903 protein-coding genes, 15 tRNA genes, 5 pseudogenes and 1 riboswitch (2 of these 924 running past the window's edge) are annotated in these 900,540 nt (G+C 63.6%); of the genes and pseudogenes, 440 read left to right on the forward strand and 483 right to left on the reverse strand.

Annotation, left to right across the window (positions count from 1 at the left end):
* The 4 genes in view from JG743_RS15065 to JG743_RS15080 are tightly spaced (at most 2 nt apart) and all read left to right on the forward strand, a layout consistent with a single transcriptional unit that may run on beyond the window.
* On the forward strand, positions 1-672 hold the 3' portion of the coding sequence (locus JG743_RS15065) for a PAS domain-containing protein (RefSeq protein ID WP_202301831.1). It extends 2,943 nt beyond the left edge of the window; the window shows 672 of its 3,615 coding nt (coding positions 2,944-3,615); its start codon lies beyond the left edge, outside the window; its stop codon occupies positions 670-672.
* Complete coding sequence (locus JG743_RS15070; protein WP_202302630.1) at positions 669-1,316, forward strand: response regulator transcription factor; 648 nt, start codon at positions 669-671, stop codon at positions 1,314-1,316. The genes JG743_RS15065 and JG743_RS15070 overlap by 4 nt, the downstream gene beginning before the upstream one ends.
* A complete protein-coding gene (locus JG743_RS15075; RefSeq protein ID WP_202301833.1) occupies positions 1,313-1,690 on the forward strand; it encodes a response regulator in 378 nt (125 codons plus the stop codon). Before JG743_RS15070 ends, JG743_RS15075 begins: the two co-directional genes overlap by 4 nt.
* Positions 1,691-1,692: 2 nt before the next feature.
* Entirely contained in the window at positions 1,693-2,391 is a 699-nt protein-coding gene (locus JG743_RS15080) for a response regulator transcription factor (RefSeq protein WP_202301835.1), read from the forward strand.
* Between the two features lie 109 nt (positions 2,392-2,500).
* On the opposite strand, the gene JG743_RS15085 is transcribed toward JG743_RS15080, so the two are convergent.
* The 6 genes from JG743_RS15085 to JG743_RS15110 all read right to left on the reverse strand — a co-directional run bounded on the left by JG743_RS15085 (position 2,501) and on the right by JG743_RS15110 (position 6,934).
* Positions 2,501-3,151: a hypothetical protein gene (locus JG743_RS15085; protein ID WP_202301837.1), complete on the reverse strand. Its 651-nt coding sequence runs from the start codon at positions 3,149-3,151 to the stop codon at positions 2,501-2,503.
* Between the two features lie 60 nt (positions 3,152-3,211).
* Positions 3,212-3,670: a carboxymuconolactone decarboxylase family protein gene (locus JG743_RS15090; RefSeq protein WP_202301839.1), complete on the reverse strand. Its 459-nt coding sequence runs from the start codon at positions 3,668-3,670 to the stop codon at positions 3,212-3,214.
* 188 nt (positions 3,671-3,858) lie between these two features.
* A complete protein-coding gene (locus JG743_RS15095) occupies positions 3,859-4,296 on the reverse strand; it encodes a CBS domain-containing protein (RefSeq protein ID WP_202301849.1) in 438 nt (145 codons plus the stop codon).
* Between the two features lie 36 nt (positions 4,297-4,332).
* Positions 4,333-4,743: a cupin domain-containing protein gene (locus JG743_RS15100; protein WP_202301851.1), complete on the reverse strand. Its 411-nt coding sequence runs from the start codon at positions 4,741-4,743 to the stop codon at positions 4,333-4,335.
* A 96-nt stretch (positions 4,744-4,839) separates the two neighbouring features.
* Positions 4,840-5,805 (reverse strand): alpha/beta fold hydrolase, encoded by a 966-nt coding sequence (locus JG743_RS15105; protein WP_202302632.1) that lies wholly within the window; start codon positions 5,803-5,805, stop codon positions 4,840-4,842.
* 373 nt (positions 5,806-6,178) lie between these two features.
* Positions 6,179-6,934 carry an SDR family oxidoreductase gene (locus JG743_RS15110; RefSeq protein WP_202301853.1) on the reverse strand — a complete coding sequence of 252 codons (756 nt, stop codon included), beginning with the start codon at positions 6,932-6,934 and terminating at the stop codon, positions 6,179-6,181.
* A gap of 419 nt (positions 6,935-7,353) precedes the next feature.
* Here JG743_RS15110 and JG743_RS15115 point away from each other — a divergent pair, with 419 nt between their 5' ends.
* Positions 7,354-8,103, forward strand: coding sequence for a sensor histidine kinase (locus JG743_RS15115; RefSeq protein ID WP_202301855.1), 750 nt, complete (start codon positions 7,354-7,356; stop codon positions 8,101-8,103).
* A 227-nt stretch (positions 8,104-8,330) separates the two neighbouring features.
* Here JG743_RS15115 and JG743_RS15120 read toward each other — a convergent pair whose 3' ends face one another.
* From JG743_RS15120 to JG743_RS15130, 3 genes are all read right to left on the reverse strand, one after another.
* On the reverse strand, positions 8,331-9,881 hold the full coding sequence (locus JG743_RS15120; protein WP_202301858.1) for a mechanosensitive ion channel family protein: 1,551 nt from the start codon (positions 9,879-9,881) through the stop codon (positions 8,331-8,333).
* Between the two features lie 14 nt (positions 9,882-9,895).
* Entirely contained in the window at positions 9,896-11,206 is a 1,311-nt protein-coding gene (locus JG743_RS15125; RefSeq protein ID WP_202301860.1) for a cytochrome b, read from the reverse strand.
* A 596-nt stretch (positions 11,207-11,802) separates the two neighbouring features.
* Positions 11,803-12,033, reverse strand: coding sequence for a helix-turn-helix transcriptional regulator (locus JG743_RS15130; RefSeq protein WP_274608537.1), 231 nt, complete (start codon positions 12,031-12,033; stop codon positions 11,803-11,805).
* Positions 12,034-12,148: 115 nt separating this feature from the next.
* Between JG743_RS15130 and JG743_RS15135 the strand changes: the two genes are divergently transcribed.
* Positions 12,149-12,829 (forward strand): hypothetical protein, encoded by a 681-nt coding sequence (locus JG743_RS15135; protein ID WP_202301862.1) that lies wholly within the window; start codon positions 12,149-12,151, stop codon positions 12,827-12,829.
* A gap of 511 nt (positions 12,830-13,340) precedes the next feature.
* Positions 13,341-15,056 (forward strand): recombinase family protein, encoded by a 1,716-nt coding sequence (locus JG743_RS15140; protein ID WP_202301864.1) that lies wholly within the window; start codon positions 13,341-13,343, stop codon positions 15,054-15,056.
* A 162-nt stretch (positions 15,057-15,218) separates the two neighbouring features.
* Here JG743_RS15140 and JG743_RS15145 read toward each other — a convergent pair whose 3' ends face one another.
* The 6 genes from JG743_RS15145 to JG743_RS15170 all read right to left on the reverse strand — a co-directional run bounded on the left by JG743_RS15145 (position 15,219) and on the right by JG743_RS15170 (position 20,415).
* A complete protein-coding gene (locus JG743_RS15145; RefSeq protein ID WP_202301865.1) occupies positions 15,219-15,656 on the reverse strand; it encodes a hypothetical protein in 438 nt (145 codons plus the stop codon).
* A gap of 724 nt (positions 15,657-16,380) precedes the next feature.
* The gene (locus JG743_RS15150) at positions 16,381-16,872 is read right to left on the reverse strand and encodes a hypothetical protein (RefSeq protein ID WP_202301867.1); all 492 of its coding nucleotides are present in this window, start codon (positions 16,870-16,872) and stop codon (positions 16,381-16,383) included.
* Between the two features lie 47 nt (positions 16,873-16,919).
* A complete protein-coding gene (locus JG743_RS15155) occupies positions 16,920-17,423 on the reverse strand; it encodes a hypothetical protein (protein ID WP_202301869.1) in 504 nt (167 codons plus the stop codon).
* 404 nt (positions 17,424-17,827) lie between these two features.
* Positions 17,828-18,367 carry a hypothetical protein gene (locus tag JG743_RS15160; protein ID WP_202301871.1) on the reverse strand — a complete coding sequence of 180 codons (540 nt, stop codon included), beginning with the start codon at positions 18,365-18,367 and terminating at the stop codon, positions 17,828-17,830.
* Between the two features lie 328 nt (positions 18,368-18,695).
* Complete coding sequence (locus tag JG743_RS15165; protein WP_202301873.1) at positions 18,696-19,349, reverse strand: hypothetical protein; 654 nt, start codon at positions 19,347-19,349, stop codon at positions 18,696-18,698.
* A gap of 499 nt (positions 19,350-19,848) precedes the next feature.
* A complete protein-coding gene (locus tag JG743_RS15170) occupies positions 19,849-20,415 on the reverse strand; it encodes a recombinase family protein (RefSeq protein WP_202301875.1) in 567 nt (188 codons plus the stop codon).
* A gap of 401 nt (positions 20,416-20,816) precedes the next feature.
* On the opposite strand from JG743_RS15170, the gene JG743_RS15175 reads away from it, so the two are divergent.
* From JG743_RS15175 to JG743_RS15185, 3 genes are all read left to right on the forward strand, one after another.
* Positions 20,817-21,650 carry a hypothetical protein gene (locus JG743_RS15175; protein WP_202301877.1) on the forward strand — a complete coding sequence of 278 codons (834 nt, stop codon included), beginning with the start codon at positions 20,817-20,819 and terminating at the stop codon, positions 21,648-21,650.
* Positions 21,651-22,743: 1,093 nt separating this feature from the next.
* Positions 22,744-23,175 carry a hypothetical protein gene (locus tag JG743_RS15180; protein ID WP_202301879.1) on the forward strand — a complete coding sequence of 144 codons (432 nt, stop codon included), beginning with the start codon at positions 22,744-22,746 and terminating at the stop codon, positions 23,173-23,175.
* A gap of 298 nt (positions 23,176-23,473) precedes the next feature.
* The gene (locus tag JG743_RS15185) at positions 23,474-23,875 is read left to right on the forward strand and encodes a hypothetical protein (protein WP_202301881.1); all 402 of its coding nucleotides are present in this window, start codon (positions 23,474-23,476) and stop codon (positions 23,873-23,875) included.
* A 190-nt stretch (positions 23,876-24,065) separates the two neighbouring features.
* Here the strand turns inward: JG743_RS15185 and JG743_RS15190 are convergent, their stop codons facing one another.
* The 3 genes from JG743_RS15190 to JG743_RS15200 form a co-directional block, all read right to left on the reverse strand.
* Positions 24,066-24,329, reverse strand: a complete 264-nt coding sequence (locus tag JG743_RS15190; RefSeq protein WP_202301883.1) for a hypothetical protein — start codon at positions 24,327-24,329, stop codon at positions 24,066-24,068.
* A gap of 439 nt (positions 24,330-24,768) precedes the next feature.
* Positions 24,769-24,978, reverse strand: coding sequence for a hypothetical protein (locus tag JG743_RS15195; protein WP_202301885.1), 210 nt, complete (start codon positions 24,976-24,978; stop codon positions 24,769-24,771).
* Between the two features lie 4 nt (positions 24,979-24,982).
* Entirely contained in the window at positions 24,983-25,162 is a 180-nt protein-coding gene (locus JG743_RS15200; protein WP_202301887.1) for a hypothetical protein, read from the reverse strand.
* Between the two features lie 80 nt (positions 25,163-25,242).
* On the opposite strand from JG743_RS15200, the gene JG743_RS15205 reads away from it, so the two are divergent.
* The gene (locus tag JG743_RS15205; RefSeq protein ID WP_244673153.1) at positions 25,243-25,584 is read left to right on the forward strand and encodes a hypothetical protein; all 342 of its coding nucleotides are present in this window, start codon (positions 25,243-25,245) and stop codon (positions 25,582-25,584) included.
* Between the two features lie 117 nt (positions 25,585-25,701).
* Complete coding sequence (locus JG743_RS15210; protein ID WP_202301889.1) at positions 25,702-27,504, forward strand: Swt1 family HEPN domain-containing protein; 1,803 nt, start codon at positions 25,702-25,704, stop codon at positions 27,502-27,504.
* Between the two features lie 35 nt (positions 27,505-27,539).
* On the opposite strand, the gene JG743_RS15215 is transcribed toward JG743_RS15210, so the two are convergent.
* The 4 genes from JG743_RS15215 to JG743_RS15230 form a co-directional block, all read right to left on the reverse strand.
* Positions 27,540-28,250 (reverse strand): SOS response-associated peptidase, encoded by a 711-nt coding sequence (locus JG743_RS15215; protein ID WP_202301891.1) that lies wholly within the window; start codon positions 28,248-28,250, stop codon positions 27,540-27,542.
* Positions 28,251-28,256: 6 nt separating this feature from the next.
* Complete coding sequence (locus JG743_RS15220; protein WP_202301893.1) at positions 28,257-28,928, reverse strand: toll/interleukin-1 receptor domain-containing protein; 672 nt, start codon at positions 28,926-28,928, stop codon at positions 28,257-28,259.
* 199 nt (positions 28,929-29,127) lie between these two features.
* The gene (locus JG743_RS15225) at positions 29,128-30,504 is read right to left on the reverse strand and encodes a tyrosine-type recombinase/integrase (RefSeq protein ID WP_202301901.1); all 1,377 of its coding nucleotides are present in this window, start codon (positions 30,502-30,504) and stop codon (positions 29,128-29,130) included.
* A 91-nt stretch (positions 30,505-30,595) separates the two neighbouring features.
* Positions 30,596-30,670 (reverse strand) — tRNA-Asn (locus JG743_RS15230).
* 216 nt (positions 30,671-30,886) lie between these two features.
* Between JG743_RS15230 and JG743_RS15235 the strand changes: the two genes are divergently transcribed.
* The 9 genes from JG743_RS15235 (at position 30,887) to JG743_RS15275 (ending at position 42,219) form a co-directional block, all read left to right on the forward strand.
* Positions 30,887-31,144, forward strand: a complete 258-nt coding sequence (locus tag JG743_RS15235) for a hypothetical protein (RefSeq protein WP_202301907.1) — start codon at positions 30,887-30,889, stop codon at positions 31,142-31,144.
* Positions 31,145-31,298: 154 nt separating this feature from the next.
* Positions 31,299-31,372 (forward strand) — tRNA-Cys (locus JG743_RS15240).
* A 95-nt stretch (positions 31,373-31,467) separates the two neighbouring features.
* On the forward strand, positions 31,468-32,142 hold the full coding sequence (locus tag JG743_RS15245; protein ID WP_202302638.1) for a protein-L-isoaspartate O-methyltransferase family protein: 675 nt from the start codon (positions 31,468-31,470) through the stop codon (positions 32,140-32,142).
* A gap of 182 nt (positions 32,143-32,324) precedes the next feature.
* Complete coding sequence (locus tag JG743_RS15250) at positions 32,325-33,713, forward strand: TolC family outer membrane protein (RefSeq protein ID WP_202301909.1); 1,389 nt, start codon at positions 32,325-32,327, stop codon at positions 33,711-33,713.
* Positions 33,714-33,980: 267 nt separating this feature from the next.
* Positions 33,981-34,811 carry a PopZ family protein gene (locus JG743_RS15255; RefSeq protein ID WP_202301911.1) on the forward strand — a complete coding sequence of 277 codons (831 nt, stop codon included), beginning with the start codon at positions 33,981-33,983 and terminating at the stop codon, positions 34,809-34,811.
* A gap of 224 nt (positions 34,812-35,035) precedes the next feature.
* On the forward strand, positions 35,036-37,819 hold the full coding sequence (locus tag JG743_RS15260) for a valine--tRNA ligase (RefSeq protein WP_202301920.1): 2,784 nt from the start codon (positions 35,036-35,038) through the stop codon (positions 37,817-37,819).
* A 359-nt stretch (positions 37,820-38,178) separates the two neighbouring features.
* Positions 38,179-39,390 (forward strand): OmpP1/FadL family transporter, encoded by a 1,212-nt coding sequence (locus JG743_RS15265; RefSeq protein ID WP_202301922.1) that lies wholly within the window; start codon positions 38,179-38,181, stop codon positions 39,388-39,390.
* A gap of 290 nt (positions 39,391-39,680) precedes the next feature.
* A complete protein-coding gene (ilvD, locus tag JG743_RS15270) occupies positions 39,681-41,405 on the forward strand; it encodes a dihydroxy-acid dehydratase (protein WP_202301924.1) in 1,725 nt (574 codons plus the stop codon).
* Complete coding sequence (locus JG743_RS15275; RefSeq protein ID WP_202301926.1) at positions 41,392-42,219, forward strand: tetratricopeptide repeat protein; 828 nt, start codon at positions 41,392-41,394, stop codon at positions 42,217-42,219. Before ilvD ends, JG743_RS15275 begins: the two co-directional genes overlap by 14 nt.
* A 30-nt stretch (positions 42,220-42,249) precedes the next feature.
* Here JG743_RS15275 and JG743_RS15280 read toward each other — a convergent pair whose 3' ends face one another.
* The 4 genes from JG743_RS15280 to erpA form a co-directional block, all read right to left on the reverse strand.
* Positions 42,250-42,603 carry a hypothetical protein gene (locus JG743_RS15280; RefSeq protein ID WP_202301928.1) on the reverse strand — a complete coding sequence of 118 codons (354 nt, stop codon included), beginning with the start codon at positions 42,601-42,603 and terminating at the stop codon, positions 42,250-42,252.
* Between the two features lie 63 nt (positions 42,604-42,666).
* Complete coding sequence (xth, locus tag JG743_RS15285) at positions 42,667-43,461, reverse strand: exodeoxyribonuclease III (protein ID WP_202301930.1); 795 nt, start codon at positions 43,459-43,461, stop codon at positions 42,667-42,669.
* Positions 43,462-43,470: 9 nt separating this feature from the next.
* Positions 43,471-43,863: a VOC family protein gene (locus JG743_RS15290; protein WP_202301932.1), complete on the reverse strand. Its 393-nt coding sequence runs from the start codon at positions 43,861-43,863 to the stop codon at positions 43,471-43,473.
* A 10-nt stretch (positions 43,864-43,873) separates the two neighbouring features.
* On the reverse strand, positions 43,874-44,221 hold the full coding sequence (erpA, locus tag JG743_RS15295) for an iron-sulfur cluster insertion protein ErpA (RefSeq protein ID WP_202301934.1): 348 nt from the start codon (positions 44,219-44,221) through the stop codon (positions 43,874-43,876).
* Between the two features lie 68 nt (positions 44,222-44,289).
* Here erpA and JG743_RS15300 point away from each other — a divergent pair, with 68 nt between their 5' ends.
* The 13 genes from JG743_RS15300 to JG743_RS15360 all read left to right on the forward strand — a co-directional run bounded on the left by JG743_RS15300 (position 44,290) and on the right by JG743_RS15360 (position 60,184).
* Positions 44,290-45,513: a deoxyguanosinetriphosphate triphosphohydrolase gene (locus JG743_RS15300; RefSeq protein WP_202301936.1), complete on the forward strand. Its 1,224-nt coding sequence runs from the start codon at positions 44,290-44,292 to the stop codon at positions 45,511-45,513.
* Positions 45,514-45,575: 62 nt separating this feature from the next.
* On the forward strand, positions 45,576-47,333 hold the full coding sequence (gene argS, locus JG743_RS15305) for an arginine--tRNA ligase (protein ID WP_202301938.1): 1,758 nt from the start codon (positions 45,576-45,578) through the stop codon (positions 47,331-47,333).
* A gap of 103 nt (positions 47,334-47,436) precedes the next feature.
* Entirely contained in the window at positions 47,437-50,835 is a 3,399-nt protein-coding gene (locus tag JG743_RS15310) for an SPOR domain-containing protein (RefSeq protein WP_202301940.1), read from the forward strand.
* Between the two features lie 133 nt (positions 50,836-50,968).
* A complete protein-coding gene (gene nagZ / locus JG743_RS15315) occupies positions 50,969-51,988 on the forward strand; it encodes a beta-N-acetylhexosaminidase (RefSeq protein ID WP_202301942.1) in 1,020 nt (339 codons plus the stop codon).
* 60 nt (positions 51,989-52,048) lie between these two features.
* A complete protein-coding gene (locus JG743_RS15320; protein WP_202302640.1) occupies positions 52,049-52,849 on the forward strand; it encodes a segregation and condensation protein A in 801 nt (266 codons plus the stop codon).
* Positions 52,846-53,601 carry an SMC-Scp complex subunit ScpB gene (scpB, locus tag JG743_RS15325; protein ID WP_202301944.1) on the forward strand — a complete coding sequence of 252 codons (756 nt, stop codon included), beginning with the start codon at positions 52,846-52,848 and terminating at the stop codon, positions 53,599-53,601. Before JG743_RS15320 ends, scpB begins: the two co-directional genes overlap by 4 nt.
* Before the next feature lie 180 nt (positions 53,602-53,781).
* Positions 53,782-54,003, forward strand: coding sequence for a twin-arginine translocase TatA/TatE family subunit (locus JG743_RS15330; RefSeq protein ID WP_202301946.1), 222 nt, complete (start codon positions 53,782-53,784; stop codon positions 54,001-54,003).
* A 29-nt stretch (positions 54,004-54,032) separates the two neighbouring features.
* Positions 54,033-54,773 (forward strand): Sec-independent protein translocase protein TatB, encoded by a 741-nt coding sequence (gene tatB, locus JG743_RS15335; protein ID WP_202301948.1) that lies wholly within the window; start codon positions 54,033-54,035, stop codon positions 54,771-54,773.
* Positions 54,770-55,645 carry a twin-arginine translocase subunit TatC gene (gene tatC, locus JG743_RS15340; RefSeq protein ID WP_202301950.1) on the forward strand — a complete coding sequence of 292 codons (876 nt, stop codon included), beginning with the start codon at positions 54,770-54,772 and terminating at the stop codon, positions 55,643-55,645. Before tatB ends, tatC begins: the two co-directional genes overlap by 4 nt.
* A 185-nt stretch (positions 55,646-55,830) precedes the next feature.
* Positions 55,831-57,135, forward strand: coding sequence for a serine--tRNA ligase (serS, locus tag JG743_RS15345; RefSeq protein ID WP_202301952.1), 1,305 nt, complete (start codon positions 55,831-55,833; stop codon positions 57,133-57,135).
* Positions 57,135-57,893, forward strand: a complete 759-nt coding sequence (surE, locus tag JG743_RS15350; RefSeq protein WP_202301955.1) for a 5'/3'-nucleotidase SurE — start codon at positions 57,135-57,137, stop codon at positions 57,891-57,893. Before serS ends, surE begins: the two co-directional genes overlap by 1 nt.
* Entirely contained in the window at positions 57,890-58,549 is a 660-nt protein-coding gene (locus JG743_RS15355; RefSeq protein ID WP_202301957.1) for a protein-L-isoaspartate(D-aspartate) O-methyltransferase, read from the forward strand. Before surE ends, JG743_RS15355 begins: the two co-directional genes overlap by 4 nt.
* Before the next feature lie 114 nt (positions 58,550-58,663).
* Positions 58,664-60,184: a LysM peptidoglycan-binding domain-containing M23 family metallopeptidase gene (locus JG743_RS15360; RefSeq protein ID WP_202301959.1), complete on the forward strand. Its 1,521-nt coding sequence runs from the start codon at positions 58,664-58,666 to the stop codon at positions 60,182-60,184.
* 100 nt (positions 60,185-60,284) lie between these two features.
* Here JG743_RS15360 and JG743_RS15365 read toward each other — a convergent pair whose 3' ends face one another.
* A complete protein-coding gene (locus JG743_RS15365) occupies positions 60,285-61,160 on the reverse strand; it encodes an ATP-binding protein (protein WP_202301961.1) in 876 nt (291 codons plus the stop codon).
* A gap of 274 nt (positions 61,161-61,434) precedes the next feature.
* On the opposite strand from JG743_RS15365, the gene yajC reads away from it, so the two are divergent.
* From yajC to JG743_RS15400, 7 genes are all read left to right on the forward strand, one after another.
* Positions 61,435-61,773 (forward strand): preprotein translocase subunit YajC, encoded by a 339-nt coding sequence (gene yajC / locus JG743_RS15370; RefSeq protein ID WP_041004168.1) that lies wholly within the window; start codon positions 61,435-61,437, stop codon positions 61,771-61,773.
* 52 nt (positions 61,774-61,825) lie between these two features.
* The gene (gene secDF / locus JG743_RS15375; RefSeq protein ID WP_202301963.1) at positions 61,826-64,381 is read left to right on the forward strand and encodes a protein translocase subunit SecDF; all 2,556 of its coding nucleotides are present in this window, start codon (positions 61,826-61,828) and stop codon (positions 64,379-64,381) included.
* A 10-nt stretch (positions 64,382-64,391) separates the two neighbouring features.
* Positions 64,392-64,781: an Mth938-like domain-containing protein gene (locus tag JG743_RS15380; protein WP_202301965.1), complete on the forward strand. Its 390-nt coding sequence runs from the start codon at positions 64,392-64,394 to the stop codon at positions 64,779-64,781.
* A 1-nt stretch (position 64,782) separates the two neighbouring features.
* Complete coding sequence (locus JG743_RS15385; protein ID WP_202301967.1) at positions 64,783-65,628, forward strand: phytoene/squalene synthase family protein; 846 nt, start codon at positions 64,783-64,785, stop codon at positions 65,626-65,628.
* A gap of 81 nt (positions 65,629-65,709) precedes the next feature.
* A complete protein-coding gene (locus JG743_RS15390; protein ID WP_202301969.1) occupies positions 65,710-66,135 on the forward strand; it encodes a hypothetical protein in 426 nt (141 codons plus the stop codon).
* Complete coding sequence (locus JG743_RS15395; RefSeq protein WP_202301971.1) at positions 66,135-67,088, forward strand: sterol desaturase family protein; 954 nt, start codon at positions 66,135-66,137, stop codon at positions 67,086-67,088. Before JG743_RS15390 ends, JG743_RS15395 begins: the two co-directional genes overlap by 1 nt.
* Before the next feature lie 84 nt (positions 67,089-67,172).
* A complete protein-coding gene (locus tag JG743_RS15400) occupies positions 67,173-69,332 on the forward strand; it encodes a hypothetical protein (RefSeq protein ID WP_202301973.1) in 2,160 nt (719 codons plus the stop codon).
* A gap of 12 nt (positions 69,333-69,344) precedes the next feature.
* On the opposite strand, the gene trmFO is transcribed toward JG743_RS15400, so the two are convergent.
* From trmFO to JG743_RS15415, 3 genes are all read right to left on the reverse strand, one after another.
* On the reverse strand, positions 69,345-70,754 hold the full coding sequence (trmFO, locus tag JG743_RS15405) for a methylenetetrahydrofolate--tRNA-(uracil(54)-C(5))-methyltransferase (FADH(2)-oxidizing) TrmFO (protein ID WP_202301975.1): 1,410 nt from the start codon (positions 70,752-70,754) through the stop codon (positions 69,345-69,347).
* A 401-nt stretch (positions 70,755-71,155) separates the two neighbouring features.
* Positions 71,156-71,296, reverse strand: a complete 141-nt coding sequence (locus JG743_RS15410) for a DUF1127 domain-containing protein (protein ID WP_112099016.1) — start codon at positions 71,294-71,296, stop codon at positions 71,156-71,158.
* A gap of 50 nt (positions 71,297-71,346) precedes the next feature.
* Positions 71,347-71,487 (reverse strand): DUF1127 domain-containing protein, encoded by a 141-nt coding sequence (locus JG743_RS15415; RefSeq protein ID WP_202301979.1) that lies wholly within the window; start codon positions 71,485-71,487, stop codon positions 71,347-71,349.
* A gap of 233 nt (positions 71,488-71,720) precedes the next feature.
* On the opposite strand from JG743_RS15415, the gene JG743_RS15420 reads away from it, so the two are divergent.
* The 3 genes from JG743_RS15420 (at position 71,721) to JG743_RS15430 (ending at position 74,932) form a co-directional block, all read left to right on the forward strand.
* The gene (locus tag JG743_RS15420) at positions 71,721-72,839 is read left to right on the forward strand and encodes a DUF2157 domain-containing protein (RefSeq protein ID WP_202301981.1); all 1,119 of its coding nucleotides are present in this window, start codon (positions 71,721-71,723) and stop codon (positions 72,837-72,839) included.
* On the forward strand, positions 72,836-73,420 hold the full coding sequence (locus JG743_RS15425) for a GDYXXLXY domain-containing protein (RefSeq protein WP_202301983.1): 585 nt from the start codon (positions 72,836-72,838) through the stop codon (positions 73,418-73,420). The genes JG743_RS15420 and JG743_RS15425 overlap by 4 nt, the downstream gene beginning before the upstream one ends.
* A 63-nt stretch (positions 73,421-73,483) precedes the next feature.
* Positions 73,484-74,932, forward strand: a complete 1,449-nt coding sequence (locus JG743_RS15430) for an aromatic amino acid lyase (RefSeq protein WP_202301985.1) — start codon at positions 73,484-73,486, stop codon at positions 74,930-74,932.
* Positions 74,933-74,964: 32 nt separating this feature from the next.
* Here the strand turns inward: JG743_RS15430 and JG743_RS15435 are convergent.
* A tRNA-Leu gene (locus JG743_RS15435) sits at positions 74,965-75,047 on the reverse strand.
* A gap of 342 nt (positions 75,048-75,389) precedes the next feature.
* Here JG743_RS15435 and tig point away from each other — a divergent pair.
* From tig to JG743_RS15460, 5 genes are all read left to right on the forward strand, one after another.
* The gene (tig, locus tag JG743_RS15440; protein ID WP_202302642.1) at positions 75,390-76,877 is read left to right on the forward strand and encodes a trigger factor; all 1,488 of its coding nucleotides are present in this window, start codon (positions 75,390-75,392) and stop codon (positions 76,875-76,877) included.
* A 178-nt stretch (positions 76,878-77,055) separates the two neighbouring features.
* Positions 77,056-77,580, forward strand: a complete 525-nt coding sequence (locus JG743_RS15445) for a hypothetical protein (protein WP_202301987.1) — start codon at positions 77,056-77,058, stop codon at positions 77,578-77,580.
* A gap of 188 nt (positions 77,581-77,768) precedes the next feature.
* Positions 77,769-78,149, forward strand: coding sequence for a c-type cytochrome (locus JG743_RS15450; RefSeq protein WP_202301989.1), 381 nt, complete (start codon positions 77,769-77,771; stop codon positions 78,147-78,149).
* A 33-nt stretch (positions 78,150-78,182) separates the two neighbouring features.
* On the forward strand, positions 78,183-79,112 hold the full coding sequence (locus JG743_RS15455) for a heme o synthase (RefSeq protein WP_202301991.1): 930 nt from the start codon (positions 78,183-78,185) through the stop codon (positions 79,110-79,112).
* 366 nt (positions 79,113-79,478) lie between these two features.
* Entirely contained in the window at positions 79,479-80,297 is an 819-nt protein-coding gene (locus JG743_RS15460; protein WP_202301993.1) for a DUF2189 domain-containing protein, read from the forward strand.
* Between the two features lie 53 nt (positions 80,298-80,350).
* Here JG743_RS15460 and JG743_RS15465 read toward each other — a convergent pair whose 3' ends face one another.
* The 10 genes from JG743_RS15465 to JG743_RS15510 form a co-directional block, all read right to left on the reverse strand.
* Positions 80,351-80,824, reverse strand: a complete 474-nt coding sequence (locus JG743_RS15465; protein ID WP_202301995.1) for an aminoacyl-tRNA deacylase — start codon at positions 80,822-80,824, stop codon at positions 80,351-80,353.
* A gap of 135 nt (positions 80,825-80,959) precedes the next feature.
* Entirely contained in the window at positions 80,960-81,355 is a 396-nt protein-coding gene (locus tag JG743_RS15470; protein ID WP_202301997.1) for a cytochrome C oxidase subunit IV family protein, read from the reverse strand.
* 26 nt (positions 81,356-81,381) lie between these two features.
* Complete coding sequence (locus tag JG743_RS15475) at positions 81,382-82,104, reverse strand: heme-copper oxidase subunit III family protein (protein WP_202301999.1); 723 nt, start codon at positions 82,102-82,104, stop codon at positions 81,382-81,384.
* A 10-nt stretch (positions 82,105-82,114) separates the two neighbouring features.
* Positions 82,115-82,819, reverse strand: a complete 705-nt coding sequence (locus JG743_RS15480) for a cytochrome c oxidase subunit 3 (RefSeq protein WP_202302001.1) — start codon at positions 82,817-82,819, stop codon at positions 82,115-82,117.
* Positions 82,816-84,585, reverse strand: coding sequence for a cytochrome c oxidase subunit I (ctaD, locus tag JG743_RS15485; protein WP_202302003.1), 1,770 nt, complete (start codon positions 84,583-84,585; stop codon positions 82,816-82,818). Before ctaD ends, JG743_RS15480 begins: the two co-directional genes overlap by 4 nt.
* Before the next feature lie 21 nt (positions 84,586-84,606).
* Positions 84,607-85,485: a cytochrome c oxidase subunit II gene (locus JG743_RS15490; RefSeq protein ID WP_202302005.1), complete on the reverse strand. Its 879-nt coding sequence runs from the start codon at positions 85,483-85,485 to the stop codon at positions 84,607-84,609.
* A gap of 155 nt (positions 85,486-85,640) precedes the next feature.
* Positions 85,641-86,417 (reverse strand): TIGR01458 family HAD-type hydrolase, encoded by a 777-nt coding sequence (locus tag JG743_RS15495; RefSeq protein WP_202302007.1) that lies wholly within the window; start codon positions 86,415-86,417, stop codon positions 85,641-85,643.
* 220 nt (positions 86,418-86,637) lie between these two features.
* Positions 86,638-88,698: a mechanosensitive ion channel family protein gene (locus tag JG743_RS15500; protein ID WP_202302009.1), complete on the reverse strand. Its 2,061-nt coding sequence runs from the start codon at positions 88,696-88,698 to the stop codon at positions 86,638-86,640.
* 220 nt (positions 88,699-88,918) lie between these two features.
* Entirely contained in the window at positions 88,919-89,242 is a 324-nt protein-coding gene (locus JG743_RS15505; protein WP_202302011.1) for a hypothetical protein, read from the reverse strand.
* A gap of 250 nt (positions 89,243-89,492) precedes the next feature.
* The gene (locus JG743_RS15510) at positions 89,493-90,467 is read right to left on the reverse strand and encodes a helix-turn-helix domain-containing protein (protein WP_202302013.1); all 975 of its coding nucleotides are present in this window, start codon (positions 90,465-90,467) and stop codon (positions 89,493-89,495) included.
* Between the two features lie 225 nt (positions 90,468-90,692).
* Between JG743_RS15510 and JG743_RS15515 the strand changes: the two genes are divergently transcribed.
* The 3 genes from JG743_RS15515 to JG743_RS15525 all read left to right on the forward strand — a co-directional run bounded on the left by JG743_RS15515 (position 90,693) and on the right by JG743_RS15525 (position 94,679).
* The gene (locus tag JG743_RS15515) at positions 90,693-91,478 is read left to right on the forward strand and encodes a hypothetical protein (protein WP_202302015.1); all 786 of its coding nucleotides are present in this window, start codon (positions 90,693-90,695) and stop codon (positions 91,476-91,478) included.
* Positions 91,479-92,176: 698 nt separating this feature from the next.
* Positions 92,177-93,682, forward strand: a complete 1,506-nt coding sequence (locus JG743_RS15520; RefSeq protein ID WP_202302017.1) for an arylsulfatase B — start codon at positions 92,177-92,179, stop codon at positions 93,680-93,682.
* 37 nt (positions 93,683-93,719) lie between these two features.
* Positions 93,720-94,679, forward strand: coding sequence for a formylglycine-generating enzyme family protein (locus tag JG743_RS15525; protein WP_244673155.1), 960 nt, complete (start codon positions 93,720-93,722; stop codon positions 94,677-94,679).
* Positions 94,680-94,783: 104 nt separating this feature from the next.
* Here the strand turns inward: JG743_RS15525 and radC are convergent, their stop codons facing one another.
* The gene (gene radC / locus JG743_RS15530) at positions 94,784-95,554 is read right to left on the reverse strand and encodes a RadC family protein (RefSeq protein WP_202302019.1); all 771 of its coding nucleotides are present in this window, start codon (positions 95,552-95,554) and stop codon (positions 94,784-94,786) included.
* A gap of 34 nt (positions 95,555-95,588) precedes the next feature.
* Positions 95,589-96,416, reverse strand: a complete 828-nt coding sequence (gene map, locus JG743_RS15535; protein ID WP_202302021.1) for a type I methionyl aminopeptidase — start codon at positions 96,414-96,416, stop codon at positions 95,589-95,591.
* Positions 96,417-96,655: 239 nt separating this feature from the next.
* Between map and JG743_RS15540 the strand changes: the two genes are divergently transcribed.
* The 3 genes from JG743_RS15540 (at position 96,656) to JG743_RS15550 (ending at position 97,793) form a co-directional block, all read left to right on the forward strand.
* Entirely contained in the window at positions 96,656-97,042 is a 387-nt protein-coding gene (locus tag JG743_RS15540; protein WP_244673156.1) for a hypothetical protein, read from the forward strand.
* Between the two features lie 116 nt (positions 97,043-97,158).
* Positions 97,159-97,395 (forward strand): hypothetical protein, encoded by a 237-nt coding sequence (locus tag JG743_RS15545; protein ID WP_202302023.1) that lies wholly within the window; start codon positions 97,159-97,161, stop codon positions 97,393-97,395.
* 101 nt (positions 97,396-97,496) lie between these two features.
* Positions 97,497-97,793 (forward strand): DUF982 domain-containing protein, encoded by a 297-nt coding sequence (locus JG743_RS15550; RefSeq protein WP_202302025.1) that lies wholly within the window; start codon positions 97,497-97,499, stop codon positions 97,791-97,793.
* A 134-nt stretch (positions 97,794-97,927) separates the two neighbouring features.
* On the opposite strand, the gene JG743_RS15555 is transcribed toward JG743_RS15550, so the two are convergent.
* Positions 97,928-98,614, reverse strand: a complete 687-nt coding sequence (locus tag JG743_RS15555; RefSeq protein WP_202302027.1) for an aspartyl/asparaginyl beta-hydroxylase domain-containing protein — start codon at positions 98,612-98,614, stop codon at positions 97,928-97,930.
* A gap of 420 nt (positions 98,615-99,034) precedes the next feature.
* On the opposite strand from JG743_RS15555, the gene JG743_RS15560 reads away from it, so the two are divergent.
* Positions 99,035-101,239: a CHASE2 domain-containing protein gene (locus JG743_RS15560; protein WP_202302029.1), complete on the forward strand. Its 2,205-nt coding sequence runs from the start codon at positions 99,035-99,037 to the stop codon at positions 101,237-101,239.
* Between the two features lie 157 nt (positions 101,240-101,396).
* Here JG743_RS15560 and JG743_RS15565 read toward each other — a convergent pair whose 3' ends face one another.
* Complete coding sequence (locus tag JG743_RS15565) at positions 101,397-102,263, reverse strand: FecR family protein (RefSeq protein WP_202302031.1); 867 nt, start codon at positions 102,261-102,263, stop codon at positions 101,397-101,399.
* 283 nt (positions 102,264-102,546) lie between these two features.
* On the opposite strand from JG743_RS15565, the gene JG743_RS15570 reads away from it, so the two are divergent.
* On the forward strand, positions 102,547-104,433 hold the full coding sequence (locus JG743_RS15570; protein ID WP_202302033.1) for an adenylate/guanylate cyclase domain-containing protein: 1,887 nt from the start codon (positions 102,547-102,549) through the stop codon (positions 104,431-104,433).
* Between the two features lie 217 nt (positions 104,434-104,650).
* Here the strand turns inward: JG743_RS15570 and JG743_RS15575 are convergent.
* The 3 genes from JG743_RS15575 to phaC form a co-directional block, all read right to left on the reverse strand.
* A tRNA-Glu gene (locus JG743_RS15575) sits at positions 104,651-104,725 on the reverse strand.
* A gap of 124 nt (positions 104,726-104,849) precedes the next feature.
* Positions 104,850-106,001, reverse strand: a complete 1,152-nt coding sequence (locus JG743_RS15580) for a D-Ala-D-Ala carboxypeptidase family metallohydrolase (protein WP_244673197.1) — start codon at positions 105,999-106,001, stop codon at positions 104,850-104,852.
* 326 nt (positions 106,002-106,327) lie between these two features.
* Positions 106,328-108,163 carry a class I poly(R)-hydroxyalkanoic acid synthase gene (gene phaC, locus JG743_RS15585; RefSeq protein ID WP_202302035.1) on the reverse strand — a complete coding sequence of 612 codons (1,836 nt, stop codon included), beginning with the start codon at positions 108,161-108,163 and terminating at the stop codon, positions 106,328-106,330.
* A 97-nt stretch (positions 108,164-108,260) separates the two neighbouring features.
* Here phaC and JG743_RS15590 point away from each other — a divergent pair, with 97 nt between their 5' ends.
* The 5 genes from JG743_RS15590 to recJ all read left to right on the forward strand — a co-directional run bounded on the left by JG743_RS15590 (position 108,261) and on the right by recJ (position 114,351).
* Positions 108,261-108,668: a hypothetical protein gene (locus JG743_RS15590; RefSeq protein WP_202302037.1), complete on the forward strand. Its 408-nt coding sequence runs from the start codon at positions 108,261-108,263 to the stop codon at positions 108,666-108,668.
* A gap of 46 nt (positions 108,669-108,714) precedes the next feature.
* Positions 108,715-109,932, forward strand: a complete 1,218-nt coding sequence (locus JG743_RS15595) for an LL-diaminopimelate aminotransferase (protein ID WP_202302040.1) — start codon at positions 108,715-108,717, stop codon at positions 109,930-109,932.
* A gap of 48 nt (positions 109,933-109,980) precedes the next feature.
* Entirely contained in the window at positions 109,981-111,294 is a 1,314-nt protein-coding gene (locus JG743_RS15600) for a homoserine dehydrogenase (RefSeq protein ID WP_202302042.1), read from the forward strand.
* Between the two features lie 223 nt (positions 111,295-111,517).
* Positions 111,518-112,501 (forward strand): class II fructose-bisphosphatase, encoded by a 984-nt coding sequence (gene glpX / locus JG743_RS15605; RefSeq protein ID WP_202302044.1) that lies wholly within the window; start codon positions 111,518-111,520, stop codon positions 112,499-112,501.
* Positions 112,502-112,566: 65 nt separating this feature from the next.
* Positions 112,567-114,351, forward strand: coding sequence for a single-stranded-DNA-specific exonuclease RecJ (gene recJ / locus JG743_RS15610; RefSeq protein WP_202302046.1), 1,785 nt, complete (start codon positions 112,567-112,569; stop codon positions 114,349-114,351).
* Positions 114,352-114,372: 21 nt separating this feature from the next.
* Here recJ and JG743_RS15615 read toward each other — a convergent pair whose 3' ends face one another.
* The 3 genes from JG743_RS15615 to folE form a co-directional block, all read right to left on the reverse strand.
* On the reverse strand, positions 114,373-115,344 hold the full coding sequence (locus tag JG743_RS15615) for a patatin family protein (RefSeq protein WP_202302650.1): 972 nt from the start codon (positions 115,342-115,344) through the stop codon (positions 114,373-114,375).
* Between the two features lie 85 nt (positions 115,345-115,429).
* Entirely contained in the window at positions 115,430-115,888 is a 459-nt protein-coding gene (hisI, locus tag JG743_RS15620; RefSeq protein ID WP_202302048.1) for a phosphoribosyl-AMP cyclohydrolase, read from the reverse strand.
* 37 nt (positions 115,889-115,925) lie between these two features.
* Positions 115,926-116,561, reverse strand: coding sequence for a GTP cyclohydrolase I FolE (gene folE / locus JG743_RS15625; RefSeq protein ID WP_202302050.1), 636 nt, complete (start codon positions 116,559-116,561; stop codon positions 115,926-115,928).
* 243 nt (positions 116,562-116,804) lie between these two features.
* Between folE and JG743_RS15630 the strand changes: the two genes are divergently transcribed.
* Positions 116,805-117,251 (forward strand): iron-sulfur cluster assembly scaffold protein, encoded by a 447-nt coding sequence (locus JG743_RS15630; RefSeq protein WP_202302052.1) that lies wholly within the window; start codon positions 116,805-116,807, stop codon positions 117,249-117,251.
* Positions 117,252-117,299: 48 nt separating this feature from the next.
* Here JG743_RS15630 and JG743_RS15635 read toward each other — a convergent pair whose 3' ends face one another.
* Positions 117,300-118,220, reverse strand: a complete 921-nt coding sequence (locus JG743_RS15635) for a LysR substrate-binding domain-containing protein (protein WP_202302054.1) — start codon at positions 118,218-118,220, stop codon at positions 117,300-117,302.
* 91 nt (positions 118,221-118,311) lie between these two features.
* On the opposite strand from JG743_RS15635, the gene JG743_RS15640 reads away from it, so the two are divergent.
* The 3 genes from JG743_RS15640 (at position 118,312) to blaOXA (ending at position 119,888) form a co-directional block, all read left to right on the forward strand.
* A complete protein-coding gene (locus JG743_RS15640; protein ID WP_202302056.1) occupies positions 118,312-118,476 on the forward strand; it encodes a hypothetical protein in 165 nt (54 codons plus the stop codon).
* 76 nt (positions 118,477-118,552) lie between these two features.
* Entirely contained in the window at positions 118,553-118,927 is a 375-nt protein-coding gene (gene yidD, locus JG743_RS15645; RefSeq protein ID WP_202302058.1) for a membrane protein insertion efficiency factor YidD, read from the forward strand.
* A gap of 142 nt (positions 118,928-119,069) precedes the next feature.
* The gene (blaOXA, locus tag JG743_RS15650) at positions 119,070-119,888 is read left to right on the forward strand and encodes a class D beta-lactamase (RefSeq protein WP_202302060.1); all 819 of its coding nucleotides are present in this window, start codon (positions 119,070-119,072) and stop codon (positions 119,886-119,888) included.
* Between the two features lie 24 nt (positions 119,889-119,912).
* On the opposite strand, the gene JG743_RS15655 is transcribed toward blaOXA, so the two are convergent.
* A complete protein-coding gene (locus JG743_RS15655) occupies positions 119,913-120,749 on the reverse strand; it encodes an SAM-dependent methyltransferase (protein ID WP_202302063.1) in 837 nt (278 codons plus the stop codon).
* Positions 120,750-120,989: 240 nt separating this feature from the next.
* On the opposite strand from JG743_RS15655, the gene thrS reads away from it, so the two are divergent.
* Together thrS and JG743_RS15665 are read left to right on the forward strand one after the other, a co-directional pair.
* On the forward strand, positions 120,990-122,966 hold the full coding sequence (thrS, locus tag JG743_RS15660) for a threonine--tRNA ligase (RefSeq protein ID WP_202302065.1): 1,977 nt from the start codon (positions 120,990-120,992) through the stop codon (positions 122,964-122,966).
* Between the two features lie 84 nt (positions 122,967-123,050).
* Complete coding sequence (locus tag JG743_RS15665) at positions 123,051-123,989, forward strand: lysophospholipid acyltransferase family protein (RefSeq protein WP_202302067.1); 939 nt, start codon at positions 123,051-123,053, stop codon at positions 123,987-123,989.
* Positions 123,990-124,001: 12 nt separating this feature from the next.
* Here JG743_RS15665 and JG743_RS15670 read toward each other — a convergent pair whose 3' ends face one another.
* Positions 124,002-124,967, reverse strand: a complete 966-nt coding sequence (locus tag JG743_RS15670; RefSeq protein ID WP_202302068.1) for a hypothetical protein — start codon at positions 124,965-124,967, stop codon at positions 124,002-124,004.
* A gap of 163 nt (positions 124,968-125,130) precedes the next feature.
* On the opposite strand from JG743_RS15670, the gene JG743_RS15675 reads away from it, so the two are divergent.
* The 3 genes from JG743_RS15675 to JG743_RS15685 are packed head-to-tail and all read left to right on the forward strand — an operon-like array spanning position 125,131 to position 127,054.
* The gene (locus tag JG743_RS15675) at positions 125,131-125,715 is read left to right on the forward strand and encodes a nitroreductase family protein (protein WP_202302070.1); all 585 of its coding nucleotides are present in this window, start codon (positions 125,131-125,133) and stop codon (positions 125,713-125,715) included.
* Positions 125,716-125,725: 10 nt separating this feature from the next.
* A complete protein-coding gene (locus tag JG743_RS15680) occupies positions 125,726-126,334 on the forward strand; it encodes a flavin reductase family protein (RefSeq protein WP_202302072.1) in 609 nt (202 codons plus the stop codon).
* A 45-nt stretch (positions 126,335-126,379) separates the two neighbouring features.
* Positions 126,380-127,054, forward strand: a complete 675-nt coding sequence (locus tag JG743_RS15685) for a methyltransferase family protein (RefSeq protein WP_202302074.1) — start codon at positions 126,380-126,382, stop codon at positions 127,052-127,054.
* 9 nt (positions 127,055-127,063) lie between these two features.
* Here JG743_RS15685 and JG743_RS15690 read toward each other — a convergent pair whose 3' ends face one another.
* Together JG743_RS15690 and JG743_RS15695 are read right to left on the reverse strand one after the other, a co-directional pair.
* Positions 127,064-127,945: an HpcH/HpaI aldolase/citrate lyase family protein gene (locus JG743_RS15690; protein ID WP_202302076.1), complete on the reverse strand. Its 882-nt coding sequence runs from the start codon at positions 127,943-127,945 to the stop codon at positions 127,064-127,066.
* A complete protein-coding gene (locus JG743_RS15695) occupies positions 127,945-128,397 on the reverse strand; it encodes a MaoC family dehydratase (RefSeq protein WP_202302078.1) in 453 nt (150 codons plus the stop codon). The genes JG743_RS15690 and JG743_RS15695 overlap by 1 nt, the downstream gene beginning before the upstream one ends.
* Before the next feature lie 153 nt (positions 128,398-128,550).
* Here JG743_RS15695 and JG743_RS15700 point away from each other — a divergent pair, with 153 nt between their 5' ends.
* Positions 128,551-129,672, forward strand: a complete 1,122-nt coding sequence (locus JG743_RS15700) for a DUF2336 domain-containing protein (protein ID WP_202302080.1) — start codon at positions 128,551-128,553, stop codon at positions 129,670-129,672.
* On the opposite strand, the gene JG743_RS15705 is transcribed toward JG743_RS15700, so the two are convergent.
* Together JG743_RS15705 and parE are read right to left on the reverse strand one after the other, a co-directional pair.
* Positions 129,669-131,741: an FUSC family protein gene (locus JG743_RS15705; RefSeq protein WP_202302082.1), complete on the reverse strand. Its 2,073-nt coding sequence runs from the start codon at positions 131,739-131,741 to the stop codon at positions 129,669-129,671. The genes JG743_RS15700 and JG743_RS15705 overlap by 4 nt on opposite strands.
* Positions 131,742-131,784: 43 nt before the next feature.
* Positions 131,785-133,842, reverse strand: coding sequence for a DNA topoisomerase IV subunit B (gene parE / locus JG743_RS15710; RefSeq protein WP_202302085.1), 2,058 nt, complete (start codon positions 133,840-133,842; stop codon positions 131,785-131,787).
* A 232-nt stretch (positions 133,843-134,074) separates the two neighbouring features.
* Between parE and cpaB the strand changes: the two genes are divergently transcribed.
* The 9 genes from cpaB (at position 134,075) to JG743_RS15755 (ending at position 143,531) form a co-directional block, all read left to right on the forward strand.
* Entirely contained in the window at positions 134,075-135,004 is a 930-nt protein-coding gene (cpaB, locus tag JG743_RS15715) for a Flp pilus assembly protein CpaB (protein ID WP_244673157.1), read from the forward strand.
* A 27-nt stretch (positions 135,005-135,031) separates the two neighbouring features.
* Positions 135,032-136,474: a type II and III secretion system protein family protein gene (locus JG743_RS15720; RefSeq protein WP_202302087.1), complete on the forward strand. Its 1,443-nt coding sequence runs from the start codon at positions 135,032-135,034 to the stop codon at positions 136,472-136,474.
* Between the two features lie 4 nt (positions 136,475-136,478).
* Complete coding sequence (locus JG743_RS15725; protein ID WP_202302089.1) at positions 136,479-136,754, forward strand: hypothetical protein; 276 nt, start codon at positions 136,479-136,481, stop codon at positions 136,752-136,754.
* A 26-nt stretch (positions 136,755-136,780) separates the two neighbouring features.
* Positions 136,781-137,995: an AAA family ATPase gene (locus JG743_RS15730; RefSeq protein ID WP_202302091.1), complete on the forward strand. Its 1,215-nt coding sequence runs from the start codon at positions 136,781-136,783 to the stop codon at positions 137,993-137,995.
* The gene (locus JG743_RS15735) at positions 137,992-139,413 is read left to right on the forward strand and encodes a CpaF family protein (RefSeq protein ID WP_202302093.1); all 1,422 of its coding nucleotides are present in this window, start codon (positions 137,992-137,994) and stop codon (positions 139,411-139,413) included. Before JG743_RS15730 ends, JG743_RS15735 begins: the two co-directional genes overlap by 4 nt.
* A 3-nt stretch (positions 139,414-139,416) precedes the next feature.
* Positions 139,417-140,382, forward strand: coding sequence for a type II secretion system F family protein (locus JG743_RS15740; RefSeq protein WP_202302095.1), 966 nt, complete (start codon positions 139,417-139,419; stop codon positions 140,380-140,382).
* Position 140,383: 1 nt separating this feature from the next.
* Positions 140,384-141,352 (forward strand): type II secretion system F family protein, encoded by a 969-nt coding sequence (locus JG743_RS15745; protein WP_202302097.1) that lies wholly within the window; start codon positions 140,384-140,386, stop codon positions 141,350-141,352.
* Between the two features lie 137 nt (positions 141,353-141,489).
* Positions 141,490-141,963, forward strand: coding sequence for a tetratricopeptide repeat protein (locus JG743_RS15750; protein WP_244673158.1), 474 nt, complete (start codon positions 141,490-141,492; stop codon positions 141,961-141,963).
* Between the two features lie 395 nt (positions 141,964-142,358).
* Positions 142,359-143,531, forward strand: a complete 1,173-nt coding sequence (locus tag JG743_RS15755) for a GGDEF domain-containing protein (RefSeq protein WP_202302099.1) — start codon at positions 142,359-142,361, stop codon at positions 143,529-143,531.
* Between the two features lie 13 nt (positions 143,532-143,544).
* Here the strand turns inward: JG743_RS15755 and gcvP are convergent, their stop codons facing one another.
* The 3 genes from gcvP to gcvT are packed head-to-tail and all read right to left on the reverse strand — an operon-like array spanning position 143,545 to position 147,847.
* Complete coding sequence (gene gcvP, locus JG743_RS15760; protein ID WP_202302102.1) at positions 143,545-146,358, reverse strand: aminomethyl-transferring glycine dehydrogenase; 2,814 nt, start codon at positions 146,356-146,358, stop codon at positions 143,545-143,547.
* Positions 146,359-146,371: 13 nt separating this feature from the next.
* Entirely contained in the window at positions 146,372-146,740 is a 369-nt protein-coding gene (gene gcvH / locus JG743_RS15765; protein WP_202302104.1) for a glycine cleavage system protein GcvH, read from the reverse strand.
* Between the two features lie 6 nt (positions 146,741-146,746).
* Positions 146,747-147,847 carry a glycine cleavage system aminomethyltransferase GcvT gene (gene gcvT, locus JG743_RS15770; RefSeq protein ID WP_202302106.1) on the reverse strand — a complete coding sequence of 367 codons (1,101 nt, stop codon included), beginning with the start codon at positions 147,845-147,847 and terminating at the stop codon, positions 146,747-146,749.
* A gap of 149 nt (positions 147,848-147,996) precedes the next feature.
* A riboswitch (glycine riboswitch) is annotated at positions 147,997-148,083 on the reverse strand.
* Between the two features lie 187 nt (positions 148,084-148,270).
* On the opposite strand from gcvT, the gene JG743_RS15775 reads away from it, so the two are divergent.
* The gene (locus tag JG743_RS15775) at positions 148,271-149,272 is read left to right on the forward strand and encodes a hypothetical protein (RefSeq protein ID WP_202302108.1); all 1,002 of its coding nucleotides are present in this window, start codon (positions 148,271-148,273) and stop codon (positions 149,270-149,272) included.
* Here the strand turns inward: JG743_RS15775 and JG743_RS15780 are convergent.
* The 7 genes from JG743_RS15780 to JG743_RS15810 all read right to left on the reverse strand — a co-directional run bounded on the left by JG743_RS15780 (position 149,269) and on the right by JG743_RS15810 (position 154,459).
* Entirely contained in the window at positions 149,269-149,700 is a 432-nt protein-coding gene (locus JG743_RS15780) for a GNAT family N-acetyltransferase (protein ID WP_202302110.1), read from the reverse strand. The two genes, JG743_RS15775 and JG743_RS15780, sit on opposite strands and share 4 nt — an antisense overlap.
* Positions 149,700-150,491: a molybdopterin-binding protein gene (locus JG743_RS15785; protein ID WP_202302129.1), complete on the reverse strand. Its 792-nt coding sequence runs from the start codon at positions 150,489-150,491 to the stop codon at positions 149,700-149,702. Before JG743_RS15785 ends, JG743_RS15780 begins: the two co-directional genes overlap by 1 nt.
* Position 150,492: 1 nt before the next feature.
* Positions 150,493-151,371, reverse strand: a complete 879-nt coding sequence (locus JG743_RS15790; RefSeq protein ID WP_202302131.1) for a cytochrome b/b6 domain-containing protein — start codon at positions 151,369-151,371, stop codon at positions 150,493-150,495.
* Between the two features lie 88 nt (positions 151,372-151,459).
* On the reverse strand, positions 151,460-152,137 hold the full coding sequence (locus JG743_RS15795; RefSeq protein ID WP_202302133.1) for a DUF1345 domain-containing protein: 678 nt from the start codon (positions 152,135-152,137) through the stop codon (positions 151,460-151,462).
* 25 nt (positions 152,138-152,162) lie between these two features.
* Positions 152,163-152,630 (reverse strand): YaiI/YqxD family protein, encoded by a 468-nt coding sequence (locus tag JG743_RS15800; RefSeq protein ID WP_202302135.1) that lies wholly within the window; start codon positions 152,628-152,630, stop codon positions 152,163-152,165.
* 68 nt (positions 152,631-152,698) lie between these two features.
* Positions 152,699-153,268, reverse strand: coding sequence for an S-(hydroxymethyl)glutathione synthase (gene gfa / locus JG743_RS15805; RefSeq protein WP_202302137.1), 570 nt, complete (start codon positions 153,266-153,268; stop codon positions 152,699-152,701).
* Positions 153,269-153,331: 63 nt separating this feature from the next.
* A complete protein-coding gene (locus JG743_RS15810; protein ID WP_202302139.1) occupies positions 153,332-154,459 on the reverse strand; it encodes an S-(hydroxymethyl)glutathione dehydrogenase/class III alcohol dehydrogenase in 1,128 nt (375 codons plus the stop codon).
* A 264-nt stretch (positions 154,460-154,723) separates the two neighbouring features.
* Between JG743_RS15810 and JG743_RS15815 the strand changes: the two genes are divergently transcribed.
* Positions 154,724-156,736 carry an acetyl-CoA carboxylase biotin carboxylase subunit gene (locus JG743_RS15815; RefSeq protein WP_202302141.1) on the forward strand — a complete coding sequence of 671 codons (2,013 nt, stop codon included), beginning with the start codon at positions 154,724-154,726 and terminating at the stop codon, positions 156,734-156,736.
* 99 nt (positions 156,737-156,835) lie between these two features.
* Positions 156,836-160,363 carry a DNA polymerase III subunit alpha gene (gene dnaE / locus JG743_RS15820; protein WP_202302143.1) on the forward strand — a complete coding sequence of 1,176 codons (3,528 nt, stop codon included), beginning with the start codon at positions 156,836-156,838 and terminating at the stop codon, positions 160,361-160,363.
* A 6-nt stretch (positions 160,364-160,369) separates the two neighbouring features.
* On the opposite strand, the gene JG743_RS15825 is transcribed toward dnaE, so the two are convergent.
* Positions 160,370-161,251 (reverse strand): DMT family transporter, encoded by an 882-nt coding sequence (locus JG743_RS15825; RefSeq protein WP_202302145.1) that lies wholly within the window; start codon positions 161,249-161,251, stop codon positions 160,370-160,372.
* Between the two features lie 181 nt (positions 161,252-161,432).
* Between JG743_RS15825 and JG743_RS15830 the strand changes: the two genes are divergently transcribed.
* Complete coding sequence (locus JG743_RS15830; protein ID WP_202302147.1) at positions 161,433-161,936, forward strand: hypothetical protein; 504 nt, start codon at positions 161,433-161,435, stop codon at positions 161,934-161,936.
* A 20-nt stretch (positions 161,937-161,956) separates the two neighbouring features.
* Here JG743_RS15830 and JG743_RS15835 read toward each other — a convergent pair whose 3' ends face one another.
* Positions 161,957-163,285 (reverse strand): DNA polymerase IV, encoded by a 1,329-nt coding sequence (locus JG743_RS15835; RefSeq protein ID WP_202302149.1) that lies wholly within the window; start codon positions 163,283-163,285, stop codon positions 161,957-161,959.
* A 65-nt stretch (positions 163,286-163,350) separates the two neighbouring features.
* Here JG743_RS15835 and JG743_RS15840 point away from each other — a divergent pair, with 65 nt between their 5' ends.
* On the forward strand, positions 163,351-163,926 hold the full coding sequence (locus JG743_RS15840; protein ID WP_202302151.1) for a GNAT family N-acetyltransferase: 576 nt from the start codon (positions 163,351-163,353) through the stop codon (positions 163,924-163,926).
* Positions 163,927-164,020: 94 nt separating this feature from the next.
* Positions 164,021-165,562 (forward strand): hypothetical protein, encoded by a 1,542-nt coding sequence (locus JG743_RS15845; RefSeq protein WP_202302153.1) that lies wholly within the window; start codon positions 164,021-164,023, stop codon positions 165,560-165,562.
* Positions 165,563-165,676: 114 nt separating this feature from the next.
* Here JG743_RS15845 and JG743_RS15850 read toward each other — a convergent pair whose 3' ends face one another.
* Together JG743_RS15850 and JG743_RS15855 are read right to left on the reverse strand one after the other, a co-directional pair.
* Positions 165,677-166,330: a hypothetical protein gene (locus tag JG743_RS15850; protein WP_202302155.1), complete on the reverse strand. Its 654-nt coding sequence runs from the start codon at positions 166,328-166,330 to the stop codon at positions 165,677-165,679.
* A complete protein-coding gene (locus JG743_RS15855; RefSeq protein WP_202302157.1) occupies positions 166,327-166,626 on the reverse strand; it encodes a DUF3572 domain-containing protein in 300 nt (99 codons plus the stop codon). The genes JG743_RS15850 and JG743_RS15855 overlap by 4 nt, the downstream gene beginning before the upstream one ends.
* A gap of 224 nt (positions 166,627-166,850) precedes the next feature.
* Between JG743_RS15855 and JG743_RS15860 the strand changes: the two genes are divergently transcribed.
* Positions 166,851-167,222, forward strand: coding sequence for a response regulator (locus tag JG743_RS15860; protein ID WP_023667574.1), 372 nt, complete (start codon positions 166,851-166,853; stop codon positions 167,220-167,222).
* A gap of 27 nt (positions 167,223-167,249) precedes the next feature.
* Positions 167,250-168,623, forward strand: coding sequence for a PleD family two-component system response regulator (locus JG743_RS15865; RefSeq protein WP_202302159.1), 1,374 nt, complete (start codon positions 167,250-167,252; stop codon positions 168,621-168,623).
* Positions 168,624-169,040: 417 nt separating this feature from the next.
* Here JG743_RS15865 and rpmG read toward each other — a convergent pair whose 3' ends face one another.
* The 8 genes from rpmG to JG743_RS15905 form a co-directional block, all read right to left on the reverse strand.
* Complete coding sequence (gene rpmG, locus JG743_RS15870; RefSeq protein ID WP_006201775.1) at positions 169,041-169,208, reverse strand: 50S ribosomal protein L33; 168 nt, start codon at positions 169,206-169,208, stop codon at positions 169,041-169,043.
* 186 nt (positions 169,209-169,394) lie between these two features.
* Complete coding sequence (locus JG743_RS15875; protein ID WP_202302161.1) at positions 169,395-169,853, reverse strand: hypothetical protein; 459 nt, start codon at positions 169,851-169,853, stop codon at positions 169,395-169,397.
* A gap of 79 nt (positions 169,854-169,932) precedes the next feature.
* A complete protein-coding gene (locus JG743_RS15880; protein WP_202302163.1) occupies positions 169,933-171,108 on the reverse strand; it encodes an MFS transporter in 1,176 nt (391 codons plus the stop codon).
* Positions 171,109-171,124: 16 nt separating this feature from the next.
* A complete protein-coding gene (locus JG743_RS15885) occupies positions 171,125-171,856 on the reverse strand; it encodes an NUDIX hydrolase (protein WP_244673159.1) in 732 nt (243 codons plus the stop codon).
* A gap of 180 nt (positions 171,857-172,036) precedes the next feature.
* Positions 172,037-172,471, reverse strand: coding sequence for a DUF983 domain-containing protein (locus tag JG743_RS15890; protein WP_446720910.1), 435 nt, complete (start codon positions 172,469-172,471; stop codon positions 172,037-172,039).
* A gap of 17 nt (positions 172,472-172,488) precedes the next feature.
* The gene (gene rnr / locus JG743_RS15895; protein ID WP_202302169.1) at positions 172,489-174,795 is read right to left on the reverse strand and encodes a ribonuclease R; all 2,307 of its coding nucleotides are present in this window, start codon (positions 174,793-174,795) and stop codon (positions 172,489-172,491) included.
* A 6-nt stretch (positions 174,796-174,801) separates the two neighbouring features.
* Complete coding sequence (gene topA / locus JG743_RS15900; protein WP_202302171.1) at positions 174,802-177,369, reverse strand: type I DNA topoisomerase; 2,568 nt, start codon at positions 177,367-177,369, stop codon at positions 174,802-174,804.
* Positions 177,370-177,704: 335 nt separating this feature from the next.
* The gene (locus JG743_RS15905; protein WP_202302173.1) at positions 177,705-178,082 is read right to left on the reverse strand and encodes a COG4315 family predicted lipoprotein; all 378 of its coding nucleotides are present in this window, start codon (positions 178,080-178,082) and stop codon (positions 177,705-177,707) included.
* A 182-nt stretch (positions 178,083-178,264) separates the two neighbouring features.
* Here JG743_RS15905 and JG743_RS15910 point away from each other — a divergent pair, with 182 nt between their 5' ends.
* Complete coding sequence (locus JG743_RS15910; RefSeq protein ID WP_202302175.1) at positions 178,265-179,011, forward strand: cytochrome c biogenesis CcdA family protein; 747 nt, start codon at positions 178,265-178,267, stop codon at positions 179,009-179,011.
* 115 nt (positions 179,012-179,126) lie between these two features.
* Here the strand turns inward: JG743_RS15910 and JG743_RS15915 are convergent, their stop codons facing one another.
* The gene (locus tag JG743_RS15915) at positions 179,127-180,866 is read right to left on the reverse strand and encodes an adenylate/guanylate cyclase domain-containing protein (RefSeq protein ID WP_202302177.1); all 1,740 of its coding nucleotides are present in this window, start codon (positions 180,864-180,866) and stop codon (positions 179,127-179,129) included.
* 635 nt (positions 180,867-181,501) lie between these two features.
* Here JG743_RS15915 and glmU point away from each other — a divergent pair.
* Positions 181,502-182,875, forward strand: coding sequence for a bifunctional UDP-N-acetylglucosamine diphosphorylase/glucosamine-1-phosphate N-acetyltransferase GlmU (gene glmU / locus JG743_RS15920; protein WP_202302179.1), 1,374 nt, complete (start codon positions 181,502-181,504; stop codon positions 182,873-182,875).
* A 3-nt stretch (positions 182,876-182,878) separates the two neighbouring features.
* Here glmU and JG743_RS15925 read toward each other — a convergent pair whose 3' ends face one another.
* Positions 182,879-183,253 carry an ADP-ribosylation/crystallin J1 gene (locus JG743_RS15925; protein WP_202302181.1) on the reverse strand — a complete coding sequence of 125 codons (375 nt, stop codon included), beginning with the start codon at positions 183,251-183,253 and terminating at the stop codon, positions 182,879-182,881.
* A 212-nt stretch (positions 183,254-183,465) separates the two neighbouring features.
* Here JG743_RS15925 and glmS point away from each other — a divergent pair, with 212 nt between their 5' ends.
* Both glmS and JG743_RS15935 read left to right on the forward strand, forming a co-directional pair.
* Positions 183,466-185,289: a glutamine--fructose-6-phosphate transaminase (isomerizing) gene (gene glmS, locus JG743_RS15930; RefSeq protein WP_202302183.1), complete on the forward strand. Its 1,824-nt coding sequence runs from the start codon at positions 183,466-183,468 to the stop codon at positions 185,287-185,289.
* Positions 185,290-185,384: 95 nt separating this feature from the next.
* Positions 185,385-186,146 (forward strand): DUF502 domain-containing protein, encoded by a 762-nt coding sequence (locus tag JG743_RS15935; RefSeq protein ID WP_202302185.1) that lies wholly within the window; start codon positions 185,385-185,387, stop codon positions 186,144-186,146.
* Here the strand turns inward: JG743_RS15935 and recG are convergent.
* Complete coding sequence (gene recG / locus JG743_RS15940; protein ID WP_202302187.1) at positions 186,098-188,206, reverse strand: ATP-dependent DNA helicase RecG; 2,109 nt, start codon at positions 188,204-188,206, stop codon at positions 186,098-186,100. The two genes, JG743_RS15935 and recG, sit on opposite strands and share 49 nt — an antisense overlap.
* Positions 188,207-188,298: 92 nt before the next feature.
* On the opposite strand from recG, the gene JG743_RS15945 reads away from it, so the two are divergent.
* The 4 genes from JG743_RS15945 (at position 188,299) to JG743_RS15960 (ending at position 194,541) form a co-directional block, all read left to right on the forward strand.
* On the forward strand, positions 188,299-188,586 hold the full coding sequence (locus JG743_RS15945) for an FAD assembly factor SdhE (protein ID WP_202302656.1): 288 nt from the start codon (positions 188,299-188,301) through the stop codon (positions 188,584-188,586).
* A 13-nt stretch (positions 188,587-188,599) separates the two neighbouring features.
* Positions 188,600-192,097, forward strand: coding sequence for a transcription-repair coupling factor (mfd, locus tag JG743_RS15950; RefSeq protein WP_202302189.1), 3,498 nt, complete (start codon positions 188,600-188,602; stop codon positions 192,095-192,097).
* Positions 192,098-192,286: 189 nt separating this feature from the next.
* Positions 192,287-193,660, forward strand: a complete 1,374-nt coding sequence (locus tag JG743_RS15955; RefSeq protein WP_202302191.1) for a class II 3-deoxy-7-phosphoheptulonate synthase — start codon at positions 192,287-192,289, stop codon at positions 193,658-193,660.
* Between the two features lie 176 nt (positions 193,661-193,836).
* Positions 193,837-194,541 (forward strand): hypothetical protein, encoded by a 705-nt coding sequence (locus JG743_RS15960; RefSeq protein WP_202302658.1) that lies wholly within the window; start codon positions 193,837-193,839, stop codon positions 194,539-194,541.
* Between the two features lie 12 nt (positions 194,542-194,553).
* Here the strand turns inward: JG743_RS15960 and JG743_RS15965 are convergent, their stop codons facing one another.
* From JG743_RS15965 to JG743_RS15975, 3 genes are all read right to left on the reverse strand, one after another.
* Positions 194,554-195,321, reverse strand: coding sequence for an RES family NAD+ phosphorylase (locus JG743_RS15965; RefSeq protein WP_202302193.1), 768 nt, complete (start codon positions 195,319-195,321; stop codon positions 194,554-194,556).
* Positions 195,281-195,664 carry an MbcA/ParS/Xre antitoxin family protein gene (locus JG743_RS15970; protein ID WP_202302195.1) on the reverse strand — a complete coding sequence of 128 codons (384 nt, stop codon included), beginning with the start codon at positions 195,662-195,664 and terminating at the stop codon, positions 195,281-195,283. The genes JG743_RS15965 and JG743_RS15970 overlap by 41 nt, the downstream gene beginning before the upstream one ends.
* 100 nt (positions 195,665-195,764) lie before the next feature.
* Complete coding sequence (locus JG743_RS15975) at positions 195,765-196,835, reverse strand: GGDEF domain-containing protein (protein WP_202302197.1); 1,071 nt, start codon at positions 196,833-196,835, stop codon at positions 195,765-195,767.
* 319 nt (positions 196,836-197,154) lie between these two features.
* Between JG743_RS15975 and JG743_RS15980 the strand changes: the two genes are divergently transcribed.
* From JG743_RS15980 to JG743_RS15990, 3 genes are all read left to right on the forward strand, one after another.
* Positions 197,155-197,583 (forward strand): GFA family protein, encoded by a 429-nt coding sequence (locus tag JG743_RS15980; RefSeq protein ID WP_202302199.1) that lies wholly within the window; start codon positions 197,155-197,157, stop codon positions 197,581-197,583.
* Between the two features lie 110 nt (positions 197,584-197,693).
* Positions 197,694-198,053: a diacylglycerol kinase gene (locus JG743_RS15985; RefSeq protein WP_126054317.1), complete on the forward strand. Its 360-nt coding sequence runs from the start codon at positions 197,694-197,696 to the stop codon at positions 198,051-198,053.
* Positions 198,054-198,093: 40 nt separating this feature from the next.
* Positions 198,094-198,693 (forward strand): hemerythrin domain-containing protein, encoded by a 600-nt coding sequence (locus tag JG743_RS15990; protein ID WP_202302201.1) that lies wholly within the window; start codon positions 198,094-198,096, stop codon positions 198,691-198,693.
* 3 nt (positions 198,694-198,696) lie between these two features.
* On the opposite strand, the gene JG743_RS15995 is transcribed toward JG743_RS15990, so the two are convergent.
* Positions 198,697-199,308 carry a DedA family protein gene (locus JG743_RS15995; protein ID WP_202302203.1) on the reverse strand — a complete coding sequence of 204 codons (612 nt, stop codon included), beginning with the start codon at positions 199,306-199,308 and terminating at the stop codon, positions 198,697-198,699.
* On the reverse strand, positions 199,308-199,868 hold the full coding sequence (locus JG743_RS16000) for a DUF1003 domain-containing protein (protein ID WP_202302205.1): 561 nt from the start codon (positions 199,866-199,868) through the stop codon (positions 199,308-199,310). The genes JG743_RS15995 and JG743_RS16000 overlap by 1 nt, the downstream gene beginning before the upstream one ends.
* An 88-nt stretch (positions 199,869-199,956) precedes the next feature.
* Here JG743_RS16000 and JG743_RS16005 point away from each other — a divergent pair, with 88 nt between their 5' ends.
* From JG743_RS16005 to JG743_RS16015, 3 genes are all read left to right on the forward strand, one after another.
* On the forward strand, positions 199,957-200,670 hold the full coding sequence (locus tag JG743_RS16005; RefSeq protein WP_202302207.1) for a DNA-3-methyladenine glycosylase I: 714 nt from the start codon (positions 199,957-199,959) through the stop codon (positions 200,668-200,670).
* Between the two features lie 128 nt (positions 200,671-200,798).
* A complete protein-coding gene (locus JG743_RS16010) occupies positions 200,799-202,475 on the forward strand; it encodes an NAD+ synthase (RefSeq protein WP_202302209.1) in 1,677 nt (558 codons plus the stop codon).
* A 406-nt stretch (positions 202,476-202,881) separates the two neighbouring features.
* Positions 202,882-204,687 carry an ABC transporter ATP-binding protein gene (locus tag JG743_RS16015; protein WP_202302211.1) on the forward strand — a complete coding sequence of 602 codons (1,806 nt, stop codon included), beginning with the start codon at positions 202,882-202,884 and terminating at the stop codon, positions 204,685-204,687.
* 78 nt (positions 204,688-204,765) lie between these two features.
* Here the strand turns inward: JG743_RS16015 and JG743_RS16020 are convergent, their stop codons facing one another.
* The 5 genes from JG743_RS16020 to JG743_RS16040 all read right to left on the reverse strand — a co-directional run bounded on the left by JG743_RS16020 (position 204,766) and on the right by JG743_RS16040 (position 208,184).
* The gene (locus tag JG743_RS16020) at positions 204,766-205,077 is read right to left on the reverse strand and encodes a PilZ domain-containing protein (RefSeq protein ID WP_202302660.1); all 312 of its coding nucleotides are present in this window, start codon (positions 205,075-205,077) and stop codon (positions 204,766-204,768) included.
* Between the two features lie 105 nt (positions 205,078-205,182).
* The gene (locus JG743_RS16025) at positions 205,183-205,671 is read right to left on the reverse strand and encodes an NUDIX hydrolase (RefSeq protein WP_202302213.1); all 489 of its coding nucleotides are present in this window, start codon (positions 205,669-205,671) and stop codon (positions 205,183-205,185) included.
* Between the two features lie 204 nt (positions 205,672-205,875).
* Positions 205,876-206,376 (reverse strand): xanthine phosphoribosyltransferase, encoded by a 501-nt coding sequence (gene gpt / locus JG743_RS16030; protein WP_027145490.1) that lies wholly within the window; start codon positions 206,374-206,376, stop codon positions 205,876-205,878.
* Between the two features lie 148 nt (positions 206,377-206,524).
* Positions 206,525-207,358: a universal stress protein gene (locus tag JG743_RS16035; RefSeq protein ID WP_202302215.1), complete on the reverse strand. Its 834-nt coding sequence runs from the start codon at positions 207,356-207,358 to the stop codon at positions 206,525-206,527.
* A gap of 82 nt (positions 207,359-207,440) precedes the next feature.
* Entirely contained in the window at positions 207,441-208,184 is a 744-nt protein-coding gene (locus JG743_RS16040; protein ID WP_202302218.1) for a competence/damage-inducible protein A, read from the reverse strand.
* A gap of 136 nt (positions 208,185-208,320) precedes the next feature.
* Between JG743_RS16040 and JG743_RS16045 the strand changes: the two genes are divergently transcribed.
* The gene (locus JG743_RS16045; protein WP_202302220.1) at positions 208,321-209,334 is read left to right on the forward strand and encodes an alpha/beta fold hydrolase; all 1,014 of its coding nucleotides are present in this window, start codon (positions 208,321-208,323) and stop codon (positions 209,332-209,334) included.
* A gap of 53 nt (positions 209,335-209,387) precedes the next feature.
* On the forward strand, positions 209,388-209,666 hold the full coding sequence (locus JG743_RS16050) for a hypothetical protein (protein WP_202302222.1): 279 nt from the start codon (positions 209,388-209,390) through the stop codon (positions 209,664-209,666).
* Between the two features lie 83 nt (positions 209,667-209,749).
* Here the strand turns inward: JG743_RS16050 and JG743_RS16055 are convergent, their stop codons facing one another.
* From JG743_RS16055 to JG743_RS16065, 3 genes are all read right to left on the reverse strand, one after another.
* A complete protein-coding gene (locus JG743_RS16055) occupies positions 209,750-209,989 on the reverse strand; it encodes a hypothetical protein (protein ID WP_202302224.1) in 240 nt (79 codons plus the stop codon).
* A gap of 31 nt (positions 209,990-210,020) precedes the next feature.
* Positions 210,021-210,299, reverse strand: a complete 279-nt coding sequence (locus tag JG743_RS16060) for a DUF982 domain-containing protein (protein ID WP_202302226.1) — start codon at positions 210,297-210,299, stop codon at positions 210,021-210,023.
* Between the two features lie 76 nt (positions 210,300-210,375).
* Entirely contained in the window at positions 210,376-211,479 is a 1,104-nt protein-coding gene (locus JG743_RS16065; RefSeq protein ID WP_202302228.1) for an NADH:flavin oxidoreductase/NADH oxidase, read from the reverse strand.
* A 155-nt stretch (positions 211,480-211,634) separates the two neighbouring features.
* On the opposite strand from JG743_RS16065, the gene JG743_RS16070 reads away from it, so the two are divergent.
* Together JG743_RS16070 and JG743_RS16075 are read left to right on the forward strand one after the other, a co-directional pair.
* On the forward strand, positions 211,635-212,213 hold the full coding sequence (locus tag JG743_RS16070; RefSeq protein ID WP_202302231.1) for an NUDIX domain-containing protein: 579 nt from the start codon (positions 211,635-211,637) through the stop codon (positions 212,211-212,213).
* Between the two features lie 84 nt (positions 212,214-212,297).
* A tRNA-Leu gene (locus JG743_RS16075) sits at positions 212,298-212,383 on the forward strand.
* A 146-nt stretch (positions 212,384-212,529) separates the two neighbouring features.
* Here the strand turns inward: JG743_RS16075 and JG743_RS16080 are convergent.
* Together JG743_RS16080 and JG743_RS16085 are read right to left on the reverse strand one after the other, a co-directional pair.
* Positions 212,530-212,796 carry a hypothetical protein gene (locus tag JG743_RS16080; protein WP_202302233.1) on the reverse strand — a complete coding sequence of 89 codons (267 nt, stop codon included), beginning with the start codon at positions 212,794-212,796 and terminating at the stop codon, positions 212,530-212,532.
* Positions 212,793-213,245 (reverse strand): hypothetical protein, encoded by a 453-nt coding sequence (locus tag JG743_RS16085; RefSeq protein ID WP_202302235.1) that lies wholly within the window; start codon positions 213,243-213,245, stop codon positions 212,793-212,795. Before JG743_RS16085 ends, JG743_RS16080 begins: the two co-directional genes overlap by 4 nt.
* A gap of 204 nt (positions 213,246-213,449) precedes the next feature.
* Here JG743_RS16085 and JG743_RS16090 point away from each other — a divergent pair, with 204 nt between their 5' ends.
* Positions 213,450-213,653 (forward strand): hypothetical protein, encoded by a 204-nt coding sequence (locus JG743_RS16090; protein WP_202302237.1) that lies wholly within the window; start codon positions 213,450-213,452, stop codon positions 213,651-213,653.
* A 41-nt stretch (positions 213,654-213,694) separates the two neighbouring features.
* Here the strand turns inward: JG743_RS16090 and JG743_RS16095 are convergent, their stop codons facing one another.
* Positions 213,695-214,021, reverse strand: coding sequence for a hypothetical protein (locus tag JG743_RS16095; RefSeq protein ID WP_202302239.1), 327 nt, complete (start codon positions 214,019-214,021; stop codon positions 213,695-213,697).
* 96 nt (positions 214,022-214,117) lie between these two features.
* On the opposite strand from JG743_RS16095, the gene JG743_RS16100 reads away from it, so the two are divergent.
* The gene (locus tag JG743_RS16100; protein ID WP_202302241.1) at positions 214,118-214,267 is read left to right on the forward strand and encodes a hypothetical protein; all 150 of its coding nucleotides are present in this window, start codon (positions 214,118-214,120) and stop codon (positions 214,265-214,267) included.
* Here JG743_RS16100 and JG743_RS16105 read toward each other — a convergent pair.
* The 14 genes from JG743_RS16105 to JG743_RS16170 all read right to left on the reverse strand — a co-directional run bounded on the left by JG743_RS16105 (position 214,264) and on the right by JG743_RS16170 (position 223,224).
* Positions 214,264-215,034 (reverse strand): LamG domain-containing protein, encoded by a 771-nt coding sequence (locus JG743_RS16105; RefSeq protein WP_202302243.1) that lies wholly within the window; start codon positions 215,032-215,034, stop codon positions 214,264-214,266. The genes JG743_RS16100 and JG743_RS16105 overlap by 4 nt on opposite strands.
* Positions 215,034-215,729: a hypothetical protein gene (locus JG743_RS16110; protein ID WP_210388523.1), complete on the reverse strand. Its 696-nt coding sequence runs from the start codon at positions 215,727-215,729 to the stop codon at positions 215,034-215,036. The genes JG743_RS16105 and JG743_RS16110 overlap by 1 nt, the downstream gene beginning before the upstream one ends.
* Before the next feature lie 2 nt (positions 215,730-215,731).
* Positions 215,732-217,471 (reverse strand): hypothetical protein, encoded by a 1,740-nt coding sequence (locus JG743_RS16115; protein ID WP_202302247.1) that lies wholly within the window; start codon positions 217,469-217,471, stop codon positions 215,732-215,734.
* Positions 217,472-217,474: 3 nt separating this feature from the next.
* Positions 217,475-217,879, reverse strand: a complete 405-nt coding sequence (locus JG743_RS16120; protein ID WP_202302249.1) for a hypothetical protein — start codon at positions 217,877-217,879, stop codon at positions 217,475-217,477.
* A complete protein-coding gene (locus tag JG743_RS16125; RefSeq protein WP_202302251.1) occupies positions 217,876-218,130 on the reverse strand; it encodes a hypothetical protein in 255 nt (84 codons plus the stop codon). Before JG743_RS16125 ends, JG743_RS16120 begins: the two co-directional genes overlap by 4 nt.
* Before the next feature lie 206 nt (positions 218,131-218,336).
* Complete coding sequence (locus tag JG743_RS16130; protein ID WP_202302252.1) at positions 218,337-218,660, reverse strand: hypothetical protein; 324 nt, start codon at positions 218,658-218,660, stop codon at positions 218,337-218,339.
* Positions 218,653-218,859, reverse strand: a complete 207-nt coding sequence (locus JG743_RS16135; RefSeq protein WP_202302254.1) for a hypothetical protein — start codon at positions 218,857-218,859, stop codon at positions 218,653-218,655. Before JG743_RS16135 ends, JG743_RS16130 begins: the two co-directional genes overlap by 8 nt.
* Positions 218,852-219,880 carry an HK97 family phage prohead protease gene (locus JG743_RS16140; RefSeq protein WP_202302256.1) on the reverse strand — a complete coding sequence of 343 codons (1,029 nt, stop codon included), beginning with the start codon at positions 219,878-219,880 and terminating at the stop codon, positions 218,852-218,854. Before JG743_RS16140 ends, JG743_RS16135 begins: the two co-directional genes overlap by 8 nt.
* A gap of 66 nt (positions 219,881-219,946) precedes the next feature.
* Positions 219,947-220,216, reverse strand: coding sequence for a hypothetical protein (locus JG743_RS16145; protein ID WP_202302258.1), 270 nt, complete (start codon positions 220,214-220,216; stop codon positions 219,947-219,949).
* The gene (locus JG743_RS16150; RefSeq protein ID WP_202302260.1) at positions 220,213-220,869 is read right to left on the reverse strand and encodes a helix-turn-helix domain-containing protein; all 657 of its coding nucleotides are present in this window, start codon (positions 220,867-220,869) and stop codon (positions 220,213-220,215) included. Before JG743_RS16150 ends, JG743_RS16145 begins: the two co-directional genes overlap by 4 nt.
* Positions 220,870-220,988: 119 nt before the next feature.
* On the reverse strand, positions 220,989-221,189 hold the full coding sequence (locus JG743_RS16155) for a hypothetical protein (RefSeq protein ID WP_202302262.1): 201 nt from the start codon (positions 221,187-221,189) through the stop codon (positions 220,989-220,991).
* Positions 221,189-221,482 (reverse strand): hypothetical protein, encoded by a 294-nt coding sequence (locus JG743_RS16160; RefSeq protein WP_202302264.1) that lies wholly within the window; start codon positions 221,480-221,482, stop codon positions 221,189-221,191. The genes JG743_RS16155 and JG743_RS16160 overlap by 1 nt, the downstream gene beginning before the upstream one ends.
* A gap of 102 nt (positions 221,483-221,584) precedes the next feature.
* Positions 221,585-222,037: a hypothetical protein gene (locus JG743_RS16165; protein WP_202302266.1), complete on the reverse strand. Its 453-nt coding sequence runs from the start codon at positions 222,035-222,037 to the stop codon at positions 221,585-221,587.
* A complete protein-coding gene (locus JG743_RS16170) occupies positions 222,034-223,224 on the reverse strand; it encodes a tyrosine-type recombinase/integrase (protein ID WP_202302268.1) in 1,191 nt (396 codons plus the stop codon). Before JG743_RS16170 ends, JG743_RS16165 begins: the two co-directional genes overlap by 4 nt.
* Positions 223,225-223,587: 363 nt before the next feature.
* Here JG743_RS16170 and JG743_RS16175 point away from each other — a divergent pair, with 363 nt between their 5' ends.
* Complete coding sequence (locus tag JG743_RS16175; RefSeq protein ID WP_202302269.1) at positions 223,588-224,127, forward strand: J domain-containing protein; 540 nt, start codon at positions 223,588-223,590, stop codon at positions 224,125-224,127.
* 276 nt (positions 224,128-224,403) lie between these two features.
* Here JG743_RS16175 and JG743_RS16180 read toward each other — a convergent pair whose 3' ends face one another.
* Both JG743_RS16180 and JG743_RS16185 read right to left on the reverse strand, forming a co-directional pair.
* Positions 224,404-224,721 (reverse strand): hypothetical protein, encoded by a 318-nt coding sequence (locus JG743_RS16180; RefSeq protein ID WP_202302271.1) that lies wholly within the window; start codon positions 224,719-224,721, stop codon positions 224,404-224,406.
* An 831-nt stretch (positions 224,722-225,552) separates the two neighbouring features.
* Positions 225,553-226,200 carry an outer membrane protein gene (locus JG743_RS16185; RefSeq protein WP_202302273.1) on the reverse strand — a complete coding sequence of 216 codons (648 nt, stop codon included), beginning with the start codon at positions 226,198-226,200 and terminating at the stop codon, positions 225,553-225,555.
* Between the two features lie 189 nt (positions 226,201-226,389).
* On the opposite strand from JG743_RS16185, the gene JG743_RS16190 reads away from it, so the two are divergent.
* Both JG743_RS16190 and ade read left to right on the forward strand, forming a co-directional pair.
* A complete protein-coding gene (locus JG743_RS16190; protein ID WP_202302276.1) occupies positions 226,390-226,767 on the forward strand; it encodes a SecDF P1 head subdomain-containing protein in 378 nt (125 codons plus the stop codon).
* A gap of 75 nt (positions 226,768-226,842) precedes the next feature.
* Entirely contained in the window at positions 226,843-228,660 is a 1,818-nt protein-coding gene (gene ade / locus JG743_RS16195; protein WP_202302278.1) for an adenine deaminase, read from the forward strand.
* Between the two features lie 18 nt (positions 228,661-228,678).
* Here the strand turns inward: ade and JG743_RS16200 are convergent, their stop codons facing one another.
* The 3 genes from JG743_RS16200 to JG743_RS16210 all read right to left on the reverse strand — a co-directional run bounded on the left by JG743_RS16200 (position 228,679) and on the right by JG743_RS16210 (position 232,550).
* Positions 228,679-229,845, reverse strand: a complete 1,167-nt coding sequence (locus JG743_RS16200; RefSeq protein WP_446720911.1) for an alpha/beta hydrolase — start codon at positions 229,843-229,845, stop codon at positions 228,679-228,681.
* Positions 229,846-229,970: 125 nt separating this feature from the next.
* Positions 229,971-231,077 carry an alpha/beta hydrolase gene (locus JG743_RS16205; protein WP_202302280.1) on the reverse strand — a complete coding sequence of 369 codons (1,107 nt, stop codon included), beginning with the start codon at positions 231,075-231,077 and terminating at the stop codon, positions 229,971-229,973.
* Positions 231,078-231,146: 69 nt separating this feature from the next.
* Positions 231,147-232,550 (reverse strand): aminopeptidase P family N-terminal domain-containing protein, encoded by a 1,404-nt coding sequence (locus JG743_RS16210; protein WP_202302282.1) that lies wholly within the window; start codon positions 232,548-232,550, stop codon positions 231,147-231,149.
* A gap of 138 nt (positions 232,551-232,688) precedes the next feature.
* On the opposite strand from JG743_RS16210, the gene ilvA reads away from it, so the two are divergent.
* Both ilvA and JG743_RS16220 read left to right on the forward strand, forming a co-directional pair.
* Positions 232,689-233,945, forward strand: coding sequence for a threonine ammonia-lyase IlvA (gene ilvA, locus JG743_RS16215; RefSeq protein WP_202302284.1), 1,257 nt, complete (start codon positions 232,689-232,691; stop codon positions 233,943-233,945).
* Positions 233,942-234,499: a DUF1697 domain-containing protein gene (locus JG743_RS16220; RefSeq protein ID WP_202302286.1), complete on the forward strand. Its 558-nt coding sequence runs from the start codon at positions 233,942-233,944 to the stop codon at positions 234,497-234,499. Before ilvA ends, JG743_RS16220 begins: the two co-directional genes overlap by 4 nt.
* A 9-nt stretch (positions 234,500-234,508) precedes the next feature.
* On the opposite strand, the gene JG743_RS16225 is transcribed toward JG743_RS16220, so the two are convergent.
* Together JG743_RS16225 and JG743_RS16230 are read right to left on the reverse strand one after the other, a co-directional pair.
* Entirely contained in the window at positions 234,509-234,799 is a 291-nt protein-coding gene (locus JG743_RS16225; RefSeq protein WP_202302288.1) for a DUF2218 domain-containing protein, read from the reverse strand.
* Between the two features lie 130 nt (positions 234,800-234,929).
* On the reverse strand, positions 234,930-235,370 hold the full coding sequence (locus tag JG743_RS16230; RefSeq protein ID WP_202302290.1) for a VOC family protein: 441 nt from the start codon (positions 235,368-235,370) through the stop codon (positions 234,930-234,932).
* Between the two features lie 300 nt (positions 235,371-235,670).
* Here JG743_RS16230 and JG743_RS16235 point away from each other — a divergent pair, with 300 nt between their 5' ends.
* The 4 genes from JG743_RS16235 (at position 235,671) to JG743_RS16250 (ending at position 238,342) form a co-directional block, all read left to right on the forward strand.
* Entirely contained in the window at positions 235,671-236,267 is a 597-nt protein-coding gene (locus JG743_RS16235; RefSeq protein ID WP_202302292.1) for a cold-shock protein, read from the forward strand.
* A gap of 169 nt (positions 236,268-236,436) precedes the next feature.
* Complete coding sequence (locus JG743_RS16240; RefSeq protein WP_202302294.1) at positions 236,437-237,000, forward strand: DUF192 domain-containing protein; 564 nt, start codon at positions 236,437-236,439, stop codon at positions 236,998-237,000.
* Positions 237,001-237,019: 19 nt separating this feature from the next.
* A complete protein-coding gene (locus JG743_RS16245) occupies positions 237,020-237,787 on the forward strand; it encodes an alpha/beta fold hydrolase (RefSeq protein WP_202302296.1) in 768 nt (255 codons plus the stop codon).
* A 54-nt stretch (positions 237,788-237,841) separates the two neighbouring features.
* Positions 237,842-238,342 carry a GNAT family N-acetyltransferase gene (locus JG743_RS16250; protein WP_202302298.1) on the forward strand — a complete coding sequence of 167 codons (501 nt, stop codon included), beginning with the start codon at positions 237,842-237,844 and terminating at the stop codon, positions 238,340-238,342.
* 53 nt (positions 238,343-238,395) lie between these two features.
* Here the strand turns inward: JG743_RS16250 and JG743_RS16255 are convergent, their stop codons facing one another.
* Positions 238,396-238,995: an HD domain-containing protein gene (locus tag JG743_RS16255; RefSeq protein WP_202302300.1), complete on the reverse strand. Its 600-nt coding sequence runs from the start codon at positions 238,993-238,995 to the stop codon at positions 238,396-238,398.
* 157 nt (positions 238,996-239,152) lie between these two features.
* Between JG743_RS16255 and JG743_RS16260 the strand changes: the two genes are divergently transcribed.
* From JG743_RS16260 to JG743_RS16270, 3 genes are all read left to right on the forward strand, one after another.
* Positions 239,153-239,812 carry a VOC family protein gene (locus JG743_RS16260; RefSeq protein ID WP_446720895.1) on the forward strand — a complete coding sequence of 220 codons (660 nt, stop codon included), beginning with the start codon at positions 239,153-239,155 and terminating at the stop codon, positions 239,810-239,812.
* 218 nt (positions 239,813-240,030) lie between these two features.
* The gene (cysE, locus tag JG743_RS16265; protein WP_127400492.1) at positions 240,031-240,879 is read left to right on the forward strand and encodes a serine O-acetyltransferase; all 849 of its coding nucleotides are present in this window, start codon (positions 240,031-240,033) and stop codon (positions 240,877-240,879) included.
* 140 nt (positions 240,880-241,019) lie between these two features.
* A complete protein-coding gene (locus JG743_RS16270) occupies positions 241,020-241,223 on the forward strand; it encodes a DUF3126 family protein (protein WP_042644432.1) in 204 nt (67 codons plus the stop codon).
* Between the two features lie 75 nt (positions 241,224-241,298).
* On the opposite strand, the gene JG743_RS16275 is transcribed toward JG743_RS16270, so the two are convergent.
* On the reverse strand, positions 241,299-242,030 hold the full coding sequence (locus JG743_RS16275) for a hypothetical protein (protein ID WP_202302302.1): 732 nt from the start codon (positions 242,028-242,030) through the stop codon (positions 241,299-241,301).
* Positions 242,031-242,156: 126 nt separating this feature from the next.
* On the opposite strand from JG743_RS16275, the gene JG743_RS16280 reads away from it, so the two are divergent.
* Entirely contained in the window at positions 242,157-242,489 is a 333-nt protein-coding gene (locus JG743_RS16280) for a DUF6949 family protein (protein WP_202302304.1), read from the forward strand.
* 92 nt (positions 242,490-242,581) lie between these two features.
* The gene (locus JG743_RS16285; protein WP_202302306.1) at positions 242,582-243,109 is read left to right on the forward strand and encodes a gamma carbonic anhydrase family protein; all 528 of its coding nucleotides are present in this window, start codon (positions 242,582-242,584) and stop codon (positions 243,107-243,109) included.
* A 32-nt stretch (positions 243,110-243,141) separates the two neighbouring features.
* Here the strand turns inward: JG743_RS16285 and JG743_RS16290 are convergent, their stop codons facing one another.
* The 4 genes from JG743_RS16290 to JG743_RS16305 form a co-directional block, all read right to left on the reverse strand.
* On the reverse strand, positions 243,142-243,711 hold the full coding sequence (locus JG743_RS16290; protein WP_202302309.1) for an ankyrin repeat domain-containing protein: 570 nt from the start codon (positions 243,709-243,711) through the stop codon (positions 243,142-243,144).
* Positions 243,712-243,925: 214 nt separating this feature from the next.
* Positions 243,926-244,531: a transglutaminase-like cysteine peptidase gene (locus JG743_RS16295; RefSeq protein ID WP_202302311.1), complete on the reverse strand. Its 606-nt coding sequence runs from the start codon at positions 244,529-244,531 to the stop codon at positions 243,926-243,928.
* A 262-nt stretch (positions 244,532-244,793) separates the two neighbouring features.
* A complete protein-coding gene (locus tag JG743_RS16300; RefSeq protein WP_202302313.1) occupies positions 244,794-245,411 on the reverse strand; it encodes a PilZ domain-containing protein in 618 nt (205 codons plus the stop codon).
* Positions 245,412-245,538: 127 nt separating this feature from the next.
* Positions 245,539-246,177: a PAS domain-containing protein gene (locus tag JG743_RS16305; RefSeq protein WP_202302315.1), complete on the reverse strand. Its 639-nt coding sequence runs from the start codon at positions 246,175-246,177 to the stop codon at positions 245,539-245,541.
* A 580-nt stretch (positions 246,178-246,757) separates the two neighbouring features.
* Between JG743_RS16305 and JG743_RS16310 the strand changes: the two are divergent.
* Positions 246,758-247,797, forward strand: a pseudogene (locus JG743_RS16310) (substrate-binding domain-containing protein).
* Positions 247,798-247,875: 78 nt separating this feature from the next.
* Here JG743_RS16310 and JG743_RS16315 read toward each other — a convergent pair.
* The 4 genes from JG743_RS16315 to JG743_RS16330 form a co-directional block, all read right to left on the reverse strand.
* Entirely contained in the window at positions 247,876-248,169 is a 294-nt protein-coding gene (locus JG743_RS16315) for a MoaD/ThiS family protein (protein ID WP_202302317.1), read from the reverse strand.
* Between the two features lie 5 nt (positions 248,170-248,174).
* Positions 248,175-249,257 carry a WD40/YVTN/BNR-like repeat-containing protein gene (locus tag JG743_RS16320; RefSeq protein WP_202302319.1) on the reverse strand — a complete coding sequence of 361 codons (1,083 nt, stop codon included), beginning with the start codon at positions 249,255-249,257 and terminating at the stop codon, positions 248,175-248,177.
* A gap of 161 nt (positions 249,258-249,418) precedes the next feature.
* Positions 249,419-250,432, reverse strand: a complete 1,014-nt coding sequence (locus JG743_RS16325; protein WP_202302321.1) for an ABC transporter permease — start codon at positions 250,430-250,432, stop codon at positions 249,419-249,421.
* Positions 250,429-251,940 (reverse strand): sugar ABC transporter ATP-binding protein, encoded by a 1,512-nt coding sequence (locus tag JG743_RS16330; protein ID WP_446720912.1) that lies wholly within the window; start codon positions 251,938-251,940, stop codon positions 250,429-250,431. The genes JG743_RS16325 and JG743_RS16330 overlap by 4 nt, the downstream gene beginning before the upstream one ends.
* 431 nt (positions 251,941-252,371) lie before the next feature.
* Between JG743_RS16330 and JG743_RS16335 the strand changes: the two genes are divergently transcribed.
* From JG743_RS16335 to JG743_RS16350, 4 genes are all read left to right on the forward strand, one after another.
* Positions 252,372-253,103, forward strand: a complete 732-nt coding sequence (locus JG743_RS16335; RefSeq protein ID WP_202302323.1) for a rhomboid family intramembrane serine protease — start codon at positions 252,372-252,374, stop codon at positions 253,101-253,103.
* Positions 253,104-253,207: 104 nt separating this feature from the next.
* A complete protein-coding gene (locus JG743_RS16340; RefSeq protein ID WP_202302325.1) occupies positions 253,208-253,639 on the forward strand; it encodes a CBS domain-containing protein in 432 nt (143 codons plus the stop codon).
* Positions 253,640-253,855: 216 nt separating this feature from the next.
* On the forward strand, positions 253,856-255,355 hold the full coding sequence (gatB, locus tag JG743_RS16345) for an Asp-tRNA(Asn)/Glu-tRNA(Gln) amidotransferase subunit GatB (protein WP_202302327.1): 1,500 nt from the start codon (positions 253,856-253,858) through the stop codon (positions 255,353-255,355).
* A 4-nt stretch (positions 255,356-255,359) separates the two neighbouring features.
* The gene (locus JG743_RS16350) at positions 255,360-255,848 is read left to right on the forward strand and encodes a GNAT family N-acetyltransferase (protein WP_202302329.1); all 489 of its coding nucleotides are present in this window, start codon (positions 255,360-255,362) and stop codon (positions 255,846-255,848) included.
* A 46-nt stretch (positions 255,849-255,894) separates the two neighbouring features.
* On the opposite strand, the gene panC is transcribed toward JG743_RS16350, so the two are convergent.
* Positions 255,895-256,758, reverse strand: a complete 864-nt coding sequence (panC, locus tag JG743_RS16355; RefSeq protein WP_202302331.1) for a pantoate--beta-alanine ligase — start codon at positions 256,756-256,758, stop codon at positions 255,895-255,897.
* Positions 256,755-257,591, reverse strand: a complete 837-nt coding sequence (gene panB, locus JG743_RS16360; protein ID WP_244673198.1) for a 3-methyl-2-oxobutanoate hydroxymethyltransferase — start codon at positions 257,589-257,591, stop codon at positions 256,755-256,757. The genes panC and panB overlap by 4 nt, the downstream gene beginning before the upstream one ends.
* A 227-nt stretch (positions 257,592-257,818) precedes the next feature.
* On the opposite strand from panB, the gene JG743_RS16365 reads away from it, so the two are divergent.
* The 3 genes from JG743_RS16365 to JG743_RS16375 all read left to right on the forward strand — a co-directional run bounded on the left by JG743_RS16365 (position 257,819) and on the right by JG743_RS16375 (position 259,428).
* Positions 257,819-258,217: an NADH:ubiquinone oxidoreductase subunit NDUFA12 gene (locus JG743_RS16365; protein WP_202302333.1), complete on the forward strand. Its 399-nt coding sequence runs from the start codon at positions 257,819-257,821 to the stop codon at positions 258,215-258,217.
* Between the two features lie 125 nt (positions 258,218-258,342).
* Complete coding sequence (locus tag JG743_RS16370) at positions 258,343-258,975, forward strand: DUF2155 domain-containing protein (RefSeq protein ID WP_244673161.1); 633 nt, start codon at positions 258,343-258,345, stop codon at positions 258,973-258,975.
* A gap of 66 nt (positions 258,976-259,041) precedes the next feature.
* Positions 259,042-259,428, forward strand: a complete 387-nt coding sequence (locus JG743_RS16375) for a hypothetical protein (protein WP_202302335.1) — start codon at positions 259,042-259,044, stop codon at positions 259,426-259,428.
* Between the two features lie 7 nt (positions 259,429-259,435).
* Here the strand turns inward: JG743_RS16375 and aat are convergent, their stop codons facing one another.
* The 6 genes from aat to JG743_RS16405 form a co-directional block, all read right to left on the reverse strand.
* Complete coding sequence (gene aat / locus JG743_RS16380) at positions 259,436-260,053, reverse strand: leucyl/phenylalanyl-tRNA--protein transferase (protein ID WP_202302337.1); 618 nt, start codon at positions 260,051-260,053, stop codon at positions 259,436-259,438.
* Between the two features lie 20 nt (positions 260,054-260,073).
* Positions 260,074-261,417, reverse strand: coding sequence for an acetyl-CoA carboxylase biotin carboxylase subunit (accC, locus tag JG743_RS16385; protein ID WP_202302339.1), 1,344 nt, complete (start codon positions 261,415-261,417; stop codon positions 260,074-260,076).
* A gap of 8 nt (positions 261,418-261,425) precedes the next feature.
* On the reverse strand, positions 261,426-261,884 hold the full coding sequence (gene accB, locus JG743_RS16390; protein WP_202302341.1) for an acetyl-CoA carboxylase biotin carboxyl carrier protein: 459 nt from the start codon (positions 261,882-261,884) through the stop codon (positions 261,426-261,428).
* Between the two features lie 26 nt (positions 261,885-261,910).
* Positions 261,911-262,345 carry a type II 3-dehydroquinate dehydratase gene (aroQ, locus tag JG743_RS16395; RefSeq protein WP_202302343.1) on the reverse strand — a complete coding sequence of 145 codons (435 nt, stop codon included), beginning with the start codon at positions 262,343-262,345 and terminating at the stop codon, positions 261,911-261,913.
* A 145-nt stretch (positions 262,346-262,490) separates the two neighbouring features.
* On the reverse strand, positions 262,491-263,297 hold the full coding sequence (locus JG743_RS16400) for a DsbA family protein (protein WP_202302345.1): 807 nt from the start codon (positions 263,295-263,297) through the stop codon (positions 262,491-262,493).
* Positions 263,298-263,357: 60 nt separating this feature from the next.
* Complete coding sequence (locus JG743_RS16405) at positions 263,358-264,767, reverse strand: M48 family metalloprotease (RefSeq protein ID WP_202302347.1); 1,410 nt, start codon at positions 264,765-264,767, stop codon at positions 263,358-263,360.
* 134 nt (positions 264,768-264,901) lie between these two features.
* Between JG743_RS16405 and JG743_RS16410 the strand changes: the two genes are divergently transcribed.
* Entirely contained in the window at positions 264,902-266,050 is a 1,149-nt protein-coding gene (locus JG743_RS16410; protein WP_202302349.1) for a pyridoxal phosphate-dependent aminotransferase, read from the forward strand.
* 10 nt (positions 266,051-266,060) lie between these two features.
* Positions 266,061-266,990: a glutaminase gene (locus tag JG743_RS16415; RefSeq protein WP_202291571.1), complete on the forward strand. Its 930-nt coding sequence runs from the start codon at positions 266,061-266,063 to the stop codon at positions 266,988-266,990.
* A 144-nt stretch (positions 266,991-267,134) separates the two neighbouring features.
* Here the strand turns inward: JG743_RS16415 and JG743_RS16420 are convergent, their stop codons facing one another.
* Positions 267,135-270,095, reverse strand: a complete 2,961-nt coding sequence (locus JG743_RS16420) for an Rne/Rng family ribonuclease (RefSeq protein ID WP_202291573.1) — start codon at positions 270,093-270,095, stop codon at positions 267,135-267,137.
* Positions 270,096-270,743: 648 nt separating this feature from the next.
* Between JG743_RS16420 and JG743_RS16425 the strand changes: the two genes are divergently transcribed.
* The 7 genes from JG743_RS16425 to JG743_RS16455 all read left to right on the forward strand — a co-directional run bounded on the left by JG743_RS16425 (position 270,744) and on the right by JG743_RS16455 (position 278,932).
* Entirely contained in the window at positions 270,744-272,003 is a 1,260-nt protein-coding gene (locus JG743_RS16425; RefSeq protein WP_202291575.1) for an N-acetylmuramoyl-L-alanine amidase, read from the forward strand.
* Positions 272,004-272,214: 211 nt separating this feature from the next.
* The gene (locus tag JG743_RS16430; protein ID WP_202291577.1) at positions 272,215-274,671 is read left to right on the forward strand and encodes a penicillin-binding protein 1A; all 2,457 of its coding nucleotides are present in this window, start codon (positions 272,215-272,217) and stop codon (positions 274,669-274,671) included.
* 127 nt (positions 274,672-274,798) lie between these two features.
* A protein-coding gene (prfB, locus tag JG743_RS16435; protein ID WP_202291579.1) for a peptide chain release factor 2 occupies positions 274,799-275,930 on the forward strand; the annotation gives its coding sequence in 2 pieces (ribosomal slippage) (positions 274,799-274,864 and positions 274,866-275,930; 1,131 coding nt in all).
* 450 nt (positions 275,931-276,380) lie between these two features.
* Entirely contained in the window at positions 276,381-276,758 is a 378-nt protein-coding gene (locus tag JG743_RS16440; RefSeq protein ID WP_202291581.1) for a hypothetical protein, read from the forward strand.
* A 150-nt stretch (positions 276,759-276,908) separates the two neighbouring features.
* The gene (locus JG743_RS16445; RefSeq protein WP_202291583.1) at positions 276,909-277,277 is read left to right on the forward strand and encodes a GFA family protein; all 369 of its coding nucleotides are present in this window, start codon (positions 276,909-276,911) and stop codon (positions 277,275-277,277) included.
* A gap of 154 nt (positions 277,278-277,431) precedes the next feature.
* Positions 277,432-278,082 carry an OmpA family protein gene (locus JG743_RS16450; RefSeq protein ID WP_202291585.1) on the forward strand — a complete coding sequence of 217 codons (651 nt, stop codon included), beginning with the start codon at positions 277,432-277,434 and terminating at the stop codon, positions 278,080-278,082.
* A gap of 253 nt (positions 278,083-278,335) precedes the next feature.
* A complete protein-coding gene (locus JG743_RS16455; protein ID WP_202291587.1) occupies positions 278,336-278,932 on the forward strand; it encodes a hypothetical protein in 597 nt (198 codons plus the stop codon).
* Positions 278,933-279,001: 69 nt separating this feature from the next.
* Here the strand turns inward: JG743_RS16455 and JG743_RS16460 are convergent, their stop codons facing one another.
* Positions 279,002-280,585, reverse strand: coding sequence for a DEAD/DEAH box helicase (locus tag JG743_RS16460; protein ID WP_202291589.1), 1,584 nt, complete (start codon positions 280,583-280,585; stop codon positions 279,002-279,004).
* Positions 280,586-280,776: 191 nt separating this feature from the next.
* On the reverse strand, positions 280,777-281,550 hold the full coding sequence (locus JG743_RS16465; RefSeq protein ID WP_202291591.1) for an NAD kinase: 774 nt from the start codon (positions 281,548-281,550) through the stop codon (positions 280,777-280,779).
* Positions 281,551-281,802: 252 nt separating this feature from the next.
* Here JG743_RS16465 and JG743_RS16470 point away from each other — a divergent pair, with 252 nt between their 5' ends.
* Positions 281,803-281,967 (forward strand): hypothetical protein, encoded by a 165-nt coding sequence (locus tag JG743_RS16470; RefSeq protein ID WP_202291593.1) that lies wholly within the window; start codon positions 281,803-281,805, stop codon positions 281,965-281,967.
* 40 nt (positions 281,968-282,007) lie between these two features.
* Here JG743_RS16470 and JG743_RS16475 read toward each other — a convergent pair whose 3' ends face one another.
* Both JG743_RS16475 and JG743_RS16480 read right to left on the reverse strand, forming a co-directional pair.
* Positions 282,008-284,263: a CHAT domain-containing protein gene (locus tag JG743_RS16475; protein ID WP_202291595.1), complete on the reverse strand. Its 2,256-nt coding sequence runs from the start codon at positions 284,261-284,263 to the stop codon at positions 282,008-282,010.
* The gene (locus JG743_RS16480) at positions 284,239-284,547 is read right to left on the reverse strand and encodes a hypothetical protein (protein WP_202291597.1); all 309 of its coding nucleotides are present in this window, start codon (positions 284,545-284,547) and stop codon (positions 284,239-284,241) included. Before JG743_RS16480 ends, JG743_RS16475 begins: the two co-directional genes overlap by 25 nt.
* A gap of 362 nt (positions 284,548-284,909) precedes the next feature.
* On the opposite strand from JG743_RS16480, the gene JG743_RS16485 reads away from it, so the two are divergent.
* The 3 genes from JG743_RS16485 (at position 284,910) to JG743_RS16495 (ending at position 288,299) form a co-directional block, all read left to right on the forward strand.
* On the forward strand, positions 284,910-285,944 hold the full coding sequence (locus JG743_RS16485) for an extracellular solute-binding protein (protein ID WP_202291599.1): 1,035 nt from the start codon (positions 284,910-284,912) through the stop codon (positions 285,942-285,944).
* Positions 285,945-286,054: 110 nt separating this feature from the next.
* Positions 286,055-287,482 (forward strand): amidase, encoded by a 1,428-nt coding sequence (locus tag JG743_RS16490; protein WP_202291601.1) that lies wholly within the window; start codon positions 286,055-286,057, stop codon positions 287,480-287,482.
* 160 nt (positions 287,483-287,642) lie between these two features.
* Entirely contained in the window at positions 287,643-288,299 is a 657-nt protein-coding gene (locus JG743_RS16495; protein WP_244672808.1) for a TetR/AcrR family transcriptional regulator, read from the forward strand.
* 410 nt (positions 288,300-288,709) lie between these two features.
* Here JG743_RS16495 and JG743_RS16500 read toward each other — a convergent pair whose 3' ends face one another.
* A complete protein-coding gene (locus JG743_RS16500) occupies positions 288,710-289,117 on the reverse strand; it encodes a nuclear transport factor 2 family protein (RefSeq protein ID WP_202291607.1) in 408 nt (135 codons plus the stop codon).
* Positions 289,118-289,681: 564 nt separating this feature from the next.
* Between JG743_RS16500 and JG743_RS16505 the strand changes: the two genes are divergently transcribed.
* Positions 289,682-289,891 carry a hypothetical protein gene (locus tag JG743_RS16505; RefSeq protein ID WP_202291609.1) on the forward strand — a complete coding sequence of 70 codons (210 nt, stop codon included), beginning with the start codon at positions 289,682-289,684 and terminating at the stop codon, positions 289,889-289,891.
* On the opposite strand, the gene JG743_RS16510 is transcribed toward JG743_RS16505, so the two are convergent.
* Entirely contained in the window at positions 289,888-291,243 is a 1,356-nt protein-coding gene (locus JG743_RS16510; protein ID WP_202291610.1) for an FAD-binding oxidoreductase, read from the reverse strand. The two genes, JG743_RS16505 and JG743_RS16510, sit on opposite strands and share 4 nt — an antisense overlap.
* Here JG743_RS16510 and JG743_RS16515 point away from each other — a divergent pair.
* The 4 genes and pseudogenes from JG743_RS16515 to JG743_RS16530 all read left to right on the forward strand — a co-directional run bounded on the left by JG743_RS16515 (position 291,242) and on the right by JG743_RS16530 (position 294,308).
* Positions 291,242-291,403, forward strand: coding sequence for a hypothetical protein (locus tag JG743_RS16515; RefSeq protein ID WP_202291612.1), 162 nt, complete (start codon positions 291,242-291,244; stop codon positions 291,401-291,403). The two genes, JG743_RS16510 and JG743_RS16515, sit on opposite strands and share 2 nt — an antisense overlap.
* A 101-nt stretch (positions 291,404-291,504) precedes the next feature.
* A pseudogene (locus JG743_RS16520) lies at positions 291,505-292,077 on the forward strand (TetR/AcrR family transcriptional regulator); the annotation flags it as partial.
* 128 nt (positions 292,078-292,205) lie between these two features.
* Positions 292,206-292,775 carry a DUF2569 family protein gene (locus tag JG743_RS16525; RefSeq protein WP_202291613.1) on the forward strand — a complete coding sequence of 190 codons (570 nt, stop codon included), beginning with the start codon at positions 292,206-292,208 and terminating at the stop codon, positions 292,773-292,775.
* A 252-nt stretch (positions 292,776-293,027) separates the two neighbouring features.
* On the forward strand, positions 293,028-294,308 hold the full coding sequence (locus JG743_RS16530; protein WP_202291615.1) for a tyrosine-type recombinase/integrase: 1,281 nt from the start codon (positions 293,028-293,030) through the stop codon (positions 294,306-294,308).
* A 9-nt stretch (positions 294,309-294,317) separates the two neighbouring features.
* On the opposite strand, the gene JG743_RS16535 is transcribed toward JG743_RS16530, so the two are convergent.
* From JG743_RS16535 to JG743_RS16545, 3 genes are all read right to left on the reverse strand, one after another.
* Complete coding sequence (locus JG743_RS16535; RefSeq protein ID WP_202291617.1) at positions 294,318-295,214, reverse strand: hypothetical protein; 897 nt, start codon at positions 295,212-295,214, stop codon at positions 294,318-294,320.
* Between the two features lie 488 nt (positions 295,215-295,702).
* Entirely contained in the window at positions 295,703-296,734 is a 1,032-nt protein-coding gene (locus JG743_RS16540) for an AAA family ATPase (RefSeq protein ID WP_202291619.1), read from the reverse strand.
* 788 nt (positions 296,735-297,522) lie between these two features.
* Positions 297,523-298,632, reverse strand: a complete 1,110-nt coding sequence (locus tag JG743_RS16545) for a hypothetical protein (protein ID WP_202291627.1) — start codon at positions 298,630-298,632, stop codon at positions 297,523-297,525.
* Between the two features lie 90 nt (positions 298,633-298,722).
* Between JG743_RS16545 and JG743_RS16550 the strand changes: the two genes are divergently transcribed.
* Positions 298,723-298,944, forward strand: a complete 222-nt coding sequence (locus JG743_RS16550; protein WP_202291629.1) for a helix-turn-helix domain-containing protein — start codon at positions 298,723-298,725, stop codon at positions 298,942-298,944.
* Positions 298,945-299,250: 306 nt separating this feature from the next.
* On the opposite strand, the gene JG743_RS16555 is transcribed toward JG743_RS16550, so the two are convergent.
* From JG743_RS16555 to JG743_RS16565, 3 genes are all read right to left on the reverse strand, one after another.
* Positions 299,251-299,634: a hypothetical protein gene (locus JG743_RS16555; RefSeq protein WP_202291631.1), complete on the reverse strand. Its 384-nt coding sequence runs from the start codon at positions 299,632-299,634 to the stop codon at positions 299,251-299,253.
* Between the two features lie 86 nt (positions 299,635-299,720).
* Entirely contained in the window at positions 299,721-300,185 is a 465-nt protein-coding gene (locus JG743_RS16560; RefSeq protein WP_202291633.1) for a DUF6602 domain-containing protein, read from the reverse strand.
* A 97-nt stretch (positions 300,186-300,282) separates the two neighbouring features.
* On the reverse strand, positions 300,283-300,483 hold the full coding sequence (locus tag JG743_RS16565; protein WP_202291642.1) for a hypothetical protein: 201 nt from the start codon (positions 300,481-300,483) through the stop codon (positions 300,283-300,285).
* Positions 300,484-300,608: 125 nt separating this feature from the next.
* Between JG743_RS16565 and JG743_RS16570 the strand changes: the two genes are divergently transcribed.
* Together JG743_RS16570 and JG743_RS16575 are read left to right on the forward strand one after the other, a co-directional pair.
* Positions 300,609-301,652: a hypothetical protein gene (locus JG743_RS16570; RefSeq protein ID WP_202291644.1), complete on the forward strand. Its 1,044-nt coding sequence runs from the start codon at positions 300,609-300,611 to the stop codon at positions 301,650-301,652.
* Between the two features lie 357 nt (positions 301,653-302,009).
* Positions 302,010-302,927, forward strand: a complete 918-nt coding sequence (locus JG743_RS16575; protein WP_274608482.1) for a three-Cys-motif partner protein TcmP — start codon at positions 302,010-302,012, stop codon at positions 302,925-302,927.
* On the opposite strand, the gene JG743_RS16580 is transcribed toward JG743_RS16575, so the two are convergent.
* The 3 genes from JG743_RS16580 to JG743_RS16590 all read right to left on the reverse strand — a co-directional run bounded on the left by JG743_RS16580 (position 302,882) and on the right by JG743_RS16590 (position 304,620).
* Positions 302,882-303,628: a DUF5131 family protein gene (locus JG743_RS16580; RefSeq protein ID WP_202291648.1), complete on the reverse strand. Its 747-nt coding sequence runs from the start codon at positions 303,626-303,628 to the stop codon at positions 302,882-302,884. The two genes, JG743_RS16575 and JG743_RS16580, sit on opposite strands and share 46 nt — an antisense overlap.
* A 301-nt stretch (positions 303,629-303,929) precedes the next feature.
* Entirely contained in the window at positions 303,930-304,484 is a 555-nt protein-coding gene (locus JG743_RS16585) for a hypothetical protein (protein WP_202291650.1), read from the reverse strand.
* A gap of 60 nt (positions 304,485-304,544) precedes the next feature.
* Positions 304,545-304,620 (reverse strand) — tRNA-Thr (locus tag JG743_RS16590).
* A 276-nt stretch (positions 304,621-304,896) separates the two neighbouring features.
* Between JG743_RS16590 and JG743_RS16595 the strand changes: the two genes are divergently transcribed.
* The 3 genes from JG743_RS16595 to JG743_RS16605 all read left to right on the forward strand — a co-directional run bounded on the left by JG743_RS16595 (position 304,897) and on the right by JG743_RS16605 (position 306,110).
* Positions 304,897-305,067, forward strand: coding sequence for a hypothetical protein (locus JG743_RS16595; RefSeq protein WP_202291652.1), 171 nt, complete (start codon positions 304,897-304,899; stop codon positions 305,065-305,067).
* Positions 305,068-305,248: 181 nt separating this feature from the next.
* Positions 305,249-305,566, forward strand: coding sequence for a BA14K family protein (locus JG743_RS16600; protein ID WP_202291654.1), 318 nt, complete (start codon positions 305,249-305,251; stop codon positions 305,564-305,566).
* A 187-nt stretch (positions 305,567-305,753) separates the two neighbouring features.
* Positions 305,754-306,110 (forward strand): hypothetical protein, encoded by a 357-nt coding sequence (locus JG743_RS16605; protein ID WP_202291656.1) that lies wholly within the window; start codon positions 305,754-305,756, stop codon positions 306,108-306,110.
* Between the two features lie 20 nt (positions 306,111-306,130).
* Here the strand turns inward: JG743_RS16605 and JG743_RS16610 are convergent, their stop codons facing one another.
* Together JG743_RS16610 and bhcR are read right to left on the reverse strand one after the other, a co-directional pair.
* On the reverse strand, positions 306,131-306,592 hold the full coding sequence (locus tag JG743_RS16610) for a YbaK/EbsC family protein (RefSeq protein WP_202291658.1): 462 nt from the start codon (positions 306,590-306,592) through the stop codon (positions 306,131-306,133).
* Between the two features lie 74 nt (positions 306,593-306,666).
* On the reverse strand, positions 306,667-307,548 hold the full coding sequence (gene bhcR, locus JG743_RS16615) for an HTH-type transcriptional regulator BhcR (RefSeq protein WP_202291659.1): 882 nt from the start codon (positions 307,546-307,548) through the stop codon (positions 306,667-306,669).
* A 205-nt stretch (positions 307,549-307,753) separates the two neighbouring features.
* On the opposite strand from bhcR, the gene gcl reads away from it, so the two are divergent.
* From gcl to JG743_RS16630, 3 genes are all read left to right on the forward strand, one after another.
* On the forward strand, positions 307,754-309,535 hold the full coding sequence (gene gcl, locus JG743_RS16620) for a glyoxylate carboligase (protein ID WP_202291660.1): 1,782 nt from the start codon (positions 307,754-307,756) through the stop codon (positions 309,533-309,535).
* A gap of 173 nt (positions 309,536-309,708) precedes the next feature.
* Entirely contained in the window at positions 309,709-310,506 is a 798-nt protein-coding gene (otnI, locus tag JG743_RS16625) for a 2-oxo-tetronate isomerase (RefSeq protein ID WP_202291666.1), read from the forward strand.
* Positions 310,507-310,613: 107 nt separating this feature from the next.
* Complete coding sequence (locus tag JG743_RS16630) at positions 310,614-311,501, forward strand: 2-hydroxy-3-oxopropionate reductase (protein WP_202291681.1); 888 nt, start codon at positions 310,614-310,616, stop codon at positions 311,499-311,501.
* Positions 311,502-311,566: 65 nt separating this feature from the next.
* Here the strand turns inward: JG743_RS16630 and JG743_RS16635 are convergent, their stop codons facing one another.
* Positions 311,567-312,418, reverse strand: a complete 852-nt coding sequence (locus tag JG743_RS16635) for a TrmH family RNA methyltransferase (RefSeq protein WP_202291683.1) — start codon at positions 312,416-312,418, stop codon at positions 311,567-311,569.
* 213 nt (positions 312,419-312,631) lie between these two features.
* On the opposite strand from JG743_RS16635, the gene JG743_RS16640 reads away from it, so the two are divergent.
* Both JG743_RS16640 and JG743_RS16645 read left to right on the forward strand, forming a co-directional pair.
* Positions 312,632-312,716, forward strand: a tRNA-Tyr gene (locus JG743_RS16640).
* An 88-nt stretch (positions 312,717-312,804) separates the two neighbouring features.
* Positions 312,805-312,878 (forward strand) — tRNA-Gly (locus tag JG743_RS16645).
* A 77-nt stretch (positions 312,879-312,955) separates the two neighbouring features.
* Here JG743_RS16645 and JG743_RS16650 read toward each other — a convergent pair.
* Positions 312,956-313,843, reverse strand: coding sequence for a DMT family transporter (locus JG743_RS16650; protein WP_202291685.1), 888 nt, complete (start codon positions 313,841-313,843; stop codon positions 312,956-312,958).
* A gap of 240 nt (positions 313,844-314,083) precedes the next feature.
* On the opposite strand from JG743_RS16650, the gene tuf (JG743_RS16655) reads away from it, so the two are divergent.
* The 14 genes from tuf (JG743_RS16655) to JG743_RS16720 all read left to right on the forward strand — a co-directional run bounded on the left by tuf (JG743_RS16655) (position 314,084) and on the right by JG743_RS16720 (position 331,622).
* Positions 314,084-315,259 carry an elongation factor Tu gene (gene tuf / locus JG743_RS16655; protein WP_095805843.1) on the forward strand — a complete coding sequence of 392 codons (1,176 nt, stop codon included), beginning with the start codon at positions 314,084-314,086 and terminating at the stop codon, positions 315,257-315,259.
* Positions 315,260-315,421: 162 nt separating this feature from the next.
* Positions 315,422-317,092: a COG3904 family protein gene (locus JG743_RS16660; RefSeq protein ID WP_202291686.1), complete on the forward strand. Its 1,671-nt coding sequence runs from the start codon at positions 315,422-315,424 to the stop codon at positions 317,090-317,092.
* Between the two features lie 83 nt (positions 317,093-317,175).
* Positions 317,176-317,661, forward strand: coding sequence for a group II truncated hemoglobin (locus JG743_RS16665; protein WP_202291689.1), 486 nt, complete (start codon positions 317,176-317,178; stop codon positions 317,659-317,661).
* A 2-nt stretch (positions 317,662-317,663) separates the two neighbouring features.
* The gene (locus JG743_RS16670; RefSeq protein WP_202291692.1) at positions 317,664-318,218 is read left to right on the forward strand and encodes a putative glycolipid-binding domain-containing protein; all 555 of its coding nucleotides are present in this window, start codon (positions 317,664-317,666) and stop codon (positions 318,216-318,218) included.
* Positions 318,219-318,289: 71 nt separating this feature from the next.
* Positions 318,290-318,365, forward strand: a tRNA-Trp gene (locus JG743_RS16675).
* A 367-nt stretch (positions 318,366-318,732) separates the two neighbouring features.
* Positions 318,733-318,936, forward strand: a complete 204-nt coding sequence (secE, locus tag JG743_RS16680; protein ID WP_126054422.1) for a preprotein translocase subunit SecE — start codon at positions 318,733-318,735, stop codon at positions 318,934-318,936.
* A gap of 27 nt (positions 318,937-318,963) precedes the next feature.
* A complete protein-coding gene (nusG, locus tag JG743_RS16685; RefSeq protein ID WP_006202141.1) occupies positions 318,964-319,491 on the forward strand; it encodes a transcription termination/antitermination protein NusG in 528 nt (175 codons plus the stop codon).
* Between the two features lie 194 nt (positions 319,492-319,685).
* Positions 319,686-320,114: a 50S ribosomal protein L11 gene (gene rplK, locus JG743_RS16690; RefSeq protein ID WP_095765524.1), complete on the forward strand. Its 429-nt coding sequence runs from the start codon at positions 319,686-319,688 to the stop codon at positions 320,112-320,114.
* A gap of 4 nt (positions 320,115-320,118) precedes the next feature.
* Positions 320,119-320,817: a 50S ribosomal protein L1 gene (gene rplA / locus JG743_RS16695; RefSeq protein ID WP_202291694.1), complete on the forward strand. Its 699-nt coding sequence runs from the start codon at positions 320,119-320,121 to the stop codon at positions 320,815-320,817.
* Between the two features lie 395 nt (positions 320,818-321,212).
* Complete coding sequence (gene rplJ, locus JG743_RS16700) at positions 321,213-321,731, forward strand: 50S ribosomal protein L10 (RefSeq protein ID WP_140515456.1); 519 nt, start codon at positions 321,213-321,215, stop codon at positions 321,729-321,731.
* Positions 321,732-321,785: 54 nt separating this feature from the next.
* Positions 321,786-322,166, forward strand: coding sequence for a 50S ribosomal protein L7/L12 (gene rplL, locus JG743_RS16705; protein ID WP_059189560.1), 381 nt, complete (start codon positions 321,786-321,788; stop codon positions 322,164-322,166).
* A gap of 251 nt (positions 322,167-322,417) precedes the next feature.
* Positions 322,418-326,554: a DNA-directed RNA polymerase subunit beta gene (gene rpoB / locus JG743_RS16710; protein ID WP_202291697.1), complete on the forward strand. Its 4,137-nt coding sequence runs from the start codon at positions 322,418-322,420 to the stop codon at positions 326,552-326,554.
* A gap of 130 nt (positions 326,555-326,684) precedes the next feature.
* Positions 326,685-330,881 (forward strand): DNA-directed RNA polymerase subunit beta', encoded by a 4,197-nt coding sequence (gene rpoC / locus JG743_RS16715; RefSeq protein ID WP_202291700.1) that lies wholly within the window; start codon positions 326,685-326,687, stop codon positions 330,879-330,881.
* Positions 330,882-330,956: 75 nt separating this feature from the next.
* Complete coding sequence (locus JG743_RS16720) at positions 330,957-331,622, forward strand: O-methyltransferase (RefSeq protein WP_202291703.1); 666 nt, start codon at positions 330,957-330,959, stop codon at positions 331,620-331,622.
* Positions 331,623-331,907: 285 nt separating this feature from the next.
* Here the strand turns inward: JG743_RS16720 and JG743_RS16725 are convergent, their stop codons facing one another.
* Positions 331,908-332,843, reverse strand: a complete 936-nt coding sequence (locus JG743_RS16725; RefSeq protein ID WP_202291706.1) for a Gfo/Idh/MocA family protein — start codon at positions 332,841-332,843, stop codon at positions 331,908-331,910.
* Positions 332,844-332,938: 95 nt separating this feature from the next.
* Complete coding sequence (locus JG743_RS16730) at positions 332,939-333,220, reverse strand: transcriptional regulator (protein WP_202291708.1); 282 nt, start codon at positions 333,218-333,220, stop codon at positions 332,939-332,941.
* A gap of 473 nt (positions 333,221-333,693) precedes the next feature.
* On the opposite strand from JG743_RS16730, the gene rpsL reads away from it, so the two are divergent.
* The 31 genes from rpsL (at position 333,694) to rplQ (ending at position 352,615) form a co-directional block, all read left to right on the forward strand.
* Complete coding sequence (gene rpsL / locus JG743_RS16735) at positions 333,694-334,065, forward strand: 30S ribosomal protein S12 (RefSeq protein WP_006202128.1); 372 nt, start codon at positions 333,694-333,696, stop codon at positions 334,063-334,065.
* A gap of 64 nt (positions 334,066-334,129) precedes the next feature.
* Positions 334,130-334,600 (forward strand): 30S ribosomal protein S7, encoded by a 471-nt coding sequence (gene rpsG, locus JG743_RS16740; RefSeq protein WP_006202127.1) that lies wholly within the window; start codon positions 334,130-334,132, stop codon positions 334,598-334,600.
* 29 nt (positions 334,601-334,629) lie between these two features.
* Complete coding sequence (gene fusA, locus JG743_RS16745; protein WP_202291711.1) at positions 334,630-336,720, forward strand: elongation factor G; 2,091 nt, start codon at positions 334,630-334,632, stop codon at positions 336,718-336,720.
* A gap of 65 nt (positions 336,721-336,785) precedes the next feature.
* The gene (gene tuf / locus JG743_RS16750) at positions 336,786-337,961 is read left to right on the forward strand and encodes an elongation factor Tu (RefSeq protein ID WP_095805843.1); all 1,176 of its coding nucleotides are present in this window, start codon (positions 336,786-336,788) and stop codon (positions 337,959-337,961) included.
* Positions 337,962-338,029: 68 nt separating this feature from the next.
* The gene (gene rpsJ / locus JG743_RS16755) at positions 338,030-338,338 is read left to right on the forward strand and encodes a 30S ribosomal protein S10 (RefSeq protein ID WP_006205468.1); all 309 of its coding nucleotides are present in this window, start codon (positions 338,030-338,032) and stop codon (positions 338,336-338,338) included.
* Between the two features lie 94 nt (positions 338,339-338,432).
* Positions 338,433-339,149 (forward strand): 50S ribosomal protein L3, encoded by a 717-nt coding sequence (gene rplC, locus JG743_RS16760; protein WP_202291714.1) that lies wholly within the window; start codon positions 338,433-338,435, stop codon positions 339,147-339,149.
* Positions 339,149-339,769 (forward strand): 50S ribosomal protein L4, encoded by a 621-nt coding sequence (gene rplD, locus JG743_RS16765; RefSeq protein ID WP_126054434.1) that lies wholly within the window; start codon positions 339,149-339,151, stop codon positions 339,767-339,769. Before rplC ends, rplD begins: the two co-directional genes overlap by 1 nt.
* Positions 339,766-340,059, forward strand: a complete 294-nt coding sequence (locus JG743_RS16770) for a 50S ribosomal protein L23 (protein ID WP_126054435.1) — start codon at positions 339,766-339,768, stop codon at positions 340,057-340,059. Before rplD ends, JG743_RS16770 begins: the two co-directional genes overlap by 4 nt.
* 22 nt (positions 340,060-340,081) lie before the next feature.
* Positions 340,082-340,915 carry a 50S ribosomal protein L2 gene (gene rplB, locus JG743_RS16775; protein WP_202291718.1) on the forward strand — a complete coding sequence of 278 codons (834 nt, stop codon included), beginning with the start codon at positions 340,082-340,084 and terminating at the stop codon, positions 340,913-340,915.
* Between the two features lie 16 nt (positions 340,916-340,931).
* On the forward strand, positions 340,932-341,210 hold the full coding sequence (rpsS, locus tag JG743_RS16780) for a 30S ribosomal protein S19 (protein WP_006205463.1): 279 nt from the start codon (positions 340,932-340,934) through the stop codon (positions 341,208-341,210).
* Between the two features lie 2 nt (positions 341,211-341,212).
* The gene (gene rplV, locus JG743_RS16785; RefSeq protein ID WP_006205462.1) at positions 341,213-341,602 is read left to right on the forward strand and encodes a 50S ribosomal protein L22; all 390 of its coding nucleotides are present in this window, start codon (positions 341,213-341,215) and stop codon (positions 341,600-341,602) included.
* A complete protein-coding gene (gene rpsC / locus JG743_RS16790; protein WP_126054437.1) occupies positions 341,602-342,333 on the forward strand; it encodes a 30S ribosomal protein S3 in 732 nt (243 codons plus the stop codon). Before rplV ends, rpsC begins: the two co-directional genes overlap by 1 nt.
* Before the next feature lie 27 nt (positions 342,334-342,360).
* Positions 342,361-342,774 (forward strand): 50S ribosomal protein L16, encoded by a 414-nt coding sequence (gene rplP / locus JG743_RS16795; protein WP_126054438.1) that lies wholly within the window; start codon positions 342,361-342,363, stop codon positions 342,772-342,774.
* Positions 342,775-342,787: 13 nt separating this feature from the next.
* On the forward strand, positions 342,788-342,988 hold the full coding sequence (gene rpmC, locus JG743_RS16800; protein ID WP_126042433.1) for a 50S ribosomal protein L29: 201 nt from the start codon (positions 342,788-342,790) through the stop codon (positions 342,986-342,988).
* Positions 342,989-342,999: 11 nt separating this feature from the next.
* Entirely contained in the window at positions 343,000-343,239 is a 240-nt protein-coding gene (rpsQ, locus tag JG743_RS16805; protein WP_010909280.1) for a 30S ribosomal protein S17, read from the forward strand.
* Positions 343,240-343,311: 72 nt separating this feature from the next.
* Complete coding sequence (gene rplN, locus JG743_RS16810) at positions 343,312-343,680, forward strand: 50S ribosomal protein L14 (protein WP_006205457.1); 369 nt, start codon at positions 343,312-343,314, stop codon at positions 343,678-343,680.
* Positions 343,681-343,692: 12 nt separating this feature from the next.
* Positions 343,693-344,007, forward strand: a complete 315-nt coding sequence (rplX, locus tag JG743_RS16815; RefSeq protein WP_202291721.1) for a 50S ribosomal protein L24 — start codon at positions 343,693-343,695, stop codon at positions 344,005-344,007.
* Positions 344,000-344,578 (forward strand): 50S ribosomal protein L5, encoded by a 579-nt coding sequence (gene rplE, locus JG743_RS16820; RefSeq protein WP_124997203.1) that lies wholly within the window; start codon positions 344,000-344,002, stop codon positions 344,576-344,578. Before rplX ends, rplE begins: the two co-directional genes overlap by 8 nt.
* Before the next feature lie 26 nt (positions 344,579-344,604).
* Complete coding sequence (gene rpsN, locus JG743_RS16825) at positions 344,605-344,910, forward strand: 30S ribosomal protein S14 (protein WP_126054442.1); 306 nt, start codon at positions 344,605-344,607, stop codon at positions 344,908-344,910.
* Positions 344,911-344,923: 13 nt separating this feature from the next.
* Positions 344,924-345,322: a 30S ribosomal protein S8 gene (gene rpsH, locus JG743_RS16830; RefSeq protein ID WP_126054443.1), complete on the forward strand. Its 399-nt coding sequence runs from the start codon at positions 344,924-344,926 to the stop codon at positions 345,320-345,322.
* Between the two features lie 87 nt (positions 345,323-345,409).
* Positions 345,410-345,943 (forward strand): 50S ribosomal protein L6, encoded by a 534-nt coding sequence (rplF, locus tag JG743_RS16835; RefSeq protein WP_126054444.1) that lies wholly within the window; start codon positions 345,410-345,412, stop codon positions 345,941-345,943.
* Positions 345,944-346,033: 90 nt separating this feature from the next.
* Positions 346,034-346,393 (forward strand): 50S ribosomal protein L18, encoded by a 360-nt coding sequence (rplR, locus tag JG743_RS16840; protein ID WP_126054445.1) that lies wholly within the window; start codon positions 346,034-346,036, stop codon positions 346,391-346,393.
* Positions 346,394-346,469: 76 nt separating this feature from the next.
* Positions 346,470-347,039 carry a 30S ribosomal protein S5 gene (gene rpsE, locus JG743_RS16845; RefSeq protein WP_027046810.1) on the forward strand — a complete coding sequence of 190 codons (570 nt, stop codon included), beginning with the start codon at positions 346,470-346,472 and terminating at the stop codon, positions 347,037-347,039.
* Positions 347,040-347,063: 24 nt separating this feature from the next.
* A complete protein-coding gene (gene rpmD / locus JG743_RS16850) occupies positions 347,064-347,261 on the forward strand; it encodes a 50S ribosomal protein L30 (protein ID WP_006205449.1) in 198 nt (65 codons plus the stop codon).
* Positions 347,262-347,283: 22 nt separating this feature from the next.
* Entirely contained in the window at positions 347,284-347,757 is a 474-nt protein-coding gene (rplO, locus tag JG743_RS16855; RefSeq protein ID WP_202291724.1) for a 50S ribosomal protein L15, read from the forward strand.
* 191 nt (positions 347,758-347,948) lie between these two features.
* A complete protein-coding gene (secY, locus tag JG743_RS16860) occupies positions 347,949-349,289 on the forward strand; it encodes a preprotein translocase subunit SecY (protein ID WP_202291726.1) in 1,341 nt (446 codons plus the stop codon).
* Positions 349,286-349,885, forward strand: coding sequence for an adenylate kinase (locus JG743_RS16865; protein ID WP_202291729.1), 600 nt, complete (start codon positions 349,286-349,288; stop codon positions 349,883-349,885). Before secY ends, JG743_RS16865 begins: the two co-directional genes overlap by 4 nt.
* Before the next feature lie 196 nt (positions 349,886-350,081).
* Positions 350,082-350,450, forward strand: coding sequence for a 30S ribosomal protein S13 (rpsM, locus tag JG743_RS16870; RefSeq protein WP_006205445.1), 369 nt, complete (start codon positions 350,082-350,084; stop codon positions 350,448-350,450).
* Positions 350,451-350,576: 126 nt separating this feature from the next.
* Complete coding sequence (gene rpsK / locus JG743_RS16875; RefSeq protein ID WP_006205444.1) at positions 350,577-350,966, forward strand: 30S ribosomal protein S11; 390 nt, start codon at positions 350,577-350,579, stop codon at positions 350,964-350,966.
* A 101-nt stretch (positions 350,967-351,067) separates the two neighbouring features.
* Entirely contained in the window at positions 351,068-352,078 is a 1,011-nt protein-coding gene (locus tag JG743_RS16880) for a DNA-directed RNA polymerase subunit alpha (RefSeq protein WP_202291732.1), read from the forward strand.
* Positions 352,079-352,183: 105 nt separating this feature from the next.
* A complete protein-coding gene (gene rplQ / locus JG743_RS16885; protein ID WP_202291735.1) occupies positions 352,184-352,615 on the forward strand; it encodes a 50S ribosomal protein L17 in 432 nt (143 codons plus the stop codon).
* 69 nt (positions 352,616-352,684) lie between these two features.
* On the opposite strand, the gene JG743_RS16890 is transcribed toward rplQ, so the two are convergent.
* Positions 352,685-353,311 carry a hypothetical protein gene (locus tag JG743_RS16890; protein WP_202291738.1) on the reverse strand — a complete coding sequence of 209 codons (627 nt, stop codon included), beginning with the start codon at positions 353,309-353,311 and terminating at the stop codon, positions 352,685-352,687.
* A gap of 133 nt (positions 353,312-353,444) precedes the next feature.
* Between JG743_RS16890 and JG743_RS16895 the strand changes: the two genes are divergently transcribed.
* Positions 353,445-354,938 (forward strand): DegQ family serine endoprotease, encoded by a 1,494-nt coding sequence (locus tag JG743_RS16895; RefSeq protein ID WP_202291741.1) that lies wholly within the window; start codon positions 353,445-353,447, stop codon positions 354,936-354,938.
* Positions 354,939-354,978: 40 nt separating this feature from the next.
* Positions 354,979-356,289: a replication-associated recombination protein A gene (locus JG743_RS16900; RefSeq protein WP_202291743.1), complete on the forward strand. Its 1,311-nt coding sequence runs from the start codon at positions 354,979-354,981 to the stop codon at positions 356,287-356,289.
* Between the two features lie 40 nt (positions 356,290-356,329).
* Here the strand turns inward: JG743_RS16900 and JG743_RS16905 are convergent, their stop codons facing one another.
* From JG743_RS16905 to JG743_RS16920, 4 genes are all read right to left on the reverse strand, one after another.
* A complete protein-coding gene (locus tag JG743_RS16905; protein ID WP_202291746.1) occupies positions 356,330-356,755 on the reverse strand; it encodes an HIT family protein in 426 nt (141 codons plus the stop codon).
* 75 nt (positions 356,756-356,830) lie between these two features.
* A complete protein-coding gene (locus JG743_RS16910; protein ID WP_202291749.1) occupies positions 356,831-358,045 on the reverse strand; it encodes a GNAT family N-acetyltransferase in 1,215 nt (404 codons plus the stop codon).
* Between the two features lie 41 nt (positions 358,046-358,086).
* Positions 358,087-358,815: a glycerophosphodiester phosphodiesterase gene (locus JG743_RS16915; protein ID WP_202291752.1), complete on the reverse strand. Its 729-nt coding sequence runs from the start codon at positions 358,813-358,815 to the stop codon at positions 358,087-358,089.
* A 14-nt stretch (positions 358,816-358,829) separates the two neighbouring features.
* A complete protein-coding gene (locus tag JG743_RS16920) occupies positions 358,830-359,294 on the reverse strand; it encodes a RidA family protein (RefSeq protein WP_202291755.1) in 465 nt (154 codons plus the stop codon).
* A 139-nt stretch (positions 359,295-359,433) separates the two neighbouring features.
* On the opposite strand from JG743_RS16920, the gene JG743_RS16925 reads away from it, so the two are divergent.
* The 5 genes from JG743_RS16925 to tsf all read left to right on the forward strand — a co-directional run bounded on the left by JG743_RS16925 (position 359,434) and on the right by tsf (position 363,171).
* Entirely contained in the window at positions 359,434-360,264 is an 831-nt protein-coding gene (locus JG743_RS16925; protein ID WP_202291758.1) for a cell envelope integrity EipB family protein, read from the forward strand.
* Between the two features lie 22 nt (positions 360,265-360,286).
* Complete coding sequence (locus JG743_RS16930) at positions 360,287-360,565, forward strand: DUF4031 domain-containing protein (RefSeq protein ID WP_202291761.1); 279 nt, start codon at positions 360,287-360,289, stop codon at positions 360,563-360,565.
* Positions 360,562-361,173, forward strand: coding sequence for a LysE family translocator (locus JG743_RS16935; RefSeq protein WP_202291764.1), 612 nt, complete (start codon positions 360,562-360,564; stop codon positions 361,171-361,173). The genes JG743_RS16930 and JG743_RS16935 overlap by 4 nt, the downstream gene beginning before the upstream one ends.
* A gap of 177 nt (positions 361,174-361,350) precedes the next feature.
* Complete coding sequence (gene rpsB, locus JG743_RS16940; RefSeq protein WP_202291767.1) at positions 361,351-362,130, forward strand: 30S ribosomal protein S2; 780 nt, start codon at positions 361,351-361,353, stop codon at positions 362,128-362,130.
* 120 nt (positions 362,131-362,250) lie between these two features.
* Positions 362,251-363,171, forward strand: a complete 921-nt coding sequence (gene tsf, locus JG743_RS16945; protein ID WP_202291769.1) for a translation elongation factor Ts — start codon at positions 362,251-362,253, stop codon at positions 363,169-363,171.
* A 27-nt stretch (positions 363,172-363,198) separates the two neighbouring features.
* Here the strand turns inward: tsf and JG743_RS16950 are convergent, their stop codons facing one another.
* Entirely contained in the window at positions 363,199-364,125 is a 927-nt protein-coding gene (locus tag JG743_RS16950; RefSeq protein ID WP_202291772.1) for a LysR family transcriptional regulator, read from the reverse strand.
* A gap of 115 nt (positions 364,126-364,240) precedes the next feature.
* Between JG743_RS16950 and JG743_RS16955 the strand changes: the two genes are divergently transcribed.
* From JG743_RS16955 to lpxB, 13 genes and pseudogenes are all read left to right on the forward strand, one after another.
* A complete protein-coding gene (locus JG743_RS16955) occupies positions 364,241-364,768 on the forward strand; it encodes a nuclear transport factor 2 family protein (RefSeq protein WP_202291775.1) in 528 nt (175 codons plus the stop codon).
* Between the two features lie 34 nt (positions 364,769-364,802).
* Positions 364,803-365,912, forward strand: a complete 1,110-nt coding sequence (locus tag JG743_RS16960; RefSeq protein ID WP_202291778.1) for an aldo/keto reductase — start codon at positions 364,803-364,805, stop codon at positions 365,910-365,912.
* Positions 365,913-366,068: 156 nt separating this feature from the next.
* Positions 366,069-366,791: a UMP kinase gene (gene pyrH / locus JG743_RS16965; RefSeq protein ID WP_202291781.1), complete on the forward strand. Its 723-nt coding sequence runs from the start codon at positions 366,069-366,071 to the stop codon at positions 366,789-366,791.
* 125 nt (positions 366,792-366,916) lie between these two features.
* A complete protein-coding gene (gene frr, locus JG743_RS16970) occupies positions 366,917-367,471 on the forward strand; it encodes a ribosome recycling factor (protein ID WP_202291784.1) in 555 nt (184 codons plus the stop codon).
* Positions 367,472-367,491: 20 nt separating this feature from the next.
* Positions 367,492-368,223, forward strand: a pseudogene (locus JG743_RS16975) (isoprenyl transferase); the annotation flags it as partial.
* Positions 368,224-368,234: 11 nt separating this feature from the next.
* Positions 368,235-369,050 carry a phosphatidate cytidylyltransferase gene (locus tag JG743_RS16980; RefSeq protein ID WP_202291789.1) on the forward strand — a complete coding sequence of 272 codons (816 nt, stop codon included), beginning with the start codon at positions 368,235-368,237 and terminating at the stop codon, positions 369,048-369,050.
* A gap of 103 nt (positions 369,051-369,153) precedes the next feature.
* Positions 369,154-370,296 (forward strand): RIP metalloprotease RseP, encoded by a 1,143-nt coding sequence (rseP, locus tag JG743_RS16985; RefSeq protein WP_202291802.1) that lies wholly within the window; start codon positions 369,154-369,156, stop codon positions 370,294-370,296.
* A 218-nt stretch (positions 370,297-370,514) separates the two neighbouring features.
* Positions 370,515-372,872, forward strand: coding sequence for an outer membrane protein assembly factor BamA (bamA, locus tag JG743_RS16990; RefSeq protein WP_202291805.1), 2,358 nt, complete (start codon positions 370,515-370,517; stop codon positions 372,870-372,872).
* Positions 372,873-372,949: 77 nt separating this feature from the next.
* The gene (gene lpxD / locus JG743_RS16995) at positions 372,950-374,005 is read left to right on the forward strand and encodes a UDP-3-O-(3-hydroxymyristoyl)glucosamine N-acyltransferase (protein ID WP_202291816.1); all 1,056 of its coding nucleotides are present in this window, start codon (positions 372,950-372,952) and stop codon (positions 374,003-374,005) included.
* Positions 373,998-374,456, forward strand: coding sequence for a 3-hydroxyacyl-ACP dehydratase FabZ (gene fabZ / locus JG743_RS17000; RefSeq protein ID WP_126054471.1), 459 nt, complete (start codon positions 373,998-374,000; stop codon positions 374,454-374,456). Before lpxD ends, fabZ begins: the two co-directional genes overlap by 8 nt.
* Positions 374,457-374,471: 15 nt before the next feature.
* Positions 374,472-375,305, forward strand: coding sequence for an acyl-ACP--UDP-N-acetylglucosamine O-acyltransferase (gene lpxA / locus JG743_RS17005; protein WP_202291826.1), 834 nt, complete (start codon positions 374,472-374,474; stop codon positions 375,303-375,305).
* Positions 375,286-376,194 carry an LpxI family protein gene (locus JG743_RS17010; protein ID WP_202291836.1) on the forward strand — a complete coding sequence of 303 codons (909 nt, stop codon included), beginning with the start codon at positions 375,286-375,288 and terminating at the stop codon, positions 376,192-376,194. Before lpxA ends, JG743_RS17010 begins: the two co-directional genes overlap by 20 nt.
* On the forward strand, positions 376,184-377,350 hold the full coding sequence (gene lpxB / locus JG743_RS17015) for a lipid-A-disaccharide synthase (protein ID WP_202291838.1): 1,167 nt from the start codon (positions 376,184-376,186) through the stop codon (positions 377,348-377,350). The genes JG743_RS17010 and lpxB overlap by 11 nt, the downstream gene beginning before the upstream one ends.
* Before the next feature lie 47 nt (positions 377,351-377,397).
* On the opposite strand, the gene gltA is transcribed toward lpxB, so the two are convergent.
* Together gltA and gltX (JG743_RS17025) are read right to left on the reverse strand one after the other, a co-directional pair.
* The gene (gene gltA / locus JG743_RS17020; RefSeq protein WP_202291840.1) at positions 377,398-378,726 is read right to left on the reverse strand and encodes a citrate synthase; all 1,329 of its coding nucleotides are present in this window, start codon (positions 378,724-378,726) and stop codon (positions 377,398-377,400) included.
* A 182-nt stretch (positions 378,727-378,908) separates the two neighbouring features.
* Positions 378,909-380,336, reverse strand: coding sequence for a glutamate--tRNA ligase (gene gltX, locus JG743_RS17025; protein ID WP_202291842.1), 1,428 nt, complete (start codon positions 380,334-380,336; stop codon positions 378,909-378,911).
* A 101-nt stretch (positions 380,337-380,437) separates the two neighbouring features.
* Here gltX (JG743_RS17025) and JG743_RS17030 point away from each other — a divergent pair, with 101 nt between their 5' ends.
* Entirely contained in the window at positions 380,438-382,891 is a 2,454-nt protein-coding gene (locus tag JG743_RS17030; RefSeq protein ID WP_202291852.1) for a ComEC/Rec2 family competence protein, read from the forward strand.
* On the opposite strand, the gene lexA is transcribed toward JG743_RS17030, so the two are convergent.
* The 6 genes from lexA to JG743_RS17060 all read right to left on the reverse strand — a co-directional run bounded on the left by lexA (position 382,885) and on the right by JG743_RS17060 (position 389,258).
* The gene (gene lexA, locus JG743_RS17035) at positions 382,885-383,619 is read right to left on the reverse strand and encodes a transcriptional repressor LexA (RefSeq protein WP_126054478.1); all 735 of its coding nucleotides are present in this window, start codon (positions 383,617-383,619) and stop codon (positions 382,885-382,887) included. The two genes, JG743_RS17030 and lexA, sit on opposite strands and share 7 nt — an antisense overlap.
* A 116-nt stretch (positions 383,620-383,735) precedes the next feature.
* The gene (locus JG743_RS17040) at positions 383,736-384,941 is read right to left on the reverse strand and encodes a molybdopterin molybdotransferase MoeA (RefSeq protein WP_202291854.1); all 1,206 of its coding nucleotides are present in this window, start codon (positions 384,939-384,941) and stop codon (positions 383,736-383,738) included.
* Positions 384,941-385,438, reverse strand: coding sequence for a cyclic pyranopterin monophosphate synthase MoaC (gene moaC, locus JG743_RS17045; protein WP_202291856.1), 498 nt, complete (start codon positions 385,436-385,438; stop codon positions 384,941-384,943). Before moaC ends, JG743_RS17040 begins: the two co-directional genes overlap by 1 nt.
* A 66-nt stretch (positions 385,439-385,504) precedes the next feature.
* The gene (trpC, locus tag JG743_RS17050) at positions 385,505-386,353 is read right to left on the reverse strand and encodes an indole-3-glycerol phosphate synthase TrpC (protein ID WP_202291858.1); all 849 of its coding nucleotides are present in this window, start codon (positions 386,351-386,353) and stop codon (positions 385,505-385,507) included.
* A 5-nt stretch (positions 386,354-386,358) separates the two neighbouring features.
* A complete protein-coding gene (trpD, locus tag JG743_RS17055; RefSeq protein WP_202291860.1) occupies positions 386,359-387,369 on the reverse strand; it encodes an anthranilate phosphoribosyltransferase in 1,011 nt (336 codons plus the stop codon).
* Positions 387,366-389,258, reverse strand: coding sequence for a SurA N-terminal domain-containing protein (locus JG743_RS17060; protein ID WP_202291862.1), 1,893 nt, complete (start codon positions 389,256-389,258; stop codon positions 387,366-387,368). The genes trpD and JG743_RS17060 overlap by 4 nt, the downstream gene beginning before the upstream one ends.
* 144 nt (positions 389,259-389,402) lie before the next feature.
* Here JG743_RS17060 and tpiA point away from each other — a divergent pair, with 144 nt between their 5' ends.
* The 5 genes from tpiA to JG743_RS17085 all read left to right on the forward strand — a co-directional run bounded on the left by tpiA (position 389,403) and on the right by JG743_RS17085 (position 394,531).
* The gene (tpiA, locus tag JG743_RS17065; RefSeq protein WP_202291863.1) at positions 389,403-390,170 is read left to right on the forward strand and encodes a triose-phosphate isomerase; all 768 of its coding nucleotides are present in this window, start codon (positions 389,403-389,405) and stop codon (positions 390,168-390,170) included.
* Between the two features lie 161 nt (positions 390,171-390,331).
* Positions 390,332-390,841, forward strand: coding sequence for a preprotein translocase subunit SecG (gene secG, locus JG743_RS17070; protein WP_202291865.1), 510 nt, complete (start codon positions 390,332-390,334; stop codon positions 390,839-390,841).
* Positions 390,842-391,054: 213 nt separating this feature from the next.
* A complete protein-coding gene (locus JG743_RS17075; RefSeq protein WP_244672811.1) occupies positions 391,055-392,173 on the forward strand; it encodes a L,D-transpeptidase in 1,119 nt (372 codons plus the stop codon).
* Positions 392,174-392,325: 152 nt separating this feature from the next.
* On the forward strand, positions 392,326-393,963 hold the full coding sequence (locus tag JG743_RS17080) for a CTP synthase (RefSeq protein WP_274608483.1): 1,638 nt from the start codon (positions 392,326-392,328) through the stop codon (positions 393,961-393,963).
* Positions 393,964-393,985: 22 nt separating this feature from the next.
* On the forward strand, positions 393,986-394,531 hold the full coding sequence (locus tag JG743_RS17085; protein ID WP_202291871.1) for a DUF1697 domain-containing protein: 546 nt from the start codon (positions 393,986-393,988) through the stop codon (positions 394,529-394,531).
* A 67-nt stretch (positions 394,532-394,598) separates the two neighbouring features.
* Here JG743_RS17085 and JG743_RS17090 read toward each other — a convergent pair whose 3' ends face one another.
* A complete protein-coding gene (locus tag JG743_RS17090) occupies positions 394,599-396,056 on the reverse strand; it encodes an NCS1 family nucleobase:cation symporter-1 (RefSeq protein WP_202291873.1) in 1,458 nt (485 codons plus the stop codon).
* 347 nt (positions 396,057-396,403) lie between these two features.
* On the opposite strand from JG743_RS17090, the gene JG743_RS17095 reads away from it, so the two are divergent.
* Entirely contained in the window at positions 396,404-396,706 is a 303-nt protein-coding gene (locus JG743_RS17095; RefSeq protein ID WP_202291875.1) for a DUF982 domain-containing protein, read from the forward strand.
* Between the two features lie 96 nt (positions 396,707-396,802).
* Here the strand turns inward: JG743_RS17095 and JG743_RS17100 are convergent, their stop codons facing one another.
* Entirely contained in the window at positions 396,803-398,692 is a 1,890-nt protein-coding gene (locus tag JG743_RS17100) for an adenylate/guanylate cyclase domain-containing protein (RefSeq protein ID WP_202291877.1), read from the reverse strand.
* Between the two features lie 496 nt (positions 398,693-399,188).
* Between JG743_RS17100 and dusA the strand changes: the two genes are divergently transcribed.
* Complete coding sequence (gene dusA / locus JG743_RS17105) at positions 399,189-400,184, forward strand: tRNA dihydrouridine(20/20a) synthase DusA (protein WP_202291879.1); 996 nt, start codon at positions 399,189-399,191, stop codon at positions 400,182-400,184.
* Positions 400,185-400,190: 6 nt separating this feature from the next.
* Here dusA and JG743_RS17110 read toward each other — a convergent pair whose 3' ends face one another.
* Together JG743_RS17110 and JG743_RS17115 are read right to left on the reverse strand one after the other, a co-directional pair.
* Positions 400,191-400,895, reverse strand: a complete 705-nt coding sequence (locus tag JG743_RS17110; protein WP_202291881.1) for a TIGR02281 family clan AA aspartic protease — start codon at positions 400,893-400,895, stop codon at positions 400,191-400,193.
* 13 nt (positions 400,896-400,908) lie between these two features.
* Entirely contained in the window at positions 400,909-401,142 is a 234-nt protein-coding gene (locus tag JG743_RS17115; RefSeq protein ID WP_202291883.1) for a DUF1289 domain-containing protein, read from the reverse strand.
* 161 nt (positions 401,143-401,303) lie between these two features.
* Between JG743_RS17115 and JG743_RS17120 the strand changes: the two genes are divergently transcribed.
* Positions 401,304-402,302, forward strand: coding sequence for a nicotinate-nucleotide--dimethylbenzimidazole phosphoribosyltransferase (locus tag JG743_RS17120; RefSeq protein ID WP_202302670.1), 999 nt, complete (start codon positions 401,304-401,306; stop codon positions 402,300-402,302).
* A 1-nt stretch (position 402,303) separates the two neighbouring features.
* Here JG743_RS17120 and JG743_RS17125 read toward each other — a convergent pair whose 3' ends face one another.
* Positions 402,304-403,824: an ATP-binding protein gene (locus JG743_RS17125; RefSeq protein WP_202291885.1), complete on the reverse strand. Its 1,521-nt coding sequence runs from the start codon at positions 403,822-403,824 to the stop codon at positions 402,304-402,306.
* 75 nt (positions 403,825-403,899) lie between these two features.
* Between JG743_RS17125 and JG743_RS17130 the strand changes: the two genes are divergently transcribed.
* From JG743_RS17130 to JG743_RS17145, 4 genes are all read left to right on the forward strand, one after another.
* Positions 403,900-404,523, forward strand: a complete 624-nt coding sequence (locus tag JG743_RS17130; protein ID WP_202291887.1) for a thermonuclease family protein — start codon at positions 403,900-403,902, stop codon at positions 404,521-404,523.
* Positions 404,524-404,561: 38 nt separating this feature from the next.
* Positions 404,562-405,173, forward strand: coding sequence for a glutathione S-transferase (locus JG743_RS17135; protein WP_202291889.1), 612 nt, complete (start codon positions 404,562-404,564; stop codon positions 405,171-405,173).
* 7 nt (positions 405,174-405,180) lie between these two features.
* The gene (locus JG743_RS17140; protein ID WP_202291891.1) at positions 405,181-405,798 is read left to right on the forward strand and encodes a uracil-DNA glycosylase family protein; all 618 of its coding nucleotides are present in this window, start codon (positions 405,181-405,183) and stop codon (positions 405,796-405,798) included.
* 145 nt (positions 405,799-405,943) lie between these two features.
* Positions 405,944-406,435 (forward strand): Lrp/AsnC family transcriptional regulator, encoded by a 492-nt coding sequence (locus tag JG743_RS17145; RefSeq protein ID WP_006205209.1) that lies wholly within the window; start codon positions 405,944-405,946, stop codon positions 406,433-406,435.
* Between the two features lie 52 nt (positions 406,436-406,487).
* Here JG743_RS17145 and JG743_RS17150 read toward each other — a convergent pair whose 3' ends face one another.
* The 13 genes from JG743_RS17150 to moaA all read right to left on the reverse strand — a co-directional run bounded on the left by JG743_RS17150 (position 406,488) and on the right by moaA (position 416,225).
* Positions 406,488-407,057 (reverse strand): DUF3299 domain-containing protein, encoded by a 570-nt coding sequence (locus JG743_RS17150; RefSeq protein ID WP_202291893.1) that lies wholly within the window; start codon positions 407,055-407,057, stop codon positions 406,488-406,490.
* A 46-nt stretch (positions 407,058-407,103) separates the two neighbouring features.
* A complete protein-coding gene (locus JG743_RS17155; RefSeq protein ID WP_202291895.1) occupies positions 407,104-407,682 on the reverse strand; it encodes a GNAT family N-acetyltransferase in 579 nt (192 codons plus the stop codon).
* Positions 407,642-408,346: a DNA alkylation repair protein gene (locus JG743_RS17160; protein ID WP_202291897.1), complete on the reverse strand. Its 705-nt coding sequence runs from the start codon at positions 408,344-408,346 to the stop codon at positions 407,642-407,644. The genes JG743_RS17155 and JG743_RS17160 overlap by 41 nt, the downstream gene beginning before the upstream one ends.
* Positions 408,347-408,355: 9 nt before the next feature.
* Positions 408,356-409,225, reverse strand: coding sequence for an NAD(P)-dependent oxidoreductase (locus tag JG743_RS17165; RefSeq protein WP_202291900.1), 870 nt, complete (start codon positions 409,223-409,225; stop codon positions 408,356-408,358).
* Between the two features lie 113 nt (positions 409,226-409,338).
* A complete protein-coding gene (locus JG743_RS17170; protein WP_202291902.1) occupies positions 409,339-410,169 on the reverse strand; it encodes an ABC transporter permease in 831 nt (276 codons plus the stop codon).
* Positions 410,166-410,879, reverse strand: coding sequence for an ABC transporter permease (locus JG743_RS17175; protein WP_202291904.1), 714 nt, complete (start codon positions 410,877-410,879; stop codon positions 410,166-410,168). The genes JG743_RS17170 and JG743_RS17175 overlap by 4 nt, the downstream gene beginning before the upstream one ends.
* 122 nt (positions 410,880-411,001) lie before the next feature.
* Entirely contained in the window at positions 411,002-411,784 is a 783-nt protein-coding gene (locus JG743_RS17180) for an ABC transporter substrate-binding protein (protein ID WP_202291906.1), read from the reverse strand.
* A 213-nt stretch (positions 411,785-411,997) separates the two neighbouring features.
* Positions 411,998-412,507, reverse strand: coding sequence for a molybdopterin-guanine dinucleotide biosynthesis protein B (gene mobB, locus JG743_RS17185; RefSeq protein ID WP_202291908.1), 510 nt, complete (start codon positions 412,505-412,507; stop codon positions 411,998-412,000).
* Positions 412,504-413,130, reverse strand: a complete 627-nt coding sequence (gene mobA / locus JG743_RS17190; protein WP_202291910.1) for a molybdenum cofactor guanylyltransferase MobA — start codon at positions 413,128-413,130, stop codon at positions 412,504-412,506. Before mobA ends, mobB begins: the two co-directional genes overlap by 4 nt.
* A gap of 57 nt (positions 413,131-413,187) precedes the next feature.
* Positions 413,188-414,108, reverse strand: coding sequence for a DMT family transporter (locus JG743_RS17195; RefSeq protein ID WP_202291912.1), 921 nt, complete (start codon positions 414,106-414,108; stop codon positions 413,188-413,190).
* Positions 414,109-414,228: 120 nt separating this feature from the next.
* Entirely contained in the window at positions 414,229-414,585 is a 357-nt protein-coding gene (locus tag JG743_RS17200) for a hypothetical protein (RefSeq protein ID WP_202291914.1), read from the reverse strand.
* 116 nt (positions 414,586-414,701) lie between these two features.
* Positions 414,702-415,175, reverse strand: a complete 474-nt coding sequence (locus tag JG743_RS17205) for a hypothetical protein (protein WP_202291922.1) — start codon at positions 415,173-415,175, stop codon at positions 414,702-414,704.
* A gap of 54 nt (positions 415,176-415,229) precedes the next feature.
* On the reverse strand, positions 415,230-416,225 hold the full coding sequence (gene moaA / locus JG743_RS17210; protein ID WP_202291923.1) for a GTP 3',8-cyclase MoaA: 996 nt from the start codon (positions 416,223-416,225) through the stop codon (positions 415,230-415,232).
* 210 nt (positions 416,226-416,435) lie between these two features.
* Here moaA and JG743_RS17215 point away from each other — a divergent pair, with 210 nt between their 5' ends.
* Positions 416,436-416,789 (forward strand): gamma-butyrobetaine hydroxylase-like domain-containing protein, encoded by a 354-nt coding sequence (locus JG743_RS17215; RefSeq protein WP_202291924.1) that lies wholly within the window; start codon positions 416,436-416,438, stop codon positions 416,787-416,789.
* Positions 416,790-416,964: 175 nt separating this feature from the next.
* Positions 416,965-417,576 (forward strand): pyridoxamine 5'-phosphate oxidase family protein, encoded by a 612-nt coding sequence (locus JG743_RS17220; protein WP_202291925.1) that lies wholly within the window; start codon positions 416,965-416,967, stop codon positions 417,574-417,576.
* A 162-nt stretch (positions 417,577-417,738) separates the two neighbouring features.
* On the opposite strand, the gene JG743_RS17225 is transcribed toward JG743_RS17220, so the two are convergent.
* On the reverse strand, positions 417,739-418,191 hold the full coding sequence (locus tag JG743_RS17225) for a MarR family winged helix-turn-helix transcriptional regulator (protein WP_202291926.1): 453 nt from the start codon (positions 418,189-418,191) through the stop codon (positions 417,739-417,741).
* Between the two features lie 47 nt (positions 418,192-418,238).
* On the opposite strand from JG743_RS17225, the gene JG743_RS17230 reads away from it, so the two are divergent.
* On the forward strand, positions 418,239-419,150 hold the full coding sequence (locus JG743_RS17230) for an alpha/beta hydrolase (RefSeq protein WP_202291928.1): 912 nt from the start codon (positions 418,239-418,241) through the stop codon (positions 419,148-419,150).
* A 7-nt stretch (positions 419,151-419,157) separates the two neighbouring features.
* On the opposite strand, the gene JG743_RS17235 is transcribed toward JG743_RS17230, so the two are convergent.
* Together JG743_RS17235 and JG743_RS17240 are read right to left on the reverse strand one after the other, a co-directional pair.
* On the reverse strand, positions 419,158-419,559 hold the full coding sequence (locus JG743_RS17235) for a rhodanese-like domain-containing protein (RefSeq protein WP_202291937.1): 402 nt from the start codon (positions 419,557-419,559) through the stop codon (positions 419,158-419,160).
* Between the two features lie 57 nt (positions 419,560-419,616).
* Positions 419,617-419,784 carry a hypothetical protein gene (locus JG743_RS17240; RefSeq protein WP_202291939.1) on the reverse strand — a complete coding sequence of 56 codons (168 nt, stop codon included), beginning with the start codon at positions 419,782-419,784 and terminating at the stop codon, positions 419,617-419,619.
* A 168-nt stretch (positions 419,785-419,952) separates the two neighbouring features.
* Here JG743_RS17240 and JG743_RS17245 point away from each other — a divergent pair, with 168 nt between their 5' ends.
* A complete protein-coding gene (locus tag JG743_RS17245; RefSeq protein ID WP_202291941.1) occupies positions 419,953-421,827 on the forward strand; it encodes a L,D-transpeptidase family protein in 1,875 nt (624 codons plus the stop codon).
* Position 421,828: 1 nt separating this feature from the next.
* On the opposite strand, the gene JG743_RS17250 is transcribed toward JG743_RS17245, so the two are convergent.
* Entirely contained in the window at positions 421,829-422,266 is a 438-nt protein-coding gene (locus JG743_RS17250) for a hypothetical protein (RefSeq protein WP_202302672.1), read from the reverse strand.
* Between the two features lie 164 nt (positions 422,267-422,430).
* Positions 422,431-422,688: a PepSY domain-containing protein gene (locus tag JG743_RS17255; protein ID WP_202291943.1), complete on the reverse strand. Its 258-nt coding sequence runs from the start codon at positions 422,686-422,688 to the stop codon at positions 422,431-422,433.
* Positions 422,689-423,109: 421 nt separating this feature from the next.
* Between JG743_RS17255 and JG743_RS17260 the strand changes: the two genes are divergently transcribed.
* The gene (locus JG743_RS17260) at positions 423,110-424,885 is read left to right on the forward strand and encodes an adenylate/guanylate cyclase domain-containing protein (protein WP_202291945.1); all 1,776 of its coding nucleotides are present in this window, start codon (positions 423,110-423,112) and stop codon (positions 424,883-424,885) included.
* 129 nt (positions 424,886-425,014) lie between these two features.
* Positions 425,015-429,268 carry a cytochrome P450 gene (locus JG743_RS17265; RefSeq protein ID WP_202291953.1) on the forward strand — a complete coding sequence of 1,418 codons (4,254 nt, stop codon included), beginning with the start codon at positions 425,015-425,017 and terminating at the stop codon, positions 429,266-429,268.
* Between the two features lie 29 nt (positions 429,269-429,297).
* On the opposite strand, the gene JG743_RS17270 is transcribed toward JG743_RS17265, so the two are convergent.
* The 3 genes from JG743_RS17270 to JG743_RS17280 all read right to left on the reverse strand — a co-directional run bounded on the left by JG743_RS17270 (position 429,298) and on the right by JG743_RS17280 (position 431,031).
* Positions 429,298-429,984: a Crp/Fnr family transcriptional regulator gene (locus tag JG743_RS17270; protein WP_202291955.1), complete on the reverse strand. Its 687-nt coding sequence runs from the start codon at positions 429,982-429,984 to the stop codon at positions 429,298-429,300.
* Positions 429,985-430,146: 162 nt separating this feature from the next.
* A tRNA-Val gene (locus tag JG743_RS17275) sits at positions 430,147-430,221 on the reverse strand.
* Between the two features lie 129 nt (positions 430,222-430,350).
* Positions 430,351-431,031: a phosphoglycolate phosphatase gene (locus tag JG743_RS17280; RefSeq protein ID WP_202291957.1), complete on the reverse strand. Its 681-nt coding sequence runs from the start codon at positions 431,029-431,031 to the stop codon at positions 430,351-430,353.
* A gap of 170 nt (positions 431,032-431,201) precedes the next feature.
* On the opposite strand from JG743_RS17280, the gene rpiA reads away from it, so the two are divergent.
* The 3 genes from rpiA to gor all read left to right on the forward strand — a co-directional run bounded on the left by rpiA (position 431,202) and on the right by gor (position 434,048).
* Positions 431,202-431,933, forward strand: a complete 732-nt coding sequence (gene rpiA, locus JG743_RS17285; RefSeq protein WP_202291959.1) for a ribose-5-phosphate isomerase RpiA — start codon at positions 431,202-431,204, stop codon at positions 431,931-431,933.
* Positions 431,920-432,540, forward strand: coding sequence for a DUF2059 domain-containing protein (locus tag JG743_RS17290; protein WP_202291961.1), 621 nt, complete (start codon positions 431,920-431,922; stop codon positions 432,538-432,540). The genes rpiA and JG743_RS17290 overlap by 14 nt, the downstream gene beginning before the upstream one ends.
* A gap of 119 nt (positions 432,541-432,659) precedes the next feature.
* Positions 432,660-434,048, forward strand: a complete 1,389-nt coding sequence (gene gor, locus JG743_RS17295; protein ID WP_202291963.1) for a glutathione-disulfide reductase — start codon at positions 432,660-432,662, stop codon at positions 434,046-434,048.
* A 43-nt stretch (positions 434,049-434,091) separates the two neighbouring features.
* Here the strand turns inward: gor and mgtE are convergent, their stop codons facing one another.
* Together mgtE and JG743_RS17305 are read right to left on the reverse strand one after the other, a co-directional pair.
* Positions 434,092-435,456 (reverse strand): magnesium transporter, encoded by a 1,365-nt coding sequence (gene mgtE, locus JG743_RS17300; RefSeq protein ID WP_202291971.1) that lies wholly within the window; start codon positions 435,454-435,456, stop codon positions 434,092-434,094.
* 287 nt (positions 435,457-435,743) lie between these two features.
* Entirely contained in the window at positions 435,744-437,633 is a 1,890-nt protein-coding gene (locus JG743_RS17305) for an ABC transporter ATP-binding protein/permease (RefSeq protein WP_202291973.1), read from the reverse strand.
* Between the two features lie 595 nt (positions 437,634-438,228).
* Between JG743_RS17305 and JG743_RS17310 the strand changes: the two genes are divergently transcribed.
* Positions 438,229-438,663, forward strand: coding sequence for a hypothetical protein (locus JG743_RS17310; protein ID WP_244672812.1), 435 nt, complete (start codon positions 438,229-438,231; stop codon positions 438,661-438,663).
* A 4-nt stretch (positions 438,664-438,667) separates the two neighbouring features.
* On the opposite strand, the gene JG743_RS17315 is transcribed toward JG743_RS17310, so the two are convergent.
* The gene (locus JG743_RS17315; protein WP_202291975.1) at positions 438,668-439,351 is read right to left on the reverse strand and encodes a DsbA family oxidoreductase; all 684 of its coding nucleotides are present in this window, start codon (positions 439,349-439,351) and stop codon (positions 438,668-438,670) included.
* Between the two features lie 20 nt (positions 439,352-439,371).
* Positions 439,372-441,192, reverse strand: a complete 1,821-nt coding sequence (locus JG743_RS17320) for an extracellular solute-binding protein (protein ID WP_202291977.1) — start codon at positions 441,190-441,192, stop codon at positions 439,372-439,374.
* A gap of 279 nt (positions 441,193-441,471) precedes the next feature.
* Here JG743_RS17320 and JG743_RS17325 point away from each other — a divergent pair, with 279 nt between their 5' ends.
* Entirely contained in the window at positions 441,472-442,101 is a 630-nt protein-coding gene (locus JG743_RS17325) for an invasion associated locus B family protein (RefSeq protein WP_202291979.1), read from the forward strand.
* Between the two features lie 69 nt (positions 442,102-442,170).
* Here JG743_RS17325 and hspQ read toward each other — a convergent pair whose 3' ends face one another.
* Positions 442,171-442,494 (reverse strand): heat shock protein HspQ, encoded by a 324-nt coding sequence (hspQ, locus tag JG743_RS17330; protein WP_202291990.1) that lies wholly within the window; start codon positions 442,492-442,494, stop codon positions 442,171-442,173.
* Between the two features lie 218 nt (positions 442,495-442,712).
* Complete coding sequence (locus JG743_RS17335) at positions 442,713-443,924, reverse strand: UbiH/UbiF family hydroxylase (RefSeq protein WP_202291992.1); 1,212 nt, start codon at positions 443,922-443,924, stop codon at positions 442,713-442,715.
* A 103-nt stretch (positions 443,925-444,027) separates the two neighbouring features.
* Here JG743_RS17335 and JG743_RS17340 point away from each other — a divergent pair, with 103 nt between their 5' ends.
* The 8 genes from JG743_RS17340 to JG743_RS17375 all read left to right on the forward strand — a co-directional run bounded on the left by JG743_RS17340 (position 444,028) and on the right by JG743_RS17375 (position 452,347).
* Complete coding sequence (locus JG743_RS17340) at positions 444,028-444,924, forward strand: DUF2182 domain-containing protein (protein ID WP_202291994.1); 897 nt, start codon at positions 444,028-444,030, stop codon at positions 444,922-444,924.
* A 14-nt stretch (positions 444,925-444,938) separates the two neighbouring features.
* The gene (locus tag JG743_RS17345) at positions 444,939-445,553 is read left to right on the forward strand and encodes a DUF1326 domain-containing protein (protein ID WP_202291996.1); all 615 of its coding nucleotides are present in this window, start codon (positions 444,939-444,941) and stop codon (positions 445,551-445,553) included.
* Positions 445,550-446,380: a phosphatidylcholine synthase gene (pcsA, locus tag JG743_RS17350; RefSeq protein WP_274608484.1), complete on the forward strand. Its 831-nt coding sequence runs from the start codon at positions 445,550-445,552 to the stop codon at positions 446,378-446,380. Before JG743_RS17345 ends, pcsA begins: the two co-directional genes overlap by 4 nt.
* A gap of 52 nt (positions 446,381-446,432) precedes the next feature.
* Complete coding sequence (locus JG743_RS17355) at positions 446,433-447,410, forward strand: quinone oxidoreductase family protein (protein ID WP_202291998.1); 978 nt, start codon at positions 446,433-446,435, stop codon at positions 447,408-447,410.
* Between the two features lie 211 nt (positions 447,411-447,621).
* Positions 447,622-449,199 (forward strand): ABC transporter ATP-binding protein, encoded by a 1,578-nt coding sequence (locus JG743_RS17360; RefSeq protein WP_202292000.1) that lies wholly within the window; start codon positions 447,622-447,624, stop codon positions 449,197-449,199.
* Complete coding sequence (locus tag JG743_RS17365) at positions 449,196-450,308, forward strand: ABC transporter permease (protein WP_202292002.1); 1,113 nt, start codon at positions 449,196-449,198, stop codon at positions 450,306-450,308. Before JG743_RS17360 ends, JG743_RS17365 begins: the two co-directional genes overlap by 4 nt.
* Positions 450,308-451,228: an ABC transporter permease gene (locus tag JG743_RS17370; protein ID WP_202292004.1), complete on the forward strand. Its 921-nt coding sequence runs from the start codon at positions 450,308-450,310 to the stop codon at positions 451,226-451,228. The genes JG743_RS17365 and JG743_RS17370 overlap by 1 nt, the downstream gene beginning before the upstream one ends.
* A 51-nt stretch (positions 451,229-451,279) precedes the next feature.
* Positions 451,280-452,347: a BMP family ABC transporter substrate-binding protein gene (locus tag JG743_RS17375; RefSeq protein WP_202292006.1), complete on the forward strand. Its 1,068-nt coding sequence runs from the start codon at positions 451,280-451,282 to the stop codon at positions 452,345-452,347.
* A gap of 45 nt (positions 452,348-452,392) precedes the next feature.
* On the opposite strand, the gene JG743_RS17380 is transcribed toward JG743_RS17375, so the two are convergent.
* The 4 genes from JG743_RS17380 to JG743_RS17395 form a co-directional block, all read right to left on the reverse strand.
* A complete protein-coding gene (locus JG743_RS17380; RefSeq protein ID WP_202292008.1) occupies positions 452,393-453,493 on the reverse strand; it encodes an acyltransferase family protein in 1,101 nt (366 codons plus the stop codon).
* A gap of 107 nt (positions 453,494-453,600) precedes the next feature.
* Complete coding sequence (rimO, locus tag JG743_RS17385) at positions 453,601-454,914, reverse strand: 30S ribosomal protein S12 methylthiotransferase RimO (protein WP_202292010.1); 1,314 nt, start codon at positions 454,912-454,914, stop codon at positions 453,601-453,603.
* A 128-nt stretch (positions 454,915-455,042) separates the two neighbouring features.
* Positions 455,043-455,702, reverse strand: coding sequence for a TerC family protein (locus JG743_RS17390; protein WP_202292012.1), 660 nt, complete (start codon positions 455,700-455,702; stop codon positions 455,043-455,045).
* A gap of 183 nt (positions 455,703-455,885) precedes the next feature.
* Positions 455,886-456,293 carry a DUF930 domain-containing protein gene (locus JG743_RS17395; protein WP_202292022.1) on the reverse strand — a complete coding sequence of 136 codons (408 nt, stop codon included), beginning with the start codon at positions 456,291-456,293 and terminating at the stop codon, positions 455,886-455,888.
* A gap of 217 nt (positions 456,294-456,510) precedes the next feature.
* Here JG743_RS17395 and JG743_RS17400 point away from each other — a divergent pair, with 217 nt between their 5' ends.
* The gene (locus JG743_RS17400; protein WP_202292024.1) at positions 456,511-457,035 is read left to right on the forward strand and encodes an OmpA family protein; all 525 of its coding nucleotides are present in this window, start codon (positions 456,511-456,513) and stop codon (positions 457,033-457,035) included.
* A 13-nt stretch (positions 457,036-457,048) separates the two neighbouring features.
* Here JG743_RS17400 and JG743_RS17405 read toward each other — a convergent pair whose 3' ends face one another.
* Positions 457,049-458,488, reverse strand: a complete 1,440-nt coding sequence (locus tag JG743_RS17405; protein ID WP_202292025.1) for a caspase family protein — start codon at positions 458,486-458,488, stop codon at positions 457,049-457,051.
* A 295-nt stretch (positions 458,489-458,783) separates the two neighbouring features.
* Between JG743_RS17405 and JG743_RS17410 the strand changes: the two genes are divergently transcribed.
* Positions 458,784-459,887, forward strand: coding sequence for an autotransporter domain-containing protein (locus JG743_RS17410; protein WP_202292036.1), 1,104 nt, complete (start codon positions 458,784-458,786; stop codon positions 459,885-459,887).
* 75 nt (positions 459,888-459,962) lie between these two features.
* On the opposite strand, the gene JG743_RS17415 is transcribed toward JG743_RS17410, so the two are convergent.
* Genes JG743_RS17415 through JG743_RS17440 form a run of 6 tightly spaced genes read right to left on the reverse strand, consistent with a single transcriptional unit; the run spans position 459,963 to position 465,480 of the window.
* Positions 459,963-460,934, reverse strand: coding sequence for an NAD-dependent epimerase/dehydratase family protein (locus JG743_RS17415; RefSeq protein WP_202292038.1), 972 nt, complete (start codon positions 460,932-460,934; stop codon positions 459,963-459,965).
* A 1-nt stretch (position 460,935) separates the two neighbouring features.
* The gene (locus JG743_RS17420; protein ID WP_202292039.1) at positions 460,936-461,850 is read right to left on the reverse strand and encodes a sulfotransferase; all 915 of its coding nucleotides are present in this window, start codon (positions 461,848-461,850) and stop codon (positions 460,936-460,938) included.
* A 16-nt stretch (positions 461,851-461,866) separates the two neighbouring features.
* Positions 461,867-463,069, reverse strand: a complete 1,203-nt coding sequence (locus tag JG743_RS17425) for a DUF4915 domain-containing protein (protein ID WP_202292040.1) — start codon at positions 463,067-463,069, stop codon at positions 461,867-461,869.
* Positions 463,066-463,746, reverse strand: a complete 681-nt coding sequence (locus JG743_RS17430; RefSeq protein WP_202292041.1) for a glycosyltransferase family 2 protein — start codon at positions 463,744-463,746, stop codon at positions 463,066-463,068. The genes JG743_RS17425 and JG743_RS17430 overlap by 4 nt, the downstream gene beginning before the upstream one ends.
* Entirely contained in the window at positions 463,709-464,668 is a 960-nt protein-coding gene (locus JG743_RS17435) for a transketolase family protein (RefSeq protein ID WP_202292042.1), read from the reverse strand. Before JG743_RS17435 ends, JG743_RS17430 begins: the two co-directional genes overlap by 38 nt.
* Complete coding sequence (locus JG743_RS17440; protein ID WP_202292043.1) at positions 464,665-465,480, reverse strand: transketolase; 816 nt, start codon at positions 465,478-465,480, stop codon at positions 464,665-464,667. The genes JG743_RS17435 and JG743_RS17440 overlap by 4 nt, the downstream gene beginning before the upstream one ends.
* 23 nt (positions 465,481-465,503) lie before the next feature.
* Here JG743_RS17440 and JG743_RS17445 point away from each other — a divergent pair, with 23 nt between their 5' ends.
* Positions 465,504-467,765, forward strand: a complete 2,262-nt coding sequence (locus JG743_RS17445; protein WP_202292044.1) for a hypothetical protein — start codon at positions 465,504-465,506, stop codon at positions 467,763-467,765.
* A 117-nt stretch (positions 467,766-467,882) separates the two neighbouring features.
* Here JG743_RS17445 and JG743_RS17450 read toward each other — a convergent pair whose 3' ends face one another.
* Positions 467,883-468,098, reverse strand: a complete 216-nt coding sequence (locus JG743_RS17450) for a hypothetical protein (RefSeq protein ID WP_202292045.1) — start codon at positions 468,096-468,098, stop codon at positions 467,883-467,885.
* Positions 468,085-469,089, reverse strand: a complete 1,005-nt coding sequence (locus JG743_RS17455; RefSeq protein ID WP_202292046.1) for an AraC family transcriptional regulator — start codon at positions 469,087-469,089, stop codon at positions 468,085-468,087. Before JG743_RS17455 ends, JG743_RS17450 begins: the two co-directional genes overlap by 14 nt.
* A 128-nt stretch (positions 469,090-469,217) precedes the next feature.
* Here JG743_RS17455 and JG743_RS17460 point away from each other — a divergent pair, with 128 nt between their 5' ends.
* Positions 469,218-470,111: an SDR family oxidoreductase gene (locus tag JG743_RS17460; protein ID WP_202302678.1), complete on the forward strand. Its 894-nt coding sequence runs from the start codon at positions 469,218-469,220 to the stop codon at positions 470,109-470,111.
* Between the two features lie 265 nt (positions 470,112-470,376).
* Positions 470,377-470,673 (forward strand): PilZ domain-containing protein, encoded by a 297-nt coding sequence (locus JG743_RS17465; protein ID WP_202292047.1) that lies wholly within the window; start codon positions 470,377-470,379, stop codon positions 470,671-470,673.
* Positions 470,674-471,138: 465 nt separating this feature from the next.
* Here JG743_RS17465 and JG743_RS17470 read toward each other — a convergent pair whose 3' ends face one another.
* From JG743_RS17470 to JG743_RS17480, 3 genes are all read right to left on the reverse strand, one after another.
* A complete protein-coding gene (locus tag JG743_RS17470; RefSeq protein ID WP_202292048.1) occupies positions 471,139-471,330 on the reverse strand; it encodes a hypothetical protein in 192 nt (63 codons plus the stop codon).
* Positions 471,331-471,352: 22 nt separating this feature from the next.
* The gene (locus JG743_RS17475; RefSeq protein ID WP_202292049.1) at positions 471,353-471,496 is read right to left on the reverse strand and encodes a hypothetical protein; all 144 of its coding nucleotides are present in this window, start codon (positions 471,494-471,496) and stop codon (positions 471,353-471,355) included.
* A 1,073-nt stretch (positions 471,497-472,569) separates the two neighbouring features.
* Positions 472,570-473,022: a pyridoxamine 5'-phosphate oxidase family protein gene (locus JG743_RS17480; RefSeq protein WP_202292050.1), complete on the reverse strand. Its 453-nt coding sequence runs from the start codon at positions 473,020-473,022 to the stop codon at positions 472,570-472,572.
* Between the two features lie 327 nt (positions 473,023-473,349).
* Here JG743_RS17480 and JG743_RS17485 point away from each other — a divergent pair, with 327 nt between their 5' ends.
* The 5 genes from JG743_RS17485 (at position 473,350) to JG743_RS17505 (ending at position 482,289) form a co-directional block, all read left to right on the forward strand.
* Positions 473,350-474,189 carry a universal stress protein gene (locus JG743_RS17485; RefSeq protein ID WP_244672813.1) on the forward strand — a complete coding sequence of 280 codons (840 nt, stop codon included), beginning with the start codon at positions 473,350-473,352 and terminating at the stop codon, positions 474,187-474,189.
* A 12-nt stretch (positions 474,190-474,201) separates the two neighbouring features.
* The gene (locus JG743_RS17490; protein WP_202292051.1) at positions 474,202-475,839 is read left to right on the forward strand and encodes an MBL fold metallo-hydrolase; all 1,638 of its coding nucleotides are present in this window, start codon (positions 474,202-474,204) and stop codon (positions 475,837-475,839) included.
* Positions 475,840-475,913: 74 nt separating this feature from the next.
* Positions 475,914-478,472, forward strand: a complete 2,559-nt coding sequence (locus JG743_RS17495; RefSeq protein ID WP_202292052.1) for a cation-translocating P-type ATPase — start codon at positions 475,914-475,916, stop codon at positions 478,470-478,472.
* Positions 478,473-478,658: 186 nt separating this feature from the next.
* A complete protein-coding gene (locus tag JG743_RS17500) occupies positions 478,659-481,055 on the forward strand; it encodes a phosphoketolase family protein (protein ID WP_202292053.1) in 2,397 nt (798 codons plus the stop codon).
* A gap of 67 nt (positions 481,056-481,122) precedes the next feature.
* Positions 481,123-482,289: an acetate/propionate family kinase gene (locus JG743_RS17505; RefSeq protein ID WP_202292054.1), complete on the forward strand. Its 1,167-nt coding sequence runs from the start codon at positions 481,123-481,125 to the stop codon at positions 482,287-482,289.
* Positions 482,290-482,332: 43 nt separating this feature from the next.
* Here JG743_RS17505 and JG743_RS17510 read toward each other — a convergent pair whose 3' ends face one another.
* Both JG743_RS17510 and JG743_RS17515 read right to left on the reverse strand, forming a co-directional pair.
* Complete coding sequence (locus tag JG743_RS17510) at positions 482,333-482,848, reverse strand: GNAT family N-acetyltransferase (RefSeq protein ID WP_202292055.1); 516 nt, start codon at positions 482,846-482,848, stop codon at positions 482,333-482,335.
* Between the two features lie 72 nt (positions 482,849-482,920).
* The gene (locus tag JG743_RS17515) at positions 482,921-483,568 is read right to left on the reverse strand and encodes a helix-turn-helix domain-containing protein (RefSeq protein WP_202292056.1); all 648 of its coding nucleotides are present in this window, start codon (positions 483,566-483,568) and stop codon (positions 482,921-482,923) included.
* Positions 483,569-484,052: 484 nt separating this feature from the next.
* Between JG743_RS17515 and JG743_RS17520 the strand changes: the two genes are divergently transcribed.
* The 3 genes from JG743_RS17520 to JG743_RS17530 all read left to right on the forward strand — a co-directional run bounded on the left by JG743_RS17520 (position 484,053) and on the right by JG743_RS17530 (position 486,569).
* Positions 484,053-484,301, forward strand: coding sequence for a hypothetical protein (locus JG743_RS17520; protein ID WP_202292057.1), 249 nt, complete (start codon positions 484,053-484,055; stop codon positions 484,299-484,301).
* A 104-nt stretch (positions 484,302-484,405) separates the two neighbouring features.
* Positions 484,406-485,146, forward strand: a complete 741-nt coding sequence (locus JG743_RS17525; RefSeq protein WP_202292058.1) for a metallophosphoesterase family protein — start codon at positions 484,406-484,408, stop codon at positions 485,144-485,146.
* Between the two features lies 1 nt (position 485,147).
* Positions 485,148-486,569: a bifunctional serine/threonine-protein kinase/universal stress protein gene (locus tag JG743_RS17530; RefSeq protein ID WP_244672814.1), complete on the forward strand. Its 1,422-nt coding sequence runs from the start codon at positions 485,148-485,150 to the stop codon at positions 486,567-486,569.
* A 281-nt stretch (positions 486,570-486,850) separates the two neighbouring features.
* Here JG743_RS17530 and JG743_RS17535 read toward each other — a convergent pair whose 3' ends face one another.
* The 7 genes from JG743_RS17535 to JG743_RS17565 all read right to left on the reverse strand — a co-directional run bounded on the left by JG743_RS17535 (position 486,851) and on the right by JG743_RS17565 (position 492,431).
* Entirely contained in the window at positions 486,851-489,292 is a 2,442-nt protein-coding gene (locus JG743_RS17535) for a heavy metal translocating P-type ATPase (RefSeq protein WP_202292059.1), read from the reverse strand.
* A gap of 190 nt (positions 489,293-489,482) precedes the next feature.
* Positions 489,483-490,151 (reverse strand): methyltransferase family protein, encoded by a 669-nt coding sequence (locus tag JG743_RS17540; RefSeq protein WP_202302684.1) that lies wholly within the window; start codon positions 490,149-490,151, stop codon positions 489,483-489,485.
* Positions 490,152-490,196: 45 nt separating this feature from the next.
* Positions 490,197-490,463 (reverse strand): DUF2933 domain-containing protein, encoded by a 267-nt coding sequence (locus JG743_RS17545; RefSeq protein ID WP_202292060.1) that lies wholly within the window; start codon positions 490,461-490,463, stop codon positions 490,197-490,199.
* 20 nt (positions 490,464-490,483) lie between these two features.
* Positions 490,484-490,951 (reverse strand): hypothetical protein, encoded by a 468-nt coding sequence (locus tag JG743_RS17550; RefSeq protein WP_202292061.1) that lies wholly within the window; start codon positions 490,949-490,951, stop codon positions 490,484-490,486.
* Between the two features lie 18 nt (positions 490,952-490,969).
* Positions 490,970-491,248, reverse strand: coding sequence for a DUF5676 family membrane protein (locus JG743_RS17555; RefSeq protein ID WP_202292062.1), 279 nt, complete (start codon positions 491,246-491,248; stop codon positions 490,970-490,972).
* A gap of 12 nt (positions 491,249-491,260) precedes the next feature.
* Positions 491,261-491,884: a CopM family metallochaperone gene (copM, locus tag JG743_RS17560; protein WP_202292063.1), complete on the reverse strand. Its 624-nt coding sequence runs from the start codon at positions 491,882-491,884 to the stop codon at positions 491,261-491,263.
* A gap of 166 nt (positions 491,885-492,050) precedes the next feature.
* A complete protein-coding gene (locus tag JG743_RS17565) occupies positions 492,051-492,431 on the reverse strand; it encodes a hypothetical protein (RefSeq protein WP_202292064.1) in 381 nt (126 codons plus the stop codon).
* A gap of 120 nt (positions 492,432-492,551) precedes the next feature.
* On the opposite strand from JG743_RS17565, the gene JG743_RS17570 reads away from it, so the two are divergent.
* On the forward strand, positions 492,552-493,073 hold the full coding sequence (locus JG743_RS17570; RefSeq protein ID WP_244672815.1) for an SRPBCC family protein: 522 nt from the start codon (positions 492,552-492,554) through the stop codon (positions 493,071-493,073).
* Here JG743_RS17570 and arcC read toward each other — a convergent pair.
* From arcC to arcD, 4 genes are read right to left on the reverse strand one after another with little or no spacing between them, the layout of a single operon-like run.
* Positions 493,049-493,990 carry a carbamate kinase gene (arcC, locus tag JG743_RS17575; RefSeq protein ID WP_202292065.1) on the reverse strand — a complete coding sequence of 314 codons (942 nt, stop codon included), beginning with the start codon at positions 493,988-493,990 and terminating at the stop codon, positions 493,049-493,051. The genes JG743_RS17570 and arcC overlap by 25 nt on opposite strands.
* A gap of 1 nt (position 493,991) precedes the next feature.
* The gene (argF, locus tag JG743_RS17580) at positions 493,992-494,993 is read right to left on the reverse strand and encodes an ornithine carbamoyltransferase (protein WP_202292066.1); all 1,002 of its coding nucleotides are present in this window, start codon (positions 494,991-494,993) and stop codon (positions 493,992-493,994) included.
* A 17-nt stretch (positions 494,994-495,010) separates the two neighbouring features.
* Entirely contained in the window at positions 495,011-496,225 is a 1,215-nt protein-coding gene (locus JG743_RS17585; RefSeq protein WP_202292067.1) for an arginine deiminase, read from the reverse strand.
* Between the two features lie 10 nt (positions 496,226-496,235).
* Complete coding sequence (gene arcD, locus JG743_RS17590; RefSeq protein WP_244672816.1) at positions 496,236-497,777, reverse strand: arginine-ornithine antiporter; 1,542 nt, start codon at positions 497,775-497,777, stop codon at positions 496,236-496,238.
* Positions 497,778-498,002: 225 nt separating this feature from the next.
* On the opposite strand from arcD, the gene JG743_RS17595 reads away from it, so the two are divergent.
* A complete protein-coding gene (locus tag JG743_RS17595; protein ID WP_202292068.1) occupies positions 498,003-498,497 on the forward strand; it encodes a cupredoxin domain-containing protein in 495 nt (164 codons plus the stop codon).
* A gap of 60 nt (positions 498,498-498,557) precedes the next feature.
* Here JG743_RS17595 and JG743_RS17600 read toward each other — a convergent pair whose 3' ends face one another.
* From JG743_RS17600 to JG743_RS17620, 5 genes are all read right to left on the reverse strand, one after another.
* Positions 498,558-499,148 (reverse strand): NAD(P)H-dependent oxidoreductase, encoded by a 591-nt coding sequence (locus tag JG743_RS17600; protein WP_202292069.1) that lies wholly within the window; start codon positions 499,146-499,148, stop codon positions 498,558-498,560.
* Positions 499,149-499,180: 32 nt separating this feature from the next.
* Positions 499,181-499,567, reverse strand: a complete 387-nt coding sequence (locus JG743_RS17605; protein ID WP_202292070.1) for a hypothetical protein — start codon at positions 499,565-499,567, stop codon at positions 499,181-499,183.
* 80 nt (positions 499,568-499,647) lie between these two features.
* On the reverse strand, positions 499,648-500,892 hold the full coding sequence (locus tag JG743_RS17610) for an MgtC/SapB family protein (protein ID WP_202292071.1): 1,245 nt from the start codon (positions 500,890-500,892) through the stop codon (positions 499,648-499,650).
* 13 nt (positions 500,893-500,905) lie between these two features.
* The gene (trxC, locus tag JG743_RS17615; protein WP_202292072.1) at positions 500,906-501,355 is read right to left on the reverse strand and encodes a thioredoxin TrxC; all 450 of its coding nucleotides are present in this window, start codon (positions 501,353-501,355) and stop codon (positions 500,906-500,908) included.
* A 33-nt stretch (positions 501,356-501,388) separates the two neighbouring features.
* A complete protein-coding gene (locus JG743_RS17620; protein ID WP_202302689.1) occupies positions 501,389-503,242 on the reverse strand; it encodes a heavy metal translocating P-type ATPase in 1,854 nt (617 codons plus the stop codon).
* Positions 503,243-503,488: 246 nt separating this feature from the next.
* Between JG743_RS17620 and JG743_RS17625 the strand changes: the two genes are divergently transcribed.
* Positions 503,489-504,772: an NRAMP family divalent metal transporter gene (locus tag JG743_RS17625; RefSeq protein WP_244672817.1), complete on the forward strand. Its 1,284-nt coding sequence runs from the start codon at positions 503,489-503,491 to the stop codon at positions 504,770-504,772.
* Between the two features lie 97 nt (positions 504,773-504,869).
* Here the strand turns inward: JG743_RS17625 and JG743_RS17630 are convergent, their stop codons facing one another.
* Entirely contained in the window at positions 504,870-505,934 is a 1,065-nt protein-coding gene (locus JG743_RS17630; RefSeq protein ID WP_342215644.1) for an Acg family FMN-binding oxidoreductase, read from the reverse strand.
* 274 nt (positions 505,935-506,208) lie between these two features.
* Positions 506,209-506,385, reverse strand: coding sequence for a hypothetical protein (locus JG743_RS17635; protein WP_202292074.1), 177 nt, complete (start codon positions 506,383-506,385; stop codon positions 506,209-506,211).
* Between the two features lie 202 nt (positions 506,386-506,587).
* On the opposite strand from JG743_RS17635, the gene adhP reads away from it, so the two are divergent.
* Positions 506,588-507,649 carry an alcohol dehydrogenase AdhP gene (adhP, locus tag JG743_RS17640; protein WP_202302694.1) on the forward strand — a complete coding sequence of 354 codons (1,062 nt, stop codon included), beginning with the start codon at positions 506,588-506,590 and terminating at the stop codon, positions 507,647-507,649.
* Positions 507,650-507,711: 62 nt separating this feature from the next.
* The gene (locus tag JG743_RS17645; RefSeq protein WP_202292075.1) at positions 507,712-510,393 is read left to right on the forward strand and encodes a bifunctional acetate--CoA ligase family protein/GNAT family N-acetyltransferase; all 2,682 of its coding nucleotides are present in this window, start codon (positions 507,712-507,714) and stop codon (positions 510,391-510,393) included.
* A gap of 16 nt (positions 510,394-510,409) precedes the next feature.
* On the opposite strand, the gene JG743_RS17650 is transcribed toward JG743_RS17645, so the two are convergent.
* A complete protein-coding gene (locus JG743_RS17650; RefSeq protein WP_202292076.1) occupies positions 510,410-511,972 on the reverse strand; it encodes a bifunctional aminoglycoside phosphotransferase/ATP-binding protein in 1,563 nt (520 codons plus the stop codon).
* Positions 511,973-512,019: 47 nt separating this feature from the next.
* Entirely contained in the window at positions 512,020-512,418 is a 399-nt protein-coding gene (locus JG743_RS17655; protein WP_202292077.1) for a c-type cytochrome, read from the reverse strand.
* 176 nt (positions 512,419-512,594) lie between these two features.
* On the opposite strand from JG743_RS17655, the gene JG743_RS17660 reads away from it, so the two are divergent.
* Positions 512,595-513,431, forward strand: a complete 837-nt coding sequence (locus JG743_RS17660) for a universal stress protein (RefSeq protein WP_202292078.1) — start codon at positions 512,595-512,597, stop codon at positions 513,429-513,431.
* A 46-nt stretch (positions 513,432-513,477) separates the two neighbouring features.
* Here JG743_RS17660 and JG743_RS17665 read toward each other — a convergent pair whose 3' ends face one another.
* From JG743_RS17665 to JG743_RS17685, 5 genes are all read right to left on the reverse strand, one after another.
* Positions 513,478-514,674, reverse strand: a complete 1,197-nt coding sequence (locus JG743_RS17665; RefSeq protein WP_202292079.1) for an efflux RND transporter periplasmic adaptor subunit — start codon at positions 514,672-514,674, stop codon at positions 513,478-513,480.
* Between the two features lie 4 nt (positions 514,675-514,678).
* Entirely contained in the window at positions 514,679-517,042 is a 2,364-nt protein-coding gene (locus tag JG743_RS17670; protein WP_202292080.1) for an ABC transporter permease, read from the reverse strand.
* Positions 517,043-517,046: 4 nt separating this feature from the next.
* On the reverse strand, positions 517,047-517,754 hold the full coding sequence (locus tag JG743_RS17675) for an ABC transporter ATP-binding protein (protein WP_202292081.1): 708 nt from the start codon (positions 517,752-517,754) through the stop codon (positions 517,047-517,049).
* A gap of 89 nt (positions 517,755-517,843) precedes the next feature.
* On the reverse strand, positions 517,844-518,290 hold the full coding sequence (locus JG743_RS17680) for a pyridoxamine 5'-phosphate oxidase family protein (protein ID WP_202292082.1): 447 nt from the start codon (positions 518,288-518,290) through the stop codon (positions 517,844-517,846).
* 11 nt (positions 518,291-518,301) lie between these two features.
* Positions 518,302-519,021 (reverse strand): phosphoribosyltransferase, encoded by a 720-nt coding sequence (locus tag JG743_RS17685; RefSeq protein WP_202292083.1) that lies wholly within the window; start codon positions 519,019-519,021, stop codon positions 518,302-518,304.
* A gap of 445 nt (positions 519,022-519,466) precedes the next feature.
* On the opposite strand from JG743_RS17685, the gene JG743_RS17690 reads away from it, so the two are divergent.
* From JG743_RS17690 to mgtA, 3 genes are all read left to right on the forward strand, one after another.
* Entirely contained in the window at positions 519,467-519,799 is a 333-nt protein-coding gene (locus JG743_RS17690; protein WP_244672818.1) for a phasin family protein, read from the forward strand.
* A 52-nt stretch (positions 519,800-519,851) separates the two neighbouring features.
* Positions 519,852-520,202, forward strand: a complete 351-nt coding sequence (locus tag JG743_RS17695; protein WP_202292084.1) for a c-type cytochrome — start codon at positions 519,852-519,854, stop codon at positions 520,200-520,202.
* Between the two features lie 258 nt (positions 520,203-520,460).
* Positions 520,461-523,079 (forward strand): magnesium-translocating P-type ATPase, encoded by a 2,619-nt coding sequence (mgtA, locus tag JG743_RS17700; protein ID WP_202302698.1) that lies wholly within the window; start codon positions 520,461-520,463, stop codon positions 523,077-523,079.
* Between the two features lie 85 nt (positions 523,080-523,164).
* Here mgtA and JG743_RS17705 read toward each other — a convergent pair whose 3' ends face one another.
* Both JG743_RS17705 and JG743_RS17710 read right to left on the reverse strand, forming a co-directional pair.
* Positions 523,165-523,632: a DUF2231 domain-containing protein gene (locus tag JG743_RS17705; RefSeq protein WP_202292085.1), complete on the reverse strand. Its 468-nt coding sequence runs from the start codon at positions 523,630-523,632 to the stop codon at positions 523,165-523,167.
* 118 nt (positions 523,633-523,750) lie between these two features.
* A complete protein-coding gene (locus JG743_RS17710; protein ID WP_202292086.1) occupies positions 523,751-524,143 on the reverse strand; it encodes a hypothetical protein in 393 nt (130 codons plus the stop codon).
* A 12-nt stretch (positions 524,144-524,155) separates the two neighbouring features.
* Between JG743_RS17710 and JG743_RS17715 the strand changes: the two genes are divergently transcribed.
* Genes JG743_RS17715 through JG743_RS17725 form a run of 3 tightly spaced genes read left to right on the forward strand, consistent with a single transcriptional unit; the run spans position 524,156 to position 526,487 of the window.
* Complete coding sequence (locus JG743_RS17715) at positions 524,156-524,482, forward strand: PepSY domain-containing protein (RefSeq protein ID WP_244672819.1); 327 nt, start codon at positions 524,156-524,158, stop codon at positions 524,480-524,482.
* Positions 524,479-525,144 (forward strand): response regulator transcription factor, encoded by a 666-nt coding sequence (locus JG743_RS17720; RefSeq protein WP_202292087.1) that lies wholly within the window; start codon positions 524,479-524,481, stop codon positions 525,142-525,144. Before JG743_RS17715 ends, JG743_RS17720 begins: the two co-directional genes overlap by 4 nt.
* On the forward strand, positions 525,144-526,487 hold the full coding sequence (locus JG743_RS17725; RefSeq protein WP_202292088.1) for a sensor histidine kinase: 1,344 nt from the start codon (positions 525,144-525,146) through the stop codon (positions 526,485-526,487). Before JG743_RS17720 ends, JG743_RS17725 begins: the two co-directional genes overlap by 1 nt.
* 9 nt (positions 526,488-526,496) lie before the next feature.
* Here the strand turns inward: JG743_RS17725 and JG743_RS17730 are convergent, their stop codons facing one another.
* The 3 genes from JG743_RS17730 to JG743_RS17740 form a co-directional block, all read right to left on the reverse strand.
* A complete protein-coding gene (locus JG743_RS17730; protein ID WP_244672820.1) occupies positions 526,497-527,942 on the reverse strand; it encodes an FAD-dependent oxidoreductase in 1,446 nt (481 codons plus the stop codon).
* A 62-nt stretch (positions 527,943-528,004) separates the two neighbouring features.
* Positions 528,005-528,748 (reverse strand): FAD:protein FMN transferase, encoded by a 744-nt coding sequence (locus JG743_RS17735; RefSeq protein ID WP_202292090.1) that lies wholly within the window; start codon positions 528,746-528,748, stop codon positions 528,005-528,007.
* A 4-nt stretch (positions 528,749-528,752) separates the two neighbouring features.
* Positions 528,753-529,499: an FMN-binding protein gene (locus tag JG743_RS17740; protein ID WP_202292091.1), complete on the reverse strand. Its 747-nt coding sequence runs from the start codon at positions 529,497-529,499 to the stop codon at positions 528,753-528,755.
* Between the two features lie 275 nt (positions 529,500-529,774).
* Between JG743_RS17740 and JG743_RS17745 the strand changes: the two genes are divergently transcribed.
* On the forward strand, positions 529,775-530,470 hold the full coding sequence (locus JG743_RS17745) for a VIT1/CCC1 transporter family protein (protein ID WP_202292092.1): 696 nt from the start codon (positions 529,775-529,777) through the stop codon (positions 530,468-530,470).
* 372 nt (positions 530,471-530,842) lie between these two features.
* Here the strand turns inward: JG743_RS17745 and JG743_RS17750 are convergent, their stop codons facing one another.
* The 5 genes from JG743_RS17750 to JG743_RS17770 form a co-directional block, all read right to left on the reverse strand.
* On the reverse strand, positions 530,843-531,253 hold the full coding sequence (locus JG743_RS17750) for a hypothetical protein (RefSeq protein ID WP_202292093.1): 411 nt from the start codon (positions 531,251-531,253) through the stop codon (positions 530,843-530,845).
* A gap of 22 nt (positions 531,254-531,275) precedes the next feature.
* Positions 531,276-531,500 carry a hypothetical protein gene (locus tag JG743_RS17755; protein WP_202292094.1) on the reverse strand — a complete coding sequence of 75 codons (225 nt, stop codon included), beginning with the start codon at positions 531,498-531,500 and terminating at the stop codon, positions 531,276-531,278.
* A 954-nt stretch (positions 531,501-532,454) separates the two neighbouring features.
* Positions 532,455-532,691, reverse strand: a complete 237-nt coding sequence (locus tag JG743_RS17760; RefSeq protein WP_202292095.1) for a hypothetical protein — start codon at positions 532,689-532,691, stop codon at positions 532,455-532,457.
* Between the two features lie 115 nt (positions 532,692-532,806).
* Positions 532,807-533,001 carry a hypothetical protein gene (locus JG743_RS17765; RefSeq protein ID WP_202292096.1) on the reverse strand — a complete coding sequence of 65 codons (195 nt, stop codon included), beginning with the start codon at positions 532,999-533,001 and terminating at the stop codon, positions 532,807-532,809.
* Positions 533,002-533,176: 175 nt separating this feature from the next.
* A tRNA-Ser gene (locus JG743_RS17770) sits at positions 533,177-533,266 on the reverse strand.
* Positions 533,267-534,465: 1,199 nt separating this feature from the next.
* Between JG743_RS17770 and JG743_RS17775 the strand changes: the two genes are divergently transcribed.
* The 8 genes from JG743_RS17775 (at position 534,466) to JG743_RS17810 (ending at position 542,941) form a co-directional block, all read left to right on the forward strand.
* On the forward strand, positions 534,466-535,710 hold the full coding sequence (locus JG743_RS17775) for a septal ring lytic transglycosylase RlpA family protein (RefSeq protein ID WP_202292097.1): 1,245 nt from the start codon (positions 534,466-534,468) through the stop codon (positions 535,708-535,710).
* An 84-nt stretch (positions 535,711-535,794) separates the two neighbouring features.
* Complete coding sequence (locus JG743_RS17780) at positions 535,795-536,952, forward strand: D-alanyl-D-alanine carboxypeptidase family protein (RefSeq protein ID WP_202292098.1); 1,158 nt, start codon at positions 535,795-535,797, stop codon at positions 536,950-536,952.
* 163 nt (positions 536,953-537,115) lie between these two features.
* Complete coding sequence (tmk, locus tag JG743_RS17785; protein ID WP_202302703.1) at positions 537,116-537,790, forward strand: dTMP kinase; 675 nt, start codon at positions 537,116-537,118, stop codon at positions 537,788-537,790.
* Complete coding sequence (locus tag JG743_RS17790; protein ID WP_202292099.1) at positions 537,787-538,842, forward strand: DNA polymerase III subunit delta'; 1,056 nt, start codon at positions 537,787-537,789, stop codon at positions 538,840-538,842. Before tmk ends, JG743_RS17790 begins: the two co-directional genes overlap by 4 nt.
* 140 nt (positions 538,843-538,982) lie before the next feature.
* Complete coding sequence (gene metG / locus JG743_RS17795) at positions 538,983-540,533, forward strand: methionine--tRNA ligase (RefSeq protein WP_202292100.1); 1,551 nt, start codon at positions 538,983-538,985, stop codon at positions 540,531-540,533.
* Positions 540,533-541,327, forward strand: a complete 795-nt coding sequence (locus tag JG743_RS17800; protein WP_202292101.1) for a TatD family hydrolase — start codon at positions 540,533-540,535, stop codon at positions 541,325-541,327. The genes metG and JG743_RS17800 overlap by 1 nt, the downstream gene beginning before the upstream one ends.
* A 3-nt stretch (positions 541,328-541,330) precedes the next feature.
* Positions 541,331-542,149 carry an MBL fold metallo-hydrolase gene (locus tag JG743_RS17805; RefSeq protein WP_202292102.1) on the forward strand — a complete coding sequence of 273 codons (819 nt, stop codon included), beginning with the start codon at positions 541,331-541,333 and terminating at the stop codon, positions 542,147-542,149.
* Between the two features lie 27 nt (positions 542,150-542,176).
* Complete coding sequence (locus JG743_RS17810) at positions 542,177-542,941, forward strand: alpha/beta fold hydrolase (protein ID WP_202292103.1); 765 nt, start codon at positions 542,177-542,179, stop codon at positions 542,939-542,941.
* A 39-nt stretch (positions 542,942-542,980) separates the two neighbouring features.
* Here JG743_RS17810 and JG743_RS17815 read toward each other — a convergent pair whose 3' ends face one another.
* Together JG743_RS17815 and JG743_RS17820 are read right to left on the reverse strand one after the other, a co-directional pair.
* Positions 542,981-543,853, reverse strand: coding sequence for an aldose 1-epimerase family protein (locus JG743_RS17815; protein WP_202292104.1), 873 nt, complete (start codon positions 543,851-543,853; stop codon positions 542,981-542,983).
* A 133-nt stretch (positions 543,854-543,986) separates the two neighbouring features.
* Positions 543,987-544,763: a pyrroline-5-carboxylate reductase gene (locus JG743_RS17820; protein WP_202292105.1), complete on the reverse strand. Its 777-nt coding sequence runs from the start codon at positions 544,761-544,763 to the stop codon at positions 543,987-543,989.
* Positions 544,764-544,837: 74 nt separating this feature from the next.
* Between JG743_RS17820 and JG743_RS17825 the strand changes: the two genes are divergently transcribed.
* The gene (locus JG743_RS17825) at positions 544,838-545,071 is read left to right on the forward strand and encodes a hypothetical protein (protein ID WP_202292106.1); all 234 of its coding nucleotides are present in this window, start codon (positions 544,838-544,840) and stop codon (positions 545,069-545,071) included.
* Positions 545,072-545,127: 56 nt separating this feature from the next.
* On the opposite strand, the gene JG743_RS17830 is transcribed toward JG743_RS17825, so the two are convergent.
* The 5 genes from JG743_RS17830 to JG743_RS17850 form a co-directional block, all read right to left on the reverse strand.
* Positions 545,128-545,844, reverse strand: a complete 717-nt coding sequence (locus tag JG743_RS17830; protein WP_202292107.1) for a Bax inhibitor-1/YccA family protein — start codon at positions 545,842-545,844, stop codon at positions 545,128-545,130.
* 21 nt (positions 545,845-545,865) lie between these two features.
* Positions 545,866-546,636 carry an anti-sigma factor family protein gene (locus JG743_RS17835; RefSeq protein ID WP_202292108.1) on the reverse strand — a complete coding sequence of 257 codons (771 nt, stop codon included), beginning with the start codon at positions 546,634-546,636 and terminating at the stop codon, positions 545,866-545,868.
* A complete protein-coding gene (locus tag JG743_RS17840) occupies positions 546,633-547,151 on the reverse strand; it encodes a sigma-70 family RNA polymerase sigma factor (RefSeq protein WP_202292109.1) in 519 nt (172 codons plus the stop codon). Before JG743_RS17840 ends, JG743_RS17835 begins: the two co-directional genes overlap by 4 nt.
* Before the next feature lie 88 nt (positions 547,152-547,239).
* A complete protein-coding gene (gene phnX, locus JG743_RS17845) occupies positions 547,240-548,052 on the reverse strand; it encodes a phosphonoacetaldehyde hydrolase (protein WP_202292110.1) in 813 nt (270 codons plus the stop codon).
* Positions 548,049-549,200 carry a TIGR03364 family FAD-dependent oxidoreductase gene (locus tag JG743_RS17850; RefSeq protein ID WP_202292111.1) on the reverse strand — a complete coding sequence of 384 codons (1,152 nt, stop codon included), beginning with the start codon at positions 549,198-549,200 and terminating at the stop codon, positions 548,049-548,051. Before JG743_RS17850 ends, phnX begins: the two co-directional genes overlap by 4 nt.
* A 150-nt stretch (positions 549,201-549,350) precedes the next feature.
* On the opposite strand from JG743_RS17850, the gene JG743_RS17855 reads away from it, so the two are divergent.
* Together JG743_RS17855 and mazG are read left to right on the forward strand one after the other, a co-directional pair.
* Positions 549,351-550,535, forward strand: a complete 1,185-nt coding sequence (locus JG743_RS17855; protein WP_202292112.1) for an amino acid aminotransferase — start codon at positions 549,351-549,353, stop codon at positions 550,533-550,535.
* Positions 550,536-550,617: 82 nt separating this feature from the next.
* Positions 550,618-551,442 (forward strand): nucleoside triphosphate pyrophosphohydrolase, encoded by an 825-nt coding sequence (gene mazG / locus JG743_RS17860; protein WP_202292113.1) that lies wholly within the window; start codon positions 550,618-550,620, stop codon positions 551,440-551,442.
* A gap of 6 nt (positions 551,443-551,448) precedes the next feature.
* On the opposite strand, the gene hflX is transcribed toward mazG, so the two are convergent.
* From hflX to dusB, 8 genes are all read right to left on the reverse strand, one after another.
* A complete protein-coding gene (gene hflX, locus JG743_RS17865) occupies positions 551,449-552,837 on the reverse strand; it encodes a GTPase HflX (protein ID WP_202292114.1) in 1,389 nt (462 codons plus the stop codon).
* Positions 552,838-553,083 carry an RNA chaperone Hfq gene (hfq, locus tag JG743_RS17870; RefSeq protein ID WP_066989720.1) on the reverse strand — a complete coding sequence of 82 codons (246 nt, stop codon included), beginning with the start codon at positions 553,081-553,083 and terminating at the stop codon, positions 552,838-552,840.
* 144 nt (positions 553,084-553,227) lie between these two features.
* The gene (locus JG743_RS17875) at positions 553,228-554,091 is read right to left on the reverse strand and encodes a D-amino-acid transaminase (RefSeq protein WP_202292115.1); all 864 of its coding nucleotides are present in this window, start codon (positions 554,089-554,091) and stop codon (positions 553,228-553,230) included.
* 99 nt (positions 554,092-554,190) lie between these two features.
* The gene (gene ntrX, locus JG743_RS17880) at positions 554,191-555,552 is read right to left on the reverse strand and encodes a nitrogen assimilation response regulator NtrX (protein WP_202292116.1); all 1,362 of its coding nucleotides are present in this window, start codon (positions 555,550-555,552) and stop codon (positions 554,191-554,193) included.
* Positions 555,542-557,833, reverse strand: coding sequence for a sensor histidine kinase NtrY-like (locus tag JG743_RS17885; RefSeq protein WP_202292117.1), 2,292 nt, complete (start codon positions 557,831-557,833; stop codon positions 555,542-555,544). Before JG743_RS17885 ends, ntrX begins: the two co-directional genes overlap by 11 nt.
* 116 nt (positions 557,834-557,949) lie before the next feature.
* On the reverse strand, positions 557,950-559,410 hold the full coding sequence (ntrC, locus tag JG743_RS17890) for a nitrogen regulation protein NR(I) (protein WP_127406286.1): 1,461 nt from the start codon (positions 559,408-559,410) through the stop codon (positions 557,950-557,952).
* Positions 559,407-560,549, reverse strand: coding sequence for a two-component system sensor histidine kinase NtrB (locus JG743_RS17895; protein WP_202292118.1), 1,143 nt, complete (start codon positions 560,547-560,549; stop codon positions 559,407-559,409). The genes ntrC and JG743_RS17895 overlap by 4 nt, the downstream gene beginning before the upstream one ends.
* Entirely contained in the window at positions 560,546-561,574 is a 1,029-nt protein-coding gene (gene dusB, locus JG743_RS17900) for a tRNA dihydrouridine synthase DusB (protein WP_202292119.1), read from the reverse strand. Before dusB ends, JG743_RS17895 begins: the two co-directional genes overlap by 4 nt.
* 244 nt (positions 561,575-561,818) lie before the next feature.
* Here dusB and JG743_RS17905 point away from each other — a divergent pair, with 244 nt between their 5' ends.
* Both JG743_RS17905 and JG743_RS17910 read left to right on the forward strand, forming a co-directional pair.
* Positions 561,819-563,048, forward strand: coding sequence for a bifunctional 2-C-methyl-D-erythritol 4-phosphate cytidylyltransferase/2-C-methyl-D-erythritol 2,4-cyclodiphosphate synthase (locus JG743_RS17905; RefSeq protein ID WP_202292120.1), 1,230 nt, complete (start codon positions 561,819-561,821; stop codon positions 563,046-563,048).
* The gene (locus JG743_RS17910; protein ID WP_202292121.1) at positions 563,045-563,527 is read left to right on the forward strand and encodes a CinA family protein; all 483 of its coding nucleotides are present in this window, start codon (positions 563,045-563,047) and stop codon (positions 563,525-563,527) included. Before JG743_RS17905 ends, JG743_RS17910 begins: the two co-directional genes overlap by 4 nt.
* A 13-nt stretch (positions 563,528-563,540) precedes the next feature.
* On the opposite strand, the gene JG743_RS17915 is transcribed toward JG743_RS17910, so the two are convergent.
* The 11 genes from JG743_RS17915 to eno all read right to left on the reverse strand — a co-directional run bounded on the left by JG743_RS17915 (position 563,541) and on the right by eno (position 573,774).
* Positions 563,541-563,996, reverse strand: coding sequence for a type II toxin-antitoxin system RatA family toxin (locus JG743_RS17915; protein WP_202292122.1), 456 nt, complete (start codon positions 563,994-563,996; stop codon positions 563,541-563,543).
* A 7-nt stretch (positions 563,997-564,003) separates the two neighbouring features.
* Positions 564,004-564,969 carry a lipoyl synthase gene (lipA, locus tag JG743_RS17920; RefSeq protein ID WP_202292123.1) on the reverse strand — a complete coding sequence of 322 codons (966 nt, stop codon included), beginning with the start codon at positions 564,967-564,969 and terminating at the stop codon, positions 564,004-564,006.
* A 135-nt stretch (positions 564,970-565,104) separates the two neighbouring features.
* Positions 565,105-565,362 (reverse strand): GlsB/YeaQ/YmgE family stress response membrane protein, encoded by a 258-nt coding sequence (locus tag JG743_RS17925; RefSeq protein WP_202292124.1) that lies wholly within the window; start codon positions 565,360-565,362, stop codon positions 565,105-565,107.
* 102 nt (positions 565,363-565,464) lie between these two features.
* Entirely contained in the window at positions 565,465-566,913 is a 1,449-nt protein-coding gene (lpdA, locus tag JG743_RS17930) for a dihydrolipoyl dehydrogenase (RefSeq protein ID WP_202292125.1), read from the reverse strand.
* An 18-nt stretch (positions 566,914-566,931) separates the two neighbouring features.
* Positions 566,932-567,570 carry an SGNH/GDSL hydrolase family protein gene (locus JG743_RS17935; RefSeq protein WP_202292126.1) on the reverse strand — a complete coding sequence of 213 codons (639 nt, stop codon included), beginning with the start codon at positions 567,568-567,570 and terminating at the stop codon, positions 566,932-566,934.
* The gene (locus JG743_RS17940; protein ID WP_202292127.1) at positions 567,567-567,992 is read right to left on the reverse strand and encodes a hypothetical protein; all 426 of its coding nucleotides are present in this window, start codon (positions 567,990-567,992) and stop codon (positions 567,567-567,569) included. The genes JG743_RS17935 and JG743_RS17940 overlap by 4 nt, the downstream gene beginning before the upstream one ends.
* A gap of 14 nt (positions 567,993-568,006) precedes the next feature.
* Positions 568,007-569,371: a pyruvate dehydrogenase complex dihydrolipoamide acetyltransferase gene (locus JG743_RS17945; RefSeq protein ID WP_202292128.1), complete on the reverse strand. Its 1,365-nt coding sequence runs from the start codon at positions 569,369-569,371 to the stop codon at positions 568,007-568,009.
* A gap of 18 nt (positions 569,372-569,389) precedes the next feature.
* Positions 569,390-570,775 carry a pyruvate dehydrogenase complex E1 component subunit beta gene (locus JG743_RS17950; RefSeq protein ID WP_202292129.1) on the reverse strand — a complete coding sequence of 462 codons (1,386 nt, stop codon included), beginning with the start codon at positions 570,773-570,775 and terminating at the stop codon, positions 569,390-569,392.
* 15 nt (positions 570,776-570,790) lie between these two features.
* Positions 570,791-571,825, reverse strand: a complete 1,035-nt coding sequence (gene pdhA, locus JG743_RS17955; protein ID WP_202292130.1) for a pyruvate dehydrogenase (acetyl-transferring) E1 component subunit alpha — start codon at positions 571,823-571,825, stop codon at positions 570,791-570,793.
* Between the two features lie 196 nt (positions 571,826-572,021).
* Positions 572,022-572,345, reverse strand: coding sequence for an FtsB family cell division protein (locus JG743_RS17960; RefSeq protein ID WP_202292131.1), 324 nt, complete (start codon positions 572,343-572,345; stop codon positions 572,022-572,024).
* Between the two features lie 154 nt (positions 572,346-572,499).
* Positions 572,500-573,774: a phosphopyruvate hydratase gene (gene eno, locus JG743_RS17965; RefSeq protein WP_202292132.1), complete on the reverse strand. Its 1,275-nt coding sequence runs from the start codon at positions 573,772-573,774 to the stop codon at positions 572,500-572,502.
* A 199-nt stretch (positions 573,775-573,973) separates the two neighbouring features.
* On the opposite strand from eno, the gene JG743_RS34590 reads away from it, so the two are divergent.
* Complete coding sequence (locus tag JG743_RS34590; RefSeq protein ID WP_274608485.1) at positions 573,974-574,096, forward strand: hypothetical protein; 123 nt, start codon at positions 573,974-573,976, stop codon at positions 574,094-574,096.
* Between the two features lie 62 nt (positions 574,097-574,158).
* Here JG743_RS34590 and JG743_RS17970 read toward each other — a convergent pair whose 3' ends face one another.
* Together JG743_RS17970 and JG743_RS17975 are read right to left on the reverse strand one after the other, a co-directional pair.
* Positions 574,159-574,524, reverse strand: coding sequence for a PRC-barrel domain-containing protein (locus tag JG743_RS17970; protein WP_202292133.1), 366 nt, complete (start codon positions 574,522-574,524; stop codon positions 574,159-574,161).
* A gap of 82 nt (positions 574,525-574,606) precedes the next feature.
* Positions 574,607-574,810, reverse strand: coding sequence for a dodecin family protein (locus tag JG743_RS17975; protein ID WP_172350604.1), 204 nt, complete (start codon positions 574,808-574,810; stop codon positions 574,607-574,609).
* A 137-nt stretch (positions 574,811-574,947) separates the two neighbouring features.
* Here JG743_RS17975 and JG743_RS17980 point away from each other — a divergent pair, with 137 nt between their 5' ends.
* Together JG743_RS17980 and JG743_RS17985 are read left to right on the forward strand one after the other, a co-directional pair.
* A complete protein-coding gene (locus JG743_RS17980) occupies positions 574,948-575,409 on the forward strand; it encodes a hypothetical protein (RefSeq protein WP_202292134.1) in 462 nt (153 codons plus the stop codon).
* 58 nt (positions 575,410-575,467) lie between these two features.
* Positions 575,468-575,641: a hypothetical protein gene (locus JG743_RS17985; protein WP_202292135.1), complete on the forward strand. Its 174-nt coding sequence runs from the start codon at positions 575,468-575,470 to the stop codon at positions 575,639-575,641.
* Positions 575,642-575,664: 23 nt separating this feature from the next.
* Here the strand turns inward: JG743_RS17985 and kdsA are convergent, their stop codons facing one another.
* Positions 575,665-576,507 carry a 3-deoxy-8-phosphooctulonate synthase gene (gene kdsA / locus JG743_RS17990; RefSeq protein ID WP_202292136.1) on the reverse strand — a complete coding sequence of 281 codons (843 nt, stop codon included), beginning with the start codon at positions 576,505-576,507 and terminating at the stop codon, positions 575,665-575,667.
* Entirely contained in the window at positions 576,504-577,379 is an 876-nt protein-coding gene (locus JG743_RS17995; protein ID WP_202292137.1) for a VOC family protein, read from the reverse strand. Before JG743_RS17995 ends, kdsA begins: the two co-directional genes overlap by 4 nt.
* A gap of 460 nt (positions 577,380-577,839) precedes the next feature.
* On the opposite strand from JG743_RS17995, the gene JG743_RS18000 reads away from it, so the two are divergent.
* The 4 genes from JG743_RS18000 to JG743_RS18015 are packed head-to-tail and all read left to right on the forward strand — an operon-like array spanning position 577,840 to position 582,074.
* Positions 577,840-579,132, forward strand: coding sequence for a glycosyltransferase (locus JG743_RS18000; RefSeq protein WP_202292138.1), 1,293 nt, complete (start codon positions 577,840-577,842; stop codon positions 579,130-579,132).
* Positions 579,129-580,106: a hypothetical protein gene (locus JG743_RS18005; RefSeq protein WP_202292139.1), complete on the forward strand. Its 978-nt coding sequence runs from the start codon at positions 579,129-579,131 to the stop codon at positions 580,104-580,106. The genes JG743_RS18000 and JG743_RS18005 overlap by 4 nt, the downstream gene beginning before the upstream one ends.
* A complete protein-coding gene (locus JG743_RS18010; protein WP_202292140.1) occupies positions 580,099-581,112 on the forward strand; it encodes a GNAT family N-acetyltransferase in 1,014 nt (337 codons plus the stop codon). Before JG743_RS18005 ends, JG743_RS18010 begins: the two co-directional genes overlap by 8 nt.
* Positions 581,109-582,074, forward strand: a complete 966-nt coding sequence (locus JG743_RS18015; protein ID WP_244672821.1) for a glycosyltransferase family 2 protein — start codon at positions 581,109-581,111, stop codon at positions 582,072-582,074. Before JG743_RS18010 ends, JG743_RS18015 begins: the two co-directional genes overlap by 4 nt.
* Here JG743_RS18015 and JG743_RS18020 read toward each other — a convergent pair.
* Together JG743_RS18020 and JG743_RS34595 are read right to left on the reverse strand one after the other, a co-directional pair.
* Positions 582,047-582,334, reverse strand: coding sequence for a Dabb family protein (locus tag JG743_RS18020; protein ID WP_202292142.1), 288 nt, complete (start codon positions 582,332-582,334; stop codon positions 582,047-582,049). The genes JG743_RS18015 and JG743_RS18020 overlap by 28 nt on opposite strands.
* A gap of 96 nt (positions 582,335-582,430) precedes the next feature.
* Entirely contained in the window at positions 582,431-582,565 is a 135-nt protein-coding gene (locus JG743_RS34595) for a hypothetical protein (protein WP_274608486.1), read from the reverse strand.
* Positions 582,566-582,818: 253 nt separating this feature from the next.
* Between JG743_RS34595 and JG743_RS18025 the strand changes: the two genes are divergently transcribed.
* Positions 582,819-584,075: an SAM-dependent methyltransferase gene (locus JG743_RS18025; RefSeq protein ID WP_202292143.1), complete on the forward strand. Its 1,257-nt coding sequence runs from the start codon at positions 582,819-582,821 to the stop codon at positions 584,073-584,075.
* 67 nt (positions 584,076-584,142) lie between these two features.
* Here JG743_RS18025 and JG743_RS18030 read toward each other — a convergent pair whose 3' ends face one another.
* Together JG743_RS18030 and JG743_RS18035 are read right to left on the reverse strand one after the other, a co-directional pair.
* Positions 584,143-586,116: a bifunctional 2',3'-cyclic-nucleotide 2'-phosphodiesterase/3'-nucleotidase gene (locus tag JG743_RS18030; protein WP_202292144.1), complete on the reverse strand. Its 1,974-nt coding sequence runs from the start codon at positions 586,114-586,116 to the stop codon at positions 584,143-584,145.
* A gap of 141 nt (positions 586,117-586,257) precedes the next feature.
* Positions 586,258-587,523: an NAD(P)/FAD-dependent oxidoreductase gene (locus tag JG743_RS18035; RefSeq protein WP_202292145.1), complete on the reverse strand. Its 1,266-nt coding sequence runs from the start codon at positions 587,521-587,523 to the stop codon at positions 586,258-586,260.
* Between the two features lie 173 nt (positions 587,524-587,696).
* Between JG743_RS18035 and JG743_RS18040 the strand changes: the two genes are divergently transcribed.
* A complete protein-coding gene (locus tag JG743_RS18040; RefSeq protein ID WP_202292146.1) occupies positions 587,697-588,347 on the forward strand; it encodes a 5-formyltetrahydrofolate cyclo-ligase in 651 nt (216 codons plus the stop codon).
* Positions 588,348-588,642: 295 nt separating this feature from the next.
* Positions 588,643-589,059: a hypothetical protein gene (locus JG743_RS18045; protein ID WP_202292147.1), complete on the forward strand. Its 417-nt coding sequence runs from the start codon at positions 588,643-588,645 to the stop codon at positions 589,057-589,059.
* Here JG743_RS18045 and JG743_RS18050 read toward each other — a convergent pair.
* Positions 589,056-589,529: an Lrp/AsnC family transcriptional regulator gene (locus tag JG743_RS18050; RefSeq protein ID WP_202292148.1), complete on the reverse strand. Its 474-nt coding sequence runs from the start codon at positions 589,527-589,529 to the stop codon at positions 589,056-589,058. The two genes, JG743_RS18045 and JG743_RS18050, sit on opposite strands and share 4 nt — an antisense overlap.
* Before the next feature lie 158 nt (positions 589,530-589,687).
* Here JG743_RS18050 and ald point away from each other — a divergent pair, with 158 nt between their 5' ends.
* A complete protein-coding gene (gene ald / locus JG743_RS18055; protein ID WP_202292149.1) occupies positions 589,688-590,803 on the forward strand; it encodes an alanine dehydrogenase in 1,116 nt (371 codons plus the stop codon).
* A gap of 364 nt (positions 590,804-591,167) precedes the next feature.
* Here the strand turns inward: ald and JG743_RS18060 are convergent, their stop codons facing one another.
* The 3 genes from JG743_RS18060 to JG743_RS18070 form a co-directional block, all read right to left on the reverse strand.
* Complete coding sequence (locus JG743_RS18060; protein ID WP_202292150.1) at positions 591,168-591,635, reverse strand: DUF1203 domain-containing protein; 468 nt, start codon at positions 591,633-591,635, stop codon at positions 591,168-591,170.
* A 76-nt stretch (positions 591,636-591,711) separates the two neighbouring features.
* A complete protein-coding gene (gene dapB, locus JG743_RS18065; protein ID WP_202292151.1) occupies positions 591,712-592,518 on the reverse strand; it encodes a 4-hydroxy-tetrahydrodipicolinate reductase in 807 nt (268 codons plus the stop codon).
* 127 nt (positions 592,519-592,645) lie between these two features.
* Positions 592,646-593,203: an OmpA family protein gene (locus JG743_RS18070; RefSeq protein WP_202292152.1), complete on the reverse strand. Its 558-nt coding sequence runs from the start codon at positions 593,201-593,203 to the stop codon at positions 592,646-592,648.
* A 286-nt stretch (positions 593,204-593,489) separates the two neighbouring features.
* On the opposite strand from JG743_RS18070, the pseudogene JG743_RS18075 reads away from it, so the two are divergent.
* Positions 593,490-593,849: pseudogene (locus tag JG743_RS18075) on the forward strand (GFA family protein); the annotation flags it as partial.
* A 12-nt stretch (positions 593,850-593,861) separates the two neighbouring features.
* On the opposite strand, the gene JG743_RS18080 reads toward JG743_RS18075, so the two are convergent.
* From JG743_RS18080 to JG743_RS18095, 4 genes are read right to left on the reverse strand one after another with little or no spacing between them, the layout of a single operon-like run.
* Positions 593,862-594,425 carry a GNAT family N-acetyltransferase gene (locus JG743_RS18080; RefSeq protein ID WP_202292154.1) on the reverse strand — a complete coding sequence of 188 codons (564 nt, stop codon included), beginning with the start codon at positions 594,423-594,425 and terminating at the stop codon, positions 593,862-593,864.
* A 5-nt stretch (positions 594,426-594,430) separates the two neighbouring features.
* On the reverse strand, positions 594,431-595,282 hold the full coding sequence (sseA, locus tag JG743_RS18085; RefSeq protein ID WP_202292155.1) for a 3-mercaptopyruvate sulfurtransferase: 852 nt from the start codon (positions 595,280-595,282) through the stop codon (positions 594,431-594,433).
* A 42-nt stretch (positions 595,283-595,324) separates the two neighbouring features.
* Positions 595,325-596,068, reverse strand: coding sequence for an alanyl-tRNA editing protein (locus tag JG743_RS18090; RefSeq protein ID WP_202302705.1), 744 nt, complete (start codon positions 596,066-596,068; stop codon positions 595,325-595,327).
* Positions 596,068-597,102, reverse strand: coding sequence for a cysteine synthase A (locus JG743_RS18095; protein ID WP_202292156.1), 1,035 nt, complete (start codon positions 597,100-597,102; stop codon positions 596,068-596,070). The genes JG743_RS18090 and JG743_RS18095 overlap by 1 nt, the downstream gene beginning before the upstream one ends.
* 215 nt (positions 597,103-597,317) lie before the next feature.
* Here JG743_RS18095 and JG743_RS18100 point away from each other — a divergent pair, with 215 nt between their 5' ends.
* The gene (locus JG743_RS18100) at positions 597,318-598,160 is read left to right on the forward strand and encodes an SDR family oxidoreductase (protein WP_202292157.1); all 843 of its coding nucleotides are present in this window, start codon (positions 597,318-597,320) and stop codon (positions 598,158-598,160) included.
* A 68-nt stretch (positions 598,161-598,228) separates the two neighbouring features.
* A complete protein-coding gene (locus JG743_RS18105) occupies positions 598,229-599,206 on the forward strand; it encodes an alpha/beta hydrolase (protein WP_202292158.1) in 978 nt (325 codons plus the stop codon).
* A 77-nt stretch (positions 599,207-599,283) separates the two neighbouring features.
* On the opposite strand, the gene JG743_RS18110 is transcribed toward JG743_RS18105, so the two are convergent.
* Positions 599,284-600,726, reverse strand: a complete 1,443-nt coding sequence (locus tag JG743_RS18110) for a DEAD/DEAH box helicase (protein WP_202292159.1) — start codon at positions 600,724-600,726, stop codon at positions 599,284-599,286.
* 386 nt (positions 600,727-601,112) lie between these two features.
* Here JG743_RS18110 and JG743_RS18115 point away from each other — a divergent pair, with 386 nt between their 5' ends.
* Both JG743_RS18115 and JG743_RS18120 read left to right on the forward strand, forming a co-directional pair.
* Positions 601,113-602,645 carry an acyl-CoA carboxylase subunit beta gene (locus JG743_RS18115; RefSeq protein WP_202292160.1) on the forward strand — a complete coding sequence of 511 codons (1,533 nt, stop codon included), beginning with the start codon at positions 601,113-601,115 and terminating at the stop codon, positions 602,643-602,645.
* A gap of 53 nt (positions 602,646-602,698) precedes the next feature.
* Entirely contained in the window at positions 602,699-603,721 is a 1,023-nt protein-coding gene (locus JG743_RS18120) for a M48 family metallopeptidase (RefSeq protein WP_202292161.1), read from the forward strand.
* Positions 603,722-603,774: 53 nt separating this feature from the next.
* Here the strand turns inward: JG743_RS18120 and JG743_RS18125 are convergent, their stop codons facing one another.
* Entirely contained in the window at positions 603,775-604,170 is a 396-nt protein-coding gene (locus JG743_RS18125) for a DUF6165 family protein (protein WP_202292162.1), read from the reverse strand.
* A 162-nt stretch (positions 604,171-604,332) separates the two neighbouring features.
* Between JG743_RS18125 and waaF the strand changes: the two genes are divergently transcribed.
* On the forward strand, positions 604,333-605,352 hold the full coding sequence (gene waaF, locus JG743_RS18130) for a lipopolysaccharide heptosyltransferase II (protein ID WP_202292163.1): 1,020 nt from the start codon (positions 604,333-604,335) through the stop codon (positions 605,350-605,352).
* 6 nt (positions 605,353-605,358) lie between these two features.
* Here the strand turns inward: waaF and JG743_RS18135 are convergent, their stop codons facing one another.
* Positions 605,359-607,359: a hypothetical protein gene (locus JG743_RS18135; RefSeq protein WP_202292164.1), complete on the reverse strand. Its 2,001-nt coding sequence runs from the start codon at positions 607,357-607,359 to the stop codon at positions 605,359-605,361.
* Complete coding sequence (locus tag JG743_RS18140) at positions 607,356-608,876, reverse strand: NAD(P)H-hydrate dehydratase (RefSeq protein WP_202292165.1); 1,521 nt, start codon at positions 608,874-608,876, stop codon at positions 607,356-607,358. Before JG743_RS18140 ends, JG743_RS18135 begins: the two co-directional genes overlap by 4 nt.
* 358 nt (positions 608,877-609,234) lie before the next feature.
* On the opposite strand from JG743_RS18140, the gene JG743_RS18145 reads away from it, so the two are divergent.
* Complete coding sequence (locus tag JG743_RS18145) at positions 609,235-609,573, forward strand: P-II family nitrogen regulator (RefSeq protein WP_006205430.1); 339 nt, start codon at positions 609,235-609,237, stop codon at positions 609,571-609,573.
* Between the two features lie 60 nt (positions 609,574-609,633).
* A complete protein-coding gene (glnA, locus tag JG743_RS18150; protein WP_202292166.1) occupies positions 609,634-611,043 on the forward strand; it encodes a type I glutamate--ammonia ligase in 1,410 nt (469 codons plus the stop codon).
* 100 nt (positions 611,044-611,143) lie between these two features.
* Here glnA and JG743_RS18155 read toward each other — a convergent pair whose 3' ends face one another.
* Positions 611,144-611,461, reverse strand: coding sequence for a hypothetical protein (locus JG743_RS18155; RefSeq protein ID WP_202292167.1), 318 nt, complete (start codon positions 611,459-611,461; stop codon positions 611,144-611,146).
* 154 nt (positions 611,462-611,615) lie between these two features.
* On the opposite strand from JG743_RS18155, the gene JG743_RS18160 reads away from it, so the two are divergent.
* On the forward strand, positions 611,616-613,163 hold the full coding sequence (locus JG743_RS18160) for a winged helix-turn-helix domain-containing tetratricopeptide repeat protein (protein ID WP_202292168.1): 1,548 nt from the start codon (positions 611,616-611,618) through the stop codon (positions 613,161-613,163).
* A 142-nt stretch (positions 613,164-613,305) separates the two neighbouring features.
* Here the strand turns inward: JG743_RS18160 and JG743_RS18165 are convergent, their stop codons facing one another.
* A complete protein-coding gene (locus JG743_RS18165; RefSeq protein ID WP_202292169.1) occupies positions 613,306-614,346 on the reverse strand; it encodes a glutamine synthetase beta-grasp domain-containing protein in 1,041 nt (346 codons plus the stop codon).
* 309 nt (positions 614,347-614,655) lie between these two features.
* Here JG743_RS18165 and JG743_RS18170 point away from each other — a divergent pair, with 309 nt between their 5' ends.
* Positions 614,656-614,853: a DUF2735 domain-containing protein gene (locus tag JG743_RS18170; RefSeq protein WP_202292170.1), complete on the forward strand. Its 198-nt coding sequence runs from the start codon at positions 614,656-614,658 to the stop codon at positions 614,851-614,853.
* 79 nt (positions 614,854-614,932) lie between these two features.
* On the opposite strand, the gene JG743_RS18175 is transcribed toward JG743_RS18170, so the two are convergent.
* From JG743_RS18175 to JG743_RS18220, 10 genes are all read right to left on the reverse strand, one after another.
* Positions 614,933-616,819, reverse strand: coding sequence for an MFS transporter (locus tag JG743_RS18175; protein ID WP_202292171.1), 1,887 nt, complete (start codon positions 616,817-616,819; stop codon positions 614,933-614,935).
* 188 nt (positions 616,820-617,007) lie between these two features.
* On the reverse strand, positions 617,008-617,799 hold the full coding sequence (locus JG743_RS18180; protein ID WP_202292172.1) for an ATP12 family chaperone protein: 792 nt from the start codon (positions 617,797-617,799) through the stop codon (positions 617,008-617,010).
* A 10-nt stretch (positions 617,800-617,809) separates the two neighbouring features.
* Positions 617,810-618,682 carry a DMT family transporter gene (locus JG743_RS18185; protein ID WP_202302707.1) on the reverse strand — a complete coding sequence of 291 codons (873 nt, stop codon included), beginning with the start codon at positions 618,680-618,682 and terminating at the stop codon, positions 617,810-617,812.
* 41 nt (positions 618,683-618,723) lie between these two features.
* Positions 618,724-619,710, reverse strand: a complete 987-nt coding sequence (locus tag JG743_RS18190; RefSeq protein ID WP_202292173.1) for an RluA family pseudouridine synthase — start codon at positions 619,708-619,710, stop codon at positions 618,724-618,726.
* Positions 619,711-619,749: 39 nt separating this feature from the next.
* Positions 619,750-620,124 (reverse strand): fluoride efflux transporter CrcB, encoded by a 375-nt coding sequence (gene crcB / locus JG743_RS18195; protein ID WP_202292174.1) that lies wholly within the window; start codon positions 620,122-620,124, stop codon positions 619,750-619,752.
* A gap of 25 nt (positions 620,125-620,149) precedes the next feature.
* Entirely contained in the window at positions 620,150-620,980 is an 831-nt protein-coding gene (locus JG743_RS18200) for an aspartyl/asparaginyl beta-hydroxylase domain-containing protein (RefSeq protein WP_202292175.1), read from the reverse strand.
* The gene (locus tag JG743_RS34775) at positions 620,977-621,348 is read right to left on the reverse strand and encodes a DUF930 domain-containing protein (protein WP_446720862.1); all 372 of its coding nucleotides are present in this window, start codon (positions 621,346-621,348) and stop codon (positions 620,977-620,979) included. Before JG743_RS34775 ends, JG743_RS18200 begins: the two co-directional genes overlap by 4 nt.
* Before the next feature lie 44 nt (positions 621,349-621,392).
* Positions 621,393-623,861: an ATP-dependent Clp protease ATP-binding subunit ClpA gene (clpA, locus tag JG743_RS18210; RefSeq protein WP_202292176.1), complete on the reverse strand. Its 2,469-nt coding sequence runs from the start codon at positions 623,859-623,861 to the stop codon at positions 621,393-621,395.
* Positions 623,862-623,867: 6 nt separating this feature from the next.
* Positions 623,868-624,194, reverse strand: a complete 327-nt coding sequence (gene clpS, locus JG743_RS18215; RefSeq protein ID WP_202302711.1) for an ATP-dependent Clp protease adapter ClpS — start codon at positions 624,192-624,194, stop codon at positions 623,868-623,870.
* A 277-nt stretch (positions 624,195-624,471) separates the two neighbouring features.
* Positions 624,472-624,801, reverse strand: coding sequence for a phasin family protein (locus tag JG743_RS18220; RefSeq protein ID WP_202292177.1), 330 nt, complete (start codon positions 624,799-624,801; stop codon positions 624,472-624,474).
* 288 nt (positions 624,802-625,089) lie between these two features.
* Between JG743_RS18220 and JG743_RS18225 the strand changes: the two genes are divergently transcribed.
* On the forward strand, positions 625,090-626,517 hold the full coding sequence (locus JG743_RS18225) for an SPOR domain-containing protein (protein WP_202292178.1): 1,428 nt from the start codon (positions 625,090-625,092) through the stop codon (positions 626,515-626,517).
* A 43-nt stretch (positions 626,518-626,560) separates the two neighbouring features.
* Here the strand turns inward: JG743_RS18225 and JG743_RS18230 are convergent, their stop codons facing one another.
* From JG743_RS18230 to JG743_RS18245, 4 genes are all read right to left on the reverse strand, one after another.
* Positions 626,561-627,259 (reverse strand): DnaJ domain-containing protein, encoded by a 699-nt coding sequence (locus JG743_RS18230; RefSeq protein WP_202292179.1) that lies wholly within the window; start codon positions 627,257-627,259, stop codon positions 626,561-626,563.
* The gene (locus JG743_RS18235) at positions 627,259-627,990 is read right to left on the reverse strand and encodes a VWA domain-containing protein (protein WP_202292180.1); all 732 of its coding nucleotides are present in this window, start codon (positions 627,988-627,990) and stop codon (positions 627,259-627,261) included. Before JG743_RS18235 ends, JG743_RS18230 begins: the two co-directional genes overlap by 1 nt.
* A gap of 83 nt (positions 627,991-628,073) precedes the next feature.
* Positions 628,074-628,511, reverse strand: coding sequence for a DUF1489 family protein (locus JG743_RS18240; RefSeq protein ID WP_202292181.1), 438 nt, complete (start codon positions 628,509-628,511; stop codon positions 628,074-628,076).
* A gap of 76 nt (positions 628,512-628,587) precedes the next feature.
* On the reverse strand, positions 628,588-629,991 hold the full coding sequence (locus tag JG743_RS18245; RefSeq protein WP_202292182.1) for an L-serine ammonia-lyase: 1,404 nt from the start codon (positions 629,989-629,991) through the stop codon (positions 628,588-628,590).
* Positions 629,992-630,174: 183 nt separating this feature from the next.
* Between JG743_RS18245 and JG743_RS18250 the strand changes: the two genes are divergently transcribed.
* A complete protein-coding gene (locus JG743_RS18250) occupies positions 630,175-630,870 on the forward strand; it encodes a cysteine hydrolase family protein (protein WP_202292183.1) in 696 nt (231 codons plus the stop codon).
* Positions 630,871-630,912: 42 nt separating this feature from the next.
* Positions 630,913-631,650, forward strand: a complete 738-nt coding sequence (locus JG743_RS18255) for a DUF599 domain-containing protein (protein WP_202292184.1) — start codon at positions 630,913-630,915, stop codon at positions 631,648-631,650.
* Here the strand turns inward: JG743_RS18255 and JG743_RS18260 are convergent.
* From JG743_RS18260 to JG743_RS18285, 6 genes are all read right to left on the reverse strand, one after another.
* Entirely contained in the window at positions 631,605-632,396 is a 792-nt protein-coding gene (locus JG743_RS18260) for a YdcF family protein (protein WP_202292185.1), read from the reverse strand. The two genes, JG743_RS18255 and JG743_RS18260, sit on opposite strands and share 46 nt — an antisense overlap.
* Before the next feature lie 130 nt (positions 632,397-632,526).
* Positions 632,527-634,092: an amidase gene (locus JG743_RS18265; protein WP_202292186.1), complete on the reverse strand. Its 1,566-nt coding sequence runs from the start codon at positions 634,090-634,092 to the stop codon at positions 632,527-632,529.
* Positions 634,092-634,550 (reverse strand): GNAT family N-acetyltransferase, encoded by a 459-nt coding sequence (locus JG743_RS18270; RefSeq protein WP_202292187.1) that lies wholly within the window; start codon positions 634,548-634,550, stop codon positions 634,092-634,094. The genes JG743_RS18265 and JG743_RS18270 overlap by 1 nt, the downstream gene beginning before the upstream one ends.
* Positions 634,551-634,557: 7 nt before the next feature.
* Complete coding sequence (gatC, locus tag JG743_RS18275) at positions 634,558-634,845, reverse strand: Asp-tRNA(Asn)/Glu-tRNA(Gln) amidotransferase subunit GatC (protein WP_202292188.1); 288 nt, start codon at positions 634,843-634,845, stop codon at positions 634,558-634,560.
* 89 nt (positions 634,846-634,934) lie between these two features.
* Positions 634,935-635,351, reverse strand: coding sequence for a hypothetical protein (locus JG743_RS18280; protein ID WP_202292189.1), 417 nt, complete (start codon positions 635,349-635,351; stop codon positions 634,935-634,937).
* A 51-nt stretch (positions 635,352-635,402) separates the two neighbouring features.
* A complete protein-coding gene (locus tag JG743_RS18285) occupies positions 635,403-636,110 on the reverse strand; it encodes a metal-dependent hydrolase (protein WP_202292190.1) in 708 nt (235 codons plus the stop codon).
* Between the two features lie 118 nt (positions 636,111-636,228).
* Between JG743_RS18285 and ruvX the strand changes: the two genes are divergently transcribed.
* Positions 636,229-636,735, forward strand: coding sequence for a Holliday junction resolvase RuvX (gene ruvX, locus JG743_RS18290; protein WP_202292191.1), 507 nt, complete (start codon positions 636,229-636,231; stop codon positions 636,733-636,735).
* On the opposite strand, the gene JG743_RS18295 is transcribed toward ruvX, so the two are convergent.
* The 3 genes from JG743_RS18295 to JG743_RS18305 all read right to left on the reverse strand — a co-directional run bounded on the left by JG743_RS18295 (position 636,653) and on the right by JG743_RS18305 (position 639,335).
* The gene (locus JG743_RS18295; RefSeq protein ID WP_202292192.1) at positions 636,653-636,994 is read right to left on the reverse strand and encodes a DUF6105 family protein; all 342 of its coding nucleotides are present in this window, start codon (positions 636,992-636,994) and stop codon (positions 636,653-636,655) included. The genes ruvX and JG743_RS18295 overlap by 83 nt on opposite strands.
* Positions 636,994-637,554, reverse strand: coding sequence for a hypothetical protein (locus JG743_RS18300; protein WP_202292193.1), 561 nt, complete (start codon positions 637,552-637,554; stop codon positions 636,994-636,996). Before JG743_RS18300 ends, JG743_RS18295 begins: the two co-directional genes overlap by 1 nt.
* Before the next feature lie 152 nt (positions 637,555-637,706).
* Entirely contained in the window at positions 637,707-639,335 is a 1,629-nt protein-coding gene (locus JG743_RS18305; RefSeq protein WP_202292194.1) for a DNA alkylation response protein, read from the reverse strand.
* 159 nt (positions 639,336-639,494) lie between these two features.
* On the opposite strand from JG743_RS18305, the gene JG743_RS18310 reads away from it, so the two are divergent.
* The 5 genes from JG743_RS18310 to JG743_RS18330 are packed head-to-tail and all read left to right on the forward strand — an operon-like array spanning position 639,495 to position 644,447.
* Positions 639,495-640,460 (forward strand): aspartate carbamoyltransferase catalytic subunit, encoded by a 966-nt coding sequence (locus JG743_RS18310; RefSeq protein WP_202292195.1) that lies wholly within the window; start codon positions 639,495-639,497, stop codon positions 640,458-640,460.
* Positions 640,457-641,743 carry a dihydroorotase gene (locus JG743_RS18315; RefSeq protein ID WP_202292196.1) on the forward strand — a complete coding sequence of 429 codons (1,287 nt, stop codon included), beginning with the start codon at positions 640,457-640,459 and terminating at the stop codon, positions 641,741-641,743. The genes JG743_RS18310 and JG743_RS18315 overlap by 4 nt, the downstream gene beginning before the upstream one ends.
* Before the next feature lie 55 nt (positions 641,744-641,798).
* Positions 641,799-642,386 (forward strand): glycerol-3-phosphate 1-O-acyltransferase PlsY, encoded by a 588-nt coding sequence (gene plsY, locus JG743_RS18320; RefSeq protein WP_202292197.1) that lies wholly within the window; start codon positions 641,799-641,801, stop codon positions 642,384-642,386.
* Complete coding sequence (dprA, locus tag JG743_RS18325) at positions 642,383-643,510, forward strand: DNA-processing protein DprA (RefSeq protein ID WP_202292198.1); 1,128 nt, start codon at positions 642,383-642,385, stop codon at positions 643,508-643,510. Before plsY ends, dprA begins: the two co-directional genes overlap by 4 nt.
* 58 nt (positions 643,511-643,568) lie before the next feature.
* Positions 643,569-644,447: a hypothetical protein gene (locus tag JG743_RS18330; protein WP_202292199.1), complete on the forward strand. Its 879-nt coding sequence runs from the start codon at positions 643,569-643,571 to the stop codon at positions 644,445-644,447.
* Positions 644,448-644,487: 40 nt separating this feature from the next.
* Here JG743_RS18330 and JG743_RS18335 read toward each other — a convergent pair whose 3' ends face one another.
* The 21 genes from JG743_RS18335 to JG743_RS18435 all read right to left on the reverse strand — a co-directional run bounded on the left by JG743_RS18335 (position 644,488) and on the right by JG743_RS18435 (position 664,713).
* A complete protein-coding gene (locus JG743_RS18335) occupies positions 644,488-645,168 on the reverse strand; it encodes an FkbM family methyltransferase (RefSeq protein WP_202292200.1) in 681 nt (226 codons plus the stop codon).
* A gap of 119 nt (positions 645,169-645,287) precedes the next feature.
* Positions 645,288-646,430, reverse strand: coding sequence for a hypothetical protein (locus JG743_RS18340; RefSeq protein WP_202292201.1), 1,143 nt, complete (start codon positions 646,428-646,430; stop codon positions 645,288-645,290).
* Between the two features lie 86 nt (positions 646,431-646,516).
* The gene (locus JG743_RS18345) at positions 646,517-646,693 is read right to left on the reverse strand and encodes a hypothetical protein (protein WP_202292202.1); all 177 of its coding nucleotides are present in this window, start codon (positions 646,691-646,693) and stop codon (positions 646,517-646,519) included.
* 91 nt (positions 646,694-646,784) lie between these two features.
* Positions 646,785-647,324, reverse strand: coding sequence for a J domain-containing protein (locus tag JG743_RS18350; protein WP_202292203.1), 540 nt, complete (start codon positions 647,322-647,324; stop codon positions 646,785-646,787).
* A 172-nt stretch (positions 647,325-647,496) separates the two neighbouring features.
* Positions 647,497-647,572 (reverse strand) — tRNA-Lys (locus tag JG743_RS18355).
* Between the two features lie 126 nt (positions 647,573-647,698).
* On the reverse strand, positions 647,699-648,175 hold the full coding sequence (locus JG743_RS18360; RefSeq protein WP_202292204.1) for a DUF6882 domain-containing protein: 477 nt from the start codon (positions 648,173-648,175) through the stop codon (positions 647,699-647,701).
* A gap of 38 nt (positions 648,176-648,213) precedes the next feature.
* Positions 648,214-649,707, reverse strand: a complete 1,494-nt coding sequence (gene glpK / locus JG743_RS18365; protein WP_202292205.1) for a glycerol kinase GlpK — start codon at positions 649,705-649,707, stop codon at positions 648,214-648,216.
* 94 nt (positions 649,708-649,801) lie between these two features.
* On the reverse strand, positions 649,802-651,529 hold the full coding sequence (locus tag JG743_RS18370; protein WP_202292206.1) for an ABC transporter substrate-binding protein: 1,728 nt from the start codon (positions 651,527-651,529) through the stop codon (positions 649,802-649,804).
* A gap of 77 nt (positions 651,530-651,606) precedes the next feature.
* A complete protein-coding gene (locus tag JG743_RS18375; RefSeq protein ID WP_202292207.1) occupies positions 651,607-651,894 on the reverse strand; it encodes a DUF2160 domain-containing protein in 288 nt (95 codons plus the stop codon).
* A 2-nt stretch (positions 651,895-651,896) separates the two neighbouring features.
* Positions 651,897-652,811, reverse strand: a complete 915-nt coding sequence (locus tag JG743_RS18380; protein WP_202292208.1) for a carbohydrate ABC transporter permease — start codon at positions 652,809-652,811, stop codon at positions 651,897-651,899.
* A gap of 1 nt (position 652,812) precedes the next feature.
* Complete coding sequence (locus JG743_RS18385; RefSeq protein WP_202292209.1) at positions 652,813-653,679, reverse strand: carbohydrate ABC transporter permease; 867 nt, start codon at positions 653,677-653,679, stop codon at positions 652,813-652,815.
* On the reverse strand, positions 653,680-654,762 hold the full coding sequence (locus tag JG743_RS18390; protein ID WP_202292210.1) for an ABC transporter ATP-binding protein: 1,083 nt from the start codon (positions 654,760-654,762) through the stop codon (positions 653,680-653,682). It lies immediately after the preceding gene.
* Positions 654,763-654,772: 10 nt separating this feature from the next.
* Positions 654,773-655,852, reverse strand: a complete 1,080-nt coding sequence (locus JG743_RS18395; RefSeq protein WP_202292211.1) for an ABC transporter ATP-binding protein — start codon at positions 655,850-655,852, stop codon at positions 654,773-654,775.
* A 38-nt stretch (positions 655,853-655,890) separates the two neighbouring features.
* A complete protein-coding gene (gene glpD, locus JG743_RS18400) occupies positions 655,891-657,417 on the reverse strand; it encodes a glycerol-3-phosphate dehydrogenase (protein WP_202292212.1) in 1,527 nt (508 codons plus the stop codon).
* A 128-nt stretch (positions 657,418-657,545) separates the two neighbouring features.
* Positions 657,546-658,313, reverse strand: a complete 768-nt coding sequence (locus JG743_RS18405; RefSeq protein WP_202292213.1) for a DeoR/GlpR family DNA-binding transcription regulator — start codon at positions 658,311-658,313, stop codon at positions 657,546-657,548.
* 178 nt (positions 658,314-658,491) lie between these two features.
* On the reverse strand, positions 658,492-660,120 hold the full coding sequence (locus JG743_RS18410; protein ID WP_202302713.1) for a thiamine pyrophosphate-dependent enzyme: 1,629 nt from the start codon (positions 660,118-660,120) through the stop codon (positions 658,492-658,494).
* Between the two features lie 117 nt (positions 660,121-660,237).
* The gene (locus tag JG743_RS18415) at positions 660,238-660,969 is read right to left on the reverse strand and encodes a peptidase (protein WP_202292214.1); all 732 of its coding nucleotides are present in this window, start codon (positions 660,967-660,969) and stop codon (positions 660,238-660,240) included.
* Positions 660,970-660,999: 30 nt separating this feature from the next.
* Positions 661,000-661,794, reverse strand: coding sequence for a transglutaminase family protein (locus JG743_RS18420; RefSeq protein WP_202292215.1), 795 nt, complete (start codon positions 661,792-661,794; stop codon positions 661,000-661,002).
* 18 nt (positions 661,795-661,812) lie between these two features.
* On the reverse strand, positions 661,813-662,754 hold the full coding sequence (locus JG743_RS18425; RefSeq protein WP_202292216.1) for an alpha-E domain-containing protein: 942 nt from the start codon (positions 662,752-662,754) through the stop codon (positions 661,813-661,815).
* Positions 662,755-662,891: 137 nt separating this feature from the next.
* Entirely contained in the window at positions 662,892-664,304 is a 1,413-nt protein-coding gene (locus JG743_RS18430; protein WP_202292217.1) for a circularly permuted type 2 ATP-grasp protein, read from the reverse strand.
* A gap of 172 nt (positions 664,305-664,476) precedes the next feature.
* Complete coding sequence (locus JG743_RS18435) at positions 664,477-664,713, reverse strand: Lrp/AsnC ligand binding domain-containing protein (protein WP_202292218.1); 237 nt, start codon at positions 664,711-664,713, stop codon at positions 664,477-664,479.
* Between the two features lie 225 nt (positions 664,714-664,938).
* On the opposite strand from JG743_RS18435, the gene JG743_RS18440 reads away from it, so the two are divergent.
* Entirely contained in the window at positions 664,939-665,358 is a 420-nt protein-coding gene (locus tag JG743_RS18440; RefSeq protein ID WP_202292219.1) for a DUF4864 domain-containing protein, read from the forward strand.
* A 5-nt stretch (positions 665,359-665,363) separates the two neighbouring features.
* Here JG743_RS18440 and tgt read toward each other — a convergent pair whose 3' ends face one another.
* From tgt to coaD, 7 genes are all read right to left on the reverse strand, one after another.
* On the reverse strand, positions 665,364-666,494 hold the full coding sequence (gene tgt, locus JG743_RS18445) for a tRNA guanosine(34) transglycosylase Tgt (protein ID WP_202292220.1): 1,131 nt from the start codon (positions 666,492-666,494) through the stop codon (positions 665,364-665,366).
* The gene (locus JG743_RS18450) at positions 666,487-666,756 is read right to left on the reverse strand and encodes a hypothetical protein (protein ID WP_202292221.1); all 270 of its coding nucleotides are present in this window, start codon (positions 666,754-666,756) and stop codon (positions 666,487-666,489) included. Before JG743_RS18450 ends, tgt begins: the two co-directional genes overlap by 8 nt.
* A complete protein-coding gene (queA, locus tag JG743_RS18455) occupies positions 666,746-667,834 on the reverse strand; it encodes a tRNA preQ1(34) S-adenosylmethionine ribosyltransferase-isomerase QueA (protein ID WP_202292222.1) in 1,089 nt (362 codons plus the stop codon). Before queA ends, JG743_RS18450 begins: the two co-directional genes overlap by 11 nt.
* Entirely contained in the window at positions 667,834-668,283 is a 450-nt protein-coding gene (locus JG743_RS18460) for a DMT family transporter (RefSeq protein WP_202292223.1), read from the reverse strand. The genes queA and JG743_RS18460 overlap by 1 nt, the downstream gene beginning before the upstream one ends.
* A 12-nt stretch (positions 668,284-668,295) precedes the next feature.
* Entirely contained in the window at positions 668,296-668,808 is a 513-nt protein-coding gene (locus tag JG743_RS18465; protein WP_202292224.1) for a peptidylprolyl isomerase, read from the reverse strand.
* 27 nt (positions 668,809-668,835) lie between these two features.
* Positions 668,836-669,330 carry a peptidylprolyl isomerase gene (locus JG743_RS18470; RefSeq protein ID WP_244673202.1) on the reverse strand — a complete coding sequence of 165 codons (495 nt, stop codon included), beginning with the start codon at positions 669,328-669,330 and terminating at the stop codon, positions 668,836-668,838.
* 110 nt (positions 669,331-669,440) lie between these two features.
* Positions 669,441-669,941 carry a pantetheine-phosphate adenylyltransferase gene (gene coaD, locus JG743_RS18475; protein ID WP_202292226.1) on the reverse strand — a complete coding sequence of 167 codons (501 nt, stop codon included), beginning with the start codon at positions 669,939-669,941 and terminating at the stop codon, positions 669,441-669,443.
* Between the two features lie 192 nt (positions 669,942-670,133).
* On the opposite strand from coaD, the gene JG743_RS18480 reads away from it, so the two are divergent.
* Positions 670,134-670,277: a hypothetical protein gene (locus JG743_RS18480; RefSeq protein WP_202292227.1), complete on the forward strand. Its 144-nt coding sequence runs from the start codon at positions 670,134-670,136 to the stop codon at positions 670,275-670,277.
* A gap of 73 nt (positions 670,278-670,350) precedes the next feature.
* Here JG743_RS18480 and gyrA read toward each other — a convergent pair whose 3' ends face one another.
* Positions 670,351-673,137, reverse strand: a complete 2,787-nt coding sequence (gene gyrA, locus JG743_RS18485) for a DNA gyrase subunit A (RefSeq protein WP_202292228.1) — start codon at positions 673,135-673,137, stop codon at positions 670,351-670,353.
* A gap of 209 nt (positions 673,138-673,346) precedes the next feature.
* Between gyrA and JG743_RS18490 the strand changes: the two genes are divergently transcribed.
* Positions 673,347-675,038, forward strand: a complete 1,692-nt coding sequence (locus tag JG743_RS18490; RefSeq protein ID WP_202292229.1) for a SulP family inorganic anion transporter — start codon at positions 673,347-673,349, stop codon at positions 675,036-675,038.
* The gene (locus tag JG743_RS18495; RefSeq protein ID WP_202292230.1) at positions 675,035-675,655 is read left to right on the forward strand and encodes a ParB-like protein; all 621 of its coding nucleotides are present in this window, start codon (positions 675,035-675,037) and stop codon (positions 675,653-675,655) included. Before JG743_RS18490 ends, JG743_RS18495 begins: the two co-directional genes overlap by 4 nt.
* Before the next feature lie 26 nt (positions 675,656-675,681).
* On the opposite strand, the gene JG743_RS18500 is transcribed toward JG743_RS18495, so the two are convergent.
* Entirely contained in the window at positions 675,682-676,512 is an 831-nt protein-coding gene (locus tag JG743_RS18500; RefSeq protein WP_202302715.1) for a helix-turn-helix transcriptional regulator, read from the reverse strand.
* Positions 676,513-676,598: 86 nt separating this feature from the next.
* On the opposite strand from JG743_RS18500, the gene JG743_RS18505 reads away from it, so the two are divergent.
* From JG743_RS18505 to JG743_RS18515, 3 genes are all read left to right on the forward strand, one after another.
* Positions 676,599-677,129 carry a hypothetical protein gene (locus JG743_RS18505; RefSeq protein WP_202292231.1) on the forward strand — a complete coding sequence of 177 codons (531 nt, stop codon included), beginning with the start codon at positions 676,599-676,601 and terminating at the stop codon, positions 677,127-677,129.
* A gap of 32 nt (positions 677,130-677,161) precedes the next feature.
* The gene (locus tag JG743_RS18510; RefSeq protein ID WP_202292232.1) at positions 677,162-677,539 is read left to right on the forward strand and encodes a VOC family protein; all 378 of its coding nucleotides are present in this window, start codon (positions 677,162-677,164) and stop codon (positions 677,537-677,539) included.
* A gap of 124 nt (positions 677,540-677,663) precedes the next feature.
* Entirely contained in the window at positions 677,664-678,293 is a 630-nt protein-coding gene (locus tag JG743_RS18515; protein WP_202292233.1) for a MarC family protein, read from the forward strand.
* Between the two features lie 13 nt (positions 678,294-678,306).
* Here the strand turns inward: JG743_RS18515 and JG743_RS18520 are convergent, their stop codons facing one another.
* The 3 genes from JG743_RS18520 to JG743_RS18530 are packed head-to-tail and all read right to left on the reverse strand — an operon-like array spanning position 678,307 to position 679,736.
* Complete coding sequence (locus JG743_RS18520; RefSeq protein ID WP_202292234.1) at positions 678,307-678,732, reverse strand: OsmC family protein; 426 nt, start codon at positions 678,730-678,732, stop codon at positions 678,307-678,309.
* A gap of 55 nt (positions 678,733-678,787) precedes the next feature.
* A complete protein-coding gene (locus JG743_RS18525) occupies positions 678,788-679,186 on the reverse strand; it encodes a DUF2306 domain-containing protein (protein ID WP_202292235.1) in 399 nt (132 codons plus the stop codon).
* 25 nt (positions 679,187-679,211) lie between these two features.
* Positions 679,212-679,736 carry a single-stranded DNA-binding protein gene (locus JG743_RS18530; RefSeq protein ID WP_202292236.1) on the reverse strand — a complete coding sequence of 175 codons (525 nt, stop codon included), beginning with the start codon at positions 679,734-679,736 and terminating at the stop codon, positions 679,212-679,214.
* A gap of 196 nt (positions 679,737-679,932) precedes the next feature.
* Between JG743_RS18530 and JG743_RS18535 the strand changes: the two genes are divergently transcribed.
* The 9 genes from JG743_RS18535 (at position 679,933) to JG743_RS18575 (ending at position 688,458) form a co-directional block, all read left to right on the forward strand.
* On the forward strand, positions 679,933-680,322 hold the full coding sequence (locus JG743_RS18535; RefSeq protein WP_446720863.1) for a cupin domain-containing protein: 390 nt from the start codon (positions 679,933-679,935) through the stop codon (positions 680,320-680,322).
* A 43-nt stretch (positions 680,323-680,365) separates the two neighbouring features.
* The gene (locus JG743_RS18540; protein ID WP_202292237.1) at positions 680,366-680,680 is read left to right on the forward strand and encodes an ArsR/SmtB family transcription factor; all 315 of its coding nucleotides are present in this window, start codon (positions 680,366-680,368) and stop codon (positions 680,678-680,680) included.
* Positions 680,677-681,153, forward strand: a complete 477-nt coding sequence (locus tag JG743_RS18545; RefSeq protein WP_202292238.1) for an SRPBCC family protein — start codon at positions 680,677-680,679, stop codon at positions 681,151-681,153. Before JG743_RS18540 ends, JG743_RS18545 begins: the two co-directional genes overlap by 4 nt.
* Positions 681,154-681,170: 17 nt before the next feature.
* Positions 681,171-681,776: an ATP-dependent Clp protease proteolytic subunit gene (locus tag JG743_RS18550; protein ID WP_202292239.1), complete on the forward strand. Its 606-nt coding sequence runs from the start codon at positions 681,171-681,173 to the stop codon at positions 681,774-681,776.
* A 77-nt stretch (positions 681,777-681,853) separates the two neighbouring features.
* Entirely contained in the window at positions 681,854-682,153 is a 300-nt protein-coding gene (locus JG743_RS18555) for a hypothetical protein (protein WP_202292240.1), read from the forward strand.
* 778 nt (positions 682,154-682,931) lie between these two features.
* A complete protein-coding gene (uvrA, locus tag JG743_RS18560; RefSeq protein WP_202292241.1) occupies positions 682,932-685,853 on the forward strand; it encodes an excinuclease ABC subunit UvrA in 2,922 nt (973 codons plus the stop codon).
* Positions 685,854-685,888: 35 nt separating this feature from the next.
* Positions 685,889-686,353 carry a GNAT family N-acetyltransferase gene (locus JG743_RS18565; RefSeq protein ID WP_202292242.1) on the forward strand — a complete coding sequence of 155 codons (465 nt, stop codon included), beginning with the start codon at positions 685,889-685,891 and terminating at the stop codon, positions 686,351-686,353.
* Between the two features lie 28 nt (positions 686,354-686,381).
* On the forward strand, positions 686,382-687,188 hold the full coding sequence (locus JG743_RS18570) for a DUF72 domain-containing protein (RefSeq protein ID WP_202292243.1): 807 nt from the start codon (positions 686,382-686,384) through the stop codon (positions 687,186-687,188).
* 118 nt (positions 687,189-687,306) lie between these two features.
* On the forward strand, positions 687,307-688,458 hold the full coding sequence (locus JG743_RS18575; RefSeq protein ID WP_202292244.1) for a GGDEF domain-containing protein: 1,152 nt from the start codon (positions 687,307-687,309) through the stop codon (positions 688,456-688,458).
* A gap of 19 nt (positions 688,459-688,477) precedes the next feature.
* Here the strand turns inward: JG743_RS18575 and JG743_RS18580 are convergent, their stop codons facing one another.
* From JG743_RS18580 to urtA, 6 genes are all read right to left on the reverse strand, one after another.
* A complete protein-coding gene (locus JG743_RS18580) occupies positions 688,478-688,651 on the reverse strand; it encodes a hypothetical protein (RefSeq protein WP_202292245.1) in 174 nt (57 codons plus the stop codon).
* Between the two features lie 261 nt (positions 688,652-688,912).
* On the reverse strand, positions 688,913-689,608 hold the full coding sequence (gene urtE, locus JG743_RS18585; protein WP_202292246.1) for an urea ABC transporter ATP-binding subunit UrtE: 696 nt from the start codon (positions 689,606-689,608) through the stop codon (positions 688,913-688,915).
* 70 nt (positions 689,609-689,678) lie between these two features.
* The gene (gene urtD / locus JG743_RS18590) at positions 689,679-690,425 is read right to left on the reverse strand and encodes an urea ABC transporter ATP-binding protein UrtD (RefSeq protein ID WP_202292247.1); all 747 of its coding nucleotides are present in this window, start codon (positions 690,423-690,425) and stop codon (positions 689,679-689,681) included.
* 4 nt (positions 690,426-690,429) lie between these two features.
* Positions 690,430-691,653, reverse strand: coding sequence for an urea ABC transporter permease subunit UrtC (gene urtC, locus JG743_RS18595; RefSeq protein ID WP_202292248.1), 1,224 nt, complete (start codon positions 691,651-691,653; stop codon positions 690,430-690,432).
* Complete coding sequence (gene urtB / locus JG743_RS18600) at positions 691,650-693,263, reverse strand: urea ABC transporter permease subunit UrtB (RefSeq protein ID WP_202292249.1); 1,614 nt, start codon at positions 693,261-693,263, stop codon at positions 691,650-691,652. The genes urtC and urtB overlap by 4 nt, the downstream gene beginning before the upstream one ends.
* A 120-nt stretch (positions 693,264-693,383) precedes the next feature.
* A complete protein-coding gene (gene urtA / locus JG743_RS18605) occupies positions 693,384-694,691 on the reverse strand; it encodes an urea ABC transporter substrate-binding protein (protein ID WP_202292250.1) in 1,308 nt (435 codons plus the stop codon).
* 305 nt (positions 694,692-694,996) lie between these two features.
* Here urtA and JG743_RS18610 point away from each other — a divergent pair, with 305 nt between their 5' ends.
* Positions 694,997-695,392, forward strand: coding sequence for a hypothetical protein (locus tag JG743_RS18610; protein WP_202292251.1), 396 nt, complete (start codon positions 694,997-694,999; stop codon positions 695,390-695,392).
* Between the two features lie 60 nt (positions 695,393-695,452).
* On the opposite strand, the gene JG743_RS18615 is transcribed toward JG743_RS18610, so the two are convergent.
* Together JG743_RS18615 and cckA are read right to left on the reverse strand one after the other, a co-directional pair.
* Entirely contained in the window at positions 695,453-696,160 is a 708-nt protein-coding gene (locus JG743_RS18615; protein WP_202292252.1) for a purine-nucleoside phosphorylase, read from the reverse strand.
* Between the two features lie 202 nt (positions 696,161-696,362).
* Positions 696,363-698,936: a cell cycle histidine kinase CckA gene (cckA, locus tag JG743_RS18620; RefSeq protein ID WP_202292253.1), complete on the reverse strand. Its 2,574-nt coding sequence runs from the start codon at positions 698,934-698,936 to the stop codon at positions 696,363-696,365.
* Positions 698,937-699,154: 218 nt separating this feature from the next.
* Between cckA and JG743_RS18625 the strand changes: the two genes are divergently transcribed.
* Positions 699,155-699,877, forward strand: a complete 723-nt coding sequence (locus JG743_RS18625) for a flagellar biosynthetic protein FliO (RefSeq protein ID WP_202292254.1) — start codon at positions 699,155-699,157, stop codon at positions 699,875-699,877.
* 110 nt (positions 699,878-699,987) lie between these two features.
* On the opposite strand, the gene dksA is transcribed toward JG743_RS18625, so the two are convergent.
* Positions 699,988-700,404, reverse strand: coding sequence for an RNA polymerase-binding protein DksA (gene dksA / locus JG743_RS18630; RefSeq protein WP_126054771.1), 417 nt, complete (start codon positions 700,402-700,404; stop codon positions 699,988-699,990).
* 245 nt (positions 700,405-700,649) lie between these two features.
* Here dksA and JG743_RS18635 point away from each other — a divergent pair, with 245 nt between their 5' ends.
* From JG743_RS18635 to JG743_RS18650, 4 genes are all read left to right on the forward strand, one after another.
* A complete protein-coding gene (locus JG743_RS18635; RefSeq protein ID WP_202292255.1) occupies positions 700,650-701,153 on the forward strand; it encodes a SixA phosphatase family protein in 504 nt (167 codons plus the stop codon).
* A gap of 79 nt (positions 701,154-701,232) precedes the next feature.
* Entirely contained in the window at positions 701,233-702,708 is a 1,476-nt protein-coding gene (locus tag JG743_RS18640) for a YcjX family protein (protein WP_202292256.1), read from the forward strand.
* Positions 702,705-703,790 (forward strand): YcjF family protein, encoded by a 1,086-nt coding sequence (locus JG743_RS18645; RefSeq protein ID WP_202292257.1) that lies wholly within the window; start codon positions 702,705-702,707, stop codon positions 703,788-703,790. Before JG743_RS18640 ends, JG743_RS18645 begins: the two co-directional genes overlap by 4 nt.
* An 89-nt stretch (positions 703,791-703,879) precedes the next feature.
* Positions 703,880-704,434: a hypothetical protein gene (locus JG743_RS18650; RefSeq protein WP_202292258.1), complete on the forward strand. Its 555-nt coding sequence runs from the start codon at positions 703,880-703,882 to the stop codon at positions 704,432-704,434.
* Between the two features lie 69 nt (positions 704,435-704,503).
* On the opposite strand, the gene JG743_RS18655 is transcribed toward JG743_RS18650, so the two are convergent.
* Complete coding sequence (locus JG743_RS18655) at positions 704,504-704,770, reverse strand: hypothetical protein (protein WP_126054776.1); 267 nt, start codon at positions 704,768-704,770, stop codon at positions 704,504-704,506.
* Positions 704,771-705,009: 239 nt separating this feature from the next.
* Here JG743_RS18655 and JG743_RS18660 point away from each other — a divergent pair, with 239 nt between their 5' ends.
* Together JG743_RS18660 and JG743_RS18665 are read left to right on the forward strand one after the other, a co-directional pair.
* Positions 705,010-706,848, forward strand: a complete 1,839-nt coding sequence (locus JG743_RS18660; RefSeq protein ID WP_202292259.1) for a monovalent cation:proton antiporter-2 (CPA2) family protein — start codon at positions 705,010-705,012, stop codon at positions 706,846-706,848.
* A 4-nt stretch (positions 706,849-706,852) separates the two neighbouring features.
* Positions 706,853-707,401, forward strand: coding sequence for a DUF924 family protein (locus JG743_RS18665; RefSeq protein WP_202292260.1), 549 nt, complete (start codon positions 706,853-706,855; stop codon positions 707,399-707,401).
* A gap of 42 nt (positions 707,402-707,443) precedes the next feature.
* Here the strand turns inward: JG743_RS18665 and folK are convergent, their stop codons facing one another.
* The 3 genes from folK to folP are packed head-to-tail and all read right to left on the reverse strand — an operon-like array spanning position 707,444 to position 709,154.
* Positions 707,444-707,956, reverse strand: coding sequence for a 2-amino-4-hydroxy-6-hydroxymethyldihydropteridine diphosphokinase (gene folK, locus JG743_RS18670; RefSeq protein ID WP_202292261.1), 513 nt, complete (start codon positions 707,954-707,956; stop codon positions 707,444-707,446).
* Positions 707,940-708,299 carry a dihydroneopterin aldolase gene (gene folB, locus JG743_RS18675; protein ID WP_202292262.1) on the reverse strand — a complete coding sequence of 120 codons (360 nt, stop codon included), beginning with the start codon at positions 708,297-708,299 and terminating at the stop codon, positions 707,940-707,942. Before folB ends, folK begins: the two co-directional genes overlap by 17 nt.
* A 3-nt stretch (positions 708,300-708,302) precedes the next feature.
* Entirely contained in the window at positions 708,303-709,154 is an 852-nt protein-coding gene (gene folP / locus JG743_RS18680) for a dihydropteroate synthase (protein WP_202292263.1), read from the reverse strand.
* An 85-nt stretch (positions 709,155-709,239) separates the two neighbouring features.
* Between folP and JG743_RS18685 the strand changes: the two genes are divergently transcribed.
* Complete coding sequence (locus tag JG743_RS18685; protein ID WP_202292264.1) at positions 709,240-709,860, forward strand: DUF922 domain-containing Zn-dependent protease; 621 nt, start codon at positions 709,240-709,242, stop codon at positions 709,858-709,860.
* Positions 709,861-710,095: 235 nt separating this feature from the next.
* A complete protein-coding gene (locus JG743_RS18690) occupies positions 710,096-711,577 on the forward strand; it encodes an MDR family MFS transporter (RefSeq protein WP_202292265.1) in 1,482 nt (493 codons plus the stop codon).
* Between the two features lie 8 nt (positions 711,578-711,585).
* On the opposite strand, the gene JG743_RS18695 is transcribed toward JG743_RS18690, so the two are convergent.
* The 3 genes from JG743_RS18695 to JG743_RS18705 form a co-directional block, all read right to left on the reverse strand.
* Complete coding sequence (locus tag JG743_RS18695) at positions 711,586-712,614, reverse strand: NAD(P)/FAD-dependent oxidoreductase (RefSeq protein WP_202292266.1); 1,029 nt, start codon at positions 712,612-712,614, stop codon at positions 711,586-711,588.
* Positions 712,615-712,706: 92 nt separating this feature from the next.
* A complete protein-coding gene (locus JG743_RS18700; protein WP_202292267.1) occupies positions 712,707-713,027 on the reverse strand; it encodes a 2Fe-2S iron-sulfur cluster-binding protein in 321 nt (106 codons plus the stop codon).
* Positions 713,028-713,185: 158 nt separating this feature from the next.
* Positions 713,186-713,554 (reverse strand): Hpt domain-containing protein, encoded by a 369-nt coding sequence (locus JG743_RS18705; RefSeq protein ID WP_202292268.1) that lies wholly within the window; start codon positions 713,552-713,554, stop codon positions 713,186-713,188.
* Positions 713,555-713,843: 289 nt separating this feature from the next.
* On the opposite strand from JG743_RS18705, the gene JG743_RS18710 reads away from it, so the two are divergent.
* The gene (locus tag JG743_RS18710) at positions 713,844-719,909 is read left to right on the forward strand and encodes an apolipoprotein A-IV repeat region-like domain-containing protein (protein ID WP_202292269.1); all 6,066 of its coding nucleotides are present in this window, start codon (positions 713,844-713,846) and stop codon (positions 719,907-719,909) included.
* Between the two features lie 142 nt (positions 719,910-720,051).
* Complete coding sequence (locus JG743_RS18715) at positions 720,052-720,507, forward strand: macro domain-containing protein (RefSeq protein ID WP_202292270.1); 456 nt, start codon at positions 720,052-720,054, stop codon at positions 720,505-720,507.
* Between the two features lie 47 nt (positions 720,508-720,554).
* Here the strand turns inward: JG743_RS18715 and JG743_RS18720 are convergent, their stop codons facing one another.
* Genes JG743_RS18720 through JG743_RS18735 form a run of 4 tightly spaced genes read right to left on the reverse strand, consistent with a single transcriptional unit; the run spans position 720,555 to position 724,629 of the window.
* On the reverse strand, positions 720,555-721,205 hold the full coding sequence (locus JG743_RS18720) for an ABC-type transport auxiliary lipoprotein family protein (protein WP_446720864.1): 651 nt from the start codon (positions 721,203-721,205) through the stop codon (positions 720,555-720,557).
* A gap of 37 nt (positions 721,206-721,242) precedes the next feature.
* Positions 721,243-722,616 carry an MlaD family protein gene (locus JG743_RS18725; RefSeq protein ID WP_202292272.1) on the reverse strand — a complete coding sequence of 458 codons (1,374 nt, stop codon included), beginning with the start codon at positions 722,614-722,616 and terminating at the stop codon, positions 721,243-721,245.
* Positions 722,617-722,630: 14 nt separating this feature from the next.
* The gene (locus tag JG743_RS18730) at positions 722,631-723,440 is read right to left on the reverse strand and encodes an ABC transporter ATP-binding protein (RefSeq protein ID WP_202292273.1); all 810 of its coding nucleotides are present in this window, start codon (positions 723,438-723,440) and stop codon (positions 722,631-722,633) included.
* A gap of 1 nt (position 723,441) precedes the next feature.
* Positions 723,442-724,629 carry an ABC transporter permease gene (locus JG743_RS18735; protein WP_202292274.1) on the reverse strand — a complete coding sequence of 396 codons (1,188 nt, stop codon included), beginning with the start codon at positions 724,627-724,629 and terminating at the stop codon, positions 723,442-723,444.
* A 76-nt stretch (positions 724,630-724,705) separates the two neighbouring features.
* Here JG743_RS18735 and dgcA point away from each other — a divergent pair, with 76 nt between their 5' ends.
* Positions 724,706-725,689, forward strand: a complete 984-nt coding sequence (dgcA, locus tag JG743_RS18740; protein WP_202292275.1) for an N-acetyl-D-Glu racemase DgcA — start codon at positions 724,706-724,708, stop codon at positions 725,687-725,689.
* On the opposite strand, the gene JG743_RS18745 is transcribed toward dgcA, so the two are convergent.
* The gene (locus tag JG743_RS18745; protein ID WP_202292276.1) at positions 725,660-726,874 is read right to left on the reverse strand and encodes an MFS transporter; all 1,215 of its coding nucleotides are present in this window, start codon (positions 726,872-726,874) and stop codon (positions 725,660-725,662) included. The genes dgcA and JG743_RS18745 overlap by 30 nt on opposite strands.
* Positions 726,875-727,002: 128 nt before the next feature.
* Complete coding sequence (locus tag JG743_RS18750) at positions 727,003-727,791, reverse strand: UDP-2,3-diacylglucosamine diphosphatase (protein ID WP_202302719.1); 789 nt, start codon at positions 727,789-727,791, stop codon at positions 727,003-727,005.
* 153 nt (positions 727,792-727,944) lie between these two features.
* Here JG743_RS18750 and JG743_RS18755 point away from each other — a divergent pair, with 153 nt between their 5' ends.
* The 3 genes from JG743_RS18755 to JG743_RS18765 all read left to right on the forward strand — a co-directional run bounded on the left by JG743_RS18755 (position 727,945) and on the right by JG743_RS18765 (position 732,662).
* Entirely contained in the window at positions 727,945-728,724 is a 780-nt protein-coding gene (locus JG743_RS18755; RefSeq protein WP_202292277.1) for an SDR family oxidoreductase, read from the forward strand.
* Between the two features lie 262 nt (positions 728,725-728,986).
* Positions 728,987-731,311 carry an NADP-dependent malic enzyme gene (locus JG743_RS18760; RefSeq protein WP_202292278.1) on the forward strand — a complete coding sequence of 775 codons (2,325 nt, stop codon included), beginning with the start codon at positions 728,987-728,989 and terminating at the stop codon, positions 731,309-731,311.
* Between the two features lie 130 nt (positions 731,312-731,441).
* Complete coding sequence (locus JG743_RS18765; protein WP_202292279.1) at positions 731,442-732,662, forward strand: DUF2865 domain-containing protein; 1,221 nt, start codon at positions 731,442-731,444, stop codon at positions 732,660-732,662.
* On the opposite strand, the gene gltX (JG743_RS18770) is transcribed toward JG743_RS18765, so the two are convergent.
* The gene (gene gltX, locus JG743_RS18770; protein WP_202292280.1) at positions 732,580-733,953 is read right to left on the reverse strand and encodes a glutamate--tRNA ligase; all 1,374 of its coding nucleotides are present in this window, start codon (positions 733,951-733,953) and stop codon (positions 732,580-732,582) included. The genes JG743_RS18765 and gltX (JG743_RS18770) overlap by 83 nt on opposite strands.
* A gap of 722 nt (positions 733,954-734,675) precedes the next feature.
* On the opposite strand from gltX (JG743_RS18770), the gene JG743_RS18775 reads away from it, so the two are divergent.
* Both JG743_RS18775 and JG743_RS18780 read left to right on the forward strand, forming a co-directional pair.
* Entirely contained in the window at positions 734,676-738,446 is a 3,771-nt protein-coding gene (locus tag JG743_RS18775) for a vitamin B12-dependent ribonucleotide reductase (RefSeq protein WP_202292281.1), read from the forward strand.
* A 10-nt stretch (positions 738,447-738,456) separates the two neighbouring features.
* Positions 738,457-740,196, forward strand: a complete 1,740-nt coding sequence (locus tag JG743_RS18780) for an AIPR family protein (RefSeq protein WP_202292282.1) — start codon at positions 738,457-738,459, stop codon at positions 740,194-740,196.
* A gap of 221 nt (positions 740,197-740,417) precedes the next feature.
* On the opposite strand, the gene JG743_RS18785 is transcribed toward JG743_RS18780, so the two are convergent.
* Together JG743_RS18785 and JG743_RS18790 are read right to left on the reverse strand one after the other, a co-directional pair.
* Complete coding sequence (locus tag JG743_RS18785; protein WP_202292283.1) at positions 740,418-741,026, reverse strand: methyltransferase; 609 nt, start codon at positions 741,024-741,026, stop codon at positions 740,418-740,420.
* A 27-nt stretch (positions 741,027-741,053) separates the two neighbouring features.
* On the reverse strand, positions 741,054-741,227 hold the full coding sequence (locus JG743_RS18790) for a hypothetical protein (RefSeq protein WP_202292284.1): 174 nt from the start codon (positions 741,225-741,227) through the stop codon (positions 741,054-741,056).
* A gap of 105 nt (positions 741,228-741,332) precedes the next feature.
* Here JG743_RS18790 and JG743_RS18795 point away from each other — a divergent pair, with 105 nt between their 5' ends.
* Entirely contained in the window at positions 741,333-742,247 is a 915-nt protein-coding gene (locus JG743_RS18795) for a LysR family transcriptional regulator (RefSeq protein WP_202292285.1), read from the forward strand.
* Between the two features lie 33 nt (positions 742,248-742,280).
* On the opposite strand, the gene JG743_RS18800 is transcribed toward JG743_RS18795, so the two are convergent.
* Both JG743_RS18800 and JG743_RS18805 read right to left on the reverse strand, forming a co-directional pair.
* Entirely contained in the window at positions 742,281-742,823 is a 543-nt protein-coding gene (locus JG743_RS18800; protein ID WP_202292286.1) for a DUF2314 domain-containing protein, read from the reverse strand.
* Positions 742,824-743,002: 179 nt separating this feature from the next.
* Entirely contained in the window at positions 743,003-744,097 is a 1,095-nt protein-coding gene (locus JG743_RS18805) for a glycoside hydrolase family 25 protein (protein WP_202292287.1), read from the reverse strand.
* Positions 744,098-744,336: 239 nt separating this feature from the next.
* Here JG743_RS18805 and JG743_RS18810 point away from each other — a divergent pair, with 239 nt between their 5' ends.
* Positions 744,337-745,248, forward strand: a complete 912-nt coding sequence (locus tag JG743_RS18810) for a hypothetical protein (RefSeq protein WP_202292288.1) — start codon at positions 744,337-744,339, stop codon at positions 745,246-745,248.
* 63 nt (positions 745,249-745,311) lie between these two features.
* Here JG743_RS18810 and JG743_RS18815 read toward each other — a convergent pair whose 3' ends face one another.
* From JG743_RS18815 to JG743_RS18830, 4 genes are all read right to left on the reverse strand, one after another.
* Complete coding sequence (locus JG743_RS18815; RefSeq protein WP_202292289.1) at positions 745,312-745,524, reverse strand: hypothetical protein; 213 nt, start codon at positions 745,522-745,524, stop codon at positions 745,312-745,314.
* A gap of 128 nt (positions 745,525-745,652) precedes the next feature.
* Positions 745,653-746,048: a GFA family protein gene (locus tag JG743_RS18820; RefSeq protein ID WP_202292290.1), complete on the reverse strand. Its 396-nt coding sequence runs from the start codon at positions 746,046-746,048 to the stop codon at positions 745,653-745,655.
* Between the two features lie 164 nt (positions 746,049-746,212).
* Positions 746,213-747,166, reverse strand: coding sequence for an alpha/beta fold hydrolase (locus JG743_RS18825; protein WP_202292291.1), 954 nt, complete (start codon positions 747,164-747,166; stop codon positions 746,213-746,215).
* A 90-nt stretch (positions 747,167-747,256) separates the two neighbouring features.
* Positions 747,257-747,505, reverse strand: a complete 249-nt coding sequence (locus tag JG743_RS18830) for a ParB N-terminal domain-containing protein (RefSeq protein ID WP_202292292.1) — start codon at positions 747,503-747,505, stop codon at positions 747,257-747,259.
* 149 nt (positions 747,506-747,654) lie between these two features.
* Between JG743_RS18830 and JG743_RS18835 the strand changes: the two genes are divergently transcribed.
* From JG743_RS18835 to JG743_RS18855, 5 genes are all read left to right on the forward strand, one after another.
* A complete protein-coding gene (locus tag JG743_RS18835; protein WP_202292293.1) occupies positions 747,655-749,295 on the forward strand; it encodes a N,N-dimethylformamidase beta subunit family domain-containing protein in 1,641 nt (546 codons plus the stop codon).
* Between the two features lies 1 nt (position 749,296).
* The gene (locus JG743_RS18840; RefSeq protein ID WP_202292294.1) at positions 749,297-750,679 is read left to right on the forward strand and encodes an aminotransferase family protein; all 1,383 of its coding nucleotides are present in this window, start codon (positions 749,297-749,299) and stop codon (positions 750,677-750,679) included.
* Positions 750,680-750,692: 13 nt separating this feature from the next.
* Positions 750,693-751,622 carry a 3-keto-5-aminohexanoate cleavage protein gene (locus JG743_RS18845; protein WP_202292295.1) on the forward strand — a complete coding sequence of 310 codons (930 nt, stop codon included), beginning with the start codon at positions 750,693-750,695 and terminating at the stop codon, positions 751,620-751,622.
* Positions 751,623-751,832: 210 nt separating this feature from the next.
* Positions 751,833-752,339, forward strand: coding sequence for a GNAT family N-acetyltransferase (locus tag JG743_RS18850; protein ID WP_202292296.1), 507 nt, complete (start codon positions 751,833-751,835; stop codon positions 752,337-752,339).
* Positions 752,336-753,364 carry a histone deacetylase family protein gene (locus JG743_RS18855; protein ID WP_202292297.1) on the forward strand — a complete coding sequence of 343 codons (1,029 nt, stop codon included), beginning with the start codon at positions 752,336-752,338 and terminating at the stop codon, positions 753,362-753,364. Before JG743_RS18850 ends, JG743_RS18855 begins: the two co-directional genes overlap by 4 nt.
* A gap of 6 nt (positions 753,365-753,370) precedes the next feature.
* Here JG743_RS18855 and JG743_RS18860 read toward each other — a convergent pair.
* The 3 genes and pseudogenes from JG743_RS18860 to JG743_RS18870 all read right to left on the reverse strand — a co-directional run bounded on the left by JG743_RS18860 (position 753,371) and on the right by JG743_RS18870 (position 756,341).
* A pseudogene (locus JG743_RS18860) lies at positions 753,371-754,635 on the reverse strand (cysteine desulfurase-like protein).
* A 51-nt stretch (positions 754,636-754,686) separates the two neighbouring features.
* Positions 754,687-755,754, reverse strand: coding sequence for an aldo/keto reductase (locus JG743_RS18865; RefSeq protein ID WP_202292298.1), 1,068 nt, complete (start codon positions 755,752-755,754; stop codon positions 754,687-754,689).
* Positions 755,755-755,873: 119 nt separating this feature from the next.
* Positions 755,874-756,341 carry a hypothetical protein gene (locus JG743_RS18870; RefSeq protein WP_244673203.1) on the reverse strand — a complete coding sequence of 156 codons (468 nt, stop codon included), beginning with the start codon at positions 756,339-756,341 and terminating at the stop codon, positions 755,874-755,876.
* A 396-nt stretch (positions 756,342-756,737) separates the two neighbouring features.
* Between JG743_RS18870 and JG743_RS18875 the strand changes: the two genes are divergently transcribed.
* Positions 756,738-756,902, forward strand: coding sequence for a hypothetical protein (locus JG743_RS18875; RefSeq protein ID WP_202292299.1), 165 nt, complete (start codon positions 756,738-756,740; stop codon positions 756,900-756,902).
* A 49-nt stretch (positions 756,903-756,951) separates the two neighbouring features.
* Here JG743_RS18875 and JG743_RS18880 read toward each other — a convergent pair whose 3' ends face one another.
* Positions 756,952-757,455, reverse strand: a complete 504-nt coding sequence (locus JG743_RS18880; protein WP_202292300.1) for a DUF1993 domain-containing protein — start codon at positions 757,453-757,455, stop codon at positions 756,952-756,954.
* Positions 757,456-757,569: 114 nt separating this feature from the next.
* Between JG743_RS18880 and JG743_RS18885 the strand changes: the two genes are divergently transcribed.
* Positions 757,570-758,607 carry a DUF1176 domain-containing protein gene (locus tag JG743_RS18885; RefSeq protein WP_202292301.1) on the forward strand — a complete coding sequence of 346 codons (1,038 nt, stop codon included), beginning with the start codon at positions 757,570-757,572 and terminating at the stop codon, positions 758,605-758,607.
* Positions 758,608-758,625: 18 nt separating this feature from the next.
* On the opposite strand, the gene JG743_RS18890 is transcribed toward JG743_RS18885, so the two are convergent.
* From JG743_RS18890 to JG743_RS18925, 8 genes are all read right to left on the reverse strand, one after another.
* A complete protein-coding gene (locus JG743_RS18890) occupies positions 758,626-759,522 on the reverse strand; it encodes an alpha/beta hydrolase family protein (protein WP_202292302.1) in 897 nt (298 codons plus the stop codon).
* 32 nt (positions 759,523-759,554) lie between these two features.
* Positions 759,555-761,165, reverse strand: a complete 1,611-nt coding sequence (locus JG743_RS18895) for an NTP transferase domain-containing protein (RefSeq protein ID WP_202292303.1) — start codon at positions 761,163-761,165, stop codon at positions 759,555-759,557.
* Positions 761,162-761,866, reverse strand: coding sequence for an XdhC family protein (locus JG743_RS18900; RefSeq protein WP_202292304.1), 705 nt, complete (start codon positions 761,864-761,866; stop codon positions 761,162-761,164). Before JG743_RS18900 ends, JG743_RS18895 begins: the two co-directional genes overlap by 4 nt.
* A 6-nt stretch (positions 761,867-761,872) precedes the next feature.
* Positions 761,873-762,211, reverse strand: a complete 339-nt coding sequence (locus JG743_RS18905) for an XdhC family protein (RefSeq protein WP_202292305.1) — start codon at positions 762,209-762,211, stop codon at positions 761,873-761,875.
* 111 nt (positions 762,212-762,322) lie between these two features.
* Complete coding sequence (locus tag JG743_RS18910; RefSeq protein WP_202292306.1) at positions 762,323-762,718, reverse strand: RidA family protein; 396 nt, start codon at positions 762,716-762,718, stop codon at positions 762,323-762,325.
* A gap of 69 nt (positions 762,719-762,787) precedes the next feature.
* On the reverse strand, positions 762,788-764,038 hold the full coding sequence (locus tag JG743_RS18915) for a vWA domain-containing protein (RefSeq protein ID WP_202292307.1): 1,251 nt from the start codon (positions 764,036-764,038) through the stop codon (positions 762,788-762,790).
* Between the two features lie 4 nt (positions 764,039-764,042).
* A complete protein-coding gene (locus tag JG743_RS18920; protein ID WP_202292308.1) occupies positions 764,043-764,972 on the reverse strand; it encodes an AAA family ATPase in 930 nt (309 codons plus the stop codon).
* 32 nt (positions 764,973-765,004) lie between these two features.
* Positions 765,005-765,499, reverse strand: coding sequence for a flavin reductase (locus tag JG743_RS18925; RefSeq protein ID WP_202292309.1), 495 nt, complete (start codon positions 765,497-765,499; stop codon positions 765,005-765,007).
* A 174-nt stretch (positions 765,500-765,673) separates the two neighbouring features.
* Between JG743_RS18925 and JG743_RS18930 the strand changes: the two genes are divergently transcribed.
* The gene (locus JG743_RS18930) at positions 765,674-766,747 is read left to right on the forward strand and encodes a branched-chain amino acid ABC transporter substrate-binding protein (RefSeq protein ID WP_202292310.1); all 1,074 of its coding nucleotides are present in this window, start codon (positions 765,674-765,676) and stop codon (positions 766,745-766,747) included.
* Complete coding sequence (locus tag JG743_RS18935) at positions 766,747-767,766, forward strand: P1 family peptidase (RefSeq protein WP_202292311.1); 1,020 nt, start codon at positions 766,747-766,749, stop codon at positions 767,764-767,766. The genes JG743_RS18930 and JG743_RS18935 overlap by 1 nt, the downstream gene beginning before the upstream one ends.
* A 9-nt stretch (positions 767,767-767,775) precedes the next feature.
* Here the strand turns inward: JG743_RS18935 and JG743_RS18940 are convergent, their stop codons facing one another.
* The gene (locus JG743_RS18940) at positions 767,776-768,030 is read right to left on the reverse strand and encodes a DUF2171 domain-containing protein (protein WP_202292312.1); all 255 of its coding nucleotides are present in this window, start codon (positions 768,028-768,030) and stop codon (positions 767,776-767,778) included.
* 132 nt (positions 768,031-768,162) lie between these two features.
* On the opposite strand from JG743_RS18940, the gene JG743_RS18945 reads away from it, so the two are divergent.
* The 3 genes from JG743_RS18945 (at position 768,163) to purB (ending at position 770,778) form a co-directional block, all read left to right on the forward strand.
* Positions 768,163-768,888: a DUF2259 domain-containing protein gene (locus JG743_RS18945; RefSeq protein WP_202292313.1), complete on the forward strand. Its 726-nt coding sequence runs from the start codon at positions 768,163-768,165 to the stop codon at positions 768,886-768,888.
* Positions 768,889-768,905: 17 nt separating this feature from the next.
* Positions 768,906-769,409: a hypothetical protein gene (locus JG743_RS18950; RefSeq protein WP_202292314.1), complete on the forward strand. Its 504-nt coding sequence runs from the start codon at positions 768,906-768,908 to the stop codon at positions 769,407-769,409.
* 61 nt (positions 769,410-769,470) lie between these two features.
* Positions 769,471-770,778 carry an adenylosuccinate lyase gene (gene purB / locus JG743_RS18955; RefSeq protein WP_202292315.1) on the forward strand — a complete coding sequence of 436 codons (1,308 nt, stop codon included), beginning with the start codon at positions 769,471-769,473 and terminating at the stop codon, positions 770,776-770,778.
* A 53-nt stretch (positions 770,779-770,831) separates the two neighbouring features.
* Here purB and JG743_RS18960 read toward each other — a convergent pair whose 3' ends face one another.
* On the reverse strand, positions 770,832-771,644 hold the full coding sequence (locus JG743_RS18960; RefSeq protein ID WP_202292316.1) for a VOC family protein: 813 nt from the start codon (positions 771,642-771,644) through the stop codon (positions 770,832-770,834).
* A 241-nt stretch (positions 771,645-771,885) separates the two neighbouring features.
* Between JG743_RS18960 and JG743_RS18965 the strand changes: the two genes are divergently transcribed.
* Positions 771,886-772,443, forward strand: coding sequence for an RBBP9/YdeN family alpha/beta hydrolase (locus tag JG743_RS18965; protein WP_202302723.1), 558 nt, complete (start codon positions 771,886-771,888; stop codon positions 772,441-772,443).
* Between the two features lie 21 nt (positions 772,444-772,464).
* On the opposite strand, the gene JG743_RS18970 is transcribed toward JG743_RS18965, so the two are convergent.
* On the reverse strand, positions 772,465-773,238 hold the full coding sequence (locus JG743_RS18970) for an HpcH/HpaI aldolase family protein (RefSeq protein WP_202292317.1): 774 nt from the start codon (positions 773,236-773,238) through the stop codon (positions 772,465-772,467).
* Positions 773,239-773,395: 157 nt separating this feature from the next.
* Complete coding sequence (locus JG743_RS18975; protein WP_202292318.1) at positions 773,396-773,716, reverse strand: DUF1476 domain-containing protein; 321 nt, start codon at positions 773,714-773,716, stop codon at positions 773,396-773,398.
* 277 nt (positions 773,717-773,993) lie between these two features.
* Here JG743_RS18975 and purC point away from each other — a divergent pair, with 277 nt between their 5' ends.
* The 5 genes from purC to JG743_RS19000 all read left to right on the forward strand — a co-directional run bounded on the left by purC (position 773,994) and on the right by JG743_RS19000 (position 776,856).
* Positions 773,994-774,788, forward strand: a complete 795-nt coding sequence (gene purC / locus JG743_RS18980; RefSeq protein ID WP_126054834.1) for a phosphoribosylaminoimidazolesuccinocarboxamide synthase — start codon at positions 773,994-773,996, stop codon at positions 774,786-774,788.
* A 67-nt stretch (positions 774,789-774,855) separates the two neighbouring features.
* Positions 774,856-775,095 (forward strand): phosphoribosylformylglycinamidine synthase subunit PurS, encoded by a 240-nt coding sequence (gene purS, locus JG743_RS18985; protein ID WP_126054835.1) that lies wholly within the window; start codon positions 774,856-774,858, stop codon positions 775,093-775,095.
* A 2-nt stretch (positions 775,096-775,097) separates the two neighbouring features.
* Positions 775,098-775,766 carry a phosphoribosylformylglycinamidine synthase subunit PurQ gene (gene purQ / locus JG743_RS18990; protein ID WP_202292319.1) on the forward strand — a complete coding sequence of 223 codons (669 nt, stop codon included), beginning with the start codon at positions 775,098-775,100 and terminating at the stop codon, positions 775,764-775,766.
* A gap of 45 nt (positions 775,767-775,811) precedes the next feature.
* A complete protein-coding gene (locus tag JG743_RS18995) occupies positions 775,812-776,222 on the forward strand; it encodes a hypothetical protein (protein WP_202292320.1) in 411 nt (136 codons plus the stop codon).
* A 4-nt stretch (positions 776,223-776,226) separates the two neighbouring features.
* Entirely contained in the window at positions 776,227-776,856 is a 630-nt protein-coding gene (locus tag JG743_RS19000; RefSeq protein ID WP_202292321.1) for a Pr6Pr family membrane protein, read from the forward strand.
* Positions 776,857-776,884: 28 nt separating this feature from the next.
* Here JG743_RS19000 and JG743_RS19005 read toward each other — a convergent pair whose 3' ends face one another.
* Positions 776,885-777,133, reverse strand: a complete 249-nt coding sequence (locus tag JG743_RS19005; protein WP_202292322.1) for a DUF1127 domain-containing protein — start codon at positions 777,131-777,133, stop codon at positions 776,885-776,887.
* A 94-nt stretch (positions 777,134-777,227) separates the two neighbouring features.
* On the opposite strand from JG743_RS19005, the gene JG743_RS19010 reads away from it, so the two are divergent.
* The 3 genes from JG743_RS19010 (at position 777,228) to JG743_RS19020 (ending at position 781,362) form a co-directional block, all read left to right on the forward strand.
* Positions 777,228-778,640: an aminotransferase-like domain-containing protein gene (locus tag JG743_RS19010; protein ID WP_202292323.1), complete on the forward strand. Its 1,413-nt coding sequence runs from the start codon at positions 777,228-777,230 to the stop codon at positions 778,638-778,640.
* Positions 778,641-778,789: 149 nt separating this feature from the next.
* A complete protein-coding gene (gene purL / locus JG743_RS19015; RefSeq protein WP_202292324.1) occupies positions 778,790-781,030 on the forward strand; it encodes a phosphoribosylformylglycinamidine synthase subunit PurL in 2,241 nt (746 codons plus the stop codon).
* A gap of 98 nt (positions 781,031-781,128) precedes the next feature.
* The gene (locus tag JG743_RS19020) at positions 781,129-781,362 is read left to right on the forward strand and encodes a BolA/IbaG family iron-sulfur metabolism protein (protein WP_006206026.1); all 234 of its coding nucleotides are present in this window, start codon (positions 781,129-781,131) and stop codon (positions 781,360-781,362) included.
* 115 nt (positions 781,363-781,477) lie between these two features.
* Here the strand turns inward: JG743_RS19020 and JG743_RS19025 are convergent, their stop codons facing one another.
* The 3 genes from JG743_RS19025 to JG743_RS19035 form a co-directional block, all read right to left on the reverse strand.
* Positions 781,478-782,671 carry a ZIP family metal transporter gene (locus JG743_RS19025; protein ID WP_446720865.1) on the reverse strand — a complete coding sequence of 398 codons (1,194 nt, stop codon included), beginning with the start codon at positions 782,669-782,671 and terminating at the stop codon, positions 781,478-781,480.
* Entirely contained in the window at positions 782,668-783,798 is a 1,131-nt protein-coding gene (locus JG743_RS19030; RefSeq protein WP_202292325.1) for a multicopper oxidase domain-containing protein, read from the reverse strand. The genes JG743_RS19025 and JG743_RS19030 overlap by 4 nt, the downstream gene beginning before the upstream one ends.
* 114 nt (positions 783,799-783,912) lie before the next feature.
* Entirely contained in the window at positions 783,913-784,713 is an 801-nt protein-coding gene (locus JG743_RS19035) for a phosphodiester glycosidase family protein (protein WP_244672827.1), read from the reverse strand.
* 162 nt (positions 784,714-784,875) lie between these two features.
* Between JG743_RS19035 and grxD the strand changes: the two genes are divergently transcribed.
* Both grxD and JG743_RS19045 read left to right on the forward strand, forming a co-directional pair.
* Positions 784,876-785,211, forward strand: a complete 336-nt coding sequence (gene grxD / locus JG743_RS19040; protein ID WP_202292327.1) for a Grx4 family monothiol glutaredoxin — start codon at positions 784,876-784,878, stop codon at positions 785,209-785,211.
* A 189-nt stretch (positions 785,212-785,400) separates the two neighbouring features.
* On the forward strand, positions 785,401-786,600 hold the full coding sequence (locus tag JG743_RS19045) for a multidrug effflux MFS transporter (RefSeq protein WP_202302727.1): 1,200 nt from the start codon (positions 785,401-785,403) through the stop codon (positions 786,598-786,600).
* A gap of 10 nt (positions 786,601-786,610) precedes the next feature.
* Here JG743_RS19045 and JG743_RS19050 read toward each other — a convergent pair whose 3' ends face one another.
* From JG743_RS19050 to rpsD, 3 genes are all read right to left on the reverse strand, one after another.
* Positions 786,611-787,438: an inositol monophosphatase family protein gene (locus JG743_RS19050; RefSeq protein WP_202292328.1), complete on the reverse strand. Its 828-nt coding sequence runs from the start codon at positions 787,436-787,438 to the stop codon at positions 786,611-786,613.
* A gap of 11 nt (positions 787,439-787,449) precedes the next feature.
* Positions 787,450-788,313, reverse strand: a complete 864-nt coding sequence (ttcA, locus tag JG743_RS19055; protein WP_446720866.1) for a tRNA 2-thiocytidine(32) synthetase TtcA — start codon at positions 788,311-788,313, stop codon at positions 787,450-787,452.
* A 152-nt stretch (positions 788,314-788,465) separates the two neighbouring features.
* A complete protein-coding gene (gene rpsD, locus JG743_RS19060; RefSeq protein WP_202292329.1) occupies positions 788,466-789,083 on the reverse strand; it encodes a 30S ribosomal protein S4 in 618 nt (205 codons plus the stop codon).
* Positions 789,084-789,559: 476 nt separating this feature from the next.
* Between rpsD and JG743_RS19065 the strand changes: the two genes are divergently transcribed.
* Complete coding sequence (locus JG743_RS19065) at positions 789,560-789,769, forward strand: hypothetical protein (RefSeq protein ID WP_202292330.1); 210 nt, start codon at positions 789,560-789,562, stop codon at positions 789,767-789,769.
* Positions 789,770-789,865: 96 nt separating this feature from the next.
* On the opposite strand, the gene JG743_RS19070 is transcribed toward JG743_RS19065, so the two are convergent.
* The 3 genes from JG743_RS19070 to JG743_RS19080 form a co-directional block, all read right to left on the reverse strand.
* Entirely contained in the window at positions 789,866-790,048 is a 183-nt protein-coding gene (locus tag JG743_RS19070) for a DUF3008 family protein (protein ID WP_202292331.1), read from the reverse strand.
* 61 nt (positions 790,049-790,109) lie between these two features.
* Positions 790,110-790,898: a glutamate racemase gene (gene murI, locus JG743_RS19075; RefSeq protein WP_202292332.1), complete on the reverse strand. Its 789-nt coding sequence runs from the start codon at positions 790,896-790,898 to the stop codon at positions 790,110-790,112.
* Positions 790,891-791,811, reverse strand: coding sequence for an RNA methyltransferase (locus JG743_RS19080; protein ID WP_202292333.1), 921 nt, complete (start codon positions 791,809-791,811; stop codon positions 790,891-790,893). Before JG743_RS19080 ends, murI begins: the two co-directional genes overlap by 8 nt.
* A 206-nt stretch (positions 791,812-792,017) precedes the next feature.
* On the opposite strand from JG743_RS19080, the gene JG743_RS19085 reads away from it, so the two are divergent.
* The 3 genes from JG743_RS19085 to JG743_RS19095 all read left to right on the forward strand — a co-directional run bounded on the left by JG743_RS19085 (position 792,018) and on the right by JG743_RS19095 (position 794,729).
* Entirely contained in the window at positions 792,018-793,229 is a 1,212-nt protein-coding gene (locus JG743_RS19085) for an NADP-dependent isocitrate dehydrogenase (RefSeq protein WP_202292334.1), read from the forward strand.
* Positions 793,230-793,317: 88 nt separating this feature from the next.
* A complete protein-coding gene (locus JG743_RS19090; RefSeq protein ID WP_202292335.1) occupies positions 793,318-793,944 on the forward strand; it encodes a glutathione S-transferase family protein in 627 nt (208 codons plus the stop codon).
* A complete protein-coding gene (locus JG743_RS19095; protein WP_202292336.1) occupies positions 793,944-794,729 on the forward strand; it encodes a hypothetical protein in 786 nt (261 codons plus the stop codon). Before JG743_RS19090 ends, JG743_RS19095 begins: the two co-directional genes overlap by 1 nt.
* A 51-nt stretch (positions 794,730-794,780) precedes the next feature.
* Here JG743_RS19095 and JG743_RS19100 read toward each other — a convergent pair whose 3' ends face one another.
* The 3 genes from JG743_RS19100 to recA all read right to left on the reverse strand — a co-directional run bounded on the left by JG743_RS19100 (position 794,781) and on the right by recA (position 799,675).
* Positions 794,781-795,575 carry a PhzF family phenazine biosynthesis protein gene (locus tag JG743_RS19100; protein ID WP_342215649.1) on the reverse strand — a complete coding sequence of 265 codons (795 nt, stop codon included), beginning with the start codon at positions 795,573-795,575 and terminating at the stop codon, positions 794,781-794,783.
* Between the two features lie 39 nt (positions 795,576-795,614).
* On the reverse strand, positions 795,615-798,281 hold the full coding sequence (gene alaS / locus JG743_RS19105; RefSeq protein ID WP_202292337.1) for an alanine--tRNA ligase: 2,667 nt from the start codon (positions 798,279-798,281) through the stop codon (positions 795,615-795,617).
* 296 nt (positions 798,282-798,577) lie between these two features.
* Positions 798,578-799,675 (reverse strand): recombinase RecA, encoded by a 1,098-nt coding sequence (gene recA / locus JG743_RS19110; protein ID WP_202292338.1) that lies wholly within the window; start codon positions 799,673-799,675, stop codon positions 798,578-798,580.
* A gap of 282 nt (positions 799,676-799,957) precedes the next feature.
* Between recA and JG743_RS19115 the strand changes: the two genes are divergently transcribed.
* The gene (locus JG743_RS19115) at positions 799,958-800,902 is read left to right on the forward strand and encodes a carbohydrate kinase family protein (protein ID WP_202302733.1); all 945 of its coding nucleotides are present in this window, start codon (positions 799,958-799,960) and stop codon (positions 800,900-800,902) included.
* A gap of 55 nt (positions 800,903-800,957) precedes the next feature.
* On the forward strand, positions 800,958-801,875 hold the full coding sequence (locus tag JG743_RS19120) for a pseudouridine-5'-phosphate glycosidase (RefSeq protein ID WP_202292339.1): 918 nt from the start codon (positions 800,958-800,960) through the stop codon (positions 801,873-801,875).
* A 34-nt stretch (positions 801,876-801,909) separates the two neighbouring features.
* Here JG743_RS19120 and JG743_RS19125 read toward each other — a convergent pair whose 3' ends face one another.
* Complete coding sequence (locus tag JG743_RS19125; RefSeq protein ID WP_202292340.1) at positions 801,910-802,233, reverse strand: TfoX/Sxy family protein; 324 nt, start codon at positions 802,231-802,233, stop codon at positions 801,910-801,912.
* Positions 802,234-802,309: 76 nt separating this feature from the next.
* Here JG743_RS19125 and JG743_RS19130 point away from each other — a divergent pair, with 76 nt between their 5' ends.
* Positions 802,310-802,807: a GFA family protein gene (locus JG743_RS19130; protein WP_202292341.1), complete on the forward strand. Its 498-nt coding sequence runs from the start codon at positions 802,310-802,312 to the stop codon at positions 802,805-802,807.
* A 5-nt stretch (positions 802,808-802,812) separates the two neighbouring features.
* Here JG743_RS19130 and JG743_RS19135 read toward each other — a convergent pair whose 3' ends face one another.
* The 9 genes from JG743_RS19135 to JG743_RS19175 form a co-directional block, all read right to left on the reverse strand.
* Positions 802,813-803,337, reverse strand: coding sequence for a DUF2199 domain-containing protein (locus JG743_RS19135; RefSeq protein WP_274608490.1), 525 nt, complete (start codon positions 803,335-803,337; stop codon positions 802,813-802,815).
* Positions 803,338-803,343: 6 nt separating this feature from the next.
* Positions 803,344-803,730, reverse strand: coding sequence for a Fe-S cluster assembly scaffold SufA (sufA, locus tag JG743_RS19140; RefSeq protein WP_202292343.1), 387 nt, complete (start codon positions 803,728-803,730; stop codon positions 803,344-803,346).
* Between the two features lie 95 nt (positions 803,731-803,825).
* A complete protein-coding gene (locus JG743_RS19145) occupies positions 803,826-804,329 on the reverse strand; it encodes a DMP19 family protein (RefSeq protein WP_202292344.1) in 504 nt (167 codons plus the stop codon).
* A complete protein-coding gene (locus JG743_RS19150; protein ID WP_202292345.1) occupies positions 804,326-804,715 on the reverse strand; it encodes an SUF system Fe-S cluster assembly protein in 390 nt (129 codons plus the stop codon). The genes JG743_RS19145 and JG743_RS19150 overlap by 4 nt, the downstream gene beginning before the upstream one ends.
* Positions 804,716-804,720: 5 nt before the next feature.
* Positions 804,721-805,962 carry a cysteine desulfurase gene (locus JG743_RS19155; protein WP_202292346.1) on the reverse strand — a complete coding sequence of 414 codons (1,242 nt, stop codon included), beginning with the start codon at positions 805,960-805,962 and terminating at the stop codon, positions 804,721-804,723.
* Between the two features lie 107 nt (positions 805,963-806,069).
* Positions 806,070-807,344 (reverse strand): Fe-S cluster assembly protein SufD, encoded by a 1,275-nt coding sequence (gene sufD, locus JG743_RS19160; protein ID WP_202292347.1) that lies wholly within the window; start codon positions 807,342-807,344, stop codon positions 806,070-806,072.
* A gap of 25 nt (positions 807,345-807,369) precedes the next feature.
* Positions 807,370-808,125: a Fe-S cluster assembly ATPase SufC gene (gene sufC / locus JG743_RS19165; protein WP_202292348.1), complete on the reverse strand. Its 756-nt coding sequence runs from the start codon at positions 808,123-808,125 to the stop codon at positions 807,370-807,372.
* Between the two features lie 28 nt (positions 808,126-808,153).
* Positions 808,154-809,671: a Fe-S cluster assembly protein SufB gene (gene sufB / locus JG743_RS19170; protein ID WP_202292349.1), complete on the reverse strand. Its 1,518-nt coding sequence runs from the start codon at positions 809,669-809,671 to the stop codon at positions 808,154-808,156.
* A gap of 184 nt (positions 809,672-809,855) precedes the next feature.
* On the reverse strand, positions 809,856-811,016 hold the full coding sequence (locus tag JG743_RS19175; RefSeq protein WP_202292350.1) for a cysteine desulfurase family protein: 1,161 nt from the start codon (positions 811,014-811,016) through the stop codon (positions 809,856-809,858).
* 240 nt (positions 811,017-811,256) lie between these two features.
* Between JG743_RS19175 and JG743_RS19180 the strand changes: the two genes are divergently transcribed.
* The gene (locus tag JG743_RS19180; RefSeq protein ID WP_126054872.1) at positions 811,257-811,931 is read left to right on the forward strand and encodes an alpha/beta hydrolase; all 675 of its coding nucleotides are present in this window, start codon (positions 811,257-811,259) and stop codon (positions 811,929-811,931) included.
* 11 nt (positions 811,932-811,942) lie between these two features.
* Here JG743_RS19180 and JG743_RS19185 read toward each other — a convergent pair whose 3' ends face one another.
* Positions 811,943-812,788 carry a phosphatase PAP2 family protein gene (locus JG743_RS19185; protein WP_202292351.1) on the reverse strand — a complete coding sequence of 282 codons (846 nt, stop codon included), beginning with the start codon at positions 812,786-812,788 and terminating at the stop codon, positions 811,943-811,945.
* Positions 812,789-812,831: 43 nt separating this feature from the next.
* Complete coding sequence (locus tag JG743_RS19190; protein ID WP_202292352.1) at positions 812,832-814,475, reverse strand: ArnT family glycosyltransferase; 1,644 nt, start codon at positions 814,473-814,475, stop codon at positions 812,832-812,834.
* Between the two features lie 290 nt (positions 814,476-814,765).
* Here JG743_RS19190 and tyrS point away from each other — a divergent pair, with 290 nt between their 5' ends.
* Positions 814,766-816,019, forward strand: coding sequence for a tyrosine--tRNA ligase (gene tyrS / locus JG743_RS19195; protein WP_202292353.1), 1,254 nt, complete (start codon positions 814,766-814,768; stop codon positions 816,017-816,019).
* A 9-nt stretch (positions 816,020-816,028) separates the two neighbouring features.
* On the opposite strand, the gene JG743_RS19200 is transcribed toward tyrS, so the two are convergent.
* Positions 816,029-819,415, reverse strand: coding sequence for an AsmA-like C-terminal region-containing protein (locus JG743_RS19200; RefSeq protein WP_202292354.1), 3,387 nt, complete (start codon positions 819,413-819,415; stop codon positions 816,029-816,031).
* Between the two features lie 96 nt (positions 819,416-819,511).
* On the opposite strand from JG743_RS19200, the gene JG743_RS19205 reads away from it, so the two are divergent.
* A complete protein-coding gene (locus JG743_RS19205; RefSeq protein WP_202292355.1) occupies positions 819,512-819,979 on the forward strand; it encodes a peroxiredoxin in 468 nt (155 codons plus the stop codon).
* 141 nt (positions 819,980-820,120) lie between these two features.
* Complete coding sequence (locus JG743_RS19210) at positions 820,121-821,398, forward strand: M23 family metallopeptidase (RefSeq protein ID WP_202292356.1); 1,278 nt, start codon at positions 820,121-820,123, stop codon at positions 821,396-821,398.
* On the opposite strand, the gene JG743_RS19215 is transcribed toward JG743_RS19210, so the two are convergent.
* Positions 821,395-822,618 (reverse strand): M20 metallopeptidase family protein, encoded by a 1,224-nt coding sequence (locus JG743_RS19215; RefSeq protein WP_202292357.1) that lies wholly within the window; start codon positions 822,616-822,618, stop codon positions 821,395-821,397. The genes JG743_RS19210 and JG743_RS19215 overlap by 4 nt on opposite strands.
* A complete protein-coding gene (locus JG743_RS19220; protein WP_202292358.1) occupies positions 822,605-823,783 on the reverse strand; it encodes a M24 family metallopeptidase in 1,179 nt (392 codons plus the stop codon). Before JG743_RS19220 ends, JG743_RS19215 begins: the two co-directional genes overlap by 14 nt.
* Positions 823,784-823,992: 209 nt before the next feature.
* On the opposite strand from JG743_RS19220, the gene JG743_RS19225 reads away from it, so the two are divergent.
* The 11 genes from JG743_RS19225 (at position 823,993) to JG743_RS19275 (ending at position 834,307) form a co-directional block, all read left to right on the forward strand.
* Complete coding sequence (locus JG743_RS19225) at positions 823,993-825,429, forward strand: FAD-binding oxidoreductase (RefSeq protein ID WP_244672828.1); 1,437 nt, start codon at positions 823,993-823,995, stop codon at positions 825,427-825,429.
* Complete coding sequence (locus JG743_RS19230; RefSeq protein ID WP_202292359.1) at positions 825,426-826,181, forward strand: FadR/GntR family transcriptional regulator; 756 nt, start codon at positions 825,426-825,428, stop codon at positions 826,179-826,181. The genes JG743_RS19225 and JG743_RS19230 overlap by 4 nt, the downstream gene beginning before the upstream one ends.
* Positions 826,182-826,183: 2 nt before the next feature.
* A complete protein-coding gene (locus JG743_RS19235; RefSeq protein ID WP_202292360.1) occupies positions 826,184-826,621 on the forward strand; it encodes a VOC family protein in 438 nt (145 codons plus the stop codon).
* 91 nt (positions 826,622-826,712) lie between these two features.
* Complete coding sequence (locus JG743_RS19240) at positions 826,713-827,741, forward strand: ABC transporter substrate-binding protein (protein ID WP_202302737.1); 1,029 nt, start codon at positions 826,713-826,715, stop codon at positions 827,739-827,741.
* Positions 827,741-828,514: an ABC transporter ATP-binding protein gene (locus tag JG743_RS19245; protein ID WP_202292361.1), complete on the forward strand. Its 774-nt coding sequence runs from the start codon at positions 827,741-827,743 to the stop codon at positions 828,512-828,514. The genes JG743_RS19240 and JG743_RS19245 overlap by 1 nt, the downstream gene beginning before the upstream one ends.
* The gene (locus tag JG743_RS19250) at positions 828,511-829,266 is read left to right on the forward strand and encodes an ABC transporter permease (protein ID WP_202292362.1); all 756 of its coding nucleotides are present in this window, start codon (positions 828,511-828,513) and stop codon (positions 829,264-829,266) included. The genes JG743_RS19245 and JG743_RS19250 overlap by 4 nt, the downstream gene beginning before the upstream one ends.
* 152 nt (positions 829,267-829,418) lie before the next feature.
* Entirely contained in the window at positions 829,419-830,582 is a 1,164-nt protein-coding gene (locus tag JG743_RS19255; protein WP_202292363.1) for an ROK family transcriptional regulator, read from the forward strand.
* On the forward strand, positions 830,579-831,343 hold the full coding sequence (locus tag JG743_RS19260) for an ATP-binding cassette domain-containing protein (protein WP_202292364.1): 765 nt from the start codon (positions 830,579-830,581) through the stop codon (positions 831,341-831,343). The genes JG743_RS19255 and JG743_RS19260 overlap by 4 nt, the downstream gene beginning before the upstream one ends.
* Positions 831,344-831,382: 39 nt before the next feature.
* Complete coding sequence (locus JG743_RS19265; RefSeq protein ID WP_202292365.1) at positions 831,383-832,423, forward strand: sugar ABC transporter substrate-binding protein; 1,041 nt, start codon at positions 831,383-831,385, stop codon at positions 832,421-832,423.
* A gap of 121 nt (positions 832,424-832,544) precedes the next feature.
* Positions 832,545-833,540 carry an ABC transporter permease gene (locus tag JG743_RS19270; protein WP_202292366.1) on the forward strand — a complete coding sequence of 332 codons (996 nt, stop codon included), beginning with the start codon at positions 832,545-832,547 and terminating at the stop codon, positions 833,538-833,540.
* On the forward strand, positions 833,537-834,307 hold the full coding sequence (locus JG743_RS19275) for an SDR family oxidoreductase (protein WP_202292367.1): 771 nt from the start codon (positions 833,537-833,539) through the stop codon (positions 834,305-834,307). The genes JG743_RS19270 and JG743_RS19275 overlap by 4 nt, the downstream gene beginning before the upstream one ends.
* A gap of 64 nt (positions 834,308-834,371) precedes the next feature.
* Here JG743_RS19275 and JG743_RS19280 read toward each other — a convergent pair.
* Positions 834,372-834,447, reverse strand: a tRNA-Val gene (locus JG743_RS19280).
* Between the two features lie 218 nt (positions 834,448-834,665).
* On the opposite strand from JG743_RS19280, the gene JG743_RS19285 reads away from it, so the two are divergent.
* Positions 834,666-834,742, forward strand: a tRNA-Asp gene (locus JG743_RS19285).
* 134 nt (positions 834,743-834,876) lie between these two features.
* Here JG743_RS19285 and JG743_RS19290 read toward each other — a convergent pair.
* From JG743_RS19290 to JG743_RS19305, 4 genes are all read right to left on the reverse strand, one after another.
* Positions 834,877-835,104, reverse strand: coding sequence for a hypothetical protein (locus JG743_RS19290; RefSeq protein WP_202292368.1), 228 nt, complete (start codon positions 835,102-835,104; stop codon positions 834,877-834,879).
* Positions 835,105-835,437: 333 nt separating this feature from the next.
* Positions 835,438-836,364 (reverse strand): ribokinase, encoded by a 927-nt coding sequence (gene rbsK, locus JG743_RS19295; RefSeq protein WP_202292369.1) that lies wholly within the window; start codon positions 836,362-836,364, stop codon positions 835,438-835,440.
* Between the two features lie 4 nt (positions 836,365-836,368).
* On the reverse strand, positions 836,369-836,821 hold the full coding sequence (locus tag JG743_RS19300; RefSeq protein ID WP_202292370.1) for an RbsD/FucU family protein: 453 nt from the start codon (positions 836,819-836,821) through the stop codon (positions 836,369-836,371).
* 30 nt (positions 836,822-836,851) lie between these two features.
* A complete protein-coding gene (locus tag JG743_RS19305) occupies positions 836,852-837,910 on the reverse strand; it encodes an ABC transporter ATP-binding protein (RefSeq protein ID WP_202292371.1) in 1,059 nt (352 codons plus the stop codon).
* 277 nt (positions 837,911-838,187) lie between these two features.
* Here JG743_RS19305 and JG743_RS19310 point away from each other — a divergent pair, with 277 nt between their 5' ends.
* From JG743_RS19310 to JG743_RS19320, 3 genes are all read left to right on the forward strand, one after another.
* On the forward strand, positions 838,188-839,852 hold the full coding sequence (locus JG743_RS19310; protein WP_202292372.1) for a sugar ABC transporter substrate-binding protein: 1,665 nt from the start codon (positions 838,188-838,190) through the stop codon (positions 839,850-839,852).
* 101 nt (positions 839,853-839,953) lie between these two features.
* Positions 839,954-841,075, forward strand: a complete 1,122-nt coding sequence (locus JG743_RS19315; protein ID WP_202292373.1) for a carbohydrate ABC transporter permease — start codon at positions 839,954-839,956, stop codon at positions 841,073-841,075.
* A gap of 12 nt (positions 841,076-841,087) precedes the next feature.
* Positions 841,088-842,005, forward strand: coding sequence for a carbohydrate ABC transporter permease (locus tag JG743_RS19320; protein ID WP_202292374.1), 918 nt, complete (start codon positions 841,088-841,090; stop codon positions 842,003-842,005).
* 4 nt (positions 842,006-842,009) lie between these two features.
* Here the strand turns inward: JG743_RS19320 and JG743_RS19325 are convergent, their stop codons facing one another.
* The 3 genes from JG743_RS19325 to hxlB form a co-directional block, all read right to left on the reverse strand.
* Positions 842,010-842,501 carry a hypothetical protein gene (locus tag JG743_RS19325; protein ID WP_202292375.1) on the reverse strand — a complete coding sequence of 164 codons (492 nt, stop codon included), beginning with the start codon at positions 842,499-842,501 and terminating at the stop codon, positions 842,010-842,012.
* A 101-nt stretch (positions 842,502-842,602) separates the two neighbouring features.
* Positions 842,603-843,346, reverse strand: a complete 744-nt coding sequence (locus JG743_RS19330) for a creatininase family protein (RefSeq protein ID WP_202292376.1) — start codon at positions 843,344-843,346, stop codon at positions 842,603-842,605.
* Positions 843,347-843,350: 4 nt separating this feature from the next.
* Positions 843,351-843,917 (reverse strand): 6-phospho-3-hexuloisomerase, encoded by a 567-nt coding sequence (gene hxlB / locus JG743_RS19335; RefSeq protein WP_202292377.1) that lies wholly within the window; start codon positions 843,915-843,917, stop codon positions 843,351-843,353.
* Positions 843,918-844,105: 188 nt separating this feature from the next.
* On the opposite strand from hxlB, the gene JG743_RS19340 reads away from it, so the two are divergent.
* Positions 844,106-845,128: an aldo/keto reductase gene (locus tag JG743_RS19340; RefSeq protein ID WP_202302739.1), complete on the forward strand. Its 1,023-nt coding sequence runs from the start codon at positions 844,106-844,108 to the stop codon at positions 845,126-845,128.
* An 83-nt stretch (positions 845,129-845,211) separates the two neighbouring features.
* On the opposite strand, the gene JG743_RS19345 is transcribed toward JG743_RS19340, so the two are convergent.
* The 4 genes from JG743_RS19345 to JG743_RS19360 form a co-directional block, all read right to left on the reverse strand.
* Positions 845,212-845,484, reverse strand: a complete 273-nt coding sequence (locus JG743_RS19345; protein WP_006201846.1) for an HU family DNA-binding protein — start codon at positions 845,482-845,484, stop codon at positions 845,212-845,214.
* A gap of 196 nt (positions 845,485-845,680) precedes the next feature.
* Positions 845,681-848,092: an endopeptidase La gene (gene lon / locus JG743_RS19350; RefSeq protein ID WP_202292378.1), complete on the reverse strand. Its 2,412-nt coding sequence runs from the start codon at positions 848,090-848,092 to the stop codon at positions 845,681-845,683.
* Positions 848,093-848,365: 273 nt separating this feature from the next.
* On the reverse strand, positions 848,366-849,640 hold the full coding sequence (clpX, locus tag JG743_RS19355) for an ATP-dependent Clp protease ATP-binding subunit ClpX (RefSeq protein ID WP_126054894.1): 1,275 nt from the start codon (positions 849,638-849,640) through the stop codon (positions 848,366-848,368).
* Between the two features lie 294 nt (positions 849,641-849,934).
* Positions 849,935-850,564 (reverse strand): ATP-dependent Clp protease proteolytic subunit, encoded by a 630-nt coding sequence (locus JG743_RS19360; protein WP_202292379.1) that lies wholly within the window; start codon positions 850,562-850,564, stop codon positions 849,935-849,937.
* Positions 850,565-850,898: 334 nt separating this feature from the next.
* Here JG743_RS19360 and JG743_RS19365 point away from each other — a divergent pair, with 334 nt between their 5' ends.
* A complete protein-coding gene (locus JG743_RS19365) occupies positions 850,899-851,492 on the forward strand; it encodes a hypothetical protein (protein WP_202292380.1) in 594 nt (197 codons plus the stop codon).
* Here JG743_RS19365 and JG743_RS19370 read toward each other — a convergent pair.
* Entirely contained in the window at positions 851,489-852,592 is a 1,104-nt protein-coding gene (locus JG743_RS19370; protein WP_202292381.1) for an NAD(P)/FAD-dependent oxidoreductase, read from the reverse strand. The genes JG743_RS19365 and JG743_RS19370 overlap by 4 nt on opposite strands.
* Positions 852,593-852,696: 104 nt before the next feature.
* Between JG743_RS19370 and JG743_RS19375 the strand changes: the two genes are divergently transcribed.
* Entirely contained in the window at positions 852,697-853,935 is a 1,239-nt protein-coding gene (locus JG743_RS19375; RefSeq protein ID WP_202292382.1) for a cytochrome P450, read from the forward strand.
* A gap of 26 nt (positions 853,936-853,961) precedes the next feature.
* Entirely contained in the window at positions 853,962-854,669 is a 708-nt protein-coding gene (locus JG743_RS19380) for a transporter substrate-binding domain-containing protein (RefSeq protein ID WP_202292383.1), read from the forward strand.
* A gap of 15 nt (positions 854,670-854,684) precedes the next feature.
* Here JG743_RS19380 and JG743_RS19385 read toward each other — a convergent pair whose 3' ends face one another.
* The 7 genes from JG743_RS19385 to JG743_RS19415 all read right to left on the reverse strand — a co-directional run bounded on the left by JG743_RS19385 (position 854,685) and on the right by JG743_RS19415 (position 859,265).
* A complete protein-coding gene (locus JG743_RS19385) occupies positions 854,685-855,035 on the reverse strand; it encodes a cupin domain-containing protein (protein WP_202292384.1) in 351 nt (116 codons plus the stop codon).
* Positions 855,035-856,315 carry an O-acetylhomoserine aminocarboxypropyltransferase gene (locus tag JG743_RS19390; protein WP_202292385.1) on the reverse strand — a complete coding sequence of 427 codons (1,281 nt, stop codon included), beginning with the start codon at positions 856,313-856,315 and terminating at the stop codon, positions 855,035-855,037. The genes JG743_RS19385 and JG743_RS19390 overlap by 1 nt, the downstream gene beginning before the upstream one ends.
* A gap of 161 nt (positions 856,316-856,476) precedes the next feature.
* Positions 856,477-856,998, reverse strand: a complete 522-nt coding sequence (locus JG743_RS19395) for a CoA-binding protein (RefSeq protein ID WP_202292386.1) — start codon at positions 856,996-856,998, stop codon at positions 856,477-856,479.
* A complete protein-coding gene (locus JG743_RS19400; protein WP_202292387.1) occupies positions 856,995-857,777 on the reverse strand; it encodes an AAA family ATPase in 783 nt (260 codons plus the stop codon). Before JG743_RS19400 ends, JG743_RS19395 begins: the two co-directional genes overlap by 4 nt.
* An 8-nt stretch (positions 857,778-857,785) precedes the next feature.
* Positions 857,786-858,208: a VOC family protein gene (locus JG743_RS19405; RefSeq protein ID WP_202292388.1), complete on the reverse strand. Its 423-nt coding sequence runs from the start codon at positions 858,206-858,208 to the stop codon at positions 857,786-857,788.
* A gap of 2 nt (positions 858,209-858,210) precedes the next feature.
* On the reverse strand, positions 858,211-858,444 hold the full coding sequence (locus JG743_RS19410; RefSeq protein WP_202292389.1) for a methionyl-tRNA formyltransferase: 234 nt from the start codon (positions 858,442-858,444) through the stop codon (positions 858,211-858,213).
* The gene (locus JG743_RS19415; protein ID WP_202292390.1) at positions 858,444-859,265 is read right to left on the reverse strand and encodes an enoyl-CoA hydratase; all 822 of its coding nucleotides are present in this window, start codon (positions 859,263-859,265) and stop codon (positions 858,444-858,446) included. The genes JG743_RS19410 and JG743_RS19415 overlap by 1 nt, the downstream gene beginning before the upstream one ends.
* A gap of 138 nt (positions 859,266-859,403) precedes the next feature.
* Between JG743_RS19415 and JG743_RS19420 the strand changes: the two genes are divergently transcribed.
* From JG743_RS19420 to rpsI, 3 genes are all read left to right on the forward strand, one after another.
* Entirely contained in the window at positions 859,404-859,868 is a 465-nt protein-coding gene (locus JG743_RS19420) for a PaaI family thioesterase (RefSeq protein WP_202292391.1), read from the forward strand.
* Between the two features lie 226 nt (positions 859,869-860,094).
* Positions 860,095-860,559: a 50S ribosomal protein L13 gene (rplM, locus tag JG743_RS19425; protein WP_202292392.1), complete on the forward strand. Its 465-nt coding sequence runs from the start codon at positions 860,095-860,097 to the stop codon at positions 860,557-860,559.
* The gene (gene rpsI / locus JG743_RS19430; RefSeq protein ID WP_126054908.1) at positions 860,559-861,035 is read left to right on the forward strand and encodes a 30S ribosomal protein S9; all 477 of its coding nucleotides are present in this window, start codon (positions 860,559-860,561) and stop codon (positions 861,033-861,035) included. Before rplM ends, rpsI begins: the two co-directional genes overlap by 1 nt.
* Before the next feature lie 53 nt (positions 861,036-861,088).
* Here the strand turns inward: rpsI and JG743_RS19435 are convergent, their stop codons facing one another.
* Positions 861,089-862,015 (reverse strand): LysR family transcriptional regulator, encoded by a 927-nt coding sequence (locus tag JG743_RS19435; protein WP_202292393.1) that lies wholly within the window; start codon positions 862,013-862,015, stop codon positions 861,089-861,091.
* Positions 862,016-862,110: 95 nt separating this feature from the next.
* Here JG743_RS19435 and JG743_RS19440 point away from each other — a divergent pair, with 95 nt between their 5' ends.
* Positions 862,111-862,983, forward strand: a complete 873-nt coding sequence (locus tag JG743_RS19440; RefSeq protein WP_202292394.1) for an aldo/keto reductase family oxidoreductase — start codon at positions 862,111-862,113, stop codon at positions 862,981-862,983.
* A gap of 15 nt (positions 862,984-862,998) precedes the next feature.
* Here JG743_RS19440 and JG743_RS19445 read toward each other — a convergent pair whose 3' ends face one another.
* Together JG743_RS19445 and JG743_RS19450 are read right to left on the reverse strand one after the other, a co-directional pair.
* Positions 862,999-864,057 (reverse strand): glycerophosphodiester phosphodiesterase family protein, encoded by a 1,059-nt coding sequence (locus JG743_RS19445; protein ID WP_202292395.1) that lies wholly within the window; start codon positions 864,055-864,057, stop codon positions 862,999-863,001.
* Positions 864,058-864,151: 94 nt separating this feature from the next.
* Positions 864,152-865,369, reverse strand: a complete 1,218-nt coding sequence (locus JG743_RS19450; protein ID WP_202292396.1) for an acyltransferase family protein — start codon at positions 865,367-865,369, stop codon at positions 864,152-864,154.
* Between the two features lie 123 nt (positions 865,370-865,492).
* Between JG743_RS19450 and speB the strand changes: the two genes are divergently transcribed.
* Positions 865,493-866,494 (forward strand): agmatinase, encoded by a 1,002-nt coding sequence (gene speB / locus JG743_RS19455; RefSeq protein WP_202292397.1) that lies wholly within the window; start codon positions 865,493-865,495, stop codon positions 866,492-866,494.
* A 29-nt stretch (positions 866,495-866,523) separates the two neighbouring features.
* Positions 866,524-867,456 carry an N-acetyl-gamma-glutamyl-phosphate reductase gene (argC, locus tag JG743_RS19460; RefSeq protein ID WP_202292398.1) on the forward strand — a complete coding sequence of 311 codons (933 nt, stop codon included), beginning with the start codon at positions 866,524-866,526 and terminating at the stop codon, positions 867,454-867,456.
* A gap of 104 nt (positions 867,457-867,560) precedes the next feature.
* On the opposite strand, the gene JG743_RS19465 is transcribed toward argC, so the two are convergent.
* Positions 867,561-868,652, reverse strand: a complete 1,092-nt coding sequence (locus tag JG743_RS19465) for a COX15/CtaA family protein (RefSeq protein ID WP_202302741.1) — start codon at positions 868,650-868,652, stop codon at positions 867,561-867,563.
* Positions 868,653-868,804: 152 nt separating this feature from the next.
* Between JG743_RS19465 and JG743_RS19470 the strand changes: the two genes are divergently transcribed.
* Positions 868,805-869,020 (forward strand): DUF2842 domain-containing protein, encoded by a 216-nt coding sequence (locus tag JG743_RS19470; protein WP_202292399.1) that lies wholly within the window; start codon positions 868,805-868,807, stop codon positions 869,018-869,020.
* Positions 869,021-869,140: 120 nt separating this feature from the next.
* On the opposite strand, the gene JG743_RS19475 is transcribed toward JG743_RS19470, so the two are convergent.
* Entirely contained in the window at positions 869,141-870,010 is an 870-nt protein-coding gene (locus tag JG743_RS19475) for an NAD(P)H-binding protein (protein ID WP_202292400.1), read from the reverse strand.
* Positions 870,011-870,094: 84 nt separating this feature from the next.
* On the opposite strand from JG743_RS19475, the gene JG743_RS19480 reads away from it, so the two are divergent.
* From JG743_RS19480 to JG743_RS19505, 6 genes are all read left to right on the forward strand, one after another.
* A complete protein-coding gene (locus JG743_RS19480) occupies positions 870,095-870,418 on the forward strand; it encodes an ArsR/SmtB family transcription factor (protein ID WP_202292401.1) in 324 nt (107 codons plus the stop codon).
* Entirely contained in the window at positions 870,415-870,825 is a 411-nt protein-coding gene (locus tag JG743_RS19485; protein ID WP_202292402.1) for an SRPBCC family protein, read from the forward strand. Before JG743_RS19480 ends, JG743_RS19485 begins: the two co-directional genes overlap by 4 nt.
* Positions 870,826-870,903: 78 nt before the next feature.
* On the forward strand, positions 870,904-871,296 hold the full coding sequence (locus JG743_RS19490; RefSeq protein WP_202292403.1) for a VOC family protein: 393 nt from the start codon (positions 870,904-870,906) through the stop codon (positions 871,294-871,296).
* 32 nt (positions 871,297-871,328) lie between these two features.
* Entirely contained in the window at positions 871,329-871,550 is a 222-nt protein-coding gene (locus JG743_RS19495) for a hypothetical protein (protein ID WP_202292404.1), read from the forward strand.
* Positions 871,551-872,003: a DUF1801 domain-containing protein gene (locus JG743_RS19500; RefSeq protein WP_202292405.1), complete on the forward strand. Its 453-nt coding sequence runs from the start codon at positions 871,551-871,553 to the stop codon at positions 872,001-872,003.
* A 52-nt stretch (positions 872,004-872,055) separates the two neighbouring features.
* Entirely contained in the window at positions 872,056-872,454 is a 399-nt protein-coding gene (locus tag JG743_RS19505; RefSeq protein WP_202292406.1) for a DUF1801 domain-containing protein, read from the forward strand.
* An 82-nt stretch (positions 872,455-872,536) separates the two neighbouring features.
* On the opposite strand, the gene JG743_RS19510 is transcribed toward JG743_RS19505, so the two are convergent.
* The gene (locus tag JG743_RS19510; protein WP_202292407.1) at positions 872,537-873,595 is read right to left on the reverse strand and encodes a polysaccharide deacetylase family protein; all 1,059 of its coding nucleotides are present in this window, start codon (positions 873,593-873,595) and stop codon (positions 872,537-872,539) included.
* A gap of 90 nt (positions 873,596-873,685) precedes the next feature.
* On the opposite strand from JG743_RS19510, the gene JG743_RS19515 reads away from it, so the two are divergent.
* The gene (locus JG743_RS19515; RefSeq protein WP_202292408.1) at positions 873,686-874,906 is read left to right on the forward strand and encodes a GNAT family N-acetyltransferase; all 1,221 of its coding nucleotides are present in this window, start codon (positions 873,686-873,688) and stop codon (positions 874,904-874,906) included.
* 59 nt (positions 874,907-874,965) lie between these two features.
* Here JG743_RS19515 and JG743_RS19520 read toward each other — a convergent pair whose 3' ends face one another.
* A complete protein-coding gene (locus tag JG743_RS19520; RefSeq protein WP_202292409.1) occupies positions 874,966-877,140 on the reverse strand; it encodes a GumC family protein in 2,175 nt (724 codons plus the stop codon).
* Between the two features lie 261 nt (positions 877,141-877,401).
* On the opposite strand from JG743_RS19520, the gene JG743_RS19525 reads away from it, so the two are divergent.
* The 4 genes from JG743_RS19525 (at position 877,402) to JG743_RS19540 (ending at position 882,041) form a co-directional block, all read left to right on the forward strand.
* Complete coding sequence (locus JG743_RS19525) at positions 877,402-877,965, forward strand: polysaccharide biosynthesis/export family protein (RefSeq protein ID WP_126054925.1); 564 nt, start codon at positions 877,402-877,404, stop codon at positions 877,963-877,965.
* Between the two features lie 8 nt (positions 877,966-877,973).
* Positions 877,974-879,104 carry a glycosyltransferase family 4 protein gene (locus tag JG743_RS19530; protein ID WP_202292410.1) on the forward strand — a complete coding sequence of 377 codons (1,131 nt, stop codon included), beginning with the start codon at positions 877,974-877,976 and terminating at the stop codon, positions 879,102-879,104.
* 94 nt (positions 879,105-879,198) lie between these two features.
* Positions 879,199-880,734, forward strand: coding sequence for an undecaprenyl-phosphate glucose phosphotransferase (locus JG743_RS19535; RefSeq protein WP_202292411.1), 1,536 nt, complete (start codon positions 879,199-879,201; stop codon positions 880,732-880,734).
* Positions 880,735-880,877: 143 nt separating this feature from the next.
* Entirely contained in the window at positions 880,878-882,041 is a 1,164-nt protein-coding gene (locus JG743_RS19540; protein ID WP_446720913.1) for an O-antigen ligase family protein, read from the forward strand.
* 87 nt (positions 882,042-882,128) lie between these two features.
* Here the strand turns inward: JG743_RS19540 and JG743_RS19545 are convergent.
* Together JG743_RS19545 and JG743_RS19550 are read right to left on the reverse strand one after the other, a co-directional pair.
* Positions 882,129-882,205 (reverse strand) — tRNA-Pro (locus tag JG743_RS19545).
* 130 nt (positions 882,206-882,335) lie between these two features.
* Positions 882,336-882,605 carry a helix-turn-helix domain-containing protein gene (locus tag JG743_RS19550; RefSeq protein ID WP_202292412.1) on the reverse strand — a complete coding sequence of 90 codons (270 nt, stop codon included), beginning with the start codon at positions 882,603-882,605 and terminating at the stop codon, positions 882,336-882,338.
* A gap of 309 nt (positions 882,606-882,914) precedes the next feature.
* On the opposite strand from JG743_RS19550, the gene JG743_RS19555 reads away from it, so the two are divergent.
* From JG743_RS19555 to JG743_RS19570, 4 genes are all read left to right on the forward strand, one after another.
* The gene (locus tag JG743_RS19555; RefSeq protein ID WP_202292413.1) at positions 882,915-883,523 is read left to right on the forward strand and encodes a hypothetical protein; all 609 of its coding nucleotides are present in this window, start codon (positions 882,915-882,917) and stop codon (positions 883,521-883,523) included.
* Positions 883,524-883,723: 200 nt separating this feature from the next.
* Positions 883,724-883,918: a hypothetical protein gene (locus JG743_RS19560; protein ID WP_202303160.1), complete on the forward strand. Its 195-nt coding sequence runs from the start codon at positions 883,724-883,726 to the stop codon at positions 883,916-883,918.
* Between the two features lie 85 nt (positions 883,919-884,003).
* Positions 884,004-884,477, forward strand: a complete 474-nt coding sequence (locus tag JG743_RS19565; RefSeq protein ID WP_202292414.1) for a hypothetical protein — start codon at positions 884,004-884,006, stop codon at positions 884,475-884,477.
* A gap of 157 nt (positions 884,478-884,634) precedes the next feature.
* Positions 884,635-884,910 carry a hypothetical protein gene (locus JG743_RS19570; protein ID WP_202292415.1) on the forward strand — a complete coding sequence of 92 codons (276 nt, stop codon included), beginning with the start codon at positions 884,635-884,637 and terminating at the stop codon, positions 884,908-884,910.
* A 110-nt stretch (positions 884,911-885,020) separates the two neighbouring features.
* Here the strand turns inward: JG743_RS19570 and JG743_RS19575 are convergent, their stop codons facing one another.
* The 6 genes from JG743_RS19575 to JG743_RS19600 form a co-directional block, all read right to left on the reverse strand.
* Complete coding sequence (locus JG743_RS19575) at positions 885,021-885,563, reverse strand: MerR family transcriptional regulator (RefSeq protein ID WP_127311114.1); 543 nt, start codon at positions 885,561-885,563, stop codon at positions 885,021-885,023.
* A gap of 131 nt (positions 885,564-885,694) precedes the next feature.
* Positions 885,695-886,018, reverse strand: a complete 324-nt coding sequence (locus tag JG743_RS19580) for an integration host factor subunit alpha (protein WP_006201891.1) — start codon at positions 886,016-886,018, stop codon at positions 885,695-885,697.
* A gap of 102 nt (positions 886,019-886,120) precedes the next feature.
* Positions 886,121-887,092 (reverse strand): beta-ketoacyl-ACP synthase III, encoded by a 972-nt coding sequence (locus JG743_RS19585; protein ID WP_202292416.1) that lies wholly within the window; start codon positions 887,090-887,092, stop codon positions 886,121-886,123.
* Positions 887,093-887,101: 9 nt separating this feature from the next.
* The gene (gene plsX / locus JG743_RS19590) at positions 887,102-888,172 is read right to left on the reverse strand and encodes a phosphate acyltransferase PlsX (RefSeq protein ID WP_202292417.1); all 1,071 of its coding nucleotides are present in this window, start codon (positions 888,170-888,172) and stop codon (positions 887,102-887,104) included.
* Between the two features lie 125 nt (positions 888,173-888,297).
* The gene (locus tag JG743_RS19595; protein ID WP_202292418.1) at positions 888,298-888,846 is read right to left on the reverse strand and encodes a YceD family protein; all 549 of its coding nucleotides are present in this window, start codon (positions 888,844-888,846) and stop codon (positions 888,298-888,300) included.
* A 10-nt stretch (positions 888,847-888,856) separates the two neighbouring features.
* On the reverse strand, positions 888,857-889,393 hold the full coding sequence (locus JG743_RS19600) for a ubiquinol-cytochrome C chaperone family protein (RefSeq protein ID WP_202302745.1): 537 nt from the start codon (positions 889,391-889,393) through the stop codon (positions 888,857-888,859).
* Between the two features lie 116 nt (positions 889,394-889,509).
* Between JG743_RS19600 and JG743_RS19605 the strand changes: the two genes are divergently transcribed.
* Positions 889,510-890,028: an outer membrane protein assembly factor BamE gene (locus JG743_RS19605; protein WP_202292419.1), complete on the forward strand. Its 519-nt coding sequence runs from the start codon at positions 889,510-889,512 to the stop codon at positions 890,026-890,028.
* Positions 890,029-890,241: 213 nt separating this feature from the next.
* Here JG743_RS19605 and JG743_RS19610 read toward each other — a convergent pair whose 3' ends face one another.
* Positions 890,242-892,383, reverse strand: a complete 2,142-nt coding sequence (locus JG743_RS19610; protein ID WP_202292420.1) for a sodium-translocating pyrophosphatase — start codon at positions 892,381-892,383, stop codon at positions 890,242-890,244.
* Here JG743_RS19610 and JG743_RS19615 point away from each other — a divergent pair.
* A complete protein-coding gene (locus JG743_RS19615; RefSeq protein WP_202292421.1) occupies positions 892,373-892,603 on the forward strand; it encodes a hypothetical protein in 231 nt (76 codons plus the stop codon). The two genes, JG743_RS19610 and JG743_RS19615, sit on opposite strands and share 11 nt — an antisense overlap.
* Positions 892,604-892,646: 43 nt before the next feature.
* Here JG743_RS19615 and JG743_RS19620 read toward each other — a convergent pair whose 3' ends face one another.
* From JG743_RS19620 to osmF, 4 genes are all read right to left on the reverse strand, one after another.
* Complete coding sequence (locus JG743_RS19620; protein ID WP_202292422.1) at positions 892,647-893,396, reverse strand: ABC transporter permease; 750 nt, start codon at positions 893,394-893,396, stop codon at positions 892,647-892,649.
* Positions 893,393-894,331 (reverse strand): ABC transporter ATP-binding protein, encoded by a 939-nt coding sequence (locus tag JG743_RS19625; protein ID WP_202292423.1) that lies wholly within the window; start codon positions 894,329-894,331, stop codon positions 893,393-893,395. Before JG743_RS19625 ends, JG743_RS19620 begins: the two co-directional genes overlap by 4 nt.
* A complete protein-coding gene (locus JG743_RS19630; RefSeq protein WP_202292424.1) occupies positions 894,328-895,491 on the reverse strand; it encodes an ABC transporter permease in 1,164 nt (387 codons plus the stop codon). Before JG743_RS19630 ends, JG743_RS19625 begins: the two co-directional genes overlap by 4 nt.
* Before the next feature lie 205 nt (positions 895,492-895,696).
* Positions 895,697-896,608, reverse strand: a complete 912-nt coding sequence (osmF, locus tag JG743_RS19635; RefSeq protein WP_202292425.1) for a glycine betaine ABC transporter substrate-binding protein OsmF — start codon at positions 896,606-896,608, stop codon at positions 895,697-895,699.
* A 215-nt stretch (positions 896,609-896,823) separates the two neighbouring features.
* On the opposite strand from osmF, the gene JG743_RS19640 reads away from it, so the two are divergent.
* Positions 896,824-897,396 (forward strand): NADPH-dependent FMN reductase, encoded by a 573-nt coding sequence (locus JG743_RS19640; RefSeq protein WP_202292426.1) that lies wholly within the window; start codon positions 896,824-896,826, stop codon positions 897,394-897,396.
* Between the two features lie 85 nt (positions 897,397-897,481).
* On the opposite strand, the gene JG743_RS19645 is transcribed toward JG743_RS19640, so the two are convergent.
* The 5 genes from JG743_RS19645 to ribD all read right to left on the reverse strand — a co-directional run.
* Positions 897,482-898,705, reverse strand: a complete 1,224-nt coding sequence (locus tag JG743_RS19645) for an MFS transporter (protein ID WP_202292427.1) — start codon at positions 898,703-898,705, stop codon at positions 897,482-897,484.
* A complete protein-coding gene (nusB, locus tag JG743_RS19650; protein ID WP_202292428.1) occupies positions 898,702-899,202 on the reverse strand; it encodes a transcription antitermination factor NusB in 501 nt (166 codons plus the stop codon). The genes JG743_RS19645 and nusB overlap by 4 nt, the downstream gene beginning before the upstream one ends.
* On the reverse strand, positions 899,199-899,693 hold the full coding sequence (ribH, locus tag JG743_RS19655; RefSeq protein ID WP_202292429.1) for a 6,7-dimethyl-8-ribityllumazine synthase: 495 nt from the start codon (positions 899,691-899,693) through the stop codon (positions 899,199-899,201). Before ribH ends, nusB begins: the two co-directional genes overlap by 4 nt.
* Before the next feature lie 95 nt (positions 899,694-899,788).
* Positions 899,789-900,406 carry a riboflavin synthase gene (locus JG743_RS19660; RefSeq protein ID WP_202292430.1) on the reverse strand — a complete coding sequence of 206 codons (618 nt, stop codon included), beginning with the start codon at positions 900,404-900,406 and terminating at the stop codon, positions 899,789-899,791.
* A 64-nt stretch (positions 900,407-900,470) separates the two neighbouring features.
* On the reverse strand, positions 900,471-900,540 hold the 3' portion of the coding sequence (gene ribD, locus JG743_RS19665; RefSeq protein WP_202292431.1) for a bifunctional diaminohydroxyphosphoribosylaminopyrimidine deaminase/5-amino-6-(5-phosphoribosylamino)uracil reductase RibD. Its footprint extends 1,058 nt past the window's final position; only the last 70 of its 1,128 coding nucleotides appear in the window; its start codon lies off the right edge, out of view; the stop codon is at positions 900,471-900,473.

Here is a 900,540-nt window from a genome sequence, read left to right on the forward strand (position 1 = left end):
GCCGAACTCTCAGCGTCGATCGCGCATGAGGTCAACCAGCCCTTGGCGGCCGTTGTGGCAAACTCGCATGCATGCCAGCGCTGGCTCACGGCCGACCCCCCGAATATTGAGCGCGCCAAGAAAACGGTGGAGCGCGTCATCCGGGATGCCAACGCAGCGGCGGATGTCGTCAGCCACATCAGAGCCTTGTTCAAACAATCCGTGGAAACGCAGAGGACCGACACAACGCTGTCCAGCGTTATTGCCGAGGCGCTGGATCTCATGGCGGAGGAGGCGGGGCGGCGTCGTGTCCGCATCAATACGGACGTCGAACACGATCTTCCGCATTTGCTGCTCGATCGCGTCCAGATCCAGCAGGTCCTGGTCAACCTCATTCGCAACGGCATGGATGCGATGGACTCAATTGCGGGCGAGAGATCCGTTGGGGTGCGCGTGCGCCGACTGGACAATGTGGTTCAGACGGAGATCAGCGATCGCGGGCAAGGCGTCGAGTTTCCGGAAAGAATATTCGAGCCGTTTTTCACCACGAAAGGGCACGGGATGGGCATGGGGCTGGCCATCTGCCGTTCGATTGTCGAATCGCATGGCGGCCGACTGTGGGTGGAGGCGAACGAACCGCGCGGAACGACGTTCCTCTTCACGTTGCCGGCTACAGCGGTAGCGGCGCCATGACGATTGAAGATCATATTGTCTACATCGTCGATGACGACGAACGCATTCGCGAGGCGCTCAGCGAACTCCTGGCATCACACGACATGCGGGCTGTCGCGTTCGCGTCGGCCGGCGACTATGTCGGCATGGACAAGCCGGATCTGCCGTCCTGTCTCATCCTGGATGTCGAGTTGCCGGATATCAACGGCCTCGATCTGCAGAGGCAGATCGCCGCAGGAGATCATCCGCCGATCGTTTTCATAACGGGGCATGGCGACATCCCCTCATCCGTGCGCGCGATCAAGCACGGCGCCGTGGACTTCCTGACCAAGCCTTTCAGCGATGCGGATCTCATGGCTGCGATCCACGCGGCGATTGCGCAGGATCACGCAAGTAGGTCGGAGCGCGGCAAGCTTGGCGTGCTGAAGCAACGCTATCTCGACCTGACACCGCGCGAACGCGAGGTGCTGACGCTGGTGGTGAGCGGCCTGCTCAACAAGCAGGCCGCTGCTGAACTGGGGATCAGCGAGGTCACGCTGGAAATCCATAGAAGGAACGTGATGCAGAAAATGATGGCGGCATCGCTTGCCGATCTCGTGCGCATCGCGGAGCGACTGGAAATACCGATCACCCACTCGCGCCGGGCGGGGAGGAGCTCAGCGTGAGCAACGTGAGGCCTATTGTGGCGGTTGTCGACGACGATCCACGACTGCTCGAGTCGCTGGAGGAGCTTCTGGAGTCCGCCGGCTACGCAGTCCGCAGCTTCTCATCGGCGCGACAGCTGCTCATCAGCGGGCTGTCGGGCCTGGATGTGCTCATCACCGACATCGGGATGCTTGGCATGAATGGCTTTGAACTTCGTGACCTGGTGAAGAGGACGCGTCCGGAGCTGCCGGTATTCTTCATCACAGGCCGCCATGAGATAGCCGATCAGGAACGGGCGCAGGGCGTCAGCGGATTTTTCCGCAAGCCATTCGACGCTCAGGCCCTGCTCGCCGCGGTCGGCGACGTTTTGCGCAATCAAAAAGTGGAGGATTGATCATGACAGGTGAGCAGCCGCTCGCGCGGAGATCGGCACCGCTCTCACCACAGCGAGAAGCAGAGGAGCCGCTTGTCATCATTGTCGACGACGATGCGTCCGTTCGCGAAGCGCTGTCCGAGTTGATCCTGTCGGCGGGCTTCCAGTCGATCTGCTTTGCCTCGACCCGCGAATTCCTCGACGCCGACGTATTGGACACCCCTGGCTGCCTGGTCCTCGACGTGCGCATGCCAGGCGCAAGCGGTCTCGACCTGCAGGATCGTCTGGCAAAAAGCGGCAACCCCAAGCCGATCATCTTCCTGACCGGGCATGGCGATATTCCAATGACTGTCCAGGCGATGAAGGCCGGCGCCGTCGACTTTCTTACCAAGCCAGCACGCGATCAAACCCTGCTTGACGCGGTGGTTGCCGGGATTGCCATGGACAGGGCTCGGCGGGCGGCTGCCGTGGTTGTCAAGCGCAATACCGAACGGCTTGAGACGCTCACACCACGCGAACGTCAAGTTCTGCACGAAGTCGCGCGGGGGCGTGTCAACAAGCAGATCGCATTCGACCTCGGCATCAGCGAGATCACCGTCAAGCTCCACCGCGGCAATGTGATGCGTAAGATGGAGGTCGGATCCATCGGCGAGTTGATCCGGGCATGGGAAACATTACCTGCCGCGACACGCGATGCGGGCGCGGCCAAGCCTTCGGCTTGATCCCACGGCCGTGGATGTCCAAACGCGCGGGGAGGAACTCCTCCCCGGCGCCGGACTGGAAGGCTATTCGTCTGGCAGGGCGAACCAAATGCAGCCACTCCGCGAGGGCCTATTCGTCAAACGGCGCGTTCGCTACGGAGTCGACGGAAGAAGGCGCCTGGTATCCTGGCACGAAGCGTTCGCCGAAGTCTCGGGCGAAGTTGTCGTAGGTCGTTTCCGGGTGCGTCTGGGCAATATGACAGAAGCACCGCGTCATGCGCCGCTTCATCTCGAGCCGCGGGAATTCACCGACAATCCTGGCGATCTCCGCCGCAGGGATGGTCTCGTAGCTGAGCCCGACGACATCCAGGCAGACGCCGGCAGTACAAAGGGCCACCTCTGCCTCCTTGTAGAGGCCAATCGACGGGGTCGAGTTGAGGGCCACGCTGTCCCAGATGAGCTGAGCTCGGCGCTCGTCCATCCCGGCTTGTCGTGAAAAGGTCCTTGCCAGATCCGCGCCTTCGACTTCGAAACGGCGGGGGCCGTCAAAACGCTCATTGAGCGTGATGTCGTGCAACAAGGTGCCGACTGCCACGACTTCCGCATCGTGGTCGATGTTGCGGAGCTGTCCAAGCCGTGCCGCAAACAACCAGGAGCGAACCACGTGATTGAACAGATAGGCCTCGCATTCTCTGCGCGCGTATTCGAGAGCCTTCTGCACGAGCGGGGTATCGGGCACCGCGACCCCTGCAAGTGTCCGGCTGGTGGTGGTTCCGTTCATCGTTGAATTGTCTCCTCAATAGATTCCGACGGGCTTCGCCGGCTCGCGCCGTCGCCGGTTTCAAGCGGCGGTGCGCATGCGATCCGCGGGGTGCTGCAGGCGAAAGCCGATCGCCAGCCTGTTCCAGGCGTTAATCGTAGCGATGCCGATCGATAGCGCGACGAGTTCATCTTCCGAGAAGGCCCTCCGGGCTTCCTCATAGGTGGCGTCGGGCGCATGGGTTTCCGAAATGCGCGTAAGAGCTTCTGCCCAGGCGAGCGCGGCCCGTTTACGTTCCGTGTAGAGGGCGGACTCGCGCCAGGCGTCGAGCAGCAGCAGCCGGTCGTCGGTCTCGCCCAGCTTGAGCGCGTCTTGCCGGTGCATGTGCAGGCAATCCGCGCAGCCGTTCATTTGCGACACCCGCAGCTTGACGAGTTCGAGCAGCTTCGGATCGAAGCTGCTCGCGAGCCAGCTCTCGATGGTGACGAGACCCTCGATGCCGCCGTTCTTGCGGGCCAGGAAATTCAGACGCTTGGTCATGTGACACTCCATGGGGTCGAATGACTATTTCATTTTCTCGCGGGTCGGCACCGGCGGCTGACGATCGCGGTCGGCTCGTCAGTCGTAAGCCGACGTTTCCAGAACGAGCGTGCGGGCCGGTATATCGACGCGCCGGGTGGCGGATGCTGGGTGTCGGATGCTGGGTGGCTATCCAGACACGAGAATACCTAGCGATAACCTACGCCGCTCACGTAGTTTAAGAGTAGTTGTTCCTGAACTTCTTCTTGCTTGAATAAAGCTTTCATCGCGTCTCGTACGTCCAATATGCCAACCGGCTTGGCACCGGCGTCGATCACGGGAATGTTTTGCAAGCTTCGTGTCGCCATGAGCTTGTACACCGCGTGAACATCGTCCCGGGGACCGCATGACACGACGGGACTGCTCATTAGGGCGCAGGCCGGCGGCGCCGGCGACGCCGGACTGGTGAGATGACGGACCAGGTCGGATTTGCTCAGCACGCCTGCCGCTTTGCCATGTCCGTCGCAGACAACGACCAGGCCAATGCCAGGCTTCGACAGCGACTGGGCTGCGTCCTGGAGCGCGGCATCGACATCGACCACCGCCAGACGTGCGATGGTCAACGCGTTGAGTTGTTCGATGTGCATCAGGTTCTCCGGCTACGAGCCGTCCTCGTTTTGACCTCACTTCTCGAATGTCGTCAGGTTGGTGTCGTTCGTGTCGACGACGAACACCGCCAGCAGCCGGGCAGGCTCGGTGGTGCTGGCATTTGCGCTGACGCCGTGATGATCACCGGGGAATTCCGACCAACTGTCGCCCACGCGATAGATGGTCTCCGGTCCATTGTTGACCTGGCTGCGGATCGCGCCTTCGAGGACCGTGGCGAAGATGAAGGCGGACTTTGCGTGAACATGTGGCGGGGAATTGCCGCCTGGCCCATATTCGACGAGCACGGCACGCATGGACTTGCCAGGCACGGTCGGGATTTCGTGGTCGTAGACCATGGTGACCTTGGCGCCCGACGGATCGTCGGCCAGGGCTCCGGTAGCGAAAAAGCCTGCAAGTGCGGCAGTGCACAGAATGGTCCTGATCATTGTCTTGGCTCCTGTTTTGGATCAGATGGAGGGGATCGCCGACCGATGGGAGGGGCGGCCGGCGATCGGGCTCTTGCCGGGGGAGGCGGCGCGAGCCTAAGACCTGATGAAGGCGAGCAGTTCGGCGTTGACCTGGTCCTGATGCGTGGCGGTGATGCCGTGGGGCGCGCCCGGATAGTAGATTTCCTTGGCGCCCTTGATCAGCTTTGCCGACTTCCGCGCCGAGTCCTTGACCGGCACGATCTGATCGTCTTCCCCGTGCAACACCAGCGTTGGGACATCGAATTTCTTGAGGTCTTCGGTGAAGTCAGTCTCCGAGAATGCTTTGACGCTCTCGTAGGCGTTCTTTGCGCCGGCCTGCATGCTCCACAGCCAGAACTGGTCCAGCGTGCCCTGCGAGACCTTGGCGCCCGGCCGGTTGGCGCCGTAGAACGCGAGCGCCAGGTCCTTGTAGTATTGCGACCGATCGCCGGCGACGCCGGCACGGATGCCGTCGAAGACTTCCATCGGCAGGCCTTCAGGATTTGCCTCGGACTTCAGCATGATCGGCGGGACGGCGGCGATGAGAACCGCCTTGGCGACCCGGCCGGTTCCGTGGCGGCCGATGTAGCGGGCGACCTCGCCGCCGCCAGTGGAGTGACCCACGAGCGTTGCGTCTTTGAGGTCTAGCGCTTCGATGACGGCAGCGAGATCATCGGCATAGCCGTTCATGTCGTTGCCCGAGGAAGTCTGGCTCGACCGGCCGTGCCCGCGCCGGTCGTGTGCGACGACACGGAAACCGTTCTGCGCGAGGAAGAGCATCTGGCCATCCCAGGCGTCGGCATTCAGTGGCCAGCCGTGAGAGAAGGTGATGACCGGGCCTGTGCCCCAGTCCTTGTAGTAGATTTCGGTGCCGTCCTTGGTCGTGATTATGCTCATGCTTGTTGCTCCTTTGCTTGTCCTGGAAGATGAAATGCCTTGGCTTGGCTTCGCCTGAACGGGCGCGATCCGGCACATGCCGACCGCAACCGTGGCGGTAAGAGCGCCCAACAAAACATCGCGGCGTGATGCGCGGTGAACCAAACCGTCCTCGGTGTCGCCGACATCGCGAGGTTGATTTTCTTGATCATCCCGGAAGACCAGTTTGCCGTCACTTCTGCGGCCGCGCATGACGGCCGTTCTGTCGGCCTTTGCCATGTAGCGGCCATGAGCCAGAGTTTCGATGAAATACGAGGCCTGCCACGCTTCGATCCAAGGACCGGCAACATATGCTTCGTCATCGTAGACGTAGAAGCCAGTAAGGCCGTTGGAGATCGCTTGTGCTTTTACATGGTAGGTCATGTGAGTTGCCTTCTCTCGTCTATATCCTGGCGCCAAAAAGAGGGGAGGAGGGGTTGTTCTATGTTCGACCTTCTTCCCGTCTGATGTCGGCCCGCCATTGCGCGCCAGTCGCCGATCAGTGCCGCTGGAGTGAGGCGCCGAACCAATCTTCAAAGCGCTTGGCGCCGAGCCGCGGGTGATCGCCGGGGACGAGTGACCGATCATCCAGCTCAGTGCCGAAATAGGGGGCGTGGGGATCCGCATTCACCTTGCGCGGATCGTTCGTCGCCTTCAGGAACTGCGCGACAAGGTCGCTCATGCGGACCGGCGTGGGGCCGGCGATCTCGATCACGCCGTTGACGGGCGGCGAAAGCGCCACATCGGCCATGACATCAGCTACATCATCAGAGGCGATCGGCTGAAAATAGGCGGACGAAACTGTTGTAACATCTCCCACCGTTCCCGATTGCGCGATGCCGCCCAGGAATTCGAAAAATTGCGTCGAATGGACGATGGTGAAGGGTATCCCCGAGTCCCAGATCAGTCTCTCCTGGGCCATTTTGGCGCGCATGTATCCGCTCTTGGGTAGGCGCTCGGCGCCCACGATAGAGAGCGCGATATGGTGTTTCACGCCGGCCCACCTTTCTGCGTGGAGCAGATTTCGCCCGGAGGTCTCGAAAAACTCCAGGACGGCCTTGTCCTCAAATGATGGCGAATTCGCCAGATCAATGACGACCTGCGCTCCCGAAAGAGCTTCGGTCAATCCTTCGCCTGTGATCGTATTGACACCCGAGTTCGGCGACGCAGCGAGCACTTGATGGCCCTTCTTGCGTAGCCTCTCGACCGTCTTCGAACCGATGAGTCCGGTGCCGCCTATCACGACGATTTTCATGGTCGATCCTCCTTGTTCGCATTCCAGGGATTGTGTTGTCGGATTGAGCGGCCATCAGGCCGACACGTCACTCTGTCTTCGCTGTAGACAATGCGACGGAGCCGCCTGCCAAACTATCGAACGGAAGCATTTGTCATGCGATGCGAAGGTCTAGGACCGATGCGTCGATTGGCGGGGGATTATAGTCAAGATGTGACGGACGGCAGGTGCACGTGCACGGGTCGACCCGGCTGTCGGAATACACCGTCGACCCTTGCGCATACAACGAACCCGGTACCCGGCAATCGTATGCTGTGCCACTCTAGCCGGCTGGAGGCGTCGGACTGACCCTCGATCCAATCGACTGCGCATGGTCCGCCCACATAGCGTTCGCCAAAAGCAGGGCCTGCTAGGCGCCCAATGACCGGGGAGGACGCAAATTGTCACACTCAGAAGGGACACAAGGCACAGTCGGCGACGATGGCCAGGGCGGGGGCACGGGCACGGTTGTACGCGCCCGACATACGGAGCAGCCGACCGCCGGCATCGTTCATGACCTGGGCAATCTCATCCAGGTTGCGTCATCCGCGTTGAACCGCGTTGCACGGGATCCCAGCGTCTCAACGGCTCCGGCCCTCGAGCCTGTGATCGCCAGCGCCAGGACGGCGCTGCAACGCGCCGGCGCGCTCGTCCGGCAGACGATCGGCAAAGCCGCCGAGGCGCCTCGAGATATCGAACATACAGACTTGTGCAGCTGCCTGGCTGAGGTCGAGGCTCTCATCCGAAGCGCATGGGAGTCGCACATCCGGCTCGAGGTCCGCGTCGGATCGGATTTGCTTGCCGCAAAATGCGATCGCCTGGGCCTACAGAACGCGATCCTCAATCTCGTGTTCAACGCGCGCGACGCAATACCTGACGGCGGCTCGATCTCGATAGACGCCGCAATGGCGGGTCACGGCCGCGCCGCTCTTATCGAGGTACGCATCGCAGACAACGGTATCGGCATGACCCAGGAAACCATGGCCCGCGCCTTCGATCCTTTCTTCACCACCAAGTGCTCGGGGCTGGGCGGTATCGGCTTGCCGATGGTGAAGCATTTCGCCGAGCAGCACGACGGAAGTGTCGAAATCGACAGCGCACTCGGGTCCGGCACAACCGTGATCTTGCGATTACCTGCGGCTCTCCGGTGATCTGAATGCCCAAGAGCTGGCCTTCCTGCTGCGCGGAATTTCGGTGGCGTGTGTTTATCCAGGTACTCGTCTCATCGACTTCGCAGGACGAATTGCGTGCACCTTCGCGAGATTGGCCGGGTGGATGATCTCACCCTCGATGGGGCAACCCCGGTACGAGGATACGGCCCCACACCGGCAAGCTGGGAACGACTGTTTCGATGCCTGCCACGACAGTCCGTAGAAGGTCATACCTTTCTGTCCTTGTGCACACCGGCTGCTCGAACACGCTTGAACGGGACGCTGCGAAAGACCGTCTCAATGGCTTTGAGTAGGGCGGAGCTCGAGGTCGCGTGCTGCTGTCCAGATTTGCGGTTTTCATCCAAGGTCGACATTCCGGTTGCCAGGATAGCTGCCAGGTCCTCGGCCATTTCGGGCCGGTCGAGCAGCAACGGAGCGAAGCTCGCCTGGTCTATCTCGTAGACGACGACGTGGGTCATTGCCTGCAATGTCGACTTCTCGCCCAAGCCGACGAGCAAGCCGGTTTCTCCGAAGAAATCGCCGGGCGCCAAGTGGCCGACTTCCTCGAGGCGAGCATGGTCTTCGCGTTGTCGAACGATGACTCCGGTCTGGACGATCATGAGAGATGGCAGCATCTCCCCCTGTCGCGCGATGATGTCGCCCTTGCGGTAAGTGCGCACGGAAGCCGTGGCTGCAAGAGTCTCCTGCTCGTCCTCCGTCAGCGCCGAGAATATAGGTATGGCCCTGATAAGTTCGATAGGGGTGACGGGCGGGGGAAGAGCCGTCTGTTCGGTCGATATAGCGGACATCAAAATCGAAGAGGAGGGCTCGGCCAGCAGCAACCCTGTGGATTTCACATGGCGATAGACGAGATCGATGATTTCATTCCTCGCCGGGACACGTCGATGGACATCTGCAACATAGAAGAGCAACTCGACCTCGATCGCCCTTGCATCCAGGCTCTTGATCGCAACCAACGGCGGCGGTTCCTTCAGGATGGAGTTGCAGCTGAGCAAGGCCATGCGCATCACATCCGCGACAATCGCCGGCATCTTCGTCGGTGCCAGTCTTACTGAGAGCGAAAGTCCATGGTTCTCGCCCGGGCTGCTCACATTGGTCAGGCCAAGTTTGGCCAGGAAGCTGTTCGGGAGTACGACAATGTTGTGGGCCCAAGTGAGCAGGTGGGTCGACCGCCAGTTTGTCTCAACAACACGACCTTCGGTACCGTCGCTGAGCACGATCCAATCGCCGAGCACGTAGGGGCGACCAAGGGTTAGTGCGACGCCTGAGAATAGATCGCTCAGCGTATTCTGAAGCGCCAAGCCCAGCATGATGGCAAAGACGCCCGATGTGGCGATGAGCGTCCCGACGGGAACGGCGAAGACGAAAGCGAGGATCGACAGCAACGTACTAACGTAGACGACGCCGACGACGAGCTCCTGCAAAAGGCGCGCCTCACGCGGCTTTCCCTCGAAGACAAGGAAGATGCGGACAAAGCCGATCAATGCCCAGGCGAAATGAAGCCACCATAGTACTTTGGCCGATCCGATGAGGACCGCTTCAGGCGTTGCCACATCGCCCCGTGCCGGCTCGTAGGGAACGACAGTGCCGTCCAGGAGCAGGACCGACATCACAAGGAAGAAGGCGATCTGAACGACCAGTCGTGCGTTAGCCAACCGCCTCGGAATCAGGTGCCACACGACAATTCCGGCAAGGCCAACCAGCACGATGTAGAGAAGGGGGGAATTCCACAAGGTCATGACTGCCGCGTCGGCCATCGTGGGTCACCCGCCTATTTCGGCTCTGGATGGGGTTGATGGCCGGTATCTCGCCGGGCGCCGGGATTTGACGCTGCCTTATTCCTCTCTAGGACTGCTTCGGTTATCGAGTTGGGCAGGCGCCGCGGCGTCTCGAGGTATCCGAGTAGCGGCATGGCGACGACGAAGAACGCCAAATAGTAGAGGGTCGCCAATTGGGACATCGTGACATAGGCGCCTTCTGCAGGCTGCGAGCCGAGCCAGCCGAGAAAGAGGGCGTTGGCCACGAACAGCCAGAAGAAGAACCTGTACCAGGGCCTGAAAACCGCCGACCGCACCTTTGAGGTGTCGAGCCACGGCACAAAGAATAGAACGGCGATTGAGCTGAACATCGCGAGCACGCCGCCAAGTTTGGAATTGATCGGTCCGACATTGAAGGTGATGGCGCGCAGGATCGCGTAGAACGGCAGGAAATACCATTCCGGCACGATGTGAGCAGGCGTTTTCAGCGGATTTGCGATGGTGTAGTTGTCGGGATGACCGAGAAAATTTGGCAGATAGAAGACGAAGTAGGCAAAGAAGAACAGGAACACGATAATGCCGAACGCGTCCTTCACGGTAGCGTAGGGCGTGAAGTCCACAACGTCGGTCTTTGATTTCACCTCAATGCCGGTGGGATTGTTCTGGCCAACCACGTGAAGCGCCCAGATGTGCAATGTCACCACGCCGACCAGTAAAAACGGTAGCAGGTAATGCAGCGCAAAGAAGCGGTTCAGCGTTGGATTGCCGACTGCGTAGCCGCCGAGCAGCAATTGCTGGATCCAGTCGCCGACCAAGGGAATGGCGCTGAAGAAGCCGGTGATGACGGTGGCGCCCCAGTAACTCATCTGGCCCCAAGGCAGCACGTAGCCAATGAAGGCCGTCGCCATCATCACCAGCAGGTTGGTACAGCCGAGCACCCACAGAAGCTCTCGCGGTGATTTATACGACCCATAGTAGAGCCCGCGGCAAATGTGGATATAAACGGCGATGAAGAAGAACGAGGCGCCATTCGAATGCAGCGAGCGCAGTAGCCAGCCCGAATTCACGTCGCGCACGATCTTTTCGACCGAATCGAAGGCCAGCGTGGTGTTGGCCGCATAGTGCATGGCCAGCACGACGCCGGTCAGAATCTGCGCGGCCAGCATGATCGTGAGAATGCCGCCGAACGTATAAGCGTAGTTCAGGTTGCGAGGAACGGGGTAGACGATGAAGGAATCGTGCACCAACCGTGGCAGCGGAAGCCGGGCATCGAACCAGCGTTCGATACCGCTGTTGGGCTTGTAGGTCGAGTGTCCCTCACGCATCCAAATGTCCTCTGCCTCAGCCGATACGGATCTTGGTGTCGGTTATGAATTGGAACACCGGCACCCTGGAAAGTTGCTGCCATGGCGACGCCGGCACTCGAGTACCAAAGCCAACGGGCTTCGTTCATCGAGTTTTCCCCACTAGATAGAAATATGCCGGCCGTCGCGGGATGTGAGCTATCGTTCCGAGGGCGAGAGTATCCAGTACTTTCGTTTATGACCTTCGGGGCGAACGAGTCCCCCTGATCGCCATACCGCCGCTGCGGTCATCACTTTCAGTAAGGGTGATCACTCTGATCGTGCCTGTGGCTGTGGACCGCGGTGGCGCGCGCGGCATCGCAGGAAATTGATCAGTCGATGCAGCGGCCAGGAACTGGCGATTGAAGCTCTCGATATTCGATCATTGGGTGAAGCTGCACAGTCAACCCAATGAAGGCCTATCGTAGAACGGCAACTTCTTCGCATTATCCTGCCCGAACCGGACAGTCCGCTTTCGGCCCCAAACTGCCGTAGCTGAACTTGCACACAAGCAAACGATCAAAGCTTCGAATGGCGACGAAAACTCGAGTTTGGGCGGCGACCTTCTGATCCTGGTATCAGGTGCGTGCTCTGTACCGGATTCCGTTCTCGGGCAAGAATTCGATCCCGGCACTATCCAGGGTGCGCTTTATACTCACCAGATTGTTGGCAATCGGCATACGTGCGCCTCGCTCAAAGTCCGCAATCGTCTGCCGAGCCACATTTGCCGCTCTCGCCAATTCTTCTTGGCTCCACCCAAGCATCGCCCGAGCGCCACGACATTGTTCTACCGTCAGCGCACCGTCCATGCATACAATCCGATTGACGTCAATCAATTTGTATAAGATGATTCCTCATCGGCCGAGCTAAGCGCTGGAACGCATAGCCCGACCTGACCACACCAAGCTGTTAGGAGCTCGGATCATGGCTGATTCCGACAATACCATGACTCTACCTTTCGTCACCCGCAGGAAGGTAATCGCCGGCATGACAATTGCAATCGCTGGATGGGAGATGCGCACACTTGCCAGCGACGCAGCAGCTGTCCCCTTCGATCCCGCGCTGGCAGTTTGGCTAGAATGGCGCGAAGCTCGCGAAGTTAGCCAGCGCCTCTGTGATAAGAGTGCGCAGCTAGAGCGCACGCTGGTCGAGACCGTCGGCTTCCCGTGTGCGACCGTCAGGTTGCCCGGTGGCGAGGACGTGACACTTCATTCCATCAGAGCACTTCACGAGGCGCTTGGTGCTGGTGCTGATACCGCCGAAGAACTCGCGACGGCAGAAGCCCATTTTGCGGCCCATCAGGCCCGCTGGGATGCCGCCGACCGACGAGTTGGCTTTTCGGGCGTTGCAGGCGCTGAAATGAAGGCAGGCGAACGAGCCGAAGCTCTGCTCGAAGCCTTGGCTGCGACACCTGCCACCTCTCTTACCGGCGTGGCGGCTAAGCTGAATGCGGTGCTTCTTGAAAGTGAGGTGCGGGAGGGCGGCGCCGAGTTTCCTTGGCCGCAGATCCGTTCGGCTTTCCAGGATATTATGCGAATCGGCCGGCAGAGAGAAACCCCCGGCACTCCCAGCGACGCGCCATCTCGCGCCGGTAGGCCGAAGTGAGCAACTGCGCAGTGTGCCCGACGCGGTTGCAGGTCTGTCAAGTCTTGAGGTCTTCCGGAGCAGCGCCAGGTCGTCACAGCCGGGATTGTCGCCTACCGGACGAACCGTCTGCCGCCAATATGCACTTCTCGGCGACGCGCTGTCGTTTGCTTTTTTGGCCAGCACTCTTCGGCTGTAGCCGGACGTCCGCTTCTAGCAGGTCAGATAATGCCTTGAACCGGCTAGTAATTCGCCTTTCGAGAGCGACAATGGCGGAATGTCCGCTAAAGCCTATCAGCTTCGCAAAACAACGGAGTTCTCCGGTCTATTCGACTATCTGGCATCTGACCGCTTTCGAATGTCCAAGGACGCGCAACGGTGCAGCGAGGGCTCGCAACCGGAAATCATTGACGACTGGCCCGAACGCATTCCCGTTTCAAAGCGAGAGTTGGACTTGTTCGAGGTTCACTGCTCCGATCTACTTGATGAGATTTTTGGAGCCAGAAGCTGACAGAACGAGAGGAGGCCGTTCATGAATGCCAGCGCAAACTCTGCCTTGGCCACGTCCGGTCGAGCCGCACTTTATCTCCGCGTATCGACGGGCCGCCAGGCAGAGCACGATCTTTCAATCCCCGATCAGCGTCGTCAGTTACAGGCTTATTGTCACGCGAAGGGACTATCTGTGGCGATGGAATTCGTTGAGCCGGGTGCATCGGCGACCGACGACAAGCGGCCCGAATTCCAGGAAATGATGGACGCGGCGTCGCAACACCCAGCACCCTTCGACACTATCGTCGTCCACTCGTTCTCGCGATTCTTTCGAGATCAGTTCCAACTCGAATTCTACGTCCGACGGTTGGCAAAGAACGGAGTGCGGCTGACGTCGATCACGCAGGACCTCGGCGACGATCCAATGAGCACAATGATGCGCCAGATCATGGCGCTATTCGATGAATATCAGTCCAAAGAGAATGCGAAACACACGTTACGTGCCATGCGGGAAAACGCCCGGCAGGGCTATTGGAATGGTTCCCGACCGCCCTACGGCTACCGGATCGTGGCCGCCGAGCAGCGTGGCGCCCGGACCAAAAAGAAAATCGAACCTGACCCCCTGACCGCCGACAATGTCCGGTTGATGTTCCGTTTAGCGCGTGCCGGCGACAGCCATAACGGTCCGATGGGGGTTCGTCAGATCGCTAGCTATCTGAACAATCGCGGGATTCGGACACAAACCGGAGGGCGGTGGGGTCTGGGCGGAGTTCATCAGGTCCTTACGCGCATGACCTACATCGGGCGACATCGCTTCAACGTCAGCGGAAAACGAAAGGGCGTTGAGAAGGCTGCTGAAGATATTGTCGAAGTTGCTGTGAAACCCATCATCGAGGAGCATGAATTCAATACGGTTCAGGATCTTCTTAAGTCGCGAAGCCCTCAGTTGCGGCCACCTCGGTTCGTGAGCAGCCCGATGCTCTTGGGGGGTGTGGTGTTCTGCGAGGATTGTGGGGGCGCGATGACCCTGCGTACTTCCGGAAAAGGGAAACAATATCGATATTACACCTGCAGTACGGCGGCCCGGCAAGGCCCCAGCGGCTGTAAGGGTCGAACAATGCCGATGGAGAAGCTTAATAACTTGGTCGCGAGCTATGTTGAACGGCGACTGTTAAACCCAGACAGGCTTGAGGAACTGCTGTCCGGGCTGCTGCGACGGAGAGCCGAGCAAGACAATCGCGAGAAGGACCGGGTCGGTGATCTGAGGCGACAGGCGGCTGACGCCGAGGGGAAGCTTACACGGCTATACGAAGCGATCGAGGATGGTCTGGCTGATCTGTCTGATAGCAATCTCAAGACACGAATCTCGGAGTTGAAGAGAACACGAGATGCGGCCAACGCCGATGCCGAGCGGGCTGAAAGCCGAAAAATTCAAGCCGTTGAGATAACGCAAGAGGCGGTTGCACGGTTTGCCGAAGGAGCTAAGCGGAAACTTCGGGATGAGAACGGAAGCTTTAGGCGCCACCACCTGCAGACGCTGGTGCAGCGAGTTGACGTTGGAACCGATCGAATTTTGATCAAGGGATCGAAAGCGACACTCTTTCAAACGCTCATCGCGTCAAAGGGAACGCGTGGAGTGTGCACGGTTGGAAACGACGTTCGCAGTTTTGTACTGAAATGGCTCCCCGGGCCGGACAATTTTGTCAAATCGAACCTGGGAGAGCAGGGGCCTGAAAGCCATTATTTTTCAGTTGCTTAAGTCGGTCGCCTCTCTCGAGGTGCCACCTTGTTGGTGTACCTCTATGGGTAGCAGCGGTGTACCTTGCCGTCAATGAGAATGATGACGTCAATTCCGCCCGGTCGGTGAAACGTCACCTGGCATGGCGCGCGCTTCCCTGTGGCTGCTGTCACGACTGGTGGTTTAATGGGTGAATTTCTCAATGCGGGGGCACTCATCGGTGGCATAGATGTCGCGAGCTGCTTGTTTTGCCAATTCAAAGTCCGTGATTGCGGACCCTAAGCGTTCATGAATTTTGTCGCGAGCGCCGTCCACCGATCGCGCATAGTCATAGCCAAGAATGTAATCTCTGGTCTCGATCTCATACTGTTTGAACGCCATCCAACTGGCGGCCTCACCACCGGGACCTTCTTGCTTTCTCAATTCAAGCAAATCATTCAGATTTCTCTCTGCAAGCCGAAAAAACCGTCCAGAAGTGTCGTCGTCTCTAGCCAAAAACGCCAGCGCTGCGCATGACAACGCTCTCACTTGCATCTCGACCAACAGGTTGGTGTCTCCTTTCTCGGCCATACTTGGAGTGCAAGAGAAACAAGATAGCAAAACGGCTACGACTTTCTTCATCGAACAGCCCCCCTCGACAATGTTGAACACTGCACCCGGCGGGCTCAGCCGGCAAGTTCGGACGTGCTGGGCTGCGCCAAGACGCCGCCGAGGTCGCCCCTTAGATAGTCGCGGGGAAACCTTAGCGCCGCCCAGCGCAGCCTGTACGGGGTGGGAAAGATCAAATCAACTCGCTACGCTGCGCCCGCCTCAACGAACCTGACGGGCAACGCTGCGGCGATCTCCTCAGCCATTCCCGGCAACAGCCGTTCGAGGGCCTGCCGGGTTCGACAATAGAATTGTGGTCGCCATGAGGGATGCCCGCCACGCCTTCCTGACCTGTTCTGAATGATCCACTGGATTTGGTTGCGACACTTGATGATCCGGATCGCCCTGGCCTCGCTGAAGTCCCACCTCAGGACCACGCGGGAATAGTTGTCTGCCTCCTCGCAAGCCGGGTTAAGAGCGCGCGGGGTTTTGGTTCTGCTCATTGTCTGAATTACCTTCCTGTTGATGATGATGTTTCCCGGGTCGCCGGGGCTGCGCTGAACGCGGTGAAGCAATCCGGGCGCACAATGTGCCTCCAGATCAAAGCGCCGCTGGGCGCACGGTGTTTGGGGTGAGTGGGGTAGAGCCCGAAGGGGGCTTTGAGCTTGGGGCAATGGTTCACCGGGATGGCGACCTGACCCCCTTCGGGAATGGTGGTGAGTGGTCCTCGGCCACGAATGGCCTGCGGGTGGTGCTGCTATATGCCTAGGTCGAGACGCATCTTAGACACCTCGACGCAGTGCTGGTGGAAGATCGAGAAATCACCCTTCAACGCCGCCTTGCGGAACGTCGGAAGGTCCTGCTCGTCAACGTGATCCATCCATGTGGCATGGTCGATCCCGTATTGGCTGAACACATCTCGATTGAGAGTTGCGATGAAGCCAGCCTCGACAACCATAGCCTGCGCCTCAGTGATCCCGAACTGCTCCCCGACAGGGATTTCTCCAAGGTCGACGAAAGCATCTGCAAGGAACTTCTGCTGGTCCTCGGTGTGGGTCTCCCGAAGGTTATCTAGGGTTTCGTTGGTCTTCGATTGAAGCTCCTCCACGTCCATGGCCTTCAGCTCGGCGTCAAGGGCTTCGAGGTCAGCGGCTTCGGGGTCAGCGATGGCGTCTTGGTCGTCTTTGATCTCGTAGTCTTCCGGGTTCAGGTTATCGAGGTCAATTTCGTCATCACCCCAATCCGACACCTCCGAAGGGATTTCTCCCTCCGAAGGCTGTTCAAGGTCGGACTGGGTTACCGAAAACGGTAGCCGTATGGTCTCAGGGCTTCGTCAAGTCCTGCACCGTAGTCGTTGGCACTAATCTCGCCGCGTTCGTACATCTCACGGGCCTGTTTGGGGCCTAGCTGGATGCCACCAACCGTCACCGGGATGGTGTCGACAAGAGCCCTAGGCGGCACTGCAAATGCACTGCTGTCACTCTCAGGGGCCGGTGCGTTCAACTGCTCCACCTTGGTCACCCCGTTGCTGATCGAGACCCGCTGGCTGAGGGTTCCGCGCTGCTGCTGCTGATACCAAGCATTACCCGCAAGGGAGACCTCAGTTGCCGCTGCGACCTGTGCCCGCAACTTCGCCGCCTTCTCATCGTGAGCGGCCTTGGCTGAGGCGTGTTGAGCCCGCTCGACGAACTCACTCCGCTGCTCTGGGGTCATGTTGGCGAATGCCTGCTCGGTGGCTGACATCGGCTTATCGCTGTCTCTGCCGCTCATCTGGTCGTCGCTGTATCTATCGTTAGACATGGTTAGTTCCTTCAATGGTGATGGTCCCTGAGCGGAATGCTGCAAGGTTCTGTCGTGTCGGTCTGGTGATGGTTCTAGAGGGCCTCAGCGGCGCGGCTGAAGCCCGTAGCTGTGGATTGGTAGTGCTGGGGTGTCATCCACCGCTGGCGGCGCTACGGTAGGGCTTAGGCCGGCCGTGCGGGGCCGCATGTACAGTTCGGCCATTCGCCGCATCATGTTCCCGCCTTCAAGCTCGCGGTAGCCATAGACCGCATAGCATCGCCCAGCGACGATTAGGGCGTCAGGGATGCCGGACAGGCGGTCAAGCTCCGATGGCTGCCCCTCTTCCATTCTGCCCAGCGCCCCGATGATGGCGAGGGCCTGTTCTCGGGTCGGCCAATCCCCAAGGACGGGGAGAAACTGGCTCACTGGCCTTCCCTCTGGTGCTGGAGCCAAGGCGTCTTGCCGTGAGCCTTGGCGGTGCCGAAGCGGAAGAGGTGGTCGAGGTGTTCGCCCCCGTCTGCCCCATCCGAATACCGGCCAAAGTCTCGGTCGGCGTCCCACCTCCGACCAATCCAAGCCAACGCCTTCCGGCCTAGGTCAAACTCGTCACGCTTTCCTTGCCCCAGCCGCTTCCACGCAATCCGGGCGTAGTGGATGGTGACGCCCTTCTCGCGCCGCTTTTCACGTCGCTCTGCCGCTGCCTTGATGGAGTGGGTGCGGGCCTGCTTGGTCCGAAGCGACAGTTTGGTGTCGGGCACATTGCGATAGCCGGGGGCGTTGACGAGGTGCCGTTTCCAGTCTGTCCGGTCGCCTTGGGATGCCCTGAGGGCCGACTTGGCCTGCCGCTTGGCGGTGACTGTGGCCATGGTAAGGGCGCTGATGTCGTCGTCATGGACATCAGGTGTGGTTTCTCGCTCATGCAGGAATAGAGCCCTGTCGAACGGTCGTGCATCTTCGGTCATGTCATGCAGTTTCCTCTCGGGATTGTTGTTCGGTTGTCGCTTGGAAAAGGGGAGGCTGGCAGGGTCATTTTCAGCCGATGTAACGTCATGTGTAATAGATACCTTGTAACGACACTTAAGGTTCACCCTGAGGGTAACCCTGAGCCGGAGACATCAGAATGAGACCACCAGAAGAAAGAGGCGGAAGCCTCCCCCTAACATCCCACCTTCAGGTTCACTTCTGGCCATCGCTCTAAGAGGTTAGACCACGGAGCTGAGGTGTTCATCAGAAGGTAGCCTGAAGGCTGTGACATCAGAGGGAGGGACTTCCGTCCGCTCCTGTGTCTTATCAACCTGTTAGGTCGACCATATCGGGCTCATATGACACCTTGAGGTGACCCTTAGGTGTGACCCTGATGCGAGCTTGGGCTTTGCTGATCTGTTCAGTTCGATTGCCGACATAGTGAGAGACCATCCGAGTGGACGCTCCCGTGATCCTGCTCATGTCAGCCTGAGCGACATTCGGGAAATGGTCGAGAAGCCATCTGACCTGTCCCTCAGGGTCTAACTTGTGTCGGCGACCGACCATGAACTCGCGAAGCGCCACCTGAGCAGCAACCGCCACCGGACTGGACGTGATATCAGTCTTGATCGTCCGAACAGCATCTGCCCATCGCTGGTCGATCCATGCCTGCCCTTTGGGCGATATGACATCGAACGGACGGCCGACGATTGAGAAGATGCGTTTCCCCAGACCTGACCTGACTGACTTCGTGGTCAGCCGTCGACGAGTGGTCAGCTTTCTCTCAGCGAATGAGGCATGCTTGGGGGTGTGGTCTTCGGTCTCATTCTGAAGAATGCCCATACGAGACAGGACATCACGGACCTGATTGCGACCGACGCCCTTAGTCTCGCCGTACTCTGTGATGGTGATCCACGAGCCTATCGGTGCCTGGACGACTTCACCCGTGGTACTGTCGATGGCTTCTGAGGTGTATTCCAAGGGGTCCTTTCTGGGGTTGGTGCCTGTTGGCTTGGCTGTCGCTTCCGTAAAACATCCCCTCTGGCTTGCCTTGCGGTGCCGTTGGGGTCGACTTGGGGTACGGTGAAGGCTGGTGCGGCTGTCGCCACGAAACACATAGACGAGCAGACGAGCGCGTGGGGATTTCGGCTGCGTAGTGCTAGTGTGGCGGGTATGGGATCGATGCCCCATTTCGCCTCCGTAGTGCTAGTGGTCACCCTATCGGACTACGGGGAAATTCGGTTCGGTAGTGCTAGTGTAGTAGCTATGGGATTTCGGGGTGGTTTCGGCTCCGTAGTGCCAGTGGTGTCCCTATGAGATTGCGGGCCATTTCCGCATCATAGTGCTAGTGTGTACCCTATTGGATTATGGGGCGATATTGGCTTCGTAGTGCTAGTGGAGTACCTATGGGATTTCCGGCCATTTCGGCTTCATAGTCCCACGGTTGTCCCTATTCGGCTCCGTCGTGCCACGGTTCACCCTAACCCGCTGCAGCCAGCCCCAGCGCCCGATACACCGACGCCTTGGACAGCCCTGTGACCCTCATGATCTCAGGAACGGTCTTGCCATCGGCGCGCATGGCGACGATCTCCGCTGCCCTCTCCGGGGTCGCTTTGACCTTGCGGCCGAACTTGGTCCCTATGGCCTTGGCCTTGGCAATCCCATCCATCTGCCTCTCAGACCGAATGGCGGTCTCGAACTCAGCGAACACGGCCAGCATCTGCAGCATGGCGCGGCCTGCTGGGGTGGAGGTGTCAATCTGTTGGTCGAGGACCCTAAGAGCAACGCCGTCCTTCTCCAGACCCTTCACGATGTTGAGGAGGTCGGTTGCTGATCGCGCAAGCCGATCAATGCGGGTGATGATGAGCGTATCGCCCCGCCGCAGAGCCCGGAGACAGGCCTTTAACTCCGGCCTGCCTGTGTCCAGTCCCGACCGCTTCTCCTCAAACAGGTCCTTCGGCTCCACCCCAGCCGCGACCATCTTATCCCGTTGGACCTCAAGGGACTGGCCAACGGATGAAACCCGGATGTATGCGAGGTCGGTCATGTGCTGCGGTCTTTCCAATGCCTAGAGGTTGTGAGACTGCACCTATGAGACATGAAAAGAGGCGTGTCAATGCGCCGTCTCACAGTTTATACATTTTGAGACCCGCTGCCGACGCTCCTCCACCCCGCCCGCCCCATCGAGTCTCGTCATTTATGAGGCCTCAGTCACAGCGCTCGGCGCGACTGGGCGCAGCCTCCACAGGGCGAAGCGGTGCCGTCCAGAAGTCCTGAGGCTGGCCTGTGGTGGAACCGAAGGGGGTACGGGGGGCGGGTCGCGTGCTGGTTATCCGATCACCCGCGCGAACTTTTGTCTCAAATATTTCGGTGGGCGAGGTCGATCAGCTATCGGCAACGGCATGCACAAATACTAAGGGTCTCAAGGACTTGTTGAGGAGCTTCGTGATGGCACTCCCTCCTGTGGAAGGGGCTTTGTTTCGCCGAAACTATGTCAGGGAACCGGTTCCGTTGGCAGACAGTGCTCGGGCGCGGCAGCGCCTACTTGTGTTCTTTACAGATTTCTTAAGCCCAGATCAGCAGGCCAATTTCGTCACTGACGTCGAGCGGCAACTTGGCATCGAATATCCAAGGACCCTGAATGGCCGTCCCCTTCATCATAATTTTTGGAGGCAGGAAGGGATAATCGACGTACTGAGCGGGATAACCCTTGTTCTCAGGTTGGCGCAGTCGCGAGGACAACTGAACCAACAACGAGCACTTGCGGCCGCCCGTGGGATCATCGCTGAGGAGGGTCTTCACTACCGAATAGACGGCGCTCTCGGGGTGCACTATTTGGTGGACGAAGAGTTTGCGCGTGTTTCCGAAACTGCACTCGCAGGGCTTGGGCAGCCACGTTTTGCCGCCGCAAACCATGCTCTCGATGAGGCTCTTTCCCATTTGGACCCCGGTCGCCAAAGCGGCAAGGCCCTCATCAGGGGGGTATTTGAAGCCGTCGAAAGCGCATTCTTGGTGGTCATCAACCAACCAAAGGTCAACAGGCTGAATGCCCAATCAATTGATGCTCATCTCAAGCCGATCTTGCTGGCGAGGCATGCGGCCTATGGCGAGGCGCAGGACAAAGTTGATCGCGCCATGGAAATGTTCAAGGCCTGGGTTCATTCGGCTCACCCTTTCCGTCATGGCGCGCCCCTGGACCAAATTCACGAAGCTCCCATCGACTTGGCGATCATGTCTGCCACGCAAGGCATGGGGTTCCTGCGATACCTTGTAGTGCCCTAGATCGCGGGCGCCGCGCCAGCTTCACACCCTTGATCGGCAGGGCGGGGCGCCGGGGGCGAAGGCGCGCCCCCGCTCACCGACGCATAGGTCCCTGCGCACTATTCACACATTGCCGGCCGCCCAGTATTGTTAGGTAGGGCGCGGGGCAACCAAAATGGAGCCTGAGGACGATCTGAAGTCCCGTATCGAGGCTGCATTGGTTCGCGGCCACCTCAGCCAATGGCAGCGCCAATTCCTCCTCGACATGCGTGACCGATTGGTGAAGTACGGCGCGCGCACACGACTGAGCGCAAAGCAGTGGGCAAAGCTCTACGAGATCATCGGCCCCGCACCGCCAAGCACTTACCCACCGTCTCAATCGCACCCGCATAGAGTTCCATCGTCGCGTGGCTGGCGACCGCGCCGTTGGCGCAACCCACTCGCTCGCGAGGCACGGTACTTGGCGGGCAGGTTCGCGAGAACTTTCGGGATCGTGCTGGCACTGGTCGTTGGGTCCCTGATCTACTCTGTCGTCGTCAAGGGCGGGCGCGTCACTTGGCCCAGCATGCCAACTTTCGCCAGATCAGACGCAGCAGGGGACAGGGTGCCACTTGCCAGAACTGGGTTCACCATAACGGACGGCGATACCATTCGGCTCAACGGTGCCGCGAAGGGGACCCGGCTGGTCGGCTTCAATGCGCCCGAAAGCATTGAGCCAAGGTGCGACGCTGAGGGAGACCTTGGGCGTCGAGCGAAGGCGCGCCTCACAGAGCTGGTTGCTTCTGCAAAGCTCGAATTGAAAATGATCCCGTGTTCCTGTCCGGCTGGGACTGAAGGCACCAACAAGTGCAACTACGCGCGAAGCTGTGGCTACCTCTTTGCTGATGGCCGCGATGTTGGCGACATATTGGTGTCGGAGGGGCTGGCCGTTCCGTTTGTCTGCGGCTCCACGAGTTGTCCGTCGACGCCTCGTCCTTGGTGCGGATAGGGCACACCCAATCGGACCTTCTGCGACCTGAGGGTGCTGCGTTGTACTGAGCGGCTACTGCTCGTAGTTTGGCACACAGGTGAAGCGCGGCCGCGCGACCACCATCGGGCCGAAGGAGGTATCAAGATGAGGCGTTGGGCCTTGGCATTTCTTATCCTCTCCACAATCTCCACCACCCCCGCGCTGGCAGAGAAGGCCCTCTGCTCATTCTCCAGCCTTACCCAGACAGAGAGCTATCGAATTGAGGCCAACAAAGACGTGGTATCGGTCACATATCAGGGGACGAATAGGCTCGATAAGAAGACGCGCGAGGAGAAGGCAGAGGTTCTGAAGCATTGGTTCACAGGATTGGATGGAGGCGATGCCCTCGGCATTTCTTTCATCATGTTGCGATTTCCAAACTCAGACGGCACCCAGGCTCTACCAGCCATGATCGTAATTGACTGGACGACTTTGCGGTTTGGACACAGCTACCTGCCTTTGATGGCATTCATGACGGGTGACAAAGAGAAATTCCTTATCGCGAGGACCGACTACGGGTGCATTAGGCTCGATTGATAGCATCCATACGGCAAGGACAGCCCCACGTTCGGTCTCGCGTGCAAGGTTCAGCCAACCTGGCGAACGGCTCGGGGGCGCGTCACCGTTGGTCGAGGCGACGCCGTCTAGGCGTCCCTGAGGGTGGTGTGTAGTGGCGTCGAAGGCGGTACGGGGTAGTGGCGCGCTGCCGTATGTCTGATCGGGTTCAAAGAAATGTAGCTCAAATCATTCCTGATATTCATTTCCGCTGCGTCAGCTCACGGCGAAATTGAATGTTTGGAACTTTCGGATTACCTGCCGAGAAACAGGGGGCATCATGAACAGTTTTCTGAGTTTCGCCGAAATAGTCCGGTCGACCAATCGAGTGCCATTCCACCAAGCCGATATTGACGTTGCCACGTCAGTCTTGAAGGCTGGCAGAGCGAAGGGGCGCGACCTCATCATGGGTGCACCCGGCATAGTGGATAATGGCAAGCAATTTGTCGAATTGGCTGGCGAAGGAATAGTAATCTTCACCTCGCAGCATCAACTAAATGCCAGCTTCCTGTTCACAAAGAACGACGCTGGACGCTCCCTATTTGGAAACCAAAAGGCCGTCTATACAGCCTATGTCAACGGCTTCAATGACGACGAATGGGGCGTGGGCTCGGTCTTCAAAATGTGGACCATGGCGATGACCTCCATAGGAAACGTGTATCGACACCACGGCTTCAGCTAGGGCACACAACAGGACGGCTCAGGCAAACGCCCTCCGCATCGCCATCGGCTGCTCGTAGTCGACACCTACTGACTGCGCGGCTTCGACGTGGCAGGCATCCACTTGGGCCATCGTTTCCTTCCAATAAGGTGGATCGCTCGGCCCACACCCACTCAGAAGAACGGCGACGAGAACAAGTGCATTTCTCAGATCACTCCATGTCGGGCACGTCGCCGCCAACAAAGAGCGTCATGGGCTCTCCGTATTCACCAAGCGAGGGGTTCGCATCTCGCGACCACGCGATGACCCCGGCATGTTTCTCCGCCAAGCCCTTCGCAGTCCTTATCGCCCGGTCCTCGGTCTGCTGCTCGGCTGGCCCAAAGACGGGCTGAAGGTCGCCGGTCTCATCGCGGTCGAAGGCGGTGACGACTATCAGCTTCGGCATCTTCGGTTGCGGAAGGATGTTGTCTGACATGCTGCTGCCCTTCGTTGGAGGTTCGTTAATCGGTCCCACCGCGCTGGCGTCTATGCCACCCCCGGCTGAACCCATAGCTCACCGCAGGAGCCCACAGCGCCACCTCACGTTCCAATGAAGCGTTGGCGGCGAGGAGCGCCTTCACGGCCGCTCTGGGGTCCCCGCCGAATGTTGCAATGACCTTATCGGCCGCAAGCTCCCAGTCCATGGCGGGAGGGTCGACTTGCTGTTGCTCGGCTGGCATTGCTTACCTCACAGGCATTTCTCACCATCGCCACGATGCTCGAAACAGAACCAATGCGGTGCCTGCTTTGGCTTCGCGAATCCCCACCCGGCATCCTTGCCGCAGCCAGGACGCTCGCAACAATGATGCTGGATGCCGGGGGCTGTGACGTGCTCGGTCCTTGGGAGCCTGATCTCGTCGCTCATGTCGCTGGCCTCAACCCACGACAGGCGGGGTCTCGTCGTAGCCAATCGCAACCATGCCCGGATGCCGGTGGGCAACGGCAAGTATCTTGGTCTCAAGCTCACAGTTGTAGACCATGAGCGCCTTCACGGTCTCAAGGGGGCTGTCGTAGCGGGCGATCAACTTCTCAGCTTCGGAGTGCAGTTCGGCTTTGGCGTCAGCGTCTAAATGGATGGTGCCCATTGTCCTAGCTCCGCGCCCGGTGTGGTTCCGAGCGTGCCTCAAGGCGTTGCTGAAGGTGCCCGTTGAGGACGATCATCTCCTTCAGCGCCTTGACGGCGTCGCCCTTGTGGAGGGCAATGAACTTGTCGGCGATTGCTTGAAGGGCAGCCTCTTTCCGGCTGTCCAGTGTCACAATGTGGTCCATGGCGATCACTCCAAACGCTTCATGCCCACAGTGAACAAAATGAGAACAAAAATGTCAAGGGAGAATTGACTGAGGGAGGAATGAGTTCCTATTTTCGAGCCATGCCTGACACTGGTGGAAGACGAAAGCGCGCCGGCGAATGGAAGCTCAGCAATGCCCATGAGATTGGGCAACTTGTGCTGGTCCGCTGCGGGCTCTGCAACGTCAAGCGTTGGTACCTGCCGAGTGACCTAACGGAAATCTTCGGTGACATCGATGCCGATTTGGTAGGGGGCAAAATGAGCTGCGACCGATGCGGCAAGAACGACTTCATGCACGCCGAGACACAGAACCCCACAGCGGCGGATCGGCAGAGAATACAGGTTAGACGGCTTGCGGAAATCAGAATGGTGCGCCGGGTCATCTGGAGCGATGAGCAGTGAACCCGCTGCCTCGTGAGCTTATGCAAAGGGAGCTGTCGACTCAGCGCATACGGCGCTATGATACGTTGGGTCAGCTCAAAGACTTGCCACAACCAAACAACCGTTAGCGTGAAGACGATGGATAAATTCAAGGGCTTATCCGACATCGCCACGGGCCAAAGTGATGGGCCGCTCGACCGACTGAGTCGCGGGCTAGAGCTGTCGCCGCTCTCGAAGGCCATCAGCGGGCTGGACCTGTCGACCCTCTCAACGGCCATCAGCAACCTTCCGGAATCGACCCTGTCGAAGGCGATCAGCGGGCTGGAAGTGTCGCCGTTCTCGCCGACTATCGCCGAGCTGCAGGCAAAGGGATCGGCATTGTCGCAGACCTTCGCCGAGCTGCAGGCAAGGGGATCGACCCTGTCGCCGACTATCGCCGAGTTGCAGGCAAGGGGATCGACCCTGTCGCCGACCATCGCCGAGCTTCAGGCAAAGGGATCGACCCTATCGCCGACCATCGCCGAGCTTCAGGCAAAGGGATCGGCCCTATCGCAGACCTTCGCCGAGCTGCAGGCAAGGGGGTCGACCCTGTCGCCGACCATCGCCGAGTTGCAGGCAAAGGGATCGGCCCTATCGCAGACCTTCGCCGAGCTGCAGGCAAGGGGGTCGACCCTGTCGCCGACCATCGCCGAGTTGCAGGCAAAGGGATCGGCCCTATCGCAGACCTTCGCCGAGCTGCAGGCAAGGGGGTCGACCCTGTCGCCGACCATCGCCGAGTTGCAGGCAAAGGGATCGGCCCTATCGCAGACCTTCGCCGAGCTGCAGGCAAGGGGGTCGACCCTGTCGCCGACCATCGCCGAGTTGCAGGCAAAGGGATCGGCCCTATCGCAGACCTTCGCCGAGCTGCAGGCAAGGGGGTCGACCCTGTCGCCGACCATCGCCGAGTTGCAGGCGTCGCCTGGCATGGCATTGATTGCGCGCGCCACCCAATGGGCAAGCCAACTCGCTGGCACGGGTACGCTCGCGGTGCACATGTCGACTGGCACGCCAAACAACGAAATCGAGCTAATCCAGCGGGCCGCTACTGGCGTCTTGAGCCTCTCGGCTGAGGTAGGCCGTTTGCGTCTGAGCGCAGCTCTAGGAGTGGAAACTCTGTCCGCTGGGCTGCAGACAACCCGGTTGAAGCTCTCCGCATTGGCTGGTGCTGGAGACGTGCTTGGCTTCGCAGCGAGATCAAGCTTCACAGCCTATGAGGAGCTATTCGGCAACTGGCACACGCGGTCTGATCTGCCAAACCGCTTCTGGCGCGATCCAGAAATGCGCCAACGACACTACCGCGAAGCCAAGGTTGACCCGGGTCTGATCGAGACCACGCCAGCTGGAGCGATCGAGGTTGTCATAGAGAGCGGTTTCGCGGCCGGCGCTTCGGAAGCTGGTAGGTCCGTCGCGCTGCTGGACGTTGCGGGGCTGTCCGTTCAGATTCGGTCGGTCAATCCCAGAAATGATGCCTTCAGCGCGATAGGCTTCTTTGAGCACGCGTTGAGGTCCTTCATCTCGAGGAAGATGGAAGCGGTGGGCGGAACGCAGTGGTTCAAGCAGAGGGTTGGGGGCGAAATCCGCAAGAAGGCGCGTGATCTTCGCGCGGCGGCGATGGCGAATGGCGAGCGGGATGAAGCGTTGCTCTCTTATCTCGATCTTGGCGACCTGATGGCGATCGTGCTTCGCTCGGATAACTGGAAAGAAGCGTTCGGGTACGTCTTTCCAAACGAAGAGCGGCTGCGGCTTGACCTACAGGCGCTTATCGCTACTCGCCGTCCGACGATGCATACTCGCGATGTCGATGCGGTGCGTCTCGTCGAGCTGATTTGCATCATCAGCCGCCTTAGCCAATTTATGACCGGCGACGGCGAATGGAAGCGCATCGCCGACTCCGAGGATTGAGGCGCTGCTGTTCATCGGTTGGGCGTCCGCACTGTCTAGAGCAAACGCAGTTGGTCGCCGGGTGTCGAGCCCAGCGGAAACTTGATTTGCGTGGCGGGCTTGTCGACGATCACCAGCGCGTCGTCCGGTGCAGTGCGCTGCAGTCGCTTCGCCTCAGACCAAGGTGCGGTAAGCCACGTCTCGGTCTCCTCTCGCGTCCTCAGGATCACCGGCATGGCCTTCTCGTGGATCGGCTTGATGAGCGCGTTAGGTTCGGTCGTCAGGAAGCCATAGACCTCATGATCGCCGGGGCCATCCTTCACCTTGCGCACGCCGTGCCAGGGGGTCCACAGACCGGCAAAGAAGAACAGCGGACGGTCCCCGTTCAAGGCAAACCAGTAGTTCCGTTGAACGCCCGTCTCGGGATCCTTGTCGTTCGCCTCTGGGCTTGGCTCCGCGAAGCTTGTCACCGGCACCACGCAACGATGCTCGACCCCGAGATACGGCTGCCAGTGAAGGTAATTGGTCTTGCGAATGTTTGTGGTCCCGTAGTCGGCCTTGCCCTTCACTCGCTCGGGTGGGGACGGCATGCCCCATAGGAGATTGCCAAGCTCGCGCGCGCCGTCGCGGGCGTTTCGGACGATAGGACCGGGTCTGTTTGGATAGATGTCTATGGACGGCTCAAGGTTGCCCAAGATGTCCCGCAACGCGCCGGTCCATTGGCGGATGGCTTCTTGCGACGTGGTGACGTTGTAGAGGTTGCACATTCGGCCTCAATTGACCTTCTTGCCTATCAGGTCCTGTGCTCTTGCTCGCACCGCTTTGGCAACCTCAGTCAAGGCGTCATCCCGATCAGGCCAACTCGTTATCGCTTGGCCATTCTTCGGTAGAGCTTGGAACTCCCCAAACGCTTCATCATGCCAGAGACAGTTTCGCGCTATGATTGGGATTACCTCAGTTAAGCCCTCAGCATGTCGGTTTAGCGCATCCTTCAGTTCCACCTCATTGCAATATTCGGAATTGATGAAGTCAACACTGATCAAAAGTAAGACTATATCTGCCTCATTTAGCTTCTGTTTGATCGCAGCAGCCCATTTTTCTCCGGGTTTGATTTTGCCATCGTACCAATGGTCGACCAGGCCAAGCTTGGTTATAGGCTTCAAGTGCGCCAACAGTTGCAACATGATGGTCTCGTCCACATGTGCATAGGAGATGAATACCTTCAACGCTTTGGGGGCGACGGGGGCTCCGTTGGCAAGACGAACCTTTCCTCCCGCACCCTGGGCAAGAGTAATCAACTTCTTCTCGAACAGCGATTTCTTCGTTTGCTCATAGCGTTCAGGCTTCCAGCCAAGTTTCGCACGCATTGCATTATTGGTGACCGCCTCGTCAGCGCCTCCGAGTTCCTTGAGTTTGTTTAGGAACCGCTCCTCAAACGTCGCCATGTTGCCCCCCCGATGTCTTATTGTGTTGCTTGGACCCCTGCGGATGATGTCACCTATGAGGTGAGCTTAGTCAAGCGGATGCCGGCACCATTCAGCTTTGCCCTTGCCCAACGCCGCGTCGCGTTAAGTTTGCCGATCGACCAGAAGGACCCGACCAGAAGGACCATTGAATCTGAAGCGACCAAAGACCTGTAGCGAGCTAACCAACTTTCGCCAGCGCCTTCTCAAGCGCCCGCCTAGCCACCTCAAGCCGCACCTCATCCCCGCCGTAGTCCTCCCCAACGCTACCCGAAGAGTGCCCAAGGACGATGTCTTGGTCCGACTTGGTGACGCCAGCCAATCGCAGCCGGTCCTTCATCAGGTGACGAAGGGAATGGGTAGTGGCCTTCGGGTCGGCGACACAAGCCCGAACATGCTTGCCAAGGGCAGCCGATGCCGACGCCGGCCCACCCAGCCTTCCATAGGCCGGAAAGAGCATCTTCGCCTTGCCAGCCGACTTAACAGCCGCCCGTGCGGCCTCAAGTGCATCACCGATCAGGGGGATGTTCCTGCGAGAAACCTTGTTCTTAATGCGCCGGTCGGCATGCCATTCGACAGTCATATGCGGCGAGGCATGATCGAGGTGGACGTCGGACACTCTCAGCCCGGAGGCTTCTGCAAGGCGGCTGCCCGTGCCATCCAGGAGCCTCCAGATGTGCTGAAGGTCCTCCTTGGCCGTTGACATGATTCGGGCGCGTATCGCTGCGGCTTCTTCCAGGGTGAACGGGCGACGTTTGTCCTTGTCGGGCTCGGCTTTGTCCTTGGGAGCCGCCTCCATATGCATGAAGGGGTTTGTGACCTTGAGGTCATATTCGCGAATGGCGTGATTGATAGCAGCGCGCACCACGTTGAGGTAACGGTCCACGGATGAGGCCTTTCGGCCGTCAATCATGTGGGCGCGGACCTCCTTAGCATCCTGCCGCTTCAAGCTGCTAAGTTTCCGGTCCCTTCCGAGCCCCTCTCTGACCAGCTTGAAAATCCGATCGAGTTCCATCTGCTTCGTCTTGTCGTCCCCGACCCTCTCTTCGAGATAGAGCTTCCGGGCGTCTTCGAGGGTGGGGTCGGGCTGCACTTCCCGGCTGCCTAACATCAATGCGCGAAGCAGCGCGGCGTCTTTGGAGGAGACATCAACGGGGTAGCCGTCGTCTCCAACTGGATATTTCTGGGCGATACTCTCGGCTATCACGTCTCTCGCCACCACTTCGTGGTCGGAATCGCCGCCGCCGCTTTGCCAATCGGGGTCAAGCTTCCATTGCCTGATTTGCTTGTCGGCGCGTTGGAATTGGTCCAGGGGCGTATCTGGAACCCCGAGCGAGACAGTCTGAGGGGCTTTGACCCCCAGTGCTGCGGTTTTCAGTTGCAGCTCCGCCTCGGCATGGACCTTCTTGTATCGTGCCATCGCCTCGGCTTCGGTTTTCCCGAGCGGTATTACGATCTCACCGCGACCGAGAAACGCCTTGAGGGCAGGGGGTACTTTTCGCCGATAACGCCATCCGGCCTTGCCGCGCTTCTGGAGATATTGCACTAAAATCATCATTCCCGTGTACCCTTCGGTGTACCTGAAGGTGTACCTCGGGGGAAGCGCAAACCCTTGCAACTGTTGGGATATATGGCTTTGAGGCTTGAAGTGGCTCCCCGGGCCGGATTCGAACCAGCGACCAACCGGTTAACAGCCGGTTGCTCTACCACTGAGCTACCGGGGAACAGAGGCTCTTGTGTGAGTGGCGCAGCGTATAGCAAACCCGTTTCGGCTTTGCAAAGAAGCATTTCACATTTTTTTCCGCGGTTTTGTGCATGTCGGATTCTGGCAATCGCCGGCCGGGCTCCTCATATGAGCAATTCCGCAGGGAACGAGAGCGGGAAAAGGCCGTTCTGGCTATTGCTGGCCGATGTCTTTAATCATGGAAACCAGGCACGACATGACTGCAGCAGGCGACAACGCACCGGCGCGGAAAATCACGGTCTTCGGCCGTGAATTCACCATGCCGCGCTCGCGTGGCCTCAGGATCGCCATCGGCGTCGTGCTGATTCTGGGCGGCATCCTCGGTTTCCTGCCCATCCTGGGCTTCTGGATGGTTCCGATCGGATTGCTCGTGCTCTCCTATGAGTTCGCCATGGTGCGTCGTCACCGGCGCCGCTTCGTCGTGTGGTGGGAACGCCGGCGCCGTCCGGATTGACTTGTCGGTCGCAGGCCGCGTGCGCGCTCATGGAAACCGAACGGAGACGGTGTCCGGTTGTCCAATGAGGGAAAGCGCCGGGAACGACGCGCGGGCGCTTGACGGCCTTTCACCGCCAACATATTGAGTTCGCTCGGAACGCCGGGAGCAACGAGGCCTCGTGGCGGAGTGGTTACGCAGAGGACTGCAAATCCTTGCACCCCGGTTCGATTCCGGGCGAGGCCTCCAGTTGCCGGCCCCCCAACGAGGGGGCAAGGGTTCCGGTCGAATTGAACCGCGGTCGAGTGCGGCCGACGGGATTTGTTGGGCGGACTGGTAGGAACATGAGCGCTGATTTCTCCGAACGCCGCGTCAAGATGGTCGATGGCCAGGTCCGCACCACCGACGTGACCAGCGCGCCGCTGATCGAGGCCATGCTGTCGGTGCCGCGTGAGGCCTTTGTTGGTGACGGACAGCGCGATCTCGCCTATATCGACGAGGACATCCGCATTTCCAGCGGCGCCAACGGCGGCGGCTCGCGCTACCTGATGGAGCCGTCTCCGCTCGCCAAGCTCCTGCAACTGGCCGAGATCAGCGCCGGTGATTCAGTGCTCGATATCGGTTGCGGCACCGGCTATTCGGCGGCTCTCCTGTCCAAGCTGGCCCGCTCCGTCCTCGCGCTGGAGAGCGATTCGGCGCTGGCGGACGGAGCCCGATCGGCGCTCGCGGTGCTGGCCTGCGACAATGTGACAGTGGTCACCGGGCCGTTGCAGCAGGGTCATGCCGCCAAGGCGCCCTACGATGTCATCTTCATCGGCGGCAGCGTCGAGGAAGTGCCGGCCGCGTTGCTCGACCAGCTTGCGGAAGAAGGCCGACTCGTTGCCGTGGAAGGGCAGGGCAATTCCGGCGTGGCCCGGCTGTTTTTCAAGACAGGGGGGGTTGTAACGGGCAGACGCGCGTTCAATGCGGCAATAAAGCCACTACCCGGATTTGAACGCACCCACGCATTTGAATTCTGAGCGGTTTTGCCTTGCAGTGAAGGCGTTGTCGTGATCGCTTGTGTTTGAACAATCGTTGCTGATCGCGTAACCGGGGTATTCGGGGCAGTCAGCGGGGGAACGATACAAGCGCGGCGCCGGCTGCTCAGAAATGGGTGGTTGTCGTGGCGCGGTTCCCATGCAAAACGAATGAGGGATATTACGTGCCGTCCGTAAGCAAGACTGTTCTAGCCGCCTTCCTAGCTTCCGCGACCACGCTTTCGCCGCTGGCCGCCTCCGCGGAAAGCATCACCGGCGCGCTCGCAAAGGCCTACCAGAACAATTCCACACTGAATTCCGCCCGTGCCGGGGTGCGTGTCACCGACGAGGGCGTGGCCATCGCCAAGTCCGGCTGGCGCCCGACCATCACCGGTTCCGGCAGCATCGACTACTCGAGCAGCCATCTCAACGGCACGAACCAGAGCGTGCGGCTCACCACCGGCAATTTTGGCGTCCAGATCGACCAGACGCTGTTCGACGGCTTTCAGACCAAGAACAATGTCGCGGCCGCTGAAGCCCAGGTGAGGGCCTCGGTCGAAAGCCTGCGCAACACCGAAGAGAACATCCTGTTCAACGCGGCGAGCGCCTATATGGACGTGATTCGCGACCGCCAGGTCGCGGTGCTCACCGAACAGAACCTGCAGTTCCTGACCGAGCAGGCGCGCGCCGCGCGCTCGCGCTTCGAGGTTGGCGAGGGCACGAGAACCGACGTGGCCCAGGCTGACGCTTCGCGCTCGACGGCGGTGGCGCAGCTTAGCGCCGCCCGCGCCCAGGCGCTGGCCAGTGCTGCGACCTATCACCAGATCGTCGGCGATGAGCCCGGCAAGCTCAAGGCGGCGGCGCCGCTGGCCAAGCTGTTGCCGTCCAGCCTCGACGGCGCGATCGCGATTGCCGCCACCGAACATCCCGCCATCCTCGCGACGGAGCATCTGGTCGATGCCGCGGCATTCTCGGTGAAGTCGCAGGAAGGCGCGCTGCTGCCGCAGCTTTCCGCCAATGCCGGTGTTTCCAGCGCGTACCGCAACACTGTTCCCGGCGTAGTGAGCACGTCGGACGGCACGACGAATTCGGCCAGCATCGGCGCGACGTTGACCATCCCGATCTATTCGGGCGGTCGTACCTCGGCGCTGGTGCGCCAGAGGAAGGAATCGCTCAGCCAGGCCCGGATCGAGGTCGATGTCAGCCGCGACACCGTGCGCCAGGCGGTGACCTCGGCCTGGACGCAATACACTGCCGCGCAGCAAAGTGTCGCCGCCAACAGGCAGGTCATCGCCGCCGCGCAACTGGCGCTCAACGGCGTCATCGAGGAGCGCAATGTCGGCCAGCGCACCACGCTCGACGTGTTGAACGCGCAGAACACCGTCATCAGCGCCAAGATCAACCTTGCCAGTTCCGAGCGCGACGTGGTGGTGGCGAGCTATGCCATCCTGTCGGCGATCGGCCGGCTGTCGGTTGATCGCCTCGGCCTGCCGGTGACGAAGTACAAGCCCGAAGAGCACTACAACGCCGTCAAGGACAAGTGGTACGGGCTGCGCACGCCGGACGGCCGCTGATCGCGACCAACTGCCAGGTTCAAGAGCGCCGCGTGTCCGAGGGATGCGCGGCGCTCTTGCTTTGAGCGACTGTCCGTTGGCGCGGCGGTCGCTCCGGCCAGAAACGCTTCCCATCGGGCTTGCGCCGCCTAATCTGTTGAAATCCAACATCTCCCCAGATTGGGGATTCTCGGACGGCGATCCGTCGGTTACCCTGACGCCATGATTCGAATCCGGCTTTGCCGGAGCGGAAATCTGGAATGAGTCACAAGGGCGGCGGATGTGACAATGGCGACGGCAAGCAGCGCGCAGCGCGAACCCTCCATGGAAGAGATACTGGCTTCCATCCGGAGGATCATTGAGGACAGCGACACCGGCCGCAAGCAGCCGGGGGACGCGAACGAATTGCGCCAGGATCTCCAGCCCGCGCCGGCCGCCGGGCCGGCAAATGACGTGGATGCCTTCCGCGCCGAGCTCAATGCGGAGGTCCGCAAGCCCGTCTCCCTGGCTGAGGTGCAGGCACAACTGGCGACGGAGCCGGCCGCCACCCGCATGGAAGCGCCGCCGCGCGAGGATGCGCCACCGGCGGTCACGGCGAAGGCGCCGGTAACGCTGGCGGAGGTGAGCGCCAGGATCGCCGCCGAGTCCGCCCCGGCTCAGCCGGCGGGATTTGCGGAAACCAGCGACACGATCGTCGCCGACTGGCAGCGCGAGATCGCAGCCGTCGGTGAAACGGCGAAGGCCGGTACGGCGAGGCCGGAAAGGGTCGAGCCGCGCGCCCCGGATGTCGTGCCGGACGTTGCGATTGCCGAAGAAGAGCTGGCGGACGAGGCCTCCTACGAACCGGCCATCCCGCGTGTCGCGGCGGCGCCGCAGTCCGTGGCGGAGGCGCCACCCGCCCGTACGGCGATCCTTTCCGAGCATGTCGGCCGCCAGGTCGCCGCCGCCTTTGGCGAGCTCTCCGATGCCTTCGCCAGCCGCAGCAAGAAGACCTTTGACGAGATGGCCGAGGACATGCTGCGGCCGATGCTGCAGGACTGGCTGGACAACAATCTGCCGACGCTGGTCGAGCGCCTGGTGCGCGAGGAAATCGAGCGAGTGGCGCGCGGCGCGCAATAGGTTCGTCGATCAGATTCGATAAAATGAAAGCGCCGCCTTCGGGCGGCGCTTTTTTGTTGGCACGCCTTCCAATGGCCGCTTGGCCGAGGACCATCGGGGTTGCGTCGGATCGACTCACCGCTATTTATTGGGTTCCGTCGCTGCAATCTGCCCGCGGTTGACTTGCCACCTGCCTTCCGATTTACACCGGACGCATAAATTCCCGACAATCCGGACTGCTTTCCATGCTCGAAAAAAACTACGACGCCAAGGCCGTCGAGCCGAAGATCGCCAAAATCTGGGAAGAGGCCGATGCCTTCCGCGCCGGCGCCGGCGCGGAGGAGGGGGCTGAAGCCTTCACCATCGTCATCCCGCCGCCGAACGTCACCGGCTCGCTGCATATGGGCCATGCGCTCAACAACACGCTGCAGGACATACTGGTCCGCTTCGAGCGCATGCGCGGCAAGAACGTGCTTTGGCAGCCCGGCATGGACCATGCCGGCATCGCCACGCAGATGGTGGTCGAGCGCCAGCTGATGGAAAAACAGATCCACCGCCGCGACCTTACGCGCGAGGACTTCATCGAGAAGGTCTGGGAGTGGAAGGCCGAATCCGGCGGCGCCATCTTCAATCAGCTGAAACGGCTCGGCGCCTCGGCAGACTGGAGCAGAGAACGCTTCACCATGGACGAAGGCCTGTCCAGGGCGGTGCTGGAAGTGTTCGTGACGCTCTACAAGGAAGGGCTGATCTACAAGGACAAGCGCCTTGTGAACTGGGACCCGAAGCTGTTGACCGCGATCTCCGACCTGGAGGTCGAGCAGCACGAGGTCAACGGCAATCTCTGGCATTTCCGCTATCCGGTCGAGGGCGTGACGTTCAACCCGGAAGACCCCAAGACGTTCATCACGGTCGCGACGACGCGCCCGGAAACCATGCTTGGCGACACGGCAGTGGCGGTGCACCCGGACGACGAGCGCTTCCGGCACCTGGTTGGCAAGAACGTCATCCTGCCGATCGTCGGCCGCCGGATCCCGGTGGTGGCGGACGAATACTCCGATCCGGAAAAAGGCTCGGGCGCGGTCAAGATCACGCCTGCGCACGACTTCAACGACTTCGAGGTCGGCAAGCGCCACAAATTGCCGGCGATCAACATCCTCACCGTCGCCGCGGCGATCAGCCTCAAGGACAATGAGGATTTCCTCGCCGGCCTAGAAGTGACGCCGGAGCGCCAGGCCGTCTGGGACGAGCTCAACGGCCTCGACCGTTTCGCCGCGCGCAAGAAGATCGTCGACCTGATGGATGCCGGCGACTTCCTCGACAAGATCGAGCCGCATCGCCACACCGTGCCGCATGGCGACCGCGGCGGCGTGCCGATCGAGCCGTTCCTGACTGACCAATGGTATGTCAACGCGGCCGGACTGGCCAAGCCGGCGATCGCCTCGGTGCGCGAAGGCCGTACCAACTTCGTGCCGAAGAACTGGGAAAAGACCTATTACGACTGGATGGAGAACATCCAGCCCTGGTGCATCTCGCGCCAGCTGTGGTGGGGACACCAGATCCCGGCGTGGTACGGGCCCGATGGGCGCGTCTTTGTCGAGAAGACCGAGGAAGAGGCGCTTGCCGCGGCAATCGAGTATTACTTGGCGTTGGAAGGGCCGTGGAAGGCCTGGGTCGAGGACAAGCTCGAGAATTTCAAGCCGGGCGAGATCCTGACCCGCGACGAAGACGTGCTCGACACCTGGTTCTCCTCCGCGCTCTGGCCGTTCTCGACGCTGGGCTGGCCGGACCAGACGCCTGAGCTCAAGACCTACTACCAGACCGACGTGCTGGTCACCGGCTTCGACATCATCTTCTTCTGGGTCGCCCGCATGATGATGATGGGCCTGCATTTCATGGATGAGGAGCCGTTCCACACGGTCTATGTCCATGCGCTGGTGCGCGACAAGAACGGGCAGAAGATGTCGAAGTCGAAAGGCAACGTCATCGATCCGCTCGAGCTTATCGACGAGTATGGCGCCGACGCGCTGCGCTTCACGCTTGCCGTGATGGCCGCGCAGGGGCGCGACGTGAAGCTCGATCCGGCGCGTATCGCCGGTTACCGCAATTTTGGCACCAAGCTCTGGAACGCGACGCGCTTCGCCGAGATGAACGAGGTGGCGCGCAATGACGATTTCTGGCTGAACGACGCCAAGCTCGCGGTCAACCGCTGGATCCTGACCGAGCTGACGCGGGCGGCGCGCGAGATCACCGACGGCATCACCTCATACCGCTTCAACGAGGCGGCGGGTGCGGCCTACCGCTTCGTCTGGAACCTGTTCTGCGACTGGTACCTGGAACTCTTGAAGCCGGTGTTCATGGGCTCTGACGAGGCCGCCAAGGCCGAGAGCCGGGCCTGCGTCGCCTTCGTGCTCGACGAGATCTACAAACTCTTGCATCCGATGATGCCGTTCATGACCGAGGAACTGTGGACGCAGACAGCCGGCGAGGGCAAGGAGCGCGCTTCGCTGCTTTGCCACGCCGCCTGGCCGTCGCCCGACTTCGAGGACGCCGACGCGGCTGCCGACATCAACTGGCTGGTCGACCTCGTCTCCGGTATCCGCTCGGTGCGCTCGGAAATGAACGTGCCGCCGGCGGCGATCGCGCCGCTGATGGTGATCGGCGCCAACAAGCTTACGCAGGAAAGGCTCGAGCGCCATGCCTCGGCCATCAAGCGGCTGGCGCGTGTCGGCGACATCGCGCTGGCCGACGCGCCGCCGAAGGGCTCGGCGCAGATCGTGCTCAACGAGGCGACGGTGTGCCTGCCGCTCGGCAGCCTGATCGACCTCACGGCGGAAGCGGCGCGGCTGCAGAAGGAACTGGCCAAGGTGACCGAGGAGATCGCCCGCCTGCACAAGAAGCTGTCGAACGAGAAGTTCGTCGCCAACGCGCCGGAAGAGGTGGTCGAGGCAGAGCGCGAAAAACTCGCCGAATATCGCGAGGCGCAAGAGAAGCTTTCAGTGGCGTTGACGCGGGTTCGCGACGCCGGCTGAGGCCGAGATTCGCCTCCGCCTGGAGGCGGCTTTCCGGCACGTCAATTGCGTCGAAAACAGCCATGCCGTTGCGTTAATTTTGACGTAAACGGAAAGTTTTGGCCCTATTGTTGCCATAATGTAACAATGGGGCCAAATAGCCCCGAAAGGGCTTGTTTTTGAGCTGTTTGTGACAGGTTTTGCGGAGTTTTCCCGCCGAAGTTGCCCCTGTAAAGCCATTTTTCGGCCTCGCGGCGGGCTGGTCGTTTTACCGAAAAGGCAGCCGGCCAAGGTGTACGTGTACGCCCCATGAATTCATTGTTGCGCCGTTAACCCGAATTGGTTCTAGCTTGATGCACCAGTATTTCGGGGAGGAATTCATGAACAATCTGCGGCTCAAGGCACTGCTGGGGGCAGGGTGCTTTTCGTTGGCTTTGATTGGATCGGCTATGCATCCGGCGCGTGCGGGCGGCCTGGAGCGTGGTGGCTACGACATCGATCTGCTGTTCGATCCGTCGCCGTTCGCCACAGAGGCCGAAGCGACCTATGTGATGCCCGACCGCAAATATAAGAATGCGCGCGGTCCGGGCGGGGCCGACCTCGGCCTGGGCACCACGGCCGATGGAGCGGAGCCTTACTGGGTCCCGCGCATCGGAGCCAAGGTCCAGGTTGTGCAAGGCGTCGACTGCATGGTCGACTATTCGCAACCTTGGGGCGCACATGTAGCACCCGGCATGTGGAACGGCGCGATCTCCAATATCGAAACCGATATCAAGAGCGACAACTACGCGGCCACCTGTTCCTATAAGATGGATGCCGGAAAAGGCCAGCTCCGTTTCATTGGCGGCGTCTTCTATCAGGAAGTGTACGGCTTCAAGGAAGGTCTGGTGTCGCTGTTCCCTATAGCGACCGGCCGTGTCGATCTGTCGAGCAGCGGTTGGGGCTGGCGAGCCGGGCTCGCGTACGAAATTCCAGATATCGCGTTGCGCGCTAGCCTTGTCTACAACTCGCAAGTCAAGCTTGACAACATCTCCGGCTCGCTGACGACGCCTGTAGGTTCTACGGCGATCTATGCCCCATCAGAGTCAATGCCGGACTCGCTGGAACTGAAATTGCAGTCGGGCATAGCGCCCGGTTGGCTGGCTTTCGGTTCGATCAAGTGGGTCAACTGGAGCGTGCTGCAGAGTGTTCCGATTTGCCCGACTTTTGCTCCAGCTGCACTTTGCTTCACGAACGGCCCGGGACAAGTGACCTCACTTGACCTGATGTATCGTGATGGCTGGACGGTGACGGCTGGCATCGGCCACAAGTTCAACGATGAGTGGGCCGCGGCCGGTCAGCTTTCCTGGGATCGCGGCACTTCGCATGGCTACGGCTCGCAGACCGATACCTGGACATTGGGCGGCGGCGTCGCCTACACGCCGAAGCCGAACATCGAGGTTCGTCTGGCCGGCGCGATCGGCGTCATGACCAGCGGCCATTCGGGCACGCTGGTCGGCGAGAACGGCTATGTGGCGGGCACCGATGCCAGCTACGACTTCGGCAACGATCTGGTCACGGCGATCTCGGGTGGCATCAAGATCAAGTTCTAAGTATCTGAAAATTCGACTAAAAGGCCGGGCAATGCCCCGGCCTTTTTCGTTTGCCTGGGCAGTGGCCGACGAGGCCCGTAACCGCCTGCGTTGCATATAGGCCGCACAATTGCCGCCCCTCGCGATTGTGACGTTTTGGCAACACTTTATGAACAAGCCCCGCGCTACAGTCCCGGCCAGGGACATTGCCCATTTCCCGCCATAAACCCGGCGCACCTCGAATTGTCTCGGGACACGCGCCAGAAGGCTCGGCGATGGGACAGGCCGCACCGCCCGCGGCAAGGACGAGTATGGACGCCAGAGTTATCTCCAAGGCCAAGCTGCCAAGCCGCCACGTGACCGTGGGGCCGTCGCGCGCGCCGCATCGCTCGTACCTCTACGCGATGGGGCTGTCGGCGGCCGAGATCGCGCAGCCTTTGGTCGGTGTCGCCAGCTGCTGGAACGAAGCGGCGCCCTGCAACATCTCGCTGATGCGCCAGGCGCAGGTGGTGAAGAAGGGCGTGGCTGCCGCCAACGGCACGCCGCGCGAATTTTGCACCATCACCGTCACCGACGGCATCGCCATGGGCCACCAGGGGATGAAGTCGTCGCTGGTGTCGCGCGAGGTGATCGCCGATTCCGTCGAGCTCACCATGCGCGGCCATTGCTACGACGCGCTGGTCGGGCTCGCGGGCTGCGACAAGTCGTTGCCCGGCATGATGATGGCCATGGTCCGCCTCAACGTGCCGTCGGTCTTCATCTATGGCGGTTCGATCCTGCCGGGCAGCTATCGCGGCCGGCAGATCACCGTGCAGGACGTGTTCGAGGCGGTCGGCCAGCATTCGGTTGGTACGATCAGCGATGCCGAGCTGCTCGAGATCGAGCAGTCCGCCTGTCCCTCGGCCGGCTCCTGCGGCGCCCAGTTCACCGCCAACACCATGGCCACCGTCGCCGAGGCGATGGGGCTGGCGTTGCCCTATTCCTGCGGCGCACCGGCGCCCTACGAGATGCGCGACCGCTTCAATTTCGCCTCCGGCGAAAAGGTCATGGAGCTGATCGCCAAAAACATCCGGCCGCGCGACATCGTCACGCTGAAGTCGCTGGAGAACGCGGCGACCGTGGTGTCGGCCACCGGCGGCTCGACCAATGCGGCGCTGCACCTGCCGGCCATCGCGCATGAGGCCGGGATCAAGTTCGACCTCTTCGACGTCGCCGCGATCTTCGAGAAGACGCCCTACATCGCCGATCTCAAGCCCGGCGGCAAATATGTCGCCAAGGACATGTTCGAGGCCGGCGGCATTCCGCTGCTGATGAAGACGCTGCTCGACCATGGCTACCTGCATGGCGATTGCATGACCGTGACCGGCCGTACTTTGGCCGAAAACATGCAGCATGTTGCCTGGAATGACAGCCAGGATGTGGTCCGTCCCGCCAACCGGCCAATCACCAAGACAGGCGGTGTCGTGGGCCTGAAGGGCAACCTTGCCCCCGAAGGCGCGATCGTGAAGGTCGCGGGCATGTCGGAACTGAAATTCTCGGGTCCGGCGCGTTGCTTCGATTCGGAAGAGGAGTGCTTCGAAGCGGTCACGCAGCGCAACTACAAGGAAGGCGAGGTTCTCGTCATCCGCTACGAAGGGCCGCGCGGTGGTCCGGGCATGCGGGAGATGCTGTCGACGACGGCGGCTCTCTACGGCCAGGGCATGGGCGGCAAGGTGGCGCTGATCACCGACGGACGGTTCTCGGGCGCGACGCGCGGCTTCTGCATCGGCCATGTCGGGCCGGAGGCGGCCGTTGGCGGTCCGATCGGGCTCATCAAGGACGGCGACGTGATCTCGATTGATGCGGTCAACGGCACGATCGAGGTGGCGCTGTCCGACGCCGAACTGGCGGCAAGGGCAAAGACATGGAAGGCGCGCACGACCGACTACCAGTCTGGCGCGATCTGGAAATATGCACAGACGGTAGGGCCTGCCCGCGACGGCGCGGTCACCCATCCCGGCGGTGCGAAAGAAACACATTGCTATGCGGATATCTGAGTTGTTGAGGTCGTCTGTCCTTCCGGCACTGGTCGCTGTTGCGATCTTTGACGCCGTAGGCCAGGCCATGGCCTTCGACGACAAGGTGTTCGACGACAAGACCGGCGTGAAGCCGCAGTCCAGCCCGTGGGCGGTGTTCCAGTTCGGCTTTTCCGCCTACAAGAACGGCCACAAGGACCAGGCGGTCGAGGCCTATAAATACGCCGCCGAGAACGGCCAGATCGGCGCTACCTGGAAGCTCGCGCGCATGTATGCCGAAGGCGACGGCGTGGCGCGCGACGACTATGCGGCCTTCAAGTTCTTCTCGGAGATCGTCGACCAGGACGTCGAGCCCGGATCGCCGGAGGAGAGCTATGTCTCCGACGCGCTGGTGGCGCTCGGCGATTACCTGCGCAAGGGCATACCCGGCAGCCCGGTCACCGAGAACGAGGTCGCGGCGCAGGAATACTACATGCGCGCGGCCGCCAATTACCGCAATCCGAACGCCCAGTTCGAGATCGGGCAGATGTTCCTGAAGGGCGAGGGCGGCGTCAAGGCAAGCGTCAAGCAGGCCGGGCGCTGGCTGCAGCTGGCAGCTGAGAAGGGCCATGCCGGCGCGCAGGCGACGCTCGGCAATCTCCTGTTCCAGAGCGGCAAGGTGGTGCGCGGCCTAGCCATGATGACGGCAGCACTCGAACGCGCCGCACCGGCCGACCAGCCGTGGATCCGCAGCATGCAGGAAGAGGCTTTTGCCGCTGCCGGCGAGGCCGACCGCCGCACGGCGATTTCGCTGGCCGACGATATCCTCACCAAGGGCAACAACGGCGACCAGTAGGCCGCACCGCTGCCACGTTACTCCAGAAAATCAGTTCTCGGTCGGTTCCGTCGGCACCATGTTTGGCGCGGGCGTCGAGATCGGCGTGGTCGTGACCGGCGGGGTCTTGCCCGGGCAGTCGTCGTGGATCTTCGTCCAGGAGGTGTTGTTGAGCACCATCTCGCAGCGGGCGAGGTGGCTCTCGCCGGCAATGGTCAGGCAGGCGACCTGGCCGACCTGGAAGGACTTACCGTTGGCCAGGCATTCCTGCGCGGCCAGAACTGGCGTGGCAATCGCCGTCGCAAGCGCCGCGATTGCCATCGCAAGCGTGGCTGTTGCCATCGCAAGCCCGCAGGTAATTGGGCAAACAGAAAATCCGACGGTCATGGAACCCCCGGCCACCATGATATCCGTGCATCAAACGCCGGATTTGTGGCGATAAGAGGTCCGTTTGAGGGGGCGAGCCGGTCAGGCCGGCTGCAGCGCCAGCTCTATCGCCACCGGCACGTGGTCGGAGGGCTTTTCCCAGGCGCGGACATGCTTTTCGACCGAGGCCGCGGAAAAGCGGTTGGCGGCTTCCGGCGACAAAAGCAGATGGTCGATGCGGATGCCGTTGTTCTTCTGCCAGGCGCCGGCCTGATAGTCCCAGAACGTATAGACATCGGAAGAATCGGTGACGGCGCGCACCGCTTCGGTGAAGCCGAGGTTCTTCAGCCGGCGGAAGGCCTGCCGGGTCTGCGGCTGGAACAGCGCATCGCCCAGCCAGTTCTCCGGGAACCTCGCATCGACGGCTTCGGGGATGACATTGTAGTCGCCGGCCAGCACCAGCGCCTCCTCGAGCCGGAGCCGTTCTTGCGCCCACTTCTCAAGCCGCGCCATCCAGGACAGCTTGTAGGAAAACTTCTTCTCGTCATCGATCGGGTTGCCGTTCGGCAGATAGAGCGAGGCGACACGCAGCGCACCCTTGTCGGTCGAGAACACGCCTTCGATGAAGCGCGCCTGCTCGTCCTCGTCATCGCCGGGCAGGCCTCTGATGACCTCATCGAAGCGCAGCTTCGACAGGATGGCGACGCCGTTGAAGCCCTTCTGGCCATGGGTCTCGACATTGTAGCCGAGCGCTTCGACTTCAGCGCGCGGGAACTGCTCGTCGACGGACTTGATCTCCTGCAGGCAGACGATGTCCGGCGCGCTTTCAGTCAGCCAGTGGGTGAGGTTGCCGATGCGGGCGCGAACGCCGTTGATGTTCCAGGTGACGATTTTCATGAGCTGCCCTTAGGAATCTTCGGACGGAAGGCGTTCGACGAGGCCGATCGTATTGCCTGCCGGGTCCTTTAGAAAGGCCATCCATTCGCTTTCCCCTGCCGGGCCGAATTGGCCTTCGGTGTCGCGATGGACGAGCGCCGGCGGTGCAGTGAAGGGAATGCCCAGGGCCTTCGCTCGCGCATGGAAGGCTTCGAGGCCGACAATGTCGAGATAGACGGTGCCCGCCGGTATGCCGTCGGTGAAGAACAGGCGCACGGCGCCGGCCATGATGAAGGCGATGCCAGGCGGATCATAGCGCGCATGCACGCCCATGCCGAGAACGTCACGCCAGAAGGCCAGCGTCGTGTCGAGATCGCGCCCGGCCGAGAGCGCGACCTGACGGACCGCGCCGACGCCAGGCATCGGATTTCAGCTAGACTGAGAAGCTGGTGCCGCAGCCGCAAGAGGCCACGGCATTGGGGTTCCTGATCTGGAACGACTGGCCCATCAGGTCGTCGACGAAGTCGATCACGGAGCCGCCCATATAGACCAGCGACAGGTCGTCGATCAGGACGGTGGCGCCGTCCTTCTCGATGGAGACGTCGTCGTCGTTGCGCGTGTCGACCAGATCGAACTTGTAGGAAAAGCCGGAGCAGCCGCCGCCCTCGACCGAGACGCGCAGCGCCGTCTTGCCCGGCTCGCCGGAAACGATCGTGGCGATCCTTCTCGCGGCGGCGTCGGTCATTTCGACCTTCATGGCAGTCTTGGCATCGGCGCCCATGGCGTCACCTTGCTTTCGGTTTCATATGATAGGTATGAAGCGGGCGGGGCCAAGTCAACTGGTGGGTAATGGTAGAGCGGCAGGATGCTCTCGGCGACATAGGGTTCGGCTACCGGCCGCGCGCCGCCTATGCCAGCGATCCCTCGCATTCGCGCGGCCGATTGTTCGAGGAAGCGGAAAGCCCGACCCGCACGCCCTTCCAGCGCGATCGCGACCGCATCATCCACTCGACCGCCTTTCGCCGCCTGAAGCACAAGACACAGGTGTTCGTCGCCCATGAAGGCGATCACTATCGCACAAGGCTGACGCATTCGATCGAGGTGGCGCAGATCGCCCGCGCCTTGGCGCGGGCGCTGCGCGGCGACGAGGATCTGGCCGAAGCGGTGGCGCTGGTGCACGATTTCGGCCACACGCCCTTCGGCCATACCGGCGAGGACGCGCTGAACGAGAAGATGGCCGCCTGGGGCGGCTTCGACCACAACGCGCAGTCGCTGCGCGTGGTGACGCGGCTGGAGCGGCGCTATGCCGAGTTCGACGGGCTGAACCTCACCTGGGAGACGCTGGAGGGGCTGGTCAAGCACAATGGGCCGCTGACCGATGCGAAAGGGCAGGGATTGAAGGGCCCGGTGCCGCAGGCGATCGGCGACTATTCGCAATTGCACGATCTCGAACTCGACCGGTTCGCCGGCATCGAGGCGCAATGCGCGGCGATCGCCGACGACATCGCCTACAACACCCATGACATCGATGACGGATTGCGCTCGGGCTTCCTGACGCTCGACATGCTGGAGGACGTCACCTTGCCGGGCTCGATCCTGGCCGGCGTGCGGGCGCGCTACCCGGCGCTCGATCGGGTGCGCACTGGCCACGAGCTGATGCGCCGCCAGATCACCATGATGGTCGAGGATGTGATTGCCTCCACCCACGCCAACCTCGAGCGCCTGAAGCCCGGGAGCGCCGATGCGGTGCGGGCAGCGGGCGAGACGATGGTGACCTTCTCCGCCGGCATGGCCGCGGCCGAGAAGGAATTGAAGGCCTTTCTCTACAAGCACCTCTATCGGCACAGCGAGGTGATGCGGGTGCGCGCCGATGCCGAGCGGATTGTGCGCGACCTGTTCGACGTCTATTTCGCCGATCCGCGCGCCATGCCGGACGGCTGGCGTGAAGGGCTGGACAGAGCGCAGGATCGCACCAAGGCGCGCGCCGTGGCGGATTTCCTGGCAGGCATGACCGATACCTATGCGCTGAAGGAACACCGGCGCTTGTTTGACCACACGCCCGATTTAAGCTAGGGCGAGCGCGATTTTGCCGGCCAAGGAGCCGGTCCCCCGCATAGCCGCCAGAGCCAGACCCAATGAACATCTTCGCCGATTTCAACGCGCGAGTCATAAAAGCCGTCGAAGCGCTTGATCTGACAGACAAGGACGGCGCGCCGCTCGACCTCTCACGCATTGCCGTCGAGCCGCCGCGCGACGCCAGCCACGGCGACCTCGCCACCAACGCCGCAATGGTGCTGGCCAAGCCCACCGGGCAGAACCCGCGGGCGCTGGCCGAAAGGCTGGCCGACGCGCTGCGCGGCGATGCCGACGTCGCGGCGGCCGACGTCGCCGGTCCCGGCTTCGTCAATCTCAGGCTGAAGGACGGTTTCTGGCAGGCCCATCTCGCGGCCTTGCTCGGTGAGGGCCGCGACTACGGCCGCTCGACCATCGGCGGCGGCCGCAAGGCCAACGTCGAGTACGTCTCGGCCAATCCGACCGGCCCGATGCATGTCGGCCATTGCCGTGGCGCGGTGGTCGGCGACACCCTCGCCAACCTGATGGCCTTTGCCGGCTACGACGTCACCAAGGAATATGTCATCAACGACGCCGGCTCGCAGATCGACGTGCTCGGCCGTTCGGCCCTGCTGCGCTACCGCGAGGCGCTCGGCGAGGCAATCGGCGAGATCCCGCCCGGGCTCTATCCGGGCGACTATCTCGTTCCGGTCGGCCAGGCGCTGGTAAAGGAATTCGGCGGCAAGCTGCTGCAGATGCCGGAAGACGAGGCGCTGGCCATCGTCAAGGATCGCACGATCGACGCGATGATGGCGATGATCCGCGAGGATCTGGCGCTGCTCAACGTGCATCACGACGTCTTCTTCTCCGAGCGCACGCTGCACGCCGACCATGCCAAGAAGATCCGCTCGGCGATCGCCGACCTGACGCTGAAGGGCCATATCTACAAGGGCAAGCTGCCGCCGCCCAAGGGCGAGAAGCCGGACGACTGGGAAGACCGCGAGCAGACCCTGTTCCGCTCGACGGCCGTTGGCGACGACATGGACCGGGCGCTGGTCAAGTCGGACGGCTCCTTCACCTATTTCGCCGCCGATGTCGCCTACCTCAAGGACAAGGTCGAGCGCGGCTTCGTCGACCTGATCTATGTGCTGGGCGCCGACCATGGCGGTTACGTCAAGCGGCTGGAAGCGGTCGCCCGGGCCATCGCCGGCGACGAGGTGAAGCTCACCGTGCTGCTTTGCCAGCTGGTGAAACTGTTCCGCGACGGCGAGCCAGTCCGAATGTCGAAGCGCTCCGGCGATTTCATCACGCTGCGCGAGGTGGTCGAAGAGGTCGGCCGCGATCCGATCCGCTTCATGATGCTCTACCGCAAGAACGACGCGCCGCTCGATTTCGACTTCGCCAAGGTGACCGAGCAGTCGAAGGACAATCCGGTGTTCTACGTGCAGTACGCCTCGGCGCGCTGCCACTCGGTGTTCCGCCAGGCGAGCGAGCAGCTCGGCGAAGCCAGTTTCGACCGAAGCCGGCTGACGGCGTCGGTGGCTTCGCTGACCGACGAGGGCGAAATCGGCCTGATCCGGAAGCTAGCTGAATATCCCAGGCTAATCGAATCCGCGGCTCTTGCATTGGAGCCGCACAGGCTGGCATTCTACCTCTACGATCTGGCTTCCAGCTTCCATGGGCACTGGAACCGGGGGACCGACAATCCCGACTTACGTTTTGTTAAGGTTAACGACCGACAATTGACGTATGCCAGACTAGGGCTGGTGCAGGCCGTTTCGGACGTTTTGACGTCCGGCCTGACGCTGATAGGGGCGGATGCGCCCACCGAGATGCGTTAGGTTTGACTAAAAAACCTGTCACCTTTTGCCCACATTGCGCTGGTAAGGGCCAACCCTGCGCGACGTCCATGGCGTCCGAATGTGTGCGAGTTCGGGAACAATAATGGCAGACAGAACCCAGCTGAAAGTAGCCGATCGCAACGACATCGCTGACGACGATCCGTTTGCGGAACTGACCAGGATCATGGGTTTCGACCCGCGCCAGCCGGTAAAGCCGCAGGCGCCTGTCCAGACGGCTGCGCCCGCCAATCAACCTGCCGCGGAGGGCGATTTCGACATCGACCTCGAGAAAGAGCTGATGGGCGAGTTCGGCGCAGAGGAGAGCGCCGCCATCGCGCCGCCGCCGGAGCCGGCTTTCGAAGCTGCCGCCCCCGATGCTCTGGACGACGAGCTTGCCGCTTCGCTCGACCAGGATTTCGTGTTCGACGATATCGAGGACCATCATTTCGCCGCCGTGCCCGCGGTAGAGGCTGCGGCGGCGCCGCAGGTCGATGCGGAACCGCAGTTCGAAGCGGCCTTCGATGAGGATTTCAGTCAGGCGGTCGCCAGCTCGCTCGATGACGTCTCGCCGCTCGAGGACGATCTGCCGATGGACGACGAGCTTGCGGCGTCGCTCGATCGGGAATTCCAGCTCGACGATCATGCCGTCGAGGCGGTCGACCTCCCTGCCGCAGAGATTGCGGCGCCGGCGGGCGAAACCGCTTTCGAAGACGATTTCGACAATGCCGCTTCCCTGTCGCTCGAGGATGAACTGACGCTCGACAGCCATCTGGCGGCGGACGATCATGTCGCCCCGGCCGTTGCCAAGCATCCCGCGCCCGTGCAGGCTGTGGCTGACCATGCGGTGCCTGAGCAGGACTTTGCCGGTCATTTCGACGAGACGCTGGCCGATGTCGAGATGGATTTCGACGTGCAGGCTGAAGAGCCGGTCGAGATCGAGGCGCCGTCGGCCGTTGAAGCGCCGGCCGAGCCCGCCCGTGCCGCCGAGATGGATGTGCCCGAGCTTGCCGTGCAGGAAGCCTTCGATGACGATTTCGAACTCGGGGCCGATGATGCGCTGGCCGAAGAGCCGGTAACTGTCGAAGCGCCGGCCGAGGCCGCCTACGTCGCCGATACGAACGAGGATGCCCCTGAGCTTCTCGCGCAGGAAGCCTTCGACGACCATTTCGAGCTTGATATCGATGACCTGCCGGCCGAAGAGGTCGAACAGCCGGCCGCTGAAATCGCTGCCGCAGCAGTCGCCCCCGTTGCACCTGTCGTCGCCGCAGTCGCACCGATCGCGCCCGTCGTCGCCACGGTCGAACCGCCGAAGCCGGTCGCTGCAGCCGATGAGCGCAGCCTGGAGGATGAGCTCAATGCGCTGCTCGGCGCCATGAGCCGGCCGATTCCTGTTGCCAGGGAACCCGAACCCATCCGTCAGCCAGTGGTCGAGAAGCCCACCGTCCAGCAGGCGGCGGCCGACCTCGACTGGAACCTCGATGAGCAGCAGGCCGCACCGGCCGAGGCTGCCGCGCCAGACATAGATTTCGACGACGACGCGTTCGATGCGGCCTTTGCCAGGGGCATCGAGGGCGATAGGGAGCCTGGCCATGCTGTGGCGCCGGCGTCGGGTTCGCAGGACTGGCTGCGCTCGACCCCGCCCGAACCGGAGCGGTCGTGGAGCCGCGTGACCCCGGTGGCGGCACCCGCTCAGGCTTCATTCACGGCCCAGCCGATGGCGTCAGTGGCGCCGGTGTCGACCGCGCCCTCATACCGGCAGGAGCCGGTCGTGGAGGACGTTCCGATCTACGCCGAGCCCGAGCCCGCACAGCCGGACCATCAGCAGGCCTATGACGAGATGCCCGACGTCGAGACGGTCGACGTGCCGGAGCGTGTGGTGGCACTTGCCGACGACCTCGATATCCCCGAACTGGACTTCGAGGAAGAAAAGCTCGCGGCGCCGGCCTATGACGATCTCGACGCCGAGTTTGCCGGTCTGTTGAATGAGATGAACGCAGTCGAGGTCGCGCCGACACCGGCACCGGCTCGAGCCGCTTATGAGGACGACAGTTACAGCGCCGGGTTCAAGCCGGGCTACGATCACGGCGAAGCGCGCGCCTATGCGGCGGCGAAGCCGGCCGAAATGTCGGCTGCCCCGGCGCCGGCGTCCCAGGCTGCCGCGACAAGCGGCTTCGACATGGACGACCTGCCCGGCAGCCGCCCGGTCTCGCAGGCCGACGAATTCGCCGTCGACGAACTCGACTACGATCCCGAGCTGGACCAGGAGATGGCGGTGCCGGGCCTTGCCGAGCGCGAGGCCGCAAGGCCACGTGGCCGCGGCCTGCTGGTCGCCGCCGTTGTCGGTGCCGTGGCTCTGGCGGGCGGTATTGGCGCCTTTGCCTTGTCCTTCGGTGGCAAGGGCGTCAGTGAGGCGCCCGTTATCGTCAAGGCCGACAACACGCCGATCAAGGTCAAGCCGGAGAACCCGGGCGGCACAGTGGTGCCGAACCAGGACAGCAAGGTCTATGACGCGGTCGTCAAGGGCACCAAGCCGGCCGAGCCGGTGCAGGAGAAGCTGGTCACCAACAGCGAAGAGCCGGTGGACGTGAAAGCCAAGGAGCCGGAGAGCCGCGTTGTCGATCTTTCGCCCGCCGATACCAACGCCGCTTCGGGCACGGACGCTGGGGGCAATGCCGCCGCAACCGTGATGCCGGGCGTGGACGTGCCGGGCAATACCGATGCGGCGCCGGCTCCGGCGCCGAAATCCGAGGATCGCATAGCCCAGGTCCTGCAGGAAGCCGACAAGGGGACCAACCCGGAAGTCGTCGCCGTCGCGCCGCGCAAGGTCAGGACCATGATGGTCAAGCCCGATGGCTCGCTGGTTGCACGCGAAGATCCTGCACCTGAGGCTGCCCCGCAGGTCGCTGCCGCCGAACCGGCCGATCCGGCGCCGCAGCATGTCGCCCCTGCGGCGCAGGCCGGCGCCGAGCAGACCGGCACCGTGGCGCCGGCAACCGATCAGGCAAGCGATCTGCCGACCGACCAGGTCGCCAGCGCCGACCAGACCGAGGCCGCAGAGCCGCTCAAGCCGGCCGAGGCGCCGAAGGCCGAGGCGAAGGCTGAGGCCAAGACTCAGACCACCCACACCCAGTCGGCCAACACGCCGGCCACGGTTCCGGTGGCGCCGCAGCGCCCGTCCGACCAGCCGGTCGATGTGGTCGGCGAGGTCAAGCCGGACCAGGTCGCCTCCATTTCGCCGAGCGCGGCAGCGGCAGGCGGTGGTTCGTGGTCGATGCAGATCGCCTCGCAGCCGACGGTTGAAAGCGCGCAGTCGACCTACCAGGACCTGCAGCGCCGCTACGGCAGCGTGCTGTCGGGCCGCACCGCCAACATCGTCAAGGCCGAGATTGCCGGCAAAGGCACCTTCTACCGCGTCCGTGTGCCGGCGCAGTCGCGCAACGACGCGATCAACCTGTGCACCAGCTACAAGGCGGCCGGCGGCAACTGCTTCGTGTCGCGCTGAGCCAGGTCACAGCCAATCAGAACCGGCGCGGCCGCAGGGCCGCGCCGGTTTTTTGTGGACCGGGATCGGGCCGTCGACCGCATGGCAGGCGGGGTGATTCCCTTTGTCCGCGCGAAGCCCTAAGCTCCAAGGCATGACCGAATCAAAATCCATGATCCTGGGCTGCGCCGGGAAATCGCTCACCCCGGAGGAAATCCGCTTCTATGGCGGCGAGCGGCCCTGGGGTTTCATCCTGTTTGCCCGCAATGTCGGCGAGACCGAGCAGATCCGCGATCTCGTAGCCTCGATGCGCGATGCCGTCGGGCGCCCGGACGCCCCGGTGTTCATCGACCAGGAGGGCGGACGGGTGCAGCGCCTGCGGCCGCCGCTGGCGCCGAACTATCCGGCAGGCGGAGCGCTTGGCGCGCTGTGGCGCAACGACCGCGACGCCGGCCGCCGTGCCGCCTGGCTGATGGCGCGGCTGCATGCTTTCGACCTTCTTCGCCATGGCATTACCGCCGATTGCCTGCCGGTGCTCGACGTGCCGGTGGAAGGCGCCAGCGACGTCATCGGCGCGCGCGCCTACGGCAAGGAGCCGGGCGCCGTGATCGAGCTTGGCCGCGCCGCGGCGGAGGGGCTGATGTCGGGCGGCGTGCTGCCGGTGATGAAGCACATTCCGGGGCATGGACGGGCCTTTGCCGACACCCATTTCGAGCTGCCGACGGTCGATACGCCGCTCAGCGAGCTGCGCAGCCATGATTTCGCTCCGTTCAAGGCGCTCAACCATTTGCCGATGGCGATGACGGCGCATGTCGTCTACAGCGCCGTCGATCCGGAGAACCCGGCGACGACCTCGGCGAGGGTGGTCAACGACATCATCCGCGGCGAGATCGGCTTCGACGGGCTGCTGATGAGCGATGACACCTCGATGAGGGCACTTTCTGGGGATTTCCCGGCAAAGGCGGCGGCAATCCTTGCGGCGGGCTGCGATCTCGTCCTTCACTGCAACGGGGTTTTCGAGGAAATGTCGGGGATCGCGTCACGCACTACGGCGCTTGCGGGCAAGTCGCTCGAGCGCGCCGAGCGGGCGCTGACCTATATTAAGGATCGTGACCTCGCGAACGAGACCGAAATACGCGCTGAGTTTGCCACCTATTTCGACGCGGTGGCCTGACAGAGGAAGATAGGGGCAGTGGCGGAAACATTGGACAGCAAGGCCGCGAAGGCTGCACCGATGGACCGTCTGTGGGCCAAGAACGACGATTCACGCGTCACCGGCGACCCGTCGCTGGTCGTCGACGTCGCCGGCTTCGAGGGCCCGCTCGATCTTCTCCTGCACCTGGCGCGCAACCAGAAGGTCGATTTGGCTCGCATATCGATCCTGGCACTGGCCGAGCAGTATCTGGCTTTCGTCGAGAAGGTGAGGGCGCTGAGGCTGGAGCTTGCCGCGGACTATCTGGTGATGGCGGCTTGGCTTGCTTTCCTGAAGTCGAAGCTTCTGATCCCCAAGCAGCCGGGCGAAGAGGGCGAAAGCGGCGAGGAACTGGCGGCGGTGCTGCAGTTCCGGCTGAAACGGCTGGAGGCGATGCGCGATGCTTCGGCCAGGCTGGTCAACCGCAATCGGCTCGGCCGCGACGTGTTCGCGCGCGGCATGCCGGAAATGGTCATCATCGAGAAGCGCAACGCGTACTCCGCCTCGCTCTACGATCTGCTCACCGCCTACGCTCAGCAGCGCCAGAAGCAGGCGATCAACAACGTGACGATCGCCAGGCGTGCCGTGTGGTCGCTCAAGGACGCGCGCGACATCCTGAACAGGCTGGTCGGTTCGCTCAGCGACTGGACGGCGCTGGACAGTTTCCTGATCGCGTATCTCGCCACTCCGGAAGAGCGGCGTACGGCGGTCGCCAGTTCCTTCGCCGCGACGCTCGAACTGGTACGCGAAGGCAAGTTTGACATGCGGCAGGACCAGGTGTTCGCGCCGATCTATCTGCGCGGCCGTGCGCAAGGCATAAAGGCAGTCGAGGTGGTAGCATGAGCGAACGCGCTAACGCTTCGGTCATTCCGTTCAAGGTCGACGACGAGGCGGAGGAAGCTGCGGTCGAGCAGGGTTCGGTCGAGAACCCGGCCGAGCGGCTGCTTCTTGCGGAAGCCGTGCGCATGGCCGAGGCGATCATCTTCGCCAGCGCCGAGCCGGTCAGCGAAAGGCAGCTGGCGGCCCGCCTGCCGGACGGCATCAACATTGCCGCGGCGATGGCCGATCTGCAGCAGATCTATGCCAGGCGCGGCGTCAATCTGGTGCGTGTCGGCGATGCCTGGGCCTTCCGCACCGCCGGCGATCTCGCCTTCCTGATGAGCCGCGACACAGTCCAGCAAAGGAAGCTCTCCCGCGCGGCGCTCGAAGTGCTGGCGATCATCGCCTACCACCAGCCGGTGACGCGGGCCGAGATCGAGGACATCAGGGGCGTCGAAACCTCGAAAGGCACGCTCGACACGCTGATGGAGACGGAATGGATCAGGATGCGCGGCCGTCGCCGCACACCCGGCCGTCCCGTTACCTACGGCACGACGGACGCCTTCCTCGATCATTTCGCGCTGGAGGAGATCCGCGATCTTCCCGGCATGGAGGAACTGAAAGGCGCCGGGTTGCTTTCAACGCGCATGCCGTCGAATTTCTCCGTGCCGCTGCCACCGTCCGACCCTGACGCGCTGACCGAGGACGAGGATGAATTGACCGACATCGACCTCGAGGAACTCGGCCTTTTGACGCCACGCGTCACGGAAGATTGACCCGTCAGCCGCTGTCAAAAACGGCCTTCCAGCGGTAGATGCGCCGATTGGTAGCGGGGCGCGTTGCCGAAATTGCGTGACATCGGCCGCGCCTTCATAAACTTTGTCGCGGTTGTGTTTGAATCCCAACGCGAAAACGCATAGATCATCGCCAGGGAAAACATTCGAGAGAGAGTAGCTATGGGTTCGTTTTCGATTTGGCACTGGATGATCGTCCTGGTGATCGTGCTGCTGGTGTTCGGCCGCGGCAAGATTCCCGAGCTGATGGGCGACATGGCCAAGGGCATCAAGAGCTTCAAGAAGGGCATGGCCGACGACGACGTTGCCGATGACAAGCGCACCGTCGAGCACCGCGCGGACGAGACCGTTTCGACGGTGAAGGAAAAGGCCAGCAAGAGCTGAGCCCGAGGTTCTAGTCGGAACAGATTGCCATGTTTGAAGTCGGCTGGACCGAGATGCTGGTGATCGCGGTCGTCATGATCGTGGTCGTCGGGCCGAAGGATTTGCCCAACATGCTGCGCACTTTCGGCCGCACGACGGCAAAGCTGCGCGCCATGGCCGCCGACTTCCAGAAGCAGTTCAACGAGGCGCTGAAGGAAGCCGAGCTCGACGACGTCAAGAAGTCGGTCGACGAACTCAGGGGCCTCAGCCCTGTTGCCGAGATCCGCAAGCAGCTCAACCCGTTCGAACAGGCGGCGGCCGATGTCCGCTCCGGCGTCGATGCCGTGATGAAGCCGAAGCCGGCCGCAGATCCCGCCACGCCAGCGGCGTCGACGGCGCAGGCCAGCGAACCCCTCAAGAACGGCGCGACGGTATTGCCCGGTGTCGAGGCCCCGGAAGCGGCCCCGGCGGGGCCGATCTTCCCGGCGATGACCGACGATGCGGTGGTGACGCCGGCGGTTGCCGCCACAGCGGCAGCGTCGAGCAAGGCGGAAGCCAAGAAGCCGGCAGCGGCGAAGGTTGCCAAGGCACCGGCAAAGCCGACGCCAGCGAAGCCGGCCAAGCCAGCCGCACCAGCAAAGACATCCAAGCCGGCCGCAGCCAAGGCTGCGACAAAGGCTGAAGCGAAGCCGGCACCGGCGAAGAAACCGGCGACGAAGCCCGCGCCGGCGACGAAGCCCGCGCCGGCGACGAAGCCCGCGCCTAAGAAGACGGCGGGAGCCGCCAAGTGAGCGTGACGGATCAGGAAAGAGACGAGATCGAGAAGTCTTCGGCACCGCTGATCGAGCATCTGATCGAGCTGCGCCGGCGGCTGATCTGGTCGCTGGGCGGCTTCTTCGTCGCTTTCCTCGTCTGCTTCTTCTTTGCCAAGCGGCTGTTCAACCTTCTGGTCGTCCCGTTCAAATGGGCGACCCAGTGGGCCGGGCTCGACCCGCACAAGGTCGAACTGATCTACACCGCGCCGCAGGAATTCTTCTTCACGCAGGTCAAGCTTGCGATGTTCGGCGGCATGGTCATCGCCTTTCCGCTGATCGCCACGCAGATCTACAAATTCATCGCGCCCGGCCTCTACAAGAACGAGCGCAACGCCTTCCTGCCGTTCCTGATCGCCTCGCCGATCCTGTTCCTGATGGGCGCGTCGCTGGTCTATTTCTTCTTCACGCCGATGGTGATGTGGTTCTTCCTCGCCATGCAGCAGACCGGCACCAACGACCAGGTGCAGATCTCGCTGCTGCCGAAAGTGTCGGAGTATCTCAGCCTGATTATGACGCTGATCTTCTCCTTCGGCCTGGTGTTCCAGTTGCCGGTGGTGACCAGCCTGATGACCAGGGTCGGCATGCTGTCGTCGAAGGCGCTGGCCGAGAAGCGCAAATGGGCGATCGTCATTGCCTTCGTCGTCGCCGCGGTGCTGACGCCGCCCGATCCGATGAGCCAGATCGGCCTCGCCATCCCGACCATCCTGCTCTACGAGGTCGCCATCTGGTCGGCCCGGCTGATCGAACGCGGCCAGGAGCGTGACCGTCTGGCGCGCGAGAAGCAGGACGCCGGAGCGGAAGTGGCCGAGAAGGCCGCGGATGCCTCTTCGACGCAGGCTCCAAGCTAGGCAGAGCCGGAAAAACACGGGTGGCGGCATCCGCCCGTCTTGCATCGATCAGGGATGCGGTTTACGCCCTCTGGCCGAAACGCATCGCCGTGAGGCGATGCGTTTCGGTTTTGCTTGAAGCATGTCGTTGTCCCAAAACCGCTGCTGACTTTTGGGCGACATGCTTAGCCGAGGACGGACAAACCATGCTTGACATCAAATGGATTCGCGACAACCCGAAGGCCCTTGTCGAGGCGCTGGTGAAGCGCTCGTGGTCAACCGGAGAGGCGCAGTCCACCGTCGACGGGCTGATCGCCAGCGATGAGGCGCGGCGCGAGCATCTGACCGAGCTGCAGGTGAAGCAGGAACGCCGCAACGCCGCCTCGAAGGAGATCGGCAACGCGATGCGTTCGGGCGATGCCGCACTTGCTGAGAGGCTCAAGACGGAAGTCGGCGAGATCAAGGCCTTCATCCAGAACGGTGAAGCGCGCGAGCGCGAGCTCGACAAGGCGCTGAACGACGCGTTGGCCGTGCTGCCCAATGTGCCGCTGGCCGACGTTCCGGTCGGCAAGGACGAGCATGACAATGTCGTCAAGCGCACCGTCGGCAAGGCGCCGGCGCGGCCGAACTGGGTGAGAGAGCACTTCGAGATCGGCGAAGCGCTGGGCATGATGGATTTCGAGCGGGCGGCGAGGCTTTCCGGCTCGCGCTTCACGGTGCTGACCGGCCAGCTCGCGCGCATGGAGCGCGCGCTCGGCCAGTTCATGTTGGACCTTCACACCACCGAGCACGGCTATGAGGAAGTCCAGCCGCCATTGATGGTGCGCGACGAGGTGCTGTTCGGCACCGGACAATTGCCGAAATTCGAGGGCGACCTCTTCTTCACCTCGCATGGCGACGGCCGGTTGGGCCTGATCCCCACCGCGGAAGTGTCGCTCACCAACCTCGTGCGCGAGGAGATCACCGCGCACGAAAAGCTGCCGCTGCGCTACACGGCGCTTACGCCATGCTTCCGCTCGGAAGCGGGGTCGGCCGGGCGCGACACGCGCGGCATGCTGCGCCAGCACCAGTTCTACAAGGTGGAACTGGTCTCGATCACCGATCAGGAGACGTCGATCGCCGAGCATGAGCGCATGACGGAATGCGCCGAAGCGGTTCTGAAGCGACTGGAGCTGCCGTTCCGCACCATGACGCTGTGCACCGGCGACATGGGGTTCGGCGCGCGCAAGACCTATGACATCGAGGTGTGGCTGCCCGGCCAGAACGCCTATCGCGAAATCTCGTCCTGTTCGGTCTGCGGCGATTTCCAGGCCAGGCGCATGGATGCCCGCTACAAGGACAGGGACGGCAAGGGCAACCGCTTCGTCCATACGCTCAACGGTTCGGGCACCGCCGTCGGCCGCGCGCTTATCGCCGTCATCGAAAACTACCAGAATGGGGATGGCAGCGTAACCATTCCTGAAGCGCTGCGGCCTTACATGGGTGGTCTGACCAAGATCGAATCGAAGTAATGCGCATTCTCTTGACCAATGACGACGGCATCCACGCCGAGGGCCTGGCGTCGCTCGAGCGTATCGCGCGCACGCTGTCGGACGACGTCTGGGTGGTGGCGCCGGAACAGGACCAGTCCGGCTATGCGCATTCGCTGTCGATCTCGGAGCCGCTGCGGCTGAGGAAGATCGGCGACAAGCATTACGCCGTGCGCGGCACGCCGACCGACTGCGTCATCATGGGCGTGAAGAAGATCCTGCCTGGAATGCCCGACCTGATCCTGTCGGGTGTCAATTCCGGCGCTAACATCGCCGACGACGTCACCTATTCGGGTACGGTCGCGGGCGCCATGGAGGGCGCGCTGCTCGGCGTGCGCTCGATCGCGGTCAGTCAGGCCTATTCCTATGTCGGCGAGGACCGCGTCGTTCCCTATGAGACGACCGAGGCGCTGGCGCCGGCGCTGTTGAAAAAGCTGGTGGCGATGCCGCTGCCGGACGGCGTGCTGCTCAACGTCAATTTTCCCAATTGCGCGCCCGACGAAATCGAGGGCACCGTCGTCACCTCGCAGGGCAAGCTGGTGCACAGCCTGTGGGTCGACGAGCGCCGCGACGGGCGCGGCCTGCCTTACTACTGGCTGCGCTTCGGCCGCGAGCCGGTCGAGGGCAAGAAAGGCACCGATCTCCACGCCATGCGCAACCGGCTGGTGTCGGTGACGCCGCTGCAGCTCGACCTTACCGCCCATGAAATCCGCGACCAACTGACCAAGGCGCTCGCATGAACCAGCCCGTTTCCGTCGACGACCGCGAAGGCTTTGCCGCTTTCCTGCTGCGCCTGCGCGGCCGCGGCTCGGCGCCGAAGCCGCTGATCGCCGCGTTCGAGGCGACACCGCGCCGCGGCTTCCTCAACGGGCAGTTCCATTCGATCGCCTGGTCGGAAGGCATGCTGCCGATAGAATGCGGTGAGGCGATCGAGGGCGCCGACCTGCAGGCGGCGGTGATCGCGGCCCTTGGCCTCGAGCCCGGCAACCGCGTGCTCGAGATCGGCACCGGGTCGGGCTATACGGCGGCGGTGATGTCTCGGCTGGCCGCGCGCGTCGTCACCATCGACCGCTACAAGACACTGACCGAGCAGGCCAGGCAGCGCTTCGAGGCGCTCGGCATCGGCAATGTGATTGCCCGCCAGGCTGACGGCTCCAACGGATTGGCGAATGAAGGTCCCTTCGACCGCATCGTCGCCTGGGCGGCCTTCGACAGCCTGCCGCGTTTCCTGCTCGACCAGCTGTCGAGCGGCGGCGTGGTCATTGCGCCGATCGGCCCGGAGGAGGGCGAGCAGGTGCTGGCCAAGCTCACCAAGGTCGGCAGCCGCTTCGAGCGCGAGGATATCGGCATCGTCAGGCTGCAGCCGATCCTGCGCAGCGTCGCCTCGGTCATCTAACGCCCTTCAAATATTTTAAGAAAATTTTCGTCGGATTCTAAGGGGTTAACCGACCAGTAACATTAACGCGCTTTAATCATGACCAGTTGTACCGGGTCTGTGCGGGTTAGTGCGATGCAATTCAGTGTTTTGAAGGCAAACGGACGCAATCTGGCGCGTGGCTGCGCCGTCCTCATGATCGCAGGCGCCGCCGCGGGGTGCAGTTCCCAGGTCGCCCGCTTCAATGGTGTCGACGATGTCTTCACCTCGTCCACCAACAACCAGCGCGCCATCATCGACAAGCAGGATGTCGCCCAGCCCTATCCGGGCGATACGGTCGCACCAGCGCCTGTCGACGGCAGTCATACCCAGTCGGTGAGCCGCTCCAGCCTCGAGCCGGTTTCGGTCCAGCAGTTGCCGCCGCCCTCGCAGCCTGCCCTGGCGCCCGCCGTGAAGCCGGTGCGCAGCGCGGCCGCGCCAGCACCGGCGCTCGCCCCCGCCGCTCCGCATGTCGACAGGACGACCACCGGCACCGTTGCGTCGGCGACGAAGCCGTTCAAGGAAGCGCAGCCTGATGCTCCGAAGATGGCGGCTGCCGGCACGCCCCGCGCCACCGAGATCGTGGTCCGGGACGGCGAGACGATTTCCGGCCTGGCGCAGCACTACAAGGTGCCGGCCGATGTGATCATGAAGGTCAACGGGCTGAGCGCGACCAAGGACCTGAAGACGGGCCAGAAGCTGGTCATTCCCGCCTATGCCTATTCGAGCAAGGAGCCGGCGCAGAAAGTCGCCGATACCAGGCCCGCGAACACGCCGAAGCCTGCCAATGCGCCCGAGAAGGTCGCCGTGCTGCCGCAGCAGCCGAAACTCAAGGACGGCAAGTCGGCCGCGCCGGTCGACGCTTCCGCTGCCGCCAGCGGATCGAAGGACGCCAAGCCCGCGACGCAGGTTGCTTCGGCCAAGCCGGCCGGGGCCGGCGGCACCTACACGGTGCAGCAGGGCGATACGCTGTCATCCATCGCCAGGAAGACCGGTGTCGGCGTCGTCGCGCTGAAGCAGGCGAACGGCATGCAGGACGGCCTGCTCAAGATCGGCCAGACGCTGAAGGTTCCGGCCGGGGGCAGCGCCACGGTCGCCGCGGCGAAGCCGGCCAAGATCGACCCGGTGACGACCGCCACCGCGCAGCCGGCGGCGAAGCCGACCGAGACGCTCGCCTCCTACACGCCGCCGAAGAAGGACGCCAAGGTCATCCAGCAGGCCGAGGACGACGATGCGGTGGCGCCGGATGCCACCGGCATCGGCAAGATGCGCTGGCCGGTGCGCGGCCGGGTGATCTCCAGCTTTGGTTCCGGCAAGGACGGCGTCGACATCGCGGTGCCGGAGGGCACGCCGGTCAAGGCGGCCGAGAACGGCGTGGTCATCTATGCCGGCGACGGGCTGAAGGAATTCGGCAACACCGTCCTGGTGCGTCACGAGAACGGGCTGGTCACCGTCTACGGCCACGCCAGCTCGATCGAGGTGCAGCGCGGCCAGAAGGTCAAGCGTGGCCAGGAGATCGCGCTGTCCGGCATGAGCGGCACCACCGACTCGCCGAAGCTGCACTTCGAGGTGCGCAAGAACTCCGCCCCGGTCGATCCGTCGGGCTATCTCGAATAGAAGAAGAACAATTGCGGGCCGTCTGCGACCTCCAGTCCAGCCCGCCGGCTCAGCCCGCTCCGCAAGGGGCGGGCTCTTTCAGTTGCGGCCAGGCCGGTACTCAATCCTTGAGAGGCTTGCCGAGGCGTCCCGCCAGATCCTGGGTGAACTGCCAGGCCACACGGCCGGAGCGGCTGCCGCGCGTCGTCGCCCATTCCAGCGCCTCGGCACGCAAGGTCTCGGGGTCGATGGCCAGCCCATGATGGCGGACATAGCCGTCGATCATGTCGAGATACTCGTCCTGCGAACATTTGTGAAAGCCGAGCCAGAGGCCAAAACGGTCGGACAGCGAGACTTTTTCTTCCACGGCCTCCGACGGATTGATGGCGGTCGAGCGCTCATTGTCGATCATGTCGCGCGGCAACAGATGCCGCCTGTTGGAGGTGGCGTAGAAGATGACGTTGGCCGGGCGGCCCTCGACGCCGCCTTCCAGCGCTGCCTTCAGCGACTTGTAGGAGGTGTCGTCGTGGTCGAATGAGAGATCGTCGCAAAACAGGATGAAGCGGAAAGGCGCCGCCTTGAGCAATCCCATCAGCTTCGGCAGCGTGTCGATGTCCTCGCGGTGGATCTCGATCAGCTTTAGCGGCCGGTCGAGCTTGTCGGAGGCGTTGACCGCGGCATGCACCGCCTTGACCAGCGACGATTTGCCCATGCCGCGCGCGCCCCACAACAGTACGTTGTTGGCGGCGTAGCCCGAGGCGAAGCGCTCGGTGTTATCGACAAGGATGTCACGGACGCGATCGACGCCGCGGATCAGCCCGATGTCGACGCGGTTGACCTTGCGCACCGGCTCCAGATAGCCGGGATCGGCCTGCCAGACGAAGCAATCGGCCCCGGCAAGGTCGGTTTGCGGCACCGGCGGCGGCGCGAGGCGGGTGACCGCTTCGATCAGGCGGTCGAGCTTCTGGTTCAGTGCGTCGAGGGTGCTGTCGGTCATGTCTTGTCTTTTGGTCTGGCGTTCGGGATCGGGCGGGCGGAAATCCGCTCTTTCGCGGCGGGATAAGAACCGCTTCCAACCTTTTGTCGGAGCATGATCTTTTCCACGGACCGCGTCCGGCATTCGGCGATCATGCTCTAACACGCGCCAACCGGCCGGAAAAGCAGCGGATTCGCCGGGCGGCGCAGTTGCATTGGCAACTTTACCGACTATATTCCGGCCAAATTTCGCGGGGCCGCCTTGTGGCGGTTTTTCACCATCCAGGAGTTTTCTGATGTTCGTTACACCGGCATACGCTCAGGGCGTCGGCGCCTCGCCAGATATGTTCATCAGCATTTTGCCGTTTGTCCTGATTTTCGTGATCATGTATTTTCTGATCATCCGGCCTCAGCGCGCGCAGCTGAAGAAGCGCCAGGAGATGCTCTCGGCGGTGCGGCGCGGCGACACGGTCGTGACCGGCGGCGGTTTCGTCGGCAAGGTGACCAAGGTGATCGACGACAACGAGCTTGAGATCGATCTTGGCGGCGGCACCAAGGTGACGGCGCTGCGCTCGACGATCTCGGACGTGCGCGTCAAGGGTGAGCCGGTGGCGAACCAGAACGCCAAGAAATAACCGAATTGAAGGCGGAACGCTGCCGCTTGTACGCCTGAACGGATAAGAACGAATGCTCTATTTCTCGCGCCTGAAGATGATCCTGATCTGGCTGGCCGTGGCCGCCACCGTGGTCCTCGCCGCGCCCAATCTGTTTCCCGCCAGCACACTGACGCAACTGCCCAGCTGGGTGCCGAAGCGGCAGATGACGCTCGGTCTCGACCTGCAGGGCGGTTCGCACATCCTGCTTCAGATGAACCAGAACGACCTGATCAAGGATCGGCTGGAGACATCGCGCGACGAGATCAGGACGCTGCTGCGCGACGCCAATCCCAAGATCAACTACACCGGCCTTTCCGGATCGGGCCGCACGGTGCAGGTCCGCATCACCGATCCCAGCCAGATCGACGCCGCCAAGAAGGTGCTGAAGCCGCTGACCGATCCGGTGGCCGCCGGGCTGTTCACCGGCGGTTCCGTCCAGGAGATGACCCTGGACGATTCCGAGCCGGGCCTGCTCAAGTTCACCGTCACCGACGCCGGCATCAAATACCGCACGTCGACTGCGCTGACGCAGTCGATCGAGGTCGTCGAGCGGCGCGTCAACGAGCTCGGCACGACCGAGCCGATCGTGCAGCGCCAGGGTGATGACCGTATCCTCGTCCAGGTGCCGGGCCTGCAGGACCCGCAAAGGCTGAAGGAAATCCTCGGCCAGACCGCCAAGCTGACGTTCCAGATGGTCGATCAGTCGATGCCGGTCCAGGACGCGCTCAACGGCCGTCCGCCCGCGGGCTCCTCGATCCTCTATTCGCAGGATGATCCGCCGGTACCCTATCTGATCGAGAACCGCGTCATCGTTTCGGGCGAGAACCTCGTCGACGCGCAGGCGACCTACAATTCCCAGAACAACGAGCCGGTCGTTTCCTTCCGTTTCGATTCCAAGGGCGCGACCCGCTTCGGCCAGGCGACGGCGCAGAACGTCGGCAAGCTGTTCGCCATCGTCCTCGACAACCAGGTGATCTCGGCGCCGCAGATCCGCGAACCGATCCTCGGCGGCACCGGCCAGATCTCCGGCAATTTCACCGCTCAAAGCGCCAATGATCTCGCCGTGCTGCTGCGCGCCGGCGCGCTGCCGGCGACGCTGACGGTGATCGAGGAGCGCACGGTGGGTCCGGGCCTCGGACAGGACTCCATCCATGCCGGCAAGGTCGCCGGCATCATCGGCTCGATCCTCGTCGTCGCCTTCATGTTCGTCGCCTACGGCTTCCTCGGCTTCCTCGCCAACATCGCGCTTGCGGTGCACGTGGCGATGATCGTCGGGCTGCTGTCGCTGCTCGGCGCGACGCTGACCTTGCCCGGTATCGCCGGTATCGTGCTGACCATCGGCATGGCGGTCGATTCCAACGTTCTGATCTACGAGCGTATCCGCGAGGAGCGGCGCAACGGCCGCTCGGTGATCCAGGCGATCGATACCGGCTTCACCAAGGCCTTGGCGACCATCGTCGATTCCAACGTCACGTCCCTGATCGCGACGGTGGTGCTGTTCTATCTCGGCACCGGCCCGGTGAAGGGTTTCGCCATCACCTACGCCATCGGCATCCTGACCACGGTCTTCACCGCTTTCACCTTCACCCGGCTGCTGGTGTCGATCTGGCTGCGCCGCGCCCGGCCGAAGGAACTGCCGAAGGCGCCGGTGACCTTCATTCCGCCGGGTACGAAGATCCCGTTCATGGGCATCCGCCGCTGGACCTTCGCGCTCTCCAGCCTGTTGTCGATCTTGTCGGTCGTGCTGTTCTTGACCGTCGACATCAACTACGGCATCGACTTCAAGGGCGGATCGCTGATCGAGGTGCAGGCCAAGACCGGCAATGCCGATCTCGCCGACATCCGCGGCAGGCTGACGGAGCTCAACATCGGCGAGGTCCAGGTGCAGCAGTTCGGCGAGCCGAACGACGTGCTGATCCGCGTCGGCACCCAGGACGGCGGCGAGAACGCCGAGCAGACCGTCATCGACAAGGTGCGCGGCGAATTGCAGGACCAGTATGATTTCCGCCGCGTCGAAGTGGTGGGACCGACGGTTTCGGGCGAACTGGCCAAGCAGGGAACGATCGCCATGCTGATCGCGCTGATCGGCATCCTGATCTATGTCTGGTTCCGATTCGAATGGCAGTTCGCTGTCGGCGCCATCGTCGCCACGATCCACGATGTGGTGATGACGATCGGCTTCTTCGTCATAACGGGATTGGAATTCAACCAGTCATCGCTGGCGGCAATTCTCACCATCATCGGTTATTCGCTGAACGACACCATCGTCGTCTATGACCGCGTCCGCGAGGATCTTCGAAAATACAAGAAGATGCCGCTGCCGCAGCTGTTGAACAACGCCATCAACGAGACGCTGTCGAGAACGACGCTGACCTCGGTGACGACGATCCTGGCGCTGTTGGCGCTGGTGCTGTTCGGCGGCGAGGTGATCCGTTCGTTCACCATGGCGATGCTGTTCGGCGTGGTGTTCGGCACCTATTCGTCGATCTTCATCGCCGCGCCGTTGCTGATCCTGTTCAAGTTGCGGCCGCAGGCCGCGACCGCCGACGAGGAGAAGCCGGTGAACGGCAAGGCCGTGGCGACCTGACGCCGCGGCCGTGGCCAAGGGCATCGTCATCCGCGAGGCGCATTTCCCCGGCCGGGCGCCGATCGAGGCCTATGGCAATGGCGGCTTCCGCTTCGCCGACATGTCGCATCGCGGCTCGCTGCTCTGCCTGCCGTCCGGCATCCATGGCTGGGAGCCGGCCGATCCGCTGGCACTGACGATAGCGGATTTCGACAAGCTGCTGGTCGAGGCCGGCAAGGTCGAGATCCTGCTGGTCGGCACCGGCAAGGATCTGCGGCCGCTGCCTGGGGCGCTGCGCGCCGCGCTGAAGGAAGCCGGCATTGCGGCCGACCCGATGTCGACCGGTGCTGCCGTGCGGACCTACAACGTCCTGCTCGCCGAGGACCGCGCCGTGGCCGCAGCGCTGATTCCCGTCGACTGACGTGAGCGACAATCCCAAAATCGTCATGGATGCGGTGCGCGCCGCCGACCACGATCGCTATCTCAGCGCGCTCTATGCGCCCGCCGACAAGCGCGACGCGCTGTTTTCACTCTATGCTTTCAATGCCGAGATCGCGTCGGTTCGCGACCGCATCCATGAGCCGCTGCCCGGCGAAGTGCGGCTGCAATGGTGGCGCGATGTCATCACGGCGGAAAGCGACGCGGAGACCGGCCACCCGATCGCCGATGCATTGAGGGCGACGATTTCCACCAACCGGCTGCCCAAGGCCGCCTTCGACAACATGCTCGAAGCACGCATCTTCGACCTTTACGATGATCCGATGCCGTCGCGCACCGATCTCGAAGGCTATTGCGGCGAGACCGCCGCGGCACTCATCCAGCTTGCGGCGATGATGCTCGATCCCCAGGAGGCGCCGCGTTTCGCCGAACTGGCGGGGAGGGCGGGCTGCGCGCAAGCGATCATCGGTCTCTTGCTGCTGTTGCCACTGCATCGCAGGCGCGGCCAATGTTTTGTGCCTGCGGATATCCTCGCGGCGGCCGGCTCATCATCGGAAGAATTCGTCAAAGGGGACGGCGGCCCTGGCGCGCAGCGTGCGGTCTCGGCGATGATCGCCTTGGCGCGGGACCATCTCGGTGCCTTCGAGCAAGGAGCCGCGGCGCTGCCGGCTTCGCTGCGCCCGGCCTTCCTGCCGCTCGCGTTGACGCGCGCCTATCTCGGCAGGTTGGAGAAGACCGGGCAATCGCCGCTCGGCACAGCAAGGCTTTCCACCTTGCGCAAGCATTGGCTGCTCTTGCGTCATGCCAGCCGCGGCTGGTCGCCCATTTGACGTAAACGTCAATCGTGCTAGGTGTTCTGCCGGTCGGACTCGCGTCGAAGAAGCACGAGCCGCCGGAGGAGACGCCTTTCCATGAGCCTGCCGGTCCTGGTCGTCCTTGTCGTAATCGGCATTGCGCTGTCGGTCGCGGCCGTACATTTCACTGGCGGCACCAGGACGGCGACGCTTGCAGATGCCGGTCAGGCGCTAGCGCGTTTTGCCGAGGATTTTCCCGACGAGAAGCCGGCGGCGGTGCGTCTAACGGCGGATCGGCGGGCGGCGTTTCTCGCGCTCGGGCCGGCGCGCACCGGCATCGTCAGCAGCATCGGCGATTGCTTCCTGACGCGCATCGTCACCGCGCGCGACATCCTGGCGCTGACCGTCGACGATCCGCTGACGATCTCCATCAGGCTCGGCGACTTCACCTGGAAGGGCGGCCGGTTCGCCTTTGCCGTCGAGGCCGACGCCAAAGCGGTGGCGGCGGCGTTGCAAGACCATCGGACCCGGGAGGCCGCGTGATGGACGACTACAATTTTCCGCAGGTCACCCAGCTAGCCATCCCGTTCTTCGTCGCCGCGATCCTGATCGAGCTCTGGCTGGTGCGCACCGGCCGCGCCAAGGGATCGTTCGAGACGCGCGACACGCTGACCAGCCTGATGATGGGGACCGGCAATGTCGTGGCCGGCCTGCTGCTCGGCGTCGTCTCCTACTGGGCGCTTTTGTGGCTGTGGCAGTTCCGCTTCTTCAATCTCGGCCTGTCGGTCTGGGTGTTCGTGGCCGCCTTCCTGCTCGACGATTTGCGCTACTATGTCTATCACCGCATCGCGCACCGGGTGCGCTGGGTGTGGGCCGAGCACGTCAACCACCATTCCAGCCAGCACTACAATCTGTCGACGGCGCTGCGGCAAAGCTGGACCGGGCTGTTCACCTTCATGTTCGTGCTGCAGGCGCCGCTGGTGCTGCTCGGCTTCCATCCGGCGGTGATCGCCTTCGTCTTCGGCTTCAACCTGGTCTGGCAGTTCTGGATCCACACCGAGGCGGTCGGCAAGATGTGGGGCTGGTTCGAATTCATCTTCAACACGCCCTCGCATCACCGCGTCCACCATGCCACCAATCCGCGCTATCTCGACGCCAACTATGCGGGCACGCTGATCATCTGGGACCGCATGTTCGGCACCTTCGTCGAGGAGTTGGAGGAGGACCGGCCGCGCTACGGCATCGTCAAGAACATCGGCACCTTCAATCCGCTGAAGGTCGCGTTCCACGAATGGATCGGCATGTTCAAGGATGCGCTGATGCCGGGGCTGACGCTGCGCCAGCGTTTCAACTATCTCGTCCAGCCGCCAGGCTGGAGTCATGATGGCTCGCGCGATACGTCGGAGACGTTGAAGGCGGCCTATGTCAGGCGCAATCCAGGCGAGGCGGGCAAGCCAGGGCTGCAGGAGGCGACTGGCCCTCAGGCCGCAGAGTGAAGTAAACCACGATCCTGAGTCGATTTGACAACTCTAGGACTTGCTCCTAATCTTTGTCATCATAGTCTTTTGTGGGTGGTGAGCATGCTTCGTCTTGTAGCCACTTGTCTGTTTCTATTCACCACAACATTGACTTACGCCGCGCCGGCCATCGACTGGTGGGTCAAGCATCCGTTCCGGTATTTCACCGAAACGACCGACTTCGATATGCAGCGGGAGGCCATGGCCGAGGTCATGGCTACCCATGGGGGCGCCTTCACGGCGACGGCCGTGTCCGATCTCGAACGGCTGCTCAACGATCCGCGCTGGCTGCGTGAGTGGTATAAACAGGACACGACACTCTACCCAAATCCCAAGGGCGCGGGCCGACCCGAACGCGGCTGGGCCAATCCCATCAATCTTCGCCGCTCGACCTGCTGGGATAGCCGCGAACAGTGGCATTCGTCGTGCAAAAGCGACGGTTTCGGAACGGCGCTTCGTGCCGACTATGTGCGCCCGCAGGGCCACACAGTGATCTTCAGCGTGAAGGATGCGCCGACCGGTGTCTGCCGATGGCAGGCCGCGCGGCCGATCTTCATTGCCGGCCGCGGGCGGCTTTCCGCGACTGCGGAGCAGCCCTGCGCGGCGCAGTTCGAAGCGCGCATTCCCTTCGAGCCAGACATTCCGGAAGCACAGCGCGGCGTCGACGTGTCGGTGACCCTGCCGGACGGCACGGTGCTTTCGCAAGCTGCCATCTGGGTTCGCGACCGGCTAATCGCCGGTATAGGCGACAGCTTTTCGTCGGGCGAGGGCAATCCTGACACACCGGTCGAGATCGATCCACTGTCGAGGCGGAGACACCTCAACATCTCCTTTGTCTATGATCCCGATACCCAGGCGATCAAATCGGTGCCGGCGTATTCCCTGCCGGTCCGCTATCAGAACGCGCCGGCTGGCTGGCTCGACCGCAAATGCCATCGCTCGGCCTACAGCTATCATCTGCGCACCGCCCTGCAGGTCGCTCTCGCCGATCCCAAGCACAGCGCCGTGACGTTCCTTGGCTTCGCCTGCTCGGGCGCCGAGGTGACCGAGGGCCTGCTTTTTCCCTATGCCGGCGTCGAGACCGTCAACAGCTCCTATTTTTCAGCGGTGGGCAGGCAAAGGCGCGACTTGCCGCAGATCGATCGCCTGATGATCGAACTCTGCCGCGATGACCTGCTGCGCACGCATGCAACCCGCACCGTGACCTTCGACACCCCGCTTACCGACGGGCGGGGCCACACATTGCGCAGCGCCAGGCTGCTCGACTGCAAGCCGGGGCGGTTCCTGCGGCCGATCGACATGCTGATCGTGTCCATCGGCGGGAACGATGTGGGCTTCACGCCGCTCATCGTCGAGACGCTGACCAAGACAAGGCCTCCATACGCAAACGTCGCGAGCAAAGTCCGGGCCGACCTGCTTGGCGCATCGGTCATTCGAACCGTGGCACGGATCGCGAAGGCGCATGATGTCGCGACGGCGCGAATCCGGGCCAGGGAACTGCCGTCACGCTTTGCCGCCTTGCGCAAGGCACTGGCGCCGCTGCCGATCGCGACCAACGGCGGAATGCCCAACATCGTGCTGACCGCGTTTCCAAAGATCGAGTTCGACCAGGACGGAAGGCTGTGTGGCGAAGCCACGCCGCGCGAAAGGCTTGAAGGCTTCAATGTCGGTGGGGTGCTGTCGATCGACGTGCCGACGCTGCGTCCGGTCAGCGCTTTTGCTAACGACGTCCTGTACCCAGCGACACGCGACGCGGCCCGCGCCGGCAACTGGCATTTCGTCGACGCGCAGCGTGCCACCTTCGCCAAGCATGGGATCTGTGCGCAGAAACGCTTGTCGAGCGGTGTCACGGCTGCCGAGAGCCTGATGCTGCCCTATTACCACGCGGACGCGCCGAGGCGGGACAAATGGTCGGAATTCGAGCCGTTTTCCGCCTATCGCGATGCGGATTTCAAGGCAACTCGCGACACGCGTGCCTATGCACCGCGCGAGCGCTGGTTCCGCACCATCAACGACATCTGCCTGTTCGTGCAGTCCAAGGCGAGCGGCACGCCGCCGCCGCCGTCACAATGGGCTCTGCTCGATCTGGTCGAGGTTTGCCTGGGTGGTCCGTTCCATCCGACCGCGGAAGGCCATTCACACATCGCCGATGCGGTGTTCGCGGCCGCGACCACGATGCTCAACCTGCCGCAGCCGACGGTCGCGGACGTACGGCCGCATTGAAGAGAGGCGGGACTATTCCGCTGCTTCTGCCTGCGCGGGCAGGCCCAGCCACTGGCGGCAATCGGCCAGCGCGCGCGAGGTGATGGCGCGCCGCTTGGCGACGATCTTGTCCTTGCCGCGCAGGCGCCTTCCCTCGGACTTCGGTGCTTCAGCGGGCGGGAACAAGCCGAAATTGACGTTCATCGGCTGGAAGGAGCGTTTCCCTGGCTCGTCGTCCGAAACGATGTGGCCGCCGGTGATGTGGTTGAGCAGCGCGCCGAAGGCGGTGCTGAGCGGCGGCAGCGAGGCCTGATGGCCAAGCCGCTCGGCGGCGGCGAAGCGACCGGCAAGCAGGCCGATCGCGGCGCTCTCGACATAGCCCTCGCAGCCGGTGATCTGGCCGGCGAACCGCAGGCCGGGCCGCGACTTCAGCTGCAGCGAGGCATCGAGCAGTGTCGGCGAGTTGATGTAGGTGTTGCGGTGCAGGCCGCCGAGGCGGGCGAAGTCGGCGTTTTCGAGCCCCGGAATGGTGCGGAACACGCGCACCTGCTCGGCATGCTTCAGCTTGGTCTGGAAGCCGACCATGTTGTAGAGCGTGCCCAGCGCATTGTCCTGGCGAAGCTGGACCACCGCGTAGGCCTTCACCGCAGGATTGTGGACATTGGTCAGGCCCATCGGCTTCATCGGCCCATGGCGCAGCGTCTCGACGCCGCGCTCGGCCATCACCTCGATCGGCAGGCAGCCGTCGAAATACGGCGTGCCTTCCCATTGCTTGAATTCGGTCTTCTGGCCATCGACCAGCGCCTGCACGAAGGCGAGATACTGCTCCTTGTCCATCGGGCAGTTGATGTAGTCCTTGCCGGTGCCGCCGGGGCCGACCTTGTCGTAGCGCGACTGGAACCAGCAAATGTTCATGTCGATCGTGTCGAAATGCACGATCGGCGCGATCGCATCGAAGAAGGCGAGCGCGTCGGCGCCGGTGGCTTCCGCGATAGACTGGGCAAGCGAGGGCGCGGTCAGCGGGCCAGTGGCGATGATTGCCTGGTCCCAGTCCGCCGGCGGCAGGCCGGGCACTTCCTCGCGAAGGATGGTGATCAGCGGATGCGCTTCAATCTTTGCGGTCACAGCGTCGGAAAAGCCGTCGCGGTCGACGGCCAGTGCGCCGCCGGCGGGGACCTGATGCGCATCGCCGGCGCTCATGATCAGCGAGCCGGCAAGCCGCATTTCGGCATGCAGCAGGCCGACAGCGTTGGTTTCGGCGTCGTCGGAGCGGAAGGAATTGGAACAGACGAGCTCGGCCAGCCCCTCGGTCTTGTGCGCCTCGGTGCCGCGGACGGGACGCATCTCATGCAGCACGACAGGAATGCCGGCCTCGGCGATCTGCCATGCGGCTTCGGAGCCGGCGAGGCCGCCGCCAATGACGTGTACGGGATTTTTGCTCATGGGCGCCGGAATAATCGCTTGTTGTCGCGATTGCAATTGGCGCGAAGGGCAGGAAAGGCCGGTGCCGGACCGGAAGGGCGGCAAAAGCGGCCCCTGAAAACACAACACCCGCCGGGGGAGGAGGTCCGGCGGGTGTCGTTTTGGGGGCCGATCCTCGGGAGGAGGTGAAGATCGACCGTATTCGTCATCGCCGGGGAGGAGGTCGGCTTTGACGAAATTCATTTCGCCGTTTGAAAGGGGCGAAACCTTGGAAGACGAACTATGTTCGCTTCGGGAACAACGCCCGCCGGGGGAGGAGGTCCGGCGGGCGCCGTTTCAGTGGTCAACCCTTGGGAGGAGGTAAGGGTCGGCCGTATCCGTCAGGGTCGGGGAGGAGGTCGACCCTGGCGAAATTCCTGTGTTTAGACCGCCTTGCGGGCGACCATCTTGATCTCGTCGCGAACGATACCGAGATCGTGGAGCTGGCGGTTCGACAGACGACCCAGCTCGGAAACCGTCTCGCGATAAACGCGCCAGTTACGATAGTTGCGGATCAGGTTCATTGTCGTTCTCTTCTTCAAACTGGTTCGGACCATTCACGGTCCGAAGAGGATTAGACCGCCTTGCGAGCGACGTAGTGGATGTCGCCGCGGCTGATGCCGAGGTCGGTCAGTTCACGGTTCGACAGGCGGCTCAGCTCGGAGACGGTGTCCCTGTAGCGGCGCCAGTTGCGGTAGTTGCGGATCAGGTTCATGGTAGTACTCGTTTCGTCTTTCGTTCGGATCATTCCGTTTGTGTACGAACAGAAAATAGGTGGGGTCATATCGATTTAAAAGTGCCATTGGCGCATGGCAGCAATGCAAATTGTGCAATGCAACATTAACGGCCGTTCACGGCTTCGACATAAAGAAGCCCGAATCCGAAAATGCCGTGGCGTCAACGGTTTGACCGGGTGGGTTGAAAAAAAGACCGAGGGCAGGGGGAAGAATGGCGAGTTATGCCTCGCGGGTCAGGTCGGACATCGCCCGATGGCGGCAGGCCGGCCTCATCGATGCGCCGACAGCCGATGCGCTGGCGCGCGATGTCGAAGCCAATGAGCGGAGGTCGCTGAGCTTCGGTTCGATCCTGGCGATGATGGCGGCGCTGTTGTTCGGCGCGGCGATCCTGATCTTCGTCGCCGCCAACTGGGAAGCCATCCCACGCCTCGTCCGCGTCGCGGCGCTGTTCGCCGTCATCCTCGCCGGCTATGTCGGCGGCGCGGTGCTGAAGACACGCGACCATGGCGCGATCGGCGAGGCGCTGTGGATCGTGGCGGCGGCCGCTTTCGGCGGCTCGATCGCGCTGATCGGCCAGATGTACCACCTGACCGGCGACGAGGCCTCGGCGCTGCTCACCTGGGGCGCCGGCACGGCGCTGGCGGCGGTCGCGTTGCGCTCCAACCCGCTCACCCTCGCTTCCGTCGGTATCGCCGACGCCTGGCTGTTCCTCAAATGGGGCGGCTTTTTCCGACGGGCCGAGTTTCCGCATCTCTTCGCCCCCATGGCGCTGGTACTCTTCGCCATTTCGTTCTGGACCCGCAGCCAGGCAGCGCGGCACCTGATCATCCTGTCGGTCATCGCCTATCTCGTGCTGCTCGTGATGGATCACGACACGCTGCAGGTCGCCATTCCGTTGGTGGTGGTCTCGGCGCTGCTTTTTGCAGCGGCGATCTTCGCCGCCGAACCGGTCGACCGGATCGTGCAGCTTGGCGGCCGGCTGCCCCTGCATGCCCTGGTCGGTTTCCTCACCGGCATGGCGATGATCCAGTTCGAACTGGCTGACGAGGCGAGTTACAATGCCGGCTTCGCCATTGCCTCGGCGGTCGCGCTTGCCGGCATCGTCGCTGCGATCATGCTCGGCGGCCGGGAGAGCAGGGGCCTGCGCTGGGTTGCCTATGCCGGTTTCGCCTTCGAGCTCGCCATCATCTATATGGTGATGCTGCATTCGATGCTTGGCACCGCCGGCTTCTTCCTGGCGGCCGCACTGCTGCTCGGCACGTTGGCGCTGGTCATCATCCGCGTCGAAAAACGCATGAACGCGCCGCGCGGCGAAGGAGCGAGTGCATGATGACCGGCAAAAGACTGATCATCTCGGCGCTGCTGCTGGCGCTCGTCCAGATCGGCTTCCTCGGCTGGATCATCGCCGGTCGGGCGGCGATCCTGCGCGACGGCAAGGAAGTCCTGCTGAAGGTCGAGCCGATCGACCCGCGCGATCTTTTGCGCGGCGACTATATCGTGCTTGGCTACGAGATCTCGCGCATCCCGGTGAAGCTGATCGCCAACATTCCACCCGACAGGTTCACCAGCAATGACTCCGAACTCGTCGTCAGGCTGAAGAAGGGCGCCGAGGGCTACTGGCAGCCGAGCGCGGCCTGGTTCGATGCCGCACCGACGCCGGCGGCCTCCGATGAGGTCGACATCGTCGGGCATGTGGCCGATGGCTGGGGCCTGCGCGAGCCGGAAGCTACGATCGCGCCGGACTATGGCATCGAGCGCTTCTACCTGCCCGAAGGCGAGGGGATGGCGATCCAGAGCGACATGCGCGTGCGGCCGTTCGGCATCCGCCTTGCCGTCGCCGCCAATGGCACCGCGCAGATCAAGGCGCTGATGGACGGCGACAAGATGCTGTTCGCGGAGCCGCTCTACTAGAGGCGGCCGTACCAACGTGTGTCTGCCGAAACTTTTGAATCTTCCGTGCGAACAGCGTGAAGCATGACGATTGAACTGACGGCGCGTGGAGATATCAACCTCGATACGGTCTTTCGTGTCGCCTGGCGGAAGGAGCCGGTCCGGATCAGCGACAAGGCTTTGCGCCGAATCGAGGAATGCCGCGCCTCATTCCTGCGTCTCATCGAGACGGACCCCGCGCCGGTCATCTATGGCGTCACCACCGCGATGGGCGAATTGGCGAGCCGCAAGCTCGAGCGTGACGAGCGCGACCGCCACGCCCGCATCAAGGCGTTCGCCGCCGCGACCTCTTTCGGCGAGCCGCTGCCGGAGCGCGTGGTCAGGGCGATCGTGCTTGCCCGCCTCACCAACTTCATCGAAGGCAATGCCGCGACCTCGCCACGCATCGCGCAAGCTGTCGCCGCCATGCTGGATGGCGCTCCGATGCCGATCGTGCCGTCGCAGGGACAGGGCGGCGCCGGCGAGATCCTGGCTCTCTATCCGCTGTTTGCTCCGCTTTCGACGCGTTTCGACCTGGAAGTGAAGGAGCGCGGTTCGCTGATCAACGGTTCGCCCTGCGCCGCGGCGCTGGTGGCGGACGCAGCCCTCGCGGCGCGCCGCCGCATCGGCCTCGCGCACAAGGTGTTCGCGCTGTCGATCGAAGCCTTTCGCGCACCGCTCGAACACTACGATGCCGCGCTCGACGGGCTTTGGGGCGACGAACACGAGGCGGCGGCGCTGCAAGGGCTGCGGGACTATCTCGCCGGCGCCGCCGACGGGCGGCGCAACTATCAGGCGCCCGTCAGCTACCGCATCGTGCCGCGCGTGCTTGGTCAGGCGCATCGCGCGCTGTCCGGCGCGGAACGGGCGGCGACCGTCTCGCTGGCGTCGATCTCGGACAATCCGGTCTATATACCGCCGGACGATACGCATCCGCTCGGGCGCTGCATCAGCACCGGCGGCTATCACAATGCGATGGCCACGCCTGCGCTCGACGATCTAGCGGCGATCTGGGCCGATATCTGCCTGCTCTGCGACCGTCACGCCTCGAAACTCCTGAACGGCAAGGTCTCGCTGCTGCCCGATCTGCTGATGACGGACCGGCACTGGGCCGACAGCGACGGCCACGGCAATGTCGGCTATGTGCCGATGGCGATCACCGGTTACCTGGAGCAGGCAAATCATGCGGCGCAGCGCACCTTTATCCCGGGAACGGAATCGGCCGGCGCCGGCCAGGACGACGTCGCGACGACGGCGTTCCTCGCCTGGACGAAGGAGGCGACCGCCGGCCGCTGCCTCGACGCGGCGATGGCGATGCTAGCGATGATTGCCTCGCAGGCGCTTCACGTCACCGGACGCGAGGCGCCGCCTGCGCTGCGGCCCTTCGTTGCCGACGTCAGGACCATCGTGCCGCCGGTCGAGGCCGACCGCGTGCTCGGGCCCGAACTGGCGAAATTGAGCGAATGGATTACCGGCAAGGTCTTCGAGACGTGATCGTGGCGACTCGGTTTGTCAGCCGATGGGGCTGGTGCGGGTAGAGGGACTCGAACCCCCACGTTTTCACGCCAGAACCTAAATCTGGTGCGTCTACCAGTTCCGCCATACCCGCGTCGCCCGGCAATCCCATGTAGCCATCATTCTGTCAATGTCGCGATCAAAATGACCTTCAACCGCCTGAATGCGAAGATGGTTGAAAATTAGGCTGGCGTGTGACAAAAGGCGTGTCGAATGTGACGGGACGCGACGATCCGCTTCTGCAGAATGTGATAAGAAGTAGGAAAAACAAAGACTTATTCACATTTTGGAACGCAGTTTGGAGAGGATTTGAGCCGCTTTAGCGGTCAAACCGCCAGCTTCCGTTACCAAAAGCCATTCCCGGCAAGATTATACTGGCAGGCTGTAAGCGGCAGGGCCGTCTGGCAGTCTCATGGGTGAGAACAAAGGTTTTATGATGCAGGTCACCGAAACGCTCAACTCCGGTCTCAAGCGCGAGATCAAGATCACCGTGCCGGCCGGTGACATGGAAGCCAAGCTGATGGCGCGGCTTACGGATGCCCGCAACAAGGTTCGCATCAACGGCTTCCGTCCCGGCAAAGTGCCGGTGCAGCACCTGCGCAAGGTCTACGGCAAGTCGTTCATGGCCGAGGTCGTCAACGAGATCCTCAACGATTCGACGCGCTCGATCATCACCGGGCGCGGCGAGAAGGCCGCCATGCAGCCTGAAGTGATAATGACCGAGGACGAGAAAGAGGCCGAGAAGATCCTGGCCGGCGGCGCCGATTTCGAGTTCCGCCTCAACTACGAGATCATCCCGGCGATCGAAATCAAGGATTTCTCCGACATCAAGGTGACGCGCCAGGTGTTCGACGTGCCGGACACGGAAATCGACGATCAGGTCAAGCGCATCGCGGAATCGGCGCGCAGCTACGAGCCGAAGACCGGCAAGGCCGCCGAAGGCGACCGCGTGACGATCGACTATGTCGGCAAGATCGGCGGCGAGGCGTTCTCCGGCGGCGCCGGCAACGACCAGCCGCTGGTGCTCGGCTCCAAGGAGTTCATCCCGGGCTTCGAAGACCAGCTGGTCGGCGCCAAGGCCGGCGACGAGAAGCAGGTCACCGTCACCTTCCCGGAAAACTACCAGGCCGCGCATCTGGCGGGCAAGGAAGCCACCTTCGACGTCACCGTCAAGGAAGTGGCGAAGCCCGGCGAACTGGAGATCAATGACGAGACGGCCAAGAACCTCGGCCTGGAATCGCTGGAGCGCCTGCGCGAGATCGTGCGCGGCCAGATCGAGAACCAGTTCGGCTCGATGACGCGCCAGAAGGTCAAGCGCCAGCTGCTCGACCAGCTCGACGCGTCCTATTCGTTCGAGGCGCCTTCGAAGCTCGTCGAGGCCGAGTTCAACAACATCTGGAGCCAGGTCAACCGCGATCTGGAGGCCGCCGGCCGCACCTTCGCCGATGAAGAGACGACGGAAGAAGAGGCGCGCGCCGAATATCAGCGCCTGGCAGAGCGCCGCGTGCGCCTCGGCCTGGTGCTCGCCGAAATCGGCGAGAAGGCCGGCGTCACGGTCTCGGATGAGGAGCTTCAGCGCGGCCTGTTCGAGCAGGTTCGCCGCTTCCCGGCCAACCAACAGCAGGAAGCCTTCGAGTTCTACCGCAACAATCCGGACGCGCTGAACACGCTGCGCGCGCCGATGTTCGAGGAGAAGGTGGTCGACCATCTGCTCGGCCAGATCTCCGTCACCGACGTCAAGGTCGGCAAGGAAGAGCTGATGGCCGACGACGAGGACGGCGAGACCGCGGCCAAGGCGAAGCCGGCGAAGAAGGCCGCGTCGAAGAAGTCGGAAGCCAAGGCAAGTGAAGCCAAGGCCGACGACGCCGAGGAACCGAAGAAGAAGGCGGCACCGAAGAAAAAGGCAGCCAAGGACGCCGAGTAACGCGCGCACCAGGCTTGAATTGCGAAAGGCCGCCCTCGGGCGGCCTTTTTCGTTGAGGCCCGGTGTTGTGGCTCCGGTGCAACAGCGGCGCGTTCTAATGGCAGTGCGCGGCTGGCGATACGAAACCTTGATGATTATCTGCGCTTGTGTTGCGAAACAGAGGGCGTTGGAGGCATCGTTGAGGCGGTTCGTCGAAAAGGGCGGCGTGGTGGCGGCGGCGCTCGCTTTCATCTCTGCCTGCGGCGTCGCCGAGGCCGATGCCGCACTCGACAATTGGCGTTTCGACACCAGCAGCAACGGTCTGGTCACCGCCTCGCTTTATGCCGACAACAAGCTCCTCACCGGTGGCGGCGCGCTGGGCTACAGCCCGGTGCTGACCATCGCCTGCCGGCCGGACGGCGAGCCGCACTGGAGCGAATGGGTGCAGCTCAACGACGCGGTGTCCGCCAGCCGCAAGATCACCATGTCGGTTACTGTCGACGGTGACGGTAAATTCGATGAGAGCTGGTCCGTCGGCACGCGCGGCAAGATGCTGGTCAGGGATGGCGCCGATGGCATCAAGCGGCTGGTGCCGGCGAGCCGGCTCCTGCTTTCCTGGCGGTTCGGCCTGCTGGCGGGACGCGGCGAGGCGGATTTCGACCTTGCCGGACTTGGCGAGGCGGTCGACAGGATCGCCGGGGCCTGCAACATCGATCCGCCCTGAGCGCGTGTCCTAAACCTTCGCAATCTCTGGCTTTTTCTATCCGCCGCTGGGAATCCGTGGTATGTAGGTGCCGCAATTCCACTAAGGCAGGGCGGAACCTCCGCTCTGACACAAGGGGGCGCGGGCCGACATGAGCGGCACGCGTGGGATCGTCCAGGCAAGGATGACGACCAGGGAGGAAATGCCATATGCGCGCTATCGCGTTTTTTGCTGCCGTGTCCGCAATAGCCTTCACCGTGCATCCCTCGCAGGCGCAGGACGCCGCGGCGGGTGAGAAGGTTTTCGTCAAATGCAAGGTCTGCCACATCGCGGATGAGGACAAGAACAAGATCGGCCCGTCGCTGCACGGCGTCATCGGCCGGACGGCGGGCACACACCCGGATTTCACCTATTCCCAGGCCATGATCGATGCCGGCAAGTCCGGCGTCAAATGGGACGAACCGACGCTGACGACCTATCTTCACGACCCCAAGGCCATGGTCAAAGGGACGAAGATGGCGTTCGCGGGCCTCAAGAACGATCAGGACGTTGCCAACGTCATCGCCTATCTGAAGCAATTCTCGCAATAGTCAGTCTTCCCGCCTCATCTGTGGTCGCTTGCAATGTCGACTAGGGAAAGCCGCCTCGAGGACACCGGCGTCCGACTCTCGGAAGCGACGGCTGCCGATTACTTCGCGCTGCTCAAGCCGCGCGTCATGGTGCTTGCCGTCTTCACCGCTTTCGTCGGCTTGATGGTGGCGCCCGGTGCAATGAACCCGGTCATCGCCGTGATCGCAATCGCGGCGATCGCCATCGGGGCAGGGGCGGCCGGCGCGCTCAACATGTGGTACGACGCCGATATCGACGCGTTGATGTCGCGTACGTCGAAGCGGCCGGTGCCTTCGGGCCGCGTCACGCCGGGCGAGGCGCTCGGCTTCGGCCTGGTGCTTTCGGCGCTTTCAGTGATGACGCTGGGCGTGCTGGTCGGCTGGCTCGCGGCGTCGCTGCTTGCCTTCACCATCTTCTTTTATGTCGTCATCTACACGATGTGGCTGAAGCGCTCGACGCCGCAGAACATCGTCATAGGCGGCGCGGCGGGCGCGCTGCCTCCGGTCATTGGCTGGGCCGCCGCCACCGGCGCCGTCGGTGTCGAAAGCCTCATCCTGTTCCTGATCATCTTCCTGTGGACGCCGCCGCATTTCTGGGCGCTGGCGCTGTTCAAGGTCGGCGACTACGCCGCCGCCGGCATTCCGATGATGCCGAACGTGGCGGGCGAGGCTTCGACACGCAGACAGATCTTCGCCTACGCGCTCATCCTGGCGCCGATCGGGGTGCTGCCCTGGCCCTTCGGATTCGCCAGCGGCTTCTACGGGATCGTCGCGGCCGCCTTGGGCCTCGGTTTCATCTGGCATGCCTGGAAGGTGCTGGCCGCTCCCGACAAGGAGATGAAGCCGGCAAAGGCGCTGTTTGCCTTTTCGATCGCCTATCTCTTCGCGATATTCGCCACGCTGCTCTGCGACAGCATCGTTGCACGCGTGGTCGGCTCACTCTGATTGCGATGGCCTGAGCCAGGTTCGTGCCCGCAACCCGCGGGCCGCCCAGGACCTTCATTGCGAAGCCATCACGCCGGCAGCGCGAAGAATCCCAGCAGCAGCAGAATGAGTATCCCAAGGCCGAGTATGAGAAGCGTCCGAGTGTCCATGACCTTCACCTTCGACCTGCGGGAGAATAGCGAAAAAAGGGGCTTCGAGCCAGCCTGTGCCTGGACCGCCCCGGATCCGTTGCCGACAAAAGGGCGACAAGTCGCTCGCAAGAGAGTATGGTGATTGCGGTGCAGGTCGCGGTTGCGTGGCCCGTCATGCATAACGCTAGCACCATGAAATCCGCGACCTGGCCAGACCTGATCTGGAGGAGTGGTCATGGCGAGCTTTCACGTCATTGCAGGTGCCAGCGAAACGCTGGAGCATACGAGAATTCGAAAAATCGGCGTTTCAGACCTATTCGACGCGCTCAGACGCGGCGTCGACGATTTCATGGTCAAGCCCTCGCATATCGTGTTCCTCTGCCTGATTTATCCGCTGGTCGGCGTGGTTCTCGCCGCCTGGACATCGGGCGCCAACGCGTTGCCGTTGCTGTTTCCGCTGGTCTCCGGCTTCGCGCTGCTCGGCCCGTTCGCCGCGATCGGCCTCTACGAAATCAGCCGCCGGCGGGAGGCCGGTCTCGATTCCTCCTGGAGCCATGCCTTCGAGGTCAAGAACTCGCCCGCTCTGCCGTCGATCGCGGCCGTCGGGATCATGCTGTTTGCGATCTTCATCGCCTGGCTTCTGACCGCCCAGGCATTCTACGTGCAACTCTTCGGCCCGACGCCGCCGGCATCGCTGTCCGGCTTCATCAACGAGATATTCGCCACCGGGCGCGGCTGGACGCTGATCGTGCTCGGCCATGCCATCGGCTTCGTCTTTGCCGTGGTGGTGCTGTGCACCACGGTCGTCGCCTTCCCGTTGCTACTCGACCGTGATGTCGGGGCGTACGAGGCGATCCACACTTCGGTGCGCGTGGTGATGGCGAACCCGTTCGTGATGGCGGTCTGGGGGCTGATCGTCGCCGTTGCGCTGATCATCGGCTCGATCCCGATCTTCGCCGGCCTGGCGGTGGTGCTGCCGATCCTCGGCCACGCCACCTGGCACGTCTATCGCAAGGTCGTGGAACCGCCGCCTTCGGTCAAGCCGGCAGGTTGAAATTTGGGGCCGCGCCGTTTTCGGCGCGGCCCCGATTTTCTCACCGGATTTTCTCAGTAGGCCGGATGGCTGAAGCGGGCCTGGCGCGCATCCGTTGTCAGGTTGCGAAAGTCCTTGCCGCTGACATGCACAAGAGTCCTGTGGTCGCCGCCTTCGAAATAGATGTCGTCGGCTGCGCCAAGGCTTTCGTCGAGAATCACCGGCACGTCATAGGCGGCGCCGATCGGCGGCACCGCGCCGACGTCGCAATCGCCGAAGAGCGAGACCACCTCGTCCTCGGAAGCGAGCCCGAGACGCTTGTCCATGATGCCCTGCAGCGTGCTGAGTTCGATCCTGTGTGTGCTTGGAACCACCGCCAGCGCATAGCCGAGTTCGTGGTGGACGACCACCGATTTGGCCATAATGCTGCCGGGCACATGCGCGGCGATGGCCGACTGCCGGCTGGTGGACGTGCGGTGATGCTCGACGGTGTCGTAGGAAACGCCCTTGCCGTCGATGAAATGCTTCAGTTTGTTCGCGATCGTCATTTTGGCTCCCCTTGCTTCAGGTTGTGATGCAATTGGAACGACGGCTGTCTTCGACCGTCTCCGATACCGACAAAGATGGCTCAGCCATCCATTGTTTCAAGGCGAGGGCGGCGGTCCAGCAACTCCTGCCGCGCGTCAGGGTCCGGCGCCGAAAAACGTTATGCGGGTGAGCAGCGTATAGTCGGATTCGAAGACCATCATCGTCATGAACACCAGCACCAGTATCGGCGGCAGGATGATCGCATAGGCGAGCGCCAGCCTTTCCCAGGCCATGTGCATGAAGACGGCGACGATCAGTCCGGCCTTGAGCATCATGAAGATGAGGATCAGCGACCATCTGAGATAGCCGTGCAGGCCGAAATAGTCGACCAGGTAGGAGCAGGTGCTGAGGATGAACAGCCACGCCCAGACCACCAGATAGAGCTTGATCGGATGTTCCTGATGAGCGTCCGTCACGGCCGCCGGTGCGTCATGCGCGTGGGTGGCGTGAAGTGCGTGCTGCCCGAGACCGTTTGCGGTTGCTTCAGCCATAGCTTCCTCTCAACAAAGCCCGCCTCTCACCAAAGATAGAAGAAGGCGAAAATGAACACCCAGACCAGGTCGACGAAGTGCCAGTAGAGGCCCATGATCTCGACGTTCTCGTAGCGGCCCCTGCGGCTGGTGAAGAAGCCGGGGCGCCCGACGTCGTAGTCGCCGCGCCAAACCTTGCGCGCCGTGATGATCAGGAAGATCACGCCGATCGTCACATGCGTGCCGTGGAAGCCGGTGATCATGAAGAAGGAGGAGCCGAACTGCGCGGCGCCCCATGGGTTGCCCCAGGGCCGTACCCCTTCGGTGATCAGCTTGGTCCATTCGAAGGCCTGCATGCCGACGAAGGTGGCGCCGAGCGCGGCGGTCAGCAGCATCAGGATCGCGGTTTTGCGGCGGTCGCGGCGGTAGCCGAAATTGACCGCCATGGCCATGGTGCCGCTGCTCGAGATCAGCACGAAGGTCATGATGGCGATCAGGATCAGCGGAATCTCCTGGCCGCCGATGCGCAGCGCGAAGACCTCGCTGGGATTCGGCCATGGCACGCGCGTCGACATGCGCGCGGTCATGTAGGAGAGCAGGAAGCAGCCGAAAATGAAGGTGTCGCTGAGCAGGAAGATCCACATCATGGCCTTGCCCCAGGACACGTTCTTGAACGCGCGCTGGTCCGAGGCCCAGTCGGCCGCAATGCCTTGCCAGCCCGAAGGTCTTGGCTCCGTTTGGCCGCTATGCACCAGTGTCGTCTCAGCCATCGCCTGCCTCCTAGGTCAGCAACTGCCGGCAAATGTCGATGAACGTCGCTGCCCAGCCGGCCAGAAGGGCGAAGATGCAAAGCCAGACGAAAAGCAGGAAGTGCCAGTACATGGCGCAGAGCTCGACGCCGAGGCGCAGCCGCTCAGGCCGCGCGCCGTTCCAGGCGCTGGCGCTCGTCCTGCCAAGGCCGATCAGACCGCCCAGTATGTGCAGGCCGTGCATGCCGGTGATCAGATAGAAGAAGCTGTTGGCCGGATTGGCGGCCAGCAGGTAGCCATCCTCGGTCAGTTGCCGCCACGCCACGAGCTGTCCGATGAGGAAGGCAAGCGCTGTCACCCCGGCCGTGGCAAGGCCCAGCCGGACGTTGTCGATTTGGCCTTTGCGGGCGGCGGCGACGGCGCATTGCAGCGCGATGCTGCTGAGCACCAGCACGCCGGTGTTGAGCCAGAGCAGGCGCGGCAGCGGCAGCGGCCGCCAGTCCGACAGGCCCATGCGCATGAAATAGGCGCTGGTGAACAGCGAGAACAGGCAGCCGACGACGGCGAGGAATACGCCTAGGCCGATCTTGGCGGTGGGCAGGGCCGACCGGTCGAGGCCAACGAAATCCGTGGCCAGGCCTTGCTCCAACCATGGTTTCGCCGTCAGCCGCTGGTGCGAAAGCCACCAGCCGGCAAAGCCGGCGATCACAGCCAGGAAGACCAGGATGACGCTCATGCCGGCTCCTTGGAGAGGCCGAAATTGCCCGGCACGTTCTGCGGGATGAAGTCCTCCTTGGCGCCCGGCACGCTGTAGTCATAGGCCCAGCGGTAGACGATCGGCAGATCCTTGCCGAAATTGCCATGCGTCGGCGGTGTCTCGGGCGTCTGCCATTCCAGCGTCGTCGCCCGCCATGGATTGCCGCCGGCCTCGCGGCCATGGCGGATGCTCCAGATCAGGTTGAACAGGAAGACCATCTGCGCGAAGCCGACGATGAAAGCCATGATGGAGATGAACGAATTCAGATGATGGGCGGACTCCGTCATTATCGTCATGTCGGTCAGTTCCGCGTAGCGCCGCGGAATGCCGATCAGGCCGAGATAGTGCATGGGGAAGAAGATCAGATAGGCGCCGAGGAAGGTCACCCAGAAATGGAAACGGCCGAGCGTCTCGTCGAGCATGCGGCCGGTGACCTTCGGGTACCAGTGGTAGATCGCGCCCAGGATCACCAGGATCGGGGCGACACCCATGACCATGTGGAAATGGGCGACGACGAACATCGTGTCCGACAGCGGCACGTCGACGACGACGTTGCCGAGGAACAGGCCGGTCAGCCCGCCATTGACGAAAGTGACGATGAAGGCCAGCGCGAACAGCATAGGTATGGTGAGATGGATGTCGCCGCGCCACAGCGTCAGCACCCAGTTATAGACCTTGATGGCGGTCGGAATGGCGATGATCAGCGTGGTGGTGGCGAAGAAGAAACCGAAATAGGGGTGCATGCCGCTGACATACATGTGGTGCGCCCAGACCACGAAGCTCAGCGCGCCGATGCCGACGATGGCCCAGACCATCATGCGGTAGCCGAAGATGTTCTTGCGCGCATGGGTGCTGATCAGGTCGGAGACGATGCCGAAGGCCGGCAGCGCGACGATGTAGACCTCGGGGTGGCCGAAGAACCAGAACAGATGCTGGAACAGGATCGGGCTGCCGCCATTGTGCTGCAGCTGTTCGCCCATCTCGACGATCGCCGGCATGAAGAAGGAGGTGCCGAGCACGCGGTCGAGCAGCATCATCACGCAAGCCACGAACAGCGCGGGAAAGGCGAGCAGCGCCATCACGGTGGCGGTGAAGATGCCCCAGACGGTGAGCGGCAGCCGCATCATCGTCATGCCGCGGGTGCGCGCCTGCAGCACCGTCACGACATAGTTCAGGCCGCCCATGGTGAAGCCGATGATGAACAGGATAAGCGAGGAGAGCATCAGGATGATGCCCCAGTCCTGGCCGCCCGGCGTGCCGCTCATGATGGCTTGCGGCGGGTAGAGCGTCCAGCCGGCGCCGGTCGGTCCGCCCGGCGCAAAGAAGCCGGCCACCAGGACCAGCACGGCGAGCAGGTAGATCCAGTAGCTCAGCATGTTGACATAGGGAAAGACCATGTCGCGCGCGCCGACCATCAGCGGGATCAGGTAGTTGCCGAAGCCGCCAAGGAATAGAGCGGTGAGCAGGTAGATCACCATGATCATGCCGTGCATGGTGATGAACTGGTAGTAGGCTTCCGGGGTGATGAAGTCGAACGTGCCGGGGAAGCCGAGCTGCAGCCGCATCAGCCAGGACAGCATGAGCGCCACGAAGCCGATCGCCGTTGCCGTCGCTGAATACTGGATGGCGATGACCTTGGCGTCCTGCGAGAAGACGTACTTCGTCCACCAGCTGTGCGGATGGTAAAGTTCCATTTCCGCGACTTCGGCCGGCGGTACGGCATCTGCAGGCGTTATATCGACCATGGGAGCACCTCCGCGCCCTGTTCAGCGTGCCTCGACAGCCTCGAGTCTTGCCGCAACGTCCAGACCAGACGCGGCCACCGTCGCCTGGTCGGCAGAGCCCGTCTTCTGGGGCGCCGACAGTTGCGCGAAAGTCTGCTGCTGGCCGAGCCAGGCCAGGTAGTCCTGTTCAGTGTCGACCATGACCACGCCATGCATCAGCGGATGGCCCTGGCCGCACAGTTCCGCGCACAGGACCTGAAAGGTTCCGGTCCTGGTCGGGGTGAACCAGAAATAGGTGACCGAGCCCGGGATCATGTCCATCTTGGCGCGGAATTCCGGTATGTAGAAATCGTGCAGCACGTCGATCGAGCGCAGCACCATCTTGACCGGCTTGCCGATCGGCAGATGCAGATCGGCCGCCTCGACCACGACATCGTCCTGGCCGTTGGGATCGCTGGGGATGACGCCGAGCGGATTTTCAGCCGACACGTCGCGGGTGTCGGAGGTGCCGAGCTTGCCGTCCTTGCCGGGCAAGCGGAAGCTCCACTGCCATTGCTGGCCGATGACTTCGACCTCGGTCGCGTCGCTGGGCACGGTGACGAAGCGGCTCCAGACGAACAGGCCGGGCACCAAAAGGGCGGTGACACCCACTCCCGTGACGACGGTCAGCCACCATTCGAGGCGCTTGTTCTCCGGTTCATAGGCCGCGCGGTTGCCCTCCCGGTGGCGGAAGCGGAACACGCAATAGGCCATGAAAAGCACCACGGCGGCGAAGACGACGCCGGTGATCCAGAAGGTAATGATGATGGTGTTGTCGATATAGTCCCAATTCGAGGCAATCGGCGTCCACCACCATGGGCTCAGGAAGTGAAACAGCACCGAGCCCACAACAATCAAAACGAGTACAAGCGCAATGGCCATGTCCCGTCCTCCCCGGCATTCGAGGGGGCGCGAAGCCGTCCCGGCGAATGCCAAGATCATCATAGCGTGATTTGCGGTTGAAATTCCAGAGCCGACTATGTGTGGGAAATATATGTGGACAAACTGGCGCCTCTTGCGCTCGCGGAGCCCCGGTTTCAGTTCGGACTGGATCGCGCAATGATCCAGTCGGCCGCCGCCGCGAGATCGGCGACGGTTGCGGTAGGCGGCGGATCGAACCGCTTCTCGTCGCCGCGGCGATATTTGCCGGTGCGCACCAGCAATGCCCCCGAAAGCCCGGCGCGGAGCGCGCCGGCTATGTCGGCCTCGGCATCGTCGCCGACCATGATCGCCTGTTCCGGCGGGACGTTCATGGATGCCAGCGCCGAGAGAAAGAATGCTGGCGATGGCTTGCCGAGGACGGTCGCGCGTTTCAGCGAGGCAAATTCCAGTGCCGCCACGAAAGGCCCTGCATCGAGGCTGAGCCCGCCGTCGGCGTCGCGAAATGCCCGGTTGGTGGCGAGAGCCAGCAATTCGGCGCCGGCGATCAACTGGCGGAAGGCGTCGTTCAGCACCGCATAGGTCAAGGTCTCGCCGGCATCGCCGATGATGACGGCGCGCTTGTCGCGGGCCGGCAGTTCGCGGAAATCCGGCTCGAGGCCTGGGTGAACCAGCAGATAGGGCGCGCGGCCGTTACGAAGCAGCCATTCGCGCGCGGCCTGCGCCGGTGTGAAGACATCGGCCTTGGCGGCGGTCAGCCCCAATGCTGCCAGATGGTCGAGTACCCGCTGTTTCGACGAGCGCGTGGTGTTGCTGACGAAGCGTATGGAAAGACCGGCCTTGCGCAAACGCGCGACCGCGTCCACACCGCCCGATATGGCGGTTCCGCCATCATAGATGACGCCTGCGAGATCCAGCAGCACGCCCCTTGTCATCGTTCCAGCATGCCGAGGAGAGCGCCATGCGTCAAACCTGAAACGGGCCAGGTTGCGGCAAAGATTTGTCCTGCTACTTGTGCTTTCGTCGAGTTAAGTCGCCGGCGCGGGACGAAGATCGACACCTCAGATCAGCAGCAAGCCCTTCATGCTCGCATTGCCGCCGGACGGATGGTTGTGCACCAGGATGATGGCGCATGGTCAGGAGCCGGGTTTGCCGCTAGCTCGCAGCCTGTTTCATCTTGAGTAGCTGCTGCGCGGCGGCTGCGTTGTCGCCGCCACCCTCCACATGCACGGTGGGAACGGCCATCTTGATGCCATTCTCGTCGAATGCCTTCTTGATCATCATGAACGCTCGCCGCTTTATGCCGAACTGCATTCCGGGCTTGGTCATCAGCTTCATCCTGAGGGCAATTCCGGAGTCGCCAAAGTTGTCGACGCCTTGCATTTTCAGCGGCTCAATCGTATCGGCCGCGAACTCGGGATCCGCGGCCAACTCCTGACCGATCTTCTTGATGAGCCTGCGAGCGAGGTCTACGTCAGAATCGTAGGTGACACTGAGAGCGATCTTATCCATCACCCAATCACGGCTCATGTTCTGGATGGCGCCGAGCTCGCCGAACGGCACGGTGAAAATTGGGCCGCGGTGATGCCGCAGCCTGACCGACCGCAAGCTGAACGATTCGACAGTGCCCTTGTAGCTGCCGCTCTGGATATATTCGCCGACACGGAAGGCGTCGTCGAGCATATAGAAAACGCCGCTCAGGACGTCCTTGACCAGTGTCTGCGAGCCGAATCCAATGGCAACACCGAAAATGCCAGCGCCGGCGATCAAAGGTGCGATCTGCACGCCGAGTCCGGACAGGATTGTCAGCACACTGACGGCCGCGATGAAGACAGCGAGCACGTTGCGGAATATCGGCAGCAGCGTACGCAGCCGGTCGTTGCGGGCGAGGTCGTCGGCATTGGACTCGTCCTTTGGCGCAAGCTCCATCCTATAAGCGATCAACGCCTTCGCCATCTGCCAAAGCAGGTCCGCAACCAGGAGGATGATGATGCTATTGAGCAGGCCTGAAACCACGAGCCCACCGGTTTGACCGCCGGCAAGGGCAGCGGCCCTGATGCGCCAGAGATAGGCGAGCCAGGCGACCGCAGCGCCGATCACCGCCGCCCTGGCGCCCCTGACGATCAGCACGTTCAGCATAGTGCCGAGGGCACCACTGCGCTGCGCCCCGCTGGCTAAGGCCTGCGCGACGTCGCCAACCCCACGCACTGCCGCCGGCAACAACAACGCATAGAGGCCGAGCCACAGCACGCCGAGCAGTCCCGCCACCCATGTCAGCCAAAGCGCGATCAGATAGAACGACAGCAGCAATTGCCTGACCGAGGAAGTTGTCCTGCCCGGCCGCCGCCAGACGATTTCGATGGCGATGGCCAGCATGCCCAGGCCGCAAAGCAGAGCAGCGACCCGCACCACGTCGACGGAGAAACCGATACTGGGCATGAGGCTGACCAGGGCCCAGCCAAACAGCAGAAAGCCGGCGATAAGGCTCACGCGCCGAAACCAGAAATGCTGCGCGATCTCGCTTGCGACAGGGGGTGCCGTCGGCGTCTCCTGCGACGTTCTGCGTTCCGCGCCGGCAAGTCCAAACAGCAATTTGACAATTGCGCGCACGACACGCACGGCGATGAAGGCGAGCAGCGTGGTCAGCACGATGCGGCGCAGCAAAGGCGGCCATTCGAACGCGAGGAACGAGCCGATGCTGGCCAGAGCAAACGTCAGCAACGCAGCGACTTCGGACAGGACAGCCTGGCCGGGGTCAACTGTTCCGTCAGAATCGCCCGACGCCAGAGTCCGGCGGACCAGCCACTCGGCGCCGAAGCCGACGACAATCAGAACTGTCAGGATCAGGACCACCAGACCGGGCCGGCCCGAATTCACGTCGCGCGTGACGACGCTCGCGGCGTTGGACAGCTCCTGCGGGATGCGGGGAACGGCATCGGCGAGCGCGGCGAGACGTGTGCGAACGGCTAGCCCCCAGCTTGCGATCGCGTCGTCCAGCGACCCGGCAGGCGGTTCCTCGGCGGGTGCCGGGACCTTTCCTTCGAGCCATACCTTCACCTCGGGATCGGACAGCAGATTGAGGAACTGCCGCGCCTTTTCAGGCGGCACGTCGACCGGAGGCTGCTGGGCCCAGGAGGTTCCAAGCAGCACCCAGAAGAAAATCGGAAGGACGGCCGACAGCAGAATGCCAACTCGAATGGGCAGTGCGTTGCTCATCGGGCGCTCCGGCAATTTTCGGTCGACGGTGCGACCAGACTTTCCCGCAATCGAACGAACCCCGCCGGCTCGACGGAGCGGCGAACGCTGCGCGCTATCCGCCTACCTTCCAGGAATGCATTCATGAAAGTCCTGACGGGCCCTGCGCACTCGCTCGGTCCTCGAACGGCGCCTCGGCGACCACGAAGCAGCTCCCAAGGTGCCGAGCTCCACTTTCCATTCATTGTATGTGCACGACGACGTAGCGTCCGCCGTAGGGTTGATAATACGTGCTGCCGCAGTGCCACAGCACAGTGCCGTTGATAGTGGTCTTCACGCACGCTGCGGGGAGCCGGGTCACATAAATGGTCGAACGGCGGATCACGCGGCGAGTTGTACGCCTCGTGACGCCCGCGACGCTGCCGGGTGTGAGCGGACGGCCGACTTTCGCCTGCGCGTCGCTAACGAAGGGGGCGAATGGTACAACGCCGTCGACAAGTCCTGCAAAAATCAAGGCGACAACGATTCCGGCAGCGCCGGTCAATCTCAAGCCAGGTCTTGTCATGCTACGTCCTCCCAAAAGCTCGCCGCCCCCTGCTTTTATTTTTCCGGCCGATGCGCCACGCGCCCGAAGCAAGCCTGTGCCGAACCGAAATCGAACCGGTCCGCTTCCGACCTTGAGGGCCGGAGGCGTGTATTATTAGCAAGTTGGAATATACCAATTCGCAAGCGCGACTTCTATCCGGATTGCGCAAATTCCATCGAACTGCTTGCGATGATGACGCGGCGCATTTCTCAGCGCACGTTAAGCCCCGTCACGACCTTCCGGCACGCTGAATTGTTTCCTTAGGAGACTCGCCGAAGAACAGGCGATAATTCGCGGCGAAGCGGCCCAGATGGGTGACCCCAACATCCATAGCGATCGTTGTAACACTCAAGCCGTTGGCACGTGCCGTGGTAAGGAGCCGTCTGGCTTCGTTGAGGCGGAGCGCTCTGATGAATTCGAGCGGAGTTACAGCGAACGTGGTGCGAAAGGCATACTCGAGCTGTCGACGACTGACACCGATTTCCTTGCACAGTCGAACAATGGGTATGTCTTCCCGGATATGAGCACGAATGAAATCCTCGGCCGCCGACGCTTGTCTAAGATGACGGTTCGCGGAGCCGGCTGTCTCAGTCTCACGATTATCTGCGCCCGCGAAGGCGTCAGCCACCACCCCCAGATATTCCACGAACGCACTTGGAGGCTGCTCCGGCAGAACCGAACCGCCTGCAACTGTCCCGAGGCGGTCTGCCATCGACTTCATTTGGCGTCGGATTCTTTGCGCTTCGTCGGCGGTGAGCCGAACTGCCGCTGGGCGATCGCTGAACTGTTCGAGGACCATCCCCGCGGTAACCGACTGGATCTCCATCCAGGTCGCGGTCGGAACTATGGCGACTGCGTAGGTGAAGCCAGGCCGGACCGTTGCCGTCACGCTCGTGCCGGCAGGAATTGCCAGGATCAAGTCGTCTTCGAGCGGAATGCCGCATATTGTCGACCCACAGGCTCGCTCGATGGCCACTAACGCCACGGAGCCTGGATCGAAACCGCCGCTGGCGCGGAAGGCGCAGTTGAATTCTGGCAGGTCGAGCGCCCACTTGCCGGGGGACTGGATTTGCCGGATGCGCGAGGGAAGCCAGCCGGCCGAAAGCCTATCGACCTTCACGGGCAAACCAGAGGCGGCGCTGGTAAGGTCGTCAGGGCCAAGTAGCACATCCCTGTACGAAGGCGATGAAGGCCACGTGGTCAAGCAAGGCGTCCTTTGCGCAAAGTGGATAGAAGAATAATTGTATTAGCTATAGCTTAAGCGCAAATTGCGCGAGATCAATTGGCACTTAGGTGCCCCGACGAACGGCTTAGTGGGGATAGACCGTGCGGCCAAGTTGACAGAGCGCAAAGCGAGGGTCCATCCAGTATGGAAGAGGAGTCTCTGCTTGGCGTAATCGGGCAGTAAAAACGACAAATGGGGACGATGATGAAGAAATTTCGTTTGGGCGCCCTCGCAACGGCAGGTGTATTGGTACTTGGTGCGGCCAATGCCTTTGCAGCAGACATCGCCAAGCCACAGGATGAAGGTTGGACCTTCACCGTCGCCCCGTATTTGTGGGCATCGGGAATCAAGGGCGAAAGCGGCCTCTTCGGATTCCCGCCTCAGGATGTCGACGTTAGCTTCAGCGACGTGCTGAACAACCTCCAATTCGGCTTTATGGGGCTTACGGAAGCTCGCAACGGGCCTTTCACAATCAGCACGGACATAGTGTACGCCAAGCTCGACGCCAACATAGGCACCCCGAGAGGAGTCCTCGCCTCCAACATCGACGCGACGGTGAGCACCTTCATGGGCACTGCGCTCGCTGGTTACAGCGTTTACTATCAGGATGGGACGAATTTCGATCTGGTGGCCGGCGCCCGCCTCTGGTCGGTCGACAACAGTTTCGACTTCCATGGCGGTGGGCTTGACGGCAGCTCTGCGAGCGACGGCGATACGTGGGTCGACCCGGTGATCGGCGCCAAAATCAAGGCCAATGTTGGCAATGGGATTTACCTAGCCGGCTGGGCTCTCGTCGGTGGTTTCGGCGCGGGATCCAAATCGATGTGGGATGTGATGGGCGGTGCCGGCTACCAGTTCAACGACAAGATGTCGATGTTCGTCGGTTATCGGGCCATGCACGACAACTATAGCCACGACGGCTTCGTGAACAAACTCACTCAGCAGGGTCCGATGCTGGGGTTCACTTATCAATTCGCGGCCGCCCAATAGAATTGACATGAAGTGGTCGATTGGCGGCGGCGCCTGCGTTTTGGTGCCGGACTACTTCCGCTCCCATAGTTGAAATGGCGTACTGATTTTGCGCCACGGTCTGAAAAGCGTCTTCCCTCGCAGCCTGGAAGGATGCCGAAGTAGCCAATTCTGGTTTGGCCGCTGGTGCGGATCACCGCTTGTACGATCGTGCCGTGGACCGGAATTCCATTTTTTTGCCGGCGGTTGCTGCGCCCGGACATAACCCCACGGCTGCATAGGCAGGTTCGTCCAGGCTGAGCGGCGGGTCTCTGCGCGATGCAGGCCCAGGAGCAAAAAATACGTCCTTTGCGCAAAGTGGATAGCGGTACGGTTGTATTAGCTATAGCTTAATATCAATTGCGCGAGACCAATCAGCGCGGGCGTATCGCCGACCAACGGCGAGTGGGGAGCGTGAACGGGCAGGACCATTCCAGAAACGTGCGCAGAGGACATCGAGCGCCCTGCAGCAATCGTGCCTTGTGGGGCCAATGATTTCCTGGAGAGGCCATGACCGTGCTGACACCAACTCCTGGAACCCGAGAGATCTCGTGGCAACCAAGTCGGTCGAGTCGATACCGGCGCCTGGGCTGTCTCTTTGGATTCCAGGGGAATGATCGGCTCAGACACGTCATGGTTTTGAGTGGAACGGCACGAATCTGCAGCGCAGGGGCAAGAACATGAGCAACGATCGTGACTTCCCGGCTGAAGCCGGCATTAGCAACAAAATAACGCGGCGAGACGCATTGATGGCAGGTACGGCGGCGGCTGTTACGCGGTTTGCCGCTCCTGCCGGCCTTTCGGGGGCACTCGCCGGCCTCGCCGGCGTTCAGGTTGCCGCAGCCCAGCCCTCGCAGCCCAACATCGTCTTCATCGTTGCGGACGATCAGGGCTGGAAAGACGTCGGCTACCACGGCTCAGACATCAAGACGCCCAACATCGACAAGCTTGCCACTGAGGGGGCGCAGCTCGAAGAATATTACGTGCAGCCGATGTGCACACCGACGCGCTGCGCCCTCATGACCGGCCGCTATCCGCTACGCTATGGCATGCAGGTTGGCGTTGTCCCCGCAGCAGGGACCTATGGCCTTCCGCTTGACGAAACCCTTCTTCCGCAAATCCTCAGAGATGCGGGCTATCGGACAGCGATGAGTGGCAAATGGCACCTCGGCCATGCCAAGACGGCTTACTGGCCGAAACAACGTGGATTTGATTCATTCTACGGGGCGACCGTCGGCGAGATCGACCACTTCAAACATTCTTCGCACGGCATCGCGGACTGGTACCGCAACAACAAGCCGATCAAGGAGCCGGGCTTCGACAACACCCTGTTCGGTCAGGAGGCTGTCCGAGTCATCAAGGCTCACGATCAGAAGAAGCCGCTTTTTCTCTACCTCGCCTTCACCGCGCCCCACACGCCGTTCCAGGCGCCGAAGGAATATCTCGACCGGTATAAGAACATCACCGACGAGAACCGGAGAGCCTATGCCGCCATGGTCTCGGTGATCGATGACGAGGTCGGAAATGTCGTGGCCGCGCTCGAGAAGAAGGGGATTCGCGACAATACCCTCATCGTCTTCATGAGCGACAATGGTGGCGTCATCAATTCGATGTTTACCGGTGACTCGAAGGTGAAGGGCAAACTTCCTGCCGACAATGGTCCCTATCGCGATGGCAAAGGTACCCTCTATGAGGGAGGCACCCGCTCGGTTGCCTTCATGAACTGGCCCGGCAAGATCAAGCCTGGTGTCTTCAACGGCCTTATGCACGTCGTTGACATGTTGCCAACACTGGCTGGGCTGGCCGGCGCCAAGCCCGGCAAGGACAAACCCCTGGATGGCATGGATATGTGGCAGGCCATCAGCGAGGGCAAACCTTCGCCGCGCACGGAAATTGTCTACAATGTTGATCCGATGGTCGGCGCGGTGCGTGAGGGCGATTGGAAACTGGTGTGGGCAGCGGCGTTGCCGCAAAAGATAGAGCTTTTCAATTTGGCACAGGACAAATCGGAAGCCACCAATCTGGCCGACAAGAACCCTGATAAAGTCAAGGAGTTGCAGGCAAGGATTACGGAGCTGGCAACCCAGATGAAACCCCCGCTTTTGCTGCTGGAAGCCGTGCGGTTGACGTTCTTCACGCCGCTGGTGACACCAAGCCCGGAAGATATGTTCGCTGCGGGAGATTGAAAGGCAGATGAGTCTGCCGTCCAGGCGAGACCGCACGATGACTGAGGCACGACTTGCCGCAACGCCGGCGGCCTCGTCGCACGGCGATATGGTCTGGATTCCAGGCGGCCAATTCCTGATGGGCTCGGACAGCCACTATCCGGAAGAGGCACCGGCGCATCGCGTCATCGTCGGCGGCTTCTGGATGGATCGCACGACGGTCACAAACGCGGAATTCAGGCGCTTCGTCGAGGCGACCGGCTATGTCACGCTGGCCGAGCGTCCGGCAAATGCCGCGGACTATCCTGGGGCCAGCACAGAATCGTTGACGCCGGCTTCAGCCTTGTTCGTCAAGCCTCAGCGCGGCATCGATCCGAACAATCACTACAGCTGGTGGGCCTACGTGCGCGGCGCCAACTGGCGGCATCCGCGCGGGCCCGCCAGTAGCATCAAGAAGCTCGACACCCATCCTGTCGTGCACATCGCATATGAAGACGCACAAGCTTATGCGAAATGGGCGGGAAAGGCGCTGCCGACCGAAGCCGAGTGGGAATTCGCTTCGCGCGGCGGGCTGGACGGCGCCGAATTCGTATGGGGCGACGAACTGACCCCCGGCGGCCAGCACATGGCCAACACCTATCAGGGCGAGTTTCCGTATCGCAACGACTGTGAGGACGGCTACGAATGGACTGCCCCGGTCGCTTCCTTCCCGGCGAACGGCTATGGCCTCTTCGACATGGCCGGCAACGTCTGGCAGTGGACCACGGACTGGTACCAGGAGCACCGCCGGATCGAAAGCCCCTGTTGCACGATGGCCAACCCGCGCGGCGGCGAACGCGAGGCGAGCTACGATCCGGCGACGCCCGACATCAAGATTCCGCGCAGGGTTACCAAGGGCGGCTCCTTCCTGTGCGCTCCAAGTTATTGCCGGCGTTACCGACCGGCTGCACGCATGGCGCAATCGGTGGATACGTCAACCTGCCACCTTGGATTTCGGTGCATCGCGCCTGCGACATGAATTTGAAGCGCGGCTTGCTGAAGCGGATTCAGGCGACGCGCTTCAGTTCTTGTATCTACGCATGTCGTTTCCCAAAACCTCTGCGCACTTTTGAGCGTCATGCGTTAGATCAACAACAACCCCTTCATACTTGCATTGCCGTTCCTGCCGATGATGAGGTGGTCGTGGACGGCGATGCCCAGCGGTTTTGCGGTGTCGATGATCTGCTTGGTCATCTCGATGTCCGCGCGCGAGGGTGTCGGGTCTCCGGACGGATGGTTGTGGACCAGGATGATGGCGCTGGCCGAGAGTTCAAGCGCGCGCTTGACCACTTCGCGCGGATAGACCGGCGTGTGGTCGACGGTGCCGACCTGCTGCACCTCGTCGGCGATCAGCCCGTTCTTCTTGTCGAGGAACAGCACGCGGAACTGCTCGCGGCTCTCGAAGGCCATGGCTGAGCGGCAATAGTCGAGAAGCTGCGTCCAGTTCGAGACGATTTCGCGGCCGCGCACCTCGCCGCGCGCCATGCGCTGGGAAGCGGCTGCGATCACCTTGAGGTCGACCGCCACCGAGGGGCCGATGCCCTTCACCTCCTGCAGCAGCGCCACCGGCGCGCCAAGCACTTCCGCGAAGGTGCCGAAGCGGGCCAGCAAGGCCTTGGCGATCGGCTTGGTGTCGACGCGCGGGATCAGGCGAAAGAGCAGGAGTTCGAGAAGCTCGTAGTCGGGGAGGGCGTCGGGGCCGGCGGACGTGAAACGCTCGCGCAGACGGTCGCGATGGCCGTGATAGTGCGGCGGCTCGGCTGCCGCCTTTTTTTCAACCGCCGCTTTCCCCGCCGGCGGTTCGATCCACCGCTCGGAGAAAAATCCCCGCTCGTCGTCGCCGGTTTTCCCCATACCCGCCATACCCCCGAAGGCTTTGAGGGAAAGATTAGGCCGGCAGGCCGGGGCGGTCGAGTTTTTTCGGCGAGAGCGTAAAGATCTCGCAGCCGGTGTCGGTGACGCCGATCGTGTGCTCGTATTGCGCCGACAGCGAGCGGTCGCGCGTCACCGCGGTCCAGCCGTCCGACAGCACCTTCACATGCGGGCGGCCGAGATTGATCATCGGCTCGACGGTGAAGATCATGCCCGGCCGCATCTCGACGCCTTCGGTGGCGGTGCCGTAGTGCAGGATGTTCGGCGCGTCGTGGAACAGCAGGCCGACGCCGTGGCCGCAGAAATCGCGCACCACCGAGCAGCGCTCGGCCTCGGCATAGGTCTGGATGGCGGCGCCGATGGCGCCGGTGCGGGCGCCGGGCCGGATCGCGGCGATGCCGCGCATCAGGCACTCATGGGTGACCTCGAGCAGGCGCTCGGCGGCGCGTTTGATGGTGCCCACCGGATACATGCGCGAGGAATCGCCATGCCAGCCGTCGAGGATATAGGTGACGTCGATGTTGACGATGTCGCCATCCTTGAGCGGCTTGTTGTCGGGAATGCCGTGGCAGACGACATGGTTGATCGAGGTGCAGGACGATTTGGTGTAGCCGCGATAGTTGAGGGTCGCCGGCAGCGCGCCATGATCCATGCCGAACTCGAAGACGAAACGGTCGATCGCCTCGGTGGTGACGCCGGGCGCGACCATCGGCACCAGCTCGTCGAGGCAGCGGGCCGTGAGCTCGCAGGCCTTGCGCATGCCGGCAAAGCCTTCCTCGCCATAGAGGCGGATCTGGCCGGTGTTTCTGAGCGGTGCCGTGGCGGCGTCGAGATAGGTAACCATTTACGTCCGTTTGCCGGGTGGATTGGCCCATGATGCGAGCCGTCACGAAAATCTCCCCAGATTTGGCACCGGAAGCCGCAAGGTTCAAGGACGAACTGCCGGCGACGGACTTAAGCCCGCTATATTCGGCCCGGATGTCCCAGCCATCCGCCCGGTCCGGTGCCGGATCGGCCATGTGCTTTCCTTTTCAGGCCCTGTGGGTTAGGGCGGGGGTAGAGTTTGGAGAGCTTTGGCCTTTGATGGCATCCACGCGCGCAAGATCATCGCTGTCGCTGGTCAGGGCGGCCTGCTCGGGGCTGATGGCCCTGCTGCTGGTGTCGCTGATCGGCCTCGCGCAGCAGCAGGCATCGAGCGCCGCCACTAGCGGCGGCGCCGGCATCAGCGCGTCGCGGCAGGGCGATCATGCTGCGCTGCTGCGCATCACCGGCAAAGCGCAGGCGCTCGAAGTCCGTGCCGGCCGGGTACTGCCGGTCAAGTTCCTGAGCGGCGATGCCGGCGCGCTTGCGCCGACGGCCCACAGTCTCCTCGTCGACCAGGCTTCGCCGGTCCAGGCAGTAGCCGCGCCGGCTGCCATGCCCTTGCGGCAGGCGAGCACCAACCAGCCACGCGCGCCGCCTTTCGCCTGAGCCGAGCGGTCGCCGACCGCGCCTTCAAACCATTCCCCATTCTTTCGCGTCGCGATCCGCGCGGCGGCCGCCGGCCGTCCCGCGCCGCGTGGCGCGCCATTTCCGGAACATGCTCAATGCAACGCATCAAGACATTCAAGACGCTGACGCGCGCCGTGTCGGCCGCGCTCTTTCTCTCCGTCCAGGTGATCATCTGCATCGGAACCGTCTATTGGGCGGTCGCCGAGACGCTCGGCATGGCGGGCACGGCGGCGATGGTGCTGGGCGGCATCTTTGCCGTACCCTCGGCCTTCGCCCTGTTCTTCGTCAGCCGCATGGCCTTCGAGGCGGAAACCGATCCGGCCAACCAGTAGGCTGACCGCACTGAGGACACATTCCTGGGTCAAAAGCCCGGCCAAAAGCAATTTTCAGGACGAGCGGCGCCGCGTGGCGGCGCCGGTCCGGGAGACAGGGAATGGACAGATTGCAATTCGAGGTGCCGGTGCGCATCGCGCCAGCACCTGGCCTGCCGGTCGAGGAGATCTACGGCGTCGAGCAGGCGCTCGATTTCCTGCAGGACTGGCCGGCCCGTCGCCAGGGCAAGGTCTACGAGGCCGCGTTCAACGCCTGCTTCGGCGCCACGGTGGATGTGGTCAAGACCGAGGAAGCGTGCCGGGCGTTCATGGCGTTCTGCCGCGTCAGCGGTCTCTTGGCCAGGGACATGATGGTTCCCGGCAAGCGCAGCGGCGAGGCGAGGGGGCTGCGGGTCTAGAGCGGTTCAGCGCTTCACGGAATCCGCCCTAAGTCTTTGTTTCTACGCAATTCCGGACGGAAAACCGCTACGCACTTTTCCTGGAATTGCTCTAACCTCGTCGGCCAACGCGCCCTTGCGGCCAATCCGGGCATTCATCCGGAAAAAGACACCCCCCGATAGCGCATCCCCGTCTGCACGCCGCGAACGATCAGCCTGGACAGGATTTCCATGTCCAGCGGCATTCGCGGGCGCCAGACATCGAGCAACAGGGCGACGCGAGCCTGGTCCGCGTTGTTCATGACCTCGTGCGGAAAAGTGTCGTCCCACAGCATGCACTCGCCATCGGCGATCCGCTTCTCCTGATGGTTGATCATCATGACCGTTGCCGGCCGCCCATCCGCCTGTTTCGGGATGACCAGGCCGAGGTGAAACCTCATGATGCCGCGGAATGGTCCGCGATGGCGGGGTATGTGTTTGCGCGGGGCAAGGAACGAGATGGCCGCCGATTTCACCTCCGGGCATTCGGCAAGCAACCGGCCGAGCACCGGCATGCGGGCGAGGTTTTCCGGAACCGGAAGATCGTAGGCCTTGAGCACGAACATGCGCCAGTCGAGCCCGTCATTGGCCGAGATCTCGGCCTGCTCCGGCATGATGTCGTGGAAGCGCGGCACCTTGCCGAGCTGCACGGAAAGCGCCTCGTCGCGGATCGTCCGCCAGGCGGCTGTGAACTTCGCCGCATTGAGAAAATGCTTGCCGGCATCGAGAATCGCCGGCGCGTCGATGCGTTTCTCATAGATGCGGCGGACCAGACCGGTTCCGAGATCGTAGGCGTTCGGCATCTCGCTACCTCGATGGATTTACAGATATGGCGGGCGACTGCTTCCGGGCCTTTGCTCACGGAGATTTGTTCAAGGCTGTTGAACTCTGGACGGACCTCGCGCCTCCGATGTCCTGGGTCTTCGCGGCCCGCCTGGGGAGGACGATCGCGCTGGAGAACAGGGCGGGTGGGGGGCTGTCGCAGAGGGTGGCTTTTCGAGCCGTTTCCTAGTGCAATGGGCACCAGTCAACTCGAAGCCTTGCGCGTGCGCATGCTCATTTGATCTGTTCAACCACTGGAGCCGGCTTATCGGCGTTGCCTGCAGGTTGGCGATTGCGCTTTCGCCGGGAACAATGCAGCCTAGCGTTGGGGTTCGAGAAGCTATTTCCCGGGGCGGGACCATGCAGGACGGATTCGCGGCACAGCAACTGGTGCAGAAGTGATGACACGCGCTCAGTTGGCCGGCGTCATCCTGGGCCTGTCGCTGGTAGCGGTGTTTACCATTGTCCGGGCGAGGGATCCGCAGCCGTTGAGGCTCGCCCGCGAAGCGACGTTCGACCAATATCAGCGGCTGGCACCTCGCAGCTTCGAGGCGATGCCTGTCCGCGTGGTCGACATAGACGAGGCCTCATTGCGGCAGTTCGGCCAGTGGCCGTGGCCCAGGGATCGCATGGCGGCTCTGGTCGATAAACTGACGGAGCTTGGTGCGGCAGTCATCGCGTTCGACATCCTTTTCGCCGAGCCCGATCGTCTGTCGCCTCGCACTGTTGTCCGCGACGTGCCAGGCATCGATACTGCCCTGCTCGATCGCCTGCCCGACAACGACGAGATCTTCGCCCGGTCGATCGCCGGCAAGCCGGTTGTCCTGGGTTACGGCATCTCCAACGAAGGGAACTATCATCCGCAAGTGAAGGCTGGCATTGCCTTTACGGGCGAGAGCCCGGTCGATGCTCCTCCCCATATCAGGGCAGCCACACCGCTGCGGCCGCAGCTTGAGGCCAATGCCGCCGGCATTGGACATATCAGCCTCAATCCGGGCAGATCGACTGCTGTGGTGAGGACAGCTCCACTCTTTCTCAGCGATGGCGAGCAGCTTTATCCGGACCTTGCCCTCGAAGCCATGAGGGTAGCGCAGGGCGCCTCCACCTATCTCATTGCCGGCGCGCCGGAGGGGCAGGGCATAATGACCTCCGTCAAGATCGGCGACTTCGTTATCCCGGTGACCTCCGCCGGTGAACTCTGGCTCTATGTCAGTCCCGACAGGGCGGAACGGTATGTTTCGGCGAAGGACGTGCTTGCACCCGACGGCGTCTCCCCCAAAACAAGGGCCGCGATCGAGGGCAGCATCGTGTTTGTCGGCACCTCCTCCGCCGGGCTGCAGGATATTCGTGTCACTGCGCTCGGTGAGAACGTGCCAGGCGTCTCGATCCACGCGCAGATTGTCGAGCAGGTACTGTCCAGCCACTATCTGTCGCGGCCCGACTGGGCAAACGGGCTGGAAATCGCGTTGATCGCCATGCTGGGCACCCTTCTGGTGTTTCTCACGATTTTCGTAAGCCCCGCGATCGCGCTCGCCTGCGGCCTGGCGATCACGGGCCTGGCGCTCGTCGCATCATGGTTTGCCTTTTCGCTTGCGGGACTGCTGTTCGACCCTTTTGCGCCAATCGTCATGGGCTCGATCACGCATTTCGCGACCACCTCTTTCCGCTTCCTGGTGACCGACCGGGAGCGGCGCGCGATCCGGCGGGCCTTCGGCCAATATTTGTCGCCATCGCTTCTCTACCGCATCGAGCACACGCGCAACGCACTTCGTCTTGGCGGCGACGATCGCGAGCTGACAGTGATGTTTGTCGATGTGCGAAACTTCACCGAGATCAGCGAAAGACTACCGCCCACCGCCGTCGTGCGGTTTCTGAACACGCTTCTCGACGCGCTCAGCCGTCATGTCACCGCCAATGAAGGCACACTCGACAAGTTCATCGGCGATTCGATCATGGCCTTTTGGAATGCCCCGATCGATGTCACCGATCATCCCGCCAAAGCCGTTCGCGCGGCATTGGCCATGCGCGAGACGATTGCTCGCCTCAACGAAAGCGATGCATTCGGATTCGGGGTGGGGCAGACGGTTCGCATCGGTATCGGGATCCATACCGGTGTCGCCTGCGTCGGAAACATGGGTGCGGAGTCGCGATTCAACTATTCGGCGGTTGGCGACGCGGTGAATGTCGCAGCGCGTATCGAGACAGCGTGCAAGACGGTGAGTTTCGACATCCTCGCGTCCGACGACACAGTAAGATCGCTGCCAGGCTGGGCCTCCCTCCACGCGGGATCGCTGGAGCTCAAGGGAAAGAGCGCGAGGACGAGAATCAATGCCGTCGTCGGCGATGAAAATGTTGCGTCGTCGCCGGATTTTGCGGAATTGCAGATACTCCACGGCAAGCTCGTCGAGGCATTGCGTTCGCGCTCGCCACGCAGCCGACGGATCATCGCGGCGGCCAAAGCCAAGGCCGCGGGCCTGCCGGCTGGCTTGCAGGACTTCTATGGCCGGATATCGCGCAGACCGGATGATTTTCTTGCCAAACGGGCGGGAGCGGCGGTGGAAGCGAATGCCGGCTATGCGGAGCAACAATTCGGCTCCGGTTCCTGACCTGCATTCAGACAGGGCAAGTTGACCGCCGCACTCGCTGCTCTTCAAGGGCAATGATTTCGTCCCCACCGACGTAGAAGCACGTTGGCCCCGACCGGCCAGCGAAGCCGAGCACAGGACGCGCCAGGAAAAAGAGCGGCTGTCTGTTGCGCTTGCCCTATCCGTATTTTCGGCCAGGACCGTAGGATTTTCCGGGATTGCTGGGGTCGTGCTTGCCCGGGTCATTTCCATGACCGTTGTTGCCATCATCTGTCGGCGGGGCCGGCGGATCCGGCGGATTGGGTGTGCCCGGACTCGGTGGACTGGGCGCCCGTTGCTGCTGCGGCCGCGGCGTATGCTCCTGCTGAATGGCGGCCGTAAGCCCGCAATTTCCACCCGTGCCGAAGCCTCCCGAAAGCTGCTGAGTGCCGGTCAGAAACGGCAACGCCCGCTGGGTGCCGAGTGCGGCGAGCACAGATCGATTGACCTTGGTAACGTCGCTCATTGCGCCTGATGGCGACGCGACCACACAATCGCAGCGCTGCTTCAGTTCCCTGCATCCGCCGCCGCTGCAGAATCGAGCCGACCCCTTCAGGAGCACGACGGCGGTTTTGCCGTTGGGCGCGATGTGGACATCGAATGCTGTTCCCCGCACGCCTATCGTGCCTGCAGGCGTGACGATCTGGTAGGCGGACGAGGACGAGCTTCCGCTTATCCAGCGAAACGTTCCCTTGGCAGCGCGGATGGTAAGGTTCTTCACCGAATTATCATCGTTGAAGACGTACTTGTCGATGACGACGGAAGAACCCCACCCTACCGCCAGTTTGGTGCCATCCAGGAACACGAATTGGCCAAGCCCGGTATTGGATGTCCTGATACGTTCGTCCCGATGAACGGGTGCGCTGACCACCAGCGGTCCGGTTGCGCCGGTGACGGCAGTCTTGATCACGACTGCCTTGCCGACTGTTTCGGCGGCGGCTATCGGTGTCGTATTGTTGAGCGTCGCGGCAAGCGCGACAATAGCAGCCCACCTCAAGGACGGCATGGCATCCCTCCTGCAAAGCTTTTATTAGCACATGCTCAAAAGACTGTCCTTAGGCCACGGCATACCTCAAATGGAGTAGGGCAGAGCTCGTTCGCAAGCCGCAGCCGGGAGCGGGCTTTGTGGCTATCGCGCGCTTGTGCAGAGGCGTAGGTTTGTCTGATTGAACCGTTTCCGAGCCACAATCCCTCCTGATGCCCAAGGGCTGCGACAACGGAATTTCCATATTAGCACGTACCACCGAACCTGATACTTTGGCCTTCTCTGAACAACTCGGACTTCACTTATGGAGCGCCGGCTTACCGCGATCCTCGCTGCCGATGTGGTCGGCTACTCCAGGCTCATGGGGCTGGACGAGGCGGGCACGCTGTCGGCGCTGAAGACCCACCGACGCGAGATGGCGGACGCCAAGATTGCTGAACATCGGGGGCGGATCGTCAAGCTCACCGGCGATGGCATGCTGGTCGAGTTCCCAAGCGTGGTGAACGCCGTGGCGTGTGCCGCCGAGATCCAGCGCAAAATGCGCGAGCGCAATGTCGACGTTTCGGAAGACAGGCGGATCGAGTTCCGCATCGGCGTCCATCTCGGCGATATCATTGTCGAGGACAACGACATTTACGGCGACGGCGTCAACATCGCGGCGCGTATCGAGAGCATGGCCAGGCCGGGCGGCGTAGCAGTGTCCGGTTCGGTCCGCGACAATGTCGGCAACCGGCTCGACTTGACCTTCGAGGATACGGGCGAGCAAATACTGAAGAACATCGAGCGGCCGGTCAGGGTCTATAACGTCGACCTCTTCGCTGACGCGGCGCCCCGATCCATTGCCTCGATCGCTCGAGAGAAAGCCGAGCCGGCCGCCCGTGCCAAGCCGTCGATCGCCGTCCTTCCCTTCAACAACATGAGCGGCGACCCCGAGCAGGAATACTTCTCCGACGGAATCACCGAGGACATCATCACCGACCTCAGCAAGGTCGGGGCACTGGCGGTCACTGCGCGCAACACAACCTTCGCCCTCAAAGGCAAGGCAATGGACGTGAGCGAAGCGGCGCGGCAATTGCGAGTTTCGCATGTGCTGGAAGGCAGCGTGCGCAAGGCGGGAAGTCGCGTTCGGATCACCGCGCAGTTGATCGACGGGATGAGTGGGCATCATCTGTGGGCCGAGCGCTACGACCGTGATCTCAACGACATATTCGCCCTTCAGGACGAGATCGCGCGGGCCATCGTCGATGCCCTGAAAATCCAGCTGATGCCGGCCGAGCATGCTGCCATCGGCAAGCGCACGACCGACAACGTTGAAGCCTATCAATATTACCTGATGGGACGGCAGCATTTCTTGCGCCTGGGCCGTCGCAATCACCTTTCCGCCCGGCGCCTCTACCAGCGAGCGCTCGAGATCGATCCCGAATACGCGCTGGCGCGGGCCGGGCTGGCGCTGGCTGAAGGCATGTTGCTGAGATCCGGAGATCGCAGCGCAAATCTTGTCACCTTGAGCGCCGAGGCGCAGCGCGCACTGGCATTGGACTCGACGCTGGCGGAAGCTCACGTGGCTGACGCGATGGTACATTTCCAGAAGGAGAAGATCGAACTGGCAGGCGTTGCCTGCCGGCGAGCAATCGCGCTCGATCCCAATCTCTACGAGGCGCACAGGACCTTGGGCGACGTGCTGCGCATGGAGCGCAAGTTTGCAGAGGCCGCGGCCGCATATGAAAAGGCGGCGGAGGTTGATCGCAACAGCTATGGTGCGATGTGCATGCTCTGGGATTGCCGCAAGACCCTGGGCGACGAGGAGGAGGCCCACAGGCTTTCACAGGGGGTGCTGACCCGCATCGAGAAAGCCATGCAATTGTATCCGGACGATGGGGCAGCCTATGCCTATGGCTGCTACATCCTCCATAATCTCGGCCTGGACGAACGCGCCGTCGAATGGGCTGAGCGCGCGATCACCATCGATCCGGAGGACTATAACAGTCACTACAATGTCGCGTGTTTCCTGGCTGCGATCGGCGCCGTCGAAAAGGCGATCGACACGCTGGAGCACAGCGTGCCGCAGCTTGGATTGCAGCAAGTGCACTGGATGGCGCAGGACGTGGATATGAATCCGCTGCGCGATCATCCGCGCTATCTGGAGCTGATCGAGCGCCTGGAGATCAGTTTGGCCGAGGCGGAAGGCTGATCAACCAGCGGGCCCGAATTGCGGCCTCGTGGAGCTTAGAGCCACTTCCCCGTGCGGGACTGCGATGACGGCTGTGGGGGCCACAGGGAACGCCGAGGACAACACAGCGCCGGGCTCGGTGGATTTATGTTCGCGGGTCCCGGGTGTTTGAACAGCTCTCTCGTCTGTTCAGAAGCGTTCTTTCGAACGCCCAATGAAATCAAGGCACTTGAGAATTTGGTACGCCCAAGGGGAATCGAACCCCTGTTACCGCCGTGAAAGGGCGGTGTCCTGACCGCTAGACGATGGGCGCGCTCAGATGCAGCGGCTTATAATTGCGTTGTTCGCAACCGGCAACCCGTCTGCCGCCGCCTGCGACAACTTTTTTCAACAGTGGCAAAAATCGCGATTGCGGGGGGCAGGACTACCGCGAAGCCTCAGCCGTCACCACCGCCGCTGCGCCGACGGCAGCGCCAGTTCCAGTCGCGCTCGGGGCCGACGTCGACATGGACGGATTCGGTGTGGCAGTAGGTGCCGACGCCGCCGCGGCCTGGCATCGAGCGGATATAGCTCGCCAGCTCCCATTTGGAGACGCCGGGAACCTGGATGTCGGCGGCGGCGCAATACATGTGCAGCGAATTCTTGGCGCCGTTGGCGCGGCGGTTGCGGGCCGGGTCGCGATAGCCGGAGGTGACCATCATCTTGCGGCCGTAGTGACCCTCGATCGTCTTCAGCACGCGCACCAGCGACGGCTTCAGGCAGGCGACGTCGACGCTCTCGTTCTGCTTCAACAGGCCGTTCGGCGCGAGCCGCGCCATGCCGGCGGCCGAGGCCACCTGGTAGAGGCCGCCCGAGCCTTCGTCCTCGTTGAGGTCGACGTCGCTCTCATCGTCGATGCCGGACTTGCGCTTGATCTCGAACAGCGCGGTCTGGCGCACGCCGGGCAGGGCATCGGCGCCGGTGATATGATTGCTCGGGTCGTCGAGCGAGGCCAGTTGCACCGGCTTTTCGGCCGGGGTTGCGGAAGCCAGCGTGATGATCGGCTTGGCAGGCGCCTTGGCGACGGCCGGCTGGTCGCCCGAGCGCGTGTTGACCAGCGGCGCCGGCGCCGCCGAGGCAGGCGTGGTGCTGAACAGCGAGGCGAACAGGCCCTTCTTCGGTGCGCTGATCTGCTGCTGCGGAGCTTCGCCCGCTGTCACGTAGACGCCGTTGTTCATTGGCTGCGCGGCCGCCTCGGCCTGCGGCTTGGCCGCGCTCGCGGTGGCGTCGCCGGCGGCGACCTGTTGGGCGACGGCTTGCGTTTGCTCGGCCGTCTGGGCGGGCTGCACCAGCGGCTGCGGCGTGTTGCCGGCAATGCTGTCGGCGCCGGCGGGCACGTTGATCGGGAAGGCCGCCCCGGGCTTGGTCACCGGTACGTAGGCGACCTTTTCAGGCAAGGGCTTGTCGCTATCGTCCATCACGGTCGATACCGCCTCCGAAGAGGCGGAAGTTGCCTGCAGCGACGAATCGGTCGAGCCTGCCGGCCTGGCACTGGTTGCCGCGCTCATCTCGGTGGAGGTGGTATTATAGGCAGGCATGCCGACCGACATGGTCGGGTCGCCGGCAGAGGTGCAGGAGGCCAAAAGCACGGAGAAAAGCGCCGCCGCAATGCTGCGACTTTCCCTTCGTGCGAGACGCCAACCACCTGATTTCAAAACTAAATTCCCCCTCGGTATCCGGCCGGCTCGTCATAGCCGCAGCGTTCTGCGCCCCTCGCAACGAACCCTCTGTTCCCAAACCGGAAACGGGACCTGTGTCAAATCTGCAAGCCTCGGAAGTAATCGTTTTTTCAAGGCGAATTGCGACTGCCAGATAGTTGACGCCACCATTTCGACCTGTTTTAGCAGGCCGTCAACTCACCAGACATTACAGTCTGTTACACGCGCACCTTGACATAGGTGCCCGGCGCATCCCCCAAGGTTTTCATATGCTTGCCCGGTTTGCGCGCCGGCACGCGGGCGTTGTCCTGGGTTTCGACCCAGTGCTGCCAGTGCGTCCACCAGGAGCCGGGATGCTCCACAGCCGAAGCGAACCACTGGCCGAAGTCGCCCACAGGCTTGCTGCCAGTCCAGTACTGGTACTTGTTCGCGGCCGGCGGATTGACGACGCCGGCGATGTGGCCGGAGCCGGCCATCACATATTCGACGCTGCCGCCGAAATAGCGCGAGCCGACAAACACCGAGAGCGCCGGCGCGATGTGATCCTCCTTGGTCGCCAGGTTGTAGACGGGGATCTTGATGTCGCCTAGCGAGACGGTGCGGCCGGCAAGCTCCATCGTGCCGCGCGACAGATTGTTCTCGAGATAGCAGTTGCGCAGGTAGAAGGAATGGTTGGCCGCCGCCATGCGGGTCGAATCGGCGTTCCAGTACAGGAGGTCGAAGGGCAGGGGATCCTTGCCGCGCATGTAGTTGTTGATGACATAGGGCCAGATCAGGTCGCCCGAGCGCAGCATGTTGAAGGCGGTCGCCATCTTGGTGCCGTCGAGATAGCCCTTCTCGTTCATCGAGCGCTCGACCGCCGCGACCTGGTCCTCGTCGACGAACACTTTCAGGTCGCCGGCATGGATGAAGTCGACCTGCGTGGTGAAGAAGGTGGCCGATCTGATGCGGTCGTCGCCTTCCTGCGCCAGCAGCGCCAGCGCAGCCGCCAGCAGCGTGCCGCCGACGCAGTAGCCGATGGCGTTGACTTCTTTCTCGCCGGTCGCCTTCTCGACCATGTCGAGGCCGTATTGCAGGCCTTCGCGGATGTAGGCTTCCCAACCCTTGGAACCGTGGCGCTCGTCCGGATTGATCCAGGAGATGACGAAGACGGTGTGGCCTTGCTCGATCGCCCAGCGGATGAAGGATTTCTGCGGGTTGAGATCGAGGATGTAGAACTTGTTGATCCAGGGCGGGCAGATCAGCAAGGGGCGCTTGAGCACGCTCTCGGTCACCGGATCGTACTGGATGATCTCGGCGACGTCGCTGCGGCCGACCACCTTGCCGGGCGTCGTCGCCACGTTCTTGCCGATCTCGAAGGGCGAGTAGTCGGCCTGCCTGAGCTTCAGGTCGCCCTTGCCGGCGGCGATGTCCTCGGCCAGCATCTTCATGCCGCGCACCAGGTTCTCCCCGTTGGAGGCGACGGTCTCGCGAAACAGCTCAGGATTGGTCAGGATGAAGTTCGACGGCGCGATCGCGTTCGACACTTGCTTGACGTAGAAGCTGGCCTTGTGGCGGGTGTGCTCGTCGAGCCCCTCGGCATGCTCGACCAGGTCGCCCGCCCAGCGCGAGGTGACGAGATAGGCCTGCTTGAGGAAATCGAAGAAGGCGTTGCGGCCCCATTCCGGGTCCTGGAAGCGCTTGTCACCGCGTTCGGGCTTGACGGCGTCGTCAGGCGCCTCGGCATTCGGGCTGACGCGCTGGATGGCGTTTGCCCACACCGTCATGTAGCCGGCGAAGAGCCGCGTCTGCGCTTCAAGCGCGCGCTGCGGGTCGGAGAGCCAGTATTCGCTGAGCTTGGAGAAGGTCTTGACCATGTCGACCACTGGCTCGGCGACATGGTCGCGCACCTCGCCCTTCTCGCGCGGCTCGGCCCAGGCCGACGCCGCCTTGCCGGCCTGCTCGATCATGCGTGCCATGTTCAACGCGAAGCGTTCCGGGTCCTTGACCAGATATTGCTCGACCGTCGAAGGTCCGCCATCTTCCGCTTTGTCCGAATCGGGCGCTTTGGACATGGTTCGCGGGGTTCCTCCCGGGGCGTTTTCTTGACATATTATCATGGGACATCTGACCGGGTCCAACACGCTCTAACCCGGCTGCCAGGAAAACAATATGACGATTAATATTGGCAAGACGGTTTTTTCGACCAGTGCAGGCATTTGCCGCATGGCCACGGCGATGGCCTTGCTGTCGGCCAGCCTGGTCGTGGGCGGCTGCTCCACCAGCAACACCGCCAACACGGCGCCGGTCGCCGGGGTCGAAGGGCCGAAGGACACCGGTTCCTATCCGAACCTCAACATTCCGCCGCAGGTGGCCGCCAAGCAGCTCACCAAGGAGGAGACGGACGCCAAACTCGCGCAGCTGAAGGGCGAGCAGCAGGCGCAGCTTTCCAAGGGCGGCGGCGGAGGCCAGACGGCAAGCCCGGCGTCGCTGAATTCGCTGGCGAAGAACCACGGCGACCAGGCGCTGAAGCAGATCGAGGCCAAATGCGATCCCGCCCTCGACCCTAGCTGCAATTAGGGATATATCGCGCGCCGAAACCACCTTTTGAATGTCTGGAACTGACATGGAAGAATTTCACAAGGTCCGCCGGCTTCCGCCTTACGTGTTCGAGCAGGTCAACCGGCTGAAGGCCAGCGCTCGCTCGCGGGGCGCCGATATCATCGATCTCGGCATGGGCAATCCGGACCTGCCGACGCCGAAGGCCATCGTCGACAAATTGTGCGAGGTGGTGCGCGATCCGCGCACGCATCGCTACTCCTCCTCGCGCGGCATTCCGGGCCTGCGCCGCGCCCAGGCCAACTACTATCAGCGCCGCTTCGGCGTGAAGCTCAATCCCGACACGCAGGTCGTGGCCACGCTCGGCTCGAAGGAAGGCTTCGCCAACATGGCGCAGGCGATCACCGCGCCGGGCGACGTGATCCTGTGCCCGAACCCGACCTATCCGATCCACGCCTTCGGTTTCATCATGTCGGGCGGCGTCATCCGCTCGCTGCAGGTCGAGCCGGATGACGGTTTCATCCCGGCGGTCGAGCGCGGCATCCGCCATTCGATCCCGAAGCCGCTGGCGCTGATCCTCAACTATCCGTCGAACCCGACGGCGCTGGTCGCCTCGCTCGATTTCTACAAGGACGTCGTCGCCTTCGCCAAGAAGAACGACATCATCATCCTGTCGGACCTCGCCTATTCGGAGATCTATTTCGACGGCAATCCGCCGCCCTCGGTGCTGCAGGTGCCGGGCGCGATCGACGTCTGCGTCGAGTTCACCTCGATGTCGAAGACCTTCTCGATGCCGGGCTGGCGCATGGGCTTCGCCGTCGGCAACGAGCGGCTGATCTCGGCGCTGACGCGCGTCAAATCCTATCTCGACTACGGTGCCTTCACGCCGATCCAGGTGGCGGCGGCGCATGCGCTCAACGGCGATGGCGCCGACATCGCCGAGGTGCGCGAGGTCTACCACAAGCGCCGCGACGTGATGGTCGATTCCTTCAGCCGCGCCGGCTGGACCATCCCGGCGCCGGCGGCCTCGATGTTCGCCTGGGCGCCGATCCCGGAACAGTTCCGTCATCTCGGCTCGCTCGAATTCTCCAAGCTCTTGATCGAGCATGCGGACGTGGCGGTGGCGCCGGGCGTCGGCTTTGGCGAGCATGGCGACGATCACGTGCGCATCGCGCTGGTCGAGAACGAGCACCGCATCCGTCAGGCTGCCCGCAACATCAAGCGCTTCCTGGCGTCCAGCGCCAAGCAGCCGAACAATGTGGTGCCGCTCTCCGCGCACCGTTGAGTTTGCCTGACATCACATCGATCGAATTCTTGAGGGGCGTCGCCGGACATGGCTGAAGCGTTGCGTGTTGGAATTGCCGGCCTCGGCACGGTCGGCGCCTCGGTGGCGCGCGTGCTGCGCGACAAGGCGGCGGAACTCACCCGCCAGTGCGGCCGCGACATCGTGGTTGCCGCCGTCTCCGCCCGCGATCCGAGGCGCGACCGCGGCGTCGATCTCGGCAAGGCTGAATGGTTCGACGATGCCGTCAAGATGGCCGAGAAGGCCGACATCGATGTCTTCGTCGAACTGATCGGCGGCGACGAGGGACCCGCGCGGGCCTCGGTGAAAGCGGCCCTCGAGGCCGGCCGCCATGTGGTGACCGCCAACAAGGCGCTGCTGGCCAAGCATGGCGTGCAACTGGCCGAGATCGCCGAGAAGAAGGGTGTTCTTCTGAACTATGAGGCCGCTGTTGCCGGCGGCATCCCCGTCATCAAGACGATGCGCGAGGCGATGGCCGGCAATTCGGTCACCAGGGTCTTCGGCATTCTCAACGGCACCTGCAACTACATCCTGACCCGCATGGAAGCCGAAGGCATCACCTTCGACGCCTGCCTGAAGGACGCGCAAAGGCTCGGCTATGCCGAGGCCGATCCGACCTTCGACATCGAGGGTCACGACACGGCGCACAAGCTGTCGATCCTGACCAGCCTCGCCTTCGGCACGAAGATCGCCGCCAACGACATCTATATGGAGGGCATCTCCAACATCAGCCAGGCCGACATCCGCGCCGCCGGCGACCTCGGCTACCGCATCAAGCTGCTCGGCGTCGCCCAGCGCACCGAGAGCGGCATCGAGCAGCGCGTGCATCCGACCATGGTGCCGACCGCCTCGGTCATCGCGCAGGTGCATGGCGTCACCAACGCGGTGGCGATCGAGACCGACATCCTTGGCGAACTTCTGCTTTCCGGCCCAGGTGCGGGCGGCAACGCCACCGCTTCGGCGGTGATCGGCGACATCGCCGACATCGCCAAGAGCCGGCCGGGCTTCCAGCACGGACCGGTCTTCGGCCGCCCGGCGAAAGAACTGAGGCCTTACAAGCGGGCGCAGATGCGCAGCCATGCCGGCGGCTATTTCATCCGGCTCACCGTGCATGACCGCATCGGCGTCTTCGCCGCGATCGCCAAGCGCATGGCCGACAACGACATCTCGCTGGAATCGATCGTCCAGCAGGCCGCCGGTCCGGAAACCGACGCGCAGAAGACAGTTATCCTCGTCACCCACGAGACGACGGAAGCAGCGGTGCGCAAGGCCGTCGAGGGCATCACCAAGGATGGCCACCTGACCGACAAGCCGCAGGTGATCCGCATCGAACGGGCGGAATAGTCCGAGCCAAATTCGCCTTCAATCGATTGATATTGCTGGGATTTCAAAAAATCGCCGGCCAAGTCTTGCCGTTGTCACGGAGCTTTGACACAAGAAACGCGCCTCTGCGGGAGGCGGGAGCAATGCCAGGAAAGTGCGCAGCGGTTTTCCTGCCGAATTGCTCAAAACAAGTGTTAGAGCGGCTCAAAATACGACCGCTCGCGTCAACGAGGATTTCCCATAGATGAACGTGGCCCAGAACATTGTCGCCGGCCTCGACCGGATACTCACCATGGAACTGGTGCGCGTCACCGAGCGGGCCGCGGTGGCGGCTGCCAGGCTGCGCGGGCGGGGCGACGAGAAAGCGGCCGACCAGGTCGCGGTCGACGCCATGCGCCAGGAACTCAACCGGCTCGCCATCAAGGGCACGGTGGTGATCGGCGAGGGCGAGCGCGACGAGGCGCCGATGCTCTACATCGGCGAGGAGGTCGGCACCGGCAAAGGCCCGGCGGTCGATATCGCGCTCGATCCGCTCGAAGGCACGACGATCTGCGCCAAGAACCTGCCCAATGCGCTTGCCGTCATCGCCATCGCGGAGAAAGGCAGCCTGCTGTTCGCGCCCGACGTCTACATGGACAAGATCGCCATCGGGCCGGGCTATGCCGACGGCGTCATCGACATCGACGCGACGCCGGCTGAAAACATCGCCAGCCTGGCCAAGGCCAAGGGTGTCGCGGTGTCCGACATCACCGCCTGCATCCTCGACCGACCGCGCCACGCAAAACTGATCGACGCGGTGCGTGCGACGGGTGCGGCGATCCGGCTGATCGGCGATGGCGATGTCGCCGGCGTCATCCACACCACGGACGCGGAAGAGACCGGCATCGACATCTATCTCGGCACCGGCGGTGCTCCGGAAGGCGTGTTGGCGGCGGCGGCGTTGCGCTGCACCGGCGGCCAGATGCAGGGGCGGCTGATCCTCGATACGCCGGAGAAAGTGGCGCGCGCGGCCAAGATGGGCATTGCCGATCCGAAGCGGGTCTACCAGGCAAAGGACATGGCGCGCGGCGACGTGCTGTTTGCGGCAACCGGCGTCACCGACGGCAACCTGCTCGACGGCGTCAAGTTCGGCCGCACCTACATCACCACGCACACCATCGTGCTGCGCTCGTCGTCGCGCACGGTGCGCGAGATCAAGGCGCGGCACCAGGACCTGGAAAAGTTTTGATTCCGTTCCGACTGGCCGTCGCATATTAGTATCGGCACTATGAAAATATGCGGGCGGCGCGTCGCATGACGGGCGAAAGACGGCTTTTCCTGGATGTCAGGCAATCGGCGACCGGTGTCTCCTGGGAGCACCGGCTGACCGAACGGCAGGACATGACGGCGCTTGCCATCGCCCAGGGCCATGGCGTGCCCGACATCGTGGCAAGGGTGCTGGCCGGGCGCGGCGTCAGCGCCGAGCAGACCGAGCGCTTCCTCGACCCGACGATCCGCGACTTGCTGCCGAACCCGGCCTCGCTCACCGATATGGACAGGGCCGCGGCGCGCCTCGCCGAAGCAATCGTTGCCAAGGAGAAGGTGGCGATCTTCGGCGACTACGATGTCGACGGCGCGGCGTCGTCGGCGCTGCTCAAGCGTTTCCTTGCGCATTTCTCGGTGCCGTCGGAAATCTACATACCCGACCGTATCTTCGAGGGGTATGGCCCCAATCCGGAAGCCATGCGCGACCTCATCTCGCGCGGCGCCAAGCTCATCGTCACCGTCGACTGCGGCACCAACAGCGCCACCTCGATCGACGCGGCGAAGCAGGCCGGCGCCGATGTCGTGGTGCTCGACCATCATCAGGTCGGGGGTCCGCTGCCGGCGGCGGACGCGGTGGTCAATCCCAACCGCGAGGACGATCTTTCGGGGCAGGGACATCTTTGCGCCGCCGGCGTCGTCTTCCTCTGCCTGGTGCAGACGGCGAAGATCCTGCGAAGCCGGCTGCCGGAGGCTGCGCCGCCGGACCTTTTGTCGCTGCTCGACCTCGTGGCGCTGGCCACCGTCTGCGACGTGGTGCCGCTCACCGGCGTCAACCGCGCCTTCGTGGTCAAGGGGCTGCAGGTGGTGCGCCAGCAGAAGAATGAGGGGCTGGCAGCCCTTGCCCGAGTCTCGCGCATCGGCGAGCCGATCAGCACCTTTCATCTCGCCTATCTGATCGGGCCGCGCATCAATGCCGGCGGGCGCATCGGCGATGCCGCGCTCGGCAGCCGCCTGCTTGCCACCGACGACCCGGTCGAGGCCGGCACGATCGCCGAGACGCTCGATCGGCTGAACCAGGAGCGCCAGCAGATGGAGCTGGAGATGCTGGCCGAGGCGCGCACCGAGGCCGACGCCGAGCTTGCCGGCGGCAATGGCCCGGCCATCGTCGTCACCGCCAGCACCACCTGGCATCCGGGCATCGTCGGCCTGCTCGCCTCGCGTCTCAAGGACCACGCGCGCCGGCCGGCCTTCGCCATCGCCTTCAACGCCAACGGCGTCGGCACCGGCTCGGGGCGCTCGGTGTCGGGATTCGATCTCGGACGGCTGGTGCGCGAGGCGGCCAATGCCGGGCTGATCGTCAAGGGCGGCGGACATGGCATGGCGGCCGGCATCACGGTGGAACGATCGAGACTGGGCGAGCTGCGGGCCTTCTTCGAGGAGCGCGCGGCGGCCGACGTGTTCCGGCTGCAGGACGAGGAGAGCCTGGCGATCGATGGCGCGCTCGCCGCCGAGGGCGCGACACTCTCCTTGCTCGACGCGCTGGAAAAGGCCGGCCCGTTCGGCGCCGGCCATGTCGCGCCGGTGTTCGCGCTGCCGCGCCACCGGCTGGCCGATGCGCGGCCGGTCGGCACCAACCACATCCGCGCCGAGCTGCAGTCGCAAAGCGGCGGCCGCATCCAGGCGATTGCCTTCCGCGCCGTCGATACCGCGCTCGGCGAATTCCTGTTCAGGAACCGTGGCAAGACGGTGCATATCGCCGGCTCGCTGTCCGGCAATTACTGGAACGGCAACCGCACGGTGCAGTTCCGCATCACCGACGCGGCACTGGCCTGAAAACCTGGCTGTTGCTTGAGATCAGGCCAGAACGGTCTGCAGGCGGGTCAGTTCGCTGATCTGCGCCATCGTCGCCTGGTAGCCAAGGCGGATCGCCTCGTCGGCGCGATGGAATTCGGTCAGGCCGATATGGCTGAGCTTGGGCTGCAGCGACATATCGGGCGGGTCGCCGGCGAGCCTGGCGCGCGAGATCCGGTCCTGGATAATGTTGAAGGCTTCGACCATGACGCCGGTGATGCCAAGCCGCGTCTGGTGCGACTGGTGCGCAGTCTCGGCCCGGCCGGTTCCTTGCACGTCCTTCTCGATGACCAGTTCACCGGCGCTGTGCTTGATGACGGCGGCGCGGCCGAACAGGTCATAGTGGAGGTTGACCGCCACGACCAGCGGCTGCTCATAGGCGCGGCAAACCGAAACCGGCACCGGATTGACCAGCGCGCCGTCGACGAGAATACGGCCATTGCAGGTCACCGGCTCAAACACGCCGGGCAGCGCGTAGGAAGCGCGCATGGCGGTGATCAGCGAGCCGCTCGACAGCCAGATCTCATGACCGGTGCGGATTTCCGATGTCACGGCGACGAAGGGTTTCGGCAGGTCCTCGAAGCGGATACCGGCCATATGCTCGCGCAGGCGCTGATCGAGCTTCATGCCGCCGAACAGGCCGCTGCCGCGCAGGTTGAGATCGAGCAGGCCGAAGATGCGACGCTTGGTCAGGCTGCGGGCGAATTCTTCCAGCTCGTCCAGCTTGCCGGCCAGGTAGCAGCCGCCAACCAACGCGCCGATCGAGGTGCCGGCGATCATCGACACTTCGATGCCGGCCTCGTCGAGCGCGCGCAGCACGCCGATATGAGCCCAGCCGCGCGCGCAGCCACCGCCGAGCGCCAGCGAAATACCAGTCTTCTTGCCAGGCTTCTGATCGGATGCGCCGCCGGACGAGGAGGGGCCGTTGGCCTCTCGAACGTCTGGTCTGCCACGTAATGACGCCCATTCGAGCATCATGATCTCCCCTTATCCCACATCCCTTCTACAGTAAGGATGTTTGAGAATAGTGAATATTAGTGGTTTGTGAATATTGAATGGTTCACACCGGCTTCCGATACGTCCGTTCCGCATCGAACAGCGGCCTACTGCCATCGTCGGCAAGCGCTGCTTTGCCGTCGATCAGCCCCACCGTCCGATAAAAGCAGGAACGTCGACCGGTGTGACAGGTTGCGTCGTGGCCCAACACTTTGACGCGCAACCATATCGAATCCTGGTCACAATCCGTGAGCATCTCGACGACGGTCTGGACGTTGCCCGAGGTCTCGCCCTTCTTCCACAGCGCGTTGCGCGAGCGCGACCAGTAGTGGGCGATGCCGGTCTCCAGCGTCAGTGCCAGAGCCTCGGCATTCATGTGCGCCACCATCAGCAGCTTGCCGTCCTCAGCGTCGGTGACGACCGCGGTGACAAGGCCGGCCGCATCGAAGCGCGGGGAGAAGGCCGTGCCTTCCTCCAGCGCTTTCTTGTCCGAGGGGGCTTTGGGGAATTCCAGTGCCGACATCGCCGGTCCTTAGTTTGAATCGGCCGACGAGGGCACCTCAGGCCCCGCTGCCGCGCACCATGGTGACGAAGCGGACTTGCTCCTCGGGCGTGTCCTTGAAGACGCCGGTGAAGGTCGAGGTCAGCGTGGTGGAGCCTTGCTTGCGGATGCCACGCATGGCCATGCACATATGCTCGGCCTCGATCATGACGGCGACGCCGCGCGGGTTGAGCACGTCCTGGATGACGCCGGCGATCTGCGCCGTCATGGCCTCCTGGGTCTGCAGGCGGTGGGCGAAAATGTCGACGACGCGCGCGATCTTGGAGAGACCGACGACCTTGCCGTCGGGCAGGTAGCCGACATGCGCCTTGCCGATGATCGGCACCATGTGGTGTTCGCAATGCGAGTGGAAGGTAATGTCCTTGACCAGCACGAGGTCGTCATAGCCGGCGACTTCCTCGAAGGTGCGGCCAAGCTCGTCGGCCGGGCACATGTCGTAGCCGTTGAACATCTCGCGGAACGCCTTGGTGACGCGCTTCGGCGTGTCGATCAGGCCCTCGCGGTCCGGATTGTCGCCGGTCCAGCGCAGCAGCGTGCGCACGGCCGCCTCGACTTCCGCTTCGCTCGGCCGGTCGGTGACGGGCTTTTCCATATAGGCGGCGGGGGGCATGAATTTCTTGATGACGGCATCCATAAAGGCGTCTCCCGTAGTCCCTCTCTCAGGAGGAACGAGTTGAACGGACCACGACCTTTCGGGTGTTAGAAACTCGCCCGGTTTCCAGCCCGTAAGCGGCGTGAACTGATTTGGGCAAAGGAAGCGGCTTTTGGGTCGCCTTGTCGATGCCCGACTGCCAGCATTATATATGGTCGTGCCGAGCGAATGAAAGACGCAACAGCGGCAATCGCTGTTCGTTGGGCGGCGACAGATTGGAAAAATATGATCGACGACGTCTACAATGCGAAAATCCTGGGCTTCGCCGGAAACATCGCGCGGATCGGCCGGCTCGATCAGCCCGATGCGACGGCACGCGCGCATTCCAAGCTGTGCGGCTCGACCGTGACCGTCGATCTCAAAATGGACGGCGACGTCGTCACCGATTTCGCGCATGACGTGAAGGCCTGCGCGCTCGGCCAGGCCTCGTCCTCGATCATGGCCCAGAATGTCGTCGGCGCCAGGGCGGACGAGTTGCGCGCCGTGCGCGAGACCATGCTGAAGATGCTGAAGGAAAACGGCGCACCGCCGGAGGGCCGCTTTGCCGACCTCAAATATCTGGAGCCGGTGCGCGATTACAAGGCGCGCCATGCCTCGACCATGCTGACCTTCGATGCGGTGGTCGACGCCATCGGCCAGATCGAGAGGAAGCGCGCCGGGCAGGCGGCTTAGGAGCCGCTCTATTTCTTTGGTTTGCGCAATTCCGGACGGAAAACCGTTTCACACTTTTCCTGGAATTGCTTTTGTCTCCGGGCCGGCCCCCAGCTCCTCGACAAGCCAGTCCGAAAAGGCTTTTGCCGGCCAGCTGAGACGCTGGAAGTCGGGGGCGACAAGCCAATATGCGCCAAACGGCACTTCCATCTTGAAAGGACGCACAAGCAGGCCTGCCCGAAGGTCGGCGCCGTTCAATATGCGGTCGCCCAGGGCGACCCCGTGCCCGAGTTTCGCCGCCTGCATGGCAAGCGCCGCATCGGTAAAGAGTGGCCCCCTCTGCTGAGCGAGGTCTGGAAGGTCCATCGCCTGAAACCATCTCGCCCAGCCGTCGCGATTGTAGTCATGCAGCAGCGTGTAGTGCTGCAGGTCGGCGGGCGTTGCCAACGGCGCGCCCGATGCGAGCAGGCTGGAAGCCAGGACCGGCGTCACCAGTACGTCAACCAGATGCCTCGCCTGCGTGCGTGGCCAGGAGCGGGCACTGGCTCCATAGCGGATTGCAAGCTCCGCTTCGTTGCCGCGAAACTCCACGAGGCGGGAATCGGCGTCGACCGAAATGTCGATCTGGGGATATTGCTGCCTGAACGAATTGAGGCGCTGGATCAGAAATTCGCCGGCAAAGGATGGCTCGACGCTGACCCGCAGCGGGCTCTGGGCCGGTTTGCTGACGATCTGCGAAAGACGACGATCGATATCGTCAAAGCTGGCTGTCAGTTGACTGAGCAGGGCCTGTCCCGTCTCCGTCAACTCAACCTTGCGATGGAGCCGTTCGAACAGCGGCTTGCCGATCAGGGCTTCGAGTTCCCTGATCTGCCGGCTGACGGCGGCTTGCGAGACGAAAAGCTCTTCGGCGGCGCGGCTGAAGCTCAGCTGACGTCCGGCCGCCTCGAAGCTTCTCAGCGCCGTCAATGGCAGCCGTCCGCGCTTCATTCGCATAATCTCTAGTTATCCGGGGTTGAAATTATACTCGTTTGAAGGCTGGCGCCAGCGGCCGTCTAATCGACGCCGAAGGAGATCTGCCATGCGAGAACTTCTGGATATCTTCGGTGATGTGATGCGGATCGTGACGTTTCAATGGCGCGGTGAAGGGGTGCGGCACGCCGCTCATCGCGAGGACGGGCCGACACGCCAGGCCCGCTGGTCGCCTGCGGTCGAGCGGCATGCCTTTCGACGTTCAAGACCCTGACGCGGAAAAGCAAGGGATTGCGTTCTTCAGTCAAGGCTCACATCTATCGTCAGGGAAGCGCGATGCGGAGATTGCGGTGCACGACCACCATGGGCATGCGCACGACGCCGGGCCGATCCGGCGCGGGCGCAACTGGCCGGGGCCCTGGCGCAAGACGCCGGGCCGCGTGCTTGGCACGTCGCTTGTCCGCTTCTATCAACTGACGCTATCCGGCTTCGTCGGCAATTCCTGCCGGCACCTGCCGACCTGCTCCGAATACGCACACGAGGCGATCGCCCGCCACGGCCTGTGGGCCGGGGGCTGGATGGGGCTGTTCCGGGTGCTGCGCTGCGGCCCGTTCGGAACGCACGGCATCGACCTCGTGCCCGAGACGCTCGCCCAGCGCTACGTCTGGTTCATGCCGTGGCGCTACCGGCGGATCGGCAGGAAGCGCGGCGATCCCGAAGCCTGAGCGCTAACCTCGGAGCGACCAAACTTTCCTTAACGATTTGGTTAGGTTAACCGCATGTTGCTGTGGGCTCGCGCATTTAAGTCAAAATCGAGACAAGAGGCCTCGCTAAATCGCTCCTGCACCCTTCAGGAGAGAGACTGCCATGCGCCAGATTGACCGCCTTCCCTTCGTCTTTGCCATCGTTCTCTTCCTGCTTGCCTGGCTGCTCGGGTTCCCGATGCGGGCACAGTCCGCGCCGCTTGGCGATGTCGAATGCACGCTGATCCAGGATGCCGCGAGCGGCGCCACGCTCTATCGCGAGGGCGTCTGCGACCAGCGCTTCAGCCCGGCCTCGACCTTCAAGGTGCCGCTTGCGCTGATCGGCTATGACGCCGGCATCCTCGCCGACGAGCACACGCCGAGCTGGGACTACAGGACCGAGTTCAACGCCGTGAAGCGCGATCAGAAGAAAGTCGATCCGACGATCTGGGAGCGGGATTCGATCCTCTGGTATTCCCGCGAAGTCACCCGCCATCTCGGTGCTGAACGCTTTGCCGGCTACGTGTCTAATTTCGACTACGGCAACATGGATGTCTCCGGCAATGCCGGCAAGAATGACGGCCTCACCCATTCCTGGGTGAATTCCTCGCTGGAGATATCGCCCATCGAGCAGACTGCCTTCTTGCGCCGGTTGCTTGCCGGCAAGATGCCGGTTTCGGCCAAGGCGCATCAGATGGCGGAAGCGATCATCCGGAGCTTCCAGGCCGGCGGCTGGGCGGTGCAGGGCAAGACCGGCAGCACGAGGCTGGGCAGTGGCGGCAAGGACAAACGCTCGCTCGGCTGGTTCGTCGGCTGGGCTGAGAAGGGCGGCCGTCAGATCGTGTTCGCCCGGCTCGTCGTCGATACGAAGCGGACCGAACTGCCCAAAGGTCCGGCGACGCGGGCGGCGTTCCTAAAGGAACTGCCCCGATTGGTCGACTAGCCCCCGAGCCGGTTCACGGATTGCTCAGGCCGTTCGACGCGCCCTGATGATGTGGCCGCCGGAATTGCCCGTCTTTGCCTTCGGCTGTCCGGACAAGCGGACGGCGATATCGCCGCTCTCGAGATCCTCGATCTCGTCAAACCCGAGTTCGCAGAGGGATTTCGCCAGTTCGCCGGGAACGAAGAAGCTGATCCACGGTTCGCCGACGGCCGCGACGCGCGCCGCGTAGAATGCCAGGGCCGCCTGTCCGGCCGCATCGCGGCTGCCAGCCGGTTCGGCATAGTCGAAGACGACCTCGGAGCCCGGGCTGCCGGCGATATAGGACAGCGTGCCGAAGATCGCCTCCTGCGTCAGGTAAGGCACCACCCCCAGCCAGACGAAAAAGCTCGGCTCGGCCGTTCTCAAACCGGCCGAGGCCAGTTCATCGGACAGCCCCTGCCGTTCGAAATTGACCGGAACGAATGTGGTGGCGGCTGGCTCCGCGAGGCCGGCGTCGGCGAGGAGCCGCCGCTTCCAGGCTTGCGTTGCCGGGTGGTCGACCTCGAACACGGCGACGCCTGGATGCGGGTTGCGCAGCGAAAACGTGTCGAGGCCGGCACCGAGTACCACGACCTGACGGACGCCGCGACGCACAGCCGCCGCCAGCCAGTCCTCGGCAAAGCGGGCACGCGCCGCAACGAACAGGCGCATGCGCCGGCTGTGCTCGTCCTCCAGCTCGATTTCTTCCGCGGCGGGCGCCGCTTCGCCCAGAATCGCGATCGCATAGGGATCACGAAACAGGCCCGCTTGCGCTGAAAACTGATGCAGTGCCCTCAGGCGGGCGACGCGCAGGGCGGTCCGGCTGGGGGTGGCATCTTCCATGCCGCCATTCGAGACGATGGGCGAGGGCCGCGCAAGCCGTCGCGGACCGATGCGATGTTTTCTGCGCACAATTCCTGACGATCCTGGCGGTGACGGCTCTTTACCTGATGCCGCGCTGCCTCTAAAACCCGCCGGCCGCCGGACGCATCCGGCTTCTTGCGCATGCTCCAAACCACTGCACTTTGGGCGACATGCATTTCACCACCCGCGCTCGTTTGCGGGACTGGATAGGAGATATCTATGCTGAATTCCGTTTCCCTGACATTTCCCGATGGCTCCGTCCGCGATTACGACGCGGCGATGACCGGTGCCGGCCTTGCCGAATCGATCTCGAAATCGCTGGCCAAGAAGGCTGTCGCCTATGCCATCGACGGCACCCTTCGCGACCTTTCCGATCCGCTGGGCAAGTCCGGCAAGCTCGAGATCATCACCCGCGAGGATCCGCGCGCGCTGGAACTGATCCGCCACGATGCCGCGCACGTGCTGGCCGAAGCCGTGCAGGAATTGTGGCCGGGAACGCAGGTGACCATCGGGCCGGTGATCGAGAACGGTTTCTACTACGACTTCGCCCGCAACGAACCGTTCACGCCCGACGATTTCCCGGTGATCGAGAAGAAGATGCGCGAGATCATCCAGCGCAACAAGCCGTTCACCAAGGAAGTCTGGCCGCGCGAGAAGGCGAAAAAGGTGTTTGCCGACAAGGGCGAGCGCTACAAGCTGGAACTGATCGACGCCATTCCCGAGGACCAGGACCTCAAGATCTACGCGCAGGGCGACTGGTTCGACCTCTGCCGCGGCCCGCACATGGCCTCGACCGGGCAGATCGGCAATGCCTTCAAGCTGATGAAGGTGGCTGGCGCCTATTGGCGCGGTGACTCGAACAACCCGATGCTGACGCGCATCTACGGCACCGCCTGGGCCGACCAGGCGCAGCTCGAGGCCTACCAGACGATGCTGGAAGAGGCCGAGAAGCGCGATCACCGCAAGCTCGGCCGCGAGATGGACCTGTTCCATTTCCAGGAAGAGGGTCCCGGTGTCGTCTTCTGGCACGCCAAGGGCTGGAAGATGTTCCAGAACCTGGTCAACTACATGCGCCGGCGCCTCGACGAGCAGGGCTATCAGGAAGTGAACGCGCCGCAGGTGCTGGACAAGAGCCTTTGGGAGACATCAGGCCACTGGGGCTGGTATCGCGACGCCATGTTCAAGGTGACGGTCGCCGGCGACGATACCGACGACGACCGGGTGTTCGCGCTGAAGCCGATGAACTGCCCCGGCCACGTGCAGATATTCAAGCATGGGTTGAAGTCCTATCGCGATCTGCCCGTGAAGCTTGCGGAATTTGGCAATGTGCACCGTTACGAACCTTCGGGGGCGCTGCACGGGCTGATGCGCGTGCGTGGCTTCACGCAGGACGATGCGCATATCTTCTGCACCGAGGAGCAGCTTGCGTCCGAGTGCCTGCGCATCAACGACCTGATCCTGTCGACCTATGCCGACTTCGGCTTCGACGAGATCAGCGTGAAGCTGTCGACACGGCCGGACAAGCGGGTCGGCACCGATGAGGCCTGGGACCATGCCGAGGAGATCATGAGCGGCGTGCTGGAGACTATCCGCGCACGGTCAGGCAATCGCATCAGAACCTCGATCAACCCGGGCGAGGGTGCCTTCTATGGCCCGAAATTCGAGTATGTGCTGAAGGACGCCATCGGCCGCGAATGGCAGTGCGGTACCACCCAGGTCGACTTCAACCTGCCTGAGCGTTTCGGCGCCTTCTATATCGGTTCGGATTCCGAAAAGAAGCAGCCGGTGATGGTGCACCGCGCCATCTGCGGCTCGATGGAGCGTTTCCTCGGCATCCTGATCGAGAACTATTCCGGCCATTTCCCGCTGTGGTTCGCGCCGCTGCAGGTGGTGGTCGCGACGATCACATCCGATGCCGACGACTATGCGAATGAGGTGGTGGCCAAGCTCAAGGCCGCCGGACTTCTGGCGGAAGCGGATCTGCGCAACGAGAAGATCAACTACAAGGTCCGCGAGCATTCGCTGGCCAAGGTCCCGGTCATCCTCGTGTGCGGCAAACGCGAAGCCGAGGAGCAGACGGTCAACATTCGTCGGTTGGGGTCGCGCGACCAGGAGTCGCTCGGTCTTGCCCAGGCGATCGCACAATTGAGCGAAGAAGCGACAACGCCGGACCGCAGGCGCAAACGCGCTGCCTGATCTGTACCTGCCCGACGACATGGCGGTGGAGCGATCCACCGCCATTTTCACATGCCTGTCACGCCAAAGCTGTAACGAGCCGCCATGCTCAAGCTGAAACTGCGGGAAAGAGCGTTTCCCGAGCTTTCCTACGCCAATCCGCATCAGCCGGCGCTGACGCGCTGGTTCATCCATTCCGTCGAGGGCCTGTCAGGCCGCGACCGTTTTGCCGCGCTCTACGATTTCTGGCGGCGCCAGGTGGCGCCGAGCGGCGAGCGTGTGTTCAGCCGCATGCTGGAGCTCATCGACGTCAAGGTCCGGAACGCCGCTCCATGGCCGCCGGCGAAGCTGCCGGACACGCCGCTGGTGATCGTCGCCAACCATCCTTTCGGCATCGGCGACGGCATCGCCGTGCTGTCGCTGGCCGAGCAGCTCGGGCGGCCGTTCCGCGTCATGATCCACAAGGATCTGCTTAGGATCCGCGAGATGGAACCCTATTCGCTGCCGATCGATTTCTCCGAAACCAAGGAGGCGGTGAAGAACAACCTGGCGGTGCGCCATGAGGCGGTGCGGCTGTTGAAGGAAGGCGTCACCATCGTCGTCTTCCCGGCCGGCGGCGTCGCCACCGCGCCGAAAGGATTTGGCCGGGCGCGCGACCTGCCGTGGAAGATATTTCCGGCCCGCCTGATCCAGGACGCCAGGGCTTCGGTCATTCCGATGCATTTTTCCGGCCAGAACGGCCGGCTGTTCCATCTTGTCAGTGGCCCGATGAACATGGCCGAGCGCGAGGGCCGGGTGGCGAAGTTCGTCGGCAAGGCGTCGCTGACGCTGCGCACCTCGCTGCTCATCCGCGAATTCGCGCGGCTGTCCGGCAAGGCCATCGACGTTCGCGTCGGCGATATTCTGGCCTGGAACGAGCTGGAGCCGCTGCGCGACCGCAAGGCGCTGCTCGACCGGCTCCATCGCGGGGTCTTCGACTTGGCGCCGGCCACGCCGCGCGGCCGCGCGCAATTCCTGCCGCGCCGCCTGCGCAAGGCGGCCTGATGGACAGGCTTGTCAGTCAGCGCCTTCCTCGGGATCGATCGCCGAAGCCTCGGTGGCCAGCACTTCGATCTCCTGGTTCTGGCCGGCGACGACGGTGAAATCCTTCTGGTAGATGCGGTCGCGGTTCTTGGCGATGATGGTGTAGTCGCCTTCGGCCAGCACCATCGAGGCGAAGGCGCCGACGGTTTCCTTGATCGGGTCGCCGGACTCGTTGAGCAGCGACCAGGAGGTGTCGGCGATCGCCTCGCCGCCGGCCTCGCGCACCAGCTTCATCGTCATCTCGGCCGCGCGATGCTCGACGGTCGCTTCGGTCAGCTTGCCGGCCTCGACGCGGATGTCGGAACGGATGACGGCATTCACCGAACCATAGGTGGAGACGACATGGTAGGTGCCGGAATTGAGCCGCACCACGCTGTTCGGCTCGACGTCGGGGACGATCAGGGCGCGGTCGCCATTGGCCTCGACCTTGTCTTCGTAGATTGAGAAACGCAGCTTCTTCGGCGGTATGTGCACGCCGCCCGACAGCACCGCGTCGAGCTTGAGGCCGCCGGCATCAAGCACCAGGCTTTCGCGCTTGGCCTCCTTGCCGACGGTGATGCGCTTGGTGGCGCCGGCGCGTCCATAGGAGGCATGGACCAGATAGCTGCCGGGCTCCAGTTGGAACACTGCGGTGCCGCCATGGGCGGAGGCCACCATCGGCAGCTTGCCGTCGCTGGTCGGCCCCGGCTTGAAGACCCGCCAGACGATGCCGCGGGTGATGTCGGCGCCCTTGTCGGTCAGTTGCGCCGAGAGCGTGATGGCGCCGCCACCGCCCAGGGCCAGGGATGTGTCGCCTTTCGGCGTCGCGTAGCTCGAAATCCCCGGCAGCTTCAGATTGCTGATGCCGTCGGCGTTCTGCGCAACGGCCGACGAAACCGGCACCAAGAACAGCGCCGCCGCCAGCCAGACCAGGAAAAGACGCAGTGTCCCCTCAAACATGCCTTGCGTTGAAGCCCAAGGCGGTGGCAATTTCAAGGCCTGAGAGTCCCAATCCCGCTCCGCAGGGCTCTTGCCGTCCGGCGCGAGGCGTCATTGCCCGAGCCGCCCGAATTCCCACCGGCGCGCTTCAGCCCAAAACCGAACTTCTAGGAGACTTGCGCCCATGGCGTCGCCGATCATCGACTTCCTGCTGACCCGGACCTCCGCGCCGATCCCGGACCTGAAGGAGCCGGCGCCCAGCGACGCCGAGATCGCAACCCTGATCACCGCCGCCACGCGCGTGCCGGATCACGGCCGGCTCGAGCCCTGGCGCTTCATCCTCTATCGCGGCGAGGCGCGCGTCGAGATCGGCAGGAAGCTGGCGGCTTTGGCCGAACAGCGCGAGGGGCCGCTGCCCGAGGGCCGGCGCAACCAGGAACTGGCTCGGTTCTCGCGCGCGCCGCTGGTGATCGGCGTGGTGTCGGTGCCGAAGGAAAATCCGAAGATCCCGCAATGGGAGATGTTCCTCTCGGGCGGCATGGCGGCTATGAATCTGATGATCGCTGCCAACGCGCTGGGCTATGGCACCAACATGATCAGCAATTGGTATTCCGACGTGCCGGAGGGCAGGGCGATCCTGGGCCTGGCGCCGCAAGAACGCGTCATCGGCTTCGTCCACATCGGCTCCTATCAGGGGCCGGCGCCGGAGCGGCCGCGGCCCGATCCGGCAAAGCTCTACGTCGATTATCAGGGGCCGTGGGCGGGCTAAGAGGGAAAAAATGTTCTACGAACCGGCGAAAGGGCACGGCCTGCCGCACGATCCGTCCAAGGCGATCGTGGCGCCGCGACCGATCGGCTGGATCTCGACCATAGACAAGGAAGGCAAGATCAACCTCGCCCCCTATTCGTTCTTCAACGCCTTTTCGACCAAGCCGTTCATCGTCTGGTTCTCGTCGGAGGGCGAGAAGGACAGCGCCAGCTTCGCCGAAGAGACCGGCGAGTTCGTCGCCAATCTGGTCAGCCGCGATCTGGCGCAGAAGATGAACCGCACCGCGGTCGACGCGCCGCGCGGCGTCAGCGAGTTCGGCTATGCCGATCTCGCCATGGCGCCATCGCGCCTTGTTGCGCCGCCCCGGGTGGCGGAGGCGCCGGCCGCGCTCGAATGCCGGGTGACGGAGATCATCCGGCCGCATGCGCTCGATGGCACGCAGACGAGTGCCGTCGTCGTCGCCGGTGAAGTGGTTGGCGTGCACATCGACGACGCCTACTTGAAGGACGGCATGTTCGACATTGTCAGGGCCGGCAATGTCGCCCGGCTCGGCTACATGGACTACGCCAGCATCGACGAAATCTTCTCGATGCGCCGGCCGCGCTGGGGAAAGGACTAGACAGAGCTCGGGTGACGGCGGCGGGCATATCGCGGAAGGTTGGCCATGATCGCAAGACTGATCCTGCAGACATTCGTGTGGTTCGGCGTCATGGGCGCCGTGCTCTTCCTCTCGGCCGGCACGCTGAACTGGCCAAGCGCCTGGGTGTACCTGGCGGTGATGATCGGGTTCAGCCTGACGCTCGGCGTGGCGCTGGCCCGGCGCGATCCCGGGCTGATGAACGAGCGGCTCAGCCCTCCGATCCAGAAGGACCAGGCCGCAGCCGACAAGGTGCTGCTCTCCATCCTGCTCGTCGCCATCTTTGCGTGGCTGGGTCTGATGGGGCTCGACTTCCGCTACGGCTGGTCGGCGGTTCCTTCATGGCTGCTGGCGATCGGCGGGGTGATCCTGCTGGTCGGTATCTGGATTTGCCACCTGACAATGCTGGAGAACAGCTTCGCGGCGCCCGTGGTGAAGATACAGGGCGAACGCGGACAGCACGTCATTACGACAGGCCCCTACAGCTATGTCCGCCATCCGATGTATGCTGGCGCCATCCTCTACTTTGCCGGTACGGCACTCCTGCTTGGCTCCTGGTGGGGGCTGGCATCGGTGCTCCTTTTCATCGTGCTCCTGGCGATCCGCATCTTTATCGAGGAGAGGACGCTGCGGACCGGGCTGCAGGGTTATGACGACTACGCGGCGAATGTCCGCTACCGGCTGATCCCGCTGGTCTGGTAGCTGAGCGGCTCAGGCGGAAATCCCGGCGGCCCTGGCGCGCGCGAGAAGGCGCTCGGCCAGGCGCAGATGCGGCCGATCATACATCTTGCCGTCGATGCCGACGACGCCGGGATTGCCCGCGGCGGCGAACGCGTCGACGATTACCTGTGAGTGTCTTACGGCTTCGGCTGACGGCGTGAAGGCCGCGTTGATGACCGGCACCTGCGCCGGATGGATCGCCATCTTGCCGGCAAAACCGTCGCGTTCGGCCTCGCGGCATTCGGCTGCGAAAGCTTCCATGTCGCGGAAGTCCGGAAAGACAGTGTCGATCGCCGCGACTTCAGCCGCGCCGGCCGCAAGGATGGTCATGGCGCGGGCGAGACGGAAGACATCGGTGTAGCGGCCGCGCTCGTCGCGCGCGGCGCGGGCGCCGATCGCGGCCGACAGGTCCTCGGCGCCCCAGGTGAGACCGGCAAGCCGCGTGCTGGCGCCGGCATAGGTTGCGGCGGTCAGCACGCCCGCCGGAGTCTCGGTGATGATCGGCAGGATCCTGATCGCGCCGTCAGGCAGGCCGTTTTCAGCCTCGTGCACTCTGAGCTTCGCCGAGAGCTGCTGGACATCCTGGCCGCTGTTCGACTTCGGCAGCATGATGCCGTCCGGCGCGGCTGGAACAAGCGCCGTCAGATCGTCGTCGGTGAGCCCCGTCGACAGATCGTTGACGCGCACATAGATCGCGGAGGCCGTTTTTTGCCTATGCGCGGCGATGAAGCGTGCCGCGATCTCGCGTGCCGACTGCTTGTTGCCGGCCGCGACCGAATCCTCAAGGTCGACGATGACGACGTCGGCGCCGGCGCCAAAGCCCTTTTCCAGCTTCTTTTCCGAATCGCCGGGAACAAACAGCAGCGAGCGCATCAGGCCGCCTTCTTCATCATCATCGCCTGTCGTGTGCATTTGGCGACGAGGACGTCATCCTGGTTGTAGGCGCGGTGCTCGAACTCGACGATGCCGCGATCGGGCTTCGATTTGGACTCGCGCACCGAAATCACCGTGGTTTCGACACGGATTGTATCGCCATGGAAGACCGGATGCGGAAACACCGTTTCCTTCATGCCGAGATTGGCGACAGTGGTGCCGACGGTGATGTCGTTGACCGAAATGCCGATCATCAACCCCAGCGTGAACAGCGAATTGACCAGCGGCTTGCCCCATTCGCTTTTGGCGGCGAAGTCGAAGTCGATGTGCAGCGGCTGCGGGTTCAGCGTCATCACCGAGAACAGCATGTTGTCGCTCTCGGTGACGGTCTTGCGCAGCGTGTGGCGGAAGACGTGGCCGACGACGAACTCTTCGAGATAAAGCCCGGCCATGCACGATCTCCTCAACGGCTCAGGGGTTGATAGGCGCTGCCTGCCGCGCCCGCAAGCCAGTTAACAAACATGGTGAACCGTTCGTAAACCATTTCCAGCCTAACGTTCCAGCGGGGCCGGGGACCTTCCCGGCAAGGGCGCAAGCTGGTTGGCATGATTGTTTCGCATTTTCTGAAATGGATCGATACGGCAAGGGTTGCCGAGCGCGCGGCCGCTGCCAGCGCGCTGGCTCGCGCCTATATCAATTCCGACCTGCCTTTCGAGGACCGCTGCGCCGCGGAAGCAGCGCTGACATTCCTGCTCGACGATGCCTCGTCGAAAGTGCGGCTGGCGCTGGCCGAGGCGCTGTCGATGAGCCATCACGCGCCGATCCAGATCATCAGCGCGCTGGCCTCCGACCAGCCGGAAGTGGCCGCGATGGTGCTGGCGCGTTCGCCATTGCTTACCGATGCCGACCTGATCGACCGGGTCGCCGGCGGCCAGAAAGCAACGCAGAAACTGATTGCCGACCGGCCTGTCGTCTCGATGGCGCTGGCGGCGGCGATCGCCGAAATCGGCGAACCGGAAGCCTGCGCCGTGCTGCTTGCCAACAGCGGCGCCGACATCGCGTCGCTGAGCTTCCGCCGCATGGCGGAGCGCCATGGCCATCTGCCGCTGGTGCGCGAGGCGCTGATCGCCGACGGGCGGCTGCCCGCCGATTGCCGGCACATGCTTCTGGTCAAGCTCGGCGAGACGCTGAAAGGTTCGCCGCTTGTGCTGGCCCTGATGGGTGCGGCAAGAGCCGATCGCGTCATGCGCGACGCCTGCGTGAAAGCCTCGGTGACACTGATCGAAGGCACGCGCGCGGAGGAGCATGCCGCGTTGATCGAGCATCTCAGGCTGCGCGGCGACCTCACCGCGAGCTTCATCATCCGCACCATCGCGCATGGCAAGGTCGATTTCTTCGGCTCGGCGCTGGTGGCGCTTGCCCAGCAATCCGAGCAGCGGGTGAGGGCGCTTCTGGCCGGTGGGCACGACGTGGCGTTGCAGGCGCTGTTCCGCAGCGCCGGCCTCGCCGCGGCCACCCACGGCATCATCCTGCGCGCACTCAAGGTGTGGCGCGAGGTGGCCAATGGCAAGCGTGTCGCCGGCGTGCAGGAGGTGAGCTGGCTGATGCTGAAGGAACTCGGCGGGCAGTCGGCGGAAGGTGACCTCGCCGGGCTGGTGAAGTCGATCCATCTCGAAGCGCTGCGCGAAAACGCGCGCGGGCACGCGCTGGCGATCGCGGCCGCTTAAGCCTGAATCCGGTCCTTCACGAAAAAATCCGGAAAATCCTCGATTGCCGCGGCAATGATGCGCAGCGAGGCGGCGACCTGCAGCATGTCGGCCTTGTCGCTGCGCTCGGCGATGCTCGCCGCATATTGCCTGGCGACGGCGATCGTCGCCGTCTGCGGTTCGCCAGACCTGCGAAACAGCAGCTCGCGCGCCAGTCCGCGCAGGAAATTGGTGATGGAGAGAACTGTCTCCGACGGTATCGCTGAATTCTGCTGGGCGCTGCGCAGCCGCAGGATCTCGAGCCCGACGGTGACAGCCGAAATGCTGCCGCCGAGCACGGGGTCTCCCTTCTTGCCGATGCGCTGCAAGAGCGGCATCAACTGGTTGACCCGGTCATAGGCCAGGCTTTCGAACGCCGATCGTCGAGGTATGCGTTCATGCAGGCAAAGGCGTGCCAGGTCTTCGCGCATGACCTGGAGGATGCGGTTGACGGTCACCCATGGATCGGCGGGCAGCACGACGATGAAGACGCCGATGGCGATCAGAATGCCGACCAGGATCGAGGCCGACCCGGCGAGGAACGGGCCAGGGTCGTAGGTCATGGCCTGATGCGGGCTGAGGAAGGCGAGGAAATTGATGGCAAAGGCGGTGGCGACGCCGACATGGCGCGGATTGGCCATGCCGAGCGCCGCCGGCACCATGATCGGCACGACGAAGAGCGCGAACCAGCCGAAGCCGGGCAGCGCTGGCATGGCGATCTGGCCGACGAGGAACGCGAAGGGAAGCGCCAGCAGCGTCCCGGCAAAGAAGCCCCAGGCCGACTGGACCGGATCGGGGCGTGACGCGAACAGGCTGGAGACGACGGCGACGAGGATGACGGTGCCGGTCGCTTCCGACCATTTCGTCGTCAGCCAGAAGGCGGCAACCAGCAGTGTTGCGACGGCGGCGCGCACGGCATTGCGCCAGGCGGCGTGGTAGTCCCGGTGCACGACCAGTGCCGGCTGGCGCCGGTCGCGGGACGGCCGCGAAACCGGCGAACGGAGCGCGTCCAGGCCGCGCAGCACCTGCTTCAGTGCTTCGGCAAAGTCAGCGGCGATGGTAAGGCGGGTGATGGTGCCGACCCGGTCGCTTTCGGGATCGGGTGAAGCCTCCGGCGTCTGCCGCGCCTCCCTGGCGATCGCGTCGAGCCGCGCCACCCAGGGGCCGGTGTCGTCGAGCGCGCCGGGTGTCGCCGCCAGTTCGCCGACGAAAGCCTTCAACTCGCTGCGGACCGGGATGAGGGCCGCGTTCTTCGGCGCGGCATGGCTGTGCAGCGCGCGTGCCGCCGAAAGCGCCCACAGAAGCTGGCCGATCGTGCGCCGGACCGGATGGGCGCGGGTGGCGAAGCTTGGCGCCTCGAGCCTGGCATAGGTGCGCATCTCGGCAAGCGTCTGGGCGTCGGCGATCAGCTTGCGCTGGAGACCGGCAAGCGTTGCGGCGTCACCTCCCGAGAAGGCGCCGCCTGCGTAGGTGGCAAGATCGAGGATGCTGCGCTTCAGCCTGGAGATGATGGCGTCCGCCGCCAGTTTCGGCAGGATCAACCGGCTGGTCAGGCCGGCACAGAGGATGCCGAGCACGATCTCGGCGCAGCGCGCGACGGCGAGATCGACGACGAGGTGCGGCTGGCCGAAGGCGGGCAGGCCGATGATCATCGCGGTGTAGCCGGCAAGGGCGGCGCCATAGGCCTCAGGATTGCGCAACAGCGACGAAACCAGCGTGCAGATCCCGATCCAGATCGCGAGCGCGGCGAGCAAAAGCCAGGGGTTGGTGCCGAAGACAGAGGTGATGCCGATCGCGGCCAGGCCGCCGGCCAGCGTGCCGATCAGCCGGTAGAAGCCCTTGGCCAGCACCATGCCGGCGACCGGCTGGGCAACGATGAAAACCGTCATCATCGCCCATTGCGGATGATCGAGCCTGAGGGCGTAGGCGGAAAGAAGCGCGATCAGCCCGGCCGAAACGGTGCGCAGGGCGAAGATCCAGTCCGAACGCGTCGGCTGGGTCAGCCCGCCGAACCTTGCCTCGATAAGATCCTTCAGCCGCGCCAGGCTCACATGCTCGTCTCCGCAACGGAGCCTGTTATGGACCAGTCGGCGGTCAGATATCCAGCACGTCCGCCTCGGCGAATTCGGCGCGCTCCTGGATGAAGCGGAAGCGCGCTTCCGGCTTGGTGCCCATCAGCTCATCGACCCTGTCCTTGGTGGCTGAATCGATTTCGTTCACATCGACCCTGAGCAGCGTGCGCTTCCTCGGGTCCATGGTGGTCTCCTTGAGCTGCGAGGCCATCATCTCGCCCAGGCCCTTGAAGCGGCCGATCTCTACCTTGGCGCGGCCGGTGAACTCGGTGCGCAGCAGCTCGTCCTTGTGCGCGTCGTCGCGGGCATAGGCGATCTTGCCGCCCTGCCGGATCGAATAGAGCGGCGGCACCGCCATGTAGAGATGGCCGCCACGCACCAGGTTCGGCATCTCCTGATAGAAGAAGGTGATCAAGAGCGAGGCGATGTGGGCGCCGTCGACGTCGGCGTCGGTCATGATGATGACCCGGTCGTAGCGCAGGTCCTCGTCGCGGTATTTCGAGCGCGTGCCGCAACCGAGCGCCTGGACAAGGTCGGAGATCTGCTGGTTGGCGGCGAGCTTGTCGTTGCCGGCGCTGGCGACGTTGAGGATCTTGCCGCGTAGCGGCAGCACCGCCTGGCTGGCGCGGTCGCGCGCCTGCTTGGCCGAGCCGCCGGCGGAATCGCCTTCGACAATGAACAGCTCGGCGCCGGCGGCGGCGTTCTGCGTGCAGTCGGCGAGTTTGCCCGGCAGGCGCAGCTTGCGCACCGCGCTCTTGCGCGACACTTCCTTTTCCTGACGCCGGCGCACGCGCTCGTCGGCGCGCGCGATCACCCAGTCGAGAAGCTTCGAGCCTTCCTGCGGATTGTCGGCCAGCCAGTGGTCGAACGGATCGCGGATGGCGTTTTCGACGATGCGTATCGCCTCGATCGTCGCCAGCCTGTCCTTGGTCTGACCGACGAATTCCGGCTCGCGGATGAACACCGAGAGCATGCCGGCGGCCGAAATCATGACGTCTTCGGAGGTGATGACGGAGGCGCGCTTGTTGCCGATGAGGTCGGCATAGGCGCGCAGCCCGCGCGTCAGCACGTTGCGGAAGCCTGCCTCATGCGTGCCGCCTTCAGCGGTCGGAATGGTGTTGCAGTAGGAATTGAGGAAACCGTCGCCGCCGAACCAGGTCACCGCCCATTCCAGCGATCCATGGCCGCCCTGCTTGTCGCTTTTTCCGGCGAAGACCTCGCGCGTGACCTGGAATTCATCGCCGAGTGTGGCCTTGAGATAGTCTTTTAGGCCGCCCGGGAAATGGAACTCGGCCTTGGCCGGCGTCTGGTCCTTTTCCTTGATCAGCGACGGATCGCAGGTCCAGCGGATTTCGACGCCGCCGAACAGATAGGCTTTCGAGCGGGTCATGCGGTAGAGGCGCGCCGGTTCGAAGGCCGCGCCCTTGCCGAAGATCTGCTCGTCGGGGTGGAAACGGGTCCTGGTGCCGCGGCGGTTATGCACCTCGCCAAGATGCTCAAGCCCGCTCACCGGGACGCCGCGTGAGAAACGCTGGCGGTAGAGCTGACGACCCCGCGCGACTTCGACCTCGAGATGGTCGGACAGCGCGTTGACGACGGAAACGCCGACGCCGTGCAGGCCGCCCGAGGTCTCGTAGACCTTGCTGTCGAACTTGCCGCCCGAATGCAGCGTCGTCATGATGACTTCGAGCGCCGGCTTCTTGAATTTCGGGTGCGGATCGACCGGGATGCCGCGGCCATTGTCGGTGACGGTCAGGAAGCCGTCGGCCGAAAGCTCGACATCGATGAAGGTGGCATGGCCGGCGACCGCCTCGTCCATCGAATTGTCGATGACCTCGGCGAAGAGATGGTGCATCGCCTTGTCGTCGGTGCCGCCGATATACATGCCGGGCCGGCGCCGCACCGGCTCCAGCCCTTCCAGCACCTCGATGTCGGCGGCGCTGTAGCCCTCGCTGCCGTCGCGCGAGGCGGCCGGGCGCTTTGCCGCCGCCTGCACCAGCGGATCGGCCGGGCGCGCGGCGGCGCGAACCGGTTGCGGCTGCTTTTCCAGGTTGCCGAAGAGGTCGTTGCTGTCGTCCATGCTGGCCTAGAGTCCGGTATTGCGAATCACTCCTCGATACTGCCACGCTTTTGGCGGGCGAACGAGGTTCCTGTTCCGTTCAGGGAATTCGGCTCGTCTTACTCCAAAACCTTTCGATAACCAAGCTGGCGGAAATAGGTCGAATCCAACGGGTTCGGATTCCTGATTCTTTAACAATAACTCCTAGCGTGAGCCCCAACGAACAAAAGACCACGGGCGTCAGGGGTTTCGCGTGAGGGGCAAGGCCATAACCATGATCGGCATCGCCGCCGTCTTCGGCGCGATCTCGATCTTTGCCGCCGATTTCTGGGTCAAGAGCCAGGCGAAAGCCGATTCCGAAGAGAAAACGGCTTCGATCGTGATGCCGCCGGCACCCAAGGTCGAGTTCAAGACCATCGTGGTGGCGAATGCGCCGCTGCGCTACGGCATGCAGCTCGACAAGGCGCAGCTCAACGAAATCCCGTGGCCGCAGGATTCCGTGCCGCAGGGCGCGTTCACGACCGTCGACGAGCTGCTCAAGGAAGGCAGCCGCGTGGTGCTGTCGCCGATCGAGATCAACGAACCGGTGCTGCTCACCAAGCTGTCGGGGCCGAACGGCCGCGCGACGCTTTCCAACATGCTGTCGCCCGGAATGCGGGCGGTGACCATCCGCACCGATGAGATCGCCGGCGTCGGCGGCTTCGTCACGCCGGGCGATCGCGTCGATGTCGTGCTGACGCGCGATGCCGGCGATATCCAGGAAGTGGCCAAGAACGCGCAGGGCGCGTCCGGCTCGACGATCACGTCCGAGATCGTGGTGGCCGATGCCAAGGTTCTGTCGGTCGGCCAGGGCGCGGACGAGCGCCAGACCGAGCCGCAGATCGCCAACTCGGTGACCCTCGAGGTGACGACCGAGGGCGCGAAGCAGGTGGCGCTGGCCCGCACCGTCGGCACGCTGTCGCTGTCGCTCCGCTCCGCCAGCGACAGCAGCGCCGGCAAGGACGGCCTGACCACGATCTCGTCCTTCGGCGGCTCGGTGGCGGCAAATGCGGGGGCGGCTGCCGGCGCGGTGTTCGAGGCGGTGGCGAAAGAGCCGGAGAAGCCGAAGTTCAAGACAGTCATCGTGACGCGCGGCACGCAGGGCGAAGAATACAAGGTGCCTTCGCCGGAACAGCAGCAATAGCCGGTGGGGACCGGCGGGGACAGGACAATGCTTGGGCTGAATATACATCGCTTGACGCTGGGGCTGCGCCTCGCGGGTGCGCTCGCCGTGGCGGTTTCACTGGCCGGGGCCGGAGTGCTTGTCCTCGGCGGGCAGGCGCGGGCCGGCAATGACATCGTCTATGTCTCGGTGACCAAGAACGCCTCGATCAAGGTCGCCAAGGGCAAGCCGCGGACGATCATGACGAGCGCGGCCTTCTACCAGATCGTCATCGGCGACCCGGAGATCGCCAACGTCAATCCGCTGACCGACAAGTCCTTCTATGTGCTCGGCAACAATCTCGGCACCACCGGCATCGCGCTGTTCAACGAGAACAAGGAACTGGTCGGTACCATCGACATCGAAGTGACGCTCGACACCGAGCAACTGGCGAACACCATTCGCGCCAGCGTGCCGGATGCCAAGATCAACGTCGGCTCGGCCAACGGCCGCGTGGTGCTGTCGGGCGAGGCGGACGACGCGGTCGCGGCCGAGAAGGCGAACAAGATCGCCAGCCGCTTTTCCGGCAATGAGGAAGTGATCAACTCGGTCAACATCTCGTCCTCGCAGCAGGTCCAGCTCAACGTCCGCTTCGTCGAGATCAATCGCCAGGCGGGTATCGATCTGGGCGCCAAGTACAGCGCCAATTTCGCCTATGGCCTGGGCGGCCGCGACGTGACGATCGATCCGGGATCGATCCCGGCGGCCGGAACCGGCGAGATCATCGGCCGTCTCCTGTCGAACGGCGTCTCGATCGACATCGCCATCAAGGCGCTTGAGGAGCGCGGCCTCGCCCGGCGGCTGGCCGAGCCGAACCTGATCGCGCGTTCGGGCCAGACAGCGAGTTTCCTCGCCGGTGGCGAATTTCCAATCCCGGTCTCCGAGGACAACGGCAAGATCAGCGTCAGCTACAAGAAATACGGCGTCAGCCTGGATTTCACCCCGACCGTGCTGAAGGACGGGCTGGTCAGCCTCGACATCGCGCCCGAGGTGTCGTCGATCGACGCGTCCGCCTCCTATAATATCGGCGAGATTTCGGTTCCGGGCTTCATCGTTCGCCGGGCGAAGACGTCAATCGACCTGAAGAACGGCCAGAGCTTCATGATCGCCGGCCTGCTGCAGTCGCAGAACGACATCACCACCTCGCGCCTTCCGGGTCTCGGCAAACTGCCGGTGCTGGGGTCGCTGTTCTCGTCCAAGGCCTATCAGCGGCGCGAGACCGACCTGGTGATCATCGTCACGCCCTATCTGGTCAAGCCGGTCGATCCGTCGAAGAAGATGGTCGAGCCGACCGACGGCACCCAGCCGGCCAGCAATTCGGACTATTTCCTCAACAACAGCGAGGAAGTGAAGACTTCCGACCCGAACCGCGCCCTGGCGATGGCCGACGGCCGCGTCACGCAGCCTGCCTCGCCGACGGCGGGGCATTTCCTCGACCTGCCGAAGGATTGAAGCCATGCGTCCGGTTCCAGGACTGATGCTTGCCCTGCTGCTCGCCGGCCTCCTCGGCTGCACCAGCGACGACTATGTGCGCACCGAAGGCGTGACGCCAGCCGCGGGCAACGCGCAGGCGGCCAATACGGTCATGCAGATGGTCGATCCGTGGAAATACGGCGTCCAGAACACCAGGCTGCTGGTGCCGGCGCAGCGCGGCAGCACCTCGACGGCCGGCGCCGCCGGCGAGGCCGCGGGTGGCAAGACAGGCGAGACGACGAGCACGACAACCAACTGATCTCATTGACCTGACGGGTTGACGACATGGCAAGCGGCATCAAGAGCAAGAAGATCCTGCTCGTATCCACCGACAGGACGTTCCTGCAGGACACCCGCACGGCGTTCGCCGCTTCGGACGTGATCGAGCTGCTGACGGTCGACAAGAGCATCACCGAGCTGCGCGGCGAAGTCCAGGAGGCGGATTTCGGCGCGCTCATCGTCGACATGGACGCGGCGAAGCTGGAGGAGATCGAATCGCTGCAGCGCGTCATGCGCCGGCTGGAAGGCCGGGTCCCGGTGGTCGTGGTCACACAGGAATTCAACGCAGCGGCCGTGCGCATCCTGGTCCAGCTCCAGGTCGCCGATTTCCTGGTCAAGCCGATCACCACCGCCGACCTGGTGCGCTCAGTCGTGCGGGCGCTGCAGGGGCCGGGGCGGGAGGAAAACACCGAGTCGCAGATCTATACCTTCATGCCCGCCGCCGGCGGCGTCGGCACCACGACGCTGGCGCTGCAGACCGCCTTCCAGCTGCATCATTCGGTGACGCGCGGCGCCTCGACCTGTGTCGTCGACCTGAATTTCCAGCAAGGCGCCTGCGCCGAATATCTCGACCTCGAGCCGCGCTTCGACATTACCGAAATCGAGAACCAGCCGGAGCGCCTCGACCGGCAGCTCTTGGACGTGATGCTGTCCAAGCATGCGAGCGGGCTCTGCGTGCTGGCCGCGCCGACGCGCCCGTCGGAAATGCGCTCCTTCAAGACCGACGTCGTTGTGCGCATGCTCGACCTTGTCTCGGCCTATTTCGACAATGTCGTCATCGACATGCCTCGCACCTGGTTCCCATGGACCGAAACGGTGCTGCTCGGCTCCAACAAGCTCTACATCGTGGCCGAGATGACGGTGCCGTGCCTGCGCCACACGCAACGGCTGATCCAGGCGATCTACGAGACCGCCGGCAAGGAAGTGAAGCCGAACGTCATCGTCAACCGCTTCGAACAGAAGATGTTCGACAACGGCATCAAGCAGGCCGATGTTCAGGACATACTCGGCGAGCATTTCGTCGGCGGCATCTCGAACAACTACCGGCTGGTGCGCGAGGCCGTGGACCGTGGCGTGCCGCTGCACGACGTCGATCCGAACGCCAATGTCGTCAACGACCTGAAGAAGATCATCCTGCCTGAGGAAGCGGTGACGACGACGACCAAGTCGAAGTCGCTGTTCGGCCTCGGCAAGGGCCTGCTGAAGAGGAAGGCCGGATGACAAGCCGCTTCTCAACGCTTCAGAACCGCGACCTGCGTCCGCAACGCCCGGCCGAGGCGGCACCGGTCGCGCATCATGCCGTTGTCATTCCGACGACGCGCAAGCCCGTAGCGCCAAAGGTCGAGGCAGCGCCGGCCAAGAGCGCCAACAAGGTGCTCGACGCGCGTGTGCGCATCCACCGCATGCTGCTCGAGGAAATCAACCTCGTGGCGTTGGAGCGGCTGCCGAAGGACGAGATGCGCCGGCAGGTGCATGAATTCGTCTCGGAAAAGACCCGCCAGGAGAGGATGGCGATCAACACCGCCGAGCTCGACGCGCTGGTCGACGACATCGTCGACGAGATGGTCGGCCTCGGCCCGCTGGAGCCGCTACTCAAGGATCCCGAGATCAACGACATCCTGATCAATGGCCACCAGAACTGCTTCGTCGAAAGGCGCGGCAAGCTGCAGCAGGTGAATATCCCGTTCAAGGACGAGGCGCATCTGCTTCGAATCATAAACAAAATCGTCGCGGCGGTCGGCCGGCGCGTCGATGAATCGGCGCCGATGGTCGACGCGCGCATGCTCGACGGCTCGCGCTTCAACGCTGCCATCCGGCCGGTCGGCGTCGACGGGCCGCTGGTGTCGATCCGCAAATTCTCCAAGAACAAGCTCGGCCTGCACAAGCTGGTCGAGTTCGGCGCCATCACCCAGAACATGGCCGAGGTGCTGGCGGCGGCCGTGCATGCCCGCAAGACCACCATCATCTCGGGCGGCACCGGCACCGGCAAGACGACGATGCTCAACGCGCTGTCGGCCTTCATCCCCGAGGACGAGCGCCTGATCACCATCGAGGACGCCGCCGAGCTGCAGTTGCAGCAGCCGCATGTCGCGCGCATGGAGACGCGGCCGGCCAACATCGAAGGCCACGGCGAATTGAAGCAGCGCGACCTGGTCAAGAACGCGCTGCGCATGCGCCCCGACCGCGTCATCCTCGGCGAATGCCGCGGCGAGGAAGCCTTCGACATGCTGCAGGCGATGAACACCGGCCATGAAGGCTCGATGGCGACCATCCACGCCAACACGCCGCGCGACGCGATCTCGCGCCTGGAGCAGATGCTCGGCATGACCGGCATGCCGATGACGGTGCAGTCGATCCGCAGCCAGATCGCCAGTGCCATCGACATCATCGTGCAGCTGACCCGCCTGTCCGACGGCAAGCGCAAGGTGACCAGCGTCGCCGAGGTGACCGGCATGGAAGGCGACGTCATCCAGATGCAAGAGATTTTCCGCTTCGTGCGCACCGGCATGGAGGCGGACGGCAAGATCCTCGGCCACTACGAGGCGACCGGAATCCGCCCGCGTTTCCTCGAAGACCTGCGCAACATGGGCATCGAATTCCCGGGAAGATATTTCGAACCCGGCCGTCCGCAGGAGTGAACGGTGTTCGAGGGTTTTAGCGCGATCTACGTCGTCTATGCCGCGGCTGCGCTCACCGGCATCATGATCGCCGAGGCGTGCTACCTGCTTTATGCCGGCCGCAGTGACAAGCGCACGGCCATCAACCGGCGCATGAAGCTGCAGGAGAACAAGATCAGCCAGGAGCAGGTGCTGATCCAGCTGCGCAAGGAGCGCGGGCTGGAGGCAGGTACCTCGGTGTTCTCGCTCGACCGGTTCCGCGCCTTGCGCACTCAGTCCGGCATGACGATGCCCTTGTCCAAGTTTCTGACGATCACTTCGGGCGTGGCATTGGTGGCGGCGCTGGTCGCCATCTGGTACGGCCTGCCGTTGCTGCTCGGCCTTCTGTTGTTTGTCGTCCTCCTGCCGATACTGCCGGTGATGGCATTGCGCTTTCAGCGCGGCCGCCGGCTGAAGCGGTTCGGCATGCAGTTGCCGGAGGCGCTGGAACTGATCACGCGCGGCCTGAAGGCCGGCCATCCGGTGCCGGTGGCCATCTCCATGGTGGCGCGCGAGATGCCGGACCCGATCGGCACCGAGTTCGGCGTCATCGCCGATGAGGTGACCTATGGCTCGGACCTGGTTTCGGCGCTGAATTCGCTGTTCGATCGCGTCGGCCACGAAGACCTGCCGTTGTTCGTCACCGCCGTGTCGATCCAGAACAGTTCGGGCGGCAATCTGCGCGAGATCCTCGACGGGCTGTCGGCGACGATCCGCGAGCGCGGCAAGCTGCGCCGCAAGGTGCGCGCGATTTCGACCGAGGGCCGCATGTCGGCCTACATCCTGACGGCGGTGCCGGCGCTGCTGTTCGCGGCCATCATGGTGATGATGCCGCAGTTCTACAAAAGCGTCTGGGGCGTGCCGAAGACCTGGTACCTGCTTGGCGGCTCGGTGACCTGGCTAATGCTGGGCAACGCCATTATGTTCAAGATGTCGAACTTCAGGTTCTGACATGCAGGCCGTGATCGAATTCCTCGCCTCGCTCGCGCCGACTTCGCTGATGCCGGTGGCGGTGCTGCTGCTGATGCTGGGCGGCGGCGCCGTGGCCTGGCCGCTGGTCGTGGCCAAGGGCGACCGCAACGAGGTCAAGCGCCGGCTGAAGGTTGAGGAGAGCAGCCAGGCTGTCGAGCAGACCGAGCCTGCGCCGCGCAAGAATTCCAACGCGGTGCGCGAGAAGGCGGTGAAGCGGGCGCAGGAATTCTACGCCAAGAGTGACCCCGAGAATGTCGCGCGGCTGCGCATGAAGCTCATCCAGGCCGGCTACATGGAGCCGCGTGCGGTCGGCACCTTCTTCCTGATCCGCTTTGCCGCCTTCGTCGGCCTGGCCCTCGGCGCCCTGCTGCTCAACCACTGGATGGCGAGCGCGGATTCGACCATGACCAGCCGCTGGACCTTCGTCATCCTGTCGGGTGCCGCCGGCTATTTCCTGCCCGGCCTGGTGCTGACCCAGAAGGTGCGGGAGAAGATGCGCGAATACCGCAACGGCTTTCCCGACTTCATGGACCTGATGATCGTCTGCTGCGACGCCGGCATGAGCATGGAGGCCGGCATCGAGCGCGTCTCCAAGGAACTCGCCAAGACCTATCCTTCGCTCAGCCAGAACCTGCAGCTGGTGTCGCTGGAGCTGAGGGCCGGCCGTAGCCTCGACGATGCGCTGAAGGCGCTCGCCGACCGCCTCAGCCTCGACGAGGTGCGCTCCTTCGCGACGCTGCTGCAGCAGTCCAAGGAACTGGGCACCAGCCTGTCGGGAGCGCTACGCGTCTTCTCCGACGAGATGCGGCACAAGCGTATGTCGCTGGCCGAGGAGAAGGCGCATGCCCTGCCGGCCAAGATGTCTGTGCCGGTGACGGTATGCATCCTGCCGGTGGTGCTGATGATCGCCATCATACCGATCATCGTGAAGATGACGACGGCGCACTGAACTCCACGGAAACGCTGGTTAACGCATCCTTGGCGCGTAACCGGATTTTAGCTGCATTTCGGCACCGAAGCTTAATCGCTCCTATGTACAGTGCTCCCTGAAGAACGACCCGGCAAATCGGGCGATGGGGCAGGGGCATGCGTCACAGACTTCCCACGGCAATGGCCGCATTGGCAGCCGTCTTGATGGTCACCGGTTGTACGACTAACAACAACGTCGACACGACCAAGACCACCGCGATCCAGCCGGCGTCCAAGGACGTCAGCGCTACCGACCTGGCAGAGGGCAAGGCGCAGTTCCGCGAGGCGAATTACGGCCTTGCCGAAAAGCACTTCCGCAAGGCCGTGGAGCTCAAGGCCGACAATGCCGAGGCCTGGATGGGGCTTGCCGCCTCCTATGACGAGCTCGGCCGTTTCGACTTCGCCGACCGCGCCTACAACCAGCTTCTGAAGGTCGCCGGCCGCCGGCCGCAGATCGTCAACAATATGGGCTATTCGCAGTTGCTGCGCGGCAACAAGAAGCAGGCCAGGGCCCTGCTGCTCGAAGCCAAGGCCCATATGGCCGACCCAACCGTGGTCGACGCCAATCTGGCGCTGCTGAACAAGAGCTAGAAATCGTTCCGCCCGAATTCACCCGGCTATAGGTCGACTTGGTCGTGGCGAGACGAGAGATTTTCAACCGGCACTATTTCCTTTTTGTCGATTTGCAAAACAGTTCGACGGATGCGGCTTCCCGCCGGCGGACGCCGCTTTGTCAGCCGGCTTGCCCGATGCGCAACTTCGGGCATGCGTCCTCTTTCGCACGGGTCGTCTCGCGCTCGTAGACAGAACTGTTTCAATATAAACCAGAACGTCTCTAGTCTTCGCATCTGCCCTTCATAGTAGTGGACGCTTTGTAAACCTTGTCCGAAGGTTGCGTCGAAAGCTTAGCTGAAAACTGTATCGGCGGGCCGCCGTTAACCTAGAATGCGGGTGCACCGTCGACTCCCATGAGGCTGCGCCCAAGAATGTTGGATTTTAGTTCGCTCCTGCTCGCGGCGGCGCTGTCGGGCTCGTGCCTCAGCATCACGCTGTTAGCGATCTGGTTCACCGCGCCGCGGGCGCATTTCGTGCTGACGGTGGCGTGCGGCATGCTCGTGCTTGTCGCGCATGTAGTGCTGTTCTGGCGGTACACGAAGGAACCCAGCCCCTTGCTGTGCCAGGCTGTCCTTGCGCTGCTCAGCCTGGGCATTTTGGCCATCTGCCTGTCGTCCATGCAGTATCTCAGCGTGCCCGGCTACAGGCGTGTGATCGTGCCTACCCTGCTTGCCATGATCGTTTGCGCGGCCGTCACCTATCTCGGCCTAGACGGCGTCGGCTTCATCATCACCTATGCGACGGTGACGGCGCTGCTTGGTGTGATCGGCGTGATGTTCTGGACCAAGGGGGGCGGCCACGACCGGCGGATTCTGCTTGTCGTGGCGTTTTTGAGCGGCGTCTGCGGGCTGTCCTTCGGCCTTTGCGGCGCAGTGCTCCTGGTCGGTGGCCATTGGGTGCTCGGTATCGCCCCCGACAACTGGGCAGAGGGATTGAACTCCGTCGTTGCGGTCGCCTGTATGACCGGTCTCGGCGCGCTGACGCTTTCGCTGCATCATCTGCAGGCGCAGATCGAATTGAAGGCCGAGACCCTGACCGATCCGCTGACCGGGCTGATGAACCGGCGGGCGCTGACCTCGCTCTATGGCGAGCGCGCCTTCGGTCCGTTCATGTCGGTGGTGATGTTCGATCTCGATCACTTCAAGAAGACGAACGACCTGTTCGGCCATCCGGTCGGCGACAAGGTCCTGTGCCGCTTCGCCGCCGTCATCCGCAAATATAACCGGACCGGCGTCGACGCCTTCCGGCTGGGTGGCGAGGAATTCGCGCTGGTCATGTCGCGCATGACCGAAGACAAGGCCTATGAGCTGGCTAGCAAGATCGGCGTCGCCTTCGGCGCCGAGGTCGTGCCAACCCCGCGTGGCCCGCTGCGCAGCACCGTCAGCGGCGGCATCGGCTTCGGCAAGGCCGGCGGCAGCAGCCTCGACGATGTGCTGGCCGAAGCGGACAAGGCTCTCTACGCGGCAAAGCACGCCGGACGGAACCGCGTGCTTGTCCTTAGCGAAGCGAGCAAGGCCGACGGGCCGGCCTTGCGTTCCGCCTGATCGCTCCCGGGCGCTACTCGGCGGCGCCCAGATATTCCGATAGCGGCGGGCAGGAGCAGACCAGGTTGCGGTCGCCGGCGACATTGTCGATGCGCGACACCGGCGGCCAGTATTTGGCCGATGTGTCGGCATCGCCTGCCGGATAGGCCGCTTCCAGACGCGAATAGGGATGCGTCCAACTGCCGGCCAGCGCTTCCGCCGCGGTGTGCGGCGCGTTGACCAGCGGGTTGTCGTTGAGGGGCCATTCGCCCTTCGCCACCTTGGCCGCCTCGCCGGCGATTGCAATCATCGCCTCGCAGAAACGGTCGAGCTCGCGCTTTGGCTCGGACTCGGTCGGCTCGACCATCAGCGTGCCGGCGACCGGGAACGACATGGTCGGCGCATGGAAGCCATAGTCGATCAGGCGCTTGGCGATATCGTCGACGCTGATGCCGGCGCTCTCCTTCAGCACGCGCGTGTCGAGGATGCACTCATGCGCGATGCGGTCGTGCCTGCCCTTGTAGAGGAGCGGGAAGTGCGGCGCGAGCCGCGTCGCCATGTAATTGGCCGAGATGATGGCCGTCTCCGTGGCCTGCTTCAGGCCGGAGGCGCCCATCATGCGGATGTACATCCAGGTGATCGGCAGGATCGAAGCGCTGCCGAAGGGTGCGGCCGACACGGCATGCGCCGAGCCCTCGGTGACGTGACCCGGCAGATAGGGCTTCAGATGCGCCTTGACGCCGATCGGACCGACACCCGGACCGCCGCCGCCATGCGGGATGCAGAAGGTCTTGTGCAGGTTCATGTGGCAGACGTCGGCGCCGATGTCGGCGGGCCGCGCCAGGGCGACCAGGGCGTTGAGGTTGGCGCCATCGAAGTAGACCTGGCCGCCATGCTCGTGGATGAGGGCGCAGAGATGGCGCGCGCCTTCCTCGTAGACGCCATGCGTCGAGGGATAGGTGAACATCAGCGCCGCGAGATTCTTCGAATGCTCGTTGGCCTTGGCCCGCATGTCGTCCATGTCGATGTTGCCGTCTTCCAGGCAGCGCACGACGACGACGCTCATGCCCGCCATCGCCGCGCTCGCCGGATTGGTGCCATGCGCGGAGGACGGGATCAGGCAGACGGTGCGGTGGCCTTCGCCGCGCGAGCGGTGATAGGCGCGGATGGCGAGCAGGCCGGCATATTCGCCCTGGCTGCCGGCATTGGGCTGCAGGCTGACTGCGTCGAAGCCGGTGATCTCCGACAGCCAGCCTTCCAACTCGCCGACCATGGCGCGATAGCCCGCCGAATGGCTGGCAGGGGCGAAGGGATGCAGGTTGGCGACGCTCGGCCAGCTCACCGGCATCATCTCGGCGGCGGCATTGAGCTTCATGGTGCAGGATCCGAGCGGGATCATGGCGCGGTCGAGCGCCAGGTCCTTGTCGGCCAGCCGGCGCAGGAAGCGCATCATGTCCGTCTCGGAATGGTTCTCGTGGAAGACCGGCTGGGTCAAGAACTCCTTGCCGCGCGGCTTTCCCGGTACGGTGCGATCGGCCGCCGCGGCGGCCTTGGCGCCGAAGAGGCCGGCGATCGCCTCGAGGTCGGCCTCGGTCGAGGTCTCGTCGAAGGCGATGCCGAGATGGTCGGCATCGATGACGCGCAGCAGCCGCCCGGTCTTTTCGGCGGCTGCGGCGATAGCCTTGGCCTCGCCCTTCACCTCAGCCGTCACCGTGTCGAAGCGGCCGGCACCGAGCACAGACACGCCCGATGCCGTGAGGCCGGTGGCCAGGCGGCTGGCGAGCCCATGGATGCGCTCGGCGATCGCCTGCAGACCGGCCGGGCCGTGCCAGATCGCGTAGGCGGTCGCCATGTTGGCGAGCAGCGCCTGCGCGGTGCAGATATTGGAGGTGGCCTTGTCGCGGCGGATATGCTGCTCGCGCGTCTGCAGCGCCAGCCGGTAGCCGGGACGCCCCTTGCTGTCGGTGGACTGGCCGACCAGGCGGCCGGGCATCAGCCGGGTCAGTTTGTCGGACACGGCGCAATAGGCGGCATGCGGGCCGCCGAAGCCCATCGGCACGCCGAAGCGCTGCATCGGGCCGACGGCGATGTCGGCGCCCAGTTTGGCCGGGGCATCGGTCAGCGTCAGGCCGAGCGGATCGGCGATGAAGATGACCAGCGCGCCGCTGGCGCGGGCTTTCTCGATCGCCGCCTTGTGGTCGCCATAGACGCCGAAGGTGTCCGGCCAGGAGACGAGCAGGGCGGCGGTGTTGTCGTCGATCGTCTCGCCGTCGACCTCGGTGCCGAGCGGCTCGGCGCGGGTGCGCACGACGTCCAGCGTCTGCGGATGCGGCGTGCCGGCAATCGCCACCTTGGTGCGCTTGTCGCGGTGATGGCGAAGGGCAATGCCCACTGCCTCAGCGACGGCGGTGGCTTCGTCGAGCAGCGAGGCCGACGCCACCGGCAGACCGGTCAATTCGGCGACCAGAGTCTGGAAGTTGAACAGCATTTCCAGCCGGCCCTGGCTGATCTCGGCCTGGTAGGGCGTGTAGGCCGTGTACCAGGCCGGGTTCTCGAACAGGTTGCGCTGGATAACCGGCGGCACATGGACGCCGTGGTAGCCGGCGCCGATAAAGCTCTTCAGCACGGTGTTCCTAGCCATCGTCGCCGACAATTCGGCCAGTGCTTCGGCTTCGCTGGCCGGCGCGGGCAGGGTCAGCGGCTGGTCGAGGCGGATCGATCTCGGCACGGCCTGGCTGATCAGCGTCTCGACGGACGGGACGCCGATTACGGCAAGCATGGCCCTGACGTCGTTGAGGCCTGGGCCGATGTGGCGGGCCGAGAAGGGGGTGAGTGATGCGGTCATCATAACTGTCCTGCTCTCAACCGATATGGGCCTTGTAGGCGGCCTCATCCAGAAGCCCGTCGAGCTGGCCTTCATTGGCGAGCCTCATCTTCCACAGCCAGCCGTCGCCCGTGGCGGCCGAATTGACCAGCGACGGATCCGACGACAGCGAGCTGTTGGCCTCGGTGATCTCGCCGTCGACCGGCGCGTAGACATCCGACGCGGCCTTGACGGATTCGACCACGACGGCGGTGTCGCCCTTGGCCAGCTTGCGGCCGACTTCCGGCAGTTCGACGAAGACGAGATCGCCGAGCTGCTCCTGCGCGTAGTCGGTGATGCCGACGGTGGCGACGCCGCCTTCGACACGGAGCCATTCGTGGTCTTCGGTGAAATAGGTCTTTGCCATCGGGACTTATCCTTTGCGGTAGCGATGAGGCGTGAAGGGCAATGGGTTGATATCGATCGGGATTTTCGTCCCGCGGACATCGGCGAACAGTCTTGTTCCGGGCTTGGCCAGCGCGGTGTTGGCGTAGCCCATGGCGACCGGATGACCGGCCGACGGGCCGAAACCACCCGAGGTGACATGACCGGCCGGATTGCCGTCGGCATCGAAAAGCGCAGCACCCGCGCGCACCGGCTGGCGGCCGTCCGGCTTCAGCCCAACGCGCTTTTGCGCCGGGCCGCGCTCCAGTATGGCGCGCAGCGCGTCGGCACCGATGAAATGACCGGCGGCGCGAACATCCTTGGGAATCGCCCACATCAGGCCCGCGCTGGCCGGATCGAACTCCTCGGTGATGTCCTGGCCGTGAAGGCAGAGCCCGGCCTCCAGTCGCAGCGAGTCGCGGGCGGCGAGGCCGATCCACTGCACGCGCTCGTCCTTCAGCAGCGTGGCCACCAGGTCCCGCGCATCCGCTTCCGGCAGGCCGATCTCGAAACCGTCCTCGCCGGTATAGCCGGAGCGGCTCATGAACCAGTTTTGGCGCGGCTCGATGCCGTGCATGAACAGCAGCGAGCCGGTCTCCATTCCGGCGCGGGCGAGGGCGGCCCATGCTTCCGGCCCCTGGATCGCCAGGAAGACGCGGTCGAGCGCGTCCACTTTTGCGTCGAAATCGGCGGCGAGCGCCCGCAAATGCTTCTCGTCGACGGCGGCATTGCCGGCGTTGGCGACGACCATGAAGCGCTCGTCGCCAAGCCTGGTGACGATAAGGTCGTCGATGATGCCGGCAGCCTCGTTGAGGAAGAAGGTGTATTTCGACTGCGAGATGCCGAGCGCGCCGGCGTCGAGCGGGCAGGCGCGGTTGAGAAGCGCAGCGGCACCCGGACCGCTGACCAGAAACAGCTTCATGTGCGAGATGTCGAACAGGCCGGCATGCTCGCGGGTATGAAGGTGCTCCTTCATCACGCCGGCGGGATAGGTGAGCGGCATCGACCAGCCGGCGAACGCGCCAAAGCGCGCGCCTGCGGTCATATGCAGATCCTCGAGGGGTAGGTGTCTGGCTTGGTCGCCCGTCATGTCATCTCCAGAGTCGCACGCAATCGGCCGCTGATGGCGACCAGTCCGTGCCCCTCTGTCTGAAGCCTGAGAGACTCGCGCCCCGTAACTCTGTCGGCAGCGCTTACACCTTCGGCGCGGGGCGTGAGCCCCGACTTTCCAGAGTGTCTTTCCCGTCTACGGTTCTTTTGCCTGAGAGATTTCGGGCGATTTCCCCTTCGGCGGCAGCTCTCGCTGCTCTCTCCCGCAAACAGGTAGGACTCAGGGTTGAGCCCTCGACTCGTCATCCATAGCCCGTCAACGACACCTTGTCACCTGCCAGCGACATCTTACTGACAAGTCTTCGCTAACCACGGCGCTTGCCGGTTTCTCAAGACACTTCTGATACATCGCTGCGAAACGATGCTTGGGGCCGGATTATTCCGGCGGCGACGGGGACCAACAATGGGCGAACTGATCATGAGCGCTCCGGTGGCGGGGCTGACCTCCAAGAACCGCATCACGGCCGAGGACGTCACGATGCTGCGCCGCGAGGTGTTCGGCGACGGCGTGGTGAGCCGTGGCGAGGCCGAGGCGCTGTTCGCGCTCGACCAGACGGCGCGCGACAAATGCCAGGAATGGCCCGCGTTCTTCGTCGAGGCGGTCACCGACTACATCGTCCATCAGGAGAAGCCGGAGGGCTATATCTCCGAGGAGAATGCCGACTGGCTGATCCGGACGATCTCGCGCGATGGCATGGTCGACAGCCTGACCGAGCTCGAACTCGTGGTGCATGTGCTGGAGAAAGCCAAATCGTCGCCCAGTCGGCTTTCGGTCTATGCGCTGGAGCAGGTCGCGCATGCGGTGATCGACGGCAAGGGACCTTTGATGCTGGGCGGCCAACTGGTTTCGGGACTGGTGGCCAAGGCCGAGGTCGATCTGCTGCGCCGCATCCTCCACGCCTATGGCGGCGACGGCAACATCGCGATCACCCGCGCCGAGGCGGATGTGCTGTTCAGGATCAACGAGAGCACCGCGGCGGCCAGCAACGATCCGTCCTGGAACGAGCTGTTCGTCAAGGCGATCGCCAATTTCGTCATGTGCTCGGCCGGCTACGAGGCGCCGACGCGCGAGGTGGCGCTGCGCCAGGAGAACTTCCTCGACGATGCCGACCCCGGAATTGGCGGCTTCTTTGGCCGCATGGTATCGGGCGGGCTCGCCGGCATCATCGAAGCCTACCGCTCACCTGACGATATCGAGGCCGATTGGGAAGCCAGGAACCGGGCAGCCGAAGCAATGGCCCGCCGCGCCGAGACGGTCGATGCCGGCGAGGCGAAATGGCTGGCCGAGCGGATCGGCACGAAGCGGCCGCTCAGCGAAAACGAGCGCGCGCTGCTGACGCTGATCAAGCACGCCTCGCCGGAAATCCACCCGTTGCTGAAGCCGCTGCTCGACAAGGTCGCCTAGCCGTTCGCGGCTATTGTCTTGCAAAGAATGAAATTGGAGTGGCCTTCGGGCCACCCGGCAAATTCGGCCATACGCTCGAAACCAGCCTTTTCGTACATGGCGGGCGCCTGAAAGTCGTGCGTCGCGACCCAGATTCGCCGCGCACCGCGGCTTGCGGCCTCGGCGACAAAGGCGTCGAGCAGCTCTCTGCCGTAGCCACGGCCCCGAACTTCGTGCTCAACCCACATCAATTCGAGCTCGGCGATGCCTGCCCACGAATAACCGGCGGCAACGCCAATTGCGCGCCCCGCTTCGTCCCGTACGGCAAAGACAAGGCCCCGATCGTCGTCGCGGCCTGCGATACGCCGGTTGTCGGCGTTGAGGCGTTCCTCGATGGCACCGAGGTCGTGTGACGACAGATCGTGCTCGGCTTGCAGGCGAGGCGCCATCAAATGCCGCCGTACCAGTCGTAGCCATTGTCTTCCCAATAGCCGCCGCGGCCGCCGCCGATCGCGGCGAAACTGTCGATCAGCTCTATTTTGTATATGTATTTCGGCATCTTGTAGCCGAGCTGGCGCTCGACACGCACGCGCAGTGGGGCGCCGTTCTCGACCGGGAGCGGCTTGCCGTTGACGCCGTAGGCCAGGATCGTCTGCGGATGGCGGGCATCGATCAGGTCGATGGTGCCGTAATATTTGACGTCGCCGGAGAGGCTGCGGTCGATCGTGTCGAGGCAATGGAACATGACATAGCGGGCCTGGGGTTTCACGACCGCCTGGTCGAGAACCAGGGACAGCGGCGTGCCCGTCCATTTGGCGATGCAGCTCCAACCTTCGACGCAGTCGTGGCGGGTGATCTGGGTGCGGCTCGGCATGTTCTGAAGCTGCTCGCGGGTGAGCGACAGCGGCTTCTCGACAAGGCCGGAGACTTCGAGGCGCCAATCGGCGAAATTGTTGGCAAGCAGCCCTTTGTAGGTGTCGTCGTCGGGCGCGGTGACGCCGTTCGGCCGCTGCGGCTGGCGGATGTCGGCCTCGGTGAATTCCTGGGCCAGCGCGTCGCGGCCGGCCAGCAGGCGCTGGGCCCGGTATGTCAGGCCGTTGGCGTTTTCGAGGAAGCTGCGCAGGCCGCCGCCGACACCGAGACCGCTGTCGAAGGCATCGCAGCCGGACAACGCGATACCGGACAGGCCGAGACTGGCGGAGGTCAGGAATTTCCTGCGGTTGATCTGAAACTTCGCCATCTCAGGCGCTCCTCTCGCGCGAGCTGTCATCATGCGCCGGCGGGTCGGTGCGGTACCAGCCGGTGATGATCGAGCGCAATTCGTTGATCGGGCCGGCGGCAAGGATCATCACCATGTGGATGATGAAGAAGCCGACGAGCAGCACCATTGCGGTGAAATGGATCGTGCGCGCCGTCTGCCTTCCACCGAGCAGGTCGTTGAGGAACGGCAACACCGAGTTCATGCTGGGCGACATGGCAAGGCCGGTGATGATCATCAGCGGCAGGAGCACGAACAGCACGCCGCCATAGGCCATCTTCTGCAGCGTATTGTATTCGCGCGTGTGATGGAACTTCAGCTTCGCATGGTCGACGATATCCCGCGGCAGGCGCCGTATATCGTCGAGGCGCGGGGCGAGGTCGCGGCGAACATGGCCATTGATCAGGCCGGCGATCAGCCAGACGAGCAAGGTGGCGGAGAGCACCCAGGCGAAAAAGAAATGCACGACGCGGGCGGTGCCGAGGTCGTAGTAGGACGGGATCGTCGCCCATGACGGGAAGCCGCGCGGCGTCTCCTGTCCAGGCGGTCCCGACCAGCCGAGCACGCCCGTCGTGTCGAACCGATGCCCGAAGATCTCGGTGTAGCCGCGCGGACCCTGATCGGTGTTCTCGGCGCCGATGGCGAAGACGGTGTTGTTGTAGCCGAAGCCGGATTCCTTGCCGATATAGAGCTGGGGGCGGGCGTTGAAGATCTGCAGGCCGGAAAGCAACATGAAGAACAGCGCGATGGCCCAGAGCCAGTGGGTCAGGCGCGTCCAGCGGGACTGGCGGTAAATCAGCGTGGCGTCCTTCGATGCGGCTTGCGCATCGGCGGCGGGCTCGCTCCTGGCAACGGTTTCCATCGGTTTTCGTTCTCCCGGCCGTTCAGATATTCGTTCTCCTCCCAATACGTCGCCGGCCCAAGTGATGTTTCATGCGATCACGGATTTATTACGGGCTGCCGAGGCTGACCGCCAGGTTGACCGCGGTGGCGACGATCACCGTGTTGAAGAAGAACGCCAGGATCGAATGGATGAGGACGACCTGGCGCATGTGCGAGGTCGTGATGGCGGTGTCGGCGGTCTGGGCGGTCATGCCGATCACGGTCGCGAAATAGAGGAAATCCCAGCCCTCGGGCCGCTTGTCACCGGGGAAGTCGAGGCCGCCAACCGGCATCTTTTTCTTGGTGTTGGCATCGACCTCGGCGCCGTCCATCCAGTAGACGTGCGCGTAGTGGAGCGCCGCCATGGCGTGGATAGCGAACCAGCCGAGCGGAATCGAGAGCATGGCGAAGCCGAGCTCGAATGGATGCGCGGCGTCCTTCTGGTTGATCAGCTGGAACAGCGAAACGGTGGCGACAGCGACGATGAAGAGCGTAACGGCAAAGATACCCAGTACGGGGAGGTCGGTAGCGCGCGCGTTCCTGCTGAGATAGTGGCCGGTCAGCCGCGGCATCAGGGCGAGTACGAGGCCGACATAAGCGGCAAAGAAGGCGTTGGCGCCGATCGAATAGGGGAGTGGCACGCGCAAGACCAGCGCCAGCAGCAAAGCGACAATGCCAATGGTCGCCGACAAAGCGAACTGCACGTGCCGATGCATCGGCGTTTTGACGGATGTGTCGTCAACCATGGCCTCGGCCCTGAAGGCGCTCGGATCAGTCCGGTGTGACGGATTTCAACGCCCGCCGCAAGATGCGGTCGAGCTCGCCAAGAAAGCGCGAGCGGTCCTGCGGCGCGAAGGAGGCATTGTAGCCCTTGCTTTCGCCGGTCTCGCGCAGATGCTGCCTCAGGTCGCGCATTGCCACCGCCATGCCGATCGTCTCCGGAGTGAAGGGACGCCCGGTCGGGCCGAGCACATGGGCGCCAAGCGCCACGGTACGCGCGGCAAGCGGGATGTCGGCCGTCACGACGATGTCGTTCGACTTGGCGTTCTCGACGATCCAGTCGTCCGCCGCGTCGGCGCCCTTGGACACCACGACGTTGCGGATCATCGGATCGCGCGAGGGGCGCAGGCCGCCATTGGAAACATAGGTGACGACTATGCCGTGGCGTTCCGCGACCTTCTCGACCTCGGCCTTGACCGGGCAGGCGTCGGCGTCGACATAGATTTCAGGTGCGGGCATCGTTCAGTCCAATGAATATGGGGCCGGATCACGTCGTTCCGGCCCCATTGATGTGATCTGGTCGGTCGTCAGGCCGGCAATGCGCCGGACTTCTTCGCGGTCCAGGTGGCGATATAGTCCATCAGGCCGGGATTGAGGCAGTCATAGGGTTCGAGACCAATCGACTTCAACTGTTTCCGGATGCCGTCCATACGGCTCGGATCGACACCGGATTCGATGATCGAGGACACGAAGGCGGTGAAGCCCGGCGGCGACCAGCCGTCCTCCTCGAAACGCTCGGGATGGATGAAGCTCAGGCCCTTGAACGGATGGTCGCGTTCGACCGGGCCATGCATGTGGACGCCGCAGCCGGTGCAGGCATGGCGCTGGATCAGAGCGCTCGGATCGACCACTTTGAGCTTGTCGCCGTTCTCCACGACGGTGACGTCGCCGGTGCCTGCCACGGCCACGACGGAGAATAGCGCGCCCTCAGGCTTCCAGCATTTGGTGCAGCCGCAGGCATGGTTGTGGGCGATCTGGCCCTTGACCTTCACCTTCACCGGCTTGCTGGTGCAGGCGCAGACCAGTGTGCCGCCGGAAAAGCTGGCGCTTTCCTTCGGCAGGCCGTTGTCGATCTTTGGATGCAGTTTTTCCGCCATTCCATTCCTCCCATGTTTCACCACAGAGGTCGCTGGCCGGCTGGCCGGCGGCGTGCGGTTTCCTCAGTAAACCACGACACTCCGGATCGACTTGCCCTCATGCATGAGGTCAAAACCCTTGTTGATGTCCTCCAGCTTCAGCGTATGGGTGATCATCGGGTCGATCTGGATCTTGCCCTCCATGTACCAGTCGACGATCCGCGGCACGTCGGTGCGGCCGCGCGCGCCGCCGAAGGCGGTCCCCATCCAGGTGCGCCCGGTGACCAGCTGGAACGGCCTGGTCGAAATCTCCTGGCCGGCGCCGGCGACGCCGATGATGACCGACTTGCCCCAGCCGCGGTGGGAGGCTTCGAGCGCCTGGCGCATGACCTTGGTGTTGCCGGTGCAGTCGAAGGTATAGTCGGCGCCGCCGATCTGGTCGGCGCCGCGCTTTGTCATGTTGACGAGATGCGGGACGACGTCGCCGTCGATCTCCTTCGGATTGACGAAATGCGTCATGCCGAACTTCTCGCCCCAGGGCTTCTTGTCGTTGTTCAGGTCGACGCCGATGATCATGTCGGCGCCGGCGAGCTTCAGGCCCTGGATGACGTTGAGGCCGATTCCGCCGAGGCCGAAGACCACGGCGGTGGCGCCTTGCTCGACCTTGGCCGTGTTGATCACGGCGCCGATGCCGGTGGTGACGCCGCAGCCGATGTAGCAAATCTTGTCGAAGGGGGCGTCGGGATTGACCTTGGCGACCGCGATCTCCGGCAGCACGGTGAAGTTGGAGAAGGTCGAGCAGCCCATGTAGTGGAACAGCTTGTCCTTGCCGATCGAGAAGCGCGACGAGCCGTCCGGCATCAGGCCCTGGCCTTGCGTGGCGCGGATGGCGGTGCACAGGTTGGTCTTGCGCGACAGGCAGGACGGGCACTGCCGGCATTCGGGCGTATAGAGCGGGATGACGTGGTCGCCCTTCTTGACCGAGGTGACGCCCTTGCCGACATCGACGACGACGCCTGCGCCCTCGTGGCCGAGGATGGCCGGGAACAGGCCTTCGGGATCGGCGCCCGACAGGGTGAATTCGTCGGTGTGGCAGATGCCGGTGGCCTTGATCTCGACCAGCACCTCGCCGTCACGCGGGCCGTCGAGGTCGACCTCCATGATCTCCAGCGGCTTTCCGGCGGCGACAGCGACAGCGGCGCGCGTTTTCATGAGGCAGTTCCTCCCAAGGCAATCGACAGACTTTTGATGAGGCCGGCTTGTTGAGCCTGCCCGGCGAGGCGCAATGCCCGCCAGCCCTCCGCAGTGAGCCCATAGAGCACTCTACAGAGTTCGGCGACTGCGGCCAACTTCCCTTGCGACGTTTTTCGGCGCGGCATTCGCAATCTGGGCAGGGCGGATGCGTGCCGCCCGGCCACTTGAGCCGTGGTGGGATTGTCCATAGAACTGGTTCCTCGCCGGAGGAACGACGTCCGAATGTTCAAGAAGATCCTGATCGCCAATCGCGGCGAGATCGCCTGCCGTGCCATCAAGACGGCGCGCAAGATGGGGATTGCCACCGTCGCGGTCTATTCGGATGCCGATCGCGATGCCGTGCATGTCGATATGGCCGACGAGGCCGTGCATATCGGGGCTTCGCCGGCGGCGCAGAGCTACCTGGTGGCCGAAAAGATCATCGCTGCCTGCAAGGAGACCGGCGCCGAAGCCGTACATCCCGGCTACGGCTTCCTGTCGGAGCGCGCCTCGTTCTGCGAGGCGCTGGAGAGGGAAGGCATCGTCTTCATCGGCCCGAAGCCGAAGGCCATCAAGGCGATGGGCGACAAGATCGAATCGAAGAAGTTCGCCAATGAGGCCAAGGTGTCGACCGTGCCCGGCTGGCTGGGCGTCATCGAGAATGGCGACCATGCCGAAAAAATCGCCGGCGAGATCGGCTATCCGGTGATGATCAAGGCCTCGGCCGGCGGCGGCGGCAAGGGCATGCGCATCGCCTGGAGCAAGGCCGAGGTGCGCGACGGCTTCGAGCGGGCGCGCTCGGAAGCGAAAAGCTCGTTTGGCGACGACCGCGTCTTCATCGAGAAGTTCGTCGTCGATCCGCGCCATATCGAGATCCAGGTGCTGGCCGACGCGCATGGCAACGCGCTCCATCTCGGCGAGCGCGAATGCTCGATCCAACGCCGCAACCAGAAGGTGGTCGAGGAGGCGCCGTCGCCGTTCCTCGACGCCAGGACGCGCAAGGCCATGGGCGAGCAGGCGGTGGCGCTGGCCAAGGCCGTCGACTACCAGAGCGCCGGCACGGTCGAATTCATCGTCGACAGCGAGAAAAACTTCTATTTCCTTGAAATGAATACGCGTTTGCAGGTCGAGCATCCGGTAACCGAGCTCGTCACCGGCATCGATCTGGTCGAGCAGATGATCCGCGTTGCCGCCGGCGAGAAGCTTGGCATCAAGCAAAGCGACGTGAAGCTCGACGGCTGGGCCGTGGAAAGCCGCCTCTACGCCGAGGACCCGTACCGCAATTTCCTGCCCTCAATCGGCCGGCTGACCAAGTACCGGCCGCCGGAGGAGGGGACGTTCGGCGAGATCGTCATCCGCAACGATACCGGGGTCACCGAGGGCTCCGAGATATCGATGTTCTACGATCCGATGGTGGCGAAGCTCTGCACCTGGGCGCCGACCAGGCTGGCGGCGATCGACGCCATGTCGGAGGCGCTCGACAGTTTCGTCGTCGACGGCATCGAGCACAATATTCCGTTCCTGGCGGCGCTGATGCAGCATCCGCGCTGGCGTGAAGGGCGGCTGTCGACCGGCTTCATCGCCGAGGAATATCCGCACGGCTTCGCGCCCATTGCGCCCAACGGCGAGGAGAAGGCGGTGCTGGCGGCGATCGCCACGGCGGTCGAGTTGCTGCGCCGCGACCGGCTCGACCGGCTGGGCGGCCGGCTGGCGCCACATTCGGGCATCCTCAAGCGCGACTGGGTGGTGAAGATCGGCGCCGACTACCTCTCGGTCGCCATCCTGGAAGGCATGATCTCCATTCCGATCGAGGTCGACCTGTCGATCGACGGCGGCAGGCCGCTGACGGTGGCGTCCGACTGGCGGCCGGGCGACCTGATCTGGCGCGGCACTGTCGGCGGTAACACGGTCGCGGCGCAGGTCCGGCCGGCGCTGAACGGCCTGCGCATCGCTTGGAAAGGCATGTCGGTGACGGCCCGGGCCATGCTGCCGCGTATCGCCGAGCTCGAAAGGCTGATGCCGGAAAAACTGCCGCCGGACACGTCGAAAATGCTGCTTTGCCCGATGCCGGGCCTCGTCGTGTCGATCGCCGTCGCCGAGGGGCAGGAGGTCAAGGCCGGCGAGACGCTGGCCGTGGTCGAGGCGATGAAGATGGAGAACGTGCTGCGGGCCGAGCGCGACCTCACGGTGTCCAAGCTCAACGCCAAGCCGGGCGACAGCCTTGCCGTCGATGCGGTGATCATGGAATTCGCCTGACAGACTTGCTGTGCACAGGAGATCGCTGGACTCGCATCCCGCGCTCCCGGACAATACATCTGCACCCAATGTTGAGTCCTTTCGAGCGACGCGAACCCCATGGCGGATGAACGACTTCCACGCGACCCGTTGCTGCGCGAAGCGGCGGTAAAGGAGGCGCGTCCGGAAGCGCCGGCGCGGCCGTTCATCCATCTGCGCGTGCATTCTGCCTATTCGCTGCTCGAAGGCGCCCTGCAGCTCGGCGCCATCGTCGGCCATGCGGTCAAGGACGAGTGCCCGGCGATCGCCGTCACCGACACCAACAATCTGTTCGGGGCGCTGGAATTCGCGCAGAAGGCGGTGAAGGACGGCATCCAGCCAATCATCGGCTGCCAGGTCGATCTCGCCTTCTCCGGTGAAACAGGTGACTCCCAGCGCGACCGCCGCCGCCACGGCCCGGAGATGCACCCGATTGTGCTGATCGCTGCCACCGAGGCCGGCTATGCCAATCTGGTCAGGCTGATCAGTTGGGTCTACCTGGAAACGCCGCCCGGCGAGCCGGTGCACCTGACGAGCACCAAGCTCGAGGGGCAGTCCGACGGCCTGATCTGCCTGACCGGCGGGCCGCGCGGCCCGATCGGCAGCGCGTTGAAGGAGGACCGCCGCGACCTCGCCGAGCAACGGCTGCTGGTGCTGAAAGCGATGTTCGGCGACCGGCTCTATATCGAGCTGGAGCGGGTCCAGGGTTATGACCGCATGATCGAGAAGTCGACGGTCGACCTGGCCTACAGCCACGAATTGCCGCTTGTCGCCACCAACGAGGCGTTCTTCTCCAAACGCGACGACTATGAGGCGCACGACGCGCTGGTCGCCATCGCCGAGGGTTCGGTGGTCGCCGCCGACAATCGCCGGCGACTGTCGCCGGACAATTTCCTGCGCGGCCAGGCGGAGATGGCGAAGCTGTTCTCCGACCTCCCGGAAGCGATCGACAACACGGTCGAGATCGCGCTGCGCTGCTCCTACTATCCGAAGAACCGCAGCCCGATCCTGCCGCGCTTCACCGGCGGCGATGCCTCCGACAAGGACGCGGCGGAGAAGGCGGAGGCCGAGGAGTTGGCCCGTCAGGCGCGCGAGGGGCTGGCGGCGCGGCTTGCCGCGCATGGGCCGACACCGGGCTACACGATCGATCAATACCGCGAGCGGCTGGAGTTCGAGCTCGGCATCATCGAGAAGATGAAGTTCCCCGGCTACTTCCTGATCGTCGCCGACTTCATCAAATGGGCCAAGGCGCAAGGCATTCCGGTCGGGCCGGGCCGCGGTTCGGGCGCCGGCTCGCTGGTTGCCTATTCGACGACCATCACCGACATCGACCCGCTGCGCTTCTCGCTGCTGTTCGAGCGCTTCCTCAATCCGGACCGCGTGTCGATGCCCGACTTCGACATCGACTTCTGCCAGGACCGGCGCGAGGAGGTGATCCGCTACGTCCAGCAGAAATACGGCCGCGACCAGGTCGGCCAGATCATCACCTTTGGTACGCTACAGGCGCGCGCCGTGCTGCGCGACGTCGGCCGCGTGCTGCAGATGCCCTACGGCCAGGTCGACAAGCTCTCCAAGATGGTGCCGCAGAACCCGGCCAATCCGGTCAAGCTGGCGGACGCCATTGCCAACGAGCCGCGCTTCGCCGAGGAGGCGGAAAAGGAGCCGATCGTCCAGACGCTGCTCGACACGGCGCAGAAGCTCGAAGGCCTCTATCGCCACGCCTCCACGCATGCCGCCGGCATCGTCATCGGCGATAGACCTTTGTCGGAACTGGTGCCGATGTACCGTGATCCGCGCTCCGACATGCCGGTCACCCAGTTCAACATGAAATATGTCGAGCAGGCGGGGCTGGTGAAGTTCGACTTCCTCGGCCTGAAGACGCTGACCGTGCTGGAGACGGCGGTCAAGCTGATCCGACGGCGCGGGGTCGACATTGATCTCGCGACGATCCCGCTCGACGACAAGGACACCTACGCCATGCTGTCGCGCGGCGAGGTGGTCGGCGTGTTCCAGGTTGAAAGTGCCGGCATGCGCAAGGCGCTGATCGGCATGCGGCCGGACTGCATCGAGGACATCATCGCGCTGGTGGCGCTCTACCGCCCCGGGCCGATGGAGAACATCCCGACCTACAACGCCCGCAAGCATGGCGAGGAGGAGATGGCCTCGATCCATCCCAAGATCGACCATCTGGTGAAGGAGACGCAAGGCGTCATCGTCTACCAGGAACAGGTGATGCAGATCGCGCAGGAGCTTTCCGGCTATTCGCTCGGCGAAGCCGACCTTCTGCGCCGCGCCATGGGCAAGAAGATCCGCGCCGAGATGGACAAGCAGCGCGAGCGCTTCGTCACGGGCGCCGTCGAGCGCGGTGTCGGCAAGCCGCAGGCCGACTTCATCTTCGACCTGCTGGCGAAGTTCGCCGACTACGGCTTCAACAAATCGCACGCCGCGGCTTACGCGGTGGTCTCCTACCAGACCGCCTATCTGAAGGCACACTACCCAGTCGAATTCCTGGCGGCGTCGATGACGCTCGACATGGGCAACACCGACAAGCTTGCCGATTTCCGCCAGGATGCGCTGCGCCTCGGCATCGAGGTGGTGGCGCCGTCGGTGATGACCAGCTTCCGCCCCTTCGAGGTCGGCGAGAACAAGATCTTCTATTCGCTGGCGGCGCTGAAGGGCGTCGGCGACGCGGCGGTCGAGCATATTGTCGCCATGCGCGGCGAGAAGCCGTTCAAGAGCCTCGCCGATTTCTGCGAAAGGGTCGATCCGAAGATCGTCGGCAAGCGCGTCTTTGAAAGCCTGATCATGGCCGGCGCGCTGGACTGCTTCGGCCACGACCGCGCCGCGATGATGGCCGGCGTCGAGCGGATGATGGGGCTGGCCGCCCTGGCGCAGCAGAACGCCGTCTCCGGCCAGGCGGATATTTTCGGCGCCTCGCTCGGCGCGCAGTCGCAGGCGCTCAACCTGCCGGCGACCGAGCCATGGCTGGCCGCCGACCGGCTGCACCGCGAATTCCAGGTGGTCGGCTTCTACCTCTCGGCGCATCCGCTCGACGAGTACAAGGCGGCGCTGCAGAAGATGCGGGTGCAGAACTGGGGCGAGTTTTCCGCCGCTGTCAAACGCGGTGCCGCCGCCGGACGGCTTGCCGGCACCGTCACCACCAAGCAGGAGCGCAAGACCCGCACCGGCAACAAGATGGGCGTAGTGCAGTTTTCCGACACGACAGGACAGTACGAGGCGGTGCTGTTCTCCGAAGGCCTGGCGCAATTTCGCGACATGCTGGAGCCCGGCCGCTCGGTGGTGATCACCGTTTCGGCCGAGGACAGGCCGGAAGGCATCAACCTGCGCATCCAGACGGTGCAGTCGCTGGAAGACGAGGCTAGCCGCATCCAGAAGGCACTGCGCATCTTTGTCAGGGATGAAGGGCCGGCCTCGATCATTCAATCGCAGCTCAAACAGCGCGGCGACAGCCAAGTCAGCATCATCGTCCTCAAGGGAGAAGCGCAGGGCGAGGTGGAGATCGCGCTGCAAGGTGGATATCGCATCTCGCCACAAATCGCATCCGCCATGCGCGCGGTGCAGGGCGTGGTGGAAGTGGAGCTTGTTTAGTCGACGCTACGATGCCGCCACTTCGGCCGGTTGCGGCGCCTTGCGCTGCAGATTGAGCAGATTGCCCAGCAGGATCAGGAGCGCGCCGCCGGCGGTGAAGGCATCGATCTGCTCGTGGTAGAGCAGCCAGCCGATCAACGCCGACAACGGCACGCGCAAAAAATCCATCGGTGAGATGACAGTGGCGTCGGCGTAGGCAAGCGCGCGGGCCATGCAGAAATGCGACGACATGCCGGTGAATGCGATCAGCACGATCCATGGCCAGAGCTCGAGCGACGGGTTGCGCCATACGTAGAGCGCCGGGGCGAGGCCGAGCACGGACTGGATGACCAGCATCCAGAAGATGATGCGCACGACGCTGTCGGTGCGCGTCAGCGACTTGACCATGACCACGGAGATGCCGAAGCAGACGGCGGCGCCCAGCACGACGAGATGCCCGGGATCGACGGAGCCGATGCCGGGGCGCACTATGATCACGACGCCGACCAACCCCAGAACGACCGCCGCCAGCCTTGGCCGCGAGAGCCTCTCGCCGAGGAAGCCGACCGCCAGCAGGGCCGTCCAGATCGGCGTCGTGAACTCGATCGAGATCAGCACGGCAAGCGGTATCAGCGTCAGCGCATAAAGCCACGCCGCCTGACCCGTATAGTGGATGACGTTGCGGGCGATATGGGCAACGGGACGCTCGGTGCGCATCGCGGCAAAGCCACCGCTCATCATCACCAGCGGCAGCAGGATGAAGAAGCCGATCACCGAGCGCAGTTCCAGCACCTGGAAGACGTTGAGCTCGGCCGTCGTGGCGCGGCCGGCCACCGACATCGCCAGGAACGAGGCGATCGACAGCGCCATCCAGAACGCGGCCTTGGGGATTGAGGGAGCGGGTGCCATGCGCGCTATGTCGCAAGCCGGACCTTCGAGGGCAACCGCTAGGTCGGCGCATTCGACTGGGCCAGCCGATGCGGCGTTAAGAAACAGTCACGTTGAAGGCGGAACCTGCGGTCGCTGCAGGCGTTCGAGTCCTTGTATCCGCAGCCTAGGGCATTTCCGATTCTACCGGGGGAGACCTTCGATGAAATCAATGATGTTGCTCCTGCTCGCCGGCTGCCTGACGACCGTGGCAGATGCCCGTGCCGACGATGCTGATTTCCTGCGCTCTTTCCAGGGCAGTTTCGCCGGCAGCGGCACCGTCAAGGTGACGACCAATGCGCCGACGGTGAACGTCTCCTGCACCTTCAATTCCGGCGCGACTTCGACTTCGCTGTCGCTCGATGGCAATTGCCGAGGTCTCGTCCTGGTGACGCGGGCGATCAGCGCGGATTTGAAATCCAACGGCAAGGGCTATACCGGCGTCTATGTCGGCTCTCGCACCGGGCCGGCGCAGTTGAACGGCAAGCGGTCGGGCAATGCGCTCAGCCTCGCAATCCGATGGGCTAAAGAGGTGAATGGCGACCGGACGGCGCGGCTAACCGTCGAGAAGACCAGCGGGAACGGCATGCGGCTCACCGTGACCGACGCCGATCCGAAAACCGGCAAGACGGTGGTGACAAGCCGGATCGATCTCAAACGCACGTGAGAGGCGGAAGCCGGATTCGATCATTCCTCGATCGGCTCCGGCGGATGGGCGCCGCGGCCCTTGCCGAAGGTGTAGCCCGTTTCGACGGCCTTCTTGCCGAACTTGTCGCGTAGCGTGTCGATGGCGCCTTCGGCCAGCGCGCGCTTGCGCGACTGCACATCGACCAGATCGGGCGGATCGGCTTTTTCGTCATCGGACAGATCGCTGACGCCGATGCCGAGCAGCCGGAATTTCGTTCCGTCGGCCTCCCGGCGCAGCAGGTCGAGGCCGGTCTGGAAAATCCGGTCGGCCAGCCGGGTGGGGTCACCAAGCTGGCGGTTGCGTGTGCGGAGCTTGAAATCCTGCGTCTTCAGCTTCAGCACCACGGTGCGCCCGGCGATGCCTGATTTCTTCAGCCTCGCCGAGACCTTTTCCGACAGCGCCCGCAGCACCGGGACCAGCTCGGCTATGGCGCCGATGTCGGCGTCGAAGGTCGTCTCGGCCGACACGCTCTTGGCGTCGCCGCCGGGATCGACGCGGCGGTCGTCCTCGCCGCGCGAGAGCCGGTAGAGCCGGTCGCCCATGACACCGTAGCGGCGCATCAGCTCGGCGCGCTCCATGCGCTGCAGCTGGCCGACCGTGCGGATGCCGTCGCGCTCCAGGCTTGCCGCGAACGCCTTGCCAACGCCCCAGATCAGCGTCACCGGCTGCTCGGCCAGGAAGCCGATCGCCTCGGCCTCGCCGATCACCGAAAAGCCACGTGGCTTGCGGAAGTCGGATGCCACCTTGGCGAGGAACTTGCAGTAGGAGAGGCCGGCCGAGACGGTGATGCCGAGCTCCTTTTCCACCGTGAGCGAGAAGCGTGCCAGCACCAGCGCGGGGGGCATGCCGTGCAGGCGCTCGGTGCCGGCGAGGTCGAGAAAGGCCTCGTCGATGGAGAGCGGCTCGACCAGCGGTGTCAGCGCCTGCATCAATGCGCGGACTTCTCGCCCCACCCGGACGTATTTTTCCATGTCGGGCGGGACGACCACGGCTTCCGGACAGGCTTCCAGCGCCTTGAACATCGGCATGGCCGAACGCACGCCGTGGATGCGGGCGATGTAACAGGCGGTGGAGACGACGCCGCGCCTGCCGCCGCCGACGATCACCGGCCGGTCCTTCAGCGCCGGGTTATCGCGCTTCTCGATCGCCGCGTAGAAGGCGTCGCAGTCGATATGGGCAAGCTGCAGCCGGTAGAGCTCGGGATGGCGCACGAGCCTGGGGCTGCCGCAGCGCTCGCAGCGGCGCCCGTCGCCGCGCTGGAGGGCCAGGCAGTCACGGCAAAAACCGTGTTCGGGATTGTTGACAGGAGCCGCCATCGCTGCGAACATAAAGAGAACAAATGCAATGGTACGACAGCGCAGGGCCTGCAACAAGGCTGGCCTGGGGAGAACTCATGAGCACGACCATAGCGCCGCTGGCGCCTGAGCTCTGGGCGGATTTCGAGGATCTTTTCGGCAAGCAGGGCGCCTGTTACGGCTGCTGGTGCACGCATTTCCGGCTGGCGCCCGCGGTGCGCCGGGCGAACGACAAGCAGCGCAACAAGGATCATATCCGGGCGCGCATCGAAGCCGGGCCGCCGCCCGGGCTGCTGGCCTTCGAGGATGGCAAGGCGGTCGGCTGGATGCAGATCGGACCGCGCGCCGACGTACCCGAATGGAATAACCCGGGCAGGGGATCGGCGCCGGTCGACCCGGCCGATGCCACTGATGCCAGTGTCTGGGCGATCTCCTGCTTCTTCATCCGCGTCAAGGCGCGGGGCAGGGGCGTCTCCCATCGCCTCGTCGAGGGCGGCATCGAGTTTGCCCGGCAGAATGGAGCCAGGCTGGTCGAGGCCTGTCCGATCGACCTGTCGCGCGATTCGCGTTCGATCGGGCTGTTCGTCGGCTCATCGCGGGTCTTCGAGAGGGCCGGGTTCGAGAGGCTTGTCGAGCGCAAGCCCGGCCGGCCGCTGATGCGGCTGGTGCTTTAGGAAGGCGACTAGCCTTTGTCTTGCGGCTGTGATGGTATTTGCCTACCAGAAGCGCGAAGCGATTTTGTCTTCCGAGGTCAAACGGAGAATCGACGTGAAGCGTGTCCTGCCCCTAGTTTTCGTTCTCGCGCTCAGCGCGCCGACCTTCGCCCAGACCGTCGACGATCAGGGCGCAAAGCAGCTTTCCCAAAACCTGTCCCGCTATGTCGGCAAGAAGGCGCTGAACACTGGCGTGCTCAAGGTTTCCGTCGAAGGCGACGCCTACCGGATCGCGATTGATTTCAAGGCGCTGGTCGAAGCCCTGCCGGACCAGAAGCTGCTGAAGTTCGATGTCGCCCCCTACGCCCTGAAGGTGAAGCCGCGCAGCGACGGATCCTGGGACGTCTCGATGGATTTCTCGCAGAGCGCATCCTTCGAGTTCAACGGGCCGGAGGGTCTGCAAAGCAGCCAGTTCACGATCAAGGATGGCAAGGGCAGCGGCGTCTACGATCCGGCTCTGGCGAGCTTCACCAGCGCCGTCAGCACGATGGCCGGCATGACGATGACGTCCAAGGACGCCAAGCAGCATGTGGAGGCCACCATCGGCGCCAGCACGGCGAACCTTGCCGCGACCAAGGCCGCGAATGGCGGCGTCGACGTGACGATGTCGCAGAAGATGTCGAGCTTCGCCGAGGCGGTCAATTTCGACGATCCCGAGAGCGGGATGAAATTTCCGGTCACGATAAAGTCGCCGGAGCTGTCGGTCGATGCGAATGGCAAGGGCGTGCGGACCAAGCCGCTGCTCGACCTGCTTGCCTTTGCCGTGGCCAATGAGGACGAGGCGACGCTGAAGGCGAACCAGGCGCAGTTCAAATCGCTTCTGCTGGCCGCGCTTCCGCTGTGGGAAAGGCTCGACGGAGCTTACGGGTTCAAGGATTTCGCGGTCGAGAGCCCGATCGGCACTTTCGGCGCCACGCAGCTCAGCACGACGTTCGGAATGGACGGCATCTCTCAGAGCGGCAAGATCAACTACGCGATCAAGGCCTCGGGCCTGACGATCCCGCAGCAGATCCTGCCGAGCTGGAGCGTGGCGTTGCTGCCCACCGACATCGACTTCAACTTCGGCGGCGCCAACATCGACCTCGACAGCATGGCGAAGAAGGCGATCGAAACCTTTGATCTCAATAAGAATCCGCCGCTGCCGGAAGATTTCGGCGACCAGATCTCCGCCGATTTCCTGGCCAAGACGCCCAAGGCCGTCATCGGCCACAGCACGCTGAAGAACAAGGACATCGAGATCGCGCTGGAAGGCGAGATGACCTTTCCCGGCGAGAAGCCGGATGCGAGCATGACCATCGATATCGCCGGTTACGACAAGATCGTGGAAGCCTTGCAGACCGCGGCCAAGACCGACCCGGAAGCCGCGCAGTATTTCCCGATGGTGCTTGCGGTGAAGGGTTTCGGCAAGACGCTGCCGGACGGCCGGGTCGAATGGGTGATCAATGCCAAGCCCGATGGTTCGGTCGCGGTCAACGGCGCCATGCTGAAGCCGGCGGACCCGGTTCAGGACGACAGCGCCGACCAGGATGACAGCGCCGACCAGGATGTCAGCCCCGGCGAGGGCAACAGCGGTGCAGGGGCGAAGCTGCAGCCCTAAATCCGGAAGTCTTCCATCTGGAATTGATAGAGTGGTTCCCGGTGAACCACTCTATGTCTTTGTTTTCACGCAATGCCGGAGGGAAAACCGTCTCATGGTTTCCCGGAATTTTCTCTAAAGCCCGAGCGTGGTGACGATTTTCGGCGCGGCGTCGTGCCAGTTCTCGACGGTGACGATGCCGTCCGGCACCGGTGGCAGGAAGGCGCGCAGCGAATTGTCGGCCATCAGGTGGAAGAGATGCGCGTCGGCGACCGAGCTCCGCACCGACACAAGGTTGTGCGGCTGGTCGTCGACGAACGCCACCGGCCGCCCTTTGTTGCCGCGCAATTTGGCGACGGCCGGTCCTTTCGCCATCTCCGTCGTCAGAAGCGGGTAGGTCAGCCCGAGTGCGTCGAGATGGGCGCGGCGCACCGCGCGGTGCTTGTGCGGCATGGCCGTCAAGAGCACGATCTCGGCGCGGCCGCCAAATGTTGACAGCGCTTGCGCCGCGCCGTCGGTGACGCTTTGCCATTCAGCCTGGGCGTCGAAGAACTCACCGAGCAGAGCTGTCACCTCCGCCTGCTCGATCAGCCGACCGCTCGCCGTCTCGGCGATGTTGCCGGTGAGGCGGAACGAGGCGAGCGTCAGGCCGAACCCGCGCGATTTCAGGAAATGCGGGAACGGCCGGATGAATTCCAGCACGACGTCATCGACGTCGAGCACCAAGAGCGGCCGGTTGTCCGCGGCAAGCTCCTCGATCTGCCGCGCTGTCTCGGGATCGTCGCTCATATCGAGCGCTCATGGTCGTCACTACCGAGCGGCAGCGCCCGCAAGGCCTTGCCGACGGCGGCAGGCGGCGTGCCTGTCTCCTCTGCAAAGCGCAGCAACGTCGGCTCATGGGCAAGGATGAACTGCAGGACCCCGGCGAGGAACCCCGGCTCGCTCGCCGCCCGCCTGATCGATTGCGCCTCGATGCCGGTGATCGCCAGGAAGCGCGGCAGGAGCTCCGGATCGGCGGCAACGAAGCCGAGTGCCCTGATGGCAAGAGCTTCCGCTTCCTCGCGCATTGACGCTGCGTTTGCCATGACTACCTTTTGTGCGTGGAGTTTGAGTCTCTCCGCAGTAACGGCAAGCGTCGCTTGCGGCAAGCCATCACCCTGCGCGGGCCGGAATCCGGACAGTTTTTGGAACGGCCGGTTTCCGTTTCGTCAATCATATTGGCGTAGAGTGGATATGGGTTGGGTGCGATCCGGCAAGGACGCGCATGACGATGGTCTTCGGCGACGAGGACCGTCGGGATGGGAAATCTATGCCTAAGAAGGTCATGATCGTCGAGGACAATGAGCTTAACATGAAGCTCTTTCGCGACCTCATCGAGGCCAGCGGTTACGAAACTGTTCGCACGCGCAATGGCCTGGAGGCGCTTGATCTGGCGCGCCAGCACCGGCCCGACCTGATCCTGATGGACATCCAGTTGCCCGAAGTGTCGGGGCTGGAGGTGACCAAATGGCTCAAGGAGGATGACGACCTCCATTCGATCCCGGTCATCGCGGTGACCGCATTCGCCATGAAGGGCGACGAGGAGCGCATCCGCCAGGGGGGCTGCGAGGCCTATATCTCGAAGCCGATCTCGGTGCCGCGCTTTATCGAGACCATCAAATCCTACCTGGGCGACGCCTGATGTGCAGCCAAGCCGGAGCCTTGTGAAATGACCGCGCGGATCCTCGTCGTTGACGATATCCCTGCCAATGTCAGGCTGCTCGAGGTAAGGCTACTGGCCGAGTATTTCGAGGTGCTGACCGCTTCCAACGGGCCGGACGCCATCGAGACCTGCGAGAACGGCAAGGTCGACGTCGTGCTGCTCGACGTGATGATGCCCGACATGGACGGCTTCGAAGTCTGCCGTCGGCTGAAGAGCGACCCGGCGACCTCGCACATTCCGGTCGTCATGATCACCGCGCTCGACCAGGTCTCCGATCGGGTGCGCGGCCTCGAAGCCGGCGCCGACGATTTCCTGACCAAGCCGGTCAACGACCTGCAACTGATGACGCGCGTCAAGAGCCTGGTCCGGCTGAAGTCGCTGACCGACGAACTGCGCCTGCGCGCCTCGACCACACGCAACATCGGCATCGAGGAACTGTTGAGCCGCAACTTCGCCGCCGAGGATGTGAAGCCGAAGGTGCTCCTGATCGACGAGCGCAAATCCTCCTTCGAGCGCATCCAGAAGATGCTGCGCAGCAGCGCCGAGGTCGACGTCGCTACCGATCCCAATGCCGGTTTCTTCCAGGCCGCTGAAACGCCCTACGAATGCGTGCTGATCTCGACGGCCTTCGCCGATTTCGATCCGCTGAGATTGTGCTCGCAACTGCGCTCGCTCGACCGCACCCGCTTCCTGCCGATCATCCTGCTTGCCGACGTAGGCGAAGAGGGGCGCATCATCCGCGGCCTCGAACTCGGCATCAACGACTATCTGACGCGGCCGGTGGACCAGCAGGAGCTGACGGCAAGGCTGCGCACCCAGGTGCGCCGCAAGCGCTACAACGACCAGCTCCGCGCCAGCGTCACCCAGACCATCGAGATGGCGGTGACGGACGGGCTGACCGGCCTGCACAACCGCCGCTACCTCGACAGCCACCTGCAGACGCTGTTCGACCGCGCGGTGGCGCGGCGGCGGCCGCTTTCGGTGATGATCACCGACCTCGACCGCTTCAAATCGATCAACGATGCGCATGGCCATGACGGAGGCGACGACGTGCTGCGCGAGTTCGCCCGGCGGTTGCGCAAGAACGTGCGCGGCATCGATCTCGCCTGCCGTTTCGGCGGCGAGGAGTTCGTGGTGGTCATGCCCGACACGGAGGGCGCGGTGGCGGAGAAGGTCGCCGAACGGATCCGCGCCGAGATTGCCCAACTGCCGTTCGTGATCGGCGATGAGGGCAAGGCCATCGAGGTCACCGTCAGCGTCGGCGTGTCGTCTCTGCTGAAGGGCGCCGACACGGTCGCGGCCCTGATGAAGCGGGCCGATCTCGCCCTCTATGAGGCCAAAAGCGGCGGGCGAAACCGCGTCGTCGCCAAGGCGGCGTAAGGCCCGGGCGCCAATTATCCGGTCAATCCGACACGGTTAGCAATTTACCTTAATCCAAGCGATTCGCGAGGCTTGGTTAAGAAACTGTTGATTTTCATAAGGTCTTGCGCAAATGTACAGCATAGACAAAACGAGGCCGGCACGAGGGTAGACCGCCGGATCGTTCCGACAAATACCCCATGATGCTCAGGTCCGCCGCATCTCCTGGGTCCGTGGGGTCGGCCGGCCGGCGCTGGCACATAGTGGCCTCCTCGTACCGCTGCCAAACGCCGACCGGCCCCCTTTTTCAAGAAGCCGACGTCAGGACCTTTCGCCACAACGGCGGAGGTCCTGTTTTCTATGGGGCAGGCGATTCGCTGGCCTAAACAAAAACGCCGCCCATGGGGCGGCGTTTTGGCATTCTCGGAGGAAACCGGATTACTTGATCTTGGTTTCCTTGAATTCGACGTGCTTCTTGGCGACCGGATCGTACTTGCGGAACGACAGCTTGTCCGTCTTGGTGCGGCTGTTCTTGCTGGTCACGTAGAAGAAACCGGTGTCGGCGGTCGACAGAAGCTTGATCTTGATGTTTGCGGCTTTGGCCATGATGTTCGTCCGTTAATGTTCGTGGAGTTTTGGCCGCTAGAGCACGGGGAAAACACCCGGACGCGGGAAACTTGGCGCGACACATAAAGAACGCGCCCGGAAAGTCAAGCCCGGGCGGGCGTCGGCGGCATCAGATGCGCCGACCGCCGGCAACGTTGGGCCGGCAGCCGGCGGTGGAAACATGGCTCAAGCGTCTTCCCTGACCGGCGAGGCGGCCTTCTTCCAATCGCCCGCCGTGTTCCACCAGCGGTTGGGATTGGCGCGGTCGTCAAGGCCTTTCGAACGGCTGGCAAGCAGCGGCTGGATGCGGATCACCGGCTCCTCGTAGCTGTGCGCCTGGTAGATCGCCTCGACGACCTGCGCGGCCAGGACCTGGTCGTCCGGCAATTCGAACGACACCTCGACGGTGCCGGGCCGCTGCCGCAACACCGTCTCGGCGCCGGCCGCCGCACCGTCGAGCGGCCGGTAGCGCTCGACGCCGTCGGCCGACTGGAAGGCGTTGCTGTCGTAGTTGCCCATGCCGAGCGGCGTGATGGCGATTACGGCGTCCATGATGCGGTCGACATCGGCGGCCGGCGCCTGGAAGCTGACAAGCAGCAGCAACTGCATCCGCACGGATTTGGTTTCGAAGCCACTGTCGATCATATGATATCTCCCTGCTTGTAGAGCGTTGGGTATAGCAGGGGTGCTCCTGACACGGTGATGTCAGCAGCGTGGCCTGATTCTACAGGACTTTGCGGATCAGCCGGACGCCAACCAGCCCGATATAGGCGGCAAAGAACAGGCCGAGCGACCAGCCGAAGCCGGAGGGGCCAAAGATGTCCATGCCGACACCGATCGCCTGCGGGCCAAGGACCATGCCAACGCCATAGCAGAGCACGAAGGCGGCGTTGGCGGAGGCAAGCTCATGGCCAGACAGTTGCGAGCCGAGATGGGCAAGGCCGATCGTGTAGAGGGCGGCGACCACGCCGCCCCAGACGAACAGAAGGGCCGCCATCAGGTGCCAATTGCTGGCGAAATGCGGCATGAAGATCGTGCCGGCAAGCCCGACGGCGGCGCAGGCCAGCAGCAGATGACGGCGATCGGAAACGCGGTCGCTGATCATGCCGATCGGGATCTGCAGCAGCACGTTGCCAAGGCCGATCATGGTGAGTAGCAGGGCGGCGTCGGCCTCGGAATAGCCGATGCGGTTGCCATAGACGGGGAACAGCGCGAAGCCGCCGGTCTCGACGGCGCCGAACACCAGCACCGCGAAGGTCGCGGTCGGCACCAGCCAGATGTAGCGGAGAAAGTGGCTGGTCTCGCTGTCGGCGACGATCGTCGGGCTCTCGTTGCGCGCCGCCAGCACCGGAATGGCGGCCAGCGTCACCAGGCCTATGGTGACGCCGAAGGGCAGGAAGCCGGAGCTGCCGAGATGGGCAAACAGCCATGGCCCGGCGGCGAAGCCGAGCGACAGCACGGTGGCGTAGATGCCGAGCACCAGGCCGCGCCGGTGCGGCGGCGCCGAGGTGCTGATCCAGAACTCCGACAGGATGAACAGCACCGTCAGCGCGATGTGCAGCACGACGCGGAGCGGAAACCACATCCAGAAATCCGGCGCGAAATGGAAGCCGACAAAGGCCAGCGCGCCGGCGGCGATCATCATCAGCATCGTCCAGGCGACACCAAGCCGCATGGCAAGCGGGGTGGCGAGCGGCGCGCCGGCGATCGAGGCAAGGCCGGCGACCGCGGTGTTGAGGCCGATCATCGAGGCCGAATGACCGCGCGTTTCCAGGATGACGCTCAGCAGCGGCATGCCGAGGCCGATGGCGATGCCGACGACGCTGATCGAGGAGATGGCAGCGATCATCGGCAGCCAGTGTACGCGTTCGTCGCCCTGTTCTTGGGTATCGACCGTCATGGGATGCCTGATTAGCCTAGAGGATTTCGCGGGTGAAGCGGTTACGGACACGTCGGAAGAGAGGCACCGACCCGCCGGGATGCAGCAGCGGATCATCGGTGAGCCGCTTTGCCAGCTCGTCCAGGATCATCCCGGTGATGTCGGGGATGTCGGCCTCCCTGGCCTTGGCGAGCGGCAGCCAGACCAGTTCCTCCAGCTCGTTGGTCGGGCCGCCGTCAGCCAGTTCAACCGCGACGTCGCCGCGCCAGGCGCTGAAGAAACGCGTGTCGAAGCGGCGCACCCGGTTCGGCGGCGTGATCGCGCGGGCGATGAAGCGCAGCGCCTCCAGCGAGGGTACGACGCCATGTTCGGCAAAGCCCTGCCAGTCGCGCCTGGTGGTGGTGAAGGCGCCCTTGCGGCCGATGAGCAGGCCGGCTTCCTCATAGGTTTCGCGAATCGCCGAAAGCGCGATGGCGCGGGCGCGGGCCACGCTGGTGCGGCCGAGGCCGGCGGTCAGGTTGGCTTCTTCCTTGGGGTGGAGGGCTGTGGCGACGGCAATGCGGCTGTCGGCCGGATCGGTGCGGCCGCCTGGAAAGACGAACTTGCCGGGCATGAAGGCGTGGCCGGCATGGCGGCGGCCCATCAGCACCAGCACCTCGTCGCCCTTGCGGTCTAGCAGGATCAATGTCGCGGCATCGCGCGGGCGCAACGGCTTTGCGGCAGGCGCGGCGGTGCTCGGCTCAAGCTTGTCGACATTCGCTTTGGTCATTCCGTCCCCGAGCTGATGCATGTCGCCCAAACGCCGTATCTCGCTTGGGGACGATGACATGCATGAAAGCAAAGATCTGAAGCGCGTCGCGTGGTCCCGTTCATATGCGAGGCGCTTTAGCGGAAACTTCCCGCATGCGAAAGTGGCGTTCAGCCGCCGCCGATTGCGCCAGCCCCGAAGTCAAGCCTCGGGATGGTGCTCGATGACATCCTCTTCGCCGCCGAAGCCGTGCATATAGAGGGCCCATTGCAGGCCGATGACGGCGCCCTTGACCGGCTGCAGCAGCACAACCGCCAGAAGGATGGTTAGCGGCACCCAGATGAGGATGTGCTGCCAGGTGGAGAGCGTGGAGGTCGCCTCGACGCCCATGAAGGCGCCAAGCACGATATGGCCGACGATGACAACCACCAGATAGGCGGGCAGGTCGTCGGCGCGGTGATGGTAAAGTTCTTCGCCGCAATGGTCACATTTGTCGACGGTCTTGACATAGGCACGGAACAGCTTGCCCTCGCCGCAATGCGGGCAGCGGCCAAGCAGGCCGCGCTTCATCGCCGTCCACAGCGGGCGGGCGGCGCGGCCCGAATGGTGCTCGCCGCCGAAAACCTGGTCTTCCATCTGCAATTGCCTTGCCATCACCGTCTCCTGCCGCGCTGGCCCGGGCGCGATTGCGACGCGCGGGCGCGGCCCTTGGCCTTATGGAACGACCGCTTGGAGCCGGGCAGCGGCTTCGGGTCGGTCAGCATTTCGAAACGCATCGCGCCGGCCATAGGCGCCACCTCGATCAGGCGAACCTCGACGCGATCGGCAAGCTGATAACCCTTGCCGGTGCGTTCTCCGAAAAGCGATCGGGCAGTTTCGTCGTATATATAGTAATCGCCGTCCAGACTTGACACCGGGATGAAACCATCCGCGCCGTACTGCGGCAATTGGACAAATAGTCCCGCCTTGGTGACGCCGGAGATGCGCGCGTCGAAACGCTCGTCGACGCGCTCGGCGAGATAGGCGGCGACCAGCCGGTCGACCGTGTCGCGCTCCGCCGCCATGGCGCGGCGCTCGGTGGCGGAGATCAGCGCCGAGACCTCCTCCAGCCGTTCGGCTTCCTGCTGCGTCAGGCCGCCCGGGCCGAGGCCGAGTGCGGCAATCAGTCCGCGATGCACGATCAAGTCGGCATAGCGGCGGATCGGCGAGGTGAAATGCGCGTAGCGTTTCAGATTGAGGCCGAAATGGCCGATGTTCTTCGGCGAATATTCGGCCTGGCTCTGCGAGCGCAGCACCACTTCGTTGACCAGCGCCTCATTGTCGGCGCCCCGCACGCGCTCCAGGATGCCGTTGAACTGGTTCGGCCGCATCTGCGCGCCGCGCGCCAGCGACAGGCCGAGCGTCTGCAGAAATTCGCGCAGCGATTCCTGCTTGGCCAGCGAAGGCGCGTCGTGGATGCGGTAGACCAGAGACTCCTTCTTCGCCTCCAGCGTTTCGGCGGCCGCGACATTGGCCTGGATCATGAACTCCTCGATCAGCTTGTGGGCATCGAGGCGATCGGGCACGACGACGCGGTCGACCGTGCCGTCCTCCTTGAGCAGGATCTTGCGCTCCGGCAGGTCGAGCTCGAGCGGCTGGCGGCCGTCACGGCCGCGCTTCAGCACCGCATAGGCATCCCATAGCGGCTTCAGCACCGTCGCGAGGATCGGCCCGGTCTTGTCGTCCGGCATGCCGTCTATGGCCGCCTGCGCCTGCGTATAGGCAAGCTTGGCCGCCGACTTCATCATGATCCGGTGGAAGGAGTGGCGAAGCTTGCGGCCGTCGGCCGCAAACGTCATGCGCACGGCGAGCGCCGGCCGGTCCTGGCCTTCGCGCAGCGAACAAAGGTCGTTGGAAATGCGCTCCGGCAGCATCGGCACGACGCGATCCGGGAAATAGACCGAATTGCCGCGCTTCAAGGCCTCGCGGTCGAGTGCTGTGCCGTAGCGGACGTAAGCCGCGACATCGGCGATCGCCACGGTGACCAGCATGCCGCCGGGGTTCTTCTCGTCCTGGTCGGGCGCGGCGAACACCGCGTCGTCATGATCCTTGGCGTCGGCCGGATCGATGGTGATCAGCGGCAGGTCGCGCCAGTCCTCGCGGCCGGCAAGCGTGGCGGGCTTCACCGCATCGGCTTCGGCGATGACGTCGGCCGGAAAGACGTGCGGGATGTCGTGCGCGTGGATGGCGATCATCGAGACCGCCTTCTCGCTGGTCAGCGAGCCGAGAACGCTGAGCACCTTGGCCCTCGGCAGCCCGTAACGGGAGGCGCGCGCGGGCTCGACCTCAACCAGGTCGCCGTTCCTGGCGCCGTTCTGGAATTCCTTGTCGACGATCAGTTCGGGCTGGCGCCGCTCCACCGGCTCGATGCGGAACGTGCCGTCCTTCAACACGCGAAAGACGCCGAGCACGGCATCGCTGCGCTTCTCGAAGATCTTCATCACCCGCCCGGTATAGGCAGGGCCGGACGGATCGTCGGTCGGGAAGGTCTTGGCGAGCACCCGGTCGCCTATGCCCGGCGTGGGGCCGTTGCTTCCACGCGAAACGCGGATGGAGACGACCGGCGGCGAGCCGGCGCCGCTATATTCGCTCGGTTGCGCCAGCAGCACGCCATCGCCGTCGCGGCCAAATATGTCGAGCACGGAGACATGGGGCAGGGCGCCGGCGCGGGTGAGCCGCTTGCGTTCCTTGGTCAGCAGGCCCTCGTCCTGCAGGTCGCGCAACAGATCCTTCAGCCAGATACGGTCCTCGCCGCGCAGCGCGAACGCCTTGGCGATCTCGCGCTTGCCGGAACGGTCCGGGTTCTCGGCGATGTAGCGCAGGACCTCGTCGCGCGACGGACGGTAGTCGTCCTTGACCTTGGCCCTGGTGTCGGCGGTGCGCGGATCGCCGTGGGTTCGTCCGGAGATCCTGCGCGCCACGCCCTGCTATCCTTTTTTCGCCGCCTTGCGGAACGGCTTCTTGCCGCCACCGCCCTTGGCCTCTTTTTCGGCGATCAGCGCCAGCGCGTCCTCGACCGTCACCGACTGCGGATCCTTGCCCTTGGGCAGCGTCGCATTGACCTTGCCGTAATTGACATAGGGCCCGTATTTGCCGTCGCGCACGACGATCTTACCGCCGCCGTCGGGGTGGTCGCCGAGGTCCTTGAGCGCCGCGGGCGTGGCGCCATTGCGGCCGCCCTTGCCCTTCAGCTGTTTCTCCGCGATCACCGACACGGCACGGTTGAGGCCGATCGAGAACACGTCCTCGATGCTGTCGAGATTGGCGTAGGTGCCGTCATGCAGCACGAAGGGGCCGTAGCGACCGAGGCCAGCCGAGATCATCTTGCCGGATTCCGGGTGCTTGCCGACGTCGCGCGGCAGCGCCAGCAGCGCCAGCGCCTTCTCATGGTCGATCTGCTCGGCCGTCCAGCCCTTGGGCAGGCTGGAGCGCTTGGCCTCCTTGCCTTCGCCTCGCTGGATATAAGGGCCGAAGCGGCCACTGCGCAGCGTGATTTCCTCGGCCGTGTAGGGGTCCTTGCCGATCAGCCTTGTGCCGTCCTCGCCATTGCCGTTCTCGCCATTGGGATTGGCGGCATCGCCGAGCTGGCGGGTGAAGGAGCATTCGGGATAATTCGAGCAGCCGACGAAGGCGCCGAACTTGCCAAGCTTCAGCGACAGGTTGCCGGTGCCGCATTTCGGGCAAATGCGAGGATTTGAGCCGTCTTCCCGTGCGGGAAACACCAGCGGCGCCAATTCGTCGTTGAGCGCATCGAGCACGTCGGTGACGCGCAATTCCTTGATGTCGTCGACCGCGCCGGAAAAATCCTTCCAGAAATCGCGCAGCACGTCCTTCCAGGCGAGCTTGCCGTCGGAAATCTCGTCGAGCTTTTCCTCGAGCGAGGCGGTGAAGTCATATTCGACATAGCGCTCGAAGAAGCTTTCGAGGAAGGCCGACAGCAGACGGCCCTTGGCCTGCGGCACCAGCTTGCGGCGGTCGATGGTGACGTAGTCGCGGTCTTCCAGCGTTTTCAGGATCGCCGTGTAGGTCGACGGGCGGCCGATGCCGAGCTCTTCCAGCTTCTTGATCAGCGACGCTTCGGAATAGCGCGGCGGCGGCTCGGTGGTGTGCTGGGTGGCGTTGATCGCCTGGCGGGCAAGCTGTTCGCCGGCGCGGATCTCGGGCAGGCGGCGGCTTTCCTCGTCCTCCGCATCCTCGTCCTTCTGGTCGGTATAGGCGGCGATGAAGCCGTCGAAGCGAACCACCGAACCGACGGCGCGAAGCTCGGCGGTGCGGGCGCCGTTGACCGCCTCGATTTCGACCGTGGTGCGCTCGATCTCGGCCGGCTGCATCTGGCTGGCGATGGCGCGCTTCCAGATCAGTTCGTAGAGGCGGGCCTGGTCGGCATCGAGATATTGCCGGACAGATGCCGGCGTGCGCTTGAAATCGGTCGGGCGGATCGCCTCATGCGCTTCCTGGGCGTTCTTGGCCTTGGTCGTGTAGAAGCGCGGCTTTTCCGGCAGGTATTTCGGACCGAATTCGCTGACGATGGCATCGCGGGCGGCGTCGATCGCCTCCGGCGCCATCTGCACGCCGTCGGTTCGCATATAGGTGATCAGGCCAGCGGTCTCGCCGCCGATGTCCATGCCCTCATAGAGGCGCTGCGCCACCTGCATGGTGCGGGTGGCCGAAAAGCCGAGGCCCGACGAGGCGGCCTGCTGCAAGGTCGAGGTGGTGAAGGGCGGGCCCGGATTGCGCTTGGTGGGCTTGGCTTCGACCGAAAGTGCCTTGAAAACAGCACCTTCGAGCATCGCCTTGATGTCGTCGGCCTGCGCCTTGTTGGCGATGTCGAGTTTTTGCAGCTTCTTGCCGGCAAAGGCGGTCAGCCGCGCCTCGAAACTGTCGTTGCGCGGCGTGTTGAGGATGGCCGCGATCTGCCAGTATTCCTCGCGGATGAAGCGCTCGATCTCCAATTCGCGGTCGCAGACGAGGCGCAGCGCCACCGACTGCACACGGCCGGCCGAGCGGGCGCCGGGCAGCTTGCGCCACAGCACCGGCGACAGCGTGAAGCCGACCAGATAGTCGAGCGCACGGCGGGCGAGATAGGCGTCGACCAGCGGCACGTCGATCTGGCGCGGATTGGCCATCGCATCCAGCACCGAGGCTTTGGTGATGGCGTTGAAGACGACGCGGCTGACCGGCTTATCCTTCAGCGCGCGCTTCTGCTTCAGCACTTCCAGCACATGCCAGGAAATCGCCTCGCCCTCGCGATCCGGGTCGGTGGCGAGGATCAGGCCGTCGGCGTCCTTGACCGCCTTGGCGATGTCGGCGAGGCGCTTGCCCGAGGCGGTATCGACCGACCAGGACATGGCGAAATCCTCGTCCGGGCGCACCGAGCCATCCTTGGCCGGCAGATCGCGGACGTGACCGAACGAGGCCAGAACCTTATAGTTCTTGCCGAGATACTTGTTGATTGTCTTTGCCTTGGCCGGCGATTCGACGACGACGACGTCCATGAGGTCTCATATCAGCTGTGGGGCAGCGGAAGAATTCCACTGCGCACGACGCGTTCTTTTTCGTCGCTCACATGGCCGTGCTTTTGCCATCGGTCAAGGGCAAGCGGCCAAAATGCGGGGACGTCTGCGGCAATACACTCTTAGAGTGTATGGCGAAGACCACATAATTTCGGGAAGGGCCGCTCGTGCATCGAGCCACCGGATCGACCATGTGATTCGAGCGAGTCAGAGCAGCGGCAATGCCGGTTCCAAGCGGGTGCGATGAGCGTTCCCGGCACGGCAGAACTGGCCGCCGGATGTATCCGGCAGCCAGCCGATGTTCGGCGTGTCGGAGCTCAGTCGGCCTTGACGATGTGCCAGACGCCGGCGACCCCGTCGCCCGCTACGTCACCAGCCTTCTTGTCCTTGACGAAGGTGTAGACCGGCTTGCCGTCATAGGCCCACATCTTGGTGCCGTCGGTGCGGTCGACGACCGTCCACTCGTCATCCGCCTTGGCGCCGGCCTCGGCCTTCAGCGGCGGCCAGTTGGTGGCGCATTTGTCGTAGCAATTCGATTTGCCCTTCTCGTCCTTATCGTAAGTGTAGAGCGTCATGCCCATGGCATCGGTGTAGATCTTGGTGCCGCCGACCTCGGCTTCCCTCCACGCCTCGGCGGCCTGGGATGCGGCGGTGCCGAGCAAAAGCGCGGCCAATCCAGCGATGATCGTTTTCATGGAAATCTCCCTGACGTGATCCAAACGAAGCCTGCGGAACTCGCGGCCTCTTTCCGGTCAACGCATTCGAGGTGCTGTTTCTTCCAATCCGGCCACGGAGCGGCGACTTGCCACGTGATGGTGATTGGCGAAGACGCTATTCCGTCGCTATATCGGCGCCAGCACAAACGGAATGGCACGAAATGGCATTGGATATCGGCTATGTCAGCGCGGTCGGAGCGGGGGCGATCTCGTTCCTGTCGCCTTGCGTGCTGCCGTTAGTGCCGCCCTACCTCTGCTACATGGCCGGCGTTTCGGTCGATGATTTCCGCGGCGATGCCGGCGCCACCGCCAGGGCCGGCGCTCGCGGCGCGCTGATTGCGTCCTCCATCGCCTTCGTGCTCGGCTTCTCCACCGTGTTCGTGGCGCTCGGCGCCGGCGCCTCGACCATCGGCCACTGGCTGCGCGTCTGGCAGGAACCGCTGGCGATGATGGCCGGTGCGCTCATTATCCTGATGGGCCTCAACTTCCTCGGCATCCTGCGCATCCCGCTGCTGTCGCGCGAGGCACGCTTCCAGTCACAGGGCAAGCCCGCCAGTTTGGTCGCCGCCTACATCATGGGGCTGGCCTTCGCTTTCGGCTGGACGCCTTGCATCGGCCCGGTGCTGGGGCCGATCCTGACGCTGGCGGGCGGGCGCGAGACGGTGGGCGAGGGGGCGCTGCTGCTTGCCGCCTATTCGCTCGGCCTCGGTATCCCGTTCCTGATCGCGGCGCTGTTTTCCGGTGCCTTCATGCGCTTCCTCGGCAAATTCCGCGTCCATCTCGGCCGCGTCGAAAAGGCGATCGGTGCGCTGCTGGTCGTCGCCGGCGTGTTCTTCCTCACCGGCGGCGTGCAGAGCGCGTCCTACTGGCTGCTGGAGACTTTCCCGGCGCTGGGGCGGCTGGGGTAGCTTGCCACTTTGTGCGCAGGATCGAACTGCGGACCTGCTGACTAAGGCTAAGGACTTCGGACGTCGCCTGGCCGGACGTGACGCGCAGGAGAGGGCATCCTTGCAGCCGCGGCGATCATTCCGGCACGCCGGCGATGCCCAATGCCTCGACGTAACGCTCGGCGAAAACCTTGTCCCGCCACGGGTTGATCTGTCTCTGCAGGCTGAGCGTGTAGGTCGGGAACGCCTCCATCAGCCGCAGGGCTGCCGCCTGCGCTTCGTCCAGCCGGTTGAGTTTGACCAGCGCCATGATCACCACCCGGTGCGAGGAGCCGTAGTTCGGCATCTCGTGCAGCGCGCGTTCTCCCCATGCCAGCGCTTCCTCGTAGCGCTCGAGCATCAGGTAGCTCATGCCGATGCCGGAGAGCGCGATGCCCTTCTCGGGGTCGACCGGGCTCAGCCGCATTGCCCTGTGAAAGTGCTCGATCGCGACGAGCGGGCGGCTCGCATGTGCGTTCACCCAACCGCTGCCCGTATGGCCCTGCGCCGAATTGGGGTTGAGCAGCAGGGATCGTTCGATCGTGCGCAGCGCCATCTCGTAGTCCTTCGCGCTGTAGGCGATCACCTGCGCGGCGAAGCGTAGGCTCGTGGGGTCGTCGCGCGCTTCCGCCAGTACCTCGCGCGCCATGCGCGCGGCGACGCGGGTATCGTCGGGCTCATGCCAGCACTGGCTCACGGACAGGCTGCGGACATAGGCGCCGAGTCCCTTCGCCAAGCTGAAGCCAGGGTCGATGCTGAGCGCCTCGTTGGTGAGCCGGCGCACATCGGCAAAGCCTTCGCGCGTCATGCTGTAGAAGCGCGGCAGCGCGCGAAGGTAGAGGTCGTAGGCGCTGATGTAGTCGGTCGGCTTCATGCGCGCCTGCTTGATCTCCTCCAGCCGGATGCTCGGCTCGACAGCGCCGACGACGCTCTCGGTCACCTTGTCCTGCAGATCGAAGATGTCGCTGACGTCGCCCTCGAAGCGGTCGGTCCAGACATGGTGTCCGCTGATTGCGTCCACCAACTGCCCACTGATGCGCACCCGCGATCCGGCTCTGCGGATGCTGCCTTCGAGCACGTAGCGGACGCCCAGCTCGCGCCCGACCTGGCGTAGGTCCACCGCCCGGCCCTTGTAGGTGAAGGACGAGTTGCGGGCGATCACGAAGAAGGAGTTCACCCGGCTCAATCCCGTGATGATGTCCTCCACCAGCCCGTCGGCGAAGTATTCCTGGTCGGGGTCGCCGCTCATGTTGGTGAAAGGCAGAACCGCGATCGAGGGTTTCTCGGGCAGGGGAGGCGGTACCGACGCACTGGCGTCGGCCTCCACGCGGTAGGCGCGGACAGGCCGCTCGATGTTCTTGAGGCGCAAGTCGCCGAGTGGCGTGAAGCCGCAGTCGAGCTTGCCCTGAAGGTGGTCGAAGGCGGTGCCCGAGACGACCACGGTGCCGGGATCGGCGATGCCTTCGAGGCGGGCGGCGATGTTGACCCCGTCACCGTAGATGTCGCCGTCCTCCTCGCAGATCACGTCGCCGAGATTGACGCCGATGCGGAAGCGAATCCGCTGTTCCTCGGACGTCTCCGCCTCGCGTTCCGCCAAGGCCTGCTGGATCGCCATCGCCGAGGTCACCGCATTGACGACGCTCGCGAACTCGCACAGCATGCCGTCGCCGGTGCGCTTGACGATCCGACCCTGGTGCTCGGAGATCAGCGGTTCGAGGAGGTCCTTGCGGTAGATTTTCAGCCGCTCGAGCGTACCGCGCTCGTCGCGCTCCATCAGGCGCGAATAGCCGACCACGTCGCAAGCCAGGATCGCTGCGAGGTGGCGCTGCGCGGTCATTGCACCGCTCAACCAAGCGCCTGCACGCTGGTCGCCCCGCGTCCATGTCCTGCCAGCCTCCAGACGCCCCACGCGCATGGTATTCATCTCTCCCAGTCTCCGCCCGTCTCTCCCAGTCTCCGCCGTTTCGCCGATACAGGACGGAGAACGCAGCTTGGCCTTGCCTTCACGAGATTTCGCCATCCCGCCTGCGAGGCGTAGAGCGCTCCAGTCACTGCGCTAACAGGCTTCTGGGGACGCTGACGCACCACTCCCAGAAGGCCGGAGATATTTCCTGTCTTGTGTAACCGGTTGACGCCACCGCGGCAGTGCTTTTGTATCGGATATCACACCAGACGTTCGTGCTTGGAGGTGCCGAGGGTCGGCAAGTGGTGCAACGCTGCCGTCCGAAGCCGGAGTGTGTCGGCTTGAGGCCGGAAAAGCGGCAGGCGACGACTTTAATAGCCAGGCAAATGGACCGTGCCGCCATTTTCATATGAAGTATCAAAAAGATAGAACGCAGAATTCCCCAACGACGATCCGCTGGCTAAGAGCCAGCTGCTCCGCCGCCTCACCGGAATTTAACCGCATTGGTGCAGCATGAGCAGCCCTGCTAGCATGCATTGATTCAAACGCCTTTCGTACGGTTGCCCTTCATGAGCCAGAGATCCTGCCTGTCCGTCATCCTTGCCGCCGGCGAGGGCACGCGCATGAAGAGCGCGCTGCCCAAGGTGCTGCATCCTATCGCCGGGCTGCCGATGGTGGCTCATGTGGTGAAGGCGGCCGAAGCCGCCGGCAGTGGCGATCTGGCGCTGGTGATTGGCCATGGCGCGGAGGACATGCGCAAGGCGGCGCAGAAATTCGCGCCGAAGGCAGAGACCTTCGTGCAGGAGAAGCGGCTCGGCACCGCGCATGCCGTGCTGGCGGCACGTGTAGCAATATCAAAGGGTTACGACGATATCCTGGTAATGTTCGGCGATACGCCGCTAATCGATCCGGAAGCGCTTGCCGTGGCGCGCAAGAAACTGGCGGAAGGTGCCGCCGTCGTCGTCGTCGGCTTCCGCCCACCCAATCCGACCGGCTATGGCCGCCTGATCGAGAAGGGCGGCCGGCTCGTCGCCATCCGCGAGGAGAAGGACTGCTCGGCGGAGGAGAAGAAGATCGGCTTCTGCAATGCCGGCATGATGGCGGTGGCGGGCAAGCATGCGCTCGAACTGCTCGACAAGGTCGGCAACAGCAATGCCAAGGGCGAGTTCTATCTCACCGACATCGTCGAGATCGCCGGTGGCCGCGGCCTCGACGTCGTAGCGACGGAAGCAAGTTTTGAGAGCGCGCTCGGCATCAACAACCGGGCCGAGCTCGCCGAGGCGGAAGGCATCTGGCAGGCGCGCCGGCGGCGCGAGGCGATGCTGTCCGGCGTGACGCTGATCGCGCCCGAAAGCGTCTATTTCTCGCATGACACCGAAATCGGCGCCGACACAGTGGTCGAGCCCAATGTCTGGTTCGGCCCGGGCGTCAGGATCGCTACGGGCGCCAGGATCCACGCCTTCAGCCACATAGAGGGGGCAACGATCGCCGCCAATTGCGATGTCGGTCCGTTTGCGCGGCTGCGGCCGGGTGCCGACCTCAAGCAGAAGGCCAAGGTCGGCAATTTTTGCGAGGTCAAGCAGGCGACGATCGAGGAAGGCGCCAAGGTCAACCACCTGACCTATATCGGCGATGCGCGGGTCGGCGCCGGGGCCAATATCGGCGCCGGCACCATCACCTGCAACTATGACGGCTATTCGAAGTTCTTCACCGATATCGGCGAGGGCGCGTTCGTCGGCTCCAACTCCTCGCTGGTGGCGCCGGTCACGATCGGCAAGGGCGGCTATATCGCCTCGGGCAGCGTGATCACCGAAAGCGTGCCTGACGATGCGCTGGCCTTCGGCCGTGCCCGCCAGAAGACGATCCCGGGCAAGGGCAAGGAGTTGCGCGAGCGCTTTGCCTCGGCGGCTGCGGCGAAGAAGAAAGCCGCCACCGACCATTAGCGGTCAGTCGGCAGGCTCGATGTTCTTGCCGAAAGCGGCGGTCACTTCGATCCTGCCGACGATCGATCTGTTGAATTCTGGCAGGTCTTCGGCGGGTATCCAGTACTCCAGATGCGCCTTGCTGCCGGCATGCTCGACCCGGTACCGGTCGAGAAAATCCTTCAGAACGTCGAACCGGGTGACGAAGCCCGAGCCGCTGGCGGGTACGCTCCAGTCGCGTGCGATCTGCACCGCGTAGGCTTCGGACAGGACCGGATAGAAAATCGGCTGTTGGGGCAGGCGGGGCGGGAACGCCCGCATGCCCGATGCCTCGATCAGCTTCAGCTCTTCCGGTCCGACAGGCCGCCAGAGTGTCACGGTGGGTTTTGTTTCGCTCATGGCCAGACTTTAGCCAGATATTTCTGAAACGAGAACCAAGCGCTTGAAAAACCGAACGATTGCAGTAACCGGATTGCAACAGCGGTCTGTCATGGTGCATTGCGAGCAAGATCCGTTCCGCTGACACGGAACGAAACGCAAATTGACTTTCACGGCAGGCCGGCAATCCCTAGATAGCGCTGGGTTTCTGCAAGGAATCGGGGGTAACGGCCATGTGCGGCATCGTCGGAATTGTCGGCCAGCAGCAGGTGGCGCCGCTCATTGTCGACGCACTGAAGCGGCTCGAATATCGCGGCTATGACTCGGCCGGCGTCGCCACCATCGAGAATGGCGAGCTCGGCCGCCGCCGCGCCGAAGGCAAGCTGATCAATCTCGAACGCCGGCTGAAGGACGAGCCGCTCGAGGGCACGATCGGCATCGGCCACACGCGCTGGGCCACCCACGGCGTGCCGAACGAGACCAATGCGCATCCGCATTTTTCCGACGGCGTCGCCATCGTCCACAACGGCATCATCGAGAATTTCGCCGAATTGCGCGACGAACTGATCCGCGACGGCTACAAGTTCTCCTCGCAGACCGACACCGAGGTCGTCGCGCATTTGGTGGCGCGTGAACTGGCTGGTGGGCTGAAGCCGGTCGATGCGGCGCACAAGGCGTTGAAACGGCTGGAAGGCGCCTTTGCGCTGGCGATCATGTTCAAGGGCGACGAGGACCTCATCGTCGGCGCCCGCAACGGCCCGCCGCTGGCCGTCGGCCATGGCGACGGCGAGATGTTTTTGGGATCCGACGCCATCGCGCTCGCCCCCTTCACTAATTCGATCACCTATCTGGAAGATGGCGACTGGGCGGTGGTGCGCCGCGACGGCGTCACCATCTTCGATATTGATGGCAACGAGGTCGCCCGCAAGCGGCAGCAGTCGCTGTCGACCAGCTTCATGGTCGACAAGGGCAACCGGCGCCACTTCATGGAAAAGGAAATCCATGAGCAGCCGGAAGTGATCTCGCACACGCTGGCCCACTATGTCGATTTCGTCTCCGGCGTCTCCAAGCCGCTCGAGCTGCCGTTCGATTTCGCCAAGATCGGCCGGCTGGCGATCTCGGCCTGCGGCACCGCCTATCTCGCCGGCCTGATCTCGAAATACTGGTTCGAGCGCTATGCGCGGCTGCCGGTCGACATCGACGTCGCTTCGGAGTTCCGCTACCGTGAGATGCCGCTGTCGGCGAACGACGCCGCCTTCTTCATCTCGCAGTCGGGCGAGACCGCCGACACGCTGGCTTCGCTGCGCTATTGCCGCAAGGCGGGCATGAAGATCGGCGCCGTCGTCAACGTGCGCGAATCGACCATGGCGCGTGAATCCGACGTCGTGCTGCCGACGCTGGCCGGGCCGGAAATCGGCGTCGCCTCGACCAAGGCTTTTACCTGCCAACTCTCGGTGCTGGCATCGCTTGCCGTGCGCGCCGGCGTGGCCCGCGGCACGATCTCGAAGGAGCAGGAGAAAGTCCTGGTGCGCGAGCTCTCCGAAGCGCCGCGCTACGCCAACCAGGTGCTGAAACTCGAAGCGCAGATCGAAAGGATCGCACGCGAACTGTCGCGCTACTCCGATGTGCTTTATCTCGGCCGCGACACCAATTTTCCGCTGGCCATGGAAGGCGCGCTAAAACTCAAGGAAATCTCCTATATCCACGCTGAGGGCTATGCCGCCGGCGAGTTGAAGCACGGGCCGATCGCGCTGATCGACGAGAACATGCCGGTCATCGTCATCGCCCCGCATGACCGCATTTTTGAGAAAACCGTATCGAACATGCAGGAAGTGGCGGCGCGCGGCGGCAAGATCATCCTGATCACCGATGCCAAGGGCGCGGCGCAGGCCAGCGTGAAGACGATGGAGACGATCGTCCTGCCCGAGGTGCCGGAGATCATCTCGCCCATCATCTATGCGCTGCCGATCCAGATGCTCGCCTATTTCGCCGCCGTGTTCATGGGTACCGACGTCGACCAGCCGCGCAATCTGGCGAAATCGGTGACGGTGGAGTAGGCAGCTCGCGATCGGCTGCGCTTTAAAAACTTCGCAGTTCCAAAGCGTCGTTCGGTTCACTAATGTTGCGCTGCAACCCGCGCGCCCGGTGAACCATGTCCGATGCTCCCAGAACCTCAGGCATGACCCGGCTGCGGAATTATTTCCTCACCGGCTTCATCGTCTGCGCGCCGCTGGCGATCACCGCCTACATCGCATGGTCCTTCATCGGCTGGGTCGATTCCTGGGTCAAACCCTATATTCCCGCGCGCTACAGCCCCGACACCTACCTGCCGTTCCCGGTCCCCGGCTTCGGTCTGATCGTGGCGCTCTTCCTGGTCACGCTGATCGGTTTCATGACTGCCAACATCGTCGGCCGCGCCATCGTCAATTTCGGCGAGCGGCTGCTCGGCCGCATGCCGTTGGTGCGCGGCATCTATGGTTCGCTGAAGCAGATTTTCCAAACGGTGCTGTCGAACAAGGGCGACATGTTCCGCCAGGTCGGGCTGGTCGAATATCCGCGCAAGGGTATCTGGTCGCTGGTCTTCGTCGCCAGCGAGAAGGAAACCGAGATCAACCAGAAGCTTGATCAGGAAGGCGACCCGCTGATTGCGGTGTTCATGCCGTGCACGCCGAACCCGACCACCGGCTTCCTGATGTATGTGCTGAAATCCGATATCGTGCTGCTCGACATGACGATCGAGGACGGCGCCAAACTGATCGTTTCGGCCGGACTGGTGGCGCCCGAAGTGAAGAGCAAGCTGGTGACCGTGAACGGCGAGCAGATCGAGGGATCGCTCGCCAACCCGTCGATAGGCGCCGCCGGGCCTCAGCCGGCGCGCAGCAGGCGCACGGCCTCGTCGCGGCCGAACAGATAGAGCAGCAGGCGCAGCGACGCGCCGCGTTCGGATTGCAGTTCCGGATCGCGCGACAGGATCAGCCTGGCATCGTCGCGCGCGGCCTCGAGCAGGTCGGCATGCGCCTCGATGCGCGCGACCTGGAAGCCGGGCGTGCCGGATTGGCGCGTGCCCAGCAACTCGCCTTCGCCACGCAGTTTCAAATCTTCCTCGGCGATCAGGAAACCGTCCTCGGTCTCGCGCATCACCGACAGCCGGCGCTTCGCGGTGTCGCCGAGCGGGTCCTTGTAGAGCAGTACGCAGGAAGATGGTTTGTCGCCGCGGCCGACCCGGCCGCGCAACTGGTGCAGCTGGGCCAGGCCGAAGCGCTCGGCATGCTCGATGACCATGATCGTGGCATCCGGCACGTCGACACCCACCTCGATGACGGTCGTGGCGATCAGAATGCGGGTTTCGCCCTGCTTGAAGGCGCGCATCGCCTCGTCCTTCTCAGCACCCTTCATGCGGCCATGGACGAGGCCGATGCGGTCGCCGAACAGCGGTTTCAGTGAGGCAAAGCGGTCCTCCGCCGACATCAGCTTGATCTCTTCGGATTCCTCGACCAGCGGGCAGATCCAGTAGATCTTCTGGCCGTCGGCGACCGCGTCGCGCATGCGCCCGACCAACTCGTCCAGCCGCTCCAGCGGCAGCGTGACGGTGCGGATCGGCTGGCGGCCGGCGGGTTTCTCGGTCAGCTTGGAGACGTCCATGTCGCCAAAGGCGGTCAGCACCAGCGTGCGCGGGATCGGCGTCGCCGTCATCACCAGCATGTCGGGCGCGTCGCCCTTGGCGGTGATGGCAAGCCGCTGGTGAACGCCGAACCGGTGCTGCTCGTCGACGACGGCCAGGACGAGATCGTGGAACGCGACCGATTCCTGGAACAGGGCGTGCGTGCCGATGACGATGTCGATCGCGCCGCTGGCCAGCCCGGCCAGCGTCTCCGCGCGTTCGCGGCCCTTCTCGCGACCGGTGAGGATGGCGGTGCGCAGGCCGGCCTTTTCCGCCAGCGGCGATATCGTCGCCAGATGCTGGCGCGCCAGGATCTCGGTCGGCGCCATCAGCGCCGCCTGGCCGCCGGCTTCGACCGCGCGCGCCATGGCAAGCAGTGCCACCACCGTCTTACCGGAGCCGACATCGCCCTGCAGCAGCCGCAGCATGCGCTCGGGGTCGGCGAGGTCGGCGATGATCTCGGCGAGCGCGAATTCCTGCGACGGGGTGAGCGAGTAGGGCAGCGCTTCGCGCAGCTTGTCGACAATGCGGCCGTCGCCGGTCAGCGGCCGGCCGGACAGCCGGCGGATCCTGGCTCGCACGAGGGCGAGGGAGACCTGGCCGGCCAGCAGTTCGTCATAGGCAAGCCGCCGCCACGCCGCCCCCTCAATGGCGACATCGATCGGGTCCGCCGGATAGTGGATGCGCGTGAGTGCATCGCCAAAGGCGGGAAAGGTCTGGCGGCGCATGAAGGCATCGTCCTGCCATTCCGGCAGCTCCGGCAAGCGGCCAAGCGCCTGGCCGATGGCGCGGCGCAGCACCTTGCCCGACAGACCGGCGGTGAGTGGATAGACCGGCTCGACCAGCGGCAGGTTTTCCGCCTCGCCGGCCAGCGCGATATGGTCGGGGTGGACCATGGTCGGGCGGCCGTTGAACCATTCCATGCGGCCCGAGATGACGACGTGTTCGCCCACTGGCATCGATTTTTCGAGATAGGCGGCGTGGGCATGGAAAAAGGTCAGCGCGATCTCGCCGGTGTCGTCATGGGCGTAGACCCGGTACGGCACCGATCTGTTGCCACGCGGCGGCGGCTGGTGGCGGTCGATGCGCACCTCGAGCGTGACGATCGCGCCTTCGGCGGCCAGCGCGATGCCCGGCCGGTTGCGGCGGTCGATCACGGTGTGCGGCAGCACGAACAGCAGGTCGCCGGCGCGCGCGGCGCGGTCGCCGAGATCGGCGGCCACGACCTTCTCGATCAGCAAGCCGACCTTCGGCCCGACGCCGGCAAGCGAAGTGATCGGGACGAACAGTGGATCGAGCAGGGAAGGACGCATGATGTCAGCTTATGTCGCGACGGCCATTGCGCAAGGCTGACACCGCCCTCTATCCACGCTATATGCGCCGCTTCAGCAAGGGATACGGCGCCATGACCGGGACACAACGATCAAGCGAGGGGCTGGATGCCCGCCGCCGCAAGCTGCTGTTCCGCTCGTGGCATCGCGGCATGCGCGAAATGGACCTGATCCTGGGCTCCTTCGCCGATACCGAGATCGGTGGCTTGACCGATGCGGAAATCGACCAATATGAAAAGCTCCTTGAAATCCCCGACACCGAATTCCTGCCTTTCATCACCGGCGAACGTCCGGTTCCGGCCGACATCGACTGCGCTGTCCTGCAAAAGATCCTGGCGTCGCGCCGGACCATGACATTTTGAAAAACGCATACAAATGAGCCTTATTCCCTCCATCGGCCTGCCGAAGGGCCGCGCCGGCCAGTTCATCGTCGACGGTGTCGCCGACGGCTACGAAGCCTTCGCGCTTGTGCAGACGGCGCTCGAGATCGCGCCCGACAAGCCGGTGCTGTTCGTGGCGCGCGACGGCCAGCGCCTGCCGGCGATTATCGAGGCGCTTGCTTTTGCCGCGCCTGGCCTGCCGGTGCTCGAACTGCCGGCCTGGGACTGCCTGCCTTACGATCGCGTTTCGCCCGGCTCGGATGCCGCCGCCAAGCGGCTCGACGCGCTGGCCGCCATGATCGCACTGGCCAGGAAGCCGCATCGTGCGGTGATCCTGACCACCGCCAACGCGCTGTTGCAGCGCATCCCGCCGGCCGATCTGATCGAAGCGCAGACGTTCCACGCCAAGCCCGGCAACCAGATCGACATGAATGCGCTGGTGTCGCGGCTGGAAACCTCAGGCTTCGAGCGAGTGCCGACGGTGCGCGGCATTGGCGAATTCGCGGTGCGCGGCGGCATCCTCGACCTCTTCGCGCCCGGCTGGACTGAGGCGCTCAGGCTCGATTTCTTCGGCGACACGCTGGAATCCATCCGCGTCTTCGACGCCGCCACGCAGCGCACCACCGGACAGCGCAAGTCGATGGCGCTGCAGGCGATGAGCGAAGTGGCGCTGACGCCGGAAACGATCAGCCGCTTCCGTCGCGCCTATATCGAAGCGTTCGGCGCGCCGTCGCGCGATGACGGGCTCTATGCTGCGGTGAGCGAGGGGCGGCGCTTCGCCGGCATGGAGCACTGGCTGCCGTTCTTCTACGAGCGGCTGGAGACGGTGTTCGACTATCTGCCCGATACGCCCGTCGTCTTCGACCATCTGGCGCATGAGGCGCTGGCCGAGCGTCACACGCTGATCCTCGACCACTACGAGGCACGCCGGAAGCAGGCCGACGCCGCGCTTAAGGACGCCGTGCCCTACAAGCCGGTGGCGCCTGACCTGCTTTATCTCTCGCCGGAGAATCTCAAGGCTTCGCTCGGCCCGCGCGAGGACATCGACTTCACCGTCTTCGATGCGCCCGATGTGGGCGGCAAAAAAATCTTCCATGCCGGCTCGCGGCATGGCCGCAGCTTCGCCGAAGAGCGCGCCGACCCCAACATCAATGTCTTCGATGTCGTGGTGAAGCACATCGCCGATGAGCGCGCTGCGCGTCGCCGCGTCGTCATCGCCGGCTGGACAGAAGGCTCGCTCGACCGGCTCGGCCAGATCCTGGCCGAGCATCATCTCGGTAACCTCAAGCCGGTGGCGACGCTTGCCGAGGTGGAAAAGCTCGAGCCTGGACAGGCGGGCCTTGCGGTGCTGCCGCTCGAATCCGGCTTCGAGACCGACAAACTCGTCGTTGTCGCCGAGCAGGATATTCTCGGCGACCGGCTGATCCGGCGTTCCAAGCGCAAGAAACGCGCATCCGACTTCATCGCCGAGGCCTCGTCATTGTCGGCCGGCGACATCGTCGTCCATACCGACCATGGCATCGGCCGCTTCGTCGGCCTGCGCACGATCGAGGCGGTCGGTGCGCCGCATGATTGTCTCGAAATCCACTACGCCGGCGACGACCGGTTGTTCCTGCCGGTGGAAAACATCGAACTCTTGTCTCGCTACGGCTCGGATTCGGCCGAGGCGACGCTGGACAAGCTCGGCGGTGGCGCCTGGCAATCGCGCAAGGCGCGGCTGAAGCGGCGCCTGCTCGACATGGCCGGGCAGTTGATCCGCATCGCCGCCGAGCGGCAGATGCGCTCGGCGCCCAGCATGATCCCCGCCGAAGGCCTGTATGGCGAGTTCGCGGCGCGCTTTCCCTATGAGGAGACCGACGACCAGCAGGGCGCGATCGATTCCGTCATGGACGATCTCGGCGCCGGCAAGCCGATGGACCGGCTGGTCTGCGGCGATGTCGGCTTCGGCAAGACGGAGGTGGCGCTGCGCGCCGCCTTCATCGCCGCCATGGAGGGGTTCCAGGTCGCGATCGTGGTGCCGACAACGCTTTTGTCGCGCCAGCACTTCAAGACGTTCTCGCAGCGCTTTTCCGGCCTGCCGATCCGCGTCGCGCAGGCCTCGCGGCTGGTCGGTTCCAAGGAATTGGCCGAGACCAAGAAGGGCATGGCCGAAGGCACGGTCGATATCGTCGTCGGCACGCATGCGCTCCTCGGCTCGGCGATCTCGTTCAAGAATCTCGGCCTGCTGATCATCGACGAGGAGCAGCACTTCGGCGTCAAGCATAAGGAGCGGCTGAAGGACCTGAAGAGCGACGTGCATGTGCTGACGCTGTCGGCGACGCCGATCCCGCGCACGCTGCAGCTGGCGCTGACCGGCGTGCGCGAACTGTCGCTGATCGCCACGCCGCCGGTCGACCGCATGGCGGTGCGCACCTTCATCTCGCCCTTCGATCCGCTGGTCATCCGCGAGACGCTGCTGCGCGAACGCTATCGCGGCGGGCATTCCTTCTATGTCGTGCCGCGCATCAGCGATCTCGCCGAAATCCATGATTTCCTGAAGCAATCGGTGCCGGAGCTGAAAGTCGCGGTGGCGCATGGCCAGATGCCGCCAGGCGAGCTCGACGACATCATGAACGCCTTCTACGACGGCCAGTACGACGTGCTGCTGTCGACCACCATCGTCGAGTCAGGCCTGGACATCCCGACTGCCAACACGCTGATCATCCATCGCGCCGACATGTTCGGCCTGTCGCAGCTCTACCAATTGCGCGGCCGCGTCGGCCGCTCGAAGGTGCGCGCCTATGCGCTGTTCACGCTGCCCGCCAACCGCAAGCTGACCGACACCGCCGAACGCCGCCTGAAGGTGCTGCAGTCGCTCGACACGCTGGGCGCCGGCTTCCAGCTCGCCAGCCACGACCTCGACATCCGCGGCGCTGGCAATCTCCTGGGCGAGGAACAATCGGGCCATATCAAGGAGGTCGGCTTCGAGCTCTACCAGCAGATGCTGGAAGAGGCGGTGGCCGAGGTGAAGGATTCCGGCGAGGTGCAGGATGGCGGCTGGTCGCCGCAGATCGCCGTCGGCACTGCGGTGATGATCCCGGAGAGCTATGTGCCGGACCTGCAGCTCAGGCTGGCACTCTACCGCCGTCTCGGCGACCTCGAGAACACTGAGGAGATCGACGCTTTCGGCGCCGAGCTGATCGACCGTTTCGGACCGCTGCCGGAAGAGGTGACCCATCTTTTGAAGATCGTCTTCATCAAGGCGCTCTGCCGCAGGGCCAATGTCGAGAAGCTTGATGCCGGTCCCAAGGGCGTCGTCATCCACTTCCGCAAGCGCGAGTTCCCCAATCCGGTCGGGCTGGTCAAGTTCATCGGCGAGCAGGGCACGCTGGCCAAGATCCGGCCGGACCACAGCGTCGTCTTCATCCGCGACTGGCCGAACGCCGAAAAGCGGCTGGCAGGCTCGGCCGTGGTGATGACGCAGCTGGCGCGGCTGGTCGAGAAGGCTGCGTAGCCGCCGAACCATTCGCCAGTGCTGAAATTCCCGGCTAGAATAGGCATTCGGCTTCGTGTAAGGAGCCGCCACCCCATATAGGGCTGGAATGGCGGGCGAGGGTGCCCGTTCATCTGTTTGTTTGACGCAATTCCGCACGGAAATCACACTTTTCCGGGAATTGCTCCTGAAGGGCGTTTGGGTGCAACGATGACGAAATGGTCGCCGAATTCGTGGAGAGCAATGCCGATCAAGCAGGTTCCCGCCTATCCGGACCTTGCCGCGCTGAAGGCCACGGAAGCCCAGCTCGCCACCTTTCCGCCACTGGTTTTTGCCGGTGAGGCGCGCAAACTGAAGAAGCAGCTTGCGGCGGTCGCCGCCGGTGACGCCTTCCTGCTCCAGGGTGGCGACTGCGCCGAAAGCTTTGCCGAACACGGCGCGGACAATATCCGCGACTTCTTCCGCGTCTTCCTGCAGATGTCGGTGGTGCTGACCTTCGCCGGCGCGCAGCCGGTGGTGAAGGTGGGCCGCGTCGCCGGCCAGTTCGCCAAGCCGCGCTCGTCCGACAACGAGACCAAGGCCGGCGTGACGCTGCCGAGCTACCGCGGCGACATCATCAACGGCATCGAGTTCGACGCCAAGTCGCGCATTCCCGACCCGGCTCGCCAGGAGATGGCCTACCGCCAGTCGGCGGCGACGCTCAACCTGCTGCGCGCCTTCGCCCAGGGCGGCTATGCCAGCCTGGAGAACGTGCATCAGTGGATGCTGGGTTTCGTCTCCGACAGCCCGCAGGGCGAAAAATACGAGTCGCTCGCCAACCGCATCACCGAGACCATGGAGTTCATGCGCGCGGTCGGCATCACGTCCGAAACCAATTTCGCCCTGCGCGAGACCGATTTCTACACCAGCCACGAGGCGCTGCTGCTCGGCTACGAGGAAGCGCTGACCCGTGTCGATTCGACTTCGGGCGACTGGTACGCAACGTCGGGCCACATGATCTGGATCGGCGACCGCACCCGCCAGCCCGATCATGCGCATGTCGAATATTGCCGCGGCATCAAGAACCCGCTCGGCCTGAAATGCGGCCCGTCGCTGACGCCGGACGGTCTGCTGGAACTGATCGACCTGCTCAACCCCGAGAACGAGCCCGGGCGGCTGACGCTCATCGCGCGCTTCGGCTCCGACAAGGTGGCCGAGCATCTGCCGAAGCTGGTACGGGCGGTGCAGAAGGAAGGCCGCAGCGTGGTGTGGTCGTCGGATCCGATGCACGGCAACACGATCGAGGCCGCCGGCTACAAGACGCGGCCGTTCGACCGCATCCTGAAGGAGGTGCAGACCTTCTTCGAGGTGCACCGTGCCGAGGGCACGCATCCGGGCGGCATCCATGTCGAGATGACCGGCAAGAACGTCACCGAATGCACCGGCGGCGCCCGCGCCATCACGGCGGAAGACCTGCAGGACCGCTACCACACGCATTGCGATCCGCGCCTCAACGCCGACCAGGCGATCGAGCTCGCCTTCCTGGTCTCGGACCTGCTCAAGAAGAGCCACCCGGTCCAGCACAAACAGGCCGCCAACGGCTGAGCCGCCTTCTGGTTTCAATGTGGTTGATCAAGGCGCTGGAGAAATCCGGCGCCTTTTTCGTTCGAGGCCGAAGCCGGTAACGTCAGACCTTACGAAAATGTGTTCTGGCGCGACCATTGCAAAACCAAGATTGGGTGGAACTGCATCGTCCACTCCAACCGGTTCCTTCGTTCACGATGCACCACGAGCATGCCGTCATCCACCACCGTGCGCTTGACTTCTGGTCGGCGCGCGCAGCGGTCCTCGTCATCATCTGCCTGCAGCTTCTGGTCATCAACGACCTGTCGTTCGGGCCGCGTTGGCTGGCCCCGGTGATCGAGGCGGTGCTGCTCGTGCCCCTGTCGATCGCGACGGCGTGGACGCAGATGGCGACGCAGAAGGCCGTCGATCACGAACATTGGTACGCGATCGGCCGGTTTCGCCTCTACATCCGCCGCACCGCGCTGGTCCTGACCGGCGTCATCAGCGTCATGAACTGCGGAGCGCTGGTCTTCCTGGTCAGGGCGCTGCTCGAAGGTCATGCCGGCGCCGGTACGACGCTGCTTGTCGATGCGCTGAACATCTGGGTCACCAACGTCATCGTCTTCGCGCTCTGGTTCTGGAGCACCGACCGCGGCGGGCCGCCCACCTGCGGGCTGGTCAAGCGCGCGCACGCCGACTTCCTGTTTCCGCAGATGACGCTGCCCGATCGCGAGGTCGGCGGCTGGCTGCCCGGCTTCGTCGACTATGTCTTCCTGGCGTTCACCAACGCGACGGCGTTCTCGCCGACCGACACCTTGCCGCTGACCCAGCGCGCCAAGCTGCTGATGATGGCGGAGGCGTTGATCTCGCTGCTGACGATCGCGCTGGTGGCGGCGCGGGCCGTGAACATCCTTGCCTGAACCTCGACACAGCTAACGGCCGCGCTCCCAGCGCAAGCCCGCAAGCCTCGGGTCGGTAAAGGCGGCCCTGGAGAATTCGATCCGCTTCTCCGGGAACTCGCAGATCGCCTGCACGCCGAAGGCCCCGAGGCGGATGCGCCAGGTCTGCGGCTCCAGCGGCTTCGGCCTGGCAAAGCCCTTGCAGGTCAAAAGCGCGATGTTGGCGCCCTTCGGATCGCGCGCCGAGCGGTAGCGGATCGCTTCCATCCCGGCCTCGCGCGCGACATCGGCGATGGCCTGGCAGGCGGCGTAGTCGGTCGGATGCGTCCATGCCGCTTGGTCCCGGTCGAGCGGCGGTTTGGTCAGGTCGATGGCGGCGGCGCATTTGATGGCGGCGGAAAAGGCAGTGTAGTCGGCGGCGTCGCGCGGCCAGGGCGTGTTGGGCGATTCGGCGAAGAACAGCAACCGGTAGAACGCCATTTCGGCGACCGCCGTGAACATGGTTTCCGCCGCATAGTAGACACCCCTGGTCCTGCCGGCGCGGCGGAAGCGCGATCCATGCGGATAGACCGAGCCGTAGCGGAAGGGCGTCGCCAGCAGGTAGTGGAGATGCCGGCACTCGAGCGGGATCTGCGGCTTGGTCTCCTCGATCAGCTCTTCCAGCAAGGCCTGCTCGTCGAGCGTGTCGACGACCTTCAGGGTCGAGACGCGGTGCTGCGCCTCGACCATGCGCCAGTACTTGCCTTCGAGCCGGACGGACTCAGACGAGAGCGCGTCGGGAGTCCAGATAGGCGATGACATCGACTAGTCCTGATATCGACTGGATTTTCTCGATCGGGGCGCCGTCGAAAGCCGTGTTGGCGTTCTTCAACCAGGCCCGGGCGATGCTCTCGTCGCCGCCGACGATGGCGTCGAGGGAACGGAACAGCCGGACGAACAGGACAGCCAGCTCGAACGGCTTGGTGCCGCGCTCGAGCAGGAATTCCTGCTTGCGCATGCGCGAAACCGTGGCTTCCGAGACGCCGATGACGGAAGCCAGCACCCGGGCGGTGACGTCGAGCAGTTCCGCGGCGCGCAGCGTGGCCTTGGTCACAACCGCGTTTTCGGCGGCGCCGGTGACGATGTGAGATTGCACGGACGGCATGGCTTCTTCCTTTCCAAGGAAAATATAGTCCACAAAAATTCATATGGAAAGGTGATGCGCCGAAAGAATCCGGAACAGCCGGGCCGTCAGGGGCGAGAAATCAGTCTTTCTTGTAGAGCAGCCAGCTCTTGCCGGCGCGGCCGGCCATCGCCGAATGCCTTGTCACGCGGTTGCGGCCGCCGACCTTCGAGCGATAAAGCGCCCGGTCGGCCTTGGTGTAGAGGTCCTCGGGGCTTTCGGCCTCGGACGCCATGCAGATGCCCATCGACACGGTCACCGTGCCGTAGTTGGTGCCGGTCTGGCTGCTGGTAAACGGCGTCTGTTCGATTAGCGTCCTGATGCGCTCGGCGATATCGAAAGTCGTGTCTTCGCTGGCACCCTCGACGATCAGGGCGAACTCCTCGCCGCCGGTGCGGGCAACGAACATGTCGCCGCGAATGCTGGTCTGGAAGATCTCGGCGATGATCTGGATGATCCTGTCGCCGACCGGATGGCCGAAGCGGTCGTTGATGTCCTTGAAACGATCGATGTCGGCGAGGATCAGGGCATTGAACAGGATGCCCTTGTTGGAGTTGTAGATCTTGGTGATTTCCTTGTCGAAGGCGCGGCGGTTCCAGACCTGCGTCAACGGATCGGTGTCGGCGAGCCGTTTGTACTCCTCGAGCTTCGACTTCACGCTTTCGAGCTCGGCGGTCTTTTCGCTGAGCGTGCTCGCCACCTGCCTGCCGTGGTCTATCGTCGAATTGGTGGCGGCCGACATGGCGCCGGCGATCTTCTGCAGCAACTCCTGCGATAGAAGGCTGCGGTTGCCGAGGCCGCTCGACGTCTCGTCGAGGATCCGGCCGTACTTTTCGATGTGGGATCGCTCGCTGCGCAGGAGCGAGGCGATGTCCTCGAGTTCCTTGGCGATGACGTCGCGCGCATGCTCGACGATGCCGGGGCCGTGATGCTGGGCAAAGAAGGTGCGCCCGATGCGGTCGAGATCTTCCTGCGTCGGCCGATTGCTCAGTGAGACGACGGCGAGGCTGAGTTCGTGGTTGCTGCCGCTCAGCGCCTCGTAGAAGATCTCGTAGTTGCGCGGCAGGCCGAGCACGCCGAGCTGGCGCATGGTCGCCACGACGGTGCTGGCGATGTCGGTGTTCCTGTCGTTTGGAACGAGAGCCGGCTGCATGTTCTGTTCACTCCTCAACAGCCACCGCAGACCTGCGCGTGCCGATGTCGCCATGAGGGGAGTGCGACCGCAAATGCCAGACACGAGAAGAATCGCGTCCCCGCTCACGACCTTCACTTGCAACGACCATAGATGCGAGCGCGCTAAAGTTTCCTTAATAGGCTGGATTTCAACACGGTTTTCTCTACCCCAGGATGCAATAGCCGCTTATGTCGGCGCAGGGCGAAACGTGTCCCCTTCATGTCGCATTTGCCGGTGCCCGGCGGGCGCAAAGCTGGAATCCTGCTGCTGACGGGTGATGAATGCGAAGGAGGCTGGAATGGATGACAATCACGTCGGAGCATGCCTGTGCGGCGCGGTGCGCTTCAGGACGAGGGGGGCTCTGCGCGGTGTCGTCTATTGCCACTGTTCGCAATGCCGCAGGCAGAACGGCCATTTCGTTGCGGCGACCTCGGCCAAGGATGCCGATATCGACATAGAAGGGGCCGAGGCGCTCACCTGGTATGGCGCATCCGACGTCGCCAGGCGCGGGTTTTGCCGCATCTGCGGCTCGCTTCTGTTCTGGAAGCACAACGAACTGGATCAGGTTTCGATCATGGCCGGCGCCTTCGACCAGCCCACGGGCCTTTCCGGGGAGAGCCATATCTTCGTCGGCGACAAGGGCGACTATTACTCGATCGACGACGGGCTGCCGCAGTTCGAGAAATCGTCGCCTTCGGTCAAGGTCGCCGGAGAGGCTGCCGAATGACCGGCAAGCGAGCGATGCGACAGCGCGTGTGATTTTTGGCGACGCTGCCTTATTCCATTGATCCAGCCGTTGTTATATCCCCTGCCGGTCACTCGGAAAGGGATTTGGGCATGCAGCGGCTGATCGATGCTTTCTTCAACTCGGTGCGGGCGTTTCGCAAGCTGGCAGCCCACGAAAAGGCCTTTCAGCAGGAGCTGATGCTGCTCACCCTTGCCCTGCCGGCAGGTTGGTTCATCTCGGTGTCGTGGCGCGGCTACGCGCTGCTGCTCGGCGCGGTGCTGCTCCTGATCATGGTCGAAGTGCTCAACACCGGCATCGAGGCGGCTTGTGATGCCTTCAGCCGCGAATTCAACGTCGACATCCAGCTCGCCAAGGATTGCGGCTCGCTGGCGGTGCTGATCTCGGTGGTGATCGTGGCCGGCGTCTGGGGCATCGCCATCATCGAGCGCATCACGGGACTACCGATCTAGCGCGCCCGTTCCTATCTGTCAGTCACCAAAGGAGACTGACGTGGGCGAAACCGCTGATTTTCAACTGCTGGGGCGCGCCGGTTTGCCTGACGATTTGCGCTGGCTGGCACAAAAATATCCGCGCGAGGCCTGGAAGGGCCACGCCAACATCCATGGTCTGGCCACTATGTGGCTTGGGCGGCACGACATGTTCCGCGAGCTCGGAGGCATGCTGACCAATGGCATCGGCGATTATCGCGAGGGCAGGCTGACAGCGCCGGACTTCGCGCGTTGGTTCGCGCCGCGCCTCAACCATTTTCTCGGCAATCTCGACGGCCACCACAATGTCGAGGACTATCAATACTTCCCGGCCTTCGCCAAGGCCGAGCCGCGGTTGAAGCGAGGCTTCGAGATCCTCGATGCCGATCATCACACCATCCACGAAGGGCTGGAGCGCAATGCCGAGGCGGCGAATGCCTTCATCCGCACGCTTGAGGAGAGCGAGGACAGGCAGCGCTTTGCCGCCGATGCCTACGCCGACGAGAACAGCCGGCTGATCGCCATGCTCACAAGGCACTTGGCCGACGAAGAGGATTTGATCATCCCGCTGATCCTCGACCGTGGCGACCGCGCGCTCGACACCGACTTCGATATCGATTGAGCTCTACCTGGCTTCGCCCTGACCGTCCCTGGCATCCCTGGCGCGTTCCTTCTTGGCGACGGAGTGCGCGAGGAGCCAGGCAAGGACGACCACCGCAAGCCCGATCGCCAGCGCGATCAGCAGCCGTTCGTGGCGCGCCAGCGCCTGGCCGATGATGCGCTCGGCACCCAGCCCGAAAATATAGCCGATCGTGCAGAACAGCGCCGCCCAGACCAGCGACGAGATGGCGTTGAGAATGATGAAGCGCGTCACGCTGATGCTGGCGAAGCCGGCGGCGACGCCGCCGACCAGGCGCATGCCGTAGATATAGCGGTTCGACAGCACGAAGATGTTGGGATGGGATGAGACCAGCCGGAAGGCGTGGCTGAAACCCGGCCGCGCCTTCAGCCCGAGCACATAGGGGTGATCGGCGAAGCTGCGGCCGAGGATGAAGAAGAAGGTGTCGCCGGCGAAGGCGCCGATGGCCGCCGCCAGGAAGGCCTGCCAGGTCACGAAAACATGCTGATGGGCGAAGAAGCCGCCGAGGATGGCAGCGCTTTCGCCTTCGGCGACGCAGCCCAGGAAAACCGCGAGCAGGCCGTACTGCTCGATAAGATGGTGGATGGCCTCGGTCATCAGGGGCTTTGCCGTGCCGACAGTTTTTCATCGATCCGCCTGACCTGCTCGGCCAGCCGCACGATCTCGTCGCGCATGCCGATGATCTCGCTGTGGCGCAGTTCGTCCAGCTTCTCATGCAGCGCCATGATCTCGATCTCCGCCTTGAGGTTGACCTCATAGTCGTGGGCGGCGTCGATGCGGTCGCGCTCGGTCTGGCGGTTCTGCGACATCATGATCACCGGTGCCTGCAGCGCGGCGATCATCGACAGCACCAGGTTGAGGAAGATGAAGGGGTAGGGGTCGAAGGCGCTGCGCGACAAGAGCCAGACATTGCCGAAAGTCCACAGGATCAGGAAGGCGATGAAGGTCAGGATGAAGGACCACGAGCCGCCGATGCGGGCGATGGTGTCGGCAACACGGTCGCCATAGGTCTGATGGAAGGCGACGGCCTTGTTGGTGTCCTTCGCGATGGTGGTGCGATCGACCGCGCTTTGCAGCACCCGGCTTTCGAGCTTGCTCAAAGCATCCGGCGTTTGCTTCAGCCAGCGGTTCGCCAGATCCTCGACTGTCTTGTTCATGTGTCGCCTCCGTCACCATCTGCGATAGAGGTAGAGGCTGCCGGTTCGAACGGGAAGTGGTAGATTGACGCGACTGGCGAGGAACCAAATGGCTGATTTTCAAAGAATCCGCGCCCGTGCGGTAAAGCGCAAGGGCGGTGAAGCGGCGCTGGCGTCGCTGCTCGGGCCGATGCCGGACAACAAAGCCGTGGCCAAAGTCACGGATGACCGCATCCTTTCGACCATGGCCGAACGGGTTTTCGCCGCCGGTTTCGTCTGGCGCGTCATCGATCAGAAATGGCCGGGTTTCGAGGAGGCATTCCTCGGCTTCGAGCCGAAACGGTTGCTGTTCCAGCCCGACGATTTCTGGCATGAGCTCGCCTCCGACAAGCGCATCGTGCGCAATCCGCAGAAGATCAAGTCCGTCCGCGACAACGCCGCCTTCGTCGAGCGCGTGTCGAAGGAGCACGGCGGCTTCGGCAAATTCCTCGCCGCCTGGCCGGCCGACGACCAGGTCGGGCTGACGGCCTATCTCGGCAAGCACGGCAGCCGGCTGGGCGGCAACACCGGCCAGTATTTCCTGCGCTGGCTGGAGTGGGACACCTTCGTCGTCTCGGCCGACATGGCGGCGGCACTGCGCGATGCCGGCGTCGACATTGCCGAGAGCCCGACCTCGAAGCGGGACCTCGACAAGATCCAGGCGCAGATCAATCAATGGGCGGCTGAAACCGGCCTGCCACGCCGGCACATCTCGCGCATCCTGGCGATGTCGATCGGTGAGAACCGCTCCGTGGAAGCGCTAAGCGAGTATATGAACGACTAGGCCTGGGTCGGCGAAATCTCGCGGTCGGCATCGATCGATCGGGATACGATCGACATCCGTCGGTCGATCCTATTTGGCACAAGCAATCGCCATTGCCCGGCGAATTCTGCCACGCTAAACCCGCAGGCATGACCAAGAAGCCCGACATTCTGCGCATCGCCATCGCCCAGCTCAACCCGACCGTCGGCGACGTCGCCGGCAATCTCGCCAAGGCGCGCGAGGCGAGGGCGGATGCCGCCCGCCAGGGCGCCGACCTGGTGCTCTACACCGAGCTTTTCCTCGCCGGCTATCCGCCGGAGGACCTGGTGCTGAAGCCGGCCTTCCTGAAGGCCTGTGAAAAAGCCGCGGAAGATTTCGCCAAGGATACCGCCGATGGCGGTCCCGGTGTCATCATCGGCACGCCCCTGAAGCGCAAGAGCGGCACGCACAATTCGATCATCGTCGCCGACGGCGGCAAGATCCTGGCCGAACGCTACAAGCTCGACCTGCCGAACTATGGCGAGTTCGACGAAAAGCGCGTCTTCCAGGCAGGGCCGGAACTGCAGGGGCCCGTCAACTTCCGCGGCGTGCGCATCGGCGTTCCGATCTGCGAGGACATCTGGGGCGACGTCGCCGTCTGCGAGACGCTGGCCGAAAGCGGCGCCGAGATCCTGCTGGTGCCGAACGGCTCGCCCTACTACCGCGCCAAGATCGACGTCCGCCATCAGGTCGTCATCCGCCAGGTCATCGAAACCGGCCTGCCGATGATCTACGCCAACCAGCTGGGCGGCCAGGACGAGCTGATCTTCGACGGCGCGTCCTTTGCCATTGGCGCGGACAAGACGCTTGCCTTCCAGATGAGCCAGTTCGAGGACGCGGTCGACGTCACCACCTGGAAGCGCACGGACGACGGCTGGGTCTGCGCGGAAGGGCCGATGTCGAAGATACCGGAGCGGGAGGAGGCCGACTATCGCGCCTGCATGCTGGGCCTGCGCGACTACGTCAACAAGAACGGCTTCAAGAACGTCGTGCTCGGCCTTTCCGGCGGCATCGATTCGGCGATCTGCGCCGCCCTTGCCGTCGATGCGCTCGGCGAGGAGCGGCTGCGCGCGGTGATGATGCCCTATCGCTACACCTCGAAGGATTCGCTGAAGGATGCCGAGGACTGCGCCCGCGCGCTCGGCTGCCGCTACGACATCGTGCCGATCTTCGAGCCGGTCGAAGGCTTCATGCACGCGTTGACCCAGCTCTTCGAAGGCACCAAGGAAGGCATCACCGAGGAGAACCTGCAGAGCCGCGCGCGCGGCACCATCCTGATGGCGATCTCCAACAAGTTCGGCTCGATGGTGGTCACCACCGGCAACAAGAGCGAGATGTCGGTCGGCTATGCCACGCTCTATGGCGACATGAACGGCGGCTTCAACCCGATCAAGGACCTCTACAAGATGCAGGTCTATGCGCTGTCGCGCTGGCGCAACAGCCATGTGCCGCCGGGCGCGCTCGGGCCGTCAGGCGAGGTGATCCCGAAGAACATCATCGACAAGGCGCCGTCGGCGGAACTGCGCGAGAACCAGACCGACCAGGATTCGCTGCCGCCCTATCCGGTGCTGGACGATATTCTGGAATGCCTGGTCGAGCACGAGATGGGCGTCGACGAGATCGTCGCGCGCGGCCATGACCGGGCGACGGTGACGCGGGTCGAGCACCTGCTCTACATCGCCGAGTACAAGCGGCGGCAGGCCGCACCGGGCGTGAAAATCACCAGGAAGAATTTCGGCCGCGACCGCCGCTATCCAATCACCAACCGGTTCAGGGACGGGCGGTAAGCGCTTTCCTGCCCAGCTGAGCGACAGCGGCATGCAATCCGCCGTTGTTGCAAAATCGTCCCACTGCTTGGACCAGATGCGCATTTGCCCGCGGCCCGGGTTGGCGATGCGACGGGGCGTCTCTATAAGAACCTCTCCGCGATTCTCCGTCTGGAGGAACCGAATGCCACGATTTGACATCGTTATGCGAGGCCGCGAAGCCTAGGTCTTGATCGACGCGTCGCGAAGGCTTGCCTTCACGACAGGAGTTCGATCGAGGACGGGCATTCGCCGTTGCCGGTCGCCGCCCGCACGCGGGCGAGCCGCCATTGTGCCGAACCTCCGCATTTCCAGGCGCCATTGGCGCCAACGCGGTTTTCTCAATTTCCATTACCGGGACCGGGCAATTCTGCGCCCGGATGACATCATGGCTCGTTTTCGAATCGACCTGCGTGCCGAAGCCTTCCGCAGCGTGCTTGGCTTCACGCTTGGCCATTGGCGGCGCCAGCCGTGGCGGCTTTCGCTGATCATGGCCGCCTTCCTCTTATCGACGCTGGCCGACGTGCTGACGCCGCTCTATTCCGGCCGGCTGGTCGATGCCGTCGCCAGCAGCGCTGCTGCCGACGACGTCGCCTGGAACGCGGCAATATCGGCCTTCTGGATGCTGGTCGCCCTGGCGCTCAGCGGCGTCGTGCTGCGCAATGCCGCCTTCATGGCCATCGTCGAGCTGACGCTGAAGATGATGGCCGATATCGCGGCCGACGCCTTCCATCGCGTTCAGCGTTTTTCTACCGACTGGCACGCGAACAGCTTCGCCGGCGCGACCGTGCGCAAGGTCACGCGCGGCATGTGGGCGCTCGACCTGCTTAACGACACGATTCTGATCGCGCTCTTGCCCTCGGTCGTCATGCTCGTCGGCTCGACGCTGCTGCTCGGCTGGTTCTGGCCGCTGATGGGCGCGGTGGTCGCCGCCGGCTCGGTGCTGTTCATCATGGTGACGGCGATGCTGTCGCTTGGCTATGTCGCGCCCGCCGCCCGGCTCGCCAACACATGGGACACGCGCCTTGGCGGCTCGCTGGCCGATGCGGTGAGCTGCAATGCCGTGGTCAAAGGCTTCGGCGCCGAGGCGCGTGAGGAAGCGCGCCTCGCCCGGGTCGTCGCCAAATGGCGGGCGCGGACGCGCCGCACCTGGGTGCGCGGCACCGTCAACGGCACCACGCAAGGCACCATGCTTCTGCTCTTGAGAGCGGCGGTGATCGGGCTTGCGTTGATGTTGTGGGCGTGGGGCGAGGCCAGCGCCGGCGACGTCGCCTTCGTGCTCACCTCGTTCTTCGTGCTGCAAGGCTATCTGCGCGATATCGGCACGCATATCCGCAATCTGCAGCGTTCGATCAACGACATGGAGGAATTGGTTGACTTCCAGTCCGAACCGCTCGGCATCGAGGATCGGCCTGGAGCCGGGCCGATCCGGATCACCGAGGGAGGCATCGCCTTCGACAAGGTGACCTTCCACTACGGCAACCACCGGCTGCCGCTCTACCGCGATTTCTCGGTCGAAATCGCGCCCGGCGAGCGCGTCGGGCTGGTCGGCCATTCCGGTTCGGGCAAGACGACCTTCGTCAAGCTGATCCAGCGCCTCTACGACGTGAACGCCGGCAGGATCCTGATCGACGGCCAGGATATTTCCGGGGTGGCGCAGGCATCGCTGCGGGCGCAGATCGCCATCGTCCAGCAGGAGCCGATCCTGTTCCACCGCTCGCTGGCCGAGAACATCGCCTATGCCCGGCCCAGCGCCACTCAGGCCGAGATTGAGCACGCGGCGCGGCTGGCGAGCGCGCATGAGTTCATCGCCAACCTGCCGAAAGGCTATGGCACGCTGGTCGGCGAGCGCGGTGTGAAGCTGTCGGGCGGCGAGCGCCAGCGGGTGGCGATCGCGCGCGCCTTCCTCGCCGACGCGCGCATCCTGATCCTCGACGAGGCGACGTCCAGCCTCGATTCGGAATCGGAGGTGCTGATCCAGGAGGCGATGGAGCGGCTGATGGTCGGCCGCACGACGCTGGTCATTGCGCACCGGCTTTCGACGGTCAGGGCGCTCGACAGGCTGCTGGTGTTCGATCGCGGCCGCATCGTCGAGGAGGGCTCGCATGACCAGCTGATCCGGCTGAATGGCGGCATCTATCGCCGCCTGTTCGAGCGCCAGGCGCTCGAGCTGACCAAGGGTCTGGTCATCTGATGTGAAAGGGGCATCCGGACTGTTTCGATCCGGATGCCCCTCGAATCGATGAAAGGCGGGCCGGGAGGGGTGCCGGGATCAGCCGTAGTGCAGCTTCGGCTTCGGTTCGGTGCCGGTGAACCGGACGCCGACCCGGTCGTTGCGACGCCAGCGGACCTCCGACCGGTAGGCGACGCCGTCGACCGGCACATAGAGCAGGAAGCGATCGGGAACGCGAGCGTCCGGTGCGACCTTCAACTCGGCACCGCCCTCATTCTGGTTGCGCAGGGTGCAGCTGATCTCGGAATTCGTGATGCCGGTGATGATCGAGCCACCCTTGAGCACGCGCTGGCGGTGCTTGCGACGGTTCTCGCTGGAATTGTCTTCGAGTGGTTGTGCGGGGTTGGTCATCGCCACATACGTCAGGGCATCCGAATCGATTTTAGAGGCCATCATCGCGCGCGGCAATGACCGGTCCGAAGCCTTGTTCCGATGTGCCGGTGTTTGGCGGTCAATTCACGCGAATTTGCGCGGATTGGCGCAGAAATGGGCGATGATCTGGCAGAGGTCCGGCTCGTTGACCATGCGCACAGCCTCGGTCGAGCTCACCCATTTGCGCGTGCGCGCGCGCTTTTCCTTCCAGCGGTCGGCGATGCGGTCGACCAGCAACGGGAAAACCAGCACCTCGCAAGGCACTTCCTCGCCGGAAGCCAGGACCTTGGCGTAGAAATAGCGGCCGGCTTCGAGATGGGAGACCGTACCGCGCAATCCGGCTTCTTCACCTGCCTCGCGCGCCGCCGCCTCGCACAGCGGCTCCTTGGCTTCCGGCCAGCCCTTGGGCAGCACCCAGCGGCCGGTATCGCGGCTGGTGATAAGCATTATCTCGACGCCATCGCCGGCCTCGCGCCAGGGCAAAGCGGCAACCTGCAGGCGGCACGGCGCGGTGCCGAAGAGTCGCCGGACCCTTTCGGCCAGATGGTTGTGCGTCGTTGGCCTCGTCAACATCGGAGAAGCTAGCCCCAGCCCTCGGATTCGTTCGTTCTCTCCCGAATCTTACGACCGATTATACGCAACAAAAGTAAAAAACTTCACAGGAACTTGTTGAATTCCACCAAGAAAAGTCGATCGCGCGAAACAAGGTTTGCGGCGCTCATCTCTTGCATAGCAAAAAAATGCGCGATGAGCCGTTTCGGCGAAAAAGTTGACTTGTCAGCCGGCGTGGTCGTCGGCTATCGGCTTCTGGTAGGTGAAGCCCATATCCCAGGGGAAGTAGATCCAGGTGTCCTGGCTGACCTCGGTAACGAAGGTGTCGACCAACGGCCGCCCCTTGGGCTTGGCGTAGACGGTGGCGAAATGCGCCTTGGGCATCATGGCGCGCACGATGCCCGCGGTCTTGCCGGTGTCGGTGAGGTCGTCGATGATCAGCACGCCGGCGCCGTCGTCAGCGAGCAGCGCCGGCGTGATCTCCTTCAGAACCTGCAACTGCCCCTGGCTGGTGTAGTCGTGATAGGAGGCGACGCAGACGGTCTCGATCACGCGGATGCCGAGCTCGCGCGAGATGATCGCGGCGGGCACAAGGCCGCCGCGGGTGATGCAGACAATCGCCTTCCACTGCCCCTTGCTGGCGCCGGCGAGCCGCCAGGCAAGCGCGCGGGCGTCGCGGTGGAACTGGTCCCAGGAGACCGGGAAGGCTTTTTCGGGAAGGGACATTTTTCACGCACTCCGCAACACGCGACCAAGCGCGTGACCACATCCAAGGGGAATGCAGGCGGAATTAGCGGGAAAATGCCGCCTTTGGCAAGGTGGCGGCTAGCGATACCGGTGGACTTAACGCCGCGCTTCTTTTGAGCGGCATATGTTATCTCGACAGGAAGGCCGCCACGGGCGCGGTGCGCAGCACCGTGCGCGTCACGCCGCCGAACAACAGCTGGCGCAGCCAGGAATGGCTGTAGGCGCCGAGCACGAGCAGGTCGGCGCCGGTCTCGGCGATGCGGGTCTGGATCAGGTCATCGACGGAACCGCCATTCGACCTCTGCACCGAGACGCTGACGGTGGCGCCGTGCCGGGAGAGCGCGGCGGCGATCTCGGCGCCGGCGGCCTCCGGACTGTCGTCCAGCGTCTCCGGCGGATCGATGATCAATATGTCTGTCTTCTCGGCCTCACTGATGAAGGGCAGGGCGTCGAAGGCGGCGCGTGCGGCCTCCTTGCTGCCGTTCCAGGCCAGGAGCACACGCTTGAAGGTGGTGATGAGGGGGCCCGCATGCGGCACCACGAGCACGGGCCGTCCGGCATCATAGACCAGCGTGTCGACATCGGCGCTTGGGTCGCCGCCCGTGTCGCGCTGGGCGGCGATGATCAGGTCGGCGGCGCGGACGCTGGAAATGCCGGTCAGCGCGCTGTCGCCGGAAAAGCTCTCGAGGCTGCGCCACTCGAAGGAGAGCCCCGACTCCTCGATGCGCCTCAGGAAAAGCGCTTCCAGCTTGTCGGCGCGTTCCCGGTTCATCTCGGCCGACACCTGCAGGAACTCGGTGTCCGGAAAGCCGGTGGCCGAGGTGTAAGGGACGGGAAGCGCCTCGGCATGGATGCCGACGAGATGGCTCTCGAAGCGGTCGGCAAGGGGGATGGCGCAATCGAGCACGCGCTCGGCGTCCTGCTCGTTCTGCAGTATGGCGACGATGGTCTTGAAGCGCATGGCAGATCCCTCATCTTGCGGCGATCGGAAATCGCCTGCGACAAACGTTAGAGGAGCGCGCTTGGTTCCGATATGACCTTGATCAACCGGCCGTCCTGGCGAAGCCGGCCACCATGGCTTCGACGTCCTTGCGCGCGGCTTCCAGCGCCTCTTCGCTGCGGGCGCGCACGACGAGTTCGGTCCAGAACTTGCCGTCGCCATATTTCGGATAGGAGCCGATTATGGTGTCGGGATGCGCCTTCTGGATATCGCCCAGCGGGCCGCCGATCAGGCCCTCGCCGAAGGGGCAATGGACCGTCGCCGACAGCATTTTGGTCCCCGCCCTCAGCGTCGGCACGACATTGTCGAGCATGGCCTGGAAGATCGCCGGCACGCCGGCCATGACATGGACGTTGCCGATGCGGAAGCCAGGTGCGATCGAAACCGGATTGTCGATATGGTCGGCGCCGCGCGGCATCCGCGCCATGCGCTTCCTCGCCTCGGTATATTCGATGCCGCGCGCGGCATAGCTCGCTTCCAGCATCGCATAGGCCTTGGCGTCGTATTCGCATGGCACGCCGAACGCCTTGGCGATCGAATCGGCGGTGATGTCGTCATGCGTCGGGCCGATGCCGCCGGTGGTGAAGACATAGGTGTAGCGGGCGCGCACGGCATTGACCGCGGCGACGATCTCGTCCTCCTCGTCGGCAACGATGCGCACTTCCTTCAGGTCGATGCCGATGGCCGTCATGATGTCGGCGAGGTGGCCGATGTTCTTGTCCTTGGTTCGGCCCGACAGGATCTCGTCGCCGATGACGAGCATGGCGGCGGTGACGATTTCAGGCATGGCAGGCTCCGGCAAACAGGGTCGCCTGAGATAGCGCGGCGAGGGGCCGGCGGCAATCAGCCAGCACTATGCCACGGCGGCGCCTTGCGGCGACATCCGCGGCAGGTAATCTGCCCCGGTCTGTTGCGGGTGGAAGATGCTGATATCGATTCTGTGGTGGTTGCTCGGCGGCCTGGTCGGGCTGGCGGTCGGGGTGTTTCTTTCTTTGGTGCTGGCGACATGGTGGATCGCCGCGAAGGCCGAACGGCTGGTGCCGGCGCGCGGAAAGTTTGTCGAGATCGACGGCAACCGCATCCACTATGTCGAGGAAGGCGAGGGCCGGCCGATCGTGTTCCTGCATGGGCTAGGCGCTCAGCTCCACCATTTCCGCCACACGCTATTCGGCTGCTTCGGTCCGGGCTATCGCCTGATTGCGCTGGACCGCCCTGGCTCCGGCTATTCGGTGCCGGCGCGCGGCGCCACCGGCCGGCTGCCGGAGCAGGCCGAAATCGTGCGCCGGTTCATCGACAAGCTGGGGCTGGAAAAGCCGCTGGTCGTTGGCCATTCGCTGGGCGGCGCGATCGCGCTGACGCTGGCGGTGGAGCATCCCGGGACGATTTCGGGCATCGCCTTGCTGGCGCCGCTCACGCATCTGGAAACCAGGGTGCGCCAGAAATTCGACTTGCTCTATGTTCCTTCACGCCTGCTGCGCCGGATCATGGCCTATACGGTGGCGATACCGTTGAGCTTGAAATATGCAGACCCGACGATGAAGTTCATCTTCGCGCCGCAGGGCGTTCCAGGTGACTGTATGACCGGTGGAGGCGGCTGGCTCGGGCTGCGGCCCGCCCACTTTCATGCGACCTCGACCGACGTCGTAGCGGTGGAACAGGATCTCGGCCGCATCGAGCAGCGCTCTGGCGAGATCGCCATGCCGGCAGGCATTTTGTTCGGCACCGCCGACCGTGTCATTGGCATGGCTGTCCATGGCGAACCGATGCGGAGCAAGCTCCAAGGGCTCGATTTCGAGGCCGCCGATGGCCTGGGCCACATGCCGCAATTCATCGAGCCGGAGCGCGTCGCCGCTTTCGTCAGGCGCATTGCCGAGCGCGCGTTCGCTGGCCGGACATCACCCGGCCCTCACGAGAATTTCACTGAACCTTCGGCCTGACCACCGGGTTTTATCCATGTCGCATCAGGCGACGGAGACATGGAGTAGGACCAATGATGAAAATCCTTGCAGCCTCGGCTTTGACGATCGGCCTCGCCGCATCGGCAATGGCCCAGTCGGCCGAGACAACGTCCGGCAGCCATCGCAGCTGGCTGTTCGGAAACGAGGACACGCCCGTCGATCGCAACACCACGGGCAGCATTGCCGGCAGCGATGCGTCAGGCCTCAACACGCCGGGCAACGCCGGACCGATGGGACCTTGCGCCTACAACACGTCTGGACCCGACGCCAATGCCGGGCAGAACGTCAACGATCAGTATTGCGGCAAATAGCCGGCCGCGCGCTCTCCTGACTGGCAGGATGCCCGCGAGGGCATCCGCGGCCGCCGCGGCAGGGGCCGCGCCAGCAACAGACGCTAATCGGAAACCTCGGTTTGCGGCCGGTCCCGCCCATCGGCCAGCTCGTCGTGCCAATTGCCTTCGGCGTCCTCGTACTGGATGCCGTCCGTGGCGCCGGCGATCTGCTGCTCGGCCGAAGCGATCTCGGCGGCGCGCAGCGCGTCCTGATGGGTAGCAAACGTCTCCGAGAAGGTCGCCCCGACCTTGTAGGCCCAGCCGCCATCGTGCTCGACGATCTTGTAAGTCAGCTTCGCCATGAAGTCCTCCGGTTGAAAAGCCCCCTTTTGCTCAATGCAGCCGATCGTCGGGCAAGCGGTCGTCGGGCACCAGCACTTCCGATTCCTTGGCCGCTTCGATCAAGGCCCGGCGTGCATCCGCGGTCGAACGATATCCTTCCAGCACTTTGAGGCAAGTGTCGAGGGCATCACGATGCCGGGGGCCGCGATTGAGCGGCCAAACCGTCATCAGGCACTCCGCCGCTTCTTTCGCGCTGCGGATCTGGCGATATTTGCCGACATGGCCGAGTTCGACCACCACCGGCTTCTCAAAGGGCTTGCTGTCCATCATGGCCGCCAACGCTAAGCAGCCAATTTGGTTGCAATCGTGTTTTCCAGGCTGCGCCCAAACGTCTCAGCGAAGTTGGTCAGCCCGCCGCCTTCATCCAATGCCGCATCGTCGTCACCGAGCGGGCAAGCTGAGGCGCCGGGTGGATTTCCTCGCCGAAGGTCGCCGCTGCCCGCCATCCCCAGCGCGGATCGGCGAGGAAGGCGCGCGCCAGCGCCACCATGTCGGCTTGGCCCTCGGCAAGGATCGCCTCGGCCTGCTTCGGATCGTCGATCAGGCCGACGGCGCGCGTCGGGATGCCGGCGCCCTTGCGCACCGCTTCGGCCAGATGCACCTGGTAGCCGGGCCCCGACGGCAGCTGCTGCAGGGGTGAGTTGCCACCGCTCGAGCAGCAGAGATAAGCGATGCCCTCGGCCTTCAGCGCCTTGGCCACCGCGATGGCGTCCTCGACATCGAAGCCGCCTTCGACCCATTCCTTGACCGACAGACGCGTGCCGATCATGAGCCCGGGGACGGCTTTCCGCACCGCCCTGGCGATCTCGAGGACGAAACGCATGCGGTTTTCCGGCGAGCCGCCCCAGCGATCGGTGCGCTGGTTGGAGAGCGGCGACAGGAACTGGAAGATCAGGTAGCCGTGCGCGGCGTGCAGTTCGATGAAGTCGAAGCCGGCGCGCTCGGCGCGCCTCGCCGCGTCGGCGAAATGCTCGATGACCTGCAGGATCTCGTCTTCCTCCAGCGCGTGCGGCACCTGCCAGCCCTTGTCGTAGGCGATGGCCGACGCTGACACGATCGGCCAGGGATCCTCGTCGGCCGCGAGCGGGCCGCCGCCTTCCCACGGCTTGCGATTGGAGGCCTTGCGGCCGGCATGGGCAAGCTGGGTACCGAATTTCGTGCCGGGCGCGGCGACGCGTCTTGCCGCGTCCAGCGTGCGCCGGGCAGCGGCTTCGTTGTCGTCGGAATAGAGGCCGAGGCAGCCATGTGTGATGCGGCCGCGCCGCTCGACGTCGGTCATCTCGACGGTGACCATGCCGGCGCCGGACATGGCAAGGTTCATCCAATGGTAAAGATGCCAGTCGCTGGCAGAGCCATCCTCGGCCGAATACTGGCACATCGGCGCCACTGCGATGCGGTTGGGGAAGGTGAGTTCGCCGAGCGTGATCGGCTGGAAAAGCGATGAGGTCATGAAAAGAGCTCCGGCGGGGGATGCTGTTATTTAGGCGAGGGCACCGGCACGCACCAGATACGAGGCGGTGAAACCTGCTTCTGGCCCAATCGCTGGCCGGATTGCATGAGCGCCGGTTCGCGGTTACGCCTTGCCGCCGGTACAAGGAGTTCATCATGGAAGATCGCATTCGCATCCGCTCGGAAGAGGTGCTGTCCGACGACTGGGCGGTCCTGAAGAAGACGGTGCTCGATTATCGCCGACGCGACGGGCAGTGGGAGACGCAGATCCGCCAGACCTACGATCGCGGCGACGGCGCGGTGATCCTGCCCTTCGATCCGGCGCGCTCGACCGTGCTCCTGGTGCGGCAGTTCCGCTATCCGGCTTATGTCACCGGCCATCGCGAGCCGCTGATCGAGGCCTGCGCCGGCCTGCTCGACGAGAACGACCCGGAAACCTGCATCCGCAAGGAGGCGGAGGAAGAGCTCGGCTACCGGCTGAAGGACGTCGAGCGGCTGTTCGCGCCCTATATGAGCCCGGGCAGCGTGACGGAGCGGCTCTGGTTCTTCGTCGCGCGCTACACGCCGGCCGACCGCATCTCGGCCGGCGGCGGCGCGCCGGAAGAGGGCGAGGACATCGAGGTCCTGGAGATGACGCTCGATGATGCTCTCGCCGGCATCGCCGACGGGCGGATCGTCGATGCCAAGACGATCATCCTGATCCAGCACCTGAAACTGTACCCGATCGCGGCCTGAACGCCGCTGCCGGGCGCTCAAGCATTTTCGCGTCCGCACATGGGCGGTTGACGTTTGCGCCCGAAGCCCCGAAAAGCAACGGGCGCGGACGTGGCGGAACTGGTAGACGCAAGGGACTTAAAATCCCTCAGCCTATGGCTATCCGGGTTCGATTCCCGGCGTCCGCACCATATTGAAATTGTTAGCTTATTCGCATTCTACCGCTGCGGTAGGCTACCCTGACAAAAGGTGACGTGGGTAGCCGTATGGGTAGCCGGTCCCGATAAGAAAAGCCCGCCACCGAAGCAGCGGGCCATATTCCAACTCGGTTGGGATTTTAGGCTTCTAGCTGCCGTCGTTTGGCCCATTCCAGAAGCTCGAGTTGCCGATCTGCTGTCTGCCCCGCAATTCGCAGTAGCCTCCCTACGTCGCCGATCGCTTGGTTGACAAGGGCGTCTTGCCCCAAACCGGAAATGGGATCAATCGCCAGTTCGCAGACGCGGAGAATCGCACAGGCATCGTAAGCCCGATCGATGTCTGTTTCCGTGATCAGCGAATTGGCCGGTACGGCTGACAGTCTCGTGACCTTGGATTGCTCGCTCATGACTGTGCCTCGAAGATGCGCGGGCCGTAGTGCACGGTGAAACTGCTCTCTGGTGTAAACCCCCTGCATTTTCGACCGTCAATGTAAGACGTGAGGCGAAACCAGCGCTCGCCGTTCAGGTCACGCTCAGGCGCGCGCTCTACAAAGATCCTGTCGTGATCTTCGCCATCGATTGTTGCGTACCACCCATCGCCTTCGTATTTCGTTGTCGTACGAAAAGCCGCGATCAATAGCCCGCACTGCTTGTCGCCGTTGGTATTGAATATCCACCGGTAGATGTTCGGGTCGAGCGCTTCGGCTGCTGCCTTCAGTTCATCAACAGCCGCCTGGAAGCGCTCGTGCGGATCAGGCTGTGAGAGGCTGGACGAGGCAAACGCCGCTGTGGCGCCCGCTGTGGCCGGTACGGAGGCAATAGCGCCAAGCGCGGCGCGACGTGTAATCGTGGTCATGTGACTTCCTCTCAAAATGTTGAGGAAGCCAGGCAAACGCCTAGCGAATCTGTGACGGAGTGCTAAATCTGATTTGTGTCACTGCAGGCCCTGCAAGGCTTCCGGTGGCAAAGTGCCGGCCGATGGGGCGAACCGTCGGTCGGCGCGCCTAAAGTGTTCTCATTCGCTGAAATGGTCAAGCCGATCCTTGGGGGGATAAAACCGATGACAGAAGCGCTGCCTTACATCTCGATCATTTCCAGCCTGATCGCGGCCGGTCTTGGCATTCGCGCGGCCAGGATCGAGATCCGCAACTCGATGGACGATTTTATGAGCGACATCCAGCGCCAGGGACGATGGGCTGGCTATGCCGCTATCGCCGCTTGGGTCGCGGTCGTTGTGCAGGGCATAGACCGGCTGGTCGGATGATCTAGCAGCCTCACCAGCGCGCGTTCTCGCCGGCCGCTGTTCTACACCGGCGAAGCGTCCCGCGCGTCCTGGCGCCCGCCTGTGGCCGCGTGCCACCGCAACCAAGCCCGCTCCGCCTCCTGCCGATAACCGGCCGGCATCGGCTGCCAGTCGGCGGGCGGATTCTTCATGCACCATTTGGCGTCACGATAGCCCCAATGCTCGAGCCCGACCCTCTCGGAACCATCGAACCAGACCGACACGTTGAGCTTGGGAAAATGGAGCACCTTGGCTTGCCACCAAACCCGCTCGATATCGTATTCGCCGGCGCCCTCTTGCCAGCGTGTCCAGCCGCGGCCGGGCCGCTCTGTTAGCTCGCTGTCTCGCATTTGAGCCTCGGGCATATTAGCAATCGCTTGTATTTCGCCTCAAGCAGGATCATGATGGTTGCGCTTTCGGGGACTCTTTTTAGGGGAGGTTTTCCGATGCGACTGGTTCTCTTGATCCTTGCCGCCGTTGCAACGTTCTTCGTCTGGGACAATCTGGCGAACAAGGGCGCCTATATGGCTCAGATCACCCGCACCATTGAGCAGGCCGAGAACTTCCAAGGACTGGTCAGGGTCACCTGGAACTAGCTCCGCGGAAATGCAGCGGTCGGCACCGTGATCGAGGTATCGACGTCGTATCTGCAGACGCCCTTGGTGATGCGGATCTCATCCAGCCTGGAGTTGGCGTTGGTGACCCCGATGAACCGGCCAATCTCAAGAGCCTTCGTCGAATTGTTGATCGAGCTATCGGCCGGCGTGTAGGAGCCGAGCAACGTTCCATCGAGCCACGCCCGGATCTTACCCGACGAGTTTTTGGAGATGGCGACAAAGTGCCAGGTATCGAGCGAGATCGTGAGGTTGAGGAAATCGTGGGTCGTGCGCGAGCTGCCATTTGACGAGTAGTTGAAGGACAGCGCACTGGTCGCACCGCTGCTCTGGGTGTGATCAATGTCCCAGCCCCAATCGCCGAAGTCGCCATGACCGAAGAGCCAGCTGCCGCCGCCAACATTGCCATGCGGGTTGAACCAAAATTCGATCGTATATTGGTCCGAATTGCTGGAGGCCAGTTTCCAGTCGATGCTGTCGGGGATCGACACGTAATCGCCGCTGGTGTCGAGCACCAGGCAAGACGTCGAACTTGTGACAGCGGCCGTCGACGTGTCGATCTGCGCATTGCCGCCGAAAGTAATGGGGGAATGCGCAGACGGGCTCTCGTCCGTCGTGCTGGTCGCGCCGTTGGTGCCTTCGAAACCCAACAACAAAACGACATTCGCGAAATAGGGATCGCTGCCACCGCCACCGCCGGCGGAAGGGCGCCGAGCACCGAACCCGGCAAGTTGGTTGACCATCAGCATTATGCAGCCTCCCTCACCTCGTGGCGGAAAGGATTGATCCTCTCCCCGACCTCGTCCGGCCAGCGATGCAGCATCGTGGTCGAGACGCTGCCGCGTCGAACAACCGTCAGGTCGAGCCGTCCGCCGATCAGGTGTTGCCTGTCAGTGTTCGGATCGTCGGGATCGATCGGCACCGGAATGCGGCGGAAGAACTCGAAGATGTTCACCCCGTATCGGGACAGCCAAGTCTGCAAGGTCTCGTCCTTGTGCGGCGCCGGGATGCCGAAATCCCTCAGTGTCACCGCACGGCCGTCGCTGCCAAAGCCGAAGTACATCAAACCGGGATCGATCAAGGTCCGCGGCTCGCACCCGTCGAATGTCTGCCTGGTGTGAAACCGTCTATGCGTCGGGCCGGCTGTCTCAGAGATGCCTGCGATTAGCACATCGATGTGCGGTTCCTCAGGGGCACTGCCTAGCGCCTCCTCAAGGTCCATCATCATCCGGTCGAACCCGACCCTCTCGGCCGAATGAATGACCCCTGACGTGACGAAATTAGCCAGGGCAACATTGCCGCGGGTGGCAACGGCCAACGGCAGACGTTCCGACACAGCGACCTTTCGCTTGATCTCCAATAGCACGCCGGCGCGATCGTAGACGGCGCCATCAGTGAGCAAGATGCACGCGTCCGACGACACTGCCGAGAGGATTCCGGACATTTTCAAGCTCCCATGATTTCGGTGATGAACTGCGAAGCGTCGACGGTCAGACCGGCCAGCGTGCATTCCTCTTCGATCACTTCGGAAAGCGGAACCGGTACGACCGCGGCGCGAGGCAGATACCAGAGACGCAGAGAGACGCCGGCCAGGCCGGTAGCGACGAACATCATTTGCCAGCGGTCGTTGAAGCCGGAGTAATAATAATCGGTGGATGTCCTGCCATCCCATGTCGTCGTGCTCGCAACGACGTGCTGCACCTCTGACAGGTCGGAAACGCGGTAGATGTAAACGTCGTTTTTGCCGCTACCGGAATTTTGCTTGATGGCGACCTGATCAGACGCGACCTTCATGCGCTTCGACAGCATCGGATCGGTGTAGGGGAGCGCGCCGCTCAGGCTGTTCACCTTGGAGCGCAGCAGCGACGACAGATCGGGCGTATAGACATACACGCTACCGTTCGTGTCCTCGATGATGACGGAATCGCTCTCCTCGTCGTAGAAGCAGGCCCTGGCGCTGGCAGAGAAGACCGACAGCGTGACGGTTGATACCACCGGCCCGAAGGTATCCCACGAGATCACGGTGATGACCTTTGACCCGCCTGTGAAGACCCAGTCATCGACGGCATAGAGGCGCGAAGGGGAAGCGCTGAGCGTGCGGGTGCTGCGGGTGCTGATCGTTTCCTGCCAGACGATCGAATAGCCGGTGCCTGTGTTAGACAGGCAGGTGAGCGTCTGTCCTTCCTGGTTGAAGACGAACAGATAGTTGATGCCACCAAAGCTGATGTCATCCATGCAGCAATTCAGGATCGGTGCCGCCGGCCCCACGCCCGCGATGTCAGCTTCGAACGCTCCCGTTGCCGCGTCGAAGACCCTGATGCCGGGATTGAGCGCATAGCTCACCACCACTTTGTTGATGTCGGTGATGTGCACCGAATAGGCGTCGTGCGGCAGCGTATTGGTGGCGATCACCGTCCCTGCAGGTAGCCTCTCGATGTAAAGCGTAGTGCCTTCAGCATTGGCGAAGTAGTCACCATTGCTGTCTGTTTTCCACGGGCTGTTGCCGGCGCCGGTTGGTGTGACACTTGCCGTCGCCAAGCTCTGCGCCTTGGTGATCTCTGCCTCGATGTTCGGCACGCGGATGCCGAACTCGTCAAGCGGCAGATTCTTGATCACCGCATAGACGATGCCCGGCCATGCCGGCACCTGACCGGCACCACGGTCAGCCTCGATATCGGGATCCGGCTCCTGCGTATCTGTGCCGAGGTAGAGCTTGATCGAGGCGCCCTTGGCGACACCAATGCCGCGCCCGCCATTGTCGATCGCATCCTGCAGCGCCTCGAACGAGACGTTGAAGATCAGCTTGTCATCGGCCCAGATGCGGGTGATGCCGGAGGCTGGACCATTCCAGGCGAAGGCGACGGCGAACGTCGCGGTATAACTGTAGGTCGTCACCTCCGGGCCTAGCGCCTTGCCCTGCCTCTCGGTCTTGACGTGCTCGTCGACCTTGTCGCCCTTGAGCCAGATCACGGCGCCGGCGGTGCGAACCGCTCCATGCCAGCGGGTGAGCTGTTCGCCATAGCGAGACGTCTGTGCTTTCAGGCTCTCGGCGCGCGGCCCTTTGATCTTCTGCGGGAAGAAGTAGGCGATCGCCAGATTGATGCCGACGCCGACCGCAGTCGTGACGATGCTGCCAAGCAATCCGCCGCCAACGGCAGCACCAGCAAGAGGAGCGATGAAAGCCATTTTTCAGGCGGCCTCCTCGTCCAGCGGCGTTTCGCGTGGCACCGGACCCGGTTCGCCAGGCGCCGGGCCGTGGTCGAGCAGGGAGGCGTAATGGCAAGGATCTCGCCAGTACACGGAATCCAAACCGGCAACGCAGGCGCGGACAAAAGCCAGGTCGAATGATGGCCTCGACTTCCGATCCTCGGCGGAAAGCTGATGCATGGCCTGCAACTTTGCCGCGCTGGTCAAGCGAGCCTCCGGGCTCCAAGTCACATCGCCGCAAATCTCCACCAGAAGCGTGGCGTCGGCGAGGTCCAGAACGCTATCGATCTCGCGCCGCACCAGAGCGAGCCGCTCCGGCGACTGGTGATCGTGCAGGCCTACGCCGCGGTGCTCGCCGATCGTCGGGATGCGGTCGCCGCTTCTCATCGCTTACCGCCTTTCAGCAGGATCAGCGCGCGCTCTGAAATCCGGTCGTTTTCGGCCCCGTCGCCGCCGTCCTTTTTGCGGCCGCCACGCGCTATGAGCGCCTTCGCTGCAGCCAGGCGCGCCGAAGCCGGCGCCGATCGGTCGGAAGCTATTTCACGAAGCACGGTCAACGGGTCGACGCTGTCGACGTCGACGCCCGCAAGCGCCCGTTTCGATGCCGCGGCCCTGGTCGGACGTCCCCGTTTCGCCATTGAAATTCGCCTCAATTCGATTTTCTAGACTTCACTCGGCGCGCGCACGAAAAGTGTCCGTGACCCCGGGGCGGTCTGGGCACCCGTCGCAACTTTCGATTGTCGATGGCCCCCCCCTGGGTATGGTCGGCGACGGCTACCGCCAGCATCCTGATTGATTGCAGCCGTCGCCGTTGATCTCGATGTGCGGGGCGCGTCATTCGAGATCAATCCTTCACCGCGCGTATGCTTTCGCGCCGGTCGGCATAGCTGGCATTGTTGCGGCCGACGGAAGCAGCGAGCAGTCGGAAGACCTTGCTTGCGAGTTCGTCGAGTTGCTGATCTCTGGCGCTACCGATGGCCTGCAGGGCTGCGGTGTAAGCGATGCCATGAAGCCGGTGAGCCTCGTCCTCGTCCATAAGCAGCGGCAAGCCCTTGTTGGCGTCGGTCTCAGCGGCGTTGACCGCGCCGACAAGCAACCTACGTATCGACGCCGGCGAAGCGCCGGTCTCTGCGGCTACGCGGGCGATCTCCTGTTCGGCTTCAGTCATCGGGCTTGCCTTTCACGAATGCGTCCAGAGAAACGACGTATTCAGCGATCCCGCGCTCTTTGGCCTTCTGCCTCTGGCGCTCGCGGGCGGCCATGTGCTTGTTCCATTTCGCTTCGCCATAGAGCGCGATGCCGACCGCATTGACCTCCTCGGCATTGCGCGGCTGATGGCGGAGCGGGTTGCGAGTCTTGTCAGTCATCCTCGATCACCTTTCGCGTCTCGAGGATCCTGCCTTGTGCGTCGTGCCGGGTGACCGTCGTAATCTCGACCTTGCCAGACTTCTTTGCTTCGCCGTCGGTGACCCGTCGGCCGGCAGTGTCACGTTGAGCGAGTGGCGCCTCGGCAGTCTTGGCGCAGAGTGTCCATGTCGCCGGATTGTCGCCTGGCTCGACGCCTGCGGCAGCGTACCCATTGGCGTGCCAGAGCGAGCCGCGATGCGTGCTGAGGCTGCCGGCTGGATAGGCGATCTGCTTCTGCCACACGCCCATGTATTTCGAGCCGACTACGATGCCGGCCTCGAGATCAGCGACACGCCGCCTAAGTTCGGAGACCTCTTCATCCAGTACCTTCCCGTAGGATGTGGCCAGGCCCACGGCGAAAATGGCGGTTTCCTTCAAGGTGCCGTATTGGGCCTGACTGATACCGACGAAGCGCTCCGACGGGTTATCTCGTTTGTGTGCGGCGAGGAGCGTCGTGAATATCTCTGCGGCGCGCTTTTGCTCGGCCGCCGAGATTTCAACCCAGCGCTTGTCGCGTTTCGTGACTGGGCGTTTTTCAAGCGGCGGAGGCTCTACCTCCAGGCGATCGACCATGGTGTCAATGTTGGCTGGCCGGTCGGTAAGGCTGAGTTCTAGAAGATTCCATTCGTGGTGGTCGCGGCCGCCCCGCTCCACGATCGGATCCCAATCGATCCCCTGGAATTTTATCGAGCAGTGGCGCAGTTCGCCTTTTTGCAGCCGCTGCCAGCAGTCATCGGAGTCGATCCTGGCCTTGAAGCGCAGCGCAGCGTTCGAGGCGCTCAGTTCGATCACCTCGCCGACCTGGTGGCCCTCGTCGTGATCGATCAGCAGCTTTACCGGCAGCGTCCAGTGACCGCCGAGCGGCTCGACGATGTCGTTATAGTGATCGAGCCGGCCCGTTGTCGCGATGCCGGAAATGATGCGGCGCCCGCCACTGGCGAACTTGAACCGGGATATCTGCGTCGGGCTTGTCGTCGTCATCGCCAGTTTATGACGTGCGAAACGCGCATCGAAAATGGGTTTAAACGCGCAAAACGCGCATGGCGGTTATTCGGCGATGCCTAGGCGCCGGCGCAGCGCCGCGGCGTTGACCTTGTGTCGGCCGCCGATCTTCCGGCCAATGTCGTCATGCTCGCGAGCCAGCCGGCGAACCATGTCCTTGCTGATCGCAAACCGGATTGCAGCGGCGCCGGTGTCGAGCCATTGCTCGTCAGAGGCAGCAACCTGGCCCGCGCCGGAAAGCTCGCTCCTCAACCGCTCGACGGCCGCGGCGATGACGTCGAGCTCGGCCAGGGCGGCGGCGAGGTCGACGGTCATGTGCCCCTCGTCATGGCTGAATAGGCGTTGGCCTGGCTCTCTCGCGTAGACGCCAAGTCCTTCCTGTCCGGAGCCTCTTTTATCTGATCTCTGATGTTCCCTTCCTGATAAGCCGCTCTGTCGTAGGGCGGTACATACCGCTCTACCGTAGCGCGGTCGTTGCGCTCTACCGTAGAGCGGTCAAGCTCGTCTGATGTCCCTTTGATCTTGGCCGCTTTTGCCGCGAGACCATCCCTGAGTTGCTTGGGCATTCTCGGCAGCGGCTTTTGCGATGCTTCGAGGGTTTCGAAAGCCCACAGCAAATTCAGTCGATAGGCCACGCCGCGCTTGTTGCGTGTCACCTTGGCTTGGTCCTCTTCGCAAAGGCTGGATATCCGCCCGCGAGTAATGGCGGTCGAGGCACAGAGGGCCACCACAGCGCGGCGGACCTGGCTCTCGCTAGCAGCACCAGTGTACTGCGCGAGCGTTTTCTGGGACGGCCAAGCCACCATCGTTTCGGAGTCGGCATGCAGCATAAGCGCGACCGCGACTCGAAGCTGCAGCGGGCTATGCTTGTGGTCGTGAGAGAGGTTAACCGCGACCTGCCAGTCGAATTTCGAAAGGTCGACTAGTTCCTTCTCCCAAGGCAGGCGCTTCCGTTCAGGCTTGGCCACCGGCGCCACCGCTTGCAATCGTTTCGCATGCGGAATAATCTGCCGGGATCGAGAGCAAGCCCTGCACTCTGAAAACCCCGGAGACCCGGCCGTCCGCACTACGGTCGGGTTTTCGCATGTTAGGAGGTCGCATCGGCGTCTCCCGCCCGGATCTTGTTGGCAAGCGCGATTGCAGCGCAGGCGCCTTGCGGGCCTACTTCAGGAAAGCGTGCGCGAATTTCGACGACTGCCGGGCGAGGGCGTTGCGAGCGCGGCGTCTCGATCAGCCAACGCGCGATCATCTGGGTTTGAAAGTCGGGTTCTAGGTCGGTCTGTTCCATTATGCCGCCCTCCGAACAAACTTGGACGCCAGATGTCGGCAGAAGTCGGCGCGTGGGTATTTCACCAGTTTCGCGGTGAGTCGGACGAACTCTGGCCCGCTTCCCCGGTTGCGGTGTTTCTTGATCGCGGATGGCTTCACGCCCTGAATAGCGGCAAGGTCTTCCGGATCGAAAAAGGCGGGGAGAGTGGTGTCGGTCGCGAGAGCTTCATAGAGATCCGCGCCATTAAGACCGGAGGCTGCCCAGAAGCTTAGCCGGACATTGAATGCCTTGGCCGTGTCTGTCTGTTCCATTTCGTCACCCTTGGTTTGTTTCGGGTGACAGTGAATTTACTCATGGATCTAGGACGCGCCACCAAAACTAGGTCCGCGAAAGTCCGGAGATGCGCGGACTTTTTATCGGACGGGCTGGAATTCGGGATCGTTTCCTTCTCGCTTGGCCCAAGCTGACGCTGCTAACTCAGCAAACAAATCTGGGTTGTTCTCTTGGATGACCTGCACTGCTTTCAAGGCCTCAAAAAAAACTGTTCGGCGAATACCAAACTTCTTTTGTGCTGCGTTCAAAACCGCTTCCCGGTTTTCATCAAAAATACAGCAATGCGTATGGACATAGTTGCGCAATTCATAGTTTGGTTTGTCTTTCGGTTTTCTCGACCGCTTTATGACTAGCTTCGCGCCCGTCAAGGACGTCTTGACGTCGGGGTCTATGTGATCTGCCAGGAGCGCCAAAAAGGTTTCGCTCGGTGATCCTGATCTCAGCACTTCGGCGATGGCTCGCAAGCCACCTGCGGCGACGTCATTGCCGTATCGCAGGTCATTAAAACACAGGAAATCGCGGTCCTCAGTCACCGTCCGAATTCCTTTACCTCGGCCGCTGGCTTCTGCAGCACGTTCATGGCGTCGGCAGCACGTTGGGCTCCTCGTCGGCCAAGGCTCTCTGCCTTCGAGACATAGCGATTGGTCATCGCCAGCGACCTCCAGCCGAAGGCCTCGCGAAGCTCATGCGCCTCGGCGCCGGAAACAGCCGCCCAAGTCGCCGCGGTGTGGCGAAGGCCATGCGGCGTGATTTGATCGATGCCGGCTGCCTTGCAGACCGAATGCAGGACTTCTCGCAGCCGCTTGTAGGAAACCGGCTGCGAGCCTTTGCGACCGGAGAAGACGAAGCCAAGGCGATGTTTCTGCCGATCAATGATGGTGGCGGCATCGGTCGAAAGCGCCCGCACGGAAGCCCCGCTCTTTGTGTCAGGAAGGCGCGCAACCAGCTTGGGAAGGTCGACCATGTCCCATGTCAGCAAGCGGGCCTCGCTGACACGCCAACCGGAAACGGTCAGGTAGCGGATCAAGTCACCGCATTCGTTCTCGACGTCGGCCAGGACCTTCAAGAATTGTGGAAGGTCTCGCTCGTCCAGCCAGTCATCTCGAGCCGTTTCCGTGTTCTTCTTGATGCCGACACAAGGGTTATCCTTCCTCCACCCAAGCTCGATCGCTCGGCCCATCATTACCGAGAGCACGGCAAGCGAACGGTTCGCGTCGGTCGGGTTAGCGCGCTTCCTGCGATGGAAGTCCCGCACCATCTCGGCGGTGATGTCAGCAACTCGCTTGCCCTTGAAATAGGGCAGGATGTTCCGCCTAATGCGTCCGCGGTAGTCCTTGCGGGTTTCGGGCTTCTTTGCCGAGATGTGCGACTTCTCGAAGTCGTCGACGAGATCTTCAAAAGGCGGTTGGGCCTTCTTAGCTGCCTTTGCGGCCGCAGGGTCGTCGCCTACCTCAATCGCCTGGAGGATCGCTAGGGCTTCCGCCTTGGCCTTCTCGGCAGGGAAGATAGAGAAATCGCCGATGATGATCTTGCGGCGTTTGCGCTTGCCGTCACGCATCGGCAGTTCCTGAAATACCAGCCATGTTTTGGACGCCTTGCCGTCGGCCTTTCGACGGAGCCGAAGCGCAAAACCAGCGAGCTTGCTGTCTCGGATAATCAGCTCGTCGCGGTCGGCCGGCAGGAGGGCCGATTTGACGTAGTTGTCGGAAAGGATCGGCATGACGGTTCCCTCTCTTTGGGTAGCCGTGCGGGTAGCCGCGACGTGTCTACGCTTGTCACCTTAAGGGAACAAACAGGAGCCGTAAACCCTCGATCTTTCCTTTAGTCACAAGGTTTTCAGCGCATATGGATACCCAAGGGTGGACGGGCAGGAATTGACTTAAAATCCCTCGATCCCTGATCGTACGGGTTCGATTCCCGTCGTCCGCACCACATTGAGTCAGCCGCGCCAACGCGCGCCTTAGCCGTTCCAGACAATTTTAAGCATCTTCGGACCTTCTGCGCCGTGTATTGGGCCTTCGGTCGCCCTTGCGTGCTCGCGAGCAATATAACATCCTGCTCCCGTGTGTTATGGGGGAACGCCTTGTTTGCAGACTACTACGAGCTTCTAGAAATCAGTCCGCGAGCCAATTTAGAAACGATCGAGCGGATATTCCGTTATTTTGCCATGCGTTACCATCCCGACAATCAGGACTCCGGGGATGAAGCACGCTTCAGCGAAATCGTGGAGGCCCACAACACGCTGAAGGATCCGGTCAAGCGCGCGCAATACGACATTCAGTATAGAGACAATCTGAACGTTCGCCGCGAGCTGACCGAGGAGGCGAGCAACACCAAAGGTCTCGAACGCGACGTCGTCATTCAGGCCAAGCTGCTTGCGCTTCTTTATGTAAAACGCCGCCAGGACGTCAACAATCCCGGCATTGGCGATGAAGAACTCGAACGCTTGTCAGGCTGCCCGCGCGAACATCTGGATTTTCATCTCTGGTATCTGAAGGCCAAGGGCTGGATAGCAAGGATCGAAAACGGGATGTTCGCCATCACCGTGGAGGGCATCGATCGCGCGAACTCCGAATATCCTCGTAAGGCCACTGTGACCAGACTACTGGATCATGCTCATTAAACCGCTTGGCTGCTGATGGCCGGTATGGGCAACTACCTGCTGTTTCGGTGAAAAATGGCTCGGTGCCGGAACTCAGAGCGGCGGGCCAGCGGGTCCTCTGGACAATGAGCCGGACAGGGCTTTGGGACAGACATCCGGCTAGGCCAAAAAACGGCGATCGACAAAACTTGTTCCCGCGCCGTTTCCAAATATTAGCGCCAGCTTGACTAAGCCCTCGCTCGCGCCAGAATTCTTGCCATTGCGGGCCGATATAGTGCGCCACACAACTCACCAATGTCAGAATGACTTAGGCGGCACGTACAGGCAGATCGTGCTGTCAGGGTTGCCAGAAGGAAATTCACGATGCCGGCCTGCCGTTGCTTTTTGGGCATGGCACCAATGGAAACGCATGTCCTGTGACTGACGCACCCTGCTATCGCCGTAAGGCAGCGACTGGCCGGACGGCAGCGTGAAGCCCTTGCTTGTTTCGCGAACCGCGCCATCGGCCATCGGCTCGCAATGCACGTCGTGGCAGCACTGTTTTTCATACCAGCTGTCATGTGCCAATGCCAACGGCATTCCGAAAGCGCAAGCTGCGGCGATGACAGCGCCCAACCCAGACGCGCCGACGCATCCCCTCAATGGCCAGATCATCAATTACATTAGGCTTTTCTGATATGATGGCGCAAGCGCTGCCGGGGAGCGGCGCGTAGAGCCACGACAGCGCCCGTTTTCGTCGATCCTGCAAAGCGTAATGGCCCGCCGCCAGGGCAAGCAGCGGGCCTTTTGACACAGGAATCGCCGGATTGGAGTGGGTCAACGGACATCCGGCTTAGGGCCAAAAACGGCGGATGTTAGAATTTGTTCCGCAGCAGATTCACGGCCGGCTTTGGTGCCGGTCATCCAAGGCATTCCGGCAGAGCGTAGCGGTCATACTCCACCCTTGCGTCCCTCCTCCATTTGATTGTGTTCCTCCTATTTTAGCGGGCGCGTATGCTTCTCCTCAGCCGGCGCCGCCCTTCGATGCACCAACGCCGGTCAGGCTCGGCACTTGCTGGCCTACCCCGCCACATGCCGAGCCGTCCCTTCCGCCGCGGAAATGCTTCCGGAGCATTTGTCCTCTCTACAAGTCGGAACGCCGCATTGGATCAGAGTCCTAAGTGGGGCGATTTTGCGCGATCGCTCGCTGGCTCCGCGGGAATGCCGTTGACTGGCGCGATCGCGGAATTTCGCTCTCTGACGGCATCGCTAGGGTTTGTCTCGCGGCGGACTTGATCCGCCAAGGCCGGCGTCTATCAGGTCCCACCCATTCCCCCGCCCCCTGCGGGCGCCGGCCACACGTTTTCCGCCAGCCCAGATCTTTCCGCGATAGCGCTGCGGCGTTTCGCCAAAGCGGCGACGGAATCAACGGTTGAAATAGGAAATGTCGCTGAAGCCGCTGGCCGATCAGAACTTGTAGCGCAGGTTCACCCCCACCGTGTGGAGCTTGACGTCCTGATCACGGTCGTCCGGGATATCGAAGTGTTCCGAACCGAAGTCATAGTAGCGGTATTGGGCGCCAACCACGAACTTGTCCGTCAGCGCGTAGTCGACGCCGGCGCCGAGCGTCCAGCCGACGTCCGTGCGCGTGTCGGCACCGCTGTCGCGTGACGCTTCGATGCCGGCAAAGGCGACACCGCCAATGCCGTAGACCAGCACGCGATCCATGGCGTAGCCGGCGAGCGCGTCGACGGAGCCAAACCATTTCACGTCGGCGCCGGCCGAGTCCCCGGCGCCCAGATCGGCGGCGCCGCCGATCGAGGAATAGTTGAGGTCGGCCTGCGCCCCGAGAACCGCCTGGTCGAACTGCCAGAGGCCGGCGACGTGGCCGCCGATGAACCCGCCATCGAGATCGGGCGAGGCGGAAAATGGCGCGCCACCGGTCGAGCTCATGTCGGAGCGGCCCCAGCCGTAGCCGCCCTGCAGGCCGGCATAGTAGCCGGTCCAGTCGAAGCCGGGCGCGGTCATCGGCAGTTCGGCGATGGAATCGGCGGCGCTGGCAGGCGCTGCCAGCGCGATCAGGAAACCGGCACTTGCGATCGTCAGGCGGCGCATCAGGCTCCCGAACGTCGATTTCGAAACAGTGCTTCCGCCTGAGCCTAACCCGATTTGCTGCAAAACGTAACCAAGTTTCCGTTGGTTGCGTAAACGACCATTACTTGTCCCGCCCGGAACGGTCGCCAAACCCGCATTGCGATGCGGACTTCGCCATGCAAGATCGGCCATCGTCATGGAGGAATGCCGATGCGCGCGTCGTGTCGTCTGGTGGTCTGTCTCGCGATGCTCCTGCTTGCCTGCGGGCTGGCCGCGGCGCAGCCGCTGGCGCTTGCCGTCGCGGCGGCGACGGTGGTGCGTGACCCGGCACCCGGACAGGACGCCCTCGACCTCAAACTGACGCCGGACAGCGCGAAGGCTTTCGCGGCCTTCACTGTGGCCAATGTCGGCAGGACCATCGATCTCAGCGTCGACGGCGCCGTCGTGATGTCGCCGAGGCTGCTGGAACCGATCCTCGGGGGCGAGATCATGGTCGGCGGCAGATTCTCGCGTAACGAACTCCGACGCCTCGCGGAACGGATATCGTCGGGAAGCGGGAAAGTGACGGTCGACGCCAGGGCCGAGTAACAATCTAGCGATCCACAGTTCGTCGCTGGTCAAGACACCGCCGGCTTGGCACAGTCGGGCAAACAGGAGTCTGTCATGGCCAAGAAGCCGTCCGCCAATGCGACGAAACCCAAACCCTGGACCGAGACGGCGACGCTTCTGGTCGATGTCGCCATGGGCCGCAAGCCGGCCGACCTCGTCATCCGCAACGGCCGCTGGGTGAATGTCCATTCCGGCGAGATCATCGCCGGCACCGACATCGCCATCGCCGGCGGGCGCTTCGCCTATTGCGGGCCGAATGCCGGCCACGCCATCGGGCAGGGCACCAAGGTGGTCGATGCCGGCGGGCGCTATCTGGTGCCCGGCCTTTGCGACGCGCACATGCATGTCGAGAGCGGCATGGTGACGGTCACCGAGTTCTGCCGCGCCGTGATCCCGCACGGCACCACCTCGATGTTCATCGACCCGCACGAGATTGCCAATGTGCTTGGCCTTGCCGGCGTGCGGCTGATGCATGACGAGGCGGTCGCCATGCCGATCAACGTGCATGTGCAGATGCCGTCCTGCGTGCCTTCGGCGCCGGGGCTGGAACATGCCGGCGCCGAGCTGACGGTCGCCGATGTCGCCGAGGCGATGGGCTGGGAGAACATCATCGGGCTCGGCGAAGTGATGAACTTTCCCGGCGTCGCCGCCAACGACCCGGTGATGTCGGGCGAGATCGCCGCCACTGTGAAGGCTGGCAAGACGGTCGGCGGGCACTATGCCTCGCGTGACCTCGGCCTGCCGTTCCACGGTTATGTCGCCGGCGGTCCGGAGGACGACCATGAAGGGACGCGCGCCGAGGACGCGATCGCGCGGGTGCGCCAGGGCATGAAGGCGATGCTGAGGCTCGGCTCTGCCTGGTACGACGTCGCCTCGCAGATCAAGGCGGTAACGGAAAGCGGGCTCGATCCGCGCAATTTCATCCTGTGCACTGACGACAGCCATTCCGGCACGTTGGTGCATGAGGGCCATATGGACCGGGTGGTCCGGCACGCCATCAGCCAAGGCCTGAAGCCGATCACGGCGATCCAGATGGCGACGCTCAACACCGCCCAGCATTTCAGGCTGGAGCGTGAGATCGGCTCGATCGCGCCGGGGCGGCTTGCCGATCTGCTGATCGTCTCGGATCTGGCGGCGATGACCATCGACGAGGTCTATGCGCGTGGCGTCAGGCTGGCCAAGGGTGGCAAGCTCGATATCGACATTCCGGCCTATGACTATCCGAAGACGGCCAAGAACACGGTCAAGCTCGGCAAGAAGCTCAAGGCGGCGAATTTCGACGTGGCGGCGCCGAAGGGCGCCAATGAAGTGCGGGTGCGCGTCATCGGCGTGATCGAAAACCAGGCGCCGACGCGGGCGCTGGAGGCCGATCTGCCTGTCGAGGACGGGCTGGTGGCCATGGACCGGCGCAACGATGTCTGCCAGATCGCGTTGGTCGAGCGCCACAGGGGCACGGGCGGCGTCACCAACGCCTTCGTCTCCGGCTTCGGCTACATGCAGGACTGCGCGATGGCCTCCAGTGTCGCGCATGACGCGCATCACATCATCGTCGTCGGCACCAACAAGCAGGACATGGCGCTGGCCGTCAACCGGCTGGGCGAGGTCGGCGGCGGCGTCGTGCTCTACTCCAAGGGCAAGGAGCTGGCGCTGGTCGAAATGCCGATCGCCGGGCTGATGTCGGACGAACGCGCCGAGATCGTCGCTGCCAAGGCGGAGAAGCTCACCGAAGCGATGCGCAAGATGGGCTGTTCGCTCAACAACGCCTACATGCAGCACTCGCTGCTGGCGCTGGTGGTCATTCCGGAACTCAGGATCTCTGATGTCGGTCTGATCGACGTGACGACGTTCCAGAAGGTCGATCTCTTCGTGTGAGCGCGTCGCCGCTCGCTGTCATTCACCGCCGGTGGCGATGGTCAGCACCTTGAACGGCGTGGTGATGACGATTTCGGCGACCGATCCCACAGCCTTGCCGATACCTTGGCCAATATTGTCAAACTCGGCCGAGTTGGGTTCGTTCGATCGCAGGGCAGCTGGTGTGCGTAGCCGGTCGCCGAGCAACTGCACCAGGATTGGATTGTCGGCGAACTTGGCATGGTTCAGGCGGTCACCGCCCTTGGTGTTGGTCAGATCCGCCACGACCACGCCATAGCTGGCAAGGTCGGCGGCGTTGCCGTAGTCGCCGACGCGCGGCTTGTCGCCGGAGATCAGGGAAGACAGCTTCAGCGCCCGATCATCGCCCGAGAGCAGGATGGCGAAGGGCTTGTCGGGCTTGCCGTAGCGGATCATCTGTTTCTTGAACACGTCGACATCGATGTCGGGCGAGGCCAGGATGACGTAGCCAAGCTTGCCGCCCAGATCGCGGTCGCCGGTGATGGCGAGTTGGCGCAGGGCCTCCATCGTCAGCCAGGTTCCCATCGAATGGGCGATGATGTCGATGCTCTTCACTCGCGTCTTGGCAAGCATCCTCAGTGTCGCCTCGAGGTCGTCGCGCGCTGCGGTCGAGCTGTCCTTGTCATAGATGTAGCCGGAAGTCTTGCCGCTCGACGCCCACGAGAACAACACCGGCGTGCCCGGATATTTCGTGTCGTGGGCAATCTGCGTCAACCGGTAGACGCCGTCGTCGAAACCGTTGTTGAAGCCGTGCACGAACACGAGGGCGCGGTCGCCACTTATGGCGATGTTGGCGCCGACCGCCTTGGCGAATTGCGGCGCCCCCTCGTAGTGGACGACTTCCGTGGCGGTGAACTGCTTGGCCGGGTTGCTGTCGGCCGAACCCCTGGCGCGCTCGATGGCGCCCGGCTGGTGGACCTTGGGAACGGTGACGTCGACGCGGGCGTAGCCGGTGGTCAGCGATCGATCGCCGTCGAACACCTGCCTTGGATCTTTCGTCGCCTTCTGGCGGGTGGTGGCGACGAAGATCTCGTGCGTCGCGGCAATGTCGGAGGCCGGCACGGTGACCGTCGTCTTGTTGAGCAAGTCATGCGTGTTCCGACCGGCGCAGCCCGCTACGAGCAGCGCCAAGGCAGCGACGAGAATAGTGTTCGAACGCACAATCACGCGGCTCTCGCGAAGCACGACGTCGATCACGCGACGTCATTTGATATTCGATAAGGCCACGGCACGGCCCGGTCCAGTTCAAAATTGACCGATGTCGGGGCAATCCTGACCGGACGGCCCCACATTCACTGCCCGAGCTGGCTGATGCGGTCGGTTACCGTCTGGTCGCTGGCGAAGCCGTCATCCTCGCGCAGCCGCTGGCCGATCATCTTCACCAGCACCGGATTGTCGGCGAACTTGGTGTGGTTGAAGCTGTCCGATCCCTTTGCACTGGAGAGGTCGACGACCGTCACGCCATAGGTGGCAAGGTCGGCCGCGTCCTTGTAGTCGCCGACGCGTGGGCGCGAGCCGGCGATCAGGCCGGAAAGCCGCAGCGCGCGGTCGTCGTCGGACAGGAGCAGGATGAAGGGCTTGTCCGGCTTGCCGTAGCGGCGCATCTGGCTCTTGAAGACATCGACGTCGATGTCGGGCGAGGCCAGCACCACGTCGCCGAGCTTGCCGCCGAGGTCGCGGTCGCCGGTGATGGCGAGCTGGCGCAGCGTTTCCATGGTCACCCAGGTCCCCATCGAATGGGCGACGATGTCGATGCGCCGCGCGCCGGTCTGTGCGAGCATGCGTAGCGTCACCTCCAGCTGGTCGCGGGCGGCGCTGGCGCTTTCCTTGTCATAGACATAGTCGGTGGTCTTGGCGCCCGAGGCCCAGGAGAACAGCACAGGCGTGCCCGGATAGCCGGAATCGTGGACGATCTGCGTCAGGCGGTAGACCGCGTCGTCGAAGCCGGTGTTGTAGCCGTGGACGAAGACCATGACACGGCCGCCGCGCGCGGCAATGTCGGCGTTGAGCGCGCTGGCGAATTTGGGCTGCGTGTCGTAGCCGACCAGCTCGGAGGCCATGAAATATTTGGTGGGATCATCCGACTTGCCGCGCGAGCGCCGTTCGATCTGGCCGGTCTCGTGGACCGGCGGGACCGTGACGTTGACGCGGGCATAGTTCAGCGTCGCCGAGCGCTCGCCGTCGAAGACCTTGTTCGGATCGTCGGAGCGCTTGCGCGTCGTGGCGATGAAGATCGAGTGGTTGCCGGCGATTTCCGTCACCGGCGTCGCCATGACGGCGCTGCCGAGGATCTCCTCGGTTTTGCGGCCGCCGCAGCCGGCCACCAGCAATGCAAGCGCAAGAATGCAAATCGTCTTCAAAGGCACGTCAAAACTTCCAATCAGGCCCCAAAAGGCCATCCACCCTCCGCGACATCTCCCGGACAGCCGAAGTGCGGCGGAAGTAAGTCGTGTCCAGCCGAAATGTGATCAGCGCCCGGCGACGGCCATCGCACTGTTGCGCGAAAGCCAGAACGGCGGCAGGAAGGCGGGGATGTTGGAGAAGGGCAGCACCTCCGGCTTCAGCCGGATGCCGAGCACATCGCCCATGAAGGCGCGGCGCGCCTCGATGCGGCGCCATGCTTCGGGATAGCGCGCGGCGATCTCCTCGCGCAGCGGCGCGTCGGCGAGCGCGATGCCGTCCTCGATGTTGGTGGTGAAATAGTCGGTGCCGGTCGCCGGGATGATGTCGACCTGCAGCGCCATCCCCGATTTCAGTTCGATGTCGGAACCGGAAAACACCGGCGAATGCATCCATTCGTCGATATGGATGAGATGGCCGGGATTGAGCGAGACGCCGAAGAACGGATCGCCGATGCGCTCATGCACCGCCTTCCACAGCGCGCCGCCGGCGACACCGATGCCGATGGTCTCGTACCAGTCGACGGCAGCGGAAAAATAAGGCGCCACCAGCCTTTCGATGTAATCGCTTATGCCTTGCGGCAGCTCGGCGGCGCTCTCGACCAGGAATCCGGCGCGGGCGTTGAGCGACCCCTGGATGCCATAGGCCATGGTGATCGGGTCGCCGCGCTTGATGACGTCGAGACGGGGGCTGGGCAGCCCATAGGGCGCGCGCCTGCCTGCGGACAGCATCGGGTGGCAGCATTGCGGCAGGCCGTTGATGCCCATCAGCCGCGCCGCCTGCAGTTCGGTCATGCCGGGCTCGATGCCGTGGAGCACGTTGCGCAGGCCCTGCGAGGAGAAGGTCGCGGCGAATTCGAAGGCTGCAAGCTGATCGGCCTCGTTGATCGCGCGCAGGCCGTCGGCAGGGTTCATCAGGAGATCGGCAGCATTCCGGACCGCGCCGTTGGCGCCGGCAAGCGCGCGCAACGTGTCGGCGATGAAGGAGGGCAGGTCGAGCGTCGCCTCGCCAAAGCCGGCATCGCCGGCGCCGAACGACTTCCAGCCTATGGCGCCGATCCGGTGGCCGGACCTCAGCCCGCAAGCGGTCAGGATGTCCGGCAGCGCGTCGGAACGGTCGCGCGGCTGCGCCGGCAGCGAAAAGGTCTGGTAGAGGACGCGTTCGTAGGGTCCGTGGCAGAGTTCGGCATAGCCCCAGCCCTCATTGCCGACCAGCAGTTTTGCTTCCCTGCCGGGAACGATGACCAGCAGCGTCTCCTCGAAACGGGGGTCGTAGCCTGAGAGATAGGCGACGTTGGCGGCGTGCTCGCGGTCACCGTAGACGACGAAGGCATCAAGGCCGGCCTTCGCGCCCCGCGCCACCAAGGCTTCGATGCGCGCCTCGTAAGTGGCGCGTGGAATGAGCGGCATCACCGTCGGCTCGCCGAATTCGGGCAGCGATACGGTTTTCAGGGCAACCGACGCGACAGGCATGAACAAACGCCTCCAAGTGCTTGCAAATACCGGGAATGCCCGTAGCGGGGCTGATGGCCGGCGGACAATGGCCTTGCGGGGCCGGATGTGCAATAGGCTTAGATCAACCTGCCCAGCGCGCTTTGGGACGATCTTGCCATGAACAGTTTCTCTTCTCGCGTTGCCACCGCCGCCGCCGCCATTCGCCAGATCTTCCCGGAAACGCCGCTGCAGGAAAACGACTATCTGTCGAAGAAGACCGGCGCGCGGGTGCTCCTGAAACGCGAAGACCTGACGCCGGTGCGCTCCTACAAGATCCGCGGCGCCTTCAATTTCTTCCGCAAGACGCTTGCCGCCGGCAACAATGCCGAGCTGTTCGTCTGCGCCTCTGCCGGCAATCACGCGCAGGGCTTCGCCTTCGTCTGCCGCCATTTCGGCAAGAAGGGCGTGGTCTTCATGCCGGTGACCACGCCCCAGCAGAAGATCGACAAGACGCGGCTGTTCGGCGGCGACTTCGTCGAGATCAGGCTGATCGGCGATTTCTTCGACGATTGCTACCGCGCCGCCTTCGAATTCGTGGAAAGCGCCGGCGCGCATATGGTGCCGCCCTTCGACCACAAGGACATCATCGAAGGACAGGCGACCGTCGCCTATGAGATCGCGGACCAGATGCCTGGCGCGCGCATGCCCGACATTGTCATGCTGCCGGTCGGCGGCGGTGGGCTCGCCGCCGGCGTGACGCACTACTTCGCCGACCAGCACCGCGAGGCGCGTTTTGTCTTTTGCGAGCCGGCGGGCGCGCCGAGCCTCAGCGAGAGCCTCACCACCGGCAAGCGGATCAAGCTCTCCAAGGTCGACAATTTTGTCGACGGCGCGGCGGTGGCCGAGATCGGCCGCGAGCCGCTGCGGCATCTGAGAGAATTCCCCGCCGACGCGGTGCGCCTGATCCCGGAAAACAGGCTCTGCGCGACGATGATCGAGATGCTCAACGTCGAAGGCGTGGTGCTGGAGCCCGCCGGCGCGCTGGCCATCGATGCGCTCAAGGATTTTTCGCGCAAGGAGATCAGGGGCAAGACCATTGTCGCGGTGGTTTCGGGTGGCAATTTTGACTTCGAGCGTCTGCCCGATGTGAAGGAGCGGGCGCTGCGCTTCGAGGGACTGAAGAAGTATTTCATCATCCGCTTTCCGCAGCGGCCCGGCGCCTTGCGCGACTTCCTCGAAATGCTGGGGCCGGACGACGACATTGCCCGCTTCGAATATCTGAAGAAATCGGCGCGCAATTTCGGCTCGGTGCTGATCGGCATCGAGACCAAGGACCGGCGCAATTTCGATCTGCTGAAAGCGAATTTCGACGCCGAGGGCGTGCAGTACCAGGACATCACCGACAATGAGACGCTGGCCGGGTTCATCATATGAGCGGGAAAGGGGCCGTCTTCGTCGCGCTGTTTTCCGGCATCAATGTCGGCGGCAACCGCATCGTCAAGATGGCGGAGCTGCGGAGCTTCTTCGAGGAACTCGGCTTTTCCGATGTGGCCAGCTATGTGCAGAGCGGCAACGTCGTGTTCCGGTCAGGAAGGGGCGACGCGGCCGGCTTGACGAAAAGGCTGGAGGCCGCCTTCGAGAAGCAATGGGGGTTCCATTCGCGCATCATGGTGCGCGATGCCGGCTGGTTCGAGCGGCTGGTGAAGGAAAATCCCTATCCGGAGGTCTCCGACGATCCGACCAGGCTGCACGCCTATGTGCTGGAGCGGGAGCCGACCGTCGAGGAGGTGGCGCGGCTTGCCGAAAAATGCGCCGGTCCGGAACGCTTCGAGGTCAAAGGCGACGTGCTTTACCTGCATGCGCCGGACGGGCTCGGCAAATCGGTGTTCGCCAATCTCATTTCACGCACCCTGAAAGTGCCGGGCACCGCGCGCAACTGGCGTTCGGTGCTGGCGCTGCTCGAGATGGCGGACAAGGCGAGTGCTTGATGCCTCGGCTTAGGCGGCCTTCTGCCAGTCGAAGGCCAGTTCCTCGCGGAAGGCAAAGCGCTTGATGTGGTCGGCGACGACCGTTTCCAGCCTTTCGAGCGAGGTCGCATCGTCGGCAGCCACGGCGATGTGCAGTGCCTTGGCGTCGGCCTCCAGAACCGTGCGTCCCAGCGACGTCAGGTCGATGGCGCCGTGGTTCGGGTCGAACTCGACCGGAAACTTGTGCGCCCAGTGCTTGCAGAGTTGCTGCAGGTAGCGGCTGGCATGTTCGGTGGCGACATCGGCGCGGCTGGTCGGCATGGATGAATTTCTCCCGGCGGGTCAACAAAACGCCAGCCTCGTGAAGCTGGCGTCATGAGCGCATAGATAGGAGCCGTCTGGCGAAGCGCCATAGCTTGGCGGTAAAATCGCCGTGCGATTGGTGAAACGCCTACCAGCTGCCGGTGTTCGGCATCGATGCCCAGGGTTCCGCCTTGGCCTTGGCCGGGCCTTTCTGCAGCAGCTCGATCGAGATGCCGTCCGGCGAGCGGATGAAGGCCATGTTGCCGTCGCGCGGCGGCCGGTTGATGGTGACGCCACTGTCCATCAGATGCTGGCAGGTGGCATAGATGTCGTCGACCTCATAGGCGAGGTGGCCGAAATTGCGGCCGCCCTTGTAGTCCTCCGGGTCCCAATTGTAGGTCAATTCGACCAGCGGCGCCTTCTCCGCGACGCCGCTCTTCTCGTCTTGCGAGGCGGCAAGGAAGATCAGCGTGTAGCGCCCTTGCTCATTCTCGTAGCGGCGCACTTCCTTCAAGCCGAGCTTGTTGCAGTAGAAGTCGAGCGAGGCATCGATGTTGGCGATGCGTACCATGGTGTGCAGATAGCGCATGGGACTTTTCTCCGGGCGTTGCGTTGCGGCGGAACATAGGGGCGACCTGGCCAAAGGGCAATCGGCGGAACGCCAGGGCAAAGGCGCGAATCCGATGCCCCAAGGTGGAGACGGAGGGGCCGGTGGCTCGATTTGAGACGCCATGGCGGCTGCTACGACCGCGCCGGCAAACGACAAATGAGGTATTCCAGTGTTCAACGGTGAAAAAAGGCACGTCAGGTCTTGCACACACCGGAAGCCGCGGTGTTAATCTGATGTCAAGAATCAGTTGCGGTTGTGTTGAAAAAAGGGGGCATTCTTATGGGGGAAAAGGCCTCTTTTACGGGGCGGGACGGAAGCCTTGACGGCGCCTTGAAGCGCGACAGCGGCGGCGAAGGTGCCGACCTTGTCGAAATCGCCGGCGCGATCAAATGGTTCGACGTGGCCAAGGGCTACGGTTTCATTCTTCCGGACGATGGTGTCTCCGGCGATATCCTCCTCCATGTGACTTGCCTTCGAAAGGACGGGTTCCAGACTGCGCTGGAAGGCGCTCGCGTCGTTTGCCTGGTCAAGCAGGGCGAGCGCGGCCTGCAGGCCTTCCGCGTTCTTTCCATGGATGCCAGCACCGCGGTCCACCCGGCCGAGATGCAGGAGCAGCGCACCCATGTCGCCGTGACGCCGGAGAGCGGGCTCGAGCGGGCGCTGGTGAAGTGGTTCAACCGCACCAAGGGATTCGGCTTCCTGACCCGGGGCGAGGGCACCGAGGATATTTTCGTGCACATGGAGACGCTGCGGCGCTACGGCATCACCGAGCTCAGGCCCGGCCAGGTCGTGCTGGTTCGCTTCGGTCGCGGTGACAAAGGCCTTATGGCTGCCGAAATTCACCCGGATATGGGCACCTTGCCGGTCTCGCACTAAGCTGTGTTGATATTCAGGTGATGCCGGCCTGCAAACGGCGGCTTCCTGCGCTTCCGGTGCTCACGTACTTTGGGTACGCTCCGCTCCGGTTCTCGGAAGCCACGATTTTCGGCTCGGCCTGACCTGAATCTCAACACATCCTAGGGCGACGCCCAGCCGAGGGTTTTGCATGCTTCACAGGAACTGGCTGACGGCCGGCGCGGTCTGCGTCGCGATGGCTTTGGTCGTCGCGGCGGCCGCCTATTTCTATTCTCAGCGGCCGACGTCGGCCGATGGCCAGGCCATGATCCTGCCTGTCGACCCGACGCCGCTGGTCGCGGTGACGAAATCGGGCGAACGCTCCTTTTCGATCGAGATCGCCGACACATCCAATGAGCGCGAGGCGGGCCTGATGTTCCGCCAGGACATGGCCGACGATCACGGCATGCTGTTCGTGTTCGAGGAGTCCAGGGACCTGACCTTCTGGATGAAGAACACGCCGATGCCGCTCGACCTGATCTTTGTCGGCCAGGACGGCAGGATCCGCGCGATCAGGCAGGGCGAGCCGCAGTCGGAGGCGATCATTTCGCCCGGTGAACCGGTGCGCTTCGTGCTTGAGCTCAAGGCCGGCACCGCCGCCAGGGACGGTATCGCGGATGGCGACCTGCTGCGGCATCCGGCAATCGGCACGGCGCCGGGACCGGCCAACCCAGCGCCTGACAAGGGCGACGCGCCGAGCGCCAATCCCAACTGAACAATCCGGACCTGTGCCGATGCAGTTTTTCCCGCATGACGGTTTAGACCTTGCCTACCTCGATCGCCAGCCGGCATCGGGCCACGGCGATCCGGTGCTGATGATCCACGGCTTTGCCTCCAGCCACAACGTCAACTGGGTGTCGCCCGGCTGGTTCAAGACGCTGAACGATGCCGGCTATCGTGCCATTGCCTTCGACAATCGTGGTCATGGCGCGTCGTCGAAAAGCTATGACGAGGCCGACTACACACCGGCCAAGATGGCCTCCGACGGGGCTGCCTTGCTCGATCATCTCGGTATCGAACGGGCCCATGTGATGGGCTATTCGATGGGCGCGCGCATCTCGGCGTTCCTGGCGCTGTCCGACCCGGACAAGGTGGCGACACTCGTCTTCGGCGGCCTTGGCGTCGGCATGGTCGACGGTGTCGGCGACTGGGATCCGATCGCAGCCGCACTTCTTGCTGAAGATCCGGCGGCGACGACGCATCCGCGTGGCCGCTCGTTTCGCGCCTTCGCCGACCAGACGCGCAGCGACCGCCGGGCGCTCGCCGCCTGCATCGCCAAGTCGCGCGAATTGCTCAGCGAAGACGACATGGCGCGGATTTCCCAGCCGACCTTGATCGCCGTCGGCACCAAGGACGATATTGGCGGCTCGCCGGACGAACTGGCTGCACTGATGCCGAACGCCAGGGCGTTCCACATCGAGGGCCGCGACCATATGCTGGCCGTCGGCGACAAAAGCTTCAAGCAGCGCGTGCTGGAGTTCTACGCCGAAAACCCGCTCTGAGCCGGTGGCACGGCCGCCGCAAATCTCTTCCTCGAATCCAATTTCGCGAATGCCATGGTCGACCTTCTCGTCACCTACATGGAGATGACCGAGCCGCCACCCGGCGAGGCCTTCGCTGTTCCGGTGGCGGGCGCGACGGTGGAGCGGGAAACGCTCGATATCGTCAGCTATGTCAGCCTCTACCGCGCCGTCGGCGAACCGGTGCAGTGGGATCAGCGGCTGCGCATGGAGCCACGCGAGCTTTCACGGCTGCTCGCCAGTCCGGCGACGCATATCCAGGTCCTGCGCGTCGACGGCGAGGCGGCCGGCCTGTGCGAATTCAACGGCGTTGGCCAATCCGTCGTCGAACTGGTTCATTTCGGGCTCGTGCCGACTTTCCAGGGCCGCAGGCTCGGGCCCTTCCTGCTTGACCGGTCGCTTCGCGCGGTCTGGTCCTATCGGCCCGAAAGGCTCTGGCTGCACACCGACACCTATGACCATCCCAATGCGCAGTCGGTCTACAGACGCGCCGGCTTCAAACAGTATGACGAGCGGACGGAGACCTTTCCGGACTAAGGCGTGCCGAGATTGAGGCGAGGCCGGCCTGCATGGCGGCTTGTTGTGCCTTCTCAGGCTTCGAGCGCTTGCAGCGATCGCGCAAGGTTCTGCCTGGCCTGGGGTTCGAACCGTTGCCGGAACTCGTCGGTGTGGAAGATATGCGGGCGGGTAAGGAAACTCTTCAGCACCGCGCCGCGGCCGGCGCGCCACATCGGCTCCTCGACCCATTGATATTCCTGGCGCACGGCGCGCTCGTAGGCATCGAAGGTCTCCGGCGCCGCACCCAGGATCGCGAGGTCCATGTCGAGCATGAGTGCCGCGTCGCTGACGAGATCCTCGTCGTCGGAGCGCGGCACTTCGTGCGTGGCGGTGGCGAGGATCATCGCGGCGATGCGGCCGAGGCGCCCGGCATCGATGCGGCTGGCAAGCTTTTGCTCGGCAAGGGCGGCGCTTCGTGCCTCATTGTCCTTGGCCCGGCTGTTGTAGATTGCATCGTGGAACCAGATCGCCGCCACTACGGCTTGCCGGTCATGGAGCAGGCGCCCATAGTCCGCCGCAAGCGCCAGCATCGCCTCGATATGGACGAGGTTATGATAGTGGCGGTCCGCCGCCTGATAGAGCGCTGAAAGCTCACCCTTCAGCGTTTGGTCGATCAAGGCATCGTTTTCCATGGCCGTCTCACCCTTCTGGTATCTGACGCCGTGAACCGGTGCGACGCAAGTCGACCCCTGACAAGTCGCCTGCAGACCTCACCGACACCTGGTTGACCAAAACGCATCACGGCGGGAAGCTGCCTTTCTCAGGGCACTCAAACCCAAGGAGGTTGGCATGACCAGTACCCAGCCACGCAGCGGGCCTGCAATGGAGGCCTCGAGAGCAAGCACCATCGACATGAAGCTGGAGGCCGTCGTCATTCCTGTTTCGGACGTCGATCGGGCCAAGCGTTTCTATGGCGGTCTGGGTTGGAGGCTCGACGCCGACTTCGCAGTCGGCGATAGGTTTCGGGTCGTGCAGTTCACGCCTCCAGGTTCGCCGTGCTCGATCCACTTCGGCACCGGCATCACATCAGCCGCGCCCGGCTCGGCAAAGGTGCTTTATCTCATCGTGTCCGATATCGACGCTGCGCGCGCCGAACTCGTGGCGCGCGGGGTCGAGGCTAGCGAAGTATACCATCGCGCTGGCCCCGGGCAGCCATCGCTTAGCGGCAGGCATCCAGAGGGGCGCAGCTACTCCTCGTTTGCTTCGTTCAGCGATCCGGACGGCAATGGCTGGCTGCTGCAGGAGATCACCCAACGATTGCCGGGACGCGTCGACGCCCACGATACGACATTCACCTCTTACGCCGAGCTTGCCGCCGCGCTGCGGCGTGCGGCGGCCGCGCATGGCGAACACGAGAAGCGGACTGGCGGACAACGGGACGAGAACTGGCCCGACTGGTATGCCGAGTATATGGTGGCGGAGCAGGCTGGCAAGCCGCTGCCAACCTAGGCGGCGGCTGTGTACGCTATCGTTTATGCAGCCTTGACATCACAGTGAACTTGGTGCGGCCGACCCTGCGTCGACCGCAAGAGTTCGTTTTCCATGGCAGCTTGAATTCCCGTGAACCAAATCCATTTGACAGAGCACTAAGGAAAATTGAGTTCAATCCTGCTATGATCTGGCCTATATGTGCGGCCGGAGAATAGCCGGCAGGCCGGAGACCGTCGATGAACAGCATTACGATTGCCCGCCCCAGCATTGTGCAGCCGGTCGATCCGATCTGGCGCTCGGTCCGCGACGAGGCGATGGAAGCGGTCAACCGCGATCCGCTGCTCGCGGCGTTTCTCTATTCGACCATCCTCAACCAGGAAAGCCTGGAAGAGGCGGTGATCCACCGGCTGGCCGAGCGCCTCGACCATCAGGACATCGGTTCCGACCTCATCCGTCAGACCTTTAACGCGATGCTGGCCGACGATCCCGATTGGAGCACGACGGTGCGCGTCGACATCCAGGCCTATTACGACCGCGATCCGGCCTGCGACCGCTTCATCATGCCGGTGCTTTATTTCAAGGGCTTCCACGCCATCCAGACGCATAGACTGGCGCACTGGCTGTGGAACCAGGGCCGCCGGGATTTTGCGCTCTACCTGCAGAGCCGCTCCTCCTCGGTGTTCCAGACTGACATCAACCCGGCCGCCCGTATCGGCAAGGGCATTTTCGTCGACCACGCCACCGGCCTTGTCGTCGGTGAGACCGCGGTGATCGAGGACGATGTCTCGATCCTGCACGGCGTGACGCTCGGCGGCACCGGCAAGGCCGGTGGCGATCGCCATCCGAAGATCCGCCGCGGCGTGCTGATCGGCGCCGGCGCCAAGATCCTCGGCAACATCGAAGTCGGGCATTGCTCGAAGATCGCGGCCGGTTCGGTCGTGCTGTCGCCGGTGCCGCACAACAAGACGGTTGCCGGCGTGCCGGCGCGCGTCGTCGGCGAGACCGGATGCGACCAGCCTTCCAGGCAGATGGACCAGCTCCTGCCGTCGCAGACGATGGATCACGTCGTCAGCTTCGATATCTAAGGCCGGGACGCCCGCGCGCGGCTGAATTCGGCCGCACGCGCCAGGCGGTTCCGGTTCTGTCGCCGGCTTGCCTTTACATCGCCATTGTCTGCGTGCCAGAAGCGCGTTCAAACCAGCAAGCCCGACGATCGGAGAAGACTTTGAAGCCGGACGAAATCAGAAAGCTGGACGCCTATTTCAAGCGCGTCTTCCAGAATCCCAAGCTCCAGGTGAAGGCGCGCCCGCGCAAGGAGGATTCGGCCGAGGTCTATGTCGGCGACGAATTCCTCGGCATCGTCTTCAAGGACGAGGATGACGGCGACTACAATTTCTCGATGGCGATCCTCGACATCGATCTGGGCTGAGCCCTCTGCCGGCCGGGCCTGCTTCAATGCGGCCCGGTCAAGGCTCCGTTGGAAATACGCAATGAATCCAGCGGGCTAATGTCCTGTCTTCAGGATGTGCGCGGCCTTCGCCGCGATCGCTGCATCAAGCGCCTGCCAGTTGCCGAGAAATTCCCGGGGAAAGCGGTAGGTGAGGCTGAGGCCGTCACCGACATGGATGTCGCGCTCGCAAGGCGCCAGCGATTCCTCCGCGCTCGGTCCGCTCAGGCAGCGGGCAACGAATGGATCCTTGCCTGGGCGGGTGGCAACCGCGAGCACCTCGTTGAGATAACCTGACTTCTCGGTGAAGCCATAAAGCGTCGTGCCGCCCGGCCCGGGGGTGCCGGGCTGGACGATCAGCGCGCTATAGATCGGCGCGAGGCGGCCGCTCATGTCGCGCGACATCATCTGCTGCTCGAAGGACAGGAAGACGATGTTTTTGCGTGCGCCCTTGTGGTTGAAATCGTCGCGCGCGGCGGTGCTGTAGCCGTCCATCTCGGGATAGCGCAAATAGAGGTCGAGGCGCGAGGCGATGCCGTCGCGCCGCGCCTGCTCGAAGCGAATGAAATTGGCTGGCACGGCAATGACATTGTTGCCGATCACGACTTCATGGACGGTCGTGTCGTCAGTGTAGCCGGCCATGGCGATCGAGCGTCCCAGCCACTTGCCGCCGAGGCTGATCGCTGCCGACAGCAGCGCCAGCGCCGCGAAGGCATAAAACACCCGCTTCATCAGCGTGGAGTCGACAACCTCGAATTCCGGGCCGTTGGCGGTCGCCGCCTGCTTCATCGCTTTCCCCGTTACCTCGGCCGCCTGACATCCCGGATGTCCCCTGGCGGCACACATGGCGCGGCATGGCTCTTGCAGCGCCTGTCGGACGCGACTGTGCGACGTCATGGTAAACGGAAGGTAAAGATGGGTCCTTTAGAGCTTTGGCTCTTTGCTTTCGCGGTCGGCCTCACCGCCAGCGGCACGGCGGGATCGACGATGGAACTGGCTTGCGGCCGCAGGCTTGCCTTCGCGGAACCCTATGTGTCGCCGTTGCATGTACTGCGCTCGCTGGCCGCGACGGCATGCGCTGGCCCGTTCATGCTCGCCAATGATGCGCTCGATGCCCGCAGGCAAGGCCGCATCACCATGCTGGCGCTGATTTCCTGCGGCTGCACCGCGATAGCCTGGGCGCTGGCGCTGGGTATCGTCGTGCTCGCCATTGCATCCTGGGCGACCGGTCTCCTCGAACCTGTTTGAGCATGACCTTTTCCGAAACCCGGTTCCCACTTTTCGGGATCATGCTCTAGGGTCGGCTCACTTCCCGGTGTGAGACGATTCGGAGACGGACAATGCCGACCTATGCCATCGACGGAAAGGCGCCCAGCTTCGAGGACGCCGACAGCAACTGGATCGCTCCGGACGCGACGTTGATCGGCGATATCAGCATCGGCCGCGATGCCGGCTTCTGGTTCGGCGCCGTCATCCGGGGCGACAACGAGCCGATCACCATCGGCGCCGGGACCAACGTGCAGGAACATACGGTGATGCACACCGATCCGGGCTTTCCGCTGACCATCGGCGAGGGCTGCACGATCGGGCACCGCGCGCTGCTGCACGGCTGCACGATCGGCGACAACAGCCTGATCGGCATGGGCGCCATCGTGCTCAACGGGGCGAGGATCGGCAGGAACTCGCTGGTCGGCGCCGGAGCGCTGGTCACCGAGGGCAAGGTGTTTCCCGACAATTCGCTGATCGTCGGCTCGCCCGCGCGCGTGGTGCGGGAGCTTGACGACGCCGCGGCCGCCAGGCTGCGCGGCTCGGCGGCGCACTACGTCGCCAACGGCAAGCGCTTCAAGGCCGGGCTGAAGAAAGTCTGACATCCTACGCCGGCGATTGTCGTTTGCGCCGGCTACGATCCATCCCGGCCACTTGAACCGTGCTTGCTGACAGCCTCGCGCAGCAGCGCGGCGCCGGCTTCAAAGCCGGCATTGTCGGCTTCCTCCAGCGCCGTCGCATAGTCGTCAATACGGGTCCTGAGCGCCGGGTCCGCGCCGGCCGCCAGAAGGAGGCGGATCGCTGCAGCGTCGCGCGTCGCCACCGCATAGTGCAGCGGCGTCCAGTCGTTGACGCCGCGCATGTCGGGATCCGCGCCGTGCTCGATCAGGACGCGGACGATTTCGTGCTTGTCCGGTCGCTCGGTGGACAGCGCCGCGATGATCGAGGGAAAGCCGGCATGGTCCGCATAGTTCGGGTTCGAGCCCGCCTCGACCAGCGCCGCGATGAAGGCAAGCGGGCTCCAGTAGATCGCATACTCCAGCGGGTGCCCAAGCCCGAGCTCGAACGGCATGCGTTCGTCTAACCAGCGCGGCGAGCCGCCCAGGGCCGTGCCGAGGGCATCGAAATCACCGGCCTTGAAGGCGTCGTCGATGGCCTTGAACAGGCGATGACGCTCGCACCGATCTTCGGGGATTTCCAGCATGGCACCGATCCGCGATGATCGGCCATATTGCTCTCAATCACCCCATGCGCAAAGCCACTGCTGCGCACCGCCAGAAATGGCGGAGCCGGCCCGGGGACAGGGCCGGCTCCTAAAACCCGGTCGTTGGGGACGGGGAGGGTGGGGACTCGACCGGGCTTTCTCCCTAAGCGCGTGGCGTGAATGCGATGCGCTCAATCTCTTTGTGCATGGCGCCCTAGCGGACGCTGGCGACCGCGTCCTCGCGGCCGTCATTGATCGTCACCCAAACGCCCGAATTCTCAGTCGACTGGCGCTTGAGGTAGGTATAGTCGGTGTCGGTCCAGGCCAGCACCTTGGGCTGGAGATTGTCGAGGATGAACTCGCCAAGGCTGGTGCGCACGGTGAGCACCGCATGGCCGTCGCCGTTCGGCTGCCGCGCCACCGTCATCAGCAGGTCGCCGGCCGGCACGCCGATGTTCATCAGCTCGCGGCGCTTTTCCAGCGCGTAGTCCTCGCAGTCGCCAAGGCCGTTGTCGGGGTAGGACCAGACTTCTTCCTTGCCCCACATCTCCATGTCGGTGCGCGGCGTGATCCTGGTGTTGACGGAATTGTTGACGCTGACGATCGTCGCCCACAGCTTACGGGTCAGTTCGATCGGCGCCTGCTTCGCCGTCCGTTCGTTGCATTCCTGCGGAAGCTTCTGGCAGAATTCGTAGTGGCCGACCGGCTGCGTTGTGCGCCCGCCCGTGTGCATGAAAGCCGGTCCCGCATATGCCGTTGCCCAAGCGGAAAGCTGCATCGCCATTGCCATGAGCAACAGCTTGCCCCTCGTCTTCTTCATTGTTTAGTCTCCCCGTTTGAGGAGACCATCTCATGGGCGGATTTATTTGACGCAAAAACCCGAAGTAGACATTGAGTAAAACGCCAAGAGAATAAGCATAAAATTTGAACTAGCTTGATCTAAAATTCCAACGACCCTTGCCAAGGCCGGGATTTTTGACGGGCCGGCCGCGTCATGCGCGGCGCAATTCCGGGCGCTGGCGCGACAAACACAAAACCGGCCGCGATGGGCCGGTTCGGTTGCTGGTCTCGGGCGCCGTTGGTCAGGCGCGCGGCGTGTTGAACTCGGAATCCAGGGTTTCCGGCCGCTGGATGACGGCGAATTCGACGGCGACGCCATCCTCGAAATGGCGCACAACCTGGCCGCGCATCGTGCCCAGCATGATCTGCACGCCGATCGCCGGCTTGACGTCGATCTCGACGGCCGCACCCGAGAGCGACAGGTCGATGATGCGGCACTGGTACTGGCGCCCGTCGGTGAGCTGGAGCACGCTCATCGGATTGCGCGGCGCGACGCGTTCGTGGCGACGGTCTTCCGGCAGGTCGAGCTCATGCTTGTTGGCAAGCCAGGTCAGTTGCGCGGCGAGCTTGTCCTTCTTGCGGTCCGAGGCAATCACGGTCATCGCGAAGCCGTCCTGCGAGGTACGGGTCACCACGCCCTCGACACGGCCGATGTGATCGATATAGGCGATGACCTTCTCGCCCGGCATGCCGACACGCTCGGTTCGAAGCGCAACGTTGCCCGGTGACATGTCGATCACCTGGCACGGGTGCTCGGTGCGGTCCTCCAGCATGAAGCGCCCATAGATCTTGACGCGGACGCGCTGAAAATTACGCCTTTCGGCGCGGGACGGCGCATAGTCGACCGCCGTTGACCTCATGACTGCCTACACCCCGTTCGCATTCCGCGCGTCGATGCGAGGAATTTCACCGGGAAATCTACAACAAAGCAGGTTAACAAAGGGAAAAAGCCGAACCCTTGGCGGTCGATCAGGATGCTGGATCCGGCTATTCGCCGCGCCCTCCCTCGAACACGACCAGATGGCGGATGCGGCGCGAGCGGCCGAGCGCCGAAAACGTTTCTGGCGGATCGAATTCTGACGGCACAAGCGAGGGAACATTGATCGCAGGCCGGTTCTTCAGGAACATCGGCTCCTTGTCCGGATCGACGACGCGGATCGAATCGATCAGCGCGTCGATGATCGGGTCGGCGCCCAGCCAGAACGGTCTTTCGGCGGCGCTGATGACGCCGAGGCAGCGCGGATTCTCGATGCCGCCGTCGAGCGGCAGGGCGAGCAGTTCGAACTTGTTGGAACGGCCGTTGCGGCTGAAGCCCTCATAGGTGATCAGCACCACGGATTTCTGCTCGAAAACGCCGTGGGCCAGCCGCGAGACGAGCCGCTGGTCCTTCTCGCGCCACAGCGAGGGGAAGGAGAACCCCTTGAGTTCGCGGCCATAGGTGGCGCAAAGCCTGGTGCCGGCCAACCGGAACACAGCTTCGCCGCGCGTATCCCTTTCCAGGATGAATGTGTCGGCCAAAAGCGACTTTATGTCGGCGGGCTCCACTTCCGAACGCTTCGGGGCAGGGCGCCCATCACGCAGCTGGTTCCAATATTGGAACAGCGTGATCGATCCGTTCTGGTTCATTGTGTGCTCTTTCGCGCAAACTGTCTTTTCATGTCCCATCGGCGAACAGACAGGGCGCCCTCCGATGACCTACATGCGTTGCGGAGCAGGATGCGTGCCAGCATCGTTAACACTTGTTCACGGGTCGGGGACGTTAAGGTTAACAAGTCGTTTACGTTGCCGCCGGACCCCGCCTGTGGCACACCAAAACCACTCCAGAAGCGGTCGTTTCGCGACGATCGGCAGCACTTCAGTTAAGAGTTTCAGGGGAGCAGGGGACTCGACCGGCCGTTCAAGGGGGGACCTTGAACGGCTTCTTTTTTGATTCGCCCATGCAGCGATTCGCGGGATGACCGACTGGAAGCTCGATCGTGGTCGCGGCAACAGCCATGACCCCGAGCGCAGCTGCGCCGCACGCCCCTCTGACAGCGCTGCGGGCAGCAGCAACATTTGCCAATGGCGCGCCCCGAAAGAGAAAAATCTGCGTTCCGGGCGGTTCCGCCGCCGCAGTACCTTTCGTGAATTCGCTTGTCGAGGCGCGACGGCGGCGATCCCGCGGTCCGGAGACGTGTCTTGCCGGCGTATTCCTGGGGAAATTCTCATGAAGGCTTCTATTCTTGGACTGTTCACCGCCAGCCTGCTTGCCTGTGCCGGACCGGTCGGGGCGGCTCACGCCGCCGGGCTCGCCGGCGCTCCGGCGCCCTTCGACAAGGGCGGCGTGAAGGTGGCGCTGGTCACCTTCATCTCGGCCGGCGATTTCTTCCAGGCCTATCAGGCCGGCGCGACGAAGCAGGCGAAGGCGCTCGACATCGACCTGCAGATCTTCTCCGGCCGGCAGGACGCGGCCGCCCAGACCAGATCGAGCAGGCGATCAATCTCGGCGTGCAGGCGATCATCATCGACCATGGCCAGCCCGAAGCGCTGAAGGATGTGGCGCAGAAGGCGCTCGATGCCGGCATCAAGGTCGTCGCCTTCGACGTCAATCTCGACAATCCGACGATCCCGCAGGTCGAACAGTCCGATCACGAGCTTGCCAAGGCAGCGCTCGGCCAGGCGCTCAAGGACAACGGCGCATCGTTCCAGGCGGGTTATGTCTATGTCGCCGGCTTCGCGCCGCTCGACCGCCGCAACGAGATCTGGGACGAGACCAGGAAGGCCAACCCCGGCATCGTCGAGAAGGCGCGCTGGGGAACGGTCAATGACACGACCGCGGTGTCGACGGCCGACCAGACCAAGGCGGCGTTCCAGGCCAATCCCGATATCAGCGTCGTCTTTGCGCCCTATGACGAATTCGCGCGCGGCGTGAAGCTCGCCACCGACGAGCTCGGCATATCGAGCAAGGTGAAGATCTATTCGGCCGACGTGTCCACCGCCGACATCACCGAGATCACCGCGGAAGGAAGTCCGTGGGTCGCAACCGCCGCCACCAATCCGGCCGTCGTCGGCGCGGTTTCGGTGCGGGCCGCAGCCAAGCTGATCGCCGGCGAGGATCCGGGCCACAACATCGTCGTCAAGCCGGTGCTGCTGACCCAGGAAGAGCTGCGCAAGAACGGCATCAAGACAATCGAGGAGCTCGACGCCAAGCTTCCCGCCTTCGGCCAGAGCGACGCCGCCGCCGCCAGTTGGATCCCTTCCAACTGATCAATTGCTCCTCTCCCTCGCTTGCCGCGCGGGAGAGGAGAAATTGCCGAAAGGCTTGGGCTACCTTTACTCCCTTGCCTAACCGCCGCTGATTGCCGTCAGGATAAAGACCTCGGTGTTGGGCGCGAGCCTGGTTTTCAGGGTCGCCCTCTCGCCATCGACGAAGACGTTCATATGGCGGCGGATCGCAGGGCGGGAATCGCAGATTCGGTCGCGCATGCCGGGCCAGCGCGCGTCCAGCCCGTCGATCATTTCCTTCACGGTCGAGGCCGGCAGTTCGACCCGGCGCGGCGCGCCAGGAAACAGGTCGATGAGCACGCCCGGGAGCCGCGCGACGACAAGGGACGCACTGCGGGTGGTGTCGTTCGGCATTTGCGTTACTCGCTCACCACCATCGCCTCGACGGACAGGATCGTGGGCAGATGCTGAGCGATCTCCGACCAGTTTTCGCCTTCGTTGGCACTGGCGAAAAGCGAGCCGCCGCTGGTGCCGAAATAGACGCCGGCCGGCTCGAGGCTGTCGGTCGCCATAGCCTGCCGCAACACGCCCGCGTAGCAGTTCTCCTGCGGCAGGCCCTTGCGCTCGTCCAACCAGGTGGCGCCGGCATCCTGCGTCTTCCAGACCGCTGCCTTCGCGTCCGGCACGTAGCGGCCGGCACTGTCGCCGTTGAGCGGCAGAAGGAAGAGCGTGTCGGCGTCGCGCGGATGCGTGGCCGCAGGAAATCCGAAGGTCGAGGGAAGGCCCTTCTCGATGCTCTGCCAGTTCTTGCCGCCGTCGTCGGAGCGGTACATGCCGCAATGGTTCTGCTGGTAGAGCCGATCGGGCTTGCCGGGCGCCATCACCAGGCAGTGCACGCACTGGCCGAACTCCGGATAGTTCTGTCCGTCAGGCAGGAAGTCGGCGCGGGTGCCGCGGTTGCGCGGCTCCCACGTCTTGCCGCCGTCCCAGGTGTAGAACACGCCTGCGGACGAGATGCCCACCCAGATCTGCCCCTCGTCCCTGGGGTGCGTGACGATGGAATGGAGGATGAGGCCGGCGCCGCCCGGGTTCCAGTCCTTGCGGCTTGGGTGACGCTGCAGGCCCTCGATGTGGCTCCAGGTGGCGCCGTCGTCGTCGGAGCGAAACAGCCCGGCCGGCTGCACGCCGGCATAGAGGCTGCCGTTGCGCCTGGCGAGGCTCCACACCGCCTTGATCGGCTCCTCGCCAGCCTCGTAGGCCAAGCCCTCGCTGGAATGCGTCCAGGTCTCGCCAAGGTCGTCCGACTTCCAGACCGCCGGACCGAACCACTCGTTGCCGCCGGCGCCGTAGATCGCGCCGGTCGCGGGGTCGCCGACGACATGGTTCATCGGCCAGTGCTCGCAGAACGGACCGCGCAGCTTCCACGACCCGCGCCGGCCATCGCTCTCGGTGATGAAGGCGCCTTTTTTCGTGCCGATGAGGACCAGGACTTTTTCCGGCATTTTCTCCTCCCGTTTGCATACCTACCATCAAGGACGGCGGAGCGTGGGCCTAGCCGACAGGGTTGGAGATTTTTTTGCAGTCTAACCCCGTCGACGCCAAGGTGAGAAGATATGCCGCCGCAATTACGGACGGAAAACCGCAACACACTCTGGAATTGCTCTCAACGCTTCTTTCCCAGGCCGAAGGTCGCCGCCAGCGCGCCGACCAGCACGACGCCCTTGACGAAATCCTGTGTGTAATAGGGGGCATTCAGCATGGTGAGGCCGTTGAGCAGCACGCCGACGAAGATCGCGCCGACGACCGTGCCGATCACATGCGGGCGGCGCTTGTCGAGCACGGCATAGCCGATCAGCGAGGCCGCGACCGCGTCGAGCAGGAGCGAATTGCCGGCCGAGACGTCGCCGCGGCCGACGCGCGAGGCGACGATCAGCCCGCCGAGCGACGCCAGCGTGCCCGAAATGACATAGGCGGAGAGACGATAGGCCTTGGTCGGCGCGCCGGAGAGATGCGCGGCCGTCTCGTTGCCGCCGATGGCGTAGAAGACGCGACCCCAGCGCGTGCGTTCCATCAGGAACCAGGCGAGGAACGCGACGAGCGCCATCACCACGACGGACAGCGGAACCAGGTCGAAGAGCCGCGAGCGCCCGAGGATCAGGAAAGCCGGATCGTAGGCGCCGGGAACCGTCGAGCCATCGGGAAGCACCATGCCGGCGGTGATCGAGCGGCCGCCGGTCGGGATCAGCTGCAGGCCGGCGAGCAGGAACATGGTCGCGAGCGTGGCGAGAAGGTCCGGCACGCCGACGCGGACGATCAGCAGCCCGTTGGCGAGGCCGATCAAAGCGCCCATCAGCAGCACCAGCGCCATCGTTTCGGCGGCATCCATCTGCCATACGACCATGGCGTAGCTCGCCGCCATCACCGCGGAGGCGGCGATGCTGCCGACCGAGAGATCGAAGCCGTCCGCCGCCATGGTGATCGACACGCCGACGCCGAGGATCGCGACCACCGAAACCGCCTGCAGGATCGAGAACAGGTTGGCCGAGCGGATGAAGGCGGGCTGCACATGCCAGAAGCCGACCACCATCAGGGCGAGCAGCGCGAAGAGCGCGTACCGGCGTATCTCGCGCAGAAGCGAGGGGCGTGGAGCGGCATGCGTTGTCGTCAGGTTGGTCATCTCGGGTCCCCGGCGGTCTCCTCGCCCTCGACCTTGTCGATCTGGTCGGTGAGCGGGCCATGGCCGTCTTCGGCCGCATGAAGGGAATGGTTGCGCATGACGAGGATGCGGTCGGCAACCTCCAGCGCTTCCTCGGTGTCGCTGGTCGCGATCAGGGTCGCCGAACCGCGCTGGTTGCTGCGGATGGCGGCGATCAGGTCGGCGCGAGCGCCGACATCGACGCCCTGGAACGGCTCGTCGAGCAGGAGCAGCCGGCAAGGCGCCGCCTGCCAGCGGGCGAGCACGACCTTCTGCTGGTTGCCGCCGGAAAGTTCGTCGAGCGTGTCGTCCCCACCGCGCGCCTTGATGCCGAGCCGCGCGATCGCCTCGGCGGCAACTTTGCGCTCGCGCTGGGTCCGGAGCAGGCCGCCGGGGAACCAGCGGCTGAGATGCGGCAGGGCGATCGTGCCGGCGATGGAGGCGCCGGGGACTTCCGGCGGCAGCAGCGAGGATTGCCAGCGATCCTCGGCGACCATGAAGACGCCGTTCTCGATCGACTGTCCTGGCCCGTTCGAAAGCCAGGGTTTTCCATCGAGCTCGAACTTGCCTTCGGCAAGGGTTTCGAGGCCGAACAGCGCGCGCAGCAGCCGGCTCTTGCCGGAACCAAGCGTGCCGGTGATAGCAACGACTTCGCCCGACCGAAGATCGAGGTCGAAGGGCGCGGCGCCAGCGACCAGCCTGGCGCCCTTGACCGACAGGGCCACCGGCGCGGTCGACGCCTTGCCGCGATGGGTGGCGGCTTCCAGCGGCCGGCCGATCATGGCGGCCACCGCCGCCGGGAAGTCGATCGGCCTGGCAAAGGCGCCGACCATGCGGCCGCCGCGCATGACAACGGCGCGGTCGGCGATCGCGGCGAGATCGCCGAGTCGGTGCGAAATGTAGAGCACCGCCATGCCGCTTGCGCGCAGCCGCCGGATGACGGCGAACAGCCGCTCAGCCTCCGTGGCCGAAAGGCTCGATGTCGGCTCGTCGAGGATCAGCACGGAGGCGCTCGCCGCGACGGCGCGGGCGATGGCGATCAACTGCCGTTCCGCCGGGCGCAGGTCGATGAAGTCGCGATCGAGCGGCAGGTCGAGATCGATCAGCGCCGCGATCTCCTGCGCGCGCCTGCGGATCGACCTGTTCGAGACGAGAAAACGCCCGCCAGGGCTGCAAAGCTCGTCGAGCACAAGGTTCTCGGCGACCGCCAAGCCGGCCGCCCCCGCTTGGTCGGTTGCCTGGTGCACCGTCGCGATGCCGGCGGCCTTGGCGGCGCTGGGCGAGGCGAAGGTAACCGCCTTGCCGCCAAGGCCGATCGTGCCGGCATCGGGCGTGTAGGAACCAGAAAGGATCTTCACCAGGGTCGACTTGCCGGCGCCGTTGGCGCCCATCAGCGCCACGACCTCGCCCGGCGCGATGGTAAGATCCGCGCCGGCGAGGGCATGCGTCGGCCCGAAGGACTTTTCGATGCCGGCAACGGAGACGGCAATGGCGGGGGCGGTTTGTGGCAAGGTGCGTGGGCTTCGGCTGGTAACGGTGCGCTCGGGGCGGCGGGTGATGGTCGCGTTTGTCACCCGCTATATTCCATGATCGCCAGGCCCGCATTGTAGTCGGACGAATAGACAATGCCATTGGCATCGACGAACGCGTCGGTCGACTGGATCACCCGCGGCCGGTTCGGGCACTTGTCGACCCATGTGGAGACCCCTTTGAAATCGGCGGCATTCTAGGCAGGGCCCCCCAACGCTTCCGAGAACGCGCGTTGCGAGTTTCGCAAACCCTGGAGCATTTCCGCGTTGTTTCCTTCGGGTTCTTAGCAAATGAAGGCGAGGCCGCACCGCACGCTTTGGGAAACAGAATTGTTTCAACTCGGGCGCCCTTGCTCTAAAGCTCGCCGATCGAATCCCAGGATGCTTTGTCAATGAGCGAGCCGGTCAGCCCTTCGGAAATCGAACAGCAGGACGATGCGCCGGAACCGCGCCGCGAACCGGTGTTCAACCTGCCGCCGGTGGTGCTGGCGGTGATCGGCATCTGCATTGCCGTTCATCTGGTGCGCGTCTACCTGCTTACCGACGATCAGGATTTCGCCTTGCTGGTACGGGCGGCATTCATCCCGATCCGCTATTCCGGCCGCTATGACCTCGAGGTCTATGCCTTCACCAGCCCCTTCACCTATGCGTTCCTGCATGGCGGCTGGGCGCATCTCCTGATCAACATGGTGTGGCTGGCGGCGTTCGGCTCGCCGCTGGCGAACCGTTTCGGCGCGCTTCGCTTCGCGCTGTTCTTCGCGGTGACGGGGCTTGCGGCGGTGGCGCTGTTCTATGTCCTGCACCCTCTCGGCGAGGCGCCGCTGGTCGGCGCATCGGGCGCGATTTCCGGCATGATGGGGGCGGCGGCGCGCTTCGCCTTCCGCATCGACCGCTCGTCGGGCAGAGGCGCCTTTGCCGGCGCGCCGTTGCCGATGACGGAGGTGTTTCGCTCGCGCGGCGTCGTCACCTTCCTTGGCGTCTGGATGGTGATCAACCTTGTCACCGGCCTGATCGGCTTTGCTCCTGGCGTCGACGGCCAGATCGCCTGGGAGGCGCATATTGGCGGCTTTGTCGCCGGCTTCTTCGGTGTGCGTGCTTTCGACCGTCTCCAGCCGCTGGAGTAAACCGCGCCGCACTTGAAAAGCAACCAATCACGGCGCACCATGTTCACCGGAACGTGAATGCCGGTCAGGGCAGGAAACCGGCAAGCAAAGCTGAGGAGGACGCCATGACTGTTAAGGCAATTCTCGAAAAAAAGGGCCATGACGTGCTGACGCTCGGGCCGAACGAAAAGCTGAGCGAAGCCATCCGCATCCTGACCGAGCACAGGATAGGCGCGCTGGTCATCACCAATGGCGACCACAAGATCGTCGGCATCCTCTCCGAGCGCGACATCGTGCGCGTAATCGCCAAGGAAGGTGCCGCGGCGCTCGACATACCGGTGCGTTCGGCGATGACGCCGAAGGTGAAGATCTGCAACGAGAACCACACCGTCAACGAGGTGATGGAGATCATGACCAGGGGCCGCTTCCGCCATCTGCCAGTGGAAAAGGACGGCCTGCTCTACGGCATCGTGTCGATCGGCGACGTCGTCAAGCGGCGCATCGAGGATGTCGAGCGCGAGGCCGAGGAGATCAGGGCCTATATCGCCACTGCCTAGAGGGCGCGGTCAGCGGATCCGCCGGCTGTAGCCGGCTGGCGGAGGTGAGGTGACCCAATCGTCGGTTCGAGCCCGCGTTCCCTGATGCGGTAGGGACCGCCGCCCGCGGAAAAGGCCAGAGAGCGGCTTTGCGCTTGTCTCACCGGGCAGTTTGCACTAGCGAGTGACTTTCACTTTCGACGTGAAATTCACGTTTCGCGAACCTGCAGGCCTCCCATGAGCATCATCGACACCCGCACCCCCGACGCAAAACGACTGATCCCCGGCGCCACCGGCGACTGGGAAGTCATCATCGGCCTCGAAGTGCATGCGCAGGTGACTTCTGAGGCGAAGCTGTTCTCCGGAGCGTCCACCTCGTTCGGCGCGGCGCCCAACGCCAATGTCAGCCTGGTCGACGCGGCAATGCCCGGCATGCTGCCCGTCATCAACGAGGAATGCGTCAAGCAGGCGATCCGCACCGGCCTCGGCCTGAAGGCCGAGATCAACCACAAGTCGGTCTTCGACCGTAAGAACTACTTTTATCCGGACCTGCCGCAGGGCTACCAGATTTCGCAGTTCAAGCAGCCGATCGTCGGCGAGGGCAAGGTCATCGTATCGGTCGGCCCGGACCGGCAGGGCGAGTTCGAGGACATCGAGGTCGGCATCGAGCGGCTGCATCTGGAGCAGGACGCCGGCAAGTCGATGCACGACCAGCACCCGACCATGTCCTATGTCGACCTCAACCGCTCCGGCGTGGCGCTGATGGAGATCGTCTCCAAGCCGGACATGCGCTCGGCCGACGAGGCCAAGGCCTATGTGACCAAGCTGCGCACCATCGTGCGCTATCTCGGCACCTGCGACGGCAACATGGACGAAGGCTCGATGCGCGCCGACGTCAACGTCTCGGTGCGCCGTCCCGGCGGCGAATTTGGGACGCGTTGCGAGATCAAGAACGTCAACTCTATCCGCTTCATCGGCCAGGCCATCGAATACGAGGCGCGCAGGCAGATCGCCGTCCTCGAGGATGGCGGCACGATCGACCAGGAAACGCGGCTGTTCGACCCCAACAAGGGCGAGACACGCTCGATGCGCTCGAAGGAAGAGGCGCATGACTACCGCTATTTCCCCGACCCGGACCTTCTGCCGCTGGAGTTCGACCAGGCCTATGTCGACGCGCTGGCCAAGGATCTGCCGGAACTGCCCGACGACAAGAAGACGCGACTGATCGCTGCGCTCGGCCTGTCGACCTACGACGCCTCGATCCTGGTGTCGGAAAAGCCGATCGCCGATTATTTCGAGAAGGTGGCCTCCGGCCGCGACGGCAAGCTCGCCGCCAACTGGGTCATCAACGATCTGCTTGGTGCTCTCAACAAGGCCGGAAAAGACATTGAAAATGCACCGGTTTCGCCTGAGCAGCTCGGCGCCGTCATCGATCTGATCAAGGAAGGCACGATCTCCGGCAAGATCGCCAAGGACCTGTTCGAGATCGTCTGGAACGAGGGCGGCGATCCGCGCCAGCTCGTCGAAAGCCGCGGCATGAAGCAGGTCACCGACACGGGCGCCATCGAGAAGGCGGTGGATGAGGTGATCGCCGCCAATCCGGACAAGGCCGACCAGGCTCGCGCCAAGCCGACCATGGCCGGCTGGTTCGTCGGCCAGGTGATGAAGGCGACCGGAGGCAAGGCCAACCCGCAGGCGGTCAACGACCTCGTCAAGGCCAAGCTCGGCATCGAATAAAGCGATGTTCGTCCGCACAGCCAGCGAGCGCGATCTTCCTGCGATCCGCGCGCTGCTGGTCGAGACCTGGCATGCGACCTACGATGCCATCTACGGCGCCGAGCGGGTGACGGCGATCACCGACGACTGGCATTCGATCGCCTCGCTCAAGGCGCGGCTGTCGCGGCCGAACTCCGAATTCCTGGTCGCCGACGACGGCAAGCGGCTCGGCGGCATGGCTTTCGCCGCCGCCACCACCGACCCGAAGATCGTCCTGTTGAACCAGCTCTATGTGCACCCGTCCTGCCAGCGGCAAGGGATCGGCAAGGCGCTGCTCGATGAGGTCGAGGCCAGCTTTCCGGAGGCGAGCAGCCTTCGCCTCGAGGTGGAGGAAGCCAATGCGGGAGCAATCGCGTTCTACCGCGCGCACGGTTTCCTGCCCCGCGGCAAGACCGCCGATTGCGGCGGCGGATCGGGGCTGCCTGCGCTTATCTTAGAGAAGTCGCTCGGATAGCTGGCGCGGGGCCAGCACCGCGGGCGAAGGATCTGACCGCGCTCAGTCAGGGCGTCGACATGACGGCAGGAATCTCTACATTGTCGATCAGCCTGGTTGTGCCGAGCCAGGCGGCCGCGAGCACGCGGCCGTCGCGGTCGCGCCGCCAGGGCGCGAGCGTCAGGCTTTCACGCGCCGCGACGTAGTCGACCTTCTGAAAACCTGCCTCGATGAGCGCCTGACGGGCCTCCGCGGTCGCACCGGCTTCCTCGGCGCCGGCCGCAAGCGTTGCCGCCGTCCGGCGCAGGACCGCGTTGAGCTTGCGCGCGACCGCGAGCTCCCTGTCGCCGAGATAGGTGTTGCGTGAGGACATGGCCAGACCATGCGCGTCGCGCACCGTCGGCGCGCCGATGATGGCGACGGGCAGGTCGAGATCGCGGCAGAGCTGCCTGACGACGCAAAGCTGTTGATAGTCCTTCTCGCCGAAAATCGCGCAGTCGGGCGTCGCCTGCAGGAAGAGCTTGGCTACGACGGTCGCGACGCCGTCGAAGAAGCTCGGCCTGAAATCCGTCTCCAGGCCGGAGGAGGGGCCGCCAATCGAAATCCTGGTGGCGAAGCCGGCCCGGTACATCTCGCCCACATTGGGCGTGAAAGCGAGATGCGCGCCGGCCTCGGCCAGGCGGTCGAGATCGTGGGCAAGCTGGCGCGGATATTTGTCGAGGTCTTCGGTCGGCGCGAACTGCGCCGGATTGACGAAGATCGAGACCACGCAGCGCTCGGCCTTTTCGAGCGCCATCCTGACCAGCGAGATGTGGCCGTCATGCAGCGCGCCCATGGTCGGCACCATGGCAATGCCGAGACTTTGCTGTCGCCAGTCGCTGATTTGCGCGCGAAGGGCGGAAACGGTTTCGGCGACGATCGGTCGGCTCATGCCTTGTCCTTGTCCGGTGTGGCCGCAAAGACGTGGTCCGGGCCGGGAAACGTTCTTTCGCGCACCTCGGCGGCGTAGCGGGCGGCAGCGTTCGAGACCGCATCGCGCAGGCTGGCATATTCCTTGACGAATTTCGGCACGCGGTCGACGGTCAGGCCGATCATGTCGTCGATGACCAGGATCTGGCCGTCGCAGTCGCGGCTGGCGCCGATGCCGATGGTGGGGATGGCGATGGCGCGCGTAAGGTCGGCGGCAACGGCCTCGACAGTTCCTTCGATGACGACGGAGAAGGCGCCGGCTTTTTCCACCGCTTCGGCGTCGCGCAACAGCGCGGCGACATTGTCCTCGGTGCGGCCCTTGATCTTGTAGCCGCCGTCCTTTTCCACCGATTGCGGCTGCAGCCCGATATGGCCCATGACCGGAATGCCGTCAGCCACGATCGCGGCGATCTGCCCGGCCATGTCGACGCCGCCTTCCAGCTTGACCGCCTGGCAGCCGGTCTCCTCGACGATGCGCCGCGCCGAGGCGACGGCCTGCGCCGCCGATGCCTCATAGCTGCCGGCCGGCATGTCGACGACCACGCAAGCCCTGGCCGAGCCGCGCATCACCGCCTGGCCGTGCGCGATCATCATCTCCAGCGATGCGCCGAGCGTCGTCTTGTGGCCATGCAGCACCATGGCGACACTGTCGCCGACCAGCAGCAGGTCGACGTGGGGATCGAGCAAGCGGGCGATTGGGTAGGTATAGGCGGTCAGGCAGACGATCGGCACGCCGCCCTTGCGACGGCGAATGGCGTCGGCGCTGATCCGGCCACTGGCGGACAGGTCTTGAATCTTCACCTCCCTCAGCCGGGCACCAGGCCAGGCGCCCGTTGCCGGGCGAGCAGAGCTTTAGAAAGACCGGAACTGCTTGGCAAGCAGGGCTGCCGCCATCCGCGCGGCTGTATCGATTTAGCGCGCGAACCATTTACATTGCGCCCCGCGGCAAAGCCCTTGCCTTCGCGGTTGCGTGACGCCATAAGCAGGAGAAAGGCGCAGCCGCTGCCGCCGCGAGGACTTGGATGAAAACTTTCCTTACGCAGTTTTTCACCTGGTGGAACAGCCAGACGCTGGGAACGCGCTTCCACACCTGGCGCCACGGCACGAAGGTCGGCCAGGACGAAGCCGGCAACGTCTATTACGAGGGCGGCATCGATTCGGAAGGCCGCACCCGCCGCTGGGTCATCTACCGCGACTATTCGGAAGCCTCGAAGATCCCGCCGGGCTGGCACGGCTGGATCCATCACCGCGTCGACGTGGCGCCGCCGAGCGACGACTATCGTCCGCGCGAATGGCAGAAGCCGCATCAGCCAAACCTCACCGGCAGCCCGGCCGCCTATCGTCCGAAGGGCTCGGTGCTGACCAACCAACACCGCCCGCAAGTGACTGGCGACTACGACGCCTGGACGCCCGGTTCGTAATCGACCGCCGAGTGCCGATCGGTCCTTTGTCGCCACAATTGACGTTTAGCTGCTTGCTGAACTGAAAACGGCGACTAGCCTTGGGCGAGCAAGAATCACCCCGGGCGCAACCACCGGTATACTGCATGAGCATCTTCAGCCGAATCTCGTTGGGCGCCGCGGCCGCGGCAACTGCCGCTCTCGCCGTCTGCACGGTGACGTTTGCCGCCGCGCAGACGCCGGCGGCGCCGGCGGCTGCCGAGCGCATCACCAATCCGGTCGCCGAATTCGCCGGCATCGACAAGATCACCGGCCGCATCATCACCTTCGATGTCTATATCGACGAGACGGTGCAGTTCGGCGCTTTGCAGGTGACGCCGCGCATCTGCTATTCGCGGCCGGAGACCGAGGAGCCGAAGACCGATTCCTTCGTCGAGGTCGACGAGATCACCCTCGACCGCAAGATCCGCCGCATCTTCACCGGCTGGATGTTCGCCGAGAGCCCGGGCCTCAATGCCGTCGAGCACGCCGTCTATGACGTCTGGCTGAAGGGCTGCAAGCAGAAGTCGGATGTGCCGCCGCCCGAGGCCGCCAAGGCCGATACCGCCAAGCCGGCTGCGGCCAAATCGAAGACCGATACGCCCAAGCCGAAAGCTGCCGCACCCGAGCCGGCCGAGACGGATACCGGCGCCGATACGGGCACCGGCGCTGATACGGGTACCGGCGCCGATACGGGCACCGGCGCTGATACGGGCACGGACACCACCGACGCGAACTGATCCTCCGGAACCGCCGCGCCCGCCATTCGTTGCATGAGGATGATGGTGCGGATGGAGGATTTGAGCATGTCTGGCAGCAAGCCGATCACGGCCAGCAAGAAGGAACTTCTCGACCTCGAGAAAGGCTTCTGGACGGGCGATTCCGCCTACTTTGCGGCCAATGCCGATGCGGAATGCCTGGTCGCCTTTCCAGAGATGGCGCAAGCGATGGCCAATGCCGATCTGGCCAAAACCGCCAGCAAGCCACACCGCTGGCGCGATCTCGACATCGACGTCAAGGGCATGGTCGAGCCGGGCAGCGACATCGTCATGCTGACCTACGAGGCGCACGCGACGCGCGAGAATGGCGAAGCTTATAACGCGCTGGTCAGCACCGGCTACGTGCATCGCGTCAATGGCTGGAAGATGATGTTCCACGCCCAGACGCCGCTGGAGACGTCATCCAAGGGCTGATGTCGGGTCACGGAAAGAAGACCGCCTCGCCCTTCAACGCCTCGGCCAGCATCTTCTCATATTGGCCGCGCGGTACGTCGACGGCGCCGAAGCGCTTGAGGTGCTCGGTGGTGAACTGGGTGTCGAGCAGCGCAAAGCCGCGCGTCTTCAACCGCTCGACCAGGTGATAGAGACAGGTCTTGGACGCATCCGTTTCCCTGGCGAACATGCTTTCGCCGAAGAATACGCGCCCGAGCGAGACGCCGTAGAGGCCGCCGACCAGCCGTTCCTCGCGCCAGGCCTCGACCGAATGGCAATGGCCGAGGCGATAGAGCTCGACATAGGCCTCGCGGATCGGCGCGTTGATCCAGGTCGAGCGGCGCTCCTCGCGCCTTTCGGCGCAGCCATCGATCGTCGCCTCAAAATCGAAATCGTAGCGAATGTCGAACGGGTGCCTACGGATCGTCTTCTTCAGGCTGCGCGGCGTATGAAACCCGTCGAGGGGAATGATGCCGCGTGTCTCCGGCCGCACCCAGAACACCTCGGGGTCGCTGGCGCTTTCGGCCATCGGGAAGACACCCGAGGCATAGGCCTTCAGCAACAGGTCGGTCGGAATGCGATAGCCGGGCGCATAGGGACGGGTCATCGCGGTATTATATCTGGAGCCTAATCCTCCTTGGCCAGATATTTTTCCAGCCAGTGGATGTCGTAGTCGCCATTGGCGATATCGGCATTGCCGACCAGGTCGCGGAACAGCGGCAGCGTCGTCTTGATGCCGTCGACGACGAATTCGTCGAGCGCGCGGCGCAGCCGCATCATGCATTCGACGCGGTTGCGGCCATGCACGATCAGCTTGCCGATCAGGCTGTCGTAATAGGGCGGGATCTTGTAGCCGGAATAGACGCCGGAATCGACGCGGATGCCGAGACCGCCCGGCGTATGGAAATGCGTGATCGTGCCTGGCGAGGGGGTGAAGGTGCGCGGGTCCTCGGCATTGATGCGGCATTCGATGGCGTGGCCGTTGAACTTAATGTCCTCCTGCCTGACCGAAAGGCCGCCGCCGGAGGCGACACGGATCTGCTCGTGCACCAGGTCGATGCCGGTGATCGCTTCCGTCACCGGATGCTCGACCTGCAGCCGGGTGTTCATCTCGATGAAATAGAACTCGCCGTCCTCGTAGAGGAATTCGATGGTACCGGCGCCGGAATAGCCGAGATCGGCGACGGCCTTGGCGCAGATGCCGCCGATGCGCGCGCGTTCCTCGGCATTGAGCGCGGGCGAATTCGCCTCCTCCCAGACCTTCTGGTGACGGCGTTGCAGCGAGCAGTCGCGCTCGCCGAAATGGACGCCGCGGCCGGCGCCATCGCCGAACACCTGCAATTCGATGTGGCGCGGCTTCTCCAGGTATTTCTCGATATAGACGGCGTCGTCGCCGAAGGCGGCACCGGCTTCGGAGCGCGCAGTCTGCAGGGCGAGCTCGAGGTCGGCCTCGGTGCGCGCCACCTTCATGCCGCGCCCGCCGCCACCGGCCGAGGCCTTGATGATCACGGGGTAGCCGATCTCGGCGGCGACGCGCTTGGCTTCCTTCTCTTCGCTGATCGCGCCGTCGGAGCCCGGCACGACCGGGATGCCCAGGCGTTTTGCGGTGCGCTTTGCCTCGATCTTGTCGCCCATGATGCGGATATGGTCGCCGGACGGGCCGATGAAGGTGATGTTGTGGGCGGCCAGGATGTCGGCGAACTTGGCGTTCTCCGACAGGAAACCGTAGCCCGGATGCACGGCGTCCGCGCCGGTGATCTCGCAGGCGGCCACGATCTGGTGGATGTTGAGATAGCTGTCGCGCGACTGCGGCGGGCCGATGCAGACGCTCTCGTCGGCGAGCCTGACATGCATGGCGTCGGCGTCGGCGGTCGAATGCACCACCACGGTCTGGATGCCGAGTTCCTTGCAGGCGCGCAGCACCCTGAGGGCGATTTCGCCGCGATTGGCGATGAGGATTTTCTGAAACATTCCCGGCTCTACTCGATGACGACGAGAGGCATGCCGTATTCGACCGGCTGGGCGTCCTCGAACAGGATCGCCGTCACCGTGCCGGCGCGGGGCGAGGGGATCTGGTTCATCGTCTTCATCGCTTCGATGATCAGCAGCGTTTGGCCTTCCTTAACCTTCTGGCCGATCTCGATGAATGGCTTGGCGTCGGGCGAAGGGGCCAGATAGGCGGTGCCGACCATGGGCGACGGCACGGCGTTCTTTGACTGGTCGGCCGCTGCAGGCGCTGCAGCCGCCGCCGGCTGAGCCGGCGCCGCCGCATAGGCGGGCGCGGGAGCGGCCACAGCGTGGACGGTCTGCGACTGCCGCGACACGCGCACCTTCAGGTCACCGAGCTCGACTTCGATCTCGGTGAGGTTGGTGTCGTTCAGTATGCCCGCCAGATCGCGGATCAGCTGCTGGTCAACACCGGTCTTCTTTATGGACATTTTCGAGCCTTCTGTTTGTTGGCCGGTCACAGGCGTGCCGCCAGCGCCTGCAGCGCGAGCGTGTAGCCGAGCGGCCCGAACCCGCAGATCATGCCGACGGCGACCGGCGCGACCATGGAGACGTGGCGGAACGGTTCCCGCGCATGGATGTTGGAGAGATGGACCTCGGCGACGGGCAGCGGCGCGACTGCGCGGATGGCGTCGTGAATGGCAATCGAGGTGTGGCTGTAGGCGCCCGGATTGATGACGATTGCGGCGGCCTTGTCGCCGGCTTCATGGATCCAGTCGACGAGGTCGCCCTCATGGTTCGACTGGCGGAAATCGATCTCCAGCCCAAGCTCGGCGCCCGCCTTCTTGCAGTCCTCGGCGATGGCGGCAAGCGTCTTGCCGCCATAGATGCCCGGCTCGCGCTTGCCGAGCGCGTTGAGATTGGGACCGTTGAGGACGAAAACCGTTTTCAAGAATGCCGACCTTTCCCGGCGCCGGCCCCAAGCCGGCGCACTGGGCCTCTATAATGGGCATAGACGCCCGCGAAAAGAGCGCAAGTGCGTTCTTTCGCTGTCCACAGCGGGCGCAAAGTCGCCCGCCGCAAGGGCTTGGAGCCGATCAGAGCGCGGCCTTCGCCGCCTCGATCTTTTCGGCCAGGACATCCTTGCCGAGCGCGCCGAACACTACCTCGTTGCCGACCACATAGGAGGGCGTGCCGGTGATCGACAGCTTGGTGGCAAGATCATAGGTCCGCGACAGCGCCTCGTTGATGCTGGGGTCCTTCATCTTCTCGCGCAGCTTCGCCTCGTCGGCGCCAAGCGAGACCGCGATCTTGATGGCGATCGACTCGGTGGCTCGGCCTTGGCCGCCGAGCAGCGCGGTGTGGAACTCGCCGTATTTCTCCGGCATCATCAGATGGAAGGCCATGGAGACGACGCTGGCCTTCTGCGAATCCGGGCTGAGGATCGGGAATTCCTTGAGCACGAAGCGCAGGTCGGGGTCGGTCTTGGTCAGCGCCTGCATGTCCTCGATGGCGCGTTTGCAGAAGCCGCAATTGTAGTCGTAGAACTCGACGATGGTGACCTTGCCGCTCGGATTGCCGACGATGCCGTCGAAGGCCGAGTTGAAGATCTCGTCCTTGGCGTTCTTGATGACGCCAAGGGCGGCAATGCGCTGCTCTTCCTTCTGCTTGGCCTCCAGCGCTTCCTGCACCTCGAGCAGCACTTCCGGATTCTTAAGGAGGTAGTCGCGGATGATGCCCTCGACCTCGGTCCGGTCGATCTTGGTGTCCGAGGGCGCGGCGGCCTGGACGACCTGCGCCGTGTCGGCCTTGGCCGCCTGAGGGCTGCCGGCGACGAAGCCGACCGCCAGCATGGCAAGGGCGGCCACCGCGCCCGTCGTGCCAAGCAAGATTGCCTTGTTCATGATCCTCGATCCCTTTTGCCTGTTCCGGTCCGCTTCCGTCGCCCGAAGCGGCCGGAAGGTTCACTTGCGTTTGCCCGGAGGCGCGTAGTTTATGATATCCTGGGCGCGAAGCCAGCCCGGCTCGCCACGCTTCATGTTCTTCTGCGCGCGCATGGCGAAGATCTTCGCGTTCTGGTAGTCGCCTGAGTAGAAATGGCCTTCAGCCGTGGCGAGGTCCGCCGCCGGTATGTTGCCGAGCTCGCCATAGGCCTGCGCCAGATAGCGGTAGCCTTCGGCGTTCTCCCTGTCGCGCGCGAGACCGTTGCTGATCTGCGTTACCGCTTTCTTGAGCGTTTCCGGCGTGCCGACCGCCATCAGCGCTTGGCCAAGCGAGACCGGCAGCAAGCCGGATCGCGCCGGATCGAGGCTGACCGCCTTGGCGTAGGCGTCAGCCGCATCCTTCGGCTTGTTGGCCTTCATCAATATGTCGCCGCGCAGTTCCTGGAAGTAGGGGTTCTTCGGCTGTTCCTTGATCAGCGCGTTGGTCTTGGCGAGGCCCTGGGCCAGATTGCCATAGAGATAGGCGAGCTGCGCTTCGCCATAGCGCGAGGCAAGGCTGCCTGGGTTCTTGCGCATCAGCCGTGTTGCGGCGGCCTGACCTCCCACATAGGCGGCGATCTTGACCCGCATCATGTCATGCCGCTGCTGCAGCGCCGGCGGGTCGACATTGCCGACATAGGGGCTCTGCTTCACCAGCACTTCGAGATTGGCGATGCGCTCCTGCGGCATCGGATGGCTGATCCGGTAGGGATCGACTTGGGCGCCGGACAACGACAGCGCGTTCTGGAATCGGGAAAAGGTCTTCAGCATGCCCATTCCGGACTGGCCGGTGGCGTTGAGATAGGTCATCGCCGAGCGGTCGGCGGTCGTCTCTTCGGTGCGCTGATAGGCGAGGATGCTGCGCTGCGCCATCTCGCCGCCGCCCGCCGCAACACCCATGCCGGCGCCGGCCAGCCCTCGGCTGTTGGTGGTGGCGCCGGCAACGATGGCGCCGGCGCCGAGCAGCGTGGCGATGATCGCCATGGTCTTGGCGCGCTCAAGCTGGTCGCGCAGCTTCTGCTGATGGCCGCCGGCGATGTGGCCGGCTTCATGGGCGATGACGCCGATGATCTCGTTGGGTGTTTCCGCCGTCATCAGAGCGCCGGTGTTTATGAACAGCCGGCGCCCGGTGACGAAGGCGTTGAAACTGGAGTCATTGACCAGCACGATGTCGATGCCGTCATTGGCGAGGCCCGCCGCCTTGAAGATCGGCCGCGCATAGTCGCGCACCAGCGCCTCGATCTCGGCGTCGCGCACGATGGGGACGTTTTGCGCAAATGCGCTGACCGAGCCGGAGACGGCGACGGCGGCCGCAAGCAAAAGCGTGGCGAAGCCGCGCGCGGTCCTTGCAACGGTCGATCTGGCAGTGGTCGATCTGGGTCGGCTCAACATGACAGGTCCACTGGTAGACGAGCGGGCGGAGGATGAAAAGTCGGCACCGAAAACTTCCTGCGCTTGTGATCCCCACATCAATCGGGCATTTGTGCGGCGCGGCCAGGGCGGATCCTGGCGTGTTGGATTTGAAAATGGTTGTTTCGCTTTCGCGCCGCGGCGAGGTCGAGCCGTTCCACGCCATGGATATTCTGGCCGAGGCCAACCGGCTGAAGGCGACCGGCGTGCCGGTGGTTTCGATGGCGGTCGGCCAGCCGTCCGACCCGGCGCCGGCCGGCGTGCGGCTGGCCGCTGCCAATGCCCTGAAGGTCGGCCGCATCGGCTACACCGACGCTCTGGGTCTGGCCGATCTGCGCCAGGCGATCGCTGCGCACTACGCCGAGCATTACGGAATCGATGTCCCGGCGGCGCGAATCGCCGTCACCACCGGATCGTCCGCGGCCTTCAACCTGGCTTTCCTGGCGATGTTCGATCCCGGCGACCGCGTCGCCATCGCCGCGCCCGGCTATCCGGCCTACCGCAACATCATGGCCGCGCTCGGTATCGAGATCGTCGAGATCGAACTCGGCAGCGATGCCTATCTCCATGCCGAGCATCTGAGGACCGCGCATCGCGAAAAGCCGCTGAAAGGGGTGCTGTTCGCCAGTCCGGCCAATCCGACCGGCGCGGTGATCCCGGCCGACGAGCTTGCCGCGCTGGTCACGACAGCGGAGGATCTCGGCATCGCTGTGATCTCCGACGAGATCTACCACCGGCTGGCCTATGCGGCGCCTGACACGACCGCGCTCGCCTACGGTTCGGACGTGACGGTCATCAATTCCTTCTCGAAATACTATTGCATGACCGGCTGGCGCATCGGCTGGATGGTGCTTCCGGAACAATTGGTGCGTCCCGTCGAGCGCATCGCCCAGAGTCTCTACATATCGCCGCCGGAACTGTCGCAGATCGCCGCGATCGAGGCGTTCAAGGCGACCGAGGAGCTGGAAGCGGTGAAGGCGCGCTATGCCTGGAACCGCGAGCTTTTGATGAAGCGGCTGCCGGAGCTCGGCTTTGCGCTCGCGGCACCCATGGACGGCGCCTTCTACGCTTTTTGCGACGTCACAAGGCATACCAATGACAGCATGGCCTTCGCGCGCCGGATGCTTGCCGAGGCGCATGTGGCGGCGACGCCCGGCCGGGACTTCGATCCCGTTGCAGGGCATCGCACGATGCGCTTTTCCTATGCCGGCAGCCACGACGACATGGTCGAGGCGATGGCGCGCATCGAGCGCTGGCTGAAGTAGCGGGGAGGTCATGCCGGAACTCGAACAGGCGCTTGCCGAAGTCGCCGCCGAAATGGCCGAGCGCACGGATCGCGGTGATGTCGCGACCTATATTCCGCAGCTTGGCAAGGTCGACCCGAAGAAGTTCGGCATGGCGGCCGTTACCAATGACGGACGCGTACTGCTTGCCGGCGACGCCGAAGAAGCCTTTTCCATCCAGAGCATTTCCAAGGTGTTCACGCTGACGCTTGCGCTCGGCAATGTCGGCGATGCGCTGTGGCAGCGTGTCGGACGCGAGCCGTCGGGCAATCCGTTCAACTCGATCGTCCAGCTCGAGCACGAGAACGGCATTCCGCGCAACCCGTTCATCAACGCCGGCGCCATCGTCGTCTCCGACATATTGCTCGCCGGCCACCAGCCGCGCGAAGCGATCGGCGAGATCCTGCGCTTCATCCAGTTCCTGGCCGACGACGACACCATTATCATCGATCGCGAGGTGGCGGCCTCCGAGCGCGCCACCGGCTACCGCAACTTCGCACTTGCCAACTATATGAAATCCTTCGGCAATCTCCACCATGCGCCAGAGCTGGCGCTGGGCGTCTATTTCCACCATTGCGCCATTGCCATGAGCTGCCGGCAACTGGCGATGGCCGGCCGCTTCCTTGCCAATGGCGGCAAGAACCCGGCGACCGGGCATTCGGTGGTGTCGGCCGAGCGGGCGCGCCGCATCGGCGCGATGATGCTGACCTGCGGCCACTATGACGGATCCGGCGATTTCGCCTTCCGCGTCGGCATCCCCGGCAAGAGCGGCGTCGGTGGCGGCATATTGGGGATCGTGCCGGGGGTGGCTTCGCTAGCGGTCTGGTCGCCTGGCCTCAATGCCAACGGCAATTCCAAGCTCGGCTCGATCGCGCTGGAGAGGCTGGCGAAGATGATGAACTGGTCGATCTTCGCACCTTAGGGCTGCCGATATCAGCTTATGCCGGCCTGACTTTAACCTCGCCAACCCTTGGACCACGGCAGCATAACCACAAAAAAATCCCGCGCCGTTTTGACGACGCGGGATTTGTTTTGGTCAAAAAATTACTCCAAGCCACTGAAAAACTTAGAAGAAACCCTTCCGCTGCCACCAACCGGCGCGCTTCGGCTTGTCCTCGGTTTTTGCCTCATCGGCAACGCTCGACGAGACCACCGGCACGGCCGGAGCGTCCGGCGAGACGGGTTTGCGCCTGGTCGGGCGGGCCGGCTCGTCCTCGGACGCGGCCGGAGCAGCAGGCGCCGCCTCGACCGGAGCCGGGGTTTCAATCGTTGCCTCCGGCACGGCCTCGGCTACCGTCTCCGCGACAACTGCCTCCGCGGCCTCCGCGACCTTCTTCGATCTCGAGGCACGCTTGGGCTTCTTCGGCTTTTCGGCGATGGGCGCGTCGTCATTGGCGGAAGCTGGAACGACCGGTTCCTCGACGGGCGTGGCTGTCACGGTTTCGGCCGCGACGGCTTCGCTTTCCGACGCGACGCCCTCGACGCCGTCGGCCTCTTCGCCGGCAGTTGCGTCGGCCACGCCTTCATCCTCTTCGCGGCGATTGCGCTTGCCGCCGCGCTTGCCGCGCCGGCGCTTCTTGCCCTGACCGTCTTCCGCTGCCTCGGCCGTGTCGACAATGCCGACCGGAGCTTCGTCGCCCGCTTCTGCCTCGTCGCTTGCAACGGCGGAAACGCCGTCCGCCGACGCCGGCGCGGAAACGGCCCCGGCATGGGCGCCGTGCTCGCGATCGCCGTGTTCGCGATCGCGATCCTTGCCGCCGCGCCGCCGGCGGCGCTTGCGGCGCTTGCGGTCACGGCCTTCGCCGTCCTCGCCGACCCTCTGCTGCTGCGGCTGCTGCTGGGACTGGCGCGGTTGTTCCGCCTGGGCGGGCGCCTCCTCTTCGTCCTCGATGACGATCTCGTCCTCGGGCTCCTCCGGCTCGACATAGGCCGGCAGGCTGCGCACTTCGACGAAGCCCTCCGGCTTTTCGGCGATCGCGCCACGGAAGATCGCATAGTGCTGAGCGCCGACCGTGTCGTCGGCCTCGATCGTGATGGTCAGGCCGAAGCGGCTTTCGAGTTCGACCAGCGTGCCGCGCTTGTGGTTGAGCACATAAAGCGCGGTCGGGGCCGGCGTGCGGACCGTGATGTGGCTGCGCGAATCCTTGAGAAGGAATTCCTCGATCGCCCTGACCACCATCAGCGCAACCGAGGAGTCTGAACGCACATGGCCGGTGCCGCCGCAATGCGGGCAGGGCTTCATGGTCGATTCCAGCACGCTGGCGCGGATGCGCTGGCGCGACATCTCCATCAGGCCGAAATGCGAGATGCGGCCGACCTGGATGCGGGCACGGTCGTTCTTGAGGTGATCCTTCAGCCGCTTCTCGACGGAGCGGTTGTTGCGGTTCTCCTCCATGTCGATGAAGTCGATGACGATCAGGCCGGCAAGGTCGCGCAGCCTGAGTTGCCGGGCGACTTCCTCGGCGGCTTCCAGATTGGTGTGGAGCGCGGTGTCCTCGATCGAGTGCTCCTTGGTGGAACGCCCCGAATTGACGTCGATGGAGACCAGCGCCTCGGTCTGGTTGATGATGATGTAGCCGCCGCTCTTCAGCGTCACTTGCGGCTGCAGCATGCGGTCGAGTTGCGCCTCGATGCCGTTGCGCACGAAGATCGGGGTGGTGTCGCGATAGGGCTGAACCACCTTGGCGTGGCTCGGCATCAGCATGCGCATGAAGTCCTTGGCCTCGCGATAGCCGTCCTCGCCGGAGACCAGGATCTCGTCGATATCCTTGTTGTAGAGGTCGCGCACCGAGCGCTTGATCAGGCTGCCTTCCTCGTAGACCAGGGCAGGGGCCGTGGACTGCAGCGTGAGGTTGCGGACGTTTTCCCAAAGCCGCATCAGATATTCATAGTCGCGCTTGATCTCGGCCTTGGTGCGGCTCTCGCCGGCGGTGCGCAGGATGACGCCCATGCCCTGCGGCACTTCGAGGTCGGCGACGACTTCCTTCAGCCGCTTGCGGTCCTGGGCGTTGGTGATCTTGCGCGAAATGCCGCCGCCGCGCGCCGTGTTCGGCATCAGCACCGAATAGCGGCCGGCGAGCGACAGATAGGTGGTAAGCGCGGCGCCCTTGTTGCCGCGCTCTTCCTTGACCACCTGGACCAGAAGGATTTGACGGCGCTTGATGACTTCCTGGATCTTATACTGGCGGCGCACCGGCTTGCGGCGGTTGCGCACCTCTTCAAGTGCATCCTCGGCGCCGACCGATTCGATCTCGTGGTCGTCCGGATGCGAGGACTGCACCTCTTCCAGCATGCCGCGATCGTTGTCGCTGGAGGTGGCTTCACCGTTCTGTTCGGCTTGCGGGACCGATTCCGAAATCACGTCGGCTTCGACGCTGGCGGCGATCGAGGTAGGGCCGCCCCTGGACGTTTCGCCATCGTCGTCCGCGGTGGCATCGTCGCCATGCTCGGCGGTTCCGTGGTCCTGGCCGCCATCCTGCGAGCCGGCATCGGCATCGCTGGACTGGATCTCGATGGCCTCGGCGATCGTCTCGACGATGTCTTCGCCGCTTTCGCCGGCAGCCTCGCCGCTTACGACCTCTCCGGCGCTGTCGCCGGGCTCCTCGGAACCGGCGACGCTCGGCTCGCGCTTGTGCTCGCCACGGTCGCGGTTCTTGCCGCCGCGCCGGCGGCCGCGCCGGCCGCGATCGCGGGCCTGGTGCTCATCGCCGTCGCCGTCCTCGTCGTCTTCGTCCTCGGCCTCCTGCGCTTCCGCGCGCAGCAGCGCCTGACGGTCGGCGACCGGGATCTGGTAGTAGTCGGGGTGGATTTCACTGAAGGCGAGGAAACCGTGACGGTTGCCGCCATACTCGACAAAAGCTGCCTGAAGGGACGGTTCGACGCGCGTTACGCGGGCGAGGTAGATGTTTCCTTTGAGCTGCTTCTTGTCCTGGGATTCAAAGTCGAATTCTTCAATACGGTTACCGCGAATGACGACAACGCGTGTTTCCTCCTGGTGGGAGGCGTCTATCAGCATCTTGTTGGGCATTATTTCGTTTCCTCCCGGCAGCCGCCAGCCGCAGCTTGCGGGGCAAAGCCCGCTGCTTCGGTCCTGGAACGTGGGTGCCGGACAATTGAACGTCCGCCGGCCGCCGCTTGAGCGCCATGGCGGTGCCGCCCGCAGCCACAATGGCGCGGTTTGATGCGGACCTTTCCATGATTGCGCTTGAAGCCATTGGCACCAGCAGAACCTTTTGAACCAAAGCCCGGACGAACCGGACCAGCTTGTTTGCTCATACAGAGCCGGCACGGGACGACCCGGCCGTTTTCCTCACGCAAGCGATTCCCCCGCCACGGGCGCACGCCTGCGAAATTCGTCGCGATCACCTGAAGCCTTTTCGCTTGAAGCGAAAGGAGCCGCCTTTCATCTGACCTGTAGCAGGAAGCTGCGGAGGAAGCGGTTCCAGGATTGCAGTGATCCACCATCGCTTTTATGATTTGGCGGCAGGGAAGGCAACCCCGATTTCGGATGCCGGCAAAAAGGAGTTCCCTTAGGGAAGCCAGGCCTTCAATTCCTTGCGCGAAAAGGCTTGGTTAACCTTCTCTGGATACCAATCGTTAATCGAGTTCGTGGCCTGACCGGCACTTCGATGCAATGACCGGCGCCTGGCGCCAAACCGGGAGCGACTGGAAAGAGATGGGACTGGCAGGCATCGCAAACAAGGATCGTTGCGCCGCCCGGTCTGCCTTGCATCTTGCCTGCGCGCTTTTGCTGATGGCGGTTCTGCTTGTTTTTTCAGGCGTTTCGCACGCTGGCGATGCGCCGCTCAGCGCCACCGGCTACAAAATGGCGGGCGATGCCACCAAGATGCGCATCGTCATGACCTTCGACCGCGAGCCCGACGTCAAATGGTTCCTGCTGCGCGGCCCCAATCGCCTGGTCGTCGACCTGCCGCGCACCAGATTCGCCATCGGCGCCAAGGATGCGAAGGCGCGCGGCCTGGTCCGGGCCATACGCTACGGCGATCAGGGTGAGGGGTCGCGGCTGATCCTCACCGGCAAGGGGCCGTTTTCGGTCGACAAGCTCGACGTGCTCAAGAACGACGACGGCAGCGGCTACCGCATCGCCATCGACATGTCGGCGGCTTCGGCGCGGGAATTCGATGCCGCGCTCGCCAACCAGGCGTTGACCACCGGCTCGACGGTTTCAACCGACAAGGGCGGCAGGGTCGGAACCGGACCGATCTCCAATCCGGGCCATCGCTTCACGGTCGTCATCGATCCCGGCCATGGCGGCGTCGACGGCGGCGCAGAGGGCCTCAACGGCACCATCGAGAAGAACGTCACGCTCGCCTTCGCCACCGAATTGCGCGACAAGCTCGTCGCGGTCGGCAAGTACGATGTGTTCATGACCCGCGAGACGGACGAATTCCTGCGGCTGGACGACCGGGTGCGCATCGCGCGCCAGCATGAAGCCGACCTCTTGATCTCGATCCATGCCGACACGATCAGCGTCAAGGGCATCCGCGGCGCAACCGTCTACACCGTCTCCGACAAGGCCTCCGATCCCGAGGCGCAGGCGCTCGCCGACCGCGAGAACCTCTCCGATCAGTTCGCCGGCATGGAGATCAAGAACGACAACAAGGAAGTGACCGACATCCTGATCGACCTGATCCGCCGCGAGACGCACAGCTTTTCGATGAGCTTTGCCCATACGCTGGTCGGGCAGCTTTCGACCAGCGTCGGCCTGATCAACAATCCGCAGCGCTCCGCCGGGTTCAAGGTGCTGAAGGCGCCGGACGTGCCGTCGGTGCTGGTCGAACTCGGCTACCTCTCCAACGCCAAGGACGAAGCACAACTGCTCAGCGCCGACTGGCGCGGCAAGGCCGCGCAGAGCATAACCAACGCCGTCGCGCTGTTCGCTTCAGCCAAGGCCGGAACGGCGACCGGGGGCTGACATGGCTGCCGCCTGCAACCAGAGGCAGCGTTGCACGACGACAACACCCGGCGCTATTATTTCCCAAGAGGGAGCCCGAAAACCCGGTGCTGCCGTATTTTGTCCACATGGTGGCGACATGGGTTTTCCATTGCGGATTGGGACCGTCCCGGAAGCTTGCGCCATAGGCGGCTTCGTTTAGGAAATTCCCGAACCACGGACTGGAGCGGGCATGATTCGTCTCATCGGCTATTTCTTCGGCATCGGCACGACGCTGGCCCTTATCGTGGCCGCCGGCGTGGCGATCTACATCAGCCATCTGGCGAAGGATCTGCCCGACTACGAGGTGCTTGCCAAATACGAGCCGCCGGTGACGACGCGCATCCATGCGTCGGACGGCTCGCTGATGGCCGAATATGCGCGCGAGCGTCGCCTCTATCTGCCGATCCAGGCGGTTCCGGATCGCGTCAAGGCCGCTTTCCTGTCGGCCGAGGACAAGAATTTCTACAACCATCCCGGCATCGACGTGACCGGTCTCGGCCGCGCCATCATTGTCAACCTGCAGAATTTCGGTTCGGGCAGACGCCAGGTCGGCGCTTCGACGATCACCCAGCAGGTGGCGAAGAACTTCCTGCTCACCTCGGACCAGACGTACGAGCGCAAGATCAAGGAGATGATCCTGGCCTTCCGCATCGAGCAGGCCTATTCGAAGGACCGCATCCTCGAGCTCTACCTCAACGAGATCTTCTTCGGCTTCGGCGCCTATGGCGTGGCGGGCGCGGCGCTGACCTATTTCGACAAGTCGGTCAACGAGCTCACGGTGGCGGAAGCGGCCTATCTCGCCTCGTTGCCGAAAGGCCCCAACAACTATCACCCGTTCAAGCATGCCGACCGCGCGCTGGAGCGCCGCAACTGGGTGATCGACCAGATGGTCGAGAACGGCTACGTGACGCGCGAGGAAGGCGACAAGGCCAAGGCCGAGCCGCTCGGCGTGACGCCGCGCCGCAACGGCTCATACCTGTTCGCGGGCGAGTATTTCACCGAGGAAGTGCGCCGTCAGATCATCGCCCGCTACGGCGAGAATGCGCTCTACGAGGGCGGCCTTTCGGTGCGCACGACGCTCGACCCGAAGATCCAGCTCATCGCGCGCAAGGCGATGCAGAACGGGTTGCTGAAATACGACACGCTGCGCGGCTATCGCGGACCGGTGACCCACATCGATGTTTCCGGCGACTGGGGCGTGCCGCTCGGCAACGTCAAGGGGCTGGAGGACGTGCCCGAATGGACGCTCGCCGTCGTGCTCGACAGTTCCGACACTGGGCTCTCCATCGGCCTGCAGCCGGCGCGGCAGGTTTCGGGCGACATCGTCAAGGAGCGCGTCGAAGGCACCGTCAGCAAGGACGACATGGGATTTGCCATGCGTCACATTGTCGACGGCAAGAGCGTCAAGGCAAAATCGCCGGCGGATGTGCTGCAGCCCGGCGACGTCATCTATGTTCAGAAGAACGACGGTTCGGACAGCACCTACAGCCTGCGTCAGGTTCCGGAAGTGGAAGGCGGCCTGGTCGCCATGGATCCGCACACCGGTCGCGTACTCGCCATGGTCGGTGGCTTCTCCTACGCGCAGTCGGAGTTCAATCGAGCAACCCAGGCGATGCGTCAGCCGGGCTCCTCGTTCAAGCCGATCGTCTATTCGGCCGCGCTCGACAATGGCTACACGCCGGCCTCGGTGATCATGGACGGTCCGATCACCATCCAGAGCGGCAACACGACATGGACGCCGAAGAACTATGACGGCACCGTCGCCGGTCCGGCGACATTGCGTTCCGGCATCGAAAAGTCGCGCAACCTGATGACGGTTCGGCTCGCCAACGACATGGGCATGAAGCTGGTCGTCGAATATGCCGAGCGCTTCGGCGTCTACGACCATCTGGCACCCTACCTGCCGATGGCACTCGGCTCCGGCGAGACGACCGTGATGCGCATGGTGTCGGCCTATTCGATCATGGCCAATGGCGGCAAGTCGATCAAACCCTCGCTTATCGACCGCATCCAGGATCGTTACGGCAAGACCGTGTTCAAGCAGGACGAGCGCGGCTGCGAGGGCTGCAACGCGGCCGAATGGAAGAACCAGCCCGAGCCGGAGCTGGTGGACAATTCCGAGCAGGTGCTCGATCCGATGACCGCCTACCAGATCACCTCGATGATGGAAGGCGTCGTGCAGCGCGGCACCGGCGCCACCATCGCCGAGCTCGGCCGTCACATCGCCGGCAAGACCGGCACGACCAACGACGAGAAGGATGCCTGGTTCATCGGCTATACGCCGAACCTCGTTGTCGGCCTTTACATGGGCTATGACACGCCGAAAGGGCTTGGCAAGGGCGCGACCGGCGGCGGCCTCGCGGCGCCGATCTTCAAGGATTTCATGCGCGTGGCGCTGGACGGCACGCCCAATATCGACTTCCAGGTTCCGGAAGGCATGAAGCTCATTGCCATCAACCGCAAGACCGGCATGAAGGCCGCCGAAGGCGAGGCTGGCACGATCATCGAAGCCTTCAAGCCAGGCACCGGCCCGGCCGATAGCTATTGGGTGATCGGCATGGGAGCCGACGGTTCGAACGGCGCCGGCGGCGCGCTGTCGCCGCAAGCCACGCAGGCCATCCAGGACGGCGGCGGCGGACTCTACTGACGTCTCCGAGGCTACGGAATGGCCGGCTGAACACAGCCGGCCATTATTGCTTTACAGGCGGCGGTGCCGTGCCTATGTATCGCGCCTATCCCGGACAGAACCAGACAACAGGACAGAACTGGCAGCCATGCGCGCGGAAACGCAGAACATCGTCGACGAGATCAGGCAGGCGATAACCCTGCTGAGGAGGCATCTTTGACTGGGACCAGGCCATCAAGCGGCTTGAGTACCTGAACGTCCGCGCCGAGGATTCCAGCCTCTGGAACGAGCCGCTGGAAGCGCAGAAGCTGATGCGCGAGCGTCAGGGTCTCGAGGAAGGCATCGCGGCGGTCAAGGGCATCACACAGGCGCTGGAAGACAATATCGGCCTGATCGAGCTTGGCGAGGAAGAGGGCGACGAAGGCGTCGTCGCCGAGGCCGAAGCGGCACTGCGCTCGATGCAGGGCGAAGCGAAGGCCCGCCAGGTGGAGACGCTGCTGTCGGGCGAGGCCGACGCCAACGACACCTATCTCGAAATCCATGCCGGCGCCGGCGGCACCGAGAGCCAGGACTGGGCCTCGATGCTTTTGCGCATGTACACGCGCTGGGCGGAGCGGCGGCGCTTCAAGGTCGAAGTGCTGGAAGTGCATGACGGCGAAGAGGCGGGCATCAAGTCGGCCACGGTGCTGATCAAGGGCCATAATGCCTATGGCTGGCTGAAGACCGAATCGGGCGTCCACCGGCTGGTGCGTATCTCGCCCTACGACAGCAACGCGCGGCGCCACACTTCCTTCGCCAGCGTCTGGGTCTATCCGGTCATCGACGACACGATCGAGATCGCCGTTTCCGAATCGGATGTCCGCATCGACACCTACCGATCGTCGGGATCGGGCGGCCAGCACGTCAACACCACCGATTCTGCGGTCCGCATCACCCATCTTGCGACCGGCATAGCGGTCGCCTGCCAGGCAGAGCGCTCGCAGCACAAGAACCGGGCCAAGGCCTGGGAGATGCTGCGCTCGCGCCTCTACGAGGAAGAGCTGAAGAAGCGCGAGGCGGTGGCCAACGCCACCGAGGCGTCGAAAAGCGAAATCGGCTGGGGCCACCAGATCCGTTCCTACGTGCTGCAGCCCTACCAGCTGGTGAAGGACCTGCGCACCGGCGTCGAAAGCACCAGCCCGTCGAGCGTGCTCGATGGCGACCTCGACGATTTCATGGAAGCCTCGCTGTCGCAGCGCATCGAAGGCGGGGCGGGCGAGGCGGTGGCGGACCTCGACTAGGATATGTTGGTGATGCCGGTCTGCGAATGACGGTCCCTTGCGCTTCCAGTGCGCGCATATCTTTAGTACCGCCCACATCTTCGTCGGTTCCAAGGCGAAATGGTTCACAGTTACCGACGACCGGCCGCAGTATGATGAGCATGTTCCCGGTTGAACGGCTGAAACCAGCTTCTTCCGAATCCCGTTGTCCGGCACCAGATCCGCTTCGCTAACGGCTCGTTAACCAAGCCGGCGCACGATTCTGGCTGCAGAGGGTGGCGTGGGGCGCGGCATTGCCGATGCAGCCGCTTCTTGCGCCGACCAAGGAATCAGCCCAGCATTCGGGCTGAGGGATAGAAGCATTTATGGCCGGACGCGGCGTATCTGCGACCTGACGATCCGGCCAGTGGGAAGACACGTTCCGGGAACGGGCAAGCAAAACGCTTGAAGCTCGTTTGAAAGGAACGTTCCATGTTTGCTGCCACAATTCGACTGGCCAGAGCCGTTGAACCGGTTGGCCGCTCCCTGTTTTTCCTGGCCGCGGCCGCGGTGGCCGCGATGCTGACGGCGCCTGCGTTCGCGCATGATGCCACGCCTACAGCGGCAATGCCGCAAGGCTGGAGCTATCCCTTCTCATGCTGCGCCAACTACGATTGCCGCACGACGCATACCGGCGAGGTCCTGGAGAAACCCGAAGGGTATGTGATCGCCGGCACTGGCGAGGTGGTTCCCATGACCGACAAGCGCATAAAGGACAGCCCGGACGGCGAATTCCACTGGTGCGCGCATCAGGCGGGACTCGATGCCGGCAAGACCATCTGCCTGTTCGTGCCGCCGCGCTCCTATTGAGGCGACGGGCATCCGACCTGCGGGTCAAGGGGCATCGGGCTTTCCAGTTTTGAGAGCGGCAGGCAAGCCTGCCGACAGGCAGTTGTCAGGAGCGCTTCTTTATGTTGCCTTGCCGCGGTGGGCCGGCGGGCAACGGAGAGGAATTCGTTCATGACCATCAAGGGAAGCTGCCACTGCAAGGCGACGACATTCGAGGTTTCAGAAGCGCCGCAAACAGTGACGCATTGCACATGCTCCTTCTGTTCGAAGCGCGGCTCGCTCTGGGCCTATTATGTGCCCGAGCAATTCAAGCTCACCAGCCCGCCCGAAAACGTCTCGTTCTACCGCTGGGGCTCAAAGACCGTAAAGCACGGCTTTTGCGCCACCTGCGGCTGCGGCACCTTCACCGAAACGCCCGATTGGTCGAGCGGTGAGCCGGACTTCGACCACCCGAAGGTCAGCGTGAATTCGCGCCTGTTCGACGATTTCGATCTCGACAAGGTCGAGGTCGTCGTCATCGACGGCAAGAATCTCTGGTAGGGGCACTGGCCGGAACAGCCGCGCGTGGCGACGATGGAAAAGCTTTGATTGGCATTTTGCCGTTCCGCTTTTCGCCGTATTTCATGCTACAAGACCGCCGGAAGGGCTGATATGGCGCGGCCGCAACGGCCGCGGTTTGGAGAGGGACTTTCTCATGAAAAAGACTGTGCTCGTCGCCGTGGCGACGGCTGTATTGGTGAGCGCTTGCACCACTACCGATCCGTACACCGGTGAGCAGAAGGTTTCCAATACGGCGGCCGGCGCGGGGCTCGGCGCGATCGCCGGTGCCGGGCTCGGGCTTTTGGCCGGCGGCAACGATCGCCGCAACGCGCTGATCGGTGCCGGTATCGGCGCGCTCGCCGGCGGTGCCATCGGCGCCACCATGGACCAGAACGAGGCTGAGCTGCGCCGCCAGCTCCAGGGCACTGGCGTCAGCGTCACGCGCACCGGCGACCAGATCATCCTCAACATGCCATCCGACATCACCTTCAACGTCGACCAGGACGCGGTGAAGCCCGGCTTCTATCCGGTGCTGAATTCGGTGGCGCTGGTACTGAACAAGTTCCGCCAGACCACGGTCGACGTTTTTGGCCACACCGATTCGACAGGCGGCGACGAACACAATTTCGACCTGTCGCAGCGCCGCGCGCTGGCGGTTGCCAATTATCTGTCGGGGCAAGGCGTCGATTCACGCCGCTTCGCCGTCACCGGCTTCGGCAAGACCCGTCCGGTCGCGTCCAATGCGACAACCCAGGGCCGCGCCCAGAACCGCCGGGTCGAGATCCAGCTTTCGCCGCTCACCTGAGTCGCCTGGCACCGAACATGAAAAAGCGGCCCCGAATGGGGCCGTTTTGCTTTGCGGGGCGTCGGCTGACCGAGATCACGACAAGTTGCTCTAAAATATTAGCTTTTTCTAATTAACACTTTCCCACAATCGTGGATAGGACTAGCATTGGCGCAGTTCCAGAGGGGACGGGGCGATATAGTTGGCCGCGCAGTCAGCATTTTCTTCCGCCTCGGTCTTGCACGGCCAGATCAGTAGGTTCTGGGAGGAATGCATGACAAGAACAGCTCACCTCGGCGCCCTTGCTTTGACGGGTCTCATCGGCGCCTGGCTCGGCGTGGCCACGGCTCAGGCCGAAGATGCCAACAAGGCTGACATCGACGCCTTGAAAAAGTCGCTCGCCAAATATGAGGACTACACCGCCGCCGTCCGCGACCTCTATCTGTCGACTGTCGGGTGTGTCTACTTTACCGGCGAAAAGATACCCGGCACGATGGACTATCCGAAAGGCGCCATGGGCATCCATTTCGTCAACGTTCCCAGCGTCGGCAAGAAACTCGATCCGATGCACCCCAATGTGCTGATCTACGAGCCGACCAAGAAAGGCCTGAAACTGGTCGGGGTGGAATGGCTGGTGCCGCTGACGCCGGACGTCAAGGAAGCACCTACGCTATTCGGCCAGAAATTCATGGGACCGATGGAGGGACACTATCCGCTCATTCCGAAGGAGTTCGTCCACTACGATCTTCACGCCTGGTTCAAGGACAACCCGAACGGCGTGTTCAGCCCGACCAACCCGACCGTGAAATGCAGCAAGGCCGAGTTCCCGATGCTGGAGAAACCGACCAAGATGATGCCGGGGCCGATGTAACAGGCCGCCGGCCATCAAACAAGGCAAGCCGGTGGGTCGGCTTGCCTTGTTAGAAACGGAAACCGAAAATCAGACCTTGGCGACGATCCGCATGAAGGCGGGCATGTCGTCGCCGAAGCCGACAGTCGTGTCGTTGTCTTCCTGGCGGCTGCGGGCAGGGCGGCTGTTGTCGCGCTGCGGCCGGGTGTCGCCACGTTCCTGCGCGCGCTGTTCCCGACGATCGGGTGGCGTCTTGCGCTCGGTGTTTTCGGAACGGATCGCTTCCTTGCGCGCACGCCGCTCGCCGATATCGGCGACGGCCGCCTCGGCCACGACCGGCTGTTCCTCGCGCGCCGCTTCGGGCGCAGCGTCTTCGGCGTGCCTGGCATGGCGCTCGCGCGGCTTGCGTTCGCCCTTTTCCTTGCGGTCTTCGTCCTTGCGGCCGGCGCGGCGCGGCGCGCCGCGGCCGCGGCGAGGCGCCTCATCCTCGCCTTCACTGGCGACCACCGTCGACAGGTCGCCGTCGTGCCATTCGATCTTGTTGCCGATCAGGCGCTCGATGGCGTCTATGTATTTGGTGTCCGACTTGGTGGCGATGGTAAAGGATTTGCCCGAGCGGCCGGCGCGGCCGGTGCGGCCGATTCGGTGGACATAGTCCTCGGCGTGGATCGGTACGTCATAGTTGAAGACGTGGCTGACATCGGGAATGTCGAGGCCGCGCGCCGCGACGTCCGAGGCGACGAGGTAGCGCAATTTGCCGTCGCGGAAATTGGCCAGCATCTGCATGCGCGCGCGCTGGTCCATGTCGCCATGCAGCGCGCCGGCATCGAAGTCATACTTCAGCAGCGAGCGGAACAGCTCGGAGACCTCGACCTTGCGGTTGCAGAAGATGATGGCGTTCTTCAGTTCGGCGTCTTCGGCCTTGATCAGGTTGCGCAACGTCTCGCGCTTGTCCCAGGGTTTCGGGCCGGACTTGACGAGCCGTTGGATGATGTTTGTGGCAGCCGACGCAGCTTTCGAGACCTCGACGCGCACCGGCGCATGCAGGAATTTTTCCGTCAGCTTGGTGATCTCGGGCGGCATCGTCGCCGAGAAGAACAGCGTCTGGCGGGTGAACGGGATCATCTCGCAGATGCGCTCGATGTCGGGGATGAAGCCCATGTCGAGCATGCGGTCGGCCTCGTCGATGACCAGGATCTCGACACCGTTGAGCAGGAGCTTGCCGCGCTCGCGGTGATCGAGCAGGCGGCCAGGCGTCGCGATCAGCACGTCGGCGCCGCGCTCCAGCTTCTTGTCCTGCTCGTCGAAGGAGACGCCGCCGATCAGGAGCGCGATGTTGAGCTTGTGGTTCTTGCCGTATTTAACGAAGTTCTCCTCGACCTGCGCGGCAAGCTCGCGCGTCGGTTCGAGGATCAGCGTGCGCGGCATGCGGGCGCGGGCGCGGCCCTTTTCGAGACGGGTGAGCATCGGCAGCACGAACGATGCCGTCTTGCCGGTGCCAGTCTGGGCAATGCCCAGCACATCCTTGCCCAGCAAGGCATGCGGGATGGCGCCGGCCTGGATCGGCGTCGGCTTGGTGTAGCCGGCATCGGTGACTGCGGAAAGGACCTTCGGCGACAGGCCGAGGTCCGCGAATGTCAACGCTTCTTGAGCGGTCTGGGTGTCTGAGGACAAGTGTTGGCTGTCTTTGGCTGGTTTGGGGAAGCGCAACGGCATCCGTCGCGGCAAGCGCCGCGCGCCTGCAAGATCGGCGTTGGAATTAGGCGCAAGCCCGCGATTTGTCAACAGAAACGGCCGGAAATGCTGCGATTGTGAAGACGTAAGCTTAATCGCGATGCTTAATCGGGCGTTGTCCCTGCGCCGGCTCAATAGCGGAACTGTTCGGCGAGGATACGCTCGTTCCACGAATGGTTGGGATCGAACAGCAGCGTGGCCGTTGCCGTCGGCGACTCCCGCACCGTCACCGAGGCCACCGCCTTCACTTCCGTATGGTCCGCGGCAGCGTTCACCGGCCGCTTTTCGGCCTCCAATATGTCGAAGCGCACGGTCGCCTTGTTGGAGAGCAGCGCGCCACGCCAGCGGCGCGGGCGGAACGGGCTGACCGGAGTCAGCGCAAGCAGAGGCGCGTCGAGCGGCAGGATCGGCCCATGCGCGGAGAGGTTATAGGCCGTCGAGCCGGCCGGCGTCGCGATCATCACGCCGTCGCAGTTCAGTTCCTCCAGCCGCACCTGCTCGTCCACCGTTATGCGGATCTTGGCCGTCTGATAGGACTGGCGCCACAGCGCCACCTCGTTGATCGCGAGCGCCGAGACCGTTTCGCCCTCGTGCGTCACCGCAAGCATCTCCAGCGGACGGATGGTTTCGGCGACGGCGGTGGCGATGCGTTCCTCGAGGCCGCCAGCGCGGTATTCGTTCATAAGGAAACCGATGGTGCCACGGTTCATGCCGTAGACCTTCTTGCCCGTGCTCATCGTGTCGCGCAGCGTCTGCAGCAGGAACCCGTCGCCGCCGAGGGCCACGACGATCTCGGCCTCTTCGACAGATGCCTGGCCATAATGCGATGACAGGCTTTCCAGCGCCGCCCTGGCGTCGGCGGTGTCGGACGAGACGAAGGCGAAACGGCTGGCGGCTTTGCTCATGGCTTTCCGATGACGACCGGCTGGCGGCGACCGGTTGCCGGGCCGCGCCAGCGCCGGGGTAGCATGGGCCGCCCGCATGTGCAAAGGGCGGTGGCGTTCGCCAATCGGCGCCAAAGGGGCCGCTCGCGCATTGTGTCGGCCGACGGGCGAACGTGATGGTTAAGACGAAGCTTAAGCTCTCGTAAAGCCGGATCGGTCATGTTAGCCGGCAGTGGATGGGTTGGTGGGGGCTAGCCAGTCGAGACCTGTCTATTGCCGGTGACACGCCTGATCATCGTCTTCCTGATGCTGGGAAGTTTTGCCCTCGTTTTCGCCGAGCTGGTGCGCCGCTCGGAGGATATGAGCTTCCGGCCAGCGCCGAGTGCCTCGCGCTGCGGCGACGCCGCGGGGACGCCCTGTCCGCAAAGGTCGCTGTAACATTCCTTCGCCAGAACCAGTTTGAAGCCGAGCCAGGCCTCTACTGCGTCACCACCTGAAGATTGGCGTTGCCGTAGAAAGTGTAGGCCAGGTAGGTCGGATCGCCGGTCTCGTAGAAGCGCTTGCGCACTCCTTGCAGGATTTCAGCGAGATAGACCGGCCCATCCTTGAGCCGGGTGGCGATGCCGCCGTAGAAATCGCTCGAGAAGGCGGCCGCGGCGCGATCGGTCAACGGCCACATGCCGCCGATGAAACCGGAAGCGCCGCCCGCCAGCACCGCGGGACCCCAGCCCTGCACGAAGCCGCCGAGCATCTGCGAGCGCCCGCTGTCGCACGCATTGAAGAAGTAGAAGGGATTGCCCTTGCCGTGCGCGGCCGTGACCAGCGCGCGCCAGGTGTCGGGATCGAGCGATTGGTCGACGAGGTCGATGGCGAAGACCGGCCGGCCGCTGCTTGGCTGGTTGATCTCGCCATGGCCGGAAAAGTGGATGAAGCCAGTCGAGACCTCGCCGACGAGTTTTGTGAAAGAGACGAAATCGCCGTCAAAGCGACGATAGCCGGCAAGCTTGCTGAGCGCCTCGATCTCGACCTCCTGGAACGGCAGCGACTGCTTGTCGGCATAGGAAGGCGCCACCGCGGCGACGCCGGTGAAGGCCAAATGGTCGAGTGGATTGTCGATCTGCGAGGAGGTGCTGCGCGGCGCCCAGCGCGCCAGCCGGTAGCCCATGCCGAGGAAGCCGTCCTGCGTTGCGCCGTCCTTGCTGCGCGGGCGGATCAATTCCCAGGGCAGCGTCGGGCTGTTCGAGGTGATCTGGATCGAGCGCAGTTCGCCCTTGTCGCGCAACGACCAGAAGACATCCTTGAAGACGCCCGGCACATAGTCGCGGTAGAGCGCATCGCCGAATCCCTCGGCGGCGAGCGTGACGAAGCGCTTTTGCGCTTCCGGGTCGGTGCTTGCGGCCGGCTGCTGCAGGGAGACAGCGCCGCGCAGGTTGAGGCCAAGCTGCAGCAAGCGGTGGTATTCGGACTCCAGCCAAGCCGCCATTTCGGGCGGCGTCGAGAAACTGTCGGTCACCGGGCCGGCCAGATGCGGCGAATGGATGATGATGCGTCCCGGGCCGAGCCCGTTCGGATCGTCATAGAGGATGGTGACGTCGAGATCGGGCACGCTGGCGGCGCCACCGGGTTCGACATTGCCGGTCAATGTCTGCCTTGGCGCCGAGGCAAGCAGCATGGTTGGGGCAGCGGCTTCGGCGCCGGCAGCGGGTGTCCGCGTCCGCGCTATGGTGACCGGCCGCGACGCCGAGCCGAGGAAACGTCCGGCGCTGTAAATGCGGGCGATGAACTGGCCGGGCTTGCTGTCCTGGCCGATCGGGCGCGCCTTGAGCTCGAAGCGGACGAAATCGCTGTCGCCTTCGTGATAGAGCGTGGTCGCCCGGCTCCATTTGCCGCCATCGGCGAGATCGAAACCCGAGGCGAAGAGATCGATGTCGATCGGCCATTGCTCGGTGCCCGCTGGCATCACCATGTCGAGGGCGCCGTCCTCGGTCACGCTGGAACCGGGCGCCGGCTTCACCCTCACCTCGGGCGTCAATTGCTCCTCGGTCAGCGCGATCGATACCGTCACCGCTTCGCCGGCCACCACCTCGTCCGGCGCATCGATAGTCGGGTGCCGGACGACCTCCTCCGTCGCCGGTGCCGGGGCAGGGGGCAGGGGCGGAGCACCGTCACCGGGATCGATCTCCGTGTTGCCGGCGGGCGGCGCGCCAGCGCTGGTCGACGGCTGGTCCTGGGCCGAGGCCTTGGCAGCTTCCGCGGCGCGCTCCATTTCGGCCCTGAGCGCTTCCTGCTCAGCCCGCACTTGTTGCTCATAGGCTTCGCGCTGGGCCTGCTCGCGCTTGTATTCCTCGTAGGCGGCTGCCTCTTCGGCCCCGCTTTGGGGATGGCCGGTCTCCGGAGCTACGTCCAACGGATACGGCTCCTGACTGCCGCTGTCCCAACCACCGCCGCTGCTGGAACTGCCGCCGCCGGCAAAACCGGCGCCGCCGGAACCACCGCCGCCGGCGGAACCTGCGTCGCCACTGCCGCCGCTGCCCGAGCCGTCATTTCCGAAGCCGGCTGGGCCGTCGTAACCGCCGTCATTTGCCCCGCTCTCGGTCGGCGCCGCGGTTGCGGGCGCGCTGTCCATCCGTGCCATTGCATAGCGCTGGTCGGCCAGCCAGATATTGGCGACCACCAGCGCGAGCACGCCGAACATGCTTGCGAGAACAATCAGGATGACAGTTTTGGCGCGCATATACCCAAGCCCTGTCGTGCGGAATTCGTCCCCGTTGGCATCATCTCTTGAAGGCTGGGCGTGATGGACTGCATCCCGGTTCGGTACTCGCCATCACCCAGCAGCCGGACGGTAAAGCCTGTCTGCCGCAAGCCTATCCGCTCGGAGCTGCCATCGGCATTGGCGATGGCCGGTGCGCCGTCATAGACGGGACTGCTGACAGCCAAGGCGAGGCGCTCCTCACCGCACGCGGCGGAGACGAGCGCCATGGTCGTCAGCAGCACGGTCGCCAGAAAAAGGCGCATGACCCCCTGATCCAACCCTGCAAGCCGCGGTTGCTCTCGCCTAGGCTTGCCCCAATCCTTCAATGCCCTCGTCCTTGACGATACCATGACACGTTTGCCGGCGCATCGGTGGATTGGTCCCGCTCGCCGACGTCTGCACGACGTCGCTGGCGGGCACTTTGCCAATTGCGCTTTCAACCGTCGAACCATGGTCGGTGCCCGCTAGAAAGATGTTGACTGTATATTTAGTCATAGTTATCCCTGACGATGACGATCGAGTTGGCCAGCAGGCTCCGCCGGTGAATGGCCACGCATGAGAGGGAACTATCTTCATCGGACCTGAGGCTGCATTCGCGGCCGGTCCCAACAATGGGAGAAACAGCATGAACTGGAAATCGACCGCGACGGCCGCCGGGCTGTCGCTGATGGCCGCGACAGGCATGGCCCACGCCGATGGCGAGCTCAACATCTACAATTGGGGCAACTACACCAACCCCGACCTCATCAAGAAGTTCGAGGCGACCTACAAGGTCAAGGTGACCGTCACCGACTACGACTCGAACGACACGGCGCTGGCCAAGGTGCGCCAGGGCGCTTCGGGCTACGACATCGTCGTGCCATCGGCCAGTGTCATGCCGATCTGGATCAGCGAAGGGCTGCTGCTGGAAACCGACCCCAACAAGATGGAGAACTTCAAGAACGTCGATCCGAAATGGGTCGACGTGCCGTTCGATCCAGGCCGCAAATATACCGTTCCATGGCAGTGGGGCACGACCGGCGTCTCGGTGAACAAATCGGTGTATTCCGGCGATCCGAACACGTCGGCCATTTTCCTCGACCCGCCCGCCGAGCTCGTCGGCAAGATCAACGTCGTGCCGGAGATGGGCGACATCCTGTTCCTGACCATCTCCTATTTCGGCGGCGAATACTGCACCGACGACAAGCAGGTGCTGAAGAAGGTGCGCGACAAGCTGGTCGAGGCCAAGGCGAAATGGCTTTCCTTCGACTACGCGGCCGTCGACGGCCTCGGCAGGGGCGACATCGCTGCCGGCGTGAACTGGAACGGCATATCGCTGCGCGAGCGGCTGGAGAACGACAAGATCGTCTACGGTTATCCCAAGGAAGGCTATCCGATCTGGATGGACAATGTCGCGGTTCTCAAGGACGCCAAGAATGTCGAGAACGCCAAGCTGTTCCAGAACTTCATCATGGATCCGCAGAACGCGGCGATGATCTCGGCCTTCGCCCACTACGCGAACGGCATCAAGGGATCCGAGCCGTTCCTGCCGAACGACATGAAGGGGGCGCCGGAAGTCGATGTCCCGGCTGAATTCGCCGCCAAGGGCAAGTTCATGCCGACCTGTCCGCCGGACGTGCAGGCGCTCTATACGAAAATCTGGACCGATCTCCAGAAATAGCCCCGCCGAGACCGTTCCGGCCAAAGACGCCGGACCGCGACGCCACGCGCGGCCCGGCTGTCATTGCCCCTTCCTGCCAAGCGCGGTCGGCGGACCGCAGGAGACTGCCCATGACCAATCTCGATCTCTGCTACATGCCGGCCAGCGAGGCGCTGCGGCTGTTCAAGGCAAAGCAGCTCTCGCCCGTGGAGCTGATGCAGGCGATCATCGACCGCGCCGAGGCCACGAAGGAGACGATCAACTGTTTCACCTTCACGCATTTCGAGGAGGCGATGGATCTGGCCAGGAAAGCCGAGGCTAAATATGCCAAAGGCGCTCGGACCGGAGCGCTCGAAGGCCTGCCGATCGGCATCAAGGACGAGAGCTATATCAAGGGCAAGCCGACATCGCATGGCTCGCTGCTGACCAGGGATGCCGTATGCGGCCATACCTCGACGATGAACGAGCGCATCATCAAGGCTGGCGGCATCGCGCATGCGCGCACGGCGACGCCCGAATTCAGCTGCGCCGGCTACACCTGGTCGAGGCGATGGGGCGTCACCCGCAACCCGTGGAATCCGGATTTTACGCCCGGCGGTTCGTCCGGGGGTGCCGCAGCGACGCTCGCCTCGGGCACATCCGCGATCGCGACCGGTTCGGATATCGCCGGGTCGATCCGCATCCCGGCGTCGGCTTGCGGCCTTGTCGGCTTCAAGCCGCCATACGGCCGCAACCCGGACGAGCCGCCATTCAACCTGGACTTCTATTGCCACACCGGGCCGCTGGCCCGGAACGTCAGGGACGCGATCCTGCTGCAGAACGTCATGGCGGGACCGAGCCCATTGGATATCGCCACGCTTCGCCCGAAGCTGCGCCTGCCGCTCGACTACAAGCCGATCAAGGGCTGGAAGATCGCGTTCTCGATGGACCTCGGGTCGTTCGAGGTCGATGCCGATGTGCGCAGGAACACGCTTGCCGCGTGCGATGTCTTCCGCTCGCTCGGCGCCACGGTCGAGGAAGTCGATCTGGGCTGGGGCGACGAGGTGCTCAAGGCTGGCATGACCTATCTCGAGCATCTCTTCGGCGCCTCGCTGTCGCAACTGCTCGAGGAGCATGGCGAGGACATGACCAGCTATGCGCGCAGGTTTGCCGAGGATGGGCAGAAGTCGAAGGCGATGGACTTTGTCGGAACCCTGGAGGTGGCGGCCCGGATGTATCAGACATTGGGTCCGTTGCTTGAAAAGTACGATGTGCTGATCTGCCCGACGAACGCTATCCCCGCGGTGTCCGCCGAGTTCGATCAGACCACGGACACTGTCGAGATCAACGGCAAGCAGGTGAACCCGTCGCTGGGCTGGGTGATGACGACCCCGTTCAACATGATGAGCCGTTGCCCTGTGCTTTCCATGCCGTCGGGCAGGGCGGCGAGCGGCGTGCCGACAGGCATCCAGATCGTCGGCCGCACCTATTGCGACGCCGATGTATTTCGCGCGGCGATGGCTTATGAGACCGCGCAGGGCCAATGGTTTGGCAGTGCCGGGACACGCCCTTCGCTTTGAGCAGTGGGAGGTCCGGCTGGTTCCCTCGCGTCGGCTATGGCGGGCCGGCGCCCGATATTCCAGAATGGCGGCGCGGGCCGGGGTTTGCGCCGCGAATTCGAAAGGCCGGATGAAAATGGCTGAACGCAAGGCAACGGCAACGGCCGGAAAACGGGGCGCAATGGCGGAGGGCAGGAGTTCGGCGAATGATGCCGCCCCCAGGGACCGTCGGCGCGAGCGCGGCGAGGCGAGCGTCCAGCGCATCATCGACGCCACGATCGACCTCATCGCCGAGGAAGGCCTGGCGAGCGTCACCATGCAGCGCATTGCTGAGCAGGTCGGTTCGTCCAACGCGCTCGTCGTCTTCCATTTCCGCAGCAAGGAGAACCTGTTTCGGGCCGTCCTTCAATATCTCAGCGACCAGTATGACGCGCTGTGGGCCACCTTGGTGCGGGCACCCGGACTGTCGCCGGTTGAAAGGCTGCTGGGCGCCGTCGACTGCGCGCAACGCTTCGCGCGGCAGCATCCGAAATGGGTTTCGGTCTTCGTCGTGTTCTCCAGCGATCGCAAGAGCATGCAGATCTACAACGAGATCGGCCTGCCCAGCGACCTCGCCTACACCGCCGAAGCGCGCGAGCTGCTGATAGAGATTTCACGCAGCGGCGGCTACGCCGGCGTCGATATCGACACGCTGTCGGAGAGCCTGAATTATCTGGTTCACGGCGCATGGTATTGGGATCACCTGAACCCCTCCAGCCGTGACACCAATGTGCTGCGCAAGACCATGCTGCTCCTGCTGCATCAGGCATTTCCACGGCACTTTGAATTGATGCGCTAGGTCTTGTCAGGAGTTCCGCCGGAGGTGGCAGCCGGCCTGGCGTTTTTGCGCCAGCGCGTTGCCGCATTTGTGACATGTGGTAACCACAGGGACACGCCAGCACGCCCGGGGCGCTTCGGCGGTGTCGGCACCGGCCGACCAGAACTCGCGCTAGGGCGCTGTATTTCGAATTTGGGCCTACATCATATAGGGCGGATAATACCACTCCAAAACCTTGGCTTCCTCGGCTGGCGTCATCGGACGAAATTCCCATGAGTCCGTTCTCGCGATATAGCGTCGCCAAACGGGCCTGCCCGCTGGGTTGATGTCTTGATGCCAGTCAGCAAAGCCCAACAGGGGCCACAGCGATTGTCGGATCGATCGAAGCCGTAGTGCCGTCGTGCGCATTGGATGACCCCACCGATAGCCTTTTACGCCCAGAATGCCTCCCAGGCGTGGAGGTCGTAGATATACTCCCGGCCGTCCATCACCTTGCCGTCCTTGATGTCGAAGACGATGCAAGTGAGCCCATCCAGCCGTTTGCCGTTCCGCTCAGCGGTATCGCGATGAACGGCGACCACTGATCCGTCGTCGCTCTCCGTTACGTGCAAAAGGTGGGACTTAAGCGTCCCGTGGGTTTCGCTCCCCAACCGGCCGAAGTGGCCAAAAATCGCTTCGTGGCCCTTGTAATCTCCGGCGAGCGAACTCTTCCCCGGACTATGCCACGTGCAGGACTCGTCGATCAATCGCGAGAGCGTATCCATGTCTCCCGCGTCGAATGCCGCATAGCCGCGCCGTACGAGCTCCGAGTTCTGATTTCCTGGTGATACCTCTGCCATAAACTTCCCTCGCGTTGCTGGTCCAACCGTGCTGGGTCGCGTGACAAACTGAACAGCGTCGGCCCAACTCCCGGCTGGCAAATCATAGGCCATTCATTGGAATATTCAATTTTGCTAAAATGCTTCGGAACCAAGATTTAGGCGACCGCGCCTTTGCGGGGGAAGCATTTCCGCGGCGGAAGGGGCGGCCCGGCATTGTGGCGGGGTAGGCCAGCAAGTGCCGAGCCTGACCGGCGTGGGGGCAATCGGCGGGCGCCGGCTATGAGAGATATACGCGCCCGCTAATGTATGGCGGAACACAATCAAATGGACGAAGGACGCAACTAAAAGGTGGAGCATGACCGACGGACACGGCGCCGCCGTTGATTTGCTCTGGCCGGAGTCAACTGCTGCGCGGCCGCCACCCTCTCACCGGGTCCGAAGCCCATGAGCAGCAAACATTCAAACAGATGCTAGCTCGATAGAACGCACGCCGAATTCGCAACCAATTCAAGGCGCAACGCTGCAATCGGTATAGCGTTGCGCGAAAGGGGTAAGCGCAGGGGTAGCGGCTATGCTAACCAGATGCCAATCAACGAGAGTACAAAGCTTCAGCAGCGCGATCCAAAAGGCGAAACGGGTATCGTAAAAAAGCGTGTCTCGAATACCGGCAAAGAGCACCCAATCCGGATGATCGGTTATCTCGCGAGTGATGTGCGATGGCGGGCCGAAGGGGTATTTCTTCGTGTCGGAATAGTCGTCAAACAGCTTCCCGAAAAAGCCCGCCACGTCTAGGCGGGGGGGATGTTCACGTTATGATGGAAAATGTTGTTGGGGTCATAACGCGTTTTCAACTGCCGGAGTTTTGCGAGGTTTTGACCATAGGCGGCCAACGCTGCCGCGCCAGAGTCCTCGTCTGCTCCTAAATAGTTGGCATAACGGCGCATGCCAGCAAAGGGCTTGAGGGCATCGAAGCTCGCGCGTCCCCAAGCGATGGTGCGATCCGCATCGGCATTGTCCATCCACTGGCCAAGCACAAGCGTGTTGAAGCCGATGTCGCGGAGCGCAAAGGAGGTAGAATCTACCGGAATGCGCGACGCAAAACCGTGGAAACCTTCCAGCAAGATCGAGCTTGTTGGAACTGGGCAGCGCTCATATGCGGTCACGAGGGCCTCGACCGCGTCATCGTCAAGGCGCGGAAGGAAAGTGGATTTCCAATAGTTGAATGCGCCGGAAGGGAAGCCCGCGTCCAGCATTCCATTGAGTTCCGTATAGGGTATCGGCCCCAGAGCGTCCACCGCCACGGTCCCAAAGCTCCGGATCTGGCGCCCAACGACCTCAGTATCTTCGGCGGAGCCGATATGACAGGAAACGATTGCAACGATCGGGGTGCCCGACCCGTCTGGCGCAGTCGTTAAGGCGGCGACCAGCATCAGGTCGTCCGAGGCGTTTTCGGCAAGGTCGCGGAACCTGCGGAGGACTTGTCTCGCCTCTTGGAATGGAAAGGCAACGATCCCCCCGAACACGACTGGGCCGATGGAATGCAGGCGGAACTCGAAGGAAGCGGCAACGCCGAAGTTGCCACCGCCGCCACGTACCGCCCAAAAGAGATCGGGATTTGCATCGGCGCTCGCCTTCACTACGGAACCGTCAGCGAGCACCAGATCGACAGAGATCAGATTGTCGAGCGCCATCCCGTATTTCGGCATGAGCCATCCAAGGCCGCCGCCGAGGGTAAGCCCGGCAACCCCCGTACTTCCGATCACCCCTCCAGTGGTCGCCAAACCATGTAACTGGGTCTCTCTATTCAACTCCCTCCAAGTCACCCCGCCCTCGACGACGGCTGTCTGGGCGGCGGCATTCACGTGCACTCCTTTCATCAAGGAGAGGTCGATCATGAGGCCATCGTCGACCACCGCACGACCCGCGACGTTGTGGCCTCCGCCGCGTACACAAATCTCCAGACCGGTCGCTTGGGCGTAAAGGACGGCATCGACGATGTCGGCAATACCTCGACAACGGGCAATGATTGCGGGTCGTCGGTCGACGAGGCCATTATGAATCTTCCTGACTTCATCGAAAGTGGGCGCACCGGGCTGGAGAACCGATCCGAGAAAATTGCGCGCAAGTTCTGTCGGGACTTCCATGACGCTTCCCCTCCTGTCCGGCGACCGCGTTCGCCACGGAAGCCACGGCGAGACCGGCGAAGAAAGCAAGCCGTCCGCACGGTTCAGCGCCGGAATTAATAACCAAAGAGATCATGATCCTTGCGACGACCTGATGCAACGGCTGATGTCGCCGCTCTGACGTGAATGGAAACCTCCGAGAAAGGCCGCTCTACGCGTAATACCAGGGCCGCCGCGGTGGTGAAGGAGACGGGGAATCCCTTCTGGCAGGCGGCAAGGCCAAGAGCGAGCGCGGCGGCGGCGGCACTTTTCCGCGAGGCCGGCTATGAGGGCGCCAAGATCGAGACGATCGCCGCGCAAGCCGAGGTCTCGACCGGCACGATCTATAATTACTAGCAGAACAAGGGCGACATCCTCGGCGCCATCGTTTCGATGGAGGTCAACGAGGTGCTGAATGCCGGGCGCGGCGTCGTCGCCAGCCCGCCGGCCAATGTCGGCGATGCGCTGGACACGCTGCTCGGCATCTATATCGAGCACTCGCTGCATTATCTCAGCAAGGAGATGTGGCGGCAGGCGATGGCGATATCGACGCAATTGCCGGACAGCCCTTTCGGCCAGGCCTACACGGCACTCGACCGCGCACTGACCGAGCAAATCCGCGCTCTCATCGCCCGCCTGCAGGCGATCGGCCTGGTGCGCGCCGACATCGACGGGGCAGCGCTCGGCGAACTGATCTTCAACAACATGAACATGATGTTCATCGAGTTCGTTAAGCGGGAGGAGGCGAGGATGCCGGAGCTGCGGGCGGCGATACGACGGCAGAACCGGATACTGGTGGCGGCGATTGGGGTGTGAGGGAGTCAGCAGCAGGCAGGAATGCGGCCGTCTTAGCTGCTACCAGGGCTGTCGCCGTCAACTTTCCCTTGAGTTGAAATTGAAATCTGATACATCTTATACGTGCATCAGAAGCGGGGGAAGGGTAAATGGGGGCGTTTTCTATTTGGCATTGGGCCATAGTGCTGCTGGTTGTCGGCGTGCCCGTTTTCTTTGCCATTCGGTCGGCTGCAAAACCTGCCGAGAAGCCTGCTGCTCTTGTGGGCTTCGGTGGCTGGCTTCTTCTGCTAGCAATCGGTCAGACCCTGTCGCCATTGCGCTCACTTGTGGAACTGGGTTCGTCGAGCGAAGGCTACCAGCAACTCATGTTGCTGCCCAATGGTCCCTTGACCGTCTATGGGGAGATTGGGCTTTTGTTGGTGTTTCTGCTGCTGCAGGTGGTTGTGCTCGTCGCCATGTGGCGGCGCAGTCCCCGCTTCAAGCAGCTCTTCCTGTACCAATGGATGGCGATCCCGGTTGTGTTCATCCTCGACACGGTCTGGGTTTCGATTGTTCTCGGCGCTCCCATGAGCCAGGTTCTGACTGGCGACGCGGTCGCAACACCCATCCTGTCGTTCGTCCTGACGGGGATTTGGGTTGCCTATGTCTACAAGTCCGTTCGGGTCAGGAACACTTTTGGAGGAGCAGCGGCCAGCACTGAGGTCGCGACTGCCTCTTAGCGAGGGTCGGTCGGGTTCAACGCTTCGTATGTCGCTCAATTCTGGTGCCCCCGGCAGGGATCGAACCCGCGACCTTCGGTTTACAAATTTTATGCCAGAGCACCCCAAGGGGTAACGATCCATAACGTTTCTGGAAACAAAAATCAGTAAAATCAACGTATTGACGCCAGCAGAGCATCGGTTTGCATAACGCCCCATAACATGCAATAACGTACCCCAGTTTACCCCTGAGGTTACCCCGGAGCGGAGCCTATGCCGATTTCCATCCCTGGACAGTTCAAAAGAGCCGCAGCATTCATTGACAATTTGGAGCAACCGACCACACGGCAAGAGATACCCGACAGCACTCAGTCCGGGCTCTATCTGGTAGTGCAGCCAAGCGGCGCCTTGTCGTGGGCAGTGCGGACCAAGATTGATGGCAAAGCGGCCAAAGTGACGATCGGCCGCTATGACAAAGAGGGCAGCAAAGACGACCGCATGGGAACTCTGATTTCGCCGACGCAAGCGCTCAACGTTACACAGGCTCGTGCGATCGCCGAACGCGTCCGCAACGACGCGAAGCGCGGCAACGATCCTCGGCAACAGAAGATCGACAAGACCGGTCTTGCCGCGTGGTTCGATGATTTTGTTAAGACCGCTCGCACCACAGGCTTCAAGGGCAGGGCGGTCAAAGCCTCGACGGCTGAAGAGTACGAGCGCATCATCGCGACCAATATCAAGCCGCACTGGACCCACGTTACCGACATCAGGACCCTTGACTATCGCGACGTTGAAAAACTCCTGGACAAGCTGACCCCCGGCGCTCGCCGCAACGCCTTTGCGGTTCTTTCCGCGTTCTTCCGTTGGAAGCCAGTAGCGCGAGCGATCGGCCGCAACATCATCGAGCTTGCCACGGCACCCGGTAAGCCGATCAGCCGCGATCGCGTGCTAACGCACGACGAAATCAAGATCGTATGGAAGGCGGCAGAGAAATGCGGTTATCCGTTTGGTCCCATGACCCAACTGCTCTTGTTGACAGGCCAGCGCCGCGACGAGATGGCTGAACTCAAATGGTCCGAAATTTCTGACGATCTGAGCACGATCACGCTGGAAGCGTCGCGAACTAAGAATTCCCGCCCCCACATCGTACCGATAGCACCGCTGGCTAAGGCGACTATCGAGGCTTTGCCTAGGATCACAGATGCAGACGGCAAGCCCTCCGAATACGTCTTCACCACGACAGCGAAAACGCCATTCAGTGGCTTCAGTAACGGCAAGAAAGCGCTAGACAAGCATTGCGGCGAACCGGCTTTGCCTGAATGGCATCTGCACGACCTGCGCCGTACGTGCGCCACGGAACTTGCACAACTTGGCGTCAAGCAAGAAGTGACCGAAGCAATCCTAAACCACAAAACTGGCAAAGTGAGCGGGGTTGCCGCCATCTATAACCGCTACGAGTACCAGGATGAAAAACGCGAGGCTTTGAAGCAGTGGGCAAGCCGTATCCAGGCCCTCATTGCAGACAATGTGACATTGCTAAAAAAGCATGCCTAGCTTGCGCCCCTAGTCGGCATCGTTCCCACGGGTGTGATAGCGAGCTTTGTCCGGAGCAATGACAACGCGGGTTTCCGTCGCCTCTCTTGTCGGGTTGATCGTCCTGTTCCGGGAAGCGGTAGTGTAGCGATGGCAAAACCTCGTGTAGCGAGGACACCCATATCCGTCGTCGTAGTACGCTATGCCCCACACATAGATGTTGTGGTCAACAGCTTCGAAGATTTCCTTTATGGGGATTCTATGGGCGTTGTAGCACCCCTGCCGCATGCTCCCGTTGGGATGAACGACGCGCTCGGTTTCGGATCGGCCTCCAGGCGTTTGGAAGTCCGCCCGGCGGTATTTGGGTTCCACGTTTCTTTCAGACATTTCCATGTAGACGAATAGTGACACGTTCCGTGCAGGCAATTTGCCGACGTTTTGAAGTAATACGTGCCCCATAGCCTCAGTAGTCCCGATCAGTTGGTTGATCCCGTCGGGAACGACAGCGAGGTAAGCCCGCAGTTCGCGTTTGGAGGTTTGCTCGGCGTGGGCGAGCGTTTTATTGGCAGCTATGGCTCCCGTTTCGGTGTGCTTGGCAGCCCTTCGCGCATATATCGCAGCTGCGACAGCGGCAGCGAAGGTTAGGCCACCTATAAGAGTTCCTATGCCAGCCCACATCGCGGACTGCTGGGCCGCGTCCGCAGCCTTCCATTGAGCACACAAATCTGAGTTGCGGTTGTCCACGCCCGCTCGGCATGGGGACTGGTATTCGGCCGCCTGCTGGCTTTGACCTGGCGTGCCGAAAGACAGGTCTGATTGTTGGACAACAACTTGTCTGATGGGCTCTCGCTCATCGGGGGGCAATGCTGCTCCTAGAAGAACCGCCCCGGAAGCCACAATGACAATATGCCGATAGCGATTAAACATCGAAAGCCCCCCCCCGGCTGCCGACACAAATTACGCTCGGTTTTGCGAATGTCGAGCCCGGCCCGTCGAGCGGGCAGATTTACCCGCCCTATTACCCGACATACCAGAACGGCACCGTACTCTGTCCGTAAGTGGCTGAGGCTAATGCGAATTCTGTCGGTTGAGCATCAATTCTCGGATTTGCGGCTCAGAGTACCTCGCTCCCGGAGGCCCCCTGCGGCAGGAGGCTAGGAAGGGGTTGAATGGCCCGGCCCCATCCCCGGGGAGGTTCCCCCAGGCCCCTCGGTGGGCCCCGGCCGTCGATGTGGGGCCCCACCGCGTGGTGCAGGAAGGTTTCAAAATTCTTTGTTCTCTCCACGTGTCCTTGCGCTCCTTCGCTGTCCCACTGTCCCACCCCCTTTAAAAAGGGGGTTTGGGACACTCGTGGAGACAGGCGCGGATAGGTTTTTTTGGCGGGACGTTATTCTGTCCCGTGTCTCTGTCCCAGGCTAAGATGGTTGCCGGCCCCCTGTCAGTAACCGTTGAACCGAACTCTTGGATTTGCCTACCAAGGACCCGATTTGGCGGACAGTGTTCCCTGCGGCTGCCAGCTCTTTGACTTGCTGAATTTGGACACTCTTGGGCAAGGATTTCATGTCCCAATAGCCTACGTTGTTCTCTTCGCGAAATTGTGCCTCAAAAGGTTCGGCATCTTCGCCGAAGAAACCGCGATGTTTTTCGAAGTGGATCTCAAATCGGCTCCCGTCGCTTTCCTTGTAGCCCTTTGGTTGGCACAGCTTTATGACCGTATCGAGCGGGTCTTCGCGCTTAGAGGTTCCGCGCTGGGTTCCACTCTTTCCGGCGTGATGGACAAATAGCACTGTCACTCTGTGCCGACGGAGCATGAGTAGCCAATCTTGTACGGGTGCCCATGCATCATCCGTGTTTTCGGACCCAGTACGCGTCAGCGTCGACAGGTTATCTAAAATCAACAAGTCGGCTTGGGTCGGACCTCCTAGATCCAATGCCTTATTTACGGCCTCTCGGCCGGATGGATCATCGCTGGCAAGGTCGGGAATACCCTGTTCTTGAAGGTCAGCCGCAAACAGACGCAGAAAACCAGGCTTTGGTTGGACCTTGAGGCCAGCTACCATCCAATTGACGCGTTCCTGCAAGTCAGCAAAGGCCATTTCGCCGTCGACATAGAGCACACGGCGCGGGCATGGGACCTTCCAGCGTAGGAAGTCAGTTCCAGTTGCGACCGCGATTGCAACGCCCAGACTAAAGAAGGTCTTTCCGACCCCTCTTTTCGAAAATATTTCGACCAACCCTTTTTCGGGAATTATGGGCTCCATTATTTTCTTGCGGCGAGGAACAACCTTGGTTGACCATTCATCCCAGTCGAGAATGACGTAACCCGGGGGGGCGGGAATAGAAGCTTTCGAAGAACCCGGCTGCAGGGCAGGTCGAAGCGACTTAGCGGAGGCATTTGGTCTTCCAGCATCCTGTTGCCGGGTGGCGGCTGCCTGAACTGTCGTCATTGGTGGCAGCCCTTTTGCACTAATCCAGAACCGGCCCTGCGCGTCTCTTCCCACGTGGCTAGATCACTCTCCAGCCAATAGCGATTTCTTCCAATGTATAAGGGCTTGGGAAAGCCGAGGTCGCTTCGAAGCCATCGCCATAGGGTCATCAGGCTGATGGAATAGCGCTCCGCCACCAGTGAGGCAGGTAGAAAGTGGGCTCTCGGACTATTGCTTGGGATGTGGGCCTGGCCCGCGTCGTAGACCATTTTAGCCTTCCATGGTGCAGCACTGCCAGATCGCAGGCACCGTCATTGCTCTAAGAATTGAGTTCATCGAAATCTCCTATCACCATCGCGAGATTTGCCGTGCGGCTCTCTGTGTCGGCATTTGATCGTCGCTACGTGCGAAAGGTAGGAAGTTTGAAACGCCGTTCAAGGGCATTAACTTGTTGATTTCTTTATCGTTTAAACGCGAAATGGATAGTGCGGACCAGACCGTGCTGGCGGCTCAATGGGGCCAAATGGTGCGGTACTGTCCCGCTCGTCATAACCAGGGGCGAGCAGATTTCAGCACAGCGTTAGCCATGCTTTTCCCCGTCGCCGGCAGCGTCCAGCTTCTAGCCCCCATTGCCAGTCCGCAAAATGCCATTGGGGCTATGGATTGGCTCTATTTATCCACCATTAGAGATTTGAATTTGCAGCCAAAGAGGGGCTTTTTGGGCACTGCATCAGGACGATCTTCAAGCGGCCTTGGAGCGCTGCCTGATCGTCGTTCGTCACCCCTTCGCCCTTCACTGCGTGGTTTACTTATTGCACCCCCGCTGATGTTTGGAGAGTTCTAGGCTGACCCCCAATTGTGACGTGGACTTTGCCATCTGCACCGGGGGTAGGATTATTCTTCTGCGCCCACGCAATCGCGTCAGCAGGCGTTTTGAAGTCCGGGAGTGCAATTGGATCTGAAGTTATTGAAGCCCCTCCTAGGCCTTCTGTGACCGCCTGAATGGCATCCTGGCCGGATTGCAAAATCGACTTTCCGGTCTCTGCTGCATGGCTCAGGATCAACAGCATGAGGCCTGCAATGATCCACGCGGTAATCCGTATAGAGGGCAAGAGACTGGCCGTGTGAACGTCGGCAACAGACGGTCGATTTCCTTCGGCAAGGTATTTTGCGCCAATCTCGTTGGAAAGTTTGGTTGGCTCGTTGGAAAGTTTGGTTGGTCTCTGAAGTTTTCGCCAGTATTCCTGGTTCTTTGGGAACTCTCTCCAAAAGCCATCAATCGCGGTCCGCAAGGAAGGCCAATCGTCAATCTGGCGCGCAACGGTCTCTTGGAATGCCTCGGTCTCTTTCAGATAGGGGCCTGACGTCAGGATGCGGCTGCTAGCCAAGTGCAGCTTCAATCCGTTAGTGTCTTCAAGCACTGTAATTGGCCCGTAAAGAAAGTGCCGGGTGATATAGCGCCGCGTAAGAGCGCCATTTGAGAAGACGTCGCCAATGTCAAACAGGACATCTCGTATCCATCGTAAGATCTCATCCTTAAACAGAACTAGAGCCGCGACAAGAAACAACCCAGCTTGGGCCTGGCGGGAGAGGGTCCAATCAACGGCGTAGGAAGCTGCAAGGACGAAGGCGACGCCGATTAATATTTTAGGCAAGTGTCTTATTAGCGCTGCGGGAAGTCTCAGTACGTCGATGACCAAGGCTGCCATCCGGCTAAATAGCACTAGGAGGGCAGTGCTTTCGCCCCATCGTTCGCTTTGCCCCTGAGCCCAGAGGGCAAACATCACTGCCTCGATGGCCGCCTTTTGATCTGGCGTCTGCTTAGCGATGCCACTTGCGGCAATGGCACCCTTAAAGTCGGTAGATTGGATTTTCTCCGTGAACTGGTCCGGGCGGCCAAACGGCCAATCGGTGGACATTCTAGTTAGCCTCCGGTTTCGGGGCGAGCTGCTCCAATTTTGTTCAGTATATCGAGGTGTATATCTTGAGCAACTGGGTTCGTTTCCCGCATGGATTTGCGGGACGTGCTGGCTGCTAATTTACGTCGACTGAGACATGCAAGGGGGCTGTCGCAGGACGATTTGGCATATGAGGCCCAGGTCAGCCGGAGCTATCTCAGCCAGATCGAGAAGGGCAAATATTATGCGAGCCTCAGGATCATCGAGCAGCTCGCCGTGGTTCTGCAAGTCGAGCCGTGGGAACTCTTGAAGGGCCCGGGGAATGGGCATTAGCAGCATACATCTAAGATCGTGTCAGTGGCCTTCGACGTTGGCCCGTATCAAGATTTGGGTTATGGGCGTCGAATTCGAACAAGCGGAATGCCAAGGACGATTTGGTGCGAAATGCAGCACACCAGTAAGGTTAGAAGACTGGCTAGAGACGACTAACCGGAAACCGCTAAAAGCCTTGGAAATGAGGGGCTTTCGAAGACTTGGCGGACGGAGTGGGATGCCAATTCTCGGCGTACGGGATTGATCTTGCTGAATTTTTATCAGCTACGGCATCGCCTATACCAAGGATTGGACCAAGAATTGAAATCACCGCCCATCGTCGTCGCCCTGCGGTTTTTGCGCAAGCCTGAAGCTGGCCGCTCGGTTGTAGTGCTCGACGTCGACCGGATCGAAAAAGTCTCGTCGGTAGAAGAAGCTATCGGGAACATCCTTGGCTTCCCCTCCTTGTGCCTCCACCATTGGAATTAAACTCTCCCTAGCAACTTTGAGCGCGAGCCCTTGAACCAGCGAATTCAAAACCACCGGCATATCCATCAAAAAGCGCCAAAATCCGTTGGTGCTGATTGGAGAAGTGCGCTCATGTGGTTCTCTATAAACCATATGTTGCAGAAACAGCCCGCTGCCTTCATCCAAGACACATAAACCGTCAACGTGAACCTCGCCCATTTTTCTGGTGACAGTGTCGAACATTTGGGAGAGGGTTTTTTCGCTGGGTCCTTCGTAGCCAAATATAAAGAAGCGCGGAGGCAGGCTACCAGAATATTGCTGATGCGCGACTAGCTCTCTTGGTCTTGGCACCAGCGGCCTAAGATATTGCTTATTAGGCTTGCCATCTGATGTTTTGCAAAGGGACTGGATACGGGAGAATTTTTATTAAACGCGTCTGCGAGCTCTGTTGTGTCTATGCGGGTTTTGACTTCAATGACCCCGTAGACCATCTCTACAGGATATACCTGCCATGCTTCGGACGTATAGAACGGAGCGTTGTTGATCGCATCATAGATGATGATGTCACACTGGGCGCTCTGGTCTATCTTTTCTCCTCCGGATACCAAGAACCCAGTTCCGATCCCAAATTTGGGCGGCAGATAACTGCGTAGCATTCGAACGAGATGGGTTTCGTTTAGGCGACCAATTTCGCCACGATGGGACGTGAGTGAACTGAAATATTCTCGCTCTAGCCGCAGCTTCGCTATGTTGCCTGCCATCAGTTTTTCGATATTGAATTCGAACGATGCCATGGCCCGCCCCGCTTTTCCCCGCAGTTCTCCGCGAGACTTATCGCACAACGTAATTGGGCGGCCAATGGCCCCAATTTGCAGTCACGCAGTGTTCAGATCAGAACGCTGTGCGAGCCCTCGATCGCCACGACGGCGAGATCGCGATAGCGGGCCATGGCCCTATGGCCGCCGCGCGGGGGTATTGGCCGTCTTCTTGATAGTTTCGTGTGGACTGGTGCGCCAGGTGCGCCGCGAAGCTCACCGCCTCGGCGATCTTCTCGATGTCGGATGCGTCGGCAGGGCGCAGTTTTTTCGCCATGGAAGTCCTCCGTTGATGGTGGACAGTCCAGTTATCGCGACGACAAAAAAATGCAACTCTGGCTTACAATGCCTCGAATGCGAGTTCGGGATGAGCGATCAGATTGACAATCGGGGAGGCGGGCTTTGACAGTCGACAAAGTTTATTCCAAGGCCGACAAGCGCCGGAAGCGTCCCATCGACAGATTGAGAGAAGGTGCGGGCGTGATGGACGTCGGCGATAGCAGTGAAGGTGCAGTTGTGGGCATGGTGCCGACCAGGAAATCGCTTTTAATAATCAAAGAGCGCGCGGTCTACGCGCTACAGCTTGCGGATCAGGTGGATCCAAAACGGAAGAACATTCACGTCCCTAACAGCATGCAGCTTGTCGCTAAATCTGGCTCGCAGTCGAACGAGGTAAGGCGAACCCTATCGACTGCGGAGGCGCTGTTCACGAAATCCTTTTTTCCATCCGATGAAACTCGTGAGGCCTGTTTAGAGGCTTCAATTGCGACAATGAAGGAGCTCCTTGCGACTGCGCAAATAGCAGCTCAATTCAAGACCGATCAGGAAGCGGCCGAGCAATCCTATGAAGGGGTGCCCAAGTCCCGAGCACTGCGGCTTCCAGCGGTCACCGAAGTCGAGAGCCGGGCGAAGAACTTTATCTTGAAGGCTGAGAGCACCCTTCAATCCATTTTCGATATTGCCCGGGTCTTTTATGTGGAGGAATTGGCGAAAAAAGGGTGGCCCGATAATCTGGTTGTTGCTGTTGAAAAGAGAGCCGGGAGCGACGCGAATTTCACGAAATTTGCACGCGCTCTGGCCGACTTCATCAAATTAATACGGAACGCTCGCCATTGCGTTATTCACCAGGACGAAACGAAATGGCTTGAATTGTCCGACTTCCGGTTGACCCCACAGAATACCGTTAACCCACCGTCGATTGCGATCGTCCACCCCCATACGCCGATGAATGAAGTCCCGCTGCTCGCGTTTATGACGGACGTCGTAGACAAGATCGGTGAAGGTGCCGAGCAGCTTATGGCGCATTTAGCAAGTGCCCATATGGAGCGGGTCGGCAAGCTTCCAATCGTTCTAAATTTTGTGCCTGAAGAGCAACGGCGAAAAGACACGCAAGTTAGATACGGCTATTTCATCCTGATGGGTGACGAGTGGGTTAAGCTTGGCTAGGCCGGACGGTGCGCGATACGGGTCCGAAGTTCCACCTAGGCGACGCTGCGCGGGGCTCTTGAGGTCAGCCTTCGAGGCTCCCAGGCGTGGCTCTACCATCTGGGGTCAGCGATCCGGCGCGCTGATACGCAGCCCAATTCCGGTGTCGGGTCTACGAACAGAATTTCCATCGTTTAGCTCCGTTGTCACAAAAGGCCCAAAAGCCGTCACAACGTGAGCAAAAACGGTCGCGGGGAGCAAATTGGAAATGAGGCTTTGTTTCCAACTGCTTTCCGCTATTTTTCCAATCGCGTGTCGGAAGAGTAGACGCAGGCGTTTCAATACGCGTATGAATAGAGAGCTTTGGGGGCGTTGCCATTGACGTCGCACATATTTGGGGGGCCTGACACCCCGAAGAAATTGCGGTGCTTGCAAAAGTATTTGCAAGCCTTCGCGATCGCTTTGCGAGACCAGCAATTTGCTTGCGTCTACATCGATGCGTTCGCCGGGTCAGGGTCGCGAACGGAAGTCCGCCCGGGCATCCCGCTCTTTGGATCAGAACTTGCCGAACCGGAAGAGGTGACGACACCGGGGTCAGCCAGGATCGCCATCGAAATCAATCCTCCGATGCACTCAATCGTGTTGATCGAGCAGGATAGCGCTCGCTTCGCGCAGCTCCAGGCGTTGAAAGCTGAATATCCAGACCGTCAGATAATTCCTCGGCAGGGCGATGCCAATGAACTTGTCCAGCGCCTTTGTCGAGGCATGAAGTGGCGAGGATCAGAGAAGATCGGTCGCGGCGTTCGTGGCGTCATTTTCCTCGATCCCTATGGGATGGAAGTGTCGTGGGCTACGGTGAAAGCCATCGCAGATACCGAGGCTTTAGACTGCTGGTATTTTTTCCCCCTTTCCGGCCTGTATCGAAACGCCCCTCGCGACCCGACGAAGCTTAGCTCTGGAAAGCAGGCGAGCCTCGATCGGGTTCTTGGTGCCACGGATTGGCGTGAGCGCTGGTACGATCACAAGAATACCTCTCGGGATATGTTCGAGGACGCCGATCAGGCTATTCGACGCGCCGACGTGGACGCTATCGAGAGGTATGTGAAGGAGCGTCTGCAGACCGCGTTTAAGGGCGCGGTGCTTGATCCTGTTCGGCTGCACCATAAAAACGGACCACCGCTTGCGTCACTCTTTTTTGCGGTCTCAAACCCTAGCCCGCCAGCGGTCGCCCTCGCGACGAGAATGGCCTCTCACATCCTCAGTTCGGGCAGATCGTCCCAAACCCGGTCGCGGTAAACCCGACCGGTCGCCTTCTTGTTCCTTCCGCCCCATTGCTTGAAAAAGAATGCCGCGTCCGCGTCGGTGCACCGGTCGAATATCTCGTCCACCCATCGTGTTTCGAGCGGCCTTGCATTCGGTCCACTTTCCCCGCCGACGATCGCCCAGTGTATTCCCTTGAGGTTGGCGTCCTGGACGGACCCGATCAGCGGCTCAAACGAAACAAATCTCACTGCCGCTGGCACTTCCCGCAAGTCATCAAGCCGATGAAGGACGCGGCTATCTTCGACGCTAGTACCAAGCCAAACGTTGGGCAGTTTCGGCAGGGCAGGAACGATTTCCTTCATCCGGTCCGGTCGCTTTGTGAGAATTTGGTATGTGTGGTGCTGCGTGTCGGCCATCACGGTCCAAACCTCTGCGATGAATTCAGGCGGCACGTCCTGATGAAAAAGGTCCGACATCGAGTTTACAAAAACTCGCCTTGGCCGCTTCCAACCGATTGGGATCGAAAGCGAGGCTTTGTCGAGCCTGATTTGGCCTGTCCACTTGGCACGGCCGCCGGTTTTCCGGGTGAGGCCGGAATACTTCTCGGCCCCCATGGCTTCAAGGCGAGCAGCCATCCTCATTGCGTAGCAGTTGGTGCATCCAGCTGAGAGGATTGTGCATCCGGCAACCGGGTTCCAAGTTGCATCCGTCCATTCAATCGACGTTTCAGCCACAGATCACCTTGCCCACTTCGCCGAAGAGACTGACACAAATAGTGTAAATGCATGTCTAAGGCTTTTTTCGGGGGATCAGCACACAAGCCCTTCGTATTCCGACGCCCTTCCTCGCTATAACGACGGCGTGTCTTAGAAAGAGCAGGAGACGCGAGTTGAGAAAGGCCGAAGTTGCACTGATATTCTGTTCTCTCGGCTCTGGGGCATGTGCCGGGTTTCATAAGACGGCAGCAACAGCAACGAAAACACCCCGTTCGTTGAGATTGGCGAATGCTCTCGAATTAACTGACGCCCGGCGTGCCTAACCTATTCCCAAATCGGCGGCATAGCCTCTGGCGAAAATCATAGCTTCGCGAGCGATATCAATGGCTCGTACCCCCCGAGGCTCGTTGAATACGGCATTCGCGCGGGTCTTCACTGGACGCAATTGCAGGCCGCCCTCGTGGCCAACTGTCCAGTTCGAACTCCCCGACGAAATTGAAACCACGCCGTTATTTACGATCATCTCTTCAATGTAGACAGGTTTGGATGGATCTTCCGGACCTATAGTCATAGCTTTGACCTCACCCACGGTGGAGCTGCCTTCGGCGTGCGCCTCGGAATTGCGCGCTTCCCAAGCGTAAGTGAGCGTTTGGTCTGCCACGCGGGTCGAATGCCTCGTTTGCCTTATATGCTGGCGCTGCGTTTCATCCGCGAAGTGGTTCATGACTTCGACTGCGCGTCGCCATTTGATAAGGAAGTCCTCCCAACTCTCCTGTTTCCGATGAACATCGGCAATGATGGAGAAGCGTGCCATCTCTTCGGACGCAGCTCGTAGAAGCCGTCGTATCTTTGCCTCGGTCTCTGAATTCGTCATGAGGTTCAATCCAACGAGCTCAAACCGTTACCTATGTCTTCGGGCTGTACAGAAGCCGAGTGGTGCCGCCTGAGGGACTTGAACCCCCGACCAATAGTTTACAAAACTACTGCTCTACCAGCTGAGCTAAGGCGGCACATTTACCCGTACGTATACCCCTAAACCAGGCTAGGAAAAAAAATCACGTCTTTCCAACACCTTAGCCGATTGATCCAGCGAATTACAAAACCGCTGCTCTACCAGCTGAGCTACAAGGGCACGGCGCTCCGGTAGCATATTTCGTGCGCCAGTAAAGACAAAACTCCGTTTGGCGTTGCTGATGGACCAGCGAGGGCGGCCCGCGCCATGCTGAAAATGGCTGGCCGGCTTCCTATATGCGGGGTGGTGCAATTACCTGGTTGAGGGTTGTCGCATGATCCGGTTCGTCATCATCTTTCCGCTTGTCGTGGTGGCCTGGCTTCTCGTGGTGAAACTCGTCAGCGATTTGAAGAAGGCCAGCATCGACTGGACCGGCGTCACCACCATCATCGGCTTCATCGCGCTCGCCTTCTGGCTGCGCCATATCACCGGCCTGGGCGGTTGATCGCGCAAAGCGTCCGCGGGTCGATGGCCGAGACTGCCGCCGGTCACCATCGGCTGTGAGGGCTCGGGCTATCTTCCGCCGCCCGAAAAAATTTCAAGAACCTTCGAACCTTTTTCGCGGGCGCGGCGACTGATGATCAAGAGGCGGATGGATCGCCTCTCCCACGAAACAGGAGATCATCATGTTCAAGCGCACCATTGTATCCGGCCTCATCGCCACCTCTGTCGCCGCCGCCACGCTGGCCGGCACCGTCCAGCCCTCGGCTGCCCACAGCCACCACCACAACCGCGAGATCGGCATCGGCATTGCCGCCGGCGTCGGCGGGTTCGTGCTCGGCAGCCTGCTCGCTCAGCAGCCGCAGCCGCAGCCTGTCTATGTCGACGAATATGGCGGCGGCTCCTCGCACGTTCGCCGCTGCCTCGCCCGCTACGCCAGCTACGACCCGTACTCCGACACCTTTGTCGGCTACGACGGCTATCGTCATTACTGCCAGCTCTGAGAGGAGGTGAACCGCCTCAGGCAACCGGAAGAGGGGGCTCCCTCCTTGGCCCCTTCTTCTCATGTCTCGCGGTAGGACCTGTTGCGTCGACAGACTCTCAAGCCGAAACCCCTCCGCAGCCGGCGGTGTACAGAGATTTTCCGAGCGTTTAATCTCTTCCCAACGGCCAAACCGAGGGGAGGGACGCTTGGACGAACAGGATCCGAAGCAAGACTTGATCGAGCCCGTCTTTCGCAACGGCACCGTCACCACCGTCGGCATCCTGCTGGCGTTTTCGCTCGGCTTCATCACCCATTGGGCGGCCAACCCGATCCCCTGGCAAACCTACCATTTGCTGGCAGTGCTGCCGATCCTCATCGGCATCGCGTTGCAGATGCGTGCGCTGTCCATGCTGCTCGATGTGAGCTCGCTGCAAAAGCCGATCTACGAGCGCGCCAACCGCATCTTCATCGCCGGGCTCATCTTCACCGCAAGCGGCGTCGGGCTGGCGATCCTGCTCGACTTCTTCGAGATAGCGGGCAAGAGCGCGCTGCCCGGCGCTTGAGGCTTGGCGCCTTTACAGCGCTAGCCCTGGCAGATGTCGCACCATTCGGCGCCGACCAGGCTTGCCATGCGGTCGACGCCGATCCTGACTGCGGCATTGGTGGCGCCGGCGGCCGGCACCACCTCGTCAAAGGCGCGCAGCGACACGTCGCAATAGACCGGCAATGGCGAGGCGAGGCCGAACGGGCAGACGCCGCCGACCGGGTGGCCGGTGATCTCGGCCACCTGTTCGGCATCGAGCATTCGCGGCTTGCCGCCGAAGGCATCGCGCGATTTGCGGTTGTCGATGCGCGCGTCGCCGCGGGCGACCACCAGCAGCACCCGCTCGCCGACGCGCATGCAGATGGTCTTGGCGATCTGTCCCGGCTCGACACCATGCGCTTCGGCGGCGAGCGCCACAGTCGCCGAACTCGTCGGCGTTTCGATCACCGCGATGTCCGGGGCATGCTCGGCGAAGAAGGTTTTTACGGACTGGAGGCTCATGCGTCTTCAGGCGGGAATGGATCGGAGGCGCAGACTTCTGCGCGTTGCCGGGCCAGAGTCAAGGCGGACCAGTGTCAGGGCAAGCGCGTGGCGCTGACCTCGAACAGCGATGCCTCGGCGGGGCCTTCTGAAAGGCCGCCGTTCGACAGGCCGCCGATCATCCTGGTTATTTCCGTTGCCGCTTCGCGCACCAGCGGGCCGATCTCGGCCAGACGCTCGGGTGTCACCCGAACAGTGGGCCCGGAGACGGAAACGCCGCCGATCGGCTCACCGAACTCGTTGAAGATGGCGGCGGCCACGCAGCGCATGCCGGGATGGCGCTCCTCGTCGTCGACCGACCAGCCGCGATGCTTGATCGCAACGAGGTCGCGGGCCAGTGCCGAGATGTCGGAGAGCGTCTTATCGGTGAAGCGCTCCAGCCCGGCGCGGCGCAGGATGGCGGCTACACGCTCGGGATCGAGATGCGCCAGCACCGCCTTGCCGATGCCAGAGGCGTGGAAGGAACTGCGCGTGCCCGGCCGGAAGAAGGCGCGGATCGCCTGGTGCGTCTCGACCTGGCTGACGAAGACGACGCAGTCGTCCTCCGCGACCCCGAGATTGGCGGTCTCGCCGGTCTTTTCCATCAGCTCCTGCATGACGATGCGGGCGCGGTCGACCAGCTTGCGGCGGCGCAGGAAGGCTGCGCCCATGCGGTAGGTCTCGACGCCGATCGACCACAGCTGGTCGGTCCCGTCGAACTCGACCATGCCGTGGTTCTCCAGCGTCGTCAGCATGCGGTAGGCGGTGGAGGCGGCGAGGCCGCTTTGCGCCGATATCTCGCTCAGCGACAGGCCGCTGCCTTCGGCGACGATGGCAAGGATGCGCAAGGCGCGGTCGAGCGACTGCACCGAGGCGGCTTCGGACGGACCGTTGAAGGAGCGCGGGCGGCCGCGCTGGCGCTTTTCGCTGGTTTCCATGGCGGCATCTTCGCCGATTTCGTCGAATTGGCAATGAAAAAGTTTTTCACTGCTTTGCGACGTCGGATCATTGGAAAACGGAAAGCGCAATAAAATCAGATGGTAATCGCCATTTTCTAGATATGAAAAAATATTCTGAAAAAATTGAAAAAAGCCGTAGGCGCTGGCATTCTCAGCCAACCAACAAATTCGTGGAGGCTTGCAAATGGCCAGGATGCGCGCTGTCGACGCTGCAGTTCTCGTTCTCGAAAAGGAAGGCATTTCGTGCGCCTTCGGCGTGCCGGGCGCGGCGATCAACCCGCTCTATTCCGCGCTGAAAGCGAGGGGCTCGATCCGCCACGTTCTCGCCCGCCACGTCGAGGGCGCCTCGCACATGGCCGAAGGCTACACGCGGGCCAAAGCCGGCAATATCGGGCTCTGCATCGGCACGTCCGGTCCGGCCGGCACCGACATGATCACCGGGCTCTATTCGGCTGCGGCCGATTCCATTCCGATCCTCTGCATCACCGGGCAGGCGCCGCGCGCGCGCCTCAACAAGGAGGATTTCCAGGCGGTCGACATCGCCGCGATCGCCTCGCCGGTCGCCAAATGGGCGGTCACCGTCATGGAGCCCTATCTGGTGCCGATGGCATTGCAGAAGGCGTTCCACCTGATGCGGTCGTCGCGGCCGGGTCCGGTCCTCATCGACCTGCCGGTCGACGTGCAACTGGCCGAGATCGAATTCGACATCGACGCCTACGAGCCGCTCGCCCCGTTCAAGCCGGCGATGACGCGCGCGCAGGCCGAGAAGGCGCTGGCGATGCTCAACCAGGCGGAGAAACCGCTGGTCGTCGCCGGCGGCGGCATCATCAATGCCGATGCTTCCGACCTGTTGATCGAGTTCGCCGAGGTCACCGGCGTGCCGGTCATCCCGACGCTGATGGGCTGGGGCGCGATCCCCGACGACCACCGGCTGATGGCCGGCATGTGCGGGCTGCAGACCTCGCATCGCTACGGCAATGCGACGATGCTGGAAGCCGACTTCGTCTTCGGCATCGGCAATCGCTGGGCCAACCGCCATACCGGCTCGGTCGACGTCTACACCAAGGGCAAGAAGTTCATCCATGTCGATATCGAGCCGACGCAGATCGGCCGTGTCTTCGCGCCGGATCTCGGCGTCGTCTCGGATGCGGGCGCGGCGCTGAAGATATTGCTCGACGTCGCCACCGAATGGCGCACGGCTGGCAAGCTGCGTGACTGGTCGGGCTGGGCCAAGGAATGCCAACAGCGCAAGAAGACGATGAAGCGCAAGACGCATTTCGAGCAGGTGCCGCTGAAGCCGCAGCGCGTCTATGAGGAGATGAACAAGGCGTTCGGCCGCGACACCACCTATGTCACCACGATCGGCCTGTCGCAGATTGCCGGCGCGCAGTTCCTGCACGTCTACAAGCCGCGCAACTGGATCAATTGCGGCCAGGCCGGCCCGCTCGGCTGGACGCTGCCGGCGGCACTGGGCGTGCGCGCCGCCGATCCGGACCGCGATATCGTCGCGCTCTCAGGCGACTACGACTTCCAGTTCATGATCGAGGAACTGGCGGTCGGCGCGCAGCACAAATTGCCCTACATCCATGTCGTCGTGAACAACGCCTATCTCGGCCTGATCCGCCAGGCGCAGCGCGGCTTCTCGATGGATTACGAGGTGAGCCTCGCCTTCGAGAACGTCAACCGGGCCAATGATCCCGAGGCCGGCTACGGCGTCGACCATGTCGCGGTCGCCGAGGCGATGGGCTGCAAGGCGGTCCGCGTGCGCAAGCCGGAAGAATTCGCCGGCGCCTTCAAGCAGGCCCAGCGGCTGATGAAGGAGCACCGGGTCCCGGTTGTGCTCGAATTCATCCTCGAGCGCGTCACCAACATTTCGATGGGCACCGAAATCGACAAGATCACCGAATTCGAGGAGCTTGCTGAAAGCCACGCGGATGCGCCGACGGCCATCGTGATGTTGGATTAGGCGTGCCGATATTCAGGTGAGGCCGGCCTGCAAACGGCGCCTTCCTGCGCTTCCGGTGCTCACGTACAGAAAGTACGCTCCGCTCCGGTTCTCGAAAGTCACCGTTTTTCGGCTCTGCCTGACCTGAATCTCAACCACGCCTAGGTCGGGCAGAAAAAAGAAGGAGAAAAAGAATGCCGCGTTTTTCAGCCAATCTGTCGATGCTCTTTGGCGAGCATGACTTCCTCGACCGTTTCGATGCCGCTGCCCGCGCCGGCTTCAAGGGCATCGAATATATCGGCCCCTATGACCACGCGCCTGAGGTCGTCGCCGCGCGGCTGAAGAAGAACGGCCTGACGCAGGTGCTGTTCAACCTGCCGGCCGGCGACTGGGCGAAAGGCGAGCGCGGTATTGCCGTGCTGCCCGATCGCGTGCCGGAATTCCGGCAAGGTGTGGCTAAGGCGATCACCTATGCGCATGCGCTGGGCTGCGAGCAGATCAACTGCCTGGCCGGCATCGCGCCGCAGGGTGCCGACCGCTCGGTTCTGGAGAACGTCTTTGCCGAGAACCTGGCCTTCGCGGCCGAAAAGCTGGAGCAGGCCGGCATCCGGCTGCTGATCGAGCCGATCAACACCCGCGACATTCCAGGCTTCTACCTGAATTACTCGGACCAGGCGCTGGCGCTGATCGACCGCATCGGCTCGAAGAACTTGTTCCTGCAATACGACATCTATCACATGCAGATCATGGAGGGGGATCTCGCCCGTACCATCGAGGCTAACCTCGGCCGCATCGCGCATATCCAGCTTGCGGATAATCCCGGCCGTCACGAGCCGGGGACGGGCGAGATCAATTATCCCTTCCTCTACGATCACATCGACCGGCTCGGCTATTCCGGCTGGATCGGCGCCGAATACAAGCCGAAGGCCGGCACGGAAGCGGGATTGGGATGGTTCAGGGAACTGGCCGGGCAGGGGAGCGCGGCGGCTTAAGCGGGGCGACGAAACAGCCGATCTCCCCCACGTGGGGGTGATGGCCCGCAGGGCCAGAGGGGGGCGCGAAGGAACGCTGCCTCAACAAATTCTGACGGAGAACAACAATGGACACCATCGGCTTCATCGGGCTGGGCATCATGGGCGCACCGATGGCGGGGCATCTGCTCGACGCCGGCTACTCAGTCGTCGCCAGCGACCATCGCTCGAAGCCGCCGGCCGATCTCGTCGCCAAGGGCCTGAAGACCGTCACCGGCCATGACGCCGTGGCGAAGGCCGCCGACATCATCATCCTGATGGTCCCCGACACGCCGCAGGTCGCCGACGTTCTGTTCGGCGAGAACGGCGTCGCGTCCGGCCTGTCAAAGGGCAAGCTGGTCATCGACATGAGCTCGATCTCGCCGATCGAAACCAAGGTTTTCGCGAAAAAGATCAACGACCTCGGCTGCGACTATCTCGACGCGCCGGTATCGGGCGGCGAGGTCGGCGCCAAGGCGGCGTCGCTCACCATCATGGTCGGCGGCGAGGAACAAGCCTTCGAGCGCGCCAAGCCGGTGTTCGAGAAGATGGGCAAAAACATCACGCTGGTCGGGCCGAACGGCGTCGGCCAGACCACGAAGGTCGCCAACCAGATCGTCGTGGCGCTGACCATCGAGGCGGTCGGCGAGGCGCTTGTCTTCGCATCGAAGGCAGGCGCCGATCCGGCCAAGGTCAGGCAGGCGCTGATGGGCGGGCTCGCCGCCTCGCGCATCCTCGAAGTGCATGGCGAGCGCATGATCAAGCGCACCTTCGCGCCGGGCTTCCGCATCGAGCTGCACCAGAAAGATCTCAACCTGGCGCTCGAGGGAGCGAAATCCCTCGGCGTGTCATTGCCCAACACCTCGACGACGCAGCAGCTGTTCAATTCCTGCGCCGCCAATGGCGGCGCGAAGGAGGATCACTCGGCGCTGGTCAGGGCGCTGGAGCGGATGGCGGGGCACAATTTAGGGGAATAGGGGAGTAAGGCAGTAGGGGACGGTGGCGGCTCCACTATTTCCTACTGCTTCATTGCCGTACTGCCTCACTGCCCTAGGAATTTCCTCGCCGCATAGAGGCTCACCGCCGCGGCATTCGACACGTTGAGCGAGCGGATGGCGCCGGGCATGTCGAGGCGGGCGAGCGCGGTCACCGTCTCGCGCGTCTTCTGGCGCAGGCCCTTGCCCTCGGCGCCCAGCACCAGCGCGATCTTGTCGCCGGCGAATGTCTTCTCCAACTCCGCCGGACCGTCCGAATCGAGGCCGATGGTCTGGAAGCCGGCTTCGTGCAACTGGCCGAGCGCGTCGGCGAGGTTCTTGACCTCGATCTGGTCGATATGTTCCAGCGCCCCTGACGCCGATTTCGCCAGCACGCCGGACTCCTGCGGGCTGTGGCGGGCCGTGGTGATCAGCGCGCCGGCGCCGAAGGCGACGGCTGAGCGCAGGATCGCGCCGACATTGTGCGGGTCGGTGACCTGGTCGAGGACCAGCACAAGCCTTGTGTCGCCGAGCGCATCGAGGCGCTTGGCCTTCAGCGGCTCCGCCTCGATCAGCACGCCCTGATGCACGGCATCCGATCCGGTGATCCTGTCGATGTCCTTCGGCTCGACCAGTTCGGCCTTGAAGGACAGGGCGCCAAGGTCGGCGATCGCCAGCCGCTCGGCGGCGTTGCGCGTCACCAGCATGTTTCTGATCTTGCGCCGGGGATTATCGAGCGCCGCCCGCACGGTGTGCAGGCCATAGAGCCGCACCAGGCCGTCGGCCGGGGATTCGCCCGGCGGCACCGGCTGGCGCGGCCGGAATGCGGGCGCGCCGCCGGCCTTCTGGTCGCGATGTGCGCGGCGCAGCTTGGCGTAATGGGTGTCTTTCGGAGTGCCGGGCTTGTTGTCTTTGCTCATGGCGGGCTTCTATAGCCGTGTCGTCGGGCCATTGATACTGGCAGAAAACCGGCTTGTCGGGGATGCTGTCAAATTCAGCGCATTTTGCCGGGAGGTTGCGGTTGACACCCACCAACCTTGCCGCCATAAGGCGCTTCGCTGATTTCGGAGAAGACTTCTACTCGGGCTCCGGATCGGCGTGAATGCCTCGTTGCATGGCTCCGGCGGCAGACTGGAGAGGTGCCCGAGTGGTTAAAGGGGACGGACTGTAAATCCGTTGGCTTAGCCTACGTTGGTTCGAATCCAACCCTCTCCACCACTGCCGGCCCGGAAGCCCTGAAACGCAAAGCATCGGACCGAAAAGTGCATGGCGCTTTTCGGGTGAATCCGATACTGCATTGAAAGGCGCGGGTATAGCTCAGTGGTAGAGCAGCAGCCTTCCAAGCTGAATATGCGGGTTCGATTCCCGCTACCCGCTCCAGATTTCCAGCCCGCATAAAAAGTCACGCGGAAGTGCCGCGCAGCAAATCCTCGAAGTCAAACGCTTGGCTGCTTGGCCTAGGCAACCACCATCAGCCGCCGCTTCCTTTCATCGAGCGAGACGATGGCAAGGCCGCTGGCCACCACCAGCAGGATGCCGCAGACGGCAAGCGCGTTCGGAAGCTGGCCGAACACCAGCAGGCCGGAGATGACCGCCCAGACGGTGAAGCAATAGTAGAACGGCGCCACCGCGCTCGTCGGCCCGACGCGATAGGCCATGAAGATGAAGAAATGGCCGAAGATCAGGAACAGGCCGGCGCCTGCGATCAGCATGAGGTGACGGGGTTCCGGCATCACCCAGGGCTCGGAAACGAGATGCGCGATGCCTGAGCCGGCCAGCACGACCACGACGGCGGAAATGGCGACGATCATGCCTGGAACGTCAGCGCCGACCTTGCGCCCGGCGAGGTCGCGGGCGGCCGACAGGACCGCATTGCCGAGCGCCAGCAAGGCATAGACCGAAATCCCTTGCATCGTCGGCTGCGCCACCATGACGGCGCCGATGAAGCCGACGCCAATCAGCGCCACGCGCGCTCCGCCGATCCGTTCGCCGAAAAGTATCGCGGAGCCGACCAGCATCAGCAGCGGGGTGATCTGCCCGAGCGCCGTCGAGTCGGCGATCTGCATGTTGGCGAGCGCCACGACGTAGCAGAGGATCGCCGCCAGCTCGAGCAGGTTGCGGCGCAGGACCTTTCTTTCGAAGATCAAAGGGATCTGCCTGGCGTAGCCGAGCAGGACAAGCAGCGGAAGCCCCCAGAGCGCGGCGGCGATGCCGCGCAGGAACAGAACCTCGTAGGGCGGCAGGCCGACGGTGGCGAGTTTCATCATGGTATCGTTGACCAGGTAGGACCCGGTCGAGACGACCATGAACAGCGGACCGCGGATGTTTGTCGGGATGAACTGCATCGAGCGAAGAGATCAGAGCGATGCCGCGGCGGCAATGGGCCAGCCGCCGAGCCGGCTTTCGCCCATTTCATTTTCCGCCGCACCTCCCTATATCCAGGCCACATCCCCCCTGAAATCGGATCATGGGTTCTGACCGAGCCGGCGCGCTCAGCCACAAGGCACTTGTGTTTTTCAGCCGTTGTCGCTAATCGCCCCGCATTCGATTGAACTGAAAGTCCAGGCCGTCCAAGGAAAGAGACTATGGCAAAAGGTAAATTCGAGCGCACCAAGCCGCATGTGAACATTGGCACGATCGGCCACGTCGATCATGGCAAGACGTCGCTGACGGCGGCGATCACGAAGTATTTTGGCGAATACAAGCGCTATGACCAGATCGACGCAGCGCCGGAAGAGAAGGCGCGCGGCATCACCATTTCGACGGCGCACGTCGAGTACGAGACGGCCAACCGTCACTATGCCCACGTCGACTGCCCCGGCCACGCCGACTATGTGAAGAACATGATCACCGGCGCCGCGCAGATGGACGGCGCGATCCTGGTGGTTTCGGCCGCCGACGGCCCGATGCCGCAGACCCGCGAGCACATCCTGCTCGCCCGCCAGGTCGGCGTGCCGTCGATCGTGGTGTTCCTGAACAAGGTCGACCAGGTCGACGACGCCGAGCTGCTCGAGCTGGTCGAGCTCGAGGTTCGCGAGCTCTTGACCAAGAACGAGTTCCCCGGCGACGACATTCCGATCGTCAAGGGTTCGGCGCTGGCCGCACTTGAGGATTCGAACAAGACCATCGGCGAGGACGCGATCCGCGAGCTGATGGCGCAGGTCGACGCCTACATCCCGACGCCGGTTCGTCCGCTGGACAAGCCGTTCCTGATGCCGATCGAAGACGTGTTCTCGATCTCGGGCCGCGGCACGGTCGTGACCGGCCGCGTCGAGCGCGGCGTGGTCAAGGTCGGCGAGGAACTCGAGATCGTCGGCATCCGTCCGACGACCAAGACGACCTGCACGGGCGTCGAGATGTTCCGCAAGCTGCTCGACCAGGGCCAGGCCGGCGACAACATCGGCGCGCTGCTGCGCGGCGTCGACCGTGAAGGCGTCGAGCGCGGCCAGGTCCTGGCCAAGCCGGGCTCGGTGAAGCCGCACAAGAAGTTCGTGGCCGAAGCCTACATCCTGACCAAGGACGAGGGCGGCCGCCACACGCCGTTCTTCACCAACTACCGTCCGCAGTTCTACTTCCGCACCACCGACGTGACCGGCATCGTGACGCTGCCGGCGGGCACCGAGATGGTGATGCCTGGCGACAACATCACGGTCGACGTCGAGCTGATCGTGCCGATCGCCATGGAAGAGAAGCTGCGCTTCGCCATCCGTGAAGGCGGCCGCACCGTCGGTGCCGGCATCGTCGTCACCATCAAAGAATAATCGATCCGGCATTCGCCGGTTCGAACAGGAAAGGGCGGTCTTCGGGCCGCCCTTTTTCGTTTTACGCCTGTGCGAGCTGCTATTGTTTACCGAGCGACCTCAAGCCTGTTGCAAGCTTCGGCGCCGCAACTAGTATAGGTTGCATCAAGGGGCTGGCTGGACGTGGTTGTAGGGCGTCGTTTATCGGGACAGGCATGGTGGTCACTGGGGCTGGTCTGCCTGGTGCTGCTGCTTGTCTTGGGCAATGCCAGCCTCGCCGCCGGCGCTAAAAAGTCCGAGTCCGATCGCGGTCCGCCGATGCGCTTCGTTGTCGTGCGCAGCAACTCCGTGGGGTGCGAACCAAACTGTCCCGAGTGGATTTCGGCGGAAGGCACGATCGAAGCCGGCACGCCGGCGCTGCTCAAGCGCATGCTCAAGCGGCTTGGCGGGCGAAAGCTGCCGATCGTGGTGGATTCGCCCGGCGGCAATGTCGACGCGGCGCTGACGCTCGGCCGGCTGATCCGCAAAAGCGGGCTGGACATCGCGGTCGGCAAGACCTGGTTCGACGGCTGCATGCCGGACGACAGGGATTGCGCCGGCAACAAGGGCAGGGGCGCCGACTATTTCGGCGAACCCTATGCCAGCGGCGCCATCTGCAATTCCGCCTGTCCGCTGATGTTTGCCGGCGGCGTGCGCCGCGTGGTCGGCGAATGGGCGTATCTCGGCGTGCACCAGATCACCACGACCTACACAAAGACGAAACTGCTCTACCGGACCACATACAAGGTGGTGAACGGCAAGAAGAAGGTCATCAGCACGAAGGTCGTCAGCCGCAAGAATGCCGGCAGCTACAAAACCTACGAGATGAGCAAGGCGGTGGAAAAGAGGCTGGTCGCCTATTTCCGCGAGATGGGCGTCGGCGAGGGCGTGCTCACGACGATGAAGAACACGCCGGCCAGCGATATCCATCAGCTGGTCCTCGAAAACATGCTGCGGATGAACCTCGTCACCAGCATGGATTCGGTCGACCTCCTCGCCGCCGCCGCCATCTGCAAGGCGAGGCCGGCCCCGGCAAATTGCCGTGAGATACCAGGAAACAAGGATGCGGCGCCGGCCGCCACCGTGGCCGCCGCGGCCGAGCCGGCACCTGCCACGACGGCCAGGCCGGAGATCGTCAAGCGCGACGAGGACATGCGCTTCGTCGTGGTTCGCGGCAGCAATCCGCTCTGCAATCCAGATTGCCCGGAGTGGATCTCGGCCGAAGGCACGATCACCGCTTACACGCCGGAGCGGCTGCGTGACATGCTCGATGGCATCGGCGGGCGCAGGCTGCCCCTGGTGATAAGCTCGCCGGGCGGCGACGTTCAGGGAGCGCTCGCGACCGGCCGGCTGATCCGCGAGCACAAGCTCGACGTCGCCATTGCGCGGACCGATTTCGTCGGCTGCGATTTGACGGCGCTTGATTGCGCGGCCGATAGCGAGGCTCGCGCCGGGCTCACCGTCGATGCCGAAGGCGTGTGCGATTCAGCCTGTGCGATCCTGCTTGCCGGCGGTGTCCGCCGGCTTGTCGGTCCGCGGGCACGGCTCAGCGTGCATTCGCTGGGGATGGAGAAAGAGGTCAAGGCCTATCTGGACGACATGGCCATCGGCCGAGGGCTGTTCAACGCCATTCAGCTGTTTGCAACCGAGCGTCGGCTCGAACCGGCGACCATGCTGAGGTTCGGCGTGACGACGGGGCCGCAATCGGTCGACGCGCTGACCGGCGCCACCATCTGCGCCGCGACGCCGAAGCCCGAGAACTGCCGCGTGGCGCCGTCGCCCAATGCCCAGGCAGACGCGCCAGCCAAATTGTAGCCATCAACTGGCCATCGAGGCAGGTTGAGCCGCCTTCGATCTTTCCGCTATCGTGCGTGGCAATCGACAGGCGAGGATCGATGATGAACGAGGATACCCCGACACTGTTCGAGTGGGCCGGCGGCGCCGAGGCGCTGAACCGCTTGACGCGGACCTTCTACGACAAGGTGGCGCGCGATCCGATCGTCGGCCCGGTGTTCAGGCATATGTCGCCGGATCATCCCGCCCATGTCGCGGCCTTCATCGGCGAAGTCTTCGGCGGGCCGAAGACCTACAGCGAGAAGTACGGCGGCCATCGCGAGATGGTGATGCATCATCTGGGCAAGCATCTGAGCGAGGAGCAGCGGCGGCGCTGGATCAATCTTCTTGCCGATGCCGCCGACGAGGTCGGCCTGCCCGACGATCCCGAATTCCGCTCCGCCTTCATGGGCTATGTCGAATGGGGATCGCGGCTGGCCAAGATGAATTCCAATCTCGGCGAGACCTGCGACCCCGAGATAGAACCGATGCCGGCCTGGGGCTGGGGCGTGCCGGGCGGACCGTACAAGCCGCCAGCCGGGAAATCGTAACCGTGACGGACCGGGCTCGGAGCCCGATCGTTCGATGGCGGCAGTGGCAAGGGCCTGGCATCGAACATCTGGTGCTGCGGCAGGATTCCGGCGGCATATCGGCCGAGTCCGTGGCTGTCTCGGCCGACCACGCGCCGTTCGCCGTTCATTACCGGATTGCGTGCCGACCAGACTGGCGCACCAGGGAGGTCGAGGTCGGCCTCGTCGGCGGCGGGCGTTTCCTGCTCGAGACGGACGGCGTGGGCAACTGGTCGAAGGACGGTGTTCCGGTCCCGGACCTGACCGGCGCGCTGGATCCCGATCTCACCGTCACGCCCTTCACCAATACGCTGCCGATCCGGCGGCTGCGGCTGAAGCCTGGCGAAAGCGCCGAGATTGTTGCGGCCTTCATCGAATTGCCGGAATTGACCATCGTCAAAAGCCCGCAGCGCTACACATGCCTCGATGAGGGCAGGCGCTATCTGTACGAGCCGCTTGCCAGCGGCTTCAGGCGTGAAATCGACATCGATGGGGAGGGGCTGGTGATCACCTATCCGGATTTCTGGCAAAGGATATGAAAGCGGCTAAGACCGCTCTTTACAGAGCGCTCGGAAGCTTTTAGGAAGCGCCTGCGCCGAAACGCGCGTGTACGGGCATAGCTCAGTTGGTAGAGCGGCGGTCTCCAAAACCGCAGGTCGTAGGTTCGAGCCCTGCTGCCCGTGCCATTTTCCCGAAATGGCCGGTTTCCATGTCTTCGAAGGCCGCCAGGTCCTTGAAAACCCGTGGGTGGCTTGCCATTTGTCGGGAACTGGGGCATAAGGCGCTCATAGCCGGGACGGAACGACTGGATGGTTCCGATGCGGCGTTTGGCCATAAAGCGGACACTTGCCACTTGCGTGGATCAAGAATCGGTTTTATGTAGACGGAACAGACACGCGACGCGTGGAGCTGGGAAGCCGGCTTTACGCGTCCGATTTGCATGGGCGAAATGGATGCGCTGATTCGGCGCCGACATGAAGTCCGAGCGGCATGTCCCGGCCTGCGGGATCATCCAGGAGACCCGGCCAACGGGTCTTGAAGACAGAGCGGCATATGGCTTCGAAAACCACAAACCCTTTCACCTTTCTCCAGCAGGTTCGCGCGGAGACCGCCAAGGTGACCTGGCCGTCGCGACGCGAAACGATGATATCGACGGTGATGGTCCTGGTGTTCGCGGTCATCGCGATGATCTTTTTCTTCACCGCCGACATAGCCATGGGCTACGCGATCGAGTGGATTCTGGGGCTGGGACGCTAAGTCCGGCGATTACGGAGAAGTCGTGAAATGACTGCGCGGTGGTACATCGTCCACGCCTATTCGAACTTTGAGAAGAAGGTCGCCGAGGACATCGAGAACAAGGCCAAGCAGAAGGGCCTGTCCGCTGACATCGAGCAGATCGTCGTGCCGACCGAGAAGGTCGTGGAGATACGCCGCGGCCGCAAGGTCGATGCCGAGCGCAAGTTCTTCCCGGGCTATGTGCTGCTCAAGGCCAACCTGACCGACGCAGTGTTCTCGCTGGTCAAGAACACGCCGAAGGTGACCGGCTTCCTGGGCGACTCCAAGCCCGTGCCGATCACCGAGACCGAGGCGCAGCGCATCCTGAACCAGGTGCAGGAAGGCGTTGAGCGGCCGAAGCCGTCGGTCACTTTCGAGATCGGCGAGGCGATCCGCGTCTCGGACGGTCCGTTCGCCTCGTTCAACGGTTTCGTCCAGGAAGTGGACGAGGAGCGGGCGCGGCTCAAGGTGGAAGTTTCGATCTTCGGGCGCGCCGTGCCGGTCGATCTGGAATTCGGACAGGTCGAAAAGGGCTGATCCGAATACCCGCGCCGAAAGGCGTCGGGATGCCCTGCGCCGCCACGGCTCAGGGAGGGCGGCGCGAAGATCGCGCGGCCATGAACGGGTGGGAGGCGAACGCGGCTAAGCCGGCCGCGGGAACCGCACCACCAGACTGCAACCGCCGGTGCTTCCCAGACTGTGGGCCGGCATGAGAAAAGGCAGGAATAGAGATGGCTAAGAAAGTTGCAGGCCAGCTCAAGCTCCAGGTTGCCGCGGGCTCGGCTACGCCGTCGCCCCCGATCGGCCCGGCGCTTGGTCAGCGCGGCATCAACATCATGGAGTTCTGCAAGGCGTTCAACGCGCAGACCCAGGAGCTGGAGAAGGGCTCGCCCATCCCGGTCGTCATCACCTACTACCAGGACAAGTCGTTCACCTTCGTCATGAAGACGCCGCCGGTGAGCTACTTCCTGAAGAAGGCCGCCAACCTGAAGTCGGGCTCGAAGGAGCCGGGCAAGGTCAAGGCCGGCACGATCAGCCGCGACAAGGTGCGCGCGATCGCCGAGCAGAAGATGAAGGACCTGAACGCAAACGACGTCGAAGCGGCCATGCGCATGGTCGAGGGCTCCGCCCGCTCGATGGGCCTGGAAGTGGTGGGCTGAGATCATGGCAAAGATTGCAAAGCGTATCGCCAAGACCCGCGAAGGCATCGATCCGAACAAGTCCTACGCGCTCTCTGAGGCGCTGAAGCTGCTCAAGGAGCGGTCCACGGTGAAGTTCGACGAGACCATCGAAGTCGCGATGAATCTCGGCGTCGACCCGCGCCATGCCGACCAGATGGTCCGCGGCGTGGTCAACCTGCCGAACGGCACCGGCCGCTCGGTGCGCGTGGCCGTGTTCGCGCGCGGCGACAAGGCCGAGGAAGCCAAGGCCGCCGGCGCCGACATCGTTGGCGCCGAGGATCTGGTCGACATCGTCCAGAAGGGCACGATCGATTTCGATCGCTGCATCGCCACCCCGGACATGATGCCGCTGGTCGGCCGTCTCGGTAAGGTGCTCGGCCCGCGCGGCATGATGCCGAACCCGAAGGTCGGCACCGTGACCACCGATGTCGCCGCCGCCGTCAAGGCTTCGAAGGGCGGCGCCGTCGAGTTCCGCGTCGAGAAGGCCGGTATCGTCCAGGCCGGCGTCGGCAAGGTCTCGTTCGACGTCAAGGCGCTGGAAGAGAATGTGCGCGCCTTCGCCGATGCGGTGAACAAGGCCAAGCCGTCCGGCGCCAAGGGCAACTACGTCAAGAAGGTGTCGGTCACCTCGACGATGGGCCCCGGCCTCAAGCTCGACATCGCGACGCTCGCCGCGTCCTGATACGAACTGTTCCGATCGGCCGCTAACAGGCCGATCCGCAAAGAATTCCGGGCCTCCGATCTGTCGGCGGCCCGGTACCCCGGAGGCCGAAAGGCTTCCGGACATCCTGTCCGAGATTGCAGGCGGCCCAACAGCCTTAATTCATGTGGGCCTGCATGAGACGGGTGACGACCGGACAAAGGAGCGAGAAGCTCCAATGAAAGGTTCGAACCGTGTTTGCCTTTTGTCTGCGCACCATTCGGCTTGCCGGTTGGTGTGGCGAAAGGGGGCAGGATCCTCGAGCGTCGTTCGGGAGATCCGTTACTGGATGGCCCGGCCGGCAAAAGGCAACCCGACGCCTGTCCTCTAAATGGGAATGTTCCCATTGATGGGCAGGGGTCAACTGGAGATAGGCAGTGGACAGAGCGGAAAAACGCGAACTCGTCACGGGCCTGAATGATGCGTTTTCGAACGCTGGTTCAGTCGTCGTGGCCCACTACGCCGGTATCACCGTCGCGCAAATGAACGACCTTCGGTCGAAGATGCGCGCCGCCGGTGGCACCGTCAAAGTCGCGAAGAACCGTCTCGCCAAAATCGCTCTTCAGGGCACGGACTCCGCATCGATCATCGACCTGTTCAAGGGACAGACGCTGGTCGCTTATTCGGAGGATCCGATTGCGGCGCCGAAGGTCGCGTCCGATTTCGCCAAGGGAAATGACAAGCTCGTCATTCTCGGCGGCGCAATGGGCACCACCTCGCTCAACGCCGACGGTGTGAAGGCACTCGCCACACTTCCGTCGCTCGACGAGCTGCGCGCCAGGCTGGTTGGCATGATCGCCACGCCGGCAACCCGGATCGCCCAGATCGTCAATGCACCCGCGGCTTCGGTCGCGCGCGTCATCGGCGCTTACGCCCGGAAGGACGAGGCGGCATGAGGCCGTTCCTCGCTATCACAAACACACGTTCGAACCTTACGAAGGAATATGCAAATGGCTGATCTCGCAAAGATCGTAGACGACCTTTCGAAGCTGACCGTCCTCGAGGCGGCTGAGCTGTCGAAGCTCCTGGAAGAGAAGTGGGGCGTTTCGGCTGCTGCTCCGGTGGCGGTTGCCGCTGCTGGCGGCGCTGGTGCCGCTGCCGCTGCTCCGGCCGAAGAGAAGACGGAATTCGACGTCGTTCTCGCCGACGCTGGCGCCCAGAAGATCAACGTCATCAAGGAAGTCCGCGCCATCACCGGCCTTGGCCTCAAGGAAGCCAAGGACCTGGTCGAAGCGGCTCCGAAGCCGGTCAAGGAAGGCGTTTCCAAGGCCGACGCCGACAAGTTCAAGGCGCAGCTGGAAGCAGCCGGCGCCAAGGTCGAGCTGAAGTAAGCTTTGGCTGAGGCGGGCGGCCTCGCGCCGCCCGCCACTCCCTTGACGTCAAGGGAGCCCAAGAGCGCGAGACGTACGGAAACCTCTTTCCTGAGGGCCGCGGACCGGCCTTCAGGAAACGGGTTTTCTCCCGTTTTAACCGGCCGCCGACGGGCGGCGGGAAAACAGATCAGGGGCTGCCGCCGAGGCGGCCCGGAATGCAAGGCGAGCCGCGGCGAGGTTCGCCCCGAGAATCGAGCTAAGGAGCGACGATGGCCCAGACCCAGACTTTCAATGGCCGCAGACGCGTACGCAAGTTCTTCGGAAAGATCCCGGAAGTTGCGGAGATGCCGAACCTGATCGAGGTTCAGAAGGCATCCTACGACCAGTTCCTGATGGTGGACGAGCCCAAGGGCGGCCGTCCCGATGAAGGGCTGCAGGCCGTTTTCAAGTCGGTCTTCCCGATCTCCGATTTTTCCGGCTCCTCGATGCTGGAGTTCGTGAAGTACGAGTTCGAAGGACCGAAATTCGACGTTGACGAATGCCGTCAGCGCGACCTGACCTATGCCGCGCCGCTGAAGGTGACGCTGCGCCTCATCGTGTTCGATATCGACGAGGATACCGGCGCGAAGTCGATCAAGGACATCAAGGAGCAGGACGTCTACATGGGCGACATGCCGCTCATGACGTCCAACGGCACCTTCATCGTCAACGGCACCGAGCGCGTCATCGTCTCGCAGATGCACCGCTCGCCGGGCGTCTTCTTTGACCATGACAAGGGCAAGTCGCACTCGTCGGGCAAGCTGCTGTTTGCCGCGCGCGTCATTCCCTATCGCGGCTCGTGGCTCGACATCGAGTTCGATAGCAAGGACGTCGTGCACGCCCGCATCGACCGCCGCCGCAAGATTCCGGTGACGTCGCTGTTGATGGCGCTCGGCATGGACGGCGAGGAGATCCTGTCGACCTTCTACAACAAGATCACCTACAAGCGTGCCGGCGACCACTGGCGCATTCCCTTCAACGTCGAGCGCTTCCGCGGCCTCAAGGCCGTCGGCGACCTCGTCGATGCGGACACCGGCGAGATCGTCGTCGAGCAAGGCAAGAAGATCACCGCGCGCCAGGCCCGCCAGCTCGGCGAAAAGGGCCTGAAGGCGATCAAGGCGACCGACGAGGACCTGCTCGGCAACTACCTCGCCGAGGACATCGTCAACTACGCCACCGGCGAGATCTTCCTCGAGGCCGGCGACGAGATCGACGACAAGACGCTGAAGGTGCTGCTCGGCACCGGCGAGGGCGAGATCCAGATCCTCGACATCGACCACGTCAATGTCGGCGCCTACATCCGCAACACGCTCGCCGTCGACAAGAACGAGAGCCGCCAGGACGCGCTGTTCGACATCTACCGCGTCATGCGCCCGGGCGAGCCGCCAACGCTCGAGACCGCCGAAGCCATGTTCAACTCGCTGTTCTTCGACAGCGAGCGCTATGACCTGTCGGCCGTCGGCCGCGTCAAGATGAACATGCGCCTCGAGCTCAAGGCCGAGGACACCGTGCGCGTGCTGCGCAAGGAAGACATTCTGGCCGTGGTCAAGACGCTGGTCGAACTGCGCGACGGCAAGGGCGAGATCGACGACATCGACAATCTCGGCAACCGCCGCGTGCGCTCGGTCGGCGAGCTGATGGAAAACCAGTACCGCGTCGGCCTGCTGCGCATGGAGCGCGCGATCAAGGAGCGTATGTCCTCGATCGAGATCGACACTGTGATGCCGCAGGACCTGATCAACGCCAAGCCGGCGGCCGCCGCCGTGCGCGAGTTCTTCGGTTCCTCGCAGCTGTCGCAGTTCATGGACCAGACCAACCCGCTGTCGGAGATCACCCACAAGCGCCGCCTTTCGGCGCTTGGACCGGGCGGTCTGACCCGCGAGCGCGCTGGCTTTGAGGTGCGCGACGTGCATCCGACGCATTACGGCCGCATCTGCCCGATCGAGACGCCGGAAGGCCCGAATATCGGTCTGATCAACTCGCTGGCGACCTTCGCGCGCGTCAACAAGTATGGCTTCATCGAGAGCCCGTACCGCAAGATCGTCAGCGGCAAGCTGACCAACGAGGTTGTCTACCTGTCGGCCATGGAAGAGGCCAAGCACCATGTCGCGCAGGCCAATGCCGAGCTCGACAAGCATGGCGGCTTCGTCGACGAATTCGTCATCTGCCGCAACGCCGGCGAAGTGATGATGGCGCCGCGCGAGAACGTCGACCTGATGGACGTGTCGCCGAAGCAGATGGTTTCGGTGGCGGCAGCCCTCATCCCGTTCCTTGAGAACGACGACGCCAACCGCGCGCTGATGGGCTCGAACATGCAGCGTCAGGCCGTGCCGCTGGTGCGCGCCGAGGCGCCGTTCGTCGGCACCGGCATGGAGCCGATCGTCGCTCGTGACTCGGGCGCCGCCATCGGCGCCCGCCGCGGCGGCATCGTTGACCAGGTGGACGCGACGCGTATCGTCATCCGCGCCACGGAAGATCTCGATCCCGGCAAGTCCGGCGTCGACATCTACCGGCTGATGAAGTTCCAGCGTTCGAACCAGAACACCTGCATCAACCAGCGTCCGCTGGTGCGCATGGGCGACCGCGTCAACAAGGGCGACATCATTGCCGACGGTCCGTCGACCGAGCTCGGCGATCTGGCGCTCGGCCGCAACGTGCTGGTCGCGTTCATGCCGTGGAACGGCTACAACTACGAGGACTCGATCCTCTTGTCCGAACGCATCGTCGCCGACGACGTCTTCACCTCGATCCACATCGAGGAGTTCGAGGTCATGGCGCGCGACACCAAGCTCGGGCCGGAGGAAATCACGCGCGACATTCCGAACGTCTCGGAAGAAGCGCTGAAGAACCTCGACGAAGCTGGCATCGTCTACATCGGCGCGGAAGTGCAGCCGGGCGACATCCTGGTCGGCAAGATCACGCCGAAGGGCGAAAGCCCGATGACGCCGGAAGAGAAGCTCTTGCGCGCCATCTTCGGTGAAAAGGCTTCCGACGTGCGCGACACCTCGATGCGCATGCCTCCGGGAACCTTCGGCACGGTCGTCGAAGTGCGCGTCTTCAACCGCCACGGCGTGGAGAAGGACGAGCGCGCCATGGCGATCGAGCGCGAGGAGATCGAGCGCCTGGCCAAGGACCGCGACGACGAGCAGGCGATCCTGGACCGCAACGTCTATTCGCGCCTGTCCGACATGCTCGTCGGCAAGGATGCGATTGCCGGACCGAAGGGCTTCAAGAAGGGCTCGAAGCTGTCGAAGGACACGCTGGACGAATATCCGCGCTCGCAGTGGTGGCAGTTCGCGGTGGAGAACGAGAAGCTCCAGAGCGAACTGGAAGCGCTCCGCGGCCAGTACGACGACTCCAAGAAGGCGCTCGAGCAGCGCTTCATGGACAAGGTCGAGAAGGTGCAGCGCGGCGACGAGATGCCTCCGGGCGTCATGAAGATGGTCAAGGTCTTCGTGGCGGTGAAGCGCAAGATGCAGCCGGGCGACAAGATGGCCGGCCGTCACGGCAACAAGGGTGTCGTGTCGCGCATCGTTCCGGTCGAGGACATGCCTTTCCTCGAGGACGGCACGCATGCCGATATCGTGCTCAACCCGCTGGGTGTGCCGAGCCGTATGAATGTCGGCCAGATCCTGGAGACGCATCTGGGCTGGGCCTGCGCCGGCATGGGCAGGAAGATCGGCGAGCTGATCGACGCCTACAAGGCTGGCGGCGACATCAAGCCACTGCGCAAGACGCTGGAAAGCTTCATGCCTTCCAACGACCGCAACGAGCCGATCCGCGAGTATGACGACGAGAGCATCATTCGCTTGAGCGAGCAGATGCGCCGCGGCGTCTCCATCGCGACCCCGGTGTTCGACGGCGCGCACGAAGCCGACATCAACACCATGCTGGAGCAGGCTGGCCTGCACACCAGCGGTCAGTCGCAGCTCTATGACGGCCGCACCGGCGAGCCGTTCGATCGCAAGGTGACGATGGGCTACATCTACATGCTCAAGCTTCACCACCTGGTGGACGACAAGATCCACGCGCGTTCGATCGGTCCGTACTCGCTGGTCACCCAGCAGCCGCTGGGCGGCAAGGCGCAGTTCGGCGGCCAGCGCTTCGGCGAAATGGAGGTCTGGGCGCTGGAAGCCTATGGCGCCGCCTACACGCTGCAGGAGATGCTGACGGTGAAGTCGGACGACGTCGCCGGACGCACCAAGGTCTATGAAGCGATCGTCAGAGGCGACGACACGTTCGAGGCAGGCATCCCCGAGAGCTTCAACGTTCTCGTCAAGGAGATGCGCTCGCTCGGCCTCAATGTCGAACTGGAGAACACCAAGTTCGACGATGCGCCGGTGCAGCTGCCCGACGCCGCCGAGTAAGGCAAATGGCGCGCCGCGCAAGGCCGCGGCGCGCCGATCAAATTCCTCGGCCGGTGGGCCGACCAGTCTGCGGGCATTCGGCCCGCGTTAGATGCAAGGGGTTTTCGAGGACCCCGAAAAGGAGAACGGCATGAACCAAGAGGTCATGAATCTCTTCAACCCGCAGGCGCCGGCGCAGGTGTTCGATTCCATCCGGATATCGCTCGCCAGCCCTGAGAAGATTCTGTCCTGGTCGTTCGGCGAGATCAAGAAGCCGGAGACCATCAACTACCGCACTTTCAAGCCGGAGCGTGACGGCCTGTTCTGCGCGCGCATTTTCGGTCCGATCAAGGACTATGAGTGCCTGTGCGGCAAGTACAAGCGCATGAAGTACAAGGGCGTCATCTGCGAGAAGTGCGGCGTCGAAGTCACGCTGTCGCGCGTGCGGCGCGAGCGCATGGGCCATATCGAGCTCGCCGCGCCCGTCGCCCATATCTGGTTCCTGAAGTCGCTGCCTTCGCGCATCGGCACGCTGCTCGACATGACGCTGAAGGACATCGAGCGCGTCCTCTACTTCGAGAACTACATCGTCACCGAGCCCGGCCTCACCGCGCTGAAGGAGCACCAGCTGCTCAGCGAGGAAGAGTACATGATCGCCGTCGACGAGTATGGCGAGGATTCGTTCACCGCCATGATCGGCGCCGAGGCCATCCACGACCTGCTGGCCGGCATGGACCTGGAGAAGATCGCCGGCGACCTGCGTTCGGAACTGGCTTCGACCACGTCCGAGCTCAAGCAGAAGAAGTACCTGAAGCGTCTCAAGGTCGTCGAGAACTTCATGGAGTCCGGCAACCGTCCGGAATGGATGATCATGAAGGTGGTTCCGGTGATCCCGCCGGACCTGCGCCCGCTGGTTCCCCTGGATGGTGGACGTTTCGCGACGTCCGACCTGAACGATCTCTATCGTCGCGTCATCAACCGCAACAACCGCCTCAAGCGGCTGATCGAGCTGCGCGCGCCCGGCATCATCGTGCGCAATGAAAAGCGCATGCTGCAGGAAGCGGTCGACGCCCTGTTCGACAACGGCCGCCGCGGCCGTGTCATCACCGGCGCCAACAAGCGTCCGCTGAAGTCGCTGTCCGACATGCTGAAGGGCAAGCAGGGCCGGTTCCGCCAGAACCTGCTCGGCAAGCGCGTCGACTATTCCGGCCGCTCGGTCATCGTGACCGGCCCGGAGCTCAAGCTGCATCAGTGCGGCCTGCCGAAGAAGATGGCGCTCGAACTGTTCAAGCCCTTCATCTACGCCCGCCTCGACGCCAAGGGTTTCTCCTCGACCGTCAAGCAGGCCAAGAAGCTGGTCGAGAAGGAGCGTCCGGAAGTCTGGGATATCCTGGACGAGGTCATCCGCGAGCATCCGGTGCTCCTGAACCGCGCGCCGACGCTGCACCGCCTCGGCATCCAGGCGTTCGAGCCGATCCTGATCGAGGGCAAGGCGATTCAGCTGCATCCGCTGGTCTGCACGGCCTTCAACGCCGACTTCGACGGCGACCAGATGGCCGTTCACGTGCCGCTGTCGCTGGAAGCGCAGCTCGAGGCTCGCGTGCTGATGATGTCGACCAACAACATCCTGCATCCGGCTTCCGGCGCGCCGATCATCGTGCCGTCGCAGGACATGGTTCTCGGTCTCTACTATCTCTCGATCGTCAACCAGAACGAGCCGGGCGAGGGCATGGTGTTCGCCGACATGGGCGAGCTCCAGCACGCGCTGGAGACCAAGGCGGTGACGCTGCACGCCAAGATCAAGGGCCGCTTCCGCTCGGTCGATGCCGCAGGCAACGTCGTGTCGAAGATCTACGACACCACGCCCGGCCGCATGATCATCGGCGAGCTGCTGCCGAAGAACGTCAACGTGCCTTACGAGACCGCCAACCAGGAGATGACCAAGAAGAACATCTCCAAGATGATCGACACCGTCTACCGCCATTGCGGTCAGAAGGAGACGGTCATTTTCTGCGATCGCATCATGGCGCTCGGCTTCGCGCATGCCTGCCGCGCCGGCATCTCGTTCGGCAAGGACGACATGCTGATCCCGGATACCAAGATCAAGCTGGTGTCCGAGACCGAAGCTTTGGCCAAGGAATATGAGCAGCAGTACAATGACGGCCTGATCACCCAGGGCGAGAAGTACAACAAGGTCGTCGACGCCTGGGCCAAGTGCTCGGAAAAGGTCGCCGACGAGATGATGGCCCGCATCAAGGCCGTCGAGTTCGAGGACAATGGCCGTCAGAAGCCGATGAACTCGATCTACATGATGTCGCATTCGGGTGCGCGCGGTTCGCCCACCCAGATGCGCCAGCTCGCCGGCATGCGCGGCCTGATGGCCAAGCCGTCGGGTGAAATCATCGAGACGCCGATCATCTCGAACTTCAAGGAAGGCCTCACCGTGCTCGAGTACTTCAACTCGACCCACGGCGCCCGTAAGGGTCTGGCCGACACCGCTTTGAAGACGGCGAACTCGGGTTACCTCACCCGTCGTCTCGTCGACGTGGCGCAGGACTGCATCGTCAACTCGCTCGACTGCGGCACCGACAAGGGCCTCACCATGCAGCCGATCGTCGATGCCGGCCAGATCGTCGCTTCGATCGGTCAGCGGGTACTCGGCCGCACGGCGCTCGACGACATCAACCATCCGGTCTCCGGCGAAGTGCTGGTCAAGGCCGGCAAGCTGATGGACGAACGCGACGTCGAGCAGATCGAGAAGGCCGGCGTGCAGTCGGTGCGCATCCGCTCGGCGCTGACCTGCGAGGTCAGGACCGGCGTCTGCGCGGTCTGCTACGGACGCGACCTCGCCCGCGGTACCCCTGTCAACCAGGGCGAGGCCGTCGGCGTCATCGCGGCGCAGTCGATCGGCGAGCCGGGCACGCAGCTCACCATGCGTACCTTCCACATGGGCGGCACGGCGCAGGTGGTGGACTCTTCGTTCCTCGAAGCCTCGTATGAGGGCAAGGTCGAGATCCGCAACCGCAACGTGGTGCGCAACTCCGACGGTCAGCAGATGGTCATGGGCCGCAACATGGCGGTGCTGATCCTCGACGAGACCGGCAAGGAACGCGCCACGCACCGCGTCACCTATGGTTCGCGCATCTTCGTGGACGATGGCGACAAGGTGAAGCGCGGCCAGCGCATCGCCGAGTGGGATCCTTACACCCGCCCGATCCTCACCGAAATCGAGGGCAAGGTGCAGTTCGAGGATCTGGTCGACGGCATTTCCGTCCAGGAAACGGCCGACGAATCGACCGGCATCACCAAGCGCGAGGTCATCGACTGGCGTTCGACGCCGCGCGGCAACGACCTGAAGCCCGCGATCGTCGTGCATGACGCCAAGGGCAAGGTCGGCAAGCTGTCGAAGGGCGGCGATGCCCGCTTCCTGCTCTCGGTCGAGGCCATCCTCTCGGTCGAGCCGGGCGCGCATGTACGTCCCGGCGACGTGCTGGCGCGTATTCCGATGGAAAGCGCCAAGACAAAGGACATCACCGGCGGTCTGCCGCGTGTTGCCGAACTGTTCGAGGCACGTCGTCCGAAGGATCACGCCATCATCGCCGAGATCGATGGCACGGTCCGCTTCGGCCGCGACTACAAGAACAAGCGCCGCATCATCATCGAGCCGCATGACTCGACGCTTGAGCCGGTCGAATACCTGATCCCGAAGGGCAAGCCGTTCCATCTCCAGGACGGCGACGTCATCGAGAAGGGCGACTACATCCTCGACGGCAACCCGGCGCCGCACGATATCCTGGCGATCAAGGGCGTGGAGGCGCTTGCGTCCTACCTCGTCAACGAGATCCAGGAGGTCTACCGCCTGCAGGGCGTGTCGATCAACGACAAGCACATCGAGGTGATCGTTCGCCAGATGCTGCAGAAGGTCGAGATCACCACGCAGGGCGACTCGACCTACATTCCGGGCGACCACGTCGACGTGATCGAGCTGGAAGAGGTCAACGAGCGGCTGATCGAGGACGGCAAGAAGCCGGCCGAAGGCCAGCCGGTGCTGCTCGGCATCACCAAGGCCTCGCTGCAGACGCCGTCCTTCATCTCTGCCGCCTCCTTCCAGGAGACGACCAGGGTGCTCACCGAAGCAGCCGTTGCCGGCAAGACCGACATGCTGCAGGGCCTGAAGGAAAACGTCATCGTCGGCCGGCTGATCCCGGCAGGCACCGGTGGCACGATGAGCCAGATCCGGCGCATCGCCACCTCGCGCGACGAGCTGATCATCGACGAGCGCCGCAAGGCCTCGGGCGTCGAGGTCGCTGAGCCGATGCTGACCGACATGGTCACCGCCGCGCAGTAAGCGCGGCACGGACGAGAAGAAGGAAAGGGGCCCCAAGTGGCCCCTTTTCGCATTTTGGCTCCACGAGGAAATATCATGAGCAAGAAGACCTGGACGGCCGTCGACGACTACATAGTTGCCTCGCTCTTCGAGGCAGATCCCGTGCTTGACGCGGTGCTGGCCGTCAATCGCGACCAGGACCTGCCGGCGATCGATGTTTCGGCCGCGCAGGGCAAGCTGTTGTCGCTGCTGGTGCGCATCCGCGGCGCAAGCAAGGTGCTCGAAATCGGCACGCTTGGCGGCTATTCGACGATCTGGATGGCGCGCGGACTGCCTGCCGACGGCAGGATCGTGACGCTTGAGCTCGATCCACACCACGCCAAGGTTGCGCGCGCGAATTTCGAGCGGGCAGGGGTTTCCGACACGATCGATCTGCACGTCGGTCCGGCACTTCAGTCGCTCGCCGCGCTGGGCGGCGAGAATGCCGGCCCGTTCGACCTGATCTTCATCGACGCCGACAAGCCGAACAACCCGAATTATCTCGACTGGGCGATGCGGCTGTCGCGCCCGGGGACCGTCATCGTCTGCGACAACGTCATCCGCGATGGCGCCGTGGTGCATGAAAAGAGCGGCGACGCCAACGTCGAAGGCGCACGCGCCGCGTTTTCCTTCATCGGCGGCGACAAGCGGCTCGACGGCACCGCCATCCAGACCGTCGGCGCCAAGGGCTATGACGGGTTTGCCATAGCGATCGTCAAGTGACATCACATCGTGAATGACGATGATATCAGACCAACTCGGTCGTGCTCACTTTGTCTTCGGCTGTTCGTTTGACGACCGGCTTCCCCCAATCCGTCGCTGCTTCGCAGCGCCACCTTTCCCCCCTCCGGAGGCGCGTTGGACGAGCGTCGGCGGCAATAGGTTCGCTCCCTTCCTCTACCCCGTCGATCGGGGGAGAGGTGGCTCGGCGTAGACGAGAAGGAGTGGGGGTCGACCTGGCACGAGCGGGCATTCCAGCCAGGTCCGCGATCCCTTCGCATGCACAAATCAGTCGAAAAACGCCTCGACCACATTGCGCTTGCCGAGCATGAAGGCGTCGGCGACGTGCTGTAGCGGCGCCAGGTCGACGTCGGAGACGCCGGCGCGGACGATCTCGGCGAAGCGCTGGTAGAGCATAGGGTATTCTGCTTCCGGCTCGTCATGGACGATGCTGCCGTCGATGGCGAGCTTGGCGCCGCCACCCGAAAGCACCATCTTGCCCTTGTCCGTCTCGGCCAGAATGTCCCAGCTCTGCGGGCCCGTCTGCAGCCAGTCGAGCTCCATCGTCACCGGCACACCGTTCGAGGTGCGGAAGGCGACATGCGCCGCCACCGGGGATGCGCGATTCTCCGGAAAATCGAGAACCGCCGAAGTGATGAACATCGCCGGCAGGATGTGGGTGGCGATCGACAGCGCGTTGATGCCCGGGTCGAAGACGCCAAAGCCGCCCGGCGCCCAGATCCACTCCTGGTTCGGATGCCAGCGGCGAACGTCTTCCTTCCAGATGATGGCGGCGGAACTGATCTTGGCAGAAGCCAGGAAGGCGCGCGCGGCCTCGACGGCTGGCGCATAGCGCGAATGCCAGCTGGCGAACAGGCAGACGCCATGCTTGGCGGCAATCCGCTTCAGGTCCTCGACCTCGCTGACCGTGGCGCCTGGCGGCTTCTCAAGGAAGACATGCTTCTTTGCTTCCAGCGCGGCGCGCGCGGCATCATAGCGGAACTGCGGCGGCATGCAGAGCGAGACGGCCTCGAGTTCCGGCACCGCATCGAGCATTGCCTCGATGGTCGGGAAATTCGGGATGCCGTCGACCTTGCCGTGCCGGCTGGCGGCGGCGATGAGCTGGTAATCCCCATCCTTCCCCAGAGCCGGAAGATGCTGGTCGCGGACGATCTTTCCCACGCCGACGATGCCGAGCTTGATGGGACCTTTGTTCGAGGGCATGGGAACTCCAGGTATTGGAAGGATGGTGTGTTTCTAAGCAGGGAAGCGATGCCGGGCAAGCCGGCGTCATCAGCCGCTGCGGGCTCGATGCAAATTCAGATCGGCTCGTCGAAGGTGATGATGGACACTTCGCCTTCGAGCGCGCCCTGGTAGGCCGACAAATGCGGTTCGTCGTCGGGCGCGCCGTCCATGTCGCCGATCTGGTCGAGCTCGGCCTCGGCATAGCCTTCCGCGGCTAGCGAATCGAGCGCCTTGCGCGCCGCCGAATCGTCGTCGGGCGCCACCAGCATCACGTGGACGCCTTCCGGCTTACCGCCTTTCTTCTTCCAGACACGGCCGGTGATGATGGTGACCGGGCGCTCCTCATTGTCGTTCACGTGCTGATTCCTCTTGGCAACGGGCGGGCGAGGGCATTTCTGCTGCTCAAGCCGCCTTTTGGCATGAAGCATGGCCGGACGACAGTCAAAAGCCGGTCACTTTCTTCCTCGCCCTTGCAAAAAGACGCAAGAAAATTACATGCGTTTTTCGCATGGCTGCCAAGCCCCGGTCTGCACGCAATATTTGCCAGCGCGGGGTTGACGGTTCGAAGGGTTGCGAGTAGAAGCCGCCCAGTCAGAACCGATGTGAGGCTTTCCTTTTCGAGGCGACACGCCTTGGAGTTTGCCTCAAACAGGGTTCGTTTTACGAGCGAAAAGACATTTCCGGCGCGCATGAAGCGGTTTCCGCTTCCTCTGCAATTTGTTCGGGCAGGACCGCGAGGCGCGGTGTGTTGCCCGAATTTGCGTATGGAAACGACGCTTTGAGCGGCCCTGACCGGGCAAGACACGGAATTGAGAGACAAGAGGGTTTAATGCCTACCGTCAACCAGCTGATCCGCAAGCCGCGCCTGGCGCCGGTGAAGCGAAACAAGGTCCCGGCCATGCAGCAGAACCCGCAGAAGCGGGGCGTCTGCACGCGCGTCTACACGACGACGCCGAAGAAGCCGAACTCGGCGCTGCGCAAGGTGGCCAAGATCCGCCTGACCAATGGTTTCGAAGTGATCGGCTACATCCCGGGCGAAGGCCACAACCTGCAGGAACACTCCGTGGTCATGATCCGCGGCGGCCGCGTCAAGGACCTTCCGGGTGTCCGCTACCACATCATCCGCGGCGTGCTCGACACGCAGGGTGTGAAGAACCGCAAGCAGCGCCGTTCGAAATACGGTGCCAAGCGCCCGAAGTAAGGTTTTCCGGCTTCGGCGCTTTTTTTGACTGCGCCGGGCTATGAGAGATTGAGAGACAAAAGCCATGTCCCGTCGTCACAGTGCAGAAAAGCGTGAGATCAATCCGGACCCCAAGTTCGGCGACCTGATCGTCACCAAGTTCATGAACGCCGTCATGTATGACGGCAAGAAGTCGGTTGCCGAGACCATCGTCTACGGCGCGCTGGACCAGGTCCAGTCCAAGACCAAGCAGGAGCCGGTCACCGTCTTCCATCAGGCGCTCGACAATGTCGCGCCGCATGTGGAAGTGCGCTCGCGCCGCGTCGGCGGCGCCACCTACCAGGTTCCGGTCGACGTGCGTCCCGAGCGCCGCCAGGCGCTGGCGATCCGCTGGCTGATCGCGGCTGCCCGCAACCGCAACGAGACCACCATGATCGACCGCCTCTCGGGCGAGCTGATGGACGCGGCCAACAACCGCGGCACGGCCGTCAAGAAGCGTGAAGACACCCACAAGATGGCAGAAGCCAACCGCGCCTTCGCGCACTACCGCTGGTAAAGCGCGAACGAGACTGAGAGGCACCTACCATGGCCCGCGAATACAAAATCGAAGACTACCGCAATTTCGGTATCATGGCGCATATCGACGCCGGCAAGACGACGACGACCGAGCGCGTCCTGTACTACACGGGCAAGTCGCACAAGATCGGTGAAGTCCACGACGGCGCCGCCACCATGGACTGGATGGAGCAGGAGCAGGAGCGCGGCATCACCATCACGTCCGCCGCGACCACGACCTTCTGGAAGGGCCGTGACGGCAAGATGCGCCGCTTCAACATCATCGACACCCCCGGACACGTCGACTTCACCATCGAGGTCGAGCGTTCGCTGCGCGTGCTCGACGGCGCGATCGCGCTGCTCGACGCCAATGCCGGTGTCGAGCCGCAGACGGAAACCGTCTGGCGCCAGGCCGACAAGTACCACGTGCCGCGCATGATCTTCTGCAACAAGATGGACAAGATCGGCGCCGACTTCTACCGCTCGGTCGAGATGATCGGCTCGCGCCTCGGCGCCCAGGCCGTCGTCATGCAGCTGCCGATCGGCGCCGAGACCGAGTTCAAGGGCATCGTCGACCTCGTCGAGATGAACGCGCTGGTCTGGCGCGACGAGACCCTGGGTGCCGCCTGGGACGTCGTCGAGATCCCGGCCGACCTCAAAGCCCGCGCCGAGGAATACCGCGAGAAGATGATCGAAGCCGCCGTCGAGATGGACGAGACGGCGCTCGAGAACTACCTCGAAGGCAAGATGCCGTCGAACGACGAGATCCGCGCGCTGATCCGCAAGGGCACCATCGCGGTCAAGTTCTTCCCGATGTTCTGCGGCTCGGCCTTCAAGAACAAGGGCGTGCAGCCGCTGCTCGACGCCGTCGTCGAATACCTGCCGTCGCCGGCGGACGTTCCGGCCATCAAGGGCGTCGATGCCAAGACCGACGCCGAGATCGAGCGTCATGCGGACGACAACGAGCCGCTGTCGATGCTGGCCTTCAAGATCATGAACGACCCGTTCGTCGGCTCGCTCACCTTCGCGCGCATCTATTCGGGCAAGCTCTCCAAGGGCGTCTCGCTCGACAACACCGTGAAGGGCAAGAAGGAGCGCATCGGCCGCATGCTGCAGATGCATGCGAACTCGCGCGCCGACATCGAAGAGGCTTACGCCGGCGACATCGTCGCCCTGGCCGGCCTCAAGGATACGACCACCGGCGATACGCTCTGCGATCCGCTGCACCCGGTCATCCTCGAGCGCATGGAATTCCCCGATCCGGTCATCCAGATCGCCATCGAGCCGAAGACCAAGAACGACCAGGAGAAGATGGGCCTCGCCCTGCATCGCCTGGCTGCCGAGGATCCGTCCTTCCGCGTCAAGACCGACGAGGAAAGCGGCCAGACCATCATCGCCGGCATGGGCGAGCTGCACCTCGACATCATCGTCGACCGCATGCGTCGCGAGTTCAAGGTCGAGGCCAATATCGGCGCGCCGCAGGTTGCCTATCGCGAGACGATCACCCGCTCGCATGAGCAGGACTACACGCACAAGAAGCAGACCGGCGGTACCGGTCAGTTCGCCCGCGTCAAGATCCTGTTCGAGCCGGATGCCGAAGGCGGCGACTTCAAGTTCGAGTCGAAGATCGTCGGCGGCGCGGTGCCGAAGGAATACGTCCCCGGCGTCGAGAAGGGCATCAACAGCGTGCTGTCGTCCGGTCCGTTCGCCGGCTTCCCGATGATCGGCGTCAAGGCGACGCTCATTGACGGCGCCTTCCACGACGTCGACTCCTCGGTGCTCGCATTCGAAATCGCCGGCCGCGCTTGCTTCCGTGAAGCCGCGCCGAAGCTCGGCGTGCAGTTGCTCGAGCCGATCATGAAGGTCGAGGTCGTGACGCCGGAAGACTACGTCGGCAGCGTCATCGGCGACCTCAACGGCCGCCGTGGCCAGATCCAGGGCCAGGAAGCGCGCGGCGTGGCCGTCGTCATCAACGCGATGGTGCCGCTCGCCAACATGTTCAAGTACGTCGACAATCTGCGTTCGATGTCGCAGGGCCGCGCCCAGTACACGATGCAGTTCGACCACTACGAGCCGGTTCCGACCGCGGTCGCCCAGGAAGTCCAGAAGAAATACGCGTAACTCGAGCGGGTTGCACGAGACCTTAATTCAAGCCCCGCACGGGCAAGCAGGAATGGAGACATCACATGGCAAAAGGTAAATTCGAGCGCACCAAGCCGCATGTGAACATTGGCACGATCGGCCACGTCGATCATGGCAAGACGTCGCTGACGGCGGCGATCACGAAGTATTTTGGCGAATACAAGCGCTATGACCAGATCGACGCAGCGCCGGAAGAGAAGGCGCGCGGCATCACCATTTCGACGGCGCACGTCGAGTACGAGACGGCCAACCGTCACTATGCCCACGTCGACTGCCCCGGCCACGCCGACTATGTGAAGAACATGATCACCGGCGCCGCGCAGATGGACGGCGCGATCCTGGTGGTTTCGGCCGCCGACGGCCCGATGCCGCAGACCCGCGAGCACATCCTGCTCGCCCGCCAGGTCGGCGTGCCGTCGATCGTGGTGTTCCTGAACAAGGTCGACCAGGTCGACGACGCCGAGCTGCTCGAGCTGGTCGAGCTCGAGGTTCGCGAGCTCTTGACCAAGAACGAGTTCCCCGGCGACGACATTCCGATCGTCAAGGGTTCGGCGCTGGCCGCACTTGAGGATTCGAACAAGACCATCGGCGAGGACGCGATCCGCGAGCTGATGGCGCAGGTCGACGCCTACATCCCGACGCCGGTTCGTCCGCTGGACAAGCCGTTCCTGATGCCGATCGAAGACGTGTTCTCGATCTCGGGCCGCGGCACGGTCGTGACCGGCCGCGTCGAGCGCGGCGTGGTCAAGGTCGGCGAGGAACTCGAGATCGTCGGCATCCGTCCGACGACCAAGACGACCTGCACGGGCGTCGAGATGTTCCGCAAGCTGCTCGACCAGGGCCAGGCCGGCGACAACATCGGCGCGCTGCTGCGCGGCGTCGACCGTGAAGGCGTCGAGCGCGGCCAGGTCCTGGCCAAGCCGGGCTCGGTGAAGCCGCACAAGAAGTTCGTGGCCGAAGCCTACATCCTGACCAAGGACGAAGGCGGCCGCCACACGCCGTTCTTCACCAACTACCGTCCGCAGTTCTACTTCCGCACCACCGACGTGACCGGCATCGTGACGCTGCCGGCGGGCACCGAGATGGTGATGCCTGGCGACAACATCACGGTCGACGTCGAGCTGATCGTGCCGATCGCCATGGAAGAGAAGCTGCGCTTCGCCATCCGTGAAGGCGGCCGCACCGTCGGTGCCGGCATCGTCGTCACCATCAAAGAATAATTGGACTTAAACCGATCTGTCGCGGGCGCGGAAGTTGCCCGCGCCGCGCCAGAACAAGGAAGTGACGCATGAACGGACAGAATATCCGCATCCGCCTTAAGGCGTTTGATCACCGCGTGCTCGACGCCTCGACGCGGGAGATCGTGTCGACGGCCAAGCGCACCGGCGCCAACGTCCGCGGCCCCATTCCGCTGCCGACGCGGATCGAAAAGTTCACGGTCAACCGGTCGCCTCACGTCGACAAGAAGAGCCGCGAGCAGTTCGAGATGCGCACGCACAAGCGTCTGCTCGACATCGTCGATCCGACCCCGCAGACGGTCGATGCTTTGATGAAGCTCGACCTCGCCGCCGGTGTCGACGTCGAGATCAAGCTCTAAGGAACAAGAGGCGCGGGGCGACCCGGAACTCTGAAGGAACAAGAGGCGTGGAGGGGCGACAGCCCCGACAGGGAACTCTAAAGGAATTGAACCGATGCGTTCAGGTGTGATTGCAAAGAAGGTGGGAATGACCCGCATCTATAACGATGCAGGGGAACATGTTCCCGTCACCGTTCTCCAGATGGAGAATTGCCAGGTCGTGGCGCAGCGCACGCAAGAGAAGAACGGCTACACCGCCGTCCAGCTCGGCGTTGGCCTTGCCAAGGTGAAGAACACGTCGAAGGCGATGCGCGGCCATTTCGCCGCCGCTTCCGTCGAGCCGAAGGCGAAGCTCGCCGAATTCCGCGTCTCCGCCGACAACATGATCGACGTCGGCGCCGAGATCACTGTCGAGCACTTCGTCGCCGGCCAGAAGGTCGACGTCACCGGCACCTCGACCGGCAAGGGTTTCCAGGGCGTGATCAAGCGGCACCACATGGGTGGTGGCCGCGCCACGCACGGTAACTCGGTCTCGCACCGTACGCACGGCTCGACCGGTCAGCGCCAGGACCCCGGCAAGGTGTTCAAGGGCAAGAAGATGGCCGGCCACATGGGTGACGTTCGCGTCACCACGCAGAACGTCGAGGTCGTTTCGACCGACGCCGACCGCGGCCTGATCCTGATCCGCGGCGCGGTTCCCGGCGTCAAGGGCGCCTGGATCCTGGTCCGCGACGCAGCCAAGGTGGCGCTGCCGGCCAATGCGCCGAAGCCTGCCGCGATCCGCGCTGGCGCCGCCAAGAATGAAGCCCCGGCTACCGAGGGAGCGGAATAATGGACCTCAAGATCACAACGCTGGGCGGCAAAGACGCCGGCAAGGTGAAACTCTCCGAGGAGATTTTCGGCCTTGATCCGCGCGAGGACATCCTGCAGCGCGTCGTGCGCTGGCAGCTGGCCAAGAAGCAGCAGGGCACGCACAAGGCCAAGGGCCGCGCCGAGATCGCGCGCACCGGCGCCAAGATGTACAAGCAGAAGGGTACGGGCCGCGCCCGCCACCATTCGGCTCGCGCTCCGCAGTTCCGCGGCGGCGGCAAGGCGCACGGCCCGGTCGTGCGCAGCCACGAGCACGACCTGCCGAAGAAGGTGCGCGCGCTCGGCCTCAAGCATGCTCTCTCGGCCAAGGCCAAGAGCGCGTCGATCATCATCGTCGATGAGCTGAAGCTGACCGAGGCCAAGACCAAGGCGCTGGTTGCGAATTTCGAGACGCTTGGCCTGACCAACGCGCTCGTCATCGGCGGCGCCGAGCTCGACCAGAATTTCAAGCTGGCGGCGACCAACATTCCGAACATCGACGTGCTGCCCATCCAGGGCATCAACGTCTACGACATTCTGCGCCGCGGCACGCTGGTCCTTTCCAAGGCCGCCGTCGAGGCTCTCGAGGAGCGCTTCAAATGACCGACCTTCGTCACTACGACGTGATCGTCTCGCCGGCGATCACCGAAAAGTCGACCATGGCTTCCGAGCAGAACCAGGTCGTCTTCAACGTCGCCAAGAAGGCGTCGAAGCCGGAAATCAAGGCCGCCGTCGAAGCCCTCTTCGGCGTCAAGGTTACGGCCGTGAACACGCTTGTCCGCAAGGGCAAGATCAAGCGCTTCCGCGGCACGATCGGCCGCCAGGGCGACGTCAAGAAGGCGGTTGTGACGCTGGCCGACGGCCAGTCGATCGACGTCGCGACGGGTCTCTGAGCTAGGCCGCGAGGACAGGACAATGGCACTCAAGAAATTCAACCCGGTAACGCCGAGCACCCGCCAGCTGGTCATCGTCGACCGCTCGGGCCTCTACAAGGGCAAGCCCGTCAAGGGCCTGACCGAAGGCCTGACCAAGTCGGGCGGCCGCAACAATTACGGCCGCATCACGGCCCGCTTCATCGGCGGCGGTCACAAGCGTTCGTACCGCATCATCGACTTCAAGCGCCGCAAGTTCGACGTCGTCGGTACGGTCGAGCGGATCGAATACGATCCGAACCGCACCGCCTTCATCGCGCTGATCAAGTATGACGATGGCGAGCTGTCCTACATCATCGCCCCGCAGCGCCTTGCCGCCGGCGACAAGATCGTGGCCGGCGAAGCGGTCGACGTGAAGCCGGGCAATGCGATGCCGCTGGCCTCGATGCCGGTCGGCACGATCGTCCACAACATCGAGCTGAAGCCGGGCAAGGGCGGCCAGGTCGCCCGTTCGGCGGGCGGTTACGCCCAGCTCGTCGGCCGTGACCAGGGGATGGCGATCCTGCGCCTCAACTCGGGCGAGCAGCGCATCGTGCACGGCTCCTGCATGGCAACCGTCGGCGCGGTGTCGAACCCCGACCACGGCAACATCAATGACGGCAAGGCCGGCCGCACCGTGTGGCGCGGCAAGCGTCCGCACAATCGCGGCGTGGCCATGAACCCGGTCGATCACCCGCACGGCGGCGGCGAAGGCCGCACCTCGGGTGGCCGTCATCCGGTTTCGCCTTGGGGCAAGCCGACCAAGGGCAAGAAGACGCGGTCCAACAAGGCGACCGACAAGTTCATCGTGCGCTCGCGCCATCAGCGCAAGAGCTAAGAAGAGGTAACGCCAAGTGACTCGTTCGATTTGGAAAGGCCCCTTCATCGACGGCTACCTTCTCAAGAAGGTGGACAAGGTTCGTGAAGGCGGTCGCAATGAGGTGATCAAGATGTGGAGCCGTCGCTCCACCATCCTGCCGCAGTTCGTCGGCTTCACCTTCGGTGTCTATAACGGCCAGAAGCATGTTCCCGTCTCCGTGAACGAGGACATGGTCGGTCACAAGTTCGGTGAATTCGCTCCGACCCGGACCTATTACGGTCACGGCGCGGATAAGAAGGCGAAGAGGAAATAATCATGGGCAAGGCCAAAGCTCCGCGCAGGCTTGCTGACAACGAGGCGCGCGCCGTCCTGCGCACGATCCGTATCAGCCCGCAGAAGCTGAACCTGGTTGCCGCGCTGATCCGCGGCAAGAAGGTCGCGACAGCGCTTTCCGACCTCGAATTCTCGGCCAAGCGGATTTCCGGCACGGTCAAGAAGACGCTGGAATCGGCGATCGCCAACGCGGAAAACAACCACGACCTCGACGTCGATGCGCTGATCGTGGCGGAAGCCTATGTCGGCAAGTCGATCGTCATGAAGCGGTTCCATGCTCGTGGCCGTGGTCGCGCCAGCCGTATCGAGAAGCCGTTCTCGCACCTCACGATCGTCGTTCGTGAAGTCGAGGAAAAAGGGGAGGCCGCATAATGGGCCAGAAAGTCAATCCGATCGGGCTGCGTCTCGGCATCAACCGCACCTGGGATTCGCGCTGGTTCGCGAACACCGGCGAGTACGGCCAGCTGCTGCATGAGGACATCAAGATCCGCAAGTATCTTGAGAAGGAACTCAAGCAGGCCGCGATCTCCAAGGTCGTGATCGAGCGTCCGCACAAGAAGTGCCGCGTCACCATCCACGCAGCGCGTCCGGGCCTGATCATCGGCAAGAAGGGCGCCGACATCGAGAAGCTTCGCAAGAAGCTGATGGAGATGACGAAGTCCGAGACGCACCTCAACATCGTCGAGGTGCGCAAGCCGGAAATCGACGCCACGCTGATCGCGCAGTCGATCGCCCAGCAGCTGGAGCGCCGCATCGCGTTCCGCCGCGCTATGAAGCGCGCCGTTCAGTCGGCGATGCGTCTCGGCGCCGAGGGCATCCGCATCAACTGCTCGGGTCGTCTGGGCGGCGCCGAAATCGCGCGCATGGAATGGTACCGCGAAGGTCGCGTGCCGCTGCATACGCTGCGCGCCGATGTCGACTACGGCACGGCCGAGGCGAACACCGCTTACGGCATCTGCGGCGTCAAGGTCTGGGTGTTCAAGGGCGAGATCCTCGAGCACGACCCGATGGCGTCCGAGCGCCGGGCCACCGAGGGCGATCATGCGCATGGCGGCAGCGCCGGTGGTGAGCGCGAGCGCGGTCGCCGTCGCGAAAACGCCTGAGACATTTGAGAATTTGGAGTTAGAACGATGCTGCAGCCAAAGCGCACAAAGTTCCGCAAGCAGTTCAAGGGCCGCATCCATGGTACCGCCAAGGGCGGCACCAACCTGGATTTCGGCGGTTTCGGACTGAAGGCGCTTGAGCCGAACCGCGTCACCGCGCGCGAGATCGAGGCGGCCCGCCGCGCGATCACCCGCGAGATGAAGCGCGCCGGCCGCGTCTGGATCCGGGTGTTCCCGGATCTGCCGGTCACCTCGAAGCCGACCGAAGTGCGTATGGGTAAGGGCAAGGGCGCCGTCGACTACTGGGCGGCGCGCGTCAAGCCCGGCCGCATCATGTTCGAGATCGACGGCGTCAGCGAAGAGACGGCGCGCGAGGCGCTGCGCCTCGGCGCTGCGAAGCTCTCGGTCAGGACGCGCTTCGTACAGCGCATCGCAGAATAAGGACGGGCCGATCATGAAAGCCGAAGACATCCGGACCAAGACCCAGGACCAGCTGACCGACGACCTGGCCAGCCTGAAGAAGGAGCAGTTCAACCTGCGCTTCCAGAAGGCCACCGGTCAGCTCGAGAAGACCGCGCGCGTGAAGCAGGTCCGCAGGGACATAGCGCGCATCAAGACCATCGCCGCGGAAAAGTCCGCGGCCAAGAAGGCTTAAGGACGAAAACCATGCCAAAGCGCATTCTGCAGGGCACCGTCGTCAGCGACAAGAACGAGAAGACGGTCGTCGTCAAGGTCGAACGGCGCTTCACGCATCCCGTGATGAAGAAGACCGTGCGCATGACCAAGAAGTACAAGGCGCACGACGAGAACAACGCCCACAAGGTCGGCGACCAGGTGTTCATCCAGGAATCGAAGCCGATTTCCAAGGACAAGCGCTGGATCGTCGTGTCTTCGGACCAGGCGTAAACAAACGAATTTTGGACAGACCGGGGAGGGGCTTCGAGCCCGTCCCGTTAGAAAAGAAGAAGGCGGCCAGTCATGATTCAGATGCAAACAAACCTCGACGTCGCGGATAATTCCGGCGCCCGTCGTGTCATGTGCATCAAGGTGCTGGGCGGCTCGAAGCGGAAATACGCTTCCGTTGGCGACATCATCGTGGTGTCGATCAAGGAAGCCATTCCGCGCGGCCGCGTGAAGAAGGGCGATGTGATGAAGGCGGTCGTGGTTCGCACGGCCAAGGACATCCGCCGCCCGGACGGCAGCGTGATCCGTTTCGACAAGAACGCGGCCGTTCTCGTCGACAATAAGAAAGAGCCGATCGGCACGCGTATCTTCGGACCGGTTCCGCGCGAACTCCGCGCCAAGAACCACATGAAGATCATCTCGCTCGCGCCTGAAGTGCTGTAAGGAGCCGGACCAATGCAGAAGATCAGAAAAGGCGACAAGGTCGTCGTTCTTGCCGGCAAGGACAAGGGCCGTTCGGGCGAAGTCCTGTCGGTGCAGCCGAAGGAAGACACCGCGCTGGTGCGTGGCGTCAACCTGATCCGCCGTCACCAGAAGCAGTCCCAGTCCCAAGAGGGCGGGATCATCACCAAGGAAGCGCCGATCCACCTGTCGAACATCGCGCTGGCCGACCCCAAGGACGGCAAGCCGACCCGCGTCGGTTTCGCCATCCAGAAGGACGGCAAGAAGGTGCGCGTCGCCAAGCGTTCGGGAGAAGTCATCAATGGCTAAGGCTGAAACCAAGCAGGCAACTGCCAAGAACGAGCCGCGCCTCAAGAAGGTCTACAACGAGACCATCCGCAAGGCGCTGCAGGAGCAGTTCGGCTACGACAACGACATGCAGGTTCCGCGCCTCGACAAGATCGTGCTGAACATGGGCGTCGGCGAGGCGACCGCAGACTCGAAGAAGCCTTCGGTCGCGGCCGAGGACCTGGCGATGATCGCCGGCCAGAAGGCCGTCGTCACCCGCGCCCGCAACTCGATCGCCGGCTTCAAGGTGCGCGAGAACATGCCGATCGGCGCCAAGGTCACGTTGCGCAAGGAACGCATGTACGAGTTCCTCGATCGCCTCGTGAACATCGCGCTGCCGCGCGTCCGCGACTTCCGCGGGCTGAACCCGAAGAGCTTTGACGGCCGTGGCAACTACGCCATGGGCATCAAGGAACACATCGTGTTCCCGGAGATCAACTACGACAAGGTTGATCAGGTCTGGGGCATGGACGTCATCGTTTGTACGACGGCGAAGACGGACGACGAAGCCAGGGCTCTGCTCAAGGCTTTCAACTTCCCCTTCCGCCAGTAACGGCAGCGAAAAAGGAAAAATCTGAAATGGCAAAGACCAGCTCAGTCGAGAAGAACAACAGGCGCCGGAAGCTTGCGGACCAGTATGCCGCCAAGCGCAAGGCACTGAAGGCCATCGTCATGGATCAGTCCAAGCCGATGGAAGAGCGTTTCCGCGCCCAGTTGAAGCTGTCGGCATTGCCGCGCAACTCGGCCAAGATCCGCATCCGTAACCGCTGCGAAGTCACCGGTCGTCCGCGTGCCTACTATCGCAAGCTCAAGGTTTCGCGTATCGCGCTTCGCGATCTTGGCAACAACGGCCAGATCCCGGGCCTGGTCAAGTCGAGCTGGTAAGGAGGACATTGAGATGTCATTGAGCGATCCTCTCGGCGATATGCTGACCCGCATCCGCAACGCCTATGGCCGTAAGAAGTCGAGCGTCTCGACCCCGGCCTCGCGTCTGCGCACCCGCGTCCTCGACGTGCTGAAGGCTGAAGGCTATATCCGCGACTACAGCCAGACCGACTTCGAGAACGGCAAGTCCGAAATCGAAATCGAGCTGAAGTATTTCGACGGCGCGCCGGTCGTGCGCGAAATCGCCCGTGTCTCGAAGCCGGGCCGCCGCGTCTATGTCTCGGCCAAGTCGATCCCGCAGGTCGCCAACGGCCTCGGCATCGCCATCCTTTCGACGCCGAAGGGCGTGATGGCCGACCACGAAGCGCGCGAACAGAACGTCGGCGGTGAAATCCTCTGCCAGATCTTCTGATCTGGCGCGTGATCGAAAGCGGTATCCGGTTTTCGGCAATGCTCGAAAACTGGACCCTGAACCTAGAGAAGTGACGAGGACAACAAAATGTCTCGTATTGGAAAGAAACCCGTTTCGCTGCCGCAGGGCGTGACCGCGACCGTCAACGGCCAGACCGTGACGGCGAAGGGCCCCAAGGGCGAGCTGAAGTTCGTGGTCAACGACGAAGTGCTGGTCAAGCTGGAAGGCACCGAGATTGCCGTCCAGCCGCGCGACCAGACCAAGACGGCCCGCGCCAAGTGGGGCATGTCGCGCACGCAGATCGTCAACATCCTGCAGGGTGTGAAGGACGGCTTCGAGAAGCGGCTCGAGATCACCGGCGTCGGCTATCGCGCCGCCATGCAGGGCAAGAACCTGCAGCTTGCGCTTGGCTTCAGCCACGACGTGGTCTACGAGACCCCGCAGGGCATCACGATCACGGTGCCGAAGCCGACGGAAATCACGGTCACCGGCATCGACAAGCAGCAGGTCGGGCAGGTTGCCGCCGAGATCCGCGAGTACCGCGGTCCCGAGCCCTACAAGGGCAAGGGCGTGCGCTACGCCGGCGAGAAGATCGTCCGCAAGGAAGGCAAGAAGAAGTAATCATCGCAACGCCGCGGGGCGCGGCCGCGGGAGGCATCTTCGCCTACCGCACAGGGTTGCCCCCGTTTTCTGAAGGCAAGGAAAAGTACCATGGGCTCGAAAGAATCCACTCAGCGCCGCGCTCAGCGCGTGCGTCGCCAGATCAAGAAGGTTGCGGGCGAGCGTCCGCGTCTCTCGGTCCATCGCACCTCGAAGAACATCTACGTCCAGGTCATCGACGACGCCAAGGGCCACACGCTGGCCGCCGCCTCGACGCTGGAGAAGGACCTCAAGGGTTCGCTCAAGACCGGCGCCGATACCGCGGCTGCTGCGGCTGTCGGCAAGCTGATCGCCGAGCGCGCCTCGAAGGCCGGCGTCAAGGAAGTCGTCTTCGACCGTGGCCCGTACATCTATCACGGCCGCGTCAAGGCGCTGGCCGAGGCCGCCCGCGAAGGTGGCCTGAGCTTCTAATTTTTCACCGCCGGCGACCCAAAGCGGCGCCGGCATTTCAGCAACCGTGCTTCCGGAAAAGAACAAGGAACAGGATATGGCACAGGAACGTAGGGAAGGCGGCCGCGGCCGCGAGCGTGAGCGCGAAGAGCGCGACGACGGCATGGTGGACAAGCTCGTCCACATCAACCGCGTCGCCAAGGTGGTGAAGGGCGGCCGGCGTTTCGGCTTTGCCGCACTCGTCGTCGTCGGCGACCAGAAGGGCCGCGTCGGCTTCGGCCACGGCAAGGCACGCGAAGTGCCGGAAGCGATCCGCAAGGCGACCGAGTCGGCCAAGCGCGACATGATCTTCGTGCCGCTGCGCTCGGGCCGCACGCTGCACCACGACGTCGAGGGCCGCTGGGGCGCCGGACGCGTTCTGCTGCGCGCCGCCAAGCAGGGTACCGGCATCATCGCCGGCGGCCCGATGCGCGCCGTCTTCGAGACGCTCGGCATGCATGACGTGGTCGCCAAGTCGATGGGTTCGTCGAACCCCTACAACATGGTTCGCGCCACCTTCGACGCGCTGAAGAGCCAGATGCATCCGAAGGATGTAGCTGCCGCGCGCGGCATCAAGTACTCGACCCTTCAGGCCCGCCGCGGCACCGCCGTCGCGGCTGAAGAATAGTCGACGCGACCAGGGATCCAGACCATGGCCAAGAAAGCTACCAAGACCATCACCGTCGAGCAGATCGGCTCGCCGATCCGGCGGCCGAAGGAGCAGCGCGCGACGCTGGTCGGCCTCGGCCTCAACAAGATGCACAAGCAGCGCACGCTGGAAGATACGCCTTCCGTGCGCGGCATGATCGCTGCCGTCCAGCATCTCGTCCGCGTCGTGGACGAGGGCTGAGCAGAAGCGCAGGAGAACGAAGATGAAACTCAACGATCTGCGTGACAAGGACGGCGCCACGCACTCCAAGAAGCGTCTGGGCCGCGGCATCGGCTCCGGCTCCGGCAAGACCGGCGGTCGCGGCGTCAAGGGCCAGAAGGCACGCTCAGGCGTTGCCATCAACGGCTTCGAGGGCGGCCAGATGCCGCTCTACCGGCGCCTGCCGAAGCGCGGCTTCAACAACCTGTTCGCCAAGAGCTTCACGGTCGTGTCGCTGGCCCGTATCCAGGCCGCGGTCGATGCCAAGAAGCTCGACGCCAAGGCAACGGTGACGGCTGAGGCACTGGTTGCCGCCGGCGTCATCCGCCGCGTCAAGGACGGCGTGCGCGTGCTGTCCGACGGCGAGCTCAAGGCGAAGCTTGCCTTCGACGTGGCCGGCGCCTCCAAGGCTGCGATCGAGAAGATCGAGAAGGCCGGCGGCTCGGTGAAGGTGCCGGAAAAGGCCGCCGCTGAGTAACGGCGATTTGAAGCGCAGATGGCACGAGCGAAGCCAGGTTTTGCCCGCCATCGCGCTTTGATCTGATCAATTAGGCGGCCGCGTCAACGCGGCCGCTTGCATGTTTACGGTCCGGAGCTTATCTCGTGAGCTTCGGTGACACGCGCCGCCTGAGCTGCGGGCATCGAGCGTGACCAAGCGGAGAATCAGGCATGGCTTCGGCTGCTGAACAACTAGCCTCGAATCTGAATTTTTCGGCCTTCGCCAAGGCCGAGGACCTGAAGAAGCGCATCTGGTTCACCGTCGGCGCGCTGCTCGTCTACCGGCTCGGCACCTATATCCCGCTGCCCGGCATCAATCCCGACGCGTTCGCCCAGGCCTTCTCCTCGCAGAGCAAGGGCGTGCTCGGCATGTTCAACATGTTCGCCGGCGGCGCCGTGCAGCGCATGGCGATCTTCGCGCTGGGCATCATGCCCTACATCTCCGCCTCCATCATCATGCAGCTGATGACCTCGGTCATCCCGTCGCTGGAAGCGCTGAAGAAGGAAGGCGAGCAGGGCCGCAAGATCATCAACCAGTACACGCGCTACGGCACCGTGCTTCTGGCGCTGGTGCAGGCCTACGGCATCTCTGTCGGACTGGAGGGCGGCAACGGCATCGTCAACGATCCTGGCATGTTCTTCCGCATCTCCACCGTCGTGACGCTGGTCGGCGGCACTATGTTCCTGATGTGGCTCGGCGAGCAGATCACCGCGCGCGGCATCGGCAACGGCATTTCGTTGATCATCTTCTCCGGCATCGTCGCCGGCCTGCCGCGCGCCATCTCCGGTACGCTGGAGCTCGGCCGCACCGGCGCGCTGTCGACCGGGCTGATCCTGGCGATCATCGTGCTCGCCATCGTCGTCATTGCCCTTATCGTGTTCTTCGAGCGCGCACAGCGCCGCCTGCTGATCCAGTATCCGAAGCGCCAGGTCGGCAACCGCATGTTCCAGGGCGACACCTCGCATTTGCCGCTGAAGCTCAACACGTCGGGCGTCATCCCGCCGATCTTCGCGTCGTCGCTGCTGCTGCTGCCGGCAACGGTCGCCGGCTTCTCGCAGACGACCAACATGCCCGCCTGGGCAAGCACGATCCTTGCCTCGCTCGGCCACGGCCAGCCGCTCTACATGGCGTTTTACGCGGCCATGATCGTGTTCTTCGCCTTCTTCTACACCGCGATCGTCTTCAACCCGAAGGACACCGCCGACCAGCTCAAGAAGCATTCCGGCTTCATTCCGGGCTACCGTCCGGGCGAGCGCACCGCCGATTACATCGACTATGTCCTCACGCGCATCACCGTCATCGGCGCCATCTACCTGGTGCTGGTGTGCCTGCTGCCCGAATTCCTGATTTCAGCGACTGGCGTACCATTCTACCTTGGTGGCACATCGCTTCTGATCGTGGTCAGTGTAACGCTCGATACGGTGGCGCAGATTCAGGGTCACCTGATCGCGCACCAGTATGAGGGCCTGATCAAGAAGTCGAAGTTGCGCGGGGGGAAGAGGACCAGATGAGGCTGATATTGCTTGGACCGCCGGGGGCGGGCAAGGGGACACAAGCGCAAAGACTGGTAGAGAAATACCGCATACCCCAGCTCTCGACTGGCGACATGTTGCGTGCGGCGGTGCAGGCCGGTACCGAGGTTGGCAAGCGGGCCAAGGCGGTTATGGATGCCGGTGAGCTGGTTTCCGATGTCATCGTCAACGCCATCGTGGCCGAGCGTATCGACCAGGCTGATTGCGCAAATGGCTTCATCCTCGACGGTTACCCCCGCACCCTGGTTCAGGCCGATGCGGTCGAATCGATGCTCGCGGAGCGTGGCCTCCATCTCGACGCCGTCATCGAACTCGTCGTCGATGACAAGGCGCTGGTTGGGCGAATCGTCAAGCGCGCCGAGGATGCCAAGGCCGCCGGCCAGCCGGTGCGCAAGGATGACAATCCAGCCGTGTTCGAGGAGCGCTTGCGGGAGTACTACAAGAAGACCGCTCCGCTGATTGGCTACTACTACGCCAAGGGCAGGCTGAAGAGCGTCGACGGCATGGCCGACATAGACACCGTCACGAGAGAGATCGAAGCGGTGCTCAAATCCGTCACCCAGGCGGCGGCATAGAGAAAACAGACGATTGCGCTTGACTGTAGCGGTCCGCTGGGGTATGGCGGCCCGTCTTCCATCAGGCATAGGCTTTGCTTGTCCGCAAGGGCAAGGCAGCCGCTTTGAACTGGAAACTCCCGCAAGGGCCGGCCTCCACCGGACGCGGGGCAACTTGAAGCGCCGGCTCGTCCGGCCCATATGGAGAAGAGAGAAGATGGCTCGTATAGCCGGCGTCAACATTCCGACCAACAAGCGCGTCGTCATCGCGCTTCAGTACATTCACGGCATTGGCAAGAAGTTCGCCCAGGAGATCGTCGACAAGGTCGGCATCCCGGCCGAGCGCCGCGTCAACCAGCTGACCGACGCGGAAGTGCTGCAGATCCGCGAGACGATCGACCGCGACTACCAGGTCGAAGGCGACCTGCGCCGTGAAGTGTCGATGAACATCAAGCGGCTCATGGACCTCGGCTGCTACCGCGGCCTGCGTCACCGCCGCTCGCTGCCGGTCCGCGGCCAGCGCACGCATACCAACGCGCGCACCCGCAAGGGCCCGGCCAAGTCGATCGCCGGTAAGAAGAAGTAAGCGAGCGAATAGCGAGTAGCCATTGGCGAGTAGGGGTCCCTATTCGCCAATGGCTACTCACCACTCGCTCTCAAAGGTGGAGCCGCTGGCATTACGGCGGTGTAGAGATCAACTGAAAGGACTACCATGGCCAAGGAAGCCGCTCGTGTTCGCCGTCGCGAACGCAAGAACATCTCGTCGGGCGTTGCCCACGTCAATTCGACCTTCAACAACACGATGATCACCATCACCGACGCGCAGGGCAATTCGATCGCCTGGTCGTCGGCCGGCGCCCAAGGCTTCAAGGGTTCGCGCAAGTCGACCCCGTTCGCCGCCCAGATGGCCGCCGAGGATGTCGCCAAGAAGGCGCAGGAACACGGCATGCGCATGCTCGAAGTCGAGGTCTGCGGACCCGGCTCGGGCCGTGAATCGGCGCTGCGCGCGCTGCAGGCCGCCGGCTTCACCATCACCTCGATCCGGGATGTGACGCCGATCCCGCACAATGGCTGCCGCCCGCGCAAGAAGCGCCGCGTCTAAGGAACTATCGAACGCCGCGTGAGCGCCAAAAGCGCTCCTCCGCGGCATTCCAGGTCGCCCGCCACGATTGGATGGTGGCGGGGCAACGGAAGGAAAGCATCATGATCCAGAAAAACTGGCAGGAACTGATCAAGCCGAACAAGATCGAGTTCTCGTCGAAGAAGAAGACGATGACCACGCTGGTGGCCGAGCCGCTCGAGCGCGGCTTCGGCCTCACGCTGGGCAACGCGCTGCGGCGCGTGCTTCTGTCTTCGCTGCGTGGCGCGGCCGTCACCGCCGTGCAGATCGACGGCGTCCTGCATGAATTCTCGTCGATCGCCGGCGTGCGCGAGGACGTGACCGACATCGTCTTGAACATCAAGGAAATCGCCATCCGCATGGAAGGCGACGGCCCGAAGCGCATGGTCGTTCGCAAGCAGGGCCCTGGCGCCGTGCTGGCAGGCGACATCCAGACGGTCGGCGACGTCGAGATCCTCAACCCCGACCACGTCATCTGCACGCTGGACGAAGGTGCCGAGATCCGCATGGAGTTCACCGTCGACACGGGCAAGGGCTACGTGCCGGCCGAGCGCAACCGCGCCGAGGACGCGCCGATCGGGCTGATCCCGGTCGACAGCCTCTACTCGCCGGTCAAGAAGGTCTCCTACAAGGTCGAGAACACCCGCGAGGGCCAGGTTCTCGACTATGACAAGCTGACCATGACCATCGAGACCGACGGTTCGATCTCGGGCGAGGACGCGGTGGCTTTCGCCGCCCGCATCCTGCAGGACCAGCTCGGCCTGTTCGTCAACTTCGACGAACCGCAGAAGGAAGTCGCGGCCGAGGCCGTCACCGAGCTCGCCTTCAACCCGGCGCTGCTCAAGAAGGTCGACGAGCTCGAGCTCTCGGTGCGTTCGGCCAACTGCCTGAAGAACGACAACATCGTCTATATCGGCGACCTGATCCAGAAGACCGAAGCCGAGATGCTGCGCACCCCGAACTTCGGCCGCAAGTCGCTGAACGAGATCAAGGAAGTGCTGGCGGCGATGGGCCTGCACCTCGGCATGGAAGTGCCGGACTGGCCGCCGGAAAACATCGAAGACCTCGCCAAGCGTTACGAAGACCAATATTGAGCATGAAACTCCAAGGATCGGCGGCGTGAGCCGCTCGATCCGACGGTCATGCGGAAAACCATCAGAGGCCGTGGCCTCTTGAACAACTGAAGAAGGAAAAGAGCCATGCGCCACGGTTTCAAAGGCCGTCGCTTCGCCCGCAGCGTAAGCCACCGCAAGTCGATGTTCGCCAACCTCGCCGTGTCTCTCATCGAGCACGAGCAGATCGTCACCACCCTGCCGAAGGCGAAGGACCTGCGTCCGATCGTCGAGAAGCTGGTGACGCTCGGCAAGCGCGGCGACCTGCATGCACGCCGCCAGGTGATCGCCCAGATCGGCAATGAAGGCGTCGTCAAGCGCCTGTTCGAGACCATCGCACCGCGCTACGCCACCCGCAACGGCGGCTACCTGCGCATCATGAAGGCGGGCTTCCGCCACGGCGACAATGCCGCCATGGCTGTCATCGAGTTCGTCGACCGCGACACCTCGGCCAAGGGCGCCGGCGATCGCGCCCGCATCGAAGCCGAAGGCACCGATGAGGAAGCCGCGGCCGCCTAAGGTCCGGGTTTTTGCGAGAGTTCAAAAGGGGCCCTGTGGGCCCCTTTTTCGTTAGCGATCGGCGAGTGGTTATCGAATCAGGTCCAAATAATCCTGGCCGCTCAGCGACCGCCAGTTGAGTGCTCCAGGTATCTCTTCGGCGGCAGTCCGTGGGTATGAGTAGATGCTATCGACCTTCGTTCGAGAGTCGACATCTCGAACAAACCGGGACAACGCCGACTCGTTCAAATGTTCAATGGCTTCTCGATCGCCAATGAACGCCGTGTCGACCTGAAAGTGAATCTGGATACCGCCAGCACAGATGTTCAGCAGAATATCGTCGCTTAGCGCCGCATAATAGACGGTTGCTTGTCTTGAATCCCACAGGCCTGCAGCCAGGAATTCCGAGGGTTTCGTCTCACCGTTGAATCCGTCCAAAGACACCTTCAATTGCTCGGTCAGTGAATCAGATTTGCCGCAGAGTTGTGCCGCTCCTTCGATCTGAAACCAGTTCATCTGGTACGGAGCGATGCTGTCGAAGGAAATCTCCAGGTTGCCGAAAAACCAATAGACTGGAACAGGATGGCCATCATCGACATTCCACCCGTCGGGCGGACCGAGCGTCTCTGCGACCTCCTTCAGCGTCATGTGAGGGGTTACCGGTCCTAAGTTGCCGGTGACCAAAAAGTCGCGGAATGAAGCGAGATGTTTTTTCATGATATCGCCGACGGTGCCCGATTGCAGACGGAGCTATAGCCGGTTACTGGCTGAAAATAATTCGATTTCATCGCCTTAGCCTTTCATTCTGCACAATCGTCGGGACAATGGCGCCCGATTTGGAGGATTCGGAATGCACCTCAAACGGCTGTTTCTTGTTGCCCTTTGCGCGCTGGCCGCCTTTGCCGCGGCACCGGCCCTGAGACAGGCGTTTGCGGAGGACGCCACCAAGCCCGCCGATCCGGGCCTGTCCGACGTGCTGACCGACCTGCTGCATGGCGTGGAAGGCGAAAACGCCACCTCCGGGCCCGACAAGCGCGTGCCGTTCGGCCGCGAGGAGGTGCAGCTCTCGTTCGCGCCGCTGGTCAAGCAGACGGCGCCGGCGGTGGTCAATGTCTATGCCTCGCAGACGGCCAAGGTGACGTCGCCTTTCGAGGGCGATCCCTTCTTCGAGGAGTTCTTCGGCCGCGCGCAGCCGCGCGCGCAATCCTCGCTTGGCTCAGGCGTGCTGGTCGACCCGAGCGGCGTCATCGTCACCAATTACCACGTCATCAAGGATGCCGACGAGGTGAAGGTGGCGACCGCGGACGGTCGCGAGTTCGCCAGCAAGGTCATGCTCAAGGACGAGACGCTCGATCTCGCCGTGCTCAAGATATCCGCCGACAAGCCGTTCCCGGTGATCGCCATCGGCGATTCCGACGCGCTGGAGGTTGGCGACCTGGTGCTGGCGATCGGCAATCCGTTCGGCGTCGGCCAGACCACCACCAGCGGCATCGTCTCGGCACTTGCCCGCAGCCATATCGGCGTTTCGGATTCGGGCTATTTCATCCAGACCGACGCCGCTATCAATCCCGGCAACTCCGGTGGGGCGCTGATCAACATGGGTGGCCAATTGGTCGGCATCAACACGGCGATCTACAGCCGCAGCGGTGGCTCGATCGGCATCGGCTTTGCCATTCCCGCCAATATGGTGCGGGCTTTCGCCGACGCGGCCAAGGCCGGGCTCGACTTCTTCGAGCGGCCCTATATCGGCGCCGAGTTCGAGGCGGTGACGCCGCAGATCGCGGAATCGCTCGGCATGGAAAAGCCGACCGGCGCGCTGGTCTCGACCGTCGACGCCACCGGTCCGGCGGGCAAGGCGGGGCTGAAGCCGGGCGATGTCGTGCTGTCGCTCAACAACACGCCGGTCGAAAGCATCGAGGCTCTTGACTATCGCATGGCCACCTTGTCGATCGGCTCCAAGGCCAGCTTCGCTGTGCTGAGCAAGGGCCAGCAGGCGACGATGGAGATCCCGCTGGAGCGCGCGCCGGAAGGCGCCAAGGCGACCGAGGTGACGCTGCACGGCCGCAGCCCGTTCGCCGGCGCCAAGGTGGCTGAACTGTCGCCGCGGCTTGCCCAGAAGCTCGGCCTGCGTACCGACCTCAAGGGCGTCACCGTTGTAGATATCAACCGCGATTCGCCGGCGGCCGATTTCGGCTTCCAGCCGGGCGACATCGTGCGCGAGGTGAACGGCACGACCATCGACACGGCGGCAACGCTGGCGCAAATAGCCCAGCAGGACACGCGCTGGTGGCGCTTTACCGTCGAGCGCGGCGGGCAGATACTGCGCCAGGTGTTGCGTTACTGAGGCGATCCAAGGGATCGTCCTCCAGCTTTGAAGACGTTTCATGGCCGACCTGTTCACTGTTGACGAACCGGAGAAGGCGCCGCCCGGCCGGCCGCTGGCCGACCGGCTACGCCCCAAGAACCTCGGCGAGGTCGTTGGCCAGGAGCATCTGACCGGTCCGGACGGCGCGCTGACCAGGCTGATCGATTCGGGCTCGCTCGGATCGATGATCTTCTGGGGACCGCCCGGCACAGGCAAGACCACGGTTGCGCGGCTGCTCGCCGGCGAGACCAAGCTCGCCTTCGAGCAGATATCGGCGGTGTTTTCCGGCGTCGCCGACCTGAAGAAGGTGTTCGAGACGGCGAAGCTGCGCCGCGCCAACGGCCGCCAGACCCTGCTCTTCGTCGACGAGATACATCGCTTCAACCGCGCCCAGCAGGACGGCTTCTTGCCTGTGATGGAAGACGGCACTGTCGTGCTGGTCGGCGCCACCACGGAAAACCCGTCCTTCGAGCTGAACGCGGCGTTGCTGTCGCGGGCGCGCGTGCTGGTGTTTCGTTCGCTCGGCGAGGACAGCATCGCCAAGCTTCTGGCGCGCGCCGAGGAGGCCGAGGGCAGGGCGCTGCCGCTCGACGCCGAGGCACGCGCCATGCTGATCCGCATGAGCGATGGCGACGGTCGCGCCTCGCTGACGCTCGCCGAGGAAGTGTGGCGCGCCGCCAAGTCCGGCGAGGTGTTCGACCCCGAGGGCCTGCAGCGCATCATCCAGCGCCGCGCGCCGATCTACGACAAGGGGCAGGACGGCCACTACAATCTGATCTCGGCGCTGCACAAATCGGTACGCGGCTCCGATCCGGACGCGGCACTCTACTATCTTGCCCGCATGTTCGACGCCGGCGAGGATCCGCTCTATCTCGGCCGTCGTCTGGTACGGATGGCGGTGGAGGACATCGGGCTGGCCGATCCGCAGGCGCTGGTCATCGCCAATGCCGCCAAGGACGCCTACGACTATCTGGGCTCGCCCGAGGGCGAGCTCGCCTTCGCCCAGGCAACGGTCTATCTCGCAACTGCGCCCAAGTCGAACGCCGTCTACACGGCGTTCAAGGCGGCGACTTTAGCCGCGAAGGAGTACGGCTCGCTGCTGCCGCCCAAGCACATCCTCAACGCGCCGACGAAGTTGATGAAGGAAGAGGATTACGGCGCCGGCTACCGCTACGACCATGACGAGCCCGACGCCTTCTCGGGCCAGGACTACTTTCCGGAAAAGATGGGCCGGCGCACCTTCTACGATCCGCCCGAGCGCGGCTTCGAGCGCGACATCAGGAAGCGGCTGGAATATTGGGCGAAGCTGCGCAGCGAGCGGGAAAGGTAGGCCCTGCCGCGCCTGGCCGCTTGCTTCGGCCTGCGCCCATTCAGCCGGCAAGCGCGGCCCGGATCTTGCCGGCATTTTCCGCCAGCACCTCCGGTTTTTCCATCTGTCCGCTGTGCGGCTTCAAGGGGATGCCCTCGAAGCGCGGGATGACGTGGACATGGAGGTGGTAGACGGTCTGCCCCGAAGCCGGTTCGTTGAATTGCAGGATGGTCACCCCGTCGGCGCCGAAAGCTTTCTTGACCGCCCGCGCAACCTTCTGCACGACCGCAAAGAGCGGGGCGAATGTCGCCGGATCGGCGTCGAGCAGATTGCGCGACGCCGCCTTCGGCACCACCAGAGTATGGCCCGTTCCCTGCGGCATCACGTCCATGAAGGCGATGACCGCATCGTCTTCGTAGACACGGTGCGAGGGGATTTCGCCGCGCAGGATCTTCGCGAAGATGTTGCCGGGATCGTAGTCAGCCATGGCGGGCGCTCCTGATCGTGGTGTCCCGTTCCGTGTAGCGAAGCCGCCGTGAAGCGGCAAGGCAAGTCAGCGGGCCTATTCGGCCAGATCCTTGCGGAACGGCGTGTGGTCTTCGAGATATTCGCCCATCCGCTCGACCTCGCGGCGCTCGCGGCGGAGATAATCGGCCACCGCGTTGCGCAGGCCAGGATGCGCGATGTAGTGCGCCGAGTGCATGGTCACGGGGCGGTAGCCGCGCGCCAGCTTGTGCTCGCCCTGCGCGCCGGCTTCGACGACCTTCAGCTTGCGTTCGATGGCGAAGTCGATCGCCTGGTGGTAGCAGACCTCGAAATGCAGGAAGGGGTGGTCCTCGATGCAGCCCCAGTTGCGGCCGTAGAGCGCATCGGAGCCGATGAAGTTGATGGCGCCGGCAATGTAGCGCCCATTGCGCCTGGCCATCACCAGCAGGATGTCGTCGGCCATGCGCTCGCCGATCAGCGAGAAGAATTGACGGTTGAGATAGGGGCGCCCCCATTTCCTGCCGCCGGTGTCCATGTAGAAGGCGAAGAAGTCGTCCCAGGCCCTTTCGGTCAGGTCCTTGCCGGTGAGCCAATCGATCGAGATGCCGTCGGCCAGCGCCTCGCGCCGCTCCTTCTTCATCGCCTTGCGCTTGCGGGAAGCAAGCGTGGCGAGGAAGTCGTCATAGCTCGAAAAACCTTCGTTGAAGAAATGGAACTGCTGGTCGGTGCGGTGCAGGAAGCCGGCCGCCACCAGCGTAGCGACATCGCTTTCTGAGGCGAAGGTGACGTGCGCGGAGGACACGCCGAGCTTGTCGGTCACCATTTTGAGACCGGCGGCAAGCCCGGCCTTCACCGCGTCCTCGTCCTCGCCTTTGGTGACCAGCAGGCGAGGGCCGGTGACGGGGGTGAACGGCACAGCACTTTGCAGCTTCGGATAATAGCGGCCGCCCGCGCGTTCGAACGCATCCGACCAGCCATGGTCGAAGACATACTCTCCCTGGCTGTGCGATTTGAGATAGCAGGGCACGGCGCCCAGCAGCTTGCCCCGCGCGGTCTCCAGCCGCAGGTGATGGCCCTGCCAGCCGGTACGGCGCACGGCGCAGCCGGACTCCTCCAAAGCGCTCAGAAAGGCGAATGAAACGAGCGGGTTGTAGCCGTTTTCCTTATCGCCGCGCGTGGTGCCGGCAAAACTGTTCCACTCGTCGCAGGTGAAGGCCCCGATGCCGGCGGCGACGCGGATCGAAAACTCCGCGTCCGCCATTTGCCCATCGTCGTCGTCACCCTGATCCATGAGGCTTATTTAAGCACCATACGGGGCCGCGCAAGCCTGGATCACGCCACCTTGACGAGGTCGGGCTCGAAACCTTCGAAGGTCATCTGGTCGGCATATTTGAAGGTGAGATCGACCGCCGGCTGGTCATGCACGGTCCAGGTGATGACCGGCATCTTGAGCTTCTCGCGCACGAAGCTGACGAAGGGGTTGGGCAGGTCGCCTGCGGCATAGGAGGTGAAGGCGATGTCATGCGCCAGCATGGCGAAATGTGCCTCGATCAGCTGATTGTCCCTGCCGTAGGCGGTAAGCCCGCCCGGAATGCCGGGCGCATCCTTCGCGAAATCGCGGACCAGCCAGTGGTCGAACGACATGATCGCCGCCTTGCCCTTGTAGCGCTGGAGCATCTTGCCGACGCTTACGACAAGCCCCTGGTCGTAGCCTGGCGTGCCCTTCAGCTCGACAACCAGTGGCACACGGCCGTCGATCAGATCGAGCGCCTGCTGCAAGGTCGGGACATGGTCGGCCGTGCCGCCGACCTTGAGCGCCGTCAGTTCCGCCGCCGTGCGCTGCCAGACGAAACCGTCCTGGCCGGTCAGCCGCTTGAGGTCGCCGTCATGGATGATGACGGGAATGCGGTCCGAGGACAGATGCACGTCGCATTCGATCGCGTAACCACGCTCGGCGGCGGCTTCGAAGGCCGACAGCGTGTTCTCCCAGCGCGTCTTGTTCATGTCGTGGAAGCCGCGGTGCGCCACGGGCCGGGCGGTCAGCCAGGAAAGGTCGGTCATGATATCGGTCCGGCTCATTCGACTTCGAAGATCGCTTCGATTTCCACCGCGGCATTGAGCGGCAGCGAGGCGGTGCCGACGGCCGAGCGGGCGTGCTTGCCGCGTTCGCCGAGCGCGGCGACCAGGAAGTCCGAAGCGCCGTTGGCGACCAGATGCTGCTCGACGAAGTCGGGCGCCGAGGCGACGAAGACGGTGATCTTGACCAGGCGCCGGATCTTCTCGAGATCGCCGAGGGCTGCCTTGGCCTGCGCCAAAATGTTGATTGCGCAGTATTTTGCACCTTCCTTGCCGGCTGCCGTATCGACATCGCGGCCGAGCAGGCCGCTCGCCTGCAGCTTGCCGTCCTTGAGCGGCAACTGCCCCGCCGTGAACAGCAGGTTGCCGGTCCGGCAATAGGGCACGTAGTTGGCGGCCGGCGCGGCGGCGGCCGGAATCGTCACGCCGAGATCGCTTAGCCGCTTTTCGATTGTTTCACTCATCGTATTTCCCTATTGCTTTGAAGACGCCGCGCGAGCCGGGCCGAAATTGCTATTTTTGCCTCGCTTCCGCCATGACTTTTTTTAAGCTGGACCATCTTTCCCTGCGGCCTGCCATCAGCCGCGACGATCGGAGCACCATATGCGCGCAACGCGCTTCGCATTTCCTGCCGTTCTTGTGCCGGCGCTGTTGTCAATGGCTCCCGCCTTTGCCGTTCCGGCGCTGCAGGCGCACCGCGCAGTCTATGACCTGACACTCAACAAAGCATCCGACCGTTCGGGCATCACCGGTATTTCGGGCCGCATGGTCTATGAATTCAATGGCTCGCCCTGCGAGGGCTATACGGTAAAATTCCGCTTCGTCACCCAAATCGTCACCAACGACAACACGCGCCTGACCGATCAGCAGACGACCACTTTCGAGGATGCCGAGGGCAAGACCTTCTCCTTCGTCACCAAGTCCTTCGTCGACCAGAACCTCGACAAGGAGGTCAAGGGCATGGCGACCAGGGAGGCCAAGGGCCTCAAGGTCGACATCGACAAGCCGGAGAAGAACAGCCTGGAGCTCGCCGCCACCCAGTTTCCGACCCAGCATCTGGTGGAGCTGATCGGGAAGGCCGAGAAGGGCGAGAGCTTCTATGAAACCAACCTGTTCGACGGGTCGGAAGACGCCAACAAGGTCATGACGACGACGGTTGTCGTCGGCAAGAAGACCGACGCCGACAAGACCGATCCGGAAGCGCCGGCGCTGGCCAAGCTCGCCGCCGACAAATACTGGCCGGTCGACATCGCCTATTTCGACGACACCGACAAGAGCGGTGAGGAGGTGCCGGAGTACCGGATCAGCTTCAAGCTGCACGAAAACGGCATCACCCGAGACCTCGTCATGGACTATGGCGACTTCTCGATGACCGGCAAGCTGGTCAACCTGTCGCTGTTCGACCAGGCGAAGCCCTGTCCCGCGTCGAAATAGCCCGACGGCAAATCGGCTCGCCATGGCGATCTATGTCGACGCGGCGATCTGGAAATGGGCCGGCCACCGCTGGTGCCATTTGATGGCCGACGACACCGACGAACTGCATCGCTTCGCGGCGGAACTCGGCCTCAAGCGTTCGTCCTACCAGGGGCCGCCCAAGACATCGGCGCCGCACTATGACATAACCGGTTTCGAGCGCGACCGCGCCGTGCGGCTCGGCGCGGTCGAATGTAGCCGCGAGGAGATCGTCGCGATCTTCCGCCGCGTGCGGGTGCCCAACGGGAAGATAAGGCCATGACGCTGACGGCATTTCTGGCTTACTGCGCCGCGATCACGCTCGCCGCCGCCACGCCCGGCCCGGCAATGTTCGCGGTCATCACCAACGGCGTCTCGCGCGGCTTCGTGCGCGCCTTCATGGCCGGTGTCGGTATTGCCGCCGGCGATGCGGTGCTGGTGATCCTGGCGCTGCTCGGCCTGGTGGCGCTGGCCCAGACCTTCGAATGGGTTTTCCTCGCCCTGAAATATGCCGGCGCTGCCTATCTGGTGTTCCTCGGCATCAGGATGTGGCGCTCGGCCGCTGCCCATGCAGACGCGGCGCAGGCTTCCCAAACCAGGCTCTCCCGTTCCTTTCTCCTCGGCGCTTCCATCGCGCTCGGCAATCCCAAGGCAATCCTGTTCCACGCCTCGATCATGCCGCTGATCCTCGATCTCGACACCATGACCTTCGCCGATGGGTTGCTGGTGATCGCTGTCGTCATCAGCGTCAACATCGTCACCATGGGCGTCTATGCCGCGCTTGCCGGCCGGGCCTCGAGCTGGTTCAGGACGCCAAGGCGCATGCGCCTGATGAACAGGTTTGCCGGCGGCGCCATGGTCGGCACCGGTGCGCTGATCGTCGCACGCTGATCGGCAAAGGCAGGGGGCGCTTGCGTTTGTCGCGCATCCCCTCTATATGCGCGCTCATTCCACACACGGACTTTGGTGTCTGCCCGGGAGAAATCCGGCTGAAACCTCCGGTGGCGTTCAAGGACTTCGGTCCGAAAATGCCTGTGTCCGTGGAGGCCAACCGGAAAGGAACTAAGAATGGCTCTGCCTGATTTCAGCATGCGCCAGCTTTTGGAAGCTGGCATTCACTTCGGCCACCAGACCCACCGCTGGAACCCGAAGATGGCGCCCTACATCTACGGCGCCCGCAACAACATCCACATCATTGACCTGTCGCAGACGGTGCCGTTGCTGCACCAGGCGCTGAAGCAGGTGTCCGACACCGTCGCCAAGGGCGGCCGCGTGCTGTTCGTCGGCACCAAGCGCCAGGCGTCCGAAATCGTCGCTGACGCCGCGCAGCGCTCGGCCCAGTATTACGTCAACTCGCGTTGGCTTGGCGGCATGCTGACCAACTGGAAGACGATCTCGAACTCGATCCAGCGCCTGCGCAAGCTCGACGAGCTGCTGGCCGGCGAGGCCCAGGGCCTCACCAAGAAGGAGCGCCTCAACCTCGACCGCGAGCGCGAGAAGCTCGACAAGGCGCTGGGCGGCATCAAGGACATGGGCTCGACGCCGGACCTGATGTTCGTCATCGACACCAACAAAGAAGCGATCGCCATCCTCGAGGCCAAGCGCCTCGGCATTCCGGTCGTCGCCATCATCGATTCGAACTGCGACCCGGACAAGATCGACTTCCCGATCCCCGGCAATGACGACGCGGCCCGCGCCATCCAGCTCTACTGCGACCTGATCGCCAAGGCTGCGATCGACGGCATTGCCCGCCAGCAGGGCGCGCTCGGCGTCGACATCGGCGCTTCGGTCGAGGCTCCGGTCGAACCGGCCCTCGATGCCCCGGCGACCGAGACCCCGGAAGCCTGATAGCGAAGGCCGGTTATCCCGGCCTTCATCTTTCCAATATCTTGGCGCGCTAAGCGCTGTTGCCGGGCGCATCATCGGGAATCGATGGTGCGTCGGCGCATTTGAAACAAAGAGGCGACAATGAGCATTTCGGCTGCACAGGTCAAAGAACTCCGCGACTTGACCGGCGCGGGCATGATGGACTGCAAGGCGGCGTTGAACGAGACCAACGGCAACATGGAAGAGGCCGTCGACTGGCTGCGCAAGAAGGGCATCTCCAAGGCCGACAAGAAGGCCGGCCGCACCGCCGCCGAGGGCCTGATCGGCGTCGATTCGGGTGTGCGTGAAGCTGCCATTGTCGAGGTCAATTCCGAGACCGATTTCGTTGCACGCAACGAGCAGTTCCAGGAACTCGTCCGCAATGTCGCGAAGGTCGCGCTCGCCTACGGCACGACCGAGGCGGTGGCCGCGGCCAAGTATCCGGGTTCCGACAAGTCGGTCACCGAGACCATCAAGGACGCGGTCGGCACCATCGGCGAGAATATCAATTTCCGCCGATCGGCCAAGCTCACCGTGCCGCATGGCGCGGTCGCGACCTATGTCCACAACGCCGTCGCCGACGGCCTCGGCAAGCTCGGCGTGCTGGTGGCGATCGAGACCACCGGCAACGAGCATGCCGCCAACGCCTTTGGCCGTCAGGTCGCCATGCATGTCGCCGCCACCAACCCGATGGCTCTGACCGCCGAGCAGATCGACCCGGCCGCGGTCGAGCGTGAGAAGGCGATCTTCTCCGACCAGGCGCGCCAGTCCGGCAAGCCGGAAGCGATCATCGAGAAGATGGTCGAAGGCCGTCTGCGCAAGTTCTACGAAGAGGTGGTGCTCCTGAAGCAGGCCTTCGTGCTCAATCCCGACATCACCGTCGAGAAGGCGCTGAAGGATGCCGAGAAGGAGATCGGCGCGCCGGCCAAGATCACGGCCTACCTGCGCTTCGCGCTCGGCGAAGGCATCGAGAAGGAAGAGACCGATTTCGCCGCGGAAGTCGCGGCGGCGATCAAGAAATAGCCCGAAGCAGAAGTAAGGCTAAACAGCTCAGGCAGCACGGCCGGGCGTCCGCGAGGATGCCCGGCCGATTTCTTGCGCGGTATCAATGAAGGCCCTGAGCTTCGGCGCCATCGAGGCCCGCCGCGGGAAATAGAGGAACAGGCCGGGTTCCTCGATCGTCGACTGCGGCAGGATCTGCACGAGGCGGCCAGCGGCAATGTGGGCGCGCACCAGCGGCTCGAAGACATAGATGATCCCAACCCCGGCAAGCGCGAGGTCGATCGCGGCGAGCGAATCGGTGACGATTACCGTGCCGTTCGTTTCCACGGAGACGTCCTTGCCGTCCTCGCTCAGGTCCCAGCGATAGAGCGCGCCGCTGCGCACGAGGCGGTAGCCGATGCAATTGTGGCTGGCGAGATCGGCGACGGCGGCGGGCCGGCCGCGGCGCCCGACATAGGCCGGCGAAGCGGCCATCACGACGCTGAATGGCGGCGTCAGCCGGACCGCCACCATATCCTGCGCGATCATTTCGCCCAGCCTGATGCCGGCGTCGAAACCCTCTCCGACGATGTCGACGAGACCCTGATCGGCAAACAGCTCGACGGTCACCTCGGGATAGCGCTCCGCCATTGCCGCCACCACTGGCGTCACCGCCAAGGGGATGGCGATATGGGAGACGTTGATCCTGAGCAGCCCGGCCGGGCGGCCACCGATGCCGCGGATTCGGTCCATGCGTTCGGCGATGTCCTGCAGGGCAGGGGCCGCGGCCTCGATCAATGCCTTGCCGGCCTCGGTCAGCGAAACGCTGCGCGTCGTGCGCGCGAACAACGGCTGACCGATCCGCTCCTCGACCAAACGCACCGCATGACTGACCGCCGACGGGCTCATGCCGAGCTCGGCCGCGGCAAGCGCGAAGCCGCCGCGTCGCGCGACGGCGACGACGACAGGCAGATGGCTAAGCAGATCGCGATCCATTGATGAGCGGTATCGCATAGTCTGTTCGCACAATGCAATCTTATCGTATCTCACAGAGCGGTCCACATTGCCGCCAATGCATCGGCAGTGGGCTGATGCACAAGGAGAAGACAAGATGAATGCGTTGAAGCACGTTACCTTCGCGGCAGGCATGGCATTGGCACCGCTCGATGCCGGCGGAGCGGAACCGTCGGACTGGCGCGCGCTCGCCGATGAGCGCGCAGTCATCCGCATCGCCGACGCGATCGACCGCGCCGTCGACGCGCAGGAATGGCCGCTTGCCCGTAGCTATTTCGCGGATCGGGTCACCGTAGATTTCAGCAGCCTCTCAGGACAGCCGCCGTCCACCATCGCCTCGGACGAGCTGATCGGGACGTGGTCGGCAAACCTCAGAGGCAACAAGACGAGCCTGCACCTGCGCACCAACCATCAGGTGGTCATCGCAGGCGACGGCGCCACCGTGTCGTCGAACGGCTACGCCTGGAACCGGATGGAAGGCAATGGCGACCCGCTCTGGGAGGTCTGGGGCACCTACGAACACCATCTGACCCGCACGCAAGCCGGCTGGAAAGTGGATGGCTTCACGTTCCGCATGACGCATGAGCGCGGCAACCCGTGGGTCAAGGCCACTCCCGGCCGCTGAATGGCGGCATCTGGATCTGGAACGGAACGACACAATGACGATGAATTACTACACCCTCGGCAACAGCGGCCTTCGGGTAAGCCGCCTCGCGCTCGGCACCATGACCTTCGGCACCGAATGGGGCTGGGGAGCCGACAAGGCGACCGCCCGGTCCATGTTCGACGCCTATGTCGAGGCCGGCGGCAACTTCTTCGACACCGCCGACCTCTACACCAATGGCACGAGCGAGGCTTGGCTGGGCGAGTTCGTCGCCGAGCGCGGACTGCGCGACAAGGCGGTGATCGCCACCAAGTTCACCATGAACACCGCGCCCGACAACCCGAACGGCGGCGGCAACGGCCGCAAAAACATCTTGCGCGCGGTGGAGGCCTCGCTGCGGCGGCTCGGCACCGACTATATCGACCTCTACCTGCTGCATGTATGGGACCGGCTGACGCCGGCCGAGGAGGTCATGCGCACGCTGGACGACCTGGTGCGGGCAGGCAAGGTGCGCCATATCGGCCTGTCGGACGTGCCGGCCTGGTATGCCGGCCGTGCCCAGGCGATCGCCGAATTGCGCGGCTATGAACCGGTTTCGGCCCTGCAGCTGGAATATTCGCTCGCCGAGCGCTCGATCGAGCACGAATTCGTCCCCTTCGGCACGCGTCACGGGGCGGGCATCATGGTCTGGAGCCCGCTGGCGAGCGGTCTGCTCAGCGGCAAGTACCGGCCGGCGCAGGCCGGAAATGCCGGCCGGCTCGACGGTTTCCGCAACACCACCCATCCGGGGTTCCAGAAATTCACCGAACGCAACTGGGCAATCGTTGCAGAACTCGAGAAGGTTGCCGCCGAACTCGGCCGCAGCATGCCCCAGGTCGCGCTCAATTGGGTGGCGACGCAGCCGGGCATCGCCTCGGTCATCCTCGGCGCGACGAAGCTTGCCCAGCTGCAGGACAATCTCGCGGCGCTGGACATTTCAATTCCAGCCGCGCTTCGCGACAGACTGGAGACGGTAAGCAGCTCCCCGGCGCCATTCCCCCATTCCTATTTCGGCTTCGAGATACAGGGCCGGGTCACCGGCGGCGCCACGACCGGCGACAAGCCCGCCGGCTATGCGTCTCCGGTGTTGATCGAAGGCGAAGCCGTCAGCGTCGCCAACGACTGATTGGCCGCAGTCAGCGGGCGGGGATTGCGCAGGGGCGCCGCGTGACATCGCGGCGCCCTTCGTGTATCGGAACTCGCATCGCGCCGGTGTTTTGGCGCGGCGCCTGCGCGAGGGCGGCCACCCCAGGCGCATCACACGCACAATGACGAGGATCAGATGACGGCGAAGCCCCTCTACCGACGTGTCTTGCTGAAAGCGTCGGGCGAAGCGCTGATGGGCGAGCAGCATTTTGGCATCGACGTCTCGGTGGTCGATCGCATCGCCGCCGATATTGCCGAGGCGCGCGCGCTCGGCATCGAGGTCGGTGTCGTCATCGGCGGCGGCAACATCTTCCGCGGCGTGGCGGTTGCGTCCAAGGGCGGCGACCGCGTCACCGGCGACCACATGGGCATGCTTGCCACCGTCATCAACTCGCTGGCGCTGCGCACCTCGCTGAACAAGATCGGCGTCGAGGCCGTGGTGCTGTCGGCAATCGCCATGCCGGAGCTTTGCGAGAGCTTTTCCCAGCGCCAGGCCACCGCCTACATGAACCAGGGCAAGGTCGTCATCTTCGCCGGCGGCACCGGCAATCCGTTCTTCACCACCGATTCGGCCGCAGCGCTGCGCGCTGCCGAGATCGGCGCCGACGCGCTGTTCAAGGGCACCCAGGTCGACGGCGTCTACTCCGCCGATCCCAAGAAAGACCCGAACGCGACCCGCTTCGAACGCATCAGCCATGCCGAAGTGATCAAACGTGGGCTTTCGATCATGGATACGGCAGCGATTGCACTTGCGCGCGAAAACAACATTCCGATAATCGTCTATTCGATCCACGAAAAAGGTGGTTTTGGCGACATTCTGAGGGGCGGCGGCCGGTGCACGGTCGTTGCGGACGATTGATCCGGTGCTGATACCGGCCGGAAGCCCGCTAATGAAAAGCGGCAAGGCGGTTTTCGGAACAAGGCTCGAGCACGGGGCTGCTGCCCTGAAACAGTGAACCCGGCAAACGGGTCGAGGAGACAATGATGAGTGGTGAGTTCGACGACCTCAAGCGGCGCATGGACGGGGCGATCGCCGCGTTCCGGCATGACCTGGCTTCGCTGCGCACCGGGCGCGCGTCCAGCAACCTGCTCGACGCGATCCAGGTCCAGGCCTACGGCACCACGATGCCGATCAACCAGGTGGCGAACGTGTCCGTGCCGGAACCGCGCATGCTGTCGGTGTCGGTCTGGGACAAGGCGATGGTCGGCGCCGTCGACCGCGCGATCCGCGAATCCAACCTCGGCTTCAACCCGATCGTCGACGGCACCAATCTGAGGATCCCGCTGCCGGAGCTCAACGAGCAGCGCCGCAAGGAACTGGTCAAGATCTCGCACGGCTATGCAGAGAACGCCCGCGTCGCTGTCCGTCATGTCCGCCGCGACGGCATGGATTTCCTCAAGAAGGCCGAAAAAGACGGCAACATCAGTGAGGACGATCACCGCAAGCGTTCAGATCAGGTGCAGAAATTGACTGACGAGATGATCAGCACCATCGACCATCTGCTTTCCGATAAGGAAGCTGAAATCATGCAGGTTTAGGGTCGGCCCTTCACCGGCCCGAAAGCGAGACCATGGCAACGCCCGCGCATGTCGCGATCATCATGGATGGAAACGGACGCTGGGCCAAGGCGCGCGGCATGCCGCGGCTTGCCGGCCATCGCGCTGGCGTCGAGGCCTTGCGCAAGACGGTGCGCGCCGCGCCGGACCTCGGCATCTCGTTCCTGACCGTCTACGCCTTCTCGTCGGAAAACTGGTCGCGGCCGAAATCCGAGGTCAGCGACCTGATGGGCCTGCTGAAGCTGTTCATCCGTCGCGACCTTGCCGAACTGCATCAGAACGGCGTGCGAGTGCGAATCGTCGGCGACAGGGCAGGGCTGCAGCCTGATATCAGGGGCCTGCTGCATGAAGCCGAATCGCTGACCGCTGGCAACGAGGCACTGACGCTGGTCATCGCCTTCAACTATGGCGGGCGCGACGAGATCGTGCGCGCGGCGCGCAAGCTTGCCGCTGCCGCCGTGCGCGGCGAGATCACCGCCGAGGCGATCACCGCGGAGGCCTTTGCCGGCGCGCTCGACACCGATGGCATTCCCGACCCGGAGCTGGTCATCCGCACCAGCGGCGAGCTGAGGTTGTCGAATTTCCTTCTGTGGCAGGCGGCTTACAGCGAGCTGGTGTTCCTGCCTTGCTACTGGCCCGATTTCAGCCGCGAGCACCTGGCCGACGCGTTGCGCGACTTCGCCAGCCGCGAGCGCCGTTTCGGCGGGCTTGCCGCCCAAGACGTCGCTTCGTGAGCGGCGGCCAGATGAGCAACCTCCAGCTGCGCGTCATCTCGGCGGTCGTGCTGGCCATCGTCACCCTTGGGCTCACCTGGCTCGGCGGCTTGCCGTTCCGCTTTCTTTGCGCCCTCATCGTCTCCACCATTTTCTATGAGTGGTCACGCATGGCGCGCCCGGCAGCCGGCAGTGCCCTGGGCTTTCTGCCGGAAACGCTGCTGCTGGCATTCATCGGTTTCTTGATTGCGGGCGTGCCGGCATCCTGGTTGCTCACTCTCATCGTGGTCGTGGTAGTCATCACGGCCGCCAGCGCTCAAATGCGCGGGGCGACGCAATGGGACGCCGCTGGTCTGGCCTATGCGTCGCTCTCCGGTCTGTCGCTGGCACTGCTGCGCGACGGCGACCATTCAGGCCTGATTGCCATCCTGTTCCTGTTCGCCGTGGTCTGGGCAACCGACATAGCGGCCTATTTCGTCGGCCGCGCCGTTGGCGGCCCGAAGCTGGCGCCGTCGATCTCGCCCGGCAAGACGCAGAGCGGGGCGCTGGGCGGTGCCGTCGGCGGCGTGGTGGCCGGCGTGCTTCTGGCGGCGGCGGCCGGCGCCGGCAATCTCGGCACGCTCGGCCTTGTCGCGCTCGCCTTGTCAGTCGTGGCGCAGGCAGGCGACCTCTTCGAATCCTGGGTCAAGCGCCGCCACGGCCAGAAGGACTCCGGCAACCTCATTCCTGGCCATGGCGGCGTCATGGACAGGGTGGACGGGCTTGTCGCGGCGGCTCTGGCCCTGTACGTCATCGGCTGGATCTCGGCGGGCGCCGATCATCCGGCGCAGGGGCTGTTTCCGATTTGAACCGCATGCCGCAGGGCGAAAAACGGGCAACGCCACGGATTCGCCTGGATTGATGTCACAGTCGCGGCACGGCCTGCGTCGCGCACGGTTTTGAGGACACGACTTGAACGAGATTTTTCACGCGTTGTTCAGCACGGAAGGCTTCGTTCTCGGCACGCTGGTGCCGTTCCTGTTCGTGCTGACCGTGGTGGTCTTCGTGCACGAAATGGGCCACTACCTCATCGGCCGCTGGTGCGGCATCGGCGTCAAGGCCTTTTCGATCGGCTTCGGCCCCGAGCTCTTCGGCTTCAACGACAGCCATGGCACGCGCTGGAAGCTCTGCGCCATACCGCTTGGCGGCTATGTGAAATTCGTCGGCGACATGAATGCCACGTCGAGCCAGCCGAGCGCCGAAGACCTGGAGGCGCTGAGCGATTCGGAGCGCGAGGTCGCTTTCCATACCCAGCCGATCTGGAAACGCGCCGCGACCGTGGTGGCCGGGCCGCTGTTCAATTTCCTGCTGACGATAGTCGTCTTTGCCGTATTGTTTTCGGTCTATGGCCGCCCTGTATTGGATCCGATGGTGGCCGAGGTCACCGCCGGCAGTCCGGCCGAGAAGGCCGGCATCCTGCCGGGCGACCGATTCGTCAAAGTCGACGGCAGCACGGTCGAAACCTTCGCCGACGTCCAGCGCCTGGTTCAGGGCCGCGCCGGCGATGCCATCGCCTTCACCATGCTGCGCGATGGCAAGGAGATTACGCTCACGGCGACACCTTTGCCGATGGAGCAGCAGGATGCGCTAGGCAACAAGATCAAGGTGGCCGTCATCGGCGTGGTCAACAGCACCGAGCTCGGCCAGGCGCGCGTGGTCACCTACAATCCCGTCGGTGCGGTGGGCGCAGCCATAGAGGAGACGGGGCATGTCATCCAGCGCACCGGCCAGTTCCTGCAGCGTTTCGTCGCCGGCCGCGAGGACAAATGCCAGTTGGGTGGGCCGATCAAGATCGCGAAAATGTCGGGCCAGGCAGCGAAACTCGGCTTCGAATGGCTGGTGCAGCTTGTTGCATTCCTGTCAGTCGGGATAGGTATTCTCAATCTTCTTCCGATTCCCCCCCTCGACGGCGGCCACCTGTTGTTCTACGGCGTGGAGGCCGTCATCCGGCGGCCGGTGTCGGAGCGGACGATGGAAATGGCCTACCGGACCGGACTGCTTCTGGTTCTGGGCTTTATGGGCTTCGTATTCTGGAACGATCTGTTTGGGTGCTGAAATCATGAAGAAATTTGGCTTCGGCACCCGCAATGTTGAGACGCCGTTTACCATGCGTGGGGATATGCGTGACGCGAAAGCCACGCACCAGGGTTAAGTAAATACAAATTAACCAGAAGCCTTGCGTGTAGGGAAAATCCGGTTAATACGGTAGGGGAAAATTACCGCACGTCCGGTTTTCTCGCCGTGGGGACTTCGAGAAAAGGTACAAAAGCCCGATGAAGGCAGCATCCAAGTTTATGAGCGCCGCGTCCGCGGTGGCTTTGTCCGCCGCTCTGGTTGTGCCAGGCGCGCTCGCAGTGCAGTTCGTTGCCACATCGGTAGCCGAGGCCGCAGTCGTCTCAAGAGTGGAGGTCAGCGGCAACCAGCGCGTCGACGCCGACACCATCCGCAATTACATCTCGATCAAGCCCGGCAAGGCGTTCTCCAGCTCCGATATCGACGACGCGGTCAAGGCGCTGTTCGGCACCGGCCTGTTCTCGGACGTGCAGATCAACCAGGTCGGCTCGACACTGGTCGTCAAGGTTTCCGAATACAAGGTCGTGAACCAGGTCCTGTTCCAGGGCAACAAGAAGCTCAAGGACAACGCGCTGCAGGCCGCCGTCCAGCTCAAGCCGCGCGCGACCTTCTCGCAGCAGACGCTTGATTCCGATGTCGAGGCGGTCAAGGCCGCCTACCGGCGCATCGGTCGCGACGACGCCGCGGTGACGACGCAGATCATGGAACTCGGCGACAACCGCGTGAATGTCGTCTTCAATGTCAATGAAGGCGGCCGCACCCAGATCGCCGCGATCAATTTCGTCGGCAACAGCGCCTATTCGAGCCGTCGTCTCTCCGATGTGATCAACACCAAGCGTTCGTCCTGGCTGTCCTTCGTGCTGCGCGACGACGTCTATGACGAGGACAAGCTGCGCGCCGACCAGGAGCTGTTGCGCCGCTTCTACTACAATCACGGCTATGCCGATTTCCAGGTCGTCTCGGCGGTCGGCGAACTCGACGACGCCACCAACAAATACACGGTCACCATCACCGTGCAGGAAGGCGACCGTTACACCTTCGGCGACGTCAGCGTCGAAAGCACGATTCCCGAGGTCGACTCGAAGTCGCTGGAATCGGTGGTCGAGACCCACAAGGGCGATGTCTACAACGCCAAGGATGTCGAGGATACCATCGTCGCGCTGACCGAGAAGGTCGCCGGCTCCGGCTATGCGTTCGCCCAGGTGACGCCGCGCGGCGACCGCAACTTCGAGAACCACACCATTTCGGTCGTCTACACGATCGACCAGGGCACCAAGGCCTATATCGAACGCATCGAAATCCGCGGCAACGACCGCACGCGCGACTACGTCATTCGCCGCGAGTTCGATGTCAGCGAAGGCGACGCCTTCAACCAGGTGCTTATCCAGCGCGCGAAGAAGCGCCTGGAAGCGCTCAATTACTTTGAGAAAGTCGACATCTCGACCGTGCCGGGCACGCAGCCCGATCAGGTCGTGCTGGTGGTCGATGTGGTCGAGAAGTCGACCGGCGAATTCTCGATCGGCGCCGGCTATTCGACCGGTGGCGATACGCCCGGCCCGTCGGTCGAAGGTTCGATCACGGAGCGCAACTTCCTCGGCCGCGGCCAGTACATCAAGGTGGCGGCGGGCGGCGGCAAGAACTCGCGCGACTACAGCCTCTCCTTCACCGAGCCCTATTTCCTCGGGCGCCGCATTGCCGCCGGCTTCGATATCTTCCAGCAGACGCGCAATTACGACCACTACGACAGCGAGACGCTGGGTGCGACCGTGCGCTTCGGCCTGCCGATCACCGACAGCATCTCCACCCAGCTGGCGTACAATATCGCGCAGGAGAAGTACAAATACGACAACTGCGACGACAATGACGATGGCACTCAGGGCGATTGCGACCTTTCGCAGGCCATCAAGGACGGTATCGCCGAAAGCCCCTGGCTGAAGTCCTCGGTCAGCGTGGGCCTGGTCTACAACACCATCGACGATATGAAGAACCCGCATGAGGGTCTCTACATCAACGGTACGACCGAAGTTGCCGGTCTCGGCGGCGACGCCAAGTGGGTGAAGGTGACCGGGCGGGCAAGTGTCTACCAGACCTTGTCCGAACAGCTCGATCTGGTCGGTCTGGTATCCGCCGGCGCGGGTCATATCGCAGGGTTTGGCGATAATGGGCTGCGTATTTTCGATCAGTTCCAGAGCAACGATCGCATGATCCGTGGCTTTGAATATGGCGGTATCGGCCCGGCGGACATCGCGACCGGCGATCACCTCGGCGGCACGACCTACTTCAATGCTTCGGCTGAAGCGCAGTTCCCGCTGCCGGTCATTCCGGAAAGCTTCGGCCTGCGCGGTGCTGTCTTCGCCGATGCTGCTACCTTGTACGGCAGCAAGGTGACGACCGTCAGCCAGACCTCAACCGACATGAAGCTGCGCGCCTCGGTCGGCATCGGCCTGATGTGGGCGTCGCCGTTTGGCCCGATCCGCATCGACTATGCGGTTCCGGTCAAGAAGGAACCGACCGACGACGTGCAGGAATTCAACTTCGGCATAGCGACCCGTTTCTGATCCGCGGGGAACAATTCTTCCGGGCCGCATGCGGTCCGGAAGAGAGTGATCCGACCTAGCTGGATATTGCTTCTGGAATGACCGATCCGGTGTTCTTCGCGCCATCACGCCGGTATACGGCCGGCGAAGTCGCGAATCTGACCGGCGCGCAGCTTGTCGATTCCGCTCAGTCCCATGTTTCGATCGAAGCCCTGGCGCCGGCCAATGAAGGCGGCGAGAACGCGCTCGTCTTCGTCGACGGCAAGCGCAATTTTGCCCTCATGCCGTCGCTGAAGGCCGCGGCTGTTCTTTGCCCGGTCGACTTCGCCAGCAAGGCGCCGGCGGGTATAGCGGTGCTTACCCATCCGCGCCCGCAGCAGGCATTCGCGCTGGTCGGTCGGCTGCTGTTCCCGCACGCCGCCACACCCGGGCCAATGACTGGCGAAACCGGTATCTCGCCGCATGCCCATATCGACCCATCGGCGCATGTCGAGGCCGGCGCGATCGTCGAGGCCGGCGCGGTCATCGGCCCGCGCGTTTCGGTCGGCAGCGGCACCATCATCGCTCCGAATGCTGTGATCGGCAATTCCTCCCAGATCGGTCGTGACGGCTATATCGGCCCAGGCGCCAGCGTGCAGTACGCGCTGGTCGGCAACCGCGTCATCATCCATGGCGGCGCCAGGATCGGCCAGGACGGTTTCGGCTTCGTAGCCGGCGCCAAGGGCCCGGAGCGCGTGCCGCAGATCGGTCGCGTCATCATCCAGGACGACGTCGAGATCGGCTCCAATTCGACCGTCGATCGCGGCGCGATGTCCGACACCATCATCGGCCAGGGCACCAAGATCGACAATCTGGTGCAGATCGCCCACAATGTTCGCATCGGTCGCAATTGCATTATAGCCGGGCTTTCGGGTATTTCCGGTTCCGTCGTCGTCGGCGACGGTGTCACCATGGGTGGCGGCGTCGGCCTCGCCGATCATTTGACCATAGGGCCTGGGGCCAAGCTTGCAGCGAGAAGCGGATTCATGAGCAACGTCCCGGCGGGCGAGATCTGGGGAGGCTACCCGGCGCAGCCGATGGCCGAGGCCATGCGTGAAATCGCCATGTTGCGCAAGCTGGCCAGGACCCGCAAACAGGGCGATGGGAATGGCTGATATGGTGGCGACGCTCGAGGCGGTCGACATAATGGGGCTGATGAAGCTCCTGCCGCACCGCTATCCGTTCCTGCTGATCGACCGCATCGTCGACATCGACGGCGACGAGTCCGCCGTCGGCATCAAGAACGTGACCATCAACGAGCCGCATTTCCAGGGCCATTTCCCGCAGCAGCCGGTGATGCCCGGCGTGCTGATCATCGAAGCCATGGCGCAGACCGCCGGCGCGATCTGTATCCGCAGCCTCAACACGGAAAAGCCGTCGCTGGTTTATTTCATGACCATCGACAATGCGAAGTTCCGCAAGCCGGTCGTTCCCGGCGACCAGCTCAGGATCCACGTCAAGAAGATCAAGAAGCGCGGCAATCTGCTCAAATTCGCCTGTGAAGCGATGGTGGATGGGGCAAAGGCTGCGGAAGCCGAGGTCTCGGCTATGATGGTTACCGGCTGACGGTTCAAAATGCTCATGAAAGTCCAGACTGAAATCCACCCTTCCTCGGTCGTCGAAGAAGGTGCCCAGCTCGGCGAAGGCGTTCGCATCGGACCCTTCTGCCACATCGGCCCCGATGCCGTCATCGGCGACCGTGTCGAGCTGGTCGGCCATGTCTCGGTGATCGGCGCCACCACCATCGGCGCCGCCACCAAGGTCTATCCGATGGCCGTACTCGGTGCGCCGCCGCAGAACACAAAGCACAAGGGCGGCCGCACGACGCTGGTGATCGGCGAGAACTGCACGATCCGCGAAGGTGTGACCATGCATCTCGGCACCGATTCCAGCCGCGGCGAGACGACGGTTGGCGACAATGGCAATTTCCTCGCCTATGCCCACATCGCCCATGACTGCGTCGTCGGCAAGAACGCCACCTTTGCCAATGGCGCGACGCTGGGCGGTCACTGCGAGATCGGCGACAACGTCTACATTGGCGGCCTCACGGCCGTTCACCAGTTCGTCCGCATCGGCAACAACGCCTTCATCGGCGGCTGCTCGGCCGTCGTCGGCGACGTCATTCCCTATGCGATCGCCGTCGGCAACCGCGCCAGCCTGCGCGGCCTCAACATCATCGGGCTGAAGCGTGCCGGCCTGCCGCGCACCGAGATCCACCTGTTGCGCAAGGCCTACCGGACGATCTTCGACCGCTCCCGAACCGTCGGCGAGAACATCGAATTCGCCAAGGCGGAATTCGCCTCCTCGCCCACGGCCATGAAGATCATCGATTTCATCGCCAGTCGCGGCAAGCGGCACTATGCCGTCCCGTCGCTCAAGGGCGGCGACGGCGACGATGCCGACGATGAAGGCTGAGGCTGCCGAAGCCAAGCTAGACCTCGCGCCAGGCTCCAGGGTCGGCATCATTGCCGGTGGCGGCAGCCTGCCGGTGGAAGTCGCCGCTAGCCTCGCAAGGCAAGGTCATTCGCCGATCATCATCGCGGCCGAGGGCGAGGTCGACCGCATGCAGGACCTCGCCGGCTACGAGACCGAGCAGCTCGCGCTCGAAGCGTTCGGCTCGCTGGTACCTTTGCTCAGGCGCAAGCGGATCAGCCACCTCGTGCTGGCCGGCGAGATCAAGCGCAGGCCGAAATTGACCGCCATGAGGCCGAGCCTCGGCCTGCTGGCCGCTGTGCCTACGGTGGTGATGGGGCTGGCGCGCGGTGATGACGGCTTGCTTAGGATGCTGACGCGTTTTCTGGAAAAGCGCGGCATCAAGGTTGTTGGCGCACATGAGATCGTGCCCGAACTGCTTGCGAGCGATGGCTCGCTGACCACGGCCGGGCCGAGCAAATCCGACTGGCGCGACATCGCGGCCGCCAGGGCCGCGGCAAAGGCGATCGGCGCGCTCGATATCGGGCAGGCCGCGGTCGCGATCGGCGGCCGGGTGATCGCGCTGGAGGGCATCGAGGGCACCAACGGACTGCTCGAGCGGACCCGGCAATTGCGCGACCATGGCAGGCTCGCCGGCAAGATGCGCGGCGTTCTGGTCAAATGCGCCAAGCCCGGTCAGGAACTGCGCGCCGATCTGCCGTCCATCGGCCCGCAGACTGTCGCGGCCGCGCATGAAGCGGGACTGGCCGGGATTGCCGTGGAGGCAGGCCGCTCGCTGATCCTTGAAGCTCCCGACACCATCGCGCGCGCCAATGCGCTCGGCCTGTTCATCGTCGGCCTGCCTGTCGAGGAGCCGGCCCATGGCCAATGACAGGCCGCTCAAGATCGCCATCGTCGCCGGCGAGGAATCGGGGGACCTGCTTGGCGCCGACATCGTCGCGGCGCTGAAACGGACGACCGGCCGCGATGTTCAGCTTCTCGGCATTGGCGGCCGGCATCTGCAGGCGCTCGGCCTGAAATCCCTGTTCGACAGCAGTGAGATCGCGCTGATGGGCTTCAGCGCCATCCTGCGTGACCTGCCGTGGCTGATCACGCGGATCGGCCAGACGGCAGCCACGATCGCCGCCGAAAAACCTGACTGCCTCATCACCATCGACAGCCCGGATTTTTCGCTGCGCGTCGCGAGGAAGGTGCGTGGGGCAAATCCGTCGATCCCGATCGTCCACTATGTCTGCCCGAGCGTCTGGGCATGGCGGCCGGGCAGGGCGGTGGCGATGAAACCCTATGTCGACCATATCCTTTGCATCCTGCCCTTCGAGGTGAAGGCGCTCGCCCGCCTCGGCGGCCCGCCCGGCACTTATGTCGGGCATCGGCTGACGCGAGATCCGGGCGTGCTTGGCGCCGCTGCGGCGCAAGGCCTGCAGCGGGACCTGTCGCAGGATCGCATGAAGACGCTGCTGGTGCTGCCAGGCTCCCGTCGCGGCGAAGTACGCCGGCTGATCGACCCGTTCGGCAAGACGATGTCGATCCTGCGCCAGCGCGGGCATCGCTTGCGCCTGCTCTTGCCGACAGTGCCGCATGTCGCCGATCTGGTCAGGGCTTCGGTCGCCAGCTGGGACGACAAACCGGAGATCATCGTCGAGCCCGAACGCAAGTGGCAGGCTTTCGGCAAGGCCGATGCCGCGCTGATCGCCTCGGGGACGGTATCGCTCGAACTGGCCCTGTCTGGCGTTCCGATGGTGTCCTGCTACAAGCTCGATGCCGTGGCGCGGCTCGTCATGCCGCATCTCATTTCCGTCTGGTCGGCGCTGCTGCCCAATCTGATCTCCGACCGCGCCCTCGTACCGGAGTTCTACAACCGGTACGTCGTGCCGGAGAACCTCGCCCGGCAACTGGAAACGTTGTTCGCCGACACCGGCGTGCGCGCCTGGCAGAAGGATGGTTTCGCCGAAATCGCGCGGCGTATGGTGACGGGCAGACCGTCCGGCGATATTGCCGCGGAAGTCGTACTCCGGCACATCAAATAAAAAAGCGCCCTTGCGGGCGCTTTTTCACGTGTTCGTTGCGGGCTCGATCAGCGCTTGGCGATCGGCACGTAGTCGCGCTCCGCCGCGCCGGTATAGAGCTGACGCGGCCGGCCGATCTTCTGATGCGGATCCTCGATCATTTCCTTCCACTGCGCGATCCAGCCGACGGTGCGGGCGACCGCGAACAGCACGGTAAACATGGTGGTGGGGAAGCCCAGCGCCTTCAAGGTGATGCCGGAATAGAAGTCGACGTTCGGGTAGAGCTTCTTCTCGATGAAATAGGCATCGGTCAGCGCGATCTTCTCCAGCTCCATGGCGATGTCGAGCAGCGGATCGTCCTTGATGCCGAGCTCGCCCAGCACCTCATGCGCGGTCTTCTGCATGATCTTGGCGCGCGGATCGTAGTTCTTGTAGACGCGGTGGCCGAAGCCCATCAGCCGGAACGGATCGTTCTTGTCCTTGGCGCGGGCGATGAATTCCGGAATGTGGTCGACATGGCCGATCTCGCCCAGCATGTTGAGCGCCGCTTCGTTGGCGCCGCCATGCGCGGGACCCCACAGGCAGGCGATGCCGGCGGCAATGCAGGCGAACGGGTTGGCGCCCGACGAGCCGGCAAGCCGCACCGTCGAGGTCGAGGCGTTCTGCTCGTGATCGGCATGCAGGATGAAGATGCGCTCCATGGCGCGCGCCAGCACCGGATTGATCTTGTATTCCTCGCAAGGCACCGCAAAGCACATATGCAGGAAGTTGGCGGCGAAGTTCAGCTCGTTCTTCGGATAAATGAAGGGCTGGCCGATGTGGTACTTGTAGGCCATGGCAGCGATCGTCGGCATCTTGGCGATGAGCCGCATCGAGGCGACCATGCGCTGGTAGGGATCCGAGATGTCGGTCGAGTCGTGATAGAAGGCCGAGAGCGCGCCGACCACGCCGCACATGACGGCCATCGGATGCGCATCGCGGCGGAAACCGGTGAAGAAGCGCGACATCTGCTCATGCACCATGGTGTGGCGCGTCACCCGGTAGTCGAAGTCGTCCTTCTGCGCCTTGGTCGGCAATTCGCCGTAGAGCAGTAGGTAGCACACCTCCAGGAAGTCGCCATGCTCGGCGAGCTGGTCGATCGGGTAGCCGCGGTGCAGCAGGATGCCGGCGTCGCCGTCGATGAAGGTGATGGCCGACTCGCAGCTGGCCGTCGAGGTGAAGCCGGGATCGTAGGTGAAGGCACCGGTGGTGCTGTAGAGCGCGCCGATATCGATGACGTCAGGCCCCACGGAACCGCTTCGCACCTTGAACTCGTGCGTCTTGCCGGCGAGCTCCAGCTTGGCGGTCGACGCGTGCGGTTTGGCGCCCAGGTCCAGTTTTGTTGCAGCTTCGCTCATTAGCAAACTCCTTTTCGTTTCCTCATGCCGGCAAGGCAATTCCTGCAAACGACACGTCGAAATCACCGGAATGCGCGTACTCGCCACCGCATTTTAGGAGGTGCGTGCCAGATTGGGCCAAGGCCTAATGTTGCACTGCGAAACGCACCTTTCAATGCCAATCTTTTTGGGCCAGTTCGCTCCTAATCGATTTGATCCGCGATGCGCGCCAGGCTTTCCCCGCGGCCGAGCACGGCAAGGACGTCGAACACCCCTGGCGACGTGCTCCTGCCGGTCAGAGCGGCCCGCAGGGGCTGCGCCACGGCGCCGAGCTTATGACCGCCGGCCTGGGCAAACTCGCGGATCGCGGCCTCCGCGGCCGCGGCCGTCCAGTCGCCGGAAACTGCCGTCAATGCCGCATGGGCGCCGCGCAGAACGGCGCGCGCCTCACTGGTAAGCAGCGCTGCCGCCTTTTCGTCGACCGGCAACGGCCGCTCGGCAAACAGGAAGCCTGCCCCGTCGACCAGCTCGACCAGCGTCTTGGCACGCTCCTTAAGGCCGGGCAGGGCCGCGAGAAGCTGCGCCTTCTTGCCGTCGTCGTCGAGCCGCGCGGCGAGCGCCGGGCCGCCTTCGAGATAGGGCAGGGTGGCGACGAAGATGTCGAAAAGCGCCTTGTCGTCCATCTTGCGCATATGGACGCCGTTGAGCGCCTCGAGCTTGGCGAAGTCGAAGCGGGCGGCGCCTTTGTTGACGTCGCCGATGTCGAACCAGGAGATCATGTCCTTGATCGACATCACCTCGTCGTCGCCATGGCTCCAGCCGAGGCGGGCGAGGTAGTTCAGCAACGCCTCCGGCAGGTAGCCCATGGCACGGTAGGCCTCAACGCCGAGCGCACCGTGGCGCTTCGACAGCTTGGCGCCGTCGGCGCCATGGATCAGCGGGATGTGCGACATCGACGGCACCGCCCAGCCCATGGCGTTGTAGATCACCGTCTGGCGGGCGGCGTTGGTCAGGTGGTCGTCGCCGCGGATGATGTGGGTGACGCCCATGTCGTGGTCGTCGACGACGACGGCGTGCATGTAGGTCGGGTTGCCGTCCGAGCGCAGGATGATGAAGTCGTCGAGATCCTTGTTGGGAAAGCGCACCTCGCCCTGCACGCGGTCGTGCACGACGGTCTCGCCCTCGGTCGGCGCCTTGATACGGATCGCGCCTTTGACGCCGGTCGGCGCCTCGGACGGGTCGCGGTCGCGCCAATGGCCGTTATAGCGCGGCGGCAGGCCCTTGGCGCGCGCCGCCTCGCGCATCGCCTCGAGCTCCGCGGGTGTCTCGTAGCTGTAATAGGCCTTGCCCAGGCGCACGAGCTCCTCGGCCACTTCGCGATGACGCGGCGCGCGCTCGAACTGCGAAACCGCCTCGCCGTCCCATGACAGGCCGAGCCACGTAAGCCCGTCGAGGATGGCAGCGGTCGCGGCCTCGGTCGAGCGTTCGCGATCAGTGTCCTCGATGCGCAGCAGCATCGTGCCGCCGGTATGCTTGGCATAAAGCCAGTTGAACAGCGCCGTGCGCGCCCCACCGATATGCAGATAGCCGGTGGGCGAGGGGGCAAAACGGGTGACGACCTTGTCGGACATGGAACTCTCGAGGAAGCGCTGAAGCGGGCGTGATTGCGCGGACTTTCGCGCGTTGCGCGTTCATGTAGCATAGGAGGTCTGGGGCGCAAGGGGCAGACCCGATGGCTGGACGAGGCCGGGGCGCGGAGGAGGGCGAGGGGACGACAGCTGGCGTCAGCGAGCGCCTGCTGTTTGTCGACACGCCGTCTGCCGAAACAGCACCGCTTGCGCTTCCTGAGCTGCGCCCGGCCACGAAGATTCCGCCCGACGGCGGAGTGTCCCGCTCGGTTACGCCAACGGCAACCGTCCGGCTTCGCAGGCAGCTTGGTCGCGTTTCACTGCCCGCATTTCATCACAGCATCGGCATCGCCGCCGCGACCGAGCTCGATCGCGGCATCGGCTTCCTGCTGGTGCCGGTGTTCCTGGCGGCCGGCGTGGTCCTCTACTTCTCGCTGAGCATCGAGCCGGATATCTACAGGCCGCTCGCGGTGGTGGTCCTGATGGCTGTCTGCGCCCTCGTTGCGCGCCCATGGGCGAAGACGCATCTCCTCTTCATGGCGGCGCTGTTTTGCGCGCTCGGCTTCCTCGCCGCCAAGGTCGAGACCTGGCGCGCCGCGACGCCGATGCTCGGCTCCGAGATCCAGACACGGCTGACCGGACGGCTCGTCAGTCTGGAAGAGATGGAAAATGGCCGCGTCAGGCTGACCGTCGACGTCATCGCCACCGCTCACCCCAAGCTGCGCTACCCGCCGGAGCGAGTGAGGCTTTCGGCCCGGGAAGTTCCTCCGGACATGATCGCTGGCGTGTTGATCTCGGGCTATGCCCGGCTGCTGCCGCCGACCGGCCCGGTGCGGCCGGACAGTTATGACTTCTCCTTCGACAGCTATTTTTCCGGCATCGGCGCCAGCGGCTTTTTCCTCGGCAATCCGAAGACAATAGCCAGCGAAGACGCGCCGCTCTCGGCGCGCCTCGCTTTTGCGGTCGAGAAGGCGCGGGAGAGCATCGCCGACCACATCCGCGGTCAGGTCGGCGGCCCCGAAGGCGAGATTGCGGCGGCCCTGATCGTCGGTGTGCGCGCCGGAATTCCCGACGAGATCAACGAGGCGATGCGGCGCACCGGCATCTACCACATCATCTCCATCTCCGGCCTGCACATGGCGCTGGTCGCCGGCACCATCATGCTCTTGCTGCGGGGCGCCTTCGCGCTGTTTCCCGACTTTGCCTCGCGCCGACCGGTCAAGAAATATGCCGCTGCCGCGGCGCTCGCTTCGATCGCCGCCTATCTCGTCTTCTCCGGCGTCGTGGTCGCCGCCGAACGCAGTTTCATCATGCTGGCGGTGATGCTGGTTGCCGTGCTGTTCGACCGGGCCGCGCTCACCATGCGCAACCTGGCGATCTCGGCGATCGCCGTCATCCTGGTGTCGCCGCACGAAGTGGTCGGCCCAAGTTTCCAGATGTCGTTTGCCGCCACGGCCGCGCTCGTCGGCGCCTATGCCGGCTGGGCCGACTATCGCGCCGACAGGATCACCGCGCCGCCGCCAAAGCGGTCGTTCCTTCGCTTCGCGTCGCGAAAGTTGGTGCTGGGGATGGGCGGCCTTGCCATGACCTCGATCATTGCCGGCGGCGCCACGGCACATTTCGCCATCTGGCACTTCCAGCGCGTTTCGCCGCTCAGCCTTGTCGCCAACCTGGCCGTGATGCCGATCGTCTCGCTGGTCGTAATGCCTTTCGCCGTGCTTAGCGCGCTGGCGATGCCTTTCGGCGCCGACGGTCCGTTCCTTTATGTCATGGGCAAGGGACTGACGGCGATGATCGCCGTCTCGGCGTGGATTTCCGAACGCTCGCCGATCGATGCGGTCGGGCTGATCTCCATCCAATCCGTGGTTTTTGTGACGATTGCGCTGGTTATCGCAACCATGGCCACCACCTGGCTGCGACTGGCGGCCGTTCCCTTCGCTCTGGCCAGCCTGCTGACGGTCTCGAACGTCCGCACGCCGGACGTGCTCATCTCGGAGGACGCGCATCTGGTGGCAATGCCGATCGGCGGCGGCGAGCTCGCCATCAACAGGGCGCGGCCGAACGAATTCACCACTGACAATTGGAAACGTGCGCTGGTGGCCGAGACCATCGTCGAGCCGGAGACCTTCGAGACAGGGGACGCGCGCTTCGACATCGATCCGCTCGAGCTGCCGTCGGGCTCGCCGTTCTATTGCAAGGGCGGGCTATGCCTTGCCCGGCATCCGTCCGGCGCGATCGTGGCGCTCGCCGATGACCGCAAGACGGCGCGGCCGGCCTGCGCCTTCGCTGACCTCATCGTCATCGACGACGCCACCGCCTACAGCCCCTGCTGGAACTCGCTGGCCCTCGTCGTCACCAAGCGCCAGCTCGCTCGTTCGGGGAGTGCCGCCGTCTTCTTCGATCGACAATCAGCAACCGCACAGGCAACAATCCGCTACGCCGTCGAAAAGCCGTACCGGCCCTGGCACGAACAGCGCAGCTACTCACGCGAGGCGCGCGGCCTGCCGCCTTACGAGAGGCCCGAGCAGCCGGGCACCAAGCCGCAGCCCGCTCAGTAGCGCCGGATCAGCCCGACCAGCTTGCCTTGCACCTTGACCCTGTCGGGCCCGAAAATGCGGGTCTCATAGGCCGGGTTGGCGGCTTCGAGCGCGATCGATGCGCCCTTGCGGCGGAAGCGCTTCAGCGTTGCTTCCTCCTCGTCTACCAGCGCCACAACGATTTCACCGGGGCTCGCGGTGTCGGCGTTGCGGATGATGACCGTGTCGCCGTCGAAGATGCCGGCCTCGATCATCGAATCGCCCTTGACCTCCAGCGCATAGTGCTCGCCGCCCGAGATCATGTCCGGCGGCACCGAGATCGAATGCGTCTGGTGCTGTATGGCGTCGATCGGCACACCGGCGGCGATGCGGCCCATCACCGGGATCGACACCGCCGACACCGCGTCGTCATCGTTGCTTGGGGTGCGCGATGGCGACGCCGGTTTGATCTGCCGGCCGAGATTGCCCTGTCCGAGACTTCCCTGGATGACGCTCGGTGAAAATTTCTTCGCCGCATTGAGGCCGGGCGCGATCGAATCGGGCAGGCGCAGCACTTCCAGCGCACGCGCCCGGTTCGGCAGCCGGCGAATAAAGCCACGCTCCTCCAGCGCCGTGATCAGCCGGTGGATGCCCGATTTGGAGGCGAGATCGAGCGCTTCCTTCATCTCGTCGAATGAGGGCGGAATGCCGCTTTCCTTCAGACGTTCATGGATGAACATCAGGAGTTCATGTTGTTTGCGCGTCAGCATGGCGGCCCCCACGGGTTCTGAAACCAGAATCGGAAAAACAAACCCAGAACAAACACTATCTGTTCCAGTTGTGTTCCGCAACCGTTTAAAGTTTAATGAATGCGTTGACGTTTTGTTCAGCGTAGCATCAGCACGCGGCAAGCGTCGCCTGCGGCAGCGGCTGGGGCAAAGGGTTCCCGCACGACAAGGCCGTTGGCGTCGGCGAGCATGCGCAGCATCGAGGAGTCCTGGATGCCGAAGGGGGTGGCAACCAGTGAGCCGGCTTCTTCGCGGACCACGGCGCGCACGTAATCCTGCCTGAGATCATTGGCCTGCATCGCCGCGCCCAGCAGCGCCTCGCGCATGTCCTGCCGGAAGTCGCGGCCGCCGAGCCGCGCCAGCAGCGGCTTCAGGAACAATTGCGAGCAGACCAGGCTGGCGACAGGATTGCCCGGCAGGCCGATGCAGCGCGTGCGGCCCAGCCGGCCGAACATCAGCGGCTTTCCCGGGCGCATGGCGATCTTCCAGAAATCGAGCGTCATGCCTTCGCCGGTCAGCACGTCGTGGATCAGATCGTGGTCGCCGACCGAGGCGCCGCCCAGCGTGACAATGACGTCGGCCTCCTGCTCGACCGCCTGCCTGACCAGCGCGGCGATCGCTTCCTTGCGGTCGGCGGCGATGCCGAGATCGAGCGCGCGGGCGCCGACCGATTGCGCGGCGGCGGCGACGCCATAGGCGTTGGATGAAATGATCTGGTCGGGACCGAGCTCGCTGCCGGGCGGCAGCAGTTCGTCGCCGGTGGCGATGATGGCGACCAGCGGCCGCTTCACCACGCTCAAACGCGGATGATTGGCGGATGCCGCCAACGACAGTGCCGCGGGATCAAGCAGGCGGCCCCTTTCGAGCAGCACATCGCCTTGCGCGAAATCGAGTCCGACGCGGCGGATGTTGCGGCCTTGCGCCGTCGGCTCGGTCACCTCGACCGTGCCGCCGCCGAGGTCCCTGACATTCTCCTGGATGACGATGGTGTCGGCGCCCTCGGGTACCGGCGCGCCGGTGAAGATGCGCACGGCTTGCGACGCGCCGACGCTGCCGTCGAAGCCGCGGCCGGCCGGCGCCATGCCGATCACCGAAAGCCGCGCCGGCACCGATGCGACATCGGCGGCGCGCGCTGCATAGCCGTCCATGGCGGAGGCGTTGAAGGGCGGTTGCGTGCGCAATGCCACCACGGGCTCGGCCAGAACCCGACCGGTGGCGTCGATCAGCGCCACGCTTTCGCTGGCCTGCGGTGCAGCTCCGTCCAGCAGGCGCTCGAGCGCCTCGGCGACCGGGACCAGCGCCATCAGGCGCTTTCCGCGCGTCCGGCCGACTTGTAGTCGCCGGACTTGCCGCCGGTCTTCTCGACCAGCCTGATGCCGGAGATCACCATAGCGCGGTCGGCGGCCTTGGCCATGTCGTAGATGGTGAGGCAGGCGACCGAGGCCGCCGTCAGCGCTTCCATCTCGACGCCGGTCTTGCCGGTGACGCGAGCAAGCGCGGTGACCCTCAGGCCGGGCAAGGACGTGTCCGGTTCGATCTCAACGGAAACCTTGGTGAGAAGCAGCGGGTGGCAGAGCGGGATCAATTCATGCGCGCGTTTCGCCGCCATGATGCCGGCAATGCGCGCCGTGCCCAGCACGTCGCCCTTCTTGGCGTCGCCGGCAAGGATCATCTCCAGCGTTTCGGCGCGCATCGAGACAAAACCCTCGGCGATTGCGGTGCGCACCGTCTCGGCCTTGTCGCCGACATCGACCATGTTGGCTTCGCCCGAAGCGCCGAGATGGGTGAGGGCGGCCGCCATGCTCAGATCGCCATAGAGCGATGTGCGTCCCTTCGGACGCACAAACTACGCTCTATCACTTCAAATCTATGCATCGTGCTCTCCGAAAATCGATTCCGATTTTCGGGCCGATGCATCCGGCGCCTTGCCCGTGAGCAGAAGCTGCGTCGCGGCGGCCACGTCGGCCTGCCGCATCATGCTCTCGCCGACCAGGAAGGTGCCGATCTTGCTCTTCTCCAGCCGGCGGCAGTCCTGATGCGTGAAGATGCCGCTTTCGCTGACCAGCAGCCGGCCTGCCGGCACCATCGCCGCCAGCCGCTCCGAGACATCGAGGCTGGTCTCGAACGTCCTGAGGTCGCGGTTGTTGATGCCGATCAGCCGCGACGAGAGCCGGAGCGCCCGCTCCATTTCGGCCTCGTCATGCACCTCGACCAGCGCCTCCATGCCGAGGTCGAAGGCCGTTGCTTCGAGCTCCTTGGCCATCGCGTCGTCGACGCTCGCCATGATGATCAGGATGGCGTCGGCGCCCCAGGCGCGGGCCTCGAACACCTGATAGGGGTCGAACAGGAAATCCTTGCGCAGCGCGGGCAAGGCGACTGCGGCTCGTGCCGCGGTGAGGAATTCCGGCGCGCCCTGGAAGGATGGCGCGTCGGTCAGCACCGACAGGCAGGCGGCGCCGCCTTTCGCGTAGGCCCTGGCCAGCGCCGGCGGATCGAAATCGGCGCGGATCAGCCCCTTGGACGGGCTCGCCTTCTTGATCTCGGCGATGAGCCCGAAGCCGCCGGCCGCGCGCCTGGCCTCGAGCGCGGCAAGAAAGCCGCGCGGCGCCTCGGCGTGACCTGCGCGCGCCTTGATCTCGGCCAGCGGCACGCGCTGCTTTGCCGCCGCGATCTCTTCGCGCTTGTAAGCTTCGATCTTGCGCAGGATATCGGACAAGGGCTCTACCCGTTCGAGATTTCGACCAGCCGGCTGAGCACCTGGAGCGCCCGGCCGCTGTCGATCGCTTGCGCCGCACTCGCCATGCCGTCGGCCAGCGTCGTCGCCTTGCCGGCCACCACGAGGCCCGCGCCGGCATTCATTAGCACGGTGTCGCGGTAGGCGCCGGCAGCACCTGCCAGCATGTCACGCAAGGCGGTGGCATTGTAGGCCGCGTCGCCGCCGCGCAGCTCGTCCTTCGTATGCCGCTCTAGGCCAACCGCCTCGGGGGTCAGCGTGAATGTGCGGATCTCGTCGCCGGCGAGTTCTGCCACCTGCGTTTCGCCGGTGGTGGTGATCTCGTCATAGCCGTCGCCGTGAACGACCCAGGCGTGCTCTGTGCCCAGCGCCTTCAGGGCCTCGGCCACCGGCATGATCCATTCCGGCAGAAACACGCCGACCATCTGCCTGCTGACGCCGGCCGGGTTGGACAGCGGTCCGAGCAGGTTGAAGATGGTCCGCGTCCCAAGCTCGCCCCGGATCGGGCCGACATGCTTCATCGCCGGATGATGCGCCGGCGCGAACATGAAGCCGACGCCGGCCTCATGGATGCAGCGGCCGATCGTTTCCGGCCCGATGTCGATCTTGACGCCGAGCGCTGTGAGCACGTCGGCGGCGCCCGTCAGCGAGGACAGGCCGCGATTGCCGTGCTTGGCCACCGGCACGCCGCTCGCCGCAATGACGAAGGCAGATCCGGTCGAAATGTTGACGCTGTGCGAATTGTCGCCGCCGGTGCCGACGATATCGATGGCGCCGTGCGGAGCCTCGACGCGCAGCATCTTGGCGCGCATGGTGGCGACAGCGCCGGAAATCTCGCTCACCGCCTCGCCGCGCACGCGCAGCGCCATCAGGAAGCCGCCGATCTGGCCGGGCGTCGCGTCGCCGGACATGATGATGTCGAACGCCTCGCGCGCCTCTTCGAACGAGAGAGGGGTGCCTGCCGCCACCTTGGCGATATGGGCCTTCAGCGCGCTCATCGGGCCTGTGCCTGGGCAACGGCGGCCTGGTCGATGCGGACGTCGTACTGCGTCTGCAACTGCGCCACCAACTGGTCGAGCAGGTCGTCCGACATGCCGGCGGTGAAGGATTTCTGCGCGTCGTCAGGCACGGAGCTGGCATCGGCGCCGGCCGGCTCGAACACCTCGGCCACCTTGTACAGGATCTGTCCGTCGCCGGTGGGCGAGGGGATCAGCCCGGTGCCGCCTTCGCCGACGCCGAACATCTGGGCAGCGCCTTCCTTGCCGAAATCGGCGTCATCGGCTTCGCGCTTGAGGCCGCGCTTGGTCTGCTTCTCGAGCTTGAGCTCGCCGGCGATCACGTCGAGCGTAGCCCCTGCCTTGAGCCGTTTTTCGAGTTCGTCCGCCTTGGCGGCCAACCGCTTTTCGGTTTCGGCCGCCGTCCAGTCCGCCGCCACCTTCTGACGGACCTCGTCCAGCGTGCGGTCGCGGGCGGGCGTGATCGATTGAACCTCGTAGAACACGAAGCCGCTGTCGGTGGTGGTCAGGCCTTCATTCTCGGTATTGGGCTCGGCCGCGAACACCGCCTTGATGAGATCCGCAGATTCCGGCAGGTCCTTGACGATGGTGTCGTCCGGCCGCTGGCCGGTGCGGTCGATCGCGTCGATGGTGACGACCTTGAGCTTCAGCTTGGCGGCGGCGTCGGCAAGCGAACTACCGGAAGCGCGCGTGTCTTCGTAGCTGTCATGCACGTCGAGCAGGATGCGGCTTGCCTCGCCGAGCGCCAGGTCTTTGCGGATCTGGTCGGACACTTCGGCCAGCGGCTTCACCACCTCCGGCTTGATCTCGGTGACGCGCAGCAGCACCGGGCCGAAGGCGCCCTGGACGACGGGGCTGACCTCGTTGGCGGCGAGCTTGAAGGCCGCGTCGGCGACCGCCTTGTCGGCGACCTTGTCCTTGGCGAGCGTGCCCAGCAGCGTGTCGGCCTGGGTCTTGCCCTCAGCGGTGACGAGTTTGTCGAAGGTCGCGCCCGCCTTCAGCGAATCGAACGCGGCCTTGGCCGCATCCGGCGTCGTGAACACCAGCTGCTCGATGGTGCGCATCTCGGGCGTTGTGTAGCGCGCCTTGTTCTTGTTGTAGTCGTCGCTGATCTGCTGATCGGTTACCGCGGTTGGGTCCATGATGTCCTGCGGTTCGAGCCTGACATAGGAGAACTTGCGGTATTCGGGCGCCGCATAGGCCTTCTTGTTGGCGTCGAAATAGGTCTGGAGCACGCTGTCGGACGGCGCCTCGATCGGCTCGACCAGCGTCTTCGGCAAGGTCAGATAGTCGATGGTGCGGTCCTCGCCGCGGTAGAGCGCGACCGCCTTGAGGAAGGTCTGCGGCGTCTTGAGGCCGTCAGAAACCGCCTCGACGATCTGCTGGCGCACCGCAACCTGGGCGCGGTTCTTGAGGTAGTCTTCTGGTCGCATGCCGACCTGGCGCAGCAGATATTCGAACGTCCTGCGATCGAACTGGCCGCTCGGGCCCTTGAAGGCCGGGTCCTCGCGCGTGAGTTCGGCAAGCCGGTCCTTGGACAGGCCGAGCCCGAGCTTGCGGGCCTGCTCGTCGAGCACCGCGCCCGAAACGAGCTGCGCCAGGACCTGGTTGTCGATGCCGAGCGCCTGCGCCTGCTCGCGCGTGATGCGCTGGCCGAACTGCTGCGACATGACGCTGACCTGGCGGTCGTAGGCGAGGCGGTATTCGTTGATCGAAACCGTCGTGCCGCCGGCCGTGATCACGGAATGATGGCCGCCCAAAGTTCCCGACAGACGCCCCGAAATACCCCAGACGGCAAAGCTGATCACCAGCAGGGACAGCAACGCCTTCGCGACCCAGGTGCCCGCCGCGCTTCTCAAGATACCAAGCATGCCTACTTCCGATTTTTGCGCATTTTGCGTGCGCCTGAGTCTGAAACAAGCGCAATAGCGCCCTTCCGGTCCACTGTCGATTGCTTTGTGGCCTGATTTTGATAGTGAGTGCGCAAGCCAAATCTCGCCCGGAGAAGCAAAGCCATGACGCCTGGAATCCGCCCACTCGTTGCCGGCAACTGGAAAATGAACGGCACCAGCGCCTCGCTCAACGAACTGAGGATGATCGGCAACGGCTTCATGAGTGGGCTCGACGCCGAGACCGAGGCGCTTGTCTGCGTGCCGGCGACCCTGCTTGCGCACGCCGCCGAAATCCTGTCACGCACCCCGGTCCGGGCCGGCGGCGAGGATTGCCATCCCAAGGAGAGCGGCGCCTATACCGGGCGCATTTCGGCCGAGATGTTGAAGGACGCCGGCGCCAGCCACGTCATCGTCGGCCATTCCGAATGCCGCGCCGACCTCAGCGAAGACGATGCCACCATCCACGCCAAGGCCTCAGCGGCATGGCGGGCCGGGCTGGTGGCCATCATCTGCATCGGCGAGACAAGGGCGGAGCGCGAGGCCGGCACGACGCTTGACGTGCTGTCGCGCCAGATCGCGGGTTCGGTGCCGACGAGCGCCACGGCTGCCAACACGATCATAGCCTACGAACCTGTCTGGGCGATCGGCACCGGCCTGACGCCGACCGCCGACGATGTCGCCGAGGCGCACGCGCACATCCGTGCAGAGCTGACGGAGCTGCTTGGCGGCGCGGCCGCGAAGATACGCATCCTCTATGGCGGCTCGGTCAAGCCGTCCAACGCTGTGGAGTTGCTCGGCGTCGCCAATGTCGACGGCGCTCTGGTCGGCGGCGCCAGTCTGAAGGCGGCGGATTTCCTCGGCATCGCCGAGGCCTATCGGAACATCTCCTGATCGCGGAGCCAACCGGCCGGCGCGGGCGGAATCGTTGCAAAGGCCGCATTGCTCCCCATATTCCGGCCACGGGCTTGGAAATGCCATCAAAGCATTGTAAGGAGCCGCCTCCAAATCAACGGTCGTATCCGCGGCCGCGCAAGGCCTTGCCAGGATAAATCATGGAAACCGTACTGATCGTCGTTCACCTCATGGTCGTGCTCGCGCTTGTCGGCGTGGTGCTGCTGCAGCGCTCCGAAGGCGGCGGTCTCGGTATCGGCGGCGGTTCGGGTTTCATGACGGCGCGCGGTGCCGCCAACGCATTGACGCGGGCGACGGCGATCCTGGCGGCGGCCTTCTTCGCTACCTCTCTCACCCTGTCGCTTGTCGCGCGCTATGGAGAAAAGCCGATCGACATCCTCGATCGCGTTCCGGCCTCCTCGAGCAAGGGCGTGCTCGACCAGCTTCCGGGCAACGCGCCAGCGGGCGCCACCACACCCGCTGCTCCGTCCAGTTCGACGACGCCGGCGGCACCCGCCAGCAGCAGCGCGACGCCGGCCCCGTCGGGCAACGGCGCGGCAACGACGGCTCCCGCGACCGCTCCAGCAGCGCCGGCACCCGCGAATCCCGCCACCCCGCCGGCGGCCAATGGCGTCACCTTGCCGGTCACCCCGCAAGTCCCGAACCAATAGCCCGACAAGCTTGTCCGGCCGCGATCTGTTGTCGTTTGAACACAGTCGCGGCAAATGCCGCACGTTCACGAAGATTCAACCGGGCGTAGACCGTCGGCGCGCTTGAGGCGTCGTGGCCTGATCGATTATACATTGCGCGCGGCACTTTCGGCGTCCTTGGGGGGCGCCGGGCGACGCCGTGGCAACAAAGCATTACACGATCGGATCTTCGCCATGCAGCTTCGCAGCTTCATTTTCATGGGATTCCTTGCCGTGCTCGGCATGAGTTCCGCAGCCATCGCCGGCACGCCGGCAAACATGGCCGCATCGCCGTCAGTCGAGATAACCGGTGCCATCAATGTCGCCATGAAAAGCGACGCTACGCAGCTGAAGCTTCTCAAGAAGAAGAAAAACCCGACGCCGGCCGATCTCGCCCAGATCAGCAAGCTCGAGGACAAGATCGCGGCCGACAAGGAAACGGCGCGCGCCAAGGCGCTCGAAGCCCGCAAGCTGGCGATGCGCGACGCAGCCAAGGCCAAGGCCGACGCGGCCCGCCAGGAATGGCTGGCGAAGAAGGGCCAGTCCGCCACCGAGACGAAGGTGGCCGACGCCAATGTCGGCAAGAAGACCGTGAAGATCATCGAGCCGATCGCGCCGGTCGAACCGATCCCGTCGGCGGAACCGACCCCGGTCGAGGCCATGAACGTCGCCCTGACCGGCAATAATGGCGAGCTGCGCAGCGAGGCGCCCGGCCAGAAGCCGACCAGCCGCGGCCTGTTCGCAGGTCTGTTCGGCGGGTCGTCGTCGTCATCGATCAGCTATCTGCCCGAGACGCGCGCCCTTGATTCGGCTCTCGCCAAGAAGGACGCCAGGAAGCCATTCAAGGTGAAGCCGGAATTCGTGCCGCAGGACGTCACCTTCACCGGCTATGAGCCGGGCACGATCGTCATCGACACCAGCGCCCGCCGCCTCTACCTGGTCGAGTCGTTTTCGACCGCACGCCGCTATGCCATCGCGGTCGGCCGCGAGGGCCTGCAGTTCAAGGGCACGGTCGCTGTCGGCGACAAGCAGGAATGGCCGCGCTGGATTCCGACGCTCGACATGCAGAAGCGTGAGCCGAAGCACTACGGCCAGTACAAGGACGGCATGCCCGGCGGCGGCGAGAACCCGCTCGGCGCGCGCGCCATCTACCTATACGACGGCAAGAAGGATACGCATCTGCGCATCCACGGGACCATCGCGCCGCAGTCGATCGGCACCAGCGCTTCCAACGGCTGCTTCCGCATGATCAACGAGCACGTGATGGACCTCTACAGCCGGGTCAAGGTCGGCACCAAGGTCGTCATTATCTGAGGCTTTCGCCCATCATGCCGAAAGGGCCGGCTCAGCCGGCCCTTTTGTTTTGACTGAAACTATTCCTTGCCCTTCGGGGCTTCGCGCCTTCTTGGGAAAAAGCCTTCGCGGCGGTTTTTTCTCTGGCGGAATCAATCCGGCCGCGTTAAGCGATGACTCCCATGGCGCGATATGTATTCATCACTGGCGGCGTGGTTTCCTCACTCGGAAAAGGCATCGCTGCGGCAGCTCTTGGGGCTCTCCTGCAAGCGCGGGGCTATCGCGCGCGGATAAAAAAGCTCGATCCCTACCTCAATGTCGATCCCGGCACGATGTCGCCTTACCAGCATGGCGAGGTGTTCGTCACCGACGACGGCGCGGAAACCGACCTCGACCTCGGCCACTATGAGCGCTTCACCGGGCGCTCGGCCAACCAGCAGGACAACATCACCACCGGCCGCATCTACAAGAACATCATCGAGCGCGAGCGGCGCGGCGACTATCTCGGCGCCACGGTTCAGGTCATTCCGCACGTCACCGACGAGATCAAGCATTTCGTCCTCGACGGCAATGACGACTACGATTTCGTGCTGTGCGAGATCGGCGGCACGGTCGGCGACATCGAGGCGATGCCGTTCCTTGAGGCGATCCGCCAGCTCGGCAACGACCTGCCGCGCAACAACGCGGTCTATGTCCACCTGACGCTGATGCCCTACATCCCGACGGCCGGCGAATTGAAGACCAAGCCGACGCAGCACTCCGTCAAGGAGTTGCGCGGCATCGGCATCGCGCCCGATATCCTTTTGGTGCGCGCCGACCGGCCTATCCCCAAGGAAGAGCGCCGCAAGCTTTCGCTGTTCTGCAATGTCCGCGAAAGCGCGGTCATCCAGGCGCTCGACGTGCCGCACATCTACGACGTGCCGATGGCCTATCACAAGGAAGGGCTGGATTCGGAAGTGCTCGCCGCCTTCGGCATCGATCCGGCGCCGAAGCCACGCATGGAGCCCTGGCAGGCGCTTTCCAACCGCATCCACAATCCGGAAGGCGAGGTGACCATCGCCATCGTCGGCAAGTACACCGGCCTCAAGGATGCCTACAAATCGCTGATCGAGGCGCTCTCGCATGGCGGCCTCGCCAACCGCGTCAAGGTCAAGCTCGACTGGATCGAGAGCGAGATCTTCGAGAAGGAAGATCCGACGCCCTGGCTGGAAAGGGTGCATGGCATCCTCGTGCCAGGCGGCTTCGGCGAACGCGGCTCGGAGGGCAAGATCCTGGCGGCGAAGTTCGCGCGCGAGCGCAAGGTGCCGTATTTCGGCATCTGCTTCGGCATGCAGATGGCCTGCATCGAGGCGGCGCGCTCGCTGGCCGGCGTCGAGCATGCCTCGTCGACCGAATTCGGTCCGACGGAGGAGCCTGTTGTTGGCCTGATGACCGAATGGCTGAAGGGCAACATGCTGGAGAAGCGCAGGGAAACCGGCGACCTCGGCGGCACGATGCGGCTTGGCGCCTATCAGGCGGAGTTGAGCAAGGGTTCGAAGATCGCCGAGATCTATGGCGACACCCAGATCTCCGAACGCCACAGGCACCGCTACGAGGTCAATATCGACTACAAGCAGCGGCTCGAGGAATGCGGCCTGGTCTTCGCCGGCATGTCGCCCGACGGCGTGCTGCCGGAAACGGTCGAATATCCCGACCATCCCTGGTTCATCGGAGTGCAGTACCACCCGGAACTGAAGAGCCGGCCGCTCGATCCGCATCCGCTGTTCGCCAGCTTCATCTCGGCCGCGGTGGACCAGTCCCGGCTGGTTTGAACCATCGGCTGGCGGACCGGCCATGCAGACCTATATCGCGCTGCTCTACAGCATCATCCTCGGCGAGGGACGGCGCGTGGTCATGGCCGACCTCAAGGCGATGGCGGAAGGCCTTGGCCTGAAGAATGTCCGCACGCTGGTGGCGACCGGCAATCTGGTGTTCGAAGCGCGGGCAACCAAAACTGCCGATCTCGAACTACGGCTGGAAGCAGCGTTCGAAAAGACGTTCGGCCGCCACGTCGACATCATCGTGCGCGGCGCCGACGATTGGCTGAGGCTTGTCAGCGGCAATCCGTTCCCGGTCGAATCGGCGGAAGCCGGCGATCAGGTGGCCGTACGGGTCATGCGTAAGCCCGCGTCTGCCGACGCTGTCGCGGCGCTGCACGCCTACGCCGCCGAGGACGAAAAGGTGCTTTCGGTCGAGGGCGACATTTGGGTCGTCTTTTCGCGCGAGCGGCCAAGCTCGCGGCTGCTCGCGGCGACCAATCACAAGCGGCTCGGCATCGGCACTTCGCGCAACTGGAACACGGTGCGCAGGCTGGCCGAGATGGTAGGCAGTAGGCAGTAGGCAGTAGGCAGTAGGCAGTAGGCAAGAGTTGTCTATTCCCTAGCGCCTACTGCCTGCCTCCTCATTTTCAAGCCTTCGCCGTCCTGGCGCCAGCGCCGAGCGCCATGGTGCGCAGCACGTAGTAGACGGCGCCGGCGATGGCCACGCCGAAGAACCAGCCATAGACGCCCCACCAGGACGGCAGCCAGTTGGTGAAGTTGGGCAGGATCGAGGAGAAGATCGCGCCGATGCCGGCGGCGATGAAGGCGTTGACGTGCCAGCCGCCCTGGAAGCGGAACTCGCTGTCTTCGCGGTAGAGCGCCTCGACATCGACCTCACCCTTCCGGATCAGGTAATAGTCGACCATCATCACCCCGAAGATCGGTCCCATCGTCGCGCCGATGATGCCGACGAAGTGCGCGGCGCTGCCTTCCCAGGGCGCGAAGGGGTAGAGCACGAGAGCGATCACGGCCGCGATGTAGCCGCCCTTCTTGAAATCGATCTGGCGCGGAAAGACGTTGGAGAAGTCGAAGGCCGGCGAGACGAAATTCGCCACCACGTTGATGCCGAGCGTCGCCACCGCGAAGGTGAGCGCCGCGAGCGCCGCCAGGAACCAGCTGTCGAACTTGGCCGAGATCTGGTCGGGGTGGAGCAGCACCTCATGGTAGACATCGTAGGCGGCGATCGTGGTGACGCCGGCGACGAGCGAGAACAGGATCAAATTGACCGGCAGGCCCCAGATATTGCCCTTGCGCAGCGCGGCCTTGTCCGGCGCGTAGCGGGCGAAGTCGCAGAAGTTGAGATAGAGCGCCGAGAAGTAGGTGACCCAGATCGCCGCGACGCCGAAGAGCGCGGTCCAGGAGCCGGGATCGCCTGGAATGCCGGCATCGGCAGTCTTTTCGCGCAGCACATCCATCGGGATGTCGCTGGTGAAGGCAAAGGTCCCCGACTTGACGCAGAGATAGATCGCCAGGAGCAGCATCATCACCCAGACCGCCGGACCGGCCCAGTCCTGAAAGCGGCGTACCGTTTCCATGCCCTTCTGGATGATCAGCAACTGCAGCGCCCAGATGACGACGAAGCAGATCACTTCCAGGGTGGAATGGCCGAGGAGGTGCGAGGTCTTGTTGAACTCGTCGAACCATTGCAGTCGCGTCAGCAGCGCCACGATGGCGCCGGAGGCGGCCGCCGTTTGTGCGCCGTACCAGAAGCAGGCGACGATGGCCCGGACCAGCGCCGGGATGTTGGCGCCCCAGATGCCGAATGAAGCACGGGCAAGCACGGGGTAGGGCACGCCGGTCTTCACGCCGGCATAGCCGACCATGTTCATCAGCGCGTAGATGATGAGCGAACCAAAGCCGATGGCGATGATGAAGTTGACGAAGCCGCCGCAGAAGAGGAACAGGCTCGCCGCCAGGTAGTAACCCCAGAGGCTGTGGACGTCGGACGTCCACACGTTGAAGATCGAGAATGGTCCCCAGTTGCGGACCTTGGCCGGAGCCAGATCCTCATTATACAGGTCTGGCGATGCGCCTTGTATGGTCATTGCGATGTCCTCCCCTTGTGCGACGCGCCTCCACGCGTTGGCTGCGCAGGTTATGCCTGACCCAAGGGAACCGGCAAGCAACCCATTTGCCGGCTTTGGCCTTAAAGATATTCAATGAGAATCACGCTTATCGCAGGCCGGTATTGCGGATTCCTCCTTTTTTCGCGCGAGTCGGCGATCGGATTTTCAACCCTGCTTTGCCGACGTTCGATCGCACCGACCGGAATCGGCCGGCATTCGTCTGATGCGCCACTTTTTTGCGCGCTCATTTGCTTTTTTGTGGAACCAAATGGCCCGCCGGGTGTTTAATGTGGTTCTGTGCACCGCGATCGGCCGGGAGGAAAACGATGGATCGCTTGCATTTCTTTACGCCCGTGCGGATTCTGCCCGGGCAAGGTCAGGCTGTAGAAGAAGTGGATAGTGTCGCCGAGGCGATGGTGTTCCTGCGGAAATGGCCGTCGGGGCGGCGCGGACCAGTCTATCAATGCGCCCTGAACTGCTGCTCCGCCGCGATGGCCGGCAATATGTCGGCCGAGGAAGCGAGAAAGGCCTTTACCGGCTTTGCCCGCATCACCCGTCTGCTCGACGACGACATGGCCATGCCGATCGGCGGCGAGGCGATGGACAACGTCTACGCATTGCGGCGGTAGCCGCTCTATCTCGCCAGAACTGGCCGAGGTTCGCGCCATAGGCGCGGACTTTGGCTCTGCGTCGCCTAGCGAACCCTCATAGTCTGCCGGTGGCGTTCATTGGGCTTCGGCAGACGGTCCGTTGTTTGATCGGGGCGCGGTCAGATCCTCGGGCTTCGCAATGAGACCGGCTTTGCTAGCGCCTTCGGAAAAGGCAGACAGCGCATCGGGAGCTGTTACCGGCCAAGTTCGAACATAGCCTTCGACGGAGAACTCCGGAAACTCGACGCGGATACGCTCGACTAGCGTGTGTGCCTGCTCAAGATCGCCGAGTCGAGCATGGGCCATCGCACGAACCATCAAGGACTCACCATGAACAGGAGCCTTCATCGCGGCTTCGATAGCGGCGCGGTCGTTTCCGGCGACATATTGGGCGATTGCAAGCGCTCCGTAGTACCAAGGGGGAGCGCTTGGATTTAGGAGCAGAGCGTGATTGACCGTGTCCACCATGCGATTAGCATCACCAATAACGAGCGGCATGTTGTACCCAATCAAAGCCAAGTTATCAGCATCGTTTGGAGCAACTGCAAGCGCCCGCTCGAAATCCTCCTTCGCACCTTGAATGTCCCCGTCCGCCGCACGCAACGTCGCGCGCTGTCCGAGCGCTATCCAATCATTTGGGTCCAATTGCAGTGCATGGGTCGTATCTTCCCGGAAGTGCCGCAAGGCGGTATCGACATCGTCAGTGAAGCCTAGAGTACTAGCAACCGAATATGCGAGGCCCAACTGGCTCCAAGCCGGTGCAAATTCCGGGTCCATTCGCACTGACTTTTCGAGGTACTCGATACCTTTTAGGACTCCCTCCTTGGTGACACTCTGGGTACTGTCCATCCCAATCAGATAGAGATCGTACGCATCAAGGCTCGCGGGAGGCTTCCGTTTGGCAACCGCCCTGCTGCTCCGTGCGATCTCGCCGTAGTACGTCGAAGCGATGCTGCCGACCACGCGAGCGGTTATCTCGTCCTGCACCGAGAATAAGTCGTCGGTAGCCTGATCGTACCGTTGCGCCCACAGGTGAGCTCCCGAGGCCGCGTCAATGAATTGCGCTGTCACTCTCAACTGGTGTCCTTGAGTTTGGACGCTTCCTTCTAGGACATACCGAACGCCGAGCTCTCGGCCGACTTGCCTTATGTCTGGGCTCTTTCCTTTGTAGGCGAAGCTGGAGTTGCGAGCGATCACGAAGATGTCGGGATGCCGCGCCAAATCAGTTATGATGTCCTCACTGAGCCCTTCCGCAAGACGTGTCCATCGGACGTCTCCATCCAAATTGTCGAATGGAAGCACCGCTATCGTCCGCGAGACATGAGCATCTTCCACGGGCCAGAATATCCAGGCGACGCCGATCAGGAGCAATGCGGACAGAGGCGCCAATAGTCTCATGCGAGACAAGTACGGCCGGGCACGTAGCCGCCAAGGGCGTCCCGTCCCTCGTAGCCGCACTCGATAAGTGCGAACCGGACGGGCGATGTTCTTGACGCGCTGGTCGCCGACAAAATCGATCGGAAACGGCAATTTTCCTTGCAACTGGTCAAAGGCAGTGCCGGAAATCAATACGCTCCCCGGATCGCAAAGTTGCTCAAGCCTAGCCGCCACGTTGACGCCGTCGCCGAGCAGGTCGTCCCCCTCGGCTACAACGTCCCCGACGTTGACCCCAACGCGAAGGACGACGCGCTTGTTTTGGGGCGTGTTGATTTGTTGCGCGACAACGCCTTCTTGAAGGCGGGTCGCAAAGGCAACTGCGTCAACGACGGATACGAACTCGAAGATCGCTCCGTCACCCATAAGCTTGACAGTATGGCCGCTGTGCTGCGCAAGGAGCGGATCAACAACCACACGGCGCAGCTCTCGTATCGTAGTCAACGTAGCCGACTCGTCGGCTTCTATAAGCCGCGAGTATCCGACAATATCGGAGGCGACTATCGCAACGAGGCGCCGATGCGCTTGCATTGCCACTCAATAGCCAACACAGGCATTTTCCAACATCAGCATATACCCAATATCGGGCGATGGCGAACCAAAGCTCGAATGCTGGTCCGCCCTAGCGATGCGCCCATACTGGCTGCTGGCGGGGCCCCATCGCGAGCCGCCGGTCCGCCCAATCCGATTCTAATCGGCGGTGAGGCGATGGACAACGTCTACGCGTTGCGGCGGTAGGCAACGTATCCCGTCTTGGCTTGCCAGGGTTCGTGCCAAAGCGGCGCGGACCTTGGTTTGTTGTATGCTGGCATTCTCGGCCTCCATCGCAAGGCGGCACAAGGCTCGGGGTTGACAGAGAGCCCGTTGCTTAGGCGCCAAGACGTCGCGTGCCACTCGGAGGTCGCAAGCGCTTGCCCGAGGCCGCCTCGATGATGCGGCGATTGAAAAAATCACGAAATAGACTAGATGGTGCGGCGCGCCGGGCATCGTTGCTATCGGGCGAACGCGGCTCGCGGAAACGAATTGGATGAGCAAAGTGATCAACCGGCTGGCGATCGCGCCGATGATGGACTGGACGGACCGGCATTGCCGGTTCTTCCACCGTCAATTGACGCGCCGGGCGCTGCTCTACACCGAGATGGTGGTAGCCGACGCTGTCATCCAGGGCGCGCGCGAGCGGCTGCTCGGCTTCGACGAGGCGGAGCATCCGGTGGCGCTGCAGCTTGGCGGTTCCGATCCTGCAAAGCTTGCCGAGGCGGCGGCAATCGGCGAGGCCTTCGGCTATGACGAGATCAACCTCAATGTCGGCTGTCCGTCCGACCGCGTCCAGTCGGGCACGTTCGGCGCCTGCCTTATGAAGACGCCCGTGCTTGTCGCCGGCTGCGTCGCGGCGATGAAGGCCAGGGTGAAAATCCCCGTCACCGTCAAGTGCCGCATCGGCGTCGACGAGCAGGACCCGGAGCCTGCGCTCGACGCCCTGGCCGACGGCGTGTTCGCGGCCGGCGCCGACGCCTTGTGGGTGCATGCCCGCAAGGCCTGGCTGGAGGGTCTGAGCCCGAAGGAAAACCGCGATATCCCGCCGCTCGACTATGGCAGGGTCTATCGGCTGAAAGCCAGAAAGCCGAATGAATTCATCGGCATCAATGGCGGCATTCAATCGCTGGACGCGGCGCTCGAACATCTCGGCCATGTCGATGGCGCCATGCTCGGCCGCGCCGCCTACCATACGCCGGGCATCCTCGCCGGCGCCGGTGCCATGTTCTACGGCGACGCGCCTGCCGCGTTCGACTACGCCGCGCTGATCGACGCCATGGCCGCCTACGCCGCGCGCCATATTGAGAAAGGCGGGCGGCTCGGCCATGTCACGCGCCACATGGTCGGCCTGTTCCACGGGCTGGCAGGCGCGCGCCGCTACCGGCAGATCCTGTCGACCGATGCGACGAGGCCGGGAGCCGGACCGGATGTCTTGAAGACGGCCTTCGCGGCGGTCGACTTCAGCAGGGCGGCCGCCGAAGCGGCTTGAGTCCGATCAGTCCCGCAGCACCATGCGGTCGCCGCGCACGTCGAACCCCGACAGCGAGCCGATGAAGTTCATGCCGAGCAGGCTCTGGCTGAGCATGCCGGGCGCGGCGATCATGACGGGCATGCCCTTGCGCACGATGCCGCCGATCGCCACCTCTTCGGTCTTCACGGCGGCGGCGCGCGCCATGCCGTTGGCTGTCGAAACCGGTATGGTGAAGTTGAGCGCGGCCGGATTGAAGCCGGCCGCCTGGGCATCCTCCGCGGTCAGCACGATGCTGGTGGCGCCGGTGTCGACGACGGCGCGCACTGCCGCACCGTTGACCAGGATGCGCGCTTCGAAATGGCCGTTGTCGGCCTTGTCCAGCGTCACCGTGGCGTGGCCGTCCTCCACGCCCAGCGCCAACGGGCTGCCGGGGATAAGGCCCGCCGTCACCCGGCTGGCGATATCCTGCAGCTCGTAGCGGTATTGATAGCCTGCGATCAGCGCCAGCACGATCACGGCCCAGGTGCCGAGATTGCGGGCCATGTCGCCAAGCGGCCTGCCGGAGCGCAGCAGGCCGGCGCCGATCAGCGTGCCGAACGCGCCGAACCAGATCAGCCGGCTGAAATCGTAGTTCTCGACGCCAAACGTGCTGCCGGCCGAATCGTTGAGCATCAGGAGCAGCACGCCGGCGCCGATCACCACTATCAGGATCCAGAACAGGCGGTTCATCGGCGTGGTCCGTTCACGACAGCGCGTCGCGCTCGCGCGCCATGCGGGTGCGGCGGGTTTCCCGCCGCGGCCTGCGCTCCACCGTTTCCAACCGGGCCGGCAGTTCGGCCATGACGGCGCGGCGGACCTCCGGGGTCATCCCGATCCAGGCGGCGATTTCGTCGCGCGTGCGGCCGCAGCCGAAGCAGAAGCCGGTTTTCATGTCGATCGAACAAACCAGGATGCACGGGGATTCGATGGCCGTCATGATGTTCTCTTGCGCTACTTCCACATGGTGCAACGCCAGGGCCAATGCAAGCCCCGGGGAATACGGCGCGCTCTGGTGTTTTCGCGGCAGTGACCGAAAGGTTGTGCCGGCGGGACAAGACGTCTATGCCGCTCTACACCTTCAGCAACGATGTAGTCCGCATGACCAGCGCATCGCCCTTCGACGATTTCCGCAACCTTCTGGCAAACCTGCCGCCGCCCGATCTGGCGGCCGAGGCGCTCGTGCGCGCGCTGTTCGCCAAGGCCGACAAACCCGGGGCCTCGCTTGGCCGCGTCGAGGACATCGCCGCTTGGCTCGCCGCCTGGAGCGGGCAGGCGCCGCCGGCGGTCAGGCGGCCGCAGGTGGCGATCTTCGCCGGCAACCATGGCGTCACCCGTCACGCCATCTCACCGCGGCCGGTGGCGGCCACCGCCAATGCGGTGGAGCTGTGCGCGGCCGGCGGAGCCGCGATCAACCAGGTCTGTATCGCCAACGACCTCGGCCTCAAGGTCTTCGACCTGGCGTTGGATGTTGCGACCGGAGACATCACCGAGGAGGCGGCGCTCGACGAACGTGGCTGCGCCGCCACCATGGCCTTCGGCATGGAGGCGGTCGCCGGCGGCGCCGATCTCATCTGCCTTGGCGATCTCGGTGTCGGCAATTCCACCATCGCCGCTGCCCTGTGCGCGGCGCTGTTGGGCGGCGCGGGCGCCGACTGGGTCGGGCCTGGATCGGGCGCCGACGCGGCGATGATGGCGCGCAAGGCCGAAGCGGTCGATCGGGCGCTCGCCTTGCACGGCGACAGCCTCGATGATCCGCTCGAAGCCTTGCGCCGTGTCGGCGGCCGTGAGTTCGCCGCGATTGCCGGCGCCATCCTGGCTGCCCGCATGCAGAAGATCCCGGTGCTGCTCGACGGGTTTGCGGCGACCGCGACGGCCGCTGTGCTGCAGGCGGTTAGCTCCGCCGCGCTCGACCATTGCCTGCTTGCCAGTCTGTCGCCGGAACCAGGGCAGGCCAGGGCGGCGGAACGGCTTGGGCTGCGGCCGCTGCTCGATCTCGGCGTCAGTCATGGCGAAGGGGTGGGGGCGGCACTCGCCGCCGGCCTCGTCAAGGCGGCGGCGCTTACCAGTTCCGGCATGGCGGCGGCGGTCAGAACCTGACCTATCGCTTGCGGGACGCCACCGCCTTGGTCGGCAGCGCCGGCAGTTCCTCCATCACCCGGCTGAGCGGGAAGATGGCGATCGCCTCGGTGCCTTCGCGCAGCTTGGAGTGAAGCTCGAATTCGCCGCCATGCATGGCAAGCAGGCCCTGCACGATCGGCAGGCCGAGACCGGTGCCTTGCTCTGCGCTCTTGATGGCAATCGACCCCTGGCCGAAGGCCGAAAGCACCACCGGGATCTCTTCTTCCGGAATGCCCGGCCCATTGTCCTTGATCGAAATGTATTGCCCGCCGCCGGCGGTCCAGCCGACGCGCACGCGAACCTCGCCACCGGACGGCGTGAACTTGATGGCGTTGGACAGAAGGTTGAGCGCGATCTGCCGCACCGCGCGCTCGTCGGCGAACAGGCGCGGCAGGGTGGTCTCAAAATCCTGGACGACGCGGATATCCTTGTTGCGCGCCTTCAGCTCCATCATGTGGCAGCAGTCCTCGACGATGTTGAGCAGCATCACCGGCTCCTCGTTGAGCTGGTAGCGGCCCGCCTCGATGCGCGACAGGTCGAGGATTTCGTTGATCAGGTCGAGCAGGTGCTGGCCGGACTCGTGCACGTCATGGGCATAGTCGCGATAGGTTGGATTGTTCATCGGCCCGAGCACTTCGTTGGCCATCACTTCGGAAAAGCCGAGGATGGCGTTGAGCGGGGTCCTCAACTCGTGGCTCATCGACGCGAGGAAGCGCGACTTGGCCAGATTGGCATCCTCGGCCCGACGCCGTGCTTCGTCCGACATCGATTTCGCCGTCTCCACCTCGGCGATCAGCGCGTCCTTTTCGGAGCGGAACGACAAAAGCATCAGCGAGGCCTGGTTGAGATTGCGCGCGACATAGCCAAAGAACGGCAGGGCGGAGACCAGCAGCGCGACCATGACCGCCTCGATCGGCAGCCACAGCCGCGCCCCGGCATAGGCGTAGACGGCGACGGGGATGGCGAAGGTCGCCAGCAGCGCGCCGCCCAGCGAGGACGCCATCACCGCGGTTGCCGCCATGGCGACCAGAAGCACCATCGCCTTGATCACCTGGAACTGATCGACCTGGCAGGTGTCGCAGCCGAACCAGGCGAACCAGGCCCAGCCCAGACCGCACAGGAAATGGCCGATCAGGAAGTCGCGCCGCGTCTGCGAGGGATCGAGCTGGGATGCCTCCGTCCGTTCCACGCGCCGGGCCATGAAGGCAACGATCGCGTAGCAAAGCAGCGTGAACAGCGCCCAGATGCCGATCTTCTTGTCGAGGCCGGCCAGCAGGCCGGTCGCGGCGATCGCCAGCACCAGGATCGGCATGGCCGTCGCGCTGACCACCATGGTGCGGGCGTGCAGTTTCAGCAGCTCGCGGTCGAAGTCGAGATTGCCGGCCTGTTGCGAAAGACGGTCGCGCGTCCTGCGCACCGCGCGCGCCACATCGCTGTTGCGATGCGGTTTCCTGCGGTCCACAATGAATTTGTCCGCTGTGTTCGAGCGTAGCAAAGGCATGCAAACTTCAATTTCTGCGCGCAGCGATTTCAATTCGTTAAGCTACGTTCGAATGATTAAGAGACTGTTTGCCATATGAGCCGTTCCTGGTCGCCAAGGCCGCGCCGGCGATACGCTCCGCAGCCGCCGCGCAGCTTGTGGCGCCGGCTTTTCGACTACGGGCTGACCATTGCGCTGCTTGGGCTGCTGATCCTGCTGGCGGCCCGCCTGGACCGCTTCGAAACGCGCAAGACCGAGGGCGCGGCCGTCGTCAATGACGGCGATTCGATCACGCTTGGCGCCGAGCGCATCCGCATGCGCGGCATCGATGCGCCGGAATATGCGCAGAGCTGCCGAAAGGATGGCGCCGACTATCCGTGCGGCAGGCTCGCGCGGCAATCGCTGGTCAAGCTGATCGCCGACCGGCCCGTCTCCTGCAGCGGCTGGCAGCGCGACCGCTATGGCCGGCTGCTTGGCTACTGCAAAGCGGGTGGCATCGACCTCAACCGCGCCCAGGTCGAGGCCGGCTGGGCGGTGGCCTATGGTGATTTCGAGGCCGAGGAGGCCGGCGCCCGCGCCGGCAAGGCTGGCATCTGGGCCGGCACGTTCGACGAACCGCAGGACTGGCGCGATACGCATGGCCACGGACTGGTCGAAAGGAAGCATGGCTCGCTAGCGTCGATCGGCGATGCCTTGCGTGCGTTTTTCAGCTTTCGGTAAGGAAGTGCCATGATCGAGGTCGGATCAGGAGGAAGAGAATGAAGCTGTTCGACGGTGGCCGCGCGCCCAATCCGCGCAGGGTGCGGGTTTTCCTCGCCGAGAAAGGGATCGTGGTGCCGCTGGTGCCTGTCGACATGGGCGCGCTGGAGCACAAGAAGCAGGCGGTCAGTTCGCGCAACCCGCTGCAGCGCCTGCCGGTGCTCGAGCTCGACGACGGCACCATCATCACAGAATCCGTCGCCATCTGCCGCTATTTCGAGGAACTGCACCCGGAGCCGCCTATGTTCGGGCAAGGCGCGCTCGGCAGGGCGAAAGTCGAGATGTGGCAAAGGCGCATGGAGTTCAACCTGCTCAGTTGCGTCGCGCAGGCTTTTCGCCACATCCACCCGGCGATGAAGGAATGGGAAATCCCGCAAATCCCCGAATGGGGCGAGGCCAACAAGCCCAAGGCGGTCGAATTCCTGAAGCTGCTCGACGGCGAATTGGCAGGGCGGGAGTTCGCCGCCGGCGATACCTACTCGATCGCCGACATCACCGGGCTGATCGCCATCGATTTCATGAAGCCTGCGCGCATCAGGGTGCCGGAGGAATGCACCAATGTGCTGCGCTGGCACGCGGCGATCTCCAGCCGGCCGAGTGCGACCGCCTGAGGCTGGGATGAGCGAAGCGCTGGAGAGACTGACGGCCAGGGTCCGCGCCTGCCGCATCTGCGTCGAGGCGCCGCTCGGCCGGCCATTGCCGCACGAGCCGCGCCCGGTGCTGCGGCCGTCATCGACGGCGCGTATCCTGCTTGCCAGCCAGGCGCCGGGCACCAAGGTCCATCTGTCCGGCATGCCGTTTACGGACGCCTCCGGCGACCGGCTGCGCAGCTGGCTCGGGGTCAGCAGCGCGGAATTCTACGACATCGAAAAATTCGCCATCGTGCCGATGGGTTTTTGCTTCCCCGGCCAGGATGCCAAGGGCGCCGACCTGCCGCCGCGCCGCGAATGCGCGCCGGCCTGGCGCGCCGAACTGATGGCGCTGATGCCGCAGATCGATCTGGTACTGACGATCGGCATCTACGCCCAGTCCTGGCACATAGGCCCCGCGCGCCGTGCCTCGCTCACCGAAACGGTCAGCAACTGGCGCGCCATATGGGAAGCGACCACCGGCCCGAAAGTGCTGCCACTGCCGCATCCGTCATGGCGCAACACCGGCTGGCTGAAGAAGAATCCATGGTTTGAAATGGATTTGCTGCCCTTCCTGAGGTCGGAAATCCGCTATCGCCTCGGTTAGGCAAACAGCAAGAAATCACCCGCTTTTCGCGTGCCTGGCAGAATTTCTTTCTTGTGAAAGGCCAAAATAAAAGGGATCATAGCCAAATCATTCCTCAAAGCGCACGCCACACAAATTTGGGCGACATGCACTAACGGAGCATCCGATGGACCGCCTCGACCGAAAAATTCTCCGCCTCCTGCAGGAGGACGCGACATTGGCGGTTGCCGATGTCGCCAAGAAAGTCGGCCTGTCGACCACGCCGTGCTGGCGGCGCATCCAGAAGCTGGAGGAGGAGGGCGTCATCAAGCGGCGCGTCGCCATCCTCGACCATGAGAAGGTCAATGTGCGCGTCACCGTCTTCGTCTCGATCCGCACCAATTCGCACAGCCATGAATGGCTGCGTCGCTTCTCGGAAGTGATCCAGGAATTTCCGGAAGTGGTCGAATTCTACCGCATGAGCGGCGACGTCGACTATCTGTTGCGCGTCGTGGTGCCAGACATCGCCGCCTACGACGCGTTCTATAAGCGGCTGATCGCCAAGATCGAGATCCGCGACGTCTCGTCGTCCTTCGCCATGGAGCAGATCAAGTACACGACCGAGATTCCGCTCGACTACATGGTGCTGGACAAGGAGTCGGGCGCGAACGCTGCCTGAGCATCAAGTATCGCGTGGCCTTTCGCGGGAAAGGTCACGCAAGCCGGTTTGCCTAGTTCTTCTTTTTGTTGAGGAAACTCCACGGCGAGTTGACCGGCAAGGTGACCGCGTCCGGCACCGTGTCGACGCTTGCCACCTCGGCCTTGCGCACCGTGTAGCCCGACTGGATGACCGAGACGCCGTCGAGGATGAAGAGCTGGCTCTTTTCCATGCCCGGCTTCAGCACGCCAGTGACGGACACGGGTTCATAGGCCTCCGACATCTTGTAGGGCCGGGCAGGGGTGACCAGAACGATCTGGTTGGGCGGCGGCGTCGGCATGTGACTGCAAGCGCCGGTCCACGGCACCAGCAGGAACTGGTAGACGAGGTCGCCGTCGCGATCTGTCGGCAAGGCATAGCCGGCTAATTGAATGGTCTTGTCCTGGAGATTTAGCGACAGCGTCTCGCCGTGGTCCGGCAATTTTGCCGCGATCATCGGCAGGTTCGCGTCCTCGGCGACCGCCTGCGCCGCCGGCCGCAGGTCCTTCCAGAAGATGTGCGCGGTCTGGGCCGAGGCATCGGCGGCAATGGACACAAGCAAAGCAGCCGCTAGCGCGATGGTTGATTTCAGATGCTTGCTCATTGGCCGCTTCCTTTGCACCCGAGTAAAGACGCCGCTCCCCATGGCGTCAACGTTCGAGCCGCATCACATGTCTGCGAGAGCCTGCTGTGCCGGTCTCGTGGAAACCGCGGGCGGCGAACATGTCGCGAAAGCCCATGAAGCGGTAGCTCGGCGCAGCCTGATCGACGGGGTAGGCCTCGACCACGCGGGCGCCCTTGGCGAAGGCGTGGTCGATGGCGGCGTCGAGTAGGGCAGGGGCGAGCCCGCCGCCGCGCAAGGCTCTCGGCACGTAGAAGCAGACAATCGACCAGACGCCCTTTTCGCTGTCGTCCTGCTGCTTTGACAGCCTGCGATAGGTCTCGCGCGGCGCGACTGAGCACCAGCCGACCGCCTTGCCGTCGACTTCGGCGATGATGCCGACGGGCGTCCCGGCCTCGATCAGCGCCATCATCATGCGCTTCTTCTCGTCGTTCTGGATGTGGTCGCGGCTGGAATGGCGCCAGGCCATGCACCAGCAATATTTCGGTGCGCCCGGCTGCCCGAAAAGCTCCTCGAAGTCCGCGCGTGTCGAGCGCGTCACCGCCGTGAAGCGGATTTCGGCGCCGTCAGCCTTTCCTGGCAGCGATCCGCTCGAGGATCTTGGCATTGGTCAGTTCCCTCACTGCGTCCTTGCCGATCCAGCGCGCCGTCTTGTCGGTCGACTGCGCCAGTCGTTCGGCGACAGCAAGGGCAGCCCCATGCATCTCCATCGATCGCTTGCCGATCGAACGAAGAGCCCAGTTCACGGCCTTCTTCACGAAGTTACGGCCGTCGGTAGCATGGGCTTCAATGACCGGCAGGAAGTCGAGGAAGGTCGCCGCTGGCTCTTTCTTCCGGTGGACGACCGACCAGGCCATCATGGCAAAGGCCGTGCGTCGAACGAACTCCCGTTCGTCGGCCGCGAACTCGATGATCAGTTCCCGCCAGGACTCGGTGTCGACGAAGAGATCGGAGACACCGTCAACAATGTCCCACGAATCGAAAGACGCCGCCCATTGCCTCGCATCCGCGGCCGAGAACCGCTTCGGGTCGGCCGTGACGGAAGCTATGAACTGCGCTTCCATGATACCGGTTTGCCAGAGTTCGAAGGCACGTTCATGGTTGCGCTTGATTTTCTTGGCAATCTGCCGCTGCACGCCATGCGGAATGCCGAGCGCACGTTCGATCTTGATGCCGTAGCGCAGCATGCCACGGCGATTTTCCTCCGACCCGATCGAGCGTAGATGCGCGACGATTTCGTCGGCACTGGACTGGGGCGAAAGCTCGGCCACCGCGATCCCCTATTTCTCCAGGCGGGCGAGCAGCGAGGACGTGTCCCAGCGCCGGCCGCCCATCGCCTGCACATCCTTGTAGAACTGGTCGACGAGCGCCGTCACCGGCAGCTTGGCGCCGTTGCGATCGGCCTCCGCCAGGCAGATGCCGAGATCCTTGCGCATCCAGTCGACGGCGAAGCCGAAATCATATTTGCCGGCATTCATCGTCTTGTGCCGGTTTTCCATCTGCCAGGAGCCGGCCGCACCCTTGGAGATCACCTCGATCACCTTCTCGATGTCGAGCCCGGCCTTCTTGCCGAAATGGATACCCTCGGCCAGTCCCTGGACGAGGCCGGCAATGGTGATCTGGTTGATCATCTTGGTGAGCTGGCCGGCGCCCGCCGGCCCCATCAGCCCGACCATGCGGGCAAAAGCCTCGATGACGGGTTTCGCCTTGTCGAAAGCTGCCTGCTCGCCGCCCACCATGACCGTCAGCACGCCGTTCTCGGCGCCAGCCTGACCGCCTGAGACCGGCGCGTCGAGGAAGGAGAAGCCGGCCTTCCGGGCGGCTTCATCCAGGTCGCGTGCGACCTCGGCCGATGCGGTGGTGTTGTCGATGAAGACGGAGCCTTTCTTCATCGAGGCGAATGCGCCCTTGGCACCTGTCGTGACCGAGCGCAGGTCGTCGTCATTGCCGACGCAGGAGAAAACAAAATCCTTGCCGTCGGCCGCTTCGGCCGGCGTCAGCGCCAGCCTGCCGCCATGCTGAGCGACCCACTGCTCGGCCTTTGCCGTGGTGCGGTTGTAGACAGTGACGTCGTGGCCGCCCTTGTTGCTGAGGTGCCCGGCCATCGGATAGCCCATGACGCCAAGACCGAGAAATGCCACCGATGCCATAAGCTTGCCTTCCAAAACGGGAACCAGATTTTGCTGGCGCAAGCTCTAGGACATGCGACGAATTCGTCAAGACGGGGGATGCTCCATCGACTGGTGCAGAAAGGCGGTTTCGATCAGCGCTTAAGGTGAATGGTGATCCGGCGTTCGATCCATTCGATCGCGTGACGCAGCACCTCGACCATGACCAGATACACGACGGCGACCCAGATATAGGCCTGAATATCGAAGGTGCGGGAGTAGGTGAGTTTTGCCATGCCCATCAGGTCGTACACGGTGATGATGGCGACGATCGCGGACGCCTTGATCATCAGAATAAGCTCGTTGCCATAGGGCCGCAGTGCAACGACCAATGCTTGCGGCAGGATGATCTTCCACAACGTCTGCAACTTGTGCAGGCCGAGCGAGGCAGCACCCTCCCACTGGCCCTTCGGCACGCTTTCAATGGCGCCGCGCAGGATTTCGGCCTGATAGGCAGCCGTGTTGAGGGCAAAGGCAAAGACGCCGCAGTTGAACGCCTCGCGGAAAAAGCCCCAGAGACCAACCACCTCAAGTTGCGGCTTGAACGAGCCGACCCCATAATAGACCAGGAAGGTTTGGACGAGCAGCGGCGTACCGCGGAAAAAATAGACGTAACAATAGGCAAGACCGGACAGGATGCGGTTCTTCGACATGCGCGCATAGGCGACCGGAAGTGACAGTATGGCGCCAAGGACAATCGAAATGCCTACCAGCGAAAGCGTGACACCGAGCCCTTCCAGGTAGCTGGGGCCGTACTTGGCAATGAGTTCGCTGTTCCAGGCGAAAGCCAGGTAGGCGGCAATGCCGCCGCCAGCGGCAATCCAGACGCCTATCAGCAGGTAGCCGACAATGCGGGAACGAGGCCAGCCACGTGCTCGCGGGGGAGGCCGTTCCACAACGCTCTTGGCATCGGTGGCAACGCTCATCGCCGTGCCTCACGCTGGGCAAGCGAGCGCTGTATGGCGCCGGTGGCGAAGGATGAAATGACCGCCAAAACAAGAAATACCACTGCGGCCACACTGAAGAACAGGAATGTGTGTTTGGTGACGCGTGCGGCCACGCCGGCTTGACGGAGCGTTTCAGCCAAACCGACCACCGACACCAGCGACGTGTCCTTGAGCAGGCTCAGCCAGCAATTCTCCAGGCCCGGAAAGGCGATGCGAACCAATTGCGGCAAAATCACTTTGCGCATCGTTTGCCCGTATGAAAGGCCAACTGCGTAGCCGCCCTCATACTGGCCCTTTGGGATGGCCCGGAAGGCTGAAAGGAATACCTCGCTGGCATAGGCCGAAAAGATGATGGCAAGCACAATCATGCCGGCGACGAAGGCGTTGACGTCGATGGTCGCCTCGGGTCTTACCAGTCTGATGAGATATTGCAGAATCAGCGGGCCGCCGAAAAAAAACAGAAACAGCGTCACCAGTTCGGGCAATCCACGGAAGATCGTCGTGTAGATATTGGCGGCGATGCGTAGCGAGGGTTCCTCGGATTGTTTTCCCAGAGCTACAAAAAAACCAATCGTCAAACCGATTGGTAGGGTTGCGAGAGCCAGAAGAACGGTGACAGCAGCCCCTGAGACGATGTCGTCAAGCCAGCCATCGGGTCCCCAACTGAGAAGCGTCCATACGCTCAGCATCCGCTCGCCTATTCTCCCACATTCGCTCTTTTGAGAGCCACGTCGCGGCACCCCTCGTGCCCGACCCGTTCTTGCGAGAACGGCGGGAAAATCCCGCCGTTCCTGTCGTCAACCCTGGCGGATCAGGAATCGCCGCCGTAGACGTCGAACTTGAAGTACTTGTCGTTGATTTCCTTGTATTTTCCGTTGGCGCGAATGGCGTCGATCGCGGCATTGAACTGGTTGACCAAGTCGGTCTCGCCCTTGCGCACGGCAATGCCAGCGCCCGGACCATGGATCTCGACGACCGGCTTGATCGCCCCGACCAGCTTGCAGCAGGCGCCGTCGGGCGAATCCAGCCACTGCTGCAGCACGACGATGTCGTCATTGGCGGCATCGAGGCGGCCATTGGCGAGGTCGAGCTGGTATTCCTGCGCGGTCGGATAGGGCTTGACCGTGCTGTCGGTGTAAGTCTTGGTCGCGTAGTTGAAGTGCGTGGTCGAGGCCTGCACGCCGATCGTCTTGCCGGCCAGGTCTTCCTTGGTCACGCCCTTGATGTCGCTGTCCTTCGGCGCGACGATCGCCGGCGGCGTGTTGTAGTATTTGTGGGTGAAATCGACCTTTTCGGCGCGCTCGGGCGTGATCGACATCGAGGCGATGATGGCGTCGAATTTGCCGGCCTGCAGTGCTGGGATGATGCCGTCCCAATCCTGGGCGACAAAGGTGCACTTGACCTTCATCTCGTCGCAGAGCGCCTTGGCGATATCGACGTCGAAACCAACGAGCTGGCCGTCGGCGGTCAAGTTGTTGAAGGGCGGATATGCGCCTTCGGTACCGATTCGCAGGGTCTTTTCCTGAGCCTGGGCAACGCCAAGCGTCAGCAGCGCGGCCGAAGCGGCGAGCGCAATACGCAGTGCAATACGCATGATAATCCTCTCATAGTATCCCGGCCGCTGTTCCGTGCGGCTCTGTGAGCGGTGCTTTTGACCGCCCGCTGGCGGCGATACTCCCACTCTTTCCCCGAAAAAAGCAACTGCAAAACAATGGCTCTGCGGATTTGCGCCACCGGCCAAACATGACGCAAGGTTAGAGGCCGGGAAGAAGATTAGCGGCGGCCGAAAGTCATTTCGCCGGCGCGCTCAGCGCCTCAAGCCCGAGACGCTTTCGACGAAGTCGGCTATCGATTTGACGTCGTCGAGATCGAAGACCGGCAGGCTCCCGCCTTCGGCCGCGAAGTCCGCGGCGATGGCGACGATGTTGGGATCATTGACGGACAGCGGCGTCCTGTCCTTGGCCTCGAGGCGGCGTGTCTCGATCTTCTTGTGCGCCTCGCGCTTGTAGCCTTCGACCAGTACGATGTCGGATGGCGCCAACCGCGCCAGGATCGCCTCCAGCGTCGGCTCGTCCTCATTGCGCAGTTCGTGCATCAGCGCCCAGCGCCGGCCCGACACGACCGCGACCTCGGTGGCGCCTGCCTCGCGGTGGCGAAAGCTATCCGCGCCAGGCTTGTCGATGTCGAAATCATGATGGGCGTGCTTGACCGTCGAGACTGTCCAGCCGCGCCGCACCAGCTCGGCGACCAGCTTCTCGGTCAGTGTCGTCTTGCCGGAATTCTTCCAGCCGGTGATGCCAAAAACGCGTCTGTTCATCCTTCGATGCTCTGCAACAGTCGCTCGGCGATCGCAAGGTCGTCCGGCGTGTTGATGTTGAAGAACGGATCGATCTGCTGCCCGCCCGACGCCAGCATTGGAAACTCTACCTCGACGACGTCGTGCCGGTCGATGAATGTGGAGACCCGACGATTGTCCTCGTCGACCAGGAACCGGCGCAATGCGTCGTGCAAGCCGAGCGGCCAGAGCGCGAAGGTCGGATGCCGCCTGCCGCCGGAGCTGGCGACAGCGATCGCCCCGCGCTTTGTGGCGGCGGCCGCAGCCAGCCGCTCGACCATACTCTTTGGGAAAAAAGGCGTGTCGCCGGCGACGGTGACGACGGCGTCGCAGGCGATCGACGCCCACTCCATGCCGGTCAGGATCCCGGCAAGCGGCCCGGCGTAGCCTTCGACCGTATCGGCAAGCACCGGCAGCCCGAACCCGGCGAAGCGCGCGGGATCGCCGTTGGCGCTCAGCGCCAGCGGCCCGACCTGTGGAACGAGGCGCTTAACTACGTGGTCGAGCAGGCTGCGGCCGCCTAGCGCAAGCAGGGTCTTGTCGCCGCCGCCCATGCGCCGTGACTGGCCGCCGGCCAGGATGATGCCCGCTATGTTCTGGTCCATGGTGCGCTGTCTTCTCGCTCCCCGGATCGCAAGATCTCGGCGATCCTTGGGGCTGGCCTATATGCCGTCCGGCGCCATGTCAGGTCCAGCGCTTTCGGCGGCGGTCTGCCGCCGGCCGACAATGCGCTCGCGGTAGAGCGCGTAAAGGCCGGAGCCGACGATGATGGTGGCGCCGACGATCATCGGCAGGTCGGGGACATCGGAGAAGATGACAAGGCCGAGCAGGATCGACCAGAGCAGGGCGGTGTAGCGGAACGGCGCGATGAAGGAGATGTCGCCGGAGCGCATCGCCATGATGATGAACTGGTAGCCGATCAGCACCAGCACCGCGGCCAGTGCGAGGAGCGCCGTGGCCTTGCCGCTCATCGGCGTCCAGCCGCCCATCGGCGCAAGCAGCGCCGCGCCCAGCACCGTCATGGCCAGCGCCGTGGCGGTCGACACCAACAGCGTCGGGATCTCTTGCGGGATGCGCCTGGTGGAGAGATCGCGCACCGCGCAGCAGGCGACGCTTGCCAGCGCCAGCAGCGAATAGACGCTGAAGCCTTCAAAGCCGGGGCGCACGATGATGAGCACCCCGGCAAAACCGACGGCGATCGCCAGCCAGCGCCGCCAGCCGACGCCTTCGTTGAAGAACAGCGCCGCGCCCATCGTCACCGCCAGCGGCAGCGCCTGCAGCACGGCCGAGACATTGGCGATCGGCAGATGCGCCAGCGCGACCAGGAAGGAGACCGTTGCGCCGGCTTCGCCGGCCACTCGCATCGCCACCATCGGCTGCAGCATCGAGCGTGGCGTGGCCAGCGCTCCGCGCTGCCAGGCAAGCAAGCCGACGAACAGCGAGGCGAAGGCGCCCCGGATCAGCATGACCTGCGCCATGTTCATCGATTCTGAGGAGAATTTGGTGATCGCGTCGTTGAGGGTGAAGCCGACCATGGCCACCATCATGAACAGCGCGCCGCGCAGGTTTGGCGAAAGGGGCAAGGGCGTCACCGGTTTGCTTTGGATCAGCCTCTATCAGCCGGCAGCAAAACAGCAACGTCAAAGGACTGGGCCACGGCTCGCCGCCGAGGTCCCTAATCCTGCGTCGGTGATGGGCTGACCTTACTTCGGCGTCAGCACCTCGGTGCCGCTGCCGTCCTTGCCGGCGATGGTCCACAGCCCGTGCAATGAGCCGTCTTTCTCCACCTTGTAGACCACCAGGCCGATCTCCTGGCCCATCACATAGCCGGCGGAGAAGGCATTGTCGTTGCGCATGCAGATGCCGTCGGATGACGAGCCGCCCGTTTCCCAGTGGATGGTGCAGGTCGTCTCGCTGGTCAGCGTGATGGTCGCCTCGCCGCCATAGGCGGAGCCGTCAAAATTTGTGCCGGCGACCGTGTATTTGCCGCCGATCGACTGTGCCGCCGCCGGCGCCGCCGCGAGGCCGAGCATTGCGAGAGAAAGGATGAATTTGCGCATGTTGTATTCCCCCCTTCGAGCAAAAATCGCTGCCGGCAGAAGCTAGGCCGGAACCTATTGCCGGTAAATCGGGCCGCGACTTACAGACAGGATAATTTTGCAGTCCGGCCGGATCTTCACGGGCCCTTCAGGCTGCCGGCGATGGCGCCGACGAGCGGATCGTATTTCGATTTCAGCGCCGGCGGATATTCGATCCAGACCGTGCGGACCACACCGTCCCTCCCGAACAGGCGACGCTCGTAGAAGATGGTATCGCCCTTGAAGCCCGACAGCACGGCCCAGTCCTTGCCGGCCTTGCCGTAGGTGACCTTGAAGCCCGGTTCGGTGCTGGCTTTTTCGGCGGCGACGAAGCTTTTCGGCGTGTCGTCATCGATGTTGAGGATGCCCGAGCAGGTCAGGCTGGCGCCGTCGGGCGCGCTCCATTGCTGCCCGTCGCCATTTTCCGGCTCGGGCTCGCGGATGCTGAAGATGTCGTCCGGAAAGGTGCAGACGGTGCCGAAGCGCTGATTGGTGTAGGTGAATTGCCCGGCGCCGGCCGAAGTTGCCGCGCTCACGGCCGCGAGCGCCAGGATCGGGAAAAGACGCTTCATGCAAGCCTCCAGCCAATGACGGGAGGCGATCCTTGCACGAAACCGGCGAGAAAATCAGCCGCCGGTGACGCTCATATGCCGGGACACCGAAGGCCGGCTTGTGCGGCGATCGATGATGAAGTCATGCCCCTTGGGCTTGCGCCCGATCGCCTCGTCGATTGCCGCCGAGACCAGTTCGTTGCCTTCGGACGCACGCAACGGCGCCCGGAGGTCGGCGGCGTCTTCCTGGCCCAGGCACATGTAGAGCGTGCCGGTGCAGGTCAGCCTGACGCGGTTGCAGCTTTCGCAGAAATTATGCGTCATCGGGGTGATGAAGCCGAGCCTGCCACCGGTTTCGGCGACATGGACATAGCGTGCAGGCCCGCCGGTCTTGTAGGGGATGTCGGTCAGCGTGAACTGGCGTTCAAGCTGAGCCCGAAGCAGCGACAAAGGCAGATACTGGTCGGTGCGGTCGGCGTCGATCTCACCCATCGGCATGGTCTCGATGACGGTGAGGTCCATGCCGCGGCCATGCGCCCAGCGCAGCATTTCCGGCAGCTCCAGATCGTTGAAGTCCTTCAGCGCCACGGCGTTGAGCTTGACCTTCAGCCCTGCCGCCTGCGCGGCGTCGATGCCTTCCATGACCTTTCCGAGATGGCCCCAGCGAGTGATCTGGTGGAATTTGTCGGCGTCGAGCGTGTCCAGCGAGACGTTGATGCGCCTGACCCCGCAATCGGCGAGTTCGGCGGCAAAGCGCGACAGCTGCGAGCCGTTTGTGGTCAGCGTCAGCTCTTCCAGCGCGCCGCTCTTCAGATGGCGCGACAGCTGGTGCACCAGATGCATGATGTTCTTTCGCACCAGCGGCTCGCCGCCGGTGAGACGCAACTTCCGCACACCCTTTTCGATGAAGACGGTGCAGAGCCGGTCGAGCTCCTCCAGTGACAGGAGGTCCTTCTTGGGCAGGAAGGTCATGTCCTCGGCCATGCAATAGGTGCAGCGGAAATCGCAGCGGTCGGTGACCGACACCCTGAGATAGCTGATCGTGCGACCGAAAGGATCGATCATGTCCATGTTGCAAGCACTTCCCGTGGCCACGAGCAGCGGCGCTGCAGGCGTTATATATGGCTATGTGATACGATCCGCTGCTTCATTCAAGATAGCCGCTCTCGATCTTTGGTAACATTCCCTGGCCGACATTGCATGTCGGCTGCGCTCCAATGGCCTTTTCGCCTGGGGCGAAGCAGCGTAGGGAAGGTTGGAAATGACGCAGGAACCATCCGCATGACCGCGCCGAAGGAACTCCGGGTCTCGAAGGACCGGAAGCTGCTTACCGTCACCTTTGCGGACCACCAGCCGTTCGAATTGCCGGCCGAGCTGCTGCGCGTGCTGTCGCCTTCGGCAGAGGTGCAGGGACATTCGCCGGAGCAGCGCGTGACCGTTCCCGGCAAGCGCAGTGTCGCCATCCTCAAGATCGAGCCGGTCGGCAACTATGCGGTGCGCATCACCTTCGACGATTTCCACGACACCGGGATATTCACGTGGAATTACCTGCACGTGCTGGGTCATGAGAAGGAAGCGCGCTGGAATGCCTATCTGGCGGAGCTGGCGGAAAAGGGCCTCAGCCGCGAGCGCTAGTGCGGTTCATCGTTTCATGGAAACGCTGAGCCGCCCTTTCCCTTCGTTTTGACGCAATTCCGGACGGAAAACCGTTTCACACTTTTCTTGGAATTGCTCTAGGCCGAGCCATCCGCGCTGTCGTCAAGGCGTCATGGATGTGGAGTAGCGCCGGCAAAGGTTTGGAGACGGGAATATGTCGGTCATCACAACGGTCGAACAACTCGAGGCGCTTTACGGGGTTCCAGGCGAAGCCTCGATCGTCAAGGAACTCGACCACATCATCCCCGAATACGCCGCCTTCATCGAGGCCTCGCCCTTCGCGGCGCTGGCGACCGCCGGGCCGGAAGGGCTTGATTGCTCGCCGCGCGGCGATCTCGCCGGCTTCGTGCGCATCCATGATCCGAGGACGCTGATGATGCCGGACCGCCGCGGCAACAACCGCGCCGATTCGTTGAAGAACATCATCAGGGATCCGCGCGTCGGCCTGCTGTTCCTGGTGCCGGGCTCGGGCACCACGCTGCGCGTCAACGGCCATGCCCACATCACCACTGATGCCGAGCTCTGTGCCTCCTTCAGCGTCGACGACAAACCGGCGCGCTCGGTCACCGTCATTGCGGTCGATTCGGTCTATTTCCAGTGCGCCCGCGCCATCGTCCGTTCGGAACTGTGGAACCCGGCGAAACATGTTGATCCGAAAGCGTTGCCGACGCCTGGCCAAATACTGGAAATCACCAGCCGGAAAAACATCGACGGCGAAACCTACGACAGGGAATGGCCCGAGCGGGCGAAGAAGACGATGTGGTAGATTCAGGTGAGGCTGGCCTGCAAATGGCGGCCCCCTGCGCTTCCGGTGCTCACGTACGCTAAGTATGCTCCGCTCCGGTTCTCGGAAGCCACCCAGTTTGGTTGCTTCGCGCCCGTCTTCGACTCCGGCGCATCCTGACCTGAATCTCGGAGCCTCGGGCGCTCAGGCTTCCTTCAGCACGTCGGCGATCTTGCGCATCTGCTCGCCGATCATGTCGCACTGCTCCGCCGTCGACTGGCTCATCGCCTTCTCGATCAGCGCCATGTGAACCTTCAGCGCCTGCATCAGCAGGGCTTCGCCTTCCCCGGTCAGGCTGAGCCTCAGCACGCGCTTGTCCTTCTCGTCGCCCTCGCGGCGCAAAAGGCCGCGCGTCTCCAGTTGCGGCAGCAGCATGGTGATGTTGGAGCGGCCGACCAGGAGCTTGCGGGCAAGGTCATGCTGCGACATGCCGGGATGGCGGTAGAGGTTCATCAGCACGTCGAGCTGCGCCGGCTTGAGATCCAGGGGCGCCAGCTTCACCGCCAGCGCGCGCTCCACCGCATGGCAGGCGCGCGCCACCGCGACCCAGTTGCGAAAGCGCGGGGTATCCCAGGGCAGGTCTTGTTTAATGTTCATGTTTGAACTATTATGTTCATGCTTGAACGAATGGATGGATCGCCACTATGGCATCATTTGGTCTGAAGGTCATCCGGGGCGTGTTCGGCGCGGCCGAGCATGTGGCGCCTCGTCTCAGCGGCCGCGCCGCGTTCGAACTGTTCTGCCGCACGCCGAACGTCAAGGCGCTGAGCGATGGCGAGCGCCGCGCCGTCGACCGGGCCGCGGCCTTCATGACCGAGGCACGCCATCATCGGCTGAAGTCGAAGAAGGGCTGCGTCATGGTGCATGAATTCCGGCCCGAGCCGGGCAGGGCGCCGGCCGGGACCGTGCTAGTCATCCATGGCTGGCGCTCGCGCACCGAATATATGCGCCCGCTGATCGAAGGATATCGCCGCGCCGGCTACAAGGTCGTTTCGCTCGACCTTCCGGGCCACGGCCAGTCGCAGGGCCGCCGCCTGAACTTGGTCAACGCGGTCGAGGCGGCAAGGGTCGCCGGCGAATGGTTCGGTCCGTTCAAGGCGATCGTCGGCCATTCCTTCGGCGGCGCCGTTGCCGCCAATGCCCTTGCCGGTTCCGTCAGGGGCATCCAGCCTATCACGGCCGAAAGCCTGGTGCTGATCGCGGCGCCGAGCTCGCTGCCGGCGATCTTCGCCGACTTCAGCCGCATGCTCAATGTCGGCCCGCGCTCGCAGCTCGCCATGGCCGATCGCGTCGAAAAGCTCGCCGGCCGGCCGCTCGGCGAATTCACTGGCGACCGCCAGCTCGCAGAGGCGTTGGTGCCGACACTGGTCATCCATGCGCCCGACGATCGCGAGGTCTCGGCCGATCATGCCACGCGCTATGCCGGCGCCGGCGATCATGTCAGCCTGCATTGGGTCGATGGCCTCGGCCATCGCCGCATCCTCGCCGACAAGGGCGTGGTCGAACGCGCCGTCCGCTTCGCGACCGAGCGCCGCGAATCGACGTCGATGCATTGAAGTTCTATCAGTCGGCCTTCTTCTTCTGCCCGGGCTCGACCGGCAGTCCGGCCGCCTTCCAGGCGGTATAGCCGCCAAGGATGTGCTTGACGGGCGAAAGGCCCATGTCCTGCGCCGTCTTGGTGGCCAGTGCCGAGCGCCAGCCGCCGGCGCAGAAGAAGACAAAGCTCTTGCCCGAGGCGAAGAACGGCTTGTGGTAGGGGCTTTCAGGGTCGATCCAGAATTCCAGCATGCCGCGTGTGACATGCCTAGCGCCGGGGATCTTGCCGTCGCGCTCGACTTCGCGCGGATCGCGCAGGTCGACGAAGATCGTGTTCTCGTCCTCGAGCAGCCCCGCCGCTTCCTCCGGCGACACCACTTCGATCTCGGCGTTCGCCTCGTCGAGCAACTCGCGATAGCCTTTTTTCACCGGCGCATTCCTCCCAACCGTGGCTGGCCGAATTTCCAGCACAGGGGCTGGCATTTGTCACGTCGCGTTGGTGCCAGCCTGTTTTTTCACGCCACCTTGGCGCCAGCCGCCGCGGCGATTCGGCCGGCAGGGCAGGAAGGCCGATTCGTCACCGGCGCCGCGCTGACCTTCGACCGCGGCGCCATCGCCTGATGCAACCGGCACCGGCCGAAGCCGCTTCGCCAAGACCGTCACCAACTTGTGAAACTGTTCTGCAACAGCGGCTTCGAAATTTATGGAAGCTTAACGAAATCGGTATGAATCAGTATAATCGCGCCTTACATCCGCTATGCGGTGGGCGTGACCGTCAAGCGGCGCGGAACGGGAGCCGGTTCACAACCGGAGCGGGTGATCATGAGAATTTTCGGAAACAAAGCCACCGTGATGCCGCTTGCGGTCGCCGCGGCGCTGGCGCTCGGCGCGCCGCAGGCGAGCGCGCAAGGCCTCTTCGACATGCTGTTCGGCGGCGGCATCCGGCATGACCCGCAAGGCGAATTCCCGCCGCCGCCCAAGCAGAGACCCAGCAAGGTGCCGGCCGGCGGTGGCGGCTCCAAGATCAGCAGCCCGTCTTACTACACCTACAAGGCCGACCGTCTCGTGCGCGTCGATTTTTCAGCGTTGGTGCCGGCGCCGGCGACTGTTGCGGCGCAGGATGCCGCCTTCGTGCCGTCGGTCACCAGCAATGCCTTCCGCGAAGCGATCGCCGGGCTGGGCGACTACGAGCTTTATGCCGAACCCGACATCGCCAAGGCGCTGATTGCCTATTACTCGGCCAATCCGGATTTCATCTGGGTGACCGGAACCGCCCCCAACAGCCGTGCGCAGGATGCGGTGCGGGTGCTCGGCGAGGCGGCGAGCTACGGCTTGACGCCTGCCGCCTATACGGTCGACGTGCCGGCCGCATCATCTGCGGCCAGTGTGGACGAGCGTCAGAAGGAACTGGTCCGCTTCGAGATGGCGCTGACGGCGCGCGTGCTGCGCTACGCCCATGATGCCCAGAGCGGCCGTGTCGATCCCAACCGGATGACCGGCTACTATGATTTCCCGGCCAAGCCGCTCGACATGGACGGCGTGCTGAAGACGCTGGCGCACACGCAGGAGGTTCGCACCTATCTGGAATCGCGCCATCCGCAGAACGCGGAGTACCAGGCGCTGCGCGTCGAGCTGGAAGCGCTGCAGGCGAGCGAGGAAAACGAGATCGTCGTCGACCCCAAGCTGTTGCTGAAGCCCGGCGAGAGCAGCCCCGAACTGCCCAAGCTCCTGACGCTGATCGCGCGCAACCTCGACGACGAGATGGGCGGCGACTATGGCGAGGTCCTCGCCAGGCTTGGCAAGAGCGAGCTCTACGATCCCGAGCTGGTGCCGGTCATCAAGGCGGTGCAGAAGCGGGCCGGCATGAAGGGTGACGGCGTCATCGGGCCGCGCACGGTGGCGACGCTGGCCGGAACCTCCAAGGCCGACAAGGTCACCAAGGTCAAGGTCGCGCTGGAGGAATTGCGCTGGCTGCCTTCCGACCTCGGCAGCCCGCGTGTCTTCATCAACCAGCCGGCCTTCACCGCCTCCTATATCGACAATGGTGAGGAGAAGCTGAAAACCCGCGTGGTGGTCGGCAAGGTCACCAACCAAACGGCTTTCTTCTACGACCAGATCGAGCAGGTCGATTTCCATCCCTATTGGGGCGTGCCGCAATCGATCATCGTCAACGAGATGCTGCCCAGGCTGCGCAACGATCCGGGCTATCTCGACCGCGCCGGCTATGAGGTGACGGATTCGAGCGGGCGGCGCGTGCCGTCATCGGCGGTCAATTGGGGTGCCTACGGCGCCAACATCCCCTACAGCGTGCGCCAACAGCCGAGCGAGGCCAATGCGTTGGGCGAGCTGAAGATCCTGTTCCCCAACAAGCACGCCATCTACATGCATGACACGCCGCAGAAATCCTTCTTCGAGCGCGACATGCGGGCGCTCAGCCATGGCTGCGTGCGCCTGCAGGATCCGCGCGGCATGGCGGCGGCGGTGCTCGGCACCTCGGTCGACTACATCGCCGAGAAGCTGAAGCACGGGCATTCGACCGAAAAGGTGACCCGCACCATCCCGGTCTATGTCGCCTACTTTACCGCCTGGCCCGACATGTCCGGCAATGTTGAATACTTCAACGACGTCTACGACCGCGACACGAGGCTGATGCAGGCACTGGACGCGACCGAAGCGGTGCGCTCTCCGGCGAGCTAGCTCAGGCGCGCTCGAACAGCGGGCGCCTGAAGCCGGCGTCGCGCCCGGCGATCAGCCAGTAGGTCAGGCCGGCCACCAGTCCGGCGGCCGCGATGATACTCGTGTCGGCCCAGCGCTCGGAATTCTCCGGAGCGTCCGGCCAGATCAGCGCGAAACCCGCGACCGCCGCGATGGCGCCGAAGACCATGTGCAGCACGAAGCTGCGCAACGAGAAAAACTCCGCGATCAGCGCGAAGACGAGAGTCTGCATCCACGTCAGGATGATCGTCAGGAAGTAGACGAACATGCCGAGCGGCGGCACCAGCAGCACCGCGATCGGGCTGACGCCCATAAGGTCGAAATAAGCCGGCGCGTTGGGGAGGGAACTGAGTATCCCATAGATCGCCGCCACCGAGATCAGCCCGATAAATACCGCGACCAGATAGCCGGCAAGCATCATCAGGACGCGCTTCAATACGTGCTTTACCACTGCCCTGCACCCCCGTGCCCGCAATCGTGCGGCAGCAGTCAGCCATCAAAGATGCTCTGATGCAAGGGGAGGCGGACAAAGGCGACCCTGAGCCAGCACCCACGCCTGTCACGCTACCAAACAGGAGCGAGACACTACCTAGGCTCAGCGGTCACCGGATCGTAGGAGATTTCGACCTTCGCCTTGTCGTTCGTGTAGTAGGTGACGGTGTAGACGCCGCTGTCCCAGTCCACCTCCTTCACATAACGGAAGTCGGGGCGTTGCTCGACCTTGGCGATGATTTCCGACAGCTTCTTGGCGTTCGATGGCGGCAGCGGCTTTTCATCGGCCGCGAAGGCGGGCCAGCCGAGGAAAAGAACCGCAAGGCCGGTCGCCAAAACAACAGTGCGCATGATTGCCCCTCATCTCGTGCTGGCATCGATGCCGTAAAGAACTCGCCTGCGTCCCTGTTGGTTCCGTCGGTGGAGTACAACGCCGGTTCCAGGGGCGGTCTGGCGACTTGTGGGCGACGACAGAACCATGTGCATTCGCCCTAGCTGAAATAAAGAAAAATAAGGGATTCCAATACGCAAGGGCGAGGTAGCAATGCAGGACCTGAGTAATGAACGGCTAACCATGCAGGCGGTGGCGCGCTGCGTTCAATTAGCGGATCGTGGTAGAGCTTTTGCCAAGACCCTGTTAGACTTGCTGCCATAACAGGGTGGCAACGGCGCGCCGAGCCTGCCGACGATCTTTCGTCGGCAAACGGTGAAGTGTTCAACAAAGCGGAAGTCGCCTGTGCTGGACCGCAAGCAGGGACCGGGGGCTTCAACCATGGCTGAACGGAACTACACCCGTCAGCTGGCGACCATCATTTCTATCGACGCCGTCGGCTTCTCGCGGCTGATGGGCATCGACGACGAGTTGGCCGTTGCCGCTTTCGAGGAGCGCCGCGACATCATCGCCGACAGCTGCGTGGCGTTTGGCGGCCGGACTTTCGGTGACGCCGGCGACAGCATCATGGCCGAGTTCGGCAATCCGATCGAAGCCTTGCGCGCCGCCTTCGATTTCCAGGGCAGGATCGTCGCGCTCAACGCGTCCGTCGCCGAGGACATGCGTATGCCGTTTCGCGCCGGCATCAACACCGGCGACGTCATCGTGCGCGAGGGCCGTCTCTATGGCGACGACGTTAACATCGCCGCCCGGCTGCAGGAGTTCGCGCCGCATGACGGCCTCGCCATTTCGGAGACGACATGGCACCACGTGAAGGACAAGACCGCGGCCGAATTCACCGATCTCGGCGAATTCATGCTGAAGAACATCGCGCTGCCGGTGCGAGTGATGATCGCGGGCCGCGCCGGCAAGGGCGCGTCGCCGGCGGCGTCGTTCGCCGCAATTTCTCCCAGCCAGCAAAAGCTGCCGCCCAAAGGCCCGCCGGCGATCGCCGTGCTGCCTTTCGCGGGCGTTGGCGGTGAGCGCGACGTCGGCTACATGGCCGACGGCATCGCCGAGGACATCATCTACGGCCTGTCCAACACGAGATGGCTTTCGGTGATCGCCAAGAGCTCCAGCTTCCAGTTTCGGGACGATAGCCTGGGCACGCGGGTGATCGGCAACGCGCTTGGCGCCCGCTACATCGTCAGCGGCACGCTGACGCGCAATGGCAGCCAGATCCGCCTCAACACCTCGCTCGCCGACACCTCGAACGGGCGGCTGGTCTGGTCGCAGCGCTTCGACCGCGACCTCGTCGACATCTTCAAGCTGCGCGACCAGATCGGCAGCGAGATCGTTGCGATACTCGACAAGGAGGTCGATCGGGCCGAGCAGGTGCGCACCTTCCAGGTGCCGTGGGAAAGCCTGGAGACCTGGCAGCTGGTGCGACGCGGCCGCTGGCACATGAACCGGCGCACCCGCGGCGACACCGAAATCGCCTTGGATTTCTTCGAAAAGGCCTACCGGGAGGACGCCAATTCCAGCGCCGTGCTGAACGAGCTGGCATGGTGGTATTTCTGGCGGGCGTGGCTGCGCTTCGGCGACAGCGACGACCTCGACAAGGTCGAGCAATATGCGCGCAAGGCCCTGCTGATGGACAGCCTCGACGCACGTCCACACGCCCATCTCGGCGTCATCGATATCATGCGGGGGCAGCCGCGGGCGGCGATCGAGCATCTTGAGGAGGCGCTGCGCATCAATCCGAGCTTTGCCTTCGCGCGGTCGGCCATGGGCAGCGCCAAGCTTCTGCTCGGCGATGCCGCCGACGCCATACCGTTCTTCCTCGACACCGAGCGGCTGAGCCCTTTCGATCTCTACCGGTTCCACAATCTGGGGGAACTGGCGGTCGCCTACAGTTTCGTCGAGGACTGGCCGGCTGTGATCGCCACTGCCGATCGTTCGCTCAACCTGTCGCCCGGCTATTTCTACGCCAGGTACCTGAAGATCGGCGCTTTGATGCGCAGCGACCGCGTCGACGAAGCCAAACGCGAACTGGCGATTTTCACGACCAGGCATCCGGATTTCTCGGAGCAGCGGGTGCGTTGGATACCTTTCGCCGACAAGGCCGCGAATGAATTCCTCATCGCCAATTTCGAACAGGCCAGATCGGTGACGTGATTTCACGGGGGCCGTGGGGCTGGACACACATGATTGTGAAAAGATTCACATACGCGGCGCAGATGCAACCATAGGCCAAGAGACGGCCGGCATTGCAATTACGTGGACAGCCGGGGGGCTTTGACGCGCATGATCAAACTAAAATATTTCGCTGGCGTCCGGGCGGCCCAGAAGACCCAGCGGCCACTGTCGGAAATGCCGCCTTTCGACATTGAACGGTTGCGCGCCAACGGCCTGGCGTCCCGCATCGTGAACTTCTTCTTCGGCGATCCGCGCTGGGCCCTCGCGCTATTGCGCCGCTTCAAGCCGAACCTCGGCTTCGGCAATTTCCTGCTCGTCACCAGGAATGCCGACGTTCGCGACATACTGGAGCGAGGCGACGAGTTCGAGACGCCCTACGGGCCGGAAATGGCCGAGCTGGCACGCGGCTCGAATTTCATTCTCGGCATGCAGGACGGCGCCACCTACCGGCAGATGAAATCGTCGGTGCTGAGCGCCTTTCCGCCGGCCGAGGTCGAGGCCAAGGTCAGGCCGATCGCCGCGCGTCATTCAAGGGATATCATGGCGGCCGCCAGCCCCGGCTTCGACGCCATCGCCGGGCTGATGAAGATCGTGCCGGTGCATATCTGCCGCGACTATTTCGGGCTGGAGATCGACGACGAATCCGAATTCGCCGATTGGGCGATCGCCTTGAGTGCATTGTTCTTTTCCGATCCGACGGCGAAACCGGCCACGCGCGAGCTCGCCGTCGTCGGCGGCGACCGGCTGATCAAGCTCATCGACCGCTCCATTGACGCGATCAGGGAAAAAGGAGCGAAGGACCAGCAGCCGCTGGCGCGTCTCGTTGCCATGCTCGACCAGGGCCGCCTGTCGCGGCCGGACATCCATTCCATCATGCTTGGCATGATCGCTGGCTTCGTGCCGACCAACGTGCTGGCCGGCAGCAATTGCCTGGACGTGATCCTGTCCAGGCCAGACGCGCGGCAGGCGATCGATGCGGCGCTCGCCGAAAGCGACACGGGGAAGCTGGACCGGGCCATCATGGAAGCCATGCGCTTCAAGCCGATCTGGGTCGGTCCGTGGCGCTACACCTCGCGCGACACGGTGATCGCCAAAGGCACGCCCCGCGAGCGCCTGGTGAAGGCGGGAACGGTGGTGATGCCAGCCACGCTGTCGGCGATGTTCGACCCCGATGCCGTGCAGAATCCCAACGATTTCGACACTACGCGTCCGTATCGCGATTATCTGGTCTTCGGTCACGGCATCCATCTTTGCATCGGCGCCGAGATCGCCAGGATCCAGATTGGCGAATGCGTGCGCGCGCTGTTCGGCAAGGAGAAACTGCGCCGCGCGCCGGGCAAGGCCGGGCGGCTGATCAACATCGGCGCCTATCCGGAGAGCCTCAAGGTCGACTTCGATCAGCCGGCGCTTTGCCGCACCGTCGACCAGTCGATGGTGACCGTGGTCTGCCCGGTCATCCGGGCCGTGCCGCTGGACGCCATACGCGACAAGGTCGCCACGCTCGGCAATCCGGCGAGCGAGGAGATCAGCGCCGCGCTTGATATTGCCGGCACCATCCATTTCACCAGCCTCGCCGTCGCCGGCACCGGCGAAATCGATGAGGCTTCCGGTCTCGAGAAGGGCGCGCTCGTGCTGGAAATCTCCGGTGACGGCAACGCCGGCGAGGTCATCGACGCCGTCTCCCAGGCCATCGGCCATCGGCTTCGGCCGATCTTCAAGGACGTCTGCGGCCTGCCCGAGGGCGGCGCGCTGGGCGACTTCCTGTGCAGGCACAATATCGAGATATCGCCGTCCTTCGGCAGCAATGCCGGATTGGTGTTTTCCGGCACGCCGGGGCATTCGGTCCGCCGCATCCTGGCTGAAGCCGAGCTTGCCGAAACCGTGCGCGGCATTGCCGAGCGGCCGCGCGCCGGCAATGCCGATGCCGCCACGGTGCTTGCCGAGGCGCGCCGGCATGTCCGTTCGCTGGGCCGGTTCGACTGGGCTTTCCAGCCCGCCGAAAGCCTGCTCGAAAACCCGCCCGGCAAGTGGTGGCAGGCCATTACCACCACGCTGCTGGCGCCGCCCATGCTCGTCGCTGTCGCGGTCGTCGTGCTCGTCTGCTGGAAGCTGACCTACAAGCTGGTGTTCGCCGATCCGAGCGGGTTCAGCTTCACCACCGTCGCCATTGCCGCCACGGCGCTTCTCCTGGCCGTGCTCGGCCTCATCGCAATGGCTGTGGTGGCGCTTGGCGTCTGCTTCATCGCCTTGCGGCGGCTCGAAGACATTGACCGTCCGCACAACACGCCGGTCGACCTCCAGGCGCTGGACAAGATCATCGTGCATGAGGATCGCGCCGCGCAGAACCATATGACGGCGATCTCGACGATGAAGGCCGGAACCTTGCGGCGGCTGGCGCTCCGGCTGTCTTTCTACCTGATCTCGATCACGGCGCGGAAAGTGTTCAAGCCGGGCTTCCTCGCCACCATCAACACCATCCATTTCGCCCGCTGGGTGCTTTTGCCGAGCACCAACAGGCTGATGTTCTTCTCCAACTATGGCGGCAGCTGGGAAAGCTATCTCGAGGATTTCATCGCCAAGGCCGCGTCCGGGCTCACCGGCGTGTGGAGCAACACCGAAGGCTATCCGCGCACGCGCTGGCTGTTCCTCGATGGCGCTCGCGACGGCGACCGGTTCAAACGCTGGGCACGGCGGCAGCAGGTGCCGACCCTGTTCTGGTATTCGGCCTACCGCGAACTCAACACAGCGGGCATCCGGATCAATTCCCGGATCAGGCACGGCATTGCTTCCGCTACCGACAACGAAGCGCGCGACTGGCTGAGCCTGTTCGGTTCGCTGCCGCGGCTGGTGACCGAAAGAACCACCGTTCAGAAAACCACTTCGCTGCTGGCCAATATCAGCTCGGCCTTCCCGCCGCCTCTTGAGCAGCAGCTGGAAACCGGTGAGATCCAGTCCATCTTCTTCGGTCCGTTCGGGTCGCTGGCGCACGGGCATATGATGGCGATCGCCATACCGGAGACCCTGTCCAGGGCAAGCCGCAAGGCCTGGCTAGAGTTCGTCGTTGCCCGCGCGAGTTTTGGCGATGGCGTGCCGCGCGAGCGCGCGATGACGCTGGCATTCGGTCCTGACGGGCTTCGCCGCCTCGGACTGGACGGCGGCGTCGAGGGCGATCCACTCGGCACGTTCCCCGTCGCCTTTCGCCACGGCATGGGCAATCCCGAACGCGGCCGCATCCTGGACGATCTCGGCGACAGCGTTCCCGACAAATGGCAATGGGGTTCACTGCAGAAGCCGGCGGACGCCGTCGTCGTCTGCTATGCTGAAAGCCCCGAGATCCTGAAGACCGAGCTTGCCGCGCTGAAGAAAAAGACATCGGGCGCGGGCATCGTGCTGGTTTCGGAACTGCCGCTGGCAGTGAAGCGGGACGGCAAGCGCGCGGTCGAGCATTTCGGCTTCGTCGACGGGGTTTCGCAGCCGATCGTGCGCGGCACGGCGCGCGCCAATGCGGGTGTTGCACCCATGCATCTGGTTGCGCCCGGCGAATTCCTGTTCGGCTATCGCGACGAGCACGGCTTCTATCCGGCTTCGCCTTCCGTCCCCGCCGCGCAGGACCGCTCCGGCATCCTGTCGGCGGTGCGCCGCAACCGGCAGATCGCCGGATTGCCACCGCCGCCGCACGATTTCGGCCGCAATGGCTCCTTTCTCGTCATGCGCCAGTTCGAGCAGCACGTCGAGCGCTTCGACGACTATTGCAAGGCGGCAGCCGCGCAGGTGGCGGGCGAGACCGGCAATCCGGCGATCACGCCGCGCTGGGTGGCCGCCAAGATGCTCGGCCGCTGGCCGGACGGCAGCTCGCTGGTGCGCAATCCAGATGGCCGCCCCGGACGCGGCGTCGACAATGATTTCACCCTTGGCGTCGAGGACCCGCAGGGGCATCGCTGCCCGCTTGGCGCCCACATACGCCGCTCCAATCCGCGCGACTCGCTTGGCGAGGACCGCGAGACGCAGATCCAGATCGGCAAGCGCCACCGCATCATCCGCGTCGGCCGCTCCTACCAGAAGCAGGAGCGGAAGGGCGGAAAGGTCGAGAAGGGCCTGCTCTTCATGTGCCTCAACGCCGACATCGAGCGCCAGTATGAGTTCATGCAGCAGACCTGGGTCTCATCGACCTCGTTCCAGGGGCTGGTCGGTGAAAAGGATCCGACGATCGGCTCGCGCACCGGTGACGGCAGGTTCACCATCCCGTCGTGGGAGGGCGTCACCGTGCTGAAGGGAATGCCGCAATTCGTCACCACAAGGGGTGGCGGCTATTTCTTCATGCCGAGCAAATCCTCGCTGCGCTACCTGATCTCGCGGCTCTGATTCGGGTGCCGCATCGCGGAAATGCGCTTTCAGTCGTCGTCCTGCGATTCGGCGATGGTGCCCAGCGCCCTGGCGTCGGTTATGCGCAGGCCGCCGCGCTTGATGTCGATGATCCGGCGGCCGCGCCAGTCGTTCAGGGTCTTGTTGACCGACTCGCGCGTCGCGCCGAGGAACTCGCCCAGCTCCGACTGCGAGATCGGTATCCAGCCGTCACTGTCGGCCATGACGCCGGCCAGGAACACCAGTCGTTTTGCCAGCCTGGCTTCGATGCCGAAGAAGGCTTGGTCGCCGAGCTCTCCGCTGACCCAGCGCAGCCGGGCGCACAGCAAATCGATCATGGCGCGCGCCAGCGATGGGTTTTTCTCAATGCGATCAAAGAGTTGCGCTCGGCTAAGCGAGACCAGCTCGCATGCTGTGAGGCAGATGGCGGTTGCCGTGCGCGGGCGCCCGTCGAGCGCGCCGATCTCGCCGACCAGGCTGCGCGACAATTCGATATTGGCCACCAGCTTCTGGCCGCCCGGCGAGTAGATCGAGATTTCCACCGAGCCGCTGATCACGCCGTAGATGCGGTCGGCGGCGTCCTCCTGGACGAACAGATGCTGGCCGGCCGCATAGCGCTCGACCTTGCAGCCGCTGAACAGCAGATCGAATTGATGCGGATCGATCCGCGCAAGGCGCGGCAGGTCGTTCCTGTCGTTCGCGCTGGCGAAAGCCATGTTGATGTCCCGATTGCCGCCCTCGCTGAAGTTTACGGCAACAGGAGACGGCGGCAAAGCCCCGGCGTTCAACCATGTGACGACGGGTGCGAGGCTTCATCAATTTGAGAGGGAAGGGATCCTGCCGGATCATGCGCATCGCAATGCGAGGTGGCAGGGGAATGGTGGGCGATGCAGGGATTGAACCTGCGACCCCACCCGTGTGAAGGGTGTGCTCTCCCGCTGAGCTAATCGCCCGCTCGTTGCCCGAAGGCCAAGCGAGCCGCGATATAAGGGAGGCATGCCGCCGAAGTCAAGGCGATGTGCCATTCATCCTGCAAGGATCGTGTTTGCGGTATCTGGGAGGCGATACGGCCTTGTTTTTGCTCAACGCGCGGCGGCAATCAGGCACTCCGCGAGGCCAAGGGTGAGCGCATCGAAATGCGAGATCACCGCCGACGGTTCGAATTCCCTGACATGGCGATCGGTATAGCCGAAATCGACCGCCACCACCGGAATGCCGGCGGCCTTGGCGGTATCGATGTCGGTCTGCGAATCGCCGACCATCAGCGCGCGGTCCGGATCGCCGCCGGCCAGCCTGATGGTTTCGGTGAGATGGCGCGGGTCGGGCTTGCGGAAGGCGAACGTGTCCTGGCCGGCGATCGCGGCGAAATACCGCGCCAGGCCGAGCGCGCCGATCAGCGCCACCGAGTTCGCCTCGTATTTGTTGGTGCAGACCGCGAGCAGGTAGCCGGCGTCCTTGAAGCGGTCGAGCGCCTCGACGACGCCGGGGTAGGGGCGCGACTTGCCGGGTATGTTGAGCGTGTAGTGGTCGAGGAACAGTTTCAGCAGCCGGTCGTGCTCCTCCGCCGCCAGCGACCGCTGCTGCGCGGCATGCGCCCGCTCGATCATCACCCGACCGCCATGGCCGACGAAGCGCCTGAAGCCGGCCTCGTCGACCGCCGCGAGTTCGCTGGCGGCGAGGCTGTGGTTCAGGCTGTCGAGCAGATCCGGCGCCGTGTCGACCAGCGTCCCGTCGAGGTCGAACACGATGATCGGTCTGGTCATGGGCAGTCCTGTGCGGTTGCGTCGCCCGAGGCGATACCGCCTGTGTCCCGATCAGGCAAGCCGGCTCGACCAATCCACAGGCTTTGAGCACAAGCGGAGCGCGGCCTTTGACCGGGCGGGCAAAAATGCTAGGAGCGCCCAAACCAGCGTTTGCAGGACGACGAACAAGCATGGATGCGAGGCAACTGAAGGTCGAGGCCGCGCGGGCCGCTCTTGGCCATGTCACCGACGGGATGCGGCTTGGCATCGGCACCGGCTCGACGGCCGAGGAGTTCGTGCGCCTGCTCGCCGAGAAGGTCGCTACCGGGCTGAGCGTCATCGGCGTGCCGACCTCGGAACGCACCGCTGCACTTTGCCGCGAGCTCGGCGTGCCGCTCTCGACGCTCGAAGAGACACCGCAGCTCGACCTCACCGTCGACGGCGCCGACGAGGTCGACCCGGCGCTCACCCTGATCAAGGGTGGCGGCGGCGCGTTGCTGCGCGAAAAGATCGTCGCGGCGGCCTCCGGGCGCATGATCGTCATCGCCGACCAGTCCAAGATGGTCGAGACGCTCGGCCGCTTTCCGCTGCCGATCGAAGTCAACAAGTTCGGCCTGCGCGCCACCGAGATCGCGATCGGCGCGGCCGCCGCAGGCCTCGGCCTGTCCGGGCCGGTGACATTGAGGATGACGGCAGGCCAGCCATTTGTTACAGACGGCGGCCATTTTATCCTCGATGCATCTTTTGGCCGCATTCCGGATACAAGAGCGCTTTCGAATGCTCTCCATGCCATTCCAGGCGTTGTCGAGCATGGTCTTTTCATCGGGCTGGCGTCAGCGGCCATCATCGCCGGCGGCGACGGCATCCAAACCGTCCATGCCGCCCGAAAACCAGGGAGTTCTATCGACCATGATGTTGCATAACCGGGTTCGCCGCTTCTCGGCCGCTCTGGCGGCTTCGGCTGTCCTTGCGCTGTCCTCGCCGGCGTTTGCCCAGGACGTCTCCGAATCGCACCTGAAGGCCGCGCGCGCGGCCGTCGCCGCGATCCATGCCACCGATCCGTTCGACAACATCCTGCCGCAGGCGGCGGTGGCGCTTGAGAATCAGCTCATCCAGAAGAACCCCGACATGCAGGAGCTGATCGGCAAGACCGTCACCGAGAAGGCCATGCTGCTGGCGGCGCGCCGCTCCGATCTCGAGAAGGAGGCGGCGCTCGCCTATGCCAAGGTGTTCTCCGAGAAGGAGCTCAACGATATCGCGACCTTCTACAGCTCCGATTCGGGCAAGAAGCTGCTCGACAGTGGTCCTGCGGTGACGCGCGATCTCGTCAAGGCAGCCGACATTTGGCAGAACGGCGTCGCCCGCGACCTCGCCCAGCAGGTCGGCGAAACGCTGGCCGCCGCGGCGAAGGCCGCCGCTCCGGCCGCGCCTGCTCCTGCCGATGCGACCGCTCCCGCGGATGGTGCCGCGCCGGCCGATGGCTCGGCTCCGGCTGACGGCGATGCGCCGGCCGACAACACGCAGAACTGATTTGCCTTGCCACGCGGCCTGACGGCCGCTGGACCAGAAAGCCCGGCTTTGTCCGGGCTTTTCTTTTGGTGCCCGGCAGCCTACCTGTGCCTCGGCCTTTTCTCTCCAGGAGTTCCGTGATGACCGCCTACGACTATGATCTCTTCGTCATCGGCGGTGGCTCCGGAGGGGTGAGGGCGGCCCGCGTAGCGGCAGCGCTCGGCAAGCGCGTCGGCATCGCCGAGGAATACCGCTATGGCGGCACCTGCGTCATCCGCGGCTGCGTGCCGAAGAAGCTCTACGTCTATGCCTCGCAATTTCCCGAGCATTTTGCTGACGCCGCCGGCTACGGCTGGACGGTGCCCGAGGCCAGTTTCGACTGGCCGACGCTGGTCGCCAACAAGGACAAGGAGATTGCCCGGCTGGAAGCTATCTACGAGAAAAACGTGAAAGGTGCCGGCGGCGAGACCTTCCATTCGCGCGCCATGCTGGTCGATCCGCATGTGGTGCATCTGCTCGGCGAGGACCGGACCGTCACCGCCGACCAGATACTCATCGCCACCGGCGGCCGGCCGGCGCCGCATCCGGCCCTCGTCGGCCATGAGCATTGCATCTTCTCCAACGAAGCCTTCGATCTCAAGAAATTGCCGAAGGCGATCATGATCGAGGGCGGCGGCTACATCGCCGTCGAATTCGCCAACATCTTCCATGGGCTCGGCGTCGACACCACGCTGGTCTATCGCGGCAAGGAGATCCTGTCCCGCTTCGACATGGATCTCAGGCGCACGCTGCACGAGACCATGGAGAAGAAGGGCATCAAGATCCTATGCCATGCGGTGTCGGAATGGGTGCGCAAGCGGCCGGACGGGCGTCTCGACGCGCTCGTCACCGGCGGCAAGGTGCTGACCGTCGACCAGGTGATGCTCGCCATCGGTCGCATCCCAAACACCGAGAACATGGGCCTGGAAGGCGTCGGCATCGAGCTCACCAGGACCGGCGCCATCAATGTCGACAAGTACTCGCGCACCAACCTCGACAACATCTGGGCGATCGGCGACGTCACCAACCGCGTGCAATTGACGCCGGTGGCGATCCACGAGGCGATGTGCTTCATCGAGACCGCCTTCAAGGACAACCCGACCGCGCCCGACCACGACACCATCCCGACGGCGGTGTTTTCGCAGCCGGAGATCGGCACCGTCGGCCTGTCTGAGGACGAGGCGGTCAAGCGCTTTCCCGACATCGAGGTTTATCGCGCCAGCTTCCGCCCGATGCGCCATACCCTGTCCGGCCGCGACGAGAAGATGCTGATGAAGCTGGTGGTCGACGGTGCCTCGCGCAGAGTGCTCGGCGCCCATATCCTTGGGCCGGACGCCGGCGAGATGGCGCAGCTTCTCGGCATCCCGCTGAAAGCCGGACTGACCAAGGAAGATTTCGACCGCACCATGGCCGTGCATCCGACGGCGGCCGAAGAACTGGTCACCATGTACAAGCCGACCTATCGGGTGAAGAACGGCGAGCGCATCTGACGATACCCACCGCCGGCTACAGCCGGCGGTGGGATGTTCAAGCCTACAGCAGCGTGCCGCGCAGGATCACCAGCGCCACCGAGAAATAGATCACCAGGCCGGTGACATCGACCAGCGTGGCAACGAACGGCGCAGAGGCGCTCGCCGGATCGAAGCCGATGCGCTTCAGGGCGAAGGGCAGCATCGATCCCGACAGCGAACCGAAGGTGACGATGCCGATCAGCGCTGCCCCCACCGTCGCCGCGATCAGCATCCAGTGCGGGCCGTAGTCGTAGAAGCCGAAATACTGCCAGAGCGTAATGCGGCAGACGCCGACGATGCCGAGGATCGATCCGAGCACGAGGCCGGTCGGCAGCTCGCGCAGCGCCACCCGCCACCAGTCGCCGAGCCCGATCTCGCGCAGCGCCAGCGCCCGGATGACCAGCGAGGTCGCCTGCGAGCCCGAGTTGCCGCCGGAGCTCATGATCAGCGGGATGAACAGCGTCAGCACGATCGCCTTCTCCAGCTCGCCTTCATAGCTTTGCATAGCGTTGGCAGTCAGCATCTCGCTGAGGAACAGCACGCAGAGCCAGCCGGCGCGCTTTTGGATCATCGCAAGGAAGCCCATCTTCATATAGGGCTCGTCGAGCGCCTCCATGCCGCCGAAACGATGCACGTCCTCGGTCGTTTCCTCGACCATCGTGTCGATGATGTCGTCGATGGTGACGATACCGAGGATCTTGCCGTGGTCGACCACCGGCACGGCGAGCAGGTCGTATTTGGAGATCGTCTGCGCCAAGGTTTCACGATCGGTCAGCGGCGTGACCGTCACCGGCGCACGATCCGGCGCCACCGACAGGATCGGATCGTCGGGCTCGCCGGTGATCAGACGGCGCAGCCCGGTCGAACGCACCAGGAGGTGCGTTTCCGGATCGACGATGTAGATCGCGTAGACGGTCTCGCGGGTGCGCTCGACCTTGCGGATGTAGTCGAGCGTGCGGCCGACGGTCCAGTCCGAAGGCACGCTGACGAACTCCGTCGTCATGATGGAGGCGGCACTGCCCTCGGGATAGCCGAGAATGGAAAGCAGCGTCGCGCGCAGCGATGGTGCGAGCGCGCCGAGCAGTTCGGAGCGGGCAGGCTCGTCGAGCTCGCGCAGGATGTCGGCCGCACGGTCGACGGACATGGCGGTCAGGAGCTTGCTCGCCTTGGCGCGAGGCAGGGCTTCGACGAGCTCCGGGGCGCTTTCGAGCTCCGGCTGGTCGAAGATCTCGACCAGCCGCTCGAAAGGCACGGCGCAAAGCAGCTCGATGGCTGTCTCGCGTGGTTCGTGGTTCAGCGCCTCGACGACGTCGGCGACGTGGTCGTTGGCAAGCACACGGGCGACGGCGATGGCTTCGTCGTCCAATACGGGTGCGAATTCATTCATGGCTCACTCCTTGCCGTCCGGCAGGACGTGAGCCGTCAGGTCACGTCAAGGCGGACGGCGGTTGCGTTCGACTGTGACTGTCGCCAGGCATGGCGGGTTGACCTTTCTGCTCGCGGGTTCGGGTTGGAATTCTGCGAGCCGCCGCAACATAGGAGCGGTTCTGGCCGAGTCAATCGGAAGGGCGCGGGAAAACAGCGGCTTATGAGCAAGATCGCGAGAGTGTGATCAACACAAAGCTCGGCGTCGATCGCAGGTGCCGGCGGCAAGGTCGAACCGGATGCTCGCGGCTATTTCTGCTTCAGCCGGCGCGAGAAGCGTATCCATTTGTCCTCGGGCGGCCTTGTCGGCTGCACGAGGATGGTGGTGAGCTCGCGCGGCAGGCTCGGCGCAAGCGGCTTCTTGGTGGCGACGCCGTCGCTGATCGCGACCACGCTGTGGTAGAACTCGGCGCCCGTGAGCGAGCGCGGCGGCACGGCCTCGTGCATGACGCTGATGACCGTGACCTCGGGGCAATTGTCCTTGATGGCCTGGTGGAAGGCGATCTTGCCGTCAGGATCGAGCGCGCCGGTCGCCTCGTCGAGGAACAGAAGGCCGGGCTGCTGCAGCACGATACGGGCAACCACCAGCTTCTGCTTCTGGCCGCCCGACAGCAACTGGTCCCAGTTCGTCCCGTCGCGGCTCTCATCGGCCATGTGCTCGATAAAGTCGCCAAGGCCCGCCTTGTGCAAGGCCGACGCGACCTGCGCATCGGTGTGGTCGCGCTCGGAGCCTGGCAGGCAGACCAGCTGCTTCAGCGACACCTGCTGCAGCTTCACTTCCTGCGCAGCGTAGAAGCTCTTGACGCCTTCCGGGAAAACGACGGTGCCCCGCCCATAGGGCCAGAGGCCGTTGATCGCCTTGATCAGCGAGGTCTTGCCGCAACCGGACTCACCCTTGAGGAAGGTCCACTCGCCGCGCCGGAAGCGCAGGTTCGCGGCGCTGAGGAAGGGTGTCGCGTCCTCGCCCTGATGCGCCAGCTCCAGCTTCTGGATGGTCAGGCCGAAGACCGGATTCTGGCCAGCGTAGCTGAAGTCGGAGCGGCCGGTCTGGCGGTAGAATTCCTGTGGCTGCTGGACGTTCTCGATGGCGTTGGCGAGCTCGGTGACGCGTTGGCTGTTGGCCCGCAGCGTGGCGATCGCCGGCATCACATGGATGAACCAGGAGCACTGGCCAATCAGCGCGTTGACCATTTCGGAGCCGGTAATGTAGCCCTTGAGATCGAAGCCGTTGTGGATGAAGGGCACAAGGCCCGGCCCATAGGCGACGATGCGGGCACCGATGAAATTGTAGATCAGCTCGAACGAATTGTAGCCGGTGTTGACGATGTTCAGCCGCGCCCAATTGCGGTCGATGTCGGCGTAGAGCCGGGTGTGCATCGTCTTCTGCACATTTTCGCCCTGCGAAGCCGCGACATGGAAACTGCGGCGCAGGAAGGTGGTCAGCTCGCCGCGATAACTGCCTTCGGACTGCTGCATCCTGACATTGAGGCGTTCCAGCAGCCTGCCCAGCTTGACCGCGATCCAGGTATTGAGCGGCACGTAGACGGCGACCGCCAGGAAAGCCAGGACCGCGCTGCCGTAACTGCCGAGGAATTCCAGACCTTTCACTTCGACCGAGGTCTCCAGCAGCTTCTCGCCGACAAAGTAGAGCGATGTGGCGACGGCGAGCACGCCCATGGCGAGGCCGATGGCGCCGCCGGTCATGTCCTTGATCGATTCCTGGACGCGTTGGTCGATATTGTCGGGAGCCACGCTATCGGACGAACCGTGCTGGGCGTGGAAATGTGTGTGATTGGGGTCAAGGAGCGCTTCGTTGAAGCGGCCGTCCAGCCAGCCGCGCCATTTGCGGTGCAGCGTCGCCGAAACGAGGCTGCGTATGCCGGTGAAGCCCGCATCCTTGAGTACGACGATAAGGATGAGGATGCCGGCGTTGGTCAGCAGTGTCCGGAGAGGGGTGGTGTTTGCGGCATCGTGGAAGAAGGCGATCGAATTGACCAGCTCACCTGATGCTTCGGCGAACCACACGCCGGACTTGCTGGACAGCGCCGTCAGCAGCGCGATGACGAGGGTGAGGGTCCAGGCTTCCTTCCAGCGATCCGAGAACCAGTAGGCTCGCATCAGTCCCCAGAAGGTCCGCATCGATGACACCGGGGTCAGGGGCGGCTGCCTTCTGGCGTCGCTAGAACTTTTCTCCGATATTGAACGTCTCGGTCTGCCGACCCGAATCACGATCCCGCCCAAACCTTTTTTAGTTTTGTTACGGATAGTAACACCAATTGATCATTTTCTATTAATTTTCTCCCGAGGAATGTGAACCGGCGCACAAGCCGTTGCCCATACGCAACAGATCTGGTGGCGATGCGGCTGTCTCCAATGCGTGGAAGTCCTTTTAATTTCAGATGATTAGAGCAGTCGCGGAGGTGACCGAAAGACCTTCCCTTAGGGAAGCTAAAAACACGGTTTTGTGACCCGCATAGCCCTGCGAAGCAGCCGAATTTCCTACCGCGAACGAACCGGAGAGGTCGAAAAGCTGCCCCCGCTTGTCTTTCAGGATCGTCTTTCGTGATGTTCCCAGGGCGGCCGAAGCACGTTGGGAAGGCGACGGCCGAGGGGCGCACGGCATCGTCTCGATACATCCATCGGCCAATGCTTTTTCAGGCACGCGCCAAATGTATTTGACGAGCCGGCCGTTCACTTTCGAGCGTGCACCGGCCCCGGAGCGGAGGGAATTTTGATGTTTGTACGGACATTGTCGGCTGCGATGGTCGCGGCACTCGTGTGGCTGCCTCAGGCCTATGCCGGCAGCCAGACCATTCCGGCAAATGCCGAGGGGCAGGTCGAGTTCAACACGCCGTCAGGCAATATCGGCTGCATCTACACGCCGAAGGGCGGTACAAGTACTTACCAGCCGCAGGATGGTGGCCCGGAACTGAGCTGCTCGCGCGTCGAGCCGAGCTATATCACCGTCATCCTGGGGCCGAAGGGACCCGCGACGCAGATCAAGAATCCCGGCGAGCAAGGCTGCTGCGGCGATGTCGCAAAGCTCGCCTACGGCAACAGCTGGAGCAAGGGGCCGTTTTCCTGCCAGTCGTCGAAGAAGGGGCTGACCTGCGCTGGAGGCAGCGGCCACGGCTTCTTCGTCAGCAAGGCCAAGGTGACGGTGAAATAGGGCCTCAACCGGCCGCCGTTTCCAGTTCGCCCCGCGCCTTGGCCGCGGCGACCTGGCGGATGGCGTCGGCGAGCGTGTCGGCGTCCTGCGCGCCCATGACCGCGTATTTGCCTTCGAGCAGGAAGCAGGGAACGCCGGTTATGCCCATGCGCGAGGCCGTGGCTATCTCGGTGCGCACCTGATCGACATCGGCATCGGTCGGCAGCAGCGTCTCGACCACGGAGGCGTCCATGCCGGCCTCGCGGGCGGCTGCGGTCAGCACGGCGTGATCGCCTAAATTGGCGCCTTCCTCGAAATTGAGCTGGAACAGCCGGCGCACCAGCCGGTTCTGCACCGCCTCGCCGGCGGCGCCCGCCCAGCGGATGACACGGTGCGCGTCGAGTGTATTGGCCGCCACCTTGATGGCGCCGAAGGCGAAGTGGATGCCTTCGGCTTCGCCCAGCGGTTCGATCCGGGCATGGATCTGGCGGATGCGCTCCTCGCTGCCGAACTTGGCGATCATGTATTCGCGACGATCCATGCCTCCGGCCGGGATGGTCGGGTCGAGCTGGAACGGCCGCCAGCGCACCTGCGCCTCGATGTCGCCAGCCATGGCGATCGCCTTGTCGAGCCGTTTCTGGCCGATGAAGCACCAGGGACAGACGACATCGGACACAACATCCACCGTGAGGGAATTTCCACCGCTCATCGTCTTCTCCTGTGCAGATGTCAGTTCGGCTTGCGCCACCAGGTCGGCAGTTGATAGCCGAATATGGGTGTCTTTTGCGGATGTTCCAGATAATTCCAGTACGCGATCCATTGCTGGGCGTTGTATTGCATCGGCACCATGTAACTGCCTGAGATCAGCAACCGGTCGAGGGCGCGAACGGCGGCGACATAGTCTTCCTTGGAACGGGCCCTCAGCATGGCATCGATCGCCGCGTCCACCGCCGGGTCGGCGACGCCGGCAAGATTGAATGATCCTTCGGCCTTGGCGGCGGAAGAGCCCCAGCGGCCGATCTGCTCGATGCCCGGCGAAAGCGAGTTGTTGAAGCCGCTCGAGCCGACCAGCACCTCGAAATCGAAACGCTGCTTGCGCGACTGGATCTGGTCGCCGTCGAGGCTGCGGATGCTCACCTCGATACCGATCTTCTCCAGCGTGCGCTGGTAGATGGCGGCGAGCCGCTCCTCGTCCTGCGAGGCGGTCAGGATCTCGAAGCCAAAGGGATTGCCCTGCGGGTCGAGCATCACGCCGTCCTTGACCGCATAGCCCTCGCTCTTCAACAGCTCGAAAGCCGCTTTGAGCACCCTGCGGTCCTGGCCGGAGCCGTCGGTGACCGGCGGCCGCCAGCTGCCGTCCATGACATCGGCGGGGACGCGGCCGGGGTAGGGCGCCAGCAGCGCCTTTTCCCTGTCGTCCGCAGGATGGCCGAGCGCGGAAAGCTCCGAATTCTGCCAATAGCTCATGGTGCGGCTATATTTGCCGCCGAACAGGTTCTTGTTGGCCCATTCGAAGTCATAGAGCATGCCGAGTGCGCGCCGGACGGCGGGGTTGGCAAACTTCTGCAGTCTGGTGTTGAACAGGAACCCGGTGACGACGGGCGGAATGCCGGTATCGAAGGTCTCAGCGACCACGTCGCCCTTGTGAAAGGCCGGAAAGTCAAGATCGCGCTCGCGCTTGACCGGATCGGTTTCGTCATCGATGGCGCAAATGCCTTTCTTGAACGCTTCGGTCTTGGCGTTGGCGTTGAGGAAATACTCGATGGTGATCTGGTCGAAATTGTCGAAGCCGCGCTTCGCCGGGACGTCCTTGCCCCAATAGTCGGGATTGCGCTTGAACACGATGCGCTGGCCAGGCACCACTTGCGCCACCGTGTAGGGGCCGCTGCCGGTCACGGGCTTCAGCGTCGTCTTGTCGAAGGTTTCCTTGTCGAAGGCGTGCTGCGGGATGATCGGCGTCAGCGCGATGATCAGCGGAAATTCGCGATCGGCCTTGTCGTTGAAGGTGAAGCGCACGCTGTGGTCGCCGGTCTTCTCCAGCTTGGCGATCTTGGCCATGCGGTCGCTGTAGGGCGGGCGGCCCTTGGCGGTGAAGACATCGTAGGTGAACAGCACGTCCTCCGGCGTCACCGGCTGGCCGTCCGACCACTTTGCCCTGGGATCGAGATGGAATTCGATGCTCTTGCGCTCTGCGTCCATGTCGGCGCTGTCGGCAAGCAGGCCGTAGAGGCTGAATGGCTCGTCATAGTTGCGCTGCATCAGCGGCTCGAAGACGAGATTGCCGTAGATCGTGTCCATCATGCCGCGCGCCGTAGTGCGCAGGCTTTTGAGGATGAACGGGTTGAGGTTGTCGAAACTGCCGACGACGCAATAGGTGATGCTGCCGCCCTTCGGCGCATCGGGATTGGCGTAGTTGAAATGCGTATAGCCGGCAGGCAGCGCCGGCTCGCCCTGCATGGCGATGGCGTGCTTTGGCTCCGACTGCACCGGTCCAGGCGAAAGGGTGAGAAACGAGGTCGCGGCGATCAGCCAAACGAGAACGCGGCCCATGACCGACTCCTTGCCAGGCGGCTTGATGATTCGGAATGCACCCTAGAGCATTTCACGCGGCGATTGAATCGCCGCGGCGGCGGGAATTCGAACGAAGCTCTGGCGAGCTTCGGTGCCGGCAGGCTGCGCCAAGAATTGCAGCCGACGGGCTGGATTCGCCATCGCTGGCAGTGTAACACGCGCTCCGAAGTCATGCTGTTGCCTCATTTCGGCAACAGGTAGCTGGACCACGCGGCGCGAAGAAGCCGGTCCCGGGATCATTGAGAGGAAGTACACCATATGAAGAGCCTGAACAGCAACGCGTACCGCCTTTCGGTCCTGGCCGCAGGCGTGATCGGCTTTCTGGGCGCTGAGCTTCCGGCTGCCTCCGCGCAGCAGCAACCGCAGATTCCGCAGGGCTGGTTCAAGGCCTGCACCAAGCAGGAAGACGTCGACATCTGCAATGTCCAGAACATCGTCACCGCCGGCAATGGCCAACTCGTCACCGGCATCAGCCTGATCGAGCTGAAGGGCAAGGTGAACCGCAAGGTGTTCCAGGTGACGGTGCCGACCGGCCGTCTGGTCCCTCCCGGGATCGGCCTGCAGATCGACACCGGCAAGGCGCAGAAGCTCGACTATGTCATCTGCTTCCCCGACCGCTGCGTGGCCGAAGTGCCGCTGACCGACCAGCTCGTCGCTTCCTTCAAGAAGGGCCAGGCGATCACGCTTACCTCGGTCAACTTCCAGAACCAGCCGAACCCGATCAAGGTCGCGCTGACCGGTTTCAGCGGCGCCTATGACGGCCCGCCGCTGCAGCAGTCGGACATCGAGGACCGGCAGAAGAAGCTGCAGGACTTCGTGGCCAAGAACAACCAGGACTTCGCCAAGAAGCTCAAGGAAGAGCAGGACAAGGCGAAGACCGCCAACTGATTGCCCGGGCTCCTGCTGGAGCTTCCTGGCGTCGACAAAAAAGCGGGGCATGCCCCGCTTTTTTGTACCTCAGTGCCGAGACTGTCGTTTCGGCTCGTAGCGGCCGTCCGGCCGCTTGTCGAACATCTCGCGGATTTGCGGATGCCGGACCGGCTCGCCCGACTTGTCCTCGAGCAGGTTCTGCTCGGAGACATAAGCGATGTATTCCGTCTCCGAGTTCTCGGCGAGAAGATGGTAGAAGGGCTGGTCCTTGCGCGGCCGCACGTCGGCCGGTATCGCCTCGTACCATTCCTCGGTGTTGGCGAATTGCGGATCGACATCAAAAATAACGCCGCGGAACGGAAACAGCCGATGGCGAACCACCTGTCCGATCGAGAATTTGGCCGTTTTCATCGCATTCACCACTGAGCGCCCTGCATCACGGCAAGCGCCCCTAAGAGCTTGAATTCTAACATCGCGCCGCCAAAAATCGACCCCGACTTTTGGGTTGGTGCCTATTTGGCGCGGCCGTCAAGTCAATTCAATCCCGAAGCGCCCATATCCGCTCAAGCAACGAGCCGGCGGGTCCGGTTGTTTCGGGACGGAGCAAAAATCCCTGGCACGTGACCTTTTCAGCGCCGGACCTGTTTGCGAAGCCCACCGGCGAGGGCCTGGAGGCCGCTGCCGGGCCGCAGCCCCTCGCGCATGAAAAACGCACGCAGCGGCGCGAAGCTGCCGAGCACGCCGAGGCCGGCGCTGCGTGCCAGCTGTGCCGGCAGCATGTCGGAGAGCAGCGACCTGTTGAGCAGATTGACCGCGCTGCTGCGCGCCAGGATGTCGGGCCGACGTCTGGTATCATAGGCCGTAAGGCACTTCTCCGACCCTGGATCGGAACGGCTTTCGCTGGCGATTCCAATCAGATCGTCGATATCCCTGATGCCGAGGTTGAGGCCTTGCGCGCCGATCGGCGGGAAGACGTGCGCGGCTTCGCCGACCAGCGCCACGCGGTTCCGCGCGAAGCGCCCGGGCGAGGCGGCCGACAGCGGATAGACCTGCCTGCCAGGCTCGACGGTGACCCGCCCCAGCATCGATTGCATCTGCTCTTCGACGCGCCGCGAAAGCGTGGCGTCGTCGAGCGCCGCCAGTTCCTTCGCCGTCTCCGGCCTCACCACCCAGACAAGGCTGGAGCGGTTGCCGGGCAGGGGGACCTGGGTGAACGGGCCGGTCTCGGTGTGGAACTCTGTCGAGGTGAAGGCGTGGCCGTTGCGATGGCTGAAATTCAGCACCAGCGCCGCCTGCGGATAGGAGCGCACCGAAGCGGCGATGCCAGCTGCCTCGCGCGCCGGCGACAGGCGCCCGTCGGCGGCGACCGCAAGCGAGGCGGAAATCTCGCTGCCATCGGCAAGCACGGCATGGGCATGGGTGGCGTCGAGCCGCCAGCTCTCCACCATCGATTTGCGCCATTCGATGCCGGCATGCGCGGCAACCGCCCTTGCGAGGGCCGGGACAAGCACATTGTTGGGCAGGTTCAGGCCGAACTGCTCCTCGCCGATTTCCGTGGCGCGGAAGGTGACTGTCGGGCTGCGGATCAACCGCCTGGTCGCATCGACGATACGCATCACCTTCAGCGGCGCAGCCTTGGATCTGAGTTCAGCGAGGACACCCAGCCGCTCCAGAACTTTCAGGGCAGGGTTCATCAGCGCCGTGGTGCGGCCGTCCTGGCCGTTGGCCTCCGGGCCGGCCAGCGTCACCGGAAAGCCCGCCTCGGCAAAACCGAGCGCGGCGATCAGCCCGGCCGGCCCGCTGCCGGCGACCAGTATCCGCGCTGTCTTCTGAGGGTCCAATTCCGGCTTCCAGATCGCGATGCAGGCCCAACTGGCCCGCCAATGCGGTATAGGCCGGAGTGCACGGCTTGATCAACGCGGCGATTCAGCCCATTTCGGGTCCATGACCGGCCAGGACCACGACTTCCACCATCTCGACCTGGCCGGCCGCGCCGCCGCGAGCGTCGCGCGCAATCCCCGGCTGGCGGTGACCATTGTGGTGGGAGCGGCGGTCGTCCTTGCTTGGCTGACACTTGGCGTCATGGCGATCCGCGGCGCCGAAGGCCGGGTTGCGGGCGCGTCGGCCCCCGGCGATTTCATGTTGAGATACCTTCCGCCGCTGCCGCTGCCGGATTTCCTCGACCGGCTTTTCGCGCTTTGCCTGGCGCCGGCGCCGCTTGCTGGAGCAATCGGGGCCCAGGCGCCGGCACTTGTCCTGATGTGGTTCCTGATGGCCGTGGCGGCGATGCTGCCATCCGCCGCGCCGATGATCCGCACTTACTGCGAGATCGCCGACACCGCCCGCATCAAGGGCGAGCCGGTCGTCCACCCGCTGATCCTGATCGCTGGCTATCTCTGCATATGGCTGGCCGCCTCGGCGCTGTTCGCGGCGCTGACGCTCGGCGTCCACGCCTTCGCCTCGTCCGGGCAAGTCCTCGATCCGGTCGTCGGCGTAGCCGGAGCACTGGCCTTGCTGATCGCCGGCCTCTACCAGTTCAGCGGCCTGAAGGAAGCCTGCCTGACGAAATGCCGGAACCCGTTCGCGATCCTGTTCGCAAACTGGAGCGCTAAAGCCGGACGCATCTTCCAGCTCGGCCTCGAACAGGGCCTGTGGTGCCTCGGTTGCTGCTGGGCGCTGATGCTGGTGATGTTCGCCGTGGGCGCGATGAACATCTTCTGGATGGCGTTGATCGGCCTGTTCACCCTCATCGAAAAACAGACCACTGGCAGGATGGCAAGCCGGATCGCTGGTGCGATACTGCTTGTCTGGGGTGCCGCCCTGCTATTAGTTTCGGCGTAAGGGGAGAGAATTCGATGGTGGATCGAGGCTGGGCAATGAAGGGGGAGCTCGTACTCTCCTGCAATTGCACGGTCTTTTGCCCTTGCGTGCTGTCGCTCGGCAGCCATCCGCCGACCGAGGGCTATTGCCAGACCTGGGCCGGTTTCCGCATCGATGCCGGCCATTCCGGCGACGTGGACCTCTCCGGCCTCAATATCGGCCTGGTGATGGAAATCCCCGGCTATATGAGCCGCGGCAACTGGAGCGCCGGTCTGTTCATTGACAAGCGCGCCTCCGTCTACGCAGCAAAGGCGCTCACAAAAATCTTTACCGGCAAGGCAGGCGGCACCACCTCGCTGCTGTCCATCCTGGTTGGAAAATTCCTCGGCGTCGAACAGGTGCCGATCATCTATGAGACGCGTGACAAGACGCGTATCTTCCAGATACCGAAGATCATCGACGGGGCGGTGACGCCGATCCCCGGCAAGGACCGCGAGAAGGATACGGTGATCAGCAACTCCGAATACTGGATCGCACCGGAAATCATCGTGGCGAAGTCCGACAAGAGCAAGATGCGCGCCTTCGGCCGCAACTGGAATTTTGCCGGTCGCTCGGCCGAAATCTGCAAGCTGGACTGGCGGGGCCCGTGAGCAAGAGCACAACGGCCAGGAAAGCCGCCAAGAAAATCGCCGACCGGATTCCGCGGCCGAAGAAGAAGGTCACCTGGCCGCAGGCGCGCGCGTTCTCGGTTCATCTTCTGACGGCTTCGGGCTCGTTCCTGGCCTTCCTGTCGCTGGTGGCGGCGAGCGAGCAGCGCTGGACGGCGATGTTCTGGTGGCTGGGGCTGGCGCTGTTCGTCGACGGCATCGATGGCCCGATCGCCAGGAAGCTCGAGGTCAAGGAGATCCTGCCGACATGGTCGGGCGAGCTCCTCGACAACATCATCGACTACGTGACCTACGTGCTCATCCCGGCCTTCGCGCTGTACCAGCGCGGCTTCATGGGCGAGAGGCTGTCGTTCCTGTCGGCGGCGATCATCGTCGTCTCCAGCGCCATCTACTATGCCGACACCGGCATGAAGACGAAGGAGAACTTCTTCAAGGGCTTCCCGGTCGTCTGGAACATGGTGGTGTTCACGCTCTTCGTCATCGAGCCGGGGCAGTGGGTTTCCTTCGCCGTGGTGGTGGTTGCCGGCATCCTCACCTTCGTGCCGATCAACTTCATCCATCCGGTGCGCGTGGTGCGGCTGAGGCCGATCAACCTTGGCATGACGCTTCTGTGGTGCGCCTTTGGCGCGCTGGCACTGGCGCAGGCGGCGCTCGCCGCCTTCTACGACCAGATCGGCGTGCTGGGCGAACAGGTCAGCGTCTTCACCAAGGTCGGCATCACGGTGACCGGACTTTACCTCGCCTGCATCGGCGGTATCATGCAATTCTTTCCAAAGCTCGGCGCCAGGCCGGGCGCCGGCAAAGATTGATCCCCGCGAAAGCCGGTTCCCAAGACGGCTTGATCCCAAGAAAGACTGCCCAATGCCCAAAGCGATCCGCATCCACGCCCATGGCGGCTCGGAAGTCCTGACCTATGAGGATGCCGATCCGGGCCAGCCCGGGGCCGGGCAGATCCTGATCAGGCACACCGCGATCGGACTCAACTTCATCGATGTCTACCATCGCTCGGGCCTCTATCCGCCGCCCGGCGGCTTTCCGCTGATCCCCGGCGGCGAGGCGGCCGGCGTGGTGCTGGCGGTCGGTGCCGACGTCGACTGGCTGAAGGCCGGCGACCGCATCGCCTATGCCGTCAATGTGGGCGCCTATGCCGAGCAGCGGGTCATCGCCGCGGACCGCGTGGTGAAGGTGCCCGACGGCATCAGCGACGAGCAGGCGGCGGGGATGATGCTGAAAGGCATGACGGCGGAGTATCTTTTGCGCCGCACCTTCAAGGTAAAGGCGGGCGACACCATCCTGTTCCATGCGGCGGCCGGCGGTGTCGGCCTGATCCTCGGACAGTGGGCCAAGCATCTCGGCGCCACCGTAATCGGTACGGCAAGCTCCGCGGACAAGGTCGAGCTCGCCAAGGCGCATGGCTTCGACCATGTCATCAACTACAAGGAGCAGGATTTCGTCGCCGGCGTCGCCGCCATAACCGGCGGCAGGAAGTGCGATGTCGTCTACGATTCCGTCGGCAACGATACGTTTCCCGCCTCGCTCGACTGCCTGAAGCCGCTCGGCATGTTCGTCAGCTTCGGCCAGTCCTCCGGGCCGATCCCGCCCTTCTCCATGTCGCTGCTGGCGCAGAAGGGCTCGCTATACGCCACAAGGCCGACCCTGTTCGTCTACAACGCCAGGCGCGAGGACCTCGTGGCGTCAGCCGAGGCCCTGTTCGATGTCGTGCAGAGCGGTGCTGTCGAGATCAAGATCAACCAGCGCTACCAGCTGAAGGACGCCGGCAAGGCACACTCCGATCTCGAAGGAAGGCGCACGACGGGCACCACCGTTCTCATCCCCTGATGCCGTCGTTCTTGGCGGCCTGCCGCAGCGGCAAAGCATTGATTGTTCGCAAAGCCGGCCAACCACTTTGACCGGTTTTGCGGGGTACTTTTTTACCGCTTGAGTTTCCGCTGAAATTCTTGAAGCTCTTTCAAGTCGCGTGCCGCTTTCCGACAACAGCCGGCAGCGCATACCATGCTTTCGGGAACACAGAACATATCTGGCAAACCAGATGGGAGGCACTGTGAGTGCAAATCACGACAGCGCGAACCTGCTTGAAGTTCGTGGGCTGACCAAGATCTTCGGCACGTTGACGGCGTGCAACCATATCGACCTCAACATCGCGAAGGGCGAGATCCACGCCCTGCTCGGCGAGAACGGCGCCGGCAAGTCGACGCTGGTCAAGATGCTGTTCGGTTCGCTGGAGCCGAATTCGGGCGAGATCTTCTGGGACGGCCAACCCGTCCGGATCACCAATCCCGGTGCCGCCAAGAAGCTCGGCATCGGCATGGTGTTCCAGCATTTCTCGCTGTTCGAGGCGCTGACGGCGGCGGAGAACATCGCGTTGTCGCTGGATGACGGGTCGCCGATCAGCAGCATCGCCGCAAAGGCGAGGGCGCTCTCCTACAGCTACGGCCTGCCGCTCGATCCTGAATCGCTGGTCGGCGACCTCTCTGTCGGCGAACGCCAGCGCATCGAGATCATCCGCTGCCTGCTGCAGACGCCGCAACTGATCATCCTCGACGAGCCGACATCGGTTCTGACGCCGCAGGAAGCCGATAAGCTGTTCGAGACTCTGGAGAGGCTGCGCTCGGAAGGCAAGTCGATCCTCTACATTTCGCACCGGCTGGAAGAGGTCAAACGCATCTGCGACCGCGCCACGGTGCTGCGCCACGGCAAGGTGGTCGGTCATTGCAATCCCCGCCAGGAGACCGCCGCCTCGCTCGCCCGCATGATGGTCGGCAACGAGGTGAAGGCGGTGGTGCGCGCGCCGGCCGAAGGCATCGAGACGGCACCGGCGCTGCTCGAGATCCGCGCGCTGATCCGCAAGCCGGCCACGCCCTTCTCGATCCCGCTCAAAAACATCAACCTCGCGGTGCGCGCCGGCGAGGTGATCGGCATCGCCGGCGTCGCCGGCAACGGCCAGGGCGAATTCTTCGAATCCGTCTCCGGCGAGGTGCTGCAGCCGGAGGCCGGCTCGGTGCGCATCCGCGGCAAGGACGCTGGCGGCCTCACCATCACCGGCAGGCGGCTGATGGGTGCGGCCTTCGTGCCGGAGGAGCGGCTGGGCCATGGCGCCGCGCCGCGCATGAAGCTCTCGGAAAACCTGCTGTTGTCGCGCCATGCCACTGACGGCAAGGCCTTCGTCAGCTCCGGCGGAATGGTCAAGAGCGCGGCCATCTATGCCGCGTCCCAGCGCATCATCGAGGTCATGGACGTGCGCAAGAGCGCGCCCGATCCGGAAGCCGCGGCACTGTCCGGCGGCAACCTGCAGAAATTCATCGTCGGCCGCGAGCTCGACCGCAAGCCGAGCGTCATGGTGGTCAACCAGCCGACCTGGGGCGTCGATGCCGGCGCCGCGGCGCACATCCGCCAGGCGCTGATCGAACTGGCGCGCAGCGGCTCTGCGGTGCTGGTCATCAGCCAGGACCTCGATGAGCTGTTCGAGATCTCGGATGCGATCGCGGTGATGCATAATGGCGAATTGTCGAAACCGCTGCCGATCGCCGAAGCGACCTTCGAGAAGATCGGCCTCTTGATGGGCGGCGCCGAGCCCGGCCACGCCGAACACACGCTGGAGACGGCATGATGCGCCTCGAACTCGTCAAACGCCCGCAGCGCTCGGCGCTGTTTTCGGTGCTGTCGCCCTTCATCGCCTTCGCGCTGACGATGATCGCCGGCGCCATCATGTTCGCGCTGCTCGGCGTCAATCCGCTCAATGCGTTCAAGATCTATTTCATCGAGCCGATCAGCCAGGTCTGGCAGTTGCACGAGCTGGCGATCAAGGCGGCGCCACTGATCCTGATCGCGGTCGGCCTGTCGGTCTGCTACAGGGCCAATATCTGGAACATCGGCGCCGAAGGGCAGCTCATCTTCGGCGCCATTTTCGGCTCGATCATCCCGGTGCTGTTCCCCGGCTTCGAGGGGCCGCTCGTGCTGCCGCTGATGCTCATCCTCGGCATGTTCGGCGGTGCCGCCTATGCCGCCATCCCGGCGCTGTTGAAGACGCGCTTCAGCACCAACGAGATCCTGACCAGCCTGATGCTGGTCTATGTCGCGCAGCTCTTCCTCGACTGGCTGGTGCGCGGCCCCTGGCGCGATCCGCAGGGCCATGGCTTCCCGCAGACCATCCAGTTCGGCGACTCCGCAATCCTGCCCGAGCTGATGCCTGACGCCGGGCGCGCCAATTGGGGCTTCGTCTTCGCGCTGGTCGCCGCGGTGCTGATCTGGCTGCTGATGAGCCGCATGCTGAAAGGCTTCGAGGTCCGCGTGCTGGGATCGAGCCCGAGGGCAGGGCGCTTCGCCGGCTTCGGCTTCAGCCGCATGGTGTTCTTCACCTTCCTCCTGTCGGGGGCGCTCGCCGGCCTCGCCGGGATCTCGGAAGTCTCCGGCGCGATCAACCAGCTGCAGCCCGTGATCTCGCCCGGCTATGGCTTCACCGCCATCATCGTCGCCTTCCTTGGCCGGCTCAATCCGCTCGGCATCATCGCCGCGGGCCTGGTTCTGGCGCTGACCTATCTCGGCGGCGAGGCCGTGCAGAGCGCGCTCGGTATCTCCGACAAGGTGGCGCGCGTCTTCCAGGGCATGCTTCTGTTCTTCGTGCTCGGCTGCGACACGCTCATCCACTACCGCATTCGTCTGATCGGCTTTGCCGCGCCAAAACTCGAGGCCGCGCCCAAGCTGGAGGAGGCACGCTGATGGACATCACCGTCAACATCCTTTTGACCATCGCCACGGCGGCGACGCCGCTGCTCATCGCGGCAATAGGCGAACTGGTGGTCGAGCGCTCGGGCGTGCTCAATCTCGGCGTCGAGGGCATGATGATCATGGGCGCCGTCGGCGGCTTCGGCGCCGGCTATCTCACCGGCTCGCCCTGGATCGGCCTGCTCGCCGCGGTTGCGGTGGGAGCGCTGTTCTCGCTGTTGTTTGCCGTCATGACGCTGTCGCTCGCCACCAACCAGGTGGCGACCGGCCTGTCATTGACGCTGCTTGGCCTCGGTCTCTCCGGCATGATGGGAACGAGCTTCGTCGGCCAGCCCGGCCAGCGCCTGCCCAATCTCGACATCCCCGGCCTGAGCTCGATCCCGGTCGTCGGCAAACTTATCTTCGGCCAGGACCCGGTCTTCTACATCTCGATCGCGCTGACCGCCGCAGTCATGTGGTTCCTGTTCAAGACCCGCACGGGACTGACGCTGCGCTCGATCGGCGACAGCCACTCTTCGGCGCATGCGCTGGGCATCCACGTCATCCGCTACCGCTACCTGGCGGTGATCTTCGGCGGCGCCTGCGCCGGTCTCGCCGGCGGACACCTGTCGCTGGTCTACACGCCGCAATGGGTGGAGAACATGAGCGCCGGGCGCGGCTGGATCGCGCTGGCGCTGGTGGTGTTCGCCTCATGGCGGCCGTGGCGGGTGCTGGCTGGCGCCTATATCTTCGGCGCGGTGTGGATCGGCCAGCTTCATGCACAGGCTTTTGGCATTCCGATACCTTCGCAGATGCTTTCTTCACTGCCCTATCTGGCAACCATCGTGGTTCTCGTTCTAATCTCGCGCAACAAGCGTCTGACGATGATGAACACGCCGGCTTCGTTGGGGCAGCCATTCGTTCCGGATCGTTGACAACAACAAAAAGACGGGAAGCTCCAAGGCTTAACTCAGAGAGGTAACACGATGAAAAAACTGCTTATTGCCCTGATGACCACGACTGCGGCCATTTCGCTCGCGGCAACGGCCGAAGCCGCCGACAAGCTGAAGGCGTGCTGGGTCTATACGGGTCCGATCGGCGACTTCGGCTATTCCTACCAGCACGACCAAGGCCGCCTCGAGGTGGAGAAGGCGCTCGGCGACAAGGTCGAGACCGCCTATCTCGAAAACGTCTCGGAAGGCCCCGACGCCGACCGCGCTTTCGAGCGTCTGGCGCGTGAAGGCTGCAAGCTGATCTTCGGCACCTCCTTCGGCTTCATGGACGCCGAAGTGAAAGTGGCCAAGAAATTCCCGAAGGTGATGTTCGAGCACGCGACCGGCTACAAGACCGGCGACAATCTCGGCATCTACAACGCGCGCTTCTATGAAGGCCGCTATGTGCTCGGCCAGATCGCCGCCAAGGAATCGAAGGCCGGCGTCGCCGGCTACATCGTCTCCTTCCCGATCCCCGAAGTGGTGATGGGCATCAATTCCTTCATGCTCGGCGCGCAGTCGATCAACCCGAACTTCAAGGCCAAGATCGTCTGGGTGAACTCGTGGTTCGACCCGGGCAAGGAAGCCGACGCCGCCAAGGCGCTGTTCGACCAGGGCGCCGACATCGTCGTCCAGCACACCGATTCCACCGCCGCGCTGCAGGTGGCGGAGGAGCGCAAGCTGCACGGCTTCGGCCAGTCCTCCGACATGATCAAGTTCGCGCCGAATGCGGCCTTGACCTCCCTCACCGACGAATGGGGCCCATACTACATCAGCCGCGTCCAGGCCGCTATCGACGGCACCTGGAAGCCAGACAATGTCTGGCTCGGCATCAAGGACGGAGCGGTCAAGCTCGCGCCGTTCACCAACATGCCCGACGACGTCAAGGCGATGGCAGAGGCGACCGCCAAGAAGATCGCCGATGGCTGGAACCCCTTCACCGGGCCGATCGCCAAGCAGGACGGCTCGCCGTGGCTGAAGGACGGTGAAGTCGCCGACGACGGCACGCTGCTCGGCATGAATTTCTACGTCAAGGGCGTCGACGACAAGCTGCCGCAGTAAACGGCTGGAAAACAAGACAAAAAGGGCGCCGCTTGGCGCCCTTTTTCATTCGGCCGGCTGCGCGATGGTGCGACGCAACCTCAATCGCCCAACCTCAACCGCCCGCCCAAGTCGGATCCTGAGCATGCGCTGCGCCGGCCGTTCGAAATAGCGCCAGATCGCCCAGGAGACAAAGAGCATCAACCCGACACAGCCAAAGGCGGCCACCCATTTGCCGGCCAGCGGTGTGGCGGCATTGATGACGAGATAGCCGATGTTCTGGTGCAGGAGGTAGAGCGGGTAAGTCAGTCCCCCGAACGCCAGGGTTATCACTGATGGGCGGACACGATCGCGCAACAGCACCGCGCCGATCAACGCCGCATGCATGACGGCATTGGCGGCCACCAGATTGGCCGTCGGGACGGTAGCGCTATAGGCCTCCTGCATCCACTGCTGGGTCACGGAAAGGGTGCAACTGGACATCAGGAACGCGGCCACCAGAAGCAGCAAAGCCGGCCTTGAGCGGCCATGCGCATGAAGATGGTGGACCAGCAGGCCGGTGGCGAAGAAAGGGCCGAACTCGGTGATGAACAGAAGCCTGACCGCGCGGCTGCCGATGAAGAATTCGTTCAGCGCCGAGATCGCCAGCCAGATGAAGATCAGCTCCTGCTTCCTGCCGCGGAAGATGCCGGTCGCCATGGCGAGCGTCACCCAGCCGTAGAAGATCAGCTCCAGGACGATCGACCAATAGACGCCGTCCATGAAAGGCTGGCCGAAGACCGGCGCCACCATGGAGAGGTTCGCGGCATACTGGGCAAAGGAGGTCGAAAACAGCCGCGCGCCGAAAGCGGTGACGACCGCGAAGCTGATGGTCGTGCAAAGCGCGAAGCCGGGATAGAGGCGGGCGAGACGCGCGATCGCGAACTGCTCCCAGTCGCGGTTTTCCGCCGACCAGGCAACGACGAAGCCGCTGATAAGAAAGAACAGGTTGACCCCGAGATAGCCATATATGGCGATCGGCGCGACACCCGGGTAGCCGCCAGCAACAAGGTCGCCGGCAGTGGCGCCGCGGAAGAAGTAGTGGAAGAAGACGACAGCAAGCGCCGCCGCCAGCCTCAGCAGGTCCAGCGTCGCGATGTGATCCTGCCGCGTGGGCGTGCCGTCCATCCGAACTCCGGCGTTTACGATCCGGAAACCATAAAGCCGATCGCGGCCGAGCGGGTTAAGAGGCCGGAACTATCGCGAAGCGTAGTAAATGTGGCGAGCCGGCGACGTCAGACCGCCGAGCCGTAGAGATCATAGGCGTCGGCGCGGTCGACCTTGACGGTGACGATATCGCCTTGGCGCAGCGGGCGGCGTGACTGGATGTGGACCGAGCCGTCGATCTCCGGCGCGTCATATTTGGTGCGGCCCTTGGCCGACGTGCCGTGCGCCTCGTCGATCAGCACCGGCAGGCGCTTGCCGACCTTCCTGGCGAGCTGCGCGGCCGAGATCTTCTGCTGGCGCTGCATGAAACGGTGCCAGCGCGCCTCCTTGATCTCCTGCGGCACCTGCTCGAGGCCGAGATCGTTGGATCGCGCACCCTTGACCGGCTCGTATTTGAAGCAGCCGGCGCGATCGATTTTTGCTTCGTCCAGCCAATCGAGCAGCATCTCGAAATCCTGGTCGGTCTCACCCGGGAAGCCGACGATGAAGGTGGACCGGATGGCGAGGTCGGGGCACGTCTCGCGCCAGCCGCGGATGCGCTCCAGCGTCTTTTCGCCATGCGCCGGCCGGCGCATGTTCTTCAGCACCTGCGGCGAGGCATGCTGGAACGGGATGTCGAGATAGGGAAGGATCTTGCCCTCAGCCATCAGCGGGATCACGTCGGCGACATGCGGGTAGGGGTAGACATAGTGCATGCGCACCCAGATGCCAAGCTTGCCGAGCTCTTCGGCGAGGTCGAGGAATTTTGCCTTGACCTCGCGGTCGCCGAACATGGACGTCTGGTACTTGATGTCGATGCCGTAGGCGCTGGTGTCCTGCGAGATGACGAGCAATTCCTTGACGCCGGCCTTGGCCAGCTTTTCGGCCTCGCGCAAAACGTCGGCCGCCGGGCGTGAGACGAGGTCGCCGCGCAGCGCCGGGATGATGCAGAAGGTGCAACGGTTGTTGCAGCCTTCGGATATCTTCAGATAGGCGTAGTGGCGCGGCGTGAGCTTCACGCCTTGCGGCGGCAGAAGGTCGATATAGGGATCGTGGCTGGGCGGGGCCGCCTCATGCACCGCCGCCATGACGCTCTCATAGGCTTGCGGCCCGGTGATCGCCAGCACGTTGGGATGCTTCTCGCGGATTACCTCGGGTTCGGCGCCAAGGCAGCCGGTGACGATGACCCGGCCATTCTCGGACAGCGCCGAACCGATCGCGTTGAGCGACTCGTCGCGCGCGGAATCGAGGAAGCCGCAGGTGTTGACCACGACAAGATCGGCGCCGTCATGCTTGCGCGCGATCTCGTAGCCTTCCGCGCGCAGCCGCGTGATGATGCGCTCGGAATCGACGAGCGCCTTCGGGCATCCAAGACTGACGAAACTGACGCGAGGGGCAGACATAAGCTTTTCCGGGCTTTTCGGGATCGGCGGCGCAATACCACACTAATTGCGGCATTGGTATGGGCAACGGCTGCGGCGAAACGCAACCGTCGTTGTTCTGCCTGCCGCCGGCGCCAATCGCCTGCGCGTCAGCTCACCGCGGCATTGACATGCGGCCACACTTCAGCGGCGCCGCGATAGACCATGTCGACTGCCACATAGAGGATGATCGCCAGGCCGACATAGGCAATCCAGCGATAGCGGTGCAGGAGCCTGGCGATGAAGCTCGCGGCAAGGCCCATCAGGCCGATCGACAGCACGAGGCCGATGACCAGCACCCAGAAATGATCGCGTGCCGCACCGGCAACCGCCAGAACGTTGTCCAGCGACATCGACACGTCGGCGACGACGATCTGCAATGCCGCCTGGCCGAGCGTCTTGCGCGGCTTGCCGACCGCTATCGTCTTGTCGCCGTCGAGGTCGGCATTGGCCAGCGCTTCGGTCGCCTCCTGTTCGTCGGCGTGCGAGGTGCGCAACTCGCGATACATCTTCCAGCACACCCAGAGCAGCAGGATACCGCCGGCGAGCAGCAGGCCGACGATCGCAAGCAGCTTGACGGTGATCGCGGCAAACAGGATGCGCAGCACGGTCGCCGCCAGCACGCCGATGAGGATCGCCCTCTTGCGCTGTTCGGCGGGCAGGCCGGCGGCCGCCAGGCCGATGACGATGGCATTGTCGCCGGCCAGCACGAGATCGATGGCAATGACCTGGAGAAGGGCGGTCAGGCTTGCGGCGCTGAAAATGTCCATCGGCTGGAAGCCCTTTGCTGTTCGCCGAGTGTCGGTCGTCGAATATCCAGACGCCCTAACGTGTATGGTTCATGCACGTCAAGTGACCGGCCGGAACAAGCTCGGCAAGCCGACTTCTTTCGACAGGCGTTTGATCAGGTCGCGGTCAGGTCGCCGAGAGGCCGGCGCAAGTGCCTTGTGGCCCTAGTCGTAGAGATTGTACTTCGCCCAATCGGTTTCCGGGATCTCGTCGCCGATCCGGTAACGCAGCTGCAGGATCTGCATGTGGTCCGGCGCGGTCTGGCACTTGAACTTCAGCCGATACCATTGCCCCTTGCTGCGAAAGGCGGCGCCCGGGCTTCTGATGGCGTCGGCGCTCATCTCCGGCGTGGCAAAGGCGTAAGCGACCACCCGGTCGGCCTTGTATTTGTGGTCGTCGTGGGTGATCCGATCGAGCACTTCGGCATCGCAGCGCTGTTCGAGCCGGGTCTGGGGATCGAGTTTCAGGAGGCCGGCGCGCAGCGCATTGTCCATCGCCTTGGCCGGCCAGACCAGCGTCAGGGACGCCAGAACCATCAGGCAGAGCTTTTTCATGGGCGCGACAAGCAACATATTTTGTCTGAGAAATCAACCAGACCTCAGGCCAGGCATGTGGTTCCGGGTCCACCTTGCCGTCGTCGGGCGTCAGCGATCAAAGGCCGACCACGGAACGATATTCCGCCACCGCGGCGCACATATTTCTCCCTGGATGTGAGATGCGTCACATCGTCCGGACCACCAGCGGGAGACAAGTCTTCTGCGATCCGTAGCGGCGATACTGGAGGCAGTCATGCGCGCAACCATCTCGATCTTCGTCCTGGCGGCGGCCCTGATGCCTTCGGTCTCGCTTGCCGGCCCGGTCCAATCCTCGGAAGACATCATCAAGTTCTTCGCCAGGACAGCCGACCTCGGCCAGTCGCGCGGAATATGCGTCGGCGCCGAGGACGAATGTGGCGGCAAGGCGGACGCGCCGGCGCCGACCGGCCTGGATATGCTGGTCAATTTCAATCTCGATTCCGCCGAACTCATGCCGGACGCGCAAGCCAAGCTCGGCGAATTTGCCAAGGCGCTGAAGGACAACCGCCTGAAGGGCCAGAACTTCGTCGTCGAAGGCTATACCGATGCCTCAGGCTCGCCGACCTACAACAAGGGACTTTCGGAACGCCGCGCCGAGTCGGTGACCGCATTCCTGTTGTCGAACGGCATCGAGCCATCGCGCGTCACGCCGGTTGGCCTTGGCGCAACCCATCCGCGGGTGGCCAATCCCTACGATCCGGTCAACCGCCGCGTCGAGATGCGCATCAACACCCAGTAGATTCGTGGCCCTGCTAGAACACGCCGCCGATCCCGATCCCGCCGCTGATGTCGGGGGGCGGAGCGGCCGGACGCGACGGCTTCGAGGACCTCGCGGCTTTTCGGCCGGTAGCCGCCTTGCCGCCCGCCGGCGCGGCATCCGACGATATCCTGGCCGGCTTGGTCCTCTGCACGACGACCGGATCCTTGCACACCCGGCCCGACTGCAGGAACAGGTCGCCCAGGAGCTCGACGGTCGGCTCAGTTATCGATGCCGTGCGCCGGGTGTTCTTGTAGTAGTTGGTGACGGCGCGGACGGAGCCCTTGCCCCAGTTTCCGTCGACGGTCGCGCGGTAACAGCCCAGGCGACGCAGCTCCGTCTGGATGCTGCGCGCGAGATCGGTGGCCTTTTCCGGGTCCGGCTCGCCGGCCGACTTGCCGACGATCAGTGTTTCGAGGCCGGAGACAACGCTTTGCTTGGCGCCCTCGAGGCTGGCGACCTGCGTGCCGGCAGGCTTGGCCGCGGGACCCGCCGGCGGCGTGATCTCGACCGACCGCAATGTCTGCCCGACTATGATCACCGCGGTCTGCAGATCGTTGGAAGCAAGCTCGACCTGCAGTTTTTCCTTGGCGACCGGATCCGACAGGATGCGCGAAAGGCTGGCGCTCAACTGGGCCGGATCGAGCACCTGCTGCTCGGTGAAATAGAACTGCTCTCGCAGATTCGACTGATCCCACGGCACCTGACGGCCGAGCGTGAGCGCCTCGGTCTCGTTGCGCACGCGTATCATCATGTCGGAAATGCTGAGCCCCGGGATTTCGACGTTCTGCAGCAGGGCCGTGGTGAAGGGGCTGTTGTCGCCGGCTCCGTCGACCGTGGTGTTGCCGGGCTGGGTCGCAAAGGCGACAAAAGTGTTCTCGCCCACTTCGACCTGCGCCAGACCGTCGGCGACGCTGGCGCCTTTGCCCACCGGGTTGTTGCGGCAGGCGTCGAGGAAGATGAAGGTTTGTCGCTCACGGCTGGCAAATCTCGCGATCACATCGTTGAGCCTGATCGCATGCGCGGTCAGTTGCTCCAGGTTTTGCGCGTCGGGCGTGTCGACCGGCAGCAGAAAGTTCTCGCCCTGAAGCTGCACGCCGTGGCCGGCGTAGAAGATGAGCACCGCGTTGGCGCCGGCAAGCTTGCCGCTGGCTTCCTGAAACAGCCTGGTAAATCCTTCCGCCGAAAGATCGGTTCCGGTCAGCACATCGAAGTTAAGCCTTTTCAGGCTCTCGGAAAGTCTCCTGGCGTCGTTGTCGGCGTTGGCGAGATGGGGCAGGCGGGCGCTTTGGTAGTTGGAATTGCCCATGACGATTGCCAGCCGCTTGGCGGGCTCGGGTGCGGGCTCCTGCACGGCGGCGGCCTGAGCGCCTATCGGGCCGAGACATGAAAACAGCAGAACCGCCACGATGCGCAGGAAGGGGCCACAGGTCATGACGCGAGCTCGTCTCAGTTGGCGACAGTCTTCGAGCCACCGAAGCACTCACCCCCATGACGCCCCTTACGCGCCGAACCCGTATCTTCGAAGACCCGAAAATCTTACACCGGAACCTATCTCGAAGGAAGGGCGGCGCCGTAGCCGGTCAAAGTGAGTTACTATGATCTTCGATCGATTTTCTGCTAGTATGTCGAAATCGTATCTGTCGCGGCCGGATCATTGTTCTTGGGGAATTCGATCGCATAGCTTGCACCGACTGTTTGAGTAAAACTTTAAGTACGGGGACACGACAATGAAGGCAGAGAAGCGGCTTCTGCGTGCCATTGGGGCAGTTTCGATCGGCGCGGCGGTGATGTTCATGTTCATGACGCCACAGGCGAGCGCCTGTATCCGCGACAGCGACGGACCCATTCTGGACCCGAACTGCGCTATTGGCGGGGCGACAAACGGCGCCATTGTCGACACCGCCCTGGACGCCCTTCACGATATCGTCGACGACATTGTCGAGGCGGATGTCAGCCCGGCAAAGACCGCGCCGCCGGCGCCGCCGGCGCAGGAGGCGCCTTTTGGGGTTTTCGCTTCCGGCCAGCTTGCTCACACCGAACATGACGGCTTCAGGATCTCGGACGGCGTCGACACGTTCGACGGACCGCATTTCGACGTCGATGAGTTCTCGGCCGCCATCAGTGTCGATTTCAATGCCGCCAAGCATTTCGGCTTCGACAATGAGCATGGGCTCAACATCGGTCTGTTTGGCGGCTACGCCTCGGCCGACGTAAATGTCGATGACTCCGATTTCACCGACGGCGACGCCACCAACAGAAGCGGCATGTTCGGCGGCTATGGGCTTTATCGCCATGACACGAGCTATGCGCTCGTTGCCGTATCCGCGTTCCTCGGCAACACCGATGTCGAGAGCGCCGCTGGCCGCTTCGGCAGTTATGACACGCAGGGCTATGCGATAACCGGGTCTGTTGGACGAATCTTCAGCCTCACCGACCGCGTTCGTTTCGATCTGCGCGGCGGATTGCTTGGCGTCACATTCACCGGCGATGGATATGAGGACAATTTCGGCCGTGAGTACGGCAAGAGCCACCTGTCCTTCGGCGCAATCAAGTTCGAACCGGGTATCTATGCCGATTATCAGCTTGGCAACGGCATGGTGATCAGCCCCTACGCGCGCGCTGATTTCCAGCAGCGCTTCGGCTACTCCAACACGGCCAGTGTCGACGATGTGAAAAGCGAGTTCGACGACGCGGACTTTTCCGTCGCGCTGTACTCCGGGTTCAACCTGAAGATGACGAGCTCGACCACGCTCAGCACCGAAATTCGCGGCAAGTGGTCCGCGGACAGCTCGACCGTCAGCGGCAAGCTGGGTCTGAAAATCGCCTTCTGAGCTGAAGTCAAACGGAGCCCTGCCGGTCGATCGGCAAGGAGCCGACGCCCCGTGGGGGCCGCCGCTCTATCTTGGCTATGTGTCCGTCAAGTTGAGGCTCGCTCGATAGAGGCCGAGACGCTCGCGGTCTTCCCGCAACCATTCGATCGTTCGCCGCAAACCGGTTCGCAATGTCGTTTGCGCGGTCCAGCCCAGCTCCGTCGCTGCGCGTCGGGTCTCGGCCTGCCAGATATCCGTGTCCCAGTCTCGATCGGGCATGCTCTGCCAATGCGGTTCGGCCTCGCAGCCGGTGATGTCGCGGACGATATCGACGATTTCCCGCAGCGTGGTTTGCCAACCGGTGCCGATGCTGAATATTGCCCCGGGATCCGCCAGCGGGCGACTGGCCGCGATGATCAAGGCATCGATCACGTCCTCGACCCAGACGAAGTCACGCGCCGTCTTGGCGTTCGCAAGCGGTGGCCATCTCCCGACCATCGCGTGGAGGAGCAGTGACGGCACGAGGCGTCGCGGCTCCTCCCACGGCCCATAGACCGAATAGAGGCGAAGTGTCGGAATGCGGATGCCGGATCGTCTGGCGAGATCGCGGCAGAACGCGGTCGCCGCCGCCTTCGAGATTGCGTAGGCCCCTTCGGGTTCGGCCGCCTCGTCCTCGGAAGGGGCGTGTCTCTTGCGACCGTACTCCAGCGAAGTGCCGGTATGCACGATAGCCTCGACATTCGCCTCAAGCGAAGCAAGCGCCAGCGTGCGGGTGGTCTCCAGGTTCGTCTTCGCGATCATGGCCGCATCGGTCTGCCACGAATAGGCGCCATGGGCGGCCAGATGGAACACGTAGCGTGGCTGCAATCGATGCAGCAGTGCCCGCACGGACGAAGCATCGGTAAGATCGATGGCATGCATCGAGAGCTGAGGCTGTTGTGCGGGAACGCGCCAGGTCGCGAAGCCCGGCCGCAGCAGGAGATCGACCTGCCAGCCCAGCGACAGCAGCCTTCTGACCAGGCTCGCGCCGACGAAGCCGCTGCCGCCGGTCACAACGGCGCGCTGCATCTCAGCGGGTCCGCATCATGGCGAAGTCGCCATAGTCGAACACATCGAGATATTGCCAGGCGGCCTCAGCCACCTGCGCATGCTCTTCGACCGAGAGTTCCGCGGCCGTCGCGCGATTGGCTTCCGGCGTGGCGCGGCGGATCGTTCCCCAGGGGTGGATTTCACGCAACGCCAGACCATTCCACGTCGGCGTCGACAGTGCCGCATGATCCTCGATGCCCAACGCGGACAGAACCGGCGCCAGGGCTTTTCTCGGGTCGGACACGATTTCTTCCAGTCTCACGATGTGCATCCGATCCGGATGGCGGTTGCGCGCGAGCAGGGCATGGTATTGGTTCAGGCACCAGGCCCGCATGTAGTCCGACAGGCGCATGGGAACCGGCCGCTTCTTCGTATCGGCATAGGCGGAGAACGGATTGCGCACGACATGCAGCATATGGGCGCCGGGCATCGCGGCGAGGATCGTTTCAGAGTCCACCGTGATGATCGGACTGTACCCAACATGGACCTTTTCGCGGCCGCTGCGGTTGTAGTCTTTCCAGGTGTCGAATGTGGACCTGAAGAACGCCGCGACATTGTTCGCGGCGCCGCGGCCGCTGGCCTGCACACATTCGACGTATCGGGCGCAACGCCGATCGTCGTTGAAGTCGAAGGCCATGTCACGAAACTTGCTGACGTGGGGTGTCCGCGCACGCACCTTGCATTCTTCGTCGATGATCAGCTTGTAGTCGTCCATCGGAGCCGCATCGAGCGGGAAGACCGGCCAGCGGTACTTGACCGGGAACAGCGACGTCATCGCGTCGTTGACGAGGCGCGTTCCGATCTGGGACTCGAACGGATAGACGAACAGCTCCGGATGGCCGTCTAGGAAGCGGTGCGTGGTGTTTCCGCCATTTTCGTACATGGCGCCAAGCATCAGCAGGCGAAACCCGTCAGTCATCAATTCCCCCAACATCATTACTGGAAGCGGATCGCCAAGCGTAGAACAGCGTCTGTTCCATGTCCGGCATCCGGCGCGAGCCGTCAAATGGAAGGCGATCGATCATCCGCGACGGGACGGCCTCGATCGCGAAGATCTGGTTGCCGGCCGGCCAGACCAGGCTGGCCACGACGCGCCCGCTTTTGATATCGACCGCGTGCAGCCCGCAAACGCATTTGTCCGGCTCGAGCCCCGGCGCATAGGCGCGAAAGCGCGGGATGATCCGCGAGGTGCCGACGATCGCAAGATCGCCGATCGCGCACAGGCCCCTGGTCCAGCCCCGCAAGCGCGCGACGACCTCGACGCTGCCGTCCGGCGCGCAGCTCACGATGCTGCCGAATCCGCTGTTGGCCACCCACAAGGCATCGCCGACGAAGCGGGGGGAGTGCGGACGGGTCAATCCACGCGTCATCGGCAATCGCGTCGCGCCGCTGAAAACGACGCCGCGCCCCTCCACGGCAAATTCGATCTCGCCTGGTCGCGCGCCGACGAGATCATCCTTGGACGCCGTGAAGCAGCTTTCGGCCAGGTTCTTTCCTGCCGCGATGCCGTTGAGTTGCAAATGATTGAGGCCAAAATCCGCTCCGGTGTCTCCCTCGATGCACGACGGCCACCATACGCGCCGGCTATCGCCGCCCGCCGGGAATGCCACAATGGCGTTTTCACCAACCGCGCTTCCATGAAGCTCAGGGCCGATCATCGCCAGATCGTGCAGGTAGGTGCTACCGGGCAGGAAGCGCGCACTCGCGGGCATGAGCAAGTGCCCGGCAACGCCTTTCGACCCAAGATCCCTGCGCTGCAGAAGCCCGTCCGTCGGCCGCAGGGTGTACAACACATTCGGATTGCGTGTGCTTGCGACATGGACTTCCCCGCGAGCCGCGTCGAAAGCAATGCCCGACGGATGCGGCAGCCGCAGATAGCTCACCTGGGGTGATCCCGTTGCCATCGAGAGCGCCATCAGGAGGTGCTCGTATTCGCGGCTGACCAGCAAGGTGACGCCGGCCTCGGCGAGACACTGCCACCACGGTCCGGTCACCTCGGCTTCAAGCAGGCTGCTGTCGATGGCTCCCGCGTCCTGCCACTGCGCCACGACGCTGGCCGGGTCACGCCAGGCTTGATGGTCGGCCAGGAAGGAGGCGTCGTTCTCGTCGCTCAACTTTGCCATCTCATTTGCAGCGCTCCGCGATAGAGCCGCATGGCCGTCCGCCATCCGGTTGTCGAGCGGCCGCCGTGTCGAGGGCCGGATGCCACGCCGAGCGGGATCATCGAATATCCATGGCGGTGACAGGCTATGCAGAATTCCAGATCGATCAGATCGTCATCGCGCTGCAGATCCAGGAGCGCCTCGAAGCGGCGATGAAACAGTTTCGGCGTGCCGTTGATATCACGCAGCCGAAGCCCGAACAGCAGACGCGCCTCGAGATTGTACAGCCGCGATCCGAGCGCTCGAAGCCATGCCCGGCCATGCTTCCGTTCGGCTTTGAGGACACGGTCCGGCCGGCTCATTCCGGCATCCAGCGCCCGCCGCAAATCATCTCCGGCTGTACGTGCCGAATTGGTGTAACACAGAAATTCTCCGCGAGCGGCTGCTAGGCCTGTCCTGACCGCGTGGCCCCAACCCGCAACGTCGGCGCTTAGCGTGCGCACATTGGCGTGGCGGATTGCCAGCTCCGCGCAGAGCGCGGCGCTTTCGTCACGCGACCCATTCTCGACGAGGATGATTTCCCACGGCAGGGAAAGACCGCGCAGGGCGGCATGATATTCGCCAATCACGGTGACGACATGGTCGGCCTGGTTATGGATGGGTAGAATGATCGACACTGTCGGGTTCATGGCGACTCAACAAAAGCAGTTCCCGGGCGGCAGACGCAATCCGGCCGGCGGTCAATCCACTGCGTTCCATCAGCCAGGCTGCACTACCTCCGCGGCCTGCACCGGGCTGGGTTGCCGCGAGGCGGCGGAAAGGTCTCGCCAATCCGGCTTCCGCGAGAACCTCCGCGACCAATGAACCCAGTCCGCCTGCCTGCTGATGCGCCTCGATCGTCAGCACGGCGTTGGCATCGGCCAATGCGGTTCGCAAATCGGCCAGCGGCGCGGGCGCAAGGCATGGCACGGACAACACCGTCGCCTGCACGCCGCCGCTTGCAAGAGCCTCCGCGGCCGTCATGGTCTCCGCGACAAGAGCACCCGTTGAAATGAGCAGCACGCCAGCGCCTCGACGCATGGTCTGCGCCCGACCGAGTTCAAACTGACCGCCCGAGATCGCGACCCGCGGGCTGTCCTTGCCTAGCCTGAAATAGACCGGCGAGGGTGCCGACCACACGCGCTCCAGCGCTGCGGCCGCCTGGGGTCCATCGATCGGCGCAAGCACCATCATTCCAGCCAGCGCACGCATGACGGCAATGTCCTCGAGGCTGTGATGGGTCGAACCGCCCGTGCCGTAGTCGAAGCCACCGCCGACGCCGATGATACGGACGGGCAGTTCGTGCGCAATCGGGCCGTTGCGAATGAATTCGTAAGGCCGCAGCGTTGCAAAGGTCGCAATCGAATAGCAGAACGGAAGAAGTCCGGCCTCCGCGAGGCCCGTTGCGAGGCCGATCATGTTCTGCTCGGCGACGCCGACATTGACGAACCTGTCCGGATAGGCCTGCGCGAAGGGCTCCACGACAGAGAAGCCGAGGTCGGCGGTCAGCAACATGATGCGTGGATCACGCGCGGCCAGTTCGCAGAGCTTGGCAATGAACTCGTGCCTCACAGCAGCGCCTCGCTCTCCGCCAGAGCCATCGCATATTGTTCGTCCGACATCGGCAGATAGTGCCAGCGCACCTGGCGCTCCATGAAACTCACGCCACGACCCGATATGGTCCGCGCCAGCACCACCAGCGGCTGCTGGTGATGCGGGCGTATCGCCTCGCGTACCGCCGCGGGCGCATGCCCATCCACTTCCCGAACCGCCCATCCACAACTCGACCAGAGTTCCGGCATCCGCGTTTGGTTCATGATCTCGGCGGTCGGGCCCAGCGCCTGCTGTCCATTGACATCGACGACGACGATCAGATTCGCGAGTCGATGATGCCCGGCAAACATCGCCGCCTCCCAGGTCGATCCTTCATTGCACTCCGCGTCGGACAGCAGGACATAGGTGCGGCGGTCCTTGCCGAGCAGGCGCGCGGCGAGCGCCGATCCCGTGCCGATCGACAGGCCAAGGCCGAGCGAGCCGGTCGAGAAGTCGACGCCGGGGAGGTGGTGGGTCGGGTGCACGCCCAGGCGGGAATCATCGGCGCAATAGCTTGCCAACTCGGCGCGGCCGAGCCATCCGCGCAAAAACAGGGCGGCGTAGAGCGCAAGCGCTGCGTGCCCCTTTCCGAGGACGAAGCGATCGCGATCCGGATCGTCCGGCGAGTTCAATCGCATCGCTCCGCCATAGAGGGCTGCGAGAATATCCACCACAGACAGCGCCGAGCCTATGTGCCCGACATGAGCGCGATATGATTCTTCAAGGATCAGCTTGCGCAGGGCCCGCGAACTCAGGATTTGCTGATCAGCGAGCGCCTGGTCAGGCTCCATGACAGCCCACGGCGTTCATGCTAGTGGTCGACATCATGCGATTGCCCTCTCGTATGATCCGATACACTAGCGCATTCTTCGCCGATCTTGGAAGTCGGCCTGTACTTCTCCTCTGTTTGGGAATTCTGCTTGCCTGGCTGATGGCGGGCGTCCCTTTCATGAGCTTTGGCACCCCGACCGGTCTGTGGGGCGATCGTACCTTCCTGTTGCTTCACGGCAGGCTGTTTCTCGATTGGCCACATGTCTTTCGCACAGATGCCCTCGGTTTTCCGGATCGGCTGGATCTGCTCAGCTTTCCGTTCACTGATCTCACCGAACGCGTCGTGCAATTTCTGACCACGCGCCTGACCGGTGACGTCGTCGTCGGCGCCAATGTGTATTTCGTCGTCATCGTCGCGGCGAACTTCGCAGCAGCCTTCTGCGCGTTGCGCAGCTTTCGGATTAGGCCCTGGTGGTCTCTCGCCGGCGCCTTCGCCTTTGCGTTCATTCCCTATTTCGCCGAGCGTTCGACCGGACACGATTATCTGGCCGCCTATTATGCGGCGCCGCTTGCGTTCCTGATCCTGCCCCGCATCGTCACGGCAGTTCGCCAGCAGTCGCTGGCCGGCATAATGAAGGATCCGGTCACGCTCGTATGCTGCATGGTGATCGCCACTTCGGGTATCTACTACAGCTTCTTTTCCCTGCTTACCTGGGGGTTTGCCGGGCTGGCCCTGGCCGCGCAGGAGCGGGACTGGCGCTATCTGCCGGCCATGGCGCTCCCGGCTTGCCTGACGCTGGCCGTACTGGTGCCGATCCTTGCGTTCTTCGTCGCCGTCGCCCCAGGCGATGCCGGCGGCTTCCCGGCAAGAACAGCGGCCGACCAGCCGCTCTATGGTTTTCGTATCTCCGACGTGATCGTCGGGCTGGAGCCATTCGGCGTCGCGCGCAATACATTGCGTGACTACATGGCCATTCGCGGCAAGACCGAGGGAACGGACGCCTGGCCCGGCCCCGTCCTGTCGGCTTTCGCTTTGCTGGCCGCCCTGTTCGGCACGTTGCTGCTGCGAAGGCGCGGTCCTGGCGCTAGGCCGGGCCACGAAGGCCTGACGCCGACATTGAACGCGTATCTCGCCTTCTGCATGATCTTTTGCGCACCCTTCGGCCTGGGGTTGATCTTCAACCTGTTGATCAGGCCGGAAATCCGCGCACAGAATCGGATCGCTCCGTTCTTTGCATTCGCGGCGCTGCTGGTGCTTCTCGGGCTATGGCGGCGCGTAGCGCTTCGGCTGAAATCACGATTCGGCCGTTCGATCGGCGGCGCGACAGCCGCGGTCGCCCTGGTTGCTCTTTTGCTTGTAAACAGCATGGGCAGCGCAGCATTGTTTGCGCGACAACAGCGCGCCTTGCTGCGCCAGCCGGCGTTTGCCACGGAGATGACAAGCATCCGCGCGACTTTGGCCGCGGCGGATACTGAAGGATTGCAGCGGATTCTCCAACTGCCGACAGCGGCCTGGCCCGAAGCGCCCGCGATCCGTGACTTCGAGCCTTACAACCATCTATTGCCCTTTATCTTCAGCGCCCCGGGCATTTCCCGGCACTGGAGCTACGGCAGTACATCGGGGGCAAGCGAAAGCCTGTCGCGCTCGCAAATCCTGCTGAAGATCGCAAACTGGCCCTGCGCGCTGGCGGAGCTGTCAGCCAGCTTCAATTTCGATGCGGTGCTAATCGATCGCCGTGGCTATGATGCCGCCGAGCTCGCGGCATGGGACAGCCGGCTGACCGCGGTCGGCGCGCGGCTGGTCAGCGACGATCCGCTTCGCCGCCTGTATCGCTTGTCAACCTCGGACTGTTCGCAGCCCCTGTTGCCATCCGATCGATGGCTCAGCGCAGCCGCCGGCGGTGAGCTCGATCCGCTGCTCGATCGGGGATGGCATTCGCCGGAGGCATGGGGACGTTGGGGCAAGGACGCGGTGCAGCGCATACTTCTGCCCAATCGCGGCCTGGGCAGCCGTGGCGTTGTCGTCGATCTGCGGATCATGCAGCTCGCCGACAAGGACGGTCGAATTCCGCGCGTCGAGGTGCGCGTCAATCAGACCCTCATCACCACGATCAGCGTTGCACGATCGATGCAGCCGGAAGAGCACCGCATCGTCATTCCCCGCCTGCTCCTGCCGCAGACCGGCTTCACGACGATCGAGCTGAGGCCGGAGGGCTTCGTGGCTGCTTCGAGGGCGACGCCTGAAGATAAAAGGTTGCTTGGGGTCGGTTTGATTGCAATGCGCGTGGCGCCATCGATCCAGTAAGGCACGATCGGCCATGTGGCGCCGGCCATTGGCGTGGTCCGTCGGGGTAGGCTGTGGACGACCGACCGAGCCTGGCTTCCCTCGGAATGCAAATTCGAACCATGTCCAAGTGAGCGGCTACTTTTTCTGCCGGGCCCACCTGGTCGCCTGCTCCGCCTTGTCAAGTGCAAGGAATGGCAACAAGACCAACAACATCGCGGCGACGGCAATGAGATTTGCCGCGTCTTCGATCGCGCGAATAACGACTTTCACAGCTACTACCCCCCACCCGACATAGTAATAGCTGAAGTTGACTTCAACCTCAAGATGTAGGGCTGGGTCAAGCACTTGCATCGAGGCTCATTGCAACCGCTTCAACCGTGGTGCGTTCGAGCCGATCGACCCGGGCGGCTTCCGCCTCATCGTCCACGGGGTTGGTGGTCAGGTCGCGGCTGTATTGCCGTGGCGAGCGGCCCATGACCCGCTTGAAGGCGGTGCTGAAGGCGCTTTCGGATTCATAGCCGAGCGACGGCGCTATGACGGAGATGGGATCATCGCTGTTCTCCAGCCTGTCGCTGGCCAGCAGCATGCGCCAGCGTGTCAGATAGTCCATCGCCGGCACGCCGACCGTTTCCCTGAACTTCAACGCGAAGCTCGATCGCGACATGCCGGCGCGCGCGGCCAGTTCCTGCAATGTCCAGCGATGCGCCGGATCCTCGTGGATGGCGCTGATCGCCGCTCCCATCTGCCTGTCGGCCAGCGCGAACAGCCAGCCAACGCCGCCGCGCAGGCCTTCCGCCATATGCAGGCGCAAGGCCTGGACCAGCATCATATGGGCGAGGTGCTCGGCGACCAGAATGCCGCCCGGCCGCCTTTCGCGCAATTCCTGCATCATCCGCTCGACAGCCCAGCGCAGCGCCGCCTTGTCCTGCTCCGTGCGGATATGGATGATGGGCGGCAGCATCGCCGTCAGCGTCTCGGCGTGGCTGCCGCCGAGAACGAAGCGGCTGCCGACCAGAAAGAAATCGCCACCGCCATTGTAGGAGACGACGCCGCCGTGGCGGGCCGGCGCGAAGACCACCTGCGCTTCGACCGGTTCCAGCGCGAGGTCGCTGGCAAGCCCGAAAGGCCGCCCCGCCGGAAGCAGGAAGCAATCGCCGGCGCGCAGGCGAACGGCATCCGCCACGCCCTCGACGGACAGCCAGCATTCACCGGAGACCACGGCGTAGCATTTGATGCCGCTATTCCGGGGAAAGTGAATCGACCAGTCGCCACCGGCGTCGAAGCCGGCCGAAAGGTAGCTGCGCGGCTTCAGCAGCGACAGCACGTCTGAGAGAGGGTCCATGGCAAATCTCGGACGATCACGAAGATAATGCGGACCCTACAGCATAGATCGTACGTCGTTCAACCACTAACTTGGTCATGACGGGGCGGCGAGGCCCTCCAATACTCTTTCAACGAAAGGAAGTCATGATGCGTGTTTTCGTCACCGGAGCCACGGGCTTTGTCGGCTCTGCCGTCGTCCAGGAACTTCTCGATTCAGGACACCAGGTGCTTGGCCTGGCGCGCTCGGAGGCGGGCGCCCGGTCGCTCGCCGCTAGCGGCGCCGAGGTGCATCGCGGCGACATCGAGGATCTAGACAGTCTGCGCAGCGGAGCAGGCAGAACGGATGGCGTGATCCATACCGCCTTCAACCACGATTTCTCAAAATTCGCCGAAAACTGCGCGGCGGACCGGCGCGCCATCGAGACGCTCGGCGCGGTGCTCGAAGGCTCCGACCGTCCGCTGCTCGTCACCTCCGGACTGGTGCTGCATGTGTCGGGCAGCATGGCGACGGAGGGTGATATGCCCGTTGCCGCCACCGCCCAATATCCGCGCGCTTCGGAAGCGACGGCAGCCGCGCTGGCGGAGCGTGGCGTCCATGCTTCCGTGGTGCGTCTTCCGCCGTCCGTCCATGGCGACGGCGATCACGGCTTCGTTCCGCTGCTGATCGGCGTCGCCCGCGAGAAGGGTGTCTCGGCCTATGTCGGCGATGGGCTCAATCGCTGGCCGGCGGTGCATCGGCTCGATGCCGCGAGCCTCTTCCGGCTGGCGCTCGAGCAAGGGGCGAGGGGAGCCCGCTACCACGCAGTCGCCGACCAGGGCGTGCCGACGCAGGAGATCGCCGAAGTCATCGGCCGGCGCCTCGGCGTTCCTGTCGTCGCCAAGACCCGCGCAGAGGCGGCCGGCCATTTCGGCTTTATCGGCGACTTCTTCGGCTTGGACTGCCCGGCCTCGAGCGAGCAGACCAGGGATTTGCTGGGATGGCAGCCAAAGCAGCCCGGGCTCATCCCGGATCTCGATCGGCCGCGCTATTTCGAAAGCTGAACCGGCGGGCGCCGGCAGAGCTCAAGGGGAGAGGGCAGGCCGGCGCAATATTTCTCAAGGAACGATCCAGGCGGCTGACCGGACATGTCCGGCAGCCGCCAATTCCTTGCACGGAGGGTCCGCCGGCGGCCCGAGGTGACCGGTAGCCGAGCGGGTTGTCTTTGGGATATCATTCGACTTCGCGTAGCTGGCAGGCCAATAAAGCGCCGGCTAATATGAGGGGCGCCCGCCGCGAGGGTGATTCCAGATCGAGCAAAGCACGCGCATGGAACCCGACGAACCCAGACGAGAGCGCCGCCTTCACCCGCGTGAGATTGTCCTGAAAGAGGCCACGATCGTCGCGGGTCCGGACTACCCGGCGATTGGCTGTTCCATCCGCAACCAGCATGAAAGAGGGGCCGAACTGCGCGTTCCTGCCGACGCCTTCGTGCCGGAGCGTTTTCTCCTGCATGTGCCCGACGATGCGGCCACCTATCAAACAGTGGTGCGCTGGCGACGGAAGGAGCGGCTTGGCGTCCAGTTCTACGGCGTGCCCCAGTCTGCCAAGACGGCTGCGGACTAGCCTGTCCGGCTGTTTCGAGTTCCACATGACAGGCGGGGAGCGCCTGACGCTGTCGGCGAATGGGAAATCGTGCCGGAAGGGTATTTCAAATGCATTGGCGCAGGTGACGACCGCCAATGTCGAGGCCTTTGTGGCACACCTTTGCGGCGCATACCTATAGCTGAAAAAGGGCCGACGTTCCCATAGTAGCGCCGACCCTTAAGAACAATCGCGATGTTCTTAGCCAACTGGCTGCATCAGGTGCCGACGCCCGTTGTGCCGTTGCAGGAACCGATCGGCGAGTTATCCAGCGTGGTGCAGAGACCAGTAAAACGACCCGTAACCCAGCCGCCGATCGCAAGGATCGCCATGATCGCAAGCGCAGGGTGCCTAACATAAGAGGCTGATAATAAATCTATTCTTGGCGCACTTAACTATTTGTGGCGATCACCCAGCTGGATCTGGCTAATATATATCCGGCTATAACTACCGATTGACGATGATGAATCGCGGGCAGCCCGTCACCGCATAAGACGGCGTCGTGAACGTCCCTGTTCCCGTGAAGTAGCGGCAGGCATACCCGTCCGCGACCTTCTCTTGATAAAGCAGAACGCCGCTCGACGTCGCGAGCAGCGCGGCAATGGAAAGAAGGGCCAGTAGGCACAGGCCGGCGAGCACTAGCCGCATTTTCCACCGCTGCTCAGTTGAGCGAGACAAGCCCGTGGAAATTCTCTGCCTGCTCGAAAGTGCGAGTCAGCTGAGATGTATAGGCGCCCTTGTTTGCCAGACCGTCCCAGACGAAGAACGCAGCAATAGCGGCGACGATCAGGAGAATGGGTCGCATCGACCACCTCTCGATCTATGCCGGCTGAAGCTGTCCGACCGAGTGCGCGCGCATCCTCAACACAAGAAGGCGTATCGCGGCATATAGCCCGATCACGTTAAGGACGATCGCGGTGTTGATGAAGACTGATAAGACGCAGAATGCGCTGGGGACGTAACACACGGTTTCCATGACCTAACCCCTTTACCACCGTTGGTCTAGTGGCCTCCTCCGCCCGCTCTCTAAGCATGCTCCTGCTTCAGTTGAAATACAAGAGATCGCTAATATAGGCTTGTCATCGCTTGCCTCCGCCAGCCGGCCGCCCGCGCCTCAGCCTCAGAGCCACCGCTCGGGAGTCCAGAACCCTAGCCAGCTAGTGCCATACCGATAGCTATGCCAAGGCCGATAGCGAGGCCCATCACGAGCTTGCCGGCAAATTCTATGGCGAAGTCGCGGATAGGGCTCCAGGCGTCCCTACGGGACTCCCTGATGGCGCTGGCGAGGTCGTCAAAAGCCGTGTCCATAGAGCGATTCTAGATCGAAACCGGGCGGATGTGAATCCCAGCTTCATGGCGTTATCGCACCAGTGCCTAGCGACCACGATTTAGGCGCCAGCTCGCGCCAGACGCATCGGCGGTGGCCAGCCGAAACGTACGCTGGCGGGGCTCCTTGGCTCGACAATCGAAAACGGAACGCAACTCAGAGCTAAAGCGTTGAAGAGGCGACGTTAAATCGAACTGGGGGCTTGGATGAGCTCTCTTCGTGAAAGGCCTACCACCCTAGCGCTCCACATTACAGAAGCGGAACGCCATGCTCGCTTTGAAAAGAACGCCCGTCTGAGGGAGCTGCGGTCTCAAGCCTCTTTACTCGTGTTCGATCCTCATGCTGCGTTTCATGATGAGATCGATTGCACAGCCATCTTCGAGAAACTCCAAGGCCATCTTAGCAAATCCTGAAACAAAAGCCGGGGTAGACCGTTGGCGACACAGTGAGTGGAGCCGGGGCTCATCGGCCCCGTGAAGCACCTGCGGGGCGAGGATGACCTACGCCACGCTCCGCTGCAGGATTTCCGCGAAGAGAGCTCGGCTAAGCGCTCAGCACGTGACGAGATCGGTGTGGCCAAAACCCTTCGAATAGTCGAGCACCGAGATGACCGTAGGCATCACGCGAAATATGCGGACCTGGTCAGGAGTCGGCATCGGGCCCGGCAGCGAAACCTGCTCCGGATACTTCAGCGGCAGCATCCGCAGGACCTTTTCCGCTTCGGCCCGGTCTGCTACCGCCTGCGCGTGCGCCGCCATGGAAAGTCCGGTGATTTCCATCACCTGTGGCGTGTCGTGATCGATCGTCAAGGACACGCGGTCGTCTCGCGCCAGATTCACAGCCTTCTGGCTTTCCAGACCGCAGAGGAAGTAAAGGTTAAGGCCCTCGTTGACGTAGCCGACGGTCGTCGCCTGCGGCCAGCCGTCCGGCCTTAGCGTTGCGATCGTCATGACCCGATGCTTGTCCAACAACGTCACGATCTTGTTTCTGATCTCTTCGTTCATCCGTTGTCTCCAAAGTCCTTGCTGACCGTGACCATGGTAGGGGTCGTAGACCGCCTCGCATTGACGCACATCAACGCAAAACCGGGCAAACGCGCATCGTCAGCATTGCTGGCGGAATGAAACGCAAATTATCTAGCCCCCCCTCTGCGATACGAGAGGTCGAGTGCCAGCGTTCGCGGCGTCCGGTGGGCTTCCCGAGCGAGCCTATTCCTCGGCCCCACCGACGGTTGCATTTGCGGTGAATCAAAGCGCACGCCGTCCACTGCCTCCATAGATGTCGCAAAGCGCCGGCATCCAGTGGCCCGACCCCGCGCAAAGGAGGCGAATATGATGAAGCCGATAGTATCCCTGTCTCTGGCGACATATCCGGAGGCGAACACGCCAAAGATCGCGTCCAATGCAGTCGCGGTCGCCAGGCACATCGGAGCGACGCTGCACGCGGTCGCCATCAACGTCGACATTCCCGACGTTTCAAACGCTCTGTCGAGCTTCCTGCTCGATCTTCCCAACAAGATCCGGGAGGCCGAAGCGACCAGTCGCAAGTTCGGCAAGAACTTGCTGGAAACAGTTGCAAAAGAAGCATTGCAGGGCGGGGTGAGCTTGACGACGCAGGAGCTGACCGCGCCACCGGCCCTTATTGGGGATACAGCGGCGGCGCAGTGCCGCTATTTCGATATCTGCCTGGTCGGATGGGCGTCTGACAACCATACGGCGCGAATGACGGCCGAGGCAATCGTATTCGGTTCTGGTCGACCGACCCTGCTGCTTCCTGACACCACGGAAATCGGTGCCCTTGACCATGTCGTCATCGCTTGGGATGGCAGTCGCGTGGCGGCGCGAGCCGTTGCCGATGCACAACCGTTTGTGGACCGCGCTTCGATGATCACGGTTGTGACCGTGACGGACGAAAAGCCGCTTCCGGGGCAAGACATCAGTGAACGCCTTGCGCAAGGCCTGAGGACGCGCGGTCTGGCGGCCGAAGCCGCATCAATTCAGCTGGGGCGTCGCCCGATCGCCACTGCTCTCCAGGAGCATGCCCTCGAAATCGGCGGCAAACTATTGGTGATGGGTGGATACGGTCATTCGCGCGTCAGAGACTTCGTGCTCGGTGGGGCGACCGAAGGCATTCTCTCGGATTTGCGCCTGCCCGTTCTCCTGTCGCACTAGGGCATGAGTGCCATGAACGCCAATCGAGGCACTGATCCTGTTTTGCGCTTCCACGGGGCGGCCCACGGCGTTACCGGTTCTTGCTACGAGATCGAAACGCCACGCGCGAGGATCCTCGTCGACTGCGGCCTGTTCCAGGGATCGAAGTCGGAGCGGGCCTTGAACTACGGCGCGTTCCCGTTCCCGCCGGAGGCGATTGACGCCGTCGTCCTGACGCATGCGCATATCGACCACAGCGGCCTTCTGCCAAAACTGGTCAAGCAGGGTTTTGCCGGGCCAATCCACACGACCCGAGCTACGATCGATCTTTGTTCGGTCATGTTGCCGGATGCGGCGCATATCCAGGAAATGGAGGTTGAGCAGCTGAACCGCCGCAATGCGCAGCGCGGGCGGCCGCCGGTCGAGCCGATCTACAGGCAGCAGGATGCAGTAGCGTGCATGACCCTGTTCCGGGCTCTGGAATACGGGGAATGGACCTCCGTCGCCGAGGGCCTTCGGGCCCGCTTCTGGAACGCTGGCCATCTGCTCGGCTCCGCCTCGGTCGAACTCGAGATCGACGTGGAACATCAGAACACACCGATGCGCATATTGTTTTCAGGCGATATCGGACCCGGCCACAAGCTGCTGCATGCCGATCCCGAAGGCCCGGCCGGTGTCGACTATCTCATCTGCGAATCGACTTATGGCGACCGGGACCGTCCGGACGTTTCGCCTGAACAGCGGCGATCCATGCTCGGCGACGTGGTGCGTAGCGCTGCAGAGGCGAGCGGCCCGCTTATCGTTCCCTCCTTCGCCGTCGAGCGAACACAGGAATTGCTGGTAGACCTCTACCTGCTCATGAAAGCGGGAGAGGTGCCGACAGCTCCGATCTTCGTCGACTCGCCACTGGCGACACGCGCCAGCACGATCTTCGAAAGACATGCCGACGACATCGAACATGGCGACGTTCTGCGTCAGGCTCTCAGTTCAGCCCAACTGCGCTTCACCGAAACCATCGAGCAAAGCAAGGCGATCAACCGCCTGACCGGCTTCTTCGTCGTGATCGCCGCCAGCGGCATGTGCGACGCTGGGCGTATCCGCCATCATCTCAAGGCCAACCTCTGGCGCCGGAACGCCACCGTGATGATGGCGGGGTACCAGGCTCAGGGGTCGCTCGGCAGGATACTGCTCGACGGCGCGCAGCGTGTGCGCATCCAGGGCGAAGAGGTCGAGGTCAAGGCCCGTATCAGCCTGTTCGATCTCTACTCCGGCCATGCCGACGCAAGCGAACTCGTCGCCTGGGCCTTGGCTCGAACTCCGGTCAAGCAGACGGTGTTCCTGACGCATGGCGAAGAAGAAGGCTTGGTCGGCCTCAGCGGCCGGCTGGCAGGATCAATGCCTTCGGACAGGATCATCATGCCGGAGCTGGATAACGCTTTCCAATTGACGTCCCACGGCTGTTTGCCGGTCGACGCCAACGAGCCGCGCCGCCTAAAGCCGGAAAAGATTGCCCGCCTCGATTGGCACAACGATCTTTCAAGGCTTCTCCTCGACGTCACCGAGGCCGTCAACACCGCGGCCGACGAACGGGGTCGCGCTGCAATCATAAGACGGATGCGCCGAGCGCTGGACGCGCCAGCAAATGGTGCTTTCGCACGTGACGAAAGCTGATCGCGCATCTTTGAATTTCAATTCTCGCCATACAGGAAGTGCAAGACGGCACGCAGGGACTCCAAGAAGGCCAAATGTCTCGATCCGCTTCATCCACCATTGCAATGCCCGGCCTCAGCGAGGCCGAAGCGCAGGCAAGGCTTGCCAACGAAGGGTTCAACGAATTGCCCAGGTCCAGGCGCCGGACGCCGTTGCGGATTGCCATCGAGGTCTTGCGCGAGCCGATGCTCGCCCTGCTGTTGGGTGGAGGTAGCGTTTATCTGCTTCTTGGCCATCTCCAGGAGGCCTTGATCCTGCTTGCATTTGCCACGTTGTCGGTGGGGATTACGATCGTTCAGGAGGCGCGGACGGAGCGTGTCCTCGAGGCGTTGCGCGACCTGACAAGTCCGCGCGCCCTGGTGATACGCGATGGCGAACGCAAGCGGATTGCGGGTCGCGAGGTGGTGCGCGGCGATACGGTGGTGCTGGGCGAGGGGGATCGGGTTCCGGCCGATATCCTGCTCATCCAGAGCCGGGATATCCAGACCGATGAGTCCTTGCTGACCGGCGAGTCTGTTCCGGTGCGCAAGGTTGCTGCCAGGGATGGCGATCTGCCGGCTGAATGCAGGCCGGGGGGCGACGACCTGCCTTTCGCATTTTCCGGATCACTCGTCGTTCGCGGTTCAGGCATTGGCGAAGTTCTGGCAACCGGGCCGCTCAGCCAGATCGGTGCGATCGGGCAATCGCTGAGCACCATGGAAACCGAAGCACCTCGCTTGCAGCGACAGACAAAGCGCCTCGTCGGCATCTTCGCACTTGTCGGCGGCGCGGTCAGTGTTCTCGCGGTCGTGCTTTATGGCTTGTTGCGGGGCGGATGGCTTGATGCGGTGTTGGCGGGCATTGCGCTCGGCATGTCGATGCTGCCCGAGGAGTTTCCCATGGTGCTGACTATCTTCATGGCCATGGGCGCCTGGCGCATCTCGCAGGCGCGCGTGCTCACCCGTCGCGCAGCAGCGATCGAGACGCTTGGCTCGGCAACGGTGCTTTGCACCGACAAGACCGGAACGCTGACCGAAAATCGCATGACAATTGCAGAAATGAGAACGCCCGATGGCAAACTGCTTCGCCTGAACAACTCAAACAAGGAGATGCCAGCGGCATTTGGGGAGTTGGTCGAGATCGGCGTGCTTGCCAGTGCCGAAATTCCCTTTGATCCGATGGAAAGGGCATTCCACAAGCTTGCCCAGGAGCGCCTGGCGAAGCGCGCTGACAGTGCCGATTGGAAATTGGCCCGCGCCTACGGGTTGGGTCCTGAACTGCTGGCAATGTCGAATGCCTGGCGGCTATCGGCTGATGACAGCGACTGCCTGATTGCCGCCAAGGGTTCGCCGGAGGCGATCGCGGCACTCTGTCGTCTGCCTCCAGGTCGTGTCGCTTCGCTCAAGGATGTTGTGGACGCCATGGCCACGGAAGGACTGCGCGTCTTGGGCGTGGCGCGTTCCAGCCATGCCGGCGATCAACTGCCGGACAAGCAGACCGGCTTCGAATTTGAATTCATGGGTCTCGTCGGGCTTGCTGATCCTCTGCGAGCGGAGGTTCCGAACGCGGTGAGCAATTGTCGCTCCGCCGGCATCAGAGTGATCATGATCACCGGGGACTATCCCGCGACAGCCAGAGCTATCGCCCGCGAGGCCGGGCTCGACTTCAACGATGTCGTCACTGGCGAAGAGCTCAAGGCACAGGATGACGCAGCCCTATCGGCGCGCGTGAAGACCGCAACGGTGTTCGCGCGGATTCTGCCCGAGCAGAAACTGGCAATCGTCAGAGCATTGAAGGCCAATGGCGAGATCGTTGCCATGACGGGAGACGGCGTCAACGATGCGCCTTCGCTGAAAGCGGCCAACATCGGCATTGCCATGGGTGGACGCGGCACGGATGTCGCGCGGGAGGCGTCTTCCATCGTCCTTCTCGATGATGACTTCGGGTCGATCGTCAAAGCCATCCGGCTGGGCCGCCGCATCTACGACAATTTGCGCAAGGCAATGGGCTTCATTCTTGCCGTGCACGTACCGATCGCCGGGCTGGCCCTCCTTCCATTGCTGTTTGGGCTGCCTATCCTGTTCGGACCTATTCACATTGCCTTTCTGGAGATGGTGATCGATCCAGTCTGCTCCCTGGTCTTTGAAGCGGAGACCGAGGAAGACGACACGATGAGGCGTGCGCCGCGGCATCCGGAAGCTGCGCTCTTCTCGCGCTCGTTGATCGCGTGGAGCGTTGTGCAGGGCCTGCTGGCATTCGCGCTTGTTGCTGGCATCTTCCTCGTCGCCTTGCACTGGGGAATGCCGGAAAATGAGATTCGCGCCCTGACATTCTTCTCGCTGGTGCTGACGATCGTTGGGCTGATTTTCGTCAACCGTACGTTCAGCGAGTCGCTGCTTGTTGCGTTGGTCCGGCCAAACCGATCGCTTGCTTTCGTCGTCGTGGTGGTTGCTGCGGCGCTGGGCGGGACACTTGCATGGCCACTCGCAAGTGGCCTCTTCCAGTTCGGACCGCTGCACCTGGACGACCTCGCCGTGACGTTGGCGGCCGGGTTGGCAGTGCTGGTCTGCCTTGAGGTCCTGAAACACTTCTGGCGGGATGGGCTGAAAGCCTGATTGTTGGTGGCAGTATGACCGCGGTTTCGACCAGCGCGAACGCCCAGCTTGCACAATGCGAGCGATGCAGCAGCGGGCGGCCGCGCCGAGCAGGTGATGAACCGAAAGTCGCGCGATGCGTTGGTGGCCCATGGCTAAGGCGGAATCCACGGGCTTTCGCAAAATGAGACAACGGAGCCAAATCAGATGACCGGACAATCGGCAAAAACAGTCAACAGCAACAAACGGATGTCCGACCAGGAGTTGCACGACGTTGACGCCTATTGGCGCGCCGCCAACTATCTTACGATCGGGCAAATCTACCTGCTCGACAATCCGCTGCTTCGGGAGCCCTTGAAGCTGGAACATGTCAAGCCGCGGCTGCTAGGGCACTGGGGGACTTCGCCGGGCCTGAGCTTCATCTACGCCCATCTCAACCGCGCGATCCGGCTCAGGGATGCAAACATGATCTACGTCTGCGGCCCAGGCCATGGCGGTCCGGCCATGGTCGCCAACACCTATCTCGAGGGCATCTACAGCGAACTCAATCCCGACATATCTCTGGACGAAGCAGGCATGCGCAAGCTGTTCCGGCAGTTCTCTTTTCCGGGCGGGATTCCGAGCCATGCTGCACCGGATGTCCCGGGCTCGATCCATGAGGGTGGCGAATTGGGCTACGCGCTTTCGCATGCTTTTGGCGCAGCCTTCGACAATCCGGATCTCGTCGTCGCCTGCGTGGTCGGCGACGGCGAGGCGGAAACCGGGCCACTTGCCACCGCCTGGCATTCCAACAAGTTCCTCAACCCGGCGCGCGACGGCGCGGTGCTGCCGATCCTGCATCTCAACGGCTACAAGATTGCCAACCCGACCATCCTTGCCCGCATCCCGGAAGACGAATTGCGCGCCCTGTTCGTCGGCTACGGCTACGAGCCGCTGTTCGTCGAAGGCCATGAACCGGGGTCAATGCATGAGAGGATGGCGGTTGTGATCGATGATGCGCTGGACCGCATCAGGGCAATCCAGGACGAGGCTCGCGGCGGTGGCGTAGTTGCACAACGCCGGCCGAAGTGGCCAATGATCGTGCTGCGAAGCCCGAAAGGCTGGACCGGCCCGAAGGAAGTCGACGGGCTGAAAACCGAAGGCTTCTGGCGCGCCCACCAGGTTCCCTTGTCCGGCCTTGCGGAAAACCCCGAGCATTTGAAGATGCTCGAAGAGTGGATGAGGAGCTATCGGCCTGAAGAACTGTTCGATGCGATGGGTTCGCCTGTGGCAACGGTCCGTGCCACCGCTCCGCTAGGCACGAGGCGAATGGGCGCCAACCCGCACGCCAATGGCGGTCTGCTGCGCCGGTCCCTTGAATTGCCCAGACTGCGAGACCACGGCGTTTCCGTTGAACGGCCCGGCGCGGTCAAGGCCGAGTCAACGCGGGTGATGGGCAAATTCCTGCGCGCCGTGATGGAACTGAACGATGCCGCGAAGAACTTCCGCATCGTCGGCCCGGACGAGACGGCTTCGAACCGGCTTCAGGACGTGTTTGAGGTTACCGAGCGCGCCTGGATGGAAATGATCCTGCCCGAGGATGTTCATCTCGGGCGCGACGGAAGGGTTCTGGAAATTCTCTCGGAGCACACCTGCCAGGGCTGGCTTGAAGGCTACCTGCTGACCGGTCGGCACGGCTTCTTCTCCTGCTACGAGGCGTTCATCCACATCGTCGATTCGATGTTCAACCAGCATGCGAAATGGCTGGATGCATGCCGCGAGATTCCCTGGCGACGGTCGGTGGCATCGCTGAACTACCTGTTGTCGAGCCATGTCTGGCACCAGGAACACAATGGCTTCAGCCATCAGGATCCCGGCTTCATCGATGTCGCCCTCAACAAGAAGGCCGATATCGTGCGCGTCTACCTGCCGCCGGACGCCAACAGTCTGCTCTGCGTGACCGACCATGTGCTGCAGACATGGGACCGCATCAACGTCATCGTGGCCGGCAAGCCGCCGTCATGGCAGTGGCTTTCGATGGACAAGGCGATCGTTCACTGCAAAGCGGGCATCGGCATATGGGACTGGGCTTCAACTGACGGCGGAGCAGAGCCGGACGTGGTCTTGGCCTGCGCCGGCGACGTTCCGACCCTGGAAACGCTGGCGGCCGTCCAGATACTCAGGCACCATGTTCCGCAGCTTCGGATCAGGGTGGTCAACGTGGTCGACCTGATGACGCTGCAACCCAGGGAGCATCACCCGCACGGGCTGTCGGATCGCGACTTCGACGCGTTGTTCACCACCGAAAAACCGGTCATCTTTGCCTACCATGGCTACCCTTGGACGATCCATCGGCTGACCTATCGGCGCACCAACCACGACAATATCCACGTGCGCGGTTACAACGAGGAAGGCACGACGACGACGCCTTTCGACATGACGGTCCTGAACGGCCTGGACAGATATCATCTGGTGCTGAGTGTCCTTGACCGTATCCCTGAGCCGACCGGGGCGCATGTCGGACTGAAACAGATCATGGAAGGCAAACTGATCGAGCACGGAGCCTATATCCGCGCCCATGGGCAGGATATGCCGGAGATCCTCGGCTGGAAGTGGGAGCAGTAGCCGATGGAAATCAGTGCGGCGAACGGATCGGCAGTCGGGGTCCGTTGGCGGGCGCGGCGGACAGACCATGAATGACGCGATTCTTGTCCTTAACGGTGGCTCGTCGAGCCTGAAATTCGCGGTGTTTCAGCAGCGTGACGACCTCCACCTGCTGATGCGCGGCAGCATATCGTCAATCCGGCAACGTCCACGGCTGCACGTCGCTCCGACGGCGCTGTCGTCCGGGATCGATCGGAGCTTGGGCGCAGGGTCGATCGATATCGCCAGCGCATTCGAAGTCGTGGGCTCGTTGCTTGCGGACCGCGGACTCCTGCGCCAGATCGGCAAGGTCGGTCACAGGATCGTCCATGGCGGACAGAGTTTTTCCAAAGCAGCCATCCTTGATGCGGAGACGACGAAGGCCTTGCATCGGCTCGAGCCGCTCGCCCCGATCCACCAGGCCATCAATCTCGAAATCGTCAGCTTGGCAGCTCGGCTTTTGCCTGACGCCCTCCAGGTCGGATGCTTCGACACGGCCTTCCACGCGCAGCGGCCGGAACTTGCCAAGCTCTATGGCTTGCCGCGCGAGTTCTCGGAACGAGGCGTGGTTTCCTACGGCTTTCACGGACTTTCCTACAGCCACATCGCAACGAAACTTCGCGGCCACTACGGCGCGAGCGCCGGCGGCCGGGTGATCGCTGCCCATCTGGGCAGCGGAGCGAGCCTATGTGCTATGAGGACAGGGGCAAGTGTCGCCACCACTATGGGGTTCTCAACGCTTGATGGCCTCATCATGAGCACACGTTGCGGCACGGTCGACCCCGGCGTGATCCTGTACCTGTTACATGATCAAAAGCTGTCATTGGATGAGCTGTCCAACCTTCTCTACGAGGAATCCGGTCTGCTGGGTGTCTCCGGCATCTCGGGCGATATGCAGACACTGCTAGGCTCGAGCGACCCTGCAGCCGCGCGAGCCGTCGATCTCTTCATCTATCGTGTCGGGCGCGAGATCGGGTCGCTTGCCGCGGCCCTTGGAGGTCTCGATACCCTCGTCTTCACCGCGGGCATTGGCGAGCACGCACCTGTGATCCGGCAAAAGATCTGCGAAGCCGCCGAATGGCTTGGCGTTGCGGTCGACAATGATTTGAACCAGAACGACGAAGGATTGGTCAGCAGCCCGCAGTCCCGCGTCGACGTCCTTGTCATTCCCGCAGACGAGGAAGCCGCCGTCGCCAGGGAAATCCTCGACGTCTGAACGAGAGCTTCGCTGCGGTCCTGCATCTGCGCGAGACCGGTCGCTACCGGGGCAGGGGGGTGCCGAGCTTTCGCCGAACCAGGAGAAGTGTCGGGTCGTCGGGGTCAGTGGCAACAGTGAATCCCATGTCGCGCTCAAGCTCGATTGCAGCACGATTCTCACGGCTTTCGATCGACTCGATTGTCTCGAGGCCGATCCCGTCGGCATACCTTGCGATATAGGCAAGCAGTTCCCAGCCGACGCCGAGATTCTTGCGGTCCTGGCGAATGCAGATAGCGACTTCGCCGCGCCGGTCGGCAGCGTCGCTGGCGAGTGTCGCCACTGCGATCAACGCTCCGTCGGTCGAGAACGCCAGAAAGTTATTGATATGCGGATCGTCGGAGCGAGTCATCGCTACCAGCCGTTCATGCGAGACCTCTTTCACTCCGCCGAGAAAGCGGAAGCGCAGATCTTGCGGCGTCACATGGGTGAAGAACTCCGCCAGGGCGGGCTCATCTTCGGGGCGTGCGCGGCGTACATCGAAGCGAAACCCGGTATGCGTGGTAAGCGTGCTAACCATCGTTATATATGGTCTCCGATCCGAGGTTGTGCTGGGGCGCTGTTGTCGTGTCTCTTTCCAACGCGCGCGCCCTCACTCGCTCATGTATTGAAGCGCGTCCTGCTTGACGATTTCTATGCTGCGCAGGTTCAGCAGGCGGATAACGCCCTTGTCCTTCAGCCGGGTGAAGACTCGCGACACGGTCTCGATTGTGAGCCCGAGATAGTCGCCGATATCCACTCGAGACATCGGCAGATCGACCTGCTGCAATCCGCCTTGCCGCTCTGCCATGTCGACCAGGAACGCGGCCACCCGTTCGATGGCATTCTGGCGACCGAGGACCAGGAGGTGTTCCTGCGCCCTGGTCAAACCTTTGAGGGCCAGGGGCAGCAACTGGCGGGAGACATCCGCCCCGGCAGCGAACCGATAGACCCGGATGCCGGTCGCGTTGATTGCTTCGGCGAAGAAATGATGTGTCGTGTCGGCTTCGAAACCGAATGTCTCGCTAGCCAAGTGGAAGGCACTGATCTGCCGGCGGCCGTCGGCAAGGAGGCGATAGATGCGGACGGCGCCGAACTCGACCTGGTAGAGAGCTCCGGCCTTTTCCCCCTGCGCATAGATTTCCGAACCGGCCTGGAAGAAGTTGATGGGCTGCAACGGCACGCTGTCCAGAACTGCCGGCAGGCTCGACTGTGGCACGTGTGGCGGCAGTGAAATTGTGGAGGTCGTGTGAGCGTACATGGCTGCTTCTCCGTGATCCGGCAACAGCAATCGCGCGAATCGGCGGGCAGCGAAATTCGGTTATGTCCCTACGGGAAACTACTTAGTGGGGGCACCCAGACGACATTGCATCCGCCGAGGATGGCATGGGCGCCACCGTTTGCCTCAACGCCAAAAAGACGGACTTTGCGATGCTGGCATGAGGAGAGCTGGCTGCATCGCAATTGCATCATCAAGGTGGTCGGCGCAGGCCGCGGGGGCAGCATTGTTGGGTGTGCTCGAAGCCCGCACCGACCGAGGCGGCAGGGGCCGCCCTGGTTGGCGCTACAGCATATGAGAGAAGCCGGAACCTGCCCGAACGCCGAACTTGGCCTTATGCACATACTTAGGTTCTGCACGCCTAAATGGATTGGAAATATCCACGGTAAGATTTGATTCAACTCAAAGCGCGGGCGCCCCGGAGGTTGTTGAAAGCCCTGTCGCTAAATGATCGGGGCAGGCCGCCATGTATTTTCCGCAATTTCTGGTGGGCATGCTCGTGACGTCGTTTGTCGTGGCGATCTGGACCGGTGAGGAAACAGGTTCGGGTTGGGTTGCACTCGGTTGGGCTGTGCTCACACTGGTCGTCCTGCAAGTTGGATATGTCTTCCTGATCATTCGCTTGATGCTCAACCAGATACCGAAAACGGGAGCGGCGGCCTCGACTTCGGCGAAGCCGACGCCACCGCTCCACGGAGACGGGGTCTTGCTTTAGGCGCGCGAAGCACGAGGGTTCTTGGACCGCATGCGGTCGCATTGACTTTGTTAGCGCCGTCGTTTGACTGGCAGGGCGAGCTTGCAAGGTCCAGATGGAAACGAATGCGCATCGCGATCCTGTCTGACATCCATTCCAACCGCGAGGCGCTCGATGCGGTTCTCGAGGTGGTTGGCGAGCGCGGATGGGACGAGTTGGTATTGCTTGGCGATCTGGTTGGCTACGGGCCCGACCCAGCCTATGCGGTCGAAACGGCTGCGGACCTGGTCGATCGAGGCGCGCTCTGCGTCATGGGAAACCATGACGAAGCGATAGCCTTCAACAAGGGCGGCATGACGGAGAATGCTCGGATCGCGGCCAGTTGGACGCGTGAACGTTTGACCTCGGCGCATGTCGATTTCCTAGCGCGTTTGCCGCTGTCGTTAACGTCGGAAGACCGGCAATATGTTCACGCCAGCGCGGAACGGCCGGGAAAATGGCTATACATCCGCGACGTGGATTCAGCAGAGCGCTGCCTGTCTTCAAGCGTGGCCCGTTTCGTCTTCTGCGGCCACACCCATACCCCGGCCATCTACTACGCGCTGCCAGGTCGCCGGCCGATCTGTTTTCAACCGCTGGCCAATGTGGCTGCGCCGTTATCCGCGGTCGGACGGCTCGTCGTGAACGTCGGAGCGGTCGGCCAGCCTCGCGACGGCAATCCGGCGGCCTGCTTCACTCTCGTCGATACGCAGCGGCACGAGGTCTCCATGATCCGTGTGCCTTACGCCTACGAGGAGACCGCTCGAAAGATTGCTGACTTTGGGTTGCCGGCATGGCTGGGGATGCGATTGAAGATCGGACGATAGGGTGGTTGGAGACGATCTGGTGCAGCGATTTGGGGCAGGGGCAATCATCGATGGTTTCGAACTGGTCGAACGACTGGCGTCCGGCGGCATGGCCTCGCTCTGGCGCGCAAACAGCCCGCAGTTCGATTTCCCGCTGGCGTTGAAAGTCCCTTTCCTGGATCCGGGAGGCGATGTCTCCGTCATACTGGGCTTCGAGGCGGAAGAGTTGATCCTCAGGCGCTTGTCGGGTCCGCATGTACCCCGCTTCGTGGCCTCAGGAAGCCTTTCAGAAATTCCTTTCATAGCCATGGAGTTCGTGACCGGCACAAGCCTGGCGCAGTTGATCAGCAATGCGCCAATGCCAGCTGACGAGGTCGCGAGGGTCGGCTCCGAAATTGCCAAGGCGCTCGCCGCCCTGCATCGCCAGAAAGTGGTGCATCTCGATCTCAAGCCCGAAAATGTCATTCTTGCCGAGCGCGGCGCGGTGCTCCTCGATTTCGGGCTCGCGCGGCATGCAGAGCTTCCCGATCTTCTCGGCGCGGAAAGCTCCGTGCCGATGGGCTCCGCCGCCTACATGGCACCCGAACAAGTACTCGGCGAAAGAGGCGACCCTGCAAGCGATCTTTTTGCGCTTGGCTGCATTCTTTACCAGCTGGCAACAGGCGAAGAACCGTTCGGGCGACCAGCGACTTTCGCCGGAATGAAGCGAAGGCTCTACCACGCCCCCAGGCCACCGCGGGACCTGAACGGAGCCATTCCGCGGTGGTTGGAGGCAATCATACTGCGGTGCATGGAGGTGGACAGGTCCAAGCGATATGTCGACGCCGCTCACGTCCTGTCCGATCTAAGGAACCCCGATCAGGTGGTGGTGGTGAGGCACCTGCCTCGGAGCAAGGGAATTTGGGCCACGATCCTCGGTCTGTTTCGCAAGACGGACGATCGGTCGCTTGTTGGCAAGCCGACGGATTCCAGGCTTCAATCCGGACCGTCGATTGTGTTGGTTGCGGTTGATCTGGCCAATGGGAACGATCCGCTGGCTAAAGAGGTCTTGAACGAAACCGCGCGCGTCCTTGGCTCGCGACAAGATTCCTGGCTGGCCTGTGTGACGGTTCTGAAGACCGAGATTATCGGCGACACCCCCACGGTGGACGAGTCGGGCCGTTCGGAATATTTGAAGCGGCTGGTTGCGCTGAAGGATTGGTCCCGTCCGCTACATCTGCCGGAGGATCGCATCAGCTATCATGTTCTGGAGGCGGTCAGCCCCGCCGATGCGATCCTCAACTACGCTGAGCACAACGACGTCGGGCATATCGTTGTCGGGGCACGGGCGTCTTCCGCCATTCGCCGGCATCTCGGCAGTGTTTCTACCAAGGTGGTAGCACAGGCGCTTTGCTCGGTTTCAGTCGTGCGGCTGAAGGCGATAGAGGAACAAGGGCGTCGGTGAGCCGCTGCGCGCAAGGACCCGCCGGGACGCCGCCTCAGTTTGATAGCAGTCGATTGATTGCCCTTCCCTCTCGACCCGCTCGATGCCCTTGATCATGTAAGCGACAACCGTAGCTAGTAGTAATTCTGCCTGTTTGAATGCGTCCTACGGTGAGACTGCGTCGGGCACGATTTCGACGGCCTTTGTCGTCTCGACGCCGCCCTGTCGAGCGCAACTACAAGGCCGAGGCCAAAGAAGTACGCAGGTCCACGGCGTAGGCATGGAGCCTTGCATAGATACGCTCATGCGCGGGCACCGCTTGGGTGTGCGTGCGCGGGACTTCCGGTCGCCGGCCCGGCGGCGGGCCGGATACCCTCGAGCCTGGTTCGCTTCAGCAGCAGGGCGTTGACGGCCACGAGAGCCGAGCTGCCCGACATTGCCAGCGCCGCAAGCTCGGGGCTCAGCAGGAACGGGTAGAACACGCCGGCCGCAATCGGGAAGGCAATGAGATTGTATCCGACCGCCCACCACAGGTTCTGATGCATCTTGCGTAGCGTGGCGCGCGAGAGCGTCATGGCACCAACCACATCGTAGGGTTCGCTCTTCATCAGCACGATATCGGCGCTTTCGATGGCGACATCAGTGCCTGCACCGATGGCGAACCCGACATCGGCTTGTGTCAGGGCTGGCGCGTCGTTGACGCCATCGCCGACCATGCCGACCTTCAGGCCTTGCCCTTGCAACTCCTTGATCTTCTCAGCTTTCTGCCCAGGCAGCACATCGGCCAGAACGATGTCGATGCCGAGCACATTCGCGATGCGCTTGGCGGTGCCGGCATTGTCGCCGGTGAGCATGGCCACGCGCACACCCTGCTCATGCAGAGTGGCAATCGTTGCAATTGCGGTTGGACGTGGCGTATCGGCGATCGCGATGAGCCCGAGCAGCTTGTCGGAGCGTGCCACATGGATGACAGTGCGGCCTTCGCCCTTGAGCGTCTCTGCCCTTTCGCCAAGTGCCAGAAGATTGATCTCATGCTCGTCCATGAGGCGCCGGTTGCCGAGGAAGACCTGGCCTCCATCAATGGTGGCACCGGCGCCCTTGCCCTCGATGTTCAGAAAGCCAGAAACCTTGGGAAGCTTCAGGTCTCCGGCTCGTTCGACGATGGCGAGGGCCAGCGGATGGTCCGATCCCTGGTCCACTGCGGCTGCGACTTGCAGAACCTCGTCGGAAGAAACGCCGGCGGCGGGGACGATTTCGACGACCTTGGGCTGACCCATAGTGAGCGTGCCGGTCTTGTCGAACACGATCACGTTGAGCTTGGTTGCCTCCTCGAGAGCGGCGGCATTCTTGAACAGGATCCCGTTTGTAGCAGCAAGACCGGTGCCGACCATGACAGCCATAGGCGTTGCGAGGCCGAGCGCATCGGGACAAGCGATGACGAAGACAGTGATAGTCAACGTCATCGCGAAAAGCAGGGGCTGGCCGAGCCACCAGAACCAGACACCGAAGGTCGTAAGCCCGATGACGATCGCAGCGAGCACCAGCCACTGCGAGGCACGATCGGCGAGCAACTGCGCCGGCGCCTTCGAATTCTGGGCTTCTTGGACCAGCTTGACGATCTGGGCAAGGGCAGTGTCGGCACCCACCTTGGTGGAGCGATAGCGCAGCGTCCCGCTCTTGTTGATCGTTGCGCCGATGACCTTGTCCCCGACTTTCTTGCTCACCGGCATCGACTCACCGGTCAGCATCGATTCATCGATCGTCGACGTGCCTTCGATCACCTCGCCGTCGACAGGTAGCTTGTTGCCGGGCCGCAGGACCACGATGTCGCCGAGCACGACGTCCGCGGTCGCAACCTCGACCTCCTTGCCATCGCGGAAAACGGAGGCCATGGGCGGGGCAAGATCAAGCAGGGCTCTGATTGCGGCCGACGCCCCGGCGCGTGCGCGCATCTCGAGCCAGTGGCCGAGCAGGATGAACACGAGAAGGACGCTCGCGGCCTCGTAGAACTGCTGCCCCTCGAAGAAGAAGGTCGTCCCGACGCTGAACAGGTAGCCGGTGCCGACGCTCAGCACCACAAGCACGGCCATGTTGAGGACGCCGTTGCGCAGCGCCCGCCAGGCGGCGACCAGAAAGGGCCAGACAGGATAGAGGATCGCGGCGCTGGCGAGGAAAAACATCGCCAGGGCCTCGCTCATCCCGAAAGGTGGATGCAGCCAGGGCTCACCCAGGCCCATCGGCTCCATGGCGAAGATCGGCAGCGCGAACACCAGGCTGATCAAGAACCGGTTGCGCATGTCCTTGACCATGCCCTGCATGTCCATGCCGGCGCCGTGTCCCATCTCATGGGCCATGGCATCGTGCGGCGCGTTGGCTGCGACCGTCCCCTGGCCAGTTGTGCCCGACCGGATCATGGCGGCGCGCCCCCCACGATCGTGCTCGGCGTCATCGTGCCCGGGGTGTCCGGAGGTGGCCCGCGGATGTCCCAGCGGAATCGTTGTGCCGTCGGGAAAGCAGAGATGCCGGGGCACGGTCTCCCCGCGGCAATGGAAACCGCAAACCTCGATTTCTTTGGCAAGAGTCTCCGGGTTCGTCAGCATTTCATCGAATTCGACGGTTGCGGTGGTCGATCCCGCGTTCATCGCGACGCCGGCGACTCCCGGCAGAGGCACCAGACGTTTTTCGACCGCTGCGAAATCCATCATGCCGACAAGGTCGCGCACTTCTAGATTGACCTTTTTCATCAACAGTCTCCTGTGCTTCCTACCGCACTGCCATCGTTGCCATGCAAGCCCTGGTTCGTCGCGGCCCTCGGAATGTCACAAGCCCGATAGGCAAGGGTCGACATCATGCCGCTCGCCATGCGGTAGAGGCAGTGACAATGGAACGCCCATTTGCCTGTTCTGCCACCGCCGGTGATGCGGCCAGCTGCCCTCAAGGCGCACGGTGCTCGCCGGAGGAACCGAACAGTCTGTCCACATGTGGAAAGAAGGCGGGCACGCGAGCGGCATAACGGTCGTATGCGTCGCCGAACTCCTTTCTTGTTTCACGCTCCTCGATGAAGGAAAGCCGCACATACATGGCGACCAGAATGGGAAACATCGCTAGCGTCAGCAGCGTCGGCCACTGCACGAGGAAGCCCGCCATGACGAGGGCGAAGCCGACATATTGCGGGTGCCGGATGGAGGCATATGGCCCACCCGTTGCGAGCCGATTGTGACGCTGCGCTTCGTAAAGCACCCGCCAGGCAGTCGAGATCAGCATGAATCCGCCGCTGATCAGGAAGAAGCTGAGAACGTGAAAGGGGCCGAAATGCGGATTGAGACGCCAACCGAACATCATCTCCGGCAGGTGACCGGCATCATGCGAGAACCAGTCGATGCCTGGGTATCGTGACTGCAGCCATTCAGAGAGCAGATAGATCGTCAGGGGGAAGCCATACATTTCGGCGAACAGCGCTGCCAGGAAGGCGCTGAATGCACCAAAGGAGCGCCAGTCACGGCCGGTCCGCGGCTTGAAGAAGCTGAATGCGAACAGGATGAAAACCGCCGAGTTGATTATCGCCAGGCCCCAGAGGCCGTAGGCGGGAGATTGCTCGACCATGGTCATGCTCCTTTGTTGCGAGCGGTGCCATCTTGCGTGCCCGGTTCAGTTTTCCTTCTGCCCGCCATGCCCGCGGTGGCCGCCATGCATGAAGACGTGAAGCAGAGGACAGGCGAGCAGCAGCAGAAACGGGAGGACACCGAAGGTGTGGGCCCGGTGTTCGGTGAGAAGGAAAAACGCGGCGATCAGCAGAAAGGCGATCGTAACAAGGCCGGTCTTCGACGTCCAAAATCCGCGCGTTCCTGCCTCGACCTCAGCTTCTGGTTCGGACCCGGTCGGCGGACCGGACATGCGGTGTGTGTCGGGGTTCATGGGTTGGGTTCCTTTGATCGCTAGCGGTTGTCATCGCCCGGCATGGCTGACGAAACGTAGGTTTCGAAGGCGAAAGCGACGAGGCTCAGGGTCCAGATCAGCGCGCAGGCGAGCAGGGGCCATCTGAAGTCGGAGCCAATCGTGAAATTGACCACCGACATCAAGCCGATGGACGACGCTCCTCCGACCACAGCGCCGGCCACCGCGATCGGGTGGCGCGCTCTGAAAGCGGTGATCGCCAGCGCAATCAGGAGAACGCCAGTGGCGAGAGCGTAGCCGCCGAGCACCTGAAAGACATGCGTGAGCCACACCGCGAGACGTGGACCGATGGTCTCAATTTCGGCGGCCGAGAGATGCATGTAGCGGATGTCCTCGGGCAGCAGTGGCGGCCTGAGAATGATGAAATACAGCCCGATGCCGGCGATTGTCGTCCCCGCCAGCGCAAGGGTTGCGGACGACATCGTCCATGGATTGACTGCAGCTTGCATGAGTGGACCTCGACTTGCCTAGCGGCGTCCGGTGGCGAGGACGTTGTAGATCGAGGCGTAAAGGACACCAGCCAGCAGCCCGACGATGCCAAGGCCGAGAACGCCGTAGAGAACACGGCCGGAGCTCATCGGCACCGTCGATCTAATCGGACCAAGGTCGAGCCCGTGCATGAAGGCGCCGAGGAAATCGAGCGTTGCGTCCGGCCAGATGGCGAAGGCCAGAGCACAGAGCATGCTCATCAGGGCCAGCGTCACGCTCAGCGCAATGCCGACGGACAGAATGCTGAGTTTGTTCATTTGTTCCTCCTGTCATTTCGCGTGCTGCTTGAGCCATTTCTGCATCGCGGCGATTTCGGCCTGTTGGGCCGCGATGATCTGATTGGCCCAGACCTTGACCCGATCATCCTTGCCGAAATGCAGGACCGTACGAGCCATATCGATGGCCCCCTGGTGGTGCGGAATCATCGCCTGGACGAAAGCGACATCGGGATCGTCGGACTGGATGCCCTGCATCATCGGCCTGTCCATCCGCTTCATGGCCTCAATATAGGCCTTGGAGGACTCGGGCATGTTGGCAGTGTCCATCGGCATGTTCATCATGCCGCCCTGCATCATGCCACCCTGGCCGCCCTGCATCATGTCGCCCTGGCCGCCCCGCATCATGCCGCCCTGGTCGCCTTGCATCATGCCGCCCTGCATCATCTGCTGCATCATGGGCATCATTTTCTGCATCATGGGCATCATCTTCTGCATCGTGGACATCATCGTCGTGCATTGCTCGGGCAATCCGCCCGGCATCGCACCCGGGGCCGGTGCCACTGTCTCGGCTTGTGGTGCCTCGGGCGCCGGATGATGCGGATCGGTCTGGGCAAAAGCCGCGCCCGACAGAGTTGCGAATGCGGCAAGCGTGATCAATCGATGGTGGGTTTTCATGACTGGTTCCTTGTCGTTGGTGTGAACCTGCAGGCGAACTTTGAACGGGTGCTCAAGGCAGCCAGATCGCCGCTGCTGGTTATGTTCTAGCGGATCGTTCGCGCGTTATGGGGCCCCGACAGACACTGCTGGATTCAACAGTTACTAGGGTTGCGACGGCGCGATATCAGGCCAAGTCCTGGGGAGGATGCAGGAGGGCCTCGGGGTCGATACCCGTTGCCAGGAACAGCCTTCCTGCCATAAAGCGGATGGCAACCGGCGCATAGTCAAGGACGCCGGGGTCACTGGCGGAAATGCCCGCAGTACAACAGCCGAAGCCGGTCGCGTGCATGCAATCCGAGCAGTCATCACATGGGGCGCGGTGATTTTCCTGGTCTGTGGAAGCGACGGGACCCATCACCCTGTGCGAGGCGCTCGCTGCGAGTGTCGCAACGCTAGCAGTGACACCGGCAACAGAGCCCGTTGCAGAAGCCTGCCCGATGACACCGCCTGCGATCAGGAGAATCACGGACAGCAGTAACTGAAGCTGAGCCAACGCGATTTTCATACATTTAATGTAGCCCAAACCGGCATCGCCACTTTGACGCAAATCAATGCCGCGGCTCCGAGAGAGCGCTTAGTTTGAGGTCTTTCACCCGAGAAACCCGGGATGAACCGGAGGTGAGATATGCCAGCAATGTCCCGCTCCACCGAAACTATCGTCGGAATAGAATCCGCGGCCGAGACCTTGTTTGCCTATCTTGATGACCACAGGCATCTGGGTGCCCATATGAGCACCTCGTCATGGATGATGCTCGGTTCGAAAATGGACTACGAATTCGATGCAGGCGAAGCCCGCTTGATCGGCTCCAAGTTCGGATTCCATGGAAAGATACTTGGAATTGCGCTGTCCGCCGAACAGGTGGTTACAATCCGGACGCCGCCCAAACTGAAGGTTTGGGAGACCATCGGAGCGCCAAATCTTTGGGTGATCGGCCGCTATCGCATGGGTTTCGAAATAGTGCCCGAGGCGAGAGGGTCCCGGCTTCGAGTCTTCATCGAATACGACCTGCCGGAAGCGGCACCGTCCCGTTGGCTTGGCCTGATCTTTGCGAATGCATACGCGCGCTGGTGTACTGGCCGGATGGCGAAAGACGCAGCCCGTTATTTCGCGACGGCGGGGGCTCAGGCAGTCCCTTCGACAGGCTGAGCGAGACGAGCGGCGGCTTCGAACCGTGTGCCGCGCTCTCCTCTGACGATTTCGCTGGCATCATCGAGCTTGCCGATCGCTGCAGGTTTGCCCGTTGCATCAGCGAACTCGACTGCGGCGCTGACCTTCGGCCCCATGGAGCCGGCCGCAAAATCCCGCCCGGATATCTCGGTCGTTGCAACCCGACGGAGCGCGCGGGCGGTGGCGGTGCCGTAGCCAGCATAGACCGCATCGACATCGGTCAGCATCAGCAGCATGTCGGCCTTCAACTGGCGCGCGAGAAGTGAACTCGCCAAATCCTTGTCGATAACGGCTTCTACACCGCACAGGCTGCCGTCGTCCCGCGCTATCACCGGGACTCCGCCGCCGCCCGTGCAAATGACGATGACGCCGCGTTCGACGAGAAACGAAATCACGGAGGCTTCAAGAATCTCCAGCGGCCTGGGCGAGGGCACGACCCGGCGCCACTTATCGACATCGGGCGCGATCTGCCAGCCGCGTTCGTTGGCAAGCCTATGTGCGGTGTCCTCGTCATAGACCGGGCCGATCGGCTTCGTCGGGTGAGCGAAAGCCGGATCGTACGGGTCGACTTTCACCTGCGTCAGCAGGGTCGCGAACAGCCTTTCCTTTAGGAGGTTGCCGAGTTCCTGCTCAATCACATAGCCGATCATGCCGGCGCTTTCAGCGCCAAGGACGTCGAGTGGGAATGCGCCGCCGTCCGGAACGGCCGCCGCCTGCAGGGCAAGCAGGCCCACCTGCGGGCCGTTGCCATGCGTGACTACAATCGAGTGCCCTTCGCCGACGAGTGCCCCGAGTACAGATGAGGCGCGCTTGATGTTGGCGCGCTGGTTCTCGGCGGTCATCGGTTCGCCGCGGCGCAGCAGCGCGTTGCCTCCGAGTGCAACGACAATCAGCATCTCAGTTGCCGATCGTGGCGACGAGCAGGGCCTTGATCGTATGCATGCGGTTTTCGGCCTGGTCGAAGACGATCGATACGCCCGATTCAAACACCTCGTCAGTGACCTCCATGCAGTCGATGCCATACTCCTTCGCGATGAACGCGCCGATCTCGGTGTCGGTGTCGTGGAATGCCGGCAGGCAGTGCATGAACTTGACATGAGGGTTGCCGGCGGCAGCCATCACTTCGCTCGTGACCCGATAGGGGGTCAAAAGGCGGATACGCTCGGCCCAGCCCGATTTGTCCTCACCCATCGACATCCACACGTCGGTGTAGACAAAGTCGGCGTCCTGGACGCAGCCCGTCACGTCTTCGTCCAGCCTGAAGCGGCCGCCGCTTTGTGCTGCAAGGTCTCTGACATGGGCGCAGAATTCCTCGTCCGGCCAAAGTTCCCTTGGCGAGGCAATGCGCATGTCGATGCCGACCTTGGCTGCGCCCAGTGCCAGCGATAGCGCGACATTGTCACGCCCTTCGCCGACGAAGGTGACGGTCATGTCCGAAAGGTGCTTGTGCGTGAACTCGCGCATGGTCATGAAATCGGCGAGGATCTGTGTCGGATGCGCTTCGTCGGTAAGGCCGTTGTAGACAGGCACGCCGGCGTGCGCGGCAAGCAGTTCGGCCTGGTGCTGGCCAAAACCGCGATACTCGATCGCATCGTACATGCGGCCGAGTACGCGCGCTGTATCCTTCATGGATTCCTTGTGGCCGATATGGCTGCCGGTGGGGCCGAAATAGGTGACGTGGGCGCCCTGATCATAGGCTGCCACCTCGAATCCGGTTCGGGTGCGCGTCGAATCCTTCTCGAAGATCAGCGCGATGTTCTTTCTGACAAGACGCGGTACCTCGTGTCCGGCGAGCTTGGCCGCCTTGAGATCGGCGGCCAGCTTCAGAAGAAAGCGGATCTCGTCGGCCGTGAGATCGTCTAGCGTGAGCACCGAGCGGCCGTGAAGGTTGATCGACATCGGGAATTCCTTTCCGGTCACATCGGATCGCGGGCAATCGGGCAGGTCATGCAGTGGCCGCCGCCCCGACCACGGCTGAGTTCGGCACCTTCGACCGTTATCACTTCAATCCCGGCGCGGCGCAGAAGCGTGTTGGTATAGACATTGCGGTCGTAGCCAATGACCACGCCGGGCTCGACCGCAACGACGTTGTTGCCGTCATCCCATTGTTCGCGCTCGGCCTCGTAGCGGTCGCCACCGGTGGCGATGATGCGCAGCGACTTCAGTCCAAGCGCTTCTGCAACCACCGCCGTGAACGGTTCCGTCTCATCCGTGACCTCGACGGCCGCGTCTCCATCACCCGGTCGCAGCGAGAAGGTTCGCAAGCGGTCGACCACCGGCGGGTACATGGTCACCAGGTCGCGATCGCAGAAGGTGAAGACGGTGTCGAGATGCATGAAACTGCGGTCCCGCGGCATCAGGGCGGCAATGATGCGTGTCGCTTCACCGGCCGCGAACAGACTGCGTGCGAGGTCGCCCACTGCCTGCGGCGTCGTGCGTTCTCCCATTCCGACAAGCACCGTTCCGCCGCCGATCGGCATCACGTCCCCACCTTCCAGACTGGTGCCTGTTCCCAAACCTGGCGACACGAAAGGGAGGCCGCTGTCGCGAAAGCGGGGATGGAAGCGATACACTGCTTCCACGTTGGCCGCCTCCGGTCGCCTCGCCGGCCAGTACATGGCGTTGACCGAAACTGATCCGTAGATCCAGCAGGAACTGTCGCGCGTGAAAAGCTGGTTCGGCAGCGGCGGAAGCACGAAGTCCTGGGGAGCAAGTGTCCTTCCGGTCAGTCCCTTCGGCTGGAAAGGAAGCTCGGCGCGGGCGATGCCGCCGACTAGATAGGACGCCAGCTGCTCCGATGGCATGTCGTTTAGCCATCCACGCAACTCGTTGACCATATCCAGTCCGACGACACCGGGATGGACCCGGCGATCGAGAAGCCAGTCGCGCGCCTTGCTGATGTTCATGGTCTCCGCAAGGAGCTCTCCAAAGGAGTGCACCACCACGCCGCGTTCGCGCAACGCATCGACGAAGACGTCATGTTCCTGGCGTGCCCGCTTGACCCACAATACGTCGTCGAACAGCAGCGCCTTGCAGTTCTCGGGCGTGAGCCTGCGCAGGCTGAGGTCCGGTCGATGGACCATCACCTCGCGCAGGCGGCCGACTTCGGAATGGACTCCCAAGCTTGTCATCGTGCGTCCTTCAGAGCGGGCTGATAGCGCCGGTCCACATCTCGTAGACGGCCAGGATGGCGACAGCGACGAGGGCTGCAGCGACGGCAGCTTCCACAGGATGGAAGATACGCTGGTTGGTTTCGCGGCGTGCCCAGACGTAAAAAATGATGCCGGGCGCATAGAGGATCGCGCACATGAACAGATATGCCGGTCCTGCCGCATAGACGAGCCACAGGCCGTACACCGTCGCCAATATGCCAGCGAAAAGGGGACCAGCGCGTTGCTCGCCATTCTCATAACTCTCTCCGGTCAATGCGAGCTTGGCCGCGTAGGCCCCGGAGAAGATGTAAGGTACGAGGATGGCTGCCGACGCGATATAGAACAGTGCCTGGTAGGTGCTCTGTGCGAACAGCGTGATAACCAGGAACACCTGCACGAGCAGGTTGGTGATCAGGAGCGAGGTCGACGGCACGCCTCGCTCGCTCTCCTGGCCGAAGAACTTCGGCATCGTGCCGTCTTTGCCGGCAACGTGCGGAATTTCCGCGGCAAGCAGCGTCCAACTCAGGAACGCGCCGACCACGGACACAACAAGCGCGATGTTGATGAGGATGGCGCCCCACGGTCCGACAACCGCCTCTAGGACACCTGCCATGGAGGGGTTCTTCAGCGCGGCGAGCTCAGGCTGGTTGAGGATGCCGAGCGACAGCAGCGAAACCAGAGCGTAGAGAGCGAGGCAGGTGAAGAATCCGAGAACAGTCGCCTTCGCGATGTCGCTGCGGCGTTCCGCACGGGCTGAAAATACGCTTGCTCCCTCGATGCCGATGAAGACCCACAGCGTCACCAGCATCGTGCTCTTCACCTGTGCGGCAATCGAGCCGAGACTGGCGTTGCCCAGCCCGCTGAAGTCGAGAGACCAGACCTGAAGCTTGAAAGCCACAGCGACGATCCCGACAAACAGCACCACGGGAGCAATCTTCGCCACCGTGACGACCGAGTTGACGACTGCTGCCTGACGGATGCCGGCCAGAACCAGGGCGTGGATCAGCCACAACAGGACCGACGCGCCTAGCACCGCCTGCCAGGTGTTTCCGTCGCCGAACGCTGGAAAGAAATAGGACAGCGCGCTGAACACGATCACCGCGTAGGAGACATTGCCGACCCAGGCGCTGATCCAGTAGCCCCAGGCGCTGGTGAAGCCGATGAAGGGACCGAAGCCGGCCTTGGCGTAGGCGTAGGGGCCTGCGTCGAGTTGGGGTCGCCTTACCGCGAGCGACTGATAGACGAAAACAAGCGCCAGCATCCCGACCGCGGTGATCGCCCAGCCAATCAGGATCGCAAGAGGGCCGGCGCCGGCCGCCATGTTCTGCGGCAGGCTGAACACGCCGGAGCCCACCATGGAGCCGATTACCAATGCGGTCAGGGAACCAAGTCGAAGCTTGGCAGATGTCGTTGACGTGAGTTTTCGGATCGGGATATCGATTCCAGCCGTAGCCATGATGCTCTCCCCAATTTGAAACTTTGATGGGGGATATTGAACAGGAAACAGGTCGGCGGCCTTGACGTGGGTCAAGTAGCAAATGGTGGGCTCGCGGCCGTAAAGCCCAACCGACGGGCATTATCTGACGATCCGTCACGGCACCGATCTGCACCCTCAACTGGCTGGCAGTTGCACCGGCGCCGCTAATGAGTCGCACCGATCAGTTTGATTTGGCGCAAGGACGGCGGGGGACTCCGCGAACAGGATGACAATCAGGACGTAGAGCGCTTTCTGCTGCCGTCCTGAAGGAGGTTCGCCATGAAAACCATATTGAAGAGAATAGCGCTCGGCCTGGCTGCTGCAATGCTGATGGTCGGCGCTCCCGGTGCCCAGGCTGCGACGCTTGTCCAGATTTCGCTGTGGGACAAGGGCGCCGACGTGCAGATGCCGACGGGGATCGCCTATGCAGCGCCAGGGCTCGATCTCACCAAGGCGACCATGGGGATCAAGGCTTCGCCGAGTGCGGTGAAGGCCGGAGAGGTCACATTCAAGGTGACCAACGACTCTAAAGACACCGTCCACGAAATGATAGTGATGTACCTCGCCGATCCCGGCAAGCCGCTTCCTTACCTCGAGGCCGAAAACAGGGTCGACGAAGACAGGGCCGGTGACAAGGGTGAGGTTTCTGAGCTCGATCCCGGCAAATCAGGCACATTGACCGTCGAACTGAAGGCAGGAAAATACCTGCTTATCTGCAACGTGCCTGGTCACTATGGTGCTGGTATGTGGGCCGAATTCACCGTCGATCAATAGGCCCTGAAGAAACGGCCCCTATTAGGGTGCCTGAAATGTCCCGGTTTGCGGATCGCCATGCTATAGCCCTCGCTCCCCTAGCTTGCGCATCTGCCGGATCCACCTTGCTCTGGTCCTGTCGCTGGCGCCCGCGACCATCCCGAACAGGGTCTCCCGCACCGGTCTGATGCCGACAAAATGCAGGATGCTTCGCCGCATGCCGGCGATGCCGTGGCTAAAGAACCAAAGCCGGTAGAGAACGGATGGCATGCCCATCGTTGCCACCACGCGAGCGGAACGACCACGAAGCAACGTCCTGGCAAAGCCGCCGCCCTTGTCCGGGTAGGCAAAGGCGGTTCCCGGGCGCATGACCTGTTCCAGAAATGCCTTGAGCAAAGCCGGCATGGTCCCGAGCCAAAGTGGAAAGACAAAGACGATGTGCTCTGCCCAGACGATCGCTTCGGCGGCATGCTTGAGGCTGTCGGGGACGGCGCCGTGTTCGAATTCCTGCATCGTCCGCAGCATTGGAAAATCAATTGCCGCGATATCGATCCGGCGGACGCTGTGCTGTGCCTGCTCCGCACCCTCGGCGTAGGCCTGCGCAAGGGAGCGACAGAGCCGGTCGGGGGATGGGTCGGGATGACCGACCACAATGAGGATGCGACGCGACATGGCCTGCACCTGGGGAGCCTGGCGTGGCGGTGTTACGGCCGCTCGACCCTTGCCACCTGGTAGGTGTGCATGGCTCCGTTGCGTTCGATCGAAACATATTCGCCTGTCACGAAGCGTTCGTCGCCAAGATGAAAACCGATCTCGTCATCGCGATCGCCTTCGGCATAGTCGAAATACCATTGCCCGCCCGGCTTGCGCTGGAGGCGACCGATCAAGTCGTCCTCGCCAGTGCGAAAACGGCGCACGCGGCAGGCGGCCCGGTGTGATTTCCATTCTTCCGCGTCAATCCTGCCTTCGCCGGTCAAGGGAGCAAGTACATCATAGCCTTCCTCGCGATCCCCTTCCGGGTGACCCTTCTCGCGAGCAAGCAGCAACCGCACATGGCGGAATTTCGGGGTGAGGTCCTGCAAATTGGTCATGGCGAACTCCTTTGAGGTGATCCATATCGTAGCGACGCGGTATGGCCTTGATCCGTGTCAAAGGAGAGTTGCAGCTCCCGTCAAAGCAGAAGCACGGTGAAATAGCCCGCCGCCGCGGCGACCAGCGTGATGCCAGCCAGAGGCAGCCAGAACCTCACTGGACCAGCAAATGCCGCCAGCGACAAGCGGCCGATCGCGTTTGCAGCGAGTGCTGCCAGCACCACCAGGCCGACTGCTTCAACGGAGACCGAACGCTTCACCAAACGCAATGCGCTCAGCACTGAAACGTCGACATCGAACATGCCCGCAAGCGCTGAGCTCGCCAGCAAGCCGTGTCCGCCGAACCGAGCTGCCAACGCGGCGCTTGCGGTCGAAACGATCGCGAAAAGCATGGCAAACAGCAGCAGCGGGCCCAGCTCAAATGGATTGCGTGCCGGGGTGCCCTTTTCTGGATCCTGGTCATGGTTGGCCAGCAAGAATATTCCGCATAGGGCGAAGGCAAGCGACGCGGCAAGGGCCGGCATGCCGACCGTGGCCAATACGCTTGGCTCGATGGCCAGAACCACAGTGCAAACGCGCAAAATCGAAACCATCGCGGCAAGCGAAGCCGCGCCCGCGAGCGGCAGAGGATTGGCGGCGGAAGCGGCACTGCGAGCAAGCGTCATGGTCACCGCGGTGGAGGAGACGACCGCACCGGCGAGCGAACTGACGAGCAGGCCGCGCGTACCACCGAGGACGCGGACGGCCACATAGCCGGCGAAGGATATCGAGGCCATCAGCACTGTTAGGAACCAGACCTCCCAAGGGTTGAACCCACCCCATGGGTCCATCGTGCGATTTGGCAGCAGGGGCAGAACGATCGCGGTCATCACCGCAAGCATCAAGGCCGAACGAAGCTCAAGCCAGGTCAGTCGCCGCAAGAGGCCGTGCAGGATTTCGCGACTGGCAAGGACGGCCGCGAGGGCTGCACCGCCGGCAGCCGCGGCCCGGTAGTCTCCGGCGACCGAAAGCGCACCGAGCGCAAAGACGCCGAGGCCGGCGATGACGCTGGTAACGCTGAAATCCTCGTCATGGACCGCCTCGCGCGCCTTGTACCAGGCGAAGATTGCCGCAAAGGCGATGAAACCACCGACCAGAACGGATACAGCGCCAAGCGCGTTGGCCAACGCTGTCACAATGCCGCCGAGCAGGCCCGATATGCCGAACGTCCGAATGCCGGCCGTCCGGCTGCGATCGGGTGCATCGCGCTCCCGCCAGCCGCGCTCCAATCCGACGAGCAGACCTATTGCCAAGGCGAGTCCGAGTCGGGCTATGAGCGTATCCATGAGGTTGCGGCTCTCAGGCTGTGGCCATCGGCAGGTGGTCGCGAACCCACCTGACGATTTGCCCCGCACTCATCGCGCCGGAGACGCGCGCAGCCTCTTGCCCGCCATGGAACAGGATCATGGTCGGGATGCCACGGATACCGAGTCTGGCAGCGACGGCTTGTTCCCTGTCCGAATTCAGCTTGATCAGCCGAACATGCGGCTCTAGCTCCTGCGCTGCCGCTTCATAGGCCGGTGCCATGACCTTGCACGGACCGCACCAGGGTGCCCAGATATCGACGACAACGGGAAGGTTGCTTCGCGTGACCTGTCGGTCAAAAATCTGGGCATCGACGTCTTCCGGGTGACCAGAAAACAGCCTGTTCCCGCACTTTCCGCATTTCGCAGCCTTGGCATTGCGGACTGCCGGCAGGCGATTGACCCCGCCGCATTTGCTGCAAACCACCAAATTCTGCTGCGTCATGGTGCTATCCATCCATCCGCTTCATATCATCGGTCATCGGCGTCCGAGATGTCCATTGCCAAGGGCGCGTAGCGCATTCAGGATAACCGCCACGTCGATCCCCTCTTGCAGCAGTGCTCCGGCAACCGGGGTGATCTGTCCCATGGCTGCCGCTGCCATTGCCATGCCCGAAAGCGCCAGCCCGACGATGATGCTTTGCAGGGCAATCGTCCGCGTACGCCGGGCAATCCCGACAGCTTCGGCGACTGGCTGCAGCCTGTCGGTCAAAACGACAACGTCTGCGGCTGCGGAAGAGGCGGTAGCGCCGCGGGCGCCCAAGGCGATGCCGACCGTTGCGGCGGCAAGGGCAGGGGCATCGTTGATGCCGTCGCCCACCATCATTGTCGGTGCCAGGGCTTTCTCGGCTTCGACCGTCGCAACCTTGCTCGCCGGAGTAGCATCGGCGATGACGGCATCGAGGCCGAGCAATGTGGACACCCGCTCTGCCGCCGCGCCGTCATCGCCGGTGAGCATGACCATACGCTCGATGCCAGCCGAGCGGAGGGTGCCGACCGCATCGTGAGCATCCGCACGTAGGGAATCTCCGAAGGTGAATATGCCGGCAAGGCGCCCGTCGAGCGCCACGAAGACCCTGAGCACGGGCTCGTTCCGATATCGCTCCTCACCAGACAGCGTCCAGCGGGGCAGTGGTCCGCCGGAGAGCACCAGCATTCGCGATCCTGCGAGGACCGATACATTGCCAACCTGGCCTTTCAGGCCCGCTCCGCGATATTCGTGGACGCCATGCGGATGTGAAAGCATCAGGTGTCTGCTGCGGGCCGCGCGGACAATCGAGTCGGCGAGCACATGGTGCGAGGCCTGCTCCAACGATGCCAACGACTGCAGCAGCTGGTCAGCTTCGTCGCCAGGTGCAACGTCGATCTCGACGAGCTCGGCGCCACCGATGGTCAAGGTGCCGGTCTTGTCGAAAATCCCGGTGCGCGCCTGCGCGAGGGCTTCCAAGGCCGCACTGCCTTTCATCAGGATGCCGGCACGCGCGGCGCGCGAAACGCCGCCGATAAAGGCGACAGGGGCAGCAAGGATGAGCGGACAAGGCGTGGCGACGACGAGAACCGCAAGGGCTCTGATCGGATCGCCGGAAGCATACCATGCGGCGCCTGAGACCAGCAAAGTGGCTGGCAACAGGAACAGGGCAAAGCGGTCGGCCATGCGGATGAACGGAGCTTTCGCAGTCTGCGCCGCGGCGACCATACGCACGATCGCCGCATAGGTACTCTGTTCAGCCAGGGCGGAAGCCCCCATGCTGAAGGGCTCGCCGGCATTGAGGGTGCCGCTGCGCAGCGCGTCGCCGGCGCTTCGCCGTACCGGCAGTGGCTCTCCTGTTACCGCCGACTCGTCAAGAGACGCCGACGCATCGAGCAGGACGCCATCGACAGGCAGCAATTCGCCGGCACGCACCAGGAGCTCGTCGCCGACCGCAACCTCGTCCACGGAAATCGCATCCGTCCCCTGCGCTGACTTTCGATGCGCGACGCGCGGCGCCCGGTCGGTCAGCGCCTTAAGGTTCCGTTCGGCCCGGCCGCGGGCAAAATCCTCGAGCACTGTGCCGCCAGCATACATTATCGCCACCACAACTGCGGCCAAGGGCTGGTCCAGGAGCAGTGCCGCGGACATTGAGACCAGCGCGATCGCATCGACACCGAATCGGCCGATCCAGAAGTCGCGCAAGATGGAAATGGCGAGAGCCACCACCACGGGCAAGGTCGCCACCGTCCAGACCGTGCCTGCCTCGATGGAACCAAAGCCGAATTGCCTGATCCATAACCCTATGGCCAGGCCCAGGATGGCGATAACCAGCAATGCGCGTCGCAGGGCGGACTCGTACATGCGATGCTTTCCGATTGGATCGATGCTCGCCCGATTTTCGCAAGCGCTGACGGTCGCGTCGAACTCGCGCAACAGTTATCGCGATAACCGCAGGAGGCTTTTGATCCAACGCAATGAACGGGCAAGATCGACTGGCGACTATCGGCACGAACGGGAGGAACAGAGGTGACGATCCGAAATCTCGAGCATGCGCCACAGCGGTGGTCTTTACCACAGGGCTGACCCGCGAAAACGAGGTGAACTGAGGTGGAGCATCCAACATCAACGCTGCCCGCTGAACCACTGCGAAGGCGAACGAGCTTCCTGCGAACATTGGGACCGGGACTGATCACGGGTGCTGCGGACGATGACCCCAGCGGCATTGCGACCTACAGCCAAGTAGGCGCGCAATTTGGCTATACACTCGGCTGGACAATTCCGTTCAGCTACCCGCTGTTGGTCGCGATCCAGGGGATTAGCGCAGGTATCGGCGCCGTGACCGGCCAGGGCATCGCCCAGAATCTGCGGCGACATTATCCGCCTTGGGTGATCCGTTTTGCCGTTCTCCTGCTGCTCGTCGCCAACTTTATCAACATTGGCGCCGATCTGGCGGCAATGGGGGCTGCTTTGCGGCTGCTTGCCGGCGGGTCTCAGCTCTTCCATGCGATCGTCTTCGGATTGCTTTGTGCTGGCCTCGAGATCCTCGTCAGTTACAGGCGCTATGTGATGGTCCTGAAGTGGCTGACCCTCTCGCTGTTTGCCTATGTCGCCGTGGTGCTGGCGGTGGACGTACCGTGGGCAGCCGCCCTGCGCGATGTAGCCATTCCGCAATTTGTCTTCGACAGCGACCACGCCATGGCGCTTGTGGCCGTTCTAGGTACGACGATCAGCCCGTATCTCTTCTTCTGGCAAGCCGGCGAGGAAGTGGAGGAACTGCATCGTCGTCATCTTGCACGACTGGGCACTCATCCGCGTGCGGCAGGTACCGAGCTTGCCCGCATTCGAACAGATACGCTTTTCGGCATGGGCTTTTCCCATCTCATCGCCCTCTTCGTCATCATAGCCACCGCAGCCACACTGCACGCCAACGGCATTACGCAAATCGAGACTTCCGCGCAGGCGGCCGAGGCGCTTCGGCCGATCGCTGGCGAGTTCACCTTCGCGGTTTTCGCGGTTGGCATCATCGGCACCGGCATGCTGGCCGTCCCGGTGCTCGCCGGCTCGGCCGCTTACGCCGTCGCGGAGATGTTCCGCTGGCCTGAAGGACTGGATCGGCGACCCCGCGAAGCCAAGGCTTTCTATGCAACCATCGCCGCAGCGACCCTCGGCGGTGTCGCTCTCAGCTTCACCGCGCTCGATCCGATCCGCGCGCTCTACTGGAGCGCGGTCATCAATGGGATACTCGCAGTTCCGCTCATGGCAATCATGGTCATGATGGCCAGCAGCCCGCGGATCATGGGGAGGCTGACGGCCCCCCTGTGGATGGTGCTGGTGGCAGGACTAGCGGTGCTGGTCATGGCGCTCGCGACGATCGGGTTCTTCGTGCTGTAAGCACCCAAGTCGCTGGAAACGGGGGCGTCAGGCGGGAAGGAAGGTTCCATGGTGCGTCCAGCCGCTGCGCCTTTCGGCGCTTTCCAGCCGCTTGAAGTCACAGCGATGCCAGGACTGCTTCCACCGGACGGCGTGGCGAGAACGGTAAGGTGGGCCCGTAGCCGAAGCGCATCACGATGTCTGGCCTGCGTCCGGGCATCCCGACAAGGCCCGCGAGCTGTGGCCGCAGGGCAGCGATTTCGACGGGCTGATTGACGAAGGCGTGCTTGAGGCCGAGCGCCGTCGCTTGCAATGCGAAGCGTTGGCAGGCGCGTCCAGCGCGAATCCAGTGATCCTTATCATCGCGCTCAGACACGAAGATCGCGAGCCCCGCCGAAGAGCGCAACTGGCGAGCGTATTTGTCGTTCTCGGTCGCAACGCGGAAGAGCAGATCGAACATGAAGCCGCCGAGCCAAGCCGGTGCCGTCGGATTGCCGCTCGCCGCGCTGAAGAGACCGTCGCCGGCTTCGAGCGCCTGGCGGGGATTGAAGCGCAGCCAGTCCTTCAGCTCGTGCACGAAGGCGGGATCGTCCAGCTGTGCGGTGTTGCCGGCGACGACCAGGTCGAGCACCCGCTCAACCTGCTGCCGGTCGGTTAACAGGATCAAATCGACGCCCGAGACGCGAGCGGCGGCTGCGAGGGCCTCAAGATCGGCAGTGGCAACCAAACGCCCGTCGTAATCCGCGCGCGTCGACTGGCGCACGGGGATCGCCTCGAATAGAGCAGTGCGTCTAGCGAGCCCCGCGCCAAGCTCCAAGACCACCGAACCATCGCCGGTCGGATCGAATCGCAGCTGGCCGCCGCGACCTCCCGCGGCGGCGGCGAGAGCGAGGTTTTCAGCGGCGCAGCCGAGGCTGGCGAAGAGATGATGGTCATCGGGGTCCACCACGGGCGTGCGCCGCGCAAAATCCGGATTGATCGCAATGCGGCCTTCTGCAACACCGAAGTGCCAGGGCTGGGTGTTGTGGCCATTCGCGGCCAACGTCGCAAAGCGGACGAAGTCTATGAGTTCCGGATGTTCGGGGAGTTTCGCGCGCGCCACGGCAACCGCAGCAGCGTAGTCCGTCATCGAGCCGGTGGTCGAGAAGCTGAACGCCGCCCCGCCGGTTCCAGCAAGCGCCAAGGAAGCGCCTCCGATCATAAGTTGCCGTCTTTTCATCGTTTCGCCTGCTGCTCTCAAAACCGACCGGTCAAATGCGGAGGTTTTGCCATGCGGGGGCATTGATGTGGGTCAAAATGCATAAACGCGAAGCCGGGTCTTCGCCGATCCCGGTCTCGCTCGATCAACGGGCGAGCGCTATGCCATCAGGTTTAAGCGTGCCGCCCCACGTAGATGCGGCCCGTTCTGTTGCGGTCATGTGGTGAAGCTCAGGGACTGCGCCGCCTCTGGAAAACGATTAGTCGTCGTCGTCCAATGGGAAGAAGTGGACCGCCTTTAGCGTGATCGGGATGTCATAGCCCTCGATCAGTACCGTGGCCCACTGGTCCCCTAGATCATCCTGCCAGGTGTCGGTGACGCGGCACCTCACGGCCAGATCCATGCCAACCTCGACCTTGTCCGTTCTGTTCGCCATCACTTTATCCTTTCAGCAGCTCGTAGACGGCTCTCACTAGACCCTATGCTTCCCGATCTCGCGGGCTTTGATTTTGGTCAACCATGAAAGGTTTCCCGTTTGCGCTGCATCAATGAAAGGAGGCGGCGGCCGGCGGATTGTTGGTGGACGCAACCAGAATTGCTGTCGCCAAAGGTAAGGAGAATGCGCTGTGGTGAAGATGATGAAAGCCGCCGTGGTCCGTGAATTCGGCAGGCCGCTATCGATCGAACAGGTACCGGTTCCAGTGCCTGGGCCGGGCGAAATCCTCGTCAAAGTGATCGCGTGCGGCGTCTGCCACACCGATCTGCATGCCGTAGATGGCGACTGGCCGGTGAAGCCCGTGCCGCCGTTCATTCCCGGGCATGAAGTTGCCGGCGTAGTTGCGGCCCTTGGCCCCGGCGTGACGGACTTCAAGGAAGGCGATCCGGTCGGCGTAGCCTGGCTGCACGATGCCTGCATGCGTTGCGAATACTGCGAGACCGGTTGGGAGACGCTGTGCGAACACCAGCACGACACCGGTTATAGCTGTGACGGGGGCTTCGCTGAGTATGTCATTGCGGCGGCGCCCTTTGCCGCTCGCTTGCCAACTGGCGTCGATTTCGCGCAGATAGCACCGATCCTGTGCGCCGGCGTGACCACATACAAGGGTCTGAAGGAAACAGAGGCGCGGCCGGGCGAGTGGGTGGCTATATCCGGCGTCGGTGGTCTTGGTCACGTGGCAATCCAGTATGCCAAGGCGATGGGGCTAAAGATCGTTGCCTTGGATGTCGCACCCGAAAAGCTCTGTCTGGCCAAGGCCGCTGGGGCAGATCTTGCCTTTGACGCGCGCTCGCCGGATGTGGTGGCCAGCGTCATCAAGGGTACCGGGGGCGGCGCACACGGGATTCTCGTTACTGCGGTTTCGGCGCCTGCCTTCAGCCAGGCACTGCATATGGTTCGCCGCAAGGGTACGATCTGTCTGGTCGGTCTGCCGCCCGGCGAATTTCCGACACCGATCTTCGACGTCGTGTTGAAGCGCATTACGGTGCGGGGCTCGATCGTGGGAACCAGGCGCGACCTTGATGAAGCCATCGCATTTGCCGCCGACGGCAAGGTAAGGGCTGAAATCACCAAGGCGCGCCTTGAAGACATCAACACAATATTCGCCGACCTCAGGGGCGGTCGAATTCAGGGACGGATGGTGCTCGATTTTTCCGAGCCCGTTCGCAAGCCGGTGTCTGAACGCGCGGCCGTTCCCGCCTGACGAGAAATGAAGGTGTGGCGTCCTTGGTCGCCACACCTTTCGCCACGAACGGAGAAACAGGCGTGACGATCCGAAATCTCGAACATGCTTTCGCTTCGAAGTCGGTTGCAGTGTTTGGCGCATCGGTGCGCGACGGCTCTGTCGGTCGTGTCGTCTTTGACAACATCGTCAACGGCGGCTTCGAGGGTGAGATTTGGCCGGTCAATCCGAAATATTCGCAAGTGGCTGGGCGACGCTGCTTTGCGACAGCGGCCGAGTTGCCGGGCGTTCCGGATCTGGGGGTAGTCGTCACGCCACCAGAGACGGTCCCCGGTATCGTGCGCGACCTCGGCGAGAAGGGGACACGAGCGGCAGTCGTCCTTACCGCGGGGCTTACGCGCGAAAACGGTTTGCGCCAGGCGATGCTTGATGCCGCCAGGCCCACACTATTGCGCATCATAGGGCCGAATACGGTTGGTCTGATGATCCCGCCCCAAAAGCTCAACGCCGGTTTCGCGCATATGGCAGCCAGACCCGGCAATATTGCCCTGCTGTCGCAATCCGGTGCCATTGCCACTTCGCTGATCGACTGGGCGGCGGACAACAATGTCGGCTTCTCGCAAATCGTCTCGCTGGGCGACATGGCTGATGTCGATGTTGGAGATTGCCTCGACATGCTGGCTGGCGATGCGCGGACGAGGGCCATCGTTATGTATCTCGAAACCATACCCAATCCGCGCAAGTTCATGTCGGCGGCACGGGCGGCCGCACGCATCAAGCCGGTCATCGCGATAAAGCCGGGTCGGCATGAGTTGGCGGCAAAGGCCGCGGCGACGCACACCGGCGCACTTTCAGGAGCCGATCGGGTCGTGGAGGCAGCTCTCAGGCGGGCGGGCATCTTGCGCGTGAAAGGTCTCGCTGAATTGTTCGATGCCGCTGAAACGATCGCCCGCTTTTCACCTCTGGAACGAGCCCGCGTCGGTATCGTCACCAACGGCGGTGGCGCCGGCGTGCTCGCCGTCGACCAACTCGTCGACGGCAATGGCGAGCTGGCCGAGCTTTCGCAGACAACGATCGAGCGCTTGAACGGTGTGTTGCCGCGCACATGGTCGCACGCCAATCCGGTGGACATCGTCGGCGATGCGGCGCCCGAGCGCTACAAGGCTGCGGTCGAAGCCGTCGCGGCAGATCCTGGAACGGACGTCGTCCTGGTGATGAATTGCCCGACGGGACTTGGCTCGCCACTCGCGGCGGCGGGCGCGGTGGCGGAACTTGCCGAGGAAGGCAGGATCTGCGGGAAACCAGCATTGGCCTGCTGGCTTGGAGAACGCACGGCGCGCGAGGGCCGGCGTGTCCTGCAGGATGCCGGAGTGGCGAGCTTCGAGACGCCTGCGGACGCCGCGATTGCCGTTTCCTACCTCAGCGACTGGTCGCAAGCTCAGCGGGCGCTACTGCGCACGCCATCGAGCCGCGGCCAAGATATTGTCAGGGACCGCGAAGCCGTGCTTGCCATATTCAGACAGGTGGCGAGCGAGCGGCGGCGCATGCTGACGGAGCCGGAGGCCAAGGCCGCTATTTCCGCCTACGGCATTGCGGTGCCCCAGACGATCGTCGCCAAATCTCCTGCCGAAGCAGAGGCCGCTGCCGGACAGCTGCTCAAAACGTCCGAACACGTCGTCGTCAAGCTGCTATCGAAGGCAATTTCGCACAAGTCGGACATTGGCGGGGTCGTGCTCAACATTGCCGGCGCCTCTGCCGCCAGGGATGCTGCAACCGCAATCGGAGCGCGGGTGCGCAAGCAGGCTCCGACGGCCATAATTGAAGGCTATGCCATCCAGCCCATGGTGGTGCGAAGGCACGCTCAGGAACTCATCCTCGGCATGAGCCGAGATCCGATTTTCGGTCCGGTCATCCTGTTCGGCTCCGGCGGTGTGGCGGTCGAGGTGCTCGATGACACAGCCATCGCCTTGCCGCCACTCGACGATGTGCTCGCGGGCGACCTGATCGAACAGACGCGGATCAGCCGCCTGCTTGCCGGTTATCGCGATCGCCGGCCGGCCGATCGTGGGGCGATCGTTGCCGCGCTCAATGGGCTGTCGCAGATGGTCGTCGATTTTCCATGCCTCGTCTCAATGGACATCAACCCGCTGCTGGCTGATGCCGACGGCGTGATCGCGCTCGATGCACGCATCGAGATTGAACCAGAACGCGTGGAGGAGCCGGCGCCAAACCCAGCGCTGGCAATCAGGCCCTACCCGTCAGGCTGGAGCAGGGATTTTTCCGCAGACGGCGCTCGCTATCACATCCGGCCGATAAAGCCGGCCGACATTGCGCTCTATCCGGAATTCCTGGCCAGGATTTCGCCGGACGATCTGCGCCTGCGATTCCTGTCCCCGCGCAAGAACTTCCCGGACCAGATGCTCAAGCGGCTGACCCAACTCGACTATGATCGTGACATCGCTTTCGTCGCGCTGGAGGCGGGCACCGGTGCGCTGGCCGGGGTCGGCCGGCTTTCCTGCGATCCTGACCATAGGATCGGAGAATATGCGTTGCTGGTCCGGACGGACCTGCAGGGCCACGGCCTTGGCTGGGAACTGCTCAAGCAGATCGTCGACTATGCCAAGGCAGACAAGATCAACCGAATCGAAGGCATGATGCTCAGCGAAAACAACAAGATGTTGGCTATGTGTCGCGAATTCGGCTTCTCCATCGCGCACCACCCCGACCAGGCTGGTCTGTCGCTGGCAACCCTGGAGGTGGGCTGAACGAACTAGCTTCGCCTTACGATGCTTCCTTCAAAGGGACGCTCCGAGAAGAAGTTGCAGCTGGTAAGCAATCCAGCATTTCAGCGACGATATCGGTGAGCTTTCGATCAGCCTCGACCCTGCGCCAGGTGGGTTGAGCGATGTTTCGCTGCAATTGCCTGGAGAGTATGTCGACAGTGGCATCGGAAGGGCCACGCTTGCGCTCGCTCACCCGCTGCCAGAGGACGAGCGGGTCTGCTGCCAACCAGAATCCGGCAAACGCGATGCCCCGGTCATGCGCGACCTTCTCAATCCGGTCACGGTCTATCTCTCGGTCGAATACGGCATCGGTGACAACGCAACCGCCTTGGGAAAGGATCAATTCGCTGCGCCATACCATTTGGCGATAGACCCGTTCCGACACGCCCGGTCGATAGGCCTTGTCCGGCAACGTCGTTTCGGCGGGCACCCCATGCATGGCTTTACGGATGCGGTCGCTCTCGACCATGCGCGCGCCAGGCGGCGCGCCGACATGGGCGGCGAGCGCCTCGGTTACGGTCGTCTTGCCGGAGCCGCTCAAGCCGCCGATCGCGATCAGCCGGGGAGGCTCGCTTCTGAGCAGAGTTCGAGCGAGTTCGAAATACGATCTGGCCTCAGCAATCAGTCTTTCCGACTCGGAGCTGCCTTCCTCGACCTGCGTTGCGGTGACATGCGCGCGCACCGCGGCTCGCACCGCCATGAAAAAAGGCAGCAGGATGAACCCGTCCTCGTCGTCGGCTTCGTCCAGGTAGCGGTTCATCACCAGATTGGCGAATTCCGGAAAGCCCCGGTGCCAGAGGTCCATCAACAGGAAGGCGAGGTCATAGAGTACATCGATGCTGGCAATCTGGTCGTTGAATTCGATGCAGTCGAAGAGGCGGGGCTCGCCATCGAACAGGCAGATGTTGCGCAGATGCAGATCGCCGTGACAGCGGCGAATCTTGCCTGCGGCCTCACGCCGGTCGAGCAGGGCGGAATAGCGGGCGAGGGCGGTGCGAAAGGCCCCGGCGATCTGCTCAATCTCGTCTGTTTGGAAGACATTGCTGGTAGCAAAGCCAGCCGAGTTGATGTCGAGCACTCCCGCGAGGTTAGATGACCCCGTACCGGTGTGGATCTCCGGCGCGCCGCGATGGTATCGCGCAATCATGCCCGCAACCGTCGTCAGCAGCGCGGGCGTCAGTTGACCTGCGACTGCCATTCGATCGAGAAGCTTCGACTGGTCGAAGCGCACCATTTCGATTGCGGCATCAACCAGCTCTCCGGCTCCGTCGAACGTGAGCTTGCCGTCGATCCCTCGCGTGATCCGCCGCGCACCCGCATAAAGGCCCGGCGCGGTCTTCGAATTGAGCTCCACTTCCTTCTCGCAGGCGGTGAGGCGGAGGGCAGGCGTCGAGAAATCGACATAGGGCAGCTTGACCGCTCGCTTGAGCTTGAAGGCGCGTCGGCCGACCAGGAAGATGCGCGAGATATGGGTTTCAACCACCTCCACCGGTCCGGTCTCGCCATATTTGGCGGGATCGAGCAGCAGCGCGCCCACGGCTTCCTGGCTTTCAACGATCATTGCATGGCTCCTCTGCGCGGTGCCCGCGGGAACGTTCCACCTAGCGTCTATCGCTGCAGTGTCTGGACGTAGCCTGCCAGGTTGTGGATCCGTTCCGTGGTGACGATTTCTCCGCCGCTTGGCCCGTATTTCCTGACGTCATCGGGCAGGAATTGGCGGCCCCAGACCGGCATATCGCGCTCGCCATGTTCGGGCACCATGGTGCGGCCGTCGATCATGGCAAAGACACGCCAATACGGAAATTCGCCACCATTGTTTTTCGAAAGACGCGTCAGGTCGGCCGGGCGCTTCACCAATTCGTCGCCCAAGGGGCCGTCGCCTTTGCCATCGAGACCATGGCAGACCGCGCAGGAGTTCAGGTATTCCGCCTGGCCGTAGCTCATTTCCTGCGCAGTTGACGCATTGAAGGTCAGGCTTGTGAAAACTGCAGCGATCAGGAGCTTCATCTTCGTGTCCACCGATTGATCGGCTGAAGCTTACTGCTTCAGCGCGCGCCGCAGTTGATCGGGATCAATTGGGGCGTCGCAGATGATCTTTGATTCAGCGCAATGAACGCAGCGACCCATCTCGTTACGGTTGCAAGCGCAATTGAAGCCAAACTCGAAAGTCAGGAGCAGCTGCGATGTCATTCAAGACGATACTCACGGTCACGGAGCCAGGCATGAGTGACGTCGATCTGGAACTCGCTGCCGGCCTGTGCGAGCAGGTCAACGCGCACCTCGCTGTTCTCGTGGTAGCGCTGGCCGCGCCGCCGCCGGTTGGAGAGTTTGCCGCGATCGTCTCAGAAGACTGGCTGAAGGAGCGCCAGGCCGATGAGAAGCTGCTGAAGAAGAAGACAGCGGTCGTTTCGGCATTCCTTGCTGGCCGGACGCTTTCCGCTGATACCGTTACCGCATATCCGGAAGCCGGCTGGGCCGACGAGACCATCGGGCGCCGCGCCCGCTATGCCGATATCACCATTGTGGGACCGGAAGCGCTTGCCGGCGAGACGTTGAAAAGCAAAGTGGTCGAGGGCGCGCTATTTTCTTCCGGAAAGCCTTTGCTGCTCATCCCCAAGGGTTCTAGGCCGACGCTGAAGCCGAAATGCGTAATGGTTGCGTGGGATACCCGTCTGGAGTCATCGCGCGCCGTTCGCGAGTCGCTTGACATGCTGATCGGCGCCGATGAGGTGCATCTTGCCCTGGTCGATCCAGTCGAGGGCGAAGCCCATCACGGGGCGGAACCTGGTGCCGATGTCGCAGCCTATCTTGCCCGGCACGGCGTCAAAGTCACGGTCAGCCGTCTGCCGAGTGCGAACCACTCCGTCGCTGACGTTCTTCGCCAGCACGCGGTCGATTGTGGCGCCGAGCTGTTGGTGATGGGCGCATATGGTCATTCGCGGTTGCGTGAACGTATTTTCGGCGGCGTCACCAAATCGATGCTCGAAGGCCCGTCTCTGCCAACCCTTCTGGCGCGCTGATCAACGAAAACAACTTGGACCGGCCCGTTTCTGCGGTCGGCCAGGGCTATTGACGCCTCTCCACCGGGCCACCATCGACAAGGGTGTCGGATGGGTGGACGACAACGCTTGCACCGGGCTTCAGACCCGTCAGCACCTCGGCGACATCGTCATTCATGTGCCCGACCTGCACTTCCACTTGCCTGGCGCGACCACCGTCAGCAACAAAGACGTTCCACCGGTCGCCGTTTCTGAACAGCGCGCCGATCGGCACCTGCAGGCATTGGGCGCACTCCCAGACAGTCATTTCGACAAAGACTCGATAGCCGTGGCCGAGCCGGACGTCGGTGTCTTCCAGATCCAGAACGACCGTAACCCTCTGCTCCTCGATGCCAAGCGCGGAAACCTTGGTGAATGCCGCTGGATCGACGCGTCTCACCGTCGCACGCAACCCATGATCGCCGCCCCAATCGCTGATCTTAGCCTTTGTCCCAGGGGCAATGCGAACGGCATCACTTGAAAGCAGGTCGACAGCGATTTCCAGATCGTGGACGTTGCCGATCTCGGCGATCTTGGCGCCAGCCGCTACGGCCTGTTCGCTCCTTGCCATGACGGCAAGAACCGTTCCGTCAATGGGTGCGAGAAGATTGACGCAGCAGCTGTCACCGGTCGGATCCGACGGATCGGGCTGCAGCAGTCGAGCCTCTGCGTTGGCAAGTTCGGCGTTTCTGAGCCGGATGACTGCTTTCGCCGCATCCACCGCGGCTTTCTGCAGGTCGACTTCGTTGGTGAGCTTCTGCAAAGCGCTCTCCGAGACAAAGCCGGATCCGAACAGTTTGAACGCGCGGACCAATTCGTCCTCGGCAAGCTTCAAAGCCGATTGCGCGCGCTGCAATTCGACCTCGGCAACACCGACACCAGCGCGCGCTGCGTCGCGGCTGGCGAGCAATTCGGCTTCCGCCCGCCGGTCGATCAGTGGAGGGTCGAGCGGATGGATGGCAGCGACAACCGTGTTGTTCGCCTTCACCACATCACCCTCGTTCACCACCGTGCGCGTCAGATGCCCCGCAATCGGCGCCGATACTGTGTAGACGTCGCGCACCCGCGTCATTCCTTCCTCTCGGACCGTGACTCGCATCGGCGCTGCGGTGACTTCAGCCAAATCCACCAGCGCAGGCTGCTCGCGCAAAGCCCAGCCGAAACCTGCAATCAGCGCAAGCGCGACAAGCGCGAGTCCGAGGCGTTTCATCCAGATCGACTTCATCGGACTAATCCCTTGTCTTGAGGACACGCACGAGATCCAGTCGGTCGATGCGACGCCGCACAATCAGTGCCGAGAGAGTGGCCACTGCAAGCACGACCAGGCTGGCAAGCGCGAAAGTCGAACGGTTGACCACGAACGGTATGCGGAAGAGATCGCTTTCGAAGCCCCTGACGACAGACCACGAGAACAGATAGCCGAGCACCCAGCCAAGAGGCTGCGCCAGAGCCACGATGGTGGCCAGTTCGATGAGCAGGACGCTCGAAACCTCGCTCCTGGTGAAACCGAGCACGCGCAAGCCGGCGAGTTCTCGGGCGCGCTCGGAAAGCTGAATGCGGGCCGAGTTGTAGACAACGCCGAAGGCAATGATGACGGCAAGCACCGTGTAGACGCTGGTCATGATTGTGATGTTCTCGCCAATCGTCTCACGGAAGCGCTGACGCGATATGCCCTGCAGCGCGATCGAGGCGATAGCCGGCGTCTGTTTGATGGCGCTGTAGGGGTCGCCGAGGCGTGCCGGATCGATAGTTACCCTCACCCCGGAGACGCGTGGTCCGCCACCAACCAGCCGGTCGAGCGCCTCGGTCCGCATGTAGACGGCGAGCCCGACATAACTTTGGACAATGCTGGTCACGGGAACGCGGACCTTTTGATGCGCCTTTTCGAGCTGTTCGACCTCTGCCAGATCTCCAATACGCAGGTCGAGTAGCGAAGCGACCCTTTCGGACAGCATGAGGCCGGCCTGTGGTGGATCGATCGGAGCGAGATCGAGATCGAGAGCCCGGGCGAGATCGGCCTTTTGCGGAACACTGGAGATCACCAGCCGGCGCTCGCGATGGCCGTGGCGCAGGATCACTGCCGTTGCCCGGAACGGTTCGGCGCGCAGCACGCCAGGCATGGCGGCGACCGACTGCAGTGCGCGTGGTGATTGCTCGACCCCGAATGATAGGGTCGCGTCCTGTCGCTCAGCACGGAAGAACACTGTGTCGACCATGAAGGCGATGGAATCGAAGGAGAACAGCGCAGTGACCAGCAGAGCGACGGCAAGTGAGGTCCCCAATGCCGTCAGCAACGAGCGCAGAGGCCAGCGCACCAGATGTCTGAACGCCATGATGGTCAATTGCGAGAAAGCCGGCAGAGGATGTCGGCCGCTCGTGAGGAAGGCTCGGTATCGGGCCGGAGCCGGCGGTTGCATAGCGACCGCCGGTGCAAGGTTCACAACACTCCAGATAGCGCGCGCCGCGCCCAACAGGGCCGCCAGCGCGCTTATGGTGGCGGCGATGGCATACAAGTCGAGACTGTGCTGGAAGATGAGGAAGGGAAAGGAGAAGAACCGCGCATAGAGCGTGGTGAGACCGTGGCCCAGCCAATTGCCGGCACCCGCGCCAATGGCGATGCCGGTCGACGCGATCACCAGCGTCAGCTTTGCATAGTGCCAGCCGATTGCCCCCGATCCGTACCCAACGGCCTTCATCAACCCGATCTGTTCGCGCTCGAGCACGATCAACCGTGACAGGATCATGTTGACCAGGAAGGCGGACACGAAGAGGAACACCGGGGGGATGACGGTGGCCATTGCACGGAGCTGGATCAGCTCATTGTCGAGAAATGCATGGGATATCTGGTCGGTACGCCCATGCGTCCCGGTTCCTCCATACGGCTTCAGGATACGATCGACTGCGTCCTCGACTGCCTGGATGTCGGCACTGCGCTGCGTGCGCATGGCGACATCGTTGAATGCGCCATCCATGTCGAAGATGCCGGCGAGCACGGTTCGGGGCATGAAGAAGACGCCGAAGCGCCGCGGGTCCGGTACCATGTCGCCAGGGCCGAGCGCGTAGATGTATTCGGGTGTAAGTGCGATGCCCGTGACGGTAAGCGTCCGCTTGCGGCCGTTCAGGACGGCATCGAACGTGCTTCCGGGCGCCATGCGGTGCACGGTCGCGAAACGCTCGGTCACCGCTACCTCGCCGGGCCGTCCGGATTCAGGCAGCCGGCCGTTGCGCAGGTAAAGTCTGTTGACAGAAGGCTCGCCGCGATCGGGGATCGAGACGGCAATGGCGGTTGCCGGCTCAGCCATGCCAGGCATGTCCAGTAAAACCGGCTTGACGATACGCAATTCGATGCCGCTTATCCCCGCGATCGACGCCATGCGCTCGCGAAGATGCAGCGGCGCGCGCGTCAGCCCGGAAAAGACGGTGGCAAACCTGTAACGGTCGTAGAATGCGGCGCGGGTTTGCTCCAGCGAGCGATAGCCGCCGACGGCGATCACGATCGTGGCGACGCCGCAAGCCATGACGAGCGCGATGGCGAGGACCTGCGCCCACATCCGCAGGAGATCGCGCAGAAGTTTGCGATCGAGAACCGACACGACGCTACCAGCTTACTTCAGCGGGCCGTGCCCGCTGGTCGTTGATGGCGACGTCAGCGATGCGGCCGTCCCTGAAGGTGAAGACGCGGTGGGCGATCTGCCGGATACCGGCATTGTGCGTGATGATGGCCATCGTCGTCTTCATCTCCTCGTTGATCCGCGACAGCGCTTCGAGGACCAGAACGCCTGTCTTCGAATCCAGGGCGCCGGTGGGCTCGTCGCACAGCATCACTTCCGGGCGCTTGGCGATTGCCCGGGCAATCGCCACCCTTTGCTGCTCGCCGCCGGAGAGCTGGGCGGGGAAATGCGTTAGGCGGTCCTTGAGCCCGACCATCTCCAGCGCCTCCTCGGGTTTCATCGGATTGGACGAAATCTCCGTGACCAGCGCGACGTTTTCCCAGGCGGTCAGGCTCGGGATCAGATTGTAGAACTGGAACACGAAGCCGATATGATCGCGCCGGAAGCGGGTGAACTGCCTTTCTGAGAAGGTGGTCAGATCCTGGTCGCGAAAGTGCACCTCACCTGCGGTCGCGCGATCAAGCCCGCCCATAATGTTGAGGAGAGTCGACTTTCCGCTGCCCGATGGCCCAAGCAGGACGGCGATCTCTCCCTCATAGAGCTCGAGATCGACACCGCGCAGGGCGAACACCTCGATCTCGCCGGCGTCGTAGACCTTGGTCACCCCATGGGCAGAAAAAATCGGGTTTTGCATTCCTTGCTGCCCTCTTGAACGCAACCATTGTGGCGGCGTTCGCGGCCGGGCACCTTGACGCTCATCAAACAGTGCCTTCTCTGGGCGGCTTACTCGCTCGCCGCCCGGCCCGACACCTGCTCGATGAGGATCCGGAAGAAAACGTGCGGCGCGCTGTCGGAGGCGGGAGGAATGACCGGTTTGAGAGCACCTGGTTCCCACCAATCGGGATGCTTGCTCAACACCGTCCATGCATGATCGCGTTGGAGCTTGTAGCCGATCCGGTCAGGCAGTTCCTCGTAGCGGCCGTCGACAATCACACTTTTCCATGCTCGCCCTTGGCCGTGTTCGTCGACCTGGACGGACACAAGAGGGTTGGCTCGCATCCAGTCGATCTTCTTGCCCGGCATGGAAAACGCATAGAGATGATTGTCCGCATGGACGTAGTGGAACGGTACGATATAGGGCTGCCCATCCTTCGCGCATGCGAGGTGGCCGATACGATTGGCCGTAAGCAATTTCGTGCATTCCAGGTTAGAGAGTGTGCGGACCAGCATGGGCCGATCTCCTACTTTTCTGCGCCTGCTTCGCGCCGCTGTTTCTTTGTCACGATGATCTGTTTTTGCTTCCCGCGCTGCCTGGCACTTTGCGACCGGGCCGCTTTGTCCATCGCGGAGACGACGTCGCCGTCGGAAAGCTGCGGGAAGCCGAGATAGTGTTGACCGAGAGCATGAAAATGCGCCGGTTGATTGAGACAAACGATCCAATCCGCTTCGCAGGCAAGCTCAGCCAAAGTGTCCGGGGGCGCCACGGGAACGGCCACGACGACCTCTCGAGCCGAGCGCCTTTTGAGGGCACGGATCGCGACCTTCATCGTCGTGCCGGTCGCAACGCCGTCGTCGACGATGATTGCGGTCTTTCCGGCGATCGACAGGGGCGGATGTTTTCCGCGATAGGCAAGCCGGCGGCGCTCCAGCTCGGGCCGCTCACTGGCGATCAAGGTCCGAAGCTGGTCATCGTCGAGCGCGTAGGCTTCGACGATGTCTCGATTGAGCACGACATCCGGAGGATCGCCGTCGACGATCGCCGCAACAGCCAGTTCGGGGTTCCCCGGCGCTCCCACCTTGCGCACGATAATCAGGTCAAGTGGGGCCCTGAGGGCCTTGGCCACTTCAGCCGCGACAGGAACGCCGCCTCGCGGTAGGGCCAGCACCACAGGCTGATGCAGCCGGAGCTTTTCCAGTTCGATGCCAAGCTTTTGTCCGGCTTCCTGACGGTCACGAAACATCGGTCAATCCACCGTCCACAATTGACGAAGTGACTTCTTCATCGAGTTTCCTACCTGCACGATCTCGCCAGCTTCAGCCATGGACTTGTCCTCGAAGTGAGTTTGATCGGCAGGTACCGCCGCCTCGACCCGTCCACCCCTCCAGGGAAGGGGCGCCAGAGCCCGAGGTCGGCGGACCGCTCGCCAGGAACCCTTGCCGAGTTGGTTCATCGCTTCGCGAATCCGCGCTTGCGACGCGATCCTCCGCGCCCGCTTCGCCAAAGCCGGTAAACCTGACGAGGGCTGCATCAAAGCACCTCGCCGACGGAGCCGTATTGATCTGGGTCAAGGGCTCCGCGCCTGGGTACTGCGGCAAGGGTGTACCTTGATCTCGATCAACGACGTTCCGTCGGCTCGGGTTAGCTTTCTTGAAATACCCATGACGAAACGGAATGGACCAATGACGATGACCAATGGCCAGAAGTTCCTCTTTGCCGCGGCCGACCTTCAGGCGACTGCTCTCAAGGCCGCCATACGTTGTCAGATCGAGACGCTTTCCTTCCTGAAACGCCGCTGCGAGCAAAACGTCAAACTGATCGATGATCTCTTCGCTGGCGACGAGTTCGTGGACGTTTTCGATGTCACCAGCAATTTTCTGCAGAACGCGACCTCGGACTATGCGACTGAGGCCGGTAATCTCGCCCGCGTCGGGTCGCGGCTCACCTCGGACATGGCCAGGCGCGTGCGCAGGGAAGCCGAGAGTGCCATCGAAGACATGGCGGCGAGCACCGTAGCGTGATCGGCTCTCGAGGAAGTACAGCCGTGGGCAAAACCACCGGAGGGGCATTGCGATGAACTTGGCACGGCTGAGCCGATTGTTAGCATGTGCTCTGCATGTGGTGGCCCTTGCTGCGGCGTTTGGCCTGTCCGGCAGTTGGGCAAGCGCCGATCCGGTATCGCACGGGAAGGCATTGGTCGAATCCAATTGCGCGCGATGCCACGCTATCGGAAGAACAGATAAGAGCAGCCACCCCGACGCTCCTGCATTTCGCGTCTTGTCGCAGCGCTATCCGATCGCGGATCTCGAAGAGGCGTTGGCCGAGGGCCTTTCGACCGGGCACCCCGATATGCCCGAATGGGTTGCCAGCCCCGATCAAATCGACGCTATCCTTGCCTATATCGAAACCCTGCAGCAGCCGTGATTGCCGCCGCAAAGGTCGGAACCATTTTGCTCGGCGCCTCTAGGATTGATCTTCCAGGGCGCGCTTGCCGTCGATGGTTCCTGCCTTGTTGTGGGTGGTTCGTCCAGGATCGGTCATAGCCGTCCGTGGGAAGGCTCATTGATCCCGATCAAGGAAGGAGCCCGCCATCTGGCGCTCCATGTCGCGCCGGTCTCCGGTCATGGTGTCCGGCGAACTCAACCAGTCCGGACGCGATGCAGCGGCAAGCGAAGGGACCAGATGCGATCTGCCCTCATATCGACAGGCGCCACCGGCGACGGCTATTGGTCGATCGAAACACACGAACTCCTGCGCCGGCTGCAAACGTCCGCTTCGGGGCTTTCAAGTGCCGAGGCGGCGTCCCGGCTTGCAGAATGCGGACGAAACACCCTGGTGTCCCGATCCGGCATGTCGGCGCCGGCCGTCTTTGTCAGGCAGTTTCGCAGCGCACTCGTCCTCATTCTCATCTTCGCGGCCATCGTCTCGGCATTTGTCGGCGAAGGCCAGGAGGCCGCGATTATCGGCGCGATTGTGCTGGCTAGCTGTGTCCTGAGTTTTACCCAGGAGTACGGCGCGTCGCGTGCGGCAGAGGCGCTCAAAAGGCGCATTTCGAGCAAGGCCGCGATCCGGCGTGACGGCGTCGAGCGATCGATCGGAGCCGAAGACGTTGTGCCCGGCGATGTGATCCGGCTCTCGGCAGGAAACCTTGTTCCCGCGGATGGCATCATTCTGGATGCGCGCGATTTCAATGTCAGCGAGGCCGTGCTGACCGGCGAGACCTTTCCAGTTGTGAAAGCGCCGGGCCGGTCTGCGCCAGGCGCTTCCGTCGCCCAGCGCAGCAATGCCGTCTTCGCAGGGACGTCGGTCCGCAGTGGCACCGCGACTGTGCTTGCGGCGGCAACCGGCCAGCGCACCGAGTTCGCGGCAATCGCAGCGGCCCTCGAACGACGTGTCCCGGAGACGGACTTTGCCAGGGGGATCAGGCTTTTCGGCTATCTAATGACGGAGATCATGCTGGCGATTGTCATACTGGTGTTCTTCGCCAATCTTCTTCTCCATCGGCCGCTGATTGAATCACTGTTGTTTTCCCTGGCGCTCGCGGTCGGCCTTACCCCGGAACTTCTTCCGGCGATTATCAGCGTGACGCTGGCTCGGGGTGCCCATGCCATGGCGGCCAATGGCGTCATCGTTCGCCGTCTCGATGCCATCGAGAATTTGGGCAGCATGGACCTGCTCTGCACCGACAAGACCGGAACGCTGACGGAAGGGGTCATTCACCTCGACGGATGGCTCGATCCCGATGGCAACTTATCCACGGATGTCCTGCTCTGGGCGCGTCTCAACGCGACCATGCAGACCGGATTGAAGAACCCGCTTGACGAAGCGATAGCCGGCACGCAAGGCACAGACGCAAGGTTGACCGCCTTTGCGAAGGTCGACGAGATTCCCTACGATTTCATCCGTAAGCGCCTTTCCGTTGTCGTGCGGACCAAGGACGCCGAAGACCTCCTGATCACAAAGGGCGCAGTGCAGAATGTCCTGAACGCCTGTGGGTTTGTTCAAACCGCAAAAGGGTCGCAGCCCTTGGACGACACGCTTCGCGCCGCAATCGACGAGAAGTTCCGACGCTGGAGCGCGGACGGCTATCGTGTTCTGGGAGTGGCAATCCGCCACCTCAAAAGCCAGGGGGCCGGATCGAGGAAGGAGGAGACCGATCTGACGTTCGCAGGCTTCCTGCTCTTCCTCGATCCGCCGAAGGACGGTGTCAAGGAGACGCTGACGGCACTCGCCCACCGTGGCATTGCCGTCAAGGTCATTTCGGGTGACAACCGTTACGTCACCGCGCATCTTGCTGACGCACTCGGCCTGCGGGCTGACAGGATCATGACCGGTGAAGACCTGTCGAAACTGACAAAGAGCGGACTTTTCGCAGGCGTCCAGCGGACCGATCTCTTCGTCGAGATCGATCCTAACCAGAAAGAGCGCATCGTTCAGGCTTTACGCAGCTGCGGCCATGTCGTCGGCTATCTGGGCGATGGCATCAACGATGCGCCCGCGCTGCACGAGGCGGACATCGGCATCTCCGTCGACACGGCTGTCGATGTCGCCCGCGAGGCCGCCGACATCATCCTCCTGAAACAGGATCTCGACGTGCTCGTGCGCGGGGTTGACGACGGCCGCAAGACGTTCGCCAACACGATGAAGTACATCTCCATTACGACCAGTGCCAATTTCGGCAACATGATCAGCATGGCCGTCGCGTCGCTGTTCCTGCCTTTCTTGCCACTTCTGGCGGCACAGATCCTGCTCAACAATTTCCTGTCCGACATTCCTTCGCTTGCCATCGCCACCGACAATGTCGACCGGGACCAGCTGCGTCGGCCGCGCCGTTGGGACATCAGCTTCGTCAGGCGATTCATGGTCGGCTTTGGCCTGGTCAGCTCGCTGTTCGACCTTGCAACCTTCGCTTTCCTGCTGCTTCTTGCAAATGCGACGGCGGCTGCGTTCCAGACAGGATGGTTCGTCGAGTCGCTGCTGACAGAGCTCGCCATCGTGCTCATCGTGCGCACGCACAAGGCGTTTTGGACGAGCCGCCCCAGCCCACTGCTTGCCTGGCTTACGCTGGCTGTTGCGCTTGTCGCGATCGCGATGCCCTACCTTCCCTTCGCTGCGTACTTCGGATTTGTGCCTCTGCCCCTGCCTGTGCTTGTCGGGCTCATCGCCATCACCGGGGTGTATCTATTGGCCTCGGAGATGACGAAGCGCTGGTTCTTCGAGCATGAAAGCAGACACCAGCATCGATCAAGGGCAGGGCGCGCTCTCGGCGGGACCGTACCCCATTCAACCCGCATCCGATGAGAGCCGCATGGTTGAGGTCCGAAGCATGGTGGGGAATGCAGCCGCTTTGCCGATCGACAATTGTCGACAGGCTTGGAGACAGGCCTCAGCCGCCTGTGGCGGCTCTGGCCACATTCACACCCAGATCATAGACAAGCAGGCCGCCGTAGTAGGCGGTGACGGTTACAAGTGCCGCGCCTGCAACTTCGATTACGGGAACGGCGATCGCCAGTGGCCCCAACTCGCGATTGCGGACCCACAATGCGACTCTGACGACCCCCCAGGTCAGAAAGGCAAATGCCGTGATTCCGCCAAGGCTTTCGTGCGTCTCCGCTATGGCACTGCTGAAGCCGGCAGCTTCGGCATGGTCAAGCGCCAGTCCGCCGTAGAACCAGGTTCCTATGGCGAAGACTCCCGCTGCGAGCGCAACGAATGTGGAAATCGTGCCCACGCCCGAGCGTCTCGTCACGGCATTGCTGCTCGCAAGCGCCACGAGGTCGAGGACCACGAGCGTGTAGATGAGCACAATGGGAAAATGCACGAGGATGGGGTGGATATGCTGGATTGCGATCATCAGAAAAGCTCTCCGGAGACGGGCTTGGAAATTGGCGAAGCGAAGGGGGGGCTCGGCGTTGGCGACGAGCTGGCGGGGCAGGCGTCAATGATGCCCAGGCGGGATCAGGTCGGTGATTTCAGTCGTCTTCTTCCCGGCCGTCGTCATCGGTGCTGTTCAAAGCGGCCTTGTCGGAGGTGAGGCCGTCGCCGCATCCGTCGTCATCGCCCACGCCCTTGATGGCCATGGGGCCGGTAGCATCCTGCATGGGGATAGCGTCGAGATTGATCGGCCCGGCCTGCGCGGCGGAAGGTGACGCGCTGCACGAGCTTTCGTCCGATCCAGCGACCGCCGGCGGGGCAAAGATGGTCAGGCTCCCAAGTGCTAGGAGCAAAAGCAGGGAATTGCGCATGGTTTCGACATCCTTCTCGGCGCTGCCATGATTGGCGGCGATCATGCCTTGATAGAGAACCCTTGCTTGCAGGCAGCTGAGGATGGCTGACAGCGGATTGAAAGCTTCGACGTGCGACATGCCGAGTTCATGATGGCCAGTTTGAAGCGCCTCGCTATCTTGGGCCTGACCGGGCTTGTCCTGGTCCAGCCGGTAGACACGCGCGCCGACGAGGACGACGATGGCGACCACGACCGGGCGCGGGACCTTTATGAGCAGGGCGAAATAAAGGGCCTTGCCGATATCCTCGACATCGTACGCGCGCAGGCCCCGGGCGACGTCGTCGCGGTCAATCTCGTGCGTAAAGCCAACAAATGGGTCTACCGGTTCCAGGTCGTCGGCGCCGACGGCCGGCGAACGATCGTCGATGTGGACGCCGGTGCAGGTGTCATCCTGCCCGACGGGGAGGGGGACAGATGAAGATCCTCCTGGCTGAGGACGAGGCCCGCATAGCCGCCGATGTCGCGACTGCTCTCAGGGCATCCGGAATGGCTGTCGATTTGGTGCAGGACGGCGAAGCTGCCTGGTTTGCTGGCGATGTGGAGAACTATGACGCCGCCGTTCTGGATATCGGCCTCCCCAAGCTCGATGGCCTTACCGTCCTGAAGCGCTGGCGGGCCAACGGACGCCGGTTTCCGGTTCTCATTCTGACTGCAAGGGGGATGTGGACGGAGCGTGTGGAGGGCATTAATTCCGGCGCTGACGACTATCTTCCGAAGCCCTTTGAAATGGAAGAACTGCTTGCCCGGTTGCGGGCAATCCTGCGTCGCTCAGCTGGGCAGGCGGCACCCGTGTTGAAGTCCGGCCCGTTGCTTCTGGACACCCGCCAGATGCGCATCACTCTGCGCGGCATTCCCGTTTCTCTTTCGCCGCTGGAATACCGGCTCCTGGCGTTTCTGATGCATCACGCCGGGCGGGTGGTAGCGCCGACAGAACTTGCCGAGCATTTGTACGATTCAGGGAATGACCGCGATCCGAACACGATCGAGGTCATTGTAGCGCGGCTGCGACGCAAGCTCGGCAGCGATGTCATCGAAACAAGACGCGGCTTCGGCTACCTGATACCCGATGATCCCGCCTGATGGGTAACTCTATCCGCTTCAGGCTGTGGTTGGCGGCAACCATCTCGATCCTTGTCGCGCTCGCCATCGCCGGCGCCGGCTTGCGCTATCTGTTCGAGCTCCACGTCGAGCGGCGCGTGGTGGGCGAACTGACGGTCGACCTCAACGAGCTGATCGGCGCAACGACCTTCACAAGCGACGGCCGCCTTGTCGTGACCCCGGTGCTCACCGACCCTCGTTTTGCCAATCCGCTGTCAGGTTACTACTGGCAGGTGGAGGACATCGGCACCGGCAGTCTCGAGCGGTCGCGATCATTGTGGGACGCCAAGCTGGTCCTGCCTGCCTCGGGCGAGGGCGGCGAACTGCGGACGGTCGAAGAAATCACGGGCCCTGCCGGAGAACTTAGCATTGCGGTCGAGCGTACGATCATCGACGCCGGAGGCCGGTCCTTTCGCGCAATCGTGGCGGAAGATCATCGAACCGTTGAGGTGTCTGTTAGCGAATATGTTCGCGATCTCGCTCCAGCTCTCTTGATGCTCGCTGCAGTTCTCATGGCCGCGTTTTTCATCCAGATCACCGTCGGCCTTGCGCCGCTGCAGACCCTCAGGGTCGCCGTCAGAAACGTGATCGCGCAGCGAACGGCACGGCTCGAGGTGACGGCACCAAGCGAGGTGCAGCCGCTCGCCGACGAAATCAATCGTCTTCTCGATGCCCAGGAGAAGGCTCTTGCACGAGCCCGCTCGCGCGCTACCGATCTGGCGCACGGTCTCAAGACGCCGCTCCAGGTGCTGTCGGCCGACATCCGTGCGTTGCGCAGGAAGGGCGAAACGGATCTGGCCGACGAGATCGAGAAGAGCGCTGGAGCGATCCGGCGCCATGTCGAGCGGGAGCTCGCGCGCGCCCGCCTGGCGCCCGGCGTTGCCGGCATGGCATCCTGCCGGGTATCGGAGACTGCGGCGGGTGTCATTGCCGTCGTCAGAAGGACGCCAAGCGGCAAGCGGCTTTCATTCACGATGGACGTCGCGGAGGATTTGACGGCGCCAATCGACGAAGGCGACCTGTCCGAAATTCTGGGCAATCTGGTCGAGAACGCCGCGCGCTACGCAAAGTCGTCGGTCCGTGTCCACGCATCCGCCGCAGTTGGAGAGGTGATCGTCGCGGTCGCCGATGATGGCCCGGGCATACCGGATGCCGATCGGCAATCCGCCTTGTCACGCGGCGTCCAGCTCGACAGCAAGGGCGGCGGCAGCGGCCTTGGCCTGGCCATCGTTTCCGACATCGTTGAAGCCTATGGCGGACACCTTGCCATGGACAACGCCGATCCGGGTCTGGTCGTGACCTTTTCCCTGCCGAGACACAGTTGAGCGCGTGCTTCACGCGAAACCCGGGAAATAGTCGACCTTTATGTTCGAGCGGCGAACGCCCATGGCCAGCAGCCTTTGGCGCAAAGCCTTGACCATCGCCTGCGGGCCGGAAATGTAGAAGGTGCGTTCAAGGAAGTCGGGTATCGCCAGACGTACCAGGCGCTCGTCGATGTATCCGGGGTACTGGCCGCGCTCACCTCCTCGCGCCACGGCGTGGACCGTCTTGATTCCAAGTTCCCGCCTGGCGGCATCAAGCACGTCGCGATAAGCGATGTCCTGCTGGCCTTCGGTTCCGTAGAGGACGACGATCGGTCGCCGCTCTTTGCGGTCGAGGAGATATTGCAGCATCGAGCGGAACGGCGTGATGCCGATGCCTCCGGCCAGAAACGCGATCTTGGTCTCACGCCGGGCGGGCAGCGTGAAGTTGCCGGCCAGTTGCGCGGCGTGGATCGTGCTGCCTGGCTTCATGGTCATCAGTTCGCGCTTGAAAGCGCTTGATTGCGGATAGAACTTTACGCCGAGGCGGACCGTTTCCTCCGTCGGCGCTGATGCAACCGTGAAATAGCGGCGGTTGCCGCGATTGTCGGCACGATCGAGGCCGAGTGTCCATTCGAGAAACTGGCCGGGCTCAAAGGCGAGCTTGCGCGGTGACCGGAAGATGAAGTCAAAGCAATCGACGGCCGATTGGTCGATACGTTCCAGGGTCAGCACGAAGCGCCCCTTCGGGCCTGCCGCATAGGCGAACAAGTTGCCGGCGAGCAGTGCCAGTTCCGGTGTGAAATAGAACGAGCCGATGTGGATGTCGGGCGCAAACAGAAAACCGACGATGGCGGCAAAGGCGATACGCGGCCATCGCATCGTCGGAGCGGTCAGCGGCTCAGTCAGCATCACAAAGGCAAAGAACAGCAGAGGCGACGAACCCAGGGTCTCGGCAAGCGCGGTCCAGTACTGCGATGGGTCCGTGGTTGCCAGGATGGTCGCCAGTGCCACGACAACGAATGTGGAGACAAGATCGAGCCGGCGCAGTTTCCGGACAATGAGCATGCCGCCGAGGAGCACGAGCGGAAGCAACGCTAGATTGCCGCCAACCCACCAGGTGGCGGGTTGGTCGAGCAGCAGCGCGGACAGCGCCACGCCCAATGCAGCCGGATTGAAAAGATGCTTCCGCCGGATGGCGAGAATGAATTTGGATGAAATCGCCCAGACGGACGTGAATGCCAGCGCCGCGATCCCCTTGCTGTCCGTGGCGGCTACCGGATCGAGGATGAGCGCAAGGATGAGGGCTGTGATGTAGACGGATTCGTTGTTGGCCGGGACTGCGAAGATACGCGCGAAGACCTTGTTGGTGAGCCAGCAGGCGGCCAGGGTTAAAGCGGTCGTGAAGGCGAGTGCAATCGGATCATGTGGCACGAGCCTGACCAAGCCGAGCACGAACGCTGCCCCGACCAGCGCCATCAGATAGTAGAGGACCAGCCGGTACATGGTCAGTTGATCGAGAAATCGGTCGACGGTCTTGATCATGGCAGGCAAAGGGCTCCGAACCCGCTTGTCGGTGTGGCGCGGCCATTGGTGTCGACGACATACCCCTCCAGGCCAGGCGTCTGCTCGACGAACAGAATGCCGTCCCGGCCCATGGCGAAGGCAGCAGTGGCGAAACGATCGGCTTCGAGCACATCGGCGCCAATGACGGTCAGGCTGACGATGTCCTGGATTGGACGGCCAATTCCATGCGGATTGTAGATGTGTTGGCCGCGGACATAGGTGCCGGAGGTCGCCATGCCGCGGCCGCGGGGATAGACGACCTTTACGATCTCGTCGGCGTTGAAGGGATTGCGGATGCCGACGCTCCAGTCATAGCCCGAAGCATTCTTGCCGCAGGACTGGACGTCGCCTCCCGCCTCGATGAAGAAATCCCTTATGCCGGCTCGCTGAACGATGGCTGCCGCGTTGCGGATGGCCCAGCCCTTGACGATACCGGAAGGATCGAGCGACCCGTCGGGCTTGCGAATATCGAAGTAGCCGTCCGTCTCGCCTTTCGTCCGTTCGGCGATAGCCAGCACTTCCAGCATCTCGCCGCTCCAGTCGGCGACCGGAACATCGCCGCGGTTGATGGCCGCGATCTCACTATCGGAGCGGTATGTGCTGAAGCGCCGGTCGATCTGCTCGAAATATCCGTAGACCGTTTCGATCAGCTCACCCTTCGACGCGCCGGCTATATCGACCGTGACGGGCATCCCCATGAGGATCCGTGTCGCGCGCATGAAATTAGGACGACGCCTTCTTCAGCGCGCCGCCAAGCGACTGGATGAAGGCTCTGCTGGTCAACGTCGCACCGGAGATAATGTCGACATTGGCGCTTTGGGCACTGATCGCCTCGTCGCGCAGCATGGGCAGCGCCTGTCTGTTGATGCTGACGGAAGTGCGGCGGTCCGACGGATACTTCAGCACTTTCAGCGCCGTCAGGCGTCCGCCCTGGACGAGGGCCTGGATCTGGATGATGCCATAATAGGCATCCGCGGCTGGGCCGGTGTAGACGCCATCGGCATAACCATGCGCCGCCAGCTTCATGCCCGTACGGATGACGCGAGCCGGCGCATCCGGGTATGCCGGCCTTGGCTGGGGAATGGGTATGTAGACGGCAGGCGTGACGGCGAAGGTCGGCGCTTGCGGCGCGGCTGCGCTGACGAAGGGCGCAGCCGGCGGCGCGGATGGAACCGCCGGCGGCATCGCCGGAACACTTGACCTCAGGGCTGGCGCCGCAATGCTGGCCGGCGTTTCGCTGGCGACGGGGAAGCGGGCCGTGACTTCCGTTTCGAGCGGCGCCGGAACAGCGCGAATTGCGGGCAGGGCGGTGCTGTGGGCGGCTACGTTTGATCGCCCGACAGGCGCCGCTGCCGCGTCCGCCGGGAGTCCGAAATCAAGGGTATCTTCGGCTGGGCTCTTCCCCGCCTCGTCCCACACATAAGCGCCTGAGGCGGCGATCACTAAAAGCGACAGGGCAATCTGTTTCATCCGAATTGTTCCACGTTGTGGGCGCGAAGCCGGTTTGGGCGCGTATGACGCAATATCCCACGACGAAGCTGACAACTGGCTGTCAGGGGGGCTGACAGCCGGATGTCCAAGCTCATGGACGGCAGCAAATCGATTTGTCATAGATCAACACGTTCGCACAAACCTCGGGCTAGGAGGGCTCTGGCAAGCGAGGTCGTTGTGGCAGCATTTTTTCATGAAATCGGACGTGCTGGTCAGGATGCTGCGGCCGGCGACGCGGCGCATACGGTGACGACGTGAGCCGCCTGCATGGTGAAAGCCATCTCATATCGCGCATCGGTTGGCTGCGCGCTGCCGTGCTTGGCGCCAATGACGGCATCGTATCGACGGCCAGCCTGATCGTCGGCGTTGCGGCGGCCAATGCCGCGGCAAGCGATGTTCTCGTCGCAGGGGTTGCCGGCCTGGTCGCGGGCGCGATGTCGATGGCGGCGGGTGAATATGTGTCGGTCAGCTCGCAAGCCGATACCGAGCAGGCTGACCTCAGCCGAGAGCGGGCCGAACTCGCAACGCAGCCCGATTTCGAGCGCGATGAGCTTGCACAGAGCTATGTGGCGCGTGGTGTGGAGCCGGATTTGGCGCTGCAAGTCGCGGACCAGATGATGGCGAAGGATGCGCTTGGTGCCCACGCGCGCGACGAACTCGGTATTTCGGAGGTGACGACCGCGAGGCCGATCCAGGCTGCCTTGGCTTCGGCCGCCGCGTTTTCGGTCGGTGCAGCCATGCCGCTGGCAATGGTGCTAATTGCGCCGGCGGCGAGGCTGGTCCCAATTGTGTCAATTGCCTCGCTTCTGTTCCTTGCACTGCTGGGTGCCGTTGGGGCCAAAGCCGGTGGTGCCAATGCGCTGAAGGCAAGTGTTCGCGTCACGTTCTGGGGCGCATTGGCAATGGCATTGACCGCTGGCATTGGGGCCGTGATCGGTACTGCCGTCTAAACATTTGCCCGATCTTGGATCTGGGTCGACGCTCGGCGCCTGTGCTAAGATCGTCGTTCAGGCAGACCTGATGGAACTTCATCTGGCGCCTTAAATAGCGATTGAGAAGGTTGGTGGGTCTGGGGGTGGGTCTGAAGGGAAGGCTATTTCAAGCTGTTGTTTTCGCTATAGCTTATTGAGAAATTGGCGGAGGGAGTGTCCGTCTCCGCCTAATCCAAGGTGTGGCCGGGAAGAGGAAAGTCTAGCGTATACGCACGCGCGAGAGACGTTCACCGACGAGCTTCCTCTTGATCCTCCCGAGACAGTCGAGGCAGCCAGGGTTTGGCTCAGTGGGAAAGGCATCCCGAGCGGTGACAGGCTCGAAAGGGCTGTTCATCGAGCCAGGCGCGGAAAGCTGCTGCCGTCGGACATCGAGAAGCTGAAGGCAGAAGCGGCATGACCGATGCCTGTTCCCCGGGGGAACACTCCCATTCCGATCGGCCGAACTTCACGCTGGAGGACTATCTCGCCATGTGCCGGGCGGGCGAAGCGGCCTTCTCGATAGCCGAGGCCGCTCGCGTCATGGGCAAGTCGCGCGCCTACCTCTACCGCGCCATACTGTTTGCCAGCATCCCTGAAGACCAATTCGAGGCCGTGCTCGACGAGGTCCGAGCGAAGGGCCTGACATCGGAAACCGCGGTTGCCGACGAGATCAAGCGCCGCACCGGCAAGGCAAAGGAATACGTCGAAGCCTGCCCGCACTGCGGCGGCGTGCTTCGGAGGCGCGCGTCCGATGAGCCCCATGATGGCGGTGGCGTCAGCCTGCTCAGTCGAGATCTACTTCGACCGAGGATTCATAGCCGTCGATCCAATCGATGCGGGACGGATGCCCGCACGGAAAGGGGTTGTCGTCCCTTTCCATCCCCATGCGAGCGGCGTAGACGCCTCTTTGAAACGCGGTCGAAACAGGCGGGTTGGCGATCATTGCGGTATGTCGGCCGTAGAACAGCGATCTTCCAAAATCGATCAGTTCAGTCCGGTTCGGGATCATGAAACAACCTCAGCGCGGTTGAACTTCAGCACGCGAAACATCTTCGGGCTGCAAATGGTTCCAGCACGATGCGTGACAGGCTGTTTTGTTCCGGTGACCGGATGTCGTGCCTGGCAGGGGCGCAGGTCCATCTGTGCTGGTCCGGATTGCCCAATTTGCAAAAGCCAGATTGGCCTTCTCAGAACATCAATGTGGCTTTGCAGGAAATTTCGCCCGAAGCGGTCGCGGGGTCACGACTGGGTAGGTCTGAACCTGCCCCCTGGCCGACAGCGGCTATCCCCACCGAGGCCATGGTGCCAGCCGAACCGTCCGCCTCATCGTCAAGCCGTATTCGGTTACGTCCACACGTCCGGTTTTGCTTGTCCCATACGGCTAAGCCAGCCCGATGCAAGATGTGAGCCGAAGCTCGATCAAACACATCAGTCCGACCCAACAGATTCAGGCGCCTCAACAGGCTGTAGGGCCCTTGAGACAACAGGTGCTCGACCATCGGAACCTCCTCTCGATTCGTCGAAGCGATCAGTATATCGCCCCGACGAGGAGTTTATCCAAGGTTTAGACCAGATCCTGTGAGTTTGAGATACGAAACGATGACCCTCTGCGTTTCAGGTGGTGGGCCTATAAGTTCCGACGACGCCATAGGGTGTCCATGGTGGGTCAGCCTCAGTGTTGATCCCGACATAACGTTTCAGGAGTTCCCCTCGAATTTCCCACACTCCGTCGATCACTTCGTATACGTCGCTAGTAGCGCCTAGTGGCCCAAGTACGATCCGCTTCGTAATCAGATTTCCGTCCATCATCGCGAGGAAGTCCGTCCGAAATCGCTTTTGTCCGTTGCGGATTATCTATGCCAGCGCCGCCTGCTCGGCGCGATTGAGAATTTCAACATTCTTGAGAGCTTCCTGATTCCAAAACTCCCACTGGCTTTGGTTCGACTTTGCTATCCGCCGTCTTTCAGCATCGTGAATTGGCCATTCCAACAAGATAAGCGCCAAGCGAAACGATCAGGATGGCGGCTCCGAAAACGGCAGCTAAGCCGGCGACGGCCACCCAGCCGGCATCCAACTTCGCAAACGGTCCGACCCCAAAGGAATTCAGCCCTAGGACCGACAGACCAGCGACGAGCCAAGTCCAGCCTTGTCTCGCGGTCAACCCCAAGACCGATTGAAGAAGGCTTACGAAATGCTCCATGTTGTGGTCTCCCATGTCCGCGTCTCTGTCGCGGGCCCGCCGATAGTCGCAGGAAACAATTGGCACCGCAGTTGGTCGGCGGTAGCGGCCCCGCTGCCTCACGGTGGCGGGCTTTTTAGTGAGTAACAATGCCTATGGCACGTCCGATTTCGACCAGAGCCACAACCACGGTTGCAATGGTTGCAGCTAGCGCCATGCCTCGCTCGAAGGTGGCGAGGCGCTTTACAGTCGCCAGTTCCTGACCATCCCAGAACAGTTGATTCGTAACCGGATGCATGCCCAGAAGGGTAAGCCCCTCAATGCTGGTCACCTTGATTCCAGCCGGCCATTCAGGGGGAGGGGCCGCCGTTGCGTATCGATGGGCTCTGATCTGTGCCCAGTCTACAGTGTCCAATGGATGGCGATTCCATGCCATTTCCCCCTTGTTCGCAGCTTTGTACGTAAGATCAATAGAAGGAAGATTATGCAAGTAAACCAAGGACGTATGGCGGAGGGAGTGGGATTCGAACCCACGGTGAACTTGCGCCCACGCCGGTTTTCAAGACCGGTGCCTTAAACCGCTCGGCCATCCCTCCATGGTGATCTTTCAATCACTTGGGTGCCTGTGTTGACGTTCGGATCGTGCTGTTGGCACGTCAAAGCAGAAGGTCAATCGCACCCGCACTGCTCTAGTGCGTGGCGCAAAGACCTGTCAACCGCGCCGCTCTGTACATTTGCCGAAACGCAACAGCTTCCGCTTATCGTCCCTTTCCCCAAAGGACCAGAATGCTTCATTCGGCGGTTGAGCCAGGGACCGCTAAATCGGACAGGGTTTCTGGGAGCGCCCGGCGATTCCCTAAAAGTCTAGCGATCGGAAGAGTGCGCTGGAAAGTACGTGTGGTAACAGTTGATTCAACCATCGCTGGTATTTAAGGCGAGTGTGGCGGCTCCGACCGGCGTTGGGGTGGGGTTGCCGGAGCCGCCTGCGCGGCCAGGGGTAGTTAGTTGACCGCGCTGTCTCAGAATAGGACAGCGCGGTCTACGAACGGTTAATACGTCGCAGATTGCTAAATCAGCAACAGCTAACGGAACGGAAGCGGCTTCCCGCTATTTGAATCGAATTCAAGTTTTGCGTGGGGCGTTCCGATGCGTAAGCCTGCCGACTCCGGCGCCGCTCGGCATCTGAAGGTCGAGCTAAAGCGCGCCGATCTGACATGACGGGCTGGCCGTACGGCTCAGAGAACACGGCTTCAACGAAACGAATGCGAGCATTGCTGCTTCGCCGCACCCGTGGCGTTTGCGCCACAAAACGCAACAGCTTCCGCCAATCAAGCCGGCCTCATTGACAATGCGGCGCAGGGCTGGCCAATCTGTGGCGTGGCCATTTTGCCACGGGGTAGGGAACCATGAGAAAGACATACGAAAAGCCGGTTCTGATCAGGCGTCAGAAGCTGTCGGTTGTGACGGCACAGGTTGTCACGTCGACGGACTGACCGCATTGACTTGCGCCGGCGGGCTTGATCCGGCGCGACTGTTCCTGAGCCTTTTTGAGGAGATGCGAGGCTCTCCCAACAAACTTTCGGCGTCAGCAGGGCGCCGTAGTTGTGTGACATCCACACCAGTACGGCTCTTGCCACAATCTCGCCCCCTTCCGACCACAATCGGTTAATACCGTGATAAGCAATTCCTGCGCACAAGGGGATTGGGGATCCGGGTGTCGCTGGCAAGTGTCGGGCTGGTGCTTTGGCTCCGCTGACGTTCAGCTGGTGGCGAGACTGTAGGGGACATCATACAAATGCAGACTTCGGCGCGCCCGCGTCTTCGTCGCGCTCCTGCTCTTGCACTGTGCGCCCTGTCGGCGGTGTTGCTTGCCGCCTGCACGTCGACGCCGCAACCGAAGGCGATGATCGACAAGAGGCCGCGCTCCAAGGAGTATTTCGCCGAAACCGAATATGGCGTGAAGGCCAGCCCGCGCGTTGCCTTCATGCGGCGCGGCGGCGGCCGCGACCAGCTCGGCAAGCCCTACCAGGTGCGCGGCAAGTGGTACTATCCCAAGGAAGACAAGCGCTACGCCAAGGTCGGTCTGGCGTCCTGGTATGGCGATGCCTTCCACGGCCGGCTGACCGCCAATGGCGAAGTCTACGACATGACGCATCTGACGGCGGCGCATCCGACGATGCCGCTGCCGAGCTACGCCCGCGTCACCAATCTCGATACCGGCAGCTCGGTCATCGTGCGCGTCAACGATCGCGGCCCGTACCATGAGGGCCGCATCATCGACGTGTCGGAGCGCGCCGCGCAAATGCTCGACTATGCCAAGGTCGGCACCGCCAAGGTGAAGGTCGAATACGTCGGCCGGGCGCCACTCGACGGCGATGACGACCAGTATCTGATGGCCTCCTACCATCCCGGCAACAGGCGGCCGGATCCGTCGGACGGCTTGCCGACCGGCGTGATGGTGGCCATGAACGGCCCGATGCCGAGCCTGTCGGTCGGCGCGCCTGCCGCCGCCGTGCCGTTCCCGGGTCAATTGACCAATTCCGGGGATGCCCCTGCCGCCCAGCCGGCCTTGTCGGATCAGCCGGCGATGTCGGCGCAGGGCGTCAGCGATGTCGTGTTGCCCGATTTCGGGCCGATCGTGCCGGAGCGGCCGGAGATCAATCTGCCGCCGAATTCGCCCTTCGCCATGGCCTCGCTCTCCTACGCGGACGAGCGCGTCGGACGCGCCGACGTCTTCGCCGCCTTCGACGGCGCCGGGATGTCGCCGTCGGACATCCTGCAGTCCTGGAAGAAATCCAATTCGACGTCGCCGGCCGTCGCCGACTATGTCGCCGCCGGCTCTTTCGATGATGCCGCCGAGGCGAAGCGGGTGGCGGCGGCGCTCAAGGCTTTCGGCAGGACCGAAATCCAGCGCACCGAGCTCGATGGCGACGACTGGTACGCGGTCAACGTCTATCCGGACGGCCATGGCAGCGTCGATGATCTGCTGAAAGCCGCCTGGTCGCACGGCGCGCCGGACGCGCTTGTCGTGCGTGACTGATCTATTTCGATCGCACGGTTGATCCGCCGGAAAAAAGCCTGATAGCTTTGCCCTTGCCAATACCGGCTAACAGGTCGAGCCTTTATGCAGTTTCGCCTTTTTCCGCCCCTCGCTGGGCTTTGCCTGTTGCTGCTTTCCCTGATCCCGGCCAACGCGCAACTTTTCGAAACCAAGGCGGCCCAGGCCTTCATGATCGATGCCGACACCGGCACCGTGCTGTTCGCCAAGGATGCCGACAAGCCGATCCCGCCGGCCTCGATGGCCAAGCTGATGACGATGGAAGTGGTCTTCAACGCCATCAAGTCCGGCCGCATGACGCTCAACGACACCTTCGTGGTCAGCGAGAACGCCTGGCGCACCGGCGGCGCGCCGTCCGGCACGTCGACCATGTTCGCCAAGCTCAAATCGGCGGTTCGCGTCGAGGACCTGATCCTGGGCGTGACGGTGCAGGCCGCCAATGACGGCTGCATCGTGCTGGCCGAAGGCATGGCCGGCTCGGAGGCCAATTTCGCAGCGCAGATGACCGAGCGCGCCCGCGAGCTCGGCCTGCAGAAATCGACCTTCGTCAACGCCACCGGCCTGCCGGCAGACGGCCAGCGGACGACCGTTCGGGAGCTTGCGCAGCTCGCGCTGCATATCTGGCGCGACTACCCCGATTTCTATCGCTACTACGGCCAAGCGGATTTCACCTGGAACAAGATCACCCAGAAGAATCGAAACCCGCTATTGGCCATGGGCATCGAGGCTGATGGCTTCGTCGCCGGCATGAGCGAGGGCGCGGGCTTCGGCATCGTCGGCTCGGTCAGCCACAACGGTACCCGCGTCATCGTCGCGATGAGCGGGCTGGCAAGCGATCGCGAACGCTCCGAGGAGGCGCGCAAGCTGCTCGACTGGGGTGTGCGTTCGTTCCAGAAGACCGAGATCTTCGCCAAGGACGAGGTGGTCGGCGAGGCCCAGGTGTTCGGTGGCGCCAAATCCGGCGTGGCGCTGAAGGCGAAGGGACCGATCGATATCTTCCTGCCAATCGCCAACCGCGACAAGCTGACCGCAAGAATCGTCTATGATGGGCCGGTCTCGGCGCCGGTGGAGGAGGGGCAGCCGGTCGGCAAGCTGCGCGTCTGGATCGGCGACACGTTGAGCCAGGAGACGCCGCTGTTCGCCGCCGAAACGGTCGGCGTCGGCACGCTGCCGCAGCGCGCGCTCGATGCCGCCAAGGAACTGGCCGTCGGCTGGCTGCGTTAGAGCAATTCCAGGAAAAGTGTGAAACGGTTTTCGGTCGGGAATTGCGTCAAAACAACGAGATAGAGCGGTTCGGCGTTTCCGTGAAATGATGAGCCCCTCTGGCGTGGACCTTTTCTCAGACGAGGGCTATGACAGCGTCCAGCACGGGCAGAGGCTTTTTCCGGTGACGAGCGGATTTTTCATCACCTTCGAAGGCGGCGAGGGGGCAGGCAAGTCGACGCAGATCGAGCGGCTGGCAAAGCGCATGCGCGCCAAGAAGTATGACGTCCTCGTCACCCGCGAGCCCGGCGGCTCGCCGGGCGCCGAGGCGGTGCGGCATGTGCTGCTTTCCGGTGCCGCCGAGCCCTTCGGCCCCAAGATGGAAGCGCTGCTATTCGCAGCCGCGCGCTCCGACCATGTCGAGCAGGTCATCCGGCCGGCGGTCGAGCGCGGCTCGATCGTGCTCTGCGACCGCTTCATCGATTCCTCGCGCGTCTACCAGGGTGTCACCGGCGGTCTCGATCCGGCCTTCATGGAGACGCTGGAGGCGGTCGCCATCAACGGCATGGTGCCCGACATGACGCTGATCTTCGACATCGATCCCGCCGAGGGCCTGCGCCGCGCCACCGCCCGCCGCGGCGCCGATGACGGCCCTGACCGCTTCGAGAAGGAAACGCTCGATATCCATCGCCGCCGCCGCGAGGCCTTTCTTGCTATCGCTGAGGCCGAGCCGGAGCGCTGCATCGTCATCGACGCCTCCGCCGACCCCGACACGGTCGAGAACATCGTCACCGCCGCCGTCTTCGCGGCGCTGGAGACGATGACGCCGGCCGAGAAGCGGCAGACGGCGCCGGCATGATCTTCGAACGCATCGCCCCCGAGCAGCACGACACGCTGGACGGCGTGCCGGAGCCGTCCGAGACGGCTCGCCTGGTCGGCCACCATCAGGCGGCATCCATGTTTGCCGCCGCCTACCGCTCCGGCAAGCTGCCGCACGCGCTGATCCTCGCCGGGCCGGTCGGCATCGGCAAGGCGACGCTCGCCTTCCACCTTGCGCATCATCTCCTGAAGCATCCGGCCTTCGAGCGGGCGCCGGACGCGATCGCCCAGCCGGACCCGGCCTCATCGTTGTTCCGCCAGATCGCCACTGGGGCGCATCCTTCGGTGCTGCACCTGACCCGGCCGGTCAACGACAAGACCAAGAGCTTCAAGACGGTCGTCACCGTGGACGAGATCCGCAAGGTCAGCCGCTTCCTGTCGATGACCTCGCACGACGGCAGCTACCGCATCGTTATCGTCGACCCGGCCGACGACATGAACACCAATGCCGCCAATGCCTTGCTGAAGAATCTGGAGGAGCCGCCGGCGCGCACGCTGTTCATCCTCATCGTGCATGCGCCGGGAAGCCTTTTGCCGACCATCCGCTCGCGCTGCCAGATGGTGCGGCTGACGCCGCTTGGCGACGAGGAGCTGATGACGGTTCTGCAGGGCATCGAGCCGCCGCCACCCGAGGAGCCGGCCGCGCGCGCGGCACTTGCGGAGCGGGCAGGGGGCAGTGCCCGCAACGCGATCCTTCTGACCCAATATGGCGGGCTGGAGATCGCGGCCGCGCTTGACACCCTGGTCGCCGCGACGAAGAAGGATGTCGCCGGCGCCCACCGGCTTGCCGAGGCGGTCGCCGGCCGCGACCAGGCAATCCAGTTCGACATCTTCAACCGCCACGCGCTCGACCTCTTGTCATCGGGCGCCAGCGAAGCGGCTCTCGCCGGCGATCTGGCGCGGGCCAAGGCGCTGTCCGAAGCTTGGCAGGAAGCGCAGAACGCTATATCTGACACCGAGACCTACAATCTCGACAAGAAGCAGCACGCCCTGACCATGATCGAGCGCCTGAATTCTGCGATGCGAATGTGACGGTTCTTTTGGTGCATGCCGTTGCCCCAAAACCGGGCCCCACTTTTGGGCGGCATGCACCAGCCTCGGGATGGCAATCGCCGCCCTGATGCGATATCCACCGCCACAACTCACATTCAGACATTCATGACGGTTCTTTCATGTCACGCGACACGTTCTACATCACGACGGCGATTTCCTACCCGAACGGCAAGCCGCATATCGGCCATGCCTATGAGCTGATCGCCACCGACGCGCTTGCCCGCTTCCAGCGGCTCGACGGCAAGCAAGTCTTCTTCCTCACCGGAACAGACGAGCACGGCATCAAGATGCTGCAGACGGCGCGCAAGGACGGTATTTCGCCGCGCGAGCTGGCCGACCGCAACTCGGTCGAGTTCAGGCGCATGGCCACGGCGCTCAACGCCTCCAACGACGATTTCATCCGCACCACCGAGGAGCGCCACTACGCGTCCTCGCAGGCGATCTGGAAGGCCATGGCCGCCAATGGCGACATCTACAAGGGCGGCTATGCCGGCTGGTATTCGGTGCGCGACGAAGCCTATTACGGCGAGGAAGAGACCGAGCTCCGCCCCGACAACGTCCGCTATGGACCGCAGGGGACGCCCGTCGAATGGGTCGAGGAAGAGAGCTATTTCTTCCGGCTTTCGGCCTATCAGGACAAGCTCATAGCGCTCTACGAAAGCCAGCCGGACTTCATCGGCCCGGCCGAGCGACGCAACGAGGTGATGAGCTTCGTCAAGTCGGGGCTGAAGGATCTATCGGTCTCACGCACCACTTTCGACTGGGGCGTGCCGGTTCCCGGCGACGAGAAGCATGTGATGTATGTGTGGGTCGACGCGCTGACAAACTACATCACCGGGATCGGCTATCCCGATGAAAACGCTGAGAATTGGAAGTTCTGGCCGGCCGATGCGCACATCATCGGCAAGGACATCGTGCGCTTCCACGCCGTCTACTGGCCGGCCTTCCTGATGTCGGCGGGGATCCCGCTGCCCAAGCGCGTCTTCGGCCATGGCTTCCTGTTCAACCGCGGCGAGAAGATGTCTAAGTCGGTCGGCAACGTCATCGACCCGTTCACCATGGTGGAGCACTACGGCGTCGACCAGGTGCGCTATTTCTTCCTGCGCGAGGTGCCGTTCGGCCAGGACGGCAACTACAGCCACGAAGCGATCGTCAACCGCACCAACGCGGATCTCGCCAACGGGCTCGGCAATCTGGCGCAGCGCTCGCTGTCGATGATCGCCAAGAACTGCGGCGGCGTGGTGCCGAAGCGCGGTGAATTGACGGAGGCCGACGGGGCCATCCTCGATCAGGCGGTGGAAGCGCTGGCGACGGCACGCAAAGCGATGGCGGAGCAGGGCATCCATCTGGCGCTGGCGGCGATCTTCGGCGTGGTGGCGGAAGCCGATCGCTACTTCGCCTCGCAGGAGCCCTGGGCGCTGCGGAAGACCGATCCTGTGCGCATGGAGACGGTGCTGTGGACGACCGCCGAGATCGTGCGTCGCGTGGCACTGCTGAGCCAGCCCTACATTCCAGGTTCGGCGGCAAAGCTGCTCGATCTGCTCGCGGTGCCGGCGGACAAGCGCGATTTCGAGCATGTCCATGCCGACCATGCGCTCGTGCCGGGCACGGCCCTGCCGGCGCCCGAGGGCGTGTTCCCGCGATATGTCGAGCAGGATGCCAAAGCCTGATGCTTGTCGACAGTCACTGCCATCTCGACTTTCCGGACTTCGCCGAGGAGCGGGCGGCCATCGTCGCTCGCGCCCTGGCGGCCGGGATCGGCCGCATGGTGACGATCTCGACACGCGTGAGGCGATTTCAGCAAATACTTGAAATCGCTGAGAATTTTAATGAAGTCTACTGCTCGGTCGGCACCCATCCGCACAATGCGGCGGAAGAGCTCGACGTGACGGCCGACGAGCTGGTGCGGCTTTCCGCGCACCCCAAAGTGGTGGCGATCGGCGAGGCCGGGCTCGACTATTTCTACGATCGCGCGCCTCGCGATGCGCAGGCGCAAGGCTTCCGCACCCACATCACCGCCGCGCGCCAGACCGGCCTGCCGCTGGTCATCCATTCGCGCGATGCCGACGACGACATGGCCGCGATCCTCGAGGACGAAACAGGGAAGGGCGCCTTCCCCTTCATTCTGCACTGTTTTTCGTCCGGGCGCAGGCTGGCGGAGGTCGGCGTCGCGCTTGGCGGCTATGTCTCGTTCTCTGGCATCCTGACCTTCAAGAACTCGACCGAATTGCGCGCCATCGCAGCCAGCGTGCCACGTGACCGGCTGCTGGTCGAAACCGACGCGCCATATCTTGCGCCGATCCCGTTTCGCGGCAAGCGCAACGAGCCGGCCTATGTCGCCAACACCGCCAAGGTGCTGGCCGAGACGATCGGCGTCAGCGAGGCCGAGATCGCCGACATCACCACCGACAATGTCTTCCGGCTGTTCCGGAAGATGCCGCGTCCCGATGCGCCGGGCGCCTGAGGCATGAGCGACCGGCTGCGCCTCACCATCCTCGGCTGCGGCTCGTCGCCCGGCACGCCGCGCATCACCGGCGACTGGGGCAATTGTGACCCGGCCAACCCCAGGAACCGGCGCATGCGCGCCGCCGCATTGGTCGAGCGGATCGCGGCGAACGGCGCCCGTACGACGGTCGTCATCGACACCGGGCCGGATTTTCGCGAGCAGATGCTGCTGGCATCGGTCAAGCGCATCGACGCTGTCGTCTACACGCATCCGCATGCCGACCATATCCACGGCATCGACGACCTGCGCGGCTATGTGCTGGAACAGCGCCACCTGATCGACATCCATGCCGACCAGCCGACGATGCAGCGCCTGCAAGAAGCGTTCGGCTATTGCTTCGAAACGCCGCCGGGCAGTTCCTATCCGCCGATCGTCAGGCCGCATCTCATCGACCACGCCAGGCCGGTGGTGATCGAAGGCGAGGGGGGTCCCCTCGCCCTCGAGCCGCTGCCGCAGATCCACGGCGACATCATTTCGCTCGGTTTCCGCGCCGGGGCGCTCGCCTACTGCCCTGACATCAGCGACTTTCCGGACGCCAGTGTGGAGCGCCTGCGCGGCCTGGAGATGCTGGTGATTGACGCGCTGCAGTACAACACCCATCCGAGCCATTTGTCGCTCGGCCAGGCGCTCGGCTGGATCGAGACGCTGGCACCGAAAAACGCCGTGCTGACGCACATGCATGTGCCGCTCGACTATGCCAAGGTGATGGCCGAGACGCCGGATCACATCGTGCCGGCCTATGACGGCATGGTGATAGAAATTCCTTATGAATCAGAATGATGGATCGAACTTCTCGCGAATTATGCCATGAGATCGTTCACGCTGAGTGGAGATCGGGGAAACCTGCTCTATCATAACATTCCAGGTGTCGGCGTTCCGCTGATATTCATCCACGGCCTCGGCTGCGCCTCTTCCTGTGATTATCCACGGGTTGCTTGCGACCCTGCGCTGGCAGGCAGGCGCATGGTGCTGATTGACCTGCTTGGATTTGGTTTCAGCGACCGCCCGGCTGGCTTCGGCTACACGATCGACGACCATGCGCGAACCCTGGTGGAACTCCTAAGCGAGTTGGCCCCTGAAAGCCTGGATCTCTTCGGCCACAGCATGGGAGGTTCCGTGGCTATCGTTGCGGCAAGCCTGATTGGCGATCGCGTTCGGAACCTTGTGTTGAGCGAACCCAATCTGGATCCAGGCGGCGGCTTCTACAGCCGGAAAGTCGCGGCAATGAACGAGCGTGACTATGTGGCCTATGGCCACGAGGCTCTGGTGAGGACGTCCAAGTCGGACGGCGACGGTATCTGGGCGGCTTCCTTGTCGGTGAGCGCACCACATGCCGTGCACCGCGGAGCTATATCGCTCGTTGCCGGCGGCAAACCGGCCTGGCGTGAGTTGCTGCTTGGGATGGCAATGCCAAGGACGGTGATCTTCGGCGAAAACTCTCTGCCGGACGAAGACACGCAACGCCTGCCTCAGCAAGGCATCAACATCAGCGTCGTGCCGCAAGCTGGACATTCCATGGCCTGGGAGAACCCGGCCGGATTGGCGAATTCACTACGGGAAGCGCTGTCCTGATGGCAGCCTCGCCATTGCCTGTCAGTTCCATAATCTATCTTATGCGACTTTTATACGATAGCTCAGGACTCGCTTGGCACCCGGCTCGATCAGCATCACGCCAGGTTTGTCGGCGAACTCGCCATCGAAATCGATCGGGCTTGCAAGGCCATGCCAGGGCTCGATGCACAGGAACGGGGCGCCTCCCGGCTTGGACCAGATGCCCAACTCATTGAAGCCGTGCCAGGATATTTCGATCGCCGGCCCGCGCTCGGCGGCATAGCGGACACTTGCGCTGGCTGGTTGATCCAGGATGACGGCATCATCGTCGAAGAGCTGCTCGGAAAGCGCAAGCGTCTTACCTTCGATCGGTGTGGGCCGGGCCGTTGGCAGCAGCAGACCATCCTTCAGGCGGCGGATCGGCGCAGGTTCGTTCTCGGCAAACGTTAGCCGATAGGCTTCTTTGGGCAATTCCGGCAGTAGCGGCCAGTTGAAGGCAGGATGCGCGCCGACCGAAGCAGGCAGCACCTCATTGCCTGTGTTGGTGACCTCGAAGGTCACGCCGAGGCTGCGAGGACCGAGGCTGTAACGTATCGCCAGGCGAAAGGCGAATGGGTAGCGTGCGCGGCTTTCGGCATCGTCAGTCAGGATCAGCGTGCAGGAGGAAGGTCCCTGCTCCGCCCAGGCAAAGCGCCTGTCGCGGGCAAAGCCATGCTGCGTCATCGGATAGTTTTTGCCACGGTGGCGCAACTGGTCGCCTCTCAACCGGCCGACAATGGGAAACAGGACCGGCGAATGACGGCGCCAGGCGGGACCGGCTTGCCATAGGAACTCAATGCCTTCGGCGTTGCGCAACGAGACCAGTTCGGCCCCCTGCTGGACAATGGTCGCCGAGATGCCGTCACCGTGAAGTGTCAGGCTATCCTGTTCCATACGTCCTCACGGCTGGTTTGGTGCGGCTGGCAGGCTAGCAAAAGGCTTCGCGAACTCAAGGGCGGTGGCTGCGCGCCCCATGGGCTCCACTCCGATTTCGAATGCCATGGTGGGCGCCCATCGTTTCCGTCATTCAGTGCGTGTCGCCCGTGATGCGCCGATGGATTCCGTCCAGGCTTTCAGCGAGTGCGCCGAACACATCACGCGCCGTGAGCTCGCGCAGAACCTGTTCGTTGATGCCGCCGCGTGTCGCATAGTCCTGCGCCAGATCCATGAAACCCGCATCCGGCGACGTCTCAGGCGCGGTCCCCAGCGCCTTGAAAAGCGAGGAGACGTAGTCGCGCGCGGTGCCCTCCCCGACGCCGTGGCTCGTCAGCCAGTTGTGGATGGTCTCGAGGTATTTGAAATAGCTGGCATAGGTCGCGGTGGCGACGCTCAAGGCGTCGAATTCGCCGGAATTTTCGACCTCGATCACCTTGCCCAGCCTGCCGAACAATGCCGCGGCGCCTGGATCAGGTGGACAGATGATCGTGGCGCCCAGCCGGTGCGCGATCATCGGCATGGGAAGCGCCTTCGTCAGGTGTCCGGCGGGCGCCGTCAAAGCCTTTATGTCCTCGAGAGACAAGGTGGCGATCAGGCTGATGAGGCGATGGTCGGGTCGAAACCGCAATTCGCCGAGCACTTGACTGGCAATCTGCGGCCGCACCGCGAGCATGACAGTATCGCAATCATCGAGGACGGCCTGGTTGTCGCTGGCAACGCGCACATCCGGGTGGCGGGAAGCAAGGTTCGTCGCGATCTCTTCGTTGCGGGGCGAAAGCACAATTGAAACAGAGCTTTCCGCGAGGGACTTGAGCCCCGTGACGATTGCGGCGGTGAGCGCGCCTGTGCCGATAAAGCCGAGTTTCATGAGACGTCCCGAGAGGTTGGTTAATGTGATGGCCGGCCGACCATAGTAGCAGGTGTGCCGGGTGGAAACGGCCAATGGCCCGACGATCGCGGTCGGCCGCCTTCATCTCCGCCTGGAACGAGTTCATGTTCAGCTATGGGCTGATCAATGACGATGCGCGCCGCACGCTGACGCCGGGCATCATGATCTTTGCGTCAGACCGACTTGAGGGCGCTGACCGCGGCTTCCGTGCCCGCGGTCGTGCCGCCATCGCCTACCTGCAGCGCTTCCTTGGTCGAGGGCTTGCGGCGGGAGTGGTCAAGGGGTGAGCAGGATGGGGATGGGCCCGGCCGAGGTGCCTCGGCCAGGCCCGGTGCCTAAAGGCCTATTCGCGTTCGCCGGTGAAGTTCAGCAGCAGCTGGAAGATGTTGACGAAGTTCAAATAGAGCGAGAAGGCGCCGAAAACGGCCAGCTTCTGCTGCGATTCTGCGTCGAAATTCTCGGCATACTGCTCCTTGATCGTCTGGGTATCCCAGGCGGTGAGCCCGATGAACACGGCGATGCCGATCACCGAGATGGCGAACTGCAGCGCGGTCGAGCCGAGGAACAGGTTGACGAGGCTGGCGATCACCACGCCGATGAGGCCCATGATCAGGAACGACGAGAACTGCGTCAGGTCGCGCCTGGTCGTATAGCCATAAAGGCTTGTCGCGCCGAACATGGTGGCGGCGATGAAGAAGGTGCGCGCGATGCTGGTGCCGGTGAAGACCAGGAACACCGAAGCCAGCGACAGGCCCATGACGGCGCAGAAGGCCCAGAACATCGCCTGCGCGCTGGCCGCCGACATGGTCTGCATGCGGAACGAGAACAACAGCACGAAGGCGAGCGGCGCGAGCATCACCACCCATTTCAGCGGGCTGGAGAAGATCGGTACGTAGAGCGCCGGCGTCGAGGCCACGGCGAAGGCGATAGCGCCGGTGACGACGAGGCCAAGGCCCATATAGTTGTAGACGCGCAGCATATGCTGGCGCAGGCCCTCGTCGTAGAGGGCGCCGGTTCGGGCGCCGCTGCCCGCGCGATATCCCAGATTGGGGGTATTCATGTTCAGTCTCCTTGGTTGATCTCAGTAAAGCGTGCGGGCGAGCGTTTCGGCGGCGCGGTCGAGGTTGCGCGCATCGCTGCGCGCGACGACGGCGTAGGCGACCTCGCCGATCTGGAAATAGGCCGAGGAAATATCGCCCGAGGGCGCAACGGCCGGCTTCACCACGTCAAAGGTTCCGGGCCTGATGGCGAACAGCGAGACGAGGCCGAGATCCCTGGTTTCGAGCGCCATCTCGACGCTCGGCCCGAAGCGCGACGGATAGATCTGCACGTCGCGCACCTTCCAGTCGACGGGCAGCGACGGCATGACGATCGCGGTCGCGGCACGGATTTCACCGGGGTTATAGTCCGGCGCTTCCCGCTGGGAGGTCATCGCCTCGCGCATCAGCGTCGTCCGGTGCGCCCTCACCGCCTCTTCAACATAGGCCGGCGGCTGGGTGGAAGCGACGACCTTGGTCACCGCGACCGGTCCGAAAATACCGTTCGCCAGCCAACCGGCGGCGATCAGGATGGCCGCCGCTGCCGCCCGCTGCAGCATACCGAAGAAGCGGTCGCGGCCAAGCCCGCGCTCCAGCCGTCGTGCCGCCTCGGTCGTTGCCGGCCGCACCATGCCCTTGCCGGCGAGCGCCACGCGCAGCTCATCGCGCGTCCTGAGGTCGGACATGACGCGCGCGGCCACCTCCGGCCGGGTGGACAGGAATGCCTCCACCTCGATGCGGCGAGCCACTTCCAACTGGTCGTCGACATAGGCGTCGAGATCGGCGTCGGTCACGGGATCGAGCATTGCGTTCATCGCTCACCTCTGACGATCCTGAGATGGTTCTTGCCGGCGGGTGCGGCCTCCTCCATCTCGCGCAGCGCCGCGCGGGCCCGGCCGATGCGCGACATCAGCGTTCCCAGCGGCACGCCGCTGACCTCGGCCGCCTGGGCGTAGCTCAGCCCCTCGATGGCGACGAGATGCAGCGCCGAGCGCTGCTCCTCCGGCAGGGATAAAAAGGCCGTCCGCACCTGCGCCAGGCGGACCGAATGGTCCTGGGGCGCCGGCGTGGTGCTGTCGGCAAGGTATCCGGCCTGCTCGACGCGCGCCGCTTCCGACCGGCGTGAGCGGACACCGTCGATGAAGGCGTTGTGGACGATCGCGAGCAGCCAGGCGCGCAGGTTGCTGCCGGCGCGAAAGGTAGCGCGCCGCTCATAGGCGCGCACCAACGCGTCATGCACCAGGTCCTCGGCCTCCGTGCTGTCGCGCGTCAGCGAGCGCGCATAGCGGCGCAGCGAACCGAGCTGTCCGACGATATCGAAGCGAGGCATCGACCGTTTCATGCCCTGTTTACGGAGCAGGGCAAGGTTTTAATCCCGCTGCTGGCGTCTTTTTTGGATGATGCGGGCCCACCGGCGTTCAGGGCCTCTCGCCGCGCCGGAGCCTTCCCTCGATCGCGGCGATGACCGGCATCAGGTCGGCGACGCCGTTGACGACATAGTGCGCGCCGGCGGCGCTGAGTTTCGCCTGCGCCTCGGCCCGCTTGATGCGGAAGACGTCCGGCGCCAGCGCCTGGGTCTCGGCCAGCGTATGACCGAAGACATTGCCGGTCACCGCCACGCCGACCGTCCAGGCGCCGGCATTGAGGCCTTCGGCGATGCCGACCTCGGTGTCGTCGACCTTGACGGCGAGCCAGGGCGGATAGACGCCGAGCTCGGTCAGCGCCTTCCACAGCATGAACGGCGTCGGCCTGCCGTCCGGCGTGTCGCCGGTGCAGACCAGGCAGTCCGGCGAGAACCCCTGCCCGGCGGCGACCGGCAGGATCTCGGCCATGATGTCGCGCGTGTAGCCGGTGGTCGAGCCGATCTTGAGGCCGCGCGCGCGGAGCGCCGATACCACGTCGGCAACGCCCGGGATGACATCCGAGAAGCGCGCCGCGACCGCCCGATTCTTCGGCACGAACACGTCGTAGACGGCGTCGATATCCGCCTCGGTCGGCGCGTGGCCGTGCTGCTTCGTCCAGGCTTTAGCTATCCGGGGCAGCGCCATCAGGGCCGCGATATGCGGGCGCTTGGCCATGCCCATCGGCCCGCGCGCCTCCTCGATGGTGATCGCCACGCCGAACTCTGCGAAGGCTTCGACGAACACCCCCATCGGCGCCAGCGAGCCGTGGTCGACCACGGTGCCGGCCCAGTCGAACACCACGGCGCGCAGCAAACCTTGTGTCGTCATGCGATCTTCCTTGCTTCTGCCGCGCCGAACAGCTCTGCGATCACCTCTTCGGCGATCGCAAACGAGGTGCTGGCGCCGGTGCCGCTGGTGATCATCACCAGCCGCACATCCTCATGCGGCGCATCGGCGAACATAGTGCGGTCGGCAGCCGATGCGTAAATGCCGGTCCAGCGTTCGATCACGGCGGGCGGCGGGGTGCCGAACACGGCGCTGAATTCTTCCAGGATGATCTCATCGACCCGCTCGGAGGCGAACGGATACGGCGTCGTTGCATAGTGGTGGGAGTCGCCCACCACCAGGGTGCCGTCGGCGCTCTGCACCACGATCAGATGCACGCCATTGTCCAGCGCGTCGCGCTGATCGCTCTCCAGCCGGCGCCGCAGGGCTGCCGCCTCCGGCAAGGCGGCATAGCCGGCGTAGCGGGCGAGGCCGAGGTCGGACATGACCGACGCCGGCAGCGGGAAGCCAGGATCGGCAAGGCGCATCATCTGCAGCTTGCAGCGCGTGACGGAATATTGCGCGATGCGCTCGGGATAGAGCGTCGCCAGGTCGTCGCCCGGACAGACGACCACCTTGCCGGCCTGCACCCTACCCCGGCTCGTCACGATATCGGGCGGCTCGATCGCACGCACCGCCGTTTCGCGGTGGAATTCGACGCCGTGCTTTTCAGCGAGCCAGGCGGCAAGCAGCGGGATCGCCCAGCGCGACTCGACACGCACCTCATGCGGGCTCCACAGGCCACCGGCGAACCCTTCCCCGCCAAGACCAGGAAAGTCGCGGCGAAGCTCTCCGGGTTCGAGCAGCTTGCAGTCCTCGCCCATCTCCGTTTGCAGGAAGGCCTCGATCACCGCCCTCGCCTCCGGGCGGCGCGCGACGACAACCGTGCCGCGCTGGAGGATGTCGATGCCGGCGGGGCCAGCCACCTCACGCCAGATATCGCGGGAGCGCATGGCCCGGCGCCACACCTGGCCCCGCTCCTGGCCGCTGACGGTGATGAAGCCGAAATTGCGCACCGAAGCGCCATTGGCTTGCGCATCGCGGTCGATGACGACGACGCTGAGGCCGCGGCGAACGGCGGCCAGCGCATGCGCCAGGCCGACAATGCCGGCGCCGACGATGGCGAGATCGAATTCTTGCTGCCGGCTCATCAGTTTTCCATGCTCGGGGACGTTCCATTGAAACTACGCCGATGTGACAGGAACGTGTAGGGCAGCGCGGTCTCAAGGTCGATGCAATCGAAAAGCGCTGGCGGAGCGCGGCCGTTTTGCGTATCACTCCGCCGCCATTGGAGCCTTGTGATGTTTGAAACCCTGCAGCCCGCCCCCGCCGACAAGATCCTTGCGCTGATTGGCCTTTATCGCGCCGATCCGCGTCCGAGCAAGGTCGACCTCGGCGTCGGCGTCTACAAGGATCGCGACGGCAAGACGCCGGTGATGCGCGCCGTGCGCGAGGCCGAAAAGCGGCTGCTGCAGAGCCAGGATACCAAGACCTATCTCGGCCTTGCCGGCGACACGGGCTTCAACGCGGCAATGGCCAAGCTCACCTTTGGTGACAATGCGGACCTCTCGCGCATCCGCACAGCGCAGGCGCCGGGCGGCTCCGGCGCGCTCAGGCTGGTGGCCGAGCTCTTGCAGCGTACCCGTCCTGGCGCGACGGTGTGGCTGTCCGATCCGACCTGGCCGAACCACATGCCGGTGATGCGCGCCGCCGGCCTGCAGATCCGCGACTATCCCTATTTCGACGCCGCTTCCGGCTCTGTGCGCTTCAAGGACATGCTGGCGGCCCTGCGGACGGCCGAACGCGGCGATGTGGTGCTGCTGCATGGCTGCTGCCACAATCCGACCGGCGCCAATCTCGACGCCGCGCAGTGGGCCGAGGTCGCCGATCTCGTCGTCGAGCGCGGCCTGCTGCCGTTCGTCGACATCGCCTATCAGGGCTTTGGCGAGGGCCTCGATGCCGATGCGGCAGGGCTGCGCCTGCTAGCCGCCAAGGTTCCGGAAATGGTCGTCGCCTCGAGCTGCTCGAAGAACTTCGCCGTCTACCGCGACCGCGTCGGCGCGGCGATGATCCTGGCAAAGGACGGCGCTGAGGCCGATGTGGCGATGAGCCAGATGCTGTCGGCGGCGCGCGCCATGTATTCGATGCCGCCGGACCATGGCGCGGCGGCGGTGCGCATCGTGCTCGAAGACGCCGCTTTGCGCGCCGACTGGCAGGCCGAGCTCGAGGAGATGCGGCTGCGCATGCTGCGGCTGCGCGTCGCCTTCGCCGAGGCGCTGCGCCGGCAGTCCAATTCCGACCGCTTCGATTTCGTCGCCAGCCATCGCGGCATGTTCTCGCGCCTCGGCCTTTCGGAAGCCCAGGTCGAGCGGCTGCGCACCGAGCACGCCATCTATATGGTCGGCGACAGCCGCATCAACGTGGCTGGTCTGCCCGAGGAAGGCATGGACGCGCTGGCCAAGGCGATTGTTTCGGTTTTGGACTGAAGTCTCGCGCAACTGTGGACAATAGGCTTTTGGCAGTCGGCGGGATTGGTCGCCTGCCTCTGCGCGCGCTAGGGTTTGCAGCATGAAGCCCTCCAAGGATATTTCCCGGCTGATCGAGATCATGGCGGCGCTCAGGGCCCCGAAGACCGGCTGCCCCTGGGATATCGAGCAGAATTTCTCGACCATCGCGCCCTACACGATCGAGGAAGCCTACGAGGTGGCAGACGCCATTGCGCGCGGCGATTTCGACGATCTGCGCGAGGAGCTCGGCGACCTGCTGCTGCAGGTTGTCTACCACGCGCAAATGGCTGAAGAGGTTGGCGAATTCGCCTTCGGCGACGTCGTCGAGGCGATCACCACCAAGATGATCCGTCGCCATCCGCATGTCTTCGGCGACGAGGAGGCGCGCAGCGCCGGCATGGCCAAGGGCATGTGGGAAAAGATCAAGGCGGTGGAGAAGGCGGAGAAGCGCGATGCGCGTCTCGCCCGCGGGCTCGACCCCGAGGACAACGGCAAAGGGTTCCTAGATAGCGTGCCGGTCGCGCTGCCCGCGCTGACCCGGGCGCTCAAGCTGCAGGAAAAGGCGGCTCGGGTCGGCTTCGACTGGAGCGAGGCGGCGCCCATTCTCGACAAGATCGAGGAGGAGATCGGCGAATTGCGGGAAGCACTCGCCACCGGCGACGCAGCCCCCATCAAGGACGAGTTCGGCGACATGTTGTTTGCCGTCGTCAATCTCGGCCGCCATCTCAAGCTCGACGCCGAAGCCGCGCTCAGCGGCACCAACGAGAAATTCCGCACCCGCTTCCACTATGTCGAGCAGGCGCTGGAAGGCTCCGGCAGTTCGTTGGAAAAGGCGACGCTGGACGAGATGGAAGCGCTCTGGCAGCAGGCCAAGGGCGCGAAATAACCAGGCTCAGCCGTTGTTCTTACGGTGCAATCGGCTGTCGATCTCTTGCCGCGCGCTGTGTGTGGCATTGATCGACATGGTCACGCTGCCGTCCTCATTGTCGGCCCGCGAAACGACGTCGCCATTGCGGTAGAGCCAGTCGACGAGACCGAACTGGGCCGGCGTCAACGTCAATGTCAGCGTTTCCAGCTCGCCCGACATCCTGGTCTCGATGATCGCCTTAAGGGCATCGATGCCCTCGCCGGTGACAGCCGATATGGCGACCGGCGGCGCCTTGGCGGCGGCACCATCGGCCAATAGCCGTTCCCGATTGCCCTCGTCGAGCAGGTCGATCTTGTTCCAGACCTCGATGACGCGCTTGGTATCGCCGGCATCGACGCCGAGGTCGGCCAGGATGCGCTCGACATCCTCGGCTTGCGCCGCCGTATCGGGATCCGAGATGTCGCGCAGGTGGATGACAAGATCCGCCTCGACCACCTCTTCCAGCGTCGCCCGGAAGGCGGCGACCAGATGCGTCGGCAGGTCCGAGATGAACCCGACCGTGTCCGACAGGATGACCGGCGTGCCATGCGGCAGCCGCACGCGGCGCAGCGTCGGGTCGAGCGTGGCGAACAGCATGTCTTCCGCCAGCACCCCTGCCCCGGTCAGCTTGTTGAACAGCGTCGACTTGCCGGCATTGGTGTAGCCGACGATCGCCACCACCGGGAATGGCACCTTCTTGCGCTTGGCGCGGTGCAGGTCGCGGGTGCGACGCACGGTTTCCAGCTCGTGCTTCAGCTTGATGATCTTTTCCTGCAACTGCCGCCGGTCGGATTCGATCTGCGTTTCACCGGGACCGCCGAGGAAGCCGGCGCCGCCGCGCTGGCGTTCGAGGTGGGTCCAGCTCCGCACGAGGCGACCCTTCTGGTAGTTGAGGTGGGCAAGCTCGACCTGCAGCGTGCCTTCCTTGGTGCGGGCGCGCTCGCCGAAGATCTCCAGGATCAGCCCGGTGCGGTCGAGCACCTTGGCGTTGAATTCCTTCTCGAGATTGCGCTGCTGCACCGGCGTCAGCGGATGGTCGACGATGACCAGTTCCGCGTGGCGCTCCTTCACGATATCGGCGAACTCCGCCACCTTGCCGCTGCCAAGCAAGGTGGCCGGGCGCGGATCGGTGACGGTCACCACTGCGGTATGGACCGGATCGAGGTCGATGGCGCCGGCGAGGCCGACCGCTTCGTCATGGCGGGCCTGGGCGGAACGCGTCAGACGCGGCCGATTGGTCTCGTCCTCGCCGCGCGCCTGGCGGGTAAGCACGGGCACAATAACAACGGCCCGGGTCGGAGCTTTGTCTTCCGGCCTCAGCTGATGCGCTGGTTTCCCGCGGACGCTGCGGTCCGCGTCTTTCTCACGTGCCAATCAGGCGCCCTGGCCTTCCTCGCCATCGAACATCTGAACCGGCTGGCTCGGCATGATCGTGGAAATGGCGTGCTTGTAGACAAGCTGGGAGTGCCCGTCACGCCGCAACAACACACAAAAATTGTCGAACGAGGTGACCACGCCAGTCAGCTTCACGCCGTTGATGAGGAAGATGGTGAGTGGATTTTTGCTCTTGCGAACTGAATTCAGGAACAGGTCCTGAAGGTTTTGCGATCGTTCCGCCATTGTTCTTGTCTTTCGCCGATCCCCTTCGGTTTGCAGCCAATGCGCCAATTTATCCGGCACATGTCAAGCGCGCAAACACCCTCTTGTCGTCAATAACGACAAGCAGAACGAGATATATTGATTTTCATTCCATCTTTGCGGTTATCAGGCCGGACTTTTTTCCGCAACGTCAAAAAAGGCTTGGCGCAACGAAAGTGTCATGGAACCGGGGTGGCCATTGGCAACCGGAGCGCCGTCGATTGCCACGATCGGCATGGCGATCGTGGTCGCGGAACTGATGAAGGCCTCGCGCGCCGCCTTGGCCTCGGCGACCGAAAACTTGCGTTCCTCGATCGTCAGGCCAAGCTTGGCGGCTACGTCGAACAGCGTCGTGCGGGTGATGCCGCGCAGGATTCCGTGCTCGGCGGGCCGCGTCACCAGCACGCCGTCCCTGGTGACGATCCAGGCGTTGGAGGAGCCGCCCTCGGTGACCATGCCGTCGGTGTCGACGAACCACGCCTCCTGGGCGCCGGCTTCCTTGGCCTTCTGCTTGGCCAGCACGTTGGGCAGCAGGCCAGTGCTCTTGATATCGACCCGGTCCCAGCGGTTCTCCGGCACGGTGATGACCTTGATGCCGGTCTCGGCCCGCCTCGCCGCGGCGGCCGGATCGGCCTTCCTGGCGGTCACCACCAGCGACGGCCTAGTGCCGGGCGCCGGGAAGAAGAACTCGCGGCTGGCGACGCCACGCGTCACCTGGACATAGACGAGGCCGTTGACGACATGGTTGCGGCGCACCACCTCGCGCAGGATGAGCGGCAGCACGCGCTGCGTCACCGGCCAGTCGATCGACAGTTCGGCAAGCGACCGGCCCAGGCGGCCGAGGTGGCGCGGCATGTCGACGATGAAGCCGCGCGCCACCTCGCAGACCTCATAGACGCCGTCGGCGAACTGATAGCCGCGATCCTCGATATGCACGGAAGCGTCGGCATGGGCGACATAGCGCCCGTTCACATAGGCAATGCGCGGCATGGATCACCCCTGAAGACTTTCGGTTTGTTTAAGCGATTCCGCCGCGGCCGTAACCGGCATTTGGCCGGCCGGGCGCTGCTGGACCAACAACAGCTGTCCTCAGACGCCCAGCGACTTCAGCTTGCGGTGCAGGGCAGAGCGCTCCATGCCGATGAACTCGGCGGTTTTCGAGATGTTGCCGCCGAAGCGGTTGATCTGGGCGATCAGGTAGTCCTTCTCGAACTGTTCGCGCGCCTCGCGCAGCGGCAGCGCCATGATGTGCTGGTCCGATTGGTTGGGCGTGCGCGGCATGACGTCGCCGATCTCCGACGGCAGCAGATCGGCGGTGATCGGGGCGTCGACATCGTCGCCGCGCGCCAGGATCATCAGCCGTTCGACATTGTTGCGCAGTTGCCGGACATTGCCCGGCCAGTTATGCGCCTGCAGCACGGCGAGCGCGTCGTCGCCGATGCGGCGCGGCCTGATGCCGGCCTGGCGCGCGATCTGCTTCATGAAATTGTCGACCAGATAGGGAATGTCCTCGCGCCGCTCGGCCAGCCCCGGCACCATGACCGGAACCACTGCCAGGCGGTGATAGAGGTCCTCGCGGAAACGGCCGTCGGCGATCATCGCCTCCAGGTTCTGCGAGGTGGACGAGATGATGCGGACATCGACCTTGACCCGCTTGGTGCCCCCTACCCGCTCGAACTGCTGCTCGACCAGCACGCGCAGGATCTTGTTCTGCGTCTCGCGCGGCATGTCGGCCACTTCGTCGATGTAGAGGATGCCGCGATGCGCCTCTTCCAGCGCGCCGACCTTGCGCTCGGTGCCGTTCGATTCGGTGCCGAACAGCTCGACCTCCATGCGCTCGGGCGTGATGGTGGCCGCGCTCAGCGTCACGAACGGTCCGGCCTTGCGCGTCGACAGCGCATGGATGGCGCGCGCCGCCAGTTCCTTGCCGGAACCGGACGGGCCGACGATCATGATGCGGCTGTTGGTCGGCGCGACGCGTTCGATGGTCTGGCGCAACTGGCTCATTGCCGACGACATGCCGATCAGGTCGAAGGTCTCACCGCTGCGCTGCTTTAGGTCGGAGACCTCGCGCCTCAGCTTCGAGGTTTCGAGCGCGCGCTCGGCGATCAGGATCAGCCGGTCGGCCTTGAACGGCTTCTCGATGAAGTCGTAGGCGCCGCGACGGATGGCGGAAACCGCCGTCTCGATATTGCCGTGACCGGAGATCATCACCACCGGCAGGGTCGGATGCATCGTTTTGATCTCGTCCAGCAGCGCCAGGCCGTCCAGGCGCGAGCCCTGCAGCCAGATGTCGAGGAAGATCAGCCTCGGCGCGCGGTCTGCAATTGCTGCAAGCGCGCTGTCGGCGTCGAACGCCGTGCGGGTTTCGTGACCTTCGTCGCTCAGGATGCCTGCGACGAGCTCGCGGATGTCTTCCTCGTCATCGACGATGAGAATGTCAGACGCCATTACCGACCTTTTCAGTTTCTCTTTCGTGTTCGTTCCGGCCTTCGCCGCGAGGTGGCGCGGCAACGACCGCCGCCGGCGGCAGGATGATCGAGATCATTGCGCCGCGGCCATCGTGGAAATCCGCCGGCGCATCGTTGAGTTCGAGCCGGCCGCCATGGTCCTCCACGATCTTCTTGACGATAGCGAGGCCAAGGCCCGTGCCTTTTTCACGCGTCGTCATATAGGGCTCGAGCAAGCGCTGCCTATTCTCGCGCGGCAATCCCCTGCCATTGTCGATGACATCGATTCGGATGGCGCCATTTTGACGTCCGGCTTGAATCCGGATTGTGCCGTCCGAACGATCTTTTGCATCAAGTCCGTCAATGGCCTCGGCGGCGTTCTTGATGACGTTGCCAAAGGCCTGCGCCATCAGCCGGCTGTCGAAGGTGCCCTTCAGCGGTTCACTGCCGAAATCGCGCTCGAAAGCGATGTCGGAACGGCTGACCTCGACCAGGAACGAGGCCTCGCGCAGCGATTCGCGCAGATCGATGGCTTTCATCTCCGGCTTCGGCATGCGCGCGAAGGCCGAGAATTCGTCGACCATGCGGCCGATATCCTCGACCTGCCGGATGATCGTGTCGGTGCACTGGTCGAAAACCTCGCGGTCCTCGGTGATGACCTTGCCGTAACGGCGCTTGATGCGCTCGGCCGAGAGCTGGATCGGCGTCAGCGGGTTCTTGATCTCGTGGGCGATGCGCCTTGCCACATCGGCCCAGGCCGAAGAGCGCTGGGCCTGCACAAGGTCGGTGATGTCGTCGACCGTCACGACATAGGATTTTTCCTCCGAGCCGTCGTCGCCGGCCTCGATGGTGATCTGCACATTGAAGGTGCGCTCGGCGCCGCCGCGGTAGAAGGTCACCTGCTCGCGATAGACCGGCTTGCCCGACTTGCGGCCGATCTCGAAGACGCGGCCGACATGCGGCAGCACGGCGGACAGGTTCTGCCCAAGAGCTGCGCTCGCCGAGATCGCCAGCATGGTCTCGGCCGAGCGGTTGACGATGGTGACAATGCCATAGGGGTCGACGCCGATGACGCCGGCGGTGACGCCCGCCAGCACGGCTTCCGAAAAGCGCCTGCGCTCGTCGATCAGGTCCTTGGCGGAGAGCAGCTCGTTGCGCTGCGATTTGAGCTCCAGGATCATGTTGTTGAAGGTGTCGCCGAGCGAGGCGACGTCGCCGTCGGACAGCCTCACCGGCACGGCGACATCGAGATTGCCGGTCGCGACCTCGTCGGCGGCGCCGATCAGCTGGCGGATTGGCCGCACCAGGCGGTCGGCGACCGCGATGCCGGTCCAGATCGCCGACAGGATGACGATCAGCGTCAGCGACAGGTAGGGCAGCGCGAAGGCCACCTGCGAGGTGCGGCGGTTGTCTTCCAGGTTGCGGTATTCGTCGGTGTTGGACCGCACGATCTGCCGGGCCTTGATCACATCCGGGTCGACCAGGCGAATTGTGTAGAGATAAAGCCCTTCGATCTCGCGCAGCTTGACGATGGCGCCCATGATGTTGCGGGTGCGCGGCTCGATCAGCACCGGCTTGCCGTCAGCCGCCGTTTCCACCGCGCCCGGCGGAGGCTCCGGCATGGCGAAGTCGGCATCGGTCTTGGCGCTCATCACAAAGGAGCCGTCGGGCTTGATCAGCGCGGCATGCGCCAGCGAGCGGCCAACCGCTTCCTTGTTCATCAGATCGAGGAAACCGGTGCGGTCGAGGCCATAGAGCGTGCGCGACGCATCGAGATCATAGGCCATCGACAGCGTCGTGCCTTGCAGGTTGCGGGCGTTTTCCTGCACATAGGCGTCGGCGATCGACAGCGAGGAATTGACGATCGTCTTGGTGCGGATCTCGAACCAGCGGTCGAGGCCGATGTCGAGCGTGATCGAGGCGATGATGGCCACCATGATGGCGGGAATGGCGGCGACCAGCGCGAACATCGCCACGATGCGCACATGCAGCCGTGAGGCCGCCTTGCCGTGTCGCCGCGCCATCACAATGCGGTGAACCTCGCGGCCGACCAGCGCAATCAGGAACAGGACGAAGACTGCGTTGAGCGCGATCAGCGCCATCGTGGCCTTTGCATCCGGCGCGATCGGCGTCGCGCCGACCAGAATCGCAAAGGAGATCGCCGCCGTGATCAAGGCGCCGGCAATCGCCAGCACGCCGGGCAACGCCAGCAGCCGGCGTCTGTCCTCCACGCCGGGCTTGCTGAAAAGCGGTTCGTTCAATGTTGGGGCCTGGGAAGCCATATCGCCGTTTAGAGTCAGTGGTTGCGTCGGATGTATGCAACGCATTGTGGCGATTATGCAACAAGTGTGGCCGGGACGGAAATCTTTCCCCGGCTTATTGCCTTCTCAGGGGAACGCTAGACCTGCCTCGAGGACTTGTAGACGTTGACGCCGAGTTCGCGGATCTTCTTGCGCAGCGTGTTGCGGTTGAGCCCGAGCAGCTCAGCCGCCTTGATCTGGTTGCCGCGCGTCGCCGTCATCGAGGCAAGGACCAGCGGGTATTCGACCTCGGCGAGAATGCGCTGGTACAGGCCAGCCGGCGGCAGATCACCGGCGAACGAAGCAAAATAGCGCTGCAGGAAATGCTCCACAGCCTGGCCGATGGAGAGATCGTCGGGAATGAGATTGCCGCCGCCGGGGACCACCGGCCGCTCGCCGGTCTTGAGCTCGGCCTCGATGATCTCGGACGAGATCTCATCCTGAGAATAGAGCGCGGCCAGCCTGCGGATCAGGTTTTCCAGCTCGCGCACATTGCCCGGCCAGGGGTAGCGCTTCATCAGCTCGATGCCGCCAGAGGAAATGCGCTTGGTCTGCAGCCCCTCGCTGGCGCCCTGCTTGAAGAAATGCCGCACCAGGTCCGGAATGTCCTCGGAGCGCTCACGCAGCGCCGGAAGCCTCAGCGGTACGACGTTGAGGCGGTAGAACAGGTCCTCGCGGAACAGCCCCTGGTTGATCAGCGTGCGCAGGTCCTTGTTGGTGGCAGCGACGATGCGCACGTCCGTCTTGATCGGCGTGCGGCCGCCGACGGTCGTGTATTCGCCCTGCTGCAGCACGCGCAGCAGGCGCGTCTGCGCCTCCATCGGCATGTCGCCGATCTCGTCGAGGAACAGCGTGCCGCCCTCGGCCTGCTCGAAGCGGCCGGTGGAGCGGTTCTGCGCGCCGGTGAAGGCGCCCTTCTCGTGGCCGAACAGTTCGGATTCGATCAGGTCGCGCGGGATCGCCGCCATGTTGATGGCCACGAACGGACCGCCGCGGCGGCGGCCATATTCGTGCAGCGCGCGGGCCACCAGCTCCTTGCCGGTACCGGACTCGCCTGAAATCATCACCGTCAGGTCGGTCTGCATCATGCGGGCCAGCATGCGGTAGATGTCCTGCATGGCGGCCGAGCGGCCGACCAGGGGCATCGTCTCCGGCTGGTCGTCGGCGCGCGCATCGAGCTTCGGCCGCCTCGGCTCGGCCAGCGCCCGGTTGACGATGTTGAGCAGCTCGGTCAAGTCGAACGGCTTCGGCAGATACTCATAGGCGCCGGTCTCGGAAGCGCGGATGGCGGTCATGAACGTGTTCTGCGCGCTCATGACGATGACCGGCAGTTCCGGCCGCGCCTTCTTGATGCGCGGCAGCATGTCGAAGGCGTTCTCGTCCGGCATCACCACATCGGTGATGACGAGGTCGCCCTCGCCCGCCGCCACCCAGCGCCACAGTGTCGAGGCGTTCGAGGTGACGCGCACCTCATGGCCGACGCGCGACAGCGCCTGGTTGAGCACGGTGCGGATGGCCGCATCGTCATCGGCGACCAGAATGTTGCCGCGTGCGGTCATGTGCGGTCTCCTTCAGCTTCTTCGTCGACGCCGTGCGCGGTCTCCTTCCAGGCCGGCATCAGAATCCGGAACGTGGTTCCGCGCGGCGTCGAATCGCATTCGATGATGCCGCCATGCTCGCCGACGATCTTGGCCACCAGCGCCAGCCCGAGGCCGGAGCCGTTCGGCTTGGTGGTGATGAACGGGTCGAACAGGATCGGCAGTATGTCCTCCGAAACGCCAGGGCCGTTGTCGCGCACGCAGAATTCCAGCGGCAAGGACACGCGATCCTGGGTTCCGGGCACCGAAACACGGATGCCCGGTCGGAAAGCGGTCGACAGCACGATCTCGCCTTGCGGGTCCGAACCGATCGCCTCGGCGGCGTTCTTGACCAGGTTGAGGAACACCTGGATCAGCTGGTCGCGGTTGGCGAAGACCGGAGGAAGTGATGGATCGTATTCCTCCAAGATCTTGATCCGCTTGGCAAAACCGTTCTTGGCAATAGCCTTTACATGGTCGAGCACGACATGGATGTTGACCGGGTAGCGGTCGATCGGCCGTTCGTCGGAAAACACCTCCATGCGGTCGACGAGCGAGACGATGCGGTCGGTCTCGTCGGTGATCAGCCGGGTCAGCGCGCGGTCCTCATCGGAGGCCGACAGTTCCAGCAACTGGGCGGCGCCCCTGATGCCTGAGAGCGGGTTCTTGATCTCGTGCGCCAGCATGGCGGCTAGGCCGGTGACCGAGCGGGCGGCGCCGCGATGCGTCATCTGCCGGTCGATCTTGTCGGCCATCGACCGTTCCTGGAACATCACCACCACCGAGCCCGGGAATTCCGGCACCGGCGCGACATAGAGGTCGACGACCTTTTCGATGCCAAGGCGCGGCGACGAGACATCGACCCGGTATTCGTTGACCGGCGCCCGGCGTTCGCGCACCTGGTCGACAAGGGTGAGCAGCGGGCTGCCGAAGGGCACGAGCTTGGACAGCGTATTGCGGGCAAGCATGGTCGCGCTGGAGCGGAAGAAATCCTCCGCGTCGGCATTGGCGAAGATGATGAAGCCGTCGTTGTCGACCATGATGACAGGGCGGCGGATGGTGTTCAGCACGATATTGGCGGCGTCCACCATGTCCTGCCCCTGAGCAACTGTAGCCTTCATGCCGCGCTCCGCAGGCTGTCGGGGCGGGCGAGGCTGGAGAACACCCCGCGCAGCCCGGCAATGACGCGAGCGGGTTCAAAGGAGGTCAGGATCGTCTTGCGCTGTTCGGCATCCGCGCCGGCGGCATGGCGATCGAGATACCAGCCGAGATGCTTGCGCGCCTGCCGCAGACCGCTTTCGACGCCATAGAGCGCCAGCATGTCCTCATGGTGGGCGACGATGTACTCGGTCAGGGCCAGCGGATCTCCGGGAATGGCTGGCGGCGTCTCACCTGCCGCGGCCGCGGCGATCCTGCCGGCGGTCCACGGGGCGCCATAATGCGCGCGTCCGATCATCACCGCGTCGGCGCCCGATTGCTCGAGGATGACGGCCGCTTCCGCCGGCGAGCCGACATCGCCATTGGCGACGACCGGGATCGAAACGGCCTCCTTGACCCGCGCGATGGCGCGCCAGTCAGCCTTGCCCTGATAGAACTGGCAGCGGGTGCGGCCATGCACGGTCACCATCCGCACGCCGGCCTGTTCGGCGCGGCGCGCGAGCATCGGCGCGTTGAGCGCGCTTTCGTCCCAGCCAAGCCGCATCTTCACGGTCACCGGCACCTCGACGGCGCCGACCACCGCTTCGATCAGCGACAGGGCGTGGTCGAGATCGCGCATCAGCGCCGAACCGGCATAGCCGCCCGTCACCTTCTTGGCCGGGCAGCCCATGTTGATGTCGATGATGTCGGCGCCCTCGCCCGCGGCGATCCGGGCGCCTTCGGCCATATGCGCCACTTCCCGGCCGGCGAGCTGGACCATGTGGACCGGCAGCCCGGAATGGCGGATGCGCAGGTCGCAGCCGGCCCTGCCTTTCGCAAGCTCTCCGCTCGCCACCATTTCCGACACGACAAGCCCGGCGCCATGCCGATGGGCGCGCTGCCGGAACGGCTCGTCGGTTATCCCCGACATCGGCGCGAGGAAGACACGATTGCGGATTCTCACGCCGCCAATGTCGAGCGGCAGAGCCAATTTGGTCAATTCGGGCATGCACAAAAACCAAGCATATCGGATTGCTGCACATTCTCTAGCCAGAAGCAAGGCAATGTGCAACGCGCAATGACGTCAAATCAAGGCGCATTTGGGAAAATGCTTGGCCTTCGGCCTGTCCCCCGACCAAAGCGCCGCGCGTCCTTCAGGAACGCGCAAAGGACGCTTTGGAATTCACAATTGGCGCACGATCTTTTCCGAAAACCGATTACACTTTTTCGGATCGTGCGCTAAGCCAATCGCAATGACTGACGCAAGCGAAAATCAGGCTTCGGGCGCGGATGACAAGGTCGCGGTGGTTATCGTCGCGGCCGGGCGCGGCGCGCGCGCCGGGCAGGCCAATGGACCGAAGCAATATCAACACATCGGCGGCCGCGCCGTCATCGCGCGCACCCTGGAGACATTCCTGTCGCATCCGAGGACCGGTCCGGTCGTGGTGGCCATCCACGCCGACGACGGCGAGCTTTTCCGCAAGGCCGTGGGCGCGGATGCCGACCATGTCATCACGGTCACCGGCGGCGATTCGCGCCAAGCCTCCGTCAGGCTGGGCCTGCTGGCGCTCAGGGACTCCGCGCCAGGCCGCGTGCTCGTCCATGACGCCGTACGCCCCTTCGTCGACGCCACCCTCATCGACCGCACGATCGATGCCATCGGCGAGCGTCAGGGCGCGCTGCCCGCGCTGCCCGTCGCCGACACGCTGAAGCGCGAGTCGGCAGCCGGGATGATCGAGGAGACCGTATCGAGGAACGGGCTGCACGCCGCCCAGACGCCACAGGGCTTTCCCTTCTGGCCGCTCCTTGCGGCGCATGAGAAGGCCCATCACCTCGGCAAGGCGGATTTCACCGATGACGCCGCGATCGCCGAATGGGCGCACATACCGGTCAAACTGGTGCCGGGATCGCCGGACAACATAAAACTTACCTGGGCAAGGGATATCGCGATGGCGGACCAGCGACTTTCCGGCGAACGGCCGCGCTTTCCGGATATACGCACCGGCAATGGTTACGACGTGCACGCCTTCGAGCCGGGCGACCATGTCACGCTCTGCGGTGTCGACATTCCGCACGAGAAAAAGCTCGCTGGCCATTCGGATGCCGATGTCGGACTTCACGCTCTCACCGATGCGCTGCTCGCAACGTGCGGCGCCGGCGATATCGGCACGCATTTCCCGCCGTCGGATCCGCAATGGAAAGGGGCTGCCTCGAAGATCTTCGTCGAGCGTGCAGCGAGGCTGGTGCGCGAGCGCGGCGGACGCATCGCGAATGCCGACATCACGCTGATCTGCGAGGCGCCACGCGTCGGCCCGCATCGCGAGGCGATGACCGCGGCGCTTGCCGCGATGCTCGGCATCTCAAGCGAGCGGATATCGATCAAGGCGACCACCAATGAGAGACTGGGCTTCGTCGGCCGACAGGAAGGCATAGCGGCCATTGCCACCGCCAGCGTCGTCTTTCCAGGTGAGGTCCCCGAATGAGCAATGCCGAACTCGCGAACACCCTGCTCCTGGCTTGCCAGCAACGCGGCATCATGCTGGCGACGGCCGAAAGCTGCACCGGCGGCCTGATCATCGCCGCGCTCACCGACATTGCGGGCTCCTCGGCGGTGGTCGACCGCGGCTTCATCACCTATTCCAACGAAGCCAAGATGGAGATGCTCGGCGTTTCCGCCGCAACGCTCGACGCCCATGGCGCCGTCTCGCGCGAAACCGTGCTCGAAATGGCGGCGGGCGCGCTGGCGCATTCGCGGGCGAGCCTCTCGCTCGCGGTCACCGGCATTGCCGGCCCGACCGGCGGTTCGGCCGACAAGCCGGTCGGCCTGGTCTGGTTCGGCCTTGCGCTTACCGGCCAGCCGATCATCGCCGAGCGCCAGCTATTCGGCCACAAGGGCCGCGAGTTCATCCGCCACGAGACGGTGCGGCACGCGCTGCAACTCGGCCTGCGCGCGCTGGGCTAGACCGCGTTTGAGGTCAGGCCGGCCTGGTGCCGTAGATCTGGTCGGCGCGCTTCTCGAAGGCCTCGGCAAACATGCGGAAGGCGCGATCGAACATCGCCCCCATCAGCGCGCCGAGAATGCGGCTCTTGAACTCATAGTCGATGAAGAAATGTACTTCGCAGCCGCCTTCGGCCGGGTCGAAACGCCAGATATTGCTGAGATATTTGAACGGCCCGTCGATATATTTGACGTCGATGGCATTCTCGTCGGGCTTCAACAGCACTTGCGTCGTGAAGGTCTCGCGGATCGCCTTATAGCCGATGGTCATATCGGCAAGCAGGATGGTGCGGCCGTCGCGCTCCTTGCGCGAGCGCACCGTCAGCGCCTCGCACAGCGGCAGGAACTGCGGATAGGCCTCGACGTCCGCGACCAGCGCGAACATCTCCTGCGCCGTATGGGCGACGCGGCGAGCGGCTTCGAATTTCGGCATTCGGGGGTTAGCTGGCTTTTCTGAGCTGCGCTTCCCGCGCCGCGCGCAGCCTGGCGAAATCCTCGCCGGCATGATGCGAGGAGCGCGTCAGCGGGCTCGACGCCATCAGCAGGAAACCCTTGGTCCTGCCGATCGTCTCGAAGGACTTGAACTCCTCCGGGGTGACGAAGCGGATGACCGGATGGTGCTTCTTCGACGGCTGCAGATACTGGCCGATGGTCATGAAGTCGACATTGGCCGAGCGCAGATCGTCCATCAGCTGCAGGATCTCGTTCCGCTCTTCGCCCAGGCCCACCATGATGCCGGACTTGGTGAAGATCGACGGATCGAGCTCCTTGACCCGCTGCAACAGCCGGATCGAATGGAAATAGCGGGCACCGGGACGCACGGTCAGGTAGTTCGACGGCACGGTCTCGAGGTTGTGGTTGAAGACGTCGGGCTTCGCCGCGACAACGATCTCAAGCGCGCCGTCCTTGCGTAGGAAGTCCGGCGTCAGGATCTCGATCGTGGTCGAGGGCGCCGCCGCGCGGATGGCGCGGATGACCTCGGCGAAATGCTGCGCGCCGCCGTCGGCAAGGTCGTCGCGGTCGACCGAGGTGATGACGACGTGGCTCAACCCCATCTGCTTGACGGCATGCGCGACGCGCGCCGGTTCATCGGGATCGAGCGCGGTCGGAATGCCGGTGGCGACGTTGCAGAAGGCGCATGCGCGCGTGCAGATCTCGCCCATGATCATGAAGGTGGCGTGCTTCTTGTCCCAGCACTCGCCGATGTTCGGGCAACCGGCCTCCTCGCACACCGTCACCAGCTTGTGCGACTTCACGATCTCGCGCGTCTCGGCATAGCCTTTCGAGACCGGCGCCTTGACGCGGATCCAGTCGGGCTTGCGCAGCACCTCCTGGTCCGGCTTGTGCGCCTTTTCAGGGTGCCGCACGCGCGGCGCATTGGCGATCGTGTCGAGGACAGTGACCATCTCAAACCCGGTTCCTGAGCGATCGCCTGTCCGGCGCTCGCATTCCAACGTCACTTAAGACTTTTCGATGCAAAGAAAAAGGCCACGCCGGCGCATGCCGCCACGGCCTTTTTCGCATAGCGGTATCGATGCCAGCTAACGCCGCACCAGCCGTCCGACAAAGATCAGCAGGCAGGCGCCGATGAAGCCGGTGATCAGATAGGCGAACCAGCCGACGCCGAAAGACTGGAAATTGAGAGCCTGCAGGATTGCGTTCAGCACGACCGCGCCGACGATGCCCAAGATGATGTTCATGAAGATGCCGGTGTTGCTCTTCATCACCATTTCGGCGAGCCAGCCCGCCAAACCGCCGATGATGATAGCTCCGATCCAGCCCACGCCATTCACGTCCATATGCCCACTCCTCCTGTGACGGGTGAAAACGCATCCGGAAACGAACTGCCTTGCCGCCGAGTCTCCCAGGCTTTCGCAGGTGAGTCTCGCGCGGCAAATCTATCATGCGTTGAGCGCCCGGCCATAGGCGTCGAGCACGCTTTCCTTCATCATCTCCGACAGCGTCGGGTGCGGGAAGATGGTGTGCATCAGCTCTTCCTCGGTGGTTTCGAGGTTCATCGCCACGACGAAGCCCTGGATCAGCTCGGTCACTTCGGCGCCGACCATGTGCGCGCCGAGCAACTGGCCGGTCTTTTTGTCGAAGATGGTCTTGATAAAACCCTGGTCCTCGCCGAGCGCGATCGCCTTGCCGTTGGCGCCGAACTGGAAACGGCCGACGCGGATGTCTTTGCCCTCGGCCTTGGCCTTGGCTTCGGTCAGGCCAACCGAGGCAACTTGCGGGTTGCAATAGGTGCAGCCGGGGATCTTCAGCTTGTCGGTGGCATGCACGCCCGGGAAATTGGCGATCTTTTCGATGCAGACCACGCCTTCATGCTCGGCCTTGTGGGCGAGCATCGGCGGGCCGGCGACATCGCCGATGGCGTAGATGCCCGGCACGTTGGTCTTGCCGTAACCGTCGACGACGACGCAGCCGCGGTCCGTCTTCACGCCGAGCGTCTCGAGCCCGAGGTTTTCGATGTTGCCCTGCACGCCGACGGCCGAGATCATGCGGTCGGCGGTGATCTTCTCAACCTTGCCGTCTTTCATCTCGACATGCGCCGTCACCGAGTTCGCACCCTTCTCGACCTTTGTCACCTTGGCTTCGAGGATGATCTTCATGCCTTGCTTCTCGAACTGCTTCTGCGCGAATTTCGAGACCTCGGCGTCCTCGACCGGCATGACCGCCGGCAGCAGCTCGACCACGGTCACCTCAGCGCCCATGGTGCGGTAGAAGGAAGCAAACTCGATGCCGATGGCGCCCGAGCCCATCACCAGCAGCGACTTCGGCATCTCCTTCGGCACCATCGCCTCGAAATAGGTCCAGATCAGCTTGCCGTCCGGTTCGATGCCGGGCAGCGCGCGCGGCCGGGCGCCGGTCGCCAGGATGATGTGCTTGGCGGTATAGGTGCCCTCGCCCTTGACGCCTTTCGGCACCGGCGGCTGCGGCTCCATCGGCTTCTTGGCCGTCTTGAAGACAACGATCTCACCCGGCTTCGAAAGCTTGGCCTCGCCCCAGATGACGTCGACCTTGTTCTTCTTCATCAGGAAGGCGACGCCGCCATTCAGCCTGAGCGACACCTTGCGCGAACGGTCGACCACGGCCGCCGTGTCGGCGCTGACCTTGCCGCCATCGAGCTTCAGCCCGTAATCCTTGAGGTGGTCGGAATAGTGCATGATCTCGGCCGAGCGCAGCAGCGCCTTGGTCGGGATGCAGCCCCAGTTCAGGCAGATGCCGCCGAGATGCTCGCGTTCGACGATCGCCGTCTTGAAGCCGAGCTGGGCGGAACGGACCGCCGTGACATAGCCGCCGGGGCCGGAGCCGATGATGATGACGTCGTAGGATTCAGCCACGGGTTTCTCCCTGGTTTTCTAGAGTTCCAGCATGACGCGCACCATTGGTGCCAGCGCCTTGCCGACCTTGCGTGTGTTCTCGGCATCGAGGTGGACGCCGTCGAGCGGCGTGGTGACAGCGACGGAGCCGGCGTCGAAGAAGCCGCAGCCGGCCTCGTCGGCGAGCGCCGAATATTGCGGCGCCAGCCGTTTCGAGGCTTCGTCGCCGCCGGCGAACATTTCCTTGAATTCGGCATTGTCGGTGCGGGTGACCGCCGGCGGTGCGACGATCAGGATCTGGGGTGCGGCCCAGTCGAACGGATAGTCGTGGCCGCGCACGATGTCGATCAGCCGCTGCATGCCTTGCTTTGCGGCGACCGGATTGCCGTGGATCCACGGCTTCATGTCGTTGGCGCCGAGCATGAAGACGATCAGGTCGATCGGCGCGTGGGTCGTCAGGATCGTTGGCAGCACCCGCGCGCCGTTGCGGTCGGCGCCGGCGAGATGATCGTCGAAAGCGGTGGTGCGGCCGTTCAGGCCCTCGGCGATGACCTCGACGCCGTCACCCAGCGCAGCCTTGAGCACGCTCGGCCAGCGGTCTTCCAACGCATGGCGGCCAAGGCTGGCGGCGTCATAGCCCCAGGTCAGCGAATCGCCATAGCAGAGAATTGTCTTCATGCGCTTGCCCCACCCCTGCCGAACGCTGCCGCCGAGCGCTTGAGCCGCCAGCGCACGAACAGCCATTGCACGATGATCGCCGCCACACCGGGAAGGATCAGCCCGGCGACGATCGAAAGGTCACTCGCCGTCGCTCGATTCTCGGCCGGCACCGAAAAGGTCCATCCTGCCAGCGCCAGCAGCGCGAGGCCGAACATCGCGAGCAGCCACCACAACGTGCGGTCGACGGCTCGCACCGGCTCGGCGAAGAACTGCACGATGAAGAAGGCCATCGTCACAGCGATGACGACAAGCACCGTCGCCGCGAACACCACTATGTACTCCTCGGTCGCGCCGGTCATGACCGCGAGCTGCTGAGCCATCAGCCCGCCTGCCAAACCGGAGAGAATGAAGGCGAAAAGGCTGGTGAAGAATTTCCGCACCGCCTTTTTCCTTCTCAGACCAGCATGCCCATCGGGTTCTCGATCATGCGTTTGAAGGCGCCGAGCAGTTCGGCGCCGAGCGCGCCGTCGACGGCGCGGTGATCGGTCGACAGCGTCACCGACATCACGGTGGCGATCTTGATCTCGCCGTTCTTGACCACCGCCCGCTCCTCGCCGGCGCCGACCGCCAGGATCGTCGCGTGCGGCGGGTTGATGACGGCCGCAAAATCCTTGATGCCGAACATGCCGAGATTGGAGACCGCCGTGGTGCCGCCCTGGTATTCCTCCGGCTTCAGCTTGCGGCCGCGGGCGCGGCTGGCCAGGTCCTTCATCTCGTTGGAGATGGTGGACAGCGTCTTTTCGTCGGCGTGGCGGATGATCGGCGTGATCAGGCCGCCGGGGATCGACACAGCGACGCCGACATCGGCGTGCTTGTGCTTGACCATGGCGCTGTCGGTCCAGGACGCGTTGGCGTCCGGCACCGCCATCAGAGCCATCGCCATCGCCTTGATAACCATGTCGTTGACCGAGAGCTTGTAGGCTGGAACCTCGCCCTTCTCGGTCTTCTTCATCGGCGCTGCCGCATTGATCTGCGTTCGCAGCGCCAAGAGCGCGTCGAGCTCGCAGTCGAGGGTCAGGTAGAAATGCGGGATCGTGCTCTTGGCCTCGACCAGGCGGCGCGCAATCGTCTTGCGCATGTTGTCGTGCGGGACGAGCTCGTAGGAGCCTTCGGCGAACAGTTTCAGCACCTGGTCGTCCGACATCGGCTTCGCCGCTGCAGCCGGAGCTGCCGCCGGTGCGCCAGCGGGTGCCTTGGCGGCGGGTGCGGTCTTGGCACCGCCGCCGGCAATCGCAGCCTCGACATCGGCCTTGACGACGCGGCCGTGCGGGCCAGTGCCCGTCACGGCAGACACGTCGACGCCAGCGTCCTTGGCAATACGGCGGGCAAGCGGCGACGCGAAGGTGCGCTCGCCCCCGGCATGGCCGTTGGCCGCCGGAGCAGGCTCCGCCTTCGCCGGCGCGGGCGCCGCAGCGGCTGCCGGCTTCGGGGCTTCCGCCTTCGGCGCCTCGGCTTTCGCCGCCTCGGCCTTGGGCGCGGCACCGCCGTCGCCCTTCGCCGCGGCACCGGCATCCTCGCCTTCGCCGGCAAGGATTGCGATCAGCGCGTTGACCTTGACGCCTTCGGTGCCGGCCGGGACGACCAGCTTGGCGACCGTGCCTTCATCGACGGCTTCGACCTCCATCGTCGCCTTGTCGGTCTCGATCTCGGCGATCACGTCGCCCGGCGAAACCTTGTCGCCTTCTTTCACGAGCCACTTGGAAAGATTGCCCTCTTCCATCGTGGGCGAGAGCGCCGGCATGGTGATGTTGATTGGCATGTTGTCCTCCCGACCGGCTCAGCGATAGGTGACGGCTTTGACCGCCTCGACGACCTCGCCGACATTGGGCAACGCCAGCTTCTCAAGGTTTGCCGCGTAAGGCATCGGCACGTCCTTGCCGGCAATGGTGATCACCGGCGCGTCGAGGAAGTCGAAGGCGCGCTGCGAGACCTGGTTGGCGATGTGGTCGCCGACCGAGCTCTGCGGGAAACCTTCCTCCACCACGACCAGGCGATTGGTCTTCTTCACCGAAGCGATGATGGTGTCGAGATCGAGCGGACGGATCGACCTGAGGTCGATGATCTCGGCATCGATGCCCATGCCGCGCAATTCGGCTTCGGCCTTCACCGCATAGGTCATGCCGATGCCGAAGGAGACGATGGTGACGTCCTTGCCCGGTTTGTGGATGCGCGCCTTGCCGATCGGCAACACGAAATCGTCGAGCTTCGGCACGTCGAAGGACTGGCCGTAGAGGATCTCGTTCTCGAGGAAGATGACCGGGTTCGGATCGCGGATCGCCGCCTTGAGCAGGCCCTTGGCGTCGGCGGCCGTGTACGGCATCACCACCTTCAGGCCGGGAATGTGGCTGTACCAGGCGGCATAGCACTGCGAATGCTGGGCGGCGACGCGGGCCGCGGCACCATTCGGTCCGCGGAAGACGATCGGCGCGCCCATCTGGCCACCAGACATATAGAGCGTCTTGGCGGCGGAATTGATGATCTGGTCGATCGCCTGCATGGCGAAGTTGAAGGTCATGAACTCGACGATCGGCTTCAGGCCAGCCATCGCCGCGCCAACGCCGACGCCGGCAAAGCCGTGCTCTGTGATCGGCGTGTCGACGACGCGGCGCGGTCCGAACTCCTGCAGCAGGCCCTGCGTGATCTTGTAGGCGCCCTGGTACTCCGCAACCTCCTCGCCCATGACGAAGACATCGCCGTCGCGGCGCATTTCTTCCGCCATGGCGTCACGCAGCGCCTCGCGCACCGTTGTCGAGACCATCTCAGTGCCGGCCGGGATATCCGGATCGGCCGCGACTTCTGCTCTCGGAGCCGCGGCGACGGGTGCGGCGGCCTCACTCTTGGCGGCAACAGGCGCCGGCGCAGCCGCTTCTGGCTTGGCAGGCTCCTCGCCGATGCCTTCGCCGGCCTTGTCGACGTCCTCGCCGTCAACGGCTAGCACGGCAATCACGGCGTTGACCTTGACGCCTTCGGTGCCGGCGGGAACCACGATCCTGGCCAGCGTGCCTTCGTCGACGGCCTCGACTTCCATCGTCGCCTTGTCGGTCTCGATCTCGGCGATGACGTCACCGGCGACAACCTTGTCGCCTTCGTTCTTCAGCCATTTGGAAAGATTGCCCTCTTCCATCGTCGGCGAGAGAGCGGGCATGAGAATTTCGATCGGCATGTCCTTGCCCTCCCTTTACAGTACGATGTCGGTCCAGAGCTCGGACGGATCCGGCTCGGCGTCGTTCTGGGCAAATTCGGCGGCGTCGGCGACGATGTCGCGGACCTCCTTGTCGATCGCCTTGAGCTCGTCCTCGCTCGCCCACTTCTTGTCGAGCAGCCGCGCCCTGACCTGCTCGATCGGGTCGTGCTCGGAGCGCATCTTCTGCACTTCTTCCTTGGAGCGGTACTTCGCCGGGTCGGACATCGAGTGGCCGCGATAGCGGTAGGTCTGCATCTCGAGGATCAGCGGGCCGTTGCCGGCGCGGCACCATTCGGTGGCGAGATCGGCGGCGGCCTTCACGGCGCGCACGTCCATGCCGTCAACCTGGATGCCGGGGATCTTGAAGGAAGCGCCGCGATGCGAGAAATCCGTCTCGGCTGAGGAGCGCGACACCGAGGTGCCCATGGCGTAGCGATTGTTCTCGATGATGAAGATCACCGGCAGCTTCCACAACGAGGCCATGTTGAAGCTTTCGTAGACCTGGCCCTGGTTGGCGGCGCCGTCGCCGAAATAGGTCAGCGAGACGTTCTTGTTTTCGCGATAGCGGTTGGCGAAGGCGAGACCAGTGCCGAGCGACACCTGGGCGCCGACGATGCCGTGGCCGCCATAGAAATGCTGCTCTTTGGAGAACATGTGCATGGAGCCGCCCTTGCCCTTGGACAGGCCGCCCCGGCGCCCGGTTAGCTCGGCCATGACGCCCCGCGGCGAAAGGTCCATAGCCAGCATGTGGCCGTGGTCGCGATAGGCGGTGATCATCTGGTCGCCTTCGATCAGCGCCATCTTCATGCCGGTGACGACGGCCTCCTGGCCGATATAGAGGTGGCAGAAGCCGCCGATGAAGCCCATGCCGTAGAGCTGGCCGGCCTTTTCCTCGAAGCGGCGGATGAGCAGCATGTGCCGGTAGGCGGCAAGCTCGTCCTGCTTGGTGAATTCGGCTGGCTTGGGGGCGGAAAGCCCGGATGATTTGCTATTGGATTTGGCAGGCGCTTTTCTGGCGGCGGTGGCCATGCATCACTCCCTGTTGGCGTCTCTTCGCGGACATTTAGAGCAGGATGAAATCCGCTCCGAGGGAGATCGTCTCTCCCCACCGATTTGAGCGAGGCTAACATGCAAGAAAGCATTGCGCCATGCAGAAAAATGCATGGCTGGCATGCGTCTAAGCGATTAAAATCATTGAAAATATAGGCGATTAACTGGAATACAGTTATTTCGCAGAAGCCGGCAGCATGATGGTGATTTCGTCGGCATGGGAGAGATTGAGCGCCTTGCGCGCCTGCTCGTCAAGCATATCTTTCTCCAACGTGCCCTCATGCATAAGCTGGACGCGCCGTTCGAGATCGACCCGGCGCGCCTTGACGGCATCGAGCTGCGCCTGCAGTTCGACCGCCCGGGCTTCAAGCTGGTATTTGGAATAGATGCCGAACTCGCCGTGATAGGCATGGAAGCCGAAATAGGCCAGGAACAGCACGCAGAGCGAGGGGATGATCAGCCGGCCGGTGTTTCTCTGCTTGTGCTGACGTGTCCACATGATCCGAATCCTCGCGGCCGCGAACTCGAACGACCCAGGAATCTTTTCGCCCAATTGTGCTTAATGGACGGTTACGGACGGACGGATCCGGACCTCAAAATGAAAAGGGCGGGGAATGCCCCGCCCTTCCTCGATCCTTGCCCGGGACGCCGGTTCAGCCCTTGACCACCGACTTGCCGGCATAGCGCGCCTGCTTGCCGAGCTCTTCCTCGATGCGGATGAGCTGGTTGTACTTGGCCATGCGGTCGGAGCGCGACAGCGAGCCAGTCTTGATCTGTCCGCAATTGGTGGCGACGGCGAGATCGGCGATGGTCGAATCCTCGGTCTCGCCCGAACGATGCGACATCACGGCCGTGTAGCCGGCCTTGTGCGCGGTCTCGACGGCGTCGAGCGTCTCGGTCAGCGAGCCGATCTGGTTGACCTTGACCAGGATCGAATTGGCGACACCCATGCGGATGCCGTCGCGCAGGCGGGCGGTGTTGGTGACGAAGAGGTCGTCGCCGACGAGCTGCGTCTTCTTGCCGATCAGGTCGGTCAGATACTTCCAGCCTTCCCAGTCGTCCTCGGCAAGACCGTCCTCGATCGAGATGATCGGGTAGTCGGAGGCGAGCTTGGCGAGGTATTTGGCCTGCGCCTTCGGGTCGCGCGTCTTCTTCTCGCCCTCATAGACGTAGTTGCCGTCCTTGAAGAACTCGGTCGCGGCGCAGTCGAGGCCGAGAGCGACGTCCTCACCAGGCTTGAAGCCGGCCTTCTCGATCGATTCCATGATGAAGTCGAGCGCCGACGGCGCGCTTTTCAGGTTGGGCGCGAAGCCGCCCTCGTCGCCGACATTGGTGTTGTGGCCGGCATCCTTCAGCTTCTTACGCAGCGTGTGGAAGATTTCCGAGCCCCAGCGCACGGCGTCGCGCAGCGTCGGCGCGCCGACCGGCAGGATCATGAATTCCTGGAAGTCGATCGGATTGTCGGCATGCGCGCCGCCATTGATGATGTTCATCATCGGCACCGGCAGGACATGCGCCTTGGCGCCGCCGACATAGCGATAGAGCGGCAGACCGGCCGCTTCGCCGGCAGCCTTAGCAACCGCCAGCGACACGCCGAGGATGGCATTGGCGCCGAGGCGGCTCTTGTTGGGGGTGCCGTCGAGCTCGATCATGGTCTGGTCGATATGGATCTGGTTCTCGGCTTCCATGCCGCCGATCGCCTCGAACAGCTCGCCGTTGACGGCCTCGACCGCCCTCTGCACGCCCTTGCCGAGATAGCGCGGACCACCGTCGCGCAGCTCGACCGCCTCATGGGCGCCGGTGGAGGCGCCTGACGGCACCGCGGCGCGGCCCATCGAGCCGTCTTCCAGCACCACGTCGACCTCGACGGTCGGATTTCCACGGCTGTCCAGGATTTCACGCCCGACTATGTCGACGATGGCGGTCATTGCGATGTCCCCGATTGATCGATTGAAGCGTCGCGCCCCTCTTAGCCAAAGTGCTGCAAAAGGCAATCGGGGCGCTCGCAAATATTGCCGGCCGCCAGATTCACGAAGCGCAAATTTCTGTCATCATAAGTCATGCGCGGCACGCCGCTTTCCGGTCTATGATTCCCATTGCGCGGGGCGAAACAGGAGGAGTTTCGCCATGTCCCAGTTAAGCGGTATCGTGAGTTTGTTCCTGATCGCGGCAGCATTCCTGACGTCGTGCGACAACCAGCAGCCCCAGCAAGGCGCCGCGCAACTGTCGACACTTCAGGCTGCGCAGTAGGATGTTCCAGAAAAAAGGCCCCCGCATGTACGGGGGCCTTTTGATTCAGGGCCGGGTTGGCTTCAGTGCCAATAGGGCTCGACCCGGTAATAGCTGTACGACGCGTCACGCGCCGCTTCGCCATCGGCGCCCGTCAGCTCATCGATCGAATAGGCAGGTGCCGCGCGGAGCTGCTCTTTCGAGAACGGCACGACATAACCGCCCTTGTCCTTGTCGTAGTCGAGGCTCGCCCACGGGATGGCGTGGTACTTCTCGCCAACCCCGAGGAACCCGCCAAAGCCGATCACCGCGAACATGATGCCGTTGGAGGTCTTGTCGAGCATGACGTCCTCCACGGTGCCGATGCTCTTGCCTTCGGTGTTGTAGACCGACGTGCCGATGACGCGCGAGGCGGCAATGGCTTCGGTGTGTCCGGTCTGGGTCGTCATGGTCTGCTCCTCGTTGTCATTGATACTGGTGGGACAATGAGGGGGGCGGACGAAGGTTCCGGACTTTTGTGACGCCGATCCGCTATTCGGCGAGAATGAACGTTACCTTCATGTTGACGCGATAGGCGGAGATCTTGCCGTCCTCGACGACGATTTTCTGGTCCTGGATCCAGGCGCCCTCGACATTCTTCAAGGTCTTTGCGGCGCGCGCAATTCCCTTCTCGATGGCGTCCTGAAAGCTCTTCTTGGACGACGACGTGATCTCGGTTACGCGGGCGACGGACATGGCTTCCTCCTGCCAAGACGCTCAGTTGCGGGCCGAGCCTACTGCCGGCGGTTGCCGGCGACAAGCCAAGCTTGCTGTTGTCACGCCGCCATCCGCCATGGCATTGAACGACAAGTCCGGTCGTTCATGGGGCGGTAATGACCAGCAGACGCAGTCGACGACAGACGATGGCGCAACCGTCAGCGTCCGCTGTTGACGCCAATGCCGCCAACGCGTTCAGCGGCTATCTGTTTGCCGGCGCCATGGCACTGATTTCCGTACTGATCCCCTGGTATTTCGAGTTTCCGCTGAACTTCGACGTCACGGACCGCGAATTCAATCCGCTCGTCTTCGTTCCAGTCGTGTTCGCCCTCATCGGCCTCTATTCATTGCTGCAGGCCATCCGAGACACGCTTCGCGTCCGCAAATTTGGCGCAACCACGCTGGTCGCTGGCACCGCAAAACCAGGCCAAATTTTCGAAGGTGTGCTCCGGTCGAGCCGCGACCTGACTCCCGACGGCGACTACACCGTGCTGTTGCGCTGCATCCGTACCTATCGCGTCGGCGGGCCGAACCCGCATGCCACGGCGGCAGATAAACCCATCTACGGCGGCAGATAAACCCATCTACAAGGATGAACTCAGGTGGGAAGGAAAGCAGGTCGTACCGCGCAGCTCGGTGCAATCGAGCGTCGGCATTCCCTTCGTCTTTTCCTTACCTGCGGATGCGCTGCCTTCGCACGGGCCGCCGGTCTACGAAAGAGTGGACGGCAATGTGCGCTGGATCTTGACCGTCACCGCACCCATGCCGGGCCTGGACTACTATGCGGCTTTCGCCGTCGATGTGAAGTGATCCGGCCAGGACGACGGCTGAAGCTAGCGCCCCTTGGCAACGCGGTCGAACGCCATCAGCCTTTCGAGCAGCGCCGGCATGTCCTCCAGCGGCACCATGTTGGGGCCGTCGGACGGCGCGTTGTCGGGGTCCTGGTGCGTCTCGATGAACACGCCGGCCACGCCGACGGCAACCGCCGCGCGGGACAGCGTCTCGACGAAACGCCGCTCGCCGCCGGTCGATCCGCCCTGCCCGCCAGGTTGCTGCACCGAATGCGTGGCATCGAAAATCACCGGCGCGCCGATCTCGGCCATGAGCGGCAGCGCGCGCATGTCGGAGACCAGCGTGTTGTAGCCGAAGGAGGCACCGCGTTCGGTCACCAGCACATTGGCATTGCCGGACCCGGTGATCTTGGCGACGACATTCTTCATGTCCCACGGCGCCAGGAACTGCCCCTTCTTCACATTCACGACCTTGCCGGTTAGCGCCGCCGCAATCAAAAGGTCGGTCTGGCGGCTGAGAAAGGCCGGTATCTGCAGGATATCGACGTGAGGAGCCACCAAAGCGCACTGTTCTTCGGTGTGGACGTCGGTCAGGATCGGCAGTCCGAATTCCTTGCGCAAATCGTCGAACACCGGCAGCGCCGCGTCGAGACCGGCGCCGCGCGCACCGCTCAGCGAGGTGCGGTTGGCCTTGTCGTAACTGGTCTTGTAGACGAGCCCGATGCCGAGTTTCCCGGCGAGTTCCTTCAGCGCGCCGGCCATGTCGAAGGCATGCTGGCGCGATTCCAACTGGCATGGCCCGGCGATCAGCGACAGTGGCGCCGTGTTGGCAAAGACCACATTGCCGACGGTCACGGACGAATTGGGTGCCAGGGTCTTGCTCATGGTGTCTCCCGGAAAACCAAAGCAGCGCCCTGCCCGGGCGCCGGCTTGACGACAATATCCTTGCCGCTCATGTGATGTTCGATGGCATTGGCCGCAAGCAGGTTCGCGGTGTGGGCTGCGCTGTCGACAGCAAAGACGATTGCGGCGAAATGCAGTTCCGCCGGGGTACCGGCCGGGATGCCGAAGCGCGCGGCAAAGGCCTCCGGCTCCAGCACCGTCAGGGTCGCATTCGGCAACGCGAATGTCGACCCGTTCTGCTCAGTGCCCGCGGCAGTCGCCATCAACCAGCTTTGCGCGGACGGCGTGTTGCTGACGGCCACGATCTCGACGATGCCCGCCGCGCCATTGGCATGCGCCTGCAGCGCGGTGCGGTCGATATTCGGTGCGTTGATCCGCTCGCAGGCGAACAGCAAGGCGTCCCTCGTATCGGCGCCGGAGGCGAAGGCCAGCTTGAACGACGCCATATCGCTTTTTCCCGCCGCGTCGACAAAAGCGCGCGAAAAGACCAGCATATCTCCCGCCGATAGGCCGGCTTCGGCATAGCGCGCGTGGTCGGCTTCGGCGTTGCCGGTCGCAAACACCACGGCGGAAAATCCTTCGTCGCCACGGCGGTCGCGATAGAGACGATCGCGCGCGACGAAGACGTTGCCGTCCGCGATGGCGCGCGCCGCGGCCTGCTCGTCACCGACCGCCAGCGGCTCGAGATAGGTGCCGTCGGCGAAAAAGACACAGCAGTTTTGCGTGCCGAAGGGGTGGATGCCAGCCGGCGCCACGACGAAGCCGAGCGATGTTAGGCGCGCCCGCGCCACATCGAGGCTGCGCGCGGGCAGCACCAGATGGTCGAGGCGATGGGCTTGGGTTGCTTTGATCATGCCGGCGCGGTGTGCATCATTCCGGAAGTCGGTTCAAGAGGCTCGGCTATGTTGCCCGGCTGCCCTGCCATTCCCCCGGCACCGCGGCAAGTCTTGCCGTCCCGGGAGGTCACCCTAGCTCACAACCATGGGAAGAACCGTCCTCATGGCCATGACGATTGCGGCGATTGTGGTTGTCGCCACGCTGGTGCTGACCGCGCCGAAACGAGGCGGCGTCGATCCGGCTGAGACATCCGCCGTTCAAACAGAGTGAGGCCGCCCGGCGCCGCATTTCTTGCGGATGCAACTATATTGCTGATACATGCGAATTGTCGGCAACTCTGACTTGAATTGACGACATACGATAAGGTATCCCCGTGTGGGCGGCTCAAATTTTGCCTTGAATGGATTGTTTGCGCGATTGCGGTTCGCTTCCGGATGGCGATCTTTGCTCCATTTTAGTGGCGGAATAGAGTGGCAGATGACCGGCGGCAGTGTGCTCAGGATATTGCGGATCACGCCGCATTTTTATCGGCCTGGCACATGGCCGGTGGCCTTCGATCCGGTCGGCGGCCTGCAGAACCAGACATGGACGATCGCCAATGCCATGGACGAGGCTGGCGCCGCTCAGACCATTCTCACCACGTTCATTCCAGGAAGCCCCAGGGAGGTTCAGCTTTCGCCACGGTTGCGCGTCAAATGCGCTGGCTTCTGGCTGCCGGAGTTCGCCGCCGGACCCCTCCTCTGCTTCACCTGGTTCCTGGCCGCATTGCCGGAGCTGCTTCGAGCACGCGGCCGCTACGATGTCGTCCATATCCACTTCAACCACTCGGTCTGGTGCCGGGCCATGGCCATTCTGGTCTCGAGACTGAAGATGCCTCTCGTCGTGTCGATGAACACGCAGCTCTGGTCGGGGCTCCAGCATGCACTGCGGCTCAAGGGCAAACCCTATGACGTCACCCGCTGGCTGGAACGCTATGCCTTGAGGTCGGCCGACCGTGTCGTCGCACTCACCGAGCGTTACGGCAGGGAAGCCGTGGCGGAAACCGGACTCGATCGCCGCGTGGCGGTGATCGCCGATGCGGTCGACGCTGAAGCGTTCCGCCTTCCGATCGACCCTGACGCGCTTCAAGCTTTTCGCGCCGAGCATGGCATCCTCGAGGGGCGGCCGGTGGTCAGCTTCATCGGCCGCATCAGCCCGGAAAAGGGCTGGCAGGACTTGCCGGCTCTGGCCGAACGGCTGGCTGAAAAGGATGCGTTTTTGTTGATTTGCGGCGATGGCCCCGACCGGCGCAAACTGGAAGCAGCACTTGCCGCCATTTCGCGCCCGGACTGTTTCGCGATCACCGGTTTTGTTTCCCCGACGGAGGTGAAGAAGGCTCTGCAGATTTCCGATGTCCTGGTTCTGCCGTCACGGCGTGAGGTCCTGGGCAGCGTGCTGCTCGAGGCGATGGCCACCGGCGTGCCAGCCGTCGCCTATGCCGTCGGTGGCGTCGCCGATGTCGCCGGCAATCCGCCGGCATTGGCATTGGTGCGGGACGGCCAGCGCGACGAGCTGATTGCCCGCACGATCGAGCTTCTGGACGAAAATCCGCTGCGAAGCACGCTGATCGAGCGCGGGCGCCAGCGGGTAAGGGATTTCGCGGTGCATTCGGCGGTAGCCCTCAACCTCGAGCTTTACGCTTCGATCCAGTCGGGATCCGGCAGCGGCTCGCGAAACCGGGCCGACGTCCTGGCCTTTCAGGAGGACGGCGGTTCGCCGGACGGCGCTTGATCAATTTCGTCACCACGCGCAGCCACGCCTACACCGTTCGTCATCTGGTCCGCCAGTTGGGCGATGCGCGCCGCTGGAGCTACGAGCGCCTTTTCCGGCAGAAGGAGCTGCGCGCGGGCACCTGGGTCTTCACCGATCACGAACGGCTGTCGCCCTTCGAGATCGCGCTGGCCGCGAAGGTCGCCAACAAGCTCGAGCAAGGCGGCTCGCGGGTGCTTAACCATCCCGCCCGCGTGCGTGGCCGCCATGACCTGCTGAAGGCGTTGCACGAGGCCGGGATCAACCAGTTCTCGGTCTGGCGTTGCGAAAGCCAGCCGCGGCCAAACTCCTTTCCGGTGTTCATCCGCAACGAGTTCGACCATCTGTCGTCCGATTTCGACCTCATAGCCGACCAGCAGGCGCTCGACGCCACGATCGCCCGCATGAAAGGGAACGGCGTTCCCCTGGCGGGCAAGCTGGTGATCGAATATGCCGGCCAGGAAGTCAGCCCCGGCGTGTGGCAGCGTTTCGCGACCTACCGCGTCGACGCCCGGCTGATCGCACACCACAACGCGGTCGACTTCCGCTGGGCGGCCAAGGATGTCGAGGACAAGAAGCGCCTTCTTGCCCATCCGATGTTCGATGCGTTCGTCGAGACCGAGCGCCGTTTCGTTGCCGACAATCTCTATGAGGACGTGCTGCGGCAGGCCTTCGATCTGGCCGGCATCGACTACGGCCGCGCCGACTTCTCGCTCGTGGACGGGCGCCCGCAGATTTTCGAGATCAACACCAACCCGGCGCACGGCTCGCACCGCACGATCTACCGCGAGACCTTCCCGGCCAGGGTCGAGACGCAGCGGCTGAGCGAGGACAGGCTCTATGCGGCCCTGCGCGCCATCGATATGCCGATCGGTGCGGGGATCGCGCTCGACGATCCGGCGCTGCGCACGCAGCAGGTGTTCAGGCGGCTTTTCCTGGGGTTGAAACGTGCTTGAACGCGCCCGGCTGCAGCCGCACCGTGATGACATTCTGGTCGTTTTCGAGACCACCGACCGGTTTGATTTCGGCTCGACCGATTTCCACCTGCTTTTCAATCGTGCCCGGGCATCAGCTTTCCAGCATCCCGATTGGCTCTCGGCCTTCTATCGCCACCTTGCGCCGGCGCACGGCGTCGAGCCGCTGGTGGTGACCGGCCGGGACGATAACGGCGACCTCCAGCTCGTCGTGCCGCTTGTGCGCCGCCGCGCTGAGGGCGGAGCGGGCTCGATCGAATACGCCTTCCTGGGCGTCACCGACTATGTCTGCCCTATCATTGCCGATGGCCTGCCGCTCGATGAGAGGACCGCGCAAGCCTTTCGGCGTGCACTAGGTGCCCACGGCGGGCTGAAAATCGGTCCGGTCTATGACCAGCACGTGCAGCAATGGCGCTCGCTGCTGGGGAGCGAGCCGCGGGCGCTTGGCTTCGGCGCGCATGCGGTGCGCTTTGGCTTCCCCTACGGCGAATGGCGGCGCGCCAATCTGGGCAGCCATCGCGCGGAGGCGCTCGACCGCAAAGCCCGCCGGCTGGATGGCACGGGCGCGCTTCGGCTGGAGCTCCTGGAAGCCGACGCGGTGCGCTCCGCAATGATGGCGGGACGCGAGTTCCGGTCCGGGCGCTTTCCGGACGATCCGCTGCAGACGGCGCATGGTCTCGAATTCTATATCGATGTCGCCACTAGCGGTGCGCGCTCCGGCCTGGCTCAAACCTGGCGCCTGGTTTCAGGCGAGAGCACGGTCGCCCTCGTCTTCGGGCTGATCGACAAAAGCAGCTTCCGCTACATCCTGCTCTGCTGCAACTACGCTGCCCACGCGCGCTATTCTCCGGGCCGCGTTGCGCTGGACCGTGTCATGGCGGCCTGGGCCTCCAGGGGCGGCGAGGCTTTCGATTTCACCATTGGCGATGAGCCTTTCAAGGCTGATTTCGGCTGCACTCGAACCCCCATGCACGAGTTCCGCCTGTGACAGCCTTGCCGCACTCCTTTCCAGCCGCGCCGAGGGATATCGTCACGCCCCGGATCGCTGTCGTCGTCCCGGCCAGGAACCGCCGCGGCAGCCTGCCCCGCACCCTGGAATCGGTCCTGTCCGACCCGCGGCCGGACATCGAACTTGTGGTCGTCGACGATGGTTCGGAGGACGACACCGCGGCCTATCTGGCTTCGCTTGCCGATCCCCGCCTGGTATGGCGCCGCCTTCCGGTGCGTTCGGGCGCCAACCGGGCACGCAACGAGGGCGCCGCGCTGAGCAGCGCGCCGCTTATTGCGTTCCTCGATTCCGACGATGCCTTCTGTCCGGGACGCATCGAGCGGCTGATCGCGTTCTTCGATGCCAATCCGGATATTGCCTGCACCATCGACGGCTTCAGCGACGTCGCTGACCGGCGCCGGCGCCTGCACCTGTTGCCGGACCCGACCCCTGACGCGGACCGGCTGCGGCAGCTGCTGCTTTGCCACTGCGTGCCATTGACCAATTCGACCGTCACCGTGCGCCGTTCCGCCTTCGTCTCGATCGGCGGTTACGATGTGGGCCTGTATCGCCATCAGGACCGCGAATTCCTGGTCCGGCTGGGCCGGCAGCACCGCATTGCGTTCGGCAAGGCTGCCGACGTCCTCAAATATCGTGAAGCCAATTCGATGTCGCGCACCCATGCCGGCTACATAGAGGGGCTGGACGATTTCGTCGCCCGTTGTCCGGACTATCGGACGGACGACTACGCAGCGATCCTGAGCTACCTGACGCTGCGCGGCGTGCTCAAGGCCGTGGCGCAAGGCAGCCTCGGCGTGGCGCTGGCGGAAATCAGGGCCTGGCGCAAGGCACGCAACCTGCCCGGGGGCTGGGGCGTCGTTTCCGGCTATTTCGCCGGGCGGCGGCAGCGGCGGGAATTGGAACAGTCGCTCGCTCAGGCAGCCACCACGTCAGCCGAATAACGCAGTTCGCGCAATGGTTTGACCCGGCTGGTCGTCTCGGCATAGAGCGGGTGCGCCTTGTAGGCGGCCAACGCCGCGTCGTCCTCGAATTCGGCATAGACCACCACGTCGATCGCGTTGGAGAACAGATCGACCTTGGTGTTGAGCGTCACTTCGAAATGCTTCGAGTGCGGAATCCTGCCCAATTCCTGCAGGCCCGATCGCACGGTCTCCACATCCTCCTGGCGCCGCACGCTGAAGAAAACGATGTGCCGGATCAACCCAGCCTCCTTGATCGCATTTCGGCCGTGTTTTGTGGGAGCGAAGGCGCAGCGTCAACCGGCAACGATGTCGCGCCCGCCTTGCTGTTGGGGACGTCAGGCAGCGCCGGTGACGTATCGCACGATGCGCGACATCTCCCTGACCGTGACGTCGAGGTAGTGGCCCTGATTGTAGAGGCCGTCCCAGATCAGAAAGAAGGTGATGGCGCAGATGACGATGACGTAACGCATGGCTGAAACTATCGTATGCAGGCTGCCGCAACCATAGCGATTCCGCTGGAGGCGGCCATTTTCCGCGGATTGTTGGCTCCAGATCCATCTTCGGCCTGCCCCTTGAAGTTCATGGTGATGCCGTGGAAGATTGTGCCGGCAATTCAACGGCAAGCTCTGCAGTTCCGGTCGACTGCGTTCGAGCCTGCTGGATAAACCATAAGAGGGGTGTGGGCCGGCCATGCGCGGGCCTCACGAAAGTCGGGGGCAGGAAATGGCTTTCAAGCAAGATCCGGGCATTGCGTCGGGCGATGCGGTGCTGCTTGACGAATTGAACTTCGCCGAAATCGTCAAGGGATTGCCGGCCAAGGCGCGCATGGTGCTTTCAGCCGCCATGAACCTGCCGCGCGGCTCGCTCAAGGTCCGGATGCCGGATGGCCGCGCCGTCCTCGTCGGCGGCAAGGGGCCTGGTCCCGATGCCGAACTGGTGCTGAAGAACTGGCGCCTGCCCGGACGCGCCTTCGCCGGCGGCACGATCGGCCTTGCGGAATCCTATATGGACGGCGACTGGGACAGCCCGGATGTCACCAGCTTCCTCGAACTGTTCGTGGTCAACTCGGCCCTCGGCGAGAAGGTCGCCGGCGGCGCCAACTGGCTGATCAACACCGTCCAGCGCATCCGCCACTGGTTCAACGAGAACACTCGCACCGGATCGAGGCGCAACATCTCGGCGCATTACGATCTCGGCAATGCCTTCTACGAGAAGTGGCTGGATCCGAGCATGACCTACTCGTCGGCGCTCTATGCGACGGGCGCCAACGATCTCGAAAGCGCCCAGGTTGCCAAATATCGCGCGCTGGCGAAAGACACCGGCATCGGCCGGAAAGACCATGTGCTGGAGATCGGCTGCGGCTGGGGCGGCTTCGCCGAATTCGCCGCGCGCGAGATCGGTTGCCGCGTCACCGGTCTGACCATCAGCCGCGAGCAGCACGACTTCGCCAAAGCGCGTATCCAGAAGGCCGGCCTTGCCGACAAGGTCGACATCAAGCTGCAGGATTATCGCGACGAGACCGGCACCTACGACCGGATCGCGTCCATCGAGATGTTCGAGGCTGTCGGCGAAAAATACTGGCCTGTGTTCTTCGGCAAGATGAAGACGTGCCTGAGGCCCGGCGGAACGGCCGGGCTGCAGATCATCACCATCAACGAGGCCGCCTACGACACCTATCGCGCGCGCCCGGATTTCATCCAGCGCTATGTCTTCCCGGGCGGCATGCTGCCGACGCCCTCGATTCTCAAGGCGCTCGGTACGGATCACGGACTTGCGCCGTTGCGCGAGCGTGTCTTTCCGCAGGACTACGCCCGCACGCTCGCCGAATGGCGCCAGCGCTTCTGGGGATCCTGGGAAAAGATCGTCCCGCTCGGGTTCGACGAGCGCTTCAAGAAGCTGTGGGAATTCTACCTGCACTATTGCGAGGCCGGCTTCCGGGCCAGCTATATCGACGTCCGCCAGGTGGTTTATAAGGCGTAGCACCTCGCAACACCGCGCGCGAACACGCGGTGCCCGGGGGCCGGCGACGTCCTTGCCGCGCTAGCCGTCAAAGAGCGATGCGGTACTTGGCAAAACCCGCATCGCCCTCACCCGCCGGCTCGATCTTCAGGGACGACACCTCGGCGATGAAATCCTTTGCCCTGGGGCCGGTCTCGAACACCACGCTGGTTCCAGGCAGCGGCGCGAACGACCAGTTGCCGTCAGCCGATGGATTGATCGTGCCCTCGCTGATGACATAGCGCACGATCACGTCCCGGTTGGTGTCCGGCGCCTCATAGATGATCTTCGAAGCGTTTATGTCCGGGAAGTTGCCGCCACCGCCGGCGCGGTAGTTGTTGGTGGCGACAACGAATTTCTGAGCAGGATCAATCGGTTTGCCGTCGAACATCAGATCGACGATGCGGCTGGAGCCGGCATTCGCCGGCCCGCCCTTGGCATCGTATTTCGGCGGTTGCGACAGGTCTATCCGGTAGGTGACGCCATCGATCACGTCGAAATTGTAGGACGGGAAGTCGGTGTTGATGAGCGGCTGATCGGCCTTGCCCGGTTCGATCCGGTTGAAGATGCCAGCCGACATCTCCAGCCAGTCCTTGACCTGCGCCCCAGTGATTTCGACGGCCCGCACGGTGTTTGGATAGAGATAGAGGTCGGCGACGTTCTTGATGGCGATGTCGCCCGCCGGCACGTCGGTAAAATAGTCGGCGCCGTTGCGGCCGCCCGCCTTGAAGGGTGCCGCCGCCGACAAGAGCGGCACGTCCTTCCACTGCGTGCTCTTCAGTATGTCCTTCAGATACCAGCTCTGCGCCTGGTTGACGATCTGCACCGACGGGTCGTCGGCAACGAGCGCGAAGTAGGAATAGAGCGGCGCCGAGGTCTTGCCGACAGGACGGCGCACATAAGCGAGCGTCGCCTCATGGTCCTGTTCGAGCGCGGCGATGATGCGCCGGTCGTCGCCGACCGTCGCCTTGTTCTTGTTGTCGACGCGCTCGTAGATCGGCCGCACCTCGGAGCTGGCCGAGACGACCCGCCATTTCGATCCGTCGCGCTCCAGCAAAAGGTCGATCAGGCCCATATGCGAGCCCCAGAAGCCACCCATCACCGCCGGCTTGCCTTGCAGCGTGCCCTTGCCGGTGTCGACGCCCTCCAGCGCCTGGAAATCCTTCTTGCCGGGGAAGACGAGATGCTGGTGGCCGGTGAAGACGGCATCGATGCCCTCGACGCCGGCGACGAAGAAGGAGGCGTTCTCCATCATGTCGCCCTGCTTGATGTCGATGCCGGAATGCGACAGCGCGATCACGATGTCGGCGCCCGCCTCCTTGATCTCGGGCACCCAGGCCTTTGCCGCCTCGACGATGTCGCGCGTCTTCACATTGCCTTCAAGGTTCTTCAGGTCCCAGACCATGATCTGCGGTGGCACGAAGCCGATGATGCCGATCCTGATCGGCTGCTCGGCGCCCGAGCCGTCCTTGATCTTCCTGTCGAGGATCACATAGGGCTTGAGGTAGAGTTTGTCGTCGCGCGGGTTGGCGGCAAGCGTCGTGCCGCGGATGAGGTTCGCGCAGACGAAGGGAAAATTGGCGCCGGCCAGCACCTTGTCCAGGAAGGACAGGCCGTAGTTGAATTCGTGATTGCCGAGCGTCGAGCATTCGTAGCCGAGCAGGTTCATGCCCTTCATGATCGGATGCAGGTCGCCATCCTTCAGGCCCTTCTCGTAGGCGATGTAGTCGCCCATCGGATTGCCCTGCAAAAGGTCGCCATTGTCGATGAGCATGGCATTGGTGGCTTCCTTGCGCACGGCATCGATCAGCGAGGCGGTCCGCGACAGGCCCATCGTGTCGTTCGCTTTGTCGGCGTAGTAATCGTAGGGGAGCACGTTCACATGGATGTCGGTCGTCTCCATGATCCTGAGATGGGCCTGATTGGCCTCGGCGTGGGCCGAGAACGGATGCAGCATGATCAGCGCCCCGGTGGCGGCGGCGCCGGCCAGGAATTCGCGGCGGGAGACGGGCAGTCGTGACATTGTTTTCTCCTCTTCGACAACGCGACACCCCTGCCACCGAGCGCGAAGCTTGCCGGTGAAACAGGCATGAGTCCATGTCCGTCGAAAAGTCCGTCGATCACGACAAGGTGACGTGCCAATGGAACGAGCGCCGGCGCGACGTCAGCTCTTGTCGTCGTCGCCCTGGGTGATCAGCCGCGCGCTGCGCTGGCCGGTGAAGTAGATCCATAGCCAGCTAAGCGAGACCGCGAGCCGGTTGCGGAAACCGATCAGGAAATAGATGTGCGCCACGCCCCAGAGCCACCAGGCGAGCCAGCCGGTGAGCTTGATCCAGCCGAAGTCGATCGTTGCCGCGCGCTTGCCGATGGTCGCCAGATCGCCGGCATGCTGATAGCGGAAAGGACGCGAAGTCGTATCGCCGGCGAGCCGCGCCTTGATCGTCGCGGCGACGTGGCGCCCCTCCTGCTTGGCGGAAGGCGCCACGCCCGGCACCGGCTTGCCATCCGGCCGCAACACATGCGCGGTGTCGCCGATGACAAAGATCTCCGGGCTGCCCGGCACGGTGAGATCGGGCTCGACCAGCACCCTGCCCGCCCGGTCGGCGTCCGTTCCCAGCCATTCCGCCGCCGGCGAGGCGGCAACGCCCGCTGCCCATAGGATTGTCTTTGCCGGCAGGCGCTTGTCGCCAAAGACAACGCCATCCGCATCCAGCTGCGTGACGGGCCGGCCGAGTTCGACCGTCACGCCAAGCCGCTCCAGCGCCTTGTGGGCATAGTCGGAGAGTTCCGGCGCGAAATTGACAAGGATGCGATCGCCCGCCTCGATCAGCACAACGCGGGTCTGCCTTGTATCGATGTTGCGGAATTCGCCGCGCAGCGTGTCGTGCGCGAGCTCCGCGATGGTGCCGGCAAGCTCGACGCCGGTCGGCCCGCCGCCGACAATGGCCAGGGTGAGCAGCATCTGGCGCCTGGCCGGGTCGGTTTCGCGCTCGGCCTGCTCGAAGGCGAGCAGAATGCGGCGCCGGATCGTGGTGGCATCCTCCAGCGTCTTCAGTCCGGGCGCAAAAGGCTCCCATTCGTCATGGCCGAAATAGGCGTGGCGCGCGCCGGTGGCGAGCACCAGCGTGTCGTAGGCAACGGCGCCGCCGTCATCGAGCAGCACGCGATTGCCGGCGCGGTCGACGCCGGTGACGTTGCCCAGCAGGGTCGTCACGTTCTTGCGCTTGCGCAGCAGATGACGGATCGGCCAGGCAACCTCGGAGGTCGCCAGCGAGGTGGTCGCGACCTGGTAGAGCAGCGGCTGGAACAGGTGATGGTTGCGTTTGTCGATCATGGTGATGCGCACCGGCGCACCGGCCAGCGCGTGGGTCAGTTCAAGGCCGCCAAACCCGGCGCCGACGACAACGACATGATGGCCGGCTTCGTTCATTTCACTTACCTCGCCAAGCAATCCACCAGATACAATCTAGGTATTTTTGTGCACCGCAACAATATCGGGAAGATCATGCAATTGCCCGGGACTCGCCGCCGGATGTCGTGAATGCGCATGTCGGCCCGTTTGCGCGAGGTATAGCCTCACCGCTGGAATAGCAGGAGCGAAGCATGGCTGACGATCGTGACGAGCAAGGCCCGGCCCAATACGCCTCCCCGCCCTGTTTCATGCATGAACTCGATCCGGAGTTCCGGGCGCCGCTCACGGACTGGACCGACGTCAGACGCTGGCGCAAGGTTGAGCGCGAAAGGCTGATCGGGGCTAGGCTCGCCGTCTCCGCTGACGCCCGCGCCGCGATGTCGACGCGCATCGCCGAGGGCCTCGACGGTCTGATTGGCGACATTGGCGGCCGCATGGTCAGCCTCTACTGGCCGTTCCGCGGCGAGCCGGACCTGCGGTCCTGGATGGCGTCGATCAACGAGCGCGGCGGGCGCACCGCCTTGCCCGTCGTGATCGAGAAGGGGCAGCCACTGGTGTTCCGCGCCTATAGACCGGGCGACCGGTTGGAGAAAGGCGTCTGGAACATCCCGATCCCGGCGCAAGGCGATCCGGTGCTGCCGGACATCGTCATTTCGCCGATCGTCGGCATCGACCCAGGCAACTACCGTCTTGGCTATGGCGGCGGCTTCTACGACCGCACACTGGCGGCGATGCCGTTCAGGCCGACGGTCATCGGCGTGGGCTACGAATTGCAGCGCATCGCCACCATCTATCCGCAGCCGCACGATATCGCGATGGATCGGATCGTCACCGAGGCCTAAGAGCCCGTTTGGATACTGAGACCGGTCGGATTCTGTTTCGCTGCGAATAGAATTCGCCCTTGAAATGTTCACACGACAGCAGCGAGGCCGGTTGGCCGGAATCCCAACGCATTCTAGTCGATCCATACTCGCGCCGCGTGGCAGCGCAAATGTCACGTGACAAACATCCGACTTGGTCGATAACTAATATGATCTTCTACGGCCCACGGTGCGCATGACCGTTTCGATATGCGCTCTCGGCGGATCCAACAGTGTCAGCTCGCTCCTGGATTGGTTGCTTCGTAACGGAGACAAGATGATCGGACGAACCATAGCGGCTGGCCTTGCTGTTGCGTTTTCCTTTTTGCCTTCGCAGGCGCAACCACAGCATCGCTTGCCGAGCGGTTATAAATGGGGCCGCTGCCTGCTGGTTGTCAGCGGTCAGACCCGCATATCCGGAAGATGCTCCTATCAAATCGAGAAGGGCGGCGATTTCAATATCCAGGGGCCTCGGCAAGTTTTTGCAGGTATCGACTATCCTGATACCAATAGTGGGGCTGGTGAAATGTCCAAAGATTACTGGGCAGTTGTATACAAGGACGGTGATTTTTGGGAAGGCTATGGGAACTCGGACATTCGCGCAACTCATGGTGAACCAGGAGATTGGGGAGAACTTCGCCGTGAAGGCGCGTGCTATATTGGGAAGGACGTCCGGGTGTGCCTTTGGCGTTAGGCCATTTCCGGCTTCAGGCCCATCGCCGTCCTGTCAACGATCTCGCGCAGGGCGAAGGATGAATTGATCTTGGTCACATGCGGCATGGCCGACAGCCATTCCTTGTGGATGTGCTCGTAGTCGACCAGATCCTTCGCCGCGATGCGCAGGATGTAGTCGTATTCGCCCGACATCAGATGGCAGGACAGCACGTTCGGGCAGCGCTTGATCGCCGCCTCGAAGTCCGACAGCGTCTTCTCGAACTGCCCCGATAGCGATATATGCACGATCGCCGTCATCTGGTGGCCGAGCGCGGCGTTGGACAGACGCGCGTGATAGCCGCGGATCGTGCCCGACTTCTCCAGATTGTCGAGCCGCCGCGAGCAGGCCGATTGCGACAGGCCGACCTTCTCGGCAAGCGCCGCGTTGGGTATCCGCCCGTCTTTCTGCAAAGCCTCCAGAATGGCGATATCAATCCTGTCGAGCGGCATTTTTCGTGTTTCCTGCGAAAATATTGATATTTCGCGCAACAATTATCGAAGGGCGTCGGTTCAGGCAAGCGCATTCGCAAACACCTGCGAGCCGATTCATGGTTCACTCCCCAAATACAGGGAACGCGCCCGCAAAGGGCCGGATCAGGAGACAGAAAATGCGCGTCGGTTGCCCCAAGGAAATCAAGAACCATGAATATCGCGTCGGCCTGACGCCGGGCTCTGTCCGCGAGTATGTCGCGCATGGCCATGAAGTGCTGGTCGAAGCGGGCGCTGGCGCCGGCATCGGCGCAGACGACAACGCCTATCGTTCGGCCGGTGCCACCATTGCCAAGACGGCCGCCGACGTGTTCGCCAAGTCCGATATGATCGTCAAGGTCAAGGAGCCGCAGCCCAACGAGTGGGTCCAGTTGCGCGACGGCCAGATCCTCTACACCTACCTCCACCTCGCTCCGGATCCGGAACAGACCAAGGGCCTGCTTGCTTCCGGCGTCACCGCCATCGCCTATGAAACCGTCACCGATGATCGCGGCGGCCTGCCGCTCTTGGCGCCGATGTCGGAAGTCGCCGGCCGCCTGTCGATCCAGGCCGGCGCGACGGCGCTGCAGAAGGCCAATGGCGGCCGCGGCGTGCTGCTCGGCGGCGTGCCCGGCGTGCTGCCCGGCAAGGTGACCGTGCTCGGCGGCGGCGTCGTCGGCCTGCATGCCGCCAAGATGGCGGCCGGCCTCGGCGCCGACGTCACCATCATCGACCGCTCCATCCCGCGCCTGCGCCAGCTCGACGACATTTTCGGTGGCCGCGTCCACACCCGCTACTCGACCGTCGAGGCGCTTGAGGAAGAGTGCTTCTCCGCCGACATCGTCGTCGGCGCCGTGCTGATCCCGGGCGCCGCGGCGCCGAAGCTGGTGACGCGCGAGATGCTCTCGGGCATGAAGAAGGGTGCCGTGCTCGTCGACGTCGCCATCGACCAGGGCGGCTGCTTCGAGACCTCGCATGCCACCACCCATGCCGAGCCGACCTACGAGGTCGACGGCGTCATCCACTACTGCGTCGCCAACATGCCGGGCGCGGTGCCGGTCACCTCGGCGCACGCCCTCAACAACGCGACGCTGCATTACGGCCTGCAGCTTGCCGACAAGGGCCTGAAGGCGCTGGTCGACGACCATCATCTGCGCAATGGCCTCAACGTCCACAAGGGCAAGATCACCAACCGCGCGGTGGCCGAGGCGCTCGGCTACGAGCTGGTCGAGCCGAAGGCGGTGCTTGCCGCCTGATAAGCACGCGAAAAGAATTCCTCCTGTCGCCCGCCGGCTCCGTCCGGCGGGTTTTTCTTTGCGCGGAACAATGCAGCCAACAAAAAAGCGGAGCCAAAGCCCCGCTTCCTCGATGTTGAGACGCGCCGCCGGTCCATCCGCGGTCGGCAATCGATCAACACTTGCCTCATAGCGCGACTATGCGACGGGAGTACGACAGTCTCACCCGACATTCATGCAGATCCGGGGTGCCCTTTGTGAAGCGCTTCACATTCGGCATCCGAAAAGCGTGCCTAGTCACATCGGCCTGTAGGTGGCTTTTTCTTCTGTCGCAGGCTTTTCCCCAACTGCCCGCCAGCCTATCGGCGGGCATCTTTTGAGATCTTCAGGCGCGTTCGATACGGCACTGGTAGCAATTGTTGCGCGCCGAGCGGACATGGATGTAGGCGATGTCGTCGCGCTCGAACAGTGTTTCGGCGCGCGTCGCGATTTCGACGGTCGGGATGACGCCGCCGCTGCCATAGACGATGCGGTCATCCCGGCCATAGCCGCGCACGATATAGTCGCTGCTCTCCAGCATTTCGGGAAGCGCCCCGGCTTCCGGCGCGCGTTCGCATTCTTCCGCGTGCAGGAAGATCGGTCCGGTCTCGGCATAGGGCTGCAGATCGGGAAACGGCCGGTAGGCCAAGATGAGATATGCATCACCGGCAGCGACGTTCTTCAGGCAGTGCCGGCACGGCACGCCGTCGCCGTCGGAAAGCTGGCGCTCGGGCTTGCGGCCGTAAGCGTCCGCCCCGCCGCGCTGCAGGGCCCTCACATTGTCGGTCGGCAGGGCTTGGAACTGGATGGTCATGGCAAATCTCCGGTATCGGTGACCGGAAATTATGCGGCCGCTTGCGCGCTTCCCACCCGATTCCTGCCAAGCCGCGTCAGTCCATGAGCGCGTCGAGCCCGCGCACCAGCCCGGTGAACTCCGACACCCGGCGGATGGCGAGCAGCGTGCCGGCGACGTAAGGCGCGGCGGACGAGCCGGCATCATGGCGGATGGTCAGCCGTTCGTCCGGCAGGCCGAACAGCGCCTCGCAGGACAGGATGAAGGACGGCAGGCGGAGCGCATGCACCTGCACCCCCTCGCCCGCGCCGACTGCGGCGCCGCGTGTTCCGGGCACGCCGGAAACTTCGGACAGCGGCCGCGCGGTCGAAGGCTTGCGGGTGTCGGCCAGCGCCTCGGCAAGCTCGCGCGCGGTGCCCGACGGCGCATCGGGCTTCCTGGCGCTGGCGTAGTCGATGACCTCGACATCAGGCACATATTTCGCCGCCATCAGGGCGAAGCGTTTCATCAGCGTCGCCGTGATGGAAAAATTGCCGGCGGCGAGCACGCCGACCTTGTTGGCACGCGCCGCCGCGTCGATGTCGGCATAGTCGGCCGCTCCGAGCCCGGACGTGCCGATCACCACATGCCGTCCCTTGTCGATGGCGAGCAGCGCATGGTCCTTCACCACATGCGGCTTGGTGTAATCGACCAGCACGTCGGACGGCGCCTGCAGCGCTTCCGCCAGCGTCGCGGAGACGGCCACGCCATTGGCCGGCAGGCCGACCAGCAGGCCGGAATCCTGCCCGGCGCCGCTGCGCGACACCGCACCGGCGAGTTCCATGTCGGCCTGCGCGCCGATCGCCGGCACCAGAGCCTTGCCGACCCAGCCGGTCGCGCCGGCCATCACCACCCGTATCGCCATCGTCAGGATCCTTTCGCGCCATCTTTTTGACCTTGAACGTCAAGCGATATGGAAAGAGCCCGGCTCATTCAAGCCGGGCTCTTTGGCATGGCGATCCAGGCCAAGGCCTGATGCGATTCCGGCGGGCTTAACGGATGAAGTCGTCGAAGCGGCGCAGCGTCACCCGGCGGTTGCGCCAATTCTCTTGCTGTGTCGGCACCAGCAGGAACTCCTCGCCATAGCCGACGGTTTCGAGCGCATGGCCAGGTACTCCGAATTCGCGCACCAGCGTCCGCTTCAGCGAGGCGGCGCGCTGCTCCGAGAGGATCTGGTTCGACTGGAAGGAGCCGACCGCGTCGGTATGGCCCTCGATCAGGATGCGGGCGCCGCGATCACGCCGCAGGATACGATGCAGTGCATCGGCGATGTTCTCGATCTTGCCGTATTGCGACTCGGAGATCGCCGCCGAGCCGAACTCGAAATTGATCGACTGGATGTCGATCGAGCGGGCCATGCGCCTCAGATCCGGCCGCCGCTTGAATTCGCGGATGGTGACTCGCTGGTTGGGGCGCAGCTTCACCCTGGGCGCGGCTTCGAGCTGGCGCTCGATCGTCGCGGCCGAAGGCGTTGTCGCCTGCGCAAATGCAAGGCCAGGCATGGCAAGTGCCGCAATCATGGCAACGGCAAATGTACGTCGGGTCAGCATGTCTTTCTCCTTCGGCCCTACTCTGAAGGGCGCGTTGATCTTGCCGCCACCATGGCAAAGTCAGTCTGAAGCGGCGATGAACAAGCAGCAACCAGTTGATTTCCAGTATCGCTTCGATCCCGACATTCGGCCGCAGCGACGCGATGTTTTCCGACTGGCGAGATACCTCGCTCCGCTCCATGATGATCCCACGAGAACATGATGGCGGTTACGGAGGCTGACGAGGATCCGAGCTTGATCACGGGGGGATGCCTGTGCGGCGCAGTCCGCTACGAGAGCCAGCGCGGAGCCGATCACCGCGCGTATGTGCTGGTGCCGCTTGTGCCAGTATATCGCGACCGGCAACGCAGCGGTGAGCGTCTGCTTCGCGACGGCGCAGATGAGGATCGCCGGCGAGACGCGCGATTACGAGAGCGTGGCCGACAGCGGCAACAAGATGCACCGGCGCTTCTGCCCGGCCTGCGGCGTGCATCTCTTGAGCGAGGCGGAGTCGCGCCCGCATCTGATTTTCGTGCGCGCAGGAACGCTCGACGATCCGAACATGATCAAGCCCGCCGCGACGCTATGGACGGCCAAGGCGCCCGCCTGGGCCTGCATCGACACCTCGCTGCCGACCTTCGAGGGCCAGCCGCCGCCGGTGGCGTAGGCGGCATCGACACTACGGCCGCATGACGCTCGCCGACCGCTCGGCGAAGGACAGCGGGTGCACGATCTCCTTCTTCTGCGCCACCGGCGTGAAGCCGAGCTTCTGGTAGAGCGGCAGCGCCGCCGGGTGGTCGAGCGTGCAGGTCTGCACCGTCACCCGCTTCGGCCCATGCGACCACGCGGCAGCGATCGCTGCGCCCAGGAACCAGCGCCCGATGCCTTGCCCATGCGCATGCTCCATCATGCCGAAATAGGCGAGTTCGACCTCTTCCGGCAGATGCGGCTTGAGATCGAAGAAGCCGGCCGGCGCGCCGTCGAGATAGAGCACCCTGATGTCGCGGTCCTCGCGATGGAGGCCGGCCGAAAGCTCCTCGTCGCTCAGCCTCAGCACGTTCACCCAATGCCATTTGCGCCCCACCCGATCCATCAGGTAGCGGTAGAAGTGCAGCGGGACATCCCTGGTCTTCAGGAGCGCGATCTGCCGGTTGTACGGCACCGGCGGCGACGCGGCCGGCGGCGCATGCATTTCGAGGAACGTCACCGTGACGTCGATGTCCTGCAGCACCCCGTTTTCCATCACTGTCATTCCTTGCCCGTCACCACCGGCGTATCGCCAAGCCCGCCCCATTCGGTCCATGACCCGTCGTAAAGCCTGTTGTCGGTGTGGCCAAGCGTCTCCAGCGCCAGCGTGATCGCCGCCGCCGTGATGCCGGAGCCGCACGAGGTGACGACCGGCTTCGACAGGTCTATGCCGGCATCCTCGATCAGCTTGCGCAAGCGATCCCTGGGCAGCAACTCGCCGTTCTCGGCCAATGCCGTGACCGGCACGCTGCGCGCGCCCGGCATATGACCGGAGCGGATGCCCGCGCGCGGCTCCGGGTCGGTTCCCGCAAAACGGCCGGCGGATCGGGCATCGGCGATCTGGCTTTCTCTTCTGTCGACGATGCGGCGCATCTCGGCGAGGCTGACGACCCGTGCGGCATCGAAGTCGGCGTGGAAGATGCAGGGCGCGATCTTCGTCGGCTCCGCCGTCACCGGCCGCCCCTCCGCCTTCCAGCGATCGAAGCCGCCGCTCAATATGTAGACCTGGAAGACGCCCATGACCCTGAACATCCACCAGCCGCGCGGCGCCGAGAAATAGCCCGGGCCGTCATAGAGGACGATCGTGTCGTCGGCCGAAACGCCCATTCCGCCGACATATTGGGCGAAATATTGCGGCGACGGCAGCGTATGCGGCAGCTTGGAATCCGGGTCCGAAATGGCGTCCTGATCGAGGAAGCGGGCGCCCGGGATATGCGCCGCCTCAAACTCGGCACGCGCATTCCGGTTCTGCGCAGGCAGATACCAGGAAGCGTCGATGATCGTCAGGCCGGGTTCGCCCAGGCGCTGCTGCAGCCAATCGGCGTCGACGATGAAGGGGCTATCCTCGGCCATTCTTTTCTCCTGCCGCCCTGGCGGCGGCTCTCAGTCCGTCGATCAGGCCGCCGGCATCGGTCCGAAGCGGATGCGGAAGCGCCGGTTCTCGCGGCCCTTCTTTTCGATCTTGCCGACATGGATCTCGCCGACCTCTGCGGTGCTCCTCACATGGGTGCCGCCACAGGGCTGGCTGTCGATCGAGGCATTGTCGCCGATGCAGACCAGACGGATCTTGCCGGTGCCGACAGGCGGACGCACGTTCTTGGATTTCACCAGGCCCGGATTGGCGGCTAGCTCCTCGTCGGTGATCAGCCGGGTGAAGATCGGATGGTCGGCACGCACCAGCTCCATCAGCCTCGCCGTCACATCCTCCTTGCTGAAGCCGGCATCGGGAATGTCGAAATCGACACGGCTGTCGTCCTCGGCGACGGCAGCGCCGGTGATCGGGAACGGGCACACGACGGTGAGCAGATGGCAGGCCGCATGCATGCGCATCAGAAGATGCCGCCGCTGCCAGTCGATGGCGAGCCCCAGCCGTTCGCCGATCGACGGCACCGCTTGTCCGGGCGCCGGCACATGGATGATCTCATCCTTGGTCTCGCCGGTGATGGTGGCGGCGATCGCGACCCGGCTGCCGTCGGCGCGCTCCAGCAAGCCGATGTCGCCCGGCTGGCCGCCCGAGGTGGCGTAGAAGATCGTCCGGTCCAGGATGACGCCGCCTCGGTCGTTGATTGCGACAACCGCTGCCTCGGCCTCCTTCAGGTAGGCGTCATCGCGAAACAGCGCTTCCGTCCTGTGCACCATCACGCGACCTTTTCGAACGGCACCGAGATGTCGGCCTTCTCTTCCATCCAGCCGGGCACCGGCAGGTTCTTCTCGCGCAGGAATTCTGGATTGAACAGCTTCGACTGGTAGCGCGTGCCGTAGTCGGCAAGGATCGTCACGATGGTGTGGCCGGGCCCCAACTCGCGCGCCAGGCGGATCGCGCCGGCGATGTTGATGCCGGTCGAGCCGCCGACGCACAGCCCTTCCTCCTGGATCAGGTCGAAGACGATCGGCAGCGCCTCCTCGTCGGGGATCTGGAAGGAGAAGTCGGGCGTGAAGCCTTCGAGGTTGGCGGTGATGCGCCCCTGGCCGATGCCTTCGGTGATCGAGCTGCCCTCGGCCTTCAATTCGCCGCTGGTGTAGAAACTGTAGAGCGCTGCCCCCAACGGATCGGCGAGCGCGATCTTCACGTCCCTGCTCTTGCCCTTCAGCCCGAGTCCGACGCCGGCCAGCGTTCCGCCCGAACCGACCGCCGAGACGAAACCGTCGACCTTGCCGCCGGTCTGGGTCCAGATCTCCTCAGCCGTGGTCCTGATATGGCCATCGCGGTTGGCGACGTTGTCGAACTGGTTGGCCCAGATCGCGCCGTTCGGCTCGGTGCGCGCCAATTGCTCGGCCAGGCGCCCCGACAGCTTCACGTAGTTGTTCGGGTTCTTGTAGGGCACCGCCGGCACTTCGATCAGCTCGGCGCCGAGCAATTTGATGGTGTCCTTCTTCTCCTGGCTCTGCGTGTCCGGAATGACGATCACCGTGCGGTAGCCGAGCGCCTTGGCGACCAGCGTCAGCCCGATGCCGGTGTTGCCGGCCGTGCCCTCGACGATAACCCCGCCTGGCTTCAGCAGCCCGCGCTGCTCGGCATCGCGGATGATGAACAGGCCTGCGCGATCCTTGACCGACTGTCCCGGATTCATAAATTCGGCCTTGCCCAGGATCTCGCAGCCGGTTGCTTCCGAGGCCTTGTTGAGGCGGATCAAGGGCGTGTTGCCGATCGCTTCGATCACAGAACGGGGCATCAAGGATTCCTTGTGTAGGTGCGGCGAGACCCTAGAAACCCAAAGCCCCGGTTTCAAGGCAAGAATTCGCCTGGTCCAGTCGCATTTCAGGCACTGCGATCTCCTGAATTCAGATGCTGTGTTCCGGCACGCATTTCAACCTTGCGCCGAAAAGCGCTCTTTTCATTCGATTTCTTCGCCGCTAGAGCACTACCGACACACTGGCAGGACACAGCATGACACTCTATCGGGCCAACCCGAAGCATGGCGTCGCCTGGGTAACGGGCGGCAGCAGCGGCATCGGCCGCGCATTGGCCAAGGATCTTGCCGCGAAGGGCTATGCCGTCGCGGTGACGGCGCTGGCGGACGATCCGATCGACACGCTGATCGTCGAGACGGCGCAGATGCCCGGGCATGTGAAGTCTTTCCCGTGCGACGTCACCGACGAAACGGGCATGGCCAGGGTGGCCGCGGCGATCGAGAAGGACATGGGGCCGATCGTGCTCGCCGTCTTCAACGCCGGCAATTACATCGCCACGCCCGGCGAGCACCTCGTGGTGAGCGATTTCCGCCGGTCCTTCGACGTCAACTATTTCGGCATCGTCAACGGCCTGGTGCCTGTCGTCGAGCACATGCGCGTGCGCGGGCGCGGTCATGTCGTGCTTGTCGGCTCGGTCACCGCCTATTCCGGCTGGCCGACCACCGCCGCCTATGGCGGCACCAAGGCGGCGATCAACATCCTGGCGGAATCGCTGAAATACGACTTCGACAAGATGAACATCCGCGTCCAGGTGATGAACCCCGGCTTCGTCGACACCCCGCTGACGGAAAAGAACATGTTGCCGATGCCGGGGCTGATGCCTGTCCATCGCGCATCCCGCCGCATGGCGCGCGGCATCGAGAAAGGCGGCTTCGAGGTCACCTTCCCCTATCGCATAAGCTGGCCGCTGAAATTCCTCGGCCTCTTGCCGCGACCGATCTGCCGCTGGGTGATCGGCGTCACGACCGGCTGGAAGGCACGGCCGCTGAATTTCGACCGCAAGCTGCCGGACGAGGCGGGCCCGGACCGGGCGACTTAAGCCGGCGCAGGGCTGTTGCCTGTCGGCAGGCACGGCCATAGGTTGAGAATTGTTGCTTGGAGTCTGCAATGGGGCGGCGGATCGTGCTTGCGGTGCTGGGGCTCGCTGTCATCTTCTCCATGGCCTTCGTGCTCGGCCCGCGCGTGCCTGTCGACACGACGATCCGTTTCGACCCTTCCGCCATCGGCGACGATCCGCAGGCCTATCTGGCGCGCGAGGAGGCAGCTGTACCCAACATCCGCGACGGGCTGGAAAAGGAGATCATCTGGGCCAATCCGATGGTTCACGCCAGGACGCCGCTGGCCATCGTCTACATCCACGGTTTCTCGGCCTCGAAGGGCGAGGTCCGCCCGCTGCCGGACGACGTCGCCGACCAGCTGGATGCCAATCTCTTCTACACCCGCCTCACCGGCCACGGCCGAGATGGCGCCGCCATGGCCGAGGGCAGCGTCAATGCCTGGATCAACGACTATGAGGAGGCGCTGGCCATCGGCCGGGCGATCGGCGACAAGGTGATTGTCATCGCCACCTCGACCGGCGGCTCGTTGGCGGCATGGGCGGCAACCGCGCCCAACGCTTCGGACGGGGTCGCGGCGATCGCGTTCATTTCGCCCAACTTCGGCGTCAAGGCGTCCGGCGCCGAACTGCTGACCAAGCCCTGGGGCAAACAGATCGCCGAGCTGGTCGGTGGCAAGGAGCGCAGCTTCCCGACCCGCAATGCGCTGCATGAAAAGTTCTGGACCCACCAATACCCGATGGCGGCGACGCTGCCGATGCAGGCGTTGACCGAGCTCGCCTATGCGGCGCCGGTGGAAAAGGCGACCATTCCTGCCCTCTTCATCTTTTCGGATTCCGACAAGGTGGTGCGGCCGGACCGCACCCGCGAGATCGCCGGACGCTGGGGCGCGCCGCACGAGCTGGTGCCGGTCGACGACACTGGTGACGCCGACAACCATGTCATTGCCGGCGACGCCCTGTCGCCATCGACAACGGCCGTCCTCGCCGAACGGATCGTCGTCTGGGTCAAGGCGCTGACCGGGCAGTAACCTGTCGCAAGAAAAAGGGCGACCGAAGCATCGCTCCGATCGCCCAGTATCAAATTGTCACCGGACCGATCCGGCGGTTACGCCGCCCGAGTCGCCGGCCGCTTGCCGCCGAAGCGGCGCTTGTTGTTGCCCTTGAAAGGCTTGCGGCCCTCAGGACGCTCGCCCTGCGGCTTGCCAGCGACGACGGGACGATCGCCACCAGGCTTGCCGCCAAAGCGCTTCTTGCCAAAGCCATTGCTGGCAGCGCCGGGGCGCCTGCCGTCGCGACGGCCGCCATGGTGTTCACGGTCGTTGGCCGGTTCGAAATGACGCTCGTTCTTTTCGGCAGGATTGCGCTGCGGATCAGGGCTGCCGAGATGGTCGGCAACGATTGGCAGCTTGGCGCGGATGATGCGCTCGACCTGGCGCAGCTTGGCGTTCTCCGACGGGTCGCAAAGCGTGATGGCGATGCCGTCCCGGCCGTTGCGGCCGGTGCGGCCGATACGGTGGACATAGCTTTCCGCCTCGTCCGGCAGGTCGAAGTTCACGACATGGCTGATGCCGGGAACGTCGATCCCGCGCGCGGCGATGTCGGTCGCTACCAGGATGCGCACCGAACCGTCGCGGAAATCATTGAGCGCCTTCTGGCGGGCATTCTGCGACTTGTTGCCGTGGATGACGGCGGCCTTGAAGCCATCGCGATCGAGATCCTTGGTCACCCTGTCGGCGCCATGCTTGGTGCGCGAAAAGATGATGACGGACTTCATCGCCTCGTCGGCGAGCATCTTGGACAGCACCTGCCGCTTCTGCTTGGTGCGGGCGAGCACCACGCTCTGGACGATCTCGGCCGCGGTCGTGCTTTGCGGCGAGACCTCGATGCGGACCGGATTCTTCAGCAGGCCCTTGGCGAGCTCGGCGATCTCGTCCGGCATGGTGGCCGAAAACAGCGCCGTCTGGCGGTCGGGCGCGGTCGCCTTGGCGATGCGCTTGACGTCGTTGATGAAGCCCATGTCGAGCATGCGGTCACCCTCGTCGAGCACCAGCCATTTGGTGTCGGCGAGGATGAGGTCGCCCTCGCGCACCAGGTCGGTCAGCCGGCCGGGCGTGGCGATCAGGATGTCGACGCCGGGAGCGATCTTCTTCACCTGGCTGAAGCGCGAGACGCCGCCAAGCACGAGCGCGGTCGAGACATGCGCGCCCTTGGCGAGGATCTTGATGGTGTCCTCGATCTGAACGGCGAGCTCGCGCGTCGGCGCCAGGATCAGCGCACGGGTCGTCTTCGGCCGGCGCTTGGTGCCGAGCCCGATGATTTTCGACAGGATCGGCAGCGCGAAGGCCGCGGTCTTGCCTGAGCCGGTCTGGGCAATGCCGAAGATGTCACGGCCTTCCAGTTGCGGCGGGATGGCCTGGGTCTGGATCGGCTTGGGATCGGCAAAGCCGGCGGCATGCGTTGCCTTGAGCAGCGCGCCGGTGATGCCGAGGGCTGCGAAACCGGTAAGTTCCCCAGTGTCTTTACCGAGGGACGTGTTTTCGTTGGTCAAAGTAATCTTCTTTCACGCGGCTTTCTGGCCGCAAACATCGACGCGGCAGGGCGCAACCTGCCGTCGAAACAATTGTCATGGAACGACAAGGCGGCGGACGGAAACGTCCGCGCGGCTGCGCTGTCGTGCCCGCAAGCATCATGCCTCGGGGCTTTTTCGCCACCTTGCCGAACACCGGAAAGAGGGAAAACAGACGCAACCAGTCTCATTCGTGGAGAAGGCCGGACAATGCCGGCCCAAGCGCCTATGCCGCTGCATATGGACGAGTTCGCCCCGAAATGCAAGGGCCGCATGCTGCAATGCAGCAAAAGCCATGGCAAACGCGACGCTTGCGCGCGCCTGCCGGCATCATTACCACAAGGCAGCCATTCGTTTTGGGGACCGCGATGAAGGACGTGCTGAAGGAACTCGAGCGCCGCCGCGACATCGCGCGCATGGGCGGCGGCAAGGCCCGCATCGACGCCCAGCACCAGAAAGGCAAGCTCACCGCCCGCGAGCGCATCGATGTCTTCCTCGACGAGGGCTCGTTCGAGGAGTTCGACATGTATGTCGAGCACCGCTCGACCGACTTCGGCATGGAGAAGACCAAGATCGCCGGCGACGGCGTCGTCACCGGCTGGGGCACGGTCAACGGCCGCCCGGTCTACGTCTTCGCCAAGGATTTCACCGTGTTCGGCGGCTCGCTGTCGGAGGCGCATGCCGAAAAGGTGGTCAAGGTGCAGGAGATGGCGCTGCGCAACCGCGCGCCGATCATCGGCCTCTATGACGCCGGCGGCGCCCGCATCCAGGAAGGCGTGGCGGCCCTTGGCGGCTATGCCGAGATCTTCCAGCGCAACGTGCTCGCCTCCGGCGTAATTCCGCAGATATCGCTGATCATGGGCCCTTGCGCCGGCGGCGACGTCTATTCACCGGCGATGACCGACTTCATCTTCATGGTGCGCGACACCTCCTACATGTTCGTCACCGGGCCGGACGTGGTGAAGACCGTCACCAACGAGACAGTGACCGCAGAGAGCCTCGGCGGCGCCTCGGTCCACACTACGAAGTCGTCGATCGCCGACGGCGCCTACGACAACGATGTCGAGGCGCTGCTGCAGATGCGCCGGCTGGTCGACCTGCTGCCGGCGTCCAACACATCGGAAATTCCCGAGATCGAATGCTACCAGTCGGTCACCGACCACGATCTATCGCTCGACCGGCTGATCCCCGACAACGCCAACAAGCCCTACGATATCAAGGAGCTGATCCTGAAAGTTGCCGACGAGGGCGACTTCTTCGAGATCCAGCAGAGTTTTGCGAAAAACATCGTCACCGGCTTCGGCCGCGTCGAGGGCCGCACCGTCGGCTTCGTCGCCAACCAGCCGATGGTGCTGGCCGGCGTGCTCGATTCCGACGCCAGCCGCAAGGCGGCGCGCTTCGTGCGCTTCTGCGACTGCTTTTCCATTCCGATCGTGACCTTCGTCGACGTTCCGGGCTTCCTGCCCGGCACCGCGCAGGAGTATGGCGGGCTGATCAAGCATGGCGCGAAGCTTCTGTTCGCCTATGCCGAAGCGACCGTGCCGAAGATCACCGTGATCACCCGCAAGGCCTATGGCGGCGCCTATGACGTCATGGCGTCAAAGCACCTGCGCGGCGACATGAACTATGCCTGGCCGACGGCGCAGATCGCTGTGATGGGCGCCAGGGGCGCGGTCGAGATCATCTACCGCAAGGACATCGGCGACGCGGAAAAGATCGCAGCGCACACAAAGGCTTACGAGGACCGCTTCCTGTCGCCCTTCGTCGCCGCCGAGCGCGGCTATGTCGACGAGGTGATCATGCCGCATTCCACCCGCCGCCGCGTTGCCCGGGCGCTCAGGATGCTGCGCAACAAGGACATGCAGAACCCCTGGAAGAAGCACGACAACATTCCGCTGTGATTTGAATGTCGCGGTTCATCATCAGCGCTGGGCGGCGGTTCGGCAGATTTGCGGTGCTGTTTTTCGTGATTCCCGCCGCTGTCGTCTTCTGTGTCTGGATGTCGCTGCTCGACAGCCATCCGGTCTGGTTCATCGCCGGCGGATTTGTCGTCATGCCGATCGCGACCACCGCGGCGGCTTTTCTGTTCGGCACATTGTTTGCCGGCTTTCGGCGCAGCAAGATCAAGGGTGTGAGCCGGGCGGAGGCACCTGGTCTGTGGGACCAGTGGGAAAAGGTCGCTGGCCCGCGCAGAGCCGCCCGCACAGTGATTGCGCTTGAGGACACGTTGAACGCCAGCGTGCGGGAGGAGCGCACGCTTCTTGGTCTTCTCGGCCGCCGGCTGTTTTTGACGGTCGGCATCCCCTTGCTGGCCGTGACCGACGAAAATGCTCTTGCGGCAATTCTTGCCCATGAGGACGCGCATGTGCGCAACAAGGACACGAATGGCGGCCTTAACCTTGCCGAGTTCGAGAACAGTTTCGGCTTCGTGTTCGAATATGCGCCTCCAGGAGTAACGATATCAGGCAGTCTCCTCCATGCTGCGATCGGCTGGCTGTCGGAATCGTTCGAGCGGGAAGACATCCGGCTTTCGCGCGAGGCGGAGATCAAGGCCGATCGCCACGCGGCGACATCCGGTAATGCCGAACAAGCGGCGCGCGCGCTCCTGCTTGTCGCCGCGGCGGACGTGCATTTCACCGAGAAAGTCTATGAGCCGCTGCGGCGCGAGGTGATGGGAGCCTTGCGTCCGCCGCGACCGCCGCTTGCCCGCCTGCTGGAAATGGCCGGGGAGCTGTCGCAAGGCCCATACCTGAACGCTAGCGCGCAAAAGGCATGGGTGCGTCCGGACGACGGCAAGTCGACGCACCCCTCATGGGCACAGCGGCTGGCAGCACTTGGGTACGTCGAAGCGCCTGAGATCGAACCGATACGTCGGACGGCACTGTCGACGCTGCTGAACCCGGATACGGCCGAACAACAGATCGCTGCGTTCAACAGCAGATGGATCGGGCAGATGGAGGACTATCTTCAGCGCTGAGGGGCGCGCTGGGCGGTGCTTCCCACCGCCGTGACAACCGCTGTGAGGCCGTCCTACTCGTAGTTTTCGTAGGATTTTTCCTCGATGATGGCGGAGCTGAGCAACACGTTTATCTCGCGCTTCAAGGCGGCACGGCGGTCGTTCGTCCGGTAGACGCCGCGGGCGAGCTCGATGAAACGATCGCCGAAACGCTTGTTGAGTTCCTCCACGCGGATATCGTCCTCGATGACCCAGAGCGCCTGGTTGACGGCCTTCAGTTCCGCGTAAAGGCTGGCCAGCGTCGCCGACGCCGGCAGGTGCTCGTCGCGAACGCGCGACAGCTGCTCCAGTTCGTGCAGGACGTTGACCAGCTTGGACGCGTCGGCGATGCTTGCCGCCTTGATCTCGAGGATCGATATCTTGTCCAGCAGTTCGCCGGGGGCGATCTCGACGAGTATGGGGCGGACCATGCAATTGCCCTTTTCTGGTGAGCCTTGTCAAAATTCACCGACTGGGAATATGGACCCGCCGGAGAGAGTAGCGGCAATAGGCAGCCGAAACGAGTCAAGTCAATCTCTCGACAGCGGCGAATGCGTCGGCGCGGAAAGAGAAAAGCAAGAAGGGTATTCGCCTTGGATCCAATTCTTCTGGTCGGCTTTCCGGCGGTCGGCGATTTCGTCCGCTGTCATTCGGCCATCCGCATCCTCGCGGAACGGTTTCCCGACCGTCCGATCGACGTCGTGACATCGCCCGGAAACGTCTCCTTTGCCCGCTTCATGCCGCACGTCCGCAGGGCCTGGGCTCTGAAGAAGCGGCATATGCAACTCGGCCTGGCAGAGCGCCGCGACCTGGTGCGCGAGCTTCGCAAGCAGAACTATGGCTCGGCCTATCTCATGACGAGCACGATCAAGGCGGCCCTGATACCGTTCATGGCTGGCATTCCGGAACGCATCGGCTATCCGCAGGAGCTGCAGTTCGGTTTGGTCAATCGCCTTCCGGCCGACTGGCTGCGCCATCTGTGGGCGTTCGGTCCGCGCAAGACGCGCCTCTATGAGGAGGTATGTTCCATTGCCACGCTGGGCGCGAGGTCGGCGAACGTCGATTGGCCGGCGCCGCAGATGGTCATTCCTGCCGCGGAACTGGATGAGTGGCGCGGCCGCGCCGGCGTCGATGCCGGCAGGCCGGCCCTGGCCATCTTCACCGGAGATATGACCAGCCCGCGATCGTGGCCGATGGAGCGCTTCATCTCGATCGCCAAAGACCATGCCAGCCGCGGCTGGGCGGTGTGGATCGTCGGCGGCCCTCGCGAACATGATGCGGCGGAGCGGATCCGCGCCGAGGTGCCGCAGGCGGTCGATTTCACCACGACACCGCTGATCGACGTGATGTACCAGCTTGGCGCGTCGGCACTGTTCCTTGGCGTCAATGGCGGCATGTCCCATGCCGCGGCGGCCCTGAACGTCCCATGCGTGCAGATCTTCGGCTCGAACCTTTCCTACATACACGGGCCGGTCAATGAGCATGTCCGTTTTCTCGAACCGCCCATTTCGACCCCGAGCTGGATCGAGGATACATCGGGCATCAGCGAGGAAAGGGTGCGCGAGGCCCTGGCTGCTGCCTTTGCAGAACCGCGCCGCCCGCAGGGTGCCTGACGCCCCCTACTCCGCTTCCGCTGCGCCGAACCCCGCCCCCATGGTCGCCCGCATGGTGCTCGACCAAGGTGTCGCATGGTTGTCGATGCGCATCTGGAAGATGAAGTAGGTCGGCGAGCAGAACCCGATGCCTTTCAACTTGGCGGCGCCCGGCGTGTCCGGCGGCAGCGACTGGCACATATAGTCCTCGCGGCAGAAATGATCGGCCGAGCAGGCCGGCCGGTTGCCGCGATTGACCGCGCCGCCGAGGCACTGGTCGAAATTGTTGGTCGCCACGCAGGTATCGAACTTCTTGCCGCCGACCAGGCCGCAGATCTCGTTCGGCATCGGCTTGCCAGCCTTGAAGGCGGCGAAAGTGCGGTCCTTGTCGTCACAGCCGCGATAGGCGATGCCGGCCGGCACGCCGATCTTCGGCGGCCGGCAGGTGTAGGCGGTGCGTGAAATGTCGGAGGCGAAGGCGGCGAACTGGCCGGTGATGGTGTAGCGGTCGTTGAAGGGTTGCGACGGATTGCTGGCGATCGATCCGGTCAAGCACGGGTGGCCGGAAAACATCGCCTCGCTGTCTTTGGGCAGCAGGCATTGCGCCAGTTTGGAGCGCACCCCTGAGGCCGTGGCGAGTGGCGTGCAGACGGTGCCGCCGCCGCACTGCCAGGTCCGGCCGAAGCGGGCGGCGTCCTCCGGCATCAGGCACGGCATCGCCATTTCCGCCGGCGCGTAGTCGACCTCGGTGTCTCTCCAGGCCGCCGGCGGTGCGAAGGACAGCGGACGCAAACGGTTCGGCTGCTTGCCTTCGGTCGTGGCGCGCAGCCAGGCCTCGCGACGCGGAATCTCGGCATGGAGGTGCGGCGAGATGCCGACCTCGATGCGATTGAGCGGTGACGTCGTCTTGTCGTCGAGGCCGATGAAATGGAAGCCGGCAGTGGAGCCGGCCTGATGGCAACCCTGGCAGGCGCCGTTGTCCAGCCGCTCGACCAGCGCTTCCGGCGTGCGCACCAATTGCAGCGCCGCATAGTTCAGGCCCGCGAAATCCGAAGGTTGAAAAAGCGACGTAAACGGATGGTTGGCCTGCCTCGCGCTGCCGAAGGTCGACCACGAGATGATCTTCTTCGCCAGGAACTCATCCGGGATTTCATAGACGCCGAGATCGACCGCCGCGACATTGGCGCTGACATAGTCGGCGAGCCTTTTCTTGAGCGCCGCATCGGCCGAGAGCTGTACAGTGTCAGGCGTGTTCTCCAGCGGCTTCTCACTGACAACGGCGCCGTCGATGCCGAAGATACGCATCAGGTAAGCAGCCTGTCCGCCAAACTCGGTCTCCTGGCCCGAGGGAAAGCGAACGACCTGCGCGTTGAGCTCCAACTGCTTGAAGGTGAGTTCCTCCGGTGCCACCGGTCCGCCGGCCAGCCAGCCGGCGTCGACGGCCTCGTCGAGCTGCGGCGTCCAGCGCCCTGCAACGCCGACGCAGCCGCCGTCGGCATCCGGCGCGACGCTGTAGACAGCGTTGAAATTGAACGGCAGCCGCGAGGCCAGGACCTTGCCATTCTTCCTGAAGCTGTAGGCAAGGCGGTAGATGAAACGCACTTCGCCACAACCCTTGTCGCCGCTCAAAGCACCGAAGTCACGCCGGTCGAGCCGGTTGACGACACCGACCAGCCGGAAGCGCGCCGCGTCCGTCTTCAGCCAGCGCATGTCCATGATGCGGCCGACATTGCCGTCGGTGACCTCATAGAGCGGTCGCCCGCCGGCCTTCATCTCGGCGCGCAGGGCTGCGACGTCGGCCGCCACGGTTTCGACGATCGCATGGTAGGCCGGCGCCTCGTCATAGAGCGTCTTCAGATCATCCTTGCCGTCGACGCTAAAGATGCCGCCGAACGAGAAGCCCTTGGCGTCGAGATCGGCGAGCACCGCGGGATCGTCGACGATCGTCACAGGTCCCTGGGCGTGCGCCGGCCGCATTGCGAAGACCGCAACCATGATGGCGGCGATGAGCACGAACAGGCGGGTCATCGGCCAGGCGCCAGGCTCCGGTTTCGGATGAGTTCGCCCAACACCGGCACCAGGGCCAGCGGCAGATCCTCGGCGATCAGCCCCGGACCGAACCGGCTGCCGGCCTCGGCATGGATCCAGACCGCCGCGCAGGCCGCCGCGAATGCCGGCATGCCTTGCGCCAGCAGCCCGGCCATGATCCCCGCCAGCACGTCGCCCGATCCGGCGGTGGCAAGCCAGGGCGCGCCATTGCCGTTGATCGCCGCCCGGCCATCCGGGGCGGCGATCACCGTGTCCGGTCCCTTGTAGACGATGACGGCATTGGCGCGCCGTGCGGCCGCGCGCGCCTTGGCGAGCTTCGAGAGCGCACTGTTTTCGGCGATGTCGGGAAACAGCCGTCCGAATTCGCCTTCGTGCGGGGTCATCACCAGCGCCGGGGAAGCCGGTCGGTGGGCGGCCCCGAACAAGGCGTCAGGCGCATCGCGAAACGAGGTGATGCCGTCAGCGTCGACGACCAGCCCTTCGACGCCATGCCTGGCGCCGAGCACGGCAAGGGTGAAATCGCGCGCCTTTTCGCCAACACCGAAGCCAGGGCCGAGGACAAAGCTCGATGGCCGGCGCGCGCCGATGAATTCGCCGAGGTCCGCGCTGTCGTCGACCTTGCGCAGCATGATCGAGGTCAGGTGCCCGGCGTTGACCTGCACCGCGTTCGCCGGCGATAGCACGGTCACAGCCCCTGCCCCGCTGCGGGCCGCCGCAAGCGCCGACAGCCGCGCGGCGCCGGTCGCGCTCGGCCCGCCGGAAAAGACACCGACATGGCCGCGTCTGTATTTGTGCGCGTCGACGGCCGGTACCGGGAAGTCGGCGCGCCAAAGCGACGGAACATTCTCGAAGGTGGCCACGCCGAGTTGCGCGATGACGGCATCGCCGATGCCGATATCGGCCAGCACCACGTCGCCACACAATTCGCGCCCCGGCAGCAGCATGTGCCCCGGCTTCTTGCGCGCGAAGGTGACGGTGGCCTCGGCGCGAAACGCCTTGCCGAGAATGGAGCCGCTCTCCCCGGAGACGCCCGAGGGCAGATCGACGGCGATCACCGGCAGATCGAATTCCTCGGCGATTCCGATCGCTCTGGCGCCGTCGCCCGACAGCGGCTTGGACAACCCTGCCCCGTAGAGCGCGTCGACGATGACGGAACCCTTCTCGGCGGTAAATGCCGCCAGCGGTCGAGCTTTTACTGGGCACTTGGCGGCGGCCAAGGCGGCATCGCTGCCGGCCCGCGGCTTGCCCGACACCCACATCGCCACATCGACGCCGCTCTCTTGAAGCAGGCTGGCCACCACGTAGCCGTCGCCGCCATTGTTGCCCGGACCGCACAGCACATGCACGCGCGCCGCCGCCGGATAGCGGGCCAGCACCACGGCGGCGACGGCTTCTCCGGCGCGACGCATGAGGCCGATACCGTCGAGCGGCCCGGCGGCGATCGCCAGCCGGTCGGCCTCGGTCATTTCAACCGGAGATAAAAGTTCGTGGCTCATGGATTGCCGTCCGCCCTCCGGTGAAGCATTGTCCAGTTTTCGGTTTGAAGCAAACAGCGAACATCTGCCATTGCCTATAAACGCATCGTTCGATGCGATGCGCCAACGGGCAAAACTGCCTGCAAGTTGCGCTATTTGCCTAATTATTGTGCGGACGGGAGAGTCAGCAATGTATAGGCTTCGAGCGTCGGTGACGCTTCCAATGCCGCGAATGACGCGAATGCGCATCGGCGCGCGGCATGGTAGTGAAATCGCCCAATGTCGCTTCGAATCCGCCCGGACTGGCACAGTTCGTGCTTGATCGAGGCGCAAGCGGGGTACACAACCCGTCTTTTTGGCAGTGGAGGCCACTTTTTACATGAAAAAGATCGAAGCGATCATCAAGCCATTCAAGCTGGACGAAGTGAAGGAAGCGCTTCAGGAGGCTGGCCTGCAAGGCATCACGGTGACCGAGGCCAAGGGCTTCGGCCGGCAGAAGGGCCACACCGAACTCTATCGCGGCGCCGAATATGTCGTCGACTTCCTGCCCAAGGTGAAGATCGAGGTGGTGCTCGGCGACGACGCCGTCGAAGGCGCCATTGAGGCCATCCGCAAGGCGGCGCAGACCGGCCGCATCGGCGACGGCAAGATCTTCGTCTCCAATATCGAGGAAGTCGTGCGCATCCGTACCGGTGAAACCGGGATGGACGCCGTCTGACGCCACGCATCTTTCTGCAACGTCATCATCAAAAAACGTCATCAAACAGGGATACATGACATGACGACAGCCAAAGACATCATGAAGCAGATCAAGGACAACGACGTGAAATTCGTCGACCTGCGCTTCACCGATCCGAAGGGCAAGCTGCAGCACGTCACCATGGATGTCGTCGAGGTCGAGGAAGACATGTTCGCCGATGGCGTCATGTTCGACGGGTCCTCGATCGCTGGCTGGAAGGCGATCAACGAGTCCGACATGGTGCTGATGCCCGATCCCGACACGGTGCACATGGATCCGTTCTTCGCCCAGTCGACCATGGTCATCCTGTGCGACATCCTTGATCCGGTCTCCGGCGAATCCTACAACCGCGACCCGCGCGGCACCGCCAAGAAGGCCGAGGCCTACATGAAGTCGGAAGGCATCGGCGACCAGATCTTCGTCGGTCCGGAAGCCGAATTCTTCGTCTTCGACGACGTCAAGTACAAGGCCGACCCGTACAACACCGGTTTCCGCCTGGACTCCACCGAACTGCCCTCCAACGACGACACCGACTACGAGACCGGCAACCTCGGCCATCGTCCGCGCATCAAGGGCGGCTACTTCCCTGTGCCGCCGATCGATTCCGCCCAGGACATGCGCTCGGAAATGCTGACCGTGCTCGCCGAGATGGGCGTGCGCGTCGAGAAGCATCACCATGAGGTTGCCGCCGCGCAGCACGAGCTCGGCATCAAGTTCGACACGCTGGTCCGCAACGCCGACAAGATGCTGATCTACAAGTACGTCGTGCACCAGGTCGCCAACGCCTATGGCAAGACGGCCACCTTCATGCCGAAGCCGATCTTCGGCGACAACGGCTCGGGCATGCACGTCCACCAGTCGATCTGGAAGGGCGGCAAGCCGACCTTCGCCGGCAACGAATATGCCGGCCTGTCGGAAAGCTGCCTGTTCTACATCGGCGGCATCATCAAGCACGCCAAGGCGATCAACGCCTTCACCAACCCGCTGACCAACTCCTACAAGCGCCTGGTGCCGGGCTATGAAGCGCCGGTGCTGCTCGCCTATTCGGCGCGCAACCGCTCGGCGTCCTGCCGCATTCCGTTCGGCTCGTCGCCGAAGGCTAAGCGCGTCGAGGTCCGCTTCCCCGATCCGGGCGCGAACCCCTACCTCGCTTTCGCCGCCATGCTGATGGCCGGCCTCGACGGCATCAAGAACAAGATCCACCCGGGACAGCCGATGGACAAGGATCTGTACGACCTGCCGCCGAAGGAGCTGAAGAAGATCCCGACCGTCTGCGGCTCGCTGCGCGAGGCGCTGCAGAGCCTCGACAAGGACCGCGGCTTCCTCAAGGCCGGCGGCGTCTTCGACGACGACCAGATCGACAGCTATATCGAGCTGAAGATGGCCGAGGTGATGCGCTTCGAGATGACCCCGCATCCGGTCGAATACGACATGTACTACTCGATCTGAGCAATCCTCCGAGAGACAAAGAAAAACCCTGGCGGTAACGCCGGGGTTTTTCTTTGACTGGATGGCTGGTCGCAGCCGCCGAAAACTGGCCGCTCTCCAATCAGTGTTCGCGTCGAAGGCGGCGGTCTGCCGCGACCTGCGCCAGCATTTCTGTCGGGTCACGGTCGACAGGCAAGGCAAAGGCGTTCTCGATATCGCAGCCGGTGAGGCCGATATCACGGCGCTCGCACTCGCTCATGGCGGCCAGACATGCGAGCTGGCTACGCGCCTTCCAGAAGCGCGGCAGCCACAGCAGCGTCCATTTCGCTGTCGCGTACAGCCTGAAAAACAGGGAGAAGGAGGGGTGCCGCCCGTGGCCAGCTTCGGCACCGATGAAATTAGCCGTCGTCATGATGGGGTTTGTCTGCGTACTGGACATCGTTGCCTCCTGTTGTGATTTTCGGCCTTTGACTTGGGTTTCTTGCCACCTTCATCGTTGAGTGCGAGATTGCGCTGGTTCGAAATGCTTGTCCGGAAAGCGGTCTGAAAGAACCCTGACGAAGCTCTGAAATTCCGAGGAGCAGACAGTCGCGATGAACGCCGAGCCACAGCCGATCTACAGCTTCGCCGGCTTCAGCCTCGACACGCGCGCCGGAGTGTTGCGCGACGGTTCGGGCGAGATCGCGCTGCGACCCAAATCGCTCGATCTGCTGATTTTTCTTATCCACAATGCCGGCCGGCTGGTGTCGAAGGACGAGCTTCTGCATGCCGTGTGGAGCAACGTGATCGTCACCGAAGATTCGCTCACCCAATGCATCAGCGACATCCGCCGCGCGCTGGGCGACAAAGCGCAGACGCTGATCCGCACCATGCCGCGCCGCGGCTACATGTTCCCCGGTGACGTGCTGGAGGGACCGCCGGCCGTCGATGCGCGTCAGTCGCCTCAGCTCCCCGACAAGCCGTCGCTCGTCGTGCTTCCCTTCGAGAACCTGTCATCTGACCCTGAGCAATCCTACCTCGCCGACGGCACGGTGGAGGAGATCACGGCGGCGCTGGCGCGCATTCGCGGCCTGTTCGTCATGTCGCGCAACTCGGCCTTTGCTTACCGCGGCCAGGCGCTCGACCTACAGCGCATCGGCCGCGAGCTCGGTGTCCGCTACGTGCTGGAAGGAAGCGTGCGCCGGCATCTCGATCAGCTCCGCATCTCGGCGCGGCTGGTCGAGGCAGAGACCGGCAGTCTGATCTGGGCGGAAGGCTTTAAGGGTGACATCGCGGATGCGTTTGCGCTGCAGGACAATGTGACGGCCGGTGTCGCAGGCGCCATTCTGCCGTCGATCCAGATGGCGGAAATCGAGCGGGCGCGCCGCAAGCGGCCGGGCGACCTGCAAACCTACGATCTGGTGATGCGCAGTCTGCCGCATGTCTGGGCGCTCGGCCGCCAGGACAACGCGATCGCCATCGAGACGCTGGAGAAGGCATTGCTGGGCGATCCCGACTATCCGCTGGCCCTGTCGCTGCTGTCCTGGTGTCATGCGCAGCGCGCCGTCTACAATTGGTCGACTTCGCCGGAGACCGACCGGCGCCGTGCGCTCGGGCTGGCGGAGCGATCTGCCGAAGTCAACGGTGACGACCCATTTTCCCTTGCCGTGCTCGGCGCTGCCCACACCGTGTCGAGCAATTTTGTCACCGCAGGCGCGCTCCTTGAAAAGGCGTGTTCGATCGATCCCAATTCGGCCTTCGCCTGGAACAGGAGCGGCTGGGTTGCAGCCTACAGAGACGAGGTCGAGCGAGCGGTCGAATGCTTCGAGCGGTCGTTGCGACTGGGGCCGTTTGATCCCATGGTTTATACCTGTCATTTGGGCCTCGCTGTCGTGCATTTCAGCGCCAGGCGGCCCAGTCAGTCGGCGGATCTGTATCTGCGTGTCCTGGCAGAGCATCCGAATGCCCTGTGGATACTGCGTACGCTGATCCCGGCCCTTGTCGAAGCGGGACGTCTCGACGAAGCCCGGCAGCATATGGCGCGTTGTCACCGCGAATATCCGGGGCTCACCTTGCGGGCGGTTCGCGGCTCGATGCCCTTTACAGCTGAAATTCTCGACCGACACGAAAACGCGCTGAGAAGCCTTGGAATGGAGGAATAGAGGACCAGACCATTTGCCGGATTGGCGGCCGTGAGTCGCTATTTCCTTCCTGGAGCCCGCAACAAAAAGCCCCGGCGTTTCCGCCGGGGCCATTTGGAGGTCGCAGAGTTTCGTGACGTTGAGCGCCGCGGTCCGAAGAGGATCAGGCGGCAGCCGAGACGGAGGCGCTGGCCGGAACCGACGCGATCGTCTTCAGGATCTGTGAAGCGATCTGGTAGGGGTCGCCCTGCGAGTTCGGACGGCGGTCTTCCAGATAGCCCTTGTAGTCATTCTTGATGAACGAATGCGGCACGCGGATCGAAGCGCCGCGGTCGGCGATGCCATAGCTGAACTTGTTCCACGGCGCGGTCTCATGCTTGCCGGTCAGACGCTTGTCGTTGTCCGGCCCGTAGACGGCGATGTGATCCATCAGGTTCTTGTCGAAGGCTGCCATCAGCGCCTCGAAATAGGCCTTGCCGCCGACTTCGCGCATGTAAGCGGTCGAGAAGTTGGCGTGCATGCCCGAGCCGTTCCAGTCGGTATCGCCGAGCGGCTTGCAGTGGTATTCGATGTCGATGCCGTACTTCTCGGTCAGGCGCTGCATCAGGTAGCGGGCCATCCACATCTGGTCGGCGGCCTTCTTGGAGCCCTTGCCGAAGATCTGGAATTCCCATTGGCCCTTGGCCACCTCGGCATTGATGCCTTCATGGTTGATGCCGGCGGCAAGGCACTGGTCGAGATGCTCCTCGACGATCTGGCGCGCGACCGAACCGACATTCGAATAGCCGACGCCGGTGTAGTACGGGCCCTGCGGTGCCGGATAGCCGCTCTCGGGGAAGCCGAGCGGACGGCCGTCCTTGTAGAAGAAATATTCCTGCTCGAAGCCGAACCAGGCACCCTCGTCATCGAGGATGGTGGCGCGCTTGTTGGATACGTGCGGCGTGACGCCATCCGGCATCATCACTTCGCACATCACCAGCACGCCATTGGTACGGGCCGGATCGGGATAGACCGCGACCGGCTTCAGCACGCAGTCGGAGCTATGGCCTTCGGCCTGCTGCGTCGAGGAGCCGTCGAAGCCCCACAGCGGCAGCTGCTCGAGCGTCGGGAACTCGGCAAATTCCTTGATCTGAGTCTTGCCGCGAAGATTGGGGACCGGGGTGTATCCGTCGAGCCAGATATACTCGAGCTTGTATTTGGTCATTCTAGAGCCTCTCGTTGCTTGATCACCGCGCAGGGCGACGACGCATGGCCGGGCTGAGCCGACCTGCCGATCGTTAAAAAGCAATTCGTGTGCCACTCTTGCCCCAATGGGTGCGGCAAAATGGTCATCACAAAGCGTTGAATTTGGTGAGCCGTCTCAGCGATGGGTCCAGATCGATCAGAAGCATTGTTTGCATAAATAACAGGCAAATACTGATCTTTTTGTGGGCATATTGCTTAAATGAGTCGCAAGACCTATCTTGGAAAATAGATGAATCGACTGGCTCCTGGAGAAGGAGGGAGATCGCCAATGCAAGTCACCCCATCCCGTCCGTCGGCGAAGATTCTGATGTTCCCTCTGGCAGGGCGCAAAGCTGCCTTAAATTTAGGCGCAAAGGCCAAGTTCGCGGCAGAGCTTGCCTCGCTGCGCAACACGCATGCCGATTTTGACGGCTGGTACCACGAAGCGGCGATCGACGAAGAAGAAAGCCAGAGGCAGAAGAGCTGACCCTTTCGCCTCACCTGATGTGAAAAGCCCGGCGCGATCGCTCGCGCCGGGCTTTTCGTTTGCATGCGGATCCGGTCGGCTACTGCTTGGCGTGCAGGTCGGTGCCCAGCGTATCCTTGACAAAGATGACGCCGATGATCAGCGACATTGCAGCGACGACGATCGGATACCAGAGGCCATAGTAGATATCGCCCTTGGCCGCGCTCAGGGCGAAGACTGTCGCCGGAAGCAGACCGCCGAACCAGCCGTTGCCGATGTGATAGGGCAGCGACATGCCGGTGTAGCGGATGCGGGTCGGGAACATCTCGACCAGGATCGCCGCGATCGGCCCGTAAACCATGGTCACGTAAAGGACCAGGATGAACAGGATGCCGACGACCTTTGCCCAGTTGACCTGTGCCGGGTCGGCAAACATCGAGAACGCTCCTGACGCGGGGATGCTGTAGACAGTCACGTCAGTGGCACCGGCGGCTTCATCGGTCGTCAGCACCTTGTCCTTGACCGCCTGCTCGAGCGGAACCGTCGTCTTCTCGCCGGCGCGGATGGCCGCCGCGTCGAGCTTGAGTTCGGGGTTAGCCGCGACGAAGGCGTCGAGCTTCTGGTCGGCCACCTTGGAAGCAGCGCGCTTCAACGGATAGCCACCATCCTTGAGAGCCATGTTGACCGCCTTGGTGAAGGCGGCATCCTTGGCCTTGGCCTGATCGCCTGCTGCGACGGCGTCGTAGGATTCGACCGTCTCATTGCCGACCTTCACCGTGGCCGCCGTGCCAGGCGCTGCGCTGGTGACGATGTCATACGGCACCGAGCTCTTGGCCAGGAACGACGTGGCGATGTCACACGACGTGGTGAACTTCGCCGTGCCGACCGGATTGAACTGGAACTTGCAGTCGCCGGGCGCCACGGTAACCGTCGCACGCGTGTTCTGCTGCGCTGCGGCCAGCGTCGGATTGGCCGCCCAGGTCAATGCCTTGAACAGCGGGAAGTAGGTGAAGATCGCAAGAGCCAGTCCCGCCATGATGATCGGTTTGCGGCCGATCTTGTCGGAGAGCCAGCCGAAGACGACAAAGAAGATGGAACCGATCCCCAAGGCGATGGCAATCAGGATGTTGACCGTCTGCAGATCAACCTTGAGTACGTTCTGCAGGAAGAACAGTGCGTAGAACTGGCCGGAATACCAGACCACAGCCTGGCCGGCGGTCAGGCCAAGAAGGGCCAGGATGGCAATCTTGGCATTCTTCCACTGCCCGAAAGCTTCGGACAGAGGAGCCTTGGACCCCTTGCCCTCGTCTTTCATGCGCTGGAAGGTTGGCGATTCACTCAGCGTCAGCCGTATCCAGACCGATATGCCGAGCAGGATGACCGAGACGAGGAACGGAATGCGCCAGCCCCAGGCGGCGAAGTCTTCCTTGCTCAACATTCCTTGCACGCCGAGGATAATCAGCAGTGACAGGAACAGGCCGAGCGTTGCCGTCGTCTGGATCCACGAGGTGTAGAAGCCACGGCGGTCGTCGGGCGCATGCTCGGCGACATAGGTTGCCGCACCGCCATATTCGCCGCCGAGAGCCAGGCCCTGCAGCATGCGCAGCCCGACCAGGATGATGGGAGCGGCGATGCCCCAGCTCGCGGAACCTGGAAGCAGACCGACCAGGAACGTCGAACTGCCCATGATCAGGATGGTGACAAGGAACGTATATTTGCGGCCGACGAGATCACCGATACGGCCGAACACCAGCGCGCCGAATGGGCGCACCAGGAAGCCTGCGGCAAAGGCCAGCAGCGCGAAGATGTTGCGCGTCGCTTCTGGATACTGGCTGAAGAAGGTGGCGCCGATGAAAGCCGCCAGCGAGCCGTAAAGATAGAAATCGTACCATTCGAAAACGGTGCCGAGCGAGGAAGCGAAGATGACCTTCTTCTCTTCCCGCGTCATGCCGCGGCTTGTTCCGCCTGCGGTCGATGCCATTGCCATTGATATGTCCTCCCGTGGGATCCCGTCTGTCCTCGATGGCTGCGCGCCACCGTCCGCAACGCCTCCGAACGCGGACTCAAAAAACGCAGCTACGAGCGAAAAAATGACAGAAAGCGCCGGGCAACGGCAGAGCGACGATGGGATTATGACTTTCGTATTAGGTGCAGTGCGAAGGCGGAGCGCGGCGCTCAGGCTTTCAGCGCGTCGAGCAGGCTGATGGCGGCCATCATGTCGCGCTTGCGCGCCGAGCGGCGCGTCACGGCCTCGGCATCCTGGCCCCAGTGCTCGATCTGCCAGTCCTCGTCGACATGGGCGGCAAGCCAGGCCGCTTCGCCGTCGAGCGCGCCGAAATCGACCGCAAGCGCCAGCAGCGCCGAGCCGGTCAGCGAGGTCATGACATGGATGGCGGCAAGCCGCATGGGCTCGCTGCGCTGCGCAAGATGGGCGCCGAGCACGGCGATGCTCTCGCGTGGCTGCTCGACATGGACGATGCCCTCGGCGAGAAGGAAGCGGGCGCCAAGCGCGCTGCGCGCCCAGTCGATGACCGGGTCCCAAAGCTGGTTCTGTCGGTCGACCAGTCCTTGTGGGCCATCGGCGCGATAGCAGAGCAGGTCGGACGAGGCGAAGCGCAGGACGTCCTCCAGCACCGCCTGCGGATCGCTGGCGACGCCATCGATGGCGGTGTTGACGAGGCGCATGACCGGCATGGTCACTGGATCGATGACCTCGCGTTGCGCGTCGAACTCGCCGGCGACCAGGGCCGCGGCCTTTTCGGTCGGCAGCGCCAGCAACGCCTTGCCCGGCGTGCGCACCGGCCTGCCGTCGAGATGGACGGCAAAGCCGCCGTCAACCGGCGCGACCGCAACGGTCTTGTAGAAGCGCTTCGGCAGCGGCGTCTTCATCTGGATCTGCGCGCGGCGTACCGGGTCCGGATCGGAGAGCTGCTTTCCCGCTTCGAGGTCGTTGAGGATGTCGCGCATGTAGAACTCCTTACGCTGGAACCTGCCTGCGCGGCCGGTTGACGATGATCAGGCCGGCGGCAATCAGGCCAAGCGCCAGGAAAATCCTGATCGTCGGCGCTTCGCCCAGCAGCACCGCGCCGCACAAGACGCCGAAGACCGGCGACAGGAAGGCGAAACTCGACAGGCCCGCCGCCGGATAGCGCGTGAGCAGCCAGAACCACAACACATAGGTGAAGGCGACGATATAGAAAGACTGGAACAGCAGCGCCAGTGTCGGCAAGGCGGTGACCGCTCGGATCGGCGGGCCGGCGAAAGGCATCACCAGAAAACCGACGACCGCGGCGCCGGCCAGTTGATAGAGCAGCAACTTCTCGGCGCTCGTGTCGACCAGTTTCGAGCGCTTGATGACGATGCTGGTCATCGCCCACAGAACCCCCGAGCCGAGGCTGAGCAGGTCACCGGTGAGTGTCGCATTGTTGCCGGCAACGATGCCGTCGGAGAAGACGGCCGCAAGGCCGCAGAAGGCCAGAACAAGTCCGCCAAGCTTGCGCGCGTTGATGCGCTCGCCGAGCAGGAAATGGCCGCCAATCAAGACCCAGAACGGCATGGTGTTGACCAGCAGCGTGTTGCGGGCAACGGTCGTGTATTCCAGCCCGATATAGAGGCACAGGAACTCGACGCCGAAGAGCACGCCGACAACGACGCCGGCGGTCAGCGTCCCGTCCGCTTCGAACAGCTTGATGCCGCGCAGCCGGCACCAGCCGAGCACGCAGAGCCCGCCGAGGATGGAGCGCGCGATCGAGACGAAGACGGGGTCGTAGCCGGCGTAGGAGACCTTGGCGGCGACGTAGTTCAGGCCCCAGGAGAAGGTCAGCCCGACCATGATCGCGGCGGCAGCCATGTCGACCGCATCGCGCCGGTCGAGCGTGCCGGTGGCGCCGCTCACCCCCCCTCCTCCGCGTTCTGCTCATCGAAGCCGATCAGGTTCCAGCTCTGGCGCATATGCGGCGGCATCGGCGCCGTCACATCGATGACGCCCTTGTCCGGGTGCGGAATGACGATGCGGCGCGCATGCAGATGCAGGCGGTTTTGAATGCCGCCCGGAAAGTCCCAATTGGTATCGGCCTCGAAATATTTGGGGTCGCCGATGATCGGGCAGCCAATGTAGGCAGCATGGACACGAAGCTGGTGGGTGCGGCCGGTGTAGGGCTCCATTTCCAGCCAGGTCATCGTCTGTGCCGCCTGCTCGATGACGCGATAGTAGGACACGGCGTGGTCGGCGCCCTTTTCACCATGTGCGGCGATGCGCACCCGGTCGCCGTCCGGCGTCGGCTCCTTGATCAGCCAGGTCGAGATCTTGTCCTCGCGCTTCGGCGGCACGCCCTTGACCAAGGCCCAGTAGGTCTTCTTGGTCTCGCGCGCCCGGAACGCTTCGGACAGTCTCATCGCTGCAAGCCTGGTGCGGGCGACGACCAGCACGCCGGAGGTGTCGCGGTCGAGGCGATGCACCAGACGCGGCTTCTCGCCCTTCTGGTTGCGCCAGGCCTCCAGCATGTCGTCGACGTTGCGGGTGACCCCCGAGCCGCCCTGGACGGCCAGCCCCGCCGGCTTGTTGAAGACGAAGACCTTCGGGTCCTCATGGATAAGCATTTTGGCGAGAACATCGGCGTCGCCCTGGTTGCGAATCGAATGGCCGGTGAGCTGCGCCTCGCCCTTCTTGTCGACCTCGAGCGGCGGGATGCGGACCGTCTGGCCGGGCTCGACGCGCGTGTCGGCCTTCACCCGGCCGCCGTCGACGCGGATCTGGCCGGAGCGCAGGAGCTTCTGCAGATGGCCGAAGCCGAGGCCCGGGAAATGGGTCTTGAACCAGCGGTCGAGCCGCATGCCCGCCTCGCCCGGCTCCACCGTGATCTGTTCAACGTCTGCCATTTGTCTCGCTTTGCCTCTTCGGAAGCGGGGGCAATAGCATTAAGGCAGGCTTCTTGCGAGCCAAAGACCCAGAAACAAGGCGAGGATCGCGCCAATGACGCTGACAAGTGCGTAGCCGAACGCCGGCAGCGTCGCGCCGCGCTCCCAGAGCGTGGCGAAATCGAGTGAAAAGGCGGAAAAGGTGGTGAAGCCGCCGAGGATACCGGTGGCCACGAACAGCCGCACCTCGTTCGAGCCGCCGCGTCGCGCGAGCACGGCAATGAACAGGCCCATGACGAAGGAGCCGACGATGTTGATCGCCATCGTGCCCCACGGATAGTTGGGGCCGACGAGGCGCAGCGCGCCCATATTGGTCAGGTGGCGGATGCCGGCGCCGATGCCACCGCCGATGACAACGAGAAGTAGATTGAGCATTGGGATTGCCGCCAGCAGGACCGTCTCAGTTCGCCCCGGCCTTCTTCGGCTTGCTGGAGCCGATCATCTTCCAGTTCTTGTAGAACATGGAGTTGATGCGCTCGACGCTGACCGAGACGATGGCGAGGAGGCCGGCGATGAGGCCGGGGAACGGGGACGGACGGACGATATCCATGAAGACGCAATAGCGGCGCCCGTCATACTCGTTGACCGAGCGGTGCAGCAGCGTGTCGTCGAAAATGTAGAGCGGATTGTCGTGCCAGTAGTTCCTGGCGCCGTTGCACTCGACGAAAACCTCGGCCTTCACCGGCAGCAGGTTGTAGAGAATGCGCAGGCTGAGCCGAAGCGGGCCGAAATGCCAGGAGGTCGATTCCTTGCCCCTGAAGACAGACACGGCGATGGTCTTGATATATTTGAAATCCTTGTTGAATTCCGCGACGTTGTCGATCTTGTGCTTGCCGTACCATTGGTAGACATACATGCCGCGCCGGCCGGTGCCGAAATTGGCGTCGATATCGGCGATGATCTCGTCCTTGCGCGCCTTGAAGACGTCGAGAACCTCGTTGACCTCGCGCTGATAGTCGGCTGGAAACTGCTCCAGCTTCCAGACGCCCGGGTTCCTGTAGCAAAGCAGGTCGACCAGCAGGTTGAAAGGCGACAGCAGCCAGGTGAAGAGGCCGTTGCCGAGGAAATAGCCGCGGAACAGCGACAGGTCCTTGTTCTTGTTACGCAGCACGTCGATCAGACCGCAGACGATCCAGATCGTTGTCAGGATCGGGATGAAGTAGAAGCCGAGCGCAAGAAGCGGAATCGCGATCGCTGCCTGACGAATGGTCTTTCGAGCTTGTCTTGTCATTTTCTTCCGCGCGGGGAGCGCGATCCCGTTCGCTTGAGTGGCGCCAAATCACGGCAGCAACCCCCGCCGGCCGTGCGCCTTGATAGGATTTTTTGCTTCGCCACACAACGGCAATCATGCCAGCGCACTCCAGCGCGCCGGTGCTGCCCATGCCCGGCAGAGCGCGTTTTCAGTGCGCTGCTGGGCAGGCCGAGATCGTCCCATTTCTCTTTCGGCACGGCGTCGCCGACAAGGATCTCGAAGCCGACGACGCTCTCGCCATCCTCGGCCACTTCGCATCCGAATTTCAGCCCGTATCGCGGCTGCCGAAGGCAGCACCTTCGGCGGAGACCGAGCCCCGCGCTCACTCTCGACCGCACCGATCCCATGAAAAAAGCCCCGTTTCCGGGGCTTTTTCGGTCGTCAGGGACTATCAGCCCTTGCGCGGCAACTGCGGCACCAGGCTGCGCTTGCCGCCGTCCTTGCCTTTCGGCTCCGGCTTCTGCGCCACCGCCTTCTTGGCCACCGGCTTCTTCGCCACGGCCTTTCTCGGCTTCGGCGTCTCCTCCGGCTCTTCCTTCTTCGGCTTCACCGGGGCCTCGTCGGCCAGCGACTCGAGCTTCAGGCCGGTCTCGCCGGTTTCCTTCTTCTCGACGGTGACGCGCACCGTGCCGCCCTTCTTGAGCTTGCCGAACAGCACCTCGTCGGCCAGCGGCTTCTTGATGTGCTCCTGGATGACGCGGCCAAGCGGACGCGCGCCCATGCGCTCGTCATATCCCTTGTCGGCCAGCCAGGCGATCGCGTCGGGCGACAGGTCGAAGGTGACGCCGCGCTCGGAAAGCTGGGCCTCAAGCTGCATGACGAACTTCTGCACCACCTGATGGATGACCGGTATCGGCAGCGAGCCGAACGGGATGATCGCATCGAGACGGTTGCGGAACTCCGGCGTGAACAGCCGGTTGATCGCCTCGACGTCGTCGCCTTCGCGCTTGGTCGAACCGAAACCGATCGCCGCGCGCTGCGCATCCGACGCACCCGCATTGGTGGTCATGATCAAGATGACATTGCGGAAGTCGATCTGCTTGCCGTTGTGGTCGGTCAGCTTGCCGTGATCCATCACCTGCAACAGGATGTTGAACAGGTCCGGATGCGCCTTCTCGACCTCATCCAGCAAGAGCACGCAGTGCGGATGCTGGTCGACGCCGTCGGTGAGCAGGCCGCCCTGGTCGAAGCCGACATAGCCGGGAGGCGCGCCGATCAGCCGCGAGACTGTGTGGCGTTCCATGTATTCCGACATGTCGAAGCGGATCAGCTCGACGCCGAGCGAGGCGGCCAGCTGCTTGGCGACTTCCGTTTTGCCGACGCCGGTCGGGCCCGAGAACAAATAGGAGCCGATCGGCTTTTCCGGTTCACGCAGGCCGGCGCGCGCCAGCTTGATGGCCGAGGTCAGTGCGGTGATGGCGGTGTCTTGGCCGTAGACGACGCGCTTCAGCTCGACATCGAGACCCTGCAGCACCTTCTCGTCGTCGGCCGAAACCGTCTTCGGCGGGATGCGCGCCATGGTGGCGATCGTGGCTTCGATCTCCTTGATGCCGATGGTCTTCTTGCGCTTGGCTTCGGGCACCAGCATCTGCGAGGCGCCGGTCTCGTCGATCACGTCGATCGCCTTGTCCGGCAACTTGCGGTCGTTGATGTAGCGCGCCGACAGCTCCACCGAGGCCTTGATCGCCTCGCTGGTGTAACGGACCTTGTGGAACTCCTCGAAATAGGGCTTTAGGCCCTTCATGATCTCGATGGCGTCCTCGATGGTCGGTTCGTTGACGTCGATCTTCTGGAAGCGCCGCACCAGCGCGCGGTCCTTCTCGAAGAACTGGCGGAACTCCTTGTAGGTGGTCGAGCCGATGCAGCGGATGGCGCCCGACGACAGCGCCGGCTTGAGCAGGTTCGAAGCGTCCATGGCGCCGCCTGACGTTGCCCCTGCCCCGATCACGGTGTGGATCTCGTCGATGAACAGCACCGCGCCCGGATAGTCCTCGAGCTCCTTGACGACCTGCTTCAGCCGCTCCTCGAAATCGCCGCGATAGCGCGTGCCGGCGAGCAGCGTGCCCATGTCGAGCGCGAAGATGGTGGCGTCCTGCAGCACTTCGGGCACGTCGCCCTCGACGATGCGCTTGGCCAGCCCTTCGGCGATCGCCGTCTTGCCGACGCCGGGATCGCCGACATAGAGCGGGTTGTTCTTGGAGCGGCGGCACAGCACCTGGATGGTGCGGTTGATCTCCGACTCGCGGCCGATCAGCGGATCGATCTTGCCGGCCTTGGCCTTGTTGTTGAGGTTGATGCAATAGGCCGTCAGCGCGTCCTGCTGCTGCTTCTTCTTGCCGTTCTCCTCCTGCGGCTCGGCGCCGTTCTGGCCGCCCTGTTCGTCATCGGCGCCGCGCGGGGTGCGGTTCTCCGACGCGCCGGGGCGCTTAGCGATGCCATGCGAGATGTAGTTGACCGCGTCGTAGCGGGTCATCTGCTGTTCCTGCAGGAAATAGGCGGCGTGGCTCTCGCGCTCGGCGAAGATGGCGACGAGCACGTTGGCGCCGGAGACCTCCTCGCGGCCGGACGACTGCACATGGATGACGGCGCGCTGGATGACGCGCTGGAAACCGGCGGTCGGCTTGGAGTCCTCGTCGTAGCCGGTGACGAGGTTGTCGAGCTCGGTGTCGATATAGGTGAGAACCGTGTGCTTCAATTCGTCGAGGTCGACGTTGCAGGCGCGCATGACGGCGGCGGCCTCGGTGTCGTCGATCAGGGCGAGCAGCAGGTGTTCAAGGGTTGCATATTCATGGTGCCGCTCATTGGCGAGCGTCAGCGCCTGATGTAGCGCCTTTTCCAGGCCTTGGGAGAAAGCCGGCATGTTACCTCACTTCTTCTCCATCACGCATTGCAGCGGATGCTGATTCTGTCGTGCAAAATCCATGACCTGGGACACTTTGGTCTCGGCCACCTCGAATGTATAGACCCCGCACTCGCCCACTCCATGATTGTGAACATGAAGCATGATGCGTGTGGCGGCTTCGCGGTCCTTCTGAAAAAAACGCTCCAGGACGTGAACCACGAACTCCATGGGCGTGTAGTCGTCGTTGAGGATGAGGACCCGGTAGAGACTGGGCTTCTTGGTCTTGGTTTTGGTGCGCGTGATAACGGCCGTGCCGCGACCGGCTCCGTTGCCGTCGCTGTCGCTCTGCATCCGCACCACGCCTGCCGTGGCAGTCAAACCGATCGTCACGTAGTCCTGCCTCTTTCGAATCCCCATGCGAGTTCGACATGTAGGTGTTCGATGGACGATTTTAAGCCCTTCTGTTTAGCTGACAATATGGCTAGGTGGGCAAACTTCAGCGATTTTCGCAATCGTGAAGGTGGCAAAGCCGCCAGATTGAAGCGGGCATGAAAAAACCCGGCCGCGCATCCGCGACCGGGTCCGTTTTGCAGGCCGGCTGGCCGTTTTTCAGTTCGCCGGAGCGAAGTTACTTCGCCTTGGCGACGATCGATTCGAACGGCTTGTAGGCTTCCTTGGCGAGCTCGGCATAAAGGTCGCCAATTTTGGTGGCCTCGGCGACGAAGCTCTCATAGCTCTGCTTGGCGTAGTCGGACTGGATCTCGATCGCCTTGTCCAGCGACTTGGCCGAGAACAGCTTCTCGAACGCGGCGGTGCCGGCTTCGAAGCTCTTCTTGGTGTATTCGCCGGCTTCGGTGGCGATCGCCTGCGCGCCCTTGGTGAGCGAAGCAAAGCTCTTCAATCCGGTGTCGGCAAACTCTTTGCCGTATTTGCTGAAGTCCTCGTAGGTCTGGGCCATTTCACGCTTCCCTTCGTGGTTGAAACGCCCTTTTGCCCCGGGCGCCCTTGTGCAATGCACCTTAAATATATTGTGCGCTGCACAAAAGTCAAGTTTTTGCCCGTTTGCTGGGCACGGGCGGGCGGGAGGAGTCCAAAATTCGAATAAAAAGAGGCTCAAATCGCCAGAAAATGGTGAACGCGGCGGTTACCATAAACGGATTGGTAACGCTGCCCGCGATAGCTTGACCGGAAGTGAGGCAGGCTTACGCCGCCGCCTCCGGGGCAACGAAATTTCAGGGAAGTATCAGTGCGTCAGGCGTTGTCGGGCTTCGTCTCCAAATCCTCCTCCTTTCTCAAGACGGTCACGATCGTCGCTCTCGCGATGACCGTCGTCGTCGCGGATGCCGCCTCATCGATGGCGGCGAAATCGGCGGCCATCGTCATCGACGCCAAGACCGGCAAGGTGCTCTACTCTTCCGACGCGAACGGTCGGCGCTATCCCGCCTCGCTGACCAAGATGATGACGCTCTATCTGACGTTTGAGGCGCTGGCGAAGGGTCGTATCTCGAAGAACACGCCGGTGCCGTTCTCCGCCCGCGCGGCAGCCGAGCCGCCGACCAAGCTTGGCGTCAAGCCCGGTGGATCGGTCTCCGTCGACACCGCCATCCTGTCGATGGTGACCAAGTCGGCCAATGATTCCGCCACGGCGCTGGGCGAGCTGCTCGGCGGCAACGAGGCCAATTTCGCCCGCATGATGACCGCCAAGGCGCGTGCGCTCGGCATGAACGGCACGGTCTTCCGCAACGCCAATGGCTTGCCCGATCCCGGCCAGTTCACCACCGCCCACGACATGGCGATGCTCGGCATCGCGCTGAGGGAGCACTTCCCGCAATATTACGGCTACTTCTCGCAGCGCTCCTTCCTTTACGGCCGCCAGCGCATCAACGGTCACAACCGCCTGCTCGGCCGCATCAAGGGCGTCGACGGCATCAAGACCGGCTATACCCGCGCTTCCGGCTACAATCTGGTTTCGTCGGTCAATGACGGCGATCGCAAGCTGGTCGCCGTCGTCATGGGCGGCGCCTCGGGCCGCGCCCGCGACAACCAGATGGCGGGCCTGATCAACGCCTACATGCCGAGGGCGTCGACCCGCGGCGGCGGCGCCCTCATCGCCAAGGCCGGTGGCGGCAATCCGATCAGTGCGCTGGCCAAGGTCTTCCTGCCGAAGCATGACGCGCCGACCCCGGACGAAAAGCCGGCGGCCGAGGACGAGGCAACCGTCGCCTCCGCGGACAACAGCGCCCCCGTCGCCTCCGCCGACGACAGCGCGCCCGTCGTCGAGGAGACCACGCCGGTCGTCCAGATCAAGAAGGTCAAGACCGTGGCTGTCGCCGCCGTGGTTCCGTCGCCTGCGCCGCAAGCCGTCGCAGCCTATGCCGAGCCGGAGCCAGCTCCGGCGGTCGATCCGGTCAAGACCGCTTCGGTCCCCTCCGGCTGGGCCGTGCAGGTAGCGTCCTCGCCGAAGCAGTCCGAAGCCCAGGCCTTCCTCGACAAGACGAGCAAGCAGGCGCCGAAGGTGCTGGCCGATGCCGCCGGCTTCACCGTCGCCTTCGACAAGGACGGCGTCACCTACTACCGCGCCCGCTTCGGCGGCTTCTCGTCGAAAGATGCCGCGTGGGATGCCTGCAACGCTTTGAAGAAGAAGAAGATCAGCTGTTACGCCGTCCAGCAGTAGGGCGGCATTGGAATCTCCCGGGAAATTTCTGCGTCGAAGGAGACTAGTTGTGGTTGGAGAGCAAGACGTCCTTGGCTTCATTGATTCGCGCCGCAAGGAACGACGTGCCGCCGATATCGGGGTGCAGGCGCTGCATCAGGCGGCGGTGCGCCTTGCGGACATCCGCCGCGGCGGCCCCCGCTTCAAGACCAAGGATCTTGTAGGCCTCCTCCTTAGTCATGGCGCCCGCACCTGGCGCAACACCCAGCCCTTCGCCACCGTCCGGCTCAGCGTTTTTGCGCCAGATGGGAAATCGGCCGTCAAGATACGTCTCTAGCAGCTGACGGCTCTCCGGATCGCCGGAGAGCTCGCGGTAGAGCTGCTGCAACTCGGCCAGGCCCATCGCGCCAAGCATCTTGCCCTCATGGCGACCGGCCAGAACGAGCCCTTCCAGTCCGCCGGTCTTGTGATCCAGCTCCATTTCCAGCGCCGCGGTGCGCACGGTGGAGCGCTTACCCGGCAGCGGTTTCGATCCCCGCTGGCTCATCCGCATCGAGCCATACCAGGCGGCTGCCCCGATAAGCATCATGCCGCCGATGCCGCTGCGCCCGACAGCGAATATCGCCGCGCCCGCCAAGGCCAGAAGAACAGGGCCAAGCGATTGCAGGCCATTTGCCATTTTCGCCGGATCGGCGCGAACGAAAATCGTGACGGCGCCAAGAAGCACCAGGAGCAATGCGATCAATGCGATCAGTACGCCCATCAATTTCCGCCGCCCCGCAAATGCTCAATCATCAGCCTATCTTCCGGCCTGCCCCTGGCTTCCAATGCCTTCAGCCCGCCGGTCGCGAACACGGCAACCGCCGAAAGCAGTCCGGCCAGGGTCGCGGCAGCCCTGCGATCAAATCGGAACCAAGCTCCTTTAGACAGCCACGCAATTTCCTTGAACGCCCTTTCCGCGCCTGGATCATGGCCTTCCTGAAAAATAAAGACCGGCACGCCGAGCAGACCGAGGCTGCCGGCCTTGCTGGCGAGATCGTCGACGCTCTCTTCCATGGCATCGCCGATATAGACGAGCGCATTGACCTTGGTTGCCGCCGTCTCCTTCAACGCGTGGGCAAGAACCTTGCCGATCTGGGTGTAGCCGGCGCGGCAATCGATCCGGGTCATCAGCTGCTTCAAGGCATTGGTGTCTTTGACGAAACCGGACGAACGGCACTCGCTGAGGCCGCGGAAATAGACCAGTTGGACGCTAAGCGTCCCGACCTTGCCGACGGCATCGAACATCTCGCCCTGCAGCGCGTTGGCCAGATCCCAGGTCGGCTGCCGGCTCATCGTCGCGTCGATGGACAGAATCAGCCTGCCCGTACCGCTGGCAGAGGCGCCAAGGGTTCTCGCCTGTCGGACAAAGGCGTCGATCTCGCCAGCGTTTGATTGAGGCTTGACCGGCGCAGGATCGGCCTTTTTGGGCACGGGCTGCTTGTTGTCGCTCATGAGATTCAAGATGTGGCGCGGGGCCAATGCTTGCAAGTCCCATCGGGCGCGATAGGGAGGGCCAGCCAGCGCGAGAGCCGGGCCTACAGCAATCCCAGCTCGGCCAGCTCCTGCCTGAGCTTCGGCGGCATCTCGACCAGGCCTGCCCTGCCCTTGCCGAGATCGGCCGGCGCGTCGGAGGGTTTGAGATAGCGCCAGCCCTGGAAGGCGCGGCGCGGCTGCCATTCGGTGCGCACGACTTGCGGGTCGAGCATGAGATGACAGCGGCCGATGCCCTCATCGTCGGTGAACGGCCGGATCTCGGTGATCAGCTGGCGGCATTGCACGCTGCCCTTGATCACCCAGTAGAGCGAGCCGCCGTCGGTGACCTCATCGCCGCGCGTCGGCACCATGCGGGTGGTGTGCCAGTGCTCGGCCGGTTCGCCGGCGCGCCGCCGTTCGTCGAGGCGGAAGGCGATCCACTCTTCGAGATCCTCGACGCTGTCGCAGCCGACGCAGAGTTTTAGGAGATTGAGAGCCATCGCCTAAGGTTTAGTCCGGCATGCTCAACCGTCAACGGCCCTGCCCGACTTCTCCACAGTGCCAGCATCAGGCCTTTCAGCACTCGACGACGTTGACGGCGAGACCGCCGAGGCTGGTTTCCTTGTACTTCTCGTTCATGTCGAGACCGGTCTGGCGCATGGTCTCGATGGCCGCGTCAAGTGGCACGAAATGGGTGCCGTCGCCCTTGATGGCGAGCGAGGCGGCGGTCACCGCCTTCACAGCGCCCAGCGCATTGCGCTCGATGCAAGGTACCTGCACCAGCCCGCCGACCGGGTCGCAGGTCATGCCGAGATGATGCTCCAGCGCAATCTCGGCGGCATTCTCGACCTGCTCCGGCGTGCCGCCCATAACCGCGCACAGGCCCGCCGCCGCCATCGCCGAGGCAGAGCCCACCTCGCCCTGGCAGCCGACCTCGGCGCCCGAGATCGAGGCGTTGGACTTGATGATGCCGCCGACGGCGGCGGCCGTCAGCAGGAAGTCGCGAATGCTCGGCTGGTCGGCTTCCGGATGGAAATGCAGCCAGTAGCGCAGCACCGCCGGCAGCGTGCCCGCGGCGCCATTGGTCGGCGCCGTGACGACGCGCCCGCCGGCGGCGTTCTCCTCATTGACCGCCATGGCGTAGATCGAGAGCCAGTCATTGGCGAGCAACGGGTTCGGCCGGTTCTGCTGCCACTGTTCCTGCAGCTTGTCGTGCAGTTGCCGGGCACGGCGGCGCACCTTCAAGCCGCCCGGCATGATACCGTCCTGCGAGAGGCCGCGATCGATGCAACCCTTCATCGCGCTCCAGATGGCGTCGAGGCCGGCGTCGAGCGCCTCGCTCGAGATCTGCGTCTCCTCGTTGACACGCTTCATCTCGGCAATCGAAAGCCCGCTCTTTGCGGCCATCTTCAGCATCTCGACGGCGTTCTTGAAGGGATAAGGCACCTTCTTGCCTTCCGTCGTCACCGAGCCCTTGGCCTTCATCCGCTGCAGCTCTTCCTCGGAAACGACGAAGCCGCCACCGATCGAATAGTAGATGCGCTTGAGCAGCAGCCGGTCGTCGGCGTCGTAGGCATAGAAGGCCATGCCGTTGGCGTGGCCGGTGAGCGGGGTCTTGCGGTCGAGCACGAGGTCGGCGGCGGGATCGAAGCGATAGGCCGGGTGGCCGGGCGGCGAGATGCGCTTGTCGGCGGTGATGCGGGCAACGATGCCGTCGGCAAGGTCGGGATCGACCGTCTGTGGCGTCTCGCCGGCGAGGCCAAGTATGACGGCGCGGTCCGAGCCATGGCCGATGCCGGTATAGGCGAGCGAGCCGTGCAGGCTGGCGCCGATGCGGTCGACCCTGGCGCCGGCCGGCCGCGGCCAGTCGCCGGCAAGGATCTCGTCCAGAAAACGCCGCGCGGCGGTCATCGGCCCCATCGTGTGGGAACTCGATGGCCCTATGCCGATCTTGAACAGGTCGAAAACCGAAAGGAACACGCGCCGCTGTCTCCTGAATCCGTCCCGGCATACATATAGGAATTCCCAAGATGTTTCCGCTGTTTTGCGGATTGCGGCGCCGCGCCCTCCGACCTTGTTTGCTCCGGCAGCGACATTGATTGCTGGGTCACGCCGGCGGGGCTATTCTCGGCGACGCCAGATGTCGTTGCGAGGGAGGAAGCAATGCTTGCATTGGAAGCCAGGCCGGAACCGGTGTGCATCGTGCCGGCGCAGACGGCGATCATCGTGGTGGACATGCAGAACGCCTTCGCTTCGGCGGGCGGCATGTTCGATCTGGCGGGCTTCGACATATCGGGTGCCGCGCCGGCCATTGAGGCCAACAAGCGATTGCTTCCCGTCGCGCGCAAGGCCGGCATGACGGTGGTCTATCTGCAGATGTCGTACAGACCCGATCTCGGCGACGCGGGAGATATTTCCTCGCCCAACTACCACAAGGAACTGGGGATGGTGCTGATGCGCCAGCGCCCCGAGTTGCGCGGCAAGCTGTTGATCGACAACAGCTGGGACTGGCAGATCGTCGATGCGCTGAGACCGGAGCCGGCCGACCATATCATTCGCAAATCCCGCTACAGCGGCTTTTGCAACACCGGCCTGGAAGCCTATCTGCGGTCCCGCAAGATCCGCCATCTGCTGTTCACCGGGGTTGCCACCAATGTCTGCGTCGACGCGACCGCGCGCGACGCCTACATGCTGGAATTCTGGCCTGTCCTGCTCGAGGACGCGATGAACCATTCCGGTCCCGACTTCAACCGCCAGTCGACGCTGTGGAATTTCGAGAATGCGTTCGGGTGGATTACCAGCACCGACATGATCGTCGAAGCCTTGCGCGTGAAGACCGCCGAAACCTTGCCGGCCTAGCCGACCGTCGAAGCGACCGCCTCGCCTGTGGTAGAAGGGGGCATGGGCGATTCCTTCCATCTTTCGACGGCCGACCTCTCGGCGCTGGCCTTCTTCCTCACCGTGTGGGTGCTGCATACGCTGGCCTCCGACGGCAAGCTCATCAGCCGCATCTCGCTGACGACGGCGATGAACGCGCAGCGCGAGGCCTGGATGCGCACCATGGCCGAACGCGAGATCCGCATCGTCGACACCGCCATCATGACCGGCCTGCAGCAAGGCACCGCCTTCTTCGCGTCCTCCTCGCTGATCGCCCTCGGCGGCTGCTTCGCGCTGCTCAGCGCCTCCGACCAGGTGCTAACGGTGCTGAGCGACCTGCCGCTGAGCGCCACCTCGTCGCGCGCGGCCTTCCAGATGAAGGTGTTCGGCCTGGTGCTGATCCTGGCCTTCGCCTTCTTCAAGTTCGGCTGGGCCTACCGGCTGTTCAACTACTGCTCGATCCTGATCGGTGCGGTGCCGATCCCGCACGGCGAGGCCTCGCGCAATCCGGTCAGCGAGACGGCGGTCTGGCGCGCGACACGGATGAACATGCTGGCCGGCAAGCATTTCAATTCCGGCCTGCGCGCCGTGTTCTTCTCGATCGGCTATCTCGGCTGGTTCGTCGACCCGGTGGTGTTCGTGCTGTCGACGCTGCTGCTGCTGGCGGTGCTGGTCCGGCGCCAGTTCTTCTCGGCCGCGAGAGAGGCCGTGATCGGTCAGCCGCCCGGGAAGGGCCGGTCGATGCGGCCGGACAGCCAGTAGGCGGCGAGCCCGATCCATTCGCGGATCGCCATGGTCGTCACCTGCAGCGAATCGGCCGGGTTGTCGCGGAACAGGCCGATGCCTTCCTTGCCCGACGTGCGGTAGTCGACCGGCCACGCGATGGTCGGAAAGCCGGCCTTGTCGAACAGCGCCTTGGCGCGCGGCATGTGGAAGGCCGAGGTCACCAGCAGCCAGGTTTCGCCCGGCTTCGGCGCCACCATCTGCCTTGTGAAGACGGCGTTCTCATAGGTGTTGCGCGACTTGTTCTCGAGGATCAGCCGATCGGCGCTGACGCCAAGCGCGCCGAGCAGGCGCGGCGCGGTGTCGGCATCGCCCTCGCCGTCCAGGAACAGTTCGCCGGTACCACCGGAGACCACCACCTTGGCCTCTGGGAAGCGCCGGGCGAGGATCGCCGTCTCGACCATGCGGTCGCCGCCGCTGTTCAACTCATAGCCGCCGCGCACGAGGTTGATGGCGCCCTCGAAGCCGCCGCCGAGCACGACGATGCCGTCGACCTTTTGCGGCAGCGGCGGTTTGGCAAAGCGCTCCTCCAGCGGGTTGAGCATCATGGCGCCAAGCGAGGTCCAGGCCGAAAGCGCGAGGATCAGGAAGGCGAGCATGCTGCCGGAGGCCGCCAGCCGCCGGCGGCCGAATGCGGCCGCGACCAGGCCGGCCAAGAGCAGGAAGATCGCCAGGTTGAGCGGCTGGATGAAGAACCAGAATATCTTGGAAAGATAGAAGAACATCCCTCACCCCATTACAGCGCCGCGCATTCTTTTAACGCGCAAAGGACGCTGCAACACTTTGGCTCTTGCTCACAATCCTTTCCGAAAACCGATTCCGTTTTTCGGGTCATGAGCTAGATGAGGGACGACCCTACCACCACTTTTCCGGCTGAAATTTGCCGGCCGCCTGCTCGATGACATGCGCGGTCTGGAACAGCGTCTCCTCGTTGAAGGGGCGACCAATGAGCTGCAGGCCGAGCGGCAGGCCCTTGGCGTCGAGACCGGCGGGCACCGAAATGCCCGGCAGGCCAGCCATGTTGACGGTCACGGTGAAGATGTCGTTGAGGTACATCTTGACCGGGTCGGAAGCCATGTCCTCGTCGGCGACGCCGAACGCGGCCGACGGTGTCGCCGGCGTCAGGATGACGTCGACGCCGGCGGCAAAGGCGTTCTCGAAGTCGCGCTTGATCAGGGTACGGACCTTCTGCGCCTGCAGGTAGTAGGCGTCGTAATAGCCGGCCGAAAGCACATAGGTGCCGATCATGATGCGGCGCTTGACCTCGCGGCCGAAGCCGGCGGCGCGGGTCTTCTCATACATGTCGATGATGTCCTTGCCCGGCACGCGCAGGCCGAAGCGGACGCCGTCATAGCGGGCGAGGTTCGACGAGGCTTCGGCGGGCGCGACGATGTAATAGGCCGGCAGCGCGTATTTGGTGTGCGGCAGCGAGATGTCGACGATCTCCGCGCCCGCATCCTTCAGCCAGGCAATGCCCTTCTGCCAGAGCGCCTCAATATCCTGCGGCATGCCGTCGACGCGGTATTCCTTCGGAATGCCGACCTTCATGCCCTTGATCGGCTTGCCGATCACGGCCTCGTAATCCGGCACCGGGCGGTCGACGGAGGTCGTGTCCCTGGGGTCGACGGAGGCCATCGACTTCAGCAGGATCGCGGCGTCGCGCACGTCGCGGGCGATCGGTCCGGCCTGGTCGAGCGAGGAGGCGAAGGCGACGATGCCCCAGCGCGAGCAGCGGCCATAGGTTGGCTTGATGCCGACCGTGCCGGTGAAGGCGGCGGGCTGGCGGATCGAGCCGCCGGTGTCCGTTGCCGTGGCGCCGGCGCAGAGGAAGGCCGCGACGGCCGAAGCCGACCCGCCCGACGAGCCGCCGGGCACCAGCTGGGCATTGTCCAGCGTGCGCTGGGTCCTCGCGCCGCCGGCGGAGACAAAGCCGCCGTCGCCCTGGTGCGTGGTCGGCATCACCACCGTGTCGAGGCGCGAACGCCGCCACGGGTTGATGACCGGGCCGTAATAGGAGGTCTCGTTGGAAGAGCCCATGGCGAACTCGTCCATGTTGAGCTTGCCCAGCATAACGGCACCGTCGGCCCACAGATTGGCGGTGACGGTGGATTCATAGCGCGGCTTGAAGCCGTCCAGCACGTGGCTGCAGGCCTGGGTATGGATGCCTTTGGTGCCGAACAGATCCTTGATGCCGAGCGGGATGCCCTCCAGCGCGCCGCCTTCACCCTTGGCGAGCTTGGCGTCGGAGGCCTTGGCCATGTCGCGCGCCTTGTCGCCGGTGACCGCGATATAGGCGTTCAGCACCGGATTGGCGCGCTCGATCGCGTTGAGATAGGCCCCGGTGATCTCGGCGGCGGTGATCTCCTTGCCGCGCAGCTTGGCGCGGGCTTCGGAAATCGTCAGATGTGTCAGGTCGCTCATCAGGCAAGGCTCTTTTCGTAAAACACCGACCATTCGGAGTCGGGATAATCCAGCACCGGGCCGCACCGCGAGAATCCGGCGCGTTGATAGACAGTCCAGGCGGCGGGGTGGCGATCGCCGGTTTCCAACACCAGGCGCGTCATCCCCTCGCTGCGTGCCAGCGCTTCGACCTGCTCGACGATGCTCGCGCCGATCTTCTGGCCGCGATGCGAGGGCCTGGTGTACATGCGCTTGACCTCGCCGATGCCGCTGTCGTGGCGCTTCAGCGCGCCGCAGCCGACCGCGAGACCATTGTCGCGCGCGATGAAGACGGTCGTGTCCTTGCCGGCCATCTCCTCCACGGTCATGTGGTAGCAGTGCTCCGGCGGCGTCAGTTCGAGCAGCGTCGCGTTGAGCTCCTCGACCAGGATGCGCACATCGTCCTGCAAGGCGGTCTCGACGGCGATCTCGATTGCCATCGGACCGTTACTCCACCACCTTCGGGACAAGGAAGAAGTTCTCTTCGGTGGCCGGCGCGTTGGCGACGATGTCGCCGGCCTTGTTGCCGTCGGTCACGATATCGAGGCGCTTCTTCATCTCCATCGGCGTCACCGACGTCATCGGCTCGACGCCGGAAACGTCGACCTCGTTCAACTGCTCGACGAAGCCGAGGATGGCGTTCAGCTCGCCGGTCATGCGCTGGGCGTCCTCCTCGCTCACCGCAATGCGGGCAAGGTGCGCGACGCGCTTCACTGTCTGAAGATCAACGGACATTTTTGTTGCCTCGGGAAAACCAGCGCTATAGCGGCGCCGCGCGCGCCGCGCAACCTGCATCGTCATGCGCGCGCGGCTGAGATTTCGGCCTAGGGCAGCGCCACCCCTTCGCAGTGGAAGTAGCTGCCGCCATTGCCGGCCTGCTCGCTCTCGTCATCGACCGGCCGAACCGAGACAAGGTCGATCTGCTTCGGGCTCATTTGGGTGACCGACAGGACGTCGGGAAAGACGAAGCCCGGCTCCTGGCAGATGGCGGTGACCGCCCAGCTCGGCGAACGCGACGCCTTGGTGACCTGGAGGAACTCGCAATTGTATTCTACGCCCTCAAGGCCGCGGGCCGACAGGACGATGTTGCCGGCCTCGATCACGTCCTGCAGCTTGCCCTTCTTGGCCTGCGCGCACAGCTCCTCGGACTGCAGATAAACGCCGTCGATGAAGTCCTCCGCCGCCGGCGCGGGGGACGCGGCAACCAGCATCGAAACACAAAGTGTCTGCCTCAAAGCCATGATTTCATTCCATTTCTCTAACGAATGGTCCCGGCTCGGCGTGCCCCGCGCCTATATCGTGATGGTTTGGCCGATCGCCGGCAAGGCCACATCGACGCCGGAGCCCTCCATGCCAGCGACGAACTTGTCGGCGGTCTGGTCGATGATCGGGAAGGTGCCGAAATGGCAAGGAACGACGGTGTCGAAGCGGAAGAAGCGCCGACAGGCGAGCGCCGCCACCGCGCCGCCCATGGTGAAGCGGTCGCCGATCGGCACGATGCCGACTTTCGGCTCGTGCAGTTCGTTGATCAGCGCCATGTCGGAGAAGATGTCGGTGTCGCCCATATGGTAGAGCGTCTTTTCCTCCGGGAAATGCAGGACGAGGCCGCCGGGATTGCCGAGATAGGTGTTGGTGCCGCCCTCGCCGCCGAAGGACGAGGAGTGCAATGCCTGGACGAAGGTGGTGGTGAAGGCGCCGCAATCGACGGTGCCGCCGATATTGCCGGGATTGATCTTGCTGCCGCTGGCGCCCTGGCCAACCAGATACATGCAGATCTCGTAATTGGCGACCAGGACGGCGCCGCTCTTCTTCAGAACCTCCAGCGCGCCGCTGACGTGATCGTTGTGGCCGTGCGTCAAGAGCACATGGGTCACCCCTTCCGCCGGCCCTTCCCAGCCGCCCGTCCAGGACGGATTGCCGATCAGATAGGGGTCGATCAAGATATTGGCCCCTGCCGTCTCGACGCGGAATGCCGAATGTCCGTACCAGGTCAGTTTCATCAATGCCTTCCTCGATTTTTGCTGCGCCAGAGGATAGAACGCCTCGGGCAGAATTAAAGTGCCATCACATACGGTGCGTCAAAAAGGGTGCGCCGCGCTCGAGGTCAGAGGAAAGCCGTTGGGCATCATATCGATCGAGGACTTGCCGGCACGTCTCCAAGGCGGCAGGACGTTGGCCGGGCTCGATCTCGGCGACAAGACGATCGGCGTGGCGGTCTCCGACCGGGGCCTCGCCTTTGCTCATCCGCGCCCTGTCATCATGCGCAGGAAATTCTCGCTCGACGCGGCCCTCCTGCTCACCCAGATGCAGAAGGACAATGTCGGCGCGATCGCGCTCGGCCTGCCCGTCAACATGGACGGGTCGGAAGGTCCGCGCGCCCAGAAATCGCGGGCCTTCGTGCGCAACATGGCGGCCCTGTCCGACCTCCCCTTCGTGCTCTGGGACGAGAGGCTGTCGACGGTCGCGGCCGAGCGGACGCTGATCGAGATGGATTTTTCGCGCAGGAAGCGCGCCGGCAAGATCGATTCGGCGGCGGCAGCCTTTATTCTGCAGGGAGTGCTGGATCGGCTCCAGTCACTTGGCTCAGGCGCTCCTGAGGAACCGAACCCTGCCAGCGATTGCTGACCCAGGCGGCGATGTTGCGGCGGCGCCGGAACGCCCACAGCGCCATCAGCAGGAAGCCGTCGAAGACGCAGGCTTTCGCCACCATGCCGGGAATCAGAGCGGGATCGATGCCCAGCATCTCGCCGTAGAGCTGGAACACCAGGTCATGCAGCGGACGGCTCAGCATCACATAGCCGAAATTCATGTCGTTCAGCGACAGGAAGAACCAGCCCCAGAACAGGAGCAGCGGAGCAGCCCAGAGCGCGAACAGGGTACGCATCAGCGGCCATCCCTCGAATTCGCTTCCGGCCGGCCGGAAATGCGTGACAGCAGCGAACTGTGCGCGGCGCCTTTCGCCATGACATGGGCGGTGGCGTGGATTTCGTTGTCGGCGACAAATGCTTCCACCCGCGTCACCCGCTGCTCCGCCAGCACGGCGACATAGGACGCGAGAAGCGCTGTCAGTTGCACGGCGACAACCATGAACAGCCCGTCGATGCCCTGCGCCGCGCCGCCGACCAGCACCAGCGACAACACACCGGAGGCCGAGATGAAGGCGATGCGCACGACACTGTCCCTGGCGTCGGGATTTGCCGCTATGTTGATCAGCGTTTCGACGAAGGCCCAGCAGAACAGCACCGCCACAACCAGCAACGCGATCGACAGCGGCGCCACGATGGCAGCGTTTTCCAGGCCGGTGATGTGGCCGTTCTCGACATCGAGGCCGAGTACGGCAAGAGCGGCCGCAATGCCGCGGTTTCCGTCGATGCAGATGAAGGCCAGCAGGGCGAAAACGATCGCCCAATGCAAGGCCAGAAAAGAGGTCAATGCGTGCCGCATGGCATTCCTGCTTCGCGAGGCAAGGGATGGCATGGTTAACCAATCCTTGCTCGCTGAGAACAGTGGTCCTTACGGGCCACAACCGCAATGGAAACCATTCGTTAAGGTTAACCGCTATCCACAGCCCGCAACAAGGGTCCTGCGGGCGCCGTTCAATTGACCGGCGGATAGAGCGTATCGACGATCATGCGAGCGTCGTGGCGTGAATCGAGCATGCCGTAGGTGTTGCGCCACTGGCCGGCGAGACGCGTCTCGACGAAGGCGTCGGCGATACGCCCTGCCCCCAGCCGGCGAAGCTCGGCTGCTGCCGCCGACAGCGCCAGTTGCTCGGTGAGCAGGCGCGCCGAGCCCTCGTCCGTGCCAGCTACCTGCATGGCCGCCTTGAGCACGCCGATGGTACCGCGGCCGCCAGCGCCGAGGTCGCGGTCGATGCCGGCCAGCACCTCCTCGAACAGGCCCGGCGCGCGGCCGAGCACGCGCAGCACGTCGAGCGCCATGACATTGCCGGAGCCTTCCCAGATCGCATTCACCGGGGCCTCGCGGTAGTAGCGGGCAAGCGGCGCCTCCTCGACATAGCCATTGCCGCCGAGGCATTCCATCGCTTCGTAGAGCAGCGGCGGCGCGATCTTGCAGACCCAGTATTTGACCACCGGCGTCATGGCGCGGGCAAAAGCCGCCTCGCCGCGATCGCTGGCTGCCTCGTCGAAGGAACGCGCCAGGCGGAACGACAGGGCGGTGGCGGCGGCGACATCGAGCGCCATATCGGCCAGCACACGCTGCATCAGCGGTTGGTCGACCAGATTGGCGCCGAACACCTGGCGGTGGCGGGTGTGGTGGACGGCCTCGGCCAGCCCTGCCCGCATGATCGCCGATGAGGCGACGGCGCAGTCGAGCCTGGTCAGCGTCACCATGTCCATGATCGTCTTGACGCCGGCACCGGGGTCGCCGACCATCTCGCCGATGGCGTTGACGAACTCCACTTCCGAGGAGCCGTTGGAGCGGTTGCCAAGCTTGTCCTTCAGGCGCTGGAAGCGGAAACCGTTGCCGGAGCCGTCGCCAAGTATGCGTGGAACGAGAAAGCACGAAAGCCCTTCCGGCACCTGCCCGAGCACCAGGAAGGCATCGGACATCGGCGCCGACATGAACCATTTGTGGCCGGTCAGGCGATAGAAACCGCTGCCCGCCCGCTCGGCCCTCGTGACGTTGGCGCGCACATCGGTGCCGCCCTGCTTCTCGGTCATGCCCATGCCGAGAGTGAGCCCGGTCTTTTCGACAGGCGGCTTCTGGCTCTGGTCGTATTTGCGCGTCGTCACGCGCGGCGCCCATTCGCGGAACAGTTTCGGGCTTGCCATCAGCGCCGCCAGCGAGGCGCTGGTCATGGTGATCGGGCACAGGTGCCCGGTCTCCAGCTCGGCGGTGATGTAGAAGCGTGCCGCCCTGACCTGATGACGGCGGCCGATTTCGGCGTCGCCGTTTTCCCAGACCGAGGAGTGCAGCCCATTTGCCACCGAACGGCGCATCAGCGCGTGGTAGGCGGGATGATACTCGACCAGGTCGATGCGCCGGCCCTGGCGGTCATGCGTCCTGAGCTTTGGCGTCTCGGCGTTGGCGAGGCGGGCCAGTTCCTGCGCTTCCGGCGTCAGCACGAAACGGCCGAGCCCGTCGAGGTCCTTGCGCACCGGATCTGAAAAGCGCTCGGCAAGCTGGATCAGCAACGGATCGCCCCGCCAGGCGTTGCCGCCCGTCAGCGGCGGCGGCTGGTTCGTCACGTCGTCGGTCACGCCCTGTCCTTATTCTTGCGAAGGCTACGAATCCGAAGCCTTCGGCGCGTTATAGCCCAAGCTTTGCCGCGCGCGCGACGAAAATACCGGGGAGAAAGCCTGCAATCCAAAGCTGGTGCTTGCGGCTGGGAACACCGCACCCTATAGCAGCGCCTTGAGATGACCGACACTTCGTCCCTGCCGCTCTACCCTCATCGCCATCTTCTGGGCATCCGCGATCTTTCCCCGGCCGATATCGAGCTGCTGCTCGACCGGGCGGACCGGGCCGTCGCGATCTCGCGGCAGCCGGAGAAGAAGACCTCGACGCTGCGCGGCCGCACCCAGATCAACCTCTTCTACGAGGCCTCGACCCGCACGCAGTCGTCGTTCGAATTGGCCGGCAAGCGTCTCGGCGCCGACGTGATGAACATGTCGGTGGCGAGCTCCTCGGTGAAGAAGGGCGAGACGCTGATCGACACGGCGATGACACTCAACGCCATGCGGCCGGACATCCTCATCATCCGCCACCAGTCGGCGGGTGCGGCAGCACTTCTGGCGCAGAAGGTCGGCTGCTCCGTCGTCAATGCCGGCGACGGCGCGCACGAGCATCCGACGCAGGCGCTGCTCGACGCGCTGACCATCCGCCGTGCCAAGGGGCCGCTGTCGAAGCTGATCGTCGCGATCTGCGGCGACATCCTGCATTCGCGCGTCGCCCGATCCAACATCATGCTGCTCAATGCGCTGGGCGCCCAGGTGCGCGTCGTCGCGCCCTCGACGCTACTGCCCTCGGGCATCGACAGGATGGGCGTCATCGTCGCGCGCTCGATGGCCGAAGGGCTGAAGGACGCCGACGTGGTGATGATGCTGCGCCTGCAGCGCGAACGCATGGAAGGTGCCTTCGTGCCGTCGATCCGCGAGTATTTCCGCTATTTCGGGCTCGATGCCGAGAAGCTAAAGGCGGCCAAGGGCGACGCGCTGGTCATGCATCCCGGCCCGATGAACCGCGGTGTCGAGATCGCCTCTGAGATCGCCGACGGGCCGCAAAGCGTCATCCAGGAACAAGTGGAGATGGGCGTCGCCGTGCGCATGGCGGTGATGGAAGCGCTGCTCGATCCGCGCCGCAACCAGGAGGGGCGCGGCGCATGACGACAACGGTCTTCAGCAAGGCGCATATCGTCGATCCCTCGCGCGGGATCGACGAGGTCGGCACGGTCATCGTCGAGGGCAGGAAGATCCTGGCCGCCGGCAAGGCGGCGCTGAACCAGGGTGTGCCGGAAGGCGCCACGGTCATCGACTGCGCGGGAAAGACCGTCATTCCAGGTTTGATCGATAGCCGCGTCTTCATCGGCGAGCCCGGCGGCGAGCATCGCGAGACGATTGCCTCGGCGAGTGTGGCGGCAGCGGCGGGCGGCGTCACCTCGATCGTCATGATGCCCGACACCGATCCGGTGATCGACAATGTCGCGCTGGTCGAGTTCGTGCTGCGCACCGCCAAGGACACGGCAAGCGTCAACGTCTTTCCGGCGGCGGCGATCACCAAGGGGCTCGACGGCCGTGAGATGACCGAGTTCGGCCTGCTGCGCGAGGCCGGCGCGGTGGCCTTCACCGACGGCCGCCACACCATCGCCAGCGCCCTGGTGATGCGCCGGGCGCTGACCTACGCCCGCGACTTCGGCGGTGTCATCGCGCATGAGACGCAGGACGCCGACCTTGCTTCGGCGGGCGTGATGAATGAGGGCCTCTACGCAAGCTGGCTCGGCCTTGCCGGCATTCCACGCGAGGCGGAATCGATCCCGCTGGAGCGTGACCTCGCTTTGGCGCGGCTGACGCGCGGCGCCTATCACGCGGCCAAGATCTCGACGGCGATGGCGGCCAATGCCGTGAGCCGGGCAAAGGCGGACGGCGCCAACGTCACGGCTGGCGTAGCGATCCACAATCTTTCGCTCAACGAAAACGATGTCGGCGAATACCGCACCTTCTTCCGGCTGACGCCGCCGCTGCGCGCCGAGGAGGACCGGCTGGCGATGATCGAGGCGATCAAGGACGGCACCGTCGACCTGATCGTCTCCTCGCACGATCCGCAGGATGTCGACACCAAGCGCCTGCCCTTCGCCGACGCTGCGGCCGGCGCGATCGGGCTGGAAACGCTGCTTGGCGCGGCGCTGCGGCTCTACCACAATGGCGACGTCTCGCTGATCAGGCTGGTCGAGGTGCTGTCGACCGCACCGGCGAAATTGTTCAACCTGCCCGGCGGCACGCTGAAGCCGGGGGCTGCGGCCGACCTCGCACTCGTCGATCTGCACGAGCCCTGGATCGTCAGCGAAAGCGGCCTTCGCTCGCGCTCGAAGAACACCTGCTTCGAGGGCGCGCGACTGCAAGGCAAGGTCTTGCAAACAATGGTATCGGGCCGCACAGTGTTTTCAATTTAGCCCGACGGCGGCGCAACGCGCTATTTCGGACGGCTGGGAAACGCGGGGGGAAACAATGGGTTATGGCGGTATCCTGGCACTGCTGTTCGGCTATCTGCTCGGCTCGATTCCCTTCGGCCTGGTGATCACCCGCGCCGCCGGCCTTGGCGACGTGCGCAAGATCGGTTCCGGCAATATCGGCGCCACCAACGTGCTGCGCACCGGCAACAAGGGGCTCGCCGCCGCCACGCTTCTGCTCGACGCGCTGAAGGGCACGGCGGCAGTGCTGATCGCCGGCCGCTTCGCGCCGGAATTCGCGCTCTGGGCCGGCTTCGGCGCCTTTATCGGCCATCTCTTTCCGGCCTGGCTCGGCTTCAAGGGCGGCAAAGGGGTCGCCACCTATCTGGGCGTGCTGATCGGTCTTGCCTGGCAGGTGGCGCTGATCTTCGCTGTCGTCTGGCTCGCCATGGCTTTTCTCTTCCGATACTCCTCGCTCGCGGCGCTCACGGCAGCGGTGGCGGTGCCGATCGCCCTTTATTTCCTCAGCACGCCCGCCATCGCCGGCTTGTTCGCGGTGATGAGCCTGATCGTGATCGTCAAGCATCGGGCAAACATCTCGCGGCTCACCGCCGGCACCGAGGGCAAGATCGGGGCCAAGGGATGAGCAAGCCTGCAGCCGGCCCGCGCCTCAGCGACCGGCAGCGACTGAGCTGGCTTCGCCTGATCCGCACGCCGAATGTCGGTCCTGCCTCGTTCCGCGAATTGATCAACCGCTTCGGCTCTGCCGAGGCCGCGCTCGAAATGCTGCCCGAACTGATGATCTCGGGAGGCGCCAACCGCATCGCCCGCATTCCCACGGCAGGCGAGGCCGAGGCGGAACTGGAGGCGGCAAGGCGAGCGGGCGCCCGCTTCGTCGGCATCGGCGAAGCCGACTACCCGCCTATGCTGAAGACCATGGACAATCCGCCGCCGCTGCTTGCGGTGAAGGGGGAAGGCGCGGTCTTCCGTTTGCCGGCGGTCGCCATCGTCGGCGCCCGCAATGCCTCGCTCGCCGGGGTCAAGATGGCGCGGATGCTGGCGGCGGACCTTGGCCGCGACGGCTATGCGATCGTGTCGGGCCTGGCGCGCGGCATCGATACGGCGGCACACCAGGGCAGCCTGTCGAGCGGCACGGTCGGCGTGCTCGCCGGTGGGCTCGACATGCCCTACCCGCCCGAGAATGCAGGCCTTTGCAACGAGATTTCGGAACACGGCGGCGCCATCGTCTCGGAAATGCCGTTCGGCTGGCAGCCGCGCGCGCAGGATTTCCCGCGCCGCAACCGGCTCGTCGCCGGCATGGCGCTGGGGCTGGTGGTGATCGAAGCGGCGCAACGTTCGGGCTCGCTGATCAGCGCCAGGCTGGCCGGCGAGATGGGCCGCCTGGTCTTCGCCGTACCCGGTTCGCCGCTCGATCCGCGCGCGGCCGGCTCCAACGGCCTGCTGAAGGACGGCGCGACGCTGGTGACCGAAGCCGCCGATGTTTCCAGCGCCATCGCGCCGCTGGCAGGGGCGCGTGTTCCAAGAATAACACCGCTGGCCGAGCCGCCGGATCTCTCGGCAACGCCGCCGCCGCGCGAGGACGATCGCACGGGCGTGCTCGAGGCGCTTGGGCCGACGCCGGTGGCGATCGATGAGGTGATCCGTCACACTGGCCTCAGCGCCGCTCAGGTCTCGATGGTGCTGCTGGAGCTCGACCTCGCGGGACGGCTGGAGCGCCACGCCGGCGGCAACGTTTCTCTGGTTTCCTGATGGTTCCGCCTGGCGCCTTGCCACTGTCGATCGAGTGCTTTCGTTTGGAAATCACTGCATGCGCTATCTGAACGCGCACGGGCTCGTAACAAACCTCCCCGTGGTGGAGAACTATTTCGCCAGGCGCGCAGCGCCTCGGTCCGGCATGCGGATTTTCTTCCAGGACGAACACAATCTGGTGCTTCCCGGCGGGCGCGACATTCCCCCCTCGAGCGCTCCGGGCGTCGTGCCATCCATCTTCGGTGGCGAGGAGACATATCTGGTTCGCATCGCGCACGAGAAGCAGTACCGCATGGCGGATGTCGTGCTGGAATACAATGTCCCGAACATCGTCAACATCGAATCCAGCGGCAGGTTTTCGGAGAGGTTTCGCGAGCGGATCGTCTACTGCCCTTCGATCCCGTTCGGATATTCAAACGCCGGCGCCCGGTCCATCGACGTTCTCACCAACATCATCAACACCAAGGAGCCGAGGCGCGCGTCCCTGATCGAAAGGCTGGAGGCCTTTCCGGGATACAGGAACGTCCAGGGCATCTACGACCTGCCCGGGCTGCGGTCGCTGTACCGAAGCGCCAAAATCATCGTCAATCCGCACCAGACCTGGCATCACCACTCGATCGAGGAGTTCAGGGTCCTGCCGGCGCTTTCACAAGGCTGTCTGGTTGTCAGCGAGGACGTGCCGCTGCGAACGCATATCCCCTATCATCAACATGTGATCTGGTGCCGCTACGAGGACATTCCGGACGTCGTCGCCGAGACGCTGCGGAACTACGACCGCCTGTTCGAGAAGATGCACGGTCCTGCCGGCGGGCTAGCGGAATTGCTGGCGTCGATGCTGGTCGAGTTCGAACGGTCGATGGACAGGGTGATCGCGGCCGACGCGGCAAGGTCCGGAGCCTCGAGATTCCTGTCGGCCATTCGGCGCCGCCTGGGCTGAAGCGCCCGGTTCGCCGCGCTTCTGCCCATGCCTTGAGACGTCAGATCCACTCCAGGTTGATGTTGCGGATATTGCCCTCGGCAATGCGTTCGCGGATCCGGTCAAGCCGGTTTGCAATCTCCGGCGATACCCTGTCGTGCGCCTCAACCAGGAATGCGCCGATGGATTTTTCCAGCCCGGCGTCGAGGATGGCTTCCAGGCATTCCGCTTCGCTGCCCTCGATATCCATCTTGACGATCGACGGCATGGTCGGGCGGCTTTTCAGGAAGTCGACCAGATCGACCACCTCGACGCTGACGGGTGTTCCACCCTCATGGTATGCGGTTTCAATTATCGACGACGCGGCGGTTTGCCCTTCGTCCGCGTGGCGATTGCGGTAAGATGTGACAGTCCTTGCCCCGGCGCCGATTGCTTTGGGGATGATTTCGACATCCGGGTGCCTTCCGAACCTTCTGGTGAGAACAGCCAGGGCGTGCGGGTCGGGCTCGAAGGCGACGACTTTCAGGCCAAGGCTCAGCGCGGCGCCGGTGACGAGGCCCACATTTGCGCCAAGGTCGAGGATGGTGCTTCCCTTGGGCGCGCGCAACGCAACGTCGTAAAACATGCGCTCACCCACCCGGTGTGGGTCCTGCCGTCGCCGCCAGCGCCGGTAGAGGTGCCAGCGCAAGGTGCTTTCCACGTAGCCTTCCGAAAACATTTCCGGCATTTCGGTAGCGCCCATTCCAACTGTCGCACGCGCTGGACAGCCGGAGCGGTTCAGCTCGTGCGAAGGACCCGCTCCAACTGTGTTTTATGCAATCCGGACTGAAAACCGCTACGAAACTTTTCCTGAAGATTGCTCTAGCGGAACAGATATTTGGACACTTCCGGATTGCCGCGGCGCCACATCACATTGTCCAGGAAGTAGTGGTGGACGTTGATGAATATCAGCACGATGAAGAAGAACAGCGACGATCCGAGGACTTGCCTGTCATACGGGATCAAGGCGGTCAGCACGAACGGGATCAGCCAGAAACCGAGATATCCGAGCGCACCGCCCCCGACGATAAATCCCAGGACACGAAGCCTGTAGAGAGGGCCGAGAAAGGACAGGATCTTCGGATGCGGATCGCTCGCGGCATCCGGACCGTCGCGCTCGACATTGGTCTGGTAGCGCCAGACCACCGCCAGGTACTGGAGCGAGTGGAGCGCGGGCACCACGAGCAGCCAGAGCGGGTTTATCCGCGCGATCAGAATCCAAAGGTAAAGCGATGCGACATAGGCCACGACGCCGTTGTAGGGCAGGCCGCCGCCGTTCCTGCGCCAGCGATTGATGAGCATCAGAACCGTCGCCGCCGTGGACGCTGTGGCCGCCACCATGGCGATGTTGGTGATCCACGAAGGGGCCGCGAACGTGTAGTATTCCAGGCCGTAGTATTTGCCGGCGGTGACCGCGGTATTCGTCTGCAGCCAGGCCAGGATCCACACCGCGTAGCTGTTGACCAGCAGCAGCTTCTTGTCCCGATCGTCGAAGAATTTGCGCTTCAGGACGGCATCCACCATCAGCATGCCGTAGCCCTGCTTGACGTAGTGCCAGCCGACGAAAAAGAACATCGCGTTGGTCGCGTAGCCAAGCAGGCGGCTGTTCGCGGTTGCCGCGCCGTAGGCAAAAAACCCGCTCATGATCAGCGGAACGGCGATGCCGGCGAAAATGTAGCGGAGCTGGAGGCCCCTGTCGTACCCGTCGCCCGTCACTTTCCGCCCGAAATTGCGGTAGAAAAGCTGGTAGGAATGGGCGAAGTGGGGATAGTTTATCAGGTAGGCGACAAAGACCATCGTTGCCGCAACGACGCCTTCGTATTCGAGCGGCACAAGAAACAGGACCGGCAGGATGAGAAACGCGCTGCCGCCAAGCATGAGGAAGTCGGCGACCGGGCCGAAGAGATATTTTTGAGGTTTCGCCGCCGCGGGGGCCAGAGCGTCCGCCGAAAGGTGAAGTGCCATGTATCGCCTCCCTTGGGAGCCCAAGTTTAACCAGCAGCCAGTCTGACGACAAGGTTGGGCGCTGTCGCTCTACGCTTTCAAACCCGTCAGGAGACGCGTTTTGGCGACTGCAGTTCGCGCCCCATCCTGGCTGCCTGAAAGATCGTCATCAAAACCAGGACGGGCTCGCCATCGATCTGATTGATCATCAGTGCGACACGGCCGAGCTCGTCGCTCATGGCGCAGGTCCAGTCCTTGACCGCGATCACCTTTTTTTCGGACAATTTTGCCCTCCCCTTGGACGCCCCTTTTATGCCCGTTCGCCATGGAGCATTGGGCGACCCTCACCCGACAGCCGGGACCTTGGGGCGCCCTTCAGTGCGTATGATCGAGCAGTCTGGTCGTGGCAACGTCGCGACTGTGTTCGGAATTGGCTCGATCGATGCCCTCCACGGTAATGGCGAACATCCCGTTTTCGATCCTTGCTATCCAGCCCTTGGCCTTCAGATACCAGAGATGAAAATCCAGATGTTCGCGCGGGCAGCCGGACAAGCGTTCAAGTTCTTCATCGCCAATGCCGGGATTGTTGACGTCCTGGCGGCGTTTTACATAAAGAAGCGCAAGCAGCTTGGCCTGAATGACGACGTCGCGTTCGAGACCTTTGGTGTTGCTGGCCTCCTCGGTCAGCTCGCGGCGAACATTCAGATTGTCTCTATACTGAATGTCGTACTGCGCGCGCTTGACCGGATCCTTCAGCGTGTTGTGGGCCTCCACGATTTCGCTGAAGCGAGAATCATCGCCGGTATCCCGATTGTCGGGATGGTAGCGCATGGCAAAATAACGAAATATCCGTTCAATCGTTTCCGAGTTGGCGTTCGGGCTGATTTCCAGAAGTTCGTAGTAGTCAATGAACATTGGTGGTGCTGCCTCGAATCTACACCACTCCCCCAAGGGCAGCTTGGCGCAACTGGTATGCACATGCAAGCTCGCTCCCGAGAAGGAGTGCCGGGTTTCCCGAGCGAAGAGGACATCGTACCAGGCGGAGCCGTTCCGCCATCGGGGTTGCGCAGAATTTCCGCTGAAAATCTGGTGAGCGCGATGGGATTCGAACCCATGACCTACTGATTAAAAGTCAGTTGCTCTACCGGCTGAGCTACGCGCTCCCGCGGGCTCGAATAAGGCCGCCCTCGAAATTGCGCGGAACATAGGGAGAGTGCCGCGACCGGTCAACCGGAAAAACATGGCTTGCAAGCCGGATTTTCGCTGCGTTCGGCGGAGTGTGGCGCCGATCAGCTGGCCCAGCTGATGGTCTTGAAGATCAGATACAGGCCTCCGCCTTCACCGCGTGGGGAACGGTAGGCACCGAGCGCGTTGCAGATTCGAACCATTGCCCCGGCCAGTTCCCAGCCGAGCGCCTCCAGGTCATTGTTTGTGTCGAGCACATAGGCCTGAGCCAGCTCGTCAATGCCTTTCTCCTCTCCGAAGGACCGAACCAGCTTTGCGTCGGTTAGAAGCTCGCCAGGCAGGTTTGAATTTGCCCAGGCCCACAGCCAGTTGTCTGCTTTGGCACTCGTCGAGCCGGCAATCTGGATCTCGGCGACGACCTTGACGACACCTTGCTCGGAGAACAACAGCTTTCCAGCCTTCAGGTCGTAGTCGTAGCGCGACCAGCTGCCGAGGCGGAAATCCTTCTGCAAGCGGTCGTTCTTGGCGGTCAGCTGATCGTAAGCCTCTTCACGCCAGCCAGCATACCAATCCGGATCCATTCCCCCTCGCCCCGAGCACTCAGCACCTGATGGGCTTCTTATGGCACGCTCAGTGTCCTGCGCACAGCGTCGCGCCAGCCCGCCAGCTTGGCCGAGCGTGTCGAGGCATCCATCTCCGGCTTGAAGCGGCGGTCGAGCGCCCAGGTCTTGGCGAACTCCTTTGCCTTCGGCCACACGCCCGCCTTCGAGCCGGCAAGCCAGGCAGCACCAAGCGCCGTCGTCTCCAGGATGGTCGGCCGGTCGACCGGCGCGTCGAGGATGTCGGCCAGGCGCTGCATGGTCCAGTCGGAGGCGACCATGCCGCCGTCGACCCTGAGCACCGTCTTGGCGGACGCCCCCTTCCAGTCCTTGCGCATGGCGTCGAGCAGGTCGCGGGTCTGGTAGGCGACGGATTCCAAGGCCGCGCGGGCGAATTCCGCCGGGCCGGAATTGCGGGTCAGCCCGAAGATCGCGCCGCGCGCTTCGGCGTCCCAATGCGGCGCGCCGAGGCCGACGAAGGCTGGCACAAGATAGACATTCTGCGCCGGGTCGGCGGCTGCCGCCAGCGTGCCGCTCTGCTCGGCCTTGCCGATCACCTTGATGCCGTCGCGCAGCCATTGCACGGCGGCACCGGCGATGAAGATCGACCCTTCCAGAGCATAGGTGGTCTTGCCGTTCAGCCGATAGGCAATGGTGGTCAACAGCCGGTTCTTCGAGCGCACCAGATCGGCGCCGGTGTTGAGCAGCGCGAAGCAGCCGGTGCCGTAGGTGGATTTCATCATGCCCGGCTCGAAACAGGCCTGGCCGATGGTCGCGGCGTGCTGGTCGCCGGCGACGCCGAGAATTTTGATCTCCGATCCGAACAGGGCTTTGTCGGTCACGCCATAGTCATCGGCGCAATCCTTCACCTGCGGCAGCATCGCGGCCGGGATGCGCAGGAGCGACAGCAGCTCGTCGTCCCAGACATTCTTCTCGATGTTGTAGACCAGCGTGCGCGAGGCGTTGGTGGCGTCGGTGGCGTGCACCTTGCCGCAGGTCAGCCGCCAGATCAAAAAACTGTCGATGGTGCCGGCGAGCAGTTCGCCCTTTTCGGCGCGCTTCCTGGCGCCTTTCACCTTGTCCAGCATCCAGGCGATCTTGGTGCCGGAGAAATAAGGATCGAGCAGCAGCCCGGTTTTCCTGGTGAATGTCTTCTCCAGCCCCTGCTTCTTCAATTTCTGGCAAAGCGGCGCGGTGCGGCGGTCCTGCCAGACGATAGCATTGTGGATCGGCTTGCCGGTCGCCTTCTCCCAGATGACGACGGTCTCGCGCTGGTTGGTGATGCCGATCGCGGCGACGTCCGAAGCGTTGCGGCCGGCTGCCTTCAGCGCGGTCTTCACCGTCGCCACCACGCTGGACCAGATCTCCTCGGGGTCGTGCTCGACCCAGCCGGAGGCCGGATAGTACTGGGTGAATTCCTGCTGGCCAGTGCCAGCTACCTTCATATTGTCATCGAACAGGATCGCCCTGCTCGATGTCGTGCCCTGGTCGATGGCAAGCACAAAGCCGCTCATTTCCGCTCCTCCGCTCTTCATGCAACAGGGGAGACGGCAAAAGCCGCCTCCCCCGCAGGATCCATACGGGCGCTGACGCCCGCATCAGGCAGTGTTACTTCTGCCAGCTCTTCACCAGTTCGTCGTAGTTGATGGTGATCGGCTTTTCCTTCTCGTTCTCGATCTTCAGCTGAGGCGCGAGATTGCCCTTCTTGACCGCGTCGGCGTTCCAGTAGGCGAGGTCATGCTCTTCGGCCATCTTCGGGCCGATATCGCCCTGGACGCCCGACTTCTCGATGCGGCTCATGACCTTTTCCTGTTCGCCGCAGAGCGAGTCCATCGCTTCCTGCGCGGTCTTGGCACCCGACGAGGCATCGCCGATCGCCTGCCACCAGAGCTGAGCCAGCTTCGGATAGTCAGGCACGTTAGTGCCGGTCGGCGACCACTGGACACGGGCCGGCGAGCGATAGAACTCGATCAGGCCGCCGAGCTTCGGAGCGCGCTCGGTGAAGCTCTTGTCGTGGATCGTGCTCTCGCGGATGAAGGTCAGGCCGACATGGCTCTTCTTCACGTCGACGGTCTTCGAGGTGACGAACTGCGCGTAAAGCCAGGCGGCCTTGGCGCGGTCGGTCGGCGTCGACTTCATCAGCGTCCAGGAACCCACGTCCTGGTAGCCGAGTTTCATGCCGTCCTTCCAGTAGACGCCGTGCGGCGACGGCGCCATGCGCCACTTCGGCGTGCCGTCGTCGTTCATCACAGCCTTGGCGCCGGCGTCGACCATCGAGGCGGTGAAGGCGGTGTACCAGAAGATCTGCTGAGCAACCGCACCTTGCGCCGGCACCGGGCCGGATTCGGAGAAGGTCATGCCCTGGGCTTCGGCCGGAGCGTAGGCCTTCAGCCAGTCGAGATACTTCTGGATCGAGTAGACGGCAGCCGGGCCGTTGGTATCGCCGCCGCGCGCGGTGCAGGAGCCGACCGGGCGCGAATTCTCGTCGACCTTGATGCCCCACTCGTCGACCGGCAGACCGTTCGGGATGCCCTTGTCGCCGTTGCCGGCCATCGACAGCCAGGCGTCGGTGAACCGCCAGCCGAGCGACGGGTCCTTCTTGCCGTAGTCCATGTGGCCGTAGACCTTCTTGCCGTCGATCTCGCGGCCGGTGAAGAACTCGGCGATGTCCTCATAGGCCGACCAGTTGACCGGCACGCCGAGGTCGTAGCCGTACTTGGCCTTGAAGTCGGCCTTGTTCTTCTCGTCGTTGAACCAGTCGTAGCGGAACCAGTAGAGGTTGGCGAACTGCTGGTCGGGAAGCTGGTAGAGCTTCTTGTCCGGCGCCGTGGTGAAGGAGGTGCCGATGAAGTCCTTCAGGTCGAGGTTCGGATTGGTGACATCCTTGCCGTCGCCAGCCATCCAGTCGGTCAGGTTGCGCACCTGCTGGTAGCGCCAGTGCGTGCCGATCAGGTCGGAGTCGTTGACCCAGCCGTCATAAAGGTTCTGGCCTGTCTGCATCTGGGTCTGGATCTTCTCGACGACGTCGCCTTCCTGGATCGTGTCGTGCGTGACCTTGATGCCGGTGATGGCGGAGAAGGCCGGCGCCAGCACCTGCGATTCATAGGAATGGGTGGCGATGGTTTCCGAGACGACCTTGATATCCATGCCGGCGAAAGGCTTCGCGGCATCGATAAACCATTGCATCTCCTTTTCCTGGTCGGCGCGCGAGAGCGTCGACAGCGGGCCGATCTCCTTGTCCAGGAAGGCCTTGGCCTCGTCCATACCGGCATAGGCGTTGCCAGCCCCGAGCAATAGGACAAGGGCAGTCGTTGATGTTAAAATTTGCCGTCGCATGAGTTTCCTCCACATTTAGGTTTCAAGTGCGATCTGGAGCGGCCGCCGGCACGCGGCCGCTCCAACAGTTTCCCCCTCTATACGTAGCGGAACACGCCGATGGCGTAGACTACGGAGAGAGCGAGAGCCCACCACAGGTTGGGTCCAACCAGACCCAGCCAAGCGAGATGGATGAAGGCGCTGCCAAGCAGCGAGAGGAAGAGACGGTCGCCGCGCGTCGTCTCGAAGCGCAGTACACCGATGCGCGGATTGCCGCCCGGCGAGGCATATTCCCAGGCCGCCATGCCGCAAAGCAGCAGAAAGACGGTTCCGAAGAAGGCTGCCGTCGGCCAGGTCCAGGCCATCCAGGTGAGGTCGAGGTTCATGGTCACACCCTCCCCAGGGCAAAGCCCTTGGCGATGTAGTTGCGGACAAACCAGATGACCAGCGCGCCGGGGATCAGCGTCAACACGCCGGCGGCGGCGAGCAGACCCCAGTCCATGCCGGCTGCCGAGACGGTGCGGGTCATGGTGGCGGCGATCGGCTTGGCGTCGGTGGTGGTCAGCGTGCGCGCGATCAGCAGTTCCACCCATGAGAACATGAAGCAGAAGAAGCAGGCGACGCCGATGCCGCTGGCGATAAGGGGCATGAAGATCTTCACGAAGAAGCGCGGGAACGAATAGCCGTCGATATAGGCCGTCTCGTCGATCTCCTTCGGCACGCCCGACATGAAGCCTTCGAGGATCCACACCGCCAGCGGCACGTTGAACAGGCAGTGCGCGAGAGCCACCGCGATATGTGTGTCGATCAGGCCGAAGGCGGAATAGAGCTGAAAGAAGGGCAGCGCGAACACCGCCGGGGGCGCCATGCGGTTGGTCAACAGCCAGAAGAACAGGTGCTTGTCGCCGAGGAAGCGGTAGCGCGAAAAGGCGTAGGCCGCCGGCAGCGCCACGGCGACCGAGATCACCATGTTCATCACCACATAGGTGATCGAGTTGATATAGCCCGAATACCAGGACGCGTCGGTGAAGATGGTGACGTAGTTCGCAAGCGTCGGCGCGTGCGGATAGAGCGTCAGCGATGAGACGATCTCCGCGTTGGTCTTGAAGCTCATGTTGATGAGCCAGTAGATCGGCAGCAGCAGCACGATGATGTAGAGCGTCGGCACGATCCACCACCAGCGCGATTCCTCGCCGCGCCGCCGCATCAGCCGCGCCACCTCGTCTTGCGACAGGGCGCTGCTCAGCCCTTCCGTAACCGTCGTCTCGCTCACTCTTTGCGTTCTTTCGTTGACGCCGCTCATCTCAGCGCTCCGCGTCGTAGTTGGTCATCACGGTGTAGAAGACCCATGATAACAAAAGGATGATCAGGAAGTAGACCAGCGACATGGCCGCCGCCGGACCGAGGTCGAACTGGCCGAGCGCCGTCTTGACGAGGTCGATCGACAGGAAGGTCGTCGAATTGCCGGGGCCGCCGCCGGTGACGACGAAAGGCTCGGTGTAGATCATGAAGCTATCCATGAAGCGCAGCAGCACGGCGATCAGAAGCACGCGCTGCATCTTCGGCAGCTGGATGTAGCGGAACACCGCCCAGCGCGAGGCGCCGTCGATCTTGGCCGCCTGGTAGAAGGCATCCGGGATCGAGACCAGGCCGGCATAGCAGAGCAGCACGACAAGGCTGGTCCAGTGCCAGACATCCATGATGATGACGGTGACCCAGGCATCGATCGGATCCTGGACATAGTTGTAGTCGATGCCGAGTGCGTTGACGTAGTAGCCGAGCAGGCCGATGTCGTTGCGGCCGAAGACTTGCCAGATTGTTCCGACAACGTTCCACGGGATCAGCAGCGGCAGCGCCATCAGCACAAGGCAGACTGGTACGCCCCAGCCCTTCTTCGGCATGTTGAGCGCGATGAAGATGCCGAGCGGCACTTCGATGATGAGGATGATGAACGAGAAGATCAGGTTGCGGACCATCGCTTCCCAGAAGCGGTCGGAATGCAGCAGCTCCTCGAACCACTCGGTTCCGGCCCAGAAGAAGACGTTGTTGCCGAACGTGTCCTGCACCGAATAGTTGACGACCGTCATCAGCGGGATGACGGCCGAGAACGCCACCAGCACCAGCACCGGCAGCACAAGGAACCAGGCCTTGTTGTTCCAGGTCTTTTCCATCTATGCCCCCATCTCGACGCGCCAGGAATCGGCATAGATGTTGATGCCGGCAGGGTCGAAGCTAATCTTCGGTTCGGCCGGCACGGTGTCGTCCTCGCCAATGACGGCGGCGATCTCGCGTCCCTCGAGGCTGGCGCGCACCACCTTGTGGCGGCCGACATCCTCGACCTTGCTGACTTTCACGGCCATGCCGTCGCGGCCGATCCTGACATATTCAGGGCGGATGCCGAGCTCGATCGACCCGGCGCCGGTGTTCCCGGTCACAGTCTTGGGCACGCCCGGCAATTCGATGCGCTGGCTGCCGATCGTCGCGGTCCTGCCGTCGATCGCGACAGGCATGACGTTCATGCCCGGCGAGCCGATGAAATAGCCGACGAAAGTGTGGCGCGGCCGCTCGAACAGTTCGGCCGGCGTGCCGATCTGGACGATCTCGCCATCATACATGACCACCACACGGTCGGCGAAGGTCAGCGCCTCGGTCTGGTCGTGCGTGACATAGACCATGGTGTAGCCGAAGCGGCGGTGGAGCTGCTTCAGCTGCGAGCGCAGCACCCATTTCATGTGCGGGTCGATGACGGTCAGCGGCTCGTCGAACAGGATGGCGTTGACGTCCGAGCGCACCAGGCCGCGGCCAAGCGAGATCTTTTGCTTCTGGTCGGCGGTCAGGCCGCGCGCTTTCCTGTTCGCCCATGACGCCAGGTCGATCATCTCCAGCGTCTCGCGCACCTTGCGGTCGACGTCGGCTTCCGGCACGCCGCGATTGCGCAGCGGGAAGGCCAGATTGTCGTAGACGGTCATGGTGTCGTAGATGACCGGGAACTGGAACACCTGCGCGATATTGCGCTCCTGCGTCGACAGCCTGGTCACGTCCTTGCCGTTGAACAGCAACTGGCCGTGCGAGGGGTGGAGCAGCCCCGAGATGATGTTGAGCAGCGTGGTCTTGCCGCAGCCGGAGGGCCCGAGCAGCGCATAGGCGCCGCCATCCTCGAAAGTGTGGTGCACTTCCTTCAGGGCGAAATCCGAATTCTTCTGCGGATTGGGCAGGTAGGAGTGGCGGATGTGGTTGACGTCGATGCGTGCCATCGCTTCCTCCTCAAGCCGCCAGCTTCGTCGCGGCCACGGCGCGGCCGCTTCCGTCGAAGACCATGATGTGGCGCGGATCGATGAACACCTCGACCACGGCGTCGGGCTCGAAGTCGCGGATGCCGTGGGTCAGCATCACCCAGCGGGCGTCGGCGAAATCGAGATGGATGAAGCTCTCCGACCCGGTGATCTCGGTGATGGTGACCTTGGCCCGCACCGGCACCGCGGCCGCGTTGGGCCGTTCCAGCGACAGATGGTGGGGCTGAAAACCGATCGTATAGCTGGCATCGGGAATGCCGACGAGTTCCGCCGGCACCGGCAGCGTTACGCCGCCTTCCAGCAGGAAATCAGGCCCCTTCTTGGCGAGCACGATGGTGTTGAGGGGCGGGTCGGCGAAGGTCCTTGCCGTCACCAGGTCGACCGGCTTGCGGAACACCTCGATGGTCGGCCCGAACTGGGTGACGCGGCCTTCTGCGAGCGTCGCCGTGTTGCCGCCGAGCAGCAGCGCTTCATGCGGCTCGGTGGTGGCATAGACGAAGATGGTGCCGGCGGCGGCGAAGATTTTTGGCAACTCGGCGCGCAACTCCTCGCGCAGCTTGTAGTCGAGATTGGCGAGCGGCTCGTCGAGCAGCACGAGGCTGGCGTTCTTGACGATGGCGCGGGCGAGCGCGGTGCGCTGCTGCTGCCCTCCGGACAGGCTGAGCGGCGTGCGGTCGAGATAGGGCGTGAGCTTCAAGAGTGCTGCAGCATTGCGCACTTCCTTGTCGATCTTCGCCTGGTCAGTGCCGGCAACGCGCAGCGGCGAGGCGATGTTCTCGTAGACGGTCATTGCCGGGTAGTTGATGAACTGCTGGTAGACCATGGCGACGTTGCGCTTCTGCACCGGCAGTGCCGTGACGTCCTTGCCGTCGAACCAGACCGAGCCGGAGGTCGGCGCGTCGAGGCCGGCCATCAGCCGCATCAGGCTGGTCTTGCCGGACAGCGTCGGTCCGAGCAGCACGTTCAGCGAGCCGTGCTGGAGCGTCAGCGACACGTCGCGGATATGCTCCACGGCGCCGACCGTCTTCGACACGTTTCTCAGTTCCAGCATGATGCCTCCTCCCCGGCTCTGTGCATCACACGGCCATCCTATTCGGCCGCCGCGACATGGCGGCGGCTTATTCCACGCATGAATTCGTCGAGTGTCGCGGCCTGCTCACGGCTGAGATGCAGGCCGCGCTTGGTCCGGCGCCACAATACATCTTCGGCGGTGAGCGCCCATTCGTTTTCGACGAGATAACGCACCTCGGCCTCATAGAGATCGGCGCCGAAGTTGCGGCCGAGATCGGCATTCGACTTGGCGAGCCCGAGCACGGCCTGCGCCAGCGTCCCGTAGAGCCGGGTCAACCGGCGGGCCAGGCGCTGGTCGAGGAACGGATAGGCGCTCTTCAGTTTCGCGACCTGCGCCTCGAAGCCGGTGGCCGGGAAGTTGCCGCCCGGCAGCGGCGCGTTCGATGTCCAGGGCTTGCCGCGCTTGCCGAGGAAGCCCTCGATCTTTTCCAGCATCGATTCCGACAGCCGGCGGTAAGTGGTGATCTTGCCGCCGAAGGCGTTGATGATCGGGGCTGCCCCCTCGCCGCCATCGGCCTTCAGAACATAGTCGCGGGTCGCTTCCTGCGCCTTCGAGGCGCCGTCGTCATAAAGCGGGCGCACGGCCGAATAGGTCCAGACGATATCGGAACGCTTGACGGGCTGCGCGAAATATTCGCTTGCCGCCGCGCAGAGATAGTCGATCTCGGTGTCGCTGATCTTCACCTCGTGCGGATCGTCCGGATAGTCGCGGTCGGTGGTGCCGATCAGCGTGAATTCTTCCTCATAGGGAATGGCGAAGATGATGCGGCCATCCTTGTTCTGGAAGAAATAGGCGCGCGGGTCATCGAACTTCTTGCCGATGACGATGTGGCTGCCCTGCACAAGGCGGACATTGTGGACGTCGTTCTGGCCGACCGTCGCCGAAAGCACGTGATCGACCCAGGGGCCGGCGGCGTTGACCAGAAGCCTGGCCCTGACCTCCTCGGTCTCACCGCTCCGCAAATCCTGCAGCCGGATGGTCCAGAGATCGCCGTCGCGCCGGGCGCCGACGACCTTGGTGCGGGTGCGGATGATCGCGCCGCGATCGGCGGCGTCACGGGCATTCAGCGCCACCAGCCGGGCATCGTTGACCCAGCCGTCGGAATATTCGAAAGCCTTGCGGAACAGCGGCTTCAGCGGCTTGCCGGCCGCGTCCTTCGCCATGTCCAGCGTCTTCGTCGCCGGCAGGAGTTTGCGTCCGCCGATATGATCGTAGAGGAACAGGCCAAGCCGGATCAGCCAGGCCGGCCGCAATCCCTTGGCGTAGGGCAGCACGAAGCGCATCGGCCAGATGATGTGCGGCGCGTTCTTCCAGAGAACCTCGCGCTCCATCAGCGCTTCGCGCACCAGGCGGAATTCGTAGAATTCGAGATAGCGCAGGCCGCCATGGATCAGCTTGGTCGAGCCGGACGACGTGCCGCTGGCCAGATCGTTCATCTCGGCAAGAAAGACCGAGAAGCCGCGACCAACCGCGTCGCGGGCGATGCCGCAGCCGTTGATGCCGCCGCCAATGACAAAGATGTCATGGATCGGTGATGCGTCCAAGGAAGTCCTCCAGCGATTTCGCATTGCAGCATTTTTGGTCTTTTGCGAAACCGTGACGGAATTAATTCGAAATACGAACGAATGTCAAACGAAATATCACAGGCGCGTGATGACGCTGCGGAGACGGCCTAGCCGAGCGACGTTTCGATCAATTGCACCTCCGCCTCCTCGCAGATCTTGCGCACCGAGGGGATGTCGCAACGGTCGGTGATGAAGGTGTTGACCTGCGACAGATGGCCGATGCGGACCGGCGCGGTGCGTTCGAACTTGGTCCGGTCGGAGACGAGGATGACATGCCTGGCATTGGCGATGATGGCTTGCGCCACCTTCACCTCGCGAAAGTCGAAGTCGAGCAGCGCGCCGTCATGGTCGATGGCCGAGGCGCCGATGACCGCGTAGTCGACCTTGAACTGCCGGATGAAATCGACGGCGGCCTCGCCGACGACCCCGCCGTCGGAGCCACGCACGACCCCGCCGGCGATCACCACCTCGATCGAAGGATAGACACGCATCCTATTGGCAACATTGATGTTATTGGTGATGACCATGAGGCCGTTGTGATCCAGCAAAGCCTTGCTGACGGACTCCGTCGTGGTGCCGATGTTGATGAACAGAGAGGCGTTGTCGGGGATCAGCCTGGCGGCGGCGCGGCCGATCGCCTCCTTCTCCTCGGCGGCGATCTTGCGACGCGCCTCATATTCCATGTTCTCGATGCCGGACGGGAACAGCGCCCCGCCGTGGATGCGGGTGAGCAACCGCTGGTCGCAGAGGTCGTTGAGGTCCTTGCGGATGGTTTGCGGCGTCACGTTGAACTGCGTTGCCAGATCGTCGACCAGCACGCGGCCATGATCCTTGGCCATCTGGATGATCTCGGCATGACGCGGCGACAGAAACATCGCTCTCCTCCCGTTTTCGTTTTTCTTGTCTATATCCGAAAACGAAAGCGATGAAAAGGGATAAGCCGGCTAATGAAAATCATATGATCGAAAAGGCAAACCAACCGCAACCGATGCAGGCACCCCGTTCACCGCAAATCCTCGCCGAGGAAGTTGCTGCTGGTCCTGGCGAATCTGCTCAATCCGCATGGGGAGCGGGATGGAGGTATGTCCAGGGGCTCACCTCCGACCCTCTGTCCACCGGCACTTCGATCAGCACCGGGCTGTCGAGGGTCGCGCAGGTCGTGATCAGGCGCTCGAGTTCCTCGGGCGTCGTCGCCTTGAAGGCCGGGACACCGAAGCTCTCGGCGAGCCTGACAAAGTCCGGATTCGTCAGCTCCGACCCCAAATACCGACCGTCATACGTCTGTCTCTGATCCCTCAGCACGTTCCCGAAGGAAGCGTTGTTGAAGACGATGGATATGACGTTGATGCGATGCTGGACGGCGGTTGCAAGCTCCTGCACGCCGAACATGAAACCGCCGTCACCGGAGACGGAAATCACCATCTTGTCCGGGTGGGCAACCTTGACGCCCAATGCGGTGTTGAAGCCGAAACCGAGATTGTCCTGATAGCCGCACGTCACGTAGTGCCGGGGGGCGAAAACCGGGAACGCGAACCTGGCGGTGAAGCCTATCTGGCTGATTTCCTCTACAAAGAAGCCGTCCCGCGGCAATGCGCGCCTGATCGCCTTCAGGTAGGAAACCTGCGGTTCCACAGCGCCGAAGCGTTCCTTCGCGGCATTGTTCAGCCGGGCAAAGTCTTCCAGACGCATATCGGTTGAAGGTCGAGGCGACTGTTGAAGAAGAGCTGCGACACCATCGGCCGCATCCGCCACGATCGCGACGTCCGGACGAAGGCGAACCATTTCCTTCGGATCGATATCGATCCGGATGATTTTGAGGTTCTTCGGAAGGTAGCGCCAGCGCATGAACTGCAATTCAAGGCGGCTGCCAATGCCGATGAGAAGATCGGCATCTTTCCAGTAGTCGTATGCGGCGACCAGGTTGAGCGCATTGGGGTGATCGTCAGGGAGCACGCCCTTGCCCGACCGATGCGCCGTTACCGGCGCGCCGAGCCGCTCGGCGAGTTCCCGCACCTGACTGTGGGCATCGACCGCTCCACCGCCGACCATTATGAGTGGACGCTTGGCCTTGGAAATGAGATCGATGGCCTGCTCTATCGCAAGCGGATCAGGCTGCGGATTTTCGGCTCGCGCGGCCGAAACGACCGGCACCTCCGGCCCTTTCTGGCCGAAGACATCCCAGGGCGCCTCGACCGACCCTGGCCCTTTCCGGCCGGAGACCATCTTGGCGATAACCTCGCCCATCACGAGGCCGGCTTGCGACTGGTGATCGATGCGTTCGGCGACTTTCGTGATGCCGCGCAGGGTCGCGAGCTGATCCGGCAGCTCGTGAAGCTGTCCCCGGCCCCTGCCGATCAAGTGGGACATGATATTGCCGGTGATGCAAAGCACTGGCGCGTTCGCGCCGAAGGCGGTGCAGAGAGCTGCCCCCGCGTTCAGCACGCCTGGGCCTGGAACCACGGTGAACGCGCCAATCCGACCTGTTGCCTTGGCATAGCCATATGCCATGTAGGCAGCGCCCTGCTCGTGTCGCGTATGGATGAATTTGATCCTGTCGCGGGCACGATGCAGCGCGTCGTTGAAATCGTACATGTGAGCCCCGGGTATGCCGAACACGGTATCGATGCCGTTTTCGACAAGAGCCCGCGTGATCGCGTCCGCAGTCGTCTCAGACTTTAGCATTTTGCCCAACCTGGTTCCTCCGAGCAGCCGGTCGCCCTGCTGATCAGTTCAACATCTCCAATTTTTGATTAATATGTTAAATAACTCAAGGCAATGGCCGGCGAACGTTGCGCCGCCCTACCCGGGAAAATCGGGCAGGCTGGCGAAAGCCGCCTTCAGCGCGTTCGACCAGCCGTCCGAGATGGTGCGGTAGTACTGATCGTCCTGGCCGATGCGCTTCTTCAGGCTGACCTTGAATGCGTCCTTCTCGTAGAACAGGAGATCGAGCGGCAGGCCGACCGACAGGTTCGACTTCAGCGTCGAGTCGAACGACACCAAAAGCAGCTTCACCGTCTCGGCCAGGCTCATCGTGCGTTCATAGGCGCGGATGATGATCGGCTTGCCGTATTTGGTCTCGCCGATCTGGAAGAACGGCGTGTCGTCGGTCGATTCGATGAAGTTGCCCTCGGGGTAGATCATGAACAGGCGCGGCGGGCTGCCCTTGATCTGGCCGCCGAGGATGAAGGAGGCATTGAAATAGGAATCGGCCTTGTCGCCGGCGGGCGAGGAATGGGCGATGACCTCCTTGACCGTATCGCCGACCAGCCGCACCGTCTGGTACATGGACGGCGTCTCGAGCAGCGTCGCATGGCGATCCGCGACCGCCTTGGTGCGCTCGTCGAGCAGGCTGACCACGGCCTGCGTGGTCGCCAGATTGCCGGCCGACATCAGCACGATGACGCGTTCGCCGGGCTCCTCCCAGACATGCATCTTCTTGAAGGTGGAGATCGAATCCATGCCGGCGTTGGTGCGCGTGTCCGACATGAACACGAGCCCGCGATCGATCTTCAGGCCGACGCAATAGGTCATGGGTACTCTTTAGCAGCGATTCCGCTGGAATTACTGCTCTACCGTGACAGTGACCGCAAGCTGTTCCTGCGCCTGTCCCAGCCTAATCCCCGATACCGGCGAGGCGTCGCGGTAGTCGCGGCCGGTCGCCACGCGCACATAGCGCTCGTCGGGAGAGATCCCGTTGGCCGCGTCGAAGGCAACCCAGCCGAGGCCCGGGACATGCGCCTCGGCCCAGGCGTGGCTCGCTGCCTGCTGGACCGCCGCATCCATCATCAGATAGCCGCTGACATAGCGGGCCGGAAAACCCATGGCGCGCGCCGCGGCAGCGAAGATATGGCTGTGGTCCTGGCAGACGCCGGTCTTGAGCGCCAGCGCCTCTTCAGCCGGCGTCATCACAGTGGTGGCGCCAGGCTTGTAGGCGACACGCTCACCGATCGTGCCCATCAGTCCATGCAACCGCTCGATATCGGTGCCCTTGCTTGATGAGCCGGCAAGCTCGCGAATGCCGTCGCCGGCGGCGGTCAACGGGGTTTCCTGGGCAAACAACCAGAGCGGTGCGAAACCATGATGCGGACCGGATACGCCCGTCGTGTCGCGCGTCACCACCTCGCCCGAGGCTTCGATGGCGATGGCGTGAGGCTCGCCTTCGACGCTCAGAAGCCGGGTGTCGTTGCCGAAATGGTCGGTGAAGCGCACCTCCTCGCGCGCGCCATCGATTTTCAAGGCCCAGGACTGAACGGTCTGCGTGTGGCCGCTGACTGGCAGCAGCCGCAGCCGCTGCAGCAGATACTGAACCGGCGCATCGTAGCGGTATTCTGTCCGATGGGAGATCTTGAGCCGCATGGCGTCAGTTTCCGATGCTCAATAGAACTTGTAGTCCTGCGCGATCTCGTCCCCGAGCCTGGTGTTGTCACGAATGAAATTGGCCAGGAATTCGTGCAGGCCGGCGTCGAATATGTCCTTGATCGAGCCCGCCCTCAGCATCGCCTGCGTCTTTTCGGCGGTGGCGTGACACGCATGGCGCTCGCCATAGTCGTCGCCCAGGAACTTCAGGTGTTCGGCGAGGAAGCGGTAGCAGAAGGTCAGCGAGCGCGGCATGCGCACGTTGAGGATCAGGTAGTCGGCGATGTTGGTCGGCTTGTAGTCGGCGTCGTAGACCCAGCGGTAGGAACGATGCGCCGACACCGAGCGCAGGATCGATTCCCACTGATAGTTGTCGAGTGTCGAGCCGACCCAGGAGATCGAAGGCAGCAGCACATAGTACTTGACGTCGAGAATGCGGGCCGTGTTGTCGGCGCGCTCGACATAGGTGCCGAGCTGCGAGAAATCGAAGATTTCGTTGCGCAGCATGGTGCCGTAGAACGAACCGCGGATCAGCGCCGTCTCGCGCTTGATGGCGTCGAGCACGTTCGGCAGGTCGCGTTCGTCGATGGGCCTGGCCAGCATGCGCTTCAGCGACATCCAGGCCTCGTTGATGCTTTCCCAGGTCTCGCGCGTCAGCGCGGTGCGCACCATGCGGGCATTGTTGCGGGCGGTCTCGATCGAGGACATGGTGCTCGACGGGTTCGAGGTGTCGCGCAGCAGGAAGTCGGAGACGTTGGCAGCGGTATAGTCCTGGTATTTCTGGCTGAAGGCGATGTCGGAGCCCGCGCTCAGCAGCACCGAGTTCCACTCCTCCGACGCATTCTGCGTGCGGGTAAGCGCCATGCGCAGGCCGGCATCGACAAGGCGGGCCATGTTTTCGGCCCGCTCGATGTAGCGGTTCATCCAGTAGAGCCCGTTGGCGGTACGGCCGAGAAGCATGGGAAGGCCCTTCGGGCTAGTGAGTAGGGAATAGGGAGTAGGAAATAGTAAGCGTTTGAATTTCAATGGAATATGGCATTCCCAGTCCCCTATGCTTTCACCATTACTGCCTACTGCCTAATCCCTACTCGCTCATCTCAATCATCAAGCACCCAGGTGTCTTTGGTGCCGCCACCCTGCGATGAATTCACAACGAGCGAACCTTCCTTGAGCGCGACGCGCGTCAGGCCGCCGGGCACGATCTGGATCCGGTCGGAGACCAGCACATAGGGCCTGAGGTCGACATGGCGGGGCGACAGGCCCTTCTCGGTCAGGATCGGGCAAGTCGACAGCGCCAGCGTCGGCTGGGCAATGTAGTTCGAAGGCTTTGCCGCGAGCTTCTTGGCGAAGTCCTGGCATTCCTTCTTGGTCGCCGCGGGACCGACCAGCATGCCGTAGCCGCCGGAACCGTGCACCTCCTTGATGACGAGCTCGCTGATGTGCTCCAGCACATATTTCAGGCTGTCCGCCTCCGAGCAACGCCAGGTCGGGATGTTGCCGAGGATCGCCTTGCGGCCGGTGTAGAATTCGACGATCTCGGGCATGTAGGAATAGATCGCCTTGTCGTCGGCGATGCCGGTTCCCGGCGCGTTGGCGATGGTGATGTTGCCGGCGCGGTAGACATCCATGATGCCGGGCACGCCAAGTGCCGAGTCAGGGCGGAAGGTGAGCGGGTCGAGGAAAGAATCGTCCACGCGCCGGTAGAGCACGTCGATCTGCTTGTAGCCTTCCGTCGTGCGCATCGCGACGTGGCCGTCGACGACGCGCAAGTCCTGGCCCTCGACCAGTTGCACGCCCATCTGGTCGGCGAGGAAGGCATGCTCGAAATAAGCGGAGTTGTAGCTGCCCGGCGTCAGCACGGCGATGGTCGGCGCATCCTTGGTGCCCTTCGGCCGCACCGCTGCGAGCGATTGGCGCAAGAGCTGCGGATAGTTCTCAACCGGCCGCACCTTGATCTGCTGGAACAGCTCGGGGAAGAGCTGCATCATCGTCTCGCGGTTTTCCAGCATGTAGGAGACGCCGGAGGGCGTGCGTGCGTTGTCCTCCAGCACGTAGAACTCATTCTCGCTGATGCGCACGATGTCGACGCCTATGATGTGGGTGTAGACGCCGGCCGGCGGCCTCACCCCGATCATTTCTGGCAGGAAGGCCTCGTTCTTGGCGACCAACTCCCTGGGCACACGGCCGGCGCGCAGGATCTCCTGGCGGTGGTAGATGTCGTCGAGGAAGGCGTTCAGCGCCTGGACGCGCTGCTCGATGCCCTGCGTCAGGCGGCGCCATTCATTGCCCGAGATGATGCGCGGGACGATGTCGAAGGGGATCAGCCGTTCGGAGGCTTCCTGCTCGCCATAGACGGCAAAGGTGATGCCGGTCTTGCGGAAGACGCGCTCGGCATCCTGCATTTTCTGGGTGAGCCTGGCCGGGTCTTGCTCCTTCAGCCAGCGATCATAAGCCGAATATGGTCTTCTCAGTCCGGAAACTTCCGGAAGCATTTCATCGAACGCTGCCAATCGCGTACTCCCCTGTGACGCCATTTCACTGGCGTCGCCGGAGAAAATCAAGCGCAATCGGTGATTTGATAGGCGCCGGCGATCGTTATGTCAGGATTGCCTAAGATTGAGGCATACCCGAAAGGGTCGGGTCAGGCTTTGCCTTGCGCCCGGGCAAACGACAAAAGGCGACTCAGAAAGCCCGGAAAGTGACGATGGTGAAGGTGTCCTTGATGCCGGGCAGCACCTGCACCTTCTCGTTGATGAAGTGGCCGACGTCCTGCTGATCGTCGACATAGAATTTGGCGAGCAGGTCGTAATTGCCGGCGGTCGAGTAGATCTCCGAGGCGATCTCGGCATCGGCGAGCGCGCCGGCGACCTCATAGGCCTTGCCCAGATCGCACTTAATCTGCACGAAAAATGCCTTCATTGCCCGGTCCTGCCTAGCCTTTGCGCGAATAAGCGGCCCTTTTGGCAGACTGCCGCCCGGCTTTCAAGCATCAGCCGTACGCGACCGGCAACGGACGCCCCAGACAGGCGGCATGACCGCCGAATCGCCGATGCCTGCGATTTGCTGAAACCAGCAAGCGGCGCCATGCGTATGTTAGGATGAATCTTCGGACTGCGATTTCCCCTGGGGACAATGGAGACAGGCATGCGCCGCTCATTATTCGCATTCGCAATCATTCCATTCCTTTTCATGTCCTCGGCCTTTGCCGGCGACGCCGAGATCAAGGCGGCGCAGACGGTCATCGACAGCCAATTGAAAGCCTTCGTCGCCAATGACGGCGTTAAGGCCTACAGTTTCGCCGCGCCGAATGTGAAGCGGGTCTTCCCGACCGTCGACATGTTCATGAATATGGTGACCAACGGCTACGCGCCGGTGCGCAAGCCGCAGAGCTATTCCTTCGGCAAGGTCGAGCAGACCGGGCCGACCTCGATCATCCAGCAGGTGATGATCGTCGGGCCCGACGGTAAGGACTACGAGGCGGTCTATACGCTGGAGCAGCAGCCCGACGGCAGTTTTCAGATCACCGGCTGCAGCCTGCGCGCATCGACGTCGCTCAGCACCTGAGCCGGTCAGATCACCGGAATGTCGCCCCGCGCCCAGCCTTCCGAAATCTCCGCCGCGCGCGCTTCGAACGCTTGCGCCTCGATCGCGGCGCGGATGTCCTGCATCAGCTTCTGGTAGTAGGACAGGTTGTTCCAGGTGAGCAGCATCGCCCCCAGCGATTCCTGCGAGCGCACCAGGTGGTGCAGATAGGCGCGCGAATAGTCGCGTGCCGCCGGGCAGTCGCTCTCCTCGTCCAGCGGACGCGGATCGTCGGCGTGACGGGCGTTGCGCAGGTTGACCTTGCCGCGGCGCGTATAGGCGAGGCCATGGCGGCCGGCGCGGGTCGGCATCACGCAGTCGAACATGTCGATGCCGCGCGCCACCGATTTCAAGATGTCGTCCGGCGTGCCGACGCCCATCAGATAGCGCGGCCTGTCGGCCGGCAGTTCCGGACAGGTGATGTCGAGCATCTCCAGCATGACCGCCTGCGGCTCGCCAACGGCCAGTCCGCCGACGGCATAGCCTTTCAGATCCATGGCCTTCAGCGCCTGGGCGGAACGCACGCGCATGGCCGCGCTGTCGCCGCCCTGGACGATGCCGAACATCGCCTTGCCGGGCTGGTCGCCGAAGGCCGTCTTGCAGCGCTCGGCCCAGCGCAGCGACAATTCCATGGCGCGCTCGATCTCCTTCGGCTTGGCCGGCAGCGCCACGCATTCGTCGAGCTGCATCTGGATGTCGGAATCGAGCAGGCCCTGGATTTCGATCGACCGCTCCGGCGACATCTCGTAGGGCGCGCCGTCTATATGCGAGCGGAAGGTGACGCCCTTCTCCGAGAGTTTTCGCAGCTTCGACAGCGACATCACCTGGAAGCCGCCGCTGTCGGTCAGGATAGGGTATGGCCAACGCGCGAATTCATGCAGGCCGCCGAGCTTCGCGACGCGCTCGGCGCCCGGCCTCAGCATCAGATGATAGGTGTTGCCGAGGATGATGTCGGCGCCGACCCCGCGCACCTGGTCCATATACATGGCCTTGACGGTGCCGCCGGTGCCGACCGGCATGAAGGCCGGCGTGCGGATCTCGCCGCGCGGCATCGAAATCGCGCCGCGCCGCGCCTTGCCGTCGGTGGCAAGCAGCTTGAAGGAGAACGTCTCAGTCATTGAATTCCTTGTCGTGCACCGGCGCGCCGGGTGCCTGCTCGTCGAGCGATTGCCGGTAGCGGATGCAGCCGCGCATGAACTTTTCCCAGGGCGGCACCGCGATCGCCGGTTCGGTCTTTTCCGGCAGCAGGGCCCAGAGATCGGGGTGATGCCAGCAAAGGTCGTGGCCGGTGGCGTCGCGATGGGCGCGAATGCCGGCGCGCAGCTTTTTCACCTCCGCGATCAAAGCGTCGCGGTCCATTCCGTCGAGGTCATCGTCCATCGCTCGTCTCCGCCCGGTAAAGCAGGCTTGCGTCTCCGTAGGAGTAGAATCTGTAGCTGCCGTCGATGGCATGCGCATAGGCAGCACGCATCGTCTCCAGTCCGCTGAAGGCCGAAACCAGCATGAACAGGGTCGAGCGCGGCAGATGGAAATTGGTCATCAGGAGGTCGGCCGTGCGAAAGCGGTAGCCGGGTGTGATGAAGATATCGGTTGGGCCCGACCAGGCGGCGAGCCTGCCGTCCGGCGTGGCCGCACTCTCCAGCAGGCGCAGCGAAGTCGTGCCGACGGCGATGATCCGCCCTCCCCGCGCCTTGGCCTCGTTGAGTGCCTGAGCGGTCTCGGCGCTGACCGAGCCGGTTTCGGCGTGCATCTTGTGGTCGGCAGTGTCGTCCGCCTTGACCGGCAGGAAGGTGCCGGCGCCGACATGCAGGGTTACGAAGCGGCGCTCGATGCCTTTTGCGTCCAGTGCGGCGAACAGCTCCGGCGTGAAATGCAGCCCGGCGGTGGGCGCGGCGACGGCACCCTCCTCCCTGGCGTATATGGTCTGGTAGTCGCGGCGGTCGCGCTCGTCGTCGTCGCGCTTGGAGGCGATGTAGGGCGGCAAAGGGATGTGGCCGACCGCATGCAGCGCCTCGTCGAGGAACGGACCGGACAAGTCGAAGCCAAGCAGCACCTCGCCAGCCTCGCCCTTCTCGATCACCGTGGCGTCGAGCCGGCCGAGAAAGCAGGAATTGGCGTCATGGCCAAAATGGATGCGGTCGCCCGCGGCGATGCGCTTGCCCGGCCGCATGAAGGCCTGCCAGCGGTCCGGCGCCACACGCATATGCAGCGTGGCCTCGACTTGCGCCTGTGCCTCGCCGCGCCTGCGGATGCCCTTGAGCTGCGCCGGAATGACCTTGGTGTCGTTGAAGACGAGAACGTCGCCTTGCTTGAGCAGCGACGGCAGGTCACGCACCGTGCGGTCGGACAGGCCTTCGCCCGGCCTGACGACCAACATCCTGGCGCTGTCGCGCGGTTCGGCCGGACGCAGCGCGATACGCGCTTCCGGCAGGTCGAAGTCGAAGAGGTCGACGCGCATCAGTAGAGCCGGATGAGCAGCGCTCCGGCGAGCAGCAACACGGCGCCGGCAATGCGCCCGAGCGAGATCTCGCGCACCGCGACGCCAAGGAAGCCGGCGCGGTCGATGAGCATGCCGGCGAGCAGTTGGCCCGCGACCAGGAACGCCATCAGCGCCGCCGCGCCGATGCGTGGCGTCAGTATCGTGGAGAGCGTGACGTAGAAGCCGCCAAGCATGCCGCCAGCGATGAACAGCCAGGGGGCCGGCGCCTTCCAGTCGAGCGAAATGCCTTCCAGCCGCACAACTGCGAACGCGATGATGCCGAGCACAACCGCGCCCGACAGGAACGAAAACGCAGCCGCGGCGACCGGGAGACCCAGGCCGCGCGCCAGCTGCGAATTGATCGGCGCCTGAATGGCGATGAAGGCGCCGGACAGGATGCCAAGCAGCGACCAGACGGCGCCCATCATCGTCGTTTCGCCTTACTTGACGTCAGCCGCGACCTTCAGCGACACGATCTTGTCGGGATCCTGCACCGGCTCGCCGCGCTTGATCTTGTCGACATTGTCCATGCCTTCGATCACCTGGCCCCAGACCGTGTACTGGCGGTTGAGGAAGGCGGCATCGTCGAAGCAGATGAAGAACTGCGAGTTGGCCGAATTCGGGTTCTGGGCGCGGGCCATCGAGCAGGTGCCGCGACCGTGGTTGGCGTTGGAGAATTCGGCCTTCAGGTCGGGCTTGTCCGAGCCGCCCATGCCCGCGCGCGACGGCGCGAATGTGGGCTTCGAGGAGTTGCCGAACTTGACGTCGCCGGTCTGCGCCATGAAGCCGTCGATGACGCGGTGGAAGACCACGCCGTCATAGGCGCCCTCGCGGGCGAGTTCCTTGATGCGCGCGACATGGCCAGGCGCCAGGTCGGGGAGCATTTCGATGACGACCTTGCCTTTGGTCGTCTCCATGATGAGCGCGTTCTCGCGGTCCTTGATCTCAGCCATGTCAGATATCCTTTTGAGAAAACAGATTTATTTGTCGGCGGCGATGCGCACTTTGATCATGCGGTCGGGGTCGGTGACCGTGCCGTTGTCTGCCTCGTCGCCCTTCTTGATGTTGTCGACCAGCTCCATGCCGCTGACGACATTGCCGACGATGGTGTACTGGCCATCCAGCGACGACGCCGGCGCGAACATGATGAAGAACTGGGAATTCGCCGAATTCGGATCCTGCGAACGGGCCATGCCGACGACGCCACGCTTGTAGTGCTCGGCCTGCGAGAATTCGGCCGGCAGGTCGGGCAGGTCGGAGCCGCCGGTGCCGACGGCCTCGGGGTTGAAGCCCTTCTTCATGTTGCCGAACTTGACGTCGCCGGTCTGCGCCATGAAACCGTCGATGACACGATGGAAGGCTACGTTGTCATAGGCGCCCTCGCGCACCAGCTTCTTGATCTGCGCAACGTGCTTGGGCGCGAGATCGGGACGCAGCGCAACCGTCACGTCGCCATCCTTCAGCGTGATGATCATGGTGTTTTCCGGATCGGCGGCGAAGGCCGAGATCGAGGCGGTCACGAGACCGGCCAGCACGACAAGGAACGTAGCGAGCTTCTTCAGCTGCATGGTATTTCTCCGAAAGATTATTTCGCGAATTTGGCGGTGAGCGCGCCGGCAACGGCCGCCGGCACGAAGGGGCGGATGTCGCCTCCCATCGATGCTATCTGGCGGACAAGTGTGGCGGTAATGGTTCTGACCGACGGGCTGGCAGGCAGAAAAACCGTCTGCAGTTCCGGCGCCATGGTCTCGTTCATGCCGGCCATCTGCATCTCGTAGTCGAGGTCGGTACCGTCGCGCAGGCCTCGGATCATGATCGAGGCGCCTTCTCGCCTCGCTGCGTCGATGACCAGCCCGTCGAAGGCGACGACCTTGATGCGGGCGCTATCGCTGCCGAACTCGGCCTTGGTGGCAAGCTCGATCAGCTTGACCCGTTCCTCGAAGGAGAACAGCGGCTTCTTGCCGGGATGGATGCCGATCGCCGCATAGACGATGTCGGCCACGGCGAGCGAAGCCTTTAGCACGTCGAGATGGCCGTTGGTCAGCGGGTCGAAGGAGCCGGCGTAAAGGGCGATGCGTTCGGTCATGGCAGGCTTCTAGCGGGCGCGCGGACGGAAGGCAAATCCGATTGATCAGACATGCGTGAACCTTTTCGCAGACATGAACGACAGATGAATGCGACGATCATGAACGTTTCACGCAGCGTTCACTAGGTTGCCGCTTCAGGAGATGAAACCAAAGTCCCATCTATCCGTTGTTAGGCGCAGGAGAACACGCACATGCTGATCTACATGCTTGCCACCGCAATGACAGTCGCCATGCTGATCGCCACCGCATTCGGGCTGCATCAGGAAGCCGTGCGCGTTCGAGCCAAGACGAACACGCGGCGGTTCGAGGTCCGTAGGCCCCATCGCCACTACTGAATTCGATCCCGCCTGATTTGAGGATAGTTTCGATTGCGCCGGCCCGCGGGCCGGCGTTGCAGTTTCCTAACGACTATTCGGGGGTATCCGAAGCGTCGTCCGTGGCCTCAGCCTCGCCTTCGACGCTCTCTTCCTCATCCGATTGCGGTTCCGAAATCCGCTCGACCGAAACCACCTTCTCGCCTTCGGCCGTGTTGAAGATGGTGACGCCCTTGGTGGCGCGGCTGGCGAAACGGATGCCGTTGACCGGGACGCGGATGACCGTGCCGCCGTCCGAAACCAGCATGATCTGGTCGTCATTGCCAACCGGGAAGGTCGCCACGAGACGACCGATCTCGGCTGTCTTCGACACGTCGGTGGCGCGGATGCCCTTGCCGCCGCGTCCCGTCAGGCGGAAGTCGTAGGACGAGGACCGCTTGCCGTAGCCATATTCCGTGACCGTCAGCACGAGGCGCTCATGCTCCTTGAGGAATTCGTAGCGTTCGTCGGACAGCTCCGCCTCCTCGCCGATCTCCTCATTGGTCAGGGCGATCTCTTCCTCTTCGCCGGCAACACCGGCAGCAAGCCGCCGCTCGGCAGCCGCGCGCTTCAAATAGGCGGCGCGCTCGGCGGGCGAAGCGTCGACGTTCTCGATCACCGACATGGAGATGACGCGATCGGTCTCGGCCATGGCGATGCCGCGCACGCCAACGGAGTTGCGGCTCTGGAAGACGCGCACGTCGCTGACCGGGAAGCGGATGCACTGGCCCGAGTTCGCCGTCAGCAGCACATCGTCATCGTCGGTGCAGGTCTCGACGCCGAGGATCTCGTCGCCCTCCTCCTCCAGCTTCATGGCGATCTTGCCGTTGCGGTTGACCTGGACGAAGTCGGACAACTTGTTGCGGCGCACGGTGCCGCGCGTGGTGGCGAACATCACGTCGAGCTCGCCCCAGCTTGCCTCGTCCTCGGGCAGCGGCATGATGGTGGTGATGCGCTCGCCCTGCTCCAGCGGCAGCATGTTGATCAGCGCCTTGCCGCGCGACTGCGGGTTGCCGATCGGCAGGCGCCACACCTTCTCCTTGTAGACGATACCGCGCGAGGAGAAGAACAGCACCGGCGCGTGCGTGTTGGCGACGAACAGGCGGGTGACGAAATCCTCTTCCTTGGTCGACATGCCGGAGCGGCCCTTGCCGCCGCGGCGCTGCGCCCGGTAGAGCGAGAGCGGCACGCGCTTGATGTAGCCGGAATGGCTGACGGTGACGACCATGTCCTCGCGCTGGATCAGGTCCTCGTCTTCCATGTCCGCCCCGCCGTCGGACAGCTCGGTGCGGCGCGGCGTGCCGAACTCGTCGCGGACCGCGATGAGCTCGTCCTTGACGATCTGCTGGATGCGCGCGCGTGACGACAAAATGTCAAGATAATCAACGATCTCGGCGCCGATCTTGTTCAACTCGTCGGCGATCTCGTCGCGGCCGAGCGCGGTCAGGCGCTGCAGGCGCAACTCGAGGATGGCGCGAGCCTGCTCTTCCGACAGATTGTAGGTGCCGTCCTCATTGATGCGGTGGCGCGGATCGTCGATCAGCTTGATCAGCGAAGCGACGTCGTGGGCCGGCCAGCGGCGCTCCATCAACTGCTCGCGCGCCGTCTGCGGATCGGGCGCGGTGCGGATCAGCTTGATCACCTCGTCGATGTTGGCGACCGCGATGGCGAGGCCGACCAGGACGTGGGCCCTCTCGCGCGCCTTGCGCAAAAGGTACTTCGTGCGCCGGCTGATCACCTCCTCGCGGAAGCCGACGAACGCCTTCAGCATGTCGATCAGCGTCATCACTTCCGGCTTGCCGCCGTTCAGCGCCACCATGTTGGCGCCGAAGGAGGTCTGCAGCGGGGTGAAGCGGTAGAGCTGGTTGAGGATGACGTCGGCGACGGCGTCGCGCTTCAGTTCGACGACGACGCGATAGCCCTGGCGGTCGCTCTCGTCGCGAATGTCGGAAATGCCCTCGATACGCTTGTCGCGCACCAGTTCGGCCATCTTCTCGATCATCGAGGACTTGTTCACCTGATAGGGAATCTCGGTGATGATGATCGATTCACGGTCGTTGCCGCGCGCCTCGATGTTGACGCGGCCGCGCATGACGATGGAGCCACGGCCGGTCGAATAGGCGCTGTAGATGCCCGAGCGGCCAAGCACGATGCCGCCGGTCGGGAAATCCGGACCGGGCACGATCTCCATCAGCGTCGGCAGGTCGATTGCCGGGTTATCGATGAGGGCGATGGCGCCGTTGCAGACTTCGCCGAGATTGTGCGGCGGGATGTTGGTGGCCATGCCGACGGCGATGCCGCCGGAGCCATTGACCAGCAGGTTCGGAAAGCGGGCCGGCAGCACCTTCGGCTCGCTGCCCGACGCATCGTAGGTGTCCTGGAAGTCGACGGTTTCCTTGTCGATGTCTTCCAGCAATTCATGCGCGACCTTGGTCAGCCGCGACTCGGTGTAGCGCATCGCCGCCGGCGGATCGCCGTCGATGGAGCCGAAATTGCCCTGCCCGTCGATCAGCGGCACGCGCAGCGACCAGTCCTGTGCCATGCGCACCAGGGCGTCATAGATCGAGGCGTCGCCATGCGGATGGTACTTACCCATCACGTCGGCGACCGGGCGCGCCGATTTCACATATTTGCGGTTCCAGTGGTAGCCGCTCTCATGCGAAGCGTAGAGGATGCGGCGATGCACCGGCTTCAGCCCGTCGCGCACGTCGGGCAGCGCACGGCTGACGATCACGCTCATGGCGTAATCGAGATAGGAGCGCTGCATCTCCTCGATGATTGAAATCGGCTCGATGCCGGTCGGGCCGCCGTCGGCGCCGCGCGGTGTCTTCTGGTCGGTCAAATCAGGTCACAATCCAGTCGGGAATCACTCGCTGCTTATATAGGAAGCGCCGCCGAAACTCCAATCTCCACGACACTTTTCCAGAGACAATTTCAGTGGTAATTTCAAAAGGATACCGCTGATTGCGACGATATGGCCAAGGTGGGTTTCGCGGCCGTGGGATTAAGTTTGCCACCGATCGGCATTCTCGAGGAAGAGCCGCGAGCGCTATGAACTGGACCCCGTGGCTGCCCCTGCGAGCACTGAGCGGGTTGACGCGCGACGACCTCAATGGCGACCTCGCCGCCGGCGTCACGCTGGCCGCGATCGCCATTCCCGAACAGATGGCGACGGCGCGCCTTGGCGGCTTCGCGCCCGAGATCGGCTTCTTCGCCTTCGTCGCCGGATCGGTGGCCTTCGCGCTGTTCGGCGCCAACCGCCAGCTCTCGGTCGGCGCGGATTCGACCATCACGCCGCTGTTTGTCGGCGGTTTGGCGCTGGCTGCGTCCTCGGGCTCGTCGCATTATCCGGCGCTGGCGGCGATGCTGGCGCTAATGGTCGGGCTGCTGGTCGGCTTGAGCGGCGTCTTTCGCCTCGGCTGGATCGCGGACCTTCTGTCCGTGCCGGTCACGACGGGCTTCCTGGCCGGCATTTCCATCCACATCATCGTCTCGCAGCTACCCGGCCTGCTTGACCTGCCGCCCGAAAGCGGCGAGACGCTGCGGCGGGTGGGCGAGATCGCCGCCAACATCCACCTCACCAACCCATGGAGCCTGTCGCTTGGCGCCGGCGTGTTGGTGATCGTGCTCGTCGCCGAGCGCATCAGCGCCCGAATTCCCGGCGCGTTGATCGGCATGATGCTGGCGACGCTTGCCGTCATCGTCTTCCAGCTCAGGGATCGTGGCGTCGAGGTGCTTGGCGCCCTGCCGAACGGGCTGCCGATGCCTGGCTTGCCGCTTGTCGATTTCAAGGACGCGCAGGCACTTGTCCCGCTCGCACTGCTGATCGCCATCGTCGTGATGGTGCAGACGGCGGCAACCAGTCGCTCCTTTGCGCCACGGGACGGCGAAGCACCTGATATCAATCGCGATTTCGTCGGCGTCGGCGCCGGCAGCCTCGTTTCCGGCCTGTTCGGCGCCTTCGCCGTCAATTCCAGCCCGCCGCGCACGGCGATCGTTGCCCAGACCGGGGGGCGCTCGCAACTGACGGGCCTGATCGCCGCGGCGATCGTGCTGGTGCTCGGCGCCATCGGCGGCGGCCTGCTCGCCAATGTTCCGCAGGCAGCGCTTGCAGGCGTGCTGCTGTTTGTGGGGCAGCGCATCTTCCGCTGGCGGGTGTTTGCAGATGTCTACCGGCAGGCCCCGGTCGAATTCGGGCTGATCCTCGTCACAATGGTAGCGATGGTCGCGCTGCCGATCGAGACCGGCGTCTCGATCGGCGTCGGCCTCTCGCTGCTGCACGGCATCTGGAGCGCAACGCGCACGCACCCGATCGAATTGGCGCAGGTGCCCGGCACGTCCGTCTGGTGGCCGCCCACGAATTCCGGCACAGGCGAACAGATCTCTACGGTGCTGGTGGCGGCATTCCAGGCGCCGCTCTCCTTCGTCAACGCCGACCTCTTCAAGCGGGGCCTGATCGACCTGATCGACGCCAAGGGCGAAAGCGTGAAACTGGTCGTGCTCGAAGCCAGCAACATCGTCGAGATCGACTACACCGCGGCCCAGGCGCTGATCGACATCATCCGCCATTGCCGCGACAAAGGGGCGGTGTTCGCAATAGCTCGGATGGAGTCTTTGCGGGCGCAGGCCGCGCTGGCGCGTTTCGGCATCGCTGAGATGGTCGGCCCGCAGCGGATCTTCCACAGCGTCGACGCCGCGATCAAGGCGCTGGCCCCGCAGCAGCAACAGGACAAGATCACATGAGAAGCCCGCGCGAACCCTTGTTGACCCCGGTCGCGGTGAAGGAGCTGCGGCCAACACAGATGACCGTCGGAATGCGCGAGGTCGGCATAAAACGACAGATGATCCGTCAGCAGAACGCCAGCGAGACCGGCACTTTCCTCGGCCGCCACATGGTGCCGGTGGTGCTCGGCCCGAAGAGGCGCAACTATGTCGTCGATCATCATCACCTTGCCCGGGCGCTGCTCGAGGAAGGCGTCGAGGACGTACTGGTGACGGTGACCAGCGACCTCTCGGACCTCGACAAGGAGGCTTTCCTCACCGTGCTCGACAATCGCGGCTGGATGCATCCATTCGACGCGAACGGCAAGCGCCAGACCTATGATGCCATTCCGAAAAACATGGCCGATCTGGTCGACGACCCTTACCGGAGCCTCGCCGGCGAGCTGCGCCGCCAGGGCGGCTTCGCCAAGGACACCACGCCGTTCAGCGAATTCCTGTGGGCGGATTTCCTGCGCCGGCGCATCGACCGGGCCTCGGTGGCGAAGAACTTCGGCAAGGCGATGAAGGCTGCGCTCTCCCTGGCCAGGCGCAAGGAAGCGGACTATCTGCCCGGCTGGTGCGGACCAACCACTGACTGACGTCTGTTGGGCAGCGAAATATGCCGTCAGCGCGCCGCCACCCGGCGTGCGCGATAGACGCCGGGCGTTTCTCCCATCTCGCGCCGGAAGCGGCGGTTGAAGGTCGAGAGGTCGTTGAAGCCGGCGTCGAAGGCGATCGTCGAGATCGCCACTTCGCAGGTCCTCAGCCGCACCGCCGCCCTGTGCAGCCTGGTTTTGAGCAGGAACTGGTAGGGCGTCATGCCGGCGACACGCCGAAAGGTGCGAAGGAAATGATAGGGGCTGGTCGCGGCTTCACCGGCGAGATCGGCGAGCGAGAGCGGTCGGTCGGCATCAAGCTCGATCAGCCGCACCGCTTCGGCGACGCGCTTCTGGTCGCGGCGGCTTGGCGCGCGGCCGGGATGGCCGGCGTCCGCGTTCGCCCTGACCGCCGCGCCGGCCATGCGCAGGCCGAGTTCCTCGAATGCGTCGGCGTCGCCGGTTTCCCGCGCGGCCTCCGCTTCCGCCAGCACCGGCGCAAGCGCCGGCAAGGGTGGCAGGCGGGGGCCGTCGAAGCCAAGCCGTTTCGCGCCGGGCACATCGGCGACAATGCGCTCCATATATGCTGGCGAAAAATGGAAGGAGAGGCAGCGGTCGCCGGCGCCATGCTCATGCCCGCATTCATAGCAGGTGCCCGGATTGCCGAGCAGGATCGCGCCGGGCGCCAGCATCGCCGTGCCCTCACGCGTCCGGTAGCGGAAGGTGCCCTGGGTGACCGCGGCAACGCAGAAGCTGCGATGCTCTTCCTCGAACGGGCTGTCGCCAACACCGGCGGTGCATACCACGTCCGACACCTGCCAGCCCTGGCCCGAGGCGACATTTTTCGCGCGCGTCGTCATGACGGGAAAGATAGCAATTTTCCCCAAGCGCTGAACCCAGTCCTGCCTCTATTGGTCGTGCTCTCCTGACAAACGAGGCAGCAGTCATGATCGATTCCTTCACTGAAGCCCTGCACAGTGGCGGCCCAAACCTCGGCCTTGCCGAAAAGCTGGAGCTCTATGGCCGCTTTGTCGGCGCCTGGACATTCGATGCCGCGCGTCACCTCGAGGACGGCACGGTTCTTACCGGGCGGGGCGAGGTGCATTTCGGCTGGGTTCTGGAAGGCAAGGCGATCCAGGACGTCTGGATCCTGCCCGCGCGGGATGTTGGCCCTTCGCCCTCCCTCGGTCCATGGACCTTCTACGGCACGACCTTGCGTGTCTACGATCCCGGCGTCGACGCCTGGCACATCTTCTGGAGCGACCCGCGCAACCAGTATTTCAGCCGCCAACTCGGTCGCGCCGAGGGCGATGCGATCGTCCAGCAAGGCATCGACGGCACCGGCTCCTCGGTGCGCTGGAGTTTTTCGCGGATCACCGCAGACTCCTTTCGCTGGCTCGGCGAGCGCTCGCATGACTGCGGCGCCACCTGGCGGCTCGAGGTCGAATTCCTGGCCCGCCGCACGACTCAACGCTGATCGGCCAACCAATTGCAAAAACGGAGAAAACGATGCTTGACCACGTCTCGCTCGGCGTTCGCGATGCCAATGCCTCCAAGCGCTTCTACGATGCCGCCCTGCAACCGCTCGGCTATAGCTGCCTCAGCCAGTCGCCCGGCTCGCTCGGCTATGGCGCCGATGCCGTGGCGCTCTGGGTGAACGAAGCCACGCGGCCGGTGCCGGCGGACACGGAATCCGGCCTGCATTTCTGCTTCGCCGCGCCGACGCGAAAGAGCGTCGATGCCTTTCATGCCGGCGCCTTGCGTGAGGGCGGCCGCGACAATGGCGCGCCTGGCCTGCGCGCCGGCTATGGCGAAAACTACTACGCCGCTTTCGTCATCGACCCGGACGGCTATCGCATCGAGGCCTATTGCGGCGCGGCCGGCTAGGCGCGTCGCCGGAGGTCATCTTGCGAAACATCCTCTGCCAGTTTCCTCCGCTCCTGCTTTGCTCTACCAATGCCAGGGTTGGAGAAAAGCGAGGTCGGGCATCGCCCGGCGGAGGGGACCAGAGATGCCGAGCTTCGACAGCCTGTTCAACGCCTTCGTCACCATACTGGTGACCATCGACCCGCCGGGGCTGGCGCCGCTCTTCCTCGCCGTGACGCGCGGCATGAACCGCGAGGAGCGCCAGCAGGTTTCGGTGCGCGCCTCGGTGATCGGCTTCCTGGTGATGGCGCTGTTCGCGATCGCCGGCGCCTCGATCCTGTCGGTGTTCGGCATCACGCTGCCGGCCTTCCGCGTTGCCGGCGGGTTCCTGCTCTTCTTCATCGCCTTCGAAATGGTGTTCGAGCGCAGGCAGGACCGCAAGGAGAAGATCGGCGATGTCGCCATCACCAAGGACATGATCCACAACATCGCCGCCTTCCCGTTGGCGATCCCGCTGATTGCCGGTCCCGGCGCGATCTCGGCGACGGTGCTGCTGTCGGGCTCGTTCCAGGGATTTGGCGCGCAGGCGGCCCTGGTCGGCATCATCTTCCTTTGCCTCGCCATCACCTATCTGGTTTTCGTGCTGGCCGAGCGCATCGACCGCATCCTCGGCCAGACCGGCCGCTCGATCCTGACCCGGCTGCTCGGCGTCATCCTGGCGGCGCTGGCGGTGCAGTTTGTCGCGGACGGGATCAAGGCGCTGATGGCCGCCTAGGCATTAGCGGGCGCTATTTTCCCGCCGTATCGACGACCTCGAAATCGTGGGTAACGGTGGCGGTCTTGGCCATCATCGCGGTGGCGGAGCAATACTTTTCGATCGACAGGTCGATCGCGCGCCTGACCTTGTCGCGCGAGAGCGCGCGGCCCTTGACGATGAAATGCATGTGGATGCGGGTGAAGACCCTGGGCTCCTTCTCGGCCCGGTCGGCATCGAGCTCGACGACGCAGTCCTCGATCGCCTCGCGGCCTTTCTCGAGGATATGGACGACGTCATAGGCCGAGCAGCCGCCGGTGCCGATCAGCACCATCTCCATCGGGCTCGGCCCCGGCGTCGGCCCTTCAGGTCCGTGCGCCGTGCCCAGCACGACCTTATGACCGCTGCCGGATTCGCCGACGAAGGTGCGCTCCTCGACCCATTTGACGCGTGCTTTCATCGATACGCCCTTCCACGACAGTGCGGCGACCGTCCGTGTCGCCCGAATTGTCCGCCTACTGCCCGAACACCACCGTATGCATGATCCGACCCGGCAGCAGCGTGAAGATGCCCGCGCCGATCAGCGCGAAGACATAGAGCGCGATCATAACCTTGCGATGATTGACGACGCGGTGGTTGCGCGCGTGCCAGACCGCCAGCGGCACGGTGACCAGCACCAGGATCGACAGGAGGTGGATCGGGCTGAAGCGGCCGAAAAGCCGGATCTGCTGGATCCAGAAACTCGAGACGGCGATGACCAGCATCAGCGCCACCCAGATATAGCCGACCACCCGGTGGCGTGTCGTGCCTTTGGGCAGAGCCAGTTGCGTGGCGCCTGTGACCAGTGCCGTGAAAGCGGCAAAGGCATGCCAGGGGATGGGCGCGGGCGCTGCAAACAGCGGGCCAAGCGACATTGCCTACCCCTGGCTCCTCAAGCTCTCAGAACGGAATTTCGTCGTCCAGCTCGCGCGACGCACCGCCACCACCGCCACTCCGGGCGCCGCCGCCACCACCGCCGCGGCTGAAGCTTTCGTTCGGGCCGGACTGGCCAAAATCGGAGCCACGGCTGTTGCCGCCGCCGGCGTAGCTGCCGACCTGGCCGCCGCCCTCGCCGCGCGCGTCGAGCATCTGCAACTCGCCGCGGAATTTTTGCAGCACGACCTCGGTCGTGTAGCGGTCATTGCCGGTCTGGTCCTGCCATTTGCGCGTCTGCAACTGGCCTTCGATATAGACCTTCATGCCCTTCTTCAGGTACTGCTCGGCCACCTTGGCGATCTGGTCGTTGAAGATGACCACATTGTGCCACTCGGTCTTTTCCTTGCGCTCGCCGGAATTCTTGTCGCGCCAGCTTTCCGAGGTGGCGATGCGAATGTTGACGACCGGCTCGCCCGAGTTCAGGCGGCGGATTTCCGGGTCCGCCCCGAGATTGCCGACCAGAATGACCTTGTTGACGCTACCCGCCATCGTACTTCTCCGCGCTCATCCAAATTTTTGACGCCGCACCTTACAGCTTGCGGGCAGCCGCCGCCCGCCGTGACTGGCTTTTCCCACAAGGTTTTTGTTCCCTGTTCGTTCTAGAATGCGGGCGATGCGCTGTCAATGGTTGTCAGCAGCATGTAGTGTTTCGCCCCGGAATTTCCACGACATCGGGGGCAACAAGGTGAGGCCGATTGCACATGAAGACCAGCTGCGCGAGCAATGGCGAGCGGGCGTCGAGACACGCATGCACGTCTCGGCCAGCAACGGCGCGGCGCAGCTTTGCATATTCGAACAGTGGGTCGAGCCGGCGGTCGGCGCTCCGACGCATTGGCATTCGGTCGAGGAGGTGCTCACGGTCCTCGCCGGCAAGGCCGAGATGTGGATCGACGACGAGCACAGCGTGCTCACCCGGGGACAGTCTCTCCTCATTCCAGCGCACAGGAAGCATGGCTTCCGTAACATCGGCGACGAACCGCTTCACATCCATGCGGTGCTGGCCTCGCCGATCTTCGAGGCGACCTTCGACGGACCGGCCGGGCTGGTGCGGCGCTGGCTTGCGGCAGGTTCGTAAACAGCGCTTGCCAAATCAATAAGTATCGACTTATGCTTCTGCCATGATCGAGGCAGAGATTTTCCGCGCGCTGGCCGACCCGACACGCCGCGCCGTCTATGAGCGGCTCGTCGCCGGCGAGATGACCGTGTCGGAGCTGCGCACCGGCATGACGGTGTCGCAGCCGGCGGTCTCGCAGCATCTGGCGGTGCTGCGCGGCGCAGGCCTGGTGGTCGAGCGGCGCGCCGGCCGCAATGCCTACTATCGCGCCGCGCCTGAAGGGCTCGAGCCGCTGCTCGGCTGGATCGAGCGCTACCGCGCGTTCTGGCCGGAACGCCTCGAGAGACTGAAGACAGTTCTGAAGGGAATGGACCAATGACGGCAATCGAACGTCCTCCTGCCGAAGCGTCGCTCAACTTCGAATGCGAGCTTGCCGATCCGCCGGAGAAGGTCTGGCGCGCGCTGACCGAACCGGAATTGCTGGCGGCGTGGATGATGATGCCGAACGACATCACGCCCGAAGTGGGCAGCCGTTTCGCCTTTGACCGGTCGGAGGCGCCGATCGAGTGCGAAATCCTCGAAGCCGAGCCCGGCAGGCTGCTGCGCTATTCCTGGCGCGAGCGGCGTGACGGCGGCCGGGACGAACGGCTCGACAATCCGTTGGACAGCATCGTCACGTTCACGCTCGCCCGCACGGTTTCCGGCGGCACCCATCTGCGCATCGTCCATGACAGCTTTGCGCGCATGCCGGCCGTCGCCATGGCCGGCGCCGGTTGTCGGCTCGCCTTTGGCGCGGGTAGCGCGAAACGGGCGATCGCGGCGAATGCACCGCTGTTGCGGCGCGCGGCCTGAGCAAGGGAGAGACCGAAATGAGCGGGCTTGCCAATCTGGTGCCGATGGTGATCGAGCAATCGAGCCGCGGCGAACGCGCCTTCGACATCTTCTCGCGGCTGCTGCGCGAGCGCATCATCTTCATCAACGGAGAGATCAATGACGGTGTCTCGGCATTGGTCTGCGCGCAGCTTCTGTCGCTCGAATCCGACCATCCCGACAAGGAGATCTCGCTCTACATCAACTCGCCGGGCGGCGTGGTGACCAGCGGTTTCGCCATCTACGACACGATGCAATACATCTCCTGCCCGGTGTCGACCGTCTGCATGGGCTTTGCCGCCTCGATGGCCTCCTTCCTGCTGATGGCCGGTACGCCTGGCCGGCGCATCGCGCTGCCCAACTCCAGCATCGTCCTGCACCAGCCGCTGGGCGGCTTCCAGGGCCAGGCTTCCGATATCCAGCGTCACGCCGAAGGCATCATGCGCACCAAGCGGCGCATGACCGAGCTCTATGCGCATCATTGCGGCCGCACCTACGAGGAGGTCGAACGCACGCTCGACCGCGACTACTTCATGACCGCCGAGGAGGCGAAGAACTGGGGCCTCGTCGATCATGTCTACGACACCCGCAAGAAGGCGGCATGAGGCCGGCTTGGCTAACGCTCGGCAATTTGATCGCGAGCGGTCTGGCACAGCCTGCTCGCCGATCCTATAGTGCGGCAATGACCGACAAACGTTCGTCCAGGCACCTTCTTGCCGCCGCTACGGCCGCCGTGATTCTTGCTGCCGGATGCATGCTCGCGGGCGCCGCCTTCGCCGATGACAGTTCGACACAGAAAGGCACGCTGCCCGGCGTGAGCAGCGACTATCGCATCGCCAAGCCCGCCCCGCAGCCCGAGCCCGACGATGCGCTGCCCGCCGGCGGCAACGGCCAGTTCAAGATCGGCGACACCGATGTCAGGATTTCAGGCAGCATAACCATCGACATGGCGACGGGCGGGATCAGGCCGCCGAGCCACTAGCGGGTTGCCGTCTGAGCCTCCGCGCTTCCCACGCAGACAATTGCTGATTTCCGATGGATTTGTGCTTTCCGACGGAATTGGGCGAAGCGCTGGCTGCTTGCCCAAACGAACAGCCCCGCCGTTGCTTCCGCAAAACGGACGGGGCTTTTTCTGGATTTAAAATCCAAACTTGCCGGGAGTGTACTGCCGGCGTTTGATTTCGGATGCATCGCGGCATTCAGCCGACGATCCGACTATTGTCTCTGATTGTGAGGATTCGACAGGTCACGGTTTGTCGGGCTGACGCTCACGCCTGCCCTGGCACTTATGCCCGCCGCGGCTCCATCATCGTGTGGAGCCTCAAGGGACTGTCCGGTGGCGTCATGCTCCGCTCCTGGGTCCGTTGCGACATTGTCGTTCAGAGCGCAAATCGCAAAACCTGCGGCGTCTCGCAGGCCACCTTTGGGTGGCGAGGCCATCGAAAGACGGCCGGCTCCGTTGACCACCGGACACTGCGCCCGTGAGTCGGAGACGTCAACCGTTGAAAAGCCGATTAAGGGAAAATGTGATCTCCGGGAGGTTACGTCCAGGTCAGGTCGAGGCGGGATTTCCACACCGCTTTGTCAGGAGCATGTTCGGCCTTTGTTCTTTCCGCTTGCCCGCTCGCGCGAAAGACGGTTAAACGCTCTGGTCGAGTTTATGTGGTGCGTCTCGACGTGGCGGCGAAAATACCTACATAGGGGATGGCCGGGAAACCCCGCCACTCCAGCAAATTCCAGACCTGAGGCGGCGACCGGCGATGGCCGACCATAAATACCTTTCCATTCGCGGGGCGCGCGAACACAATCTCAAGAACGTCGATCTCGACCTGCCGCGCGACAGCCTGATCGTCATGACCGGCCTGTCGGGCTCCGGCAAGTCGTCGCTCGCCTTCGACACGATCTATGCCGAAGGCCAGCGCCGCTATGTCGAGAGCCTGTCGGCCTATGCCCGGCAATTCCTCGAGATGATGCAGAAGCCGGATGTCGACCAGATCGACGGGCTGTCTCCTGCCATCTCCATTGAGCAGAAGACAACCTCGAAGAATCCGCGCTCGACGGTCGGCACCGTCACCGAGATCTACGACTACATGCGCCTACTGTTCGCGCGCGTCGGCATCCCCTATTCGCCGGCCACCGGCCTGCCGATCGAGAGCCAGACGGTTTCGCAAATGGTCGACCGGGTGCTGGCGCTCGAGGAAGGCACGCGCCTGTTCCTGCTGGCGCCGATCGTACGCGGCCGCAAGGGCGAGTACCGCAAGGAACTGCTGGAGCTGCAGAAGAAGGGTTTTCAGCGCGTCAAGGTCGACGGGGTCTTCTACGAAATCGCCGACGTGCCGGCGCTGGACAAGAAGTACAAGCACGACATCGACGTCGTCGTCGACCGCATCGTCGTGCGCGGCGATCTTGCCACCCGGCTCGCGGATTCCATGGAAACCGCGCTGAAGCTCGCCGAGGGTCTCGCCGTGGCCGAATTCGCCGACCGGCCGCTCGACGCCAGCCTGACCGGCGAGGATTCCGTCAACAAGTCGAAGAACGAGACGCATGAGCGCATCCTGTTCTCGGAAAAGTTCGCCTGTCCGGTGTCCGGCTTCACCATTCCGGAGATCGAGCCCAGGCTGTTCTCCTTCAACAATCCGTTCGGCGCCTGCCCGACCTGCGACGGTCTCGGCAGCCAGCGCGCCATCGACGCCAATCTGATCGTCCCCGACGAGAATCTTTCGCTGCGGGACGGCGCCGTCAGCCCGTGGGCGAAGTCGACCTCGCCCTACTACGCGCAGACGCTTGAAGCGCTGGGCAAGGCCTATGGCTTCAAGCTCGGCGACAAGTTCAAGGATCTTTCCGCCGAGGCGCGGGAAGCCATCCTGCACGGCACGGGCGAGCGCGAGATCACCTTCCAGTATGATGACGGCCTGCGCTCCTACAAGACGACCAAGACCTTCGAGGGCGTCATCCCCAATCTCGACCGGCGCTGGAAAGAGACCGAGTCTGCATGGATGCGCGAGGAGATCGAGCGCTTCATGTCGGCCACCCCTTGCCCGGCCTGCAACGGCTACCGGCTGAAGCCCGAAGCGATGGCGGTGAAGATCGCGGGCAAGCACATCGGCGAGGTGACCGAGCAGTCGATCCGCAAGGCCGACCAGTGGTTCACCGACCTGCCGGCGCAGCTCAACGACAAGCAGAACGAGATCGCTGTTCGCGTGCTCAAGGAGATCCGCGAGCGGCTGCGCTTCCTCAACGATGTCGGGCTCGACTATCTGACGCTGTCGCGCAATTCCGGCACGCTGTCGGGCGGCGAGAGCCAGCGCATCCGGCTCGCCTCGCAGATCGGCTCCGGCCTGACCGGCGTGCTCTATGTGCTGGACGAGCCGTCGATCGGTCTGCACCAGCGCGACAATGCGCGCCTGCTCGACACGCTGAGCCACCTGCGCGACATCGGCAACACGGTGATCGTCGTCGAGCATGACGAGGACGCCATCCTGCATGCCGACTATGTCGTCGACATCGGCCCGGCCGCAGGCATCCATGGCGGCGAGATCATCGCGCAAGGCACGCCGCAGCAGATCATGGCGACGCCGGCCTCGATCACCGGCAAATATCTGTCGGGCGAGCTCGAGGTGGCAACGCCGGCGGTGCGCCGCGAAGCGAAGAAGAACCGGCGCATCAAGGTCGTCGGCGCGCGCGGCAACAATCTGAAGAACGTGACGGCGGAGATCCCGCTCGGCACCTTCACCGCCGTCACCGGCGTGTCGGGCGGCGGCAAGTCGACCTTCCTGATCGAGACGCTGTTCAAGGCGGCGTCGCGCCGCATCATGGGCTCGCGCGAGCATCCGGCCGAGCATGACCGCATCGAGGGGCTGGAATTCCTCGACAAGGTCATCGACATCGACCAGTCGCCCATTGGGCGGACCCCGCGCAGCAACCCTGCCACCTATACCGGCGCCTTCACGCCGATCCGCGACTGGTTCGCGGGCCTGCCGGAAGCCAAGGCGCGCGGCTATCAGCCGGGCCGCTTCTCGTTCAACGTCAAGGGCGGCCGCTGCGAGGCCTGCCAGGGCGACGGCGTCATCAAGATCGAGATGCACTTCCTGCCCGACGTCTACGTCACCTGCGATGTCTGCCACGGCAAGCGCTACAACCGCGAAACGCTCGATGTGCTGTTCAAGGGCAAGTCGATCGCCGACGTGCTCGACATGACGGTCGAGGAAGGCGTCGACTTCTTCGCCGCCGTGCCCGGCGTGCGCGACAAGCTGGAGACGCTGAAACAGGTCGGCCTCGGCTACATCCATATCGGCCAGCAGGCGACGACACTGTCCGGCGGCGAGGCGCAGCGGATAAAACTCGCCAAGGAACTGTCGCGCAAGGCGACCGGCAAAACGCTTTATATCCTCGACGAGCCGACCACCGGCCTGCATTTCCACGACGTCGCCAAGCTGCTCGAAGTGCTGCACGAGCTGGTCGACCAGGGCAACACGGTGGTGGTCATCGAGCACAATCTCGAAGTCATCAAGACCGCCGACTGGGTGCTCGATCTCGGTCCCGAAGGCGGCGACGGCGGCGGCGAGCTGGTCGCCTCGGGCACACCGGAAGCGATCGTGCGCGAGAAGCGCAGCTATACCGGGCAGTTCCTCAAGGAGCTGCTGGAGCGGCGGCCTGGGGGCAAGCGCGAAGCGGCGGAATGAGAGCGCAAATCGGTTGGCGCCTGGAGAGCGTTTGAATGGCATTCAGAATGGCGCTTTCCACAGATCTCGCCGCTGTCGCAGCGCTGACGACCGCCGCCTATGCGCCCTATACCACGCTGCTCGGCGCGCCGCCGATCCCGGTCACCGAGGACTATGCCCCACGCATCGAGCGCGGCGAGGTCTGGCTTGTGGAGAATGGCTCTGAGCTTGCCGGGTTGGTCGTGCTCGAACGCCATACCGATCATGTGATGATCTTCAGCGTGGCCGTGGCGCCCGCGTTTCAAGGCAAGAAGCTGGGCATCGCGCTGCTCGACTTCGCCTACGAGCAGACGCGGCTGTGGCGCCTGCCGGAGGTGCGGCTCTACACCAATTCGCGGATGGAGCGGAACATCGCGCTCTATTCGGCCTATGGCTTCCGGGAAACGGGTCGCCGGCCAAATCCATACCGGCCAGGATGGACGGTGGTCGACATGGCCAAGCCGGTCGACAAAGCCGCCTGATCGCATTTTTGAAACTGGGAGGACGACGATGGCCAGCCAAGGAACAATCCGCTCGGGCATGGGCGGCTGGACGTTCGAGCCCTGGGACACATCCTTCTATCCGGACAAGCTGTCCAAGGCGAAGCAACTTCAATACGCCAGCCGGCAGGTGCCGACCATCGAGGTCAACGGCACCTACTATTCCAGCTTCAAGGAGCCGACCTTCGTCAAATGGGCGAGCGAGGCGCCGGACGGTTTCGTCTATTCGCTGAAGGGCAACCGCTTTGTCACCAACCGGCGCGTGCTGGGCGAAGCTGGCGACTCGATGATGCGTTTCCTCGGCTCCGGGGTTGCGGCGCTCGGCGACAAGCTCGGGCCGATCCTGTGGCAGTTCGCGCCGACAAAAAAATTCGATGCGGACGATTTCGAGGCCTTTCTCAAGCTGTTGCCCGAAAAGCAGGATGGCGTGGCGCTGCGCCACGCCGTCGAAGTCCGCCACGACAGTTTCATCGTGCCGGAATTCGCCGCACTTGCCCGCAAATACAAGGCGGCCATCGTCTATGCCGACCATGCCAAATATCCCGGGATAGCCGACGTCACCGGCGATTTCATCTATGCCCGCCTGCAGAGCGGCAGCGACGACAATACCGACTGCTACACGCCGAAAGGGCTTGATGAGTGGGCGGCACGGGTAAAGACCTGGGCGGAAGGCAAGCAGCCGGCCGACCTGGCGCGCGCCGATCCCTCGACCGACGCGCCAGTCAAGCCGCGAGACGTGTTCGCCTACTTCATCACCGAAGGCAAAGTGCGCGCTCCCTTCGGCGCCATGGCGCTGATGAAGCGCGTAATGGCCTGATCCGGCAAAATCTCGGCATCTTCGCGGATATCGTAACGTTATCGATACTTCCTTGCGGCACTAATAAGCCTACGTCAGGTTGCAGTCACCTGGCTCGGCCGCCGGCAAGGACCAGAGCATGCTGCTCGACTACAACTCACTGCTGCTGGCGGTCGGCTTCTCCGCCGCCTGTCTCAGCATGACGTTGTTCGGCACATGGCTGACCGCCCGCTCCGACAAGTTCCTTCTGACCTGGGCCGTCAGCGTGCTGCTGATCGTCGGCGAGGTCTTCGTCTACGACGCCTATATCGAAGCCCCCGGACCCGCCCTCGGCGTTCTAACGCTGGCGCTTCTGCTGCTTGGCTTTTCGGTGATGCTGGGTGCCGCCCATCAGTTCAGGACCGGGCGGTCGCCATTGCCTCGCGTCCTGCTCGGTGCCGGCATTTCGCTCGCCTTGGCGCTGCCGCCCATGGCGTTCGGCTATGACGGGCTGGGTTTCATGCTGGAGAATCTTCTTGCCGGCCTGCTGCTGTTCGCCACGGCGCATGAATACTGGAGGGGGCGCGAGGAGGCGCCCGCCCCGCTGCAGGGCGTTGCCCTGCTCTACTCGCTTACCGCAGCGTCGTTCGTGCTGTGCTCCGCCGTGCTGGCGTGGGGCGGCAAGCTGGTGCTCGGCCATGCGCCGAGCAACTGGGCCGAGGATCTCAGCCTCATCATCGTCATCGCCTCGATGACCGGCATCGGCGGGCTGTCGCTGGCGCTGAACCAGGGGCGGCTGGCGCAGCTTCACCGGCGCAATGCGCTGACCGATCCGCTGACCGGCCTGCTCAACCGGCGCGCGTTGTTCGACCTGCATGGCGATGCGCCGGTCGGCGCCTTCATGGCGGTGGTGGTGTTCGACCTCGACGGCTTCAAGGCAGTCAACGACGAGTTCGGCCATGCCACGGGCGACGCGGTGCTGAAACTATTCGCCGAGGAGCTTGCGGCCAATCTTCAGCCGAACGATGCCGCCGCGCGCCTGGGCGGCGAGGAATTCGCGCTGGTCCTCAAGCGCACCTTGCCGGAAAAGGTGGAGTTCGCCGCCGAACGGATCCGCGCATCTTTCGCGGCGCGCCGCATCGAAACCGAGACGCGCCCGCTGTCCTGCACCGTCAGCGCCGGCTACGCCTTCGGCAGCCAGGACGGCATGAGCTTCGACAAGGTGCTCAGCGCCGCCGACAAGGCGCTCTATGCCGCCAAGCGCAGCGGCCGCAACCGCGTGCTTGCCGCGACGCTGCGGCGCGCGAGCTAGTGCCCGATCTGCGTTCGCTTCAGTGCGCCATCACCTCGTTGTAGGCATCGAGGTCGACGTAGAAAACCTTGGTCATTTCACCGATCAGTTCGTCCGGATCGTAGCCCTGCGATCTCAGGATGTTGATGGCGGTGATGATGTCGACGCGCTCGGTGAGGCGTCGCTTCTGGTAGTCCTCGACAAAACGCTCCATCGCCCTTCCCCTGGCAAGATTCTTTGGACGCATTGACCGACAATCACTGCGGGGAAGCTAGGCTTGCTTGCTTGCGTGGAACTTGCCGGCTGGGCCCGCGCCTTCCCCCTCATTCGCGACTGGTACGGAAAGCGGCCGACTCACCAAGGCCAAGAAAAGACTAGCACGCGGCTTTTGATGCGCCAGAGTTACGGGCGCCGCTGCTGGAGAAATATTGCACTTGCTTTGGATCTGGCAACCGACCGAAGTGCGCGGCCGATTCTAGACTGTCAGGAACTTCCGAACATCCGCCCGATCGAGGTCTTCGGCGGGGCCGGCGTGGACGATCTGACCACGGTCCATGATGTTGACCTCGTCGGCTAGCTCGCGGCAGAAGTCGAGATATTGCTCGACGAGCAGCACGGCGATGCCGGCCTGGTCGCGCAGGTAACGGATGGCGCGGCCGATGTCCTTAATGATCGAGGGCTGGATGCCTTCGGTCGGCTCGTCGAGCACGAGCAGCTTCGGCCGCATCACCAGTGCCCGGCCGATGGCGAGCTGCTGCTGCTGGCCGCCGGAGAGATCGCCGCCGCGACGGCCGAGCATCTGCTTCAGCACCGGGAACAGCTCGAATACGTGAGCCGGGATGATGCGGTCGGCGCGCTTCAGCGGCGCGAAGCCGGTCTCCAGATTTTCGCGCACCGTCAGCAGCGGGAAGACCTCCCTGCCCTGCGGCACGAATGCGATGCCCGACCGGGCGCGGTCATACGCCGCGCTCCGGTCGAGCGCCTTCCCCTCGAAGGCAACGCTTCCGCTCGTCAGCCGGTGATGGCCGACGATCGATCTCATCAAACTGGTCTTGCCGACGCCGTTGCGGCCGAGCACGCAGGTGATCTTGCCGGCGCCGGCCTTCAGCGAAACACCGCGCAGCGCCTGGGCGGCGCCGTAATGCAGCGTGGCGTTGGAAACTTCGAGCATGGTCAGCGCCTTCTCCAGCGCTTGAGGAAGGAAAGGTCGAAACGGTGGAACGAGACTCGCCAGATCATGCTCAACGCCCCAGATAGACTTCGACGACACGTTCGTCGGCCGAGACGAAATCGAGCGAGCCTTCGGACAGCACCGCGCCTTCGTGCAGGCAGGTGACCTTGACGCCGAGCTCGCGCACGAAATGCATGTCGTGCTCGACGACGATCACCGAGTGGTCGCGGGCGATATCCTTGAGCAGGCGCGCCGTCTCCTCGGTCTCGGCATCGGTCATGCCGGCGACCGGCTCGTCGACAAGAAGCAGCTTCGGGTCCTGCGCGAGCAGCATGCCGATCTCCAGCCATTGCTTCTGACCGTGGCTGAGGTTGGCGGCCAATTCCGCGCGCTTGTCGCCGAGACGGATGATGCCGAGAATATCGTCGATGCGCCGCGCCTCGGCGGCCGAACGGCGATGAAACAACGCCGGGAAGATCGAGCGTGGCCCCTTCAGCGCCAGCATCAAATTCTCTTCGATGGTGTGGCTCTCGAAGACCGTCGGCTTCTGGAATTTCCGGCCGATGCCCATCATGGCGATCTCCGCCTCGTCATGCCGGGTGAGATCGACGTGGCCGTCGAAGAAGACTTCACCCTCGTCGGGCCGCGTCTTGCCGGTGACGATGTCCATCATCGTCGTCTTGCCGGCGCCGTTGGGGCCGATGATGGCGCGCATCTCGCCCTTGTCGAGCACCAGCGACAAACTGTTGATGGCGCGGAAACCGTCGAAGGAGACCGAGACGCCGTCGAGATAGAGGATGGTGTTCGATTTCGACATCGCTCTACTCCGCCGGCTGCGGTTCGGGGCTGGAGGCGGACCAGGCGCCGGGCGCCCTCGCCGCTGAGCGCACGATCTTCGGCTGCGGCTCGTCCGGATCCGCGCCGGCCTCCGCGGCGAGCGAAGCCGCGCGCATCGCCCTGGCCTTGCCGCGCCAGCTGTCCCACATGCCGACGATGCCCTTGGGCAGCAGCAGGGTGACGGCGACGAACAGCCCACCCAGCGCGAACAGCCAGAATTCCGGCAGCACGCCGGTGAACCATGACTTGCCGGCATTGACGAGCAGCGCGCCGACGATCGGGCCGACGATGGTGCCGCGCCCGCCGACCGCGGTCCAGATCACCACCTCGATCGAGTTGGACGGCTCGAATTCGCCGGGATTGATGATGCCGACCTGCGGCACGTAGAGCGCGCCGGCGATACCGGCCATGATCGCCGAGACGGTGAAGGCGAACAGCTTGACGTTCTCTGCCCGCCAGCCGAGGAAGCGGGTGCGACTTTCGGCATCGCGCACCGCCATCAAGAGCTTTCCGTACTTCGAGCGCACCATCGCCGCGGTGAGGAGGACGGCAAGCGCGAGCATGACGGCACTGGCTGCGAACAGCGCCGAGCGCGTCGAATCGGCCTGCACGTTGAAGCCGAGAATGTCCTTGAAATCGGTCAGGCCGTTGTTGCCGCCGAAACCCATGTCGTTGCGGAAGAAGGCGAGCAGCAGCGCATAGGTCATCGCCTGGGTGATGATCGACAGGTAGACGCCGGTGACGCGGCTGCGGAAGGCGAACCAGCCGAAGACGAAGGCAAGCAGACCGGGCACGGCCAGCACCATGATCGTCGCGAACCAGAAATGGTCGAAGCCGTACCAGAACCACGGCAGTTCCTTGTAGTTCAGGAACACCATGAAATCCGGCAGGATGGGATTGCCGTAGACGCCGCGCGAGCCGATCTGGCGCATCAGATACATGCCCATCGCATAGCCGCCGAGCGCGAAGAAGGCGCCATGGCCGAGCGAGAGGATGCCGCAATAGCCCCAGACGAGGTCGAGTGCCAGGGCAAGCAGCGCATAGCAGAGATACTTGCCGACAAGTGCCACAATGTAGGGCGGTATGTAGAACGCGCTCGACGGCGAGACCGCGAGGTTGAGCAGCGGCACGATGATGGCCACCATCAACAGGATGATGACAGTGACGGCGATGCGGCGGTCGGCGCCGAAGAAGCGTTGCGTGATCATGCCTCCACCGCCCGGCCCTTCAGCGCGAACAGGCCGCGCGGACGCTTCTGGATGAACAGGATGATCAGCACCAGCACGACGATCTTGCCGAGCACGGCGCCGGCGTAAGGTTCGAGGAACTTGTTGACGATGCCGAGCGAAAAGGCGCCGACCAGCGTGCCCCAGAGATTGCCGACGCCGCCGAAGACGACGACCATGAAGCTGTCGATGATGTAGCCGCGGCCGAGATTGGGCGAGACATTGTCGATCTGGCTGAGCGCAACGCCGGCAATACCGGCGATGCCTGAGCCGAGCGCGAAAGTCAGCGCGTCGACCCAGGGCGTCCTGATGCCCATCGAGGCGGCCATGCGGCGGTTGGCGGTGACGGCGCGCATCCGCAGGCCCCAGGGCGTGCGCTTCATGACGTAGAGCAGCACCGCGAACACGGCGAGCGCGAAGACCAGGATCCACAACCGGTTCCAGGTGATGGCCAGTTGGCCGATGTCGAACGAGCCGGACATCCACGAGGGGTTGCCGACCTCCTGGTTGGTCGGCCCGAAGATCGAGCGCACGGCCTGCTGCAGGATCAGCGAGATGCCCCAGGTCGCGAGCAGCGTCTCCAGCGGCCGGCCGTAGAGGAAGCGGATGACGCCGCGTTCGATGGCGAGGCCGACGAGCGCGGCGACCAGGAAGGCGAGCGGCAGCGCGATGACCAGCGACCAGTCGAACAGGCCGGGGAACGACGTGCGGATCACCTGCTGGACGACGAAGGTGGTGTAGGCGCCGAGCATCACCATCTCGCCATGCGCCATGTTGATGACGCCCATGACGCCGAAGGTGATGGCGAGGCCGATGGCCGCGAGCAGCAGCACGGAGCCCAACGAAATGCCGTACCAGATGTTCTGGCCGGCATCCCAAAGCGCCAGCGTCGAATTGATGGCGCCGATCGCGGACGAGGCGGCGTCCTTGACCGCGCCTTCAGAACTCGCTTCGACGGAGGTGAGCAGCGAAAGCGCGTCGCGGTCGCCGCGGGCGGCAATCAGGGCGATCGCGGCGAGCTTGTCGGCCTCGGGCTTGTCGGAGACGAGGACCGACGCGGCGCGGGCCTGTTCAAACAGTGTCTTGACGCTTGCATCGGCTTCAGCAGCGATAGCGGCATCGAGCGGATCGATATTCGCCGCATCGGGCGTCTTGAACATGGTGGCGGCGGCGGCGATGCGCACGGCCGGGTCCTTGGCGCGCAGTGTCAGCGTGCCCAGCGCGTCACGGATGACGCGACGCAGGCCGTTGTTGACCTTGATCTTGGTGAGGTCGGCCTTGGCGGCCGAGGCTGATTTCACGCCGCTCAGCGGATCGAGAAGGTCGATGCCGTCGCCGGCGTCCTTGCCGACGAAGACCTGGGAGTCGGCCTTGCGAATATAGAGATTGCCGTCGGCGAGCGCCGAAAGCGGCAGCTCGACGGCAGGATCGCCGGTGGCGGCAAGCTCGCGCACCACGGCCTCGGTGGCCGAGAAACTGGTGCCCGTGGCAAATTTGGCGATGATGGCGCGCAGATCGGCTTCGGCGTTCGACGGCAACAAACTTGCCATCAGAAACAACAGCGTGAGGCCGAGGGCGCGCAACAGGATCATCCGTTCAGATACTCGTCTGGGGCTCGAATTGCGCGTCCGGGCGGACTGGAGGAGGAGTTCGCCCGGACGCTTCGCGGTCCTGGTCGTGGAGAGAACCACGACCGATCAGACCCGGGAGGATCAGTTGGTTCCCTTGCCGCCGCACTTGCCGGTGGCAACGTTGAAGTTGCCGCAGGACAGAGGCGCGCGCCAATCGGAGATCAGGTCCTTGGAGTCAGGCAGGTAGTCCGACCATTCGTCGCCCATCACCAGGCCCGGCGTCTGCGAGACGGTCTCGAACTGGCCGTCGGCCTGGATCTCGCCGATCAGCACCGGCTTGGTGATGTGATGGTTCGGCATCATGGTCGAATAGCCGCCGGTCAGGTTCGGCACCGAGACGCCGACCATGGCGTCGATGACCTTGTCCGGATCGGTGGTGCCGGCCTTCTCGACCGCCTTCACCCACATGTTGAAGCCGATATAGTGGGCTTCCATCGGGTCGTTGGTGGTGCGCTTGTCGTTCTTGATGAACTTGTGCCAGTCGTCGATGAACTTCTTGTTCTCGGGCGTGTCGATGCTCTCGAAATAGTTCCAGGCGGCGAGATGGCCGACCAGCGGACCGGTGTCGAGACCGGCGAGCTCTTCCTCGCCGACAGAGAAGGCCATGACCGGGATGTCCTCGGCCTTGATGCCCTGGTTGCCGAGTTCCTTGTAGAAGGGCACGTTGGCGTCGCCGTTGACGGTCGAGACGACGGCCGTCTTCTTGCCAGCCGAGCCGAACTTCTTGATCGCCGAGACCTCGGTCTGCCAGTCGGCGAAGCCGAACGGCGTGTAGTTGACCATGATGTCCTCGGCCGGCACGCCCTTCGCCTTCAGATAGGCTTCGAGGATCTTGTTGGTGGTGCGCGGATAGACGTAGTCGGTGCCTTCCAGCACCCAGCGCTTCACCGAGCCGCCGTCCTCGCTCATCAGGTAGTCGACGGCTGGGATCGCCTGCTGGTTCGGAGCGGCGCCGGTGTAGAAGACGTTGCGCTCGCTCTCCTCGCCCTCATACTGGACGGGATAGAACAGAATGTTGTCGAGTTCCGAGAAGACCGGCAGCACCGACTTGCGCGACACCGAGGTCCAGCAGCCGAACACGGCCGCGACCTTGTCCTTGGAAATAAGCTCGCGCGCCTTTTCGGCAAAGAGCGGCCAGTTGGACGCCGGATCGACGACGACGGCCTCGAGCTTCTTGCCGAGCAGGCCGCCCTTGGCGTTCTGCTCCTCGATCAGCATCAGCATGACGTCCTTCAGCGTCGTCTCCGAGATCGCCATGGTCCCCGACAGCGAATGGAGGATGCCGACCTTGATCGTTTCGTCGGCCGCTTTGGCAGGCGCCGTCAGCAGGCCGGCGGCGAGAACACCGGCCGAAAACATTTTTGTTATTGTCGAGAAATTACCCCTCATATTGCACACTCCCAAGCTGGTTGTTTTTGCATCGCAACAGAGCCATGCAACCACCATGCCAATCCGGGAAAAGCGGACGGGAGTGTCGGGATATCCAAGCTTTATCAGCCGGTTACTATATTAGCCGTCCAGTATGTAGCGAGCGTTGGAACGCCTGAATGAGGCAAAATTGCGCAATGTTGCCTATATTTTGTCCAAGTTGGTTCTATGCCCAAATTTTGAGCCTTGCGCGTCGATCACGGCATACGGCAGGTTGCGGCAGAGCGGTGAAATAGGGCAAGGTCCGCCTGCAACCGAGCCAAGCCATGATTTCCCGTATCTCCAGCATTTTCAGCATCTTGCTTCTGCTTGCCGAAACCGGAGCCGCCCGCGCCGGCTTCGCCGACGGCAAGATGCCCGACGGAATCTACCATTGCGAGGTTTACCTGCTTGGCGCCTTCCTCAACCTCGGCGACATCACCATCAAGGGCAATGTCTACAGCGGCCCAGTCACTTTCGGCACCGCGCCGCAGGGCTACAACTATCAGATGGATGCCAATGGCGAGATCAGTTGGCTCGGCCCGCTCGGCGGCTACACCAGCGGCGGCAACTCCGTCTCCATGACGCAGGCAACGCTGGAGGGCCCCGACAGCCCGTCCTTCGACATCATCATGAGGCAGCCCGACGGCGCATTCACCGCCTCGACCTGCACCAGGGGGTGAGCCTGCCCCGCCCGCCGAAAGGGGCGCGTAGCAGCCGTTGGCAAGAACTTGACGCGGCCTTCAGCTTTCCGCGGCAACTTCGAGCGCCAGCCGCGTCATATCGGTGAAGAGCGCTTGCCGTTCGCAATAGTCGGTCTGCTCGCCGGTGACGATATGGTCGACCACATTGAGCAGCGACAGGGCACGCGCGCCGAAATGGGCCGAGATGCGATAGAGGGCGCTGGTCTCCATATCGACGGCGAGCGCTCCCATCGCCATGGCTTCGGCATAGCGGGCGCGGCCCCTCGGGTGATAGAAAATATCGCTGCAGATCGTCAGCCCTGCCCGGTGCTCGATGCCGAGCCCCTCGGCTTGCCGCAAGGCCAGGGCAAGCAGCGCCGGATCGGGACCGGCGGCGGCATAGAGCCCGAAAACCTGGCCGCTCTCGGCGCTTTCGGCGCGGACCGATTGCGAGATCACCAGGCTGCGCAGCGGCGCCTCGGCGTTCAACCCGCCGCAGGTGCCGGTGCGGATCAGCGTCTTGACGCCGTGGAAGTCCAGAAGCTCATGGGCGTAGATTAGGAAGGACGAGACGCCGATGCCGGTCGACTGGATGCTGACAGGCTTGCCCCGGAACAGGCCGGTGAAACCCAGCGCGCCCCTGCGGCGGTTGACGCAGCGCGGCGCCTCGAGAAAGGTCGCGGCCATCCATTCGGCGCGCTCCGGGTCGCCCGGCAGCAGCACCGTCTCGGCATAGTCGCCCTTCTTCGCCTCATTGTGCGGTGTCACGGCATCTACCCCAAATCCCCGCCGCGTTTGTCACCGCAATCATGGCAGGCTCGCATCGATGCGCAAGCGGCCATTGCGAGCCCAGTGGCCGGATCTCACTGGTTATGAGCGGACGGATCGCTCTCCGGCGCCGCCACGTGTAAACGGCGCGTCGCCGGCGTCTGTGCGGTCGATCACATTCGGGACGAGGCGCCGGGACGCTTCAGGATTCCAGCACGTCCTTGACGATCGTTGCCAGCTGCTTCAGCGAAAACGGCTTCGGCAGGAAGCCGAAATGCGCGTCGGCCGGCAGGTTCCTGGCAAAGGCGTCCTCGGCGTAGCCGGAGACGAAGACGAACTTGATGTCGGGCTGCCGCCTGCGCAGCTCGCCAAGCAGTGTCGGCCCATCCATCTCCGGCATCACCACGTCGGACACGACGATGTCGACCTTGCCGCCGAGCGCCTCGAACACTTCCAGCGCCTCGACGCCTGAGGACGCCTCGTGCACGGTATAGCCACGCGAAGTCAGCGCCCGCATGCCGCCCATGCGAACGGCGTCTTCGTCCTCGACGAGCAGCACGGTGGCCGAGCCCGACAGGTCCTTGGCCGTCTCCGCCAGTTTCACCGGTGCCGCCGGCGGGTCGCCCGGCTCGCTTGCTGGCCTCATTTCCGCTATGTGGCGCGGCAGGAAGATGCGGAACACCGTGCCCTTGCCGACTTCGGAGTCGCAGAAGATGAAGCCGCCCGTCTGCTTGATGATGCCATAGACCATCGACAGGCCGAGGCCGGTGCCCTTGCCGACCTCCTTGGTGGTGAAGAAGGGCTCGAATATCTTCTTCAGCACGTCCTGCGCGATGCCGGTGCCGGTGTCCTCGATCTCGACCACCACATAATCGGCCGGGGTGAGCTCGCGGTAGGAAAAGCTCCTGCACTCCTCGGCCGTGACGTTGCGGGTGCGCACCGCGAGGTCGCCGCCGGCCGGCATCGCGTCGCGCGCGTTGACGGCGAGGTTCACCACCACCTGTTCGAACTGCCCGATATCGACCTTGACCGGCCAGAGGTCGCGGCCATGATCGATCTTCAGCTTGATCTCGTTGCCGACCAGACGGGCGAGCAGCATCCTGAGGTCGGCCAGAACATCGGTCAGGTTCAGCACTTCCGGCCGCAGGGTCTGCTTGCGCGAGAAGGCGAGAAGCTGCCTGACAAGCGAAGCCGCGCGGTTGGCGTTCTGCTTGATGTTCATGATGTCGGGGAAGGACGGATCCGACGGACGATGGTTGGTCAACAGCAGGTCCGACGCCATGATGATGGCTGTCAGCACATTGTTGAAATCGTGGGCGATGCCGCCGGCGAGCTGGCCGACCGCCTGCATCTTCTGGCTCTGCGCCATCTGGCCCTCGAGCGCCTTCTGCTCGGTGGTGTCGACGGCATAGACGATGGCCGATTCCTCGGCGCCCTCGCCGCCGGTGCCCTCGGCAACCGCGTTGACGTAGAAGCGGATATGCCGCTCCTCATTGCCGGGCAGCAGCGTGTCGATCGGCTCGATATCGGCCTGCCGCTGCCTCGCCTTTTCGAAGGCCTCGGCGAAAGCCGGCCGGTCGCGCTCGTGGATGACGGTGTCGAGACGGACGCGGCGGTCGACCGCGTCGCGGTCGACGACGGAAGAAAACAGCGACAGGAACGGTGCGTTGGTGCGCAGGATGCGCCCCTTGGCGTCGACGCCGGCGATCGCCATCGGCGTCGAGTTGAAGAAGCGGGTGAAGCGGACTTCCGAGGCGCGGAGATCGGCGGATGCATCCTCGCCCTGGGTGCGGTTGAGCACGATGGTGCGGGTCGGGCCGCCGACGCCCTCGCGGCTCGCCGAGACGCGGTGCATGAAGCGCACCGGCAGCGCCTCGCCGGTCGTCGTCGTCAGGTCGAGATCGATGACCGCGTTGCGCGTGGTGCCGGGATCGGCCTTGACCGAACGGACCAGCGCCATGCCGTCGCCGGCGACGATCTCGGGCAGCGTGACGGCGCCCGGCGTGAAGCTTGCCAGGTCGATGCCCAGCCATTCGGCGAGCGTGGCGTTGATATAGGTGACGCGGCCTTCCTGGTCGGCGGAGAAGAAACCGGCCGGCGCATGGTCGAGATGGTCGATCGCCTTTTGCAGGTCGAGGAAGAAACGCTCCTGCTCGGCCCGCTCCTGGGAGATGTCGGCAAGCTGCCAGGCAAGCAGCGGCAGCCGCTGGCCCGGCACATTGAAGGCGCGGGCGCGGGTGCGATACCAATGCGCGCCGGGCTCGGCGCCGGGGCGGATGGATTGGGCAAGCCTGAACTCGCCGTCGCCCGCCTGGCCGTCACGCAGGCCCGATGCCAGCCGGTAGATGGTCATCGAGGCCTCGGGAACATCCGACAGCAGCCCTTCGACCGTCTTCAGGTCGGCCGCCGACGAGGCGCCCGTCATGTCGGCATAGGCCCGGTTGGCGTAGATGATACGGCCCTTGGTGTCGGTGACCAGCAGGCCCTGCGACATCGAATCGACGAAAGCCTTGGACAGTTCGTCGCTGGTCGAGCGCGGCGCGACCTGAACGAAGCCGATGGCCGTGGCGAACAGGAAGCCGACGCCGATCATCGCCAGCACGCCGAGCATGCCGAGCAGGAAGGGATCGCCAAGGCGCTCGCGGAAAAGCCCGAAAACGATCGCCGCACCGGTCAGGACAACGATGAAGATGATGAGCCGGGTCACGGCACCCGGACGCGTGTTCTGGTCGACGATCGGTACCGGGTAGAAATCGCCGCGCGTTTCCTTGGCCATGTGCCCCCTGCTCGTGATTCCGGTGCCCGACACCCCGCGGACGGCCGGTTGAATCACATTCTCCTGTAGCGGAAAAGGCCCCGGCGGCAAATGTCAGATAAAAATGGCGCCAGGCCATGGATTCGTGTTTCAAACTGTTCACGAAGCGTGATGCCAACTTGCGGCGGCTGGTCCGCACGGTCTAGTGTCGCGTCACCTCAAAAAAGGGCGGTGCACCGATGCTGCAGTGGCTGGATAGCGTAGCGGGTCCTGGTTATGTCGCTGCAATCCTGTGGACGTTCGCCGCGCTCGTTCTGCTGGTGGTCGTTCTCCTCATCATCAAGCTGGTGCGCAGCCTGACATTCGGGACATTCGTCGCTGGCGGCCGCAACCGCAAGACCAGGCTGGCCGTGATGGACGCCACGGCGGTCGACAGTCACCGCCGGCTGGTGCTGGTGCGCCGCGACGACATAGAACACCTCATCCTGATCGGCGGCCCGACCGACGTCGTCGTCGAGCGCGACATCAGGCTTGCGGCGCCGCGCCGCCCGGCATTGACCGGAGACAGCGGCCAGCAGCAGGCCCAGGCGCCGCGGCCGCGGACCACTCAGCCGGCACCCGTGCCGGCAAGGCAGGCGCCACCCCAGCAGCAGCCGGCAAGCGCCACGCCGCTCCCTGCCCGCCCGCGCCCAGCCGCGCCCGCACCAGCGCCGAAGCCCGCCGCCCCGAGCTATCAGGCCAGCAACATCACGCCGCTGCCTGCCTATGGTTCGGCGAACACCAATGGCGCCCGGCATGCCGCGCCGCCGGCGAAGCCAGTTTCCATAGACGATACGCTGATGCAGGAACTCGAGGTTTCGCTCGACGAGTCGCACGCGAGCAAACCGGCCGCCAAGGCGCCGCCGTCGCTCGACGACGAAATGACGAAGCTGCTCGGCGAACTGGCCAGCCAGAAGCGGTAGCAAAAGCCAGATCCGGCAACATTGGGCACAGAGGCGGCACGGCCGCGCCGGCACAAAAATGGCCGGTCGCCCGGCCATCTTAACGATTCCAGGGATGACCGTCCCGCGCGTCAGTCGTCGCGATAGACCTTCTCGCGGCGCTCGTGGCGCTCCTGCGCCTCGATCGACAGCGTCGCGATCGGGCGCGCGTCGAGCCGCTTCAGAGCGATCGGCTCGCCCGTTTCCTCGCAGTAGCCATATGTGCCTTCATCGATGCGCTGGAGCGCGGAATCGATCTTCGAAATGAGCTTGCGTTGCCGGTCACGGGCACGAAGCTCAATGGCACGGTCGGTTTCCGAGGAGGCGCGGTCTGCCAGATCGGGGTGGTTGGCGTTTTCCTGCTGTAGGATTTCAAGAGTTTCGCGGGCTTCGCGCAGGATGTCGTTCTTCCAGGCGACCAGCTTCATGCGAAAGTAAGATTTCTGCCGTTCGTTCATGAACGGCTCGTCTTCGGAGGGTACGTAATCGGCGGTAACGATGTCGTTCATTCGACTCACCCAACAACCCCAATTTTGGCGCCTATATATTCGCGCAGAGAAGCCTGCACAAGCGCAATCGGCGATCGTTTCACGCAAATGTAATGTCGGACGCACAGCTGCCCATGATATCCTTATGCTTGCAGGCGGAACTCGAATTCATCCATGATTCGTTGTGGTTGAAGGCTATTGGCCATTGTGCGCCACGGCTTTCTCGTGGCTAATCCCATAGCGCCAATCGGCACTTTGGGGGAGCGGTGAGCAGACTTTACCTGTTGAGGCATGCCAAGGCCGGATGGGCGCTGCCCGGGGTCCGCGACTTCGACCGTCCGCTCGATGCGTCGGGCATCGCCGATGCCGAGGCGATGGGCGCGGCGATGCGCAGCCGCGCCTACATCCCCGACCTTACCCTCTGCTCCAATGCAAAACGGGCGCGCCAGACGCTGGAAGGCCTCGCCGGTCAAACCGATACCGGTCGGGTGCTGTTCTTCGACACGCTCTACAGCGAGGACGCCGCCGGCTATCTCGCCATCATCCGCGAGAATGGCGGAGCCGGTTCGCTCCTGGTCATCGGCCACAACCCGATGACCGAGGACCTCGCCATGGCGGTTTCGGGCGATGGCGAGGAGGGTGCGCGAGGCATGCTCAACCACGGCTTCCCGACATCCGGCCTCGCAGTCGTGCGTTTTCCGGGCGATCTTGCCCATGCCGCGCAAGGCGGCGGCTATCTCGAGGCTTTTTTGACGCCGGCCGATCTCTGAGCGGCAAATTGCTGGCGCCATTACAAACGGCAGCCCGAGCGCCTATATCGGAAACCGACGGGCCCTCAGAGAGCATGTTTTGGCATCATCGCTGACCACTTTCACCGACGAGGCGAAGATCGCTCTCGACACGCTTTCAGGGCGCGCCGCCGGGCTCTTTTCGCCGTCGCTGCGGCTCGGCGTGACCGGCCTGTCTCGTGCCGGCAAAACGGTGTTCATCTCGGCCCTGGTCCACAACCTGATCCATGGCGGGCGCCTGCCGCTGTTCGAGGCGCAGAAATCGGGACGCATCGCGCGGGCCTTCCTCGAGGAGCAGCCCGACGATGCCGTTCCCCGCTTCCAGTACGAGGATCATGTCGCGGCACTGGTGAACGACCGCGTCTGGCCAGACTCGACGCGCGCCATCTCCGAACTGCGGTTGACCATCGAATACGAATCAGCTTCCGGCTGGAACCGTTTGTTTTCAGCGGGAAAATTGTCAGTGGACATCGTCGACTACCCTGGCGAATGGCTGCTCGACCTGCCGCTGCTCGGCAAGTCCTTCGCCGATTTCTCGCGCGAGGCGATGGAGATGGCGGCATTGCCGGTACGCGCCGACCTTTCCGAGGGCTGGCGCACGCTCGCCGCCACGGTCGATCCCAATTCCGATGCCGACGAGATGACGGCGCGCCGCCTTGCCGAGAGCTTTTCGGCCTATCTCAGGGCGTGCAAACTCGACGAGCGGGCGCTGTCGACCTTGCCGCCCGGCCGCTTCCTGATGCCTGGCGACCTCGACGGCTCGCCGGCGCTGACCTTCGCGCCGTTGCCGGCGCTCACAGATCGACGGCCGCGTCCCGGCTCGCTGCAGGCGATGATGGAGCGGCGCTACGAGGCCTACAAGACGCATGTGGTCAAGCCATTCTTCCGCGAGCACATCACGCGCCTCGACCGCCAGATCGTGCTGATCGACGCCATGCAGGCGCTGAATGCCGGCCCGGCCGCCATGGCCGACCTGGAACGTGCCGTCACCGAAATCCTTGCCTGCTTCCGGCCCGGCCGGGGCAACTTCCTCAGCGATCTGTTCTCGCGGCGCATCGACCGCATCCTGGTGGCGGCGACCAAGGCCGATCACCTGCACCACGAGAGCCATGACAGGCTGCAGGCGATCGTGCGCCGGCTCGCCGACCGCGCGGTGGCGCGGGCGAATTTCACCGGCGCCGATGTCGATGTGGCCGCCATGGCGGCGGTGCGCGCCACCCGCGAAGGCACCGTCAAGCAAGGCCGCGAGACCTTGCCCGTCATCATCGGCACCCCGCTGAAGGGCGAGAAGATCAACGGCGATACATTCGACGGCAAGGCCGAAACAGCCATATTTCCCGGTGATTTGCCGGAGAAAGTTGATGCGGTTTTCCACGCCTCCGAGACGCAGCCGTCGGATGGTGGCGAGCCGGCGATCCGCTTCGTGCGTTTTCGTCCGCCGAAACTCGAACGCACGGCTGAAGGCGTAACGCTGTCGCTGCCGCATATCAGGCTCGACCGCGCCCTGCAGTTCCTGATCGGAGATCACCTCGCATGAGCGCGCCCCGCAAGCCCGCGGCTTTCCGCATCGAGCCGGAAGAGAACCAGGAGGTGCCGAAGGCGCGGCAGGTGGAGGCCGATGCGGCGCGCAAGCCGCGCGCGGCGAAGGCCGGTGCCGCCGTCGTCATCCCTTCCGAGATCGATGTCTTCGACGAGCCGGACCTCGTCGCGGCCGAACCGCCGCCGGCAACCGCGCCGCGCAAGCGTTCGTTGCTCGCCCGCCTGTTCTTCGGCGCGGTCGGCGTCCTGGTCTCGCTGGCGGTCGGCCTGTGGACCGACCGGCTCATCCGCGACCTGTTCGAGCGCGCCGAATGGCTGGGCTGGCTGGCCGCTGGCATGGCGGCGATCGCCGTGCTCGCGCTCGTCATCATCCTGGTGCGCGAATTCCTGGCCATTGCCCGCCTCGCCGAGGTCGAGAAGCTGCAACGGCGGGCGCTCGACGCCGTCGCCCGCGACAACCCGAAGGCGGCGCGCTCGGTCGTCGACGAGCTGTCGGCCTTCGTCGCGGCCAAGCCGGAGACCGCGGCTGGCAGGCGCTCGCTCGCCCGGCTGCGCGGCGAGATCATCGACGGCGGCAATCTGGTGCGGCTCGCCGAGACCGAGATCCTCGGCCCGCTCGATGCCCGCGCCAGGGCGATGATCCTCGAGGCGGCAAAGCGTGTGTCGCTGGTCACCGCGGTCAGCCCGCGTGCCCTCGTCGATGTCGCCTATGTCGTGTTCGAGGCCGGGCGGCTCATCCGCCGCCTGTCGGAGCTCTATGGCGGCCGGCCGGGCACGCTTGGCTTCTTCCGGCTGGCGCGCAGCGTCCTTGCGCATCTGGCGGTCACCGGCTCGATCGCCGTCGGCGACAGTTTCGTGCAGCAGATCGTCGGCCACGGCCTTGCCGCGCGGCTTTCGGCGAAGCTCGGCGAAGGCGTCGTCAACGGCATGATGACGGCACGAATCGGCATCGCGGCGATGGAAACCGCCAGGCCACTGCCCTTCATCGCCGCCAAGCGGCCAGGGCTAAGCGATTTCCTTTCGGCACTGACATCGTTCGCGGCAAGGAAAGACGGCGAAACTTCGGCCTCCGGCAAGTAATCGGCGCGGCCAAGTGACGAAGCATTAACCAATCTTGTTCATGGTCTGACACGTCTAGCAAACAGCGTCCTTGCTGCCGGGTGTCGTCTATGAAAAGTGTAAATCTGTCCTGCGTCCTGTCTTTCGCGGTCGCGGTTGCGGCACCTTTGAGCCTTGCCGAAAAGGCCTTTGGCGCAGAACCCGACAAACAGTTCTTCCGGTCGGTCGAAGGCAAGTGGGTCGGCCCCGGCGAAATCGTCGCCGGCAAGTACAAGGGCACAAAGTTCACCTGCAATTTCAATGGCTCGACGCCTGACGGCAAGACAGGCATGACGCTCGACGGCGATTGCCGGGTCGGCGTGTTCACCCAGAAGATGTCTGCGACCGTCGAACGCAAGGGTCGCGAAGGCTACAAGGGCAACTTCATGGGTGGATCGTCCGGCAACGGGCTCGACATTATCGGCGGCAATGTCGTCGACGCCCAGAAGGTCGTGTTCACCATCAACCGCAATCAATTGAACGGCGTCATGCAGGCACGCATCCCCGACGACAATTCAATGACGGTGACGGTCGCCGTGCGCGTCAACAAGCAGCTGGTGCCGGTGATCGGCATGAGCCTGAAGCGGGTCGACACCGTCGAGGTCGGCTCCATCGCTCCGAACTGATATCCAACAACAGCAACGAAAAAGGCGGCGGCCTCGGGCCACCGCCTTTTTCGTTTTCGATTCGGACGCTCAGCCCTTGATGGCGGCAGTCACTTCGTCATAGGCCTTGCAGGCCTCGGCCAAAGTCGAGGCGTCCTTGTACTTGTCCGTCACAGCCTGGACCTTGGCCGACAGGTCGGCTGCCTTGGACGGATCCTTGGTGATCGCTTCCTGCAGCGCGGCAGTCATGTCCTGCGCCTTCTTGGTCGCCATTTCGGCGGTGCACTCAGGCGCCTTCGAGCAGGCCGAACCAGCCAGCGCCGCAACACCCACGGCGACGAGCAAAAACTTCTTCATGTCAGTCATCTCCTCAAAAAAGGCAGCGGCTTGATCGCCGCTCCCTCCCATGGCCGAAGCCAAGCGTCCCTTAACGGTCGATTGTGGCAGCACGCAACGCGTGCACCGCATAAACTTGTGTAACGCGCCTGCAACACAGGCAGAGGCCGGATACGCACTGTTCGCCGCCGGCGATGCCCCTATCCTTGCGTCGCGACCCCGCGACATGCGAGGAAGCCTGCAGAAACGGAAAAGGCGGCATGGCGGCGGAAACATCGGGCAGCGATCTGATCCAAGTGGTGGCGCTGCTCGCCGCCGGCGTCGTCGCCGTCCCGATCTTCAAGCGCATGGGGCTCGGCTCCATCCTCGGCTACCTCGCCGCCGGCGTGGTCATCGGCCCGTTCGGCCTTAGAATCTTCTCCGAATCGGAAGCTATCCTTCACGTCGCCGAGCTCGGCGTCGTGATGTTCCTGTTCATCATCGGGCTGGAGATGCAGCCGTCGCGGCTCTGGGGGCTGCGCCGCGAGATCTTCGGCCTCGGCGCGCTGCAGGTCGGCGTCTGCGCGGCACTGCTCACCAGCGTCGGACTGGCCGGCGGCTTCCCGGTCGCGCAATCCTTCGTCGCCGGCGCCGGCTTTGTGCTGACCTCGACGGCGATCGTCATGCAACTCCTGGAGGAGCGTGGCGAGATCGCGACACCCAAAGGCCAGCGAATCGTTTCCATCCTGCTGCTGGAGGACCTCGCGATCGTACCGCTCCTGGCACTGATCGCTTTCCTGGCGCCGGGCGGCGCCGAGATGAGCCTGTCGCAGCGGCTGACCGAGGTCGGCATCGGCCTTGCCGCGATCGTCGGCCTAGTGGTGGCAGGACGTTATCTGCTCAATCCGTTCTTCCGCATCCTGGCGGAGGCCCGCGCCCGCGAGGTGATGACGGCGGCGGCGCTGCTGGTGGTGCTCGGGTCGGCGCTCGCAATGCAGCTTTCGGGCCTGTCCATGGCGATGGGCGCGTTCCTCGCCGGCGTGCTGCTCTCCGAATCGACCTTCCGCCATCAGCTCGAGGCCGACATCGAGCCGTTCCGCGGCATCCTACTCGGCCTGTTCTTCCTTGCCGTCGGCATGTCGCTCGACCTCAATGTCGTGGCAGCGAACTGGCGGCTGGTGGCCATCTACGTCGTTGCCTACATGTTGATGAAGGCCCTCGGCATCTATCTCGTCGCCCGCATGCTGAAGACCGGTCATCGCGAGGCCCTCGAACGCGCCGTGTTCATGGCGCAGGGCGGCGAGTTCGCTTTCGTTCTGTATTCGGCGGCGGCGGCGGTCGGCATCATCGACGCCCAGGCCAATGCGACGCTCACGGCAATCGTCATCATCTCCATGGTGCTGACGCCGCTCGCCATCATCGCGCTGCGCTATTTGACGCCGCGTGACGAGCCGTCGCTGGACGGGGTCGACATTGCCGATGGCCTTTCCGGCAGCGTGCTGATCATCGGCTTCGGCCGCTTCGGCCAGATCGCCTCTCAGCCGCTGCTGTTGCGCGGCATCGATGTCTCGATCATCGACAACGAGGTCGAGATGATCCAGGCGGCGGCCGATTTCGGCTTCAAGGTCTACTATGGCGACGGCACGCGGCTGGATATCCTGCACGCAGCCGGCGCCGGGCGGGCGCGCGCGGTGCTGATCTGCGTCGACAAGCCGGAAGCGGCGGTGCGCATCGCGCAGTTGATCAAGGCAGAATTCCCGCTGGTTACGATCCTGGCGCGCGCCTTCGACCGCGGCACCGCCTTGCAGCTGATCCGCGCCGGCGTCGACTACCAGCTGCGCGAGACCTTCGAATCGGCGCTGGTCTTCGGCGGCTCGGCTTTGGAAGCGCTCGGCGTCGACCCGGAAGACGTCGCCGAGGTGATCGAGGATGTCCGCCGTCGCGACACCGCCCGCTTCGAGACGCAGCTGGCCGAAGGCGTGCGCGCCGGACAGCGCTTCCTGAAAGGCAATATCGGTACGCCGATACCGACACCGCTGACGCCGCCGCGCCGCGCCGGCCAGGCGCTCAACGAGGAGACCGCCGGCGTGCTGAGCAAATCCGAGCCCGCGGAGGAATAGAGGGATGGCTGAACTGGACAAGCGGGCGCTCGCCGTCACCGCATTCTGGCGCGAAGCCGGCGAGGATGCCTGGTTCGAGAAGAACGATGCCTTCGACGCGGATTTCCGCAACCGCTTTCTCGACCTGCACTATGCCGCCGCGCGGCGCGAATGCGACGACTGGTCGGAACACGCCGAGGGTTCGCTGGCGCTGATGATCCTGCTCGACCAGTTTCCGCGCAACTGCTTTCGCGGCACCGGCCATATGTATGCGACCGATCCGCTGGCGCGGCATTTCGCCGGCAAGGCGATCGCCGCCGGGCATGACCTGGCGCTCGATGACGACGTTCGCTTCTTCCTCTATCTGCCCTTCGAGCATTCGGAGCTGCTCGTCGACCAGGCGCGCTCGGTGGAGCTCACGTCCACCAGCGCCCAGGCCTATCTCAAATATGCGGTCGAGCACCGCGAGATCATCCAGCGCTTCGGCCGCTTTCCGCACCGCAACCGGATGCTCGGGCGCGAGACGACGCCGGAGGAGCAGGCCTTCCTCGACGGCGGCGGCTTCTCCGGCTGATTTCAGCCGCCGTCTTCCACTTGGCCGTAGGCGATGCCTAGTCTAGGCCAGCCACCAATCGCGGCCCGAGGGCAAGTGTTCGATGCCCGACGTGTCGACGGCGCCGAGGCGCTCCGACACGCTCTTGCCGCCGATGGCAAGCTCGGGCGCGATCTCGGCCAGGGGCGCCAGCACGAAGGCGCGCTCCAGCATGCGCGGATGCGGTACTTCCAGGCCGGTCTCATGGATGACCCGGTCGCCGAAGACCAGGATGTCGATGTCGATCAGCCGCGGCCCCCAGCGCTCCTCACGCACGCGCTTCAGCCGGCGTTCGGCATCAAGGCAAAGATCGAGCAATTCGCGTGGCGTGAGCCCGGTCGTGATCGTGGCGGCGGCATTGAGGAAATCGGGCTGGTCGAGCTTGCCCCAGGGCGGCGTGCGGTAGAGCGAGGAGACCGCGACGACGCTGGTCTTGTCGTCGCCATCCAGAAGGCGGAGCGCAGCCGCCATCGACCTGGCGGGATCGCCGAGATTGCCGCCGAGGCTGAGATAGACCGTGTTATTCTGGCCAGACAACGGTCACCTCGACATGGTCGAGCACGCCGGGCACGGGGGCATTCGGCTTGCGCACGGTAATCTCGGCCTTCTTGATTTGCGGAAAGCGCGCCGTCAGCGCCTTGGCCACTTCCAGCGCCAGCGCCTCGATGAGGAAACGCCGGTGCCCGGTGATGATCTTCTCGATCACCGCGAAGGCGACGCCATAGTTGACGGTATCCTCGATCGAATCCTCGACGAGCGCCCGGCCGGGTTCGACGGTCAGCGCCGCGTCGACGTAAAAACGCTGGCCGAGCGTCTCCTCCTCGTCCAGCACGCCGTGCCGGGCAAAGAAGGCGCAGTTCTTCATGCGGATGACATACATGGCTCAGCGTCCGGACGGGTCGGTTTCACGCGCCAGCATAGCATCGGCGAGCGCCAGCGCATCCACGTTGATTGCGACATCGTGGACGCGAAAAAGATGCGCGCCTTTCAGCCTGAGAATAACACTGGTGGCCGCCGTTCCGGCGCCACGCTCGGCCGCGTCCCGCCCGGTCACCGCGCCGATGAAGCGCTTGCGCGAGGTGCCGGCCATCAACGGGTAGCCCAGCGCATGGAGCTCGGAAAACCGCGCCATCAGATCGAGGTTCTCCTCCGCCGTTTCCTTGGCGAAGCCGAAACCGGGGTCGAGCACGATCTGATCGTCGGCGATGCCGCTGGCCCGTGCGATCTCCAGCGATTTCCGCAGAAAGAAAAACTGGTCGTCGATGACGTCGGGCAGTTTCTGCCTGTCGCGCCCGGTATGCATGATGACGAGGCCGGCGCCGGTTTCGGCGGCGACGCGGGCGATGCCCGGTTCGCGCTGCAGGCCCCAGACATCGTTGACGATATGCGCGCCGGCAGCGACGGCCAGCCTTGCAGTGTCCTCGCGATAGGTGTCGACCGAGATCAGCGCCTCGCCGGCGCTGGCGAGCGCCTCGATGATCGGCAGGATGCGCGCCTGTTCCTCCTCGCCGGTTACCGGGGATGCGCCGGGCCTGGTCGATTCGCCGCCGATATCGATGACCGCAGCACCCTCCTCCACCATGCGGCGCGCCTGGGCGAGCGCTTCGTCGCGCCCGGCGAACAGTCCGCCATCGGAGAAACTGTCCGGCGTGACGTTGAGGATGCCGACCACCACGGCCTTGCTGCCAAGGTCGAGGTGGCGCCCATGCGCCAGCTGCCATTGCCTTGTCGTCATCGTCCGTCAACCATCTTGTGATCCGCTGGAAATCAAATCCGTTGCGCCGAGAGCGGCCGTAACGCAAGGTGGTCGAAGAGGCAACATGATGAAACGATCGCTGACCTGCGCCCTGGTTCTCGCTTTTACCGCCTTGCCGGCGGGCGCAGCCAATCTGGTCAAGACCTACAGCTACTTCGCCATTGGCGGCCGCACGCTGGACGACATCGAGACGCAGCTTTCCAAGCACGGACCGCAGGTGAAAAGCACCGGCTCGCGGCATCCCGGAGCGACGCAGATGGCGTTCACCACCCGCGTCAGCTACGCCGAAAAACCGGGCTCCTGCCGCATCGCCGACGCCATCGTGACCGTCAAGGTCAAGGTCATCCTTCCGGAATGGCGCCGCTCGCGGAAGGCGGATGCCGACGTGAAGCTGTTCTGGGACACGCTGTCGGCCGACATCAAGCGCCATGAGGAGCGCCATGTCGAGATCGCCAAGAACCATGCCAAGCAACTCGAGGACGCGCTGAAGGCGAGCTATCCGCAAAGGACTTGCGCCGAGGCCAAGGCCAAGGCGGCCGAGATCACCGCGGCCGAGCTCGCCGGGCACGACCAGGACCAGGTGCGGTTCGACCGCGTCGAGAGCGTCAACTTCGAAAGCCGCATCCTGCGGTTGCTGCGCTACCGGATCGAGCGCATCGAGAGCGGCCAGCTGCCGCCGGCCTGATTTTCGCCAACAATCGGGCGCCGGTGGCGCAAGCCAATTTCGCCGAAGCGTAGTGCCAGGCGGCAAAAAACTCCGAGCCCGGGTCGAAATCGGCCTATATGGGACGACATATGTCAGGTTCGCAGAGGCGGACCCTGAAAGCACGAGACAACCAATCGACGCGGCGGATGCGTCGGACCGGCCGAGCCGGCCGCCCCACCCCAGGGCGCGCGCAAGCCCACGAAAGAACGAGACCATGGATCAGGCTGTCGACAAGCCGGCGACAATTTCAGCGACGTCGCCGCTGACGGAGAGCGAGAAGAACGCCATCATCGGCGGCGTGCTGTTGTCTATGCTGCTTGCGGCGCTGGACCAGACCATCGTTGCCCCGGCCATGCCGACGATGGCGCGTTTGCTCGGCCATGCCGAATATCTGCCGTGGATCGTCACCGCCTATCTGCTCACCGCAACGGCGATGGCGCCACTTTATGGCAAGATTTCCGATGTTTATGGCCGCAGGCCAACCCTCTACGCCGCTATCCTCATCTTTTTGGCCGGATCGCTGGTCAGCGCCATGGCGCCCAGTATGCTGGTGCTAATCGTCGGGCGCGCTATCCAGGGCGCTGGCGGCGGCGGCTTGTTCGCGCTGGCACAGACGGTGATCGGCGACCTCGTGCCGCCGCGCGAACGGGCGCGTTACGCGGCTTGGATCGCGGGCACCTGGGCTGTCGCCAGCATCGCAGGGCCGCTGCTGGGCGGCACCTTCGCCGAACATCTGCACTGGTCGCTGATCTTCTGGATCAACCTGCCGCTCGGCCTGCTGGCCATGGCGATCATCAACAAGCCGTTGAAGAAGCTGCCGATCGCGGCCAAGCATCATCGTATAGACGGGCTCGGCGCGGTGCTGCTGATCGTGGCCACTGCCCTGCTGCTGCTGGCGCTGAACTGGGGCGGCAGCGCCTACCCGTGGCTGTCGCGCGAAATCCTCGGGCTGCTCGCCTGTTCGGCGGTGATCTGGGCTGCCTTTGCGCTGAGGCTCATGCGCGCTGCCGAACCATTGATCTCGCTCGAGGTGCTCAGCAACCCTATCGTACTGGCCGGCACGCTGTCCCTGTTCCTGCTGCAGGCTGCCAATATCGGCCTGGCGGTCTATCTGCCGGTCTACCTGCAGTCGATCGTCGGGCTCTCGGCCAGTGAATCGGGCATGGCGTTGCTCGGGCTGATGCTTGGCACTGTCGCCGGCGCGACGTTCAGCGGGCGCACGATACCGCGCTTTGTCCATTATAAGCGGATTGCCATGATCGGAGTGAGCTTCGCCATAGTCTGCCTTGGGGTGCTCAGCCTCGTCGCCGGGCATGCCTCCCTCCTGGTCGTTGAAATCCTGACGACCTGTATTGGCCTCGGCAGCGGGACGACGTTTCCGGTCGCCACTGTCTCGGTCCAGAACGCTGTCGATCAGGCGCATCTCGGTGTCGCCACGGGTGTGCTCACCTTCCTTCGCTCATTGGGCAGCGCATTGGGGGTGGCGATACTGGGCGCGGTCGCGCTGGGCTATGGCCTGCCATTGGCCGGCGAAGGCGCGCATTCAGCCGGCGCCGCCGCTTCTGCCGAAGCGTTTACGATGATCTTCCTCGTCGCAGCGGTAATCCTGCTGATGGCGCTTGCCGCGCTCGGACTGATGCCGGAAAAGGCGCTTCGTGGCCATCCCGAGACCGCGACTCCGGTGCTGGCCGAGTAGCAAAGCCTTCAATCGTGGACGCCGAGCTTCTTCTGCAGGCTGGTCGACGAGGTCGTGTACTGGAAGACGATGCGTTCGCCGGGGCTGACGATGCGCTTGGCCGCCTGCGCCATCAAGGCAACCTCGTGGAAACCCGACAGGATCAGCTTCAGCTTGCCGGGATACCAGTTGATGTCGCCGATGGCGAAGATGCCGGGGACCGAGGTCTGGAACTTCTCCGTGTCGACGGGAATCAGGTTCTCATGCAGGTTGAGCCCCCACTCCGCGATCGGCCCGAGCTTCATGGTCAGGCCGAAGAAGGGCAGCATGCGGGTGCATGGCACCTCGACGTCGCCGTCGGGCCCCTTGATGGTCGCCGATGACAGCTGGCCGTCGGCGCCGGTCAGGCCGCTCACCTGCCCGACCTGGAAATTCAGCTCCTTCATCTCCTGCATGGCAAACATCTTGTTGACGCTGTCGGGCGCGGCCCGGAATTCCGGGCGGCGATGCACCAGCGTCACGCTCTTCGCTACCGGTTGCAGGTTCAGCGTCCAATCGAGCGCCGAATCGCCGCCGCCGACGATGACGAGGTCATGGCCGCGGAACTCCTCCATGCGGCGCACGGAATAGAAGACGCTCTTGCCTTCGTACGCCTCGATGCCGGGAATGGGTGGCCGCTTGGGCTGGAACGAGCCGCCGCCGGCGGCGATCACCACCACCTTGGCCTCGAACACCTCGTTCTCGTCCGTGGTGACGCGGAAGCTGCCGTCCTCCAGCTTCTCCAGGCTCGAGACCATGCGGTTGAAGGTGAATTCCGGCTTGAACGGGTGGATCTGCTCAAGCAGCTTGTCGACAAGGCCCTGGGCCGTGATCAACGGCCAGCCGGGAATGTCGTAGATCGGCTTTTCCGGATAGAGCTCGGCACATTGGCCGCCGGGCCGGTCGAGGATGTCGATGAGATGGCACTTCATGTCGAAGAGGCCAAGCTCGAACACGGCGAACAGGCCGACCGGCCCTGCCCCGACGATGAGTACGTCCGTCTTGATCGTGTCGGTCATGCGATGCGCCTCGTTGCCAAACCGCGCGAGACTGCATGAGCATCGGCCCGCTGCCAAGCGGCGGCGGGAAAAATAGCCCGAAAGCGGCGATATCAGCCCTGGCGGGCGGGCACGCGCACGACCAGCCCGTCGAGAGCGTCGCGCACCTTGATCTGGCAGGACAGGCGTGAGTTCGGCTGGACGTCATAGGCGAAATCCAGCATGTCCTCCTCCATCGCCTCCGGCTCGCCGACCTCGGCCGTCCAGCCTTCGTCTACATAGACATGGCAGGTCGCGCAGGCGCAGGCGCCGCCGCACTCGGCCTCGATCCCGGGCACGGCGTTGCGGATCGCGTTCTCCATGACGGTCGAGCCGTTTTCGGCATCCACGTCGAACTGTGTGCCGTCATTGGCAATGAAGGTCAGCTTGGTCATTTATCACCTGAAGGGGAGTTCCAGCCGAGATAATCACTCCGGCGGACAAGTCAACTGCGGCGCGAAAACGCCGCGCCGTGACGTTTTTTCGGAAATTCAGATTGTTGTCCATGCATGTCGTTGTCGCAAAACCGCCGCGCAGTTTTGGGCGACATGCTTTAGCGGCTGATGGCGGCGATGAAATCGCGCACTTCCTCGATCAGGACACCGAGCCGCTTGAGGGTCTTGACGTCTTCGGGCTGGCCCTCGATTGCTGCGGCGCAATCGGCGATTGCAAAGGCCCCCACCGCGCGCGCCGAGCCTTTCAGCCCATGCGCCAGGAGCAGCCTCTCCTTGACGTCTGCGTCGAGGATCTTGTCGTGCACGGCAAGCGCCTGTTGCACGAAGAGCGCCAGCACCTCCTGTTCGAGGGCGCGATCGCCCATAGTCTGGCGCGAAAGATGGGCGAGATCCACAGGTCGTGACCGGGCCGTTCCCGACACGTCGCCGCCGGGCATGGAAAAGGCAATGCCGCTTTCGCCGCGCATGGATATTGCAGCTCCTTAGGTGTCTGACTGCCTGGAAAACTAGGCGAATCCCGTAGCAAACGGGTTAATGACTGGCCTGAAAAAATGTTGACAGGGAGGCGCCGAAATCACGTCTGCGTTAACCCTATATTTAAAGTTTTACGTATCGCCCAGAATGCAGGTTTTCTTTACCCCTGTGTGTCATTACGATACGAGGGTCCATTTTCAGCCTCCTGCGTGGGATAAGACAAGCCAGAATCACGGGCCAAAATCATAAGTCCCTCGGCAGCTAGTACAGGGTAGCGAAGGCATGGCGAAGAAACCAACGACACGAACACTCGACAACGACGTAGCCAAGGAACTCGAACGGGCGCTCGACCTGGATTTGAGTGCGGATGGCGACGGCGGCCTCGATATGGCGGCGTCGATGGAAGACCTGGAAGCGCAGATTTCAGCCGCGGCTGACGAGCTGGCGCGCGAAGGGCGCAGCCAGAAAGAGGAGCCGGCGGCCGTTCAGAATCAGAACATGTGGCCGGCACAGAACACGCAGCCGGCGGCGCAACCCAAGCCGGCCGAGTTGCGTCCGGTTGAAACGCGCAACGGCGCGCAGCCGGCCGGCTTCACCCCGGCCAATGACGACCGCCAGAAGGATTACCGCACGCTGCTGCACGGCCTCAACCGGCGCGCGTCGAGCACCATCTACTGGGTCGTGGCGTTCATTTCTCTGGCCTGGATCGCCGGCGCCGGCGGCCTGGCCAACCTCCTGTTCGGCCCGGGCATCTGGAAAATCCGCACCGCCGACCAGTTCTTCGCCCGCCCCGAGCTGATCGGCTTGGCGGTCGCGGCGATCATCCCCGTCATCCTGTTCTGGGCCTTCGCGGCCATGGTGCGCCGGGCGCAGGAGATGCGCCTTGCCGCGCAGTCGATGACGGAAGTGGCCTTCCGTCTGGCCGAGCCGGAGAACCTGGCCCAGGACCGCGTCATGATGATCGGCCAGGCCGTGCGCCGCGAGGTTGCGGCGATGGGCGAAGGCATCGAGCGCACCCTGGCGCGCGCCGTCGAGCTGGAAACGCTGGTCCACAGCGAAGTCAACCAGATCGAACGCTCCTATTCGGAGAACGAAGCCCGTATCCGCTCGCTGGTCGACGGTCTCGGCAGCGAGCGCGAAGCCGTCGTCACCCATGCCGAGCGCGTGCGCGCTTCGATCGCCAGCGCGCATGAGACGCTCAGGGACGAGATCGGCTCGGCCAGCGACATCATCCGCGATTCGATCCTCAATGCCTCGACCAAGCTGTCGATGACGATCAACAATTCCGGCGACACGCTGATCGACCGCATCAACGAGAGCTCGATGTCGATCTTCGATTCGGTCGAAGGCCGGCTCGATACGATCACCGACCGGCTGTCGACCTCGGGCGAGGCCTTCGCCAGCCTGCTCGACACCCGCATCGCCAAGCTGACCGACACCACAGATGGCCTCACCCGGTCGCTGACCGACCTGCTCGACGACCGCACCAGCGGCATGGTTTCGCTGCTGGGCGGTGCCGCGCGCACGCTGAGCTCCGAGTTCGAAAACAGCCTCAGCGGCATCGAGCGTACGCTGGCCGAACGCGGCCAGGCGCTGATCAGCGAATTCCAGACCCGCGCCGAGGCGCTCGACACCGGCACGCAGAAGCTCAACGCCGCGCTCGAGGCCCGCGCCCGCCAGATCAACGAGACGCTGGTCGAACGCGCACGCGAAATCGCCCACACCTTCGCCGAGAGCAAGGACCAGCTGTCGACGATGATCGACCAGGGCAAGACCCAGATCGGCGCCGACATGGCCGACATCATCTCGTCGACCTCGTCCATGCTCGAGGCCCGCGCCAGCGACTTCGCCGGTCGCATGGAAGCGGCCCGCCATGTTGTCTCGCGTTCCTTCGACAGCGACATCCAGCGGCTCGCGGATGCTCGCGTCGGCATCGAGGAAGCGGTGGAGAACCACAGCCGCAAGCTTTCGGAAAGCCGTGACCGCATGGCTGCCGCCATGCAGGCCGACCTGGCGACGTTCGCGGAGAGCCGCGCTGGCATCGACGCCGCCGTGACCGACCAGGTGCAGAAGCTGGCGGAAGGCCGCGACCTCATTGCGCGCGCGCTGGAAGACGACCTGCGTAAGGTCAACGAATCGCGCGCCGCCATTGACGCGTCGCTCGGCGCCCATCTCGAACAGCTCGAACAGGGCCGCAACAGGCTTTCGCAGGCCTTGAACGAAGACTCCGGGAAGCTCGTGCAAGCCCGTACGATCATTGATGAAATGGTCGCCGGCCATGTCGGCAAGCTGGCCGAAGGCCGCAACATATTGGCGCGTGCGCTGGAAGCCGACCTCGGCAAGCTGGCCGACAGCCGCGCCAGCATCGACGGACTGGTCGCCGGCCAGGTCGAGAAGATCGCCGAAGGACGCTCGGTGCTCGCCAAGGCGCTGGAGACCGACATCATCGGCATCAGGAGCCTGATCGAGACCCACTCCGCCAAGCTCGCCGAAGACAGGGGCGAGCTCAGCCGTTCGCTGGAGGACGACCTGTCGGGCATCAGGAACCTGATCGAGGGTCATGCCGTCAGGCTGGCCGACGACCGCAGCCTGCTGTCGCAGACGCTCGAAGCCGACCTCGCCAAGCTGGCGGAGGGCCGCTCCAGCATCGACGGGCTGGTTGCCGGTCAGGTCGAGAAGCTCGCCGAGGGCCGCGACATCCTCAAGCGCGCGCTCGAAGCCGACATCAATACGATCAAGGGCGCTATCGCCGGTCATTCCGAGCGGGTGGCGGAAGAGCGCAGCCAGCTTTCCAAGGCCCTGGAAGCCGATCTGCAGAATGTAAACAGCCTGATCTCCGATCACACGAACCGGCTCGTCCAGGATCGCTCGACGCTGTCGCAGGCCCTGCAGGACGACCTGCAGAATGTGAACGGCATCATGGCCGATCACCAGAGCCGGCTTGTCCAGGACCGCTCGACGCTGGCCAAGGCCCTGGAGGACGACCTCGCCAAGCTGGCCGAGAGCCGCTCCAGCATCGACGGGCTGGTCGCCGGCCAGGTCGAGAAGCTCGCCGAGGGCCGGGATATCCTCAAGCGTGCGCTCGAAGCCGATCTCAACACGATCCGGAGCGCCATTGCCGACCAGTCGCTGAAGCTGACCGACAACCGCGCCGAGTTCGCGCGGGTGCTGGAAGGTGATCTCGAGAACGTCAACAGCCTCCTCCAGGGCCACAGCGACAGGCTTGCCGAGGATCGCTTGGCGCTGTCCAAGGCGCTCGAGGACGATCTCGCCAAGCTGGCCGAGAGCCGCTCTAGCATCGACGGGCTGGTCGCCGGCCAGGTCGAGAAGCTTGCCGAGGGCCGCGATATCCTCAAGCGCGCCCTGGAAGCGGACCTGCAGAAGCTCGCCGCGGGCCGCAGCGAGATCGACGACATCATCGCCGGTCATGTCGGCAAGCTGGCCGAAGGCCGCGACATGCTGTCCCGTGCGCTGGAAGACGATCTGGCGAAGCTCGTCGACACGCGCAAGGACGTCGACCGTTCGCTCTCCGGCCATATCGACCAGATCGCGGCCCGCAGCGGCGACATCTCGGCGACGATCGCCGCCGATGTCGAAAAGATCGAGCAGGCGTTCAACCGGCAGACCGGCATCATTGAGGAACGCGCCGGAACCATGGAGCGTGCACTGTCGACCGGCGTCGACAATGTCCGCAACGTGCTGGAGAAGAGCGCTGTCTTCGTTGCCGGCGCCCTGCGCGAGAAGGTCATGGAGGTCACCAGCGCCCTTCACGAGCAGGCAGGTCAGGCCTTCAGCGACGCCGACCGCAAGATCGCCGAACGCGCAGAACAGACCTCGTCGGCCCTGCTCGCCAGGGCCGAGGACATCGCGCGCGCCTTCGAGGACGCCGATCGTCGCCTGCATGCGCGTGCCGAGGATACCACCAGCGCGCTGATTGCCCGGCACGACGATATATCGAGCTCGATGCTCGCCCGTGCCCAGGAGACCGCCGATCAGCTGGCCGCACGCGCCAGCGAGATCGCAGGCACCTTCGACGCGGCGGACCAGAAGCTGGTTGCCCGTGCGGTCGAGACGGCGCAGTCGCTGGCGGCGCGCGCCGGCGACATCCTGCGCAACTTCGAGGGCGCCGACGAACGGCTGAGCATGCGCATCGGCGAATCGGCCGAAGCGCTTGCCGCGCGCGCTTCGGATCTCGGCCGCATCTTCGATGCCGCCGACCAGCATCTGATCTCGCGCATCGCCGAGGGTTCGGAAGCCCTGTCGTCGCGTGCGTCCGAGATCGCCCGCATCTTCGACGACGCGGACCAACGTCTGGTCACCCGCATCGCCGACAGCACCGCCACGATCGGCAGCCATGCCGAGACCATCGTCGGAGCCTTCGCCAGCACCGAGCAACGGGTTGCCGACCGCTCCCGCCAGACCGGCCAAGAATTGGCCGTCCACGCCCGCGAGATCGAGCAGGCGCTGGCCGGCGCAGACGAGCGCCTGGCGTCGAATGCCGCGGCGACGGCCGCCCGAATCGAGGAGCAGCTCTCGGGAGTCGAGAACCGCCTCGCCCATACCGCGGAAGCGATGGGCCAGAAGCTGAACGAGCAGGTCTCGGGCGCCGAGGCGCAACTTATTTCGCGCGCCAATGTGATCGCGGAGACCTTCACCGCGGTCGGTCAGCATATCGGCCAGAGCACCAACGACGCCGCCAAGACCATCGGCGCCAACACCCGCGAGCTCAACACGATGCTCGCGGCGCGCTCGGCCGAGATGTCGCGGATCCTCGACGAGACGGCCAAGCCGCTGGTCGAGCGCTTCGCCCAGGGCGGCTCGGAGCTGCAGCGGAGCATGGAAGAGGTCACCGAGCGGGCGACCGAGAAGCTGCGCAGTGAAAACGCAGCCCTCGTCAACGCGCTCGCCAGCCGCACGGCCGAGACCCTGTCGGCTGTCGAAGGCGCGCGTTCGACGCTCGCCGACAGCGTCGCCGAGCTCATCGGCCGCTTGAGCACCTCCAGCGCCCAGCTCGGTCAGCTGATCGATCAAGCGGCGGTCAATCTCGGCCATGTCGAGGAGCGGCTCACCGGAAGCACGCAGAGCTTCGCGACGACCACGGAAAAGGCCGCGCAGACCTTCGCCAGCTCGGCGCGCCTGGTCGATTCCAACACGAGCCGGCTCACCGACCTGTCGTCGGCCACGCTGCGCGAGGTCGCATCGATCGCCACCAAGTTCGACGAGCACAGCCGGTTGCTCTCCAGCGCCTCGGACCTGCTCAGCTCCGCGCAGAGCAATCTCGAGCACACGCTGGAGCGGCAGTCGTCGCTGGACGACCTTGCCGTCGGCCTGGTCAAGAAGTCGGAAGATCTCGAAAAGGTCATGCGCTCGTTCGAGAACCTGGTCGGCCAGACCATGCAGAACGCCGAGGGCCGAACCATGGAATCGGCGGAAAAAATTCGCACTGCCATCGCCGAGGTCGTCGAGTCGGCGACGAAGCGCTTCGCCGACGCGACCGAGGAGATGCGGCGCACCGCCGGCTCGATCAAGAGCGAGCTGGACCTCACCCGCGCCGAACTCAAGAAGGGCGTCATCGAGATGCCGGAAGAGGCCAAGGAATCGACCTCGGCCATCCGCCGCGCCGTTTCCGAGCAGATCAACGCGCTCAAGGAGCTCTCCGACATCGTCGCGAAGTCCGGCCGCAGCGGCAGCGACTCCTCGGAGCCGCGCAGCCTACGCCCGGCGCCGCAGGCGCCGGCCCGTCCGGCAGAGCCGCCGCGCCGTCCGCCGGCGCCGCCACAGCCCGAGCGCCGGGCTCCACAGGCGCCGTTGGCTGAAACGACCTTGCGCGGCACGCTCGACCTCGATCGTCCCGCCGAGGCCCCGCTCCGCGAACCCAATGGCCGCACGCCGCAAGGCGGCTGGGTGCGCGATCTCCTGACTGGAGCGTCGCGCGAGGAGGACCTCAGGCCGGCCGCTCCGGCGGAAGCGCCGCGTCCGGCTCCGGCCCAGCGCTCGCCGCTGCATGTCGTGGAATCGCTCAACTCGCTGTCGGTCGACATCGCGCGCGCCATCGACCACGACGCCTCGATCGAGCTGTGGAACCGTTATCGCCGCGGCGAGCGCGACGTGTTCACTCGGCGCCTCTATACGCTGAAGGGCCAGCAGACCTTCGACGAGATCCGCCGCAAGTACCAGGCCGAGGCCGAGTTCCGTGCCGCCGTCGACCGCTACTGCGACGATTTCGAAAAGCTGCTCAAGGACGTGGCGCGCAACGACCGCGACAACATCATGGCGCAGACCTATCTGACGTCGGACACCGGCAAGGTCTACACCATGCTGGCCCACGCCAGCGGCCGCCTGCACTAAGCGGCGGTACTGGAAACAAATAGAAAGGGGGGACCCGGTCCCGCCCTTTCTGCTTTTGGGCCGATGCTCTAGAGATGTCCCAAGACACCGTAAATCTTTAGACTCAATTGGATGTCCGCACCGTGGATTGAGGCTTGTGGCAATGCAGACAATTCGTGGCGATCTGCTTCAGCTTGCGCTCGACGGAAAGTTCGATGTCATAGTGCATGGATGCAATTGCCAATGCCAAATGGGCAAGGGGATTGCTCTTTCGATAAAGCAGCGTTTTCCCGAGGCATATGCTGCGGATTGCGCGACGTTGAAGGGCGACCTAGCCAAGTTGGGAAGCATATCCGTTGCTGACATCAAGCGGGAAAGCCGCAGTTTCCATGTCGTCAATGGCTACACTCAATTCCATTGGCAGGGCAAAGGGGTGAAAGCCGACTACCACGCGATCCGAAAAGTCATGCAGGCCGTCAAGGCCAGATTCGCTGGCAAAAGGATCGGCTACCCGAAAATTGGCGCAGGTTTGGCTGGAGGCGATTGGCAAGCTATCGTCTCAATCATCGAGGACGAGCTCGCGGGCGAAGATCACACGCTCGTAGAATACACGCCTTGAGCCAACTCGGACTCTAGCGCAGCCGCTTCATGGCCGCGCTGATCGGCTCAGATCACCGAATCTGTCCAGCGGACGATGTCCTTCGCCGCCTGGCCGAAGGCGCTGTCCAGCGCGCCGACATAGGCGGCGTTGCCGCTGCCCGAAACGGGCGCGCTTGCCGAGAAGCTCTTGGCGGCGCGGACCTCGCCATTGCGGTCGTTGAGGATGCGCACGAACAGATCGACCTCGGCGTGCTCGCCGCCGTTGACGCGGACCTCGAAGGAACGGACCTCGGCGATGATCTGGTAGTCGATAGCCAGCCCCTCGCCCGGCTTGCCGACCCCGGCGAAGCTGCCGGAACGCTGGAAGGTCTCGGCAAGCCTCGCCTGCACGATCAGCGGCAGCCGGTCGGCCCATTGCGCGCCCTTGAGATATTGGATCGACAGGTCTGACGGTCTGATGACGATGTTCTGGCTGTCCAGCGCTTTGAGCGCGGAAGGCTGGGCGATCAGGATCTGCCGGCGGCTGTGGCCATGCGCGTCGATCGACGGCGCCGACAGCTCGAACGTGTCGAGCGGCGCCGGCTTGGCGCCGAGCGCCGCGCAGCCGGCCAGCGAGAGCGCAAGCAGCGCCGCAGCCGATGTCAATCCAACCGACCTTGCCCAAACCGACGTCACGCGCGATCCCCGTTGTCCCCAGATCGTAAGATCAACCCGCAATTGCGGCTTCTGTTCTTGCGGTGGGTGATGGCCGAAGTCAACGCCGCACCCTGCCGTCATATTGCCGGACCTCACCCTCGCCGCCCGACAGGATGCGCTGCGGATTGCGGCTGAGATCGGTCACCGCTTCCTCGATGCGGTTGATCGAGCGGCGGCTGTCCTGGACCAGCGCCTCGACATTCTGCAGGCCCTGGCCGGAGAAGCGGGCCAGGTTGTCGGTGATGGTGCCGAGCCGCGCATTCAGCGTGTCGGCGACCTGCTTGAACGATTTCAGCGTGTCGCGAGCGTCCGCCATGACGCCGTTCGCCTCGCCCGAGCCGAGCAGCTTGTCGACCTTGGCCAGGATGCCGTCGACGCGCACCGAGGCGTCGTTCAGTCGCTGGGCGAGCTGCTTGGCGTCCTTGATGGTGTCGTCGATGTCGTCGGCGCGGCTGGCGAATTTGTTCGTGACCTTGGCGATGTCGGCGGCGGCCTGATTGGCGTTTTCGCTGGCCTTCTGGATGTTGGCCAGCGCCGTGCGCACCTCGGCCGGATCGATGCCGTCGAGCACGCCGTTGACCTTGTCCAGCGTGCCTTGCGTCTTCTGGGCGAAGTCGTTGATCGAGCCGACCGCCGTGTTGACGTTGTTGATGACGGTGTCGAACTGCTTGGAGGTTTCCTTCAGATTGCCGGTGACCGTGTCGACATTGGCGACGATGCTCTTGATCTTATCCTTGTCGACGGCGTTGAGCAGGCCTTCGGCGGCCTTCAAAGTTCCGTCAAGCTTGCCCGAGACCCCCTTCAGCTCGTCCGAGAGCGAGCTCACGCTGGACAGGAACTTGTCGATGCCATCGGAATTCTTGGCCAGCGCGTCCGAGAAGGTCTGCACGTTCTTGACCGTATCGGTCAGCGGCCCGCGCACGTCGTGGGTGAAGCCTTCGAGATCGGAGAGCACCTTGTCGGCGCGGGTGAAGATGTTCTGCGCGGTCTGCAGGAGGTTGGTGACGGCGGACGGATTGGCGACGATCTCGGCGACCTTGCCTTCCTTCTCGGCCTGGTCGAGCAGCTTCGGCTCCCTGGGGTCGGCGCCCTTGAGCTCGATATTGGCCTGACCGGTGAGACCGGCAAGCCCGATATCGGCCTGCGTCGACTTGGTGATCGGCGTCATCCGGTCGATCTCGGTGTCGGCGATGGCGACCGTCGGGTTGTCGACGTCGATGTAGACGCGCCTGACGTCACCCACCTTGACGCCGTTGAACAGCACGAAACTGCCGCGGCCGAGGCCGGACGCCGAGCCTGGGATGCGCACGCGCAGGAGCGTCGTCTCGCCCTTGTCGCCGATCGCCGCCGTCCAATAGACGAAGGCAAAGGCCGCCAGGATCGCGGCCAGCGTGAAGATGCCGACAATGACGTAGTTGGCTCTGGTTTCCATTGCCCCACTTATGGCTATGCGCGCGCCGCAAGATCAAGTTGCCGTGCACGTTTTCCGCGAAAATAGGATTTCACCCACGGCTCCTCGCTTTTCAGCATGTCGTCGATCGTGCCTTCGACCAGCACCTTCTTCTTGCCGAGCACCGCCACGCGGTCGCAGGCGGTGAACAGCGTGTCGAGGTCATGCGTGACCATGTAGACGGTGAGATCCATCGTATCGCGCAGCTTGACCACCAGCTCGTCGAATTCGGCGGCGCTGATCGGATCGAGGCCGGATGTCGGCTCGTCGAGGAAGACGATGTCCGGATCGAGCGCCAGCGCGCGCGCCAGTGCCGCGCGCTTGATCATGCCGCCGGACAATTCGGATGGGAATTTCTGCGCGGCATCAGGCGGCAGCCCGACAAGCTCGATCTTCAGCAGCGCCAGCTCGTCCATCAGCTTCTTCGGCAGGTCGAGGTATTCGCGCATCGGCACCTGCACGTTCTCCTGCACCGTCAGCGCCGAAAACAGCGCGCCGTGCTGGAACAGCACGCCAAGGCGCATATCGATGCGCAGGCGCTCGATGTCGCTCGCCTTCTCGACATCGACGCCGAACAGCTTGATCGTGCCCGACTGCTTGTGCAGCAGGCCGAGGATTGTGCGCAAAAGCACCGATTTGCCGGCGCCCGAGGCGCCGACGAAGCCAAGGATCTCACCGCGGGTGATGTCGAGCGACAGTTTGTCGAGGATGACCTTGTCATCCAGGGCGACGGTGACGTCGCGAACGGACAGCACGATCTCGTTTTCGGTGGTTTCCTTGGCCTCGGTACCGTTTCGCGTCGCCATGTCAGAACTCTATCGCGGCGTAGAACATGGCAAAAAGCCCGTCGAGGATGATGACGACGAAGATCGACTTCACCACCGAGGCGGTCACGTGCTGGCCAAGCGATTCCGCGCTGCCGCCGACCTTCATGCCCTCGACGGAGGCGATGGTGCCGATGATCATGGCCATGAACGGCGCCTTGATCAGGCCGGCGAAGATGGTGCTGAGATCGATGGCGACGCGCAGCCGGTCGATGAAGGCGGCAGGGGGAATGTCGGAATAGAGCCAGGCGGCGATGATGCCGCCGCCAAGGGCGGCGAAATTGGCGATGATGGTGAGACACGGCAGCGCGATGACCAGCGCGACCAGGCGCGGGAACACCAGCACGCCGATCGGGTTCAGGCCGATGACCTTGAGCGCGTCGACCTCCTCGCGCATCTTCATCGAACCGATCTCGGCGGTGATGGCGCTGCCGGAGCGGCCGGCGATCATGATCGCCGTCATCAGCACGCCGAGTTCGCGCAGGATCAGCACGCCGACTAGGTCGACGACGAAGATGTCGGCGCCGAAATAGCTGAGCTGGTAGGCGCCCTGCTGGGCAACGATGGCGCCGACGATGGCCGACATCAGCACCACCACCGGGATGGCGCCGACGCCCATGCGGTCGATCTGGTTGAAAATGGCGGCCGGGTTGACGGCATGGCCGCGGCCAAGCTTCATCTGCGCGCCGCGGATGGTGGCGCCGAGGATGTTCATCGAGGCCAGGAAATCGTCACGCATCTCATAGACGCGCCGGCCGACCGCCTCCAGCGCGCGGATGATGATGTTGGGCGGACCGGCGGGGCCCGATTCGGGCTCGCGCCGGACAGCGTCGCCGACGGCGCCGAGCAGGATCGAGGCGATCTCGCTCTGCCCCTGCATCCTGACTTCGACGCCCTTCTTCTCGAAAGCACTGACCAGGCGGTCGATCAGCCAGGCACCGGCGGTGTCCATCTTCTCAATTTGTGAAAGATCGAGCGCCAAGGTCTTGAAACCGCTGCGCTTCTCGATTTTGCGCATTTCCGCGTCGACCAGCGCCACGGTGCGCGTCGTCCAGCTTCCGGAGAAAGCGCAGCCGAGAACGCCACGCTCCTCGCCAACGGCAATGCGCGGCTGGCCGTTCGGCTCCTTGGCGGCCGTGCCGCTTGCGTCGCGTTTGCGGATGGTCAACATGGCGTCCTGTTTAGCCTGCCGGAACCGGCCTGTCATTTGCCGGCGCCCGGTTGTCGCACTGCCCGAGAAGAAAAATATGGCGCGTGTCATTTCGGTCGAATCCGAGCGTTTCCCCATTGCCGGCGCCTTCACCATCTCGCGCGGCTCGAAGACCGAGGCGGAAGTCATCACCGTGACGATCGGTGAAAGCGGGCATGCCGGGCGCGGCGAATGCGTCCCCTACAAGCGCTATGGCGAGACCATGGATGGCGTGCGCGAGGCGATCGAAGGCATGCGCGGCCAGCTCGCCGGGGGCATCGGTCGGATCGCGCTGTTCGACGCCATGCCGGCGGGTGCGGCCCGCAACGCCGTCGATTGCGCCTTGTGGGACCTGGAAGCGAAGTTGAGCGGCACGCCGGTGGCGGATGCGATATGCGCTGCTCCGCCGCGGGCGCTCGAGACGGCCTACACGCTCTCGCTGGGCGAGCCGGAGGCGATGGCGGCGCAGGCCCGCGCCAACGCGGCGCGGCCACTGCTCAAGGTCAAGATCGGCGGGGACAACGACATGGCCCGCATCCGAGCCGTTACCGAAGCGGCGCCCGCCAGCCGCATCATCCTCGACGCCAATGAGGGTTGGACGGACGACAATATCGTCGAAAACCTCGCCTTCGCCGCCGAGCACGGCATCACGCTGATCGAACAGCCGCTGCCGGCCGGCCGCGACGGCATCCTGAGTCAGATCGCGCATCCGGTGCCGATCTGCGCCGACGAAAGCGTGCACGAGGCGAAGGGCCTCGAGGCCCTCGTCGGACTTTATGATGCCGTGAACATCAAGCTCGACAAATCCGGCGGGCTGACCGAGGCGCTGGTGCTGCGCGAGCGCGCCCGCGCGCTCGGCTTCCGCATCATGGTCGGCTGCATGGTCGGCACCTCGCTGGCGATGGCGCCGGCCGTGCTTCTGGCGCAGGGCGCCGATTTCGTCGATCTCGACGGTCCGCTGCTGCTCGCGAGGGACCGCGAGCCAGGCCTCGTCTACCAGGGATCGCTGGTGCTACCCCCCGACAGGACGCTGTGGGGTTGAGCGCGCCGCGAGCGCAATCAGCGCCAGCCCGATGAGCGCGATGGGGATCATGGCGAGGAAGCCGTCGACGCCGAAGCGGTCATAGAGCCAGCCCGACGCCAGCGTCACCACAGCCATGAAGAAGCCGTTGAAGAAATAGGCGATGCCTTGCGCAGCACCCGTTCGTTCCTCCGAGACGGTCTCGCCGATCATCTTCTGCAAGCCGATCAGAACCATCGCCACCGACACCGCGTGCAGCGTCTGGACGCCGAAGAAGCCGGCGACGCCAAGGCCGAGCGGCCAGATCAGCGGAAAGGCGATCCAGCGCACGATCGAACCGATGCCGGCGATCAGCATCACCCTGACGACCGAAACAGAGTTGAAAATACGGTTGAAAAACAAGAACATGCCGACTTCGGACACCACGCCCCAGGCCCATAGCAGGCCAACCACGGTGTCGCTGATGCCAATCGACTTCCAGTAGATCGAGACAAAGCCGTAGAGATAGGCGTGGCTGGCGGTGATGATGCCGACGCCAAGGGTGAAATAGAGGAAATAGGCATTGAGAAGCTTCGGCGCCGAATGCTGGATGTCGGTCGCCGACAGCGGCGAGGCGCGGCGCGGACGGCCGAGCCTCGGCGCCAGCAATCCGGCGACAAGCGCCGCGCCGAGCGCAACGAAGATGATTACCGGCACCGCCTCGGCGCCGGTGCGCGCCAGGATGAAGCCGCCGACGACATTGGCGCAAAGATAAGAGATCGAGCCCCATTTGCGCATGCTGGTGTAGTTGGAGCCGAAACGGCGCACGCCCGAAAGCGCCAGCGAATCGGCGATCGGCGAATGCGGTGTCCAGACGATGGTCAGCGCCAGCGAGACGGCGAGCACGACGGCGTAGGTCGGCGGCAGGAAATAACCGGCGGCCAGCACCATCGAGGCCGCGACCAGCGCGATATAGACATGGGCGCGGTCCCTCGCCCGGTCGGCCAATGCGGTCAGCAGCGGCGTCGTCACCACGCGCAGGAACATGGGCGCGGCGAGGATGACGGCGATCTGCCCGACATGGAAACCCTTGGCCTGCAGCCAGAGCGGGAAGTAGGGCAGATGCGTGCCGAGCGACACGAAGAGCGTGGCGAAGATCAGGCTCATGCGCAGCTCGAAATGGCGTGGCTTGACGAGCTGTTCTGGCGAGAGCGGCGGCAGGGACATGAATCGATCCAATCACGTCACGGTCGACCGGCCGCGACGTATGTCGATCCCTTAACATGGAGAAAAACCGGGCGAAACCGGCTGGACTAACCGATTGGCGCGGGGCCTTTATTACCGGGGGCCCGGCCTCACGCCGCCTGCACCACCCTGCCCTTGATGTTGACGGGAACCAGCACATCCTTGCCGGCCGGAGCCTCGGGCAGGACATGGGCCCAGGTCAGGATTTCCATGCGGCCGTCGAAATGCTCGACCACGGCGGTGCAGCTTTCCACCCAGTCGCCGGTGTTGATGTATTGCACGTCGCCGTAGTTCTCGATCGCGGCATGGTGGATGTGGCCGCAGATGACGCCGTCGACATGCGAGCGCCGCGCTTCCTCGCTCAGCACCGTCTGGAACGAGCCGATGAAGTTCACCGCCTTCTTGACCTTGACCTTGGCCCAGGACGAGAACGACCAGTAAGGCAGGCCGAGCAGATGACGCAGCTTTGTGATCACCCGATTGACCATCATCGCCGCGTCATAGGCGTAGTCGCCGAGATAGGCGAGCCAGCGTTGATTGTGCACAACGGTGTCGAACTGGTCGCCATGGATGACCAGCAGGCGCCGGCCGTCGGCGGTCTCGTGGATGGCACGGTCGGCGACGACGATGCCGCCGAAATGCACGCCCTGGAACTGGCGGGCGAACTCGTCGTGGTTGCCGGCGATGTAGGTGATGCTGGCGCCTTTGCGCGCCTTGCGCAGCAGTTTCTGCACGACGTCATTATGGCTCTGCGGCCAGTGCCAGCTGCGCCTGAGCCGCCAGCCGTCGACGATGTCGCCGACCAGATAGATGATATCGGCGTCGTGGTGTCTGAGGAAATCGATCAGGAAGTCGGCCTTGGCCGCCTTCGACCCCAGGTGGATGTCGGAGATGAACATTGAGCGGAAAGTGCGGGGCTCTGGGCCGGACATAGCTTGTCACCGTTGCTTTCGCAGAGCCTATGCCCCGATTCATGCAACAACCGTATGACGGTTGCGATTGGTCCAGCCGAAGGGCTAGCTTGCCGCGCTTGATCAAGGGAGAATACCGTCATGGATCTCGGCATTCGCGGAAAGAAGGCCATTGTCTGCGCTTCAAGCAAGGGGCTGGGACGCGGCTGCGCCATTGCGCTGGCCGAGGCCGGCTGCGATCTCGTCGTCAACGGCCGCAATGCCGAGCTCCTGGCAAAGACCGCCGCGGAGATTCGCGAAAAGTCTGGCGTCAAGGTGATCGAGATCGCCGGCGACGTGTCGAAGCCCGAGGTGCAGAAGGCGCTGCTTGCCGCCTGTCCCGATCCGGACATCCTCGTCAACAACAATGGCGGGCCGCCGCTGCGCGATTTCCGCACGCTCGACCGTGGCAAGATCCTCGAAGGCGTCACCCAGAACATGGTGACGCCGATCGAGCTGATCCAGGCGGTTGTCGACGGCATGGCCAAGCGCGGCTTCGGCCGCATCGTCAACATCACCTCGCTGTCGGTTTATGTGCCGATCCCCGGGCTCGACCTCTCGTCCGGCGCGCGCGCCGGCCTGACCTCGTTCCTGGCCGGCGTGGCGCGCACGGTGGTCGACCGCAACGTCACCATCAACAGCCTGCTGCCCGGCAAGCTCGACACCGACCGGCTGCGCGGCCCGCATGAAGCCGGCACGGCCGAGGAGCCGGCGGCAGCGGCGGCGCGGAAAGCCCGCATCAGCGCCGACGTGCCCGCAAAACGTCTCGGCACGCCCGAGGAATTCGGCCAGATCTGCGCCTTCCTATGCTCGGTGCATGCCGGCTATCTTACCGGGCAGAACATTCCGGTGGATGGCGGCCTCTACGTCAGCGCGTTCTGATCAGAAGACTCGACGCGTTCGCAGAAATTCAGCGCAAGCCTATGAAATAGCTAAATCTTCCTGCGCTCGGTCCTTTCGCTCGCGATTGCGTCATTTGCCGTCGCGAAAAGCGCGCTTCGCATGCTAGAGCGGTTCAGCGTTTTTCGGAAACGCTGAACCGCTCAGCTATTTGCTTTGACGCAATTCCGGACGGAAAACCGTTTCACACTTTTCCTGGAATTGCTCTAAAAGGCAGCGAAGCAGCAGCGTGAGGAGGGCCGGCATGGACAATGAGAACAAGAAACCGGCCCGATCCGACCTCGACGAGGCCGCGCTCTATTTCCACAAGCATCCCATTCCCGGAAAGCTCGAAATCCAGGCGACCAAGCCGCTTGGCAACCAGCGCGACCTGGCGCTCGCCTATTCGCCGGGCGTTGCCGCACCCTGCCTCGAAATCCGCGACGACCCGGCGACCGCCGCCGACTATACGGCGCGAGCCAACCTGGTCGGCGTCGTCTCCAACGGCTCGGCGGTGCTCGGCCTCGGCAATATCGGGCCGCTCGCCTCGAAGCCGGTGATGGAAGGCAAGGCGGTGCTGTTCAAGAAGTTCGCCGGCATCGACGTCTTCGACATCGAGATCGACGCGCCGGAGATCGAGCGCATGGTCGAAACGGTCGCGGCGCTGGAGCCGACCTTTGGCGGCATCAATCTCGAGGACATCAAGGCGCCGGAATGTTTCGAGGTCGAGGAGCAGCTCAAGGCCCGCATGGGCATCCCGGTGTTCCATGACGATCAGCACGGTACGGCGATCATCGTCGCCGCCGCAGTGCTCAACGGGTTGGAATTCGCCGGCAAGACGATTTCCGACATCAAGATCGTCACGTCGGGCGCCGGTGCGGCCGCGCTCGCCTGCCTCAACCTTCTGGTCTCGCTCGGCGCCAAGGTCGAGAACATCTGGGTCACCGACCGTTTCGGCGTCGCCTACAAGGGGCGTCTCGAGGAGATGGACCGCTGGAAGGACCCCTATGTGAAGGACACGGAGGCGCGCACGCTGGCCGATGTCATTCCGGGCGCCGATGTCTTCCTAGGTCTCTCAGCCGCCGGCGTACTCAAGCCGGAATTGCTGCAGCACATGGCGCCGAAGCCGCTGATCCTGGCGCTGGCCAACCCCAATCCGGAGATCATGCCGGAGGTCGCGCGCGCGGCGCGGCCGGATGCGATGATCTGCACCGGCCGCTCCGATTTTCCCAATCAAGTCAACAATGTGCTTTGCTTTCCTTACATCTTCCGCGGCGCGCTCGACTGCGGCGCCAGCGCCATCAACGAGGAGATGAAGATGGCGGCGGTCAGGGCGATCGCCGCCCTTGCCCGCGAGGAGCCGTCGGATGTTGCCGCGCGCGCCTATTCCGGCGAGACGCCCATCTTCGGGCCCGACTTCCTGATCCCCTCGCCCTTCGACCCGCGCCTCATCCTGCGCATCGCGCCGGCCGTCGCCAAGGCCGCCTGCGACACCGGCGTGGCGACCAGGCCGATCGCCGACTTCGCCGCCTATATCGACAAGCTGAACCGCTTCGTCTTCCGCTCCGGGCTGGTGATGAAGCCGGTGTTCTCGTCGGCCAAGGCATCCAGCGCCAAGCGCGTCATCTATGCCGACGGCGAAGACGAACGCGTGCTGCGCGCCGCCCAGGTGGTGCTGGAGGAAGGCATCGCCGAACCGATCCTGATCGGCCGTCCGCATGTCATCGAGGTCAGGCTGAAGCGCTACGGATTGCGCATCAAGCCCGGCGTCGATTTCGGCCTGATCAACCCGGAAGAAGATCCGCGCTACCGCCACTATGTCGACCTGCTGATCGAGCTTGCTGGCCGGCGCGGCGTGACGACGGAAGCGGCACGCACCATGGTGCGCACCGACAACACGGTGATCGCGGCGCTGGCGCTGAAGCGCGGCGATGCCGATGCCATGGTCTGCGGCCTCGAAGGCCGTTTCGAGCGGCATCTGCGCAACGTGACGCTGATCATAGGTCCGCGCGCGGGCATCAAGGACCGGGATCTGTCCACGCTCTCGATGCTGATCTCGCAGCGCGGCATCATCTTCCTGACCGATACCCATGTCTCGGTCGATCCGACGGCCGAGGAGATCGCCGAGATGACGGTGCTGGCGGCGGAGGAGATCCAGCGCTTCGGCATCGAGCCGAAGGCAGCACTGCTGTCGCACTCGGATTTCGGCTCGCGCGATTCCCCCAGCGCGCTGAAGATGCGGCAAGCGGCGGCGATCCTGGCTCGCATCGCGCCGGAATTGCAGAGCGACGGCGAGATGCATGCCGACTCGGCCCTGTCGGAGCACCTGCGCCAGCGCGTCTATCCGCATTCGCGGCTGAGGGGCGAGGCCAATCTGCTGGTGTTCCCGAACCTCGATTCGGCCAACATCACGCTGACGGCTCTGCGCACCATGATGGATGCGCTGCATGTCGGGCCGATCCTGCTCGGCACCGACAAGCCGGCGCATATATTGACGCCGTCGGTGACCTCGCGCGGCGTCGTCAACATGACGGCGCTGGCGGTGGTCGAGGCGGCGCACAAGGCGCAGGCGGTCGTCAATCTGGGCTGAGACCGGATTTGGCGGTAAGCTGCCGTCACGTTGGTTGCAGACTCAACTGCGTCCGGTTGTAGAGTAAAGACAGGTTTAACCGCGGACGGGCTAGCTTTAGCGACGAGCTGGCAATCGGGGTTTCAGGCGAATGAAGGGCGCGGGGTTGAAGCTGACCCACCTTGCGGCGCTGCTTGCGGCGCTGGCGGTGTCCGTCGTCGCCGTGACCGAGCCGCAGGCCGCCTCGCGCATCTGCCGCCAGCTTGAAGATGAACTCACTGCTGCTCGCGGCGGTGGTGGCGGACCGAACCTGATCCGCAAATATGACGACGCCGTCGCGCGCCAGCGCGAGCAGTTGGCGAAGGCGCGCAACCGGGCGAGCGATGCCGGTTGCGGCTTTTCGCTGTTTTCGCGCAACGTCAACAGATGCGCGGCGATCAACGCCAACATCGATCGGATGAACGCCAATCTCGACGCCTTGCTGACGAAGCGCGAGCGGCTTGCCGGGGGCGGCTCGCGGCGCGACCGAAGCCGTATCCTTGCGGCGCTCGACGCCAATGGCTGCCGCGACGATGAGATCGCGCCAGGGCGCGTTCCGCTCGAGGAGAGCGCGCGCAACAATGGTAGCGGCAATCTGTTCGAACAGCTTTTCGGCGGCGGCGACCGCGAGATCGAAACGCTCAATGCTCCCGATGTATCGGATGTGCCGCCAGACGATCCCAGCGAACGCAACATCCGCCGGGTGATCAACCAGCCCGACGGCATGGACCTGCCGCGGCTGGACGGCGAATTCCGCACCGTCTGCGTGCGCACCTGCGACGGCTATTTCTTCCCGATGTCGAACGCCGCCTCGTATGGCGATTTCGAGCGCGACCAGAAGAACTGCGAATCGAGCTGCCCCGGCACCGAGATGCAGGTGTTCTACACGCGCGACATGGATGGCGACGCCGGCGCGATGACCTCGTCGGCGACCGGCAGGCCATACAGCGAGCTGCCGACCGCCTATCTCTACAAGCAGACCAACGTGATGCGGCCGCCGGCCTGCGGCTGCAACGCGCAAGCGGAGAACTTCGAAATCATCGCAGGCAATCCGCCGAGACCAGAACAGTCCGAGCCCGACGCGGCCACGACGCCGTTCGTTCCCGCGCCTGGCGGCAAGCCGGATCCGGGCGCCGATCCCGAGACGCTGGCCAATGCCGTGGGCGGGCTCGATCGCGACGCCATCAAGCGCCTGGCTCAAAAGCCGACGACGTCGCCGGTATCGGCGCTGCCGCCGGAACAACGCAAGGTCAGGGTCGTCGGGCCATCGTTCCTTCCCGACCCAGCAGGGGCAATAGATCTGCAAGCTCCGGCCCGGAAGGCTGTCCAGTAAGCGCCAGCCTGAGCGGCATGAACAGCGCCTTGCCCTTGCGCCCGGTTGCTTCGCGGATCTTGCCGGTCCAGTCCTTCCAGACGGTCCCGTTCCACGGCTCCTCCGGCAGCAGGTCGAACGCCTGATGCAGGAAGTCGCGGTCCTCGCCGGAAAACTCCGCCGGTTCCTGCGGCCCCTGATCGACGATGCGCCACCAGACAACCGCGTCGGCCAGCCTGTCGAGATTTCCGCGCACCGCCAGCCAGAACGGCTCCGCCCTGTCGCCGGAAATGCCCAGAACGATCAGCCGGTCGCGCGCTTCGGCAAACGGCATATGGTGCATGAGCGTGCGGTTGAGCACGAAAAGCTCATCCGGATCGAACTTGGCCGCCGACTTCGAGGTCGCGGCCGGGTCAAAATGGCTGGCGAGTTCGGCAAGGTCGTGCGCGGCGGCGACATTCTCCGAGGTGCCGACCAGCACCGCCAGCGAGGCCACCGCCATCGGCTCGATGCCATCCCCACGCAGGCTCTCGATCGACAGCGCGCCGGTGCGCTTCGACAGGCCCTCGCCCGAGACCGTGGTCAAGAGGTTGTGGTGGCCGAAAACCGGCGGCTCGGCTTCTAGCGCCTGGAACAGCGCGATCTGCACGCCGGTATTGGTGACGTGGTCGTCGCCACGGATGACGTGGGTGACGCCCATCTCGATGTCGTCGACCACCGAAGGCAGCGTGTAGAGATAGGTGCCGTCCTCGCGTACCAGCACCGGATCCGACAGCGAGGCAAGATCGACGGTCTCCTCGCCGCGCACCAGGTCGTTCCAGTGGACCTCGGTGCGCTCCGGCTGCAGCGGGTCGCTGGTGAAGTTGGGCAGCAGGAAGCGCCAGTGCGGCTTGCGGCCGTCCGACTGGTATTCGGCCACCTGCTCCGGCGTCAGCGTCAGCGCCTCGCGGCCATAGACCGGCGGCAGGCCGCGGGTGCGGCGCACCTTGCGACGCAGGTCGAGCTCTTCCGGCGTCTCATAGCAGGCATAGAGCACGCGCGCGGCCTTCAGCCGCTCGACCGCCGCATCATAGATATCGACGCGTCGCGACTGGTATTCGGTGGCGTCGGGGAAGATGCCCAGCCAGTGCAAGTCGTAGAGGATGGAATCGGCGAATTCCTGCTTGGAGCGGGCGATGTCGGTGTCGTCGAAGCGCTGGATGAAACGGCCCTTGTTGTTCATGGCGAACAGCCAGTTGAACAGCGCGGTGCGCGCATTTCCGATATGGATGCGGCCGGTCGGCGACGGGGCGAAACGGACGGTTACTGTCATGAGCGGGGCGTAGCGGATGCTTTTCCGGTTGACAAGACGCCCCCCCGCGCGAAGGGCAAGACATAGTGCAAGCCAGCTAAAATGAAAAGGCGGAGCGACGGCATCGCCCGGGTGGCCCTGCGCGCGCCTGCCAACGGTCGCCAAAACCGGACTCTCCGGCGCGCTTTTCTGTCCCCGTTATCCACATCTGTGACACACAAGATATTGGGGTCACAAAAGCTACGCAAACGAATCCTTGACGGCGCAAAACGAGTCGCCTTTTATAGGCCATGCGCCCCTGTTGAGAGCGCGACCGGAGAGTTTCGAGGCCGGTCTTTTTTCCCGGATTTTGTGCGTTTTGCCCACATTTCCGCCTGTTCACGAGGCCGGCGGAAGCGTTGGGATTGTTGGGGCTTGGGTGGCGGATAGGGAGAATTGTCGGCCTGGAAAAAATACTCTGTTAACACTATATTTAGTGTTTGCAGGCAGGTTCGGCGCTAGATAATGTGAAGCCCTCGATCGGGGGAATCGCGAAAAAAGTTTCAGTTTTGAGGGACCCGCAGGGGTTCGTCGGCGGGTTGGGTAGGCGCTTCGCAAGAAGTTTGGCCAACGGAGCGGGCGGCGACTGCGAAAGGAGATGCCGGCGTTGTCAAGATGCCGGCAAACGGCGGACCGCGCGTTTCGCTTTGGGGCATGAATCCCTGGGGAAAAAGCGCTATATATAGACACAAAGGACCGGACCAATGCGCATCGAGCGTCGTTTCACCAAGCCAGGACAATCTGCCTACGCGGAGATCGAATTCCGCAAGGCGCTTTCCGAGATCAAGAATCCGGACGGCTCGGTGGTTTTCCGCTTGGACAACATCGACGTGCCGGCGCAGTTCAGCCAGGTCGCCGCCGACATCCTGGCGCAGAAATATTTCCGCAAGGCTGGCGTTCCCGCGCGCCTGAAGAAGGTCGAGGAGAACGACGTCCCCTCCTTCCTGTGGCGCTCCGTCGCCGACGAGGCCGAGCTTGCCAAGCTGCCCGAGGCCGAGCGCTATGGCTCCGAGACCGACGCCCGCCAGGTCTTCGACCGTCTTGCCGGCACCTGGACCTACTGGGGCTGGAAGGGCGGCTACTTCAAGTCCGAGGACGACGCGCGCGCCTTCCGTGACGAGCTTGCCTATATGCTGGCCACGCAGCGCGTCGCGCCGAATTCGCCGCAGTGGTTCAACACCGGCCTGCACTGGGCCTACGGCATCGACGGCCCGAGCCAGGGCCACTTCTATGTCGATCCCTTCACCGGCAAGCTGACCAAGTCGAAGTCCTCCTACGAGCATCCGCAGCCGCACGCCTGCTTCATCCAGGGCGTGCAGGACGACCTCGTCAACGAGGGCGGCATCATGGACCTGTGGGTGCGCGAGGCGCGCCTGTTCAAATACGGCTCGGGCACCGGCTCCAACTTCTCGCTGCTGCGCGGCGAAGGCGAAAAGCTGTCCGGCGGCGGCCGTTCGTCCGGCCTGATGAGCTTCCTCAAGATCGGCGACCGCGCGGCGGGCGCCATCAAGTCGGGCGGCACGACGCGCCGCGCCGCCAAGATGGTCATCGTCGATGTCGACCACCCGGACATCGAGGAATTCATCGACTGGAAGGTCAATGAAGAGCAGAAGGTCGCCTCGCTGGTGACCGGCTCCAAGATCGTCAAGAAGCATCTCGAAGCGATCATGAAGGCCTGCGTCAATTGCGAAGGCCATGACGACGACTGTTTCGATCCGGCGATCAACACCGCGCTGAAGCGCGAGATCAAGGCGGCCAAGAGGGACGCCGTGCCGGAGAACTACATCTACCGCGTCATCCAGTTCGCCAAGCAGGGCTACACCTCGATGTCGTTCAAGACCTACGACACCGACTGGGATTCGGACGCCTACCTCACCGTTTCCGGCCAGAACTCCAACAATTCGGTGTCGCTGAAGGACAATTTCCTGCGCGCCGTCGAGGCCGATGGCGACTGGCAACTCACCGCCCGCAAGGACGGCAAGGTGCTGAAGACGCTGAAGGCCAAGGACCTCTGGGAAAAGATCGGCTACGCCGCCTGGGCATCGGCGGACCCCGGCCTGCACTTCAACACGACGATGAACGACTGGCACACCTGCGCCTCGGCCGGTGCGATCCGGGCCTCCAATCCGTGCTCGGAATACATGTTCCTCGACGACACGGCCTGCAACCTGGCCTCGATCAACCTGCTGCCCTATCGCAATGCCGACGGCACGATCGACATCGCCACCTATGAGCACACGGTTCGCCTGTGGACCATCGTGCTCGAAATCTCGGTGATGATGGCGCAGTTCCCGTCGAAGGAAATCGCCAAGCTCTCCTACGAGTACCGCACGCTCGGCCTCGGCTACGCCAATATCGGCGGCCTGCTGATGACCTCGGGCATCCCCTACGATTCCGACGAGGGCCGCGCCATCTGCGCCGCGCTCACCGCGATCATGACCGGCACGGCCTACGCCACCTCGGCCGAGATGGCCGCCGAGCTCGGCGCCTTCCCGGACTATGACCGCAACGCGCAGAACATGCTGCGCGTAATGCGCAACCACCGCCGCGCCGCCTACGGCGACAAGGACGGCTACGAGAAGCTCGCCGTCAATCCGGTGCCGCTGGTCGCTTCCGACCTGAAGCAGCAGGCGCTCGCCGAGCACGCCAAGGCTGCCTGGGACCGCGCCATCGAGCTCGGCGAGGAGCATGGCTACCGCAATGCGCAGGCGACCGTGATCGCGCCGACCGGCACGATCGGCTTGGTCATGGATTGCGACACCACCGGTATCGAGCCCGACTTCGCGCTGGTGAAGTTCAAGAAGCTCGCCGGCGGCGGCTACTTCAAGATCATCAACCGCGCCGTGCCGGAGGCACTGCGCACGCTGGGCTACTCCGAGAGCCAGATCGCCGAGATCGAAGCTTACGCTGTCGGCCACGGCAACCTCAACCAGGCGCCCGGCATCAACCCCGGCTCGCTGAAGGCCAAGGGTTTTTCCGACGACAAGATCGCGGCGCTGAATGCGGCGCTGAAGTCGGCCTTCGACATCAAGTTCGTCTTCAACCAGTGGACGCTGGGCGCCGACTGGGTGAAGGAGACGCTCGGCTTCACCGACGAGCAGCTCGGTGACTTCTCGTTCGAGATGCTGCCGGCGCTGGGCTTCTCGAAGAAGGACATCGAGGCCGCCAACATCCATGTCTGCGGTGCGATGACGCTGGAGGGCGCGCCCTTCCTGAAGGCCGAGCATCTCGCGGTGTTCGACTGCGCCAGCCCGTGCGGCAAGATCGGCAAGCGCTCGCTGTCGATCAACAGCCACATCCTGATGATGGCGGCGGCGCAGCCCTTCATCTCGGGCGCCATCTCCAAGACCATCAACATGCCGAACGAAGCGACGGTGGAGGACGCCAAAAGCGCCTACATGCTGTCGTGGAAGCTGGCGCTGAAGGCCAACGCGCTCTACCGCGACGGCTCGAAGCTGTCGCAGCCGCTCAATGCCTCGCTGCTCGCCGATGGCGAGGAGGATGAGGACGAGGCGGTTGAGCAGCTGATCGCCGCGCCGGCCGCGCAGCGCGCCGTGCAGGTGACGGAAAAGATCGTCGAGCGCGTGGTGGAGCGGCTCTACCGCGACCGCGAGAAGCTGCCGAACCGCCGCAAAGGCTACACCCAGAAGGCCGTTGTCGGCGGCCACAAGGTGTACCTGCGCACCGGCGAGTTCGACGACGGCCGCCTCGGCGAGATCTTCATCGACATGCACAAGGAAGGTGCCGCCTTCCGCGCGATGATGAACAACTTCGCCATCGCCATCTCGCTCGGCCTGCAGTACGGCGTGCCGCTCGACGAATATGTCGAGGCCTTCACCTTCACCAAGTTTGAGCCGGCCGGCATGGTGCAGGGCAACGACGCGATCAAGAACGCGACGTCGATCCTCGACTACGTGTTCCGCGAGCTCGCCGTGTCCTATCTCGCCCGCCACGACCTCGCCCATGTCGACCAGTCGGACTTCGACAAGACGGCGCTCGGCCGCGGCATCACCGAAGGCAAGGCGACGCCGTTCTCGAAGGGCCTGACCCGTGGCGTTTCTCCGGTCAAGCTGGTCTCGGGCGTCGGCGAACCCAAGGGTTTTGGCGGTTCGGCCCCGGCGACGGCCCCTGCCCGCGCAGCCCCGACCGCGTTCTCCGGCTCCAACGTGCTGACGCTAAAGCCGGCGAGCGACGAGGCCATCGCCTACAAGCGCGACTATGAAGAGCGGGCCAAGGAACTGGCCGAGGACATCGTGGAAGAGGAAGCCGAGGCTTCCAGCACCGAGGCGCTGTTCACCGACGCCGCCGCGCAGGAAGCCGCCGAGGCAAAGAAGCTCGCCGCGACACGGCGCCAGCAGTCGCTGCTGCAGGGCTACACCGGCAACGAATGCTCGGAATGCCACAACTTCACCATGGTGCGGAACGGCACCTGCGAGAAGTGCGATACGTGTGGTTCGACGAGCGGGTGCAGCTGAGGGGATCTGATTGAGTCCAAAAGTCGTAAATGCAACGACGCCGACAATCCTAGATTTCGGCGTCGTTGAAAGCGGCATACGGGAACGTGAGAGCGCCAGCGTCTCGCGTAGCAATGCATTCTCTAGACTCGCTCTGGAAACTGTCTTTGGCTTACCTCAATCGGAAGTCGACGAGTATATCGTGGACGGCTTCGATGACCGCGGAGTCGATATTGTTTATATTGACCATGACAATCGCGTAATAAATATTGCATCTTGCAAAACAGTTGTCTCCTATAAGAATTCACGGAAGAACTTCCCCGGCGACGAAATTGACAAAATAATCTCTTTCATCGAAGACCTCGTCCTTAATCGCGAGGATATGCTTAAAACATGCAACGGCCCTTTAGCTGCAAAAGTGAGGGAAATATGGGATATCTTTGCGGAAGATAGCTATCGTATCTCCATACATCTCTTTTCAAATCAGGCTACGCTTCAAAAAGATGCTCACAACCGCTTAGTTGAAGCTCTAAGCCGTCATGAGATTGCGCTGTTTGAGTACGGCCTATTTGAGCTATCTCACGGCGTCGTAAAGGCCACTAAGCCCCGGTTCCAGAAGAAGCTCGTTCCGTCTGCCGATGCAGCATTCAGCGTAAAAGAAGCCAATAAGCGGGCAATTCTGGTAAAGGTTTCGTTGAAGGAACTGACTGAGTTTCTCAGCGCAGATAATAAAGCGTTTGACGAACGATTAATATGGCAGAATGTTCGATATTTTCTTGGTTTAGACAATGACGTTAATAGGGAAATTCGGAAAACATTGCTCTCGGGACAGGCAAGCGATTTTTGGTTCTTGAACTCCGGGCTCACAATCGTTTGCGATCAGATAGTCTCTGTAGCGAATGGCAGACACCCCATAACGATGGTGAACCCCCAGATCGTTAATGGTTGCCAAACCGCGACCGTAATTCATTCAGTTTCGATCGGAACCATGGCCGATCTCGACAATGGCTATGTTCACGTAAAAATCATCGAAACAAACGATAGTACATTCATTGAGCGCGTAGCACTGGCGAGCAACACACAGAGTCGCATTCTGAATCGCGATTTGAGAGCAAACGACAACCTGCAGCGTCAGTTAGTCGAGTGTCTTCGCCCTCATAACTATTTTTATGTCAGAAAACGCGGGGAAAACGCGCCGCGCCCAGGAATGAAAAACATCGATGCTGCGAGAGCCGGCCAGCTTCTCCTATCCTATCTTTGCGGAGAACCCACAAAAAGCAAAACTAACTCGAACGATATATTTGGTGACCTTTATGAAGAAGCGTTCAATCCTCATGCTGTGACACCCGAAATAATTATTGCGGCCCACGAGTGCTACTCCGCAATCGAGCGCCGTAGGAAAGAGGTTTTGGCTTGGCAGGCATCAGTTACTCGAAATTCGTTTGAAGAAACGTGGCTGATCGAAGGTCATTTTCATCTGCTTTTCGTCGTTGGCGAACTAATGCGCCGAGCCTCAATCCCCTTGGCGGAGACGACGATAGCTATTGGCTTGATTGAGAAGGCGAGCAGCATCCTAAGAGCCTTTGTCGAACGGAACCAAAAAGTTGCGAGTTATCGCCTTTTTCGCTTGGCTAGGTCTCGAGAGGAGATACTGAAGATAATCGATAATAGCTCCAAACCGGACGAGGTTAACCCGGTTCAGATTGAGCTATTTGACATCGATGCTGGCTCTCAGTCTAGGCGAACAACATCCTCAGATAGCTCGGCTTAAGATTGACGACATGCGTTACGCGGTAGTGATCGAAAAGGCGGAGACAATTTTTCCGCCTATGTGCCGGGCTGCATCGGCTGCGCAGGAGCGCCATAACGTCTTGTACTCATTTACATAAGAGAGGGGTTGCGTTCCGCCACACACCCCTCATCCGTCTCGGCGCTATGCGCCGATCCACCTTCTCCCACAAGGGGAGAAGGAGGGGCGCACCGCCTTTGCCGTCATGCCGGCCGTACAGCCAGGAATGTGTTCCATTCTTCGTCGTTCCGGCCCAGGTTGAAATCGTCCCTGATCAGTACCAGCCCGGCACCTTCGAGACGGGCCGCGAAGTCGTCCCTGCGCCAGTAGACCGTATGATATTCGCCGCCCGTATCGCCGTCGCCGTTGCGCATCGATACGAGGAAGGCGCCGCCGGGCCGCAGCGATCCGGCTATCTTGGCAAGGACCTGGTCGGCCTGGTCGCGAGGCACGTGGATCAGGACGGCGAGCGCCAGGACCGCGTCGTAGGGACCGCCGAGGTCATCGGTGAGGAGATCGAGAAGCTCGCCGTGCTTGCCGCGCGTGGCCTGCAGCTCGAGAAACCGCTTCGTCGCGTCGGTGCGCCGGACCTTGACGCCCAAGCCTTCTAGAAAGTCCGCGTCGTATCCCGCTCCGGACCCGACTTCCAGAATCTGGCCGCTTGTGCCGGCGATCGCCACAAGGCGCTTCAGCGATGCCTGCTCTCTCGCATTGGGAACATGCCGCACGATTGCGTCGTAGCGCTCAGCATAATCCTCATAGGCACTGATCGTTTGACGGCTCTTCGCCAGAGCCTCCGGTGGCACATCCATCTTTCCCTCCTTGGTCAACGAGTTTCCTCAGCGGCTGCCGCCGGGAGGAACGCGTCCGTCGAGCATGCCGATATCGCGCAGGAAATGATCCGACAGCGACCGGCGGTCGAGCAGGCCGCGCGTGCGGGGCCTGAACGGCGCGATGAAGAGGTCGAGCACCGGACGACGAAGCGAGTTGTACAGAGCGATGGTGGTGGTCATTGCCGTGTCCTTTCGGGTTTCGATCTGATGGACAAAGCATGCCGTTTTCCGGCCTTGGTTTCCAATCGAACGTCGCGTACCATGCATCAGGAGGATTGATGCGTCATGAGCTGGGAGCTACCGCCGCTGGGGGCCATTCGCGTCTTTGAAGCCGCTGCGCGGCTGGGCAGCTTCACCAAGGCGGCCGAAGAACTCGGCATGACGCAGTCGGCGGCAAGCTATCAGATCAAGGTGCTGGAAGAACGCGCCGGAACGCCGCTTTTCATAAGAAAAACAAGGCAGATTGCGCTGACCGAGGCTGGACAGCAGCTGGCGCCGCACGCAACAGGCGCCTTCTCGGCCCTGGCGGACGCGTGGGTCGCCACCAAGGGCGGAGCGACCGGCGTGCTGTCCGTGACGACCATGGAAACCTTTGCCTCGAACTGGCTGGCCGTATGGCTTGGAACATTCCAGCTGATGCATCCGGATCTTGCAGTGAAGGTGAATACATCGTCCCGGCTGGTCGACTTCACACGCGAGGACATGGATATCGGGATCCGCACCGGCACCGGAAAATGGCCCGGCCTGACGGCGCACTATCTGTTCAAGGCAGACTACACGCCAATGCTCAGCCCGAGACTGGCCGAGAGTGTCGGTGGCATCCACCGCCCCGAGGATCTCTACAAGGTGGCGCTATGCTGTGCCGACGATCCCTGGTGGAAAATCTGGTTCGAGGCGGCTGGTGTTCCCTTCGAGCCCGATCGCGTCATCGCGGGCCCGACGCTGGGTTCGCAGGCCTACGATGCAATGGCGGCGCTGACCGATCGGGGTGCTGCGATCCTCACCCGCAACATCTACAGCGCCCTGCTGGCCAAGGGCCAGTTGATACAGCCATTCGACGTGCTTGGATCCGATGGCGACGGCTATTGGCTGGTGCATCTGGAAAGCCGTCGCAATACACCCAAGATCAAGGTGTTCCGCGACTGGGTGCTGGCCCAGACGGCCGAGATACGCGAGCGCGAACGGCGCGAGGGCCGATAGGTTTTCAGGCGGCGGCCCCGGGGCTCGGCCACCTCAATCCCTGAATGTGATGCCGTATTTCGCGGCCTGTTCCTTGGGCATGTCGGCGAACGCCTGGCGCACCGTGTAACCGCCATAGACATCGCCGCCATTCTTGACCATCCAGTCCTCGACGTCGGCCTCCGCTACCGTCACGCGGTCGCCCAGCTTGTATCTGGTGCCGTTGACCGGCTCGTCCGCGAGCAGGCCGACGAAGTGGCCGTCGCCGTAGCCGGTGAGCTGCATCCAGATGTGCTCGGTGGCGCCGTTCTGCGTCAGCGGGAATTTCACCGTGTAGGTGCCGGGCGTGCCGGCGGCCATCAGCTCGTGGAAACGCGGCAGCGTCGAATGGCCTTTCTGCTTGGCGGCCTGCATCGCCTGGTCTTCGGTGGAATAGGCGACGACGTTTTCCGTCATCGGGCGCGGCGCCGTCGACGAGGCGCCGGGCGCCGCCGCCGGGATGGCCATCGGCTTGTCGCTCCGCATGTGACCAATGGCGTTGAAAAAGCCGTAGCCAACAGCGGCCACAAAAACGATTGCCAGAACCGGATTGCGCATCGACCCCTCCATGCCCCATCGTCTTCATGCGTGGCCGCTTGGTTTTTGCGCCACATGCATGATCACGCGGATGTTACCAACCGGGCGTTGCGGGAGCGCTAAGGAAAAAGGTGAGCGGATCGTTAGAAAAACGCTGAAAATACCCTCAGGCGTGCGCAGTCGGCGGCGTCCGCTGCTTCTCAGTCCGCGTCGGCGACGGTCATCTGTCCGCCGGCCCAGGCCCGCCAGGCACGCTCGTCGCCATGGAAGACGTTGAGGTCGATGCGGCCCCTCACCCCGTGCGACAGGCCGGAGCCGGAATATTGCCAGAACAGCCATTTGCGGTCGGGATAGACCTTTGATGGATGGCGCGCCACGGCGCGCAGCCAGAACGGATAGTCGAGGAAGGCGCCGCGCAAATTGTCGCGATAGAAGTCGGGGCTGGTGTAGATGATGGGCCGCTGGCCGTAGTGGCGTTCCAGCTTCTCCATGAACACCTGCATCTTCTCCAGCACCGTTTCGCGCGACGGCCGCCGCTTGCAGGAGGATTCGCCGTTCCATTCGACATCGATCACTGGCGGCAGCGCGCCCTCGACCCGCGGCACGTTGCGGATGAACCAGTCGGCCTGCTCGCCGGCGGTGCGACACCAGTAGAAGAAATGATAGGCGCCGCGCTTCAGCCCGGCGGCATCGGCATTGCGCCAGTTGGTCCTGAACATCGGATCGAGATGATCGCCGCCGTCGGTCGCCTTGATATAGGCGAAGTTGGCGCCCTGGGCGCGCAACTTGTCCCAGTTGACGTTGCCCTGCCAGCGCGAAACGTCGACGCCGTGCACGGCAAGGTGGCGCGGCGAGGCCCGGCCGAAGTTGATCGGCTTGGCATCGCGAAAGCCATAGCGGGTGACGGGGCCGGCCAGCATCGCGGGCGCCGCGCGCGACAGCCGCTTTGGCGGCGACATAAGCGCTGCCGGCTCTACCGGCGGCTCGACGCTGTCGGGAAGATCCGGCGCGGGGAACGCCACCGTCTCTTCCTCGGCCAGGCCGAAGGGTCGCGCATTCTCTTCAGGCAGCGACGCCGGCGGCCTGATACGGGCGTCGCCGGCCATCGAGGTGGTCTCCACGGTCGTCGCGGTTTCGTCTATGGCGACGGCCTTTGTCACCGGCGCGCTCGGCCTGACGACGGAACTGGTGGTCTCGTTGGACGGCACCTGCAAGGCGTCCATGCCCGATGTTGACGAGCAGCCGGCAAGGCACAGCGATGCAAGCACGAAACTGACGACGCCTGAGAACCGCATCTGGACCTGTACACAGAACAAAACAGGCCGAAGGCGGATTGCCGCCGGCAGACACGATTCCTAACGATAAATTACCAACAAAGTTTGAATCAACTTGTTAGGGATAAAATGGCGGGCGCCGATGGCGTCACCGGAAAGCAGGGCCGAGGTGCCGCCACATCCAGCTTGACAAGCCTGGCTATAATATTATCCTCCACTAATCTTACATTGTAAGGTTGGAAATTTCGGGAGGGGAAGCCATGTCATCCGCCCTGTCAGAACTGGAACCCGTGATTGTGCCGGTGCCGCATCCGCCGGCCATGGCGATCGAGGACGTGTCGGATGACTCCAGCCGTGCCATCGAGCGCGCCGAGGTCAATGCGTGGCTCGACCTCTATGCAGCCGCGCCAGCCGATTTCGCCGCAAGGCAAGGGCTTTCGATCGCGGGAGAAGGCGACCTCGCCTGGACCACCTGCACGACCATCCCGTTCATCCATTTCAACTGCGTGAAGAATTTCGGCGTCGACAGCCCGGCCACCGAAAGCCAACTCGACATGCTGCTGGCGCATTACCGCGCCGCCGGCATCTCGCGGCCCTGGTTCTACGTCAATCCGCACACCGCACCTTCGCGGCTCAGATGCTGGCTCGAAGCGCGCGGCCTGCAGCGCCAGGGCGGCTGGGAACGGATCTATCGCAAGGCAGAGCCGTTACCAACCGAACCGCTGTTCGCCGCAGACGGGGTCTCGGTCGAGCGGGTGACGCAGGCAACCGCTACCGAATGGGCCGGCTTCATCGATCGCCAGTACAGGCTGCCCACCTCGCCCTGGCTGCTGGCGCTGGTCGGCCGCAGGGGCTGGCATCATTACATGCTGAAGCGGGACGGCGCCGTGCTGGCGGTGCGCTCACTGTTCATCGGAGTCGACGGCGCGGCCTGGAGCGGCATCGACGCGCCGGTGCCGGGCATCATGGCGCCGAGCTTCGATCTCGACGCAGTGCTTGGCGAAGCGCTGGTCCGCGACGGTCTGGCGGCCGGTGCGAAACTGTTCGTCGCCGACATCGAGGCTCCGCACGAGGAACGCGACGGACCCGCCTATCGCAACTATGCCCGTCTTGGCTTCAGGATCGCCTATTTCCGTAGCCATTACAGCTATTTGCCGGCCACCTCGAATTGAGGAACGAGACATGTTTTCGCAATTCCGGACGGAAAACCGCTTCACACTTTTCCTGGAATTGCTTTAGACCCGCAGCCATTGCCGCAAGCAGTTCTTGGCAACCATGTGGGCCGGCGGCACCATCGGCTGGCCGGCGCGCATATCGTCAGCCGAACGGCCGCGAGCCCTCTCGAGCAGCGTGCGGAGCTCCGCCGGCTGCACGCGGTCACGCTCCATCACGAGCCGGATCATCGGATCGTTCAAAAGCTCGTCCAGGGTGTTGATGCTCTCGCTCATCCGTCGCCTCCTCGAATGCCGGCCCGCAGGCGATAGATAGGCAGGCAATGATGGCCCGCCAATGACGCTTTGCCGGCTATGTCGTGAATCGAAGATGAAATTTTTGTGCAGGACTGCGTCGAAATGAGTCAGGCTGGCGGCGCGCCCTCATATTGCGGCAGGCCATCGTCCAGCCGAACCCAGGGCTGCTTCGAGGCCGTCCAGAAATGCATGTCGGGGTTGAACTGCGACGGATCGTCGAGCGAACCCGAGGTGACGCCGATGATGCCGCGGGAGTCGCGCCTGGAAAACATCGTCGTGCCGCAGGCCGCGCAAAAGCCGCGCTTGAGGTCCGGCGACGAGTTGACCGTCGCCACCTCGCCTTCGACGGTCACGTCATCGATGCGGAACAGCAAGCGCGCGTTGAACGCCGCACCGATCGCCTTCTGGCAGCGCCGGCAGTGGCAGACACGTTCGTTGATCGGCGCGACTTCGGCATGGTAGCGCACTGCGCCGCACAGGCAGCCGCCCTGAAATTTTGTCATCACCGCTATCCGTTTGCTCGGGAAGAATGGCCGAACCGTAGCCGGGCGGGTCGAAGCGTCAATTGAAAAGCATTGATGGGATGCCATCGGTTGCGATGATGGCAGCGGCGCTTCCAAATCACGCGACCGCCTCCTGGGAGACGGTCGCATGTGGCTGCCAACCATTATTCCGTTTCGCTGACGACCTCGTCCCAGCTCTTCACCTTGGTCTCGCCGTTGAGGAATGGCAGTGCGGCGGCCGTCAGTTCCGGGGCGAAGAACACGTCGTAGTGGGTGCGGTTGGGAATGATGGCCAGCCGATTCTGCGACAGGTTCTCGCGCATCCAGCCGGCATCCTTCAGCCCGCCGCCGAGCATCTGGTAGAACTTGATCTCATGCTCGGGCTTGTACATGTCGCTGTCGCCATAGGCGAGCATGACCGGCATCTTCAGCTTCGGAACGTCGGCAGAGAAGTCACGGTTCTGGCGCATGAAGTTGCCAAGCGTATCGAGCAGTTTGGGGAAGTCCTCGGGATGCGGGGCCACCGCAACGTAGGACTTGTACATCGGTGTGTCCTTCATGAACGGCGCGGCGGCCGCGCTGACCTGCGCCTGCTGCGGACGCATCTCGTCATAGAAGCCATCGGTGGAGTAGCCGGTCGAGACAAGGACCAGACGCCGGACCGCCTCAGGATGCTGGACTGCCATGCGGAAGGCGACGCCGCCGCCCAGCGAATAGCCCATGACGTCGACCCGGTCGTAGCCTAGCGTCTTGACGATCGCCGCCATGTCGTCGCCCATCGCGTCGATGCTGAACGGCCGCTCGCCAAGGGCAGTACGGCCATGGCCCTGCATATCCACGGCGATCACGGTTCGATGCTCTGCGAATTTCGGCAGGATCGGCGCGAACATATCCGACGTGCCTAGGCCGCCATGCAGCAGGAGCAGCGGCTCACCCTTGCCGTAGATGGCATAGTAATAATTCAGGCCGTCGATGGGCAGCAGTCCGGATTTCTCCGGCTTCACAAGGGCTTTGGTCTCACTGGTCATGGCAGGCTTTGTCTCCTCGGATTGTGCATTTGGCACGGCAATCAGGGCCGCGGCCGAAGCGAGCATGGCGAAAAACAGGGTCTTGGGCATTGGTCTCCTCCGCTTGTGTGCTCCAAGGACGAGGCGACAGAGCGCAAGCCGACATGGCCCGCCAAAAAATTGCAGGTCAGGTGAATTCGGCTAGTGGCGCTTCGCTTGCACGAGATAGGCGTCGATCGTTGCCTCGCCCAGCCATTTGGCCGCTTCCAGTCGGTGCAGGCCTTCAACCAGAATGTGGCGCTTGCCGTCGTGGCGCACCTGGATCGGCGTCTTCATGCCGTTTTCCAGGATGTCCTCGGCCAGATGCCGCACCGTTTCGGGATGCAGCGTCTTCCGGCGCGCGGCTGGCACGTAGATGTCGTCGACCTTGACCTTTTGTACGCGCAGCATGTCGACTCCCGGCGCTGAACCATTGCCTGGGCATGACATAGTCCGTTTGCCGGATATGGCCAAGAGCAGGCGCCGCTGGCCCGATGCTTTCCAATTGACGCTTGGCCGGCCATTGGTCTCAATGGCGGCCTGTTGGTTTCAGGTGTTCATTGACGCGACTGCCGACCGAGTTCCCCGACTTCGGGCTGACGCCCGAGCAGCGCTGCGAGGCGGTGCGCGGCCATTATTACGAATGGCCCGGCATGGACGGCGAGCGCGGCGAGATCTGGTGCTACAGCGACCGCTTTTCCTATCGCCCCGGCGAAACGGTGGCGTTGCATGTCAGTGCGACGGTCCGGCAATTCGGCATCACGATCGTTCGCGACGGCGCTACCGAAACGAAGGTCTTCGAGAAGGCTGGCCTCGCGGCGCGCTGGCAAGAGACGCCGGACCAATGTTCGGTCGAGGGCTGCGGCTGGGAGGTCTCGTTCGAGTTCCGCATCGGCGATGACTGGCCGTCCGGTGCCTATCGCGTCACGCTTACTGCCGAGGGCCGCGACAGCAAGCCGATCCAGAGCCGTCACCTCTTCATCGTCGCGCCCCTGCCAGACCGCAAGCCCGGCCGCCTGCTGCAAGTGGCGGCGACCGGCACCTGGCTTGCCTACAACACCTGGGGTGGGTCGAACCACTATCAGGGCATCACCGGCCCGAACCGCGACCAGTACGCCACGATGGTTTCTACGCAGCGGCCTTGGTGCCGCGGTTTCGTCGTGCTGCCGAAGGAGGCGCCGCGCGTGCCGCTCGAGGTCGCGGTGCCGCCGAAGACCGTGCCGCGCTATCCGCACATGGAATGGGCTTTCGCCACCGGCCATTCGAAGAAATACGCATCCTCCGGCTGGGCGAGCTACGACAGCCATTTCTTCCGCTTCGCCGAGCGCGCCGGCTACGCGGTCGACCTCGCCAGCCAGCACGAGCTGCATTTCTCGCCGGAAATCCTCGACGGTTACGACTGCGTCGTCTTCGTCGGCCATGACGAATACTGGACCTGGGAGATGCGCGACGCGGTCGACGATTACGTCGAGCGCGGCGGGCATGCGGCGCGCTTTGCCGGCAATTTCATGTGGCAGACTAGGCTGGAGGACGAAGGCCGCCTGCAGGTCTGCTACAAATACCGGGCGCGCGCCGAGGACCCCGCCTATCGCGGCGGCGACGTCAGGCGCGCCACCAATTCCTGGGAGGCGCCGGAGATTGGCCGGCCGGGCAGCGCCACCTTCGGCCTCAACGCCACCAGAGGCGTCTATGCCGGCTGGGGCGGTTGCGCGCCGCGCGGCGTGCGCGGCTTTCCGGTCTACCGGCCCGAGCACTGGGCCTTCGCCGGCACCGGCATCTATTATGGCGACCTGCTCGGCGCCGACAGCCATGTCTACGGCTATGAGGTCGACGGGCTCGATTTCGAGATCCGCGGTGGCCTGCCCTACCCGACCGCGGAGAGCGGCGCGCCGGACGGACTACAGGTGCTGGCCGTCGGCATGGCGAGCCAAGTCGAGGAAAGTGCCGATATCCCGATCGAGGATCAGTTCCTCACCGACGAGGATGGCCGCTTCACTGCTGAGACGCTGTTCGGCGATGCGAGCGACGCCAACCTCGACAAGGTCAAGCGCGGCAACGGCATGATCGTCAACTTCCCGCGCGGCAAGGGCGAAGTGTTCCATGCCGGAAGCTGCGAATGGGTCGCCGGCCTGCTAAGGCAGGACGCGATGGTCGAACGCGTGACCAAGAATGTTCTCGACCGTTATCTCGGAAAGTCCTGACATGCCGAAACCGCAAGTCCAGCCAGCCCCTCAAGCCGAAGCCCGCCAGCCATCGCATCTGTTCTATCTCTCCAGCCCGCGCCGGCCGCTCGTCGACCGCGCCGAGGGCATCTACTTCTGGACCAAGGACGGCCGCCGCTTCATCGACGGATCGAGCGGGCCGATGGTCGCCAATATTGGCCATTCCAACCGCAATGTGCTCGACGCCATGAAGCGGCAGATGGACAAGACCACCTTCGCCTACCGGCTGCATTTCGAGAACGAGCCGGCGGAAGAACTGGCGCGGGAACTGGCAGGCAAGCTTCCCGAGGGGATGGACCGCATCTTCTTCGTGTCCGGCGGCTCCGAGGCAACCGAATCCTGCATCAAGCTCGCCCGGCAGTGGGCGGTGGCGACAGGCCAGCCCAAGCGCTGGAAAGTGATCACCCGTTTTCCGTCCTATCATGGCGGCACGCTCGGCTCGCTGTCCGTCACCGGTGACGACGCGCTGGCCGAAACGTTTACCCCGATGATGCGTGTGATGCCGACGGTGCCGGCGCCGGCCGCCTGGCGCGACCGTGACAATCTTTCGATGGAGCAGCGCGGGCTGCGCTATGCCGACATGCTGGAGGAAAAGATCCTCGCCGAAGGCCCGGAAAGCGTGCTCGCCTTCATCATGGAGCCGGTCGGCGGAGCGGCCACGGCAGCCCTGGTCGCGCCCGACAGTTACTATCCGCGCATCCGCGAAATCTGCGACCGCTACGGCATCCTGCTCATCCACGACGAGGTGATGAGCGGCGCCGGCCGCACCGGCAAATTCCTCGGCGGCGATCATTGGGGCTGCAAGCCGGATCTGGTCGCGCTGTCGAAAGGGCTTGGCTCGGGCTATGCGCCGCTTGGCGCGCTGGCGGCACCGATGCGGCTGGTCGAGCCGCTGCTTGCCTCCGGCGGCTTCCAGCATGGCCACACCTATGCCGGCAATCCGCTCGCCTGTGCTGCCGGCCTCGCCGTGCTTGGCGAAATGGACCGGCTCGACCTCATCACCAACGCGGCAAGAATGGGCGATGTGCTGATCGAGGAATTGAAGGGGCTGGCGAAGCGTTTTCCGTTCATCGCCGACGTGCGCGGCAAGGGCTTGCTGCTCGGGGCGGAGATGGTCGCCGATCCGAAGACGCTGACGCCGATCGCGCCGGGCAAGAAGGCGACGCAGCGCCTGCTCGACCTCGCCTATGAACGCGGCCTGATCATCTATGGCCGAAGGGTCAAGGGCGGCGTCGACGGCGACAACTTCATGGTGGCGCCGCCGATGATCGTTACCAGGGAGCAGGTCGGCGAAATCATCGCCATCATCGGCGACTCGCTGGAAGTGCTGGCCGCCGAGCTTGACCTGCCGGTCGAAGGCTGAGAGGTAGAAAAAGATGGCACCGAGGAAAGTCATCATCACCTGCGCCGTCACCGGCTCGGTGCACACGCCGTCCATGTCGCCCTATCTGCCGGTCACACCGGACCAGATCGCTACGGACGCCATCGCTGCCGCAGAAGCCGGCGCCTCGATCCTGCATCTCCACGCCCGCGATCCTAAGGACGGCCGGCCTACCGCCGACCCGGACGTGTTCATGCAGTTCCTGCCGCGCATCAAGCAGGCGACCGACGCGGTGATCAACATCACCACCGGCGGCTCGTCGCTGATGACGCTCGACCAGCGGCTGGCGGCACCGCTCAGGGCGGAGCCGGAAATGTGCTCGCTCAACATGGGTTCGATGAATTTCGCGCTGTTCCCGATGCTCGACAAGCCGCGGGAGTGGCAGCACGAGTGGGAGCCGAAGCTGCTCGAAGCGACCCGCGACACCATCTTCAAGAACACCTTTGCCGACATGGAGGCCGTGCTCGAAAAACTCGGCAAGGACTGCGGTACCCGCTTCGAGTTCGAATGCTACGATGTCGGCCATCTCTATTCGCTGGCGCATCTGCGCGACCGCGGCCTGGTGTCGGGGCCGCTGTTCCTCCAGTTCGTGCTCGGCATTTTGGGCGGCATCGGCGCCGATCCCGACAATCTCATCCATATGAAGCGCATCGCCGACAAGCTGTTTGGCGACAGCTACCAGTTCTCGGTTCTCGCAGCCGGTCGCCATCAGATGCCGCTGATCTCGATCGCCGCCGCCATGGGTGGCAATGTCCGCGTCGGGCTGGAGGACAGCCTCTATGACGGAAGGCAGCTGGCCAAATCGAACGCCGACCAGGTCCGCCGCATCCGCAGCGTTCTGGACGGCCTGTCGCTGGACGTCGCGACGCCAGCCGAGGCGCGTGAGATGCTGGCTCTGAAGGGTGGCGACCGGGTCGCGTTTTGAGATGCTGTAACCTGAGATGGTAGCGATCCTTCCCACCCCCCTCTGGCCTGCCGGCCATCTCCCCCGCAAGGGGGGAGATCGGATGTCGCCTCGGATTTCGCCAGTCGCCAACGCTGCAAGATGGGCAGCAACGCTGAAATTACCAATCTCCCCCCTTGCGGGGGAGATGTCCGGCAGGACAGAGGGGGGTGCCTTGGCGCCCTGCTTGTCATGAGCAAGCTATCAAACATCCTCATACGTCCCGGCACCATCGACGATGTCGAAACCATCCACGCCGCCCTGCTGCGGCTTGGATCACATATCGGCGCGCATCAGGAGATCACCTCGACGGCCGAGGATCTGCGCCGCTATGGCTTTGGCGAGAAGCCGGCCTTCTCTACCCTGATCGCCGAGGTGGACGGCGAGTTCGCGGGACTGTGCCTGCATTTTCCGATCTTCTCGACCTGGATGGGGCGTCCCGGGGTCTATGTGCAGGATCTCTATGTCGAGGGCCGCTTTCGCGGCCGCCGGATCGGCGAGCGGCTGCTGCGGCGCGTGGCCGCCGAATGCCGCAAGGCTGGCGGCGTCTATCTCCGGCTGTCCGTCGACACCGACAATGAGACCGCCAAGGACTTTTACGAGCGGCTGGGCATTGCCTGGTCGAGCTACGAGCAGACGCAGAAGATCGTTGGCGACGCCTTTTTTGCTTTCGCCGATGCGCCGGAGGGAGAACAATGAAAACCTTCTACGCCGAGGAACAGAAACGTCACGATCCAAAAGCCTTCCTCTCCAGCGGCGCGCCTCAACCCAATCCGGAGAAGCCGGAGCGCATCGAAAGATTGTTAGCCGGCGCGAAAGCGGCCGGCTCGACGATCGAACGGCCGAAAGATCACGGGCTGGGTCCGGTCGCGGCGGTGCATACGCCGGAATATCTCGACTTCCTCGAGCATATCTTCGCGCGCTGGCAGCGCATCGAGGGCGCCTCGGCGGAGGTCATCCCAAACATCCATCCGATCGCTCGGGACGGCTCCTATCCGGCATCTGCCGTCGGCCAGGCCGGCTACCATATGGCGGACACCGCCTGTCCGATCTCGGGCGAAACCTGGAACAGCGCGTTGTGGAGCGCCTGGAGCGCGGTGGAGGCCGCCGAGGCGGTGATGGCGGGCGCGTCCTCGGCCTATGCGCTCTGCCGTCCGCCGGGCCACCACGCCTTCGCCGATGTCGCCGGCGGATTCTGCTTCATCAACAATTCGGCGGTCGCGGCGCAGGTGCTGCGAAGGAACGCGGCGCGGGTGGCGATCCTCGACGTCGACCTGCATCACGGCAATGGCACGCAAGGCATCTTCTATGCCCGGGCCGACGTGCTCACCGTTTCGCTGCATGCCGATCCGGTGCGCTTCTATCCGTTCTTCTGGGGTCATGCCGACGAGCGCGGCGCGGGGCCTGGCCTCGGCTACAATCTCAACCTGCCGCTGGCGCGCAAATCCGGTGACGCGGCCTTCCTCGAAGCGCTCGCGACCGCCTTCCGGCGCATCCGCGCCTTTGCGCCCGATGCACTGGTCGTGGCGCTCGGGCTCGACGCCTTCGAAGGCGACCCGTTTGGCGGCCTGTCGGTCACGACGGCCGGCTTCTCGCGCATTGGCGAAGCCATCGCCGGACTCGGCCTGCCGACGGTGATCGTCCAGGAAGGCGGTTACCTTTGCGATGCGCTGGGCGACAACCTCACCGCCTTTCTCACCGGCTTCGGCGGCAAAGAGCGATAACCCGGCTCAGGCTCGCTGCTGCCTGAGCATGGCGATGACCCTGTGCACGCTTTCCAGCGTCGCATCGATCTCGATAGCCGTATTGTAGTGGGCGATGCCGATGCGCACGACGCCCTCGCCGGCCGGAATGCCGAGCTGATGGACGATCTCCCAGGCATAGTTGTGGCCCGACCAGAGGAAGATGTTTTCCGCATTCATCTGCCGCACGATCGTCTCCGGCGCGATGCCCTCGACGGTGAAAGACACTGTTGGCACGCGTTCGCCAATCCGTGCCGGTACGGTGATGCCGTGGATCGTCAGGCCGGCAATATCCGACAGGCCATCGATCAGTTTTTGCGCCAACGCGTTCTCATAGGCGATCGACACCGCGAATGCCCTGGCGATGCGTTGCCGCCGCGACCCGTGCTCGCCGGCCGCCGCGCCAAGATCGGCGAAATAGTCGACCGCCGCGGTCAGACCTGCCATCAGTTCGATCTGCGGCGTGCCGAGCTCGAAGCGCTCCGGCAGGCCGTTTGACGAGCAGCGGCATTTGTAGGGTTTCAGCGCATCGATGACGTCGCGGCGGCCCCACAGGATGCCCATGTGCGGGCCGAAGAATTTGTAGGCCGAGCAGCCAGGAAATCGCAGCCGAGTGCCTGCACTTCGATCAGGCCGTGCGGCGCGAATTGGACGGCATCGACATAGACCAGCGCGCCGGCCTGTTTGGCGATCGCAGTCAGCGCCTTCACCCGGTTGATCGAGCCGGTGAGGTTCGAGGCGTAGTTGAGTGCGACGAGCCGCGTCCTTTCCGAAAGCAGCGCGCTCAACGCCGCTTCCTCGACCTGCCAGCTTTTCTCGTCGAAAGGCAGGAAGCGCACGACGAGGCCGAGATCCTCGGCAAGCTGCAGCCAGGGCGAGACATTGCCCTCATGGTCCATGCGGGTGACGATGATCTCGTCGCCCGGCTTCATCGCGCGGCCGAGCGTGCGCGACATATGGTATGTCAGCGTCGTCATGTTGGCGCCGATGATGATTCCCTCGACGCTCGCGGCGCCCAGGAAATCGGCCATCGCCGCATGCGCGTCGTCGACCACCTTTTGCGCCGCTATCGTCGTTTCGAAAAAGCCGCCGAGATTGGCATTGGTGGTGAGCAGGCAGCGCGATACGGCATCGGCCACCGCTTGTGGCACCTGCGTGCCGGCCGGGTTGTCGAGATAAATGCGGCGGCGGCCCGTGTCGGTCAGCGACAGTGCCGGGAATTTTCCTCTGACGGCCTCGATCGGAAAGTTCATTGCCGCCCCCTCCCCTTTGTTATCATTAGATAATTTTACGTTTCTCACCAGTCACGGGCACGGATTGCCGACGCGCTGGTGAATGGCATCGACCGCCTTCTGCATCTCATCGGTCCAGGTCACATCGACCGAGGACAGCGCCATCTCGAGCTGCGGGATCGACGTGGCGCCGATAATGTTGGATGTGACGAAGGACCGGCTGGAGACATAGGCATTGGCAAACAGCGCCGGCTCCATGCCGAAGGAGCGCGCCAGCTCATTGTATTCGAGCAGCACTTGCGCCGCATTCGGCGTCTCGTAGCGCTGGCCGCGATTGAAGAGCTGCGAACGCGAGCCTTGCGGACGCGCGCCGTGATCGTATTTGCCGGTCAGATAGCCCTGCGCCAGCGGCGAATAGGGCAGGAAAGCGATCCGCTCGCGCTCGCAGACCTCGGCCAGGTTCACCTCGAAGGTGCGATTGACCAGATTGTAGGCGTTCTGCAGCGAGACGGGGTGCGGGCCGGCGCCCTTGTCGGCCTCGAAGAGGAAGCGCATCACGCCCCAGGAGCTTTCGTTCGATAGGCCAAGATGGCGGATCTTCCCGGCCTTGACCAATTCGTCGAAGACGCCAAGCGTTTCGGCGATCGGCGTCTCGTCTGATGGAGCGCCCTCGGTATCGGCGCGGCGCGGCACGGCGCCGATGCGCGTCGGGTTGGAGCCCCAGGGGATGTCCCGCTCCGGCCAATGGATCTGGTAGAGATCGATATAGTCGGTGCCGAGCTTAGTCAGCGACTTCTCGACCGCGTCGAAAATATCGGCGCGCACCAGCTTGGACGGCCGGTCGCCGCGAAACCAGGTGTTGCCGGTGCGGCCGACCACTTTCGAGGCGATGATCACCTTGTCGCGATTGCCGTTGGCCTTCATCCAGCTGCCGATGATCTTCTCGGTCCGCCCTTGCGTCTCCGCCTTGGGCGGTATCGGGTACAGCTCGGCGGTATCGATGAAATTGACGCCGCGTTCAAAGGCCAGGTCCATCTGCGCGTGGCCCTCGGCCTCGGTGTTCTGCTGGCCCCAGGTCATTGAGCCCAGGCAGATCTGCGACACAAGAAGATCGGTCCGACCGAGACGGCGTTTGTGCATGGAAATTTCTCCGGCGGGGAACTTTTGCGCGAGGCGCGGGGAGGAAGCCCGAGCATAAAGCAAAGGGCGGGTGTTCTCCAAGCCCGGTCCGGACGACTTTTGCGTGAACTTGTACGGGGCTAGCGCCTAGCTCCGGCGACCGCGCGCCGCTTGGCCTCGTCGATCAGCATGTTGGCCACCTGCATGCGGATCATGGCACGCTGGCGCAGATGCGGGGCGACGCGGTCCGGGTGGTTGGCGAAGGCGAAGCTGCGGCGCATGCGGCCGAGATCGGCGCTCTTGACGGGATGATCGAGGCCGAGTTCGGCGGCGATCGCCTCGGGGTCGATCGGCGGCAGCTTCTCCTCCGGCCTTGCCTGCTCGCTGGCCAGCGCCAGCTTCGCCTGGTCGAGCAGAGCGGCGAATTCGGCGGCGAGGTCGGCGCCTGCCTCCCGGTATTCGGCCGCGAACGTCTCACCGGAAACCTTGATGCGGCCGGAATGCAGCTCATCGGCCACCGAGAGGTAGTCGAACGGAATGGTCGGCCGCGCAGCCGCTTCCTCGCCCGCCTCGACCTTGTCGGAGGCAACGAAGAGATCGTCGAGCAGAGACGCGAAATCCCGCTTGGCTCCGGTGCCGATGTCAGCCTCCCCATCTCGTCAAGCAGCGCATGAGATGCGTCGCACAATAGAGCCTGCTCGTTAAAAATGAATGCCATCGATGTTAACGAGTTTAGGCGTCGCCTGCCGCGCGACTCCCCTTAGCGAATAAAAAGCCGGACTGCATTTTCATACAGCCCGGCAAGGTCGCCAGGAGTGGCGAGGAAAAAGCCGGCCATGTGCCAGCACCACGCCTACGTTCGACAGACCCTAAAAGTTTCAAAAAAAATCGATTGTGGCCAAAAAAATCGTTCGAACATGGCTGCCATGCAATTGCTGCACTGCACAATTTTAACAATCGTCCTATATTTTCGAATCGGGAGGACCAACAAGGGGCCATGGATCATGGGGTTCTTCACCGAAATGTTCGTGCGGCCGCGGCCGCAGGAACATCAGCGCTACCGCGCAGCCTTGGCGCTGCTGCATTTGATGAGCAATGCTGACCGCGCCGACATCGGCATCAAGCCGGCAGACTTCCCGCGCATCGCGCGCGAAATGTCCGGGCGCTGAGCCTGTCCAGCACGAGGTTTCCCGGTGGCACCGGGAAACCTCAGAGCATTCAACGTCCCAGGAAGACCGCCTTGCCAAGCGGCACGCCATTGTGCCGCAGGATATCGTAGGCCGTGGTCACGTGGAAATAGAAGTTGGGCATCGCGGCGTAGAGCAGGTATTGCAGGCCCGGCATCGAGACTTCCCGCCCGCCGAGCCTGAGTTCGATCGTCCGCTCTTCCGAGCCATTCAGGTCGGCGGCAGAGAAGGTCGCCAGATGGTCGACCGTCTTGGCGATGCGTGCCTGCAGGTCGGCGAAACTCGCTTCATTGTCCTCATATTTCGGCACTTCGCGGCCGGCGAGCCGCGACGGCGCTCCCTTGGCGTGATCGGTGGCGATCTGAACCTGCCTGGTCAGCGCGAACATGTCTGGCGCCAGCCGCGCGGTCAGAAAAACCTGCGGGTCGATCTTGCGATCGGCCGCGTTCTGTTCGGCCAGCGACAGCACCTTGGATAGTGACTTCAGCCTGGCCGAAAACACCGGCACCGAGGCCTCGTACATCGAAATCGTCATGTTGCTTCTCCAATCGAGCGGCGAGAGCTAGCGCTTCCACAGGCGATTCTTCAAGCGTCACCGCGCCGCCGCAATCGCCATGCTAGCTGTTTCCATCTGGAGTGGAGGATCCCGATGAGATGCGCGTTTCTTGCAGCGACCGCTTTTTTCTCGATCGCCGTAGCGAGCCAGCAGGCGCTCGCAGCCGATCCGCCCTATGTCGACGACCGCTCGGACGCCGCCTCGGTCATCCGCTCGCTCTACAGCGCCATCAACCGGCATGAATTCGCCCGCGCCTGGGGCTATTACGGCGATACCAAGCCGGCGAAGGATTTCGACGCGTTCGTCAAAGGCTATGACGGCACCGATACCGTCGAGGTCAAAACCGGCGCGGTATCCGACGAAGGGGCGGCGGGCAGCATCTATTACAACGTCCCGGTCGCCATCCAGGCGACCGACAAGAAGGGCGAGGCCAATGTCTTTGCCGGCTGCTACACGCTGCGCCAGGTCAACGCCCAGATCCAGGAGCCGCCGTTCCAGCCGATCTTCATCGACAAGGGCGCGCTGAAGCCGTCGACCGCCGATTTCGAGGAGGCCGTGCCGGCGAGCTGCGGCGACGGACCGCCGCCGCCGAAAAAGGATGAAGCGCTGGAACAGGCCAGGAAGGCATTCGCCGCCGCCTATGCCGGGCAGTGCGACAAGGAGCTATTCGAGCAGGAGCCCGAGCTGTTCTCGATCAAATACAAGGACAAGAACGCGGCCGAGGGCGACCCCGAGCGGGAAACCCGGCTTTTCCATTTTGCCTGCTCGGCTGCCGCCTACAACGAGAGCTCGATCTACTACATCTACGACGACGTCTCCGGCGTCAGGCAGTTGCAGTTCGCCGAACCCGAGATGGACATCCGCTACGCCAACAACGACAGCGACGGCAAGGTGGAGAGCATGCACGTCGTCGGCTTCCAGGCGACCGGCTGGGCGGTCAACTCCGCCTATGACGAGGCCGCCAAGACCATTACCACCTTCAACAAGTGGCGCGGTGTCGGCGACGCCTCGTCGTCGGGAACCTACCTGTTCCGCAATGGCGACTTTTCCCTCGTCCAGTACGATGTCGATGCATCCTATGACGGCGAGGAAAATCCGCAGACGGTCGTTGACTACAACACCGCGCCCTGAGGCGCTCCCGGCAACAGGTTACGGTGCCTTGGAGAGCATCCAGTTGAGCGTGCCGCGCCAGTCGGTCATGCGGATCGGTGTGCCGTGGGTGCCGGTCTCGAAGCGGACGAAGCGGGTCGGATACGGATAGGCCTTCGATTTGGCGATGATGGAGCGGAAGAAGGCTTCCTGCTTTTCCACGGGAAATACCGGGTCCTTGCTGCCCTGGCCGAAGAAGACAGGCACGTGGCGCCGGAAGGCGGGACTGGCGAGAAAGCTCTCGTCCCACAGCGAACCGAGCAGCAGCAGCCCGCCTATGCGCCGGCCGGTGTCGTTGCGCGCGGCAAGCTTCCAGCACAGCGAGCCGCCCATCGAGCCGCAAGCGACGAAGATCTTCGCAGCCGGCGACTTTTCGGCATAGTGGTCGATCAGTGCCGCGACCTGGGCCGCCCCTTTGTCGCCGAAATCGGGGAAATCCGGCGACAGATAGAGGCCGCCATTGCCGGCCATCAGGTTCTTGATGCGGTTGAAATTGCCGCCGAAGGTGAAGTCGTCGACGCCCTGCTTGCGGCTGCCGCCCTGCCCGTGCAGGTAAAGCACGATGATGCTGGCGCCCTCGGTCTTGCCGACGGCGACATGCCTGACATCGCCGGCGTCCGTCTTCAGCATCAAATCCTGCTGCACCTTGCGCACGCCGGTGTCGGTATATTCGGCATGCACGCGCTTTTCCGGCACCTCGTCACGCTGGTTGATGTCACGCATCTCGCGATAGTCGATGACCGTGTAGGCGCCGTCGTCGCCGGACGAAAGCGTCGCCGGATAGGCGAACAGATCGTCCTTGAAGGGTTTTAGCGACAGCGCCTGGCTGTATGCGCCAGACAGCGAAAAGGCGGTCGCGGTTAGAAGAGCCGAGAAAAATCGAAAACGGAAAGCCATTCCGCAGCCATGCGAAATTCGGCTTCGGTTTGTCAATCCTGCAGAACCCCGCCGGCACCTTCCAGCGCTTCGCGGGTGTCGACATCGATCGACGCCGCCGTTCCGATCTCGATATCGATGACGTCGAGCCCCTCAGCCTCGACCAGATGGCGTGCGCCGGTGTCACCTTCCAAATGCGCGATGGCCGGGAACAGCGAGCGCGGCAGGAGCACCGGGTTGCCACGCCTTCCATCGTGGGCGGCGCGCACCACCGAGTGGCCACCGGATTTGCGGAAGGCATCGATCAGCCGGTCGAGATCGGCGGAGGACACGCCTGGCATGTCGCCAAGAACGATCAAGGCGCCGGCGGCATCGTCCGAAACCTGGGCTATCCCCGCTTTCAATGACGAGGACAGGCCGTCGGCGAAATCGGGATTGTCGGCCAGAAGTATGTCGAGACCGGAAAGCGCCACGCGCACCCGCTCCCTCTGATGTCCGGTCACGACAATTGTCTTCGCCGCCCTGGAACCCAGGGCGCGCTCGGCGGCGCGGCGCACCAGCGGCTTGCCGTCGAACAGCGCCAGAAGCTTGTTCGGCCCGCCCATGCGGCTGGAGCGGCCGGCGGCAAGCAGCACGATCTCGACCTTCGGCTCGGCTTTTGCAGGTAGCGGCTCGCGCGGCTGCGGCCGGGTCGGGATTTCCATCAAGAGCCCGCCGACGCCCATGCCGGCGATGTCACTTGCCGTCACGTCCAGGCCGGCGATCAGCCGGTCGAGCACCCAGTCGAAACCGTTCTCCTTCGGGCTGCGCGCGCAGCCGGGCGCGCCGATGACGCGCTTGCCGGCAAGCGTACCCAGCACCAGAAGATTGCCGGGATCGACCGGCATGCCCGCACGGACCACGCTACCCCCTGCGTGTTCGATCGCTGCCGGCACAACGTCGGCGAAATCGCTCATTGCCGAGGCGCCGAAGATCACCACCATGTCGTTGTCTCGGACGAGTGAGGCCGCAGCTTCGGCGACGGGGGCGATCTGGTGCGGCGTGCGACGCTCGGCGGTGAGCCGGCCGCCGGAACGCGCCAGCCTGGCCTTGGTGACGCGCAGCGTCTTGTCGAGCACGCTCGGCTTGACGCCAGGCAGCATCGTCTGGATGACGCCGACCCGCATCGGCCGGTAGGCATTGACGGCAAAAATCTCGCCGCCGGCGCAGATCCTTGCCACTCGCTCCACCAGGCTGGCGGCGACGGCGAAGGGAATGATCTTCACGGTCGCCACCATCTGGCCTTTTTCCACCGGCGCATGCTGCGCCAGCGTGGCGATGGTGATGGTCGGATCGACCGCGTTGATGGCGTCTATCATCGCGCGGTCGACAGTAAAGACACCGGGCGCTTCGGCGTGGAGGTTGACACGGCCGGTCGCGGCGGGCTTGGCCTCGACGTTGCGATGGCTCATACCGGCGGCGATCCTTTGCGCCGCCGCATCCTCGCTGAGATCATCCGGCGCCAGCACGGCCGCGACGACCTCGGAAATGCCGACCGCCTTCAGCGCCGACAGGTCATCCGCATTCAGCCTGTGTGCCTTGCGAAAGCGCCGTGCGCCGGCTTCGGTGGCGTGCGCCAGCACCGCGCCCTCGGCCTGATCGATCGGAACGGGACCAAATTTCACGCCACCGCGCCCTTTGCTTCCAGGCCGCGCGAGCGGAAGGCGTGGATCGCCTGCGCCAGCACCGCAACGGCGATCTCGGCCGGGCTCGCCGCGCCGATGTCGAGGCCGATCGGCGCGTGGATGCGCGCGATCTGGTCGGCGCCGGCGCCAAGCGCCAGCAGGCGCTCCACGCGCTTGGCGTGGGTTTTACGGCTGCCGAGCGCACCGACATAGAAGCACCCGGCCTCGAGCGCCGCCTTCAGCGCGAAATCGTCGATCTTGGGATCGTGGGTGACGGCAGCGAGCGCGGTGTAGCTGTCCAGCGGCTGGCGCTTCAGCACATCCTCAGGCCATTCGGCATGCAGCGCGACATCGGGAAAGCGCTCCGGCGTGGCGAAGGCCGTGCGCGGATCGATGATCTCGACGGGATAGCCGGCGATCTTCGCCATCGGCGCCAGCGCCTGGCTGATATGGACGGCGCCGATCACCACCAGGCGCGGCCGCGGCAGATGCGCATTGAGGAAGAAAGTTCGCCCTTCCGCCTCGACCGAGCCCGAATTGCCGGTGCGGAACGCCTTGGCGATGGCCGCGCCAAGATCGCCGGCGACCGGATCGCCCTCGCGCACGATGCGGTCGCGGCCGTCGCCGAGATCGGTGACCAGCACCGCCGCGCGCCGGGCACGGCGCTCTTCGTTCAATGTCTTGAGAACGTACGGGTCCATCCGTGATCAGCCCAGCCGCTCGACATAGACCTTGATGCGGCCGCCGCAGGAGAGGCCCACCTGCCAGGCGGTTTCATCGGCGACGCCGAACTCCAGCATCCTGGCCTTGCCCGAGCCGATCACGTCCATCGCCTCGGTCACCACCGCGCCCTCGACGCAGCCGCCGGAAACGGAGCCATGGAAATTGCCGTCCGCGTCGATGACCAGATGGCTGCCGACCGGGCGCGGCGCCGAACCCCAGGTCTCGACCACAGTCGCGATGGCGACATCCTTGCCGTCCTTCATCCAGCCTTCCGCGATGACCAGGGGATCGCGGGCCTCATCGAGATAGATGCTGTTTTCCATGACTGCTTCTCCCGGAGTCTGTTTATGATCTGGTCACCACCAGTTCGCGCAAGCTGAAGCCGACGCTGGAATCGGTGCAGTTCATCGCGATCCACTTGAGCAAATGCATGGTCAATCAATCACCGCGACTGCGTCAACTTCGATCAGGTAGTCGGGGGACAGGCTTGCCACGCCAAGCACCACGTCAGCTGGTTTGTGATCTCCGAACAGCCCCACCCGAGCCTTTTCGATGATCGGCAGGCATACATCGCGATTGTAGTTCACGACATAGATCGTGATCCTGGTGACCTGCCTAGGCGCCGCACCGGCGGCGGCAAGTGCTCGGCCGAGATTGGCAAACACCTGGTGCGCCTGAGTCGCAAGATCACCACGGCCAACAAGCTTACCGTCTAGGTCTTCGGGTTCCTGGCCGGAGATAAATACCAACTTGCTGCCCGTCGCAACGACAACCTGGCTGTACGTCTGCGGAATTGGCAGGTCCTTTGGGTTGATGCATTGGAGCGTCATTCATCGGGTCTCCTTGTATGGTGGTCTCAATTTTCTGGGAGTCTGTTCTTCCGATGGATAAACATATGGCTATGCGGCGTGCCTGTCGCCAGTCCGCAGCCAGCGGCGCGGATCGACCGAAGCGGCCGGCCGCTGGTCGAGCGAGGCGCAGAGATCGGCCAGCGCCTCGAGATTGTGCACCGGCCGGAACTCGTCAACATGCGGCAGCATGGCCTTGACGCCACGGGCGCGCGCCTCGAAGCCGTCGAAGCGCAGCAGCGGGTTGAGCCAGATCAGCCGCCGGCAGGATTTGTGCAGTCTCTCCATCTCCTCGGACAAACCGGCGGTGTCGTCGCGCTCGAGCCCGTCGGTGATGAGCAGCACGACCGCGCCTTGCCCCAGCACGCGCCGCGACCACAGGCGGTTGAATTCGGCCAGCGCGTCGCCGATGCGGGTACCGCCCGACCAGTCCTTGACCGTCGCCGAGCACTCGGCGAGCGCGGCATCGGGGTCGCGATGGCGCATCTGGCGGGTCAGGTTGGTCAGGCGCGTGCCGAAGACGAAGGCATGCACGCGCCTTCGTTTTTCCGTCAACGCGTGCAGGAAATGCAGGAAGATGCGCGTGTACTGGCTCATCGAACCGGAGATGTCGGCAAGCACGACCAGCGGCGGATGCACCTCGCGGGGCGAGCGGAATTTTGGCAGGATCAGTTCGCCGCCGGTGCGCGCGGCTGAGCGCATCATGGCGCGCGGATCGATACGCCTGCCTTGGGCGTTGGCCCTGAAGCGGCGCGTGCGGACCATATCGAAGGGCAGTCGCAAGGCGGCGATCGCCTGCTTGGCCTGCGCCAACTCGGCGGCGTTCATCTGGGCAAAATCCTTGCCGCGCAGCACCTCATTGCCGGAAAAGGTGAAGCGGGCGTCGACCTCGATCTCGGGGATCTCCTTAACCGGCTGGTTCTTCTGATGGCCCTCGAACAGCGCCTGGCTGACGCGGGTCTCGGCGGCGCGGGGTTTCTGCTTCTCGCTCATGTCCAGCGCGACGGGCGAAAACATCGCCAGCATCTTTTCGATCAGCTCGCGCGACTTCCAGAACAGCCGGAAGGCCTCGTCGAAGACCGGATGGTCCTCGTGCCGTGAGACCAGCACGGCATGCAGCGTCCAGTAGAAATCGTCGCGCGAGCCGATGCCGGCCGCGAGCACCGCCTCGATGGCGTCCTTGACCGAGGCCGGCCCGACCCGCATGCCGGCCTTGCGCAAGGTACGGGCGAAATAGACGATGTTGTCGGCGAGGCGCCCCTCTTCCGTGGCCTCAGCGGGATCGAGGCGCGGCGCCTTCATGGGCCTATTCCGCCGCAGCGAGCTCGGCCTTGACCTCGTCGAGGATGCGCCGGCCCTCGCCCGCGCCGATGCGGGCAATGTCGTCCTGGTATTTCAACAGCACGCCGATCGTGTCGGAAATCGTTTCCGGATCGAGCGCGACCTTGTCGAGCTCGGTCAGCGCGCCGGCCCAGTCGATGGTTTCGGCAACGCCCGGCGCCTTGAACAGCTCGATCTGGCGCAGCTTCTGGATGAAGGAGACAATTTCGGCCGAAAGCCGGCTGTTGGCCTGCGGCACCTTGCGGCGCACGATCTCCAGCTCGCGCTCGGCATTGGGATAGTCGACCCAGTGATAAAGGCAGCGCCGTTTCAGCGCGTCATGGATTTCGCGCGTGCGGTTGGTGGTGATGATGACGATCGGCGGCTCTTCCGCCCTGATCGTGCCAAGCTCGGGCACTGTCACCTGGAAGTCCGAAAGGATTTCGAGCAGGAAGGCCTCGAAGGCCTCGTCGGTGCGATCGAGCTCGTCGATCAGGAATACCGGGGCAGCGCCCGCCTTGCCGGTGAGGGCATCCAGCACCGGGCGGCGGATCAGGTATTTTTCGGAGAAGACATTGCGTTCCATGTCGGAGCGCACGACCTTGCCGGCCGCCTCCTCCATGCGGATCTCGATCATCTGCGCGGCGTAGTTCCACTCGTAGACGGCTGACGAGACGTCGAGGCCCTCATAGCACTGCAGGCGGATCAGCCGGCGGCCGAGCGCGTCGGCCAGCACCTTGGCGATCTCTGTCTTGCCGACACCGGCTTCGCCTTCGAGGAAGAGCGGCCGCTTCATGCGCAACGAGAGAAAAAGCACGGTCGCCAGCGATCGGTCCGCCACATAGTCCGCGCCGGTCAGGAGATCGAGCGTCTCGTCGATCGTCCGCGGCGCGGGGCGCGGTTTCAAGCCGGTCATTCCGTCTCCGTGGGCTCAGCCGTCGCAGCCCCCTATAGGGCGTGATAGCCGCGATCGTGATAGATCAGCGGCCGCAAATTATCGCCGATGCGCAGGCCTGTCACCTTGCCAAAAAGCACACGGTGGGTGGCAAAGTCCTTGGTGTCGATCAACTCGCAATCGAACACGGCGAGCGCGCCTTTCAAGGTCGGCGCCCCCGTCGAGATTACGTCCCACTCGCCGAGCGCGAAGCGTTCCTCGACCGGCAGGCCGGTCATGCCGGAAAAGCCGACCGACAGCGGCTCCTGATGCGAGGCCAGCGTGTTGAGCGCGAACCTGCCGTTGCCGACGAAAGGCTCGTTTTTGGGATTCTCGCGGTTGAGGCAAACGAGAACGGTCGGCGGCGTGTCGGACACCGAGCAGGCGGCGATTACAGTCGCGCCACGCTTGCCCGCGGGACCGTCGGTCGTCACCACATGGACCTGGCCGGCAAAATGAGCCATCGCGTCGCGATAGGCCTGCGGCCCGATATCGTTCTTCTTCAGCACGGATGATTTTCCTCAGAACCCACCGTTATATATGGCGGCATATTGCATGCCACAAGCGAAGTGCTTGACGCATATCCCGAAATTCGCGTTGCGCCGAGGGCGGGCAGCCTTTAGGTCTTGGCGAAACGGGTGCCGGCAAACCTACCGCCGGCGCGGGAGGAACGCTTCGCTCACATGCGACCCCTGGTGACGATATTGGCGGTGCTGGCCTCGATTGCTTTCGCCGGCGATGCAGGCGCCGATGGCCTTGTCGTCGGCGTCGTGGCGCCCCTCTCCGGCCCTTCGGCGATCCTTGGCAAGCAGGTCGAAGCCGGCGCCGGGCTGGCGGCGGAAGCGAACGGCGCCGAGATCAAGACGGTCGACGATGCTTGCACCGCAGACGGCGGAGCCGCCGCAGCGCGCGATTTCGCGGCGGCGAAAGTCAATGTGGTGGTCGGCTTCCTCTGCACCGAGGCGATCGAGGCGGCGCTGCCGATCCTGAAAGAGGCCGGCATTCCCGTCATCACCGTCGGCGTGCGCACCGAAAGCCTGACCGACCGGCGGGCCAAGACCGGCTGGCCGGTCTATCGGCTGGGGCCGCGCGGCGACGACGAGCGCTATGCCGTCGCCAGGATCCTGGCGCATCTGTGGCAGAACGAGCTGTTCGCCATCATCGACGATGGCACGATCTATGGCCGCGAAATCGCCGAGACGTTCAGGGCAGCGGCCGAGCAAACAGCTCTGAAGCCGGTATTCGTCGACACGTTCCGGCCGCAGCTCGACAACCAGATCGGACTGATCGGCCGGCTGAAGAAGGCCGGCGCGACCAAAGTGTTCGCCGGCGGCGACGGCGACGACATCGCCATCATGGGGCGCGATGCAACCCAGCTCGAAGCCGGCATCACCTTTGCCGGCGGCGAAAATCTGCGCACGCCGGCCGGCGATGTGCCCTATGCCACGGGCACGCTGATGATCGCGCCGCCCGAATGGTCGGATGTCGCCGACCCCAAGGTGGTGCAGGCTTTCGTGGAGAGAAGCATCGTACCGGAAGGCTACGTGTTGCCCGCCTACGCGGCGGTCGAGATCGCAAAAGCTGCAACCGCCGAAGCGGAAAGCTCGGGCAAGCCGCTTGCCGAAGCGCTCACCGGGCGTGACTTCACGACTGCGATCGGGCCCGTCCGGTTCGACGACAAGGGCGATCTGAGCCAGTCTCCGTTCCGCGCCTTCCGCTTCGATGGAACGCGTTTCGTGCCGCTGGAGACGAAGTGATGTTCCGCACCGGCCCGCGCAACCTGATCACCGATGTTGCCGGTCTCAGGGTCGGCAACGCCGCAGACACCAGGTTGAAGTCGGGTGTGACGGCACTGCTTTGCGACGACCCGGCGGTGGCAGGCGTGCAGGTGCTGGGCGGCGCGCCGGGCACGCGCGAGACCGATCTTCTGGAGCCGCAGAATTCGGTCCAGGAGATCCATGCCGTCGTGCTCTCGGGCGGCTCGGCCTTCGGCCTTGACGCCGCTTCGGGCGTGCAGGCGGCCTTGCGCGAAAGGAACATCGGCGTCGAGGTCGGCGGCTTCCGCGTGCCGATCGTGCCGGCGGCGATCCTGTTCGACCTGCGCAATGGCGGCGACAAGGGCTGGGGTCGCTACCCGCCCTATCGCGACCTCGGCTACCAGGCCGCGCAAGCGGCAGAGATCGACTTTGCATTGGGCACGACAGGCGCCGGCACCGGCGCATTGACGTCGGGACTCAAGGGCGGGCTGGGCTCGGCCTCGACCGTGCTCGACAGCGGAATCACCATCGGCGCGCTGGCCGCCGTCAATCCGACCGGCTCCGTCACGGTCGGCAGGACCCGCTACTTCTGGGCAGCACCCTTCGAGATCGGCGACGAGTTCGGCGGCCTCGGCTACCCTTCGCCAATGCCCGCCGACGCCAGGAAGATCCTGCTGAAATACCGCGACAAGCAGTTCGGCGGGCAAGCGGAAGCCGGCGGCAACACCACCATTGCCGTCATCGCAACCGATGCCATTCTGACCAAGGCAGCCGCCAAGCGGCTGGCGATTTCGGCGCATGACGGCTTCGCGCGCGCCATCTGGCCGGCGCACACGCCCGCCGACGGCGATCTGGTCTTCGCGCTGGCGACCGGCAAGAGCGGCATCGAGCTCACCGCAGACGCCGCCATCGATCTCTACGCCGCCGCCGGCGCCACCATGGCGCGCGCGATCAGCCGCGGTGTCCACGCCGCGACGCCGGCCGCGGGCGATCTGTTTCCGGTCTGGTCGTCGCGCTGAGCCGGCGGATCAGGTGGGATCGGACTTTTCTTCCTCGAAGCTCACCGCGACATCCGAATTGGCCGACAGCCAGACTTTCTCGCCCTCAACCTCGGCTACCAGGCTCAAGGGAATATAGTGGTGATGCCCTCTGTGGGAGCCCTGACCGCTGTCAGCTTTGGTCAGTTTGATCCGCTTCCCCTCGATCTCTTCGACAGTGCCGATATGAACGCCGTCAGCGCCGACGACTTCCATATGCCCGCGAATTTTGCTCGTATCGGTCATGGTGATCCTCCGCTGAAGCTGCCGACAATAACAATCGACGACCGGATTGGATGCATCGCAGCTGCATGGGAAATCCTGTTCACCATGACGTGATAGGCATGATTCAATCCTGCCGGCTGGAGTGACAAGTCCATGCGAACCTCCGTCCTGATATGCACCTGGCTGCTGGCGCAACTCGCAAGCGTCGCCGCGGCCAGTGCCGGCGACGTCGCGGAGCTGGAGATCCTCGGCTTCAGCAAGGATGGCGGCGTCTTTGCCTTCGAGGAATATGGCGTGCAGGATGGTTCGGGCTTTCCCTATGCCAACCGCTACTACATCGACACGGGCAGCGACAGCTTTCTCAAGGGCACGCCGATCAGGGTGCGCCTCGACGACGAGGCCGCGACGCTCGACCAGGCGCGCCTGCAGGCCCGGCAGCAGGGCGAGGCCATCGTCGGCCAGGCGGAGCTGACGGCCAATCGCGGCATAACGGCCGGCTTCAATCCAGTGACCGAGCTTTCGGCCGACCCGTTCCGCATGGTGGTCAACCCGCGCCCGATCTTTTCGCCGGTCGACCCCCCGCTCGAATTCCGGCTCGACGAGATCGGCATGAATGACACCGAACGCTGCCAGAGCCTGGGTGAGATCAACGGCTTTCGCCTGCTGCGCATCGAGGCGAAGGATGGCGGCCAGACACATCTGCTGCACGAGGACAAATCGATTCCGCAAAGCCGCGGCTGTCCGAACGGCTACCGGATCGGCGCGGTGCAGACATTCTCGCTCGACAGCCTCAGCGCCTATGCCGTGCTGATTGCTGTTCGGCAACACGGCTTCGAGGGGCCCGACTTCCGCTGGATCGCGGTGACGGGCCGGCTGTGACACCGATTTCCCAACCCATGGCGCGCGGTCGCATCAGGGACCATTTCCGGGGCGCGCTGCCTTCGGCGCGCATTGCGCTTGTTGGGGCCTTGCTCTGGGGCCTGACGATGGGTGCCAGCGCGCTCGTCAATCTCCTGCTCTATGACTGGGAGACGCCGGCAAAGATCCGTTTCGTCACGCTGCTCTATGTTGCAGGCGGCGCGGCCGCCTTTCCGGTCGGCCTGTTCCTCGCGCGCCTCGTCTCGCGCGGACGACATTGGGAAGTGGCGCTTGCCGCCGCTTTCGTTGCGCTGTTGGCCGCGACGCTCGCCTTCACCGGCGCCCTGTTCGCGCTGCAATACCGGTCCTACTATGCCGAATGGCACGCGCCGGCCTTCACCATCAGATGGGCGTTCGAATTCGTGTTCACGGTACTGACGGCGCTCTACCAGTTCGTCGTGCTCGGCGTCCGGCTCTATTTTCCATTGGGATTCATCGGGCTCGCCGGCGCCAGCATCTGGTTTGCACGGCAGCGGCGTTGAGCATTCCGTCCGCCTCTGTTAGGAGGCGGGCAACAAGCTTCCCCGAAGTCAGGACCGATTGATGATCCCTCGCTATTCCCGACCGGAAATGGTCGCCATCTGGTCGCCAGAGACCCGTTTCCGAATCTGGTTCGAGATCGAGGCGCATGCCTGCGATGCGCTGGCAGAGCTTGGCGTCATCCCCAAGGAAGCGGCCAAGACCATCTGGGTAAAAGGCGGCGCGGCGAAATTCGACGTCGACAAGATCGACGAGATCGAGCGCGTCACCAAGCATGACGTCATCGCCTTCCTCACCCATCTCGGCGAATTCGTCGGGCCGGATGCCCGTTTCATCCACCAGGGCATGACTTCGTCGGACGTGCTCGACACCTGTTTTGCCGTGCAACTCACCCGCGCCAGCGACATCCTGCTCGCCGACATCGACGCGCTTCTCGCGGCCTTGAAGCGCCGCGCCTTCGAACACAAGGACACCGTCACCATCGGCCGCAGCCACGGCATCCATGCCGAGCCGACGACGTTCGGCGTCAAGCTGGCGCAGGCCTATGCCGAGTTCTCGCGCTGCCGCGAGCGGCTGGTGCACGCACGCGAAGACATCGCGACCTGCGCCATCTCGGGCGCGGTCGGCACCTTCGCCAACATCGATCCCTATGTCGAAGAGCATGTGGCGAAGAAGCTCGGGCTGAAGCCGGAGCCGGTGTCGACGCAGGTCATCCCCCGCGACCGCCATGCCATGTTCTTCGCCACGCTCGGCGTCATCGCCTCGTCGGTCGAGCGGCTGGCGATCGAGGTTCGCCATCTGCAGCGGACCGAGGTCCTGGAAGCGGAAGAGTATTTCTCGCCGGGGCAGAAGGGCTCGTCGGCGATGCCGCACAAGCGCAATCCGGTGCTGACCGAAAACCTCACCGGCCTTGCCCGCATGGTGCGCTCCTTCGCCATGCCGGCGATGGAGAACGTTGCGCTCTGGCACGAGCGCGACATCTCGCACTCCTCGGTGGAGCGCATGATCGGACCTGATGCCACCGTGACGCTGGATTTCGCGCTGTCGCGGCTCACCGGCGTCGTCGACAAGTTGCTCGTCTATCCCGACAACATGCTGAAGAACATGAACAAGTTCCGCGGCCTTGTGCATTCGCAGCGCGTGCTGCTCGCGCTCACCCAGGCCGGCGTGTCACGCGAGGACGCCTACCGGCTGGTGCAGCGCAACGCCATGAAGGTATGGGAGCATGGCGCTGATTTCCTTGAGGAACTGCTTGCCGACAAGGAAGTGACGGCAGCGCTGCCGGAGGCCGAGATCCGCGAGAAGTTCGACCTCGGCTATCACACCAAGCACGTCGACACGATCTTCAAGCGGGTGTTCGGAGAGGCTTGAGCTTTTCTTCTCCCCGCATAGTGACGGGGAGAAGAAGCTGTGCCGACGTCCAATCAGGCTTTGCCCGGAACCGTCCTGATCACCGTGCCCCACGGGTCTTCGCGGCTCGTCTCGCCGGCGACATTGTCCGAACGCATCTCGACCCAGGCAAGGCCTGACCGCGCGGGATCGCGCCGACCGGCGCCGGGGCTGCGCCAGGCATTGGCGCCGATGTGGTGGTGGTAACCGCCCGACGACAGGAACACCGCCTGGCCGCCATATTTTGCCACAGTGTCGAAGCCGAACTCGTCGTGCCAAAAGGCTTCGGCATCTTCCGGCCGGCCGACGCGCAGATGCACGTGGCCGACGATGGTGTTTTCCGGCGCCCCCTGCCAGCCGGCGTCGCCGGCCGGCACGCTGGCAACCACCGCCGGCAGGTTCAGACGCTCGGTCGCCATGGCGATCTTGTCGCCGTTCCACTTCCAGTCCTGCGGACGGCGGTCCGAATAGATCTCGATGCCGTTGCCCTCGGGGTCGGTCAGATAGAGCGCCTCGCTGACCAGATGGTCCGACGCGCCCTCGATGGCGATCCTGTTGGCGGCGGCATGGTTGATCCAGCGACCGAGATCGGCACGACTGGGCAGCAGGAAGGCGGTGTGGAACAGGCCGGCGCTGCGCGGATCGTCAGGCTTTGCCGCGGCATCGGGCTCGAGGACCAGCAGAGGCCGGTTGGCGGCGCCGAGCGTGATCACGCCATCGGCACGGCTCAATTCCTGCAGGCCGACAACGGCGCGGTAATAGGCGGCGAGGCCTTCGGCATCGCGCGCCTTCAGGCCGACGCGCGACACGCTGACCGGCGTGGTCGCGGCAAAAGGCAATTCACTCATCATCGTCTCCGTTCGGGCGCCCGACGAAACTCCCAAAGCCAGAAGCCCCGCGCCGCCGATCATCCTACGTCGTGTCAGCCGCAAAATCCCGGCCCTTCACGGCAATGTTGTCCTTGCGACAGATCGTCGATCGCGATCGTTCACACAAGAGAGCAAGGAGCGAACATGGTGTTCACCAAATTGATCGTGAACGTCGTTCGGCACGGTTGCGCGAAACGGCAACGCTCGCTACATGCGCGCCATGAAGGTCAAGGACGCAGATATTCTCATCGTGCCGGGCTACACCAATTCCGGCCCCGAGCATTGGCAGACCCGCTGGCAGTCGAAACTGTCGACGGCACGCCGGGTCGAGCAGGCGGAATGGTCGAAGCCGGTGCGCGAGGACTGGACCGCGAATGTGGCCAGGGCGGTCAACGAGGCCGAACGACCGGTGGTGCTCGTCGCCCACTCGCTCGGCGTGGCGGCGGCGGTTCAGGCCATTCCGAAGTTCCAAAGGCCGGTTGCCGGCGCCTTCTTCGTGGCGCCGCCTGACGTCGCCAATCCGGAGATAAGGCCGAGGCACCTGATGACCTTCGGACCCTATTCGCGCGAGCCGCTGCCGTTTCCGTCGATCGTGATCGCCAGCCGCAACGACCCGTTCTGCGCCTTCGACGTCGCAGAGGACATTGCCGGCGCCTGGGGCTCGCTGTTCATCGATGCCGGCGACGCCGGCCACCTCAACGCGGATTCAGGCTTCGGGCCGTGGCCCGAGGGCTCGATGACCTTCGCCAAGTTCCTGACGGAATTGAAGGAACCCTGAGGCCAGGCCGCTCGGTGGCGCTCAGGACCCGATGGAATCGCGCATGCTCTTCAGCAGGGTCTTGGCGCCCAGCGAGATCAGCGTGTGGTCCGAGCCCATGGCCAGCAGCCGGTAGCCCATCGCCACGACGCGGCCGGCGACAGCCGGTTCGATGACATAGATCGCGGCATGCTTGCCGGCCTTGCGCGTGCGCTCGGCGATCGAGGCGACCGTCTCCATCATGCTTTCCAGCGTCGAATTTATGGTGGCGCCATTCGACCAAGCGATCGAGAAATCGGACGGCCCGACGAAAATGCCGTCGATGCCGGGCGTGTCGAGGATGCCGTCCAGCGCCTCGAATGCCGCGCGCGTCTCGACCATCGCAAACGCCATGGTGCGCTGGTTGGTGTCGCGCAGCCATTCGGCGTGGTCGCCCTTGCCGTGGCGCGGAAAGGCATAGGTCGGACCCCAGGAGCGCTCGCCCAGCGGCGGGTATTTCATCGCGGCGGCGAACAGCCTGGCGTCGGCGACCGAATTGACCATCGGCGCGATCACCGCCTCGGCGCCGAAATCGAGCGCGCGGCTGGCCATGTCGAAGCGGCCGACAGGAATGCGCACCAGCGCCGGCTTGTTGGCGGCAAGCACCGGCACCAGGCCGCGCAGCACGCTGTCCTCGTGATGGCCGCCATGCTGCATGTCGAGGGTGACGGCGTCGAAGCCCTGCTTGGCGATGATCTCCACCGTGAGCGCATCCGGCACTCCGGACCATGCGGTGAACAGCGTTTCGTCAGCAGCCAGGCGGGACTTGAGCGACATCTGAACTTTCCTTGTTAACAATCCGCAGTTTCAGCCCGAAACGGCGGCAAAGGCAAAGAAAAACCGCCCGGCTTGGCCGGGCGGTTGATTGGTCCAGTCAGAGCGTGATGCCGAAAGGTGTGAAGCGGTTTTCGGGCGACATCATGCTCACATGGGATCAGGTGTTCTTGATCTGCTCGATCGCCTCGGCCATCAGCTCGTCCATGGTGCGGCGAATCTGATGGTCCGACTGGTTGACGCCGGCGTCATCGAAATCCTTGCGGATCTTGCGGAAGACGTCGTGGTCGCCGGCCTCCTCGATATCGGCGACGACCACCTGCTTGGCATAGGCCTCGGCATCGGCGCCGGACTTGCCGAGCTTCTCGGCGGCCCACATGCCAAGCGCCTTGTTGCGGCGGGCAGAGGCCTTGAAGCGAAGCTCCTCGTCGAAGACGAATTTGCGCTCGAAGCCCTCTTCGCGGTCTTTCATGCTGCTCATGGCATCCCTCCGGTCAAATCCGATTCGCTTAGGCCTAGATCATGTGTGTTCCCGAAGCACAAACCAAAAGGCCGCGGGCCGGTCAATATGCTACATCACTTGCTGCGCTGCGGCATTTCATTCCCGAAAGCGGTTGATTCGAAGGATTTGCCGATTGAGCAAACCATGCGATTGGGATAGACACCGGCATTGAACACCGCCGTTGCCGTACTAATTAAGGCAGACGGACAGGAACTGGTCGCTTGCCGCCTGCCCGGAAATCCAGAGAAAAAATCAAATGAAAAATCGCCGCCGCATTTATGAAGGCAAGGCCAAGATCCTCTATGAGGGACCCGAGCCCGGGACGCTCATCCAGTTTTTCAAGGACGACGCCACCGCCTTCAACAAGAAGAAGCATGAAGTGGTCGATGGCAAGGGCGTGCTCAACAACCGCATTTCCGAGCATATCTTCAACCATTTGAACCGCATGGGCATTCCGACCCATTTCATCCGCCGGCTCAACATGCGCGAGCAACTGATCAAGGAAGTCGAGATCATTCCGCTCGAAGTGGTGGTGCGCAACGTCGCCGCCGGCTCGCTGTCGAAGCGCCTCGGCATCGAGGAAGGCACAGTGCTGCCGCGCTCGATCATCGAATTCTATTACAAAGCCGACGCGCTCGACGACCCGATGGTGTCGGAAGAGCACATCACCGCCTTTGGCTGGGCGAGCCCGCAGGAGATCGACGACGTCATGGCGCTGGCCATCCGCGTCAACGACTTCCTGTCCGGCCTGTTCATGGGCGTCGGCATCCAGCTCGTCGACTTCAAGATCGAGTGCGGCCGCCTGTTCGAGGGCGACATGATGCGCATCGTCGTCGCCGACGAGATTTCACCCGATTCCTGCCGGCTGTGGGACGTGAACACGCAGGACAAGCTCGACAAGGACCGTTTCCGCCGCGACATGGGCGGCCTGGTCGAAGCCTATCAGGAAGTCGCCCGCCGCCTCGGCATCATGAACGAGAACGAGCCGCCGCGCCCGACCGGACCGGTGCTCGTCGCCTCCACCGAGCCGCCGAAGGGCCTGAAGCACTAACTTACCAAAGCGGGCTCGCCGGTACCGGCGAGCCCGGCGCAAGCCTTACTGATTTCCAGGAGTATCGATGAAAGCCCGCATCACCGTCACCCTCAAGAACGGCGTTCTCGACCCGCAGGGCAAGGCGATTGAGCATGCGCTTTCGGGGCTGGGCTTTGATGGGGTCGGCTCGGTGCGCCAAGGCAAGGTGTTCGACGTCGAGCTTGCCGGGACGGACAAGGCCAAGGCCGAAGCCGACCTCAAGGCCATGTGCGACAAGCTCCTGGCGAACACGGTGATCGAGAACTACGCGGTGGAGATCGCCTGACAATGAAATCAGCCGTCGTCCTCCTGCCCGGCCTCAACCGCGACCGCGACATGATCGCGGCGCTGACCAAGATTTCCGGACAGGCGCCGGCGACCGTCTGGCAGACCGACACCGAAATCCCCGATGTCGACCTGATCGCCATTCCGGGCGGCTTCTCCTTCGGCGACTATCTGCGCTGCGGGGCGATCGCCGCGCGCATGCCGGTGATGCGGGCGGTTGCCGAGAAGGCGGCCAAGGGCGTCATGGTGATCGGCGTCTGCAACGGCTTCCAGATCCTGGTCGAGGCCGGCCTGCTGCCCGGCGCGCTGATGCGCAACGCGTCGCTGAAATTCGTCTGCCGCGAGGTCAAGCTCGAGATCGCCAACGCCAACACCATGTTCACCCGCCGCTATCAGCCTGGGCAGATCATCCGCTCGCCGGTGGCGCATCACGACGGCAACTATTTCGCCGACGCCGAGACGCTCGCCCGTCTCGAAGGCGAGGGACAGGTGGTGTTCCGCTACGCCGACGGCACCAATCCCAACGGCTCGATCAACGACATTGCCGGCATCATCAACGATAAGGGCAATGTGCTCGGCCTGATGCCGCATCCGGAGAACCTGATCGAGGCGGCGCATGGCGGCAGCGACGGCCGGGCGCTGTTCGAAGGCGCTCTCGGCATCGCCGCTTGATTATCTCCTAGGACATTGCTTTCAGAACGCGGGGGCGGCCTGACCATGAGACTGACGATTGTTCGCCTTGCTCTCCTGGCTGTCGCCGGCGTTGCGCTGGCCTCCTGCCAGTCGAGCCCGAAGAGCGCGCCACCGCCCTCCGGCAAGAGCGCTTCGCTGCTCGCCATGGAACAGGTCGCGATATCAGCGCACAAATGCTGGATCGCCAGCAAGGATCCGGCCTTCAAGCCCTACCAGATGGCCAATGAGCTGAATTCGTTCAGCGGCACGCCGCGCTTCCTGCTGGTGCCGGCCAAGCATTATGGCGGCAAGCCGCTCTTGGTGGTGCAGGCGCAGGGCAATTCCAGCCGCGTCGACGTGTTCGGCCCGCTGATGTCCGAGCCGCTCGGCGCGCGCATCGGCTCCGACATCGCCCGCTGGCAGACGGGCAATCCGTCCTGTGCGGCGGCCGCCTGACGCCATGAGCCGTTTCCTGCAGATCGCGGGACTGGCAATCGGCCTTATCGGGCTCGTCCTGCAGGCATGCATCACCATCCCGGCCTCGATGGAAGCCGGCCGTAGCTTCCTCGGCTCGATCGTCTTCCTGTTCAGCTTCTTCACCATCCTGACCAATATCGGCGCGGTACTCGTCCACGTCTCCCTGCTGTCGCCGTCGGGCTACGCCTGGTTTCCGGCCTTTGCCGGATCGCGGCTGCGGGCGGGCGTGGCGGTGGCGATCAGCCTTGTCTTCATCGTCTATGCGACGGTGCTGGCGCGGCTATGGCAGCCGCAGGGCCTGTTCCTGCTCTGCGACGTGCTCCTGCACTATGTGACGCCGGCGCTGTTCGTGCTGTGGTGGCTTATCGCCGGCACCGATGGCAGCACGCGGTGGCGCGACATCTCGTGGTGGATGGTCTACCCGCTCGCCTATCTGGCCTATGTGCTGCTGCGGGCGCCGATCGCAGGCGAAGTCCCCTACCCGTTCCTCAACGTCGAGAAGAACGGAGCGGCCAGCGTCGCCGTTTCGGCGCTGGCCACCACCGGGTTGTTTCTGGTGCTGTGCGTGATCGCGGTCTTCGCCGACCATTGGGTCGCCCGGCTGCGAAAGTAGGGCTCCTCGATCCAAGGACGGCGTGAACTCAATCCCAGAACGGCCTGAGGCCTTCGCGGTGAGCATCGCAGCGCGAGACGCCGATATCCTTGAGCTGTTCGTCCGTCATCTCCAGCAGAGCCAGGCGGCCGCGGCGGCGCTCCAGCACCCTGCCGATCTGACGCATCAATGAGCCGAGCACGACGACCAGTCGGCCACCAAAGCCGCGCCGCTCCGAGGGATAAGAGTCGCCGCGCAATGAAGCGCCTGCGTAACGGATTGTCTCGATTGTATCCATTTTGATTCTGCCAGAGTTCGCTATTGTACCTGTCTTTGGTACGCCGCTGATATGTATTGACTCCTATCGCGGTGCAATATAGAAAATTGTCACCATGACAAATTGGCTCCCCGATCTCTCCGCCGGTTCCGGCCCTCTGTACCAGCGCCTTGCTGACAGCATTGAGTCAGATATCGACCGGGGCGTGATCGGTGTCGGTGCGAAGCTGCCGCCGCAGCGCGATCTCGCCTATGACATCGGCACCACGGTCGGCACGGTCGGCCGGGCCTATCAGTTGCTGCGCGAACGCGGACTGGTCAGCGGCGAGGTCGGACGCGGCACCTATGTGCTCGGCCAGCGCCCGGAAGAGGCAAAGGCCGAACTGCTGGAGCCCAGCGAGCAAGGCACGCGCTTTATCGACGCGCCGAGCGGCAAGCTGCGCTTCGACAGCACCGCCGCGCCCGATATCGGCCAGGATGCCGTCATCGCCGAGATGCTGTCGCGAACGGCGCAGGACCATCCACACGAGATTTCCAGCTACACCCGGGATTTCCCGGAGCGCTGGTCCGAGGCCGGCAGCCGATGGCTGGGGCGGAACTCCTATCGCCCTGCCCTCGATTCGATCGTGCCGACGCTCGGGACCCATGCGGCCGTCATGGCCGCGATCGCCGCGCTCACCACGCCAGGCGACTATGTCGCCTTCGAGCATCTCACCTATTCGCAGATCTCGCGCAGCGCCGGCCTGATCGGCCGCCGCACGGCGCTGGTTGCCTCGGATGACGAAGGCATCGACCCCGACGATTTTGTGCGCGTCTGCGCGCAAAAGCACCCGAAGATGATGTTCCTGATGCCGACGGCGAAGAACCCGACGCTGGTGACGCTGTCGGCGGAGCGTCGCAAGGCCATCGCGCGCGTCGCCCGCGAGTTCAACGTCGTGCTGATCGAGGACGACCTCTATGGCGACCTGACCGACGATCCGACGCCGCTGCTTGCCGAATATGCACCCGAGCGGACCATCGTTGCCGGCGGCCTGTCGAAATCGGTGGCTGCAGGCGTCCGCGGCGGTTGGCTCGCCTGCCCGCCGGCCTACCGCCACCGCATCCGCGTCGCCCACAAGATGATGACCGGCGGCCTCCCCTTCCTGTTGGCCGAGGTCGGCTCGCGGCTGGTGCTGTCCGGCCAGGCGAGCGATATCCGCAGGCGCTGCATCGCTGAAGTCGGCGCGCGCATCGCCATCGTGCGCGAGACATTGGCCGGGTTCGAATTCAAGGCGAAAGACAGCGTGCCTTTCGTCTGGCTTACGCTGCCTGAGCCTTGGCTTTCCGGCACCTTCAAGCAGGCCTGCCTGGAACATGGGGTACTCATCGACGACGAGGACGAGTTCAAGGCCGGCCGTTCCGAGCAGGTGTTCCACGCCGTCCGTTTCGGCGTCTCGCAGCCGAGACAGCGCAAGGATGTCGCCGGCGGCGTCACGGTGATCCGGCGCCTGCTCGAGGAAGGCCGCGCCGGCTACGACAGTTTTTCCTGAGCTGCCGCCCCGCCTAGTCGCGATGTTCTGATGGTCCCCGCTCCTGTGGCTTTCCGCCTTTTTTCGTCGATCTATGGGGTGTATCAGCCTCGAGCTTGCGATAAGAGGGGACTCGAATTCCCCTCTCCCACGGATACAAATCGCTGCTCATGACTATTTCCAATTCCGTGCCGATCACCCCGGAGCTCATTGCCGCGCACGGGCTGAAGCCCGACGAATATCAGCGCATCCTCGATCTGGTCGGACGCGAGCCAAGCTTCACCGAACTCGGCATCTTTTCGGCGATGTGGAACGAGCACTGCTCCTACAAATCCTCGAAGAAATGGCTGCGCACGCTGCCGACGACCGGGCCGCGGGTCATCCAGGGGCCGGGCGAGAATGCCGGTGTGGTCGACATCGGCGACGGCGACTGCGTCGTCTTCAAGATGGAGAGCCATAACCACCCCTCCTACATCGAACCCTATCAGGGAGCTGCGACCGGCGTCGGCGGCATCCTGCGCGACGTCTTCACCATGGGCGCGCGGCCGGTGGCGGCGATGAACGCGCTGCGCTTCGGCGCGCCGGACCATCCCAAGACAAGGCATCTGGTGGCCGGAGTCGTTTCCGGCGTCGGCGGCTACGGCAATTCCTTCGGCGTGCCGACGGTCGGCGGCGAGGTCAATTTCGATCCCCGCTACAATGGCAACATCCTGGTCAACGCCTTCGCCGCGGGCCTCGCCAAGACCGATGCCATCTTCCTGTCCGAGGCCAAGGGCGTCGGTCTGCCGGTCGTCTATCTCGGCGCCAAGACCGGGCGCGACGGCGTCGGCGGCGCCACCATGGCGTCGGCCGAATTCGACGACAAGATCGAAGAGAAGCGGCCGACAGTCCAGGTTGGCGATCCCTTCACCGAGAAATGCCTGCTGGAGGCCTGCCTCGAGCTGATGGCGTCCGGCGCGGTCATCGCCATCCAGGACATGGGCGCGGCCGGCCTCACCTGCTCGGCCGTCGAGATGGGCGCCAAGGGCGACCTCGGCATCGAGCTCGACCTCGACAGGGTGCCGGTGCGCGAGGAGCGCATGAGCGCCTATGAGATGATGCTGTCGGAAAGCCAGGAGCGCATGCTGATGGTGCTGCGCCCCGAGAAAGAGAAAGAGGCTGAGGCGATCTTCCACAAATGGGGCCTCGACTTCGCCATCGTCGGCAAGACGACCGACGATCTTCGCTTCCGCGTCATCCACCAGGGCGACGAGGTCGCCAATCTGCCGATCAAAGAACTCGGCGACCAGGCACCGGAATATGACCGCCCCTGGCTCGAGGCGAAGAAGCCGGCGCCGCTTGCGGCCAGAGACGCGCCCAAGGCCGATGTCGCTGACGCACTGCTGAAGTTGCTGGGCGGGCCCGATCTCTCCTCGCGCCGTTGGGTGTGGGAGCAGTACGACACGCTGATCCAGGGCAATTCGCTGCAGCTTCCCGGCGGTGACGCCGGCGTGGTGCGCGTCGAGGGCCATGCGGCCAAGGCGCTCGCCTTCTCCTCCGACGTGACGCCGCGCTATTGCGAGGCCGATCCCTATGAAGGCGGCAAGCAGGCGGTGGCCGAATGCTGGCGCAACCTGACCGCCACCGGCGCCCTGCCGCTTGCCGCCACCGACAACCTCAATTTCGGCAATCCGGAACGGCCGGAGATCATGGGCCAGTTGGTCGGCGCGGTGAAGGGCATTGGCGATGCCTGCCGCGCGCTCGGCTTCCCGATCGTCTCCGGCAATGTCTCGCTCTATAACGAAACCAATGGCCGCGGCATCCTGCCGACGCCAACCATCGGCGGCGTCGGGCTGATCGCCGACTGGTCGAGGATGGCCCGCATCGGCTTTGCCGGCGAAGGCCAGATGATCGTGCTGGTCGGCGCGCCGGCGACGTGGGGCAGCCATCTCGGCCAGTCCGTCTACATGCGCGACATCCATGGCCGCGGCGACGGCCCGCCGCCGCCAGTCGACCTCGAGCATGAAAAGCGCGTCGGCGACCATGTCCGTGCGCTGATCGCCTCCGGCGTTGTCACCGCCGCGCATGACCTGTCCGATGGCGGCCTTGCCGTGGCGCTGGCCGAGATGGCGATGGCGTCGGGCATCGGCGCCACCATCCCCGGCCTGGTCGGGACCGATCCGATCCCGGTCTTCTTCGGCGAGGACCAGGGCCGTTATCTGCTGACGCTGTCGATCGACCCGCAAAGCAAGGAATGGGACGCCATTCGCGAGGAGCAGGGCAAGCTCGGCATCTTCGCGCCATGGATCGGCTCGACCGGCGGCAATGACCTGAAACTCGGTGACGCGCGGGCGATCCCGGTCAGCGAATTGACCGCTGCCCACGAATCCTGGTTTCCTCGCTTCATGGCAAACGAGGTCGTGGATCCATAATATTTATGGTTGGGACGGCGTTTCGGTCACTTCCTGATATGGTCCATCCGACGTCCCGGCCATATCTATGAGATCGGTACCTGATAGGGAAAACCCGCATGGCAATGGATGCCCACGACATCGAAAAGCTGATCAAGGAAGGCATCCCGGACGCCAAGGTGACGATCCGCGACCTGGCCGGTGACGGCGACCACTACGCCGCCGAAGTGGTGGCCGAGAGTTTTCGCGGAAAGAGCCGCGTCCAGCAGCACCAGATGGTGTACGACGCGCTGAAGGGCAACATGGGCGGCGTCCTGCATGCGCTGGCCCTGCAGACCAGCGTGCCGGACTGAGCCCGCCGGACGTCGCCGCTCAGGATTACGTTTCGTTGAAACGTCATCCTGATCTAATCCTTTGCTGGAGCATGATCTTTTCCGAAAGCCGGTTCCCACTTTTCGGGATCATGCTCTAGATCTTCACCAACATCGCCGTCAGGTACATGAAGCCGATGCCGGCGGCCAATCCGGCCATCGCGCTCGGTGCAAGCAGTGCCCGCGTGCCGTCGGCGCGCTGACGAATCTGCATCGACACGAGTTCGACGATCACCTGCAGGATCGCCCCGGCGCCAACCGCCAGCGCCAACGCCGACCATTGCGGCGCGTAGGCCAGGCTGCCGATCCACAGGCCGAGGACGGCGGGCCCCCCAGCCAGCAACGTCAGCGCGGCGAAGGTCCTGAGTGGTGGCCGCTGCTTCAGGATCGGGGCGGCGATGCCGATGCCCTCGGTGATGTTGTGCAGGGTGAAACCGAGCACGAGGAAGGTGCCAAGCCCCGCCGCGCCTGACGCGAAGGCAGCGCCGATCGCCAGACCTTCGCCGAGATTGTGCAGGCCGATGCCGAGCGCGATGAAGGTGGCGAGCGCCAGGCCGGTCGGCGTCCCGCTCCGCCGGCCTGCCGCCATCAGCAGCAGGAAACTGGCGGTGGCAGCGAGCACGATCATCGTCGGCCCCTGGAATAGCGCGGCGGCTTCGCCGGCCAGTTCAAAGGCGTCCTCCAGCGCATCGACGAAAAGGAAGGCGAGCAAGCCGACGGTCAGCGACAGGAGGAAGTCCATGCCGCTCCGTCCGACGCCGCGAAGCGCGGGGTAGAACATAAGGCCGATCGCCACGGGCAGGATGCCGACAAAGGCGCCGAGCACCGCCTGCGCGACCAGGCTCAGCGAATCGCGGGTCGGCGTAGGCACGGCCACCGCGATCTCATGCCCGAACGTCGTCCCGGTGCTGGTCACGACATTGATCGCATGCGCCTCCCCCAACACCCATGGATATGGCAGGCTGATCCATGCCGTCGAGCCGCGCGCGATCGGGCCGGGCGGATCCTGCGTGAATTGCCAGTAGGCATCGTCGACCTGGACCTGGGCAATCGTCATAGGTTCCGATCCGCCGGCGCGCACGAGAAAGCGGATGCCATCGTTTCCGAGGATCGTCCGCTCGAAGGTGAGGTTCTCGACCGGCGGTGCGCCGTTGCGGAAACCGGATAGCGGATCCGAGGACAACAGCCAGGCAACGGCAAGCCCCAGCACGGCGAGCGGCAGCGCGATCCACAGCAGATACACCCAAGGCCGTCGCTCGGCACGCGCATTGGGCTGGCTCATATCGCTCACGACACGGCCTCTACGACGTCGAACATGCCGGACCAGCCGAGCTCGGTGAACTCAGACTGGTGAGGGTGGAACATGTAGAGACCCGGCTCGTGCTCGCGGAAGTGAAACTCGAGGATGCCGCGCTCGGCCTGGCACTGGGTGATCAGGTCGACGGTCTTGAGCGTCGGCGTGAGCGTCGTGCCCTGATTGTAGTAATCGAAGAAATTGGCGTGCAGGTGGAAGGAGTTGATCGGGTCGAACTCGACGACATTGATGAGGTAGATGCGGACGGGCTTGTCCTTCAGCACCCTGATCGGCTTCTTCGCGTAGGCGTGGGCGACCGTGTTGACGGCATAGACTTCGTTCTCGTTGTCGAAGTTGGTGTCGAAGGCGTTCATGACCATCACGAATTCCTGCCAGCCGGCATTCTCGGGCGTGCCGAGCAGGCGTGATAGGGCGACCGCCTCGTGCTCCGGATGCCGGGCCGGATCGGGATCGATGACGAAGGCGCCGTACATGCCCTTCTGGATGTGCCGCTTCAGCGGCAGGGCGTGACAGTGATAGAGGTGACAGCCGAACGGCCTGGCATCAAACTCGTAGACGAACTCCTCGCCCGGCCCGATCAAGCCGGCACCCGGAACGCCGTCCATGCGCGCGGCATGGATGCCGTGAAAATGCATCGAATGCGGATGCGAGCCTTGGTTGCGGAAGACGATCCGCAACCGTTCGCCCTCGGTCGCTCGCAGCGACGGCCCCGGCACGCGGCCATTGTAGGTCCAGGCCGGGAACATGATGCCGGGCGCGATCTCGATCTCCTTGTCCTCCGCCGTGACTTCGAAGGTGCGAAGCGTGCGGCCGTCCGGCAGGCTCGACACCGTCCCGGTCTCCCAATCGTCGACTAGCTTCACCGGATCGAAGCCGTTTCGGGCATCGTCGACCTCGCCGACCGTGATCATTGCTCCGTGAGCGGACAGGTGCGCCGGCTGGCCTTCAGCAGCCGCGGCCGCTGGCATGTCGTGACCGGCATGGCTGGCCTGCCCGCGCGCCGCGCTCGCCACCACAGCCGTGCCGCCGGCAGCCGCGAGGCCGCCGGCCAGAAGCAGCCTTCGATCGAGCTTTCGCCCCAGCAAGGATTTCGTCTCGCTCATGCCTGCATCCTCCAGCTCGCGACGAGAATAGCGGATGCTCTAAGATTTAGCTATAGCTATATTCTGACGGGCGCGGATTCGGCGGACAAGACAGGCGAAAGCCCTCGCGGCAGGTTACTGCGCCGCCTTCTTGGCCGACACTGCGATGATGGGACCGGCGGGATACTTCCCGCCGATGATCATCCGGTCGCCGTCCGACAGTGCCGAGACCACGCCATCGAGGAACAGCGCGTTGGGACAGGAAAGCGCGTCGCGGAACAGCCGCGCGAAGCTGCCGAGGCTGACTTCCGAGCGCGAGATCGCCAGCACGACGGTATGGCCATCGCGCACGCCGACCCCGTTGCGGATGTAGCGCGAGGTGCCGTTCTGCTCGAAACGCGGATGCAGCGCGCCGTCGATCACCAGCATCGGGCCGGACTGCGTGGCGAAGATGGAGTCGGGCTTGGCGGCGGCATAGGCGCCGCTATCCATGACCGCGGCCTTGCCGTCCCTGCCGACCAGGAACAAGCCGTTCGGCTTCAGGAAGAAGTTGCCCTCGGCATCGGCAAGGTTGAGCGGCGCCTTTTCACTTCCCTCCTCGACGAGCAAACCGACCGGCGTCAGGTCCTCGTGATACATGCCGCCATTCATGGCGAGCAGCATTGGCCGCCCCTGCTCCTTCATTGCCTTGTCGAACGCTTCCAGCGAGCCAAATGGCTTGCCGTCGCCGCCGGCATGGAAGATGCCAATGTCATAGGAGTTGAGACCAATCTCGCAGATGACGTAGGGCACCGCCTCGAACGTCAAATCCCGGCACGGAGCGGGTAGAGCACCGATGACGAGCGGCGGGCGCTCCTTCGGTCTCAGCCACCAGGCCATGGCCACGGCGACGAGCAGGACGCCGATCAGGATCGTCGCGAGATAGCGCTTCTTCATCACGCTCCGGGGAATTGGCGGCCTTGGGACTTGGTGCAGCGTCAGGCCATCTTTTGCGCCATTTCGGCGCCAGCAAGGCAAATACCTTGTTTCGGTCAACCTATGGGTTTATTTGATGGCTATGTTTCGAGCCTGACTCCCACAGGCGTGAAAGGATTCTCCATGAGCGGCATCAACGACTACATCGACAACGAAGTGAAGAGCAACGACGTGGTGCTCTTCATGAAGGGCACGCCCGGCTTCCCGCAGTGCGGGTTCTCCGGCCAGGTGGTACAGATCCTCGACTATATCGGGGCCGACTACAAAGGCGTGAACGTGCTCGACTCGGCCGAACTGCGCCAGGGCATCAAGGATTATTCCAACTGGCCGACCATCCCGCAGCTCTACGTCAAGGGCGAGTTTGTCGGCGGTTGCGACATCGTGCGCGAGATGTTCCAGGCGGGCGAACTGCAGACGTTCCTCGTCGAGAAGGGCGTCAGCGTCAAAGGCGCCGCCTGATTGAACGCGCCTGCCGGCGCCTGATCGGCGCTGGCTCCCGGGGCTGCCCCCACCTCGGCATTTTGGTTCCCGATACTCGGGAACGAGACGAAAGGATGCGCCGGTCAACCGGCGCGCGTTCGTTTTGGAAGATCGGATTTTGCCGTGGACAAGCAGGTTGAAGCGTCGCAACGGGCAAGCAGCTTGCCCATTCCGCGCTGGGAGTTCATTGCGCTCTGCGCGGCGCTGATGGCCCTCAACTCGCTTGCCATCGACATCATGCTGCCGGCGCTGCAGCAGATCGGTGCCTCGCTCGGCGTGGCGAGCGAGAATCACCGTCAGTATGTCATCACCGCCTATATGCTCGGCTTCGGCGGTGGACAGCTTTTCTTCGGGCCGATCTCGGATCGGTTCGGGCGTCGCGCGCCGCTGGTCTTCGGCCTGATCGTCTATGTCGGCGCGGCGGCCGCCGCGGCCGTCGCGCCGAGTTTCGCCCTGTTGCTCACCTGCCGTCTCGTGCAGGGCTTCGGCGCCGCGGCGACCCGCGTCATCGCCGTCTCGATCGTGCGCGACACGTTCGATGGCCGGCGCATGGCCGAAGTGATGTCCCTGATCTTCATGGTGTTCATGGCGATCCCGGTTGTCGCGCCTGGTATTGGCCAGTTCGTGATGCTGTTTGCGAGCTGGCACTGGATCTTCGTGACCATGGCCGTCGGGGCGTTGATCATATCGGCCTGGGCGCTGCTGCGCCTGCCGGAGACGCTGCATCCGGAATATCGCCGGCCGCTGACGGTCAGCGCGGTCGTCGGTGGTTTCCGCATCGTCCTCACCAACCGCCTGACGCTGTGCTATGCCTTCGCCAGCACCTTCATCTTCGCCGCCATGTTCGGCTTCATCAGCTCGGCGCAGCAGATCTATGTCGACATATTCCATGTCGGCGAGCTGTTCCCGCTGATCTTCGCCGGCGTCGCCGGCGTGCTCGCTTTCTCAAATTATCTCAACTCGCGGCTGGTCGGACAGGTCGGCATGCGTCGCCTGTCGCAAGGCGCGCTGCTCGTGTTCCTCTGCATCAGTCTTGCCTGGCTGGTCGTCTCGCTCGAAATGACGATGCCGCTCTGGCTGTTCATCGCCTTCTTTGCCGGCGCCATGCTGCCGTTCGGTGGCCTGGGCGCGAATTTCAACGCGCTGGCCATGGAGCCGCTCGGCGAACTCGCCGGGACGGCTGCATCCATTCTGGGCTTCATGCAGACCTTTCTCGGCGCCATCATCGGCGCGCTGATCGGCCAGGCCTACAACGGCACGGTGACGCCGCTTGCCGCCGGCTTCTGCAGCGTCTCGGTGGCCGCTTTGCTGATGATCCTGATCGCCGAGCGCGGCAGGCTGTTCCAGCCGCACAATCCGCCTGTGTGAGCCTAAGGTCCTACTCCGCCCAGAGCTCGCGGCGGAGCTCCTGCCAGCTGTCCCTGTCGGGGGCGACCAGGATGCCGCCGTCGACATGCGAGGGCAGATAGGCGGTGCCGTCGATGCGCGCCGCGTGGCCGCCGGCTTCCTGGTGGATCAGCACGCCGGCCAGATGGTCCCACGGCATCAGCTTGTTGTAGACGACGAAATGCGCGTGACCGCTGGCGAGCAGCCGGTATTCGTGCGCCGCGCAGCGATAGGCGAATTGCGACAGCGCCTTGGTCTGGTTGCGGGCAAGCCGCGAGCGCTCGGGCTCCGGCAGATATTGCCAGGAGACGGCGCCGGTCATCTGCGAGATCGGCACGGCCGCCGCGACGCGCACCTTCTCCAGCGCGCCATGGGCGTGGCGGATATGGCTTCCGGCGCCCCTGGCGCCGATCAGCCAGTCCTTGCCGACGGGGTCGTGGATTATGCCGGCGACGGTCTCGCCCTTGACGACGACGCCCAGCATGACGCCGAACAACGGCACGCCGGAAGCGAAGTTGAAGGTGCCGTCGACCGGATCGATGACGAAGGCGAGCTCGGCATCGCCGAGGCCGCGGAGCAGAGCCGGATTGTCGGAGCAAGCCTCCTCGCCAACGATCATGGCCGTGGGATAGCGCTCGCGCAGCCTTGCCGTGATCAGCCGCTCGGCATTGACGTCGGCTTCGGTCACCAGATCGGCGGCCGAGGTTTTCTGGCGGATGTCGCCCTCGCCCAGCCGGCGAAAACGCGGCATGATCTCGGCTTTGGCCGCGTCGGAGAGGAGACCGGCGAGCAAGTCTATGGCGCTATCGTCAAATGTCATCGGGAAACGTCTTACCTGTCGTTGAGAGCGGCGAAGTCGAACAGCTTCCTGTCGAGCAGATGCGAGGGCCGCACATTGGTCATGGCGCGGATCATGGTGTCCTTGCGGCCGGGCATGCGCTTTTCGATGTCGTCCAGCATCGCCTTCATGGCGTTGCGCTGCAGGCCTTCCTGGCTACCGCAAAGGTCGCAGGGAATGATCGGGAACCTCATCAGGTCGGCGAACTTCTCCAGATCCGCCTCCGCATTATAGGCGAGCGGCCGCAGCACCATGACGTCGCCTTCGTCGTTGACGAGCTTGGGCGGCATGGCGGCGAGACGCCCGCCATGGAACAGGTTCATGAAGAAGGTTTCGAGAATGTCCTCGCGATGATGGCCGAGCACAAGGGCAGCGCAGCCCTCCTCGCGCGCGATGCGGTAGAGGTGGCCGCGCCTGAGCCGCGAGCACAGCGAGCAATAGGTGCTGCCTTCGGGCAGCTTGTCGGTCACCACCGAATAGGTGTCCTGATATTCGATGCGGTGCGGAATGCCGTGGCTGTCGAGATAGTCGGGCAATATGTGCTTCGGGAAATTCGGCTGGCCCTGGTCGAGATTGCAGGCGAGCAGTTCGACCGGCAGCAGGCCGCGCCATTTTAGGTCGAGGAGCAAGGCGAGCAGACCGTAGGAATCCTTGCCGCCGGAGAGCGCCACCAGCCAGCGCTCGCCAGGCTTCACCATGGCGAAATCCTCGATCGCCTGGCGCGTCAATCGCAGCAGCCGCTTGCGCAGCTTGTTGAACTCGACCGAGGATGGCACGTCGGCAAACAGCGGATGGAAGCCGCCTTCGGTATCGTCGCCGGTGGGCTCAAGGGATTTGACGTCGGGCAGCATATTCATGGCGCATCGGCCCCGGGGACAGGTGTCGCGCCCGGATTAGCGCATCGGCCCGGAAATCGAAATCGATTTCTGCACCGTGCCCGCATGGCGGGTTCGCCAAACAAAAAGGCCGCCCAATAGGCGGCCTTTCGATGGATCGCTGAAGCAACCGATCAGCGCGAATAGAATTCGACGACCAGGTTCGGTTCCATCTGCACGGCGAACGGAACATCCGACAGGCCGGGGATGCGCGCGAAGGTCGCGGTCATCTTGTTGTGGTCGGCTTCGATATAGTCAGGCACGTCGCGTTCGGCGAGGCCGACCGATTCCAGCACGATGACGAGCTGCTTCGACTTCTCGCGCACCTCGATGACGTCGCCCGGCTTGCAGCGGTACGAGCCGATGTTGACGCGCTTGCCGTTGACGTTGACGTGGCCGTGGTTGACGAACTGACGGGCGGCGAAAATGGTCGGCACGAACTTGGCGCGGTAGACGACCGCGTCGAGACGCGATTCGAGCAGGCCGATCAGGTTCTCCGAGGTGTCGCCCTTGCGACGGTCGGCCTCTTCATAGACCTTGCGGAACTGCTTTTCCGAAACGTCGCCATAATGGCCCTTCAGCTTCTGCTTGGCGCGCAGCTGCAGACCGAAGTCGGAAAGCTTGCCCTTGCGGCGCTGGCCGTGCTGGCCGGGGCCATATTCACGCTTGTTGACCGGGGACTTCGGGCGGCCCCAGATGTTTTCGCCAAGACGGCGGTCGATCTTGTATTTCGCGGATTCGCGCTTGCTCATCGCATTCCCTTTCAAAACAATACACCCGGAACCTCATGCTCCGGGTGAAGGAAACGCGCCCTCCTCTGGCCTCCGTTTTCGAGACCTGACAGGGTTTTCCACGCAACGCGACGGAAAACCCACGGGACACGTCAGTTCAGACAAGGCCGGGAAGAACGATCGAACTTCCATCTGCCTTGCGCATAAAGAAAACCACCGGGCATTGCGGCCCGGTGTTGGCGCGCTGATTAAACGGAGATTTAACCGGTGTCAAGCTTGTGAATGGCGCGAGCGATGGCGACGATATAGCGTCTCTGGGTTGAGTGCGGTGCCGGACGTGGCGGGGGTTGCGCCAACGGCATGTGAGCGACGTGTCCCCATCTGGATGCACAGAGTACGCTCAAAGACTTTTGGAGTTTCGCATCGTGCATTGCGAAATCGATCGATTTCGGGCCGATGGGAAGGAAGGGACTGGAGCTAGAGGAGCCCGAAGTCGCATGAAGAAGTTCTTCCTTTCATTGGTGAGCGCCGCCGTATTGGCCGGTTCGATGTCCGTCGCCGTGCCCGAGCCGGCAATGGCGCGGCATTGGCACGGCCACAAACATTATCAGGTCTGCCGCATCGTGAAGAAGAAGAAGGTCGTCTGGCGGCACGGCCACAAGAGGGTCATCTACTACAAGGTGAAGCGCTGCTGGTGGCGCTGGTAAGTCCGGCTTCAGGCCGGACCACAGCCTGGCCATCGAAAGCCCGCGGCTCCTGCCCGCGGGCTTTTGCCTTGGTTGTTCTCGCCAAGCACTGCAAGATCAGCCCTTCTTCCTGGGCAGCCCCTTGCGCTTGGTCTCGGCGAACTCCTCGAGCTGCTTTTCGCTCATCGATTCATACATCTCCTTCGAAGCGCCCTTGAGCTCGCTCTTCTTCGTCCCACCGCGCTTGGCCGAGAGCGCGGCGCCCGCGGCCATCTGCTGGGCTTTCGATGTGGCTGGCATGGTCGGTTCTCCCGTTGTGCAATGAGAGCAAAACGCGACGACCTTGCCGATGTTCCTGATATCAAGGGATCGTCAGGCCGAAACCCTGCATCAGCCGACTGATGGCGAAATCCGCTTTGCCGGAGGTGAAGACGGCGATGTCCGGCTCGCCTTGCGGCGATGATCCGTTGACCGGAGGAAGCAATGACATGGCGCGGCGGGCTATGGCTTCGGCCGGATCGATCCAGTCCACCGGCCAGGGCGCGGTCTTGCGCATGCGGTTGACCAGGAACGGATAGTGCGTGCAGGCAAGCACGACGATGTCGGTGCGCTGCCCGTCGCGTTCGATGAAGCAGGGCGAGATCTCGGCGCGTACGGCGTCCTCATCGACAAAGCCCTCGCGCATGTAGACCTCGGCCAGCCCCGCCAGATTGTTGCTGCCGACGAGGCGGACATGGCATTTCTGCGCCCATTTGCTGATCAGGTCGCGCGTGTACTGCCGCTTCACAGTGCCCGGCGTCGCCAGTACCGAAACCAGCCCCGAGCGGGTGCGTTCCGCCGCCGGCTTGACCGCCGGCACGGTGCCGACAAAGGGATGACCGGGGAACCTGTCGCGCAGCGCTTCGATCACCAACGTCGAGGCGGTGTTGCAGGCGATGACCGAGATCGCCGGCGAAAACCGGTCGAGCAGCCTCGCGAACATGTCGAGGATATGTGTGCGCAGCGCCGGTTCCTCCCAGGCGCCGAAGGGGAAGGCGGCGTCGTCGGCGACATAGACGAAGCGCCGGTCGGGCATCAGCACGCGCGCCTCGCGCAGCACGGTGAGGCCGCCGACGCCGGAATCGAACATCAGGATCGGCCGCTCAGTCATTGTCGGTGCCCTTGCCGCCCAGTGGCGGCGCGTCGTTGTCGTCGCCGTTGGTGTTGTGCACCTGGCCACTCGCTTCCGCCTTGCGGGCACGCACCGCGGCGGCAGGCAAACGTCTTGGATCGTCACCGGGGGAACCATCGCCGCGCGGCATCGCCGGTGAAAATCTGTCGAGCGACGAGATGATACCGCGCAGCACCTTCAGTTCCGGCTCGGCGAAACCGGCGCGCGTCAGCACAGCGCGCAGATTGTCGACCATCTTCGGCTTCTTCGCCTCCGGGCGGAAATAGCCGCGCGCTTCGAGCGCGGCCTCCAGATAGTCGAACAGACTGTGCAATTGGTCCTTGGACGCCGGCAGCATGTCCGGGCCGGAAAAGTTGGTCTGCGTCTCGTCCTCCAGCCCCGACTTCATCCATTCATAGGACATCAAAAGCACGGCCTGGGCGATGTTGAGCGAGGAGAAGCCGGGGTCGACCGGAAAGGTGACGATCTCGTCGGCAAGGCCGACTTCCTCATTGTAGAGGCCAAACCGCTCGCGGCCGAACAGGATACCGGTGCGCTGCCCGGCGCGTTGCCGCGATCTCAACGCCCTGCCCGCCTCGACCGGTCCGCGTACGGCCTTGAAGCCGTCGCGCTCGCGCGCCGTGGTGGCGAAGACGAAATTCAGGTCCGCGACCGCCGAGGCGAGATCGTCGAAAACCCGCACCGCATCGATCACGTGGTCGGCGCGGCTCGCCGCGGCACGCGCCTTCTCGCTCGGCCAGCCGTCGCGCGGATTGACGAGCCTGAGTTCGGCAAGGCCGAAATTGGCCATGGCGCGCGCGACCATGCCAATGTTCTCGCCAAGCTGCGGCTCGACCAGGATGATTGCCGGACCTGCTTTGGGGGTGTCTTTAGAATCTTCGTTGGCTGGCATCGGCGTCAATGAACTGCTGTTTGCGGCATTTCGGCGACCCCTGCCATATTCGGCCGCGAAAATGAAGCTTTCGCAAAGAACGGCATGAAGTCGCGGGCGGATCGGCGTTTGCGCGCTCAAAAGGCCTTTGATATACGCTGCGCATCCCCGGCCAAAAGCCATGCGGGCAAGGCCGTTCCCATCCCCAGCAACGAGGCATTCTTTCCATGGCGAAGATCAAGGTGGCGAACCCGGTCGTCGAGCTCGACGGCGACGAGATGACCCGCATCATCTGGCAGTTCATCAAGGACAAGCTGATCCACCCCTATCTCGACATCAAGCTCGACTATTACGACCTCGGCATCGAGCACCGCGACGCCACCAACGACCAGGTGACGATCGACTCGGCCAACGCCATCAAGAAATACGGCGTCGGCGTCAAATGCGCGACGATCACCCCCGACGAGCAGCGCGTCGAGGAATTCAAGCTGAAGAAGATGTGGAAGTCGCCGAACGGCACCATCCGCAACATCCTCGGCGGCACCATCTTCCGCGAGCCGATCATCATGAAGAACGTGCCGCGCCTGGTGCCCGGGTGGACCAAGCCGATCATCGTCGGCCGTCACGCCTTCGGCGACCAGTACCGCGCCACCGACTTCCGCTTCCCCGGCAAGGGCAAGCTGACGATCAAGTTCGTCGGCGAGGACGGCCACGTGATCGAGCACGACGTGTTCGACGCGCCCGCCTCTGGCGTCGCCATGGCCATGTACAATCTCGACGAATCGATCCGCGAGTTCGCCCGCGCCTCGCTGAACTACGGCCTGCTGCGCAACTATCCGGTCTACCTCTCGACCAAGAACACCATCCTCAAGGCCTATGACGGCCGCTTCAAGGATATCTTCCAGGAGGTCTACGAGAAGGAATTCGAGGCCGAGTTCAAGGCGAAGAAGCTCTGGTACGAGCACCGGCTGATCGACGACATGGTGGCCTCCAGCCTGAAATGGTCGGGCGGCTATGTCTGGGCCTGCAAGAACTACGACGGCGACGTGCAGTCGGACACGGTGGCGCAGGGTTTTGGCTCGCTCGGCCTGATGACCTCGGTGCTGATGACGCCGGACGGCAAGACGGTGGAAGCGGAGGCCGCGCACGGCACCGTCACTCGTCACTACCGCCAGCACCAGAAGGGCGAGGAAACCTCGACCAACTCGATCGCCTCGATCTTCGCCTGGACGCGTGGTCTCGCCCACCGCGCCAAGCTCGACGACAATGCCGAGTTGAAGCGCTTCGCCGAGACGCTGGAAAAGGTCTGCATCCAGACGGTCGAGTCCGGGTTCATGACCAAGGACCTGTCGCTGCTGATCGGTCCCGACCAGCCCTGGCTGTCGACCACCGGCTTCCTCGACAAGATCGACGAGAACCTGCAGAAGGCGATGGGGTAAGAAATCCGAAATTTCGACATGTCGAGGGCTCCGAGAGGAGCCTTCGCTTTTTGGGCCAGCAGTGCGAGCGGAAGCAAGGGGCTGATCGATGACCAAGCCAATCCTCTACGGCGCCGACTACAGCGTCTATGTCCGCATCGCGCGGATGGCGCTGGAGGAAAAAGGTATCAACTACGACCTCGTGCCGGTCGATGTCTTTGCCCCTGACGGCGTTCCGGCCTGGTATCTGGAGCACCATCCCTTCGGCCGTATTCCGGCCTTCGAGCATGACGGCTTTCGCCTGTTCGAGGCGAGCGCGATCGCCCGCTATGCCGACGAGGCCTTCGACGGCCCGGCGCTGCAGCCAAACGACGCGCGCAGCCGGGCAAGGATGAACCAGATCATCGGCCTGCTCGACGCCTATGGCTACCGCGCCATGGTCTGGGATGTCGCTGTCGAGCGACTGGAGCAAAGCCCGCCGGACGAGGCCCTGATCGCCAAGGGGCTGTCGCAAGCGGAGGCCGTGCTGCGGACTTTGACGGCGCTGAAGAGCGAGGGGCCGTGGCTGCTGGGGTCGCAACTGACCCTTGCCGATCTGCACGCGGCGCCCATCATCGGCTATTTCGTCAAGGTCGCCGAAGGGCAGGATCTGCTCTCCGCGTTTCCCGACATGAGCAATTGGTGGGGCCGCATCGCCCGGCGCGACAGCTTTGTCCGGACCGAAAAAGTGGACTGATGCGCGCCGTCCATGTCAGCTACGCGACGCCGAACCTCTCGCAGGCCGGCAAGCTGCTGCTGAAGAGCGCGCGCCGGTTCGGCCTCGACAGCCACCTCTATGCGTCGGACCATCCGGTGCTGGTGGAACTGACGCAGAGATACAAGTCGATCATGGCGGCGCCGCGCGGCGCCGGCTACTGGCTGTGGAAGCCTTTCATCATCCTGGACATGATCAACCGCGTGCCCGACGGCACGCCGGTCCTCTACAGCGACGCGGCACTGACCTTCATCGCCGACCCCGCGCCGATGATCGCACTTTGCAAGCAGCATCCAGTATGCCTGTTCAGGATGAGCGGACCGATGCCGCAGAGCGCCTGGACCAAGCGCGATTGCTTCGTCGAAATGGATGCCGATCGGGAAGAGTTCTGGTCGCTGCCGCAGCTATGGGCAGGCATGCAGCTCTACCGCGCCGGACCGGAAGCGAGAGCTTTCTTGACGCTCCTGGCGACGGCCATGGCGAGCGAGGTTCGCCTGACCGACAAGCCGAACATCCATGGCCTTCCCAACCTGCCGGGCTTTGTCGAGCATCGGCATGATCAGTCGGTGCTGACGATCCTTGCCAGGCAGCAGGGCGCCGCCATTTTTCGCAGCCCGTCGCAGCATTGGCGCGATCCATCGGCGCCAGCGAGCGAGACGCCTTTCGGCCAAACGGTCTTTGTGCACCGCAAGCGAAACCACGCCTATTTCAGATGGCTCTACAGACGCCTGCGCCAGAAATACACGGGCGGCCAAGGCTTCCTTTGATCATGCCCGGACAACCGCGAGGGCTCGGAGGTCATCCAACCTCCGGCACGCTCAGTCCGGCAGGTAGATTTCCGCCTTCATGAAGGTCTTCGCGCGGCCGGTGATCAGCACGCGGTCTGCGGCAAGCTCGCACAGCAAGTGACCGCCGCGCTGCGAGCATTGGAAGGCCGACAGCTTTGTCTTGCCGAGCTTCTCGGACCAGTACGGTATCAGCGTCGCATGGATCGAGCCGGTCACCGGATCCTCGGGAATGCCCGCGCCCGGCGCAAAGTAACGGGAGACGAAATCATGGCTCTCACCACGCGCGGTGACGACCACGCCGAGCGGGTGGAAGGTTGCGATCCGGAACAGGTCCGGGACGAAGGACCGCACGGCCGCCTCGTCGGTCAGTTCGACGAACAGGTTCTCAAAATTGCGGAAGCTCGCCACCGGGCGCGCTGAAACGGTGTCCCGCAGGGCGAGCGCCAGCTCGGCATCGACGGGCTGCGGCGCAAAGCACGGCAGATCGAGCTGGTAGGCGTCCTCGCGCCTGGATACCCGCAGTCCGCCTACCCGCGTGGCGAAGGCCATGTCGCCCGCCACATCGTGCTCCGCGGCCAGCACATGGGCGGTGGCCAGCGTGGCGTGGCCGCAGAAGTCGGCTTCATGGACCGGTGTGAACCAGCGCAGGTCCCAGCCCTTGCCGTTCGGCCGCGCAAAGGCGGTTTCGGCAAGATTGTTCTCGTTGGCGATGGCCTGCATGACGGGTTCCGGCAGCCAGTCCTCCAGGATGAGGACGGCAGCCGGATTGCCGTGGAACGCCCGGTCGGCGAAAGCGTCGACCTGGTACATAGTCAGTGTCGGCACAATCGCGCTCCCGGGATGGCCATCTTGGCGGGATGGTACCTACGCCGCTTCCAGCGCGGCCCTCACCGCGGCGATTGCATCGTTGGCCTTCGAGGCATCGGGACCGCCGGCCTGCGCCATGTCCGGCCGGCCGCCACCGCCCTGCCCGCCGAGCGCGGCGGACGCCACGCGCACCAGATCGACGGCGCTGAAACGGCTGGTCAAATCGTCGGTCACGGCGACAACCACACTCGCCTTGTTGTCCTCGCCGGCACCGACGAAGACGACGACGCCGGAACCGAGCGTTTTCTTGCCGGCATCCGCCAGCGGCTTCAGATCCTTCGGCGCCACGCCGGAGACCGCCTTGCCGAGGAACCCTACGCCGGCGATGGTCTCGTTCTCGGCCGGGGCGCCGGCCGCGGCGCCGCCGCCCAAAGCGAGCTTCTTGCGCGCCTCGGTCAGCTCCTTCTCCAGCTTCTTGCGCTCCTCGAGCAGCACCTCGACGCGCGCCGGCACATCGGCCGGCGAGATCTTCAGCGTCGAAGCGATGGCCTTCAGCCGCCTGTCCTGTTCATCGAGATGCCTGCGCGCCGCCTCGCCGGTCAGCGCTTCGATGCGGCGCACGCCGGCGGCGACCGCGCTGTCCGAGACGATGCGCACCAGGCCGATATCGCCGGTCGCCCTGACATGGGTGCCGCCGCAAAGCTCGACCGAATAGGGGCGGTTGGCCTTGGCGCCATGCAGGCCGGTGCCCATCGACACCACGCGCACTTCATCGCCGTACTTCTCGCCGAACAGCGCCATGGCGCCCTCGGCAATGGCGTCGTCGACCGACATCAGGCGCGTGGTCACTGGGCTGTTCTGCACGACGATCTCGTTCGCCATGCGCTCGACCTCCTCGAGCTCGTCGGCCGAGATCGGCTTGTTGTGCGAGATGTCGAAGCGCAGGCGCTCGGGCGCGACCAGCGAGCCCTTCTGCGCGACATGGGTGCCCAGCACCTCGCGCAGCGCCTCATGGATGAGATGCGTGGCCGAGTGGTTGGCGCGCAGCCTGGAGCGGCGCGCATGGTCGACCTTGAGCTCGACGGCGGCGCCGGTCTTGACCGTGCCGCTCGCCACCCGGCCCAGATGCACGAACAGACCGTCGGCCTTCTTCTGCGTATCGGTGATCGCGATCGAGAAGCCCTCGCCGGAGATGATGCCGGTGTCGCCCATCTGGCCGCCGGACTCGCCATAGAACGGCGTCTGGTTGACGACCACGGCAACCGCGTCGCCCTGCGCGGCGCTGTCGACAGTCTTGCCGTCCTTGACCAGCGCCAGGACGAGACCCTCCGCCTGCTCGGTCTCGTAGCCGAGGAAATCGGTGGCTCCGACATTCTCGCGCACGGCGAACCAGACCGTCTCGGTGGCAGCGTCGCCGGAACCGGCCCAGCTCTTACGCGCCTCGGCCCTCTGCCGCTCCATGGCGTCGGTGAAGCCGGCCAGATCGACCGAGATGCTGCGCTGGCGCAGCGCATCCTGCGTCAGATCGAGAGGGAAGCCGTAGGTGTCGTAGAGCTTGAAGGCCGTCTCGCCATCCAGCATGTCGCCGGCGCCGAGCTTCTCTGTCGCGTCAGAGAGCAGGCCGAGGCCGCGCGCCAGCGTCTTGCGGAAGCGGGTCTCCTCCAGCTTCAGCGTCTCGGTGATCAGCGCCTCGCCGCGTCCCAGTTCCGGATAGGCCTGGCCCATCTCGCGCACCAGCGCCGGCACCAGCTTCCACATCAGCGGCTCACTGGCGCCGAGCAGCTGCGCATGGCGCATGGCGCGGCGCATGATGCGGCGCAGCACATAGCCGCGGCCTTCGTTCGACGGCAGCACGCCATCGGCCACCAGGAAGCAGGACGAGCGCAGATGGTCGGCGATGACACGGAAGGAAGCGGTGTTCTCCTTGTCGGGACCATGCCCGAGCGCCGAGGACGCGGCGTCGATCAGATGGCGGAAAAGGTCGGTTTCGAAGACGCTTTCCGCCCCTTGCAGGATCGACGCCATCCGCTCCAGGCCCATGCCGGTATCGATCGACGGGCGCGGCAGGTCGATGCGCTCTTCCTTCGTCACCTGCTCGTACTGCATGAACACCAGGTTCCAGAACTCGAGGAACCGGTCGCCATCCTCTTCCGGGCTGCCGGGAGGACCGCCCCAGATGTGCTCGCCGCGGTCGATGAAGATCTCCGAGCACGGCCCGCAGGGTCCGGTATCGCCCATCGCCCAGAAATTATCCGAGGTCGGGATGCGGATGATGCGGTCGTCGGAGAAGCCGGCGATCTTCTTCCAGTGGCCGGCGGCCTCGTCGTCGGTGTGGTAGACGGTGACCAGCAGCTTGTCCTTCTTCAGCCCGAACTCCTTGGTGATCAGGTTCCAGGCAAGCTCGATGGCGCGCTCCTTGAAATAGTCGCCGAAGGAGAAATTGCCGAGCATCTCGAAGAAGGTCAGGTGACGCGCGGTGTAACCGACATTGTCGAGGTCGTTGTGCTTGCCGCCGGCGCGCACGCTCTTCTGGGCGGTCGTGGCGCGCGAATAGGGCCGCTTCTCCAGGCCGGTGAAGACGTTCTTGAACTGCACCATGCCGGCATTGGTGAACATCAGCGTCGGATCGTTGCGTGGCACCAGAGGGCTCGACGCGACGACCTCGTGACCCTCCTTGCGGAAGTAGTCGAGGAATGTCGACCGGATCTCGTTCACGCCACTCATGGATGCTTGCCTTTTCGAGAGAACCGCCGGGTGCGCCGACGGCAAAATGGACATGGCCTTTTAGCGATCACGCCGCAGCCTGTCCAGAAACACGGGAATGGAGGAAAGCCCGGCTTGCCGGCTCTTGCCGGCATCGCCCAAAACGCAAACCGCCGGCACAAGGCCGGCGGTTCGGGACGCAGTACTAAAGCACTCAATTACATAAGCATATGATAATAGGCTAAGATTGTGGCCGAACTCCGGCAATCGGAGCGGTTCAGCTTTACGGAAACGCGCCGAACCGCTCCAACTCTCTGTCACATGGCGCCGGCTTCGTCCTCGAAACCATCGTCGCCGCCTTCGGAACCGCCATTCTCGAGGAACTTCTCGGCGATCAGCCCCGCATTCTGCCTGAGCGCCATTTCGATCTCGCGCGCCGTGTCGGGATTGTCGCGCAGGAACAGCTTGGCGTTCTCGCGGCCCTGGCCGAGACGCTGCGAATTGTAGGAGAACCAGGCGCCGGACTTTTCGACCACGCCGGCCTTGACGCCGAGGTCGACCAGTTCGCCGGTCTTGGAGACGCCCTCGCCGTACATGATGTCGAACTCGACCACCTTGAAGGGCGGTGCCAGCTTGTTCTTGACCACCTTGACGCGGGTCTGGTTGCCGACGACCTCGTCGCGGTCCTTGACCGAGCCGATGCGACGGATGTCGAGGCGCACCGACGCGTAGAATTTTAGCGCGTTGCCGCCGGTCGTCGTCTCGGGCGAGCCGAACATGACGCCGATCTTCATGCGGATCTGGTTGATGAAGATGACCATGGTGTTGGAACGCGAGATCGAGGCGGTCAGCTTGCGCAGCGCCTGGCTCATCAGGCGGGCCTGCAGGCCCGGCAGCGCGTCGCCCATCTCGCCCTCGATTTCGGCGCGTGGCGTCAGTGCCGCGACCGAATCGACCACCAGCACGTCGATGGCGCCGGAACGCACCAGCGTGTCGCAGATCTCCAGCGCCTGCTCGCCGGTGTCGGGCTGCGAGATCAGGAGGTTTTCCAGATCGACGCCGAGCTTGCGGGCATAGACCGGATCGAGCGCATGCTCGGCATCGACGAAGGCGCAGATGCCGCCCTTCTTCTGGGCTTCCGCCACGGTGTGCAGCGCCAGCGTCGTCTTGCCCGAGCTTTCCGGCCCGTAGATCTCGACGATGCGGCCGCGCGGCAGGCCGCCGACGCCGAGCGCGATGTCGAGGCCGAGCGAGCCGGTCGGCACGGTTTCGATCTCGACCACCTGCTCGTTGGCGCCGAGCCGCATGATCGAGCCCTTGCCGAAAGCGCGCTCGATCTGCGACAGCGCCGCGTCCAGAGCCTTTGATTTGTCCACTGCCTTATCCTCTACAAGCCGCAAAGTATTCTGAGCCATGATACATCACCCCTTGGTCGTCAATGAAGGCCGGACAATCCGTGATCCCTGCCATTTTGTACCTTTTTTGTTCTCGTTTGGCAAGAGACATCAAGTTTTTGAAAAATAATCGATATATTGATTTGTTCTAATTATGTTCCACAATACCCAGCAGGGATGTGCCCCGGTCGCCTACGCAGAGTTCGATTGTCCGGCCGGCCCGAATCGCGGCGTTGATTGCGGGGCGGCGTGGAGGAACCTAGTGTGCGCGGCCGGACAATCAACAAAGGTTTCGATGCCGCCATGATGAAGTCCCCCAATATCCTCGCCGTAGGCGGCGCCCATATCGACCGCCGCGGCCAGGTGTCGGGCCCTTACGTGCCTGCCGCCTCGAACCCCGGCACCATGCGCGAGGATGTCGGCGGCGGCGTCTTCAACGCGCTGCGCAGCGTCGTGCGACGCGGCGTCTCGGGCTCGCTGCTTTCGGTGCGTGGCGGCGACGCGGCAGCCGAGACGGTGTCGTCGGCGATCGCCGGCGCCGGCATCGCTGACCTGTCGGCGGTGTTCCTCGACCGCACGACGCCGAGCTATACGGCGCTGATCGACCGCGACGGCGAGCTGATCGTCGGCTTTGCCGACATGGCGCTCTACGACCTCGCCTTCCCCAAGCAGATCCGCCGCGCCAAGGTGCGCGAGGCGATCGCGGCGGCCGATGCCATATTGTGCGATGCCAACCTGCCGTCGGCTGCGCTGGAGCGGCTGGCGGCGCTGGCCGCCGGCAAGCCAATCTTTGCCATCGCCATCTCGCCGGCCAAGGTGGTGCGGCTGATGCCGGTGCTGGGCAGCCTTGCCGTGCTGTTCATGAACCGGCGCGAGGCCGGCGCGCTGGCCGGGTTGAGCGGCGAGGCAGGCGAGCAGGATCTGGTCGACGGGCTGCGGCGCGCCGGACTGAAGAGCGGCGTGGTGACGGCGGGCGGGGCGCCCATGCTGGGCTTCGACGAGGACGGCCTGTTCTCCATCGCCCCGCCAGCCCCGCGCAGGATCGCCGACGTCACCGGCGCCGGCGATGCGCTGACCGGCGCGACGGTCGCAGCACTGCTCAAGGGCCTGCCGTTGCGCGCAGCGCTGCGCGAAGGCATCGCCGCCTCCATACTGGCCATCGAGAGCGCCGAGGCGGTACCGGTCTTCAGCGCCGCCAACTTCGCGCAAATGCTGGCTCTTGTGCCCGAGGCGCGGGAAGTGGCATGAGGGCGGCAAAACCCTATCGCCGGAGTGCCTCGCGCGATCCGGACCGGAGACAAAGATGACGCCCGAAACCGCCCGCCCCTTCATCGACATCCACCCGCCCGTGGCGGAGGCGCTCGCCGCCGGGCGGCCGGTGGTGGCGCTGGAAAGCACCATCATCACCCACGGCATGCCCTATCCCGACAATGGCGCCATGGCGGCCAATGTCGAGAAGATCATTTCGGACAATGGCGCGGTGCCGGCGACGATCGCGGTTGTCGCCGGCCGCATCAAGATCGGGCTCTCCGACGGCGAGCGCGAATCGCTGGCGATGACCGGCGACGCCATGAAGCTGTCGCGCGCCGATCTCGGCTTTGCGGTCGCGCAAGGCCGCACGGGCGGCACCACCGTCGCCGCGACGATGATCGCCGCGCATATGGCGGGGATAAAGGTGTTCGCCACCGGCGGCATTGGCGGCGTGCACAAGGGCGCGGAGAAGAGCTTCGACATCTCGGCCGACCTCGACGAGCTGGCGCGCACGCCGGTCATCGTGGTGTCGGCCGGCGCCAAGGCGATCCTCGACATCGAAAAGACGCTTGAGGTCTTGGAGACGCGTGGGGTGCCGGTCATCGGCCATGGCTGCGAGACGATGCCTGCCTTCTGGTCCAGGCACTCGCCGTTCCGCGCGCCGCTGACGCTGCATGCGCCGGAAGACATCGCGCATTTCTACCGCACGCGGCAGGCGCTTGGCCTCGGTGGCGGCGTCTTGGTCGCCAACCCGGTACCGGAGAACGAGGAGATCCCGGCCGCCGAGATGGACGGCTACATCCAGGCGGCGCAAAAGGCCGCGGAGGCGCTGAACGTCACCGGCAAGGCTGTGACGCCGTTCCTGCTGTCGAAAATCCTCGAGCTGACTGGCGGCCGCAGCCTCAAGACCAACATCGCGCTGGTCGAGAACAATGCGCGACTGGCGGCGCGGATCGCGAAGGCGCTTTAGAGCGGTTTTCCGTCCGGAATTGCGTAAAAAGGCCCTACTTCCCCGCCCTTCGCCCCGCCTCATAGGCGCGGCGTGCCCAGACCGCCATTTCGTCGGGATCGTCGAAGGCACTGTCCGGGGTGCTCCAGTAGGGCATGGCCACCTCTCTGCCATGGCGAGAGCCGGTATAGGTCCACTGGCTGCAGCCGGCGGCCTCGAAGTCTGGCACGCTCTGCTCGTCCGCCTTCAGCATCAGTTCGCCGCGAACGACAACGGCGACGATGACGCCATCGCAGTAGATGCCCTTGCCGCCGAACAGTTTTCGGATGTTGACCGGGCCGAGGCTTTCAAAAAGTTCTTCTATGCGTTCATTATCCATGGGCAGATGATGTCACCGGCGATTGGCCCTGTCATCGCCGCGACGAAACCATGCTGACAAGTCGAGAGGTTCCATCTTGCCGATGCTGCTCAAAGGGTCCTGCCGCTGCGGCGCCGTCCGCTTCGAGGTGGAAAGCCACACGCCGGTGCCGTTCATGCTCTGCTACTGCTCGATCTGCCGCAAGCAGCAGGGCGGCGGCGGCTTCGCCATCAATCTCGGCGCCGATTCCGCGACGCTGAAAATCACCGGCAAGCGTAATGTCGGCGTGTTCCGGGCCGAGATCGAGGATGACGAGCGTCCGCGGTGCGAGGTCTCGACCGGCGAGCGCAATTTCTGCCGCAAATGCGGATCGGCGCTGTGGCTCTACGATCCGACCTGGCCGGATCTGGTCCATCCCTTTGCCTCGGCGATCGACAGCGTGCTGCCAAAGCCGCCGGAAAAGGTGCACCTGATGCTGAAATACAAGGCAAGTTGGGTCGAGCCGGTGGTCGGCAAGAACGACAAGGTGTTCGACGTCTATCCCGAGGAATCGATCGCCGACTGGCACAAGCGGATGGGATTGTGGGTGGAGTAGAGTCTCTAGGCTTTCGGACGGTGCGAAAGAGCAACCCAACGTTCGATCTGAGTCACATCCACTCCATCGCGTTGAGCCGCGACCAAGGGATGATCTGCCTCATGTAGAAATACCTTGGGACGCTGATTGCCAGGCTGGAACACAACATTTGCGTGCATCAGCATTGAGCTTGGATACTCAGGAATGTCGTGCATCAAATACCCGAAGCAAAGCTCAACTTCATATTGGCCGCTGTCAAATCCGTCTCGATAGACATTCCAGCTTCTTTCCGAGAGCGACATCCAAACGCCGAAACAGAACTCGTCGGACAGTCGATGCACGGGCAAAGGCAGCAGGCAACGAATGAACCGATCCGTCCTGCCTGACGCATAGCGAACCTCGCAGAAATCATCATTCTGGCGAAGGCCCAATCGAGCATCGTCGTCATGCGAGTCCGGATTCACCGGGACATCGAACGCCACGTCCATGGGAAGGCCGGTGTATTCTTCATCGCAACAGGCACACCGCCAACGATATGCCTCGGCGCTCATTGTTAGCTAAGCGGCACTTGTCGCGCGCGCCTCGGCCAGCGCCTTCAGATCGGCGGGCTTCAGTTCGACCGACTCGCCGCAGCCGCAGGCCGAGCTCTGATTCGGGTTCTTGAAGGTGAAGCCGGTGCGCAGCGTCGTCTGCTCGAAATCCATCTCGGTGCCGAACAGGAAGAGCGCCGCCTCTGGCGCGACATAGACATGCGCGCCGTCGCGCTCGATGTGGTCGTCCTTGGTGTTCGGCTCGGTCACCAGGTCGACCGTGTATTCCATGCCGGCGCAGCCGCCCTTCTTGATGCCGAGGCGGATGCCGTGCGCGTTCTCGCGCGTGGCGACGATCTCGCGCACCCGGTCGGCGGCCTTTTCGGTCATCGTAATGACGGCGAAGCGTCCCATTCTTTTCTCTCTCCATTCCATGCAGGTTCAAGGCCTGCCGAATGATTCTTCACCTAAAATGGTGAAGAATGTTGGCCGGCGCAACCCCAGCCCATTCAATGTGCCTTCGACAGCAATTGGTTGGCTTGCCGTTGAAGTACCTCGTGCATTCCTATCGGATGGCTGTCTTCGGCTGCATGGAATTGATCAGTCGCTTCATCGAATGCCGTCTCCGGCAAATCGTCCATCCTGTCCATTCTGGCAAGGCGATCTTCTGGGAAGTCAGCGCCAAAAACCATCAACGCATGTGTGGCAGCTTCCGCATGACCTGACAGGCCAAATGCCTGCATCGCCGAGATAGCGCGCGTGATCGTTATTCCGAATGAGTTGTGGAAATATTGGTCAAACGTCCCATTCATGACATCGCGAAGCAACGAATCCGCACAAAGGACACCGGCAACGTCGGCGGGCAGATCGCTCAGGAATGCGTGAAACTCGGCCGACGTATCGCAGGCATTAAGAAAGCTGTCACCACCCCAGCGTTGCATAAGTTTCATAGTTGCAGGCGGCACGAACTCGGGAACGTCTGTCTCCCACTCCTCCACCTGCAGCCCCGTCAATACCAGCCAACCGCGACCTGCGCCTCTTCCGACATGCGGTCGGGCGTCCATGGCGGATCGAACACCATGCTGACCTCGACGCCGGAAACACCTTCCACGGCGCCGACGGCGTTTTCCACCCAGCCGGGCATTTCGCCGGCCACCGGGCAGCCCGGGGCCGTCAGCGTCATGTCGATCTTGACCGAGCGGTCGTCCTCGATGTCGATCTTGTAGACGAGGCCGAGCTCGTAGATGTCGGCGGGGATTTCGGGATCGTAGACCGTCTTCAGCGCCGAGACGATGTCGTCGGTCAGCCGCGCCAGCTCGTCGGCGGGAATGGCTGAGGCCGAAACCACGGCGTTCGCGGCCGGTTCGCTTGTCTCTGCGGTGGTGCTCGCATCTTCCATGATCGTCACCCGAAGAACTTTCGCGCCTTTTCCAGCGCATCGGCCAAAGCGTCGACTTCGGCCCTGGTATTATACATGCCGAACGACGCCCTGCATGTGGAGGTGACGCCGAAGCGTTTCAACAGCGGCTGGGCGCAATGTGTGCCCGCGCGGACAGCGACACCTTGCCTATCGATCACCATCGACACGTCATGGGCATGGATGCCCTGCAATTCGAACGAGATGATGGCGCCCTTGCCCGGCGCGTCGCCGAAGATGCGCAGCGAGTTGATGGCGCGCAGCCGCTCATGCGCGTAGTCCTTGAGGTCCGCCTCGTGCGCTGCGATGCGCTCGCGGCCAACCTTCTCCATGTATTCCAGCGCGGCACCGAGGCCGATCGCCTGCACGATTGGCGGCGTGCCGGCCTCGAAACGGTGCGGCGGCTCGTTGTAGGTGACGATGTCCTCGGTCACCTCCTCGATCATCTCGCCGCCACCCATGAAGGGCCGCATCCCGTCCAGAATATCCTTCTTGCCGTAGAGCACACCGATGCCCGAGGGCCCATAGACCTTGTGGCCGGTGAAGACGAAGAAATCGCAGTCTAGGTCCTGCACGTCGATCGGCATATGGACCGCACTCTGGCTGCCGTCGACCAGGACGGGAATACCGCGGGCATGCGCGATGCGCACGATCTCCTTGATCGGCGTCACCGTGCCTAGCGCATTCGACATCTGGGTGATGGCGACGAGTTTCGTGCGCGCGGTCAGCCGCTTCTCGAATTCCTCGATGTGGAAGGCGCCGAGATCGTCGACCGGCACCCAGACCAGCTTGGCGCCCTGCCGCTCGCGGATGAAATGCCAGGGCACGATGTTGGAGTGGTGCTCCATGATCGACAACACGATCTCGTCGCCCTCACCGATCCGCTGCATGCCATAGCCGTAGGCGACAGTGTTGATCGCCGATGTGGTGTTGGAGGTGAAGACGATGTTGTCGGTGCTCGGCGCGTTCAGGAAACGCCGGACCGTCTCACGCGCCTTCTCATAGGCATCGGTCGCGGCGTTTGACAGGAAATGCAGGCCGCGATGGACGTTGGCGTATTCCTGGGAATAGGCGTGCTGGATGGTGTCGAGCACGACCTGCGGCTTCTGCGCCGAGGCGCCATTGTCGAGATAGACCAGCGGCTTGCCGTAAACCTGGCGCGACAGGATCGGGAAATCGCGGCGGATCGCCTCGACGTCGTAGGGAGTGGTTTCGATATTCTGGTCCATTTCGAAGTCCTTGCCGCAGCCAAGGCCGCGATCCTTCCAACACCCCTCATCCGTCTTGGCGCTTCGCGCCAATCCACCTTCTCCCACAAGGGGAGAAGGTTGGGTGCTTACCCGTGCGTCAAAAACCAATCGTCGAGCCGCGCTTCCAGTGCCTCGACGAGCGCCTCGTCTTCCAGTTCCTCGATCACCTCGGCGACGAAGGCTTTCACCAAAAGACCCCGCGCGGTCTTCTCGTCGATGCCGCGCGCCATCAGGTAGAAGAGATGGTCGTGGTCGATCTCGGTGACGGTCGCGCCATGGCCGCAGACGACGTCGTCGGCGAAGATCTCCAGCTCCGGCTTGGTCGAGAATTCGCCGTCATCCGACAGCAGCAGCGTGTTGCAGGCCATCTTGGCGTTGGTCTTCTGCGCATACTGGTGGACGTTGATGCGCCCCTGGAAGACACCACGCGCCTTGCCGGTCACCACGTTGCGGATCACTTCGGTCGAAGTGGTATGCGGCACCGCATGATCGAGCACCATGGTCACGTCCGTATGCGTATCGCCGGCCAGAAGATTGATGCCGCGCAGTTTGAAGTCGGCGCCTTCGCCGGTCGTGCGGACCACGACTTCCTGGCGCACCAGCCTGCCGCCGGCGTTCATGACGAACAGCGTGAGCTTCGCGTCCTTGCCGAGATGCGCCTTGAACTGCGCCAGATGCGTGGCGGCGTCCGGCTGCTCCTGGACGATCAGCCAGGTCACCTCGGCGCCTTCGCCTAGCACGAGCTGGCTGACGGAGCTGACGAGACCAGCGCCCTCGCCCGACTGACGTTCGACGATGGTCGCCCTGGCGCCGGCGCCGACGCGCGTCAGAAGCCGCACATGCGCCTGGCCGCCGGCCTGCAAATTCTGCAGTTCGATCGGCTTTCCCAGTTCGGCGCCGTCGGCGATGTCGACGAAGTAGCCGTCGGCGACAAAGGCGGTGTTCAGCGCCCCGATGGCGTCGTCGGTGCCATAGGGGTCGAGCCCGGGCGCGACGCTGCCGTCTGTGAGCTTTTCCGACAGGCGCTGCACCGTCACGCCCTCGACGGCGGGCAGTTTCGCGGTCGAGGCGCCGTTCAGCACCGGCAGCACTGCGGAGCCTTCCAGCACCGGCGCGATGGCCTTGGCCGCAGCAGAAGGCTCGAAGTCCGGGACCGGATTGAGGTTCAACAGGCGGCGCAGGTCCGTGTAGTGCCAGGACTCGACGCGCCGCGACGGCAGGCCGCGCTTGATCGCCTCGATCGCGTCGTCGCGCTTCATCATCACTGCGCCGTCGCCGGGCAGCAGCGAAAGCCGCTCGCCGAAGGCGTCGATCAGCGCGGTTTCGGCTGGGGTGCGCTGGGGCTGTGCGTGCATGTTCATCAGTTTCGCCTCGCCTCCCGGCATCTCACGCGGCTTCGCCGATCACACCGGCGTAGCCATTGGCCTCGAGGTCGAGCGCCAGCGACTTGTCGCCAGACTTGATGACCTGGCCCTTGTAGAGCACGTGCACGCTGTCCGGCACGATGTGCTCGAGCAGGCGCTGGTAGTGGGTGATGACAACGATGGCACGCTCTGGCGAACGCAGCGCGTTTACTCCGTCCGAGACGATCTTCAGCGCATCGATGTCGAGGCCGGAATCGGTCTCGTCGAGCACGCAAAGTTTTGGCTCGAGCAGCTTCATCTGAAGGATTTCGGCGCGCTTCTTCTCGCCGCCGGAGAAGCCGACATTGAGCGGCCGCTTCAGCATCGCCATGTCCATGCTCAGCGAGGCGGCGGCGTCCTTCACCCGCTTGAGGAATTCCGGGATCTTCAGCGGCTCCTCGCCGCGCGCCTTGCGCTGTTCGTTCATCGCCACTTTCAGGAATTCCATGGTCGCGACGCCCGGTATCTCCATCGGATACTGGAAGGCGAGGAAGATGCCGGCGGTGGCGCGCTCGGCCGGATCCATTTCGAGGATCGACTGGCCGTTGTAGAGGATGTCGCCTTCGGTGACCTCATAGTCCTCGCGGCCGGCGAGGATGTAGGACAGCGTCGACTTGCCCGATCCGTTCGGGCCCATGATGGCGGCAACTTCGCCGGCTTTGACCGTCAGGTTCAGGCCGCGGATGATCTCCGTGCCGTCGTCGACGATGCGGGCATGCAGGTTTCTGATCTCAAGCATTCTTTTCTTTCCTGAATATCTTGTCCGGTCAGCCGACCGAGCCCTCGAGGCTGATGCCGATGAGCTTCTGCGCCTCGACGGCGAATTCCATCGGCAACTGCTGGATGACGTCCTTGACGAAGCCGTTGACGATCAGCGCGATCGCCTCTTCCTCGGGGATGCCGCGCTGCATGACGTAGAACTTCTGGTCCTCGGAGATCTTCGACGTCGTTGCCTCGTGTTCGAATTGCGCCGTCGAGTTCTTGGCTTCCATGTAGGGCACGGTGTGCGCGCCGCATTGGTCGCCGATCAGCAGCGAGTCGCAATTGGTGAAGTTGCGCGCATTGGCCGCCTTGCGGTGCGCCGAGACCTGGCCGCGATAGGTGTTCTGCGAGAAGCCGGCGGCGATGCCCTTGGAGATGATGCGGCTCGACGTGTTCTTGCCGAGATGGATCATCTTGGTGCCGCTGTCGACCTGCTGGTAGCCATTCGACACGGCGATCGAATAGAACTCGCCGCTGGAATCGTCGCCGCGCAGGATGCAGCTCGGGTATTTCCAGGTGATGGCCGAACCGGTCTCGACCTGCGTCCACGAGATCTTCGAGCGGTCGCCTCGGCAGTCGCCGCGCTTGGTGACGAAATTGTAGATGCCGCCCTTGCCCTCGGCGTCGCCGGGGTACCAGTTCTGCACCGTTGAATATTTGATCTCGGCATCGTCGAGCGCGACCAGCTCGACGACCGCGGCGTGCAGCTGGTTCTCGTCGCGCTGCGGCGCGGTGCAGCCTTCGAGATAGGAGACGTAAGCCCCTTCCTCGGCGATGATCAGCGTGCGCTCGAACTGGCCGGTGTTCTTCTCGTTGATGCGGAAGTAGGTCGACAGCTCCATCGGGCAGCGAACGCCCTTGGGCACGAAGACGAAGGAACCGTCGGTGAACACGGCCGAATTCAGCGTGGCGTAGAAATTGTCGGAGGTCGGCACGACCGAACCAAGATACTTCTTCACCAGTTCCGGATGCTCGCGGATCGCTTCCGAGATCGAGCAGAAGATGACGCCGGCCTCGGCCAGCTCCTTCTTGAAGGTGGTGACGACGGAGACGGAATCGAACACGGCGTCGACGGCAACGCGGCCCGACTTGTAGACATTGTCGCTGGCTTCCTCGAATTCCGACACATCGGTCTTCTGCACGCCGGCGAGGATTTCCTGCTCTTTCAGCGGAATGCCGAGCTTCTCGTAGACCTTCAGGATCTCGGGATCGACTTCGCTGAGCGAGGTCGGGCCAGGCGTGCTCTTCGGCGCCGCGTAATAATAGATGTCCTGGAAGTCGATCTTCGGATAGTTGACGCGCGCCCAGGTCGGCTCTTCCAGCGTCAGCCAGCGCCGATAGGCTTCCAGACGCCATTCCAGCATCCAGGACGGTTCGTCCTTCTTGGCCGAGATGAAGCGAATGATGTCTTCGCTCAGGCCCTTGGGGGCCTTGTCCATCGCGATCTCGGTCTGGAATCCGTATTTATACTGGTCGACGTCGATCTTTCGAACCCGATCGATCGTCTCCTGCACAGCAGGCATAAGCGTTCTCCATCCACGCCGGGGTCAAGGCCCGACAGTTTTCAAACTATGGCACCGCGAAACGGCCGTGGGAGCGGCCGGGGCGGCGTAAGTTCCATATAGTGCGTTCCGACCGGGAATTCACCCGGCCAATTCAAACGCACGGCTCTACCAGGCCCGAGGGCCTGAATTCCTTTTGCCGCGCTCAGGCGGCCTTTTCCGCGCCCGCACGGCGCGCGGCGATGCCGGCAAGCGCCTTGCGGAACAGCTCGACGTCCTCGCCGCCCGTCGCGTGGCCGATCGACACGCGCAAGGCACCCAGGCTGTCGCCAAATCCCATGGCCTTGAGCACGTGGCTCGGCCCGACCTTGCCCGACGAACAGGCCGATCCAGCCGACAGCGCCACGCCGGCGAGATCGAAGGCGATCTGCGCGGTCTCGGCCTTGACGCCGGGAATAGCGAAGAATGTCGTGTTGGCAAGCCTCGGCGCGCCATTTCCGAAGATTTCCGCGTCAGCGGCCAGGGATTTTACCAGGGCCTCGATCTCGTCGCGTCGCCGCGCCACCAAATCGACGTCGCGCAGGCCGGCCAGCGCCTGCCGTGCCGCAGCGCCGAATCCGGCTATTGCCGCCAGGTTCTCGGTGCCGCCGCGATGGCCCTTCTCCTGGCCGCCGCCATTGATCAGCGGCTTCGGCATCATCAGATCGGCCGCGGCGACGATGGCGCCGATGCCCTTGGGGCCGCCGATCTTGTGCGACGACAGGATCAGATAGTCGGCATAGCCTGCCGACATATCGATTGGAATCCGCCCGACCGCCTGCACGGCGTCGATGACGAGCACGCCACCCGCCGCCTTGACGATTTCGGCGATGCGGTCGACCGGCTGGATAACGCCGGTCTCATTGTTGGCGGCATGGATCGCCACCAGCGGCAGGCCATCGGTCTTGTCGTTCCGGGCAAGCGCATCGCTGAGCGCTGCGAGATCGGCAATGCCATTTCGGTCGACGCCGATACGCGCCACCTGTCCGGCCGGGAAGCGTCCGCCATTGAGGACGCAAGGGTGGTCGGCCTCCGACACGTAGAGCCGGCTCATGCGCACCGCCCCGCGCCCCATCTGCCAGTCCGGCGAAAGCAGCGTGACGGCTGCTTCAGTGGCTCCGGACGTGAACACGACATGGGCCGGCCTGGCATTCACCAGGGCGGCCACGTCGCGCCTTGCATCCTCGACCAGCCGTCGTGCGGCGCGGCCCTCGGCGTGGACCGACGACGGATTGGCTGCACCAAGCGCTGCAACAACCGCCGAACGCGCGGCTTCGAGCAGCGGCGCGCTGGCGTTGTAGTCGAGATAGGCGCGAGTTGCGGCCATTTTCCTTCAATTGGTCCCGTCGAAAGCCATTCGCCAAGGATAGCGCGTTATTTCCTTGAAATCGCAAGGCAAGCCGTCCTATTTACGCGGCTTGCGGAAAGGGCGGTCGAGCCAACGGGTTTTGGCCACCCAGTTTTGAACAATTCTAAACTAGCTTCTAAGAAGACGCCCGTCCGGCGTCAAGGCCAGAGGAAGAGTTGTTCCGGGCTGAGCGCATTCTTATGCCAAGTGGAGTATTTTATGCCTGAGGTCATTTTCGCCGGTCCGGCCGGCCGCCTGGAGGGTCGCTACCAGCCTTCCAAGGAAAAGAGCGCGCCGATCGCCATCGTCCTGCATCCGCACCCGCAGTTCGGCGGCACGATGAACAACAAGATCGTCTACGACCTCTTCTACATGTTCCAGAAGCGCGATTTCACCACGCTTCGCTTCAACTTCCGCGGCATCGGCCGCAGCCAGGGCGAGTTCGACCACGGCACCGGCGAATTGTCGGACGCGGCGGCCGCCCTCGACTGGGTGCAGTCGCTGCATCCGGATTCCAAGAGCTGCTGGGTCGCCGGCTATTCGTTCGGCTCGTGGATCGGCATGCAGCTGCTGATGCGCCGGCCGGAGATCGAGGGTTTCATCTCGATCGCGCCACAGCCCAACACCTACGACTTCTCGTTCCTGGCGCCCTGCCCGTCGTCGGGCCTCATCATCCACGGCGATGCCGACAAGGTGGCGCCGCCCAAGGACGTGCAGGCGCTGGTCGACAAGCTGCACACCCAGAAGGGCATCACCATCACGCAGAAGACCTTGCCCGGCGCCAACCATTTCTTCGCCAACGACGCCGATCTTTTGCTGCAGGAATGCGCCGACTATCTCGACCGCCGGCTGGCGGGCGAGCTTGCCGATCCCAGGCCGAAGCGGCTGAGATAGGGCAATAGTCCCTATGGATGGTCGGCGCTAAGGCGCCTGCTCGTCAATTCCCGGCGCCGAGCCCCGTTGGGCCAACCCAGCCGGAATGTCTTCTTGCGCTCCGGCCGTTTCGACGACGGCCGGCCGAAGATGAAGCCCAGCCGGGCGAAGACCAGTCCCGACAGGATCGCGAAGGCCAGCCCCAGCCCGAAACCGGCAACCGTATCGCTCGGGTAATGCGCGCCGACGAAGACGCGCGTCGAGGCGATGCAGGCCGTGATCGCCAACGCGACGTACCAGCGCCTCGGGAAAAGCAGCAGCAGGACCCCGAACACCGCGCCCATCGTTGTGGCGTGGCCGGAGGGAAAGCCGGCAAAGCGCGCATCCATGGCGAAAGGATGCAGCGACAAAACTCCAAAATCGTCGAAATAGAGCGGCCGGGCCCGGCCGATGCCGTATTTCAAGAGATTGACTGCCAGGCCGGACAGGCCGACCGCGCAAAGCACCAGGAAGGCAAGGCAGGTCCAATTGTAGACGAAGAGCCGCGTTCGCCTGGAAAGGCTGCGCCAGTCGGTCAGGTTGGCGGCGACGAGGCACAGTGCCGCCGGGATGAGATACCAGCCGCCCAGGCCGAAATCGGTAAAGAAGTCGGTGAAATGAACGAAGCCGGGCGACCGCTCGCCGCGCATCCTGCCGGCGGCGCTGTCGAGGCTGAGGAAGACCGCCGCCGTGAGCAGCAGCCAGGCCAATGCCCAGACCAGCCAGGGGATCTCGGGGTAGCGCGCTGCCCGCACGGCAAAGCGGTTCTTCACGATGCGGATCGTGTCGAGGAAGTTGCCGAGCGAGCGGCGATAGAGGGTGGATGCGGTGGCGAGCATGGCTGGGCGCGAGCTTATAAGGGCATTCGAAGCCCGATGCTATTCACTCTGCCACCCGATAGAGCCCTAGCGCCAGTTTGTCTCCTGACGAATAGTTGAGCCCGTCGATCTCGGTAAGGCGTTTTGCGCTCTTGCCCTGCCCCGCGAGCAATTCGCTGAGCTTCTGCTCGTCCGTGACCGGCGCAAGCCCAAGCGCGCAGGCCGGATCGGCCAGCAGGTGCTTTACAACACCCTCGACATCGGTCAGCACGGTCCTGGTTCCCACCAGGAAGACGAGGCTCGGCTCATGATACGGCGCGGAGGCGAGCACGGTGGTGTCGCATGGCCGGTTGGCGTCGACCGCGACCTTGATCGCCGGGCTCAGCCAGATCGGCTTCAGCGATGGCGCGATGACGCCGAACAGCAGAGAAAAGGTGATGCCGGCGCAAATGGCGATCGCACCGACGCGTCCGAGCGGCACCTGCAATTGGCGCGGGAAGGCGAGGTAACCGGCGGCGAGCGCGGCGAGCGCGGCGGGAATGCTCCACCACGAAAATGCCCTGGCGAGGTAGATCGGCGCGCCGATGCAAACCACCGCAAGGCCGATGGAAACCAGGGCAAGGCCGAAGGCGGTCGCCCACCACAGCCAGATCTGCCAGCGCTTGAGCGGCGCGTTGGCCTCTTCCGGCTTCAAGGTCAGCAGCCAGCCGATCAGCAGCGCCATGCCTGGATAGGCCGGCATGACATAGTGCGGCAGCTTGGTCGGGATCGCCTCGAATACGAGCCAGAACGGAATGTACCAGGCCAGGCAGAAGCGCAGGCGCGGATCATCCCAAAAGCGGTTGAGGGCCTGCAGCCCGGCGCCGACCGCGATCAGGCCGAAGGGCCACATGAACAGCGAATAGGTCAGCATGTAGAAGCCGGGCGGCAGGCCGTGCGATTCCTCGCCCTGCGCCACCTTGTTCAGCATGTCCTTGCCGACCGCTTCCTGGAAAAAGGCGCCGCCGCTTTTCCAGCTGATCAGGATGATCCAGGGCAGCACGATAGCGAGCACGATGGCGACGCCGCGCGCCAGTTTCAGCTTCAGGAGCCAGCGCCAGTCGCGATCGAAGGCAATTAGCGCGGCCATCGTCAGCAGCGACAAGAGCGGAGAGACGGGTCCCTTGATGAGGATGCCGAGCCCCTGGGCGATCCAGAAGATCCACGGCAGATGGCCGGGAACCGGTTCGTTCCGGCGCGCGGCGAGATAGACCTGCGCAAGCGCACCCTGGGCCGCCACGCAACAGGCCAGGAGCATGGCATCGGTCTTGGCGTCGCGGCCCTCGAAGGCGGTGGCGAAGATCGCCGCCATCATCAGGCCTGCGGCGAGACCGGCATTGGAGCCGAAGAGTTTCGTGCCCGTCCAGCCGATGCCGACGACGGCGAGCGCGATGCCCAGCATGGAGACCAGGCGATAGACCCAGATCGGCGCGGCGGCGCCCTCGCCGCTCAGCGCCACGGCCGCCGATTGCAGCCAGTAGATGCCGATCGGCTTCTTGTAGCGGGTGACATCCTGCAGACGGATATCGACATAGTCGCCGGTCTCGACCATCTGCTTGGTCGCCTGGACGAAACGGGACTCGTCGCGGTCGATCGGGGGAAGGCTAGCGAGACCGCTGACGGTCATCAGCAGGCTGAACAGAAAGAGGATGATGTAGTTCCTGTTCATCGCGGGAGCTTCCGGATCTCGATTTGCGGGATGGTGCCCCGTCGCGGCGCCTGGGCGCTGCCCTTTGCGCGGCGCCTCATTACGCCAGCCGCAACCACGAGGCAAGGATACGCAACGTCATCCGCGCGGGACGCAAAACCGGAAACCACTTTTGCTGATCGCTGGTCTTTTGTCTGACGCGCGATCGGACGCAAAACCGGAAACCACTTTTGCTGATCGCGCATGGATGCTAAACGCCCGCCTTCATGTCACGCTTGGCCCGGCGCCGGGCGATCTTCGGGAAAGAAAAAATGTCCGCGTTCAAATCCGATTTCCTGCGCGTCATGAGCGAGCGCGGCTTCATCCACCAGATTTCGGACGAAACCGGCCTCGACCAGCTATTCGCCAAGGAAATCGTGACCGCCTATATCGGCTTCGATGCGACGGCAAAGAGCCTGCATGCGGGATCGCTGATCCAGATCATGATGCTGCACTGGCTGCAGCAGACCGGTCACCGGCCGATCGCGCTGATGGGTGGCGGCACTTCGATGATCGGCGATCCCTCGTTCAAGGACGAGGCGCGCAAGCTTTTGACGCCGCAGGACATCGAGGACAACCTGGCCGGCATCCGCCGCAACTTCGCGCCCTACCTTAAATTCGGCGGTGGCGCCGGCGACGCCGTCATGATCAACAACGCCGACTGGCTGATGGAGATCAACTACGTCAACTTCCTGCGCGATGTCGGCCGGCATTTTTCGGTCAATCGCATGCTCGCCTTCGATTCAGTCAAGCTGCGCCTCGACCGCGAGCAGTCGCTGTCGTTCCTCGAATTCAACTACATGATCCTGCAGGCCTACGACTTCGTCGAGCTCTACAAGCGGCTCGGCTGCCGGCTGCAGATGGGCGGCTCCGACCAATGGGGCAACATCGTCAACGGCATCGATCTCGGCCACCGCGTGGAAGGCGCGCAGCTCTACGCGATGACCACGCCGCTGCTCACCACTTCGTCGGGCGCCAAGATGGGCAAATCGGCCTCCGGCGCGGTGTGGCTCGATGCGGAAATGCTGTCGCCTTACGAGTTCTGGCAGTACTGGCGCAACACCGAGGACGCCGATGTCGGCCGCTTCCTCAAGCTCTACACGACGCTGCCGCTCGACGAGGTGGCACGGCTGGAAAAGCTCGGCGGATCGGAGATCAACGAGGCCAAAAAGGTTCTCGCCACCGAGATCACCGCCATGCTGCACGGCCGGGAAGCAGCGGAGACGGCGGGCGAAACCGCGCGCAAGACCTTCGAGGAAGGCGCGCTGGCCGACACGCTGCCCAGCGTCGAGGTCGGCAAGGCCGCGTTGGAAGCGGGCGTCGGCATCCTCTCGCTGTTGGTCACCGCCGGGCTCGCGGCCTCCAACGGCGAGGCGCGGCGGCACGTGCAGGGCGGCGCCGTGCGCCTCAACGACCAGCCTGTCTCGGACGACCGCCGGACGGTGACGCTTCAGGATCTGAGTCCGGAAAACGTCGTAAAGCTTTCAGTCGGAAAGAAAAAACACGTCCTGGCGCGGCCAGTCTAACGGGCCGCCTCAGCGGTACTCGAAGATCGACCTGAATATCCCGGGCGCGATCACCGACAGCGGGTTGATGTCGAGGCTCGGCTTGTTGGCGTTGCCTCTCAGCCGATAGGTGACGCCGATCAGGCCGCGGTCCCGGCCGTTGCCGAGCAGCGGGCCGAACAGCGGCAGCTCGCCGAAGATGCGGTTCAGCCCATAGGCCGGCATGAAGGTACCGGTCATGTCCATATTGTTGTTCTGATCGTAGAGCGTGCCCTGGAAGGTGGTGCCGATGCTCGGGCCGCGCAGCAGCCCGTTGGCCAGCTTCAGATAGCCGGCGCCCTTGTCGATCTCGGCATAGCCACGCTCGAATTTGACCCTGGAGGTGTCGATATCGGCCTTGACCGCCTGGTTCAGGCTGCGGGTGTCGCCGGCGGGCGTGGTCGACACGATCGAGGCCAGCTTCGGCTCGTTGACGACGAAGAAGTTGGTCGCATCGACCTGCCCCCTCATCGGCCCGTCACTGGCCCCCGCCATCGACAGCATGATCGAGCCGCCTTCCATATGCTCGTAGACGTTGAGGAAGCGCAGGATAGCGCCGGCGTCGGCCGACTTCATGCTGAGCGCCCGCCTGCCGTCACCGGTCGTGTTGCGGATGGTGATGCCGGCGCCGGAGCTCGCGGTGGCACTGACCTCGAGGCCGTTCACACGTGAACCGGCGGCGCTGTAGTTCAGCTTCAGATTGGATAGCACCTCGTCATGGAAGCCGGTAAGCGAACCGACATCGGCGTTGACGGAGATCGCGTCTGTGCCGGTGGTCTTGGTGGCGGAGTCGACATCGGAGGTGAACTGCTTGATCAGCGAGCGGGCGTCGAGCGCCTCGCCGCTGACATCGACCGCATAGCCCTTGCCGGACCGCTTGACCGACACGGCGACATCGTCGCCCCTGTTCAAGGCGACCTTGCTGAAGCGGGCCGACGACAGCCCCCCATTCACCAGCGTGACGTCGCCGCCGACGGAAAAGCTTTTTCCGTCGAGGTCAAAGTCGGAGAGCGTCGTTGTGCCGCCGGACTTCTTCATCACGAACGTGACCTTGGCGGGAACACCCACGCCCTTGCTCCAGCCCGCCCAGGGAATGTCGAGCCTGGCGTTGGTGAGGTCGGCCGAGACGTTCTGTTCGTCGCCTTCGCTTTTGTCGATCGCTACCTTGACGGTTCCCGAAAGCAGCGGCGACAAGCCGGGCATGGCGGCCGCACGCGTCTTGTCGTCGAGCACCAGCGCGACCTTGCGGCTGCGCGGCGGCCCGTCGTCGGTGAGCGGCTCGACGATATCGAGTTCGGCCGGGATGCCGTTGAGCAGCGCCTTGGCCGAGATCACCGCCTGGTCCGGCTCGACGGTGATCGAGCCGTCGGCCTCAGTCACCGTCTGGTCCTCGAACGGCTTGGCGAGCGACAGGTCCTTATAGTCCAGCGCCACCAGCCAGTTGAGCTTCGAGGTGTCGACGCCGGACGTCAGCGGGATGTCGGCCTTGACGTGGCCGGTGACGGTGCCGGCGAGGTCTTCCGGCAAGAGGCCAACATGGCGCATGGCGTTGATCGGCTCATACGAAGCAAGCTCGGCGATGGCCGGCGCCTCACCGGCGACATCGATGTCGAGTGCGCCGATAACCGGCGGGCGGTTGGCCTGCTTGACCGTCAGCGTGCCGTTGCTGGCCGCCACAGTGCGGCCGCTGGCCATGTAGACGCTGCCGGAGGACAACGCGATGTCGACATCGTTGCCGTGGAAGGACACCACGCCCACCGCATCGCGGATCGGCGGGATGCGGCCGGCGGTGTCGAAGCGCGAACCCTCGATCTGGAAGCGCCCGAACACCTCGTCGGCCGAGAGCGGGACGCCGTTGCCAAGGCGCCCCGGCACAACCTGGAACTGCAGATTGGCGTCGACGACACGGCCGCCGAAGAGATTGCTGAGCACCCACAGGCGAGCGTTGCGGGCGGAGAACCATGGCCATAATTGCTTGACGTGCGAGACCGGCATGTCGTGCACGTTGAGGGAAATCGATATGCCCGGCGGGCCGTTGTCGATGAAAGCGATCGAGGCCGAGCCGAGCACTTCGCTTGGCCCACCGGAACGGATGCCTATCTGCTCGGCGACGAGCTTGCGGCTCTTGGTCTGGTAAACACCGGCGATGCGGGCGATGAAGTTGAGCGCCGGCTCCGGCGATTCTGACGGCGCAAGCGTGGAGCCGTCGCTGGTCAGGTCGTAGCGGTAAGACGGCTCTTCTCCCGCGGCCGCCGGCTTAGGCCCGATTGAGCCGGCAAAGTCGAAGGTTGAACGGCCGGTCTTGAGCAACAGCCGGCTGACATCGATCTTGTTGGCGCCCGTGACCAGTGTGGCGCTGGCATCGACATCGGCGGGCAGCAAGCCGCGCGAACCGAGATCGAGTACCGAGCCGGTAAGCGACAGCGAGGCGGTCAGCCGCGACTTCGTCTCCCCAGCGCCTTCCGACCCAGTCAGCTTCAAGGCGATGGTGCCCAGTCTGCCGCCGGCCGGCGCCGCGGCGGCACCTGGGCCGGCGCCGGCGAGATTGACGCTGGCGTCGAGCGCCGTGATGCGTCCGGTCGCGGTGTCGCGGGCGGCCGAGGCGGCAATAGTTAGCGCGCGCCCGTCGATATCAGCGTCGTACGAGGCCTGCATACTGCCTGGGCCGGTCTGCAGAACGGTGGCGTCGGCCACGGTGACCCGCTTGACCGGACTGGTGTCTGACAGCACGAATTCGACATTCCTTAGGTCGACTTGGCGTATCGAATCCTCGCGCACGGCGTCGAGGGCGCCGCTGATACTGGCGAAGACCGCGGCAACGAGTCTGTCCGGATCGACGAGGCCATCCGCGCCGCGAAGCGGCGCCGTCCAGTCGCCGCCCGTCGAAGGCATCGCCGCCAGCATGAAATGCGCATCTGAAATCCTGGCGCTGGTCAGGCGCATCTCGCCCGAAAGCAGCGGGATCAGCCGGATGCCGAAGCGGACACGCCCGGCATCGGCCATCAGTTTGCCGTCGGCCGTCTTCAGGCTGACATCGCTCACCTGCAAGGCAATGAAGCTCGACCCGTCGAGCGTCAACCGTGCCGGGCCGACCGCGACATCGACATCGAAGCCAGCCATTTTTTCGATGGCCGCTTCCGCCTCCGCCCGCAGTCGTTCGGTGCCGATGCCGGATGTGCCGAGCACGTAAACCGCGCCGGCGGCCAGCAACACCAGCGCGCAAAAGCCGGCGACCATCCGCGCCATGATGCGAAAGCCGCGGCCGATCCTGGCCCGACCGAGCGGCGGCACGTTGCAGGCAGAGGGAAAAGCCCCCAGGTCGGTGATCTCGTCACGCCTGAACCGGATCTTCTCGTGTTGCGGTTCTTCCTGATCCACGCAATCTTCCGTTGTAGCGAACTCGATCGTGGACGAATCCCCGTCTGACACTATATCGATGCGGCTTCGCGCGTAACCTCAAACAAGGGCACCGACATGGCAGAGCTCGACGTAGGCGATCTTGCGCCGCAATTCGATCTTCCACGCGACGGTGGCGGGTCGCTCAGCCTCGCCGCACTGCTTGGAAAGCCCGTTGTACTTTATTTCTATCCGCAGGACGACACCACGAGCTGCACCAACGAGGCGATCAGCTTTTCGCAATTGAAGCCGGACTTCGAGAAGGCCGGCGCCGTGGTGATAGGGCTGTCCCCGGACAGCATCAAGAAGCACGACAAATTCAAGCAGAAGTATGACCTTACCGTCGATCTGGTCGCCGACGAGGAGCGCAAGGTCATCGAGGCCTACCGTCTGTGGGTCGAAAAGACGATGTACGGCCGCAAATATATGGGCGTCGAACGGGCGACCTTCCTGATCGGCAAGGACGGCCGCATCGCCAGGATCTGGCGGCAGGTCCGCGTCAAGGGCCATGCCGAAGAGGTGCTGGAGGCCGTCCGCGCGCTTTGAGGCATGGTTGGCGGTCTTCGCCGCAACCTGATACCCGCCCGGCGCGCATTGGTTACCGGCGCATTCGACCCTGCAAAGCTTTGTTAACCCTAATAATGTGTAATCAGGCTCTTCGTGGTGTCGTAACGAAAGCTTGGTCCCGTGAACCCAACCGGTCAGTCTGCGGTCTTCGGCAAACGCAAGGAACCCCATACGGTCATCATCGCCCGGGGTAACGAAATCAGGCATTTCACCATCCGGCCCTGGCTCGCCGCCTTCCTCGGCTCGGCGCTGGCCGCGATCGTCATCGGCTACCTGCTCGCCACCTCCTACCTAGTGCTGCGCGATGACCTGATTGGGGCGACGACCGCCAGGCAGGCGCGCATGCAGCAGGCCTATGAAGACCGCATCTCGGCGCTTCGCGCCCAGGTCGACCGCATCACCAGCCGCCAGCTTCTTGACCAGCAGCTGATGGAGACCAAGGTGAGCGAGCTGCTGGAACGGCAGACACAGCTCAGCCAGCGCCACGGCCGCCTTGGCCCGATCCTGGAGCGCGCCGAAAACGAAGTCGGGGGCGCGCCCGCCGCCGACGGTGCCGCGGCGCCCAAGCCGGATGATCGCGCCGCGCTGATCGGCGCGCAGCCAACCTATTCCGTCGCCAGCTTGGGCGCCGGCGACACGAGACCATTCTCGCTGTGGTCGACGCGCTCCGATCCGCTGCCCAGCGATTCGGCCGCCGATCGTGCCGACAGGCTGTTCGTGTCGATCAATCAGTCGCTCAAGGCCATCGAGAGCGAGCAGCTCAGCCGGGTCACCACGCTTGCCGACAACGCCTACAAGAATGCCGACGCCATTACCCAGGCGCTGGCTGCGGCGGGCCTGTCGGTCGACGGCGATTTCGGCAAGGATAGCGATGTCGGCGGTCCGCTGATCCCGCTCAACGGGTCGACGATCTTCGACAGCAAGGTCAAGGAACTCGACGAGGCGCTGGATGCGCTCGACCATTTGAAGAAGGAAGCGCGGCGGCTGCCGCTTGCAAACCCCGCCCCCGGTCACTCCGTCACCAGCCCGTTCGGCGTGCGCACCGATCCGATCCTCGGCACTGCGGCGCTGCATTCGGGCATGGATTTCAGGGCGCCGATGGGCATGCCCGCCAAGGTCACGGCGCCCGGCGTGGTCACCAAGGCCGGCTGGAACGGCGGTTATGGCCGCATGGTCGAGGTCGACCATGGCAACGGCTTCGCCACGCGCTACGGGCATCTCAGCGAAATCGACGTGACGGTCGGCCAGAAGCTCGCGGCTGGCGATGCTATCGGCAAGACCGGCAGTAGCGGCCGCTCGACCGGCCCGCATCTCCACTACGAAGTGCGCCACAATGGCGAAGCGGTCGACCCGCTGCGCTTCCTGACCGTCGGCAAGAAGGTCGCGCAGTACCTTTAGTCGCTCGCCGATCCTCGTTGCGTCGACAGAAACATCGTTGCCGCTGAAACCAGTGTGAGCGCGCCGATCTTGAGGGCAGCCTCGTCGACGCGAAACCTTGAATGGTGGAGCGGAAATACCGATCCGACGTCCACGTTGCGGATGCCGAGCCGGAAATATACCGAGGGGCGTTTCTCGCTGTAGTAGCCAAAGTCGTCGGCAACGGTCCATCCGGGCGCATCGAGGACATTTTCGGCCCCGATACAGGCCTTGGCGGCAGCGGCAATCAGCCCAGTCATCTCGACATCGTTGACGACGCCGGGCTCACCCTTGTGGATGTCGACTTCCACGCTTGCGCCGTGGCTTGCCGCTATTCCCTCCAGTATCGCGCGAACCCGACGCCAGGCTCGCTCGCGGGTGGCGTCGCTGCCGCTGCGGATGGTGCCTTTCATCGTCACCTTGCCGGCAATCACATTGTAGGCGCTGCCGCCGTTGATGGTGGTTACGGATATGACCAGGGGGTCGTAAGGGTCGATCTCGCGCGACACGATCTTCTGCAGTTCCGAGACCATCGAGCACGCCACGGCAATCGCATCGACACCCTCATAGGGCTTTGCCGCATGCGCGGTGGAGCCGGTGACGCGGACATCGAACGTATCGCAGGCTAGGGTGTAAGGACCGGCGTTGACGGCGACCTTGCCGGATTGTGTGTACGGATCGACGTGAACGCAGACCGCGGCGTCGATATCGTCGAGAAGCCCCTCTTCCACCACCCGTCTTCCGCCTGACGGTTCGTCTTCCTCGGCCGGCTGGAAGATAAGGCGGACGGTTCCACCAAAACTGTCCCGCGTGCGATGAAGGTGCGCGGCGACGGCAAAGCCCATCGCAGCATGGGCATCGTGGCCACAGGCATGCATGACGCCTGGATTTGCCGACGCATAGTCGACACCGGACTCCTCCTCGATCGGCAAGGCATCGATGTCGGCGCGGATGGCCAGCTTGCGATTTGAAGGCATGCCGGTGCCGACGATATCGACGGCCAGACCGAAGCCCGCGACGTCTCGGATATCCTCGATCCCCTGAGCAGCCAGCATTTGACGCAAATATCGCTGCGTGTTCGCCTCGCGGTTCGAAAGCTCCGGATTGCGATGCAGATGGCGACGGACCTCGATCATCCGGTCGAGAATTTTGGCGTCGATGCCGGCTGCTGCGGGAACCGCGGTATCCTCAGAGTTTGACATGGATGTCTCGCGGGAACTTGGTCAGGGTCTCATTACCGGTGTCGGTTATCAGGATCGTCTCGCTGATCTCGATGCCCCAACCGTCCATCCACATGCCAAGAATGGAATGAACGACGTTGCCGGGTGCAAGCACCGTCTTGTCGCCGGGCCTCAGGCTGATCGTGTGCTCACCCCAATCCGGCGGATAGGCGACACCGATGGAATAGCCGATGCGCGATTCCTTCTTCAGCCCGTAGCGGTGAATGACCTTGCGCCAGGCGGCTTCGACCGCTTCGGCGGTCGTTCCCGGCCTGGCCGCTTCAAGCACCGCGTCCATGCCCTCGATCACCGCCTTTGCCGTGTCCGAAACATTTGTCGGCGTCTTGCCTAGCTGCAGGGTCCTTGCGAGGCCTGCGGCATAGCGACGGCAGACACCGGCGAGTTCGAGCGCGATCGTCTCGCTGTCCCCGAACCGCCTGTCGCTCCACATGATATGCGGAGCGGAAGCATTTTCGCCGCCGAGGATTGTCGGCGGAAGGGCGGTGATGTCACCGGCGAAGTCCGGGCTGCCGGCGATCTGCGCCGCCTGGATGGAGGCGATCGCGTCGCATTCGCGAACGCCGGGTGCAATGACGTCGAAAGCCCGCGCGACAGCTGCCTCAGCCAGGCTTGATGCCTTGCGCAAATAGTCGATCTCGGGCGCCGATTTGACGGCGCGGATCCAGTTCACCAGAAGATCGGCGTCATGCCATTTCGCGTTGGGCAGTCCGGCGACGAGCCGGGCATGCGCTTTCGGCGAGAAATAATAGGCCTCGAGCTCGATGCCGATGTGACGATTGCCCCAGCCTTTCGCGACGATCCAGCCTGCTATCCAGTCCATGGGATGCCGATCGGCGCGTTGGACATGATCCTCCGGGAAGCCAACCACGTTCTCGGCCTTCATCCAGGCCGTGAGCAGGCCGCCCGCCGCATCCATGGCGCGGCCGATCCAGACCGGCTCGACCTCCTCGATTGGAACGAGCACCATTTGAGGCGTGTAGAACGACCAGCCATCATAGCCGGTGATGTAATGCTGGTTGGCGACATCGTTCACGATCAGGAGCTCGATGCCACGCTTTGCCATCTCGGCGCGGATCTTGCGAAGCCGCTCAAGGTACTCGTCGCGCGCAAATGGCAGTTCGATCATCTTTTCCCATACCTTGCTGGATCAATGGTGCGAGCGAGCCGCCGCCTACCCTTGAAATGGTTTCGAGCTGGCGGCAATCGGCCAAGCCGGCGCATGCGCAGGGCCCAGGGCCGATATGCCCGATGACTTGTCCGCCGCATGGAAGGTCGTTGACTCGAGTCTAGTTGTAGGATGATATGTATCACCCGATATCCAGACATCGACCGCACATGACCGTTCACCGCCTTTCGCCGGAAATCCTCAGCGCCATGGAAGGCGCTGTCGGGCAGAGCGGCATCGCCGTCGATCCAGTCGACATGGCGAAATATCTTGGCGACTGGTCCGGCGACCACCATGGCGGCGCGCTTGCCGTGCTGAAGCCGGCGTCGGTCGCGGAGGTCCAGGCCGTCGTGCGGCTCTGCGGCGCACTTGGACTTGGCGTCATCCCGCAAGGCGGCAATACCGGGCTGGTGGCGGGTGCGATCGACATCGAGGGGCGCGGCGCGGTGGTGGTCAGCCTGGAGCGGCTGAGCAGCATCCGCCTCGTCGACGCGGACAATTTCATCCTGCATGCAGACGCCGGCTGCATCCTGCAAACCATCAAGGATGCCGCCGACGAGCATGACTGCCTGTTTCCGCTGGCGCTCGGTGCCCAAGGCAGTTGCCAGATCGGCGGCAATGCGGCGAGCAATGCCGGCGGCGTCAACGTGGTTCGCTATGGCATGGCGCGCGACCTCATCCTCGGCCTCGAAGTGGTGCTGCCGGACGGTGAATTGTGGCGCGGCTTTTCCGGGCTGCGCAAGGACAACCGCGGCTACGATCTGAAGCAGCTTTTCATCGGCTCAGAGGGCACGCTCGGCATCATCACCGGCGTCGAGATGAAACTGTTTCCGAGACCGGCCCGGGTCGAGACCGCCTATCTCGGCCTTTCCTCCTTCGAAGCGGCCGTCGCGCTGTTCCGGCAGGCGCGCCGGGCCGCCGCCGACCTGATCTCGGCCTTCGAGATCATCGGCTCGGAGTGCATCGACCTGGCGCGGCTGGTCGACGCCGATCTCGTGTCGCCGGTCGAGGCTCCAGTGCATGTGCTGATCGAACTGTCGGCAAGCGCGGCCATCGACCTGCGCGCCCTGCTGGTCGAATTCCTCACCGCCGCCATGGAGAGCGGCCTGGTCACCCAAGCCGTGCTTGCCGAAAGTAGCACCCAGGCCCGGACGTTCTGGGCGATCCGCGAAGGCCTGGTCGAGGGCCAGGCAAAACGCGGCTACCATGTGCGCACCGACCTTGCGGTGCGGATCTCGGACATCCCTGCCCTTGTCGACCGGGCGCGCCGCTTGGTGGTGCTGGAGCATCCGGACTGGCTGCCGCTGGCCTATGGCCACGCCGGCGACGGCAACATCCATTTCAACGTCCTGCCGCCGGCAGGCCTGTCCGAGAGCGAAGCGCGCGCCCAGGGCGCCGCGATCACTGCCGGACTCTACCGCATCGCCGATTCGCTCGGCGGCTCGATCAGCGCCGAGCATGGCATCGGCCGCACCCGCCATCGCGTCTTCTGGGCCGGGCTGGCGCCCGCCCATCGCCGCCTGGTCACGGCGCTGAAAGAAGCACTCGACCCCCAAGGACTGATGAACCCCGGCTGCCTGCTGCCGTCAACGGAGACCGTTCCATGAAGCAAAGACTGGCCGCCATCGGCACGGTGGAAACGCTGCCGCACCGGGTCGCCGCCTTCCTCAGCCGCGAGATCGAATCGGGCGAGCTCAACCCCGGCACGCGGCTGCCGACCGAGCAGGAGCTGTCGGAAAAGTTCGGCGTCAGCCGCAACGTCGTGCGCGAAGCGATCGCGCAACTTCGCGCCGACGGCATGATCGAGGCGCGGCAAGGCGTCGGCGCCTTCGTGCTGGCGCCGGAGCAGCGGGCCTCGATCCGCATCGACGGCGAGGCGCTGAAGGACAGCGAGAACATGGAGCGGCTGTTCGAGCTGCGCTGCATCCTCGAGGCGCAGTCGGCGGCACTCGCTGCCGAGCGGCGCGATCAGGAGCATCTCGATGCCATCAAGGCGGCGCTCGACCGCATGAGCGGCGAGGAACGCTGGGAGGAAGGCAGCATCGACGCCGACCTGCTGTTCCATCGCGAAATCGCGCGCGCCACCGGCAACAGCTACATCCACACCTTCATCTCTTTCGTCTGCGAGCAGATCCGCCGCTCGATCCACTACGCCCGCCTCACCAACCCGCTGCACGATCTGGTCGACGTCAATGTCGGCGAGCATGTGCGCATCTACGAGGCGCTGGTCTCCGGCGATCCCGTCGCCGCGGAGGCGGCAATGCGCGCCCATATCATCGGCGCGGCCGAGCGCGTCGGCGTCAAACTGCCCGCCGCAGGGCGCAAACAGGCCTCCAAGGCAACCGGCAAGGGGAAATAAGCATGCCGATCGGCGGAGAATACGCGATTTCGGATGTTTGCCTGCTCGTCGAGGACATCGAGCGCACGGTGGCATTCTATGTCGACAAGCTGGGCTTCCGGCTGCGCCGCCGCGCCGAAGGCTTCGCCGACTTCCATGGCGAGGGCGTCACGCTTGCCGCCTGGGAGATCGACCACATCAACCGGCACACCGGCGTGTCGAAGCTGAGATCGCCGCGGCAGGCGCACAAGGTCTGCGTGGCGGTGCGGCTCGACACGCCCGGCGCGATCGACCGGCTGCATGGCGAGCTCAGCGCCAGGGGCGTGCCCTTCTACGGCCCGCCCGAAGACTATGTCTGGAACGCGCGCTGCGCCTACTTCACCGACCCCGACGACACGCTTTGGGAATTATACGCCTGGCTCGACGGTGGCCCCGGCGACTACCACGACGAACAGCCGTAGACGACGCCGCGCCGTCGGGAGCGGCGCGCAATGAAGAAACGACAACCGCTTGCAACAGGAGCGACAAATGAGTGGGAACAAGCATTTCGACATGAACCGCCGCAGCTTCGTGAAGTCCGGCATCGCGGCCGTCGCCGCAGCGTCAGCCGGCATGCAACTGGTGCTGACGCCCGGCGCCAGGGCGGCCGGCAAGGTCGTCATCCAGTATGACTGGCTGATGTCCAACGGGCAGATCGGCGATATCGTCGCCGTCGCCAACGGCTACTTCAAGGACGCCGGCCTGGAAGTCGAGTTCAGCCCCGGCGGGCCGAATGCAGCGACCGTGCCGCCGGTGGTCTCGGGCGCCGCGCAGCTCGGCCAGTTTTCCGAAACGCCGCAGCTCTATGCGGCGCGCGCCAGCGGCGTGCCGGTCAAGATCATCGCTTGCGGCTTCCGCACCGGCCCCTATGCCTTCACCTCGAAGCCTGCGAAGCCGATCCGAGGCGTCGCCGACCTCAAGGGCAAGAAGATCGGCATCCAGCCGACGGCGCGTTTCGTCATCGACGAGATCCTGGCCAAGAACGGTATCGATCCGTCCGAAGTCACCATCGTCAATGTCGGCTTCGACAAGGCGCCGCTGGTGCGCGGCGATGTCGACGCCATCGGCGGCTGGATCACCAACACGCAGGCGCTGAGCGTCGTCGGCGACGACCGCATCGACCTCCTGGTGCGCGATCTCGGACTGAGCTCCTACGCCGACGTCTATTTCGCCACCGACAAGGCGATCGAGGAGAATGCCGAAACGCTGGCGAAGTTCATCGGCGCGGTCGCCAAGGGCTGGGGCTGGGTGCACGCCAACCCGCAGGAAGCGGTGAAGAAGATGGTTGCCGCCTATCCGGAAATGGATCTCGGCTGGGAGGAGAAGACGATCAACCTCGTGCTCAAGCTCTCCTTCGACGGCGCGACCGCCAAGGACGGCTGGGGCACTTTCGATCCTGCTTCCATCGAGGAACAGCTGGCGCTGCTCGACAAGGTCGGCCAGTACCCGAACGGACGGCCGGCGGCAGCGGATGTCTACACCACCAAGATCCTCGAATTGTCGGCCGCCGACCGGCCCAAGCTCGACGCACCTGCCGCCTGATGGCGAACGCGATCGAAGCCCGCAGACTGGATGTCGGCTATGGTGTCCGGCAGACCGCGGTGAAAGTGCTCGCCGGCCTAGACCTCACGGTCGCGGCCGGCTCCTTCCTGTCGATCCTCGGGCCATCGGGATGCGGCAAGTCGACCTTGCTTCGCGTGGTCGCCGACCTGCTCGATCCGCTCGGCGGTACGATCAGCGTGCTCGGCGACACCCCGCACGCGGTGCGCTCGCGCCGCGATGTCGGCTTCGTCTTCCAGGACTCCACTTTGCTGCCCTGGCGCACGGTGCGCGACAATGTGCGTTTGCCGCTTGGCGTCGGGCAAGGCAGCCTGACGCGCAAGATAGAAGACCGAAGCGAGGAATTGCTGGAGTTGATGGGACTTGCCGGCTTGGGCGAGCGCCTGCCGCACCAATTGTCGGGCGGCCAGCGACAACGTGTGGCGATAGCGCGGGCTCTGCTCGGGCAACCGAAACTGCTCTTAATGGACGAGCCATTCGGCGCGCTGGACGAGATCACGCGCGACCGCCTCAACGACGAATTGCTGGCGCTTTGGCGGCGCACAGGCACCACCATCCTCTTCGTCACCCATTCGATCGCCGAAGCGGCCTATCTCGGCGAACGGGTGATCGTGCTTGCGGCCAATCCGGGACGCCTCGCCAAGGATCTCGACATGCGGCCCGTCAAGCATGAGGGCAACCGCTGTTCGCGCGAGGATCAGGCAATCGTCGCGGCCATGGCCGAATTGCGCGCAGCGCTGGAGCAGGCCGCATGAGACAGGCACCCTTGCCGCCGGCGCTGGCGATCGGTCTGCCCGTCTTCGGCGTGGCCTCGATCCTGGTTGCCTGGCAGTTCCTGCTGCCCTGGCTCGGCGTGCCGGCCTATATCGTGCCGACGCCGACGGCCATTTTCGGCGTCTTCCAGAAAAGCCTCGCGCTGCTGCTCGGCAACCTCTGGCCGACGCTGATCGAGGCGCTGGCCGGCTTCGTCATCGGCAATCTCGCGGCCGTGCTGCTCGCCGTGCTGTTCGTGCACAGCCGCGTGCTGCAGGCCGCCTATTTCCCGATCGTGCTGTTCTTCAACACCATCCCGATCCTAGCTCTGTCGCCGATCATCATCCTGATCTTCGGGCTCGGCATGACACCGAAGATCGTCATCGCCGCGGTGATCTGCTTCTTCCCGACGCTGGTCAACATGATCCGAGGGCTGGATTCGGCAAGCAGCAGCGAGCACGAGCTGTTCCGGGTGTTGTCGGCGACGCGTTCCGAGATTTTCTGGAGCCTGCGCCTGCCACGCGCGCTGCCGATGCTGTTCTCCTCGCTCAGGATCGCCTCGGCAACCGCCGTCATCGGCGCCATCGTCGGTGAATGGATCGGCTCGGACAAGGGCCTCGGCGCGCTGATCATCCAGGCGAGCTTCAACTACCAGTCGGACCGGCTCTACGCGGCGATCGTGCTGTCCTCATCGCTTTCTATCGCCTTGTTCGTCCTGGTGGTGGCGATTGAGCGTCGCGTCATAAAATACTGAAACTGCTTTCGATTTTGTCCTACCAATGCTGGCGGCGCCGCTCCGCGCCACCAGCATCGGCAGTCGCCGCCGGCCCTGCGAAAATATTTTTGAATTCCATTTGACTGAATAAATCTTCGGTGCGAAGCTCTATCACTTCGGGAGCGCAAGGCATGGCATTGCGGGGGACAAATCAGGAGTTCGGGCGGCCCTACAACCGGCGCATCGTGCTGGAGTCCATCCGCCTCAACGGCCCGATCGCCCGCGGCGATATCGCCAGGGGCGTCGGCCTTACCGTGCAGACCGTCTCGACCATCGTGCGCGAACTGGAGGAACAGGGCTACATCCTGTCGCTGCGCGAAGAGCCGAAAGGCCGCGGGTTGCCGCCGGCGACGCTCAGGATCAATCCCGAAGGCGGCTACGCCGTCGGCATCCACCTCACCCCGCTCGGCATCGACGCCGCGCTGATCAACCTCAGCGGCGACGTCATCGAGAGCATGCACAGCGAGGCGCCCAATGTGACGCCCGACCATGGGTTCGATCAGATCGGCGACATGGTCCGCGACCTGGCGGGACGGCGCGCCGGCGGACGCGTGCTTGGCGTCGGCATGGCGCTGCCCGGCCCGTTCGGCGTCGAATCGATGAGCTTCATCGGCCCGACCACGATGACCGGCTGGAAGGACGTGGCGCTGCGCGAGCGGCTGACGGCGGCGACGGGATTGCCGGCCTTCTTCGAGACCGACATGGCGGCCGCGGCCATGGGCGAGCGGCTCTACGGCCTCGGCACGGGATTTTCCGAATATTACTATCTCTATTTCGGCGTCGGCCTCGGCGGCGCCATGGTGCATGACGGAAGCGTGCTGCGCGGCGCCTGGGGCAATGCCGGCGAGATCGGCCATATCCCCGTCGTGTTCGGCGGCGAGCCTTGCCCGTGCGGCAACCGGGGCTGCCTGGAACGCTATCTCTCGCTCGATGCGCGCGGACGCTGGCGCGGCAGCGACGACGACTGGGTGGCCGAGATCGGACCGGTGTTCCGCAACGCAATCACCATCATCGAGAACCTGTTCGACCCCGAGACGGTGGTCCTCGGCGGGCTGGCGCCACCCGCTCTGCTCGAACGCCTGGCGGGATCGGCGGAGCTGCCCAATTCCGTCTCGGCTCGCAAGGACCGCGCCACGCCGCGCATCGTCGTGGCGCGCGGCGGCCAGCACGCGGTGCTGCGTGGTGCGGCCGCGCTTGCCGTTTCCGGCGTGCTGTCGCCCCGCTTCGGCCAGATCTTCACCGCCAAGCGACAGCGCGGCGGCGACCCCCTGAAAGGTGGAGACATCGCGGCATGAGCGAACCCCTGCTGGTCCTCGACAACGTCGCCAAGAACTACGGCGCGATCCAGGCATTGAAAGGCATCAGCTTTTCGATCGGGCGCGGCGAGGTGGTGGCGCTGCTCGGCGACAACGGTGCCGGCAAGTCGACGCTGGTCAAGATCATCGCCGGCGGGCTGGAGCCGAGTTCCGGCCGCATGCTGTTCGAGGGCAAGGAATTCCTCGCCAGATCGCCCGCGGAGGCCAAGGCGGCGGGCATCGAGACCGTCTACCAGGACCTTTCGCTCTGCACCAATGTCGACGTGGTGGCGAATTTCTTCATGGGCCGCGAGATCACCCGCAAGGTGCTCGGCGTCCCGGTGCTCGACGAGCGCGCCATGGAGGCCGTGGTCGCCAAGGCGCTCGCCAATGCCGGCACCCGCATCCCGTCGCTGCGCACCAATGTCGAGCATCTGTCGGGCGGCCAGCGGCAGGCGATCGAGCTCAACCGCTTCGTGCACTGGGGCGGCAAGCTGGTGCTGCTCGACGAGCCGTTCGCGGCACTTGGCGTCGAGCAGACGCGGCGCGGCCTCGACATGATCCGCCAGGTGGCGAACCAGGGCATCGGCGTCGTCATCATCACCCATATCATGCAGCAGGCCTTCCAGGTCGCCGACCGGATCGTGGTGATCCGGCAAGGCGTCGTGGCTGGCGATGTCGCACGCAACAAGACAAGTCCCGACGCGGTGATCAACATGATCACCGGAGAGACGCTGGCCGGTGCCGGACCGGCGAGCTAAGGGACAAATGAGGGGTCCGGCGCAAGAGGAGCGAACGACATGAAGAGAATACTTCTTTCCGTCTTCGGTTTCCTGGCACTGGCCATTGCCACGCTCACGCCGGCATTCGCACAGTCCAAGGGAACCGTCTATTATCTGGTGCCGACACTGCTCGATGAATTCCAGACCGGTTCGGTGACCGCGCTGGAACTGTTCCTGAAGCAGGTTGGCTACGACTTCAAAACGCTGAACGCCGATAACAAGACCGACGCCCAGCAATCGCAGATGAACGACGTCATCGCGCTGAAGCCGGCGGCGATCGTGCTTGCGGCGGTCGATTTCAACGCGCTGAAACCGTCGATCGAGGCCGCCCGCGCCGCCGGCATTCCGGTGGTCGAGTTCGACCGCCAGATCACCTCCACCCCGTCCGACTTCACCTCGGTGGCAGGCACGGTCGAGATCGGCTACGTCGCCGCCGACCAGGCCGAGAAGCTGCTGAAAGCGAAGAACGGCGCGGTGAAGGGCAAGATCCTGCAGGTGCTGGGCGACCCCGGCGATCCCTACACGCTCGACATCCAAAAGGGTTTTGAAGAGAAGATGAAGGCGTTTCCGGACGTCAAGATCATCTCGCTTCCGGCCATGCAATGGGCGGCGGATGCAGCTGGGACCATCGTCAACGACCAGATACTTGCGAACCCCGACATCGACCTGATCTTCAGTCATGCCGCGCATCTCTCGGTCGCCGGCGTCGCCTCGCTCGAGGCCGCCGGCAAGAAGCCAGGCGACGTCATGATGATGAGCTCGAACGGCGCACCGGTCGGTCTCGACCTGATCCGCAAGGGCTGGCTCAACGTCGAAGTGGAGCAGCCGCTCTACGCCCAGGCCGCCGCTGTCGCCATGTTCATGGACAAGGTCGTCAAGAAGGAAGAGATCAAGCCCGGCGAATATGACGTGCTTGGCCTGAAGTCGACCGTGACCAAGGAAGCCTGGGGACCGAACATCAAGATCCCCGGCGCCGCCATCACCAAGGAGAACGTCGACAATCCGGCCTTCTGGGGCAACCAGAAGCCGCCGACGGAAACCGTGAAGCCGGTCGAGTAAAACCGCGAGGATCGCTCCGGGCCGCACCGGGCCCGGAGCGCCCCTCAAGAGCGCCGCGTCAGCGCATCAAAGCGCGCGGGACGCTGCAACATCTTCACCCGCGCGCCAACCGGATCCGCTCATGAACCCCCGTACCCGCCACGCCCTCGAGCTCGTTCTCGACAATCTCGTCTGGTTCATGCTGGTCTTCGTGCTGGTGATCTTTTCCCTGCTCATCCCGAACTATTTCCAGCTCGGCATCTTCGCCAACATCATCGAAGCCTCGAGCGTGCTCGGCGTGATGTCGATCGGCCTGGCGCTGGTCATCATCGCCGGCCACATGGACCTGTCGGTCGAGTCCGTCGCCGCGCTCAGCGCCATGGCGGTCGGCATCCTGTTCTGCTCGTCGGGCATCGGCCTTGGCGTTCAACTGCATCCGGAATGGCTGATGGTCCCGGTTTCGCTGCTGCTCGCCCTCCTCGTCGGCGGCATCATAGGCGCGTTCAACGGCTTCCTGATCGTCAGGCTGAAGATGAGCGCCTTCATCATCACGCTGGCCTCCTATATCTGGGTGCGCGGCCTGGTGCTGGTCATTTCCGGCGGCCGCTCGGCGCAGGACCTGGCGCCTGCGATCCGCTGGTTCGGCATCCAGCGCCTGATCGGCCTGCCGCTCACTGCCTGGATCGCCATTGCCTGCTTCGTCGTCTTCTCGCTGATCATGGCCAAGACGCCGTTCGGCCGGCATCTGGTGATGATCGGCGGCAACGAGACGGCAACCTTCCGCGCCGGCATTCGCGTCAACCGCAACCTGATCATCGCCTTCGTGCTCGCCGGCGCCATCGCCGGCCTTGCCGGCTGGCTGCTGGCCATCCGCACCTCTGGCGCAACCGCCAATCTCGGCGTCGGGCTTTTGTTCAACGCCTTCGCCGCCGTCGTCATCGGCGGCGTCAGCCTGAAGGGCGGCGTCGGCACCCTGCCCGGCGTCTATGCCGGCGTGCTGCTGCTCTCGGCGATCAACACGGCGATCAACCTGATGGGCCTGCCGGCCAACTTCACCCAGGTGATCCACGGCCTGCTGGTGCTGGCGGCCGTGCTGCTCGACGCCTTCAAGCAGACCATCCGGCAGAGGCTGGCATGACCGGGCGTATCGAAGGCAAGGTCGCACTGATCATTGGCAGCGCGCGCGGCATCGGCAAGGGCATCGCGCAGCGCTTCGCCGAAGAGGGCGCGAAACTCGTGCTGGCGGACACGGAACTCGATGCCGGGCAAGCCACAGCGAGCGAACTCGGCGCCGCCTTCATCGGCACCGATATCTCGCAAATGGCCGAAGCCGAGGCCGCCGTGGCGCTGGCGCTCAAGCAACATGGCCGCCTGGACATCATCGTGCAGAATGCCGGCATCTATCCCTGGCAGCTGATCGAGAACACCAGCCCGGAAGACTGGGACAGGGTGATGGCGGTCAACCTGCGCGGCTCCTTCAATGCAACCCGCGCCGCGCTTGTGCCTATGAAGGCGCAGCGTCAAGGCCGCATGCTGTTCACCTCATCGATCACCGGGCCGCATGTTACCAGCCCCGGCCACGGCCACTATTCGGCTACCAAGGCCGGAATCAATGGGCTGATCCGTGCGGCGGCGCTCGAATTTGCCGGCTACGGCATCACCGTCAACGGTGTCGAGCCGGGCAACATCCTTACCGAAGCGATCGAGTTGCATCGGGGCGCCGCCTATATCCAGAACATGCAGGACTCCATACCGCTCGGACGGCTGGGCAGCCCGCGCGACGTCGCCAACGCCTTCCTGTTTCTGGCCTCGGATGACGCCGCCTACATCACCGGCACGACCATCGTCGTCGACGGCGGACAGCTCTTACCCGAAGGCAAGGATTTTCGCCTGCTGCCGCCGTGATCGTTCGCCACGTGGCCGAACGGCCAGCTCCGCGTCCTGGGCAACTGCTTGAGTCTGGCTGGGATGGTGGGCGATGACGGGCTCGAACCGCCGACATCTTCGGTGTAAACGAAGCGCTCTACCAACTGAGCTAATCGCCCGCTCCGGGCCGGACCTTTAAGCAGTTAGGGCAGGCTTCGCAAGGCCAAATGAACAGGTGGCGCCCTCACCAGGCGGCGGTTTTCCACGACAGGACGGCGTCTGTCAAAAAACCTTCTCCTGTTTGCTGATAAGGTGCTTTGCCGCGCTTGACACCCGGTGGCGAACCCCTTATCCACCGGCCCAACGACGAACACGGCTGACACGTGCTCGTCAGTGCGCGGGTGTAGCTCAGTCGGTTAGAGTGCCGGCCTGTCACGCCGGAGGTCGCGGGTTCGAGCCCCGTCACTCGCGCCATTTCTTTTCAAGGGCTTAGGCCCTGCCTTTCCGAAAATAGTTTCGGCTTTCAGGCGCCTCCGGGTTTCGGGGTTCACGATGATCCCGTCCGGGCGCCTTGCGCCGGCTACGGTGCAAGCTTGATCGGCGGCGCCTCAGGCCGGTGGGGTGTAGTTTGTCGATATCCGGGCCAGGTCAGTGCCTTCCGATGGCCGTTTGTAGACCAGGCGTACGACAAGACCGACATATCCGAGCTGAAGAATGACCATCACAAGGATGGCCCAACCGAGCGCTGTCCAGAATGAGCCGGTTTCGATTCCAGCCCAGATTGCCGTGACGAACGACGTCGCGAGCATGCCCACTAGAAACTGAGGAAAATACATGGCTGCAGCACCCAACGTGTTGGCGGTTTAGGCGGCATTCAACTCAGCCGATAAAGAGCCCGCCGCTTCCCATTTGAGAAGCGGCGGGGCCCCCTAGATTGCCCCCCGGCTACCGGGACTATGGTTGCCCCGGCATGGCTGGCAATGCAATTGCAGTGCCAGACATAGCGACCCATTACGGGACACCTATGCCAAAGGCGCAAGATAGGGGTGCCGAATAATATTAACTGTGGCTAATGTGCCACCTGCGGTCGGAAGCGGGCAAAAGGGATGGCTGGACGAGTCCTGGCCTCGAAACTCCTGGCGTCGAGGTCATGCGGGGCGGTGCCTGCCTTATCGCCTCGCCAGCAGCGCCTCGACTTCCTGCAGCGTCGGCATGGACGGAGCCGTGCCAGGACGGGTCACTGAAATGCCGGCGACGGCGCAGGCGAATCTCACCGCCTCCAGCGGCTCGACGCCCTTCGCCAGGGCCGCGGCGAGGCCGCCGTTGAAGGCATCGCCGGCGCCCGTCGTTTCCACCACTGGACCGGCATTGACGGCGCCGACATGGTCGGAGCGGCTCTTCGTGTGCAGCAGCGCGCCCTTCTCACCCAGCGTGATGATGATTGAACCGACACCCTTGGCCAGAAGACTGTCGGCGGCGTGGCGGGCATCGTCGATGGACGACACCTTGATGCCGGTCAGTTCCTCGGCCTCGGTCTCGTTGGGCGTGAGATAATCGCAAAGCGTGTAGATGCGGTCGGGCAGCCTGGCCGCCGGGGCCGGGTTGAGGATGGTCGTCACCCCTGCTCCGCGTGCGATCTCCAGCGCCTTGAGCGCTGCCTCGATCGGCTGTTCGAGCTGGGTGATGAAGACGCCGGCCGAGCGGATCAGGCCGGCATGCGCCTCGATGTCGGCGGGCGAGATGAGCATCGCCGCGCCAGGGCTGACGATAATGGCGTTGTTGCCGCTCGTTTCCTCGATGAAGATATAGGCGGCGCCGGTGTAGCTCTCCGGCGTGTCGATCACCGCCGCCTTCACGCCGGCCGCCTGCCAGGTCTGCTTGGCCATGTCGGCAAAGGCGTCGACGCCGAGCCTTGTCAGGAAGGTGGTGTCGGCGCCCAGTTTGCCGGCCGCGACCGCCTGGTTCGAACCCTTGCCGCCCGGCCCCAGCTTGAACGAGTTGCCGAGGATCGTCTCGCCCATGCGCGGCTGGCGATCGGCGCGGTAGGCGGTGTCGGCGACGAAGACACCGAGGATGACGACAGGCTTCCCGGCCATTGCCCTACTCCGCATCCGGCGGAATGACGCCCTTGCGGAAGGCGAAGCAGCCATAGAAGCGGCGCTCGCCGGTCTGGATGACGCAATAGGCCTTCTTGGCGCGCTCGTAGAAGGCGTAGCGCTCGATCGAGATCATCGGCCAGGCCTTGCCCTCGGCCTTGTCGATCTCCTTTTGCACCTCCTGCTGCACGGGCGGGATCTCGTCGGGCTTGCCGACGATCTCCATGCGGGCGGCCGCGTCGTCGACGAAACCGTCCAGCGGATAGAGCGACAGCACCGCCTTCACCACCTCGGCCGCCGGCGCGTCGATGCGCAGCAGGAAGCCGAGCTCCGTCTGGCGGGCGACCGAATCGGCCGGGAAATTGGTGTCGCAAATGATCAGGTCGTCGCCGTGGCCCATCGCCCGCAGCGCCTGGAGCACGTCGGCATTGAGCAGCGGATTGATCCCTTTGAGCATGGTGGTCCTCGCGAAAAATCTGTTGGGAAATCAGAGCCGGTTGCCGGTCTCTGCGTCGAAGAGGTGAAGTTGCTCGAGCCGCGGCCTGAGATGCAGCGTGTCGCCCGGCTTGAAGTCATGGCGCTCGCGAAACAGCGCCACCATCTCGCCTTCGCCGAAGCGCACGAAGACCAGGGTTTCGGAACCGGTCGGTTCGACCACGGAAATCCTGGCGGCGACGCCGTCGGGATGGATTTCGAGATGTTCGGGCCGCACGCCATAGACGACGTTTTGGCCATCCTTGGCTGCGCTACCGGCAGGAAGCGGAAACGCGGTGCCGGATATGTCGACAACGGGCTTGTCGCCCTTGCGCACGACGCCCTTCAGAAGGTTCATGGCGGGCGAGCCGATGAAGCCGGCGACGAAGAGATTTGCCGGCCGGTCGAACAGCTCCAGCGGCGCGCCGACCTGCTCGATGCGGCCATCGCGCATCACCACGATCTTGTCGGCCATGGTCATGGCCTCGATCTGGTCGTGCGTGACATAGATGGTGGTGGTCTTCAGCCGCTGGTGCAGTTCCTTGATCTCGGTGCGCATCTGCACGCGCAGCTTGGCGTCGAGGTTGGAGAGTGGCTCGTCGAACAGGAACACCTGCGGATTGCGCACGATGGCGCGGCCCATGGCGACGCGCTGGCGCTGACCGCCGGAAAGCTGGCGCGGATAGCGCTTGAGATAGGGCGCGAGGTCAAGGATGTCGGCGGCGCGCTTGACCCGCTCGGCGACCACCGCCGGATCCGTCTTGCGCAGCTTCAGCGCGAACGCCATGTTCTGCTCCACCGTCTTGTGCGGATAGAGCGCGTAATTCTGGAACACCATGGCGATGTCGCGCTTGGCGGGCGGCAGGTTGTTGACGACGCGCTCGCCGATCGCGATCGTGCCGCCCGACACGGTTTCCAGCCCGGCCACCATCCTCAACAGCGTGGACTTGCCGCAGCCCGAAGGCCCGACCAGCACGACGAACTGGCCGTCGGCGATATCGACGCTGACATCGTGCAGGACCTTGACGGGTCCAAACGCCTTGGCCACATTGGTGATCGCGACTTGAGCCATTATCTCCCCTATCGTTTTCGGTGAAGCTAGCCATTGCCAACGGCAAGGGCAAGTCAGTATCTTATAGATAAAAAGCCAATCTTGTTGACAAGGTAATCGATTACGCGAATAGTGGCGAGTGCCAATCCGACAGCCGGTCCTTTACCCGGAAATTCGGAACTCCAGGCGACGCAGGGTGGGGTCCCACGTCCCCGTATGATATAGGAGAACTGCAGACGTTTCGGCGTCCGAGAGATTGGCAATTCCAATTCACGGCTTTGTTCTGGGAGGAATGTAGATGAAAGTCGGTCTTTACGAACAACTGGTCCGCGCGGGAGCCACCCGGCGTGATCTTCTCAAGGGCGCGGCCAGCATGGCCGCGATCGCCGCGGCTTCAGGCGCCGGCCTCGGCGCGCTGACCCGGCCGGCCGCCGCAGCCGACGATCTGCGCTCGAAAATCCTGCAGATCCCCGGCGTCGGCAAGGGCCAGCCGACCGATGCCGATTTCCAGAAGGTCGGCGAGCTCTGCCTCGAAGCGACCAAGGCCAATGTCAAGGAAGGCGAGTTCGCCGGCGTCGAGCTCACCTTCATGGGCCTCAACAACCAGAACCTGCACAATGTGCTGTTCCGCGGCTTCCTGAAGCCGTGGGAGGCCTATACGGGCGCCAAGATCAGCTGGATCGACCTTGCGCAGGCCGATTACAACGCCCGCCTGCAGCAGTCGATCGCCACCGGCACCGTCGACTTCGACATCATCGAGATGGGTGCGCCCTTCGAAGGCGATGTCTGCGGCAAGGGCCTCACCTCCGAAATGCCGGACTGGGTTAAGAAGCAGATCGATTTCGACGACCTGGTCAACTATCTGAAGCCGCCGGTCGGCACCTGGAACGGCAAGCAGTATCGCGTCACCATCGACGGCGACGCGCACAACTTCAACTACCGCACCGACGTGTTCGCCGATGCCGATCTCGCCAAGGCGTGGAAGGAGAGCGGGGCGACGACCGAATGGGGCGTGCCGAAGACCTGGCAGGAAGTGCAGGCCGTCACCAAGTTCCTCAAGGGCAAGCAGTTCAAGGGCCAGGACGTCTATGGCTATCTCGACGCGCCCAAGCCCTGGGGCGGTTTCGGCTTCTACTTCCTCGGCAGTCGCGCCAGCGCCTATGCCAAGCATCCCGACGACAAGGCCTGGCTGTTCGATGCCGACACGATGAAGCCGCGCATCAACAACCCGGCATGGGTGCGGGCGATCCAGGACGTCATCGACGCCCTGCCCTCCGAGCCGCCAGACCAGATCAACGCCGATCCGAACACGACCGGCTTCCAGCAGTTCCTGGCCGGCACCGGCTCGATGATCCCCTGGTGGGGCGACATCGGCTCCAACGTCAAGACCAATGACTCGTCGGTCATCGGCGACGTCACCGGCTTCTCGATCCTGCCGGGCTCGGACGACGTCTACAATTCGAAGACCGGCCAGTGGGACAAGCTCGCCAGCGGCCCGAACTATTCGCCGAACTGCGCCTATCTCGGCTGGGGCGTCTATGTCATGGCCCGCGTCGACAGCGACGCGAAGAAGCAGAAGGCGGCCTGGTCGGCGGCGGCCCATCTCGGCGGCAAGGACCTGTCGCTCTGGTGCGCAGCCTATCCGTCGGGCTTCCAGCCCTACCGGAACAGCCATTTCAACATTCCGGAATGGGTGGCCGCCGGCTACGACGAGGCGTTCATCACCTCGTATCTCAAGTCGGAAGCCGACAGCTACAACCATCCGAACGCGGCGATCGAGCCGCGCATCCCCGGCATCTTCCAGTACTACAGCGCAGCCGAGGACATCCTGGCCAACACCTTCGCCGGCAAGATGAAGGCGCAGGAAGGCGCCGACGCCATCGCCGCCGCCTGGGAGAAGCTCACCGACCAGATCGGCCGCGAAAACCAGATCAAGCTCTACAAAGCCTCGCTCGGCGTGTAGCCTGATCGTATAATGAACCGGGGTCCGGCGACGCACAGCCGCCGGACCCTGTTTTGACCGGCAGGACTGGTCGCAAGCTTTTGTATCGACGGACGGGACGCGTGGCTGACCAGACTTTGCCAACCAATGCATGGCCGGCAAACGGCGTACCAGCCGATCTGATCGCACCCGGCCGCAAGCGGCTCGGTTTCGCCCTGATGGCCACGGCGACGCTTGGCCTGCTCGCCGTCATCGCGCTGCAGATCCTCTACAAGACTGAAGTCACCACGCTCGGCTTCGATACCTGGCGGCCGATCATCTATGCCTATGTGCTGTGGGGCGTGGCGCTGGGCGCTGGCCAGGTGCTGACGCGCGGCGAGGACGGCCAGCGCGCGCTGTTCCTGTTGCCGGCGCTGCTCTTCACCATCGCCATGGTGGTCTTCCCGACGCTGTTCGGCTTCTACATCGCCCTGACGGACTGGAACCTCAGTTCCTTCTCGGGCCGCAAATTCAACGGGCTCGACAATTTCTGGCAGATGCTGGCCGACCCGTACTACCGCAACGCGCTGTTCAACATGGTGCTCTATGTGCTCGCGGTGTTGGTCGAATATGTCATCGCCTTTGGGCTGGCGCTGCTGCTCAACGCGCAGATCCGCGCCCGCAAATTCTTCCGCGTCGTCTTCCTGATGCCGCTGATGCTGTCGCCAGTCGCGGTGTCATGGATGATCGGCAAGTCGCTGATGGAATATCGCTTCGGCCCGGCGGCGACGCTGGCGCGCACGCTCGGCTGGGACAATCCCGCCTTCTTCTCCAACCCGATCACCGCCCGCATCTCGATCATGGTGCTGGATGCCTGGACCTTCATCCCGTTCATGATGATCATGCTGCTCGCCGGCCTGCAGGCGATGTCGCGCGAGGTTCTGGAGGCGGCGCGCGTCGATGGCGCCACCGCCTGGCAGACCTTCTGGCAGGTCACCTTCCCGCTGATGCTGCCGGTGTCGGTGACGGCGGTGATCCTGCGCATCATCTTCAAGCTGAAGCTGGCCGACATCATCATCACGGTGACTTCGGGCGGCCCGGGCGGCGCCACGGATTCGGTATCGAGCTTCATCTACCGCGAATATCGCGACCGCTCGAATGTCGGCTACGGCACGATGCTGGCCATGGCCTATCTCATCATCATCATCGTGTTCGTGACCTGGCTGCTGAAATTCGCCAGCCGCTTCGTGCGCAATGTCAACTGAGCGGCCGGGAACATGAGCGTCCAGACCACCGACTATTCCGTCTCCGAAATCGGCTCGCCGGCGAGCTTCCTCACCAGCCGCGTCTTCATTTATGGCGCGCTGGTGTTCTGGTCCTTCATCTGCCTGTTCCCGATCTACTGGACGATAACGACGTCGTTCAAATCGGCGGTCGACGTCACCCAGGGCCATCTGATCCCGTTCGTCGACTTCCAGCCGGACTGGAAGGGCTGGCGCTCGCTCGGCCTGTCGCCCGACTCGATCTTCCAGACGTCCACCGTGCGCGACGAGTTCTTCAAGCGCTTCATGAACTCGATCATCGCCTCGGTCGGCGCGTCGAGCCTCGCCATCATCATCGGCAGCCTCGCCGCCTACGGACTGACCCGCTACCGCTACCACTTCGCCTGGTTCAAGAACGAGGACATCTCCTTCTTCTTCCTGTCGCAGCTGATCCTGCCGCCGGTCGTGCTGGCGCTGCCCTTCCTAGTGCTCTACCGCGAGGTCGGCCTGCTCGACACGCGCATCGGGCTGATCCTGCTCTACACGCTGATGGTGCTGCCGATCGTCATCTGGATCATGCGCGACCAGTTCAATTCGATCCCGGTCGAGCTCGAGGAAGCAGCGCTCGTCGACGGCCTGTCGATCTGGGGCGCCTTCTTCCGCATCGTCATGCCGATCGCGCTGCCTGGCATGGTCGCCGCCTTCATCCTGGCCATGGTGCTGTGCTGGAACGAGTATTTCTTCGCAGCGCTTTTGACCTCGACCGACGCCAAGACCATTCCCGTCATGGTGGCGAGCCAGACCGGATCGCAAGGCATCAACTGGTGGTCGATGGCGGCCCTTGCCACCGCCGCCATCACGCCGCTTGCCGTCATCGGCATCCTCCTGGAACGCTACCTGATCATGGGCATGACGGCAGGCGCGGTGAAGTAGCGCTTCAGCCCGCCGCCTTCCCCAGGAAGACGGACCTTATCCGGTCGCGAAACATCTCGGCAGTTGCGACCTTGCCGAAATCGCGCGTCTCAAAACGCTCGCCCTTCAACGTCGTCAGGATGACCGAGAAAGTCGGTCCGCCGCTGTCCCATTCGATGGTGCGCGGGGTGAGATCGGCGACGTCATCCGGGCCGAGACGATACCGGCGCATGAAGAACGGATTGCGCGTCACGATGGAGATGCGAGCGGGGCTGACGATCCAGCGCACTGCCGGGCTGAAGAGCGCGGCGAGCACAAGCGGGATGCCGACGGCATAGGCGCCGAGGATGATGAACAGAAAAAAGGGGCTGGCGACGTTCGGCGGCCAGACGCCGCGATAGAGCTCCCATGTCGGAACGACGATGCAGAACAGGCCGGCAAGGCCAAGGAACAGGCGCTTGGCGACGTGCATCGGAACGTCGTGCCGCAACCGTCCATCGCTGCCGATCTCTTCCATTCCAGTCCTCTACCCCGGTGATGATGGCGGCGGATGGTGAAAATAGCCGTAACGATCCAGGAGGCTCCGCTGGTGATCGAGGCCTGGCGCGACGGGCCGCGTCAGGCCGACAGGATGGCGCGCAGATGATCGAGGATCATGGCGACGCCCTTTCTGCCCAGCTCGGCCGAGGCCTCGGGCGCGCTGGCCGTGTACCAGCCGGTATTGTCGGCGAAATGGCCGGCATCGACCGCTTCGGGGCAGAGCGCCAGCATCAGCGAGGTCTCGCCTATGCCGGCATGGTCGAACGGATACTGGCCGTTGATGGCGGCGGGCATCAGCGGATGCACCTGGACCCAATTGAAAAAGTTCTCGCCCTTGGCGTGGCCTGCATAGTAGTCGGCCATCGCCTCGGAGCCCCACCAGCCCTCGCCGCGCTCCTTTTCCAGGAAGCGGAAGATCGCTTGCCTGCCGGCCGTCTTGAAGGCGAGATCGGTCGGCATGCCGGCGATGAAATTCTCGGTCTGGTGATGAATGATGGCGTGGATGTTGCGAAAGCCGATGCGCAGCAGGCCGTAGAACAGCTCCTCGGCGAACGGCGCCAGTTGGTTGCCGCCGACATGCACCGAGCCGCTGCCCTCCGGCGGCGCTACCACATAGCTCGCCGCGCCGTAGTAGAAGGCGGGCAGCATGACGATGTCGGCCTCCTGCTCGAACAATTCCAGCGTCTTGACGACGGCCAGCGTGTCCATGCCGACTGCCATGTGCTCGCCATGGTATTCGAGCACGCCAAGCGGGAGGACGACCGGCCAGTTCTCCTTGATCGCCTTGCGGATCTGATGCGGGAGCATCAATTCGTAGCGCATGCCCCTACTCCATATTCGTGTGGCGGGCGCGCATGGCCTCGGGCGAGCCGCCGGTCGATGCCTTGAGCTTCAGCACCATCACTTCGAAGAGCAGGAACAGCGCGCCCTCGAACACCGAGCCCATCGGCAGCACTGAGGTTTTCGCCGCGCCCTGGTCGCTCGCCATGGTCTGGGCCGGGATCAACAAGGTGAAGTCGGCGAGCCTGACCGCGCTGCTTGCGCCTTCGGCGGTGAGCAGCAGCACCTTTGCGCCCGCATCCCGGGCAACCTGCATCAGGGTCAGCACCGTGGTGGTCTCGCCCGGTCCGGAGCTGACCAGGAAGACATCGCCCTCGCCCAGCGGCGGCGTCGTCATGTCGCCTACCACCGACACCTGCAGACCGAGATGATAAAGCCGCATGGCGAAACCCTTGACCTGCAGCGCCTCGCGGCCGCAGCCATAGACGGCGATTTTTCCAGCGCCGGCGAGCATCTCGCAGGCCGCGTCGATGCGCGCCTCGTCTACCCTTGCCAGCACGCCGCCGAGCTCGTTCAGCGCGATCGCGAACAGATCCGTGCCGGCGCCGGTCATGAGCGTTTCATCCTTGTCCGCGTCTCGAAAGGCAGTGACGATCCTTGCTTCACGTATTCCCCGAACGGCTTGTTTTTGTTCATGCTATCACCGCGAAAATGCGTGTCCAACGGCCCTCACTGCTTTTGCTGGGCCACGGGCGTGATAGTCTCATGTCAGACAAATCAACCCCGGGAAAATTCCAGAACATGAAGACACGGCATTTCGACCGCATCGGCAATGGCGGCATCGACTTCACCGAGCTCGGCTTCGGCACGGCGCCGCTCGGCAACCTCTACCGCGCCGTCTCCGACGAGGACGCCCATGCCACGCTGGAGGCGGCCTGGAACACCGGCTGCCGCTACTTCGACACCGCGCCGCTCTATGGTCTCGGTCTGTCGGAAACCCGGCTCAACCCGTTCCTGCGCTCGAAGAAGCGCGACGACTATGTACTGTCGAGCAAGGTCGGGCGCCTGATGCGCGCCTGTCCGCCCGACCAGCGCACCGGCATCGGCAAGTTCTTCGACACGCCGTCGCGCCAGGAGGTCTACGATTACAGCTATGACGGCGTCATGCGCTCCTTCGAGGCTTCGCTGGAACGCCTCGGCGTCGACCGCATCGACATCCTGTTCGTCCACGACGTCGATATCTTCACCCACGGCAGCAAGGAGGCTTCCGACCGGCGTATCGAGGAGTTCATGTCCTCGGGCTATTACGGACTGCTTTCGCTGCGCGACCAGGGCGTGATCAAGGCGTTCGGCGGCGGCATCAATGAATGGCAGGTCTGTGAGACGCTGGCCGAGCGCGGCGACTTCGACCTCTTCCTGCTGGCCGGGCGCTACACGCTGCTGGAGCAGGAGGCTTTGCGATCCTTCCTGCCGCTTTGCCAGAAGCGCGGCATCGGCATCGTGCTCGGAGGCCCCTACAATTCCGGCATCCTGGCGACGGGACCCAAGCCCGGCGCCTTCTACAACTATTCCGAGGCGCCGAAGGATGTGCTCGATCGCGTCGCGCGCATCGAGGCGGTCTGCACGCGCCATGGCGTACGGCTGATCGAGGCGGCGCTGCAGTTTCCGCTGCAACACCCTTCGGTGGTGTCGGTGATCCCTGGCGGCCAGCGGCCGGCCGAGGTCGAAAGCAACCGTGCGCTGCTCGACGCCAAACTGCCCGCCGCTCTCTGGGCCGATCTGAAGCAGGAAGGGCTGATGCGCGCGGACGCACCAACGGGCTGATCCTGCCAGCGCCCGTGCGTCCACAGATGGGCAAAAGAAAAGCCGGGCAAGCCCGGCTTTTCTGATCTTGGATGAAAAAGGTCTTAGTTGACCGCGTCCTTGAGGCCCTTGCCGGCCGAAAACTTCGGCACGGTGCGCGCCGGAATCTTCACTTCGGCGCCGGTCTGCGGGTTGCGCCCGGTCGAAGCAGCGCGTTTTGACACGGTGAAATTTCCGAAGCCCACAAGCCGGACATCGCCGCCCTTCTTCAGTTCGCCAGTGATCACGGAAAACACCGCATCGACGGCTGACTGCGCGTCACCCTTCGAAATGCTCGCGGCATCGGCGACAGCGGACACCAGTTCGTTCTTGTTCATCAAAATTCCCTTCCATGAGAAAACCGGAACATTCGACTCATCCGGCAGGAAACGGACTTTAGAAAGAAGCGTTCCGGCAACCAAGTCGAAAAAGCTGGAAAAGGTCGAAAAAAGCCCGGAATTCCGGGGTTTTTCACATGAAAAAGCCGGGCGAGAGGCCCGGCTTTCGTTTTGTGCATCGCAACTTTAGCTAAAACTAATGCGCGAGCGACTTTCCGGCATCGTCAGCGGTGTCGGCGGCCGCCGGGGTGTTGACCGGTTCGACCCACTCGATCGGCTCCGGCATGCGCACCAGCGCATGACGCAGCACCTCGCCAACGCGCGAGACCGGGATGATCTCCATGCCGTTCTTCACGTTGTCCGGAATCTCCGCCAAATCCTTGGCGTTATCTTCCGGGATCAGCACCTTCTTGATGCCGCCACGCAATGCGGCAAGCAGCTTCTCCTTGAGGCCGCCGATCGGCAGCACCCTGCCGCGCAGCGTGATCTCGCCGGTCATCGCGACATCGGCCTTGATCGGAATGCCGGTGAGCACCGAGATGATCGCGGTGGCCATCGCCACGCCGGCCGAGGGGCCGTCCTTCGGGGTTGCCCCCTCCGGCACGTGGACGTGGATGTCACGCTTGTCGAACAGCGGCGGCTCGATGCCGAAATCGATGGCGCGCGAGCGGACATAGGAGGCCGCCGCCGAAATCGATTCCTTCATCACGTCGCGCAGATTGCCGGTCACCGTCATGCGGCCCTTGCCGGGCATCATGACGCCTTCGACCGTCAGCAGCTCGCCGCCGACTTCCGTCCAGGCAAGACCGGTGACGACACCGACCTGATCGTCCGCCTCGACCTGGCCGAAGCGGTAGCGCGGCACACCGAGATAGTCGGCGAGATTGTCAGCCGTGATGGTGACCGACTTCTTCTTCGTCTTCAGGATCTCGGTCACGGCCTTGCGCCCGAGCTTCATCAGCTCGCGCTCCAGGCTGCGCACGCCGGCTTCCCGGGTGTAGGTCTGGATGATGCCGCGGATCGCGTCCTCGCCGACGGAGAATTCCTTCGGCTGCAGCGCGTGGTCGCGGATCACCTTCGGCATCAGGTGCCGCTTGGCGATCTCGATCTTCTCGTCCTCGGTGTAGCCGGCGATACGGATGATCTCCATGCGATCCATGAGGGGCGCAGGGATGTTCAGCGTGTTCGCCGTCGTCACGAACATCACGCTCGACAGGTCGTACTCGACCTCGAGGTAATGGTCCATGAACGTCGAGTTCTGCTCGGGATCGAGCACCTCGAGCAGGGCCGATGACGGGTCGCCACGGAAGTCCTGGCCCATCTTGTCGATCTCGTCGAGCAGGAAGAGCGGGTTGGACTTCTTGGCCTTCTTCATCGACTGGATGACCTTGCCGGGCATCGAGCCGATATAGGTGCGCCGGTGGCCACGGATCTCGGCCTCGTCGCGCACACCGCCAAGCGCCATGCGGATGAACTCGCGGCCGGTCGCCTTGGCGATCGACTTGCCGAGCGAGGTCTTGCCGACGCCGGGAGGACCGACGAGGCACAGGATCGGGCCCTTGATCTTCTTCTGGCGGCTCTGCACGGCGAGATACTCGACGATGCGGTCCTTGACCTTGTCAAGGCCGAAATGGTCGGTGTCGAGCACGTTCTGCGCGAAGGCCAGATCATGCTTGACCTTGGAGTTCTTGCCCCACGGGATCGACAGGATCCAGTCGAGATAGTTGCGCACGACGGTCGATTCCGCCGACATGGGCGACATCGTCCGCAGCTTCTTCAGCTCGGCTTCCGCCTTCTCGCGGGCCTCCTTGGAGAGCTTGGTCTTCTTGATGCGCGCCTCGATCTCGGCGGCTTCGTCGCGGCCGTCCTCGCCCTCGCCGAGCTCCTTCTGGATCGCCTTCATCTGCTCGTTGAGGTAGTACTCGCGCTGGGTCTTCTCCATCTGGCGCTTGACGCGCGAGCGGATGCGCTTCTCCACCTGCAGGACGGAGATTTCGGCTTCCATGAAGCCCATCGCCTTTTCCAGCCGCTCCTTGACGGAAAGCGTGGCCAGCATCTCCTGCTTCTCGGGGATCTTGATGGCGAGGTGCGAGGCAACCGTGTCGGCGAGCTTGGAATAGTCGTCGATCTGGCTGGCGGCGCCCACCACTTCGGGCGAGATCTTCTTGTTCAGCTTGACGTAGTTCTCGAAGTCGGTGACGACCGAGCGGGCAAGCGCCTCGATCTCGACCTCCTCCTCTTCCGGCTCGACCAGCGCCGATGCGCGGGCCTCATGGAAGTCGGGACGATCGGTGAACGAAACGATCTTCGCGCGCGAGGCGCCTTCGACCAGCACCTTCACGGTACCGTCGGGAAGCTTCAGCAATTGCAGCACATTGGCGAGCGTGCCGATGTCGTAGATCGCATCGGGCTCGGGATCGTCGTCGGCTGCGTTCATCTGGGTCGCAAGCAGGATCTGCTTTTCCTGACCCATTACCTCTTCCAGCGCCTTGATCGACTTTTCGCGCCCGACAAAGAGCGGAACGATCATGTGTGGAAACACAACGATGTCGCGCAGCGGGAGGACTGCGAAGACGCCGTCGCTGGGAGCCCTGGATGTTTTGGCCATTGTCCAACCTTTCATGTCGCGGCCGCTAATTGAGCCAACCGCGAATCTTATATTAACGACCGAGGATCGTTCCGCCTACCACCGTTTGTGACGGGAGTTTTACAGCACAGAATTCGGCACCACGGCCTTCTGCTGTTAGTTGGATGTGTAAGCGGCAAAGATCAAGGGCAAACACGGTCCGTTCATCCTACTCTATCGGCCAGGCGAGGCGCCCTTTCAGCAAAACGGCGCCTTGCGGCGCCGTTTCAAGAGAATTCCAATGCCGGACCCCGATCAGGCGCTGACGGAGCCCTTCTTTTCCTTCTGCTCGGAATAGATGTAGAGCGGCCGGGCGTTGCCGGAAACCACCTCTTCCGAAATCACCACCTCGCGCACGCCTTCCAGCGCCGGCAGCTCGAACATGGTGTCGAGCAGGATCGCTTCCATGATCGAACGCAGGCCGCGCGCGCCGGTCTTGCGCTCGATGGCGCGCTTGGCGATCGCCGACAGCGCGTTCTCGTGGAAGGTCAGGTCGACATTCTCCATCTCGAACAGCCGCTGGTACTGCTTGACCAGCGCATTCTTCGGCTCGGTCAGGATCTGGATCAGCGCCGGCTCGTCGAGATCCTCCAGCGTCGCCAGAACGGGCAGACGGCCGACGAATTCGGGGATCAGGCCGAACTTCAGCAGATCCTCGGGCTCGACCTGGCGGAAGATGTCGCCGGTGCGGCGGTCCTCGGGCGATGCGACCGTGGCGCCGAAGCCGATCGAGGTCTTGCGGCCACGATCCGAGATGATCTTGTCCAGCCCGGCGAAGGCGCCGCCACAGATGAACAGGATGTTGGCGGTGTCGACCTGCAGGAACTCCTGCTGCGGGTGCTTCCTGCCGCCCTGCGGCGGCACGGAGGCGACCGTGCCTTCCATGATCTTCAGGAGCGCCTGCTGCACGCCCTCGCCCGACACGTCACGGGTGATCGAGGGATTGTCCGACTTGCGCGAGATCTTGTCGATCTCGTCTATGTAGACGATGCCTCGCTGGGCGCGCTCGACATTGTAGTCGGCCGACTGCAGCAGCTTCAGGATGATGTTCTCGACATCCTCGCCGACATAACCGGCCTCGGTCAGCGTCGTGGCGTCGGCCATGGTGAAGGGCACGTCGATGATGCGGGCCAGCGTCTGGGCAAGCAGCGTCTTGCCGCAGCCGGTCGGGCCGATCAAAAGGATGTTGGACTTTGCCAGCTCGACGTCGTTGTTCTTGCCAGCGTGAGCGAGGCGCTTGTAATGGTTGTGGACGGCCACCGACAGCACGCGCTTGGCGTAGGGCTGGCCGATGACGTAGTCGTCGAGGACCTTGAGGATCTCCTGCGGGGTCGGCACACCCTCGCGCGACTTCACCATCGAGGTCTTGTTCTCCTCGCGGATGATGTCCATGCAGAGCTCGACGCATTCGTCGCAGATGAAGACCGTCGGACCGGCAATCAGCTTACGCACTTCATGCTGGCTCTTGCCGCAAAACGAGCAATAGAGCGTGTTCTTTGAATCACCGCCGTTGTTGCCGACCTTGCTCATTTTCCTGTCCTTTCACCGCCCGCCCACCGATGGTCTGGCCAAGGGCGTCTCATCAATCTATCGCGAGAATGCGCCACCGCCAGTGTCCCAGCTCACACAGCGTATTCCGTACGAAACACAAATCAGAAGACGCGGCAACGATTCGCAGCAACCCCACACAAAGCTAAGCCGTCGAAAATCAACATAGCCTTAACGTAGGCAATCCCACCCGTCGAGGGAACAGCCAATTGTGGCCGAAATGCCGCAAACTGCGCCAAAAGCGCGTTTTGCCGCCATCCAGCTGCCAACTGCGACCTAAGCGGCAACGCCTTCGGCCGGCTCGCGCGACGAAATGACCTTGTCGATCAGACCAAAGTCCTTAGCCTCGTCGGCGGTCATGAAATGGTCGCGGTCGAGCGTCTTTTCGATCTCATCATAGCTCTTGCCGGTATGCTTGACATAGACCTCGTTGAGGCGGCGCTTCAGCTTGATGATGTCCTGCGCATGACGTTCGATGTCCGAAGCCTGACCCTGGAAGCCGCCGGACGGCTGGTGGACCATGATGCGGGCATTCGGGGTGGCGAAGCGCATGTCCTTGTGGCCGGCGCAAAGCAGCAGCGAACCCATCGAGGCGGCCTGGCCGATACAGAGCGTCGACACGGCCGGCTTGATGAACTGCATCGTGTCGTAGATCGCCATGCCCGAGGTGACGACGCCGCCCGGCGAATTAATGTAGAGGTTGATTTCCTTCTTCGGGTTCTCGGCCTCGAGGAACAAAAGCTGTGCACAAACCAGCGTCGCCATGCCGTCCTCGACCGGACCGGTGATGAAGATGATGCGCTCTTTCAGCAGGCGCGAGAAAATGTCGTAGGCCCGCTCGCCGCGATTGGTCTGTTCGACCACCATCGGAACGAGGTTCATGTAGGTTTCGACGGGGTTCTTCATGGACTATCCCTTTTTGGAGATGGGATTCCGGCGCCGGGGAATTATGAGCAATCGGGCAGAATCGGTTCTGGATCGTTAGGGTGTAAATAGGATGCCGGCTCACCCTAGCGCAAGGCCGCCCCTCCTAGCCATCTGGTTAAGCCGAATCAAGCGCTACCAACCGACGAAAAGCGCGAGCGAAGCGTCTTTCGACGAACTGCCCGCCTGGCGGCGCACTGAAAGTAGCACTTTCTTAACCGCGCCCCTTAACGACGAGCCGCAAAACCGCTTTCCGGGAACGGAGCTTCCGCTACAACTTCGGCGTTGAACTGGCGTTCTTTCATGGGGGAATGTCATGATCCGCAAAAGCCCCGCATCCCTGGCCGTGGCTGGCCTGGCAATCCTCGCCACGGTATCTGAAACGGCTGCCGGCGGCCGCGCGCTCGAATGCTACGAGCCGATCCACAGGCCAGCGGTCTACGATACCGTCTATGAGGACGTGATGGTCAGCCCCGGCGGGCAGCTCGTCGACTACGACCCGCCGATCTACGGCACCCACGAGAGCGTCGAGCAGATTGCGCCGGCCCGCGTCACTTACGAGGTGGTGCCGGCCATCACGCGCACCGTCTACCACACGGTCAAGGTGGACGATGGCGGCTATGCCTGGGAATGGCGCGTCATCCATGGCCGCAAGGTGCTGTGCAAGGTTTGGCGCAATGCCCGCTACGCGCGGGTCGCCGAAACGGTGGTCGTCGAGCCCGAGAGCACGCGGCGCGTGGTCCTCCCGGCCGAATATGAAAGCGTCGCTCGGGAGGTGCTGGTGCGGCCAGAGCGGCGGCATATCACCGAGATTGCGCCCTCATACCAAAGGGTGGCGCGCCGGGTGCTGATCAGGGAAGGGTCGACGCACTGGCGGCGCGTGCATATCGCGCGGCATTGCCCGGATTAGGCCACCTCCGCCCGCAACCACTTTTTGAGACGAGCGACATCGCCGTCGCCTACGGCCGCGGCGACACGCCTGCCGACAGCCGCGCCGAACTTGTAGCCATGGCCGGAACAGGCCGAGACAACCAGGCACTTGTCCCTCTCATGCGCCAGGAATTTCTCGTCGGCGGTGAAGGTGTAGGCGCAGGTGACCACCTCGGTCACCTTGTATTCCGTGATGCGCGCTATCGGCGGCGCAAACAGGTTGCGGATCACCTCGCCTTCGCCCGGCACCGGCGTTCGGTTCCAGTCGGCGTCGCTGGTCGGCACCTTGTGCAGGCCGGAGCCGAATTTCATGCCGGTGCCGCGCGTCAGCGGGATCATGTAGCCGTCGGTGACGCCGCCGACATCGAGGATGACTGGCGCCGTTTCCCACGCGGCTCTTAGGTCCGCTGGCGGTTCGACATAGGCAAGCGCGGTGCGGTAGGTCTTCAATTCACCGCCCAGCTCCGGGAACAGCTTCAACACCCAGGCGCCGGCGGTCACGACGATCCGATCGGCCTGCATGGTCTCGCCGCCGGCAAGCGTGATCCGGCCCGCCCCGGTATCGACTTTCACCACCTTCGAGTTCTCATAGACATTGGCGCCGTTGGCGCGCAGCCATGCGGCGAGGCCGGAGGCGATCCTGCGGCAGTGGAGAGCTCCGCCTTCGGTCGAGAAATAGGCATAGCGGAACGTGTCGGGTTCGAGGAAAGGCCAGCGCTCGACTGCCGCGGTCGGGTCGAGCAATTCGAAAGGAAAGTTGCCCTCCTCCAGGCCCTCGCGGTATTCCTCGGCCTCGTCGCCAGGCTCGCGCGAGATGCAGAGGAAGCCTCTTGCGTCGAGGTGGTTCTCGCCGAGATCGGCCCACATCTCGTCCCAGGCGTCATACGCCTCCGTGATCAGCCTGCCATAGCCGGTGCCGGCCCGGTACGCGCGACGGATGATGCGGTGATGGTCGCCCGACGCAGCCAGCGGATTGGGGATCGGCCCCTGCTCGACGATGGAAACGCTGTGTCCGGCCTTGACCAGCGACCATGCCGTCGAAAGCCCGGCAATGCCCGCGCCGACCACGATAACATTCATCGAAACCATCCTTCCGCAGCCATTCCCGCTGGCTCAATGCATTGCCTCGCCGGGCGCAAGATACGGTCTGGCACCCGGCTGGCAAGGCGCGCTAATGATCAATCATGATGCCAGACTATCTTGCCTTCGATCCCGCCAGCCGCCGCCTGCGGCTCGACCCGCACGAACCGGCCTTCTTCCTGAACCCGTACGAGGCCTATGCCTGCCTGCATGGCGCGGCGAATGCCTTCTTCTGGGAGGACTATGGCTTCTGGTGCTTTGGCGGCTTCGACGACGTCAACCGGCTGTTGCGCGATCGCCGCTTCGGCCGCCAGAACCCGGCCGGGATTCCCGACAGCCGCGGCGTCGGTCAGGACCGCTCGCATCTCGCCGCCTTCGACGGCATCGAGGCCAATTCGATGCTGGAGCTCGAGCCGCCGGTGCACACCAGGTTGAGGACGCTGGTCAACCGCGCCTTCGTCTCGCGCCAGGTCGAGCGGCTGCGGCCGCGCGTCGAGGCGCTGGCCAACGAGCTGATCGACCGCTTCGAGCCCGGCGGGGTCGACCTTTTGCCGGCCTTCGCCTCGCCATTGCCGATCACCATCATCGCCGAAATGCTCGGCGTGCCGGTGGCGATGGCGCCGCAATTGCTCGATTGGTCGCACCAGATCGTCGCCATGTACATGCATGGCCGCACGCGTGAGACCGAGGAGACGGCCAACCGCGCCGCGCGCGATTTCTCCGATTTCCTGCGCGGCTATGTCGCCGAACGGCGAAAGCGGCCGGGCGACGATCTCCTGTCGCTGCTGATTTCGGCGCAGGAGGACGGCCAGAAACTGTCCGAGGACGAGCTTGTCTCCTCGGCCGTCCTTTTGCTCAATGCCGGCCACGAGGCGACCGTCCACCAGACCGGCAATGCAGTGCGCTCGATCCTGGCGCAGGGCGGCGATCCCAGGCGCTTCTTCTCCTCGCCGGAAGCGACCGCGGCCACGGTCGAGGAATGCCTGCGCTTCGACGCGCCGCTGCACATGTTCCTGCGCTATGCCTATGAAGAGATCGAGGTCCAGCCCGGCATCAGGCTCAAGCCCGGCGACAAGATCGCGCTGCTGCTCGGCATGGCCAACCACGACCCGTCTGCTTTCGCCGCCCCGCAGGCCTTCATTCCCGGCCGCGCCGACCAGAAGAACGTTTCGTTCGGCGCCGGCATCCATTTCTGCATCGGCGCGCCGCTGGCACGGCTCGAACTGCAGGTATCGCTGAAGACGCTGTTCGAGCGACTGCCAAAGCTACATCTCGCCGAGGAGCCGCGCTTCCGCGACAGCTATCATTTCCATGGACTGGAGAAGCTCAGGGTAAGTTTCTGACTCGCGATGGGCAGGATGTTCGGACAATGAGGTTCGCCTTCCTGCAGGAGCCTCCCTTCTGCTTCACCGATGCGTCGGGAGCCTTGCACGGCTGTGACGCCGTGCTCGCCGAAAAGGTCTGCCAGACATTGGGGCTGGAAGGCTTTTCGGCCGTCGAGACGGAGTTCGCGGAACTGCTTCCCGGATTGGCCGACGGCCAGTGGGACATGACCACGGGACTTTTCATCTCGGACGAGCGCAAGCAGCTCGTCGACTTCACCCGACCGATCTGGATGCTGTCGGACGGGCTGCTGGTTGCCGAGCACAATCCGCTTGGGTTGGACGGCTACATGGCTCTCGCCCGCGATCCGTCGGCCACGCTCGGAGTCATATCGGGACAGATCCAGCACCAGACGGCCCTGCGGAACGGCGTTCCAGCCGAGCGGATCCGGATCTTCGGCACACAGGCCGAAGCGGCCGAAGCCGTCATCGCCGGGGTGGTGGATGCCTATGCCAGCGTCGCCATGGCGCATCGAGGCTATGTCGCAGGACATCCGGACGCGCCGCTCGCCGTCGTCGATGTCCCTGCCGAAGAAAAGCAGCCTGCGGCCGGCGCCTTTGCTCTGGCCAGGGGCGATTCATCCCTGCGCCAGCGCATCGATTCCTGCCTGGGCAAGCTGCTCGGCGGCCCCTGGCACCGGCAGATGATGGGCGAATACGGATTTTCCGGGAGCGACATCGACCGCTTGCTGTGACCCGGCGAAACCCCATCAGAGCTTGATCACATACTCCTTGCGGGTCGTCTCGATCACTTCCCAGCTGCCCTTGAAGCCCGGCCTCAGCACAAAGCTGTCGCCGGCCTTTACGGTGCGCGCCTCGCCGCCGTCTTCGGCGATGACCGAGACGCCGGACAGGATGTGGCAGAACTCCCATTCGTCATAGACGATGCGCCATTTGCCGGGCGTCGCTTCCCAGATGCCGGCATAAAGGCCGCCGTTCTGCTCCTCGACATTCCAGGTGCGGAACTTCGGATCGCCCGATATCAGGCGATCCGGCGCCGGCGCGCCGGCCTCCGGCTCGACGCTGCCGATAGCGACGGCCAGGAAATGCGGCGCGGCCATCAGACCTTGTCCAGCGCCTGTTCGAGATCGGCGATGATGTCGTTGACATCCTCGATGCCGATTGAAAGCCGGACCGTGTCCGGCCCGGCGCCCGCCTTGATCTTCTGCTCGTCGGAAAGCTGACGGTGCGTGGTCGAGGCCGGGTGGATGACCAGCGACTTGGTGTCGCCGACATTGGCGAGGTGCGAGAACAGCTCCAGCGCCTCGACGAACTTGACGCCCGCCGCATAGCCGCCCTTGAGGCCGAAGGTGAACACGGCGCCGGCGCCCAACGGCGAATACCGCTTTTGCAGCGCGTTGTTCTTGTCGCCGGCCAGGCCGGGATAGGACACCCAGGCAACTTTCGGGTGGTTGGATAGCCAGCCGGCGACGGTAACCGCATTGTCGCAGTGGCGCTGCATCCTGAGCGGCAGGGTTTCAAGCCCGGTCAGGATCAGGAATGCGTTGAAGGGCGAGATCGCCGGGCCGATGTCGCGCAGGCCGAGCACGCGCGCGGCAATGGCGAAGGCGAAATTGCCGAAGGTTTCGTGGAGCACGATGCCGCCATATTCGGGCCGCGGCTCCGACAGCATCGGGTACTTGCCCGACTTCGACCAGTCGAAGGTGCCGCCGTCGACGATGGCGCCGCCGATCGAATTGCCGTGGCCGCCGATGAACTTGGTCAGCGAATGCACGACGATGTCGGCGCCGTGCTCGATCGGCCGCACCAGATAGGGCGAGGCCAGCGTGTTGTCGACGATCAGCGGCAGTCCGTGCTTGCGGGCAATGTCGCCGATCTTCTCGATGTCGACGAAGATACCGCCCGGATTGGCCAGGCTCTCGATGAAGATCGCCTTGGTCCTGTCGTCGATCTGGCTCTCGAAGGTCGCGGGATCATTAGTGTCGGCCCAGCGCACCTCCCAGCCATAATTCTTGAAAGCGTGGCCGAACTGGTTGATCGATCCGCCGTAAAGCCTTGTCGCGGCGACGAAATTGTCGCCGGGCTGCATCAGGTTGTGGAACACCAGGATCTGCGCGGCGTGTCCGGACGCGACGGCGAGCGCCGCCGTTCCGCCTTCAAGCGCGGCGATGCGCTCCTCGAGCACCGCCTGCGTCGGGTTCATGATGCGCGTGTAGATGTTGCCGAAGGCCTTCAGGCCGAACAGCGAGGCGGCATGGTCGGCATCGTCGAAGACGTAGGAGGTGGTCTGATAGATCGGCGTGGCGCGCGCGCCGGTCGCCGGATCGGGCTTGGCGCCGGCATGGACGGCAAGCGTGTTGAAACCGGGCGTACGCGTCATCGAAAACCTCCCTCAGGAACCTGCTCAAGAAATCCCCGGGCATTCTTGGCGAAGGCCGGTCATGAATGCAAAGAAGAAAATGCCTTTCGGAGGGCGATCCGGGACGAAGGCGCGGGAAAATCCGATCCTTCCCGGAACAATTTTGCGCGCCTGCGACCGGTCTATTTCTGCCGTACGCCGAAACTCTGGAATCCCTGGCGCATCAGCGGCTTCTTCGACGAGAGCACGCCCGAGTTGACGCCGGTCCAGCCGATCTCGCCGGAGAGCTTGCCGTATTCGATCTTGGGGCAGCGGTTCATCACCACCTTGATGCCGGCGGCCTCGGCGCGCGCGGCCGCCTCGTCATGGCGCACGCCGAGCTGCATCCAGACGACTTTCGGCAAGGGATCGAGCCGCAGGACCTGATCGAGGATGCCCGGCACCGCCACCGCGCCGCGAAAGATGTCGACCATGTCGACCGGCTGCGGCACGTCGGCGAGGCTGGCGTAGACCGTGCGACCGAGTATCTCCTTGCCGGCATGGCCGGGATTGATCGGGAAGACAGAAAACCCCTTGGCCAGCAGGTACTTCAGCACGAAAAAGCTCGGCCGCACGTCATTGGGCGATGCGCCGACCATGGCGATGGTCTTCACCGTATTGAGGATGCCGGCGATGTAGGTGTTGTCGTAGCTGTCGTGGTTCATGCGTCGTCCTCATACAGCGCTTCGGCGAGAAAGCCATCCGGATCGCCGCAGAAATCGCGCATCATGCGAAAGTGGTCGGTGTCCTGAAAATCGACCAGGTCGAGCCCGGAGCGGCCGATACGGAACAGCCGCGCGCCGGGACAGGCCATCAGCAGCGGCGAATGCGTCGCCATGATCACCTGCGCGGTGCCGGAGCGGTCCATCCGCCCGAGCAGCTTCAGCAACTCGATCTGGCGCGTCGGCGAAAGCGCGCTTTCGGGCTCGTCCAGTATGTAGATGCCTTGCCGACGACAGCGTTCCTCGAAGAAGCGGATGAAACCCTCGCCATGCGACCATGACAGGAAGTCGGGCGGTGGCGGTTTGAACGGGTCTTCGAGTGCCGCCTGATCGAGGTAACGAGCGACGGAGTAGAAGGATTCGGCGCGAAAGAACCAGCCGGCAGTGACTTTTGGCAGCCAGTGGCCACGCAAGGTGTCGGCCAATGCGGCCCCGCTCTTGTCGATGGCAGAAGAATGGTCGACCGGCCTATAGCCCTTGCCGCCACCGGCCTCGTCATAGCCGGCAAGCGCACCGATGGCTTCCAGCAGCGTCGATTTTCCGGTGCCGTTCTCGCCGACGATGATGGTGATCGGCGTGGTGAATTCGAACTCGAAGGCGCGGCTGCCGAAAATCGGCAGGTTCCAGGGATATTGTTCCCAGTCCGCGACCCGCGCCGGCTCGAGCAAGATGCGCTTGAGATAAGGCGCCTTCAGCCGTGTCAGTTGCTTGCGAGGCGCCACGGGCGGTGTCAGCCCGGCAGCGAGATCGAGCCGTCTTCCGCGATCGGAAAGGCCGGATTGTGCGCGACTTCCCAGACATGGCCGTCGGCATCGGCGAAATAGCCGTACCAGCCGCCCCAGAAGGCGCGGCCGGCCGGCTTGACGATCGTGCCGCCGGCTTTCTCGGCCATGGCCAGGACCTCGTCGACCTCGGCGTCGGAGCGGGTGTTGTAGGCGAGATAGACCGCCGACGGCGCCTTGGCGAAGGTGATGCCTGAATCCTCTTCGGCGCTCGGGCGCGGAAACAGGCCGAGAATGGCGCTGCCCATCTGGAAGAAGGCAACGCCATCGGTGATACCCTGGTGGCGGGTCAGGCCCATGCCCTCATAGAAGCGCACCGCGCGATCGAGATCGTCGGTGGCAATGGTGATGATGGAGATGCGCGGTTCCATTCTCAGCGGAATCCGAAATGGTCTTTGAGGATCGCGAATAGCTGCTCTGCAGAATCTTGGTCTAACTGGATGGATTGGCTGACTTTATTGGGGATTTCGCGATCCTTTCGACCTGCAGTGTTGATCTGCAGCAGCCGACGACCATCCATCTCGTAGGTGAAATAGGTTGCGTCAATTGGGTCGTGAAGGCTCACGCGCTGAAGCGTCCCACGAACAAAATCACTGATCCGAGCCATCACTCGTCCTTCCATTCCGGCTTGCGCTTGCCGACGAAGGCACCGATGCCTTCCTCGGCGTCGCGCGCCAACATGTTCTCGACCATCACCCTGCCCGCGTAGGCATAGGCGTCGGAAAGCCCCATTTCGGCCTGGGCGTAGAACGCCTCCTTGCCGGTCCTGACGACCAAAGACGATTTTGAAGCAATGGTTTGCGCGTATTTGCCGACAACCTGATTCAGGTATTCGCGCGGCACGATGCGGTTGATGAGGCCGAATTCCTTGGCGGTCGCCGCATCGATCGTCTCGCCGGTGAGCAGCATTTCCATGGCGTGCTTCTTCGAGACGTTGCGCGACAGCGCCACCATCGGCGTCGAGCAGAACAGGCCGATGTTGACGCCCGGCGTGCAGAAGGTCGCCTCATGCGAGGCAATGGCAAGGTCGCAACTCGCGACCAGTTGGAGCCCGGCGGCGGTGGCGAGACCGTCGACCTCGGCGATCACCGGCTTAGGATGGCGCACGATCGCCTGCATCAGCGCGGCGCAGGCGGCAAAGGTCTCCTCGAAGAACGCCCTGCCCCGGTCGGCATCGCCGCGATGGGCGCTCAGTTCCTTGAGATCATGGCCGGCGCAGAACACTTTCCCGGACGCCGCAAGGATGATCACGCGGACCGATTTGTCCGATTTCGCGCGATCGAGCTCCGACTGCAGGGCGGCCATCGTCGCCAGCGAAAGCGCATTGGCCGGTGGGCGGGCGAGCGTCAGGCGCAGCACCCCCTTGTCCTGGCTGGCAAGAATTGGCCCCCCGGAGACGGCCGGCTTGATGGCGACGACTTCAGCCACTTCAGATCCTCTTGATCAGCGCTCGCGGCGCCATGGAACAAAAGAACTAGCACGCTGCCGATTGAAGAAAAGCGGCGAGGCGTGTTTTCTCGGGCGCAACATTTGGTCCAGGCGCCCCATCTGATATAGGAACCGCCCATGCCCGCCCAAAGCAGCCTCAAGCCGGTGCTCACCGCGGCGGAAGTCAACGCACTGATGGCGAGCGTCTATCCGCAGCTCAACGACCAGTTCAGCTTCTATCAGGCGATCGACGTATTCCCCGGCGGCTGCATTGTGCGGCTTAACGCCGACGAACGGCATCTACGCCCCGGGGGCACGGTGTCCGGCCCCTCGCTGTTCACGCTGGCAGACATTGGCGGCTATGTCTGCGTGCTCTCGCACGCCGGTCCCGACGCACTGTCGGTCACCACCAACCTCAACATCAATTTCGTGCGCAAGGCCGAGGCCGGGCCGATCGACGGCCATTGCCGCATCCTGAAGCTGGGAAAGAGCCTGATGGTGTTCGATATCGACATCGTCGCCGGGCCGGACGGGCAGACGGTGGCGCATGCCACGGGCACCTATTCGATCCCGCCCAAGCGTCCTGGTGATGTGGTAAAATAATACCTTTTTACCAAGCTATTGTTTTCGCTACACTTTATGCGATGAGGAGCTTTTCCGGCGCCTTGACGCAACCACTGCCCTCGCCTATAAGCCCTCACGAAGCAGCGGCCCGCAAAGGCCGCCGTTTTGTTATTGGCGGCGGGCAAGTGCCCCAGCCAATCCAAGCAACAAGAAACGCCTTTCCTTGTCGTTCGTGGATGGGGAAGGTCCAACCGAGAGCAAAACCATGGCTACCTTTTCGCAGAAGCCTGCGGATGTGGTGAAGAAGTGGGTGCTGATCGACGCCGAAGGTCTCGTCGTCGGCCGCCTCGCCACTGTCATCGCCAACCATCTGCGCGGCAAACATAAGCCCACCTTCACCCCGCATGTCGACGACGGCGACAACGTCATCGTCATCAATGCCGACAAGGTGGTGTTCACCGGCAAGAAGTACACCGACAAGGTCTACTACTGGCACACCGGCCACCCCGGCGGCATCAAGGAGCGCACCGCGCGCCAGCTGCTGGAGGGACGTTTCCCCGAGCGCGTCGTCGAGAAGGCCGTCGAGCGCATGATCCCGCGCGGCCCGCTTGGCCGCCGCCAGATGAAGAACCTCCGCGTCTATGCAGGCGCTGAACATCCGCATGTCGCCCAGCAGCCCGTCGCGCTCGACGTGGCCAAGCTGAATTCCAAGAACAAGAGGGCTTCGTAATGGCTGAGCTTTCCTCGCTCGCAGAACTCGGGACCGCCGCTGCCGTCGCGCAGCCGGCCGCGCCCGTCCACGTCCAGAAGCTCGACAAGTCGGGCCGCGCCTATGCCACCGGCAAGCGCAAGAACGCCATCGCGCGCGTCTGGGTGAAGCCGGGCTCCGGCAAGATCGTCGTCAACGACAAGGAATTCGCGAGCTATTTCGCGCGTCCGGTGCTGCAGATGATCCTCAACCAGCCGATCATCGCCGCCAACCGCGCCGGCCAGTATGACATCGTCGCCACCGTCATCGGCGGCGGCCTGTCCGGCCAGGCCGGTGCGGTGCGTCACGGCATCTCCAAGGCGCTGACCTACTACGAGCCGGCGCTGCGCGCCGTGCTCAAGAAGGGCGGCTTCCTGACCCGCGACAGCCGCGTCGTCGAGCGCAAGAAGTACGGCAAGGCGAAGGCCCGCCGCTCGTTCCAGTTCTCGAAGCGCTAAGCGCTACGCAGCTTCAAGCTTTCGAAAGGCCGCCTCCGGGCGGCCTTTCTTTTTCAGGACTCGCCACCTCCTCGGGATCGATTGGCTGACGCCTTGATGAAATCGATGAACGCCCGCAGCGGCGCCGGCACCAGACGCCGGCCGGGGTAATACAGGAAAGGCCCCGGGAAGCTCTGCCACCAAGGCTGCAGCACCGGTTCGAGCCTGCCGCTCTCGAAATGCGGGCGCACCCAATCCTCGAAGGCCCATAGAATACCGAGACCGGCGATCGCTGTATCGACGATCAGGTCGATTCCGCCACCGATGCCAACGGTCAGCGGCCCCGTGGGATCGACCCGCACCACTTCGCCGTCGCGCTCGAATTCCCACGGCGTCATTGCCCCGCTGGGGAAGCGGCCGCGCATACAGGCATGGTTGAGCAGATCGCGCGGATGCTGTGGCCGGCCATGCCGATCGAGATAGGACGGCGCGGCGGAGGTGGTGAAGCGCTGCACGCGCGGTCCGATCGGCACGGCGATCATGTCCTGCTCCAATCGCTCGTCGTAGCGGATGCCGGCGTCACAGCCGACCGCGAGCAGGTCGACAAAGCTCTCCTCTACAATTACCTCCAACCGGATTGCGGGATAGGCGGCGAGAAATCCCGGAACGATCTTCGGCAACACCAGCCGTGCGGCGCTGACCGGCACGTTGAGACGCAGCGTTCCGGCCGGCCGGTCGCGGAAGCCGTTCACCACGTCGAGCGCCGCCTCGACCTCACCCAGCGCAGGGGCGAGCCGCGCCAGCAAACCTGCGCCGGCTTCGGTCAAGGCAACGTTGCGCGTCGTGCGGTTGAACAGCCTGACGCCGAGCTGGGCCTCCAGACGGCGGATCGCTTCGCTGAGCGCCGAAGCGCTGCCTGCCGTGGCGCGCGCTGCCTCTCGAAAGCCGCCAGCGCGAGCCACTGCCAGGAAGGCCTGGAGATCGCCGAGTTCTGCCGCCATTGTTCGTATTCCCGTACAGCCTGTGTTGATAATAGCCGATTATCGAAACAGCCAACAGCGTCTATCTCGCTTTGCCGACAGCAAGGAGAACCAGCATGTCCAGCATCGACAAATCCGGCACCTTCAAACTCGGCGAGCACTCGGTCCGCCGCCTCGGCTACGGCGCCATGCAGCTTGCGGGCAAGGGCGTATTCGGCCCGCCGAAAGACCATGACGCGGCAATCGCCGTGCTGCGCGAAGCGGTGGCGAGCGGCGTGAACCACATAGACACCAGCGACTTCTATGGCCCGCATGTCACCAACATGCTGATCCGCGAGGCGCTTGCTCCCTACCCTGATGACCTCGTCATCGTCACCAAGATCGGCGCCCGCCGTGGCAGCGATGCCTCCTGGCTGCCGGCCTTTTCGCCTGAAGAACTCATTCAGGCGGTCCATGACAATCTCCGCAATCTCGGACTGGACGTGCTCGATGTCGTCAACCTGCGGCTGATGTTCGACGTGTTTGGCCCGGCCGAAGGTTCGATCGAGGCGCCGCTCAGCGCACTCGCCGAATTGCAGCGGAGGGGTCTCGTGCGCCATATCGGCCTCAGCAACGCCACCCGCGCGCAGATCGAGCAGGGCCGCCGGATCTGCAAGATCGCCTGCGTGCAGAACCAGTACAATCTGGCGCACCGGGACGACGACGCGCTGATCGACCAACTGGCGAGAGAAGGCACCGCCTACGTGCCGTTCTTCCCGCTCGGCGGCTTCAGCCCGTTGCAGTCCTCGGCCCTGTCGGATGTCGCATCACGACTTGGCGCGACGCCGATGCAGGTCGCGCTCGCCTGGCTGCTCCGTCGCGCGCCGAATATCCTGCTGATCCCTGGCACATCGTCGGTCGGGCACCTGCGGGAAAACCTTGCGACCGCCGAGCTCGAACTGCCGCAGGATGCACTCGATGAGCTGGACGGCATCGCCAAGGCGGCGTGAGGGCGGCGAGCAGCCTCAGTTGATGCTTGCCGTATGCGCCGGCTCGGCCGGCCGCGTCTCATCCGCATAGGGGACGCGAAAACCGTTGGCGGCCAGCCAGCCGATCGCCGCCTTCGGCTCGTCGGTCTGGATGATGGTGGCGCCGCGTTCGGCCCAGAAGCCCCAGGTTTCGCGCGGCAGGCTGGCGGCGACAGCCAGCTCGTCGCCGCGGCCGCCGGACAGGAAGCCGCCCGGCTTGTTGACGATGGCGTAGGTGTCGGCCCAGATGTGCCAGCCGCCGCGTACGGCAGAAGCCCGCATGCGGCTGCTGAACAGCGGCCCGCCCGTCTCGGTCAAGGTCTCGGCTCCGGCCCGCCAATTGATCAGTTCGATCGCGCCAGGCGAAAAGACCCGGCCGACCTTCTCGGCGAAGGCGGCGTCGCGCACGGCGTCGTCGGCGATGATCGGCATGAACTGGAAGCCGCCGCCGATGGCGTCGATTGCCGCTTTGACGGTGTCGATGCGCTCCTGGTTCCAGAGGTTCTCCTTGACTATGACCTGATCGGCCATGCCGAGATCGCGGGCGACCGCGATCATGCCGGCCAGGGCAGCCACATCCAGCTTGTTGTCCAGATTGATCAGGATCCGGTCCCTGGTCGCCAGGAGCATCTCGCGCAGCGTCGACACCGGCTCGTTGGTGACGGCGCCGGTGCCTTCGAGGACCAGCCTGCACTTCTTCAGTTCGGCGACCGTGTAGTCGACCACCTCGCCCTTGCAGTTCGTGGTGCGGTCGAGCCAGCTGTCATGCATGACGACGAACTCGCCATCCTTCGAGCGGCGGATGTCGACCTCGACGATCTCGGCGCCGAGCGCGATCGAGGCTTCGACAGCGGCGAGCGAGTTTTCCGGATAGAGCGTCTTGCCGGACTGCATGCCGCCGGCGCGATGCGCGGCCACCATCACATGGTCGCGCCACTGGTTGGCATGTTCGAAACGGTCGAGGATCTGCCTGGCCCGCGTTTCGCCGGCCAAGGCCTGTAAGGTCGAGGCCGCCAATGCAGCGCAGAGCAGAAGGCTTCGCAAAATCACCCGCATCAAGAATCGCTCCGTTCCGGATGGACACCGGTTAGGCGATGCGCGTGACAGGCCGGTGAACGAAGCCGGCTACAGGCTTGAAAGGATTGGCTTCTCAGATCCGCTTGGCGAGCCGGCGGAACCAGGCCAGGGCCGGCATTTCGACGAAGCGCCAGGTGCACCAGGAGACGGCGACCGTAGCGCACAGCATGGCAAGGATGGCGGCAAGGCCGACCCATGGCAGGTCGGCGCCGAAGCCGGTCGCATGGTCGCCGCGCAGCACGATGTCGCCGAGCAGGTGAAGCCCGAACTTGTGCTCGACCAGCCCGCCGACATTGATCATGCGCGCCTGCACGAAGATGTGGACCATGTAGATCGAATAGGAGAGCGCGCCCAGCGTCAGCATCGGCCGGGTGCGCAGTAGAGCGCTGATCCAGCCGCCCTCGTGGGCGAAGAGGTAGAGCGCCAGCGCAAACACGATCGGCGCGGCGATGCCGGCGTCGTTGTCGCCGGCCAGCGCGACAAAGACACCGATCACCGCGATCATGACGGTCTCGGCCGCCGTCCAGGCGAGCCGGGCCCTGCCGTCGCCGGCGAGCGCCTGTCGCGTCGCTGCAATGGAATCGTGCTGAAACCAGGCCAGGAGCGCGCCTAGCGAGAAGCCGTAGAGGCAGCGGATGAAGCCGAAGTCGAAGGACACGTCCATATGCCGGTGAGAAAATGCCAGCAGGAAAAGCGGCGCGGTGACGGCGGCTGCGACGAACCAGATCCAGCTGCGCCGACCCGCGGTGAAGACGACGGCGGCAAACAACAGGTAAGCGAAGAATTCCGCCGAGATGCTCCAGCTCGGCGCGTTCCAGCTCAGATGATCTTCCACGCCCATGCCTTGCAGCAGGAGAAGATTGGCGACCAGGCTGTTGAGGTCGAAGCCGCCTGTGAAGGGCGCGGCGCCCGCGCCGTGCAATTGCGGCAGCATGAGCCGCAGTCCCTCGAAGCCGGCGAAGGCTGCGAGCATGAGCAGATGCAGCGGATAGATGCGGCCAAAGCGGACCTGCGCGAAGCGGGCAAGCTCGACCGGCTCGCTGAGTCGGTCGCCGTAGGAGCTGGCGATGACGAAGCCGGACAGCACGAAGAAGAAATCGACGAACAGATAGGAGCCGCCGACGAAGGCGCTCTGCGAGATCACCGAGTCGGTCGGGAAATGGAACAGCGCCACCAGCAACGCGCAGATGCCGCGCCAGGAATCGAGCACCAGGAAACGCTCGCTCGCCACGGAGCCGGTCCGGGTCGTCGCGGGAATATGCGCGGGGTTGAGAAAGGCGGCCTGCGTCATGATGATACAATCCTGTGTTGTCGTGGCACTCGCCGAGCGCCATTCCGTTTCCCCACTCTGTGACTGGCATGTTGCGTGCCGGTTCTGTAGTTGTGGCAGCCCGATGAAAACCGAGGATCCGTAATGGCGAACCAGAACATCGACCACGCCTTCACCGCCCGCTCCAAGACGGGCGCATCCTTCGAGCCGACCTATGCCGGCGCGCTGTCGTTCATGCGGCGCAAATACACGAAGGACGTGAAGGGCGCGGACGCGGTGGTGTGGGGCATTCCCTTCGATGCGGCCGTCACCAACCGGCCCGGCGCCCGGTTCGGGCCGCAAGCGATCCGGCGCGCCTCGGCGATCCTCGACAATGATCCGCAATACCCGTTCTCGCGCGACCTGTTCGAGCATCTCGCCGTCGTCGACTACGGCGATTGCCTGCTCGACAGCGGCAACCACCAGAAGACGCCCGGCACGATCGAGCGCGAGGCGGCGAAGATCCTGAAGTCGGGCGCGTTCCTGTTGTCGCTCGGCGGCGACCATTTCGTCACCTGGCCGCTGCTCAAGGCGCATGCCGCCATCCATGGGCCGCTGGCGCTGGTGCAGTTCGATGCCCACCAGGACACCTGGCCGGACGACGGCAAGAGGATCGACCACGGCTCCTTCGTCGGACGCGCGGTGAAGGAAGGCATCATCGATCCCGACCGCTCGATCCAGATCGGCATCCGCACGCACGCCCCCGATACGTTCGGCATCAAGATCCTCTACGGCCATGAAGTCGAGGAGATGCGGGCGTCCGACATCGCCTACGCCATCGTCGACCGCACCGGCGGCAGGAAGACCTACCTCACCTTCGACATCGACTGCCTGGACCCGGCCTTCGCGCCCGGAACCGGCACGCCGGTCGCTGGCGGCCCGTCCTCGGCCAAGATCCTGTCGACGCTGCGCCAGCTTGGCCAGGTCGACATTGTCGGCGCCGACGTGGTCGAGGTTGCGCCAGCCTATGATCATGCCGATATAACGGCGATCGCAGGCTCGATGGTGGCGATGCACTATCTGGGCCTTGTGGCGGAGCGAAAAGCCCGGCTCGAGGACCTGAACAACGGCAATCATGTTGCAGTAAATCACGCTCAGGGCATATAGCTCTGAAATCGCAGGGAATTTTTCAGGCAATGAAACCGAAAATCTTCATCGACGGCGAACACGGCACCACCGGCCTGCAGATCAGGGCGCTGCTGGCCGAGCGCGGCGATCTGGAGATCATCTCCATCCCCACCGAGCGCCGCAAGGAAACGGCGGCAAGAGCCGAGTTCCTCAACGCCGCCGATGTCGCGATCCTCTGCCTGCCGGACGCCGCCGCCAAGGAAAGCGTCTCGCTGATCGAGAACGACACAACCAGGGTGATCGACGCCTCGACGGCGCACCGCGTCGCGGCGGGCTGGGAATATGGCTTTGCCGAAATGGACAAGGACCAGGCGAAGAAGATCGCCAATGCGAAACGCGTCGCCAATCCGGGCTGCTGGCCGCAGGGGCCGATCGCGACGCTCAGGCCGCTGGTGTCGGCCGGACTGCTGCCCGCCGATTTCCCGATCACCGTCAACGGCATTTCCGGCTATTCCGGCGGCGGCCGGCCGATGATCGAGGACTATGTCGGCAAGGGCGAGGACGCGCCTGAATTCCTACCCTATGGGCTGACCCTCCAGCACAAGCACGTGCCGGAGCTCAGGACCTATGCCAAGCTTTCACACGATCCGATCATGCAGCCGGCGGTCGGCAATTTCGCGCAAGGCATGATCACCGTGGTGCCGCTGCAGCTCGGCGGCCTCGGCCGCGTGCCGACCGGCGCCGAAATGCATGCAGCGCTCGCTGATCATTTCGCCTCGATCGAGGGCGGCGTGGTCGAGGTCGCGCCCTACACGCATCTGGAGCGCATCCCCGAGGTCGATCCGGAGGTCTACAACGGCACCAACAAGATGAAGGTCTATGTCTTTGCCAATGACGAGAGGGCGCAGGCGCTGCTCCTTGCCGTCTACGACAATCTCGGCAAGGGCGCGTCGGGTGCCGCCGTGCAGAACATGGACCTGATGCTCGGCCTCACCCCTTAAGCGGACGTGTCGGAATTCCCGAAGCGCTGGAAGGTCAGCGCGCCCGAACGGCAGCTCCACCATCCTCTGGATGCGAAGGTGCCCTCCACTCAGGCGGGCGCGGCTCAGCCAGCGAGCTTGATCTCATGCGGTAGCGGATAGGCGCCCTTGGTGCCGCGCCAGTGCGCTGCGGCAAAGCCCAGCAGGATCAGCGCAAAACCCTGATGGGTCAGCGCCATGTGCAGCGGCACCTGCATCAAGAGCGTTCCGATGCCGATCGAAGCCTGCACCAGCACGATCAGGAACAGCAGCGTGGCGCGGCGCGCATGAGTGGTGCCCGGCAGGCGCCGGCGCGTCGCGATCATGTGCCAGAGCGCCACGGCGAAGACCGTATAGGCGCCGATGCGGTGGACGAATTGCACCGTCTTGGGGTTCTCGAAGAAGTTGCGCCAGGCGGGCTCGAGCAGAAGCAGATCGCCTGGAACCAGTCTGCCGTCCATCAACGGCCAGGTGTTGTAGCTCAAGCCGGCGTCCAACCCGGCGACCAGCCCGCCGAGATAGATCTGCACCAGCGCCAGCAGCACAATGACGCCGGCAAGCCGCTGCGTCGAGCGATCGGCGGCGGGCTCGGAATGCGGCGCCAGCCCCCGCGCCACCACCATGGTGGCAGTGAAGATCAGCGCCGCCAGCGTCAGATGCGTGGCCAGCCTGTACTGGCTGACGGAGACGCGATCGACGAGGCCCGAGGCCACCATCCACCAGCCGATGGCGCCCTGAAGGCCACCGAGCATGAGGATGCCGACCAGCTTTGGCCCCAGGCCGCGCTCGATGCGGCGCGTCGCCCAGAAGAACAGTAGCGGCAAGGCAAAGACGACGCCGATGCCGCGGCCAATGATACGATGCGCCCATTCCCACCAGAAGATCGTCTTGAACGCCTGGATGCTCATGCCCTTGTTGAGCTCGGCATATTGGGGGATCTGCTGGTAGCGCTGGAATTCTTCCTGCCATTCGGCGGCGTTGAGCGGCGGGATCACACCATGGATCAGCTGCCACTGGGTGATCGACAGGCCGGAATCGGTCAGCCGGGTGGCGCCGCCGACCAACACCATCGCGAACAGCACCAAAAGCACGACATAAAGCCAGCCGCGCAGCTGCGCCCGGTTGCGAAGATCGCGGTCGCGGGCGGCATAGGGTGCGGCGGCGGTGATGGCGGCCATGGAACTGTCCTGGTAGTTGAGGTCGCGGGATTGGTGAACCATGGCAGGCCCGGTGGCAAGGCCGGCCAGCGCGGCACGCCGTCGCGCCGCGGATGACGGGTTGCGCGCCCCTTGCGATCGGCCTAAGCGATAGCGATCAACGAGATCGCGACATGCCCATTCGCCTGAAAAAGCTGATCGGAACCGTGCTGCTGGTGGCGCTGGTCGTCATCTACGCGCTGGTGGCGTCGATCGTGGCGGTTGCCCAGCTGTCGGAATCGAGCCCGCTGGTGCATCTGCTGTTCTTCCTGTTCAGCGGCCTGCTGTGGGTCCTGCCGGCGATGGGCATCATCAAGTGGCTGATCATCGAGCCGCGGCCAAAGGGCTGATGCCCCGGCGCCTGCGAGGCGCGTTGGCGCACGCGGGCTGACGTCCAACCTCAAATGGATAAGCGCCGGACATGTATCGCTAATTCCACAAGGGCTGACGTTGCGGGCTGACCGGTCCCGCTATCTTGTCCGCGGACTTCCGGGCGAAGCCCGCCGAAGGAATTCCGCAAAGCTCTCCGGTTGTCGGCCGGTGATGGCGCTGAAGTCATTGGATGTGCGGCTGTAGCGGCCTTCGGCGATCGACGCGCACAAGCTGGAGAAGGCACGGGGCCAGGGATCATCCAAGCGCGCCGAGGCCAGAGCCAGGTATTCGTCGACGGAACAGGGCCGATAGCGCACCGGCCTCGCCGTCATTTCACCGTAACAGGCAGCGATTTCGCCAAAGTCCAAGGCCCGCTGCCCCGCAAGCGTGTGGATGGTGCCGGTTCTGTCGGGTTTCGCAGCCACGGCGGCGACGGCGGCAGCCACGTCGTCGCGCGAGATCGGCGCCACGCGACCATGTCCCGCGGGCAGTACGAGTTCTCCCGACACCTGGCTCGGCACGAGCCAATGTTCGAGAATGAAGTCGCAGTACAAACCACATCTAAGAATGGTGGAAGGCACGCCGCAGGCGGCCAGCCGCCGCTCCGCATCCCGGTAGACGGGCGCGAAGTAGAAGGGCGACTGCCAGTCCGTATCGATGATGCTCGTGAACACGATGTGCCGGATGTTGGCCGCCGCGGCTGCCTCCAAGACGTTGGCGTGGTGGCGCATGACCGCCCTCGCCTCGCCATCGCTGGAAACGAGGACCATCTCATCGATACCCGCGAAAGCCGCCTTCATTGCCAGGATATCGTCATAGTCGGCAACGCGGAGCGCGCTTGAGGGCGGCAGGAGTCGGCTTGCTGCCTCGGCGTTCCGGACCAATGCAACCACCTCGCAGCCGAGCGCCGCCAGGTGGCGGACGACGGTGCGCCCCACGTGACCGGTGGCTCCCGTGACGAGGATCATGTCCGCTCCTCCTTCCCTTCCCGCTTGACGCACACATATCTCAATGGTTATACGTCAATCAATAGCCATCAGGTTATCAATTCCATGACAAACGCCCACGACCTGCTGTTCAGGACACTTGCCGACCCGACCCGGCGCGCCATCTTCGAACGGCTGTGCCAGCAAGGAGAGCAGACCGTGGGCGCCCTTACGGCCCAGTCCGGGGTTTCGCAGCCGGCCGTGTCGAAGCATCTCGGCGTGCTGCGACAGGCCGGGCTGGTGAGCGACCGCCATGAGGGACGACAGACCCACTACAGCGCGCAGCTCGGCGCGCTGTCGCCCCTGATGGACTGGACACGGCAGATGGCAGGCTTTTGGGAAAGCCGGTTCGACGACCTCGAGGATCTGCTCAAAAGGATGGATCAATGAACGATACCGCCGCTGAAACCCGATCCGTCGTCGTCGAGCGGGAGATACCCTATCCGGCGGAGAAGATCTGGCGCGCGCTGACGCAACCACACCTGATCGAGGAATGGCTCATGAAGAACAATTTCAAGCCAGTCGTGGACCACCGTTTCAGCCTCAGCGCGGACTGGGGCGGCGTCGACTGTCAGGTCCAGACAGTCGAGCCCAACAAGACGCTGTCCTACACCTGGGACACCAAGGATCTCGAAAGCGTGGTCACCTGGACGCTCACCCCCACGGGCACGGGAACCCATTTGCGCATGGAGCAGACGGGCTTCCGGTCCGATCAGGAGCCATATTATCGCGGCGCCACCGTCGGCTGGCCGAGGTTCCTTGCAGCCCTGGAACAGGTCCTGGCGCGCTTGGACTGAGGCCTGCCGGCGCGCTTCAAAGCCACGCCCAAGTTCACCAAGCGCCACACCGCGCATGAAACCAATGGAGGAAAACGAATGAAGATCAAGCTGACCAAAGTGTATGTGGACGACCAGGAAAGGGCCCGGTCCTTCTATACCGACGTTCTCGGCTTCACCAAGAAGGCCGACTTCAGCAACGGGCCGTTTCGCTGGCTGACGGTGGCCTCGTCCGACGAGCCCGAGGGAACCGAGCTGCAGCTGGCGCTGAACGACAATCCCGCGGCCAAGACCTACCAGCAGGCGATGTTCAAGCAGGGCCAGCCCGCACTCATGGTCTTCACCGACGACATCAAGGGCGACCACGAGCGCATCAAGGCACGGGGCGGCGCCTTCGCCATGGCGCCGACCGAAGTCACCGGCTCGACCATCGCCCAGCTGAACGACAGCTGCGGCAACCTCATCCAGATCACCCAGCTGGCGCGCTGGTAGGGTTCCCGTCGGCATTTTCAGAGGAGGCTGCATTGAACTTCAGCCAATGGATTCGGCAAATTCATCGTTGGTTGTCGATCGCCTTTACGGTGACCGTCATCGCCAACTTCGTCGCCATGGCATTGGGGGAACCTCCGGCCTGGGTGGTCTACTCGCCGCTCCTGCCGCTCTTCCTGCTGCTGTTTTCAGGCCTGTACATGTTCGTGCTGCCGTATCTCGCGAAGTCGGGTGGCGAGCAGCGCGCTGGCGGTTAGATGGCCAAGGGGCGCGAACAATCGAAGCTCGCCGCCCAGCGGGCCGGCACTGAGCCGGTCCTGCTTTCAGGTGGCAACCCACAAATCGCCAAGGGCCATGGCGACGCCCCGGTGCAGGCCTATATTGTCGCCATGCCAGGCTGGAAGCGCGATATCGGCCGCCGCCTCGACGCGCTCATTGAACGCACCCTCCCCGGCGTCGAGAAGGCAGTGAAATGGAACTCACCGCTTTACGGGGTCGAGGGCCAGGGCTGGTTCCTCGGCATTCATTGCTTCGCGAACTACGTCAAGGTGGCCTTCTTCCGCGGCACCTCGCTCAGGCCGATGCCTCCGGGTGAGTCCAGGACCAAGGAAACGCGCTACCTCGACATCCGCGAGGACGACCAGGTCGACGAAGCCCTGTTCGCCGACTGGGTGAGGCAGGCCAGCCAATTGCCCGGCGAACGGATGTGACCAGTCCGCCGGATGAAATGCGACAACAGCCACGAGGAAGTGACAGCCAGCCATGAAGACGAGCGGTTCGCAGGAAAGTAAAACACCTTCCCAGCTGATAGACACGAGAATTGAAGACTTGGGCGACTGGCGGGGCCAGATGCTCGGCCGGCTCCGTGCCTTGATCAAGGAAGCCGATCCCGAAGTCGTTGAAGAGTGGAAATGGCGAGGCGTTCCGGTGTGGGAGGACGCCGGCATGATCTGCACTGGCGAGACCTACAAGGCCGTCGTGAAGCTGACCTTCGCCAAGGGGGCGGCTCTCGACGATCCTTCCGGCCTGTTCAACTCCAGCCTAGACGGCAATACGCGGCGCGCCATCGACTTCCGCGAGGGCGAGACGATAAACGAGGCAGCGTTGAAGGCGCTCGTTCGCGCCGCCGTGAGCCTGAACAAGTCCAAGGCCAGGAAATAATCCGCCGGGATCGACCGACGGCAGCCAAGGTCTGTTGAGATTCAGGTCAGGCCGGCTGGCCTCAACTGGATATCAACGGACCTCAGATCGTCACCACCATCTTGCCGGCATTGGCGAGCGGAGTCGTCACCCCCGACAGCATGGTGCGGATGTGGGCGACGCTCTGGTAGCGGCCGTTGACCGAGATGCGCGGCAAGGCATGCAGGAAGCCGGCATGCTCGGCGCGCAACACGCCATGGCGCGTCGTCACCCCCGAGACATAGCCGGCGTCGCTGGCAAAGCCCACCTCGCGGCAGCCGACGGCGCTGGCATAGCCGTAGGGATAGGCAAGATGGCGCGGCTCCTCGCCGAGCTTGGCCTGCAATATGCGCCGGACGTCGCCGATTTCACGCCGCGCGTCGGCCTCCGGAAGCCGTTTCAAGTTGAGGTGGTTGACGGTGTGGGCGCCGATCGTCACCAGCCTGTGCGCGGCCATGGCGCGGATCTCGTCCCAGCTCATCAGCGTGCTCGGGCGCTTCGTCTCCAGATCGATGCCGTTCATGCGCGCGAATTCGCGCAACGTCGCACGCTGGTCCTCCTCGCGGACCTCCGCAGTCAGCCAGCTATGCAGGCGCGCATTGGCCTGAAGCTTTTTTCCCCGCGTCGAGCAGTCGATCGTCACGGAGCCGTCCGGCGTCGCCAGCGTCAGCCGGTCACGCGCGTTGACGATATCCTCGATCACGTCCCACCAAAGGTCGGCGGCGCCGTCGATCAGGCCGGGCGCGACATAGATGGTGATCGGCGCACTGTGCTTTTCCAGCACCGGCAGCGCCTCGGTCATGTTGTCGCGATAGGCATCGTCGGCGGTGATGGTGGCGAACTGGCCGCCCTTGCCGCCGTGCTTGATACGTTCGATCGCCTCGTCCAGCGAAACGAAGGCGTAGCCTTCTGCCTTCATGTCGGCGATGAGGGCATCGAGGAAGCCGGGCGCGATGTTCAGGTGACGGTTGACGCCATTCGGCTTTTCCGGCGTCGCGGTAACCCGGTGCAGCATAAGGATGGCGCCGATGCCGCCGACAAACGGCTTTGCCAGCGGGGCAAGGCCGGTGTAGCGGGCAACGTTCAGCGCCAGTTTCCGGATTGCTTCACCCCCGTCGATCATTCCTTCACCTTTTGCGCCTAGGCTCATCCAGCATGCGACGTGCCCATGCGTACCCCCAGGTTGAGATGAATACGCCTTAAGGATTGAGGTATGGTTGACGCCACCGCGTCATTTGACGGCAATCGGCTGGCCGCGAGCGAGACATTGCCACGCACCATGCCGGTCGGTCAGGCCGGCCTTTCGGTGACCGTTGGCGACGGCGCGGCACTTGCAACTTATGCGGGATTCTGCGGCTCGGCGCTGTTTGCGCCTGCGCAAAGTGCTACGTGGGTAAGCAACTGGGCGCAGGCTGTTCACCCAGACATCGTCGTCGCGACACTCTGCGCCGAAGACGAGCCGGTGCTTGCGCTGGCCCTTGAAGTCATTCGTCGTGGACCATTCCGTGTCGCCCGCTTCATGGGTGGCCGCCACGCCAACGGCAATTTCGCCGCCACCGCCCCTGGCTGGCTGACAGGCGCCAACGCCGTCCGATCGCTGCTGACGGCCATCGCCAAGGGGCGGCCCGACATCGACCTCATATCGCTGGAGCGGCTGCTGCCCGACCTCGACGGCATCGCCAATCCGCTCGCCGCCTTGCCCAATTTCCCGAGCCCGAACCTGTCGCTCGCCGTCGATCTCGACGGCGGCTTCGACGCGCTGCTTGCACGCGCCAGCGGCAAGCGCAAACGCAAGAAGCACCGCTCGCAGACACGCAAATTCGAGGCGGTCGGCACCTTCCGCCGCATCGAGGCGCGCACGCGCGAGGAGGTGGACAGGCTGCTCGATGCCTTCCTCGACATGAAGGAGGTGCGCTTCCGCAAGATGGGCATCGCCAATGTGTTCGGCGAGCCGGAGATCCGCGCCTTCTTCCGCACCCTGTTCACCGAAGCGCTGGCGGAGGAAAAGCCGTCGTTCGTGCTGCATGGACTGGAAGTCGCCGGCAAGCTGCGCGCCATCACCGGATCGAGCCTCTCGGGCAAGCGCCTGATCTGTGAGTTCGGTGCGATCGCCGAGGACGATCTCGGCTTCACCAGTCCCGGCGATTTCCTGTTCTTCGACAACATCCAGGAAGCCTGCCAGGCCGGATTCGGCGTCTATGATTTCTCGGTCGGCGACGAACCCTACAAGCGGCTGTGGTGCGATATCGAGACCCAGCATTTCGAGGTGCTGGCGCCGCTGACGCTGAAGGGGCGTGCGCTGGCGCTGGCGCTCCGGCAGGGCGCGCGGACAAAGGCCTTCATCAAGAACAGTCCGCTGATCTGGAAGCTGACCAAGATGCTGCGCCGCAAGGCGGCCGGACAGCCGGCGCCTGCCGCCGAGGACGACAATTAATCACTTACCGCTGAGACCATTCGTACGATGCCCCGGCAAGCGGCCGGAGAATCGCTGTCTCACGCCGCCGTGCGGCGGCCTGGCACCGGCGTTCCCGGTGGCTCGTGGCCTAGCGGCGTCACTAGCGTGAGCTCGGGATAGCCGCTCTCGATCAACTTGACGGCCGCCTGCGTCACCTCGTCGTCGGCTTCCAGCATCGAGAGGAAGACCTCGGTGCCCTCGCCCACCAGCCGACCGATGCCCTGCGCGTCGGCCGGGCCGCATTCGACCACGACAAGATCGTAGGCGGTGGTCAGCGACTGCATGATGATCGGCAGTCGATCGGCGGCGCGCATGGCGCGGGCCGGATCGGCGGTGCCGACCGGGATGACGTGGCAATCCGAATAGAGGTCGGCATGGATGACGTCGCTGAACTGCGCCTCGGAGGCGAGCAGGTCGGTGATCCCCGGGAAAAGGCCGCTGTCCAGCATGGGCCGCGAGGCGGCACCCGAAGCGGTGAGGTCGAGCAGCAGCACGCGCAGGCCGGCGTCCGAGACCTCGCGCGCCACCAGCACGGCGGAAGCGGCTGCCTCATCGCCTTCCGGCGACACGAATATGGCGCGCGCCGAGCCCGAGGCGATCAGTTTCTCCGCCGCCTTCTCGATATCGACTTCGCCCAGCGTCGAAGGCTGCGGACCGGTGTCTCCAGCCGTCGCGCCTGCTCCGGCGACTGCTTCCGGCCCAGCCTCCGGCTCGGTCGAGCGATACCTGGTCAGCCCAGCATCGACAAGCGCGGGCTCGGCGCGGGCAACCGGCATCTCGACTTGCTCGATGCGTCCGAATCGCGCGCCTGCGGCCGGGCGCATGGCGCGACCCGAAAACAACTCCCGGAGCAGCGTCGCTACCGCCATCAGCAGCAGCGAGGCGACAAACGCAGCGCCGACTATCGGCACGATCTTCGGGAAATAGGGCTCCGACGGCACCACGGCGCGCGAGAAGATGCGCGCATCGACTGGCAGGTAGTTGCGATCGCTGCGCGAGGAGGCCTCGCGGTAGCGCGTCATATAGGATTCAAGCAGTTGGCGCTGGGCGTTGGCATCGCGCTGCAGCGCGTCGAGCTCGACCTGCTGCTCGCCGGCCCGGGCCGACGCGGCCTTCAACGTGTTGACGTCGGCCAGAAGCTGGTTCTCGCGCGCCTGCGCAGTCTGCGCCTGAGTCATCAGCCCTTTCATGATCTTTTCGGCTTCGTTGCGGATCTGGCCGTCGAGATCGGCAAGCTGCGACTTCAGCGCCCGGATGCGTGGATGGTTGCCGAGCAGGGTGGTGGAAAGGTCAGCGATGTTGGTCTTGAGCTCGACCTGGCGCTCGCGCAGGCGCTGGATCAGGTCGGACGACAGCACTTCCGGCACAGCGTCGAGCGAGCCGCCATTCTGCAGCGCCTTGCGCACGCTTTCGGCGGTCGCCTCGGCGGCGGCGCGATTGGCGCGCACCCGCGACAGTTCGGTGGACAGTTCGGAAAGCTGCTGGGTGGCCAGCACCGCATTGTTGCCGCCCATCAGGAGATCCGACTGGGCGCGGAAGTCGGCGACCTTGGCCTCGGCATCCTTCACCCGCTTCGACAGGTCCGCGATCTCGGGCGCCAGCCAGTCGGTGGCGGCGGCATTCGATTCGAGCTTGGCGTTGCCCTGGACGGAAATGTAGGTGTCGGCGATGGCGTTCGGGATATCGGCGGCGAGCCTGGGATCTTCCGAGGAGAATTCGATGACGATAACGCGAGATTTTTCAACGCTGTAGACGTTGAGCTTCTCACGCATCTTCTTCAGCACGCGCTCTTCCGGCGGGATTTCGTTGGGATCGCTTTTCAGCCCGACGATGACCAGCAGCCGGCTGAGTGCCGACATCTTGGCCGCCTCGTCGAATTCAGGCAGCTTCGACAGGTTGAGCTTGGCGGCCACCTGCTTGAGGATATCGGTCGAGGAGATGACCTCGACCTGGCTGGCGATCCCCTGCTCATCGAAAATCGGCTTCTCGCTATCGTTGCTGATGCCGTCAGGCCGGGTGAAGACCGATTCTCGGGTTTCGATCAGGAGTTTCGTCTCGGCCTTGTAGTGCGGCGTGGCAAGCCACGCGAACGCGAAAGCCAGGCCGGTGACGGCAAGCGCGACGACAAGCATGCGCAACCAGTTCCTCGCCAGGCTGGCGAAGAGTTGCCTGAGATCGACATCGACGTCTGCGGCCGCGGACTGAACGGACATGCATCCTGCTCCGAACTTGAGTCTAGGGCGGACCGTAAACAACTATGGTAACTCAGCCGTTAAGATCAGAACGGGCGCCTATTAGAGACGACTGAAGAACATTCAGCAAAGACAGTAGAATAGCTACGCTTTTTGGCGACTGCCGCCGCCCCGGACGACAAGCCTTTACCCGCCATTAACCCTAACAGGACGATAACGGATTCCGTTCCCTGGGGTTTGCCGCAACATCTGGCGGCCAGCGATGAAGGTTCGTGACCGGTCATGAAAAGCACTGCCTCCCTTTTTCGTGCTCTGCTTGCCGTATCGATGCTCGCCGGCTGCTCAAGTTATCGGCCGACGCCGGCGGCCTTCCACGAAGTGCTCGACCAACCTTATCGGCTGGGCGCCGGAGACCGCGTCCGCGTCACCGTCTTCGAGCAGGACGGCCTGACCAACACCTACAGCGTCGACCAGTCCGGCTATCTCTCCTTCCCGCTGGTCGGCTCCGTGCCGGCGCGTGGACACACCGCCCAGCAGCTGGAAAAGGAAATCGCCGACAAGTTGCGGCAAGGCTATCTGCGCGACCCCGATGTCTCGGTCGAGATCGACCGCTACCGGCCAATCTTCGTGATGGGCGAAGTGGGCGCAGCCGGCCAGTATTCCTATGTGCCGGGCCTCACCGTGCAAAAGGCTATCGCGATCGCCGGCGGCTTCTCGCCGCGCGCCAACCAGGAGAGCGTCGACATCACCCGCGACATCAACGGCAAGGTGATGACCGGGCGGGTGGTCACGTCCGACCCTCTCCTGCCTGGCGACACCGTCTACGTCCGCGAACGGCTGTTCTGAAAACCAACGTGGCGGCGAACCTGCGGATCGTCCATTGCTTTCGCTCACCCGTCGGCGGGATTTTCCGGCACGTGCGCGACCTGACCGAGGCGCAGCTTGCCGCCGGTCACTCGGTGGGCATCGTCTGCGATTCGACCACCGGCGGCGCATTCGAAGAGCATCTCTTCGAGGACATGAAGGACAGCCTGGCGCTCGGCATCCATCGCACGCCGATGCAGCGCCATGTCGGGCCGGGCGACCTCGCGTCGGCCTGGCGCACATACAAAATCATCAAGGAATTGCGGCCGGACGTGCTGCACGGGCACGGCGCCAAGGGTGGCGCCTATGCCCGTCTGTTCGGCTCACTGTTGCGGGTATCAAGGTCTCGCGTAGCCCGCCTTTATTCGCCGCATGGCGGCTCCCTCCATTATGACGAGACGACGGCCACCGGAAAGCTGTTCTTCGCGCTCGAGCGCTTCATGGCGCGCTTCACCGACTGCCTGCTGTTCGTCTCCGACTATGAGAGGCGCACCTGGCGCAGGAAGGTGGGCGAGCCACCTATCCCCAACATGCTGGTTTACAATGGTCTGCGCGCCGCCGAGTTCGACATGGTGCCGACCCTGCCCGATGCGGCGGACTTGCTCTACATCGGCATGATGCGCGACCTGAAGGGGCCGGACATCTTCATCGACGCGGTGGCGCTGGCCGGCAACAGGCTCGGGCGCCAGATTAGCGCGGTGATGGTCGGCGACGGCGACGACCTGCCGCGCTACCATGCGCAGGTGAAGCGGCTTGGGCTAGACGGCCACGTCCGCTTCCTGCCGCCGATGCCGGCCCGGGATGCCTTCGCGTTGGCGGAGCTGATCGTGGTGCCATCGCGCGCGGAGGCCATGCCCTATATCGTGCTGGAGACGCTGGCCGCCGGCAAGCCGATGATCGCCACCGCCGTTGGCGGCATTCCGGAGATATTCGGCGAAGCCTCCCCTGCCCTTATCCATCCCGATCCGAACCAGCTTGGCGACAAGGTGAGCGAAGCGCTGACCGACCCCAGCGCATACAGGAGCCTGATGCCCGGGACCGCCGACCTCAAGGCGCGCTTCGGCGTCGATGTGATGGCGGCGGAAATCGAGAAGGCCTATTTCGCGGCGCTGCGGCGGTAGCAATCGGTTGCAACCGCTCCAAAGCCAATAGTTGTCTCAAGGCTTTCTTAGCTCTCTTTTGCTACTCATCCGAGCGAAGCCCGCGGACAATCCAATGAACGAGATCGACCCCGCACGCCGCTTTTCAATAGATGCGGTACGCAAATTCGACGTTCCTGCCGAGAGCGAGGCGGCGAGCGGCCTGAACGATGTGGCGCGCCAGGTCGCCTCGCAGTACCGGCGCGATACGATGTCGCCGATCATGGTCAGCGGCGTGCTGCGCATGGTTGAATTCGCGCTGCTGTTCCTGTCGGGCCTCTGCCTCTATTTCTACTATGTCGGCTTCTTCAGCTACCTCGCCTGGCAATATCCGGTAACGATCGCCGCGGCCTCGTTCCTGGCCGTGGTGCTGCTCGACGTGAGCGATTCCTATCAGATCGCCGCCCTGATGCGGCCGATCGCCAGTTTCGGACGCGTGCTTCTGGTCTGGGCCGGCACCTTCGCCCTGATGGCGCTGACGGCCTTCGCCATGAAGATGTCGGAGGACTACTCACGCCTTCTGTTCGGCACCTGGTTCGTCCTCGGCTTCCTGCTCATCTTCGGGCTCAGGCTGGTGATGTCCAAGCTGATCCGACGCTGGGCCCGCGATGGGCGCATGGAGCGCCGCGCCGTCATCGTCGGCGGCGGCAAATCGGCGGAGATGCTGATCCGCTCGGTCGAGCGGCAGCCCTACAACGACATCCGCATCTGCGGCATCTTCGACGACCGCAACGACAAGCGCTCGCCGCCGATCGTCGCCGGCTATCCCAAGCTCGGCACGATTTCCGAGCTGATCGAGTTCGCCCGCATCGCGCGCATCGACATGCTGATCGTGTCGCTGCCGCTGACCGCCGAATCGCGCGTGCTGCAGCTTCTGAAGAAGTTGTGGGTGTTGCCGGTCGACATCCGGCTATCGGCGCACTCGAACGCGTTGCAGTTCCGCCCGCGCGCCTATTCCTACATCGGCTCGGTGCCGATGCTGGACATCTTCGACAAGCCCATCAACGACTGGGATTCAGTCGCCAAGCGCGCCTTCGATATCCTGTTTTCGATCATCGGCATCATCGTCTTCTCGCCGGTGATGCTGGTGACAGCCATCGCCATCAAGCTCGACAGCAAGGGTCCGGTGCTGTTCAAGCAGAAGCGGCACGGCTTCAACAACGAAATCATCGAGGTCTACAAGTTCCGCTCGATGTACACCGATCGCTCGGACCCGACCGCCAAGCAGACGGTGACCAAGAACGATCCGCGCGTCACCCGCGTCGGCCGCTTCATCCGCAAGACCTCGATCGACGAACTGCCGCAGTTCTTCAACTCGCTGTTCGGCTCGCTGTCGCTGGTCGGACCGCGCCCGCATGCGATCGCCGCCCAGTCGCACAACCTTCTCTACAATGAAGTGGTCGACGGCTATTTCGCCCGCCACAAGGTCAAGCCGGGCGTAACCGGCTGGGCGCAGATCAATGGCTGGCGCGGCGAGCTGGACACCAATGAAAAGATCCGCATGCGCACCGAATACGATCTCTACTACATCGAGAACTGGTCGCTGTTGTTCGATCTCAGGATCCTGTTCCTGACCCCGGCGCGGCTGCTCAACACGGAAAACGCCTATTGAGCGCGGTTGCCCATGAGCTGCTGCCGGCCGCGGTCAACCAGTGGCCGCCTCAGGTGGTCAACAAGTTGCCGCCCCAGGCGGTCAACCAGTTGCCGCCTCAGGCGGTCAACGCCAAGCTGATCGCACTGATTGCATCCGGCGCGGTGTTTTTCGGCCTGCTGCTTTCGGGCTTCGTCATCGACGAGCCGGCGCCCTATGACCTCTACATGGTCGGGCTCATCGCCGTGTGGGGGCTTTTCGGCCTGCGCATCTCGCGCGCGGTGGTCCCGCTGCTGGTGCTGCTGATAACGATGAACATCGGCGGCATGATCTCGATGACGCAGATGGCGAATCTCGCCAACACGCCGCTCTACCTTTCCGTGTCGATGTTCCTCGCCTTCACCGCGATCTTCTTTGCCGCGGTCACGTCGGTGCAGCCTGGCCTCTACCGGCTGATCTTCATCGCCTATGTGGTGTCGGCGGTGCTGACCGCACTGCTCGGCATTGCCGGCTATTTCCACGCCTTCCCGGGAGCGGAGCTGTTCACCAAGTACGACCGGGCCGCTGGCGCCTTCCAGGACCCTAACGTGTTCGGGCCGTTCCTGGTGCTGCCCGGCATCTATCTGCTCTATCTGCTACTGACCGGCTCGATCGCACGCATGCCGCTCCTGGCGGCGCCGCTGCTGATCATCACCGCCGGTATCTTCTTTTCCTTCTCGCGTGGCGCCTGGGGCATGTTTGCCGTTTCGGCGGTCCTGCTCACCGGATGCCTGTTCCTGCAGAGCAACAGCGGCAAGTTCCGGCTGCGTGTCGTCATCATGACCATCGCCGCCATCGCGCTGCTGGTCATCGCCATGATCGTCATCCTGCAACTGCCCGGCGTGGCCGAGATGTTCTCCAGCCGCGCCCATCTCGAGCAGAGTTACGACACCGCCCGCCTTGGCCGATTCGCCCGCTACACGATCGGCTTCCAGATGGCGTTGGAGCATCCGTTCGGCATCGGCCCGCTGGTGTTCGGCACCATCTTTGGCGAGGACACCCACGACATCTGGCTGAAGATGCTGATGGACTATGGCTGGCTTGGCTTCGTCTCGTTCCTGGCGCTGACGCTGTGGACGATCGTGGCCGGCTTCCGCATCCTTCTGCGCGACCGGCCCTGGCAGCCCTATCTGCTCTGCGCCTATGTCGCCTTCATCGGCAATATCGGACTCGGAACCTTCATCGACATCGACCACTGGCGCCATGTCTACCTGCTGCTCGGCCTGATCTGGGGCGCGATCGCGCTCGAATACCGGCATCAGAAGGAATTGCGGCTGGCGCCCGCGTGACAATTCGCTTGCTGCCCAACCGAGGCGGACTACAGAATCGCTGCTTTCAGGAGAAGAGACTTTTGGGGGCAAGTCTCTGGTTTGAAATGGTCGGAGTGGCCGGATTCGAACCGACGACCCCTTGACCCCCAGTCAAGTGCGCTACCGGGCTGCGCTACACTCCGGACCGGCCGCGATCTATCGTGATAACCCCGTGCGGGTCAACCGAATTCCGCCACAGGACCCCAATCCTGAAAGCGGAATCCGGTTTTCCGGAAACATTGCCGCGGCCGGCGCATCGAACGGCTCTGGCCGTCAGGCGATCCGGCTTTCCGGTGGCGCCATCGCAGCCGCGCCAATGACGGCATCTTCGGGGAGTTGGAGCGCCACAGCGATTCGTCGCAGCTTCGAGGAATCGGTATCCCTGCCGCTCTCGATATCGGCGATCTCTTGAATGGACAGGCCGCATGTCAGTGACAGCTCTTCGAGGCTGTATCCCCTGGTTTCGCGGGCGGCTTTGAGGGCGCTATGGCCAGGCGTTGCAATCAAATCAGTCAGAACTTCTCGTCTTGCAGTGGCAGGCATTGGCAACTCCTTGGGTTTGAAACACGCTGATCAAATCATGGGTTGCCTGAGACGAGCGAGACAATGACCGCTCGGCGGCGATTTGCCAAGCGTCAAAGCGGGCGTCACACCATCGTGAAGCGACGCCGGAACGCCTTCACGAAGCGTAAGCCGGCCAAAAGCGCGGTCCCGTCTTTCGCAAGCTGGAATCAAGTTCTTTTGAAGAACCGAACGCCGATTTGATCGACGTTTTTCGAGCCTCCGTTCGTTACCCGGATGTCGCTGGCAAGCCTGGATGCGGGCCAGCCATTTCAGGAAGGATCGGATCCCATGAATTTGAAGACATTCGCGATCGCGCTCGGCGCGATTTCTGGCCTCGTCGGCGACGCGCAGGCTCAGGCGGCGGACACGATGCGCGTGCGCGGCACCGTCGTCGGCCTCGCCGGATCGACGCTGACGGTGAAGGACCGCGAGGGCAGGACCGACGCGATCATGCTGACGCAAGGATGGAAAATCTCAGGCGTCGCCAGGGCATCGGCCACCGACATCAAGCAGGGCGATTTCCTCGGCATCGCATCGGTTTCCAAGGCGGATGGCGGCAGCGGCGCGCTGGAAGTCGTGATCTTTCCCGCCGCGCTGAAAGGCACCGGAGAAGGCGACCGCCCATGGGACCTGCAACCCAACAGCCGGATGACGAACGGCACCGTCGCGGACGTCACCGAGATCGACGGCCGCACCGTCACGCTCACCTATGACAACGGTCAGAAAAAGCAGATCTCGATCCCGCAGGCCACGCCTGTCGTGACATTCGCGCCGGCCACGCCGGCCGACCTCAAGCCGGGCGCGGTCGTCTTCGTCAACGCGCGGCACGGCGGTAACGGCATGCTGACATCCGGCCGCGTCGTGGTCGGCACCAACGGCGTCGTTCCGCCGATGTAGGCGAGCGATCAAGCCCGCCAGACGAGGCGACGGCTCAATCGAAGCCGGCGCGGCCGCTCAGACACAATCCAGAAACAAAATTCTACAGTCGGGAAAAATTGCCGAAAGAATCCAGGAGGATAGTCCCCGATCGCGGCGCTCGAGCCACCGATATGGTCCGGTGTCCTCGGAATGCGGCCCGCGCAAAAGGAAACGATATCATGAAGAAGTCCCTCCTCTCCGCTCTCGGGCTGGCGGTGGCCCTCGCTGTCTCCATGCCGATCCTCGGCGCGACCAGCGCCGATGCTGCTCCGATGCATCACAAGCATCACCGTCATCATCATCACCGCAAGCACCACCACCACCACCATCATCACCACCACCACCACAAGAAGGTCATGGCGAAGAAGGCCTGAGCAAACCGGCTTATCCGACAGGAAGGCCGGTTCTTGGTTTTTGCCACAGCCGACCTTCCTGCCGTGACCTGTCGCACCGCATCACATGGGTTCGGCGAGACATCGCCTTGTCCTGGCCGCAGCCCGGCTGCTGCTTACGCTTCGTCACCCGGCTCTTGTCGCCCGCTTCGTCAAGAAGCTCGGCTACCTGCCCAATCCGGCCGCGCCGCGCAGCTATCACGAGCTGATGCTCTGGCGAAAAATCATCGACCGCAATCCGCTGTTCGTGACGCTGACCGACAAGCTTGCGGCCAAGGACCATATCCGCCGCGTCTGTCCTGAACTGCCCCGGGCCACCATGCTCTGGTCCGGTCGCAACCCCGCCGACATCCCGCCGGAGCTGCTTGCCGGGAATGTCGTGGTCAAGGCCAACCATGGCTGCGCGATGAACATCTTCGTTTCCGACGGCCGGCCGGATCGCACCGCCATCCTCGCCATTCCCGGCCTCTATGCCAACGCGCTCATCGCCCGGTGCCTCGCCAACACGCATGATCGGCCGGCCGGCGCTCGTCGGGCCTGAAAAGCCGGTCCGATACCGGCTCCACAGAAAACCAAACGGACGCGTGAACCTTTCCTCTCAGGGGCGCACCAAGCCTGCATGGACGCCCAAGAAGGCGCTCCCCAACCCAGAAGGACGCCGTACGGCGATCCTCGATCAAAGAGAAGGAAATGCTCAAATGACCAACTTCGCCAACTTCAAGCGCATCTCGCTCGCCGCGGCCATCGCCGCCTCGGCCTTCGGTTCAGTTTCCGTTCCGAGCTCGGCCTTCGCCGGCACGCACCCCACCGGTGACGGCGGCGCGGTCTGTAAGGGTTCTGGCTCCTGTCTGGTGCTGCAGCTCGACTGCAAGGGCACCTATACCGACGCCACCGACAAGAACGGCACCGTCTACGGCAAGTGCAGCCAGGTCATGAAGATCGACCCGAAGACCCGGCTCAAGCTCGCGAACTGATCGCCTGCCATCAAGGAAAATGGCGGCCGTCCGCGCGATGGCCGCCATTTTCCTTTTGCCAAAAGCCAACCCAGGCGCTGTTCGCAGGCCGGCTGAGTGTCAACGCGCCCTTAGCGCACCTGGTCGAGCAGACGCTTGCACTCCAGCAGGTCGAACAGCGCCTCCTGCAGCAAGGCGCGGTTGTCGCGCGACAGTTTCGAGGAGTCCGGCTGCACCGGGCCCTCGTCGTCGCTCTTGCCGAGACCGAAAAAGCGGCGGCTGGGTTTCACCCTGGGCTGGCCGACCAGCATCTCGTCGTCGGCGCCGCGTGGCTGGGCCGCCGGCGTCAGCGGCACCTGATCGGCCTGCCGGCGCTGCGCGATCGCCTCGACGGCCGCCATATCGCCATTGCCGATGGCGACCAGGAAATGGTTGCCATTCTCGCGCAACAGCTTCTGCACGCCCTTGATGGTGTAGCCCTGGTCGTAGAGCATGTGGCGGATGCCCTTGATCAGCTCGACATCCTGCGGCCGGTAGTAGCGGCGGCCGCCGCCACGCTTCATCGGCTTGATCTGGTTGAAACGCGTTTCCCAGAAGCGCAGCACGTGCTGCGGCAGATCGAGATCCTCCGCGACCTCGCTGATGGTGCGGAAAGCATCGGGGCTCTTGTCCATGGGCGAATCCTCCGCTGGACGGCGATCGGACCGATTGGTCCCGAATCGGGCCTTATTTCAGCGGTTTATGAAACAATATTCAAGCCCGGCGTCAAAGCGCGCGGGCATTATCAACCGGGCATTTGCGGCGGCTACTTGCCGCCCTTGGCCTTGCTGTTCTGGTGCGAGCGCAGGATGCGGCTCTTCAACACATTCGACGACTTGAAGGTCATCACCCGGCGCGGCAGGATCGGCACTTCCTCGCCGGTCTTGGGATTGCGGCCGATGCGCTCGTTCTTGGAGCGGACATGGAAGGTTGCGAAGGACGACAGCTTGACGGTCTCGCCGCGCACGATGGCCTCGCAAATCTCGTCCAGCACCGCTTCGACGAGCTCGGCCGATTCAGTTCTCGACAAGCCAACCTTGCGGTAAACGGCTTCGGCAAGGTCGGCGCGCGTAAGTGTCTTTCCCCCCATGCGACCGTCCCATCAGCTCAAAAACATAAATCGGTACAAGCAACGGCAGAGCCTAAGTAATTGATCCGTCAAGGTCAAGGACCGAACCCTTCAGTTCGGCACTTACCAGCGGACCAAAACCGCGCCCCAGGTGAAGCCTCCGCCCATCGCCTCGAGCAGCACCAGATCGCCCTTCTTGATACGGCCATCGGCGACCGCCACCGAGAGCGCCAGCGGCACGGAAGCCGCCGACGTGTTACCGTGCAAATCGACCGTGACCACCACTTTTTGCTCGGCAATCCCGAGCTTCTTGGCGGAAGCGTCAATAATCCGTTTATTGGCCTGATGCGGCACGAACCAATCGAGGTCCTCGGCAGTGATGCCGGCCTGCGAGAACGTCGCCTCGATGACGTCGGTGATCATGCCGACAGCATGCTTGAACACTTCGCGGCCTTCCATCCTGAGATGGCCGACGGTTCCGGTGGTCGAGGGTCCGCCGTCGACGAACAGCTTGTCCTTGTGGACGCCGTCAGAGCGCAGGCTCGCCGCCAGCACGCCACGGTCGGCGATGCCGCCGGTCCCCTCGCCGCCTTCCAGCACCAGGGCGCCAGCGCCGTCGCCGAACAGGACGCAGGTCGAGCGGTCGCTCCAGTCGAGGATGCGCGAGAAGGTTTCCGAGCCGATCACCAGCACGCGCCTGGCCAGCCCGCCGCGAATGTAGAGATCGGCCGTCGCCACCGCATAGACGAAGCCCGAGCACACCGCCTGCATGTCGAAGGCAAAGCCGTGATGCATGCCGAGCCGGTTCTGGATCTCGACGGCGGTCGCTGGAAAAGTGTTGTTGGGCGTCGAGGTCGCCAGCACGATCAGGTCGATGTCGGCGGGCGTCAGGCCGGCGCTGTCAAGCGCCGCGCGCGCCGCCGCCTCGCCCAACGAGGCCGTCGTCTCGTCGTCGGCCGCGACATGGCGCTGGCGGATGCCGGTGCGCTGGACGATCCACTCGTCGGAGGTCTCGACCATGCCTTCGAAATCGGCATTCTTCATGATGCGGCGGGGCAGCGCCGCGCCCGAGCCGCGCACGACTGATCTGATCAAAGCTCTTTCCTATTCCTTTGCGTCGACAACGACGTCCGATTTCCTGTTTGCCTGGGCATGCGGATTGCGCGCATGGAACAGATCGAGATCGGCCTCGATGCGGTCAAGCAGATTGTTGCGCACCATGTCGTAGCCGAGCTCGATCGCGGCAGCGAAGCCGTCCGAATCGGCGCTGCCATGGCTTTTGACGACGATGCCGTTGAGGCCGAGGAAGACACCGCCATTGGAGCGCCCGACATCCATCTTTTCGCGCAGCCGGTCAAAGGCCCCCTTGGCGAAGACATAGCCGATCTTGGCCATCAGCGTGCGGCTCATGGCGGCGCGCAGATAGCCGCCGATCTGTCTTGCGGTGCCTTCGGCGGTCTTGAGCGCGATGTTGCCGGCAAAGCCCTCGGTGACGACGACGTCGACCGTGCCCTTGCCGATATCGTCGCCCTCGACGAAGCCGCGATAGTTCATCGAGGCCATATTAGCCTCGCGCAGCATGCGCCCGGCCTCCTTGACCTCTTCCTGGCCCTTGATCTCCTCGACGCCGACATTGAGCAACCCGACGCTCGGGCGCTCGATGCCGAACACCGAGCGCGCCATGCCGATGCCCAGGATGGCGAAATCGATGAGCTGGTGCGCATCCGCGCCGATGGTGGCGCCGACATCCAGCACCACGCTTTCGCCGCGCGTCGTCGGCCAGATCGCCGCGATCGCCGGCCGGTCGATGGTGGCCATGGTGCGCAGGCAGAATTTCGACATCGCCATCAGCGCGCCGGTGTTGCCGGCGGAGATACAGGCCTGCGCGGTGCCGGACTTCACCGCTTCGACTGCCTTCCACATCGACGACTTCCAGCGGCCATGACGCAGCGCCTGGCTCGGCTTGTCGTCCATGCGGACAGCGATCTCGCAATGCACGAACTCGCTCACCTCGGCGAGCCTGGGGAACTTGGCGAGTTCGGGGCGCACAGCCTCCTCGCGGCCGTAGATGACGAAGCGGATATCGGGGCGGCGGATGGCGACCGTCATGAGCGCCGGGATGACCACGCCTGGCCCGTGATCGCCGCCCATGGCATCGATGGAAATCCTGATCACGCGGTATTCATCTCACGGTTTGCCTGGCCGGCGGAGCTGGTCAGGTTCGGGGGCTCGCCAAGGTTCGGCGAAAATAACGGTTTTGGGCTGCCGCACAACCGGCTTTTCTAATATCGGGTCCGGTTTCAGGATTTTCCAAGCAGCGAACGGAGCTTTTGCTGGAATTCGCTTTCCTCGACCTCGCCGTCGCCCGAGACTTCGAGCGACGCGCCGGCCTTGCGCGGATAAGGGTCGATCGCCAGGCCGAAAAATTGCTCGGCAAGCGCGCCGACATCGATGGTGTCGCCGGAAAACGTCTCCGGACTGTCCGGTCCGTCGGCATCCAGCACGATCTCGCCGCCGCCTTCGAAACCCTGCCGCCCGAGTTTGGACTGTTCCGGCAGGAACAGTGCCTCGACCGGCTCGTCAATGTGCGCCGCGACCGGGTCCAGGGTGACGATGCAGGCCTGCGTAATGTCGGCCTCGACGCGGCCGCTGACCTTGACGCCGTTGCGCTTCCACTGCGTCACCAGAAGCTCGGCGCGATAGCGCTCGACGGAAACCAGTTCGTGCTCGGTGGCGAGCGCCGCGCGCTGCCGTTCGTCGGCCTCGATCATCACCGGCAGCCCCTTTTGCGGCAGGCGGGCGACATTGGCGACGAAGGATACCGGGCTTTGCGGGTCGAGATGCTTCATCTTCGCCTCCTCAGCCTGCCGCAGGAAACGTCACGGTGCCGGATGCGATCGATTCGGCCGGCTGTGCCGCAAGATGGCGGGCGGCATCCGCTACATAGGCAGCCAGCAGCAGCGCCTGCGGCCAGACGGCTGCCTCGGGCAGGATATTGCGGGCAAGGGCGGCGGCGAGCGCGTCGCGATCGTCGCGCTCCACCGCGTCGTCATAGGCCGCCATGCGGCCATAGAACATCTTGGCCAGCTTCTTCATGCGCTTCGGCACGCCAACGTCGCTGATGCCCAGTTCCCGCAACGAATGTTCGACATCCAGGAAGAACTCGTCGATCAGCACCTGGGCGACCTCCGTCGCGGCACCGTTTTCGCCGCGCAGCCGGTGCTGGAACAGGAACATATGCAGCGACAGCATCTCGAAACGACCGAGCGGCGTATCCGGTACATTCCAGTCGGAATAAATCACGGTTTGCCGCGCCGCCGCCACGATTTGTGCGTAAAGCGCCTCGGTGATAGCGCGGTTGGCTTGGCGTTCGCGGCCAAAAAGGCGTTGGAACATTGAGGGTGGTCTCCCGGGGACCTTTTGTTGAATTGGCCTTGTTGCATCGGCAGGCAAGCTGGTTTACCGGTTTTGCCGCCCAGCGCAAGTTGCGGGGATGTGATGGAGAATTGTTGTTGGGTGCGCTGAAATTCAAGTCGCTTTTTACGCCTGTTTCGGCGGGCGTGGCCTCTCTGCTGGTGGCGGTATCCGCGCTTTCGGCCTGCAATTCGTCCAAGATGATGGGTGATCTCAACCCCAGCGAGACCCTGACGCAGGGTTACGTCATCGACCAGCAGGCCATCGACTCGGTGCCGGTGGGGTCGAGCCGCGAGCAGGTGCTGCTGGCGCTTGGCACTCCGTCGACGACGGCGACCTTCGACAACGAGGCCTTCTACTACATCTCGCAGACGCGCAAGCGCTATGTCGCCTTCGACAAGCCGCATCTGGTCGACCAGAAAGTGCTGGCGGTCTATTTCGGCGCCGATGGTCGCGTCACCCAGATCGCCAATTACGGCCTGAAGGACGGCAAGATCTTCGACTTCATCTCGCGCACCACGCCGACCGGCGGCAAGGATCAGAACTTCCTCAGCCAGATCATCAACGGCGCCAGCAAGCTGGCGCCGGGCCTGCCCGGCGGCAGCAACGGCATGTGATCGACAGCGGCCCGCTATCAGGCGGGCAAACACAGAATCAGGCAGCCAGGGACCCGCCGGAGCGATCCGGCGGGTCTTTGCTTTGGTATGGCCAGCCATCCTGCGCACGAAGGCTGAGCCCGCTCGACGAGCAAATCGAAAGTCGCCTATGCCCCGGCGAAAAGAAAACCCGCGGGATCGCTCCCGCGGGTTTTCGATGTGCGGCCTTGAGCCTCAGCCGTGCGCGAGCACGGCCAGCAGCAGTAAGGCGACGATGTTGGTGATCTTGATCGCCGGGTTGACCGCAGGGCCGGCGGTGTCCTTGTAGGGATCGCCGACCGTGTCGCCGGTGACCGAGGCCTTGTGGGCCTCGGAGCCCTTCAGGTGCTTGACGCCGTCCTTGTCGGTGAAGCCGTCCTCGAACGACTTCTTGGCATTATCCCAGGCGCCGCCGCCCGAGGTCATCGAAATGGCGACGAACAGGCCATTGACGATCACGCCGAGCAGCGAGGCGCCGAGCGCGGCGAAAGCCGAGGCCTTCGAGCCCGAGATCAGCAGCACGCCGAAATAGACGACCAGCGGCGCCAGCACCGGCAGCAGCGAGGGGATGATCATTTCGCGGATCGCCGCCTTGGTCAGCAGGTCGACCGCGCGCGCATAGTTGGGCTTCGAGGTGCCGGCCATGATGCCCGGATCCTCGCGGAACTGCTTGCGCACCTCCTCGACGATCGAGCCCGCCGCGCGACCGACGGCCGTCATGGCGATGCCGCCGAACAGATACGGGATCAGGCCGCCGAAGATCAGGCCAGCGACGACATAGGGGTTGGAGAGGTCGAAGGAAACCTCGCCCATGCCCTGGAAGTAAGGGAACTTGTCGCCATTGGCGGCAAAGAACTTCAGGTCGTTCGAATAGGCCGCGAACAGCACCAGCGCGCCGAGACCGGCCGAGCCGATCGCATAGCCCTTGGTCACCGCCTTGGTGGTGTTGCCGACCGCGTCGAGCGCGTCGGTCGAGTGGCGCACTTCCTTGGGCAGGCCGGCCATTTCGGCGATGCCGCCGGCATTGTCGGTGACCGGCCCAAAAGCGTCGAGCGCGACAATCATGCCGGCGAGGCCGAGCATGGTGGTGACCGCGATCGCCGTGCCGAACAGGCCGGCAAGCTGGTAGGTCGAGATGATGCCGCCGACGATGACGATGGCCGGCAGCGCCGTCGATTCCAGCGACACCGCAAGGCCCTGGATGACGTTGGTGCCATGGCCGGTCACCGACGCCTGGGCGATGGAGTTGACCGGGCGCTTGTTGGTGCCGGTGTAGTATTCGGTGATCACCACGATGAGGCCGGTCACCAGCAGACCGATCAGGCCGCAGATGAACAGGTTCTTGCCGGTGATGACCATGCCGGCGACGGTGCCGATCTCGCGCCAGCCGATGGTCAGCGACGTGGCGGCGCCAAGACCGACGATCGACAGCAGGCCGGTGACGATCAGGCCCTTGTAGAGCGCGCCCATGATCGAGCCGTTGGCGCCGAGCTTGACGAAGAAGGTGCCGACGATCGAGGTCAGGATGCAGGCGCCGCAGATGGCCAGCGGATAGAGCATGGCGGTGCCGAGGACGGCAGTGCCGCCGAAGAAGATGGCGGCGAGAACCATGGTGGCGACGACGGTGACGGCATAGGTCTCGAACAGGTCGGCGGCCATGCCGGCGCAGTCGCCGACATTGTCGCCGACATTGTCGGCGATGGTGGCCGGGTTACGCGGATCGTCCTCGGGAATGCCGGCCTCGACCTTGCCGACGAGATCGCCGCCGACGTCGGCGCCCTTGGTGAAGATGCCGCCGCCGAGACGGGCGAAGATCGAGATCAGCGAGGCGCCGAAGCCGAGCGAGACGAGCGCATCGATGACGATGCGGTCATTGGGCTGAAGGCCCATGAAGCCGGTCAGGATCAGGTAGTAGATGGAGACGCCGAGCAATGCCAGGCCTGCCACCAGCATGCCGGTGATGGCGCCTGACTTGAAGGCGATGTCGAGGCCGGCGGCGAGGCTGTTGGAGGCGGCTTGCGCGGTGCGCACATTGGCGCGCACCGAGACGTGCATACCGATGAAGCCGGCGGCGCCCGACAGCACCGCGCCGATCAGGAAGCCGATGGCCGAGGTGATCGACAGCAGCCACCAGGCCAGCAGAAGCACGACGATACCGACAAGGGCGATGGTGGTGTACTGGCGCGCCAGATAGGCTTGGGCGCCTTCGCGGATGGCGGCGGAGATTTCCTGCATGCGTGCATTGCCCTGATCGGACGCAAGGACCGAACGGGTCGCCCAGATAGCGTAAAGGACTGAAAGCAAGCCGCAGGCGATGACGGCGTAAATGGTGGTCATTGCCGAATTTTCCTCGATTGATGGCCCAAAAGAACCCCTCCCTGGGCCGTTGAGACGGGGATGCACGCCGCAAGGCGGAATCCACCCCTTGGCTGGGCTGTATGCGAAACAGGGCTCTGAACGTCAAGATATTGTTCGGTTTTTGCCCGGCTTTCGCCAAAAAGGCGAAGATGACGGCAAGCCTGTCAGCGCCACCGTCGTTTTAGATCGATTGAAATGACGTTTGGCAATCAGTCGCGGCGCGGATCGCCTGACATCTCCAGCTACAAAGTCCCCTGTCCCATCCGGCGCGCCGTGTAGCGTTCGATGGCGGACAGCCCGTCATAGATCAGCACGGCCAGCGCGGCGACGATCAGGCCGCCCTGCAGGACGAAGGCGAGGTTGTTCGACAGCAGGCCGGCGATGATCACCTCGCCCAGCGTCTTGGCGGCAACCGTCGAGCCGATCGTGGCGGTGGCGAGGCTGATGACAACCGAAAGCCTGATGCCGCCGAGGATGACCGGCGCGCTGAGCGGCAATTCGACCTTCAAAAGTCTTTGCAAGCCGGTCATGCCAGCGCCGCGCGCGGCTTCCAAGACATTGCCGGGGAGTGTGGTGAGAGCCGTCAGCGCGTTCTCGAAGATCGGCAGGAGGCCATAGAGGAACAGCGCGATCAACGTCGGCTTCTCGCCGAAGCCGACGGCCGGGACGGCGAGCGCCAGCACTGCCACCGGCGGGAAGGTCTGGCCGATGTTGACCAGGCTGCGCGACAGCGGCAGGAATTCGGCGCCGGCCGGCCTGGTGACGAGGATGGCGAGCGCGACCGCGACGATGGTTGCGGCCACTGTGGCGGTCAGCACGGTCCGCAGATGCAAGAGCGTCAGCGTCAGCAGGCTGCCCTGGTTGTAGATCGCCGGCGCGCCGTTCTCGGTCAGCGGCTTCAACAGCGGCTCGAACCAGCCGGGATTGGTGACGAAGGCGACAAGCAGCACGACCAGGGCAAGCCTGAGCAGCGAAGGCAGCCAGGCTTTCATGCCGGCCTCGCCGCGCGCTTGACCAGCCCGTCGACGGTGACGCGGCCAAGCGGCTTGCCGTCGCCATCTTTCACCGGCAGCGCCGGGCGGCCAGACCACAAGAGCTCGGCCAGCGCGTCGCGCTGGCTGGCCTCGGCCGGGATCGCCTCGCCTTCGGCAGGGCCCTTCTCGACGGCATCGCCGACGCGGCCGAGCGACAGCAGCCGGAACGGCCGTTCGCTGGCGCCGACCAGCGTCTCGACGAAGGCGCTTGCCGGCTTCGCCAGGATCTCGGCGGGTTTGGCGTATTGCACCAGCTTGCCGGCATCCATGACGGCGATCTTGTCGCCCATGTGCACCGCCTCCTCCATGTCGTGGGTGACGAGGATGATGGTGGTACCGAAGCGCTTCTGGATCGCCAGCAGGTCCTCCTGCGCCTTGGTGCGGATGATCGGGTCGAGCGCGCCGAACGGCTCGTCCATCAAAAGCACGTTCGGCTCGGCGGCGAGCGCGCGGGCAACGCCGACGCGCTGCTGCTGACCGCCGGAGAGCTCGTGCGGATAGCGCGGACCGTAGGCCTGCGGATCGAGCTGGTACAGCGTCATCAGCTCGTCGACGCGCGCCTTGATGCGGCCCCTGTCCCAGCCGAGCAGCAGCGGCACGGTGGCGATGTTCTGCGCCACCGTGCGGTGCGGGAAGAGGCCATGGCCCTGGATGGCGTAGCCGATGCTGCGACGCAGTTCGTAACCGGGCAGAGAGCGATTGTCGGCGCCGTCGAGCTTGATGACGCCCGAGGTCGGTTCGACCAGCCGGTTGATCATCCGAAGCAGCGTCGTCTTGCCGGAGCCGGAGGTGCCAACGATGACGGCGATGGAGCGCGGCTCGATCACCATCGACACGTCGTCGACCACGGTGGTTTCGTCATAGCGCTTGGTGATGCCTTCGATCTCGATCATGCCGTTTCAACCCTGCGCTTGGTGGCGGTCATTTCGATGATGGCGTCGAGGATGATGGCGGCGGCAAAGGCCAGCGCCACGGTCGGCACCGCGCCTAGCAGCACAAGGTCCATCGCCGTCTGGCCGACGCCCTGGAACACGAAGACACCGAAGCCACCGCCGCCGATCAGCGCGGCGATAGTGGCGAGGCCGATGTTCTGCACCAGGACGATGCGGATGCCGGTGAGGATGACCGGGAAGGCGAGCGGGAATTCGACGTCGAACAATCGCTGGCGGTCGGTCATGCCCATGCCACGCGCGGCATCGTTGGCGGCGCGCGGCACGCCGGCGAGGCCAACCACGGTGTTGGCCACCACCGGCAGCAACGAATAGAGGAAGAGCGCGACGAAGGCCGGCGCGGTGCCGATGCCGCGAATGCCGAGTGCTGCTGCGCCCGGCACGTGGGTCGCGACCCAGCCGAGCGGCGCGATCAGGAGCCCGAAAAGCGCGATCGAGGGAATAGTCTGGATGATGTTGAGCACGTTCAGCACGCCGGCCCGCAATTTCTCGACCCGGTGGCACAGGATGCCGAGCGGCAGGCCAACGACCACCGCGGCCGCCAGCGATCCCAGTGCCAGCGTGATGTGCTTGGCGCCTTCGGCCCAGAAACTGTCGGCGCGGTTGGCGTATTCCTTGAGGATCGACAGGCTATCCCATTGCCCCTCCACCAGAAGCATGCCGATGGCGAGCGCGGCGACAGCAAGGACGCCGACGCGCGCCCAGGGCGCGAGGTTCAGCCTGGTCAGCACATCGGCGAGCAGCAATGTGAAGGCGAAGATCAGCAGCCAGAAGCCGGAGGCCGGCGAGACACGGGCAAAGGTGTTGCCGGCCGGAGTCAGGAAACCGCCCGCGACGCCGATCAGCACGGCAAGCGCGGCAAGCGCAATCACGCTGGCGGCCAACCTGAGCAGCAGCGGCGTCTTCAGAAGCGCAATGAGCGCGCCGGCAATGATGACCGCTAGCAGCAATGATCCAGTGGTTGACGGGAGCGCCTCCAGCAGCGAGCGCGCCTGGCCAGGCACGATGCGATTGGCGCGGAAGGTGGCGAACGGGGCAAGCAACGCCGCATAGGCCACGATCGAGGCGATGACCACGCCGAGCTTGTCAAAGCGGATGGTCATGAGGCGAGGCTACCCCCCCTCTGGCCTGCCGGCCATCTCCCCCTCAAGGGGGGAGATCAGATGTCGCGCGGGCTTTCGCCAATTGTCATCAACGCAAGATGTATGCCGGCGCCTGAGCTGCCAATCTCCCCCCTTGAGGGGGAGATGTCCGGCAGGACAGAGGGGGGTGCTTGGCACCGGCGTCACGATTCAGAAACCGGGCTGACTACTTCAAGAACCCGTTCTTCTTCAAAAAGTCCTCGGCAACGCCCTTCACCGGTTCGCCGCCAACTTGCACCCGGCCGTTGAGATCTTGCAGCGTGACGAGGTCGAGCTTGGCGAAGACCGGCTTCAGCAGCGTCTCGATCTCGGGATGCTCCTTCAGCACCGCCTCGCGGATGATCGGCGCCGGCTGGTAGACGGGCTGCACGCCCTTGTCGTCGTCCAGCACGACGAGGCCGGAGGGCGCGATGCCGCCGTCGGTGCCGTAGACCATGGCGGCGTTGGCGCCGTTGGTCTGATTGGCGGCCGCGGCAATCGTCGCGGCGGTGTCGCCGCCGGAGAGCGTGATCAACTGGTCGGGCTTCAGCGTGAAACCGTAGGTGGTCTGGAAGGCCGGCAGCGCGGCCGCCGAATTGACGAATTCGGCCGAGGCCGCGAGCACAACCTTGCCGCCACCCGAGACGTACTTGCCGAAGTCGGTGAGCGTGGCGAGCTTGTTCCCGTCGGCGACTTCCTTGCGCAGCGCGATCGCCCAGGTGTTGTTGGCCGGCGACGGCGACAGCCAGACGATCTTGTTGGCGTCATAGTCGAGCTTCTTGGCCGTCTCATAGGCCTTGGCCGCATCCTTCCAGACCGGATCGTCGGCCTTCTCGAAGAAGAAGGCGGCGTTGCCGGTGTACTCCGGATAGATGTCGATCTCGCCGGCGGTGATCGCCTTGCGCACCACCGGCGTGCCGCCGAGCTGGATGCGGTCAGTGGTCTTGATGTTGTTGGCGTTGAGCACGAGCTGGATGATGTTGCCGAGCACGCCGCCCTCAGTGTCGATCTTCGACGACACGACCACCTGGGCATTAGCCGAGGCCGCGGAAATACCGAGCGCAAGCGCGGCACCGGCCAGAAGCTTGATTGAAATCATGGTGAAATCCCTTGCTGTGAACCGGATTCGGTTGCCGCATATGAGCATGGCTTCAAAGCCCCGTCGGGGCACACGGTTTCATAACAAGGCGGATGCACGCAATAATTTTGTTCGGATGCGCCGAATCCGAAGCGGCAAAGTCGACAGGCTGGCGGTCAACTGCCGTTCGGTTGATAATGCCTTGAGGGGCGGGTGGCACACAGGGAGAGCGTGTCATGGCCAAGCACAAGGTCGGCTATCTTATCGGCAGTCTTGCTCGGGACTCCATCAACCGGAAGCTCGCGAAGGCTCTCGTTCAACTTGCCCCTCCGGAACTCGAAATGAAGGAAATCTCCTTCAAGGATCTGCCGCTCTACAGCTACGATTATGACGCCGACTTCCCGCCGGTCGCCCAGGCTTTCAAGAAGGCCCTCGCCTCCGTCCACGCCGTGCTGTTCGTCACCCCGGAGTACAACCGCTCGATCCCAGGCGGACTGAAGAACGCGATCGACTGGGCCAGTCGCCCCTACGGCAAGAACTCCTTCGCGCGCAAACCGTCCGCGGTCATCGGAACATCGCCGGGCGCAATCGGAACCGCCGTCGCTCAACAGAGCCTGCGCAGCGTTCTGAGCTTCTGCAATTCACCCCAGATGAACGCTCCGGAAGCCTACATCCAATTTACCCCGGGGCTGATCACGGACGACGGCGAAGTCACGGTCGAATCCACCGAAGAATTCCTGCGCAACTACATGGCCGAATTCAACAGGTTCATAGCGCGGGTGCTCCAGGTCCTTCCGCCGAACGCATAGCTTTGTGCCCGATCGACAGCGCGGGGACGCTCCAACATTTTCGAATGCTCGCATGCACTTTGCGAGCCTTCGGTTGGCGTCAGCATCAAGCCTGGCGCAAGCTCGTCATCTTCAGCGCGCCGAGCGCGACGAAGCAGAGCGCGGTGACCGGGAAGACCAGCCAGTTCAGCATCGCCCAGCCCCAGGCATTGTAGACCGCGCCCGACATCAGCGAGGCGAAGGCGACGGAGCCGAACAGGACAAAATCGTGGAAGCCCTGCACCTTGCTCTTTTCCGACGGGCGGTAGCTGGCGGCGACCATGGAGGTGGCGCCGATGAAGCCGAAATTCCAGCCAAGGCCAAGCAGGATCAGCGCCGTCCAGAACTGCCACAGCGCAAGCCCCGACAGGGCGACCACGGCGCAGCCGATCAGGAGCACGAGGCCGGCGGCGACAATGCGTTCGGCGCCGAAGCGGTGGATCAGCGAGCCGGTGAAGAAGCTCGGGGCGAACATCGCCATGACGTGCCAGGAGATGCCGAGCGTGGCATCGTCGGTGGACAGGCCGCAGCCGACCATGGCCAGCGGTGCCCCGGTCATGACGAAGCTCATCAACGCATAGCTGCCGACGACGCAGAACAGCGCCGCAACGAAACGCGGCTGGGTGACGATCTCGGACAGCGGCCTGGCGTCGCCTTCCTCGATCGCCGCTCCGCTGACGGCCTTCGGCGCGATGCGCAGGAATGAGAGAATGATCGCGCCGACGGCGGCCAGCACCAGGATCGAGGCGAACGAGCCGGCGAACATCACCGGCGCGAAGGATTCGCGGGTGAAGATGACGATCTGCGGGCCGAGGACAGCGGTGACGATGCCGCCGGCCAGCACGAAAGAGATGGCGCGCGCCTTGAACTCGGGCGGCGCATTGTCGGCAGCGGCGAAACGGAACTGCTGGACGAAGGCGCCGCCGACGCCGATCACCAGCAGGCCGAAGGCGAACAGCCAGAAGTTCGGGTGGAACAGCGCCAGAGTGGCAACCAGCCCGCCGAGCGCGGTGACGATGGTGCCGGTCATGAAGCCGCCACGCTGGCCGAGCTGGCGGATGATGGCGGCGGCCGGCAGCGCGCCCAGCGCCACGCCGACATTGAAACCGGTGACCGGCGCCGTTGCCAGCGACTTGTCGGGCCCCAGCAGGTACTGACCGGCAAGCGCGCCAAGCGAAATTGCAATGGGAGCGGCCGAACCTATGATCGCCTGGGCGGCCGCAAGCAAGACCGCCGTACGGCGCGCTTCCCTGCCGGCCCCGGCGACCGCGGCCGCAGCCGAGGCCGTCATGAAGCGTCCTTGCCGCGGCCCTCGCCGCGCACCCGGCGCGACACGCGATCGAGCACGGCGTTGGTGAGCTTGGGTTCGTCTTCCTCGTAGAAGGCCTTGGCGATGTCGACATATTCCGAGACGATCACCGCCACCGGCACGTCGTCGCGCTTCATCAATTCATAGACGCCGGCGCGCAGGATGGCCCGCAATGTCGAATCCAGCCGCGACAACGGCCAGTCGTCGGTCAGCGCCTGGCGGATGACCGGATCGATGGTCTTCTGATTCTCCACGACACCGGTGAGGATGGCCCGGAACCACTGCGCGTCGGCCTCGCGATAGAGGGCGCCGTCGACCTCCTTGCCGAGCCGGAAGGCTTCGTACTCGGCCGTTATCTCGAAGACGCCGCTGCCGGCCACGTCCATCTGGTAGAGCGCCTGCACAGCGGCGAGCCGGGCGGCGCCGCGCTTGTTGGCGTGGCGGATCGCGGGCTGTCCGGGCGACGCGGGCTCGCTCACGACTGCGCTCCCAATTGCTGTTTCAGCGCGATCATGGTCAGCGCCGCGCGCGCTGCAAAGCCGCCCTTGTCGCCTTCCGAGCGTTTGGCGCGCGCCCAGGCCTGGGCGTCGTTTTCGGTGGTCAGGATACCGTTGCCGATGCAGACGGCTTCCTGCACGGAGAGGTCCATCAGCGCGCGGCTCGATTCATTGGCGACGATATCGAAATGATAGGTGTCGCCACGGATGATGGTGCCGAGTGCAACGAAGCCATCATAGCTCTTGCCACCTTCGGCCTCGCCGTCGAGCGCAAAAGAGATCACCGCCGGGATTTCCAGCGAGCCGGGAACAGTGACGACCTCATAGGTCGCGCCCGCCTCGTCCAGCGCGCTCGTCGCGCCTTCGAGCAGCGCGTCGGCAAGGTCGTCATGGAAGCGCGCCTCGATGATGAGTAGGTGCGCCTTGTCCTTCGGACGGATGAACGCTTTGCCGTGTTGGGATGTGCCAGCCATATATGTCTCCGGGGATCGCCGGTGACTTAGGCCGAAGCGGCCGCATTCGCAAGCTTTGTCCGATGCTCAGGCCCGGTCTAATTTGCCAGAGTGGCTCAAAGCCCCTCTTTCGCTGCCTCCGCCAGGCGCGCCGCGTAGCGGGCCATGGTGTCGATCTCGAGGTTCACGCGGTCGCCGACCTGGCGCTCTCCCCAGGTGGTGACGGTGAGCGAATGGTGGATGAGCAGCACGTCGAAGCGCGTGCCCTCGACCTTGTTGACGGTGAGCGAGGTGCCGTCCAGCGCGACCGAGCCCTTCGGCGCGATGAATTTCGCCAACTCGCGCGGCGCTTCCAGCGTGAATCGCACGGCGTCGCCCTCGTCCTTGCGCTCGATAATCTCGGCGGTGCCGTCGACATGGCCGGACACGATGTGGCCGCCGAGCTCGTCGCCGATCTTCAGCGCCCGTTCGAGATTTATCCTGGTGCCGGGCTTCCACGTCGAGGCCGTGGTCAGCCGCAAGGCTTCTTCCCAAGCCTCGACCTCGAACCAGCGCGCGTTGGAGCCGTGCTCGGGCAATGCTGTCACGGTCAGGCAGACGCCACCGCAGGAAATCGAGGCGCCGATGGCGATCGTTTCGGGGTCGTAGGCGGTGTCGATGCGCAAGCCCACGCCTTCGCTGAGCGGCTTTACGGAAGCAACGTTGCCGACGTCGGTGACAATCCCGGTAAACATCAGAAATCTCTGTCTTTCAGTCTGATCATGATCTTGCCCAAAAACCGGTTCCCACTTTTCGGGATCATGATCTGATCCATTCGACGTAGCTGTCCTCGCCGAAGCGCATCTCGCGCAACTTGCGGAAGCCTGGC

Source organism: Mesorhizobium sp. 131-2-1 (assembly GCF_016756535.1).
GTDB lineage: Bacteria > Pseudomonadota > Alphaproteobacteria > Rhizobiales > Rhizobiaceae > Mesorhizobium.

Coding starts and splice junctions, on each gene's coding strand:
- JG743_RS15070 (WP_202302630.1), top strand. CDS start 669: ATGACGATTGAAGATCATATTGTCTACATCGTCGATGACGACGAACGC.
- JG743_RS15080 (WP_202301835.1), top strand. CDS start 1,693: ATGACAGGTGAGCAGCCGCTCGCGCGGAGATCGGCACCGCTCTCACCA.
- JG743_RS15085 (WP_202301837.1), bottom strand. CDS start 3,151: ATGAACGGAACCACCACCAGCCGGACACTTGCAGGGGTCGCGGTGCCC.
- JG743_RS15090 (WP_202301839.1), bottom strand. CDS start 3,670: ATGACCAAGCGTCTGAATTTCCTGGCCCGCAAGAACGGCGGCATCGAG.
- JG743_RS15095 (WP_202301849.1), bottom strand. CDS start 4,296: ATGCACATCGAACAACTCAACGCGTTGACCATCGCACGTCTGGCGGTG.
- JG743_RS15100 (WP_202301851.1), bottom strand. CDS start 4,743: ATGATCAGGACCATTCTGTGCACTGCCGCACTTGCAGGCTTTTTCGCT.
- JG743_RS15110 (WP_202301853.1), bottom strand. CDS start 6,934: ATGAAAATCGTCGTGATAGGCGGCACCGGACTCATCGGTTCGAAGACG.
- JG743_RS15120 (WP_202301858.1), bottom strand. CDS start 9,881: ATGGCCGACGCGGCAGTCATGACCTTGTGGAATTCCCCCCTTCTCTAC.
- JG743_RS15125 (WP_202301860.1), bottom strand. CDS start 11,206: ATGCGTGAGGGACACTCGACCTACAAGCCCAACAGCGGTATCGAACGC.
- JG743_RS15130 (WP_274608537.1), bottom strand. CDS start 12,033: ATGGACGGTGCGCTGACGGTAGAACAATGTCGTGGCGCTCGGGCGATG.
- JG743_RS15135 (WP_202301862.1), top strand. CDS start 12,149: ATGGCTGATTCCGACAATACCATGACTCTACCTTTCGTCACCCGCAGG.
- JG743_RS15140 (WP_202301864.1), top strand. CDS start 13,341: ATGAATGCCAGCGCAAACTCTGCCTTGGCCACGTCCGGTCGAGCCGCA.
- JG743_RS15145 (WP_202301865.1), bottom strand. CDS start 15,656: ATGAAGAAAGTCGTAGCCGTTTTGCTATCTTGTTTCTCTTGCACTCCA.
- JG743_RS15155 (WP_202301869.1), bottom strand. CDS start 17,423: ATGTCTAACGATAGATACAGCGACGACCAGATGAGCGGCAGAGACAGC.
- JG743_RS15160 (WP_202301871.1), bottom strand. CDS start 18,367: ATGACCGAAGATGCACGACCGTTCGACAGGGCTCTATTCCTGCATGAG.
- JG743_RS15170 (WP_202301875.1), bottom strand. CDS start 20,415: ATGACCGACCTCGCATACATCCGGGTTTCATCCGTTGGCCAGTCCCTT.
- JG743_RS15175 (WP_202301877.1), top strand. CDS start 20,817: ATGGCACTCCCTCCTGTGGAAGGGGCTTTGTTTCGCCGAAACTATGTC.
- JG743_RS15180 (WP_202301879.1), top strand. CDS start 22,744: ATGAGGCGTTGGGCCTTGGCATTTCTTATCCTCTCCACAATCTCCACC.
- JG743_RS15185 (WP_202301881.1), top strand. CDS start 23,474: ATGAACAGTTTTCTGAGTTTCGCCGAAATAGTCCGGTCGACCAATCGA.
- JG743_RS15190 (WP_202301883.1), bottom strand. CDS start 24,329: ATGTCAGACAACATCCTTCCGCAACCGAAGATGCCGAAGCTGATAGTC.
- JG743_RS15195 (WP_202301885.1), bottom strand. CDS start 24,978: ATGGGCACCATCCATTTAGACGCTGACGCCAAAGCCGAACTGCACTCC.
- JG743_RS15200 (WP_202301887.1), bottom strand. CDS start 25,162: ATGGACCACATTGTGACACTGGACAGCCGGAAAGAGGCTGCCCTTCAA.
- JG743_RS15205 (WP_244673153.1), top strand. CDS start 25,243: ATGAGTTCCTATTTTCGAGCCATGCCTGACACTGGTGGAAGACGAAAG.
- JG743_RS15210 (WP_202301889.1), top strand. CDS start 25,702: ATGGATAAATTCAAGGGCTTATCCGACATCGCCACGGGCCAAAGTGAT.
- JG743_RS15215 (WP_202301891.1), bottom strand. CDS start 28,250: ATGTGCAACCTCTACAACGTCACCACGTCGCAAGAAGCCATCCGCCAA.
- JG743_RS15220 (WP_202301893.1), bottom strand. CDS start 28,928: ATGGCGACGTTTGAGGAGCGGTTCCTAAACAAACTCAAGGAACTCGGA.
- JG743_RS15225 (WP_202301901.1), bottom strand. CDS start 30,504: ATGATGATTTTAGTGCAATATCTCCAGAAGCGCGGCAAGGCCGGATGG.
- JG743_RS15235 (WP_202301907.1), top strand. CDS start 30,887: ATGACTGCAGCAGGCGACAACGCACCGGCGCGGAAAATCACGGTCTTC.
- JG743_RS15245 (WP_202302638.1), top strand. CDS start 31,468: ATGAGCGCTGATTTCTCCGAACGCCGCGTCAAGATGGTCGATGGCCAG.
- JG743_RS15255 (WP_202301911.1), top strand. CDS start 33,981: ATGGCGACGGCAAGCAGCGCGCAGCGCGAACCCTCCATGGAAGAGATA.
- JG743_RS15260 (WP_202301920.1), top strand. CDS start 35,036: ATGCTCGAAAAAAACTACGACGCCAAGGCCGTCGAGCCGAAGATCGCC.
- JG743_RS15265 (WP_202301922.1), top strand. CDS start 38,179: ATGAACAATCTGCGGCTCAAGGCACTGCTGGGGGCAGGGTGCTTTTCG.
- ilvD (WP_202301924.1), top strand. CDS start 39,681: ATGGACGCCAGAGTTATCTCCAAGGCCAAGCTGCCAAGCCGCCACGTG.
- JG743_RS15275 (WP_202301926.1), top strand. CDS start 41,392: ATGCGGATATCTGAGTTGTTGAGGTCGTCTGTCCTTCCGGCACTGGTC.
- JG743_RS15280 (WP_202301928.1), bottom strand. CDS start 42,603: ATGGTGGCCGGGGGTTCCATGACCGTCGGATTTTCTGTTTGCCCAATT.
- xth (WP_202301930.1), bottom strand. CDS start 43,461: ATGAAAATCGTCACCTGGAACATCAACGGCGTTCGCGCCCGCATCGGC.
- JG743_RS15290 (WP_202301932.1), bottom strand. CDS start 43,863: ATGCCTGGCGTCGGCGCGGTCCGTCAGGTCGCGCTCTCGGCCGGGCGC.
- erpA (WP_202301934.1), bottom strand. CDS start 44,221: ATGGGCGCCGATGCCAAGACTGCCATGAAGGTCGAAATGACCGACGCC.
- JG743_RS15300 (WP_202301936.1), top strand. CDS start 44,290: ATGGTAGAGCGGCAGGATGCTCTCGGCGACATAGGGTTCGGCTACCGG.
- argS (WP_202301938.1), top strand. CDS start 45,576: ATGAACATCTTCGCCGATTTCAACGCGCGAGTCATAAAAGCCGTCGAA.
- JG743_RS15310 (WP_202301940.1), top strand. CDS start 47,437: ATGGCAGACAGAACCCAGCTGAAAGTAGCCGATCGCAACGACATCGCT.
- nagZ (WP_202301942.1), top strand. CDS start 50,969: ATGACCGAATCAAAATCCATGATCCTGGGCTGCGCCGGGAAATCGCTC.
- JG743_RS15320 (WP_202302640.1), top strand. CDS start 52,049: ATGGACCGTCTGTGGGCCAAGAACGACGATTCACGCGTCACCGGCGAC.
- scpB (WP_202301944.1), top strand. CDS start 52,846: ATGAGCGAACGCGCTAACGCTTCGGTCATTCCGTTCAAGGTCGACGAC.
- JG743_RS15330 (WP_202301946.1), top strand. CDS start 53,782: ATGGGTTCGTTTTCGATTTGGCACTGGATGATCGTCCTGGTGATCGTG.
- tatB (WP_202301948.1), top strand. CDS start 54,033: ATGTTTGAAGTCGGCTGGACCGAGATGCTGGTGATCGCGGTCGTCATG.
- serS (WP_202301952.1), top strand. CDS start 55,831: ATGCTTGACATCAAATGGATTCGCGACAACCCGAAGGCCCTTGTCGAG.
- surE (WP_202301955.1), top strand. CDS start 57,135: ATGCGCATTCTCTTGACCAATGACGACGGCATCCACGCCGAGGGCCTG.
- JG743_RS15355 (WP_202301957.1), top strand. CDS start 57,890: ATGAACCAGCCCGTTTCCGTCGACGACCGCGAAGGCTTTGCCGCTTTC.
- JG743_RS15360 (WP_202301959.1), top strand. CDS start 58,664: ATGCAATTCAGTGTTTTGAAGGCAAACGGACGCAATCTGGCGCGTGGC.
- JG743_RS15365 (WP_202301961.1), bottom strand. CDS start 61,160: ATGACCGACAGCACCCTCGACGCACTGAACCAGAAGCTCGACCGCCTG.
- yajC (WP_041004168.1), top strand. CDS start 61,435: ATGTTCGTTACACCGGCATACGCTCAGGGCGTCGGCGCCTCGCCAGAT.
- secDF (WP_202301963.1), top strand. CDS start 61,826: ATGCTCTATTTCTCGCGCCTGAAGATGATCCTGATCTGGCTGGCCGTG.
- JG743_RS15390 (WP_202301969.1), top strand. CDS start 65,710: ATGAGCCTGCCGGTCCTGGTCGTCCTTGTCGTAATCGGCATTGCGCTG.
- JG743_RS15395 (WP_202301971.1), top strand. CDS start 66,135: ATGGACGACTACAATTTTCCGCAGGTCACCCAGCTAGCCATCCCGTTC.
- JG743_RS15400 (WP_202301973.1), top strand. CDS start 67,173: ATGCTTCGTCTTGTAGCCACTTGTCTGTTTCTATTCACCACAACATTG.
- trmFO (WP_202301975.1), bottom strand. CDS start 70,754: ATGAGCAAAAATCCCGTACACGTCATTGGCGGCGGCCTCGCCGGCTCC.
- JG743_RS15410 (WP_112099016.1), bottom strand. CDS start 71,296: ATGAACCTGATCCGCAACTATCGTAACTGGCGCGTTTATCGCGAGACG.
- JG743_RS15415 (WP_202301979.1), bottom strand. CDS start 71,487: ATGAACCTGATCCGCAACTACCGCAACTGGCGCCGCTACAGGGACACC.
- JG743_RS15420 (WP_202301981.1), top strand. CDS start 71,721: ATGGCGAGTTATGCCTCGCGGGTCAGGTCGGACATCGCCCGATGGCGG.
- JG743_RS15425 (WP_202301983.1), top strand. CDS start 72,836: ATGATGACCGGCAAAAGACTGATCATCTCGGCGCTGCTGCTGGCGCTC.
- JG743_RS15430 (WP_202301985.1), top strand. CDS start 73,484: ATGACGATTGAACTGACGGCGCGTGGAGATATCAACCTCGATACGGTC.
- tig (WP_202302642.1), top strand. CDS start 75,390: ATGCAGGTCACCGAAACGCTCAACTCCGGTCTCAAGCGCGAGATCAAG.
- JG743_RS15450 (WP_202301989.1), top strand. CDS start 77,769: ATGCGCGCTATCGCGTTTTTTGCTGCCGTGTCCGCAATAGCCTTCACC.
- JG743_RS15455 (WP_202301991.1), top strand. CDS start 78,183: ATGTCGACTAGGGAAAGCCGCCTCGAGGACACCGGCGTCCGACTCTCG.
- JG743_RS15460 (WP_202301993.1), top strand. CDS start 79,479: ATGGCGAGCTTTCACGTCATTGCAGGTGCCAGCGAAACGCTGGAGCAT.
- JG743_RS15465 (WP_202301995.1), bottom strand. CDS start 80,824: ATGACGATCGCGAACAAACTGAAGCATTTCATCGACGGCAAGGGCGTT.
- JG743_RS15470 (WP_202301997.1), bottom strand. CDS start 81,355: ATGGCTGAAGCAACCGCAAACGGTCTCGGGCAGCACGCACTTCACGCC.
- JG743_RS15475 (WP_202301999.1), bottom strand. CDS start 82,104: ATGGCTGAGACGACACTGGTGCATAGCGGCCAAACGGAGCCAAGACCT.
- JG743_RS15480 (WP_202302001.1), bottom strand. CDS start 82,819: ATGAGCGTCATCCTGGTCTTCCTGGCTGTGATCGCCGGCTTTGCCGGC.
- ctaD (WP_202302003.1), bottom strand. CDS start 84,585: ATGGTCGATATAACGCCTGCAGATGCCGTACCGCCGGCCGAAGTCGCG.
- JG743_RS15490 (WP_202302005.1), bottom strand. CDS start 85,485: ATGGCCATTGCGCTTGTACTCGTTTTGATTGTTGTGGGCTCGGTGCTG.
- JG743_RS15495 (WP_202302007.1), bottom strand. CDS start 86,417: ATGACAAGGGGCGTGCTGCTGGATCTCGCAGGCGTCATCTATGATGGC.
- JG743_RS15500 (WP_202302009.1), bottom strand. CDS start 88,698: ATGAGCAACGCACTGCCCATTCGAGTTGGCATTCTGCTGTCGGCCGTC.
- JG743_RS15505 (WP_202302011.1), bottom strand. CDS start 89,242: ATGACAAGACCTGGCTTGAGATTGACCGGCGCTGCCGGAATCGTTGTC.
- JG743_RS15515 (WP_202302015.1), top strand. CDS start 90,693: ATGAAGAAATTTCGTTTGGGCGCCCTCGCAACGGCAGGTGTATTGGTA.
- JG743_RS15520 (WP_202302017.1), top strand. CDS start 92,177: ATGAGCAACGATCGTGACTTCCCGGCTGAAGCCGGCATTAGCAACAAA.
- JG743_RS15525 (WP_244673155.1), top strand. CDS start 93,720: ATGACTGAGGCACGACTTGCCGCAACGCCGGCGGCCTCGTCGCACGGC.
- radC (WP_202302019.1), bottom strand. CDS start 95,554: ATGGGGAAAACCGGCGACGACGAGCGGGGATTTTTCTCCGAGCGGTGG.
- map (WP_202302021.1), bottom strand. CDS start 96,416: ATGGTTACCTATCTCGACGCCGCCACGGCACCGCTCAGAAACACCGGC.
- JG743_RS15540 (WP_244673156.1), top strand. CDS start 96,656: ATGGCATCCACGCGCGCAAGATCATCGCTGTCGCTGGTCAGGGCGGCC.
- JG743_RS15545 (WP_202302023.1), top strand. CDS start 97,159: ATGCAACGCATCAAGACATTCAAGACGCTGACGCGCGCCGTGTCGGCC.
- JG743_RS15550 (WP_202302025.1), top strand. CDS start 97,497: ATGGACAGATTGCAATTCGAGGTGCCGGTGCGCATCGCGCCAGCACCT.
- JG743_RS15555 (WP_202302027.1), bottom strand. CDS start 98,614: ATGCCGAACGCCTACGATCTCGGAACCGGTCTGGTCCGCCGCATCTAT.
- JG743_RS15560 (WP_202302029.1), top strand. CDS start 99,035: ATGACACGCGCTCAGTTGGCCGGCGTCATCCTGGGCCTGTCGCTGGTA.
- JG743_RS15565 (WP_202302031.1), bottom strand. CDS start 102,263: ATGCCGTCCTTGAGGTGGGCTGCTATTGTCGCGCTTGCCGCGACGCTC.
- JG743_RS15570 (WP_202302033.1), top strand. CDS start 102,547: ATGGAGCGCCGGCTTACCGCGATCCTCGCTGCCGATGTGGTCGGCTAC.
- JG743_RS15580 (WP_244673197.1), bottom strand. CDS start 106,001: ATGTCGGTCGGCATGCCTGCCTATAATACCACCTCCACCGAGATGAGC.
- phaC (WP_202302035.1), bottom strand. CDS start 108,163: ATGTCCAAAGCGCCCGATTCGGACAAAGCGGAAGATGGCGGACCTTCG.
- JG743_RS15590 (WP_202302037.1), top strand. CDS start 108,261: ATGACGATTAATATTGGCAAGACGGTTTTTTCGACCAGTGCAGGCATT.
- JG743_RS15595 (WP_202302040.1), top strand. CDS start 108,715: ATGGAAGAATTTCACAAGGTCCGCCGGCTTCCGCCTTACGTGTTCGAG.
- JG743_RS15600 (WP_202302042.1), top strand. CDS start 109,981: ATGGCTGAAGCGTTGCGTGTTGGAATTGCCGGCCTCGGCACGGTCGGC.
- glpX (WP_202302044.1), top strand. CDS start 111,518: ATGAACGTGGCCCAGAACATTGTCGCCGGCCTCGACCGGATACTCACC.
- recJ (WP_202302046.1), top strand. CDS start 112,567: ATGACGGGCGAAAGACGGCTTTTCCTGGATGTCAGGCAATCGGCGACC.
- JG743_RS15615 (WP_202302650.1), bottom strand. CDS start 115,344: ATGCTCGAATGGGCGTCATTACGTGGCAGACCAGACGTTCGAGAGGCC.
- hisI (WP_202302048.1), bottom strand. CDS start 115,888: ATGTCGGCACTGGAATTCCCCAAAGCCCCCTCGGACAAGAAAGCGCTG.
- folE (WP_202302050.1), bottom strand. CDS start 116,561: ATGGATGCCGTCATCAAGAAATTCATGCCCCCCGCCGCCTATATGGAA.
- JG743_RS15630 (WP_202302052.1), top strand. CDS start 116,805: ATGATCGACGACGTCTACAATGCGAAAATCCTGGGCTTCGCCGGAAAC.
- JG743_RS15635 (WP_202302054.1), bottom strand. CDS start 118,220: ATGAAGCGCGGACGGCTGCCATTGACGGCGCTGAGAAGCTTCGAGGCG.
- JG743_RS15640 (WP_202302056.1), top strand. CDS start 118,312: ATGCGAGAACTTCTGGATATCTTCGGTGATGTGATGCGGATCGTGACG.
- blaOXA (WP_202302060.1), top strand. CDS start 119,070: ATGCGCCAGATTGACCGCCTTCCCTTCGTCTTTGCCATCGTTCTCTTC.
- JG743_RS15655 (WP_202302063.1), bottom strand. CDS start 120,749: ATGGAAGATGCCACCCCCAGCCGGACCGCCCTGCGCGTCGCCCGCCTG.
- thrS (WP_202302065.1), top strand. CDS start 120,990: ATGCTGAATTCCGTTTCCCTGACATTTCCCGATGGCTCCGTCCGCGAT.
- JG743_RS15665 (WP_202302067.1), top strand. CDS start 123,051: ATGCTCAAGCTGAAACTGCGGGAAAGAGCGTTTCCCGAGCTTTCCTAC.
- JG743_RS15670 (WP_202302068.1), bottom strand. CDS start 124,967: ATGTTTGAGGGGACACTGCGTCTTTTCCTGGTCTGGCTGGCGGCGGCG.
- JG743_RS15675 (WP_202302070.1), top strand. CDS start 125,131: ATGGCGTCGCCGATCATCGACTTCCTGCTGACCCGGACCTCCGCGCCG.
- JG743_RS15680 (WP_202302072.1), top strand. CDS start 125,726: ATGTTCTACGAACCGGCGAAAGGGCACGGCCTGCCGCACGATCCGTCC.
- JG743_RS15685 (WP_202302074.1), top strand. CDS start 126,380: ATGATCGCAAGACTGATCCTGCAGACATTCGTGTGGTTCGGCGTCATG.
- JG743_RS15690 (WP_202302076.1), bottom strand. CDS start 127,945: ATGCGCTCGCTGCTGTTTGTTCCCGGCGATTCGGAAAAGAAGCTGGAA.
- JG743_RS15695 (WP_202302078.1), bottom strand. CDS start 128,397: ATGGCCGGGCTTTATCTCGAAGAGTTCGTCGTCGGCCACGTCTTCCGC.
- JG743_RS15700 (WP_202302080.1), top strand. CDS start 128,551: ATGATTGTTTCGCATTTTCTGAAATGGATCGATACGGCAAGGGTTGCC.
- parE (WP_202302085.1), bottom strand. CDS start 133,842: ATGGACGACAGCAACGACCTCTTCGGCAACCTGGAAAAGCAGCCGCAA.
- JG743_RS15720 (WP_202302087.1), top strand. CDS start 135,032: ATGCTTGGGCTGAATATACATCGCTTGACGCTGGGGCTGCGCCTCGCG.
- JG743_RS15725 (WP_202302089.1), top strand. CDS start 136,479: ATGCGTCCGGTTCCAGGACTGATGCTTGCCCTGCTGCTCGCCGGCCTC.
- JG743_RS15730 (WP_202302091.1), top strand. CDS start 136,781: ATGGCAAGCGGCATCAAGAGCAAGAAGATCCTGCTCGTATCCACCGAC.
- JG743_RS15735 (WP_202302093.1), top strand. CDS start 137,992: ATGACAAGCCGCTTCTCAACGCTTCAGAACCGCGACCTGCGTCCGCAA.
- JG743_RS15745 (WP_202302097.1), top strand. CDS start 140,384: ATGCAGGCCGTGATCGAATTCCTCGCCTCGCTCGCGCCGACTTCGCTG.
- JG743_RS15750 (WP_244673158.1), top strand. CDS start 141,490: ATGCGTCACAGACTTCCCACGGCAATGGCCGCATTGGCAGCCGTCTTG.
- JG743_RS15755 (WP_202302099.1), top strand. CDS start 142,359: ATGTTGGATTTTAGTTCGCTCCTGCTCGCGGCGGCGCTGTCGGGCTCG.
- gcvP (WP_202302102.1), bottom strand. CDS start 146,358: ATGATGACCGCATCACTCACCCCCTTCTCGGCCCGCCACATCGGCCCA.
- gcvH (WP_202302104.1), bottom strand. CDS start 146,740: ATGGCAAAGACCTATTTCACCGAAGACCACGAATGGCTCCGTGTCGAA.
- gcvT (WP_202302106.1), bottom strand. CDS start 147,847: ATGACGGGCGACCAAGCCAGACACCTACCCCTCGAGGATCTGCATATG.
- JG743_RS15775 (WP_202302108.1), top strand. CDS start 148,271: ATGGGCGAACTGATCATGAGCGCTCCGGTGGCGGGGCTGACCTCCAAG.
- JG743_RS15780 (WP_202302110.1), bottom strand. CDS start 149,700: ATGGCGCCTCGCCTGCAAGCCGAGCACGATCTGTCGTCACACGACCTC.
- JG743_RS15785 (WP_202302129.1), bottom strand. CDS start 150,491: ATGGCGAAGTTTCAGATCAACCGCAGGAAATTCCTGACCTCCGCCAGT.
- JG743_RS15790 (WP_202302131.1), bottom strand. CDS start 151,371: ATGGAAACCGTTGCCAGGAGCGAGCCCGCCGCCGATGCGCAAGCCGCA.
- JG743_RS15795 (WP_202302133.1), bottom strand. CDS start 152,137: ATGGTTGACGACACATCCGTCAAAACGCCGATGCATCGGCACGTGCAG.
- JG743_RS15800 (WP_202302135.1), bottom strand. CDS start 152,630: ATGCCCGCACCTGAAATCTATGTCGACGCCGACGCCTGCCCGGTCAAG.
- gfa (WP_202302137.1), bottom strand. CDS start 153,268: ATGGCGGAAAAACTGCATCCAAAGATCGACAACGGCCTGCCGAAGGAA.
- JG743_RS15810 (WP_202302139.1), bottom strand. CDS start 154,459: ATGAAAACGCGCGCCGCTGTCGCTGTCGCCGCCGGAAAGCCGCTGGAG.
- JG743_RS15815 (WP_202302141.1), top strand. CDS start 154,724: ATGTTCAAGAAGATCCTGATCGCCAATCGCGGCGAGATCGCCTGCCGT.
- dnaE (WP_202302143.1), top strand. CDS start 156,836: ATGGCGGATGAACGACTTCCACGCGACCCGTTGCTGCGCGAAGCGGCG.
- JG743_RS15825 (WP_202302145.1), bottom strand. CDS start 161,251: ATGGCACCCGCTCCCTCAATCCCCAAGGCCGCGTTCTGGATGGCGCTG.
- JG743_RS15830 (WP_202302147.1), top strand. CDS start 161,433: ATGAAATCAATGATGTTGCTCCTGCTCGCCGGCTGCCTGACGACCGTG.
- JG743_RS15835 (WP_202302149.1), bottom strand. CDS start 163,285: ATGTTCGCAGCGATGGCGGCTCCTGTCAACAATCCCGAACACGGTTTT.
- JG743_RS15840 (WP_202302151.1), top strand. CDS start 163,351: ATGAGCACGACCATAGCGCCGCTGGCGCCTGAGCTCTGGGCGGATTTC.
- JG743_RS15850 (WP_202302155.1), bottom strand. CDS start 166,330: ATGAGCGACGATCCCGAGACAGCGCGGCAGATCGAGGAGCTTGCCGCG.
- JG743_RS15855 (WP_202302157.1), bottom strand. CDS start 166,626: ATGGCAAACGCAGCGTCAATGCGCGAGGAAGCGGAAGCTCTTGCCATC.
- JG743_RS15860 (WP_023667574.1), top strand. CDS start 166,851: ATGCCTAAGAAGGTCATGATCGTCGAGGACAATGAGCTTAACATGAAG.
- JG743_RS15865 (WP_202302159.1), top strand. CDS start 167,250: ATGACCGCGCGGATCCTCGTCGTTGACGATATCCCTGCCAATGTCAGG.
- rpmG (WP_006201775.1), bottom strand. CDS start 169,208: ATGGCCAAAGCCGCAAACATCAAGATCAAGCTTCTGTCGACCGCCGAC.
- JG743_RS15875 (WP_202302161.1), bottom strand. CDS start 169,853: ATGATCGACAGTGGCTTCGAAACCAAATCCGTGCGGATGCAGTTGCTG.
- JG743_RS15880 (WP_202302163.1), bottom strand. CDS start 171,108: ATGACGGTCGATACCCAAGAACAGGGCGACGAACGCGTACACTGGCTG.
- JG743_RS15885 (WP_244673159.1), bottom strand. CDS start 171,856: ATGACCAAAGCGAATGTCGACAAGCTTGAGCCGAGCACCGCCGCGCCT.
- JG743_RS15890 (WP_446720910.1), bottom strand. CDS start 172,471: ATGGAAGACCAGGTTTTCGGCGGCGAGCACCATTCGGGCCGCGCCGCC.
- topA (WP_202302171.1), bottom strand. CDS start 177,369: ATGGACGTCGTCGTCGTCGAATCGCCGGCCAAGGCAAAGACAATCAAC.
- JG743_RS15905 (WP_202302173.1), bottom strand. CDS start 178,082: ATGAAAACGATCATCGCTGGATTGGCCGCGCTTTTGCTCGGCACCGCC.
- JG743_RS15910 (WP_202302175.1), top strand. CDS start 178,265: ATGGCATTGGATATCGGCTATGTCAGCGCGGTCGGAGCGGGGGCGATC.
- JG743_RS15915 (WP_202302177.1), bottom strand. CDS start 180,866: ATGACCGCGCAGCGCCACCTCGCAGCGATCCTGGCTTGCGACGTGGTC.
- glmU (WP_202302179.1), top strand. CDS start 181,502: ATGAGCCAGAGATCCTGCCTGTCCGTCATCCTTGCCGCCGGCGAGGGC.
- JG743_RS15925 (WP_202302181.1), bottom strand. CDS start 183,253: ATGAGCGAAACAAAACCCACCGTGACACTCTGGCGGCCTGTCGGACCG.
- glmS (WP_202302183.1), top strand. CDS start 183,466: ATGTGCGGCATCGTCGGAATTGTCGGCCAGCAGCAGGTGGCGCCGCTC.
- JG743_RS15935 (WP_202302185.1), top strand. CDS start 185,385: ATGTCCGATGCTCCCAGAACCTCAGGCATGACCCGGCTGCGGAATTAT.
- recG (WP_202302187.1), bottom strand. CDS start 188,206: ATGCGTCCTTCCCTGCTCGATCCACTGTTCGTCCCGATCACTTCGCTT.
- JG743_RS15945 (WP_202302656.1), top strand. CDS start 188,299: ATGACCGGGACACAACGATCAAGCGAGGGGCTGGATGCCCGCCGCCGC.
- mfd (WP_202302189.1), top strand. CDS start 188,600: ATGAGCCTTATTCCCTCCATCGGCCTGCCGAAGGGCCGCGCCGGCCAG.
- JG743_RS15955 (WP_202302191.1), top strand. CDS start 192,287: ATGACGAAATGGTCGCCGAATTCGTGGAGAGCAATGCCGATCAAGCAG.
- JG743_RS15960 (WP_202302658.1), top strand. CDS start 193,837: ATGCACCACGAGCATGCCGTCATCCACCACCGTGCGCTTGACTTCTGG.
- JG743_RS15965 (WP_202302193.1), bottom strand. CDS start 195,321: ATGTCATCGCCTATCTGGACTCCCGACGCGCTCTCGTCTGAGTCCGTC.
- JG743_RS15970 (WP_202302195.1), bottom strand. CDS start 195,664: ATGCCGTCCGTGCAATCTCACATCGTCACCGGCGCCGCCGAAAACGCG.
- JG743_RS15975 (WP_202302197.1), bottom strand. CDS start 196,835: ATGCAGCCGGCTCTCGTTCCAAACGACAGGAACACCGACATCGCCAGC.
- JG743_RS15980 (WP_202302199.1), top strand. CDS start 197,155: ATGGATGACAATCACGTCGGAGCATGCCTGTGCGGCGCGGTGCGCTTC.
- JG743_RS15985 (WP_126054317.1), top strand. CDS start 197,694: ATGCAGCGGCTGATCGATGCTTTCTTCAACTCGGTGCGGGCGTTTCGC.
- JG743_RS15995 (WP_202302203.1), bottom strand. CDS start 199,308: ATGACCGAGGCCATCCACCATCTTATCGAGCAGTACGGCCTGCTCGCG.
- JG743_RS16000 (WP_202302205.1), bottom strand. CDS start 199,868: ATGAACAAGACAGTCGAGGATCTGGCGAACCGCTGGCTGAAGCAAACG.
- JG743_RS16005 (WP_202302207.1), top strand. CDS start 199,957: ATGGCTGATTTTCAAAGAATCCGCGCCCGTGCGGTAAAGCGCAAGGGC.
- JG743_RS16010 (WP_202302209.1), top strand. CDS start 200,799: ATGACCAAGAAGCCCGACATTCTGCGCATCGCCATCGCCCAGCTCAAC.
- JG743_RS16015 (WP_202302211.1), top strand. CDS start 202,882: ATGGCTCGTTTTCGAATCGACCTGCGTGCCGAAGCCTTCCGCAGCGTG.
- JG743_RS16020 (WP_202302660.1), bottom strand. CDS start 205,077: ATGACCAACCCCGCACAACCACTCGAAGACAATTCCAGCGAGAACCGT.
- JG743_RS16025 (WP_202302213.1), bottom strand. CDS start 205,671: ATGTTGACGAGGCCAACGACGCACAACCATCTGGCCGAAAGGGTCCGG.
- gpt (WP_027145490.1), bottom strand. CDS start 206,376: ATGTCCCTTCCCGAAAAAGCCTTCCCGGTCTCCTGGGACCAGTTCCAC.
- JG743_RS16035 (WP_202302215.1), bottom strand. CDS start 207,358: ATGCGCTTCAAGACCATCGTCGCCATACTGCAGAACGAGCAGGACGCC.
- JG743_RS16040 (WP_202302218.1), bottom strand. CDS start 208,184: ATGCCTGAAATCGTCACCGCCGCCATGCTCGTCATCGGCGACGAGATC.
- JG743_RS16045 (WP_202302220.1), top strand. CDS start 208,321: ATGCTGATATCGATTCTGTGGTGGTTGCTCGGCGGCCTGGTCGGGCTG.
- JG743_RS16050 (WP_202302222.1), top strand. CDS start 209,388: ATGATGAAAATCCTTGCAGCCTCGGCTTTGACGATCGGCCTCGCCGCA.
- JG743_RS16055 (WP_202302224.1), bottom strand. CDS start 209,989: ATGGCGAAGCTGACTTACAAGATCGTCGAGCACGATGGCGGCTGGGCC.
- JG743_RS16060 (WP_202302226.1), bottom strand. CDS start 210,299: ATGATGGACAGCAAGCCCTTTGAGAAGCCGGTGGTGGTCGAACTCGGC.
- JG743_RS16065 (WP_202302228.1), bottom strand. CDS start 211,479: ATGACCTCATCGCTTTTCCAGCCGATCACGCTCGGCGAACTCACCTTC.
- JG743_RS16070 (WP_202302231.1), top strand. CDS start 211,635: ATGGAAGATCGCATTCGCATCCGCTCGGAAGAGGTGCTGTCCGACGAC.
- JG743_RS16080 (WP_202302233.1), bottom strand. CDS start 212,796: ATGAGCGAGCAATCCAAGGTCACGAGACTGTCAGCCGTACCGGCCAAT.
- JG743_RS16085 (WP_202302235.1), bottom strand. CDS start 213,245: ATGACCACGATTACACGTCGCGCCGCGCTTGGCGCTATTGCCTCCGTA.
- JG743_RS16090 (WP_202302237.1), top strand. CDS start 213,450: ATGACAGAAGCGCTGCCTTACATCTCGATCATTTCCAGCCTGATCGCG.
- JG743_RS16095 (WP_202302239.1), bottom strand. CDS start 214,021: ATGCGAGACAGCGAGCTAACAGAGCGGCCCGGCCGCGGCTGGACACGC.
- JG743_RS16100 (WP_202302241.1), top strand. CDS start 214,118: ATGCGACTGGTTCTCTTGATCCTTGCCGCCGTTGCAACGTTCTTCGTC.
- JG743_RS16105 (WP_202302243.1), bottom strand. CDS start 215,034: ATGCTGATGGTCAACCAACTTGCCGGGTTCGGTGCTCGGCGCCCTTCC.
- JG743_RS16110 (WP_210388523.1), bottom strand. CDS start 215,729: ATGTCCGGAATCCTCTCGGCAGTGTCGTCGGACGCGTGCATCTTGCTC.
- JG743_RS16115 (WP_202302247.1), bottom strand. CDS start 217,471: ATGGCTTTCATCGCTCCTCTTGCTGGTGCTGCCGTTGGCGGCGGATTG.
- JG743_RS16120 (WP_202302249.1), bottom strand. CDS start 217,879: ATGAGAAGCGGCGACCGCATCCCGACGATCGGCGAGCACCGCGGCGTA.
- JG743_RS16125 (WP_202302251.1), bottom strand. CDS start 218,130: ATGGCGAAACGGGGACGTCCGACCAGGGCCGCGGCATCGAAACGGGCG.
- JG743_RS16130 (WP_202302252.1), bottom strand. CDS start 218,660: ATGACTGAAGCCGAACAGGAGATCGCCCGCGTAGCCGCAGAGACCGGC.
- JG743_RS16135 (WP_202302254.1), bottom strand. CDS start 218,859: ATGACTGACAAGACTCGCAACCCGCTCCGCCATCAGCCGCGCAATGCC.
- JG743_RS16140 (WP_202302256.1), bottom strand. CDS start 219,880: ATGACGACGACAAGCCCGACGCAGATATCCCGGTTCAAGTTCGCCAGT.
- JG743_RS16145 (WP_202302258.1), bottom strand. CDS start 220,216: ATGACCGTCGACCTCGCCGCCGCCCTGGCCGAGCTCGACGTCATCGCC.
- JG743_RS16155 (WP_202302262.1), bottom strand. CDS start 221,189: ATGGAACAGACCGACCTAGAACCCGACTTTCAAACCCAGATGATCGCG.
- JG743_RS16160 (WP_202302264.1), bottom strand. CDS start 221,482: ATGGAACAGACAGACACGGCCAAGGCATTCAATGTCCGGCTAAGCTTC.
- JG743_RS16170 (WP_202302268.1), bottom strand. CDS start 223,224: ATGCCGATCCTTTCCGACAACTACGTCAAATCGGCCCTCCTGCCGGCC.
- JG743_RS16185 (WP_202302273.1), bottom strand. CDS start 226,200: ATGCGCCGCCTGACGATCGCAAGTGCCGGTTTCCTGATCGCGCTGGCA.
- JG743_RS16190 (WP_202302276.1), top strand. CDS start 226,390: ATGCGCGCGTCGTGTCGTCTGGTGGTCTGTCTCGCGATGCTCCTGCTT.
- ade (WP_202302278.1), top strand. CDS start 226,843: ATGGCCAAGAAGCCGTCCGCCAATGCGACGAAACCCAAACCCTGGACC.
- JG743_RS16205 (WP_202302280.1), bottom strand. CDS start 231,077: ATGGCCTTTTGGGGCCTGATTGGAAGTTTTGACGTGCCTTTGAAGACG.
- JG743_RS16210 (WP_202302282.1), bottom strand. CDS start 232,550: ATGCCTGTCGCGTCGGTTGCCCTGAAAACCGTATCGCTGCCCGAATTC.
- ilvA (WP_202302284.1), top strand. CDS start 232,689: ATGAACAGTTTCTCTTCTCGCGTTGCCACCGCCGCCGCCGCCATTCGC.
- JG743_RS16220 (WP_202302286.1), top strand. CDS start 233,942: ATGAGCGGGAAAGGGGCCGTCTTCGTCGCGCTGTTTTCCGGCATCAAT.
- JG743_RS16225 (WP_202302288.1), bottom strand. CDS start 234,799: ATGCCGACCAGCCGCGCCGATGTCGCCACCGAACATGCCAGCCGCTAC.
- JG743_RS16230 (WP_202302290.1), bottom strand. CDS start 235,370: ATGCGCTATCTGCACACCATGGTACGCATCGCCAACATCGATGCCTCG.
- JG743_RS16235 (WP_202302292.1), top strand. CDS start 235,671: ATGGGGGAAAAGGCCTCTTTTACGGGGCGGGACGGAAGCCTTGACGGC.
- JG743_RS16240 (WP_202302294.1), top strand. CDS start 236,437: ATGCTTCACAGGAACTGGCTGACGGCCGGCGCGGTCTGCGTCGCGATG.
- JG743_RS16245 (WP_202302296.1), top strand. CDS start 237,020: ATGCAGTTTTTCCCGCATGACGGTTTAGACCTTGCCTACCTCGATCGC.
- JG743_RS16250 (WP_202302298.1), top strand. CDS start 237,842: ATGGTCGACCTTCTCGTCACCTACATGGAGATGACCGAGCCGCCACCC.
- JG743_RS16255 (WP_202302300.1), bottom strand. CDS start 238,995: ATGGAAAACGATGCCTTGATCGACCAAACGCTGAAGGGTGAGCTTTCA.
- JG743_RS16260 (WP_446720895.1), top strand. CDS start 239,153: ATGACCAGTACCCAGCCACGCAGCGGGCCTGCAATGGAGGCCTCGAGA.
- cysE (WP_127400492.1), top strand. CDS start 240,031: ATGAACAGCATTACGATTGCCCGCCCCAGCATTGTGCAGCCGGTCGAT.
- JG743_RS16275 (WP_202302302.1), bottom strand. CDS start 242,030: ATGAAGCAGGCGGCGACCGCCAACGGCCCGGAATTCGAGGTTGTCGAC.
- JG743_RS16280 (WP_202302304.1), top strand. CDS start 242,157: ATGGGTCCTTTAGAGCTTTGGCTCTTTGCTTTCGCGGTCGGCCTCACC.
- JG743_RS16285 (WP_202302306.1), top strand. CDS start 242,582: ATGCCGACCTATGCCATCGACGGAAAGGCGCCCAGCTTCGAGGACGCC.
- JG743_RS16290 (WP_202302309.1), bottom strand. CDS start 243,711: ATGCTGGAAATCCCCGAAGATCGGTGCGAGCGTCATCGCCTGTTCAAG.
- JG743_RS16295 (WP_202302311.1), bottom strand. CDS start 244,531: ATGAAGAAGACGAGGGGCAAGCTGTTGCTCATGGCAATGGCGATGCAG.
- JG743_RS16300 (WP_202302313.1), bottom strand. CDS start 245,411: ATGAGGTCAACGGCGGTCGACTATGCGCCGTCCCGCGCCGAAAGGCGT.
- JG743_RS16305 (WP_202302315.1), bottom strand. CDS start 246,177: ATGAACCAGAACGGATCGATCACGCTGTTCCAATATTGGAACCAGCTG.
- JG743_RS16315 (WP_202302317.1), bottom strand. CDS start 248,169: ATGCCGAACGACACCACCCGCAGTGCGTCCCTTGTCGTCGCGCGGCTC.
- JG743_RS16320 (WP_202302319.1), bottom strand. CDS start 249,257: ATGCCGGAAAAAGTCCTGGTCCTCATCGGCACGAAAAAAGGCGCCTTC.
- JG743_RS16325 (WP_202302321.1), bottom strand. CDS start 250,432: ATGACCAACCTGACGACAACGCATGCCGCTCCACGCCCCTCGCTTCTG.
- JG743_RS16335 (WP_202302323.1), top strand. CDS start 252,372: ATGAGCGAGCCGGTCAGCCCTTCGGAAATCGAACAGCAGGACGATGCG.
- JG743_RS16340 (WP_202302325.1), top strand. CDS start 253,208: ATGACTGTTAAGGCAATTCTCGAAAAAAAGGGCCATGACGTGCTGACG.
- gatB (WP_202302327.1), top strand. CDS start 253,856: ATGAGCATCATCGACACCCGCACCCCCGACGCAAAACGACTGATCCCC.
- JG743_RS16350 (WP_202302329.1), top strand. CDS start 255,360: ATGTTCGTCCGCACAGCCAGCGAGCGCGATCTTCCTGCGATCCGCGCG.
- panC (WP_202302331.1), bottom strand. CDS start 256,758: ATGAGCCGACCGATCGTCGCCGAAACCGTTTCCGCCCTTCGCGCGCAA.
- JG743_RS16365 (WP_202302333.1), top strand. CDS start 257,819: ATGAAAACTTTCCTTACGCAGTTTTTCACCTGGTGGAACAGCCAGACG.
- JG743_RS16370 (WP_244673161.1), top strand. CDS start 258,343: ATGAGCATCTTCAGCCGAATCTCGTTGGGCGCCGCGGCCGCGGCAACT.
- JG743_RS16375 (WP_202302335.1), top strand. CDS start 259,042: ATGTCTGGCAGCAAGCCGATCACGGCCAGCAAGAAGGAACTTCTCGAC.
- aat (WP_202302337.1), bottom strand. CDS start 260,053: ATGACCCGTCCCTATGCGCCCGGCTATCGCATTCCGACCGACCTGTTG.
- accC (WP_202302339.1), bottom strand. CDS start 261,417: ATGTTTCAGAAAATCCTCATCGCCAATCGCGGCGAAATCGCCCTCAGG.
- accB (WP_202302341.1), bottom strand. CDS start 261,884: ATGTCCATAAAGAAGACCGGTGTTGACCAGCAGCTGATCCGCGATCTG.
- JG743_RS16400 (WP_202302345.1), bottom strand. CDS start 263,297: ATGAACAAGGCAATCTTGCTTGGCACGACGGGCGCGGTGGCCGCCCTT.
- JG743_RS16405 (WP_202302347.1), bottom strand. CDS start 264,767: ATGTTGAGCCGACCCAGATCGACCACTGCCAGATCGACCGTTGCAAGG.
- JG743_RS16410 (WP_202302349.1), top strand. CDS start 264,902: ATGGTTGTTTCGCTTTCGCGCCGCGGCGAGGTCGAGCCGTTCCACGCC.
- JG743_RS16415 (WP_202291571.1), top strand. CDS start 266,061: ATGCCGGAACTCGAACAGGCGCTTGCCGAAGTCGCCGCCGAAATGGCC.
- JG743_RS16420 (WP_202291573.1), bottom strand. CDS start 270,095: ATGCCCAACAAGATGCTGATAGACGCCTCCCACCAGGAGGAAACACGC.
- JG743_RS16425 (WP_202291575.1), top strand. CDS start 270,744: ATGGGACTGGCAGGCATCGCAAACAAGGATCGTTGCGCCGCCCGGTCT.
- JG743_RS16430 (WP_202291577.1), top strand. CDS start 272,215: ATGATTCGTCTCATCGGCTATTTCTTCGGCATCGGCACGACGCTGGCC.
- JG743_RS16440 (WP_202291581.1), top strand. CDS start 276,381: ATGTTTGCTGCCACAATTCGACTGGCCAGAGCCGTTGAACCGGTTGGC.
- JG743_RS16445 (WP_202291583.1), top strand. CDS start 276,909: ATGACCATCAAGGGAAGCTGCCACTGCAAGGCGACGACATTCGAGGTT.
- JG743_RS16450 (WP_202291585.1), top strand. CDS start 277,432: ATGAAAAAGACTGTGCTCGTCGCCGTGGCGACGGCTGTATTGGTGAGC.
- JG743_RS16455 (WP_202291587.1), top strand. CDS start 278,336: ATGACAAGAACAGCTCACCTCGGCGCCCTTGCTTTGACGGGTCTCATC.
- JG743_RS16465 (WP_202291591.1), bottom strand. CDS start 281,550: ATGAGCAAAGCCGCCAGCCGTTTCGCCTTCGTCTCGTCCGACACCGCC.
- JG743_RS16475 (WP_202291595.1), bottom strand. CDS start 284,263: ATGCGCGCCAAAACTGTCATCCTGATTGTTCTCGCAAGCATGTTCGGC.
- JG743_RS16480 (WP_202291597.1), bottom strand. CDS start 284,547: ATGCGCCTTTTTCTGGCGACCGTGCTGCTGACGACCATGGCGCTCGTC.
- JG743_RS16485 (WP_202291599.1), top strand. CDS start 284,910: ATGAACTGGAAATCGACCGCGACGGCCGCCGGGCTGTCGCTGATGGCC.
- JG743_RS16490 (WP_202291601.1), top strand. CDS start 286,055: ATGACCAATCTCGATCTCTGCTACATGCCGGCCAGCGAGGCGCTGCGG.
- JG743_RS16495 (WP_244672808.1), top strand. CDS start 287,643: ATGGCGGAGGGCAGGAGTTCGGCGAATGATGCCGCCCCCAGGGACCGT.
- JG743_RS16500 (WP_202291607.1), bottom strand. CDS start 289,117: ATGGCAGAGGTATCACCAGGAAATCAGAACTCGGAGCTCGTACGGCGC.
- JG743_RS16505 (WP_202291609.1), top strand. CDS start 289,682: ATGCCAATCAACGAGAGTACAAAGCTTCAGCAGCGCGATCCAAAAGGC.
- JG743_RS16515 (WP_202291612.1), top strand. CDS start 291,242: ATGACGCTTCCCCTCCTGTCCGGCGACCGCGTTCGCCACGGAAGCCAC.
- JG743_RS16510 (WP_202291610.1), bottom strand. CDS start 291,243: ATGGAAGTCCCGACAGAACTTGCGCGCAATTTTCTCGGATCGGTTCTC.
- JG743_RS16525 (WP_202291613.1), top strand. CDS start 292,206: ATGGGGGCGTTTTCTATTTGGCATTGGGCCATAGTGCTGCTGGTTGTC.
- JG743_RS16530 (WP_202291615.1), top strand. CDS start 293,028: ATGCCGATTTCCATCCCTGGACAGTTCAAAAGAGCCGCAGCATTCATT.
- JG743_RS16535 (WP_202291617.1), bottom strand. CDS start 295,214: ATGTTTAATCGCTATCGGCATATTGTCATTGTGGCTTCCGGGGCGGTT.
- JG743_RS16540 (WP_202291619.1), bottom strand. CDS start 296,734: ATGACGACAGTTCAGGCAGCCGCCACCCGGCAACAGGATGCTGGAAGA.
- JG743_RS16545 (WP_202291627.1), bottom strand. CDS start 298,632: ATGTCCACCGATTGGCCGTTTGGCCGCCCGGACCAGTTCACGGAGAAA.
- JG743_RS16550 (WP_202291629.1), top strand. CDS start 298,723: ATGGATTTGCGGGACGTGCTGGCTGCTAATTTACGTCGACTGAGACAT.
- JG743_RS16555 (WP_202291631.1), bottom strand. CDS start 299,634: ATGTTCGACACTGTCACCAGAAAAATGGGCGAGGTTCACGTTGACGGT.
- JG743_RS16560 (WP_202291633.1), bottom strand. CDS start 300,185: ATGGCATCGTTCGAATTCAATATCGAAAAACTGATGGCAGGCAACATA.
- JG743_RS16565 (WP_202291642.1), bottom strand. CDS start 300,483: ATGGCGAAAAAACTGCGCCCTGCCGACGCATCCGACATCGAGAAGATC.
- JG743_RS16585 (WP_202291650.1), bottom strand. CDS start 304,484: ATGACGAATTCAGAGACCGAGGCAAAGATACGACGGCTTCTACGAGCT.
- JG743_RS16595 (WP_202291652.1), top strand. CDS start 304,897: ATGATCCGGTTCGTCATCATCTTTCCGCTTGTCGTGGTGGCCTGGCTT.
- JG743_RS16600 (WP_202291654.1), top strand. CDS start 305,249: ATGTTCAAGCGCACCATTGTATCCGGCCTCATCGCCACCTCTGTCGCC.
- JG743_RS16610 (WP_202291658.1), bottom strand. CDS start 306,592: ATGAGCCTCCAGTCCGTAAAAACCTTCTTCGCCGAGCATGCCCCGGAC.
- bhcR (WP_202291659.1), bottom strand. CDS start 307,548: ATGGAAACCAGCGAAAAGCGCCAGCGCGGCCGCCCGCGCTCCTTCAAC.
- gcl (WP_202291660.1), top strand. CDS start 307,754: ATGGCCAGGATGCGCGCTGTCGACGCTGCAGTTCTCGTTCTCGAAAAG.
- otnI (WP_202291666.1), top strand. CDS start 309,709: ATGCCGCGTTTTTCAGCCAATCTGTCGATGCTCTTTGGCGAGCATGAC.
- JG743_RS16630 (WP_202291681.1), top strand. CDS start 310,614: ATGGACACCATCGGCTTCATCGGGCTGGGCATCATGGGCGCACCGATG.
- JG743_RS16635 (WP_202291683.1), bottom strand. CDS start 312,418: ATGAGCAAAGACAACAAGCCCGGCACTCCGAAAGACACCCATTACGCC.
- JG743_RS16650 (WP_202291685.1), bottom strand. CDS start 313,843: ATGCAGTTCATCCCGACAAACATCCGCGGTCCGCTGTTCATGGTCGTC.
- tuf (WP_095805843.1), top strand. CDS start 314,084: ATGGCAAAAGGTAAATTCGAGCGCACCAAGCCGCATGTGAACATTGGC.
- JG743_RS16665 (WP_202291689.1), top strand. CDS start 317,176: ATGAACGAGGATACCCCGACACTGTTCGAGTGGGCCGGCGGCGCCGAG.
- secE (WP_126054422.1), top strand. CDS start 318,733: ATGGCTTCGAAAACCACAAACCCTTTCACCTTTCTCCAGCAGGTTCGC.
- nusG (WP_006202141.1), top strand. CDS start 318,964: ATGACTGCGCGGTGGTACATCGTCCACGCCTATTCGAACTTTGAGAAG.
- rplK (WP_095765524.1), top strand. CDS start 319,686: ATGGCTAAGAAAGTTGCAGGCCAGCTCAAGCTCCAGGTTGCCGCGGGC.
- rplA (WP_202291694.1), top strand. CDS start 320,119: ATGGCAAAGATTGCAAAGCGTATCGCCAAGACCCGCGAAGGCATCGAT.
- rplL (WP_059189560.1), top strand. CDS start 321,786: ATGGCTGATCTCGCAAAGATCGTAGACGACCTTTCGAAGCTGACCGTC.
- rpoB (WP_202291697.1), top strand. CDS start 322,418: ATGGCCCAGACCCAGACTTTCAATGGCCGCAGACGCGTACGCAAGTTC.
- rpoC (WP_202291700.1), top strand. CDS start 326,685: ATGAACCAAGAGGTCATGAATCTCTTCAACCCGCAGGCGCCGGCGCAG.
- JG743_RS16720 (WP_202291703.1), top strand. CDS start 330,957: ATGAGCAAGAAGACCTGGACGGCCGTCGACGACTACATAGTTGCCTCG.
- JG743_RS16725 (WP_202291706.1), bottom strand. CDS start 332,843: ATGCCCTCGAACAAAGGTCCCATCAAGCTCGGCATCGTCGGCGTGGGA.
- rpsL (WP_006202128.1), top strand. CDS start 333,694: ATGCCTACCGTCAACCAGCTGATCCGCAAGCCGCGCCTGGCGCCGGTG.
- rpsG (WP_006202127.1), top strand. CDS start 334,130: ATGTCCCGTCGTCACAGTGCAGAAAAGCGTGAGATCAATCCGGACCCC.
- fusA (WP_202291711.1), top strand. CDS start 334,630: ATGGCCCGCGAATACAAAATCGAAGACTACCGCAATTTCGGTATCATG.
- tuf (WP_095805843.1), top strand. CDS start 336,786: ATGGCAAAAGGTAAATTCGAGCGCACCAAGCCGCATGTGAACATTGGC.
- rpsJ (WP_006205468.1), top strand. CDS start 338,030: ATGAACGGACAGAATATCCGCATCCGCCTTAAGGCGTTTGATCACCGC.
- rplC (WP_202291714.1), top strand. CDS start 338,433: ATGCGTTCAGGTGTGATTGCAAAGAAGGTGGGAATGACCCGCATCTAT.
- rplD (WP_126054434.1), top strand. CDS start 339,149: ATGGACCTCAAGATCACAACGCTGGGCGGCAAAGACGCCGGCAAGGTG.
- JG743_RS16770 (WP_126054435.1), top strand. CDS start 339,766: ATGACCGACCTTCGTCACTACGACGTGATCGTCTCGCCGGCGATCACC.
- rplB (WP_202291718.1), top strand. CDS start 340,082: ATGGCACTCAAGAAATTCAACCCGGTAACGCCGAGCACCCGCCAGCTG.
- rplV (WP_006205462.1), top strand. CDS start 341,213: ATGGGCAAGGCCAAAGCTCCGCGCAGGCTTGCTGACAACGAGGCGCGC.
- rpsC (WP_126054437.1), top strand. CDS start 341,602: ATGGGCCAGAAAGTCAATCCGATCGGGCTGCGTCTCGGCATCAACCGC.
- rplP (WP_126054438.1), top strand. CDS start 342,361: ATGCTGCAGCCAAAGCGCACAAAGTTCCGCAAGCAGTTCAAGGGCCGC.
- rpmC (WP_126042433.1), top strand. CDS start 342,788: ATGAAAGCCGAAGACATCCGGACCAAGACCCAGGACCAGCTGACCGAC.
- rpsQ (WP_010909280.1), top strand. CDS start 343,000: ATGCCAAAGCGCATTCTGCAGGGCACCGTCGTCAGCGACAAGAACGAG.
- rplN (WP_006205457.1), top strand. CDS start 343,312: ATGATTCAGATGCAAACAAACCTCGACGTCGCGGATAATTCCGGCGCC.
- rplX (WP_202291721.1), top strand. CDS start 343,693: ATGCAGAAGATCAGAAAAGGCGACAAGGTCGTCGTTCTTGCCGGCAAG.
- rplE (WP_124997203.1), top strand. CDS start 344,000: ATGGCTAAGGCTGAAACCAAGCAGGCAACTGCCAAGAACGAGCCGCGC.
- rpsN (WP_126054442.1), top strand. CDS start 344,605: ATGGCAAAGACCAGCTCAGTCGAGAAGAACAACAGGCGCCGGAAGCTT.
- rpsH (WP_126054443.1), top strand. CDS start 344,924: ATGTCATTGAGCGATCCTCTCGGCGATATGCTGACCCGCATCCGCAAC.
- rplF (WP_126054444.1), top strand. CDS start 345,410: ATGTCTCGTATTGGAAAGAAACCCGTTTCGCTGCCGCAGGGCGTGACC.
- rplR (WP_126054445.1), top strand. CDS start 346,034: ATGGGCTCGAAAGAATCCACTCAGCGCCGCGCTCAGCGCGTGCGTCGC.
- rpsE (WP_027046810.1), top strand. CDS start 346,470: ATGGCACAGGAACGTAGGGAAGGCGGCCGCGGCCGCGAGCGTGAGCGC.
- rpmD (WP_006205449.1), top strand. CDS start 347,064: ATGGCCAAGAAAGCTACCAAGACCATCACCGTCGAGCAGATCGGCTCG.
- rplO (WP_202291724.1), top strand. CDS start 347,284: ATGAAACTCAACGATCTGCGTGACAAGGACGGCGCCACGCACTCCAAG.
- secY (WP_202291726.1), top strand. CDS start 347,949: ATGGCTTCGGCTGCTGAACAACTAGCCTCGAATCTGAATTTTTCGGCC.
- JG743_RS16865 (WP_202291729.1), top strand. CDS start 349,286: ATGAGGCTGATATTGCTTGGACCGCCGGGGGCGGGCAAGGGGACACAA.
- rpsM (WP_006205445.1), top strand. CDS start 350,082: ATGGCTCGTATAGCCGGCGTCAACATTCCGACCAACAAGCGCGTCGTC.
- rpsK (WP_006205444.1), top strand. CDS start 350,577: ATGGCCAAGGAAGCCGCTCGTGTTCGCCGTCGCGAACGCAAGAACATC.
- JG743_RS16880 (WP_202291732.1), top strand. CDS start 351,068: ATGATCCAGAAAAACTGGCAGGAACTGATCAAGCCGAACAAGATCGAG.
- rplQ (WP_202291735.1), top strand. CDS start 352,184: ATGCGCCACGGTTTCAAAGGCCGTCGCTTCGCCCGCAGCGTAAGCCAC.
- JG743_RS16890 (WP_202291738.1), bottom strand. CDS start 353,311: ATGAAAAAACATCTCGCTTCATTCCGCGACTTTTTGGTCACCGGCAAC.
- JG743_RS16895 (WP_202291741.1), top strand. CDS start 353,445: ATGCACCTCAAACGGCTGTTTCTTGTTGCCCTTTGCGCGCTGGCCGCC.
- JG743_RS16900 (WP_202291743.1), top strand. CDS start 354,979: ATGGCCGACCTGTTCACTGTTGACGAACCGGAGAAGGCGCCGCCCGGC.
- JG743_RS16905 (WP_202291746.1), bottom strand. CDS start 356,755: ATGGCTGACTACGATCCCGGCAACATCTTCGCGAAGATCCTGCGCGGC.
- JG743_RS16910 (WP_202291749.1), bottom strand. CDS start 358,045: ATGGATCAGGGTGACGACGACGATGGGCAAATGGCGGACGCGGAGTTT.
- JG743_RS16915 (WP_202291752.1), bottom strand. CDS start 358,815: ATGACCGACCTTTCCTGGCTGACCGCCCGGCCCGTGGCGCACCGCGGC.
- JG743_RS16920 (WP_202291755.1), bottom strand. CDS start 359,294: ATGAGTGAAACAATCGAAAAGCGGCTAAGCGATCTCGGCGTGACGATT.
- JG743_RS16925 (WP_202291758.1), top strand. CDS start 359,434: ATGCGCGCAACGCGCTTCGCATTTCCTGCCGTTCTTGTGCCGGCGCTG.
- JG743_RS16930 (WP_202291761.1), top strand. CDS start 360,287: ATGGCGATCTATGTCGACGCGGCGATCTGGAAATGGGCCGGCCACCGC.
- JG743_RS16935 (WP_202291764.1), top strand. CDS start 360,562: ATGACGCTGACGGCATTTCTGGCTTACTGCGCCGCGATCACGCTCGCC.
- rpsB (WP_202291767.1), top strand. CDS start 361,351: ATGGCTCTGCCTGATTTCAGCATGCGCCAGCTTTTGGAAGCTGGCATT.
- tsf (WP_202291769.1), top strand. CDS start 362,251: ATGAGCATTTCGGCTGCACAGGTCAAAGAACTCCGCGACTTGACCGGC.
- JG743_RS16950 (WP_202291772.1), bottom strand. CDS start 364,125: ATGGATCGCGATCTGCTTAGCCATCTGCCTGTCGTCGTCGCCGTCGCG.
- JG743_RS16955 (WP_202291775.1), top strand. CDS start 364,241: ATGAATGCGTTGAAGCACGTTACCTTCGCGGCAGGCATGGCATTGGCA.
- JG743_RS16960 (WP_202291778.1), top strand. CDS start 364,803: ATGACGATGAATTACTACACCCTCGGCAACAGCGGCCTTCGGGTAAGC.
- pyrH (WP_202291781.1), top strand. CDS start 366,069: ATGACGGCGAAGCCCCTCTACCGACGTGTCTTGCTGAAAGCGTCGGGC.
- frr (WP_202291784.1), top strand. CDS start 366,917: ATGAGTGGTGAGTTCGACGACCTCAAGCGGCGCATGGACGGGGCGATC.
- JG743_RS16980 (WP_202291789.1), top strand. CDS start 368,235: ATGAGCAACCTCCAGCTGCGCGTCATCTCGGCGGTCGTGCTGGCCATC.
- bamA (WP_202291805.1), top strand. CDS start 370,515: ATGAAGGCAGCATCCAAGTTTATGAGCGCCGCGTCCGCGGTGGCTTTG.
- lpxD (WP_202291816.1), top strand. CDS start 372,950: ATGACCGATCCGGTGTTCTTCGCGCCATCACGCCGGTATACGGCCGGC.
- fabZ (WP_126054471.1), top strand. CDS start 373,998: ATGGCTGATATGGTGGCGACGCTCGAGGCGGTCGACATAATGGGGCTG.
- lpxA (WP_202291826.1), top strand. CDS start 374,472: ATGAAAGTCCAGACTGAAATCCACCCTTCCTCGGTCGTCGAAGAAGGT.
- JG743_RS17010 (WP_202291836.1), top strand. CDS start 375,286: ATGCCGACGATGAAGGCTGAGGCTGCCGAAGCCAAGCTAGACCTCGCG.
- lpxB (WP_202291838.1), top strand. CDS start 376,184: ATGGCCAATGACAGGCCGCTCAAGATCGCCATCGTCGCCGGCGAGGAA.
- gltA (WP_202291840.1), bottom strand. CDS start 378,726: ATGAGCGAAGCTGCAACAAAACTGGACCTGGGCGCCAAACCGCACGCG.
- gltX (WP_202291842.1), bottom strand. CDS start 380,336: ATGTCCGACAAGGTCGTCACCCGTTTTGCCCCCTCGCCCACCGGCTAT.
- JG743_RS17030 (WP_202291852.1), top strand. CDS start 380,438: ATGGCTGGACGAGGCCGGGGCGCGGAGGAGGGCGAGGGGACGACAGCT.
- lexA (WP_126054478.1), bottom strand. CDS start 383,619: ATGCTGACGCGCAAACAACATGAACTCCTGATGTTCATCCATGAACGT.
- JG743_RS17040 (WP_202291854.1), bottom strand. CDS start 384,941: ATGGCGCTGGTCCCGGTCGCCGAGGCGCTCGAGCGCCTGCTGGACGGA.
- moaC (WP_202291856.1), bottom strand. CDS start 385,438: ATGGCGGCCGCCCTCACCCATCTCGGCGCTTCGGGCGAAGCCAACATG.
- trpD (WP_202291860.1), bottom strand. CDS start 387,369: ATGAGCGCGCTGAAGGCCCATATCGCCAAGGTGGCGGCAGGCACCCCT.
- JG743_RS17060 (WP_202291862.1), bottom strand. CDS start 389,258: ATGCTTGGTATCTTGAGAAGCGCGGCGGGCACCTGGGTCGCGAAGGCG.
- tpiA (WP_202291863.1), top strand. CDS start 389,403: ATGACGCCTGGAATCCGCCCACTCGTTGCCGGCAACTGGAAAATGAAC.
- secG (WP_202291865.1), top strand. CDS start 390,332: ATGGAAACCGTACTGATCGTCGTTCACCTCATGGTCGTGCTCGCGCTT.
- JG743_RS17075 (WP_244672811.1), top strand. CDS start 391,055: ATGCAGCTTCGCAGCTTCATTTTCATGGGATTCCTTGCCGTGCTCGGC.
- JG743_RS17080 (WP_274608483.1), top strand. CDS start 392,326: ATGACTCCCATGGCGCGATATGTATTCATCACTGGCGGCGTGGTTTCC.
- JG743_RS17085 (WP_202291871.1), top strand. CDS start 393,986: ATGCAGACCTATATCGCGCTGCTCTACAGCATCATCCTCGGCGAGGGA.
- JG743_RS17090 (WP_202291873.1), bottom strand. CDS start 396,056: ATGACCATACAAGGCGCATCGCCAGACCTGTATAATGAGGATCTGGCT.
- JG743_RS17095 (WP_202291875.1), top strand. CDS start 396,404: ATGGATCGCTTGCATTTCTTTACGCCCGTGCGGATTCTGCCCGGGCAA.
- JG743_RS17100 (WP_202291877.1), bottom strand. CDS start 398,692: ATGCAAGCGCATCGGCGCCTCGTTGCGATAGTCGCCTCCGATATTGTC.
- dusA (WP_202291879.1), top strand. CDS start 399,189: ATGAGCAAAGTGATCAACCGGCTGGCGATCGCGCCGATGATGGACTGG.
- JG743_RS17110 (WP_202291881.1), bottom strand. CDS start 400,895: ATGAACCGCCTGTTCTGGATCCTGATAGTGGTGATCGGCGCCGGCGTG.
- JG743_RS17115 (WP_202291883.1), bottom strand. CDS start 401,142: ATGACGGCCATCGAATCCCCGTGCATCCTGGTTTGTTCGATCGACATG.
- JG743_RS17120 (WP_202302670.1), top strand. CDS start 401,304: ATGACCAGCGCATCGCCCTTCGACGATTTCCGCAACCTTCTGGCAAAC.
- JG743_RS17125 (WP_202291885.1), bottom strand. CDS start 403,824: ATGCCTTTGCTACGCTCGAACACAGCGGACAAATTCATTGTGGACCGC.
- JG743_RS17130 (WP_202291887.1), top strand. CDS start 403,900: ATGAGCCGTTCCTGGTCGCCAAGGCCGCGCCGGCGATACGCTCCGCAG.
- JG743_RS17135 (WP_202291889.1), top strand. CDS start 404,562: ATGAAGCTGTTCGACGGTGGCCGCGCGCCCAATCCGCGCAGGGTGCGG.
- JG743_RS17140 (WP_202291891.1), top strand. CDS start 405,181: ATGAGCGAAGCGCTGGAGAGACTGACGGCCAGGGTCCGCGCCTGCCGC.
- JG743_RS17145 (WP_006205209.1), top strand. CDS start 405,944: ATGGACCGCCTCGACCGAAAAATTCTCCGCCTCCTGCAGGAGGACGCG.
- JG743_RS17150 (WP_202291893.1), bottom strand. CDS start 407,057: ATGAGCAAGCATCTGAAATCAACCATCGCGCTAGCGGCTGCTTTGCTT.
- JG743_RS17155 (WP_202291895.1), bottom strand. CDS start 407,682: ATGCCAAGATCCTCGAGCGGATCGCTGCCAGGAAAGGCTGACGGCGCC.
- JG743_RS17165 (WP_202291900.1), bottom strand. CDS start 409,225: ATGGCATCGGTGGCATTTCTCGGTCTTGGCGTCATGGGCTATCCGATG.
- JG743_RS17170 (WP_202291902.1), bottom strand. CDS start 410,169: ATGAGCGTTGCCACCGATGCCAAGAGCGTTGTGGAACGGCCTCCCCCG.
- JG743_RS17175 (WP_202291904.1), bottom strand. CDS start 410,879: ATGCTGAGCGTATGGACGCTTCTCAGTTGGGGACCCGATGGCTGGCTT.
- JG743_RS17180 (WP_202291906.1), bottom strand. CDS start 411,784: ATGCGTATTGCACTGCGTATTGCGCTCGCCGCTTCGGCCGCGCTGCTG.
- mobB (WP_202291908.1), bottom strand. CDS start 412,507: ATGAACAGACGCGTTTTTGGCATCACCGGCTGGAAGAATTCCGGCAAG.
- mobA (WP_202291910.1), bottom strand. CDS start 413,130: ATGGACCAGAACATAGCGGGCATCATCCTGGCCGGCGGCCAGTCACGG.
- JG743_RS17200 (WP_202291914.1), bottom strand. CDS start 414,585: ATGCGCAAATTCATCCTTTCTCTCGCAATGCTCGGCCTCGCGGCGGCG.
- JG743_RS17205 (WP_202291922.1), bottom strand. CDS start 415,175: ATGAAGCGTCTTTTCCCGATCCTGGCGCTCGCGGCCGTGAGCGCGGCA.
- moaA (WP_202291923.1), bottom strand. CDS start 416,225: ATGGACATGATCGATCCTTTCGGTCGCACGATCAGCTATCTCAGGGTG.
- JG743_RS17215 (WP_202291924.1), top strand. CDS start 416,436: ATGACCGCGCCGAAGGAACTCCGGGTCTCGAAGGACCGGAAGCTGCTT.
- JG743_RS17220 (WP_202291925.1), top strand. CDS start 416,965: ATGTCGGTCATCACAACGGTCGAACAACTCGAGGCGCTTTACGGGGTT.
- JG743_RS17225 (WP_202291926.1), bottom strand. CDS start 418,191: ATGAACATTAAACAAGACCTGCCCTGGGATACCCCGCGCTTTCGCAAC.
- JG743_RS17230 (WP_202291928.1), top strand. CDS start 418,239: ATGGCATCATTTGGTCTGAAGGTCATCCGGGGCGTGTTCGGCGCGGCC.
- JG743_RS17245 (WP_202291941.1), top strand. CDS start 419,953: ATGAGAATTTTCGGAAACAAAGCCACCGTGATGCCGCTTGCGGTCGCC.
- JG743_RS17250 (WP_202302672.1), bottom strand. CDS start 422,266: ATGATGCTTGCCGGCTATCTGGTCGCGGTATTTATCGGGCTGATCTCG.
- JG743_RS17255 (WP_202291943.1), bottom strand. CDS start 422,688: ATGCGCACTGTTGTTTTGGCGACCGGCCTTGCGGTTCTTTTCCTCGGC.
- JG743_RS17260 (WP_202291945.1), top strand. CDS start 423,110: ATGGCTGAACGGAACTACACCCGTCAGCTGGCGACCATCATTTCTATC.
- JG743_RS17265 (WP_202291953.1), top strand. CDS start 425,015: ATGATCAAACTAAAATATTTCGCTGGCGTCCGGGCGGCCCAGAAGACC.
- JG743_RS17270 (WP_202291955.1), bottom strand. CDS start 429,984: ATGGCTTTCGCCAGCGCGAACGACAGGAACGACCTGCCGCGCCTTGCG.
- JG743_RS17280 (WP_202291957.1), bottom strand. CDS start 431,031: ATGACCAGACCGATCATCGTGTTCGACCTCGACGGGACGCTGGTCGAC.
- rpiA (WP_202291959.1), top strand. CDS start 431,202: ATGGATGCGAGGCAACTGAAGGTCGAGGCCGCGCGGGCCGCTCTTGGC.
- JG743_RS17290 (WP_202291961.1), top strand. CDS start 431,920: ATGATGTTGCATAACCGGGTTCGCCGCTTCTCGGCCGCTCTGGCGGCT.
- gor (WP_202291963.1), top strand. CDS start 432,660: ATGACCGCCTACGACTATGATCTCTTCGTCATCGGCGGTGGCTCCGGA.
- mgtE (WP_202291971.1), bottom strand. CDS start 435,456: ATGAATGAATTCGCACCCGTATTGGACGACGAAGCCATCGCCGTCGCC.
- JG743_RS17305 (WP_202291973.1), bottom strand. CDS start 437,633: ATGCGGACCTTCTGGGGACTGATGCGAGCCTACTGGTTCTCGGATCGC.
- JG743_RS17310 (WP_244672812.1), top strand. CDS start 438,229: ATGTTTGTACGGACATTGTCGGCTGCGATGGTCGCGGCACTCGTGTGG.
- JG743_RS17315 (WP_202291975.1), bottom strand. CDS start 439,351: ATGAGCGGTGGAAATTCCCTCACGGTGGATGTTGTGTCCGATGTCGTC.
- JG743_RS17320 (WP_202291977.1), bottom strand. CDS start 441,192: ATGGGCCGCGTTCTCGTTTGGCTGATCGCCGCGACCTCGTTTCTCACC.
- JG743_RS17325 (WP_202291979.1), top strand. CDS start 441,472: ATGAAGAGCCTGAACAGCAACGCGTACCGCCTTTCGGTCCTGGCCGCA.
- hspQ (WP_202291990.1), bottom strand. CDS start 442,494: ATGAAAACGGCCAAATTCTCGATCGGACAGGTGGTTCGCCATCGGCTG.
- JG743_RS17340 (WP_202291994.1), top strand. CDS start 444,028: ATGACCGGCCAGGACCACGACTTCCACCATCTCGACCTGGCCGGCCGC.
- JG743_RS17345 (WP_202291996.1), top strand. CDS start 444,939: ATGGTGGATCGAGGCTGGGCAATGAAGGGGGAGCTCGTACTCTCCTGC.
- JG743_RS17355 (WP_202291998.1), top strand. CDS start 446,433: ATGCCCAAAGCGATCCGCATCCACGCCCATGGCGGCTCGGAAGTCCTG.
- JG743_RS17360 (WP_202292000.1), top strand. CDS start 447,622: ATGGGAGGCACTGTGAGTGCAAATCACGACAGCGCGAACCTGCTTGAA.
- JG743_RS17365 (WP_202292002.1), top strand. CDS start 449,196: ATGATGCGCCTCGAACTCGTCAAACGCCCGCAGCGCTCGGCGCTGTTT.
- JG743_RS17370 (WP_202292004.1), top strand. CDS start 450,308: ATGGACATCACCGTCAACATCCTTTTGACCATCGCCACGGCGGCGACG.
- JG743_RS17375 (WP_202292006.1), top strand. CDS start 451,280: ATGAAAAAACTGCTTATTGCCCTGATGACCACGACTGCGGCCATTTCG.
- JG743_RS17380 (WP_202292008.1), bottom strand. CDS start 453,493: ATGGACGGCACGCCCACGCGGCAGGATCACATCGCGACGCTGGACCTG.
- rimO (WP_202292010.1), bottom strand. CDS start 454,914: ATGTCTGCCCCTCGCGTCAGTTTCGTCAGTCTTGGATGCCCGAAGGCG.
- JG743_RS17390 (WP_202292012.1), bottom strand. CDS start 455,702: ATGGACATTTTCAGCGCCGCAAGCCTGACCGCCCTTCTCCAGGTCATT.
- JG743_RS17395 (WP_202292022.1), bottom strand. CDS start 456,293: ATGTTGCTTGTCGCGCCCATGAAAAAGCTCTGCCTGATGGTTCTGGCG.
- JG743_RS17400 (WP_202292024.1), top strand. CDS start 456,511: ATGCGCGCAACCATCTCGATCTTCGTCCTGGCGGCGGCCCTGATGCCT.
- JG743_RS17405 (WP_202292025.1), bottom strand. CDS start 458,488: ATGACCTGTGGCCCCTTCCTGCGCATCGTGGCGGTTCTGCTGTTTTCA.
- JG743_RS17410 (WP_202292036.1), top strand. CDS start 458,784: ATGAAGGCAGAGAAGCGGCTTCTGCGTGCCATTGGGGCAGTTTCGATC.
- JG743_RS17415 (WP_202292038.1), bottom strand. CDS start 460,934: ATGCAGCGCGCCGTTGTGACCGGCGGCAGCGGCTTCGTCGGCGCGAGC.
- JG743_RS17420 (WP_202292039.1), bottom strand. CDS start 461,850: ATGCTTGGCGCCATGTACGAAAATGGCGGAAACACCACGCACCGCTTC.
- JG743_RS17430 (WP_202292041.1), bottom strand. CDS start 463,746: ATGAACCCGACAGTGTCGATCATTCTACCCATCCATAACCAGGCCGAC.
- JG743_RS17440 (WP_202292043.1), bottom strand. CDS start 465,480: ATGGAGCCTGACCAGGCGCTCGCTGATCAGCAAATCCTGAGTTCGCGG.
- JG743_RS17450 (WP_202292045.1), bottom strand. CDS start 468,098: ATGCAAGTGCTTGACCCAGCCCTACATCTTGAGGTTGAAGTCAACTTC.
- JG743_RS17455 (WP_202292046.1), bottom strand. CDS start 469,089: ATGGACCCTCTCTCAGACGTGCTGTCGCTGCTGAAGCCGCGCAGCTAC.
- JG743_RS17460 (WP_202302678.1), top strand. CDS start 469,218: ATGCGTGTTTTCGTCACCGGAGCCACGGGCTTTGTCGGCTCTGCCGTC.
- JG743_RS17465 (WP_202292047.1), top strand. CDS start 470,377: ATGGAACCCGACGAACCCAGACGAGAGCGCCGCCTTCACCCGCGTGAG.
- JG743_RS17475 (WP_202292049.1), bottom strand. CDS start 471,496: ATGCGACCCATTCTCCTGATCGTCGCCGCTATTGCTGCGTTCTTCGTC.
- JG743_RS17480 (WP_202292050.1), bottom strand. CDS start 473,022: ATGAACGAAGAGATCAGAAACAAGATCGTGACGTTGTTGGACAAGCAT.
- JG743_RS17485 (WP_244672813.1), top strand. CDS start 473,350: ATGATGAAGCCGATAGTATCCCTGTCTCTGGCGACATATCCGGAGGCG.
- JG743_RS17490 (WP_202292051.1), top strand. CDS start 474,202: ATGAACGCCAATCGAGGCACTGATCCTGTTTTGCGCTTCCACGGGGCG.
- JG743_RS17495 (WP_202292052.1), top strand. CDS start 475,914: ATGTCTCGATCCGCTTCATCCACCATTGCAATGCCCGGCCTCAGCGAG.
- JG743_RS17500 (WP_202292053.1), top strand. CDS start 478,659: ATGACCGGACAATCGGCAAAAACAGTCAACAGCAACAAACGGATGTCC.
- JG743_RS17505 (WP_202292054.1), top strand. CDS start 481,123: ATGAATGACGCGATTCTTGTCCTTAACGGTGGCTCGTCGAGCCTGAAA.
- JG743_RS17510 (WP_202292055.1), bottom strand. CDS start 482,848: ATGGTTAGCACGCTTACCACGCATACCGGGTTTCGCTTCGATGTACGC.
- JG743_RS17515 (WP_202292056.1), bottom strand. CDS start 483,568: ATGTACGCTCACACGACCTCCACAATTTCACTGCCGCCACACGTGCCA.
- JG743_RS17520 (WP_202292057.1), top strand. CDS start 484,053: ATGTATTTTCCGCAATTTCTGGTGGGCATGCTCGTGACGTCGTTTGTC.
- JG743_RS17525 (WP_202292058.1), top strand. CDS start 484,406: ATGCGCATCGCGATCCTGTCTGACATCCATTCCAACCGCGAGGCGCTC.
- JG743_RS17535 (WP_202292059.1), bottom strand. CDS start 489,292: ATGAAAAAGGTCAATCTAGAAGTGCGCGACCTTGTCGGCATGATGGAT.
- JG743_RS17540 (WP_202302684.1), bottom strand. CDS start 490,151: ATGGTCGAGCAATCTCCCGCCTACGGCCTCTGGGGCCTGGCGATAATC.
- JG743_RS17545 (WP_202292060.1), bottom strand. CDS start 490,463: ATGAACCCCGACACACACCGCATGTCCGGTCCGCCGACCGGGTCCGAA.
- JG743_RS17550 (WP_202292061.1), bottom strand. CDS start 490,951: ATGCAAGCTGCAGTCAATCCATGGACGATGTCGTCCGCAACCCTTGCG.
- JG743_RS17555 (WP_202292062.1), bottom strand. CDS start 491,248: ATGAACAAACTCAGCATTCTGTCCGTCGGCATTGCGCTGAGCGTGACG.
- copM (WP_202292063.1), bottom strand. CDS start 491,884: ATGAAAACCCACCATCGATTGATCACGCTTGCCGCATTCGCAACTCTG.
- JG743_RS17565 (WP_202292064.1), bottom strand. CDS start 492,431: ATGAAAATCGCGTTGGCTCAGCTTCAGTTACTGCTGTCCGTGATTCTC.
- JG743_RS17570 (WP_244672815.1), top strand. CDS start 492,552: ATGCCAGCAATGTCCCGCTCCACCGAAACTATCGTCGGAATAGAATCC.
- arcC (WP_202292065.1), bottom strand. CDS start 493,990: ATGCTGATTGTCGTTGCACTCGGAGGCAACGCGCTGCTGCGCCGCGGC.
- argF (WP_202292066.1), bottom strand. CDS start 494,993: ATGTCGATCAACCTTCACGGCCGCTCGGTGCTCACGCTAGACGATCTC.
- JG743_RS17585 (WP_202292067.1), bottom strand. CDS start 496,225: ATGACAAGCTTGGGAGTCCATTCCGAAGTCGGCCGCCTGCGCGAGGTG.
- JG743_RS17595 (WP_202292068.1), top strand. CDS start 498,003: ATGAAAACCATATTGAAGAGAATAGCGCTCGGCCTGGCTGCTGCAATG.
- JG743_RS17600 (WP_202292069.1), bottom strand. CDS start 499,148: ATGTCGCGTCGCATCCTCATTGTGGTCGGTCATCCCGACCCATCCCCC.
- JG743_RS17605 (WP_202292070.1), bottom strand. CDS start 499,567: ATGACCAATTTGCAGGACCTCACCCCGAAATTCCGCCATGTGCGGTTG.
- JG743_RS17610 (WP_202292071.1), bottom strand. CDS start 500,892: ATGGATACGCTCATAGCCCGACTCGGACTCGCCTTGGCAATAGGTCTG.
- trxC (WP_202292072.1), bottom strand. CDS start 501,355: ATGACGCAGCAGAATTTGGTGGTTTGCAGCAAATGCGGCGGGGTCAAT.
- JG743_RS17620 (WP_202302689.1), bottom strand. CDS start 503,242: ATGTACGAGTCCGCCCTGCGACGCGCATTGCTGGTTATCGCCATCCTG.
- JG743_RS17635 (WP_202292074.1), bottom strand. CDS start 506,385: ATGGCGAACAGAACGGACAAGGTCGAGGTTGGCATGGATCTGGCCGTG.
- adhP (WP_202302694.1), top strand. CDS start 506,588: ATGAAAGCCGCCGTGGTCCGTGAATTCGGCAGGCCGCTATCGATCGAA.
- JG743_RS17650 (WP_202292076.1), bottom strand. CDS start 511,972: ATGATCGTTGAAAGCCAGGAAGCCGTGGGCGCGCTGCTGCTCGATCCC.
- JG743_RS17655 (WP_202292077.1), bottom strand. CDS start 512,418: ATGAAGCTCCTGATCGCTGCAGTTTTCACAAGCCTGACCTTCAATGCG.
- JG743_RS17660 (WP_202292078.1), top strand. CDS start 512,595: ATGTCATTCAAGACGATACTCACGGTCACGGAGCCAGGCATGAGTGAC.
- JG743_RS17665 (WP_202292079.1), bottom strand. CDS start 514,674: ATGAAGTCGATCTGGATGAAACGCCTCGGACTCGCGCTTGTCGCGCTT.
- JG743_RS17675 (WP_202292081.1), bottom strand. CDS start 517,754: ATGCAAAACCCGATTTTTTCTGCCCATGGGGTGACCAAGGTCTACGAC.
- JG743_RS17680 (WP_202292082.1), bottom strand. CDS start 518,290: ATGCTGGTCCGCACACTCTCTAACCTGGAATGCACGAAATTGCTTACG.
- JG743_RS17685 (WP_202292083.1), bottom strand. CDS start 519,021: ATGTTTCGTGACCGTCAGGAAGCCGGACAAAAGCTTGGCATCGAACTG.
- JG743_RS17690 (WP_244672818.1), top strand. CDS start 519,467: ATGACCAATGGCCAGAAGTTCCTCTTTGCCGCGGCCGACCTTCAGGCG.
- JG743_RS17695 (WP_202292084.1), top strand. CDS start 519,852: ATGAACTTGGCACGGCTGAGCCGATTGTTAGCATGTGCTCTGCATGTG.
- mgtA (WP_202302698.1), top strand. CDS start 520,461: ATGCGATCTGCCCTCATATCGACAGGCGCCACCGGCGACGGCTATTGG.
- JG743_RS17705 (WP_202292085.1), bottom strand. CDS start 523,632: ATGATCGCAATCCAGCATATCCACCCCATCCTCGTGCATTTTCCCATT.
- JG743_RS17710 (WP_202292086.1), bottom strand. CDS start 524,143: ATGTCGCACGTCGAAGCTTTCAATCCGCTGTCAGCCATCCTCAGCTGC.
- JG743_RS17715 (WP_244672819.1), top strand. CDS start 524,156: ATGGCCAGTTTGAAGCGCCTCGCTATCTTGGGCCTGACCGGGCTTGTC.
- JG743_RS17720 (WP_202292087.1), top strand. CDS start 524,479: ATGAAGATCCTCCTGGCTGAGGACGAGGCCCGCATAGCCGCCGATGTC.
- JG743_RS17725 (WP_202292088.1), top strand. CDS start 525,144: ATGGGTAACTCTATCCGCTTCAGGCTGTGGTTGGCGGCAACCATCTCG.
- JG743_RS17730 (WP_244672820.1), bottom strand. CDS start 527,942: ATGGCGCTGGTCGGGGCAGCGTTCGTGCTCGGCTTGGTCAGGCTCGTG.
- JG743_RS17735 (WP_202292090.1), bottom strand. CDS start 528,748: ATGCGCGCGACACGGATCCTCATGGGGATGCCCGTCACGGTCGATATA.
- JG743_RS17740 (WP_202292091.1), bottom strand. CDS start 529,499: ATGAAACAGATTGCCCTGTCGCTTTTAGTGATCGCCGCCTCAGGCGCT.
- JG743_RS17750 (WP_202292093.1), bottom strand. CDS start 531,253: ATGGGGCTCATCGGACGCGCGCCTCCGAAGCACGCCGCCGCAGTGCGG.
- JG743_RS17755 (WP_202292094.1), bottom strand. CDS start 531,500: ATGATCCCGAACCGGACTGAACTGATCGATTTTGGAAGATCGCTGTTC.
- JG743_RS17760 (WP_202292095.1), bottom strand. CDS start 532,691: ATGGAGCATTTCGTAAGCCTTCTTCAATCGGTCTTGGGGTTGACCGCG.
- JG743_RS17775 (WP_202292097.1), top strand. CDS start 534,466: ATGCAGACTTCGGCGCGCCCGCGTCTTCGTCGCGCTCCTGCTCTTGCA.
- JG743_RS17780 (WP_202292098.1), top strand. CDS start 535,795: ATGCAGTTTCGCCTTTTTCCGCCCCTCGCTGGGCTTTGCCTGTTGCTG.
- JG743_RS17790 (WP_202292099.1), top strand. CDS start 537,787: ATGATCTTCGAACGCATCGCCCCCGAGCAGCACGACACGCTGGACGGC.
- metG (WP_202292100.1), top strand. CDS start 538,983: ATGTCACGCGACACGTTCTACATCACGACGGCGATTTCCTACCCGAAC.
- JG743_RS17800 (WP_202292101.1), top strand. CDS start 540,533: ATGCTTGTCGACAGTCACTGCCATCTCGACTTTCCGGACTTCGCCGAG.
- JG743_RS17805 (WP_202292102.1), top strand. CDS start 541,331: ATGAGCGACCGGCTGCGCCTCACCATCCTCGGCTGCGGCTCGTCGCCC.
- JG743_RS17810 (WP_202292103.1), top strand. CDS start 542,177: ATGAGATCGTTCACGCTGAGTGGAGATCGGGGAAACCTGCTCTATCAT.
- JG743_RS17815 (WP_202292104.1), bottom strand. CDS start 543,853: ATGGAACAGGATAGCCTGACACTTCACGGTGACGGCATCTCGGCGACC.
- JG743_RS17820 (WP_202292105.1), bottom strand. CDS start 544,763: ATGAAACTCGGCTTTATCGGCACAGGCGCGCTCACCGCCGCAATCGTC.
- JG743_RS17825 (WP_202292106.1), top strand. CDS start 544,838: ATGGCCCGACGATCGCGGTCGGCCGCCTTCATCTCCGCCTGGAACGAG.
- JG743_RS17830 (WP_202292107.1), bottom strand. CDS start 545,844: ATGAATACCCCCAATCTGGGATATCGCGCGGGCAGCGGCGCCCGAACC.
- JG743_RS17835 (WP_202292108.1), bottom strand. CDS start 546,636: ATGAACGCAATGCTCGATCCCGTGACCGACGCCGATCTCGACGCCTAT.
- JG743_RS17840 (WP_202292109.1), bottom strand. CDS start 547,151: ATGCCTCGCTTCGATATCGTCGGACAGCTCGGTTCGCTGCGCCGCTAT.
- phnX (WP_202292110.1), bottom strand. CDS start 548,052: ATGACGACACAAGGTTTGCTGCGCGCCGTGGTGTTCGACTGGGCCGGC.
- JG743_RS17850 (WP_202292111.1), bottom strand. CDS start 549,200: ATGAGCCGGCAGCAAGAATTCGATCTCGCCATCGTCGGCGCCGGCATT.
- JG743_RS17855 (WP_202292112.1), top strand. CDS start 549,351: ATGTTTGAAACCCTGCAGCCCGCCCCCGCCGACAAGATCCTTGCGCTG.
- mazG (WP_202292113.1), top strand. CDS start 550,618: ATGAAGCCCTCCAAGGATATTTCCCGGCTGATCGAGATCATGGCGGCG.
- hfq (WP_066989720.1), bottom strand. CDS start 553,083: ATGGCGGAACGATCGCAAAACCTTCAGGACCTGTTCCTGAATTCAGTT.
- JG743_RS17875 (WP_202292115.1), bottom strand. CDS start 554,091: ATGCCGCGCATTGCCTATGTGAACGGGCGCTATGTCGCCCATGCCGAC.
- ntrX (WP_202292116.1), bottom strand. CDS start 555,552: ATGGCGTCTGACATTCTCATCGTCGATGACGAGGAAGACATCCGCGAG.
- JG743_RS17885 (WP_202292117.1), bottom strand. CDS start 557,833: ATGGCTTCCCAGGCCCCAACATTGAACGAACCGCTTTTCAGCAAGCCC.
- ntrC (WP_127406286.1), bottom strand. CDS start 559,410: ATGACCGCACGCGGCAACATTCTGGTCGCCGATGACGATGCGGCCATC.
- JG743_RS17895 (WP_202292118.1), bottom strand. CDS start 560,549: ATGAAGGCTACAGTTGCTCAGGGGCAGGACATGGTGGACGCCGCCAAT.
- dusB (WP_202292119.1), bottom strand. CDS start 561,574: ATGCCCGAATTGACCAAATTGGCTCTGCCGCTCGACATTGGCGGCGTG.
- JG743_RS17905 (WP_202292120.1), top strand. CDS start 561,819: ATGACTGACGCAAGCGAAAATCAGGCTTCGGGCGCGGATGACAAGGTC.
- JG743_RS17910 (WP_202292121.1), top strand. CDS start 563,045: ATGAGCAATGCCGAACTCGCGAACACCCTGCTCCTGGCTTGCCAGCAA.
- JG743_RS17915 (WP_202292122.1), bottom strand. CDS start 563,996: ATGCCGAAATTCGAAGCCGCTCGCCGCGTCGCCCATACGGCGCAGGAG.
- lipA (WP_202292123.1), bottom strand. CDS start 564,969: ATGGTCACTGTCCTCGACACGATCGCCAATGCGCCGCGCGTGCGGCAC.
- JG743_RS17925 (WP_202292124.1), bottom strand. CDS start 565,362: ATGGACGTGAATGGCGTGGGCTGGATCGGAGCTATCATCATCGGCGGT.
- JG743_RS17935 (WP_202292126.1), bottom strand. CDS start 567,570: ATGAAGACAATTCTCTGCTATGGCGATTCGCTGACCTGGGGCTATGAC.
- JG743_RS17945 (WP_202292128.1), bottom strand. CDS start 569,371: ATGCCAATCAACATCACCATGCCGGCGCTCTCGCCCACGATGGAAGAG.
- JG743_RS17950 (WP_202292129.1), bottom strand. CDS start 570,775: ATGCCGATCGAAATTCTCATGCCCGCTCTCTCGCCGACGATGGAAGAG.
- pdhA (WP_202292130.1), bottom strand. CDS start 571,825: ATGGCCACCGCCGCCAGAAAAGCGCCTGCCAAATCCAATAGCAAATCA.
- JG743_RS17960 (WP_202292131.1), bottom strand. CDS start 572,345: ATGTGGACACGTCAGCACAAGCAGAGAAACACCGGCCGGCTGATCATC.
- eno (WP_202292132.1), bottom strand. CDS start 573,774: ATGACCGCCATCGTCGACATAGTCGGGCGTGAAATCCTGGACAGCCGT.
- JG743_RS34590 (WP_274608485.1), top strand. CDS start 573,974: ATGTCCCAGTTAAGCGGTATCGTGAGTTTGTTCCTGATCGCGGCAGCA.
- JG743_RS17970 (WP_202292133.1), bottom strand. CDS start 574,524: ATGACGACCCAGACCGGACACACCGAAGCCATTGCCGCCTCGCGCGTC.
- JG743_RS17975 (WP_172350604.1), bottom strand. CDS start 574,810: ATGTCCGTCGCCCGCGTAACCGAGATCACGTCGTCGTCCAAGAAGAGC.
- JG743_RS17980 (WP_202292134.1), top strand. CDS start 574,948: ATGACCAGCAGACGCAGTCGACGACAGACGATGGCGCAACCGTCAGCG.
- kdsA (WP_202292136.1), bottom strand. CDS start 576,507: ATGAGCAAGACCCTGGCACCCAATTCGTCCGTGACCGTCGGCAATGTG.
- JG743_RS17995 (WP_202292137.1), bottom strand. CDS start 577,379: ATGATCAAAGCAACCCAAGCCCATCGCCTCGACCATCTGGTGCTGCCC.
- JG743_RS18000 (WP_202292138.1), top strand. CDS start 577,840: ATGACCGGCGGCAGTGTGCTCAGGATATTGCGGATCACGCCGCATTTT.
- JG743_RS34595 (WP_274608486.1), bottom strand. CDS start 582,565: ATGCGTTACGTCATCGTCATCTGCGCCATCACCTTCTTTCTGATCTGG.
- JG743_RS18025 (WP_202292143.1), top strand. CDS start 582,819: ATGGCTTTCAAGCAAGATCCGGGCATTGCGTCGGGCGATGCGGTGCTG.
- JG743_RS18030 (WP_202292144.1), bottom strand. CDS start 586,116: ATGTCACGACTGCCCGTCTCCCGCCGCGAATTCCTGGCCGGCGCCGCC.
- JG743_RS18035 (WP_202292145.1), bottom strand. CDS start 587,523: ATGAACGAAGCCGGCCATCATGTCGTTGTCGTCGGCGCCGGGTTTGGC.
- JG743_RS18040 (WP_202292146.1), top strand. CDS start 587,697: ATGGCTGACGATCGTGACGAGCAAGGCCCGGCCCAATACGCCTCCCCG.
- JG743_RS18045 (WP_202292147.1), top strand. CDS start 588,643: ATGATCGGACGAACCATAGCGGCTGGCCTTGCTGTTGCGTTTTCCTTT.
- JG743_RS18050 (WP_202292148.1), bottom strand. CDS start 589,529: ATGCCGCTCGACAGGATTGATATCGCCATTCTGGAGGCTTTGCAGAAA.
- ald (WP_202292149.1), top strand. CDS start 589,688: ATGCGCGTCGGTTGCCCCAAGGAAATCAAGAACCATGAATATCGCGTC.
- JG743_RS18060 (WP_202292150.1), bottom strand. CDS start 591,635: ATGACCATCCAGTTCCAAGCCCTGCCGACCGACAATGTGAGGGCCCTG.
- dapB (WP_202292151.1), bottom strand. CDS start 592,518: ATGGCGATACGGGTGGTGATGGCCGGCGCGACCGGCTGGGTCGGCAAG.
- JG743_RS18070 (WP_202292152.1), bottom strand. CDS start 593,203: ATGCTGACCCGACGTACATTTGCCGTTGCCATGATTGCGGCACTTGCC.
- JG743_RS18080 (WP_202292154.1), bottom strand. CDS start 594,425: ATGGAAAACGGGGTGCTGCAGGACATCGACGTCACGGTGACGTTCCTC.
- sseA (WP_202292155.1), bottom strand. CDS start 595,282: ATGGCCGAGGATAGCCCCTTCATCGTCGACGCCGATTGGCTGCAGCAG.
- JG743_RS18090 (WP_202302705.1), bottom strand. CDS start 596,068: ATGGTGCACAGGACGGAAGCGCTGTTTCGCGATGACGCCTACCTGAAG.
- JG743_RS18095 (WP_202292156.1), bottom strand. CDS start 597,102: ATGCCCCGTTCTGTGATCGAAGCGATCGGCAACACGCCCTTGATCCGC.
- JG743_RS18100 (WP_202292157.1), top strand. CDS start 597,318: ATGACACTCTATCGGGCCAACCCGAAGCATGGCGTCGCCTGGGTAACG.
- JG743_RS18105 (WP_202292158.1), top strand. CDS start 598,229: ATGGGGCGGCGGATCGTGCTTGCGGTGCTGGGGCTCGCTGTCATCTTC.
- JG743_RS18115 (WP_202292160.1), top strand. CDS start 601,113: ATGAAGGACGTGCTGAAGGAACTCGAGCGCCGCCGCGACATCGCGCGC.
- JG743_RS18125 (WP_202292162.1), bottom strand. CDS start 604,170: ATGGTCCGCCCCATACTCGTCGAGATCGCCCCCGGCGAACTGCTGGAC.
- JG743_RS18135 (WP_202292164.1), bottom strand. CDS start 607,359: ATGACCCGCCTGTTCGTGCTCATCGCCGCCATCATGGTTGCGGTCTTC.
- JG743_RS18140 (WP_202292165.1), bottom strand. CDS start 608,876: ATGAGCCACGAACTTTTATCTCCGGTTGAAATGACCGAGGCCGACCGG.
- JG743_RS18145 (WP_006205430.1), top strand. CDS start 609,235: ATGAAAAAGATCGAAGCGATCATCAAGCCATTCAAGCTGGACGAAGTG.
- glnA (WP_202292166.1), top strand. CDS start 609,634: ATGACGACAGCCAAAGACATCATGAAGCAGATCAAGGACAACGACGTG.
- JG743_RS18155 (WP_202292167.1), bottom strand. CDS start 611,461: ATGTCCAGTACGCAGACAAACCCCATCATGACGACGGCTAATTTCATC.
- JG743_RS18160 (WP_202292168.1), top strand. CDS start 611,616: ATGAACGCCGAGCCACAGCCGATCTACAGCTTCGCCGGCTTCAGCCTC.
- JG743_RS18165 (WP_202292169.1), bottom strand. CDS start 614,346: ATGACCAAATACAAGCTCGAGTATATCTGGCTCGACGGATACACCCCG.
- JG743_RS18170 (WP_202292170.1), top strand. CDS start 614,656: ATGCAAGTCACCCCATCCCGTCCGTCGGCGAAGATTCTGATGTTCCCT.
- JG743_RS18175 (WP_202292171.1), bottom strand. CDS start 616,819: ATGGCAATGGCATCGACCGCAGGCGGAACAAGCCGCGGCATGACGCGG.
- JG743_RS18180 (WP_202292172.1), bottom strand. CDS start 617,799: ATGCGCGACATCCTCAACGACCTCGAAGCGGGAAAGCAGCTCTCCGAT.
- JG743_RS18185 (WP_202302707.1), bottom strand. CDS start 618,682: ATGGCTGCCGCCGCGATCATGGTCGGGCTGACCTTCTCCTGGGGCCTG.
- JG743_RS18190 (WP_202292173.1), bottom strand. CDS start 619,710: ATGGCAGACGTTGAACAGATCACGGTGGAGCCGGGCGAGGCGGGCATG.
- crcB (WP_202292174.1), bottom strand. CDS start 620,124: ATGCTCAATCTACTTCTCGTTGTCATCGGCGGTGGCATCGGCGCCGGC.
- JG743_RS18200 (WP_202292175.1), bottom strand. CDS start 620,980: ATGACAAGACAAGCTCGAAAGACCATTCGTCAGGCAGCGATCGCGATT.
- JG743_RS34775 (WP_446720862.1), bottom strand. CDS start 621,348: ATGGGATCGGTGCGGTCGAGAGTGAGCGCGGGGCTCGGTCTCCGCCGA.
- clpA (WP_202292176.1), bottom strand. CDS start 623,861: ATGCCGGCTTTCTCCCAAGGCCTGGAAAAGGCGCTACATCAGGCGCTG.
- clpS (WP_202302711.1), bottom strand. CDS start 624,194: ATGCAGAGCGACAGCGACGGCAACGGAGCCGGTCGCGGCACGGCCGTT.
- JG743_RS18220 (WP_202292177.1), bottom strand. CDS start 624,801: ATGGCCCAGACCTACGAGGACTTCAGCAAATACGGCAAAGAGTTTGCC.
- JG743_RS18230 (WP_202292179.1), bottom strand. CDS start 627,259: ATGGGCGTACTGATCGCATTGATCGCATTGCTCCTGGTGCTTCTTGGC.
- JG743_RS18235 (WP_202292180.1), bottom strand. CDS start 627,990: ATGAGCGACAACAAGCAGCCCGTGCCCAAAAAGGCCGATCCTGCGCCG.
- JG743_RS18240 (WP_202292181.1), bottom strand. CDS start 628,511: ATGGCTCTCAATCTCCTAAAACTCTGCGTCGGCTGCGACAGCGTCGAG.
- JG743_RS18250 (WP_202292183.1), top strand. CDS start 630,175: ATGCTTGCATTGGAAGCCAGGCCGGAACCGGTGTGCATCGTGCCGGCG.
- JG743_RS18255 (WP_202292184.1), top strand. CDS start 630,913: ATGGGCGATTCCTTCCATCTTTCGACGGCCGACCTCTCGGCGCTGGCC.
- JG743_RS18260 (WP_202292185.1), bottom strand. CDS start 632,396: ATGTTCTTCTATCTTTCCAAGATATTCTGGTTCTTCATCCAGCCGCTC.
- JG743_RS18265 (WP_202292186.1), bottom strand. CDS start 634,092: ATGAGCGACCTGACACATCTGACGATTTCCGAAGCCCGCGCCAAGCTG.
- JG743_RS18270 (WP_202292187.1), bottom strand. CDS start 634,550: ATGGCAATCGAGATCGCCGTCGAGACCGCCTTGCAGGACGATGTGCGC.
- gatC (WP_202292188.1), bottom strand. CDS start 634,845: ATGTCCGTTGATCTTCAGACAGTGAAGCGCGTCGCGCACCTTGCCCGC.
- JG743_RS18280 (WP_202292189.1), bottom strand. CDS start 635,351: ATGGCTTTGAGGCAGACACTTTGTGTTTCGATGCTGGTTGCCGCGTCC.
- JG743_RS18285 (WP_202292190.1), bottom strand. CDS start 636,110: ATGAAACTGACCTGGTACGGACATTCGGCATTCCGCGTCGAGACGGCA.
- JG743_RS18295 (WP_202292192.1), bottom strand. CDS start 636,994: ATGCGTACCCTGTTCGCGCTCTGGGCTGCTCCGCTGCTCCTGTTCTGG.
- JG743_RS18300 (WP_202292193.1), bottom strand. CDS start 637,554: ATGCGGCACGCATTGACCTCTTTTCTGGCCTTGCATTGGGCGATCGTT.
- JG743_RS18310 (WP_202292195.1), top strand. CDS start 639,495: ATGACCGACACTTCGTCCCTGCCGCTCTACCCTCATCGCCATCTTCTG.
- JG743_RS18315 (WP_202292196.1), top strand. CDS start 640,457: ATGACGACAACGGTCTTCAGCAAGGCGCATATCGTCGATCCCTCGCGC.
- plsY (WP_202292197.1), top strand. CDS start 641,799: ATGGGTTATGGCGGTATCCTGGCACTGCTGTTCGGCTATCTGCTCGGC.
- dprA (WP_202292198.1), top strand. CDS start 642,383: ATGAGCAAGCCTGCAGCCGGCCCGCGCCTCAGCGACCGGCAGCGACTG.
- JG743_RS18330 (WP_202292199.1), top strand. CDS start 643,569: ATGCGCTATCTGAACGCGCACGGGCTCGTAACAAACCTCCCCGTGGTG.
- JG743_RS18335 (WP_202292200.1), bottom strand. CDS start 645,168: ATGGGCGCTACCGAAATGCCGGAAATGTTTTCGGAAGGCTACGTGGAA.
- JG743_RS18340 (WP_202292201.1), bottom strand. CDS start 646,430: ATGGCACTTCACCTTTCGGCGGACGCTCTGGCCCCCGCGGCGGCGAAA.
- JG743_RS18350 (WP_202292203.1), bottom strand. CDS start 647,324: ATGTTCATTGACTACTACGAACTTCTGGAAATCAGCCCGAACGCCAAC.
- JG743_RS18360 (WP_202292204.1), bottom strand. CDS start 648,175: ATGGATCCGGATTGGTATGCTGGCTGGCGTGAAGAGGCTTACGATCAG.
- glpK (WP_202292205.1), bottom strand. CDS start 649,707: ATGAGCGGCTTTGTGCTTGCCATCGACCAGGGCACGACATCGAGCAGG.
- JG743_RS18370 (WP_202292206.1), bottom strand. CDS start 651,529: ATGCGACGGCAAATTTTAACATCAACGACTGCCCTTGTCCTATTGCTC.
- JG743_RS18375 (WP_202292207.1), bottom strand. CDS start 651,894: ATGAACCTCGACCTCACCTGGATGGCCTGGACCTGGCCGACGGCAGCC.
- JG743_RS18380 (WP_202292208.1), bottom strand. CDS start 652,811: ATGAGCGGCGTCAACGAAAGAACGCAAAGAGTGAGCGAGACGACGGTT.
- JG743_RS18385 (WP_202292209.1), bottom strand. CDS start 653,679: ATGGAAAAGACCTGGAACAACAAGGCCTGGTTCCTTGTGCTGCCGGTG.
- JG743_RS18390 (WP_202292210.1), bottom strand. CDS start 654,762: ATGGCACGCATCGACGTCAACCACATCCGCCACTCCTACCTGCCCAAT.
- JG743_RS18395 (WP_202292211.1), bottom strand. CDS start 655,852: ATGCTGGAACTGAGAAACGTGTCGAAGACGGTCGGCGCCGTGGAGCAT.
- JG743_RS18405 (WP_202292213.1), bottom strand. CDS start 658,313: ATGTTTCTGTCGCCGCGTCATGCCGAGATCATCCAGATGGCCAAGGAT.
- JG743_RS18410 (WP_202302713.1), bottom strand. CDS start 660,120: ATGCTAAAGTCTGAGACGACTGCGGACGCGATCACGCGGGCTCTTGTC.
- JG743_RS18415 (WP_202292214.1), bottom strand. CDS start 660,969: ATGACCTATTGCGTCGGCCTGAAGATCGATCGCGGGCTCGTGTTCATG.
- JG743_RS18420 (WP_202292215.1), bottom strand. CDS start 661,794: ATGCGGCTCAAGATCTCCCATCGGACAGAATACCGCTACGATGCGCCG.
- JG743_RS18425 (WP_202292216.1), bottom strand. CDS start 662,754: ATGCTTCTCGGCCGTACCGCCAACGGGCTCTACTGGATGAACCGCTAC.
- JG743_RS18435 (WP_202292218.1), bottom strand. CDS start 664,713: ATGAAGGCATTTTTCGTGCAGATTAAGTGCGATCTGGGCAAGGCCTAT.
- JG743_RS18440 (WP_202292219.1), top strand. CDS start 664,939: ATGCGCCGCTCATTATTCGCATTCGCAATCATTCCATTCCTTTTCATG.
- tgt (WP_202292220.1), bottom strand. CDS start 666,494: ATGACTGAGACGTTCTCCTTCAAGCTGCTTGCCACCGACGGCAAGGCG.
- JG743_RS18450 (WP_202292221.1), bottom strand. CDS start 666,756: ATGGACGATGACCTCGACGGAATGGACCGCGACGCTTTGATCGCGGAG.
- queA (WP_202292222.1), bottom strand. CDS start 667,834: ATGCGCGTCGACCTCTTCGACTTCGACCTGCCGGAAGCGCGTATCGCG.
- JG743_RS18460 (WP_202292223.1), bottom strand. CDS start 668,283: ATGATGGGCGCCGTCTGGTCGCTGCTTGGCATCCTGTCCGGCGCCTTC.
- JG743_RS18465 (WP_202292224.1), bottom strand. CDS start 668,808: ATGGCTGAGATCAAGGACCGCGAGAACGCGCTCATCATGGAGACGACC.
- JG743_RS18470 (WP_244673202.1), bottom strand. CDS start 669,330: ATGATCATCACGCTGAAGGATGGCGACGTGACGGTTGCGCTGCGTCCC.
- coaD (WP_202292226.1), bottom strand. CDS start 669,941: ATGACCGAACGCATCGCCCTTTACGCCGGCTCCTTCGACCCGCTGACC.
- JG743_RS18480 (WP_202292227.1), top strand. CDS start 670,134: ATGCTGATCTACATGCTTGCCACCGCAATGACAGTCGCCATGCTGATC.
- JG743_RS18490 (WP_202292229.1), top strand. CDS start 673,347: ATGAACTGGACCCCGTGGCTGCCCCTGCGAGCACTGAGCGGGTTGACG.
- JG743_RS18495 (WP_202292230.1), top strand. CDS start 675,035: ATGAGAAGCCCGCGCGAACCCTTGTTGACCCCGGTCGCGGTGAAGGAG.
- JG743_RS18500 (WP_202302715.1), bottom strand. CDS start 676,512: ATGACGACGCGCGCGAAAAATGTCGCCTCGGGCCAGGGCTGGCAGGTG.
- JG743_RS18505 (WP_202292231.1), top strand. CDS start 676,599: ATGATCGATTCCTTCACTGAAGCCCTGCACAGTGGCGGCCCAAACCTC.
- JG743_RS18510 (WP_202292232.1), top strand. CDS start 677,162: ATGCTTGACCACGTCTCGCTCGGCGTTCGCGATGCCAATGCCTCCAAG.
- JG743_RS18515 (WP_202292233.1), top strand. CDS start 677,664: ATGCCGAGCTTCGACAGCCTGTTCAACGCCTTCGTCACCATACTGGTG.
- JG743_RS18520 (WP_202292234.1), bottom strand. CDS start 678,732: ATGAAAGCACGCGTCAAATGGGTCGAGGAGCGCACCTTCGTCGGCGAA.
- JG743_RS18525 (WP_202292235.1), bottom strand. CDS start 679,186: ATGTCGCTTGGCCCGCTGTTTGCAGCGCCCGCGCCCATCCCCTGGCAT.
- JG743_RS18530 (WP_202292236.1), bottom strand. CDS start 679,736: ATGGCGGGTAGCGTCAACAAGGTCATTCTGGTCGGCAATCTCGGGGCG.
- JG743_RS18540 (WP_202292237.1), top strand. CDS start 680,366: ATGATCGAGGCAGAGATTTTCCGCGCGCTGGCCGACCCGACACGCCGC.
- JG743_RS18545 (WP_202292238.1), top strand. CDS start 680,677: ATGACGGCAATCGAACGTCCTCCTGCCGAAGCGTCGCTCAACTTCGAA.
- JG743_RS18550 (WP_202292239.1), top strand. CDS start 681,171: ATGAGCGGGCTTGCCAATCTGGTGCCGATGGTGATCGAGCAATCGAGC.
- JG743_RS18555 (WP_202292240.1), top strand. CDS start 681,854: ATGACCGACAAACGTTCGTCCAGGCACCTTCTTGCCGCCGCTACGGCC.
- uvrA (WP_202292241.1), top strand. CDS start 682,932: ATGGCCGACCATAAATACCTTTCCATTCGCGGGGCGCGCGAACACAAT.
- JG743_RS18565 (WP_202292242.1), top strand. CDS start 685,889: ATGGCATTCAGAATGGCGCTTTCCACAGATCTCGCCGCTGTCGCAGCG.
- JG743_RS18570 (WP_202292243.1), top strand. CDS start 686,382: ATGGCCAGCCAAGGAACAATCCGCTCGGGCATGGGCGGCTGGACGTTC.
- JG743_RS18575 (WP_202292244.1), top strand. CDS start 687,307: ATGCTGCTCGACTACAACTCACTGCTGCTGGCGGTCGGCTTCTCCGCC.
- JG743_RS18580 (WP_202292245.1), bottom strand. CDS start 688,651: ATGGAGCGTTTTGTCGAGGACTACCAGAAGCGACGCCTCACCGAGCGC.
- urtE (WP_202292246.1), bottom strand. CDS start 689,608: ATGCTCGAAGTTTCCAACGCCACGCTGCATTACGGCGCCGCCCAGGCG.
- urtD (WP_202292247.1), bottom strand. CDS start 690,425: ATGTCGAAATCGAACACCATCCTCTATCTCGACGGCGTCTCGGTCTCC.
- urtC (WP_202292248.1), bottom strand. CDS start 691,653: ATGATCACGCAACGCTTCTTCGGCGCCGACCGCCGCATCGCCGTCACT.
- urtB (WP_202292249.1), bottom strand. CDS start 693,263: ATGATCCTGTTGCGCGCCCTCGGCCTCACGCTGTTGTTTCTGATGGCA.
- urtA (WP_202292250.1), bottom strand. CDS start 694,691: ATGAGGGGTAATTTCTCGACAATAACAAAAATGTTTTCGGCCGGTGTT.
- JG743_RS18610 (WP_202292251.1), top strand. CDS start 694,997: ATGATTTCCCGTATCTCCAGCATTTTCAGCATCTTGCTTCTGCTTGCC.
- cckA (WP_202292253.1), bottom strand. CDS start 698,936: ATGGCCAAGGAAACGCGCGGCGATTTCTACCCGGTACCGATCGTCGAC.
- JG743_RS18625 (WP_202292254.1), top strand. CDS start 699,155: ATGCTGCAGTGGCTGGATAGCGTAGCGGGTCCTGGTTATGTCGCTGCA.
- dksA (WP_126054771.1), bottom strand. CDS start 700,404: ATGAACGACATCGTTACCGCCGATTACGTACCCTCCGAAGACGAGCCG.
- JG743_RS18645 (WP_202292257.1), top strand. CDS start 702,705: ATGAGCGCGCCCCGCAAGCCCGCGGCTTTCCGCATCGAGCCGGAAGAG.
- JG743_RS18650 (WP_202292258.1), top strand. CDS start 703,880: ATGAAAAGTGTAAATCTGTCCTGCGTCCTGTCTTTCGCGGTCGCGGTT.
- JG743_RS18655 (WP_126054776.1), bottom strand. CDS start 704,770: ATGAAGAAGTTTTTGCTCGTCGCCGTGGGTGTTGCGGCGCTGGCTGGT.
- JG743_RS18660 (WP_202292259.1), top strand. CDS start 705,010: ATGGCGGCGGAAACATCGGGCAGCGATCTGATCCAAGTGGTGGCGCTG.
- JG743_RS18665 (WP_202292260.1), top strand. CDS start 706,853: ATGGCTGAACTGGACAAGCGGGCGCTCGCCGTCACCGCATTCTGGCGC.
- folB (WP_202292262.1), bottom strand. CDS start 708,299: ATGTATGTCATCCGCATGAAGAACTGCGCCTTCTTTGCCCGGCACGGC.
- folP (WP_202292263.1), bottom strand. CDS start 709,154: ATGACGACAAGGCAATGGCAGCTGGCGCATGGGCGCCACCTCGACCTT.
- JG743_RS18685 (WP_202292264.1), top strand. CDS start 709,240: ATGATGAAACGATCGCTGACCTGCGCCCTGGTTCTCGCTTTTACCGCC.
- JG743_RS18690 (WP_202292265.1), top strand. CDS start 710,096: ATGGATCAGGCTGTCGACAAGCCGGCGACAATTTCAGCGACGTCGCCG.
- JG743_RS18695 (WP_202292266.1), bottom strand. CDS start 712,614: ATGACCGACACGATCAAGACGGACGTACTCATCGTCGGGGCAGGGCCG.
- JG743_RS18700 (WP_202292267.1), bottom strand. CDS start 713,027: ATGACCAAGCTGACCTTCATTGCCAATGACGGCACACAGTTCGACGTG.
- JG743_RS18705 (WP_202292268.1), bottom strand. CDS start 713,554: ATGCGCGGCGAAAGCGGCATTGCCTTTTCCATGCCCGGCGGCGACGTG.
- JG743_RS18710 (WP_202292269.1), top strand. CDS start 713,844: ATGGCGAAGAAACCAACGACACGAACACTCGACAACGACGTAGCCAAG.
- JG743_RS18715 (WP_202292270.1), top strand. CDS start 720,052: ATGCAGACAATTCGTGGCGATCTGCTTCAGCTTGCGCTCGACGGAAAG.
- JG743_RS18725 (WP_202292272.1), bottom strand. CDS start 722,616: ATGGAAACCAGAGCCAACTACGTCATTGTCGGCATCTTCACGCTGGCC.
- JG743_RS18730 (WP_202292273.1), bottom strand. CDS start 723,440: ATGGCGACGCGAAACGGTACCGAGGCCAAGGAAACCACCGAAAACGAG.
- JG743_RS18735 (WP_202292274.1), bottom strand. CDS start 724,629: ATGTTGACCATCCGCAAACGCGACGCAAGCGGCACGGCCGCCAAGGAG.
- dgcA (WP_202292275.1), top strand. CDS start 724,706: ATGGCGCGTGTCATTTCGGTCGAATCCGAGCGTTTCCCCATTGCCGGC.
- JG743_RS18745 (WP_202292276.1), bottom strand. CDS start 726,874: ATGTCCCTGCCGCCGCTCTCGCCAGAACAGCTCGTCAAGCCACGCCAT.
- JG743_RS18750 (WP_202302719.1), bottom strand. CDS start 727,791: ATGTTCATCTCCGACATCCACCTGGGGTCGAAGGCGGCCAAGGCCGAC.
- JG743_RS18755 (WP_202292277.1), top strand. CDS start 727,945: ATGGATCTCGGCATTCGCGGAAAGAAGGCCATTGTCTGCGCTTCAAGC.
- JG743_RS18760 (WP_202292278.1), top strand. CDS start 728,987: ATGGACAATGAGAACAAGAAACCGGCCCGATCCGACCTCGACGAGGCC.
- JG743_RS18765 (WP_202292279.1), top strand. CDS start 731,442: ATGAAGGGCGCGGGGTTGAAGCTGACCCACCTTGCGGCGCTGCTTGCG.
- gltX (WP_202292280.1), bottom strand. CDS start 733,953: ATGACAGTAACCGTCCGTTTCGCCCCGTCGCCGACCGGCCGCATCCAT.
- JG743_RS18775 (WP_202292281.1), top strand. CDS start 734,676: ATGCGCATCGAGCGTCGTTTCACCAAGCCAGGACAATCTGCCTACGCG.
- JG743_RS18785 (WP_202292283.1), bottom strand. CDS start 741,026: ATGGATGTGCCACCGGAGGCTCTGGCGAAGAGCCGTCAAACGATCAGT.
- JG743_RS18790 (WP_202292284.1), bottom strand. CDS start 741,227: ATGACCACCACCATCGCTCTGTACAACTCGCTTCGTCGTCCGGTGCTC.
- JG743_RS18795 (WP_202292285.1), top strand. CDS start 741,333: ATGAGCTGGGAGCTACCGCCGCTGGGGGCCATTCGCGTCTTTGAAGCC.
- JG743_RS18800 (WP_202292286.1), bottom strand. CDS start 742,823: ATGCGCAATCCGGTTCTGGCAATCGTTTTTGTGGCCGCTGTTGGCTAC.
- JG743_RS18805 (WP_202292287.1), bottom strand. CDS start 744,097: ATGCGGTTCTCAGGCGTCGTCAGTTTCGTGCTTGCATCGCTGTGCCTT.
- JG743_RS18810 (WP_202292288.1), top strand. CDS start 744,337: ATGTCATCCGCCCTGTCAGAACTGGAACCCGTGATTGTGCCGGTGCCG.
- JG743_RS18815 (WP_202292289.1), bottom strand. CDS start 745,524: ATGAGCGAGAGCATCAACACCCTGGACGAGCTTTTGAACGATCCGATG.
- JG743_RS18820 (WP_202292290.1), bottom strand. CDS start 746,048: ATGACAAAATTTCAGGGCGGCTGCCTGTGCGGCGCAGTGCGCTACCAT.
- JG743_RS18825 (WP_202292291.1), bottom strand. CDS start 747,166: ATGCCCAAGACCCTGTTTTTCGCCATGCTCGCTTCGGCCGCGGCCCTG.
- JG743_RS18830 (WP_202292292.1), bottom strand. CDS start 747,505: ATGCTGCGCGTACAAAAGGTCAAGGTCGACGACATCTACGTGCCAGCC.
- JG743_RS18840 (WP_202292294.1), top strand. CDS start 749,297: ATGCCGAAACCGCAAGTCCAGCCAGCCCCTCAAGCCGAAGCCCGCCAG.
- JG743_RS18845 (WP_202292295.1), top strand. CDS start 750,693: ATGGCACCGAGGAAAGTCATCATCACCTGCGCCGTCACCGGCTCGGTG.
- JG743_RS18850 (WP_202292296.1), top strand. CDS start 751,833: ATGAGCAAGCTATCAAACATCCTCATACGTCCCGGCACCATCGACGAT.
- JG743_RS18855 (WP_202292297.1), top strand. CDS start 752,336: ATGAAAACCTTCTACGCCGAGGAACAGAAACGTCACGATCCAAAAGCC.
- JG743_RS18865 (WP_202292298.1), bottom strand. CDS start 755,754: ATGCACAAACGCCGTCTCGGTCGGACCGATCTTCTTGTGTCGCAGATC.
- JG743_RS18875 (WP_202292299.1), top strand. CDS start 756,738: ATGGGGTTCTTCACCGAAATGTTCGTGCGGCCGCGGCCGCAGGAACAT.
- JG743_RS18880 (WP_202292300.1), bottom strand. CDS start 757,455: ATGACGATTTCGATGTACGAGGCCTCGGTGCCGGTGTTTTCGGCCAGG.
- JG743_RS18885 (WP_202292301.1), top strand. CDS start 757,570: ATGAGATGCGCGTTTCTTGCAGCGACCGCTTTTTTCTCGATCGCCGTA.
- JG743_RS18890 (WP_202292302.1), bottom strand. CDS start 759,522: ATGGCTTTCCGTTTTCGATTTTTCTCGGCTCTTCTAACCGCGACCGCC.
- JG743_RS18900 (WP_202292304.1), bottom strand. CDS start 761,866: ATGGACCCGTACGTTCTCAAGACATTGAACGAAGAGCGCCGTGCCCGG.
- JG743_RS18905 (WP_202292305.1), bottom strand. CDS start 762,211: ATGGAAAACAGCATCTATCTCGATGAGGCCCGCGATCCCCTGGTCATC.
- JG743_RS18910 (WP_202292306.1), bottom strand. CDS start 762,718: ATGACGCTCCAATGCATCAACCCAAAGGACCTGCCAATTCCGCAGACG.
- JG743_RS18915 (WP_202292307.1), bottom strand. CDS start 764,038: ATGAAGGCGCCGCGCCTCGATCCCGCTGAGGCCACGGAAGAGGGGCGC.
- JG743_RS18920 (WP_202292308.1), bottom strand. CDS start 764,972: ATGACCGGCTTGAAACCGCGCCCCGCGCCGCGGACGATCGACGAGACG.
- JG743_RS18930 (WP_202292310.1), top strand. CDS start 765,674: ATGCGACCCCTGGTGACGATATTGGCGGTGCTGGCCTCGATTGCTTTC.
- JG743_RS18935 (WP_202292311.1), top strand. CDS start 766,747: ATGTTCCGCACCGGCCCGCGCAACCTGATCACCGATGTTGCCGGTCTC.
- JG743_RS18940 (WP_202292312.1), bottom strand. CDS start 768,030: ATGACCGATACGAGCAAAATTCGCGGGCATATGGAAGTCGTCGGCGCT.
- JG743_RS18945 (WP_202292313.1), top strand. CDS start 768,163: ATGCGAACCTCCGTCCTGATATGCACCTGGCTGCTGGCGCAACTCGCA.
- JG743_RS18950 (WP_202292314.1), top strand. CDS start 768,906: ATGGCGCGCGGTCGCATCAGGGACCATTTCCGGGGCGCGCTGCCTTCG.
- purB (WP_202292315.1), top strand. CDS start 769,471: ATGATCCCTCGCTATTCCCGACCGGAAATGGTCGCCATCTGGTCGCCA.
- JG743_RS18960 (WP_202292316.1), bottom strand. CDS start 771,644: ATGAGTGAATTGCCTTTTGCCGCGACCACGCCGGTCAGCGTGTCGCGC.
- JG743_RS18965 (WP_202302723.1), top strand. CDS start 771,886: ATGAAGGTCAAGGACGCAGATATTCTCATCGTGCCGGGCTACACCAAT.
- JG743_RS18970 (WP_202292317.1), bottom strand. CDS start 773,238: ATGTCGCTCAAGTCCCGCCTGGCTGCTGACGAAACGCTGTTCACCGCA.
- JG743_RS18975 (WP_202292318.1), bottom strand. CDS start 773,716: ATGAGCAGCATGAAAGACCGCGAAGAGGGCTTCGAGCGCAAATTCGTC.
- purC (WP_126054834.1), top strand. CDS start 773,994: ATGAAAAATCGCCGCCGCATTTATGAAGGCAAGGCCAAGATCCTCTAT.
- purS (WP_126054835.1), top strand. CDS start 774,856: ATGAAAGCCCGCATCACCGTCACCCTCAAGAACGGCGTTCTCGACCCG.
- purQ (WP_202292319.1), top strand. CDS start 775,098: ATGAAATCAGCCGTCGTCCTCCTGCCCGGCCTCAACCGCGACCGCGAC.
- JG743_RS18995 (WP_202292320.1), top strand. CDS start 775,812: ATGAGACTGACGATTGTTCGCCTTGCTCTCCTGGCTGTCGCCGGCGTT.
- JG743_RS19000 (WP_202292321.1), top strand. CDS start 776,227: ATGAGCCGTTTCCTGCAGATCGCGGGACTGGCAATCGGCCTTATCGGG.
- JG743_RS19005 (WP_202292322.1), bottom strand. CDS start 777,133: ATGGATACAATCGAGACAATCCGTTACGCAGGCGCTTCATTGCGCGGC.
- JG743_RS19010 (WP_202292323.1), top strand. CDS start 777,228: ATGACAAATTGGCTCCCCGATCTCTCCGCCGGTTCCGGCCCTCTGTAC.
- purL (WP_202292324.1), top strand. CDS start 778,790: ATGACTATTTCCAATTCCGTGCCGATCACCCCGGAGCTCATTGCCGCG.
- JG743_RS19020 (WP_006206026.1), top strand. CDS start 781,129: ATGGCAATGGATGCCCACGACATCGAAAAGCTGATCAAGGAAGGCATC.
- JG743_RS19030 (WP_202292325.1), bottom strand. CDS start 783,798: ATGAGCGAGACGAAATCCTTGCTGGGGCGAAAGCTCGATCGAAGGCTG.
- JG743_RS19035 (WP_244672827.1), bottom strand. CDS start 784,713: ATGAAGAAGCGCTATCTCGCGACGATCCTGATCGGCGTCCTGCTCGTC.
- grxD (WP_202292327.1), top strand. CDS start 784,876: ATGAGCGGCATCAACGACTACATCGACAACGAAGTGAAGAGCAACGAC.
- JG743_RS19050 (WP_202292328.1), bottom strand. CDS start 787,438: ATGACATTTGACGATAGCGCCATAGACTTGCTCGCCGGTCTCCTCTCC.
- ttcA (WP_446720866.1), bottom strand. CDS start 788,313: ATGAATATGCTGCCCGACGTCAAATCCCTTGAGCCCACCGGCGACGAT.
- rpsD (WP_202292329.1), bottom strand. CDS start 789,083: ATGAGCAAGCGCGAATCCGCGAAATACAAGATCGACCGCCGTCTTGGC.
- JG743_RS19065 (WP_202292330.1), top strand. CDS start 789,560: ATGAAGAAGTTCTTCCTTTCATTGGTGAGCGCCGCCGTATTGGCCGGT.
- JG743_RS19070 (WP_202292331.1), bottom strand. CDS start 790,048: ATGCCAGCCACATCGAAAGCCCAGCAGATGGCCGCGGGCGCCGCGCTC.
- murI (WP_202292332.1), bottom strand. CDS start 790,898: ATGACTGAGCGGCCGATCCTGATGTTCGATTCCGGCGTCGGCGGCCTC.
- JG743_RS19080 (WP_202292333.1), bottom strand. CDS start 791,811: ATGCCAGCCAACGAAGATTCTAAAGACACCCCCAAAGCAGGTCCGGCA.
- JG743_RS19085 (WP_202292334.1), top strand. CDS start 792,018: ATGGCGAAGATCAAGGTGGCGAACCCGGTCGTCGAGCTCGACGGCGAC.
- JG743_RS19090 (WP_202292335.1), top strand. CDS start 793,318: ATGACCAAGCCAATCCTCTACGGCGCCGACTACAGCGTCTATGTCCGC.
- JG743_RS19095 (WP_202292336.1), top strand. CDS start 793,944: ATGCGCGCCGTCCATGTCAGCTACGCGACGCCGAACCTCTCGCAGGCC.
- alaS (WP_202292337.1), bottom strand. CDS start 798,281: ATGAGTGGCGTGAACGAGATCCGGTCGACATTCCTCGACTACTTCCGC.
- recA (WP_202292338.1), bottom strand. CDS start 799,675: ATGGCTCAGAATACTTTGCGGCTTGTAGAGGATAAGGCAGTGGACAAA.
- JG743_RS19115 (WP_202302733.1), top strand. CDS start 799,958: ATGATGAAGTCCCCCAATATCCTCGCCGTAGGCGGCGCCCATATCGAC.
- JG743_RS19120 (WP_202292339.1), top strand. CDS start 800,958: ATGACGCCCGAAACCGCCCGCCCCTTCATCGACATCCACCCGCCCGTG.
- JG743_RS19125 (WP_202292340.1), bottom strand. CDS start 802,233: ATGGATAATGAACGCATAGAAGAACTTTTTGAAAGCCTCGGCCCGGTC.
- JG743_RS19135 (WP_274608490.1), bottom strand. CDS start 803,337: ATGAGCGCCGAGGCATATCGTTGGCGGTGTGCCTGTTGCGATGAAGAA.
- sufA (WP_202292343.1), bottom strand. CDS start 803,730: ATGGGACGCTTCGCCGTCATTACGATGACCGAAAAGGCCGCCGACCGG.
- JG743_RS19150 (WP_202292345.1), bottom strand. CDS start 804,715: ATGGAAGATGCGAGCACCACCGCAGAGACAAGCGAACCGGCCGCGAAC.
- JG743_RS19155 (WP_202292346.1), bottom strand. CDS start 805,962: ATGGACCAGAATATCGAAACCACTCCCTACGACGTCGAGGCGATCCGC.
- sufD (WP_202292347.1), bottom strand. CDS start 807,344: ATGAACATGCACGCACAGCCCCAGCGCACCCCAGCCGAAACCGCGCTG.
- sufC (WP_202292348.1), bottom strand. CDS start 808,125: ATGCTTGAGATCAGAAACCTGCATGCCCGCATCGTCGACGACGGCACG.
- sufB (WP_202292349.1), bottom strand. CDS start 809,671: ATGCCTGCTGTGCAGGAGACGATCGATCGGGTTCGAAAGATCGACGTC.
- JG743_RS19175 (WP_202292350.1), bottom strand. CDS start 811,016: ATGGCCGCAACTCGCGCCTATCTCGACTACAACGCCAGCGCGCCGCTG.
- JG743_RS19180 (WP_126054872.1), top strand. CDS start 811,257: ATGCCTGAGGTCATTTTCGCCGGTCCGGCCGGCCGCCTGGAGGGTCGC.
- JG743_RS19185 (WP_202292351.1), bottom strand. CDS start 812,788: ATGCTCGCCACCGCATCCACCCTCTATCGCCGCTCGCTCGGCAACTTC.
- JG743_RS19190 (WP_202292352.1), bottom strand. CDS start 814,475: ATGAACAGGAACTACATCATCCTCTTTCTGTTCAGCCTGCTGATGACC.
- tyrS (WP_202292353.1), top strand. CDS start 814,766: ATGTCCGCGTTCAAATCCGATTTCCTGCGCGTCATGAGCGAGCGCGGC.
- JG743_RS19205 (WP_202292355.1), top strand. CDS start 819,512: ATGGCAGAGCTCGACGTAGGCGATCTTGCGCCGCAATTCGATCTTCCA.
- JG743_RS19215 (WP_202292357.1), bottom strand. CDS start 822,618: ATGTCAAACTCTGAGGATACCGCGGTTCCCGCAGCAGCCGGCATCGAC.
- JG743_RS19220 (WP_202292358.1), bottom strand. CDS start 823,783: ATGATCGAACTGCCATTTGCGCGCGACGAGTACCTTGAGCGGCTTCGC.
- JG743_RS19225 (WP_244672828.1), top strand. CDS start 823,993: ATGACCGTTCACCGCCTTTCGCCGGAAATCCTCAGCGCCATGGAAGGC.
- JG743_RS19230 (WP_202292359.1), top strand. CDS start 825,426: ATGAAGCAAAGACTGGCCGCCATCGGCACGGTGGAAACGCTGCCGCAC.
- JG743_RS19235 (WP_202292360.1), top strand. CDS start 826,184: ATGCCGATCGGCGGAGAATACGCGATTTCGGATGTTTGCCTGCTCGTC.
- JG743_RS19240 (WP_202302737.1), top strand. CDS start 826,713: ATGAACCGCCGCAGCTTCGTGAAGTCCGGCATCGCGGCCGTCGCCGCA.
- JG743_RS19245 (WP_202292361.1), top strand. CDS start 827,741: ATGGCGAACGCGATCGAAGCCCGCAGACTGGATGTCGGCTATGGTGTC.
- JG743_RS19250 (WP_202292362.1), top strand. CDS start 828,511: ATGAGACAGGCACCCTTGCCGCCGGCGCTGGCGATCGGTCTGCCCGTC.
- JG743_RS19255 (WP_202292363.1), top strand. CDS start 829,419: ATGGCATTGCGGGGGACAAATCAGGAGTTCGGGCGGCCCTACAACCGG.
- JG743_RS19260 (WP_202292364.1), top strand. CDS start 830,579: ATGAGCGAACCCCTGCTGGTCCTCGACAACGTCGCCAAGAACTACGGC.
- JG743_RS19265 (WP_202292365.1), top strand. CDS start 831,383: ATGAAGAGAATACTTCTTTCCGTCTTCGGTTTCCTGGCACTGGCCATT.
- JG743_RS19270 (WP_202292366.1), top strand. CDS start 832,545: ATGAACCCCCGTACCCGCCACGCCCTCGAGCTCGTTCTCGACAATCTC.
- JG743_RS19275 (WP_202292367.1), top strand. CDS start 833,537: ATGACCGGGCGTATCGAAGGCAAGGTCGCACTGATCATTGGCAGCGCG.
- JG743_RS19290 (WP_202292368.1), bottom strand. CDS start 835,104: ATGTATTTTCCTCAGTTTCTAGTGGGCATGCTCGCGACGTCGTTCGTC.
- rbsK (WP_202292369.1), bottom strand. CDS start 836,364: ATGGCCGGGAAGCCTGTCGTCATCCTCGGTGTCTTCGTCGCCGACACC.
- JG743_RS19300 (WP_202292370.1), bottom strand. CDS start 836,821: ATGCTCAAAGGGATCAATCCGCTGCTCAATGCCGACGTGCTCCAGGCG.
- JG743_RS19305 (WP_202292371.1), bottom strand. CDS start 837,910: ATGGCTCAAGTCGCGATCACCAATGTGGCCAAGGCGTTTGGACCCGTC.
- JG743_RS19310 (WP_202292372.1), top strand. CDS start 838,188: ATGAAAGTCGGTCTTTACGAACAACTGGTCCGCGCGGGAGCCACCCGG.
- JG743_RS19320 (WP_202292374.1), top strand. CDS start 841,088: ATGAGCGTCCAGACCACCGACTATTCCGTCTCCGAAATCGGCTCGCCG.
- JG743_RS19325 (WP_202292375.1), bottom strand. CDS start 842,501: ATGGAAGAGATCGGCAGCGATGGACGGTTGCGGCACGACGTTCCGATG.
- JG743_RS19330 (WP_202292376.1), bottom strand. CDS start 843,346: ATGCGCTACGAATTGATGCTCCCGCATCAGATCCGCAAGGCGATCAAG.
- hxlB (WP_202292377.1), bottom strand. CDS start 843,917: ATGACCGGCGCCGGCACGGATCTGTTCGCGATCGCGCTGAACGAGCTC.
- JG743_RS19340 (WP_202302739.1), top strand. CDS start 844,106: ATGAAGACACGGCATTTCGACCGCATCGGCAATGGCGGCATCGACTTC.
- JG743_RS19345 (WP_006201846.1), bottom strand. CDS start 845,484: ATGAACAAGAACGAACTGGTGTCCGCTGTCGCCGATGCCGCGAGCATT.
- lon (WP_202292378.1), bottom strand. CDS start 848,092: ATGGCCAAAACATCCAGGGCTCCCAGCGACGGCGTCTTCGCAGTCCTC.
- clpX (WP_126054894.1), bottom strand. CDS start 849,640: ATGAGCAAGGTCGGCAACAACGGCGGTGATTCAAAGAACACGCTCTAT.
- JG743_RS19360 (WP_202292379.1), bottom strand. CDS start 850,564: ATGAAGAACCCCGTCGAAACCTACATGAACCTCGTTCCGATGGTGGTC.
- JG743_RS19365 (WP_202292380.1), top strand. CDS start 850,899: ATGATCCGCAAAAGCCCCGCATCCCTGGCCGTGGCTGGCCTGGCAATC.
- JG743_RS19370 (WP_202292381.1), bottom strand. CDS start 852,592: ATGAATGTTATCGTGGTCGGCGCGGGCATTGCCGGGCTTTCGACGGCA.
- JG743_RS19375 (WP_202292382.1), top strand. CDS start 852,697: ATGATGCCAGACTATCTTGCCTTCGATCCCGCCAGCCGCCGCCTGCGG.
- JG743_RS19380 (WP_202292383.1), top strand. CDS start 853,962: ATGAGGTTCGCCTTCCTGCAGGAGCCTCCCTTCTGCTTCACCGATGCG.
- JG743_RS19385 (WP_202292384.1), bottom strand. CDS start 855,035: ATGGCCGCGCCGCATTTCCTGGCCGTCGCTATCGGCAGCGTCGAGCCG.
- JG743_RS19390 (WP_202292385.1), bottom strand. CDS start 856,315: ATGACGCGTACGCCCGGTTTCAACACGCTTGCCGTCCATGCCGGCGCC.
- JG743_RS19395 (WP_202292386.1), bottom strand. CDS start 856,998: ATGAACCACGACAGCTACGACAACACCTACATCGCCGGCATCCTCAAT.
- JG743_RS19405 (WP_202292388.1), bottom strand. CDS start 858,208: ATGGAACCGCGCATCTCCATCATCACCATTGCCACCGACGATCTCGAT.
- JG743_RS19410 (WP_202292389.1), bottom strand. CDS start 858,444: ATGGCTCGGATCAGTGATTTTGTTCGTGGGACGCTTCAGCGCGTGAGC.
- JG743_RS19420 (WP_202292391.1), top strand. CDS start 859,404: ATGCCCGCCCAAAGCAGCCTCAAGCCGGTGCTCACCGCGGCGGAAGTC.
- rplM (WP_202292392.1), top strand. CDS start 860,095: ATGGCTACCTTTTCGCAGAAGCCTGCGGATGTGGTGAAGAAGTGGGTG.
- rpsI (WP_126054908.1), top strand. CDS start 860,559: ATGGCTGAGCTTTCCTCGCTCGCAGAACTCGGGACCGCCGCTGCCGTC.
- JG743_RS19435 (WP_202292393.1), bottom strand. CDS start 862,015: ATGGCGGCAGAACTCGGCGATCTCCAGGCCTTCCTGGCAGTGGCTCGC.
- JG743_RS19440 (WP_202292394.1), top strand. CDS start 862,111: ATGTCCAGCATCGACAAATCCGGCACCTTCAAACTCGGCGAGCACTCG.
- JG743_RS19445 (WP_202292395.1), bottom strand. CDS start 864,057: ATGCGGGTGATTTTGCGAAGCCTTCTGCTCTGCGCTGCATTGGCGGCC.
- JG743_RS19450 (WP_202292396.1), bottom strand. CDS start 865,369: ATGACGCAGGCCGCCTTTCTCAACCCCGCGCATATTCCCGCGACGACC.
- speB (WP_202292397.1), top strand. CDS start 865,493: ATGGCGAACCAGAACATCGACCACGCCTTCACCGCCCGCTCCAAGACG.
- argC (WP_202292398.1), top strand. CDS start 866,524: ATGAAACCGAAAATCTTCATCGACGGCGAACACGGCACCACCGGCCTG.
- JG743_RS19465 (WP_202302741.1), bottom strand. CDS start 868,652: ATGGCCGCCATCACCGCCGCCGCACCCTATGCCGCCCGCGACCGCGAT.
- JG743_RS19470 (WP_202292399.1), top strand. CDS start 868,805: ATGCCCATTCGCCTGAAAAAGCTGATCGGAACCGTGCTGCTGGTGGCG.
- JG743_RS19475 (WP_202292400.1), bottom strand. CDS start 870,010: ATGATCCTCGTCACGGGAGCCACCGGTCACGTGGGGCGCACCGTCGTC.
- JG743_RS19480 (WP_202292401.1), top strand. CDS start 870,095: ATGACAAACGCCCACGACCTGCTGTTCAGGACACTTGCCGACCCGACC.
- JG743_RS19485 (WP_202292402.1), top strand. CDS start 870,415: ATGAACGATACCGCCGCTGAAACCCGATCCGTCGTCGTCGAGCGGGAG.
- JG743_RS19490 (WP_202292403.1), top strand. CDS start 870,904: ATGAAGATCAAGCTGACCAAAGTGTATGTGGACGACCAGGAAAGGGCC.
- JG743_RS19500 (WP_202292405.1), top strand. CDS start 871,551: ATGGCCAAGGGGCGCGAACAATCGAAGCTCGCCGCCCAGCGGGCCGGC.
- JG743_RS19505 (WP_202292406.1), top strand. CDS start 872,056: ATGAAGACGAGCGGTTCGCAGGAAAGTAAAACACCTTCCCAGCTGATA.
- JG743_RS19510 (WP_202292407.1), bottom strand. CDS start 873,595: ATGATCGACGGGGGTGAAGCAATCCGGAAACTGGCGCTGAACGTTGCC.
- JG743_RS19515 (WP_202292408.1), top strand. CDS start 873,686: ATGGTTGACGCCACCGCGTCATTTGACGGCAATCGGCTGGCCGCGAGC.
- JG743_RS19520 (WP_202292409.1), bottom strand. CDS start 877,140: ATGTCCGTTCAGTCCGCGGCCGCAGACGTCGATGTCGATCTCAGGCAA.
- JG743_RS19525 (WP_126054925.1), top strand. CDS start 877,402: ATGAAAAGCACTGCCTCCCTTTTTCGTGCTCTGCTTGCCGTATCGATG.
- JG743_RS19535 (WP_202292411.1), top strand. CDS start 879,199: ATGAACGAGATCGACCCCGCACGCCGCTTTTCAATAGATGCGGTACGC.
- JG743_RS19550 (WP_202292412.1), bottom strand. CDS start 882,605: ATGCCTGCCACTGCAAGACGAGAAGTTCTGACTGATTTGATTGCAACG.
- JG743_RS19555 (WP_202292413.1), top strand. CDS start 882,915: ATGAATTTGAAGACATTCGCGATCGCGCTCGGCGCGATTTCTGGCCTC.
- JG743_RS19560 (WP_202303160.1), top strand. CDS start 883,724: ATGAAGAAGTCCCTCCTCTCCGCTCTCGGGCTGGCGGTGGCCCTCGCT.
- JG743_RS19565 (WP_202292414.1), top strand. CDS start 884,004: ATGGGTTCGGCGAGACATCGCCTTGTCCTGGCCGCAGCCCGGCTGCTG.
- JG743_RS19570 (WP_202292415.1), top strand. CDS start 884,635: ATGACCAACTTCGCCAACTTCAAGCGCATCTCGCTCGCCGCGGCCATC.
- JG743_RS19575 (WP_127311114.1), bottom strand. CDS start 885,563: ATGGACAAGAGCCCCGATGCTTTCCGCACCATCAGCGAGGTCGCGGAG.
- JG743_RS19580 (WP_006201891.1), bottom strand. CDS start 886,018: ATGGGGGGAAAGACACTTACGCGCGCCGACCTTGCCGAAGCCGTTTAC.
- JG743_RS19595 (WP_202292418.1), bottom strand. CDS start 888,846: ATGAAGCATCTCGACCCGCAAAGCCCGGTATCCTTCGTCGCCAATGTC.
- JG743_RS19600 (WP_202302745.1), bottom strand. CDS start 889,393: ATGTTCCAACGCCTTTTTGGCCGCGAACGCCAAGCCAACCGCGCTATC.
- JG743_RS19615 (WP_202292421.1), top strand. CDS start 892,373: ATGGTGGTCATTGCCGAATTTTCCTCGATTGATGGCCCAAAAGAACCC.
- JG743_RS19610 (WP_202292420.1), bottom strand. CDS start 892,383: ATGACCACCATTTACGCCGTCATCGCCTGCGGCTTGCTTTCAGTCCTT.
- JG743_RS19620 (WP_202292422.1), bottom strand. CDS start 893,396: ATGAAAGCCTGGCTGCCTTCGCTGCTCAGGCTTGCCCTGGTCGTGCTG.
- JG743_RS19625 (WP_202292423.1), bottom strand. CDS start 894,331: ATGATCGAGATCGAAGGCATCACCAAGCGCTATGACGAAACCACCGTG.
- JG743_RS19630 (WP_202292424.1), bottom strand. CDS start 895,491: ATGACCATCCGCTTTGACAAGCTCGGCGTGGTCATCGCCTCGATCGTG.
- osmF (WP_202292425.1), bottom strand. CDS start 896,608: ATGATTTCAATCAAGCTTCTGGCCGGTGCCGCGCTTGCGCTCGGTATT.
- JG743_RS19640 (WP_202292426.1), top strand. CDS start 896,824: ATGGCCAAGCACAAGGTCGGCTATCTTATCGGCAGTCTTGCTCGGGAC.
- JG743_RS19645 (WP_202292427.1), bottom strand. CDS start 898,705: ATGACGGCCTCGGCTGCGGCCGCGGTCGCCGGGGCCGGCAGGGAAGCG.
- ribH (WP_202292429.1), bottom strand. CDS start 899,693: ATGGCTGGCACATCCCAACACGGCAAAGCGTTCATCCGTCCGAAGGAC.
- JG743_RS19660 (WP_202292430.1), bottom strand. CDS start 900,406: ATGTTTACCGGGATTGTCACCGACGTCGGCAACGTTGCTTCCGTAAAG.